Genomic DNA, 711,426 nt, shown 5'->3' with positions numbered 1-711,426 from the left:
GGCAGTGGGTACCAGCTCCTGCAGAAGCTCGAGCTGTGTCAGATCCCTCGCCATTGGCATGTCTCCTCGCATCGACGTCAGCTCACGAGCCTAGGGCCAAGGATGCGGCGCGTGTGGAGCCTCGCCGAGATTCTGTTAGAGGTAGCAACCGACGCCGACACCGCGTGGTGCGACGTCACAGGTCATTGCTGGGCAGGTTCGAGGCCGGAGAAGTTCGGTGCGCGGAAGACCCACCCACGAAGAGCGAGGAACCGGGCGGCCCCGAAGAGACCGCTGACGGCGATCACGACAACAACCTGGGCATAGGCCGGTGCGCCCGGAAAGAGGACGTGCATCGCGGCCAGTGAGGCGGTACTCAGACCGAGGCCGATCAGAGCCAGCCCGCCGGCTTCCCACTGAGTTTGGAACCAGCCGACCCTGCCGGCCGCATGAAAAGTGTGACGACGGTGCAGCTCGTTGGCCAGGACGGTACTGGCACTGACGCCTGCAAGATTTGCGGTGAACGATCCAAGGGAGGCAAGAGCCACGAACAACAGGGCGTACACACCGTTGCTCGATACCCCGACGACCACGAACCGAGTGAACTGAGCGAGAACCGATTCTCCGAGCATCCTCGACTTCATACGGGGCGCACAGGCCGACCGCCCAGGCGTTGCCGAGGCTTTCAGAGAGGTGCTCACGTGATCTCCAGTTGTAGAACCGGAAGCGTCGATCGGCGCTTCGCTTCGATACAACTCCGAACACGAGCACATCGGTCTCCGACGTGACGGACGTCTCAGGCTTTGGAGGAACTTTCTTCCCGAGCGCGCTTCTTACGGTCCAGGTCGATGTTGAGACTGTTGGGCTTGATCGACGCTACGAACAACACCGCAACGAGTACCACCACAACGAGGATGGTGATGACGACCACCGCGATGCCGAAGATTGCCAAAATACCGTTCATGTCCTGCCTCCCGTGTCAGGCAATACGGTACTTGTCGTAGACAGGCCCGTCGACGTGCACCCCCAGCTCACCGATCAGCTCACCAAGCGCTCCACAGCACGCATCGGCAACGACAACCAGGTCGGCCGGTTGCGGGCCTCGTACAGAACCTCGTAGACGGCCTTGTCGAGTTCGTATGCGCGCAGCAGATCGGCCTCGTCACGCGGATCCTGCCCGGCCACCGAGGCGTAACCGTCGAAGAAGGCGGCGATGCTGCGCGCGGCCCACAGGTCGGCTCGCTCCCGCATCGACGGGTCCTCGGGTTGATCGACCAGTAGGTGGTTGGCGGCATAGTCGAACGAGCGCAGCATTCCCGCGACGTCTCGCAAGGGGCTGTCCATCTGCTTACGCTCGGCCAAGGTCTTGGCGGGCTCACCCTCGAAGTCGATGAGCAGCCACCGCTCGGGAGTCCCCAACACCTGCCCCAGGTGCAGATCGCCGTGGATGCGCTGCACGGTGGTGCTGTTCGACGCCTCGGCCCGCGAGATGAGTGCCGTCGCCGCCGGAATGTACTGGGCGATCTCCGGCACCACCCGCGCCACGCCCGAGATGCGAGCCAGAATCTCCTCGACAGCGGTCGATTCGACCGAGCGTTCGACGGTACCCAGCACCGAGGCCAGGTCATGGTGCACGTGCGCGACAGCTGCTCCGATTCGATGCGCGTCCCGAGCGAAATCGCCCGGCAGTTCTTCGATCGGCGTATCGGGAGAATCGAACACCTCCCGAACACTTGCCAGCGCTGCGGTCCAGCCCTCGTTGGAGTTCGCCGCGAAGTCCTGAATCATGCCCAGAGTGGTCGGCTCTCCGCCGACGACGGCTTCCAGCCAGCCTCGCAGCGGTGCGACGTTGGCACTGCCCGCCTCCGCCAGGGCGCGATGCAGTTCCACATCGGGGCTCACGCCCGGCGGAACCTGTCGAAACAGCTTGAGCAACAGCAGATCACCGAGGATCACCGAGGTGTTGGACTGCTCGGCCCCCAGAACCCGACCGGGCAGACCGCTCGGCACACTCGAACCGTCGACGATATTGAATTCGATGCTGCCCGTGGAATTTCCGGAAGCGAAGGCGTCGCCGTACAGACCGATGATCTCGGGATCTCGTAATCCGTCGAACACGGCCACCTCGCCCGCCACCGGAAGCACCCAAGGCCGGAGCTCGTCGGTCAGCTCCGTGCGGAACCCCAGCGGCACCTGGTACGTCTGCGTCACCACCGCGCCGTCCTGTGTCATTCGCACCTCCACCAGCAGGTGCTCGGCCGCGAAATGCGGTTCGTCACGAAGAACTTCGCGTTCCAGGATCTGCACGGAATCCACGGTCGACCCCTTTGCACCGAACCACCGTTGCGCCGGTAGCCACGTCGCCAGCGCCTCCGTGAGCTGAGGTTCGACCGTGCGTGAAGCACTCGAGCTGGAACCGACCATGAGAATCTCTCGCCGCCTTCGTGGGAGTTTGCGGAGCTGTGACCGTACGAAGCGAAACCTACCCACTCCCGGCGACGCTCACACACCGACGGCAACGACACCCGAACGTTATGCAGGTCGTACGCCGGTGCACCGACATGCTCGTAGAGTGGTCACATGTCCGCTTCACTGACCGCCCACATCGATGTGCACCGCGCAGGTGATCGACTGAAAACCCGTGTGTCCTGGCTGGACTCGAAACATTCGTTCTCCTTCGGCCAGCACTACGACCCCGACAACACCCATCACGGGCTGCTGCTGGTCAACAACGACGACATCGTCACTGCCGGTCAAGGTTTCGAGACACACCCGCATCGCGACATGGAAATCGTCACCTGGGTGGTGCAGGGTTCCCTGGTGCACCAGGATTCCATAGGCCATTCCGGAGTCATCTATCCCGGACTCGCGCAACGGATGAGCGCGGGCAAGGGCATCATGCACTCGGAGAAGAACGACTCCTGGAACATCGAAGGCAATCGGCACACCGAACCCGTTCGCTTCGTGCAGATGTGGGTGTTGCCGGACAGTCCTGGCACCACGCCCGGATACGAACAACTCGAAATCGGCGACGAGTTGCTGCGCGGCGGGCTGGTCACCGTGGCGTCGGGGATGGAGAAGCACCGTGGGGAGGCTGCAATCGGCATCTCGCAGAAGTCGGCGGCGCTGCACGCGGCCAGGTTGTTGCCCGGGAGATCGGTAACGGTGCCCGACGCGCCTTTCGTCCACGTTTTCGTCGCCCGCGGCACCGTCTCGATGGAGAGCGTCGGTGAACTGTACGAGGGCGACGCCGTCCGTATGAGTTCGACTGGCGGACAACGTATTACTGCAACCGAACCAGCCGAGGTGCTGATCTGGGAGATGCACTCGCGGCTCGGCGGCTGACATGTACGTTCGATGACAAGTTGATCACGGGAACATGTTGGGGCGTGTGTGCACGGCAGACACCCGCATACACTCCCAGCGTTCACGAACGCCGACTTCGGAGGTACTCAACGTGTCGAATCAGAACCCGCCGCCCGGCGATTATCCGCCGCCCGGGAACTACCCTTCACCTGGCGAATACCCACAGCAGGGCGGATATCAGCAGGAGCCGGTAGCACCGAAGAACACCATCGGCACAGTCGCGCTGGTCCTGGCGATTCTGGGTGTGTTGTTCTCCTGGACCGTCGTCGGCGGAATTCTCCTCGGCCTGATCGCCATCGTTCTCGGCTTCATCGGACGGTCCAGGTACAAAAAGCGCGTCGCCACCAACGGCACCGTGTCCCTCATCGCGATCATTCTGGGTGTCGTGGCCGCAGCACTGTCGATCGTTCTCGTTGTCGCCGGCATCGGGTTGTTCAACGCAGTCGGTGGACAAGACTTCACCGACTGCATCAGCAACGCGGGCAGCGATTCTGCGGCGCAACAGCAATGTGCCGACGAATTCCGGCAGGACGTCGAGAACCAGTACGACGACTCGACACCGAACTGATTCGCGGCTGAGGCACCGGCAACTCGGTGCCTCGGCCGGTCCGGTGTCCTCAGGCAGGCAGGTCGCCTCGGGCCGACAGGTCAGCCACCACCACCTGGTTGCCGCCCTGCTTCTTGGCTTCGTACATCGCCGCGTCTGCTCGTCGTAACAGTCGCGTGGTGAGTGCGACGACATCGGCACCGATACCGTCACCTTCGGCCCTCGGGTACTCGCAGTGCGCTACACCGATGCTCACTGTCAGAGGTGCCAGGTCGCCCGCAGAGTGCGCGGCACTTCGATACTCCTCGGCCAATGCGCGGGCTTCGTACTCGGCCAGCTTGGTCACCACCGCGAACTCCTCGCCGCCCACCCTCGCGACCAGCACACCGTCCTTGGCCAGTCGACGCGCGATGAGCTGCAGGGCCGCGTCCCCTTGGTGATGACCGAACAGGTCGTTGATCGACTTGAATCGATCCACGTCCACGACCATCACTGCAACGTTGTCTGCACCGAGGAAGTAGACCGGTAGCGCCTCGTCGAGCCCTCGTCGGTTCCGCACCTGAGTGAGCGGGTCGAAGTTGGCCGCCTGCGCTTGAACCTGAAGTTTGAGCAGCAGGTATTGAAAGAAGGTCGGGCCCATGAACGTGATGGGCACGAGCACCACGAGTTGCGCGACTGCCAGACCGGTATCGGTGTTCGGCGACAACAAGATCAGCACGAAGAACAGCGCCACGGCCGTTCCGGCCCACAGTAGATGCAGCGCCATGACTCTCGGACTGTGGAAGAGCTGGACGTAGACGCTGTTGGCTGCGAGCATCGCGAGGGCCAGGAAGACGGCCTGAGGCGAGCCGTAGGCCAGCAGAACCAGAGTGGTTCCGACGTCCGAGTACGCAGCGAACGACAGGGACACACGCTTCGACGGCCATGGAGCCTTCAACCAGGCGACACCGACCACGAGCGTCGACACGATCGCAACGACGAAAATCCACCTACCTACCGCCGAGGTCGGCGGGGCGTCGGTGAGCAGCAGCAACGCAGCTGCGCCGAGTCCGTACGAGAACGTGCTCAGAGAAGCAGCGAGACGGTACGGCGCGAGCGCACCGTGCAGGCCGAGGTAGCTCACCACCGATTCGTAGCTGTGTGGCTGGTTCCACCACGTGCGCAGGAATGTCGATTGCACGTAACCTCCATGCGCGTTCCGGCCGAGCATCACCGGACCGGATGCTCTCCCGCCGGACCGGGCCGGACATATCGGCCGAGTCTGATGCTATTCGACCGAGGTCACCCCCGGATGTCTCTTCGGCGGAACACTGTGATTCCACCGATGCCGACGGCAGCAGCGACTACGACGAGCCACCCGATAGGCGCGAAGGACATGGCACCCCCCGGCAGTCGCGGAACGTGCGTGAAGGGCGAGAGATCGAGAAACTGCTGCGGCATGCCCACCACGGAGCCGATCTGGCCCAGGGCGACGAAACCGCCCAGAACCGCCCACAGCAGAGTCGCGAACCGAGGTACAGCGCCGAACAGAGCCACGCCGATGGCCGTCACCACCCACACGGCCGGGAGCTGACCCAGTGCGCCGCCCACAACGGACGGTAATTCGCCCGAGACATCGCCGGCCGCCGACCCGTATGTCAGCCCTACGGTGAGACCGACGACAAGCAGCAGCCACGCCGGGCCGAGGACGGCCAGGAGTAGATGCCCTGCCAACCATCGAATCCGCGTGACGCCGGTGGCGAGAGCGATCTCGGCCATACCCGTCTCTTCCTCACCGTGCAGCCGCAGCAGGGCCGACACCGAATAGGCCGCCACCATGATGCCGACGATGCTCAGCACGGCCGCGATGAAGGATTGTTCGAGTGTGGTGCCCCCGAACTTGTTCAGTGCGTCGCTGATGGCGGTGCTGCTGCCGAGTTGGTCACCGATTCCGTCCGTGGACGAGCCGATCGCGATTCCGAACAGGGCGAGCCCGACGGTCCAGACGACGGTGGTTCCGCGGGACAGCCGCCACGCGAGAGCGACGGGACCGGACAGTGACGGAACGGCGGCTACCCGGCCGCGGCGTTCGGCCCGCAAACCACTACCGAGATCGCGTCGATTCGCTGCCACGAACGCCGCGGCACAGAACGCGGCCGCAGCCGCCAGCGACAACAGCAGCGGCCACCACCTCTCGTCGGCGAACGGCCGCACCTGCGCCGACCAGCCGATAGGTGAGAACCACGACAGGGTTCCCGAGCCGATGTCGCCGATAGCTCTGAGAACGAACGCCACGGCCAGCACGCCGAGGGCGTAGCCGCGAGCCACACGGGCCCCGGACGCCACCTGTGCCGCCAGCGCCGCGCAGCCGACGAACACCGCACCGACGACGAGGATCGAGGCACCGAACGCGAGACTCCCGGCCACCGGCAGACCGAAGGCCCACAGCGAGACGAACGACAGCACTCCCGTCGCCACCACGCCGCCACCCGCAAGCAACACGGCCGCTGTCAGCCCTGCGTATCTGCCCACTGCAGTCGACCCGATCAGCTCGGTGCGCCCCGCATCCTCCTCACCACGGGTGTGCCGAACGACGGTGAGGATCGCCGCCAACGGAACGAGGGTGAGCATCAGTCCGGCGCGCCACGACACCAGGGCACCCAGGTCGCTGCCGAAGATTGGCCCGACGAGCGCCGCTTGTGCCGGCACTGCCTCGGTGCCGAGATAGAACGCTTGCCGGTCTGCCGCCGTCGGATACAGCCCCTCGAAGCTGACCGCGTACAGCAGCGGGAGCGCTCCGAGCAGAACGACCCATATCGGCGCTACCAGGCGATCGCGGCGCAGGTACAACCGCAGCAACGACCACGTGCCGCTCAGGCTGCTCATGCGTAGTACCTCATGAACAGCTCCTCGAGAGTCGGCGCAGAGCTGACCAAACTCTGCACTCCCGCATCGGCCAGGACGTGCATCACCGCAGCGAGGGCCTCGTTCTCCACTGTGCAGGTGACGGTGGTGTCGCCAGGAGAGGAGCCTGCGGAACGACCCGTTGAATCCACATCGACCGCAGTGACCCCGGCGAGTGTTGCGAGGTCGTCCGGTACTCGATCGACGGTGGCGGTCACCGTCGTTCGGGTGAGGTGCCGCATCGATGCCAGCGTGCCGGTATCCACCGTTCGACCGTCCTTGACGATGGTCACCGAGCTGCACAGTGCATCGACCTCGGACAGGATGTGTGACGACAGCAGCACCGTGACTCCGCGTCGGGCAGCGTCTTTCACACAGTCGGCGAAGTGCTGTTCCATCAACGGATCGAGTCCTGATGTGGGTTCGTCGAGAATCAACAGCTCGACGTTCGATGCCAGGGCCGAGATCAGGGCCACCTTCTGCCGATTGCCCTTGGAGTACGTTCTGCTCCGCTTACCGGGGTCGAGCGCAAATCGTTCGAGCAGTTCGGCGCGGCGCGTGGCGTCGATGCCGCCGCGCATTCGGCCGAGAAGGTCGATCACCTCACCGCCGGTCAACGACGGCCACAGCGTCACATCGCCCGGGACGTAGGCCAGACGTCGATGCAACGCCACGGTGTCGAGCCATGGGTCCGCGCCGAGCAGTCGCACGGTGCCGGACGTCGCCCGGACGAGCCCGAGCAGTACTCGAATCGTCGTGGATTTACCTGCTCCGTTGGGGCCGAGGAAGCCGTGCACCTCCCCCGTTTCGACTCGCAGGTCGAGTCCGTCGAGCGCGCGGACCGAACCGAACGTCTTCACCAATCCGTCGACTTCGATTGCCTCGGTCATTTCTTGGCCTCCAGGTATGCGTCCAAAGCCTGAGAATCGGTGAACAATCCGTCGGTGTAGAGCTCGAGCGCCGGGAGCATGACCTCGTCACCGAGCGCGGTGAGAGCCTCACCGAAGTCGACGTCGGGGCCGGCCATCGCCGCGTACAGCAGTAGACCGCCCACGTTCTGTCGTGTCATGAATCGAGCTCGTGCCGCGGGGTCTCGGCTGGGCGTGAACCTGCCGTCGCGGACACCGTCGTCGATGTACCGGACGGCGTCGTCGACCATGTGCTCGAACAACTCTCGCGCCAGTGCGCCGCCCGCCGAGAAGCTCCGCACGATGTATGCGACCAGCGGCGCGTACTCGTCGATTCGAGCGAGCTGCTCCATCATCCCGGCGGGGCCTGCCGATGCGGACTTCGATTCCCGGATCACCCGCAGAACGTGCTCGTCACAGGCCGTGCGCAGGCCCTCCTTGGATCCGAAGTGGTGGTTGACGAGCCCCGGTGAGACGCCTGCCGCAGTGGCGATCGACCGCAGCCCGGCGGTGAAGCCCTGTGCGCCGAAAACGTCGATCGCGGTATCCCGGATTCGCGCCCTGGTCGTGAGATCCTCGGTTGCTGTACGCATGTGCAGCACATTAAACACCCGTTCAATCAAGCGCAAGAGTGTAAAGATGGACGCATGACTTCAGTAGTGAACTCGGGCATCGATCTCAGCTACCAGGACGAGAACACACGCGCGCAGGACGACCTCTTCGTGCACGTCAACGGCAAGTGGCTCGAGAATTACGACATCCCGGCGGACCGCGCCGTCGACGGAGCCTTCCGGACGTTGTACGACCGCGCCGAGGTGGACGTGCAGACCATCATCGAAGAGTCCGCCGCCGCGAATCCCCCCGTGGGCAGCGACGCACAGAAGATCGGCGACCTGTTCTCCAGCTTCATGGATGCCGACCGTGCCGAGCAACTCGGCGTCACGCCGATCGCCGACGAGCTCACCGCCGTCTCCGACGCGACGGACCTCGTCGGTCTCGCCGGCGTTCTCGGCTCTTTGCAGCGCTCCGGAGTGGGCGGTGGCATCGGCCAGTACGTCGACACCGACGCCAAGCAGTCCGATCGCTACCTCGTGCACTTCAGCCAGTCCGGTATCGGTCTGCCCGACGAGTCGTACTACCGCCAGGACGAATACGCGGAGATTCGTACGAGCTACATCGCGCACATCTCGAAGATGTTCGCGCTCAGCGGTATCGAGTACGACGCACAGACGGTGTTCGACCTCGAGAAGAAAATTGCCGCAGGCCACTGGGATGTTGTCGCCAGGCGTGATGCCGAAAAGAGCTACAACCTCGTCCAATTCGACACCCTCGTCAAGAACGAACCCGGATTCAATTGGGCGGCATGGATTTCGGGTCTCGGAGCATCGACCGAGCAGTTCGCCGAGATCGTCGTCCGGCAGCCGTCGTTCCTGGGCACTTTCGTTGCCCTGTGGGCCTCCGAGGACATCGAAGCCTGGAAGGCGTGGCTCGCCTGGCGCGTCGTACATTCGCGCGCGCCTTTCCTGACGAGCGCGATCGTCGACGAGAACTTCGCGTTCTACGGAACGACGCTGACCGGTACCGAGGAGAACCGGGAGCGCTGGAAGCGTGGAGTCTCCTTGGTCCAGGATGTTCTCGGCGAGGCCGTGGGCAAGCTGTATGTCGAACGCCACTTCCCCGCCGACTCCAAGGCGCGGATGCAGGTGCTGGTGGAGAACCTCACCGAGGCGTACCGCCGCAACATCTCCGAGCTCGAATGGATGAGTCCGGAGACGCGTCGAAAGGCTCTGGACAAGCTGGACAAGTTCACCCCCAAGATCGGCTACCCCGACAGCTGGCGCGACTACTCGGGCGTGGAGATCAGCGCCGACGACCTGCTCGGTAACTACCGCCGCGGCTACACCGCAGACCACCAGCGCGATCTCGACAAGCTCGGCGGTCCGGTCGATCGCGACGAGTGGTTCATGACGCCGCAGACCGTCAATGCCTACTACAACCCCGGCATGAACGAAATCGTCTTTCCCGCAGCCATTCTGCAGCCACCGTTCTTCGATCCGGAGGCAGACGACGCGGCCAACTACGGCGGCATCGGAGCGGTGATCGGCCACGAGATCGGCCACGGATTCGACGACCAGGGTGCCAAGTACGACGGCGACGGCAACATGGTCGATTGGTGGACCGACAGCGACCGTACCGAGTTCGGCAAGCGCACCACGGCCCTGATCGAGCAGTACAACGAGTTCGAGCCCGCGGCGCTGCCGGGGCACAAGGTCAACGGCGAATTCACCATCGGTGAGAACATCGGCGATCTGGGCGGCCTCTCCATCGCGGTCGCCGCGTACGAGATCTCGCTCGAGGGCAAGCAAGCGCCTGTGCTCGACGGCCTGACCGGGTTGCAGCGCGTGTTCTTCGGCTGGTCGCAGGTGTGGCGCACCAAGGCACGAGACGCCGAGGCGATCCGTCGTCTCGCCGTCGATCCGCACTCGCCGCCGGAGTTCCGCTGCAACGGCGTCGTGCGCAATCTGGACAGTTTCCACCAAGCCTTCGACGTACAGCCCGGAGATGCGTTGTACTTGGAGCCGGGTGAGCGCGTCAAGATCTGGTAGTAGTACCGGGTAGGACAAGGGGAGGGTGTTCGGATGAGGGAATTCGTACGATGGCTTGCAGCGCACGGGGTCATTCGGTTCGCGGCCAGACGAGCAGCGGCAGCGGGTGATCCGCAGGCCATGCTGGTGGCCGATCCCGCGACGCGGGCGAATCCGACGCCGGTCTACGAAAAGCTGCGCGGCACGGCACCGTTGGTGAAGACCCGCATCTCGAACATCACCGTGCACCATCGGGTGGCCTTCGACCTGCTCCGCTCGGACGACTTCAGAGTCACTCGGCTGGGCGGCACCTTGCCCGCACCGCTGCAGTGGGTCGAACGACACACCAGATCCGGTGCCCTGCATCCGATTCTGCCGCCGTCTCTCCTCTCGGTCGAACCGCCCGATCACACGCGGTATCGCAAACTGGTGTCCTCTGTGTTCACCGCTCGGGCCGTGGCGCAGATGCGCGATCAGGTGCAGGAAACCGCCGACGCTCTGCTCGACGAGCTGTCCGACGGTTCTCCGGTCGTCGACATCGTCGATCGCTACTGCGCGCGCCTGCCGGTCGCGGTGATCGGGCGCATCCTCGGCGTTCCGGTGGAGGACAACCAACGGGTTCTCGAATTCGGTGAGATGGCCGCACCGAGCCTCGACATCGGATTGTCCTGGAGCCAGTTCAAGCAGGTCGAGCGCGGACTGATCGGGTTCGACGCCTGGCTCTCTCAGCACATCACCGAGCTGCGCCGCACTCCCGGCGACGACCTGATGAGCCAGCTGATCGCCGCGACGGACGAGGGCATCGGCCTGAACGACGAAGAACTCAGGGCCACAGCAGGATTGGTGCTGGCGGCAGGATTCGAGACGACCGTCAACCTGCTCGGTAGCGGAATCCGATTGCTGCTCGATCACCCCGATCAACTCGCCGTGCTGCAGCAGGATCCGTCGCACTGGCCCACCGCCATCGACGAGATGTTGCGGATGGAATCTCCGGTGCAGCTGACCGCACGGGCCGCCAAACACGATGTCGTGGTGGAGGGCGTGCCGATCAGGGAAGGATCACTGGTGATCCTCGTGCTCGCCGGTGCCAACCGAGACCCGCTGGTGTTCGAGGATCCGAACAGATTCGACGTCACCCGCGCCAACGCAGGCAAGCACCTGTCGTTCTCGGGCGGACGCCACTACTGCCTCGGCGCAGCACTGGCCAAGGCCGAATCGGAAGTAGGCCTCAAAGCGCTGTTCGACAGGTTCCCCCACCTGCGCCCGGCAGGCGAGGGAACCCGCCGCAACACCCGCGTCCTACACGGTTGGGCTACCCTGCCGATCGATCTCGGTGAACCGGCTACGACAACCGCAGACCGGTAGCGGAGTCGAAGAAGAACAACTCGTCCAGCTTGGGCACCAGTCGAACGGTTTCGGCCAGTGCGATGGACAGCTTGCGGTCGACGCGAACCGAGATGCGCCCGGACGGCGTGGTCCAACCATGCTCGGAGCTGGGTGCAGACGCGTAGACGAAGGACTCCGCGCCCAGCTCTTCGATCAGCTCGACAGTCAGGTCGAGGCCGGTGTCACTGCCGTTGCCCACCAGGTCCCATGATTCGGGGCGAATTCCGACCACCACGCGCTCGCGCGCCGAGGACGGAACGGAGATTCGCAGATCGCCGAGGACAGCTGCACCGTCGTGCACGGGTGCGTCGACGAGGTTCATTCCGGGGGAACCGATAAATCCGGCGACAAAGGTGTTGACGGGATTGTCGTACAGCTCCCGAGGAGCGGCGATCTGCTGCAATTTGCCGTCGAGCAGTACCGCAACCCGGTCACCCATCGTCATGGCCTCGACCTGATCGTGGGTGACGTACACCGTGGTGGTGCCCAATCGTCGCTGTAGCCCGGCGATCTGGGCTCTGGTCGACACTCGCAGCTTGGCGTCGAGGTTGGACAGCGGCTCGTCCATGCAGAACACCTTGGGTTGACGCACGATGGCGCGCCCCATCGCGACTCGCTGGCGCTGGCCACCGGAGAGCTTGCCGGGTTTGCGACCGAGCAGCGGCTCGAGCTCGAGCATCTTCGCCGCGTCCAGCACTCGTGCGGCAGTGTCCGCCTTGCTCATCCCGGCATTGCGCAGCGCGAAACCCATGTTGTCGGCGACGGTCATGTTGGGGTACAGCGCGTAGTTCTGGAACACCATCGCGACGTCCCTGGCCCGCGGTGCCAACGAGGTGACGTCCACTCCGCCGATGTCGATGTGGCCGCTTTCGACGGATTCGAGGCCGGCCAGCATCCGCAGACTTGTCGACTTGCCACAGCCCGATGGCCCGACCAGGACGATGAATTCACCGTCTGCGATGTCGAGTTCCAGGCTGTCCACAGCGAGCGAATCGGCTCCCGGGTACCGGTGCGAGACACCGGCGTAGTGAACGGCGGCCATTACTTCGGCAGCTTCGGGGTGATCTGGCGGTCGATGATCTGCTGAAGCTGATCCGAGATCGACGCGAATGTCGTTGCTACATCGGCGTTCTGCAGCGCGATCTGCTCGAGTCCGCTACCGATGATCTTGTCGCCGCCGGGGACGAACACGCGGGCATAATCCTGCGAACGGGTGTTTGCCAATTGATCGACGGCCGTCTTGGCGTTGGGGTTGGCCTCGAGGAATGCAATCTCCGACGGGTCCTGCTGCGCCGACTTGCGGACCGGCATGTAACCGGTGTTCTGCGAGAAGTAGGCGGTGTTGGCACCGTTGGTGACGAAGTCGATGAACTTGAGCGCGTTCACCTTTCGCTCGTCCGAGATCTTCGCGGGGATGGCCAGGCCCGCACCGCCGGTGGGGCAGCCCGGTGCGCCGTCGGTGGCCGGCAGGAACGCGGTGCCGAACTCGAAGGCGGCACCTTTGGTGATGGTCGAGAGATCGCCGGTGGAGGCGATCGTGGACGCCAGGATGCCGGCAGCGAAATCATTGGCGATGTCGTTGGACACTGCGGCGTACTTCTTGGTGTGGATCATGTCCTTGAGGAACTGACCTGCTGCAATTGTCTTCTCGTCGTCGAACTTCAACTCGAACTGATCCGAGTACGATCCACCGAACGTCCAGATCGGGCCCTCGAACGTCCATCCGAGGTAGTCGACGGCATTGCCCCAGCCGTGGGCGAGCTTGCCGTTTCCGACAACGGCCTGGATGCGCGGGCCCCACTCGTCGAATTCCTGCCAGGTGGCCGGCCCGCGGTCGGGCAGACCGGCCTGCTGCCAGACAGCCTTGTTGTAGTAGAACAGCGGCGTCGAGCGCGAGTACGGCAACGCCCAGTGACTGCCGTTCCAGTTGTAATCGGCGAGAAGCGAATCCACGTAGTCGGACTGGTCTACTCCGGCCGCGGAGAAGTGCTTGTCCAGTGGCTCGATCGCACCGGTGAGGGCGTAGTTGAACCACCAGACGTCCGAGAGTAGGACGACGTCGGGCACATCGTTGCCGGACAGTGCCGCGTTGAACTTCTGCGACACCTCCTCGTAGTTCTTTCCACCATCGATGAGATTGACCGTCAGATCCGGGTTCTCGGCTTGGAACCGTGCGATCAGTTCCATCTCGAATTCCTGCGACTGCCCGGGGTGACTGGACCAGAAGTTGATGGTGCCTGCCTCGCCTTCGACTGCCTGCCCACCCGAGGAACTCGACCCGGGTCCGCTGCACGCGGCCAGGGCAGCGGCGGCGGCCGCCGCTCCGCCGAGTGTGAGGAAGCCGCGTCGATTGATGATGTGTGCCATGGTGTTCGACTCCTGTTGATGGGTGTGATCAGCCCTTGACCGCACCGGAGGTGAGGCCCTTGATCATGTGACGTTGCAGAACGAGAAAAACGAGCAGGATCGGAAGAATGGTCAGGATGGTTGCTGCCATCACGGCACCCCAGTTGGTGTAGCCCTCACTGTTCTGTAACAGCGTCAAACCGACCGGAAGTGGTGCGACGGAAGAGTCGTCGGACATAAGGAACGGCCAGAGGTACTCGTTCCATTCGTTGACGATGGTGATGATGCCGAACGCAACCATCGTCGGTCCCGACAGCGGCAGCACGACGCGAAACATCAATCGAGCCGGCCCGGCACCGTCCATCCGTGCAGCTTCGATGATCTCCGATGGCAGCGACAAGAAGTGATTGCGCATCAGAAATGTTCCGAAGGCGACACCTGCCAGAGGAATGATGATGCCCTGGAACGAGTTACGCCACCCCAGATCGGAGATCAACGAGTAGTTCGAGATCACCGTGATCTGATTCGGCACCATGAGTGCGGCGATGATGACCAGAAACACGATGTTTTTTCCGGGGAACCGGAAGAACACCAATCCATACGCGCTGAGCACACCGAGAACGAACTTGATGGACGACACGGCGGTGGTGATGACGAACGAGTTGCGAAGGTACGTGAAGAACGGCACCTGAGTTGTGGCCTGGTCGTAGTTCTGCGGATGAAAAGCGCTGGGCCACCACGTGACCGGCTGCACGTAGATGTCCGGTCGGTCTTTGAACGAGGTGATCAGAATCCAGAACAGCGGCAACCCGATCATCAACAACACGAGCACCATGGCTATGTAGCCGAACAGATTCGCGGTGCGTCGCGTCCGCTGCCTGGCGCCGTCGTTCTCGACGTGCTTCGGCGGAACGGTATCCGGCCTGTTCACCACGGTCATCGCTGGTCACCTCGATCCATGATGCGCACCTGTACGAGAGTCACGACCAGCAATACGAGGAACAGGATCGTTGCTACCGTGGCACCGTACCCGGCCCGGAAGTTACGGAACGTCTCCTCGTAGACCTGATACACCATGGTGGTGGTGCCGGTGCCCAATGGGCCGCCACGCGTCATGACGTTGATGATGTCGAAGACCTGAAGCGAGTTGAGCAGCACTGTGATCGACAAGAAGAACGTCGTCGGACGTAGTTGCGGCAGAAGCACTTTCCGGAACGTGGTCCAGCGGCTCGCTTGATCGATCTCGGCCGCTTCCATCAGTTCCTTGCGCACACCCTGCAGAGCCGCGAGGTAGATGACGAAGGTGTAGCCCAGGTTCTTCCACAGATACGTCACGGTGATCATGACCATGGCCCACTTCGGGTCCTGGTAGAAATCCGGGACCGTGCCGAGGCCGAAGCGTCTGAGCAGGTCCTGAATCAGACCGAAGTTGGGATCGAACACGAACTGGAACGCGATCCCGATCGCCGCGCCGGAAATGACGAACGGGGCGAATACTGCCGACCGAACGAAGTTGCGGCCTTTGAGCTTTCGATCCAGCAGTAGGGCGAGCACCAGGCCGAGCACCAACGAGCCGACAACCGCCGCGACTGTGAACACCACGGTGTTGCCGACGATCTGCCAGGTGTCGTCGCGCGAGGCCCACTCGCGATAGTTCTCGAAGCCGACGAACGTAGAAGTGGGTGACGAGAGGTTCCAGTCGAAGAACGAGAATTGGAAGTTCTCCACCAGCGGCCGGTATGTGAATATCGCCAAGAGCGCCAGGTTCGGCCCGACCAGGATGACGAACAGCGCGTAATCGGTCCACGGCCGATGGAAGAAGCCCTTCTTCCGTGCCGCGGGCAGCACCCGCTCGGTCGTTGTGCTCATCGCGAAAATATTACTCAGACAAAGAGAACGAGCGGTGAAGATTGCCCGAACTCAGGTGTTCGGCGTCGACGCCGCGCAGGAGTGGAGCCTGCGGAATGACCCAGGTCTCAGCGGTTCCAGTCTCCGAGGCCGTCGGATCCACTCAAGGTGCCGCCGTCGGTGTTGACGACGATGACGGGGTCGCCCTTCTGGGCGTTCTCGAAGAACCACTTACCGTCTTCGGTGCTGACGTTGAGGCAGCCGTGCGAGGAGTTCGAGTAGCCCTGCTGGGATTCCGACCACGGGGCCGCGTGCACGAAGATGCCGCTGTAGGAAATTCGCGTGGCGTACTCGACGTACGTGCGGTAGCCCTCCTCGGAGTCCACCGGGACGCCGTAGGTGGACGAGTCCATGTACATGTCGCGGAAGCGCTCGCCGACGATGTAGGTGCCGTTCGGAGTTTCGTGGCCGACCTTGCCCATCGAGGTGGGCATGGTCTTGACGACTTCACCGTTGCGGGTGACGGTGATCTGCTTGGTGTTGTCGTCGGCAGTGGTGATGATCGAGTCGCCGGTGGAGAACTCCGCCTTCGCGCCGCCTGCTTCGACGGTCACCTGGGTGTGCGCCGGGTAGAACTCATTGGGCAGCCACCGCACCTGGGTGTCGTTGATCCAGTAGAAGTGGCCGTCGACCGACGGGTTCGTGGTGACACGAATGGCCCGCAGTGCGGCATCGCGATCGCCGATGGCCTCGTCGAAGCGGATTGCGATGGGCTGCGCAACTCCGACGACCTCGCCGCCGGACGGGCTGATGCTCGGATCTGCGAAGTTGGCAGGTGCGAGCTGCGGAACGAGCTGCTGCGGAGCGGGCGCAGGCGCGGCGGGATCCGAGGACCCGGGCATGCCAGGAATGGAGATGTCCGGGCCACCCGGCCACAGCGGCGCGGCCTGCGCCGATCCGAATGCTGCCGATGCAGCAAGGGCTGTACCTGCGACGATTACCCCGATACGGGCGAACCTGCGAGTGCGAACCTGTGTTGCCATGTGACCCGACCATCCTTCGTACTGCGTCGTGATGCCCATCAGCAGTGCTGCCACGGGGCAACGCCCATTAACACATACCGCTCGGACATTTGCTAATCGGATATTTCCGAAACGGCCGAAAGAAACCCCGAGTACGAGTACCTTGCGCCAACCCGACCCGGACATTGTCTCTGCTGGCCAGAGCGCATGTGTCGGCAGGCCGGGAACGGGTACTAGAGAGAGAACCTCATCCGTCCAGACACCGGCGGTTTCCCGTTCGCGGACTGTTCTCCAGTCCGGTGTCTGAAAAGGGTGGACCGTGGTCGTCGAAGTTTCTCCCCATATCCCCAGCCGTACCCCCGTCAGCCACATCGTCGTGGTCGTACCAGCGCACAACGAACAGGATCTGCTCGACGCCTGCCTGACGGCACTGTCGCGGGCAGAGCGTCGCGTCGCCGAAGTGGCCCCGGTAACCGTATCGACGATCGTCGTGCTCGATGCGTGCACCGACGGCTCCGCCTCGATCGCCGCTCGTCACCCGTCGGTGTCGACCGTGACAGTTGCGCATCGCAACGTCGGAGCGGCCCGGGCAGCCGGATTCTCGAGCTACGCCTCGGAACTCGCAGCCACCACCTGGTTCGCCACCACCGACGCCGACACCCGGGTGGGCGAGGACTGGCTGCTCGGCCATCTTCGGCACGCCGCCGACGGCGCTCGGGCGGTGGCAGGAACGGTGTCGGTCGATTTCGAGGGCCGAGTCGAAGAAGACGTGCGGCTGCGATCGACCTACGACGCGCACTATCGACACGAACTAGGCCATCCACACGTACACGGCGCCAATCTCGGCGTCCGAGCGACGGACTACCGCTCCGTCGGCGGATTCGCGCCGCTGGCCACCGGCGAGGATCACGATCTGGTCCGACGCCTCGAGCTCGCCGGCATCGCGTGCCGTCGGGTGTGCGACATCTCGGTCACCACGTCGGGCCGACTCCGGGGCAGAGCGCCCGACGGTATGGCCGAATTCCTACGTTCTCTGGAGCCTTCCGCATGATCGACACCGAATTTCGCGAATCGCTCGACCCCCCGAAACAGAACACAGGGCTGCGCGCCGCCTTCCTCGCTTTCGAGGCCGACGGGCGTCTCGACCTGGCCCTGCCCGGGTCGGGCTACACAGATCTGCGATGGCAATCGCTCGCCGCTCTCAGTCGGCACAACACGGTTCTCGGCAGATGGTCGGAGGCGCACACCGATGCCATCGCGATCTTGCACGAACTCGACGGCCCGACGCCGGAGCGCGGGCAGATCTGGGGAGTATGGGCAGCGGAACCGCCGGCACCGATTCTCGAAGCGGTCCAGCAGGATTCGGGCTGGGTTCTGACCGGAACCAAGCCCTGGTGCTCCGGCGCGTCGTTGTGCACGCATGCTCTGGTGACCGCCCGCGTGGACGGAAGTCCCCGGTTGTTCGCCGTCGATCTGAGACATGAGGGCGTCGCCCCGGTACCGAACACCTGGCATGCCGTGGGCATGAGCGAGAGCGATTCGGGTTCGGTTGCCTTCGATGCCGTCCCCGCCGTCACGGTCGGAGGTCCGACCGACTACCTGACTCGACCGGGCTTCTGGCACGGGGCGATCGGAGTTTCGGCGGCTTGGTTCGGCAGCGCGTGCGCCGTCGCGGACACCCTGCACGCTGCAGTCCGAGAGCGGCCGGATCCACATCGCGCGGCCCATCTCGGTGCCATCGCGGCGGCACTCGGCGCGGCGTCGAGCGCGCTGACCACCGCAGCGGCCGAGGTGGACGCAGACCCGTTCGACCGATCCGGTCGCGCGCGAACGCGGGCGCGAATCGTGCGCGCTGTCGTCGAGGATACGGCCACGCAGTGCATCGACCGCGTCGGCAGGGCTCTCGGTGCCGGCCCCCTGTGCGGCGATGCGGAGCATGCCGGACGCGTCGCCGACCTCACCGTCTACCTGCGGCAGAGCCACGCCGAGCGCGACCTCGAAGCCCTCGGCCGCGACATCGCCGAGGAGGACAACCCGTGGTAGAGAACGCTTTCGACGCCGAAGTCGATGTCGGCACCGCAGAATCGGATTGGATGACGGCCGATTGGTCCGTCCCCGGCCTCGAATGGAAGGACGTCGTCACCATGGTCGTCGTCGCCCCCCACCCGGACGACGAGATTCTCGGCGTCGGTGGGTTGCTGTCGTTGGCGGCCGCGGCAGGCGTCGACGTGCGGGTGGTCGCGGTGACCGACGGCGACGGGTCACATCCCGGTTCCCCGACGGTGACGGCCGAGGACCTGCGTGTGCGACGACCCGTCGAGTCCGAACGCGCACTTGCCGAGCTGGGGATCGACCACTCTCCGACGCGTCTGCAGTTCACCGACGGTGCCGTCGAGCACCACGAAAGTGCAGTGGCCGAGGCGTTGATGCCACTGCTCGACGCCACCCCGGGTACCTGGTGCCTGACGCCGTGGCGTGGGGACGGCCATCCCGATCACGAAGCCACCGCGAGAGCCTGTCTCACGGCGGCGAACGCGGTGGGGATACCGGTGGTGGAGTACCCGATCTGGATGTGGCACTGGGCAACTCCGGAGCATCCGGCGGTGCCGTGGACGCGGTGTCGCCGCATTGATCTTCCACCGCACGCCCTCGAGGCCAAACGAGCATCCATCGAGCAGTTCGACTCTCAGATACGGCCCCTGTCCGATCACCCCGCGGATCGAGCCGTGTTGCCGCCGCACATCCTGGCCCGCTACCGGCGACCGTTCGAGGTGGTGTTCGCATGAGCCAGGGTTCTCGACCGAGTCTGAGCGCCGACTACTTCCGCAATGTCTATGCAGCGAAGGACGATCCGTTCATGCTCGACAGCAAGTGGTACGAGCGGCGTAAGTATGCGCTGACCATGGCGTCGCTACCCAAGCCGCAGTACCGGCGGGCATTGGAGCCCGGTTGTTCGATCGGTGTACTCACCGAACAGTTGGCCACCCGGTGCGAGCACGTGGTGTCGACCGACGTGGTGCAGAGCGCCCTCGATTCAGCGCGCGCTCGCGTACAAGATTCTGCTGCAGTGGAATTCGCGCTGTGGTCTTTGACGGACGACTGGTCGGCCCTGCCCGACGCACAGGTTCCCTTCGATCTGATCGTCGTCAGCGAGGTCGGGTACTACCTCGATGCCGCCGATCTGGCGTCGGCCGTGAATCGCGTCGTCGATCATCTCGAGATCGGCGGCACACTTGTGGCAGCGCACTGGCGTCACGATGTGGACGACTACCCGATCTCGGGGGATCGAGTACACGAGATCATCGCCACAACACCAGGATTGGCATTGCTCAGCCGCTACCTGGACGAGGATGTCCGCATCGAGGTCTTCGTCGCCTCGGATGGTCCCGCAGTGTCGGTCGCGAGTACGGACGGCCTGGACGTGCGCTGACGGCTCAGTCGGTGGACTTCGCCGCGTCGATCACAAGCTGTTCGGCGAGGTCGGCGAGTTTGACGTTGGTGTCCTGAGAAAGCTTGGCCAACAACGCGAATGCTGCCTGCGAGTTCAGGTTGTACCGCTCCATCAACATGCCCTTGGCCTGACCGATCAGGTCTCGACTCGTCAATGCGGCCCGAATCTGCTGCTCTTCGCGTGCGGTGGAGAACGCAATGGCGGCATGGGCAGCGAACAGTGAGCCGATGGATTCGGCCTCGTCCGAGAACGCGTTCGCTCGGGTGGAATGCAGGTTCAGAGCGCCGAAGTTGATGCCCTCGACATACAGCTGGAAGCAGATCATGCTCTTGACCCCGAGCGCGGACGCGGCATCTGCGAACAGTGGCCAGCGGGTATCGCTGTCCATATCGTCGATTCTGATGGTCTTCTGTTCGATGGCCGATTCGAGGCACGGGCCCTCGCCCAGTTGCTCCTGAATCTTGTCGCAGTGGCCCGCAGGCTCACCCGACAGCGCAGCACTGTGCACGAACTTGCCCTGCAGCACGGTGGTGATGGACGCGAACTCCGCAGCGGGGACGTTGGCCACTGCCGACTCGGTGATGACGGCCAGAACCCGATCGGGATCCGAATGCTGACGCCGCAGCTTCTCGGCCACCTCTGCCAGCCGTCGACTCAGATCGAAGTCGGTAACCCGTGGGATTGCGCCCGACGCGTTCAGTGTCTGCTCGCTGATGGTGGTCACCTCGTCCTACTACTGCACTCGCCCGCTGCGGCACAGGGGCGTACCCCGTATCGGCGGCATGCCGACAACACAGGATACGCCCCAGGCAACGAAGCTCAAGAACCGTTAGCGGAGCATCAGAGCGTGCTGGGCGCGATCAGCGAGTGCACGAACCCGATCTTCTTCACGACGGTCGCCGGCAGCACGAACGGGTAGAGGTCCTGATGACCCATCGAGCGGTTGATCTGGTTCAGTGCCCACGACAGCGGCAGCCACCAGTCGACGATCTGATCGAAGCCGACGTCACCGGGCAGCGGGCTCTCCAGTGTCGAACCAGCCGGTGCCATCCCGAACGCCGCCGCCGTGTCCAGGGTGTCCCGGATGTGCAGGTAATGCGCGAAGGTTTCGGCCCAATCCTCGGCGGGGTGCATGGTGGCGTAGGACGAGACGTAATTGTCTTCCCAGCCGTCCGGCGCACCCTCGCTGTAGTGGCGATCGAGAGCGTCCTGGTAGCTCGAATCCGGATCGCCGAACAGTTCCTCGAACGCTGCTCGATGCTCACCGTCTCCGACCAGCACCATCTGGTAGTAGTGGCCGATCTCGTGCCGGAAGTGCCCGACCAGAGTGCGGTACGGCTCGGACATCGCCACCCGCAACTGCTCACGGTGCACGTCGTCGCCCTCGGCCAGGTCGAGAGTGATCAGACCGTTGTCGTGGCCGGTCATCACCTGCTGGTCGGCGCTGGAGAGTAGATCGAACACCAAACCCGTCGAAGGGTCCTCGTCTCGTCCCACGATCGGGAGACCGAGCTCGGTGAGTTCCAGGATGACGCGACGCTTGTTGGTCTCGGCGTCGGCGTAGGCGGCCATCGCGTCTACATCGTCGTCGGCCGGGCGGGTTCGAGTCAGCCGGCAGGACACACAGAGCTCGTCGGTGTCCGCGGTGTCGACCAGCCAGTTGCACCGTGCGGTGTTGAGGTTGGCGCACATCTTCCATGTCGTACCGTCCACCTCGGCTTCGGCGACGCCGTCGTCGGCCTTGTCCGGGAGCACCAGCAGCGCCCTGCTCGGCAGATGGAAGCCGAGTGCGCTCGAGCAGCTCAGACACAGTGAGTTCTCGAACGACAGCTTCTGTCCGCATTTGCGGCAGATGAAATCACGCATGGATGTTCCTTCGTGGCAGGGGTGAGTCGGGCCCGTATTCCCGTTTATCCGCGGACTAATGCCTCTTCCCGAATATGTCGTGCATATCTCTCCCGACGCTTCAGGCCCGCGGCCCGACAACCTTACTCGCGTACGTGGAAGGAAAGCGCCGATGGCGGTGTTGGTACAGACTGCTTCACAACACTCTTCGAAGAAGGACTCGGACTGCAGATGGCAGATCAGATCACGCCGACGAACCGGCCGATGGCACGATTCGTCGAACGGATCTCGCGGGCTCGCGGCGAGCGAAACAGCGAGACATTGGCCGCAGGCTTCCTACTGGCCGCCACCCTGATCGCCCTGATCTGGGCGAACTCACCTCTGGGTGAGACGTATCAATCGTTCTGGCACACAGAGCTCTCGGTCACCGTCGGCGAGCACGGCATCTCTCTCGATCTGGCCCACTGGGTCAACGACGGGCTCATGGCGCTGTTCTTCTTCGTCGTCGGCCTCGAGGTCAAGCGCGAGTTCGCGATGGGTGAGCTCACCGACCGATCACGCGCTGCCATCCCGATCGTGGCTGCACTCGCTGGACTGGCCGCACCCGCGCTGCTGTTCCTCGCCTTCAACCCTTCCGGCCCCGCAGCTCAGGCGTGGGGTGTCGTCATTTCCACCGACACCGCGTTCCTGCTCGGCGCACTCGCCGTCCTCGGCCCGAAGAAGGCCGCGCGGTTGCGGATCTTTCTGCTCACCCTCGCGGTGGCCGACGACGTGGGCGCGCTGGCAATCATCGCGTTCTTCTACACCGACGATCTCGATGTGGTGCCGTTGGTGTTGGCGTTCATCGGGCTCGGATTGATCTTCCTACTGCGCCGGCTCGAGGTGTGGCGCGGCGTCGGATACTTCGTCGTCGCACTGTTCACATGGGTCGCGATGTACGAGTCGGGAGTTCACCCCACCCTCGCCGGAGTGATGATCGCGCTGATTCTCCCGGTGTACCCGCCCCGCCGCTCCGAGGTGGAGCGAGCATCGGACCTCACCCGCGCCTTCCGTCAATCACCGAACCCCGAATACGCGCGCGCCGCGAGACTCGGCCTGGATCAAGCCGTCTCGGTCAACGAGAGGCTGATGCGGCTCTATCAGCCGTACACGGCCTTCATCATCGTGCCGATCTTCGCGCTCGCCAACGCCGGAGTGGTGCTGAGCTCCGACACCCTGAAAGCCGCATCGACCTCGACGCTCACCTGGGGCATCATCGCCGGTCTCGTCCTCGGCAAGCTCGTCGGAATCACCGGCGCATCAGCCATTTTCGCCAAACTGCGGCCCTCGGCTCTGGCACCGGGACTCACCATGTCGCACATCGCGGGCGGCGCGGCGATGTCCGGAATCGGGTTCACGATCTCGCTGTTCATCATCGATCTCGCGCTCGACGACCCGCTGCTGGCCGACGAGGCCCGCGTCGGCGTGCTGGCGGCCTCGGTCATCGCCGCACTGCTCGGCTGGATCCTGTTCCGCATCGACGCGAGAATTCACCCACCGAAAGCCGAAGCGTCGCTGCGCATTCTGCGTCCGGTCAGCGCCAAGCGCGATCACATCCGCGGTCCCGTCGACGCTCCTTTGACGATCGTGGAGTACGCCGATTTCGAGTGCCCGTTCTGCAGCAAGGCAACCGGCAGCGTCGCCGAGGTACGCAAGCACTTCGGTGACGACCTCCGGTACGTCTACCGCCACCTCCCACTGGACGACTATCACCCGCATGCCCGCTACGCCGCGTACGCCAGTGAGGCTGCCGCAGCGCAGGGCAAGTTCTGGGAGATGGCCGACGTGTTGTTCCGCAACAGCGACGCCCTCGAACCCGACGACATCGACGGTTACGCAAGGGAACTCGGCCTCGACATGGACAGATTCGAGGACGATATCCGCACCGGCGACTACGTGGTGCGAGTCGAAGACGACGAACTCGACGCCACCTCCTCCGACGTCGATGGAACTCCTACCTTCTACCTGGGCCGCGGCGACAAGAACCTCACCCGCCACGTGGGGCCGTACGACGCGGCGACGCTGATCCGGGAACTCGAATCGATGTGAGCGCGGGCCGGGTTGCACAGAACACGGCTCGATCGACCGAATCCCGTCGATTGGGCTTCGTAGTGCGCAACCTTGCCCGGCTTCGCGAACTCCGTCAGCTCTCGGTGCGGTTTCCCTCCGCATCCCAATGCTCGGCGACTTTCTTCGACGGCTGTACTCGCGGCGGCTCGCCGGGCATCTTGGGGTAGTCGGGTGGGAAGTTCAGCTCCCCGCCCGGCAGGGTTTCCCACAGGTGGAGAAGGGGTTCGAGCGAGTAGGCCTGGGAATCCATGTCGGCCCACGGGTCGCCGTCCTGCACCAGTTCCGGAACCGTGACGAGGTTGAATTCACGCGGATCGGTGACGTCGGCCAACTGTGACCACGTCATCGGGGTACTGACAGGCGCGCCCGGTCGAGCTCGCAGACTCCATGCGCTGGCGATCGTCCGGTCACGGTTGTTCTGGTTGTAGTCGATGAAGATGCGTTCTCCGCGTTCCTCTTTCCACCAGTTCGTGGTCACTCCGTCGTCGCGGCGTTCGAGTTCGCGGCCCAAACCGATGGCCGCGTGGCGCACCTGCTCGAAGGTGTACTCGGGCTCGATGCGCACGTAGATGTGGATACCCCGATTGCCGCTCGTCTTCGGATAGCCACGTAAGCCCAACTCTTCCAACAGCTCTCGCGTCACGTCGGCGACCCGCAGGGCGTCCGCGAACGTAGTGCCCGGCTGCGGATCGAGATCGAGACGCAACTCGTCGGGATGGTCCACCTCCGGTCGCCGCACCGGCCACGGATGGAACGTCAGGGTGCCCATCTGGGCCGCCCACACCAGCGCAGCCGGTTCGGAGGGACACAGCTCCTCTGCAGTGCGCTTGCTGGGGAACGCGATCTTCACCGTCTCGATCCACTCGGGCGCACCCTTGGGCAACCGCTTCTGATAGAAGCCGTCGCCATCCTTGTCCTGTGGGCCGAGCGCCAATCGCATGCCCTCGCGATAGCCGTCGGGCCATCGCTCCATCGCGGTCGGGCGGTCGCCGATCGCCCGCATCAACGGCTCGCCGACGGCGGCGAAGTACTCGCACACCTGCAGTTTGGTGATGTCGGGAGTGCGCTCGGTCGCCTCGTAGATCACGCGATCAGGACTCGAGACTCGCACTTCACGCTCGCCCACCTGCACGAACGCCGGTGGTGTTTTCGCAGCCATGTCTATCGTCCCCCAGCAATCACATCGGCAACGTCGTAGCGCACCGGAACCTCGAGCTGGTCGTAGGCGCACGAGCGCGGCTCGCGATCCGGTCGCCAGCGCAGGAACCGGGCCACATGCCGTAGCCGTGCACCTTCCATCTGGTCGTAGGCCACTTCGATGACCCGCTCGATGCGCACCGGAATCCAATTGCGATCGTTCGACGAGTTCCAGCGCGTCGCCTCCCCGTCGTACGTGACGTCCTCGCCGAGTCGAAGCGGCTCGAGTTCTTCGAGCAGTTCGAGCCGCCGCTTGTCGGTGAACGCCGACGCGCCGCCGATCATCCGCAGATCGTCGCCATCGTAGAGACCGAGCAGCAACGATCCGATACCGTTGCCGGACTTGTGGATTCGATAGCCGATCAACACACAGTCAGCGGTGCGGGCATGCTTGATCTTGATCATCTCGCGCTTGTTCGGCAGATAGAGTCCGTCGAGCTTCTTGGCCACCACACCGTCGAGCCCGGCCCCTTCGAACCGCTCGAACCAATCCTCGGCCACCGCCGCATCATCGGTGGCAGAGGTGACGAAGCAGCTCGGCCCGCCGGTGCCGACCGCGTCGAGCAATCTCGTTCGCCGTGTCGAGAACGGCTCGCTCGTCAGGTCCTCGTCTCCCACGGCCAACAGGTCGAATCCGATGAACTGTGCGGGTGTCTTCTCCGCCAGCATCGTCACTCGACTCGCCGCGGGGTGAATCCGCTCCGACAACGACTCCCAATCCAGGCGAGTGGAACCGTTCTTCTCCCGGGGTACGACGATCTCGCCGTCGACGACGATCTTCTCCGGCAGCTCGGCCTTGACCGCCTCAACCAACTCGGGGAAATAGCGGGCCAGGTCCTTGCCCCCACGTGAACCGAGCACGACCTCGTCTCCGTCGCGGAAGACGATGGCGCGGAAACCGTCCCATTTCGGCTCGTAGGACCACACCGGTGGGCCGTCCTCGGGCTGGGCGGGCACCACTTTTGCGGCTTTGGCGAGCATCGGCGCGACCGGCACGGCAAGAGGAAGATCCACGCAGATCATCCTGCCTCATGCGGCCGACAACCGAGTCCGATATTTTCTACACACAGACGATCGATGCACACAGCACGGTTGAATTCACGAGGGCAGGACTCACCATGGCGTCATCCAACCGTTCGGTCCGCGCTCTCGTTCTCGCGCTGACGGCGTGCACTGCCCTGATACTCGCCGGGTGTGCCTCGGAAGTGTCCGGTACCGCCGTCGCGATTTCGGGGGCCACCATCGCGCCCACCACGACAAGTGCTCCTCGAACCACCACCAGCACTCCGACCCCTGACATCGACGACGGCGGCAGCGTCGACATCGATGTGGAGATCGGCGAATGCGTGAACCTCGGCGGAACGGTCGACGAGGCCACCATCGCCAACGCGACCTGCGGATCGCCGGAGTCCAACTACGTCGTCTTCGCCAAGACGCCGACATCCGCCGAATGCCCCGCGGACGCCGATCAGTACTACTACGAAACCTACTTCGACATCGAGCAGGGTGCCCTGTGCCTCGACATCGACTGGGTTGTCGGCGGATGCATGGACATCGTCGGTGAGTTCGCCCAGCGGGTCGACTGCGCCACTCCCGGTGCCGACACTCGTCGCGTCGTGACGATCCTGCAGGGCACCTCCTCGGTCGACGACTGCCCCGACCCTGCGCTCTACGGGTACGAGAAGGATTCCCGCAACTTCGTCGTCTGTGTCGAACGGTTGTGACCGCCGAAGGCATCGCACTCTCCAGCGCCAGGGGCCGTTGGATCGTCGCGACCACGGTGCTCGGTTCGGCTCTGGCGATGCTCGACGCCACCGTGGTCAATATCGCGTTGCCTGCGATCGGCCGAGATCTCGGTGCCGGCGTCACCGGTCTGCAATGGACTCTGAGCGGCTACACCCTTGCCCTGGCGTCGCTGATTCTGTTGGGCGGCTCGCTCGGTGACCGGCTCGGGCGCAGGCGGGTGTTCATTTGGGGCACAGTCTGGTTCGCGGCCGCATCGGTACTGTGCGGCCTCGCTCCCAACATCGAGGTGCTGATCGCTGCGCGGTTGCTGCAAGGCGTCGGCGCGGCGTTACTGACACCCGGTTCTCTTGCGCTGATCTCGGCCTCGATCAAGGCCGAGGATCGGGGCGCGGCGATCGGGCTGTGGTCGGGATTGGGCGGTGTCGCATCGGCCATCGGCCCGTTGCTCGGCGGCTGGTTGGTCGACGCCGTCGGCTGGCGTGCGGTGTTCCTGATCAACATCCCGCTCGCTGTCGTGGTCGTGTCGGTGGCCGCGAAACATGTTCCGGAGAGCCGAGATCCGCACGCATCCGGCCGCCTCGACGTTCCGGGCGCGGTGACGATCGCGGCGGCGTTGGGTCTGCTCACGTACGGGTTGATCGAGTCGCACACCGTGGCGCTGGTACTCGGGGTTCTCGCTGTCGGGGTGTTCGTGGTGATCGAGCGCCGCTCGCACGATCCATTGGTGCCACCGTCGCTGTTTGCTTCCCGAGTGTTCCTGGCGGCCAACCTAGTTACCTTTGCCGTCTATGCGGCCCTGGGCGGAGTGTTCTTCCTTCTGGTGTTGCAGTTGCAGTTCGCCGTGGGCTACTCACCGATCGCGGCCGGAGTGTCGACGCTGCCGATCACAGCCCTGATGCTCGTACTGTCGGCCCGCGCGGGCAGACTGGCCGGGCGCATCGGGCCACGAGTTCCGATGACGGTCGGGCCACTGCTGTCGGCTCTCGGTTTGCTGCTGATGCTGCGCATCGGTCCTGGATCCAGTTATGTCACAGACATTCTGCCTGCGGTCGTCGTGTTCGGTCTCGGCCTGTCCGCGCTCGTCGCCCCGCTGACCGCGGCCGTACTGGGTGCGGTGTCCACCGACCGAGCGGGCATCGCCTCGGGGGTCAACAACGCCGTGGCCCGCACCAGCCAACTACTGGCTGTGGCTGCCCTGCCTGCCCTCGCCGGTATCGCCGGCTCCGATTACTCTGCACCGGAGGTGTTCTCGGCCGGCTTCCACACAGCGATGCTCCTGTGTGCCGGACTGTTGCTGATCGGTGCCGTCATCGCGGCAGTACTGATCCGCGGTACCGGCGACACGTCGAACTGCCCACCGCACTGCGACATGGCGTCACCACCGATGGCACCGCGCCGAAGCGCGTGACTCAGCGCACGATCAGCACGGAGCAGTCGGCGTGGTGCACGAGGTTCTGACCGACCGATCCCAGAATCGCACCGCGGAGAACACCTCGACCCCGAGAACCCACCACGAGCATCGACGCCGACACCGACATCGCACGCAGACCTCGCGTCGGGCTCGATTGAGCGCTCACCGTCGTCAGCGTCACCTCGGGGTACTTCTCGTGCATCTTCCCCACATGCCTTTCCAGCCAGAGCTTTTCGTGTTCCCCGACGCTCACCCAGTCGACGCCGTCGAAGCCGGTCCCCAACCCCGGTTGAGCGGCGAATCCCCAGTAGTTGACCGCGACCACCGGCGTGCCCATGTTGTCGGCCAGCTCGAGCGCGATACCGAGCGCTCGATCGGACTGCTCACTGCCGTCGATCCCGACCACGATCGGGCGGCCTGCTTCCTTCCTCTCGCTCTCGCCGCGGAGCAGCAATACCGGGCAGTGCGCGTGTGTCACGACACGCAGCGAGTTGCTACCGAGAGTCAGATCTCGGATAGCACTCGACTTCCTCGATCCCAGCACGACCATTTCTGCGCCGGTGTCGGCCACGTACGACGCTATGGTGCCGTCCACATTGACGGTTTCCACGGTGACCGTGGGTGCCACGTCGTGAATCGCTCCTTGCGCCCGGACCAATTGTTTGCGGCCCATGGCTCGAAGATCTCTCTCCAGTGCGCCGCCGTCGACGAATTCAGCCGATCCATACCAGTCCCCCACTGGCACAGCGTGAACGAGCCGTACGGTCGCGTGAACCTTCTCTGCATATGTCGCAGCCCATCGAGCTGCAGCCTCGGCCTCTGCCGAGCCGTCGATACCCACGAGGATGGGAAGCGTTCGGGCGGTGGAATTACTCATGTCGTTTTCCTGTCTCGATGCCTACGGTCGTGGCTGTGTCCGACGCAAGGCGACAGACACATATCGGGCAGTGCGCCAGTTCGACCCCCGAAACCGATGTCGGGCTCACTTCGACGAGTCTGTGCATCGGCGGACCGTCCGAATGTGGTCGCGGCAGTACATCTTCGAGGACTTCGACTCGCGCATCCACGACCGCACGCGCAATTCCGTGTATCACCACAGTCGAGTCGGTCATGCGTGCGCCATCCTCGGCGTCGACTTCCAGGACGACCGCGGAATCGAGCACACTGCGTCCCAATCGCGACCGCCCATCGGCGTAGAAGTACACCCGAGTGCCGATCCAGACGATGGACACGATGTCGATGGTGGGCCCGAAGTGGTCGTGGCCGATCAGTCGTGCAACAGCTGCTCGTCGCGCGAGCCGATGTGCAGTGGCCGAATCGAGAATTCGTCGACGCTCGTCGCTACCGTGCATGCTGTTCGGTACGGTGCGTTTCGTCATCGGTCTCTGCAGATAATCACCGGGCAGTGGGCATGCCGGGTGAGGTTGCTACTGGTCGATCCGAACAGCGCTCGCGCAACCACTCCGCGACCATGGCTGCCGACCACCACGAGACCGGCTCGCTTGGACAGGTCGACCAACAAGTGGGCGGGGTTTCCTTGTTGCACAATATTTTCGACGCTGACATCCGGATATTTCTCGGCGCACCCGGCCAGACATTCGGACATCAGAATCCGCTGTTCACGCTCGATCTCCGTGGTGTCGGGCGATCCGGGCGGAGAGAGCGCCGCTCCCTGCGACAACGAGTTCCAGGCAAGCGCGGCGATCATCGACACGCCGAACAACGAGGCCAGCTCGAAGGCTTGCCCGACGGCCACCTCACTGGTCGCGCTGCCGTCGATACCGACGAGAATCGGTGCGTCGACGGCGTCGGCTCCCTCCCGCCACACGATCACCGGGCACTGGGCCGCGTTCGAGACCTCCTGCGCCGTACTCCCGAACAATGCGGACACGATCGGCCCCGAACCGGAGTTGCCGACGACGAGCATCCGCGCGGTACGAGATAATTCGACCATCATCGCGCATGCGGACGTCTCCTCCACCGAGGTCGTCACTGCACTGTTCGGATGCCGGGCCAGCACAGCGGCGGCAACGTCGGACACGACGAGTTCGGCCGCGCGGCGCTGCTCGTCCCACACGTCCCTCGGTATCACCGATGCGGGCTCGCCCAGATAGAACGCGGGCTGCTGCACAGCCCCGGCGATGTGCATCGGAGAGCCCAGTCTCTCTGCGATGGTCGCTGCCCAGAGCGCAGCGCTGATGCTGCTGGGCGAACCATCGACGCCCACAACGATTTTTTGATGAGCTGCAAGAATCACGATCGTCTCCTGTTCGAGGTGCGAGCGGGCGCAGACAGCACCGACGCCACGGCGTGGCGCGGGGTTCGAGGTGGCGGCGAGCCGATCATGGGGGTGCCGATTCGAATCAGCACCTGCGCCAAACCGTTTCGCGGGGCCAGAGACTCGACCAGGTGCCTGCTTCCCGACTGTTCCGTCAGATGCGTCAAGGGGCATGTCGCCAGCCCGTCCGCGGTTGCGGCCAGGAGGAATGCGGACATGGCTCGGCCGCACTGCAACCAATCGTGGCGTTCGTCCGATGCCGTGCCGAGCAACACCACGGTGGACTCGTCCTCGACCGGCTCGGTCGTGACAGTTCTGGCGACCCGATGCGGTTCGGGAAATTGTCGCCCGACCTGCACCCTCGACGCCTCGGCCCGGTTCGTCAGGGCCTCCGGCGGAATTCCTCCCGAGCGGAACGAGTGGCCGGCCCACCATCTGATCTCTGCCTGATAGGTCGCGTCGTACTTTCGTACGCTCGCGCTCAGCGTCGAGGCCTTCGCCAACGTCTGTTTGGACTCTGCCGACAGGACGGTCATCGCCGTGCCGTAGTGATCCTGACCGAGGTACCGCGTCAGAATGCGATTGCTCGGCACCGGTCCGAACGCCCGCCGATCCGAGTGGCGGCGGTTGATCGCTGCCAACAGATCGAATTCGTGCGACCGAGGATGCGCGTCGTGCACGAAGCGAACACGCGCGAGATGATCGGGCGCACCCGGTGTGGGCAGCAGATCGATCTCGGTTGTCCACCTCAACGCCGCGGCAGCCTTGTCAAGGTGGTCCAACGCTGCCCCACAGCTCAACACCATCTGTCGCTCGGCCGGGTCTATCACCCCGAGCAACCGCGAGCTGTCGGTGTACAGATCGAGTTCACGTGCGGAGTAGGTCCACCGCCACGGCTGACTGTTGTGCACCGACGGTGCCCGACACGCGAGCTCCACCAGCATCTCCACCACCGCTGTATCCGGCTGATCGTTCATCGACTCTCCTCGCCCTCCCACCCCGACGCGGTGGCTGCACCCACTGTCGCCCCGAGCTCGCCGTGCTCGACAGGGCCATTCGTCACTCGATGGAGGGCATTCCGGTAAGGGAGTTGGGTGCAGGCCGACGGACGGCGGCAACCACAGGTTTAGTGTTGACGGGAATGCGACTCAGGAGCGGAACCTGAGAACGCGCGTACGCCGACCGCTCAGGAGAGTCATGACGACCCCGCAGAATCCTTCGGAAGAGCAACCCACCGACATCGACGTCAAACCGCGTAGTCGCGACGTCACCGACGGATTGGAGAAGACGGCAGCGCGCGGCATGCTCCGCGCCGTCGGCATGGGCGACGACGACTGGGTCAAATCTCAGATCGGTGTCGCATCGTCGTGGAACGAGATAACCCCCTGCAACCTCTCTCTCGAGCGGCTGGCCAAAGAGGTCAAGAAGGGCGTCCACGCGGCCGGCGGGTATCCCCTGGAATTCGGCACCATCTCGGTGTCGGACGGTATCTCGATGGGCCACGAGGGCATGCACTTCTCGCTGGTCTCCCGTGAGGTCATCGCCGACAGCGTCGAGACCGTCATCAGCGCAGAGCGTCTCGACGGTTCCGTTCTGCTCGCCGGCTGCGACAAGTCCTTGCCCGGAATGCTCATGGCCGCAGCACGTCTGGACCTGGCGAGCGTGTTCCTCTACGCGGGCTCCACACTGCCCGGCTTCGCCACCCTGTCCGACGGCAGCGAGCATCAGGTGACGATCATCGATGCATTCGAGGCCGTCGGGGCATGTTCACGCGGACTGATGTCGCGCGCCGACGTCGACACCATCGAACGCGCCATCTGCCCCGGCGAAGGTGCCTGCGGCGGAATGTACACCGCCAACACCATGGCCAGTGCAGCCGAGGCCATGGGAATGTCGTTGCCCGGCAGCGCTTCGCCGCCCGCACCCGATCGCCGTCGCGACGGATTCGCACACGCCAGCGGTGAGGCCGTCGTCGACCTTCTCCGACGCGGCATCCGCACCAGCGACATCCTCACCAAGGAAGCGTTCGAGAACGCCATCGCCGTCGTCATGGCCTTCGGTGGCTCCACCAATGCGGTCCTGCATCTCCTCGCCATCGCCCACGAAGCTCAGGTCGAGCTGACCCTCGCGGACTTCACCCGCGTCGGTGCGAAGGTTCCCCACCTCGCGGACGTCAAACCGTTCGGCAAGCACGTCATGACGGACGTCGACGCGATCGGCGGAGTGCCCGTCGTGATGAAGGCTCTGCTCGACGCCGGCCTGATGCACGGCGACTGCATGACGGTCACCGGAAAGACCGTGGCGCAGAACCTCGCTCACATCGCACCGCCCGATCCCGACGGCAAGGTATTGCGCGCACTCGACAAGCCGATCCACCCGACAGGCGGCATCACCATCCTGGAGGGCTCACTTGCTCCGGGCGGGGCCGTCGTCAAGTCCGCAGGCTTCGACTCCGACGTATTCGTCGGCACCGCACGAGTTTTCGAGCGTGAACGCGCGGCTATGGATGCTCTGGAGAACGGAACCATCACCGCCGGCGACGTCGTCGTCATCCGCTACGAGGGACCCAAGGGCGGGCCGGGAATGCGCGAGATGCTCGCAATCACCGGCGCGATCAAGGGCGCGGGCCTGGGCAAGGATGTCCTGCTGCTCACCGACGGACGGTTCTCCGGCGGCACCACCGGCCTGTGCGTCGGACACGTGGCCCCCGAGGCCGTCGACGGCGGTCCCATCGCCTTCGTCCGCGACGGTGACCAAATCCGACTCGACGTCGGCAAGGGCACCCTCGATCTCCTGGTCGATGCAGCCGAACTCGACTCCCGCGCAGAGGGCTGGGCTCCGCTGCCGCCGCGCTACACCCGCGGAGTGCTGGCGAAGTACTCGAAGCTGGTGGGCTCGGCCTCGAACGGTGCGGTGCTGATCTAGCACTCACCCGCCCCCTGCTCCCCACCCCCGCCCTTCCACCCCCGCCCGCCCGTCTCCCCCGCTCGCCTCCCCGCCGCGTCAATGGACCACTGCATTGCAATGGTCCATTCACGCGAGTGGGGTGAACGGGCAGGTGGGACGGTCGGGCGGGTGTGGGCGGCGGGCAGGGAGAGCTACAGCGGCATTGCCCACATGGAGCTCGAGCGTTCCTTGAACTCTGTGCAGTTCGTATGTTGCTTGCTCGCCCTCTGGTAGAAGGTCTGCAGCGGAGCAACGGGTTGCACCGGCTCCGGAGCGGGTGCAACCGGGAGATCGCTGAGCTCGAGTGCGGCGTCGAGAGCTTCCTCTGCCTCGACGCGTCGGGTGCGCGCCAGGTTCGACAACGCGAGCTGGTGGATTGTCACTCGCTCACCGGACTTGGTGTCCACACTGGCCTGTCGGGCGACCGATGCGTCCAATTCGTACACCTTCGAGGCCAGCTGATAGATGCTGGGGCGTTCGAGTTCTGCGTCCACCAGAGACGGCTCGGCCACAGTGCGCGCCGGCACAGCCTTCGGCAAGACCTTCGGTGAAATTTCCTCTGCGGCACGTACTGCGCGTCGCACACTGGGCCTGTCGATTTTTGCAGCCGACGGCCGTTCCAGTAGTTGCTCGAGTTCGGCTACCTCACGAACGGCTGCTCCATCCTTGGCCGGCGGAACGACGAAGGGCACGATCGGCTCGAACGCGATCCTCTCCGAGGAGACAGCCAGTTCCGCGCTCCGCGAGGGGATCAGCAGCGCCACGATCACCGTGCCGACGCCGAACACCACGGCGGCAACCAGGCTGGTGTGCGCCACGGCGTCGCCGAACGCGGCCACGGCATTGGCCTGCAAATTGTCTGCAAATCCACTGAGAAACGCATTCTGGGCGCGAATGATGTCGGACACGATCACTGCACCGGCAAGCGAATCCTGAGACGCAGCAAGCCCTTCCGCTGCCTGCCCGGTGTACTGGCCGTTCGGTTGCTTCCCGGGGAACGTTTGCAGAAAGCCTTCGATTCCCTGGCGATAGGACGCGGCGAGCACAGAGCCGAGCACGGCGATTCCCAGCGAGCCGCCGAGTTCGAGCGCTGTGTCGTTGAGTCCGCCGCCCACACCGAGCTTGCTGTCCGGAAACTCGCCCATGATGGCGTCGGTGCATGGTGAGACCGACAGGCCGATCGCGAGACCGAGCAGCGTCAGCACGGGTAGGAAGTCGGAGTACGTTGCGGTCGGATCGATTCCGATCAGCGAGACGACGGACACCGTTCCCACGATCATGCCTGCGGTCACGGTGATGCGTGGTCCTAGTTTGGGTGTGAGCCACATCGTGATTCCGGAACCGACGAAGACTGCTCCGGCCAACGGCAAGAGGTGCACACCCGTGGACACCGGGCCGTACCCCAGAGCGAACTGGAGGTACTGGGCGACGAAGTAGATCGCACCGAACGTGACCAGGAAGAACACCAGCACCGCGAGGGTCGCGCCACTGAGGATGCGGGAGCAGAATATTCGGACGTCGAGCAGCGGATTGGGGTGGCGCAGTTCCCATCCGACGAAGCCCACGATCGACAGCAGGCCGACGAGGCCGAAGTACAGCGGCCCGACGGTCCAGCCGAAGTGCATTCCCTCGATGATGGCGTAGACGACGGTCGACACAGTCAGGACCGACAGCAGTCCACCGACCCAGTCGATCGCGCCGGGGTCGACGGCCCGCGACGGCGGAACCAGGACGACGGCTCCGACGATGGCCGCCAACGCAATAGGAACGTTGATCAGGAAAGTCGAATGCCAGGTGAAGCTCTCGAGGAGCCATCCCGCCAGCAGTGGCCCGGCTGCGATGGCAAGTCCCGAGGTCGCCGCCCACACGGTGACGGCAGTGGCGCGCTCCCGCTTCGGGAACGTGGAGACCAACAGCGACAGGGTTGCGGGCATGACGATCGCCGCGGCGACTCCCATGACGATGCGGGCCAGGATGACCCCGAGGGTGGCGTCGGTGAGTGCCCCGGCGATCGAACCTGCCACAAAGATGATCAAGCCGAGAATCAGTGCCCCTCGGCGGCTGTAGCGATCACCGATCACGCCGCACAGCAGCATCAGTGACGCATAGGGGACGGTGTATCCGTCGATCACCCACTGTAGGTCGCTGCTGGTCAGACTCAGGTCGAGAGTCATCGACGGCGCCGCGACCAACAGGGATGTGTTGGCCATGACCACGATCAGCAGGCTCAGGCACAAGATCACCAGAGCCGACCAGCGTCGTGGATACGGTTTGTGCATATCTTGGACAGGCGTCATCGCAAGCAACGTCATTGTGTTCCCCCCCGTTGGCAAAGTGCCGACACACCTTGCACAGTGCTGTGCAGCTTAAGAAGAATCGTCTAAGATCGGCAATCTTTTGTGGCGGCAGCCACACTCTGCGCACACGATCGTGCTAGATGTTGACCTGTGCGTAAGACGACGGAGTCGAGATCGTCTACACGGGATGCCGCAGCGCCGCCCGTGCAGCGACGTGACGCTCGGTCGAACAGAGCGAGAATTCTCGATGTCGCACAACGGGTGTTGGCGGACAATCCGGATGCAACCATCAACGACGTCGCGGCCGCGGCAGGGGTGGTTCGACGAACCGTCTACGCCCACTTCGCCTCTCGCGAAGCCCTGATCGACGGCATTGCCCTCGAAGCGGCCGACAGCATCTCGGCGGCACTCGGCCGCGTACCAGCCGCCGACGAATCGGCCGTGACGGTCTTCGTCCGGCAGACGCTGGCCCTCACGCGCGTCGGCGACCAGTACCGCCTACTTCTCGCGGTCGCACGAACAGATCTGGGCCACAACGGTATTCACAATCTCCTCGGGCCGATGCGAGAAGCGGCCGCTGCCGTCATCCGGCGCGGTCAGCGGGAGGGCGTGTTCTCCTCGTATCAAGCCGCAGAGGTACTCATCCTCAACATCGAGGCGATTGCGCTGTCCATCCTCGATGCCACCAACGCCGGACTGCTCACCGATCCGGCAGGGGCCGCCACGACGTCGAGCCTTGTTTTGCTGGGGATCACCCCGGAGGATGCGGAACGTACCGTCGCCGAGGTCCGGGCGTTCGACTCGTCAGCACGCGCCCGCTGACAACTCCGGGACCTTCGAAACGACGAATGTCCCGCCGGCGAGCAACGGATTGCTCGAGCGGGACATTCGGTGCGAACTGTGGACCGTCAGGGAGCGGGAACGAATCCTGCGCCGAGTCCGTTGCCCTGATCGACGTTACGAAGGATCGCGTCGAAGTTGGTGCCGACCTCGGGGCCGAAGCACGCCACGCCGAGGTAGGCGTTCACCATGCCGACGAGGGTGTTGCCGACGACGACCGGGCTGCCCGAATCACCTTCGACGACGCACAGCTGAGCCCAGGTCTCCTGTGACTGCAGGACGTCTCCGTACGCGAGACCGCAGGTGTTGCCGGTGGTACGGCCTTCCTTGCAGACGATGTTCGGGAACGCCGTCGGCGGGCCGACCTGAGAGATGGTCACGTTGCCCACGCGGTTGATCGGTGCAACCTTGTCGCGCTGGAATTCGATGACGGCGTAGTCGTACTCCGGGTTGGAGAACGCGATGCGGCCGACTTCGCCGAGAGAGGTGTCGTACTCGGGGACGATGGAAGCGCCCGCTTGGCCACAGTGGCCGGCGGTGAAGCCGACGAGATTCCCGTTGCGGTCATTACCGATCGTCGTCAGTGTGCACTCGACCTGGCCTCCGACGATGATTCCCGAGCCACCGCCGAGAGCAGCTGGAGCGGCCGCGGATGCGGTCCCCACGCCGACGCTGGCTACGATTGCAGCCGCCCCCACGACGACGAGCATGAATTTCTTGAACATGTACTCCCTCTCAGCGGTGTCGGCAGAACCCTAGCAACAACAGGTGTACGAACACGAGTGAGTGGTTCATACGTCCTGCTCGAGGGCGGCAAGGGTGGTGCGCGCTTCCTCCAGCTGACGACTGAGTTCTGCAACGCGGCGAGCAGCCTCCTCGCGCGCGTGGGAGATGACGGCTTCGACTGCGTCGCGTGCGATGGGGTCGCCCAACTCTCGCACGGCCTTGCTCACCGACTCCGGACTCACCGGTTGCGCCTTGGTGGGCCGCTTCGCACCCTGGGTGACCGTGACCGACCAATCGTTGTCCGCCCCGGCGTGAATAGTGACGCTGACTCCGCCTGGGGCCTTCTTGGCCCGACGGGCAGCCTGCTGTTGCGGCTGCGTGGTCTTCGGTTGTTCCACCACTGCCCTGGATTGTTCCACCACTGCCCTTGATTGTTCCACCACAGCCTTGGGCGGCACCGGCGTTGTTCTGGGCTGCGCCGGCGCTGCCTGGGTTCGGACCGGGTCGGTGGCCACGGAAGGTGCCACCTTCTTCGCAGGTACTCGCTTGGCCGGCGGCGGCGGGGTTGCCGCATTGCGGGTGATGCGCAGTTCCTCTGCCTCGTAAGGCAATTCGTCGTTGACGCCCTTCGGGCTGATGGTGACCGTGGTGCCGTCGATCGAGACCACCTTCGCCGACGTGCCCTCGGGCAGCCCAAGGCTGGGGTTCGGCTCGCGCAGATACACAGTGGCCCGACGCCCCTCGGCGAGCGCCGCAGCCAGCGCCGTCAGGTTCTCAGGGGTCAATGAATCGTTCACGGCGCGCCCACGGGGTGGCATCGACTACCGGCCTTTCTCGAAAGTGTTTGCGAATACTGTCGCACAGATACTCGGCCGATGTCTTCGACCGGGCGCGGAACCACGTCGACCGCACGCCTTCGGTGGGGTATTGCGGAAGTGTCTGTTAATCCAAGTAACTGTAACCTCAAGTAACTGTTACTTGGATTAACACTTAGATTTGGTGGCCGAGAAAGCCGATGACCCCAACTCTATACGAGAGTCCTTCCGAACGCCCGCCAAGTCCACTCGACGTAACATTCACTCCCGAAAAGTGCCTGTGGTCGTTCCGCAAGCTCCACTCCGGGCCACCGAACGTCACATCGACTACCGGTCGGGTACCGGCGAGTAGCCGTGCGCGTCGTCGAGAAATTTCGTCCCGTGACCACCTCGCCGAACCGCCCTCGCGGCCGGTATCTCCCGCGTAGCCTGGCGACGTGCCTTCTTCTGTAGGTACGGAACAGGAGCCTCGATGTACCACCTCGACGCGGACGAACAATCGCTCAGCGACGGTCCGCACGTGTATTTGCTCGATGCCAAATCCACCCTCGAGGTTCAGGCTCTGAATCAGTGGATCGATGCGACCACTCCCGACGGCGAGCCGAGGCCGCCGTCGGTCGTGTTGTCCGGTGAAGCGAGAACCTCACTGGCCGAGAGTGTTCGCGGGTACGCCGACGATCCGCTCCTCATTCCGTTGCGCGTGACGCTGTCCGATCGCAAGAACGGCATTTTGCACCGCATCTTCGCTCCGCGCGGTCGGTCCAAGCCAACCCAGGTATGGCAGCGGTGGGTCGCGAACGACGATCCCGATCATTCGGCGGTGTTGGTCGGCGAGCCCGCGACCCTCCGTGATCTGCAGGATCGGTTCGAACGGGGCGGCGGCACCTCGCTCTCGTCGTTCATCCTGCGCCAGGCCAGTCTGGCGTTGGACAAGGCCGAGCGTGGCGTCATCGGATCCGAGTACAAGATTCCGCGATTCGTCGTCGAGGACATGACGGAGCAGAAGAAGTTCCACGACGGCATCACCGCACTCGCGGACGAGGTCGGTCAGGACCGCGACGCAGTCGACAAGCGCGTCAACGACATCCTCGGCGAGATGGTCGCAACCGAGACCCGCCGGGCAGTAGAGATGTGGGGCACCCTCGGAGCGTATTTCTCGCGGGCGTACAAGGTCGACGTCGATCGCGATCAGCTGCAGAAGGTCCGCGAACTCAACAAGAACTATCCGTTGGTGTTCCTACCCAATCACCGTTCCTACCTCGACCCGCTCGTGCTACGCCCGGCGCTGCTGGCCGAGGGGCTGCCGCTCAATCACGTCATGGGCGGCATCAACGTCGGCTTCTGGCCGCTGGGCCCGATCGCCAAACGCAGTGGCGTCGTGCTCATTCAGCGCAAGTTCTCCGACGCGATCTACAAGTGGACGCTGCGTCAGTACATGAGTTTTCTGCTCAGCAAGCGGTTCAACCTCGAGTGGTACATCGAAGGCGGACGCAGCCGCACCGGGAAGCTTCGCCCGCCGAGGTTCGGCCTGCTCACCTATCTGGTCGACGCCCTGGAGTCGAGCGACGCCGAGGATGTCTATCTGGTTCCGACGTCCATCACCTACGACCGTCTGCACGAGGTCGGCGCGATGGCCGAGGAATCGCACGGGGCGAAGAAGCAGGCCGAGGGCATTCGGATGGCCATCGGGTACATCCGTGCGCAGGGCACGTTGCGCGGCAACGTGTATCTGAACTTCGGCGAACCGATGTCGGTGGCGTCGATCGTCGCCGAGAACACCGACAAGCGAGTCGCGGTCCAGAAGATCGCGCTCGGCGTCTCCCACGCGATCAACGACGCCACACCGGTGACTCCGGCGGCCTTGGTCACGATGGCATTGCTGGGAATCGAGGATCGCGCACTCAACGTCAACGAGATGTGGGCCATCATCGCCCCGCTCGCCCGCTACATCAAACGCCGCAACCTGCCCACCGCGGGCGGCGTCGACATCGCCGACGTCGATGTGGTGCGATCGGCCGTCGTCGCTCAGGTCAACGCCAACGTGGTCAAGCGTTTCGACGATGGTCCCGAGCCACTGTTCTACCTGGCGCAGGACAAGCATCTGGTCGCAGCATTCTTCCGTAACAACGCAATTCACTTCTTCGTCATGCGTGCCATCGGAGAACTGGTGGTGCTGCCGACCAGCGGCGATTCGGCACCTCTGACGCAGGAGTCGCTGTGGCAGTCGGCGCTTCAATTGCGCGATCTGCTCAAGTTCGAGTTCTTCTTCGGCGACAAGAAGGACTTCGGGCAGCGACTGGAATCCGAGGTCGACCTGATCGACCCGGACTGGCGAACCAAGATCAGCGACCCCGATTATGCTGCGCACCAACTGCAGTCACAGGATCTGCACCTGGCGCACCGCGTACTGCAGCCGATCTTCGAGGCGTATCAGGTGGTGGCAGATCAGCTGATGCTGCTGCCGCAGAGCGGCGAGTTCGACAAGCCCAAGTTCATCGCGGAATGCCTCGGTGCCGCTCAGGCCAGGCGATTGCGTCAGCAACTCGACCACAGCGAGTCCATCTCCGGCGAATTGTTCGATACTGCATTGCAATTGGCCGAGAACAGGGATCTCGTCGATTCCGGCTCCGACGGTGTCGCGCGCCGGCGCAGAGACTTTGCGCTCGAGATCGACGAGTGGGCCCGCAAGGTTCGCACGATCCGAGACATGGCCCACCAGATGCTGCGTGCGGTAGAACCGATCTCGGCCCCCGAGGAGAACAATTCATGACCGAGTTCGACGATCGACTGATCGCGATCGCCGCCGCACCACCGGGCCGAGACACCGTGGCATTCTTCGATCTCGACGGCACCCTGATCAACGGATTCTCGGCCCGCGCAGTCTTTCTCGAGCGTCTCAAAACCCTCGACGTGACGGTGAAGGAGCTGTGGGAGATCTCCAGCGCCGTCGTCGAGATGCGGATGCGCAACTCCCCCGTCGACAACTTGATGGGCAAGGCCGTCCGCGGTCTGGAGGGCCGTCGGGAGGAAGATCTGATGGAACAGGCATACACGCTGTTCCGCAACGAGATTGCGCCGATGATCTTCCCGCAGGCCCGTGCCCTCGTCGAGGCGCACCGGCATGCCGGACATCGCCTGGTGATGGCTACCTCGGCCACGCCGTACCAGGCACTGCCGGTGCAGCAGGACATGATGTTCGAGGAATTGCTGTGCACCACCCCCGTCGTCACCGATGGAATCCTCACCGGCGAACTCGTCGGCGACTCGTTGTGGGGGCCGCGCAAGGCGCAGGCAGCGATCGACTACGCCGAACGTGAAGGCATCGACTTGGCGGGCTGCTTCGCCTACTCCAACGGCGGCGAGGACGTGCCTCTGCTCGAGGCGGTGGGACGACCCGTCGCCCTCAACCCGGACCCCGATCTCGCGCGCTATGCCGCCAAGAAGAAGTGGCCTGCTCTGACGTTGGAAAGCCCGAAGCGCGGCACGGACATCACGTCGGCCGTACGCAGCACAGCGGCGCTCGGATCGGTGCTCGCAAGCGCGTCGATCGGACTCGGGCTGGGCATTCTGACGCGGAGTCGCCGCACCGGTGCAAACATCACCAGCACCATCGCGCCCGACATCGCGCTCACTCTGGCCGGCGTGAAGCTCGACGTCACCGGCACAGAAAATGCCTGGTCGGCCCGCCCGGCCGTCTTCATGTTCAACCACCAGAGCACTGCCGACTCGATCATCGTCACGTCGATCCTCCGGCGAGACATCACCGCAGTGGCGAAACGCGAACTCGAACGCGACCCACGATTCGCGCTGCTGGGCAGGATCTTCGACGTCGCCTACGTCGATCGTGGTGATCCCTCACAAGCGCGCGAGGCGATGCGTCCCGCAATCGAGAAGCTTCACAGCGGTATCTCCGTCGCCATAGCACCCGAGGGGACGCGAATGCCGACGTCACGTCTCGGCCGATTCAAGAAGGGCGGCTTCCACCTGGCTATGCAAGCGGGTGTCCCCATCGTGCCCATCGTCATCCACAACGCGGGTGATGTGATGTGGAAAAAGGATTTCACCGTCCACTCCGGTACGGTCAGGGTCACCGTCGGCGAGCCCATCCCCACCACGGACTGGGAGCCCGACAAGATCGACGAGTACGTGGACGATGTTCGTTCCTATTTCGACAGAACGTTGGGATATGCCTGAGAACCAGATCAACTCGGTAGTACAGACGGAAATCGAACGGAATCTGCTGGGCGGAGAGCCCAAGTACAACCGTGCGGACATCGTCGAGAAGTCCGGCATTCCGCTCGAGCGAGTCATTGCCCTGTGGATCGGGATGGGCTTCCCCATCCACACCGATACCGAGGCACTCGTCTACACGGACGCCGATCTGGAAGCTCTGAAGCTGATCACTGCACTCACCGCGCAGAAGGTGATCAAGCCCGAGATGGAGGTCGCGATCGCGCGCACGCTCGGGCAATCCATGTCCAGGCTCGCGGAATGGCAAGTGGGCGTTGTGAACTCTCACATACTCGAGCGCATCATCGACAGTGACGACGACAAGAACGACATCGACGCGATTCGGCGCAACGCCCGAGCGATAGCGGCAGAGACCGTCCCCACCCTCGAGGCACTCCAGGGATACACCTGGCGTCGGCACCTGGCTGCAGCCGCCGGTCGATCCATCGCCGCGCCCGACGACGCCACCGAGAGTCCCACCATGGCCGTCGGGTTCGCCGACATGGTGGGCTACACCAGCTTGACGCGTCGGCTGGACATCGGTGAGTTGACGACCCTGCTCGAGGAGTTCGAGTCGCTGGCCACCAATATCATTGCGCGCGGGCGTGGTTCGGTGATCAAGAACGTCGGCGACGAGGTGATGTTCAGCGCGCAGACACCCGAGGATGCCGCCCACATCGCCCTCGACCTGCAGGACGCGTTCGATGAGCAGGAGGACATGCCGGACCTACGGGTCGGGCTGGCCTGGGGGCCGGTACTGGCCCGGTACGGCGATCTGTACGGCTCGGTGGTCAACATTGCCGCGCGGCTGACCAGCTCTGCCAATCCCGGCACGACACTTGTCGATACGGTCATGACAGAGGAACTCCGCCACGATTCCGAGTTCTACCTCAAATCTATTCGCTCATTGCGGGTCAAGGGCTTTCACAAGCTCAAGCCGCATGCGCTCCGCCGCAACAAACGGGGCGGTCACAAGAGCGAGGAGTAGAACTCCAGGTGTCGACGTGCGGCCTCGTTCCAGGTGAGGCTGCGCGCCAGAGCCAGCCCCGGTCGTGGATCCCGCGGCTCGTGCAACACACGATTCAACTCGCTCGACATGTCATCCACCGACGATGCGTAGGTCACGCTGTCTCCGAACACTTCTCGCAGTACCGGCAGATCGCGCGCCACCACCGGGATCGACGCGGCGAGCGCCTCCATGGCGGCCAGGCCGAAACCCTCCTTCGTGGAGAAGAACGGCAGCACTGCGGACTGCGCCACGAGGTGCGGCAGTTCGTCGTCGTCGACGGTTCCGAGTATCACCGGCTCGATTCCCAGTTCGGTTGCACGACGGTCGAATTCCGTCCGATAGTCGCGATAGTCGAACAGCGTCTCGCCGCCGGCGAACACCAGTTGCACGTTACGCTCGGGCAGCCCGGCGAAGGCGTCGAGCAGATCGAGACTGCCCTTGCGTGGCTCGATACCGCCGACCGCCAGCACATATCGGCCGAGCTTGTCACGCCAGTGCGTTCGGCCGGACTGCGCAGCGGCAGCGAACCTCTCGGCGTCGACGCCGTTGGCGATGACCGTGGGTTCGAGTCCCCACCCGCGGCGAACATCGGTTGCCACCGCAGCCGATACACAGATGCGCGCGTAGGGCACGGTGATTGCGCGTTCGTGACACGCAGCCAGTTCGGGCGTGGTGAACTCGTCGAGATGATGGATGGTCCTGATACAGCGACCGACGGCGTTGGCGGAGATACAGTCCTGAGCATGGACGATGTCGTACTCGTCCGGTGTGAACGACTGTCGCAGCACATCTATCGACCGCAGTATCCGCTGACCGACGCTCTCGTTCTCCCGCTGCGGCTCATCCTCCTGCTGAGGGAACGGCACCATCCGCACGGTGACGGCGGGGTCGACGGTACGAAAGAACTCACTGTCGCCGTCGCGGCCGAGAGACCACACCGAAACGTCCTGCCCGGAGCGCGCAAGCGCCTCGGCCAAGGCCAGCGTGTGCACCACGCCGCCACGCGGCTTGGACGAGTAGGTCAACAGGGCGATCTTCACTGATCCGGCTTCTCCTGCAGCAAATTGGGGTAGGCGTCGACACGACGTTCGGCGAGGTGGTGCAACCCTCTGCGGGCCCGGTCCACTTCGGCGTCGACATCGATCTCGTGCACGGCCAGGCCGCCTTTGGACCACGTTTTCGCCAGGACGTCACCACCGGGTCCGACAATCTTCGCTTGCCCCAGGAAGCGTAACGACCCCATCACTCCGGTCTGGTTCGACGACACCAGCACCACCTGATTCTCCGCGGCCCTGGCGGCGTCGTACAGATCGAACAGCCTGGACTGCCGGTCGTTCGGCAGTGAGGACGCCCGATCGGTGACGCTGGCGGGCCACGCCGACAGTGCCGCAATGATTCTCGCGCCGTCGAGCGCCAACGCGCGCGCCGATTCCGGGAACGTCTTGTCGTAGTCGATCAGCATGCCCATCCGCCCCACCGGAGTATCGAAGGCCTCGAACCGGTCGCCGGCCGCGTAGGCCAAGGACTCTCCGAGGGGCTGATGCACCTTGCGGTGACTGCCGAGAATTCCGTCACCCGTCAGGCATGCAGCAGCGTTGTATCGCAGTCCTTTCGACAACTCGGTGTAGCCGATGCAGACCGTCATGTCCCCTGCCGCCGCGATGATCGTGGCCAGCTCGGGACCGTCCGGATCGAGCGTCGGCGGTAACTCCGCGGGATCCGGATTGCTCAGACTGTCGATGTAGCCCCCGAGGGACGCGTCGGGCAGCACCAGGAGATCGATACCCTCTCTGGCCGCACTGGAAATGATCGTCGTGATCTTCAGTACGGCCCGATCGACATCTCTGCCGAAATGCGCTGCCAGCGCGCCGATCTTGATGGGGGCCACGTCGAGATCAGACCATCTGGCTCTGCGGTTGTGCGGCGCTGATCTCGAGGCCGATCTGATCCGCCAGGAACGCAGCGTCACGGGCCACCGAGGCGAAACGTCCCGAACCCCACGTGTGCTGCCACGGCAGGCCCAGGAAATACAGGCCGGGAACGGATGTGACGCCGCGATTGTGCGTCGGGTGCCCCTCGCCGTCGAAGGCCCCGACCTTCAGCCACCGATAGTCGGTACGGAAGCCCACCGACCACACGACGGCCGTGACGTCGGAGGTAGCGAGATCCAGTTCGGTGCTCTCGGCCTCAGGACGCCACACCGGTACGTAGCGCTCCTCGGTGGGCGCGTTGATGCCCTCGCGCTCGATGTACGCGTCGATGTTGTCCTTGATACTTTCGGCAACACGGTCCGCAGCATCGAGGGACGCCTCGAGCGTGGGCGCGAACTGCAGCACGCCGTCCTCGACGCCCAGCAGACGGCCGTACAGCTGCATACCCTCGGTCGCGAATGCACGCAGGTCGATGTCTCGACCACCGTCACGTCCGGTGACGTAGTGGTTCGTGTTCTCGCGTTTGCCGACGCCACCGGGTTGATCTTCGATGGAGACATCGTAGACGCCCATGTCGTGCAGCCAGGCAACACAGTCGCGGCCACGATAAAAGCGAGCGACACGGGGAGCAGTACCGGCCACCAGGTGAACGCGGCGGCCGTCGAGGTGCAGATCCTCGGCGATCTGCGCGCCGGACTGTCCGGTGCCGACGACCAGTACGTCGCCGTCCGGGAACTGATGCGAGCCGCGGTATTCGGAGGAGTGGATCTGGACGATGTCACGGGGCAGCTTCTCGGCGAACCGCGGGATGGTGGGGATGTGGTAGCCACCGACCGCAACGACGATCTGGTCGGCGTGCATCGGTCCGGCTGAAGTCTGCAGATCGAAGCCGCCCGCCGCTGATTGCAAGGCCTGGTCCACCGAAACATGCTCTTGCACCGGTGCATCGAAGCTCTCGGCGTAGCGGCGCACGAAGGCGTACACCTCGTCGCGCTGCATGAATCCGTCGGGATCGTCACCGTCGTAGGAGTATCCGGGCAGTGCGCATTGCCAGTTCGGAGTTACGAGTGTGAAGTTGTCCCAGCGGGAGTCCTTCCACTCGTGCGCGATCGTGTCGCGCTCCAACACAACGTGTTCGATGCCTCGCTGAGTCAGGTGCCAGCTGATGGACAGACCTGCCTGCCCGCCACCGATGACGATCACGGAGTGGTTATCTATCGCACTGTGGTTCTCTGTCATAGCAATTCAGCTCCCGACATGCTCAGTACACGGACGGCACCGGCCCGATACGAAGCGCTGACGCCGTGGATCTCTTCCATCTGCTGCGCGGCCGAGGTGCACCGCATGCCGAACTTGGCGAGCACTCGATCGCTGGCGATCGTCAACGCTTCCGACGTCCGCTGAACGAACTCCGCCACCGGGTACTCCTCGCCGGGCGTCAGGTAGTCGTGCATCACCAGAGACGGTGAATAGCAGGACTGTTCGCGCCCATCGGGCCAGCGAACAAGGAACGACATCTCAGGCATGGATCGGCTCCTTGGTGATGGTCCGATACACGGACGGCCGACGATCGCGAAGGTTGTACATCCCGCCGCCACGCGCCGCCCCGATGAGCGCATCGACGTCGACGGTGGCCGTCGCCAGTCCCGGTTCGACGCCGGTGCCGGCGAGAATCTCCCCGCCGGGCCCGACGATCTTGGCGCTGCAGACGAACCGTAAGGATCCGAAGGTGCCGGCCTGATTCGCCGCGACCCAGATGATCTGGTTCTCGAGCGCACGAGCGCGATCGTAGATGTCGAAGCGCTGCTTCCAGCGGTCCTCCTCCATGTTCTCCACAGTCGCGGTACGTGCCGTCGGCCAAGCGGAGATGGAGGCGACGATCTCGGCACCGTCGAGGGCAAGCTCGCGGGCCGCTTCGGGGAATCCCTTGTCGTAGCAGATCTGCATGCCCATTCGGCCCACCGGAGTATCGAAGGCGGAGTAGCTGTCTCCCGCGTCGTAGCAGAGGTTCTCACCGAGCGGCTGGTGCACCTTGCGGTACGAGCCGAGGATTCCGCTGCCGTCGACCGTCACTGCGGCGTTGTAGCGGGTGTCGCCGTCCTTCTCACAGAAGCCGAAGGTGACGACGGTGTCCCCCGCCATGTCGATGACCCGCCTGATCTCGGGTCCGTCGAGTTCGAGGGCCGGAGGCAGTGCTTTCAGTCGACGCTGTCGCGATTCCTCGGTCTCGTCGCCTCCACCGAGGCTCGGCAGGTAGCCGCCGAGGCAGGCCTCGGGTAGGACGAGCAGTTGACTGCCGCGATTGCGCGCTTCCTCGAGCAACGCGGCGATGGTGGCGTAGCCCTGTTCCATGTCGCGCCCGAATTCGGCTGCGGCAACGGAAATAGTGATGGCCTTCGGGTGGGTGGTCATGCTTCTCCCAATCCGGTCACGGTGGACGTGACCGCGCGAGTGGTGATTCCGTCGGGCCATCGCAGCGCGACGCCCGGAATGTCGGTGAGCTCTCCGCATACTGCGGACAGTGCAGGTCCGGATGGTGCAACAGGTGCACCGGGACGGTCCGCGGTGATCATCGCGAACCCAGGAAAACACGTGATCCACTCGCCCATCGACGCAGCGTCGGGCTTCGGGATCGAGGAGATGTCCAATACGGCACCGGTTCCGCTTGCCTCGGCCAGCATCCCGGTAGTGCCCGCCAGGCCGGCCATCGAGACGTCCTTGGCTGCCTTCGGCGCGGTTCGGGCAACGAACGACGCCATTGCTGTCAATTCCTCGGTGTTGCGTCGCGAGGACGAATCCCATTGCTGGCCAGAGTATCCCCGTCGCCACTCACCTTCGATGTCGGCGGTGAGCGTCAGCCGGTCGCCGACGTTGCCCCCACCGGCCCGCACCGGGTTCGCTGTACGCCCCAGAGCAGTGACCGACAGCGAGGACGGCACCCCGGCCTGAGTATGGCCACCGAGTACCGGGACTTGCCATGCTGCAGAGGCATTGGCGAGTCCCCGAATGATGCGGGTCAGCCGGGACTGTGTGGGTGCTCCGACGGAATCGAGCATGCCGACGGCTCGAGCTCCCATCGCAGACAGGTCGTTCAAGTTCACCAGGGCCGCGCACCACCCGGCCCACTCCGGGTCACGATCGACCATCGAGGGAATGATTGCGTCGCAGGCCGCGATCATGTCACTGCCCGGTACCGGTACCCCGTCGTCGCCTCGAAAGCCTTTGGCCCCGAGCCCGAGCGGCTGCGCCTTCAGGGGTGCGAGCACTCCGGCGAGCATCGCTTTGGTCGACGACACCAGCCGTTCGATTCGGTCGATGGGCCAGTACATCGCCACATGCGGGGTACCGGCCACTTCGACGTCGCCGCGTCTGATCCACCCGAGACCGGTGAACAGCTTCTCGTTGCGCTTCTGCACCGTCGCATCGAACCGAAGTACGCCTCGGCTCTCGGCATGCGCACAGGCCGCACGAACCAGTGCAGGACCGACACCGGAGGTGCGCGCCGAAGCAGACACCACCAGGCGACTTCCGGCCCACCATCCCAGATCCGTTGCGGTGCAGGGAGCAAGACGTACTCCACCGAGCACGGTGCCGTCCCGGTCGGTGGCGACCAGAACGACAGTGCGATGGTCGTCGTCGATATCGTCTTGATCGGTGCCGGAGAACAGGCCCTGTTCGGCAACGAACGTCGCCTTGCGTAGTGCCCGGTACGAGCTCAGTTGCACCGGGCCGTCGCACGGTTGGACCACGAACTCGGGCTCCGCGACAGTGGTTGCAGCGCCCGACAATCCGGCAAGATCCTGTGCGTCCGCCCTGTACATCTCAGCCTCCCGCATTCTGCAGGACGCTGCACGCACCGCATGCCGCGCAGCCTGCCTTCTGATCGGAGCCGAGCATCGCTGCTGCCTGGAGCTCCTTGGCAACGCGTCGGGTGACGCTTTCGAATACGTCACGGGCAGGGGCCGTCGCGCGATCGACATCGACTGCCAACGTGCCGGCAAGTGGACGAAACGGAACGACGAAGGGGTACACGCCCATCTCGATGAGTTCCGCAGCACCGGAAACCAACTCGTCCGGATCCTCACCGAGGCCGACCAGAATGTAGGTCGATACCTGGTTGCGTCCGAAGATCCGCACTGCCTCTCTCCAGGCCGCGCGGTACTCGTCCATCGATACCGACGCCTTGCCCGGCATCCACCGTCGTCGAACCTCGTCGTCGAGAGATTCGACGTGGATGCCGATGGATTCGGCTCCGGCGTCGTACAGATCCTGAATCGTCTGCAGGTCACCGGGAGGTTCGCACTGCACCTGGATCGGCAGATCAGGAACCACGGCCTTGATGGCGCGCACACATCGGGCCAGATGACGGGCACCGCGATCCTTCGCTGCGGAAGTGCCTGTCGTCATGACCATTTGAGTGACGCCGTCGAGCCGGACGGCCGCCTCTGCTACCTCGGCGAGTTGAGCCGGGGTCTTGACGGCGATGGTGTCGCCTGCCTCGAGCGAGGCCTCGATGGAGCAGAAGCGGCACCGCTGGTCGGCGTCGTAACGGATACACGTCTGCACCACGGTCGTAGCGAGAACGCTGGAGCCGTGGAGCTTGGCGATCTTTTCGTAGGCGATCCCGTCGGCGGTGGCGAGGTCGTAGAACTTCGGACGGTCGACGGCCTGAACATCGAGACCGATGTCGTTGCCGTCGAACAACACTCGTCCCTCTTCGAGAACGTACGGGCTGAGCGGATTGCGTGGGATGGCTGCGCCGAGGCCATCGATGGTGACATGCCCGTCATCGCTCGGCCCGGCGCCTGCCGTTCTCGAGACCGGCGTGGATCCTCGGATTCCGAGCAACGCCAGATCTACACGCGTACTGACCGACATGGTTCGCTCCTAGACCATGTAGGTCGAGTTGATGATGGCACCCTTGCGCGCGTAGTGGATCAGCGCGTCCTGCACGTCGAGGGGGTGGGCCGGGATGACACCTTCGATGAGATCCTCTTCACGACCGCCGTGCAGCGCCAGACCGAAGCGGCAGCAGAACACCGTGCCGCCCTCGGCGATGAACGTCGCAAGGGAGTCGTTGATGTTCTGCTCACCCGGGAAGCCGGAGTCACCGGTAGTCGGAAATCCGCGAGTGGCAAGGCAATTGATGGCACCGGGGCCGTAGAAGTACATTGCCGACTCGAAGCCCTTACGCAGGGCGCGCGTCGCCTGAAGTACCGCAACGAACGATACCGAGGACTCGTGGGCGATGCCGTGCACCAGAGTGAAGTAGCTTTCGCCGTTCTCTGCCTTGTAGTCGGGGAAGATCTTGGTGGAGCCGTAGATGTTGCTGCCCTTGGGAAGTGAAGGGTGCGGGATCTCTTCGAGGGACTTCTTGATGTTCTCGGCGATGGACTGGTCGAGGTCTGACACTGGTGTCTCCTGAGGTTCGCAGAGCTGGCTGAATGCAATGGGCAACTACTCGAGATGCGGTGGGCGTCGATGGCCACCTGAGGAAGAGAGGTCATGTCCGGCGAAAGAGCAGATCCTCTTCGGCCATGGGACAAGTACAAGCCCCATCCATTTCCGGTTGGTCACGCTCGGAACAACGCCGTGTTTCGAGGGCCTCACAGTGTTGACGTGGTGTTACGCGGCTACTGTGAAGGCCGGTCCACCCATCCATCGCGAGCAGGACGAGGAACACGATGATCGGCGCCGTCACCGGCTTGTTGTATGCGTTGTCCCTGGTAGTGGGCATCTGGGTGCTCGTGAAGCTCGCCACGAACCGACCCGTTCTGTTGAAGAACAAGGCCGACCGAGCACTGTTCTGGACGATCGCAGCCACCGAGGCCGTCGTAGCGCTTCAGGCCGTGATCGGGTTCGTCATGATGTTCACCTCGGATCGCGAGATACACCGGTTGACGTTCGGCTCGTATCTCGTCGGACTGCTGTTCCTGCTTCCGTTGGGAACGTGGTGGTCCCTGGGCGACCGTTCCCGCGGCGGCACAGCGGTGCTGCTCGTCGCCGTCCTCACCCTCGCAGCCATGGTGTTGCGCCTGAGCCAGATTTGGGCCGGATATGCCTGACAACCTCCAGCAAGCGACGCGCACCGGCTTCGGGCGCTTTCTCATCGCCGTCTACGCGGTGTTCGCCGTTGCCGCGACATCGCGCTCGATAGTGCAGCTCACCACCCGATTCGACAACGCACCGGTGGCGTACCTTCTATCGGCGTTCGCTGCGGTGGTCTACATCATCGCGACGGTGGGACTGGCGAGGGCAACCGAAGCATCCCGAAGCGTGGTGACGGTGTCCTGCATCATCGAACTCGTCGGAGTCATCGGCATCGGCACTCTCAGCTACATCCAGCCCCAGGATTTCCCGGAACCGACGGTGTGGTCGCACTTCGGATCCGGATACGTCTTCATCCCGGTGGTGCTCCCCATCGCGGGACTGTGGTGGTTGCGAAAGACTCGACAGCGGTAGAGGTCTGTGGCCAGAATCGGCCATGACCACCTGGACGACCGTCGATGTCGATTACCACCTGTTCTCGCTTGTAGCAGCGCACAGTGAGCCGGTGCCCCCGGGTGCCCTCGGCGAGCTCATCGACGCCTCCGACAACTGCATTCACGTCCACACAGGAATTGCATCGGGGCCCGTTCGCGTTGCCGTCGACGTCCTGGCGCAAGCACCGACAATCGAAATCGACGGGTCGTGGGAGGACGCGGCCGAGGCCTCGATCGCCGTGGACGCGACGCTGACTTTCGTCTCCGGGCTGGGGTACGTAGGCACGGACGCGACTACGGTCTCGCCGCCCGTGAGCGGCTTTCTGGGAGTTCGCGTGAGTTCGAGAGGTAGAGGTACCCATTGGGATTCGGACGTGAGCGAACCAGTCGAGGACTATCTCTTCGAGATCTGGCCCGCGACGATGCGACACGAGTTGACGCGCGTGAAGACCACGAACGGTCCACAGAACTCGAAGCCCGGTTCGGTACGGCCTCCGAGTACGTCGACTTCGAGGTCGAATTTCGATCCCTACAGCGATGCGACGGTGCGTCGCCGCGGTCCGGTCAGCTGGGATCCCGAGGAAGCGTGAAGATCTCCGACTCTCGACGTGGCTGTTAGCACACCCCGCCGACAGGTTTGCTTTACCGAATCCTTATGCAGGGCAATAGTTTTCGATTCGACTATCATTGCCAGTCGAACGCACGTTCGATACACTTACCCCCATGACCACCGCGATCTGGCAACTGAGCGAGGCAGAACTCCTCGCCGACGCCACCGCGGTCTCACATCAGATCCAACTCCTCGAAGCCCGCCGGATCGCGCTCGTCGCCGACATCGACACCCGCGTGAGCCGAGAGAAACTCGGCTTCCCCGGCCCAGCCGGATGGCTCACCTCCACCACACTGCTCTCCCCGGGCAAAGCCACCAAGATCGTCGCCCTCGCCCGCGGACTGAAGAACTTCCCCGACATCGCCGACGCCGTGAACACCGGGCGCATCTCCGTCGACCACGCCGCCCTGATCCTCACCTTCGCCGAAACCCCACCGAAGAACCTCCCGCAAGAAGGCCAGGACGTCGCCAGAGCAGCATTGCTGACCGCCGCGACCGGACCCGACGCCCGCACCGGCCCACTGCGCGCAGCGATCACCCGCCTCCACGACACCTACGGCGGCAAGACACCACCTGCCGAAGACACCGACCGCAACGAACTCTTCGCCTCCACCACCCTCAACGGACGTCTGGTGGCGAAGATGGATTTCGATGCGATCACCGGCGAAAAGCTGCTCACCGCGCTCCTACCGTTGACCGAACCCCGACCCGCCGCCGACGGCACCCAAGACGAACGCAGCCCCGCCCGGCGTCGAGCCGACGCCTTCGGACACATCCTCGACCGCTACCTCGCCTCCAGCAACCGCCCCACCGAAGGCGGGGAGAAGCCGCACGTCAACCTGCACATCCGGTTACAAGATCTCACCGACCTCCACGGCACTACAGCAGGCGCAGGTGACAAATGCAGTGGCAGCGGCAGTGGCGAGAACACCGGCACCGCAACCGAATCCGATAGCGCAAGCAGCAGCACCAGCGGCGGTGATGCCGATGGTTGTGACAGTGGACCGGCCTCCGATCGTGGCGCGTATCGGGACCTCTTCGGCGACGGCACCACCGTCGGGTGGCTCCCGTGGATGGGACCCCTCTCCCGCGAGACGTCTCGGCAACTGGCCTGCGACTGCATTCTGACCGCCATCGTGATGGACGAGAACGGATCCCCCATCAACCTCGCCCGCACCGCCCGCACCGTCACCGCGAAACAGAAACGCGCCCTCATTGCCCGCGATCACGGCTGCGCGTTCCCCGGCTGCGGCAAACCCGCCGCCTGGACCGAAGGCCACCACATCTGGCACTGGACCGACGGTGGCCCCACCGACATGAACAACCTCGTCCTGCTCTGCGGATTCCACCACCGACTCATCCACCACAGTGACTGGGAAGTGTTCATCGCCGCCGACAACCACCCCTGGTTCGTACCACCCGCCACCGTCGACCCCTACCGAAAACCCCGACAATCCCACGCCCGAGCCGGCCCCCACATCACATAACCACCGACAACGAGACCAGCCCCGCACCGAGAACACGGTGCGGGGCTGGACGAGGTTGTCGTGCAGCTACTTCAGCAAGAATCGCTCACTTCAACGCCGCCAGGTTCGCAACGGATTTCTTGACATCGGTGTCCAGAGCCCGCGCCACCACCGATCCCACCGGACCGAAGAGCACACCCCCGCCGAATTTCGCGTCGAGCGTCAGCTCCGATCCGCCCTCGGCCTCACGAACATGGACAGTCAGCGAGATTCGCACCCCGCCCTTGCCGCGGCCGGACATCTCGATCAGCTTGGGCTCGTCGTATTGCGTGAAAGTCCAGTTGATCGTGTTCTTGAAACCCTTGACCTTCACCAGCGACTCCACTTCGGTGCCCTTGCCGACCTTCTTCGGTGGTGGGCTGCACCACCCACCATGGATGGTCATCCACTCGTCGAAGCGGTCGAGCGCGGAAGCCTTGTCCCACGCGCCCTGCGGATTCTCGGGCATCTGTACCGAGACACTGATCGTCGCCATGGGATCGAGCCTGTCACAAGTTGCCCGCAGGTTCTGACGTCGGCCACTAACCTGAGACGATGGCCACGCTCGAGATCGAAGGACGGAAGGTCTCCGTCACCAACCTCGACAAAGTGCTGTTCCCCGACACCGGCACCACCAAGGGCAACATCATCGAGTACTACGTTGCCATCGCACCCGCCATGCTGCCGCTTGTCGTCGGCCGCGCCGTCACCCGTAAGCGTTGGCCCAACGGCGTCGACCAGTCGTCGTTCTTCGAGAAGAACCTCGCCGCATCCGCACCCGACTGGCTCGATCGCCGGTCGATGCAACATTCCGATCGCGTGGTCACGTATCCGCTGTTCTCCACCGCGGCCGATCTGGCGTGGCTAGGCCAACAGGCAGCCATCGAAGCGCACGTGCCGCAATGGCGATTCGACGGCACCGAGCCCGGCCCCGCCACCCGCATGGTCTTCGATCTCGATCCCGGCGATGATGTCGATCTCGCTCGATGCGCCGAAGTAGCCTGCGAGATAAGAGATCTGATCGGCGATATCGGCATGACCGCATATCCGGTCACCAGCGGCAGCAAGGGAATCCACCTGTACGTCCCGCTCGAGAAGCCATTGTCGACGTCGGGCGCGTCCACCGTCGCCAAACGTGTTGCCACGCTACTCGAAGAGCGCTCGCCGGATAGGGTCACCGCCACCATGGCAAAGGCCAAACGCACCGGGAGAGTATTCGTCGACTGGAGCCAGAACAACGGCAAGAAGACGACGGTGGCACCCTACTCACTCCGCGGGCGAACACTCCCCACCGTCGCTGCACCACGCACCTGGGACGAGCTGGAAGCGTCCGGGCTGCAACAGCTTCGGTTCGAAGAGGTCCTGGAGCGATTCCAGGACCTCGGCGATCTTTTGGCGCCACTGGACCCCACCGTGGACTGGGCCCCCGAAAGCAGTCCTGCTACAGACAAACTCGACAAGTACCGCAGCATGCGCAGCGCCGACAAGACGCCCGAGCCGATACCGACCACCACCGAACCGCAGGGCAACAACGACACCTTCGTCATCCAAGAGCATCGTGCCCGACGCCTGCACTACGACTTCCGACTCGAACACGACGGCGTCCTGGTCTCGTGGGCCGTCCCCAAGAACATCCCGGTAGATACCAAACAGAACCGGTTGGCGGTACACACCGAGGACCACCCACTCGAGTACGCGACGTTCTCCGGTCGGATACCGAAGGGCGAGTACGGAGGTGGCGATGTAACGATCTGGGACAGCGGAACCTACGAGCTCGAGAAGTGGCGTGAGGACGAGGTCATCGTCGTCCTGAACGGATCGAAGGCCCGCGGCAGGTTCGCCCTGATTCGCACCAAGGGCAACCAGTGGCTGATGCATCTGATGAAGGACGCAACGAGCGACAAGGCAGTGAGCGACAATCCCCCGCCCAAGAACATATCGCCGATGCTCGCCACCGCGGGCGACATCCTGGGCCTCGGCGACGACGAGTGGTCGTTCGAGGGCAAGTGGGACGGGTTTCGCATCGTCGCAGAGTTCACGCACGGGTCCATGACGCTCCGGAGCCGCAGCGGCAACGACTACACCGAGAAGTTCGGCGCGCTGCAATCTCTGGCGGACGACCTCTCCGACCACGACGCCGTCGTCGACGGAGAAGTTGTCGTGTTCGACGCCAACGGCATCAGCAGCTTCGAGATGCTGCAGAACGCGACCCGTGACGACATCCGTTTCATCGCCTTCGATCTGCTCTACCTCGACGGCACCTCACTGCTGCGCAAGAAGTACTCCGATCGACGGCGGCTACTCGAACTGCTCACCACCGGACTCGACTCGGTCCTGGTGCCGCCGCGGTTGACTGGCTCCGCCGAAGACGCTGTCGCCGAAAGCAGGGAACGCGGATGGGAAGGCGTCATCGCCAAGCGGACCGACTCCGTCTACCAACCCGGCAAGCGCGCCCACACATGGATCAAATACAAGAACTGGCGGACCCAGGAAGTCGTGATCGGCGGGTGGCGTCGGGGCCAGGGTCGTCGTGCCGGCGGGTTCGGCTCGTTGTTGATGGGGATCCCCGACGGCGACGGCCTTCGCTACGTGGGTCGCGTCGGAACCGGGTTCGACGACCGGGCACTCGACACTCTCGCCGCCCTCCTCGCGCCTCTCGAGACGTCGGACAGTCCCTTCTCTGCGGTGTTGCCCACCGCCGACCGGAACGGAGCGGTGTGGGTGGAACCGACTCTCGTCGGTGAAGTCCGGTTCTACGAATCGACCGAATCGGGTCATCTACGGCATCCGAGTTGGCGCGGTCTGCGCCCCGACAAGGCACCAGAGGACGTCGTTCCCGAATAGCGATACCGTCACGCCGACACGACGTTCGGCACCTCCGAGAGAAACCGGCACAAACACCGTTCTTCTGTTGCCATAGAATCCCCGAGTGCGTACCGTTCGTCCTATCGTTTCCGGGGGGAACGTAACAATTCATGCTGTACCAGCTATATCGATTTGCGGGCCGGTCCCACGGGGGGCTTGCTGGATCATCGGAGCGCACGGCGCTTCGATTCAGGCACGGAGGGGTTTACCACATGCGGGTTCTCAAGCTGGCGGGCGCTGCCGGATTGACGGCAGTAGCAGTACTGTGTTCGTCGCTCGTCGGCGCAGGTCAGGCGGCGGCGGAGCCACTGATGCCGACCCCCATCGCAGACGGGTTCGGTGCACCGCCTGCGGATCTGGACGCCCTCCGACCGGGCGATGTGATCTCCAGCCGGCCGATGCCACCCCCGCCGGGATTCTTCGATGTCGATGTGTGGCAGCTCAAGTTCCGCTCGACCGATTCCGCGGGTGATCCCATTGCGGCAATCAACACCATATTGGTTCCGCGCAACAAAGCGCCCAACGGCCCATTGCTTTCTTACCAACACATCATCAATGCACTCGGTCTCGAATGTGCACCTTCACAAGCACTCTGGTCCAATGACCCCAATTTGGCGATTCGCGAAGCACCGGCCCTCAACGCCGTACTGCAGCGCGGCTGGACTGTCGCCATCGCCGATCATCTCGGACCGAGAAGCGCCTACGGTGCCGCCAAGCTCGGCGGACAGATCGTGCTCGACAGCATTCGCGCCACGCAGCGCTTCGACCCCATCCAGGTTCAGCAGAGCCCGGTCGCCTTGGCCGGGTACTCCGGTGGCGGCATGGCGACGGCGTGGGCCGCGGCGTTGCAGAACGACTACGCGCCCGAGCTGAACATCGTCGGCAGCGCGAACGGTGGCGCTCCGATGAACCTCGAGCGCATGGCCCGCGATCTCGGTTTCGCCCCGCACCCGATGTTCGGTCTGGCCTTCGCGGCCGCTCTCGGTATCGAACGCGAGTACCCCACGCGAATCCCGATCAGCTCTCAGCTCAACCCGGTGGGTAAGGAGATCGAGCGGAAGATCCAGAACGGGTGCACCAACGACATCATCGCAGCGGGCGCGGGCAAGAGCGCGATGGAAGTGGCGGGCACACTCGACCTGATCAACAGTCCGGAAATGATCGCCGCCGTCAACGAGAACAGCGTAGAGCTGTACCCGGGCGTACCGAAGGCACCGTACTTCGAGTGGCACAGCCCCTCCGATGCCTTGATTCCGGTCAGCGCCATCGACAACACGATTGCCCGATACTGCCGCGCCGGAGTTTTGGTGACCGAGGTGAAGGTGCCCAGCAACGACCACCTCACCGCCGCAGTTCTCGGTCTGCCGCAGGCGCTCGAATGGATCGACCAGCGATTCGCAGGAGTGCCGGCAACAACCAATTGCTGATCGCGCCGACCGACCCATGTCACGTAATCGAAGCTTTGATGGGTCGGTTAGGCTAACCTCGCTCAGTTCCTGCGCGAGGAGATCACATGAAGAAGTCTGTCCAGCTCGTCGCCGCCGGTGCCTCTGTTCTGGCACTGGCGGTCGGTTGTTCGTCCGACAACACCACGGCCACGTCCAGTAACTCCGAGAGCGGTGCCGGCTTCCCCGTCACCATCGAGCACCAGTTCGGTGAGACGGTCATCGACGCCGAGCCCACCCGCGTGGTGACGATCGGGTTCAACGAGCAGGATTTCACGCTCGCGCTCGGGGTCAAGCCTGTTGCGACGCGCGGCAACCTGAGCTACGACTACCGGCAGCGTCCTTGGGCACAGGAGGCGCTGGGCGGCACCGAGATTCCCGAGGTCGGCAGTACCGACCTCAACCTCGAACAGATCGCCGCGCAGGCCCCCGATCTGATCCTCGGACCGTACTCATTCATCGACCAGGGCCAGTACGACCAGCTTTCGGGAATGGCTCCCACGATCGCGGACATCGGCGGCTACGACAACGTGCCCGCGGCAACCTGGCAAGAGGAGTTCGCGGTCGTCGGCAAAGCCCTCGGCAAGAGTCAGGAAGCGCAGGACCAGACGGCCACGCTCGAGCAGAAGTTCGCCACCACCGAGGCCGAGAACCCCCAGTTCACCGGCAAGTCACTGTCTCTCGCGTTCGTCATGGACGACGGCAGCTACCTACTGCTCGGCAAGGACGACATCCGCGCGCTGTTCTTCACCGACCTCGGCTTCGAGATTCCCGACGCATCCGAGACGATCAGTTCCGAGAACCTCGGGCGTCTCGACACCGACGTACTCGTCATCGCCGGCCAGAGCCGCGAGCAACTTCAGGCGAACCCGCTGATCGCGGCCCTCGACGTCGTGAAGCAGGATCGAACCGTCTACATCGGATCGTTCAGCACCGATCTGCCCTCGGCTCTGGGATATTCGAGCCCGCTGTCCCTGGACTACGCGATCGACGGATTCACCCCGATGCTCGCCGCGGCGACCGACGACGACCCATCCACTGTGGTGCCGGCACCCTGAAGCTCCTGATCCGACCGACCCGATTGGGCGAACTGCGTCCGATGCAGCTCCTCGTAGCGGCCTCCCGCTGCGAGGAGCTCGTCGTGCGTACCTCGCTCTGCGATTCGCCCGTCCTCGATCACCAGGATCACGTCGGCTGCCCTGATGGTCGAGAGTCGGTGCGCGATCACCACCGACGTCTTCCCTTCCAATGCCTCGGCCAACGCCGCCTGCACCGCGGCCTCGGACGTGGAATCCAGTGACGCCGTGGCCTCGTCGAGGATGACGACCCGTGGCTGCGCGATCAGCAACCGCGCGATCGTCAGGCGCTGACGCTCTCCACCGGAGAGTCGATATCCACGTTCGCCGATGACCGTGTCCAGGCCGTCGGGCAAGGAACGTACGAGGTCTGCGAGCCTCGCCCTCGACAGGGCATCCCACACTTCGTCGTCGGTGGCATCGGGCCTGGGCAACAACAGGTTGGACCGGATGCTCTCGTGGAACAGGTGACCGTCCTGGGTCACCATTCCGACTGTGCCGCGGACTGATTCGGCCGTCAGATCTCGTACGTCCACGCCGCCGAGGCGGACGGCGCCGCCGTCGACGTCGTACAGGCGAGCAATCATCTGCGCAATCGTGGACTTGCCTGCACCGGAGGACCCGACCAACGCCACCATCTGGCCCGGCTCGGCGCGGAACGACACACCGTGCAGAACCTGTTCTCCGCCGCGCGAATCCAAGGTGGCCACCTCCTCCAGAGAGGCGAGCGAAACCTTGTCTGCCGAGGGGTACGCGAACCGAACATCGTCGAGTTCGACGGCCACCGGCCCCGCAGGCAGAGTCTTCGCATCGGGCTTGTCGGTGATGAGCGGAACGAGATCGAGCACCTCGAAAACCCGCTCGAAGCTCACCAGAGCGCTCATGACCTCCACCCGCGCGCTCGCCAGTGCGGTCAGCGGTGAATAGAGCCGCGCGAGCAGAAGCGAGAGCGCCACAACCGAACCCGGGTCGAGTGACCCCCGGAGGGCGTAGAAGCCACCCAATCCGTACACCACGGCGAGAGCCAGCGCAGAGACCAGCGTCAGTGCCGTCACGAACACCGTTTGCACCATGGCACTGCGAACGCCGATGTCGCGCACACGCCGGGCGCGTACTGCGAACTCGACCGATTCCTGCTCGGGATGGCCGAACAGCTTGACCAGCGTCGCCCCGGGAGCCGAGAAACGCTCGGTCATCTGCGTGCTCATCGCCGAATTGTGCGCGGCCGCTTCACGTTGCAACCGTGCGAGGCGTCGGCCCATCCGGCGCGCGGGAAGCACGAACACCGGCAGCAGAATCAGTGCGAGAAGCGTGATCTGCCAGGATATCCCGATCATCACCACCAGGGTCAACGCCAACGTCACGAGGTTGCTGACGACTCCCGAGAGCGTGGTGCTGAATGCGCGCTGCGCTCCGATCACGTCGTTGTTGAGCCGACTCACCAGCGCACCGGTACGCGTTCGCGTGAAGAAGGCGATCGGCATGCGCTGGACGTGGTCGAACACCGCGGTCCGCAGATCCAGAATCAGACTTTCGCCGATGTTCGCAGAGAGCCACCGATTGATCAGACCGACCACGGCGTCCACCAGAGCGATCGCCGCGATCGCGATCGCCAGCAGCACCACCACGCGCAGCTCTCGTCCGTCCACGATGGCGTTCACCACTCGGCCCGCCAGTACCGGTGTGGCCACCGCGAGAACGGCCGAGGCCACGCTCAGCACCAGGAAACCGCCGAGAGCGCGGCGATGCGGCGCCGCGAACGTCAGAATTCTGCGCGCCGTCTCCTTCGAGAACGACGACTGGGTATCGGGCCTGTTCATCGACCGATACATCTGGTTCCAGGCGGTCATCTCCATGCTCATGTCAGCACCCTCATGTCGTCACCCTCACGTCGTCGATCTCATGTCATCACGGTAGAACCTCGACATAGCTCGAGGTCAAGCGCGGCTCCCCTCGCCAGGATCACGCCGCCGCGGCTGCTGCCACCGGCTCCAGCGCGAGCGCCAGAATGTCGGCGACATCGGTCATCGGACGGACGTCCAACGCTTCCAGCACTTCTGCTGGCACCTCGTCCAGATCCGGTTCGTTGCGAGCCGGGATGAACACCGTCTTCAGTCCCGCTCGTTGCGCAGCGAGCAACTTCTGCTTCACCCCGCCGATCGGCAGCACCCGACCGTTCAACGTGACCTCCCCGGTCATGCCGACGTCCGATCGCACCGGCCGTCCGGTGGCCATCGACACCAGTGCCGTCACCATGGTCACGCCTGCCGACGGGCCGTCCTTCGGCACCGCACCTGCCGGAACGTGCACGTGGATACTGCGATCGAGAGACTCCGGTGCGACGCCGAATTGTGCTGCGTGCGCGCGTACGTAGGACAGCGCGATCTGCGCGGATTCCTTCATCACGTCGCCCAGCTGACCGGTGAGCTTCAACCCCGGATCGCCGTCGGTCGAGGCCGCCTCGATGAACAACACATCGCCGCCGAGTCCGGTGACCGCCAGACCCGTTGCCACACCCGGTACTTCGGTTCTCTCGTGCGCCTCGGGCGTGAAGCGAGGACGACCGAGGTAGGTCACCAGATCCGGCTCGTCGATCTGCAGAACGTCGGCTGTGCCCGCGAGGTTCGTCGCCACCTTACGTAAGGCCTTGGCCAACAACCGCTCGAGTTGCCGCACCCCTGGCTCACGGGTGTAGTCGGCCGCGATCTTGCGTAGTGCGGTGTCGGTCACCGTCACCTCGTCGGAGGTGATTGCAGCCCTGTCCATCTGACGGGGAAGCAGGTAGTTCCGGGCGATGACGACCTTGTCGTCCTCGGTGTATCCGTCGATGGTCACCAGTTCCATGCGATCGAGCAACGGGCCGGGAATCTGGTCGATCACGTTTGCCGTGGCGAGGAACACGACGTCGGACAGGTCGAGATCCAGATCGAGGTAGTGATCGCGGAACGTGTGGTTCTGCGCCGGGTCGAGCACCTCGAGCAGCGCGGCACTCGGGTCGCCGCGGTAGTCCGAACCGACCTTGTCGATCTCGTCCAGCAGCACAACGGGATTCATCGATCCCGCCTCGCCGATGGCCCGTACGATTCGGCCCGGCAGTGCGCCGACGTAGGTGCGACGGTGCCCACGAATCTCGGCCTCGTCTCGAACGCCACCGAGAGCGACGCGCACGAAGGTACGGCCGAGCGCACGGGCGACGGACTCGCCGAGTGAGGTCTTGCCGACCCCGGGCGGGCCCGCGAGCACCATGACCGCGCCGGATCCGCGCCCACCGACGGACTGCAGGCCCCGTTCGGAACGTCGCGCACGGACAGCCAGGTACTCCACGATTCGATCCTTCACATCGTCGAGTCCGTGATGATCCGCGTCGAGAACTGCACGCGCAGAATCGATATCGGTATTGTCGGTCGTGGTGTTGTTCCACGGTAGGTCGAGCACGGTGTCGAGCCAGGTTCGGATCCAGCCCGATTCCGGACTCTGGTCGCTGGCACGCTCCAACTTGCCGACCTCACGTAGCGCCTGCTCGCGCACTTTCTCGGGCAGATCTGCGGCCTCGACGCGGCCACGATAGTCGTCGGCACCGTCGGGCTCGTCTTCCCCGAGTTCCTTACGGATGGCCGCCAACTGCTGACGAAGCAAGAACTCCTTCTGAGTCTTCTCCATCCCCTCACGAACGTCGCCGGAGATCTTGTCGTTGACCTCGACCTCAGCGAGGTGCGCTTTGGTCCACTCGATCAGCGAATCCAGACGCGTTGCCACGTCCGGTGTTTCGAGAAGGTCACGCTTCTGCACATCGGTGAGGTAGGACGCGTAGCCCGCGGTATCGGCGATGGCACTCGGATCCGTGAGCTTGTTGACCGAGTCGATCACCTGCCAGGCGTCTCGGCGTTGCAGCATCGCCACGACGAGCTGTTTGTATTCGGCCGCAAGGGCTTTGAGATCGTCACTAGCGGCCACGTCTGCGACGGTCTCGGCCTCCACCCACAGGGCGGCACCGGGACCGCTGACTCCGTGGCCGATGTGCGCGCGGCGCGTGGCTTTGATGACGGCGGCCGGTCGTCCGTCGGCCAGGCGGCCCATTTGCACGATGGTCGCGAGGACTCCGTACGCGGCGTAGCGGTCTTCCAAACGGGGAGCAACGAGCAGGGTACCGTCGTTGCTCGCCTTCGCCGCATCGACGGCGGCGCGCGCGGCCTCGTCGAGTTCGACGGGCACCACCATTCCGGGCAGGACTATCGGGTCGGTCAGGAACAGTACGGGGACACGAACGGTTTCGGTCACTTCTCCTCCAAAGATTGAGCTATCGGGACTCAACTTCGAAAGCAGTAGTGATGTTCCCGCTGCTGGCCGGTGTTCTCCGTGGGCAGAACACCGGCCGCCACCGTCTTCACATCAGGGCGACTACTTCAGCGCGCTGACCAGCTTCTCTGCGAGCGGGCGCGTCGAGGCCGGGTTCTGTCCGGTGTAGAGGTTCCGGTCGACGACCACATGCGGCGACCATGCGTCGGCGTTCTCGAACTTCGCACCGTTCTCGCGCAGCCGAGTTTCGAGGAGCCACGGGGCCTTGTCTGCGAGCCCGGCCTGGGTCTCCTCCTCGTCGGTGAAGCCGGTGAGCTCGTACCCGTCGAACGCCCAGGATCCATCGGAGCGCACTGCGGGAAGAAGGGCGGCCGGCGCGTGGCACACCGCGGAGACCACCTTGTCGGCATCGAGGAAGTCGACCACCAGCGCGCCGAAGCTCTCGGACACGGCGAGATCCTCCATCGGTCCGTGACCGCCGGGAACGAACACGACATCGAAGTCCGACGCCTTCTGGTCTTCCAGCACGGCGGGGGAGGACAGAATGTTCTCGATCGACGCGAGGTAGCTCTTCTGATCCGCCACCTTCTGCTCGTCACCACCGTTGGCGTCGACCGCCAGGCTGCCCTCGTCGACGACCGGTGCCTTACCGCCCGGCGTGGCCACCGTGATGTCCCACCCGGCGTCGACGAAGGTGCGGTGCGATTCGGCGAGCTCTTCGGCCCAGTAGCCGGTGGGGTGCTTGCTTCCGTCGTTCAATGTCCAATGGTCGGCAGCGGTTACCGCGAACAGCAATGTAGTCATGGTGGACGGATGCCACAGAGACCCAGAATCGAAACCGATTCGACGAGCTTCAGGTCGGCACCGGACCGAATCCGCGGTAAGGAGAGAGCGGAATCACCGTGAACTCGGACAACCCCGACGACGCCATCGGCAGTGCGTCGACTGTCGACCGAGCGACGGACGCATTCTCGGCCTCGACCACGAAGGCAGCCCCCGCCACGTCCCCGCGGAGCCAGATCTGGCGCACGACGCCGTCCGCGTACAGCGCCCGAACCGCATCCGTCTCCGCCGGCAGCACAGCGGCGAAATCCTCGTCCGAGTACTGCTCTACGCGCCGTCGACTCAACACCAAGAATTGCATCGTTCCCCTCCCGAGATCGACCAGCCCATTGCTGCGCGAATCTACTCGCTCGCAGAACCGATCACCACTACGGCATCGAACGTCTCGGATTCACTGATACTGGCCGCGAACCCGGCCTCGCGGATGGCCTCGAATGTCGAATTCGCCAGCAGGGCACTGGTTTCGATGAGCAGACTGCCGTGCGGAGCCAGCCAGTCGTGGGCGTGCGTCGCAACCCGCCGATGGAGACCAGTGCCGTCCACGCCGCCGTCGAGCGCGATGTGCGGCTCGTGAAGTCGCGCCTCTCTCGGCATCAGCTCGATCGCACCCGTCGGGACGTACGGGGCGTTGACGACTATCGCGTCGAATCTTCCGTGCAGTTCCGGGGGCAGAGCGTCGAACAGGTCACCGCGGTGCACCGTACCTCCGACGGCATGCAGGTTGCGTTCGGCGCACTCCACCGCCGCCGCGTCGACATCGGCCGCATGCAGTTCGGTGACGCCCGTAACCGAGAGCCCGATCGCGCCGGAACCGCAACACAGGTCGAGTAGCGTCGAAGGATGCAGTGCTGCAGCACATTCCACGAGGAATTCGGTGCGGCGGCGGGGAACGAACACACCCGGTTCGACGGCGATGCGTCGACCACAGAACCACACCCACCCCACGACGTGCTCGAGCGGTTCACCGGCGATGCGACGCCCCAGCAGTTCCGCGAGCTCTGTCGGGCTCGAGGCGGACTCGACGAGGATCTCTGCTTCCTCCTCGGCGAACACACACCCGGCTGTGCGCAGCGCGGACACCACGTCGTCGAACCCTGGTTCCACCGCCGACGACCTCCTGGATTGCTGTGCGCCCAGCTGTCCCGTTGAAATACTGTAGCCCGGTATGTCGCAGGAGAGGAGAGGGCGATGAGCTGGGATGCCACAGTGCGTCGAATGTGCCTGGCGCTGCCCGAGACGTACGAGGAACAGGCCTGGGTCGGTGAGCGCTGGCGGATACGCGGTCGCACGTTTGCCCACCTGCTCGAGATTCGCGACGGTGGTCCGCCGGCATTCGCGAAGGCTGCAGGCACCGACGGCCCGGCTCACGTCCTCATCTTCCGTTCTCGCGGAATCGAACTCGACGCATTGTCCAAGCGGGACGGCTTCTTCGCTCCAGGTTGGGGACCCGAGATCATCGGCATGAAGCTCGACGCCTCCGTGGACCGCGTGGAACTCGGCGAGCTGATCACCGAGAGTTACTGCAACCGGGCACCGAAGAAGCTCGTCGCACTGCTCGATCTACCCGAGTGAATCTCGTTTGACGCTGACGCACGTCGAGGGACACAGTGGACGCATGGCTGCCCCGAGCGAGAACTTGCTGGCCGATTGCGGCAGTTGTTTCGGGCTCTGTTGCGTCGCTCTGCCCTTCGCGAAGTCATCCGATTTCGCAATGGACAAAGCCGCAGGGGAGCCGTGCCGCAACCTCCTGGAGGACTCGCGGTGCAGCATTCACTCGTCGCTCCGGGAGAAGGGTTTTCCCGGGTGCACGGTGTACGACTGCTTCGGTGCGGGCCAGAAGGTGTCGCAGTCCACGTTCGAGGGACGGGACTGGCGGCAGCAGCCGTCGAACGCGTCGGAGATGTTCGCGGTTTTTCCGGTGATGCGTGATCTGCACGAGCTGCTCTGGTATCTGGCGGATGCCCGTGGCCGGAAGTCGACCGAAAGCCTCCACACCCGGCTTGCCGGCGATTACGACGAATTGGAGGCGCTCACGTCGGCAACTCCCGGGATCCTGATGGCGGTCGACGTCTCCGCCCTGCGCTCTCGAGTCAACGAAGTGCTGCTCGACGCAAGCGACCAGGTGCGCGCCGAGGTTGCAGGCAAGAAGACTAACTACCGCGGACGCGACATGATGGGCGCGAAGCTTGCCGGTGCCGATCTGCGCGGCGCAAGCTTGCGCGGCACCTACCTCATCGGAGCCGACCTGCGCGGGGCCGACCTGCGTCTGGCCGACGTGATCGGCGCGGACCTTCGAGGTGCCGACCTCAGAGGCGCAGACCTGCGTGGCAGCATCTTTGCCACCCAGTTTCAGATCAACGCGGCTCGAGGTGACCGAGCAACACGGCTACCGCAATCCCTGACCCGTCCGAGTCACTGGACCTGACCTTCAACCCAGTGATCTACCGGTCTGCTCCAGCGCTGCTCGGACGATTGTCAGTGCCTTCGGGCCGACACCGTGCAGCTTTCTCAACTCCGCCGCCGACACACCTGCGAGATCGTCCAGACACCGGTAGCCCGCCGCGCGGAACGCCCGGCACGCAGGATTTCCGGTCCCCTTCGGAAAGTCCGGATGTTCATCGGTTTGTGCTGTGCTCACGGGCGCATCCTAAGGCAGACCGGTAGCCTGACGCCGTGCCTGAAACCAAGCAGAGACGCGTTATCATCACCGGAGCGAACACCGGTATCGGCTACTTCACCGCCTTGGAGTTCGCGAAACGTGGCGACCATGTGACGCTCGCCTGCCGTAACCAGGAGAAAGCCGAGTCCGCAGCGGGGAAGATCCGAGCGGAGGCACCGAACGGAACCGTCGATACGGCGACACTGAATCTCGCCGACCTGGCCTCGGTGCGGGAATACGCCGCGTCGGCTCCCGAGTCGATCGACGTACTGATCAACAACGCAGGCGTCATGATGCCGGCCTCGCGGACCGAGACCGAGGACGGATTCGAGCTGCAGCTCGGCACCAATCATCTCGGCCACTTCGCCCTGACCGGCCTGCTGTTTCCCAAACTCGCCGACGCCGCGAAGATCACCACCATCGCATCCGTCGCGCATCGTCAGCGCCCCAAGCTCGACTTCGACAATCTCCAGCTCGAGCGTGGCTACAGCGCTCAGCGTGGGTACGCGAACTCCAAGCTCGCGAACATCTTGTTCGCACTGGAATTGCAGCGTCGGATCGACAAGGCCGGATCGAAGGTGACCAGCAATGCTGCGCACCCCGGTATCTCCTCGACCGAGCTGTACTCGAGCCCGGACGGCTTGGGCAGCAACAAGATCCTGGCGGCACTGGCACCCATCGGATTGAAGTTCATCTCGCAATCTGCCCGTGCCGGAGCACTTCCCACGATCTATGCCGTCGACGTCGCGGGTGGCGGCACCTACAGTGGCCCCACGTCGCTGTTCGAGTCACGCGGAAAGCCGGGCCCGGCGTCCATGACTCGCATGGCACAGGATCCCGTGCTCGCGGCAAAGCTGTGGGACGTCAGCGAAAAGTTGACCGGGGTCGGCTACCCGGTGTGAGTCTCCCGCCGCGCACTCACCGCGCGGGTTCGGGCAGTGGAAGTCCGCGCTCGCTCATGACGGTGCGCGCGCGGTCGGGGTAGTCGGTGATCAGACCGTCGACGCCCAGGTCCATCAGGGCACGCATCGTGTCGGGGTCGTCGACGGTCCACGGGATCACCCGGATTCCGCGGTCGTGTGCTGAATCGACCATCGCCTGAGTCACGAAGAGCTCGAAGTCTGGGTCGCCGACCTTGCCGCTCTGCGGGTTTCCCTGCACCGGCGAGTAAGCGGACGCTCCGAACGAATCGATCGCGGCGATCGCGTCCCCACCGAAATCGTCGATGTCGATTCCGCCGAGCCAGGGTGACGAGCCCTCCTGGCCCACCTGCAAGAAGTCACCGTTGGTCAGCGCAACCACCGGCACCTCGGGCTCGGCGTCTCGGACCAGTTTCAGCGCGCCCCAGTCGAAGCTCTGCACAGTGATCCGGTCCAGCATGCCTGCCTCCCTGATCGTCCCCAGCACTGTGTCGACGAACTGCTCGCGTGGAGCGGTTTCGGTAGGGCTGCCTGCCTCGACCTTGGTTTCGACGTTCAGCTTCACGTCCGGCGCGTCGACCGACTTCACCAGATCCAGCACCTCGGTGAGCGTCGGCATGCGAGCACCGGGCACGCGACGTTGCTCCGGGTAGTCCGCGAGCGGCAACGCACCGCAATCCAGTGTGCGGATCTGCGCGAGAGTCAGTGTGTCGACGAACTTTCCGACGTACGGAAAGTCCGGGTCTCCCGGCGTGGATGCACCGGTGTCGATGCACTTCTTGTCGGAAACCTTGCGGTCGTGCGTGACGATCGCGACGCCGTCCTCGGTGATCTGAGTGTCCAATTCGAGGGTGTTCACCCCGAGTTCCAGCGCATTGGAGAATGATTCGATCGTGCTCTCGGTGACCAAGCCGAGACCGCCCCGGTGCGCCTGCAGGTCGAACGAGCCGAGTGGTGCCGCGCCACCTTCCGGCAATGCCGGGTCTGCGGTCGATTCGGTTCCGCACCCGGCCAGAACCAGAGCCGAAACGCATGCCACAGACATGTATCTACCGAATCGCATGGTCGGCGAGACTACGGGAGGTCGGTGTCCATCGAGTTCCCGCGCAGTGAACGCCCGGCACCCGCGAGGTAGACCGCGATCGGCAACTTCAGCGCTGCAATGTCTTTCGATGCGCGACGCCCGAACACCACATCGGCAACCAAGCCCTCGCAGAGCGAGACCAAGCCGTCTCCGTGGGCGGGTTCGTCGAACAGTTCCCTGGCCAGTTCGAGCGAAAAGAACGCGCGCGCCAGAACGTCGCGAACATCCTGCGCAACAGCAGGATCGAGCATCAGCGCATAACGAGCCCGCAGCTCGGTCATGCGATGAGTGAGCGCACCGTGGAGGTACTGCCCCACCACCGTGGCGACATCGGTGTTGTTGTCGGCGATGTCCACGAACGACGCGTGTGACAGCTCTACCAGCCTGGCGGCCACCGCAGCCAGCAGATCGGACTTGGTTCGGAAGTAGTACGACGTTGACCCGGCCGGGTATTCGAGCGTCGAGTCGATCGCGCGGTGGGTCAGCGCGCGCAGACCATCGCGGGCAACGATGCCGAGCGCGGCGTCGGCGATAGTAGTTCGACGATCCATGATCGTGAGCCTACACACTCCCTCTACAAATGTAGAGCCCGACGGCGTACGGTTCGGTTCATGAGGCCGACTCCACCGCGATACACCTTCGACACCGACTTCATCCTGGACGATGCCCAGGCCGCAGCGGCTGACGCGCTGACCACGCCGGGCAAGAAAGGCATTTACCTGTGGGGGCCGGTAGGACGCGGTAAGACCTGGCTGCTCGATACCTATTTCGACAATGTCGACGTCACGGCCAAGAAGCGCGTCCACTTCCACAGCTTCTTCCGCGACCTGCACGCAGCGTATTTTCGTCACGGGTTCTCGATCGACGCGGCCATCGACGACATTCTGTCCACCGGCTCTGCTCCGGCATCACTGCTGTGTTTCGACGAATTCCACGTCCACGACATCGGCGATGCCCGCCTCATCACGCGCATGCTGGACGCCCTCTTCGCTCGCCGCGTCGTCCTGGTTGTCACGTCGAACTACGCGCCCGACGATCTGCTTCCGAATCCGCTGTTCCACCCGACGTTCGTTCCGACGATCGAGAAGCTGAAGAAAGATCTCGACGTGGTCTGCGTCGACGGTCCCGTCGATTACCGTTCCGCCGGGACGAGTCGGTCGCGATTCGCATCGGGGATGTGGAGTCTGGAGCCGGTCTTGGACGGTCGTACGTTTTCCGAGCTGTGCTGCGCCGCTCGCTCGACGGGCGACTACCTCCAATTGACCGAAACAGCAACGACTCTGACGATCACAGACATTCCGGCTCTTGCCAGTGTGAACGAATTCGCCGCTCAGCGCTTCGCAAATCTCGTGGATGTCCTGTACGACCGGGACGTACGTACGGACTTCCACGCTCTCGTCCCGCTGCATGAATTCGCCGTCGGGCGTGCCGGTCTCGACACCGATCGATTGATCAGTCGACTCAGCGAATTGCGGTCTTCTTCACCGGAGCGCGCGGCGAACAGCGTCGACGCCGCCGGCGCGTAGCAGCTCTTCGCCCCGTGTCAGAAGGACAACCTCGTTGGCGTCGAGCGCGAGCCCGCGGCATGCCAGTCCGGCTCCTTCCCACAGCAGAACCAGTTCGAGAATCAGCTGCGCGAGGGTGGCGTCGGGATTGCGGCGGATGCTCCAGGACCAAGTACTGACTCGGATTCCGGCGTCACGGGCGAGCGATTCACCCAGCCGCGCGCCCGTCATCAACGGGTAAGGGTCGTCGATCACCGGCACGAAGGCGGAGACGAGCAACCGGGCGGCGAGATCTCTGCGATCCTGCCGAAGCAGTGTCTGCACTTCGATCGCCGACGTGTTGTCTTTCTTGGACACACGGGCAGCTTAAGCGCCGTCGGCGTGAAACTCAGCGAACGGCGTTCCACGCTCGGTACGGTCATCGAAGGCGCGCGACTATCGCGTTCGGTGTAGTTGCCGAATCCTCGCGATCGGACTGAAGAACTACTTCAGCACAACAAAACCAGGGATGTGCCGACGACCATGACGAGGTTCGACGAGCAGCGAATCGCGCTCCTCCGATAGAGCGCGAGATACCTACTCCGCCCCGAGTGGTTTGATCATCACAACTTCGTACTCGTGGGGAGCCAAGGGGTAGGGAACTTTCTCACCGGTCGCGCTGAATCCCCTGCGCCGATAGAAAGCCTGGGCGCGTTCGTTGTGCTCGTGCACCTCGAGCGTCAGCTGGTCATGCCCGCGTTCGCCGGCCCACCGCTCGATTTCGAGCAGCAAGGCATCGGCCAAGCCTTCGCCGCGCAGGAGGGGCGTCACGTAGACGCCCAGCAGAAATGTCCTACCGTCTTCGACCCGCGCCCGCATGATTCCTACCCACCGATCCGCGTCGTCCACCGCGGCGAAACCACACGAGAACGCAGAATTGGTTTCGGCGGCTCGCCGCACCCAGTCGTCATCCGATTGTCGCGACGCAGCATCGAGAGTCTCGACGAACGCCTTCGGCGAATCTGCCAACATCTCGAGCCGAAGCGCGCGGAACTGCGGCCAGCATTCGGCCGTGACAGGAACGATGCGAAACGCCATGACGTCGATGCTAGGGAAAGAATCAGGCCGACCCGGACCCACAAATTAAGGGAGACACCCACTACTGACGGCGGTCGGGGGCGACAGCAGCAGCGGGTGTCTCATTGACCATTCGAGGCCCGTCACCGGGTGGATGGGTATCGGATGGGAAATTCTTTCGAAGTTTTTTCAGCCGCCCGGGCATAGCCTGTGACCATGCCTTTCTCAGCAGCGAACCACTACGACTTCAGTGGCGACGACATCACCGGAACCGTCGACGCCCATCGATCCGCCGGGGTCTGGGCGGCGCAGCTCGTACTCAGCGGTGAGACGCTGGAATCCACCGACGTCACCCGCTCCGACCTCGGATTCGAGGTGCGCACCCTCGTGCAGACTCTCTCGGACGGCAACCGGACCCACCTGCTGATCGTTCTGCCCCGCGTCAACATCGATACGGACGACGGCCAAGACGTCACGTTCACCTCCTACGCAGTGCTCTACACCGTGCACGGCGGGTCCTCCGAGCAGCACGGCGCGGCCGAATCGTACGACGTGCGTTCGCTCAGCGGAACCGCGTCGCTCGTTCGGTAGGCGACACGGAATAGCCCGGACCAAGCGCAGGTTGTACGACGCAGTCGATGCAAACGCATGAACTTTGTTCGGGTAGGAGCGCACCATGCAGTTCGGAATTTTCTCCGTCGGAGACGTCACCACCGACCCCACGACAGGTGCGACGCCCACCGAACACGAGCGCATCCGCGCGATGGTCACCATCGCCGAGCATGCCGAAGAAGTAGGCCTCGAGGTTTTCGCTACCGGCGAGCACCACAACCCGCCGTTCGTGCCGTCCTCGCCCACAACGATGCTCGGCTACATCGCGGCCCGGACCGACAAGCTGATTCTGTCCACGTCGACCACGCTGATCACCACCAACGACCCGGTGAAGATCGCCGAGGACTACGCGATGCTCCAGCATCTGTCCGAGGGGCGCGTCGACCTCATCATGGGCCGCGGCAACACCGGTCCGGTCTACCCGTGGTTCGGCCAGGACATCCGTCAGGGGATTCCGCTGGCGCTGGAGAACTACCAACTGCTCCGACGGCTGTGGACCGAGGACGTCGTGAGCTGGAAGGGCAACTTCCGCACCCCGCTCGACGGGTTCACCTCGACGCCGCGCCCACTCGACAACATTGCGCCGTTCGTCTGGCACGGGTCGATCCGCAGCCCGGAGATCGCAGAGATCGCCGCGTATCACGGTGACGGTTTCTTCGCGAACAACATCTTCTGGCCGAAGGAGCACTACATCGCGCTGATCGACCTGTATCGCGAACGGTACGAGCACTACGGTCACGGCCGTGCCGACCAAGCCATCGTCGGCTTGGGTGGTCAGGTGTTCATGCGCAAGAACAGCCAGGACGCGGTGAACGAGTTCCGGCCGTACTTCGACAATGCACCCGTCTACGGCCACGGTCCCACGATGGAGGACTTCACCGAACAGACCCCGCTGACTGTCGGATCTCCGCAGCAAGTGATCGAGAAGACGCTTGCATTCGCGGACTACTTCGGCGACTACCAGCGTCAACTGTTCCTGATGGACCACGCGGGTCTGCCGTTGAAGACCGTGCTCGAACAGCTCGACATCCTGGGCGAGGACGTGGTGCCGGTACTGCGCAGAGAATTCGCTTCCCGACGCCCGGCAGGTGTTCCGGAGAATCCTCCGACTCACGCATCGATGCTGGCGGAGAAAGAGGCAGCTGTTGCCGTCTGACACGGAGTTGTCGATCGGGGCCTGGGAGGCATTGTTTCGCTCCCAGGTCGCCCTGATGCGCCGGTTCACCGCCGACGACATCTGGGATCCGATCGGCATGCGCGAGTACGACGTGTTGTTCACCCTGAGTACCAGTCCGAACCACAGACTCCGATTGCACGAACTCAACGACGAGATCCTGCTCAGCCAACCGTCGCTCTCTCGGATGTGCGATCGCCTTGCGGCATTGGGTTACGTTGCCCGAGAGCCTGATCCGTCGGACAAGCGCGGGACGATCGTCTGCCTGACCGATACGGGAGCCGATGTGCAGAGGATGATCGGACGCAAACACGCCGCCCGCATCAGGCGCTACGTCGGCGACGCTCTGAATGCCGACGAGCTGAAGACACTCGAAAGTCTGTGCACCAAGCTCAGGCTCGCCCAGACCGACATCCGGGAGCACACATGATCCAGGTCCTCACCCCTCGTGAAGTTCCACTCGGTGGCCCCCGCGCCATGAAAGTTCGACGCACCCTGCCCCACAAAGACCGATCCCTCATCGGCGCATGGTGTTTCGCAGATCATTACGGCCCGGAACGCTCGCGCATGGATGTCGCACCGCACCCGCACACCGGATTGCAGACGGTCAGTTGGCTGTTCTCGGGCGAGATCGAGCACCGCGACAGTGTGGGTTCGCACGCCATGGTGCGACCGGGCGAGCTGAACTTGATGACGGCCGGGCATGGCATCAGTCACTCCGAGGTCTCCACCCCACAGACCGACATCCTGCACGGCATGCAGTTGTGGGTCGCGCTTCCGGCCGTATCCCGTTTCGTTGCACCGACATTCGAGCACTATGTGCCAGCGCCGGTGTCTGCGCCGGGACTCACCGCCCGGGTGTTCCTCGGCACCGTGCTCGGCGAGACCTCGCCGGTGTCGACGTACACCCCACTGCTCGGGGCGGAGATGGTGCTCGACGCCGGCGCGCGGGTCACTCTCGAGGTCGACCCGACGTTCGAGCACGGGATCATCGTCGACCGAGGATCGGTGACCCTGGCCGACGCCGAGCTGGGCGCTGCCGAATTGGGTTATGCCGAACCCGGTGAACACGAGCTGCACCTGCACAATTCGACGCAGGATCCGGTTCGGTTTCTACTCTTGGGCGGTCCGCCGTTCGGCGAGCAGATCGTGATGTGGTGGAACTTCGTCGGCCGCAGTCACGAAGACGTCGTCGAATATCGAGCAGCCTACGAATCCGAGAACGGCCAGTTCGGCACCGTCGAGGGATATCCCGGGCCGCGGCTCCATGCGCCCGAACTTCCGAACGCCCGTATGAAACCTCGCGGCTGACTGCCCAGCACACCCGTCAGAACAGCGTCGCGATCTCCGGCTCCGACGACCGCGGAGCTGCGCTCGTGCGGCGCTGGCTCTCAGCGGGCTTGTTTCTGGCGGGCGTGGTCTTGGTGGGCGTGGTCTTGGTGGGCGTGGTCTTGGTGGGCGTGGTCTCGGCAGGCTCGGCCTCGACGGGCTCGGTCACGGCCGGCTTGGATCCGGCGTTCGCTCCCGCTGCCGCGATGGCCCTGGCAGCTTCGCCTGCCAAGGCGTCGGCTGCTTCGTTGAAGTGATTGCCGACGTGTCCACGGACCCACCGGAACCGGACGGGCCCTTCACGGTCGGTGATGGCCCGCTCGATGTTCTGCACGAGCTCGAGATTGCGTACCGGAGTGCCGCTCGCCGTCTTCCAGCCCTTGCGCTTCCAGCCGGCGAGCCACTCGGACGCACACTTGATTGCGTATTGAGAATCGGACTCGATCAACAGCGGCTCGGGGCCGGGGTGGGCCAGAACTGCCTCGAGCAGGGCACGGAGCTCGGCTACCTGATTGGTGCCCGAGGGCTCACCGCCGGAGTTGCTCGGCCCCGTGTGATTGACCCACGCCCACCCGATTGCTCCGCCGGGGTTACGCAGACACGAGCCGTCCGTACTCACGATGATCACGGTCTCAGACCCTACGTCGGGCCACCGACAAACTCCGGGTGACTCGCTCGAGAACATCGAGGTACTTGCAGATCGACTGCCCGGTGCGGCGGACGGGTCTCGGTGCACCCGGTCACGACGTGCTGGTACCCGCGGCCCTTCGGCCGTCCACGCTGAGCAGTACGAACGCCACCGCTGCGAGCGCGGCGATCAACGCCGAGAACACCACCCCCGCAGTCACCAGTCCCCACTCCGTCGCCGCAGCCCCTGCGCCGATCACCGGGACCGAAATCGCAACGTAGAGCACCACGAAGAAGGTGGAGGTCACTTCGGCGCGACGGTGCGGCGGAAGCTGCGCACCGATCGCGGCCATCCCGTTGCTGAACGTCACGCCCTGCCCGATTCCGCAGAGCAGCGCCGCGCACACCAACACGATCAGAGACGTCAGAAGCAACGACGCGGCAAGCAGCACCAGACCCAATACCAACACCAGGCAGCCCCAGCGCTGAGCCGATGCCGGATCGGCTGCGCGCAGCGTGATCTGGGCTGTCGCGGACGCGGCGAAGACGGCGAACACAACGACACCTGTGATGGCGTGATTGTCGATCCCCAGCACACCGGCGATGAATCCAGGTGAGACGGCGGTGAACAACCCCAGCACCGCGAACCCGGCGAACCCACCGACCGCAGCGCGCAAGAACGTGCCGCGCACCTCCACCGGAACCGACAGTCGCTGCACGTGCGGACGCGCACCAGCGGCGACCCGGACGGTCTCGGGCGCGAAGTACACCGCGGCTCCAGCCACGAGAAGCAACACGATGTCGACGAAGAACGTCAGCCGCAAGGGCTGCGGCAGGTATTCCACCAACAGACCTGCCACCAGCGGTCCGAGACCCAGACCTCCGATATTGGCGGCAGTGGCGATCGCCGGAGCCCGATCACGCCATGTATCGGGAACCAGTTCGAGCAGGGTCACCGTGGCGGTACCCACGAAGATCCCGGCCGAGATACCGGACAACACGCGCCCGATCACCAGGGCCGTCAGTGAGTCCGCAGTCACGAACACCACAGCACTGACGAGGCCGAAAGCGATGGCCGCCAGCAACATCGGACGCCTACCGAGTGAATCGGACCAGCGACCGAAGGCCAACAGTGCCCCGAGCACGCCCACGGCATACGCGGCGAACACCAACGTGACGACGAATACGGAGAACCCGAATTCGACCTCGTACAACGCGTAGAGCGGCGTCGGCATCGTCGTACCCATCATCGCGACGACGAACGCGAATGCGACCCCGACGAACGATGCTGCACTCGATCGAGTCACGGCGGTCCTCCTTGTGCGGGTGCACGATATTTCCCGGCGACTCCGCCGAAGGTGTTGACTGGGCCCTGCCAGAGATACACCGTCGACGCTCGCCCTGACAGTCCGGGAGGTGACCCACCGCAATGTCCGACGCCACCGAGTCGAGCGGAACGGTACGCGTCGTCACGTCCGAGACGCGGCTCGACGCGCGAATGTCTCTGTCGCCGTTGCGTCGGGGCCGCGGCGATCCCACCTACGAGTCGACGCCGGACGGCGGAATCTGGCGCACATCGCGGATGAACTCGGGTCCGGTGACCTACCGTCTGACCCAAGCTTCGCCGACCAGTGTCCAGGCGCGAGCATGGGGCCCCGGCGCACCCGAACTGCTGGACACGGTGCCCGCGCTACTGGGTTGCGAGGACGACGCCAGCACATTCGCACCGGAGCACCCGATTCTGAGAGAGGCCCACCGGCAGCTGCCACACCTGCGTCTCGGCCGTACCGGGCTGGTGCTCGAGGCGTTGATACCGGCGATCATCGAACAACGCGTACACGGCATTTCGGCGTTCGGCTCGTGGCGTTATCTGGTGAGCAAGTTCGGCGAGAGCGCACCGGGACCGACTCCCAAGCCGATGTTCGTCTTCCCCACGCCCGACGTGTGGCGTCGTATCCCCTCGTGGGAGTACCACCGCGCCAACGTCGACCCGGCCCGGTCGAAGACCATCGTCCGCGCCGCGCAAGCGGCCGGACGCCTGGAGGAGGCGTCGACGATGACACCGGAGGAGGCGCAGCGCAGACTGCGGGCGATCCCGGGCGTCGGCATCTGGACCGCGGCCGAGACCGCGCAGCGCGCTTTGGGGGATCCCGACGCGTTGTCGGTCGGCGATTATCACCTGGCTGCCGTGGTGGGCTGGTCGCTGTTGGGCAGGCCCATCGACGACGCCGAAATGGTCGAGTACCTGCGGCCCCTGGCTCCGCATCGGCATCGCGCGATTCGCTTGCTGTACCTGAGCGGGAAGGCCACCAAGCCGAAGTTCGGTCCGCGAACCGCTCTGGTGGATCACACGTGGCACTGAGCCCTCCGCTGCTCGTACAGTCGAGTTGTTCGCCAACGTAAGGAGTACTTCGTGGTTGCCATCGGCACGTCCGATCTCGACATCTTTCCGCTCGCCCTCGGCGGCAACACCTTCGGCTGGACCAGCGACGAGGCTGCGTCCTTCGAGATTCTCGACGCGTTCACCGCCGGCGGAGGCAACTTCGTCGACACCGCCGACTCGTACTCGGCCTTTGCCGACGGCAACTCCGGCGGCGAGTCGGAGACGATCATCGGCAAGTGGACCAACGCTCGTGGCAACCGCGACGACGTGGTCATCGCCACCAAGGTCAGCCAGCACCCCGACTTTCGCGGGCTGGCCCCGGACAACATCCGAGCGGCCGCCGACGCATCACTGACCCGCTTGCAGACCGACCACATCGACGTCTACTACGCGCACTACGACGACGACAAGACCCCACTGGTCGAGTCCCTCGCCGCGTTCGACGAGTTGGTAACCGCAGGCAAGGTTCGCTACGTCGCCATCTCGAACTACACCCCGGCGCGGGTGCGCGAGTGGCTCGAACTTGCCGAGGAGAACGGGTTCGCCGCTCCGATCGCGCTGCAGCCGCACTACAACCTGGTCGCCCGCCGCGACTACGAGGGCGAGATGCAGAAGCTGGCCGTCGAGCACGACCTCGGCGTGTTTCCCTACTTCTCCCTCGCCGCCGGATTCCTGACGGGCAAGTACCGCACCCGCGAGGACTTGGCCGGCGAACAGCGCGAGCGGTTGACCACGGGGTACTTCTCCGATGCCGGGCTCGAGGTGGTGCAGGGTCTGCGTGAGATAGCCGAATCGCGATCCGCGGAGATTTCGAGCGTTGCTCTGGCCTGGCTGCTGGCCCGTCCGGGCGTCACCGCGCCCATTGCCAGTGCGAGCAAAATTTCTCAGCTGCCCGCCCTCCTCGACGCGCCGGCCTTGACTCTGACCAGTCAGGAAGTCGAGAAACTGACGGTTCTGTCCGACGCCGTGGCATAGAACACGAAAGTTGTAGTCAGCAACCGGGAACAGAACGACTTGCCCGGTTGCTGACTTTCGGGTGGCCCCAGCATCGAACACGTCGTCAACGAAAACAGCCGTAGCCGGCACGCCGGTGACCGACACCTCGGCTCCGGTGACCGAGCCGACGTCACGGGAGCGCCTACGGGTGATCCTCGTACTCGGTGCCCTCATCGCCCTCGGCCCGCTGACCATCGACATGTACCTACCGGCTCTACCTGCCATCGCCGACGACCTGAACACCCCGTCGTCCGCGGTGCAGCTCACCCTCGCCGGCACGTTGGTCGGGCTCGCCCTCGGCCAGCTGGTGATCGGTCCGTTGTCGGACATCGTCGGGCGACGACTTCCACTGATCGTCGGTACCGGAGTGCACATCCTCGCTTCCGTGGCCTGCATCGTGGCCCCGAACATCGCGGTGCTCGGTGGCTTACGCGTCGTGCAGGGTCTCGGAGCTGCGGCCGCTGCTGTGCTGGCGATGGCCATCGTGCGTGATCTGTTCACCGGCCGCGCTGCCGCCACCGTGCTGTCGCGCCTGATGCTCGTGATGGGCGTCGCCCCCGTGCTGGCTCCGTCCCTCGGCGGTGCCGTGCTGCTGGTCGGATCATGGCGCCTCGTATTCGCGGCGCTGGCAATTCTGGGTGTCGGCCTGATGACGTTGGCGATCGTGTCGCTGCGCGAGTCGTTGCCACCCGAGCGTCGTCGAGCCAGTGGTGTCATGCCGGTGTTGCGCACCTACCGCTCGCTGCTGCGGGACGCCCAGTTCGTCGTACTCGTCCTGGTCGCCGCACTGGCGATGTCGTCGCTGTTCGCCTACGTAGCCGGGTCGTCGTTCGTGCTGCAGGAGGAGTTCGGCCTGGACGAGCAACAGTTCGCGATCGTCTTCGCGGCCGGCGCGATTTCCCTGATCGGTGCATCTCAGCTCAACGTCCTGCTGCTCGGACGCTTCGCTCCCGTGCAGATCGTGCTGTCGGCACTGTCGTTCGGCGTCGTCGCCGGTGGAGTCATGGTGGCGTTGGCAGTCACCGAGACCGGCGGTATGGCGGGATTCGTCGTCCCACTGTGGTTCGTGCTCGGAGCCGTCGGATTCGTGATGCCCAACGCGCCTGCACTCGCGCTGTCCCGGCACGGTGAGGCCGCAGGTGGTGCTGCTGCACTTCTCGGAGCGGCACAGTTCGGTCTCGGTGCCATCGTCGCCCCTGTCGTCGGCGCACTCGGAAACGATGCAGTGGCCGTGTCCACGACGATGGTCGTGACGTCCGCTGCAGCACTGATCGCTCTGGGTGTCATCACCGCGCGGTCGTCTGCGCGGCAACCGGCCAAGGGAGCGGCACCCACCCACTAGGGTGACCGCCATGACCGAACGCGAGCGCGATGCGCGCGGTAAACCCCTCAATGCCAGGCCTCGCGACGGTCTCGGGCGACCCCTCGCCCGCGGTGGAAGCGGAACCCCACGAGTGCCCGACGACGTGCGGCTGCCGCCCGACGCAGCTCTCGTCGAGTCGCAGAAGTTTCTCGATGCGAACATGCCGTTCCACGCACACGAAGTACTCGAGGGCACGTGGAAGAGCTGTCCGACCGACGAGCGTCCGTTGTGGCAGGGTCTCGCCCAACTCGCCGTCGGACTGACTCACCTCTTGCGCGGTAATCGCATCGGTGCCGCGTCGCTGCTTCGGCAGGGACACGATCGCTTGGTCGGCTTCGAAGCCGACCCTCCGCACAGTGTCGACGTCAGCGGCTTACTGGCCTGGTCCGAAGGGCTGCTCGACGACCTGGAGACCGGAACCCTGCCGGTCTCCCCCGGAATTCCGGTGCTGCGTGCCACCGATCCACGCCGGGGCGTCCTGGCACCCGATTCCGGCTCGAGCTAGCCTGAGAGAATTAGGTAAGGCTAGGACAATTTGCATCGGAAGTGGGGTTCTTCGGCGTGACCGTGTTCGCACCGCTGAGAGTCGCACGACAGGGACTCTCAGGCGGGGAGACCATCAGCCCAGCTCAGCTCGGACGCACCCTGTGCACCGAGGTCGCCGAACAGGTTCCGTACTGGGTCGCCGTGTTGACTCCCGCCGAGCGGCCTCTTCTCGGAGCCCGATCGGCATCGGGCCGCTCCGAGCAGGAATCGGTGACGCTCGAACTGCCCGATTGCCCACACCGACCACATGCCTTGTTGCTCGCGGCGCTCGGGTCGGCGGTGTCCACATGGCAGCGGAACAATCGCCGTGGCTCGTCGGCCGGCGTCCTGGTGGATCTGGACCTCGAAGCGTCGAGGGCCGTGCACCCGGTTCGCCTCCCCGCCGTCCACACCGACGCGCTCGCCGTGCCCGCTCAGTGCAAGAACCTCGTCGACGATGTCTCGAGGAAACTGGACGCGGTGCCGAACGGCGGACGCGACTACGCGCTCACCCGCAACTATCCCGCGCTCGCCTCACGTGCCGGGGCGCAGATCATCGTGCGTGACGACGCATCGGCGGAGCCGAACGGCGAGTACGCGATCGATGTCAGGATCACCGCCGGCGATTCTGGTACCACAGCGGCACAGGTCAGCTGGGCCGGCGAACTGCAGGGAGTCGACGAGCTGATCCGATTGTGGTCGGTAGCCGTCCACCACCTGACCACGATGGCAGCCGCCGCTACAGGCTCTTCAGCAGCCTGACGTCGTCCTCGATGCCCTCGGGCGGCGTCTCGAGAATCACCGGTGCGTCGGCGGCCAAGGCGACGGCAGTCAGGATCTCGGCGTCGATGGTTCCGGTGCCGAGGTTGGCGTGTCGGTCCCTGGCCGAGTCGAACTCGTCGCGCGAGTTGTTCAGGTGCACCAGATCGATTCGTCCGGTGATGGCCTCGATGCGGTCGACGACATCGACGAGGTCCTCGCCGCCGGCCCAGGCATGGCAGGTGTCCAGGCAGAAGCCGGCACCGAACTCGCCGATGGCATCCCACAGGCGGGCGATGTCGTCGAAGTGGCGCGCCATCGCCGAGTCCCCACCCGCGGTGTTCTCGACGAAGATCGGCACCGCGAAGCCGCCCTGCTCAGCTTGACGCTCGAAGAGCTTGCGCCAGTTGTCGATTCCCTTGGCGGTGTCCTCGCCCTCGCGGACGTGGCCGCCGTGGACGACCAGACCGATGGCCCCGATCTCGGCCGCCGCAGCTGCTTGCTCGACGACGGCCTTCCTGGACGGGATGCGGATCCGATTGTTCAAGCTCGCGACGTTGAGCACGTACGACGAGTGCACCACCACATCGACCGAGCCGGCCAGCAGAGCCTCGCCCTGCGGGTGTGGTTCGAGCTTGTTCCACTTCTGCGGATCGGTGAGAAACATCTGGACGAGATCGACGCCGAGAGCCTCTGCTGTACCGAGAGGGTCGGTGCTGTCGCGGACGTGTGCTCCGATGCGCATGACGTCCATCATAGGGGCCGTGTTCAGGGTCTCCCCTGATAGCAACCGGCGCAGAACACTGAAACACTGGAGCGTATGAGCGACATTGCCGCACGCGCGGTCGACGTATCGAAGGTCTACGGTTCCGGGGACACCCAGGTGCACGCACTGTCCGGGGTGAGCGTCGAGTTCGCTCGCGGAGAATTCACCGCCATCATGGGCCCGTCGGGTTCGGGCAAGTCCACTCTGATGCATTGCCTGGCCGGGTTGGACACCGCATCGTCGGGTACGGTAACCATCGGAGACACCGAGCTGACGGCGCTCTCCGACAAGGAGATGACCGGATTGCGCAGGGACCGAATCGGATTCGTGTTCCAGGCATTCAATCTGGTACCGACGCTGACCGCGCTGGAGAACATCACCCTGCCACTCGACATCGCGGGCCGCGCCCCGGATCAGGGGTGGCTCGACACCGTCGTCGACCGACTCGGCCTCCGCGATCGCCTCGATCACCGCCCCAGCGAGCTCTCGGGCGGGCAGCAACAGCGAGTGGCGTGCGCCCGCGCGCTGGCCGGTCGACCCGACATCGTGTTCGGCGACGAGCCCACCGGCAACCTGGACTCTCGCTCGTCCGGCGAGGTCCTGTCGATTCTGCGCACTGCCGCAGACGAATTCGACCAGACAGTCGTCATCGTCACCCACGATCCACGCGCGGCCAGCTATGCGGACCGCGTCGTGTTTCTCGCCGACGGTGCCGTGATCGATCAGCTGAACTCGCCCACGGCCGACGCCGTACTCGAGCGGATGAAGAAACTGGAGACGGTCCGATAATGGCGCATTCTGTCTCCAACAAGCCTCCTCGACACAAGCCGGCGGGCAATCCGATGCGCAAGGTTTCACTGAGAAACCTTGCAGCACACAAGGTTCGGTTGGCACTGACGGTTCTGTCCGTTGTGCTCGGCACCGCGTTCGTCGCGGGTTCGTTCGTCTTCACCGACACCCTTCAACGCACGTTCTCCTCGTTGTTCGCCGATACCGCGCAGGGTGCAGACGTTCGAGTGAGCCCGGAGGACGCCCGCTCGAGCGGGGTTCCCAACGAGGACATCGCCGCGATCTCGGCCCTGCCGAACGTACGCGCCGTGTCGCCGTACGTCGGCGGACAACTCGTGCTGCTCGGCTCCGACGGTGCCGCCGTGCAATCGGGCGGGGCACCGACCATCGGCGAGTCCTACCTACCGGAAGACCAACGACTGGGCGATCCGACGACCTTCGTCGACGGCTCGGCTCCCACCGCCCCCGGGCAGGTCGCGATCAATGCCGGTGGTGCCGAACGCGCCGGGTTGAAGGTGGGCGACGCCACCCAGGTGCTCGTGCCGTCCAAGGGCATCACCGACATCACGATTTCCGGGATCTACTCCACCGCAACCGAATCCGGTGGTTTCATCGGGCTCCAGTTCGTTCAGAGCCAGGCGAACGAATTGTTCACCGACGGTGCCCATGTGCAGTACATCGACGTCGCAGGCAACGATCTCACCGCGCAGGGGCTCACGCAGAGCGATCTGCGGGACGAAATTTCCGCGGCGCTCCCCGGCCTGAAGGTACAGACCGCCGCGGACGTACAGGAAGAGACCCAGGCCGAGGTGGAGTCGGCCCTGTCGTTCATCAATTACTTCCTGCTCGCCTTCGGCGGAATCGCACTGCTCGTCGGCACCTTCATCATCTACAACACGTTCTCGATGATCGTTGCCCAGCGAGTCCGTGAGCTGGCGCTGCTGCGGGCCATCGGGGCCAGCCGCGGCCAGGTCAGCCGCTCGGTGGTACTCGAAGCACTCGTCGTCGGCGTCATCGGCAGCATCCTCGGCTTCGCGGGGGGAGTCGGGCTAGCCTACGGCCTGCGCGCACTGCTCAACGCCTTCGATCTGGGGCTGCCGTCGGGGCCACTGGCACTCGAACCCCGCACCGTCGCCGTCGCCTTCGCGGTCGGCATCATCGTCACCGTCCTGAGCGCGTATGCACCGGCGCGTCGAGCAGCCAAGATTCCGCCGGTCGCCGCGATGCGCGAGGAGTTCGCCTCCGCAGGCGACACCCTGCGCACTCGGACGTTCCTGGGTGTCGGGCTGGGAGTCGCCGGTGCGGCTGCGCTGGTCATCGGCGCACAGTCGACCGGCGGAGCCGCGGCCGCGACGGTCGGGGCAGGTGCAGTCGCACTCATCGTCGCCACCGCACTGGCCGCGCCGTCCCTGTCGCGGCCCATCGTCGGTGCACTCGGCGCCGTCATCACCCGTCCGTTCGGGGCGATCGGACGGCTGGCCAGGACCAACTCCGTGCGCAACCCGCGTCGCACCGCGGCCACCGCCTTCGCCCTGATGCTCGGTCTCATGCTCGTCACCGTGATCGGCGTGCTCGGATCCACCGCGAAAGCCAGCGTCGACTCGCTCGTCGACACCGGCGTCGAGGCCGACTACATCCTCTCCGGCCCCCAGTCGATCGGCGTTCCGACCGGCGCCACCACAGCCGCGCAACAGGTGGACGGCGTGGACCGAACTGCTGTGCTGCACCCCGTGTTCGTCACGATCGCCGGCCAGGAGGAGTACGGAGCCGCCATCGACGGTTCGCCCGAAGGCCTGCTAGATCTGTCGATGGTCCAGGGCACCGCGGACCTGAACAGCAACGGCTTCTCGGTGTCGGAAACCGAGGCCGCCGACCGCGGATGGACCGTGGGCACCCAGGTCACCTTCGACACCGTCGACGGGGCCTCGGTCCCGGTCACCGTCACCGGGGTGTTCACCGACAATCCGCTGATCGGAAACTGGATCGTCTCGGGCGACATCTACAAGGAAGTGACGCCGTCCATCACGCGGTCGGATCTTCTGGTGCTCGTCAAGGCCGTGCCGGGAACCGATCTCGGTACGCTGCGCACCGACCTCGAGGCCGCCACCAAGCCGTTCGTCGTCGTCCAGGTGCAGGACGTCGAGGAGTTCAAGGGCAGCCAGGGGCAGCAGATCGATACTTTGCTCGCGGTGCTGTACGGGTTGTTGGCGCTGGCCGTCGTCATCGCCGTGCTCGGCATCGTCAACACCCTGGCACTCTCCGTCGTGGAACGGCGTCGCGAGATCGGCATGCTGCGGGCCATAGGAATGCAGCGTCCGCAGGTCCGACGCATCATCTACCTCGAGTCGCTGCTCATCGCGCTGTTCGGCGCGATCGTGGGAGTTGTTCTCGGCATCGCGTTCGGATGGGGATTCGTGCAAACCCTGCGTGACGAGGGCCTCGGCACCATGACGGTGCCGTGGGGTCAGGTGGTGTCGATGCTGGTGGGATCTGCCGTGGTCGGAGTCTTGGCCGCGCTGTGGCCTGCCGTGCGGGCCGCACGCACGAAGCCCCTGGAGGCCATCGCGGACATCTAGTCCCGCGCTCGACCAGACCGGACATCTCGCAACGACACCTGATTGTTGCGGAATGTCCGGTTTTTGAGTTGCGCCCAAAGGTGATGCACGTCTACCTTTGAGACTGTAAAACAGTCTTCAAGTAGGTTTGCGGTGACTCAAACCAACTCTGGCATCGCGGCTCGGGCTCGTGCAAGGAGAATCATGTCGGTTCAAGACATCGATGCACCCCGTCTCTCGCTGGCCCCGCTGTGCCGGCCCGAGCGCCGGGACACCCTGATGTCCCGCTACCGAGAGGTGGCTCACGATCTGCCGGACGCCGTTGCGCTCTCCGCAGGCGGAACCTGGCTCACCTTCGACGAACTCCTGCACCGCGCTTACTCGCAGGCACGCAAGATCGCCACTCTCTTTCCCGACGACTCTCGACCTCTCGCCGTCGATACCGACGACACGTCGAGCTCGATCGTGCTGATGTTGGCCGTCATCGCAGCAGGTCACCCCCTGGTGCCGCTCGACCCCATGCTGCCCGTGGAGCGCCGCGCCACGATCGTCGACCGCGCCGGTGCGACCGCGATCGACACCGCCACCGTCGCAGCGACCATCGATTCCTGCATCCCGCTACCGACGCTGTCGGGCGACCACACCGCAGTGATCAACTACACCTCGGGCTCGACGGGCACTGCCAAGGGCGTGATCCTCAGCCACCGCATGTGTCTGACCAAGGCGTACGAGGTCGCCACCGCGTTGTCCCTCCGGCCGCAGGATCGCGTCGGGAATTCGCTGCCGATCAGTTTCGGTGCAGGGCTGAACACGCTCTTCGCAGGGCTGCTCAGCGGTGCCGCGGTCCACTGTCGAGACCCTCGGTCCGGTGCACACACCGGCATCGTCGACTGGATAGCCGCGAATTCACTGACCACCTTGCACTGCTCGTCATCACTGCTACGCACACTCGCCGCTACCGACCACGGGCATGATGCCCTGCCCAGTCTGCGCGTCGTCACCACGTACGGGGAGTCACTGCATTCCGACGACGTCGACAGGTTCAGGCGACAATTCGACGGCCGCGCCACGGTGGTCAACTGGTACGCGACCACCGAAGCCGGTGCCGTCTCCTACAGCGAGTTCCCGCCGGAGCGAACACTGCCGTCCGGCTTCCTACCTGCCGGGAGGACAGTCCCGGGCAAACTGGTCGAGGTCGTCACCACCGACGGTTCGGTCTGCGCGCCCGACACTGTCGGGGAAGTCCGAGTCACCTCGACATGCCTGGCCGACGGCTACCTCGGCGACGCAGGACCCGATTCCCGACGATTCACCGCCCTCGACGACGGCCTGTTCCGATACCGCACCGGCGATCTGGGGCGATTCGACGAACACGGAACGCTGCACCTGGCCGGACGTATCGACGACGCCGTCAAGGTCCGCGGATACCTGGTCGAGCCGGCCGAAATCGAGGCGGCTCTGCGCGACATGCCGGAGATCGGCGACGTTGCCGTGATCGGCAGGCACTCGGGCACCGACACCGACCTGGTGGCCTACGTGTGTCCGGCGCGGCCCGGCAAGCGACCCTCCGTCGGTGAGATCAGAACATCGTTGCGCCGGACGCTGCCGCACTGGATGGTGCCCACGCACATCGTCGTTCTCGACTCGATGCCGCGAAACGAACGTGGCAAGGTCGATCGGACCGCGTTGCCCGAGCCCGCGGATCGGCAGGTCCAGCGAACCGCCGCGGGCCCCACCGAATACATCGTGGCCGAGGCTGCGCGGGCTGCCATCGGTCTGGACTCCATCGGCCGGGACGAGGACTTCCTGGCTCTCGGCGGTAACTCGCTGACGACAACGGCGATGCTGGCCCAACTGCGGGAGACGTTGAAGGTCGATCTCACGGCGGAGGACGTATTCGCGGCGACGACCGTTCGAACTCTCGCAACGACGGTCGATGCCCGCCTGCGAGACGCGGCCACCGTTCGTCGACGCACGTCCGGCGAACACGACGTGCTGGTGCCCCTGCGCACCGAGGGCAGCAAGGCACCGATCTTCCTGATCGGCGGAGCCGGCGTCGGCGCGATGGCATTTCTCAATCTCGTCAAGCACATCGACGACGACCATCCGGTGTACGCGTTGCAGGCGCACGGCCGGGGTAAGCGCGGACGACCGGACCGCACCATCCGGCGGACCGCGAGGCGATACGTCGACGCGATACGCACCGTCCAGCCCGAGGGACCGTTCCATCTGGTCGGCCATTCGCTCGGCGGATGGATCGCCATCGCGATGGCCGAGAGAATCCGAGACTGTGGTCTCGGATCGCCGCACCTGCTTCTGTTGGACACCCGGCTGTTTCGGCACCTGTTGGACAAGCTGCCCGGCGGTACCGACGTTCCCGCTGCACCACCGGCTCAGACTCGCGAAGAAGCGGGCTTCCACCTCGGCCGCCTCGGCACGGCCGCCCTGTGGATCCGCATGCAGTTCGCCGGGTTGCTGCGGTACTCGACGACCATGGAATGGTTGGTCTTCGCAAGCATCGGGTACGTGGCGTTGAACAAGCACGTGCCGACTCCGTGGTCGGGTTCCATGACCGTGGTTCGCACAGCGGAGAACGTGAAAGATGCCCGGTCGTGGCAGACAGTTGCGCGTGGTGAACTGACTTTCGTCGACATCACCGGCAATCACGTCGACATGCTGGGCGCGCCGATGGCCGAGGAACTGGCCAAGATCATCGACGACACCGTCGGTAGCGGGCGCTGAACCTCGGCAGCCCGTACGACGGTCTGTCGCGACCGCGGCACAGCTTGTACGTTTGTGCCAGAAGGCGCGACGCGCGACAGGCCCGAACTACACGACAGGGAGGCCGACAATGAGTTCACCGTACGAATTGCAGTCCGTGGAACTACACAAGGACGTCCTGCGTTACGTCGACATCGGCGACGGTCCACCCGTGATTCTCGTGCACGGTCTCCTCGGATCGCATCAATCGTGGGCCCCCCAGCTCGAGCGTCTCTCGCACAAATACCGTGTGATCGCGCCGGACCTGTTCGGGCACGGCGAGTCCGACAAGCCGACCGGCGACTACTCGCTGAGCTCGCACTCGGCCACCATTCGCGATCTGATGGATCACCTGAAGATCGACTCCGCTCCGCTGGTCGGTCACTCCCTCGGCGGCGGCATCATCATGCAGCTGACGTATCTCTTCCCCGAACGAGTCGATCGCCTCGCCCTGGTCAGCAGTGGCGGCCTCGGCCCCGAAGTGAGCCTGCTGCTCAAGGCCGCGACGCTGCCCGGCAGCGAGTTGGTACTTCCGCTGCTTGCGTCCGATTGGTTCCGCAAGAACACCGAGGGCGCACTGGCACAGCTGGGCAGGTGGGGCCTTCCGGTCAAGCCCGGTCCGAGCATGGCCGAGACCTGGCGATCGTTCCGATCGGTCGCCGACCGCTCCACTCGTGAGGCGTTCCTGGCGTCGACACGAGCAGTGGTGGGCCCGCGCGGCCAGACCGTGAGCGCCAAGCAGCATTTCGAGAAGTTCGAGTCGATTCCATCTCTGCTCGTCTGGGGCGGGAAAGACCGCATGATTCCCGCCAAACACGCGGACAACATCCGACGCGAGGTGCCCAACAGTCGCGTCGAGATCTTCCCCGATGCCGGTCACTTTCCGCAGCTCGACGAGCCTGATTTCTTCTTCCGACTTCTGGACGAGTTCTTGAACTCGAACGGGCAGGGGAAGGACGTCGCGGCGGGGTCCGACGCGCCTGAAGAGATCACTCCGGCAGTCATGCCACTGCAACGCCCGTGAGTGTCATCCCGATGTTCCCGCTCGGGAGCGTGCTGCTCCCAGGCGAGCGCCTACCGCTGCACATCTTCGAGCCTCGCTACCAGGCTTTGGTACACGACTGTCTGCAGCAGGAGGACCCCAGCTTCGGCGTCGTGCTCATCGCGCGTGGCCACGAGGCCGGGGGCGGCGACGTTCGGCACGACGTAGCGACGGTTGCTCACATCATCGGGCACGAGGCCATCGGTGACGGCAGGTACCTACTCGAATGTGTCGGCGGCGAACGGATCCGGATCGATGCCTGGCTGCCCGATGATCCCTACCCCTTGGCAGACGTTCGACCGTGGCACGACGAGGACGCCGAGTCGGTGATCGCCGATACCGAATTCGACACCACCTGGGCGCGGGTCGAGGATCTGTACGAGCTGATCGGCCGGCTCGAATCCACCGAAAACGTTGCCACTCCGGGCTTTCCGGACTTCTTGAGTCTACCGATCTCGGCCGCCGAGAAGATCTGGTCGCTGGCTGCACTGATCCCGATGGGGCAGTCCGATCGACTCGACGTCCTGTCGGCACCCGACGCCCGGGCTCGCAAGACCGCACTCGACGACGCCATCGAGAACGTCACGGCCGTCGTGCAATTCAGACTGCAACCCTGATACCTACGAAACACGAATACCTACGCGGTGTCGAAGTGACAAAGGATGACGGTTGAGCGTTTCTGCTGCAACAGAAACTCCACTGTCGGTCGCGGACAGGGGTCTTCTCGACTTGTCGCTGCCGAGTGGAGCAAAAGTTGCATCGCACCGGCATCGACGTGACGGATCGCGCGAAGGCCCACATGAAAAAAACCACGGCCCCCATAAGGACCGTGGCTTCATCTTCGTAGCGGGGACAGGATTTGAACCTGCGACCTCTGGGTTATGAGCCCAGCGAGCTACCGAGCTGCTCCACCCCGCGCTGTGTGTGTCCCCAACCGTACATGTCATCTCGGCAGTCTCCCAATCGCCTGGTCAACGCTCTACGGTTCTCTTCTATGCCGACCGACTCCTCCCCCGTCCTGTCCTTCCCACACCGGGCCGTCGCACAGATCACGCTGCACAACCCGCCGGTCAACGCGCTGACCCGTCCGGCGACGCGGCGGCTCCATGCCGTTCTACGAGAACTGGCTCGAGACGCCACGATTCGAGCGGTGGTTCTCACCGGCGAGCGGGTGTTCAGCGCCGGTTCGGACATCTCCGAAATGCCGGAGATGCAGAACGACGGTGACGTGCTCGCACGCAAGAGCATCTTCGAGAACGCCACGCTCGATCTGCTGGCCGAGCTGCCGCTGCCGACGGTCGCGGCGATCGACGGATTCGCGTTGGGCGGCGGACTCGAGATGGCGCTGTGCTGCGATCTGGTCGTCGCCGATGCGGGAGCTCGGCTCGGACTACCGGAGATCGATCTCGGCGTCATCCCCAGCAGCGGCGGGACGATGCGCGCGCTGCGCCGAGTGGGTCAGGCTCGCGCAGCCGAACTCGTACTGCTCGGCGAGCCGATCGCGGCCGAGACCGCGCTCGAGTGGGGTCTGATCAATCGGGTGGCGCCGCAGGGTGCATCACTGTCGGTGGCCTTGGACCTGGCACGGACGCTCGCTCGGAAATCGCGTTCTGCGGTGCATGCGAACAAGCGAGCACTCGAGCTCGCCTTCGGGCCATCCCCGTACGAACCGGCACGACAGGCATTGCCGGTGTTCGAGGAAGCGTTCGGGTCGACGGACGGGCGGGAGGGGGTGCGTGCCTTTCTCGCCAAGGAGTCACCGAGATTTCGATAGGCGTCGCGCCGCGAGAATCGTTGCGCCGGTGACGATCTCCCAACCGATGATCGTGTAGACCGAGATCCGCTCGAACGTTCCGCCGCCGAGAATCCCCGTGTCGGCGAGAAACAACGCGAAACCTGCCAGCCCCGCGACACCGGCCAGGGCGCTGCCCGCCGTGTACCACCGCGGCGCTCCGACGCGGCCGCCGTACCGGCCCGCAGCCAGGAGCACCAGGTTTCCGCCGATGATCGCCATACCTGCGCCCGCCGCGTGCGGTGCCGATGCGCCGTCGACCGAGGCGTGAGCGAGCCCGACCACGATGCTGCCGACGCCGTGCACAACCGACGTACCCAGCACGATCCACCGTGCTCGACCCTCGAACAGTATCGACAATCCGAGGCCGGCGAGAACGAACAGCGTTCCGTCGACCACAAACCCGGTGTTCATCACCGGGTGCCACGGTGAGATGTCCGGGATCCCGAGGTCGCTGATGTTGTTGCGCGCGTAACTGTACGGCCGATCGGTCCAGCCCAGCGCCGCAACTGCTTCGGCGGCCAGATAAGTCACCCCGCCGATGAGGAAGGCTCCAGCGGCCAGGACGGTAGTTCTCTTCACAGGTGCAGTATTCACTGCACTGACCTCGATGGGTCATTCCGCAGGCTCCACTCCCGGACCCCGATGCACCCGGCGTGTACCGATTGGTACAGTACCGGCTCATGAGCGATCGCCACGACGTGGTGCCGATACTCGCAGGAGTGTTCCGCGACCACGGGTTCGACGGTTCGTCTCTCGCGGTCATCAGCAGACAGACCGGCCTGGGGAAAGGCAGTCTCTACCACTACTTTCCGCGCGGCAAGCAGGAGATGGCCGAGGCCGTCCTCGACGACGTGGAGCAGTGGTTTCACCACAACGTGTTCGAGCCGCTGCGGCACGGCACCGATGCCGCGTCGACCACCCACGAGATGTTCGAGCAGACCGGCCGCTACTTCCGCTCGAACCGCCTGGTGTGCCTGTTCGGGGCCTTCACACTCGGACTGGAGCGCGCGGCCTTCTCCGGGCGCGTCGCAACACATTTCGCGCACTGGATCGAGGCACTCACCCCGGTACTGAATCGCCTCGGACACGGCGAGTCGGCGGCCGAACTGGCGGAGGAGATCGTCGCCGGCATCCAAGGCGCGTTGGTGCTCTCGCGCGCATCGGACGACGCAACGAGATTCGATCGACTGTTGTCGAGGCTGGAAGCGTCGGCCGCACGCCTGCCCGCAGGAGTACACGCATGACCCTCGATGCGACGACACCCGAGCCAATGACACCGAAGCCGGCACCCGAGCTGAGAACTTTCGGGATACGAGAACTGCTGCGGCTGATCGTCATCGGCTCGGTGTTGACGTACTTCCAGTTCGTTGCGATCGGACGCTGGGTTCGTGCGCCCCGACGCGGGTGGCCGGTGCATGCCTCGGAGGCCGTCGTCGACGCGTTCTTCGCTCTCGGTCCCACATTCGTCAAAGTAGGGCAGCTCATGGGCTCGTCGCCGGGACTGTTCCCGAAGGTCCTCGCCGATACGTGCCTGCGGTGCCTCGACGAGGTTCCTCCGTTCCCCGGCTCGCAGGCACGCGCGGTGATCGAGGCCGATCTCGGCCGCGGAATCGACGATCTGTTCTCCTCGTTCGACGACGTGCCACTCTCGTCCGCGTCGGTTGCTCAGGTACACCTGTGCGTGCGCCGCGACAACGGGCGCGAAGTGGTCATGAAGGTGCAGCGGCGGGGCATCTACCACCGCATGAAGATCGATCTACGGATCGCCTACCTCATCGCCCGCGGGCTCGAGAAGTTCATTCCGTTCTTCGCCACCGCCAATGCGTCGGCCATCATCGTGGACCTGCATGCCGCCACGTTCGCCGAGCTCGACAGTGCCGTGGAAGCCAAGCGGCAGGACAGCTTTCGCGCTGCCATCGGCGCGTTCGGAGACAACGAGCACGTCACCGCCCCCGAGGTGTTCCTCGACTACTGCGGCGGCCGTGTCATCTGCATGGAACGCATGCACGGTTCCCCACTCGACCGCTACGAGCCCGGCGAGCAGTCCGAGCTCATCGTCCGCCGTGCCGCCAAGGTCTGGATGGAAGCACTTGTGCTGCACGGTCTTTTCCACGGTGACGTGCACGCGGGCAACGTGTGGGTGCTCGACGACGGCAGGGTGGCGTTCCTCGACTTCGGAGTCATGGGCGAGGTGGACGAGCAATGGCGCGCGCTGCTACTCGACCTGTTCCATGCCACCGTGATCGACGGCGACTTCAGCCGCCTCGCCGGCACCGTCAAACGGTTGGGAATCGTTGCACCACAGATGGGTTCGGACGCCGAGGTAGGGGCGATACTGCAGTCGGTGTTCGCCCCGATGCTTTCGACGACCCTCGCGCACTTCAGTCTGGCGGACTTCATCCGGGCCCTGGTGAACATGGGCAAGCAGTACAAGACGTCGAGCCCCGAGGAGTTGATCCTGGTGGCCAAGCAACTCGGCTACTTCGAGAGATACGCCATCGAACTCGCGCCGAACTGGGCGCTCGGGACCGATCCGTTCGTGTTCAAGAACGTCTTTTCCGCCGAGATCGCGGCACTGGCCGAGGCGAGGGGCGTCGAGCTGCCGGAGTGAACCGGCAGCTCCATACAGCCTCAACGGGTGAAGTCGAGCACCACTTTACCTGCGGCCGTGCGGTTTTCCAGTGATGCGATAGCAGCGGCGGCATCGGCGGCTGCAAACACCGAGGGCTCGGGTGCGACGAGCGAACCGTCGGCGAGCAGCGGTTCGATCTCGGCCCACTGGGTGGCCAGGTAACCCGGTCGCGTCATCCACCACGCGCCCCAGCCGACGCCGACGACATCGACGTTGTTGAGCAGTAGCCGATTCACCTTGACCGTCGGAATCTCACCACCGGTGAAGCCCAGCACCAGAATTCGGCCCGACGGTGCGAGCGATCGGATGCTGTCGGTGAACCGGTCGCCGCCCACCGGATCCACGACCACATCGACGCCGCGTCCGCCGGTCAGTTCCTTGACCGCGTCCTTCCACCCGTCGACGAGAACGACGTCGGTGGCTCCGGCGGAGCGGGCGATCTCGGCCTTGGCTTCCGAGCTCACGACGGCGATCACCCGGGACGCACCGAGTACCGGAGCCATCCGCAGCGCCGAGGTTCCGATACCGCCGGCGGCACCGTGCACCAGCACGGTCTCGCCTGCTGCCAGCCGGCCGCGTTCACGCAGTGCGAAGTGCACCGTCAGGTCGTTGAACAACAGCCCAGCCCCGGCGGTGAGCGATACCGACTCCGGCAGTGCGAACACCGCATCGGGTGAGACCACGGCGACCTCGGCCATACCGTCGCTCAAGCCCGTCAGCGCCGCGACGCGATCGCCGGCCGAAAAGCCGGAGTCCGCCGGAGCCGACCGGACGACACCGGCGATCTCGCTTCCGGGAACGAACGGCAATTCCGGCTTGTACTGGTACAGCCCACGGGTGAGCAGCGCATCGGGAAAGGCGACGCCCGCGGCATGGACCTCGATGACCACCGACCCGTCGCGCGGGGCAGGTTCGTCGATGTCCACCACGCTCACCGAGTCGGGTCCGTCGAGGCTGGAGATCTGTACCGCGCGCATGAATGGTCCTCTCGGTCGGGATCGTTCCCTGCACGCCACCGTACAAAACTGCCGAACTCACCGTGGCTACCGGCATGCTCCACTCCTGCCGATGTGCTCCAATCGACGGGTGAACACCACTCCCCTCACCGTCGCCTCGCCCGACGGCAATGCCCGCGGCGGCGTCATCGTCATCCAAGAAGCCTTCGGCGTCACCGACCACATCGTCGACGTCTGTAATCGGGTCGCGGCCGCAGGGTGGGTCGCGGTCGCTCCGCATCTGTTCCACCGGCAGGACGGCGTCACCGTGCTCGACTACTCGGACATGGACTCGGCCATGGCGGCCATCGGGAAACTCGAGGCGGACGAGGTCGATTCCGACGTGGACGCGGCGGCCAGTGCCCTCGCCGAGCTCGGATTCGAGCCCTCGTCCATCGCGATCGTCGGCTTCTGCATGGGCGGCACTGTCGCGTTCCATACCGCTGTTCGACGGCAACTCGGTTCGGCAGCAACATTCTACGGCGGTGGAATCACGAAGGGCCGCTTCGGCTATCCCGCGATGGCCTCGGTGGGCGACGCCCTCCAGACCCCCTGGCACGGTTTCTTCGGAGACCTGGACGAGGGCATCCCGTTCCAGGACGTCGAGACGTTGCGCGAGATCACCGCAACGGCCCCGGTCGACACCGAGATCACCCGTTACGCCCACGGCAAGCACGGGTTCCACTGCGACGACCGCCCGGCCGTGTTCGACGCCGACGCCGCGGCCGATGCCTGGGGCAAGACTCTCGAGTGGTTCGACGCCCATGTCGCACGCTGAACAACCGCGCTCCGACGCCGAACTCGCGGAGGAGACGGAACGGATCGTCGCCTTCTGGACCGAGCTGTCGCTGCCCGGACTGTTCGACGTCCACTCGCACTTCATGCCGAAGAATGTGATGGACAAGGTGTGGAGCTACTTCGACAGCGCAGGTCCGCTGACCGGCAGCGTCTGGCCCATCTCTTACCGGTACGCCGAAAACGAACGGCTGCAGGTCATTCGAGGATTCGGGGTACGGCACTTCACATCGATGATCTACCCGCACAAGCCGTCGATGGCTGCGTGGCTGAACTCCTGGGGCGCCGATTTCGCGGCGCGCACGCCCGATTGCCTACACACGGCAACGTTCTTCCCCGAGGAAGGCGCGGCCCAATACGTCGACCAGGCGGTGGCCAACGGAACCCGAATCTTCAAGTCTCACATCCAGGTCGGCAACTACTCCCCGAACGATCCTCTGCTCGACGGCGTCTGGGGCACGATCTCCGACGCACAGGTACCGGTGGTGATCCATTGCGGTTCCGGCCCGGCACCCGGCACTCACACCGGACCGGGGCCGATTGCCGAGCTACTGCAACGGTTCCCGAAGCTACCGTTGATCATCGCGCACATGGGCATGCCCGAGTATGTCGAGTTCCTCGACCTGGCCGATCGCTACGAGAACGTTCGACTGGACACCACGATGGCGTTCACCGACTTCTCGGAGGCAGGGGCACCGTTTCCGAGAAACGAGTTACCGCGGTTGCTCGATCTGCAGAATCGGATTCTGTTCGGCAGCGACTTTCCCAACATCCCGTATCCCTACCTGGACGCACTGCACGCAGTACGCCGCCTGGACCTCGGCGACGACTGGGTTCGAGCCGTGTGCTGGGGCAACGGCGCTGCACTGTTCGGCTGAGGGTTCTCTAGACCCAGAACTCGGCGATTCGCTCGGCGATGGCATTGCCCTGCGCTCGTCCGGCCACGGCTGCAGCCGATCGGACGGCGATGTCGGTGGCGTCGGGGCCGATCGCCGCCGACGAATCGGCATCGGGTGCAACCACTTCCACCTTCGAGCCACCCTTCACCAGCCGCTCTCGTTCGATGTCGAAGGGATCGTGCTCCAGGTCGAGTGCACCCACCCTGAACACCAGCACCTTCTCGAAACCGACTGCCAGATCAGCATTTTCGCTTGCCCGGATCCCGCCGTCGACGTAGCGGTGATCGCCGATCGTCACCGGCGGCCACATGCCGGGGATGGCGCAGCTCGCGGCCACCGCGTCGACCAGTTGGACGCCCGAGCCTCGATCGAGAACCCGATGCCGACCGGTCACTGCGTCGACGGTGACGATCCGTAGGTCGCGGCTCGGCCACGAGTGCGACGGCAACCGTCGTTCGATGATGGCGCGACGCTCGCGTTCGGTGATCGTCGAGGCCGCCAGCGCCTCGGTGCCGATGCGCCTGCGGGTGTCGATGGCACTGCCGTCCGAATTCTGGGCCGCCCGAGCCAGCATGGAGACCAGCTCGTCGATGGTCGCCTCGGCGTGCGGCTCGTCGTCCTGCTTGGCCTCGTCCGCCTGACGCTCGAACAACTCGGCCAACGTGGCACCGCTCGAGATCTGCGCTGCCACCGAGGATCCGGCCGAGGTGCCCAGCAGCATCTCGGCGTCGGTGACGTCGGCTCCGGATTCTGCCAATCCCAGTAGGACACCCGTCTGCCACGCAATACCTGCGACTCCGCCGCCGCCCAATACGAGTGCTCGCCTGGTCATGGCCTTACTCCCTTCATCGAAAAGATCCGTCAGGAACTTACAGCGCTGGTCTGTACTCGCGGACGCAGCCAGGCGATGAGGTCGTCGAGGACGCGCTCCTTCTCTGGTTCGTTGAACACTTCGTGGAACAGCCCGTCGTACTTCTTCAGGGTCAGGTCCTCGGATCCAGCCAGCTCGGCGATGAGTTCGCTGCCGGAGACATCGGCCAATCCGTCCGCGGTTCCGTGCTGAAGCAGCACCGGAATCGTCAGCGACGGCAGGCGCGCCGGGAAAGTGTCGCCGACGCCGAGCATCGCCGCGGCCAGGCCCGCCGAGACACTGCCGTGGTAGCCCAACGGATCGGCAACGTAGGCGTCGACGACGTTCTTGTCCCGCGAGACCAGGTTCGGGTCGAGCTTCAGTACAGGGGCGGCAGGTACCAAGCGTCCGAGGATCTTGCCCACCGCCACCAGCGCTTTCGGTTGTCCGACGCTGGGAACCACTGCTGGGCCGGACAGCATCAGCCCATCGAGGTCGGCCTGATGGTCGAGGGCGTAGGACAGTGCGATCGCGCCGCCCATGCTGTGGCCGAGCAGGAAGGTGCGCTTGTTCGGGTACTCGTCGGCTGCGATTCCGAACAGAGTGTGCAGGTCGTCGGTGAAGTCGGACCACTTTGCCAATGTCACTCGTTTGCCGCCGGAGCGCCCGTGTCCGCGGTGATCGGGCGCGTAGACGACCAGGCCGAGAGAGCAGAGCCGTTCGATGACGTGCCGGTACCGGCCTGCGTGCTCGGCCAAGCCGTGGGCCAGCACGACAACCCCGGTCGGTGTGTCCGCGGCCGCAGTCTCGGGGGTCCAGACGTCGTAGACGATTCGGGTTCCGTGGACTCCGGCGAACGACGAATCGACATGCTTCATGCGGTCACCGTACAAGGGTGGCGGGTCGTGCGACGGCCCATCGGCGAACCCGCAAAGATTCGCTCGCGTAACTATCCTGTTCGAGTCGGCGATGTCATTGTGAGACGCCACTATCGCCCTGCCTCGCCCCGAGGTTCGGCCACAAACCAGGAGTATGAGCCTTTCAATGCTTGATCAGTCCGCCACCAGCACGTCGCCTCGGTGGCGCGACCCCAAGCGCTACCTGTGGCCGCTGGGATTGACGATTCCTCTGAGTCCTTTCCTGGCCTGGGGTCTGGTGACCCTCCTCGGTCCCGGCGCTTTCTGGACCCTGGGACTGATGATCATGGGCGTCGCGCTGCCCCTGGTGGACAAATTCGCCGGTGTCGACCGCAGCAATCCCCCGGACGAGGCGATCGCCGCGCTGGAGAAGGACCCCTACTACCGGTGGTGCGTCTATCTGTTCCTGCCGCTGCAGTACGCGGGGCTCGTGGCCGCCTGCTACCTGTGGGCGCACGGACCGCTGGGGGTTCCCGAGCGGATCGGCCTGGCCATCACCGTCGGCATCGTCGGTGGCGTCGGCATCAACGCCGCGCACGAACTGGGCCACAAGCGTGCGCGCCTCGAACGATGGCTCTCGAAGGTGACGCTGGCGCAGACTCTGTACGGCCATTTCTACGTCGAACACAATCACGGCCACCACCTCCGCGTTGCCACCCCGGAGGATCCGGCATCGGCGAAGTTCGGCGAGTCCTTCTGGAAGTTCCTGCCGCGTACGGTCGTGCACGGCCTGCGCTCGGCCTGGGAGCTGGAATCTCGACGCCTCGCCCGGCAAGGCCTGTCGCGGTGGTCGTACCGAAACAATCTGTTCAACGCTGCGGCCATGAGCGTCGCACTGTTCGGCGTACTGATCGCCGTCTTCGGCACCGTGATCGTGCCGTATCTGGTGCTGCAGGCCGCGATCGCCATCGTTCTGTACGAGGCGGCCAACTACCTCGAGCACTACGGGCTGCTGCGTCGGAAGCGGCCGAGCGGGCGGTACGGCAAGCCGACTCATCGGGACAGCTGGAACAGCGATCACCTGTGGAGCAATCTCTTCCTGTACCACCTGCAACGACACAGCGATCATCACGCGAATCCGGTTCGCCGCTACCAGGCCCTGCGCACCGTCGACGAGTCCCCGCAGCTACCGGCCGGGTATGCCGTGATGATCTTCTGCTCGCTGGTTCCGCCGCTGTGGCGCCGAGTGATGGACCAGCGACTGATCGACTTCTACGACGGTGACGCAGACCTCGTCAACGTCGATCGCTCCGACCCGAGGGCAGTGCGGAAGCTCGAGCAACTGTGCGTCGAGCGAGCCGAGGCGCACCGATAGTTCACACCGCCGCAGGTTCGTCGGTCTGCGCGCGCAGGTAGCGACCGAAGTGCGGCACCGTGAACGCGATGGTGCCGCGCTCGGCCGAGTAGATCAGGCCCTTCTTGATCAGGCCGTCGCGGGCCGGGGACAGTGACGCCGGCTTGCGCTTCAGTTCGGTCGCCACGGCCGAGGTCGGCACCGAGCCGTCGTCCACCGACAGTTCGGCCATCGCGCGCATGTATTCACGCTCGGCAGGCGTGGCCCGCTCGTAGCGAGAACCGAAGAATCCGACTGCCAGTTCCTCTTCTGCCGTTGGGGCGGCCACGCGCACGTCCTCGACGGTGATCGGGGTGTCGGCCGCAAGATCCCACGTCGCCTTGCCGTAGGCCTGGACGAAATACGGGTAGCCGTCAGCAGCCGCGTACAGCGCGTCGAGGGCATCGGGGGTGAATTCGACGTCCTCTCGATCGGCCGGGGCGATCAGCGCGAGGTCGGCCGCGGCTCGTTCGAGCCGACCGATCCGGTGGTAGCTGAACAGGCGCTCGGAGTAACTCTTGGATGCCGACAGCACCGCAGGTAGGTGCGGCAGGCCCGCCCCGACGATGATCAGCGGCGCGGTGTCCTGACTGAGCTCGTGACAGGCCGCGCACAGTGCGGAGATGTCGGCCGGCCCGAGGTCCTGCATCTCGTCGATGAAGATGGCGATACCGACGCCCACGTCGCCCGCCAGCGCAGAGGCGTCGAGCAGCAGTTCCACGAGGTCGATCTCGATGTCACCGGAGTCGGCGCGACCGGTCTTCGCCGGGACGTCGATGCCCGGCTGCCACCGCTCCCGCATGCCCTTGTCTGCGGTGGAGCGCAGAGCAAAGGCCTTGAGCACGCCGAGGAACTCGTCGACACGCTCGGGATCGCGATGCGAGGCCGCGATGCCGCGTACCGCCATGTGCAGGGCCGAGGACAGTGGTCGACGCAGTTCCTGGTCCGGGCGGGCCTCGATCTTCCCGGTTCCCCATCCACGGGCGATGGCCGCGGACCGGAGCTGATTGAGCAACACCGTCTTCCCGACACCCCGTAGACCGGTGAGTACGACGCTGCGCTCCGGTCTGCCGCGGGTGATGCGTTCGAGCACTACGTCGAAGGCGTCGAGCTGCTTCTTTCGGCCTGCGAGCTCGGGTGGGCGCTGGCCGGCGCCGGGAGCGTAAGGGTTACGCACGGGGTCCATGGGGCCAAAGTTACAACGAGTCGTGCGATATATGCGGACATCTAGCTCGTGTCCTAGAGATCTGTATTCACTCGATACTTGCGCGCGGATGCGACGAAGGACTACTTTCTGGGGTGTGAAGCGCATTCTCGTAGTACGCCGCCGTAGCGGGGTCTGATTCGGACCGACCCCTCGCTGCGGGTCTTCGTGCTACTTCTTCGGTCCTCCCTTCACATTCGGAAGACCATCCTCATGAATGCACTTGCTTCTTCTTTCGCCACAGATCCGTTCCATGCCCGTTTCGGCTGTGCCCTGCCGCGCACGATGCGCGACGAGAACACCTGGCAACACATGTCGTGGGCGAATTTCACCGAACGCTTCTCACCCACCACCGGACCGCTCCGACTGGGGTCATGGACTGCCTGCAGGGCAACTGGCGGGAGGACTGCTTTCGACGCGACCTTCGGTATCGGCGACACCATCATCACCTGTGCCGCAACAACATACGGGCCGATCGAGGCACTGTCGTCGATGTTGCACGAGGCCGGATTCCGCATCGAGATTCTCTCGTTTCACCAGCAGAGCATCGGCGACGAGACCGCCACCTTCGTCCTGGTCGAGCGTGACGGTCGACGCGAATGGTCGATGGGCATGGATGCCGACGCGCACCTGTCGGCCGTGCGGGCCGTCATCGCCGGGGCCAACCTTCTGAATCAGTAGCCCCAACCCAGTGCCGAGTTCGCAGTTGTGTTGGCCAAAACGCCCTCCTCGCCTGCACAACTGCGATCTCGACACGCCCCTCGCGTCTGTAACGCTTTCTTCGCCTGTCTAGCGCTCGGCCAATACAGCCGAAGATCTCGCTAGGGCATTTCGATTGTCTGAGCGCGGTGAATTTCCGCCAGTCCATGGCGCACGTACGTTTCGGCCTTACCTTTGCGGACAGCGAGCAGATCCGCCACCACCAACAGCGCGTGCGCAGGCCGCGGCCTCGAGCGTGACTGTTCGTCGACGTCGGTGACACCCAACGCTCCGGTGAGCACCTCGACGAACCCGGCGATGTCCAGGTTCGGATGCCAACCCGCTCCCTTGACGGTTCGGGCAAGTACCTCCTGAACGTTCTCGCCGGTCAACCCGTCGCTATATACCTCTTCGAGCAAACTCCGTACCATTTCTGCATGCACGCGCCCGGCCCTGGCCGGGTCCGAGCGGTCCAGCATGTCGACGGCGTCTTCGAATGCCACCGGATCTCGAGTCGCAACCGCGGCGAGGGCCTCGACGGTGGCGTCGGCGATTTTTCGCACGTCGGCGGGCCATTCGGTAGGCCAGACAATGGGGACGCTGTTCGGGGGAACAGCCGCCGGGGAGGGGTCGGTCATTACAGAAGTCTCTCATCGACGACCGACATGGTTCCTTTTACATGTAACTGGTGTTTATACTAAGTTGCGCTCTGTGGCATCGGCCACACATGCGGAGTGGAGGAGGTGGTCTCGATGAGCCAACGGAAGACTGTTGCATCGGATCCCGGCGAAGTGATGTTGCAAGCCAGGAACGTCAAGTTCGACTGGAGCGATCTGCCGATGCACTGGGTGCCGGGCGATCCGTACACCACGCACGTTCTCAACGTGCTGCACCTGTTGCTGCCCGCCGGCGAGCACTGGTTCGTCGACACCTTCAAGGAAGCTCTGCCGTACATCGACGACGAGAAGCTGCGCGACGACGTCATCGGTTTCATCGGGCAGGAAGCCGTTCACGCCGAGGCGCACACCGGCGTGCTCGTGCACCTCCAGGCCAAGGGCCTCGATCCGACACCGTTCACCGACCAGATGGAGTGGGCCTTCGGCAAGGTCCTCGGATCCGACTCGGTGACCAGTCTGCGATCGAAGAACAACCTGGTCGAGCGACTGGCTCTGATCGCCGCCATCGAACACGTGACGGCATTTCTCGGCGACTGGGTGCTCAACGCCGACGGTCTCGACCGCGCGGGCATCCACCCGACCATGCTCGATCTTCTGCGCTGGCACGGTGCCGAAGAGGTCGAGCATCGCTCGGTCGCGTACGACACGCTGCGCTACTTCGACAAGCGCGAGGTACGTCGGCTGCGCACGTTCGTGGTGGTCGTGCCGTTGATGGGGTACATCTGGATGCGCGGGATCATCTTCTTGATGAAGAACGATCCGGAGCTGCAGTCGGCACCCAAATCCGTACGCAAACCGCGCTCCGCACTGTGGAGAAAGTCGGTCCGCCGCGGCACCCTGCCCGCGCTGACGCACGTCGGCCGCAGCATGTCGCGCTACCTCAAGAAGTCGTACCACCCCAGCCAGGAAGGCTCCACCGCCCAGGCCGTCCGGTACCTGGCGTCTTCCCCGGCCGCGCAGGCTGCCGCGCGGTGAAACTCACCTCACGCCGCGTCCCACGGCTGCTCCCCAAGGATGCACCGCCGGATCTGCGCGGACGCGGACGCCCGGATCGCTCGATGCAGCTCCTCGGCACGTTTCTCAACGGGTACATGCAGGCGGCTGCCGGCGCGGAGTACAACGATGCCGTCGCCGGACACAACCCCGATTCCGCGTTGCGATTGGTCGTCACAGAACGCGAGATCGTCGCCGAGGACAACGATGTCGCTGCCCTCACCCTGGCGTCGCCAACGGGTGAGCAGCTGCCGATCTGGCATCCGGGCTGCCACCTCGATCTGCACCTACCCTCGGGCCGTCGTCGGCAGTACTCCCTGTGCGGCAACCCATCCGACCGCAGTTCCTATCGCATCGCGGTGCGCCGAATCCCCACCGGCGCAGGTGGTTCCATCGAGATGCACGGACTGCAGCCCGGCACCGAGGTCACTGTTCGCGGCCCCCGCAACGGGTTTCCCTTCGTCGGCGACGGCAGTGCACTCTTCATCGCCGGTGGGATCGGAATCACTCCGATAATCGCGATGGTCCGTGCCGCAAGGATTCTCGGCATGGACTGGCAGTTCGTCTACTGCGGTCGCTCCCGCGACACGATGCCCTTTCTCGACGAGATCGAGAGCTGGGAATCGGACCGCGTGTTCGTCCGGACCGACGATGTGCACGGATACCCCGGTGAGGGCGAACTGCTCGAGCGCGCGTCGGCCGGCGGTGCCGTCTATTGCTGCGGTCCCACCCCCATGCTCGACGCCGTCCGCCGCGACTTCCGCCAGTGCCCCGCCACTGCACTGCATTTCGAGCGATTCGGCCCGCCGCCGATTCTGGACGGCACGCCCTTCGAGGTGCAGCTGATCAGCACGGGCGCTGTGCTCGACGTGGCTGCCGATGCCTCCGTGTTGACCGCAGTCAAGGAACAGAAGCCCAATATCGCGTACTCGTGCCAGCAGGGCTTCTGCGGTACGTGCAAGGTGCGGGTGCTCTCCGGTGAGCCCGAGCACCTCGAAACACGAATGACCCCCGAAGAGCAGCGCGATCACATGCTCATCTGTGTCTCCCGCGCCCGCAGCGCACGTCTCGTACTCGATCTATAGAACGGAAAACTTGTTGAGCAGCAACGCGGTTCGTACGACGGTCGTCAACGAAGGCATTCGGTTGGCGGTGTTCGAGAGCGGAAACCCGAACGGCGATCCGATCGTCCTCGTGCACGGCTGGCCCGATACTCACGAACTGTGGAGTCACATCGTGCCCCAGCTCGAGGATCGCTTCCGGGTGATCAGCTACGACTCACGTGGAGCAGGCGAGAGCACGGTGCCCACCGAGCAGTCCGCATACAAGTTGGCGCGACTGGCGTCGGACTTCTATGCCGTTGCCGATGCGGTCAGCCCCGACGCTCCCGTTCACGTACTCGCTCACGACTGGGGTGCTGTCGAGGTGTGGGAGGCTGCGGCCCAACCACAGGCCAAGGATCGAATCCGTTCCTACACTTCGATTTCGGGACCCAACCTCGATCACTTGGGTAAATGGTCGCAGTCTCGGCTGCGACGGCCCACCCTCAGCGGCATCAAGCAGGTCCTGGCCCAGACGCGAGCGTCCTGGTACACGGTCACCTTCCACATCCCCGGTCTGTCCACGCTGCGGATCAAGCGGCAGTTCGCGAAGGGTTGGCCGGCGTTCCTCCAGGAGTTCTCGGGAGTCGACCCGAAGCTCGTCACCCAGAATCCAACGCTGTGGTCGGACGCGACCAACGGCACCAATCTGTATCGGGCCAACATCATTCCGCTGCTGACCAATCCGCGGGATCGATACATCGACATCCCCGTTCACCTCATCGTCAACACCGAGGACGTCGCGGTGCGTCCGTACCATTACGACGACACCGGCAAGTGGGTGAAGAACCTGACCCGCAACGACATTCCGGCGGGACATTGGTCGCCGATCTCCCATGCCGACGACATCGCAAGACTGACAAAGGAATTCATCGACTCGCTGGACTGATGAGATGATGGCTCAGGGGCGGGAGTGGAGCCTGCAGGAACGACCCAATTCAGGGCAGTAGCACCAGCTTGTGACGGGTGCGTGGGGCTCGCTCCCATGCATTCGCGACCTCTGCCAGTGGCACATTCTCGTAGTCCACTGCAATCAGCCCGCTGACAGCCCAGTCGGTGAGGGTGCGATACGCCTGGAAGGTTGCATCGGGTCCGTAATGCATCGGCATGAATCCCACGATGCTTGCCCCGAGCGAACGCATCAGCTGCGCCGGAACGGCGGCCTCGGCACCGGCTCGGTCTCCGATCTGCACCAGACGAACGAGCCGATTGCCCGCATGCAGAGCCGCCAGAGCTGCTGTGCCCCAGGCGTAATCGATGACGACATCCGCTCCGGTGGATGCATCACGAATGCCCGAGCTCAGCTGATCGACGCCCTTGTCGCCGATGGCAACCGTCGCCGTGGCCCCGAGATGACGGGTGGATTCGAGTGCGGCCTCATCGCGTCCCACGACCGTGATCGATCCTGCGCCGAGTAGCCGCGCAGTCTGCACCGCGAGGCGGCCGACCACCCCGGTACCTCCGAGGATCACGACGTTCTCCCCTGCCGTCATTCGACCCCCGTGGGTCAATGGCATCAGCGCAGCGAGACCGGCGTTGCCCAGCGTCGCGGCGGTCGAGAAGTCCAATCCGTCCGGTAACTCGACAAGCGAAGTCGTCGGCACCAATGCCTGCTGGGCCATCGAACCGTAGGGCGAGACCGGACGTGAGAAATAGACGCGGCGACCGTCCTGCGTCGTACCCGCGCCTTCGATGCCGCTCACAGTCGGCAGCGACCGTGGGCTGAGGTAGTGGATACCCGCGGCTATGACGATGTCGACGGCATTGAGCGTCGCAGCCGCCACGTCGATCACCTCCGAACCCTCCGCAGGTGCTGGATTGTCGTGGTCCGTGTACGTCGGCACCCCGAACTCGGTCAGAACTGCTGCCTTCATATCCGGCCTTTCGACGAATGGCAATTCAGTGAATCATGATTCAGTGTGTAACGTCACTGCTGAGATGTCAACAGGAAGGGAACAGCGGTGGCAACCACTGGTCGCGCACAACAGGCCGAGCAGACTCGCATCGAACTGGAAAATGCCGCCCGCGCCGTCTTCGCCCGGTCCGGATACCTCAACACCAAGATCGTCGACATCACCCGGGAAGCAGGCCGAGCCGCAGGGTCGTTCTACAACCACTACTCGGGCAAGGACGAGTTGCTGTTGGCCCTCGCCGAACAGATCGGTGAGGACGCCGACGTCATCGTCGCGGCGCAGGATCCTTCCGCTCGCGACCACCCCACCATGCGTCCGCATCTGGAGGTCTTCTGGCAGTTGCTCACACGGCACCGGGTCGTGATCGATGCGCTTCGAGACGCCGCACTGGTGAGTCCCGAGTTCGCCGAACGGATGCAGAGATTCACGCAGGTCCAGTTCGAGCCCTGGGTCGAACGCCTCAGCGCATTCGAGAAGGCAGGAGTCGAGCTTCCGGCGCCTCCTGCCACCACTGCGATGCTGATGGGCGGTGCAGCCGAGAACTTTGCTCGCCTATGGGGCGGAGCGAGCGACGACGGTCTCGACGCTCTGGTGGCGTTCGTCGATCGAGGGGTCTTCGGGCCGGCGGCTCAGTGAGCCAGGTGCCCGCGAAGCGTCGACGCGGCGTAGTCCGCACGAAAGAGACTGCGCTGCTGCAGGATAGGGACCACCTGATTGACGAAGTCGACGAGCGAGTCCGGATAGCGCGGGCACATCAGGTTGAATCCGTCGGCGCCGCGACCGATCCACGATTCCATCTCGTCGGCGATGGACTCCGGCGTGCCGATCATCGTGGCGTGCCCGCCGCCGGCAGCCAGCGTGCCGAGCAGTTCCCGCACGGTGGGAGCGTCCTTCTCGACGATGCGCAGAATCGTCTCGTAGCGACCCTGCGGTCCGGTGAACTCGGAAGCCGGCGGCAACGCCGGTACCGGTTCATCGAGTTCCCAAGCAGCACAGTCTTGTCCGATGAAGGTCGACAACATTGCCAGCGACTGCTCGGTGGGTAGCAGCTGATCCAGTTCGGCCTTCTTGCGTCGGGCCTCGTCCATCGTCGATCCGATGTACGTCACCAAACCCGGCATGATGCCCACTGCCGCACTGTCACGGCCGGCTCGATCGATTCTCGACTTCACGTCCTCGTAATAGCTCTGCGCTGCAACGAGATCGTAGGCGACGGCATAGATCGCCTCGGCGTACTGGGCAGCGAGATCACGACCCGGCCCCGACGCGCCGGCTTGGAACAGCACCGGCCTACCCTGCGGTGAACGCGGCACGGTCAACGGACCGTCCACCCGAAAATGTTTGCCATCGTGATCGATGGCATGCACCTTGGCCGGGTCCGCGTACGCTCCGGCGCGATCGAGCGTCAACGCATCGGCGTCCCATGAATCCCACAGCGCCAGTGCGGTATCGACGAACTCTTCGGCGCGGGCGTAGCGCTCCTCACGAGCCGGTATGACATCCATCCCGTGGTTGCGTGCCTCGGCGTCGAACATGGAGGTGACGACGTTCCAGCCCGCCCGGCCGCCGCTGATGTGATCCAACGACGCCAGCATGCGCGCGGCATGGAACGGGGTGTAGAACGTCGAGGACACGGTAGTGACGAGCCCGATATGGGTGGTCGCTCTGGCCATGGCCGACAGCGCGGTGATCGGTTCGAGAAACCAGGTCCCTGCCCCGGCCGGGTCGCGCACCGAATGTCCGTCGGCGAAGAACACCGCGTCGAACTTGCCCCGCTCGGCGAGCTGCGCAAGTTCCTCGTAGTACGAGATGTTGCCCAGGTCCTCCACTCGCGAATCGGGATGACGCCACGCGGCGCTGTGGTGGCCGCAACCGTAGAGAAAAGCGTTGAGGTGCATGTCAGTTCTTCACCAGACCACCGTCGACAACGAGATTCTGGCCGGTCACCGACCGCGCCCACGGCGAAGCGAAGAACAGCAGGGCGTCGGCGAATTCCTCGGGGGTGGTGACGCGTTGCAGCGGGGTCGAGGCCGCGATGAAGTCGAACACCTCGGCCGGGGTGGCGGCACTGGCGTCGGTGGTGCGCAGCAGTCCACCCGAGACCATGTTGACGGTGATGTTGTCTGCGCCGAGCTCCGCGGACAGAGTGCGGGTCAGCGAGAGCAGTGCGGCCTTGGACGCGGTGTAGTCGTGGTACGGCACCACCGGATTCTGGAACAAGTTGGTGCCCACGTTGATGATTCGGCCGAAGCCCGCCTCACGCATACCCGGCAGCGCCGCCTGGGTGGTGAGCAACGCTGCACGGACACTGCCGCGCAGCTGAGCGTCGAAGCGGTCCCAAGTGATGGTGTCGGCTTTGGGCCTCGCATCACCGTCGAACGAGAAGTCGGCCAGTGCGTTGTTGACGACGGTGGTGATCGGAGTGCCGAAGTGTTCACGTGCAGTGCCGAACAGCGCGGCGACGGCCGACTCGTCGGTGACGTCACCCCGCACTGCAATCGCGTTCTCGCCGAGCCGGTCTGCCAGCGCCTCGGCAGCATCTTTGCTGTTGCGGTAATCGATCACCACACGTGCACCCTGACCGACGAACGCCGCGGCGATCGATGCCCCGAGTCCGCGTCCACCGCCGGTGACCAATACCGTCTGCTCGTCGAATTTCATGCGCCTCGCCTCTCGTTCGAGGTCGGGACCGTCACGAGGGGACAGGAATACCGAACGTCACGACATTCCCTTCGCTGGTCCTAACCAGATCAGGTTCGACGGGTGTGATCTCAGCCCTGTCGGGCACCCCGTGTCGCGCTCGACTGTACCCACCGGCCCCAGCAGGGCGCTGCATTGCGGTCGATATGGCCCTCTAGGTTGTGCGCTAGATACCCGAATACGACGATGACGAGTTACTGTGCCGCCATGGCCGAACGCGTCTACCTGGAGTATCGCCTCGACGAGAACGTCATTTTCGTTCTCGACCACCGCACGGTCGAGGCGTTCGACGCCGCCGTGAGGACCGCAGCCGGTGGGCGCTGTCGATGGCACGTCGATCAGCTCGGCGTGGACGCGAAGCCGACCAGGGACGGCACCAAGATCGTCCTCGGTCTGCGCACATCCGACGGCAGCATCGGCTACGCGGGCGACCGTATGAAGTTCACCGTGACCGACGAACAGCTGCCGCATCTGCTGGCATTCTTCGACCGCGCGAAGGCAGCCAGAGCCCTCAGCCGATGACGGCCCAGCCGTGCGGCGGCACGCTCACCCGTCCGTCGTTCAGGTCCGCCTCACCGGCCAGTACTTCACTGCCCTGGGCCGGGTAGTCGATGGCCTCGTCGCCGAGGTTGAGCGCCACCGTCATCGAACTGTCATCCCCGTACACGCGGTAGAGCAGCGCGGTGTTGGTGAGCTCGAGCGTCTCGGTGCGCGCGGAGTACAACCATGGATTACGACGCCGTACTCCGATCAGCTCCTGGTGCACGCGATAGACCGGCCAACCGTACGGGGCCAGATCATCCGGGGATTCGGGGTACTCGGGACGCACGTCGTCGTCACCGCCGACGCGATCTTCCTTGATACCGCGGAACGCCTGTTCGTCGCCGTAGTAGATCATCGGCATGCCGCCCACCGTGAACAGAACCACCAACGCGTGCAGCAGATGTCGCTCGTCCTCCACTACACTGGCAATGCGATTGACGTCGTGATTTCCGACGAACGTGGCGGGCACGAAGGCGTCGAGCCAGCCGTTGTGACGCTCCAACGCGTGCGAGAGCTCGAAGAAGTTCTTCTCGCTCAGCCCACTCCAGATCGCCTTCCACAGTTCGTACTGGGTTACCGAGTCCAGCGTGGACGCCGAGACGATTCGGTCGTAGTCGCCGTGAATGACCTCACCGAGAAAGTATGCGTCCGAATGCTTCTCGCGAACCTTCGGCAGCACCGCGGCCCAGAAGCGCGGCGACACAGCGTAGGCAGCATCGAGCCGCCAGGCGTCGACGCCGCGTTCGAGCCAGTGCGAGAGCACGTCCACCACGTACTCCTGCACATGCGGGCTCTCGTGGTTGAGCGCCACCAGTTCGTCGTGGCCCTCGAAGTTGCGATGCGTCGGCGTGTCCCCGGACCAGTCGAGGTGGAACCACTGCGCAGCCTCGGAATCAGGCCCCTCGGCCAGGGCCTGCCGAAACTTCGGAAAGCTTTGCGCCACATGGTTGAAGACACCGTCGAACATGACCTTCAGGCCCCGACCGTGTGCAGCAGCGATCAAGGAGTCGATGTCCTCGTCGGTGCCGAGCCTGCCGTCGACATGGTAGTAGTCGACAGTGTCGTAGCCGTGCTTCTCGGACTCGAAGATCGGACCGAGGGCGATTCCCGACGCACCGAGCTCGAGTGCGTAGTCGAGCCACTTCTCGATTCTGTTCAGCCGGTGCAGATCCGACTGGGATTCACCGTCCCATCCGTGTACCGGAGCACCGGTGAAGCCGAGTGGGTACAGGTGCCACCAGATGGCGTGCTTCGTCCACTCCATCAGGACTCCATGATGGAGTCGAGGCCGAGTTCGCCCGCACCGGTGTGACCCGACAAACTCGTCACCAGATCGAACTCTGCAAGCAGGCAACGCAATACGTGTGCAACACCTTCTTGCCCACCGAGCGCGAGACCGTACAGGAACGGCCGGCCTAGCAAGACCGCATCCGCTCCGAGCGCCAGTGCCTTGGCCATGTCGGCACCGGTGCGCACACCGGAGTCGAACAGGATGGTCAGTTCGTCGCCCACAGCCTCGACGATGGACGGCAACGCGTCGAGTGACGCTCTGGCACCGTCGATCTGACGTCCGCCGTGGTTGGAGACCACGATGCCGTCGACTCCGTGCGCAGCTGCTTCACGGGCATCGCCGACAGTGCAGATTCCCTTGAGCACGATCGGGCCGCTCCAATGCTCGCGCAGGAAGGCCAGATTTTTCCACGACAGCCCAGGGTTGGGGAACATCTGCGCCCAATGCATCGCGGCGGCAACAGGGTTCTCCTCGACGGGCTGCCCCAGCCCGGCCTGGAACGCCGGATCGCTCAGGTAGTTCTCGATGCCGAGGTTGGCGAGGAAGGGAAGGTACCCGCGATCGAGATCGGCGGGCCGCCAGCCCAGCAACGTGGTGTCGAGAGTCAGCACCAAGGTGGTGAACCCGGTGTCCTTCGCGCGCTGCAGGAAACTCAGCAGTACCGATTCGTCTGTCGGCCAGTACAACTGGTACCAGCGCGGCGCATCTCCGCCTGCCTCGGCGATCTGCTCGAACGAGTGCGATGCCTGCGTCGAATGGATGTACGGCACACCGAGTTCCGCAGCCGCTCGAACCGTCGCGAGCTCACCGTCGGGATGGGCGAGAGTCTGGATGCCGACGGGCGCGATCAACAGCGGAGCCGGCATATCGGTGCCGAGCACGGTGCATGCGTGATCACGCGAGGCCGAACTGCGGAGCATCCGCGGCGTGATGGCCCATGTGTCGAACGCCGCCCGGTTCGCCCGCGCCGTCGATCCGCTGCCCGCGCTGGCGACGATGTAGCCCAACGCCTCGGGCGAAAGCTTCTCGGCAGCTTGGTCCTCCAGCCTTGCCAGGTTGGTCGTGATCGGAGGTGTCTGCTGGGCGAACATCCCGGCGGCGTAGATGCCGAGTTGGTGATCGCTGAAGTGGCTGGGCCTGGCCTCGGTCATCGTTCGACCCTACCGGGGCACCGCCGAGGATCGGGCGAGAAAGGCGTCCAGCAGAGCCGAGCACCGCGCCCGAGCTGCGAGTTCCGCTTCGGCGATCTCCCTCCTGATCTCGTGCACGTCCACCCCGTGTTCGACGCCGTCGCGGTCCCACGCGGCCGCCCACGCGTCGTAGGTGTCGAGGTCGATCTCGGGGTGGAACTGCAACCCGAGGTGCGGGCCGCACACGAAGGCCTGTTGCGCGGCCTCGTTGCGGGCGATCACCGTGGCCTGCGGGGGAGCGGTGAACGTGTCGCCGTGGAACTCCATCCAGGGTCCGGGGGCGATGAGCTCGGGCTCGGATGTCTCGACGTCGACGAATCCGTACTCGGGATGTTCGGACTTTCGGACGGTGCCGCCGAGTACCCGTGCGAGCAGTTGCCCGCCGAAGCACACACCGAGAATCGGGACCTGCGCATCGATCGCGTCCTGCACGTACGCAATTTCCGGCGCAAGCCACGTCAGCGTGTCGTCGTAGGCGGCATCGGGCGAGCCCATGACCACCACCAACTGCGCGTCGGACAGCAACGGCGGTGCGACGTCGGGGCTGTGGTCGAAGGAGTGCACGTCCAACTGGAAACCCCTGGTGCGCAATTCGGCATCGAGAGTGCCGATGTCGCGTCGCGCAAGGATTGGATCCTGATCGTGGACGAGTACTACGGCGCGCGGGTGGTTCGGGTATGTCACAGGGCTCCTTTACGGTGTTCGTGCACACCGTACGACAGACTGGATCCGATGCCACCTCGTAGACGCACAACCCGATCCACCACTGCCCGCACCGTCAAGGCCGGGCAGAGCAGTGCTGCGCGAAAGTTCGCGGCCGCGAAGAACGGCGAGCCCGCCGCTGCACAGAAGAAGGCCGCCCCGAAGAAGGCCGCTGCTCCGAAAAAAGCAGCACCGCGCAAGAGAGCATCTCCACGCAAGACCTCGTCCCGCAAGGCCGCTGCACCGGATCTGCGGGTTCCCGATCCCGGCGAGCGCGTCTGGGTGCTGGACGTGCCGTTCGAGGATCGATCGGCAGCGGGTGCAGCCGGGGCACGGTGGTACCCCGGGCCTCGGGTGTTCGCGTACTACGGCGTCGAGTTGCCCGAGTATCTGCAGCCCTACGAGTCGACGCCGTACAGCCTGCAGCGGTGGCTCGAGGACGACGCCAACGATGCCTGGCGCGACGAGACGGTTCGGGATCGGGCGATGCAGCCCAGAGAAACGCAACTCCAATCCGTACGACGGCATCTCGCCGCGCTCGACGCCGGATTCCCGTACTTCGCGCAGATGGATTCGACGGGTCTGGGCAAGACGCTTGCGGTGTGCGAGGCCGTTCGGCAGATGTCGGCGGCCGAGATCGGGACCGTATTGGTGGTCGCGCCCAAGGGCGCGTTGCCGGGATGGCGTCGCACCATCGCCGACAGCGAGGCCGACATCGAACCATCCGATCGCAAGCGCTGGCTGCTGATCACCTATCAGTCGACGAAGAAGCTGCTGTCGGTTCCGCCCGAGACCGATCTGGGCAAACGCAAACGGACACAGAACAAACGGACCATCTCACTCGGTGAGCTGCGATTCGACATCGATGTGGTGATCGCCGACGAATCGCACGCACTGATGAACATCGAATCCCAGCAGTCGCAGATCCTCTGGCGGTACCAGGAGGCGGCGCGCTCGGTGGTGTGGATGTCTGCGACGCCTGGCTATCAGCCGTTGCACTTCGCGTACATGGCTCGCGCGGTCGAGCGCAGCCGCGGGGTAGAGATCCTGGGCGACGACGAATATCTCGGCTATGCGGTGACGATGAAGTGGGCGGAGTTCCTCATCGAGTCCGGATTCGCCGTCAAGGCAGGCAAGGCCACGACCGGTTTGACCACGTGGCGGTGGGAGCCGGAGAACGCGTCGACACGAGCCCGCGACATCGCATCGGTGCACGGCTGGCTGTCGGGAGGTGCCGTGCCTTGGTCGATTTCGCGGCCGTCTCCGCCCACTCCGCGGGAACCACTCGGCCAGGAACTCACCGCCGCGCAGAAGCGGCTGTACAACTCCGCGTGGGTGGACTACCGCAAGGAGGTAGGCCTGCCGAACTGGAAAGCAGTCGGCGGAAGACGAGTGCTGCAGAAGAACCCCAGCACCCGGGCCGCGACACTGCGATTTCGCCAGAAGTGTTCGTACCTGCGCATTCCCGCGTCGGCGGACCAGGTGCGGACGTGGGTCAAGGCCGGTAACCAGGTGTTCGTCTCGATGTTCTACCGCGAGTCGGTCGCGGCACTGGCGCAAACTTTGCGGGACGAGGGACTCGACGTTGCCGTCGTCGACGGCAGCATGAGCAGCCCCGAGCAGGAGGCGTCGATCAGACGCTTTCAGACCGGGGCCGCGTCGGTCATCGTCTCGACCACCACCAGCGCAATCAACCTGCACACCAACGAGTTACTGCTCCCGGAGGGGACGGTCTCCACTCTCGCCCCGCGCGTGACGCTGATTCACGATCCTCGGTGGACACCCATCGACATCAGGCAGATCGAGGGCCGCGCCAACCGCATCGACAAGGATCACAACCACACGACGTCGACCTGTTACTACGGTTACGCCGAGGGCACCGTGGAAGAGGAAATGGTGCTCACCGGCATCGAACGCATCGCTGATCTGGGATCGATCGTCGGGCAGTCGGATCTGATCGACCCGGAGGCTTTCCTCGCAGCGAAAGTGGATGCCGGGAAATAGCGACAATCGTGACCATTCCTCCATCTCGGTGGCGTAGCTTCGGTCCTATCGGCATCCGCCGGTACCGGGCTCACCCCAACTTCAGGAGTGGTCATGATCGTTCTCGGAATTATCCTCGCCCTCATCGGCTATTTCGCCGGCATTTCAATTTTGACGACTGTCGGCATCATCTTGGTGGTCGTCGGCGCAGTTCTGACGGTGCTCGGTTCGATGGGGCGCGCCGTCGGTGGCCGAAAGACGTGGTTTTGACACACGGTTTAGAACATACGTTCGACTTCTGTTAGTCTGAATCCGCCCCCGGAGTTGGCGATGCGGCCAGCGGAGCCACTTCGGGCGGTCCAACTCGGACGGTAGACATTCTCGAAGGCGGTTGCGCGCGATGGCATCCGGCGAGCGCGATACCGAGCCGGTTGCCGGATCGCTCTACCGCGTCGGCGATCGGTGGGCCGAACGAGCACCTACCCACTGCACCGACGGCCATCCGCTCGTCGCGGGCTCGGTGTTGGTTGGTTCACGTGCTTGCTCGTGTGATCGTGGGCATCACCGTACGCATCAATGCCAGAGCTGTGGTCTCGTGCGTTTCACCCCGGAACTCGGTCCGACGTGCAGTGATGCCAGCTTCGATTCCCGCGCCGCGCGGTCACGACCGCCGATCGTGGACAATCGGGACCATGAGCAACAGTGAAACCGTCGTCGACCCGGTGCGGCTGAGGCACGATTTCACTCGCTTCATGATGAGTTACAAGTTCGGAATCGACGAACTGATCACCAAGATCAACATCTTGAAGCAGGAATTCACCCACATCCACCGATACAGCCCCATCGAGCACGTTTCGTCGAGGCTCAAGACACCCGAGAGCATCATCGACAAGGCTCGACGCAAGAAGTGCGCACTGACGCTCGATGCCATTCGCGACAACATCTTCGACGTTGCCGGTGTCCGCATAACCTGCAGCTTCATCTCCGACACGTACCGCATTGCGGACATGCTCAGCAGTCAGAGCGACATTCGGGTAGTGGAGGTCAAAGACTACATCGCGAACCCGAAAGCCAACGGCTACAAGAGTTTGCACCTCATCGTCGAAATCCCGGTCTTCATGTCCGACCGCGTCCAACCGGTACTGGTCGAACTCCAGATCCGCACGATTGCCATGGACTTCTGGGCGAGCCTCGAGCACAAGATCTTCTACAAGTACCGCGGGCAGATACCGCCCAACCTGTTGGCGGAACTGACCGAAGCCGCCGAGACGGCCAACAAACTGGACGAGAAGATGGAGAGTTTGCACGACGAGGTCGAGGAACTGAACGGAGATTCCGAGAACTCCATCACCCTCGGTGCGATGCCCCCGATGGCCCTGCCGCCGGAGCTGTTGCACATGCTGCTCACCGCGCAGGCCGACGCGATCGACCCGGAGTAAGTACCCCACACAACGACAAACCCCGCTGCTCGACGGGTGAGCAGCGGGGTTGTGTGTCCAGCGAGATCTATCCGATGTGCACCGGGGTGTCCCCGACGGGCAGGTCGTCTTTCTTCGCACGAACGAGCCCGAGTACCACCGGGCACACCAGCGCGACCAGGATCGCGGCGGTTCCGAAGGCCCAGGCGTATCCGGAAACCTCGGCCGCGAAGGCGTGATCGATGGTGGCGAGCACGAAGTTGCGGATCGGTTCCGGCAGCGAGGCCAGCATTTCGTCGCTGGGGACCTCTTGGCCGGCGAGAGCCTCCGCGGGAACCCCGGCGGGCGGAGTGGGCGCAGGATTCTCGGCCAGGTACGAGGTCTTGGACGAGGTGTACACCGTGGTGAACACTGCCGCGCCGAGAGCGCCACCGACCTGCAGCGTGGCGTTGATCAGCGCAGATGCGGCACCCGCGTCGTGATCGGGGACCCCGATGAGCGCGACGTTCTGCATCGGCACCATCAGCAGTCCGAGACCGAGGCCGAGCAGCACGACGCCGGGCAGCACGTGCGTCCAGTACGAGGTGTCGACGCCGATCTGCGTCAGCAGGAGCAGGCCGATCGCCGAGACGACGGGACCGACGGCCATCAGCGGCTTGGGTCCGATCTTCGGCACGAGTGCGGACGCGAGCGCTGCGGTGATCAGGATTCCGCCGGTCATCGGAAGCGACGCCACGCCTGCGATCACCGGGCTCATCTCGAGCACGATCTGGAAGTAGAACGTGAGGTACAACGTGCCACCGAGCAGGGCGGCACCGATGACGGCCGAGCCGATGTACGCGGCACCGCGGTCACGATCGAGCAGCACGCTCAACGGCAGCAACGGGTTGGCGGACTTGGATTCGACCACGACGAACGCGGCCAGCAAAGCGAGGCCGAGCGCGATGAACGAGATGGTGGGTACCGTCGCCCAACCGTCTTCGGCTTCGGTGAAGCCGTAGACCAGCGACGCCAGACCCAAGGCGACCAGGATCGCGCCGGGCAGGTCGTAGCGGGTGTCTCCGTGCGCCTTGCTCTCCTTCACCAGCGGCACTGCAGCGGCGATGGCGATCACGGCGACCGGGATGTTCACCAGGAGGCACCAGCGCCAGTTCGCGTATTCGGTGAGTACTCCACCGAGGAGCAGACCGACAGCTGCGCCGCCGCCCGCAATTGCGCCGAAGACACCGAACGCTTTGGCGCGCTCTTTGGTGTCGGTGAACGTGACGGTCAGGATGGCCAGTGCTGCGGGTGCGAGCAGCGCAGCAAAAACGCCCTGGCCGGCGCGTGCGATGAACAGCTGCCAGCCTTCCTGGGCGAGCCCGCCGATAGCGGAGGCAACGGCGAAGCCTGCCATGCCGACGATGAACGAGCGCTTGCGTCCCCAATAGTCGGCGATGCGTCCGCCGAGCAGCAGGAGTGCGCCGAACGACAACGCGTAGGCGGTGATGACCCAGGCGCGGCTGCTGTCGCTGATACCCAGGTCCAGCTGCGCCTGCGGCAACGCGATGTTGACGATGGTGCCGTCGAGCACGATCGTCAGCTGCGTGATCGCGACGATGCACAGCACCAGCCATCGGCGCTCGTAGTTCGGATTCAGATCCGGCGCTTCGCGCTCGGAGTGCTGCGACATGCTTGTACCCCACTCGTACTCGTTGATTCTGGGCACGAAAAATGTCCCGAGCAGAAAGGTAAGCCAATTGGCACCGAGTGTCAAACGAACTAGTTGGTTGGAGGTATCGTGGCCGCCATGAAACCTGACGCCAGCGCGACCCGCGCCCGCATCGTCGTCGCCGCCCGTGACGAGTTCTCGGTGCACGGACTGGCCGGGGCCAGGGTCGATCGCATTGCGGTTGCGGCCAAGGCCAGCAAGGAGCGCTTGTACGCATACTTCGGCGACAAAGAAGCCCTGTTCCGCGCCGTGGTCGAGGACGGGTTCGCACGGTTCATCGACGAAGTACCTTTCGCGGTCGACGACCTGGGCGGATATGCAGCGCGCGAATACCTGCATCTCGCAGCGCATCCCGAGGAACACCGCCTGCTTCTCTGGACCCAACTTCAGGGCGGAATGGCGGCAACGGGCACCGACGACATCCACTCGGTCATCGCCGAGCGACGCAACGCCATGGCCGCCGCCCAACAAGACGGACTGATCTCCGACGCCTTCACCGTCGACGACCTGATCACCATGATGTTCGGCATCACCTCGGCCTGGATGACCGCGCCGAGCCTCCACTGCGAGCCTGCCGATGACGCCGAAATTCAGCGTCGAGCGTCGAAAATCGAGGCCGCCGTGCGACGATTGTGCACTCCGTAGCCTTCTCTATTGTTCTCTAGTACCACTGCAAGAGTCTCGAATATTGGCGTAGCCGGCATTCGCCAGACTTGCCGCCTCACGGTCGGCGGAGAGTCCGACCGGCGGGCGGTCACCCCTCACCGGCGCACGCCCGTTCAGCGATTTTAGCCACGTCCACGTGTCCGCGACGGTCTCCTGGATCGGCCGGGTCCGAAGCCCCTCCGCGAATGCTTTCGATACGTCGGACGCGTGCAAGGAATCATGATCTGCGCCAGGTGGAATCCAGATCGGTAGCTCGGTCCAGGGTTGCACGCCGGCAGCGCCGAGGACGTCCGGTTCCACCCAACGCAGGCGGGCGTCCGACCGGGTCGCGGCAACGCAGGCCTGCAGAACCTCGCGCATCGTTGCATGCCCGGGCCGACTCACCACGTCGTACGGACCCCCGAGCCCACGGGCAGCCGCGTCCAGACTCCAGCCGACAAGATCGCGCGCGTCGATGTACTGCAATGCCAGGTCGGCGGGACCGGGCGCAAGAACATCCCCGGCACGCTCAATTCTGTTCAGCCACCAGGGAAGTCGACCGATGTTCTCGTACGGTCCCAGGATCAACCCGGCCCGTACCAACAAGGCTCGAACCCCGAATGCCGTGACGGCGGCCTGCTCACCACCGAGCTTACATCGTGCGTAGTCATCGCCAGGCCCCTGTACCGTCGGCCAGGTCTCGGTGGCACCTGCTCCCGGCGCGTCGTACACCGATCGGCTCGACACATAGACGTAGCTCCGCACTCGATCTGCGAGAGCAGAAGCCGACTGTGCCACGACACCTGGCTCCCACGACCAGGTGTCGAAGGCGATGTCCCAGTTGGCTTCTCGCAACGAATCCAGTCCGTCGACCGCGCGTCTGTCACCGCCGAGTTGCGTGACCCGAGGATCGGACGCAGTCGTGCCGCGATTGAGCACGGTGACGTCCCAACCGAGCGCGAGGGCATGCTCGACGGCCGTTCGCCCCACGAAGTCGCTGCCGCCGAGAACCAGTAGCTTCATATGCGTCCAGTGTGCCGGTGAACGAGCCTTCTCGCTGCCGGATCTCCACCTCCGCGCGCTGCTCACAGCAGAGCACACGCGCCTGTATTGGAAAAAGGCTAGAGACCTGAATACTCACCTACCGACGCGTTCGATGAGTTTCATGGCGTCGAACGGCGCGTAGCCCTTGATGTCGTTGTCGAAGTACACGTAGACGTCCCGTCCCGTCGACGTCCAATCGGAAATCTTCTGGGCCCATCGATCGAGGGCCTCATCGGTGTAGCCGCTGGCGTACAACTCCTCGTCACCGTGGAGTCGGGCATACATGAAATCCGCTGTCGGAGTATCGACGTACGGATACTTTCCGGCAGTGTCGGCGACGACGAAGGCAATATCGTTGCGCCGCAACAACTCGACCGCTTCGTCGGAGGCGAAGCTCTGATGCCTGGCCTCCACGCAGTGCCGAAGAGGCCGAGAAGACGGAGCAGGCAACAACACTCGATCCTCTGCCAACTTGTCGTCCCGTGATTCCGCCAACGACACTGCAGCTGACACTGTTCGAGGCAACAGGGCACAGAAGTCGGCCACCTTCTGCGCATCGAATTCGAGGTTGGGCGGCAACTGCCACAGGAACGGACCCAGTTTGTCCCCCAGAGTCAACACACCGGTCGCGAAGAAGTTCGCGAGTGCACTCTCGACGCCCACGAGCCGTTTGATGTGCGTGACGTATCGGCCGCCCTTGATGGCGAACACGAAATCGTCGGGGGTTTCGTCGTGCCACTTGGTGAAGCTCGACGGCTTCTGCATCGCATAGAAGGTGCCGTTGATCTCGATCGACGTCAGGTGCTCGGACGCGTACTCGAGCTCCTTTCGATGCGCCAAGCCCTCCGGATAGAAATCTCCCCGCCACGGTGCGTAGGTCCAGCCGGAGATACCGATCGAAACCCGAGGTCGATGCTGCGCGGACATGAGCCGACTGTAGACGGGCAGTAGCGTCGTCCTCGTGCGATCAGCCCCGCGACACGTTCGGATACCGACGTACCTGTTCGCTGCCGTGTTCGCCTACGGCACGGTGGTTCATCTGATTCAACTGGCCGGCGGCGGAGGGGATCCCTACCCTGGCGTACCCGTGGTAATCGCGTGGTTCTTCGTCGCACTCGTCGTCCTCGATCCGCTCGCGGCGGTTCTCATCGCGCAGCGCAGGCGGATCGGACTGCTGATCGGTTGCACGACACTGATGCTCGACGCCGCGGCCAATGCCGTCGTGAACTACCCACCGCACGATCCAGCCGAGGGCGTGACAGCAGGCCGCGTCGGCCAGGCTGTGGTCACGGCCCTCGCAGTGCTCCTCGTCATCACGACGCCGCGGCTCTGGCGCTGGTATCGGTAGCCTCGAAGACATGAAGCGCCCACCGGCCCTCGGCTCCCTGGCGCTGGCCTGTGTGCTGCTCGCCCTCACCGGTGCCGACGCGGGAGCCGAGCGTCGCGACCACCCGACGCCCCGCCAGGCCGCTGCGGTACCGGGTGTCGGGTTGACGACGGTTCCCGCAGCGATCACCACGTCGATGGTCTCGGGGATCGCGACAGAATCGGATCCGACTACGCACGAGGTCGGAGTCGAATCATCGACCACCGAGATGCAGACTTCCGGATGGGACGAATACCCGTATCTTCGCTACACCGTCTCGGTGGTGCCGGGGACCGAGAGAACGACGCTCACCTGGTCCGGTCGATCGGTCAACACCAACGATCTCGCGTTGCACGTGTGGAACGAATCGACGGCCGATTGGGGTCCGGCGCTCACGGCAGCAGAACCTGCGACACCCGGCGGGCCGATCGAACTCAGCGCCGACGTAGCCAGTGGGAGCGGCACTGTCGAGGTCCTCGTCATCGACAGTCCACGAGCAGATCGTTCGTTCGCCGAGACCAACGCCACCCCCGACCGGGCTTTCGCGGACGCCGACACCTACGACTTCGCGCTTCAACACATCACCGACACCCAGTACATCTCTCGCGACGACCCCGGTGTGTATTCGGACATGACGCAGTGGACTGCCGACAACGCCGACGAGCTGAAGATCGATTACAGCATGCACACCGGCGACCTCATTCAGAGCTGGATCAGCCCAGGTCGCCCGGATACTCAGGCCCGCAGGGAATTCGAGGCGGCGAGCGAGTCCATGAGCATCCTGGAAGACGCCGGCATTGCCCACGGCGTGCTGCCCGGCAACCACGACAACATCTGGAACGCAGCGGGCAAGTTGGTTCCCGGTGAGCACGAGAAGAATCACGCGCTCTACAACGAATATTTCGGCCCACAGCGCTATCGCGATCAGCCGTACTGGGGCGGTTCCTTTACGGCGGAGGACAATTCGGCGCACTACGATCTGGTCGACATCGCAGGCGCGAAATTTCTCATGCTCTTCATCGGCTACAACCCACCGGAGAAGGTCATGCAGTGGGCAGAACGGGTGCTCGACGATCACCCCGACCGCAACGTGGTCATCGGTACGCACTACTACCTGGACGAACTCGGCGAGAAGAAGCTGATGGGGTTCGGCGATATCGGATCGAGTTCGGGTCAACAGATCTGGAACCGACTCGTCGTGCCTCACGAGTCGGTCTTCCTCGTACTGTCCGGGCACGTGGACGGCCAGGTTGCCGTGGTCGACGAGAATGTCGGCGACACCGACCGTACCGTCGTGCAGTTACTGGCCGATTACCAGTACTTCGAGGTCGACGGCGAACGAAGTACCGGCTTTCAGCGTCTGCTCCAATTCGACGTCGACGGCGCGACGATGGCCGTCACGACGCACTCGCCGACGCTCGACGCATACGACGTCGAGAACTACGACATCAAGAGCCGGTACGGACCCGAGGACGGCGAGTTCGTCACCGATTTCACGTTGCGCGCCGACGTGCCACGGGCCGTGATCGTCAACTAGCTGGCACCTCCGACGCCACCGGACCATAATCGATCTCTATGCGGTCGGGTGGACGAGCGGTGGTTCTGACGCTGGTCGCTGCCGGTATATGGCTGTTCGCGACGCCGCCACTCGATCCCGGGACCGCGGACTTCACCGCCGCGCCTGCACCCGTCCCACCCGTTGCTCAGGTCGTCGAACCGCCACCGCTGACTCTCGACGAGCTCTCGGCTCGGGTCGATCCAGCCGTCGTCACGCTGTCGGCGTTCGCCGGCCTCTCAGGGGTCGCCGGCACCGGCTTCGTCGTCGCCCCCGACGGAATCGTGCTCACCAACTTCCACGTCGTGGAGTTCGCCACCGAGATCAGCGCGGTGAACATGGGCAACGGACTGATCTACGACGCCACCGTGCTCGGTTACGACAAGTCTCGTGACGTGGCGGTCGTGCAGTTGATCACCGCGGCCGACCTGCCAGTGGTCGAGTTGGCACCGGACTCTCTTCCCGACGTGGGTGATGCAGTCACGGCTATCGGGAATGCCTCGGGCGCAGGGGTATTGGTGCCTGCACCCGGGTCTGTGACCGCCCTCGATCAGCAGGTGCGTACCCGAAGTTCGGTGGACGGCTCGCGGAACACACTGGACAAGATGATTCGAGTCGATGCCGATGTGCGAGCGGGGGATTCGGGTGGGCCACTGTTCGACGCCTGGGGCAGGGTGGTGGGCGTGAACACCGCCGGGTTGTCGGACGACGCCCGCAACGGCACCGAGTTCGCACCGCCCCAGGCACCCGAGGCTTACGCCGTCCCCATCGGCGAGGCGGTTGCCGTGCTCGATCAGGTATTGGTTGGGCAGTCCAGCGGCACAGTGCATGTGGGCCCGACTCCGTACTTCGGAGTGTCGGTGCGTGATGTGTCGGTCTTCGAGAACAAGCCGGCAATGGGGGCTGCCGTCGTCTCGGTGAACTCCGATTCCCCGGCCGAGATTCTCGGCTTGTCGGCCGGAGACATCATCGTCTCGCTCGACGGAGCGGACGTGCAGTCCTCGTCGGATCTGTCGGAGGCGCTCGTCGGCCGCATCCCCGGCGATTCCGCCGTCGTGGAATGGGTGGACGATGCGGGTGTCACCAGTTCCGGCACAGTCACTCTCGCCCAGGGAACCCCGACAGCGTGAGGGTCGTCAGCCCTGCAACACCGACAACACGTTTCCCGCCGGGTCCGTGAACCAGGCGATCAGCGGTCCACCATGCCGGAAAATCCCCTTCTCGTCGGTGCCCATCTCCGGATACTGCGCAAACACAACTCCTTTCGCGGTCAAGGCGTCGACGGCGCTCTCGATATCGGCAACCGGGAAGTTCAGGATCGTGTATTGCGCGGGCACGTGCCCGGGACGCGGATAGACCAGCACGATCGCGCCCGTCCCGAGGTGCAGTTCGAGCATGCCCATCTCGTTGTCGGTCACCTCGAGACCGAGCGTCTCGGCGTAGAAGGTTCGCGCCGCGGGTAGGTCGTCGACAGCAAACCCGGAGAAGGGCTGCCTGGTCAGATCCATGATGGTCATCGTCGAATTATCGCGCTCTCGCACGTGCCGTGGGCCGATATCCGAGTAGCGTGGATCTCGTGACTATTCGCCTCGGTTACCAGATGCCCAACTTCAGCTACGACGGTTCGGTCGCAGAACTCTTTCCCCAGGTCATCGCGCAGGCGCGCGAGGCCGAAGCGGCCGGGTTCGACACCGCGTTCGTGATGGATCACTTCTACCAACTTCCCGGCATCGGCAAGCCCGACGAGCCGATGCTCGAGGCCTACTCTGCGCTGTCCGCCCTTGCGACGGCCACCGACACCATCCAGCTCTCTGCCTTGGTCACCGGAAATACCTACCGCAATCCGGCGATCCTGGCCAAGACCGTCACCACGCTCGACGTCGTCAGCGGCGGTCGCGCGATCCTCGGCATAGGAGCCGGCTGGTACGAACTCGAGCACCAGAGCTTCGGACTCGAATTCGGTACGTTCACCGATCGGTTCGAGCGGCTCGACGAGGCCCTGCAGATCATCGAGCCGATGCTGCGCGGCCAGCGCCCAACATTCGACGGACTCTGGTATCAGGTCGAGAACGCGATGAACGAGCCCCGCATCCGCGATGATCTGCCGATCATGCTCGGCGGCGGTGGCGAGAAGAAGACGTTCGGCCTGGCCGCACAGTTCGCCGATCACCTCAACATCATTTGCGACGCACAGGAATTGCCGCGCAAGATGGCGGCGGTGCAGGCTCGATGCGAGGAAGTCGACCGCGACCCGAAGGACCTCGAAACGAGCTTCCTCGCCTTCGTCATCATCGACGAGGACGGCGACAAGGCCAAGGAGTTGCAGCGCGAGTTCGTGCTGAAGCAGGGCCTGGATCTGACGAACCTGTCCGAGGAGGACGCCGCGAAGGCCACCGATCGCCACTTCTGCGGAACCCCCGACGATGTCGCCGAGCAGGTACAGAAGCGCGTCCTCGATCAGGGCATCGACGGCGTCATCATCAACCTGATCACCAACGGACACCAGCCGGGAGCCGTCGAGCTGGCGGGCAAGGCGTTGAAGCCGCTCGTCTGACACGGCTGTCGCCTGCTCCGCCCGGTAGGCGGAGCAGGCGACAAGCATGGCCAACCGGTGCTATCGAGGCGGTTTGACCGCCAGCACCGGCTTGGGGCACGAGAGCAGCAGCTGCTGTGCTGAGCTGCCCATCAGCAGTTTGCCCACTGCTGATCGGTGCCTGATCCCGATCACCAGTACGTCGGCATCGTCCGAATCCATGACGGTGAGCAGGGCGTCGACGGTATCCGAGACCACGGCCTGGTCCAGGACGTACTCGACCCCGGAACGATCGAGAGTGGCGTGCAACTCCGTCATGGCCTCGGAATCGGCGAATCGCGGATCGGCCAAGGAGTCACCGGTGGAGGTGTTGACGACCTTGAGGCCGGTGCTGCGGAACTTCGCCTCGGCGATTCCGTGTTCGAGTGCCGCAGCACCGAATTTGTCAGGGGTGTAGCCGACGACGATCATGCATTTTCCTTCGTCTTCTGGAGGGTGGGTGCAGTACGGGGTCGTACGAGCTTTGCCACGAACGGCGCAGCCAGCAGCAGAACGATGACGATGTAGACCACGATGGCGATGGGTTCGGACAGGACGCTGCTCCATTCGCCGCCGCCGAGCTGCAGCGTCTGGCGCAGTTGACGTTCCACTCGCGGGCCGAGGATGACTCCGATGATGAGCGGCAGGACGGGTAGTCCGAAGCGCCGCATCATCAGTCCGAGCAATCCGAAGATCAGGAGCAGAACCAGATCGAGCCACTGGAGATTGACGGCGTAGGCACCCAGCACGGCGAAGAACAGAATTCCTGCGTACAGATACGGCCGCGGTGTGCGCAGCAGCTTCGCCCACAGCGGTGCCAGCGGGAGGTTGAGCACGAGCAGCAGGAAGTTACCGATGAACAAGCTCGCGATCAGCGTCCAGATCAGCAGCGGTTCCTTGTCGAACAGCGTCGGTCCGGGCTGAATTCCGTAGGACACGAACGCGGTGAGCATGACTGCCGCGGTGGCGTTGGTGGGCAGACCCAGTGACAGCATCGGCACGAGAGTTCCTGCTGCAGAGGCGTTGTTGGCTGCCTCCGGCCCGGCAACACCCTCGATGGCACCCTTACCGAACTCCTCCGGATGCTTGGAGAGCTTCTTCTCGGTGATGTACGACAGGAATGTCGGCAGTTCGGCCCCACCGGCCGGCAAGGCGCCGAACGGGAATCCGTATGCGGTACCGCGCAACCACGGCTTCCACGATCGCTTCCAATCGCTCTTGCCCATCCAGGGACGCCCGACGGGAATCACCTCGGCGGGCTTGCGGCGCAGATGTGCAGCGACCCAGAGTGCCTCGCCCAGCGCGAACACTGCAACTGCGATGACAACGATGTCGATTCCATCGGAAAGCTGCGCGACACCGAACGTGGCTCGGGGCTGGCCGGTCAGGAAATCGATTCCCACCAGACCGATGGCAAGTCCCAGCAGTAGCGAGATGCACCCGCGCAGCTTCGAGCTGCCGAGTACTGCGGTCACAGCAACCAAGGCCAGCAACATGATTGCCAGGTACGAGGGCGCTCCCAGCGACACCGCGAAGCGCGAGACGATGGGGGCGAACAGCACCAGCAGCATGGTTCCGATCGATCCGGCGATGAACGATCCGATGGCGGCCGTGGCGAGCGCCTGAGCGGCTCGCCCGGCCTTGGCCATCTTGTTGCCTTCGATAGCGGTGATCACCGACGACGATTCGCCCGGTGTGTTGAGCAGAATCGACGTGGTCGAGCCACCGTACATGCCGCCGTAGTAGATGCCTGCGAACATGATGAATGCGGCGCTGGGGCTGACGTTGTAGGTGATGGGAAGGAGCAGCGCGACGGTCATTGCCGGGCCGATCCCCGGCAGGACCCCGACCGCGGTGCCCAGCAGCACGCCGATGCACGCATAGAGCAGATTCATCGGGGTGACGGCTTCGGAGAAGCCTTGCATCAGCCAGTTCAGATTGTCCATCAGAGTATTCCGTCCAGAATGCCTGCAGGCAGCGGTATCCCGAGCCCGACGTAGAACGCGTAGAAGCTGAGGAGTGAGAGAACGAGCCCGATCGCCAGGTTACGAATCCAGTGCCGATTGCCGAGAATCGTTGCGGCTCCGCCGAAGAGCATCGCACCAACGATCACCCAGCCCAGCGTGTCCACGAGCACGATCGTCGCCACGAACAGCCCGACGAGCAGTCCGACGGTCTTCCAGTCGGCTGGAGTCGAGGTGTCGATGTCTTCACCACCATCCTGTTCACCTCGGCTACCCCTGAGGGTGGCCACGGCGAGCAGAACGGAGCAGACGAGCATCGCGATCCCGACGACGATAGGAATCAGCCTCGGACCCACGGGGTCGACCTTGGCGAATTCCGCTGTGAGAGAGAGCGCGTCGACGATCAAGAATACGCCGACCACCAGCAGTACCGCGCAGACCAGGAGCTGCGCGCGGTCCGGACCGACCGGCTCCGACCCGGTCTCGCCGCCATCGTCGGTGCGGTCGACCGTGGCGGTCATACGAGTCCCAATTCGGTGAGTGTCGACTCGACCCGGGCATCCTGGTCTCGCAGGAACTGCTCGAAAGCGGGTCCGGTCTCGAATGCGTCGATCCATCCGTTCGTCACGAGCGCTTCCTTCCATTCGTCGGTGCCGTGCAGTTCGGTCAACGCCGCAACCATCTGTGCACGAACGTCTTCGGGTGTGCCGGGCGGTGCGAGAACACCGCGCCAGTTGGTGAACTGCAGATCGATGCCGGCTTCGGTCAGGGTCGGCGCATCGATGCCGGGCAGTCGCTCGGCTCCCGATACGGCCAGCACTCGCACCTGTCCGGCCTCGATCTGATCGACGTACTCGCCCAACCCCGACGTGCCTGCGGAGATTTTGTTGCCCAGCAGGGCCGTCAACAGATCGCCGCCGCCGTCGTAGGACACGAAGTTCACGGCCGTCGGATCCACGCCCACCGTGCGAGCGGTTTCCATCGGGAACAGGTGGTCGGGTCCGCCCGGCGAGGATCCTCCGCCGATCGTCACCGACGACGGGTCTGCTTTCCACGCCTCGACGAAGTCGCCGACGGTCTGGAACGGCGAATCCGCAGGGACGAGAATCCCCTCCTGCTCTTCCACGATCTTGGCGAGCGGGGTGGCGTCGGAGACTCGATCGGTCGAGCCGTTGGTGTACATCGCCCCGACGACACCGAGTCCCATCATCATCATCAGGTCGTCGTTGCCTGCCTCGTTCATCAATCGGGCCATGGCGACGGTTCCGCCTGCTCCGATGACGTTGAAGACCTCTACTCGGCCGGTGATGTCGGTTTCTTCCATGATCTTCACTGCGGTTCGTGCGGTGAGGTCGTAGCCACCACCGGGGCTGTTGGGCACCATCATCCGGATGCGGTGCAGCCCCTCGCCCTCGTCACCTCGGGTGACGCCACATGATGCGAGCGCCAGCACGAGCAGCGGGATCAGTGCCAACACCACTGTCAGCCTTCTGGGCATCGGTCCTCGATTCGGTTCGGTCTCTGTGAGACTGTGATCGGTAGCAAGTATCGGTCCGTACGTGATGCGAGTCACTTTTGAGAAACCAATGGAAGTTAAGTTCTTTGTGGTCGCGACAGAGTCGACGAGCAGTCAGCCGACGACACACCCTCACCCTCGCCGGGCAGTACTTGCTGCTGCAGCTCGCCGTCCTCACCCTCGTACTCGGTGCCGTCGCCGCGATATCGATCGAGCAGTCCACCGATGAATTTCGCGACCTACGCGGAGCTCGGATGCTCTCCGTTGCCGAGAATCTGGCGTCGACTCCGATAGTGCGTGATCAGCTCGGCACCGCGTTGGTCGAGCGAACGCTCGCACCCGACGTCGATCGGGCGGTCGCGCTCTCGGGCGCATCACTGGCGGAAATAGTGTCCACCGAGGGTGCTGTGATCGTGTCCACCGATCCCACCCGAATCGGTAGCGCAGCCGCCCTGGGAGACAGTGACGTTCTCGACGGCCGCGGGTGGTCGGGCGATATCGAATCTGCGGGCGTCCGGTCCATTGCCGGCCACGTCCCGGTCCTGGCACCCGACGGTTCGGTCCTCGCCCTCGTGACCGTGGCGGAGCGGTACCCGTCGACGTGGACGCTGTTGTCCGAGTCCGGAGCGAGATTGATTCTGTACCTGGCAATCGGCGCCGGCCTGGGTGCCGTGGGGTCCTGGTTGCTCTCTCGCCGAATGCGGCGACACACACTCGGCCTGGAGACAGCCGAGATCGCAAGCCTCGCCGACCATCGAGAAGCGTTGTTGCACAGCATTCGTGAGGGAGTGATCGCCATCGGAAACGACGGCAGCATCACCGTGATCAACGACAGCGCATGCACACTCCTCGGGCTCGATCCCACCGTCGTCGGCAAGCAGGTGGACAACGTGGGCATCGACGACGGGGTACTGGACGTTCTGAAGTCCGACGGAGAGGTGGCGGACTTCATCGTCACGACCGCACACAGGGTGCTCGCACTCAACCGCCGCACAGCCACCAGCCGCGGACAGCACATCGGCACCGTCACCACGATGCGTGACAGCACCGAGCTCGCCTCCATGCAGAGTCAGCTGACGTCACACCGAAGTGTCACCGACACGCTGCGCGCTCAGACTCACGAATTCGCCAATCAATTGCACACCATTTCCGGGCTGGCCCAGTTGGGCAGTTACGACGAGGTGACAGCCCTCGTCGGCACTCTCACTCGCAGGCGCGCGGAGATCAGCGAATCGATCACCGCACACATCCACGACCCAGCGGTGGCAGCGCTACTCATCGCGAAGACGTCGTTGGCAGCAGAAATCGGTGTGCGCCTGACCCTGGAGCCCGCGTCCACACTGCGACCGCTCGACCCCGCGATGTCGACAGATGTGATCACGGTGGTGGGCAATCTGGTGGACAATGCACTCGACGCATCGCGCGAGTCCGGTGAGCGTGCCATCAGGGTCGCCATCGTCGACACAGATGATCTGGTCATCGACGTCACCGACTCGGGCCAAGGGGTCCCGGAACAGATGCGGCAGTCGGTGTTCTCACGGGGAGTGACCTCGAAACCCGACCTGCCCGGCGGGCGCGGCATCGGTCTTGCTCTCGTCCGATTGGTCAGTACCCAACACGGCGGGACAGCGATGGTGGACGACGCCGCCGCCGGGGGCGCTAGATTCCGGGTGCGAATCCCGTTGCCGGAGCGAGAGAGCACAGGAGAACGATGACCGCATCGACAAGCGTCCTCGTGGTCGACGACGACTTCATGGTGGCCGACATTCATCGTCGCTTCGTCGACCGCACGGACGGCTTCAGGGCAGTGGGTGTAGCTCGTACTGCAGCGGAAGCACTCACTGCCACTGCCGAACTGCAGCCGGATCTGATCCTGCTCGACGTTCATCTTCCGGACGCATCGGGGCTCGACGTACTGCGAACATTGCGCTCGCAGAACAACGCCGTGGGCGTCATCATGATCACCGCCGCTCGTGAGCTGGACACAGTCAGTGCCGCGCTGACCGGTGGTGCCACGGACTACCTCATCAAGCCGTTCGAGTACGTGAACCTGCGAGAGAAGCTCGACGCGTTTCTGGCGCGCCGGAAGGCTCTCTCCTCGGATCGGCTGGACCAAGATGTCGTCGACGCTCTGTTCGGTCGTGGGACCGCCGCCGCCGAACGCGTGCAGCTGCCCAAGGGAATGTCCGCCGAGACGGGGAAGTCGGTGCTCGGCGTCATCACGCCGGGAACCGAACTATCGGCGAGCGAATGTGCCGACCTCGTCGGAATTTCGCGCGTGAGCGCGCGCCGCTACCTCGAGCACTACTTGACGCACGAGATTCTCGACATCCGGTTGCAGTACGGCCGGGCCGGGCGACCGGAACGACTGTATCGCCGTCGATAGTGGCGTGCCTCGTATCGGCCAGCAGTAGCCACGACGGCGCGAGCAGTGGCATAGTTCCCCCGTGGCTCAGCTGAGGATGAACGGGCACCGCGTCTTGGTCGCAGACCTGACCGGCGACTCCCTGCGCGCGATGTCGGGTTCGATGGTGGCGTACGAGGGCGATGTCGCCTTCAAGAGCGCTGGGATGGGCGGTGGGGGCGGATTCCGCGCCGCGCTCAAACAGAAGGTGACCGGCGAGTCGCTGTCGTTGATGGACGTGTCCGGCAAGGGCACGGTCTACTTCGCCGTCGACGCCCAGGACATCACTCTCGTCGAGGTACAGGGCGACAACCTGCACGTCGAGTCGTCCCAATTGCTAGCTCTCACAGGGCAATTGAAGACCGACGTCAAGTTCTCCGGTCTTCGTGGCGCAACGTCGGGGCAGGGTTTGTTCACCACGGTCGTCAGCGGATCGGGCACCGTGGCACTGTTGTCGAAGGGTGGGCCGATCATCGCCCTCGCCGTCGATCCTCAGTACCCACTCGTCGTCGATCCCGACGCGTTCGTCGCCCACCGCGGCCAGCTGAATCAGAGCTTCGTCACCGACGTCACGTGGCGCTCCGCTATCGGCGGCGGCAGCGGCGAGGCGTTCTCCCTCCGCTTCGACGGCCAGGGCGTCGTGTACATCCAACCCGAGGAGCGCTGACGTGCCACTCGAACTCGTCAACAGCAAAGTCGTGAAATCCGTTCTGGCACCGAATCAGAACGTGCTCGCGCGGCGTGGATCGATGCTCTACTACACCGGCGACGTGCGGTTCGTTCCGCACTCGATGGGCGGCTCGGCCGGTGCCATGCCGGGCATGGGCGGCGTTGCCGGGATGGCCGGCCGGATGATGGCAGGCGAGCACGTGGCGATGATGGCCGCCGAGGGGCAGGGCGAGGTCTTCTACGGTCACGCCGGGTTGTACGTCGAGGTGATCCATCTCGACGGTTCGTCGATGCTCACCGTCGAAGCCGACCGGCTCCTGGTGCACGACGGCTACCTCCAGAGTTCCATCGTTGCACTGACCTCGCAGGGCGGCGTCCGCGGAGCAGTGCGCGGAGCGATGACGGGGCAGGGTCTGTTCACGACACAGCTGACCGGCCAGGGCAGCGTCGCGGTTCTCTCGCACGGCGGCGCGACTCCGCTGCAGGTCGGGCCCAACAACCCTATGGTCGTGGTCGATCCGCAGGCGTACGTGTGTCACATCGGCAACATCAATGTCGACATCTCCGCAAATGTCGGCTGGCGTGACGCCGTCGGTAAAGGCAGCGGCGAGGCGATTCAACTCAAGATGACCGGAACGGGCACCGTGTGGGTCCAGGCGTCCGAGCAGAAGTTCTAGGGAGCGGCGCAATGAGTTTGGAGATTCACAACCCATACACCCTGCCGGTCAACGACAACGTTCCCGGCAACGACTACGCGTTCTGCGTCGAACTCGCAGGCCAGCCGTGGTTCACCTCCAAGGGCGCGATGATCGCGTACTACGGCAACATTCGCTTCGAGCCGCTCGGGCAGACGTCGATGCCTGCTATCGTCGCCGCGCGGTTCTCGTCTCCGCTGTACTCCAACGACTGGGTTCTGGCGCAGGGCCAGGGCAAGCTGATCCTCGGCGACCGCGGGTTCAACATCAACAGCTACGACCTCGACGACGGCAACCTCACGATTCGAGCCGCGAATCTGCTTGCTTTCGAGCCGACTTTGGATCTCAAGCAGTCCATCGTCCCGGGATTTCTGACGCTGCTCGGTACCGGAAAGTTCTTGGCCTCCTCCAACGGTACCGTCATGTTCGCCGAGCCGCCGCTGCGCATCGACCCGGAAGCGCTTGTGGGATGGGCGGATTGCCCGTCACCGTCGCATCACTTCGACGCAGACTGGATGCAGAACTTTCTCGGTGCTGCACGCGGATTTCTCGGTGCCAACAGCGGCGAAGAGCGTCAGTTCGATTTCACCGGTGCCGGCACCGTGTTGATCCAGTCGAGCGAGAAGGTACTCAACGATTCACACCTGTTGCGCTACATCGAATCTCAGACGGTCTCGCTCGGCCAGAATTCGTTGCGGTCTCTGCACAACACCATCGGGGCCCGGCTACAGCAGTAGCCCGGTTCGCAGCACCTCGACGACGCCTTCGCGATTGTCGGACATCATGACGTGCCCGGCATCGTCGATGCAGGTGAAAACCACACCTGCCGAAGCCAACCGGTCCTGTTGACTCGGCGCGCCCGTGCGCTCTCCGTAGACGAACAACCGCGGTACGGTGAGCGACTCCAGAATGGCCTGCACCGTCGGATCCGGTCCCACGCACAGCCCGACGGCGGTGCGATGGAGCGCGGTCGGATCGGCAACGCGCAGAGTGGACGCCCAGTCCGGATCGGCTTCGGCGATCATCCGGTCCATACCGGTGTCGAGGAACTCTGCCTCCGACTGCCGGGCAATCTCGACGCTGGCGGTGCCGTCCCACGGCAGCAGGTTGGGTTCGAGCACGATCAGTCGGCTCACCAGATCCGGCCTGCGGTGGGCGAGCACGGTGGCGATCGATCCACCCAGGCTGTGGCCGACGAGGTCGACCGACGTCAGATTCCGCTGATCGAGCAGGTCGGCAATGGCAGCAGCATGGTCGTCGAGCGAGTAGCCGAAATCGAGCGGTCGATCGCTGAATCCGAAGCCGAGCAGATCCGGCAGCAGCCGCTCTCGACCCTCGAATGCTGCATCTACAGCGATGGCACCGAATGCCGGGACGCCCGCCGAGCCGAGGCCGTGCAGAAAGACCAGAGCCGAGTCGGTGCTGCCCGGCAACGTGAGCGCGCGGACGCTCGGCGGCTGTTCGGAGAAAACGCGCATACTGGAGTATCACCTGAGGAGGTATTGCCATGGCCAACCAAGGACCCTTCGGATTCGGATCCGACGACTTCGACAAGTTCGCCCGTGAAGCAACCGAGGGACTCCGCGAGGTGGTCGGCTCGCTGTTCGCCTCCAACGTCGGGGCACCGAAGGCTCCACCGGAGCCCGAAACCACAGGCCAGAAGGGTGACGGAGTCTGGGCGATCTACAGCGTCGACGACGCCGGGTCGCCACAGATCGACCAGCTCTACGCCACCGAACTCGATGCCCTCCGCGCGCACAAGGACAACACCGACCCGCGTCGACGCGTCCGCTTCCTGCCCTACGGCGTGAGCGTCAGCGTTCTGGAGGACTGAATCGGGTGCAGCTGACCGCGCTCAGCGCGGCTCACTGCACCGGATTCGCGCGAGGGCGGCGAGTATCTCGGCGATCACTCGGTCCATCCGTTCGGTCAGGTCCGCCCACGTGTAGCGAAGTACCGTCCAGTCCCGCGAGATCGCGTTCTGCCTGGTCCGATCACGTTGAAATGCATCGTGATCGGAATGGAAGGCCCAACCGTCGATCTCTATCGCCACCATCTCGACGATGAACGCGATGTCCAGTTCGTAGCCATTCCATCTATGGTTGACAGCCCAACCGGTGATCTTGCGAAGGCGTAGCTCGCGCACCAGCAGACGCTCGCCCTCCGAGCGGGCACCACCTTCGGCGGCGGTCAACAGCTGCTTCGCCTTCGGAGCCCCGGTCCGTCCAGCGTTACGGTTGTGCGCCCGTCGCAGACTTTCCAGATTCGTGTGCCGCTGCAGTGCTCGATCCATGATGTGCGCTTTGCCGATCGACGCCTCGAGAACGGTCAGTTCGAGCGACGTCACCCGAACTCCGCGGCGAACAACGACGTCGGTGCTGTGCACGTCCCGCCTGCGAAGCCGGCACCCGGCGGCACGACTTCGACCGGTTCTGGGGACGGTGACCTCGATGACGCCAGGCACATCAGAGATCACACGATGCCAGAACGCTGCGGCCTCCCCGCTGAGGACTGCTCGGTCGCCCGCGCCCCACACTGCGCATCGAATACGTGCTTCCGCAGTGAACGGACGGTCCGCAACGAAGAACACCCCGCGGTGAATCGCCTTCCACTTGCCGGCGCGCACCAGTCGGTCCACCGCATCGCCACTGAGTCCGCAGGCACCGGCTCGAGCACGGGTGACGACGCCGTCGTGTTGTGCCAACCAGAGTTCGAGCATGTCGACTTGCACGCACTCGGCGTCGAGGCGGTTCCCCCATCGAATCGGGTGCAGCTGACCGCGCTCAGCGCGGCTGACTGCACCCGATTCTGGACGTCGGTACCTTTGATTCTCATGACCACACAGCAGGAGCCCATCTCGGTTCCACTGGGACAAGCCGTGTTCGTGCAAGCACTTCGCTACACGGCATTGTTCGACCAGAAGCCGTTTGCCGAGGCACTGTTGATCTACACCGACAACGGCGCATACAAGATCATGTCTCCGGGAGAGGATCACTACGGAAGCTACGTCTCGTACACCGACGTCGCGGCCAACCCGCAACACGTGATCTTTCTGTCGTGGCCGTCGGAGGATTGGGGCCGCAACGTCGCTTCCCACACGTTGACGTTCAATCCCGATTCCGCGGCGTTCACCCAGGTGCTCGTGTTGCCCGGCAATCCTGTGCCGCGCTCCCAGTACGGATACGCGGTACCGGCTCCCGATCCGCAGAGCGTGGATATGACGGCATCCTGGGATCAGGTCCGCGACACGTACGCCGAGACCTTCGAGGAGCTACGCGCACTCGCGACGTAACCTACCGGCGGAATGCTTCCACCGCATCAGCCGCCTGTTCGACGCCACCGTGCGCCCTCACCTCGGCACCGAGTTCTGCTGCACGTGAACTGAATTCGCGGGCTTCGGCGACAGCTTCGCCCAGCATCACAGCAGTGACCTTCTCGAAGTCCAGGTGCACGCCCACCCCGAGTTCGGCGAGCATCGCGGCGTTGCCGAACTGATCGACCGCCTGCGGTACTGCCACGGTCGGCACGCCGAACCACAGCGCCTCGGTGCACCCGCCCATCCCGGCGTGGGTGACGAAAACGGTGGCGGCGGCCAGCACCGCGAGCTGCGGAACATGTTCGTGTACTTCGATATTTGCGGGAATATCACCCAGTACGGCCGGATCGACGCGGCGGCCGATGGAGATCACCACATGCCAGTCGGTGTTCCCGAACGCCTCGATACACAGGCGGTAGAACGCGGGTCGCTCGTTGTATCCGGTACCGAGCGAGATGTACAGGACCGGCGCTTCGGGTGCTGTCCAGCTACGGTCGTCGAGCCGTGCCGGATCGAGGCACGGTCCGACGAACTGGACCGACTCTGACACCCGGTCGACATTCGGCTGCATCACCCGCGGAATCAGCGACAGGCAGTGCGACGGATACGTGATCCACGCCCACGGATCGGCGTCGATGTCGTTCTCTCGCAACCAGGTTGCATAGGTCTCGCGATACACGACACCGGTTGGCGACTCTCGGATCGAGGTCATCCCATCACCGAGATCCTCGGCGTAGCCGTCCCAGGCCACGTACGTCGGCGAGAGCTGCACGGCAGGAACCCCGTAGCGCACCCCCAGGACCGGCGCCGTCATACCGCCGATGTCGTACAGCAACAGGTCCGGCTGATCGTCGTCGTAGACCGCGGTCAGCACCGGAAACGACTGTATCGCCTCGTCGAGGAACACCTGCATGGCCGACGCCGGATCGTCGGGCCACGAAGCCTCTCCGTCGGGCAGCATCGACTCGAACGAAACCACCTCCACGCCCGCAGGTTCCACCAGGTGTCGAAGCGAATTTCCGACGGCATAGGTGACGCGATGTCCGCGTCGCACCAGCTCGGCGACGACGGCCAGTGATGGATAGATGTGACTGGGAGCCGTCGTGCCGATCATTGCGATGTGCATGGGCATCACCGTACGACGGGCACCCGCGTCGGGCTAGCGGTTTTCGTTGGCGATCAGATCCAGCAGACCGGGGAACCGATCCTCGAGTTCGCGACGGCGCAGCGTGACCTTACGACTGTTACCGCGGTCCACCTGGAATACCAGACCTGCCTCTCGCAATACTCGAAAATGATGCGTGAGAGTCGATTTGGTGACACCGAGCTCGAACGACATACATGTTCGCTCGGCACCGTCGTCGTCGCCGACCAGTTCGGTGACCACCTTGCGGCGCAGCGGATCCGCCAGGGCTGACATCACCGCACCGAGTTGCATTTCCTCGGGCTCCGGATGCCCGTTCTCGTCCGCCATCGACTTCTCCTGCCATTAGGTACGACTTGCGCCGTACCTACGAATCTGCTCTAGTACGAGAAATATCGTACCTACCGAGCGCAGGGGGATTCATGAGGGCAGTTCTACCGGTCGTACTCGCAGCGCAGTTCGTCGTGCCGATGTCGATCTCGGGCACCGCCATCGCGCTACCGGTCATCGCAGCCGATCTCGGCTCCGATCCCACGCCACTGCAGTGGGTCGTCAACGGCTTCAACGTCGCGTTCGCCCTCTTCACCGTCGTCTGGGGAGCGGTCTCGGATCGCATCGGCCACCGCACGTCGTTCCGCATCGGCGTACTTCTCACGGCTACAGCCAGCCTGGTGAGCGCACTCGCGCCCTCCCTGCTCGTACTCGACGCGGCGCGGGTGGTCGCGGGCGTCGGTGCCGCTGCGGTTCTGGTGGGCTCGACGTCGATTCTGTCGCTGCATTTTCACGGGACCGAACGGGCCACGGCATTCGCACTGTTCGGCACCGTCAACGGGCTCGGGTTGGCACTGGGTCCGACGATCTCCGGGCTGCTGATCGCCGCGGTCGACTGGCGCGGGGTGTTCGCCGCTCAGGCGATCGTCCTTCTGATCGCGGCCGTCGGCACCCTGGCCCTGCCTGCTCTGCGAAGCGAATCCACCGCGAACCGTCTGCTCGATTTCGGCCTACTGCGCAATCGTCGATTCCTCGCGCTCTGCCTGGTCCCGGTGGCCGGAGCCATCGGCTTCGTCACCCTGCTCACCTATCTGCCGGCCGCCCTCAGCGCCGTCGCGTCGCTGACTCCCGGCCGAGCCGGGCTGTTCATGCTGGCGATGACCGTCCCGGTTCTTCTCGCCCCGCTGACCGTCGCACGGCTGAGCGCGATGTTCGACGCCGTGACCCCCAGCCGCGTCGTTCTCGCGAGCCTGGGCTGCCTCGCTCTCGGCAATCTCGGCATGCTGGCCCTGCAACCCGGCGTCCCACTTCCCGCCGTGACGATCCCCATGATTCTGGTGGGGCTCGGTTTCGGACTCCCCATCGGATTGGTCGACGGCGAAGCACTCGCCGCGGTTCCGCCGCACAGCAGCGGCACCGCCGCTGGGGTACTCAACCTGTTCCGCATCGGCAGCGAGGCCATCGCGGTCGCCGGCTATGCCTGGCTACTGGCCTTCCTCATCCGCGGACGGGTGTCGAACAAGATCGACGCCGACGCCGCTGCATCCGGGCAACCCGGATTCGCCGATGCCTACGCTTACGCTTTCACCGAGGTGATCGCCCTCGTCGTCGTCGCTGTCGCCGTCACCGCAGCGGCAATCATTGCGCTTTCCCGGACGGCACGATCCGACGTATCGTCGGCGAATGCCCTTTCTGCAACCGGTGACCCTCGCTGACGATCTCGTGACTCTGGAGCCGTTGAGCCACGACCATCTCGAAGGACTGTCCGACGCCGCTCGCGACGGCGAGTTGTGGAACCTCTGGTACACCAGCGTGCCGAAGCCCGAGGACATGGCAGCAGAGATCGATCGTCGGCTGGGATTGCTCGAAGCCGGCAGCATGCTTCCGTTCACACTGCGCCGCAACGACACCGGCCAGATCATCGGCGCGACGACCTTCTGCAACGTCGACTCGAAGAACCGTCGGGTCGAGATCGGGTACACCTGGAATGCTCGCTCCGCGCACGGAACCGGCACCAACGCCGCGAGCAAACTGCTGCTGCTCACGCATGCCTTCGAGGAACTGGGATGTATCGCTGTCGAATTTCGCACGCACTGGATGAACCTGCAATCGCGCACGGCGATCGCAAAGCTCGGTGCCAAGCAGGACGGAATTCTGCGCAATCATCAACGCATGCCCGACGGTTCGTTGCGCGACACCGTGGTGTTCTCGATCATCGAATCCGAATGGCCCGCCGTCCGCAACGAACTCCGTAGGCGTACCGCACGGTAGGTTGACCCCATGCGTGTGGATGGGCGGGAGATTCCCGTAGCGGGGAACCTGCTTCAACCGCTGGTGCGAAGAACCAGCGACATCATTCGGGTCGTGTCGGCTGCGGTGCTGCTCGGCCTGGTCATCGCCGGTTCGCTGATCACCAGAAACCAGTGGGATGCGCTCGAGCAATCGGTGTCGAACATCGTCGGTGTACTCAGCCCCGACCAGTCCAACGCCGTCTACATCGTCTACGGCGTCGCCATTCTCGCGCTCCCGTTCGGAGTACTGATCGGCCTGATTGCCGGCCGCAAGTGGAAACTGCTCGCCGGCTACGCAGCGGCGGCACTACTGGCCGCGTTGGCGCTGTCGATCACCGGCACCGGAATCTCCACTCCCACCTGGGACCTGGACGTTCCCGAGCGACTCGACACCTTCCTCTCGCAGTTCCTCGACGACTCGCGCTGGATCGCCATGTTGGCTGCGGCCCTCACGGTCTCGGGCCCCGGCCTGCCCGCGCGGTGGCGTCGGGCATGGTGGACGCTGTTGCTCGCGTTCGTGCCCATCCACCTGGTCGTCTCCACTGTCGTCCCGGCTCGCTCGATGCTCGGTCTGGCAGTCGGCTGGCTCGTCGGAGCCGTCATCGTGCTGCTGGTGGGTACGCCGGCTCTCGAGGTTCCACTCGACGCAGCACTGCGGCTGTTCCGTGATCGCGGCGTCACCGTCCACAGCTTCACTGTCGTCCGTCCGGCCGGACCGGGCCCGTTGGTGTTGAACGCACACACGTCCGACGCCGACGTGGTGGTCGAGTTGTACGGGCAGAATCAGCGCAGTGGCGGGGCGCTACGACAGTTCTGGCGATGGATCACGCGGCGTGGCAGTGAAACTGCGCCGCTGCATGCGTCCATGCGCAGGGCCGTCGAGCATCGCGCACTGATGGGGCTGGCCATCGAGGGGTTGGGCGCCGCGGGCAGCCATCCGCTGGCGGTCGCGGCACTCGATCGGGGGTGGACGCTGTACGCGCACGACCTGCCCCTCGGTGAGCCGATCGAGGCCGAGCACGACGACGCCACCCTCAGCGCATTGTGGAAGGCCCTCGGCACCCTGCACGAGAACCAGATCTCGCACGGAGACCTGCATCGAGGCGAACTCCGAATCCATCAGGGCCGGGCCCTGTTCTGCGGTTACGGGCACGCCGAACTGGGTGCCTCGGATGCCCAGATGCAATCGGACGTGGCACAGCTGTTGCTCACCACAGCAGATCTTTTCGGCTCTCGCCGTGCCGTGGCGACCGCCGTCGGCGTCCTCGGCTTCGATGCCGTGATTGCAGCATCGGGCCGGCTCACCAAGTCCGCCATTCCGCCTCGGATTCGTCAATCGGTTCGCGATGCAGGCAAGACGATGAAGGCCGTCCGGCTCGAGGTACTCGAGCAGACCGGTGCCGCCAAGATCGAGGCCGAACAGGTCACTCGCTTCAGCCGAAACCAGATCATCTCGCTCGTGTTGTTGATCGGATTGGTCTACGTCGCGTACCCGTTCATCAGTGCAGTGCCTGCGTTCGTCACCGAACTGGGTTCGGTGGACTGGTGGTGGGTTCTGCTCGGGTTGGCGGTCTCTGCTCTGACGTACGTCGGTGCCGGAGCTGCGTTGTGGGCGTGCGCGTTCGGCAAGGTCAGCTTCTGGAACCTGACGGTCATGCAGGTTGCCAACACCTTCGCCGCGACGACGACCCCCGCGGGCGTCGGAGGGCTGGCTCTGAGTGTGCGATTCCTGCAGAAGGGCGGATTGGGTGCCGTTCGCGCGACAGCGGCTGTGGCACTGCAACAGTCGGTCCAGGTGATCACGCACGTGAGCCTGTTGATCTTCTTCAGCGTCGTCGCCGGTACCTCCTCGGGGTTGTCGAACATGGTGCCCGGCAACACCGTGCTGTATCTGATAGCGGGAGCCGCATTCGGTGTCGTCGGAACCTTCATGTTCGTCCCCAAGTTGCGCCGGTGGCTTCGAGTCGCCGTCCGGCCGCAGATCAAGGAAGTCCTCACCGAACTGGGCGAGCTCGCACGTGATCCCAAGCGCTTCTCGATCATCATTCTCGGTTGTGCTGCAACGACATTGGGCGCAGCGCTGGCATTGTGGGCGAGCATCGAGGCCTTCGGCGGCGGTACTACGTTCGTGACGGTGACCGTCGTGACGATGATCGGCGGAACCCTCGCGTCCGCCGCGCCGACACCCGGCGGCGTCGGTGCCGTGGAGGCCGCACTGATCGGCGGTCTCGCTGCGTTCGGTCTACCTGCCTCCATCGCAGTGCCGTCGGTGTTGCTCTACCGTGTACTGACCTGCTGGTTGCCGGTATTCCTGGGGTGGCCCACGCTGCGTTGGATGACCGAGAAAGACATGGTCTGACCCACGGGCAGGCAGGTAGGCCCGATTTCGACCCAGCCACAGGTAGCGTTGGTAGCGTTCGTGATGGCCGGGGATCTGCCCAGGAGAGGTAAGCCCATTTCCAAACCGGGGACTGTGGTGACGGCCCAGGGCCGTACGCGGTACAGACCTGGGATCGGTACCCCCCTCGACAGCCTCGAGGACGACTACACCTACTTCGCGAACACCGCACGTGAGCGATGGGTGCGTTACTTCATCGGGCTCGTCACGCTCCTGTTCGGAGTGTCCGGCGTCCTGATGTCCGCCACCGGCATCCACTACGAGGGCTTGGACGTCTACGTCTTCATCGGCTCGTTGACGACGATTCCGGTGGCGATCGCCTGGTTCCTGGGGCCGTGGCCATCACCGCGCGTGGCCAACGCCTTCGTTCTGTACGCAGACATCGGCGTCGTAGCCACGCTGTTCAGCAGTACGAACCACCTCGTCCCGCTGACCGGGTGCATGATGTTCACCATCGTGGCGGTCTTCACCGTCATAGCCAGCTCGTATCGAGTGATGTGGGCTCACCTCGTCGTCTCGATGGCGACGGTGCTCACTCTGGCCGTCCTCGCGGTGAATCAGGGAACGAACCCGTGGCTGGTGGCCGCGACCGCGGTCACCGTCGTCACGTTGTACCTCACCCCACTGATGATGCGGGCCTACATTCGGTATCTGCGTTCCCGGGCGTCGGGTGCAGTCACCGATTCGTTGACGGGACTGTTCAATCGGCGTGGGTTACTCGAAGCGATCGACGGCGTCGGTATCGCGTACGCCGACGATGCATCCGATCGAACCGTCGGTGTCACTGTTCTCGACATCGACCGGTTCAAGGAGATCAACGACCGGTTCGGTCATCCGACCGGCGACGCCGTGTTGATCGAGGTCGCAACGCGACTCACCGCCGCGGTCCCGCGGACGTCGGTGATCTCGCGCCTGAGCGGAGACGAGTTCGTGGTTGTGCACGTCGGTTCTCCCGGCGACATCGAATCGACTGTCGACAAGATCCGGAGCGGTCTCGACGAGACGTTCTCCGGGCCGCCGTTCACCACCAGCCTCGGATCTGCTGTGGAATCTCTCGGGAGCGAACCCGTCACCCCGGCGGTGGTGCGCAAGCTGATCGCACTGGCCGACGTCGAGATGTATCGCAACAAGTCTCGGTTGGCCGAGGACGACGGCAGCGCGCGCGGCAGCAGCACCGGAACGCGTGCCGACATTCGCACACGCATCGAAGGTCTGATCTCGCGAGGTGGGCCGGACGTGGTGTTTCAAGCCATCTGCGACACCGTCACCACTACCGTCGTCGGCTACGAGGCGCTCTCGCGCTTCCCGTTCGGCTACGGCTCGCCGACGATGTGGTTTCGCGACGCGACCAACGCCGGAATCGGGCCGCTCCTCGAAGTCGCGGCCATCGAACGTGCCCTCGTTGCCGCCGAGTCTCTGCCCCGCGGAATCTTCATCTCCCTCAACGCATCTGCCGACACCATTCGTTCCATCGACTTGGCTGCCAAGCTACGGCCGTTCCAGAAAGAACGAGCGTTCCACATCGAGATCACCGAACACGAGCGGGTCGACGACTACCGCGCGGTCGCTCGAACCATCGAATCCTTGCGCGTAGCGGGCATCTCGATCTCCGTCGACGACGTCGGTGCCGGCTTCGCCGGGCTTCGCCAGGTGGTCGAACTGCGGCCCGACACCCTCAAGGTCGACTACGCATTGGTGCACGGAATCGACACCGACACGGTCCGACGGGCCGCTGCCGCATCGGTGATCGGATTTGCACACGAGATCGGCTCGACCGTCATCATGGAGGGCGTCGAGACGGAGGCGGAACTGCAGGTTGCGGTCGAGCTCAGAGCTGATATGGTGCAGGGCTTCCTCACCGGGCGACCACTTCCGTTGGCGAACATCATCGAGTGACGTTGCGCTGCGCCACCGCGCAGTGCACTCAGATCGACGAATCCACGGAGAACTTCGTCAGTACAGGCGCGGCAGCCAGGAGCGGCGGCATCTCGGTGATCTTGCCCGGGCCGGCGCGGAACTCGCGGTACTTCGCATCGGCCTCGGCCGACTCCCACGTTTCGTAGGCGACGACATGCGCCTCGTTCTCGTCGTCCACCCACACCTCGACGCCGAGGCAGCCCTCGAACGCACGGGTATCGGCAAGCACCGTGCGCAGCAACGCACGCGCCTCGGCAAGAGATTCGGGCTTGAACGTGAAATCCAGTGTTGCGATGAGGGGCATGCCTCCAGGGTAGACCGGGATGCGTCACCTCAGCCGAAGAGCCAAGTAGAACTCGATTCTGTCCTCCAGCCGCGACAGGTCACGGCCGGTGAGTTCCTCGATGCGCTGCATTCGGTACCGCACAGAATTGACGTGCATGTGCAATTGCTCGGCGCATCGGGTCCACGCACCGTTGGTGTCGAGGTAGACCGACAGCGTGGCGATGAGATCGCTGTTGTGCTGATCGTCGTACTCCGTCAGAGGATCGAGAAGCCTCGAGGTGAACATCCGGCGGACGTCGTCGGGAACGTTGGCCAGAAGTATTGTCAGCGTAGCTAATTCGTCGTGTCCGACAACACTGCAGTCCGCGCCCCGCCCCTCGGCGAGCCTGCGGGCGTAGCAGGCTTCCTCGATTGCGCTTCTGATGTCGGCGGCCGCGGTGGGAGCACTGACCCCAATGGTGGTGCCGCTGCCGATCAATCCCGGGGTCACGGACTGGACGGCACTCCGGACGGACACGGTCTTGTCGGTGCGCGCCTCCACCAGAGCGATGGCCTCGTTCTCGACGACTCCCAACGTGATGTCGAGAGGGGCCAACAATTCTCGCAGCAATGGCCGCAGCTCACCGAGTCGTAACGTCTCTCCGGAGGTAGCGGCAACGATTGCGGCATAACGTGTTTCGGTATCGAGACCGATGACGTGCATCTGCGCCAGAATGTCGGCCGGCGTCGCGCCGCCGACGATGGAGCGGACGAATTCCTGAGCCAGGATGCCCGATCCCGACACGCGTTCGTCGACGCGCCCGCGTTCGACGGCGACGATCGACGCCAGCTGCCCGGCCAGTGAAGTCCTCGGTACATCCCATGTCTGCCAATCGCTTTCGAAGGCGACGAACCAGTCCACGACGCGCGGAGTGGCCTCCCCGTCGACCGGAAAGATCGACACCCGCTGCGTACGGCAATACCGGGGCAGACGCACCGAGGTCATGAACTCCCGGGCGACGGCCGCAGTGTCGGGCGGGTTCTCGGACCCGGCGAGAACGCGTCCCGACGAGGTGACGACCCAGCACTTCATACCCAGATCGGAACTCACCATCTCCAGCAGCGGCCCCAGGCCGCCGCCGGGTCCGGCGCTCGCCACCAGGCGTCGATGCCGGTCCAGCACCAGGCTCAGATCCGATGCTCGCGCCGTCGAGAGCTGCCGGACGACACTTTCGGTGACCGTGGCGAAGGCGATGTCGGCCGGCACCCGAAACAGCGGCAGACCGTGCTCGCGACAGGCTTCGATCAGGTCGTCCGGCACGACACCGCCGTCGGATGCCGCCAGCGCCGCGATTCCGGCCTTGGACACCGCCCGGACGAAGGTTCTCGAATCCTCCGGGCCTGCCCGCCACATCAAACCGGTCAACACCAGTTCGCCGCCGCTGAGGTAGCGGCTCGGATCGAGCATGTCGGTGGTGACGACCCACCTGATCGTCGGGTCGAAATGCTCGGGAGTCACGATCGGCTGCAGTTGCAGATCGGGGAGATCGATCAGATCACGCAATCTCACGGTGTCATCGACCTCCTCTTCGTAGGATCCTCCAAAACCTACACTGTGATCGGCGTCATACTTCGTCGTTCCTGTCTCTCGTTCGCATCGCACCCGGCGGCTGTACTGGGTGAACACGAAATATGGACAGCGAGCGGAGCACCGAATATGGATTTCCTGCGACCACAGACCTGGAGCGACGCGTTGGCAGCAAAAGCCGACGATGTCGACGTGGTGCCCATTCAGGGCGGCACCGACGTCATGGTCGAGATGAATTTCGACCTGCACCGGCCGGGAGGATTGCTGGATCTGAACCCCATCAGCGAACTCACCGAATGGCAGCAGCTACCCGACGGAACGCTCCGGGTAGGAGCCGGCGTGCCGTACGTGCGCATCATCGCCGAGCTCGGCGACAGGCTTCCCGGCATCTCACAGGCGTCCCGCACCGTCGGTTCCCCGCAGATCCGCAATCGCGGCACCGTCGGCGGCAACCTCGGCGGCGCATCCCCCGCCGGTGACCTGCACGCGCCCTTGCTCGCTGCAGGCGCGATCGTGGAAGTGGAATCGGCCGCACGCGGCGTGCGGATGATCCCCGCCACCGAGTTCTACCTCGGTGTCAAGCGCAATTGCTGCGAGCCCGACGAACTGATCCGTGCGTTCCACGTCGTGCCGGCGGCGGGACCTCAGTACTTCTCCAAGATCGGCACTCGCAACGCGATGGTCATCGCCGTGTGCTCGTTCTCCATCGCGCTGTTCCCGCAGGAGGGTCGCGTCGGCACCGGTCTCGGCTCCGCTGCGCCCACGCCGCGTCGGGCTTACGATGCCGAGAACTACCTCGCGGCCGAACTCGACTGGGACGGTGCCCTCGATCCGCGGGTGTCCGAGGAATTCGGCCGATTGGTCAGTGCGGCAGCAAGTCCCATCGACGACGTACGAGGCACTGCCGATTACCGCAAGCACGCCCTCTCCGTGATGGCCCGGCGCACGCTGGGTTGGGCATGGCGAGACCTCACAGCCGCACGGAAGGTGGCCTGAACATGCGAGTCAACTGCACCATCAACGGAAAAGACATGGAAGCCGACGACGTCTGGGAGGGCGAGAGTCTGCTGTACCTGCTGCGCGAGCGTTTGGGGCTTCCCGGATCCAAGAACGCGTGCGAGCAAGGCGAATGCGGGTCGTGCACGGTCTATCTCGACGGTATCCCGGCCTGCGCCTGCCTGGTGGCCGCCGGACAGGTCGAGGGCCGTGAGATTCGTACCGTCGAAGGCCTCGCCGACGGCGACAAGCTCGACCCGATGCAGGAGGCCTTCGTCGAGTGCGGAGCCGTCCAGTGCGGGTTCTGCACCCCCGGACTCGTGGTCCAGGCGCACGATCTCATCGAGCGCGTTCCGAATCCGTCGGACGTCGAGATTCGCGAGTCTCTCGCCGGAAACCTCTGCCGCTGTACCGGATACGAGAAGATCCTGGACGCCGTGCGGCTCGCAGCAACCCGAAAGGCCGAAGCCAAATGACCACCGTCATCTCGGGTGCGTACATCGCCCCGATCGTCGGCGACGAAATCCCGAACGGGTACCTCGTCGTCGAGGGCACCACGATCAGCGCCATCGGATCGGGCCCGGCACCGATCATCCCCGGGGCCGAGACGATCGATGCGTCCGGCTGCCTCGTCACCCCCGGCCTGGTGAACACTCACCACCACCTCTACCAGTGGGCCTCTCAAGGTCTTGCCAAGGACAACACCCTGTTCGAATGGCTTGTTGCACTGTACAAGCCGTGGTCCAAGATGGACGCCGAGGTCGTCGGCGGTGCTGCCGCAGCCGGGCTGGGATGGCTGGCGAAATCGGGGTGCACCACGAGCACCGATCACCACTACATCTTCCCCAAGGGCCGAGGCGACCTGTTCGCCGCAGAGATCGACGCGGCACAGCGCATCGGCGTCCGATTCCAACCGTGCCGCGGCTCGATGGACCGGGGTGTGTCAGACGGCGGTCTGCCGCCGGACGAGGTGGTGGAGTCGCTCGACGACATCCTCACCGCCACCGCCGAGGCCATCGACACTTATCACGACGCCTCCTTCGGTTCCATGCTCCGCATCGCGGTCGCACCCTGCTCGCCCTTCTCCATCAGTAAAGAGCTGCTCGTGGAGTCCGCCGCGCTTGCTCGCGCCAAAGGCGTTCGGCTGCATACCCATCTGGCCGAGACGCTGGACGAGGAAGAGCACTGCCTCGCTCAGATGAACTGCACCCCGGTCGAGTACATGGAGCAAGTCGGCTGGCTCGGTGACGACGTGTGGTTCGCCCACGCGGTACACCTGCACGACTCCGACATCGCGAAAATGGCGGCCACCGGCACCGGCACTGCCCATTGCCCGAGTTCCAATGCACGTCTGGGCGCAGGCATCGCCCGAATCTCCGACCTACTCGCGGCCGGCGCACCCGTCGGCCTCGGTGTCGACGGTTCCGCCTCGGCTGAGATGGTGCCGCTTGCCGGCGAGGTCCGCCAGGCGATGTACATGCAGCGCGCCAAGTACGGTCCGACAGCACTGACCGCGCGTCAGGCACTCGAGATCGGAACCCTCGGCGGTGCAACGGTACTGGGACGTCAGAGCGAGATCGGTTCGCTCGAGGTCGGCAAGCTGGCCGACATCGCGATCTGGCGCACCGACGGTTTCTACTCGGCCGTGGACGACCCTGTCGTCGCGTTCGCCTACGGGCAGACACCTCCGCTGGCTCGCTTGATGGTGGGCGGTCGAACGATCGTCGAGAACGATGTCTTGACCAGCGCACCGCAGGACGAAATAGGCCGCGCCGGAGCCGATGCGCACCGTCGCCTGATGAAACTCGCGGAGGACGTGCTGTGAGCGCCCCGACCACTACACCCAGGCAAGCTCCCGCCGATATCCCCGCACCGGGACGCGGCCGCGTCGGCGACAGCCCGCTGCGGCCGGACGGCACACTGAAGGTCAAGGGCGAGTTCGCATATTCCTCGGATCTGTTCATCGACGGCATGCTCTGGGGTGCAACGCTTCGCAGCCCGCATCCCCGTGCGAGGATCGTCTCCGTCGACATCTCGAAGGCGCTGGCAACGCCCGGTGTCGAAGCTGTCCTCACGCACGAGGACGTTCCGGGACGTAAGTGCTTCGGGCTCGACCACACGTGGGACCAGCCGGTGTTGGCCTTCGACGAGGTGCGGCACGAGGGTGAACCGATAGCGCTGATCGCGGCCGACCACCCCGAGACCGCGCGGCGCGCAATGGAAAAGATCGTCGTGGTCTACGACGTGCTCGAGCCCCTCACCGATGCCCGTCGCGCAGCTCTGGATCCGGACTACCCGAAGGTGCAGGAACGCGGCGGAGTGGCGCGGCATCAGCCGGTCCGCGTCGGCAACGTCGCCGCCGCTCGGGCGGCCGCGGACGTCATCGTCAGCAGCGACTTCGCCGTCGGGATCCAGGACCAGGCATTTCTCGGCCCGGAATCCGGACTGGCCGTACCCGCCGAGGACGGCGGAATCGACCTGTATGTCGCAACGCAGTGGATGCACAACGACCTCGCACAGATCGGCCCGTGCCTCGGCCTGCCCGAAGAGAAGATTCGGATGACGCTCGCCGGCGTCGGCGGCGCATTCGGTGGCCGCGAGGACCTCTCGATGCAGATCCACGCCGCGATGCTCGCCATGCACACAGGTAAGCCCGTCAAGATCGTCTACAACCGCTACGAGTCGTTCTTCGGTCATGTGCACCGCCACCCGGCGCAGATGCACTACGAGTACGGTGCGACCAGCGACGGCAAGCTCGTGTTCGCCGATGTCGAGATCATCCTCGACGGTGGCGCATACACCTCGGCCACCCTGAACGTCGTCGGCAACGCGGCCTCGCTCGGGGTCGGACCGTATGTGATCCCCAACATCGAGATCGATGCGTACGGGGTGTACACGAACAATCCACCATGTGGTGCGATGCGTGGATTCGGCGCAGTGCAAGCGTGTTTCGCGTACGAGTCGATGATGGACAAGCTCGGTGAGGCCTGCGGCATCGGACCGGTCGCAATCCGCCAGATCAACGCCGTCAGCCAGGGTTCGATCCTGGCGACAGGTCAGGTCATCGAAGCGCCCGCGCCGCTTGCCGAGATGCTCGCCCGAGCCGAAGCGATGGAACTGCCCGAACCGCTGGACGCGTCGGACATCAGGAATCTGCCGGGCGGGGCTTCCCAGACGACCCACGGCGAAGGGGTCGTGCGGGGGATCGGTTACGGCGTCGGCATCAAGAACATCTGCTTCTCCGAGAACTACGACGACTATTCCACTGCTCGCGTCCGTCTCGAGGTGATCGGCGGCGAGGCAACGGCATTGGTGCACACCGCTGCCGCAGAGGTGGGCCAGGGACTGGTGACGTTGGAGGCGCAGATCGCCCGCACCGAACTCGGCGTCACCAAGGTCGTCATCCACCCGGCCGACACCAAGGTCGGTAACGCGGGATCCTCCTCGGCGTCACGGCAGTCGTACATGACCGGTGGTGCCGTCAAGACCGCGTGCGAGGCCGTCCGCGAGGCGGTGTTCGTCCTTGCCGGCCTGTACCTCGGGCGTGCAGTGGCCGATCTGAGCCTCGATGGCGGCAAGATCGTCTCGGCCACCGACGGTGTGCTGGCGACGATCGAGGATGTGCTCGGCGACCGAGTGATCGAGCAAACGCGCGAATTCCACCATCGCCCCACCAGCGGAATGGATCCCGTCACCGGACAGGGCGCGAGCCACACCCAGCTCGCCCTGTGTGTCCACCGCGCCGTGGTGGACGTCGACGTCGATCTGGGGCTCGTGAAAGTGGTCGAGATGGCCGCTGTTCAGGACGTCGGCAAGATCCTCAACCGTCTCTCGCTCGAGGGCCAGATCCACGGTGGCACAGCCCAGGGCCTCGGCCTTGCAGTGATGGAGGAAATCGTCGTCGTCGACGGTCTGGTGAAGAACCCGTCGTTCACCGACTACCTCATCCCGACGATTCTCGACATGCCGCCCATGAAGCTGGACATCCTCGAGAACCCGGACCCATTGGCACCCTATGGGCTTCGCGGTGCGGGTGAACCACCCACGCTGTCGTCGACGCCCGCCGTCGTCGCTGCCATCCGCAACGCCACCGGACTCGCCTTGACCCGAGTTCCCGTGCGACCCGAACACATCGTCAACCCCTGATTCATTCGATGAGACCTTCTCCAGCACAGCGCGACCCGAGGCCAACTCCCCCGGCACGGTCAACGTCACACGCTCGGACAAGGTTGATCACGCCCTGGGAGGGCCGATCATGACCGATGTACACACACCCAGTACTCGCAAGAGCGGACGAGGTCGATCTCAGATCGACAAGTTCTTCGATATCACCGGCCGAGGCTCTTCGGTATCGCGTGAGATCCGTGGCGGCGTCACCACTTTCGTGGCGATGGCGTACCTGATCGTTCTCATTCCGTTGATCATCGGTGACGCCCGCGATGTCACGGGTGCGACCCTCGACGCAGCGCAACTGTCGACGATGGTCGCTCTGTCCGCCGGCCTGACGACGATCCTGATGGGGGTGGTCGGAAACGCGCCCCTCGCGATGGCAGCGGGACTCGGTGTGACACCCATCGTGGTGTTCCAGGCCGCCCCGTACATGACGTGGCCGCAGGCAATGGGTCTGGTGGTACTCGAGGGGGTGGTCATCGTCGTCTTCGCCCTCACCGGCATTCGGCAGCTCATCATGGACGCGATTCCCTTGGTGCTCAAGCAGGCGATCGGAGTCGGAATCGGCGCGTTCATCGCCCTCATCGGACTGGTCGACGCCGGATTCGTCGGCCACCACGAGGCGGCCGCAACCGCTGTCACCCTCGGCACGTTCGGGAAGCTCGCGGGCTGGCCGGTGTTCGTGTTCTGCGTCGGCCTGATCCTGATGATCATGCTGTTCGTTCGGAGAGTGCCCGGTGCGATGCTGATCGGCATCTTCGTCGCCACCAACCTGGCGATCATCCTCAACTCGGTGTTCGACATCGCACCGGAGGCGTGGGGTCCGGTGGTACCGAAGGTGCCCGATTCCATCGTCGCCACACCGCAATTCGACCTGCTCTTCAACGTCGACCTGTTCGGCGGGTTCGCTCGGGCCGGTGTCGTGACGGCTTCCGTGGTGCTGTTCACGCTCGTGCTCTCGGGATTCTTCGACGCCATGGGCACCATCCTGGGTGTCGGCGAGGAAGCGGGCCTGGTCGACAAGCAGGGCAGGATGCCGGGATTGAGCCGCATCCTCACCGTCGACGGCATCGGTGCCATCGTCGGAGGTGCGATCAACGGATCCGCCAACACCGCGGTCGTCGAGTCCGCAGCCGGCGTCACCGAAGGTGCCCGAACCGGTCTCGCGAGCGTGGTCACCGGCGGACTGTTGACCAGCCTGATCTTCTTCACCCCGTTGGCCGGGGTGGTCCCCGTCGGGGCAGCAGCCCCCGCGCTGGTTCTGGTGGGCGCGCTGATGATGACGCACGTACGCAAGATCGACTGGGAGAACACCGAAATTGCGATCCCGGCCTTCCTGACCATCGTGCTGATGCCCTTCACGTACTCGATCACCGTGGGAGTCGCAGCGGGTGTCATCTCGTACACCCTGGTTCGCCTCGCCAAAGGCAAAGCACGCCAGACGCATTGGCTGCTCTACCTGATGTCCGGAATTTTCCTGATCTACTTCGCCCTGCACCCCATCGAAGAAGCGTTGGGAATCTCGTAACGTGAAAGAGATCGTCGATCGTCTGACCGCCTGGGACCACGCCGGTGTTCCCTACGCGGTGGCGACGGTCATCGCGGTATCGGGAAGCGCTCCACGGCTTCCGGGTGCCGCGATGGCGGTCTGCGCCGACGGAGAGGCCGTCGGCAGCGTCTCCGGCGGCTGCGTCGAAGGCGCGGTGTACGAGCTGTGCCTGCAGGTACTCGAAACCGGCGAGTCCAAGCGAGAGTCGTTCGGCTACAGCGATATCGACGCTTTTGCGGTCGGCTTGACCTGCGGGGGAGTGATCGAGGTGTTCGTACGCCTCGGCCCTCCGCGGTCCGTGCTTGCGGCCATCGCGTCGGATACTGCGGTGGCCACGGTGACGATCTTGTCCGGTACCGGGCAATCGCTCGCGGTCTCGTCCTCGGCGACCATGGGGACGACCGGTTTTTCGGACGTCGACGCAGTGGTCGTGGGTGAGGCGCTGGCGATGTTGGACTCCGGGGGCACCGGCATTCGGTCGGTGCGGTGCCGGCCGGATCTCGACGTGTTCGTGCAGTCGTACGCCACTGCCCCGCGGCTGCTGATCTTCGGGGCCATCGACTACGCCGGCGCGCTTGCTCGTGTGGGGAAGTTTCTCGGCTACCAAGTGACGGTCTGCGATGCGCGACCGGTATTTGCCACTGCTGCACGGTTTCCCGACGCTGACGAGGTCGTCACCGAATGGCCGCATACCTACCTGGCGCGGACGGCAGTCGATGCCCGGACGGTGATCTGCGTGTTGACGCATGATGCCAAGTTCGATGTGCCGCTGCTCGAAGTGGCATTGAGGATGCCGGTGGCGTTCGTAGGGGCTATGGGATCGCGCAGGACTCACGACGATCGGGCGGCCCGGTTGCGTGACGTCGGATTGACGGAGCAGGAACTCGAACGCTTGAAGTCGCCGATCGGCTTGGACTTGGGAGCCCGAACGCCCGAGGAAACTGCACTGGCCATCGCGGCTGAATTCGTGGCCGTGCGACGTGGAGGTAGTGCGCTGCCATTGACGCGAACAGCGGGCCCGATCCACCACGACGAGGCGAATGCCAAATACGCTTAGGTACGCTGGTTCTCATCATGGCGTGCGCTTGCGTGAAGGGATCGAAGTTGATTCGCGACCTGCCTCGGTACCGACAACTGAACCTTGTGAGCGTTGCTCTTCTCGGCACCATGGCTACGATCGCCACGCTTCAGGCACTCGACCCGACCCATGTCGGTCGGCTACTCGCGCATGTGGCAATCCTCGTCTCCGTGGGCGCAGCCATTGTGTTCGGTGTCCACCACAGTGGCCGCAAGCCCACCTGGCTACTACCTCGCACGGCGCTCGCCTGCTTCACGTTCGGATGCTTGGCATCACTCGTCGCCGGAAACTACCTCCCAGCCGCGACCGGCGCAATCATGGCGGTCATCGCCCCGATGTTGTTGACCGACGAACGATGGAACCGCCTCTTCCGGTTTCGGCCCGACGCACTCCGATCGAGCCAGGACAGGCGCCATACACAGTTCTGAGGTGTAGTCGCGAACATCCATTGGCCATGCGAACTGGGTTGGCGCGTGGACCGTTGCGTCTGCCGACGCATCGTGTTGCACTGAGGGAGAAATAAACCATTCGGTCTGACGAGAGTGCTTGGGGCCCGATCAGCCTGATAGCACCCGCGTCTGCCTGCTGTGATGGAACGACCACAATTCAGTGTTGCCGGCGCACAAGCTCCCTTTCGAATGCGAGGAGTGGCGGTGAATTTGCGGTCCGGTCATGGGTGGCTACTTGTTTGTTAGCTGCGGCCGCAATCCTGACCGGGCTTCGTATATTTCGCCGCAGAAGTGACAACGAGCATGGACTCATGAATCCGTAGGGAGTATCACTGCTGCATCCAGGGCTGCCATTTCGACCCCCTCATCGACAATGGGTTCCGGCGTAGTCGTTGTTCGAGTTGCCTGAGCTGCGCGTTCTCGGCGTGACGCGCCGACTGACGGACGTCTGCGTCTGGGCGCTCTCGCTCTGTAGCCAGGAGACGGTGTTGACGCGTGCGAATACCTCTCGGTTGGCTGCCCGGGCGGCGTCGAGCTCGGCAGGGGACTCAGCCGAGGAGTCGGTGCGGGTGATGGCCTGTTACTCGAATTCGACGATTCGTCGTTGAATACCCAGCTCAGAGGTGTAGCTGCGAACATCCTGGATTGTCCGGCGTTTCTTGTCGGTGGTCCGGGTTACTGTTCATCTTGTTCGAACATGCGTTCTTGTTTCGGGTCACCGGGGGGGGTGAATGGGGATGGCAGTACCGATCGTGTCGCTGGAGGCGTTGACCGCCACGGCACAGGCAGAGAATCGTTTTGCGGCTCGCAAGATTTCCGCCTGCTACGACGTCCATCGGAGCTGGATCACCCACGACACCAAGCACAAGCACTACAGCCGATACGGACGCACCGAGATGGCAGTGGCGTTGGGATGTTCGGCGACGGTCGCCGAATCGTACGTCTCCGTGGGCGTCGCCTTGCACACCCGACTGCCGCTGCTGCGGGGAGCATTCGAGTCCGGGGAAATCGACCTCCCGCGAGTACGAACGGTGTGCCGGATCCTCGACAACCTCTCCGACGACATCGTCACGATGGTCGAGGACGAGATCGTCGAAGCAGCCCGCAGGTCGTCACCGGGTCCCCTCGAAAAGGAGATCTGGGACATCCTGCTCCGGGTCGCACCCGAAGAAGCGGCAGCACTAAGGGAATTCGCCAAGAAGTTCCGCACCGTCACCTACACCCCCGCCGGCGAACTCACCCGGATCCGAGCGGAATTGACCGCACCCGAAGCCGCCGCCGCATGGCAACTCCTCGAAGAAATGGCCGACACCCTCTGCCCCAAAGACCCCCGCGGCAAGAAAGAACGCCTGTGCGATGCGTTCATGGCCCGCATGCACGGCGAACCCCACCTGACATGCCTGTGCCAACGCGATGACTGCCCGAAAAAAGATACAGAGCTGCCCGATGGTCGGGTGCCGTTGACGATGATCACCGTCGACATCGCCACCCTCATCGGGTTGCTCGCGAACCCGGCGTACCTGGCCGGCCATGGATCGATCGACCCCGATCTCGCGCGGGAACTCGCACGCAACAGTCAGTGGCAGATCCTGCTCACCGACGCTGTCACCCTCGCCGAGAAACTGGGACTGGCCGTGCAGAACCCGGAAACCGGGGAATGGGAACGACGCTCGGACAGCGAGAAGACAGGGGCGGCACCAGGACCCGAGACGGGAACAGCGACGGAACCAGAGGCCGACGCCGACGCCGACGCCGACGGAGATACAGACACAGACGCTGACGCAGACAGAGACGAAGGCGTGGACTCGGCTGCTGATGCCGATGCTGCAACGGCTGCTCACGGCGATGGGGGAATGGGGGCGGCCACGCATTCGGGCAGGGAGGCTCGTCCCTCTTCCGAACCGACTTCTGACAGTTCACCTGCACCTGCACCTGAGAACACCTCGGCATCGGCACCAGCCGCACCAGCAGATGAGGTCGACGACACCGGCCATATCGGCGATGCCGGGGCAAACGACGAGTCTGCACCCATACCTGCGGCCGACCCGTCGCCAGCTCCTGACCCGGACGCCGCCGATCCTGCCCAGAAGCACGCAGCAACACGCGCTACGGCACCGACGATCGACACGCAAGGGGACGCACCATCGGCCACCGACCCTGAGACAGCTGCATCGTCCGAACCCACATCAGCTTCACGATCACCTGCGCAACAAGCATCGCCGGCACCTGATGTCGCACCGAGCTGTTCGGAATCACGCTCGTCCACAACACCATCCGACTCCACAGCACCCGGCTCTGCGTCATCCGGCTCTGCATCATCCGGTCCGATCTCAGCCGAAGGCCCGTCACCAGGAACAGGCTCCGCTGCCGCTGCCGCCAGCGACAACGGACACCAGTGTCGCCTGCAGTCGCTGACCTCCGCCGCAGCCCTGTTCTGCACCCACACACCCGTCGCCAAGGGCACACGGCACAGCTCTGCCCTCGACCTGCCCTCCGCAACCCGGCGCACCAACCACGCCATCCGCGCAGCACACCACACACCCTCGGGCCTCTACCTCGGCAACGCATCCCTCGCCGCTGCACTCGAAGCCGCCATCGCCGCCGACCCCACCCTCGGAAAATCCGTCGCACGCGACCCACTGACCGACCGAGCCCTGATCTACCGACCCGACACCCTCACCACCGCCGCCGTCCGCCTCCGCGACCGACACTGCCGCTTCCCCGACTGCCACCGACCCGCCGCACACTGCCAACTCGACCACGTGATCCCCTTCGATCACGCCAACCCCCTCGGCGGCGGCTGGACCACGGTCAACAACCTCCAATGCCTCTGCGAGTTCCACCACACCGTCAAAACCGCCGGCTACTGGACAGCCGTCATGCTCCCCGGCGGCGCGATCCTATGGACCTCCACCTCAAACACCACCCGAATCACCCTGCCCACCAACGGCACAGCCGTCCCCGTCCTCGGCAACGACCTGAGGCCACACATCCCCACCAAACCCAGACGCTCCGGCATCATCGCCTACCCCGACCCACCCGACAACGAACAACCCGAGACAGACGACACGGCAGCACCGCCGTTCTAGGCGCGCGCCAACAATCGCCCCGTCGACGATTCCGACCCTGAAATCCATGACCGTCGCACCACACCCGACAAGCCCAGTCGATCGTACGCAGTCACCGGATTGCGGTGGTACAGCTGCGCAACGTCAACGGTGAACTTCTCGTCGGGTGCGAACACCACAAGGTCTGCAGCGCAACCGACCTCGATGCGCCCTCGATTCGTCATGCCTACCTGGTCGGCCGTATTGGTTGCCATCCACCGCACGATGTCGGTCAGTGCACAGCCGCGGGACCGCGCCTCTGTCCACACCGCAGCGAGTGACACTTGCAACGATGCGATCCCACCCCAGGCATCGCCGAAATTTCCGGTGTCGAATCGCTTCAAATCAGGCGTGCAGGGGGAGTGGTCGGTGACGATGGTGTCGATCGTGCCGTCGAGCAGACCTTGCCACAGCGCCTCTCGGTTGCCGGCCTCGCGGATCGGCGGGCAGCACTTGAACTGCGTCGCTCCCGCCGGCACGTCCTCGGCGTCGAAACACAAGTAGTGCGGACATGTTTCGACGGTCACCCGCACCCCGTCGCGCTTCGCCGCCCTAATCATTGGCACCGCATCCGCGCTCGACAGATGCAGAATGTGCACCCGACACCCTGTCTGACGGGACAGCTCGATCACCTGCTCGATGGCCCGGTTCTCTGCCGCCCGCGGACGCGATTCCAGGAACCCCGAGTACTCACGGCCCGCCGCGGACGGGGCTTCGGCGATGACCTCGGCATTCTCCGCGTGCACGATCATCAAACCGTCGAACGACGCGATCTCGATGAGAGCCTTCTCCAACTCCGGCAGTGTCAGCGGCGGAAACTCGTCCACGCCCGACGCCAGCAGGAAGCACTTGAATCCGAACACTCCCGCATCGTGCAGCGGTCGCAGCTGATCGAGATTCCCCGGCACGGCCCCACCCCAGAAACCGACGTTGACGACCGACTTCTCGGCCGCCACCCGGCGCTTGATTTCCAGTGCTGCGACATCGACTGTCGGGGGAATGCTGTTGAGCGGCATATCGACGATGGTCGTGATGCCGCCCGCAGCGGCCGCGCGGGTGGCGCTGGCAAAACCCTCCCACTCCGTGCGCCCCGGTTCGTTGACGTGTACGTGGGTATCGACCAGCCCGGGCAGCAACACCTCGTCCGGCCCGAGTTCCACCACCGTCGCGCCACACACCGAAGCGTCGATGGGGTCGATCGCTACGATCCCGCCGTCCCGGACAGAGATCGACGCCGAGACCACTTGTCCGCCGATCACGGCACGAGCAGCGCGAAGAACCAGATCAGACTGCACTGGAGACACTCTGGAGCTCGGACGACTTCCATGCGACATCTGCCGCGTCGAGGGCATCGGCGTCGAGCTCGCCGAACAATCGCAGCCGAGACAAGCCGCCGTCGGGGTACACGTCGAGTCGTAGGTGTGTGTACGCCTCCGTCTCGTTGAGCAGGAAGCGGTGACGCGTGTCCGGCTGCACCGCGGTGCGCTCGAGGATCTCGGTCCATGCCGTCGGATCCGTGATGTGCCGGCGACGAGAATCGATGGCACTGAGCCGAACCCACCCCGGAGCGTTCCCGACGTAGTAGCTCGTGTCGACCTCGACGTGACGAGGAGCGCCGGGCGCCGCGAGTGCGAAGACCGCGTAGTCGTTGCCGCCGTTGCGACGACGGGAGTTCTCCCAGCCCTCGCCCATGTTCCGTGCACGTCCGGGCAGGATGATGTTGGCGGGGGAAGAATAGAAGGCATCCGAGCAATCGGTGAGCCGCGCACCGTTCTCGGCCGCGAGCAGATCGATGGTGCCCCCGAGGAAGCGAGGATCCTGCACGACCTCACCGTGCACGCGGAACCGAGCCACGCCGCCGTCCGGGTAGATGGACAGACGTACGTGCGTCCACCGGTGCCGATCCGCCACCTCATAGGTATTCGCTGTATCACCCACTGCCGCAGACTTGTCCACGATCGTGTGCCACTCCGCCTTCAGTACATCGTCGAGGGACGGGTAGCCCTCGATCGATGCCGCTTCGACGGAGACGAACGGCGGGTAGTTGCCGGTGAAGTGGGCCGTGTCGACCACAACGCCGTGCACGATGCCCGGTGCTCCGAGCCGTACGATCGCCCAGTCGTACCCACCCTCGTCACGACGACGTCGAGTCTCCCACCCGTCGTACACCTTTCCCTTGTGGCCGAAGTCCGCGGGATCGAACAGCGGAGCGTCGGGCTTGATCAGGTTCTCGCGCTGAGCGAACAGTTCGTCGTTCGCGGCCGAGACGCTGCCGCCGAGGGCTCGGGACGCGAGATCGGTCAGCGAGGTGAAGTGCGTGGTGCTCATGAAATTCCTTCCGAAATGTGTGTGGTGGTGATCATTCGACCTACCTCGTGGAGCAGCCTGGCCGCGTCGCGCATCGAGATTCGAGGGTCCGGCTCGAGATCGGACAATGCATAGGAGGCAACGATCCCGTGAGTGCGCAGGCGGTCCAGGCCGATGACGCTCCGCCCCGCGACGGTGATCACCGGAACACCCGCTTCGCACGCTGCGTGCGCTACTCCGATGGGTGCCTTGCCGTAGAGGCTCTGCTCGTCGAGTGAGCCCTCGCCGGTGACGACCAGATCTGCTCCGGCCACAGCCCTGCCGAAGTCGATCAGCTCGAGCACCGTCTCGATACCGGGCTTGGCAACCGCACCGAGTACGGCCATGGCTCCGAACGCAGTGCCACCTGCCGCACCGGTGCCGGCGAGACCACTGGCATCCCGTCCGATTGCATTGCGCACCAGATGCGCCCACTGCCGCATACCGTGTTCGAGGTAGAGCAGCTCCTGCGGTCCGGCACCCTTCTGTGGCCCGTAGACCGCTGCTGCTCCGGTCCGGCCGAGCAACGGGTTGTCGACGTCGCAGGCCAGCTCGAACACCGCATTCCGAGCCGCAGGAACCAGACCGGACACATCCAGCTGTACCGCGCCCCGCAATGCTCCGCCACCACGGGCGACATCGTTGCCGTCGGCGTCGAGGATGCGTGCCCCCAGTGCCGTCAGCATGCCCGCGCCACCGTCGGTGGAAGCGCTGCCCCCGAGCCCGACGACGATACGCCGCGCACCTGAAACAGACCCGACGCCGGCCCCGAGCGCATGCGCGATGACGGTGCCCAGGCCGAACGTGCTGGCTCCCAGCGCATCCGAGCGACCGTCCGGCAGAAGCTCGAGCCCGACCGCCGAGGCGAGTTCGACGACGGCGGTATCACCACGACGGGCATACGAGGTATCGACCGGCTCACCGGTCGGGCCCGAGCACGTGACGGCTACCCGCTCCCACCCGGCGGTGACGGCAGCATCGACGGTGCCGTCACCCCCATCGGCGACGGGTAGGCACACCGTCTCGAGCGACGGGTCGCCTGCCTCCAGACCTTCGGCCACCGCGCGAGCGACCTCGGCCGCGGACAGCGAACCCTTGAACTTGTCGGGGGCCAGCAGAATTCGCGTCATCTCTAGTCCAGCAGAAGCAGCGCGGTTGGCGCGTCGGCCGACGTGTTGGCCAGTTCCTCGAACTCGCCGACGTTGTCGATCTCGGTGCCCATCGAGATGTTGGTGACCCGCTCGAGGATGATTTCCACGACGACAGGAACCTTGTGTTCGTTGGCCAGAGTCCTGGCCCGCACGAGCGCCTCACCGATGAGCTCGGGCTCGGTGACCCGAAGCGCTTTGCACCCCAGGCCTTCTGCCACCTGGACGTGGTCGACGCCGTAGCCCTTGGGGATACCGGGCTGAGTGTCCAAGGTGTCCTGGTGGTTGATGTTGTCGAATCCCAACTGCACACAGAAGTCCATGTCGAACGCGCGCTGCGCCTGCCGGATCAGCCCGAGGTACGAGTTGTTCACCACCACATGCACGTACGGCAGATTGAACTGGGCACCGACGGCCAGCTCTTCGATCATGAACTGGAAGTCGTAATCGCCGGACAGCGCAACGACATTCGCAGTCGGATCGGCAGCCACCGCACCCAACGCCGCGGGAATGGTCCAGCCGAGCGGGCCGGCCTGCCCGCAGTTGATCCAGTTTCGAGGGGAGTAGACGTGCAGGAACTGGCCGCCCGCGATCTGCGAGAGCCCGATGGTGCTGATGTAGCGGGTATCGCGATCGAAGACCTTGTTCATCTCCTCGTACACGCGCTGCGGCTTGATCGGCACGTTGTCGAAGTGCGTGCGGCGATGCATAGTGCGCTTGCGGGTCGCACAGTCCTCGACCCAGCCCGAGAGATCACGCAGAGACCCTGCGGCCCGACGCTCCTCGGCGACGGCCACGAACTGCTCGAGTGCGGCCTTGGCGTCGGAGATGATGCCGTAGTCCGGCGCGAAGACACGCCCGATCTGGGTCGGCTCGATGTCGACGTGGACGAACTTCCGGCCCTTGCGGTATGTCTCGAGACCACCGGTATGCCGGTTGGCCCAACGGTTTCCGATGCCGAGCACGAAGTCCGAGGCCAACATGGTCGCGTTGCCGTACCGGTGCGCGGTCTGCAAGCCGACCATGCCTGCAGCGAGACGGTGATCGTCGGGGATGGTGCCCCAGCCCATCAGAGTCGGGATGACCGGAACGTCGAGAATCTCGGCGAGCTGCACGAGCAAGTCCGAGGCGTCGGCGTTGATGATTCCGCCGCCGGCGACGATCAACGGGCGCTCGGCACCCAGAAGCATGTCGATGGCCTTCTCGGCCTGAGCACGCGAGGCGACGGGCTTGTGCACGGGCAGCGACTGGTACGTGTCGGGATCGAAGTCGATCTCGGCCAACTGCACATCGATGGGCAGATCGATCAGCACCGGACCGGGCCGACCGGAGCGCATCAGATGGAACGCCTGCGCGAAGGCACCGGGAACCTGGGCCGGCTCGAGCACCGTCATCGCCATCTTGGTGACGGGTGCTGCGATCGACGCGATGTCGACGGCCTGGAAGTCCTCCTTGTGCAGCCGCGCGACCGGGGCCTGGCCGGTGATGGCGAGGATCGGAATCGAGTCGGCCATGGCCGAATACAGCCCGGTGATCATGTCGGTACCGGCCGGACCGGATGTTCCGATACAGATGCCGATGTTTCCCGGTGCGGCCCGGGTGAATCCCTCCGCCATGTGCGATGCACCTTCGACGTGGCGGGCCAGCACGTGGCGGATGCCGCCGTGATTGCGCATCGCCGCGTAGAACGGGTTGATCGCAGCACCGGGTAGGCCGAATGCGGTTGTTGCACCTTCGAGTTCGAGAATCTTCACTGCGGCATCGGCCGCGCGCATCTTGGCCATGTCAGTTGTCCTTACCCGAGAGCCGAGCGACACCGCGGTACAGCGCCGAATGATCCAGTCCACCATCGCCGTTGGCGCGGGCCGAGGCCATCAGCTGCGCCAGCACTGCGCCCATCGGAATCACGACGCCCGCTTCACGCGCAGCCGAGGTGACGATCCCGAGATCCTTGTGGTGCAGGTCGATGCGGAAGCCGGGCTCGAACGAGCGGTCCAGCATCTTCTGTGCCTTCTGGTTCAGCACGGCCGAACCGGCGAGGCCGCCGCCGAGAACCTCCACCGACGCAGCCAGATCGACGCCGTAGGCCTCGAGGAACGCGATCGCCTCGGCGAGCACCTGAATGTTGCCGGCCACGATCAACTGGTTGGCTGCCTTGACCGTCTGCCCGGATCCGCTCGGACCCACGTGCACGACGGTCTTGCCGACGACGTCGAGAATCGGCTTGGCCGTAGCGAAGTCGTCCTCGCTGCCGCCGACCATGATCGACAGAGTCGCGTTCTCGGCACCGGCCTGGCCACCGGAGACCGGGGCATCGAGGATTCGGAATCCGCGCGAGGACGCGTCGGCTGCCAAGGTGGCGGTGACGTCGGGACGGATGCTGGAGAAGTCGATGATCAGCGCGTCGCGTCGGGCATTGTCGAATACCCCACCTTCGCCGGCGAGAACGTCCTGGACATCCGGAGAGTCGGGGACCATGATCGCGACGATGTCGGCATCGTGGACGGCCTTGGCGATCGAGTCGGCCGCGGTACCGCCGGCTTCGACGAGGGGGCCCGTGCGATCTGGCGTCAGGTTGTAGCCGACCACCTGGTGGCCTGCCTTGGCAAGATGAACGGACATGGGGCTGCCCATGATCCCGAGGCCGATGAATGCAATGGTGCTCATGGGAATCCTTACTTGGAGGTAGTGGCGAGACCCAACCAGGAGAACGTGTCCTCGCGGGTGGCTTTGTATTCGAGTCCGACGTAGCCGTCGTAACCCCGTGCTGCCAGACCGGTGAGCTGTCCACCGAGGTCGAGGCTGCCGGTACCCGGCTCACCGCGGCCCGGGGAGTCGGCGATCTGCACGTGCCCGATCAGGTCGTAGTGTGCTTCGAGTGCTGCCGGAACGTCCTCTCCGTTGACGGCGAGGTGGTAGAGATCGGCGAGCAGGCGGAGGTTGTGTACGTCCTGCTCACGGGCGACACGCCTGATGGTCGCGACGGCACCGGCGGCGGACTTCAACGGGTAGGCGGGTGCGCCGCTGACGGGTTCCACCAGCACGACGCCACCGATCTTCGCCGCAGCTCTGCCCGCAGCGGCCAGGTTCTCGATGCCGACGTCGTCCTGATCCAGCGGATCCACACCGTCGATACGGTTGCCGTACAGGGCGTTGAAGGCTCGGGTGCCCAGCTGCCCACCGATGCCGACGGTGACGTCGATGTTGTCTCGGAAGGCCTGCTTCTGCGCGGGATCGGACAGAATCCCACGATCACCTGCAGGCATGTCTCCGGCCGCGAAGTTCAGTCCGGTCAGCTGTACGCCCGCATCCCGGACGGACGAGACGAATGCATCGACGTCGGCATCGGACGGGACCGGGTTCGAGAACGGCCACCAGAATTCGACGGCGTCGAACCCGACGTCGCGGGCACGCTGCGGGCGATCGAGCAGAGGCACATCGGTGAAGAGAATGGAACAGTTGACGGTGTACTGGAGTCGAGAGTCAGCAAAGAGGTTCATGCGCAGTGCCTTTCAGTTCTGAGGTTGCGGCAGTCCGCGGTATCGGCGCCAGCTGCCGGCATAGGTGATGTCGGTCAGCTCGTCCGGTTGCGCGTCGAGCACTCCGGGGCGGAGTCCGACGCCGAGGACGGAACGCCCGTCCTCGAGCGCAACCACGGTGAGCTCGAGCTCCGGCGGTTCGTCCGGGAGGAATGCCGTACGGATGTCGTCGAGCGGGATGTCGTACAGCTCGCCCTCGATGGCCGCACCGGCGGTGTGATCGAGCAACAGCGCCGGAAATTCGTCCCGTACGGAGAAGAACCGATAGTTGGGTGTGGTGCGCACCGTGCCCACGAACGGGTGCGAGGAGACGTTGTGGTGCAGGCTGCCGCCGCGCATGGCACCGCCATTGCAGAAGAGCTCCGTCATGTAGTCGTTCCTTTCGGGGTCGAGCGGACCGGGCTGAAAGTCCGTAATGCGGAATTAGTATTCCGTTTGTTCGACCGAGTGTGGCGTGCGCCACGCACTCCTGTCAAGACCCGAGGTTTGTCCGTGCGCCCAATGCCGATCTGCTGCAACGGGAAAACGTTCTCTCGCGGCGCACCGCACATCGACCCTTGACACCGGTTGTGATCGGTGTCACGCTCGTTCAGTGGAATCAACATTTCGTAATGCGGAATCGCAAGCCCGCGGTCTCGCCGCGACGACCGAATTGAACGAGGCCCCCGAGTCCGAAGCTGCTCGAATACTGTCGCTCTGCCTGGACGTTCCCCGTTGGGTCGACGAGGTTCTGCGGCACCGACCGTTCGCCGACGACCGTTCCCTTCGCCACGCCATCACCCATGCCGCTTCGCCACTGACGGCCGACGAAGTACACCGAGCACTCGCGGTGCATCCTCGCATCGGCGAACGGCCGGAGGGTGACGACGCCAGTGCGCGTCATGCGAGCACCGAACAATCCGGCGTGGACGTCTCGGACGAGAGCGTCGAACATCGCCTGCGAGCGGGGAACCTGGCCTACGAGAAGCGCTTCGGGCAGGTGTTCCTGATCAGGGCAGCCGGCCGAGATGCCGACGCTGTCCTGAGCGCTCTGGACAGCCGACTCGGCAACGATCGTCGAACCGAAGCTGCGGTCGTGGAGCACGAACTGCGAGAGATCGCGGCAGTGCGCGCGACAGGAAGCCTGGGCGAATGACGAGCCATGTCACCGCCCATGTACTCGACGCTGCGAGAGGCATTCCTGCGCAGGGGATATCGATCTCACTGACCGACGCTACCGGTGCACAGACAGCCCACGCCGTCACCGACGAACAAGGCCGCGTCTCCTCACTCGGGCCGAGTGAACTGACGCCCGGGACCTATCGCCTCACCTTCGCCACCGGTGCCTACTTCGCGGCGCAGAACACCGAATGTTTCCACCCCGAAGTTGTCGTCACCTTCGAGATCACCGCACCCGACCAGCACTACCACATCCCACTTCTGTTGAGCCCGTTCGCTTTCACCACCTATCGAGGGAGCTAGAAACCATGACCATCGTGCTCGGAGCAAACCAGTACGGCAAAGCCGAATGCAGACTCGTCCGCATCGACCGCGAAACGCCCCGCCACCGGATCACCGACGTCAGCGTCACCTCCCAGCTGCGCGGTGACCTCGACGCCGTCCACATCGAAGGCGACAACGCACACGTCGTCGCCACGGACACCCAGAAGAACACCGTCTACGCCTTCGCCCGCGACGGCATCGGTGCGATCGAGAACTTCGCACTCCGGCTCGGCGCGCACTTCACCGGCGACTTCGATTGGATCACCGGTGGACGCTGGGAGATCGAGCAGTATCAGTGGTCGCGTATCGCAAAAGGTGAAGCAGGAGTGGAGCCTGCGGAACGACCCGGTTCGAATGGATACGACCATTCCTTCGTCAAGGCCAGCGACGAGAAGCGGAACACCATCGTCACGGTCGACGGCGAAAACATCTCCATAGTCTCCGGAGTCAGCGACCTCGTGGTCCTCAACTCGACGGCGTCGGAGTTCTGGGGTTACCCGAAAGATCGCTACACCACGCTGAAGGAAACCACGGACCGAATTCTGGCCACCTCGGTCAGCGCTCGCTGGCGGTACCTCACCACTGAGCTGGATTTCGACAAGACCTTCGACGACGTCCGTTCGATCATGCTCGACGCCTTCGCGTCCACGCACTCTCTTGCGTTGCAGCAGAGCCTGTTCCAGATGGGCAAGCAGGTTCTCGAAGCACACCCGGAGATCGGCGAGATCAAGTTCTCGATGCCCAACATCCACCACTTCCTCGTCGACCTCGAGCCGTTCGGACTCGACAACCCCGGTGAGGTCTTCTATGTCGCGGATCGCCCCTACGGTCTGATCGAGGCCACGGTGCAGCGCGACGATGCCCCGGACGCAGGCCGCGCCTGGGATACCGTCCCCGGATTCTGCTAGGAGCGAGCCGACATGAAGCTGACGAAACGCGTGTCGACCAAGACCCATACGCCGCACGACCCCGCCCGTCCCGAGGACGAGCGATTGTCGATAGGCAGGTCGTACGTCTACGGATTGCAGCACATCCTGACGATGTACGGCGGTGTCATCGCACCACCCCTGATCGTCGGCGGCGCAGCGGGATTGACCGGCACCGAGATCGCACTGTTGGTCTCGGCCGCGTTGTTCGTCAGCGGAGCCGCCACGTTGCTGCAGACACTCGGAGTGCCCTATTTCGGTGCCAAGCTACCTCTGGTACAGGGAATTTCGTTCGCGTCCGTGTCGACGATGGTGGCGATCGCGAGCGGCCCGGGCGGACTGAACTCGGTGTTCGGAGCCATCATCGCCGCCGGTGCCATCGGCATCCTCATCACCCCGTTCTTCAGCAAGATCGTTCGCTTCTTCCCACCGGTGGTGACCGGCACGATCATCACCGTCATCGGCATCTCTTTACTGCCCGTTGCGGTTCGGTGGGCCATGGGCGGTGATCAGCAGGCCACCGACTGGGGCTCGATGTCCAACATCGGTCTCGCTGCGTTCAGCCTCGTGGTGGTTCTGCTCGTCAGCCGACTCGTGCAGGGCACGCTCTCGCGCCTGTCGATCCTCATCGGCATCATCGTCGGCACGGTGTTCGCGGTCCTCGTCGGCAAGGCCGATTTCTCCGGTGTGAGTGACGGTGCCATCTTCAGCTTCCCCGAGCCGTTCGCGTTCGGAGCACCGACATTCCAGGTGGCAGCCATCATGTCGATGGTCGTCGTCATCCTGGTGATCATGACCGAGACCACCGCCGACATCCTGGCCGTCGGTGAAATCGTCGGCACCGACGTAGATGCCCGACGCGTCGGCGACGGACTGCGCGCAGACATGGTCGCCACCACCATCGCTCCCGTGTTCGGCACCTTCCCGGCCAGTGCGTTCGCCCAGAACGTCGGCCTCGTGGCCGTCACCGGAATCAAGAGTCGCTACGTCGTCGCAGCCGGCGGCTCGGTGCTGCTGTTCCTCGGCCTCTTCCCCGTCCTCGGGCTCGTGGTGGCGTCGGTGCCGCTGCCGGTACTCGGCGGCGCGGGCATCGTGTTGTTCGGCTCGGTGGCGGCCAGCGGCATCCGGACGCTGTCCAAGGTCGAGTTTGACGGCAACCTCAACCTCGTCATCGTGGCGGTGGCCATCGGTTTCGGTGTCATTCCCATCGCCGTACCGGGCTTCTACGCCGCATTTCCCGACTGGGTGCACGTGGTGCTCGACTCGGGTATCAGCGCCGCGAGCATCGTGGCCGTCGTACTGAACATCCTCTTCAACGTCGTCACCCGTGGCCAGAAGCCCTCGCCCTCGGTGGTGACTGCGGCACCGCCGGTGGCGACGCGGCATCACCAGTAGAGTCCTTCGGGACGAGGTACGACTACGACGGTGCGAGGTGGACTGTGGCGGCAGGTGGCGGGGTGCAGTCCGTGGAGCGCGCGTTCGAGCTGCTCGACATCATGGCCGCCTCCGGCGGATCCATCGGGATCAGCGAACTGGCCGAGGCGACCGATCTGCCGATGCCGACGGTGCACCGACTGATCGGGACCCTCGTCTCCCTCGGCTACGTTCGACGGTTGCCGTCACGCCGATATGCATTGGGCACCAAGCTCATTCGGTTGGGAGACAGCGCGTCCAAGCTCATCGGTGGATGGGCCAAGCCGTATCTCGCAGAGCTGGTCCGGATCACCCACGAGACGTCGAACATGGCGTTTCTCGAGGACGACATGGCGGTGTACGTCGCGCAGGTGCCCTCCGAGCACGCGATGCGGATGTTCAACGAGGTCGGTCAGCGCGTGTTGCCGCACTCCACCGGCGTAGGCAAGGCATTGCTGTCGCAGTTGGACGACGACGCCGTCCGCGCGATCGTCGGCCGCCTCGGCATGACTCCCCGCACCGTCCACACCATCACCACCCTCGACGCGTTGCTCGAGGATCTGGCGCTGATCCGCGAACGCGGCTACGCGATCGATGACGGCGAGCAGGAGGTGGGGGTGCGCTGCTTCGCCGTCCCGGTACTCGGCGCTCCGACGCTCACGGCGATGTCCATCGCCGGGCCCTCGGCTCGGGTCACCCTCGAATCGGCCGAACAGTTCGTACCTCTGCTGATCTCGGCGGCCGAGCGATTGGCCAAGGATCTCGCGAGCAACAACCCAGCTCCTTGATGTTGCAGCGCCTCAATCCCGCAACACCTTCGCATCACGTGCGAAAGCTGTGACCTCATCGGTCAACCACACGTGTGCCGGAACTGCGCCGCCGAGTAGTTCACGGGCCAATGCCGGGGAATCCCCGATCGGGACGTCGCTGCCGGCGATGATGATGTTGCCGTAACGCCTGCCCTTGAGCATCGCCGGATCCGCGACGATCGCCGTGTGCGGAAAGATACTTCCGATGGTCGACGCCTCCTGCTTCGCGAGCGACAGGTCCCGGCGGTCACCGCAGTTGACGACGTACATGCCGCCGGGTGAGAGGACGCGTCGGACATGGGTGGTGAATTCGGCGGTGAGCAGCGGGGCCGGAGTTGTGGCTCCGGCGAACACATCTCGCACGATCAGGTCACGACTGTTCTCGCTCAGAGTTTCAGTGACCGCTCTGGCCTCGCCGACGCGTATGCGCAGCAACGGTGCCCGCGGTAGGTCGAACCATTCGCGCACCAGCTCCGAGAGCTTCCCATCGAGCTCCACGACCACCTGACGCGCACCGGGAAATTCGGCGGTGAACGAGCGTGCCAGCGTGCAGGCCCCGCCCCCGAGATGCAGCGCCCGCAGCGAGAAGGTCGAATCCCACTGCGCACGAACCAGTCCCGAGATCCACCGCATGTACTCGAACTCGAGCACCGTGGGGTCGTTCATGTCGATGTGCGAACTCGGAACATCGTTGACGTTGACGACCCACCCGTCGTCCGAGAAGGTGTCGCGCACCAATTCACAGGTGCCCGAATCGATCTCGAACACGCCGGGTTGCAGAGAGCCGGCAGACGGCGTCGCCCGCTTCCTACCCATGGGAGTCCTCGAGCCGGAAGTCCTCGAAATCGAATCCGGGAGTGACGATGCAGCTCACCAGGCTCGGTTCGTCGCCCACCGGCTGCGCCCGCTGCCAGACCAACGGTGGCACGATCTGCTGCGGAGATTCGGGCGCAACCAGCAGCGAGGTCGCCTCACCCGGTTTGTCAGCTGCGCCGCCGAGGTCCAGCTGCACTGGACTTCCTCGGTGGTAGAGCCACATCTCGGTGCCGCGAACAGTGTGCCAGGCCGACTGCTGACCGGGCATCAGCAAGAACAGGATTGCCGTACCCGCCGCGCGCGGGCCGGGATAACCGGCGGGCAGAGATGTCTGTGGAATCGTGACCTCGCTGCGCCAGGTCTCCTTGAACCAACCACCCTCCGGGTGGGGTGCAAGGTGCAGGCTCTGAGCCCAGTCGGGCAGCGATGTCATGCCGGCAAGCCTAGTCAGCCGAGATTTGAACCCGGAACCTGTTCCGTTCGGTGTGCAGACTCCACAGCTGCTCGGCGAGAGCCTCGGGGCTCTTCTTCGGATCGTCGGCATCGATGGCTCCACCGATGATCAACTGCGACACCTGGATTCCCTCCGCGGCCAACTCCTCGTTGAGCAGCTGTGCATACGCGGCCTGGCCTGCGAACGCGATGGACGTGCCGGTGACCGTACGACCGGGCTTCACCGCCGAGCCGCCGTTGACGAACAGGATCGTGCCTTTGTTCTCGCCGAGGAACCGCATCCCCGGCAACACCTGATGGACGGCAGCGATCGATCCGTAGATGGAGAACTCGACCGGGCCCGCCATGTCTGCCGGGGTGGTCTCGAGTACGGGCCGCATGAAGTCCTTCTGCGGGAGCGGGCTGTACTGCAGCACCTCGATGGGGCCGAGCGTTTCGGTGACCTGCTCCAAGGCCGCGGCGATCGAGGCCGGGTCGCGCACGTCGGCGGCGAAGCCCTTGGCGGATACACCGTCGGCCACCAGCTGATCAGCGAGCGCGTCGACACGGGACTGGTTGCGGGAGATGAGGCCGACCGAGAAGCCCTGCGCGCCGAACTTACGCGCCACTGCTGCTCCGAGACCTGCACCTGCTCCGACTATTGCTATGGACGTCATGTCGAATGCAAGGACCGACGATGCTCGACTATTCCGACGAACGCCTCGAGCAGGGCCTCCGCACTCCGGTGCAACCCCGTGACGTCCCCTGTCCAGCCGAGCACCCGCAGGGCGGCCTCGGCGATCCCCGCCGCATCCGCCGTCGGGTCGCGGCGTCCGTTTTCGCGGTCGGCGCGCGCATTCACTACGGTCTCCACCAGGCGAAACGGCAGGTCTTCCGTGCCAGGTCGACGTTCGGAGTCGAGTTGCACAAGCGTGTCCGACGCTATGGCCGCATACAGACTCATCAGCGTGTACCGATGGACGCGGAAGGTCTCGAAGCGCTCGCTGCGCAGCTCGGGGAGCAGGTACAGCGCGCCCAGGTTCCAGGTGGACGCGGCGAGCTGCCCGGCGTCGAAGTAGGCGAGCGCGTACATCTGGGTCGAGGCCTCGGCCCCGGAATCGCGGATTCGCTGCGCAACGGCCAACGGCGCGTCGACGGTGCCGCTGAGAAGTGCGTCGAGGATGTCGTCCTTGGTGGCGAAGTGGTGATAGAGCGAGGCCTGACGCAATCCGACGGCCTCGGCGATGACGCGAGTCGAGGTGTTGGTGAAGCCGCGGGTGGTGAACAGCTCGGCCGAGGCGTCGAGTATCTCCTCGCGAGCGGTGTCGCCGGGCCGCTTCTTTGTGCTCAACCTCGGTCTGCCTGCGCCGGTCATGACTGCATCTTGTCAGGTCCACGTGACGGTGAGATTTCTGTCATCTGATCGAAATAGACGAAACGAGCTTGTTTCACGACGGACACCGCCCGGGAACGGCGGCGCCGAAAACTATCAACTGACAGAAACCCGCCTCGGCGATGCAGCGGGCGGTCACTCACCACCCACCTCGCCCGTAGGAGTGAACATGAGCTCGACAACATTGCCGGCCCCCGGCGCGGGATCGGAACCGGTTCGCACGACGGACCATTCGGACCTGGCCGCCCTCGGCTACGACCAGCAGCTGCACCGCAGTCTCGGCAAGTACGCGTCGTTCGCCGCCGGCTTCTCGTTCGTCTCGATCCTCACCACCATCTTCCAGCTCTTCGGCCTCGGCTTCAGCTTCGGCGGCCCGGCCTTCTTTCTCACCTGGCCGCTGGTGTTCCTCGGCCAGTTCATGGTGGCCCTCAACTTCGCCGAACTCGCAGCCCGCTATCCCATCTCGGGTGCCATCTACCACTGGTCACGGCGCATGGGCGGCGAACTGGTCGGGTGGTTCGCCGGATGGTTCATGATCATCGCGCAGATCGTCACCGCCTCCGCCGCTGCCATCGCATTGCAGGTCGTCCTCCCCAGCATCTGGGGCGGATTCCAGTTCATCGGTGAGGACACCGCGCTCACCTCGTCGAGCGGAGCTGCGAATGCCGTTGTGCTCGGATCGATTCTGCTGGTACTCACCACCACGATCAACTGCATCGGCGTGAACTGGATGTCGCGCATCAACAGCATCGGCGTCACCTGCGAGATCGTCGGCGTCATCGCGCTGGTGCTGGTGTTCTTCACCCATGCCGAGCGCGGACCGCAGGTGGTCTTCGATACCGGAAGTGCCGGAGCAGATCCCGGTTACATCGGCGCATGGATCATCTCGGGCCTGATGGCCGCCTACGTCATGGTCGGCTTCGGCTCGGCAGGCGAACTCGCCGAGGAAACCCGCAATCCCCGACGCGTCGCACCGCGCACCATCCGCCTCGCCCTCTCGGCATCGGCACTCGGCGGTGGCCTGATGATCGTCGGCGCACTGATGGCCGCTCCCAGTCTCACCGACGGTGAGCTTGCGACGCAGGGCCTTCCGTACGTCATCGACTCGATCCTCACCTCGCCGTGGGGCAAGGTCCTGCTCGTCGACGTCGCCATTGCCGTGTTCATCTGCACCCTCGCGATCCAGACCGCGGCCTCGCGGCTGATGTTCTCCATGGCCCGTGACGGTCGACTTCCCGCGTCCGCCGCGTTGGCGAAGGTGAACTCGCGCACCGGAACCCCCATTGCACCCTCGGTGCTCATCGGTCTCGCCTGCATCGCGATCCTGGCGGTCAACGTCGGCAACTCCGCGATCTTCACCACGCTGTCGAGCGTCTGCATCGTGCTGATCTACCTCGCGTACATGATGGTCACCGTCCCACTGCTGATCCAGCGACTCAAGGGATGGCCGCACGGCGGAGTGCAGAAAGACGCCGACGGCGAGAAGCTCTTCACCCTCGGCCGACTGGGCCTGCCCGTCAACATCGCCGCAGTTCTCTACGGGGGCCTGATGGTGATCAACCTGTCTTGGCCGCGGGCCGAGATCTTCGACCCCACCGGCGAATTCCCACTGCTGCGGTGGGCCGCACCTTTGACCGTCCTCGCAGTGATCGTCGTGGGTATCGCCTGCCTGCCCCACGGCAAAGCCCACCCCAAGCCCGTCACGATCGGAGCCTGAACTCTCATGAGCACCGCAACAACGTATTCCGCCAAGGAACACGCACGGTCCCAGGCGACCGTCGCGCCCGCACCCACAGCACCGGAGGGTATCTCGGAACTCACCTGGGCCGAATCGGTGCCAGGCGGAAGCTACACCACCAAGGTCCTCGCCCGCGGAACCCGCCTGCGTCTCGTCGACGTGGACGGTGCTGCCTGCGCCAATCTGTTGCTCTATCGCGTCGACGCGCCGTGGGAACGGCTCAACAGCGCCGACACCGTCAAGGTTCCGTGGCAGGCGTACCTGAGCGCAGGCCACCCCCTGCTCTCGGACCAGGGTCGTGTGCTGGCGACCATCGTCGACGACACGTCCGGCCACCACGACGCACTGTGCGGCGCGACGTCATCCGCCACGAACATCGCCAAATACGGAGTGAACGGGCCACATTCGCCGGCACCGGCCGGACGTGAACTGTTCACCCTTGCCGCAGCCAAGCACGGACTGGAACCGCGGGATGTCGCGCCGTCCCTGTCGTTCTTCCACGGAGTCACCGTCGAAGCGGACGGGAGCCTCGTCAGCACCGGCTCGGCAGGACGGGGCCGCTCGGTCGACCTGCTCATCCACCTGCCGGTGATCGTGTTGCTCGCCAACACCGCTCACCCACTCGACCCCAGCCCCGAGTACCCCACGACGACGCTCGACGTACTGGCCTGGAAGGCACCCGAAGAGCTGCTCGCCCTCGACAACACGGAACCGGAATACCAGCGCGCAGTACAGAACACCGAGAACGCATGGAAGGCAGCGCAGTGACTACCAGTGCAGTGACCACCAGCACCCTCGAGACCACGATCGTACGAGACGAAATCGCGCCCGCGTTCGGGCCCTGGTCCGCAGTCGTCGAGGCCGGTGACGTCCTGACCATCGTCGACCTCTACGGTAATCAGGCCGTCGACACTCTGCTGTACGGGGCTCACGACCACTCGCTCCGGTACTCCGCGGCCGCGACGGTCACCGCGCAACAGAACCTGTTCCTCACCACCGGAACCGTTCTGCGCACCGATGATTCGACACCGCTGATGACCATAGTCGAGGACGAGGTCGGCAACCACGACACCGTGGGTGGTGCCTGCTCCAAGGAATCGAACACCCTGCGTTACGGCCACCACACCCAGCACCAGCACGCGTGCGTCGAGAACTTCCTCATCGAGGGTTCCAAGTGGGGTCTCGGCAAGCGAGACCTGGCCCCCAACATCAACTTCTTCATGAACGTCCCCGTCGACGCGGACGGCACCCTCGGAATCGTCGACGGCTTGTCGGCTCCCGGCAAGAAGCTGTCGCTGCGTGCCGAGATCGACACGCTGGTGCTGGTGTCCAACTGCCCGCAGATCAACAACCCCTGCAACGGATTCGATCCCACTGCAGTGCAGATGATCGTGACGCGAGAGTCGGGTCGAGCATGAACGCTGTGAACAGTACGGCCGCCAAGATGACCGTGCAGCGGCCCGGAATGCTCACCACGGTGCAGGACTGGCCGGGACGCGTCGGATATTGGAAGGTGGGCGTGCCGCCGTCGGGACCGATGGACGATCTGTCGTTCCGGCTCGGCAACACCGCGCTCGGCAACCCCGAGGGTGCGCCGGGACTCGAATCGACCATGGCCGGGCCGGCATTGACGTTCGACGCCGATACCTACGTCTGTGTGACCGGTGCCGCGGTGCCGGTGCGCATCGACGGCCGACCGGCCCCGCAGTGGCGACCGGTTCTGGTACCTGCCGGAGCAACACTGGACGTGGGCACCACCACCGGACACGGTCTGCGGGTGTATGTCCTGATGCAGGGCGGCCTCGACGTCGACGACTACCTCGGCAGCGCAGCAACATTCACGCTCGGTAAGTTCGGCGGACATCGCGGCGGCATCCTAGGCGAGGGCGACATCATCGGACTGGCCGGCCGCTCCGACAACTCCGCCGTCCTCGGGCCGATCCCCATGGAACACCTGCCGGTGCTGACGTCCGCGTGGGACATCGCCGTCACCGAAGGCCCGCACGGAGCGCCCGAGTTCTTCACCCGCGACGACATCGACACCCTTTACGCCACCCGCTACGAGGTGCACTTCAATTCCGATCGCACCGGAGTCCGGCTGATCGGACCCAAGCCGCAGTGGGCTCGCGCCGACGGCGGCGAGGCCGGATTGCACCCGTCGAACATCCACGACAACGCCTACAGCGTCGGTGCCTTGGACTTCACCGGTGATACCCCGATCCTGCTCGGCCCCGACGGTCCCAGTCTCGGCGGATTCGTCTGTCCCGTCACCGTTGTCGCGGCCGAACGCTGGAAGCTCGGCCAACTTCGTCCCGGAGACACCATCCGATTCGTTCCGGTCCGGGCTGCGGCCACCGCGCCGTTGGGATCGCTCGGCCTCGCCCGGCGCGCATCACTGCCCGCGGTCTTCTCAGCCGGCGGTGACGGCGACGACGGCGTCATCGCTCGACGCGACGCCGATACGTGCGTCACCTACCGCCGATCTGGTGACGACAACGTGCTCGTCGAATACGGCGACATGAAACTCGACCTCACCCTGCGAGCACGGGTACACGCGCTACACCAGCGTGTCGAGGCCATCGCGCCCCGAGGCCTGCTGGATCTGACCCCCGGCATCCGCTCACTGCAGGTCAAGGTGAATCCCGATGTGCTCTCGATCGATTCGTTGATGGGGCTGCTCGCCGAGGTCGAGGACGATCTACCCGCAGCCTCGGAACTCGTGGTCCCCAGCCGCCAGGTTCGGCTCCCGCTCTCGTGGGACGACCCCTCGACCCGCGAAGCAATTCAGCGGTACATGCACGGCGTGCGCGCCGACGCCCCGTGGTGCCCCTGGAACATCGAGTTCATCCGGCGGATGAACGGACTCGATTCCGTTGCAGACGTTTTCGACACTGTTTTCGCCGCCGACTACATGGTGCTCGGGCTCGGCGACGTGTACTTGGGCGCTCCGGTGGCGACCCCGTTGGACCCGCGGCACCGTCTGGTGACGACGAAGTACAACCCGGCCCGCACGTGGACGCCGGAGAACGCCGTCGGCATCGGCGGAGCGTACCTGTGCATCTACGGCATGGAAGGCCCCGGCGGATACCAGTTCGTCGGCCGAACCACGCAGGTGTGGAACCACAGTGCCGCCTACAGCGGCGGGCCGTTCGAGGAAGGAACCCCGTGGCTGTTGCGATTCTTCGACCGAATCTCCTGGTACTCGGTCGAACCCGAGGAGCTGATGGACTTGCGCGCCGATCTGGCAGCAGGCCGCGGCGGTGGAGTGGAGATCACCGACGGTGAGTTCTCGCTCGCCGAGCACGAGAGCTTCCTCGACACCAACGCCGACTCCATCGCCGAATTCCGCGCGACGCAGGCCGTGGCCTTCGGAGCCGAACGAGACGCATGGTCGGCAGCCGGAGAATTCGACAAGAGAGGCAAGATCGATGCTGCCTGAGGTACGAGAACGAGTTCTGCAGGCCTACAAACGAATCGCGGAGGTCGACCGACCCGAGGTGTGGATCACCCTGCGCGACGAGAACGACGTACTGGCCGAGGCCACGGCTCTCGAACGTGCCCTGGAGGCAGGCGCAGATCTGCCGCTCGCCGGTGTGCTGGTTGCCGTCAAGGACAACATCGACGTCGCCGGTCTGCCCACTACTGCGGCCTGCCCCGAATTCGCCTATGAGCCCATTGAATCCGCTGTTGCCATCGAGCGACTGACGAGCCAGGGTGCACTGGTGCTGGGCAAGACCAACCTCGATCAGTTCGCCACCGGGCTGGTCGGCACCCGCAGTCCGTACGGCGCAGTGCGCTGTGCCTGGGACCCCACGCTGGTCTCGGGCGGATCCAGCTCCGGCTCTGCTGCCGCGGTGGCGCTGGGCATTGCCGACATCGGAATCGGTACCGACACAGCCGGTTCCGGACGAGTCCCTGCCGCGTTCCACGGCCTGGTGGGAATCAAGACCTCACTGGGAATCGTGCCGAACACAGGCGTGGTGCCCGCGTGCGCCGACTACGACTGCGTCACCGTGCTCGCTCCCGATCTCGACAGTGCCACGGCGGCGATGAAAGTCATGACCGGTCCCACCATCACCGATCCACGCAGCCGGGCCTGGCCCGCCGACGTTCGACTGGCCGCGTCGCCGACGCCTCGCGTTGCCATCCCGCGAGGTGAGGACCTGGCATCGTTGAGCCCGGCGTACCGTCGGGCATTCGAGGAGACGGTCGCAGGCCTGGCCGAGAAGGGCTTCACCCACGTCGAGGTCGATATCTCAGGGCTACTCGACGCTGCGACGCTGCTCTACGACGGAGCCATTGTGGCGCAGCGGTATTCGGCGGTCGGGAAATTCCTCGACTCCACGCCTGCCGGGGCCGACCCCACGGTGGCCGCGATCGTCGGATCGGCAGCCGGGCCGTCCGCGCATCGGTACGTGGACGATCTCGCCGCTCTCGCCGAAGCCGAGACTGCGGCCCGCGCACTGCTGAACGGTTTCGACGGTCTACTGCTGCCCACCACCACCGAACACCCGACCATCGCTGCGGTGCAGTCGGATCCGATCGCCATCAATCGTCGCCTCGGTACGTTCACCAACTTCTGCAATCTGCTCGACATGGCCGCGGTTGCGGTTCCCGGTGCCCCGACGTCGGACGGCAGTCCGTTCGGAGTCATGTTCGTCGTCCCCGCGTTCGAGGATCAGATCGCGATCGACCTCGCCGCTCGACTGGGTGGCATCGCTTCTCCGTCGCTGATCGACGACGGTATCGAGGTGTTGGCTGTAGGAGCGCACCTGCGCGGTTTTCCGGTGCACCACCAACTGACCGATCGCGGCGCACGGTTCAGCGGCGAGGTGACCACGTCTGCGGACTATCGACTCGTGGATCTGCACACCACACCGCCCAAGCCGGGTTTGGTGCGGCGGGAAGGGGACGGCGCACCCATTGCCGGAGAGCTGTACCGAATGTCCGCTGCCGCGCTCGGCACCTTCCTCGCCGGGTTGCCCGCGCCGATGGGCCTCGGGCCGGTCGAGTTGTCGGACGGGCGCTGGGTCACCGGGTTCTGCTGCGCACACGATGCGGCCGAGAGAGGGACCGACATCACCGAGTACGGCGGTTGGCGCACATATTGCGATCGAGGGTTACCATCATGAGCAGCTGACTATCATCGTGATAGTCACTCGAGGATGGGCCAGGCACATGATCACTGATGAGCATCGACGATCGCAGACCTTCTCGTGGGTCGACCCCGCCGAGGTGCTGAAGACTGCTTCGACCATGAGTGGTCTCGACGCCATGCGTGCGCTGGCGAACGGCGAGTTGGCACCTCCGCCCATCGCAGCGCTCATGCAGTTCTCCCCGGTCTCGGTCGAGAACGGCAAGGTGGTGTTCGAGTGCCAACCTTCCGAGGCGCACTACAACCCGATCGGCATGGTGCACGGCGGGCTGGTGTGCACGCTTCTCGACACAGTCCTCGGTTGCGCGGCCCACACCACGCTCCCGGCAGGCACCGGGTACACCTCCATCGACATCAACGTCAGCTACCAACGCCCGGTGCACTCTCACAGCGGACCTTTGACGGCCACGGGGACCGTGGTCAAGAGCGGCTCGCGGGTGATCTTCACGGAGGGTTCTGTAGTCGACAACACCGGCAGAGTCGTCGCAACCGGGACGAGCTCGTTGCTGGTCATCGCGGGAAGGTAGCTGTGCACCGTCGTAGTTTCGCGGACATGGAGTGCCCCATCGCCGGGGCGCTCGAGCAGGTCGGCGAATGGTGGACGCTGCTGATCCTGCGGGATGTGCTCGACGGCTTCTCTCGCTTCGATGAGCTGGAGTCCAATCTCGGTATTGCTCCGAACATGTTGGCGCGCAGACTCAAAGGCCTGGTCGACGGCGGGATGCTGACCAAGGTGCAATACAGCGAGCACCCCCCGCGCCACGAGTACGTACCGACGGCGCGGGCCCGTGAACTCAGCACGGTCATCGTCGCTCTGTATGCATGGGGAAACAAGCATGTGCCGCACCAGGATCGGCGGGTGGTGCTGGTGGACGGAGACGGCCGACCGATCGATCCGGTGCTCGTCGATCGCGAGACGGGAAGGACTCTGCGCGAGAGCCACGCGCAGTTCCTGCCGGGCCCGGCTGCATCCGAAGCCGTACGGCAACGGCTGGACCCGGATATGCGAGCCGCGCGTCGATCACGCCGGGAGCGGCCTGCTTCCGTCGGTGGCGACACGCATCGCCAGTAGCCCGAGCACGGTGCCCATGAGGTAGCGCTGCATCTTCAGCCAGGTGGGCCGGACGGCGAGGAATCGGGCGATCGATCCGGCCAGCACGACGATCGCCAGGTTGACCGCGACCGCCACGGCGATCTGCACGCCGCCGAGCGTGAAGCCCTGCAGCAGAAGGCGTCCGGCCGCGGGATCGACGAACTGCGGAATGACGGAGATATACATGATCGCGATCTTCGGGTTCAGCAGGTTGGTCACCAAACCCATGGTGAACAACCGTCGAGTCGAATCCTGTTGCAGCTCGGCCGGTTCGAATGCCGAGACGCTTCCGCGCAGCGCCTGCACCGCCAACCAGGCAAGGTAGGCGGCACCGGCGAGCTTGACCACCGTGTACAACGCGGGCACGGCCGTGAATACCGCTGCCAGTCCGAGATTGGTGGCCGTCAGATAGACGACGAAGCCGACAGCCACACCAGCGAGCGACACCATTCCCGACCGCCTCCCTTGCGAGATGCTGCGCGAGACGAGATAGATCATGTTGGGCCCCGGCGTCAGAACCAACACCAGAGCCACCGCGAACACCCCGATTGCAGCGGAACACGAGACCATGGTGTCGAGCATGGGCGACCGGGACCGACTGCTCCATGGCCAGTTTCCATGTCGTGGTTACCTACCCGGCGCGCACGGCCTCCGCGACCGCGTCACCTATTGCTGCCATTCCGGCCGCCGTCGGATGCAGTGGCGCAGCGGGATTCTGCGGGACGACGCCCTCGAAGTATCGCTGATCGGGAGCCACGCAGACGTCGTGGCCGACGCTCAGCGCCTCGGTGTCGACGAACTCGGCAGCGTGCTCGCCGGCCTGCGTCCGTAAGGCCTCGTTCATCGCGGTGATGCTGCCCTGGATGTAGTCGGCGTCCTCGGGCAGCATCGGCTGAGTGGGGAAGCAGCCACCGTCCGGCAGATAGGTGCCGTAACCGACAACGAGTATCCGCGCGTCGGGCGCGCGCTCGGCCACCGCGTCGAGCATGGCTCCCCAGTTCGGTGCCTTCTCCGCGATGGCAGCGGCGACGGTGTCGACGCCGCCCGCGGTGAGCCGGTCCTTGCAGACGTTGGTCGCCGACGACGCCGTGAAGGTCAAGCAGCCCACGGCCGTCGACACCAGTCCGATGTCGTTTCCGCCGATCGTGATCGTCACCAGATCGGTGTCTGCAGACAGAGCATCGAGCTGCACCGGCACCTCACCGCTGGATGTGCCCTGCGGAGTGGAGACGATGTTCTCGGTGATGGCACCCGAGCATGTGACGTCGATGAACGAAGCGACAGCTAGTTCTTCCGCGAGAACGTGCGGGTAGTTGGAGTCGGACTGCTGGCATCCCGGTGCGCCGACCTGGTCTGGGATCCGCGGGCCCGACGCGGCCGAATCCCCGAGAGCCACGTAGTCGAGGGAGGCGTAGTCGAGGGAGGCAGGAGCGCTCGCAGTCGGCGCGGGAGGTTCCGTTGTGCAGGCCGTGAGTACACAGGCAGCCGCAGCAACACCGGCGACGATTCCCTGGATTCTCACAGCCTCGACGCTACAGCTGCCGGTAGCCTCGAACGGGTTGTCCGCACGAAACATCTACACAACGAAGGCAGGAACATTTCATGATCACCAATTTCATCAACGCGATCCTCGGCGGCTTCGGCTCCATCTCCGCAGGCAGCAGCGGCTTCGAGCTGGCACCGGGCACACTGCCCTTCGGCCTGTAGAGCCCGGCCGTACGCTCACCCTCGCGGTGTCGACGATTCGTTCGGCACCGCGCGGGTACCCACTGGACATGACTACCCACAACGACGCGAAGAAGAACGACGACACTGCCCCCGACGCGAAACCGGACGTGTCGTCCGATCCGGCCGCCGCGGCAGACGACAACGACTGGTCCAGTGAAGGCGGTGCCATCGAAACCGGCCCGGCGACCTCGGACGAGCGCACCGACAGCAACTAGCCGGTCCGCCGGCGGGGAGCGGCCCGCACTGTGCGGACATCGCCGTCGGCGACGATGTGCTCGACCGTTTCGCCTCGAACACGCATAGATTCGTCGACGGTGAAGTTCACCCGGGCGTCGCCGAGCCAATCCACGCCGACGACGATTCCGACGGTTCCTTTGGGGATACCGCTGCGCCACCGCACGCGCCCCAGATTTCGGACCGTGACAACGGTCTCGCCGATCTCGAAATGCCCCATGTGCCCCCCCGGCTCGATTCTTACCGACCAGTAGACCTCGAGCGAACCGCCTGTTCAAGCGGTGCATTCGCGCTTACCGGCAGCAGCGGCAGCGCGGTGGATGGCCATTCCTACGCAAACCCGTCCACTTCCCGGTTAGGCCGACCGAAACGCGTCCATCAGTATTTTCCTCGTGAATTTGTTGCTGGATCGGCAATTATTCTTGCCAATGCATAGCGGTCGGCCGCAGACTTCCGGGCATGACTTCAGACACTGTTCACCACACCCAGGCCGACGCGATCATCGTCGGCGGCGGCGTTGCCGGTCTCAGCGCTGCTGTGGCCCTCGGCCGGTCCCGACGCTCGGTGGTGGTCGTCGACGCCGGCGACCCCCGCAATGCGCCTGCCGCGCATTCGCACAATTACCTGACCCGTGACGGCGAGTCGCCTCTCGAACTGGTACGGCTCGGCCGCGACGAAGCACGTCGCTACGGGGCCCACATCATCGAGGGCACAGCCCGATCGGCAACCCGCACCGAATCCGGCTTCGAGGTCACCTTGGGCGACGGCTCCGTCGTGACCGGTCGTCGCCTGTTGGTCACCACCGGCCTCACCGATGTTCTCCCGAACATTCCAGGCCTTGCCGAGCGGTGGGGCCGCGACGTACTGCACTGCCCGTACTGCCACGGCTGGGAAGTCCGCGACCACACGATCGGAATCATCGGTAGCCCACTCGTCGGACATCAGGCGCAGATGTGGCGTCAGCTCACCGAGCGCGTCACGGTGTTCGCACACCTGGCACCGGAACTCACCGACGAAGATCAGGGCCGTCTGGCCGCCCGCGGCATCGAGGTGGTCGACGAAGAGATCGCCAGGGTGGACGTCGCAGACGACGCGATAGTGGGCGTCACGCTGGCGGACGGGCGGCAGGTCCGACTCGACGCATTGGTCGTGGGACCCAACTTCACCTCTCGCGCCGACATCCTGGTCTCGCTCGGAATCGGCACCACCGAGATGGTGATGAACGGCCACGTTCTGGGCACCTACATCGAGGCCGACCCCGTCGGTGCCACCTCTGTGCCCGGTGTCTGGGTGGCCGGGAACGTCTCCGCGCCGATGGACACGGTGGTCGCTGCGTCGGCTGCCGGAGTGCGAGCCGGTGCCGCGATCAACGGTGACTTGATCGAAGAGGACGTCCGCATCGCTGTTCAGCGGAGCACGTCCGCGGCGGCGACCTGACAGCTGTTGTGTGGCTTTGCCTCCATAGGCGAGATCTGTCACCGAATCCACTGACCGAAGACGTATATTCACCGATGGAGGCGTCGAGAAAGAAGCGGTGTGCAGGCCGCGAGCGAGAAGGAAGTAGGTCCTTCGATGAATACGAAGGTCGCTGCGCCCTTCGCCGTCGGGTCCAAGCGAACAGCAGGACTGGCTGCCGTGGTCGTCGTAGCCACCACTTTCTTCGTTCTCGGCGACGCCGATGTGCGAGCCGGCGTCCTGGCCACAGTCGCCGTCGGCTCGGTGCTCGCCATCAGCGCCGCCATTCGCCGCTACCGTCCCGACGACTCTCGGTGCTGGTGGGCACTGTTCGGGGCCTCGGTGTTGTTCATGTTCGGCGTCTCGCTCCGCAGCGATCCCAGCACCCTGACCCATTCCTTCACGCTGCTACCCGACCTGTTCACACTCACCGGGTATCTACTCGTCGGATACGCGCTGTCGCGGTGGATCCGAGATCGCCAGTCGATCGACGACATCACACCACTGGTCGATGCGGGCCTGATCTTCCTCGGCACCCTGTTTCTGTCGTGGTTGCTGTTCATCTCACCGGCCCTCGAATCCTCACGGTCGTCGGCATCGACTGTGGTGAACGGCGTGTACCCAGCGATCGACGCAGCGCTGATCACGCTGACCACCTACCTGTTGTACTCGTCCAAACCCCGCACAGCGGCACTACAGTGGGCGCTCGTTGCCCTGATCGCGACGCTCGTCGGAGACGTCTCGTACGCATTCGCTGCCACGACCGACGACGCACCGTCCTCGGGGCTGCTCGACGGTATCTATCTCTTCGCGTACCTCTCCCTGGCGATGGCAGCGCTCGATCCATCGATGCGCACCGTCTCTCAGCGGCAGGATCCGGCACCCGCCCACAGCAACCGTCGGGTCGTGTTCGTGGTGATGCTGCTGGTCGTGTGCGCCACCGTGCCCCTACTCGGCTCGGCGGTCTCGACCGGAGACCTGGTCGTGCGTTCGCTGCTGCTGGCGTCGATCTTGGTAGGTGCCTTTCTGCGCGGCGAACGAGCACTCACCAGAGTCCAGTTCGGCAAGGAGCACGCCAAATATCTCGCGGCTCACGACCTGTTGACCGGCCTACCGAACCGCACGATGCTGGACGAGGAATACGCCCGACACGAGCGCTCGCAGACTCCCGAACGCACCTGCGTTCTGTTCGTCGACCTCGACAACTTCAAGATCGTCAACGACTCGTACGGCCACCGCGTCGGTGACGAACTGATCGTCGCCGCTGCACGACGCATCCGCGCTGCCGTCGGTGCCGCCGATTCCGTCGTTCGCTACGCGGGCGACGAATTCGTAATCCTGGCCCGGCGTGATCGTCTCGGCGCAGAAGCCTTGGCCCGTCGCATCATCGACCGAATGAACGAGCCCTTCCCGCTCAGCGCCGCGACGGCCTACGTCACGGCATCGGTCGGCATCGCCGATGCAGACCGATTGCACGACGCCATTCGCGAGGCCGATACCGCGATGTATCACGCCAAATCCCTCGGCGCAGCGCGTTATGCGTTTTTCGACGAATCCTTGCGCGCACGTGCCACTTCGGCGATGGAGACCACAACCGCGCTGCGCGGAGCGATCCGACGCGGCGAACTCGAGGTGTACTACCAACCGATCATCGACACCGTGTCGCGGACAACCGTCGTCTACGAGGCGCTCCTCCGCTGGAACAGGGACGGTCGGGTGAGTACGCCCAACGAATTCATTCCGATTGCCGAATCGACCGGTCTGATCGAGGAGATCGGAGAGTGGGTGCTGCGAACCGCCCTCTCGGATCTGGTGACGCTGCGCGCGCACGGTCAGGACGTCACCATGTCGGTGAACGTATCCCCGATGCAACTGCGGGACGATTCGCTGCCGACCATCGTGAGAGGACTGCTCGACGAGTACGGCCTCAGCGGAGCAGATCTGGCGCTCGAGATCACCGAAAGCGTTCTGATCGACGACATCGGCACGGCGAAGAGCCTTCTCGATCGACTCGCTGCCATGGGTGTTCTCATCGTGCTCGACGACTTCGGAATCGGCTACTCCTCGTTGAACAGGTTGCGAGCGATGCCGATTGCGCTGCTCAAGATAGACAAGTCCTTCGTGCACGAGATCGGTCACTCCGAATCCGATACCCAACTGATTCGTGCGATCGTCGCCATGGCGTCGGCGCTGCCGGTGAGAACAGTGGCCGAGGGTGTCGAGACCGAGGAGCAGGCCGCCGTCATCGAAGCACTCGAATGCCACTTCGCGCAGGGCTTCCTCTACGGCAGACCGGCACCCATCGCGCACTGGCTGCTCGAATCGGCTCAGCGACGGTGATCACGGTGTTAGCGTCGGGCGGTGTCTGCAACCGGAATGCGCCCGCTCCGCTCGACCGCTCTTGCCTGTGCCCTCCTGCTGGTACCGCTCGCCGCGTGTAGCAGCAGTGACAGCACCGGCACCGACTCCGCCGCCGAGAACAGTTGCGTTCTCGGGGCCAGCGGCGGCACGCCGGTAGGAGCGACGCCCAGCGCGGGTTCGGGCGACATCTCCACCAATCCGGAAGTCGCGACCGGATATCGGTCGAACATGGCACCGGTGGAGACTGCGTCGTACTCGGTCTCGACGGCGAACCCGGTGTCGACAGAAGCCGCCTGCGAGGTACTGCGTGACGGCGGCACCGCAGCCGACGCACTGATCGTTGCGCAGACGGTGCTCGGTCTCGTCGAGCCGCAGTCGTCCGGCATCGGCGGCGGCGCCTTCCTGATGTACTACGACGCCGCGTCCGGCGAGGTCCAGAGCTACGACGGCCGCGAGACCGCTCCGATGAGCGCCACCGGTGACTACCTGCGATACATCGACGATGTGAACCGCACTGTGCCGCAACCCGATGCGCGGTCCAGTGGCCGCTCGATCGGCGTGCCGGGTGTCCTGCGCATGCTCGAGCAAGCCCATGACGATCACGGCGACAAGCCGTGGGGAGATCTCTTCCAGCCCGCTATCGGTCTCGCCGACAACGGAATCGAGATCAGCCCGCGCATGGCGTCCTCCATCGCCGACTCGGCACCGAAGCTCGCCCTCGACCCCGCATCCAAGGACTACTTCCTGCAGCCGGACGGCACCGGGAAGCCCGCCGGGACGGTTCTGAACAACCCGGCGATGGCGAAGACCCTGTCCGCCATCGCAACCGACGGTGCCGATGCCTTCTACACCGGTGACATCGCACAGGCCATCGTCGATGCGACGGCAGACACCACTGCAGGCCGCACCCCCGGGCAGATCACCCTCGACGACCTCGCCGGGTACGAGCCCAAGACCCGCACCGCCGTGTGCACCGAGTACCGCGACCACGACATCTGCGGTATGCCAGGACCGTCCTCCGGCGGCATCGCGGTGGCGTCGACGATGGGCATCCTGTCGAACTTCGATCTGGCGCAGTACGCCCCGACGGGGATGGACGCCAACGGCGGTACCCCGACCGCCGAGGCCGTGCACCTGATCTCCGAGGCCGAGCGATTGGCCTACGCCGATCGTGACAAGTACGTGGCCGATCCGGACTTCGTACCCCTGCCCGGCGGTTCACCCGACGCCTTGCTCGACCCCGAATACCTGAGCAGCAGAGCAGGACTCATCGACGAAGCCAAGTCGATGGGTACCGCGCAGCCCGGTGACTTCGGCCCGGTGCAGTTCGCCTCGTCCACCGATCCCGAGCACGGCACCAGCCACATCTCCATCGTCGACGGCGAGGGCAACGCGGCCTCGATGACGACGACGGTCGAGTCGGCTTTCGGCTCGTTCCACATGGTCGACGGCTTTCTGCTCAACAATCAACTCACCGACTTCTCCGCAGCTCCCATGGCCGAGGACGGAACTCCCATGGCCAACCGTGTCGAGCCGGGGAAGCGCCCGCGCAGTTCGATGGCCCCGACGCTGGTGTTCGACCGCAACGACGACGGCGCACGCGGCGATCTCGTGCTCGTCGCCGGATCTCCCGGAGGATCGGTGATCATTCAGTTCGTCGTCAAAACGTTGGTGGGACTGCTCGATTGGGGCATGGATCCACAGCAAGCGGTATCGATGGTCGACTTCGGCGCGGCCAACACCCCGTCCACCAATTACGGCGGTGAGCATCCGAACGTGACGGGTGAGAGCGATCCCGTGGTGGTGAAATTGCGCGAGATGGGCCATCAGGTCTCGGTCGCAGACCAGTCCAGCGGACTGAGCGCGTTGCAGCGCACCGACGGCGGCTGGATCGGGGGAGCAGACCCCCGCCGCGAGGGTGAGGTACTGGGTGGATAGGTGCGAGCGTGGATAGCGGTCAACTCACGAATCGATAACCCATTCCGGTTTCGGTGATCAGATGCGCCGGAGCCGCCGGGTCTCGTTCCAGTTTCTGCCGTAACTGGCCGAGATAGATGCGTAGATAATGAGTTTCACGCTCGTGGCCAGGTCCCCAGACGGTGCGCAGTATGTCCTTCTGCGATACCAGCTTGCCCTCGTTGCGCACGAGCAGTTCGAGGACACCCCATTCGGTGCGGGTCAGGTGCACGTTCTCTCCAGCTCGGACAACGGTTTTCGCGGCCAGGTCGACAATGAAGTCGTCGGTCTCGACCACAGGATCTGCCACGGTCTGCGGGCCACGGCGCAGGGCCGCACGCAATCGCGCCAGCAACTCGTCCATCCCGAAGGGCTTGGTCACGAAGTCGTCGGCACCGGCGTCGAGTGCTTCGACGGTATCGGCCGAGTCGGTCCGTGCCGAGAGCACCAGGATCGGCACCTCGGTCCAGCCGCGCAGACCGGCGATGACGTCGATACCGTCTATGTCGGGTAGGCCGAGATCGAGAATCACGATGTCCGGGTGGAAGTTCGCGGCCACCCGCAGCGCCTCTCCACCGGTTGCGGCACTGACCACCTCGAACCCGCGCACGTTCAGATTGATCCGCAGCGCTCGCACGATCTGTGGCTCGTCGTCGACTACGAGCACCCGCACCTTCACCTACTCGCCGCCTTCAGCTCGACCGTCATCGTCAGCCCGCCGCCGTCCGTGTTCGATGCAGTGACGGTACCGCCCATGGCCCGGACGAATCCGCGCACCACCGACAGTCCCAGTCCGACGCCCACCGAGTTGTCACGATCCCCGAGGCGTTGGAACGCGTCGAACATCGTTTCCTCGGCTCCCTCGGTGATGCCGGGACCGTGATCGACGACCGAGATGGTTGCCCTCTCGCCGTGCACAGCAGCCCTGACCGTGATGTCGCCGGTGGGCGCGTACCGGGCGCTGTTGTCCACCAGGTTCGCGAGCACCCGTTCGAGCAGACCAGGGTCTGCCAGTACTTCGACGTCGCCCACCTCGACCCGCACGCGATCGTCTGCTTGGACCAGTGCGCCGCTCAGCACGTCGTCGACGAAGACGGGCCGCAGACTCGGTTGCACCACACCGGCTTGCAATCGCGAAGAGTCGAGCAGATTGCTCACCAGAGCGGTCAGCTGATCGGCCGATTCGTCGATGGTGGCGAGCAATTCGTCGGTGTCCTCGGGCGAGAACTGCACGTCGGTGCTGCGCAGAGACGAGGACGCCGCTTTGACGGCGGACAGTGGCGTACGGAGATCGTGGCTGACGGCCGAAAGCAATGCTCGACGCAGCGCGTCGGCCTCGGCGAGCGCATTGGCTCGGCTCGCTTCCTCGGCGAGACGGCCCTGCCGAACCATGCCGGCCGCCTGGTTGGCCACCGCCGCGAGTACCCGACGATCGTGCGCGCGCGTGCGTTCCCCTACGAGCAACAGCGTGAAGTCGCCTGCATCGACCTCGGTATCGGCTCCGGTCCGATCGATCGGGGCCTGCTCACCCGCGCTGCCCACTATCGACTCAGACTGGTTGTCCCACAGCGCCACACCAGTCTGCCGGTAGGTCTCACGGGCGCGCTCGAGCAGTGCCGTCAGGTCCGCTCCGCGGAGCACCGATCCGGCGAAGAGCGTCAACAGCTCGGCTTCCTGGGTCGCCCTGCGTGCCTGACGCGTCCGCCGGGCTGCGGCATCGACCAGCGCGGCGACGGCCACGGCCATCAGCAGCAGCACGACGGTGACCACAAAATTCTCCGGCTCGGCGATGGTGAGGCTGTACCGGGGTGTGGTGAAGAAGTAGTTGAGCAGAAATCCCGCGATCAACGCCGAGAGTGCCGCCGGCGCAACTCCTCCCAACAGCGCGACACAGAGCACCACCATGAAGAACAGGGCACTCTCGCCGCTGGAGTCGAAGTCCGGTCCGACCGTGCTCAGTACGGCGGCGGCGAGGCAGGGCACCAGTACGGCGGCGACCCACGCCAGAATGCGTCGCCGCCCCGAATCGACCTGGATGCCCCTACGGCGGGCTTGCTCGGCGTGAGTGACCATGTGCACGTCGATCTTTCCCGAGTTCTGCACCACTGCTGCGCCGATGCCCTCGTCCAGGATCCGCGCCGCGCGGGACCGCCTCGAGGTACCGATCACCAGCTGGGTTGCATTCACCCCGCGGGCGAAGTCGAGCAGAGTCGTCGGTACGTCGTCGCCCACGACGCTGTGCACGCTCGCACCCAGACCGGCGGCGAGCGTGCGCACCGAACCCATCTGCGCTGCCGACACTCCCATCAGGCCGTCGCCGCGGACGATGTGCAGCACCATCAGCTCCGCACTGGACTTCGAGGCGATGCGACTGGCGCGGCGAAGCAGCGTCTCCGATTCCGGTCCACCGGTCACGGCCACCACCACGCGCTCGCGGGCTTCCCACGTCTCGGTGATGCGATTGTCTTTGCGGTACTTCACCAGAGCCGCGTCGACCTGATCGGCGATCCACAACAGTGCGAGTTCCCGCAGCGCCGTCAGGTTGCCGCCCCGAAAGTAATTGCTCAGTGCCGCGTCGACCTTCTCGGCGGCGTAGACGTTGCCGTGCCGCAGCCGACTGCGGAGCGCCTCGGGAGTGATGTCGACCAGTTCCACCTCGTCGGCCGCACGAACAACGCTGTCGGGCACGGTCTCTCGCTGCGGTACCCCGGTGATCTGCTGCACCACGTCGTTGAGCGATTCGAGGTGCTGGACATTGAGGGTAGAGATGACGTCGATGCCGGCGTCGAGCAGCACCTCGACGTCCTGCCACCGCTTGCCGTGCACGCTGCCGGGGGTGTTGGTATGCGCGAGTTCGTCGACGAGCACCACCTGAGGCTTCCTCGCCAGGACGGCGTCGAGATCGAGCTCCTGCGCCGACGACCCCCGATATTCGACGGTCGCCATCGGCAGCACTTCGATACCGTCGAGCGCCTCGATGGTCGCAGCGCGGCCGTGTGTCTCGACGACCGCTGCCACGACGTCGCAGCCCCGGCCGCTCAGCCGGTGGGCCTCACCGAGCATCGCGAAGGTCTTGCCGACGCCCGGTGCCGCGCCGAGGTAGATCCGCAGCTCACCCCTGTCCGCCACAGTCTGTCTCCTCACCCGGCCCGTACAGCTAGCGCTCCTCGATGTCGTCGACGCGTATCTCTACGACATCGCGCCCGAGGGTGACGCCCAGCAGGTCCGACACGGTATCGATCGCGATGGTCGCCAGCTCGTCTCCCGCAGCCTGCAGGTCGTCGCCGTACACCCCGATCACCGCGACGAACAGACCGGTGCAGGCATGATCGTCGAGGTCGAGGTCGATCTCGGTGGGCTGTGCGCCGTGAACGTCCGCCAGTGCACGACGAAGAGTCGTCTTGACGATGTGGTCGCTGACCCGCAGTGAGTCCGCCGGTCCGGCCGCAGAGCCGGAGGGGAACGCGCTGTCGATCGGCCATGTGCGTCTGGTGGTGTTGCGTACCTTCGTGATGATGGACGCGCTGATGTCCACCCAATTCGGTTCCTGTGGTGCGTCCCGAAGTTCGGTGGCAGCACGCGCGAGAACCGAATCCGGCTCTAGTGGGTTCGCCATGTTGCCAACCTTTCGCTCAATGTTGCTCGTGCTCTGGTCAACTGACCTCGTACTGCTCCGGCGGACAGGGTCATGATCGCGCCGATCTCGGGGTGCGTCAGGCCCTCCACCTCGCGGAGCAGCCAGCAGGCCCGCTGACGGTAGGGCAGCTCGGCGAGTGCTGTGCCCAGCTCGGTCATGAAGCTGTCTGCCTCGACATCCGCCCCGGGATCACTGCCCGCGCCGGTGCTCTTTCGCTCGAACACCCAATCTTCCGCGGGAGGAACGCTACGACGGCGTCGATGATCGATCACTTTGTGCGACACCAGTGAGAACAGCCAGGTTCGCAGAGCCGAGTCTCCACGGAAGTTGTCGAGGCCCTTCCACGCTGCCACGAAGGCGTCCTGCACCACCTCTTCGGCGGCACCTTGATCGGACAACATGTTGCGCGCATACCGAAACATCTCCGGGCCGTAGCGCCGGACGATCTCCTCGAACGCATCGGTCTCGCCGAGCGCCGCAGCGCCGACGAGAACGCGGTCCGACGCGTCTACCCACTCCATCGGGCCCCCGTTCACTTCATCGTGGTCATCGATCACGCCAGTCTTCGATACCGGTTTACCAGCAGACGTAATCTATGACGTAGGTCACTTTATGTGGACGTGCGTTTCGACGATCGAGCTACGACCAACTCCTGTCACACACTGACGCATCAGACACCGAAACGAAGAGAGGCATTCATGAGCTCCACGACGGACACCAAGGCAACCGTATCCGCAGCAGGCGAAGGAAAGACCGACATCACCACGAAGTCGGATTCCGTACTCGTCAGCTCGCAGGGCCGCACCACCATTGCCGATACCGTCGTCTCCAAGATCGCCGGCATCGCCACCCGTGAGGTTCAGGGAGTGCACGCCGTCGGAGGCGGAGCCAGCCGCGCGATCGGTGCTCTCCGTGAGCGCATCCCCGGTGCCCGCGTCAACCAGTCGCAGGGTGTCTCGGTCGAGGTCGGCGAGCGTCAGGCAGCAGTCGACATCGACATCGTCGCCGATTACGGCGTCTCGATCGCAGACCTCGCAGCGGGCATCCGCCGCAACGTCATCAACGCCGTCGAGCGCATGACCGGTCTCGAGGTCACCGAGGTCAACATCGTCGTCCACGACATCTACCTCGACGACGGCTCGGACGAGGACGACACCACCGAGCCCGCCACCACCCGAGTGCAGTGACCGAGCCGCACATGACGGATCGTGACAAGTCCGAGGACATCGCCGACGCCGTTCTGGCAGTCGACGGTGTCGTCGGGTTGCACGGCGGCATGTTCGGTGAGGCCGCGACGTACCTGCCCGGACGCCGTATCGCCGGCATCCGAAGCAGTGAGGACGGAACCGAGGTTCACGTGACGCTGGAGTTCGGTGTCGCGGTCCGCGAGACCGCCGATGCCGTGCGTCGCACAGTGGCAGCGATGGTCGACGGCCCTGTGCACGTCACCGTCGAGGACATTGTGCGAGTCTGACCAGGTGAACGAGCACGCAGCGCACAACCGAGCCGCCGAGTACAAGGCGGCTCGGCGCGCTGTGGCACGGGAACATCACCCCGATATCGGCGGGGATCCGGCTCGCTACATGGCCGAACTCGCCGAGGTCGACCGCAGGTTCGCTGTTCTTCCCTCGGCTCCGATCAATACCGCCAGTGCGCCGACCGTGTTCCGCGCCTCGCCGATTCCGTCACCACTGCGAACTCTGCCCAAGCGGATCGCTCGCATCCGCAAACGCGTCACCCGGCGCAACTACTTCGACATCTGACACCGCTGAATCTGATACCTCTGACTGGAGATCAAGACCATGACCACTGCAACCATCGGTTTGTTCGTGGGACTTCTGCTGGCCATCGCCGCAGCAGCCGGCGGTTTCACCGGCTTCCTCATCGCCATCGTCCTCGGCGGCCTCGGCTTCTTCGTCGGGCGCTACATCGACGGCGAACTGGACCTGAACTCGATCATGCGTGGTCGCGGTCGTGACTGAGACAGCGGTGACCGAAACACTGAACGACCCCGGTGAGCGAGGCTCACTGGAAATCAAGCACAAAGCCGTCGAGCGCCTCGCCGTTCTTGCAGCTCGCGGCACCGAATCGGTCACCGACCGCAACCCCGGGCTACGCGTCCTCGGCGGACGTGACCTGCCGAAGGCGGACGTGACGATCAACGGGACACGCGTCCGTGCGCAGGTTGCGGTGGCTGTCACCTGGCCGTCGCCGCTGGCGAAGGTTGCCGCCAACGTTCGCGCGGCAGTGGCAAGAGATCTGTCCGAGCTGGGCATCTACACCGTCGACCGAGTCGACGTCACCGTCCAGTGCGTGCCCGCCGAAGCCACCGTCGAAGAAGGGAGAGTGCAATGAGCGAGAAGCCGAGCAAGAAGCCGGTGGCAAACCCCACCGCCGCTGTTCCCGCCGTTCTGTTCGCACTCGTCCTCATCGGTGCCGGAGTGGTCCTCGGCCGCGAAGCGTTGCTGAAGCTCGGCGCTCTCGACGGCTCCGAGTGGGTCGGACCCGCAGCCACTCACCTGGATGGACTCACCGCGCAGAGTTGGATGCTCCCTGCGGGCATCGCGGCTGTCGTCGTCGGCTTCATCCTCGTTTTCGTTGCCGTCCGACCACGCCGACGCACCCACCGCGCTCTCACCGAGCGAGACGTCTGGCTCCGCAAGGGTGACGTCGCCGCGGTGGCCCGTGCCGCCGCTCTCGACAACGTCGGAGTGGATTCGGCGACGGCCAAGGCCGGCAACAAGAAGGTCACCGTCGCCGCGTCCACCGTGACCGGCACCGATACCTCGGCCCTGAAATCCTCGATCGTCACCTCCGTGGACGATGCCCTCCGCCCACTCGCGTCGGCACCGAAAGTCCGCACCCGAGTGCGAACGACAGGACAAGCCTCATGAAGCGCGCTACCGCGTCTCTCGACCGAACCAGCACTGCGGTCGTCGGACTCGCACTGATCGCCCTCGGCGGTGGAGCCGTCGCATGGGAACGCGGCAAGTTCCCCGGCCGCGAGCGCATCGATGCGGCGTTCGTCGACACCACCGTCGATGCAGGGTGGTGGCCCTGGGCCCTCGGAGCAGCCGCGATCGTCCTCGTTCTACTCGGACTCTGGTGGCTCCTCGCGCACCTGCCGCGCCGTTCGGTCGGCACCGTCGCATTTGCCTCCACAGCAGATTCCGACGTCGACGGCAGGCTCAGTGTCGATCTGACCACCGCCGCCAAGAGTGCAGCGAAATCCTTGGTAGCCCACGAGGGTGTCGTGTCCGCATCGGGCCGATCGGTATCCGACCGCGGGGAGCGGGTCGTCGAGATCACCGCGACTCTCGATCCCACAGTGGCTTCGCTCGATACCGTCTCGGCCGCGGCAGCACAGACGCGCAACGACATCGTGACGTCGCTGGACGGCACCCCCGCCGCAGTGCGAATCCTGTTGCAGTGCGGCAAGGCTCGGAAGCAGTCCGCTCGCGTGAGCTGATCGGCTCACCTTTTCCACCTCCGAAGAATCGTCATGCCGTACGCTGTACGGTATGACGATTCTGGTAACCGGTGCCACCGGCAACATCGGCCGCATGCTCGTCGACCATCTCCTGGCCGCGGGACGAACCGACGTGCGAGCGTTGACCAACCATCCCGAACGCGCGCAGTTGCCCGCGGGCGTGGAAATCGCCGAGGGGTTTCTCGGTCGGGTCGATTCCCTACCCGACGCCTTGGCCGGTGTCGATCAGATCTATCTGGCTCCGTATCCGAGCACGATCCAACCTGTTCTCGAGCTCGCCCGCGCCGCGGGGGTACGGCATGTCGTCGATCTCGCCGGTCCACCCGAGAACTGGTGGTATCCGATCTCCGTGGCGGTCGAGAACTCCGGAATGCAGTGGACACACCTGTGGCCGGGCGAATTCATGGAGAACTCGACGATGTGGGCGGAGCGAATCATCGAATCCGGTTGCGTCCGTGAGCCTTTCCCCAACGCCGCCAATGCCCCGATCGCGATGGACGATATCGCCGCGACAGCTGCGGCCGTCCTCATCGACGAACAGACGCATCACGGCAGATCCCATGTTCTCACCGGACCCGAAACCCTGACGCGCGTCCAGTTGTTGGACAGAATTTCCGACGCTGTGGGCCGCCCCCTGACCTTCGACACGGTCAGCCGACAAGAGACCATCGAGGACTTGACTCCCAGCATGGGGGACTTTGCGATCACCTACGTCGACGGGCTCGAATCCTGGGTGGACAACCCACAGCAGGTCGACCGGACATTGACCGACATCGTCGGCACCGCTACGACATTCGCACACTGGGCGCAGCGAAACGTCGACTCGTTCCGCTGATCTACCGGTCGAACTCTATCTCCCCGATCAATCCGTGATGATCCGATCCCGGGAGATCGATTCTTTCCAGTGACCGAGCGTGTCCGCTGTTGGACAGGATGTGATCGATACCCACGACAGCAGGCGTGCCCTTGTCCGTGGGATACGTCGGCACCAGGCCCTTCCCCAATTGCGCTGCGGCGTCGGAGTATCCGGCATCGAGGAGGTTGCGGAACTTCTTGTGCGAATAGGTCGTGTTGAAGTCTCCGCTGACGATCACCGGTCCGGTACCCGACGCGGCCTCCAGATCGTCTCGCAGCGTATCCAATTCGGCCGTCCAGATCTCTGCCGGAGTGATGTAGGCGGGTCCGGGGTGCACGGCCAGCAGTGAAATCGGCTCCGAATCGGGGACCTCGATTCGGGTCGCAAGATTCACCGGACCGTATCCGACGAGTTCGCGGCTCTCGGATATCGGCAGCCGACTGTAGATCCCGGCCCCGCCGCCGCCCGTCACGTACGGCCGGAGGTAACTGTAGGGAAAGAGCTCTTCCATGCCGGCGTCACGCAGACCGATCACCGACGCGTCGGTCAATTCCTGAATCGTGACGACGTCGACGGAGTTCTCGCGCGCCTGACCGACCACAGCCGTCGGATCAGCGCGCCCCACCATCAAATTTGCCTGCATCACGCGCAGCCGCACACCGTCGGAGCTCGGAGCCGCGTCGGCCACGTAGAGCGGCGCGTACGACACTGCACCTGCCGCCAGCACGAGCGCCGAGACTCCCGCGAGAACCCAGCGTCGCCCGATCAGCGCCACGAGTGCGCCGAGTACGACAGCGATGAACATCAACGGAACGAACGACGCCAGTGCGATCAGCACGTTGACGCGAGTGTCGGTGTAGTAGACACCCAACGCCACCAGCCCGGTGAGGATGCCCAGTATCGCGATCGTGCCGGTGAGTATCCGTACCCAGGTTCGCTGCATCGGCCCTAGGGTAGCTACGCCCGGACGCCGATGGTGAATGCTCTGAACGTCGTCCAGGTCAGCGACACCAGACCACGAACCGCCGCGAGCGAGAACGCAGTGGACCACACCGTCCGCGTCGAGGGGCCGGGCACCGGCACACCGGCGAATCGATCGGCCAGCCAATCCAGGGTGAGGGGCGCACTGAGCGGATGCAGCGACAGGTGTTCGCTCAGCCGATCTCGCAGATACGTCACGTGGGCACCGGCTTCGTTGTACCGCTCGACCTGCCCGTCGACGTCGTCGACGGCGATGATCTGATCGTGCACCGCCTGGATGACCAGCAGCGGAGCCGTCGGGGCGATGCGGCCGGGCTGGATGTCGAGGAAGACCTGCACGATCTCGGGCAACGCCAGCAGATCGGCCAACGGGACGTCGATGTACTTGTCCAGATCGTGTCGGGCCAGTCGGGTGACGGCTCGGACGGTCGTCATCGACTCGACGGAATCGAGAATGCGCATTCCGTCCTCGTTGACGTACTTGCGGATGACCCGATCCAATTCGGGATAGGTGCGCCGCAGTCCTGCCACCACCAGCGTCGGCAACGCTGCGTGCAGCGTCGCATTGAGCCGGGTGAACGCGGAGCCCGGATCTCCGACCGGCGAGCCGAGCGCGGCACCGACCAACTCGATCTCCGGCGCGTACTCCGGTGCCATCTCCGCTGCCCAGGATGTCGCGAGACCGCCGCCCGAGTAGCCCCACAGCGCAACGGGCGTGCTCTCGTGCAACGCCAGCGGCTCGAACGACAACGCCGCGCGGATGGCGTCGAGCGTGCAGAATCCGGGTTCCTGCGGCGAACCCCAGTGCCCGTCGGGTCCCTCGTGGTCCGGGATCGAGATGGTCCACCCGCGGCGCAGGGCGTGCAGAACCAGCAGGAACTCGAACTGCGGGACTGCACCGAAGGCCTTGGAGCCACGACGAAGCGCGTACGACGGAAAGCACGAGGACGCGACACCGTCGATGGCGCACTGATACGACAGCAGGACCGGCTGGGCATTCCGCGGGCGCAGCACCGTCGTGACGCTGGCCTGTGGAAGACCGCCCAGGTCCGCAGTCCGGTAGAGCAGCTGCCACGCATCGACTCGCTGGCGCACGCGGCCGAACATCGCGACCTCGACCGGCCTTACTTTGAGAATCGTCCCAGGAAGAGCCGTTTCATAGCCCGCGGGCGCGGTGTAGAACGGATCGTCCTCGGGCCTGGTCGCGTCGGTGCGGAGCGGTGCTCGTTCCACCGGCCAGGACGGTTCGTCCTCCATCGATCTGTCGACGCTCATATCCCACCGCTTCTTGTCCGAGTCTCGTCGTCACACTAACTTGCCCTGTACGGCCCCATTTCATGCAGCCTGCTGCCAGTTGGTGATCAGGACATCGGTCGCGTAGCTCAGATCGAGGCCTTCGCCGCCCCAGTTCGGGACGATGGCGTCGGGAGCGATCCCGTCGTACTGTCGCCTGATCTCGTCGGCGTCTCCCGACACCGCGGGAGCGTGGATGATCTCGGTTCCCGAGGGATGGCGAAACGAGAAGCGTTGATCTCCAAGGCCTTCGATGAAGAAGTAACCGTCGTGCAGCGCTCGATGATGCTCGCCGCACAGCAGCACCAGGTTGTCGAGTGTGGTCTCGCCACCGCGCGAGCGATAGGTGACGTGATGCGCATGCATGAAGCGGGTTCGACCGCATCCCGGTACCGCGCAGCATCGGTCTCGAATGATCAACTGGCGCATCTGAGTTCGGCTCGGTGATTTTGCAGTTGGACTCCACCGCACAGTCTTTCCCAGCCGGCCGTGGCCGACAGTCCGCATGACTGCAGAACACAGCACCTGAGCAAGCGTCTCGTCGTCCAACCCTGGCCCGTCGTCCAAATGGGCATGGTCGTGCCCTGCTTCGTCGACCCCGCCGATGTGCACCAGCACCTCTGCAGCAGGCGACACGACCGGAGAGTCCACTGCAGCGCACACCATCTCGGCCATCGCGATCATCGCCGGAACCGGATTGGGCGGCGCAGGGGCGGCCCGATCGGAGTCCGCCTCGTCGTCCGTTCGGGTCCGCTCGTATTCGGCCCTGGTCAACGCGGCCAGAAACCGTTTCCCGTCCTCCGGCCGAAATCGCGCACTGACCACGAGCGAGCCGTCGTCCTCGTCCCAGCGCCACCGTCCCAGACACGGGTCCAGATCCACACCGTTCCGCCGAGTGGGGCGCATGGCCTTCTTCAGACCACGGCACAGGCGCTCGATATGCGCGGCCGGCGCATCCAGTGCCTTCTGCAGCAGCGAGGCCTCGTTCTCCGCCGTGGCCACACGCGTCATCGCGCGCACCTTGGAGAACGAGATCGTGCCGCTCAGATACGCCGACGTGATCAGCGGCAACTCGCGCATTGCCTTGGCGACCCGTACCTGCTCACGAGCGGTATGCAGGTCGACTCCCGCGCGCCAGGACAACCAATGCGCACACGACCGCACTTCCCACGCCGCCCATCCGCGTCGAGAGTCGAATTCACCCACCAGAATCAGATACTGCGCCGACGCCGCAGCGATCCGACCTGCCAGAGCGCAGATCTCGGTCTCGATTTCTTTCGTCTCGATCCGCCCCGCCTCGGATCCTGCCTCAGCCATGTCGCTCATGCACGCCCCCATTCATCGAATGCATGTTCGACCACGGTACGACGGGGCACCGACAAGAACCTTCTGCAGACCGCACAAGCGTCCCCGCGGGGACGCTTTCGGGCTTGCTTTCTGGCCGGTGGGCCCGATACTGACACCAGATGCAGGTTCCGACCGAAGGGTGGTGCAGCCGTGGGGAGTACCGACACCTGGGGTATTGCCAGCGCAGACTTCCTGCGGTGGTATCTGCTCGCAGCCGTTCTCGCGGTGGTTCTGGCAGTGGCAGGCAACTGGCTCGCCTCGCACCGGTCCGCTCCTGTCTCTCCGACCGGGCGGGTGCTCACGCCACCCGAGGTCGGGGCGCTCACCAATGACACCCAGGCGGTGATGGCGTCGTTGGCAATCCTCCGCGGTGCAGACGTGATCGATTCGCGGGGCAGAGCGCGGCGCGCACTGACCGACACCGAGCGCACACACCTCGATTGGTTCACCCGCACCGTCCTCGAACGCCTCGGCAGCGGCAAAGCACCCCTGGTTCGGTCCCGGCTCGTGACGAACATGTCCGTGGCGTGCGCGCAGCTGCGAAGTCAGCTCATCGATGAGGGCTTGCTGCACGGGCGGTCCGAGCGAGGCGCGTCGACGATCCGCGTGTTCCCGATCTTGTTCGTCGCGGCCGTCGGATTCGTGCGAGTGATCTCGGGCCTCGCCAACGGAAAACCGGTGCTGTTTCTCGTCGGGATCATCGCATTGCTGCTGCTGACGCTCCCGTTCGTTCGCCGCCGACGCCGCCGTACCGCACTCGGAGACGCGGAACTCCGACGCCTTCGTGTCGAGAACGACTATCTCTCACCGCGCTCTCGTCCGTCGTTCACCGCGTACGGGCCGTCACGAGCAGGCATGTCGGCCGCCCTCTTCGGAGCGGGCGCTCTACTGATGCTCGATCCGGCCATGGCGGGCGCCCTCAGTTATGGCTCTGCCCAGGCCGGTGGAGCTGCATCGTTCGGTTTCGGCGGTGACAGTGGTGGCGGAGGCAGCGGTGACGGAGGCGGCAGTAGTTGCGGTGGTGGAGGCGGCTGCGGCGGCGGGGGCGGGTGCGGCGGATGACCATCGACGCTCTGCCGGTGGGTCTCGGGGTCGGTTGGCGCAGTGAGATTTCGGGGATCATCTCGCAATTGCCCGGGCTCGTGTTCTGCGAGGTGATCGCCGAATCGATCGGGGATCACGCGCCGGATCGCCTCACCGCGCTCGGCGTCCCCGTCGTCACTCACGGAATCGGTTTGTCTCTGGGCGGTGCAGAGCCGTTGGAGCACAGACGAATAGCGCACTTGGAGCGGGTGGCCTCGCTGCTCGGGTCACCGATCGTGAGCGAACACATCGCGTTCGTTCGCGCCGACGGCATCGAGGCCGGGCATCTGCTCCCGGTCCCGCGGACCCGCGAGGCTTTGACGGTATTGACCGGCAACATTGCGCGGACACAGGACGGGTTGGACGTTCCACTGGCTGTGGAAAATATTGCGGCACTCTTCGATTGGCCTGAAGACGAGCTCACGGAGAGCGAATTTCTCACCGAACTGATCGAACGCACTGGGGTGTGTCTGGTCTTGGACATCGCCAACGTCTATGCCAACGCGCGCAACCGACGCCGTGACCCGTGGACCGAACTGGCCCGGCTGCCCATGGACCGAATTGCCTACTGCCACATTGCCGGTGGCACGGTACGCGACGGCGTCTACCACGACTCGCACACCGCGGCTGTTCCCGACGAGGTACTCGAGCTCCTCCGAACGTTCGCTGCAGCCGGGCACCGCACACCACTCATGCTCGAGCGCGACGGTCACTACCCACCCGAGATCGAGCTGCTGGACGAACTCGACGCGATCGCCGATTCGGCGGGCCTGGAACGAATCACGCCGAACCGGGTGCTGGGCCCGACGATGTGAGCGAGGACCTGGCCCGCCGTCAGAAGGAGCTCATCCGTGCGCTCGTAGCGGGAGAGCCGCTGCCCACTGGGTTCGATTCGGCCACCATCGACACCGCTCGAACCGCTCTCTTACGCAAGCGGTCAGCCGAGATCGCGGCTCGGTACCCGGCTGTGGCGTCGGCGATGGGGGAGAGATACGGCGAGCTCTTTCACCGATGGGCATCCGACCGTCCGAAGGTATCCACCACCGCCGATGCACAGGCCTTCTACGAGGCAATGAAACAGGCGGGGGAGCTGGACACGACACATCCGGGACTGCCCGGGCAGCGAATGCCCTACATGGCCGAAGCCCGCAACTCACTCGTGCGCTTTCGCAGTCCGCTGCGCGGGACGTGGTTGACGTCGCTGTTCGGTGCAGTGCTGCTCGTTGCCCTACCGATCGTCATCGTGACCGGTCTACTGTCGTACATCGCGTACGGGCCCCAGTTCGGCCAGGCCAGGCCGGGTGCCGTCGGGTGGTTGCGGTTGCCGTTCTTCGATTGGCCGACGAACCCTGCCTGGCTCTACCAGCTGACGCAGGGCCTGCACGTGGGATTGGGCCTGATCATCGTTCCGCTCGTCATCGCCAAGCTGTGGTCGGTGATGCCCAAGCTCGCCGAATTGCCGCCGGTTCGTTCGCCTGCGCACGCACTCGAACGCCTGTCCCTGCTGGCGCTCGTCGGCGGTCTACTGTTCGAGATCGTCACCGGTGTTCTCAACATCCAGTACGACTACGTCTTCGGCTTCGACTTCTACGCCGCCCACTACTTCGGTGCCTGGGTGTTCATCGCCGGATTCCTCGTCCACCTCGGCCTCAAGGTGCCGTTGATGTGGCGAACCCTACGGTCCGAGTCGTTGATGGACGTGCTGCGCGCGCGCAACGAGTCCCCCGACCAGGGCCGCACGAACACGATGAACCGCCGCGGCGCAATCGGATTGGTCGCTGCTGGAATGGGTTTCGTCGCTGTGCTCACGGTGGGCCAGACGGTTGGAGGCGTTCTCCGCAAGGCCGCGATTCTGCTGCCGCGCGGGCGTTCCTACGGCAACGGCCCCAACGACTTTCAGATCAATCGGACCGCGGAGGCGGCGGGAATCACCGAGGCACAGACCGGAGCCGACTGGCAGCTGACGATCGCCGGCGCGGCCGAGGACGCAGTTCCGGTGGTGCTGTCGCGCGGCAGGCTGCTGTCGATGCCGCAGCGCACTGCCGAACTTCCCATTGCCTGCGTCGAAGGATGGTCGACGACTCAGACGTGGACCGGCGTCCCGCTGGCCGAACTCGCCGCGCTGGCAGGTGTGTCCGCACCGCGCTCGGCCGAGGTGACCTCGCTCGAGCAGAACGGTGCCTTCACTCGCGCAGTGCTGCAGGGAAATCAAGCAGTACATCCCGACTCGTTGCTGGCCCTGAAAGTCAACGGTGTCGATCTCTCGCTCGATCACGGCTATCCCGCGCGCGTGATCGTTCCGGCGCTGCCGGGCGTGCACAACACCAAGTGGGTTTCGTCGATCGTGTTCCGTTCGTGACTTTCAAAATCTCCGTGAATAGTAAAGAATATTTTTTCGGTAGCCCGCGGGGTTACCGACGAAGGAGTACTCCTTCGCCTGGATGAGTCCAGAAGGTCACGCCACGATGCACGCATTGTCCAGAGGGTTCCTTGCCGCGGGTGCAACATTGACGCTGCTCTTCGCCGCAGGCTGCTCGTCGACCGACTCGGGCAACGCCGTTGCCGCAGACACCACCACCTCGTCCTCGACGTCGGCCGCTGCCAGTACCACCGACGATGTCTCCGGCCAGGAGGGTATCGACGCCGGTGGTTCCACCGATATCGATGTCGAGATCGGACAATGCGTCGTGCTCGGCGGCACGATGACCGCCGCCACCATCGACAACGCAGAGTGCGGCAGCATGGAGTCGAACTACAAGGTCATCGCGAAGGCCGAACAGAACGAGCAGTGCCCCACCGACGTCAATCAGACCTACTACGAGACTCTCGACGGTGTGGAGCAGGGCGCGTTGTGCCTCGACGTCGATTGGGTCGTCGACGGATGCATGAGTGTTCCCACCGGCGGTATCGACGAGCCCGCACGTGTCGACTGCGGTGACCCCAGCGCGACCGACGTCGAACAGGTCACCGAGATCAAGACAGGCACCGCCGACCCCAACGACTGCCCCGAGGGTGGGTTCGCATACGAGGCGAGGCAGTTCGTCGTGTGCACCACAACGATCTCCTAGCCCTCTCTGTCACTGCACTGCCTCCGGTCGCGATGTCCGCGTACAGCTCGGCGGGGTGGGGCGCAGTGGTAGTCCTCCGGCATGTACGTCTACTGACCGGCCGCTTCCAACCGACCCCGCAGGGTCGACTCGGTGTGCCGGATCGCTTGACCCACAACGGGTTCCACTACCGCTCCGAGCACCTTACCGGCGATGCCTCCGGGCAGGCTGTAGCGGAAGACGACCACCAGTCGGGTTCGGCCGTCACCGGCGTCCTCGAACGACCACGTCGACGAGTTCGAGAGCCCCTCGACCGACTCGAGCGTGAGCCGCTCGTTCTGGACCCATTCGGTCACATGCACAACGGATTTGAGCGCTTTGGGGCCGATCTGCATCGTCGCGTCGTACTTGGCTCCGAGACCGGATGTGATCTCGCTCGTCGGCTCGAACCTTGTGATGCCGAACATCCACTGCGGCACGTTACGAAAATCGTCGAGGTAGGCGAAAGCCGCCTCCCGACTGGTCGACGCGATCGCCGAATGATTGATTACCCGCACTCGTGCACCCTAATACACGCTACGCACTGTTACACACACTTTCGCGGTCAGACCTACCGCTGGACATAGCCCGTCTGCTTGTCCACGACGTTGACCAGCGGCGAACCGTGCAGATATCTCTCCAAGTTCTCCTCGAACAGCCGCCACAACCGCTCGGCGAAGTCGTCGGCGTCCCCGGCCAGATGGGCGGTCAGGATCACGTTGTCCATGCCCCACAGCGGGCTCGATGCCGGCAGCGGCTCGACCTCGAACACATCGAGCACTGCCCACCCGATCGTCCCGGAGGCCAAGGCCGCACACAGAGCCTGTTCGTCGACGACCGGACCGCGTGAAATGTTGACCAGACCCGCATCGGGACTCATGGCCGCAAGCACCTCGGCACCGACGAGACCACGGGTTCTCTCGGTCAACGGTGCAGCGAGCACGATGACGGTGTATTCGCCTGCATACGAACGCAATTCATCGACGTGACGGATTCGCCCGAATTCCGCATCCCCCGGGCGTTCGGATGTCCCCGCCGCGTCGACGCGCATACCGAGTGCGCCGAGTAATCGGCCGATTTCACGTCCGATCGAGCCTGGTCCGACGACAAGAGCACGCTCACCGCGAACTCCCGTGCTGACTCGATGCTCCCAGACTCGCTCGCGCTGACGGTGAAGTGCCTGGGGCAGCTTTTTCACCGACGCCAGAATTCCTGCTGCGACATATTCGGCTATCGCGCGGTCGAGTATGCCGCCCGAGTTGGTCAGCAACCACGACCCGTCGCGCAGACCGGGGTCCAACAGTCGATCGACTCCCGCACTCGACGCGTGAATCCACTTCAGGTCGACGGCATTCGGCCACACGGCCCGCAGATCGACGGCCTCGAACGTGCGAAACAGCAGCACCTCGGCCCAGGAGACCGAATCGGCCAGTTCAGCGATCGCGCAGCTCCGAAACTGGACCCCAGCGATCGACGGAAAGGCCTTTCGGTCCGAATCACTCTCGACCACAAGCACGTTCACCACAGGACTCGTCTCCTCCGTACGATGGCACGGTGCTCACCGTGGAACTCGCATCTGCCGCCGACGCAGCAACGATACTCGCACTCCGGCACGCCGCCGAGGACTGGCTGGCCGCTCGGCGAATCGATCAGTGGACACCGCGCGAGGTACCGCTGTCGACTGTTGCTGCCCAGATAGACGCAGGGGAGTTCCACATCGCTCGACGCCACCCCGGTGGCCCGATTGTCGGCGCGCTGAGATTGATCTGGGCCGACCCTGACATCTGGCCGGAGCAGGTCGAAGCCGCAGGCTACGTGCACGGACTGGTGATCGACAGAAGCGAATCCGGCACAGGACTGGGCGCGTCGTTGCTCGAGTGGGCATCGCAGCGGACCCGGCAGGAAGGGCGAGCGCTGCTACGTCTGGACTGCGCCGAGACCAACATCGACCTGCGCAGCTACTACTCGAGGCAGGGGTTTCGCTGCGTCGGTCGGCGCGATTTCGGCGATGGCGGTTCGTGGTTCAGCGTCGCACTGTTCGAAATGTCGACCGGCTTGTAGCGTGTCCTCCATGGGCGAGAATCGAGACCGAATGCTGCGCGGCGAACTCTACCGAGACAGTGATCCCGACTTGGTGGCGTCTCGTGTCTCGTGTGGAAAGCTGCTGGACAGATTCAATGCGACGGGGGCAGACCGGACCGAAGAACGGCAAGAACTGCTCGGCGAGTTGCTCGGCTCCATCGGAGCGGATTCGTGGATCATGCCCCGATTCCAATGTGACTACGGGACATATATTTCCATCGGGTCCAACACCTTCCTCAATTACGATGCAATTTTGCTGGACTGCGCACCCATCACCATCGGTAACGACGTCTCGATCGGCCCACGCGTGCAACTCCTGACAGCTCTGCATCCCATGGAAGATCACGAAGCTCGCCGGACACGTTGGGAGAGCGCCCTTCCCATCACCATCGGAGACAACGTATGGCTGGGCGGCGGCGTCATCGTCTGCCCAGGAGTAACCATCGGCGAGAACTCGGTGATCGGAGCCGGGAGTGTCGTCACCCGCGACGTACCGTCGCACACCTTTGCTGCGGGTAACCCTTGTCGGGCAATCCGCGCCCTACCGTGAGACCACCGAGTTCAGGATTCTGTCGGAGTCACGAACCAGCGCGCCGACCGCCATCCGCGCGCCCCACCACATCCCCAGCCAGCCGATCGCGACGGCCACCGGGATCGACAGATACGCCCACGCTCCCGGGAGGAGCAGTGCGAGCAGCAGTACAGGCACGACCGATACGGCCAGGACCATTATCCCGAGTACGAGGAATCCGAATGCGTTGCCGGTGAACGATCCCCGCGTGTTCATCGAAAACGACTTCGTGGCTTCGGGCACCGGGTAGGCACCGCGTACGGAGTTCACGGCGGTCAGACCGGCGCTGACTCCGAGCATCGAGATCGTCAATGCGACAGGGGTTTCCACTCGGTCGAGCCCGAGGTCGCCGAAGACTCGAACCACCAGGACCGGAACGATCGCGAAAGGGGCCGCGACCAGCAACCAGGCGATCTGCCGACCACGGATGTCGTCGGGGAGGGCCTGCGGAATCATGACCAGGTGCCACATCGAACTACCGTCGAGACCGTACGAGTTCGATCCCGCACCCATCGCCATGATGATCACGATCCACGCGCCCCAGGCTGCGCTGAACGGTATCGAGTCGGTCACCAAAGGACCGATACCAGCCAGCACCGCGAAGATCAGGACCGAGAGCAGCTGACTTCGACGACGCATGTCACCGCGCCAGAGAGACAGCTCTCGGGTCACTACCGCGCCGACCCGCGTTACTCGCCACCCTGTTGCACCGTCACGACCCTTCGCTGCCGTCTGCTTACGGGTCGATCCCGACGACGTCGAGACCCGTCCCTCGAAGTGGCGTAGAACCAGTCGCTGCCATGCCCACACCAGTGCGACGTCCAGCAGCAGCAATCCCACGACCGCGCCGATCGCCAGCAGCCACTTGCCGTCCAACACAGCGTCGACGCCGGTGATACCCCAGCTGAAGGGAATCGAATGTGCCAGCGTGAGCGGCCATGTCACCTCACCCGACAGCACACGATCGAGATTCTGGGTGATGGGGAACTGCAGGAAGTACAGGCCTCCGAAGATGGCTCCGAACGCCAACAGTGCGAACTCACGACTGCGTCGACTCTTGAGCAGCTGCGACATTGCCAGCGTCACCACCCTCGACAGCGTCACGAAGAACACCACCGTCGCGGGCCAGGCCACCAGAGCCAGAGGCAGTGCTGCGACCGAGCGGGACAACGCGTAGATCGGAATGGACGCTGTCGCGACGATCGTCAGCGGAACCAGTATGCCGACCACCGACGTGGTCAGCAGCGCACGGGCGAGTCGCGCGGGGTCGACGGACAGCAGTTGGAAGTGGCGGGGCTGGATGTTGTCGTCGGAAATGCCCGACAGCACAGGGAAGAGCACCCAACTCAGGCCCGTCAGGGTCAGTCCTAGGCCAGCGGTGCCGCCCACCAATACCTGCGACGCGTCGGTTCGCGCCGCCATCACGCAGGCGAGAACCGCGAAGGCCAGCCCCAGCAATCCGAACACGGTCTTGATCACCGCTTGTCCACCCCTGAACTGCCTGCGGTAGAGCGTGATTCGCATCTGCAGGACCGTGCGGCCGACCGACATCACGAGCGCATCCAGGACAGGCCGTCCGGGTTCTGATCACGCGTACCGACGAGGCGAACGAAGGCATCGTCCAGGGTCCCGCCGCCGCGAACCTCGTCGACGGTTCCGGCCCCCACCACTCGGCCTCCGGTGATGACACCGACGTGTGTGCACAGTTGCTCGACGAGCGCCATGACGTGGCTCGACAGAATCACCGACCCGCCGGAGCGGACGAACTGCACGAGGATGGTTCGAATCGTGGTGGAGGAGATAGGGTCGACAGCTTCGAAAGGCTCGTCCAGCACCAGCAATCGGGGCCCGTGCAGTAACGCCGAGGCCAGCCCGATTTTCTTCGTCATTCCCGCGGAGTAGTCGGCGATGACTGTTCCGCCGGCGTCGGTCAGGTCCAGTGCATCCAGCAGCTCGTCTCGACGCTGCGCGATGACGTCCTCCGGCATCGCGCGCAGTCGACCGATGTAGGTCAGGAGCTCGTGGCCGGTGAACTGGGAGGGCAAGGTCAGTCCGTCGGGCAGCACGCCGAGCAGCTCTTTGGCCGCGATCGGATCGGCCCAGACGTCTCGGCCGAACACCAGACTCCGGCCGTACTGCGGTCTCAGCAGGCCAACCGCCATGGAGAGCGATGTCGTCTTGCCTGCACCGTTGGGTCCCACCAACCCGAACATCGAACCGGGAGGAACCATCAGCGATAGGTCGTCGACCGCAGGCTTGGGGCCGAAGGCCATGCACAGGTGCTCGAGCAACAGGGCAGCGGAGTTCGTTTGCACAGGTAACAGACTAACCGGTATGGGCGGTTTCGTCATGCGATGTCGGTCGGACGCACCGGTACCATTCGGGCATGAATCGCACTGCAGTGGTCACCGGAGCGTCGTCGGGCATCGGACGGGCCGTCGCGTCGGCGCTGGTCGCCCGCGGCTATCGGGTGATCGGCACCTCCCGAAACCCGGATTCGATGACCGACGCTCAGCGGGCGGCGGGCGTCGAATATCGAGCCCTCGACCTGACCGACAGCGCGTCGATCGGCACGTTCGTCGCGGAGCTGGGCGCCGTCGACGTTCTGGTCAACAACGCGGGCGAGAGCCAGTCGGGACCGTTCGAGGAACTGCCGACCGACGCCATCGAACGACTCTTCCAATTGAACGTCTTCGGCGCAGTGACGCTGTCGCAGAACGTCATTCCTGGTATGCGCGAGCGGGGTTACGGCCGCATCGTGATGGTCGGCTCGATGCTGGCCAGCTTCCCACTTGCCTATCGCTCGTCCTACGCGTCGACGAAAGCAGCGATCAAGGGCTTCTCCGACGCGGCGCGTCTGGAACTCTCGCCCTTCGGCGTATGGATGACCACCGTCGAGCCGGGATCGATCAACACCGGAATCAGCGAGCGCCGTACCAAGTACATCGCCGCGGATTCGGTCCACCGAGAGGATTTCCACACCGCGATCTCGTCCCTGGATCGCAAGGAGGGAACCGGCATCTCCGCCGAGGACGTCGCCGAGGTAGTACTGAAGGCCATCGAGGCCGACAAGCCGAAACCCCTGTACGCCAGGGGAAGCAACGCACCGGTCGTGTTTCTGGCGCGACGGTTGCTGCCGGCGACATTCATGGAGAAGACGATCGCGAAGATGTTCGGACTGAAGAGATAGTTTGAACCCCTGACCTGGTGGAATACAGCCGGGTGATAGAAACTCTCGGCCTGGTCCTGGCCGCCACGGGTCTGATCGTCGCCGCGCAGGTGATCTCGAAGAAGACGACGCTGCCCGCGGCAGCGTTGTTGACCTTGGCCGGCCTGGCCGTCTCGGCATCGGCGTTGCCCGACATCGTCCTGGACCCCGAGGTCGTTCTGACCCTGGTGATCCCGCCGCTGCTCTACAGCGCTGCCCTGAACTCGTCGCTGATCGCCATCCGCCGCAACGTGTGGACGATCTTGAGTCTGTCGGTCGCCCTCGTGGTGGCGACCGCTGCCCTCGTGGGCGTCGGTCTGTGGTTGCTCGTTCCGGGCATCACGCTGGCCGCTGGTATGGCGCTCGGTGCCGCCGTGGCACCGCCGGACCCGGTGGCCGCCCTTGCGGTCGGTCGGCGCGCCGGCATTCCACCGAAGCTGGTGACCCTCATCGAAGGGGAGGGGTTGCTGAACGACGCCACCGCGCTGACGATGCTGACCGTGGCTATCGCCGCTATCTCCAGCCAGGACATGACGTTCGCTCACGCCGGCGGACTGTTCGTGTTGGCTGCAGTCGGCGGCATCATCGTCGGATTGGTTGTCGCCCTGCTGATCCGACTGGTACAGCGATACATTCACGATTCTTTGCTGCTCAACATCGCGTCGCTGGCGACGCCGTTCGTTGCCTATCTGGCGGCAGAAGAGGTACATGCGTCGGGAGTTCTGGCCGTCGTGGTTGCGGCACTGGTGATCGGGCATCACACTCGCCACGCCATTTCCGGAGCCAGCCGCCTGCAGACCAGCGCCGTATGGCGACTCATCGATCTGCTGCTCGAGGGCTTCGTATTTCTGTTGATCGGCGAGCAGTTGCCCACCGTGGTCGGCGGCCTGTCGGCATACTCGGGGACCACCATCGCCCTCGCAGTCACGGTCACGCTCGCCGGCGTGCTGCTGCTTCGGCCGCTGTGGTTGCTGACCACGGGTCTGTCCGCACGCGAGGCGGTGGTGATGAGCTGGGCCGGCACTCGTGGAGTCATCACCGTCGCGGCCGTGTTCACTTTGCCCCTGACGATCGACTCCGGTGAGCCGTTCGAGAGCCGAGACCTGTTGCTGTTCTGTGCATTTCTGGTCGTGCTGGTAACGGTCGTCGGACAGGGATTGACGTTCGCTCCGCTGGTGCGAAAGCTGAACGTCGTCGCCGACCCCGCAGCAGAGGCACGTCTGCGAAACGAGGCGCGTGAGGGATCGGCCAAAGCTGCACTGTCACAGCTCGATCGCATCGCCGACGAGGAGGAACTCGACGACGAGGGACGGGAGATACTGCGTCACGAGTTGGAGCATCGGATCGACCGGTACCACCGCCGACTCGATCATCTCGACGAGTCCGAGGTGGGCGACTCGGTCATCTCGCCGGAGCAGATCGCCGCGATGAGTACCCGCCGACGCATCCTGGCGGTCGAGCGGGAGGAGTTGCTGTGCTGGCGAGATGCCGGCCGGCTACCGGACAACAGCATGCGAAGCCTCGAGCACGAACTCGACCACGAGGAGCACTCGTTCCGTCCGCACCGAGAGACCGACTAACCGGCGATTGCGGCGTGCATTTCCCAGACGATTACTTCGGCACCGCTGGCGGTGCTCAGCTTCTGGCCGCCGCCTCCGCTGACGCGCACGGCGTCGCCCTCAGCCAGTACGCCAACGCCCTCGAGCATCGCCTCACCCTCGGCCACGAAGATGTGCACGAACGGCGCGTCGGGTATCTCGACGGGAGCCTGTCCGGGCTGCAGGCGTGCCACGTGCATTGCTGCGTACTTGTTCTTGATGCGAATGGCTGCGTGATCGGCATGGTCGGGCATCCCGGACGCGACGGGAACTAAACCGCCGCTGAGCAATTCGCCGTCGATCTCGAGCTGTTCGTAGCCCGGGGTGATGCCCTGCTCGTCCGGCACGACCCACATCTGGACGAACCGAACAGGATCGCCGTGCTTGCCCGAATACGAGCCGGCGGTATCGCCGAGTCGCCACGAATCGTTCTTCTCCGAGTGCAGAATTCCGGTACCCGCACTCATGCGCTGAGCGAGACCGGGGTAGATGACGCCGGAGTGGCCCATCGAGTCCTGGTGCACCAGCGATCCCTGCAGGACCCAGGTGACGATCTCCATATCGCGATGCGGGTGCGTATCGAATCCCATTCCCGGGGTGACGATGTCGTCGTTGTTGACCATGAGGACGCCGTGGTGGGTGTTGCCACGATCGAAGTGATTGCCGAAAGAGAACGAGTGCTTGGAGTCCAGCCAGCCGATCTTCGTCTTGAATCGGTCGTCGGCGCGGCGGATGTCGAGTGTGGTTGCTGCAGAGGTCATGTCATTGCCTCGAATCTCGAAAGTAGGTGTGTTCTCAGAGAACGTGCGAGCCGTACATCTCACCGAGCGGATCGGCGATGAGCTCCAGCCGCGCACCGTCGGGGTCGCGGAAGTACAGCGAGACGTCACTGTGCTCGATCAACTCGATTCCGGCGTCGGTCAGCTTGGTGCGTAGGTGCTCCCAGCGGGTGGGCTCGACACTGATGGCCACATGGTGCAGTCCACCCAGAACCTCCGCGTACGGACCGACATCGAGGCCCGGGAAGTCGAAGAAGGCCAACAGATTGCTGTTTCCGATGTCGAAGAAGAAGTGCGAGGAGCCCGGGTAGTCGCGGTTCTCGATGAGCTCGGTGAGCGGGAATTCGAGCAGATCCTGGTAGAAGCGGACCGTTGCTTCGACGTCGCTGCTGACCAGCGCGGTGTGATGTAGTCCGCGGGCGGACGATGCGGGCCGCTCGCCGGCCGGTTTCAGGTACTGCCCACGAATGCGTTCCCGCTCTGTGGTGTGTAGGTCCGTATCGGTCATCGCTCCACCCTCCGGTCAAGTAGTTGCTTCGTCAACTACCGTGAACAGTACACCGGTTAGTTGCGTTGTCAACTAGCATGAGGATATGGATTCACCACGGTGGCTCGATGCCGACGAACAGCAGGCCTGGCGCGCATACCTCGACGCGACGCGGCTTTTGCTTCGCGACCTGGACAATCAACTCACGCGCGACTCGGGAATCTCGTTCACCGACTTCGAGTTGCTGGTCGTTCTGTCGGAGGCACCCGACCGTCGCCGACGTATGAGCGAACTGGCAGATGCTGTCACCACGACTCGCAGCGGCGTCACCAGGGCCATCAGCCGACTGGTCGACAACGGCTGGGTCATTCGCGTCAAATGCGACGACGACAAGCGAGGAATGTCCGCCGAACTGACCGAAGCCGGCATGAACACCCTCGCCGCCGCCAGCCCGGGCCACGTCGAGACAGTACGAGAGAACATGTTCGACCTCGTGGACCCGGACGATCTCGCGGCTCTGACCCGGACGTTCACCGCGATGCGGAACCACGCGTCGTGACCGTTACTCGTATACCCGGTGCGCAACGCCATCATTGGTGGAACGAATGGCTCGATTCCAAGCAGTCGTTTCCCGCCACCGGCAATTACGACCTGGCGGCCAATGCGCACGGGCTGCTCATGGTGCACAACGAGGACACGGTGTTTCCGGGCGAGGGCTTCGACTCCCATCAGCACGAGAACATGGAGATCGTCACGTGGGTTCTGGAAGGGACGCTGAAACACACGGACTCCGAAGGTAATTCGGGTCTCATCTACCCCGGCCTCCTTCAACGCATGAGTGCCGGCACCGGCATTCGCCACACCGAACGCAACGCGTCGAGCCTGACCAGCCGGGAGAAGCTGCGCGTCGTGCAGATGTGGATTCCACCCGACACCGATGGAACCGATCCAGCGTACGAGGAGCTGGACGTGCAGGACCAGCTGGCGACCGGCGAGCTGGTGCCGGTGGCATCCGGCATGTCGGGCCGGGGCGGCGTTCGGATCGGCAACCGCTACGCGACGCTGCATGTCGCCCGACTTGCACCGGGGGAGTCCGTCACGGTCCCCGACGCGCCGTTCGGTCACGTCTTCATGGCCGACGGTTCAGCGGTGTTCGAGGACGTAGGCTACCTCGGCCAGGGTGACGCGGTACGACTGACCGGTACCGGCGGACACCGTGTGACAGCATCGTCAGCGAGCGAGATCCTGATCTGGGAGATGCACGCCGAGTTCGCCTGATCGAGTTCTTCTGACACAAGGAGATTCACCATGCCGACAGTTGTCACCGACGACTCCGTCACTCTGAGCTATCTCGACGAAGGTACCGGCCCGGCCGTAGTACTGATCGCGGGATTCTGCGCCCCCGCCACTACCTGGGTGCTGCAGCAGAAGGCGTTGGTGGCGGCCGGGTATCGGGTGCTGGCTCTCGATCGACGCGGCCATGGGGCATCGGAAGCACCGCCCCACGGCGCCTCTATGGAACGGCACGGGCGTGATGTCGCAAACTTTGTGGCGGCGGCGGGCGTCGACGAGGCCGTATTGATCGGCGGCTCCATGGGGGCCAGCACCGTATGGTCCTACATCGCACAATTCGGCACCGACCACGTCCGGGCTGTCGTGTCGGTGGATCAGACTCCGAAGATGGTGAACAGCGCAGACTGGCCGAACGGCTTCTACGGACTTACCGAAGACAATCGAAAGGCATTCTTCGACAAGGGAATACCCGATAACGGCCACGGCCGCCCCCGATGGAAGTCCATTCCGTCGCTGCTGAAGCTGGTGGTTGCACTGCGCTCGATGCCGAAGATGGCCTCACCCGACACGGCTCCGATGAAGGCGCTGCTCGCCGACCATGCGGCGCAGGATTGGCGCTCGACCATCGCGGCGACCGACAAGCCGTACCTGATGGTCGCCGGACGCGACAGCCAATTCTGGCCTGCTGCACACGCTTCCGAGTCGGTGGAGCTGAATCCGCTCGGTCGATCGGTGGTCTTGGAGAACTGCGGTCACGCCGCGAACATGGACCGGCCGAACGAGTTCAACACGGCGATGCTGGAGTTCCTCGACTCGATCGCGTGAGGTTACGGCACAACGTGTTCGTCCAGAGCCTGTGCGCACGCAGCCAAACTCTGCCGCAGCGACTGGCGGTCCTGCTCGGAGAGCGATGCGATCATCGTCAGCTCCACCTCGGCGACGGCGGCCGACGCGCGTTCGAGTCGTTCGACACCTCGCGCGGTCACATGAAGCCGCTGCGCACGCCCGGACCCGACGATCTCCACCAGCCCCTCACGCGTGAGTCCGGCCAGCAGCTGATGGGTCGCCTGTCTGGTGACGAATACTCCCCGCGCGAGCTCGGCATTCGACAGCCCCGGGCGATGAGCAAGTAGTTCGAGGCTCGAATACTGCGGCACCGTCATGCCCAGCTGTCGGAGTCGCTCGTCCATCGCAGAGCGCAGCGCAGAGGTCGCCCGCTTGAGGGCGTATCCGATCGAGGTGTCGAGGTCCACTTGACTCATGTCAATATCTTGACATACATTCTTTTACGTCAAGAACTTGACGACAACCCGAGAGGAACCGACATGAACAACACAAACGTCTCCGGCCCCAGCTTTCTCGCCCTGCAGGTACGCGATCTCGAAGCGAGCGCCGACTTCTACGAATCCCGGCTCGGCCTCGTCCGTGCACCCCAGTCCCCACCCGGAGCCGTCGTGTTCACAACCACGCCCATCCCCTTCGCCGTCCGAAATCCCGCCCCCGGCACCGATCTCGACAGCGGGCAGCCCGGCCTCGGGGTTGCGCTGTGGCTCGCGTGCGCAGACGCCGAGGCATTGCACGAAACACTGGTCGCGGCCGATGTCCGGATCCTCACCTCGCCTTTCGACGGACCCTTCGGAAAGACCTTCGTCCTGCAAGATCCGGATGGATACGCCGTTACGGTGCACAGCGGCTAAATCCGAAAGAACTATTGCGAAATATTTCTTTCGGGTTACGGTTGTTGCATGAGCCCCCCACCGCCACCCCGGACGCCGCGCAAGCTGACGGACATGTCCGAGCTGAAGGCGCTGACGCATCCCATTCGGCTGCGCCTGCTCTATGCGTTGCGTGCAAACAAGTCGATGACGGCAACACAGCTCGGCGATCTGGTGGACGAGTCACCCGCCTCGGTGAGCTATCACCTGCGCAAACTCGCCGAGCACGGCTTCGTCAAGGAGGTCGAGAACGGCTCGGACAAGCGCCAGCGTTGGTGGTCGGAGACCAACGAGGAGGGCTTCAGCTGGTCCGAGAACGACTTTTCCGACTCTCCCGAGTCACTGTCGGTTGCCAAGGCGTCCAAGGACTCCTGGTTGGCGCACCAGTGGTCTCGGCTGCGTGATTTCGACCGGACGTCCGAGTCGTGGGGCCACGAGTGGGTGTCGGCGGCGTTCAGCTCCGACGACGTCCTACGGCTCACCGCCGAAGAGACGAAGGAGATGGGCACGGAGATGCGTGCCGTCATCGACAAATGGCGTCGACACGGCGAGAACGCGACCTCGGGGGAGCGTGAGCACGTCATGGTGCTGATGCACGGATTCCCCACTACACCATAGGAGTTGGCATGTATCCGTTCGATCCGCACACGTACCTCTTCATGGCCGAGCAGGATCGCGATCGGCATATGCTTCTGGCCGAGCGCCGCAGACTCGCTGCTGCGCAGAAGCGCCTCCGCCGGGACGAACTCCGCGTTCAGAAGGCGTGGGACGAGTTGACGGCATCGCTCGCCGATGTCTCCGTGTCCGAGCGACGGGTTCTCGAGCTGGCTCGACGCTGATGAAAGCCGTTCAGAAGAGGTGCTTTTCGAGCCAGACCTCGGCGTAGGGTTCGCTGTTGAATGCAGGGACGTCGACATAGCCGAGCCGCGAGTACAAGCGGCGGGCCTCGACCAGATCGGCTCGGGTATCGAGTCGGATTCTGCTGCGGCCGGACTCTCGAACAATATTCTCGATGTGCCCGATCAACGATGCGCCGACGCCACCCCTCCGGCCGATCGGATCCACGAAGACACGCGTCAATTCAGCGATGTCGTCGGAGATGAAACGTGCTCCACCGCAACCGACGAGGAACTGCTCCGCATACGCCACTACGAACGTGCCCGAATCCCCGGCAAGGTCGTCGCTCGGCTCGTCGACCATGACTCGGAGCACTTCCTCATCGGACGCCTCTCGACCGTAGAAGCGCCCGACGATATCGACGTTGTAGCGACGCAGAATGTCGATCGCTGGTTCCGACGACGGATCGACAACGGCGAACGACGCAGCAACGGGCACTACTTCGCGGCAGCCCGCTTGGCGAGCGCCTTGGAAATTCCCAACTGCGCGACCACGATGATGGCGCCCACGATCGCACCGATGACCGCCGAGGCGAGGGTGTTGACGATCCACGCCAGCACTCCGCCGATTCCTGCCACGCCGCGCACCGCTTCTTCGCCGTGGTGCACGAGTTCGTAGATGGGATGGAATCCGAGTTCGTCGATACCGACGAGCAGGATGTGTCCGCCGACCCACAGCATCGCTGCGGTACCGACGACCGAGAGCACCGACATGACCTTGGGCATGCCCTTGACCAGGCCTCGGCCGAACTTCTCGATGAACCCCGTCGAGCCGTCGGCCAATTTCAGACCGATGTCGTCCATCTTCACGATCAGCGCTACGACGCCGTAGACGACGAACGTGATGACCACCGCCACAACGGCCAGGATGATCAGCCGACTCCAGAAGCCCTCTGCAGCAATGGTGTCCAACGCGATGACCATGATCTCGGCCGACAGAATGAGATCGGTACGCACGGCACCGGAGACAACAGTGTCTTCGTCGCGCGGTTCGTCCTCGGCAGCCTCGTGATGCTCTCCGTGGCCGAACAGCGCACCCCAGATCTTGTGCGCGGCCTCGTAGCTGAGGTAACAACCACCGAGCATCAGAATCGGCGTCAACAACCACGGTAGGAACTGACTCAACAACAGAGCGATCGGCAGAATGATCAGCAGCTTGTTGCGAAGCGAGCCGACAGCGATGCGCTTGATGATGGGGAGTTCACGTTCGGCCGCGAGACCACGAACGTATTGCGGCGTCACCGCTGCGTCGTCGATCACGACGCCTGCCGCCTTGGCTGTCGCCTTGCCGGTAGCCGCACCGACATCGTCGATGGATGCCGCGGCCAAACGAGCCAGCGCTGCCACGTCGTCGAGCAGAGCTACGAGTCCGCCTGCCATCACAGACCTCCGAGTGAAGACGAATACACGGTCAGGCTCCTAGGGCTGAGTACGACGCCGAAATCCGGCGATCCACGTTCTCGAACCATACCGCCAGCAGCTCGTCATGGCCCACACATCGGCCAGCGATGTATGGTTTCCTATACGTATAGCGAGCTATACCTACGAACGGAGCATTCACGTGACACTCAGATGGATATCGGTCGGCACCGTCGGTCTCGCCACCGCCTCGGCGACGGCATTGCTGGCCTGGCTGGTCTCACCCGTCGCCCCAGGGGTCGCGGCGGTGGTGTTCGGATTCACCGCCCTCCCTTTCGGGGCAATGCTGGGTTGGATACTGATCATCGCACCGGTCAGTGCCGACCAGACCTACACGTCGGATGACAGCATCGAAAGCCATTGGACAACAGCGGCGTCGAGCGGCACCGCCACCGATCTTGTGACCGTCCTCGGCCTGACTCTGGCGGTGGTGGCCATCACCCGCGTCGATCCCCCGGCCACTCTGCTGCTGACGGGCCTGTTGCTGGCTGCGTTCGCATCGTTCACCGCGCGGTACGCGTTCGCGCGGTACCGCGCCTTGTCCGAGTGAAGAACAGTGTTCGACGGCGTCGCACCGAAAAGGGTTGGTCTCAGCACGAACTGGCCGAACGCATCGACGTCACCCGCCTGACGATCATCTCCATCGAAAAGGAGAGATTCGACCCGAGCCTGCCCGTCGCCTTCCGCCTCGCAGCGGCCTTCGACTGCACCATCGAGGATTTGTTCGAACCGGATCCGAGCTGACGTGAGGTCAGTTCACGAGCCCCTCGCTCTGCAGCCACTCGTACGCAACATCCGACGGGTCCTCACCCTCGATGTCGACCCGCCCGTTCAGCTCCTGCATCAGATCGTCGGTCAAGCGTTCCGACACCACCGCAAGTAGATCGGCGATCTGGGGGTACTGCTCCAGGATCGCGTTGCGTACCACAGCGGTGCCACTGTACGGCAGGAAGAATGCGCGATCATCCTGCAGCACAGTCAAATTCAGGTTCTTTATCCGACCGTCGGTGGTATAAACCATACCGAAGTTGCAGGGCGAACTGTCTGCGGTCGAGGTGTACACGACACCGGCGTCCATGCGGGTGACGTTGCTGGACGGTACTCCGCCCGGCGCGTTCAGTCCGATCCCGTACGTGTCGAGCATCGGACCGAAACCATCCGAGCGAGAGAAGAATTCGTCGTCGACGCAGAATGTTCGGTCGGCTTCGGGGAGCTTCGCGACATCGGACAGAGTGGTGACGCCGAGTCGCTCGGCGGTGGCGGAAGATGCCGCGAATGCGTACGTGTCGTTGAAGTTGGCCGGAGGTAGCCAATCGAGGTCGTACTCACTCTTCTCGATGTCACGAACGCGCTCCCACAGCTCCTGCGGATCGCTGATCGTCTCGGTCTGGCTGTGGTAATTGACCCAGCCCGTGCCGGTGTACTCCCACAATATGTCGGCGTCGCCGTTGAGCTGAGCCTGTCTCGACGACGCCGACCCCGGTGCACCCGTCAAGTCGGTCACCTTCGCGCCCGCGGCGGCAAGGTATGTGGCCGTGATCTTCCCGAGGAGCACGCCCTCGGTGAAACTCTTGCTCGTCACCACCAGCGACGCGCCGTCGAGCGGCCGCGCGCCGTCCGCCAGCGTGGTGCTCTCGAACGTTCCCGACGAGCTCACCAGACCGCAGCTCGCAATCGACCCGGCGAGCGCCACAGCTCCAGCGGCGGCAAACAGACGGCGAATCATGCCACTCCCTTTGGGGTCGCGAACAATTCGACCACACGGCCGAGCCAGTCGATGATCAGTGCCAGCAGTGCAACGAGAACGGCACCGGAGATGAGCAGCTTCGGCAGGAAGAGCGTCGTGCCGGTCGTGATGAGCGTTCCGAGGCTGGACGCTCCGATGAACGTGCTCAACGTGGCGGTTCCGACCAGGATGACCAGCGCTGTGCGCACGCCGTTGAGGATCACCGGCACCGCCAGGGGAAGTTCCACCTGCACCAGGGTGCGGATCCCGGAGAACCCGATTCCGCGGGCCGCCTCGATCGTTCGCTGATCGACCTGCTGTATCCCGACGATCGTGTTCTGGAGAATCGGCAGAATTGCATAGACGACCAAACCCACTACAGCGGTACGGAACCCGGTTCCGAGCCACATCGTCAGCAGCACGATCAGACCCACGGCCGGCGCGGCCTGACCGATGTTGGCGAAGTTGACGGCCACCGGCCGGAAATTCTTCGCTCTGTCGCGAGTGAGCAGGATGCCCAACGGTATTGCGATGACGACCACGATCACCGTCGCCGTCAACGTCAGAACGATGTGATCGACGATCGTGGTCTTCAGGTTGTCCCAGCCGAGCGATGCCTGTTCGGTGGTGGTCAGTGTGGTCGATCGGTACCACAGGATGTAGCCGAGTCCGAGTACCACGATGAGGAGCGGCTCGAACCACACGTCCAACGGGGCACGGCGTAGTCGATTCACGTTGCTGCGCCTTCGGTATGAGCCGAGTACGTCACGTGGCCGTCACCGGATCGAGCCTCCGATAGCTGGCCCCTGATGACGGCCATGACGGTGGCAATGGTCAACGCGCCGGTCACGGCACCTCGGCCGTCGGTGACGAGTACGCCACCCTGACTGGCCGCCAGCATCGAATCCAGAGCGTCGTTGAGCGTCGACGACGGTGCAACACTGGGCAAACGCGCGTCGACGTAGTCGGTGATGTGGTCCTTGGTGGCCACTTCGTCCAGAGACGGCCAGGCGCGGGGGCGGCCGTGCTCGTCGATGACGACGATCCAGGTGGCCCCCTGCGCTCGGGCGCGCGCGATGACCTCCTGCGAGCTGTCGCCGACCTCGGCCGTCACCACCGAATCGTGTTCCACGTCTTTGACCCTGGACAACGTCAGATGCGCAAGAGTTGCTCCGGAGCCGATGAACTCCTCGACGAACGGGCTGGCCGGCTTGGCCAGAATTTCTTCCGGAGTCGCGTACTGCTCGATGTGACCACCCTCGGAGAGAATCAGCACCTTGTCGCCCAGCTTCGTCGCCTCCTCGAAATCGTGAGTGACGATGACGATCGTCTTCGCGAGCTCGTGCTGGATGGCAATCAGACTGTCCTGCAAACGTACCCGGGTGATGGGATCCACTGCGCCGAAAGGCTCGTCCATCAACAGCACCGGCGGATCGGCGGCGAGCGCCCGCGCCACACCCACACGCTGTTGCTGCCCGCCGGACATGTCCTTGGGCAAACGGTCGCGGAAGTCCGCAACGTCGAGTCCTACGAGATCGAGCAGATAGTCGGTTCTCTCCTCGATCTTCTTCGCGTCCCAACCCAGGACGCGCGGGATGGCTCCGATGTTCTTGGCGACCGTCCAGTGTGGGAAGAGCCCGCCGGACTGAATGACGTACCCGATGGATTGGCGAAGCTTGTCCGGATCCTCGCCCGTCACGTCACGGTCGCCGATGAAGATACGGCCCTCGGTCGGTTCGATCAGTCGGTTGATCATCTTGAGCGTCGTCGTCTTACCGCAACCGGAGGGTCCCACGAACGCCACGATATGGCCGGCCTCGATCTCGAGGTCGATCTTCTGGACTGCCGGTTTGTTCTGGCCCTTGTACTGCTTGACCACACCGTCGAGTCGGATGGAGGCACCGGTGACCGTCGGTCCGCCGGTCGTGTTGTCCGTCATGACAATCCCTTCGAGATGGTGAGGCGCCCGAGGAGGACGAGCAGGGCGTCGAACACCAATGCGATGACGACGATGAGAACTGTTCCGGTCACTGCCATCTCGACGGAGTTGGTTCCACCCAGTCTCGACAGACCGTTGAAGATCAGCGAGCCGAGCCCTGGACCGAGGACATAGGCGACGATGGCGGCGACACCGACGACCATCTGCGTGGACACTCGTATGCCGGTGAGGATGACCGGCCACGCCATCGGTAGCGAAACCGAGACCAGAATCCTGCTGCGGGACAGCCCGATTCCCTTGGCCGACTCGATCACGGTGTCGGGGACACCACGCAGTCCGACGATGGCGTTTCCGATGACGGGCATGGCTGCGAAGAACGCGAGCATGATGAACGACGGCACCACGCCCAGTCCGAACGGGACGATGAGCAACGCCAGCAACGCCAGAGAGGGAATGGTCAACGCCACTCGGCTGGTCGTGAGCGTCAAGGCCGAGAACAGTGGTAGCCGATGCACGGCGATGGCCACAGCCACCGCGACGACGGTACCCACCAACACCGTCTGAAAAGCCAGCGACGCATGTTGATAGGTCAGGAACGCGAGGTTTTCACCTCGCCCCTGTAGGTAGCCCCATAGATCCACGAATTCCCTCTCGCCCGGCAGATCGGACGACGAGCGTAACCCGCATTTCCCCGGCCCTCCGGGGAAATAGGTCAGCACCGAAGACTGTGCAGGAGAGCAATATGCGGGTTTATCTGCACGAATACTTCGTCGTCGAATGCCCAACTGGACTTAAAATCATCTCGAGCAAAAGTCTCACTGCGAGTACGAGCTCATGAAGTTGCCGAGGCGTTCGAGCGCCGTCGCGAGATCGTCGACGTTGGGCAGCGTGACGAGTCGGAAGTGATCGGGCACATCCCAATTGAAGGCACGGCCGTGACTGACGAGGATCTTCTCCGACTCGAGGAGGTCGAGCACGAACTTCTCGTCGTCGACGATCCCGAAGCGTTCGGTGTCGAGTTTCGGGAACATGTACAGCGCGCCCGCTGCCTGCACGCAGCTGATTCCATCGATGGAATTGAGCAGGCGATGCGCGAGGTCACGTTGCGCGGTCAGCCTCCCCGCCGGAAGAAGGAGATCCTCGATCGACTGCCTGCCGCCGAGCGCAGTCTGTATTGCGTGCTGTGCCGGTACGTTCGCGCACATCCGCATGTTGGACAGCAGGGTGATGCCCTCGATGAAACTCGCTGCGCGTCGACGCGGCCCGGTGACCGCCAACCATCCGGCCCGAAATCCACACACCCGGTACGCCTTCGAGAGGCCCGAATACGTCAAGCACAGAACATCTTTGCCGGTCAGAGTAGCGAGATTGATCATCTCCACACCGTCGTAGACGATCTTCTCGTAGATCTCGTCGGCGAGCAGTATCAAGTCGTGCTCACGTGCCAGTTCGACGAACCGCTGGAGTGCCTCGCGTGGATACACCGCCCCCGTCGGGTTGTTCGGATTGATCACCACGATCGCGCGGGTGCGAGGGGTGATCTTGGCTTCGAGATCCTCGAAGTCCGGGGCCCAGTCCTGACTCTCGTCGGCCAGGTAGTGGACGGGTGTGCCACCGGCGAGCGCCACCGATCCCGTCCACAGGGGGTAATCGGGCGAGGGGATCAGAATCTCGTCCTCCGGATTGCAGAGGGCCTGCATCGTCATCGTGATCAGCTCCGATACCCCGTTGCCGAGGTAGACGTTGCCGACGTCGAGATCCAGATCGGTCAATCCCTTGGTCTGGTAGTACTGCACCACCGCGGTGCGGGCGGAGAACAGACCTCTGGAATCCGAGTAGCCCTGTGCGGTAGGCAGATTTCGGATCATGGCCATCATGATCTCGTCCGGTGCCTCGAACCCGAAGGGGGCAGGATTGCCGACGTTGAGACGCAGGATGGTGTGTCCCTGCTCCTCGAGCTCCTCGGTCTTGTCCAGAATGCGTCCGCGAATGTCGTAGCGAACATTCTCGAGCTTGCGCGCCTGATCGATCGATTTCGTCATGCCGAAAGTTCCTCCTGTCGAACGGACGGCGACATCCGGGTCCGGACCGCCACTGTTGCACATGCGATGACCGCTGCTCCACCCCCGACCACCGGCCACGTCAACCCCTCGCGCAGGATGATCGCGGCCCAGCAGATGGTGAGCACCGGTTGGATCAGCTGAATCTGGCTCACGCTGGACATGGGGCCGATGGCCAGCCCCCAATACCAGGCGAAGAACCCGAGGTACATGCTCACCACCGCCAGGTAGGCGAACGATGCCCACTCGGGTACACCTGCGGTCGACGGCTGTTCCCACCACGAGAAAGCGGCCAACGCACCGGTCACCGGAATGCTCACCACCAGGGCCCATGACACCGTTTGCCAGGCCCCGAGTTCGCGGGCCAACAAGCCCCCTTCGGCGTAGCCCACCGCCGCTGCGACAACCGCCCCGAGGAGCAACAGGTCCGACCACCCGAGCCCGGTCAGCCGTCCGCCCTGAACGGCCGCAAATCCGATCGCGACGGCAGCTCCCATGGCTGCGACAAGCCAGAACATCGGCCGGACGCGTTGCCGTTCTCGCACTACCGCGACAACGGCGGTGGCCGCCGGGAGCAGTGCGATGACGACGGCGCTGTGACCGGCCGATGCCGTGGTGAGGGCATACGAGGTGAGTACCGGAAAGCCGATGACGACACCGGCCGCGATCACGGCCAGACGACCCCACTGCCCACCCTGGGGGAGCCGTTGTCTAGTCGCGGCCAGCGCAACTGCCGCCAATGCGGCGGCGAACACGGCGCGCCCGGTACCGACGAAGAGCGGTGGCAGGCCGCCGGTGACGGCGATGCTAGTGAGCGGAACCGTGAACGAGAATGCAGTGACGCCTGCCAAGCCCCATAACAATCCGGCGCGCGATAGCGGGCTCGCACCAGAACGAGTAGCGCTACTATGCTGTGTCATGTCCGACGATAGCAGTTCACGGATTGTGGACGCATTGAAGCAGTGGATCGCGACCGCGCCCCCCGAGGCAAGGCTGCCGTCCACCCGCGCCCTCGTGGCCCAGCATTCGGCCAGTCCGGTCACGGTGCAGAAGGCACTGCGCACCCTCACCGCGCAAGGCGTCATCGAAAGCCGCCCTGGTGTGGGCACATTCGTCAGAACCGTTCGCACGGCCCGGCCCAACGACTACGGGTGGCAGACAGCGGCGCTGGGTGCGCCGGGCAACCGACTGCAACTTCCAGCTGCTCTCCAGTCCACGTCGAGCGATGTGATCGCACTGCATTCGGGCTATCCGGCTCGGGAGTTGTTGCCGGAACGGCTCGTTCACGCTGCATTCACTCGCGCATCCCGTACCGACGCAGTGATAGCTCGGCCCCCGACCGCCGGACTGCCCGAATTGCGGGCATGGTTCGCCGCGGAGTTGGGGGCATCGACGCCGGTGGGCGTCACTCCGCCGTCGGCGAGCGATGTCGTCATCATTCCCGGCAGCCAGACCGGCCTCAGTACCGCATTCCGGGCGCTCGTTGGTGCGGGCCGTCCGCTACTGATGGAATCGCCGACATATTGGGGGGCAATTCTCGCTGCCACCCAGGCGGGCGTCCGCGTTGTACCGGTCCCCAGCGGAGTGCACGGTCCTGACCCCGATGCGCTGGCACAGGCGTTCGCGCGCACCGGCTCTCGGGCGTTCTATGCCCAACCCACGTTTGCCAGCCCGACCGGAGCCCACTGGTCGCCTGCGCTCGCCGAGCAGGTTCTCGACACTGTTCGACGGCACGGCGCATTCCTGATCGAGGACGACTCGGCCCACGATTTCGGCATCACCGCCGAGCCGAATCCATTGGCTGCACGGGACGACGCCGGGCATGTGGTCTACCTACGATCGCTCACCAAGACGGTGTCGCCGTCGGTTAGATTGGCAGGCTTGATCGCTCGCGGCCCCGCACACGAGCGAATCCTCGCCGACACCGGTGCCGAGTCGATGTACGTCAGCGGGATCCTCCAAGCAGTCGCGCTGGATGTGGTGACGCAACCCGCGTGGCGTACCCACCTCCGGCATCTGCGTACACAGTTGGCTTCTCGTCGGGACTTGTTGGCAAACAGCCTGATCGAGTACGCACCTCGCGGCCATCTCGATGCCGTGCCGCGCGGTGGGCTCAATCTGTGGATGCGCCTGCGCGATGACGTCGATCTGGAACATATTGTGCAGCAATGTAAATCCGCCGGTGTGATCGTCGGTGCCGGAAGCGACTACTTTCCGGCCGAACCCACCGGCAAGTACCTTCGACTCAATTACGCCGGGCCAAACCCCGGCGAGTTTCCCGATGCTGCCCGCACGATCGGTTCCATCATCTGAGGCTGTGTGAAACATCCACGGCGAAAGTCGACTTACGACCCCACACGAACCAGACCAGGGGACCGAGGAAGGGGAACGCCAGTACGACGAAGATCCACACTGCCCGACCGGCGACGGTGTAGTTGGGGGAACGAATGATGCTGACCAGCGCGGCGATGAACAAGAACACCGCACCGAAGGTCAATACCAGAGCGATCACCAGGCCCAGGGTTCCCAATCCCACACCGAGCACCTGCTCGGTGGTCGACGGTTGCTGAGAGAGAATAGTTGCGACCTGCATGACGGCCCCTTCGTGTTCGATGTTCGTTGACCGGATCAACGCTACGAGTCGGGGTTCGTCTGCACATCGGTCTGCGTGGGTATCTCGCTGTACATCCGACGATGTACACGACCCTGACGAACAGCAACCTGCTGGATCGAGCCAGCAGCTAGATTGTCCCGGTGCAGAAGGTCAAGAACGACTACACCGCGTGGATGGAACTGGGGCCGGGAGGACTTCCCGCCAATATCGGTGGCTGGCTGATCACCACCGCCCTGAGACCGTTTGCGCGACGCGACCCACTTCGTGTCGACGGTACATCCGGTACCGGTCTGCACTGGCCGCTCGAACACCGCCCTGGACCGCGGCCGTCGATCGCGCCGTACCCGATTCCCCATCGCCAGCTCACCGATCGGGGTACCCGAGCCCTGATCGAGCGGTTGACTGCTGCCGTCGCCGCCGAGGCGCTGTCAGATCGGCCGTTTCATCTGGAGCGCAGTCGATTCGAGCGTAGAGGCGATGCGTTGTATCTATCCGATCTCAGGTCTGCTTCGCCCTGGATCTCCCGAACCAACGGCGAAATTGTGCATGTACACGAAACCGAAGGTTCGTTGCACGTTGTACTGCAACCGGACGATGCGCAGACCGTCATATCCGCGGGATGGGGCGAACTACACCCGCTGGCAGGACGTCCCGTGCTCGGACTACCCGAGAACTACGTCTTCCTGTACGCACCGAGAGATTCCGACGACGCCGATCGAATCGAACAGATCATCCAGCGCGCGACAGCTACTTCGACGATATGACCATGCGCTCCAGGGGATTCGCCTTCATCGCCGGGTACATTCCTGCACGCCACAACGTCGCCGCTGTCGACCTCGGTCGCCTTCTCGATTCGACCTTCATCCTGGATGCGAAGTCTGGGACGAAACCTTCTCGCGTACAGCTGGATTCGATGACATCGATGCAGTGCGGATCGAGATCGCGAATCCGGCGGCCACTGACATCCAGGTGTGCCGCATCGTGAAGCAGCGCCGCCTCCGATCCCTCCGGTGTCGCGACGTCCATGTGCCGGGCTATCGCCTCGTGGACGATCTGGGCCGTTCGATCGTCGCCTTCGTGTCGGCGGACGAACTTTTCGGCTCGCTCGGCACCGATCAGTGCAAAGCATCCAGCCACCTGGTTCTGTTCTGCGCCGAGAGCTACGTCATGCAACAGGCACGCGATGTACAGCGCCTCAGAATCCGGCCGCAGACCATCGATGTCCGCAAATGCCGAGGCGTACTGCCAGCACCGCACGCTGTGCATCAACACGGGCTCACTCAGACACTCCCTCGCCTCCTCGAGTGCGTCCCGGCACAGTCGCGAATCCGGAGCATCGACTGTGTGCCATGCAGCACCCGACGAACGTCGCCGAGGACCGAGCACGGTACCGGGCAACATCGCGAGTTGTTCTCGCACAGCCGCTCCCACGATTCGCGCACGACGGCCTACGCTCAGTTCACCGTGTTTCATCGGGCACCCCTTTCAAGTGGCGGAGCACGTCCGCCCGCGTGATCGCGAGCATCGCGTCGAGCATGGATCGATCGACGATGCGTCGTTGATGCAGTGACACTGCGCCGTTCATTGCCGCCCAGGCATTCAGAACCAACGCATGGGGGACGACGTCGGCACCGGCGCCCACCACTGCACGCGTCACCGAATCGATGAGTTCACCGAGTGCAGTGTCGATCTTCTTCTTCGCCTCACCGACCGACACGGACTCGGACTTGTCCACATCCGTCAGTGCCAGCAGCCGCAGCGCCAGTGGATTGTCTCGGTGGAACTCGATGTATCGGTCGAGGAACTCGGCAACGATGTTCGCAGATTCGACTGCATCGGTGGGGGCAGTCATCTGCTCAGCGTGACTCTGGGCGGTTCGCCATGCCAAAGCGGCATAGACATCCACCTTGCCGGCAGGGAAGTTTGCGTAGATCGAGCTCACCGCCACATCGGCTGCGGTGGCGAGCATCTCGATCGTCGTTCCCCGATATCCGTGGCGCAGGAAAAGCGAGCGGGCGCCGTCGAGCACCGCAGTGTGCGTTCGACGCTTCCGCTTGTCACTGGGGGTATCCAAGACCATGCACTTATCGTAGTCTGATTCCGATAACGGAATCAAATTCGGATAGAGGAGACGATATGGCAACCGAGAATGTACAGCTGCCGGACAGCGGTAGCGCGGCAATGGTCCAGTTTCTGCCGCAGTCACCGTTCGTGCAGCAGCTGGGCATCGAGCTGGTCGACATCGACGAGGGCACTGCTCGACTGCGGCTGCCGTACCGCGACGAGCTGTCCACCGTCGGCCAGATGCTGCACGGTGGCGTGATCGCCGGCTGCATCGACATCGGAATCATGACCGCAGCATGGGCCGGATCCGAAGTGCCCGAGAAGCTTCGGGGCGTCACGGTCTCCATGTCCGTGCAGTTCATGGAGCCGGTATATGCCGAGGGTGTCGATATCGTCGGCACTCGGATGCATGCGGGTCGGAGCCTGAAGACGTGTCGAGTCGACATCGTCGGGACCGAATCCGGTCGCCTCGTCGCAACCGGTACGGGAACCTACAAAGTTGGCTGAACTCTGGGCATAGACCGCAGAACATGTGACCATCGATGCATGACACTCGATGACATCGTGAATCTGGTCGGCAGCTTCGACGGCACGTTGGCGCAGCGGCCTCGGGAGGGTGATGGGACTCCGAAACTCGCCTGGGGCGATGTGTTCTTCTACTACTCGCCGGATGGGACCGTTCCGACGTCCACCCAGCCGTTCGCAACCATCGTGACGAAGAACTATCCGGGTGACGAGTTGTCCCGCCTGGACCGTGCCGGCGCGTTCCGCGTCAATGTCGTTGCGGGAAAGCAGGATTTCGAGCGACTCCTGGGAGTGCCCCCACGCGAAGCAGCTCACGCACCCCAGGCCGACACCGACGACACCCTCGCCGCCCACCCTCACTACGGCACTGCGGGCTGGTTGTCGGTGGTCAACCCGTATTCGCAGACCGAATCCCCGATCGGGGAGCTCCTCGAGTCTGCTCACAGCGTCGCCAAGTCCAGGTACGAGCGCCGCCAACACTGATCACTCGAAGAAGTCGTCCATCGACCGGGACAGCCCCTCGATGTCGAGGCCGTTGGCTCGGTCGTGTTGGGCCACCGTTCCATACTTTCTACGCTCTCCTGCTTCCACTCCGACTCCCGACACTCGATGCCGCACATCCGATAGTGCCCGATCGATGTGGAACACAGACGTTCCCGCGAGATAGGGCTCGACGATCATGACGTCCGGCGCAGCAAGCGTTTCTCGGAGAGTCGTTCCGTCGAAGGGCCTGATCGTCGATGCGTGCAGCACAGTCACGTCACGTCCACGGGCCGCGGCCAGGACCCGGTCCGTCATCGGACCGACGGAGATCACAGTGCCGGAATTACCCTGTTGCAGAACGGTCATCGAACCTCCGGGTCGGCCGTACGAGCGATTGTTCGAGACGCCGTCGAGCCTGATGTAGACGCGATCGTCGGATGCAGCGGCACTGCGCAGCATCCATTCGACCTCGTTGACGTGCCCGGGCACGTGCACCGTCCACCCGTCCAGGGTGTCGAGAAGCGCGACATCGCGTTGGCCGAAGTGCGTCTCACCGCCCTGTGGCCACCCGTAGGAGCCGCCCGAGCTGACCAGGATCGCGCCGACATCCTGATGTCCCAGATCGAGTTTCACCTGCTCGAAGGGCCGCTCGATCAGAAACGGTGGGAAAGTGTGCACGATCGGACGCAAGCCCGCAAGCGCCATACCTCCTGCGACACCGATCATCGCCTGCTCTCGAATACCCACGTTGACCACACGAGATCGGATGTCAGGAGTGAGGTGCGGTTCGAGATAGGCGGCACCGATCTCGGCCAACACCAACATGATTCGCTCGTCCTGTGCCAACAGCTCCGGCACCAGTCGGTAGAAGGATTCGCGTTGATCCGCGGTCCTGTTCAGCGTCGACGTCATTCAGTTCTCCTTCTTCTCCACGTGGGCGACCACCACGTGCGGTCGGTTGCCGCGATCGACGCGAAACGCCTGCCGGAGTGCACTGTGGTCTCGACCGTCGACGTCGGAGGTGGACCACCCCTCGACGGCGAAGCGCGACGCGATTCCGCCGGGCCAACCCAGACCAGCCGAATCGTTGTCGATCACCACGGTGGTCAGGTTACCCAGCTGCGATCGGCCGGCGAATTGGATGGCTTCCATGTTGCTGCCCTCGTCGAGCTCGGCGTCACCGATCAGTACGAACACCCGGGCCTGGCTTCGCCGAATCTGCAGCGCTACAGCAGTTCCGGCTGCCAATGCCAAACCATGACCGAGCGATCCCGATCCGATGTCGACCCCGGGAATCAGAGTGCGGTCCGGATGATTGCCCAGCGGTGAGTGGTAGCCGCCGAACGACGCAAGCTCGTTCGGCGTCAGAAAGCCCCGTGCTGCGAGCACTGCGTAGTACGCCATCGGGCCGTGCCCCTTGGAGAGATAGAACCTGTCGCGATCGGGATCGTCCGGCTGCGCCGCGTCGAGACGAAGAATGTCGGAGTACAGCACCCACAGCACGTCCAGCGTGGATGTGGCGCTGGCACCGTGCTTTTCGTCGCCGGTCATCAGCGTCATGAGTCGAGGCAACTCGTCGAAGGTCATCTGCATGAGACCACCCTGCAACCTCGAGTGCACTCGAGGTCAAGGGCGTCGTTCTACACCCAGCCGTCCGACGACCGTCCCGCGAAATTCGCCAGGCGTTCCAACGGCCCTGCTTCGGAACGGGGTTCCACGATGGGCCCGAACGGGACTCCCGGAACCCGACTCTCCGCCGGCAGCAGTTCTCGAAGTTCCACGGCGACCGGATCGACGATCGCGGGATCGGCCTGGGCCGGTTGACCCGTTGCAACGGCAAGATCCCATCCGTGCACGAGTAACTCCCGCGCATAGCCCCACACAGCCGATCGCCCTGGGACTTCACCCCACGGAACGACGACCGGGGCGTCGAGCGCCGCGTCGTCGGCCCAGGCCGCGCGCGCCTGCTCCACCAGAGCATCGAACGATGCGGCGTCGTGATCAGGAGAGAACGGCGAGACCGAGTCCGGGCTCCCGAGTTCGGCGATCGCAATCAGTCTGGCCACCGTTGCCACGAGGTGACCGGCCAGCGTCCGTACATCGAATTCGTCGCACGGGGTGGGGAGGTCCAGTTGATCGGCGCGCACCGCACCGATAAGACCGCTCACCCATGCGGCGGACGTGAAGTACACCTCGCGCGGATCCGTCTGCTGCGTGGTCTCGATGGTGTTCATTGCTGAGCCTTCCGTTTCGCGGCCGCCCGTTGTGGCCTGCTGAGTAGAAGTAGATCGGGTGAACATGACATCTTCTGTCATGTTTTGATGAGAGACTTTTCGGGTGCGCGCAGACCGGCTGTTGTCCATCGTCATGCTGCTCCAACATCGGGGCAGACTGAACGCTGCCGACATCGCCGCCCAGCTCGAAGTGTCCACGCGCACCGTATTGCGTGACATCGAAGCCTTGTCCTCGGCGGGCATTCCGGTCTACACCGATCGCGGTCGCGGTGGTGGCATCAGTCTGCTGCAGGGCTATCGCACCGAGCTGACCGGTCTGACGGCCGCCGAGGCGACGGCACTGCTCGCATCCGGCGCGGGACGCGTCGCCACCCCGGCATTCGCCAGCGCCATGCGTAAGGTGATCGCCGCGATACCCGACGCTCACCGAGCGGCGGCAAGCACTGCGTCACAACGAATCCTGGTGCGGCCAGATGGTTTCGCGTATCCCCACGAGTCCGAGGTCCATCTACCGGAATTGCAACGTGTCGTCATCGACGGTCTGCGCATACGGGTGTCGTATCGCAACCGCGGCGGTGAGTTGTCCGATCGCACCCTCGACCCTGTCGGGCTCGTTTATGCCGGCGATCATTGGTACCTGCTCGCCGCCCGAGAGGGAAACGAACGTGTCTATCGAATATCCCGCATAGATACCCTGACCGTCCTCGACGAGCCTGCCCATCGCAGCGCCGCCGTGGATCTGGAAGCGGCCTTCACGGCACATTGGACCTCCTTTCGCGCAAGTTTGGCCCATATCGAAATCACCTGCCTGGTGGATGAATCGGTATGGATCTCGTTGACGAGGAACGTCGTCCGAGTGATCAGCGACCGAGTACAGGACGACGGACGACGCCTCGCAGTCATCGAGTTCTCCGGCCACAATCACGCTGTGGGAGCCCTGTGGCAGTGCGCGCCTGCGGTAACAGTGCTGCAGCCGAGAGCAATTCGAGACGAGCTGGCCGAACGAGCGGCGGCAACGGCGCGGTTGTACAGCTGACTTCGCGGCGAGGTTCGTGGTCGCAGAGTGCATGACCAGGTCATTACCATTGCGAATAATCTTATTATTTCGTAGGGTGGACGCGACTCCGAACAGGCGGGACGACGCTATGGCTTTCAATCCACCCCGAACGTGGTTCGGCCCGAAACGGTACGGCTGGGGACTCAGCCCGCACACCTGGGAGGGCTGGCTCCTCCTGGCCATCTTCGTGATTGTCGTCGTCACGCTGGGAGCCACCGTATTCTCGTGACATGCCGCGCCCATACCTCGACGTAGCAGGAATATCCATCGACTGCTCCGGGCCGCGGGAGCTCGCTCGCTTCTACCTCGCGCTAGTCGGCGGAGAGCTGTTGTGGGAGAACACGTCGAGCTCGGGGATTCGCACGCAGTCGGGTCTGAACATCGTTGCGCAGAAGGTGGCGAACTACGCTCCGCCAGTATGGCCATCGGCGTCCATCGTGCACTTCGATCTCGATGCGGGAGTGAGCCTCGACGAATCCATCGCTTATGCAGTCGAATGTGGGGCAACAGAAGCAGCGGAGCAACCGGACCCGCGGTGGCGGGTTCTCCTCGACCCCGCCGGGCATCCCTTCTGCATCACCACAGAGGTGTACGACGGTTGAGGCGATTCTGAGGTGGGCGAATCCGCTGAGGTTGATCTGAGTCTCGACGACATTCGGCACGTGACGGTGTTCGCAGCTACCGGATCGAATGGATCCGCACACAAGCCGATGCAACATTCCGGTCGGTCCTTGGACGGTTTCCACCACCGGTCGCAGGGCGCACCACGTTCGGCAAACTATTGACACAGCTCGATAGCGAATTGCGACGCTGAGCCGTTGCCTCCATGGAGGTGTGGTGACAGCATGGATGCATGACGGCACACGAACGCCCCTGGAAGCGTTACGGGTTTGCCGCTTTGCTGGCCTTTCTCGCGTTCTCGACGATTACCGACATCGTGTCCGATCCTTCTGGCTGGAACTGGTCGAAGCTGGCCGTGCTGGCTGTAGCCGCTGTGTGCATCTGGTACGGAGAGCGCCGGTCCTGGACGGCTCCGGAGAAGATCGGACCCGAGGCCGTACCCGCCGAGGATGTCGACGCGGTTGTCGCAGAATCCGGCCGAACTGTCTACGCCATCAAAGCGCTGCGTGAAATGCATCCCGGTCTCGGTTTGCTCGATGCCAAAAGGCTTGTTCAACCAGAAAATTGACACCTCGAGGAGTCGATATGTCCGGCACAAGTGACGTCAGCGATTCCGACGGGCTCTTCGAGGCCGCGAACCTGCTGGTCGATTTCAATCGCGAGTACGACGACCCGGCACCCGAGCCCCAATGGCTTGCAGCCCATTTGAACAGGCTGGTCACATCCGGTGACACAAGCGTCTTGACATTCGGGACTCCCGCGATCGGTGTTGCAGTTCTTCGATTCCGGACCGGAACGTGGAGCGCCGACATCGAGGCCTATCTCGCAGAGTTCTACATTCAGCCAGTCCATCGTGGGAAGGGCTACGGCACAACCTTTCTCGATTACGCCATCGAGCACGCGCGCGGCAGGGGTGCCACCTACATGGACCTCAACACCTCCGAAGACGACGAAGCCGCTCGCCACGTCTACGAAAAGCGAGGCTTCGACTGCCACGAAGGACGCGGGGAGGGACCGAAGGCTCTCTATTACGAACTCGAGCTCGAATCGGGCGAGGTAGCCTGACCATATGGTTAGCCAAGATAACAGCTCGATGTCGTTCGGGGCCGTCGCCGACGTGTACGAATCGGCTCGCCCCGAATACCCGTCGGACGCGGTTGCGTGGCTGCTCGAACCTGCATTCGCGTCGGCTCGAATGCCACGAGTCGCCGACGTCGGAGCCGGCACGGGCAAGCTCACGCGAAGCATCGTTGCCGCTGGTTGCGACGCCATTGCCGTCGACCCTGATACCGCTATGCTCGACGCTCTGCGGATCGCGGTACCGGGTATCCCGAACCTGGTCGGTACTGCCGAGTCCCTCCCAATAGACGACGAAAGTCTCGATGGAGTGCTGCTCGGACAGGCCTGGCACTGGGTCGATCCGGTGGCCGCGTCATACGAGATCGGACGGGTCCTGCGTCCTGGCGGTGTGCTGGGTTTGATCTGGAACATTCGCGACGAGTCGCGGGCCTGGGTTCGACGCCTCGACTCCGTGGTCTCACGGGGCGGAGCGATGGCCATGTTCGACGACGGTCCGCCGCCGATAGCGGAGCCCTTCGATCATCTCGAAGAGCGAGAATGGGCGTGGTCTCGCACCGTGAACCGATCGCTGTTGACCGACCTGGTTCGATCGCGCAGTTTCTACATCACCGCGACGGCCGACGAGCGCAACGGCATGGATCAGAATCTCGCCGCCCTGTTCGACGAGCTAGGGCTGCATGGGTCCACAACGATCGAGTTGCCCTACGTGACGAGGGCGTTTCGCGCCATCCGCCCGATCGGGTGACTCCTACCGCAACCCCGCGAGTCGCCACTGCCGAGCAAAACGAATATGATTCCCAATAAGTGGGTATCGGTTCGAAATCGAGGAGCTACAACATGGCGTTTCCGATCATTGTCGCGAAGGCAGTATCGACGGTCGTGACAGGCACAGTCGGCGTCGCCGCCTACAACGGTGCCAAGAAGCTGTACGAGAAGGCTCCCGTTCGCAAGGCGGCGGTATCGGCAACCGAACTCGGCCTCCGCGCTGCCCGGAAAGCCGAAATCCACGCCGAATCCGCACGGTTGGCAGTGTCGGACGTCGTTGCGGAGGCGCGCGACCGACTCGGCGAAGAAGTGCCGCCACCCTCGGCCACCGAAGTCGGCCACGGCCACTCGCACTGATCACGGCAGTCGGTCCACTATGACGATGCTCGTCGAACCCGCACTCGATGTGGCTCCCGACCGCGCGGATGGCATCGAAATCCTCTCCGATGCCGCCGGCCGCATGCGGCTTCGCGTCGACTGGCTCCGCTCGAGCCCGGGCCGTGCCGTTGCGGTCGAGGACCACGTGGACAAAATTCGCGGGGTGCGGGCCGTCCACGTGTACCCGCGAACGGCATCGGTTGTCGTCTGGTACTCCCGCACACGAACCGACAGGGCCGAACTCTTCGACGCGGTGAATGCGGGGCGCTCGACGAATTGGGCCCTGGTACCGGTCCGTAGTCCGCGCTCAGCTGACGTCACCAGCGGCGACGTGCTACGGATGACCATCGGCGGCGCGGCACTGGTTCTTCTCGGCCTTCGCCGCTACGCCTTCCGTCGGCCGCCCATCCTCGGTCCCACCAGTCGTCTCGTTGCCACCGGCGCAACGATCTTCACCGGCTACCCGTTTCTGAAGGGAGCCGTGCGCTCGCTGGCCGGCAACAGGACGGCAGGAACCGACGCGCTCGTCAGCGCCGCAACCGTGGCCAGCCTTGTGCTGCGCGAGAACGTCGTCGCTCTCACCGTGCTGTGGCTCCTGAACATCGGCGAGTACCTGCAGGAATTGACCCTCAAGCGAACTCGACGCGCGATCTCCGATTTGTTGACCGGCACACAGGACACGGCCTGGATCAGGCTGCCCGACGGCTCCGAGATCTCCGTCGACGTCGATCGACTCGAGGTCGGCGACGAGGTCGTCGTGCACGATCACGTGGGCGTTCCCGTCGACGGCACCGTGGTCGACGGAGACGCGGTGGTGGATCAGTCCGCAATCACCGGTGAGACCTTGCCGGTATCGATCGTCGCCGGTGATCGCATCCATGCTGGATCCGTTGTTGTCAGGGGCCGCATCGTCATCCGTGCGTCCGCAGTGGGCCGTGACACCACGATCGGACGAATCATTTCCCGCGTCGAGGAGGCACAGGAAGACCGCGCCCCGATTCAGACTGTGGGAGAGAACTTCTCGCGTCGATTCGTGCCAGCATCGTTCATCCTGTCGGCCTTCACCCTCGTGGTCACCCGAGATGTTCGACGGGCGATGACGATGCTGCTCGTCGCATGCCCGTGCGCGGTGGGCCTGTCCACTCCAACGGCCATCAGTGCCGCCATCGGAAACGGTGCTCGCCGAGGGATTCTCATCAAGGGAGGATCGCACCTCGAACAGGCCGGCAGGGTCGACGCCTTCGTGTTCGACAAGACGGGCACCCTCACCGTGGGCCGCCCCGTCGTCACCAATGTGGTTTCTTTCCAGGACGACTGGGAGCCGGAGCAGGTACTCGCGTACGCGGCCAGTTCCGAGATCCACTCGCGGCATCCACTGGCCGAGGCCGTCATTCGTAGTACCGAGGAACGCCATATCGTCATTCCTCCGCACGAGGAATGCGAGGTGCTCGTCGGGCTCGGCATGCGCACCGTCGCCGACGGGCGGACCCTGCTGCTGGGTAGCCCCTCGCTACTGCGAGGTGAGGACGTCGCCGTTTCCGACCATGCGGCCGACTGGGTTTCGCGCTTGCAGCGTGAGGCCGAGACTCCGCTACTGCTGGCAGTGGACGGCGTACTGGTGGGGTTGATCAGCCTGCGCGACGAGGTTCGGTCGAATGCACTGGAGGTATTGGATGCGCTCCGCGCCGACGGAGTCGAACGTATCGTCATGCTCACCGGCGACCACCCCGAGACCGCAGCGGCGGTCGCTGCAGAACTCGGCATCGCCGAGTGGCGCGCCGAGGTGATGCCGGACGACAAGCTCGAAGCGGTCCGCGGACTGCAAGAAGAGGGATACGTCGTCGCCATGGTCGGTGACGGCACCAACGACGCTCCCGCCCTCGCAGTGGCCGACATCGGAATCGCAATGGGGTTGGCCGGCACAGATGTTGCCGTCGAAACAGCCGACGTGGCTTTGGCCAGCGACGACTTGTCGCGTCTGCTCGATGTACGCGACCTCGGCCGGCATTCGGTGTCGGTCATCCGTCAGAACTACGGAATGTCCATTGCCGTCAACGCTCTCGGCTTGGCGGTCAGCGCCGGTGGTGCGCTGTCACCTGTCCTCGCAGCAATCCTGCACAACGCCTCGTCGGTCGCGGTGGTCGGCAACAGTTCGCGATTGATCCGGTATCGACTCTGATCAGTAGCGCCCGAACGCGAGGGCGACGTTGTGTCCGCCGAATCCGATCGACGTGCTCAACGCATAGTCGATCTTCTGACTGCGCCTCGCCCGAACGGCATCGAGATCGATTGCAGGGTCCTGATTGTCGAGGTTCAGCGTGGGCGGTACCACCGAATCACGGATCGACAGCATCGTGAGAATTGCCTCCAGTGCGCCGACCGCACCGATGGAATGACCGAGCGCGGACTTCGGTGCGTAAACGGACGCGTGGCCGACCGTGGCGGCAATGGCCTTGGCCTCCGACAGATCACCTATCGGAGTCGCGGTTGCATGGGCATTGACGTGACCGATGTCCAGAGCACTCAAACCTGCTGCGCTGATGGCCTTTTCCATCGCCTTGCGAATTCCCCGACCTTCCGGATCCGGTGCCACGATATGGAACCCGTCCGAGGTGATACCCGCGCCCAGGAGTCGACCGTGAACAAGCGCACCACGCGCCGCAGCATGCTGTTCCGACTCGACGATCACCAGCGCTCCAGCCTCTCCGAACACGAACCCGTCGCGATCACGATCGAAAGGCCTCGACGCGCGCGTCGGTTCGTCGTTGCGGGTGCTCATGGCACGCATCATCGAGAAGCTCGCGATCGGTACGGCATCGATATGCCCCTCGACGCCGCCCGCAATTACGACATCCGCTTCGCCTGTAGCAATCAACCGCCACGCGTGAGCCAGGGCTTCCGAACCCGAGGAACACGCCGATACCGGTGTGAACACCCCCGCACGCGCTCCGACCTCGAGTCCGATGTGTGCTGCAGGCCCGTTCGGCATCACCATCGGCACCGACATCGGCGACACCTTTCGGTAGCCACCCGCCCTCATTGCGTCGACGGCACCGATCAGAGCGTCACCGCCGCCCAATCCTGTGCCCACTGCTACGGCGAGTCGATCCGTATCCATATCGTCCAGCCCTGCATCACTCCACAGTCGACGCCCGAGCACAACGGCCAGCTGTTCGACGAAAGACAATCTTCGCTGCTCGACGCGGGTCAGATGGTCGGATAGCGCCGTCTGTAGGACGCCTCCGATGCGAACCGGCAGGTCAAGATCCGAGACGAACGCGCGCTCGAGGGGGCCGATCCCGCTCCGACCGTCGAGCAAGTACTCCCAGGTGGTGTCGGCGTGGTCCGCCAGTGCCGTCGTCGCAACGTACCCGGTGATGACGGCGCGGCGAGGGGTTTGTGTAGCGATCGGTTCACTCATACTCACCATGAGTACATGTAGCGACCGGTACAGTCAACTCATGGCCCGTCCCCTCGATCATGACAAGCGCGCCGAGCTGCTCGGCCGCGTCGTCGACTACATCGGCACCCATGGTCTCGACGACTTGACACTTCGCCCGCTCGCCGCCGAACTCGGTACCAGCTCTCGAATGCTCATCTACTACTTCGATTCTCGTGAGAACTTGATCGTGCAGGCACTGACCAGCCAGCGGCCGGCGTTCGCCGAAATGTTCGGCGACGTCGACACTGCCGACCAGCTCGAGAAACGATTGCTCGAATTGTGGAAGTCGATGTCCGACGGTGGCGACGAGGTCAGCTCACGAACTCTGATGCAGGTCATCGGCATTGCGTCCATCAAGTCCGGCGTCCTCGCGGACTTCGCGCGCGACAGCGTTCGGGCACTGACCGACGCCTTGGCCGCAGCGATGGCCCGTTGTGGGATGGACTCGGCGACGGCCTCCGTACGAGCCACCGCATTGGGTGCAGGATTCAGGGGGCTCCTCCTCGACCGCTTCACCACTGGGGATTCCGAACGCACCGATGCGGCCGCCGCCACGCTCTTTCGCGGGCACACCGGAGCATCGACGAGGTAGCTCTCGCGCGGGAGAAACACGAGTCGATCCACCCGACGACTCTGAGCCCGCGGTTGATTTCGGCTTGCGTTGGAGTGCACTCGAAGACGTAGCGTCTGGGCCATGACCGCAGCACCGCATTCACCGGCCACCACCGACACCGAGCCCGTGAGCATCGGGATTGCCGAGATGGCTGAGTCCTCGGGGCTGACGCAGGACACGTTGCGTTGGTACGAGAGGGAGGGCCTGATACCCGAGATCCCACGCACGGCGATGGGTAGGCGCGCGTTCAGCCCGAGACTGGTCGCACTCGTGAAACTTCTGGTTCGTCTTCGATCGACCGGGATGCCCACTGCCGATATGCGTCGATTCGTGATTCTGGTGAATCTGGGTGCGTCCACACATCAGGAACGGATCGACATTCTGAGCGCGCACCGGCTACGCGTCGACGAGAAGCAACGTCGTCTCGCCGAAGCGCGGTCTGCGCTGGAAACGAAAATCTCGCACTACGAGGACCTGATCGCACAGGGTCTCGACTGCGATGGTCTCGCGGTCGTCCCCCCATCATCCAACGAGCACAGGAGTATTCATGTCGATCACCACTCGTAACGTCCCGGCACTCGGACGCAACGTCGGTGCCATCGGCCTCGGCTGCATGGGTATCAGCTGGGCTTACACCGGTGCGGATACCTCCTCGGACACTGCCGGTGCACACATCCTGGCGCACGCACTCGCGTCGGGAATCGACTTCTTCGACACCAGCGACGCCTACGCCGCCGGACACAACGAGAGGGTCGTCGGCCGCGCTCTGGCCGGGACGAATGCTCTGATCGCCACGAAAGCCGGCTTGATCGGGAACGCCGACGGCGGTGCGCCTGTTCTGACGCGAAACGGTACGCCGGAACACCTCGCGCGGGCCTGCGACTCGAGCCTGCGGAACCTCGGTGTGGACACCATCGATCTGTACTACCTCCACCGTGTGGACGACCAGGTGCCGATCGAGGACTCGTGGGGAGCCCTGTCCGAATTGGTGGCGGCGGGCAAGGTGCGCGCCCTGGGTCTCAGCGAGGTCACCGTCGAGCAGGCACAGGTGGCCCACAGTATTCATCCGGTCTCTGCGGTGCAGTCCGAACTATCCCTGTGGACTCGAAATGCTCTGGGGCAGGGCACTACACACGACGGTGAACCCGTCGGAAACATCGTAGAGTGGACGGGTGAGAACGACGCGGTGTTCGTGCCGTTCTCGCCTCTGGGTCGAGGATTCCTCACCGGTTCGCTCGACACCTCCACACTTCCGGCCACCGACATGCGGTTGGCACTTCCCCGATTCTCCGGAGCTGCGGCCCAACAGAACCGATCGATCGTCGAGGTGGTGTCCCAGGTTGCATCGAGGCACGATTCCACCCCTGCCGCCGTGGCATTGGCGTGGGTCCTCGCCCAAGGTCCGCATGTGATTCCGATTCCCGGCACCACCAACATCGAGCATTTCGATGCCAACCTCGCGGCGCTCGAACTTCAGCTCACCGCCGAAGATCTGACCGCGCTCGAAGGTACACCCGCTGCAGTCGGAACTCGATACTGACATGCCGCGAACGGCACTGTTGGAGATCGACTTTCAGCCCTGGATCATCGAGCTCGGACACGGTCCCGGCGCATTGGCTCACGCCCTGTCGATCCGTGCAGCCCAGCGCGCTACCGGCGCACTGGTGGTGTGCACTCGCTATTTGAGCCAGGATGCGGCAGATCCGCTGCGCTCCGACCCGGCGGGTGACGGTGCCCGCTTCCACCCGTCGATGACGCCTCTGCCAGGAGACCTCATCGCAACGAAGTTCGATCGAGACATCTGGTCCAACCCCGACCTCGATGCCCAGCTCAGACTCGTCGGGGTGGAGCACGTGGTGATCACCGGGTACCTCACAGATTTCGGGGTCCGGATCGCCGCGGAACGTGCATGCTCACTGGGCTATCGCGTGACGGTGCATTCGGGTGCGTGCGCTGGGTCGACAGCCGACGAACATCGGCGAGCGCTCCGATCCATCGCCGCAACCTGTGCGACTGTCGAGTACTGACGCTGCCGTTCGAGCCGAGCAGTCACGCCTTGTGCTGCGCAGGACGTCACCACTGCAGAGGCGAGCTTCCCAATGGACGCGGCGCTCCCCACACCGGAGTGGGTACGTCGCTGAACGCCAACGGAAGAACGGGCTCGGTGATCGGTCCGAACGGAGAGTCGACAGTCACCAGGTCGATTCTCGGCTGCCTCGGGCGGGGGAGTGCGGCCACATCGTCCTGGTCGAACAGGCCGGGATCCTGTACCCACATGCACACCCGAGCGAGGTTGACGCGCACGCGCCAGGAACCACCCACGATCGCACGGCGACGCAGCGCCGCCACTGTTCCCGCCGCACCCAGGTATGCCGCAAGGTAGTCGTTGAGCAGATACGTAGGCGGAAGTGAAGGACGACCATCGAAGTTCTCGGACTCCGCGAAACCCGTTGCAGAACAAGCTAGTTGATCGAATCCACCGCGTTCACCCCAGGGACCGTCCGCGCCCCAGCAGTGATACTCGCACACCACCACACCTGGACGGAGTGCGGCGAGGTCGTGGGCTCCGAAACCCCGCCGGTCCATGCCGCGGTAGGAGTCGACCACGACATCGGCTTCCGAGCACAGCCTCCGGAACGCGTCACTCTGCTCTGCATTCCGCAGGTCGGCGAATGCGTTCCGTTTCCCTCCTCCCGTCATCGCCACCATCGACATGGGATCGGGCAGATCAGGCCTGGACACATGCATCACATCGGCACCGAACGTCGCGAGCAATCGCGTCGAGACCGGCCCCGCGATGACGTGGGTGAGGTCTGCCACCCGAAGTGAACTCAGTGGTGGCCAATCGGATCCGCCGGGCAATGCCTCGCGCGGCCCCGGACCGATCTGCTCGAGCTCGATCACCCCTCGCCCGAGCAGATACCGAGCCATCTCCGACGTGCGCCACTCCTCGGTGCTGCGGACGACCGCAGCGACGCCTCCACCGGCAACCACTGCGTCCTCCAGCGCGTAGGCGTCCCAGTGAACAGCTGCGTCAGCGATGCGATCGGGAAACGGAGGACAATTCAGTACCCGACACACGGCGTCACGCAGGCCGGCGTAGGCGGTGATGAGAAAGATCCATCGACCGTCGCGGCACTGGTAGAAGTCGTTGTTGCCCAACGCACGGGGGTCTTCGGTCAGGTGCGCCGCGGGTACGCCCGACACAGTCGTGAGGTAGGCGGCGCGCAGCTGATCGATTGCGTCTTCCGCTGTCACCGTGACGGTCTGCGGCGCGCGGCCGGCATCCTCCGCAATACCTGCGATCTGCAGTCCGAACGCCGCAATCGCGGCCGAGGTTGCGTCCGCGAGCCGATGAGGCGACGGGACGAGTGGATCGCTTCCCACCACCGTCGCCCGAGACCGGATCGGATGCCCTTCGACCGCGAGCAGGGTATCGAGTTCGTTTATCACAGAGGCGGTTCGAGCGCCGTCGACCGCATCGTGCAAGTAGGTGTTCGTCATGGGTCCACCATTGCGCGGTCGAATTCGCATGGCATGCACCTACGTATATCCGTAAGTCTTCGACTCCGAACAGTTCCCGTCGGATGTGGCGGTGTCTGGTCGACGGCCGCGCCTCGAACGCCGGAAGGCGGCTATTTTGCGTCGCGGAAGTACGGTTCGACCGTGCCCTTGAGCTTGACGAGCATGGGATTTCTGTAGCGATCCTTCGCGGTCGGGACCTCGACACGCACCCAACCCTCGGTCACGTTGTATTCGCGAATACTTGTCTTCTCGACGCCATTGAAGCGAATACCCACGTCACGGCGAAGAACCTCTTCGCTGTAGAAGGCGCTACGCGGATCGATAGAGAGATGATTCGGTGGAACGTCTGCGTTCTGGTCCTCGGGCATGGATCACTTCCGTTGAATGATGGGTCGGGTTCTCGGTTCGATTCTCAGCGAGAATACGCGACCCAGCGTTGGACCAGCGCCTTTGGTGGTCGTTCTCGACCTCGGAGATCAGACAATGGAAGTTCAGGTCAGCCGAGAAGTGCGGCGGGGGTGCTGCAACCGACACTTCCCGTGACCGTGCAGTGGCCCGGCAGGAAGATTCGAATGATGTCGTCGACCTGCTCGATGGTCAGACCCGACGATCCGAACGTCGGTGGCATCGGGTCACTGGGAGCAGCCGACGCGGAGGGGGCTGCGCTCAGCATCGCCAAAGCGACGAAGCTGGATACGACCAGGGTGCGCACGCGGTTCGATTTCATGTTCGGCCTCTCGTCGGATCGATGCCGTCACCATAAACCGAACGCTAGGTTTGTTCAACCCCTGTTCGCGCGCAGGTGAAGGCTGATCACTACTGGTGTTCCGCCGGACACTGGGGATGAAGACCATCGATCGTCGACGCCGCTGAGCGCAGACTCGGGTTCATGGATCTCGAGCACATTGTCGTCGCCGTCGGCGACCCCATTGTCGGACGCGGCACACTCGTGGCGGACTCCGATGGTTCGCTGTTCATATAACCCGATACTCCCGGTCGGGCTGGACTCGCGCGGACATACTCGAAACAGTCGAACATGACATGCCGGCAGGAAACGAACTGCTGGCCGGTAGCGGCGGGACAAGGAATCCCGGCGGGTCGGACACGTTCACACTCTTCTTCCTCTACATAGACGACGCGGCCGCCGACTGGCTGCGTCGTCCTCACCCCGGCCCGATCGACGTCTGGACCGCACTGACCAAAGATCTGCGGTCGACCGACCGATCCGACTAGCCTCGCGCCATATCCACGAATCTGGACAGGTGCAGCTGGTGTGCCACAGTGATTGTCGCCGTCGGACCGTTACGGTGCTTGCCGAGAATCAAGTCGGCCTCACCACCGCGGGGGTCGTCTCGCTCGATGGCATCGGGGCGGTGCAGCAGAATCACCATGTCAGCGTCCTGCTCCAGTGAGCCGGACTCACGGAGATCGGACACCATGGGCTTCTTGTCGGTTCGCTGCTCAGGACCACGGTTGAGCTGGCACACCGCGACCACCGGGCATTCGAGCTCCTTGGCGAGAAGCTTGAGCTGACGCGAGAAGTCCGAGACCTCCTGCTGTCGGGATTCGACCTTCTTGCCGGACGACATCAGCTGAAGGTAGTCCACCACAATGAGTTTCAGGCCGTTGCGCTGCTTGAGGCGACGCGCCTTGGCGCGAATCTCCATCATCGTCAAGTTCGGGGAGTCGTCGACGAACAGCGGCGCTTCGCTGATCTCACTCATTCGACGAGCCAGCTTTGTCCAATCGTCGTCGGTCATCTTTCCCGAACGCATGTCGCCGAGCTTGATCTTCGCCTCCGCGGACAGCAGACGCATGACGATCTCGGTGCGACTCATCTCCAATGAGAAGATGACACTGGGCATGCCGTGCTTGATGGAGCACGAACGCATGAAATCCATTGACAGCGTTGAATTGTGGGTCGGGATCATCGACTCACTGGCGAGATACAGATGCTCCGCGTTGTCGACCTCCACGCAGCGAACCGGAACCGAATCGACCCGACGAACGTCGACGATGAATCGGGATCCCGACCGCTTAGTGGATCCCGCAGCACGACGTTCCTTGTGCAGTATCTGCTTCCGGTGCAGACCGAACACGACATCGTCGGTCGCGAACGTCAAAGTGAATGCGGTGGACGATGCTTCGCTCCGGCATCGAATCCTCTTGGTCGACATCTGCACGCGATAACCCAAACTGACGATCAGCTCGCGCACCCCGAGAACGAGCCGCTCGCTGGTCACCGCGAACTGAACCGAGCCGCCCGCGGTCACCGTGCCGTCGGTATCGAGGAGTCCCGCCAACAACGCGCGTCGTTGACTCTCGGACCCGCGGAGGTAGTCGGTGGGTACGTGCTTGTTGCCCAGTACGCCGATCGTCCGTAAACGCGCCTGTACGGTCCCGATCGAGCTGCGGCATGTCTGGCAGCGGTGCAGACCGGTCGTCACCTTGCCGCAGTCGACACAGTCCTTGACCTCTACGACCTCGGTAAGAAGTTTGATCGAGTATCGGAGTGCGGCTTTTTCCGACGCCACCACATGCAGGCCTTCGCCTTCTATTCGGGCGATGATTTCGGGGTCAGCGCTGGTGATCTGCGCGCAGGCCGACGTTCCGTCTCCCAGCCAAGCACCCATGGTGTACGGCGGCACCAGAAGCTCACGCTCCGGCAGCTGAACGGCCTCGGTATTGGTGACCGAGTGATTGATGCGCGCATCTTTCGTCGGACAGCGCACCGAGTCCGCAATTTCTTCGGTGGTGCGCACAGCAGCGAACGTCTTCTGATTACGAGTCCGGTTGTAGTTGACCGCCGCAGCCTGCGCCGACTTGCGTGACGCCCTGGTCTCGGTCAACCACTGATGCTCTGCGTCGGCGACGATGACTGTGCCGTCGGAGAATTCGACTTCGTAGCACGGTCGATCGAGCATGACGTCGGTGGCCGCCAGCACACGCGTCGGCATGCCATGGGCGTCGATGAGGTGGTCACCCACGGCCACCTCGCCCATCGTGGTCCAGCCGTCGGGCGTCGGAAGCGGCGTGTCGAGAGCGAGCGCCTTACCCACGCCAGGTCTAGCCGCAACGATGATCATCTGACCAGGGTGAAGACCGTTGGTGATTTCGTCGAGTTCGGCGAATCCCGTTGGCACGCCGAGGGAAATGCCGCCGCGGCTGGCGATGGAGTCGATTTCGTCCATCGTGGGCTGCAGCAGCTCTTCGAGGGGCAGGAAATCCTCGGACGTGCGGCGCTCGGTGACCTCGTAGACCTCGGCCTGCGCGCGGTCGACGACCTCGGCCACGTCCTGGCCATCGGCTCCGGCGTAGCCGAACTGCACGATGCGGGTGCCGGCCTGCACGAGGCGGCGCAGAATCGACTTCTCGGCGACGATCTCGGCGTAGTACCCGGCGTTGGCCGCCGTCGGCGTCGTCTGGGTCAGCGTGATCAGGTACGGCGGACCGCCGATGCGCTTGAGCTCCCCGCGTCGATCCAGCTCGGCTGAGACGGTCACCGGGTCGGCGGGCTCGCCGCGGCTGTAGAGGTCGAGAATCGCGTCGTAGACGTTCTGGTGGGCCGGCCGGTAGAAGTCACCCGGCCGAAGCACCTCGAGCACGTCGGCAATCGCGTCCTTGCTCAGCAACATCCCGCCCAGCACGGACTGCTCGGCGGCCATGTCCTGGGGGGGTTGGCGACCGAAGTCCTCACCGGGCCCCTCACTGGAGGAGGAGCCGGAGTAGTCGGACTGTCCTCGATCGTCCACAACTGCCACGCGAACCGGCCGCCTCTCCCCATAGTCGTCAACACCGCCGGATACCACCCGGCCGTGCGCTCGAGCAAGTTCTACCCCCGGGCGCCGACAGGTACTGATCGACACCGGATTCACGTCCTCTTGCCGCCTGTTCACGGCGTCGAGAGAGACGCTGCACGGACGTTAAGCGCTATCGGCAGGAGTCACAACACAGCCTGTGCACGAAACTGTGGATGAAATGTGGATGAGCTTGAACAACGGTGTTGACCACCTGGGGATAACCTGGGTATAACTTTCACAGTTTCGACCGTTCCGCCTGGTCGACGGGTGTACATAAAGTTTTCTTCCTGTGCATCGATTCTGGATCGGCGTGTCGGCCGAATTGACAGCTCGGGCGTGTTGAGTAAATGCCAGGTGAACCCCAGGGTGAAGTAGGTCACACGGACTGGGATTGGTCACAGAAACAGGCCAGCATCCCGTTTCAGCAGAAGGGGCCCGATTTCGGGCTTGGAATCGGGCCCCTCGTCACTGCCGACCAGATGTCAGGCGTTGCCCCTCTGTGGGCAATCCGCCGGATCCAGCACCGTGACCTCCTTGGTGCCGATCTGGAGCACCCGAGCCGTCGGAATGTCGAAGAACAGTCCGGTGATGTGCAGGCGCCCCTCGGCGTTGGCGCGACCCACCACTCGGTGGCGAGTGAGCGTCTGCAACTGCACGGCCACGTTCACCATGGCGAGCTGATCCGCTTCGCCGAAACCGAGCTCCGCGGCCTGACGGCCCACCGCGTGTCCGCTGCGGTACGCCTCCAGGCTCGCCACCGCGTGACCCAGCCATTCCGCCACGGACTCGTCTGCGGCATTCTCCGGCCCACTCAGCACCGCTTTCATGGCACCGCAGCCGGAGTGTCCACACACCACCACCGACGAGGTGCCCAGCTGATCGACGCCGAACGCAAGCGCGGCCTCCACCGAACAATCCTGACCCTTCACGGGAACGAGGTTGCCCATGTTGCGGACCGTGAACAGATCACCCGGCCCGCTACTGGTGATCGTGTTGGGCATGACGCGCGAATCCACACAGCAGAGAAACAGCGTGTCCGGATCCTGGCTGTCGGTCAGACCCTCGAGGTGCGGACGGATATTGGGTGCATGGGTGCGGTGGTACTCGGCCACTCCGCTCATCACAGCCCGCAGCGCCACGGGCGAATCCCCTTGCGCATCATCGCTCTTGAGCTGCCAGGCGCGCCACGGAGCCAACGAACTGCGTACCGTCGCAGACCCACGCTTGGGCGGACCCTCGGCAGCGGCAGCCATCGACGCCGTACCCACTTCCTCGACTTTTGCTGTGCCACCGCTGAGTTCGTGCTGTCGCATCCACTCGTTCAACGCGTCGTGCACCGCGTGATCCAGAAAGTCGACGCCCAGACGCACGGTGACGCCTGTCCCCGCAGGGACGGTGGACAGCACGTGCGTCAGCCTTGGCAGCGCAAGAAAGCTCAACGAACCCTCGATGGTGACACGCCAGGTACCGTCGACCGTCTCCTCCGCGCGGACGTTGGCCCACACCACACGACGCAGCACCAGAATGATCGACAGAGCCAATCCGATGAGCACGCCTTCGAGCAAGTTCAGCGCCACCACACCGATAACGGTCACCGCATAGACCGCGATGTCGCCCGTCTTGTTCGCAATCTTGATGTCCGCCAACTTGATCAGCTGCACACCGATCATCACCAACAGACCCGCGAGCGCAGCGAACGGGACCAGCTCGACGATCGAGATGAACAGTACCGAGAAGATCAAAATCCACACGCCGTGCAGAATCGCCGACGCGCGAGACTTGGCACCGACCTTGACGTTGGTGGCACTGCGCACGATGACGCCGGTGATCGGCAGACCACCGATGGCACCGGAGGCCATGTTGCCCGCACCCTGCGCCATCAACTCTCGATCGAAGTTGGTGCGCTCACCACTGTGCATCTTGTCGACCGCAACCGCGGAGAGCAGGCTCTCGACACTGGCGATCAACGCGATGGTGATGACACCGGTCACGAAGGCGCTCCACTGCCCGTCGGGCATGATGGGGAAGCTCAGCGATTCGATCAGGTTGCCCGGCAGTGCGATTCGCTCGACATCGAGGGAGAACAAGATCGAGACGGCAGTGGCAGTGACCACTGCGACGAGTGCGGCGGGAACCTTGGCGACCTTGGCCAACACGCTGGACAGCTCGGCCATCCGCGGCCAGGAGAACATGAGCACCACAACGATTCCACCGACGATGATCGACGGCCATTGACCGTTCGCGACGGATGTGGGAATCGCGAGGATATTCTGCACGGCCGAACTCTCGGACTCGCCGCCGAGAAGGACGTGAATCTGCTGCAGCGCAATGGTTATGCCGATTCCGGCAAGCATGGCATGTACAACGACCGGCGAAATCGCCAGCGCGCTACGCGCAATTCGGCTCATTCCCAACAAGACCTGCACAGCACCGGCAAGAACTGTGATGGCACACGTTATGCCCCAGCCGAATTGGTTGACCAACTCGGCAACTACCACCGTCAGACCCGCAGCAGGACCGCTGACCTGCAATGGTGATCCGCCGAGGATGCCGGCGAGAATGCCGCCGACCACAGCGGCGATGAGACCGGCCATGATCGGAGCGCCGGATGCAACGGCGATACCGATCGAAAGTGGCACTGCCACAAGGAAAACAACCAGTGAGGCCGGGAGATCGTACTTCATTATCGACCCGATCCGAGACGGTGGCTCGGATCGGGTCTTCGGGCTGGGTTCTGAGTCGTGCTCTGCTGTCGTTGTCACGGCAGGTCCTCCGGGCGTCTAGGCGTCAGGTCGGTCGATCGTGTTTCGGCGTCGAATGTCGCCCCCACGTAAAGGCTACGCAAACCTTGGCTAAAGATGCCATCGAGAGAGATCCTTCACAAAATGGAACCCATTGCGACAGTTGGTCTTTGTGAGAAGACACGAAAAAGCCCCACGAACCGTGGTTCGTGGGGCTTTTCTGCAGCCGTATCGGGCCGAAAGCCGAAATCAGCTTCCGACGACCTCCAGCTTGAACTTGGCGGTCACGTCGGGGTGCAGGTTCACGACGATGTCGTGCTTGCCCGTGCTCTTGACGTGTGCCTTCGGCAGATCGATGCTGCGCTTGTCGACAACCGGGCCACCGGCAGCCTTCAACGCAGAAGCGACGTCCGACGCGGTGACCGAGCCGAACAGCTTGCCCGAGTCGCCCGCGGTCTTGACGGCCAGCGTGACTGCCTCGAGGCCTTCGATGGCCTGCTTGAGCTCGTTGGCGTGCTCGAGTCCGCGAACGGCACGAGCCTCCTGAGCGCGGCGAATGCCGTCGACCTGCTTCTGAGCTCCACGGGTGGCCTGGATGGCCAGTCCGCGGGGCAGCAGGAAGTTACGGCCGTAGCCGTCCTTGACCTCTACGGTGTCGCCAGGCGCACCGAGGTTGTCCACATCAGCGGTGAGGATCAGTTTCATACCAATCGCCCCTTTCTATCGAGCCGTCGCGGCGTAAGGCAGCAGTGCTACCTCACGCGAGTTCTTCACGGCAACGGCCACGTCACGCTGATGCTGGACGCAGTTGCCGGTGACACGGCGAGCACGGATCTTTCCGCGATCGCTGACGTACTTACGCAGCAACGTCGTGTCCTTGTAATCGATCGACGCGTTCTTCTCCTTGCAGAAGGAACACGCTTTCTTCTTGAGCACCTTGTCGCGCAATGGCGGTTTGGGCATGGGGCTTTCTCCGTTACATCTGGTTGTTCTCGATCGAAGGATCTAGAACGGTGGCTCTTCGTCTCCGCCACGTCCGCCGAAGGAGCCCGATGCCGCTGGAGCACTGCCCCAGGGATCGTCTCCGCCGGAACCGGAGTTGGACGAGGAGTTCGAGCGGCCGCCGCTCGATCCGCCGGAGGAACCGGAGCCGGAGCCGGAGTTGAAGCCGCCTCCGCCGCCACCTCCACCGCGGTTGGCCTTGTTGACCTTTGCGGTGGCGTAGCGGAGTGAAGGTCCGATCTCGTCGACTTCGAGCTCGACGACTGTCCGCTTCTCACCCTCACGCGTTTCGTACGAACGCTGCCGCAACCGTCCGCTCACGATCACTCGCGAGCCTCGGGTCAAGCTCTCGGCAACGTTTTCCGCTGCCTCGCGCCAAATATTGCAGCGCATGAAGAGCGCGTCGCCGTCTTTCCATTCGTTCGTCTGACGATCGAATGTGCGCGGCGTGGATGCAACCGTGAAGTTGGCAACCGCCGCACCGGCGGGGGTGAATCGAAGTTCTGGATCAGCCGTCAAGTTTCCGATGACGGTGATGACGGTCTCGCCTGCCATGGTTCCTCTTTCAGTAGTAAGCGTTGTAGATGCCAGCCTAGAGGCGGGCAACGACAATTACTTGCCCTGTCGCAGGACCTTCGTACGCAACACGGACTCGTTGAGTCCGAGCTGACGATCCAGCTCGCTGACGGTGGCAGGCTCGGCGTTGAGGTTCACAATGGCGTAGATGCCCTCGGCGTGCTTGAGGATTTCGTAGGCCAGACGACGCTTGCCCCACACATCGACCTTGTCGACGGTGCCGCCATCCTTGCGAACGACGTTGAGGAACGTATCGAGCGACGGAGCGACAGTGCGCTCGTCCAGATTGGGGTCGAGAATGACCATCAATTCGTAATGACGCATAAGACCTCATCACCTCCTGTGGACTAGTGAAAACGGCCACGGACTATCCGTGGCAGGAGGGTCGTTGCGTCAGCAACCCCTCGAAGATACACGACAGGGCGCTGACCTGCTAATTTCCGTCAGGCGTACGGTCCGGTGTTCGCGCGTCATAGTCTTGCACCATGCGATCCGGGGTCCGCACCAATCCGATGACGGTCGTCGTGGTCGTCGCGATGGCTGCACTCGGACTGATTCTGGGGTATCTCAACAAGGCCCGCTGCGCGGTCGCGCCGTTCGACGCGTCGGGTCGCAGCACGATGTTCGACGCGATCAAGGATTCCTCGGTCTGCTACTCCGACATCCAATTTCTCTGGCTCGGTCGCGATATCGACAACCACATCTTCCCGTACATCCACGGAGCCATCACCAGCGACGGAATCCTCACCGGAGGAACTGTGGAGTACCCCGTCCTCAGCGGCGTGCTGATGTGGCTCGGAGCCATTCCCGCCCACACCGACGCGCAGTTTCTGCTGACCTCGGCGTTGATTCTCGCGCCCTTCGGTCTGATCACCGCGTGGATGCTCGGCCGGATGGCCGGCTGGTCGGCACTGCTGTGGTCGATCACCCCGCCGCTGGTGATGTACGCCTTCCACAACTGGGAACTGCCCGTCGTCGCCGCCGCCGTCGGCGCGATCTTCGTCATGACGTTGCCGATGCCACTGCGGCGGCGAGCCGTTCTCGCGTCGGTGTTGTTGGCGATCGGCTTCTGCCTCAAGCTCTATCCCGGTGCATTCGTGCTGCCCCTGATCGCGTACGTGGTCACCGGCGGCTTCGACGGGCGCGAATCCGCCGACACCGTCAAAGGTCGCTGGGACATCCGCGGCGGTCTGATGGTCGCCGGCGCCGCGATCGGCACCGTGGTTGCAGTGAATCTGCCGTTCGCGGTGTTCGGCTACGAGGGGTGGCGCGCATCGTTCACGTTCCAATCGCTTCGGCAGGCGGACCTGACGACCAACTCCATCTGGTACTGGGGACTGCGCCACTTCTACATCAGCGACCAGATGACTCCCGATGCCTACGCCGAGGCCGAGGCCTCCTTCCAGGACGTGGTGGACGTCGCGTCGCCGCTGATGGTGTTCGCCGCGTTCGCTCTTGCGCTGTGGCTCGGCTGGCGTCGCGCAAAGGTGGACGGTACCTATCCGTGGGTCGCGGTGAGCGGATCGATGCTCTGCGGATTCATGCTGCTGCACAAGGTGCACTCGCCGCAGTACACGCTGTGGCTTCTGCCCTTCTTGGTGTTGCTGCGGGTTCCGTGGGGACTCGTCGGCTCGTATCTGCTGGTCGATCTGTCGATGGGGGTCGGCGTTTTCAAGTATTTCGCTGCGCTCGCCTCGGGTGCCGACGCCGAGAACGAAGAGTTCTTCGTTCTCGTCGGGGTGTGGGGCCGAGCACTGTTGCTGCTGGTGTTCTTCGTGCTGTTCATCCGGGCTCGGATGCGCGTCCCTTTCCCGGGCGAAACCGACCGGGCGTCTGTAATATCGCCCCGACCAGCAACGATATCTCTGACGACATCACCGGGGCAGTAGTACCCAGGGCGGGACGGGGACATGACACAGGTGTCGAATTCGCAGGAGAGTACGAGCGACGAGACCACCGAGATACGACGCGTCGGGCTGGTCGAGGATCACGAATCCGTGGCTCTCGGCCTTCAGGCGATGCTCGCGCACGAACCCGACCTCGAGCTGGTGTCCATGGCCGCCACCGTCGGCGAGTTGCTGGCACAGCACCGGACTTTCGACCTCGTGGTGCTCGACCTTCGACTCGGTGACGGCTCGTCTCCGAGATCGAATGTGGAGCGACTACACGCCGCCGGTGCGCGTGTACTGGTCTACACCGGTGCCGAGAACGCGTTTCTGGTGCGCTCGGCTGCCCGCGCCGGTGTACTGGGCGTGGTACGCAAGTCCGCTCCCGCGGCCGCGATCGTCTCCGCGATCAGGCGCGCCGCGAGCGGCGGTCAGGTAGTCACGACGGATTGGGCCGCCGCGATCGACGGTGATCCGCAGCTACCCGATGTCGGTCTCAGCCCCCGCCAACGCGAGGTACTCGCGCTGTATGCGTCGGGGGAGAAGGCCGCTCGAGTAGCCAGTCTCGCCGGACTGTCCGAGCAGACCGTCAACGACTACCTCGTTCGCATCCGGAACAAGTACGCCGAGGCCGGGCGTCCGGCACCGACGAAGACCGACCTCTACAAGCGGGCGGTCGAAGACGGTTGGTTGCCGATGCCCGAACTGCCGCCGCGGGATTGATGCCGAGCTGTGGTTCGTCCCACAACTTCGGAGCACATGAGTACCGCGGTTTCCCGACCCCTCCGAGGTGCCGAGGGCGGCGTCGACACCGCCCGGATAGTGCTTCCCGGCCGGGCAAAGGTCGCGTCCGTCCAGGTCAGCGACTCGAACGCAGGTGTGGGAATCGAACTCGATGCCGACGGCCGTCAGGCTGTCGTACCGCCGTGACACGCTGACGCGGCAGTTGACGTTTCAATGCCCCTAGAAATCAGGGCAGAAAACCTGAGCATTACCTGTGAGAATCGTCCACATTGGTTTAGTTGGTCTCAACCCACTTCGGCGTCCGGGAGATTTGATGTCTGCACTGCTCGAACCTTTGCCCTCTGCGAGCGATTCGTCCGTCCCGGCGGCACACCGTTCGCGTGGGCCGATCAGCCTGGTTCCGCCAGCCATGCAGATACACCCCGTCCCGGCGCCTGCGAGCCCGTTCCCGCCGCGACCCGACCTCACCGGCCGCGAGATCGAGGTGCTGCTCTGCTGGATCAACCACGACTCCAAGACAGAGGTCGCGAGGGCACTGTTCCTCTCGCTCGGCACCGTCAACACCCACCTCACCCGGATTCGGGCAAAGTACACCTCGGTCGGACGGCCGGCCCCGACCAAGGCTGGCCTGGTGGCACGGGCCCTCCAGGACGGACTGGTAGATATCTCGGAGCTGTGAGACCGCAGATCAGACGCTGACTGCGGTGTCCACGCCTTCTTTTTCGAGGCGCTTGTTGCGTCGGATACTGCTCAGCAGAGCAGCTCCGATGAACAGGATGCCCACGAAGCCGGTGATCAGCTCGTTGATGTGTACGCCGATCGACACCAGCAGAATGACCGACAACGCGCCGATCGCCCAGTGCGCGCCGTGCTCGAGGTACACGTAATCGGACAACGTGCCCTTGCGCACGAGGAACACCGTGATGGACCGGACGAACATCGCACCGATGAAGCCCAGGCCGAGCGCAATGATGATCGGGTCCGCAGTGATGGCAAAGGCACCGATGACGCCGTCGAACGAGAAGGACGCGTCGAGCACTTCGAGGTAGAGGAACAGGAAGAAGCCGGCCTTACCCGTCGCCTTGGCCAGTTCGCTGGGTCCACCCGAGGACTCCTCGCCCTCTTCTTCGACGTGGAACAACTCGCCCAGACCGTTCACCGCGATGTACGTGATCATGCCGAGCACGCCGGAGACCATGACAGTGGAGATCTTGTCGTCGTCGGCGAGGAATTCAGCGCTCAGGACCAGCAGCAAGCCGGCAACGACGACGGAGAGCTGATCGAGACGACCGATTCGGGCAAGGGGCTTCTCCAACCAGCTCAACCAGGTGATCTCGCGATCCTCGAAGATGAAGCCGAGGAAGAGCATCAGCAGGAACATGCCGCCGAACGCCGCGATCTGCGGGTGCGCGTCGGTGAGGAGCGTCTCGTAGCTGGGTGACCCGTCCGGGAAGGTCGCGGCACCGTCGGCGGGCGGGTTGAGCGCCAGGTCGATGGCGGCGACCGGACCGAGGCCCGACGCAGCCCAGACGATCACCAGCGGGAACAGCAGCCGCATACCGAACACGGCGATGACGATGCCGATGGTGAGGAAGATCTTCTGCCAGAACTCGCTCATCCGTCGCAGCACGGTGGCGTTGATGACGGCATTGTCGAAGGACAGGGACACCTCGAGTACGCCGAGGATGAGGACGAGGATCATCGCCTCTATCCCGCCGTAGAGGAAGGCCACGATGACAGAGACGATGGTGACCGCGATCGACCATCCGAAGATCTTCACAACCACAGGTGTGGCCTTTCTCGAGACAAATACGGAAAAACCCCCGCCCATCATGAATGATGATGCGGGGGTATCCCCAATCTTGGGAGAGTCTTGACTAGACGTTTACTCCGAAGTCACGGGCGATGCCCGCGAGGCCGGATGCGTAGCCCTGACCGACTGCGCGGAACTTCCACTCCGCGCCGTTTCGGTAGAGCTCACCGAAGACCATGGCGGTCTCGGTCGAGGCATCCTCGCTGAGGTCGTAGCGGGCGAGCTCGGAGTTGTCGGCCTGGTTGATGACGCGGATGAACGCGTTGCGCACCTGACCGAACGACTGCGAGCGAGCGTCCGCATCGTAGATCGACACGGGGAAGGTGATGGTCTCGATCTCCGGCGGCACAGCGGCGAGATCGACCTTGATCTGCTCGTCGTCTCCGTCGCCCTCACCCGTGGTGTTGTCTCCGGTGTGCTCGATGGAGCCGTCGGGAGACTTCAAGTTGTTGAAGAACACGAAGTGTCCGTCGCTGAGGGCCTTCTTCGTCGAGTTCAGCGCGATGGCGCTGGCATCGAGATCGAAGTCGGTACCGGTCGTCGTGCGGATGTCCCACCCGAGTCCGACCACCACTGCGGTGAGGTTCGGAGCTGCTTTGGTGAGCGAGACATTGCCACCCTTGCTGAGGCTGACGCCCATGGAGAGGTCCTTTCGCAAATGGTTTCCCGTTACGGGTACAACCGTAGTGGGAATGTCCGGTTCTTGGACGTACTCCGCCAACGACTGCGACATCGCCAGGGTTCCCGTCAGTACTATCGAGCAGGTGACAAGTCGCTGGCCTGGGGTGTTCCGCAGAGGACCCGAATCCGACGCCTCCGCGCGCCGATCCCAGGACAACGCCGTCGCCGCCTTCCTCGATATGGACAAGCGCCAGTCCATCGCATCGGCAGGCGTCGAGGCCTCCACCGCCTTGCGCCCGGAGGACAGACTCGCCGCCCGATGGGCCGACACCGAGAAGCAGTGCTTCGACGCCGGGGCCGCCTACCTCACCGCAACCGATCAATTCGACGGAATCACCACGGCTGCCGCCAGATCGGCATTCGACAACGCGACCCGATCACTGCACGACGCCAGCGCGGCCGTCGACAGGTTCTACGACGCCCATCGCGGCGCCCTCGAGCAGGCCTCCGCCCAATTCGCGGCCACACCGCGCCTGGTGCAGGACGCACTGACCGAGGCCGATGCCGCCCGAGCCACCGTCGACGAGCAGTACGCCGGGTACCCGTCACTACGTCTGGCGTGGCGCGAACTCGATTCGGCAACAACACAATTGCAGAGCAACCAGCGCGATCCGCTGCGCGCACGCGAGAGCGCCGCACAGGTTCGCGAACGAGCCGCAGCTTTACGTGCGGCAGTGGAGTCGGCCCCCGGACGACTTCAGGAGGCAAGGACCGCGCTGTCCTCGGTACGCACCCGAATCGAAGCCGTCCGAACGCGATCCGAGGGCATCGCACCGGCCTTCTCGAGCCTGCTACGCGAGTTCAACGCCAAGAGCTCGGCGGATCTCTCGCGTAACGAACGGTCGAGTGCACGACACATCGAGCAGGCGGACGAGGATCTGCGGGCGGCGCGTTCGGCGCTCGACGCAGGTAACCCCGAACAGTCTCTGGATCTGGTGACCCAGGCGCGTCAACACCTGAGCGATGCCGAACATCTGGTCGACGCGGTCACCGACCGAGTTCGTCTGCTGCGCGCGGTGAAGACCGATCCGAAAGAGACCGAGAACAAAGTGCGGTTCAAACTTCGTGACGCTCAACAACTCGCGATCAATCGTGGCCTGGTTGCCGAATGGGGCTCGGTGTTGGATGCTCAGCTCGCCCGGATCGACAGGGCGAGCACAGCGCTGACGGGTACCCATCCCGACTACTGGTCATATCTGCAGGATCTGGATACCATTTCGGACTTCATCGCAGGCGTGATCGAACGCATGCGCAGCTCGCACTGATCACATTCACACGAAGGACAGTGGTGCAACACTTTCGCCATCTCGACGCAGACACCCGTGCACGAGTCTTCTTCCGGCAGCCGGAAGACATCGAGACGAGCGACGGAAACGATGTCGTGGCAACAGCTCTCGGAGCCACGCTGTACATCCCGGCAACACGCCCCGACCTGACCGCGACGGTGAACAAGCGCACCGACGAGGGCGTGCGGTCCATCGTCATCGATCTCGAAGACGCTGTCGCAGATCATGATCTGGACGAAGCGTTGGCGAACGCCGTCCGAACTCTGAACGAACTCTCGGGGACGAGTTCGCTCGTGTTCGTCCGGGCGCGCACCCCCGAGCACATCCGAACCATCTGCGCCGGCCTCACCCAGGGCGCGGGCGGGCTCGCCGGATTCGTCGTGCCGAAGTTCACGGCGGCACGCGGAGCCGAGTTCCTCGACGAGATCGTCGCGGCGTCCCATTCACATGGCACCCGCCTGTTCGCGATGCCCGTCCTCGAATCGCCGGAGGTGGTACACCGCGAGACTCGAGACGTGGAACTCGTTGCCATCCGTGAGCTGCTCGGGACCTACCGCGACACAGTGCTGGCCGTCCGCATCGGAGCCACCGACATGTGCGGCACCTTCGGCATCCGACGCGACCGCGACCTGACGATCTACGACGTCCGCGTCGTCGCCGACGTTATCAGTGCGATCGTCAACCATCTCGGCCGCTACGACGGATCCGGATACGTCATCACCGGCCCGGTGTGGGAGTACTTCGCAGACCACGAACGCATGTTCCGTCCGTTGCTACGGCAGACGCCCTTCGTCGACCAGGACGCCGTCCGCTTCCGCCAGCAACTGGTCAGCAGTGACCTCGACGCGCTCCTGCGCGAGGTTGCTCTCGACCGGGCCAACGGAATCCAGGGCAAGACCGTCATTCATCCCTCGCACGTCCCCGCCGTTCACGCGTTGTCCGCGGTGACGCACGAGGAGTATCACGATGCACTCGACATCCTCTCGTCCGACCAGGGTGGCGTGCAGGCGTCCGGCTACCGGAACAAGATGAACGAACTTGGTCCACACCGTAATTGGGCAAAGCAGACGGTGCTGCGCGCCAAGGCGTTCGGCGTCACCAACGAAGGAATCACGTTCGTGGACCTACTGACCGCGCTGGCGCAGCGATGAACCACAATCCGGCCGACGGCATCACCTTGACCGATACCGGCTCGTCGTCGTCCTGGGCTGCCACGCAGTTGGTTCGGCCCGGTCTGCGGCGCAACCCCCGGCGTGCCCACTTGCTGGTCTCGACCGTGCTCGGCAAGCACATCCCCGTCGATCCCGACGTCGTCGTCTCGGCCGGCGAGGAGCTGGCTGCTCTCGTCTCCGCCGCAGTGGACGGGTCCGATGTCGACGTTCTCGGATTCGCCGAGACTGCAACCGGATTGGGGCACACCGTTGCGACTGCCCTGGGTGCACACTGCTACCTGCATTCGACTCGGCGCACCGTTCCAGGGATGACCGTGCACGGCGAGTTCGAGGAGGGTCACTCGCACGCCACCGACCACCTGCTGATGCCGACATCGCCCGATCTTCTCGACGGCGATCTGCCGTTGATCCTGGTGGACGACGAGATCTCGACCGGAGCGACGGCACTGGATGCGTTGCGGCAGATTCATTCGTCGGCCGGACGCAGGCACTACGTCATCGCATCCCTGGTCGACATGCGTACCGCCGAGCATCTCGCTGCAGCCTCGGCGGTGGCCACCGAACTCGGCATCCGGATCGACAACGTGAGTCTCGCTCAGGGATCGGTGGAGCTCGCCCCTGGATTGGTGGAGACGGTGCTCGCCCTCCCCGACCCGACGTTCAATCCCGTTGCTGCTCGGCCCGGTTCGGTGCATCGGGTCGACGCGCAGTGGCCGGCGACACTGCCCGACGGCGGACGGCACGGGTTTCTGCGATCCGACGCGGCCGGTTTCGACCTCGCGATCGACGCCCTTGCAGCCACCGTCGATGCTGCGCTGGCCGACTCGAAGTCGTTGGTGGTGATCGGCCACGAGGAGCTGATGTACCTACCTCTCCGGCTGGCGGCGACGCTGCAGAAGCGGGGACACACCGCGCTGTTCCAGACCACCACCCGATCGCCTGCATACGTGGCGGACGTGCCCGGCTACCCATTGCGGCGCGGCTTCGAGTTCACCGCCCCCGAGGACGAATCTGCTCTGCGTTACCTCTACAACGCATCTGCACCGGACGACGCGACGTTGATCCTGGTTGCCGACGCCCCCGCAGACACAGATGCCCTGGCGGCCGCGGCCGAGACTCTCGCCGCGTCGGGCGCCGACGTCGTGCTCGTCGTCCTCACGGGTGCAGACCCGACAGCGCTCGAGGTCGCTCGGCGGGCGCGACCGCTTCGAGGACCCGAATTCGGTTCCTATGCAGCAGAAGAAGTCACCTGGCTGCTCAAGGACCTCTCGTCGGTCTCGTTGGAAGCCGAAGTCGACGAGCGCGAGAAGGCGATTCAGGCCGGCACGGCACATTACGCCGAGTCGCTTCCGGTCGAATACCAACCGGATCTCGCCTACCGTGAACTGTTCGAGAAGGTGTTGCAGGAGAGCGCAGCACGACTGGCCGTCGCCGTCGGTACCGTCACCGAGGTCGTCCTGGCCGAGCGCGGACACGACATCGCCCTCGCATCACTCGCTCGCGCGGGCACCCCCGTCGGAATCCTGATGCGTCGCTGGGCATTTGCTGCTCACGGTGTCGAGATTCCGCACTACGCCGTCTCGATCGTGCGTGATCGAGGCATCGACGCCGTGGCCCTGCGATACCTTGCCGACCATCACGACTCGCGGTCGGTGGTGTTCGTCGACGGCTGGACGGGCAAGGGCGCGATCGCCCGCGAACTCACCGCAGCACTCCGCGACTTTCCCGGAGCCGAGTTCGACGACGATCTGGCCGTGCTCGCCGATCCGGGCAACTGCGCTCGCACGTACGGCACCCGAGACGACTTCCTCATCGCGTCGGCGTGCCTGAACTCGACTGTCTCGGGCTTGGTTTCACGGACCGTGCTCAACGACAGCCTGATTCGGCCCGGGGACTTCCACGGCGCGAAGTACTACGCCGATCTCGCACCCGACGACGTCTCCCGCCACTTGCTCGACACCGTGGCTGCGCGTTTCGACGAAGTCCGGGACGAGGTCGGTGCCTCGGTGGCAACGGTGCTCGGTTCCGACCGAACACCCACCTGGTCCGGTTGGGCTTCGGTCGAGAAGGTCCGCGCGGAGTACGGCATCTCACACGTCAATTTCGTCAAGCCCGGGGTCGGTGAAACCACCCGGGTGCTGCTGCGCCGCGTTCCGTGGCGGGTACTGGTGCGGGACGCCGATGCGCCCGAGCACGAACACATCAGGATGCTGGCTGCGGCCAGAGGAGTCCCGGTGGACGTGGTCCCCGACCTCGCCTACTCGTGCATGGGTTTGATCAAGAACGTGTCGAGCGGGGAGGCGTCGTGACCGCTCTCGTCGCCGTGGATCTCGACCGTACGATGATCTTCTCCGAGGGTGCACTCGAGGTCCCACTGGACGACGCTTTCGAGTGCGTGGAGGTGTACGAGGGAAAGCCGTTGTCGTACATGTCTTCTCGTTCGATCTCTCTGCTGCGCGAGTTGAGCGAGAGTGTTGTGGTCGTGCCGACCACAACACGTACCATCGAGCAGTTCCGCCGGATCGCACTCCCAGGGGCCCCGTGGCGGTACGCCATCACCAGCAACGGCGGCAACATTCTCGTCGACGGCGAACCGGACATGCACTGGCGCAACGGGTTCGAGTTGGATCTGGCGCGCATTGGCGCAGAGTTGAGATCGCGGGTCTCCGAGGATTGGGTCCTCAAGTACCGCGAGGCCGACGGGCTGTTCTGCTATCTCGTCGTAGACACGACGGCTGTGCCGGAGGACTTCGTCGCGGAGTGGTCGCAGTGGTGCGCCGCGCGGGACTGGAACGTCTCGCAGCAGGGGCGCAAGATCTACACGATGCCCAACGCGGTGTGCAAGAGCTCCGCGGTGGCCGAGGTTCGTTCCAGGCTGATTCAGGACGACACCCTCGACGCCGATGCCCGAGTCTTCGCCGCAGGTGACGGCGCACTCGACGCGGAGATGCTCATCGCCGCCGACGCCGCGATCCGGCCGCGGCACGGCGAACTGGAGCTGCTGGGGTTCACCCGCCCCGGGTTGACGGTCACCGATTCCTCGGGCGTCCGGGCCAGCGAGGAAATTCTCGAGTGGCTACGGAACCGAACCGCCGCGCGCCGCGTCTAACTGGTCGTCGGGGAGAGAAGACGTCGGGCAAGGGGTGGGTATGGCGGATCCGCGTGCAGAGCTCGAGGCGGCGATCGAAGACATCGTCACCAATATCTTCGTGGCACCGGTGGGCCCCGAGCTCATCGGAACCATGCTGGGAGAGGCATTCGAGAAAGCGAACGGGGCCTTCGACTACCGGGGTGAGTACGAACCGAACGAGGTGGTGATCACCGAACCGTTCGAGGTCATGTCGCATGAACAGATCGCGGCCGACGTCAACTCTCTGGCTGTGGGAACCATCGAGACCTCGTCCATGAACTGGAACGATTTGGCCGCTGCCGCAACCGCCGGATCCGACGGCTTTCGGTCCGGGGTCGACGCCGCCCTGGCTGCGGGCTGGTCGGGGCCGACGGCCGACGCCGTGCGCGGCGGCGTGGGCGATTACGTCTCTTCTGCGAACGCGTTGTCCACCTCGATGAGTCTGATCAGCAACAAGCTGCTCGAGGCGCACGCAGGATTCACGCAAACGGTGTCGAAGATGCCCCCGGTGATCGGCTCGGCCGAGAGCACGCTGATCGGTTCGCTGCTTCCCATTCCCTTCGCCACGAAAGACGCGGCGTCCGCTCGGGAAGAGCAGCAGGACGAAGCACGGCGAATCATGCGCTCGGTCTACGTACCCGGCGTGGTGCAATCCGATAGCAACGTTCCGGTACTGCCGGCAGCCCACAATCCGGTCGCTGACGGTGGCGGTTCGAGCGGCGGCTGGGGACTCGGCAACTCTGCGGGGGTCGGAGGGGTCGGTATCGGGTCGACCTCCGGCGCCAGTGGCGCGGATTCAGCAAATTCGGCAGCCCGGACGGCTGCAACACAGGCGCAATCCGGCGGCACCGATGCTGCCGAGTCAGTTCGGACCGGTACCCCGGCCGAGCAGGCCGGGTCGGCCGGTTCGGATTCCCTTCCCCCGGCCGACAATTCCGGTGAAACGCGTGCCGCATCGGCCACCGGGCCGGGCGCTTCCGGCGGTGGTGCGGGTTCCGGGGTCGGCGCGGGTCCCGGCTACGGCGGAACAGGACCGGGCAGTAGCGGATTCGCAGGATCAAGCGGTCCGGGCTACGGCGGCGGTGTGGGATACGCAGGCGGATCCGGAGGCAGTTCCGGTGCAGGATCGGGCTACGGCGGCTCGGTTCTCGGCCCTCCGATCGGCGGCGGGACGGGCGGCGCGACGACCGGTACCGGTGGTCCGGGCAGCGCAGCTGCGACGGCGGCCGGCCGCGCGGGAGCGCACGGCATGCCGGGAATGGGCGGAATGGGGGCAGGAGGCGCGAGGGGATCCGGCGACAACGACACCGACCACGCGACTCCCGGCTACCTGGTGGACGTCAGCAACGGTAGTGAACTGATCGGTGATCTGCCTTTGGTCGCACCACCGGTACTCGGCGGCTGAGGATGACGAGCTGGACCATGAACGGCATCGATTTCATGCTGCTCTGCAGTCGATTCGGACGAGACCGCCTGCCGTACCCACTGGCAGTCACCGTCGACGTCGACACCGAGGACCGGTACCAACTGCTGCGCCGGGAGGCCTCGGCGAGAATCGATGCCCTGATGGACGACGACCTCGGGGCGGCTGTTCGCACCCTCGTCGACCCTGTTGTTCGCATCGAATGTCGGGGCGACACACGCGATCCCCGCCGCGGAACCATCCGTGCACACGCGGCGGTGCGCCACGATGTCGCCGCGGTGCTCACCCAGCAGCCGGGACCCGACGCCTCCTCGGGTGGTGCCGTCACGATCACGTTGACCAGCCCTGCCCAGGCACCTGCCCGAGTTCTCGGATCCATTCCAGCCAATGCGGCAGGCCGACGACCGACGATGCGACTCGAACGTTCCACTGCCACAGAGACATCGGGAGGGAGGCATCTGTCTACCGCGACCCGAGGGGCCACCGCGGACGAGCAGTTTCGGACGTTCTTCGACCGCCCGCGATCTGCGGTCGGAGAGGTCATCGTCGCGCGCGGTCGAACCTACGACAACCGACACGACACCGATGCAGTCGCGTTCTTCTGGATGGACTTCGAGCGGGACGGTCGATACATCGTCTACTCCGAGGACACCATCGACATCTTGCCGGCCGATACCGCCGGATTGGCGTCGGAGATCGGTCACCACATGGCGGTCGCGCTGCGACGGTAATACCGGTCACCCCTTGACACCCTATCGATAAGCGATAGGTTATCGATATTCGTTGTTATCGACTATCGATATGGAGGCGTCGAGATGGCATACGGACTCGGCTCGGCACGGGCCAACAAATGGGCGATGGCGCTGTACGCGGCAATCGCCGTCGCGTGGTCGGGATGGAGGCTGTGGCAATACCACGCGTCGGACTACGTCAGCGCCACCGTCACGCCACGGGAAGGCGTGCCGACTCTCGACCTGTTCGGTGGACAGTTGCAGTCAGGGAACGTCATCGAGCTCAGCGTGGCCAAGAGCGATGTCCAGAGACTCATCGGGATGATCGACTTCATGAGGTATGGCGAGATCGTGGCCGGTGGGGTCGTCGTTCTCGTCGGGATCTTCTTCGCGTACCGCTTCTTCGACAATGTCATCAAGGAAACCCCGTTCAGCGTCGGTGCCAGCATCGATCTGGTCGTGGTCGCCGTATGCCTGGTGATGTATCCGATGATCACCGGAGGCCTTCGAGTGATGAGTACCAACGCAATCCAGGGCGCGCTCGAGACAACCGAGGTCACTGATACTGCACGGAGCCTTGGCGCATTCTGGCTGGCCGTGATCGTGGCACTTGTCCTGCAATTCGTCTACGCAGTCCTTCGGCAAGGCTCCAAGCTCGCTCGCGATGCCGATGGTCTGGTCTGATGGCGGAGGAGTTCGTCGACCATCTCGTCGTCTGCCATCTGGGCAAGATTCTCGACGCCCGCGGCATGACGCTTGCCGAGCTCTCGCGTCTGGCCGGAGTCAGCGTCGTGAATCTCTCGGTGCTCAAGAACGACCGGGCCAAGGCCATCCGATTCTCGACGCTCACCGCTGTGTGCCGCGTCCTCGGCTGCACGCCCGGTGACCTGTTCACCCTCCGCCAGATCTGACCTCCGCTCAGCCGCACCAGTCGGACAAATCGAACAAGTACATTGGATGACGGTAACCAGCACTTCGAGAGAGAGTCCATCACATTGTCTGCTCCGGCCGGTCAACCGTTGTCCAAGGGTCAGAACGGCCCCCTCACCGTCGGTGACGTCATCGTCTCCATCGCGTTGGCCGTACCCGCGGACCTGTCCGCACTGCTGGTCACCGACGCCGGAAAGGTGCGAACCGACGCAGATTTCGTGTTCTTCAACCAGCCCACCGGCCCCGGCGTACGCCTCGAGCCCGGCCAGGGCGGTCCGGCCCGCCTGGCAGTCTCGCTCGCCGCAGTCCCCACCGACATCGAACAGATCCGCGCGGTCATCACCCTCGACGACGCGTCGAGCAACTTCGGTCGATCCACCGCTCCCGTCGCGAGGGTCAGCGACACGGCCGGAAACGTGTTGTACGAGTACATGATCGACGGGTTGAGCTCGGAATCGATCGTGATCGCACTCGAGATCTATCGCCGTCAGGGAAGTTGGAAGGTTCGGGCCGTCGGGCAGGGTTACGCGGGTGGGTTCGCTGCATTGGTGACCGATCACGGTGTGTCCGTGGACGACGCCCCGGCTCCTGCACCGACGCCTCCTCCCGCTCCCGCCACTCCACCGCCTCCCACCACACCGCCGCCTCCCGCTGCGCCGCCCGCACCTCCCGCTGCACCGGTCCGCGCCGAGGCTCCGGAAGTCAGCCTCACCAAGGCCAAGCCCGTCAGCCTCACCAAGGGTCAGAAGGTCACTCTCCGCAAGGACGGCGGCGTGGCCCTGACGGTCATTCGCATGGGGCTGGGCTGGGACCCGGTGACCACTCCGAAGAAGGGCGGCCTCTTCGGCGGCGGAGGCCGCGCCGCGAACATCGACCTGGACGCATCCGCGATCATGCTGGCGGACCGCAACGTCAACGATGTCGTCTACTACGGTCAGCTCAAAGCCAAGGACGGCTCGATCGTGCACCAGGGCGACAACCTCACCGGTGAGGGTGAGGGGGACGACGAGGTCATCGTGGTCGACCTGACGAAGGTGCCCCAGCACGTCACGGGCATCGTCTTCACCGTCACCTCGTACCGTGGCCAGACGTTCGAGCAGGTAGCCAACGCATTCTGCCGCCTGGTGGACAACACGACCAACACCGAGCTGGCGCGCTTCACCCTGCAGGGCGGCATGCCGTTCACCGGCTTGGTGATGGCCAAGGTGTATCGCCAGGGCAGCGAGTGGAAACTACAGGCCATCGGTGACGGCATTCAGGCCAAGCATGCCGGTGAGGCCGTCAAACAGCTCGGCCGCTATATGTGACGTTGCGGGCCACAGTCCGGTGTGCAATGGTCCGATCTGCAGCGCCGTCGAGAACGCCACCGAGCGGGTCGACGGCGCTGCCGTTTCGAATGAGGTCTTCGGACGGCCGGTAGATCTGTCGAATAATCAACGCGCACAACCCGATCACGGCGATATCGCGCACCACTACGGCTGCGGTGAACCACTGCTCGGGCACGCCCTTGTTCTCCACGCCCAGGTAGTAATACATCCGGGGGAACCAGACGAACGCGTCGATTGTCATCCATGCCAACAGTATTCGGCGATGCGGTAGTGCCAGTACGGCCAGTGGAACCAGCCACAGCGAATACTGCGGGCTCCACACCTTGTTGGTGAGCAGAAAGCCGGCCACTACCAGGAACACCAACTGCGCGAGCCGCGGCCGTACCGGGGCGGTAGTGCCGATGTAGGCGATCACCGCACACACGATGGCGAACAGCACCAGCGTCACAGCATTGAGGATCAGGGGCTTGGCACCTGCGTACAGCGGACCGTCGAAACCGGGCCAGCCGGTGAACGAGGTGACCACGTTGTACAGCGAATCCGGATCGGCTCCGCGCTCGGAATTCAGCCGGAAGAACTCGTACCACCCCGACGGATACAGCAGCGCAAGAGGAAGATTGACGGCCAGCCAAGCTCCGATCGCGGCGCTCGCAGTCAGGCCCCACTCCCGCATCCGTCCGGTGCGCCAACACAGCACCAACAGCGGACCGAGGAACAACAGGGGGTAGAGCTTGGTGGCACCGCCCAGTCCGATCAGCACACCGGCGAGTACCGGCCGCTTCTTGGCCCATGCCAACAGACCGGTGAGCGCAAAAGCCGCTGCCAGAGCGTCGAAATTGGTGAAACCGTGCACGATCACGAGCGGCGACGCAGCCACCAGGGCCGCGTCCCAGATTCGCCGTCCAGCAGCTATTGCCGTGGCCCACACGGTGACCAGCCAGGCGACCGCCAGACCCAGGGCTACGACGTTGAAGTACACGACGACGGGCAGGGCCTGAGGAAGGAAACTCAGTGAGTTCCACATCTTTCCGACGACCATCGAGCCGTACTGATACAGCCCAGCGAGCACCGGGTACTCCATGTACCGAACCTGGGTCGAGCCGTCGGCCTTGGTTTCTTCCCACGACTTCTTGTACGGAAATGCACCTTGGTCGAGTCGCTCCGCACCGTACAGCGGCACGGTGTCCGAGTAGCACATTGCCACGTACTGCCGGCTGCCACTCCAATCCAGTCCGAGTTCACCGTTGGGGCCTACCGGAGCCTGCTGAATGCACGCCGCCTTCGCGAACCAACCGAAGCACAGAAAGACCACCGCCAGCAGCAGAATCACCCGCAGGGCGGTGAACCACCGCTGCCGTCCGATCACCGCGTGTCGTCCGACCGGTCCACCGATGACCGAAGACAGTTCCTCGGTCATCGGATCGGTCCGACTTGGTAAATCTCGGCCCGCTGCGCTCCTGGGTAGGTCTCGATCCGTCGCGCTCGCCGAGTCGAGGCGACCGGGGCTCGCCAATGCTCGACCCTTGCGGTCGGGTTCGGTCGTCACCGGTGAAGTCGCTACTGCCCGGGTGTAGCCGGTTCGGGCGCTGCCGGTGCAGGTGCCGGCTGGGCCGGTGCCAATCCGGGCAGCGGGATCGTTACGCCGGGCAGAATTTCGACCTGCCGTGGAGTGATGACGACCGGCGGGGAGATTTCCGTAGGAATCGGCAATGTCACCTGCGGCGGAGCGGACGGTGCCACCGTGGTGGTCGGAGCGGGTGCCGAGTACTGCGGAACGCCTGCCTGACCGGCGATGGCCTCGGGCGTCGGGAACGTCTCGTTCGACGTGCCCTCCAGTGTCCCGTCCATCGTCGCCTTCCAGATGTCCGACGGTATGCCCGATCCGTAGATCGGACCGCCGTAACTGTTCTCGAGGGGCAGTCCCTGTTCGGTACCGACCCACACCGCCGTCGACAGCGACGGGGTGTAGCCGACCATCCACGCGTCCTTGTTCTGACCGGTGTCACCGAGCTGCGCGGTACCGGTCTTGGCCGCCGACTGACGACCGCCCGCGAGGTTGTGGCCGTTGGAATACCCGGCGATCGGACGCATCGCCGAGGTCACGTTGTCCGCGACCGCCGCCGAGACCACCTGCTGACCGGCCTCGGGTGCACGATCGAGCAACACCGTGCCATCGGCCGTGACGACCTTCTGCACGAAGTGCGGGGTGTGATAAACGCCGGACGCTGCGAGTGTCGCGTAGGCAGAGGCCATATCGAGGACCCGAGACTGATACTGGCCGAGCACGATTCCGTAGTTCGGGCCCGCGTTGTCGGGCTCGGTCAACGTGGGGCCGACGCCCTCGATTTCCTGCGGGATGCCGAGCTTGTGGGCCATGTCCGCGATGGCCTGCGGGCCGTTGTCCATGCCCAGCATCATGCGGTAGAAGCTCGTGTTGAGCGACCGCTTGAGGGCCTCGGCGATGGTGCACGTACCGCAGGATTCGCCCTCGACGTTGCTGATCTGGATGCCGTTGACGTCGAGCGAGGAGCTGTCGTACATCTTCGACAGCGGAATGCCCTGGTCCAGAGCAGCGGCGAGGCCGAACACCTTGAACGAGGATCCGGTCTGCAGGCCCGATTGCGCGAAGTCGAATCCGCGCCCGTCCGCGCCGCCGTAGTACGAACGGACCGCGCCACTGCGCGGATCGATCGACACCGATGCCGTCCGCAGTTCCGACGGCTCGCCTTCGAGGTTGTTGTCCACAGCCTCGACCGCAGCTGCCTGCGCCCTCGGATCGATCGTAGTGGTGATCTGCAGACCCTCGGTGTTGAGGTCCTGCTCACTGACCCCGGCAGCGGACAACTCGCGCAGCACCTGGGCCTTGATCAGTCCGTTGGGACCCGCGTCGTCCGCATCGCCGGAGTCCACCTGGGAGCTGGGGATCCATGGCGGATACTGCATCGCGGCCCGCTGGGTCGCGTCGAGCTGGCCCTGCGACACCATGCCGTCGAGCACGTAGTTCCAACGCGACTGAGCACCCGTGGGGTTGAACTCGGGATCCAGACCGGAGGGCTGCTGAATCGTCGCCGCCAGCACGGCACCTTCTTCGACCGAGAGCTGATCGACGGACTTACCGAAATACGCCGTCGACGCCGCTGCGATGCCGTACGCGCCACGACCGAAGTAGATGGTGTTCAGATAGGCCGCGAGAATGTCGTCCTTGGACCACTGCCGCGCCATCTTGGAAGAAATGACCAGCTCGCGCATCTTGCGCGTCAGCGTCCGATCGTTACCGACCAAAGCGTTCTTCACGTACTGCTGGGTGATCGTGGAACCGCCGCCTGCACTGTCGCGTCCGAGCACGTTGTCTCGCAGAGCTCGGCCGAATCCGGTGACCGAGAATCCGGGGTTGGAGTAGAAATCGCGGTCCTCGGCCGAGAGCACGGCGTTGCGTACATGCTCGGGGATCTGGTCGATCGTCACATCGGTCCGGTTGCCCTCGGGGGGCACCACCTTGCCGAGCACACTCGAACCGTCGGAGGCGAAGATCGTGGCGACCTGGTTGGTTCTGAGGTCACCGGGCTGCGGGACGTCCACCAGCGTGTACGCCACCATGAACGCCAAAATCGGCACGATAAGACCCAAGGCGATCAACGCGTACATCGTGCGTCGAACGACCCGCCACTTGGACTTCTTCTTCGTTTTCGCGGCGGGACCTCTTTCGGGGGGCTCAGGCGGTTCACTGCCCGAGGAGCGAGCTGATGGATCGTTCGGTTCGTGTGGCGGCGGGACGGATCCCGATCGGGTGACTCCGGCCGCAGCGGATGCCGGCCCCACTGCAGAGCGCGCAGCAGGGGTGACCGGCGGCTCCCCGTAGCGGCGTTCACCGGGGGGCCGACCCTGAGGCGGTAAGGGACGCTGGCCGGACGCTGGTCCCGGACGCTGACCGGGCGGCGGCATCGGTGGCCTGCCCTGCGGCGGCATCGGTCGCTGACCCGGCGGAGGGCCGGGGCGCTGACCGGGCGGCGGCATGGGTGGTCTGCCCTGCGGCGGCATCGGTCGCTGACCGGGTGGCGGTCCCGGGCGCTGTCCCGGAGGAGGTCCGGGACGTTGCCCGGGGGGAGGCAACGGTGGCCGACCCTGCGGCGGCATCGGGCGCTGCCCGGGCGCAGGCGTCGGACGCTGCCCGGGGGGAGGCGTCGGACGCTGCCCGGGGGGAGGCACCGGGCGACGCCCGGGCGGATCCGAATGCCTGCTGCCGCGCGGGGGCCCCGGCACGTCGGGACGCCGTCCGGAGTCGCTACGGCCAGGTGCGTTGTTACCCGGGTTGTTGTCGTAGGGGGAACTCACGTACAGATCTCCAGTAATTTCGGCGGCCGCGTCGACCTCTCGCGAAAAAGCATCAGCCGAGCGATTGTGTCACTCACTCGCGGTACGACGGTTCGGTTGGCGGGAACCCGATCGCGGACGACGGGGTTGCTTGGGTGCGGGGACTGCCCCGAGGACATAGGACTGAACGAGGTGGTTCCAGCTGCACGAGCGGCACACCTCGACCACGTGGACCGAGAATTCCTCCTGGGTCGCAGCGAGCCGGACGAGTTCGTCGGCCGTTCGCGCCGACCCGGACAGCGCACCGAGCTTCTCACCGAAAACCCAGGACACCAAAGTGAGCTGCTCTTTGCGGCAGATGGGACACACCACATCACTGCCCCGACCGTGGAACTTGGCAGCGCGGAGCAGGTACGGATCTGCGTCGCAGACCGCTGCGACACCCGTCCTACCGGAGTAGACCTCGGCCAGCAGCGACCGACGCTGAAGGGCGTAGTCCACCACCTGTCGCTGAAGTCGCACGAGGACCAGAGTACGTGCGCCCCCTCCGGTGGGGACCTGCGAACCCCCGCCTCGGCGACGAGCAGCTCGCGTTTCAGGCCCGAGAAACTATGCTCCACCTGTGCCGATGCGATCTGCCCCCTCCAAACGGGCGAGAGATGCAGATCGCACCGACGCGTGCGCAACCCTCGATCGAGCCCGCGACGAAGGGCAGCTGACCGATACCGAACACTCTGCGCGGGTTGCAACGGCCATGAGAGCGACCACGCTGGGCGATCTTCACCGGCTCATCGATGACCTGCAGGGCGAGACCGATCTCGCTGAGATGGCCCCGTGGAAGAGCGTCACCGTGCCCGGGCGACGCGGACGCCGGCTCGGGCTACTGACCGTGGTCGTGCCGTTGATCGGTGCCATCGTGGCCCTGACGTTCGGCATTCGCTCCTGCGCGGTGGCCGACGACCCTCGCCACCAGTTCGGCCCGGCGGGGTTCCTCGAACTCGAGGGTCTCGAACGGGTCGTGTCGGTTGCACGCGAAGAACTCGGCACAACGGTGCTCGACGACCTCAGTGTCTACCCGGACTACGTCATCTACACCCATGCCGTTCGCGACCGTCCACTTCTCTACACCGACTCGATCTACCGCGACGGGTCGATGGACGACTTCGGCACTCCGTCCACGCGCACTCCCTCCACGCGCACCGTCGACATCGGGATGGTCGACCTGCCCGTCGTCGCAGGCGTGATCGCCGGCGCGAGCGTCAGCTTGAACCTCACCCGGGTCGATACCGTCTACCTTCTGGTGCACGACTTCGGCGGTGGCCCCCAAGTCTCGGTGTATGCGAGCAATGAACTCGGTGAAAATGGTTATCTCACAACTGATCTCGACGGGCGTTTCACCTCCGTCAAACCGTTCGATCCGGAGGGCTAGGGGCCGACCATGGCGGAATACTCGAGCAAACGAGCGCGGGACATCGATCGCGCCACGACAGCAACCGCACTGGACGGGGCGTACTCCGACGGCCAGATGACCTACGAAGAACATCGACTTCGCATCGAAAGGGCCCGCGCTGCAGTCACACTCAGCGATCTCCGCGCTCTGACCGACGACCTGCAAAGCGACGTCGACCTGCCGGAACCGCCGCCGCGGCACTACGAACCCAAGCGCCGGGTGCTGTATGCGCTTCTCGCCGTCATCGTCGTCGCCGTCGGATTGACCGTGATCCTGCTCGACTCTCGCACCGACGACGAGCCCGTCCAGGGCGCAGAGCCCACGTCCGCGACCCCGACGTCTGCCGTCGAGGTGGCCGACGGTGTGACGCCGATTGTCGCGCGGCCCTTCGTGTTCGACACCGCCGCCGGTCTCGACGACTTCCGAGCGCGCTACCTCGATCAGTACAAGTCCTCGGAAGTGATCTCGGTGAGCATCCGCTTCAGCGACGAACGCGCCGACATCTACCGCTTCGACGCCGACCGTGCCGTCGAGGATGTGAGCGTCAGCGGCGGCTTCGAGCCCAGGCTGTACTCGTCGTCCAGCCTGAACGACGCGGGGACTTTCGACTGGACGACGATCGACCACACGCTCGTGGCCAACTTGCTTGCCGGAGTTCCCGAATCACTCGGGAACCCGAATGCCGTGGTGAACAACCTCACCATCGACAACCAAGAGAGACCGGAGATCGAATTCCGCACCGCCGACAGCAGCCGCATCATCTTCGACTTCGCCGGCAACCCGATCGCGATCTACAGGTAATACCTGCGGTCTTCACGTACCGTCGCTCCCGCCCGAGGCTTTCCGACGATGTAGGTGCCCTCTAAATCGATTCCCTGCCTGTCACCCCTCGGCGTTCAGTGAACGGCATGAACACGTTCCGAACGTTCCACCACCTGACCGCCGACCCACCCGCCGCGCTCGTCTACGCACGGATCGCGGACTTGCACGACGCGGCGAGGGCGGAGCAGATCGATCCGATCGCTCGCTGCCCGCGGCTTCTGACCCGCGTGGTCGACGCCTTACGTCGGTCGAGGCCCGACCACCGCCAACTCTTGCGGCATCGCGCGACGTCGGTCTAGCGTCGCAGCACGATGATCACCTATCGGCTCGGCGTCGACGACCTGGCTCGCGTACGGCTGGCGTACTCGGCGATGACCGAAACGGCGTTGAGCTTGTGGGCCTTGGTGCTCGGGCCGCAGGGCAGGATGCACCTGACCGCCTGGCACCGGCACGCTCGAGAGGTCGCGCACGAATACAACTCCGACCTGATACGCGCACTCGTATCCCCCTCGCGGGCAAGAATCCCGGACTTCATCACACCCCTTCCCGCTCGGGGCAGTCGAAGCGTCGAAGAGGAATGTGAGCTCATTGCACGCTCCGAGCCGATAGAGGTCGCACGCGACCTGGCCCGCCTGTTCGAGGGCAGCCCTCCGCCGCCCGCCTTGGCCGGCGTGGCAGACGACCCGCAGGGCGCCGCACACATCATCGCCGACGCCCTGTACGACTACTACCGCGCTGCGATCGCACCCCACTGGTCGGCGATCGGGCGGGTTCTGGAGTCGGACGTCACTTTTCGTGGAAGAGAGTTCGCGCAACGCGGCGCAGCAGGACTCTTCGACAATCTCGGCGACGCAATCGAGTGGCAGGACGATGGACAGCTGGCCGTGCACCTGACCACGTCGACATCTGCCGACGGCTCACCGGACGAGCGCGGGTTGGTGCTCACCCCGTCGATTTTCACGAAGAACGTGTCGGCAATCTGGAATCCCACGTCACCCGGCCACTCCTGGCTGTCGTATCCGGCACGTGGAACGGGGACGCTCTTCGCGGAATACACACCACCGCATTCGCATCACGCGCTCGCCGCTTTGGTGGGAGGAGTCAAGGCCGACCTTCTTCTCGCACTCAGCGAGCCCGCATCTACGTCCGAGCTTGCCCAGCGCTTCTCCGTCACTCCGAGCGCGGTGTCCCAGCACCTTCGAGTGCTACGCGACAACGGCCTGGTCGAGAGCTCTCGGCACGGCAAGTCCGTGCTGTACCGTCTCTCGCACTTCGGCCGACAGATGGCGGCACTGCGCGGAATGGGTCGGTGACCGCTCGACTCGGCTCGCATTCGTCGACGTAGGCCTCGCTGCCCGATCTCTGCCGATCCCCGTCCCTACACTCGTTCACATGTTCGCCACATCGGGAATCCGCGTGCGACCCCGACGGGACGACGACCTGAGCGCCCTCCTACCCATCCTGCAACGTTCGCACTCGACGCATCGCTATCCCGTGCGCGCAGCAGCGGTACGAGCGGACTGGCTTGCCGCACCGAACGAACTCGAAGCCTGGGTAGTGGAGCATCACGACGCCGTCGTCGGACACATCGCGCTGCATCCGACGGCAACACCCGGACAGGATCCCGGTATGGACGACGCGAGCGAGCAATGGCAGCGAGCAACGGGCGTCGCGGCCGATCGACTCACTGTCGTCTCACGCTTGGTCACCGACGGCTCCGTACCGGGCAGCGGAACGACGCTGCTCGCTCACGCTGTCCGAGCGGCATGCGACGCGGGCCGCGTACCAGTGCTGCTGGTCGATCCGAGTAGCGCCGCCCTCGGCTTCTACGACAGGCGAGGCTGGCACCGAATCGGGACCGCTGCGCAGCAGTGGGGCGAGTACCGAGTGGACGCGGTGCTCATGGTGGCACCGGTTCGCTGAACCGATCATTCGGCCCGTGTTCGATCACGCCAACAGAGCGAAGACGGAACACAACACTGCACCACAGAGACGTGTGCGGTCAGCTGATCGCAGCCGACCCATCGAGTGCCCAGTGCGTCCCGTCCGCCCTGGTTCGCCGTGGACGGGGTCATGCGTCGCACCATACGTTCGTGGGTTCGTCTGGCGTCGATCGATGTCGTCACGCCGGCCGTGAAGTCCACGGTCTGTGCGGCATCGCTGACCGATACTTCGGCACCGCCCTTGTCTTTCAATGTATCGGCGCGATACATTATTCGATAGTGCAGTCAATCGCATCGCCGTGTTGTGTCGTTGTATTCGAGGAAGGGGAGTTGCATGCTCGAGCTCGCAATTCTCGGTTTGCTTCTCGAATCACCCATGCACGGCTACGAGCTCCGCAAGCGGCTCACCGGCCTACTCGGAGCTTTTCGAGCGTTTTCGTACGGATCGCTGTACCCGGCGCTCCGTCGACTCCAAACCGACGGCCTCATCACCGAGGACGCCGGTCCCGAATTGCTCGTGAAAAGACGGGCAAAGCGGGTGTACGTGCTCACCCCACTCGGCAGGGAACGATTTTCCGAACTGGTGGCCGACACCGGACCGCAGAACTACACCGACGACGGATTCGGTGTACATCTTGCCTTCTTCAGTCGAACCCCAGCCGAAGCTAGAGTCCGCATTCTCGAAGGCAGACGACGCCAGGTCGAGGAGCGTCGCGAAGGACTTCGCGACGCAGTTGCCAAGGCGAACGGAACACTCGACCGCTACACCCGGCAGCTCCATCAACTCGGTCTCGAATCGAGTGAACGTGAGGTGCGCTGGCTCAACGAAGTCATCGCAGCCGAGCAGGCCGGCCCCAACCCAGCACCGTCCCACACAGCACCGAACCGGACGGTCAAGACAGAAGGAGAGCCCGACCATGGGTGAGAACAACAACGCAATCCGCGTGGCCATTGTGGGTGTGGGCAACTGCGCCTCATCCCTGGTCCAGGGTGTCGAGTACTACAAGGACGCGGACGAGAACGCCACCGTTCCCGGCCTCATGCACGTCATGTTCGGCAAGTACCACGTCCGCGACGTCGAGTTCGTCGCCGCGTTCGACGTGGACGCCAAGAAGGTCGGCTTCGATCTCTCCGAGGCCATCTTCGCCAGCGAGAACAACACCATCAAGATCGCCGACGTACCCCCGAGCACCGTCAGCGTCCTGCGCGGACCGACCCTCGACGGCATCGGCAAGTACTACTCCGAGACCATCGAGATCTCCGACGCCGAGCCCGTCGACGTGGCACAGGCCCTTCGTGACGCCAAGGTGGACGTGCTCGTGTCCTACCTTCCCGTGGGATCCGAAGAAGCCGACAAGTTCTACGCACAGGCATCCATCGACGCAGGCGTCGCCTTCGTCAACGCACTGCCCGTCTTCATCGCCAGCGATCCCGTCTGGGCCAAGAAGTTCGAGGACGCAGGCGTTCCCATCGTCGGCGACGACATCAAGAGCCAGGTCGGTGCCACCATCACCCACCGCGTCATGGCGAAGCTGTTCGAGGACCGCGGCGTGCAGCTCGACCGCACCATGCAGCTCAACGTCGGTGGCAACATGGACTTCCTCAACATGCTCGAGCGCACTCGCCTCGAGTCGAAGAAGATCTCCAAGACCCAGGCCGTGACGTCGAACCTCCAGAAGGAGTTCAACGCCAAGGACGTCCACATCGGACCGTCGGACCACGTCGGCTGGCTCGACGACCGCAAGTGGGCCTACGTCCGTCTCGAAGGCCGCGCCTTCGGTGACGTTCCCCTCAACCTCGAGTACAAGCTCGAAGTATGGGACTCGCCCAACTCCGCCGGCGTCATCATCGACGCAGTCCGCGCCGCCAAGATCGCGGCCGACCGCGGCATCGGTGGACCGGTCATCCCGGCTTCCGCCTACCTGATGAAGAGCCCGCCGAAGCAACTGGCCGACGACGTTGCTCGCGAGCAGCTCGAAGCGTTCATCATCGACGCGTAATTCTCCGCGACGCCGACGCCCGCCGGTCCACTCAACGTGACATTGACCCCCGAAAGGGCCACCAAATGTCACATCGAGTGCCGGCGGGCGTTCGCTTATCCCGCGGCGATGATCTCGCGCGGATCGAATGTCACCTTGATTTCCATGATTTTGCCGTTCTCGATTCGCTGCCAGTTCGCGGTCGAGGCCGGCGGTGCGATCGACGTGTGCAGGTCGAACCACGTCAGTACATTCGGACCGTCCACGAAGACGTGCGCTATGTCGACATCGGTCACGATCTGCGACATTCCCTTCAATCCAGCCACACATTCGGCCCCGTTTGCCGCTGTGCCGAGTGGCCCGAGAAACGTTGCGTCCTCGTGCAGGATCGACGCCAGAGTGTCGAAGTCCTTGCTCTTCCAGGCCTCGAAGTAGGTCGCTGCAACTTCTTTCGGTGTCTGTGTCATGACGTCGAGTCTCGAACGCACCGAGCCAGAAGTCCAACAGTTGGTTCCGATCATCCCCAGAAGTTTTACTCATAGCTGCTGCTGGGCCGCACGGGTTATGGTTCTGAAGTGGCCATCGACCCCACCTCCAAGCATCCGGTCCTCGAACGCGTCCGGGCACTGGCGTTCGCCTATCCCGACGTGACCGAGAAGATCTCCCACGGCAGACCGACGTTCCGCACAGCCTCGGTGTTCGTCTACTTCGGCGGTGGCGTCAAAGGCGGCGATCAATACGACCTGTCGATCCTGGTCAAATGCGAGAGCGCCGAGGAGCAGCGCGCCTGCGAACTCGAACCTCGCTACTTCCACCCCGCCTACCTCGGCCCGGCCGGCTGGGTGGGATTCGACCTCAGCAGTGACCGCAAGGAGAAGGCCACCGACGACGTCTGGGCCGAGGCCGCCGAGCTGATCGACTGCAGCTATCGCGTCACCGCACCGAAGCGCACTGTTGCGAGACTCGACGCCGGCGAAGGTCCGAATCTTGGAGTTCAGCAATGGAACTGAGACAGCTCGAATACTTCGTGGCCGTCGCAGAAGAAGCAAACTTCACCCGCGCAGCAGCCAGAGTGCACATCAGCCAATCCGGCGTCAGCGCCCAGATCCGAGCGCTCGAACGCGAACTCGGTGCCGAGTTGATCGACAGGTCAGGTGGCACAGCAACATTGACCACCGCAGGCCAGGCCGCACTGACGCAAGCCCGTGCGACGCTGGCTGCCGCCGGCTCGGTCAGGCAATCCGTCGACGACGTTGCCGGACTTCTGCGCGGCTCGCTTCGCGTCGGGATGGTCACCGCCTGCACCGTCCCACAACTGTTCGACGCATTGGCACGCTTCCATTCGGCGCACCCAGGCGTCGAACTTGCTCTCCACGAGGACAACTCGGACCGACTGGTGGCCGATGTGCGCGCCGGAGAACTGGACATAGCACTCGTCGGTGTCGCAGCTCAGGCCCCGGACGGATTGGCATCGATGGTGGTGATCGACGAGCGGATCGTTGCGGCCGTTCCACCGCAGCATCCTCTGGCAGCACAGGACACAGCGACGTTGGCGCAGGTATGCGAACACCCGATCATCGCCCTTCCGCCCGGCACCGGGATCCGTGCAGTGTTCGACCGGGACTGCGCCGGTGTAGGACTGTCACCGTCGATCACGTTGCAGGCCAGCGCACCCGACGCGGTGGCCGACCTCGCAGCCCGCGGTTTGGGGGTCGGGATTCTCAGCCGATCGATGGCCGAGTTCTACGACGACCGGCTCGTCGCCATCGAGCTCACCGACTCACACACCGCTGCATTGCTGGCCCTGGTGTGGCGCAGCGCGATGAGTCCGGCACTGGCCGAACTGGTGGCTATCGCGACGACGAGTTTCAGCGAATCTTCTTGACGGTGAACCACAGTGCGACCAGCAAGCCAAGCAGCGCTACGGACGGAACCACGCCGGGATTACCTCCGACGATTCCGACGACGGCGAAACCGAGAGCTACCAGCGCGAAGAACCCGAGAATGCCTGCCAACAACTGCAGGTGGTCCTGCGCCGTCACGACTTGACGCCGCCCGCCGTCAGACCGGAGATGATGCGGCGCTGGAACAGCAGCACCATGATCACCAGTGGAATCGCCACGATGGTGCCCGCGGCCATGATCGCGGCATACGGCACCACCAGCGGATCGTTGCCGGTGAACCGCGCGATGGCCACGGTCACCGGTTCGGTCTTGTCACTCGAGAGCTGACTGGCCAGCAGGTACTCGTTCACCGCGGCGATGAACGCGAGAATCGCGGTGGTGAACAAGGCAGGCGCGGCGAGTGGAAGCATCACCAGGCGGAATGCCTGGAATCGCCCAGCACCGTCGATCCGCGCGGCTTCTTCGAGTTCCCAGGGCAATTCGGCGAAGAACGCCGCCAGCGTATAGATCGTCAACGGCAGGACGAACGAGATGTTCGGGATGACCATCGCCTGGTAGCTGCCGATCCAGCCGATGTTGGTGAAGAACTGGAACAGCGGGGTCACCAACGCGACGACGGGGAACATCGACGCACCCAGGATGATGCCCGTCACCACGTACTTGAAGCGAAAGTCGATGCGCGAGAGCGCGTATGCCGTGAAGATGCCGATGACCAAAGCGATCAGTGTGGTCGCGCCGCCCACGATCAGACTGTTGCCCACCGCACGCAGGAAGTTGTTGCCGTTCGCCGTCGACAACGCGTTCTCGAAGTTCTCCCACGTGACGTGCGTCGGCCACGGCGTCGTGTCGAAGGTGTAGCGCGGGTCGCGGAATGCGGTGACGACCATCCAGTAGAACGGTGCCAGTCCCCAGACGAGAATGACGACGACACCGAGATAGATGCGAGCCTGCTTCATCGGCCGGGCCCCTTACGCTGATTATCCTGAGTGGCAACGGCATTGGCACCGAGAAACTTCACCAGGATGAATGCCACGACGAATATGAAAATGAACGAGATGGTCGACAACGACGCAGCGCTGTTGAATCCCTGCCGAATCTGGTCCACCACCAGAATCGAGATGGTCCGCGTCGCGGGATTGCCCTCGGTGAGGATGGCCGGCAAGTCGTACATACGCAGCGCGTCCATGGTGCGGAACAGAATTGCCACCATCAACGCGGGCTTGACCAACGGCAGTGTGATCTTGGTGAACCGCTGCCACGCCGACGCACCGTCGACGCGGGCCGCCTCGTAGACGTCGGCGGGAATCATCTGGAGCCCGGCCAGGATCAACAGCGCCATGAATGGCGTCGTCTTCCATACGTCGGCGATGATGACGGCGAAACGAGCGGGCCACGCGTCACCGGTCCACAGAATGTTCGTTCCCAGAATGCGATTGGCGATGCCGTCGTACGCGAAAATGAAGTACCAGAGCTTGGCCGTGACCGCCGTCGGGATCGCCCAGGGGATCAGGATCGCCGCGCGCAGCAATGCGCGGCCGGCGAAGGTCTTGCCCATGATGACGGCCATCCCGAAGCCGATGACCACCTCGATGGACACGGTCACGACCGTGAAGAACGCCGTGTTGCCGACCGCGCCCCAGAACTGCGAACCGAGCGTTCCCGGCGGACAGGGCACCAACGTGCCCGACGCCGAGGTGCATTGCTGCAGAATCCAGTGCGTGTAGTTGTCGAAGCCGGCAGATCCACCGGTGACGAACATGCCGGTGGTGGGATCGAGACCGGGATCCTTGGAGAAGGACATCACCAGAGCTCGGATCACCGGGTAGACGATGACGATCGCGAGGATCACCATCGTCGGTGCGATCAACAGCCAGGCCCGACCCTGCGTCAGGCCGAACCGCTTGTTCTTGGACCGCACATGCCGACCGCGGCCGGGGGACGAGCCCCCGGCCGCGGTGGTTGCGGCGGCCCCACTGGTCACACCAGCAGGTACAGCCATTGGTTCTCCCGAAATCAGTTGGCGCCGGCGGTTTCGATACCGGCCTGCATGTCCGTGATCGCCTGGTCGACGCTCTTCTCACCCTTGATGGCGGCAGAGACGTTGTCCTGCACGGCCTTCGAGACGGCCGGGTAGAACGGGGTGACGGGACGCGGAACGGCGTTCTCGATGGATGCCTTCAAAGCGGGAAGGTACGGCATCGCGGCGATCAGTGCGGGATCGTCGTACAGCGACGAGAGCACGGGCGGCAAAGCACCCTCGGCAATGATGCGCTGTGCCTTCTCGCCCTGCATGAAGCGCAGGAAGTCGGCAGCAGTGGCCTTGTTCTCGGAGTACGCGCTGATCGCGGCGTTGTAGCCGCCGAGCGTCGAGGTGCCCACGCCGGTGACTCCGGGAAGGGGTGCGACCGCGTACTTGCCGACCACAGCCGAACCTTCTTCTGCGGCGGTGCCGTAGACGTACGGCCAGTTGCGCAGGAACAGCGTCTTTCCGTCCTGGAACGCTTGCTGGCTGTCGGACTCCTTGAACGTGGTGTCCTGAGCCGGGATGACGCCGGTCTCGAACGCGGTGACCAGAGTCTGCAGTCCGGCCTTGGCTTCCGGGCTGTTGACGGTGGGGGTCTTGCCGTCCTCGGCCACGATCGATCCGCCGTGCGCGTTGATGATCTCCGACGCGTTGGCCGTCAGACCTTCGTAGGGGGCGAATTGCCCTGCGTAGCAGTCGATGTTGTTGTCCCGTGCGACCTGGCAATCCTCGGTGAGCTCGGCCCAGGTGGTGGGCGCCTCGGGGAGCAGATCACTGCGGTAGTAGAGCAGTCCACCGTTGGTGTTCTTCGGAGCGGCGTACTGCTTGCCGTTGTAGGTCGCACTCGCGACGGTCGCGGGCAGCACGCCTGCGTTGTCGAGTGCGAATTCGCCCTCGAGCGGCACGAGCCAACCCTTGGCCGCGAACTCGGCGGTCCACACGACGTCGAGTGCCATCACGTCGTAGTCGCTCTGCTGTGCCTGGAGCTGCTGAACGAAGTCGTCGTGGGCCTGATCGGCGTCGGCGGACTGTTCCTTGAAGGTGACCTGCTCGTCGGGGTGGCTGGAGTTCCACTCCGAGATGATCTGCTGGACGACACCGGTCTCGGTGGTGTCCTGTCCCTCTACATAGGTGATAGGCCCACGGCCGTCGGCGTTTTCGGATGCAGCAGCACCCGAATCGCCGCTCGATCCGCTGTCGCTCGAACATCCGGTGAGCGTCAGCAGCGTGGCTGCTGTTGCAACCACTGCCACCTTCGTGATCAAAGACGCCATTGTTTTCTCCACTTACTTCTACGCGGTGGTATGCGCCCGGAGATGGGCACGCAGAATCGTGCTGTGATGCTCCCCCGACACATATGTCGATGGGTACTGTGGCACACAACTCACCGCATAGGGGTCATTATCGCGTTCCTGAATCGGTCAACCCGGACTTGTCGGGGGTGCCCGGTACCCTTTCGCTCATGAGTTCGGACAAGATGCTGACGCGAATCGGCGGGTTGCTGCGCCAGGCGGAGTCCACCGACAACCCCCACGAGGCCGAGGCCTTCATGGAGGCTGCGCAGCGTTTGGCCACGTCGGCATCGGTGGATCTGGCCGTCGCGCGTTCGCACAGCGCATCCCGCGAACGGCAGGCGACGCCTACCCAGAAGGTCGTCCCCATCGGTGAACCGGGCAAGCGTGGGCTCAAGACCTACGTTCAACTGTTCGTCGCCATCGCCCATGCGAACGACGTCCAATGCGACGTGTCCAGATCGTCGACGCAGGTGTTCGCCTACGGCTTCGACTCCGACATCGAGACCACCGAGGCCCTGTACTCGTCTCTGCTGATCCAGATGGTGCGGGCGTCGGATGCGTACATCAAATCCGGTGCCTACAGGTCCGAGACGGCCATTCGTACCGTCACCGAGATCAAGAATCGTCGACGGTACACCCGACGCGAGGAAGTACCCGTCGCTGCCGTGACGGCCCGATTGAACTTCCAGACGGCATTCGCGTCGCGCATCGGTCAGCGTCTCGGGGAGGTGAAGAAGGATACCGAGGCCAAGGCCATCGCTCAGGAACAGCAGGGTGCCGGTACCGCGTTGGTGCTGCGCGACAAAGAGATCGAGCTGCGCGACTATTATCGGCAGACCTCGACTGCGCGTGGACATTGGCGGGGGCAGAGCGCGAACGCCGGGTACTCCGAGGGCGCACGTAAGGCCGGGGATCGGGCGGGGCGAAACGCAAGAATCGGTGCTCACGCCGAACTCGACGGAGCAAGCAGGCAGCTGGGTCGCTGATCAAGGCGCGGTCGACGTCGCCGCAAACACCGGCCATCCGATTTCGGTACGCCACAACGTCGAATTCTCGGTCTCGCGCGGCCCGACCGCGTAGACCTCGCGGACCGGACCCGCGATAGCCAGGCCATTCGTCTCGACGTATACCCCCAGAGCTCCGTATGTGACGTCGATGTCGTCGTGAGGGCCGTGATGAACAGTCACCGCGAGTTCGGTGGGATGCAGCATTATCGGCCGAATTCTGTTCAGACACGGTGCATCTGGGGTCGGAACGTAGACGGTCATGACCCCGCGCCCTTCGGTGAACAACTCGTTGTCGTAGAGCCCGCCCGGAGGTCCGGTGGTGTCGGAAACGACTGCGTCGATCTCGGCCATCGCCTCGGAGTACCAACCGAGCACCTCGGACGCGTCCACGGACTCCGAAATAGCTGCTACCGAACACTTCTCGGTGAGTATGCGTCGAACCTCGATGGTCGGCGGCGTCGGATCCAACAATCGGCGCAGGGCGGTCACCGCTGATCGGGTGTCGTCCAACTGCCGCTCGAGTCGAGTGAGGTGCTCGGTGATCAACCGGGCTCGTTCGTCGGGATTCGGTGTGGTGACGATGGCCCGCACCTCACGCTCGGGCATCTGCATGCTGCGGAACCGACTGATGATCTGCGCCGTCGCGACCTGAGCCGTGGCGTAGTACCGGTAGCCGGAGAAATTGTCGACGGTGGCAGGTTCGAGCAGCCCCGACTCGTGATAACGCCGCAGCGTCTTCACTGACAGGTGCGTGATCCGAGAGAACTCGCCGATCGTCAGCAAACCGTTCATGTCGATATTCTGACCCCTACCCCTGGGGGAGAGTGAACTCTCCGTGCGGGGGAGGGGTGACGCTGGGTGTAGCCGAGGCCGCCGCAAACGCGAGCGCGTTTGCCAGGTGCGCGCGGAATCGGGAGCGAATCCGCTCGCGTATGGCGAACGCGCGCGCGTTTGCGGGGGAACGGGGGCGGGGAAATGGGGGACGGCGGGGCGGGGAAATCGGGATTGTGGTCAGTCGAGCCGAGCGAGCACCACGCGCAGCCCGACGACACTGGCAATGGGGAACAGCGCAGCGACCAGCCATGGGATCGCAGCTCCCCAGCCAGTGTCGGGGGAGGCATCGATCACCGCTCCGAGTGAGATCGATCCGACGAGTACTCCTATGCCGCCGAGCGAGGCCATGAAGCCGTAGTACGAGCCCAGTCGACGTTCGGCAGCCATGCGCGGCACCAGGTCCCGGGCCTGGGGCATGGCAATCATCTGTCCGAGAGCGAGAAGCAACACGAACAGTGCCGCCGGGACCAACCCCAGCCATCCGTGCAGTTCGAACGGCGCAGCAACGGCGACGAGAACGAAAGACGCTGCCATGACTGCGAATCCGATCGGCAGCGTGAGTCGCGGTGCCATATTCGCGACGCGTCGGGTGATCGGCATCTGCGCCGAAACCACGAGCACCGCCGAGATCGCGAAGAACCACCCCAGCACCGTCTGCGATCCCCACGCCCGCTCCACCTCGAGGGGCAGCAGCAGATACAGCTGGTTGTAGGCCACCAATTGCGCGCTCATCGCAACCGCGAACAACACAAAGGTTCTGTTGCGCACCACATCGGTCCAGCCCGAGAGCCACGGATCGTCACGATGTTCGCCGGGCTCACGTGGCAACCATCGGATGTGTGCGGCGATGACGAGGACGAAAATGCCTGCGGCGACGAGGCACGCGACCCGGAAGTCGGCCAACAGCAAGAGTGATCCGACGAGCGGGCCGGTGAACGAACCGATCTGGCTACAGACCGACATGAGCGCGAACGTCTCCACCCGAGTAACGGAACCACTGCGTTCGCTCTTTCCCGCCTCGATTGCGACCGCGGATTCGACAGCGGGAGAAAACAATGCGGCTGCAAATCCGATCGATACCGTAGCGATCAGCACCGCCGGCAGCGAATCGGCGAACGCCAGGGCCACGAAACCCGCCACCCGCAGCACGCAGCCGACGAGGACTACCGGCTTGATGCCCCACCGATCCGCGAGGGTGCCACCGACGAAGAACAGTCCTTGCTGCGAGAAGGTTCTGATTCCGAGCACGACACCGACGAGCGCCGCCCCGAGTCCCAGATCGGAAGTCAGATGCACCGAGAGATACGGCAACACCATGAAAAAGCCGATGTTGAAGGTCATCTGGGTGAGTACGAGAAGTCGGACGGTGGGGGTGGCCCGCCGTAGATCGACGAGAAACGACCACCGCCATCGCGTCGGCGACCTGTCGGTCCTCGAACTCATGTAACGCGCCCTCCTGCATCGACTGTCTCGACGACGGTACCGGTCGACCGCACTCGACCCGACGTGGCCGCGGTGAGAGATACAGCGAGAACAGCGAGGGCGATCAACGACGCAAGCGGGGCTGCCGCCACCCACGGTGCTCTCTCCACCGCTGCGACTCCGTCGGACAGGATCAATCCCCAGTCCGCCGTCGGCGGTTGCGGTCCGAGACCGAGAAATCCGAGTGCGGCCAGGGCCAGCGCGACTCCGGGCAGACGAATCATGGCGTGCCGCAGCACTACCGGAACCACGGTGGGCACGACGGATCCGAACAGAATTCTTGGGTTGCCTGCCCCGAGCGTGGGCAGAATGGAAATATATGGCCGAGCCCGGGTCTCCTCGACGAGCGCGGCGGTGTGGGCCGCAAGCGGAGCCCACGTGACGATCAGGACCGCGACGGCCGCCCCGCCTGCGCTCGGACCCCAGACCGCCGCGATCAGAATTCCGGTGACCACCGGCGGTGCCGCGTTGGTCACCTCCACCGGGCCCCTCGACGCGCGTGGAACGAGACCCAACAGGACACCGACCACCAGCGCCGCGAGCGTGACAGCCAGCGAGAGTCCGATCGACCGCACTGCACCGTCGGCGACCCGGGCCAACAGGTCTCGCCCGGACGCGTCCGTGCCGAACGGGTAGGCAAGAGATGGAGCAGCGAACTTCTCCCTCGTCGTTGCCTGTCCATCGCGCGGAAGACCAGCGATCACCATCACGGCGAGGGCAGACGCCGCAACGATCGGCGCGAGCCACCTTCGCGGCGACGGATGGAAGACACCGGACGGGATCGGCATCGCCTTCTCATGTATTGCGCTGCCGAGGAGCAGCCGTCGGGCAAGTTCTGCCGCGATACCGAGGGCAGCGCTGACCGCCAGCAGGAGCAGAATGTCGATCTGCAGCGCAGGAAGGTCCTGAGACTGCGCATCACCAAGGGTGGCGCGACCCAATCCCGGTATGGCGAATACCTTTTCGACGGCCACAGCGCCGCCCGTCATGGCGACCATGACCAGACCTATCTGCGAAGCAATACCCGGAAGTGCGCGGCGCAGCACAGCGACGGCAATCTGCCGCCGAGAGAACCCGGCCACCGTCCACGTGATGACCCATCCCTCGGTGAAGGTGACCGCCACGGCGTCGGCGAGGAGGCGACCGAGCAAGCCACCCGCTGGAAGGCCCAGTGCCAGTGCGGGTAACACCGCGTACTCCGGTCCGTTCCACCCGTAGGCCGGAAACGACAACCACACTGCTCCGACGACCACGAGTACCGATGCCAGCAGGAACTCCGGCAGAGACGTCAGGGCGGCCGCAATGCTGCCGCCGGTGCGTTTCGGGGTACCGCGCAGTCCCGCACGCATGCTAGGCCCGACGACGAGGGCGGCCGTGACCGCTGCGACGACCATCGCGAACGCCATCAGAGTCAGCGAGACGGACAGCGCGTCGAGCGCACCGGGCAGTACGGGTCTACCGGTGTTCCAGGATGTCCCGGGGTTACCCGACGCGAGCCCGGTGAGCCAGTTCCAGAACGTTCGTAGTGGGCCCGCGTCGAGGCCGAGGTCGGCGCGGATGGCGGCGAGTGCCTCGGGGGTGGCTTCTTGCTCGGCCGATCGTGCCCGCAGAATGCTCAGCGCGGGATCTCGGTCGGACAGCCACGGCAGCATGCCGACGAGAAGTACGACGCTCGCCACCGAGAGCAGCCGTGAGACAGTCGTTCTCACTGCCTACTCGAATGCGGTCTGGTTGGTGATCAACGTGCGCTCGCGTGGGTCGCGTGCAACACCGGTCACGTTCTCGGATTCTCCCTGGATGACGCGTTCGTGCAGCAGCGGCACCGCGGCGTCCCTTTCGAGGATCAGCTTCTCGGCCTCGAGGATCGCGGTGCGACGAGCGTCGCCGGGATCGGTGGCTGCGGCGTCGGCCAACGCGGTGTCGACCTGCGGGTCGCAGAACTGCGAGATGTTGAACGACCCCTCGCAGGCGAAGTCGGAATACATGTACGCGGCCGGGTCACCGGAGTCGAGCACGGTGGCGCGGGAGAGAATGAAGGCGTCGAATACGCCGGCGAGAGCATCGGTTTCGATGAACTGGTATTCGCGCACGACCTGTTCGACGACAAAACCCTTGGCTTCCAGCTGCTGCTGCAGTAGCACCGCGACCTCGGGGAGTTCGGCCCGATCGGTGAACGTGGCGAGGGTGATCTTCTTCCCTGCGGCGTCGCCGGCCGGGGTCTGCGTACGCGCCGGACGGTCGGCGGCCCACGGCAGAGCCGGGCCGAGCAGTCCGTTCGCCGCGTCGGCGCGCCCTTCGTACACCTGGTCGACCAGACGGTCGCGGTCGATCGACTCCCGGGCGGCTGCGCGCATGGCCGGGTCGGCGAAGACCCCGGACGCGGTGTTCAGGTACAGCGTGTTGGTGCGCGGCATCGGCACCTCGTGCACGAGAGCCTGGTCGACGTTGGCGGCCTGCGACACCGGAATCGCCTCCACCACATCGGCTGTGCCGTTACGCAGCGCGGCGGCGCGTGCCGTGCCGTCGGGTACGAAGTCGACGTCGATGCCGGAGACCTTCGCCGGCTCTCCCCAATAGTTCTCGTTGCGGTCGAGAGTTGCTGTCGACGTGCCGTTCACGGCCTTCAACACGAACGGCCCGGTGCCGGTTCCGATCGGATCGCTGCTGCCCGCCGAGTACGCCTCGGGTGCCAGGATGGCCAACTGCGGGCTCGAGAGTCGCTGCGGCACCAATGGATCGACGTCGGCCGTCGTCACGGCCACGGTGTCCCCGTCGGTTGCGGTCACCGTCATCTCGACCCCGTCGAGGATGCGAGGTTTGGGGGCCGACTGTGTGGCTGCGGTGAGTGCAGTGACGACGGCCGCTGCGTCGAGCGCGGCACCGTTGTGGAACGTGACGTCCGGCCTGATGTCGAAGTTCCAGGTGCGGTCGTCGACGCGGTTCCAGGCGGTGGCCAGACCCGGCTCGGCCTCACCGAGATCGTCCAGAACGATCAACGTCTCGGCCGTGGACCAGCGCGACAGCTTGAAGGCGTCGTCACTGAACTGGGACAGGCCCGAACGAGGTGGCTGCAGCATCGCGACGCGCACCCGGTTCTCGCCGTCGTCGGAAGAGGACGAACTGGAGGAAAAGCATCCGGTGAGCGTCAGCGTGCCCACTGCTGCGAGGGCACCGATGCGGAACATGTTGCTGGTCAAGATAACTCCTGGTGTTCTTACGGGAGCCGGGGGACGGCGTCGATCAGGTCACGGGTGTGTCGGTGCTGGGGTTGGGTCAGAACGGTTCGTACGGTGCCTGTTTCGACGATGCGGCCGGCGTGCATCACCGAAACGTCGGCGCACAGCCGCGCCACGGCCGACAGGTCGTGGCTGACGATCAGCAACGCGCCCGGTAGACCGGCCAGGACGTCGAGCACCTGCTCTCGTAGGTCGGGATCGAGACCACTGACGGGTTCGTCCGCCATCAAGTACTGCGGCGCGCAGGCCACTGCTCTGGCGATGGCGACGCGTTGTCTCTGTCCACCCGACAGCTCGGCCGGTCGGCGAGCGAGGAACCGCGCATCGAGTCCTACGGCCGACAACGCGTTGCTTGCCATGACGCGGTGATCGCCCTCGACCCCGAGTAGGCGTAGCGGGGTGGCAACCAGGTCGAGGACGCTGCGGCGCGGGTCGAGACTCGTCGCCGGGTCCTGCGGGATGTACTGCACGCGACGGCGGAACCACCGCATGCCTCGGGCCGGTCCGGGCCGCACGGGCTGCCCATCGAGAGTGATCTTTCCACCGCTCGGTGCATCGACGGCCAGCAGTAGACGCAGCAACGTCGTTTTGCCGGAGCCGGATTCACCGACCACCGCGATACGCGCGGCCGCCGGCACCGCGAACGAAACCGCATCCACGGCGGTGTGGGACGTGCGGTGCCGGTCGAATTGCCTCGTGACTGCCGTGGCAACCAGACCGACAGATCCTTCCGCGCTCACGATGCAACCAGCTGACGGAACGGGTCTGCCGCCCTTGCTACATCGATCATCTGCCGCGTCGATGCCGACTGTGGGTTCTTCAGTACCTCTGTAGTGGAACCGGATTCGACGATCCGGCCGGAATCCAGGACCAGCAGGTGATCGCACACTTGCGCGGCGACGGCGATATCGTGGGTGATCAGCAGCAGCGAGGGTACCTCTCGCAACGCGTCCAGAACGCGCGCCTGGCTCACCACGTCGAGCGCGGTCGTCGGTTCGTCGGCGATCACCAGCGAGCTCCGACGCGCCAATGCCAGTGCGATACAGACACGTTGACGCTGGCCGCCCGACAGCTCGAGTGGGTGCGAAGCCAGAACGCGGGCGGTGTCGTGCAAACCCACTCGTTTCAGCAGAGCGTCTGCATTGGGAGTGCGCAACTGCCCGCCGACGGTGACCATCGGATTGAGCGCGGTCGCCGAGTCCTGGAACACTTTCCCGGGACGGGCCGAGTGGGGCCGCTGCGGCGTCGGGACGCCTACAACGTCGTGGCCGTCGACCACGACGCGACCGGAGCACGTGAGGCCCGGCGGCAGATAACCGACCAGAGCCGACGCGATCGAGGACTTGCCGGACCCCGAGGCACCCAGGAGACCCAGGCGTCGACCGTCGGGTATCTCGAAAGACACGCGATCGACGATGCGGGTGCGTCCGGCGACGATGCAGAGGTCATCGACGACGAGCACGGGATCTCCTGAACGCTGAAACTGGGAACGACTTCGACAATCGTTGTCGATAGGTGACAGTAGGCGAGTCGAGCGGGCGAAACAAATTAGGCTGACCGAGTGAGCAGGGCGAGGGACACGCAACGATCCGCGGTGTACGACGCGGAGCAGTTGGTGCGCACCATGTTCGATCGCGCCGAGGAGCGCGACATTCGCGCCGTGCAGGTGATGGGCTCGCAGATCACGTTGCCGGTCGAGCGCAAGTTCGCCTCCATCGCATCGGTGCAGGCATACATCGATGCGGTGTTGGCACTGGATTGGGTCGCGGCCACGTGGCCCGCCGCCGGTCGTGTGATCACCGTCCGAGCTCGTTCGGGCTCGGGTGCCGCGCACTACGAACCGGACACGGCCACCATCGCCGTTCCCCTGCATCACGGCAACAGAGCGTGGGCGCTGCGGGAACTGGTGGTTCTGCACGAACTTGCGCACCACTTCGCAGACGAGAACGAGCAGCAACACGGAGGCGCATTCGTCAATCGCTACATCACCCTCGTCGGCGAGCTCATCGGTTCCGAGGCCGGGTTCGTACTGCGAGCGATGATGGCCGAGAGCGGCGTCCGCATCGGCTAGTCGTATTCGGGTGCATCATGGGAGACGCAGCCCACACGACGAGGAGACCTACATGACCGTCAAGATCGGTGTTCAGCTTCAGCCCCAGCACGCGCCCGATTACCAACTCATCCGCGACGCGGTGTTGCGGTCGGAGGATGCGGGCGTCGACATCGTCTTCAACTGGGATCACTTCTATCCGCTGTACGGCGATCTCGACGGTGCTCATTTCGAGTGCTGGACGATGCTGGGTGCCTGGGCCGAGCAGACGTCGAACGTCGAAATCGGTGCCCTCGTCACCGGCGGTGGCTACCGCAACCCCGACCTGTTGGCCGATATGGCGCGCACCGTCGACCACATCAGCGGCGGCCGCTTGATCCTCGGCATCGGAGCCGGCTGGAACGAGAAGGACTACGACAATTTCGGCTACGAGTTCGGCACGGCCGGTTCGCGTCTGGCATTGCTCAAGGAGAGCCTGGCCAGAATCCGACACCGCCTGGACGTCGGAAACCCGGCACCCACCCGCGACATTCCGATCCTCATCGGCGGCGGCGGTGAGAAGAAGACGCTGAAGATGGTGGCCGAGTACGCGCACATCTGGCACAGCTTCGCCGACCTCGAGGCATTGAAGCGCAAGTCGGAGATCCTCGCCGAGCACGGCACCACCGTCGGACGCGACGTCTCGGGCATCACCCGCTCGGTCTCGTGGCCGGGCGCGGACACCGCTGCGGACTTCGTCGACGCTGGAGCAACGCTGTTCACCGTGGGCGTCAACGGGCCCGATTACGACCTGGCCGAGCTGGGCCAGGCGATCGCGTGGCGCGACTCGCACAAGTAGAGACACATCACGTCAGTTCGCTGAGCGAAACCCTTGCGCGGCGGCCGTTTGGGTGAGTGGGCCCTGGTCCGCTTAGGGTTTTGTCCATGGTTGCCGTACGCGCTTCACGCGCGCTCGTGGTTCTCGTTCTCGGACTGTTGATGGCTGTCACGCTCGCCGCGTGTGGGACGTCCTCTTCCGATGATCAGGCGGCCGCAGGTCCGACAGACCTGTGTGCCCCTCCCGGTGTCGACAGTGCGTCGTCCACTCCGACGAACTTCGATGCCGCGGCCGCTGCCGCGACGGAGGACAAGTACACGACGGCGAACGTCACCCCGCTGGACCGGATCGACACTGGATCCCTCGGACTGGCGACACCGGGCGTCCTCACTGTCGGCACGCTGTCCGATGCCCCGCCGAGCATCTGCTTGGACTCGGCTGGCCAGTACACCGGCTACGACAACGAACTGCTGAAGGCCGTCGCCGCGAAGCTCGGCCTGCAGATCAACTTCTCGGGCACCGAGTTCTCGGGCCTGCTCGCGCAGGTAGCGGGCCGCCGCTTCGACGTCGGGTCGTCCTCGATCACGACAACGGACGAGCGGCGAAACACCGTCGGGTTCACCAACGGCTACGACTTCGGTTACTTCTCCCTCGTTGCGAAGGCCGGCGGTCCGATCACCAAGTTCGAGGACCTGAACCCGGGCACCAGGATCGGCGTGGTGCAGGGCACCGTGCAGGACGATTACGTGGTGAACACGCTCGGCCTCGATCCGGTGAAGTTCCCCGACTACAACACTGCGTACGCGAACCTCAAGACCGGCCAGATCGACGCATGGGTCGCACCGTCACAGCAGGCGGAGGGTTTGGTCAAGCCCGAGGACGGCACCGCGATCACGCAGAACACGTTCTCGCTGAACAACTTCGTCGGCTGGGCTGTCGCCCGCGACAATCAACCGTTGATCGACGCGTTGAACTCCGGCCTCGACGCGGTGATCGCCGACGGTACGTGGGCCACCCTCTACTCCGACTGGGTCCCGCGCGAACTGCCCGACGGCTTCAAGCCGGGTAGCAAGGCCGCCCCACAGCCGGAGCTACCCGACTTCGCGGCCATAGCAGCTCAGAACGACGCGGACGCTCCCGAAGCCGTTGCCGTTCAACCCAAATCGACGCTGGCGCAGCTGGGGGATACGTTCTTCGATTGGTCGCTGTACAAGTCGGCCATCCCCGACCTGTTCAAGGTGGGTCTGCCGAACACGCTGATTCTGGCGTTGGCGTCGGGCATCATCGGCACGGTTCTGGGCATGTTGCTGGCACTGGCCGGCCTGTCTCGCACACGCTGGCTGCGCTGGCCGGCCCGCGTCTACACCGACATTTTCCGCGGACTGCCCGCGGTAGTCATCATTCTGATCATCGGACTCGGTATCGGACCGGTGGTGCAGGGCCTGACCGGGGGTAATCCGTATTGGCTCGGCGCTGCGGCACTCTCGCTGCTCGCCGCGGCGTACATCGGTGAGATTTTCCGTTCCGGCATCCAGAGCGTCGAGGCCGGGCAGATGGAAGCGGCACGGGCACTGGGCTTCAGCCGTAGACGTTCGATGAACCTCGTGGTCGTCCCGCAGGGTGTCAGACGCGTCCTGCCGGCGCTGATGAATCAGTTCATCTCCCTGATCAAGGACTCGTCGCTGATCTACTTCCTCGGGCTGCTCGCCACCCAGCGTGAGCTTTTTGCCGTCGGACGAGATCTCAACGCGCAGACCGGAAACCTGTCGCCCCTCGTCGCGGCCGGATTGTTCTACCTGGTGCTGACCGTGCCGCTCACCCATCTCGTGAACTACATCGACAAGCGATTGCGCACCGGTAAGGCCGAGCAGACGCTCGATCCGGTGGAGCAGGCCGTCGTCGTGGAAAGAGGCTGACATGACTTCTGTTTCGTCCGTAGGCAGTGTTTCATTGCAAGGCAAGGACATTCACTTGTCGTTCGGCACCAACAAGGTGCTGCGCGGGGTGAGCATCGACGTTCCGGCCGGCACGACGACGACGGTGATCGGCCCGTCCGGATCAGGCAAATCCACGTTGCTGCGCGCTCTCAACCGACTGCACGAGCCGGAGCAGGGTGACATTCTGCTCGACGGCAAGTCGGTTCTGAAAGACAACCCCGACAAGCTGCGCCAGCGCATCGGCATGGTGTTCCAGCAGTTCAACCTGTTCCCGCACAAGAGCGTTGCAGACAACATTGCACTCGGCCCACAGAAGTTGCTCGGCCTGTCCAAGGAGGCTGCCCGCGCGGCGGCGATGGATCAACTCGAGTTGGTCGGGCTGACCGACAAGGCGGACTCGCGTCCGGGCAATCTCTCGGGCGGACAGCAGCAGCGCGTCGCCATTGCCCGCGCTCTGGCGATGAAGCCCGAAGTGATGTTCTTCGACGAGGCCACCTCAGCTCTCGATCCCGAGTTGGTCAAGGGAGTGCTGGCATTGATGGCCGACCTCGCCGAGGGCGGCATGACCATGGTGGTGGTGACCCACGAGATGGGCTTCGCGCGATCGGTGTCCAACAGGGTGCTCTTCATGGATCACGGTAGCGCCGTCGAAACCGGAACTCCGGAGCAGTTGTTCGACGATCCTCATACCGATCGACTGAAAGCATTTCTGTCGCAGGTTCTGTAGTACAGAGCCTCAGCCCGGTACCCGATACAGACGCCAATTCGGTTGATCTGCACCGTCGTTCGGTACTTCGAGCGTCAGCGGGTACAAGTCCGCACCGTTGTCGTAGATGGTGGGGTAGCGCCGGTTGACGGCGTCGGATACCCCACGGCCCTCGTTGGGCACCGTCAGCAAGTACTCCACGCCGGCGGATGCCGGGTCGTTGAGGATCTTGGTGAAGTCCAGATCGGACGGAACCACGAACCGCTTCGGGTGTTCCGACGCTGCCACGATGGCGAAGCCGTAGACGGTGTCGACGAGGATCGACCCCTCGGGGAGGTCCTGGCTGTCGAGGTAGGACGCGAGTCGACGTTCGGTGGAGAAGGAATCGATGACTCTACGTGCCGCAATCGCCTCGGCGTCGCCGGCCGAAGGATCCTGGTCGAGAAGACTGCCGAGGGCGTACTGCTGGCTGGACAACGACGGCTGCAGCATCGCCCATCCCGTCACCGGAAGTGCGAGTGCGCAGAGCGCTGCAACCGACGCGGCGGCTCTGGGACGCAGTCCAGCGAGAACAGGGCGGTGCCTGCGGTACGCACCCGCTCGCCGCGTCGGCAAGTCTCCGGCAGCCGGAAACAGTTGCACCACAACGACGGCAGCCAGCGGAACAGCACAGATGAAGAACCGCAGGAAGCCGAACGTCGAGCCGGTGATGTAACTTGCGGCCTGGAACCCGAGCACACCGCCGAACAGCAAGGGTGCCACCACGAATTCGAGGTCTCGTCGACGCAGCGCCAGCACCACCGCGAACGGCAGCGTCACCAACAAGGTCGGTCCCAGCGCGACGACGGCACCGAGCGAGAACAGGCCGGTGCCGAGAAGGTCCCCACTGGACCCACCGGACTGCGACAGAATCGCAGCATTTCCGTAGCTCGAAGACAGCTGGGCGAGCGCCTCACCGGTGATCAGCCAGCTCGTGGTGATCCACACCAGAAACACCGCAGTACCCGGTCCGGCAACGAGTACCGCGTCGAGAATTGCTCTGCGCCGCATCTCCTTCCAATACGGACGGCCCCGGCGAAGCACGGTGACGACTGCTACCAGAACCGCGGCGAGAGCTATCGGGACGACGCCCTCGTAGCGGGCCAAAAATGCGAGCGCGAGCGCGACGCCTGCCAGCAGGAGATCGTGAACGTCGTCGGTGGTCACCCACCGAATCAGTCGTCGTACGGCCCAGCAGAGGAAGAACAGAAAGCCTGCTTCGCTCATTCCGTTGGCACCGTAGAAGACGACCATCGGGTTGATCGCGAAGACCACGGTGATCAGGAGGCGGTAACGACCGGGCAGTCCGCGGTCTCGACAGATGCCGTGAATCATCACTACTGCACCGGCCATGAACACCGCCGATACCGCGATACCCGAGATGTTCCACCTGGTGATCGCCGGCCACCACGACGCGAACGCGACCACGGGCAACTGCGCCAAGGCTGTCAACGGCGTGAAGATGAAACCGATCGCAGACACGTGCGGGTCACGGCTGAGCAACACCGCTTGTGCAGCCGAGGTCCGCGACAGGGCGTCCCCGAGCAGGTAGCCGAAGTGCATGCTCAGTGTGAGCCCTATCGCGAAGTAACCCGTCAGCGCGCTGCCGAAGACGGTCCACGGGGTGCGCCGATTCACGTGGCCTGCTCGTCGTCGGCTGCAGGGTCCGCGGCGGGCCCGGACAGTCCGTGGAACGTCTTCTCCCAGTAGGAGGGATTGCGGACCAACTGCCAACACCCCTTGATGGACGCCACACTCATCATCACCCAGTACAGGGGCATCGTCAGGCTGGGAACGAGTAGGTACGCGTTGTCGCTCTCTCGGCTCGCGATCAGATACATGTACACCGTGGCGATGTTGCCCACCACCAGAGACAGCAACGAGAAGTAATAGATGTACGGCGGAAAGAGCTCGGCAACCAATGCCGGCTGGCCGAGAATCCATGCCGCCGTGGTGAACCAGAAGACCATGTTGATGCACGCGGTGATCGGAGTTCCCGCGAGCAACAAGGTGAAGCGGTAGGTGCCGACCGGCCCGAGGGCACGAACCGTCGCGACCGGCCTGCGCATGTGCACCAACCACGTCTGCAGATAGCCCTTGTACCAACGCGATCGCTGGCGAACCCAGTTGATCGGATCGCTGTTGGCCTCTTCGAGGGTGGTGGAGTCCAACACCGCCGTCGAGTAACCCGAGGCCGCGATGCGGACACCGAGATCCGCGTCCTCCGTGACGTTGAAGCCGTCCCAGGCACCCACTTCGTCGATGACATCGCGTCGAAGATGATTGGAGGTTCCGCCCAGTGGGATCGGCGAGGTACTCGCCATCAGCCCCGGCAGCAGGTACCCGAACCACAGCGCGTAGTCCGCGGTGAACCAGCCGGTCAGCAGATTCTGAGAACCGTTGTGGAACGCCAACTTCGCCTGCACGCATGCCACGGTGTCGGGCAGCCGCTCGAAAGCAGCGACGACGCGACGCAGTTGCAGTCTCTCGGGCAGATCCTCGGCATCGAAGATGGTCACGATCGTCCCGGTCGCGAAATGCAATCCGTAGTTGCAGGCTTTCGGCTTGGTGCGAGGGTCGCCCGCGGGCACCAGGACCACGTCCACCAGATCGCTGACGCCGCTGCGCGCGGCCGCCTCGATCGTCACCTTGTCGTCCTCCTCGAGCAGCAACAGAACCTGCAGCTTCTCCGCGGGATAGTCGAGTCCGGTCATCGCCGCGATGAGGTCACCCACCACCTCCGGCTCGTCGTACGCCGGAACCAGAATGGTGTAGTGCGGCAACCGATCATCGGGAACGGCCCTGGCCTCCTCGTCGGTCACCGTGACGATCGCCGACGCGTCGAGCCCACGGGAGAACAGCAGTAGGCGGTCGATCATCGCCAGCAGATATCCGATGGTGCAGACGACCGTGACCACGAGCAGGGTCCCGACCGGGGCGATCACTCCACAGGCGATCAGCAGCAGCGCAATCCCGAGTGCCGTGTACTTCTGCCAGGGCACGAAAGCAATTGCTGCTGACGCCAACGGATTTCGGTCGGCCAGCCCGTTGATCGCGTCATCGAGCGCAGTTGCTCGAAACTCCTCTGTTTCCGTTCCGACGCGTGGGGGAGTCGGCCGTTTCCCTTGGGGAGCCATGGTCATTGCGGCACACCGTTCGCCGGAGCCCACTGTTGGCGAACCAACCCGGTTCCGAAGGTGGCGAGCAGGTCTCGGTCCTTGTACTCCGGATCGTCGTCGATGGAGATGGCATTTCCGCGCAGGAACGTACCGACGGCGGTCCCGAGGTTCGACGCCATCGACGGCATCGGCTGCGGGAATGCAGCATCCGCGTCATGGTTGTCGACGCTGATGATCGTCACCCGCTGTGTGTAACTGCCACGATCCCAATGAAAGACCAGTTTGGTCCAGGTGAGCAGCAGCGCGTCACTGACCGAGGTGTAGAGCGAGCCGGTTACTCCCCGACCGAGATCGATGGTCAACGGGTGGCTGGTCCGAGTGTTGGACAGGCGATAGAGCGTGCTTTCCGGATACACCGCCAGACTGGCCCGATTGGTCGTCGACAGGACGTCGACCACGACGGTCCGCGGCCTCGAGCGGATGTCCCATGCGGGATTTCCGTCGTCGGCGCGCATCGTCTGCCGAACCAGAGACGATCGCGTGCCGAAGAAGGCGCGCACCCAATCGAACTGTTCGGTGCCCGTCTGGCTGAACCCGACCGGAGGTTCGAGTGGCATCGACACCGATCCTGGTGGTCCCGCGACTGCAGCAAGGCCCGCGCGGTCGGGAAGAGGGACGACTGCCAGTATCGCGGCGGCCCCGATTGCCACTATCTTGGAGCTGGGAGACCATTTCGCTGTCGGAGTGGAGATCCGACGCGGTCGACGCTCCTCGAATCGGCCACGACGGGCCGCGAGATAGAACACGATTCCGGTGACCGCGGCCGCGCCGACGGTCGGGACGAGTTGCAACCAGACGATGCCGATCTGCGGCCACAGCGTCAACATCGTTGCTGCAACAGCGAATCCGGGCAGGACGGTGCACACCAGCCCCAACCACCCACGACGCCTGGTACGGCCGACGGCGATCGCACCGGCGATACCCGCCAGAATCACCATCACCGCCGCGTACGCGAACCGGCCGCCGCCGAGGCCGATGGCAACGAGCCGATAGCCCAACGGGCTCAAGGCGAGCAGCAAGAGCCACACCGACCAGAAGCGTCCCACCGGCCGAAGTCCGAACATCAGAATTGCGCCACCGAAGAAGAAGGTCAGCGCCGCAAGGACATCCAGGTGTGCCAACTCGTACTGGTCGGCGTATCGCGGCAGCCACAGCGCCTTGATGGCGATGGCGACCAACAGAGCGATACCGCCGACGATGTTGTCGGTCTGGCGATCGTGGATGGGCAGTTCGTCCGCCCTGCGCCGCGCCACCCCCTGAGCGGCCACCAAGGCCAGCGGCGGCAGTACGAAGATGTACGCGGTGATGGCCCCGTCGGCCGCTTCCTGCGCCAGACGCACCCAGGTGGGAAAGAACGCGAGAACGACGCACCCGACGAGAACCACCCAACGGAAGGCGAGGACATCGACGGGCCGTCGCGACTGTCGCCAGCGGGTGAGTGATCGCGCCGGCTCGGTGTCGACGGTCATTCCGAGCCGCTGTGTCGGGACGACCCCTGTGTCGACCGGCGCGAGCGAACCGCGAACACGAGTGCTGTGATGCAGGCAGCGGCAAGCGCCGCCAGCCCGAGTCCCACGATCAGCACGGTCGTCCGGTCGGTGGATTCGGTCGGGGAGACGGCCGCGGTGTCGTCCGCGCCCGACAACGCCGAGCTCGACAACGACATCGGATCGGTGTTCTGCGCGGCGAACACGATGTCGCCGTCGAGTGCGAACCATCGAGCAGAGTCGGCATCGAGCCACTCGAGCATGGCGTCGAATATCTCCGGCGTCGAGTTCCAGGACGCGGCGAGTACGGCCTTGTTCTGCACAGAGGTCACCTGAACGGTCGCGAACGCCTGATCGGTATCCACGGTGAGTTCCGTCCGCCCCTCGTCGGGCGCGGGGTCGCTGATCCGGAAGGTGGTCTCGTCGACCGAGGACAGCGGCAGGGTCAGGGCATCCGGGAGTTCCGCCACCGGTGCGATCACGACGGCAGGTGCCGAACCGTCGAGGGCCTGATCCATCGACACGACCTGCGGCACGAGCGGCCGGCTCGACAAGCGCTGCAGCCCGGTTGCCATGGTGACCGCTCGGACGACTCCGGCGAAGGACTCGTCGGCCAGCGCGATATCGAACTGCGGCATCAGCGCCTGCGGCAACGATCGCAGTCCCAGCGGGGCCGGCGTCGAGGAATCGGACGACCGCACCAGGGTCGAGCCGTCCACGGTCACACTCGTATCGGCGGTCGCGGAACAACCACCGCTGCCCGTGGCCGGTGGATGGTCGACGGAGATGTCGAGTGTCTCGATGCGAGAGAGCAACGAATCCGGAATGTCGACCCACCGGTCGAGTCGGCCCGTGTCGTCGGAGGCCCAGACGGCCAATGACGAACCGTTCACGGAGGCGCGTATCGATCCCGAACCCGGGGTGTAGCTACCGATCAGGTGAACGGACAGCGTCGAGGCCGACCGGCCGAGCCGCGTCTGATCGATCGTGACCGATGCTGTCGCGGTCGCACTACCCGAACCGGTCACGGTGCCGATCCCGAGATCGTCGAGCGTGATCGATTCGGGTGCCAGTTGCGCTTTCGGGGCCGATGGTCCTGCCACGGCAGCTGTGGCGACGGCGATGTCCGACAGGTCGCTGGTGACCAGGCGGGCCTGGTCGGTCAGCTCCGACCCCGTTCCCGTGAGATACATCCGCGGTGGCGCCTGCTCGACGGGATAGATCAATTCGGCACCGGCGTCGGAGTTCCGACCCAGCACCACCGATCGCTCCAACGGGCCGTCGGGTTGCGACCCCTGAAGCTCACTGTCCGGCCGCACGACGACCTGGACCGGCTGCGACCCGTAGTGGTGAACAATCGAGGTTGCCACAATCGTTGCCGCGGTGATCGTTTCGCGATCCGGTTCGGTGGGGACGAACACCGTGAGTTTTCGCAGGACCCCCGGCAGGAAGTCTGCGATTGTCCCCGGTACGGCCGGTTGTCCCTGGTAGTCCACGGTCGCATCGATCAAACGCACGGCATCGGAACCAGGATCGGGGCAGTAACGATCGTCGGGAATCACCGATGGGATCAGATCGAGTGCGATCACTCCGTCGACCGTGCGTGCCGCAGCCAGCGGAATGGAGACCGGGGTTGTCGGCACGGCGTTGTCGAGAGTGATCCGCGTGATCGGTCGACCATCCGATTCGACGTCCACCCACCCTCGATCGAGCCAGGCCGGGGTGGTGAGAACGCCGTTGAGCGTCGACGGCACCGAGCCCGTGGGAGACGGCACGGTCAATCTCGTGCGCTGTCCGGTCAGGTCCACGGTTGTGGTCTGCCCCAATCCCAACTCCGGAAAGGTGAAGCGATCCGTCGAAACTGATTGTTCCCCGTCGAGTGGTTGCGCCGAGACGACCGTGACCGGAAGTAGAAACGGAATTACGACGAGAACTGTCGTCGATGCACAGCGCGTGATTCGCATATGGGTATATCCAGCCTTCGGTAAAGCAACGGAAACTCGGACTCTACTGCGCAATCCCGTTATCCGATGCACGCGAGAGATGGTCACCGACGTCCCCGGGTCTCCAATTGCGGTCAGAAACCGACAGGGCGACATGATATTTCGTGCCAATGAGCGGTTCGACCGATCGGGTTGCCATTCCGTCGGATCGGTGACCGTCGATCGGTACCGATACGGTGAATTCGCCGACCGAACCGTCGAATCGACGAGTTCGAATATCCACCGGTCTGCGTCTAGCATTACGCCGATGCGGATCGGTTCGAAATTGCTACGGTGCGCACTCGGCACAGCCCTGATGCTGTCGGTCGCCACGATCGTCGGCGTGCCCGAGGCGGCAGCCGCACCCGACCCCGGTGCCCGAGTCACAGCGAGCGCCGACGGTCTCGCACTCGACGGCAATCCGTGGTGGCCGACCGGATTCAACGCCTACCAGCTTGCGACCGATTGGTCGGTCAACGCGGGCTGCGGGGGGATGGTCGACCTGGACAGCTACTTCGGCGCACTGCCCCCGCATTCCCTGACGCGATTCGACGCATTCCAATCGCTGGCGATCAATCGATTCACCGGCGTCCTCGACTTTCGCCCGATGGACGCGGTCTTCGCGGCGGCCGAGGCACACGGGCAGCTGGTCGTCCCGGTTCTCTCGCCACAGGACGGGGCCTGCGAAGGAAACTCCTTCAAAAGCAGGCAGTGGTACGTCGACGGTTGGACGACACCCCCGGTCGTCGCCGATACGAACGCGGTAACGAGTTTCGAGCAATGGATGCTCACCGCCGCGAATCGGTGGAAAGATTCGCCCGCGCTGGCGGCCTGGGAACTGGTCGGTGAGCCGGAGACCAGCTCGTGCATCGACGCGGGATGCTCCTGGACCACCCGAACCTGCACCGCCGATGCAGCCCAGGTTCTGCGATCCTTCTTCGACACCGCGGGGCAACAGCTCCGCTCGGTCGACACCCGTACGCTGATCACCGCCGGTCTCACCGGCGGCGGGCAGTGCGGAAGCCAGGGTGACGAGTACGAGTACCTCGCCCAGTCGCCCTTCGTCGATGTAGTGCAGTACCACGATTACGGTGCCGACGGAGTGCCGTTGCCCGGAGATCAGTGGAATGGGTTGCAGCGACGGATCACTCAGAGCGCTGCGGTGGGCAAACCCCTACTCGTCGGGGAGATCGGCCAACTCGCCGGTTCGTGTGGCGACACCGGGACTCGCGCCACCAGTATCGCCACCAAGATCGAGGGGCAACGCGCCGCGGGGACTGCGGGTGCGCTGCTGTGGGCTTTCGTACCGGATCCGCGCCCCACCGAGTGCACCTACGACATCGGCCCGAGCGATCCGCTGTGGCAGACGATCGGGTCTTAGGGCAGCCTCGTTCGCCCCAACTTCACCTGAACGTTCCTTTACTTTCGCTTTTGGGTGACAGCGTGCCGTGACATGAAGCCACTACCCTTGTTCGCCGTTCACGACGGAAGCTCCAAGCGCTCATCATTGACGTGCAAGTACAAGTGCGGTGATGCGTGCTTCCACGAGATTCCCAACACGTCGAAGGGCGAGTACTTCGGCGACATCGTCAAGACCGCGATGTCGCGTCGTGGCGTCATCAAGGGCGGAGCGATGGCAGTGCTCGCCGTGGGCGCGGGCGGTGCGCTGGCAGCGTGTTCCACCGACGAGCCGGCGGCCACGGGAAGCTCCGCCACCACCGGATCCGATACCCCGCCGGTCGACGGCGTGGATTTTGTTGCGGTGGAACCGAACACCGAGGATGCCGTAGTGGTGCCCGAGGGCTACGAACAGGGCATCGTCATCCGCTGGGGCGACGCGGTCGTGGCGGGCGCACCGGCGTTCGACTTCGACAACCAGAGCGCAGCCGCGCAGGAGAAGCAGTTCGGCTTCAACAACGACTTCGCCGGTCTGCTGCCCATCGAGGGCACTCCCAACGCGCATCTACTGGTGGTCAACCACGAGTACAGCACCGAGCCCGCCATGTTCAAGGGCTACGACGCCGAGAACCCCACCCGCGAGCAGTTCGATGTAGCCATTGCCGCACACGGGCTTTCGGTGGTGCAGGTGCAGGGGGAATCCGGCACCGGCAAACTGACCCCGGCCATGGGGCAGTACAACCGCCGCATCACCGGTAGCACCGAGTTCGTCGTCACCGGCCCTGCGGCGGGTAGCAACTTCCTCAAGACGAGCGTCGACCCCACAGGCACCAAGGTGCTCGGCACGTTCAACAACTGCTCGGGCGGCCTGACGCCGTGGGGAACCGTGCTCTCCGGCGAGGAGAACTTCAACCAGTACTTCGGCAATGCCGAATCCGTCACCGATCCCGTTGTGGCCGAACGACTCTCCCGCTACGGTGTCGAGGGTGCCGCGAGCGATCGCAAGTGGGAACGCTTCGACAAGCGATTCGACCTGGCGCAGGAACCCAACGAGGTGAACCGCTTCGGATACATCGTCGAGGTGAACCCGTGGGATCCGCAGTCGGCCCCGATCAAGCACACCGCTCTCGGGCGGTTCAAGCACGAGGCCGCGACGATCCATGTCACCGACGACGGCACCGTGGTGGCGTACAGCGGCGACGACGAGCGTTTCGATTACATGTACAAGTTCGTCTCGAGCCGAAAGATGATGCCCGGCACCGGCGCGGCTGCGATGCGCAACAACCTGACATTGCTGGACGCGGGAACGCTCTACGTCGCCACTCTCACCGGCGATACTCCCGACGAGATCGACGGCTCGGGCACCCTGCCGTCCACGGGTGAGTTCCGTGGCACCGGAACATGGATCCCACTGCTCGAGACCGGAGAGGACGGACGTGGACGGTCCCTCGTCGACGGTATGTCGACGGAGGAGGTAGCGGTGTTCACCCGTCAGGCAGGCGACACGGTGGGCGCAACCAAGATGGACCGTCCCGAGGACTTCGAGCCCAACCCGGTGACCGGCAAGGTCTACGTTGCGCTGACGAACAACTCCAACCGCGGCACCGAGGGCAAAGCTGCGGCCGACGAGGCCAACCCCCGCAACACCAACAAGAACGGCCAGGTGCTCGAGCTCGACGACGACCACGCGGGCACGTCCTTCACCTGGAATCTGCTGCTGGTGTGCGGTGACCCCAACGAGGCCGACACCTACTTCGGCGGTTTCGACAAGAGCCAGGTCAGCCCCATCTCGTGCCCCGACAACCTCGCCTTCGATTCCAAGGGCAACCTGTGGGTCTCCACCGACGGCAACGCCCTCGACTCCAACGACGGCCTGTTCGCGGTGGTGCTCGACGGCGAACGTCGCGGCGAGACCCGGCAGTTCCTGACGGTTCCCGCGGGCGGCGAGACCTGCGGTCCGATCGTCACCGACGAGCGGGTCATGGTGTGCGTGCAGCACCCGGGTGAGAGCGACGACGCCACCGCCGACGCGCCGATCTCGCATTGGCCCGACGGCGGCGACACCCAGCCGCGGCCGTCCGTCGTCGCGGTCTGGAAGTCTGCTTAGCCGTAGCCGTTTCGCCAGAACCGGGGCACTTATAGTCTGCGAAAGTCGACTGTAAGTGCCTTTCGGTGTTGTTAGGTGTCATCGAATGCCCGACGGGGATTCTGTGAATTCACAATGTCTACGGCGATGCGCCAAAGATGGTTGACCCGTTGGTAACGGATGTGTAAACCTACGTCGATAGGCCGGTAGCTGGAACTCCATTCGGATCAGTTCGCAATGGAGGACGTTTCGGGGCAACGTCGATTTCCTTTCATCGCACGACGGCGTGCCGGTAACTGCTCCCTTGAGTGCACGAAGAGGCGAGTCATTGGAGTCCGTTGATTCACTGACGATTCGGGAAGAAGAACTGGATCGGACGTCGATAGAAGACACCGATCCTTTTCCACTCACCGCCGCCCAACGCGGTTTATGGTTTGCTCAACATCTGTTGAGTAATATTCCGATCACCATCGCCAATTACCTCGACATTCGCGGTGCCGTCGATCTCGAGCTGATGAGATACGCCGGTCGCCGCACCGCGCGAGAATTCGGTGCGGGATCACTGCGGTTGCTCGAGATCGACGGAGAACCACATCAATACATCGACGTCGAGCAGGGCGACGACACCGTGGTACTCGACTTTCGCAACGAGGTGGACCCGGAGTCCGCCGCCCGGGAATGGATGCGTGCCTCCTACAGCGCCGCAATCGACCTCACACACGGTCGCCTCATCAAGGGGGCGATCCTCCGCATCTCCGACGACCGCACGTTCTGGTACTCGCACGTCCACCACATCGTGCTCGACGGTTACGGCGCCGTTCAATTCATGAGACGCGTCGCGTCGATCTACACCGACGTCAGCGAAGGCCGCGAACCCGCACCGTCTCGGGCCGGCTCCCTCGGTGAGGTCTACGCCACCGAAGCGCACTACCGACAGTCTCCACGCTTCGCCAAGGATCGCCGGTACTGGCAGAGCAAGACCGCCGACCTGCCCCCGCCCCCGTCCATCACCGGCGGGCTGGCACCCCCCGCGGCGTGCGCGCATCTGTCGGGTGGGTACCTCCCGGACACGATCGAGCAGGCGTTGGACAGTGCGGCGAACCGGCTCGACTCCGCCTTCGCTCCGCTCGCCATCGCGGCCGTCGCAACCTTTCTCGCCCGCATGACCGGAAACACCGATGTGGTGCTGAGCCTGCCGGTGGCCGGCCGCACGACGGCACTGCTGCGCCGTTCCGGTGGAATGGTCTCCAACGTGCTGCCCATCCGGGTCCGAATCACCCCGCAGTGCACGCCGGGGAGCCTGGTTGCCGATATGCAGCTGGAACTGACCGGCGCGCTGCGGCACCAGCGCTATCGAGCCGAGGACATTCGCCGCGACGCCGGCGCGGGCAGTGAGACTCGCGGATTCTTCGGCCCGGCGATCAACATCATGGCCTACGAGACCGAGGTAGCGTTCGGACCGCTGACCGGCGAATTCAACGTACTCTCCACCGGACCCGTGCAGGATCTCTCGATCAACATCTACCCGGCGTCGGACGGAACTCGCTCCCGCTTGGAGTTCGAGGGCAACCCCAACATCTACGGAGCAGAACAGTTCGCGGACCTGCACCGTCGTTTCCTGATGTTGTTCGAGCGCTTCCTCACTGCCGACTCCGACACACCGGTTCTCGAACTCGATGTGCTCGACGCCGCCGAGCGATCGGCCCTCGTTCCGCTCGTCGGTCCCGAAGCAGTTGTCCCTGCACTCTTTCCGGACCTCCTGCGCCGCGGCGTGATCGGTGCGGCCGACAACATCGCCGTCGAGTTCCAGGGCGAATCGCTGACGTACCGCGAACTCGACCGACGCGCCAACACGATCGCACGTGCCCTGATTGCACGCGGAGCCGGACCGGGCAGCGTCGTCGCCGTAGCACTACCTCGCGGGATCGCCTCCATCGTCGCTCTCTGGGCCGTTGCCGCGTCCGGTGCCACGTTCGTACCGATCGATCCTGGCTACCCGACCGAGCGCATCGCCCACATGCTCGTCGACTCCGCCGCAACAATTGGGATCAGCGAACATGTTCTTTCGCAACACTTTTCGCAGCGGGTGTGCTGGATCGACACGGACGACGCGGGGTTCCGCGAAGAATGCGAGGCACGATCGACTGCGCCCATCACCGATGCCGATCGACCCGCAGGCCTCACCGAGCAGCACGCCGCCTACATGATCTACACCTCCGGCTCGACCGGCACGCCCAAGGGCGTTCTGGTCACTCACGCCGGACTGGCGACATTCGCCGCGCAGGCCAGACCCGAACTGCGCGTGACCACCTCGTCGCGGCTGCTGCGGTTCTCGTCGTCCAGTTTCGACGCCTCCCTGTTCGAGATGATCCAGGCATTCAGCGCAGGAGCGACGATGGTCGTCGCGCCGCCCACCGTGATCGGCGGCGGTGAGCTCACGCACCTCCTTCGTGAGCGTCGTGTCACCCACATCATCTGCGCACCCGCGTTGCTCACCACCGTCGACGCAACCGAGCTCGAGGACCTCGACGTCGTGGTGGTCGGCGGCGACGTCATGCCGCCGGACCTGGTCGATCGGTTCGGTTCGAAAGCCGTGCTGTTCAACAGCTACGGTCCCACCGAGACCACCATCGTCGTGACGATGACCCAGCCGCAGACCGACACGCGCGCCATCACGATCGGGCGTCCCGTCGAGGGCTCACACGCCGTCGTGCTGGATGCCCTGCTGCGGCCCGTGCCACCGGGATCGGCTGGAGAGCTCTACCTCGGCGGACCCGGCGTCGCCCGCGGGTACCACAACAGAACCGGATTGTCGGCCGCACGATTCGTCGCCGACCCCTTCGGTCACGGACGGCGTCTCTATCGCACCGGCGACATCGTGCGGTGGACCGGTCCGCTGAACGCCGCCGAGCTCGAGTTCATCGGCCGCAGCGACTTCCAGGTTCAGATACACGGTCAACGCATCGAACTCGGCGAGATCGACGCAGTCCTCTCCCGGTACGAAGCCGTCGACTTCGCGGTGTCGGTGGTGCACCGTCACGGTGACGCATCGATCCTGGTGTCCTACGTCAAACCCGCAGAGCCGCTCGATCACACGGCGCTGCGTGCGTTCGCCTCTCGCTTCCTACCCATGCACATGGTGCCCGGAACGGTCGTCGAACTCGACGCCATCCCCCTGACCCCCACCGGCAAAGTAGATCGATCCGCACTGCCGCAACCCACATTCGAGTCCGACGCCGCGGCCTACCGCGCCCCGGCATCGCCGGTCGAGACTGTTCTCGCCGACGCCATGGCCGTTGTGCTGCAGCGTGACTCGGTGAGTGTCGACGATTCGTTCTTCGCGCTCGGCGGTGACAGCATCATCGCAATCCAGCTGGTGGCTCGCGCGAAGTCGCTCGGCGTGGTGATCACTACTCGTGATGTATTCGAGCGCCGTACCGTCGCTGCGTTGGCCGAGGTCGCGACCGACGTAGCGCACCAGGTGACTCTCGACGAGCTGGCAGGCGGAGGCGTCGGCGATATGCCGTTGACCCCCATCATGAGTCGAACTGTCCGGTCGCTGACCCGGGCCGACGGCATGGACGCATTCCACCAGACCGTGGTACTGACCGCGCCGGTGGATCTCGAGTTGGACGGGCTGCGGCGAACGGTCGCCGCGATACTCGATCATCACGACGCGTTGCGCTCCACACTGACCGACGACGGCCTGACGATCCGGCCGACCGGCAGCGTGGATCTCGATACGGTCGTCTCCCGTGTGTCGACCAACAGCAGGCCCGGCAGCCGCGAGTTCACCTCTGTGCTCACCGAATCCGCTCGGGTGTTCGCCGCGCGCCTGCGACCGCGTGAAGGTGTGATGCTGCAGGTGGTCTGGGTGTCACCGGAGACCGGCCACCCCGAGATAGTCGACACCCACGGCATCGGTCGCATCATCGTCATCGCACACCACCTGGTGATCGACGGCGTCTCCTGGCGCATTCTGATACCAGACCTGGCGGCAGCATGGCATCAGGTGCAGTCGAAGTCCTCGGCGCTCCTGCAACCGGTGGGCACCTCGATGCGCCGCTGGGCCCATGGACTACGCGAGGTCGCCGCCCGATCCGACTCGGAAACAGCCAGCTGGACAGCACTTCTCGACGGTCCACACGATCTGATCGGGTCCCGCCCACTCGATCCGACGATCGACATCGGTGCCACCCGCGATCAGGTGTCGGTCGAGCTCACCGCCGAGGTCACCGATGCCCTGATCGGACCACTGACTCGCGCGTACCGAGGCACCGTCGAGGACATCCTACTCACGGCACTGGCGCTGGCGGTCTGGTCCGAACGGCCCTCGTCGTTTCTCGTGTCGGTCGAAAGTCACGGCCGCGACGAGGATCTGGTGCCCGGAGCCGACCTGTCTCGAACGGTCGGCTGGTTCACCTCGATACACCCGGTACGCCTGTCTCTCGACGGTGTAGATGCCGATCGAATACTCGCCGGTGACGTGTCGGTGTCCGATGCCGTCAAACGCATCAAGGAACAGATCCGCGCACTACCGGGAACGGGCAGCGGCTTCGGTCTACTGCGGTACCTGAACGACGACACCTCGGCCGTCCTCGCCGAAAGCCATTCGCCGCAGATCAGTTTCAACTACCTGGGACGGATCAGCACCGACATTCCCGATGCCCTACGCGGACAAGGCTGGATCCCGGACGCATCGATACAGATCGGCGCCGGAAGTGGAGATCGGCTGCCTGTCACGGTCGCACTCGACATCAATGCGGTGGTCACCAACGGTCGGTTGCGGGCCACGTTCGCGTTCCCCCGCGGCGTGCTCGACCGCGCAGAGGTCGAGAGTGTGGCCGATCGATGGACGTCGGCGCTGGCTCGCCTCGCCGAGCACGCAACCGAACCCGAGGCAGGTGGACTGACGCCGAGCGATGTGCCGCTGGTGCACGTCGATCAGCACCAGATAGATCGATGGGAGTGCACATACGGCGAACTCGACGACATCTGGCCACTGGCCCCGCTGCAACACGGACTGATGTTCCACTCCGAGCTCACCCGCGGGCACGTCGACGTCTACACCGCTCAGTTGATATTCGAGCTCGGTGGAGAAATCGACGCTGCACGGTTGCACCGGGCCGCCCGCCGACTGCTCGCCCGCCACGACAGCCTGCGCACGGCCTTCGTTCGTGACAACCGGGGAGCCGCGGCGGCGCTGGTTCTGACGGATCCCGAACTACATTGGCGCACAGTCGATGCCGAGGCAACCGACGTGCCTGCCATTGCCCATGCCGAGCGCACCGCGAGATTCGACCTGGACGTACCACCGTTGCTGCGGTTCGTACTGGTGAACACCGAGGACGGGGCATCGCTGGTGGTCACCAACCACCACATCCTGTTCGACGGATGGTCGATGCCGATCTTCGTCAAAGAACTGCTGGTGCTCTATGCCGCCGACGGTCCCATTCCGATTCCGGCCAGGACGTACCGGGACTACCTGAAATGGCTCGACGAACGCGATCACACGGGCGCACTGGACAAGTGGGCCGACGCCTTGGCGGGGGTCGACGAACCGTCACTGATCGCTCCCGGCCACGAGGCGGACCATGAGATGCCCGCCGAGCTGTCGGTGCCCCTCGACGACGCTTCGGTGACGGCCGTGAAAGCCGCGGCGCGGGACCTCTCGGTCACCGTCAACACCGTCGTGCAGGCAGCGTGGGCTCTGGTGCTCGCCGCCGAACTCGGGCGCGACGACGTCGTGTTCGGGGCGACCGTCTCGGGTAGGCCCGCCGATCTGACCGGCGTCGAGGACACTCTCGGGCTGTTCATCAACACCCTGCCGGTACGGGTTCGGGTGCACCGAGACGACACCGTCGCAGCACTGCTCGCCCGAGTACAGGCCCAGAGCGTGGATCTGCTGGACAGCCATCACATGGGGCTGCCCGAGGTCCGCTCGCGAGTGGGTGCCGGGGCCGGGTTCGACACGCTGACGGTGTTCGAGTCGTACCCGGTGGACCATTCGGCACTCGATCGAGACACCGACATCGCCGGGCTGCGGGTGCGCGACCTGCGCGTCACCGATGCCACCCATTATCCCCTGACGCTGATCACCGTCCTCGAACCGACGGTGCGCATCACGTTGAAACACGCTGCAGGAACCATCGATCGGTCTCGAGCGGCATCGATCGCCGAGCGCTTTCGTCGAGCCCTCGATGGCCTCACCGGTGATCCACAGCGCCCGGTGACGCAACTCGACCTGCTCTCCGACGACGAGCATTCGCGTCGAGCAGCCTGGAATCGCACCGACCATCCGGTGGCCGCGCACACCCTTGTCGAGCTCCTCGCGGCGGCGGCGGACGAACACGCTACGGCGACCGCAGCGATGTTCGAGGGGAAGAGCCTGACGTACGTGAACTTCTGGGCTCGAGTGAGGTGCCTGGCTCGCTACCTGCGCAGCATCGGAATCGGACCCGACGACGTGGTCGGCGTGGCGATGCCCCGCTCCCTCGACCAACTCGTCGCGGTCCACGCAGTGGTCGCCGCCGGCGGTGCCTACCTGCCCGTCGACCCGTCGATGCCGCGCACCCGTCTCGAGCACCTGATCGCCACCGCGTCACCGTCACTGATTCTCGGTGCGCTGGTGAATGTTCCAGTCGACGTGGTCGACCTCGACTCGCTGGATCTGAGCCGCTTCGGAACCGCGCCCCTCGACCCGCTGCCCGAGCTGCGGCCGGACCACGCAGCGTACGTGCTGTTCACCTCCGGCTCCACGGGGAAGCCCAAGGGCGTCACCATCTCCCACCGTGCGATCGTCAACCGGCTGCTGTGGATGCAGCACCAGTATCCGCTGACACCTCGTGACGTTGTGCTGCACAAGACCCCGGCCACGTTCGACGTCTCGGTGTGGGAACTGTTCTGGCCGCTGCTGGTCGGTGCCACGACGGTCATCGCAGAGCCCGACGGCCATCGCGATCCGATGTATCTTTCGGTCCTGATTCGCGAACACAGCATCACGACAGCGCATTTCGTGCCCTCCATGCTGGAGTTGTTCCTCACGTACGGTGCCCCTGACCGATGCACCTCGCTGCGGCAGGTGTTCGCCAGCGGCGAGGCACTGCCACGGGCCATCGCCGACCGCTTTCACGGGGCGATCGACGGCGAACTGCACAACTTGTACGGACCGACCGAGGCCGCTGTCGACGTCACTTACCATCGCACCCGAGCCGGGGATCAGGGCCCGGTACCCATCGGCGCGCCGGTGTGGAACACCACTGTCCATGTTCTGAATTCCGCGCTCCGCCCCGTGCCGGTGGGTGTCACCGGCGAGTTGTACCTGGGCGGAGTACAGCTGGCCCGCGGATACGCTGCGCGGCCGGACCTGACAGCAGCTCGCTTCGTCGCCGCGGACTCGGGAACCCGGCTGTACCGCACCGGAGACCTCGTTCGTTGGTCCGAGGACGGCTCACTGCAGTACCTGGGCCGCAACGACTTCCAGGTCAAGCTCCGCGGCCAGCGCCTCGAACCAGGCGAGGTCGAAGCGGCCCTGCTCGCGGTCGACGGTGTGCACTCGGCCGTTGCCGTCGTGCGTTCGAACCGCTTGGTCGCCTACATCGTCGGCACGGCAGATACCGACGTCGTTGCAGCGCACGCGGCGCGCACTCTTCCCGAATACATGGTGCCTTCGACCATCGTTGTGCTCGACGCGATGCCACTCGGTACTACCGGAAAACTCGACCGCACCGCACTCCCGGACCCCCTTGCGGCGGCCGAGGATTTCACAGCACCAGCGGGGGATTCCGAAGAGGCTGTGGCACAGATCTTCTCCGTCGTCCTCGCCACCGAGCGTGTGAGCGTCACCCGATCCTGGTTCGCCCTCGGGGGCGACTCGCTCACCGCCACCCAGGTGATCGCGCGCATCAATGCGGAGCTGGACTCCGACCTCGGCGTCCGAGACCTGTTCGAGGCCCCGACCGTCCGTTTGCTGGCACACCGCATCGGTCACGGCGGTCGCGACCACGCCATCACCGTCGGATCCAGACCTGGGCGAATTCCGCTGTCGCCGGCCCAGCACCGGATGTGGCTGCTCAACCGATTCGATCCGTCGTCGGGGGCCTACAACATCGCTGCCGCCTTCCGGGTGATCGGCTCCCTCGACGTCGATGCGCTGCGCACCGGTCTGGCCGACGTCGTCGAACGTCACGAGATTCTGCGTACCGTCTACCCCGACGGCCCGGACGGCCCCCAGCAGGTCGTCACGTCCGAGTACCCGGACGTGACCGTCGCCCGAACCACGGAGCCACTGCTCGACGGAGCCCTGTACGCCCTCGCGGCACAGGGATTCGACGTGACGCTCGCTCCACCGCTGCGGGTGGCAGTGCTGGAAGTATCGCCCGAGGATCATGTGCTCGTCGTCGTCGCGCACCACATCGCCGCCGACGGATGGTCGATGAAGCCCCTGGCTCGCGATGTCATGATCGCGTACGGATCCCGGGCCGCCGGCCACACCCCGCAGTGGACGCCGTTGCCGGTGCAGTATGCCGACTACGCGCTGTGGACTCTCGATCGTCTCGGTGCCGAGCACGATTCCGAATCGATCGCATCCCAACAGATTCGATACTGGACAGCTGTTTTGGACGGTGTGCCCGAGCGACTCGCGCTGCCGACCGATCGGCCGCACCCACCGGTGGCGTCCCATCGAGGTGGTCGACTGTCGATCGATCTGGAACCGGGTACCGCTGCGGCGATGACCTCGCTGGCCGAACGCTCCGGCTCGACTCGGTTCATGATTGCGCACGCGGCACTGGCGGTGACCCTCGCCCGCGTCTCGGGTACTCGCGATATCACCATCGGCACTCCGGTGGCCGGCCGTGGGCAGAGCGAACTGGACGACCTCGTCGGAATGTTCGTCGGAACCCTGGTGTTGCGCTCGCAGATCGAACCGTCCGACACGTTCATCGACATTTTGAGCTCGGTGCGCGAGCGGGATCTCGACGCCTATGCCAACGCCGACATTCCCTTCGAGAGACTGGTCGAGGTGTTGCAGCCACCGCGCTCGACGGCATACCACCCGTTGTTCCAGGTGATGCTGTCGATCGAGGAAACGTCGCCGCCTTCGGTGGAGCTACCGAACCTGTCGGTTCGCCCACTCGATACCGCGCATGTGGCGGCCAAGTTCGACCTGCACGTCACCGCGTCCTTCTCGTCGGCCACTGCCTCGACTGAGACCGCCTCGGTCGAGTTCGTTTATGCCACGGACTTATTCGACTCCGAGACCGTGGAGATCCTCGCCGAGCGGTATCGCACGATTCTTGCTTCCGCGCTAGCAGATCCGGATCGCCCGGTGGGAGACATCCCGATCCTCACCGCCGATGAGCCGCACCGCATCCACGGCGCACCTGCGCTCGCCCACCGGACTCTGCCCGATCTACTGGCCGGGGCCGTCATGAGTGCAGGCGGCAGCGCGCTCGCCCTCGAAGCCGGTGGAGTGCGGTGGACCTATTCCGAGCTGGACGACGCAGCGACCGTGCTGGCGCGCAAACTGATTCGACGCGGTATCGGTCCGGAGCAGTACGTGGCGATCGCACTGCGTCGCGGCCCCTCCTCGATACTCGCGACATGGGCCGTAGCCAAGACCGGTGCCGCGTTCGTTCCGATCGATCCCACCTATCCAACCGAACGCCTCACATACATGCTCGCGGATTCTACTGTGGTACTGGGGATTACGGACGATCTGCACCTCGGTTCGCTGCCGACGGGAGCCCCGTGGATCTCCATCGACGAGGTGGCCGACGTCGACTCCGACAGCGCACCGGTGGGCGACCTGGACCGAACCGAGGTGCTCCGACCGGATCATCCTGCCTACATGATCTACACCTCGGGCACCACCGGGCAACCGAAGGGCGTCGTAGTCTCGCACCGCGGACTGGTGAATCTGGTGGCCGACCTGGTCGACCGCTTCGAGCTCGACAACTTCTCACGTGCACTGCATTTCGCGTCCCCGAGCTTCGATGCCTCGGTGCTGGAACTACTGTTGGCGATCGGCGCGGGTTCGACGATGGTGATCGCCGACGCCGACGTACTGGGTGGGAGCGAACTCGCAGCAGTGCTGCAGCGCGCCACCCATGCCTTCGTGACCCCGGCAGCATTGGCCACTGTGGACCCGTCCGACGTTACGGAGACCACCACGATCGTCGTCGGCGGCGAGGCCTGCCCACCGACTCTCGCCGATGCGTGGTCCACGCGCCTGCGGATGTTCAACGGCTATGGACCAACCGAGACCACCATCTTCGCCACGATCGACGGACCGCTGAAGCCGGGGGCCCCGGTGTCGATCGGAGGCCCGGTTCGGGGAGTCGAGTCGGTGATTCTCGATGACCGTCTGCATCCGGTACCGACCGGATCCGTCGGCGAGCTCTACCTCACCGGGGACGGCGTGGCGCGTGGATACCATCGCCGATTCGCGCTGACAGCAACATGTTTCGTCGCCGATCACCACGGCCGTAGACTGTATCGCACCGGCGACCTCGTTCGCCTGACCACCCGGGTCGATCCCGCAGGCTCCACTCCGCGAGAAAACCGATTCGAGTACATCGGCCGCCGCGACGCTCAGGTGAAAGTACGCGGGTTCCGGGTCGAGCTCGGCGAGATCGACGCGGTACTCGCCGACTGCGACGGCGTCCTGCAGTCGGTGAGTGCCGTGATCGGTTCCCAGGTGGTCGGATACGTCGTCCCCGCGGCCGGTCGGGTGCTGGACCCAGAGCTTCTTCGGCAGCACGCACGCCGCCTTCTGCCCACTCACATGGTGCCGCAGTCGATCACGGTCCTCGACGCTCTCCCGCGCACCGGCTCAGGCAAGATCGACCGGGCCGCGCTGCCTACACCGACTCCCTCGACAGGAGTCTTCACCGAACCCGCCACGGCCACCGAGCGCATCGTCGCCGACGCCTTCGCTGTGGTACTCGGTGCCGCGTCCGTCGGTGCCGGGGACGATTTCTTCGCTCTCGGCGGTACATCGCTGTCGGCCACCCGAGTGATTGCGCACATCAACGACGCCACTGGGACGGTCCTGCCGGTCCGCGCCGTGTTCGAGTCGACGACTGTGCGGTCGTTGGCCGTGGCCGTCGACTCGGCCGAACGCTCCGCGCTACCGCGTCTGGTCGCCGGACCGCGACCATCGGTGATCCCATTGTCGTTCGCGCAGATGCGCATGTGGTTGCTCAACCGGTTCGATCCGACGTCGGCGGCGTACAACATCGCCTTCGCTGTGCGGTTGGACGGCGCCGTCGACGGTGACGCCTTGCAACTCGCCGTCGACGATGTGCTCGCTCGACACGAGTCGCTGCGAACCTACTTCCCGGTGGTCGACGGAGATCCCGCACAGGTGATCTCCGAAAACGTGGAACTCGACCTGCGCCCAGTGGACGTCGACGACAGCGAGGTGCTTGCCCGGGTGGCGGCGGTGATCGGCCGCGGCTTCGATGTCACCGACGGGGTGCCGTTGCGCGGTGCGCTGCTGCGAACCGGGCCGAGTGCGCACGTACTGGTCCTCGTGGTGCACCACATCAGCGCCGACGGGCTGTCGATGACCCCGCTGGCACGCGATGTCGCACTGGCCTACGGCGCGCGGTCTCACGGCACGCCACCGCAGTGGACCCCACTTCCGGTGCAGTACGCCGACTTCGCCGTGTGGCAGCGACGGGTACTGGGCAGCGAAAACGACCCTGCTTCGGTGCTTGCACAACAGATTCGGTACTGGACACAGACCTTGGCCGACCTGCCTGCGGTGCTCGATCTTCCGACCGATCGACCGAGGCCGGCAGTGGCGTCCAAACGTGGACGCGCTGTGCAGTTCACCCTCTCCGAGCAGACCACTGCGGGCGTACGGTCGCTCGCCCGGACCACCGGAGCCTCGGTGTTCATGGTTCTGCATGCGGCCTACAGCGCGCTGTTGGCCCGATTGACCGGAAGCACCGATATACCCGTCGGCACCCCGGTATCCGGGCGGGGATCCGGTGCGCTCGACGACGTCGTCGGCATGTTCGTCAACACCCTTGTGCTTCGGCTCGACGTCGACCCGAATCGATCGTTCACGGAACTCGTTGCGCACACCCGCACCATCGATCTGGCTGCGATGGAACACTCCGACGTTCCGTTCGAGCGAGTGGTCGAGGCAGTGGCACCGGCTCGCTCGACCGCGCACTCACCGCTGTTCCAGGCCCTGATCGCGCTGGAGACCGAGCGGCCGACAGCCGTGCAGCTGCCCGGACTCGAGATTACGCCGTTTCCGTACGAATCCGAGGTCACTCGCTTCGATCTGGCCTTGACCGTCACCGATTCCGACCTGCTGGGCGGATCGCTGCGCTACGCAACCGATCTGTTCGACGAGGCCACTGCCGGTCGGTTCGTCGACGAGTTCACCACTCTGCTCGACGCGGCACTGGCGGATCCGTCAGCACCGGTGGGCGATCTCGCCCCGTCCCACGACGCTGTGCTGCACGGCCCGGTCGATGCCCCTGTCCGTACCCTCGGTCAGCTGATCGACGACGCTGTGGCCGTCCGACCCGACGCAGTTGCCCTGCGCTGGAACGGGGTCGACTACACGTACGGGCAGGCGGATGCCTACGCGAATCGATTGGCTCGCGTACTGCTCGGCTACGGAGTGGGTCCCGAAACCGTTGTCGCAGTCGCGCTTCCACGCTCCGCGGAGTCGGTGCTGTGCACCTGGGCGGTCACGCGAACCGGCGCGGCGTATCTTCCGATCGACCCGGCATACCCTGCCGAGCGCATCGCGCACATGATCGCCGATTCCGATACCGTGCTGGGTTTGACGTCGTCGGCGGCTCGACGCGGCCTGCCGTCGGATGTGCCGTGGGTAGAACTCGATGATCCCGTGTCGATCGCCGAATTCGAGCACGCGGCCGAGACGCCGATCGCAGCAGACGAACTCACCGGTCCGGTGTGCGCCTCCACCGCCGCGTACGTGATCTACACCTCCGGGTCCACCGGGCGGCCGAAGGGCGTCGTGGTCAGCCACCGGGGACTGGCGAACCTGGCCGCGTCTCGCAGGGAACTGCATCGCGTCGAACCATCGTCGCGATTGCTGCACAACACGTCTCCGAGTTTCGACATGGCTGTCGGCGAGATGATCTCGGCACTCTCTGCCGCCGCGACGCTCGTCGTCTCGCCGCCGACAGTTTTGGGCGGCGCTGAGCTGGCCGCATTCATCCGCGACGAGCAGATCACCCATGCGTTGATGACGCCGTCGGCGCTGTCGACCCTCGATCCCGAGGGACTCGACTGCCTCGAGGTGCTGTGCGTCGGTGGTGAGGCGTGTACCGCAGAGCTGGTAGCCAAATGGAGTCCAGGGCGTCTGATGCTCAACGGGTACGGGCCCACGGAGGCCACCGACATCTCGACGCTCGGTGAGGTGCGAACCGCCGAACCGATCACGCTCGGCCGACCGTTGCACGGTCTACGCGCGATGGTGCTCGACGCGCGTCTGCATCCCGTGCCGGTCGGAGTGCGCGGAGAGTTGTACGTGGCAGGTCCCGCCTTGGCGCGCGGCTATCACCGCCGGTCCGGTTTGACGGCAACACGATTCGTTGCCGACCCACTCGATCCGGGAATGCGGATGTACCGCACCGGCGACCTGGTGCGGCGTACCGTCGACGGTCGGTTGCTCTACAGCGGCCGCAGTGATCAGCAGGTGAAGATTCGCGGATTCCGCATCGAGCCGGGGGAGATCGACGCAGTACTGGGCACGCATGCCGAAGTCGATGTCGCTGTGACGCTGGCAGTGCCTGGCCCCGCGGGGGAGCAGACACTGGTCTCCTATATCACCGGCACCGCAGCACCGGAGTCGGTCCGCGAGCATGCTCGGCGCTCGCTGCCCGCCCATATGGTGCCGTCCGCGGTGACGGTCATCGACCAGGTTCCGCGTACCGGAACCGGAAAGCTGGATGTCGCTGCGCTTCCGGTGCCCATATTCGGCAGCACCGAGTACCGTCCCGCACGGACGGCATCCGAGATCGCCGTGGTCGAGGCCTTCGAGGCCGTGTTGAACGCAGAGCGAATCGGGTTGGACGACAACTTCTTCGATCTCGGTGGCAGCTCGCTGTCTGCAATGCGAGTGATCGGCGAGCTTCGAGAGCGCTCGTACGAGATCGGTATGCAGTCGCTGCTGATGGATGCGTCGGTGAGCGCCGTCGCCGAGCGGATCACATCCGATTCGGTCGATGCCGAGGAGCTGGCCGTACTGCTACCGCTACGGCAGGCCGGTGAGCGCGCTCCGGTGTTCTGCATTCATCCGATCCTCGGATTGTCCTGGTGCTACTCCGGATTGGGCAGCTACATCGACAATCCGCTGTACGGTCTGCAAACGCCGGCACCGAAGGAGCTGCCACCCACGCTGGCACAGTTGGCTTCTCGCTACCTCGAGGAAGTCATCCGCGTTGCACCCGATGGTCCGGTGCACCTGCTCGGATGGTCGCTGGGCGGGGTGCTCGCGCACGAGATGGCAGTCCAACTCTCCGCGTCCGGCCGAACCGTCGCCTCACTGACACTGCTCGATGCGCACCACGGCGATCAGGGCGACTGGTCGGATGCGATGCCGGTGGCGGACCTGGTGTCGGGGCTCGGACTCGATCTCGCGGTGCCCGACGGTCAGGTCGTCTCACTCGACTCGGCAGGCGCGTTGCTCGACGCCGTCGACACAGGTGGCATCATCGGCCGCTCCGACATCGAGCGGCTCATCGCAGCTGCACAGCACAATCACCGACTGTTGCAACAACACCGGCCGAGCGTCTACCCGGGCGATGTCCTGTACGTCGCCGCCGGACTGGACGACGGTGATGGCGTCGGACAGTGGTATCCGCACGTCGCGGGTTCCACCACGGTCGTCTCCGCCCAAGCCACGCATTGGCAGATGTGCGCGCCCTCCACACTCGCCGCCATCGGCCCACGGATCGCCCACGAACTTCGTTCCACCGAGAAGAAAGAACTGACGAATCGATGAAAGCTCCATTCCCGACGGCCGTCGTCCGCCGCCTCGCGGTGATGACACTGTTCGCCGGATTGCTGTTCGGCCTGCCCGCGGTAGCAGCCGCAGATCCGGTGACACCCGCCGCCGAGCAGGAGCGAGGGCCGGTGGGAACCGTCCGAGGAGTCGACAAGATCGACGATGTCCGCTGGGACGTGCTCGTCCACTCGCCGTCGATGGACGCCGACATCAAGATTCAGGTGATCCGGCCTGCCGACACGTCGGTGCCGCGGCCGACGCTGTACATGCTCAACGGTGCCGGTGCAGGAGTCGACGGTGCCAACTGGTTGGCCAAGACCGACATCGTGGACTTCTTCGCGGACAAGAACGTCAACGTTGCCATGCCCGTCGGTGGGTACCTGAGCTACTACACCGACTGGGAGCGCGACGATCCGAAGCTCGGTCGCAACAAGTGGCAGACGTTTCTCACCCACGAGCTACCGCCGGTTCTCGACGAGGCGTTGGGGGCCAACGGCATCAATTCCATCGGTGGGCTGTCGATGTCGGCGGGATCGGTGCTCGATCTCGCGATCCAAGCTCCTGGACTGTACCGAGGCGTGGCATCGTACAGCGGATGCGCGCAGACCAGTGATCCGTTGACTCGCAGCTTCATTCGCGCGTTGGTACAGCTACGCGGCGGCGGCGACACCGACAACATGTGGGGACCCGACGGTGATCCGCGATGGGTGGAACACGACCCGCTCGTCAACGCCGAGAAGCTCCGCGGACTCGATCTGTTCGTCTCCAATGCCAGCGGGCTGCCCGGGCCCTACGAGATGCCGGGCAACGTCCGCCCCGCCGGTTCGCCGCCGCTGGCCGACCAGGTGGTGCTCGGTGGTCTCATCGAGGCCGGAGCCAACGCCTGTGCTCACAATCTGGTGAACCGCCTCGGTGAACTCGGCATTCCGGTCACGACGAATTTTCCTGCGGCAGGAACACATTCGTGGCAGTACTGGCAGGACGCACTACGGGCATCGTGGCCGACATTGGAACTGTCGCTGAGCTAGCGATCACTGCACGTGAGCGAGAACCCAGTCCATCGCTCGAATGACCGCGCTACGCGATTCGCCGGTGTGATCGAGCATGTCGAATCCGTGTCGTCCATCGGGTACGTCGATGATGTCGAGCTTCGCGCCGTGTGCTGCCTCGACGAAAGCCGCTACCCCCGAGACGAATTCGGGGCGCTCGCGGCCCACGCGTGTGAGCAGAATCGGCGGTGGGCCCGAAACCGGCACGGCGAGAGTGGGGTCGAACCGCGGTTCGACCCCCCAATCGGGGTGGGTCTGCAGCACCGGGTAGGTCAACGCGAGGCAGGTCAGCCACGGAGGCGAATCTCTCAGCCAATCCGCGGCGAGCAAGCCGCTGCCGGAGAAGAACCACAACGCAATTCGATCCGGATCCACTCCCGGTAGTCGTCGCACCTGCTCGAGCCCGGTGGCGATCTCGTCGGCCGCCGGGGCACACTCGGCCAGCGAGGCCATGTGATGTTCGAGTACGACACCGACGACACCTGCTGCCGCGGCAACGGATCCGTACCCGACGAAGACCGGTTGATCTCGCGGTCGCCACTCGACGCCCGGCGGCCGCGGACCGCCGTGAACGAAGACGACAGCGGGCCGAAGAGCACCGTCGCCGGGCACCTTGTCGGGTGCCCGGTAGACATCGAACGAGTCGTGGCGTTCGCGTAGTGCGTCGGGCGTTGCGAGCACGAACGGCTGCGGTTCCATTCACTTACCTCCGTCGATGGTGCGCTGGAAGTGGTCGATTGCCCAGCGGGCCCAGTCGGCCAGTGCGTCGTCTGCCCGAATTCCGTACTCGGCAGCGATGTGCCCGAACGCCGACGGCCCGTCGGGGACGAGATGGCGGTGCGGTGCCCGTACGCGGCGCAGCTCGGCCGCCTCCGACTCCGCATGCTCGAGAATCCGCGTCAGCACGTCGATCGCGTCCTGAGGCTCGAGAGCCGACAGCAGAAAGAGCCGGAGGATATTTTCGTTTCGCACGACCGCCGGGCGGATCGGGGTCTCGACCAGCCACCGCCTGAGCTCGTCTCGTCCGGCCTCGGTGATGGAGTACGTTCGCCTGCCCCGCGCTCCACGTTCGATCACCTCGATGTGGCCCGCGGCGTCGAGCCGGTTCAGTTCCGGATAGATGCTGGTGTGCCCGGCTGTCCAGGCATGTTTGCCTATTCCTTCAGCGCTCAGGGCCTCGGTCAGGTCGTATCCACTACGCGACTCGATGGCGAGAAGTCCGAGGAGAGCGTGTGGAAGCGACATGTGACGAGCTTAGATTCCAACATCGACATGTCAATAGCGACAGGTCGATCACCGTCGGACCGTGGTCATCAGGTCATCGGCGAATGCCGCGATCACGTGCAGTGGGACATGCCGGCGGGGTCCGGAGCTGGGCACCGAATGGTGAACAGTCACTAATGCGTTCTGTCCACAGACGTGGTTGAGTCTTTTGTAATGAGACGTGGGTAACACTCACGCTGCCGACGGCGACATACCCAGAGTCGGCACGAACAAACCCAATGGAAACACGAACTACATCTCTTGGCTCGGAGGCGCACCCATGACTGTCGTGAACGATCTGTCGCACTTGGCTCTCACGGAACTCGACCCGTCCGATTACGCGGTGCCGACCATTGCACCGATCCGTACCGCCGGTCATCTCGACCCGGTGTTCTGCATCCACCCGTTGGTGGGTCTGGTCGATTGTTATGCAGGTCTGGCCACTCACGTCGACGACGCACGGCCCATCTACGGCGTGCAGGTTCCGACGTCCGGAGAACGCTCCGAGTCCCTCGCAGCATTGGCCGCTTCCTACGCCGACGACATCGTTCGCGTCCAGCCCGCCGGTGCAGTGCACCTACTGGGGATGTCGTTCGGCGGAGTTCTCGCCCACGCTATTGCGGTCGAACTACAGAGCCGCGGCGTCACCGTAGGCGCGCTGACGCTGCTCGACAGCGACCCCGTCCGGGCCCGCGCCGAGGGAGCGGATCTCCTCGCGTCCATGGGCGACGACATCGATCGCAGTCACGTCGAGGAGTTGCTGGCCGTCGCCTCGCACAACGACGAGCTCGTTCAGCGGCACCTGCCCGGCATCTACTTCGGCGACATCCTCGCCGTCTCGTCCGTGGGAACCGACTCCGGCTCCGCATGGCATCCCTTCGTGTGCGGCACCGTCGCCAAGTACCTCGTGCCCGACGCCACCTCGTTCGACGTCGTCGGCCCGTTGGTGGACAGCTACCTCAGCTGATCTCTCGCTCTATCCCAGCCAGTCCAGTACGGCAGCGGCCGTCCAGGATTGCTGCATGCTGCCGAGCGGCTTGCCGGTGAACGGCTCGTAGTATTCGGCGAAGCTTCCGTCGCTGGCCTGACGCAATCCCTCGTCCCGCAGGGACAGCGACCGCTCGGACCATCCGCGACGCGCGAACGCCCACGAGAACAACCACGTCATCACCGGCCACACCGGCCCACGCCAGTATTCTCGGGCGCGGAAGTCCTTCGACACCGGCGACGTCGACGGCGGGACGGCGTACCGCAGATCCGGATGGCCGCAGAATCGGGTGCCCTCGAATATTCGAAGCAGGTTGCGCTCCTGCTCGCGGGGAAGGCCGCCACAGAGCAACGGTGCGAACATCGCGATGGTTTCGGTGCCGATCCACTGGCCGGTGCGCAGATCGAAGTCACGAGCCCCACCGGAGCGCGCATCCGTCGTGGCGACGACGCCCTTGCGGAACTTCTCGGCCCACGAGCGCAACTCGCGAACATCGGAGTGCGGACGCGAATGATCCTCACCGATGGTGGCGAGCACGTCGCATGCCACCGCGAAGATCGCACTGACGAAGACATCCTCGACAGCAAAGCTCATTTTGGTCTTCAACGCGTCGTCGTCGTACCCGACCTGCTTCATCTCCTCCACCAACCAGATGTAGCGGTCGTACTCGAGGTTGCTGGGCCGCTGAGAGGCGTCGGTGATGACCGCCTTGTCCTCCCTGAAGTACGGATCCATCTCTCCAGGAACAACATTGGCGTAGGCCGAATCCCAGCGCGGCGAGTTGTCCATGCCCGACTCCCAGCCGTGGAACAACGCGATGCGTCCGTTGTCGTCGACGTCGCGAGCCTGCGCGAGCCAACGATGCCACCGCACCAGATCACCCCAGCGTCGATCGAGAAACTCCTCGGCGACGGCGCGCGTGGTCCGCCCGTGGCGCTTGGAGTGATCGAGGATGCGCTGCACGGCAATCGCGTGCACCGGTGGTTGGGTGATGCCCGAGGTCTGCGGGTTCATCGGAGCCTGCGGGGCGAGGGTACCGGTCGCCCACCGCGCTGGGCCGGGAAAGTAGCCGTCGACCCCGTTGGCGAAGACGATGTGCGGGATCATCCCGTTCTTCCACTGCGCCGAGAGCAGCGTGTCCATTTCCACCACGGCACGTTCGACACTCAGCGGTGCGAGCCCGACGGAAACGAAGGCCGCGTCCCAGCTCCACATGTGCGGGTACAGCCTCGGGGCCGCGCTGGTCATGGTGCCCAGGTCGTTTCCTCGAAGCAGATACGCCGCCCGAGCCGCCAACTGCGTGGAAGTGAAACCTCGATCGCCCATGCAGACAGTTTGCGTCCATCCGCGCAAATCCGCTCGTTTGAATTGCGGACCGAATCTGACCGCTATCGGGCCTAGTGTGAACTTCACCAGCCACCAGGAGGAAAAGATGACCACCGAAAGCACCGACATCGTGAAGATGCTCGCCGAACAGCGCGCCAACTTTCTCATCACCGTCCGCGGAATCACCGACGAGCAGGCACGCACCCGAACGACCGCCAGCGAGCTGACCCTCGGCGGGCTGCTGCACCACGTTGTGAGCAACGAACGGCACTGGATGAAGGTGATCGCAGACCTGGACGAGACCGCCGAATTCGACATGGCCAGCGCCGGCAGCGAGTACGTGATGGGCGAAAACGAGACCGTCGCAGGACTGATCGCCGAATGGGAAGAGGTGGCGCAGTCCAGCACCGATGCCCTCGCAACATTGGATCTGAACCTGTCCGTCCCGGTCCCGACAGCGCCCTGGGCACCCGAACGAATCTGGCAGACTGCACGATTCACGGTGCTCCACATCCTGCGCGAAATCTCGCAACACGCCGGCCACGCGGACATCATTCGCGAAGAACTCGACGGTGCGAACACCACCCAGACCTGGGCCTCCGAGGCGGGGATGAGCTTCTAGTCAAGCCAGGAGTGGAGCCTGCAGGAACGGCCCAATTAGTCTGGGTGCATGACTCGTACTGCATTGGTGACCGGAGCAAGTCGTGGCCTCGGGGCCCATGTCGCCCGACTGCTCGCCCCGGATCACCACGTGTTGTTGGGGGGACGATCGGCCGAGTCTCTCGCGCCCATCGCGTCGGAATTGGCCGGGTCCACCCCGTGGCCGGTGGAGTTGACCGATCCCGACGCGGTAGCCGCCGCCGCGTCGGGCATCGATTCTCTGGACGTGCTGGTGCACAACGCCGGAGTCGCAGCACTCGGGACGGTCGAGCAGTCGACAGCGGAGGACTGGCGACGCCAGTACGAGGTCAACGTCATCGCCGTCGTCGAACTCACTCGATTGCTGCTTCCTGCGCTGCGCGCCGCCAAAGGTCATGTGGTACTGATCAATTCGGGGGCGGGCATTCGCGCCAACCCAGGTTGGGGCGGTTACGCGGCGAGCAAGTTCGCGCTCCGCGCCTTCGGTGATGCACTGCGACTGGAAGAGCCGTCGTTGCGGGTGACCTCGGTGCATCCCGGACGCATCGACACCGAGATGCAGCAGGAGATCGTCGCGCACGAGGGTGGGGAGTACGACGGCTCGAAGTTCTTGCAGCCCAGCACCGTTGCCCTAGCGGTACGAAATGCGATCGATACACCGGCGGATGCTCACCCGACCGAGCTGGTGCTGCGCACCAGGTGAGCGGATTTTCGCAGTTGCTAACGTTCTTCCTGCAATCCTGTGCTGTTCAGTTCTGTAAAGGCGGTAGTCGATGAACTCGAGACCGACCGCGCGCGAGCAGTTCTTGCAATCCGGCTTCCGGCTGCTGGGCGAACTCGACACCACCGACCTGGCGCGTTCGCTCTCCATCGCCGATGTCGTCGACGGTGCCGGTCTGTCGCATCAAACGTTCCACAACACCTACCCGGGTAACTCACGGAGCGGCGGCTCGGGCGGCAAGGAGGCATTCGTCGCGGATCTCCTCGACAACCTCACCGTGAACTACACCGGAACCGTCGTGCCGGCAGACCCACCGACCGGATGGCGCGACGTGGCCGCGCCCGCGTCGGCTTTGTTCGACGACCTGACATCAGGCCTGATGAGACGTCGCCTCATCGCCGCGCTCTTCGCCGCCGATCACGACGGAGCTCGCAAGGCTGTCACTGCGGAGTTCGAGCGCCTCGACAACGATTTCCGCACCGTCGTGGGTCAGGCCATTCAGGCTCAGGGCGGGTCCGTCCGCCGCCCGCTGTCGCTGACATCCCTCTCGACGATCCTCACCGCTCTGCTGGACGGACTCGCTGTCCGTGACATGCTCACGCCCGGCTCCGTCGCGGAGAGCGATGTCACCGACGCAGCCACGTCCATCCTGCGGTGGGCCATAGACCCACTCCACACCGATCGGAGCTCCGCCGAGCCTGAGGCGGACGACCCGTGCGAGGTTGCCGACACCCTGCGCCCCGATCTGGAGGGGGACGTGATCGCGGCAACCGAGGCCCTCTTCCTCGATCACGGATACTTCCTGGTCACGCTCGCCGATATCGCTGCCGCGGCACGAATTCGCGTCGACGATCTCCGTCGTCTGTTTCCCAGCAAAGTCGACATCATCGTCGCCGCTCTGAAACCGGAGTTCGATCGCATCTTCCGCCTGCGCCGTGCCGACGAGCGGCTCGGTATCGAGCCCGCACTAGCACTCCAGCGAACTCTGATTGCGTTGGGAGACTTCGTGATCGGCAATCGTGCCATGAGCGCGGGGATGCTCCTCGCCCTGAGCTTCGAGCAGTTCCAGCAGCCCAGCACGATCACGACGGTGATGGAGAATTTGTTCCTACCGTCAGCTGTGGTCCCGATACTCGAGCGCGGACGCGCAGCCGGAGTGTTCAGCGAGGAGGCATCGGTACTGGAGGTGGCAGTCATGTTGACCAACAACGTTCTCTTCCGGTGCCTGACGCGGCCCAACGAAACGTCGGCCCAGGTCGCAACAGGAGTGCTGCGGGTACTGATGCCGGGCGTCTCGACGCGGTAAGACCGACCTCACGTGGCCGGGGGATCCTCGTCCACCCAGTCCGGATGCTCGCTGCGCGCCCACTCCAGCGTGACGACACCCTCCGTCATTCCGCGCATGGCCTCGGTGTCTCGCCATGCGTAGGTGATGTGGCCGACCACCAGAAGGCCGAATCCCAGTGCGAACCAATCGTGTACGAAGGTCGCGCCGATTCGCCAGTTCAGCGGGCTCCAGTTCTGGAAGTACATCACCGCCCCGGTCAGTAGCAGCACGAGAATCGACCCACCGCTGAGCGCGCCGTTCAGCTTCTGGCCGGCGTTGAACTTACCGACCCCTACCGCGCCGAGACGACGGGCCTTGGAACGCAACCACTTCCAGTCGTCGTCGACGAATCTGTTGAGACGCTCCATGTCCCGTCGGTAGCCCCTCGATACCGCACCGGCGATCAACGGAACCGGAAGGAGGAAGCCCGACCACACGTGGACGAATTCCACGATCGGGCGGTGTCCCACCAGCACTGCCAGCGACCCGATGTACAGGATGGCGGCGGTGACGATGCAGACGATCACCAGAACGCCGACAGCCCAGTGCACGTACCGTTCGACCCGTCCGAATCTAGCGAGCTCAGCCCGTTGGGTCATCGCGACGCCCGTTCGATTCGCCGACGTATGCGTCGATGTCGTATCCGCGATTCTCCCAATATCCCGGCACCACGTTGTCGGTGAGCTCGATGCCGCCGAGCCACTTGATGCTCTTGTAGCCGTACATCGAGGCCACGAACAGTCGAACGGGCCCACCGTGGTCGTGGGTCACCGGACCGTCCAGCATCGTCAGCGCAACCAGGACGTCTTCCCGACGCGCCTGCTCGAGCGTCAGACTCTCCGTATAGGTCCCGTCGAACGAGGTGAAGCGAAGAGAGTTCGCCGACGCGGTCGGCACGACAGCATCGAGAATATCGGCCAATCGCACTCCGCTCCAAGAAACTTCGGGCACTCGCCATCCCGTGACGCACTGAAAGTCACGCACCAACGACGTCTGCGGCATCGAACGAAGGTCCTGCAGAGTGAACGTGCGCGGTGTGTCGACGGAACCGCCCACCGTCAGGGCGTAGCTGTTCTCGTCCTTGCGCGGCGCGCCCTGCGTCACCGAGTAGAACCGAAAGTTGTTCCCGACGGGAATCAGTCCGATCAATCCCGTCGGATCGTGATTACCGAGTGGGCCGAGAACGGACGCCAACCCCTTCTGCAGTGCCCCGCCGCCCACGATGCCCGCGGCACCGGCTGCCAACAGGCCGAGCACGACTCGGCGACCCACGGGGCTGCCCGGAATCTCTCGTTCGTCGGTCGGCATCCCTCCACTGTCCACGCTCGACGACGATCCGTCACCTGGCGATGCGCGAAGTCTGGATGTTCGACGCCGCAGGCCCTACCGTGGAGACATGGCACTGTCGAAGGCAGAACGCGAAGAATTTCTGTCCGAACCTCGGATCGCCGCCCTGTCCGTCGCCGCGGGTGCGGATCGGGGGCCACTCACCGTCCCCATCTGGTACGACTACACCCCGGGCGGTGAAGCGTGGGTACTCACCGGTGCCACGTCGAAGAAAGCCCAATCGATCAGGGCTGCATGTCGATTCACGCTGATGATCGAGCAGTCCGATCCCAGGATTCGCTATGTCAGTGTCGAGGGCCCGGTGTCGAGGGAAGAGCCGAGTACGCCGGAACTGGAACGCTCCATGGCGACCCGCTACCTACCCCCGGAGAAGGTCGACGGCTACCTCGAGATGGCGAACAGCGAACACGAAGAAAACGTGGTGTTCTACCTGCAACCGGAGCATTGGCTGTCGGCCGATCTCGGGGCCATCTGACCGCGTCGATCACCGTGTGAACGGCGGTCCGTATCCCGGAGGAGGACTGTTGTAGGTCGGTGCGACGGGGTTGTTCCTCTTCGGACCGATTACCGCATCGATACCGACGGCAATCCACGCCGGCACCGCGATACTCACCAACAGCACAACATCGAGAACCGCAGGCGTTGCTCGAGAATTGAATGCGTCCAACATCAACCAGTGGGCGAGAAGCTGAAATACCGACCCCACCACTGCGGAAATCGCGACCACCACCAAGGTCACCAGTGAGCGGCGTCGGACCAGAACCCACGCAAGTACGGCAGGCACCATCACGATGATGGACAGAAACGCCGCATAGACCACGTAGTCGCTGATGCCGAAGTAGACCGGCCCCAACTCCGCAATCACCGAAATCAAGACCGAAATGCTCAACGCAGCAACGGCAACGATGCGTCGTACCGGAGCAACTGGCTGAAGCGCACAGAACACGGCCAGCGCGAGAGACGGAATCGTATTCGCTGCGAGGAGGTGGAGGGACGTGCTGCCGAGAGGCCCCATCGCGAGTCGCAGACCGAGACCGATCATGCACCCCACGACCAGTATCACGATCGACACGACGCCCGGCCGCGATGACAGCCGAGGTCGTGGATGCGGTGGCTGCGGCGGATACGCAACCGGTGGTGGCCGATAGCCGTAGTTGCCTGAACCGTGCACAGTCCGTCCTTCCGTGGGTAGTGGGGGCCGGGCAGTCACCCCCCGGTTGCCTGCGAAGAACACTAACGAACCGAGTGGTATTTCGCGAGAGTACGGACTCGCTGCGGCCACGCGGAGAGGTGCCCGGTGACACACCCGACGCGACGCCGAACTCGAAGTTATGGACGAATACCGAGCGATTTCCATCCATAACTTCGAGCTCGGCGGAGGATGTGCCCATGTTCGGACGACTGATCACAGCACTGTTGGTTATCGCGGGTAGCGCGGTCTTCTTGCTGGGCACGCCGGGAACCGCGTCTGCATGTGACTGCGCCGTGCCGATGAGCATGCAGAAGACGTCGGCCGTCTTCGAAAGCGTTGCGGGCACGGGAGCTGTGTTCCTCGGGACCCCGACCTCCAAGACCACGGGCAGTGACGCCGACGGCTACGGCGTGGACATCGTCGAATTCGACGTCGCCGGAGTACTCGACGGGCAAGTCCAACCCATCACCACGGTGTCCACCGCTACTCAGACGACGGCATGCGGCGCCGGGTTCACTGTGGGAACCGAATACCTCGTGGTCGCGCTAGCCGAAAAGACCAACGGGGCCACCTGGTCTGCGGCGTCGTGCGGTGGCACCAGTCTCGCCAGCGATCGCGTCTCGGTGGAGTCCGCGGTGTCGGTGTTCGGGCAACCTCGCCCGATCATCGAGCCCCCGCCACTGGAAGTTGTTGCAGCCGAGCAGAGTCCAGATCACACGAACTACGTTCCCTGGGTGGTCGGCCTCATCGCTGCGGCCGCGGCGTCGGCTCTCGGGGTGTGGTCGGTACGACGGCGTGCGAGCTGACCGCCATCCGCGATCTCGAAGTTATGGACGGAAATCGCCAGATTTCCGTCCATAACTTCGAGTTCGGCGGGGTTACTTCAAGACGATGTTCACCATTCGACCCGTGATCACGATGATCTTGGTCGGGGCCTTGCCGTCGAGCAGGGCAACGATTTTTTCATCCGCCAGAGCAGTCTTCTCGACGTCGTCCTTCGTTGCATCGGCAGAGACAGTGATGCGGCTGCGTACCTTACCGTTGACCTGGATGGGGTAGTCGACGGTATCGGCGACGAGCCACTTCTTCTCCACGCGCGGGAATGGCCCGTGCGCCAACGACTTCTCGTGACCCAGCTTGCCCCACAGCTCCTCCGAGAGGTGCGGAGCCAACGGAGCCAACATCAGGATCAGCGGCTCGACGACCCCGCGTGGGGCACCGTCCGGGTAGGCCTTGGTGATGTGGTTGGTCAGCTCGATCAACTTGGCACCGGCCGTATTGTCGCGCAGCGCAGCGTAATCCGCGTGCACACCGTCGATCACACGGTTGAGCACACGCAGCGTGTCCTCGGTGGGCTTGGCGTCGGTGACGCGGACCTCGCCGGTGACCTCGTCGAGCACCAGTCGCCACACCCGCTGCAAGAACCTCTGTGCGCCGACGACGTCCTTCGTGGCCCACGGCCGCGAGGTGTCCAGGGGGCCCATCGACATCTCGTAGAAACGCAGGGTGTCGGCACCGTACTCGGCGAAGATCTCGTCGGGGGAGACCGAGTTCTTCAGTGACTTACCCATTTTCCCGTACTCGCGGTTGACGGGCTGATCCTGGTAGAAGTATCCGCCGTCGCGTTCGATCACCTCGGCCGCGGGCACGTAGACCCCCCGCGCGTCGGTGTAGGCGTAGGCCTGAATGTAGCCCTGGTTGTACAGACGACGGTACGGCTCGCTCGAGCTGACGTGACCCAGATCGAACAACACCTTGTGCCAAAAGCGCGAGTACAGCAGGTGCAACACCGCATGCTCGACGCCACCCACGTAGAGATCCACTCCGCCCGGGTCGTTCGGTCCGTGGATCTCCGGACGCGGCCCGACCCAGTACTTCTCGTTCTCCGGGTCCGCGAAGGCCTCGGAGTTGGTGGGGTCGATGTAGCGCAGCTGGTACCAGGAACTACCGGCCCACTGCGGCATGACGTTGGTATCGCGGGTGTAGGTCTGCAACCCGTCGCCCAGATCCAATTCGACGTTCACCCATTCGGCGGCCTTCGCCAGCGGCGGGGACGGCTCGGAGCCCGCGTCGTCCGGGTCGAACGAGACCGGTGCGTAGTTCTCGACCTCCGGAAGTTCCACCGGCAGAGCGGAATCCGGCAGGCCGTGCGGGTTGCCCTCGGCGTCCCAGACGATCGGGAACGGCTCGCCCCAGTACCGCTGGCGCGCGAACAGCCAGTCGCGCAACTTGTATTGAATGGTGCCGCGCCCGGTGCCGTCCGCTTCCAGACGTGCGATGACGGCCGCCTTGGCCTCGTCGACGGGCAGGCCGTCGAGGAAGCCGGAGTTCACCAGCTCGCCATCACCGACGTACGCTGCCTCGGTGACGTCACCGCCCGAAATCACCTCTCGCACAGGAAGACCGAATGCCGTTGCAAATTCCCAGTCACGAGCGTCGTGACCGGGTACGGCCATGATCGCACCGGTTCCGTAGCCCGTCAGCACGTAATCGGCGATGAACACCGGCACCTGCTCGCCGTTCACCGGGTTCGTCGCGTAGGCGCCGATGAAGACGCCGGTCTTCTCCTTGTTCTCCTGCCGCTCCAGATCGGACTTGGCGGCGATCGACGCCCGATATGCCGCAACGGCTTCCGCGGGGGTCCCGGCTCCACCGGTCCACTTGTCGGAGACATCCGCCGGCCACTCGGAAGCGATCAACCCGTCGACCAGATCGTGCTCGGGGGCGAGCACCACGTAGCTCGCGCCGAACAGAGTGTCGGGGCGGGTGGTGAACACCTCGATGCCGGAGAACGAGACCTGCGCACCGCGGGAGCGTCCGATCCAGTTGCGCTGCATCGTCTTGACCTTCTCGGGCCAATCCAGGTACTCGAGGTCGTCGACGAGCCGGTCGGAATATGCCGTGATGCGCATCATCCACTGCCGCAGGTTCTTCCGGAAGACCGGGAAGTTGCCGCGATCGCTGCGGCCGTCGGCGGTGACCTCTTCGTTGGCCAGCACCGTACCCAGACCGGGGCACCAATTGACCATCGAGTTGGACTCGTACACCAGACGGAAGCCGTCGATCACCTCGCGGCGCTCGCCGACGGTCAGCGACTCCCAGGAGCGGCCGTCGTCCAGGGTCCGCTCACCCGAGGCGAAGGAGGCCTCCAGTTCGGAGATAGGTCGAGCTTTACCGAGGTCCGCGTCGAACCACGAGTTGAAGATCTGCAGAAAGATCCACTGTGTCCAGTGGTAGAAGTCGACGTCCGTCGTCGCCAGGGACCGTCGACGATCGTGCCCGAGGCCCAGACGTCGCAACTGGCGTCGCATGTTGACGATGTTGTCCTCGGTGGTGCTGCGCGGGTGCGTTCCCGTCTGCACGGCGTACTGCTCGGCGGGCAGGCCGAACGCGTCGTACCCCAGCGCGTGCAGCACGTTGCGTCCCTGCATGCGGTGATAGCGCGCGAAGACGTCGGTGGCGATGTAACCGAGGGGATGGCCTACGTGCAGACCGCTGCCGGACGGATACGGGAACATGTCCTGGACGAACAGCTTGTCTTTCGGGACGTCTCCGGCGAGCGTGCCGACCGGGTTGGGAGCGTCGAAAGTGCCCTGCGTCTCCCACAGGTCCTGCCACTGCTCCTCGATGTGCCCGGCGAGTTCGGCGGTGTAGCGGTACTCGGGGGCGGACTCGGTGGGTGCTTCAACGGAATCGGTCACACCTACCAGCCTAAAGTGTGACGCGGCCCGCCTGGTATCAGGACCTCGCTGCGCCGTATCCTGTCGAGGTGGTCATCGTCTCGGTTGTGTTGTTCGTGCTCGCCCTCGTCGTCGGGGCTGTCGCTGCCCTGTCGCTGCTGGGTCGGCTCCCGCGTAACCGTTTCGCCGGTGTTCGCACCACCGAGGCCATGCGCGACGACGAGACGTTCGTTCTCGCCAATCGCGTCGCCGGGCCGACCACCGCGGCATCGGCACTGGTGCTGGCACTCGGCGCAGTGGCCGCGGTCGCTCTGAGCGGAGTATCGGCCGTGGTCGCAGTCGTCGTTGCCCTGGTGGCCGCGCTGTTCATCGCCGCGGCCGGCGGATCCATCGGGGCCCGCGCCGCAGCGGCCGTCCCAGCACCCGCCGAGGCGGACGGATGCGGTCAGTCGTGCATCTCGTGCAGCCTCAAGGACGCCTGCCAGCCGAGCTGAGCAGATGAAAGCGAGAGCTGCGCGCACGTTCGATCCCGCCGGAGTGGTCTTCGGTGTCCTCGCACCACTCGTTGTCGCTGCCCTGGTTCTCGTCCTGGCCTACCTCTGGCAGGGCCGACTACCGGACCAGGTCGCCACCCACTTCAGCGGCACCGAACCGGACGACCTCGCCGATCCTCTCTCCAACGCCTGGACCCTCGCCATCGTGATCGTGCTGGTGGGCGGCGGGTGCAGCGCCGTCGCGTCGCTGGCTCGAGTGCTGCTGATCATGCGCCGAACGATGCTCGTCATCGGACTCACCGTCGTCGGCATGATCGGCGTTCTCCAGATCGCGACCCTGACGCGGGAGTTGGACCTCTCGTCCGGCCAGAGCGTCACCATCCCGGGCTGGGCCATCGCGATGGGCACCGTCATCGGATTCGTCGCCGGGCTGTTCGGTGCGTCCAGGCTGCGCGACCACCGCGAGCGCGTCGTCGCCACCTCTGCGCCGCATGCCGATCTCCCGCGCTGCAATCCCGAGCTACCCCTGGTGGTCAGCGTCGGTGCCAGTCGAGTCGCCGGGATCACCGTCGTAGTGATCTCTCTGGCCGGAGCCGCGTTGACGTGTTACCTGACCAGCTCGCCGTGGCCGATCTTTCTCTTCGTCCCGCTGACGATTCTGATTCTGTCTCTGCTGCGCTTCACCGTGCACATCGACAGCGACGGCCTCTACGTGTCCAGCCTGGGCATGGCGGCATTCGACTACGACATCGACGAGATCACCGGTGCCTCGGTGCGGACCGTCGATCCGGGTAAGGACTTCGGCGGTTGGGGTCTGCGGGCCAAAGGGCGCGGGAACTACGCCGTCGCCACCGAAGCGGGCCCCGCGGCCTTCGTCACCTTCGCCAACGGGGACCGGCTCACCATCGGTTCCGCCCAGGCCGACACGATTGCAGGCACCCTGAACACCTTGACCGCCCGCACTCGCAGCACATCGGTGGATTAAGTTAGCCGAGTGAAGTTGTTGCGGGATACCGTGCTGGATCCCTTCCTGCTGAGCATCTTCGCCGTGGCGGTACTGGCGAGCCTCTTCCCAGCGACGGGCACGGCCGAGGACGTGCTGGGCTGGGTCACCCGGATCGCCATCGCGCTGCTGTTTCTCATCTACGGTGCGAGGTTGTCTCCGCGGGACGCCTGGGACGGCCTCAAGCACTGGCGCCTGCACTCGGTGATCCTGGCGTCGACCTATCTGCTGTTCCCCGCGCTCGGTCTGGCACTGCGGATACTCGAACCCGGATTGATCAGCGACGACCTCTACACGGGTGTGTTGTTTCTCTGCCTGGTTCCCTCGACGGTGCAGTCCTCGATCGCCTTCACCTCCATCGCCCGCGGCAACGTCGCCGGTGCCGTGGTGAGTGCGTCGTTCTCCAACATCATCGGGGTGTTCGTTACCCCGCTACTGGTGATCGCATTGATGACCACCACCGGATCGGTGAGCATCGATCCGGGCTCGATCCTCGACATCGTGCTCCAACTGTTGCTGCCGTTCGCCGTCGGTCAGTTGATCCGGCCATGGGTGACGGGATGGTTGACGCGCCACAGCGCGCCGACGAAGCTCGTCGACCGAGGCTCGATCCTGTTGGTCGTCTTCGCCGCATTCAGCGAGTCGATGAACCAGCACGTGTGGTCCTCGGTGGCGGTGTGGCGCATCGCCGTCGTGGTCGCGGTGTGCGCCGTGCTTCTCGCCGTCGTGCTGACGATCACCTGGTACGCGGGCAAATGGTTCGGCTTTCCCCTCGAGGATCGACTGGTGCTGCTGTTCTGCGGGTCCAAGAAGAGCCTGGCGAGCGGCCTGCCGATGGCCACGGTGCTGTTCGTCGGCCAACCCGTCGGACTGATCGTGTTGCCGTTGTTGCTCTTCCACCAGATCCAGCTGATGGTGTGCACCGTGATCGCTCAACGCTTCGCGCGGCGACCGGAATCGGAACCGAGCCCGGCGGCCTCCGCTGCGGACTAGATTGGGTGTCACTCGAGGCGATGGGGAGAAGACGATGACCAGGAAGCTTCACACCGACGGTGTAGTCTCGGCGGCCTACACCGGCCGGCTCGCCACCAATCCTGTTCCGGCACTGCGACTTCCCGAGGAGCAACTCGACCCCGACGCGGCCTACCGCTTCATCCACGACGAACTGATGCTCGACGGCAGCTCGCGCCTCAATTTGGCGACGTTCGTCACCACCTGGATGGATCCCCAGGCCGAGAAGCTCATGGCGGAGACGTTCGACAAGAACATGATCGACAAGGACGAGTACCCGTCCACCGCGGCCATCGAGGAACGGTGCGTCAACATCGTCGCCGATCTGTTCCATGCACCCGGACTCGACCGTGAGGACCCGTCGTCGGCCACCGGGGTCTCGACGATCGGATCCAGTGAGGCCGTCATGTTGGCCGGTTTGGCGCTCAAGTGGCGCTGGCGAGCCAAAGGAGCCGGCACCGGCACTCCGAACCTGGTGTTGGGCAGCAACGTTCAGGTGGTCTGGGAGAAATTCTGCCGCTACTTCGACGTGGAGCCGAAATACCTACCGGTCGAGCGCGGTCGTTACGTCATCACCCCCGAGCAGGTTCGAGACGCGGTGGACGAGAACACCATCGGCGTGGTCGCGATCCTCGGCACCACGTTCACCGGGGAACTCGAACCGGTGCAGGAAATCTGCGCTGCACTCGACGAGATTGCCGGCGGTGGCGGGCCGGACGTCCCGGTCCATGTCGACGCGGCCAGCGGCGGCTTCGTCGTCCCATTTCTGTATCCAGAGCTCGAATGGGACTTTCGGTTGCCTCGGGTCAAGTCCATCAATGCCAGTGGACACAAGTATGGATTGACCTACCCGGGAATCGGATTCGCTGTTTGGCGTACCAAGGAAGACCTCCCGGAGGACCTGGTGTTCCGCGTGAACTACCTCGGCGGCGACATGCCCACCTTCACACTGAACTTCTCCAGGCCGGGCAACCAGGTGATCGGTCAGTACTACAACTTCCTGCGTCTGGGCCGCTCCGGCTACACCGACATCATGAAGGCGTTGCGCGACACCGCTGTTCGCGTCAGCCGACACCTCGAGAAGCACCCGGACATCGAGGTGATCACCGATGGATCGGCCATTCCCGTGCTCTCGTTCATGCTGAAGGACCACTGCGAATTCACCGTGTTCGACGTGTCCCACGAGCTGCGCGCCCGCGGCTGGCAGGTACCGGCATACACGATGCCCGACAACGCAACCGACGTCGCGGTACTCAGAGTCGTTGTTCGAGAGGGTTTCAGCGCGGATCTGGGCCGAATGCTGTGCATCGCCGTCGACGAGGTGATCGATGGCCTGAAGTCAGGCGGGCATTCGAGCGCGCAGGCTTTCGCTCATTAGTGCCTGCGGCAGTGGTGCGGTTAGGTGCCCTGGGCGGCACCTAACCACGCCACTGCCGTAGGCACTAATTCCGGTCGACGTCGATCGGATGGGACGCGAGCAGCGCCAACGGCATCGGCTGACGACGCAACACGTGTGCCCACAGATCGATGCGTGGCGGGCCGATCACATCGGAGGGCAAGGCCGACAACACCATCCAGTCCTCGCGGTCCAGTTCGCCTTCGAGTTGCCCGAATGTCCAGCCCGAGTAGCCGGCGAACACCCGCACACCCTCGACCAGTGGCGCGATATCGGCGGGATCGGAATCGAGATCGACCATCACCACTCGGCCGTCGACGCGTCGCAATCCGGGAACGCCGTCGATCGAGACCCCGGTACGCAGCGTCGCCAGGCACAGTGCCGAATCGCGTTTGACCGGACCGCCGACGTACAGCGCCTGCGGCTTGGCGGCCAGCTCCGACCAGTCGGGGAGCACGTTCTGCACGGCCGTCTCACTGGGACGGTTGATGACGACACCGAGGCTGCCGGCATCGTTGTGTTCGATGATGTAGATGACAGTGCGTCGAAACGTGGGCTCGACGAGCTCGATCGACGACACCAACAGACTGCCGGGCCGGACATCGCGCAAGGCCGACGCCGTCTGGTCCTCGGGTTCCTCCGCATGCGTTGCCACGGTAGCCATTGTGGCACCGCGCACCGCCGGATGTGGCGCAAGCGATGCGGCCAGTCCCTGCTCCTACTCGAGCCCCGCAATCTTCGTCAACAATCCCAACTGATACTCGAACAAGTCGTCCCTGCTGGCGAATGTCGTGGCACCGTACTGATCGAACACATCGAAGCTGATCGCTCCGAACAGCGACGCCCACACCATCACTCCCCGGGCCATCAGCTCGTCGGGCAGGTCTGTTCCCATCTCCCGGCGGATCTCCTCGAAGCTGCCGTGCAGTGATGCCGGTGCCGACACATCGGCCGGGGCGGCGGGCCGGGCGTCCGCCCAGGCGGAGGCGTAGATCTGGACCAGCGCGGTGATCACGCGGGTGCCCGGCCCGGTGGTCTGCTCCGCGGGAGCGTGGTAGCCGGGTACCGGGCTGCCGAACAGCAACGCATACCGAGCCGGCTCTCGCAGTCCCCACTGCCGCACCGTCCGGCCGAGGGCCAGGAACTTCTCTCTCGGACCCTCGGCCGCGGCCACGGCTGCGTCGACGGTGTCCCCGAGCTCGGTGTACGCGTCGACGACGAGCAGGGTCAGCAATTCGTCCCGGCTCGAGACGTATCGGTACACCGCGGAGGACACGACGCCGAGGTCCCTCGCGACGGCGCGCAACGACAATGCGGCCGCGCCACCGGCGGCCAGATGGTCGCGTCCGATTCGGGTGATGTCGGCCAGGGTCTGCGCGCGGGCTCGCGTGCGGGGAGTGCTCGCCATGGGCTCACTGTAACTGCCGCTCTTGTGAGAGAGCACTGCTCTTGCTTTTCTTGCATCGAGGGTGCACACTCAGGTCAACAGAGAGCACCGCTCTCGTTTGCAGGAAAGGGAGCACATCATGGCCGAATTACACGTCGTCACCGGAGCCGGGCCCGTCGGCTGGACCGTTGCCGAACAACTTGCCGCGCAGGGCCATTCGGTGCGGGTTCTGACTCGGTCCGGTAGCGGACCCGACCATCCGATGATCGAGCGCCGCGCCGTCGACATCGAATCCGACGATCTTCGACCCCATCTGAGCGGTGCCACCGCCATCTACCACTGCACCCACGTTGCGTACGAGAACACGGTCTGGCGGGACAAGCTCGAAGCGATGGAAAAGCGGGTGCTCGACGCGGCCGCGGGCACGATCGTCGCGTTCCCCGAAAGTCTGTACGCCTACGGCCGAGTCGACGGTCCGATCCGCGAGGACACTCCCCGCAACGCCACCTACCGCAAGCTGGGTGTGCGTACACAGCTTCTCGCGGCTCGCGAGAAGCACTCGACTCCCACTGTCAGCGTCGCTGCCTCGGACTTCTACGGGCCTCGCGTCATGACGTCCCACATGGGCGAGAGGGTGCTCGCGCCCATTCTGGCCGGCAAGTCCGTCCGCGTCATTGCCTCCGCAGACCTACCCCACTCGTTCACCTACGTACCGGATCTCGCCGGGGCGATGATCACCGCCGCCGCGTCGCCGACGACCTGGAACACCGTGCTGCACGCACCCACCGCTCCCGCGGTATCGCAGCGGTCGATGATCGAGATGTTCTCCGCTGCAGCCCACGTGCCCGCTCCCAAGGTTGGCACCATTCCGGCCTGGGTGATGCGGACACTGAGCGTCGTGCCAGGGCCTATGAAGGAACTCGGCGACACCCTGTACCAGTTCCGCTACCCCTACGTCCTCGACTCGAGCCGCAGCGAGAGAATTCTGGGACTCGAACCCACCTCGCTCGCCGACGGCACCGCCGCAACGATGGCGTGGTGGAAGGCTGCGGTTCCTGCGGTGGTCAGCGGCAACTAGAGTCCCCTCGGTGAACGACGCCTCCTTCCGTACCCGCCTACGTCGGTCCCCGGGAGTCGGCAAGCTCACCACCATTCGGTTCGCCGGTCAGTTCGGCGACGGATTGTTTCAGGCGGCACTGAGCGGTGCGATCCTGTTCAATCCCGAGCGCGCGACGAATCCGGCGGAGATCGCGGCCGGATTTGCGGTGCTACTCGTGCCGTATTCGTTGGTCGGGCCATTCGCCGGAGCCCTGCTGGATCGCTGGGACCGACGATCGGTCCTGTTGTGGGCGAACATCGTTCGCATCGTTCTGATCGTGGCCACTGCCATCCTGCTGTGCGCCGGAGTCGACGCGACGCCGTTGTTGCTGCTGGCGCTGGCCACCGTCGGGCTGAGCAGGTTCGTCCTTGCCGGGGCCTCGGCCTCGCTGCCCCACGTGGTTCGGCAGTCGTGGTTGGTCCCGATGAACTCGGTATTGGCCACCGTCGGATCCGGTTTCGCTGCCGCCGGTGCCGGTCTCGCCGTCGCCGTGATCAGCATCGTCGGTGCCGGTGATCTTGGCTCGGGTGTCGCAGTGGGCCTCGCCGCCACCGGGTCGATCGTCGGGGCGATCGCGGCGGCCCGCTTCCGACCGCGGTCACTCGGACCGGGCATCGAGACCCGAACCGACAATCCCTTCGAAGATGTTGCTGCCGGGCTGAAGTCGGGTGCTCGCGCTGTCTGGCAAGCACCCGGTGTGACGGCCGCGATGATCGGTATCGGCGCACACCGCGTGGTGTTCGGCATCAACACGTTGATCATGGTGTTGGTTCTGCGCGAGGCCACCGCGAGCACCGTGCCCGGAGGGCTCGCGGGCTTCGGGATAGCCGTCGGTGCCACCGCCGTCGGCATGTTCCTCGCCGCCGTCATCACCCCGTTCGTCGTTCCGCGGTTCGGACGGACCCCCACGATCGCCACGGCCCTCGTCCTCGCCATCGTGGCCCAGCTCGGAGCCGTCTCCGGACTGACGCAGAACAGCCTGCTGATCGGAGCCTTCTTTCTCGGGATCGCCGGGCAGACCGTCAAACTCAGCGGTGACGCCGCCATGCAGATCGAGATCGACGATGCCCATCGCGGACGAGTGTTCGCGCTGCAGGACACGGTCTTCAACATCGCGTTCGTCGGCGCTCTGGCCGCTGCTGCCTTCGCCGTCGGGCCCACCACCACCGATCTGAGCCAGGATCCCACTGCACACGCCCTGGTGTTCGTCGGAGCAGGTCTCTACGCCCTCGGATTGGTCGCAGTGGCCGTCGTCAGCAGGCGCACACGCCGCTGACGTGGTGTGGCTTTCCGTATCGGACCGAGAGGTATACGTGAGTGGAAATTCGTAGTGGGCCACGAACTTTCGCGCACGTGCGCGGGACGCGCCTAGTGCGTAGGCCACCACTCGAGCAGCGCCGCTTCGGCGTCCTCGCGGGAGAGTGGTCCCCGATCGAGTCGGAGTTCTTTCAAGAACTTCCATGCCTTACCCACGTCGGGACCGGCCGGGATGCCGAGCAACTCCATGATCGCGTTGCCGTCGAGATCGGGCCGTACCCGAGCCAGATCCTCCTGCTCGGCAATGCGGGCGATGCGCTCTTCGAGGTCGTCGTACGTTGCCTGCAGCGCGGCTGCTCGACGCTTGTTCCTGGTGGTCGAATCGGCTCGAACGAGCTTGTGCAACTTGGGGAGTAGCTCGCCGGCATCGGTGGCGTAGCGGCGGACGGCGGAGTCGGTCCACTGACCCTTTCCGTAGCCGTGGAATCGCAGATGCAGGAACACCAGATGCGAGACTTCCTCGATCATCTTCTTGGAATACTTCAAGGCGCGCATACGCTTTCGCACCAACTTTGCACCGACGACCTCGTGGTGATGAAAACTCACTCCACCGCGCGGCTCGTTTCGCTTCGTATCAGGCTTGCCGATGTCGTGAAGCAGTGCAGCCCAACGCAATACGAGGTCCGGATCGCCGTCCTCCAGATCGATCGCCTGCTTGAGCACCGTCAGCGAGTGCGTGTACACGTCCTTGTGTTGGTGATGCTCGTCGATCTCGAGCTTCATGTTGGGAACCTCGGGGATGATCCGCTGCGCCAGCCCCGTCTCGCACATCACGTCGATGCCGTCTATCGGGTGCGCGCCGAGCATCAGCTTGTCCAGCTCCACCTGGATGCGCTCGGCCGTGATCCGGTCTATCTGATCCGCCATGTCCTCGATGGCCCGGTGCACTCGGGGCATCAGCGAAAATCCGAGCTGGGAGACGAACCTCGCGGCGCGCAGCATGCGGAGGGGATCGTCGCCGAAGGAGACCTCCGGAGCCGACGGCGTATCGAGTACGCCTTCGAGGAGCGCGTCCATCCCGCCGAGCGGATCGACGAACTCCTGGGTGCCGTCGGCTCCCAGACGCACGGCCATGGCATTGACCGTGAAATCGCGTCGAACGAGGTCCTCTTCGAGACTGTTGCCGTACTGCACCTCGGGATTGCGGGAAACCTGATCGTAGGAGTCGGTGCGGTACGTGGTGATCTCGATCTGCTGGCCGTCCTTGGCCGCACTGATCGTGCCGAACGCGATGCCCGTGTCCCACTGGTTGTCCGCCCAGCCCGACAGCATCGCCTGGACGTCCTCGGGCCTGGCGTCGGTGGTGAAATCCAAATCCGTGCCGAGTCGACCGAGAACCGCGTCGCGCACCGTTCCGCCGACGAGATACAGCTCGTGCCCGGCGGTCGCGAACAGAGCACCGAGCGGAGTCAACACCGGAGCGAGCTCGCGCAGCGTCACCGCCGCTCCGGCCAGCAACCTCTCCCGGCGGGCATCGGTCTGCTCGGCGGAAACGGAAGACAGGGACTGATCGGCCACGGTGGAAGAGCCTACTGGCGCAGCGGGGACACGATTGTCTCGGCCACTGACCGCGGTGCGGCACGGTAGAAGAGTGCGCATGGGCAACTAGTATGGATCGGGTGTCTGCTGCCGAACGATCGAACAGGAGTCGCCGCAACCCGCGGCGGCGTCAGGCACGCGCCGACACCGAAGCACCCAAGCTGCGGACCGTACGCGAAACCTCGGCAGGCGGCCTTGTGGTCGACGGCCTCGACGGTCCGCCCGCCACCCGCTGCGCCGCCCTGATCGGTCGTACCGACCGTCGAGGACGTCTGCTCTGGTCCCTGCCCAAGGGCCACATCGAGCAAGGCGAAACCGCCGAACAGACGGCCATGCGCGAGGTCGCCGAGGAGACCGGCATCCGTGGAACCGTCCTGGCGTCGCTGGGCAGCATCGACTACTGGTTCGTCACCGAGGGCCGACGCGTCCACAAGACCGTCCACCATTACCTGCTCCGATTCCTCGGCGGCGAACTATCGGACGAGGACCTGGAAGTGACCGAGGTCGCCTGGGTACCGCTGAGCGAGCTGCCGTCACGACTGGCCTACGCCGACGAACGCAAACTCGCCGCCATCGCCACCCGCCTCATCGACGACATGCACGACGGCACGAACAACGGGAACTCGAGCGCACCGACCCCCGGCGAGAAGTGATCGTGCGGGCTCGAAAGGTCACTGCCGCCGCATTGACCTCGTTCCTCCTTGCAGTGGCACCGGCCGTGGGTGTGGCAGCGGTGGTCCCGACGCAGCTACCGATGGCCACCGCTCAGCCCGACGCGTCCGTCGGCGATGTCGAGTCCACCAGCGCCGTCCCGGATACTCCGAGGACACAGGCCGGCAATCCCTTTCTGACGCTGAGCATCGAGACCGTCGCCCCGTCGACCGTCACCACCAGCAGCGATCCGTTCGTCACGGTTCGCGCCACGGTGAAGAACACCGGCGATCGGCGTGTCGACGACGTCAGTGTCCGCATGCAGGCCTCGGCCGCGATCGACACCACGGCAGGCCTGCGAACCTCGTTGACCCTCGACCAGGAGAGATTCGACCGCGTCGGCGATTTCGTCACGGTGGCCGAGTCGTTGGAGAAGGACGAGAGCCGCCAGTTCGACCTGTCGATGCAACTGCGCAGCACCACCGAACCCTCTCTCGGAATCGAGGCACCCGGTGTCTATCCGCTACTGCTCAATGTCAACGGCACACCCGAGTACGGCGGAACCGCACGACTCGACGACGCACGCTTCTTGCTCCCTGTCGTCGGGCTGCCACGCAACCCGGGCGAGATGGACCCGGCTGCTCCCGATGCGACGCCGCTGCCCCCGAACACCCGAAACCCCGTCGCGATGACCGTGCTGTGGCCACTGGCCGACATCCCGCGCCTCGCCGCCGGACTACCCGGCTCGGTCGACGAGCGAGTGCGACTTATCGACGACGAGTTGGCCGGTGAACTCGCCTCGGGCGGTCGACTCGACACCTTGCTCAAGTCCGTCGAATTCGCAACGAAGCCAGGCCTCGATCCGGGCGGCAACCTCGCGTCGAGCCTGTGTCTCGGTATCGATCCCGACTTGCTCGTCACCGTCTCGAACATGACCCGTGGCTATCTCGTCGTCGACAACCCGTCAGATCCCGCCAGCACGGCTCGCGACGGCACCGGGAGCGCGGCCGCGACCGAGTGGCTGTCCCGTCTCGAAACCATCGCGTCGAGCACCTGCGTGACTGCGATGCCGTTCGCACAGACAGACCTGGGGGCAGTGGCCGACATCGGCGACGCCTCGCTGATCGACGGGGCGATCAGCGCGCCTGCCGACATCGTCGACGGCATCCTCGGCATCACCTCGACGCGGGGTTTCACCTGGAGCACCACCGGAGGCGTGGACGCCGACACCGCCGACGCCCTGCGCTCCGCGGGTACCGGAACCGTGCTGGTCGCGGGCAACAGCATCAGCCCGCCGACATCGGCACCGATGGCCCAGCTGATCTCGACGAATGTTCCTCCGAGCGGAACCCAGCCGTCGGAAACACAGCCGCCCTCGACGCTGGCGGCTGCCCACTACGACGCGCCCACCGCAGCCGCACTGGCCGGTGTGGGTGACACCCCGTCCACTCCTGCCCTCACTCCCGCCGAGCAGCGATTCGACCTCGACACGGACTCCCGTACCGCACGCCTGCAGGACGCACTCGGTGCTGTCAACTTCCATGCTCTCGTCGGCACCGATCGGCCCGGGCGCACCGTCACGGTCGCACCACCGCAGTATTGGACCGCAGGGGGAGACGAGCCGTCGGCCATTCTTTCGGCGGTGTCCTCGCTGCTGCGTTCCGGGCTGGCGACGCCCCGCCCGCTGACCGAACTGATCGCCGAGCCCACCTCGGGCACCCCGGTGAGCAGCGTCGATGCTGCCACCGAACTCGATACCGGCACCATCGGACTGGTGAGAACGCAGAGCGCTCGGATCGAGACGCTGATGCAGTCGCTGGTCGAGGATCCTCAGTCGGCGCTCACCCCGCGCCTGTTCACCGCACCGCTGCGCGAGGACATGCTCCGGGCACTCTCCACGGCGGGTCGAGCCAGTTCGGTGGCCGACGAGACCGGCACCATGGCATTCACCCGACTCGCCGCTACCCGACTCGGGATCGACGCCATCTACGGATCGGTGACGGTGCTCGCGCCGGGCGGCGTCTACACCCTCGCCTCCGAGCAGAGCCCGTTGCTGCTCGTCGCGCGCAACGACCTTCCGATGCCGGTCAACGTGCTGCTCCGAGTCGATGCGCCACCGGAAATGACCATCAGTGACGTCGGCGTCACCCAGCTTCCGGCTCGCGGATCGCGAACCATCACCGTCCCGGCCGAGGTCGACGCCACCCGCAACCTGTCGGTCGACTTCTCCGTGACCGCGCTCGACGGCAGCAGGCTCGGCGAAGTGTCCACGGTGTCCGTACGGTCGAACGCGTACGGCCAAGCGCTGGCCATAATTACCGCCTGCGCCGGCGCTCTCCTACTGTTACTTGCAGGTCGACGACTCTGGCATCGATTCAGAGGCGAACCCGACCCGGCCGACGAAGGGTACGAGAGACCATGACAGGAAACGTCCCGTACGACGGGGACCTGCCGAGGTCGCGTATGCCGGCAGCACAGGTTTTCCGACGCACGACGCCACCGCGGTCGGCACCCTGGGAGCGGCAGTCGACTCCGGAGCTGCGCTCGTACCCGGCACCGCCCCCGCTCGACGGTCAACCGGCCGCCGACGACGCCGTCACCCAGCTCATCCCGCGGTTCCGCGACGAGGACTACCCCCGGGAGCCGTCGGGAACCGTTCCTCCGACGACAGTTCCGCCGGGCGGAACAGGATCCGCACCGCAGCCCGAGCCGAGACCACAGAAGTCGTTGCTCGCCGCGTCGGGATCCATTGCGGTAGCAACCCTGGTCAGCCGCATCACCGGATTCGCCAAGCAGGTCGCCATGACGGCCACCCTCGGCGCAGGGCTGGCCAGTGCGTTCACCGTCTCGACGATTCTGCCGAACATGATCTCCGAGTTGGTCCTCGGCGCGGTACTCGGAGCGATCGTCGTTCCCGTGCTCGTCCGGGCCGAGCAGGAGGACGCCGACGGCGGGCGGGCATTCGTTCGACGCCTGTTCACCATTGCGGTGGCCCTTCTCGGAACCGTGGCGCTCGGGGCGACCATGGCCGCGCCGCTGCTGGCGCGGCTGATGTTGTCGGGAGATCCGAAGGTCAACGAGGACCTGACCATCTCGCTGACGTACCTGGTACTTCCGGCGTTGCTGTTCTACGGACTGTCCGGCCTGCTCACCGCGGTGCTGAACACCAGACAGAATTTCAAGCCCGGCGCGTGGGCCCCGGTGTTCAACAACCTGGTCGTACTCGCAGTGTTCGGCATCTACTTCCTGATTCCGGACGACCCCACTTTGAATCCGAACGAAATGAGCACCACGCAGGTGCTCGTCATCGGCCTCGGCGTCACCACGGGTGTCATCACGCAGGTACTGGCGCTGATTCCCGCGCTGCGGCGCGAACGCATCGACCTACGCCCACTGTGGGGATTCGACGAACGCCTCAAGAAGTTCGGTGCGATGGCCGCGGCCATCGTGCTCTATGTGGTCGTCAGTCAGATCGGATTGATCGTCGCCACCAACATCGCGTCGGGCACCGACGATGCAAGCAACACGATATATTCGCAGGCCTGGATCGTGCTGCAGCTGCCGTACGGCATCCTCGGCGTCACGGTACTGACGGCCATCATGCCCAGGCTCAGTCGCAATGCGGCCAACGGTGACACTCCGTCGGTCGTCGACGATTTGTCCGTTGCCACCCGGCTGACGATGGTGACGCTGGTCCCGATCGTGGTGTTCTTGACCTTCGCGGGGCCGTGGGTCGGCGAGGCGCTGTACGGGTTCGGCCGATTCGCCGACGTTGCGAGCCGACTCGGCGAGGCCGTCAGCTGGTCGGCGTTCTCCCTCATCCCGTACGCCCTGGTGCTGATCCACCTGCGTGTCTTCTACGCACGTGAACAGGCCTGGACACCGACCTGGATCATCCTCGGCATCACCGCCGTCAAGATCGGCCTGTCGCTCCTCGCCCCGATTGTCGCCTCCGATCCGGACCAGGTGGTGCTGCTCCTCGGAACGGCCACCGGCCTCGGCTACACCGTCGGCGCGATCATCGGCGGCTACCTGCTGCACAAGAGCCTGGGCAACCTGCGGATGGCCAACGTCGGCAAAACCATCTGGCTGGTTCTCATCGCCTCGCTGGCCGGCGGTGCTGCCATGCTCGCTATCGACCGGATCCTCGGGCTCGACGCACTGACGAACGGCTGGATCGGCAACTTCGTGCGCGTCGCGATCGACGCCGTTGTCATGCTCGGCATCACGTTCTCGATCCTCTGGTTCGGCAAGATTCCCGAAGTCCTGGCGGTCACGGTGGCCCTGAGCCGCGTCGTTCGCAGGTTCCGTGGCGCGCCTGCCGACCGCGACGCTGATCTGGCGGCTGCAGAAACCGGCGTGATTCCCGTTATTCGAACCGAGCCCACATGGGACACTCCGCGGGATCGGCTCCCGTACCCTGGTCCTCGGCACCCGGGGGCATACGCCCACACGGGTCGACCGTTTGCAGAACAACACGGGGCATATTCGCCTGAAGGAGTGACAGTGACCGACGACGATGTTGCTGGGGGGCCGGCACAGTCTCCAGCAAACGAAGCCGACCGAACGAGCGGCGGAGTCGAAGTCGACACCCAGGACCGCACCGAGCCCGTGAAGGCCGAGTCCACGACGCCTGCCAAGACAGCGGCTCCCACGAAGGCCACCACGCCTGTGTCCTCGGAGACTCCGAACGCTGATGCGGATTCCGACACGGGCAACGAGAAGACCGCCGACGCAGTCGAATCGGACGGCAAGTCGAGTGCCGCCGAGACGAGCACCGAAGAAGCCACGACCGACAAGACAGCCGACACCGAGCCTGCTCCGAAGCCGGTAGATCGAACGGTCTCCATTTCCAAGTCCGCGTTGGCGTCGCGCCCGACCGACAAGACCATCTCGATCTCGAAGGCACAGCTGCCGGTCGAAGACCCCGCCGACAAGAAGACGACCGACAAGGATTCGACGCCCGAGCCGACTTCCGAGGACGCTGCAACGGCTCCGACCGCGGACAAGGACACGGCGAAGGCCGCATCCACAACCACCGTCGGCAAGTCTGATGCGGCCGCTCCCGCGCCCGAGCGGACTCTTCGTGGCCCGACGCTCATTCCCGGTGCCTCCGTCGCCGGTGGACGGTATCGACTCCTGGCTCCGCACGGCGGCGCACGTGGACTCAAGTTCTGGCAGGCCCACGACGTCAAGCTGGACCGCGAGGTGGCGCTGACGTTCGTCGATGCCGACCAGCAGTCCACCGCGTCACCCACCGATCGCACCGAGGGTCCGCAGGCGATCCTCTCGCGCACGCTGCGCCTGGGTCGGATCAATTCCCCCGGCCTTGCGCGCGTGCTCGACGTGGTGCGTGGCAGCTCCGGCGGCATCGTCGTCGCGGAGTGGACGCCTGGCCGCTCACTACGCGAAATGGCCGACACCGTGCCTGCACCTACCGGGGCTGCTCGCGCGATCAAGGTGCTGGCTGCGGCGGCCGAGGCAGCACACCGCAGCGGCGGTGCCCTGTCGATCGATCACCCCGATCGCGTGCGCATCAGCTCCAGCGGCAATGCCGTCCTCGCTTTCCCGGCCACTCTCGCCGACGCCGATCCGAGTTCGGACGTCCGCGGTCTCGGTGCCATGCTCTACGCCCTGATCACGGCCAGGTGGCCGCTCTCTGACACCACCGGCGGCTCCGTCGTGTCCGGTGATGCGGCTCCGGCTCGGAGTGTCGGCGGCATGCGACCGGCCGACCGGGACGACAAGGGCGCGCCGCTCGAGCCGAGGCAGGTTCGTCCCGACGTTCCGTTCGAGATCTCCGCTGTCGCGGTGCGGGCGCTCGAGCAGAACAGTGGCATCCGCACTGCTGCCACCGTGCAGCACGTTCTCGATCAGGCAGCCGTCGTCAACGACAAGACCGACCTGATGCCGGCTCTCCGGCTGGGGCAGCGCGCACCGGGGGCCAGCGGGCATTCGCTTGCCGACCCCGAGGAAATCGCTGCCGAGAAGGCCAAATCGACCCGCACCAATATCGCCATCGCAGTACTCGGTGCCCTGACGGTCGTCATTCTGGCATTCGCTGGGTACTGGCTGTTCACCTCGATCGCCGGTGACAGCACGGATGCGCCCCTCGACAGCCAGGAATTCGGCCTCACCACTCCAGCGGCTGCACCTCCCGTGGGCGATACAGCGACACCCCCCGCCGAGACCGGTGGGCCCGTTGCCTTGAACGGTGTCAGCGTCTTCTCGCCGCAGGGTTCGGCCGACAACCCAAGCACGGCCTCCAACGTGATCGACAACGACCCCAGTACGGCGTGGACGACCGACTCGTACTTCCAGCAGTTCCCCGCTCTGAAGAACGGCGTTGGCCTGCTCGTCACGATTCCGTCGACAGCGCTGCAGAACGCATGGATCGAGTCGACATCTCCGGGAACCGTCGTCGAGATCAGGTCGGCACCGAACGACTCACCCAGCCTGAGCGACACCACTTTGCTCGGTGAGGCCACCCTGCAGAACGGCCGGACCGATATCGCCCTCGACGACGCCGAGCCCACCGGGAACGTGCTCGTCTGGATCACCACACTCGGAGAGCAGGGCGGACGCATCGCCACGTCGATCTCCGGGATCGGTTTCGACTCCTAGACCCGACGCTCGGTACGCAATTCGGGCTCGTTTCGTACTTCACGGTCTCCATGGCCTAGGCTCCCCCCAATGCGTTAACACGGGGGGAGCCGTTTTCGTATGACCGAACGTATCGATTCGGCGCTAGGGGAGCGCACGGATGCGGAACTTCTGGCTGCTCATGCGGCCGGGGAGCCGAACGCATTCGCAACATTGATCTACCGACACCACGAGCATCTGTGGCTGACGGCTCGTCGCACGAGCTACACACCCGAGGACGCCTCCGATGCTCTGCAGGAGGCTCTGCTTTCCGCTCATCGCACCGCCGGGTCGTTCCGCGCCGACGCCGCCGTCCGCAGCTGGTTGCACAAGATCGTCGTCAACGCCTGCCTGGACCGCATCCGACGCAACAAGGCACGGCCCTCGGTTCCGTTGAGCGAGAACGAAAGTCACGAGCCCGCGTCCCCCAGGGACCGCATCTCCGAGACGGAGACCACCATTCTGGTTCGGCAGGCTCTGATGACGCTTCCGCCCGATCAGCGTGCAGCCGTCGTCGTCGTGGACATGGAGGGCTACTCGGTGGCCGACGCTGCCGTTCTGCTCGGCGTTCCCACCGGTACCGTCAAGAGTCGATGCGCGCGTGGCCGACTCAAACTGTCGACGCAGCTCGCCTACTTGAAAGACGCAGGGAACCGAATCTAGACCCCTCGCGTCTATATCGTGTGAGAGAGAAAGCAGATTCGGCGAAGGGAGGCAGGAACGTGTCGTCGAGCACCGATGCGATACCCGATGCCCCGTTCTCACCGGAGCTGTTGGCCGAACTGCATGCCGATGCCCTTCCCGAGGATGTCAGCAGCCGGCTCTGGCCGCTGGTCCGTCGCGACGAGGAGTCGATGCAGATCCTCGCCGGTCTCGACGCGGTGTCGGCCCAGTTGAACGAGGTGGGCGAGGATCCGACCGGGACGTTGTCGATTCCGCCCGACGTCGTCGAACGGATCGATCGCACGATCCATACCGTCGAACAATCCACTCCACAGCTCAGCGATCCGGTTGTCGTTCCACTCCGGTCCCGCAGGCGTGGTGTCGTTCTCGGAATTGCCGCTGCCGCAGCATTTCTCGCTGTCGGTTCGGTCGTGTTCACAGCGGTGTGGCGCACCCCGGATGCATCCGAATCCGTTGCCGCAGAACCGTCATCAGCACCCGAGGGGTCACTCGTCCTCGATTCCGACGACCTCGACTCCGGTTTCGCATTCAGCATTCTCGGCAAGCGTGATGCCGGTGCCCTGTCGGATCCGGCCGACCTCGCAACCTGTCTGGCGGCCAACGACGTCGACCCCGCAACGTCGGTCCTCGGATCCACTCAAGTCAGGATCGACGGCCGAGACGGAACCCTGCTGGTGCTGGCGGGCGCGCAGCCGGCCCAGTTCATCGCCCTGGCCGTGGGCAACGACTGCGGCAGTAACAACCCCGATGTCCTGACTCGGCGCGATATCGGCTGACACATCTCTCTCCGGGGAACAACTGCCTCTAGGGTGGTGTTGACCAGATGTACGTCGACCGGCGCGTGCAGTGTGCACTCTGCTGTCGGCGCCCAGGACACGCCCCAAGATCGGAAGGTCTGCATTGAGTACCCCCAAGGTTCACGATCTCATCATCGTCGGTTCGGGACCGGCCGGTTATACCGCCGGTGTCTACGCGGCCCGCGCAGAGCTGGAACCGATCCTGTTCGAGGGAACCCAGTTCGGTGGAGCACTCATGACGACCACCGAGGTCGAGAACTTCCCCGGCTTCCGTGAGGGCATCATGGGCCCCGATCTGATGGAGCAGATGCGCGAGCAGGCGAAGCGATTCGGTGCCGACATCCGCACCGAGGACGTCGAGGAGCTCGATCTGGCCGGTCCGATCAAGACCGTCTCCGCGGGCGGCGAGACCTACCAGGCTCGCGCAATCATCCTTGCGATGGGCGCAGCAGCGCGATACCTGTCCATCCCGGGCGAGGAAAAGCTGCTCGGACGCGGTGTCAGCGCCTGCGCCACCTGCGACGGCTTCTTCTTCCGCGACCAGGACATTGCCGTCATCGGCGGCGGTGACTCCGCGATGGAGGAGGCCACCTTCCTCACCCGGTTCGCTCGTAGCGTCACGATCGTGCACCGGCGCAGCGAGTTCCGCGCGTCGCGCATCATGCTCGAACGTGCCAAGAACAACGACAAGATCCGCTTCCTCACCGACACCAAGGTCCTCGAGGTCCTCGGCGACACCAGTGTCACCGGCATCTCGCTCGAGCACGCCGTGACCGGGGAGAAGACAACTCTCGATGTCACCGGAATGTTCGTCGCCATCGGCCACGATCCCCGCAACGAGCTGGTCAAGGGTCAAGTCGACCTCGACGACGCCGGCTACGTCAAGGTCGCGTCTCCGTCGTCCGCCACCTCGGTCGAGGGCGTCTTCGCTGCCGGAGACCTCGTCGATCACGTCTACCAGCAGGCGATCACCGCTGCCGGCACGGGTTGTACAGCCTCGATCGACGCCGAGCGCTGGCTGGCCGAGCAGGGCGACATCACCAGCAACACACTCGAACACGCCGATCAGCCGGTCGACGCAGTCAACGCCTGACCGGCCCCTTCACACACCGCTTCCTACATCGAGGAGATACAAATGTCCGACGACAAGAGCACAGTCACCATCACCGACGCATCGTTCGCCGACGACGTGCTGACCAGCGAGAAGCCCGTCCTCGTCGACTTCTGGGCAACCTGGTGCGGCCCGTGCAAGATGGTCGCTCCGGTTCTCGAGGAGATCGCCGCTGAGCACAAGGACAAGCTGACGATCGCCAAGCTCGACATCGACGCCAACCCGCAGGCCGCTCGCGACTTCAAGGTCATGTCGATTCCGACGCTCATCCTGTTCCAGGGTGGCAAGCCGGTCAAGCAAATCGTCGGTGCCAAGGGCAAGGCCGCGCTGCTCAAAGACCTCGAAGGCGTTATCTGATTCACCTCCGAATCGTGTGGATTGCAGCGGAAGGCAGTCTTTCTGCGACAATCATCTGATGTGCCGATGCCCAGCGTCGGCACATCAGCCGCATCGGGATGCGGTGCAGTCAGAACGATCTGGAGGCGTTTCGAGGATGCAGGAACTCAGTCACGGCGATTCCGGACCCGCCGTCGCCGAGGTCCGCGGCACCCTGTCGGCTCTCGGCTTTCTCCATGAGGCCGTGGTTCCGCCCGGTCCGATGGACGACGGTCACTGGACAGCTCCCGGTTCCGTCTTCGACGGTGCCCTCGGTGGGGCCGTACGCGCATTCCAGCAGCACCGTGGTCTGTTGGTCGACGGTATCGTCGGCCCGGCCACGTATCGCGCATTGAAGGAGGCGTCGTACCACCTCGGCGCACGAACACTCATCTACCAGCTGTCCGCTCCGCTGTACGGAGACGACGTCGCCTCGCTGCAGACGCGACTGCAGGACCTCGGTTTCTACAACGAACGCGTCGACGGCTTCTTCGGCCCTCGCACCCACGAGGGCTTGTCCTCGTTCCAGCGAGAGATCGGCCTTTCCCCGGATGGCATCTGCGGGCCGGCAACGTTGCGCTCGCTCGACCTGCTCGGAACGCGTGTCACCGGTGGATCACCGCATGCCATGAGTGAAGAAGAGCTCGTCCGCAAGTCGGGACCACAGCTGACCGGCAAGCGCATCGTCATCGATCCCGACCTCGGCGGCGCCGATACCGGGCGCATCGTCGACGGAGCACTGGGTCGAGTCTCCGAATCGGAGATTCTGTGGGACCTGGCCAGTCGCCTCGAGGGCCGAATGGCTGCGACCGGAATGGATACGTTCCTCTCCCGCGCCCGTGGCACCAATCCCTCTGTGGCCGACCGCGCCGAGACCGCCAATGCTTGGGGCGCCGACCTGATGATCTCCCTGCGGTGCGCATCGAGCACCAGCCCGGTAGCCAACGGCGTCGCCAGTTTCCACTTCGGCAATTCGCACGGTTCCACGTCCATGATCGGGCAGGTACTCACCAGCTACGTGCAGCGCGAAATTGTTGCTCGCACACCGCTTCTCGATTGCCGCAGCCACGGCCGAACGTGGGATCTGTTGCGCCTGACCAACATGCCGACCATTCAGATCGACGTCGGATACCTCACCAACGAATCCGACGTCGAGGTACTGAGCGACCCGAGGTTCCGCGACATCATCGCCGAAGCAATTCTGATCGCCGTCAAACGTCTGTATCTCCTGGGTCAGGACGATCAGCCGACCGGAACCTTCACGTTCGCCGAATTGCTCGCCGAGGAACTCGCCGCAGCCGATCGTCCCTGATCTCGTCGAGTGTCAGCGGGCACCGACGGTCGACTTCTGTTCGATGTCGACGACGGAGATGCTCGCCGCGATGAGCAGCTGTTCCAGTGCCGATTCGACATCCTGCTTCCAACCATGATCCCGGTCCAGCTCGAGTCGTAGTCTGGGGAATCTGTGGTGAGGTGCAACCACTTCGAATCCGACCTTCTCGAGAAAATCGGCTTCGATCATGCATGTCGGCGCCGAACACGTCAGATGTGCCGTCGCATTCGGAACGACCGGCGCTGCGTCGTCGGCGTTGTGCCGGATGCCGAAGGCCTCCAAGGCGCGAACACCTCGATTGACGAGATCCCCCACCACCGCCTGAATCAGCGTGGCCGAGTGCAGATCGGCATCCTCCGGAGAATCGATCCGTAGCTGGGTCAGCAGAACCGCGTCGTGACTGACGGGCGATGTCGGAAACGTACTCGCCCGCGGAACGGCACGGGGTGGGCAATAGAGTGCGCAGCCGATCGTCTTGCCCTCGACGGACAGCAGCTGCCCACATGATCCCCACTCGAGCATGATGGTCGACAGCCACACTTCGTTCTCGAACTCGAGGTCGACCGACGAGTCCTCCGATGCAGGATCGAGCACCCAGAAGCTACAGCGCCGCGAATGCGACGGCAGATGTTCGAACGAACCGAGCGTCACTCCGGTCACCATCGCCGACACCGCTTACCTCAGCCTTCGTGCATTCGTTCCAACGGGAAAATTCTGTCTCGGAGCCGATCCGTTCCTGGACCAGGATAGGCGATCCGATCGTCGACCCTCTCGCGCGGACCGAATCCTTGAAATATGTTGCATGACAATCTTTTTCGACATATACGGCGGCATTCGAGAGCGTCGATCGCGGAGCAACGTCACAGTGACGTTTCACCCGCGTATGTCTGGTCCTGCAAAAACGTCGCTACTTTTTCTTCTGGGCTTCCATCATCTCGACGATCCTTTCGAGGTCGTCCACCGACCCGAACTCGACCACAATCTTGCCTTTTCGCTTACCCAAACTGACCGTCACGCGCGTATCGAAGGAATCGGAGAGCCTATCGGCGACGTCCTGAAGCCCCGGCATCTGAATCGGCTTCCGTCGAGGTGCCGGTTCCGGGCTCGTTCCATCCTCCCGATTGGCAAGGGTGACGGCTTCCTCGGTCGCGCGGACGGACAGTCCTTCGGCAACGATTCGCGCAGCCAACGACTCCTGTGCATCGGAACCTGCGTCCAACGACAGCAGCGCACGAGCATGCCCGGCCGACAGAACACCTGCCGCCACTCGGCGTTGTACCGGAATCGGCAGCTTCAACAGTCGAATCATGTTGGTCACGACCGGACGTGAGCGGCCGATTTTCGCGGCCAATTCCTCGTGAGTCACGTCGAATTCTTCGAGCAATTGCTGATACGCCGCCGCCTCTTCGAGCGGATTGAGCTGAACCCGATGGATGTTCTCGAGCAACGCATCGCGCAACATCGCGTCGTCTGCCGTCTCGCGCACGATCGCGGGGATCGTCTCGAGGCCGGCTTCCTGGCTCGCACGCCACCGACGCTCGCCCATGACAAGTTGATATTTTGCGTCTCCGGCGGCAGCGGTACCCGAAACCAGTCGGACGACGATGGGCTGCATGAGCCCGAACTCGCGGATCGAGTGCACCAATTCGCCCAGAGATTCATCGTCGAAGACGTGTCTCGGCTGCTTCGGATTGGCTTCGATCCGATCCGGTGCGATCTCGCGATACACGGCGCCGACGGGGGAGAGGTCGTCACCGTTGAGCACCGGCGGGGTCGGTGTGGGAGCTGTAGCGCTTTCCGTTGCGTCGTCGGTCGACGGCGCACGCTTCGGCTTCGTAGACGTATCCGGCTTGTCCTTGGCGTTGCGATCCGCGCCGATGATCACGTCTGCGGCTGCGCTGCCGAGGCGCGGCCCGGCATCCGGGCCCGTGGGAATGAGCGAGGCCAGACCTCGACCGAGGCCACCTTTACGCGTTTGGCTCATCTACCTACTTCTTTCGTGCTTCGTCGATGCCGGCCGACCGCGCGGCGAGTTCTCGTCCGGCGTCCAAATAACTCATCGCTCCTCGTGAACCGGGGTCGTAATCGAGCACCGTCATGCCGTAACCGGGTGCCTCGGATACCTTCACGCTCCGAGGAATCACGGCCCTCAGGACGGCGTCCCCGAAGTGCTTGCGGACCTCTTCCGCGACCTGGTCCGCCAACTTCGTGCGGCCGTCGTACATCGTGAGGATCACCGTGGACACATGGAGTTCGGGGTTCAGATGCGACTGAACCAGCTCGATATTGCGCAGGAGTTGCCCCACTCCTTCGAGTGCGTAGTACTCGCATTGGATCGGTATGAGTACCTCGGTCGCTGCAACGAGTGCGTTGACCGTCAGCAGACCCAGTGACGGGGGGCAGTCGATCAGGATGAAGTCCGCATCGATTCCGGCGAGCTCCTCGACCGACAGGGCTGTCTTCAACCGGCCTTCACGGGCAACCATCGACACCAACTCGATCTCTGCTCCCGCAAGATCGATTGTCGCCGGAATGCAGAACAGTCGTTCGCTGTGCGGGCTCTTCTGCACGGCATCCTTGGCGCTGACTTCACCGATGAGCACTTCGTAGCTCGACGGCACACCGGAGTGGTGTTCGACGCCCAAAGCGGTGCTGGCGTTGCCCTGAGGGTCGAGATCGACCACCAGAACCGTCAGGCCCTGCAGGGCGAGCGCGGCAGCCAGGTTCACTGCGGTAGTCGTCTTGCCGACGCCGCCCTTCTGATTGGCGATCGTCAGCATCCGCCGCTTCGCCGGCTTCGGGAGCGATACCGATCCCGGGTGCAGAACCTGACTGGCTCGATGTGCCGCAGCACCGATAGGAGTGTCGTCGGGCGAGATCGCGTTGGTGTACTCGAAGTCGGAACTTTTCTTCACCGCCGGCGCCGACTCGGCCGCATTGGACGCGTTCTTCTTGGATGCTGTTTCACGTGAAACAGCGGAATCGGACCCACCCGACATATGTGCTCCTTAGTGCGGAACTGACTGTGTTCAATACGATCGACAGGGACGAGCGCAGGACTGACGAGTCCAACCGGATCTCAGCGACGGCCCGGTCTCCGAGGTTGACGGACCGCTCTGACGACGATGGTAGGAGTAGGCAGCAGGCCCACTCCGCACTCCACGACCTCCAGCTTGCCAGCACCCATCCGAGTGAGGGAAGCCCGGTCTCGCTCGATCTCCTCACCGGCGCTCGATCCCTTCAGCGCAAGCATCCGACCGTGATCGTGCACCAGAGGGAGCGACCATTTGGCGAGCTTCTCCAACGGCGCCACTGCCCGCGACGTCACCACATCGGCACCGCCGGCCTCCTTCTTGACGCCGGGCTGCTCAGCGCGACCACGGACAACCAAGACGTTCAGATCGTGCTCTTCGATGAACTCGGCGAGATACACGGTGCGACGGAGAAGCGGTTCTACGAGCGTGACACGTAAGTCCGGCCTCGCGATTGCCAACGGTATTCCGGGGAGTCCTGCGCCGCTGCCGATATCCACGACGGTCTCACCCTCGTCTATGAGTTCGCCGATCGCCGCGCAATTGAGGATGTGGCGCTCCCACAGTCGTGGAACCTCCCGAGGCCCGATGAGCCCGCGCTCGACGCCCGCAGTGGCCAACGAGTCGTGATACTGCCGGGCCAATTCGATTCGGTCCCCAAATACCTGCTCCGCGATTGCCATCAACTGGGTGCTATCCGAGCGTTCTTGTTCCACGTGAAACATCTTCCCGTGCCCGGGCACGGAACGCCAAACGACATCGCTGTAAGTGCTCGAAACAGCATATTAATTGCGATATCACTCACGAGGACGGGCCATCCGGTCTTCGTCACCCCGTGCAGTGCCACCTCTATCGGCGTTCATCGATGTACGGTTCCCGATCCCGTCGATGCCGTCTGTCGACCTCCACCCTGAAGATCCGAATCCAGCCGGCTACCAGATCCAGACGGCGCAGGGACAACGGTGCATCCGAACGGACAGACGAGGGGATGCGGGGTCACCTAGCATGTGGCCCGTCACGGAGGTGGCCCAGCTGTAGCGAGACTCCCAGATGTTTCACGTGAAACTCCATCCCGTTCGACGCGCGCAAAATTCTGATAACGCAGGCTCCCGCTCGGTTCCCCAGACACTCGGTAAGTGACCCGACCTAGTGTGGTGAGAGCGCTGTCGTCTCGCTGACGGACACTGCACCTTCGACAGATCGGGCGCCATCCTCGGGAGTACGTCGGGACCATCAACTCGAGAAGTCCGTCGGTCATCGAGATCTCGACGGCTCGCGAGCAGTGACGTTTCACGTGACACTGCTTTCGGTTCCACGCACCGGTGCCCAGCTGTTGTCGCGTTCCCTCGGTTGCCGTTCCCTCGTTGCCGAAGCCTCTCGGTGGAGTCGAGGGGATCCAATCCGGCGGGGGACTCTGTCGCCGGGCCTACCCACACTCATCATGTTCGGTGCCTCGGGTCCCGTCCCGCGGGCATCTCAGGGTCCGACTCAAGGCGAAGTCCGACGGGCCTCAGATCTCGAGGACCGACGTGAACGATGTTTCACGTGAAACTCACCGATCACTGTGTCGCCGCATCGCCCCGCTCCGATGGGTGTCGCACCCCGGGGTCGCGTCCTATCTTTTCAGCGTTCGGTTCTCGATCGCGAAGATTATCCCGTCTGATTCCCGCCGTCCCAGATCCTCGACATGTTGGGCGAACCGGGGGATCGGTTCACGACCAGCTCCACCTGATGTACCCCTGGCGTGTAGCCGCGTCAACTTCGGTGGGCCGACGCTGTGCGTTCGTGCGGGGGAGCGGCGGCGCCGACTTGGGAGGACCGCGGTGCAGCGACAACGAGAATCTCAGAGAAGGCCACTCAGTCGATCTCCAGGGTGAAAGATCTTGTCGGGCATCCGGCAGGGTTGAGCACGCACGATGTCGGAGTATCCGAGCAACCACATTGGCGAACTTTCCGGTTAGTTGCGACCGGTCCTGTCGACTATCCGCCACAACACGGTCTACGGGATACGGGGTGACGTTTCATCCGTCGCCGATTAGACCCACGGTGTCCGCGGCCATCACGTCCGCGACGCCGATCCAACTCCGAGGCAAATCGGGAGAAGCTGCTCCGACGAAACCTAGAAAGTCAGATCGTGACTCGGACACTCGATGTAGTGGACCGCATCATCATCGGCACCGACCGATAGTCAATGAAACCGATTCATACCAGCGCCACTCAATCCCGGTTTCACGTGAAACATCGCGACTCTGTTGTGACCGTCGGAGATGACCGTCGGAGATACGTACTTCGACACCGTCCTCGGATTCGGCCCGCCTAAAGGCCCGCACCTCCGGAACGGCCACTCACGATCCCTGTCGCCTGTTTCACGTGAAACAACAAAGCTCAACTCGCATCAACCACGGACAACCAGTGACGCAACCACGCGTCACAGTGACGAAAGCATCGCGCATGGCTGGATCGGAATTATTCGGCGACAAGATCGATCGAAAATCCACTTTCGACGGACCTTCACCCAGTCGAATTACATGGATGACATTCCACCTGAACCGGAAGAACCCTGGCCCGGATACGACGATGGCCCCCACCGAAGTGAGGGCCATCAGATCGTAAAACTGTTGAGTCTATGGAGCTGCCTAAGCCTTGACGACAACTACCCGTCGAGACGGCTCGACGCCGGTGCTTTCGCTGGCAACGCCTTCGATCTTGGCGACTGCATCGTGCACGATCTTGCGCTCGAACGGCGTCATCGGAGTCAGTTCTTCTCGCTCACCCGATTCCAACACACGACGCGCGGCTTCGGCACCGAGGTTACCCAGTTCGCTACGACGCTTCGCCCGCCAACCGGCAACGTCGAGCATCAACTTGCTGCGCTCTCCGGTCGACTGCTGAACAGCCAAGCGGGTCAGTTCCTGAAGGGCATCGAGAACCTCACCCTTACGGCCCACGAGCTTGGCGAGATCGTCCCCACCATCGATGCTGACGATGGCCCGGTCGCCCTCGACGTCCAAATCGATGTCTCCGTCGAAGTCGAGAACATCGAGAAGCTGTTCGAGGTAATCGCCGGCGATCTCGCCTTCCTCGACCAAGTAGTCCTCGTCGTCATCATCATCGTCGTCATCGGCATCGTCAGGCGCGACCTTCGCGGCCTTTCCTTCGACCCCCTCGGAGGCGGGGGATTCCTCGATCACAGGCTTCTCGTCCGCATCGGCGTCGACCGCACTGAGCTGATCCGCCTCGACCATCACGTCATTCACTCCATCCCCGGATACCGCACCGACTGGCTTCTGTACTTCGTCGTTCTGAGCTTCTTCTACGTCCGCTGCCATCTTCGTCCTTCTCTCGACGTGTCGGTCAGCGCCGCTTGCGCTTGGTCGACTTGTTCCGGTTCGCCTGCGGTCTCGGCCGGACCGGGGTCGCCGCACCGTTGGTCGTGTCCGAGGTGTCACTGCTGTCGGTCGTCGCATCGTCGTCTACCGGCGTCATCTTCGACAGCTTCGGCCGCGCACCCGGCTTCGGCTTGGTGACCGATACCGGCTTCACGCCTGGCTTCGGCGCATTCTCGGAACGCTTCTCCACGGCAGCAGCAGCCTTGGCGGCTTCTTCCTTGTCGATCTTTCCGAATACCAGGTGCTGCTGTGCGTAGGTCCAGGTGTTGTTGCTGACCCAGTACAGCAGGATCGCGATCGGCAGCAGGGCACCGAAGACCAAGACACCCAACGGGAACACGTACAGCGCGAGCTTGTTCATGATTGCGGACTGCGGGTTCGCAGCTGCCGCGGCGCTCTGACGCGCCACCGATGCACGCGAGTTCATGTGGGTCATGATCGCCGCGATGATCATCAGTGGAATCGAGACCGCCGCGATGACGAACGTCGACGGAATGGACGCACCCGGTCCGACGGCAAACGCGTTGAGCTGCTCCTGCGGCATGGTGATCCATGCCGAAATCGGAGCTCCGAACAGTCGAGCGTCGAGGAACGACTGCACGTCGGCAACGCTGAACGCGTAGTTCGAGAGTTCGCGGTTCTCTTCCGGGCTCAGGCCGAGCTGGCCCACACCGGTGCCGGTGCGGTTGAACGAGCGAAGCACGTGGAACAGACCGATGAACACCGGTGCCTGTGCCAACACGGGCAGACAGCCCATCAGCGGATTGAAGCCGTGTTCCTTCTGCAGTTTCTGCATCTCGACGGCCATTTTTTGTTTGTCTTTGCCGTACTTCTTCTGCAGAGCCTTGATCTGCGGCTGCAGCTCCTGCATCTGCCGCGTCGTACGAACCTGCTTGACGAAGGGCTTGTACAGAATCAAGCGCAGGGTGAAGACGAGGAAGACGACGGACAGCGCCCAGGCGAATCCATTGCTGGGATCCTGGAACACAAAGCCGAACACCTTGTGCCACACCCAGAGAATCCAGGCAACCGGATAGTAAATGAAGTCGAGCACGGCTCTATGTACTCCTCTGTTCTTCCACTCGCACGAGATCGTGGTGTTCTTCGGTTTCGGTCATCTCGGTGACGCTCGCGCGCCACTTACCGGAGTCGGGCACCGGGTTCCATCCTCCAGAGTGCCAGGGAGCACATTTGAGGAGGCGGACGACTGCCAGCAACGAGCCCTTCATCATCCCGTGCACCTCGAGCGCCTCGATGGCGTACTCGCTGCAGGTGGGGGAGAAGCGACAGGTAGGGGGTCTCATCGGGGACACATAGGTTCGGTACAACCCGATGAAGTACATGAGAGATCGAGCAGGAATGGAACGAAGGTTGCCCATGAATGTCATGACGGCGGACCCTTCGGAGCTTCGAGAAGACCGAGCTTCTTCAATCCTGAACGCAGTTGCACGAATAGATCTGCCGAGGACGCTGTGGCGGCACCCGGCAATGCGCGGATGACCACGTCGGTGGTCTCGGGGAGCTCACCGATCACGTCGGTACAGATATGCCGAAGCCGGCGCGCAACTCGATGACGAGTTACGGCCGGCCCGACTGCCTTGCTGACGATCAATCCGAATCGTGGTCCCCGAACGGTCGATGCGATGTCCTGCTCGTCCCGCACAACGGCGTGAACGACCAGATCAGATCTACCCATTCGGCGTCCTCGACGCACCGCTACGGAAAAATCACGTGCTCGGTGTAGTCGATTCGGCTCAGGAAGCATCCCGAGCTCCAAAGTCCGGACGAACGAATATCAGGCTGTGAGTTCTTTACGGCCCTTGCCGCGACGTGCGGAAACGATTGCACGACCCGCACGGGTACGCATACGAAGACGGAAGCCATGAACGCGCGCGCGGCGGCGATTGTTCGGCTGGAACGTCCGCTTGCCCTTGGCCACGGTCAACACTCCTCGAGATTCGAAGACGCCGATCTGTCGGCGCCTGCTGTAAAGGTTCCAGCGAGTTCGGATGAAGTCGCTTGCCTCCCGAGCGAGAAATCCGAGTGAAGACAGACTGTGAGCAGCCAGCAAGCATCGGCCACCTCGCTATTGGGTGACTGTTCGAGAGTACTGATCGAGTCACCGGTGGTCAAACTCGCTCCGAACCGACCGGATCGACAGTTCATGCACAGGCACCGGCAAATTCGGCCACCGAGGGTGTGATCCGCGTCCACATCGTTCGCCGATGACCGATCGAGTCGACGCGGTTCGTCCGATCGTACGACAGACAACGACCATCGATGCAGGTCAGACTAGTGCGTGCGTGAAAGCACGAGCCGGCAAGAGTCCTGGGGTCACATCGGTGTCGTTTATCCACACCTGTGGATAATTGTGTGGAAACACAGATCAGGTGGCATATTCGTACCTTGCGGGGTCCACCCACGGACCCTGGTCTCAGCCGCGGCGACGCACGATCGACGACGCTATCCGACGCCGACGCCGCGCGGGCAGGAAACGACGCACTAGTTTCTCGCGTCGTACCCGTACGAGACCAACTCTCGACGGTCCAACCACCGCCGAGACACCGATGCTCGACAACGGAGGGATCGACGTGAACGACGATCCGGATGCGCTCGCGCGTATCTGGCCCGAGGTGGTCGCGGAACTCACTTCCGACCGTCACAGTGGGTCTCCCCTCACCAAGGGCCAGAAAGCCTGGCTCGCGCTGGTCAAACCGCTCACTCTGACGCAGGGGTTCGCCCTGCTGGCCGTTCCCTCGACCTTCGCTCAAGAAGCGATCGAGCGGGACCTTCGCGAGCCGATCCTCGGAGCACTGGGCCGACATCTCGGTCAGGGTGTCGAGGGTCTCGGAGTCCGGATCTCCGCTCCCGAGGACGAGAAGATCGACTCCGAGCGGTCGGCCTATCCCGACGCCGTCAGCTCGCCCACCTACCGGCGCCGCGTCCTGACCAGCAGAGACGACGAGCCTTCCGACTCCGAGACCGCCGATTACGAAGAGGTGGACGACGAGCGCGAGGCGCTGGCCAGCGTGCAGAACTCGTGGCCGACGTATTTCACGAAACCGCCCGAATCGACGCCGCCGTCGTCGGGCGCGAACAGCTTGAACTCGAAGTACACATTCGACACGTTTGTCATCGGCGCCTCCAATCGGTTCGCTCACGCAGCCGCCGTGGCCATCGCCGAAGCACCGGCCCGCGCCTACAACCCCCTGTTCATATGGGGTGCGTCGGGATTGGGCAAGACTCATCTCCTGCACGCGGCCGGTCACTATGCGCAGCGACTGTTCCCGGGAATGCGCGTCAAGTACGTCTCCACCGAAGAGTTCACGAACGACTTCATCAACAGTCTCCGCGACGACCGCAAAGTCGCGTTCAAGCGCCGCTACCGCGAGACGGACGTACTGCTCGTCGACGACATTCAGTTCATCGAGGGCAAGGAAGGCATCCAGGAGGAGTTCTTCCACACCTTCAACACCCTGCACAACGCCAACAAGCAGATCGTGGTGTCGTCCGACCGGCCCCCCAAGCAGCTGGCAACCCTGGAAGAACGGCTCCGTACCCGCTTCGAGTGGGGCCTGATCACCGATGTACAGCCGCCCGAGCTCGAAACACGCATCGCGATCCTGAGCAAGAAAGCTCGGATGGACCGCCTCGACGTGCCACACGACGTCCTCGAGCTGATCGCCAGCCGCATCGAACGAAACATCCGTGAGCTCGAAGGCGCCCTGATCCGTGTGACGGCGTTCGCATCTCTCAACGGGCAAGCGCTCGACCTCACTCTGGCGGAGGTGGTGCTGCGCGATCTCATTCCCGATTCGTCGAGTCTCGAGATCAATGCCGCAACGATCATGGCTGTCACGGCGGAGTACTTCAACACCTCCATCGAGGATCTGTGCGGCCCGGGTAAGGCCAGAGCACTGGCGATGGCCAGGCAGATCGCCATGTATCTCTGCCGCGAGCTCACCGATCTGTCGCTGCCCAAGATCGGCCAGACGTTCGGACGAGATCACACGACGGTCATGTACGCGGACAAGAAGATCCGCAAGGAGATGACCGAGCGCCGCAAGGTGTACGACCAGGTCCAAGAGCTCACGGCCCGGATCAAGCAACGCTCGAAGCGCTAGCCCACCGGGCACAGACGAACACAGACGAACACAGAAGACGGCACCGAATCCCATCGCGGGTTCGGTGCCGTCGCTGTTTCTCACCCCTGAGCGAGACAGATTTTCGACTCGATTTCGATCGATTTTTCCGACGTCGACCATTGATTCACACCTGTGGATAACTATGTGGACAACATCGAAGATCTGGGGATGGAGTGTGGGCGCCTGTGCACCGATGAGATTCGTCCACAGGCAGCCGAGCGTCAATCGCATGTTGGTCCCGAATTCATCCTCACGACACCACGCGAGGCGACCAGCGGATCGAACTGTTCGTGCACAGATTCCACAGGACCTATTAATACTTCTGTTTTCTCCTTGAAAGAACTTCTTTGAAAACAGGTGTTGGGGAACGATCCGTTCACAGGCCCCCGAAGATGACCCGAATCCCGGGCTCGGCACAAACCTCGAGCTTTCGTCTCGGGTTCGGAGGGCATACGGTGTGCTTGCGCTGGATGTGCCACACTCGTCGTTGCATCGGTTCGAGCCGCAACCATCGTGGTTGCACCGCTCCGGCCGTGAGGACGAACGCCACCGAACGAGAGGAAATGCCGAGCGATGGAGCTTGGAAGTTTGAAGTTTCGCGTTGCTCGTGAAGATTTTTCCGATTCCGTGGCGTGGGTAGCCCGTAGCCTGCCGTCACGGCCGCCCGTTCCCGTTCTCGGTGGAGTTCTGCTTGCTGCCGACGAGCAGGGTCTGACGGTCTCCGGATTCGACTACGAGGTCTCCGCTCAGGTCAAAGTCTCGGCCGAGGTCGCCACGGCAGGCCGAGTTCTGGTGTCGGGCAAGCTACTTGCCGATATCACCAAGTCGCTGCCGAACAAGCCGGTCGACGTCACGGTCGACGGAACCCGCGTTCTGGTCAACTGCGGAAGCGCCAAGTTCTCACTCCCGACGATGCCGGTCGAGGACTATCCGCAGCTCCCCGAGTTGCCCAGCAACACCGGTTCGCTGGCCGGTGACGTCTTCTCCGAGGCAATTGCCCAGGTCGCCATTGCGGCGGGCAAGGACGACACGCTTCCCATGCTCACCGGTATCCGCGTCGAGATCGACGGCACCAACGTCGTTCTCGCTGCCACCGACCGCTTCCGGTTGGCGGTTCGTGAGGTGGACTGGACTCCCGCCGGCGCCGACACCACCACCGCGGTGCTCATCCCGGCGAAGACCTTGTCCGAGTCGGCGAAAACTTTGGGCGGTAACGCCAGCTCACCGGTCGAACTGGCCCTCGGTTCCGGTTCGTCCATCGGTAGCGACGGCTTGCTGGGCATCGTCAGCGATGGGCGCCGCACCACCACGCGACTGCTCGACGCCGAATTCCCGAAGTTCCGGCAGTTGTTGCCGGCCGAGCACACTGCCGTGGCGACTCTCGAGATCGCATCCTTGATCGAGGCGATCAAGCGTGTGGCACTCGTGGCCGAGCGCGGTGCGCAGGTCCGCCTGGAATTCAACGCCGACGGCGTACTGCTGTCCGCAGGTGGCGACGACGCTGGTCGCGCCGAGGAAGCTCTACCTGCCGACTTCCAGGGCGAAGCATTGACCATTGCCTTCAACCCGGGATACCTCATCGACGGGTTGTCTTCGCTGCACAGCGAGAAGGTGACGTTCGGATTCACGACGCCGAGCCGGCCTGCAGTGTTGCGTCCGACGTCGGACGAAGAACTGGTGGCCGACGACGCAGGGAAGTTCGCGGCGCCGAAATCCGAGTACACATATCTGCTGATGCCCGTCAGGCTGCCCGGCTGATCCTGCCTGGTTACTGTTGAACCCGCGGAAACTTTCGCACCTGACACAGACAAGGACGCGTCATCATGCAGCTGGGCTTGGTCGGTCTCGGAAAAATGGGCTTCAACATGCGCGAGAGGTTGCGCGAGCATGGTCACGAGGTCATCGGCTACGACCCTCGGCCGGAGGTGACGGACACCCCGTCGTTGGCCGGTCTGGCTCAGTCGTTGACGGCGCCGAGGGTGGTGTGGGTGATGGTTCCGTCCGGCCAGATCACCCGCGACACCATCACCGGTCTGGCGGACGTCCTCGAACCGGGCGATCTGGTGATCGACGGTGGAAACTCACGATTCACCGATGACAAGCCCAACGCAGAGTTGTTGGACGCCAAGGGAATCGGCTACATCGATGCCGGTGTATCCGGTGGCGTCTGGGGCTTGAAGAACGGCTACGGCCTGATGGTCGGCGGTCAGGACGAGCACGTCGCCCACGCGATGCCGATCTTCGATGCTCTGCGTCCGGAAGGCGAACGCGCGGACGGATTCGTTCACGCCGGCCCGGTCGGCGCGGGTCACTACTCGAAGATGGTGCACAACGGCATCGAATACGGATTGATGCAGGCATACGCCGAGGGCTACGAAATCCTCGAAGCCGAAGAGCTCGTGCAGGACGTGCAAGGTGTGCTGCGGGCGTGGAGCAAGGGCACTGTCGTGCGGTCCTGGTTGCTCGATCTGTTGGTCGAGGCACTCGGTCAGGATCCGGAATTCAGTGAGATCTCCGGATACACCGAGGACTCCGGTGAAGGTCGTTGGACCGTCGAGGAAGCTATTCGCCACGCCGTGCCCGCTCCGGTGATCTCTGCCGCGCTGTTCGCGAGATTCGCTTCACGACAAGAGGATTCGCCGGCCATGAAGGCCGTCTCGGCTTTGCGTAATCAATTCGGTGGGCACGCGGTCAAGAAGGCAGACGCCGACGAGACCCTGCGCGCACCGGCCCCGAAACACGAGTAAGTGTTCGTCCGGTCTCTGCAGCTACACGACTTCCGATCCTGGGACGACGTCACCGTCGACCTGGGACCGGGCTCGACCGTGTTCGTGGGACCGAACGGGCACGGCAAGACCAACCTGCTCGAGTCGCTCAACTATCTGTCGACGTTGTCCTCGCATCGCGTGTCGACGGACGCTCCGATGATTCGGGCGGGCGCCTCCAAGGCGTTCGTGGGCAGCGCCGTGGTCAATCACGGTCGTGAGCTGATCATCGACGTGGAGTTGCTCGAGGGCAAGGCCAACAAGGCTCGGATGAACCGCTCGCCGTTGCGACGACCGAGGGAGATTCTGGGCGTGTTGCAGAGTGTGCTGTTCGCTCCCGAAGATCTCTCGCTCGTGCGTGGGGACCCCGGCGAACGACGACGGTATCTGGACGAACTGCTCACCAGTCGGATTCCTCGAATGGCCACTGTCCGTGCCGATTACGACAAGGTTCTGCGTCAGCGATCGGCACTGCTCAAGACAGCCAGTGGCTCGTTGCGCCGGGGATCGTCGTCGAGCGACGGAGCAAGTGCCCTCGCCACACTCGATGTGTGGGACGGGCATCTTGCGGCGCACGGAGCTCGATTGCTTGCTGCCAGAATAGGTTTGGTGCACGAGCTGATGCCTTTTGTGCAGCAGGCCTACGGGTCCATCGCGCCGGAATCGCGACCCGCGACACTGTCCTATCGCTGCAGCCTTGCCGAAGCATTGCCGCCGGAATTCTCCGACGCCGGCCGAGCCCCGTTACCGGATGATGTCGATGTGCTGGAAGCCGCTTTCCTGCACCAACTCTCGGTGATGAGACAGCGAGAAATCGAACGCGGTGTGTGTCTGGTGGGGCCTCATCGAGACGATGTGGAGTTGATGCTCGGTGATCAGCCCACCAAAGGGTTTGCCAGCCATGGTGAATCGTGGTCGTATGCTTTGTCGTTGCGGCTGGGGTCCTTCGGCCTGTTGCGCGAGGACGGCACAGATCCCGTGCTGATGCTCGACGACGTGTTCGCCGAACTCGACCGAAAGAGGCGTACTGCGCTCGCGACGGTGGCGGCCGGTGCCGAGCAGGTGTTGATCACGGCCGCGGTACCGGAGGACGTACCACCCGAGCTCGATGCCCGTCGCTACGGCGTCGAAGCCCAGCAGAACTCGGAATCCGGTGCAGCAGGCCGTATCTCGCGTATCACGGATCTGTCGATCACCGTCGACGCCGCACGCGAGGAGAGCGAGGCTCGATGAACGACGACGAAGGAGCATCGGCAGACAAGGGCGAGACGCCGGAGTTGAAGGGCGTCGATCTCGCGCGTCGTGCACTCGAGGACGCGCGCGCCGCGGCCAAGGCCAGTGGTAAGTCGGTGGGGCAGGGGCGGTCGTCTCCGACGGGTGGCGTCCGTGCGCTGCGGGGGCGTCGGCGACGTGGTTGGTCGGGCGCCGGGCCAGACGACCGTGATCCGCAGGCATTCGGTGCACTCGCCAATTCGATCGCGTCCAAGCGTGGATGGTCGGCCAAGGTGTCCGAAGGTGCTGTGTTGGGGCGTTGGGCCAGCGTCGTCGGTGAGGACATCTCGGCGCACGCCGACCCCACCGGGCTCAAGGACGGAGTGCTCAGTATCTCCGCCGAGTCGACGGCATGGGCGACGCAACTGAGGCTGATGCAGTCCCAGATTCTGGCCAAGATCGCCGCGGCGGTCGGCCACGGTGTGGTGACCTCACTTCGTATCACCGGGCCGACCACTCAGAGCTGGCGAAAAGGTGAACGCCACGTCCGAGGTCGGGGTCCGAGAGACACCTACGGATAGTGACTGTTCCCAAAGTAGGTTTGTCGTAGTGCCTGGTCCACGTGATCCTCAACAGATGTTGGGGGCAGTGTTGCTGTGAGACTGTCGGTGTGCGTAGCGTGATTCGGAACACGCGACGGTCGGGGGACCGAATACTGTTACACGCGGCCATCGGACGAGGAGAAGTTGTGTCTGCACCTACGAAGAAGCCGTCGACAGCGGCGGTCGACGTCGATGGGACCCCCGAAGACAGAGTGGTTCTGCACGCTCGAAACGTCGAGTTCGATTGGGAAACTCTGCCGCTGCACTATATGGACGGCAATCCGCTGGCCACGCACCTGATCAACGTGATGCACCTGCTTCTGCCCGAGGGCGAGGAGTGGTTCGTGCGCACGTTCAAGGAGGCGTTGCCGCTGATCCACGACGATCAGTTGCGCGACGACGTGATCGGTTTCATCGGCCAGGAAGCCATGCACGCGCAGGCCCATACCGATGTCCACGACCAGCTTCGCGCACACGGCATCGATGTCGATCCGTACGTGGATCAGATGAAGTTCCTGTTCGGCCGCGCTCTCGGTAATCGTTCTGGCCACGGACAGAACAGTCTGGTCGAGCGGCTCGCCCTGATCGCCGCGGCCGAGCACCTGACCGCGTTCCTCGGAGACTGGGTTCTCAATGCGAAGGAGCTGGACGAAGCCGATGTCCATCCGGTGATGCTGGACCTGCTGCGTTGGCACGGTGCCGAAGAAGTGGAGCATCGTTCGGTGGCATACGAGGTGATGCGCTACTTCGATGTCAGGCCGGCGCGGCGGATCCGTACCTACGTTGTCATTGCACCCACCCTCGTCTGGTTCTGGACGCGCGGCGTTCGCTACCTGATGAGCCAGGATCCGACGTTGGCGCACCTGTCGCCGAAGCAGCGCACGCCGTCGTTCCGCGAGTTCAGACGAGTGGCGAAGTCCGGGCTGTTCCCTACACCGATGTCCATGGTCAAGGCGTCGTTGCGGTACTTCAAGAGCACCTATCATCCGTCCCAGGAAGGCTCGACGGCTCAGGCTGTGCAGTACCTTGCTACCTCTCCGGCGGCGCGGTCCGCTGATCGATGACCAAACGCACGTTGCGGAGCAAGCTCGGCGCAATGGCTCAGAAGGTCGACTCGTTTCGAGTAGGTCGGACGATTCCACAGAATCTGTACGGGCGTGACGAGCCGGATCAGACGGTGTCTCTGGTCACCGACGCGCTCGACAAGTGGTTCGCCCTACTCGACAACGACGAGTACGACGGCTCGTTCGCTGCACCTCCGGTCGCGCGCACCCGAGAACTGACACTGGTCTCCCGGGAGGTGCTCTGCGTCGACGAGCCGGTGGTGCAGTTGACCTTCGCCGCGGCCGACGGGTCGACCCTGCCGGCGTGGGCGCCGGGAATGCATCTGGATTTCTACCTGCCGTCCGGTCGGCGACGGCAGTACTCCCTGTGTGGTCTGCCGAGCGACGAGTCGTACTCGATCGCAGTACGACTGGTGCCGGGTGGCGGTGGTGGATCCCCGGAGATGCACGCTCTGACGGTGGGCACACAGGTGTCGATTCGAGGACCGCGCAACGGATTTCCGTTCGTCCCGTCCGAACATGCAGTGTTCGTGGCCGGCGGAATCGGTATCACGGCGATCATCTCGATGGTGCGCAGAGCCCGTGCCCTCGAGATGGATTGGCACCTCGTCTACTGCGGTCGCTCGCGTGAGTCGATGCCGTTTCTGGAGGAGATCGCGGGCTGGGATCCCGCACGAGTGACCGTCCGCACCGACGACGTGGACGGGATGCCGTCGAGCATGGATCTGCTGGGATCGACGGCAGCCGGCGGATCGGTCTACGTATGTGGTCCGCCGCCCATGATCGATCTGGTTCGCGCGTCGTTCGATGCCCTCCCGGCCACGCATCTGCACTTCGAGCGGTTCTCGCCGCCGCCGGTGAAGAACGGTACGGAATTCGAGGTGCAGCTCGTCGACTCGGGAGAGATATTGTCTGTCGGTGCGGAAGAGACTGCGCTGCATGCCATTCGACGTGTTCGGCCCGATATCGCGTACTCGTGCCAGCAGGGTTTCTGCGGGACCTGTCGGGTGCGAGTACTCAACGGAACACCGCAACACCGGGAGAATCGCCTCACATCCGAGGAGCAGAAGAACGAGATGTTGATCTGTGTGTCGCGTTCGGATGGAGAGCGGATCGTTCTCGATCTGTAGCCGAATCGCCGGTTTTACCCTTCATCTTTGCCGTCCGGTATCGAAAAAATGCGTCTGTGAAGCAATCAGGGGCCTTTTAGGGGTGTCATCGTGCCTACGCTGTCGCAGCCAACCAGTACTATGGACCGGTACGACAGAAGCCCGGAACAAACGCATGGAACGTGCACGGTCGAAAGACCGTGCCGACCCTCTGCGGTAGCACCTGGTGCAGGTGTGAGCGGGGTAGTGGACGCGTAGAAGGAGAACCAGCTAACCGTGGCTGCCCAGAAGTCAGGTAACAGTGAGAACAGCAAGGATTACGGCGCATCTTCCATCACGGTCCTCGAGGGCCTGGAAGCGGTTCGTAAGAGGCCCGGTATGTACATCGGTTCCACCGGTGAACGAGGCCTGCATCACCTGATCTGGGAGGTTGTCGACAACTCCGTCGACGAGGCCATGGCCGGCTATGCCTCCACCGTCGACGTCACCATCCACGTGGACGGCAGCGTCGAGGTCAAGGACGACGGCCGCGGTATCCCCGTCGCCATGCACTCCTCCGGTGTTCCCACCGTCGAGGTCGTCATGACCCAGCTGCACGCCGGCGGCAAGTTCGACTCCGACTCCTATGCCGTCTCCGGCGGACTGCACGGCGTCGGTATCTCCGTCGTCAACGCCTTGTCCACCAAGGTCGAATTGCAGATCGCGCGAGACGGTCACCGCTACAAACAGACCTACGACTACGCCAAGCCCGGCCCTCTCGAGACTGTCGGCGACACCACGGAGACCGGAACCACGGTCCGCTTCTGGGCCGATGGAAAGATCTTCGAGACCCTCGACTACAGCTTCGAGACAGTGCACCGTCGCCTGCAGGAGATGGCGTTCCTGAACAAGGGACTGACCATCAACTTCACCGACGAGCGTGTCGCAGCCACCGACGCTACCGAGGAAGAACTCGGTGAGACCGCCGAGGCACCCAAGACCGCCGAGGAAGAGCAGGCCGACGCGGCCAACGCGAAGCCGGCCAAGGTGCGCAAGCGGACGTACCACTACCCGGACGGCCTGGTCGACTTCGTCAAACACATCAACCGCACCAAGACTGCGATCCACAACTCGGTCGTCGGCTTCACCGGTAAGGGTGAAGGCCACGAGGTCGAGATCGCGATGCAGTGGAACGCCGGTTACTCCGAATCGGTACACACCTTCGCCAACACGATCAACACGCACGAGGGCGGTACCCACGAAGAGGGCTTCCGTACCGCGCTGACCTCGACAGTCAACAAGTACGCGATCGAGAAGAAGCTCGTCAAGGAAAAGGACGTCAAGCTCACCGGCGACGACATCCGCGAGGGCTTGGCCGCCGTCATCTCGGTCCGGGTCGGCGAACCGCAGTTCGAGGGACAGACCAAGACCAAGCTCGGCAACACCGAGATTCGCTCGTTCGTGCAGAAGGCCTGCAACGAGCACCTCTCGCACTGGTTCGAGTCCAACCCCGCCGACGCCAAGACCATCATCAACAAGGCGGTCTCGTCCGCACAGGCGCGGATGGCTGCCCGCAAGGCACGAGAGTTGGTGCGGCGCAAGAGCGCAACCGACATCGGCGGCCTGCCGGGCAAGCTGGCCGACTGCCGTTCCAACGATCCGAGCAAGTCCGAGATCTACATCGTGGAGGGCGACTCCGCAGGCGGCTCGGCCAAATCGGGCCGCGACTCGATGTTCCAGGCGATCCTGCCGTTGCGCGGAAAGATCATCAACGTCGAGAAGGCTCGCATCGACCGCGTGCTGAAGAACAACGAAGTCCAGTCGATCATCACCGCGTTCGGCACCGGCATCCACGACGAGTTCGACATCACCAAGCTGCGATATCACAAGATCGTGCTGATGGCCGACGCCGACGTCGACGGCCAGCACATCTCGACGCTGCTGATGACGTTGCTCTTCCGGTTCATGCGTCCGCTGATCGAGAACGGCCACGTCTACCTCGCCATGCCGCCGCTGTACAAGCTCAAGTGGAGCCGCGGAGAGCCCGACTTCGCGTACTCCGATCGCGAGCGCGACGGACTGCTCGAGGCCGGTATCGCCAACAAGCGCAAGATCAACGTCGAAGACGGCGTCCAGCGGTACAAAGGTCTCGGCGAGATGAACGCCAAGGAACTGTGGGAAACCACCATGGACCCGGCTGTGCGAGTGCTGCGTCTGGTCACCCTCGACGATGCTGCTGCCGCAGACGAACTGTTCAGTGTGCTGATGGGCGAGGACGTGTCCGCACGCCGGAGCTTCATCGCCCGCAACGCGAAAGATGTTCGCTTTCTTGACGTTTAGTCACTTCCCTTCACGCGCAGACGAGTGCTCTCGGCGCGTGAAGGTGACCGTTTCTCGAGGAGATTTGCATGTCTGACATCACCGAACCGCCGGTAGGACCCCCGCCGGGTTCGACCACCAATGCCGAGGGTGGAGACCGGATCGATCCGGTCGACATCCAGCAGGAAATGCAGCGCAGTTACATCGACTACGCGATGAGCGTCATTGTCGGCCGTGCACTGCCCGAGGTCCGCGATGGCCTCAAGCCGGTGCACCGACGCGTGCTGTACGCGATGTACGACTCAGGCTTCCGTCCCGACCGTAGCTACGTGAAATCCGCACGCCCCGTTGCCGAAACGATGGGTAACTACCACCCCCACGGCGACACCTCGATCTACGACGCGCTGGTGCGTCTGGCTCAGCCGTGGTCGATGCGCTACCCATTGGTCGACGGCCAGGGCAACTTCGGTTCGCGCGGCAACGACGGTGCCGCCGCCATGCGATACACCGAAGCGCGCCTGACCCCGCTTGCGATGGAGATGCTGCGCGACATCGACGAGGAAACCGTCGACTTCATCCCCAACTACGACGGCAAAACCCAAGAGCCGACGGTACTTCCGTCGCGAGTTCCCAACCTGTTGATGAACGGCTCCAACGGCATCGCCGTCGGTATGGCCACGAACATCCCCCCGCACAACCTGCGGGAGCTCGGCGACGCGGTGTTCTGGGCCCTCGACAACTTCGAGGCCGACGAGGAAGCGACTCTCGCGGCCTGCATGGAACGCGTCAAGGGTCCGGACTTCCCTACCCACGGACTCATCGTCGGCGGCCAGGGAATTCAAGATGCGTACTCGACCGGCCGCGGTTCGATCCGCATGCGCGGCGTCGTCGAGATCGAGGAAGACTCCAACGGTCGCACCACGATCGTCATCACCGAGCTGCCGTACCAGGTCAACCCCGACAACCTGATCACCTCCATCGCCGAGCAGGTCCGTGACGGCAAGTTGTCCGGTATCTCGAAGATCGACGACGAGTCGTCCGATCGCGTCGGTATGCGCATCGTCGTCACGATCAAGCGCGACGCCGTCGCCAAGGTCGTGCTCAACAACCTCTACAAGCACTCGCAGCTGCAGACCAGCTTCGGTGCCAACATGCTCTCGATCGTCGACGGCGTCCCGCGCACCCTGCGTCTGGACCAGATGATCCGCTTCTATGTCACTCACCAGCTCGATGTGATCGTTCGCCGCACGCGGTACCGGCTGCGTAGAGCCGAGGAACGCGCACACATTCTGCGCGGACTCGTCAAGGCGCTCGACGCGCTCGACGAGGTCATTGCTTTGATCCGCGCATCGCAGACGGTGGATCTGGCCAGGCAGGGACTGATCGACCTGCTCGACATCGACGAGATCCAGGCGCAGGCGATCCTCGACATGCAGCTGCGGCGCCTCGCCGCCCTCGAGCGTCAGAAGATCATCGATGATCTGGCCGAGCTGGAAATCACGATCGCGGACCTCAAGGACATTCTGGCCAACGAGGATCGTCAGCGACAGATTGTGCGAGACGAGCTCGCCGAGATCGTCGAGAAGTTCGGCGACGACCGACGTACCCGCATCATCGCCGCCGACGGGGACGTCAACGACGAGGATCTGATCGCGCGGGAGAACGTGGTCGTCACGATCACCGAGACCGGATACGCCAAGCGCACCAGGACCGACCTCTACCGCTCGCAGAAGCGCGGTGGCAAGGGAGTGATGGGTGCAGGGCTCAAGCAGGACGACATCGTCAGCAAGTTCTTCGTCTGCTCGACGCACGACTGGATCCTGTTCTTCACCACCAAGGGTCGCGTCTACCGGGCCAAGGCGTACGAACTGCCCGAGGCGAACCGAACGGCTCGCGGGCAGCACGTCGCCAACCTGCTCGCATTCCAGCCCGACGAGCGCATCGCGCAGGTCATCCAGATCAAGACCTACGAGGACGCCCCTTACCTGGTGCTGGCTACCAAGGGCGGCCTGGTCAAGAAGTCGCGTCTGACCGATTTCGACTCGAACCGCAGCGGCGGCATCGTGGCGGTCAACCTGCGCGGCGACGACGAGTTGGTCGGCGCAGTCCTGGCATCCTCCGACGACGACTTGCTGCTCGTCTCGGCCCAGGGGCAGTCGATCCGGTTCTCCGCCACCGACGAGGTGCTGCGACCCATGGGTCGCGCGACGTCCGGTGTGCAGGGCATGCGATTCAACGGTGAGGACGAGCTGCTCTCGCTCAACGTCGTCAGCGAGAACAAGTTCCTGCTGGTCGCGACGTCGGGTGGCTACTCCAAGCGCACTGCGATGGAGGATTACCCGCAGCAGGGCCGCGGCGGAAAGGGAGTACTGACAATCCAGTACGACCCCAAGCGTGGCACGCTGGTGGGAGCTCTCATCGTCGACGACGAGGACGAGCTGTATGCCATCACATCCAGTGGTGGTGTCATTCGGACTGCTGCCAAGCAGGTCCGGAAAGCCGGCCGACAGACCAAGGGCGTGCGGTTGATGAATCTCGGTGAAGGCGACACACTGCTCGCGATCGCGCGCAACGCCGACGAGATCGAACCGGATGCCGTGGGCACCGAAGACGATGCAGCGAAGGAGTCGTAAGTGAGCACTCCCAACCGGCCTGGTAGCAGGCCCGGCCCCAGCGGCGCACCGGACGGCCGCGAGGCGCCGCGGGCCGAGCAGCCCGCGCGGCCTGCGCCGCCCGAGGGAGCTCGTCCGGGCAGCCGTCCGCAGCCTGCCACTCGTCCGGCACCCGCCGCCGGCCGCGGACCGGCTCCTCAGGGGAACTCCCGCCCGCCGGTGCGTCCGGCGCAGGGTGCTCCCAACGGCCCGGCCCGACCGCCACAGGGCCTACCTCCGCAGCGGCCGCCTGGAGCTCAGGGACCTGCGAGTCAGGGACCTCCTGCACCCCAGGGACCCCCGCCGCAGGCTCCGCCGGGAGCGACCACCCAGGGCCCGCCTGTTCGGCCGGTTCAGCCCGGCTCCGGCCAGCCCAACGCGGATCGACCGGCTAACGGTCAGCCCCCACAACGACAGGCGCCAACAGGACCGCCGTCTCGTCCGGCACCGCCGCGAGGCCCCGCACCCACCGAGGTATCGCACGCACCGGAGGGTTCGGCCCAGGGTGACGGTGACGCGACTCGTGCGGAACGATCGGTTTCCCCGGCTGCTCGCGAGCAAGACCATGCTGCACCGGCCGCGACCCAGGCAATGCCTGCTCAGCCTGTCGAGGGTCCGCAGGGTGGGTCGGGAACGCCGCCGTGGCAGCGTGGTGCTGGTCAGCGTCCGCCGCAGCAGGGCGCGGAGGACCGTCAGCAGCCGCAGAACCAGCCTCAGACCAATCTTTCCGGTCGAGGCGCAGCCCTTCCAGCGAACGCCGAGTTCGACCGGTCTGCTCGCACGACCGCCGAGCCCGCTCAGCGTGAGTCCACCGAGGACAAGACCGAACGGCGCGAGGCCGCTCGGTCGAAGGCAGCGGTGATCGACGGACCGACCCGTCATATCGAACGCAAGGATCTGGCCAAGGACATGCCAGATCTGTCCGCAGTCCGGCACCCCGAGCCGAACCAGGCCGACCGCGCCGCGCCCGCCGCCATCACGGCAGTGCCCACCGCGGACGGCAACCCACTGCGCGCGACCATTCAGATCCGCAAGATCGATCCGTGGTCGACGCTGAAGATCGCGCTCGTCATCGCGGTGTCACTGTTCTTCGTCTGGATGGTCGCGGTTGGCCTGCTGTACGCCGTGCTCGACGGTATGGGCGTATGGGACCGTCTCAATAGTGCTTTCACCGAGATCGTCAACGAATCCGGTGACGGTGGACTTGTCAGTGCCGGACAGGTGTTCGGCTACGCCGCGGTGATCGGTGTGATCAATGTCGTACTCTTCACCGCTCTCACCACCATCGGCGCGTTCATCTACAACCTGTCGTCGGATCTGGTCGGTGGCGTCGAAGTGACGCTGGCAGACCGCGACTGACCTGCACAACGAGTGCCCGTATCGGGCCGTTTTGGAAGACAGCGGCCCGATACGGTAATCTCATCCCTCGGTTCGAGGAGAGGAATTCTTCGGCCGAAAGCAGTGATGAGGGCCTATAGCTCAGGCGGTTAGAGCGCTTCCCTGATAAGGAAGAGGTCGGAGGTTCAAGTCCTCCTAGGCCCACACCGAACGAACGAAAAGAGGTAGGACGTGAAAATCCTTCTTCTCGTCGCATCGGTGGTGATCGCAGTGCTGACAGTATCGAAGGTGCGCTCGACGCGCAGCTCGGACGGCGTCTGGCACAGTATCTCCACCGGGTGACAATCGCTCGGATCGAACGTGTAGTGTTCGTGCACGTTCAACCGCAACACCCGGGGCCTTAGCTCAGTTGGTAGAGCGCTGCCTTTGCAAGGCAGATGTCAGGAGTTCGAATCTCCTAGGCTCCACAATAAAAAGGACGTCCACTCTGTGGGCGTCCTTTTTCGTGTCCGTCTTCGTTGCGTTCGCACCCGCTCTGGCGGCACATGTCCACTCGATGTGCCATTGACCCCCGAAAAGGCCACCGAACGTGACATCGAGTGCCGAGGGATCCGAGGCGGGCCGAGCACGAAGGTTGTGACCGTACCCAAGGGTGCTCGTCGCCGGCGCCCACATATCCAGACACTCGACTGTTCTGTTTCGCATCGGGTGCGTGGTCCCTAGCGTTGTCGGTGTGCAAGAACGTCGGTCGCACGACCGGCGGGAACGGTCGCGACGGCGCACCGCAGGGGGGTGTGCCGTCGCAGCTGTCTGGGCGGACGTTGTTCGCCACTGTCTCGAATCGATTGGCGGTTCGGGCACCTCGATGTTCGAAGGAGCCCCGCAGATGACACGTGTTCTCGATCATGAAGAGCTGTTGACCGAACTCGACGGCACCCTGGAAGCCAACCTGAATCGTCATCTGTCGATGGCGAAGGAATGGCATCCACATGACTACGTTCCGTGGGATCTGGGCCGGAACTTCGCGGCGATGGGCGGGGAAGACTGGTCTCTCGAGCAGTCGTCGTTGTCGGAATTGGCCCGGACGGCGATGATCACCAATCTGCTCACCGAGGACAATCTGCCGTCGTATCACCGGGGATTGGCAGACAATTTCTCTTTGGACGGTGCCTGGGGCACGTGGGTGGGGCGTTGGACTGCGGAAGAGAATCGCCACGGGATCGTGATGCGCGATTATCTGGTGGTGACGCGTGCAGTCGACCCGGTGGAGCTGGAGCGGGCTCGGATGCACCACATGACCGTGGGCGTGGATGCGCCCATGGACGGGGCAAACTTCCTGCATTCGGTCGCGTATGTGACGTTCCAGGAGCTGGCGACTCGGGTGTCGCACCGTAATACGGGGTTGGCGTGTGGCGATCCGGTGGCGGATCGAATGTTGGCTCGTGTTGCTGCGGACGAGAATCTGCACATGATCTTCTATCGGAACCTCGGTGAGGCATCGTTGGATCTCGTGCCCGATCAGATGGTTCGCGCCATCGCCGATGTCGCAACGGACTTCCAGATGCCCGGCTTGAACATGCCGAACTTCCGAAAGAACGCCATGATTCTGGCCAAGAATGGAATTTACGATCTCCGGCAGCATCTGGACGAAGTGCTGCTGCCGGTGCTGCGCAAGTGGAAGATCTTCGAGCGCAACGATTTCACCGGCGAGGGCGAGCGGGATCGCGATCGGCTGGCCGCATTCGTCGAGGACTTGGAGTCCAAGGCAACCAAGTTCGAGGAGTCTCGGGATCGATTGCTCGCCAGGGAGGCTGCACGCGCCGAGAAGGCGTCCTGACCTGCTGCGTCTTCCCTCCGCAGAGTCGTGGTCGTGCCTCGAAGGTGTTAGAGTCCGGGCATCGTTGGGTCATGTGAGGCGATGGCCGTAGTGCGTGGGGAGGGCCGATGGTGCCTGGGGGGTATCAGGTGAGTGATGTGGTCCGGTTCGGTGTGCGTTGCCGCGAGCACGAGCAGGCGGCGCCCGACGCAACCGGCACCGACTGGTGAGCAGGCCGAGGTTCGACGAGTCCGGTCGCATGCTCGCGGTGTTCGCAGCTGTGACCACCGTTCTCTACGCCGCGAGCGCGGTCGCATCGTGGTCCAATCTGTCCGGCCCCCAGCAGGTTCTCGCGGCGCTGGCGTTGGTGATGGGTCCACTGGCGATCGTGGTTCTGGTGCGGGCGGGTGTGCCCAGCCCCAAACGAGCGGTGGGTTGTGCGACCGCGCTGTCGGTGGTGGGACTCGCGTGTGCATTGGGTAGCAGCGACACCATGCCTGCCTTCCTGATCTGTGTGCAGGCCGCGATGTTCCTCGGAATGCACATAGGTGCCTTCTGGTCCGAGCGAAATGCCGGTATCTGGGTTGCGGTGCTTGCTGTTTCGGCAGTGATCGGTGCCGCGATCGCGCCGTACGGGACACCGTTCATCTCCTACATTCTCGTTGCTCTCGGAATCGTCGGTGCGACCGAGGTGTTCGGCGTCTTCGCACGCCGGATGCGGTATTTCTCGACCCACGACGCATTGACCGGACTACTCAATCGCTTCGGTTTCGAGTCCAAGATCGAGAAGATGCTGCCGGCCTGCGCCGCCCGCGGACTCTCGGTCAGCCTGGCGGTGCTCGATCTCGACAATTTCAAGGAGATCAACGACGAGTACGGCCACATCGCGGGTGACGTACTCCTGACTCGGGTCTCGAAAGCGTGGAAGGGACAGCTGACCAAACGAGACGTCCTCGGTCGCCTCGGTGGAGACGAATTCGTATTGTTCATGCCCGGGGTTCTCGAGAAAGAAGCCTTGCAGATCATCGATCGCTTGCGCCGTGCCCATCGGGCCGAATGGAGCGTCGGCCTGGCATGCATGCCTGCAGGTCGTCGTTGGGGTGAGATCTACCGGGCAGCCGACGCAGATCTTTATCGGGCAAAGCGGAGCAGGCCGCCTCGGACCAGTCGTCCGACCGACCCAGGAGACGGCTTCAGCGGACCGGTCCACAGAATCGCGCGATGATGTGCACAAGACAATCAGTTTGATCCCCAGATTTCATCCACAGGCTGGGGATAGATTTCACAGCGGGACTCGTCCTTCGCGTTGACTCGTCGGATACGACGACGCAGCGGGGGAATCACGATGGTCACACTCGACGAGTTCAGATCGTGGAACAGCCGTGAGTTGATCACTGCCTCCGACGGTCTGATGCGGCAGTGGCGCGAACTGGTGGTCGTGCATCGTTCGTTCACGGACGAGGCATTCGGCGACGAATGGACCGGCCCGGCCGCTGATGCTGCGCGAGAGGCAATGAGGAGCGTTTCATCCGATGGAAGCGACTTCTCAGACGAGCTGCTTCGGATCGCGAGCTGCATCGCCGACGCCTCGATCGACATGGCGAGTCTGACGGCCGCTCTGCGTGTGGTGGAGCAGGAGGCAGGCGAATCCCGGTTCGCAATCGACTCCGATGGTTCGGTCACCGACATGGTCGCGTCCTACTCGGTTGCACTCTCGGACCTGTGGTCTACGACGCGGGATCGTCGGCGTCTTCGTGAGGAGTTGGCGGCGCGAATCTCTCAGTTGATGCGCATGGCCACGGCTTTCGACGACACCTGTGCCCGACGCCTCAGCGGGGAAACCCCGCAGATGCAGGTTGCGACAGCAGTTGCGGCCTCGGTGACCCCGGGCGCAACTCCGGCTGCCAATTCTGCGTTCTGGAGCGCGCTCTCGCCTGCCGCACGAACCAAGTTGATGATGGAGCAGCCCGCGCTGATCGGCAGTCTCGACGGTCTGCCGGGTCGGGTACGAGACAGTGCCAACCGGCGGGTTCTGGCCGCCGAGCGTGTTCGCCTCCTCGCTGCTGAGGCCGGGCTACGGAAGGAGTTGGACGACAACGTGTTCGGGGGTATTTTCAGCGACGCGGATGCCGGGCTCGAACAGACGCGTAGGCGACTCGAGTCGCTCGACGCGATCGAATCTGTTCTTGCGCAGGGAGATCGGCAGCTTCTGGTGGTGGACAACTCCTCGTACGAGGAGACCACAGCGGCTGTTGCGGTGGGTGATGTCGATACCGCTACTCATGTGGCAGTGTTCGTACCTGGCCTTGGTTCGACAGTGTACGGAGACATCGAGAGCTACGACGGAGACATGGATGGTTTGAAATCGACTGTGCAGCAACTTCTTCCAAGAAATCAGGGCGAGAGTGCGGCGGTCGTGACGTGGATGAACTACCAGGCTCCCCAGCTCGGCTGGAGACTGCTCGATCCCGACCGAACCGTGATGTCCCCAGTAGCGGCGGACGAGGGGGCAGATCGGCTCGGTCCATTTCTGGACGGACTCGACGCAGCTCGTGCGAGCGATCCGCACCTGTCGGTGCTGGCCCACTCGTACGGGTCGCTCACCGCAGCGTCGGCGCTTCGAGCCGACACCGGGGTCGACGATTTCGTGGCGCTCGGGTCCCCAGGATTGGGTACGCACACGGTCTCGGATCTTCGGCTTCCCGACGGACACGTGTTCTCGGCCGAAGCCGGCGGCGATATCGTCGCCGACCTCGGTGCCTTCGGCCGCGACCCAGGCTCGATGGACGGGGTCACGCTGCTCTCGACCGATGGATCCGACGGCCGCGGCGGATCCATCGGTCACAGCGACTACTTTGCCGAGGAATCGACCAGTCGATACAACGCCGCGCTTGTCGTCGCCGACCGCAGCGAAGACGCCGTGATCAGAACCAGGCCGGCTTTGTTCGACCTGCTGCAGAAGCTTCTGTATCTATGACGAGCCGTCCTCGTAGTCGGCCAGGCTCGGCGGAACGTCGGCGGGCGGCGGTACCTCGTTTCGGCGACGGCCGAGGTACAACACGACACCACCGATGACGGCAGCGGCAGCCCCGAACAGCAGAACGCGGCGCTTGTTTCCTGACTTCGGGTCGACCGTCAGAGCCGTCCTGGTGAGGTTGGCTTCGGCAATCCGTTCCGCAGTGGCGGCGCGACGCTGAGCAGCCTGTTTGCGGGCCAGACCGTAGCCGCGCTTGGCGAGCAGCAGACCCACACCGGCAGGGCCCTTGCTCACGGCGGAAGCGGCACCGAGCAGCGTCGATGCCGCCGTGCCGGTGGAGGAGTGAACCTGCTCGGTTTTCGTAGTGCTCGTCATACCCTCACTGTTCCACAACGGCACCCCGATCGACCCTCCCAATACACCACCTGTGAACTGCCCGGTCGCTCGAGATGGCACGATGGTGGGCGTGACTTCACCAAACAAGACCCAAACGGCAACGCTGCACACCAACCGCGGCGACATCGTCATCGAACTGTTCGGCAATCACGCCCCCAAGACCGTCGCGAACTTCGTCGGTCTCGCGGACGGGTCGAAGGAATACACGACGCAGAACGCGTCGGGTGCCAAGACCGGACCGTTCTACGACGGTGCAGTCTTCCACCGCGTCATCGACGGTTTCATGATCCAGGGCGGCGACCCGACCGGCACCGGCTCCGGTGGACCGGGCTACAAGTTCGAAGACGAGTTCCACCCCGAACTCTCGTTCGATCGCCCGTACCTGCTGGCCATGGCGAACGCAGGCCCCGGCACCAACGGCTCGCAGTTCTTCATCACCACCGGCAAGACCCCGCACCTCAACCGCAAGCACAGCATCTTCGGTGAGGTCACCGACGAGGCGTCCAAGAAGGTCGTCGACGCAATCTCGAGCACGCAGGTCGGCCGCGGCGATCGTCCGGTGGACGAGGTCGTCATCAACAGCGTCACGATTGCCTGATCTAGTTCCACAGAGAGATTCACGATGACGAACCCCGGCTGGGGTGGCCCGTACGGCGACCAACCCAACCCACCCCAGTCGGTGTGCGTCCGACATCCCGACCGCCCCACGGGTCTGGCGTGCTCGCGCTGTGGTCGCCCGGCGTGCCCGCAGTGCTTGCAGGCCGCCGCTGTGGGGCAGCATTGCGTCGATTGTGTGCGAGAGGGCAACAAGAACGTCCGCACTGCGCAGACTGTCGCCGGTGCGCCCGTCACGCGATCTGCCAAGACCCCGTTGACCTACGCCCTGATAGCGATCAACGTCGTGGTCTTCGGCATCACCGCCGCTCAGTCCGGCAACGTCGCGAGCAATTTCAACGAATCTTCGCTTGCCAGGGCATGGTCTCTGAACAGTCTGCTCGTGGCGGACGGCGATGTGTTTCGCCTGATCGGCAACGGATTCGTTCACATCGGGCCGATCCATCTTCTGGTCAACATGTTCGCGCTCTATCTCATCGGTCGCGACGTCGAACTGGTCCTGGGCCGCAGCAGGTATCTCGCTGTCTACTTCCTGTCGCTGCTCGGCGGCAGCGCGTCGGTCATGGTGTTCGAGAACCCGTTGTCTCTCACCGCCGGCGCTTCCGGTGCGGTTTTCGGGCTGCTGGGTGCCCAGGCCGTCATCCTGCTCAGGCTCAAGCGAAGCCCGGCACCGGTTCTGATCGTCATCGCACTCAACATCTTCATCAGCATCTCGATCCCCAGCATCTCGCTGTGGGGTCATATGGGCGGACTCGTCGCCGGTGCCGCCGCCACCGCCGGCTTGGTGTTTCTCCCCAACAGACGCCGGGGGCCGGAGAGTTCACAAACCTCGGCCGGCGTGTCCATGGCCTGGATCTCGGTGATCGCGGTCGCTCTGGTGACCCTCGGCATCATCGCGGTGCGAATGCTCGACCTCCGCGCGCAGATGGGCATCTGACCGCCCGCCATTTGCCGACCCGAGTCCACTCGATGTGCCATTGACCCCCGAAAAGGCCACTGAACGTCACATCGAGTACACCGGGCCGCTCGACTTTCAGGCGCTGGGTGGCACCAGACCGTGTAGGTCCAGGGCGTCGAACACATCCCGTGGGTCGGTGCCGAGGTCCCATCTGCCGAAGATGATCAGTCGGTCGTCGTCCTCGCCTGGCGGGCGAATGTCGAGTTCGAGCATCGGGACGCGTCGGCCGAGTCGTGGGTAGCGCACTATTTTCACGCGCACGATGTCGGCGCGGGAGTACGTGTGCACGCCGCTGAGGCGTTTCATCGTCAACGATCCGTCGCGGGTGATGGCGAGGCGGGGACGCTGTGCGGCGGCGAGTGCCGCAATAACCCACATTCCGACGGCTGCTAGGCCGACGAGGAACGTTCCAGCGGCGTCGGTGGATGACAGCGCGGCACCGATTCCGAGGGCAAAACCGCCCACCACCAGTGCTCCGATGGCGACGACGGGCGTTGCCCAGCGCTCTTCGTACACACCCTGTGGATTGTTCGAGAAGTTATCCACAGGGTTTATCCACATTGGGGATGAATGACATCGGTGTAACTCGCTCGACTGTCAGCGCCACTTCATGGTCATGACGAGCCCGACGACCATGAAGCCGAAGCCGATCAAGAAGTTGTAGGCCCCGAGGTTTCCGATGAACGCGATGTCGTCCGCAGCGAGGTAGTAGACGATCAGCCACAGCAGGCCGACCAGCATGAATCCCAGCATCAGGACCACGTACCAGACCGGAGACGGTCCGGCGTTGACCTTCACCGGCGTACGGTTCGCCGGGTTGATCGTGTAGTCGTTCTTCTTCCGTACCTTCGACTTCGGCATTGCTTCCTCTTCGCGTTCTTGACGGCTGTCGGTCCTGCGACCGACCTGTGGACAACTGACGACGGGAACCTGTGGATCGACGGGTGTCGCGCATCCCCAGGCTATTGTCTCCTCGAGGACCGTGACAGTCACCGCCCCGGTTGCTGTACACGCTAACCCAGGTGAGCCCAGCACCGACCCACCGGACAAATTGCGAGCACCCGTGACACGACGATCGACCCGCGCCGACACCAGCTGGTGGGTTCTCGCCGTCGCGGTGTGTGCAGTCGTCGGTCTGTTGCTCGGTACCACCAGACATATTTCGGACGGCACCGAACTGCGCAGCGGGGACACCACCCGTCTCGCCGATCTCGTCGACGCCGCTCGTGGCAGCAGCGAGGACGCCCGACGCAGCAGGGACGCGCTCGAGCAACAGGTCGACACGATCCAGCAGCGCACCGCCTCCGGCGACACCGACGTCGCCGACGCTTTGGCCCGCATCGATTCCCTGGCCGACGCGGCGGGGCGTGAAGCTGCGTCCGGCGCCGGACTGACCGTGACGATGGCCGACGCTCCCCGGGGCCCCGACGGCGCGTATGCATCCGATGCCGCGCCCGACGATCTGGTGGTCCATCAGGTCGATGTGCAAAGCGTCCTCAACGCGTTGTGGGCCGGTGGCGCGTCGGCGATCGCGATGCAGGATCAGCGGCTGGTGGCCTCGTCGGCTCCGCGCTGCATCGGCAACACCCTGTTGCTCGGCGGCCGGACGTACAGTCCGCCGTACGTGATGACGGCGATCGGCGACCAGGACCGGTTGCGCGCGGCGTTGAAGAACGAGCCCGGGGTGCGGTTGTACGAGCAGTACGCGCTCCGCTACGGCCTGCGCTACGACGTCGCGACCTCTGCGAACGTCTCGGTGCCCGCCTACAGCGAATCGGTGCGCATGCGGTACGCGCAGCCCCGCTGAGTACGCTGTCGACATGCGCATTCTGGTCGTCGACAACTACGACAGCTTCGTCTTCAATCTCGTCCAGTACCTGGGCCAGCTGAACGTCGATGTCGAGGTCTGGCGCAACGACGACGAGCGCCTCACCGATCGCGATGCGGTCGCGGTGCAGTTCGACGGCATCCTGCTCAGCCCCGGGCCGGGCACACCACAGCGCGCCGGTGCCACGATGGATCTGGTGTCGGCGGCCGCCCGTGCGAAAACGCCGCTACTGGGAGTCTGTCTCGGACACCAGGCCATCGGAGCCGTATTCGGCGCTACCGTCGAGAAAGCCCCAGAGCTGCTGCACGGGAAAACCAGTCTGGTGCACCATTCGGGCGTCGGAGTTCTCGAAGGGATGAGCGATCCATTCACCGCCACTCGGTACCACTCACTGACTGTCCGTGAAGACACCATTCCGGCGGAACTCGAGATCATCGGCCGCACCGAATCGGGTCTCGTGATGGCCATGAGACACGTCGAACTGCCGATTCACGGGGTGCAGTTCCACCCGGAATCGATCCTCACCGAGGGCGGGCACCGCATGTTGGCCAACTGGCTCGCCGTCTGCGGTATGCCCACCGACGCCGGCCTCGTCGCCAAGCTCGAAGCTCAGGTGGCCGAAGCCTTCGCCTGAGTCACCGACTAGCCGGTGGGGATTCCCAGCGCACCGATGCTCACGGTGATCGTGTCGGTCTTGCTGATCTCCGAGCCGGCAGGCTGAGTCTGGTTGACGACTCGCCCGACCATCAGTGGGTCCAGCGTTGCCTGCCTCGACGCCGACAGGTTCGACGCCGTTCCGGTCCATCCTGCCGTTTCCAGTGCCGTCAGGGCCTGTGCCTCGGTGAGGCCGGACAGGTCCGGCATCGGGATCTTGTCTCCGTTGGAAACCCGCAGCGTGACGATGGTGTTCTCGGCGACGTTGGTGCCGCCTGCGGGATCGGTCGAGACGACCTGACCCACCGGCTGCGAGGAGTCGATATTCTGAACCTGCACGCGCAGGCCGGCACCTTCGACGTTCGGTTGCGCAACCTCCACGAGTTGGCCGACGACGTTGGGCATGCGTACCTGTGCCGGTCCGGAGCCCAGGGTGATGCGTACCTGCGAGTTGGCGTTCATGCTCACGCCCGACGACGGATTCTGCTCGACGACCTTGTCGAGGTTCTCCGGCGTCGACGGCGCGCGGGCGATGGTGGGATCGAGTTCGAGTCCCACCTCGTTCAATGCGTCGGACGCCTGCTGTTGCGTTCGGCCGGTCAGTCGCGGAACCTGCACTTGCTGAGGTCCGGAGGACACGTCGAGCGAGATGGCTCCGGGTGATTCGGTCTGCGAACCGGCTGCCGGATTGGTACCGATCGCAGAGCCTTCCGGCACCGATGCATCGGGCTTCTCCTGGACGGTGACGCGGAGTCCGACGTCTTCGAGCTGGCGTTGGGCCTCGTCCGCGGCCAGTCCGACGACGGTCGGCACCGTGACGGTCTTGGGGTCCGCACCGGGTCCGAGCGACCACAGGAAGGCACCGACGATCGCGACGACGACCACGGCCGCGAGCGAGGCGAGCGCGATCTTCAGCCCACGTCGGCTCCGGGGCTCGTCGTCGTGGCCGGCGTGCCGCGAGGGGCGAGATGCTTCGGCGACCGCGGCGGGCTTGTCCCGACCGGAGAAGTCGGCCTGACGGGAGTCGACCGACCCCAGAATGGTGGTGCGGTCCTCGTCGTTCATGACCATCGGCGCGCTCGGCCGTTGACCGCCGAGAACGCGAACCAAATCGGTACGCATCTCGGCAGCGCTCTGGTAGCGGTTGGCAGGGTTCTTGGCCATCGCTTTGAGAATGATCGAGTCGAGCTCGCGCGGCACTGTGTCGTTGACGAGGGACGGAAGCTGGGGATCCTCGCGCACGTGCTGGTAGGCGACGGCGACCGGTGAGTCTCCCTTGAACGGTGGTTCACCGGTCAAGATCTCGAAGAGCACACAGCCGAGCGAGTAGACGTCCGATCGAGCGTCGACCTGTTCGCCGCGAGCCTGTTCGGGTGAGAGGTACTGCGCAGTTCCGATCACGGCGGCGGTCTGAGTCATCGGCGACGAGGAATCGGCGATGGCGCGCGCGATGCCGAAGTCCATCACCTTCACAGCGCCGGCATTGTTGATCATGATGTTCGCGGGCTTGACGTCGCGGTGCACGATGCCGTTGCGGTGACTGAAATCGAGCGCGGCACAGACGTCGGCGATGACCTCCATGGCCCGGCGCGGCGGCATGGGTCCTTCGGCGCGGACGATGTCGCGCAGGGTGTCGCCGTCGACGTATTCCATGACGATGAACGGGAGCGGACCGGCTTCGGTCTCGGCTTCACCGGTGTCGTACACGGCGACGATGGCGGGGTGATTCAAGGCAGCAGCGTTCTGGGCCTCGCGTCGAAACCTCAGATAGAACGTGGGGTCGCGGGCGAGATCCGCGCGCAGGACCTTGATGGCGACGTCGCGGTCGAGTCGGGTGTCGCGAGCCAGATGAACCTCGGACATACCGCCGAAACCGAGTATCTCGCCCAGCTCGTAGCGAGAGGAGAGCGTACGGGGAGTCGTCATCGTTGTCCTTGTGGCTCTTGCTGAAACGGATTCTCGAATAGCGGCCGGGGGGTAGTGGTCGTCGTCTGCGTCGGCTCCTCCGACGTCGTGGTGGGGCTCGTCGTCGTGGTGGTGGGTTCGGTGGTCGTGGTGGTGGTTGTTGTGGTGGTTTCTTCGGTAGTCGTTTCTTCGGTGGTGGTCGTCGTGGGCTCGGTGGTTGTTCGAGTGGTCGTGACCGGCTGCGTGGTGGTGGTCGGCGGCACGAACGGTGTCTGCGTGTCGTCCCTGCCACCGGTCAGCAGAACGTAACCGCCGATGAGGATGGCGAGGAGCAGCAGGGCACCACCACCCCAGGCGAGTGCCTTCTGCGCCGAGGACATTCCGGTGGGCTCGGGCACAGCCGCGGCAGCCGTTCCGGTGGCGGGTCCGCGGTACTCGCGTTGGGACGTAGGCATCATCTGGGTGCTCGACGGCGGAGGCGGCTGCGGACTCGGCACGACGCCGGGCATCATCACCCGGCCGGTGCCCGAACCGCGGGAGTTTCCGGGTGCAGGAGGTCGGCGACCCGCACGGACCGCGGCGACCGCGTCGGCGAATTCGCCGCCGTTGGCATAGCGCGTGGCCGGGTCCTTGACCATCGTGATCTCGATGAGTTCGCGAACGGCAGGGGGCAGGTCGACCGGCATCGGCGCAGGCTGTTCGCGGACGTGCTTCATCGCGACGGTGAGGGCACCGTCTCCGACGAAAGGCCTCGTGCCTGCGAGCACTTCGTATCCGACGACGCCGAGCGAGTAGACGTCGGAGGCCGAGGTGGCCTCCTCGCCGAGTGCCTGCTCGGGGGCGATGTACTGCGCGGTGCCCATGACCATTCCGGTCTTGGTCACCGGGGACGCGTCGACGGCCTTGGCGATGCCGAAGTCGGTGATCTTGACCTGCCCCGTGGGGGTGATCAGGATGTTGCCGGGCTTGACGTCACGGTGCACGACCCCGGCGGTGTGTGCGATCTGCAGGGCGCGGCCGGTCTGCTCGAGCATGTCGAGGGCATGGCCGAGTGGCAGTCTGGACATGCGGCCCAGCACTGCGTTGAGCGGCTCACCGTTGACCAGTTCCATCACGAGGTACGCCAGCGATTCGCCTGCGCCGTCACGGGTCTCGCCGTAGTCGTAGACGCCGGCAATTCCTGGGTAGTTGAGCTGCGCCGTGGTGCGAGCCTCGAACCTGAAGCGCTGCAAGAATTCCGGGTCCTCGGAGAACTCGGCCTTGAGTACCTTGACCGCTACTCGGCGATCGAGACGATTGTCCATCGCCTCCCACACCTGCCCCATACCGCCGGTGGCGATGAGGCGCAGCAGTCGATAGCGCTGGGCGATTACGGCTCCGTTGCTCAATGGCACCTTATGTCACCTCCCCTGCAATGCGGCTGCGATGACGGCCCGCCCGATGGGTGCGGCCACGGACCCACCGGTTGCGGCCAAGGCTCGGTCTCCGCCGTCCTCGACGATGACTGCGATGGCGACCTTGGGATCCTTCGCGGGCGCGAATCCGATGTACCAGGCATGAGGTGGGGTGTTGCGTGGATCGGAACCATGTTCTGCGGTACCGGTTTTCGAGGCGATCTGGACTCCGGGGATCTTTCCGTCGCCACTGGTGTTGTTCTCGGAGCCGATCATCAGATCGGTCAGGGTCGCAGCGGTATCGGAGCTGATGGCCTCTCCCATGGACTTCGGCTGGTAGCTCGACAGGTCGGACAAGTCGGGAGATTGCAACTGTTGCACCAGGTTCGGTGCCATCCGCACGCCGCCGTTGGCGACCGTGGCGGCGATGACTGCGTCTTGCAAGGGGGTCAGCGCAACGTCGCGTTGGCCGATGCTGGACTGGCCGAGAGCCGCGTCGTCGTCGATCGGGCCGATGGTGCTGTCGGCCACGGGGAGCGGAATCGAGGTGTCCTCGCCGATCCCGAAAGCGGACGCGGCGTCGCGCATCTTGTCCACTCCGGTGTCGATGCCGAGCTCGACGAAGGCGGTGTTGCACGACCGTGCGAACGCTTCGCGCAGGCTTGCGGTCTGGCCGCCGCCGCACGTCGAACCGTTGTAGTTCTCGAGTGTCGTAGAGGTTCCCGGCAACGTGATGTTCGACGCGGCCGTGAGCTGGGTATCAGGCGTCGCACCCGACTCGAGTGCGGCGGCAGTGGTGATCACCTTGAAGGTGGAGCCGGGCGGGTACGTCTGTGAGATCGCACGGTTCACCATCGGCTTGTTCGGGTCGTTGCTCAGGTTCTCCCACGCTGTGGTCGTCGTGCTGCCGTCGTGGCTGGCCAGCAGGTTGGGGTCGTAGCTGGGGGTGCTGGCCATGGCAAGCACGTTGCCGGTTGCGGGATCGAGTGCGACCACCGAACCGGTGTAACCCTTGGCCGTGAGCTGGTCGTACGCGACCTGCTGGACGACGGGGTCGATGGTGGTGACGACGTTGCCTCCGCGCGGATCTCGGCCGGAGATGAGGTCGAACAAACGCCCACCGAAGAGGCGGTCGTCGGATCCGTTGAGTACGGGGTCCTCGGCCCGTTCCAGGCCGTTGCTCGAGTACAACATCGAGTAGTAGCCGGTGATGGGAGCATTGGCCTGTGGGCTGGCCGGAGAGATCGAGTTCTGCGGGTAGGTACGCAGGTACTTGTAGCGGTCGTCGGTGGCGACCGAGGATGCGAGAACCTGGCCACCCGCCGAGATCTGACCGCGCTGGCGTGAGTACTCGTCGAGCAACACACGTGAGTTGCGCGGGTCGGTTCGCAAATCGTCGGCCTTGATGACCTGGAGGTAGGTGGCATTGGCGAGCAACGCGACGACCATGACCATCACAGCGATGGACACGCGGCGTAGAGGAGTGTTCATGGGCGCTTCACCATCTCGGTCGGCGCGTCCGCGATGGGTGCTGCAGGAGCGGGCTTCTTCTTGGGGGTTGCCGGCTCACGGGCCGCATCGGAGATCTTGATCAGCAATGCGAGAAGCAGGTAGTTGGCGAGAAGCGAAGATCCTCCGTAGGACAGATACGGCGTGGTGAGGCCGGTGAGCGGAATGAGCTTGGTGACGCCGCCGACGACGACGAACAGTTGGATGGCAATCGTGAACGACAAGCCGGCAGCCAGCAGTTTGCCGAAGCTGTCCCGGACGGCCAGCGCGGTGCGCAGGCCGCGAATGATGAACAGTAGGTACAGGATCAGCACTGCCGTCAGGCCGATGAGGCCGAGCTCTTCGCCGACGGTCGCGATGATGAAGTCCGTCTTGGCGAACGGCACCTGGGACGGGCGACCGCTTCCGAGGCCGGTGCCCGCCAATCCACCCGTGGCGAAGCTGAACATCGACTGGACGATCTGATATCCGGTGTCGTTGTAGTCGTCGAACGGGTGCAGCCAGGTGTCGGTTCGGATCTTGACGTGGCCGAATACCTGATACGCGAACAGGAATCCGACGATCAGCAGGCCGAACCCGATGATCAACCAGCCGACTCGCTCGGTCGCGATATAGATCATCACCAGCACGGTTCCGAAGATCAGCAGCGACGTGCCGAGGTCCTTCTCGAACACCAGCACCGCGACCGAAACGATCCAGACGACCAGGATCGGACCCAGATCGCGGGCTCGCGGGAAGTCCATACCCAGTACGTGCTTGCCCGCGACGGTGAACAACTCGCGCTTGGCGACCAGCAGCGAAGCGAAGAAGATGAGCAGCAGAATTTTCGCGAACTCACCGGGCTGAATACTGAAGCCGGGCAGCCGGATCCAGATCTTCGACCCGTTGACCTCAGAGAATGCGGACGGCAGCATCGCTGGGATCGCGAGAAGAATCAGGCCGGCGAGACCGACGGTGTAGCCGTAGCGGGCCAGGGTTCGGTAGTCCCGCAGCAGCACCAGCAACGCCACGAAACCGGCGATCGCCAATGTCGTCCACAGCACCTGCTGGTTGGCATCGGGTGAGGGGATCGGATTACCGAGATACTGCGCCTGCTGCTGATCGGCGAGGTCGAGTCGGTGAATGAGCACCAGCCCGAGGCCGTTGAGAAGTGCCACGATCGGGAGCAGGAGCGGATCGGCGTGAGGCGCGAAGCGTCGTACGGCCAAGTGCGCCACCGTCATCAGCGCGAGATACGCGAGCGCGTACTTCGCCAGATCCCAGGTGATGGTCTGTTCCTGGCTGGCCTCGACCAACACCAACGAGATCGTGGTGATCAGGACCGCGGCCCCGAGCAGAAGCAACTCGACTCCGCGCCGGTTCGATTGGATCGGTGCAGGAGCGAACCCCCCGGGCGGACTCGGAAAGGACCCTCCGGCGGAGGTGGGGGAACTCATCGAGTACCGGTCCTGCAGTTCTGGCCGGGAACCTGCGGCACCGTCGGTGTCGGCACCGCGGTGGTCGTCGGCGCCACCTCGGGGATGGGCTCCACGGTCGGCGGCAACGGGACCCCGGGTGGCGGGATGATCGTTGTCGTGGGGGTCGGTTCGGGGGTGGTGGTGACGGCGGGTTCGGTCTCGCACACCGGAAGCAGGTCGCCCGACGCCAGGCGTTGGACCTGGCCACGCGCGTCGTCGAGGGACCCCGACGGCAGTCCGGCCGTGACCTGCTCGCGTGCGGCAGGCAGAAGGTCGTCGACCTCGAAAGGAACGCAGTCCGCGGGCGCGGCATCGGGGGCTGTCAGTGTGACGGCTCCGTCGCCGTCGAGGCAGCCGGTCAGTTCCACGCTCTGCAGCGAGTAGCCCAGCACCGAGCCGGGAAGGCCCCGCAGCACCGTGACCTTGCTGTTGTCGGCGCCGACGTAGTAGTTGCCTCTGATGATCGAATTGGCAACGACCGCGCCGATTGCGGCGAGCACCACCAGGGTGAGGGCGATCAGCGTCCAGCGCAGCTTGTGCGACTTCTTCTCGGGGGTGACCACCGGGGTGGTGACGCGCTTGGGCGTCGAGCGAGGCGGTCGCATCGCCGCGGCGCGTCCTGCTGCGGTGTTGGGAGGAGGAGCGTCCTCCTCGTCCTCGGTGCTGGCGGCGCCACCGAGGATGGGATGACTCTGTCCGTAGTCGAGGTCGATCACATCGGCAACGACGACCGTCACGTTGTCCGGTCCACCGCTGCGCAGTGCGAGTTCGATGAGACGATCGGCGCAGGGACCGGTTTCGCCCTCGTTCATGGTGTTCTCGATGGTCTCGTCGCTGACGACATCGGACAGGCCGTCGGAGCACAGCAGGTATCGGTCGCCTGCGCGGACCTCTCGGACGGTCAGCGTCGGCTCGATCTCGTTACCGGTGAGGGCGCGCATGATCAGCGATCGCTGCGGGTGCGTGTGCGCCTGCTCGGCGGTGATGCGGCCCTCGTCGACGAGTGATTGGACGAAGGTGTCGTCGCGGGTGATCTGGGTGAGCGATCCGTCGCGCAGCATGTACGCACGTGAGTCACCGATGTGGACGAGCCCGATTCGTTTGCCCGCGAACAGGATTGCTGTCAACGTGGTGCCCATGCCGTCGAGCTCGGGCTCGTCCTCGACCTGATCGGCGATCGACGCGTTGCCTTCACGGGTGGCTGCCTCGAGCTTGCCCAGCAAATCTTCGCCGGGCTCGTCGTCGTCGAGGTGGGCCAACGCGGCGATCATCAACTGCGAGGCCACTTCACCGGCGGCGTGACCGCCCATACCGTCTGCCAGTGCCAACAGCCGAGCCCCGGCGTACACGGAGTCCTCGTTGTTCGAGCGGACCAGACCGCGGTCGCTGCGGGCGGCGTAGCGGAGAACGAGGGTCACGGGCGCAACTCGATCACGGTCTTGCCGACACGAACCGGGGTTCCCAGGGGTACTCGCACTGCGGTGGTGACCTTGGCGCGGTCGAGGTAGGTGCCGTTGGTCGAGCCGAGGTCCTCGACGTACCAATCTCCGCCACGAGGTGAGAGGCGGGCATGGCGCGTGGACGAATAGTCGTCTGTCAGAACGAGAGTCGAATCGTCCGCGCGTCCGATGAGGACGGGCTGAGTACCGAGCGAGATGCGCGTTCCGGCGAGACCGCCCTGGGTCACCACGAGGTACTTGGCCACCTTCTGCTTGTTGAACGACGGAAGAACTTTGGAGGCTCCGGTGTAGCGCGCTGGTACTCGCATGCCTGCAGCCGCGTAGATGTCACTGCGCAGGGTGCGAAGGACGGCCCAGACGAAGAACCACAGCAGAAGCAGGAAGCCCGCCCTGGTCAGTTGCAGAATCAATCCCTGCACGACGATTCACCTCCTCCTTCGCGATCGGACCTGCTGCCCACACGCCTGAACGTTGCGGCGCGGCAGACATGGTTGTCTCGCAGCATCATAGGGTGAAGCCGCTCGGGTGGACGACATTCGGGTCGACGAGCACGAGAGTCGACCATCGCTCGTGCCCGGTAGCCCTTGTGTCAGACGATCCGGACCAGAATCTCGGAATGCCCGGCCCTGATGACGTCGCCGTCGGCCAGCTGCCAGTCCTGAACCGGAGCGCCGTTGACGGTGGTGCCGTTGGTCGAGCCGAGGTCGGAGAGCATGGCCACGCGGCCGTCCCAGCGAATCTCGATGTGCCGCCGCGAGACACCGGTATCGGGCAGCCGGAACTGAGCGTCCTGGCCGCGGCCGATGATGTTCTGACCGTCACGGAGCTGGAAGTAACGACCGCTGCCGTCTTCGAGCTGCAGTGTGGCTGCGAGCGACTGAGCCTGACCGGCATACGCGGCGGGCTGGTCGTAGCCGTATCCGTCATTACGATCGCCCGCGCCTTGCGGGTAGCCGCGACCGTAGGCAGCCGGGGCAGGTGGGTAGTCGTATGCCGGCTGCTGGTAGCCGGGCTGCTGGTACCCGGCGGCCTGTGGTTCGGCGTACTGCCCTGCCGGGTCGCTGTAGGCCTGCTCCTGGTACGGAGACTCGGAGTAGGCACCGCCGTCGGCTCCGTTGTACTGGTAGCCCTGGGCGTCGTAGCCCTGCGCGTTGTATCCCTGGGCGTCGTAGCCTTGCGCGTTGTATCCCTGGGCGTCGTACCCCTGGTCCTGGCCGTTGGTATTGCCGTAGGCGTGCGGGTCGTAGCCCTGATCCTGGCCGCCTGCCGCGCTGTACGCCTGACCCTGTTCGGCGTACGGCTGCTCGTCGTAGCCCTGACCGTTGTACGGCTGCTGGTCGTAGCGCGGATCGTAATCGGCTGGCGCGTAGGCCTGGGCGTCGTATCCGTTCTGCTCACGCGCGGCGTAGCGAGGATCTTGGCCACCGGCGTAACCGTTGCGAGCGCGCGGATCGGGACGATGACCGTCCGCGGGGTCGCGCTGCGGGTCGTAGCCTGGGTTCTGCGTCATGTGGCCGGCTCCTGGTATCGACATCGGTGGGGCAGACGGTCGCTGCGTAGCTGAAGGGACGGGACTGGGTGCCGGCTTGGCCGAAACGTTCTGCTGGGCCGACACGTTCTGCTTGGCCGACGCGCCTTGCTGCGCAGACGGGTTCCGCGCAGCAGTCGCCGATCGTCCCACATCGGGGTCGACCGAGCCACTGGCCCGGAACTGACCGGTGTGCAGAGTGGGCGACGGCTCGAAGCGAACCACCACGTCACCGTAGGTCTGCCACCCCTGATCGCGGATGTAATCGTCGAGGTGACGGGAAAATGCCTTGACCGTGAGTTCTCGATCGCCTGCGAGTTCGTCGTGGTCCGAGCTGTTGATGGTGATCACGTAGCTGTTGGGTGCCAGGTAATGGCCGCCGTCGAGGGGCCGAACCAGATCCGACGCTTCCTGTTGGAGCGCCGCTTCCACCTCGGCCGGTACGACGCCACCGCCGAACACGCGGGCGAAGACGTCGCCGACAGCGCCCTGGAGTTTGCGCTCGAAACGCTGAACGATGCCCATCGTGACCCCTCCTCTCACTGTGTTCTTCCACCGTGTGGTGCCTGCGGGTGCGCAGTGTGCGACAGCCGCGTGTCATCACGAGGTCGCGCTTCAAGCATGATATACGGTGCGGCCGACGCAGACCGCGTGCCGCTGTTCGCTCCGGATGCCGCGAGGCCGCGATTTTCGAGCGCGGCAGGGTGCGTGTTAGTGTTCTCGCCGTCACCCGGGCGGGTGGCGGAATGGCAGACGCGCTGGCTTCAGGTGCCAGTGTCCTTAGGGACGTGGGGGTTCAAGTCCCCCTCCGCCCACCAGACTGGCCGCAGCTGATTCGATCGCTGCGGCCAGTTTTTTCGATGCGGTCACAGTCCGATCGTCTTACACGCGTGTACTTTTCGGCCGTTGCGGCCCAGCCGTCGAAAGATGGGGTCGATACGTCGACGAATGTAAGGAAATTCGCAGGTGAAAGCCCACAATAGGCTTACCTTATTTGCAGAGGTACCCAGGTGCTGACTTATCGTTCGTAGTTGGATCGGCCTCACCACGGCCGGATCCGTCGAGACCCTCACTTTTCTATCACGTGCCTACCCGCCCGTGCAGAGGAAAGCGTCGACGATCGACAGGTGCTGCTTCAACGGCGAGGACGCACCGCAGGCCGTTCGAGCAGCCGGTTACACCACACCGTCGCCGACGAGTTTCAAGGCTGGACTTATCCGAAGGCTAGGTATGAAGCACACTCCGGGCCCGCAAGGCCTCTACGATCCCGTCAACGAGCACGACTCCTGTGGTGTCGCGTTCGTGGTGGACATGCACGGTCGCCGCAGTCGTGACATCGTCGAGAAGGCGATCACCGCACTGGTCAACCTCGAGCATCGCGGTGCCGCCGGCTCCGAACCGAATACCGGTGACGGTGCAGGCATTCTCATCCAGGTTCCGGACGCGTTCTTCCGAGCCGTCGTAGATTTCGAGCTCCCCGCTCCCGGTGCCTACGCAACCGGTGTCGCGTTCCTTCCGCAGGGCCGCAGCGACGCGGCACGCGCCTGCGAGGGTGTCGAGCGCATCGTCGAGAGCGAGGGCCTGACGGTTCTCGGTTGGCGTGAGGTTCCCACCGACGACTCGTCCCTCGGCGCGCTGGCTCGCGACGCGATGCCGACGTTCCGTCAGCTGTTCCTCGCCGCCCCGGATGCATCGGTCACCGATCTCGATCTGGAACGTCGCGCCTTCGTCATTCGCAAGCGCGTCGAGCACGAGTTGGGCGAAGAGGGCGCGGGCAAGGACGGCCCCGGCCGCGAGACCGTGTACTTCCCGTCGCTGTCCTCGCAGACCTTCGTCTACAAGGGCATGCTCACAACGCCTCAGCTCAAGGGCTTCTACCTCGACCTGCAGGACGAGCGCGTGGAAAGTGCGCTCGGCCTTGTGCATTCGCGCTTCTCCACCAACACGTTCCCGTCGTGGCCGCTGGCGCATCCGTTCCGGCGCGTTGCGCACAACGGCGAGATCAACACCGCCACCGGCAACGAGAACTGGATGCGCGCCCGCGAGGCGCTCATCACCTCCGACGTGTTCGGCGGCTCCGAGGCGCTCGAGAAGATCTTCCCCGTGGTCACCCACGGAGCAAGCGACACAGCACGTTTCGACGAGGTGCTCGAGCTGCTGCATCTCGGTGGCCGAAGCCTGCCGCACGCCGTGCTCATGATGATTCCCGAGGCGTGGGAGCGGCACGAGTCCATGGACCCCGCGCGCCGGGCGTTCTACAAGTACCACTCGTCGCTGATGGAGCCCTGGGACGGACCTGCGTCGGTGTGCTTCACCGACGGCACCGTCATCGGAGCGGTCCTCGACCGCAACGGCCTGCGCCCGAGCCGGCTGTGGGTCACCGACGACGGCTTGGTCGTCATGGCGTCCGAGGTCGGCGTTCTCGACATCGACCCGTCCAAGGTCGTCCGCAAGGTTCGGTTGCAGCCGGGCCGGATGTTCCTGGTGGACACCGCACAGGGCCGCATCGTCTCCGACGACGAGATCAAGGACGAGCTCGCCGCCGAGCATCCGTACCAGCAGTGGCTCGACGAGGGTCTGACCTCGATCGACGATCTGCCCGAGCGCCCGCACGTGCACATGCCGCACGATCGCGTTCTCATCCGTCAGCAGATCTTCGGGTACACCACCGAGGAACTGAACGTGCTGGTCTCGCCGATGGCGAAGTCCGGTGCCGAGGCCATCGGGTCCATGGGTACCGATACCCCGATTGCCGTGCTGTCGGCCCGCCCGCGGATGTTGTTCGACTACTTCTCGCAGCTTTTCGCGCAGGTCACCAACCCGCCGCTCGACGCGATCCGCGAGGAGATCGTCACCAGCCTCGGCGGCACGATCGGCCCCGAGGGCGATCTGCTCAACCCGAACGCCGAGAGCTGCAAGCAGATCGTGCTGCCGCAGCCGATCCTGCACAACGACGATCTCGCCAAGCTCGTGCACATCAACGACGAGGGCACGCAGGAAGAACTTCGTTCGGTGGTCGTGCGCGGCCTCTACCCGGTTGCCGAGGGTGGCGAAGGTCTCCGAAAGTCGTTGGAGGCCATCCGAGCTCAGGTCTCCGCTGCCATCTCGGGCGGCGCACGGATCATCGTGCTCTCGGACCGCGAGTCGAGCGAGAAGCTCGCTCCGATTCCGTCGCTGCTGCTGACCTCCGCTGTGCACCATCACCTGGTTCGTGAGAAGACCCGTACCAAGGTCGGTTTGATCATCGAGTCCGGTGACGCCCGCGAGGTCCATCACATGGCTCTGCTCATCGGTTTCGGTGCGGCAGCGGTCAATCCGTACATGGCGTTCGAGTCGATCGAGGACATGATCGAGCGCGGCGCCCTCACAGACATCGAGTTCGACAAGGCCGTCGGCAACTACATCAAGGCCGCAGGCAAGGGTGTGCTGAAGGTGATGTCCAAGATGGGCATCTCGACTCTCGCGTCGTACACCGGAGCCCAGCTGTTCCAGGTCATCGGCCTCTCGCAGGAACTGGTCGACGAGTACTTCACCGGGCTCAACAGCCACCTCGGCGGCATCGATCTCGATCAGGTGGCCGACGACGTCGCAGCGCGACATGCGGTCGCGTACCTCGACAACCGTCAGGAGCGCGCGCACCGCGAGCTCGAGACGGGCGGCGAGTACCAGTGGCGCCGCGAGGGGGAGTACCACCTCTTCAACCCCGACACCGTGTTCAAGCTGCAGCACTCCACCCGCACCGGTCAGTACGACGTCTTCAAGGAATACACGAAGATGGTCGACGACCAATCCGAGCGGCTCGCGTCGCTGCGCGGCCTGTTCCGCTTCAAGACCGAAGAGCGACAGGCAATTTCGATCGACGAAGTCGAGCCGGCGAGCGAGATCGTCAAGCGTTTCTCCACGGGTGCGATGAGCTACGGCTCCATCTCGGCCGAGGCGCACGAGACTCTCGCCATCGCGATGAACCGGCTCGGTGGACGCTCGAACTCCGGTGAGGGCGGCGAGGACGTCTCGCGGTTCACCCCCGACGAGAACGGGGACTGGCGACGGTCGGCCGTCAAGCAGGTCGCGTCGGGCCGCTTCGGTGTCACCTCGCACTACCTGACCAACTGCACCGACATCCAGATCAAGATGGCGCAGGGAGCCAAGCCCGGTGAAGGCGGCCAGCTTCCGGCGCACAAGGTGTACCCGTGGGTCGCCGAGGTCCGGCATTCGACGCCGGGTGTCGGTCTGATCTCGCCGCCGCCGCACCACGACATCTACTCGATCGAGGATCTCGCGCAGCTGATTCACGATCTGAAGAACGCCAACCCAGAGGCCCGCATCCACGTGAAGCTGGTCTCCGAGGTCGGCGTCGGTACGGTCGCGGCCGGTGTGTCCAAGGCCCACGCCGACGTGGTGCTCATCTCGGGCCACGACGGCGGCACCGGCGCAACGCCGCTGACGTCGGTCAAGCACGCAGGTGGACCGTGGGAGCTCGGCCTGGCCGAGACCCAGCAGACGTTGCTGCTCAACGGTCTTCGTGACCGCATCGTCGTGCAGGTCGACGGCCAGCTCAAGACCGGCCGCGACGTGATGGTCGCCGCGCTGCTCGGCGGTGAGGAGTTCGGTTTCGCCACCGCTCCGCTCGTCGTTTCGGGCTGCATCATGATGCGCGTCTGCCATCTCGATACCTGCCCGGTCGGCGTTGCTACGCAGAACCCGTTGCTGCGCAAGCGTTTCGCGGGTAAGCCCGAGTTCGTCGAGAACTTCTTCATGTTCATCGCCGAGGAGGTTCGCGAGCTCATGGCCGAGCTCGGGTTCCGCACGCTCGACGAGGCCGTCGGTCAGGTCGGTCTGCTCGACACCACTGCTGCCAAGGAGCACTGGAAGGCGTCGAAGCTGGATCTGTCGCCGATCCTCGAAGAGGTCGAATCGGCCTTCATGAACCAGAACCTCTACAACACCGGGGTTCAGGATCACGGCCTCGACAAGGCTCTGGATCAGCAGCTCATCGCGGCCAGCCGCAACGCATTGGACAAGGGCGAGAAGGTCGTCTTCGAATCCAAGATCACCAACGTCAACCGCACCGTCGGAACGATGCTCGGGCACGAGGTCACCAAGGCGTACGGCGGCGTCGGGCTCCCGGACGACACCATCGACATCACGTTCACCGGTTCGGCCGGCAACAGTTTCGGTGCGTTCGTCCCGTCGGGAATGACGCTCCGGTTGCAGGGTGATGCCAACGACTTCGTCGGCAAGGGACTGTCCGGTGGGCATCTCGTGCTGCGTCCGTCGTTGAGTGCACCCAAGGGATTCGTCGCCGAGGACAACATCATCGGCGGCAACGTCTTCCTGTTCGGTGCCACCAGCGGCGAGGCTCTCATCCGAGGTGTGGTCGGCGAGCGTTTCGCCGTACGTAACTCGGGCGCGGAGGCCGTCGTCGAAGGCGTCGGCGATCACGGGTGCGAGTACATGACCGGCGGCAAGGTGGTCATCCTCGGCGCGACAGGCCGTAACTTCGGTGCAGGCATGTCCGGCGGCGTCGCGTTCATCTTCGATCCGAACAAGACGTTCGAGGCCAACCTCAACACCGAGTTGGTCGACATCGACGAGCTGGAGGGCGACGAATTCACCTGGTTGAAGGACATCGTCACCCGTCACCAGGAGCAGACCGGCTCCGAGGTGGCCGAGCGGATCCTCGCGGACTGGTCACAGCAGGTGAACCATTTCGTGAAGGTCATGCCTCGCGACTACAAGAAGGTACTGCTGGCCATCTCCGAAGCCGAGAAGAACGGCGCGGACGTGGACGAAGCGATCATGGAGGCAGCTCGTGGGTGACCCACAGGGATTTTTGAAGAACACCGTTCGTGAGGTACCCAAGCGGCGGCCGGTCGATCTGCGTCTGATGGACTGGAAAGAGGTCTACGAGGACTTCTCGAAGGACACTCTGCGTACCCAGGCCAGCCGATGCATGGATTGTGGTATTCCGTTCTGCCACAACGGTTGTCCTCTCGGGAATCTGATTCCCGAGTGGAACGACCTGGTGTTCAAGGATCGCTGGCGCGACAGCATCGATCGCCTGCACGCCACCAACAACTTTCCGGAATTCACCGGACGGCTGTGCCCGGCTCCGTGCGAGGCGTCGTGTGTCCTGGGCATCAACCAGGATCCGGTGACGATCAAGCAGGTCGAGGTCGAGATCATCGACAAGGCTTTCGAAGAAGGCTGGGTCACGCCGGTTTACCCGACGCACCTGACCGGTAGGACCGTCGCCGTCGTCGGCTCCGGACCCGCGGGACTTGCTGCAGCGCAGCAGCTCACCCGCGCCGGCCACACCGTCACGGTGTTCGAGCGTGCCGATCGTATCGGCGGACTGCTGCGCTACGGCATCCCCGAGTTCAAGATGGAGAAGCGCCACATCGATCGACGGCTGGCACAGATGGAAGCCGAGGGCACCGTCTTCCGCACCGGTGTCGATGTGGGCGTGGATATCTCGGCCGACGAACTGCGCGAGCAGTTCGACGCGGTCGTGCTGTCCGGCGGTGCCACCGCATGGCGCGACCTGCCCATCGAGGGCCGCGAGCTCGACGGCATCTACCAGGCCATGGAGTTCCTGCCGCACGCCAATCGCGTCCAGCAGGGCGACTTCGCTGCGCCGCCCGTCAGCGCCGAGGGCAAGAAGGTCGTCATCATCGGCGGCGGCGACACCGGTGCCGACTGCCTCGGCACCTCGCACCGTCAGGGCGCGGAGAGCGTGCACCAGTTCGAGATCATGGCCCGGCCGCCGGAGGAGCGGGCAACGTCCACCCCGTGGCCGACGTATCCGCTGATGTACCGCGTCGCGTCGGCACACGAGGAGGGCGGCGAACGCGTCTTCTCCGTCAACACCGAGCGTTTCGTCGGAGAAGACGGCAAGGTCACCGCGCTCGAAGCCTGTGAGGTCGAGTTCAAGGCCGGCAAGTTCGAGAAGGTCGAGGGCAGCGAGTTCACCCTCGAAGCCGATCTGGTGCTGCTCGCCATGGGATTCGTCGGACCCGACAAGGGCGGTCTGCTGACCGACCTGGGCGTCGATTTCAACCAGCGCGGAAACGTGGAGCGCACCAACGAGTGGGTCACCAACGTGCCCGGTGTCTTCGTTGCCGGAGACATGGGCCGCGGCCAGTCGCTCATCGTGTGGGCCATTGCCGAGGGCCGCTCCTGCGCGGCCGCCGTCGACACCTTCCTGCAGGGAGCAACGGCATTGCCGTCGCCGATCGTGCCCACCCAGGCGCCGCAGCGGTAATTTGCACTCGCGGTGGTTTTGCCGGCGCCCCCTTTGGGATCAATGTCCCTTTGTTGCAGTCAGACCGACTGAAACTCGCATTGATCCCAAGGGCGGGTGTCGAACCGTGTGACGGACGGTTACGTCCGTTAACCATGTAGGCATCTGATGGTCACAGGCCCCTGGCATTGTCGGGATCGAACAACGAAGCGTTCGATCACCAGTGAGGCCCCCTCCCATGAGTGTCAAGAAGATCTGCGCCGGTATCGGCGTCGCTGCAGCTGTTGCGTCCGGTCTCGTCGTCGGAGCGTCGCCCGCCGCCGCTGATCCGGGCGCTTGCCCGTCGATGTACGTCGTGGCCATTCCGGGAACCTGGGAGACCAGCTCGGGTGCCGCACCGAAGCCGGGGATGCTCACCGACGTCACCGATCGTCTCGGCGACGACATTCGCACAGACTACGTCTCGTATCCAGCCACCGCGTTCCCGTGGGAGGGCGAGGTATACGGGCAGTCGCGCGCAGCTGCGGTCACCAATGCGGGTGGGATGCTGAAGGCGATGGCAGACCGTTGTGGTGCAACGAAACTCGGCATCATCGGATACAGCCAGGGAGCCGACGCGGCCGGTGATCTCGCCGCGGCGATCGGCACCGGCGTCGGCGTCGTGCCTGCGGACAAGGTGGTGGTGGTGGGTCTGATCTCGGACCCGAAGCGTTCCGACACCGACGCTCTGGTGGGTCCCGCCGTGGTGGGCACCGGAGTCGGTGGACCTCGCGTCGGCGGATTCGGTTACGTCAGCCCTGTGGTGCGGACGTTCTGCGCCGTCGGCGATCTGTACTGCTCGACGCCGAAGGACGACTACGTGGCGCGTCTGGCCGGCTTCCTCGCTGTCTCCTCCAACCCCGCGCCCGATGTGGCCGATCAGTACGCGCAGGAAGCGCAGTCGTTGATCGCGGACTTGGCGGCGGCCGGTGGCCTTCCGGTTCTGCAGGGGCAGCTCACCGATCAGGCGAACGAGCAGCGCCGCCGCGAGATCGAAGCCTTCTATCGCTCGGGGATCCACCAGGAATACCAGAGCTACGACGTCGAGAACGGCCAGTCCGCCACGCGTTGGTTGGCGCGCTATCTCTCCGACGCGGTCTGACGACGGAGCAGCACGAAGACAGCCACGGCACTGACGGCCATCAGACCAGCGCTCCAGCCGGCCGCCAAATTGAACCCGTCGATGAACGACGAGTTGGCGACTGCGGTCAGTTGCGAGGCGAACGGTTCCGGCAGGTAGTCGGCGACGGCGATGGCACCGCCGATGGTTTCTCTGGCGGGGTCGGCGATCTCGGCGGGCGTGCCGACCGGGATGACGTCGTCCATGCGGTGGCGGTAGACGGTGCTGCCGATCGTACCGAGGATCGCGATGCCGACGGCCCCGCCCAGTTCGGCTCCGGTTTCCGACAATGCCGATGCGGCACCGGCCTTCTCGGGTGCGGCGGCGGTGAGGACGATGTCCGAATTGAGGGTCGACGCCGCTCCGATTCCGAATGTCAACAGCGCCATCCCGGTGAGCAGTAACGGCAGGCCGGAGTCGGCTGCAACAAAGACCATTGCCGCGCAACCGAAGGCAATGAACAGCAGGCCCCCGGCGATGATGGTGCCGGTCCTGATCACCTTGCTCAGTGTCGGCGCAAGGACGGCACCGGCCGCCGCCGCGAAGGCCGGTATGAGCAGCCACAGCCCGGCTTCGAGCGGTCCGAGGCCTACGACGAGTTGCAGGTACTGCGAGGCGAACAGGCTGAACCCGGTCATGGCGAAGATGACGAGGAACTGCACCACAACCGCTGCGCTGAAGGCCCGTTCGGCGAAGAGCGTCACGTCGATGAGCGGATTTGCGGCCTTGCGCTGCCGGATGACGAACACCGTGCCCAGCGCCAGCCCGAGCACGGCCGTGGTGATCGTTGCCGCATCGATCCCCTCCTGCGCGCCGTGCTTGATTGCATAGACGATCGAGAGCATCGAGGAGATCGCGAGTACGACGCTGATCGGATCGAATTTCCCAGGGTCGGAATCCTTGAACTCGGGCACCAGCAGCGGTGCCGCGACGAACAGCACCACCATTATCGGAATGTTGATCAGGAACACCGAACCCCACCAGAAATGTTCCAGCAGAACACCTCCGATGACGGGGCCTACTGCGGCTCCGCCGGCGAACCCTGCGGTCCACAGTCCGATTGCTTCCTTGCGCTGAGCGGGGTCGTGAAACATGTTGCGTATCAACGACAGTGTGCTCGGCGCGATGGTCGCTCCGCCGATCCCCAACAGGGCGCGTGCGACGAGAAGCATCTCGGGGGACGTGGAGAACGTCGCGGCGAGTGACGCCGCACCGAACACGACTGCACCGATCATCAGGAGGGTGCGCCTGCCGATGCGGTCACCGAGAGAGCCCATGGTGATGAGCAGGCCGGCGAGGAGAAATCCGTAGATGTCGAGAATCCACAGCGTCTGATTGCTGGTGGGTTCGAGATCGGCCGTCATGAACGGCAGAGCCAGATAGAGCACCGACATGTCCATCGACACGACGAGAATGGGGACCACCAGGACTGCGAGGCCGAGCCAATCCTTCTTCGTGGCGCGTTGCTCGGTGGTCCTGTGGCTCACTGTGACTTCCCTTTCCGTACGAACACCTCAGCTTAGGGGTGTCGGGAGTACGTTCGGTGAGGAAAGTAGGACTCGCCGAAAGAAGGAAACATCACCTCATGAGCAACGATCTGCAGGTTGTCGCGACGATCATCGCCAAGCCGGACGCTATCGACGCCGTGCGCAACGGCCTGTCGGCTCTGGTGGCCGAAACCCGTAAGGAAGAGGGCAACATCTCGTACGAGCTGTTCGAGTCGGCGGTCGAGCCGGGCACCTTCGTCACAATCGAGTTGTGGAAGTCGCAGGAGGACCTGGACGGTCACATGCAGACGCCACATCTGCAGCAGGCACTAAGCGAGTTCGGTGCCCATCTCGCGGCCCCGCCCGCCATCCACCCGCTCCGGCCCGTCGGCTGAGTCACCCCGCGCACTCACAAAGACGAGCGCCGAGACAGCCAGCAGAGCAACCGTCGCACCGATCGCGAGCCATCCGGTCCCGCTCATCTCGCCCGACGCGATGATGCGGGCACCGGCGGCGGTGTAGCTCATCGGCATGAATGCGGCGAGGTCGCCCCAGATCGGTGCCGTCGATGCGTACGCAAAGCCGCAGACGACGACCTGCACCGCGAGGGTGACAACGTTGACGATCTGACCCACCACAGCACCGAGTACGCGTTGAATTGCGCCCGCTGCGGCGAGATATGCCGCGGCGGAGACGATCAGGAAAACGCCCGCTCCGATCACCGGTCCGATGGCGGCGTCGGTGGCGAAGGCGAACGCGAATGCGGCGCTGACGCCCACCGCGGCAACGGCCGCTCCGACGGCGAGCCAGCGCGGCTCGGTATCCCTGCCCAGGACCCGCACGAGGCTGACGCAGCCGAGAGCTCCGAGGGCCACCAGGGCGGCGATGAGGTACGGGGTGGCACCGGTGCCGGTGCTCGTCGACGTGGCGGCGACGTTCTGATCGGAGGTGGCGTCGTCGGTGGCGGCTGCGCCTCCCTGCGGAAGTGCCGCGGAGGCGTCACGCACGTTGGTGGCAATGCCGTTGACGATTCCCTCGACCGGTTTGACCGACGTCACGAGCTGATCGGTGCCGGCCTTGAGCTGCTGGCCGCCGTCGTCGAGTTGGCCGAGTCCGTCACGCAACTGCACCGTCGCGTCGCCGAGCTGCGCGGTAGCACCGAGGAACTGACTGTTCGGGTCGTTGAGTTCGGTCGACAGCTGCTGAGCACCACCCTTGAGGGTCTGCAGCTGAGCGAGCGTATCTGGACCGAAGGCCTGCGTGTTCAGGGTGTCGATGACGCCCCTGATTTCACCGGAGATGGCGTCGGATCCCGGGTGTGGAAAGCGATCGACCTGGTCCGCGGTGGCGGCGAGCTTTGCGGTGAAGTCGGCCTGCAGGGCTCCGAATCCGGCGAGCTGGTCGACCACCTGGTCGACGCCGCCGCTGATCTGCGATGCGCCGTCACCGAGCTGGCCGATGCCGTCGCGGTACTGCCCGAACCCGTCGGCGAGCTGGATGGTTCCGTCGTGAGCCTGGGTGATGCCGTCGGCGAGCTGCCCGACGCCGTCGTTGAGCTGCGTTCCGCCGGCGGTCAGCTGTCCGATGCCGCTGGAGAGGAAAGTGATGGGGAGCGAGGCGCTGTTGAGGCTGCTCCTGGCCTTGGAGAGGGGGTCGGCCGTCTGCTGTTCCGCTGCCGGGCCCTGTTCGCTGTCGGCGACGACGGTGGTCGTGGCGGTAGCGGGCTCGCCGCCGAGGTCGTAGCCGGTGCCGAGTGCGAAAGCACCGACTGCCACCAGTGGAAACGCCAGTGCGGTGAGAGCAACGGCAGGACTTCGGAAGATACGCAGTTCACCCATGATGAGTTCGAGGCTAACTGCCGCTGACGGCGTTCCGAACCGACGCGTGCTCGCAGATGCCGTGTTCGATGGTTCTGACCTGGGATTTTAAGAGGTCTCTGTGGATTGCCGATTGCGGGGTAGCAGGTCCCATACGTGCTCGGTTTCGTTCACCGAGGAGACCGATCGCGCGCCGCTCCGGGAGAACAGAATGCGCGTCACCGAGCAGTAGTCGATCGGAAAGCCCAGGACTTTCGGGGTCTGCAGAATGTCCTGCAGCAGGATGTTGATGACGCCGCCGTGGGCGACGAGTGCGACGGTGTCGTTGTGCTTGCTCGCCGACACGATGTCGGCCACTCCGGCCAGCACGCGCTGACGAAACGCGTGCTCGTCGACCTGTTCGGGAAGGTGCCCGGCCTTGATGCGATCGAAGGCCTCGCGGAATTCGGTCTTGGCTGCCTCGATCGGGACGTAGCCGCCGAAATCGCGATCGTATTCGGTCACGCGCTCGTCGGGTTCGACCGTCAGACCGAGCCGATCGGCCAACGGCTGTGCCGTCTGGACGGCGCGGAGCTGGGAACTCGCGACGACTCGAGAAATCGGGAACCGAGCCACGGCATCCGGCACCCGCCGGGCTTGTTCGACGCCGAGCTCGGCGAGAGCAGGATCGGCCGAGGTCTCCGAACGCTGCGGCAGCGCATGCCGCACCAGAACCAGTTGCATCGACTCACCTAATCACGAGTGTTCGACCGCTGCGTTGCACCATCGACCGAAAGCTGGCCACCTGGCGCGGAAGGTCGGTGGTGGGATTCCACACCATGCCGATGCGCCTGCGTGCCGCGGGTTGGGTGAGGCCGATGTCGACGGTTCCGCCCTCACTGCTGTGCGCACGGATCCGCGGCAGGATGGCTATCCCGAGACCGGCACCGACCAGTCCGCGCACAGTGTGGGTGTCCTGGCCCTCGAATGCGATGCGCGGGCTGAAGCCGGCGTCGGCCCACAACTCGTCGCAGATCGAGCGCATTCCGAAGCCGTGGCGCATCGCGATGTAGTTCTCGTCGGCGGTGTCGGCGAGATCGACGGTTCTTCTCGATGCAAAGCGGTGATCGGAGGGCACGACAAGCATCAGCCGCTCGTCGTAGAGCTGGAACGAGTTGGCGTCGGTGTGCTCGGCGCTGAGGGATACGAACGCCAGGTCCGATACCCCATCGGCGAGTCGTTCGAGGCAGCGTGCGCGTGCGCCCTGGTCCAGATCGAACGTGACGGCTGGGTGGTCGACGCGGAACTGACGGATCAGTGCGGGCACGACGTCCTCGCCCAGAGTGTTCTGGAACGCCACGGCGATGCGGCCCCTGGCTCGGGCGTCGTGCTCGGTCATCGCGTCGATGCCGGCGTCGAGGTCGCTCAACGCTCGCTGGAGATACGGGATCAACACGCGTCCGGCGCTGGTGAGCACGATGCCGCGGCCGCGTCGTTCCACGATGTCGACGCCGAGGATTGCCGACGCGCGAGCGACCTGGCGGCTGACGGTGGGTTGTGGAACGCCGAGAACGTGGGCGGCGTCGGTGATGTGCTCGGTGTCGGCTACCGCGACGAGCGTCGGTAGCAGGGGCAACAGCTCGATCGTTTCGCGCCGCATTGTCGAAGCATAGCTCTGCCGTATCGGTTGGACGCGTCTCATGCATTGGACGAATGTAGTGAGCACTTCTAACGTGATCGGTATGACTACGACGCGTACCGACGTCCTCGAATGGGAGGGACACCCCAGGGGATCGCGCGAGTACCGACGGTTGGTGCTGGCATTGCTGTTCGCCGGAGTCGCGACCTTCGCTCAGCTGTATTCGGTGCAGGGAATTCTGCCGTTGATCGCGGCGAACCTCGACATCACGCCCTCGCAGTCGTCGCTGGCCGTCGGTCTCGCGACGGTCGGGGTGGCAGTGTCGGTGATTCCCTGGTCCGTGGCCGCCGATCGCGTCGGCCGAGTACGGGCGATGACGGCCTCGATCCTCGTTGCGACGACGCTGGGTCTGCTGGTTCCGCTGTCGCCCTCGCTCGAGGTGTTGCTGCTCGTTCGATTCTTCGAAGGTGCTGCATTGGGCGGACTTCCGGCGATTGCGATCGCGTACCTCAGTGAGGAAGTGCATCGCAGTCACACCGCACTGGCCGCCGCCACCTATGTTTCGGGAACGACACTGGGCGGATTGCTGGGCCGCATCGTCGCCGGACCCGTTGCGGAATACACCAACTGGCGCATCGGCACGCTGACCGTCTCGTTGATCGCTGCGCTGGCCGCCGCGTTGTTCGTGTCGCTGGCCCCGAAACCGCGAACGACACTGGCACACAGCGAAATCCGCGACCTGCCGGGTCGGCTGTGGGTGAACCTGCGCGAGCCGGGAATGTTGGCGCTGTACGGCCAGGGCTTCCTGTTGATGGGCGGGTTCGTCGCGATCTACAATTTCCTCGGATTCCGTCTCGAGGCCGTGCCTTTCGGGCTACCGCAATCGCTCATCAGCCTGATCTTCGTGGCGTATCTGAGCGGTACCGTCTCCTCGCGAGTGGGCGGAAAGCTGGCGACGAAGCACGGACGATCAGCAGTTCTCGCCGGAGCCACCGCGACGATGATCGTCGGAGTGGCGTTGACGATGGCATCGAACCTTGCCGTGATCCTGATCGGCCTGGTGATCCTGACCATGGGCTTCTTCGCCGCCCATGCCATCGCGTCGGGATGGACCGGGCAACGCGCAGTGCACGGACGGGCTCAGGCGACCTCGCTGTACAACCTCTTCTACTACGGTGGATCGTCCATCGTCGGCTGGCTCGGCGGCGTGGTCTTCCAGTCCCTGGGATGGAACGCGTTGGCGCTGTTCGTCATTGCGTTGGCCGTCGTTGCAGGAATCTGGGCTGCGTGCCTGGGCGGTCGGCTGGCGCGGCCGGTCTCAGTAGGTTGACGTATTCGCGGCAGCGACGGCAAAAATGATGATCGCTCCGACGACGATGACGAACAGCGCGATCGATACATACCCGACTACCAGGCCTGCCGTAGCGAACCCGGATCCGCCCTCGCCGGTGCGCTTGATCTGACCACGCGACAGGTGGCCGCAAACCACAGCGCACACCGACGCAATCAGCGGCAGAAACGTCAGACCCAGAATCGCCAGCACGAGCGAGACGATCGCCAGCGTATTGGTGGGTGCGGGCGTCTGATATCCCCCTCCGGCATACGGTGCATTCCCGTACTGCGGATTGGGGTACGGCGCGTTTTGGTACTGGGGATTTTGGTATTGAGGATTTTGGTATTGAGGGTTCTGGTACGGCGGGTACTGCTGCTGGCCCGGGTACGGCTGATCCTTGTTGGATGCGTCGAACGGATCGCTGCCCTCGCCCTGCGGATTCACCATTGCGGGAGTTTGACACTTCGACACCGTCGCCGCAAGCGCGCACGCAGTGTCTACGTCCCGAGTTTGCCCCAGCCCACATACGCGTCGACGGTCACGTAACCGGTCACCCGAGGCTGATCCCGAACCGGATACGGGTTCCCGGTGTAATGCGTCGAAATGCGATCGATATCCACCAGATTCGGGTCGTCCTGCAACTCGATCGAGCCGTGCACCGTCACGTGTGTGTACCAACTGGCCTCGTCCAACACCGAAATCGAGACCTTCGGATTTGCCTTGATGTGCTCGAGACGCGTCGAAATTGAGCACAATCTTTCCGTCCTCCCACAAATACCAGGTGGGTGCGGTGATCGGCGTTCCATCGGCACGAACCACAGCCATGACAGCGGGATTCGGCTTCTTCAACAATTCCACAGCAGCATCGGGCAACGGGGGCTTCGGCATACAGCAACCATACGACTCGACCCCCGCTCCGGTCCTGCTTCCGCCCACACCGCCCCCGAAGTCCACTCGATGTGCCATTGACTGCCGAAAAGGCCACTGAATGTCACATCGAGTGCACTGGGGATCCGGGCGCGGTCGGGAATCGGGTGAAGTCGAGGGTGAAGACGTCGACTACAGGTTGGGGAGTTTGACTACCTGTCCGGCGTAGGAGAGTCCCGCACCGAAAGCGAGCAGAAGTGCGGTATCTCCGGCTTTTGCTTTGCCGGTGCGCAGGAGTTCTTCCATGGCCAGGGGGATCGAGGCTGCCGAGGTGTTGCCGGTTTCGGCGATGTCGTTGGCGACCGGGGTGCCGTCGGCGAGGTTCAGGCTCTTGGCCAGCAGTTCGGTGATGCGGCTGTTGGCCTGGTGGGGGATGAAGGCATGCAGTTCGTCGGTTTTGATGCCGGCGACGTCCAGGACCCGCTGCGCGGCTTTGCCCATCTCGAATGCGGCCCAGCGGAAGACGGAGATGCCGTTCATCCTGATCCAGGGTCGCTCGAGGCCTTCCTCGGTGATGTAGTCGTACCAGTCGGTTGTCTGGACGATGGCGTCGGACTGTGAGCCGTCCGAGCCCCAGACGGCGGGCCCGATCTCGGTTTCATCGCTCTGTCCGACCACCACGGCACCGGCGCCGTCGGCGAATATGAATCGCGTGGTGCGGTCGTAGGGGTCGGTGGTGACGCTGAGCTGTTCTGCACCGATGACGAGGACGTACTTGGAGGTTCCGGCCTTGACCAGGTCCGATGCGACGGCGAGGGAGTAGCAGAATCCTGCGCAGCCGGCGCAGATGTCGAATGCGGCGGGCCCCTTGGTGCCGAGTCCGTGCGCTACTTTCGCAGCTGCCTGGGGGGTCAGTTCGAGATGCGTCGAGGTGGCGACGATGACGGTGTCGACTTGGTCGGCCGTGATTCCGCTGGCCTCGAGGGCCTTGCGGCCTGCCGCGATGGACATCTCCACGACGTTTTCCTTGGGATCGGCGAAGCGCCGGTTCTTGATTCCCGAGCGCGTCTGGATCCACTCGTCGCTCGAGTCGATGAATTCGCAGATCTCGTCGTTGGTCACGACTCGCTCGGGGCGGTGAACGCCTAGTCCGAGTAGTTTCGACTGTCGTCCCTGCGTCGTGCTGATCGCACCCATCTTCAATTTCCTCTCGTGCTACCGCGCCATCGCCGAGCTTCGGCTCGGGTCTTGGGCTGCGGGCTCGGTGACACACGTTACGTGCGTCGCGTCGAGCGGTTCACACCAGTTCGGCGATGAGGGCTGCGACCTCGGCGGGTTTGTCGATCATTGCGTGGTGATGGGCGGGGATGAGCACTGTGAAATCGGCCTGCAGGTAGGCAGCGAGTTTCCGCTGCGTTCCAACCCATCTTTTGCCCCACGGCGACGGTCGTCCCGTATGTGCGGCCGCCACGACGACGGGCACGTCGAGTCGGAACCTCTTACGAATGCGGTTCAGTTCGACAGCGAGATCCGGATACACGACGTCTTCGGTCAACGCGGCGGCGAGATATGTGGGTCGACGGTAGATGTCGTCCACCCAGTCGAACGTTTCCTGCGGTATGCCGTCGGGCGGGGTTGCCTGGTTGAGGACGCGTCGGACGCGGGGGCCGAACAGTTTCTGCAGGCCGGTTCGACTGAGCACCGTTGCGATCACGTGAGCGGCCTCGACGCGTACGGCGGCTGGGATGATGCGCCGAGGGTCGGATTCGGCGCTGGAATCGAGGAGTAGAACCCCTCGGATGCGCGACGGGTACAGCCGGGCGACAGCTTCGGCGTAGAAGCCGGCAATCGAATGACCTGCGACGACGGTCGGCTCGGTGACTCCGAGTGCATCGAGGACGCCGACGATCCTGTCTGCTTCGCCACGCACGGTGGGGGTGGCACCGGCGGGAAGCGGATCACTGAGTCCGAAGCCGGGACGGTCGATGACCACGACGTGGTGCTTGTGGCCCAAAATTTCGACGGTGTCCTGCCAGTCGAACCAGTTGCTGCCGAGACCGCCGCACAGGACCACCGTGGGGCCGGAGCCGCGCACGAGTACGTGGAGGCGTTGGCCGTCGACCTCGACGAACTGTCCCGGCGGATGTTTCACGGGAAACAACGCACTGGGCTCGGTTCTGTCTCCACGGTCCATGTCTTCTCCAGGGCGATAGCGGTGACGCGTTTCCGGTTTTCGCCACTGTTTACAATCATATTCCCTGTTTTGCGTCGTTCAGTCCAGTCGGACCGGTGAACGCCGGCGTCACTGACGTGGCTTGGCCAACGGGAAAGCCAACGTTTCACGGATGCTGCCTCCGGTGATCAACATGACGACCCGGTCGACGCCCATGCCGAGACCACCGGTCGGCGGCATCCCGTGCTCGAGCGCCTGCAGGAAATCCTCGTCCAAGCTCATTGCCTCCTCGTCGCCCCCGGCCGCCAACAGAGACTGTTCGGTGAGTCGCTGCCGCTGATCGACAGGGTCGGTCAGCTCGCTGTACGCGGTACCCAGCTCCACGCCCCACGCGACGAGATCCCACTTCTCCGCGACGCCCGGAATGCTCCGATGCGGCCTCGTCAACGGCGACATCGACGTCGGAAAGTCCTTGTAGAACGTGGGGAACTCCGTATAGTCCTCGACGAGATGCTCGTACATACCCTGCGCGAGAGCCCCTGCATCCCAGGACTTCTCGTACGGGATGGCGTTCTCGTCGCACAGTCGCTGCAGCTCCTCCAGTGGAGTCGCCGGATCGACAGGTACCCCCAGCTTCTCGGCGACGGCACCGTGCAGCGTCTTGACGGGCCACTCGCCGGAGATGTCGATCTCGATCATCTCTCCGTCCGGACCGTCGGGACGCAGGACGATCTCGCGACCATGCGCTGCGACGGCCGCACGCTGAATAAGCTGGCGGCACAACACCATTGCGCGTTCGTAGTCACTGTGCGCCTCGTAGGCTTCGAGGATCGTGAACTCGGGGTTGTGCTTGAAATCCGCGCCCTCGTTGCGGAACACTCGGCCGATCTCGAACACCTTCTCCATACCGCCCACGCAGAGGCGCTTGAGATAGAGCTCCGGGGCGATGCGCAGAAACAGATCCAGGTTGTAGGCGTTGATATGAGTGACGAACGGCGCGGCGTTCGCACCGCCGTGCACCTGCTGCAGTATCGGGGTCTCGACTTCCATGAATCCGGCCTCTCCCAACGAATCACGCAGGGATTTCACAACATTGGACCGTGCGATGAGTAGGGACCGGGCATCGCGATTGATCGCCAGATCGACGTAGCGTTGCCGCACCCGAGCTTCCGGATCGGTCAGACCGCGGTACTTGTCGGGCAAGGGATGTAGGCATTTGGCGTTCATCCGCCACTCGGTGGCCAGCAGCGACAGCTCACCACGCCTGCTGTACCCGATGGTTCCGCTGACCTCGATGAGGTCACCCAGGTCGAAGTCGGCATCGAATTGTTCGATTCTGTCGCCGACGCGTTCGCGGTCGAACAGCACCTGGATATCGGACGACCAATCTCGGATGACGGCGAAGGACACGCTGCCGTAGTCGCGGATACGCAGTATTCGGCCCGCGATCCGCACAGTTGTACCCTGCGGCGACGCCACTGCTGCTTCGACCGTATGAGTCGGGGGATATGCAACGGGATAGCCCTCGGTGCCCTCGCTTTCGAGTCGTTCGAGCTTTGACATGCGGACGCGCACCTGGTCCGGACGTTTGCGGCCGGGCACGGGTTCGTCTGTGAGAGTGTGCGGTCCGCTGCCGTCGGGATGGATGTCCTCGGCGTCGGCAAGAGCGGCGGGAACCGCGACATGCGACCCGGTGTGCTTCGATGCGCGCCGGAAAGTCGGCAGCGTGAGGAAGCCCTCGGCGATGGCCGACGCAATGCCGACCTTGGGCAGCACTCGATTGTCGGCGAAGCACAGGTAGCGCGGCTCCCACTCCGGTAGATACTTCACGTTCGACCGATACAGCGCCTCGAGCTGCCACCACCGAGAGAAGAAGACCAGCATGCTGCGCCAGATCCGCAGTACCGGACCGGCACCGATTCGGCTGCCCTCCTCGAATGCCGCGCGGAACACTGCAAAGTTCAGCGAAATCTTGCTGACACCGAAATGATCGGCACCGGTCGCCAATTCGGTCACCATCAGTTCGATCACGCCGTTCGGTGACGCCGGATCGCGGCGCATCAGATCCAACGACGCGCCGGTTCGTCCCCACGGCACGAGGGAGAGAACACCCACCACCTTCTCGCTCTGAACCGCCTGCACCAGGAGACAATCGCCGTCGAGCGGATCACCCAACCGGCCCAACGCCATCGAAAATCCCCGCTCGGTCTCGGTATCGCGCCACGCATCCGCGCAGGCAATGATCTCCGACATCTCCTCCGACGAAATGTCTCGATGACGACGCACGGTGACCACGACGCCCGCCTTGCGAGCCCGGTTGACCGCCTGACGCACGGGGCGCATCTCGCGTCCATTGAGGTTGAAATCCTTGGTTTTCAGGATTGCTTCGTCGCCGAGTTCGAGGACACTGAGCCCGGCGCGCTTGTAGGCGGTAGCTCCGATCTCGCTGGCCCCCATGACAGCTGGGGTCCAGCCGTACTTCTCGGCCAGGTCCAGCCACTCCGAAATGGCATGCGGCCATGCCTCTGGATTACCTATCGGGTCACCGCTGGCCAGGCACACTCCCACCTCGACGCGATACGTCACCGCAGCCTTACCGCTGGTGGCGAAGATGACACCCTTGTCGCGGCGCGTCGCGAAGTAGCCGAGGGAATCGTCGGCACCCCACTTGTCGAGCAGGCCACGAAGCGCTGACTCGTCGCGACCGGTGAGCGCATTGCCGGACCGCTGCGATCGGAACAGTGTGACCACGGCCCCCAACAGCGCCAATGCTCCGAACAATCCCAACGCCGTGTTGACGAAGCCGTTGGGCCTGCCGTCGAACTGCTCGTTGTCCACGGTCGCCAACGCCGTGACGCGATTGAAGGCCCACAGAAATGTTTGACCCTCCGGCAAAGACCCGGGGAACAACGCCACCAACGCCCACCCGACGATGGTCCCGACGGTCGCCCCGAGAACGAGTACGCCGAGGGCCTTCCACACCGCACCACGACGAACACGGGTGTAGAACTCCTTGCGCGCCGCGATCAGCAAGCCTGTCGCTACCACATGGACCGCCAGCGCGATCCACGAATTGACGTCCTTGTCCTGGATACCCTCGACGACATTGGTGATCGCCAACAACACCAGATAGACGGTCAGCAACCACCATGCAATTCGCTTGCGACTCGCCAACGCCGCCGCCAATAGCCCGACAACGAGCGCCCACGACAAACTCGTATCCGGCGCATCGAAGTAGTACCTGTCGACGTATTCGCGAGGTGCGTGAATGAGGTAGCGAAGAGTCGGCGACAGACTCCACAGAAACAACGCCGCCGCGAACACCCCGAGCACCAGTCCCGCGATGTGCGGAACCTCGCGCAAACGACCGCGCTCGGGTGGCGAGAATGACCGGGGAACCGAAGACCCGGACCGCTCCGAGGGAACTGCTGTCGCCGTCATATCTCACTCCCGAAGTCAGAATGCACTTATGCAAGGTAGACGGTATCCCCGTCAGCCTCGAGTCAGGCGACCATTCCCACCCCACTCGCCCACTCGATGTGACCGGCGGTGGCCTTTTCGACGGTCAATGGCACATCGAGTGGCCCCCGGAATCCCGACTGGACGCCGATCGCGGTTCAGAATCGCCCGGTGACGCATCGGCGGGTCTGGCGTTTGTCCACAGGGTGTGAGTTATCCACAGCCCAGAACGTTCACCGTCCTTGTGTGCGATTGCTCTCGTGCGGGCAGCGCATCATCATGGGCATGAAGCGGGGCGGCGCACGAATCGATGCGAAGGTGATCGCGGCTGCGTCGGATCGTGGGTTAGTGCGGACGGCGCATCTGCTCGAGCTCGGGGTGGCGTCGAAGACCATTGTTCGACGCACCCTGCCAGACGGCATCTGGTCCAGGGCGCTACCCGGACTGGTGTTTCTGAAGAACCGGTCCTTGACGTCGATGGAACGAGCGACCGCGGTGTCGATCTACTGTGGCCGCGAGTCCGTGATCAGCGGTCGGGCGGGGTTGGCGTTGCATGGATTGGGCACATCCGGGTCGTTCGAGGAGACGTTTGCACTCATTCCCGAGTCGCAGCATCGCAAGTCCGTGGGCTTCGCAGCGGTGGAGCGCACGTGGCGGATGCCGACCCCGGAGATCAAATCGGGGCTGCGCGTCGCGCCGGTTGTTCGGTGCTTGTGCGATGCGGTGCGGCGGATGAGGGATACCGAGCAGTGCATGGCTTTGATCGCAAGCGTCGTTCAGCGGGGAGCAGCCACCGTGGACGCGATCATGAAGGAACTCGACGCCGGCAGCACGCGAGGGACTGCGATGCCCCGTCGAGTGTTACGGGAATTGGCTGCGGGCGCGCACTCCGTGGCCGAAGCCCAAGCCCAGAAGCTGTATCGACGCAGCGGACTACCGGCGATGCAACACAACGTGGCCGTCTACGACGCGCAAGGAAGAATCCTCCTGATTGCCGACAACTGGCTCGACGACGTTGCGTTGGACTGGGAGATCGACTCGCTCGAGTTCCACCTGTCACCGGCGGCCCACAGATCGACTGTGGAGAGACGCGAGCGAGCGCAGAACGCCGGCATCATCGTGGTGACACACCTACCGAGCGACATACGCGACGATCCGGAACGAGTGCTGTCGGACCTGCGTGCACGTTACGAACAGGCCAGAGCACGGGAGCGTCCCAACGTCAGAGCGCGCCCGACAACGGACCGGACCTACCGACGATCCGGCTGATATACCCACACCATGTGTCGGCCGGTTTCGGACGCCGCAGTGATCGATCGATGCTCGATGCGGTCCAGGGCGAAGCCGAGCTTTTCGGGTACGACCTGACTCCTCGAATTTGCTGCATCGCAGTGGATTTCGACGCGTGTGATGCCGTCGAGCTCGAGTGCCTCTCGCACGAGCGCCGCGGTCGCCTCTGTCATCAGTCCACGTCCCTCGGCGTCGGCGTCGAGCCAGTACCCCAATTCGATTCCGTGCGGGCCGATTCGGCGATGCATTCCGATCTTGCCCATGAAGGACCCGTCGACGAGGTCGAAGATTCCATAGTCGAACATCTCGCCGGCGTCCCATTGCTCACGCGCGTCTGCAATACGAGCAACTTGCGTAGTGACCTGGGCAGATTCATCTTTTATCCACACCATCCACGGCAGTAGCCGAGCGTGATTTCGAGCGATCGCAGCGGCAACGGCGACGGAATCGTGCGGCGACTCACGACGAATCACGAGGCGTTCGGTCTCGATCCAATCGCGAGGTACGGGGGCCATAGTGATCAGTCTGACGACCGTGCGGCATATCGGCGAACGATTTGTTGCACGTGCGCCCGCTGCCGTGTCCACTCGATGTGTCATCGACGGTCGAATAGGCCACCAAATGTCACATTGAGTGGACGGGCAGAATGCGGGTCAGGAAGCGGACCAGGATCGCCAGGACAGTTTTTCGATGATGATCACCGGGCCCCCAGGTCTGTTGTTCTTGTATTGACTGTATTTCGCGACCAGGGCGTCTATGGCCGCTGTGCCGTCGGTGCTGGAGGATTCGGCGATGTGGGCGTTTCCGTCGGCGCGGATCCACCAGAGTTGGGACCAGTCGTCGGTGTAGTGGTCGACGATGAGGCTGACGGCGGAGTCGGCGCGGATGTTGTCGAGTCGCTGGAGTTTCTGGGTGGTTTTGGGCTTCCAGTCGATGGCGGTGAAGATGCGGTCGCCGGTGTCCGCGACGGCGAAGACGATCGGGACCAGGTGTGGTGTGCCGTCGGGGTTGATGGTGGAGAGCTGAGCTCGGGGTGCGTCGGTGAAGCGTTGAACTTCGTTGTCGATCTTCACGTTCGGTTCCTCGGGTTATGCGGATTCGCTGTGGGTGCTGTGTCGGGCGATGAATTGTTCGAGTGCTGCACTGGACATGGGGCGCCCGAGTAGGTGTCCTTGGCCGAAGGTTACGCCCATGTCGGTGCAGATTTGGAGTTGTTCTGCGGTCTCGATTCCCTCGATCACGGTGTCTTTGCCGAGGGTGGCAGTGACGTCGACGAGGGCGGTACACAGCGTCGTCATGGCGCGGCGTCGGTGCAGGTTGTCGCTGTCGAGGTGTTGGGTGAGGGATTTGTCGATCTTCAGGATGTCGACTGGAAGGGTGGCGAGTCGCTCGAGGGAGGAGAAGCCGGTGCCGAAATCGTCGATGGCGATGAGAACGCCGTGGCGCTGGACGTCGCGAAGTTGGTAATGCACGCCGTCGAGGTCGTGCAATGTCTGCGATTCGGCGAGTTCGAGCGCAAGCCGTCCGGGTTCGATGCGGTAGGTGTCGACGATGTCGATGACGTCCGTGGCGAGGGTTCCGGTGGCGAAGTGTGCCGGGCTGACGTTCACCCCGATCTGGAGGTGGATGTCGCGGGCCTGCCAATCAGCTATCGTGCCCGCGACCTCGGCGATGATCCACATGCTCAGTGGGACGATGAGGTCGGCGTCTTCGGCGAGGGGTATGAAGGTATCGGGCATCAGCAGGCCGAGTTCGGGGTGGTTCCATCGGATGAGCGCTTCCGCGCCCACCACGGTTCCCGTCGCCAGTTCGACGATGGGCTGATAGGCCATCGTCAGTTCACGCTCGACCATGGCGACGCCGCGGAGCCGTTCGATGAGTTCCAGTCGGGTGCGGTTGGTGTTGTGTAACTCGTCGGTGAAGACGTGATGCTTGTTTCGTCCTACGGCTTTCGCTGCGTGCATCGCTGCGGTGGCATTGTGAACCAATTGCGTTGCGCTGATGTCTGTGTCGGTGCTGGAGGCGACTCCGACGCTGGCCGTGAGGGTCAGTTGCCGATTGCCGAGCTCGAAGGCGGGCTCGAAGATGCTCGCGAATCCTGCGGCCATTGCCCGGGCGGCGATGGAGTGGCATCGGCGTGCGATGACGACGAATTCGTCGCCGGCGAGTCGGCCGATGGTGTCGCCGGGGCGCAGAGACGCGGTGAGTCGGTCGGCGATCATGCACAGCAGTTCGTCGCCTTGGGCCGGCCCGAGTGCGTCGTTGAATTCTCGGAATCCGTCGATGTCGACCAGCAGGACGCTGAAGTGGCGGTCCGAGCTCCGGCAATCGAATTCTGCGGTGATGAGGGCAAGAATCTCGTCACGGCTCGCAAGTCCGGTCAGCGCATCGTGGCGGGCGGCGACATGACGGGGCGGCGCGTCGTGCTCTCGGCTCACTGTTCCCCCTCATGGCCGGATAGCCACAACGGATACTAGCTGAGAGTTTGCTTTAACGCTATAAACCGGGTACATCCCCTTTTTTATGACCTATTAGATCACGCTGTTCACGGTTTGTGGCCCGTTTCGGCTCCTGTCGAGCCTCGTTCTTCGACCCTCCAGGCCGCGGCGTCCACGGAGTCGTCGAGCCCGAGTACCCACCGAGCCGCCGAGCGTCCCTGGTCGAACAAGGACTGCGCCACCGTGGTCAGCCCCGCGGCCGCCGCAGCGCTGGAGTCGTCCCATCCAGTGACGGCCAGCCGTGATGGAATCTCGACCCCGGACGCCGCTGCAGCGTCGAGAGCTCCGAGTGCGAGTTCGTCGCTCATCACGAGCAAGGTGTCGATCACGTTGTCCTGCAGCAACAGTCTCGCAGCGCGATCACCCTCTGCCCGCGCGTTGTGGGTAGTGAACAGAGTCGGCACCGTCGACCAGTCGATAGTCAGGCGCAGGCACGCATCGCGATAACCGTCCAGACGAGCGCGCGTCACAGGCATCGAGACGTCCGACGGGTCCGCGCCGCGCACGACGGTCGACGTGCGTAGCGAATCAGGTCGAAGGGCCACGATCGCCGGGTGTATTCGGTCCTTCAGCGCAACAGTGGCCACGGCGTCGGCCGCCGCGCGGTCGTCGATGGTGATCCACTCCAGACCCGGATGTTCGGGCCCACCTTGGATGCAGGTCGGACGGCCGGTGGCGACGAGTACGTCGAGGAGGGGGTCGGCGATCTCGGTGGTCCACACCACGTATCCGTCGACCTGGGCGTCACGGATTCGCGCAATGTCGTTGTCGCGATGCAGATTCGGGAGCATTACCAGCGCGGTGTCGGCGTCGAGACACGCGTCGGCGATACCCGACAGGAAGCGTCGAGCCTGCGGATCCTCGAAGGCATAGGTCAGCTTTTCTCCGAGTACGACGCCGATGCTGTTGTGCTTGCCGCTCCGCAGCGAGCGGGCTGCGCGGTTGGGCCCGGTGTAGCCGAGATGCGCCGCTGCCGCGTGGACGCGGTCCTTGGTGGCATCCGAGACGCGGTTCGGTTGGTTGTAGGTGTAGGACACGCTCATGGTGGAGACGCCTGCGGTCGCGGCGACGTCGGCCATGGTCACCCGAGTGTTCACCGGGTCACTGTAGCGCGAGGCCGACATCTTGTGTAACGATACACAGCATGTCCTCCCCCGTTCCGAAGCTGCTGGTGCTCGCAGCGGCCGCCTTCATCTACGTCACGGCGGAAACCCTGCCCGTGGGCTTGCTCCCGGAGATATCCGGCGACCTCGGTGTCAGCGAATCGGCCGTCGGGCTCCTCCTGACCTTCTACGCCTACGGCGTCGCTGTGATGACCATGCCGTTGATCAGGTTCGTGCGCGAATGGCCGCGCCGGCGAGTCGTCGTGATCACCGTTGCCGCGCTTGCACTCTCGCAACTGCTCTCCGCTGTGTCCGTCGGCTATCCGATGTTGGTGATCTCGCGCATGCTCTGTGCGGCAACGCACGGCATCTTTTGGGCCGTCGTTGCGCCCGTCGCCGCGTCACTGGCGCTACCCGGCAAGCAGGGCAAGGCCATCGCGACGGTGTACGCAGGAACCTCGTTGGCATTGGTTGCCGGCAACCCTCTCACCGCTGCGCTGGGACAATGGCTCGGATGGCGCGCCGCTGCAACAATTCTCGGGGTAGTAGCGGCTGCCATCGCGGTGGCGCTGTATTTCGTACTTCCGCCCCTACCGGTCCGCCGCGCTGCGTCGGACAAGAAAAAGACACCGCGGGTGCTCGACGGCACCCTGGCGATTCTGTGTGGAGTGACGTTTCTGGCCGTCCTCGGTCATTTCGCCGCGTACACCTACTTTGCGCTGATCGTCGATCGGGCAATCGGTTCGGCAGGAACCACACTGACGCTGATGTTGATGCTGTATGGGCTGTTCGGAGTAGTCGGCATCTGGGTGATCGGCAGAACGTACGACCGTTGGCCCCGTCACTCCACCATTGCGGCACTCGGTGCAGTTGCCGTCGCGGCGGCGATTCTGTGGTGCGCGCTCAGTGGCGCACCGCGTAGTTTCGCCGTGTTTGCCGTCGTGGCCATTGCGTTGTGGGGGCTGGCCTTCACCACGCTTCCGGTGTGCATTCAGTCCGCCGTTGTGCGGGCGGCACCGGCCGATGCGGACAAGGCGTCGGCGATTTACGTGGTCGCTTTTCAACTGGCGATCGCCACAGGCGCCCTGGTGGGCGGCGTCGTCGTCGACGTCAGTGGCATCGTGGCCGTCACCGCTGCGGCAACGGTTCTGGTTGCCGGTGCCCTCGCGGTGGTTGTACTGGCGCGCAACACCTTCCCTCGAACCTACGGGCAGGAGCCGGTGACTGCAGCGGCACGCTGACCGTTGCGGTACCCGCACGGTAAGGTCAGCACGCGACGAACGAGGGAATCCGGTGCAATTCCGGAGCTGGCGCGCAACGGTGACGGGTGAGAGCTCGAAGTCCGAATGCTCGGACGTCGTGAGTCACCCCACCCGCGGCTCCGCGACACGAGCCCCAAGCAGGAAGCCCTTCGATGCGCACCACTCTCGCCGCATTCGGCGTTGTCTCCCTCCTTCTCGTCTCTGCCTGTTCGACGGCACCGACGCCCGATGCGTCCACCGACACGACGGGCAGCTATCCGCTGACCATCGAGAATTGCGGCCGCGAGGTCGTCGTCGACGCACCGCCGCAACGCGCTGTGTCGCTGAATCAGAGCTCGACGGAAATCCTCCTCTCCCTGGGACTGGCCGACCGAATGGTGGGCACCGCCACGTGGACCGACCCGGTTCGAGCCAATCTCGAAGCGGACAACGCCAAGGTTCCGAGGCTGGCAGACAACAAGCCGTCGCTCGAGGTCGTGCTGGATACCGAGCCCGATTTCGTGTCCGCGTCCTTCGGCGGCACCCTCGGTCCGGGGGGCGTCGCCGACCGGAGCCAGTTCGACCAACTCGGTGTACCGAACTACCTCTCACCGACCGACTGCAACGGAAAGACCGACGACAGCGTCAATTCCGACGGGGCCCGCACGCAGCCGCTCGAGATCGAGACGGTGTATCAGGAGATACGTGATCTGGCTGCGATCTTCGACGTCCGCGACCGCGGTGAGCGATTCGTCAGCGAGTTGCAGGATCGCTTCGCCAAGGCTTCCGGTGCGGTCGATGCCTCGGGTGCGACGTTGGCGTACTGGTTTGCCGACACCGATACCCCCTACATGGCGGGGTGCTGCGGGTCGTCGGGCATCATCACCAATTCTGTGGGTGCCGAGAACATCTATGCCGACACCACCGACGAATGGCCCCAGGTCAATTGGGAGAGTGTTCTCGACCGAAATCCGACGGCGCTCGTCCTTGCGGATCTGAGCCGCCGCAGCATCGCCGGAGATGCCCTCGACAGCAAGATCGAATTCCTCGAGTCGAATGCCGTCACGAGCCGACTGGCCGCCGTCGAGGACAAGCGCTATATCGTTGTCAACGGTGCCGATCTCAACCCGTCGGTTCGCACCGTCGATGGAGTCGAGAAAGTGGCTGCTGCTCTGCAGAATTGGGGACTGACCACCCGATGACCCGAACCGATCGCGGGTTGCTGATCCCGCTTCTGCTCGGTGGCTGTGCGTTGCTGGTGCTGTCGATCGGGGTGGCCGTGACGATCGGTCCGGCGTCGGTGTCGGTATCCGATGTGTATCGAGTGATACTGGGGCACATCGGTATCGGGACGGCGGAGGTCAGTCGCATCGAGGACGGGATCGTCTGGGAGCTGCGGCTGCCCAGGACGTTGCTCGCCGCCGTGTGTGGTGCCGGACTGGCGCTGTGCGGCGCAATCATGCAGTCGTTGCTGCGCAATCCCTTGGCCGACCCGTTCGTCTTGGGAATTTCGTCGGGCGCGTCCACCGGTGCCGTCGTCGTAGCTGTGCTCGGAGTCGGCGGTGGCGCACTGTCGCTGTCGACCGGTGCGTTCGCGGGTGCGCTGCTCTCGTTCGTGCTGGTGATGCTGCTGGCCGCCGGAGCGGGCGGTGGGAACGACCGCGTCGTACTGGCGGGAGTGGCTGGGACGCAACTGTTCTCGGCTCTGACGTCGTTCATCGTCATCTCCTCGGCCGATGCCGAGCAGACTCGTGGGGTGCTGTTCTGGCTGCTCGGCTCCCTGAGCGGTGCCGACTGGACGGACGTGGCACTGTGCGGTGCGGTCACGCTGTTGGGAATGACGGTGTGCCTGTTCAACACCTCTGCCCTCGACGCCTTCACGTTCGGGCACGACGCGGCCGCATCTCTCGGCGTTCCGGTGAAATGGGTGCGAATCCTGTTGCTGGTCATCACTGCATTGATCACTGCCGCCCTCGTCAGTGCTGCAGGGGCTATCGGCTTCGTGGGGCTGGTCCTCCCGCATGCAGCCCGCTTTCTGGTCGGGGCGCGGCACCGCCGACTACTGCCGACGACGGTGGTCATCGGTGCGATCTTCATGGTCTGGGTCGACACCATTGCTCGAACAGTGTTCGCACCACAGGAAATTCCCGTGGGAGTGGTCACTGCACTGATCGGAGTGCCTGCCTTCGCCCTCATTCTGTTCCGGCTCAGGAGATCCCGATGACACTGCACGCCAGAGATATTCGCTGGACGCGCAGCGGACACCCCATTCTCGACGGAATCAGCTTCGAGCCGAAGCCGGGGGAGACCATCGGTCTGATCGGGCCCAACGGGTCGGGCAAGTCGTCTCTACTGAGAATACTTGCAGGCATCGTCGCCCCCGACAGTGGCGACGTGCTGCTCGACGGAGACAGCCTCCGTACATTGCGTCGACGGCGCGTCGCCCGGCGCGTGGCGATGGTCGACCAACACTCCGACACCGACGTCGACATCAGCGTCCGCGATGTCGTTCGCCTCGGGCGAATACCGCACCACGGAATCCTCGGCGGAGACGCGGCCGACGACGACATCGCGATTGCACGAGCATTGACCGACACCGCCATGGCGTCGAAAGCCACTCGGCGCTGGCACACGCTGTCCGGCGGCGAGCGCCAACGCGTCCAGATCGCGCGAGCCCTGGCTCAACAGCCCACCGAACTACTGCTCGACGAGCCGACCAACCACCTCGACATCCAACACCAACTCGACATCCTCACTCTCGTCGCCGGCCTACCTCTGAGCAGCTACATCGCCCTGCACGACCTCAACCTCGCTGCGATGTTCTGCGACCGTATCGTCGTCCTGAACAACGGCACCATCGTGGCAACGGGAACCCCCGCAAATGTGATCACCGAGCACCTGGTCCGCACGGTATACAACGTGCACGCCAGCGTTACGAACGCCGACAACTATCCACAGGTCACCTACCGACGTCCCTGATTCCTCTCGCTACCGGGCCCCATGAGTCCACTCGATGTGCCATTGACCCCCGAAAGGGCCACCAAATGTCACATCGAGTGCAGGCAGAAGTGGTGCACCGGAGGAGTGGACGGGCGATTTCAGAGTTGGCGGAGCTTCTTCTCGAATGCGTCGATGCGTGTGGTGTCCTCGAAGAAGTCTTCCTGCGAGACGATTTTTCCCCAGCTCGTACGGACCAGCAGTACTGTGCGGTTGCTGTATAGCTCGGTGCCCTCGGCTGTGTGGGCGTGGTCGTCGAAGCGCGCGAGCAGGGTCATGCGCCACGGTGCGCCGCCGCTGTAGATTTCGGTGATCTGACCCTTGATGCCGGCGGCGACGAAGTCCTGGAAGAACTTTTCGATGGCCGGTCGGCCGCGGTGGGTACCAGACCAGCGGCTGTCACCGTCGGCGAATTTGAGCACCGCATCTCGGTGGAACGACGACAGCAGGGGACGGTAGTCGCCGTTGTTCAGTGCCGCGATGTCTCGCTGCAGCTTGAGTGTCAGCGCTCGCATCACCAGGAGCTTGACTGCAAAGGCCGTCGAGACGCCGGCCAGAAATCTCAGTTGCATACCCATACGTTTGCCTACCGTTCACCGACGTGTCAATCGAGATGGCGGTACGTTCGTTCGATGATTCACCATGTGCAGGTCGCATGTCCGGCGGGCGGCGAGGACCGCGAGCGTGAGTTCTACGCGGGTGCGCTCGGCTGGCAGGAGATCGCGAAGCCGCCGCTGTTGGCTGTCCGCGGGGGCTGTTGGTTTCGTGTGCCGGGGGTGGGCGGTCCCGATGGTGAGGTACACGTCGGCATCGAGGACGACTTCCGGCCGGCGCGGAAGGCTCATCCGGCCTTCGTCGTCGATGTCGATGCCACTGCCACGGCGTTGGTGTCTGCCGGCTATCCGGTGGACTGGACCGACTCGGAAGAGATCCCGGGGCGTCGACGGTTCCACACCAGCGACGGGGTGGGCAATCGCATCGAATTCGTAGCAGGACAATAGATCACAGACCCACCGAGATCGCTCCGGTCAGTGTCGCGAAGACGATGTACATCAGCGACGCGGCCAGTACCCACAGGAATGCGAAGCGTTGGAAGTCGCCCAGTGATGCGCGGACCAAGCCGAGCAGAACCCACAACGGTGCCGACGCCGGTCCGATCGAGTGAGCCATCTGTCCGATCACTGCGGCGCGCGCCATCTCCTCCGGTGGGATGGCGTACTGCGCAGCCGATTCCGCGAGGACCGGCACGATTCCGAAGAAGTAGGCATCGTTGGCCATGAAGAAGCTCAACGGTATGCCGATCAGCGCGGCTGCGGCAGGGATCATGCCCTCGGCACCGTCCGGAACCAGCGAGATCAGCGCGTCGGCCATGGCGGTGGTCATACCGGTCTCGGTGAGTATGCCGGTGAACACGCCGGCACCGAGGACCAATATGACGACGGGGACGGCGTTGGCAGCATGCGATCGGATCACCTCGCCCTGAACGGAGGGCTTGGGGTGATTCACGATCAGCACGATGATGAATCCGAGCATGAACAGCACCAGCAGGTCTGCAACCCCCAGCACCAGCAGCACCAGCAGTGTCACCGTGAGTGCTGCATTGACAAAGGTTCGCCAGGTTGCCTTCGTCAGAAGTGTTCCCTCCGAGCCGTCTTCGTGCCCGCCGGAGGACACGTGTGCGGTGACTTCGGCGACGCGTTCCGGAGAAATCTTCTTACGTGCGCTGCGCCCCAACAGGTACGCAAGCCCGATGATCGCCGCAGACATCAGCAGCATGGCCGGCAGCATGTGCACGAAGTAGTCGGTGGCATCGATCTGCAGCACGCTGATCGCTCGGGTGGCAGCCCCACCCCACGGTGTGGTGCCGGATATCGTCCCGAGAGCCATCGTGGCAATTGTGGCAATCACCAGGGGGTTGATTCCAAGCTTGCGATAGATGGGCAGAAACGCAGAGCAAATGATCATGTACGACGTCGTGCCGTCGCCGTCGAGTGCGACCAATAGTGCGAGAACCGCTGTGCCGACGCAGATCTTGACTGGATCCCCGCCGGACAGTCGGATGATGCCGCGTGAGATGGGGTCGAAGAGTTTGGCGTCCATCATGATTCCGAAATACAGAACGGCGAAGAGTAGAAGAATTGCTGTGGGAGCGACGGTCTCGATGCCCTCCGCCACCATCTCGGGCAGTTCTGCGCCCTGACCGCTGATCAGCAGAACGACGATGGGGATGGTGACAACGGCTACGAGCGCCGTCGCCCACTTCTTGATGACGACCAGCATGAAGGACGCAAGGGACAAAAATCCCAGTACTGCCAACATGATTCAGATCGCCGAATCGAGATGGTCGATCACCGCGCGTGTGAAGTGCTCGGTGGTTGCGGTTCCGTGGAGGTCCGCGGTGCGCGTCTCGGGCCTGCCCACGGCTGTGTCGATGGCTCGATGAATCGATTGTCCGGCTGCAGAAAGTCTTTCGTCTCCCCGCTGCTGACCGATCCAGTCCAGGAGCATGGCTGCAGAACCGATCAAGGATGCCGGGTTGGCGATTCCTTGCCCAGCGATGTCGGGTGCCGATCCGTGCTGGGCTTGCGCAACGGCATGACTGTCGCCGACGTTGAGCGACGCTGCCAGCCCCAAGCTGCCCGAGAGTTCGGTCGCCTCGTCGGACAGGATGTCCCCGAACATGTTGGTGGTGGCGATGACGTCGAACGACTCCGGTCGACGGATGAGCAGAGCGGCGACTGCGTCCACCAGTAGCTCCTCGTAGTCGACGTCGGGAAAGTCCTGCCGGACGGCCCTGGCCGCCTCGAGGAAGAGCCCGTCGCTCAGCCTGAGAACGTTGGCCTTGTGTACCACTGTGACCTTCGATCGACGCGTCTGCGCAAGCTCGAAGGCGCGCCGCACGATTCGTTCGGAACCGTGGCGGGTCACCTTTCTGACGGCAAGGGCGAGGTCCTCCGTCGGCATGAACTCACCGCCACCGGCAAACATGGTGCGGTCGGCGTAGAAACCTTCGGTGTTCTCCCGGGCGATCACCAGGTCGAAGCTCTTCCCGAGCGGATTCGGCAGAGCCGAGACGGTCCTGGCCGGACGAATGTTGGCGTACAGGTCCAACTCTCGCCGTAGAATTCCCGACGGGTTGACGCCACCTTCCGAGGCCGGGGGATAGTCCAGATGCGACACCGGGCCCAACACGACGCCGTCGGCTGCGCGTGAGATGTCGACGATGGCGTCGGGCATCGTCGTACCCGATGCGCGAAGTGCGTCGAATCCGATGGTGCCGTCGGTGAAGGTGGCCGTGATGCCGTTGCGTGCGAGCGCGGCCTCGACGACGGAGACCGTCGCGACGCTGATCTCGGGACCGATGCCGTCTCCGGCGAGAACCACCAGTTCGACGGCGTTGGGACGGGGGTCTGCGGAATGTCCGGATGTCACGATGTCTCCATGTGTTCACGTCCGCACCGTTGCGGACTCGGTCGTTGTTGTGACCTGTCGCATACCTTGCCGGGCTGCGAGCGTGAAGACCAGAGACTGTTTCTTACATCTGACTTAAGTAGAATTCATGGCTGCGAATAGCGCGGCGAGGACCGATCCCATGGCGTCCGTCGCGGGAGTCGCCTTCCGTTGATCGAGTCGGCACAGGAGGACTCGCCGTTTCGACAGTTCGTCCAGGGCGATGGAGTCGACGCCGTCGCGCAGGTAGCGAGTGGTCATTGCGGGTGCCACGGTGAGTCCGAGCCCGGCGGCCACCATTGCTTGAGACTCCATGTAGTCGTTGGATTCGACCAGGACCCTCGGCTCGAAACCTGCTCTGCGACAGGCTGATCGGAACATCGTGGTGATGGGGTGCTGCGATGCGCGAACGATCCATTGCTCGTCTGCGAGCGATTCGAGCAGAACCGGACCTCCACGTGACCAGCCCGCTGGAACGAGAAGGACGGTGGCGTCGTCGGCGATGACCTCGGTCTCGACGTCGTCGACCACCATCGGCAGTTCCGGGTAATCCCATGCCAAGGACAGATCTACCTCACGGCCCAGCAGCATGGCGTGGAGGTCGCGCAGTCGTGACGACCGTATGCCCAGGTCGATTCCCGGGTGCGCCGAGCGAAAGGCTCCCATGACGTCCGGCAGAAGAGATGCAGCGAAGGAAGGGAAGACGCCGAGGGTGACGTGGCCGCTGCGGGCGTCGAGCAGATCGTCGAGGTCGGCTCGCAGGGCAGACAGTTGCGTGTCGATCGCCGCCGCCCTCGCGGCTACGAGCCGACCGGCCTCGGTGAGTCGCACTCCGCGCGCGTGTCGCTCGAGTACCGGGGTTCCGACGATGGCCTCCAGTCTTTTGACCTGCTGCGACACAGCTGAAGGCGTGAACATGAGACGTTCGGCAGCAGCCGTCATCGACCCGCTGCAGTCGATTTCAACCAGTAACTTGAGCAGGGACAGTTCCACATCCATCTGTCGAGACTAAGCGGTGTCTGCGACGATGGAGCGCGTGACGACAGGGGGAGGCAACGTGGACCCGCTCATGGCGTTCTGGCGCGACGCGGACGACGCTGACCCAGACCGGATGCGAGTCGAGATGGAGCACTTGCTTTCGGCCGCATCGTATTCGGATGCTCGAGTGTTGTTCGAGCGTGCATCGCTCGACGACTTCTTGGGCGACGAAGCGGGTGCGATCCCGCTGTACCAAGCTTCCCTGTCAGCTGGGCTCGACGGCGACCGGGAGAATCAAGCCCGGATCCAATTGGCAAGCTCCTTGCGCAATGTGGGGCGATTGCGCGACGCGCTGCAGGTGCTGCACAGTTTCGAGTTCTCGAACGAATACATCTCTGCACGTGACGCATTCGTGGCGCTGAACTTCTGGGATATGGGGGATGCTGCGCAGGCGCTACGTAGTGCGCTTCAGGCCGCGAGCCCGGCGACGGGGAGATACCGTCGAGCAATCGGGGCATACGCGGCCGAGTTGTCCACACGACCTGAAGGGAATCCATGACCGACAGCGCATTCGATCCACACGACCTTCTCGAGCAGAGCCGAATCGGAGTGCTGGCCACCATCAAGTCCAGTGGACTTCCGCAACTGTCGCCGGTGACGCCGTTCTACGATCGCGCCGCCGAGATCCACGTGCCGCTCTCGAAGTGACCAACGCCGACGGCTCGGCATGGGCAACGGCGGAAGGAACCGTCACCCTCACCGGCCCGGGTACGTCACCGAACAGCCCCGAAATCGAGGCCCTGGTCGACTACTACCGCGCCGCGGCCGGTGAACACCCTGACTGGAACGAATACCGAGCAGTCATGGTCGCCGACCGACGAGTGTTGGTGACCATTTCTGTGACCCACGTGTACGGCCAGTCCCTCGCCTGACCCCCCTCGAGTCCACTAGATGTGACATCGACCGCCGAAAAGGCCACCGAAGGTGACATCGAGTGCAGGTCACCCCACCGCTCAGGTGACCTGATACACGTCCAGCTCGACGGAGTTCGGCAATCGCTGGCCGGATCCGAGAAACAGTCGTTCGTTCATCCAAGTGAGGCGGCTTGCGGCCGACGACAGGCGTGGTTGGCTTCGGAAGTAGATCCGTTCGGGGGGCACATGTTCACCGCGGACAAGTGCGTCGATGTCATCTTCGGCACCACTTCGTATGCCCAGGTTGTGTACGGCGATTCGTTCGCCCGCATCGGTCTCGAGCCCGTATCTGGCGTCCAACTCGGTGAGTGTGGCCGTGCGGAGAATCTGGTGATCCGCTCCGCCGGGCAGGACTCGACCGCGCAGTAGGGGGCCCTCGACGGTCCCGCCGAGGATCGGCACGAGGCGACGGTGACCATCGACCACCTCGCCCATGTCGATCGGTTCGCCCACGGTCACCGACAGATGTGCGACGAAGATCAGCTCGGGGACCACGTCAGTTCGTTCGGTCGGCGAACCCGTCGGGCAGATCGGTGGGCGCGACCGACACGATCGTTTCGTCGTCGATACCGACGTGCTCGAACAGAGTGATTCGGGCAAATTCGGGGACCACGTAAATGGGGTAGGTCGGTCCGGCATCACGGTAGGAGCGCATCTCGTCGAGATGATCATTTTGATACAGAACGGTTTTCGTACCGTCCAGCTCGATCCACTGAGGGAAGAAGATCGTGCCGTGCAGCCGTCGCTTACCGGGAATGACGTTGACGACGACGGATGTTCCGGTGGGTTCGTTCCAGGAGATCTTGTAGACATCGTCGTCGAGTTGGACGAGATCGACCTCCTGATTCTTGACCCATCGTCCGCCGACCATGCCGGTGTGGATGCGGTAGTCGATGGTGGTCGCGTTCTTGACGTACATCTCGTACTGCCAATTGTTCGCGTAGGTGTAGATGAAGCGGTGTCCGACGATGCCGCTGAGGTCTTGAGTCGGAACAGGGTTGTGGACGGTGGTGTCTGCGCTCATAAATCTATTTTGTCACAAAATCATGTTTGCGGCAAAACTAGTTGTGGGACCATCGAACAATGCACTCCACCGCGATCGAACTCGGTCGACACTTGGGACCCCTGCGACGGTCGTTGATTCGCGCGACGAGAGAGGCCGCCCAACTACCGGACATCCCCGATTCGCACATCGAGGTCATGAGAGCCCTCGTCGCTGAGCCGTCTATGAGCCCGGGGAGCCTCGCCGCACACCTGAACCTGGCTCGATCCACCGTGAGCAATCTGATCAAGGCAATGGTCGACGCGGAACTCGTCGAAAGATCGGTCTCGTCGGATGACCTGCGCGGGGCGGCCCTCACAGCGTCACCGAAGGCAATTCACCTCCTGGCCGAATACGACGCGGTCAGCTCTCGAGTGCTCTCCGACGCGCTCGACGAACTGACCCCGGACGGTCGTCGAGCACTGTCTGCGGCTACCTCAGCTCTTGCCGAGCTCACGACGATCTTGGCTCGCCGACCTTCCTGATTTCAACGGCCGGGATCCTGTAGTCCACTCGATGTGCCATTGACCCCCGAAAAGGCCACCAAATGTCACATCGAGTGCGCCGCGCCTCCGTAGTACGAGGGGTCAGCTACCGGTATTCAGATCCCGGACCAGACGAGGTGTGCGTAACTGGCCGACGGTCGACAGCCAGTTGCGCGCGGGATAGGACAGTCGAATCACGAAGTAGTTGACGTATTCGATGACCCCGAAGAACCAGATGGCCAGAACTCCGAGACCGGTACCGAGGTTATCGGGGAGCCACACCATCACTCCCAGTAAACCGCCGACCAGCAGCGCGAGGTCTACTCTGCGAAAAGCGCGGTAGATATTGCGCAGGGAAGGCGGCATTGGGTGACGCTCGACCCAGGAGCGTGCCAGCAGCCAATAGATTCCCGCCTGCACCAGCACGACCAGCAGTGGGATCAGCGCGAACCATAACGCCAGACGGCCTTCCTCTTCGAGCCTCGGCACCACGATGGCAAGTGCAATCGTCAGAAACACCCCGGCTGCGGCCAACTCTCCCAACCCCAGGGACAAATATCGACGACGCAATACCTGCCGTCGACTCGTGCCCATACAGCCAGATTAGCGAAAACTGGATGTTGGACCCCCTCGCGCAGTCCACCGAAGGTGACATCGACCCCCGAAAAGGCCACCGAAGGTCACATTGAGTGCTGAGGGAAGGAGGGTGCGAGCGAAAGAACGGACGCAATGGCTAGTGGCTTCGTCGAACCGGGATCCACAGTTCTCCCGCACCCGAGGACCAGTCGGGGGAATTTTCGGTGACCGTGAGAATTTCCGGTCCAGGGATTGCTTCGTAAGGGTTGGAGGGGAACCATTCGCCGAAGGCGTCGGCCCAGAGTTTTTGGAGTACGGGTGCCAATGCGGTGTCGCTGTGTGCCTCGAATACCGCCCAGGTCGATGCGGGGACGGCGAGGGTGTTCCATTCGGGGGGTGCGGTCGATGTGGTGGCGACGGCGAAGTAGTAGTCGAAGAGACTGCCGTCCTCGCGTTGGGGTTCGAATCCGTCGCTGACGAACAGGATCTCGGGGAGTTCGGGTAGGTCGGCGAGTTCACGCAGTCGGTCGCCGGTTCCCGGGGCCAGGCTTCGGTGGAATTCGGTCATTGCGGTGTTCTCGCCGCTGAATCGAAGTGGGATTCGGGTGGTTTTGCCGACGATGTGGAATGGCGGCAGTTCGGTGATGCGGTATCGCATTGTGCTTCGTCCTTCGATGGTCAGGTGGAATGTCACTGCTTGTCGGGAACGAAGGATGGCCCCGGGTCGGCGTGCCTGAGATGGTGTGACGCCGTGCAGATCTCGGAAAGCTCGGGTGAATGCATCTGCCGAGTAACCGTATTTGGTCGCAACGTCGAGTACGCCCTGTCCGTCGAGGATCTCCGCTGCCGCCAATGTCATTCGGCGTTGTCGGATGTACAGCGACAGCGGGATCCCGGCGAGGGCCGAGAACACGCGTCGGAAGTGGTATTCCGAAGTCAGTGCGATGCGAGCGAGCTCGGTTGTGTCGATCTCGTGGTCTAGATTGTCCTCGATGTAGTCGAGTGCTGCGTTCCATCGCTCGAGCATGTGCCGCCAGACCTTCCCTCGTTCTGACCGAAACGATAGGCAGAAACGGCAGTGCAAACCCGACTTTCTGTGCCCGGCACAGTCGGATTCAGATGGTGTGCAAGTGCCGCTGCGATCGCTGCGCGCTCAGGCGTCCCAGTTCGGACAAGGCAGCACCAGATTGCGCGTCCGCCGGACGGTAGACGATGAGCCTCAGGTCCGGGTCGCCGAGTGGAGTGAGCACATCGAAAGTCACGGTGATCGGCCCGACAAGTGGATGCCGCATCGGTTTGTCACCTCGGTTCCGCACGGAGACTTCTCGGGACCGCCAGTAGCGGGAGAATTCCGTGCTCTCTCGTTCGAGTTCCTCGATCAACGCTGCCAACGCGGTGTCGTGTGAGTGGTTCACCCAGGCAGCCCGCAGGTCGGCCACCGCACCTCGGACCACGTCGTCACGCGCCTCGTAGAATCCATCGAACCGGCTGTCCAGGAAACACATTCGAAGAACATTGCGGTCCGCGACGGCTCGCCGGTCGATGTCGAGCAGAAGCGCGGCCATCATGTCGTTCGTGGCCAGGATGTCGAGTCGGTGATTCAGCACCATCGCCGGCAGTGGGGCGACGTCGTCGATCAGTTGCCGAATGCCGTCGGGTACCTGCTGGGCGGTGGTCTGCTCGGGTGCACGGTGACCGGCGAGAGTGAACAGATATCTCGTCTGATCGGTGGATAGTTTCAAGGCGCTCGACAGCGATTGCACCACCTGGGCGGATGGTCGAACGTCCCGTGCCTGTTCGAGCCGAATGAGGTAGTCCACGCTCACCCCTGCCAATGCAGCGACTTCTTCGCGCCGCAGACCGGGCGTGCGCGAAGCCCCTATTCGCGGTGGCAGACCGACGTCCGACGGGATCAGCGCCTCGCGCCTGGCACGCAAGAATGCTGCCAGCTCGTCTCGACCCAACTGCGTACTCACCCGATCCACGGTAGGCCACTTCGGTGCGATCAGCCTGGTACCGCCCTTCCCAGGATGATCTCGTCCTTCCTGTTTCCCGACGGGGCAAGGACGGTGAGTAGGACCGCACACGAAGGAGACATGACCATGACACGCATGGACGAGTACAGGTTGCTGGGCCGCTCCGGCCTTCGAGTATCACCACTCTCGCTGGGAGCCATGACATTCGGAACCGCCTGGGGCTGGGGTGCAGATGAGGGCGACTCGAGAAGAATATTCGACGCCTACCTCGATGCCGGCGGAAACATTGTCGACACCGCCAACATCTACACCGACGGCCAGTCGGAGCAGTATCTGGGCCGATTTCTCCGGGGCCGCCGCGATTCGGTCGTCGTCGCAACAAAATACGCGGCGACGCGTGATCCGTCCGACCCTAATGCAGGTGGCGGCGGTAGAAAGAGCCTGCGCGGTTCTGTCGAAGCAAGCCTGCGGAATCTCGGCATCGACCACATAGACCTGCTGTACCTGCACGCATGGGACGGCATGACGCCCAGTGACGAGATCATCGCCGCGCTCGGTGAGCTGGTCCGTTCGGGAAAGGTTCTGTACATCGGTATTTCCGATACACCGGCATGGGAAGTCGCGCGCATGCAGACCACAGCGGAGCTGCGCGGCTGGCCGTCGTGTGCGGCCCTCCAGGTGGAGTACAGCTTGATCGAACGGACCACCGAGCGGGAATTGCTGCCGATGGCAGCGAATCTCGGCATCGGTGTTGTTCCATGGGCCCCGCTGGGTGGAGGAGTGTTGACGGGGAAATACACTGCCGCAGATCTTGCGACGGCCGGTTCCCAGAGTCCAACAGGGACGCGTCGCGATCACGCGAAGGCCAACGGAACGTTGACCGTGCGCGGGCTCGAGATTGCGGATACCGTCGTCGACGTCGCGAACGAACTCGGCGTGACCGCTGCTCAGGTGGCGTTGGCATGGTCTCTTCGGCATCCGTCGGTGGTAAGTTCGTTGATCGGGGCGCGCACGTTGGAACAGTTGCAGCAGAACATTTCTGCGCTCGATGTCGTATTCGACCGATCGCAGCTCGACGAACTGCATGCAGTCAGCGCAGTCGATCCCGGGTTTCCCCACGAATTTCTGACGCGCCCCATGGTGCGTGGCGTCACGACCGGCCGCACCACCGTTCGTCCCCGGCCTGTCAGGACGTGGTAGGCCAGTGCGCTGGCCGACGCCGATAGGTCATGGGATCCCCATCGTCGACGAGTGCGAACCCGGCCCGCTCGAGAACCCGACGAGAGGCAACGTTCGCCCGATACACCTGCGCTGCCAGCGGTAAACCAGAGGCATGCTCTTGCGCGTGAACGAGGAGTTCGCCCGCGTAGCCGAGACCCCAATGGTCCGGATGTACCCAATAGCCGACCTCCAGGTGGTCGGATCGACGAATGATGCTGAGCAACCCCACGCGCAGCGATTCCTCGGTAGTTCCGACGAACCACCTCTGCACGTCCGGATCGCGGCTGCCCGTCGCGCTCAGTGCGAGCGCAAGTCGCTGATCGAAATACGTCTTGGTCCAGGGGTTTCCGTCGCCAACCCATCGAACTACCTCGACGTCCGACGCCATCGAGAACAGGAACTCGGCGTCGGACCGAACAGCCGGCCGCAGCAGGACCACCGTCACAACTCTTCGACCTGTGAGGTCCTGTCACCGCCTGCATCGCCGGTATCGGCAGTGTCACCGGGCCCGAGTACGACGTCGTAGTCGTTGATGCCGGCGAGTCGGCGCGGTTGCCAGGGCTTGTCGATCACACTCAGCGCCTCGACGACGTTGCGTGCCTCGGCGTCCTTGCCCATGTTCATGGGTTCTGCCTTTCGTCGTCAGCCGATCGACCGTCAAGAAGAACTCTACCGTCGATCAGCTCGGATGCAGGACCGATGTGAACAGCTCGATACACTCTGTCGCGCAGCAGGTTTGCCTCTCGGTCGGTGAGAGTGCGCCCGATCGGCCGCAGCGTGATCCGGATCAGCGCATTGACCTGGTTGGAACCGAGACCGAGTCGGACGCGGGCTGCGTCGGGCAGATCGTCATAGGTTGTGACGGAGAGTAGCTCCACGGATTCGAGTAGTTCACCGTCCCCGTCCAATGCGGTGCGAATTGCGTCACCGAGGAGTTCGCCGTCGATGCTCTCGTGAACTACGACAGAAATGTCACGCCGAACAGGCGGCATGTAGGACACCGGTTGCCACCGTTCCAAGTGAAGCATCTGGCTTCGAATTCGAGGATCTTCGGCGCGCAACAGACGAATGTCGTCGATCCCTTTGCGCAGCATCAACGCGCGGTCCAACCCCATTCCGAGTGCGAGGCCGGACCACCGAGTCGGGTCGAGGCCACTGCGCTGCAACAATTGTGGCGAGATCGAGCCGCACTCGGCGAGCTCCATCCAGGCGTCGCCGATGCGCACGTCGATCTGATGGCCACCCCGGGTGTACGGGTGGTCCGCGGGCACCGCCCGCCACTCGGCGTCGGGAAGGACGGAGCGGACAACCGACTCGATCATGGCCGACAGGTCTTGATCGGTGAGGTCGGGCCGGGACACCAATCGCCACAGATCGACTTGATGAGGCGCACCGACATGCGTTCGGTCGATGGCATCGCGCCGATAGACGCGGCCGGGCAGAACGACGAGTCGATCGACATCCGATGCGTCGTCCATCTGCTGGAGGATCCATGGGATGTATGCGGATGTGTGACTGCGCAGCATCACGTTGGGACCGAGGTAGCGCGAATACCGTCGGTCGCGGGTGACGGCATCGGCATCGAAGCCGAGCTTGTCGTAGTTGTCCTGCACCGGTACAACGGCACCGAGACGTAGAACGTCGGTGTCCGTGTTCCACATGTGTGTGAGATTCTCGACCACAGCGGTCAACAGGAGTTGCATCGCGTGTGCGCCTTGGTCCGGGTCGGTCAGGTCGCGAATCGAGAGATTCTGAATCAGTTGGGAATTGGAGATATAGCTCTTCATGTGAGTGTCCTCTGTCGATCGACGGTTGGGATTCCCTCGACCGAGTCGGACGTCAGGACTTCAGCGGTGCACTGGGCTGACCCGACGACCGATACCCGGTCGAGGGCCTGTAAATCGCAGTACGATGCTCATGACCTGTAGACGGTATCGACGCGAGCAGTTGTTCGCTACCGAATTCCGAGGAGTGCCTGCCAGATGAACCTCGCCGACTACGACGTGCTGAGCTTCGACTGCTACGGAACGCTGATCGACTGGGAGGCCGGGATTCTGAGCGTTCTCGGTGCCTGGGCGGAGCAGTCCGGTGCGGCCCTGTCTCGAGATGAACTGCTCGTGGCATTCGGGGTGAACGAGTCTCAGGCGCAACGAGATTTCCCCGCGATGCTCTATCCCGGGATTCTCGCCGAAGCTTTCGTGCGCACCGGTGACGCCCTGGGAATCCCCGTATCGGAGGACTGGACGAACCGGCTGGGATCGTCGGTACCGGACTGGCCTGCATTTGCGGACTCCGCCGAGGCGTTGGCGAGTCTCGCCCAGAACTACAAGCTCGTCATCCTGTCCAATGTCCACCGCGAAGGCTTCGCCGGCAGCAATCGCCGGCTCGGCGTTCGGTTCGACGCTATCGTCACCGCCGAGGACGTGGGGGCATACAAGCCGGCCGCCAACCACTTCGACGCAATCGATGGAGTTCTCGACAACCTCGGCGTGCCCAGGTCGCGTCTGCTCCACGTTGCGCAAAGTCTGTTCCACGACCATGTTCCGGCCAAGCGTCACGGCATCTCCTCGGTGTGGATCGACCGGCGTCACGACCGACCCGGTTGGGGCGCAACTCCGGAGCCCACGGAGAAGTACAGCTTCGACATGAGATTCCCGAGCATGGCTGCCTTCGCAACGGCTGTCGGAACGGCAGTGGACGATGCGTAAGCCGTTCATGCTCATCGGTTTTGGATGGTCCGCATTCGAGGCAGCTGATCTCACCAGTGCCAGGCGTCGCCCCCGACGTTCTCGATTGTCTGCTGCAACACTCGAATTGCGGTGACGAACTCGTCCTGACCGATGCCCTGCATGCGCTCGTCCTGCAGCATCTGCTGAACGTCCGACGCCCGTCGGAATTGTGCTTCACCTTCCGGGGTGAACGTCACGCGTGAATTCGATTCCTCGATCCAACCTTTGGACCGTGCAGAGTCGATGGCCTCGACGATTGCCTCCGGGGTGTCGTTGTGGCCGATCTTCTCGATCGTCGCTTCCCTGTCGGCCCCTGTGGGGTGCAGCGAGATCTGATGCAGGAGCCACCATTCGGGTTGGGTGATACCGATGTCGTGGAGGGCGCCGCGGGTACGTGCTCGGATGGCTTCGCCGGCGCGGGCGGTCCAGAATCCGATCGGCTGTCGCTCGGGTGGCTGCATCGGTGGTCGTTGTAGGGGTGCGTGTGTATTCATGAAAGCGACAGTAGAACCTCAACTACGCTTCAGGTCAACAGGACAGACGCCACAAGAGCCATACCGGCCAAGACTGCGCTGGCGGCAAGTGGTCCGATCGGTCCGAGTGCTGAGCTGTAGACCACTCCACCGAGAGCAGGCCCGGCTGCAGCACCGATGTTCAAACTCGCTGTCGCGTACGAACCCGACATCGTGGGCGCACCCGCCGCGTTGCGCATCACCAGGCTCACCAGTGTGCTGCCGAGGGCGAACGACAGTCCGCCCTGCACGAAGGCAAAGACCAACACGGCGACCGGGCACTGCGACAGCAGCGCGAACAGGCACCAGCCGACGAGAAGCGCTGCGCAGCCTACAGACACGATCGTCGTTGCGTAGCGGTCACCGAATCTGCCCGCTGCCCACACTCCACCCAGCGCGCCGATCCCGAACAGCGCAAGCACCACTGGCACCATCGCACTCTGCAATTCCGCTCGTTCGGTGACGACCGAAGCCAAGTATGTGAACGCGCAGAACGTGGCACCGTTGACGAGAATACAGAGAGCGAGGATGCGAATCAGGGGATATCGCTGCAAGACAGCAAATTCCGTAGTCAGTGAACCACCGGATCGCCGGTCCTGTGTGGTGGGTGCAGCGACGGTCACGGCGATGAGGGCGGGAACCGACAGCAATGCCACCCCCCACAGCGCGGCGCGCCAATCCAGAAGTGCCCCCACCAGCGTGCCGGCCGGTACGCCGACCACCAAGGCAAAAGTGGTGCCGGCCAGGATGGTGGCGATGGCGCGCGAGAGGCGGTCGGGTGTGACCAGCGCTGTGACCATGGCCAAGGTGAGGGCCAGAAACCCGGCGTTGGCGAAGGCGGCCAGCACCCGAGAGGCGAACAGCACCGGATAACTGGATGTGGTTGCGCCGATTACATGCATAGCGATGAAGATCGCCAAGAAGGTGGAAAGTGCGGCACGGGGTGGTAGCCGACGTGTCGCAACGGCCATGACCGGTGCGCCGACGACCATACCGACGGCGAATGCCGAGGTCAGCATCCCCGCACTGGGAACCGTGGTGTTCAGGTCGGTGGCGATATCGGTGAGCAGGCCGGCGAGCATGAACTCGGACGTTCCCTGGGCGAAAACTGCAGTGGCGAGCAAGAATACGAGCGGTGGCATGGAGGGTTCTCCGAATGTGAGACGGGTCCAGGACAGGTGGACCGGCACACGGGTGCTCACCGAACGTGTCGTGATCGAGTGCTTCGGTTTTGTCGAGCTACCGGGGTGCCGGTAGCTCGAATCTGGATGCCTCGGGTGAACTCACGGCTTCACCGTAACGCGACTTCCCCTCCGACGCCACCGAGTTCCGTCGTGGGTAAAGTCCCGACCGTGGACAGCCCATCAGGGAAAGGCCTCGTGGCGGTACTCGCCGCTGTCGGTGCCTCGACAGGCGCTGCGGCAGCGGTGGTCTGGCACGTTGCGGTTGCCGGCCCACCGGATGTGGGCGTGATCTACATTCGGCCGAGTTGGTTCCCGATGACGCTCTATCTTGTTGCAGCAGGGATAGTGACAGGTCTGGTGGTGGCGTCGTTTGTCGTCGATTCGGGTCTGCGCATCGTCCGGGATCGTGAACGCAGCCGCATTCACCTGTTCGGATTGTTGATCGTCGTGGGTGCGGCACTGGGAGCGGGCAGTGCACTTGCCTGGACGCATTGGCCACCGCAACCTACTGAAGTGGTTGTCATGTCGCCTGTGTGGCCTCGATACTTCGAGAGCCACGGCGGCGCTGCCGGACTTCACCAATCGCCTTACGGCGTCGCCATCGGAGAAATTTCGGTTGACCCCGATGTAGATACCAACTCCGCCACCATCATTCTCGACAGTGAAGTCATCCCACCGACCTTCACCCCCACCATAGGCAATCCGTGGCTGGTGTTCCCGGTCGGCGGCGTACTTGTTGCAGCGTCGGCGGCACTCACTCTGTCGCTGAGAGACTTCCGGCTGAGCGTGGTGTCGCGCTCGGACCCGGACGCCGGGTAACGAGGCCGGAACTATTCGTCCGTGCGAAGTTCGTCGACCAACGTGAACAGTCGCTCCAGGTAGTCGCTGTGAAACACCTCGGTAGCGCGGATCTTGGCATCTCCGTCGAGGCCGAATTGAAGGTTGACGAGTTCGACCCCGATGGCGACGCGTCGAGCATCGAGTTGTTCGAGTTCGGCGGCGAGCGCGTCGACCTTGGCCACCGGAGACAATTCGTCGGTCATATCGGAATCGTAGAGGTCAGCCGACGGCCGCGAGGAATTCGCTGTAGAACAACCCGAGCCCCAGCGCCGATGCGATCGCGGCGAAGAGCCACAGCCGGATGATGACCGTCGTCTCCGCCCAGCCGCCCAACTCGAAGTGGTGGTGGATGGGCGCCATCCGGAAAGGCCGCTTGCCGGTGCTCTTGAACGAGGCGACCTGAATGACGACCGACGCGACTTCGGCCACGAAGAGGGCCCCGAAGACGAGGGCGATCAGCTCGGTCTTGCTCACGATCGACAATCCTGCGAGCAGTCCGCCGAGGGCGAGCGACCCGGTGTCGCCCATGAAGATCTTGGCCGGGGCGGCGTTCCACCAGAGGAACCCGATACAGGCACCCGCAGCGGCGGCGCAGACGACGGCGAGGTCGAGTGGATCGCGCACCTGGTAGCACCCGGCGACGGAATTGGTGGCGCACGACTGCCGGTACTGCCAGAACGTCATCACCGTGTACGCGCCGAGGACGAGGGTCATCGACCCTGCGGCCAAACCGTCGAGCCCGTCGGTGAGGTTGACCGCATTGGACCACGCGACGATGAGGAAAACACAGAACAGCACAAACACGATGGGGGCCATCGTGAAGAACGTCGATTGGCGCACCAGCGAGAGTTCGACGTTGCCCGGCGTCAGCCCGTTCCCATTGCGGAACTGCAGCGCCAATACTGCGAAGATCACCGCTGCACTGATCTGCCCGACGTACTTGCCTGTCGCTTTGAGGCCCAGGCTTCGTTTCATGCGGAGCTTGATGTAGTCGTCGAGAAAACCGACGACGCCGAGAGCAGTCGCGAGACCTAGGATCAACAGGGCGGACGCCGACGGGCCGTCGCCGCCCATCGCCACGAGGTGGGAGCCGAGATAGCCGGCCCACAGACCGACGATGATCGCGACGCCGCCCATCGTCGGCGTCCCTCGCTTGGCTTGGTGGCTTGCGGGGCCCTCGACGCGAATCTCCTGGCCGAAGCCCTGCCGGGTGAACAGCGCGATGAGAAACGGCGTCAACAGAATCGAGACCGCCAACGCGATACCGCCGGCAACGAGAATGTTGATCATGCGATGGAGCCCACTCTTCCTCTGTGCTGCTGTTCCCCGCCCGGTACTACCGAGCACCGCGGGATACTGTGCCAAACGAATCGGCAAAAGTCCCAATGCGTGACGAAGGCGTTACTCACAGTTGATACGAACTCGGTGGCATTCCCACCAGTTCGGTGAACTCACGGGTGAAGTGCGCCTGGTCGAACCAGCCGTACCGCGCCGCAAGGTCTGCCAGGGGACCCGAGTAGCCGTCGTCGAGCTCACTGAGCGCATCGTGAATGCGATACCGGCCGAGAACCCACTTCGGCGTCGCTCCGACATAACGCTCGAACAGCCGCTGCACTCGCCGAGTGCCGATACCGCAACGCTCTTCGACCTGGGCGACGCGAATCAGCGTCCGATCTCCCAGCATGGTCCCGATGATGTCCAGAACGACCTCGTACTCCGGCTCGACCTCCGGTGCGTAGGGCGTGAGAACCGCGTCGACGACGGTTCGGCAGTGGTCGGCGTCCAGATGTCCGCCCAGTTCCGCCAGGGCGTCGACGGTGTCGGTCCGGAACGGAGTGGGCGGAGCCACGTGGACGTCGCGCAGGCTTCGAGCCACAGTTCCCGTGAAGGCCGCGTAACCGCCCGGCCGGAACTTGACGCCGAAGACCCAACCGGATTCGGCCAGCACGACGTCGAAGCGGCGTGTGAGCACTCCCGTCACCACCACCGGGTCGACGACGCCTTTCCTGGTCCAGCCGTGTTCGACGCTGAGCGTGCAGGCAGGGTGCGGGAGCGTCGAGCTGCGGTACGAGGTGCCGGGCGGCAGATTCCACCGAAGCTGCCAGTAGTTCTCGACCCACGGTTGCAACTCCGCCGTACACGGCAGCCGTACCAGGTCGACGTACTGTGCCAGCTGATCCGGCCGCAGGACGCCGGACTGGGTGGCTGTCGCGTTTTTCCTATCCGGCACGGGCGTCAGTGTAGGAGTCTGGTCCGACACCCGCTGTTGAGGAGGAGACAATGACCGAGACACCCGTGGCCACGCTGAAGATGGTCACCCTGGACTGTGCAGACCCTGTGTCCAACGCGAAATTCTGGTCGTCGTTGTTGGGCTGGAGCGTCGTACATTCGGAGCAGGAGTACGCGATGCTGCAAGGTCCGAGCAGTGCGCTCGGATTCGGTCGCGTCGACGACTATCAGCCGCCGTCGTGGCCCAATGCGAACGGCAGCAAACAGTTTCATTTCGATCTTGCAGTCGAGGATCTCGACGCCGCGGCGACGGCCGCCGTGAAACTCGGGGCGACCCTGCCCGACGACCAGCCGGGTGAGACCTGGCGCGTGCTGCTCGACCCGGCAGGGCATCCCTTCTGCCTGACAAATGCCGCGAACTGGGGCTGACGCGGTTAGCCTTGGCGTCGTGAAACCACGTCTGGCAGGAATCGAAATCGTCGTCGCCGATATGGCTGCCGCGCTGGCGTTCTATCGCGTTCTGGGACTGGATATTCCGGCCGACGCCGACGCCGAGCAACATGTCGAGGTAGATCTCGGCGGCGTTCGGTTGTTGTTCGACCTGCCCTCCACGATCACCTCTTTCGACCCGACGTGGACACCGCCCAGCGGCGGTCATCGTGTTGCGCTCGCCTTCGATTGCGGTTCGGCCGCCGGAGTGGACGCGGCGTGGGCAGCGGTGACCGAGGCGGGGTACACCGGCCACCTGCAGCCGTGGGATGCGTTCTGGGGGCAGCGTTATGCCGTCGTGCACGATCCCGACGGCACCACCGTCGACCTGTACGCGAACGTCTGAGTTGTCAGCTCGCCGGAGCGATGATCTGAATCAGGTTTCCGCAGGTGTCGTCGAATACCGCAGTGATCACCGGGCCCATCTCGGTGGGCTGCTGAGTGAACCGAACGCCGAGGCCGATGAGCCGATCGTATTCTGCTGCAACACTGTCCACCGCAAACTGCGTGAACGGGATGCCGTCCGCGAAAAGCGCATCCTTGAAGGGCGCGGTTGCGGGATGACCGCTTGGCTCGAGCAGCAACTCAGTGCCCTCCGGATCCTGCGGTGAGACGACCGTGAGCCAACGATCGGGGCCGCCCATGGCCACATCGTGTTTGACGACGAAGCCCAGTACCTCGGTGTAGAACGTCAGAGCCTTGCTCTGATCGTCGACGAAGACGCTGGTGATGTTGATTCTCATGCCGGTCCCTCACCTCTCGGCCCGCCGGCCAGTTCGACTGCGACGTCGAGGTGGCCGAGGTGACGGGCGTATTCCTGGAGTACATGGAAGCAGATCCAGATCAGAGTCGGCCTCTCATCGGTGAATCGTCCACCAAGAGTGGCCAAGTCGTCCATCCGGTGTGAGCTCAGCACCTCCTCGGTGAGCCTGGCGCCGTCGTCGAGCCTGGTCAGCAGGGTCTCGGCGTCCACATCGGCCGGCACATGCCACGAACCGTCCTTCTCGTCACCCCACGGCGCGTCGACTGCCCTGCCGAGAAACCCCCAGACGAACCAGCGCTGCTCCATATGCACCAGGTGCGTCAGCATCTGCAGCGGCGTCCACTCCGAGGGAACGGTTGTGGTGGTCAGGGAATCGCCGCTCAGGGCAGTGATTCGCCGAACCAACTCGCCGCGATAGAAGCGTAGGTACTCGCGAAACAGGTCGGCGGGATCGGACAAGACGGAACTCGGTTCGGGAAACGTCGTCAACTTGGCCATGGTGTCTATTCCGCGTGCACTGGGGATTGTGGTCTCATTCGCTCGTGCGCTGCTCGCGGGCGATGCGGCGCTGCTCCTCGGCACGGGCGCGGCAGCGGCGTAGGAACTCCTCGTCGCTTTCCTGCGACTGGGCGACGGCCCGGCCGGGTTTGGCGTCGTACTCGGGGTAGGCCGACGCGGTGCGCGGGGCACCGCTGCCACCCCAGATGCCGCCGCCTTCGGGTCTTCCCACGACGAGCCACGCGATGGAGCCGGCCAACGGCAGGACGATGACGAGCAGCAGCCACACTATTTTCGGGAGGTGGCGGATACCGGAGTCGTCGGCGGTGATGACGTCGATCAGACAGAAGATCGCCATCAGCATGATCAGCAGGCCGAGGTACGGCACGGGAGTCCTCCAGGGTTTCGAGACCGTGCGGTCGGTCTACCGCGACTATCAGATCACTCGTTGTACCGCGGATCAAGTATTCAGGTTCAGCCGAATACCAGCAACGCCGCGAGCGTGAGCATCATGATCCCGATCCCGAGGTCGAGGATTCGCCACGCCAACGGTCGCGCGAACAGCGGACTGAGCACACGTGAGCCGTAGCCGAGCGAGGTGAACCACAGCACGCTGCCCAGCATCGCGCCGGCGGCGAACCACCAACGCAGGTCTCCCGGCTGACGGTTACCGATCGAACCGAGGAACACGACGGTGTCGAGGTAGACGTGCGGGTTGAGCCAGGTCAGCGCCAGGCACGTCGCTACGGCTGCGATCAGCGAACCGCCCCCGTGCAGTTCGGTCGTCATCGTCGAGGGAGTGCGCGCGCGATTGAGAGCCATCAGTCCGTAGACGAGGAGGAACAGGGCACCGAGAACGGTCACGATGCGCAGAGCGACGGGGAAGCGGTCGACGAGTACCCCGATGCCGGCTACCCCGGCCAGGATCAGTACCGCGTCGGACAGGGCGCACACCGCCACCACCGGCAGCACGTGGGTGCGTTGCAGGCCTTTGCGCAGCACGAACGCGTTCTGTGTGCCGATGGCAACGATGAGCGAGAGACCCACGCCCAGCCCGGTGAGGGTCGATTGTGCGGCGGCAAGCGATGTCATGACTGCAACGCTAGGAGCACACGATGGTTAGGTCCAGCGAATGTATTTCAGGGATGATTAGCGTATCTTCATCTGATGGAGATCGAGCAGCTCAGGGCTCTGAAAGCGGTGGTCGACGGGGGAACGTTCGAGGCTGCGGCTCGCACACTGCACGTGACTCCGTCGGCGGTGAGCCAGCGAATCAAGTCCCTCGAGCAGTCATTGGGTCGAACGCTGGTCCAGCGAAGCAAACCGGTGGCGGCCACGCAGTCGGGTATCGCCGTGCTGCGTCTGGCGCGTCAGATCGATACCTTGACCGGACAGACTCGGGCCGAACTGAACGACGACGGAATCGCCGCTCCTGTCTCCCTTGCCGTCAACGCGGATTCGATGGCGACCTGGGTACTGCCTGTGCTCGCGCCACTGGCGTCCCAGACGACCTTCGACCTGCATCGGCAAGATCAGGATCGTACCGCCCAACTGCTGCACGACGGGATCGTCTCCGCCGCAATAACATCGGTGGCCGATCCGGTTCGTGGCTGCACCGTTCGACGCCTCGGTGCGATGCGCTACCGGCCGTCGGCTACGCCTGGATTCGTCGAGCGATGGTTCCCTGCAGGGGTGACGGCCGCTGCGCTGCGGGTCGCCCCGGTGGTGGTCTTCGACGCCGACGACCGGTTGCAGGACAACTACTTACAGCGATTCGATGTCGAACCGCACGAGCCGCCGCGGCACCTGGTGCCGGCCTCTGCGGACTACGCACGCGCCGTCGATCTGGGATTCGGCTGGGGCATGATTCCCGATCTGCAGGCGCGCGACTCGCTGAAGTGCTTCGACGACAATGGAATCGACGACGTGACGCTGTACTGGCAGCAGTGGTCGCTGTCTTCTCCCGCACTCCAGCGAGCAGCAGACGCCGTGGCAGCAGGTGCTGCGAGGATGCTGTTGTAGCTCAGGCCGGGTTATCGTTCGGCACGATCTGCGGCAGTCCGTCGCCGACGGGGTCCAGAATCGCCGCCGACCGGGCGCCCCACCGCTCGTGGGCCGACTGTCGTGTCATGCCGACTGCCGTTCCGATCGTCGCCCACGTTGCACCCTGAACCCTCAGCACAACAACGGTTTCGAGGCCGTCGAGCCCCGCTGCCAGTTGCACACGAAGACTCAGCAGATGCCACGCGAGGCTGCGTCGTGCGGGCAGGTCGGTCGATTGCTCGGCCTCCCATTCCGGTGTGCCCGGCAGGGGACCTGTGCCGATGATCTCGTCGGCAACCCGTCCGGCCTCGATGGCCGCTGCCGTCACAACCGCCTGCGTTGCCGTAGAGATATCCGCCTCGATTGCGAGGGTGATGGGATCCATGCTCGACCTCCTGAGTCAGGTACAGCCTGACAACGCAGATCCGGATTGTCAAGACTTCCCTGACAGTGTCAGAGCATGCTCAGCACCCGATCGATGGACTGGACGGCCTGGGTCAGCTCGGCTTCGGTGATCGTCAGTGCCGGACGGAATCGCACTGCCGCGTCGCCGCAGCCGAGAGCCAGCACATGTTCCTCGGTACGCAACAGCTCGATGACTCGGTCGCGGGTTGCGGCGTCGGGCAGGGAGAAGGCGCACATCAGGCCGCGTCCGCGTACCTCGGAGACCACGCTGTGCCGGGTTGCCAGCTCCTCCAGCATGGTCAGCAGCACCACCCCCAGCTTGCCTGCGCGGTCGATGAGCTTCTCGGACTCGACCACTTCCAGGATTCGACGCGACCGCACCATGTCGGTGAGGTTGCCACCCCACGTCGAATTGATGCGAGAGCTGACGGCGAAGACGTTGTCGTCGATGTCGTCGACGCGACCGCCGGCCATGACGCCGCAGACCTGAACCTTCTTGCCGAAGGCGACGATATCCGGAACGACGTCGAGCTGCTGGAAAGCCCATGCGGTACCGGTCATTCCAGCGCCGGTCTGCACCTCGTCCATGACGAACAAGGCATCGAACTCGTGGCAGAGGTCTCGCAACTTCTGCAGGAAGCGGGGCCGAAAGTGGTGATCTCCACCCTCGCCCTGGATGGGTTCGATGATGGCGCAGGCGATGTCGTGTGGATTGGCCTCGAAGGCCAGGCGTGCTGCCGCCAACGATGCATTCTCGAGTTCGTCCATGTTCGCGTCGGATCGGATGAACGGGGACGGGATGCGTGGCCAGTCGAATTTCGGGAAGCGGGCAACTTTGTTCGGGTCGGTGTTGGTGAGCGACATCGTGTAACCCGAACGGCCGTGGAACGCATGCTCGAAGTGCATCACCTGGGAGCCCAGTGATGGGTCCAGACCTTGACTTTCGTTCCAGCGTGACTTCCAGTCGAACGCCACCTTCAACGCGTTCTCCACTGCCAGTGCACCACCCTCGACGAAGAACAGGTGCGGCAATCGATCGTCACCGAGTACACGGGCGAACGTGTCGACGAACCGGGCCATGGGCACGGTGTAGATGTCGGAGTTGCTGGGCTTGTTCATCGCCGCCTGCATCAGATCCGCCCGGAACTCGGGGTCGTCGATCAGGGCCGGATGGTTCATGCCCAGGGCGTTGGACGCGAAGAACGTGAACAGATCCAGGTAGCGGGTGCCGTCCCTGGCGTCGACCAGGGTGGAACCGGTCGAGGCATCGAGGTCGAGGACCAGCTCGAAACCGTCGGCCAGTAGGTGTTCACCGATCACGTCGCGAACGTTGGAGGCGTCGATCGTCACTCCGGTGCGCTGTAATACTTGCGTCATGACGTCGAAGATACGCGTTAATATTCCGTAAGCAAGCCCAATACACAGGAAATTATACGGTTGTGACCCTCATCGGTAGGCTGATCTCCGACAGTTCGGTTCTCTTCACGGAAGGTGTACGCGCATGTCTGCATCCATCACCCACGACGAGTTGAGTGTGCGCACTCGCGCCATCCTCGACCGGCTGGGTGCGACGATCGCGCTCGACGCTCCCGCTGGACCCGACGCGATCATCGCGCGCTCGCCCATCACCGGCGGAAACTTGGCGACGCTGGCGTCTGCGTCGGCAGCCGACGTCGAAGGTGTCATCGCCGACGCGCGCACCGCGTTCGTATCGTGGTCGCAGGTGCCCGCCCCGGTTCGTGGCCAGGTGATCCGCGAACTGGGCGAACTGCTGCGCGTGCACAAGGATGATCTGGGCGCACTGGTGTCCATCGAGGCCGGCAAGATCGTCTCCGAGGGCCTCGGTGAGGTGCAGGAGATGATCGACATCTGCGACTTCGCCGTCGGACTCTCACGCCAGCTCTACGGCAACACGATTGCCACCGAGCGGCCCGGGCATCGCATGATGGAACAGTGGCACCCGCTCGGAGTCGTCGGCGTCATCACGGCCTTCAATTTCCCTGTGGCGGTATGGAGTTGGAATACCGCCCTCGCGCTCGTCGCGGGCGATACCGTCATCTGGAAGCCGTCGGAGAAGACTCCGTTGACTGCCGTCGGAGTGCAGGCACTGTTCGAGCGTGCTGCCGCCGCTGCGGGTGTGGACCCCAAGATCGCTCAGTTGGTGGTCGGTGGCCGCGCATCCGGCGAAGCGCTGGTGGACGATTCGCGCGTCGCACTGGTGTCGGCAACCGGTTCGACGAGAATGGGCCGGGCCGTCGCGCCGCGGGTCGCCGAACGATTCGGCCGGGTGCTGCTCGAACTCGGCGGCAACAATGCGGCGATCGTGACGCCGTCGGCCGATCTCGATCTGACGACGCGCGGACTGGTGTTCTCGGCGGCCGGAACTGCCGGTCAGCGCTGCACCTCGCTGCGACGCGTCATCGTGCATTCCTCCGTTGCGGACGAACTGGTCGGCAAGCTGGTGGCGGCGTACGAGACGCTGTCGATCGGATCTCCTCTGGCCAGTGACACTTTGGTGGGGCCGCTCATCGACGCGGGTGCTTTCTCGGGTTACCGGAAAGCCCTGCAGACCGCAGTGTCCGACGGCGGAACCGTCGTGGTCGGCGGCGAGCGCGTGAACGTGGTCGACGAGTACTCGTTCTATGTTCAGCCCGCGATCGTGACGATGCCCGCGCAGACCGACATCGTCAAGCACGAGACCTTCGCGCCCATCATGTATGTGTTGACGTACGAGACCTTGGACGAGGCAATCGCCTTGCACAACGATGTGCCGCAGGGGCTTTCGTCGTCGATCTTCACCACCGATCTGCGTGAAGCGGAGCGATTCCTGTCCGCCGCCGGTTCGGACTGCGGCATCGCCAATGTCAATATCGGACCCTCCGGCGCAGAGATCGGCGGTGCCTTCGGTGGTGAGAAGGAAACCGGCGGCGGCCGCGAATCCGGTTCCGACGCATGGAAGGCCTACATGCGCCGCGCGACCAACACCGTCAACTACTCCAACGAACTGCCCCTGGCGCAGGGAGTGAAATTCGGCTGACGGCATGATCGGCAGTATGAAAGTTCTGTCGATGCTCCTGGCCGGTCTTACCGTCGGCTACTCGATCAGCGTGATGGCCCTGCGAGAGCCGCTTCTGTACAACGACTTCGGCTTCGGTGCGTCGGCAATTGTCGACGGTGTGGTCGTGCTCGCCGTCGCTGCAGCAGTGAGCGCAGTGGTGTCGGCTCGCTCGGGTGGACGAGCCACCCCGTGGATCGCGGTGGGGGCGCTGCTGGTGATCGTCTTCGAATCTCTGGGCATGGCTTCGGGATTGCTGGGCGATTGGGCAGCAGCGCTGAGCGGTGGAGTGCTGCTCGGTGCGTCGGCAATCCTGTCTGCAACCCATCGCGGAGCGCAGGCGGCTCTGGCGCTCGGAGTCCTCGCCGCCGCGCGGGTGGGAGCCGAGCTAGGAACGTTGCTGACGAGCTCGTCCGGCCCGCAATTCGCCTGGGTGGTCGCCGGCCCCGAGGACGCGGTGGTGCCCGAGAGGGCTGCCATCGCCGTTGTCCTGGCCGTCTTCGCCGCGATATTTCTCGTTGCCGGATATCGAACCTCGTCGGTTGCAGCGTCGCAGGCGAGCACTCGGATGCTCGCGGTCGGTATTGCACTGCCCCTGGTCGCCGGCGGATTCGGTTGGTGGGCCAGTGAATACAGCGACAGCACCCTCGTATGGTTCCTTGCGCTCGCCGGGTTGACCGCCTCGGCGCTCGTTGCTGCCTGGCTCCTACCGAAGCGCGACGGCTCACTGATCCTGGTGTTGCTCGCCTCGTGGGCGGCCGGGGTGGGAGCCCTCAGTTTCCTCGACACGACCTACGCCTCGCTCGGATTCACGGTGCTGTTGCTGGCCGCAGGCGGGCTTGTCGCCTACCGCTTCCCGCAGATCTATCTCGGACTTCTCGCGCTACTGGTGCTCGCGGCCGCGAATCTCGCGCAGAGCTATCTCGGTGATCTCCCCGCCTCGCTCGTGCAGTGGGCGGTGCCGGTGATTGCCGGTTACGTCGTGGTCTCCGCCCTGCCCGCGGCTCCGACCTCGCTGGCCATCGGCATGACCGTCCCGTTCACCATGGTCCTGACGGTCACGATTTACGGGGGTAGCTATGGGGCGCTGGAGTCCGGGGCGGACTTCTTCGGGGGTTCTCAGCCGACCGAGACCGCGCTGGCCATCGGTGGCATCGTCGTGCTGTCGGTCTGCGCGGCTGGGGTGTGGTTGCTGCGTCGCAGATAGCGGTGGCAGTCTTGCCGCCGCTGGTGCTGGCGTTGCTCGCACCGCTTCTGATCGTGGGCATCGTGGTCCGGGGGTAGCTACGCGGCACGGCCTGAGTCGCGCCGGTCGGTCGCATGGAACCCGCGGCCGGTCAGTGAATGCGGCTGCGGCACTCTCGATGTGGAAACAGACGAGCCCGCCCACCCTATGACAGCGGTGGACGGGCTCGTGAGCGTTCTGCATGCACCGGGCTACGGTGCAGGTACAACCTCGGTGGTCGTGGGAACCGCAGTCTCGGGTGCTACAGCAGCGGGTGCTTCGGTCGGGGTGACGCAGACCGGCGGTGCTCCCTCGACGGGGGTCTCGCCATCGACGGGGACGGTGCACTCGGGGGTTGTGACCGGCTCGGACGCCGGTGCCGGTGCCGGTGCCTCTGCTGCGGGTGCAGGCACAACCGGAACCGTGGTGGTCACGACGGGCGTCGAGGTTGCGGGTGCAGTCGCCGTGGCCGTCGGAGTTGCCGTTGCCGACGTGGTCGCGGGTGCTGCTGCGATGGACTCGACCACTGCGCGTCCAGCCTTCTCCTGAACCTCTTTGGTCTTCACCGGCTCGCCCTTGTTGGCCTGCTCTGCCAGCTGGGTCAGCCATGCCGCGGCGTACTGCACCGAGGTCAAGGGCTTGCCGTTGGCGGCGTCGGCGTCACGCCAGTAATCGAAGTGGTGTCCCGATCCGGGAGCCAACGTCAGGCCGTACGGATCGTTCATGATCACCGGAACGGTGTTCTGGTTGGACGAGATGAACCCGGTGATCTCGCGGAAGATCTTCTGCGGCAGGTACACGAGGTCGATCATCTGACCGGTTTCGATCGGCTCCTGCTCGCCGTCGACCTTCGCCGAGACGGGAGTGGTGACTGCGCCGGGCTTGTAGTTGGGCTCGGACACCTTGATCAGCACGTCGAGGAATGTCTCGTCGCTCTGCATCCAGTTGGGCTGCGAGGCGATGTCGTTGAAGGCGTTGACTGCGATGCGCCCCAGAGCCAGTGCGAGATCGGCACCGGTGGCGGGGGTGAGCTGCTCGTTCTGCAACGCGTCGGCATTGACCTGGCGACCGACGTTGGCGGCCAGGTGGATCAGTGAGGTGTTCTCTGGGAGCGCGCAGGTGAGGTCGCCGTCGGAGCAGAAGGACGCGACCTTGCCGTCGAGTGCGCCGAAGCTGCCGGACGTGCCGGGCAATGCGCCCTGTCCGGGAATTGCGTTGTTGCCGTTCTGATATTTGGTGTCGAAGCCGTCCGGGTTGCTGAACGGGTTGTCGGCACCGGGGAACGGGCCCTCTCCGGCGACGCGGCCCGCATCGGCGAGAATGACGACCCCGACGACCTGTGAGGGGTCGATGATTCCGTACTTGCCGTCCTGAGGAACGGTCTGGTTCCCGATTTCCATCGCGGTGCGACGGGCGACGTCCGCGCCCTCGCTGTAGCCCACGATGGCGAAACGTGTCTGTGGGCAGGACTTCGAGATCTCACGGATGATGGTTTGCGAGTTGATGACACCGGTTTCGACGGAGTTTTCGTAGCTCGCCATGTTTGCTGGGTATTCCACGTAGACGGCTGCGTACGAATCGGCATCCACCTTCCCGATCGGCGCACGCACAGCCTGGTCGATCCAGTCGCTGGTGTAGTCGCCCGACATCGCTGCGGGAAGTCGCGTGCCGTCTGGAGTGGTGAGCCATTTGACGCCGTCGCGGGGTGTGTCGCTGCGTCCGCCGATGGCAATGCTGACCATGTCGTAGCACGTTGCCGTCGACACCAGCTCGATGGAGGCTTCGGTGGTGGTCGGTGTCGACCAAGGAGCTGCAACGACAACCCCGGCACCCAGTGCTCCGATAGCGAACGCGCTCAACGCAACGCGTGCACGCTTCGACTTGCCAACATTCATGTTTCGATCCCCATCGCTCACAGCCCGAACCGATTTACCCGACTGCAGTTGCCAGTGGGTTACCCGGCATTTCGTCCTCAGGATCGTTCGCGTTACAAAATGGGTGATCTACCGTCGTGCGCATGGCAATTCACCCCCAAATGACATCGATGGAATTCAGCCTGACCGACGGGTCGACGTGTGTCGTGCGCGAGGCGGTTGCATCGGACCTGGAGTCGATCGTGGCGCTGCTGGTCGACGACTCGTTGGGCGCGACGCGCGAAGTCGTCGACAACGTGGCCGGGTATCGCGCCGCCTTCGACGACATCTCGTCGGATCCACGGAACCTTCAGGTGGTCGTGGTGCACGGTGACGAGGTGGTGGCAACGCTGCAGTTGACCGTCATTCCGGGGCTGGCGCGCGGGGGAGCGCTGCGGGCGCAGATCGAAGCCGTGCGGGTGGCCGCGGCGTGGCGCAGTCGGGGACTCGGCGGTGCACTGATCAGGTGGGCGATCGAGGAAGCCACGCGGCGAGGGTGCGCTCTGGTGCAATTGACGTCCGACTCGCGTCGAGTGGACGCCCGCCGCTTCTACACCCGTCTGGGTTTTGCTGCCTCCCATGTCGGTTTCAAGATGACGATCGGAACTACCGGCTAGATACCCTGGGGGGAGGGTAAGTCCATCCATGCAAGACGGCAGGAACTCGACGCCCCCACCAAGCTCGTCGGATTCTTCGTGGGGATCGCGTTTCTGTTTCTCGTGGCACTGTTCGTCGGCGGCACGCGCGGACCCCGACGACCCGGCGGACACCGCGGCCGCGCACACCGGTCACGATTCGATGGCAGCGTCGACCTCGATTCCGGCCGGGCTACAGGCCACCCAGGACGGCTACACCCTCGGACTCGATCGATCCGTCGATGATCCGGTCTTGACGACGCCCACAGCGGCCAATAGTTTAATGATCGTACTATTGGTCTGGAGGGAGTCCCATGCCGCACACGAGGAACGCGCCGACAGTGTCTGCACCCACGTCGGTTCGGACCATTCACACGCTCCTGATTCTCATCGCATTGGCCCACAGTGCAATTCCGTTCGTCATGAACGCGCGTCGAGCGGAGCTGAGCGCCGAGATCGCAACCAAAAATCCGACGTTCGACATCAATACCGTCAACGAATCGGTTGCCATCGCCGTAAGGTCCGCTTCGGTATTTCATACCGTCGCGGTTGTTGTCTGCCTCGTAGGCATGTGGTCGCTCAGATCGAGGCGACGCTGGGCGGGACGGTTCCTTCTCGTGTCCCAAGCGATGTCGATCGCCTTCAGCGTCATTTCCTGGTCGTCCTCGGCGATGTTCCATGCGCTGATCCCGGTGCTGGACCTCGCTGCCCTGGCGGTGGTCGTGCTGGCGTGGTCGACATCCGCGCGTCACTTCTACAGGAACGGCCGCGAGTGAGTAATCGCAATCGACGTGCGAGGGTGGACTCGGTACTGAACGCGATGCGCCGTACGTCGGCGCTGTCGGTGTCGATGCGCCAGGCACTTGCACAACGATCCGGAATGCATGTCACCGACGCCGAATGCGTCGACTTGCTACGCGGCCACGACCGTCTGAGTGCCGGGGATATTGCACAGGCAACGGGGTTGTCGAAAGGTGCGGTGACCGCGCTGATCAAACGACTCCGGCACGCGGACATAGTGGTGACCCAGGTCGATGAATTCGACCGACGCAAAGTGTGGGTATCGGTCGACACCAACCGAATTTCCGCGATCGTCGAGGAATATCGGACAGTGGCCTCCGAGACCACTCGCATCCTCGACTCCTACGACGATGAACAGCTCGGTGTCATCGAGGACTACAACGAGCGCCTCGGCGATCTCTACGAACGGTTGAGCAACGACCAGCTGAGCTGATTTATACCCTGGGGGGGTAGGGTAGTGCCATGCGCAACGGACGGCAGGAACTCGACGCCCCCACCAAGCTCGTCGGATTCTTCGTGGGGATCGCGTTTCTGTTTCTCGCGGCACTGTTCGTCGGCGACACGATCGGGCCCGACGCCCAGGCGACCGCGGTCGCGTCACACACCGGCCACGACGCGCACGACGCGGCAGCCGCCTCGACCGCGATTCCGGCCGGGCTGCAGGCCACCCAGGATGGCTACACGCTCGAGCTCGATCGATCCGTCGCCCCGTCCGGCGCGGACGTACCGGTCGCCTTCACGATCAGCGGACCGAATGGGGCACCGCTCACCGACTACGACGACATGCACACCAAGGAACTGCACCTCGTTGTCGTGCGACGCGATCTGACGGACTTTCAGCACGTACATCCGGTGCGTGACGCGTCGGGGATGTGGTCGACGGCCCTCGATCTCGCGACGCCCGGCCCGTACCGTCTGTTCGCGGATTTCACTCCGGCCGGTGGGGAGAACATCACCCTCGGAACCGAGCTGACCGTTCCCGGCGACTATCGACCGCAGCCCCTGAGTCCACCGAATGTGACATCGAGTGTCGACGGTTATGACGTGACGCTCGCCGGTGCGGTCACCGCGGGCACGAACTCCACCGTTTCGCTGACCATCGAGCAGGAGGGGCGCGAGGTCACCGATCTCGAGCCCTACCTCGGTGCCTATGGACATCTGGTGGCCTTGCGGGCCGACGACCTGGCCTACCTGCATGTACACCCCGAAGAGGGGCCGCCGGGCCCGACGGTCGACTTCTCCGTCGACGCGCCCACCGCGGGAACATATGCGCTCTATCTGGACTTCCAGCACGGGGGCGTCGTGCACACAGCCGAATTCACCATCGAGGTACAGGAGGGGCAGGCATGAGCCAGGAAACAGAACTGATCCTCGGCGGCATGACCTGTGCGTCGTGCGCCAACCGCATCGAACGCAAGCTCAACAAGCTCGACGGGGTATCGGCGACGGTCAACTACGCCACCGAGAAGGCGCGCGTCACCAGTGACGGCGTGGCCACCGAGGATCTGATCGCCGCTGTCGAAGCCGCTGGGTACACCGCCACTGTGCCTGCCGCCGAGCCCGCGGAAGAACTCCCTACCGATCCGCTGAAACAGCGGTTGATCGTCTCGGCGGTGCTCAGCATTCCGGTGATCGCGATGGCGATGATCCCGGCCTTCCAGTTCACCAACTGGCAGTGGCTGTCGCTGACGCTCGCCGCTCCCGTCGTCGTGTGGGGTGCTCTACCGTTCCACCGTGCCGCGTGGACCAACCTGCGGCACGGCACCTCGACCATGGACACCCTCGTCAGCATGGGAACCCTTGCGGCGCTGGGATGGTCACTGTATGCACTGTTCTTCGGCACCGCAGGCACGCCCGGCATGACGCATCCGTTCGAGTTCACGATCGCGCGGACGGATGGGGCAGGCAACATCTACCTCGAAGCCGCGGCGGGAGTGACCACGTTCATTCTGGCGGGTCGCTGGTTCGAGAGCCGGTCCAAGCGGCAGGCCGGGGCGGCGCTGCGCGCCCTCATGGACCTCGGTGCCAAGACGGTCTCGGTCCTGAAAGGTGATGAAGAACAGCAGATTCCGATCGATCAGTTGGTCGTCGGAGATCTGTTCGTCGTTCGTCCGGGTGAGAAGGTAGCCACCGACGGCACCGTCGAGAGCGGCTCCTCGGCCGTCGACCGATCGATGCTGACGGGTGAATCCGTACCCGTGGAGGTCGGCATCGGCGACGCCGTGGTCGGTGCGACGGTGAACGTCGGTGGCCGAATCGTAGTGCGGGCAAGCCGAATCGGATCGGATACCCAGCTGGCACAGATGGCGAAGGCAGTCGAGGACGCGCAGACGGGTAAGGCGCAGGCACAGCGCTTGGCCGATCGCATCTCCGGCATCTTCGTGCCGATCGTCATCGCGATCTCGGTCGCCACGCTCGGGTTCTGGCTCGGCGCAGGCAGTTCCGCGGCCGGTGCGTTCACGGCTGCGGTCGCAGTGCTCATCATCGCGTGCCCCTGCGCGCTCGGATTGGCCACACCCACCGCGCTGATGGTCGGCACCGGCCGAGCCGCGCAACTCGGCATCCTGATCAAGGGCCCGGAGATTCTCGAATCCACGCGACGCGTGGACACCGTCGTACTGGACAAGACCGGCACCGTCACCACCGGGGAGATGACTCTGCAGTCGGTGCACGTGGCCGACGGCGAGGACGAGGAAGTGGTCCGTGCCGTGGCGGCGGCATTGGAGTCGGGTTCGGAACACCCCATCGCCCGAGCCATCGCGGGCCGGGCGTCGTCCCTGCCGGTCGAGGAGTTCACCGGCCTCGAGGGTCTCGGGGTGCAGGGTGTCGTCGACGGTCGCGCCGCAGTTATCGGCCGTCGCTCATTGCTGGCCGACTGGTCGATGCCGCTTCCGGCGGAGTTGGCAGATGCCTTCGAGACCGCCGAACGTCAGGGCCGGACAGCTGTGGCGCTCGGGTGGGACGGTAAGGCCCGCGGGGTACTGGTTGTGTCCGATTCGGTGAAGCCCACGTCGAAGCAGGCCGTCGCGGAACTGCGGGCACTGGGCCTGACGCCGGTGATGCTGACCGGCGACAACGAGGCCGCCGCCAGGGCCATCGCCTCCGAGGTGGGGATCGATCAGGTCATCGCGGGTGTGTTGCCGTCGGGCAAGGTGGACGCCGTCCGTGAACTGCAGGCGTCGGGCAAGGTCGTGGCGATGGTCGGCGACGGTATCAACGACGCGGCCGCGCTGGCCACGGCCGACCTGGGCCTCGCGATGGGGACCGGCACGGATGTAGCGATCGAGGCCAGTGACCTGACGTTGGTTCGAGGCGACCTGCGGGCCGTCGGCGATGCCATTCGGCTCTCGCGGCGCACACTGAGCACCATCAAGGGCAACCTGTTCTGGGCCTTCGCTTACAACGTCGCTGCCGTTCCGCTCGCCGCTGCGGGCCTGCTCAACCCCATGCTCGCCGGTGCCGCGATGGCGTTGTCCTCGGTGTTCGTGGTGAGCAACAGCCTGCGATTGCGCAGGTTCCGTTCCTCGATGTGACTCGTTGGTAGCAGCGAACGGCGCGCTAGTACAGGATGGAGCCATGTCCGACGCACACGATGTCCCCATTCGCGACGAATCGATCAGATTGGGTCAGTTCCTCAAGCTCGCCAACCTCATCGAATCCGGTGCGGAGGCGAAGGGCGTCATCGCCGACGGTCTCGTCAGCGTCAACGGGGACGTCGATGTGCGGCGCGGACGGCAGCTGCAGCACGGTGATGTCGTAACGGTCCAGGGTGGGCCCTCTGCCCGCGTGAGCAAGGAAGAGGCACTGTGAAGGTCGGTAAGAGCGGACTGCCGCGTAACGAAGTTCCCGGAGCATTCGACGTCGGCGCGAAGGCGTACGACCGACTCGTCGGAGCGAACCCCGGCTATCACGAACACCTGCTCAAGTCGGCTCAGCGCCTGCGGATCCCCGATCTCGGTGCGGGCCTCCGTCTGCTCGACATCGGTTGCGGCACGGGTGCATCCACTGCCGCGCTGCTCGAAGCCGCGCCGCATGCCGAGATCGTCGCTGCCGACGCGTCTGCCGAAATGCTCGAGGTGGCCCGCAGCAAGGACTGGCCGTCGAACGTGACGTTCGTGCACTCGCGGGTCGAAGATCTGGCGGTCAACGGGGTAGACGGCCCGTTCGACGCAATCCTGGCCGCGTACCTCATCAGAAATGTCGACGAACCCGATACAGAGCTCAAATCGCTGCTGTCGCTGCTGCGTCCGGGCTCGACGATCGCGTTCCACGAGTACTCGGTACACGATTCGCTCCGGGCCAGGATCTCCTGGAACGTGGTGAGTTGGGGCATCATCATTCCGCTCGGTTGGCTGGCGACGCGCGACGCCACCCTGTACCGCCACCTGTGGCGCAGCGTTGTGACTTTCGACGGCGCATCGGCCTTCATGCGGCGGATGCAGCGGGCGGGCTACACGAGTGTCGCCCGCGAGACGATGACCGGATGGCAGAACGGTGTGGTGCACACGTTCCTCGGCTCTCGTCCCGCGGAGGAAGAGCGTTGACCGACTCCAAGAAGGTCACTCATGCTGCGGTGCCGGGGTATTCCGATGCCGGTCAGCTGGCCGACGTTCCACATGTGGTGGTGGTCGGCGGCGGTATCGCGGGACTGAGCGCCGCGACTGCCCTGGCCGAGCGCGGCGTGAAGGTGCACGTGGTCGAGCGCGAGAGCTACCTCGGCGGCCGCGTCGGCGGGTGGAAGACCACGCTCGAGGACGGCTCGCCCGCGACCATGAGCCGCGGCTTCCACGCATTCTTCCGGCAGTACTACAACCTCCGGAACCTGTTGCGCCGCACAGATCCGGGGTTGGCGCGGTTGCGCCCGGTCGACGACTACCCGCTGATCGACGGCGACGGCCGAATCGACGGATTCAAGGGGTTACCGGATACGCCGCCGCTCAACGCATTCGCCTTCGTCAAGCGAAGTCCGACGTTCCGGTGGAAAGATCTCACCGACCTCAACGGCATCGCGGCACTGCCGCTGATGACGGTGAGTGTGCCCAAAACCTTCGACGAGCTCGATACCACTCCGGCAGCGGAGTTCTTGCGTAACATCAACTTTCCCGAGGCGGCGCGCCATCTGGCGTTCGGGGTGTTCTCTCGCAGCTTCTTCGCCGATCCCGAGAAGATGTCTGCCGCCGAGCTGGCGATGATGTTCCACATCTACTTCCTGGGTTCTTCCGAGGGGCTGATCTTCGACGTCCCCCGCGACGCCTACCCACAGGCCCTGTGGAATCCGCTGGGTGAGTATCTCACCGGGCTCGGAGTCGAGATCAGAACGTCGACACCGTGTGGTGAGATCACCCGCGGCGGACTGCGTAAATTCCGCGTGGATGCCGGCGGAATCATCGATGCCGACGCCGTGGTCCTTGCCACCGACATCGCCGGGTTGCAACGAGTGCTCGAGCAGTCACCCGAACTCGGGACGCCCGATTGGCGCAAACAGATTGCGGCGCTGCAGAACACACCGCCGTTCCTGGTGCACCGAGTATGGCTGAGCAAGCCCGTCGACGCAGATCGCCCCGCCTTCATCGGCACCGGCGGAATGCCGCCGATCGACAACATCAGTGTGCTCGAACGGTTCGAGGACGAGGCCGCGCAGTGGGCTGCCCGCACCGGCGGCTCCGTCGTCGAACTGCACGCCTACGCTGCCGAGGAATCCGAGGAGGTCACGCGGCAGCAGCTGATGGATCGGATGCACGAGATCTATCCGGAAACGGCTGCTGCAGAGGTGATTGCGGAACGGTCAGAATGGCGAGACGACTGCCCCATGTTCGGACTCGGAGCGTTCGCCGAGCGGCCTACGGTCCGCACTCCCGAACCTGCACTGGTCCTCGCGGGCGACGGCATCCGTATCGATCTGCCGGTGGCGTTGATGGAGCGCGCGGCGACGACGGGGTTGCAGGCTGCAAACACTCTTCTGTCGAGTTGGGGCATCGCCGGTCATGACATCGAAACAGTGCCCACCAGTGGAAGATTCAAGATGTTCGACGCTATCGAACGACTCATGAATCGGTGACGTCGGAGATGCGGATCGAGGTGGACGATCTGGCGCGTCCGGAAGTGCGTGCATTGCTCACCGAGCATCTCGCGGACATGCACGCCACCTCGCCTGCCGAAAGTGTGCACGCTCTCGATCTGTCCGGTCTGAGCGGACCGGATGTCAGCGTGTGGACTGCCTGGGCGGTGGAAGCACTGCTGGGGATCGTTGCTTTGAAGGAGCTTTCACCCGATCACGGTGAGCTGAAGTCGATGCGCACGTCGGCGGCGGCGCGAGGTCGCGGTGTGGCGTCGAGTCTGCTCGTTCATGTTGTCGACGATGCGCGTCGACGCGGGTACGGCCGGGTGAGCCTGGAAACGGGAACCCAGGATTACTTCGCCGCCGCTCGCAGGTTGTACATGCGCCACGGATTCGTCGAGTGTCCGCCCTTCGCGGACTACGTGCCGGATCCGTCGAGCACGTTCTTTTCGTTGTCGCTGTAGGGTTTCCGATGAGAAGGGCCGGCACCGACTGTTCGGTGCCGGCCCCTCTCGTCATGCTGCTTGCTGGGTATGCGGGTAGATATCGTCGTCGAGAGGCTCGGCTCGACATTGATCGAGCACATCAGCCGTCGAGCATTCCCTCATGCTCGTCTCGACGCCTACCACCGTGCGCCACCACTGCTCACGATCGGTCGATTCCGCCCACACCACTGCATCGGATTCCATTGCGCATCAACCCCACTGCCGTGTCGTGGTCGGTTCGATTCAGGCCGGCTCGTGTTCGATGGACTTCTGCTCGCTGGTCGACTCGGTGCGAGCGATGTCGATCTTTCGAGGCTTCGCACGCTCTGCGAGCGGAATCGTCACCGACAGAACGCCGTTGTCGTAGGACGCAGCGATACGCTCGGTGTCGACGCCGTCACCGAGTGAGACCTGACGACGATAGGTTCCGGCGAAGCGCTCCGACGAAATCCACTGCACACCAGAGCTTTCCGGTACCGAACGATGGGCGGTGAGCGTCAAGGTGCCGCGATCGACGTCGACGTCGATGGACCCCGGGTCGATGCCTGGCAGATCGGCACTGAGTACGTAGTGATCATCGACCTTGTACAGATCCATCGGCATGAATCGTGGGGCGCGGTCCGAACCGGAAGAGACACCCAGCATCGCCGAGGCCAGTGAATCGACGTCACGGAACGGATCGAATCGAAGCACAGCAACCACCTCCTGTACGCAGATGCGCTCACCCCTGTGGTGAGTCGCTCCTCAAACTGTGCAGAACAGAAATTAGCACTCTCATAGCCGGAGTGCCAAGAGTCCTCGGGCAATTTCTCGAGAAATTTTCAGCTCCAATAGTGCTGCGGCGCATACAGGGTCGAGTTAGTACGTGGCGTCGCGGACACTTAGCCCTTGCGTTAAGTGTCGAGCTTCGATAGTGTGCCTTATGGCTCAGCATTCGGAAGTTCTCGACGACGTTTTCCAAGCCTTGGCCGATCCGACGCGGCGCGCAGTTCTGGGTCGGCTCGGGTCGGGACCGGCAACTGTGGGCGAGCTCGCCGAACCGTTCGACATGACCCTGCCGTCCTTCATGAAGCACATTCGTCTACTCGAGCGCAGTGGCTGGATAAGCACGCGCAAGGTCGGTCGAGTGCGCGCATGCACGATCGAACGATCGAACCTGGATGCGGCCGGAAGCTGGCTGCAGGAACAGCGGGCCGTCTGGGAATCTCGCACCGATCGCCTCGAACAATTCGTCACCGACACCTCGAAAGAAAGTGAAGCGCAATGACATCGATCGATCCTGCTCTGGACCTGACCATCTCCCGCGTCATCAAGGCACCACGCGCAGCAGTCTGGAGTGCGTGGACGGACCCGTCCAAATTCGAGAAGTGGTGGATTCCCGCTCCCGCGCTGTGCCGCGTCGATGCCTGGAATCCGAAGCCCGGTGGCGCATTCCGCACACTGATCAGCGAATCCGGCGGTCCTTACGAGCCTCATATCGACGGTTGTTTCCTCGCCGTCGACGACGGTGAGCGCATCGTCTTCACGAACTCACTCGTCGAGGGATGGCGGCCCGCACCGCAGTTGTTCATGACCGCGGTAATCACGTTCACCGATCATCCCGACGGAACGGACTACCGCGCCCACGTGATGCACCGCAACGAAGAGGACCGAAGGATGCACGAGGAGTATGGTTTCTATGACGGATGGGGAACCGTCATCGGTCAACTCGCTGAGTTCGTCGAGGGTCAGGCCCGGCCCGTCGAGCGCAGCTCGTAGCGGCGTTCGGCGTAGTCGAGATCGTCCTTCCACAAGCGTGCGGCGGTGAAGTTCATCGCCGGACGCAGCAGCCCGGATACCTTGCGCGCCATCTGGAATCCCGGGCGATCGGAGCTGGCGATCGTGGCTTCGATGACGGCGGTACGCGGCGTGCCGTCGGCTGCTGGAGCCAGTGGCGTCGCATGCGTTTCCACGACGCTGCCCGCACCTTCGCCGTCGAGGATGCGCATGACGATGGTGCGGGGACCGGGGCAGACGAACTCGGCCCGTACCGGAACTCCGACGCCACGACTGACTCTGAAGGTCACGTCGACGAGAAAGCGATCGTCCTCGTCGGGCACGTCGATCTCGGTGGGCGCGCTGACGACCTTCAGTCTTGCGAACGAGTACGGGTGGAACCACGCGCCGTGCCAAGGATCGAGGCGATTGGCGATGATGTCGTCGGGCTCGCACTTGCCGACGAGAGTGACCACGCCTGCGATGGCGGTCGAAGCGGGCGGGCGGATCGGGACTACGGGGACGGGCGTCGGCTCCTCACCGCCGAGCTCGTCGAGCCGCACCCACACCAGAACTCCATCGTCGAATGCGGGAACCGGACGCCATCCCGCCTTGCCCTTCGGGCCGAGCGCCAGACCGTGCCAGCGACAGACCAACGTGTCGCATTCGATCTTCGCGGTGTCCAGCGCGGCGCCGAGGTGCGGACACGCGCCGGGGCCGATATGTACTTTGCCTGCCGAGTCGCGCCAGGCAACGAGTTCGGTGGTGCCGACGTAGCGTCCGAACGGCTTGTCGGCCTTGATGTCGCGACTGGCAGCGAACACGAACCAGTTACCCGAGGTCCGCGTCTTCGCACGTTTGAGAGCAGACTCGATGACCTGGGGATTCGCACCCTTCCAGGTGGGCTCCTGCTTGGCCCACGACTCCGACGGCAACGGCTGCAGAGGCATCGTCTTCGGCCACCGTCGTCGTACTGCATCCAGCGCGGTCATTGCTGCTCCCAAAGTCGACAGTCGTTTTCCCGTGTTCCTCTTCCATTGTTCCCGTTCCGATGTACTCAATGTGACATCTGGTGGCCTTTTCGGGGGTCAATGTCACATCGAGTGGACTTGGGTGTCGGTGTTCGCGAGCGTGCGGGAGGGATTTGGGTTCGTGAGTGGATGGTCAATTGACGCCGATCCAGCGCAGCCCCGCAGTGGTTGCTGCTGCGGCGATCACGATGACGACGAAGGGTGCTTTTCGCCAGGCGAGTATGCCCGCGACTGTGACGCCGATCGGGGCAGCGAAGCCCGCGAAGTCCTTGCCCACGAGCAGGGTGGAGGTGGCGACCAACGCGACGAACACGACGGCAACGGATGTGTTCATAACCCTGTCGATGCGCGGCGAGATGGTGATTCGCGTGCGCAGTGCCGGCCCAGCGATGCGGAGTGCGTAGGTGCCGACAACCAGTGCAATCAGCGGGATCATGAGGTTCATGCGGGTTCCTTCTGTGGGCCAGGAGCAGTGGAGAGCATGGCCGGAACGACGGCGATCAACGAGAGCAGTACCGGGAGCCCGCTCGGCAGGAACATCGAGGCGATCAGGGCGATCACTGCGCCGACGAGGGCGGCATTGCGCGTAGCTCGGTCTCGGAGGGCAGGCATGATCAGTCCCAGCAGAATGGCCGGGAACGCGGCATCGAGTCCGAGTGCCGCCGTGTCGGTGATCGCTCCACCGGCGAGGGTGCCGATTGCAACGCCGATGTTCCAGGTGACGAACAGTCCGATTCCGCACAGCCAGAACGCTGTTCGACGGCTCGATTCGTCCTTTTCTACGACGGTGAAGGCGACGGCTTCGTCGGTGATGAGATGCGTGCCCAGAAGTCGCTTCAGCGGTGACACGTTCTCGAACACAGCTCCGATGGAGAAGCCGAGTGGAACCAGACGGACGTTGGCGAGCAAGGCGCTCGCGACTGCGGCGACGGGGTTACCGCCGACGGCCAGGATGCCGACGAAGATGAATTGTGACGAGCCCGCGAAGACGACCAGCGACATCACCACCGGTAGCCACAGCGGTAGGTCGGCGGCCACGGAGATCGCACCGAACGAGGCTCCGACGAGGGCATCGGCCAGACAGACCAACGCGATGTCGCGGATGTTCACCCCCTGCAGGGTTCGCCATGTCGAACGCATGATCGTTATAGTGGACGATGTTAAGCTGTTCGTCAAATCAAACGCACGTACCGATGGAGTGAACGAATGGCGGACGCCGGACCACCGATCGCAGCCATCGCTGCCGCTCTGCAGCAGGAGCGGCGACGCGTCGGCCTCTCGCTGGCTGAGGTGGCGCGCCGCGCTGGAATTGCGAAATCAACTCTGTCGCAACTGGAATCGGGTACGGGGAATCCGAGTCTGGAAACTCTGTGGGCCCTCAGTGTCACCCTGGAGGTGCCGTTCTCCAGACTGGTCGAGCCGGCGAAACAGTCGGTCCGACTGATCCGTGCAGGGGAGGGGCCGAGATTCGCGTCGGACCGGGCGGATTACTCCGCGACGCTGCTGGCGTCGTCTCCACCGAACGCGCGACGAGACATCTATCTGGTCAGCGCGGACGTCGGCGAGCCGAGGCGCTCGGACCCCCATTCGCCCGGTGTGGTCGAGCACGTTGTGCTCAGCGCCGGACGAGCCCTGGTGGGGCCAGTGGGCGAGGCAGTCGAGCTGGCACCCGGCGACTATGTCGCCTACCCCGGCGACGCGCTGCACATCTTCGAGGCGCTGGAGCCGAACACCATGGCGGTCATGATCACCGAACACAGCTGACGTGCGGGGAATAGTCGGCGACGGCACCTCGTTGGACTCTTCTGACGGCGTTCGCTTGGCAAGCCCCGGGCCTCACCCCATTTGTCGCTTCGAGCGACCACTCGCCGAGAGGCGTTTGCAGCGGACGTCGTCCCTACTTTTGTCCGTGTAGCGAAGGGACGAGATTCATGACAGCCAAGACGTGGTTCATCACCGGTACATCCAAGGGATTCGGACGCGAGTGGGCGATCGCAGCTCTCGACCGTGGCGACCGGGTCGCAGCGACTGCTCGCAACACCGACAGTCTGAAAGATCTCCAGGAGCAGTACGGCGACGCGATCCTGCCGATCGAACTGGATGTGAACGACCGTGCCGCTGACTTCGCGGCAGTCCAACAGGCCTACGACAATTTCGGCTCACTCGACATCGTCGTCAACAACGCCGGCTACGGCCAGTTCGGCATGATCGAGGAACTCTCCGAGGAAGATGCTCGGGCGCAGATCGAGACGAACGTCTTCGGAGCGCTATGGGTTACGCAGGCGGCGCTGCCGTTCATGCGTGAGCAGGGGAGTGGCCACATCTTGCAGGTGTCGTCCATCGGCGGAATCTCCGCATTCCCGAATGTCGGTGCCTACCACGCCTCCAAGTGGGCCCTCGAGGGATTCAGTCAGGCGTTGGCCCAGGAGGTCGAGGACTTCGGTATCCACGTGACGCTGATCGAGCCGGGTGGGTTCTCCACCGACTGGTCCGGCCCGTCGGCCAAGAAGTCCACCGACATCGCCGCGTACGACCCGATTCGGGACAAGGCTGCGAAGCTGCGCAGTGCACGGCAGGCAACTCCCGGTGATCCGAGCGCAACACGGTCGGCACTACTCAAAGTGATCGACGCCGAAAAGCCGCCATTGCGAGTCTTTTTCGGCGATGCTCCGCTGCAGATCGCGACAAAGGACTACGAGTCGCGACTGGCCAACTGGCGCGAATGGCAGCCCGTGGCCGTCGAGGCACACGGAGGCTGAGTCTTCAGCGGACCTGAGGGTTCACGATCGCATCCGATCGGCGGCTTCCCGCGCATCGAGGTCGATCGTGAACCACCGAGTGCGTCTAGAGCCACCCGTTTTCGCGTGCGGTGCGGATGGCCTCGAGTCGACTGGTCGAGCCCAGCTTGGTGATGGCACTGGAAAGGTAGTTGCGCACGGTTCCGGGGCTGAGGAACAAGCGTTCGGCGATGGACTTGGTCGACAGTCCCGCGTCGACCAATCGAAGTACGTCGAGTTCGCGGTCGCGCAGCGGATTCGGTCCGGCGCGCAGTGCCTCGGCGGCCAGCGCCGGATCGATCACAGTGTGCTTGGAGACGACAGCCTTGATGCCGTCGAGCAGATGCAGTGCATCGGTGGACTTGAGCAGATAGCCGTTCGCGCCGGCAGCAAGAGCGTCGTGCACATGTCCGCTACCGGGTAGCGCGGTCAGCAGCAGAACCGGAATTGCGACCCCTGCTCCACGCAGGTCGGCGGTGGCCTCGATACCGGTCATCCCCGGCATGTCGATGTCCATGAGGATGATGTCCGGAGTCAGCTCGGTTGCGGCGGCGCGTACCTCGTCGCCGCGGGCCACTCGTCCGACCACCTCGATGTCGGGGTCGGTGGACAGCAATACCTCGAAGGCTTCGGCCAGCAGAGCCACGTCCTCGGCCAGCAACAGCCTGATTGCCACTTACTCCCCCTTGCTCAGCGGTATTCGAGCCAGCACGACGAATTCTCCGTCAGAGGTGCAGTCCGTTGTGAATTGCCCCCCGAGTTGGAACACCTGATCCGTCAGGTCTGCAATGCCCGTTCCCTTACCGCTGATCCCTCCACGGGTGACGCCGTCGTTGGTGAATTCCAGGACGTGTGCCTCGGACTCCTGAGCTACGTGCACCGAACAACGACGCGGATGCGCATGCTTGAGCATGTTGGTCGACGCCTCCCGCACGATTGCCGCGAATACCCGATCCACGTCCCCGTCTTCCGGCGGTTCGACTGCCGCGTGGCAGACGATGTCCAGGCGGGCGCACATGGCTTCGACCGTCGCGAGTTCGGAGGCCAGGTCGGTCAGAATCGGTCCGGTGGTCAGCCGTCGAAGATCTGCCTGACCGGCACTGAGCACCTGATGCACGTGGTCCAGCTGCTCGCGTGCACGATCCGGGTCGACAGTGAACAGCTGGATCGCAGCTTGATTACGAAGCAGGGCGGTCACGAGAGTCCGGCCGATGACGTCGTGCAGATCCCGCGAAATTCGGTGCCGTTCGGCGTCCACCTGCAATCTGGCTACCTCCTCTCGTGAGATGTGAAGTGCGATGAGTGATCGGGCGAGTTCGGAGAAGGCGATCAGGACCGCCGACAGTCCAGCGGTGAGGAGCGAGATTCCGAATGCCTGGAGGAGGTAATCCCGATCGACGTCGACGGTGACCGCAGTTGCCACGGCGAAGACTGCAACGACGACGACCGCTGACCGACGCCCTCGGACCAGCGTGGCCGCAATCGCAACGGACATACAACAGGTTTCCCAGGTCTCCGACAGAGGGACGTTGACGATGCCCAGCGGAATCGCTGCCCAGGCTGCATAACGCAGTCTCGGACTCTGGCGGTTGTAAGCAATTGCACGCTGTGCTGCAACCAAAATGAGAGCGACGAAGACGATGATTGCGGCTGAGCAGAAGGCCGCCGGGACTCCGATGACCGGAGTTTGATCTCGTACCGACGACAGTGCGAGGAACGACTGCAGTCCGAGGACGAACCAGGTCGCTGCAAAGGCCACCGCGGCTTTGGGAAAGTGTGTCTCGTCCGGCTTGTATCTCGGCTTCTCATCGTTCACTGCTGTCGCCCCCTCGAGACTCGGTCGAGACTATCGGAGACTTTCGAGAGATGACTAAGTCGGTGGAGCAATGGCTGTCTCAGGGGCAAATTCCCATGGTCGAGTAGCTGCTCATCGCCGCGACGATGTCTATGGAGTCGGCAGACTTGTCGACGGTGAGCTCGTGCAGTTCGACGATGTTCATGATCGGACCCCTCGTTCGTGTGGATGTGACACCGAAAATATTGCCGAAGTGAACCCCCCGAGCGGCAGTACCTGTCATCACGTGTTCCGTATGACGCGGTGCGCACCGCGAACATGACACCCGTCATGTCGAGAACCCGCAGCTCGACGCGAATGCGGCTACCGGATCTTGTGCGAGAGCTATCAGTGCCCCGGCGGCTCCGGTCGCGAGATCTGTTGTGTATCGGGCATTCTGGTCGCCCTTGAACATCGTATAGCCGTCGACGGAGCCGACAGACCAGCAGAGTCGACGAGTGAGCTCGGGCAAGTACGGATGCTCGCCCGTCGATATCGCGTGTGCCGCGACGGCCAATCCTGCTCGGCCCTCGTACAGTCCGCCGAGCGCCACGATCGGTGTCGCCACTGCTGCCGAGAGCCCGGCAATCACATCCGAGTCCAGTTCTGTTCCACAGAGCTTGGCGGCCACCGCGATGCCGCCGCTGCCGCGTCCCAAGTACGGCAACAACTTCGCGTCCTGTCTTCCGTAGAGCCCGTTGGCCCGTTGCTCGCACGACTGCAGATCCCAATCGAGCGCAGCATTCACGGCCGCATCGGTGTCGCCTTGGAGTAGACGCCCGAGAGCTGCTGCAGCGCAGGCGACTCCAGCACCTCCGAACCCGATGCCGGGGACATGATCGACGGGACGAGTTCCTGATACCGGTAGAGCCTCGGTGAGTTCGAGTGCTGTTTCACGGAGATCGTCGCGTCCGGTCGCGCGAGCAATGTGGGCGAACGCCAGAGCGATGCCGACGCTGCCGTTGCGCCACCACGGCGTCGAGGGCCCGGGGCGCCCGTCCTCCAGACGTGTGAGTACCTGCTCGGCAGACGCGCCATCGCCGAGCTCAGCCAATGCCCACGCAATTCCGTGCCCTCCATCACCGAATCCGGACGGCAGTAGCGGTGCTGTGAGAGCGGCGTTCGCCAGCCACTGCACGCCGGCGTCGATAAACGCACCATCGGCCCCACAGCGGCGGAGTCCGACGAGGACACCTGCAGTTCCCCACAGCAACGACAAGCCCGCACCGGACACGTGAAATCGGCGATGGTCAACGGGAAACAGCGAATCCTCCGCGTCGAATGTTGCTGTGCTGCATATTCCGGAAACCAGTTCGGTGGTAGTCGGCACCGGCAATCGGTCGCGATGCGGTGCGAGGCCGAGATCGGCCCGGGCTCCGGCCAGCATGTCGGCGCGCACCGCCGTCGAAGTCGTATTCGCGGCCGCAGGATGCACCAGGGAGTCGGCGATGTTCGCTACGGCTTCGCGATCGCCCTGCGGTGTGGGAGGTTCTCCGTTCGAGTAGCCGGCCGCCACGATTCCGCGGGAGCACGAGACGCCGTCGATCGCGCACGACTCGAAATCGATCATCGTCGCCGAACCATCCTCCTGCATCACCACATTGGCCGGATGCACGTCTCCGTGCGCGACGCCTGCGGCGTGCATGATGTCGAGAGACCGGCGCACGGCGGCGAGGACGTCGTCGATCCACGCGACGTACCCCGAAGCTTCCACGTCGAGACCGGGAATGACGGCGGGATGACGGCGTGCTTCGTGATGAACGAGTGTGCCGACCCCTACGTCCTGCATGGCGAGGAAGTCGCTGGGGCCGATGGTCCCGTACCAGATCGGCTCGGGCGCAACACCTCTCTCTGAGAGTCGTTGTAGCGCAACATGTTCCTGTGCGAGCCGAACGGGTGCAGCAATGCCGTCGAGATCGAGGCCGGCGCGATGACGAGCTTCCTTGACGATGACGGCGCGTCCGTCGTCCCACGTACCGCGGTACACCCCGCCTGCATTGGTGCGATGAATCAGCCGCGCGTCCCGCAGCGGCAGGGTCGCCGCGGTCAGAGTCCGGCGATGCTCGGCCGCCACGGCATCGGCGTACGGGTGCGGGGGCGACTCGCCGGCCGAGCCCCGACGGTCGTGCTCGAGCTCCCCACCGCGACGTATTGCCGGTACCACGCCGTCCCCGGTAACCAGCCACTCGCCGACGAACGCGCCGAAGCGCAGGTGCACCGACGAGGTCCCGATTCTGGGTTCACCGACGATGTCCGGCCCCTCGATACCGTCGAGCGCGTCCACCAGTGCCAGGCACAGATCCTCCAGTGCGTCCGGCTCCGGGTAACACACCACGACTTTGCCGCTGTGGGTCGTGGGCGTGAACTTCATCTGCAGCGCGTGCACGAGGCCCGACGAGCGGAGGTGCTTGAACGCGACACCGTGATCGACGCACACGCGAGCGGCGAGTCCGATCGCTGCCGCCGCCTGATCGGGGTGCGCGGAGATGTGTACCTTCCAGCCGGAGGGCGCGAGCGGGGCAGCCGGGCAGTGTGACCGCCACGGCCCGCTGACGCGCGAAGTCCACATCGGGGGGACCTCGGGATCGGGGAAAAGACCCCGCAACCAGGGTGAACCCTCCGTCCAGGGCGGCGCGAAGAAGTGCTCGTGCCCCAGTGCGAAGAACCCCCAGTCGACCCCCATGCGGTCATCGTTACCTGTGCAGACGAGTTTCGCAACAGCAACAGGGCCAGGTGGTCGGTATCAGGACTCGGTGCGGACCTCGGCCCTGGCCAGCGCAATGGCGGGCACGAGCGTCACGGCAGCGGCACCGACGAGCCACCAGCTGGTCTGCGCGAACGCCCCGGGGACCAAACCGCCGTGCTCGGTCGCGGCCCGTGAGAGCACGAGAGAGACGATGGCGGCTGCCAGAGCGCCGCCTATCCGTTGCAGCAAATTGAGCTGAGCTGCGGCATCGGCGATCGACTCGGCGGGGCTCGACTGGTACGCCCTGGTCATCACCGCGACAACCGCAAGGCCGATGCCCGCCCCTCGGACGACGAGCAGTCCGCACAGCAGCGGATAGGACGTGTCGTCGGACAGGGTGACGAGCGGGACGGTCGCGACGAAGGTGGCGACGATACCCACGATCATCGTGCGGCCCGCGCCCCACCGCCGCATCAGGCGCGGGCACAGGCTCCCGGAGATCACCACGCCGAGACCCGCGGTGGAGAGCAACAGTCCGGTGGTGACACTGGATTCACCGCGGGCGGCCGAGAAATACAGCGGAATGACGACCATCGGGGCGTAGAGCAAGAAGCCGAGGAGAAAGACGTTCACCGAGGCGCGAGCGAAGATGCGATGACGCATGAGGCTCAGATCGAGCAACGGGTGCTCGATTCGGTTCTCCCGCAACACGAACAGCACCAAAGCCACTGCACTGATCGCCGCGAGCCCGGCAACCCGGATCCAACGCAACGAATCGTCCTGCGACAGTGCGGAGATGGCGGAGACCGCGCAGACTGTCGCGGTTGCACCGGTCACCAGCCCGAGGACATCGAGGGGTCGAGGGCGTCCAGTGGGCCTAGGTCCGACGACGAAGGCTCCGATGCAGGCGATGCCGATGCACACCGGGACATTGAGCCAGAACACGGCGGGCCAGCCGCCGACCTCGATGAGCAAGCCGCCCACCGTCGGGCCCAGCAATGGACCGATGAGTTGGATGCTGCCGTTGAGAGCCTGCACGCGAGCGAATTGCTCGCGGGAGACATCGCGCGCGACCAGAACGGTGGCCAGAGGGATGATGATTCCCGCTGCGGCACCGGACAGGACGCGCGAGGCGACGAGTAGTTCGAGGGACGGACTGAGCGCGCAGAGCGCAGAGCCAATGCCGAACAATGCTATTGCGCCCAGATATGCCCGTCCTGCACCGACGCGAGCGGCGAGCCAACCGGCCAGCGGCATCGCGGCGACCAATGCCAGGAGATACCCGGTGACGATCCATTGGACCTTGTCGATGGTGCCGAACCGTTCGGTCACCGAATGCAGCGCGACGTTGACGACGGTGGTGTCCAGGGTCGCCAGCAAGGTTCCGGCCAGGGCACAGGCGATGGTCACGCGGGCTCTGCGCGAGGGTGCGGTCTCGGCGGGCGCGGCTGTGGCCGTGTCGGATTCCAGTTCGACGGTACGGATGGTCATCGGATACTTCCTCGGTCGGCGGGGTCGCCGCCCGGCAGCGCCGCGGCGTTCGCGGCACCGCCGAGGGCAACGGAGGCGTAGTTGAGCAGGGCCAGGCACAGCTCTGGGTCGTCGTCGCGCCGGCAGCCGAGGGTCAGTACCGTCGACCTCGACGTCGTGACGGCACTGACGAACATCGACGCGTGCGGCACGACCATCGGCAGTGTACTGATCGTCATCGGGTCGAAAGATGCTGTACGGAAGAGACTTTCGTCGATGCTGCCGTGGTCGGAGATGATTGCAGTGACGGGATGCCCACCGGGGGAGTCGGTGCCCAGAGCGGAGTCGAGAGTTCTGGCAAAGCCGTTGGAGGCGCGATAGTCGCTGCGGTACGGGTCGAGTTCTCGGCCGCGCATCAGGGCCATCAACACTGCGCCCTGGGCGGCCCGAGCGTCCGTCTCGCCGGTGATCGGGATCGCGATGGGCGAGGACAGATTGGCGGTGGATCGGACGCTGGGGCTGTGCCGTCGCAGATCGACGGGAATCGACACGGTGCCTGCATCCGATCTCAGTGACTTCGCCACTGCTGCCACGATGTGTCCGACTACCGGTTCGGTGACCGGCGGAAGTTCGGCTCGATACCAGCACGCTGTCGTCTCCTCGCTGTTGCCGCTACGACGAAGCGGTGAGGGACGTGTCTGCGGTGCAGGCGACGGCGCGCTGCGCTTGCCGAATGTCGGTGCTCGGCGTGCGACGTCGATATCGGCGTCCTCCGACGGAAAGCCCAGGGCCGCTTCGCCTCGTAGCTCGCGGAACACATCGGCGAGCCAGGCGGTGAAGCCGTGCCCGTCGGTGACCGCATGATCGACCACGGCTGCGATGCGGGTGCGCGCGTCGGTGGCCAAGGCCGGATCGGAATGCCCGACGGCGATCCGCACCACTGGGCCCTCGGTGATGTCGATCGGATCGTGAAAGAACGTTGCGTCGGAGTGCAATCGGTCGATCGGCAGATGGGTGACCACCGGTAGAGGGCCGCCGCCGTGCCAGGTGGCACCGCGCCGACGCACCGACAGTCCGGGGGAGAGGGCGAACGCCGCCGCGACGGCCGCGTCGAATTCCGCCGGGTCGATCGATCCGGTGCCGTCCACCACCAGGCGAATAAGTGTGTTCGCACCGAGGGTGCGGGCGTTGACGTAGGTGCGTTCCACCCGCGAGAGCCGTCGACGATACCGGTGGTCGAGTACTGGTGCGGCGCTCATGCGGCCTCCTCGAATCTGGGCGAACCGTCGATCACGCTGCAGCGCAGCGGTAGTGGCTCGGTGGTGACAACTGCCACGGCACTGCCGTCGGGCCTGACGTCGGTATGGACCCAGTAGCCGTCGTGCATGGGCCGCCAGCCGGGGGCTGCGTCGGGCAGGCGCACTCCGTGGAACGTCTCCTTTGTCAGATGCGAGGCCTTGATGAGCGCCTCGCATTCGGCGAACTGGGCGATGGTGCACGGACCGGGTAGTCCGACCAGCTCGCCCAACCACGCCAACGCCAACGGCCGAGGGCGCGAATCCTGCAGGTCCACCCCCACCGGGGCGCTCGGGTGCAAGGCCACGACCGCATCGGCACCACAGTGTGCCACCGAGGCATGCAGGCCATGATCGGCAACGGTCCAGCGCCGCAGTGCATCCGCGCGTACAGACCGCCGGTCCGGTGCGACGCCGTCACGGCACTGCACGGCCGTAGCGATCAGACCACGACCGTGCAGTCGTACCGGATAGCCTGCGCGATCGCGTGGCAGAGAGCGTCGGCGAGAGGAGATCACGTCGATGACGGCAGAGGTCCTCACGAGAGCCTCCGGGCGACCAACGCGGCGTAGCTGCCGCCGTACGCCTGAGCCGACACCAGTACTCGGGACGGGCCCTCGGGCGTCGACAGTGCGGTCACCAGACCGATGGCGGACGAGGAGCCGAACGTCTCGCCCGTGGTGTTCTTGAACAGATGCCGAGCCGAGTCGGCGAGTCCCGTTGCAGCAAAGGCAGAGTGCTCCGCACGGGAGAGTAGATCACTCCCGACCGCCGAGGGAACTACGGCATCGACATCTGTGGCGTCGATGCCGGCCTGCTGCAACGCGGTCGACATCGCCGAGCTCCAGTGGGTACCTTTCGGATCTATTCGTCCGACGCCGTCGGTGTCGCCGGCGGATCCGAATCCCTCGAGTGCCGCCACCGGAGTCACTCCGCGCGCCGTCGCGGCATCCTCGGACTCGACGAGGAATGCGGCGCATCCCTCGCTGAGCACCATGCCGTCGCCGGTCTCGGCCTCCTCGACGCCGCGATATCCGGGGAACCCGGCCACAGTGCGAGCAGCCATCTCGGGGAATTCGTCTGCGATGACAACGAGGATGCGCTTGGCGGCCCCGCGTTCGATGACTCGGTTGGCCAGGTGCAGGGCCGCGATCGCACTGGTTCCACCCGTCGAAATGGTGGCCGTGTAACCGCGAAAGCGATTGAGCATGGCCAGATGTCCGGCTGCGGCGTTGACGACGGTGTTGGGAAACACCAGAGCATTCGCCCCGGCCGCGCCGTGTTCGACGATGCCGCGGTGGAAATCCGACACGGCCGTCGTCGGGCCGTAGCCGGTCGCGAAGATCACGCCGGTCTCTTCGGCCTCGGCGCGCGTGAGCTTGCCGAACTTCTTCAGTAGGTCGTTGGTGGCGGCGGCGGCCAAGATGCTGAGCGGATCCATCCGACGTAGCTTCGCGGGATTGACGCCTTTCGACAGACCGCGAATATTCGCCTTGCCGAACAACATCGACTTCTCCGACGGTTCGATTGTCTCGACCCCGAACAACGGCGTTCCCGACGCCACCGCGGCCACTGTCTCCTCGGTGGACGTGGCGGTACCAGCGATGGCGGACATCCCCGTGATGACCGCGGTGGTGCGGACGCGGCGCGGGGCGATGTGCTCGTCACGTGTCTGTCCGGCGCGGGTGATGACGAGCGAGGCGTTGTTGCCGCCGAAGGCGAACGAATTGGACAGCACCACATCGGTCTTCGCGGACCGTCCGATATCGGGAACGATATCGAGGCCGGTCGCTCCCTCGAGCCCGCGGGTGTTGACGGTAGGTGGTTGAAGGTCGGTGGCGATGGCGAGGATGCAGCACACCGCCTCGACGGCTCCGGCTGCGCCGAGGGTGTGTCCGATCATCGACTTCGTGGTGCTGGCGGGTGGCGCATCCTTGCCGAACACGGCCCGAATTGCTTTGGGCTCCACCACGTCGTTGGTCGGGGTACCGGTGCCGTGCAGGTTGACGTAGTCGATGTCGTCGGCGTGGAGCCCCGCTGTGCGGAGCGCCTCGGTGATCGACCGAGCTGCGCCCTCGCCGGTGGGGTCCGGTGCCGTCTGGTGGTAACCGTCGAGTGTCAGGCCGTAGCCGGCGACCTCGGCGATGACCCGAGCCCCGCGGTCACGGGCCTCGTCGGTGCGTTCGAGAATCATGAACCCCGCGCCCTCGCCGAGTGAGATTCCGGTGGACGCCGCCATCGGAGAGCACGGCTGCGGATCCAGAGCACCCAGGCAGGTGAACCCGTGGGCCGACAGGGACGCGAGAGGGTCGACGCCGCCGCAGAGCACCACGTCCACCTCGTCGTTCCACAACAGTTCGGCGGCGTAGCCGACGGCAACGGCACTGGCAGCGCAGGCATTGGACGTCACGATGCGGGGGCCCGAGATGCCGAACTCTCCCGCGATCCAGTCGGCGACACAGTGCAGCTGCGAATTCGCCACGGCCACATGATCGAAACCGGACGTCTCCACGAAACGTCGATGCTCGGCCTCGAGAGTAGGCATGGCCCCCAGACTGCTGCCGACGACCACGGCGACGCGTCGATCCGACCGCGCCGGGTCGAAGTCGGCACCGGCGAACGCCTCGCGGATCGCGCGTTCGGCCAGGGCGTAGCACCGGTCCAGGTCCTCGCGCAATGGCGCTTCGACCATGCCGGCCCATTCGGTACGTAGTTGAGATGTGTCGAACAGGGTGTTGATGCGGATGCCGGACCGGCCGTTGGAGATGGCATCCCAGCATTCCTCGGTGGTGGCACCTGCGGCCGTGATGAGCCCGACGCCGGTGACGGCGATCTCCTGATGTGTCATGTCATCTCCTTCAATAGGTTCGGCGATCTCGGTGATCAGGCCGATGCGCCCGCGCTGGAGCGCGAGAGCACCCGGGGCAGGGTGACGGTGACTGCGGTGACCTCGTCGATCGTCACGTCCAGCGCCGGTACGACGAACGGGTCGTCGAGTAGTGCGAACGCGAGCTCCTCGGTGTCGTTGCCTGCCGCTGCAGTCCAGACGATCGTGCCGATACGCTCGCCGTCGGCGATGACCGGCGCTCCTGCGGCGATCCGGGTGCCGGGGGCGGTGACGACCGGCGTCAGTTTGGGCGAGTCGGCCGCGGGGCGAACGAGCTCGTCCGAACCGAGGAATTCGCCGATGCGCTCCCAGTCGACGATCCACGACAGATCTGCTTCGGCAACGCTCAGGGTCGCGAATCCGTGATCGTAGTAGGGCATTCCGGCCTCGGCACGCACTCGTGCCAGTCCATCGGGACCGACCGCGCCGCCGTCGACCGCAGTGGCCAGTTCCACGAACTGTGCCAGATCGGCCTCGCCGTCGGTGGTGAGTAGCAGGTAGCCGTACTCGCCCGTCGTACCGACTCGGGCGAGCCGGCCCTGCCCGTCACCGGACTCACGCTCGATGTCGACCACCGAGTGCAAGAGCAAGTCCTCGATGTCGCCGTCGACGAAGTTCTCGGCGACGCGGGGTGCGAGCGGGCCCTCGACCGCGATGGCCGACCAGCCTTCGGGGGCCACGGTGACGCTGACGCCCTCGGGGATCTCGAGTGCGCCGACGTACTCGGTCACCTCGGCGTCGGTGATGGGGGTGCGCGGAATCAGCCACGTGTCCTCGTCGCCCTCCACCTGCAGAACGAGGGCGAACGGTGAGCCGTCGGCGCGCAGGGCGAGTGCTTCGCGAGTGGTGTCCGGATCGGCGAAGTCGGAGGACTTGGACAGGAAGGTGTCGAGCAGGGCGAGACGCTCGTCGCCTTCGAGGTGAATCAACGGAGCGGCGATCGGGTACACGCCGGCAGCTTCGCGGACGATGCGGTAGTCGTTGGTGCTCATGGTCGTAGGCCTTTCGTTGCGGTGAATGGGTTCGGTAGTGCGGTCTAGCCGGCGAGCGAGAGGGTCGAGGCTGTTGCTGTGCAGTCGAATTCCCACAATGCGGGTACGTCCGACGTGGCGGTGACGCATCCGACGAGGAGTCCGGACGAGGTGGCACGAACGAGAATTTCCGGGTCGTGGCCGGTGATGTTCCTTATTCGCAGAGTGACGCCTGCTGCGGTGGGAACCGAGAGCTCGTCGGTCCAGATCTCGAACCGACGGTCGAGATCGAGCAGGTTCTCGGGGCCCGATCCGTCGCGGACTCCGATGCGCGCTCCACGAGCGACGGTCGGTGTCGACCAGACGACAACGTCACCCGATCCGCGAGCGTCGGCTTCGACTGCGAGAAGATCGTGACTGGTGTCGGTGTGGTGGCGAGCAGACCATCGGAGCAAGCCTTCGTGGCCTTCGAGCCACTGTCCGCACAGACTCCATCGAGTGGATTGCGCTGCACCCCAGCCTATTCCATGATCTCGATCTGTGCGACCCGGTTCGACGGTAACCCAGAGACCACCCGAGCGGGCAGGATCGGGTCCGATCGCCGACGTTCGTGGCCACGGGGTGGACAACACTCGGCTGCCGTCCCGCCGCCACCGTGCCAGTACGCCACGTTCGACGTCCAGTGCGATCGTCGTGTTCGGAACCGCCTCGACCGGCGACGCGGCCTCGACGAGTGGCGAGGCCGGAAGCAACGCCGTGGGCCTCGGTACCGAGGCCTCCACTGTGACGGCGATTGTCTGCGTGCCCGGTTCCACTCGATGGGCGAGCAGCGTGCCGGTCACCAATCCGCCGCCGCGGATTCCGTTGTAGCGCAATACGACCCCACGGGAAGGGTCCTGCCAGATCGGGTCCACGTTCGGATCGAGTTGTACTGCAGCCGCGGGAATCTCGGAGGAATCTCGCAGCTCCACACCGGATGCGATCAGGGCCGGACCGTCGCCGACATCTACGGTGCCGTGCCGGAGGCCGACGGTATCGAACAGATCTGCCTGCCACTCGGACCGAGAATCGCCGACGCAGTCCAGCGCGTACGTGCGGCGCACTCCGTCGGGGGAGACCTCGAATTGTGCCCGTAGCGTGATGTTCTCGCTGCGTTCCTGTACCAGGATGGTGTGCCCGAGTGCCTGCACGTCGAGGGTGCGTGGCTGAGAGTCACGCCACCCGGAGAGATGATCGACGTGCAGGTTCGGCAGAGTCGAGGTCAGCAGTGGGCCGGTGATGCCGGCTCGGTCGTCGAACATCCGCAATAGCCCGTCGCGGGTATCGACCGATGCCCTGATCGACCCGGCCGTCACCTCGACCGACGATGACGCGATCATCCTCGGCCGCGGCACGATCGGCAGGCTCAGAACGTGTTCGGACCCGCCCGGGTCGGTCACGACCGCTCGATCGACCAGGTTGTGGAGCGGATCCACGAGTGCGTCGACTGCATACCCGCCGAATCGCAACCGGTATCGCACGAACGACATTCCGTCGACCGTCTCGAGATCCTCACCGAGATCGGTGCCGCGCGGGGCAGTCACCGATCCGAACGAGGTGATCGCTCGCAGCGCCGCCCGCGCCGTGTCGTCGAGATGGGGAGCGACGGTACGCAGGACGAGCGGGACGTGGTTGACGAGTTCGACGTTTCCGTCGGCCCCGGCGACAGTGTGCCGCAGGCAGACGCTGCCGACGCGGCGGTAGAGCGAGAACGCGGTTGCATTGGCGGGATCGACCGTCAGACGTAGGACGTCGTAGCCGGCGTCGAACACCGACTCGAGGGCGGCGGCGAAGAGTCGGCCGGTGGCAGTCCCGCCGCGCCGACCCGGTGCGAGATAGAACATGTCGGCGATGACCTCGCGGGGTGCGGTGGTGCGTCGACCCGACGTGCGAAACAGGCCGAGGGTGCCGTACAGCTCGGTCGTATCACCCGAGGTGTCCTCCGCCACGAAAAACGCTACCGTTCGACGCAATTCGAGTTCTCGGAGGACATCTGCGCCGGTGATTCCCCCGGTGACGCGATTGGGTGAATCCGCTCGCGCGGTGAGCAGAGTGGCAACGCGATCCGCGTCGTCGGGGGTGAACGGTCTGATGGAGGTGTGCGAACCGGTGCTCATGTCACCCCCGCCCCTCGGTCACCACGAGAGAGCCTGCCGCCACTGGCTTGCCGTCCACCGACGCCGTGACATCGACGGAACGCAACCCACCGAGCTTGGCACCGAGGCGAGCACCGAGCTCGAGCATGTCTCCCGGCACGACCAGGCGATTGAACTTCATGGCCCGGATCGAACCGAGGTAGCCGACGCCGTCGGCCGGGTTCTCGTCGCCGATGGACTTCTCCAGACTCTCGGCCACGTACACGACGGCCACCAGCTGGGCCATGGCCTCGACGATCATGACGCCCGGCATGATCGAGTGGCCGGGGTAGTGGCCGGCGAAGTAGGGCTCGTTGACCGAGACGGCCTTGATGCCGCGGCCGGACTTCCCCGGTACGACGTCGTAGGCCCGATCGATCATCAACATCGGCCACCGATGCGGCAGCATTCGTTGGATGTCGTCTATTCCGAAACTCAGTGTTCTTGTCTTCTGTGCGGGGGAACGCTGCGCGGTGGAATCGAGTGTGGGAGCGCTCATCACTGCGTCCGATCGACGATGTGATCGACCATGGCGTTGATGGAGCCGAACGCCTTGGTGTCGTCGTCGGTGATGTCGACCTCGAACTCGGCGGCCACGGCCACGACGAGCTCGAGCGTGTCCAACGAGTCGAGCTCGATACCGCGGCCGAACAGAGGCTGGTTGTCCGACACCAGTTCCGGCGAGGTCTGCAGACCCAGGCGGTCGATGATGAGTTCCTTGAGCCGGTTGTTTAGGGCGAGGCGTTCGGTGGCTGCGGCGCGAGTGGAGGAGCGGGTTGCGGTGGTCATGATGTTCCTTCCGGATGGTGTGTCGAATTTCGGGGATCGATGGGGGGAGTCGGTTCAGGCGGCGATCATGCCGCCGTCGACGGTGAGGACCTTGCCGGTGATGTAGGACGAGGTCGGCATGCCGAGAAAGACGACTGCCTGGGCAACCTCGGCGGCAGTACCGAAGCGCTGCAGCGGGATCGCGTTACGAGCGCTCTCACGCATGGCCTTCGGCACCGCGCGAACCATGTCGGTCTCGATGAATCCGGGGGCGACCACGTTCACGCGAATCCCGCGTCCGGCTACCTCGGCAGCGAGGGATTTCGCCATCGAGATGATGCCGCCCTTGCTGGCGGCGTAGTTTCCCTGACCGGCCCTGCCGGCGACACCACTGGTGGAGCTGATCATCACGATCGCGCCGCCGGTGGAGAACATGAGCTTCGTGGTCTCGCGGGCGGTGAGGAATGTGCCGGTCAGGTTGGTGGCGATGACGGAGTCCCACTTGCGGGCACTCATCGTCGCGAAGTGCCCGTCGGCGGTGATACCGGAATTGAGCACCGCGACGTCGAGTCGACCGAAGCGGGAGCGTATTTCACGGAACATCGCGATCACGGCTGTCTCATCGGATACGTCGGCGGCGATGGTGGTGGCTTCGCGTCCGCGCTCACGGACGGACTGGGCGACCTTCTCGGCGTCCTCGGAACTGCTGCGGTAGTTGATGATCACGTCGCATCCTGCCTCGGCGAGTCCGATCGCCACGGCGGCTCCGATGCCGCGCGATCCTCCCGTCACGAGTGCAACGGGCGGACGGTCGGTCACGGGGGTGTCGGTCATGAGCGTGCTCCTCTCGAATTGGTGGCTCCTGCCACGATGTGTTCGGGCGGGTCGAAGCCGGGAACCTCGGTCCCCAGACCGAGGCGACTCGATCGCTCGAGAACCAGAGCCGCGACGGCGAGGTCGAGGATGCCGAGGCCGAACGGAGAGAACACAACTCCCGCCGGATCCGGCCGATAGGTGCCGGTGCGCAGAATCGAACCGAGCGTTCCGTGCACGAAAGACAGGTTCGGTTGCTGCTGCGCCGCCAACGCAATCGAGGTGTTCTCCCGATTGACGTGGTCGACGTCGTCGACCACGTTGTGCGAGGACAGAATCGACGTGACCGTCAGATCTCGCAGCGAGACGTGCAGCAGCACTTGACCAGTCGGCCTACCCGAAGCAGCGAGGGTGAGCCAGGGGGCGGGTGCGGTGGTGGTGACGGCGACCGTGTCACCGCGCTGGATCACCTGCTCGGCGCGGTCGACGATGATGGGTGTCAACTGTGGGAATTCGCGACCGATGACGTCCCCGAATTGCCGGGCCCGGTGGGGGTCGTGGTCGAACAGCAGTGCCGTGCGTGCCTCGGGATGAGCGACGCGAAGGAACCGAACCTGTTCGAGCGCAATGGTTCCGCAGCCGATCACTCCGATCGTCGTGACGGGTTGTCCGGCTCGTAGCGTCATGCTGGCCAGCGCCGCTGAGGCCGCGGTACGCCAGGCGTTGATTCTGCTGCCTTCCACGATTGCGCGCGGGTAGCCGGTGTCGAGACCCGACAGGAGCACCAGGGACGAGGCCCGCTGACGGCCGGTGTCCACATTGTGCGGAAACGACGACACCCATTTGACGCCCGCGAGGGCCTGGTCGCCACCGAGATAGGCGGGCAGTGCGATGAAGCGTGTGCCCGGTTGGTCGATGGGCCTCACGAACGCCGAGAACGGCAGGTCGGATTGACCCAGATCATGTGCGATGTATGCAGATTGGACGGCATGCAGCACTGCCATCTCGGAGTCCGCCAGTGCGCGGTGCACATCGTCTGCGGTCATCAATTTCATCGTCGAAGCAACTCCTCGAGTCGGGTGGATGCGGCGAGTACCGCCGGTAGTCCTATGTGGTTCTGGACCCACGCGTCGTCGTAGATCGAGTGCAGGTATCGGTCACCGCCATCGGGGAGGATGGTCACGACGGTGCTGCCTGCCGGTAGTCGAGGCAGGTACGCGGCGATGGCCGCGATCACCGCACCGGACGAGCCGCCGGCGAGAATCGCCTCGCGCTCGGCGAGCAGCCGGCACGCGGCCACGCACTCGGCGTCGGTGACGAATACGACGTCATCGGCCAGATCGTCTCGGAAATGACCGGGCACCATGGTGGATCCGTGTCCCGGGAGGGTGCGGCCGTAATCGGGAGCGGGCGGTGCCATCGAACCGAATATGGCGCTGCCGCAGGCATCGACGGCCACGATGCGCGTATGGGCTCCGCTGCTGCGAAGGTGATCTGCGATGCCGCGGAGCGAACCGCAGGATCCGGCGGCCACGAACAACACATCGGGTTCTCCTATGGCGTCGACGATTTCGCGTGCTGTTCTCCTGTGTGCGGCCGCTCCGCTCGGATTGTTGTACTGATCGAGGCACAGTGCGCCGGGAATGGACGTCAGCAGCTCCTGGACTCGGAGCAGTCTGGTAGGCAAGAACTCGCCGGTGGCGTGGTCGCGTTCGGTGACTATCTCGACCCGTGCGCCCAGTGCCCGCATGATCGAGAGATTGGTGTGCGATGCCTTCGGATCGGTCACCACGTGCAGACCGAGGCGGTGATAGGCACAGACCAGCGCGAGCGCGACACCGAGGTTGCCTGAACTGGATTCGACGATCGTGGTGACGCCGGGAACAGCGCGACCCTCTGCCAGGGCGGCCTCGACCATCTCACGCGCCGGTCGATCCTTGGTGCTACCACCGGGATTGGCGCGTTCGACCTTGGCGAGAACGCTGGCGGACACGGTGCGAAACAGTCGGTCCAGTCGGACCATGGGGGTCGCGCCGATTGCGGCGACGATGCCGTCGTGCACGGGGCTGATCGGATGTCGGGTTGCTGTGCCGTCCAGAATTACGGTCATGATGCACCTCCGGTTCTCGGGGGAGATGTCGCCGGCAACATCTGCAGACGGATCTCGCTGACGTAGCGGTGCCCGACTGCGTCGGCGAGCCAAGAACTGCCCGGATCGGGCAGGCATTCGGTGACGACGATCGGATCGAGTCGGTGCTGCCGGCGCCGGACCTGATGGACGAACGCCGCCACGAGTGTCGGACTGTCGAGGTCGAGATAGAGCGGCTTCGTCTCGCCCGGCACCTTCGCGTACACCCGGCCCGGCAATCCCAGCTGGCGGCGCCAACGGGTGACGGCCACGAAGTCCTGCCACGCAACGGTTTTTGCGGGCAGAGCGAGTTCGGCGAACGGACTGCGCCAGGTCTGTCGGAACACCACCGTCCGATCGACCTCGAGCCGGGGGGTCCTCTGTCCGTGCAGCCCGACCTTGAAGCCGTCGGCTGCGACGATCGACAGTGGCACGGCGAAGGCTTCGGCGAGGGTGTATCGGCGTCCGTCGGGCAGCACCACGAACGTGTGCCCCTCGGTTCTGTCGAAACGAATGTCCGACGCCGCCACCACCGATCGAGGCTCGCGCGCAGCGGCATTGGTGAAGCCGATCGACGTCTCGTCGTGGCCGCACGTGGTAGGTACGAACCGGCCGGTGTTGCGCTCCCACGTCGAGGGCAGCAGCGGGACCAGTCTGCGGACCCCCGAGACTGCGTTGATGGTGTCGCGGAAGTCGTCGGCGGCGCCCAGGTTCCACGTGAACACCGGCACGTCCAGCGAGACCAGAGCGGCGTGCATCTCGCCGAGAATCGCAGTGGAGTCACCGGCCAGAAGCCGATCGGCGTTCTCGGCGACGAACTGCAGATCCGGACTGTGCGGCAGATTCACCGCGGTACCGGTGAGATCGGTGAATGCTGCCCGTGTCGTCAGTTCGGCTGCGCTGCGCTTGATGACAGCACCATCCAGCTCGCCCGGTTCGAGGCCGATCGACTGCGACCATCGGTCGGCGAGTTCACGGCGAGCGCGGTCGACCCCAGTGCCCTCGCCCCAGAACACCGTCATGGTGCGGGGCCATACCTCGGCAAGGGTGATCGAGGTCAGATCTCCGCGGGCCGCGCGGTCGATGATCGCGTCGATCTCGGCGACGACGTAGTAGGCGAGGCGATCGGTGAACCACCGCGCGGCGTCGGCGATGAGTGCCAGAGCGTCGGCATGCGGTGCCAGCGCAGCGGTACCGATGGTCATGGTCACATTGCGAGCCGCGTCCTCGAAGCAGACGCTGCGGGCGGCGTACGACTTCGCTTCGGCGCGATGTGCTTTCACCTCGGCGATTCGCTCGAAGTCGCCCGAGAGTGCGGTGAGAGCAGCGTCGAGTGCATCCGGCGTTCCGGCCTCCGAGACCGCCCGCAGCCCACCGTCGATGTCCGCGAGATCGCGAAGGCAGCGGGCCGCCACGGAGGCGTCGGCGATGGGGAGTACGCGGGCCTCGAGAATGCGGTGAGCGTCGGCGGTGGTCGGAATTCTGGCGTCCCAGTTCAGTACCTTGCGCTGAACGAGCTTGCGCACTGCCGTGTCCACCGCCGTGGCGGCGAGTGCGAGTTCGTCGGCTATCCGGTCGATGGTGGCGTGCCCGTCACAGCGGAGCACGATGCGGAGGTCGTCCTCGGCGAGCCGGATGCGGCGAGATCCCGATCGGGCCTGCGACCGATCCGTATCGACTGCGACATCGGGGCGAAGGTACGGCGGGAGCCAGCGCCGGATCTGCTCGTCTCGGGACCATGCTGCGCCGATCGCCGCCGCGGCCCAGGCCTCGAGGAAGGTGCGGCGTTCGCGGATCAGCTGCGGCCCGTGCTCGAGCTCTCCCTCGGTGCTCTCTCCCAGTTCCACCCACGCCCCGGGACCGAAATAGCCGATGGTCTCGGCCTTCCCGCAGTAGCGCTGCCAGTACAGGGCAAGTGATCGCAGACGCTGTCGACGTTTGGACGGCGATCCACAGAACGGACTGGCAATCTGACGCCAGGCACCGCGGTTCTGCCACACCAGTGCGGTGACGAAATCCTCGCGCTCGACCAGGAGCGTCAGACGAGCTTCCTCCTTTTCGCGGGACGCGGTGAACTCCTCCTCGGTGGCGACGGACGGCCCACCGAAGACGTCGAGGCCGTCGGCAGAGAAGCCGGCGCTGCGCAGATTGGCTGTTCGCCACAGGTCCCAGTCGGTGGTGCCCAGAGCGAGGGTGCGGGTGAAGGGCGGGTCGGTCAGCGCGGCATGCCCGGTGGTGTGCCGAAGTTCGACGGCGGTCACGACGCTGCCCTCTCGGTCTCGTCCGCTCGCGCAGCCGTGACGCCTGCGGCGAACCGGGTGACCGCTTCGACCACGGAACCGTCGGGAACGTGGGAGAAGCTGAGACGAATTCCGTCGGCGTGTTCGTCGGCGATCGAGAAGTGGCTGCCACCCACGACGGAAACGCCCTGAGCTTCAGCATGTTCGACGACCGATGCCGTCGGGTAGCCGTCGCGACGACGCAACCAGATGTAGAAGCCGCCACGTGGAGATTGCCATTCCCACTCGCCCTGATCGAGACGTTCGGCGAGTTGAGTGTCCATCAGTGCTGCACGACGTGCATAGACGGTGCGGAAGGCATCCACCAGATCGAGCCAGCCATGCTTGGCGTAGTAGCGGCCGACGGTTGCTTGGGCCAGCGACGCGGGGGAGAGGGTGGTGATCTCGGCTACGGTGCGTAGCTCGTCGGCGAGCGCGGCGGGCGATTCGATCCAGCCGCACCGCAGGCCGGGTGCGAGGATCTTCGAGAACGTTCCGAGGTGTATCACCCGCTGCGGATCGAGACTGAGCAGTGTCGGGGCGGTGCGGTTGTCGATCGTCACGCCCGGAAAGCTCAGCAACGCATAGGGATCGTCCTCGATCACTGTCAGCTCGGCCGATGCTGCCGCCTCGACGATGCCCCCGCGTCGGTCCGCGGACAACGATCGCCCGGTCGGGTTGTGGAACGTCGGATTGGTGTAGAGCAGCACCGGGCGACCGCCCGTTCGGCGCACGTCGGCAGCGACTGTCCGGATGGACTCCGGAGTCGGGCCTTCGCGGTCCGATTCGACTGCGACGGTGTGCAGGCCGGCGGTACGAAACGCCGCCGCAGCACCCGGGTAGATCGGTGTCTCGCACAGCACGGTGGCTCCGCTGCCGGCGAATGCCAATGCGACGGTGAGCAACCCGTTCTGCGAACCGGCTGTCGGGACGAGATGTGCCGCGTTCACCGAGGCTCCGCGGAATTCCATGGCCCCGGTGATAGCGGCGGCCAAGGCGTCGGGCATGCGATAGGTGGAGTACTGCAGCAGAGTTCGCCCGCCGAGTCGCAGCATGCTGCGCATGGCATCGCTGATGTCGCTGGAAGGGAACAGCTCGGGATCCGGAAGTCCGCCGGCAAGGTTGATGGTGTCGGCCACGGTATCGAACAGGCGGGGTAACGAAGACCGGGTGGGTCGCGTCGGTGGCAGTGCAGTGGTGAGCATGTGAGATCCGTCCTCGAAGTGTCGGGTGCGAAGAACTCCTGCAGCTATGCCGCAGCGAGATTCGATACGGTGTCGAACAGGACGTCTGGGCTCAGAGCCGCACCTGCAGTGAGGGATTGCTCGTCGAACTCGACTCCGAAGGCATCCTCGATGGCAACCAGGATGTTGACCACGCCGAGGGAATCGATGGACGACTGCGAGAACGGACGGTCGGGTGCCACGACCGACTCGGGGGCGAGAGCGGCGAGAACGGAATCAAACTGCGAGCGCTGCATGATGGTCTCCTGAAGGTGTCGAGGTGGTGGTGTCGAGCTCGGCGCGCAGGGCGCGCCGGTCGGGCTTTCCGTTTGCGGTGAGGGGGATGCGGGCGCGGTGGACCACGGCGTTGGGATGCCGGACGGGATCGAGTGCGGCGCGCAGCTGCTGATGCACCCAGCGCGGATCGGCTGACCCGGTGACGATCAGACGCAGAGCTCCGTCCTCGGTGACAACGGCAACCGCCTCGTCCACCGAGTCGAAGGACTCTGCACACGATTCGATTTCGACGAGTGAGATGCGAACACCGTTGCGTTTGACGACGTCGTCGTCGCGTCCCAAGAAGTAAAGCCGCCCGCTGTCGTCCATGTATCCGCGGTCGCCGGTGTGCAGCTCGAGACCATCGACACCGGGACGAAATCTGTTCTGTGCGTTCATCGGTACGTTCCAGTACCCGGCCATGACCGTCTCGCCGGAGACGACGATCTCACCGGCAGTTCCTGACGACACGGGTGTTCCGTCACCTGCGACGATGCGAATGCCGTCGCCGGCGATGGGGTACCCGACCGAGTCCGGGTACTCGTCGAATTCCTCGGGCGGCAGAATGGAGATGCGCTTGCATTCGGTCATGCCGTACATCGAGGCGTAGCGGGATCCTGGGAAAGACTGGAGCAGGGTTCGAGCGAGTTCGGGTGCCAGCCGGGCACCGGTGTTGGTGAAGAGGCGAACTGTGGTGATCGAGGCTGTGCGGCGAGCCACGATGCGCAGGATCTGGGCGAGCGCCGGTACCAGTGGGATGACGGTCACGGAGCGGCGTACCACCAGGTCGAGGATGCGCAGATCCTGGATCCCCTCGGCAACCACCACCGAGGCTCCGACTGCCAAGGACAGAAACACCTGGTAGAGGCCGTAATCGAACGACAAGGGGAGACGGCACAGCACAACGTCGTCGGATCGGTAGCCCAGGCCGGTGCCGATGGCGCTGACCGCGGCAGCCACTGCTCGGTGTGGGCACACGACACCTTTGGGACTACCTGTGGTTCCGGAGGTGTAGATCAGCAGTGCGATGTCGTCGGGTCGAACGGGTCTGGTGATCGGAGTTGTGGATCGGGAGCTTCCCACGGCGGCAGTGACACTGTCGACGGTGAGAACCCGCACCGGGCTGTCCTCGTGACGCTCTGGGTGATCGGTGACGACGAGTCGGCAGCCACTGTCGCGGACTATGTGTGCTGCCTGGCTCGCAGTGAGTTCGTTGTTGATCGGTACGAACACTGCTCCTGCACAGACGGTTCCGAATAGCAGCTCGACGAATGCTGCACTGGACCGGCCGTGATGTACGACACGATCGCCGGGCCTGATGCCGTTGTCGATCAACCACGCCGTCGCACGCAGAACGCGCTCCCGCAGCGACCCGTAGGTGAGCTCGGTATCGCCGTCGACGATGGCAATGTCGGTTTCCCGACCCTGGTCGAGGAGCTCAGGCAGCAGCATCGGATCGGCCCTTCGTCGTGGACGCCAGGCGATCGATGTCGCGCGGCGAGGTGATGCGCACGACGGCGACCGATGGCAATGTGCGCGAGGCGATTCCGGCCAGAGTGCCGGCCGGTGGTAGGCAGATCGCGCTGGTGATGTCGGCTGCGCGGAATGTCTCGAGGCAGAGGTCCCAGCGGACGGGCTCGGTGATCTGTCCAACGAGTCGCTCGCACAGGGACGTTGCACTCCTGACCAACGCGCCGTCGGCGTTGGACACGACGGGGACGTCGGCATCGCGGATAGGTACCGACGCAATCGCCTCGGCGAAGACCTCGGTGGCCGACTGCATCGCGGCACTGTGAAACGCACCTGCCACGTGCAGACGGCGTGCGGCGGTTCCGACGGGTGGTGCAGCGACGAAAGCCTCGATCGCATCGATCGGACCTGCGGCCACCACCTGACCCGGGCCGTTGTGGTTGGCCACGGTGAGGCCGGCTGATTCGATTGCGTCGGTGACGGTTTCGAGATCCCCGCCGAGTACGGCCGCCATCGATCCTGTGGTGGCTGCACACGCGGCGGCCATCGCGCGGCCCCGCACGGCGGCCAGATGTACCGCGTCCGCGGGGTCGAGTGCTCCGGCCAGCGCTGCTGCGGCCAGTTCTCCGACCGAATGCCCTGCCACCGCGGTGTGGGCCTGGCCGGCGTCTGCCAGGGCGTCGATCACCGGAAGCCCGGCAAGGAGTGCGGCGGTGACGAGTAGGGGCTGTGCGTTCTCGGTACGGGCGATCTCGTCTTTGCTCGCGGTGGTGCCGAGCGCGATCAAGTCGATGGCTGCGCGTTGAGACCAGTTCTCTACCAGTCGATGTCGATCGGGATCCTTGAGCCACGGCGACAGCATCCGCGGCGTCTGTGCTCCCTGTCCGGGGGCGAGAAGGGTGATCATGGTGGTCCTCGTGCTCGTAGGTTCGGGGCATGCTTTCTGGCGCGGCGGCCGGAGTGGCCGATGCGTCGGGTGCTGCTGGGAGAGGATGGGAAGTACACGTGAGTCACTGGCGGCCGGTTGCCCCAGCGAATCGTCGGACGGCGGCGAAGGAGAATCCGACGAACCAGGCTGCGACGTTGATGAGGGCACCTGCCAGAGAGGCGTGAGACCCGTCGAGGTTGTAGCCGTCGGTCAGCGCGTAGCGGGCCAACGTCGCCACACCGTAGAGCGGTGTCACCTGTGCGATTGCGAGCATGCCGCCCGAGAGTGGGATGAAAATGTTGCCCAGGAAGGCGAGGCCGGTCATGACGACGCCAGGAACGTGGGTGACCACCTCGGGTGGCAGCAGCATCCCGAGCACCAGGCCGAGAGCGGAGAAGATGGCAGATCCGATCCAGGCCACGACGAGGCCGGTGATCCAGACGATCGCGTCGGCGCGGGCTCCGGTGAGTGCTCCGAGGATGCCGACCACGATGACCGGGATGGCCGCGTACACCTGGCAGGCGATGATGCGCGATGCGACGTAGCCGCCGGCACCCAAGGGCGACAGGCGAATTGTCCGCAGCCAGCCGTTGGCCTTCTCGTTCGAGATGCCTGCGGCCCGCGAGATGGTGCCGATCGACGCACCGTAGACGGCGATTCCGATCATCATCCAGGCCTGAAAGTTGCCGTGCGGCAGATCGACTCCGGCGCTGGGTTCCACGACGCGGAACAGGGCGAGGTAGAGCACGGCGGGCAGCGCGACGGTGAAGATCAGATTCTGTGGGGTGATCTGCCTGCGGATGTCGTGCAGTACGAACGTGGGGTGTAGTCCGCGGCGGGGGCGTAGTGAGGTCGTAGTGGTCATCGGATGTCCTCAGTTCTGGTGAGTGCGGTCGGTCAGCGCCGAAAATGCTTCGTCGAGTGAGGCCGACACGATCGCGATATCTGTCGCGGAGGTCGACGTGCTCAGTGTGCGCACCACGGGGTCGGTATCGGTGCACACGAAGCGGAACCGGCCGTTGGCGAGCTCCTGCAGCCGCGAGCTGGTTTGCCCTGCAACGAATTCGGCCTCGGAGCGTGGCAGGTTGGCGTCGACGGTCCGATTGGAGACGGTGGCCTTGATCTGGGCCACCGTGCCGTCGGCGACGAGGGCTCCGTCGACGATGACGACGATGCGATCGGCGAAGTCCTGTGCCTCTTCGAGGTAGTGAGTTGCGAACATGACGGTGGTGCCGTTGGCTGCCTGTGCGTGCATCGCCTGCCAGAAGTGCTTGCGCGCAGTGACATCCATGCCGGCGGTCGGCTCGTCGAGCAGCAGCAGTTCGGGGTTGGACAGGAGCGCGAGAGCGAACCGCACTTTCTGCTGTTCGCCACCTGAGCATTTCGATACGCGTCGATTCACCAGTTCACCGAGCCCGGCGCGGGTGATCGCGGCGGCAGGATCGGCACCGATGTACAGCGACCCCATCATCGCGACCAGTGCGCCGACGGTGACGTCCGGCAACAGTCCACCGGACTGCAGTACCGCTGCGCTGCGTCCTGTCGACGCGGCGGTCAGCGGATCGGTGCCGAGCACCTCGATGGTGCCGCCGTCCGGTTCGGTGAGTCCGAGGATCATGTCGATCGTCGTGCTCTTGCCTGCGCCGTTCGGCCCGAGAAACGCCACAACCTGCCCGCGGGGAATCGAGAGGTTCAGTTCGCGAACGGCGCGGAACTTCGAGCCCGTGGAGTCGCTGAACGACTTGTGGACACCGGTGGCGTGTACCGCGAGTGCTGTCTCGGTACCCACCGCCTCGGTGCGAGTCGAATTCTGCGTGATCATCTGCAATTCCCTTCGCTCTTTCGTCTGTGGATCTTCAGCCGTGTTCCTCGGCGACACATCAGACTCTCCACCTCGGAGAAAGCGCAGGTCAACGCCAATTGCCAGGTCGTTTCGGCCGTCATGGCGAACTGCTGACAACTGTCACGTGCAATTACGGACCAGGTGTCACGTAAGTGCCCCGATGCAGGGATTCACGCCCCTCGTGGGAATCCACACCTTGTGCGCGGGGCGTGAATGCCCGCGAGGGGCGTGGATTGTGGGGCCGGCAAAGTCGCGGAGCCGTTGAAACGGTGTCTGGACAACGACGAGCGGCAGGTAGGGGTCCAACGAAAAGCCCTGCGACCTTTCAGTTCTCCGGAGCGAGCGCCGAGATGTTCGACGACGTCAGATCATCGGTATCGGTCGTCTCGTCGAAGTAGCGACGAAAGAGCATCCGCATGGATTCGATGACGTCGATGTGCTGCTGAAGAATGATGTCGAGAGAGCGATCTGTTCCGGTGGCTTTCGCGAGGAACTTGGCTTGCAAATCCTGGGCGGATTTGAAGTTGCCCCAGGACTTGGTCTCGTTCAGGACGGATGCTTTGCGCTTCATGTCGTTGAGATGCGCGAGGTAGGCGACGCAGGCTGCATCGCATTTTGCGGCGACGTCAGGCGGAATGGTGATCGTGCCGGCGTCAGCCTGGGCGTTGAGTTCTTGCCAGTGTGCGATGAGGTTTGGTTGGGAGTCGGTCACGGTTTCGACGTCTCTCGATCGTGGGAACTAGATGGGAAGTTCGGAGTCGAGGTCGGCTACCACTCTGTTGAGTTCCGTGCACGGGTCGTACGGCGGGTTTCGGACCTGTCCATCGGTGAGTAGCGTCGCCCGTATCAATTGGGGGCCTGCGGTGAAGGCGACGCCGCAATTGAGTGATGCGTCGGACGCGAGCTGCTGGTATTGGGTGGCATTGCGAGTGCCTACTCGAACGGGTTGGAGTCGGTTGAAGGTACTTGGATCGTTGATGAAGTCCAAGGTCTCGAGCCCGACAATCAGAGACAAGTAATACCTGTTGTTCGGCGGTCGATCTTCCCATCCGCAGATCTTGAATCCATTCTGATCTCGGCCGAACACACCCGACTCCTTGGTGGCTACGTTCAATCCCGCTCGCTCGATGGCTTCGTCGGGGATGGTGCAGGGATCCCAGGGCGTAGCTGGTGCCGCGACGGTGGTGCTGGTCTCCACCCGCGGCGACGCGTCACCCGTCGTAGTGCTCGAGCAGCCTGCGGCCAGCAGAAGTGCCGCCATTGCCGCGATGAATCGACGTGCCCTGCGCATTGTTCTTGTCCGTTCCTCGAGAACACCTACGTTCTTGGACGCACTCCGGTAGGCATCGGTTCCCGTGACGGATTTGCTGTCGAGGGGGATCCGCTTTCGCGATCTACGCCCTCAGTGTTGATCCACACCGCCTGCACGGGGCGTGGATGCGTGCGCAGGGCGTAGATCGTTCGTCGAACGGCGTGAGTCCGGACTCAGTTTTGTGGAGTGAACGCGGTGATGTTCGCGGATGTCCGGTCATCGGTATCGAGCGTCTCGTCGAAGTAGCGACGAAAAAGCATCCGCATGGATTCGATGACCTCGATGTGCTGCTGAAGAATGACGTCGAGAGAGCGATCGGTGCCGGTGGCCAGGCGCAGGAATTTGCCTTGCAAATCCTGGGCGGACTTGAGGTCGCCCCAGGACTTGGTCTCGGTGAGAGCAACCGCGTCGACCTGCATCTTCTTGAGGTGTGCCAGGTAGGTAACACAGGCTGCGTCGCATTTTGCGGCAACGTCGGCTGGAATGGTGACCGTGCCGGCATCGGCCTGGGCATTGAGCTCCTGCCAGTGCGCAATCAGGTTCGATCGAGAATCAACCACGGTTGCAGCCCTTCCTCTCGGTTCTATTTGGGTAGTTCGGAATCGAGTCTGGCCACTACGGCATTGAGTTCAGTGCACGGATCGTAAGGTGAGCTGCCAGTCAGTTGGCCTGTAACCAAAGTTGCTCTGATCAGTTCAGCTCCGGCGGTGAAGGCGACGCCGCAGTTGCGGGATGCATCGGCGGCTACCTGCTGGTACTGAGTGGCATCCCGAGTGCCTACTCGAACAGGCTCGAGTCGATTGAAATAGCTCGGATCGTCGATGTAGTCCAAGCTCTGAAGGCCAACAAAAATGCGCAAGAAATACCCGTCGGCTGGCGAGCGACTCACCCACCCACAAATCTTGAATCCGTTCTGATCTCGGCCGAACACACCCGACTCCTTGGTGGCTACGTTCAATCCCGCTCGCTCGATGGCTTCGTCGGGGATGGTGCAGGGATCCCATGGCGTAGTTGGGGCCGCGACGGTGGTGCTGGTTTCCACCCGCGGCGACGCGTCACCCGTCGTAGTGCTCGAGCAGCCTGCGGCCAGCAGAAGTGCCGCCATTGCCGCGATGAATCGACGTGCCCTGCGCATTGTTCTTGTCCGTTCCTCGAGAACACCTACGTTCTTGGACGCAGCACAACCCGCGTCGGTTCCCGAGTGTCTGTAATTCGGGAGACGCAGAATCCATGGCAGGCTGGCAGACGTGCAGGATTGCGACGACGGCAACCCAGGCTCCACTACCGTGCTGGTCGAGACGGGTATCTACGGGGAACTGGATCTGATCTACCGGGACGACGAGATCTGCGGTTCGTATCGCGAGGGCGCACCCATGTCCGTCACGATTTCACGCATGGGGCCTCGGATCTCGGACACGGCACCGATCGGCACGCGCATCGCCGCAGGTCTGCAGTCGAGCATCGACGGATGCGACATCGTTCTCGATCCCGGCCGCGCGAGGCTCTTCAAGCGGTCGTACCGCGTCGGCATCCAGTACGGCGGACGTACTCTGTCGCTGCGCGCCAAGAATCTGGAAGACAGTGTGCTGCTGAATGGTTCGTCGGACCAGGGTGACAACGAATTCGGGGTGTTGACTCGCGTTTTCGGTGGAGGTATTGAGGTGTTGTGGTCGCTGCCGTTCACGATGGTGAACAAGACGATCGAACCGCCGACACCGTCGCGCGAGGACGCCCTCGTCGGCATCGTCGTGGCCGCGGCGTTCGGAACCGGCGGGCTGTCGTTGACGACCATCGTCATGGGCGCACTCGAATCGATCCTTCCGTGACGGTCCCGCGGGCAACGCGCTGACAGATCGGCCTCGATTTGGCATGGTGGAGGGATGCAGCGGCACGTGGGCGAGAGTTGGTCCGCGGGACCGGTCTCAGGGGTAACCCCTGGGTACATCACGAGAATCGAGCACTGCGTCCGAAGCTGGTCCGCACGCTCCGCGTGCTTGGCAGCTCCGAGGACGAAAGATTTCGGTCGCCCCGTGCCGTTGCACCTCACAGCGTTGCAGGTCATTGCGCTGCACCCGATCGGTAGCCGCCTGTGACCGAACGCGAATTGACCCCGTGGGCCGCTGCGACATTGGCGCGGCTGGCCGCCGATGCCGAGTGGACGCGGTCGGGGCTCGAGGTTGCGTTCGCACGTTTCATGCCAGAGAGAGCCTCGTGGCTCGCAGACCGAATCATCGATCTGTATCCCAGCCCGCCGTTCGACGAGGCGTCGATTTTCGGTTTGTTGCGCGATCTTCCGTTCATCTCGGAGCCCTCCGCGTCCTCGAAGCGGCCCAATACGAGCTCCCGCTTCAAACCCTGGCGATTCGAGGTACCACGGTACGAATCGACCGGTCAGCTGGCTCGATCTCTCGACCTGACGATCTCCGAAATCGAATGGTTTGCCGACCTGCAGGGCAGGCTCCGTACTGCGCCGTTCCCGTTGCAGCACTATCGGTCTGCGCGGCTCGACAAACGTCAGGGCGTGCGATTGCTGGAGGTGCCGAAACCGCGCTTGCGTGAGATTCAGCGAAAGATACTGCGCCGCATACTCGATCGAATTCCGCCGCATCCAGCGGCGCACGGCTTCCGGAAGGCGCGCAGTCCGCGCACCTTCGCGATGCCGCATTCCGAACGCGACGTGGTGATCTCGGTGGATCTCCGACGCTTCTTTCCGTCCATCGGGTTCGATCGCGTGGTCGCGATCTTCGAGGCGGTCGGCTATCCCAGGAAGGTCGCGGCGAATCTCGCCGCGCTGTGCACGACAGTCACCCCTGCCGGCGAATTGGTCGGCGTGGACCGTCCCACCGCGGCGCGGCTTCGCGCCACCCACTTGCCGCAGGGTGCGCCCACGTCACCGGCCTTGGCGAATCTGGCTGCGCGACAACTCGATATCCGGGCCGCAGGCCTGGCCCGGTCCGTCGGTGCCCGCTACAGCCGATACGCCGACGATCTGGCGTTCTCCGGAGGTGCAGACATCGACGTCGACAGACTGCTGTGGTTGATTTCCCAGATCGCCCATGACGAAGGCTTCACGATTCATCCCGACAAGACCAGGGTTCGACGCGCTCATCAGCGACAACAGCTGACCGGGCTCGTCGTCAACTCGTGGCCGGCAGTGCCCCGAGAGGAATACGACAATCTCAGGGCACTGCTGCACAACTGCATCAGCACCGGACCAGCCGAGCAGAACCTACACGACCACAACGACTTTCGAGCACACGTCTACGGACGCATCGCCCGGATCGGCGAGACGAACGAAACGCGTCGAACAAAGCTGTTGAGCATGGCGTCCCAGGTGAACTGGGACTGAGCTGCGAATCAGCTCCCCGGATTCGGATTCCATCCTCCGATCCGTTCCTTGCCAGGATGGTCGTGAGACATGTCGGGCAGGGTTGCGGGGAAGCGAGGACAGATGATCGACGTCGAAGTTGGGCGTACACCGACCGGCAACAGATCGTTCCCGATCGCGTTCAAGGTCGAGTTCATTCGGCAGTGGGACGACTGCACCGAGTGGGGAGCCAAGACTGCGTTGTTGCGTGAATACAACCTGCCCAAGTCGACAGTGAAGTCTTGGCTTCGATCGCGCGACAATGGGACGCTGACTGCAGCAATGGTCAAGGCGGCGGACAAGTCGAGGTTCAAAATGGAAAACCGTGAGCGCGCTGAACTGGCACGACTTCGTACCGAGAACGATCAGCTCGAGAAGAAGGTCACACAGAGTGAAGCTGTGCAAGAGATCTTGGGAAAAGCATACGAGCTCTTGGAAGGGATGACCACGAGCTCGGACGAGGGCCCCGACATCCCGGTGTCGTTGATGAGTGCGACGGAGTACGCGAGCTGGCTTCACCGCAAAGGCTTGTCCTGACCGACACCGTCCGATCCCTGCATTCTGCAGGTGTGACGGTGGCGGCGGCATGCGCGTCGGTCGGCCTCCCACGATCGACGTTCTATCGAATCTCTCAGCAGTACAGCCATTATCGAAGGGTTCCATCACCGGTTCCGCACGCCGACCGGCACCAACCGGCGACATTGACCGGAGCCGATAAGGCCGATGTTCTGGCCGTCTTGACAGACGAACAGTATGCGAACCTGTCTGTCGTCCAAACATATTGGCGTGCACTCGACGCCGGGAAAGTGTCGTGTTCGCAACGGACCTTCTATCGGATAGCTCGATCCGTCCGATTCGTCGGCGACCGGCGGGGACGCAAGTACAACACTGGAAAGCATTCTCGCAGAACGCCTATCGTGCATGCCGGTGCAGTCGGTGAACTGTGGTCATGGGATGTCACCGAACTACGAGGGCCACGATACCAAGATCGATACAAGTTGTACGCCGTGATGGACGTGTTCTCCCGCTATCCGGTTGCTTGGCGAATCGAGTATCACGAGAAAATCGATCACGCTGTTTCCATGTTCACCCAAGCGTGGGCAACCCATGGCGTCCCCGGTACCGTCCACGCCGACAACGGCTCGGTCATGCGATCGGGTCCGCTGATGGCCGCACTCGACTCGGCAGGTGCGTTCGCCTCTTTCTCCCGCCCGCGGGTCAGTGACGACAACCCGTTCTCCGAATCACTGTTCAAGACAATCAAGTACGACCTCGACTGCCCTGTTCAGTTCGAGAATATCGACCATGCACGGGAGTGGACAAGGGCGTTCTTTCATCGCTACAGCACCCAGCACCGGCACAGCGGGCTAGGCCGATGCACACCCGAACAAGTGCACACCGGCACAGCCATCCAGGTGCGCCGACAGCGTCAACTCACCCTCGACCACTACTACCAACAACACCCCAACCGATTCCGGAAACCACCACAAGCACCACCACTACCAACTGCCACCGGAATCAACACCCACCTGTCTCAGACAGGTTGACAACTACCGGATCGCAGGCGGAAATCCACAACTGAGGAGCCGATACGCCTCAGACGGCGAGCACCCGCAGCAACACTCCAGTCTGCGGGAACAGCACCGGAAGAGCCACGCCCGCCTGCGCCAACATCGAACCCGATAGCTCGACGATTCCGCCGTCGGCGATCCAGGGCGGAAGTTCGATGCCGTTGCCCAGGTCGCTGAGCTCCCGCACGAACTCGACGCGGTACCGAACATGTGGATCCAAACCTGGAAGGCGGACGCGATCGGTGCGGTCCTCGGGCGAGGTATCCATCCGCACTATCGAATACGCGGCCTCCGACAGATCCGCTGCCACGACTCCGTGTACCCAGACGCTCGGGTCGGGATGGTCGGCGCGCACCACATCGCCGGTGTGCAACAACCCGCGCAGTTCCTTGTACAGCCCGGTCCACGACGTCAGGTACTCGTGGTCCTCGGACGAGAGTTCGGTGACGTCCATCTCCAGCCCTGCGTGGCCGAACAGCGATGTCAAGCAACGGAACTGGAGAGTGGACCATCGACCCGACGTATGCGCGATCTGCGGACCGACGTGCGAGCCGATCAGCTCCGGCGGCAGCAGCTGTGTGGTCCACCGCTGCAGCCGTTGACGTTCGAGCGGATCGTTGGTGTCCGACGCCCAGACGCGGTCGGTGTGCTCGAGCACCTCCAGATCGATGCGGGCACCGCCCGATGCACATGACTCGAACTCGACCTGCGGATGCCGGGATCGCAAGGCGTCGAGCAATCGGTAGTACGCCGAGGTCTGTGCATGCACCGCAGCGCGTCCGTCGGAGTCGACGGCGAGCATCAGGTCCCGGTTGTGATCCCACTTCACGTAGTCCGGCCGCTCGTCGGCCAACACCGCATCGATGGCCGAGAGGAGATAGTCGAAGACGTCGTCGCGGGTCAGATCCAGTACGTGCTGATGGCGCCATTCGAGTGGAATACGGCCCGGTGCTGCGAGCAGCCAATCGGGATGTGCCCGAGCGATATCGGAGTCCAGGTTGACCATCTCGGGCTCGAACCACAGGCCGGGGCTCATGCCGAGCGCTCGGACGTGATCGAAGAGCGGGGCCAGGCCGTCTGGCCAGACCCCCTCGTCCACCTGCCAGTCGCCCAGACCGGCGCGGTCGTCACGTCGGTGGCGGAACCAACCGTCGTCGAGGACGAATCGCTCGACGCCCACGCGCGCTGCGACATCCGCGATGCCGCGAAGCCGGGTGAGATCGTGGTCGAAGTACACGCCCTCCCACACGTTGAGCACCACCGGCCGCGGCGGCGAGGGATGTGCTGGACGGGAGCGCATCCAGCGGTGCACCGACTGCGCCGAACCGTCAAGTCCGACAGCCGAATAAACGAAATGTACCCACGGCGTCGAGTAGGTCTCGCCGGTCTGCAACACCACCTCACCGGGTGCGAGCAGTTCACCACCGCCCAGAACGCCCGAGGCCTGACCGGCCCGCTCGGGAAGCCTCTCGGCCAGATGCAGATGATCGCCGCTCCACGCGACGTGGGCACCCCACACCTCGCCGCTACGGAAGCCGAAGCCCTCGCTGCCTGCGGTGAGAACCAGGGTGGCGTCGTGCCCCGTTCGTCCGCGGCGTGACGCGCGCACCACTGCACCGTGGTCGAACCGTCGACGCTGCGGAGTGCGCTCGCGGCAATGACGGCCCGTCAGATCCAGTAGTTCGGTTGCATTGTCCGGCAGCGGCATGAGGGTCACAACGCCGTCGACGGTCAAGGGTCCGCCGTCGACGTTCTGGACACGCTGCCGAACTCGCAGTGATCCACCGACCGCGAGGGACAACTCGATCGACCACGAGATGCCCAGCTCGCTATCGGAAGCGTCCACAGTGCAACCGAATTCGGTAGCGGAGACATTCACTTCCGCCCACCGCGGGTACTGCACCGAACCGTCGCGATGCATCGCCAGAGCCGGGGTGCCCTGCCAGGCGTCGTCGCCACCGGGGGCGAGGGTGAGCCACCGCGGCACATCGACACTAGAGTGCGGAACTGCGGGAATTGCGGCCCTGCGCAGTTCGACGAGGTCGTGTTCGGTGAGCTCACCGAGATCGGTACCCCAGTGCAGCACGGCGGGAACGGCGGTGGACGACGGTCCGAGGATCACCATGACACCGTCACGGCGCAGGACTACGAAACTCACTTGTTGGCACCCATCGTCAGTCCGGACACGAAATGGCGTTGCAGCGCAATGAAAACCAGCACCGTCGGTAGTGCGACCAGTACCGAGCCCGCGGCCAGCAGGTTGGTGTCGGTGAAGAAGCTGCCCTGCAGATTTTGCAGCGCCGTCGTCACCGGAAGCTTGTCGCCGCTGACCATCAGGGCCAGGGCCCAGAAGAAGTCGTTGTAGATCCACGTCACCATGAGTGTGGCGAGTGCGGCCAGCGCGGGCCGGCACAGCGGCATGACGACCTGCCAGTACTGCCGGAACAACCCGGCTCCGTCGACGGTCGCGGCCTCGAGCAGTTCGTACGGCACCGTCTTCATGTAGTTGCTGAGCACGAAGACGCAGAAGCCGGTCTGGAATGCGACGTGCACGATGATCAGGCCCCAGTAGCTGTCGTACAGCGAGCCCGACGAGCTCATCCAGTACGGAACCGGAATTGCGTTGTACAGCCGGAACAACGGTGTCAGCAGAGTCTGCTGCGGCAGCAGGTTGCCGGCGATGAACACTGCAAGCATGAAGATGTTGAACTTCCAGCTGAACCGCGCCAGGATGAACGCTGCCATCGAGCCGAAGAACAGGATGAGCAGCACCGACGGAATGGTGATGATCATCGAGTTGAGGAAGTAGTGCGGGATGCCGCCGATCTGCCACGAGTCGATGTAGTTGTCGAACGTGAAGCCGCCCACCGACAGGTACCCGTTGAGCAGCACGTAGTCGTAGTCGCGGAACGAGTTGTACACCGCCCACACCAGAGGGAACAGCCAGGCCAGCGCCATGACCGTCAGCAGCACGTAGATCGCGATCTGTGCGGTGCCCGCGCGTCGACGATTGGCGACGGCGGCGCGGTTGCGGGTCAGCGGATCGCGCTCGGGAGGCGCTGTGCGCGTGAGTGAAGTGGTCATCAGTCTTTGCTCCGAAGAACGATGGCGAGGTACAGGGCGATGAAGACGAGCGAGATGCCGAGCATGATGGTGGCCAGCGCAGAACCGAATCCGATCCGGCTCGCCTCACCGACGACGTTGGCCGTCACGAGCGCCGAGATCAGCTCGAGTCCGTTGCGGCCCTTGTTGATCACCCACACCAGGTCGAACGCGCGTAGCGCCTCGATGACGGTGATGACGATGATCAGCAGGTTGGTGTTCTTCATCAGCGGGAAGATGACGCTGAAGAACGTGCGAATCGGTCCGGCACCGTCCATCACCGCGGCCTCGCGGACGGACGGGTCGATGGCCTTGAGACCGGCCAAGTACAACAGCATGATGTAGCCGGTGTGACGCCAACCTGCCGCGACCATGACGGCCCAGATGTTGATGTCGGGATCGCCGAGCCAGTCGACGTCCGTGCCGAGCAGGCTGTTGAGGACGCCCCCCTCGGTGGAGTAGATGAGCTGCCAGATGAAGCCGATGAGGGCCATCGACAGCACCACGGGGATGTAGAAGATGCTTTGGTAGAGCCGAGATCCCTTGAGATTCTTGTCCAGCAGAATCGCGAGCAGGATGCCGATGACGGTGGGTACGAGGAACAGGAAGACGAGCCACAGCACGTTGTTCTGCAGTGCTTGCTGGAACGGCGGATACGCCTGGACCGCGTCGACGTAGTTCTGCGTACCGATCCACTCGATACTCGACGTGCCGCCGATTCCGTCCCAGCGTGCGAACGAGAGGATCACCGTGAACACGGTGGGAATCCAGACGAGACCGATGACGATCATTGCGGGAACGCCCAGCATCAGTGCGATGGTCCACTTCTCGCGAACACTGCGCCTGATCTTCGGCGACTTGACCCGTTCGGGTGCGGTCATGGCATTACCTGATCTCGAAGTCGAGTGAATGATGGGGGTCGAATCGCACTGCGCACGATCATGTTCCGAACACCGCCGACTTCTGGCGTTCGATGCTGCGGACCAATCCGTCGACGTCGTTCGGGTTGCCGATGAACTGTTGCAGGGCCGGGATCATGACGATGGACGCGAAGTCGGGTCGCGTGTCGCGGTCGAAGAACTGCGTGATGTCTCCGGCGTTCTGCACGAGGTCTGCCGATTTGCGCACCAGCGCAGGGAAATCCGACAGGTCGGCGTCGCGGTGTGCGGGGATGGCCTGCGGATCCTGCTTCGCGTAGGCGACGGCCGGCTCGGGGCCGGTGAGGAAGGTCAGCAGCTTCTCGGCGGCGGGACGGTTGCGCGGATCGGCGCGCATCATGAAGCCGTCCATCGGTGCCTCGACAGCGGAACTGCCGATGACGGAGTCGAGTTCGGGGAAGGGAAAGAAGTCGAGGTCGTCCCGCTCGGCCCCGGCGGGGAAGCTCTGTGCGACGAACATGCCGGCGACCAGGGACCCGACGCTCTTGTTGAGCAATGCCGTCTGCGCATCGGCGATCTTGCGGCCCAACGGCTGCGGTTGATGGAACGGCAGGATTTCGCGCCAGGTGTCGAACACCGTGCGGACGCGATTGTCGGTCCAGCTGACATCGCCGGCCAACAGGGTGCGGTGGAAGTCGACGCCGTTCAGGCGCAGGTTCAGGTAGTCGAACGTCCCCATCGGTGGCCAGCCGTCGCGAGCGCCGAAGCCGATCGGGGTGATGTTGTCGGCCTGCATCTGCTTGTTCAACGCGACCCACTGGTCGTACGTCTTGGGCGGTTCGTATCCGCGCTCGGCCCAAAGGCTCGGCCGGTAGAACACTGCCCAGGGGTAGTAGAAGAACGGAATCAGATATTGGTTGCCGTCGGATCCGGTCGAGTTCTCCTTGAAGCTGTCGCTGTATCCGCCGCCGTTGCTGGCCCACACGTTCGAGATGTCCTCCACCAGACCCTTGTCTGCGAAGTACTTCATTCGGTAGCCGCCCATCCAGGTGAACACGTCGTCGGGCGTCCCCTGGAGGTAGTTGTTGACGTTCTCCTGGAACGACGTCGAATCGACGGTGTTGACGCGAATGTCACCGCCGGTCTGTTGCCGATACATGGCAACGAAGTCCTCGACTCCGACCTTGGAGTTCTTGTCCGACAGCCGGGAGCCGAGCGTGACCGTGTTGGGATCGAGACTGCTCGAGCACGACGACAGCACGCCGCCGGCGGTCACTGCGCCCGCGGCAACGAGCGCCGACCTGAGGAAGTCGCGCCGAGACGGCTGCCACGTACGCGGCCACTCGTGTGGGTTCATGAGAATCCTTCGCCGGAAAATATCGATAACGATCAGAAGTGAACATTCAGTGTGTCCAACTGTGTGCGTTTGCTGACCGTTCGGGGTGATGCAGGTTACAGAAACATGACCCAGCAGCGTCTGTCAAGCTTCTCGTGGACCTTTCACCTGCATCAGTGGGAAAATGTTCATTCATGTTGACATCTGAGAAGTGCTCGTTCATATTGTGAGCATGGACACAGCGCGACGCAGCACCTGGCCGACCCGGGGTATCTCTTTCGGGGGCGATTACAACCCCGAGCAGTGGTCCGAGGACGTCTGGAATCGCGACGTCGAGCTGATGCACGAGGCCGGCGTCGACTTCGTCACCGTCGGTGTTTTCTCCTGGGCCCGGCTGCAACCGACTGCCACGACGTGGGACTTCGAGTGGCTCGATCGCGTCATGGACCTGATGCATCAGGGTGAGATCCGAGTCGACCTGGCCACGGCTACCGCGTCGCCCCCGCCCTGGTTGGCCACGGCCTACCCCCAGATGCGTCCGGTCGACGAGCGCGGCTACCGCTACGCCATCGGCAGTCGTCAGACGTGGAGCCCCAGTTCCGCTGTCTACCGCGAACATTCACTCGCGCTGGTCGAGAAGATGGCGCACCGCTACGGTGAGCACCCCGCACTGGCGATGTGGCATGTCTCCAACGAACTCGGCTGCCACAACGCTCTCTGCTACTCCGACGACAGTGCCCACACGTTCCGGGAATGGCTCAGCGCCAGGTACATCGACCTCGAGACCCTCAACACCGCGTGGGGCACCGACTTCTGGAGCCAGCGCTACAGCGACTGGGACGAGATCGTTCCTCCCTCGGTGAGCACCACGTTCGGTAACCCCACCCACCAGCTCGACTGGCGACGCTTTTGTTCCGACGCGCTGCTCGAGCAGTACCGCGCCGAGAAGGCCGTCCTGAACCGGATCACTCCGGACGTGCCGGTCACCACGAACTTCATGGTGGGTATGGGCCAGGGCCCCGCGCTTGCCGGCAACATGGACTACGCGTCGTGGGCCCCCGAGCAGGACATCGTCTCCACCGACCACTACCTCGTCGGACCCGAAACAGGGGACGGTGCAGCACATCACAAGCTCTCGTTCTCGGCCGATCTCACCCGCGGCGTGGCCGGCCGTCGGCCCTGGTTGTTGATGGAGCACTCCACCAGTGCCGTCAACTGGCAGCACATCAACCGCGCCAAGGTTCCCGGCGAGATGATGCGTAACTCCCTGGCGCACATGGCTCGCGGCGCAGACGGCATCGCCTACTTCCAATTCCGCGCCTCCAAGGCAGGTGCAGAGAAGTTCCATTCGGCTCTGGTTCCGCACGCAGGCGAGGACTCCGCCCGCTGGCGCGAGGTCGTCGAGCTCGGTGCCGCTCTGCGTCGCATGGCCCCGGTGGCCGGCAGCACGGTCGATGCTCGGGTTGCCGTGCTCTTCGACTGGGCCTCGCAGTGGGCATGCGAGCAGGAGGGCCACCCGTCGATGGCGATGCAGCCCATGGAGATTGCTCGACGCGCACATCGTGGATTCACCTCCGCGGGCGTGACCTGCGACGTGGTTCCGTCGTCGACGGACCTGGACGGGTACGACGTGATCGTCGTTCCGGCTCTCTACCTGTGCAGCGACGAGACTGCCGCGCGGATAGCCGACGCTGCCGAATCAGGTGCGCAGGTGCTCGTCACTGCGTTCTCGGGAATTGCCGACGAGGACGATCATGTTCGACTCGGCGGGTACCCGGGGGCCTTCCGCGAGCTGCTCGGGGTCCGAGTCGAGGAGTTCTTTCCGCTCGCGGACGGCGAGACCCTGACTCTCGACGACGAGACCCTCGGCGAGATCTGGAGCGAATACCTCACCGTGTCCGAGGATGTCGATGTGCTGGCACGGCACACCCAGGGTCATCTGCGCGGAGTTCCTGCGCTGACCAAGCGCGCAGTCGGCTCCGGTGCCGCCTGGTACGCGGCCGCCGTTCACGACGCGGCGGGCTGGGACGCGCTGGCCGACAAGCTCTGTGCTGCAGCCGGTATCGACCTCCGACGCGACCTCGGATCCGATGTGGAGATCGTGCGACGATCGGCAGGGGACCAGTCCTGGCTCTTCGTACTCAACCACGGAACCGACAAGGTCAGCGTGCCGGCCACCGGTATGGACCTGGTCGGCGGAGCACAGGTCGACGGTGAGCTGATCGTGGCTGCAGGCGGTAGTGCAGTGATCGCCGAGACCCGCTGATGCTCGCCCATCAGCGTCAGCAGAAGATCCTCGACCAGGTGACGGCCGAGGGCGCGGTCAAGGTCGCAGATCTCGGCGCAGCACTGTCGGTGTCGGACATGACCATTCGGCGCGACGTCAACGAGCTCGTCGCCCGCGGTCTGGTCGAACGAGTACACGGCGGCGTCACGCTGCCGCGATCGGCCAGCGTGTTCGAGCCGGGGTTCTCGGCCAAGTCCGAACTCGATCGAGATGCCAAGTCCGCTATTGCGAAGGCCGCAGCGCGATTCGTTCGACCGGGAACGTCGATCGGCATTTCCGGCGGCACCACGACACATGCTCTCGCCCAGGAGCTACTCGACGTCCCGGACATCACGGTCGTCACCAATTCACTCCCTGTTGCCGAGGTCTTTCACACCGGCGGCCGGACGGATCAAACCGTGTTGCTCACCGGCGGGGAACGCACGCCGTCCTACGCGCTGGTCGGGCCACTCACGGTCAGCGCACTGCAGAGCATCCACCTGGACATGCTGTTCCTCGGAACGCACGGGGTGGACATCGAATCGGGGCTCACCTGCCCCAATCTCATGGAGGCGCAGACCAATCAGGCACTGGTGGCGTCGTCTCGACGCGTCATCGTGCTGGCCGACCACACCAAGTGGGGTGTCCGCGCCCTCGCCAATACCATCCCGCTCTCTCGCGTCGACGTGTTCGTCACCGATGCCGGACTCGATCCCGGCGTCCAGGACGCGTTGTCCGAGGTGATCGACGACGTGGTGATCGCCGGAGAACCTGTCGACACGAACGAGGAACGAGTACTCGATGACCGCGCATGACGCCACGACGCACGCACTGCGCAAGACGTCGACCACTCTGGCCGACGGCCGTGAGCTGATCTATTACGACGACACCGAGCCCTACGTCTCCGGTGGAGCCACCCGCGACCTGGTCGATACCCGCGCTCTTGCGCCGTCGATGTCGCAGTCGCAGATGCGATTCGACGTTCTCACCGGCGAATGGATCGTCATCGCCGCCCAGCGGATGGACCGCACGTTCTTGCCGCCGGCCGACGCATCACCGTTGGCACCGAGTCGACCGGACCGGCCGGCGACGGAGATCCCGGCTGCAGATTACGACGTGGTGGTGTTCGAGAACCGTTTCCCATCACTGTCCGAAACTGCTGCACAACAGACACTTCCGGCAGAGGTGGACGGTGAGTCGCTGTGGCCACTCGCGCCCGGCACCGGGCGCTGTGAGGTGATCTGTTTCGCGAGCAATCCCGACGCTTCCTTCGTCTCGCTGGAGCTCTCTCGGGTCCGCACCATCATCGACGTCTGGGCCGACCGCACCGCCGCACTCTCCGCGATCCCCGGCGTGCAACAGGTCTTCTGCTTCGAGAACCGCGGCAAGGAAATCGGCGTCACGCTGACGCACCCGCACGGTCAGATCTACGCCTACCCCTACCTCCCACCTCGGACCGACGCGCTGATGCGGCAGTCTCGCAAGCACTTCGAGAGCACCGGACGAGTACTGCTGGCCGATGTCCTCGCTGCCGAACTGCGTTCGGGTCGACGCATCGTGGTCGACGCCGAGCACTGGGTCGCCTACGTCCCGGCGGCGTCACGGTGGCCGGTCGAGGTTCATCTCGCCCCTCGCCGCGATGTGGCGGACCTCGCCGAGTTGAACGACGCAGAGCGTGACGAACTTGCCGGGGTCTACCGACATCTGCTGCGCGGAGTCGATGCGTTCTTCGAGGGCGTCGACGAGGTGCCGTACATCTCGGCGTGGCACCAAGCTCCCGTGGGAGCCGATCGCGAACTGGGACGGCTGCACCTGCAACTGTTTTCGATGATGCGCTCACCGGGTCGAATGAAGTTCTTGGCCGGGTCGGAATCGGCGATGGGCGCGTGGGTCAACGACACCACGCCGGAACGGATCGCGGATCGATTGCGCGAGGTACTCGGATGAAGTGGCTCGATGTCGTCGCCGAGGAAGATCTCGCGGACGGGGCCGCAGCGCTGTTTCGTAGCGCGTTCGGCGGTGAACCCGAGGGCGTCTGGATCGCACCGGGCCGGGTCAACCTCATCGGGGAGCACATCGATTACGCAGGCGGGCTCGTGTTGCCGTTCGCGCTGCCGTACGCCACGGCAGTCGCTGTACGTCGCCGCGAGGACACGGTGATGCGCGCCGTATCGACGCACACCGACGAGTCGTGGACGGGTGAGCTCGCGGAGATAGGTCCAGGTGCACCCGCGGGTTGGTCGGCATACGTGGCAGGCGTGGCCTGGGCCCTGCTGGAGCATGGAGTCGGCGGAGTCGATGTGGCCGTGCATTCCTCGGTGCCGGTGGGTTCGGGCCTCTCCAGCTCGGCGGCCCTCGAGTGCTCGTTCGCCCTGGCGATCAGTGAGCTGTTCGGTCTGCAGGTCGATCGAAACGTACTGATCGACGCCAGTATTCGAGCCGAGAACGAGATCGCCGGAGCGTCGACGGGCGGCATGGATCAGAACATTGCGATGTCGGCTCAGCCGGGACATGCGCTGTTGCTCGATTGTCTCGACGGGTCGACGCGTCAGATCCCCCTCGATCTCGACGCGTCGGGAACCCGGCTGCTGGTCATCGACACCAACGCCCCGCATCGGCTGGTCGACGGTCAGTACGGAGCGCGTCGGAAGTCGCTCGACACCGCGTACGCCGAGTTGGGCGTCACGACGCTGCGCGGCCTCGATCTCGAACAGACCGTCTCGCGCCTCGTCGACGACACTCTGGTCTCGCGAGTTCGCCACATCATCAGTGAGATCGGGCGGGTGGAGCAGGCGGCCGGGCTACTCGACCGCGGTGCCGCAGGCTCCGAACTCGGTGCGTTGATGACGGCCTCGCACGTGTCGTTGCGAGACGATTACGAGGTCAGCTCTCCGGAACTCGACAGTGCCGTGGACGCAGCGCTTCGCGCAGGTGCGCACGGGGCTCGCATGACCGGCGGAGGCTTCGGCGGATCGGCCATTGCCTTGGTGCCGTCGGACATCGTCGATGCCGTGGTGATCGAGATCGACTCCAGCGCAGCACGATCCGGACTACCGAAACCCACATTTCTCCGCGCCGAGCCCGCCGGCTCCGCACATCGATTCTTCTAACCTCTACAAAGGAGCACTCCCATGGCACAGGTCACGTACGAAGGAGCGACCAAGCTCTACCCGGGATCGGACGTCGCCGCGGTCGAGTCGTTGGACCTCGCCATCGAGGACGGCGAATTCCTCGTTCTCGTCGGCCCGTCCGGCTGCGGAAAGTCCACCTCCCTGCGCATGCTCGCCGGGCTGGAGGACGTCGACTACGGTGCCATCAAGATCGGTGATCGCGACGTCACCTCGCTGGCACCCAAGGAACGCGACATCGCGATGGTGTTCCAGAACTATGCGCTGTACCCGCACATGACCGTCGCCAAGAACATGGGCTTCGCGTTGCAGATCGCCGGTATGGACAAGGCAGAGGTGGGTCGACGCGTCGAGGAAGCGGCGAAGATTCTGGACCTGACCGACTACCTCGGCCGTAAACCCAAGGCGCTCTCCGGTGGTCAGCGCCAGCGCGTTGCGATGGGCCGTGCGATCGTGCGGAACCCGCAGGTGTTCCTCATGGACGAGCCGCTGTCGAACCTCGACGCCAAGCTACGCGTCCAGACCCGCACGCAGATCTCCTTGCTGCAGCGCAGGCTCGGCACCACCACGGTGTACGTCACCCACGATCAGGTCGAGGCCATGACCATGGGAGATCGGGTGGCGATCATGAAAGCCGGTGTGCTGCAACAGTGCGCCAGCCCGAAGGAGCTCTACGAGCGCCCGGTCAATGCGTTCGTTGCAGGCTTCATCGGCTCGCCCGCGATGAACCTGTTCGAGGTGGACGTCGTCGCCGGTGCCGCAAAAATCGGATCGCTGACGGTGCCCATCGAGCGGTCGATTGCCGACCGCGTCGACGGCAGCCGCGTGACGATGGGCGTGCGCCCGGAAGCATGGACGCTGTCCGATTCCGGTACCGACATCGTTGTCGACGTCGTCGAGGAACTCGGTGCAGATGCCTACATCTACGGCCGCACCGTCGAGGACGCGTCGAATCTCGGCACGCTGGGGACGCAGATCATCGCTCGAATCCCCGACATCTCGACTCCCTCTCAGGGTGACGTCATTCGAATCGCGCCGCGCGCCGAGACGGTGCACTACTTCTCGACGACGACGGGATTGAATCTGCGCCCCTGAGCCGAAATCAGGTGCGAACTTGCGTGGCGGCGAACTGTGCGCCCTGCGTGGTGGAGCCGTTCGTACCGTACTGAAGGTGTGCGAAGGCGTTGAATCCGCCTATCTGGCATACCGGATCGCCGAAGTTACAGAAGCTGGTCGTACGTGAACCGTATGTGCTGCTGGATGTTTCGATCTTCTGCCCGAGCAGGCCGAATGGGTTGCCGAACACCACGACTGCCTCGACCCGGGAAGCCAGGTCGGCGGGAATGACGGCACCGGTGAAACTGCTGGGAGTGCGCAGGCCGACGGCGTTGGTCACCACGGTGGCTCCTTGCGAATATCCACCGATCACGAACTTCGTCGAAGGGCACGATGCGGCAACGGAATTCAGGTGTGCGACGAGGTCACGGGATCCGGGGCCCGCGCTTGCCTGGGTGAAGTCTGCGGCGTAGTTGACGGCGTAGGTGCTCACCGAGCGGTCCGTCAGCTGAGATTTGAGGCTGTTGACGAACGGCGTGCCGGTGATGCCGAGTCCGGGGAGCTCGCCGGTACCGCGAGCGAAGGAGATATCGACATCCGAACATGGTGCAGCAGAGGCCACGCCGGCGGGAAGTACTACCGCCGAGGCGGAAATAGCCAGTACTGCAGTGGAATACGCGAGCCAACGTCTCTTCATGTTGTGCCCTTCTGGGGTTGAGGGAGGCCTATCGGCACGAACGATAGCTGCTGTAACGATCTTTGCCCAGGGTCGTCAAACTTTCGATTGCCAGCTCCTCGACGGTTGGTTGGACAGTTCTGGGGGAGTGCCCCGCGATCGTGTCGGTGGGGCATCATGGGGCTGGTTTCTCAACGCCTGTTGCGCTACCGTCTCCGCTGGGGTCGCCGTAGACCGGGCACAAAGCCTGGTCCGAATTTTTCCGGGGGATATGTCGTGAAGAGTCGTGGAGTACAGGTTGCTGTAGTGACGGCGGCGGTCGTGGCCGTGTGCCCGACGATCGCGGCGAACGCTGCGCCCGGCCCGGCACCGGCCCCCGCCACGATCCTCGGCTCGATCGAGAACGGACCCGGTAGCTTCAGTGTCTACCGCACGGTCGACAGCGGGCAGCGACCCACCGAAGCCGACAATTCCGCGTGCAACGACTACTTCGGATCCCCGCGCTCGCTGACCGTGGTCGAGCGGCTCGACGCGCGGATGTACACCTTCACCAACGATCCGTCGACGGGTTTCCTGCTCGATCCCACCGCCCAGAACGTCGGACCGATCTACGTGTGCGACGGCCCGACGGTCGACGGCCAGGCGTTTCTCGACCAGTGGGGGGTGCTGACCGCTCCTGGTCTCGGCAGGTTGTCGATGAACGGTCCCTGCGGGCTCGAGTTCATGATCGGCTCGCCGGGGCGCGGCGCCGTCGATTGTGTTCTGCGAGTGCAGCCCAACGACTCCGGGGTCACCGACGGGGTCGCGACCAGCAACTCGGTCGCCAATCCGCTTCGGTTGCCGGACGGTCGAACCGGCTCGCTGTGGACTTTGTACACACTGGGCGAGGGAACTGCTCCGGTGGCCGAGCCCGTACCAGGAACTCCGCAGCCGACCGGCTCGGTGAAGTACAGCGTCGGACGCGAGGTCAATTCGATGTCGACCGGTTCCACCCCGGCATGCCCGGGTGGAGTGCGCACTACGGAGATCCACTCCGTCTCGGTGGACCCGGCCACCGGAGCGGCATCGACCGAGCCGTCCGAGGACGTCGCCGCCAACGCGTCGATCTGCTATCAGAACCCGTCGTCTCCGGATTTCGGCGCGTCGCTGAGTATCACGAGCTTCGGCGTCACACCCGCACTCACGGCAACCTCTACCGGGCAATGTCGTCGTACCGATCTGGCTGTCGGAGCGGATACCGTCCAGCAGTCCTGTGGCTTCACTCTGCCACCGCAACTCGGCCGTGGTCTGGCCGGTGGACAGGTGACGCTGAACGGCCTGGTTCCGACGAACGATCCAGCGGGATCTGCGAATTCGGCTGTCTGGACCACGTCCTTCCTCGGTTCCATCACTCCACGATGACGCAGCGTCGAACCTGGGTTCTCGTTGCGGCGATGCTCGCGATCTGTTTCTCCGGTCTACCCGAGGCAGTAGCCGAGCCTGCCCCCGCGCCAGAGCCCCTCGGATACGGGCAGACCAGAGACATCGCCGTGGTTCCGCTGCCGGGGCAGCCCGAGGGGATGGCAATCGATCCTGACGACGGAAGCATCTGGTCGGGATCGAATCGGCCGAATTCGCCTGCGGACGTGTGGCATTGGAATTCTGACGGTCGACTGCTCGCTACCTACTCCGTGATGGATCACGAACCTGCCGAGCACGGCGTCAACGGGATCACCCTCGACGGGGACGGCCGGGTGTACGCCCTCGACTACTCGGGTGCACGGGCCGTGAGGATCGACCCCGCGACCGGTACGCAATCGGTCTATGCGACATTCGCGAATCTGCCGATCTGTGCGGGGACTGTGAGCACTGCTTGTGAGCCGTCGCCCGTCGACCGGCCCGCGTGGCCGAACTGGGGCACTTTCGCCCCCGACGGAACCATGTATGTCAGCGACCTGAACCAGGCCACCGTCTGGAAGGTACCTGCGGGAGGTGGGGCAGCCGAAATCTGGTATCAGAACCAAGATTTCGCGTCGATATACAGTGTCAACGGTATGCAGTTCGATGCATCGGGTCGGCTGAACTTCGTGGTGACCATGTCGCTGACCCCGGATATCGGCACGATCGGCCGTGGCGTGCTCTACCGAATTGCGCTCGACTCCACCGGTTCACCCGGTCCGTTGGAGCGCGTGGCGGTCGTCGCGCAGGGTGACGGTCTGGCCATCGGAACGAGCGGTCGCATCTACCTGCCGATCTCGAACCCGCTCATCAATTCGATCCAGGTGGTCGACCCGAACAACGGGGCGATGGTGGCCGAGCTACCGACCCTGGTGGATCGCGTGACCCGCTCGATTCCGTACTCGACCCCCGCGTCGGTTGCGTTCCGAGGAACCTCGTTGATCGTGTCCAACCACGGCCTCTTGGCTATCGACCCACGTCAATGGGCGATCCTCGAACTCGGTGTCGGAGAGACTGGATTGCCCTTGCACTATCCGACGGGAATTTCGTGAAACCGGTGCTACCGTCTGCCGGTGGAGCTCACTCGTAACGAGCGTTGGAAGTTGATCGCACTCGGTTCGGCGCTGGTCGTGGGGGCGGCGTTCATCGCAGTGCAGATCGCGACGAACCGATCGGACACGCCCGTGCCGGGCGTCGAACAGGCCGTGGTCGGGGCGTCTCTCGACACCCCGCCGAAGCCGGCGTGGACCGCCGACGTGCGCACCCTCTCCGACAACGGGGGCGATGTGCTGCTGTCGATGCCCTACGGTCTCGGTCACTACTACGGGTACGGCGGATTCCTCAGCGGCGACGACGTGATGATCGGAGCCACCGGGTACCCGCTCCCCAGTGCAGATCCTTCGAGTGGCGCGGAAGTGGGAGCCGTCACCCTCATCGGTGTGAACCCCGACACCGGTGCGCCGCTGTGGAAGACGCCTATCGGGCGGGTGAGTCAATGTGCGCCCGAGCTCGAATCAGTGTTGCTCGCGTGTTGGGGTGATCGACGCGTCGTGTCCATCGACACGTCCGACGGGGCGCTGGTTGCGGACGTCGGAACGGATTTCGATGTGAACGGCGCACGAATCGTGGACGAGACCGTGTTCGTTTCCGGCGATCTGGACGGAACGCCGGTGCTGACGAAGGGCAGTCCGACTGCGATCGAGTCCGACTTCCGCCGCACCTTCGAGCGTTCCGCCGACTTCTCCTCGGTGTACGTGATGCCGGATCTACGGTCGGTGATGCTGATGTATCGGGGCGACGGCACACCGCAGTACGTCTATCGGGTCTTCGATCTCGACAGCGGCTCAGAGCGATTCACCTTCGAGGGCGATTCGCTGCAGGGCGTCGGCAACGGTCTCTTCCTGTCCAGTATCGGCAGCGAATCCGGAACGGTAGGCACCCAGAACCTCTTGGCAGCAGACGGCTCGGTGGTCGGGGCGATTCCGCGTCCGTCATACGGTGCCTCGATGTACCCGAGTGCTCCGACGGGGCCGCTACCGATGTTTCTCGGCGACGGTGCCTACGATCCTGATACCGGTGAGGAACTGTGGCGCAATCCCGCAATGGTGCGTTCGGAATTCAGCGGCACCCAATCTGCCATGGTTGCAGTGGTCGGCCGCGTCGTCATCGTCGCCGATCCTGAAGCGAAGACACTCACCGGTCTCGACATCGACGACGGCACCGAGAGTTGGGTGACGCCGTGGGAGGACGCGTACTGGGTACGCGGCGGACTGACCGACGGCAAGAATTTCGTCTTCGGCGACTATCAGGGCACGCACTCCATCGACGCCGACACCGGCGAGATCGGATGGACCATCCCACAGCCCGAAGGTGTCGACCCGGCTCGGGTGGTGGTCTCCACGGCAGCCGGACACATGACCAGGTCGTGGGACAACCAATTCACCGTGTACCGCTGATGGCACCTCTATTTCGGCCTCGGACGTGGATCTCATCCTCCCGTAGCCGTCGGTAATCCGAAACGGAGGCAGGATATGAGCGGCGCTCTTCGAGCGGGCGGCATGGCACTGGTCCACCCATCGCACGATCTGCGTGACGCCTGGCTGGACTGTCGTATCGAGTGGGGTCCGGGCTTGCACGAGGACGGTTTCGGGTTGACCGAGGACGATGATGTCGATTCCGCTCAGGGCTTCTCGGACTGGATCGATCGGATTCGGAGCGACTCGGACTGCACCTATCGCTGGATGGTGGAGGGTCGCCGAGTAGTAGGCGGAATCGCTGTGCGGCACGGCAGCGCTGCGGAGATCGAGCGGTTGGGTCACCTCGGCTATGGGGTGCGACCGTCCGACCGTGGCCGCGGAGTTGCCACGCAAGCGCTCGTCGACATGCTCGAAGTTGCCTCAGAGATTGGGTTGTCGGAACTGACGGCGGTGTGCGAGGTCGATAATCGTGCGTCGGTTGCGACGCTCGAAGGGGCCGGTGGTGAGCTCCTCGACCGCCACGGAGCGACGGTCAGATATCGGATCAGGTTCGCGCGCTGAGTCTCAGCGCCTCGAATCGGGTGCATTCGACCGCGCTCAGCGCGGGTGATTGCACCCGATCTTCGACGAACTGCTCGATCTGTCTACCGCTGGCCGCTCCTGCGCCGATCGGCAGCTGTTCTGGCTGGAGCGAGAGCGCATTGTGCGCGAAGCTTGACCCTCACACAGTGTGAGAGGGGATTGTCTTCAGGGTCATGTTCAGCATCGGAGAGTTCGCATCCATCGGCCGGGTCTGAAGTTCGCATGCTTCGGCACTACGACGAGATCGGCTTGTTGACGCCTGCACGGGTGGACCCGTTCACCGGATACCGCTCGTACGACGGCTCGCAGTTCGAGGTTCTGGGACGCATTCTCATGTTCAAGGACCTCGGGTTCCGGCTCGACGAGGTGACGCAGATCGTGCACGCTGAGGTCAGCGACGGCCGTCTACGCGAAATGCTCCAGGCCAAACGCGATGACGTCGCCCGTCGACTCGATCTCGACGCCGCTCGGCTGCGTCGCATCGATGCGCGGCTCTCCCACACCGAAGGGATTTCGATGATCACCGTGGACACCACATCGTTGCCGGCCACTCGCATTGCTGCCGTCACCGAGACCGCCGCCGGTTTCGGTCCACAGAACATCGGCCCGGTCATCGGCCCGATGTATGCCCGACTCGCTCAAACGCTCGCTGGGCACGGCGTGAAGTTCGGCCCATCGTCGATCGCCATGTACGAGGCCGTCGACGACGGGGACGGCAGGGGCATCACCGTGCACGCCGCGTTCGAGGTGGGGCCTGACGTCGTGGCCGGTGAGGGCTTCGAGGTTCGGGAGCTACCGCCCGTCGAGCTCGCGGTGACCACCGTGCACCACGGGTCGATGGCCACGATCGGTGAATCCTGGGAGCAGTTGATGGCGTGGATCGAGACCAACGGCTACGAGCTCTCGGGCGTCTGCCGGGAGCTCTACCTGGTGTCGGAGCCGCAGCCGCAGGAGAACTGGGTCACCGAACTCCAGCAGCCGGTGGTCCGACGTCATGACGCCTGAGCGAGTTCGACGAGTGCGGTGCACTGGCAGCCGCCGGTGACCTCTTCGCACTCGAGCACCAGGAAGTGGCGTACGTACTCGAGATCCACGCAGTCCGGCTCCGTGCACTCCGCACCGCCGACCGCGTGGATCACGAGTGTGCCGTGGCAAGTATCGAAGCTGGTGGACACGCGAATTCCCTTCTGTCGGTTCTCCTACATCCTTGATATCACCGAGCTCCGACAAGTTCGGGAGAAGACCAGCGTGTTCGACGCCTGAGCTGGGGCGACCCCGGTCCTCAGGGTAGGGCTGGCCCTACCTCGTTTCGTGGGTTCACAGTGGGGACGCCCAGCCAACGGCCCACTTAGGCTCATCCGCATGAACCAGCCCTTACCGATTCCCCTGAATCCGCTCAGAGCATGGATTTCGCAACAGTGGTGGCTGGCCATGGCCTCGCTGCTGGCGACAACGTTGGCCGGCCTCGGCGGTTGGCTGGTCGTCGGTCTGATCGTGCTCGCGGTGTTCGCGTTGCCGTTCGCCCTCAGTGGTGTGCTCGTCTTCGTGTTCACGATCGTGATCCTTCGGTGGCTGGACATCGCGGCGCGGGCCGGCATCGGCGTCACCAGTGGCCTCGACATCACCAAGCCTGCGGTCATTGTTTATCCCACCAGCTGGCAGAAGCTGGTGTGGTGCGTGCGCGACATCGGGTTGTGGAAGTCGTTGGTCTACTGGTTTACTCGCATCCCGATTTCGGCCGCGCTGCTGTTCTTGCTTCCGGCGCTGTTCCTCGCCCTTCCCATTCTGGCGGCGGCGCCGGTCGCGTGGTTGGTCACCGACCCCGAGGGCACCGGACTGGAGATCGCCGAACGGGTGGACTTCCCGTTGGTCGCGTTGGTAGGTGCAGTGGCTCTGGCGGTGTTCGTTGCCGGCGTTCCTCCTCTGACAACTCTGCTCGCGAAGCTCGATTGGTGGAGCGCAGCAGCGCTACTCGGTCAGTCCGAGTCGAGCAGGCGGGTGGACGAGTTGACCGTGAGCCGCGCTCGCGTCGTCGATGCTGCCGACGCCGAGCGGCGACGCATCGAACGAGACCTGCACGACGGTGCCCAGCAACGGTTGGTCTCGGTCGCAATGTCTCTGGGGCAAGCCAAGTCTCGCGCGTCGGCTACCGACGACGTGGTGTTGAAAGGGCTGATCGACGATGCACATCGTGAGGCCAAGAATGCAATCGGTGAGATACGGACGCTGACGCGTGGACTGCATCCACCGATCCTGACCGATCGTGGACTCGACGCAGCACTGTCGTCGGTCGCGGCGTTGTCGACGGTTCCGGTGACCATCGACATCGACCCCGCTCTCACCGGTGAGCGGCGTCTGAATGCAACTGCAGAATCGACGGTGTACTTCGTCGTATCCGAGACCTTGACCAATGTCGGCAAGCACGCGAGCGCGAACCACGTGCAAGTGGATGTCGTCCGCGGCGAGTCGTCCATCGCAGTGACCGTGATCGACGACGGTTGTGGCGGTGCGTATCTCGAACCCGGAGGCGGATTGGCCGGACTCGCCGACAGGCTCACTGGAATCGACGGAACCCTGACGCTGACCTCGCCGTCCGGTGGACCGACACGAGTGGAGGTGACCATCCCGTGCGAGTGATCATTGCCGACGACTCGGTACTGCTGCGCGAGGGTGTTGCGCGACTGTTGGTCGACACCGGAGCAGAGGTGATCGGCAAAGTGGGTGATGCGGCGCAGCTTCTGACGCTGATGTCGGCCACCGAACCTCTGCCCGACGTCTGCATCATCGATGTACGGATGCCTCCGACATTTCTCGACGAGGGACTGCGCGCGGCCCTCGTCATTCGTGAGCGTTGGCCCGACGTCGGCGTACTGGTGCTTTCGCAGTACGTCGAGGAGAGGTATGCGGCCGAACTGATTCGGCAGAGCACGGACGGCGTCGGATATCTGCTCAAGGATCGCGTCGCGGACGTCGACGAATTTGCCGACGCGGTACAAACCGTCGCCGACGGCGGAACGGTCATCGATCCCGAAGTGGTGCAGCAGATCCTGGCGCGCGCGCCACGATCGGATCCACTGGACTCGTTGACGCCGCGAGAGCGAGACGTGTTGACGGCCATGGCCGAAGGCAAGTCCAATGCCGGCATCGCGGCCACCCTTGTCGTCGGTCAAGCGGCCGTCGAAAAGCACATCGGAAACATCTTCGCCAAACTCGGTTTGCTCGGTGACAGTGCTGATCACCGCCGGGTCATGGCCGTACTACGATACCTGGGAGCAATTCGATGAATCGAATACCATTGTTACGCAACGTTGTAGCTATAACTACTGCAGCGGTGGTGATCGGTCTGGCCGGAGCCGGAACGACAGCCGCGATCGCGCTCGGCTTCTCGGTTCCGAAGACTCAGAACTACGACTACTCGGTAGACCACGTGATCGAGGGCTCGCACTTGGCTGTGACGACCGGGTTCGCCCATCTGACCTTCGTGCCCAGCCCTGATGACTCGCTGCATGTTCGGGCTCACGGTATCTACCGAGGAGAGAGCCCCACGATCGATATCGCCCCGGACGGATCGACCGTGGCGGTGGAATGCTCCTACGACAAATACGGATCATGCGACGCCGACGTCGAATTGCAGATACCGGCAGATCTGACCCTTACGGTCGACGGCGCAAACGGCGACGTCGTGTTGTCCGACGTCGATGCTGACGTGGACATCTCGACAGGATCGGGATCGGTGTTCGCCCGTGGATCGGCGGGAACCCTGCTCGTCGACACGCGTTTCGGGGACGTGAAGATCAGCGATGCCACGGCGACCGCTGTCGAGGTGAGTACGACCTTCGGCGAGATCACCGTCGAATCGCGGACTGCGCCGGAATCGCTGAACGCGCGCAATGTAATCGGTGACATCACGATCGGGCTACCACCCGCCGATTCCTATGCCGTCGAGGCAGCATCCGAGAAGGGCGAAGCCGTGATCGACGTTATCGACGACCCGCGATCACCGAAGTCGGTTTCCGCCACCAGTGAGGAGGGGCAGATCGAAGTGCGAGCACGGTAGCGCGCATCAATGACTGCGCCGCCACGCGCTGAACGAACGGACCGAGGATGTGGTGGGACGCGTCAGCCAGGGCCACGGATGCAACTCGACCGGGGCGATGGCGTCGGCGATGCGGGAAAAGCCGGGAACGGGCGCCCACGTTGCGGCCAACGACCGTCCGGAGAGCTCATCGGCCACTCGGCCTCGTCGCACTTCCAACGGGCGGGACGACGCGATCTCGCCGAGCGTCTCGGCGAGAAAGACCAGTCGCTTCCCGGAGAGGCGAAGCTTTCGCAACAGGGGTTCGTCGAACACGAAGACGGCAGGTCGCTCGGGATTCGCAGCCATGGCGGGGTCTGCGGTGCCGAGCGATTCGGCAGTCAGCCAGACCTGTTCTGCACCATCACCTTCCATGTGTGCCGGGCCCGCGGGTACCGGTGCCTTGTTGAGATCGGGGCCGTCGACTGCCGGTCCGAGATCGTCGTCGGGCCAATTCTCGATGGGGCACGCGTCTTTCAGCGCGCAGTTGCGGCACAGGGATGGTGCGCGCTTGTTCACCTGCCATCGACTGAAGCCGTAGACCTTCCCACTTCCGGTACCGACGGTCCACTGCCAGCCGAGGCGGTTCGCGGCGCGAGAGCCGTCGAGCAGGTGGGCGAACATCTCGTCTTCGCCGTCCCGCCACGTTGCTCCGGCGCGGACTGCCCATTGGGAGGCGAGCCACATGCGGGTTTGGTTGACCAGCCAACCGTCGTCGTGCAATTCACCCACCACAGAGGACATGCAGTTCATCTCCGCGGGCCACGGGTGCGCGGTCCAGCCCAGCGGTCGCGGCTGCTCACGCCGTAGCGAACGGCCGAGATCCGATCCGGTGCGTGCGTAGAGGTGGCGGGCGTACTCCTGCCACATCAGTTCGTCGCGATAGCGGGAACGATCGCGTGGAGGAGCGTCGGCTACCGCGTCCCAGACTTCTCGTAGCGTCAGCAGTCCGTGGCGAATGTACGGCGACATGCGGCTGGCACCGCGGCGATTCACCGGGAGGACGGTGCTGCGGTCGCGGGCGTAGCCGGTGATATCGAGTCCGGCCAGGGCAGTATCGGCAGCGGACTGCCCGCCGCGGATGCCACCCGCCGTGATGCGATCCGGCCCCTCGCGCGTCAGATCACCCAGATGCTCGGCAACCCAGGCGACGACATCGTCGGTGGCGGCGCCGTCGGCGATGGACGGGGGAGGGGGTAGCTCGGGCATGCCGTCGGACTTCCCCGTCGGCCCGGAAGAGAAACGCAGCTGTCAGGGGCGGGGCAGGCGGCGGTGGAGCGGGTTCGATGTGGTTGGGCTCGAGGCCCGACCTGTCGCTGGGATGGAGGAGACCACTGTCGGTGTGTCGGCGGTAGCGCGTGAGGCGTCGTGCGCCTTCATCGCAGCGCTGTTTCCTCGGCCGAGGGCGGGAGAAGAGATCTGTCGTGCGGCTGCCTCGCCGCATTCCGGGCACAACACCTCGCCGGGAACGTCGGCCATGGTGAATCTCTGCTCGACGGGGGCGCAACGCTGTGCGCAGCGGAAGCTGTAGGTGGGCACGCATCCGAGAGTAGCGCGAGGTGCCGAATCAGTCGCGTTCCGGCGCAACGTCATACAAGATTTACACGGCATATCGGGCCGGATACTCCACGACGGTGCAATGATCGAGGGAGGAGAATCCGCGCAACCGGAGGTGCCTCGTGCCCGAACTGCTGTTTCCGCTCGACTCGACGAAGAGTTTCACCGAACAGGAGATCGTCGGCCACAACCGATGGCATCCCGATATCCCGGCGGCGGTTACGGTCAAACCCGGCACGTCTTTTCGAGCGCATTGTCGCGAATGGTTCGACGGGGCAATCCACAATGACGATTCGGCCGAGGACATCCTGAATGCGCCGCTCAACAACGTGCACACGCTGTCCGGGCCGTTCCACATCGAGGGAGCCGAGCCCGGTGATCTGTTGATCGTCGATATTCTCGACGTCGGTCCGATCCCGCAGGAGGATTCGGGTCCGCTGGCCGGTCAGGGCTGGGGTTACACGGGCATCTTCGCCAAGCAGAACGGCGGCGGGTTCCTCACCGATCGATTCCCCGACGCGTACAAGGCGATCTGGGATTTTTCCGGGCAGACCACAACGTCTCGCCACGTCCCGCACGTGAAGTACACCGGTATCACCCACCCTGGCCTGATGGGGACTGCGCCGTCGGCGCAATTGTTGGCGAAATGGAACGCCCGTGAAGGTGCACTGATCGCCACCGACCCCAACCGTGTCCCGCCGCTGGCTTTGGCACCCGAACTCGACGGGGCAATCCTGGGATCACTGAGCGGTGACGAGTTCTCCCGCGTTGCAGGTGAAGCCGCGCGCACGGCACCGCCCCGTGAGAACGGCGGAAATCAGGACATCAAGAACCTGACCAAGGGCACCCGCGTCTTCTATCCGGTGTTCGTGCCGGGGGCGAAGTTGTCGTTCGGAGACTTGCACTTCTCGCAGGGAGACGGAGAGATCACGTTCTGCGGAGCCATCGAAATGGGCGGCTTCATGGACCTGCACGTCGACCTGATCAAGGGTGGCATGGAGACCTACGGGGTGAGCGAGAACGCGATCTTCATGCCGGGCAACACCGCACCGCAGTACTCGGAATGGATTGCCTTCTCCGGTATTTCGGTGACCGTCGACGGTGAGCAGAAGTATCTGGACTCCGACTTGTCGTACCAGAACGCATGTATGCACGCGATCGACTACCTCACCAAGTTCGGCTACAGCCCCGAACAGGCATATCTGTTACTGGGATCGGCCCCGATCGAAGGACGCCTGTCCGGGGTGGTGGACATCCCGAACTCCTGTGCCACCGTGTACATCCCCACGGCAATCTTCGATTTTCCGATTGCGCCGTCGGCCAGCGGACCGTTCCAAATCGACCCGGGGATGGGAGCGCCTCGGGCGCAGTTCTGATCGACTTCGCCTGATATGTCGCAACTGTGGATGCTCGAGGACATGGAACCGTGGCCTGACGAGCCTGCCGTAGGCGCGGTGTTCACACCTACGACGTACTGGGCGTCACCCGAGCAGATGGAACTGCCCGCGAAGGTGTGTACCGAGGTGCCGGCTCGAGTCGAGGCCGTTGATATCGATGGCAGAACGGAGTGGGTAGCTCACGTCGACGACGGCTTCACCACGATGATGGGTGACGGTGCGGTGGTCGGTGATGTCACGCTGCACGGCTGCCTGATGTGGGACAGATACCTGTGGTTGGACTTTCGCTCGAAACCGCGGGGCAGTCTCCGCGTCCTGGATCGGGCGGGTCTGCTCGCGCAACGCCGGCAGTTGATCCCGACTCGCCACCTCGGCGCGTTCAGTGTGACGTACAGCGGTGCGCTGGAGTACCACCAAAGGGGTTCGATACCTGAGGGATTCGGGGTTCGATGGAAGGCATCGATTGTCGAGACTGTTACGTCGGGTAGCTGAGGCTTGACCCTCCCGCTACAGGAGGTTGGATGGTGGAACCATGATGAAAATTGGCGAGTTCGCGGCGGTGACCGGGTTGAGCGTGAAAGCGCTGCGGCACTACGACGAAAAGGGTGTCTTGGTGCCGTCAGCAACCGACGAGCAGTCCGGATACCGCTTTTACGATGAACGGCAGGTTCGGGCCGGAATAGTTGTTCGGGCACTCCGAAATGCGGAGGTCCCACTTCCGGCTGTGGCAGCGGCGCTCGCAACCGGTTCCGCTGATCACATTCTTGCTGTCCACCACGAGCGACGAGTTGCTGATGGGATGCGAGAGGATCGAGCTGTCGAGGAAGCAGGAGTTCAGTTGCGAGCTCTGGCAGTTCCGGTGACCGTTGTCGAAAGACACGGGGCTGCACAACCATTCGTGGGTCGGATTATGACTGTCGATGACGACGATCAGGGAAGGTCGGATGACGACGCCGATTCTGCGTTCATGGAGCTGTTCGCGCAGTTGCAGGCCGCCGGTCTGGGGCCGATCGGACCTCCGTGGACTTCGTTCTCGATAACCGATGAGGGGCAGTCCGAGCTGATCCTGTGCTGGCCGACCAAGGAGCTGCTCGCCGACTGGAGGGATACTCACACAGTCGTAGGCGAGCTGCCGGCGCGTAACGAGCTCGTCGCCTCATGGATTGCAGCCGACGCGGAGGCCATCCCGTCAGGAACCATGAACCCGGCCGTCGTGGCACTGTACGACCAAGTTGGTCTCGGGGGTGTGATCCCCGAATCTACCGAGATTCGGCAGGCATCGATCGGCTCGGATGGCCGAGGCATCGAGGTCGCGATGACGATCTCGACGGATGTCGGACACTAGCTGTTCCGAGGACAATCTGATCGCAACTCTGGGAACGTGTGTTCGAATACTTGTCGGTGGGTCGCGATAGATTCTGTTCATGCTTTCGGGGGACGGCGGATCAGGGGTGGACGGCATCGAGACGGTGCCGCCCGCCCCTGAGCTGTCCGATCCAGAACTATCGATGCTGATCGATCGTGTCGAGTCCGCCGTCGCCGACTTGGCCGAACAGGCGTCGGTGTCGTGGACCAATGCCGACCGGCGTGCGGTGATCCAACGCATGGAAACTGTGTCGCGGTCGTTGACGGCGCATTCGTACACCTGGCTCAACGAACTGATCGCTCAGCACGGCCTCGATGTGTATCCGGGATCGGTGCCGTGCTCGGTGGCATGGATGCTGCGCATCACCCCACGCGCGGCCGGGGCACGGGTGCGGCTGGCCGCGGAGTTGGGTGACCGGACAGCGTTGTCGGGTGAAGTACTGCCTCCACTGTTGCCGCACACCGCTGCCGCGCTGCGGGCGGGGTTGCTCGATGCCAAGCATGTGCAGATGATTCGCGAATTCTTCCGACATCTGCCCGCGAGTGTCGATCCGCAGACCTGCGACTTCGCCGAAGAGCAGTTGGTGGGCTTGGCCTCGACCAGACGGCCCGACGACTTCGCGCCGTTGGTCGCGCACCTGGACTCGATCCTCGACCCTGACGGCGACTTCGACGAGGACGAAGACGAGGACAAGAACGCGAAGCCGAGGCCACGCAAGCGACGCGATGCCTTCTTCTACCTCGGTGAACAGGGTTCCGACGGTATGTCGGAAGGGAAGTTCTGCGTCGACTCCGAACTACGGGCCTACCTCGAAGCTCTGTTCTCGAAAGCTGCGAAACCGGGAGTGAACAACCCGGCCGACCCGACATCGGTCGTCCACGAGGGCGAAGCTGACAGCAAGTCCACTGCATCGCAGCCCGAGCCGGCGTCGGGTGATGCGGGGTCGGGTGATGCGGGGTTGTGGGACAACACGGGTTGCGATGGTCACGGCGCCTGCGGTGGCGGTGCCGACTGTGGTTGCGGCACAGCACCAGACGGCAACGATGACTGCGATGACGTTGCCGAACCCGACGACGGTGAATTCGATGGCGCTGCTGAATCAGACAACTCGCCTGGGTCCGCTACCGATGTCGACGATGCAGGTCCGGACACCGCCTCACCGGACACCCCACCGAACACCGCAGTGCGCGACGCTGCCGCCGCCCGGGATCGACGCACCCAGAACGAACGCCGCCACGACGCCTTGAAGATGGCACTGCGGCACACACTCGCCTCCGGGACCCTCGGCACCCACCGCGGACTGCCCGTCACCGCCATCGTCACCATGACCCTCAAAGATCTCGAATCGGGCTGCGGATACGCCATGACCGGCACCGGATCCCGCGTGTCCAACCGCGATGCGATCCGCATGGCTTCGCACGCCCACCACTACCTGACCATCTTCGACGACAACGGCCGAGCCCTCTACCTCGGCCGATCCAAACGCATCGCCTCCGCCGACCAACGCATCGTCCTCATCGCCCGCGACCGCGGCTGCAGCTTCCCCTCCTGCACCCGGCCCGCGACCTGGTGTCAGTCCCACCACGTCGACGACTGGACCACCGGTGGCCTCACCGACATCGACGCCCTCACCTTCGGATGCGACATGCACCACGCACTCGTCGGCACCGGCCCCGGCAAGTGGGCGACCACCAAAACCGCAGCAGGACATAGCTATCCGGGCCGCACCCTCTGGCACCCACCATCAGGAATGGACCCCACGCGCTGCGGGCTGATCAACCACGCACACCATCCCGAGGAGGTGCTGTACCCACCCGAACAGCACGACGACACCGGCGACGAGGAACCACGACAACCCGCGTGACGACCCACACCAGCATCACGGCACAGCTCTGCCTATCCGTCGGTACATGGCCGCCGTCGAACCGGTCGTGCGCGAAAAAAAGAAGGCTCCCGAGTCGGTACCTGCGTACGGTGGGTCGATGATGGTTCTCGCGAGCAGGACTGCGGTGTTGTCGCCGCCGGTCTTCTTCGTCTGGAAGGCACTTATGCACCCAGATGTGCATCCCAAGAATCAGGGGTTCGCCTGGCCGGTGATGTTCGAGGGTGCCACTCTGCCTCGAATTGTCGAGAGCAGCGAGTTCGACCGCGTCGTATGGAGTTCGCCGTGGCCGAGTGTCCCCGACGTCCTGTTGCAGTTCGATCTGACCGGAGCAACCCGGCTGCGGTGGACGCTGTTGGCCCACACGCCCGCGCCCGACCCACAGACCGTCGAGTGGCTCCGAGACCAAGTGAGCCATCTGGTGAACATCGACCTGCGAAATGCGACTGGATACTGAACTGTCATCGGTTGCCGCCGCTCGGTCCGTAGGGATAGCGCTTGCCGACGGCGAACCACAGGATCGGCCCGATGATCGGCAAGATGAACGCGACGAATGCCCATGCCAGCTTGGCAACCAACCCTGTACTGGGGTCACGGAGGATCGAGGCAAGTGCCATGGCGTACAAAGCGATTGCAATCGCGCCACCGGTAGAAACCATGGCTCCTAACGTAGCTCAATCCGCGTTGCGAACAACCTCGATCAGCCTGTTCGCGAAACTGGTTGCGGTGATGAGCAATCCGTTGTTCAGTTGTGGATCCAGTACGGCACTGCGACCTGCGGCGACAGCGGGGAGGTTCTGCCACGCTGCGATTCCGTCGATCTGGGTTGGATCGGTCGTCTGGTGAAAGATGAACTCCGCGTCCACGATCTGGTTCAGATTCTCGACCGACAGGCGATAGTTCCCCTCCTCGTCCTCGGGGTTGTTGTGCAACACAGTGAATCCCATGTCCGTGGCCACCGCATTACCGAGGTAGTTGGTCCACACGATCACGTATCCCTTGGCAACCGGTTCGCTGGTGATGAGAGCGATTCTGCGACCGTTCGTGACCGCGGTCGCGTCGTCGATAGTCCGCTGGTACTCGTCCAGACGCGGCTGCACAGTGTCGAGTAGACCGATGGCCGAGAACTGGTCGACGGTGTACCGCTCGAAATCGGGTTCGTTCACTTCGACGGGAAGGACCGGCGCGATCTTGGTGAGCTGGTCGTTTCCGTACCAGTCGAGTCGCCACCCGTTGGCACGCATCACGATGAGATCAGGTGACAGCGCCGCGATCTCCTCTGCCGTGGGACCGTCGGGTCCACCGATGACCTGGGTCTGCGCGTCGAGCAGTCCCTCGAACTGTCCCGCGGGACGCGCGCCGGGCTGGAATGTGTTCCCCGTTGCGATGACGGGATATTCAGCGAGCAAGGCGAATTCGAGATCTCCCCGCCCCTCCATCACAATGACCCGAGTGGGGCGTAAGGGAACGGTGACATCGAATCCGTCGCCCGTCATCCGCACTGTCTGCGAGATCGCGGCCGCCGCGTCCTGGCTCCGAGGCGAGCAGGCCGTAGCGAGTGCAACCGCGCCGGCAGCCAGGAAGAACCCTCGGCGATCGAGCGTTGTGGACGACAGAATTCGAGATGGCATTGGGATAGGCTACCCTTTGTCATCCTGCGTGGATGGTCGGACCAGTGCGGCGCGACCTACCCGACTCGGAGAAGTTCGGTCACAGTCCTTCGGGCCGTGAATCCGCCAGCATTCGAGCAACATGGAGAGGGATGGGACTCTTCATCACCGGATCGTCGTGTCGAAGTGCTTGGACTCCACGCGCGATGACCAGGATCCGATCGGTGTCGTCGACTGCGACGTTCGGTCTGGTTGCAAATACCGGGACACTCGTCAGCGGCGTCAAAGTCGGTGCGTCGTAGACGGTGAACAACCAGAACTGTTGGGTTCGTTCGTAGTGCACTGGGCCAGGGAGCGGCCACCAACCCGTCGACGAGGTGCCATCGGGCGGATGTCCGATCGTCCATGCGAACCTGCCCAGCTGGCCACCATGGAACTGACTGCGGCCCAGTTGGGCTCCGTCGTCGCGAATGCTGAGATCGGGTTCGACGAAGGCGACATCGACACCTCGAATCAAGCGCACGGGATCGCCTGCAAGATAGGGATTTCCGTGGCCGCGAGGTAGCTGAGGAATGATGGGGCCGATCGTCGAGCGTCCCGCACTCGTCACCCGCACCAGACGAACCGCTGACTCTCCGCGAAGTTGAACGCACACGATCCAGGTATCATGTTCCACCGCAATTGAATTGACGTAACCATCGAGTGCCGCAACGTCGGTGGACCCGCTTCCGGGTGTGTACATGCGCCACGTCGGGTCGCCGGTGCAGACCAGCAACCGGTCGCCGTTGACGGCTCCGACGTGCGCCGGCAGGGGATCGATACGAACCGCTTCGTGGCCGCGGGGAATCCAGAGCATTCCATCCACTCCGCCGACCCAGCACCCCGTATCGGTGGCCCAGATGGAACGGGTGCCAGCGACTTTGGCCGGTAGAACATGCTCGGCGGCAGCCCCTTCCGTATCGATGCTGACGACCAAGGGGAGTTCGGCGTCCAGAACCCAGGTGACGCCGCCGGCAGCGGCTACGTCGCCCGGCACGATGCTCGGGCGGGTCGGTAGAGGTGGAACGTCGTCGAGATCGAGAGTGACCATGACGCTGTTCTCCTGGTCGACGGGGCCACCGCCCTCTTGTATCGACTCGTTGCCGAAAATTCGGCGGACTTCCTCCACGTCGCGGGTGGCGCGGTACCCAGGGCGAATCACCCAACCCTCGCCGGGAACCAACTGGTAGCGCTCCGACACCAGCTGAGCGCGGGTCACCCGACCGCGAAAGCGTCCCTCGGTGTCGTAACCGAAGACGCCGTAGAAGCGTCCGGTGAGCTCGACTTGACCTGTGCGGGGAATGAACCCGCGCCACGACGCTGTCCAGCCGTCGCCGCGAAGCAGTCCGGTCCACTCCCAGCGGCGCGGGGAGTTCTGGCCTGTGTACTGCAAGACCGGATCCAGGCCGGACGGCTCGAGCATCGCCTCGATCCTGACGATATCCGCTTCGGTCTCGGATAGCTCCACGAAACTCAGTGGGCCGGTCAGAACCGCGCCCACCCGCGGCGCGGCGATCTCACCGTCGCCGATTACCGATGACGAGATGTGCACGACGAGCGTGCGATGGCCGCTCATGCGCCTTTCAACGAGGTCATGGGGTGAGGCTACTCGTCGCGTATCGCTGAGCACGACCGATAGGCTGGCTGTTCGAGGCGAAGGGACGGCAAGACATGAACGGCAGTAATCCCACCGTGCCGCTTGGGTTCGATCTCGCCTGGATGGCCGCGATCGTGGTGTGGCTACTGCTCGTCGGAGTTGCGTGGGTATCGATTCTGCGTACTTCCCACCGCCGGCGCGGTGCCGCATTCTGGTGGTGTCTGCTCGTAGTGCTCATGCCGTTCACCGGCGCGCTGATTTGGTTCTTGGCTCGACCGAAAACCTCTGGGTCCGATCAGCGAACGAGTTCGTAGCGGGCCAGCCACAACCCCGGCAGAACCTGCTGATTCTCGGTGTGCACGAAGCCGAACGACTCGTAGAGTCTGCGCGCAGGCGCATTGTCCCGTCCGGTTGCCACCTGTATACGGCGTCCCACAATCGAATCGATCGTCACCTCGACCAACGCTCGTCCGATGCCCTGGCGGTGAACGTGTGGAGACACCACCAGACGGTCGATCGCGGCCTCGGACCATGCTGCGGCCCCGAGAATTTCGTCACCCTGCCGCGCGACGAGCCAGTGGACCTGTGCGGCACACAGATCGTCCACCGACTCGTGCAGCAAAGGGATTCGGTCGTCGCCGATCAGCCTCGCTTCGACCGCATACGAACTCTTCTGCACTGCGAGAATGTGCTCGGCGAGGGGCCGATCTGCGACGGGGTCGACGCGAACGATCTCAATAACGGCCGCCAGCGGGAGCCGGTAGGGCATCGAGTGCAGCGAGGTGGTCCGGGCTCAAGGTGAGTGAGGCCGCGCCCGCGTTTTCGTCCAGACGCGAGGTGCGTCGGGTGCCCGGGATCGGCACCACGTGCTCGCCCTGCGCCAGAACCCACGCCAAGGCCACCTGCGCCGGTGTTGCACCGAGCTCGTCGGCGACGGCTGCGATAGCGTCGACGATCACGAGATTCGCATCCAGGTTGTCTTGACTGAAGCGTGGCAGCCGAGCTCGGAAATCATCTGCAGCGGGTGCTGTTCCGCGAAAGTTACCGGTCAGGAAGCCGCGGCCCAGTGGTGAGAACGGCACGAATGCCGCACCGTTGTCTTGCGTCCACTTCAGCGACGTAGCGAGGTGATCGCGCGTCCACAGGGACAACTCCGACTGCACCGCAGAAATCGGATGCACCTGCTGGGCACGATCGAGCTGCTCGACGCTGAACTCCGAGACACCCAGTGCGCGAACCTTTCCGGCCTGCACGGCCTCGGCCATCGCGCCGATGCTGTCTTCGACATCTACCTCGGGGTCGGGACGGTGCAGGTAGTACAGATCGATGTGGTCGACGGCCAGGCGGCGCAGCGAATCGTCGATCGCCGAACGTAAGTGTTCCGGCTTGCCGTTGGGGCCCGAAATGACCGGCTCTCCGGCGTCGCCGACGTGGGAGACGAGACCACCCTTGGTCGCGAGGATCACCTCGTCGCGTCGGCTACCGATGGCTGCGCCGACGACTTCCTCGTTGGTGAACGGTCCGTACACATCGGCCGTGTCGATGAAATTCACACCCAGGTCCAGGGCGTGCCCGATGACGCGATCGGGGGTCTCCGTCTGATCGTCGGCCTTGTATGCCCAGGTCATTCCCATGCATCCCAGGCCGATGGCACCGACTTCGGGTCCGCCGTTCCAGAGAGTTCGGGTCGGTATGGTGCGTGCGCTCATGTACTCGACCATAGAGAAGTAAAAGCGTTGTCGCTCGAACTCACCGGACGACTAGCATCGCCGCATGGCTCTTCCGCACTCGAAGGTGCATTTCGGCGATCGCTTGGTGGACGCACACGAGGCGACGCTCGGTGTCGCGACCTCGGCCGTCCTGTACGGGCTCAGTGTCTACACGGTGTTCCCCGTGCAGGTGGACGGTGATCGGCGTACCGCCTTTCGGTTGCTCGATCACTATCAGCGACTCGTCGAATCCTGCAAGATCATCGGCATCGACACGTTTGCCTCGCAGTGGACGTTCGAGCGATTCGTACAGGCGACGCGGGACGTGGTTGCCGCCAATGCCCCGTCGACCGAGGTCTACGTTCGGGCGACCGTCCACGTCGACGAGTCGATTCCCGGAACGCGGGTACGCGGACTGCACACCACGGTGTCGATCTTTCTGTATGACGCCAATCCCATTGTCCCGCAGAACGGGATGCGCCTGAAGACGAGTGTGTGGCGTCGTATCCCGGACAACGCGATTCCGTCCCGCGCCAAAGTGAACGGAGCCTACGTCAATTCTGTTCTGGCCAAACAGGATGCGATCGACAGCGGCTTCGACGACTGCATCTTCCTCGACATCAACGGCCACGTTTGTGAGCTGAGTGCCGCGAACATCTTCCTCGTGCGGAACGGAGTGCTCGTCACCCCCGACGTCACCAGCGACATTCTCGACGGCATCAATCGTCGAACCATCCTGACGTTGGCGCGCGAAGAAGGACTGACGGTTCAGGAGCGAACCGTCGACCTCACCGAGCTGTACATCGCCGACGAAGTCTTCGTCTGCGGCACCTCGGCCGGAGTTGCCCCGGTGTACGAAATCGACGGTCGCGCAATAGGAACCAAGCAGTCTGGCCCGGTGACGCTGACCCTACGCAAGCGTCACCAGGCCGCGCTCACCAACGACGAAGTACACGGCTGGGTGAGCGTGCTCTGACGGTTACGTGGGGCAGGTCGCCGTCAGGCCGCTGATCAGTGCGTCACTTGCGAACTGGAACATCGGATCGTTGGCCGGGTCCGGTGCCGCAGACGTCCAGGCCACGGACACCTGACGATCCCCGTCCGGGCTGGAGAAGCTGAGTGTGCCGTACCCGAACCCGTTGCCGCGCTGGCCGAACACCAGTTCCCCGGAGCCAGGATTGCACGCGTCACCACCGAGCAGCAGGCCGAGCCCATATGTGGACGGCATCACCACCTGCATCTCGTCGATCAAGTTCTGCGGGATCAGCGTGCCGTCGAACAGTGCTCGGAAGAAGGTGTTCAGATCGCCCGTGGTCGAGACCACGGCGGCGCCCGAGGACCAGATGCTGGCGTTGTAATCGGTTACGTCGGTATAGTTTCCGTTCTCCAGTGCGTAGCCGTGCAAGGCATTCTCGGGTATTGCCGAGTCTGTCGGGTAGGTAGAATCTTCCATGTCCAACGGGTCGAAGATTCTGTCCTGCAACGACTGCCCGATGCTCTTTCCGTCCAGTTGCGAAGCGATACGCCCGAGCACAACGTAGTTGGTGTTCGAGTAGACGAACTCGGTACCGGGTTCGGTCGGCCACGGCTGGGCCAGCGCTTCGGCGATGTGCTCGTCGTCGGTGACAACATCGCCGGATCGAGACGCAATCGCGGCAGCGCTGTCGAAGCCGGACAAGGAGTCGGGTAGTCCGCTGGTGTGATCGAGCAGCTGGCGAACGGTCACGGGCTTGGGGAGTAGCCCGGGCAACAGCTCGTCGACCTGCTGATCGAGCGCGAGCTTCCCCTCGTCGACCAATTGCAGGATCACCGCTGCGACCATCGGTTTGGTGACGCTGGCGATGCGGACCGGATCGTCGGCGGACGCAGGCTCGGTGCCATCGCGCTCGACCAGACCGGCTGCTCCCGACCATGAAGCCTCGCCGTCGCGCACCTGCGCGACAGCGGCGACGGACCCTGCGTCGACCAGGGCGTCCAAGGCTGCCTGCACGTCGTCGGTCTTGATGGTTCCGCTCGAGGGCGTCGTGGTTGTCGGCTCGACGGCTGAAGGCTCGTCGGACGATGTGCATCCACTGACCAGCAGGGACGTCGAGACGGTGAGTGCGGCGAGGACTCGTAGCTTGCTCATGTCTTCGACGCTATCGCCGTGCAACCGAGAATTTCAGTGTCAAATGTCAGTGATTCTCCATGTCCGGGACAATAGGAAGCAGAGCCCGAATGTGTATGTCGCGGTTCACCGCTTCGACGAACACGTCTGTGTCCAGCACGGCCTTCGCGTTCAGCGCGCCGTACGACACTGCAACGGAATTGCTGTCTCGCTCGCGATCACCGATGACCGCGATGTACGCGTCGCGATGCAGTCGGGCACTCCGAATGCGTGAACCCAGTGACCCCTCCTCGAGAATCTGAGCGCGAATGGATGCACCGTGCAGTCGGGCGACCAGCGCGCTCGCTGGTGGGGAGTGCGACGCGTTCACCGGAATCACCGCCACCTGCCGCGGTGCGAGCCATGGTGGCATTCGACCTGCGTGGCGATCGATCAGCATCGCGGTCAGACGCTCCATCGAACCGAGCACGCCGCGGTGGATCATCACCGGTCGGTGCTTCTCACCGTCGGACCCGGTGTATTCGAGGCCGAACCGCTCGGGCTGATTGAAATCGATCTGCACGGTCGACACAGTCTCCTGATGACCGGCGACCTGAACATCTATCTTCGGCCCGTAGAAGGCGGCATCTCCATGACCGACGGTGAACTCACGATCACCCAGTGCTACGCGTAGCTGCCCCTCGGCGGTACTCCACTGCGCGGCGTCACCCAGGTAGCGCCCAGCTCTACCTCGAAGCGAGAGTCTGAACGAAGGGGCGAGTCCCAGTATGCGGTAACATCTTTCGATGGATTCGAGAGCCAGCCGGACTTCGTCGCCAACCTGATCAGGGGTGCAGAACACATGCGCATCGTCGAGTGAGATCTGCCGAACTCTGGTCAATCCGCCCAGTACACCGGACAGTTCGCTTCGGAACATCGACCCCAGCTCCGATACTCGAAACGGTAGGTCGCGAAAACTGCGCCCGCGGGCATCGAACACCTGGGTGTGGTGTGGGCAATTGGCCGGTCGCAGAACGAATTCCTCACCTCCGATACGCATCGGCGGGAACATATCGGCCGAGAATTTGTCCCAGTGGCCCGACCTCTCGAACAGCGAGCGTTTCGCCAGGACCGGGGTGTACACGCCGAGACAGCCCGAGCGCGCTGATTCCTCGGCCGCGAGTTTCTCGAGTTCCGCTCGGATGATTGCGCCGTCGGGCAGCCAGACGGGTAGACCGGCACCGATGGCCGGGCTGGTTGCAAACAGATCCAACTCGCGACCGAGCTGGCTGTGGTCGGACTTCATGGGTACTCCACTTCTGCTGTGGCCCAGAAGAAGTGCCCAGATATGCAAAAACCCCGGGGCAACAACTCCCGGGGTTCGTCGAAACAGGGGCGGTGCAGGCCTAGTTCGGACGCCGGAAGAATACCGGCGTCGTCGTCAAGGGCCGCTGATGCATCATGGATTCGACGGTACAACGCTCGAGCAACGGCTGGCAAAAGCTGTCAGCGGTCGACCTGGCAAAAGCTGAGATGATTCGAGAACGGGTCTGTCACTGTCATGGTCGGCCCACCCGGCGCATCGCGATCGATTCCGGGTCGACTGCGTGGGTTTTTCCTCTGCAACAGTTCGGCATTGAAGGACACGACATCCGCAATCGGTATCCAGACGGACGATCCCGGGGTGCCGTCTCCGTAGTGCTGGGACAGATCCAGGATGCACTCGCCGCGTGAAATGCGAATGTAGAGCGGCAGATCCGGCTCGAATCGATGTTCCCATTCGACCGAAAAGCCCAGATAGTCCAGATAGAACGCGCGCGCTTCGACGTCGTCGAAGATGCGCAGAATCGGAACTGCTGGGCCGAATTCCTTCATGGCATCGAGTGTGGCATGTTCAGGGCAGTCCGCACCAGAGTCGGGCTACTCGGCGCTCGAATTCAGCAGGATCTCGGCTGCAGTTTTTGCTGCAGAGGCAGATTCGGCCAGTTCGGTGATGGCCGCGGTGGTTTGAGCACCCTCGGCGAGCAAGGCGATCTGCAGTCCGACGGTCGGCTCGCATCCGGCTTCGACGGCCAATGCGGTGACGTACTCGATGAAACTCTTCTTGTGGTGATGCGCGGCGTCGGCGACCTCGGGCATGGTTGCGCCGAGCTCGCCGAACGAGTTGATGAAGGCGCACCCGCGGAAGTCGTCCTGGCGAAACCAGTGGTCCAGGAAGTCGAAGATCGACAGCAGTTTCCCTCGAGGGGACTCGTGCGCGGCGGCCTCGGCGTGGATGCCGTCGTTCCACTGCTGGGTGCGACCACGAAGAACCTCGGCGACGATGGCGGTTTTCGAGGGAAAGAGCGTGTACAGACGCTTGAGGGAAATGCCGGCCTTGGCGCGCAGTTCGTCCATGCCCACCGCCTGGATGCCGCGCGCGTAGAACAGTTCGTCAGCGGCGTTCACCACCTGTGCCCGTCCGATTTCGGTACTGGTCATCGCTTACCCCTTGCCGAGAGAACCAACGTTCTCTACAGTAGTCCACATGCGGGGAGAACGACCGTTCTCCCGATCGATGTTCAGGACACAGGAAGGCAGGATCATGGCGTACATCAACGTCGGAACCGAGAACTCCACCCCCGTCGAGGTCTACTACGAGGATCACGGCACCGGCCAACCCGTCGTGCTCATCCATGGCTACCCGCTCGACGGCAACTCCTGGGAACGTCAGTCGCGCGCACTACTCGACGCCGGCTACCGCGTCATCACCTACGACCGTCGTGGGTTCGGGCAGTCGAGCAAGCCCACCGTCGGCTACGACTACGACACCTTCGCTGCAGACCTGGACAAGGTGCTCACCGAGCTGGACCTCAACGATGTCATCCTGGTCGGATTCTCCATGGGCACAGGAGAACTGGCTCGGTACGCCGCGAAGTTCGGCACCGATCGCGTGGCCAAGTTCGCGTTCCTCGCATCCCTCGAGCCGTTCCTGCTGCAGACCGACGACAATCCCACCGGCGTTCCGCAGTCGGTGTTCGACGGCATCGAGACCGCGGCCCGCGAAGACAGGTTCACCTGGTTCGAGAATTTCTACAAGGACTTCTACAACCTCGACGAGAACCTCGGTACCCGCATCAGCGAGGCCACAGTGCGCGCGAGCTGGAACACCGCCACCGCCAGCGCGCCCGTCGCGGCTTACGCCGTGGTGCCCACCTGGCTCGAGGACTTCCGCGCAGATGTTGCGAAGGTACGTGAATCCGGCAAGCCCACGCTGATCCTGCACGGAACCGCGGACAACATCCTGCCGATCGATTCGACGGGCCGTCCGTTCCACGAGGCATTCCCCGAGGCCACGTACGTCGAGGTCGAGGGCGCACCCCACGGACTGCTGTGGACGCACTTCCAGGAAGTGAACGACGCGCTACTCGCGTTCGTGAAGTAGCACCGACGTCGTACAAGACGCAACAGAAAGGGACGGCACCGCGGCCGTCCCTTTTGCGTCGGATCAGACCGCGACGACGCCGTCGTGGTCGCTGTAGACGATCTCGCCCGGGTTGAACGTGACGCCCCCGAAGCTGACCGGCACGTTCTTCTCACCCGAGCCGGTCTGCGTGCTCTTGCGCGGGTTGGTCCCCAGCGCCTTGACGCCGATCTCGAGTGTGCGCAGGATCGCGGAGTCGCGCACCGCACCGTTGACGATGACACCCGCCCAGCCGTTGGTGACTCCGCGGCCGGCGATGATGTCGCCGACGAGGGCGGTGTGAACACTCGCATCGCCGTCGACCACCAGGACGCCACCGTTGCCGGGCTCGCTGAGCGTCTGCTTGACCAGCAAGTTGTCCTGGAAGCAGCGGATGGTGGTAATCGGTCCCGCGAACTCGGTGTGCTTGCCGAACTGGATGAACTGGGTGTCGCAGCTGCGGATCTCGGGACCGATCTCGTCGGCCAGATCAGCTGTTGCCTTGAATTCCACAGGTGAAGTCATGCGACACAGACTATCGCTCGCCCATCAGCCCCGGCCGTGACGCCGTTCGTAGTCGTCGCGAGTGCGGTCGACGCGGCTCTGCGCCTTGGCGTTGATCAGTTGCGGGTCGAGGCCGTGGATCAGCAGACGATGCCGCCGATAGACGTTCATCAGGGCAATCGAGAAGTAGACCAGCGGGATGAACAGCAGCGACATCATCGCGAGTGACATCCACAGCGGACCCGGAATCAGCAGGAACAGCAGTAGTAGCGGAATGATCGGCACGATGAATCGGGCGATGTAGCGGACCTGCGCACCGTTGCCCACGAGATCCTTGCGAACCCAGTCCTGCATCGACTCGGGCAGGGTGCGTCCGAACGAATAGCCCAGAAACTGCAGCGGGGTGGGCGTCGTACGTTCGGTGGTCATCGCGCAATGCTAGTCCCGTCTTCGTTGGTAGATCTCACCGTTGACTGCGGTTTATCTCATATGTGACGATAGCGTCAGTTACGGATGCCGACAGAAGGACTTCGACGGTGATCGATCGCAGAACCCTACTCGGCGCGCTGGGTGCCGCGACGATCTCCGGTGTCGCCCTCTCGGCGACGACGTCGGCCCCGGCATCGGCATCGCCCGCTCCAGGCTCCGGCGGGGTAATCGACGTCCACTCTCATATGGTTCCCGACTTCTACCTGCGAGAGGCTCTTGCGTCGGGCATCGCATTTCCCGACGGCATGCCGAAGTGGCCGAGCTGGTCGGTGGGCGAACACCTGCAGATGATGGACGGCTGCGGCATCGACAGAGCGATCCTGTCCGTCTCGTCGCCCGGAGTGCATTTCGGCGACGACGGCAAGGCGGCCGACCTTGCCCGACGCGTCAACGACTTCGGGGCCGGTGTTGTCGCGAGTCAACCCCGACTCGGATTCTTTGCGTCGCTACCGCTCCCGAACGTCGTCGACTCGACGGTCGAGGCAATTCGTGCGCTCGATCAGCTCGGTGCCGACGGAGTGACGGTGATGTCGAACGCCTGCGGGATGTACCTGGGCAACGCCGTGCTGACGCCACTGCTCGCCGCGTTGAATGCGCGATCGGCAGTCGTGTTCGTGCATCCGACATCGCCGCCCAATTCCGCTGCGGTATCTCTCGGGCGTCCGGCACCGATGATCGAATTCCTCTTCGACACAGCACGAACCGTCGTCGACCTGATTCTGTTGGGCGTGGTCGAACGATTCCCGAACATTCGCTGGGTATTCACTCACGGCGGCGGGGTACTGCCGCTACTGGCGGATCGGGTCGACTTCTTCCGGACGCAGGTCGGCCTGGGGACTCCGACGACACCGGATGTACTGCAGCGCTTGTGGTTCGACCTCGCGGGCACGCCGGTTCCACGGCAGCTGCCCGCGCTGCTGTCCACCGTCGGACCCGATCGGCTGGTGTACGGCAGTGATTACTGCTTCACGCCGATCACCGGCGTGCAGGAGCAACTGCGATCACTCGACGCCGGTGCTGCGAACGGCGGACTCGAGAACTGGCGCGCGGCCACCTCCGACAACGCCCGCCGACTGCTCGATATCTGATCCGAAGGAAGCGGGCACTGCCGATGAAAGCGCATGCATGTAGGCCGATCTCCGAACACTGGGATTGGCAGATGAACGCTGCCTGCCGCTCGATGCCGGTCTCGATGTTCTACCCACCCCTGGGGCTGCGGGGATACTCGCTGAGAAACCTCGAACGGCAAGCGAAACTCGTGTGCGACCGATGCCCCGTCATCACGCGGTGCCTACAGCATGCGTTGGATGCCGACGAACGGCACGGCGTGTGGGGCGGATCGACCGCACACGAGCGGTCCGCGATGGCTCGCGCCAACCCTGACGAGCAGCGTTCGCCCGGACATCTACGACCCGGGTCGGAATCCGCACCCCCTGCAGGAGGTGCGGATTCCGACGAGAGGTGCGGATCGAGACGCGTCACCCCTGACGAGCAGCGTTCGCAACGATGACGTCACGGAGATACTGCGCCAAACCGTCGGCGATATCGTTGTAGTGCTTGGCAAATCGCTCGTCGGCGATATACATCTCCGCCAGGTTCACCTGCATCTCGTAACCGCAGTCGTAGTACCGCTCGATGGATGCCCGATGACGTTCGGCCAGTACCCCGGCCTCGGCGGAATCCGGCGACACACCCCGCTGCATCGCGGCCGCGAGATCCGCCTCGAGAAGATCCGTTTCGGTCTTGACGGCCTTCCAATCGTCCTTGGTGAACGACGCCGTACGCTGCTGCGACTGCTTCCACTCGTCGGTCTCGCCCCAGCGTTGCTCGGCCTCCTCGGCGTATTCTTCGCCGGGCCAGTTGTCGCCGAAGATCTCTCGCTGCTCCTCGGGAGTCAGTTGCATACCCATCTTCTTCGCCTCCATCATCTTGTCCACGGCCGCAGCCATTGCGTGCAAGTGATCGATCCGCTCGTTCAGAAGGTCGCGCTGCCGACGTAGATGCGCCATCGCGTCGACCGCCGGATCGTCGAGCAACGCTGCAATGACCTCGAGCGGAAACCCGAGTTCGCGGTAGGTCAGTACCTGATGCAGCCGTTCGACATCGACCGACGAATACGTCCGATAGCCCTTGGGGGTTCTCCCAGACGGCACCACCAACGCGATCTCGTCGTAGTGATGCAGCGTTCTGACGCTGACACCCACCAACTTCGAGACTGCGCCGACCTGCATGCCTGCCGAGCCGTTTGCGGACGAATCACTCACGAAGGACACTGTGCTGCCTCCCGTGGCGTGAGGGTCAAGACGAAGCTCGAGTCTCCTAGCGAATCACACGTTCGCAGCCGGAGGTCGGCACGCCGGCGAGGCGTTGCGCGAGCCAATCGTATGCGCCGGGACGGCCGTTGGACTGGGCGAGTGTGTGGTCTCCCGGAACCTCTTCGAGATGGACCGAAGCGCCTGCGGCACACCACTGGTCCTGCACGGCCTCGGCACCTTCCTTGGGGATGAGGAAGTCCTGCAGGCCCTGGTAGATGTACACCGGTGCGTCCGGCTTCTGCTGGCCCATCCGGTTTTCCTCGACGACGGTCTTGGTGATCGGATGCTCGAAGACATCAGGGACGCTGGAGAGGTTTCGCTGGTCCAACAGCAGTAGTCCCGTGTAGGACAACACATCTACGCACTGATCCTTCTGCGCCAGTGCCAGTCGCTTGCCGTTGTCGTTGGCGAGCTGCCGCATCTCGGGATACTCCCGGGAAAGTCCGATTGTCGCTGCAGTGAACAAGCCCGATCCGATCTGACCGTTCAACGAGGTCTGCAGAATCTTGTAGTCGGTCGGCGGACCGCCGAACGCGACGCCGGCGATGTTCAACTCCGGTGCGTATTCGGGAGCCAGCTGCGCTGCCCAACCCGAGGCGATGGCACCGCCGGAGTAGCCGGTGATGCCGATCGGTGCATCCGCGCCCACTCCTACGCTCTGGGAGGCGCGGAGGCCGTCGAGCACGGTGTGTCCGGAGACGAGACCGGCCGAGTAGGCCTGCCGAGGGCCTTGATAATCGGTGACGACCACGGTGTAGCCGCGATCGAGCAGAATCCGCACCTGATCGATCTCTTTGTTGTTGCCTTGCGGGAGGGTGTACGACGGCGCGCACTTGTTTCCGAGCGAGTCCGTTGCCTCGTTGTACGCGATGACGGGCCGGTCACCGCCTCCGGTCCACGGCGCGTCGGGAGTCAGAACAGTCGTCGCCGCCGCGATGGGCCGGTTCTTGGAGTCGGTCGAGCGGAAGAGCAACTGCACCGACGACGCCCCGGGCGTCACTGCGACATCGCGACGGTTGAGCACTGCCCCCGGCTGGAGGTTCTCGAATCCGGCAGGCGGATCGAACCATGGATCACCGAGTGAGGTGGGGAGATATGCATCGGGATCGCTCGGCGGCGAGATGAAATCCTGGATCGGATCCGCCTGCGCAGACCCCGCGAACGCCACCATCAATGCTGCTGCTCCGGCCAGAACTAGTGCCTTGCGCATGGATTCCCCACCCTGTTGCTTCCGAACGCCCCGACGTCGGAGTAGACCACCGCCCATCGTGCCACAGGATGGGCCGACTTCGACCCTGTGAACTGAGCCGAAGACCAGGTAGGTTGTCTGTTACTCCGAACACTACTCACCAGTAGGGACATCGAAATGCCTGCACCGTCCGCCTCGACCTTCTCCCGGCTCGCTGATCTCATCGCCATTCCCGACGCCGAATCGCGGCCGACGAAAACGATCACCGAGGTGTTCACCGGCAAGGAGCTGGCGACCATCCCGGTCGGTACTGCTGCCGATGCGACGGCAGCGATTGCTCGCGCACGCGCAGCTCAGGCGGCATGGGCCAAGCGCCCGGTGTCCGAGCGTGCGGAGATCTTCCACCGTTACCGAGACCTGGTGCTCGCCCACCGCGACGAGCTGATGGACATGGCGCAGGCCGAGACCGGCAAGTCCCGCGCCGCGGCGCTCGAGGAAGTTCTCGACATCGCGATGACCTCGCGGCACTACGCGCGCACCGCCGCGAAGCTGCTGGCGCCCAAGAAGGTCACCGGCATGCTGCCGGTGCTGACCAAGACGCGAGTCCGGTACCAGCCCAAGGGAATCGTCGGGATCATCTCCCCGTGGAACTACCCGATGACGCTCGCGGTGTCGGATGCTATTCCGGCCCTGCTGGCGGGCAACGGAGTGGTACTCAAGCCCGACAGTCAGACGCCGTACTGCGCCCTCGCCTGCGTCGAACTGCTCTACAAGGCAGGTCTTCCTCGCGACCTGTTCGCCGTGGTGCCGGGTCCGGGTTCGGTGGTGGGCACCGCATTGGTGGAGAACACCGAGTACGTCATGTTCACCGGCTCCACCGCCACCGGTCAGCTGCTGGCCGAGCAGGCGGGGCGTCGTCTCATCGGATTCTCCGCCGAGCTCGGCGGAAAGAACGCGATGATCGTCGCCAAGGGTGCGAACCTGCGCGAAGTGTCCGACGCGGCCGTTCGGGCCTGCTTCTCCAACTCCGGTCAGCTCTGTATCTCCATCGAACGTATCTACGTCGAGAAGTCCATCGCCGCGGAGTTCACCGAGAAGTTCGGTCAGCGGGTGCGCAACATGACCCTCGGAGCCGACTACGAATTCGGCGTCGAGATGGGCAGCCTCATCTCCGAGGACCAGATCAAGACCGTCTCGTCTCACGTCGACGACGCAAAGGTCAAGGGTGCGACCGTGATCGCAGGCGGCAAGGCTCGCCCCGACATCGGCCCGCTGTTCTACGAGCCGACGCTACTGGCCAACGTCACCGAGGACATGGAATGCGCGGCCACCGAGACCTTCGGCCCGCTGGTCTCGATCTACCCCGTCACCGACGTCGACGAGGCGATCGAGAAGGCCAACGACACCGAGTACGGACTCAATGCCAGCGTGTGGGCCAAGACCAAGGCGCAGGGCGAAGCCATTGCGGCGCGGCTGCATTCGGGCACCGTCAACGTCGACGAGGGCTACGCGCCGACGTGGGGAACCACCGGTGCGCCGATGGGCGGCATGGGCGTGTCCGGCATGGGCCGCAGGCACGGCACCGAGGGCCTGCTCAAGTACACGGAATCGCAGACGATCGCCACGACGCGTCTGCTCAATCTCGGCGGCCCGCGTGGACTTCCGCCGAAACTGTGGGCGAAGATCATGCCGCCGTTCGTCAAGGCACTCAAGTACATCCCGGGTCGGTAGACCGGGGATCGGTGACGGCTCCGTCGACGACGGGGGAGGTTCTACGTCTGTCGTAGAACCGAGATGCTCAGGGCCCTGCTGTAGATCGAGTCGGCATCGACTCGATCGAACGTCGGCCACGACTGCAGATCGATTCCCTCGTCGTCGAGTGCCGTCGTGGGTATGTCCCACACGGTGTTTCCGGTTCTGACGTCGATGCCGCGTAGTACCTCGGGGCCGAAGAGAGTGGCGACGTCGCCGTCCAGTGCGCCGACTTCAGCGAATCCGCCGGACTCGCGACTCCACAACGTGGCTCCGGTGTCGAGGTCGATTGCGGATTCGGTCGCCGTGTCGTTGTTGCGGAGCAGCGCCACCGAACCTGCGACGGCATAGGCGAGCCCGTTCGTTTTCAGGAATCTCGCGGCGGGTTCGGAGATGTCTGCTGGAACGGCCCAGACCAGACCGTCGTTGGTCCACACCGGATCGGGAATCGACGGTCGGTATCCGCCGGTGCCGAGAAGTGTTGGTACCGACTCGGTCGGGGAATCGAACGTCGGTTGCTGCAGGGTGACGGAATCCGTTGCCGCGACGACGATTCCATCGGCATCGACGACCTCCGAACCTGTGACGGTGCTGGGGTCGGCGCAGTCGGTGCGTACCACCCGAACTCTGCCGTCGTGCGAGGCAGTGCCGGACCGAGCGCAGTCGGGAGCTGTTCTGGACCAGAGGTTGTCGCCGGTGTCGAGGTCGAAGGCGAACAGACCCTGATCGTCGTCGAACAGTCCGATTCCGTTCTCCGTGTGGAGCGTGGAGGTGTAAGGCGATTGCGCCGAATCGAACTGCACCGACCAGTCTGCGTCGAGAGCGTCCGCGGTGCCGCGCGATACCGTCGGCGCGGCAGCCTCGTCTGCCGCATGTGAGGTGTAGACGTGACCGCCGGACGTCGTCAGATTCGTGATGGGAAATGCCGCGTTCCGAGTGGTCGACTCTCCGGATTCGCCGTCGACAGTGAAGATTTCGGCACCCGAGTCGCCGTTGCCGCGATAGCAGACGATCTGTCCGTCGACGAACTCCCTGCCGCAACCGACGATGTCGTCCGCGGGAACACGCCAGCGCACCGCCCCGTCGGCGATGTCGAGACCCACCAGGGTGGCGTCGAGATACTCCCTTCCGTCCGGACGGCCGAAGAGGGTGACAACCGTCGACCCGTCGGTGATGGAGCCGGATTCCATCGAGTCGGTCGTGCTCCCTCGCACGGGATCGCGAAATTGTCCGTCCGACACGTCGAGGTCCGAGGGCGAGAGAGTCCATCCGAGACCGGGTGCTGCGCCGGTGGCGCCGTAGACCGGGGTGCCGGCCGGCGGCGGCTGCTTCTCGGCCGCGCACGCCGCGCAGACGATTGCTGTTGCCAGGAGCACCGCGGCGGCGGACAACTGGGAACGACGTGTCATGGAAGGTGCTCCCGGGAAAAAGGTGGGCGGTCTGTTCGGTCAGCATAGAGAACGAAAATTCCCCGCACTCCTGATGGGGTGCGGGGAATCCTTCGTCGTGCGGGGCCTAGTTGACGCTGTGGCCGTTCAGTCCGGCATTTGCGTAGTGATTGCGACTGTCGGGAATGTGGTTGTCTCCCAACACCCGAGCAATCTGCTCCTCGCTGAGTCCGAGGCGACGAAGCCGCTCGCACACTGCGTCGAAGTCGATCATCTTCGCGTCGAGTTCCTGCTGCAGTGCAACAACTTCGGCACGAATGGTCTCGGCCTCGTCGAGTGCGGCCAACGTGTCCTTGGGCTCGGGCAACAGCAGGGAGAGCAGTCGATCACGTGCGTCGGTGCTCAGACCCTCGAAGGGGCGCTGCCCCGGCTGGGCCTCGTGCCGACCCTCGATGCGGCGACTCTCGATGCGGCCACTCTCGATGCGGCGATCGGCTTCGTACTCGGTCTCGTAGTCGGTCGAGACGTACTCCTGAGTCGCACCGAAGGACGGGATCTCGGCGAACTGATCCTTCGACTCGTCCACCGGTCCTGTTGCGGGAGTCGAGGCGATGTCGATCGTCTGGCGCAGTGGGCGGTTCGGGATGAAGATCACGGCGATGAGCGTGACGATCGCAACGAAGCCGGCGATCATGAAGATGCGTCCGGTGGCGTCACCGTAGGCGGTGCGGATGACATTGACGATCGGTTCGGGCAGTGACGTCAGATCGAGTGATCCACCGCCGCTGGCCGAGCTGTCCACGCCGAGCTGCGCCAAGCCGCTGGCCGACTTCTCGGCGACCCGGGTTGCGAGTAGCGAACCGAGAACCGAGACGCCGATCGCGCCGCCGAAGGTACGGAAGAAGGCGACCGTCGACGATGCGGCACCGACGTTCTGCACACTGACCGTGTTCTGCACTGCGAGAACGAGATTCTGCATCAGCATGCCGGTACCCAGGCCGACGATGGTGATGAAGATTCCGACGGTGACCAGGCTGGTTGCGTGGTCGATGGTGCCCAGGAGCAGGAAGCCGACGACCAGCAGGACGGAACCGGTGACGATGAACGGCTTCCACTTACCGAACTTGGTGATGAGCTGACCCGAGCCGACGGAGGCAACGAGCATGCCGAACACCAGTGGGATGGAAAGCAATCCGGCTTCGGTGGGGGTGTAGCCGCGAGCGGTCTGGAAGTACTGGCCGAGGAAAGTGGTGGCTCCGAAGAGGCCGACGCCGACTGCGATGGACGCGACGATGGCCAGGCCGGTGGTGCGCTCGGTGACGATCTTGAGCGGGATGATCGGCGACTTGTGCCGAGCCTCGACGATGATCGTCAGGACGAGCAGCAGAACTCCGCCGCCGACCAGGTACGCGGTCTCACGGGAGATCCAGTCGTAGTAGTCCGCCTTGCCTGCGAACGAAACCCACACGAGGAGAACCGAAACGCCTGCGGTCAGCAGCAGCGCGCCGAGCCAGTCGATGGAGACGTTGTCCTTGCGGACAGTCTTGATGTGCAGCGTCTTCTGCAGCAGGCCGAGGGCGATGACGGCGAGCGGCACGCAGACGAAGAAGCACCAGCGCCAGCCGAGGGGGCTGTCCACGATGACACCGCCCAGGATGGGGCCACCGGACATCGACACGGCCATGACAGCGCCGGTGTAACCCGAGTAGCGACCGCGATCACGCGGGGAGACGATGGTGCCGATGATGGCGATGACGAGTGCCGTCAAACCGCCCATGCCGATGCCCTGCACCACACGAGCGGCGAGCAGCAGCGGAACGTTGTGCGCGAAGCCGGCGATCAGCGAGCCGGCGACGAAGATGACGATCGCGCTCTGAACCAGGACCTTCTTGTTGAACAGGTCGGCCAGCTTGCCCCAGATGGGCGTCGACGCGGCGTTGGCCAGCAGTGCGGTGGTGATGACCCAGGCGTACGCGGTCTGCGAGCCCTTCAGGTCACCGATGATGGTCGGGAGTGCGGTCGAAACGATGGTGGTGCTCAGCAGCGCGGTGAACAGCGCGGCCAGCAGACCGGTGAGGGCTTCGAGGATCTGGCGATGCGACATCGCATCGGGATCGGCGACTGCCTGATTCGGCGGATTCTCCGCGGTTCCTGTCATGTCTTATCTCGCAATCAATTCAATGCGGGCCACGTCCTGGTGCTGGGCGTGGGCGTCTTCGGTGAACGTGTCGTTGAGCTTGCGGATGGAATCGAGGGCATCGAGTGCCTCGGTTTCACTCCACTCGCTCAACATCTCTGCCAGGCGACGTGCTCGCCTGTCCCATATCTGTTTCAGTCGAGCCTGACCTTCGTCCGACACACAGACCCGGGACGCCCTTCGGTCGTCCGGATCGGGATGCCGATCGATGTAGCCGAGGTCGACCAGGTCCGCGATCTGCCGGCTGAGGGCGGACTGGCTGACGCAGAGCCTGCTGGCGAGGTCGGTCTGTCTGCATTCACCTTCGGTCGCGAGGATGGCCAGAACTCCGGTCAGCGCCTGCGGCAATGGTGAATCCTCGACTCCGGTGGTCACGGCCCGCTTCAGCGTGCGCCCGAAGAGGAAGACCTCTTCGACCAGCGACTCCGCTGTCGTGGATTGAACTGCCATGAGTACTCCAACACTGAGTTCGATTTACTTGCTGTCTGCAACCATATATATACATACATGCGCTAAGCAAATAATTTTCCTGTCTGGTGAATCACAGTGGCGGGTCTGCTGGGGCTCGGGGAGACGCGGTCGAGAGTGTTCAGTGCGCGTAGAAGAACGACCGGCGAACGGTCAGGGTGACCGCATCGCCCACTTGGGGACGCGGTCCGCGAACCGAGCAGCGGAAGTCGACGTCGCCACTGCGCACCAGGACATCACTGGCATCACGTCCGAACAGCGAGGAGGTCACGGTGCCACTGATGTCGCCGTCGGACACGATCTCGATGTCGGTCGGCAGGACCGCGAGTGTCCCGGGTCCGGTGCCGTCGGATGCCAGTGTGAGGGAGCCGGAGGTGAAGGTGCCGTGTGCAACGGTGCCGTCGACGAGGGTGGCGTCGGACAGGAAGCGGGCGACGAACGCCGACTTCGGGGCACGCACCACGTCCTCGGGTGTACCGACCTGCGCGATGGTGCCATGATCGAGGACGACCACCCGGTCTGCGAGGGCAAGGGCCTCGGTGCGATCGTGCGTCACATGTACGACGGTCAATCCTGCTGCGCGCGTCAGCGCCCGAAGCTCGAGGCGAAGGCGATCGCGTAGAGGCTCGTCCAACGCCGAGAGAGCTTCGTCGAGGAGCAGCGCCCGCGGCGACGAGACCAGAGCACGAGCGAGCGCAACGCGTTGCCGCTGGCCACCGGAGAGAGTGGCCGGATCCCGCTTCTCGAGCCCCGGCAGCCCGACGAGCTCGAGCACGTCGGCGACCTTCTTCGTACGCTCCGCCTTGGATGTCTTGGCCAATTCGAGTGGGTAGGAGACGTTTCGACCCACGGTGCGGTGCGGCCACAGTGCATGCTGCTGGAATACCATCCCGAGCCTGCGGGACTCGGGAGGCGTCGAAACGCGTTCGCTTGCCACCACATCCGGGCCGATGGAGATGGAACCGGCGGTAGGTTTCAGGAAGCCGGCAACTGTACGCAGCAGCGTGGTCTTTCCCGAGCCCGACGGTCCGACGAGTACCACGAACTCGCCGTCGGCGATGTCGAGATCGATTCCCTCGACGCCGACCGTGCCGTCGTGGTACCGGAGGCCGAGATGTTCGATCGTGATGGCAGACATCGGTTTCCTTCTTATCGGCGTCGGACGTGCGGGCGTCCGGCTCGGGTGGAGGCAACCAGGCCCAGACCCGCGAATCCGACGAGCGCGACGAGTAGGGACAGGGCAGAGGCGGCGTTGTAGTCGCCGGCCTGCTGCAGGTTGAATATGGATACGCCGAGGGTCTGCGTGCCCGGAGCGACGAGGAGCACCGACATGGTCAGCTCGCGCACTGCAGTGAGGGCTACGAGCACCGCTCCGGTGACTGCGGTAGGGATCGCCATCTTCCACGGCACGTCCCACAACGACCGAAGATGTGATGCGCCGGAGGATCTCGCGACTTCTTCGAGGGCCGTCGGCGTGGAACTCAGTGGCGCACGGACGGCTTGGACGACGATCGCGAGGAACGCCATGACGTAGGCGCACAGGATGACCCACTTGGTGTCGAACAGTCCGGTGTAGCGTCCGATGATCAACCAACCGACAGCGATGACCAGGCCGGGAATTGCCTGCGGCAGCATGGCAGCCAGGTCGAGGCCGACGTTGTCTCGGGATCGGGTGCGGGTGGTGAGCACGCCGATGGCCAAGCCGAGGAATCCGCATACGAGAGCTGCCCCGAGGGCCAGGGTCACCGAATTCTGAATGCCCACCAAGGTTCCCGGTGCAGTGACGGCACTTTCGATGCTCGCCAGGGTGAGGTTGTCCCAGGTGAGCGGAACGCCGGGGGCCGGAAGCAATGCTTGCGTTGCCAGCGCCAGGATCGGCAGTACCGTCAGGGCCAGGCCGACGAGCCAGGCAACGATCCCTGCAGGAATTCGACTGCGTCCCAACGGAAGTAACTGCCGCGCCGTGACCGCTCCGTCCAACTGAATCGATCGGCGGCCGAGAATGCGATCGATCGCGACTGCAACCACGGCGAGTGCGAGGAGTCCGATGCCGATGGTCGAGACCACTTCGAGCGGTCGATCGACGGTGCCCGACTGGATGTATCGGTACACCATGGTCGAGAGCGTGACGTAGCGCTCGGGCAATCCGATCAGGGCCGGAATGCCGAAATCCGCAAGATTGGATACGGCCGTCAACGTCAGTGATGCCAGCAGGGCCGGGCGCAGCAGTGGCAGCGTCACGTCGCGCATGGCCCGGAACGGTGATGCTCCGGCAATGCGAGCCGCCTGTTCCAGATCGCCCGGTACTCGTCGCAGCGCTGCCGAGATGATCAGGTATGCAAGCGGATACGAGTGCACGGTCAGCAGGAAGATCACGCCGTCACCGCCGTAGATGTTCCACAGCGGCCCGCCGCCGAACGTCTCGTTCCAGAACGAGTTGATCATTCCGCTCGGGCCCAGCAGTCCCGTCCACGCGATCGCGCCGACGAACGGCGGAATCAGCAACGGGCTGAGCAGAATCAGACGTAGTACCGAGCGACCGGGCAGATCGGTGCGATCGAGAACGAGGGCCATGATGGTCGCGATCGCCACCGCCGCTGCCGCCGACAGACCTGCAGATACGACACTGTTGGCCGCAGCCGAGGCGATCCCGCCGTCGAGCAATTCCTGAATATGGTTGCCGCCCAAGCCGATCGAGACTACTGCGGCCAACGGCGCGCCGATCAGTGCCAGGACGGCCAGCCATAGGCAGGCGCGTACCCAGGTGACGCGGTCAGCCAAGAAGATCGTTGAACGTGGCGACGGCATCGGGCTGCGAGGCGGTGATGGTGTCGAGGTCCGGGTTCAGCAGTTCGATGTCCGCGAGTGCGGGTGCGCCCTCTGGCGTGCCGACATCGGACCGGACCGGCAGGTACTGCTGCTCGACGGCGATCTCCTGACCGCGCTTGCTGACGAGGAAGTCCACGTACTTCTGTGCAGCCTCCTGGTTGGCCGAGTCCTTGAAGATGCCGGCCGGCTCGGAGATGTACGGGACACCGTCGGTGGGGTACGACGCGGCGATCGGTGATCCCTTCTCGGCCAGCTCACGCACCAGGTAGTCGACGACTATCCCGACCGGCTGAGTGCCTGCCGCGACGGCCTGAGCGACGGGGCCGTTGCTCTCGGCGACGACCGGCTCGTTGGCAACGAGGTCGGTGAGCCACGGAAGGCCGAGGTCCTGCTGGCCGAGCCAGACCGCGGTGTTGAACGCTGCCGCGCCGGACACGTCGGGATTGGGCAGCGTGATCTTGCCCTTGTACTGGGGGTCGGCCAGTTCTTTCCACGACGTCGGAGGCTGCGACACGGCCCCGGTGTTGTACGCGATGACCGTCGGGATGATGCGGGTGCCCACGTAGTAGCCGTCGGGATCGACGACGTTGGGATCGAGTGCGTCGACGTCGGCCGGGGTGTACTGCAGCAGTAGGTCGTCGGCCTTGTACTTCTCGAACGTCGGAGCGTCTGCGGCGAGCAGAACATCGGCGCCGATGGAACCGGTCTGCCGTTCGGAGGCGATGCGGGCATTGAGATCGCCGGTGCCTGCACGGAACACCTGCACGTCGATGCCCGGATTCTCGGCGGTGAACTCGGCGTTGAGCTCATCGATCTTGGCCTGCGGCTCCGAGGTGTAGACCGTCAGGGTTCCGCTCGTATCGCCGCCGCTTTCGGGGGCCGCCGGTTCGGAGCAGGAGGCAAGGGTGAGAGCGGCTGCGAGACCGAGGATTCCACCGGCGGCGACGCGAGAAACGATGTTCACTTCAGACTTCTCCTGAGAAATATCGAGCACGGAAGCTGCTCATGCTTCCGACCGTAACCGACGGGCTGACGTGTGTTGTGGGAATTGCACATGTCGTCGGGGTGAACGACTCGGTTGGTTCAGTGGCTGTCGATCTCGACCAGTTCTTCGATTCCCCGGAGGTCATCGGCGTTGCGGGTCATCGGCCGAGCACCGTGCATCAGATCGCCCGTAAGGGTCGGGTCGTGTCCGAGTCGAAGACGCCCGCTACGTCGCCGAACGTGTTCCCGTGCTTTCGCTCTGCCGGAACCGACAAGGTGCTCGGTCGTCCTGCGACCGTAATCAGCAGCGACTCGCCGGCCTCCGCTCGCTTGTCGTACCCCTCGCCTACTCTCTCGACCACACACATCCGGGGGGACATCATGAGCAACCGCAGATCGCGTAGCAGAAAGACCAGTCGCGAGGCCCACAGTCAGGCTCCGCGTGAAAGGGAACCTCTTTTTTGGCCGAGCGCTCTTCTTCATTTCTCCGATTGGCTGGTCGAGAATGCCTGGGTCGCGGATCAGTTGACGGCTTTCGCGACAGCTATGACAGTCGATCGGTCGGTCCGCGAGCGGAACGTGAGCGTGTACGGCGCAGATTTTCCGATCGACATGTTCTGTCTCGATGATCACGAGTACTTCGACTTCGATGAGTATGAACAGTCGCCGTGGGAGCGCGACGAGATTCGCCGCGCCATCGATCTTTTCGGCATGTTCGTCGTCGCCGAACGGTTGTCGCCATCTCAGAACGAAGAGATCTCGAGAGAGATCGGGTCCTCGTCTGCATTCGCGCCGGTGCCCAGTTCTCCGATATCGCCGGGGCGCTCGAGCCCACTGAGTACACCGATAGTGGTCTCACTCCTGCAACGTTTGGCAACGTGGGCTGCGACTGAGCGCCGCGCGTCATCGGCCCGAATCGACTACTGGGACGACTCGGTCGAGATCGTTGCTGCGCTTGGGATTCCTGGTTTCGACAGTATCGCTACACAACCTGACTTCATGGCGATGGTGAACTATCGATCGGTGTTGGATACCGCCCGTAGGGTCGGTGTCCTCGAGAACGCGGGCCAGATCTATACCCGCGGACCCGAAGCCTGTGCTTGGGTGGTGTCTCCGAGCGCGGACCGAACTCGCGCCGCCGTGGTCGAGGCGTACGCATCCTGCTTGACGCCTGTCTACGACTCCGGCGATGATTCCGTGCAGTCCGAGCTCGTGGCAGGCTCGGCGTTGGCGACCACCGTGCTCGTGCGCAGCCTCGTCGGTGATCCGGTGGGGGAATCCGACGGTGTCGTCCTGGGAACGATGTCCGACAGTAAGGTGATTCAGACCGTCGCGACACTCCGGTTCATGTCGATGTTCGACCTCGGATTGCTCGTCAAGGTGAACGACAAGTTCTGCGTACCTGATCCTCTGGCCCCGCTTCTGCTCGAGGCGCTCGATCGTGACCGTGTGCGGCGCAAAGGGCTCGCAGCGTGACCTGATGGGCGTCCGGTAGCCCATACTGGTTCACAAGCCGAGTGCGTGTACGGCAAAAGTGCGTCCCCAATCCGGTCCGGTCCCTTCACGACCCAAGGTCGATGGCACAGCGCCGATCAAAGTGAGGAAGTCCAAGGTCGGTCGAGCGAGGTACTGGGCGTAGCGTCTTTCGCTCTCGGGGATTCGCCATCCGATGCTCTCGAGGCTTCGAAGGATCAGCGAATTGCGTTCGGTCGGAGAGCAACCCCCTGCAACCGCCACCAGGAGCAGCAGGCCTGCATCCTTCTCGTACTGCTCGCGTCCGAAAGGCATCCGAGCCGCGGCGTGCGACCACAGGCGGACTGGGTCGGTGGCCAGGGTGTTGCCCAAACGGGTGCGAAGTAGCCGTCCCTTCAGCACACGAACCAGTCCGAGTTGCGTCACAGCAGCCCGAAGCCAGTGCACCTGCTGATGGTCCACCTCGCGGTTGGAGTTTCCGAACCATTCAGCACCCCATTCGAGCTCTACACGCATCGCAGCAATGTCTTTGGGCGGGAGATAGCCCGCAGCAGTGAGCGTGATTCCCTCTGCGCCCACCCGCGCCAGCATCCACGTCAACTTATCCATTGCCGATGCCGCCGCTGCGGGGTCCACCTGTGCCACATCGAAATCGACGCGTGCGAGGACATCGGGCAGATCGGGGTGATACTCGAGGGGCCCGCGTTCGAGAAGCGAGCCGAGTTTGGGTAGCCGCTCGTGTACGCGGCCGGCCAAATCCGTCACGGCGCGCCGCAACGCGATTCTGTTGTTCGCGTCGGCCACCGCGAAGCGCTCCTCGAAGCTGCCCGCCCACTGCTTCATATGGTTGTGCTCAGGATGATCGGTGTCAGCGAGAACCTTCAGCAGCTCGTCGTAGCCGGACGTACCACCGCAGTCCTCGGGTGGGCAGGCGCGGTCGCCGTCGAGGCAGGTTGCAGTACCGGCAACGGTCGATCTTTCTTCGACGACCAGGTGGTGTGTCCATCCGTCACCGAAGTCGTACTCGTACCCGAGACGATCCCCGACGGCACCGAGGACTTCGTCCACTCGCACGCCGTCCTCGAGCGTCCCGGCGCCGTCGTCCCACTCCTCGAGTGCGGACTTCATCTCGTAGCGTCGACTGGTTCGATAGGGATCGTCGCCGACGAAGAACATGTGCAGGTGTCGGTCTTCCCAGCCCATGACGTCTTGGATGACGTCGTGTAGCTCGGGCAGTGTGGCGTCGGAATTGATGGTGAACCGCCGCCACACCGCTGGTTCGATGTCGGCCAGAGTCACCTTGATCGTCAGCATCGAAACATCGTCCCCCATGTGCGAGATGCTCGTCGCGAACGTCCCCGCGGGGACGCTTTCTGAGCGATACAGTCCAAACATGGACATTGTGCGCGCGATGCCCCTGCTCACGGTCACCGATCTCGATGCGGCGCTGGACGCGTACGTTCAGGTCACCGGCATGGAGATCGTGATGAACCACGGTTGGATCGCGACGCTCGCACCGTCCGGTGATAGCACGGCGCAACTGAGTCTGATCACCACCGACCCCACCGGGCCGGTGAACCCGTCGGCGTCGATCGAGGTGGACGATGTGGACTCGGCCTATCGAGCTGCCGTCGATGCGAATCTCGAGATCGTCTACGAGATCACCAACGAGGAGTGGGGCGTGCGTCGGTTCTTCTTCCGCGATGCGGGTGGCAATGTGGTGAACGTGCTCGCGCACATGTGAGATCAGTTGGGGTGCAGCAGGCTCCCTCGTAGGACGCCTCGAACGGTGCGGGCCGCGACGGTAACCCAGGCTGCGAGGAGCACCGCGTACAGCACTACGGCCAGAGCGTGGACTGCGCCGAAGTCGAGAGAATTACCCAGGGCAGTCGCTCCGGTGACGCAGGTGCCGAGGGGAAACGTGAACGACCACCACGTCAGCGAGAATCCCAGGTTTCTGCGCGCCGCGTACACGGTGAGTGCGGCGGCGAGCGCGAACATCAGCGCACCGAAGCCGCCCATGATCAGCCCGTAGCCGATGCCGAACACGTGTAGTCCGACGGCGATCGACGCCTGGGAACCGGTGAACACCATCGATGCATCGGTGCCGAGTAGGTTCGCCGCTGTGATCGACTGACCGATCAGTCCCAGCGTGATCCATACGGTGGGAGCTGCGTCGACGGGTGGCAGGCCGCCGTGCAGTAGGCGTCCATAGATCAGCGTCATGGTGATCATCCCGACGATCAACGACATACCGAACATCGCATAGCAGGCGCACAACAGAGCCAGCCGCCACTGGCCGTCGGGTACGTGGGGGAGCAGCAACGCCCCGGTCGACGCCGACACCATCGGCGGGACGACGGGCATCAACCATGCCGGCAGGGCGGCGACGTCGCGGTGATCGGAGGTGGTGATCATTCGATAAGGCACGACGACGCTGGTGAGCAGACCGGCGATCGTCCCGGCGATCCACAGGGTGGCGAACAGCACGGTGGACGCGGTGGATCCCAGCAGGTCCGCTCCGAGGAGCCCGGCGCCCGCGCCGACGGTGAGCATAGCCATGGGCGGGGCTCCGTAGAACTGCACCATGACCGGGTGTCGCGCATACTCGACGGCGCGGCCGCGATGCCCGATCCAGTGCAGCGCGAAGGCTGTGCCGATGACGACCAGCGCTGTAACTGCGAACACCCACACTGCAGTGGCGAAGACGTGGAGCGCGGGGAACTGCACAGGCAGCGTTGCGGCTGCGGTGGCGACGATGCCGGTCCCCATCACTGCGGCGAACCAATTCGGGGTGATGTGCTCGAAGGTTCGGCGGTGCGTATCGGTCTCGGTCGAGATCGGGGCGGGGAAGGTCACGGTCATGTGCTCAGCCTGCGCGGTGCTGCACCCGGTCGGTAGGTGCCGGTTTGTTCACCGGTCATAACTCAGGGTTATGGCTGCAGGTGAGAATTCGCCGCCACGGTGAGCAGTTCCGCGGCCGGTCCACTCGGCGCGCGGCCGGACGGCCAGATCGCCCTCAGTTCGCGTCGCAGTGTCAGCCCCGGGATCGGCACCTGGATCAGGGTGCCGGCGGCCAGCTCGGATGCAACGGCCAGTGAGCTGAGAACGGCACCGCCGATTCCTGCGGCGACGGCGGACTTGATCGCCGTCGTCGACGAGACCTCGAGCAGAGGCGACATCGGCTGCCCGAGACCCGTTGTAGTCAAGGCACTTTCGTACGCCGAGCGTGTTCCCGAGCCCGCCTCCCGCGTCACCAATGCGGTGGCGACGATGTCGTGGGCGGTGGGTGGGGTGCTGACCCACGCGTGTTCCGGCGGTACCACGAGCACCAATTCGTCGGCGGCCACGGTTCGATGATCGAGACCTGCAGGTATTTCGGGACTTTCGATGAAACCGATGTCCGCGCTACCTGCCAGCACCTTCTCGGCGACGACCGCGGAGTTACCCGAGCTCAGTGTCGGCACGATGTGCGGGAGACGCGCGTGCAGCGTGACCAGCCAGCGTGGCAGAAGATACTCTGCGACAGTCTGACTGGCAGCGATCTGCACGTGGCCGATGCGCTCGGCATGCAGCGCGGCGATTGCCGTCGCCAAGTCTTCTGCCGACCGGACGACCGGCGCTGCCCAACTTGCGACGAGCTCGCCGAACTCGGTCAGCACCGTTCCGCGTGCGCCCCGTGTGAGTAAGGGCGCGCCGACGCGGCGCTCCAGCGCACGGATGCGCGAACTTGCGGCCGGTTGCGACATGCCGTGCGCTCGGCCCGCTCGACCGATGCTGCCGAGCTCGGCCACCGACAGCAACAGATCGATGCTGGTGAGATCGGCAACGTGAGGGGGAAGCGGCACAGGGCGAGCCTACGGCGGGGCGAGTCAGTACTCGCTGAACAGGTCCAACTCGCCGTCGGGCTCGGTGGTGTCCGCGGACTCGATCGCATCTTCCGTGTCCTCGGGATCGTCAGGATCACTGCGCTCGTGCAGCACCGACCCCACCAGCGCGGTGACGTCGATGGCTGCGGGATCGGGGATCGGATGCCCCTCGACGAAGGCGAGTCGCTCGGCAGACAGGTACGCCAGCCGCACCGCCTGCACGACGAGGACGCGTCGCAGGCCCTCGGACACCTCTCCACGTTCACGAGTGACGGCGGCCAGACGCGAAATTGTCTCGGCGCGGCGCGCGATACGGATGTCGGGGTGCCCGCGCTCGCGACGCGTCTGTTCGGAGATCAACGACCGGCGCAGCGACGCGGGGAGTGCGATGGGCTGCGAGATCGGCGGAATCTTCTCGTTGAGGATCGCTTTGTGTCGCGATTTGTCGATGGCTTCGAGGTACGCCGTGTACTCGTGGGCATTGAGATCTTGCTCGGCAGCGCGGAATTGCTCTGCGCCATCGGACTTCTTGAGATCCTCGTACTGCCACAGTGGCCAGATCTCGATCTCCGCGACTTCGAACACATCGAGCACCCGCATCGCGACGGCGTCGGTTCGCTGGTTGGTCAGATGTCGTTGCACCCGGACACTGAGTTTCTCTTTGGTCTGTCCCACGTAGATCGGTTCGCCGTCGTAATCGTAGAACGCGTACACGCCCCACTTGGCTGCCGACCACATTCGGCCTCGATCGTCTTTCTCACTCAGCACCTCTCGCAGCGCCGTACGAAAGGACTGCACGTCGTCCGCAGGCAGGGTGCTCTTTCGCGGTGCGACGGCCGACGCCCGAAGTGAGGACTTACCGTGACTGGACATGTGCCGCAGCAGAATTCAGGGTCGTCGAATTGACGAGAGATCCAGTGACGAGCGGCATCAGATAGTGTTCGGCGAGCCACGCGACCACAGGAACGCACACCGCATCACCGAAACCGAAGAGCGCCTGATTGTTTCGCAGACCATCGAGTGTGTAGTCGCCGGCACCCATCAGGCGGGCGTACTCCACCGGCGTCATCCAACGCACCTGCAAGCGGCCGTTCCCCATCTTGACGACCGCCTGCTTCGAGGAGCCGCCGCGTGCGGTACGCAAGCAGCCGGAGATGTCGTCGGGCCGCGCCTCCCACACCGCGACGCCGTTACGAGTGCGACGGTAGGCGGTGCGGTAGCTGACCTTGCGGGCCTTCTTCAGAATGTCGATGCGCTGCAACTGAATCGGCGACAACGACTGTACGAACGCCGCGGTACGGTCGGCATCCCACCACCGCGAGTCCCGGTAGTCCATACGCTCGACCACATCACCGAGACCACTGGTCAACGGAATCGGTGGACTCGGTAGCGGTGCTCGATGCGTCAGCAGCGTCGAATCGCCGTACACCGCCTGGAGCCAATCGGGTCGCAGCTCACTGTTGGGATCGCGGGCATCCTCGGGCGGATTCTGCGCACCGATCAGGAACAGGCGCGGACGTGACTGCGGGACGAAGCGTCGAGCATCGATGGTCAGCACATCCACCGAGTAACCGAGCTCGTTGAGCTCCCGGACCGCCGCAGCCAGATCGTCTCCTCCGTGACTTGTGGCCAAGCCGACGACGTTCTCGAGCGCGACCACCTCCGGGCGCGCGGCACCGAGTTCACCCAGCACCCGCGTGAAATGCCGGAAGGTCGACGAGTTCTTGCCCGCGAGACCGGCCCGGCCACCGGCCAGCGACAAGTCGGTGCACGGAAACGATGCCCACGCCAACGACAACCCCTCGGGCAGATCGTGACCGCGAGTGGCAGCGACATCACCGAGCTGAAAATGGCCCGCATCGTCACCGAAGTGCTGGCGATACATCTGGTGCTTGTCACGCTCGATGTCGTTGGCCCAGCGCACCTCGAAACCGGCCTGCTCCAGGCCCATTCGGACGAGACCGATACCGGCGAAGAACTCCGCGACCGTGGGGATACCGTCGACCGCAGACGCCGAAGAACCACTCGGCACCACAGTCAACTTCGGCATGCGCCCAGGCTAGTACAGACTCCCGACAGGCTTCGTCTTCTGGTCGTTCCGCAGGCCGTCGAGACAGGCCTATCGACTTGCGCCTGCTTCAGAAATTACCAAGTCCCGGAACGTGTCGTTCCATTTACGAAGAACTCCGCCCAGTAGCCCGTAGCTTTCGGGTTACGAGCCCGCTCCCTGTTGACCGCCGCCACCATCGGTTGGCAGTTCCACTTGCTCACGCCGGTGCTTTCGCACGCGGTTTGTGTGTTCCAATTCACGAGCTCGGACCGAGCTACCTTGAACCAGGCCTTGCCGAAGCCGAGGCCGCCTTGGGCAGCGTCCGCAGTGCCACCGCCCACAAAAGCCATTGCGCCAGCGATACAGACCGCCGAGACCGCCGTCATGATCCTTCTTTTCATGCGTCCTCCGTGTGTTGTTTGCTACCAACAGCTTTCAATACCTGGGGGAGATTGTCTGTCCGCCAATCGAACGATCTGGCGTCGCAGCTCCGGTCGTGCCGGAAGTCGACGGGTGATACGCCGACGGCGTCGCGTCGGCACCGTCTGCATCCGACACATCGACTTTCGTCGTCTCGCGGCGCGCCTGAGCCCAGTCTGATTGGACTGGTACTTCGGGTCTGAGCCTGCGTGGATGTCGCAAACGCCGGTTGTGAGCAGAACGCCTGTGATCGGTCTACTGGTTGAACTAGCATCCAGGAATGTCTCCCAATCTTCCTCACGGACAATCGATCTTGGTCCGGACCGATTTCACCGACGATGCGGCGTGGCGAACTCTGATGCAGGATGCGCAGGCTGTTCGTGTCCAGCCAGGGGGGTTCGATGCGCAAGCGGTACTGACTACAGTGGACGACCGCGAGTTCGACGGTTGGACCGTCAATATGCTGCTCGACCTCGACGTCGACAGCGGGTACCTTTTCGTTGCCGACGCGCGGACGTTCGCGGATCCGGAACGACCCATCCTCGTGCTGAACACCGACCCGGCGGAAGGCGACGAGTCCGAGGAATCGAACAGCTTCCGGGTAGCTCCCGAACACCTCGCGCCGGTCGAGAACAATCTGTCGATCGCGAATCTGGATTTTGCCGACTTCGCAGACCACACCGATGCAGACGGAGTGTTCCGCGAGCCCTCATCGCAGCCGGACGAGCGCACCTTGACGATTGAGAAACTTCTGGCTGCCGCGCCGGCTTCTCAACTGCCAGAACCGATTCTGGCATCATTCATCAGCGACCTGGAGGGAGCGCGCGGGCAGGAGACAACTACTGCGACCTATGTCGTCGATCTGCGGACGTCCGCCGACTATCTCGAAGCGAACCGAGAGGGCTACGGCCTGTCCAACGTCGTAGGCTTCGAGGAGACCATAGCTCGCACCCGCCAGGGCGGCTCCGCGCTGCTGTTCAGCTTCCCTGTCCGCGGCGGCTACTGGTCGGCCTGGATCGACCCGGACTCCCTCGTTCCGTTTGCATTGCTAGGGGTCAGCAGGCGGGCAACCGCTCAGTAGCCCGTCTGGACAGGTAATGAGACGGTGAACGCGCCATCTGCGTCGATCCAACCTTGTTATGCACCGGGACCGTTCGTGTTCCGGAACTACCGCCTTTGTCAGGCCGTGGTTGCCAGCGCCGCCGCCAGGCCGAACGCCACCGCCAGCAGGCACACGTGCGAGGCTGCGCGGCCCAATGAGTACTCCACGGTGGATCGGTGCGCGGCGGCGCTGGGTAACCACGTCCGGCGGATTCGGTTGGCCACCGCGACGAGGATCACGGTGACCAGAACCTTGGCGAGAACGATTCGGCCGTAACCGGTCTCGACCGCGGCGGCGATGCTGTCCAGCTTGAGGACCGCGTCCAGCACGCCGGTGCCGGCGACTGCGAGTACGCACCAGAAAGCGATCATGGAGTAGACCGGCAGCAGCGTCGCCCAGGCGGACTTGCTCCGCAGACTCAGCGCCATCGCGCCGAGAACGCCGAGCCACACCGATGCGAACAACACATGTACTGCAACGGCGATGGAGCCGAACGCAAACTGCGACATGTGGCCGGTGATCGGGCGCGCGACCAGGGCGAGGGACGCCAACACGATCACCGGAATCGGAGACCAGTCCGCCTCACGTCGGTAGCCGGCCACTCCGATGGCGCACAGGGCGAGCGCAAGAATCACCGTCGCCGTCCCCAGTCGACCAACGGAGATCTCGGCCGCGAACGAGGTGAATGCGCTCGGCGACAACGTCAACGGAGTGCGACCGGCAGAATCTGCAGCGGCCGCGATGAGCAGAACGAACTCTGCAACCGCCCACAGCCCAGACAGGAATCCGATCGCTCGCCACATCACCGGCGGGTCGACGGCGGGGCGTCCGGAATCGGAATTGGCGTCCATGACAGCGAGAACGCCGAACCCCAACACCACCGAACCCGAGGCCACCGCGATCACCCGTAGCCACGACGAACCGCCGGGGAAGGTGGGGTACGCGAGCGCGAATGCGGCCGCCACCCCCAGTAACGACGCGGCTGCGGCGGCGAGCACGAGCCGAACGCTTCTTTCGCTCACCGCAGCCACGTCGGTCCTACTTCTGGGTCTTCGGCTTACGCAGGGCGAACCCCAACGCGCCCGCGAAGGCCAGAACCGCGACCACGATCAACACGATGTGTCCGTAGCCGCCGAGGAACCCGCCCTCGGACTCTTCCGAGGTGCCCGACGCGTCGGCCGGTGCCCCTGGCGTTCCCGAACCCTCCTGAGTCAGCGTGAACGTCGCAGTGCCGCTCACCGGATGACCGTCGGCCGAGGTGATGCGGTAGGCGAGGGTGTATTCGCCGGTCGGTCCCAGCTCGCCGACATCGACGACGACACTCTGGCCCTCGATGCGAGCGTCGCCCTTCGACCAGATGTTGCCGTCGGGTCCGACGACGTTGAGCGTGGCGAACTGCGACTGCGGTACCTCGTTGAACGTCACCGAGGCCGTGGCCGGAGACGCGTCGAGGGAGGAGCCGTCGGCCGGGGTGTATCCGGTGACCTGCGAGTGCGCCGACGCGATGGGGGCGGCGATCAGCAGTGTCAGCAGCGCTGCGACCGAGACGACCAGTGTCTTCGTAGAAAAGACCAGCGTCCTCACGAGCGCCTGGCCCGGATCGTTGCGCCGATGCCGAGGCCTGCGCCGACGGCTCCGAGCACCAGTCCGACGCCGGCGAGCCAGCGGGCAGTGGTGTCCGAAGAGGACGCCTGCGTCGATGTCTCGGCGGTCTCGGTGGTCGCCGACTGGATGCCACCGTGCGCCTCGCCGCTGGCCGCGGCGAGAGTCAGAGTGGGAGCAGGCAATTCGGGCTCGCTGCCGTCCTGCGCCATGGGCTCGTTCCACTCGACGACCTCACCGTCGGTGTAGGTCTGCGTGGCCGGGAAGGAGACGGTTTCCTCCTCGGGCAGCGGGCCCGCCGAGAGCAGGAACTGCTGGAACTGACCGGGGCCGACCTCGGCACCGGGGTTCGCCGTCCATGTCACCGACACCGCGAGATCGGCCGAGTCCTTCTCGACGGTGGACGTCCAACCCGGGATGGGCTGCGTACGAGCAGAATTGAGGCCCGGCAGGGTGACCTTGACCGAACTGGTCGCGGCGGTGTCGGACTCGGTGGGAACACGGAACGTCAGAACCGAGTAACCGCCCTGCTCGGCGTCGGGAGCAGAGACGACGACGTGTGCCGATGCTGCGCCTGCGCCGATCAGCAGCGCGCCGACGGTGGCCCCGGAGACGAACAGGGCACGGGAAAGAGAGCTCTTCATGAGTATTGGGTCATTTCTGTGTGGAGAAGTGCGGAAAGGGATGTCGGTCAGTACGCCGATATCGGGGGTCCGCGACGAGAAATGGCCCAGTCCAATGCGATGCCGTGGATCGACGGCAACGCAACGGACATGGACACGCGACCGACGGCGGAACCGTCGGGCAGGGGAGTGAGGAGCGCGAGTACCGCGCGGACGATGGACGTGATCGGGCCGTAGAGGCGTTCTGCGGCGGCGATCAGCAGCGCCGCGACCACCGACGCGGCCGCGTGGAAGGCAATCATCGCTGTGCTGGGGAGTAGCGAGTGGCTGTGCAGCATGCCGGGCATGTGGCGCAAGCTCAGTGCCATGTGGGCAAGAAGTTGGCCGCCCATCAAGGCCGGGAGCAGAACCGTCGACCGTCTCGGTACTGCCGTCATGGCCCCGACACCGATGCTGACGACGACCAGCAGGGCCAGGGCGGCACCGTCGGGCCAACCGCCGCCGGCCATGCCGTGCGCGGCCACAGCGAGCGCCGCGGTGACGATACCGACAGCTCCGCCGCGAAGCGGGGCGGCAGAGCAGTCGGTCATCTGTTGTGCAAAAGTCAGCGCACGCCGAGGCGGGCCAGCAGATCGGCTTCGATGCCGTCGAGCTCTGCGGAGATGGCCGCGTGGGCGGTCTTGCGGCGAGCGGGCGGCATCTGCTCCGACGCACGTACAGCGGTCGTCAGATCGTCCAGGCGCTCGCTGATGGCGGCCCCGAAACTCTTGGTCTCGGGATCGGAGTGGCGCGCACCGATGGTGCTCAGCGACTTCTCCGCCCCGGCGATGCGGGCACTGAGCTTGCCGCCGTGGCCGGTGTACTCACTGAGCTGATCCGGCGCGACACCCATCTGCTGCGCCTTGCGGCTGTCCAGCTGCCCCCGGACGACGGTGGCTGCGCGGTAGGCGATCGGAGCGAGCACCGGCAACAGCAGCCGAGCGATGCCGAGGTACTTACGGATCTGCGCCACGTTGAGCGTGCCCTGAGCGGCAGCCTTCTGCTGCGCCCGCAGAGCCGATACCTGCGCCTTCTCGACATTCTTCTGCGACTTCGCCTCCACTGCGCTGAGCTTGCTCTGCGCTTTGGCGATCGACTTCAGCTGCTTGCGCTCGTTCTTGGCGCCGAGCTTCGCTTCCAGAGTGGCCTTGTGCTTGAGAGCCTTGGCCTCTGCCTTGCGAGTGGCACGACCCTTACGCTTACGGAACAAACCCATCGACAAGGCTCCTGACATGTACTGCTCGGCGGAAACGGTGCGTTCGACACAGCCTAACGGGCGCTGATCTGTGCAGGCTGTCGGAGGGCTGACCTAGTGTCTTGGAGTGTGAACGGTCAACGAGGTGCCTCGGTGTCATCTCTCGAGCTGTCATCTCTCGAGCTGTCATCTCCCGTGCTGCTCGACGCCGGATCGTTGACGCGCTGCCGTCACCGGCTCTACCTCGATACCGCCTACGGATCGTTGCTGCGCGGCGAACCCGAGAATCCGGGCGTCCGCCAGCGCCGGGAAGCAGCGCAGGCGCACCGCGAGAACATCCGCACGCAGTTGGCTGTGGCAGATCCGATGGACTGGACCGAAATCGACGAGCTTACGGCGCGTGCCGCGGCCGATGCCACTGTGGCGGCCTGCCGGGCCGGAGTCGAGCGGATATGGAACGCGGTGCTGCCTCTCGAGCGCGATACCGGTCGGCGTGGCCGTAGCGAACTCCTGGTGCGCGACGCGGCGGGCGGATACATCCCGGTGATCGTCGTCAACCACAAGGTCACCGATCCGGGACGCGGCGCCCGAACCACACCGCTGACGCACTGGGCTCCGGCCGTCGACGAGACCCGGAAGGTGCGCAGTCAGTTGCGCGACCAGTTACGGCTCGCCCATCTGTACCGCATGCTGGCCCACGAGGGATTGGAACCGTCCTCACCCGTCGGGGGCGCAGTGGGCTATCGCGGCGAGTGCATGCTGGTTCACGATCTCACCACGGCCCTCGATGAATACGACACCCGCTTCGCCGATCGGCTCGCCGTCGCCCAGGGCAGTGCGTTCACCGTTCCCTCCCAGGTGAGCGAATGTCGTTCGTGTGCATGGTGGTTCGACTGCAAACCGCAGCTCGAAGCCGTTCGCGACGTCTCGCTGGTCGCGTCGGGTTCGCGGGCGGACGTGTTGCGCGCTGCGGGTGTGCGCACCATCGACGAGTTGGCGCTGTGGACCGGTCCGGCTCCCGAGGAGTGGCCGTTCGGAAACTTCGACGACGCGGTGTCCGCGGCGCTGGCCTGGCGAGCCGACGTGCCCCTGCTCCGGCGGTCCGAGACCGTCTCGGTGCACCGCGCCGACGTCGAGGTGGACGTCGACATGGAGAGCTACCAGGAACACGGTGCCTACCTGTGGGGCACGTTGCTCACCGAAGTGGGTGGCCCGCCGCCGACGTACCGGGGCTTCGTCACCTGGGATCCGCTACCTACGGTGGACGAGGGCCGCTCGTTCGCGGTGTTCTGGAACTGGTTGATGGACACCAGGGCCGATGCTGCTGCTCGCGGCAAAACCTTTGCGGCGTACTGCTATTCGCGTCAAGCCGAGGACAAGTGGTTGCTCGATTCGGCCCGCCGATTCGCCGACGTCCCCGGGGTGCCCACCGAGGCGGAGATTCGCCAATTCATCGACAGCGAGCAGTGGGTGGACGTCTATCAGGCCGTGAGCGATCAATTCATCTGCCCGAACGGCAAAGGCCTGAAGAAGATTGCACCGGTAGCGGGGTTCGCGTGGCGCGACGACGAGGCCGGCGGCGAGGCGTCGATGGGCTGGTACCGCGAGGCCGTCGGCTACGACGCGGATCCCGACCACACCCAGCGCGAGCGGCTGCTCGTCTACAACGAGGACGACGTGCTGGCAACAAAAGTGCTGCGCGAGTGGATGACCGACCGCGCCGAAAAGGAGATCCCGACCGTGGCGGACCTGCGCGCTCGCGCGTGACCCCGCCTGAAGAAGCGGGGCCACGCGGCGGCGAGAACCCTAGCGCGGAGCCATGCGGATTGCGCCGTCCATCCGGATGGTCTCGCCGTTGAGGTAGTCGTGCTCGGCGATCATCTGGACGAGCTGGGCGTACTCGCTGGGCTGAGCCAGTCGCGAGGGGAACGGCACCGACGCCTCGAGGCCCTGACGGTATTCCTCGGTGACGCCCGCGAGCATCGGAGTGTCGACGATGCCGGGGGCGATGGTGTTGACGCGGATGCCGACCTGGGCCAGGTCGCGGGCCGCGGTGATGGTCATCGCGTGCACGCCGCCCTTGGAGGCGGTGTAGGCGATCTGGCCGATCTGGCCCTCGAATGCGGCCACCGATGCGGTGTTGACGACGACGCCGCGCTGGCCTGCGTCGTCGACGGTGGACTGCGACTGCATCCGGTTCGCGGCCAGTCGCATCACGTTGAACGTGCCGAGCAGGTTGATGGTGATGACGGTGCGGAACAGCTCGAGGTCGTGCGGTCCCTTCTTGGACAGGATACGACCCGCCCAGCCCACGCCCGCGCAGTTGACGACGATGCGCAGCGGCACACCGGATTCGACGATGGTGTCCAGTGCGGCCTCCACCTCGGCTTCGCTGGTGACGTCCGCGGGCAGCAGAGTCACCCCTGCCGGGACGCTGTCTCCGGCGCGCTCGATGGACTGTGGCAGGTCGAGGCCGAACACGGTGACGCCTGCGGCGGCCAGACGTGCGGCCGTTGCGGCTCCGAGGCCGGACGCCCCACCGGTGACAAGTGCTGCTGTTCCTGAAATCTCCACGTCGTACGATCCCCTTCGCTCACGGTGGCGGGCCACGGCACAGGCTGCGACCTCGTAGTCGCTTGCACCATAACCGGCGGGGCACCTCACCCACCCTCAGGCGCCCTGAAGGGGACCTACTTGATCCCGCTGCGTGCGAATCCGGCGATGAAGTACTTCTGGAAGAACAGGAACAGCAGCGCCATCGGCACGACGTTGATCAGCGCGAACGCCATCGTGGCACCGTAATCGCTGTTCGCTTGGCCCTGCAGGTACAGCAGACCGATGGGCAGTGTGAACAGCTCGTTCTCCCGCAGCGCGATCAGCGGCCACGCGAAGTCGTTCCACGATTGCAGCAGGCTCATGAAGGCGAGGACGGCGATCAAGGGCCCCGACAAGGGCAGCACGACTCGTCGGAAGATCTGCCAGTGCCCGGCACCGTCCAGGCGTGCGGCCTCGAGCAGCTCACGCGGAATGCCGAGCATGAACTGGCGCGCGAGAAACAGCCCGAACGCCGAGGCCGAGCTCGGCAGGATCACCGCCCAGTACGTGCCGTACAGGCCGAGCCCCACGACGATGCGGAACAGCGCCACCATGATCACCTGCACGGGCAGCACCAAGGTGGCGAGCGCGATGAAGAACAACGGCGTGGAGAATCGGAACTTCAAGTGCGCGAACGCATATCCGGCGAGCAGACTCGTGACGACGGTGATGATCGTGACCACGACGGCAATGGCGATCGAGTTGCCGAGCCACGTCGCGACCGGGAAAGAATCGAACACGCGGGTGACGTTCTCCCACGTCACCCGGCGGGGCCACAATCGTAGCTCGCCCCCGCCCAGCAACTCGCCGCGAGTCGAGAACGCTACGGCGAGCATCCAATACAGCGGCGCTACGGTGATCAGGCCGATGACGGCGATGATCACTGTGCGCAGCACCAGTGCCCGGCGAGCGGACGCGTTTCTCGGCCCGCTCATTCGACCAGATCCTTCGTTCGGCTCGCGCGCCACTGAGCGGCGGCGAAGGTGAGGGCGAACAGGAACAGCACCATGCCGATCGACGCGGCGTAACCCTGATCGCGGGTGACGAATCCCGTCTCGTAGGCGTACGTGACCAGAACCGATGTCGCCCCGCCCGGTCCGCCGCCGGTGAGAACGAAGACCAGATCGAACACCTGGAACGAATAGATGACGTTGAGCACCAGCAGGAAGAACGAGGTGGGACCCAGCAGCGGCACCGTCACGTTGCGGAAGCGTTGAAATGCGTTCGCGCCGTCCAGCCGGGCTGCCTCGTACAGGTCGGGACCGAGGCCTTGGAGCCCGGCCAGATAGATCAGCATGTTCAACCCGGTGCGCCACCACACAGTGGCGATGACGATCGACGCGAAAGCCGGTCCGGGAGAGGACTGCCAGTCGATTGCAGGCAGCCCGAGGAAACCGATCAGATTGTTGAGCACGCCCGAGTTCTGGTCGAACACCAGAATGCCGATCAATCCGGTCGCCACACCCGAGACGGCCATCGGCAGGATCACCAGTGAGCGCCACAGCGGCCGCGCAGGTAACGCGGAATTGAGCAGTACCGCAGCGATCAGTCCGAACAGCATCGACAGCGGAGTGACCAACGCAGTGAACAGCAGGGTGTTGACCAGAGCCCGCCAGAACAGTGGATCCTCGACCAGGCGTGCGTAATTGGCTGCCCCGACGAACTCTCCTGCCCCGAATCCGTCCGTCTGCTGCAGGCTGACCACGAACGCGGCGACGAGAGGAACGAGCACGAAGACGGCCAACAGTGCGTAGCTGGAGGCCAGAAATCCTGCTGCCGCAAACGCTTCTCTGCGCGCACCTGCGCGCTTGGGTGTGCGGTTCGGAGTGGACGTCATGCGCCGGTGACCCCGGCGATTCCGCTCTGCAACGCAGCCACGGTGGCAGCGGCGTCCTGCGAGCCTGCAAACGCCAGATCGAGCTGTTCCTTGAGCACCGGAATGATTCCCGACATCGACGGCGATGCCACCTGAGCCGCATCCTGCGGCTGCACTGTGGTCGCCTGCGCCGCGAAGATCGGGGCCAGCTCCGACCGGATGTCGAACTCGAGGTCGGAGTTGAGCAGGTCGGTGCGTGTGGGCAGCAGCGACGCGGACTTGCAGAAGTTGCGCATCTGCTCCTGCTGGGTGACGAACTCGAGGAACGACGCGGCCAACTCCGGCTGCGAGGTCTGCGACGTCGCGACGAGTGCGTTGCCGCCGAAGTCGCCGCCGCCCCGGCGATCTCGCGGTGCGAAGGTGGCCGTCCAATCGAAACTGGCCGTGGCATCGGCGTCGGGCAATTGGAACGCACCGGACCACACCATCGCCACCGATTGCGAGAACCAGGCCTCGCTGGCGTAGCTCGACGACGCGATGGTGTTGTTGGCCGGCACGTAGCCCTTCGAGAAGAAGGACGCCGAGTATTCGACGGCACGACGAGCCTCGTCGGAGTCGATCAGCGGAGTCTTCTGGTCCTCGGCCAGGAAGGACCCACCGGCCTGGAACAGCAGACTCAACCAGCGAGTGACTCCGTTGCCCTGCCAGTTGTAGGCCCACGGATACTTGTCGGCGGGCAGCGAGGAACGCAGTCGATCGCCGATCGACGCCAACTCGTCCCACGTCCAGGCGTCGTCCAGGGTTGTCGGAACGGAGTCGATACCGGCCTGGGACAACAGGTTTCGGTTCACCAGAATTGCCGAGGTGTCGGTGTGGTGCGGCAGGCCGTAGGGGATTCCGCCGTTCTGCACCGCGGCCCACGCCGTCGGCGTGAACTGATCCCGCGTGTCCGACGCCAACAGCGGCGACAGATCCAGCAGTTGGCCTCGGCCGGCGTATGCGCCGAACGTGTAATACGGAACGCGGAAGATATCGGGTGGGTTGCCTGCCTGCAGCTGGGCGTCGATGTTGGTGAACATCTGCTCGTACGGCACCGCGTTGAGGGTGATCGTCGACCCGGGATTGGCGGCCTCGAACGCGCTGATCGAGGCTCGGAAGCCGGCCAACTCGGCGTCGGTGCCCCATGTGGTGAAGGTCAGCGTGCCCTCGGCCTGCTGCGACGGGCCGGACTTGACGAAGCCGCACCCCGCCAACAGCAGCGGCACGGCGGCGGCACCGGATCCGATCAGGAACGATCGACGATCGAGAGGCATGGCGGGGCTCCATTCACCGGCAGCAGCTGTACAGACCTACTGGTCCGCCGCAGGGTAACCACGACGGTCTCGGCCCAAACCCGGAGTTCAGCTGCTGATTCGACCGGTGTCGTCGTACTCGATTCGCTGTGCGCTGTCGCCGAGGTCGTCGAGCAGAACGGTGGCTGCGACCGGGCGTCCTGGAGGCAGGAGCCGGACCGTCACGGACCCGGTGTCGGCACCGTCCAGGCGGTTCGACGCGGCGGCCACGATGCGGTCCCGGGCGTCGTCGTTCAGCGCGGCCGGGGCTCGGTCGTCGAGCATTGTCACCTCGACCCCCCGGGCCCGGGCGGATCTCGCGGCGCGAGCGAGGTCCGGTCGCACCAGACCGCGGGCGCGCAGGGAGTCGCGGAGCTCGGCCTCGAGCAATACGCACGCGAGTACTTCCTCTTCGGTGAGGTCTGGACCGTCGGCTATGCGCTGAAGCAGCGGACGGGCCAGTGCGTCGAGGCTGGCCAGGCGTGCGTCTCGTTCCTCGAGGACGGCGGCTGCGGCGGCCTGGGAAGCGATGCGCACGGTGGACTGCTCGCGCAGCTCGAAGATGGCTGCGGCCAAGGGTCGGATGGTGAAGGCGAAGAATGTCGACATCAACAGCGGCGCGACGTTGATGGCGCTGAACGACAGCCCGTACACCGCACCCTGACCCGTCGAGGCCGCCCACCCGATGGCGACGGACATGCTGAGCGCCAGTCCGACCCACGCCGCCAGTGTGCGGCCGCGGACGCACATGAAGGTGTAGATCACCACGGACATCCCCAGCGGCCAGGTCTGCAGGCTGCCCGTCAGTGGCACCGGCAGCACCGTGAAGACGAACGCACCCGCCACCGGACCCGACGCGGTCAGCAGGGCGGTGGACCGCGCGCTCAGCGGATCGCCCGGAGCGCCGAGCAACAAGACGACGGCTCCGGTGAACACGAGAACTGCCGCGTACGGTGGCAACACCGAGGACACGCCGTCCAGCGTCGCGGTCGCACAGACCGCGCACGCGAGAACGAAGAAGGCGGCGACGGCATAGGCGGCCGTCGACTTCATCGACAGCAGGTCGCGGATGTCCTGACCGTTCATCGTGTCCACCTCAGTCGGACGGTGGTGCCGGCGGCGGAGGAGTCGATATCGGCCGATCCGCCGTCGAGCTGACGCATCCTGCCTTCGATACTGACGGCGACACCGAGTCGGTGCGGCGGCACCGAGCGTCGATCGAAGCCGATACCGTCGTCCTGTACGAGAACCTGCAGGGTCGACGGGCCCAGCCGGGCGGTGACCGATCGGTTCGACGCCTGTGCGTGAATCCGGCTGTTGCGCAGTGCTTCTGCGAGAGCTGCAGCGACGGCTCGGACGACCTCGGCCGGGTAGTCCTCCGATCGTTCGAGCTCTCCCATGTGCACGGTGAATTCGATCGACTCGTCGACTGTCGTTGCGGCGGAACGAAACTGAGCCAGAGCCTCGTCCGCGGAGAAGCTGTGGGCGACGGTACCGGTGGTCAGATCGTCCAGATGGGCGAGCGCCGAGCGGGCTTGGCGCGCCAGGCTCGGGGTGCGGCCATGGCGCGCGACGGCGAGCAACGAGGACATGACCTCGTCGTGGATCAACGCGTCGAACCGCTCACGCTCGACCTCTCGCGCGGAGGCGGCCGCTGCTCTTGCTGCGTCGTCGTGCGATACGGAGATGGTGGCGTCGAGAATGCGTCCGGTGCGTACCGCGGCGAGTGTGGCGGCCACGAACACCGTGCAGAACATCATCGCGAAGAAGATCTCCGCGATGATGTTGCTGCGGGGAAACGGCTCTCGCAGAGCCTGATTGGTGAGCTGCACGAGAACGACACTGACGGTCATGTGGGCGAACGCCGGGACGGGACGCCACACCGTCGCAGCGGCGAGCGCGGCAAGGCCGGGGAACACTGCGAGAAATGTCCCGGTCTGGTCGAAGCTGGTGCCGTCCCAGACCCCCCACCACAGCAGGGCCATGATCGGGAATGCCGTCGCGGCAACCGAACCGGCGATCCTGATGGCAGTGCTGCTCGGATGGAAGGTGGAGGCCCCGAATGCGATCCCGCTGCCGAACACGACCACCACGGTGACCGGGGTCCACCAACCGGGAACTACCTCACTACTGCGCCCGATGTCGGGAATCAACAGCAGCAGATAGATGAGATAGCCGGTACCGACGAAACGGCCGAAAATTCTGATCAGTCGATCCGTGGAACGGTGCGCCGCGTCGGCACCGGCCACCTGCTGCTCGTCGTTCATTCACCCCTCCGATGGAGGAGTGTAAACCAAGGTCAGGCGTCTTCGGTGGTGGTCCGCGGCTCGATCTCGTGCGACCCGCCGGAGCCGGAGGGCTTGGTGCGGGACGCCTTGGCGCGAAGCACCGCGACGATGATCGCGGAGATCGCAACGACCACTCCTGCCGCGATGTACGGCGCGGACGTCCCCGGCATCAGGCCCTCGAAGAACAGTACGGCACCGAAGACGAAGAACAGGATTGCTGCGCCGTACTGAATCATGCGCTCCGGCAGGTGCTTTCCGAGAACCGCACCGACCACGATGGCAAGCGCATCGGCCGCGACCATGCCGATCGTCGAGCCGATCCAAACGCCGACCCAGTCGTTGTCGGCAGCGAGAGTGACGGTCGCCAGCATCGTCTTGTCTCCCAGCTCGGCGAGGAAGAACGCCGACGCGATCGCCAGGAAGGCAGACTTGGTGACGCGAGAGGCCTTCGCGCCTTCGTCGTCGGACAACGAATCGCCGCGCAACGTCCAGAGTCCGAAGATGACGAACGCGATGCCGCCGACGATCGATATCGCCTCGGTGGGGATCGACACGCCGAGGAAGTGGCCGACCGCGACGGACACGAGGTGCACGATAGTGGTGGCTACCGTGATACCGCCGATGACGACGTACCACTTGTAGCGCAGAGCGAATGTCATGGCCATGAGCTGGGATTTGTCACCCAACTCGGCCACGAAAATGACAGCGAAACTCAGCAACAATGCGGACAGCACAGCAGACTCCTCGGTCGTCGAACGGACCGAAGGTCTCGCCCACCGGAAGTACCGGTTCAGGTGCCGGGTCGCAATCTCACGACCAGTATGTCGACACGTTGATTGGGGGCTACTCCCCTTCGCTGCAGACGACTCTAAGTGCCGTTTCGCGAATTGTCCAATGCGCCAATAAGTTTGGGCACCCGAAAAATCGTGTGCGGGGAGCGGTCAGGAGGCGAGGAGCATGGCCAAAACTGCGGTGTCGGGATCGCTGATGGGATCGAGGCCGACCCGACTGACCATCGACGTCACGGTGCCGTCGGATTCCGCCTCCACCCACGCAGCCCGGTGATCGAGGCCGAGATGCGGAAGACCCGGCAGCAGAACGCAACCGGACGCAGCGCCCGCGCACTCGGGCAGTGAGGGCGTCGTCTCCGACGGTGGATGCAGCATCAGCAATGCGGCCGGCTGATGGGCCGCAAACCGTCCGGGAGCCAACGCGAAATCGCCGATCACGGGTCCCTCGGCCACCACCAGGCCGACCGTCCCCGGCTCTGGGTCCTCGGGCAACTCCTCTCGCACCCCGAACACCGTCGACGTCGCCAACAGACCCGGCATCGACGCAACCCGAACGGCCAGCGCCAGAAACTGGGCCCATTCCTTGGTGGTGTCCGGCCAACGGCCGGAGATCACGAATCCGCGCAGTAGACCGGCGGCGTGAAAAGGCGAGACACCGATGAGATTTCGATCGTCCATTGCGCATCCCTCCCAGACAGGTACGAGGCAGAAGCCGGGTACACGACGTTGGGTAAAGAGAAGAATGACCCGAAAATGGCTGGCACACAAGATGGGGAGAGTGCCAGCCCACAACGTAGCCGGCCCACGGCGGATCGGTAGCCGATACGCTGCTGCGGTGAAAAACAGAGGAACCGCCCGGCGCACCGTTGTCTCCCTGCTGTTCGTTGCGCTACTGATCGGTGTGACCGCGTGCAGTCGGTCGGCATCGAGCACCGAAGAGACCGGCGGCGAGGTGCGCACGGTGCAGCACGCTTTCGGAGAGACGAGTGTGCCCGTCGATCCGCAACGTGTTGCCGTGCTCGACGGCGACCGCACTCTCGAAGCTGTCGTTGCTGTGGGAATCGAGCCCGTCGCAGCGGTGAAGCCGCCGCTGACCGGTGATTACGCACCCGTCGTCCGAGCCCGGCTGGCTGCCGAACCGATCGACATCGGGTCCGCTGACGCCGAGGTCGATATCGAGGCCCTGACGGCCGCCGCACCGGACCTGATCGTGATGCGCACGACGGGGGAGGAGAACCGAGCGCTGTACGACCAGGTCGCCCCGATCGCGCCGACCGTCGTCGTGGAGTACACCCCGGCCTCGTGGCAGAACACTCTGCAGCAGGTGGGGGACATCTTCGACCGGCGGGAGAGCGCCGACGGCTTGTTAGCCGATTATCGCCGAGCGGTCGACGAATCCGCGGCGCGCGCACGTGACGAGAACAGCACGTTGACCGTCGCGCGCGTGCGAGCCGACTCGTTGCGATACATGACCCAGGACGGATCGTTCCCGTACTCGGTTCTGGCCGATTTGGGCTACCGTGCCCCCTCTCAGCAGGATCGCGGTTCGGACGCGGTGCAGACCGTCGACGTCAGTCCGGAATTGATCGACGTGCTGGCCGCCGACGACATCCTTCTGCTGACCGACGCCGGGACGGAGGACGCCGTGGCACAACTACGCCAGAACCCGCTCTTCACCGGTCTCGGAGCTCGGGTGATCGAGCTGCCGTCGAAGGATTTTCTTTTCGGCAATGTGCTGACCGCCCGTGCTCTGATCGACACCGCGTCCGAGATCGGGGGCTGACGTGCCGGCATCCGAACGCTGGGTGGGCTGCGCTGCGGTGGCGCGCGCAAGCAACGAGTCGCTCCGCGGAACAGCAGCGAGGGCCGAAGGCTGGGTATTGATCGAACATCGAGGCCCGTGGGGTCGCGAACCGTGGGGTCCGGACGGGCCGCTGGATCGAATCGGCGCCGAACTCTCGCGGCGCTGCAAGGCCGTGGGGGTGCGCCCTCAACTGGTGCGAGAAACTCACAGCGGGCGTGCACCCATCGACTCGCGACGGGTGTTTCTGGTTCATTCGGGCCGCCGTGGTCCTTGGCTGGAGCAATACACGATCGACACTCTCGAGCAGGTACTCGACCTACCGCTGGAAGCCGCCGCCGCAGGCATCCCACCCGGCACCGGGACCCGCGTCGACCAGCCGCTGTACCTCGTCTGTACGCACGGCAAGAAGGATCCGTGCTGCGCGGTGCTCGGTCGGCCGGTGGCGGCTGCCCTGAATCGACCGAATGGGCGGGTATGGGAATCGACGCACCTGGGCGGGGACCGATACGCAGCTGGAATGGTGGCTTTGCCGGACGGCAGCTACTACGGCAACCTCGACCCGGCGAACGCGCAAGCCGTGGTGGACAGCCATGACCGTGGGCAGCTCACCCTGTGCAACTACCGGGGCCGGTGCACCGATGACACGACCGCTCAGATCGCCGAACACGCAGTACGAACCGAATACGGCCTCACCGGAATCGACGACGTCCACCCGACCGAGATCACCTCGTCCAGCGGCGGGGCCGATGTCGTGGTGGTGACAGCGTCGGGACCGGTGCAGGTACACGTGACGCCCGATCCCGAGACCCCGCGCAGGACGACCTGCCGCTCCGAAGCCTTCGCGACGCCCGACCACGGCGTCACGTCGATTCGGTCGGTGCCCGCAGTCGGGAGGGCCTGACTCTTCGAACGAGACAGGGCCACCGCAACGGATGCGGTGGCCCTGTCTGCGATTGCGCGACTTACGGCAATCTCGACACTTACGGGAAGATCAGACCCGGGGTCTTCGAGGTGGCGGCCTCGAAACGAGCCTGGACGTCGGCCCAGTTGACGACGTTCCAGAACGCCTTCACGTAGTCGGCCTTGACGTTCTTGTACTGCAGGTAGAAGGCGTGCTCCCACATGTCGACCTGGAGCAGCGGGATGATGCCGAGCGGCACGTTGGCCTGCTGATCGTAGAGCTGGAAGGTGAGGAGCTTCTTGCCCAGCGAGTCGTAACCCAGCACTGCCCAGCCGGAGCCCTGCAGGCCGTTGGCGGCAGCGGTGAACTGTGCGCGGAACTTGTCGAACGAACCGAACTGGTCGTCGATCGCGGCACCGAGCTCACCCTCGGGCTTGTCGCCACCGTTGGGCGAGAGGTTCTTCCACCAGATGGAGTGGTTGACGTGGCCACCGAGGTGGAACGCGAGGTTCTTCTCGTGCAGGAAGATGGCTGCGTGATCGTCGTTCTCGCGTGCTGCGGCGAGCTTCTCGAGGGCGGTGTTCGCGCCTGCCACGTAGGTGGCGTGATGCTTGGAGTGGTGAAGCTCGTTGATCTCGCCCGAGATGTGCGGCTCGAGGGCGGAGTAATCGAAATCAAGGTCGGGCAAGGTGTACTCGGACACGTGGTTCCCTTCTCTAACGACGCCGTACCCATCGCGTGATGCGGGCACGTTCGTCCTACTGCGGATCTTTCGTAGGGTTCAACCCAATCTCATTCCTACCCCTTGTGCAACCGTTGTAACCGAGATGCTTTTCTCGGAATAAATTCACGTGAACAAGACAGTGGAATTCGCGGCTGCGAATTCGCTCCGAATATCACGAAACAGTTGCGGAGCGGGTCTGGATTGGTCCTGAAGTTGAACGGAACCTAAACTCGCGGGTGTGGAAGGGGACCGACCGAGCCGAAATACGGTCGAGGACTCCGCCGTCGTGGAGTCGGTTACCGCGCCCCGAGTTCAGATGAACGGTGCCGATCTCCTTCGCGTCATCGCCGTTTTCGCAGTCCTGTACTCACATATTTCGTTCTATCTGATCGACGACATCGGCGGTGGCTGGTGGGTGATCGATGTCGTCAACTCGGTCCTCATCGAGGACGTGGGACTGAACCTGCACCTGTCCTTCGTCGGCGTCAGCATGTTCATGCTGCTCACCGGCCTGCTGATCACCCGATCGGCGATACGGCACTCGCGCCGGGACTTCATGGTCGCGCGTCTCGCCCGCTTGGTCCCTGCGCTCTGGTTCGCCGTCGCACTGGCCATCATCCTCGTCAAGCTCGGCCTCAACGGGATGTTCAGCGGTCAACCCGGAATCACCAACGGCGAAGCCGTGCTCAGCTTTTTCCTCGGCGGCTTCTTTCTCCGACCCGAGGTCGCCGTTCTCGGCGTCACCTGGACGCTCGTCGTACAAATCGTGTTCTACCTCTACTGCGTTGCCATGCGCGGGCCGCTGCGTACCCGGCCCATCGTGGTGCCGCTGGTCGGAGCCGCATTGTGCGCTGTGGTCATCGCCTACAACCTCTACCTGCCGCAGCCCTACACAATCCCGTTCCTGACGAAGGTCGCGGGCGTACTGCCGACCCTGTTCCTCGGCCAGATCATCTATCTCGGCTGGGCGAAACTGGTCGGCTGGCGATGGGTGGTTCTCGGTGTCATCGTGCAGATCGAAGTCATCCGACTCGCCATCGACGTCCACACCTTCTGGATGGGCGACACCTACCTGTGGACCCTGCTGGTCGTCACCGGAACCGTCCTGATCCTGGCCCGATACGACGGACCCGCCACCCGCTGGCCCGTCGTCCACTGGATCGGCACGCGTAGCTACGCGATCTATCTGATCCACACCCTCGTGCTCTACCGCATCTACGCCACCGTCGAACCGCACCTGGGCCCCAGCGCCGCCGTGCTGGCCTTCCTCGCCGGCACGGCGGTACTCGCCGAAATCATGTACCGCTGGATCGAACTGCCCGCGGCACGTCGCATCAGCGCGACCTACGCACAGCTACGCGCTCGATCTGCCGCCTGACCCGAGGCCTCCCTGGGTACTCGATGTGACATTCGGTGGCCTTTTCGGGGGTCAATGTCACGTTGAGTGGACTCGGGCGGGCGGGATCTGGTGGACGTCAGAGTTGCGGGAGAACCTCGGATGCGACGAGTTCGAGGTGATCGAGATCGGTGAGATCCATGGTCTGCAAGTACACCCGGGTGGCTCCGACGGCTCCGAAGCTGCCGATCTTGTCCACCAGTTCGGCGGGGCTTCCTGCGGCACCGTTCTCGCGTAACTCCGATACCTCACGGCCGATGGCGGCGGCGCGTCGGGCGATGTCTTCTTCGGTGCGGCCGCAGCACAGGACGAGGGCATTGGAGTAGACGAGGGAGTCCGGATCGCGGTCGGCGGCAGTGCAGGCAGCGCGGACGCGACCGAACTGAGTCTCGGTGTCGGCCAGCGAGGCGAAGGGGATGTTGAACTCGTCGGCATACTTCGCGGCCAGTGCCGGAGTGCGCCTCTTTCCGCCGCCGCCGATGACAATGGGCGGGTGCGGGGTCTGCACCGGCTTCGGGAGCGCGGGGGAGCCCGTGACGGGGTAGTGCGCGCCGTCGTAGGAGAACGTGTCGCCGACGGGGGTGTCCCAGAGTCCGGTGATGACGGCGAGTTGCTCTTCGAGGCGGTCGAAACGCTCACCGAGCGGCGGGAACGGGATGCCGTAGGCCTTGTGCTCGTCCTCGAACCAGCCGGCACCGAGTCCGAGGTCGACGCGGCCGCCGCTCATGGCGTCCACCTGGGCGACGCTGATGGCAAGTGGCCCCGGGTAGCGAAAGGTGGCCGAGGTGACCAGTGTGCCGAGCCGAATGGTCGACGTCTCGCGCGCCAGGCCGGCCAGCGTGATCCAGGCGTCGGTGGGTCCGGGACCGCCGTCGCCGCTCATCGCGAGGTAATGGTCGGATCGGAAGAATGCTCCGTAGCCGAATTCCTCGGCTGCCTTCGCCACGCGGAGGAGGTCGTCGTATGTGGCACCTTGTTGCGGTTCGGTGAAGATGCGCAGTTCTACAGAAGTCATGTTCGCCAGCCTAAACAGCGAATCCACAGGACCGCAGACGGTCGCTGTGTCAAATCACCATCGATCCACAACCTGCGTTGGTATTCGATACACCACGAGACCGACTCGAGGCTCTGACCTGTGGATAGAAACCGGCACAGGCCCCGATTCTGTGCATCAACCTGTGGATACTGTGGATAACTTCTGTGACGTGAGTGACGTAGGTCATAGTGTCACGTCACTCGGGTGGTCGGGGCACGGGTGGCAGCCCCGCGCGAAGCCGTGACAAGATCGAGGTGTGTCTCACCCCGAGCAGCCGCCCGCCGTCACCGTCGACCGCCTCCCGTTGCCGTTTCCCGAGACGGCGCTGTTGCTCGACGTACGTGAACCCGAGGAGTGGCAGGCCGGACACGCGCCTGATGCCGTCCACATCCCGATGAGTGACATCCCGTCCCGCGCCGGTGAGATCGACAATCAATCCGAGGTCTACGTCGTCTGCAAAGCCGGTGGTCGGTCGGCCCGCGTCGTCGAATACCTGAACCGAGTGGGTTTCGAAGCGATCAACGTCGACGGTGGGATGCTCGCCTGGCAGGCCGCAGGACGACCGATCGAGCGCGACGACGACTCCCACGAAGCGAGAATCATCTAGATGACGGCACCGCGGGGACGCGCACAGGCGTTCCAGGTCTGTGCCCGCTGCAGCACTCGCTGGGCGGTCGGTGCACGGCCGGGCACGTGGTGCCCGCGCTGCCATGGCGTCCTGCTCTCGCCCGTATCGACCCAGGCGCCTGCGCAGGGCCGTCGAAACTTTCGCTGGGTCGCACGCCCAGCGACGGTCCGCTCGAACTCCGCTCGCAAGACTCGAGACGCGGGCCCGACACCGACACCGCACTACGATTCGACGCCTACCTGGGGCTTGCGTGACATCCCGCACGATCCGGCGGCGAATCGGCCGGTGGGGCGCGTCGAGCAGTACGCCGCAAACGCGCAGTTACTCGTCGTCGTCACCGCGCTGCTGCTGGCTCTCGGCGCGTTCGCCGAGGTGTTTCGCTACGGGATTCTGCTGTACAACCGCACCCGGCTTGTCTCGCCGATCACTCTGGCCGCCTCCGACGCCTTGGTGTATTTCGCTCAGGTGGGTTCGCTCGTCGTCGGCCTGTTCGCTCTCGTCGGCTCGTCGTGCTGGCTGATCCGGCAACGTCGGCTCGCTTTCGCCGCAGCGGGAGTTACCGATCCGCGGTCGGTGCGGTGGATGCTGCTGTTGTCGATGCTGCCGCTCGTGCGCATCGTCATGCCCGGGGTGTATCTCACCGAGCTGGCCCGACTGCGGGGCGACACCGAGGCCGACGTGCATCGCGAGCTGTTTCTGGTGCGCATCTGGTGGGGTGTCTGGGCCGCGAGCAACGCGCTGGTGGTCGTTCAACTGCTGTGGAATCTGCAGAGCACCCTGCAAGCCCGGGCCGATGGAATTCTCCTGTCGGCGATCGTCGCGGCAGTAGCTGCGGGTTCGGCCGTGCTCACGCTGGCGGTGATGCGCCGATTCGAGGGCCGCACGCTGCGCGGATCCGCCCTGGCGCGTCCTACCCGTTGGGTGATGGCAACCGGCACGAAGGCCACCGACACCAACGCGACCGATACCGAGCGCCCGAAGGAAGAGTCCGTCGAGCACGACGCGGTGACGGCCTCGTGAGTCCGGATCGCCGCGGCCCGCTCGTCGTCGCGCATCGCGGTGCTTCGGCGGCCAAGAAGGAACACACTCTCGCGGCGTACGACCTGGCGCTGCGTGAGGGAGCAGACGGCGTCGAGTGCGATGTTCGGCTGACCAAGGACGGTCATATCGTGTGCGTGCACGATCGTCGTGTCGACAGAACCTCGAACGGCACCGGAATTGTCAGCGAGATGAATTTCGCCGACCTCGCCGCACTCGATTACGGCGAACCCGGCGAACCCGCCGAACTCTTGACCCTGCACGATCTCATCGCGCTCGTGCTGGACTGGAGCAGCAAGCCGGTCAAGCTGTTCATCGAAACCAAGCATCCTGTGCGCTACGGCTCGCTGATCGAGAGCGCGGTACTCGAGGAATTGCACAAGTTCGGCATCGGTGCGCCCGCATCGGCAGACCACTCCCGAGCGGTCATCATGTCGTTCGCACCGTCCGCGGTCTGGCGTGTACGCCGCTCCGCCCCGATGCTCCCGACGGTGCTCCTCGGCGACAGCTCGCACTACCTCGGCGGAGGAGCGGCGACGACCGTCGGTGCCACCGCGGTCGGTCCGTCCATCCGTGCGCTGCGCGAGCACCCGAGCATCATCGACCGCGCCGCCGCGTCGGGCCGGGCGAGTTACGTGTGGACCGTCGACGAGAAAGAGGACGTGGACCTGTGCCGCGAGCTCGGTGTCGGATGGATCGCCACCAACCACCCCGCCCGAACGCGAGCCTGGCTCGAATCGAAGAACGTGTAGGTTTTCTGGCGTGGGTAAGAGCAAAAGAAACAGTGGACCGAAGCAGGGCAGCAACCGCGCGGCGAAGCTGGCGCAGCGTGAGGCCGAGCGCGCGAGCATCGACTCGGCGTCGACTCGCCCGTTCGAGGGCCTCGCCGCCGAATGCGACCTGGTAGCGCTGCGCGAGTTCGTCCCGTCGGCAACGGCAACCGCGCCGATCACGGTGGACGGTCGCACCATCACGCTGGCAACAGTGCTGCCCGGTGCCGTCGCAGCGCTGGTGCGCGAAGACGCGGGCACCGTCGAGGGATTCGTCGGCCTACAGGTGCAGACGCAGTCGAAAGATGTTGCAGCAGATATCAGTAGCGCACTCGGCTGGGTCTCGACTGCACCGGCCGGTGAGTCCTTGGAAGCCTCGAAGGTGGACGAGAACACTCCTGCTCTGACCGATGTGCTCGACGCATCGACGCTGCTCGAGATCACCGTCCATCAGGACTTCAACTGGTGGATTCCCGAAAGTGCCACTCCTGCAGCCGATGTGGCAGCCACCGTGGAACGTGCGAATCAGGCGATCATGCCGTCGGCACGGATCGAAGCGGACGGCGTCGTCGCGGCCTGGTGGGTGGATGCGGGCGACAAGGCGCACATCCGGTGGGTTCGACCGGAGAGCGAAGACGATGTGATGCTCGCTCTCGCTCGGCTGCACGCTGCCGGCGATCTGCACCTGGGTGAGGGATCGCGCTACGCCGGTTCGTTCCGTACGCACGGATTGCTGGTACCGGTGTTCGATCTCGACCCCGAGATGCACCCTACCGAATGGGCTTCGCCCACAAAGGAATTCGGGGAGAAGCTGAGCGAAGCTCTCGCCGTCGACGCTCCGCTCACTGCAGCGCAGCTGCGCTCACGTGACGGTCTGCGAGGTCGACAGGTCACGTTGCGCTGACGGCTCCCGGCCGGGAACGGGGCCGAGAAGAACTGGAGAGAAACCCACATCGGGTGGCCGGCCGAACAAGAATCCTTGTTCGGCCGGCCACCCGTATGAGCGCGCTACGTGCGGAGGGATCTACAGCGATCCGCCGGCGACGGTGGGTGCGCCTGCGTCGGCGACCACGCTGGTGTTCATCTCGCGGGCAACGAACTGCTCGAGGTCGAACAGGTTGTGGCCCGCACGATCTGCGATGTTGAGCAGGGTCTTCATGCTGGCAACTTCCTCGACCTGCTCTTTGAGGAACCACTGCATGAACTGCTCGCCGAGGTAGTCGCCCTCTTCGCGTGCGGTGCTCGCCAGAGCGATGATCTGCTCGGTGACGGTCTCTTCCTGCGCCAGCGCCAGGGCGATGGCTTCACGAGGATCGGTGAAGACGGACTTCGACGCGTCGACGCCGGTCAGCTCGACCGTGATGTCGCGATCGAGGAAGTACTGGACGATCATCATCGCGTGGTTGCGCTCTTCGACCGACTGCGCATAGAAGTGCTTGGCCAGCTGCGGCAGATCGACATTCGCGAAGTAGACGGCGGTGGCGATGTACTGCTGCGAGGCGTTGAACTCGTTGCGAATCTGGTCACGAAGAAGTGCGTGGAACTTGGTGTGGCTGGTTTCTTTGATGTCTACGCTCATGACGAGGACGATATGCCTGGTCAGAGGCATTGTCATCCAAGTCGAACCTTATTGAGGCGAACGTAGCCTAATACAGTGGATCCTAAATGTCCGCTCTGAGCAGGGCGCAAGCTACGCGCTCCCGGCCTCTTTCGGAGCGTTGGTGGCGCGGATCACCGATCCACCGATTTCGCGGGCGACGTACTGCTCGATGTCGAACAGGTTGGATTCGGCCCGTCGGACGATGTTGAGCAGACTCTGCATCGCCGCCACCTCCTCGACCTGCTCGGTGAGGAACCAGTGGGTGAACTGCTCACCGATGTAGTCGCCCTCGGCCCGGGCAGCGCGCGCGAGCGCGGTGATCTGCTCGGTCACCGTCGTCTCCTGTGTCAGCGCCAATTCCACCGGTTCCACCACCGACTCGAACGCAGTCACCACGTCGCCGATGCTCGACGCGTCGACGTCGAGCCGATTGTCGATGAGGAACCGGATCATCATCATGGCGTGCCGACGCTCCTCGGCGGACTGGGCGTAGAAGCGGGTGGCCAGCTGCGGTAGGTCGTTTCGGTCGAACCACACCGCGATCGCAACGTACTGCTGCGATGCGGTGAACTCGTGCCGCACCTGAGCGCGCAGTAGATCGTGGAACGACGCAGCGGGCGTCACGGCGGGCTGGGCAGACGGCAGTGTCATGGTCCACAACCTACCGGTCTCGCGTGGAAGTGGGGCTGCAGGAACGACCGATGCAACTGCCGCTCAGGGGCCGCCGGTCAGCAGGTCCGGTGGAATTTCGCGATCCTGCGCGATGGCGTCGAAGAATGCCGGTGCGCGGGTGTCGTCCCACAGCAGCACGTTTCCGACGTCGGAGTCCTGGAATCCGCCGACCGGTACCGTCGTGGTCACTGGACCTCCGCGCATCGCCCAGGCCAGCGCGGCGAGGTTCCAGATGTGATCCCCCTCGTCGACGCTCAACGACGACGCCGTATCGGACACCAGCGGCCACAGTTTCAGCGGATTGAGGAAAGTCGATGCGCTGGTCGCTTTTTCGAGCAGTGCGGACATGAATGCCCGCTGATTGTTCATCCGGTCCAGATCGGCCAACGCGGTTGCGCGGGACCGCACGAACCCGAGCGCCTCGGACCCGGTGAGATCCTGGCAGCCGGCGGGAATGTTGATGCCCGCCAACGGATCGTCGATCGCGTTCTGCACGCACACGTTCACCCCGCCGACCGCGTCGACTATCCCGGCGAAGCCGCCGAAGCCGATCTCGGCGTAGTGATCGATGTGCACCCCGGTCGCGCCTTCGACGGTCTGTACCAACAGGGACGGTCCGCCGAATGCGAAGGCCGCGTTGAGCTTGTCTTCGCCGTTGCCCGGAATCGACACGTACGAATCACGCGGCAGGCTGACCATCGTGGTCGCCCCGCCGCCCTCGGGTATGTGGATCAGAATGATCGTGTCGGTGCGGCTCGGGCCCACCTCGCCGCCGGTGGCCAAGGCGGCCTCCTGCTCCGGCGTCAGGCCCGCCCGTGAATCCGACCCGACGAGAAGCCAATTGGTGCCGGGAGTGTCTCCGACGCGACCGGGGTACGAGGTGAGGGCGTCGACTCGCGTCAACGAGCTGTCGACGTAGTAGACGACGCCGCCTATTCCCAGCACGAGAACGAGCAACACGATCAGGAAACGTCGACCCCAGCGTCTGCGCTTAGGCGGCTTCGCGACCTTGGGCGGCCGCGAATCTCGTTGTGGTCGAGCGGGTTCAGGCCGGCGCTGAGCTCGTTGCGCAGGTTCTGCCGGCTGCCGGCGCTCCTCGGTGAACGGCTCCGGTTGCTGGCGCGGGGCATACCCCGTGCGGCCCTGCTGCTCGTCCGCAGTTCGTGAGTACTGACGCGTCGAATTGGGTGCATCGGGTGTATTCGACTGGGGCGTACGAGACTGTGCCGAACCGGGTTCCGGAGCCTGCGACCACGCCTGCTGGGCCGCGGCCGAGCGCGGCGGCCCGGCGACGGGCCGGCCGTCGCGCCGAATGAACTCGGTGCCTTCCGGTACCTGCCCCGGTGGGAGGGGAAGTCCGCGTGCCGGACGCTCGGGCGGCGGTCCCGGACGCTGTGACATCGGTCCCGGACGACGGGGAGGCTCGGGGTTGTACTGGCGCGGCCCACGCTCGGGTGGCGGCTGGCCGGGTCGATACCCGCGAGGAGGGGGCGGCTGCTGGGCGGACGGCGGTCGGGAGGGCCGCTGGCCGGGTGGTTGGCCGGGGGACTGTTGGCCGGGCCGGTGAGGGCCAGGCGGCTGTTGATTGGGTGGCTGTTGATTGGGTGGCTGCCGGCGGGGTGGCTGTTGAGCTGCTGGACCGGGCCGAGCTGCTGGTCCGGGCTGGGGAACGGGATCGGGTCGGCCGTGACGACCCGGCATCGATCGGTCCGGTGGCGTGCGCCCCGGCGGCGTCTGACCTGGAGGCGGGGTGCGCCCCGGCGGCGTCTGACCGGGAGGCGGCGTGCGCCGGTCCGGCGCGCCGTGCCGTCCGTAGCGATCGTCGTCGTTCACGGATCGACTGTAGCTGTCGGCGCGGGAACAACATGGTTCCTCGCGCACGCATTCAGGGGAGCCACGACAGATGTTCGCGCAGGAGGGCGTAGCCGACGAAGGCGACGATATCGATCAGAGCATGCGCGATCAGCAGCGGCCAGAGCCTGCCGGTGCGCTGCCAGTAGCGGCCGAAGACCAGCCCCATCAGGAAGTTTCCGACGCCTCCGCCCACCCCCTGATAGAGGTGGTAGCTCCCGCGCAGCAGCGACGACCACAGCAGTGACGCGTTCTCACTGAGCCCGAGCCTGCGCAGCCGCGAGATCAGGTACGCCACGACGATGATCTCCTCGGCACCGGAGTTGGCCAGCGCGTACAGGATCAGGGCCGGCACGCGCCACCAGTGGTCGTCGAGAGCGCTGGGAACGACGTTCAGATTGAAGCCGAGAGCGTTGCCGACGAGATACAGCGCCAGGCCGGGCAGCCCGATCAGCGCCCCCAGTCCGATGCCGTGACCGAGATCGATCTTCATGCGTGGTCTGGCCAGTCCGATCGCCCGCGGTGCCAGGTCGGCTCGCCACAGCAGGTACAAACCCAGCCCGCCCCAGGCGCACAACCGCAGAATGCTGAGCAGTTGGAACAGCAGATCGATCAGGCTGAAGCTCGACCGCGACGAGTTCAGTGCCACGGTCTGATCGGACAGGGCCGCGGTCTGCAGGGCGTCCTCGACGAGCGAGAGGATGCTGCTCATTCCGCTGAGGCCGAACGTCACCAGCAGCACGATTGCGATCTCGACCCTGATGGTCGTGCGCTCGCGTGCGTCGGGCAGGGGAGCCGTGCGCTCCGGCGGCGGTGGCGTCAACCAGCTCTTGAAGTCGATCACCGCACGAGTCTGCCCTGTTTCGTGCCACGGCGTGTCAGGCCCGTCAGCCGCGAGCGCGCAGGCCGTTCAGAAACGGGCAACCGGCGAGTACGCGCAGGGCGCGACTGAGCGAGAGCACGTCGTCGACGGGCTCGGCGAATCCGAGGCGAACGTCGTTGTCACCGCAGTCGCCCTCGATGCGCAGCCGAATTCCGTAACGGTCGATACCCAGCGGACGGATTCGACCCTGCCGCAGGGACGGCGGGAGGCGTCGGGACAGTTGGGCGAGCAGATCGGGATGGTCGGAGTCGAGATGCTCGAGCCAGCTGGTCTCCATCTCCCAGAACGGATCGGGTTCGGCAGCCAGCAGCGTTTCGACGTCGACGGGTTCTGCGCCGGTACTGTCTGCGACCACTGCCGAGCCCACGATCAGCCGCATCAGCGAGGTGGTGTGACCGACGTCGAGCAGGGCCGCGTGCGGGTGTTCTGCGGCTACGGCTCCGGCCATGGGACGCATCAGCGATTCCGGGACCGGACGCAGATCGCCGCGCAGCCACACCAGCGAACGCACCGGTTCGCGCAGTGCGAGTGGCGCGTGATCGGTGAGCTCGAGGACGGCAGGAATGCCGGCCCGCGAGGATTGCCAGGTGTTGGCGTCGTCGAGAGAGTCGGTGGGGACGGCCAGGATCATCTCGCCATTGGGTCGCAGGTGATGAAGGGACGTGATCACCGGGTCGCTACCGTCGATGGCCAGGGCGGCACCCTCGGCGCGCATGCACGCACTGCGCACGCGTTCGGCAGTGGACGGTCCGGTGGTGGTGGTTGCGCCGAGCATGGGCTCCTCCGATGCGATCGGGCTGGGCAAGAAGGTGAGGCATACCTAAGTTATGCGTCCCTAAGTTATACCGGTGTGGCGGGGATCGCAAGAGCATCCCGGGACTACGGTGAGGGCGTGCCGATTCCGTTGACCCTCGGTGTGCCACACCGACCCGACCCGAACGCACTCGTGCACGGGTTGCTGCTGCCGATCTGCTCCGATGCCGTCGAGCTGAACGCCGCCCCGCGAGAGGCCGAGTACGGCCCGCCCATAGTCCGAGCGTCGACTCTGCTCGCGATGACGGACACGGCCGATCTCGGACGCATCGTGGTGCACCTCGACATCGATCCGGACGAACTCCGCGCGAATCGGACCGGCGGCTACGAGGTGGTCCGATTCGACGTGGACGCCCCCGCGGAACATCTCGCCGATGCGCTCGCACTGCGGTTGCCGTCGCCGCTGGTCGTCTTTCCGGTGTTCGACGCCATCGACGTGGCCGAGACCGCGGAGGCCGTCGTCTTCGCGCACCGGACTCCGGGCATCAGTGTCGCCGACACCCCGCGACGCATCGCCGACGTGCTCGCCGTGGTCTCTCATGCAGACGTCGGCCTGGTTGCCCGCGCAGACACCGGCGACGACGTCCTGGCGATCCTCGCTGCGACGGTGGCATCGCTGCGCGGAGACGACATCGGCGCTGCTCTCGCCGCACCGAATGTCGCCGCGCTGCGGGCCTTGATCCCCGAGGCCGCCGAGGCGGTGCGTGAGGTGCTGCTCGGAATCGAGATCGCCGACGCCGTCGCTGCCCGCGAACGGCTCGTCGAGGTCGGTTTGATCGCTTCGTGGACGTCGACAACGTAACCTCGAGACGTGCCTCGCATCGCTTATTTCGGCCCATCCGGAACGTTCACGGAGATGGCGCTGGCGCAGTTCGAAAAGCTCGGAACCATCGCCGCCGTCGGTCTGGACGGTGCCGTCGAGCGCGTGACGGCGGCGAGTCCGCCCGCGGCACTCGAGGCCGTGCGTTCGGGTACGGCCGACGCGGCCGTCGTCCCGATCGAGAGCTCGATCGAGGGCGCGGTACCGCCGACCCTCGACGCGTTGTCCGAGGGGCGCCGGTTGCAGATCGTCGCCGAGACCGAGATCGAGGTGGCCTTCACCATTCTCGGGGGCCCCGGCGTCACCCTCGATTCGGCCCGCACGATCAGCGCGTACCCCATCGCTCTCAATCAGGTGCGGCAGTGGTTGCAGGCCACCATGCCCGGCGCGGCAGTGCAGTCGGCCTCGTCGAATGCCGGTGCGGCAGAAGACGTTGCCGCCGGAATGGTCGACGCCGCGGTGTCGACACGGTTGGCCGGTGAACGCCTGTCGCTGCCGACGTTGGCCGACGGCATCATCGACGTCGAGGGTGCGCGAACCCGCTTCGTACTGGTGACACCGCCTCGGCCCGTTGCTCCCCGCACCGGTGCCGACCGCACCGCCGTGGTGCTCGAGCCGCCCAACGACCCGGGTACCCTGCCTGCGGCTTTGGCCGAGTTCGGAATTCGCAACATCGATCTGACGTTCATCGAATCACGTCCTACGCGTTCGCAATTCGGCACCTATCGATTTTTCATCGATTGCGCGGGCCACATAGAGGACTCGCTCGTGGCCGAGGCGCTGACCGCATTCCATCGCAAGATGCCGCTGCGGTTCCTCGGATCGTGGCCTATCTCGACGGGGACGGGTGGATCGGTGCCGCCGCCGATCGACGAGCACGTGCAGTGGCTCAGCGACATTCGCGCCGGACGCGGTGATCTGTGATGGGCAAGCTGATTCTGGTGCGGCACGGTCAGACGAAGGCCAACGTCGCGAAGGTGCTCGATACCGCGCCGCCCGGAGCCGAGTTGACCGAGCTGGGTCACCAGCAAGCCGAAAGCTATGCCCGGACCTGGGTGGGGCGCCCACCTGCCGTACTGGTGTCTTCGGTTGCGTTGCGCGCGAAGCAAACTGCCGGCTACATCGAGCGGGCAACCGGGGTCCCCCTCGTGGTGACCGAAGGAATTCAGGAGACCTACGCCGGAGATCTCGAAGACCGAGACGACCCCGATGCGCACAAGGAATTCACGGAGGTCTTCCATCGCTGGCACACCGGCGATCTGGGGGCGACAGTGCCGGGCGGAGACAGCGGGCACTCGGTGCTGGCGCGTTATGTGCCGGTGCTCGACGCGCTGCGCGCACAGTACCTCGGCGACGACACGGCCGGCGATGTCGTCGTCGTGAGCCACGGTGCCGCCATCAGATTGGTCGCGGCCGTACTCGCCGGCGTCGATGGCACGTTTGCAGCCGACAACCATCTCGACAACACTCAGACGGTGGAACTGCTGCCGCTGCCCGGCGGGGGCTGGGCCTGCGGTAAGTGGGGCACATTCCTGCCGCCCTTCGAGGGCAAGGGCAGCGAGAAGGCCGACAACCCGATCAGCTGAGCTCGTCAGCCCCTGTCTTCATTCAAACCCTGTCTTCATTCAAACCCGGTCTTCGTCAGACCCGGTATTCCCGAGCCGACTCGATCAACTCGGTCAGCGCCGCCGTCACCTTGCGGTCCGTTGCCCCGGTCAACGAACTCCAGGACGTGCCGTCGGCGGCCAGGGTAGAGGTGGCGACGATGCGTCCGGCTCGAGTGTCGAACAGGGCGACGGGTCTACCGGCCACGTGCCGGGTGCCGTGCCTGGGTGCCACAGCCGTGATCTCGGTTCTCCCGGCGCACGTGGCCATAGCCGATGCCAGGGCCGACGCACGGTCGTCGGCTATTCCGATGCGGCCGAGGCGGGATGCGGTTGACCCGACATCGCTCGGTGCGGCATCGAGGGCCTCGGCCAACAATGCGGTGGGAGCGTTGATGTGGCCAGGGTCGAACGGCGTGGCGGAGCCAATCGTCGCAGCGAGGTCTCGGGCCGGGTCGCCGTGGATGACGCGGATGGTGACGATGTCGTCTCGCCGCACCGCGGACACCGTGATCCGGTCGTCGGACGCAACGCAGATCCGGGTGGTGGGAGCGGACTCGTCGTTCTCGACGGCGAACACGCGCGCCGAGACGTACCAGTGCGGTTGCTCGAGTACCCGCATCCACTGCTGCAGATCCTCGTGAACACGGCTGCCGGTGATCAGTCCGACGTTGTCCAGTGCGTCTCGGCCACGACCGAGGGCGCGATCTCGGGCTGCGACGTCGTCGAAGCGCGGAAACACGTCGAGGACAACGGGTAGTTCGACGATGGACAGCTCGTCGACCAGGAAGTCCATCTCGTCCACACCGAGCGCGGCGTTCGGCAGTGTGTGGCCCACCGGCACGGTTCCCAAGTCGATCAACGGCCGTTTCCACTGGTATCGGGTACCGACAGGGCAGGATCCGCACCGATGACGGACGGTGCGACGGTACGGCCGTCGGCGAAGTGCTCGAACTGCTTGAGGTAGTCCGGGGTCTCGTGTTCGTCGTCCTCGGCCTGCCCGCGCGTGCCCGACGCCGGAGCGCCCGCCCCGCCGGTTCCACGCTGGGCCAGGCCCCCGTCGGCTGCGGCAGGTGCGCCGAACGCATGTGCAGGGCCGCCCTGCCCTGCGCCGGAGAATGCCGAACCACTACCGGTCGCACCACTACCGGCAGGACCCCATGCCGACCCGGGCATTCCGACACTGCCGACGCCCCCGAGGCCCGCACCACCGGCCCCGAACGAGACCGGACGCGTGGACGCGGGGCCCACTGCGGGTGACGCCGAACCGCCGAGCCCGAATCCGTGACCGCCGCCCACTCCGGATCCGCCGGACAGCGCCGTCGACCCGATGTTGGACGCCGCAGTAGCCACGGTGGATACACCGGTACTGGCGATGGAGGTGGCTGCGCTACCGATCTGGCCGGCCGCCGCGGCCATTCCGGGATTCTGCGTTGCAGCCATCAGGCCTCCGATCGCAGCCTGAACGGGCGAGGTCATCACAGCGTTGGCGAACTTTCCGAGGCCGCTGCCGGAATCGGACACGATCGCGGGCGGATGATCGAAGGTGGTCTTGACGATGCGGTGCGAGTTGACCAGCTCGAATCCCTCCATCACCAGGGCTGCCCGGATGTCGAGCAACCGGTCTGCCACCTCGGCTGCCTCGTAGCTGCCGTTCAGCGCGCCGCCCGTGGAGGCTGCGGTGACCTTGGCGGCCTGCACGGCCCCGATTTCCACCAGTGACGGCATGGTCGCGAGCGCCACGCCATAGGTGGTTCCGGCGGCTGGGGCCTCGACCGACAGGGCGGCTGCCTTCAGTGCCGTCGCACCGGTCCACGTTGCGAACCGTGCGAGCGCGGCCTGAGCGAGGAGGGCCGAATCGCCCTCCCACCCGGCGGTCAACGCCGCAGTGACAGCGGCGATACTCGCGGATGCTTCCGTGAACGCCGCAGCGACCGAACCCCACGCGCCGCCGGCGACGTGCAGCGGAACCGGACCCGGCCCGAGTAGTCGGGTCGAATTTCCCGTTGCCGTGCGCGGCAGCCACACCACACCTGTCACTCCGAGCGTCATCCTCTAGCCCCCATGATGTTCGAGCCCTGCGTCGTTTTGTTGTGGTGCTGTGGTGCAGTCGTGTTCGGTACGAGCGTCAGATGCCGGGTAAGCCGGGTAGGCCGCCTGCCGTGTCGTCGTCGGTGGCCACGTAGTCCGCGGCCTGCTTCCGCAGTTCGTCGGCGGCACGGTGCAGCTCCGAAATGCCCTGTGCTGCAGCAGGTCCGAAAGTATCGGCCGCGGTGCCGAAGAAGCGTTCGGTGAGTAGAGAGACCTCATCGGTGCCCGGCGGTAGTGGCCGCACGGGGATCGCCGTCGCGGTGACGGCGGCCTGCAACCTGGCGGCGACCGCATCGAGCTCCGAAGCAGCGAGCTGCAATGCCACCGGATCCACCTTGATGACGGTCATGAGCCACGCCCCCTGATCGAAGAACTTCCACTGTCGGTAGGTAGGACGCCACCGTGCTCGGTTTGGTTCCATCGACGCGAGAAATATTCAGATCGATTTCTCGGCCACCGCACCGATCGTCCATGCGCCGCCACGACGACTGACGGATGTACGGCTGAGCGGCGACACGTCGACCCGCCAGAACGACCGAGCCGGAGCCTCCAGCACCAGCACCACCACGGCCCGAATCACCGCGGGGGAGGTCACCGCCAGCGTGCGACCGGGCGTCGAACCGACATCGTCGAGCCACGTCTGCACGCGAGAGAACAACGCGACCTGAGACTCGCCGCCCGGTGGCACGAACGCCGCATCGCTCAGCCACGCCATCGCGTCGGCGTCGGGCAGATCGGTCATCTCGAGTCCGGACCACCGGCCGTAGGCGATGTCGGCCAACGCGGGCTCGACCGAGAAGTCGGCGCCGAAGACCTGCGCTGTGGACATCGATCGGGATTCCGGGCCGGACAGGACGCGGTCCGCCCGGGGAATGTCGGTCACCGCAGCAAGGTCTCGCACTCCCGAGTCGTCCAGTGGCTCGTCGCCGGGGAATCGGCCGGTGCGCATCGCGGCGGTTCTGGCGTGGCTCACCAACATCAGTCGGGTCACGGGCGCAGGCACCGTGTCATTGTGGCGCAGCCTGGTGTCATTGTGGCGCAGTTGTCACTCCGGCATCGAGCGGCGGTCGGTCAGGACAGCGATTGACACAGAGTCGTGTTCGGTGCCACAGTTCGCAGGTTAGACGCGATGTACGCAGGTAATCCGGTGAAAATCCGGAACGGTTGCGCCACTGTGATCGACGTCGGGCATATGTCCGAAATCGAGAGCCAGAAAACTCGTCCATCGCATGGCCGTCTCTTCTCTTCGGAAGGGACTACGGGACGCATATCCCAGGAGGACACCCATGGCAATCACTCATTCCCCCAGTAATACGACGGAGTCGGCTGCCCTCGCCGTCATCGTCGCCGCGACGATATTGCTCGCTTTCGTCGTGCTCTACCTGGTCGGATTCGACCAGGGAGCCATCTCTCGCAGTGGCATGTACATGCACGAACTGATGCACGACGGCCGCCACCTGTTGGGCCTGCCATGCCACTGACCGAGACCGCAGCCGGCCCCAGGCTGCAAGGGACCTTCGTTCAGTTGTTGCTGCGAGGGCTGCTCGCCGGCCTCGTTGCGGGCCTGCTCGCCGGTGCCGTCGCCTTCGTAGTCGGTGAACCGCACGTCGACTCGGCCATCTCCATCGAGGAGGCCGCAGGCGAGGCTCATCACGCCGACTCCGATACGCCGGCGGCGCACTCGCACGGAGACGAGGATCCGCTCGTCAGCCGGGACGGGCAACGCGTCGGACTGTTCCTCGCCACTGGACTCGCAGGCCTGGCACTCGGCGCGATCTTCGCGTCGGCACTGCACTATGCCCGACGCTTCAGCTCCCTCCCGGGCTCGATTCTCGCGCTCGTCGGTGCCGGTGCCGGATGGTTGGCCATCGAAGCGGTGCCGTTCTTCAAGTACCCGGCCAATCCGCCGGCCGTCGGAGATCCGGAGACCATCACCCAGCGCACGTGGCTGTGGCTGGCATCGGTGATTCTCGGTCTGTTGGCCGTCGGAGTTGGAATCTATGTGGCGAAGGTCGTGGCATCGCAGCATTCGGTGGCAGCCCGCGTCGGCGCACCGATCGTCGCGTTCCTGGTGATCGTCGGCATCGGTTATGCACTGTTGCCCGGAATCAACGAGGTGGGCTCGGACTTCCCGGCAACCCTGCTGTGGGAATTCCGCCTGTCGTCACTGGCCACGCAGGCAACCTTGTGGCTGGCCCTGGGATTGGGCTTCGCGTTCCTCACCGACCGCGCAGTCCGACCTGTTCGCCGAGAGGCAGTTGCGGCGTAGCCCAGTGTCCGCTTCGCCCCCCCGGTTGGGATGAATGCGCCATTCAGGCCATCTGAGTGACTGAAACCCACATTCATCCCAACTTGGGGGTGCGTTCGCGAGCGCGAGCGGGTGAGTGCGGTCGGGATGAGAGAGTGCGCTCAGCCGAATCCGAGTTGATGCAGGCGCTCGTCGTCGATGCCGAAGTGATGTCCGATTTCGTGGGCCACGGTGATGGCGATCTCGCGTCGAGCCTCGGCTTCGTCGTCGACCATTTCGAGGATCGGCTTGCGGTAGATCGTGATGACGTCCGGCAAGTGTCCGCTGTACTCGTAACGCTCGGTGAGTGCAATGCCCTCGTACAGCCCGAGGATGTCCTCGGTGGGGTGCTCCTCCTCGACGAGAACGACCACGTTGTTCATGAAGTCGGTGAGCTCGCGCGGCAGGGTGTCGAGGGCGTCGGACACGGCTTCCTCGAAGTCGACCTGGGTCATCTGGGTGGGGATGTCAGCCTCCGGTGGTAATCGGAGCAGCGCCGGGCAGCGGAGTGGGCAGCGCGCGGCCGTCGGGAGCCGATGGCGGTGGGACAGGCGCTGCACCGTTGATGAGAATGTCACCCTTGGCACTGCCGACGATGGTTGCGAATCCGCCGGAATCGAGTTCCTTGCCCACCGAACACGTCACCTGTCGGCTACCGGCGAGCCAGCTCGCGACGTCGATGGTGTCCCAGAACAGGGTCAGCGTCTTGTCACGCAGTGCCGTGTCCGACCCGAGATAGCCGTTGACGGCGTCGGTGCAGGTGCCTTCCAGGTACGCGTCCTGATCGCCCTCGGACGGGTGTCCACCGGGGAACTGCTGCGTCAGGTTGATCACCGACGCCACCTCGAAGGCGTGCGGTGCCGAGCAGTCCACCGGATCGGCAGGGACGTTCTGGTTGATGCCGATGCACGTGCCCGTCGGCCAGACCTTGGACTGGTCCTGGTCGAGGATCGAACCGGTCATCTCCAGCAGTGCTCCGGTGTTCGACGGCATCTGCACCCCGCAGCGCAGGGTCCGCTCGCCCTTGGCCCAGCCGGCCTGGCTGGGGAACATCAGTCCGACTCCGAAGAGTCCGTTGGGATCGAATTTGGCACCGACGTAGTCGTCGACGGCGGCCGTGCAGTGTTCGTCACGCAGCTGGCCGAACCGAATGGATCCGGGATACTGCGAACCGGGACCGAACTCGACGCCGGGGTAGACACTCATGTCGATGTCGCGGGCGACCTCGAAGCGATGAGGATCGGCGCACGACACTTCGGCGAGATCCTGACGGTCGGTCTCCGGGTCGTCGGTGGGCGTCCATTGCAGGCACGTACCGGGATCGGCTGCACCGAACGAGGATGCCGATACGGGTCCGTCGGTCACCGGACCACTGGCTGCCGAATGGGTGGTGATCTTCTCGGGTGCCGAGAACCCGTCGGAGAGGAACGCCGTCGCACCCGCGGCCAGCACTGCACCGACCGCAACCATGGCGAGCCCACGTCGGGCGGTGGTTGCGGAGAGAGTTCGCCGATTCCGGCTCTCTCGGGGGTCTGTTTCGTTCTCGGACATCGCCTCCATCATGCCCGAGTATGTTCGGTCCTCATGAGCGACCCGACAGGTGACGACGACCTCAGCGAGCTGGCCGGCCGACTGTTCACGATGGCGCGCACCGGTGATGCAGCCGGTTTGGCGAGCTACGTGGACGCGGGCGTTCCGGTGAATCTGCACAACGAGTCCGGGGACACCTTGGTCATGCTTGCCGCGTATCACGGGCATGCCGATGCGGTGCGCGTGCTGGTCGAGCGCGGTGCCGACGTGAACAAGCCCAACGACAAGGGGCAGACCCCACTCGCGGGTGCGGTCTTCAAAGGCGAGGACGACGTGGTGCGAGTTCTCGTCGACGGCGGAGCCGATCCGCACGGGGGTCACCCGTCGGCGATCGATGCCGCCACGATGTTCGGACGCGAGGACTACCTGGGGTTGCTCGGCAAGTAAGGTTCCCTCTCGTGATCGACCTGAAATTCCTTCGCGAAAATCCTGACGCCGTGCGTGCCTCGCAGCGCACCAGAGGCGAGGACCCCGCTCTCGTCGACGCGCTTCTGGGTGCCGACGCATCCCGCCGGGCCGCCGTGCTCGCCGGAGATCAGCTGCGCGCCGAGCAGAAGGCATTGGGAAAGAAGGTCGGTAAGGCATCGGCCGAGGATCGTCCCGCTTTGCTCGCCGGGGCATCGGAGCTGGCTGCCAAGGTGAAGGCCGCGCAGGCCGCCGAGACCGAGGCCGACGCCGCTCTCGACACGGCACACCGGGCGATCTCCAACATCGTTCAGGACGGCACGCCGGCAGGTGGCGAAGACGACTTCGTACTGCTCGAGACGGTCGGCGAGATACCCGAGTTCGATTTCGAGCCCAAGGACCACCTCGAGCTCGGTGAGTCGCTGAACTTGATCGACATGGAACGCGGAGCCAAGGTCTCGGGCTCACGCTTCTACTTCATGACCGGTTACGGCGCGTTGCTGCAGCAGGGGCTGCTGCAGCTCGCCGCGCAGAAGGCCGTCAAGAACGGGTTCACCATGATGATCCCGCCGGTGCTCGTGCGGCCGGAGATCATGTCGGGAACCGGCTTCCTCGGTGCACACGCAGACGAGATCTACCGCCTCGAAGCCGACGATCTCTACCTCGTCGGAACCTCGGAAGTTGCTCTCGCGGGCTACCACTCGGGCGAGATCATCGACCTGGCCGACGGCCCCAAGCGCTACGCCGGTTGGTCGTCGTGCTTCCGTCGTGAAGCGGGCAGCTACGGCAAGGACACTCGCGGCATCATTCGCGTCCACCAGTTCGACAAGATCGAGATGTTCTCGTACATCAAACCCGAGGACGCGGCCGCGGAGCACCAGAAGCTGCTGGAGTACGAGAAGGAAATGCTCGCCGCGGTCGAGTTGCCGTATCGCGTCATCGACACCGCCGGTGGAGACCTCGGGTCCTCCGCCGCGCGCAAATTCGACTGCGAAGCATGGGTTCCCACCCAGAAGGCATACCGCGAGCTCACCTCGACCTCGAACTGCACGACCTTCCAGGCCCGACGACTCGGCGTGCGTTACCGCGACGAGAACGGCAAGCCGCAGATCGCCGCGACCCTCAACGGCACCCTTGCCACCACCCGTTGGATCGTGGCAATCCTGGAGAACCACCAGCAGGCCGACGGCACCGTCCGGGTCCCGGAAGCCCTCGTGCCCTTCGTCGGGACCGACGTCCTGAAGTAATCGGGTCGTTCCGCAGGCTCAGGCGATGTCGCCGATGCAGTAGCCCTCGCCGCCGACGGTCAAGACGAACGTGCGGTTCTGGTACGCCCCCGATGCATCGATGATGTCGGCATTGACCTGTGTGTAGATGCCGTTCTGAGCCGTGACGAACACGCTGTCGGGATCGAACGAGGTGATGCTCGGCAGTATTGCCGGGTCCTCGGCCAGAGGTGGGGCAGTAGGAGACCCGGTGCCGTTCGGATCCCACGTACCGCGGCTCTCGCACACGAGTGGGTAGCGCTCCTCCAGGTCTTCCCGGTTGACCGGAACGCCGGCTATGCGTCCCAGATAGCGATCGACGGCGTAGGCCGCGTCTGCCGCGTCGAACACGGGGGCGGTGCCGGTGGGGTAGACGGTAGGGCAGGCGTAGCCGGACGTGATCTCGCTGCGCTTGATGGCGACCGTCGCAGTGGGCCCGGTCCACGTCACCGCGTACTGACCGTCGACGGCGGGAGCAGCTACTGCAGCGAGGATGGCGTCGGTGTCGACGTACATCGTCGGGATGTCGGTGGGCGGGACGGTCCAGCACTTCGCCGTGACGACACCGATGCCACCGCCGGTGAGATCGTTGACGAACGGCCGTAGCGCCGCGGCGGCCGCGGGATTGCCGGGGGCTTCGCCGACGGGTGGCCCCGGTGGGATGGGCGGCGGTGCCGGGGTGGTGGCCGTGGGCTCTGGGGTGCTCGGCTCGGCGGCATTCGCGGACTCGGCACTGCCGCTGGACGGGGCTGCGGCCTGATCGGATGGGATCCCAACCGCGGAATCGCACGCACCGACCAGCGCGATCGTCGCGATCAGCGGCAGCGCGGTTCGGCCGACTCGGCTGCGCCGCGGTGGTGCCGCTCTGTTCTTCACGTGTTTCTCTCCCCCATACCTTTTACCGAACTGCGCACGACCCGACCGCACTCTGCCGCACCTTTCTCCGGCCTCGTCCACCGACTACGCTAACCGACTGTGGAACCCGTCTACCGATCAGTCATCGGCATAGCTCGCACCGTGTTCGCGTTCGAGGGCCTGAAGTTCGAGGTCGAGGGCGAGGAACACATCCCTGCTACCGGTGGAGCGGTCGTCGCCGTCAACCACACCGGATACATGGACTTCACCTACGCCGGACTGCCACCGCGGCGAGTGAAGCGCTACATCCGCTTCATGGCCAAGAAGGAAGTCTTCGACAACAAGATCTCCGGCCCCATCATGCGTGCGCTACGCCACATCCCCGTCGATCGTGGGGCAGGTGCCGAGTCCTACAAGTCGGCCGTGCAAAGTCTGCGCAACGGCGAACTCGTGGGCGTGTATCCCGAAGCCACCATCAGCCGTAGCTTCGAGATCAAGGAATTCAAGTCCGGTGCAGCGCGCATGGCGATCGAAGCCGGCGTCCCCATCATCCCCACGGTCATCTGGGGTGCGCAGCGCGTGTGGACCAAGGGGTACCCGAAGCGATTGGGCCGCACCAACACTCCGATCTCCATTGCCGTGGGTGAGCCGATTGCGCCGGTCGGGCCGCCGAACGAACTGACCGACAAGCTACGCGCGGTGATGCAGAAGATGCTGCTCGAGCTGCAGGAGGGCTACCACCATGAGCCGGGTGCCTACTGGGTGCCGGCCCGACTCGGCGGTAGTGCGCCCACCCTGGAGGAAGCCGACAAGCTCGACGCCCAGGACCTGGCGGCACGTGCGGCCAAGCGCGCCGAGTAGAACTGTGCGATGAACCTCCGCGGTGAACGGGTCGTGTTGCGGCCCGTTACTGCCGAGGATGTGCCGGAGCTACGTCGAATTCTGCACACCCCCGAGGTGTACATGCGGTGGGGCGACGAGGATGCCGACGAGAACTGGCCGTTCGACAACCCCGAAGAGACCCGCCTTGTTGTCGAATTGGATGGTGCGCCGGTCGGATTGATTCAGTACGGCGAGGAGACCGACCCGATGTACCGGCATGCGTCGATCGACATCTTCTTGGATCCGGCAGTGCACGGCCGTGGCGTCGGAAAAGATGCCGTGGGTACGCTCGTGCGTTACCTGACAGCCGATCTGGGGCACCACCGTCTGGTAATCGATCCGGCTGCCGACAATTCGGTTGCGATAGCCTGTTACAGCGCAGTCGGTTTCGAGCCGGTCGGGATCATGCGCAAATACGAGAAGGGCCCCGATGGCTGGCACGACAGCCTATTGATGGATCTGATCGTCGAGTAGCGGGCGCGTTGAGGTTCCGGGTTTCAGGGGGAGTGTCAGGCGGAATCTGGCACCTGCAGGCCCTGCGGCACACATCAATTCACCGCCATGGGCGCGCGCCAGTGTGCGTGCGATCGAGAGCCCGAGTCCGACGCCGCCGGAAGTGCGATCGCGTGCGGAGTTGAGCCTGACGAGCCGCTCGAAGATGCGCTCACGGTCCGCTTCTGGGACACCGGGCCCTTCGTCGTCGACAGTGACGATCGCCTCGTTGTCCACTGAATGCACGGCGACAGTGATACTGCCGCCTCTGGGCGTGAAACGACTGGCGTTGTCGAGCACGTTGGACAGAATCTGCTCGATGCGGCCCACGTCCACTCGAACCGGAACGGGTTGCGCCGCATCGATATCGAACCGAATCTGCGGGGCGAGCAGAGCTGCTCTCTCCACCGTTCGGCGGGTGACGTCGGCGAGGTCGGAATCTGCCAGCTCGAGATCCGACGTGTTCTCCGCGCGAACGGAATCGAGCATGTCGGATACCAGACGCGATGCTCTGGAGGATTCGCCGACCAGCAACTCGCTCCAGCGTGCGACTCGATCGGGGCGTTGCTCGGCATCGCGCTGCAACGATTGCGCCAACGCGGAGATACCGGCGACCGGCGTGCGCAATTCGTGTGCGGCATCGGCCAGAAAGCGCCGCATGTCCTCCTCGGCGAGCCTCGCTGAGCGTGCGGCCGAGGCCTCGCGTCGCTCGGCGTTCTCGAGTGCGTCGAGCATCTCGTCCACGGCCGATGCCGTACGGCCGAGGTCGGTGTTCGGTTTGGTGGGAAGGAGCCGTCTACCTCTGTCGCCGTTGGTGATTCGGCGTGCCACCGACGTCATCGAGTCCAGCGGGGACAGTGCTCGTCGCACGGCAAACGTCAAAGCAGCGGCGGCCAACAACAGCGTCACGGCACCCGCCCCCAGCATCAGGATGCGAAGTTGACGCCGAACGTCGGCGATCGCGGTGGTGTCACCGAGGAGCGACAGTGTCGAACCATCGGGCAGTGGTTCGGTGATCTCGAACGAATCAGAGGGGGGCGCAGGAGGATCGGGTGGTCCGGGAGGGCTGGGAGCCTTCGACTGTCCGGCCTGCGGAGCTGGGGTAGCAGGCCGCACATTCGGCCCGGGCGGTTCGCCGCCGGGAGCCCCGTACACCGTGCCGTCCGCAGTGGTGACACGGACTCTGATGGCGTCACCCTGAAGGGCCTGCACCAGATCCTCTGGTCCGACGCCGCTCTCCACGAGCTCTACGGCACGGGTCGACCTGTCCGATAGCCGTGCTTCCAGATCTCGCCGAAGCTGTTGACCGAGAACGACATCCACCGAAGATCCGACGATCACCAGCAACACCGCGAACAACACGACGACGGTGGCGACCACTCGCATTCGCAGCGAGGGGGTTGGCGTGCGCTTCACTGCGGAGCCCGTAATGCATAACCGAGGCCGCGGACGGTATGGATCAACCGTGGCCCATGGGCCTCCATCTTGCGACGCAACGCACTGATGTGAACTTCCACCAGGTTGCCGTCGTACGCGCCGTAGCCCCATACCGATTCGAGGATGGACGTTTTGGAGACGGTGCGTCCGCGCTGTGCGACCAAGAACGTGGCCAGACGAAGCTCCGTCGCCGTCAGATCGAGAACCTGACCTGCCCGAGTGACAACTCCGGCGGGCTCGTCGACCAGGAGATCGCCCACCTGGACTGCGTCCGAAGACCGACCGCGCCGACGCAACACGGATTTTGCGCGGGCAACCACCTCGTCGAGTTGAAATGGCTTGACCACGTAATCGTCGGCACCGTCGCTCAGCCCGCGCAGTCGGTCGGCCAGTTGATCCTTAGCGGTGACCATGATGATGCCCGCATCGGTGCTCTGCCGGACTACGTCGATGAGAGCAAAACCGTCTCGCGCACCGGGCAGCATGACGTCGAGGATCACCACATCGGGCCGGAAGCCTGCCATCGTGGTCTCGAAGTCGTCACCGTCGGGCAGGGACGCGGCGGTGAATCCCGCGTCCTCGAACGCGGCCACCAGCGCTTCTCGGATGGGCAGCGAGTCCTCCACCACCATCACCCGGGGAGCGGAACTGTATGTCATGCCTCGATTGTCACCCACCAGCTGAAGTGATCCTGAAGATGCGCCCAGCTTCAGGGTGACTTCAGCTAGGGGCGGCAATGTCGGTGACAGAACGAAACGAACGAGACAGTCCGAACAAGGAGTGAACGTGAACGATCAGACTCAGCCGATTCCCGCCGCATCGAACCCCGAGCCAGCCCCGAGTGCCGAGGCCGGCACAGCTCGGGAGAACAAGCCGAAGCGTTGGAAGGGACGGGTGCCGTTGGCAGCGACCGCAGCAGCGGGTCTAGCCGTCGGGGCTTTGGTGACGGCGGCAGTGTTCGCAGCCACCGGACCCGACGTCTCGCCTGGCGTGTCCACGGTCGCGTCGTCGTCTGCTCTCGGACAGCGAACCGACGGTGGCGGCGGGTCGGATGCATCCGAGGTACCGGCGGCTCCTGCAGCTCCCGATTCCGGCGACGGATCGACGGTTCCCGCGGTTCCGACACCACCGGCAGCGGGTGACGGTGCAACGCCACCGGCACCGCCCGCAGGAGGCCCGGGCAAGGGCGGACCGGCTGAGGGCGGTCCGGGTAAGGGTGGACCGGGTGCAGGTGGCCCGGGTGGTGCTGTGTGTGCACCGGAAGACGGAGCGACGCCGCCGGCTCCGCCCGCCGAAGGTGATGGTGCGACTCCGCCTGCACCGCCGGCAGCCCCCGCTGATGGTGCGACTCCGCCCGCTCCGCCGGCTCCCGCTGATGGCGCGACTCCGCCTGCACCGCCGGCTCCCGCTGATGGTGCGACGCCGCCCGCTCCGCCGGCTCCCGCTGATGGCGCGACTCCGCCTGCACCGCCGGCTCCCGCTGATGGTGCGACGCCGCCCGCTCCGCCGGCAGCTCCCTCGGGTTCCTGAGCCCAATCTCTTCCAGCCCCGCACCGTGTTCTCGGTGCGGGGCTGGTTTCGTTGTCGATGGTTATGTGATGTGGGGGCCGGCTCGGGCGTGGGATTGTCGGGGTTTTCGGTACGGGTCGACGGTCGCCGGCGGTACGAACCACGGGTGGTTGTCTGCGGCGATGAACACTTCCCAGTCACTGTGGTGGATGAGTCGGTGGTGGAATCCGCACAGTAGGACGAGGTTGTTCATGTCTGTGGGTCCACCGTCGGTCCAGTGCCAGATGTGGTGGCCTTCGGTCCAGGCGGCGGGTTTGCCGCAGCCGGGGAACGCGCAGCCGTGGTCGCGGGCGGTGAGGGCGCGTTTCTGTTTCGCGTTCACAGTGCGGGCGGTGCGGGCGAGGTTGATGGGGGAGCCGTTCTCGTCCATGACGATCGCGGTGAGAATGCAGTCACAGGCCAGTTGCCGAGACGTCTCACGGGACAGTGGCCCCATCCACGGGAGCCATCCGACGGTGGTGCCGTCGCCGAACAAATCCCGGTACGCGCCACGATCCGCTGACGGGCCGATGGAACTGTCGCAACCATCGCCGCTGCCACCGGCACAATCATCGTTGCTGCTGTGGCTGGCGCAATCATCGCCGCTGTCGCTAACAGTAGCACCGCCGACATTGCCGTTGTCGGATTCGGTTGCGGTGCTGCCGTTCTCGTAGTTCGAGTCGGTGTTGCTGTCGCTGTCGGCGTTCATGGTGCGGCGCAGGTTTGTGAGGTCGCGGAGGGTGATGTGCAGGTTGACGTGCGGTTTTTCTCCGCCTTCGGTGGGGCGGTTACTCGAGGCGAGGTAGCGGTCGAGGATGTGTCCGAAGGCGTCGGCTCTTCGCCTCGCGGGGCTGCGTTCGTCGGGGGTGCCGTCGGCTGCCGGTCGGGGTTCGGTCAACGGTGAGAGTGCGGTGAGCAGCTTTTCGCCGGTGATCGCATCGAAATCCATCTTCGCCACCAGACGTCCGTTGAGGGTGGTGGAGGCGAAGAGTTCGTTGCGGTCGGTGTCCTCGGCGGGCGGCTTCTTCCCGCCGTAGGTGTCGTGGAGGCGGGTGATCGCCGCACGCAGTGGGCCGGTGCGGGCGTCGGGTCCGGTGGCGGCGGTCAGCAATGCTGCTCTGGCGACGTCCTGGCCTTCCGGGGGAAGGTTCTTCGGTGGGGTTTCGGCGAAGGCGAGGATCAGGGCGGCATGGTCGACGGAAATGCTGCCGGTGTTCACGGCGTCGGCGATGTCGGGGAAGTTCTTCAGTCCGCGGGCGAGGGCGACGATCTTGGTGGCTTTGCCCGGGGAGAGCAGGGTGGTGGAGGTGAGCCACCCAGCAGGTCCGGGGAAGCCGAGCTTCTCGCGGGAGACGCGAGTATCGATCTCGGCGACGAGCGCGATCCGGCGGGCTTCGAGGAGTTGGATTTGGTGGGAGACCGCGGTGGCGTCGGCGAGGAGTTCTGCCTCGCTCAGTTGCCAGATCGCGGTGGTCATGGGGTCAAGTGTATCGAACGTGCGTTCGACTGGCAATGATAGTCGAATCGAAAACTATTGCTCTGCATGAGGATTCGGGAAAGCAAACCTGTCGGTGGCCCATGGTATCGACCCGCCACGCAGTCGAACGAACTGCTGTGTCAATCCGTCATATTGCCGGAAGAGCTTGGATCAGCTTCTCGCGCAACGGTTTCCAGCTCGGCTCGGTACTGCGCCCACCACGCTGCGTCGCCGTCGGCCATGTTCTCGTTGCCGAGGCGCAGTCCAACGGAGTTGTCGATCAATTCGCGCAGTATGTCTGCATGCCCGGCATGTCGATTTGTTTCGATACACATATGCACCAGTACGCGATGCAACGTGACTTCTTGCTTTTCCACCGGCCAGTGCAGGACGCGTCCGACTGTGTCCAGGTCGTGTGAATCGATGGTCTTGTCGGCGTACGTCCAGGCCTCGCGGTACAAGGCGACTATGGATTCGGACGACTCATCGGCCGTGGCCCACATGTCGGCGTTGAGCCGGGCCGTGGCCGATGCCTCCAGTTCCGCGAAACGAGGTGGGAACTCGCGACCGAACGTGAGGCCGAAGTAGCCGTACTCGACGATCGCCAGGTGCTTGATCATGCCCAACAGATTGGTGCCGGTGGGGGTCATCGGCCGACGCTTCTGGTATTCGGTCAGGCCGTCGAGCTTCCACACCATGTTCTGGCGTGCGATGCGCAGGTACTGGTGCAGATCGTCTTTCATAGGTCTCAGCTCGTCGACGCGTGCCACACGAGAGCGGCGGCCAGTGCGCCGAGTCCGTTGAGCGACCAGTGCAGGGCAATGGGGGCGATCAGGCTGCCGCTTCGGCTGCGGAGCCACGTGAAGACCACACCCGCCGCGGCCGTGGCAATGACGGCCAGCCCGATTCCGACGATCTGTCCGAACAGCCCGCCGCCGAGGAACCCGCTGAGTCCGACGTTGCCCGCCGTCAGGCCCAGGGAGGACGCGATGTGCCACAGCCCGAACAGCAGGGACCCTGCCGCGAACACGCCCCGCGCACCGTAGATCCGGCCCAATGTTCCGTGCAGAACCCCGCGGAACGCGAGCTCTTCCGGGATCACGGTCTGCAGTGGAATGACGATCATCGACGCCACCACAGCGGCCGAGACGGTCGCATACCGATCGGCCATGAAGAACGGGCGGGTCAGTGGTAGCAACGCGCCGATCGCGACGACCGTGAGGACGATTCCGACGGCTCCCAGCGCGTACAGCGAACCCGTCTTCCACTGTTTCGGTGACAGGCCCAATTCGGCCCAGCCCAGGCCACGGCGGTTCGAGAGAACGACCAACAGAACTGCGGCGATAGGAACCGTAGCGATACTGGCCCACGCCGTGGTGAAGTGCGCGATGAGGTTGGTGCCCACGAGTACGAGCACGACGATGGCGACGTCGAGGTAAGCGTGGAAGGCACGTCTGGGTGCCACGCTTCCGGCCGGATCAACAGCAAGCATTGGAACGAGTGTACCGGCGTCAGCTGATAACACCCGGAGAATCGAGGCTTCTGTCGAGGCCCTTGCGGTCGTAGAGAAGGGTGAACAGCAGGCCGAACACGAGCCCGATGAGCAGCCCGAGAGACGTCATACCCACCGAATGCAGCAGGCCCGCGTCAGGCGAGGCGTTGAAATACAGGATCGATCGGGTGCCGAGGAAGATCTGGTGCATCGGCTCGAACTGCGCCAGCCACGTGAAAATCGGCGGGCTCGCCTCGAGTGGAATCGTTCCGCCCGAGGACGGCAGTGCCAGGATGATGAAGACGATCAGATTGATCAGCAACCCGGCTGTGCCGAATGCGGACATCACCGCCAGCGCCGTGAATCCGACGGCGGTGATCGCGAACGCGCCGTACATCCACAGGGTCCACGCATGGGTGATGGGCATGCTCAGCAGATGGCTGATCAGCAAGTACAGGCCGGACACGAGCATGGCGAGAACGAACATCACCAGCCACTTGACCAGCAGGGTCTGGAACCGGCTGATCTGGGTGGGTCCGCGGTGGATGTACTTCGGGCCGATCTCGGTGGGGGTGAACCCCAGTAGGCCGTCGACGAGGGTGCTGACAATGGTCGCACCGGTGAATCCCGCCAAGACGAGTAGTAGTGCGTAGTAGAACGCAGACAGGCCACCGCCGGTACCGTCGGGCAGTGGATCATGCTGGGCGACAATCACATTGATCGGCTGGGCGAGAGTGAGAGCGCTCGCGCCCGCCAGGGGAGTGTCACCGAGTTGCTGGCGAACCTGATCGGTGATCTGTTCGCCCACGGTCTGGTTCACCGATTCGAATGCAGGAGTGGCCACTCCGGTCACGAGCGACATCCCGAAACTGCCCGCCCGCGGATTGGTGTACACCGTGATGATCGGCTTCTCGACATCGCCGGGAATCACACTCGCCTGCGCCAGGATTCCCATTCTCTTGGTGAAATCACTGGGGATGACGATGGAGCCGTAGACCTCGGCGGTGGACAGCAAGGATTCGGCCTGCGCCGGGCCGACCTCGCGGAATGCGACTTTCTCGGAGTCGACGTTCTGCAGCAACCCGTCGACGATGTCGCTGCCGATGTTGCGTTGCTCGCCTGCGAGGGTGTCGCCCTCGTCCTGGTTGACGATCGCGATGGGCAGGTCGTGCAAGTTGCCCCGCGGGTCGAGAACGCCACCCAGATACAGGGCCGCGAGGAACGACATCAATGCCGAGACGACGATTATCGGCGCGAGCCAGAAACGCGGTGAACGAAGCACGTCGGCCATCGACCGAGGGGTTCTTTCGGAGGTCACCGGATCAGTGTCGCAAGTTCGGCTCCCCGGTGCGCGCCAGTTCGACCGATGCTTCACCCACCCGGTGATCGACAGAACGCCCGTCGGACGGTGGCGGCAAGGGCAGCCCGTCGTCGGTCGTGGTCGGCGACGGGCTCGTTGCTGTCGGCGGTGTAAATGATCGCCGCCTGAGCCCACGTGCCGGCCAACGCAATCAGCATCGACCAGACATCCGCGGCGTCCACGTCGTCCACCAGCAGTCCGTCTCGTTGGGCGTCGGCGATCATCGCGAATTTCTCGTCGTCGTGTCCGGGTCTGCGGTCGAACAGCGGACCGCTCGGGGTTCGCTCCAGCCGGGCCCACGTCAGCAGGCGTACCAGCGTGGGGTCACCGAGGTACATGTCGTAGAGCTTCACCGCGTACCCGGGCAGGTCCTCGGGAGTGAAGGCGATGTTCTCGATATCGGTGTCGACTCGCGTATCGAATGCGACGTCGAACAGGGTGTCCTTGTTGCCGAAGTAGCTGTAGATCAACGATTTGTTCGACGCGGCCGTCGCCGCGATTCGGTCTACCCGTGCTCCGGCGATGCCGTGCGTCGCGAATTCCTCGGTGGCGGCGGCCAGCAGCCGAGCGCGGGTAGCAGCCGAATTTCCCATTCGAGAACCATACATTTCCAACTGGTTGGTTGAAAACCATCTCGCCGGACGCTACTGTTTCCAACCAGTTGGTTACTTTACGAAGGGATACGAACATGCGAACAGGTACCGGGTACCGAGCTGTCGACGAGACAGCGCCACTCGAGCGGTGGACATTCGACCGGCGGGACCTACGAGACGATGATGTTGCCGTGCGGGTGACCTATTGCGGGGTGTGCCACACCGATCTGCACTCGACGCGGAATCCAGGTGACTTTCCGGTTGTGCCCGGGCACGAGTTCGTCGGGGAGGTGACCGAGATCGGCTCCGGGGTCACGGACTTCGCCGTCGGCGATGCGGTGGCCGTCGGGAACATCGTCGACTCGTGCGGGCGGTGCGATATGTGCACGGTGGGTCAGGAGAATTTCTGTCGAGAGTTCCCGACGCTGACCTACGGTGGGCGCGACCGGCACGACGGATCCATCACTCGCGGTGCGTATTCCAATGAGTACGTGGTTCGCGATCGGTTCGTCTACCACCGCCCGGACAACCTCGACCCAGCGGCGGTGGCACCCCTGATGTGTGCAGGCATCACCGTGTGGGAGCCGTTGCGTCGCTGGAACGTCGGCCCCGGCGTGAGGTTGGGGGTGGCCGGAATCGGCGGGCTCGGCCATCTGGCGGTCAAGCTGGGCCGCGCACTCGGGGCGGAGGTCACCGTATTCACCACCAGCGCAGGCAAAGCCGCCGATGCGAAGGAGCTGGGTGCTCATAACGTGGTCGTCTCGACCGATGAGGACGATATGGAATCGCGCATGGGCACGCTGGATCTGATCATCGACTGTATTCCGGCCGAGCACGATCTCGCGCCGTACCTACGCTGCCTCGCACTCGACGGAACGCTGTGCACCGTGGGCTATCTCGGCTCCACGACCGTCGACTTCATGGACCTACTGATCGGCCGGAAGAGTCTGGCGTCGGCGGGCAGTGGCGGCCGAAAGTACACCCAGGACTTACTGGATTTCTGCGGCGAACACGGCATCGTCGCCGAGGTGGAGACGATGCCGTCCGCTCAGGTGAACGACGCTTTCGATCGGTTGGCCGCCAACGACGTTCGGTACAGATTTGTGCTCGATATGTCTGATCTACACGGCCGAGCTATGTGAACGGAACTTCGTAGTAGGGGTCGAAGTTCCGCTCACCTGCGGCGAAGCCGCTCTAGGCGGTTGCCCGACGCGGCAGCTTCCAGTCCGGACGTACCCAGTGGCAGGTGTATCCCTCGGGGTACTTCTGCAGGTAGTCCTGGTGCTCGGGCTCGGCCTCCCAGAAGTCTCCTGCCGGGGTCACCTCGGTGACGACCTTGCCCGGCCACAGCCCCGAGGCGTCGACGTCGGCGATCGTGTCCTCGGCGACGCGCTTCTGCTCGTCGTTCAGATAGAAGATCGCGGACCGGTAGCTGGCACCGATGTCGTTGCCCTGACGGTTCTTGGTGGACGGATCGTGGATCTGGAAGAAGAACTCCAGCAGATCGCGGTAGGACGTCTGGGTGGGGTCGTAGACGACTTCGAGGCCCTCGGCATGGTTGCCGTGGTTGCGGTAGGTGGCGTTGGGAACCTCGCCGCCGGTGTACCCGACGCGGGTGGAGACCACTCCGGGAAGCTTGCGGACGAGCTCCTCGGCTCCCCAGAAGCACCCTCCGGCGAGGATGGCGGTTTCGGTGGCTGCAGACATCTTTACTCCTTGTGCTCTATCGGTCGATACATGGGGTCCAACGAACGAGCGGCCGTCATAATTCCGAGTCGTGGGGGCGTTCGCCGACCTCGAGAACCAGTTTGCCGGTGTTGGCACCGTCGAACAACAGGTTCAGTGTCGATCCGAAGGCGGCGACGCCGCCGATCTCGATCTGCTCCCGTGCGGTCATCTTGCCGCTGCTGAGAAGCTCGGACAGGGCATCGATACCCTCCTGGTACCGATCGAGGTAATCGAAGATGATGAAGCCCGTCATCGACGCGCGATTGATCAGCAGGGACAGGTAGTGCGCAGGCCCGGGCTGCGGATCGGTGGCGTTGTAACCGGAGATGGCTCCGCACAACACCACTCGCGCGCCCTTGCGTAGACGCGACAGGGCCGCGTCCAGAATCTCACCGCCGACGTTGTCGAAATACACGTCGATTCCCTTCGGTGCGGCGGCCTTCAGGCCCTTGTACACCGACTCGTTCTTGTAGTCGATCGCCGCGTCGAAGCCCAGTTCTTCGGTGAGCCACGCGCACTTCTCCGGTCCACCGGCTATGCCGATCACTGTGGCTCCCTTGGCTTTCGCGATCTGGCCCGCGATGCTGCCGACGGCCCCGGCGGCTCCGGAGATCACCACGGTGTCACCCTCGGTGAGCTTGCCGACGTCCATCAGGCCGAAGTACGCCGTCAGTCCGGGGAAGCCGAGGGCTCCGAGCCACGTGGGTGCCGGTGCGACGGATTCGTCGACCTTCTGCACTCCCGTGCCGTCCGACAGAGCATGCTCGGTGACGCCGAAGGATCCCGAAACGATCTCTCCCACAGCGAAACCGGGGTTGTTCGATTCCAGCACCCGTCCCACTGCATGCGCGCGCATCACCTCGCCGATGCCGACGGGCGGCACATACGAGCGCGCGTCGTTGAGCCAGCCGCGCATAGCCGGGTCGAGAGAGACGTAGTCGACGGTGACGACGAACTCGCCGTCGCCCGGGGTGGGAATCGGCTCCTCGGTGAGATCCCACGTCGAGTCGTCGGGGCGTCCCACCGGGCGCTGAGCCAATCGGATCTGGCGGTTCACAGATGTCATCTACCGTTCCTTCCACATCGAAGACGTGCATGTCGAAAACAGTTCTCTTCGACACTAGGGCAGAATGACGTCACGATGACCAACGCGCCGAACACCACCCGCCTCGCCCCCCGACTCGTTGCCAGCGACGTCGACGGCACCTTGCTCGACCAGCATGAACGCGTCACCGAACGCACAAAGCGTGCCGTCTCGGCCGTGGTGGCCGACGGCGTCCCCTTCGTACTGTCCACCGGCAGGCCACCGCGGTGGATTCAACCCGTCGTCGACCAGTTGGGATACGCACCGATGTCCGTGTGCGCCAACGGTGCGGTGATCTACGACGCGGCCACCGATCGTGTCCTGAGCGCCGAGACGTTGTCGGTCGAGACGTTGCAGTGGTTGGCCGACGTCGCCTACCGCGCGTTGCCCGGTTGCGGTCTGGCCGCCGAGCGAGTGGGGCAGACCGCACACGACTCGGCCACACCGCAGTTCGTCAGTTCGCCCGGCTACGAGCACGCGTGGCTCAATCCCGACAACGTCGAGATGACCGAGGACGACGTCGTCGACGTCCCCGCGGTGAAACTGCTGATCCGGCTCTCGGGATCCACCAGCGGCCACATGGCCGACATTCTTTCGCCGCTGATCTCCGGCCGCGCCGACCTGACGTTCTCCACCGACAACGGACTCATCGAGCTGTCGGCCCCGGGGATCACCAAGGCGTCGGGCCTGGCCAAGGTGGCCGAGACGCTGTCGGTCGACGTATCGGACATCGTCGCGTTCGGTGACATGCCGAACGATGTGCCGATGCTGTCGATGGTCGGACTCGGCGTTGCGATGGGTAACGCGCATCCCGCTGCCGTCGCGGCCGCCAACGAAGTGACCGTCACCAACGCAGAAGACGGAGTGGCGCAGGTTCTCGAACGCTGGTGGTGACGCGTCGCCGCCGGATCAGGGGCGGATGACGCGTCGACCCGGCCACATCCGGCCGCGGACGTCGTCGAAGACGATGCGCACCGCCCGTCCGTCACGTTGGGCGTGAATGTGCAGGTGCGGCTCGGTGGAGTTGCCCGAATTTCCGACGACTCCCAGCAGTTGGCCGGCCCTCACGCGCTGCCCCGCGGTGACAGCGACGCTGCCCTTCTTCAGATGCGCGATCAGGATCTCCTCCGACCCGGCTCCCAACACCACGTGATTTCCCGCCGGTTTTGCCGGGTTGAGCTCGCCGTCGTTCAGGCCGTCGCCGCATCGGATCACTTCGGCGTCGACGGGGGAGTGCACGGGTGAACCGAAGGCGTAGTAGTCCTCGTCGCATCCGGCCAGAACCCCGCGATGCGAGGAACCACGACGATCCACCGCGACGATATCGAGTGCCGCGCGCTGCAACGGCGCCTCCCAGTGATGATTGAACAGTCTGCCCTCGCCTGCGGCTACCTCCCACCGCCCGTCGGCGACCGGAAAGTGCAACTGGACAGTCATCGAATCACGCACGGCAAGTTGGCGACTCGCAACCGTAGCCGCGACGGCACAGACGGTGAGCACCGCCTCGAACGAGAAGGCGTCCGTGTCGAAACCGGCGGTCCAGTTTTCGATTCGCACGGCCGATACCGCACACACCACGAGCAGCATCGCGCTGATCGGAACGTACGGAACACCGAACGTCGTCGACGACGGTACCGAGAAGAAGTACGCGAACAGGAATGTCGCGAACTTCAGCAGTAGAGATCCTGCCCACTGGCCGCCGTTCTGGGCCGTCCAGCTACCGATGACGGCTACGGCGACGAGCACGAGCCACACCAGCTGGGGGATGGAGGACAACAACACGAAGCGCGTCCGCGTAGACATCACTTCACGCTACCCACCCCAACGCGAAAGGGCCGAGTCAACACAGTGACTCGGCCCTGTCGCGGGAATGTCAGCCCGCGGGTGCAGGCTCCGGCGCGGGTGCCGGTTCCACCGGTGCCGCAGCGGGGTTCTGCATTTCCGCGTTGTACGTGTCGTTGTAGGTCTTGATCACCGTGGTGACGATTCCGGTGAGCTCGTTGAAGATCAGCGAGCCGTTCTCGAAGTCCGTCCGGAAGCCCTCCGGCACCTTGAACTCGTCGGTGATCGGTAGGCCGAGGACGCCGTCGACGCCACCCTGCTGCAGGTACTGCTGGAAGATCTTGCCGATGACGGCCACAGCCTGACCGGCCATGTTGGTGATGATCTCGCCGTTCTGGAACTGCGCCTTCTCACGGCCGCCGCTCACCTGCACCAGGCCGCTCACCGGCACACCGAGTGAGCCGGTCTCCCCGCCCGAAGCCAACCACTTCTGTGCAACAGGACTGGTCGATGCGAGACGCTGCAACTCGGCGACCAGCGCCGGGATGTTCTCGCCCAGAGTCGAACTGACGTCGGTGCCCGGGCGTGACGGAGCCGGGTCGGTCACCGCGGTGTCGGGAGCAGTGTCGGTCGTGTCGGGTGACGCCGGTGTGGAAGCCCCGCCGCCGAGGTTGGCTGCCGCGATGTCGCGGATCTCGCCGAGCCGGGCGTACCCGGCGTCACCGGGGCATTCGGTGTTGCCGACGTCGCGGTGCCCGAAGATCACCGGCAGGTCGACGGTCTTGCCCTTGCCGATGAACGTGAAATCCGTTCCCTCGGAGGTCATCGTCGTGGTTCCCTTCGGGTCGAGCCCGGCCTTGCCGAGTCGCCAGCCGAGGAACTTGCCGACCGAATCGACGGTCTCCTGCGAGGGATCCTCGGTGGAGTAATCGCCCATCATGGCGACACCCACGGTGTTCTCGTTGAACCCGCCCGCATGGGCACCCTGAACCGGCTTGTCCAGGCCGCCGGCGCGGCCCTCGAAGATCTGACCGTACTTGTCGACGAGGGCGTTGTAGCCGATGTCGCACCAGCCGAGCGTCTGCGCGTGGTACGCGTAGATGGCGCGGACGATTTCGGCCGATTCGGACTTGGAGTAGTCGTTGCTGCCCGCGGTGTGGTGCACGGTGGCACCGCCGATGAAGTCGTCGATTGTCGGTGTGGCACAACGGATCGACTCGTCGGCACCCCACTGGGCACGGGTGATGACGTTGGGGCCTGCATCGCCTGCCACCGGAGTGGCGAGGTCGCTGAGTGCGGAATCGGCCGGGGACGTGCCGGGGGTGATGAGCACGGCGCTGATGTCGCTCACTGCCGACGCCAACTGCTCAGCCGACACCTCCGGAGCGGCTTCGGGCGCAGCGGGCTCTATCGGTGCCGCGGGGTCCACGGGAGCCGGATCCTGCTGGCGCAGCGGCTTGCTCGACGACGCCGGGGTGTAGCCGAGGGGCTGTTCCGCGGCGGCGGGAGCGGGCGTAGCTGCAGCGGGAGCGTCGGCCGGCGCGTCAGTAGCGGGCAATTCGACGACCGGTACCTCGGGAACAGGCGCGCCCGCAAAGCTTTCGGGAGCGGCACTACTCGTCATGGGCGTCAGCAGCACCTGCACGGCCTTGGTCAGTCCGACGAAGATCGGTTCGGTACCTTGCTTTCCCGCAGCGGGAACGGAGTCGTCGGCAGTGCTGTCCACCGGCGCGGTCTGCAGCCACGGTCCCCAGGACCCGTCCTCGAGCTGACGGCGAACCTGCGCAGACGCACCGTTCAGCTGCTCGGAGGTCAACGCCACCATGCTGAACGGGGTGTCCTGCGAGATTTCCTTGACTGCCGCTCCGAGCGGCGGCCCGGTGGGGTCTGCGGCCTCAGGGTTGATCGGTGCCGATGCGTCCACCCTGGGAATCGGTGCCTGTGCGGTGGCACCGCCGGGCGCGGGCGTGGTCAGGCCCGGAATGTCGGGGATCTGGATCGGCGGGATCACGATGGAATCCGGCAGCGGCAGGTACTTCAGATCGGAGAGCCGCAGATCGGGCAGCGGCAGGCCGGTGAGCTCCTGCAGCGGAATCACGATGTCCGGTGCTGCGCTCAGTGCGGTCTCGACGATCTTCGTCGGCACGGTGACCGGGGTTGTCTCGTTGGCCGGTCGAACTCCGGTGGTCGTGCTGTCTGTCAGCCCTGCGACCGCAAAGGGGGTCGCGACGGCGAGTAGTGCGACAGCACCGAGAACGATCGACGGCTTCGTTCGACGGTTCGGCAAGGCGGTACTCCCTGGTTGTTGGTAGGTACGCGTCGTAGGATTTCGATTGCTGAACAACATGAATCACATCAGCAACATGAGTCTCATCAGACACAAGGCTAAACCTTAGCTTGACGGTTAGCCACAGCCGGGAAGTTCCAGTGGCGCGGCGCGTCGGACGCGTCACCTACGCTTTCCAGCTGTGACTGTGCACTTCATCGGAGCCGGACCCGGGGCGGCGGACCTACTCACGCTGCGGGCCGTCGAGTTTCTACGGTCCAGCCCGGTCTGCGTCTACGCCGGTACCTACATCGACGACGCCATCCTCGAACATTGCTCCGCAGGCACCCGGCTGGTCGACACCGCGAAACTCGACCTGGATGCCATCACGGAAGAGCTGGTCGCCGCCCACGAGCGTGGGGAGGACGTCGCGCGCCTGTGTTCGGGGGACCCGTCCCTCTACTCCGCTCTGGCGGAGATGTCCGCTCGACTCGACTCCGCAGGCGTTCCGTGGGACGTCACCCCCGGCGTGCCGGCCTACGCCGCTGCTGCCGCGTCACTGGGCGTCGAGCTGACGGTCCCCGAGGTGACGCAATCGGTGGTCCTCACTCGCGCGCAGGCCCGCTCGACGGCGATGCCGGACACCGAGGCGCTGGCCAACTTCGCCGCCACTCGCGCGACGCTCGCGTTGCACCTGGCGATCACCCGCACCCGGCTCATCGCCGACGAACTCACCGAGTTCTACGGGCCGGACTGCCCCGCCGTGGTCGTCTTCCACGCCAGCAAGCCGGACGAGCTGATTCTGCGCGGCACCCTGGGTGATATCGCCGATCAGGTCGAGGCCGCGGGCCTGCGTCAGGCCGCAGTCATCCTGGTGGGACCCGCCCTGGCTCGACGCGTCGTCGCCGAATCGCATCTGTACGACGCCTGCCGGGACCGCTCGTGAAGATTCATCTGATCGGTATCGGCGGCGGACATCCGGACCAGGTGACCGTCCAGGCGGTCGAGAAATTGCGCGCCGTGGACGTGTTCATCGTGGCAGACAAGGGCGCGTCCGTCGGCGATCTCGCAGCAGCCAGGCAGCACATCCTCGAGCGCCACCACGGTGGCAGCTACCGGGTGATCGAGGTACCCGACCCGCCGCGCGACCGCTCGCCCCGGCAGTACGAGACCGCCGTCCTCGACTGGCACGATGCTCGCGCCCGTGCCTACGCCGATGTGCTCGACGGTCTCACGCAGGACACCGTCGTCGGGTTCCTCGTCTGGGGCGACCCGGCGCTCTACGACAGCACGATCCGCGTCGTCGAGCGGTTGGCTGGGCTGCGCGACGGCATCGAGTTCGATGTCACACCGGGCATCTCCAGTGTGTCGATGCTGGCTGCGAGTCACCGGCTCGTGCTCAACCGCATCGGCGGACCGATCGTCATCACCACCGGCAGGAACCTGGCGGGCGACGTCGCTGCCGGACTGGACAACCTGGTGGTCATGCTCGACGGCAACTTGGCCTGCAGCGCGCTGACCGGCGCGGGGTGGGGCATTCATTGGGGAGCCAACCTCGGCACGGTCGACGAGAAGCTGGTGGCGGGGCCACTCGACGACGTGCTGGCAGACATCCGCCGCGCCCGCGACGAGGTCAAAGCGGCGCACGGATGGGTGATGGACACCTACCTGCTCCGACGCCCGGCCATGTGACACCCGACCGGTCGCCCGACGCCTGGTGGGGTAGAGCGGTCACGATCGTCGGATACCCTGGTTGCCCGTGACTGCTGTGAGCTCCGAGACCACCTCTTCCGACGCCTCCGCGACCGGCCGATACGACTTGATCGTCGTCGGATCCGGGTTCTTCGGACTGACCGTGGCCGAACGGGCGGCATCCCAGCTGGGCAAGCGTGTTCTGGTGCTCGATCGACGGCACCACCTGGGCGGCAACGCGTACTCCGAGGCCGAGCCCGAGACGGGTATCGAGATCCACAAGTACGGCGCGCACCTGTTCCACACCTCGAACAAGCGGGTCTGGGAGTACGTCAACCAGTTCACCGACTTCACCAGCTACCAGCACCGCGTCTTCGCGCTGCACAAGGGCCAGTCGTATCAATTCCCGATGGGCCTCGGCCTGATCTCGCAGTTCTTCGGCAAGTACTTCTCGCCGGCCGAGGCGCGGGCTCTCATCGAAGATCAGTCCAACGAGTTCGACTCGAAGGACGCGCAGAACTTCGAGGAGAAGGCGATCTCGCTGATCGGACGTCCGCTGTACGAGGCGTTCATCAAGGATTACACCGCCAAGCAGTGGCAGACCGATCCGAAGAATCTGCCCGCGGGCAACATCACCCGGTTGCCGGTGCGCTACACGTTCGACAACCGCTACTTCAACGACACCTACGAGGGACTGCCGGTCGACGGCTACACCGCGTGGCTCGAGAAGATGGCCGCCGACGAGAAGATCGAGGTCCGGTTGAACACGGACTGGTTCGACGTGCGGGAGCAGATCGTGGCCGAGAGCCCGAACGCCCCGATCGTCTACACCGGTCCGCTGGATCGCTACTTCGACTACTCCGAGGGCAAATTGGGTTGGCGCACAATTGACTTCGAGACCGAAGTGCTGCCGACCGGTGACTTCCAGGGCACGCCGGTGATGAACTACAACGACGGCGACGTGCCGTTCATTCGTATTCACGAGTTCCGTCACTTCCATCCCGAGCGCGAGTACCCGACCGACAAGACGGTCATCATGCGCGAGTTCTCCCGCTTCGCGAAGAGTGGCGACGAGCCGTACTACCCGATCAACACTCCCGACGACCGGAGCAAGCTCGAGGCATACCGCGATCGCGCCAAGGCCGAAGCAGCCTCCAGCGGCGTGCTCTTCGGTGGACGCCTCGGGACGTACCAGTACCTGGACATGCACATGGCCATCGCCAGCGCACTGAACATGTACGACAACACTCTGGCCCCGCATTTCGAGACCGGCGCACCCCTGGCAGGCGACAAGTGACCGCCAAACATCTCCTCGCCGACGGTGTCGCCGACGTGGCCCCGGTGCTCGGCAGATCGCTGCTGCAGCGAGTGTTGCTGCCCCGCTCCGGCGAGCCGCTCGACGTGCGCACGCTGTACCTCGAAGAAGCGCTCACCAACGCCAAACGCGCACACTCGCTCTCGCGGACCTCGGTCACGATCGGCTCCGAGTCCGAGGTGTCGTTCTGTACCTACTTCAATGCTTTCCCGGCCAGCTACTGGCGGCGCTACAGCATCCTGAAGTCCGTGGTGCTGCGTGTCGAGGTCTCCGGGCACTGCCGAATCGACGTCTACCGGTCCAAGGCCGACGCGTCGCGCATCCACGTCGAGGGCCGCGAAGCTGTGGACGGCGATGCAGCGCAAGAGTTTCTGATCGACCTCGGTCCGTTCGAGGACGGCGGCTGGATCTGGTTCGACATCACCTCCGATTCCGAGGTGGTTCTCGAGAGCGCCGGCTGGTATGCGCCGATCGATGCTCCCGGTGAGGCCACCGTCGCCGTCGGCATCCCTACGTTCAACCGCCCGACCGACGCCGTCAAAGCCCTTGTGGCCCTTGGCTCGGATCCATTGGTTCTCGACGTGATCCAGGCCGTCATCATGCCGGATCAGGGCACCCGCAAGGCCAAGGACGAGCCCGGGTTCGACGAGGCCGCAGCAGCCCTCGGCGGGCGACTCGCCATCCACGACCAAGCCAACCTCGGCGGGTCCGGTGGCTACAGCCGCATCATGTACGAGGCACTGAACAACACTGCCTGCCAACACATTCTGTTCATGGACGACGACATCGAGATCGAGCCCGACTCGATTCTGCGGGCGCTCGCGATGTCGCGATTCGCCAAGGTCCCCACGCTCGTCGGCGGCCAGATGCTCAACCTGCAGGCGCGCAGTCACCTGCACGTCATGGGTGAAGTGATCGCCCGCGGAAACTTCATGTGGACCGGCGCGCAGAACGTCGAATACGACCACGACTTCTCCGAGGACCCGCTGCGCACCAGCAAGCTGCTGCACCGGCGGATCGACGTCGATTACAACGGCTGGTGGATGTGCATGATCCCGCGGGTCGTCGCGGAGGAACTCGGGCAGCCACTGCCGCTGTTCATCAAGTGGGACGACGCCGAATACGGCTTGCGAGCACGCGAAGCCGGCTACCCGACGGTGACCCTGCCCGGTGCCGCGATCTGGCACATGGCGTGGAGCGACAAGGACGACGCCATCGACTGGCAGGCGTACTTCCACCTGCGTAACCGTCTCGTTGTCGCGTCGCTGCACATGCCCGGCGACGGCAAGGGCCTGGTGCTCGACACGATCAAGGCCACCGTCAAGCACCTGCTGTGCCTCGAGTACTCGACGGTCGCTATCCAGAACCTCGCGATCCGTGACTTCCTGGCCGGTCCCGAGCACATCCTCGAGATCCTGCCCACGGCATTGCCGACGGTGCACGCATTGCGCAAGGAATTCCCCGACGCCGTCGTCGTCGGGAGTTCCACCGAGCTCCCGCTCGCGTCCGGCGAAGAAGTGGGCGCGGTCGGCCTGCCGACCAACCCGATCTCCAAGGTGCGCCGTCTGGCAAAGGGCTTGCTGCACAACGTCAAGCCCGCGCACGAGCAGCACCACGAGCGTCCGCAGCTCAACGTGCCGACTCTCGACGCGCGCTGGTTCCTGCTGTCCCAGGTCGACGGCGTCACCGTCACCACTGCCGACGGCCGGGGCGTCGTCTACCGCAAGCGCGACCGCGCGCAGGCCGCGGCGTTGCTCAAGGAAGCACTGTCGCTGCGCAAGCAGTTGGCAGCCGAATTCCCCGCACTCAAAGCTCGATACCGTGATGCCGTGCCGCACCTGACCAGTAAGGAAACGTGGGAACGTGTCTTTCGTTACCAGGCGTAAAGGCCAGACCGAGGTGCCGACAGAAGTGCGCATTCTCGAGAAGGTGCAGGCCACGGTCGGCAGCGCCCCCGGTGCGATCACCGTCGCACGCGGAATGTCGCACTTCGGCGAGCATGCCCTCGGCTGGGTTGCGATCGCCGGCATCGGTGCTGCATTGGACGCGCCGCGTCGGCGCCAATGGGCATCGGTTGCCGTCGGTGCCGTCGGATCGCATGCCGCGTCCATCGTCATCAAACGCATCGTGCGCAGGCCGCGTCCACACGACCCGGCCGTACGTATCAACGTCTCGACACCCAGCAAGCTGAGCTTTCCGTCCTCGCATGCGACATCCACCACAGCGGCCGCGGTTCTCCTCGGCCGGGTGACCGGGCTACCGTTACCGGCGGTCCTCGTCCCACCCATGCTGCTCTCGCGCTTGGTGCTCGGAGTCCATTACCCCACCGATGTGCTGGCCGGATCGGCACTCGGCGCGTTGACGGCTGCGGCCGTCGTGAAGTTCGAAGGAGACAAATGAGCGAGGATGCCGCACCCGTAGGCGCACCGCCGAAGAATCTGGCGGACGGCATCGTCAAGGCGCTTCGCCCGCGTCAGTGGGTCAAGAACGTGCTGGTCCTGGCTGCGCCGCTGGCGGCAGGCTCGGTCACCGATCGCGACGTGCTGCTGTCCGTCGCGCTCGCGTTCATCGTGTTCTGCTTCGCCGCCTCGGGCATCTACCTCGTCAACGATGCGCTCGACGTCGAGGCCGACCGCGCACACCCCACCAAGCGCTTCCGGCCGATCGCTGCTGGTGTACTGCCGGTCAACGTCGCCTACGGGATGGCAGTGGTGTCCCTCGGCCTGGCCATCGGACTGTCGTTCATCGCCAACTGGAAACTCGCCCTGGTCATCGGCGTGTACATCGCGGTCCAGCTGGCGTACTGCTTCGGCCTCAAGCACCAGGCCGTGCTCGACATCTGCATCGTCTCCTCCGGCTTCCTACTGCGCGCGATCGCCGGCGGCGTCGCTGCCTCGATCCCGCTCTCGCAGTGGTTCCTGCTGATCATGGCGTTCGGATCGCTGTTCATGGCAGCAGGAAAGCGCTACGCCGAGCTGCAACTGGCCGAACGCACCGGGGCCAAGATCCGCAAGTCGCTCGAGAACTACACCACCACGTACCTGCGCTTCGTGTGGACGCTCTCCGCGACGGCGGTCGTCATCTGTTACGGCCTGTGGGCTTTCCAACAGGACGCCGAAACCGACTCCAACTGGTTCGCCATTTCGATGATTCCGTTTACCATCGCAATCCTGCGATACGCAGTGGACGTAGACGGCGGCGAGGCAGGCGAACCCGAAGAGATCGCGTTGGGAGACAGGGTTCTGCAGCTACTCGCCATAGCGTGGATCGGAGTGGTTGGTGTCGCTGTCTACCTCGCCTGACCAGCGAGATACGCGGGAGGAAGACTCCGCTCGGGGATCGATCACCAGGCCCGTGTTCTGGGTCGGAGCCGTCGTCACCGGAGCGTTGTTCCTCTGGGGTGCATGGGAGCGCCGCTGGATAGCCGACGACGGTTTGATCGTGCTGCGCACAGTCCGCAACCTGCTGGCCGGAAACGGCCCGGTGTTCAACGCGGGCGAGCGTGTCGAGACCAACACCAGCACCATCTGGACCTACCTCGTGTACGCGGGCAGTTGGCTGAGCGAGGCGCGCCTCGAGTACGTGGTTCTGACGATCGCTCTGGTGCTGTCCACCGCATCCGTCGTCATCGCGATGATCGGCACGTTCGCCCTTCGTGGGCGTACCGCGAAGCGGACGCTGTTCCTCCCCGCAGGCGTCCTGGTCTACATCGCGGTTCCGCCCGCCCGCGACTTCGCAACGTCCGGTCTCGAGACCTGCCTGGTCATCTTCTGGCTGGCGACGCTGTGGTTGCTGATGGTTCGCTGGGGTCAGCGCCGCAGCGGTGGCGTCGAACTGCTGTTCCTGGCCTTCTTCGCCGGTCTGGGCCCGCTGGTGCGCCCGGAACTGTCCATCGTGGCCGTGTTCGCGCTGGCCATGATCTTCCTGGCTCCGCAGAGCTGGCTGTCGAGATTCCTCGTGTTCGCTGTGGCCGGAGCTGTGCCGGTGCTCTACCAGATCTGGCGCATGGGGTACTACGGCCTGCCGTACCCCAATACCGCGGTGTCGAAGGATGCCGGCGGAGCCAAGTGGTCTCAGGGATTCGCGTACCTGTCCAACCTGGTGGGGCCGTACTTGCTGTGGTTGCCGCTCGCACTTCTCGCGGTGGCAGCCGCGCTGTCGGTATCGCGAATTCGGCTGTCTCTGCCACGGTCGCCACGCGATTGGCTCGCTGCGCTGCGGACGCCCACCGCTGTCGTCGCGTTCGCATTGATCAGTGGGGTCGTCCTTGCTGTGTACGCCATTCGCGTCGGCGGCGATTTCATGCACGGACGAACGTTGTTACCGGCATTGTTCACGCTGTTGTTGCCGATTTCGGTATTGCCCGTTGCTTTACCGAAACGCTGGTCCAAGGACCGGGCGACGGCGGTATTCGTCGCCGACCTCATCGTCTGGGGCGGCATCGTCGTCTGGGCCGTGGCGGCCGCGAATACGACGGGAATGCCGCAGGGCACAATCGTCGGCCGGAGTGGCATCGTCGACGAGAGAGCCTTCTACTCGCTCAACACCGGGCACGCTCATCCGATCCTGGCCTCGGACTACCTCGACTATCCGTGGATGCGGGCAATGGTTCGAACCATCGACGACACTCCCGACGGCGGATTACTGCTGCCGTCGGCGCAGTACACCTACTGGGACGTCGTTCCGCCGCCGCTCCCGATCCCCGACGGTGGATTCGGTCACACCGTGTATTTCCTGAACTTGGGAATGACGAGCATGAACGTCGGTCTCGACGTGCGGGTCATCGATCAGATGGGTCTGGCGTATCCGCTGGCATCGCACACGGAGCGCCTCGAGGGTGGGCGCATCGGTCACGACAAGCGCCTCTATCCGGATTGGGTGGTGGCCGACCTCGGGTTCGTCGCCGTCCATCCGTACCTCCCCTGGTACATGGACGAGGACTGGGTCACCGAAGCTCAGGTGGCGCTGACCTGCCCCGATACCGAGGAATTGATGGCGTCGTATCGAGCACCGCTGACGAAACAACTGTTCGTCCGGAATCTCAAACGCTCGTTCTTCTACGCCGGATATCGATTCGACCGAGTGCCCAAGTACGAAATACAGAGATGTGATCTTCCGGCTCCGATATTGAAAGCCGATAATTAGATGCCAGGACACGAAAGAGTCACCGGGTTGCGCCGAATAGATCTCGACGCCAAGATGAGCTATCTCAATCGTGTAACGGAGGTCGTACTTCGCGCGATATGTGCGAAGGATGTGTATGCGAACGACCTGTACGGCCGATCGACAGACATGATGAACTTGCGAGATCAAGCGTTGATTGCGTAACCGATGTGACGACGAAGCAGCTGAGAGGTCGAGTGCATGCTGGGTAGATGGAAGAGCCGGTCCGTGAATGAGCGTGGGGCGGACAAGCGAGCGGGGTCATGGGGACGCCGCGCCGCCACGTCCATGCTGATGGCGGTGGTCCTCCCACTGGGATTGGCCGTAGCGGGCGGTGGCGCGACTGCCAACGCGGCCTTCGACGGCAATGCCATCGACGTCTGGACCGACTCGAGCATGGGCCCGATCAAGAGCCGGGTGTGGCGGGCAGCGGACGGTAACACCAACCGCGTCGTCTACCTGCTCGACGGTCTGCGCGCCACGACGGACATCTCGGGCTGGGAGCACGAGACCGACGCCGGTGCCGTACTGGCCGGGTACAACATCAACGTTGTCGAGCCGGTCGGCGGACAGTCGAGCTTCTATTCCGACTGGTACGCGCCGTCCAACTTCAACGGGCAGAAGACCACGTACAAGTGGGAAACCTTCCTGACGCAGAATCTGCGTGAGAACCTGCGCGCCAACTGGGGCTTCAACCCCAACCGCAACGGTGTCATCGGTATCTCCATGGGTGGCTCGGCCGCTCTCACGCTCGCCGCGTACCACCCCGACCAGTTCAGCTACGCGGGCTCGCTGTCCGGCTACCTGAACATCTCCGCCCCGGGCATGCGCGAAGCGATGCGTCTGGCGCTGCTGGACTCCGGTCGCTACAACATCGACGCGATGTGGGGACCGCCGTGGGATCCGGCGTGGCTGCGCAACGATCCGTTCGTCTTCGCACCTCGTCTGCGCGACAACGGAACGCGTGTCTGGGTCTTCGCAGGTAGCGGTCTGCCCGGCGGACTCGATCGCCCGCAGAGCTTCATCGACTACTACAACACCGCCAACGGCATGGGCCTCGAGGCCATCGCACTGGCGAACAGCCGCGCCTTCCAGATCCGCATGGCGAGTATCGGTGCCAACAACGTCACCTACGCGTTCCCGGCCGTCGGTACCCACCAGTGGGGCTACTGGGGCGAGCAGATTCGCGTCATGGCTCCGGACCTCAGCGCCAACATCGGTAACTGACCGGCTTCTCATCGTTTCGGTCGTTTCGCCCGCTTTTCGGCCCCTAGTGACAACTCACGACTTTTCAGGGCTGTTCAGCGGGGACGACGCAGGATAGTCTCCTGTTTCGGGGAGACGGCGAGATGAAACTGCGACGCTGATCACAGTTTTGCCTTGGAACCGCTCGATGGAATAACCTCCATCGAGCGGTTCTCCTGTTCTCAGCAGAACCTCAGCTTCTCGAGGCTTCGGTCTTGTCAGCATCCCCAGCTTCACCTCGGCCTCACGGGGCCACCAGTTCGCCCTGTTCGATTGCCGGGGGCCGCTACGACAGCGGAGACCGCGTAGATGAGAGAGAGCACCATTTCATGCGATTTGCCGGCCTCAGCAGTACACCGAAGGCCTCCTCACGCTGGCGTCAGCGCCTGCTCGGCGTCAGCGCAGCAGCGCTCGTTCTGCCCATCGCAGCCGGTGTGGTCGGCGGAGCCGTCGCAGTTGCGGCACCAGCGTCCGTCGTGCACCAGACTCCGGCCGGTGGCCGCGAGGACCTGATCGTTCCGTCCGAGATGGGCCCCATCAAGGTTCAGGTTCAGTGGGCGGCCCGCGGCGGAAATGCTGCTCTCTACTTGCTCGACGGCCTGCGCGCCCGCGACGACCGCAACGCGTGGACGTTCGAGACCAACGCGCAGGACCAGTTCGCCAACGACGACGTGACCCTGGTCATGCCCGTCGGTGGTCAGTCCAGCTTCTACAGCGACTGGTACACCTCGTCGAACTTCAACGGCCAGGAAGTCACCTACAAGTGGGAGACGTTCCTGACACAGGAGCTCCCGGCGTTCCTCGAGAACTACGGCGTCTCGCGCAGCAACAACGGTGTCCTCGGACTGTCCATGGGTGGTTCCGCGGCTCTGACGCTCGCGGCGTACCACCGCGATCAGTTCAAGTTCGCCGGCTCGCTCTCGGGTTACCTGAACATCTCCGCGCCCGGTATGCGCGAAGCCATCCGCGTTGCGATGCTCGACGCAGGTCGCTTCAACGTCGACTCCATGTGGGGACCGCCGTGGAACCCGGCGTGGCTGCGCAACGACCCGTTCGTCTTCGCGCCGCGTCTGCAGGGACTGTCGCTGTACATCTCGGCAGCCAGTGGCCTGCCCGGCCAGTTCGACCACCCGGCTGCGCCGATCGATTTCTACAACACCGCCAACGGCATGGCCCTCGAGGCACTCTCGCTCGCCAACACTCGTGCATTCCAGATTCGCATGGGCACGCTGGGAATCCCGGCCACCTACAGCTTCCCGGCCAACGGCATTCACGCCTGGCCGTACTGGGGAGCCGAGCTGTGGAAGGCTCGCACCCAGATCCTGGACGCACTGAACGCCTGATCCCGTCGGGTAGTCGATGCTCCGAAAATGCCGCCCTGCGTTTGTGCGCCGGGCGGCATTTTCGGTTTCGGCGGGATCGAATCCGTCACCTCTGTTCACAATTGCACCATCAGTCACAGCGCGTCTGCTGTCCGTCGCCATCCGGCACGTGTAGAAAGACATACGAAGCATGTCTCCTAACGAGACCTTCGAGAGTTCACGTCGAAAGAGAGTCACCATCATGCGCACTGGGCTTGTTCGGTTCGGTCGAATCCCATCGGCCGGCACACGGGCCGGGAGAGCGGCAGCAGCACTGGCCGTCGCCTCCGCGCTGATGATTCCCTTTGCGACGACGACGGTGGCGTCCGCAGCTCCGATTGCACAGGCGGCTCCGATCGCCCACGCCGGACCGGCCTACACCCAGACCTCCGGTGCCACGGTGACGTCCGTGGACTGGCTTTCCGATCGCCGCGTGGCACTGTGGATCCGGTCGCCTTCGATGGGCACACCCATCCAGGTTCAGCTGCTGCTCGCCCGTGACTGGAACATCAACCCGCAGGCGACGTTCCCGCAGGTCTACATGCTCGACGGCCTGCGTGCGACCGATCAGGAGAACGGCTGGACGGCCGAGACCGACGCCGAGTCGTACTTCGCCGACAAGAACGTCAACGTCGTCCTCCCCATCGGTGGTCAGTCCAGCTTCTACTCCGACTGGGTCGATCAGGACAACGGCAAGAACTACCAGTGGGAGACGTTCCTGACCAAGGAGCTCCCCCCGATCCTGGCCAAGGACTGGCGTAGCACCGACACCCGCGGCGTCGTGGGACTGTCGATGGGCGGCACCTCGGCGATGTTCCTCGCAGCGCGCAACCCCGGCTTCTTCAAGTTCGCCGGCTCGCTCTCGGGCATCCTGACCACCACCTCACTCGGCATGCCGCAGGCCATCCAGTACGCAATGACCGACGCCGGCGGCTACAACTCCAGCGCCATGTGGGGATCGCCGTCCAATTCCCTGTGGGCACAACATGATCCGTACCTGCTGGCCGACAAGCTGAAGGGTGTCAGCCTCTACATCTCCAGCGGCAACGGTTCCACTGGTCCGTACGATCAGCCATCGCCCATCCCGGGTGTGAGCACCAACTACGCCGGCATGGGCCTCGAGATCCTGTCGCGGTTGACCTCGCAGACCTTCGCCACCAAGCTCAATCAGCTCGGTATCCCGGCTCAGGTCAACTACCGGCCGTCGGGCACGCACTCGTGGCCGTACTGGCAGTTCGAGCTGCACCAGCTGTGGCCGCAGCTCGCCACCGCGCTCGGTGTCGAGGTGGACAAGCCCGCGTGCAGTGCTGCCGGACTGATCGGCAACGCCAGCGGTGCCAACTCGTGGCTCGGCCCGTGCCTGACCGAGGAATACAACGTCGCAGGCGGTCGCGCTCAGGACTTCACGTTCGGCCGGGTCTTCTTCACCCCTGACACCGGCGCGCAGGTGGTCGCCGGCGCGATCGGTGGCATCTACCAGGGCAACAAGGGCCCCGAGGGTGCGCTCGGGTTCCCGAAGACCGGCGAGATCGGTACCCCGGACGGTCGTGGACGGTTCAACGCCTTCCAGAACGGCATGGTCTACTTCACGCCGCAGACCGGCGCTCACGTGGTCAAGGGAGCTGTGCTCGACGAGTGGGCAGCCCAGGGCTACGAGGGTGGGCCTCTGGGTTACCCGGTGCTCGACGAAGTCGTCACTCCGAACAAGCCCGGGTCGGTTCAGGGATTCGAGATCGGTGCGATCTACACCTCGCCCGATGCCGGAGTGCACTCTGTGCAGGGCATGATTCTCGGCAAGTATGGTGAATTGGGTTGGGAGAGTGGATCTCTCGGGTTCCCCAAGTCCAACGAGCTCGGCCCGATCCGGGATGGCGGACGCTTCAACCAGTTCGAGACCGGCAACATCTACTGGAGCCCGGTCAGCGGAGCCTGGTCCACCCCGTACGGACCGATCTTCGACGCCTGGGGATCGGTGGGCTACGAGGGCGGCCGCCTCGGCTACCCCACCAGCGATCAGTTCGACATCGACGGTGGCGGCAAGCAGCAGAACTTCCAGTTCGGCATCATCACCGTCAAGGACGGCGTCGCGACGATCGCGCCGTGACCTCGAGAGTGCTTCGGAGTCGTCCACGGCTTCAGAGTTCTCTCAGAGCGTGGCTGTACGCTCGCCTGCGACCCGACGACCGAAGGATTTTCGATCGATGACGCGTAACTCTCCGGCCAGAACTCTGTCCCTCGGCGTACTCGCCGTGGCAGCGAGCTCGATGCTGGTGGCGTGTGGAAGTGACGACTCGACGGCCACCGGAGCCCCGACGAGCACCACCACCACAGCAGCCACGACGACAACCGAGGCGAGTTCGACGACGTCGGCGGCGGAGAGCACCACTGCCGCCCCCACGACGAGCCCGGGTGAGGCGGCCACCGCGCCGCCGGAGCAGCCGCAACCCGTTCCGGACGACTTCCCGGGCCCGACGGAGAGCCAGATCGACGATCGCGGTCAGAGCTTCCTCGACGAGCTGAAGAAGCAGGGCATCACGCCGGCGGGCAACGGCGACATCGCGGTCTCGACGGCCAACTACATCTGCGCCGCGCAGGCCCAGAGTGTGGCGGCGGACGAGATCTCGACGTACGTCACCGCGAACGTCGGCGTCGAAGCCAGTGCGGCCGGAACGCAGATGAGCGAGACACAGGCTCAGCAGGCTGCCCAGACCTACATCGCCGCCGCGCAGGCGACGTACTGCAGGCCGTAGATTTACGCTGATGGAGATCCACGCTGATGGCCAAGCGTAAGCGCAGAATCTTCCCGGTGATCGCAGTCGCGGTGATCCTCGGTTTGATCATCGTCGCCCTCTGGTACCTACTCGCCGGACGGTTGCCGAAGGGCCCGGATACTCCGGTGCCACCGCCGGGGCCGGAAGAGCCGACGTCACAGCCGGCGGACTGCCCCGACGTGCAGGTCATCGCCATTCCCGGCACCTGGGAGTCCTCGTCCACCGACGATCCGTACAACCCGACGGCCAACCCGCTGTCGCTGATGCTCAACGTCACGCGTCCGTTGCAGGAGCAGTTCCCCGGATCGCGCGCCGACGTCTACACCGTGCCGTATGTGGCTCAGTTCTCGAATCCCATCGCTCTGCCGCCGGACGGTCAGCAGTCCTACAACAACAGCCGCACCGAGGGCAAAGCTGTTGCAGTGCAGAAGATGACCGATGTGAGCGCACGGTGCCCGCTCACCAACTTCGTGCTCGCAGGCTTCTCTCAGGGTGCGGTCATCTCCGGCGATATCGCGTCCGACATCGGAGCGGGCAACGGCCCCATCTCCGCCGATCGAGTACTCGGGGTGACCCTGATCGCCGACGGTCGACGCGACGGAGTCTCGGGAACCGACGTCCCAGGCCCGCTCGACGGCGTCGGCGCCGAGGTGGCACTCGGGGGACTCGACCTGCCCGGTATCACCATGACGGGGCGTCGGGACGGCGGGTTCGGAGCGCTCGACGACCGGACCAATCAGATCTGCGCACCCGGGGACTTGATCTGTTCCTCGCCGTCGGATGGATTGTCGCTGCGCAACATTCCGCAGAGCATCCAGATTCTGATCGGTGCTGCCGGCAATCCCGTGCACGCGTCCTACAACAGTTTCGTCGTCGACGGCTCCGACACGACGGCTACGCAGTGGACGGCAGCGTGGGCTGCCGGGCTGATCGAGAATGCCCCGACACCCGCTCATTCGTGAGTACGTGCCGTTTATAACGGACACATCACAACGCGGCGTGTCGCGAACTATTGCCGCGCACAAACCTGAGCCCGGCAACCCCCAGCCGGTGTGATCCATTCCGGCGAGCGGCTAGAGTGACGCCTTGGACCTGCGCAGATCGGCTCCGGCCGGCTGCCTCCAGCGCCCTACCGACCAGCTGCTTTCGGACCGACACACGTTCGAAGACCCCCGAGGAGAGCATTAGATGAGTTCCGCCGAGGCCGCGACCGCCGGGCCGCGTAAATTCCGATTCGCTGCGGGCGGAGAGGGAAACGCCGAGGAGGGTGGAGCTCGGAAATTCATCAAGCTGGCGCAACAGGCAGAGGAACTGGGATACGACAGCTTCATGATTCCCGATCACCTGGGTAATCAGGTCGGTCCCATCGCAGCGCTCGGCGCACTTGCCGTCGCCACCGACAAGATCCGGCTCGGCACGGCAGTGTTGGCGAACGGCTTTCGGCATCCCGCGGTGCTGGCCAAGGACGCGGCGACCATCGATGTGCTCTCGGGTGGCCGACTCGAACTCGGTCTCGGTGCGGGGTGGATGCGCGAGGAGTACGACAAGGCGGGCATCACGTACGACCGTCCGGGAGTGCGAATCGAGAAGCTCGAGGAGACCCTCGAAATTCTCGACGTGCTGCTGCGCGGTCAGGAATGCAATTTCGAGGGCAAGCACTACACGATCTCCGGACTGAAGGGCAGCCCTCGGCCGAGGCAGGGGCCGCGTCCGCCGATCTGCATCGGTGGCGGCGGTCCGAAGATGCTCGCGCTGGCGGCCAAGCACGCAGACATCATCTCGGTGGTGCCGAGCACCTCGAAGGAAGGCAAGCTGCTGCTGTCGGGCATGACCATCGAGAAGACCCTCGAGCGCGTCGAACTGATTCGTGCCGCCGCCGGGGACCGGTTCGACGACATCGAACTCAACTGGGCGATCACCACCATCGTCGTGACCGACGATCGAGAGCAGATGGCCGAGATGGCGTTGGCTGCCCTCGACAACGGCTACCCACCGAACGTGGACGTCGACGTCAAGCTGACCGTGGAGGACATTCTGTCGTCTCCGTACCTCGCATTCGGGACGTACGAGGAGATAGCCGATCAAATCCGTAACGTTCGCGCGCGAACGACGATGTCCTATGTCGGGGTTTTCCCTACTCAAATGGAAGCATTCGCACCGGTTGTCGACTTGCTGAAAGGCGAGTGACGAAGGCGCGTGTCGGTACCATGTAGCTGGCCTCGAAGCCAGGTGCCAAACCGACACCGGTAGAGCTACTAGTCAGTAACATACAAAGCTGTTCGGTGTCCGTGCTCGTGCAGTTCGGCGTGTGCGTTCGGTTCACGCAGGCTGTACGACAGCGGATTCGTGTCGGAGGAGATTGAAGTAATGAGCCATAATTTCGATGATTTCATCGATGAGAACGGCCACATCACGATCGGTGAAGGGCAAACGCTCGTCCGTCACGTCGAGGTGAACGTTCAAGAGAATTCCGACACGCTGGCGTACCGCTTCGTCGACTACTCCCGCGAGCGTGACGGCGAGGCGCACGAGCTGACCTGGGCCGAGTTCGGAACCCGACTCAAGGCGGTTGCGGCCCGCCTGCAGCAGGTCACCCAGCCCGGCGATCGAGTCGCGATTCTGGCCCCGCAGGGTCTCGAGTACGTCATCGCCTTCTTCGGTGCGATCTACGCGGGCACCATCGCGGTGCCGCTGTTCGACCCGGACGAGCCCGGCCACACCGACCGCTTGCATGCCGTCCTCGGTGACTGCAAGCCAAGCGCCATCCTCACGGCGAGCAACTCGGCGGCAGGCGTACGGGCGTTCTTCCGCGCACTGCCGGCCGCGGAGCGTCCCAGGATCATCGCCGTCGACGCCGTCCCGGACAGTGTCGGTGAGACGTGGGTGGAGCCGACGGCAACGCTCGACGACATCGCCTACCTGCAGTACACGTCAGGCTCGACGCGAACCCCGGCCGGCGTGGAGATCACCCACCGCGCGGTCGGTGTCAATGCGCTGCAGATGGTCGACAGTATGGAGATCAACCACGATTCGCGTGGCGTCACCTGGCTGCCGATGTTCCACGACATGGGTCTGCTCACCGTCATCCTGCCTGCGCTCGGTGGCAAATACATCACCATCATGAGCCCGCGCGCGTTCGTACAGCGGCCGTGGCGCTGGATCAAGGAACTCGCTGCGGTCTCCGACGGCGCAGGCACGTTCGCCGCGGCACCGAACTTCGCCTTCGAGCACGCCGCTCAGCGTGGATTGCCGAAGAACGGCGAGAGCCTGGACCTGTCGAACGTCATCGGTCTGATCAACGGCAGTGAGCCTGTCACGACGTCGTCGATGAAGAAGTTCAACGACGCGTTCGGCCCCTACGGCCTGCCGAAGTCCGCCATCAAGCCGTCCTACGGCATGGCCGAGGCCACGCTGTTCGTCTCCACCAGTAAGCACGCCGACGAGGCCAAGGTCGTCTACGTCGACCGCGTCGAGCTCAACGCAGGCAACTTCGTGGTCGTCGCCCCCGATGCACCCGGTGCAATCCCGCAGGTGTCCACCGGAACGGTCGCCCGCAGCCAATGGGCAGCCATCGTCGATTCCGAGACCGCCACCGAGGTTGCAGACGAGCACGTCGGCGAGATCTGGTTGCACGGCGAGAACATCGGTCAGGGCTACTGGGGTCGCGAGACCGAGACCACCGAGACCTTCCACAACAAGCTCGTACACCGCAGCCCCGAGGGCTCGCATGCAGACGGTGCTCCCGAGGGTGGCAACTGGATGCGTACCGGCGACTTCGGTGTCTATCACGATGGCGAGCTCTACATCACCGGCCGCGTCAAGGACCTCGTCATCGTCGACGGCCGCAATCACTACCCGCAGGACCTCGAATTCTCGGCCCAGGAAGCCAGCAAGGCGCTGCGGCCGGGCTTCGTCGCGGCGTTCGCCGTCCCGCTCAATCAGCTCCCCGACATCGTGTTCGAGTTCAGTGGCGCGGCCCTGACGAAGGACTCGGACGACAGCTCCGAACAGCTCGTCATCGTCGCCGAGCGTGCTCCAGGCTCCGGCAAGGCAGACCCGCAGCCGATCGCCGACGAGGTGCGTACCGCGGTTTCTGCGCGACACGGCGTCACGGTTCGCGACGTCCTCCTCGTGCCTGCCGGTTCCATTCCGCGTACCTCCAGCGGCAAGATCGCCCGGCGGGCCTGCAAGGCCGCCTACATCGAGGGCACGCTCCGCGGCGGTTATCAGCAGACGGCGTTCCCGGACGCCGAATTGCCCGACTGATCTCTGGGCCTCCCGTTCCTTCGATACATAGCTTGGTGAGTAATGGCTGAACAAGAGACAGACAAGATTCAGAGTGTGGACGGGACGGACCTCACGGTCGCCCAACTGCGGGATTGGCTGCGCAACTGGGTTGCGGACGCGACCGGGCAACCGGCGTCGGCCATCTCCGACGACCGTCCGATGGAGGAATTCGGTCTGTCCTCTCGCGATGCCGTCGCACTGAGCGGGGAGATCGAAGAACTGGTGGGGGTCACGTTGACGGCCACCGTCGTCTACCAGCACCCCACCATCGCCTCGCTGGCCAAGATCATCATCGAGGGCGAGCCCGACGAGCCGGTCGGCACCGTCGACGACGCTTTCTACACCGGCGGCGGACAGTCGGGCGACGCACACGACGTCGCGATCGTCGGCCTGTCGTCCCGCTTCCCCGGCACCGGGCACACTCCCGAGGAGATGTGGTCGCTGCTCATCGAGGGCCGCGACGGCATCACCGATCTACCCGACGGCCGCTGGCAGGAATTCACGTCCGATCCCGTCATCGCCGCAGCCGTGGCCGCGACGGTCACCAAGGGCGGTTACCTCGACGACGTGAAGACCTTCGATGCCGAGTTCTTCGCGATGTCGCCCAACGAGGTCGTCAACGTCGATCCGCAGCAGCGGCTCGCTCTGGAACTGACGTGGGAAGCGCTCGAGCACGCGCACATTCCCGCCAGCTCGGTCAAGGGCCGCCAGGTGGGCGTCTTCATCGGTAGCTCGTCCAACGACTACCAGCTCATCGCCGTCAGCGACCCGGCCGTGCACCCGTACGCGCTCACCGGCACCTCGACGGCCATCGTGGCCAACCGGGTGTCGTACTTCTACGACTTCCGCGGACCGTCGATCGCTGTCGACACCGCCTGCTCGTCCTCGCTGGTAGCCGTGCACCAGGCGGTGCGCAGCCTGCGTACCGGCGAATCCGATCTGGCCGTGGCAGGCGGCGTCAACATGCTGCTCGCGCCGCCGATCACCGTCGGATTCGGCCAGACGGGTGTGCTCGCGCCCGACGGCAAGATCAAGGCGTTCTCGTCCGACGCGAACGGCATGATCCGCTCCGAGGGTGGCGGACTCGTCGTTCTGAAGCGACTCGAGGACGCCGAACGCGACGGGGACGACATCCTCGCCGTCATCGCCGGATCCGCGATCAACCAGGACGGCCGCTCGAACGGTCTGCTGGCGCCGAACCCGGACGCGCAGGCCGACGCACTGCGCTTCGCCTACCGCGACGCCGGCATCAACCCGTCGGGCGTGGACTACATCGAAGCGCACGGCACCGGAACCATCCTGGGCGATCCCATCGAGGCCGACGCTCTCGGTCGAGTGGTGGGCCGAGGCCGCGACGCCGACAAGCCGGCCCTGCTGGGGTCGGCGAAGACCAACTTCGGTCACCTCGAATCTGCTGCAGGCGCAGCAGGATTGATCAAGGTCGTGCTCGCGATGCAGGCGAACAAGCTGCCCGCGTCGCTGAACTACGTGGGCCCCAACCCGTACATCGACTTCGACAAGGCACACCTGCAGGTCATCCCGGAGGCCACCGACTGGCCGCGCTACACCGGCAAGGCCGTCGCAGGCGTATCCGGCTTCGGCTTCGGCGGTACCAACGCGCACGTCGTTGTGCGCGAGTACGTCCCGGGTGAGACCGACGGCGTGTTCGACGCCTCGGCCGTCGACCCGGAGCCCGCTCTCGTCGAGGGCCTCACCGATGTGGCCGGTGAGGAACAGCCGATCGTTGCCGATCCCGAGCCTGTCGTTTCGGAGCCCATCGTGTCCGCGGTCGAGACGACCGATCCGGTCGCCGAGGCCGAGACCATCCTGGCCGAGACCACTGAGTCCGATACTGAAACCGGTTCGGAGACAGTGATTCTCGCTGTGTCCGCAGCTCTGCCGTCTCGCCGCAAGCGGGCTGCATCGGAGTTGGCCGACTGGCTCGAGACCGAAGAGGGCAGCACGACACCTCTGGTCGACGTGGGCCGCACGTTGGCTCGCCGCAACCACGGGCGTTCGCGCGCAGTGGTTCTCGCATCCACTACAGCCGAGGCCATCGCCGGCCTTCGCGCCATCGCAGCCGGCAAGCCGGGCCCTGGCGTGTTCTCCGCGGATTCCCCCGCGTCCAACGGCGCGGTGTGGGTGTTCTCCGGCTTCGGCTCGCAACACCGCAAGATGGCATCGCGGCTGTACCGAACCAACGCCGTGTTCGCTGCCGAGGTGGACAAGGTGGACGAGCTACTCGTCGACGAAGCCGGCTATTCCATCCGCGAGATCATCCTCGACGACTCACAGACCTACGAGTTCGAGAATTCGCAGGTTGCCATCTTCGTCATCCAGATCGCCTTGGCGGCAACACTTCGCGCGCACGGTGCCGAGCCGTCGGCCGTCATCGGACACTCGATGGGCGAGGTCGCGGCAGCCTACGTCGCCGGAGGCCTGAACCTCGAAGACGCCGTCCGCATCATCTACGCCCGCTCACGGCTGCTGGCCGAGGGCCAGGACGGCCTCGGTGCTGCCTCGCAGGGTGCGATGGCGCTGGTGGAGTACACCCCCGACGAGGTCAAGACCCTCACCGATCAGTTCCCGCACGTGGAACCCTGCGTCTACGCCGCACCGACGCACACCACGGTCGGCGGACCGCGCGCCGAGGTCGAGGCTCTCGTCGAAATGGCCGAGGCCGCAGGCAAGATGGCCCGCCTGCTCGACGTCAAGGGAGCCGGCCACACCGCGGCAGTCGACGTGCTGCTCGGCGAACTGGCCGCCGAACTGGCCGGAATTGAACCGAGCAAGCTCACCGCCGGGGTCTACTCGTCGGTCGATCGTGAGGCGCACTATCGCGTCGGACATGCGGCGATCCATGGCGTCGACTACTGGACCAAGGGAATGCGTCATCCGGTCTGGTTCACGCAGGCCGTCAATGTCGCTGTGGGAGATGGACATACGACGTTCATCGAGCTCGCGCCCAACCCGGTTGCGTTGATGTCCGTGGCCGCGACCGCATGGGCTGCAGGCGTCGCGGACTCGACGTTGATCCCGACTCTCAAGCGCAAAGAAGACGAGGCCGAGACATTCCTGGCCGCGCTGGCGCAGCTGTACGTCCATGGGCACGCGTTGGAGTTGGCAACACTGTTCGAGCCCGGCCCGTACGCCGCTATCCCGCGAACTGCGTACCTGCGCAAGGAGTTCTGGCTCAACTCGCAGGTCAGCTCCAGCGGTAACACGCGGGTGCCCGGCGCACGCGTCGCGCTGCCCGACGGCCGCCACGTCTGGGAAGTTCAGGCCTCGGCCGTCACCGGCTTCGATGCACTCGTCACTGCTGCTGCGTCGCAGGTGTTCTCCGATGTGGCCCTTGGTGTTTCGGTTTCCCATGCTGCAGTGCCGAAGGTGGGCACGGTCGTCACCACACTGACTTCCCACCTCGGTGGCGCGTCGGTGCAGGTGCATGCACACGAGGGTTCGGCATTCGTCCTGCTGCACGAGGCCGTCGTCACCTCCGGTGACGTACGTCCGGAACCGGTTGTGGCCGTAGAACATCAGAGCTCGTCGCCGATGGAAGAGTTGCCGGAGGTCGTCGAGACGTTCGGTGACCGGTGGGACCCGAACGGCAATCAGAAGCTCGAAGACCGGTTGGCGATCATCGTTGCCGAGTCCATGGGCTACGCACCCGAGGATCTGCCGCCCGAGGTCCCGCTGATCGAACTGGGGCTCGATTCGCTCAGTGCCGTCCGCATCAAGAACCGTGTGGAATACGAATTCGACATTCCCACAGTGCAACTGCAGGCCGTGCGCGATGCAAACCTGCGTGAGGTGGAGAAGTACCTGCGTTACGCGATCGACAACCGCGACGAGGTGCAGGCACTGGCCGACAAGCAGGCAGCGGAGAAGGCGGCCGAACAGGCTGCTGTCGCGCCGGCTTCGGTCGAACCGGCTCCCGTGGCCGAGGGTGATGCTCCCGTCGAGAATGCTGCCCCGGCTGTTGCTGCCCCGGCTGTTGCTGCCGCGGCGCAGACCGACCTGGGCGGCAAGGAAGCGTTCGCCGAAGCGGCCGGTTCCGACGTACCGCCGCGCGACAACGCCGAGCGGATGACGTTCGCAACGTGGGCAGTCGTGACGAAGGAATCGGCCAAGGGCATCTTCAACACCCTGCCGATCCTCGACGACGAGACGGCCGAGAAGTTGGCTGCTCGTCTGACCGAGCGGGCCGGTGGCGAGATCACCTTCGACGACGTCCTCGATTCGGAGACCATCGAGCAGCTCGCAGACAAGGTTCGCCCGCACCTCGAAGACGGTGAGATCGATGGCGTCGTGCGGACTCTTCGGGCTCGCCCCGAGGGCTCCACCGCCACACCGGTATTCGCGTTCCATTCGGCGGGTAGCTCCACGGTCGCGTACGAGCCGTTGCTGCGGAAGTTGCCGGCGGGCACGCCGATGTACGGCCTCGAGCGCGTCGAAGGCCCCATCGCCAAGCGCGCCGCGGAGTATGTGCCGCTGATCAAGGCGATTCAGCCCGAAGGGCCGTACGTGTTCGTCGGCTGGTCGCTCGGCGGCATCCTCGCCTACGAGGTGGCACGTCAGATGGAAGAGGACGGCATCGAGGTCGCCTACGTCGGGTTGCTCGATACCGTCATGCCGGGCACCGCGATCCCGGATACCAAGGACGAGGTACGCAAGCGCTGGGAGCGGTACGCGGCGTTCGCCAAGAAGGCCTACAACGTCGACTACCCGATCCCCTACGACAAGTTGGTCGACTCCGACGACGAGGGCCAGATCCGGATCATCACCGATCTGGTCAAGCTCAGTGGCGCAAAGATTCCCGGTGGAATCATCGAGCACCAGCGCACCTCATGGCTGGACAATCGCGCGATCCAGACGGCCGAGCTCAAGGAGTACGGCGGGCACGTGACGCTGTATCTGGCCGACAAGTACCACGACGACGCGATCGCGCTCGAGCCTGCGTACGCCACCCGCGAAGAGCACGGTGGTTGGGGACCGGTGGTGAAGGACCTCGAGATCGTCTACGTCGGAGGCGATCACCTCGCGGTCGTCGACGAGCCGTACATTGGAAAAATTGCGGCCCATCTGTCGAAGACGCTCGAGAACATCGAGTCTGCAAGAACCGGAGCGTAAATCTTGAGTGGCACCACTGCGGAGAAGCTGGCCGAACTACGGGCGAGGCTCGAACTGGCCAAGGAACCGGCCGGCGAGATCGGGATAGCGAAGCGCGCGAAGAAGGGCATCCCCAGTGCCCGCGATCGCGTCAACTCGTTGCTCGATCCCGGTAGTTTCGTCGAGATCGGCGCACTGGTGAAGGCCCCCAACGATCCCGGTGCCCTCTACAGCGATGGCGTCGTCACCGGACACGGAACCGTCGACGGCCGCCCGATCGCGGTGTTCTCGCACGATCAGACGGTGTTCGGCGGAACCGTCGGCGAGATGTTCGGCCGCAAGGTCGCCGGCATCATGGACTTCGCGATCAAGATGGGTTGCCCGGTCGTCGGCATCAACGACTCCGGTGGAGCTCGCGTACAGGACGCCGTCACCTCGCTCGCGTGGTACGCCGAACTGGGTCGACGTCACGAAGCGCTGTCCGGCCTGTGCCCGCAGATCTCGCTGATCCTCGGTAAATGCGCCGGTGGTGCGGTGTACGCGCCGATCAACACCGACATCGTCGTCGCCACCGAAGAGGCGTACATGTTCGTCACCGGTCCGGACGTCATCAAGTCCGTGACCGGCGAGGACGTCAGCCTCGACGACCTCGGTAGTGCGAGGGTGCAGGCAATCAACGGCAACGTGCACCATGTGGCGGCGGACGAGAAGGCCGCGTTCGACTGGATCCGAAACTATCTGAGCTACATGCCGTCGAGCTGCCAGGAAGAGTCGCCGGTGATCAATCCGGGACTCGAGCCAGAGATCACCGACTCCGATCGCACACTCGACTCGTTCATGCCCGACGCAGACAATGCCGGTTACGACATGCGCGACATCATCATGCGCATTTTCGACGATGGTGAATTCCACGAACTCTCGGGGCAGACGGCACCGAACGTGATCACCGGTTTCGCTCGCGTCGACGGCCGGCCGGTGGGAATCGTCGGTAATCAGCCGATGCACCTGTCCGGAGCACTCGACGCCAAGGCAGCGGACAAGGCTGCCCGATTCATTCGTCTCAGCGATGCCTACAACATTCCGATCATCTTCCTCGTCGACACACCCGGCTTCCTGCCCGGCGTGGACCAGGAAACCCTCGGCGTCATCCATCGCGGTGGCCGCTTCATCTTCTCGTTCGTCGAGGCGACGGTGCCGAAACTGACTGTGGTGATTCGTAAGTCGTACGGCGGCGGATACGCGGTGATGGGCTCGAAGCAGCTCGGATCCGACATCAACCTCGCCTGGCCGACCGCCCGCATCGCCGTCATGGGTGCCGAGGGTGCCATCAACATCATGAGTCGTAAGCAACTCGCCGAGGCCGGAGAAAATGCACCGGCCCTGCGCAAGCAGCTGATCAACTTCTACAACGAGCATGTCGCAACCCCCTGGATCGCGGCCGAGCGTGGCTACATCGACGCCGTCATCGAGCCGTCGAGCACGCGCCTCGAAATCCGTAAGGCCCTGCACATCCTGAAGGACAAGGAAGTACACAAGAGTCCACGTAAGCACTCGTTGCTCCCGATCTAGTCTCGGTCGCTGCGCTCCCTTTGGGATCAATGTGGGTTTCAGTCACTCAGATTGCAACGAAGTCGCATTCATTCATCTGTCTCCAGAAGTCAGAAGCGAATGAATGCGACTTTCTTGCAATTGAAGTGAGTACGAGGGACATTCATCCCACGGGCATTGGGTTCTGGCGAACAACAAGGTTCGGGCGGGGCCGGTCCAGGGCCTGGTTGTAGCCGGCCCGGAGGTCCGCAAGCACGCGCTGTGGGTCGTCGCGGATGTCCTGCGGGAGATGTGACACGACGATTGCACCGTGACGCTGCATGAGGGCGCGACGAGTCATCGTCTTCGCGTGGTCGATCGGTGACAGGTGATGGGCGAGTGAGTCGATCTCCCACCCGAAACAGACCTCGTCGAGGAAGCCGTCGGGACTACCGAGGAATGTGCCGTCGGCGGCGAACAGGCGGGCGTTGTGAATCATCGGCGGGAGCCCGCTCGACCGATAGAGACGTTGAGCGTCGGCCTCGGCGACGGAGTGGGCGTTACCGAGCAAGTCCCCTATCGCCAGCCGGGTCGAGGCGCTGTAACGTCTCGGCCCCTCCGCCAACTCGATTGCCAGCTCTTCCAGTGATACCGCACCCCGTCTGATGATCTCGGCAATCAAAGCCGTGCACTGAGATCGACCGCGGAGCGCGCGGGTCGCGTCGACGACACTCCGGACTACCGGAGCACAGCGCGGACCGTGCTCGAACGCCGCTTCGGGCATGCGCCAGGTGCGTTCGGATCGCACGAACTTGACGGACGCCCGTTGCATCTCGTTCGGTACCAGAATGTGAACTTCGTTCGAGGGTGGATTCGGCCCCAACCCATGGACGCTCAATGCCGCGTTCCCAGTGAGAATGCTGTGTGGCCCGCCATACGCCAATGCCGCAGCCATCCGCTGTTGGTGAGAGGGGTAGCCGTTGTACAGCAGCACCACCCCCGGCAGTAAATGCTGCCAGGGTCCGCCGGCAGCACACCTACCGGCTACCGTGCCGTCCGCGACGCCCGCTGCACGCAACTGCGCCCTTGTGACGACGCCGTGATCGGCGACGTCCTCGAGTGTCGATAAGTCTGTGGCCCAAGCTCCCCGTTTCATGCCTCGACTGTCGGACGCGACACTGACACTCCGACGCCGTAAACCATCGTTCGCGGTTTCCCTGTGGATGGCTGCCGGGGTTGTGCACAAGTGCGTCGAATCGTGGCTTACGCATCGGAAATAGTCAGGGGTGACTGGTAGGCCCCCGCTCGGACGACAACGCACCCACCCCCTTCCGAATGAATGCGGGATTCAGTCAGTCAGAGTGCAACAAAGGGACATTGATCCCAAGGGGGGAGGGTTGACGAGGAGCGGGGGCGAGCAGTCAGTCCTCGAAAACTCGCAGTTGTCCGTCCTTGTACCAACCCGATCGGGTGACGTCGGCGGTGTCGAGGTCGGCGGGCACCGCGCCCGGGTAGTACTGCTCGTAGCGCTCCAACGATCCCCAGTCCCTGGCCCAGTCGTTTTTCAGGTAGGTGGGGACGGTGATGGGCTTGGCGAGCAGTTCGGACCAGCCCAGTGGGCCGCCGTTCTCGCCCGATTGCCAGGTGTCGGTGGAGCTGACGGCGAGTGGGCGGTCGGGGAGGATGCGGTATCCGGGCACTTCGGCGACGCCGTAGCGGTGGTCGAAGGGGCGTTGGCACGGGAACTGAAGTCCGACGGCCCAGTCGAGCAGAACGGGCTGTTCACTGCCGATCACGGTGTTCAGGTTTTCCATCATCGGAACTCGCGGCGGGGTGAACGCGAGCCACTGGTCGCCGGTGAGGTTGGGGTCGTTGGCGACGATGCGGACGGCATCGGCGTCAGGCGCGATGTCCGCCAACGGGATTCGGAGGTTGCGCCACGAAGGTGCAGGTCCGATGTCGCGGGGGAGGTAGGTGCCCTCGGCCTGGACGGTTCCGTCGGGCTGACGCTTGCCGTATTCGAGCAGCAGTGACTGCCCGTAGGTGAGGGCTCCGGTGTCGTCGTACGACCAGATCCGTCCGGCTGCCGAGAAGACGACCAGGGGTGCGTCGTCGCTACGAGCAGGCAGTTGGTACCAGCTCGACGTGGCCGACGCGGGTTCCTGGATGCCCTCCTGGTACGAGCCGAGTACCGGGGTGCTGGCGGGGTCGAGGCCGAAGGGTAGTGCTGCACTCGAGCCGTTGACGCCGACGACGCCGGTGCCGCCTGCGGTACCGGAACTCTGACCTTCCTCGAAGGCGGGTCCGACGGCCTGTTGGTCGGTATTGCCCTGTCCTGGTTTGACTTCCACAGCATCGGCGCTGAGGTCACTGGGGATGCCGTTGGCGGTGAAGTTGCGCAGGGTGGAGCTCGATCCACCGAGCGGGCCTGCGGTGGCATCGAACTCGTCCGGCAGCGGGCTGAGCATGCCGGCGTTGGGGTTGGACTCGACGAGAACATCGTTGGCGAGCCCGCACGAATTACCCAGGACCGATTGCACATTGGAGCGTGCGAGCGAGTACGCGGGGTACTGCGAGACGGCACCCTTGACCAGCGAGAGCACCTCGAACAGCACCATGATTCCGGCAATGACGGTCAGCGGTGCGGCAGCGAACTTTCGGATGCGCTTACCGCGCGCCGACGTCGGCTTCGGCTGTGGCGGAGCGTATCCCTCACGCAGGTACTGGAAGGCGGCGACGGCAAGTACCAGGCCGAAGAGGATCAGGAACAGGGTGCCCGATTCGTTGCCACCCAGGGACACCGTCTTGTCGAACCACGGCACGCCGTAGCTCGAGACGTACCAGTAGCCGTTGATGCCCGAGAACGACAGTGCGAGAACGAACATCAGCCCGGCTGCGAACAGTGAGCGGTTGCGCCGCGAACGCAGGGCGCTGGCCGAGACGGCCACGGCGGTCAGGGCGGCGAGCCCACCGGCGATTCCGGCGTAGGAACCGAAGTGGTGAGTCCACTTGGTGGGGTTGAACATCATGAAGAAGATGGTGCCGAGCACCACGCCGAGCAGACGCCAGGCCGGACCGTTCGCAATGCCGGGGATGCGGCGACGACGCAGCAGCACGAACAGCGTCGTGAAGAGGCACAGGAGCATCGTCAGGAACGCGAAGCGGCGTGCGACGGAGCCGTCCACGGTCTGGACGAAGAGGTAGTAGTACCGCAGGAAGTCCTGGTACCAGGCCTCGTTGGGGCCGATGATGGTCCGAACTCGGGTGGACTCGATGACTGTTGCGTACGTCTGGTCGGCGAAGACCACGACGAGGACGAGCACGCCTGCCGCGGCCAACGGTGCCAGCATGGCGAGGGTGCCGACCTGACGGTGGCGTCGGACGACGATCCGCGCGATGGGCCGTGCACCGGCGAGAAGTGCTGCCACACACATCAATCCGGTGGGGGCGGCGGCGAGGGTGAAGGCTCCGATGAGACATGCTGCGGCGGCAGGCAGTAGCCGGCCGGTGGCGATGGAACGCTCCACCGAGCACCAGGTGAGCAGTGCGCCGAGGGCGACGATCGGCTCGGGGCGCAGTCCGTTGTTGTACGGGAGCCAGAAGGCGAGGAACACCAGTCCGCCGGTCCACAGCGCGACGTTGGACTTGCGTACTGCGCGTCCGAGGCGCGGAACCACCTCGCGGCTGATCACCATCCAGCACAGGACACCGGCGATGAGAGCCGGGAGACGCATCCACGGGCTTGCGGTCGAGACCTTGGCGAAGACGGCGAGTACGTCGTAGTACCAGCCGAACGGTGCTTCGGGTACGCCGAACCAGCGGAAGTAGTTGGCCATGTAACCGGAGTGGTCCGCGGCGCGGGCCATCGTGAGCAGGTAACCGTCGTCGGAGGTGTTCGCGCCGACGAAGTGCCACCCCACCAGGACGCCGAGAACGGTGACGTCGACACCGGTGAACTTCCACCAGTGCGACGGAAAGAAGCGGCGGTGTGCGCGGCGATCGGTGCCGTCGAGTCGTCCGAGTGCACCGATGGCCAGCGCGGTGCAGGCGATCGCCAGGATCATGATCAGCGATTTGAGCAACGTCGGCGACGACGAGAAACGGGAGTCGACGTCGACGGTGACGGACATGTCCGCGGGGGCTGCGCCGCTGAGATCGCTGAAGATGCCGACGACCTGGGGGCGCAGATCACCGTCGAGCCTGCCTTGCAGCGGCTGGCCGTCGTCGTTCGTCAGGCCGGTGAATGCGGCCGAGGTGTACTGATCGTTCGAGGTGATGTCGATGGCCGCGCAGCGAGTGCTCTCGACGTCGGCGCGAGGTGCCGTCGCAACCACGACGTTGCGATCGAGGACGTCGACGTTCGACTCGCCGACGCGCACGAACAAACTGTTCAGCGCAGCGCCCTCACCCTGCGGGGGCGCCGTCGCCAACAGCAGCCCGCCCGACGCGGGGAGCCCGGCGACAGCAGAGCACGGCAGGGTCGCAGTGAGGCTCACCGGTGCCTGGGACACCAGCGGGGCGTCCACGTCCTGCAGGAGCCCGTTCTGCGGCCAGGAGATGGTGGCGGTGGTCTGCGTGACAGGCGCGAACGGAGTGATCAGCGCGAACAACACACCGAGCACGCCTGCCACCATGGCGATCAGCCGGGGAATTCGCACCTGAGCACGAAGTTCGTCCGAGGCTCGCAGAGGAGCGGGGACAGGGGGACCAGCTGATGAATCTGTCACGACGTCGGGCACGAGAGTCGATGTTATGCGAGCGTGACGAAGAGGTCACACAGGCGCCGTCCCCGTAACCCACCGGAAAACGGGACCTCAGTCTGTTTTCATCGGTCCGTCGCTGGACAGTCCCGACCGAGACTGCTGCTGGACGGCGATCTCGGCCGTCGCCGCGTCAGGATCGAGTGGCGTGTATCTCTCGATCGATCCCCAATCTCGGGAGTAGTCGTCGGCGAGGTAGGACGGAAGTGTCTGTGCACCGAGGAGCAGCTCGGTCCAGCCGAGTGGGCCACCGCCGATCGAGTCCTGCCAGGCGTTGGTGGATTCGGCCCCCGTGCGGTCGGGCAGAATTCGGTACTTCGGCACCTCGGCGACGCCGTCCCGATGATCGAACGGTCGCTGGCACGGGAACGCCAGTCCGACGGCCCAATCCAGCAACACCGGATCGGTCGATCCGACGAGCGAGTTCAGCGTCTGTGTCTTCGGGACGCGCGGCGGGGTGACGGCAAGCCACTGATCGCCGGTCTGATCGTTGTCCTCGGCGACGATGCGAACGACGTCTGCCTCGGCCGGTAGATCGCTCATCGGGACCCGCAGATTGCGCCACGACGGCGACGGGCCGATATCGAGAGGCGTGACGCGGCCCAGTGCCTGCACGTCGCTACCGTCGCGGCGCCCGTATTCGAGTTCGACGCGTTGGCCCGGGGTGACGATGCCGTCCTTGTCCACCGACCGGATTCGGCCTGCGGCGGCGATGGCGATCAGGTCGCCGCGGTCGGTGTCGGAGAGTTGGTACCAACCGGAGGTCAGCGATGCAGGCTCGGTGGCACCGAAGCTACCCAGCACTGGAGTGGTCGCGGGATTCAAGCCGAAGGGCAGGGCAACCGAGCTACCGTTGATTCCGACGTTCTCGTTGGTACCGCCCGACGTACCCGCGGAGTTCGACGACGTTGCCGCCGCGCTCTGTTCGGAGTCCTCGGGCCGGATGGAGTTGGCGCTGCCCTGCGCGGTGTCCTCGGAGTCTGCGGTCAGATCCTGGGCGACGCCGTCGGGCGTGAATCCGGTGCTACCGCCCGCTCCGAGTGCGTCCGCTGCTGGGTCGATCGGTTGCAGCACCGATCCGTTGACGTCGGTTTCCACCTGCACGTCACCGGCCAGTCCGCACGAGTTTCCGGCGAGAGCCGAGAAGTTGGAGCGGGCGATGGAGTACGCGGGATATTGCGCCACAGCACCTTTGGCGAAGGAGAGCACTTCGAAGGCGACGACGCCGCCGGCGACGATGGTCAGTGCGGACGGCGCGAATCGGCGTCGTGTGGTGGGTTCTTTTCTGCGATAAGGCAATCGAACGTGCTGGTAGGCCGCGTAGAGCAGAGTCAGAACCGTCAGACCGAGCAGGATCGTCGAAAAGCCCTTGCCGGCAATGGACGGCGGCTTGTCGAACCACGGAATGCCGTAACTCGAGACGTACCACCAACCGTTGGAGCTGGTGAACGCCACCGCCGTCATGAACAGAACTGCGGCAGTGAACAGGGTTCTGTTGCGCGGAGATCGCACGGTCGCGGCGGTCACGGCCACTGCCGCCAATGCAGCGAGCGACGCCGCGAGACCGGCGTAGACACCGAAGTGGTGGGTCCACTTGGTGGGGGTGAACATCATCAAAGCCAATGCGCCCAAGATGATTCCGAGTATTCGACGCGACGGCCCGGTGGCCGTGCCTGGAATGCGTCCGTTCTTGCGGAGCATCACCGCGATGCACACGACGATGCACAGCAGCATCGCGAACATGCCGAACCGTCGCGCAAGCGAGCCGTCGGGAGAGATTGTCATCAATGCGTCCCAGCGCACGCGCTCTTCGAACCACGGCACGTTCGGTCCGATGGCCGAGCGCACCCGGGTAGCTTCGAGCACGGTGCTCAGAGTCTGGTCGGCGAAGATCGCGATCAGCACCGCCAGTCCCGACGCGAACAGCGGCGCGAGAACGGCGAGCAGGCCCACCTCACGAGCTCGCTTGACCACGATCATCACCAATGGGCGCAGCCCGGCGAGCAAGGCGGCGACGGCGATCAATCCGGTCGGTCCGGCGGCGAGCGAGAACGCGGCGATCAGTGTGCCGATCGCGGCGGGCAACAGTCGTCCGGTGGCGATGGCGCGTTCGATCGAGCACCACGTGAGCAGTGCGCCGAGAGCGATGATCGGTTCCGGGCGCAGTCCGTTGTCGTAAGGCAGCCAGAAGGCGAGGAACACCAGCCCCGCAGTCCACAGCGCGACGCGGTTGGTCATCACCGCGCGGCCGAGGCGAGGGATCACTTCTCGGCTGATGACCATCCAGCACAGCAGCGCTGCGATGGTGGCGGGCAGGCGCATCCAGATGCTGGCGGTGCTGACCTTGGCCAGAGCAGCGAGCATGTCGTAGTACGGCATGCCGAACGGTGCTTCCGGAACGCCGAACCAGCGGAAGTAGTTGGCCATGTAGCCGGCGTTCTCGGAGACGCGGGCCATGTTGAGCAGGTAACCGTCGTCGGAGGTATTGGCGCCGATGAAGTGCCACAGAACCAGCACACCCACCACGACGGCGTCGACGCCGGTCACGGATTTCCAGCGCGAGGGGAGGAATCGTCGGTGGCGTCGCCCGTCCATGCCGTCGAGCCGATGCAGCGCGAACAGGGAGGCGATGACAGCGAGTGCGCCGACGATCATCGACAGCAATTTGAACGTCGTCGGAGCGGAGGAATAGCGCGAGTCGATGTCGGCACGCACGTTCAGGCCGTCGACCGGTGCCGTGAGATCGGTGAAGACGCCGACGACCTGCGGCCGGATGTCTCCGTCCACGGTGCTCGTCTCGCCGTCGAGGTCGACGATCGTGTTGGTGGCGTTCGAGGAAACCGTCAGCGCGCAGTTACCGCTCAGTTCGGCGATCGGTGCCTCGGCAAGAACGCGATCGCGCAGCAGCACCTGCAGTCGGTCGTCGTCGACCCGAACGATCAGTGCCTTCTGCTCGGTTTTGGCAGCGGCTAGCGGTGCGGTGGAGACAAGCGTGCCGCCGTCGGTGAGAGCAGTGGCCGCGCGGCACGGAACAGTTGCTTCGAGGTCGACGGGCGAGTAGCTCACCAGGGGAGCGTTGACGCTGCCGAACGAGCTCTGCGGCCACGACAGCGTGGCGACGTCCTGCTGAACCGGGAGTAGGGGGGTGGCGATGGCCAGGACTGCACCGATGATTCCGGTGATGATCGCGATCAACCGCGCGGTCTTGACGTTCGGAGCGGTCTCGGGCACGCCGACGATGCTATTGGACGAGCGTCCGCACATCCCACACCCACACGCCACCGGTGTATTGCGGCTGGACACCGAGCAGTTCGGTGACGGTGGTGCGCAGTGCAACGGTCCGCTTGCTCGGCGGCAGTACGACGACGTCCGCCTCCCAGAACGTCAGATCCTCGACGGCCTGCGCACGTCGATCGTCGGTGATCTCCGGGACAGTGCCTTGGTCGTACACCGAGCCCAGCAACAGTGCCGTCGGCCGGTCGACGGCTCCGTACTTGGCAACCTTCTCTTCTTGATCACTCGGTCCGACGAAGTATCCGGCTGCCAGCTTGAAGCCCATGTCGGCGTCCATCTGCCAGCGCAGCGGGCGGGCGTCCTCGGGCCGTGGCAGGGGCACGGTGACGACGGAACCGTCGTCGACGTAGTTCTCCCACTCGCCGTCGGCGAAGAACTCCGGCGTCGGAGATTTGTCGACGGCAACCAGCGGCGTCGGGATCAGCGGAACGAGTGCGAGGGCGAGTCCGGCGATCCACAAGGCAGGCAGTGGGCGCAGCCCGTTACGGAACGTGCGGTCAGTGGCCAGCACGAGCAGCAGGGCCAGTGCGGGGACTGCACCGAGGGCGAAGCGGGTCTCGAGGACGGACTCGACGAGGGGGTACTCGGCGAGCTTGGTCCACGGCAGGGTGATGCCGGTGTCGTTCTTGCCGATCATCAGCGTCGCACCGAGTGAGAGCACGCTCATGACGACTGCCGTTGCCGCAGCCGCCCTGGCGCAGGCAACACGCCACATCCACACCGCGGCCACCAGGCACAGCACCAGCAAGGGCCAACCGAAGTACGCGTTCTCCTCGGTGGCGTTGATGCGGACGTTCTGCCCTGGAGTCGCGACGCCACCGATGGATTGCGTCGGGAACTGGAACAGCGCTTTTGCGTCGTTGCCCATCGGTCCGTGTTCGAGGAAGGAATACGATTGCGGGCCGAAGAACTGCCACCACAGTGGCAGCGCGACGACGGTCAGGGCGATACCCGCGGAGACAGCAAGCCGGGGCGCGGCGCTGCGGACGGCAGGCCAAAGAGAACGTGGCCGAGACACGTAGTAGACGACAACGAAGATGGCGAACGACATCGCGAAGATCAGCAGCGGCTCTTCGCCGAGCAGGATCTGCAGCGCGACGATCAGGCCGAGCCCGACGGTGTTCTTGGTGGTTCCGCCGCCGTGGGCGATGCGCGTGACCAGCATCGCGATGACCGGAAGCAGGAACAGCACCACGAAGTTGGGGTGGCCGTTGGCGTGGGAAATTGCTCCGGGCGCGAAGCCGCACAGCGCACCGCCGATCGCGGCCGCACCCTTGGAGGCGTTCAGCTGACGCGAGAACAGCCAGTACCAGGCGAAAGAGGTTCCGGCCAGGCCGGCGGTGAGGGCGATTGCCCAGGTGACCGTAGGTCCGAAGAGCAACGTGATCGGGGCCAGCGGGATCGAAATGCCGAACATCGCCGTGTTCGCCATCAGATTCACCCCGAGTGGGTAATTCTGCAGGTCACTCGACAGCGGGTTGTCCAGATGCGCGACGGCATGGGCGGCGACGGAGAAGAACCACTCCCACATCGTCTGGTCCTGGCCGCTGTTGTAGAGGTAACCACCACTCAGATTGCGCCACTGGCCCTGTAGGACGTACACGGCGGCGACCAGAAATCCGACTGCCGCCACGACGTCGCCACGCCCGACGCCCGCGTGCCGAGAAGGTGCCGTGGTCGGCTGCCGCTCGAGAACGCTCTGGTCGTGGGTGGTCATCGCGTCGAGGTTACAGAAAGATCACGACAGGCGAAAACCCGAACGACCTGGGTCACATCGGCAGGTAGCGGCCTGCCTGCTCAACCTAACTCCGGTGTCGGTCCGAATGTGGGAACCCACGTCCGAACCGGTGGCAGAGACGACGCTGGTTCCGGGTGGCCGTAGGCGATGACACGGAGTTCGGCGATGTGGGAGTCGAACGCTTGACGGCCGACGTGGGTCAGCTTCACCCACGTCACCCTTCGTGCGTCCGAACGCGAGAGCGACGCAGTCTTGTTCATCGAGACGTAGCCGGCGTCGGAGAGAGCTTTGAGGTGTTTCGACAGCGAAGCGTCGCTGATCCGAAGGGTGTCGCGAATGACCGCGAAGTCGATCTCGTCGATTCGGCGTAGAAGCCCGCAGACTCGCAGGCGGATCGGAGCATGTATGACGGAGTCGAATCTCGGTTCGACACTCGGATTTTCGGTCACGACCAGATGCTCCGGCGGCCGGTGAGTTGCCGGATGCCTCCGACGTGTAGATGGCGTCGGTATTCGCTGTCGAACAGACGGCCCCCGAACAGCACGATCGCAAAGCAGACGACCTGCGGCAGGAGAACCCACCATGCAGACAGCGACGCCACCACGCCGAAGGACACGCTCAACAGGCCGAGGACGCTCACCAGGAGCCCGACGAGAACACCCCATCCGGTGACACCCACTGCTGCCGGCCGCACCCCGGATATGCGGGGATAGAGCAGAGCCAATGTTGCGGCCAGGGCAACAGGGAGGGCTGCGAGCGCCGCACTGACCTTGCCGTCCGGCAATGCCGGTGTGCCTACGTACAGGGCGGTCGATGCGGCGAAGGCCGGGTAGAGCCAGAACGGCGCAGTGAGACGATCGGCGAGAGACACACGGTCGGCGTGGATTGCACCCAGGAGATCGTGGGCATCGTCTGGCGACGGATGGCTTTCCATGATGGCAACTCTAACACTTTCCGCATAGGCAACTGTTATGTTCGGTTCTGTCATCCCAACTCAGATCCACGGAGGGTCACGATGAAGCACCCCGCCATCAGACGTTCGATCGTCTTCTCCTGCGCGCTCGCGGCAGCGATCGGCGCAAGCTCCGCGCACGCGGGTGCCCAGGAGATGTTCTACTCGCCGCAGCAACGGATCTTCACGCTCGCCGAGGTCCCCCAGTGCCTCGGCGGCACCGTCGACGTCAATGTCCAGAGTGGGTACGCCCCCAACGAGATTCGCGCGAATTTCACCACCCACTTGTACAGCCCCGCGTGGGCTGGATCGGCCGACTACGAGTGCTACCTGACCATCTATTCGGACTGGCTCAACCACAACACCGGCCTTCGCGGAACCGTCGAACACCGGGTGGCGAGCTGGCGGTTCCAGGGGCCGAACGTGGCAAATCCGTACGTGGACATCGATACCGGCGCGGGCCCGGTCACGGTCACCTTCCGGACGAGCGCTGCGCACACGCCGAGCCCAACCTTCGACGTGCCGGCCCGCTGACGTCGATGAGGGTCCCCGCTTCGAATCGGAAGAAAAGAGAAGACGTGATTGCTGGAAAGTCTTTATTTCCCGTCGCGGCGTTGTGCGTCTTGGCTCTGAGTGGTTGTACCAGTGGGGAAGTGGACAACAGTTCAGCGTCGGACCCGAGACCGGTGCCCGCAGAGACCACCGCCCGGTCGTCCACGGCGGAGCCGTCGACTGCGCTCGAGGTCGAATCCCCACAGGAATCGACTCTCGCTCCGCCGACGCGAACGCCCGAGGAAGCAGCCGACCTGGTGCCGGGTGGTGGTGGTGCGATCTTGCAGCCGTCGGGAGACGAACCAGGCAACGTCGACCCCGCGACGTTCCGGACGGAGAGTGGTCGATACAACTTCGTGTCGCCGACGGGCAACATTCACTGCGGCATCTGGGACGCCGATGGGCCTGAGGGCCGAGTGGGGTGTCAGGCCGTGGACGGTAGGAATCCTTTCGAGGGGCCCCAGTGCTCGAACGCAGAGAACGACAAGGTCGCTGTTCGCGTTACCGCCGCGGGCCCGGAAAATCTGTGTACGACGCAAGGCATCTACGTGAACGTGAACGCTCCAGTGCTCGAACTCGGCCAGGTACTCGCGGCCGAGGGCGTCGTGTGCAAGTCCGGTCCCGACGACATAATCGGGTGCACCGCACCGGCGGGCGGATTCACGTTCTCCCGAGGTATCAACTACACCTACTGATTTGGTAGGTCAAGCAGTACGGACGACCAGCGCGAAGGGCCCGATATCCGTCACCGTGAAGCGCGGATCCTCGAACAGCGACTCGGGGAAGGTGACGGTGTAGCGGCGCACATTCGGGTCGTTGGGGTAGACGTCCTCGGCCAGGCGCAGGGTGTAGCCGTCGGCACCGCGTCGGAACAGGAAGGCGTCCGGCGCGCGCCACTGGCTGGTGTTCAGCGCCTCGATCATCTGATCGGGTGTCTCCAGCTCGGTCCACTGCTCGATGGCGTCGGCCCGCTGATCGAATTGCGCCAGGGGATTGGCGTAGTGCGAGGTCAGTCCTTGGAAGCCGAAGTACGGGTAGTAGCTGAGGAACGAGGTATCTGCGGTCAGGACGACGGTTTCGTCGCGCGGACGTCGGGTCTGCTCGGTGAGGGCGTCGTCGACCTCGCGGTAATACGAGACCGCGCTCGGTGGGCGCATGTCGGCGCGGTTGCCGTCACCGTCGGTATCGGAGTACGCGACGGTGATCTCGCTCTGCAGTACCTGGGGGATGTTCTGCGCGAAGGCCATGGCACCGACGACGGCCACGACGACGGCAGCGATGCGGAACTTGGGCGGTTCGTTGATGGCCTGGTAGATCGCGTGACTTCCTTCGAGGAAGCCGAAAACGCCTGCGCTGCCGAGCAATACGATCAAGACCGCTTCCAGCCGGAAGGAAAGCAACGTGGTGCCCGCGGCCGTGGCGGCCATGGACAGCAGTGTCCACAGATAGATGGAGACGACGCCGACGCCGAGTGCCTGCGCCCGGCGCGAGGACGAGAATCGCACCGCGACCCACACCGTGCCGATGAGGCACAGAACTCCCATCATCGAGAACTCGAACATCGGGAAGGGCAGCGTCGCACCGGCTTCCGGCAGATAATGCAGGGCTGTGCCGGACGTCGACGGCGCCCCACGCAAGAAGTCGATGAGGTACGGCAGCCACACGGTCGCGGCGATGACGCCGGAGATGGCGGCGATCGCGGCGACTTTGATCGCGATGGGCGCCAGTGCGCGCCACGTCTTTCGCTCGCGATACGCGAGAACGGCGGCGAACAGAGCCATGAGTACGACGGTGAATGCGGCCAGGCCCAGGTAGAGGGTGTAGAACGTCGCGGCCAGTCCGAGGAACAATGCTGTGCCGACTACCGCTCCCCATCCGCCGGCTGCTTTCCTGTGCAACGCACCCCACGCGAGAACCAGTGCCGGAGCGAACAACAGCACGATCACCGCACTGTAGGCCTCGGGGGAGGCGTAAGCGACGACGAGTGCAGTGGTGACGGCACTGACGGCGACGGCCCAGTCGCTGCGGATCAGTGCCTTCCACAGTACGAAGGCCACCACCGATGTGACGGCGAGCAGCCCGATTGCGTAGGGCTTGAATACTTCCCACCCGTCCATGCCCAAAACGTTGCCGACGCGTCCGCCGAGCCAGAACCAACCGGCGGGGTAGAACGGCGGGATGTCGGCGTACGTCATGTCGCGCAACGACGCCGAATCGGTCAGGCGCGTCAGGTATTCGGTGCGGAACTCCTGGTCGACCGAGATGCCGAACAGGTACAGCTTGGTTGCCGCCAGGGGCATACCGAGGGTGACAGTGACGAACCCGGACAGACCGATCCATGCGGCAAGGCGAGCGATCCACGGCCACTTGTGGATTCGGTACAGATAGATCGACGTGGCGAACAGCGCCGCAGCTACTACCTGGCCCAGGGTTGTCAGGGCGCGAGTGACGTTGGACGAGTTGAACGCCGGCCATTGAACCAGTGAGAAGGCGTACAACCCGACCGTCGCCACCACGACAGCAACGAGGACTCCGGCAACTATTTCTCCGACGGCAGAAGCAGTCCTGCGCGCCGGCGCAACCCCGACAGTCATGCAGTTAAATGGGCAGCTTGCGGAAGATCGGCCGCGGTACGTGCCGCAGCACCATCATCACCAGACGCCACGGTGCGGGAGTCCAGATGAGCGGAGTGCCCTTACGTGACGCATTCACTGCGAGCTTCGCGATGACCTCCTTGTCGACGGTCATCGGCGCTTCCTTGACGTGTGCACTGAACTTGGTGCGCACCATGCCCGGACGAACGACGGTGACCCGAGGACCGAACTCGCGCAGCGCTTCTCCGAGTCCGAGGTAGAACCCGTCGAGTCCGGCCTTGGTGGAGCCGTAGACGAAGTTGGAGCGGCGAACCCGCTCGCCTGCCACCGAGGACATGACGATGATGCGGCCGTATGCCTGCGCCTTCATCTTCTCGCCGAGCAACACGCCGACCGACACCGAAGCGGTGTAGTTGATGTTCGCGGCGAGGACGGCCTTGCGCTGGTCCTGCCAGAGCTGCTCGGCATCGAAGTCGACGGCGAAGGCGACGATGGCGACGTCGACGTCACCCTTGGCCCAGGCCGCGTCGATGACCTTCGGGTGCGACGCGGTATCGAGTGCATCGAAGTCGATGACGTCGACGGACTTCGCGCCCTTGGCGGTCAGCTGGGCGACGGCGCTCTCGCGCAGTGGGTCGTTCGGCAGCGCGGCAAGGATGACACGTGCCGGAGACTTCGACAGGTACTCCTCGGTGATCGCGAGACCGATCTCGCTGGTGCCACCCAGAACGAGAATCGTCTGTGGGTTACCTACGGCGTCTATCGTCACAGCAATTCCAGCCTTCTAGCCATATCGGAGGCGAAAACGCCTGTGGGGTCAACGGATCGACGGACCTTGATCCACTCGTCGATCCGCGGGTACATCGAGTGGAAGGTTTCGGCGTCGGTGCGCGAATCCTTCGCGGTGTAGAGACGACCACCGAATTCGAGCACGCGCTTGTCGAGCTCGCGCACCATCTCGTTCAGGCCCGCCTTGATCGGGAAGTCCATCGCGACGTTCCAGCCGGCCATCGGAAAGCTCAGTGGCGCTTTGTTTCCCGGGCCGAACAGCTTGAAGACGTTGAGTGCCGAGTACTGACCGGAGCGCTGAATGAAACGGATGATGTCCTTGAACTCCTCGAGCGCCTCGGTCGGAACGAGGAACTGGTACTGCAGGAATCCCTTGGGGCCGTAGCCTCGGTTCCACTCACCGACGAGGTCGAGTGGGTGGTAGAACTGCGTCAGGTTCTGCACCTTGCCGGTGTAGTTCCCGCCCATGCGGTAGTAGGCCTCGCCGATCATGCTCATCGACAGCTTGTTCAGCCCGCTGATCGGGAAGATATCCGGCACCGTCAACAGTTGGGGTGCGTCGAACTTCAGTGGATCCTTCTGCAGTTTCGCGGGAAGTTCGTCGAACTTGGCCAGCGATCCGCGAGTGATCGTCGCGCGCCCGAGCTTGGGCGGTGCGCTCATGACGTCGAACCAGGCGCTCGAGTACGTGTAGTTGTCCTCGGTGCCGTCCTGGTGAGCGGCGACGGTCTCGTCGAGACTCTCGGTGCGGATGCCGTCGTTGATGAAGTACGCCGTTTCGGTCGGCGTCATCTCGATGGTCGCGCGCAGGATGATGCCGGTCAGGCCGTTGCCGCCGACCGTTGCCCAGAACAGCTTGGCGTTCTTGCCCGTCGGCGTCAGGTGGCGGATCTGACCGTCTGCGGTGAGCAGTTCCATCGAGCGGACGTGGTTGCCGAAGCTACCCGCACTGTGATGGTTCTTGCCGTGGATGTCGCAGCCGATGGCTCCACCGATGGTGACCTGACGCGTACCCGGCAGCACCGGAACCCACAGGCCGAACGGCAGGGCAGCGCGCATCAGCTGGTCGAGACTGACGCCGCCGTCCAGATCGACGATCCGCGTCGAGGTGTCGATGCTGTAGATGCGGTTGAGCGCCGTCATGTCGATGACGAGCCCGCCGGAGTTCTGCGCATTGTCACCGTAGGAGCGGCCGAGGCCACGTGGAATGACGCCTCGTCGCAGGTACGAGGGCTTGGAGTCGTTCTGCTCGGCGACCTGCTTGACCGCGTTCGCGATGAGCTCGGGGTCGGAGGTGGCGAGCACCTCTCCGGTCGATCGCGCGGTGCGGCCGAATCCGGAGATCGTGCGGGTCTGCGTGGGTAGCGGCGCAGTGTTCCCGGCCTGTGGTTCCAGGGGGAAGAGTGCGTCGTCGGCTGTCGTGGACATCGCTCAAGAGGGTACCCGCACCGCAGCAGCGGCTAGTGTCAGTCCTCGTGTCCACCCCCGACCGCTCCGCAGAAGAAGGCTCAACGGGCGACGACTGGTCGCCCGAGGACGACGAGCTGCAGCACCACGTTCCGCTACCCGTCGAGCTGCCGCTGACCGAGAACATCGCCGACGCGGCTCTCGACCTCAAGACGCAGGTCCTGCGTTTCTTGGCGACGGGTGTGCTGTCGGCCATCGTCGATCAGGGCGTCAACCTGCTCCTGCACTTCGTGTTCGGGGTCGGTGTGACGCTGGCCAAGGCCATCGGGTTCGTGCTCGGAACGACGACGGCCTACTTGATCAACCGCCGCTGGACCTTCAATGCGGCTCCGTCACGGGCCCGGTTCTTCGCCGTCGTTGCCCTGTACGGCGTCACCTTTGCCGTCCAGGTGGGTATCTACACCTGGCTTTACCAGGCCCTTCCCGACGGCTTCTGGTACGCGAACGTGGCCTTCGTCGTCGCTCAGGGCACGGCGACGGTCATCAACTTCCTCGTTCAGCGCTTCGTGATCTTCAAGATCCGCTGAGCCTCCGGGTTCGCCCCCGGGGGTTCGCAAACGCGCGCGCACTTGCCAGACGCGCGCGGATTGGTCAGCGAATCCGCTCGCGCGTGACGAATGCGCTCGCGTTTGCAGCGGATCCCCAGTCGCCCCGGCCGACCCACGAAGGAGGGTCACACCTCGAATTCAGGGAGGCTGCCTGCTTCGAGTGCTCGGGCGAGGGTGGGGGCGGCTGTGTCCTTGTCGGAGAGCTCGTAGGTCAGGGGTGTGCCGTCGCGGGCGGTGGTGGGCCAGTCGATGCCCAGCGCGGGGTCGAGGGGGTTGATGTCGCGGTCCAGGGCCGGGGTGTACTCGAGGCTGCACAGATACATGACGGTGGAATTGTCTTCCAGCGACAAGATGGCGTGGCCGAGTCCTTCGGACAGGAACACCGCTTTGCGGTCGACGTCGTCGATCAGCACGCTGTCCCATTGCCCGAACGTCGGGGAGCCGACGCGGAGGTCGACGATGACGTCGAGGAACGCTCCGCGGGCGCAGGTGACGTATTTGGCTTGGCCGGGCGGGTTGGTGGTGAAGTGGATTCCGCGCAGGACCCCGGCGGCGGAGACCGAGCAGTTGGCCTGCAACAGGTCCAACGCGCGGCCGGTGGTCTCCTCGAAGAGGCCGGCTTTGAACCATTCGAAGAACACGCCGCGGTCGTCCCCGAACTGGCGTGGGGTGTATTCGTACGCACCGGCAATGGTCAGTTCACGAAAGGTCATCGGTTCCCTCGGTCGATCAGATCGAGCAGGTAGGTGCCGTAGCCGGATTTGACGAGTGTCTCGGCGCGCACGCGCAGCTCGTCGTCGGTGATGAATCCTCGTCTCCAGGCGACTTCTTCGGGGGATCCGATCTTCAGGCCTTGGCGTTGTTCGATGGTGCGGACGTAGTTGGAGGCGTCGAGGAGGGAGTCGAAGGTGCCGGTGTCGAGCCAGGCGGTGCCGCGGGGCAGTACTTCGACCTGGAGGCGGCCGGCCTCCAAGTAGTGCCGGTTGACGTCGGTGATCTCGTATTCCCCGCGGGCGGAGGGCTGCAGGTCGCGGGCGATGGCGATGACGTCGTTGTCGTAGAAATACAGGCCGGGGACGGCGTAGTTCGATTTCGGAGCGGCGGGTTTTTCTTCCAACGAGATCGCTGTGCGGTTCGCGTCGAATTCGATGACGCCGTAGGCGGTGGGGTCGGAGACTTCGTAGGCGAAGACTGCTCCGCCGTCGATGGTGTCGAAGCGGGACAGTTGGGTGCCCAGGCCGGGGCCGTAGAAGATGTTGTCGCCCAACACCAATGCTGCACTGTCGGTGCCGATGTGGTCGGCACCCAACACGAACGCCTGCGCGAGGCCGTTCGGCTCGTGCTGGACCTTGTAGGTCAGGGAGATACCGAACCGGGAGCCGTCACCGAGGAGGCGGGTGAACTGGTCGGCGTCCTGGGGGGTGGTGATGATGAGGATCTCGCGGATCCCGGCGAGGATCAGGGTCGAGAGTGGGTAGTAGATCATCGGTTTGTCGTAGACCGGGACCAGCTGTTTGCTGACGCCCATCGTGATCGGATGAAGACGCGAGCCCGTGCCGCCCGCCAGAATGATTCCCCGCATGACCGCGCAGTCTTCCAGACCCTCCGGTCGACCGCGCGGTTGTGCATGCCCCGTTTCCGCTGCGTGAGCCGCGAGGTGCACCTACGCTCGCCGCATACCCCGCCAGCCGACAGAACCGAGGACAACGATCGTGACGAGCCGCACCCAGATCGAAACCGGTATCAGCCAGGTCACCGCTCTGCTCTCCGCAGTGACCGCAGACGAACGCGCGTCGGCCACGCCCTGTGCCGGGTGGACCGTGGCCGATCTGACCGACCACCTCGTGCATGGCGTCGGTCAGTTCGTAAAGCTGGCTCGCGGCGCGGAGGTCGACTGGGCTGCCTCTGCTCAGCCGGTGTCGGACCCGATTCCGGTGTGGATCGAGCGGACCGGTGAACTGCTGGCCGAGATCGATGCCGGTTCACCGTTGCCGCTCGGCATGGTTGCTGCCGAACTGTCGGCGCACACGTGGGATCTCGCGACTGCACTCGGACGTGGCACCGACGATCTCGACCAGACTGTGGCGGAGGAGGGGATGGTATTCATGTCGGCCAACCTGACCGAGGACAAGCGGGGAGGCGCTTTCGATGCGGAGCAGCCGGCACCCGAGGGAGCAAACGCTTACGAGCGCATCGCTGCCTTTGCCGGGCGTACTGTTCAGCCCTCCTGAGTTTTTCGTGGACGTCGCTCATTCCCACGGGATTCGGTACGGCTGAGGCGGGACCTCTTTCGTCGATGTCGGCCATTCCGACGGCCACACGATCTGCGGGTCTGCTCTGAGCTCCTCGACCTCCGGTGGCACCGGGTCCGCGTCCACCTCGATTCGTTCCCAACTGCATGCCCCCGATGTGACGCGACGTGCGTAGAGGGTCAGGTCGGCCGACGCTCGCGGCGAGGACGCCAGTCGGCTCAGCAGTTCCGCCGTGACGGTCCGCGTTCCCACTCGAGCCGTCAGGTCGGTGTTCAGGGCTCGCGTGCGTGCGGCCTCGAGCTCGCCGCAGGATCCCATCAGGCGGTCGTAGGCAGCGCGGGCGTGCGGAGGCAGAGACTCGATCATGCGTCCCGCCATGGCTCGTCGCCGGTGCCTACGGAGAAGTCCTCGTAAGGAGTATCGAGTACCGGTCGGATATCTGCTGCCTTCCCCGCTTCGACGGCCTGCTTGCCGTAGTCGAGGAAGTCGTTCAGCGGTTCCAGAGTGTCGTCGATCTTTTGGCCCACTTGGCCGTCGGGGTCGCCGAGCGCGTCGAGGAAGGCGCCGAAGTCATCTACCACCTTTTCGATTTTCACGATGAGTTCTTTGGTCAGATTCATTGCTGTCCAGCATATTTCGATGACGCTTTCGACTTGCCATGCTGTGCCGACCACCGGAACCTTCTTGATCACGACCTTCAAGGCACCGCGGGCGTTGTCGACGGCCACTTCGGACTCGAGCAATTCGACGATCTTGCGGACCACTGCCAAGGCGGCTTCGCGAAGCTGGTCGGAGATTGCCGCACAGATCGCAGAGATCGTTCGTCCGGCCGGACCTTCCCATCGCATTGCGGCCAGTTGTCGGTCGGCATAGTCGGTGAATGCCTGTGCGGCAGCGCCGTTCCAGTAGCCGTCCACGCGGCGCACCCCTGCCGTGAACGACTCCGCGGCAGCTTCCATAGCGTCACCCGCTATCTGGTACGCCTGACCGATTCGGCGAAGTTCGTTCCAGTTTCCGGTGACGGGGATGGTCGCTTCGCGTAGCGGACTCCACCCGGAGAGTTCGAAGATCGTGCGGTCGATCTCGCCGAGCCACTCGGAGGCATCGGCGAGTACGTCGCGGAGGTCGTCGATGGCAGGATTGGTTGCAGGATAGTCGATTCCGTGAGGACGACCGTAGTCGGTGGCACCGTCGAATTCGTCTACATGCCCGGCCGCGGCGTGATCCGAACTGCCGCGGTCGATGCCAGGCAGTGGTGGAAGTGTCGTGTGAGCGTTCAGCAGGTCGTAGTTTCGCTGATCTTGGTCGGCGTACAGCCACGCCGCCTTGTTGAGTTCGGCACCCATCTCGCCACAATTGTCGGACAGGTGAACCTGCCGAGTGCGCGTCATCTCCTGGAAGCCTGCGAGATATGGCTGGAGTCGCTGCAGAATTTGCCCGACCACGTTCTCGCTCAGGCCCGCATTGTCGATCAGATAGCGATGACTGGCCAGAGTATCGACGCCGATGCGAACGAGAAGATTTCCGAGGCCTGCGATTTCGGATGATCTTGCCGTGAGCCGTTCGGTCATTGCATCGAGCTCTTCCGTAGTGAGGAGATGAGGCCTTCGACGTCCTCGTCGGTGAGCGCGTTCTCGACGTCACGGTCGGCAAGCACGACGAATACCGCGACCTCTGCGGTGGCGAAACCAGTAGTGGTGACGACGTCGAATGTCGCGCGGGGAGGAGGGCAGTACGGCGAGTCCGGTATGTCTTCCACCAGGGCTGTGTAGCGGACAGCCGAGGCTCCGTCGATCTGCAGATACTCGGGGTCTCCGATCCGAACTTTGGGTTTCAGAGACCCGTCTTCGTTGGAGAAGATCATCGACGCTTTCTGGGCCTCTTGATAGGCGAGAACCGTCAAGTCACCCGCACGGCGACCGGTCATTCCGCTGATCGCCGAGGACTCGAACTCACCGCCTTCGCAATCGAATCGACCATGAAGACCCATTGCGCCGTACGTTGCGGTCGACCCGTCCTCACCGACCCACTCCGAGAATCCGTCATTCCAATTCTCCCAGTCCGCAGGAATGTCGTAGGTCCAGCCGAATTTGGAGGCGATGGGCTGCGGCTGCCCGGCGGGTACCTCGATTTTCGGTGGCGGACGGTTCATCGACGGAAAGCCCGGTGGCAGTGGCGGCGGGGCCGTCGTCGAGCCCGTGGGTTTCGGCGACACCGGCGGCAGAACCTGTACACCCTCGTACGGTTCCGGTACCGGCGGTGCCAACTGCGGAATTGCCCACATGACCCCGAACAGCAGCGCTACCGATGCCGCGAGTCGAATCAAAATTTTGCCGAGACCCATTGACGTACTCCCCCCGAAGTCGAACAGAAGCTAGCACGCGCGCCCGACAACAATGGCCGAGCGCCTGAGCGGTGCAACTCGTGCTCCACTCGAAGGACCAATCGCCGGCATCCTCCCCGTTGGGGCCTCGAGTGGAGCATCCCGTGCAGCGACATGCCCGGCCGTCGTCGACAACCCCCGGTAAAGTGCCTGTGCATGAGAATTCTCGTCACGGGTGGGGCCGGGTTCATCGGCGCGAACTTCGTACATCAGACCCTCGCGCAGCGCCCCGATTCGCAGGTCACCGTGCTCGACAAGCTCACCTACGCCGGAAACAAGGCATCCCTTGAACCGGTGGCCGACCGCATCGACTTCGTGCACGGCGACATCGCCGATGCCGACCTCGTCGACCGCCTCGTTCGCGAGACGGATCTGGTCGTCCACTTCGCCGCCGAATCCCACAACGACAACTCGTTGACCGATCCGTGGCCGTTCGTGCACACCAACGTCATCGGCACCACCACCTTGCTCAACGCGGTCCGCGAACACGACGTCCGCTACCACCACATCTCCACCGATGAGGTCTACGGCGACCTCGAACTCGACGATCCGGCACGGTTCACCGAATCGACCCCGTACAACCCGTCGAGCCCGTACTCGTCCACCAAAGCCTCGAGCGACCTGCTGGTGCGTGCCTGGACCCGCTCGTTCGGGATCCGATCCACCATCTCCAACTGCTCCAACAACTACGGCCCCTACCAGCACGTGGAGAAGTTCATCCCGCGTCAGATCACCAACATCCTCAGTGGCTCACGCCCCAAGCTCTACGGCGCCGGGCAGAACGTGCGCGACTGGATCCACGTGGACGACCACAACAGCGCCGTCTGGGCCATCATCGACGGCGGCCGCATCGGCGAGACCTACCTCATCGGAGCCGACGGCGAAGCGAACAACCGCACCGTCCTCGAAGCCATCCTCGAAGAAACCGGCCACTCACCCGACGCGTTCGACTTCGTCACCGACCGCCCCGGCCACGACCTTCGCTACGCCATCGACTCCACGAAACTCCGCACCGAATTGGGTTGGACGCCAACCTACGTCGACTTCCGAGCCGGCCTGAAAGCGACCGTCGACTGGTACCGCGACAACGAGCAATGGTGGCGACCGCAGAAGGATGCAACCGAAGCCGTCTACGCCGCCAAGGAATCCGTCCTGAACCGCTAGTTCGGTGAAGGCTGGCTGGAGGCCGCAGGGACGCGAGAATCGCTGTGTACCAACATGTTGCGCAGTACTCTAGACCCGGATACAGCGGCGATCGCACCTGCCAGCACCTCGCAGATGGTGAACACCAGTCGTGATGCCAGGGCCAGCCCCAATGCGACACCGGCGTCCATGAAAGGCGACAGTGCCGCGACCACCACGGCCTCGCGAACGCCGATGCCTGATGGCACGACGACGACCAGTACGCCGGCACACATGCCGAGCGCGAGCGCGCCGATGCACTCCACCAACCCGCCGATTCGGAAGCCCGCGGAACTGGACGCGAGGATCCACAAGTGGGTGCCGTAGAGGACCCAGCTGGCGGCACACCAGCCGAGCGACAGGGCAATTTTGCGAGTGGTCAGCGGGGACTGCAGCGGCGCGCGGCGAAGGATCTTCAGCGCCAGATTGACCAGCCGAGTGAGGATAGGCGGGTACGCGCAGGTCAACGCGATCGGGACCAGCACGATCACTGCCACCGCCGCGATGGTGCTGACGTCGAACAGCGCAGGTAGGCCGAGCAGACCGACCACGAGCGCAGACGTTGTGCTCAGCCCGACGGTGACCAGGACCGCGACGAACCCGGCTGCTCGCGTGACGCCGGCCCGCCGAACCAGTTCGGTCTGGAGAACGAAAGCCCAGACGCTTCCCGGTAGGTACTTGCCCAGTTGGCCCACCAGGTAGCAGCGGGCGGCGTCGAACGCGGGAATCGGATATGCAAGAGCCCCGAGAGCGTGCTGCCATGCGCGCACTGCTGCTCCCATGCCGAGAAACACCAGCAGCGAGGACCCGAGCAGAGACCAAATCCCGAGCGAGACGACAGTGTCGCGAACGTCCGACCACTGGGATCGCACTGCGAAGACAATGGCTACGACGATCGCCACGGTGACCGCTACGCGCAGTACGTTGCCCGCAATCTTCTTTCCGCGCGAAGCGGCTACGCCGTCGGTCATCCGATCAGCGGTTTGGTCGACAGTTGCTGCCACCAGGTGAAAGCCGAGGAGCTGGCTTCGCCGAGTGCGGCAAGTTCCGGCAGCCGGGCAGCGGCATAGGCGGAGGCGACGACGTCGATCTCAGCGTCGTCGTGGCCCTTCCGCGACATACCGACGGAGTTTGCGCCGTGCAGCACCGCCGGATTGCCGAAGACGGTGGCGAACGGTGGAATGTCCTTGGTGATGACCGATCCCATACCTACCATCGCGCCGCTGCCGACCACTCGACGTTGGTGCACGGTGCTGTTCATGCCGAGGTTGCAGCCCGATCCGAGCGTCACGTGACCCGCAAGGGCGGTTCCGGCGGCGGCGATCGTGCAGGCCCCGAGTTGGCAGTCGTGCTCGATCGAGATGCGATTCATGATGAAAGAGTGTGCGCCGACGATGGTCGGCCGTTCACTGCCCTGGTGAACGGTGGTGAGCTCCCGAATGACGGTGCCCCGTTCTATGAGAACGCCGAAGCCGGCGCTGCGCTCGGAGTACGCGGTGAAGTGCTCGAATCCGAGGATTTCGGGAGGCGTACCGATGACCGTATGTGCACCGATCCAACAATCGTCTTCGATTTCCACCGGGCCGACGAGGACGGCACCAGGTCCGATGGTGACACGATCGCCGATGACGACACCTTCGCCGATCACCGCGGTGTCGTGAATTCGACAGCCCTGTCCGCGCTCGTTCGACACAGTCGATCGGCCTCCCCAGTGTCTGATGGTTTTACTGCGTTGTCGTAGAAAATAACGTTACTCGCGGCAAGGCTTGTGACCGGGACCTCGAGCCAGGCGATAGTGTCAACGGGCAAAGATGCGAATCGGTACGGTTTCCGTCGCACCCAGATCGGTCCGAGGGGTATGTCAGTGATTGCAATTTCCAGTGTCGTTTTCGGCGAAGATGTCGAGCGTGAAGTGCTCGATACCCTTCGTTCCGGCATTGTCGCGCAGGGTCCCAAGGTCAAGCGGTTCGAGGAGCAGTTCGCCGAGCTCGTCGGTGCCGACCACGCGGTGGCAGTGAACAACGGCACAACCGCACTCGGTGCGGCATTGGAAATTCAGGATCTGCAGCCCGGCGACGAGGTTTTGACCAGTCCCTTTACTTTTGTTGCGACGTTGAATGCAATTCTGGACGCCGGTGCCATTGTCCGATTTGCCGATATTTCTGCCGGCGATTTCAATATCGATCCCGCCGATGCGGCGTCGCGAATCACCGACCGGACTGCAGTGCTGATGCCGGTTCATCTTTACGGGCAGTCCGCAGACATGGCTGCCCTCGGCGCTCTCGCCCAGCAGCACGGCCTGGCCATCGTCGAGGATGCGGCCCAGGCGCACGGTGCGACGTTCGACGGTCGTGGCGTCGGCACGTTCGGGCTCGGCTGCTTCTCCTTCTATGCCACGAAGAACTTGACCACCGCCGAGGGCGGAATGATCACCACCGACGACGATGCCGTCGCCGATCGTTTGCGGGTGCTCCGTAACCAGGGAATGCGGGCCCGCTACCAATACGAGGTGGTCGGGCACAACTACCGGATGACCGATCTACAGGCCAGCCTCGGTCTGCCGCAGTTGGCCGGCTACCGGGCGCAGGTCGAGCAGCGTCGTCGTAACGCGGAGATGCTCGCCACCGGCTTGAAGGACGTCGCCGGTTTGACGCTCCCCGCTGAGCTGGAGCGCAGAGGGCATGTGTGGCATCAGTACACCGTTCTGGTCGACGAGGACGCGCCGATCGATCGGGACGAGTTGGCCTCCCGTCTCGCTGATGCCGGCGTGGGAAGCGGGATCTACTACCCGAAGACCGCCTACGACTACGACTGCTACCGGGACCATCCGAACGTGGTCATCGAGGACACCCCGGTTGCTACGTCTGTGTCGCGGCGGTGCCTGAGCATTCCTGTGCACGCCAACTTGAGCGTCGGAGACGTCGACACCGTCGTGTCGGCCGTGCGTTCGGCAATGGAGAAGTGATGAGTCCTCGGGTCGCGCTGGTCGGGTCGGGCCGCATGGGGTCTCTGCATGCCAGGGTGATTGCCCAGTCGGATCGCTGCGATCTGGCTGTGCTGGTCGAGCCACGGGAAAGCCAAGGACGGGCTGTCGCCGAGCGCTTCGGCTGTGACTGGGCCGCGGAATTCGACGACCTCGCCGGTATCGATGCGGTGGTCATCGCTGCGGCGACCCCTGCTCATTACGACATCGCGTCGAGAATTCTCGAACTGGGTAAGCCGGTGTTGGTCGAGAAGCCTTTGGCCGCGACGTACGAGCAGAGCTCGGAGTTGGTTACCAAGGCTGCGTCCGGAGACATTCCGTTGATGTGTGGTTTGCTCGAGCGGTTCAACCCTGCGGTGCGTACGGCGCGTGAGTTCGCGGGTGACGTGTGGCAGGTCAACGGCATTCGACATTCTCCGTTCGTATCGCGAATCTCCACCGGTGTGGCGACCGATCTCCTCATTCACGACGTCGATCTCGCCATTTCTTTCGTCGGTTCCGAGCCGAAATCGGTGGCGGGGGAGTTCGGCTACTTCCATCCGGCATCGAAGGAAAACCATGCCGAGGACTGCGCCGATGCAATCCTTCGGTTCGAATCAGGCGCTGTGGCAACAATTTCCGCGAGTCGAATCAGTCAGCGCAAAATCAGGCAGCTGTCGCTGTTGGAGTCCGATCGGCTGATCGAGATCGACCTTCTCCGCCGCGACATCACCGTCTATCGGCACATCGACGACGACATGCCGTCCGATCGAGACGGATACCAGCAGCAGACGATCATCGAGATCCCCACCATCAGATACAGCGAAGAGCCGCTCTCGGCTCAGCTGAATCACTTCCTGGACCTCGTCGCTGGATCAGGAGATGTTGCAGCAGAACGCGACTCGATCCTTCCGGCGCACCGCGCGGTGGACGAAGCGACGCAGTCGGCGGCTCACTGATCGACTGGTCGGCGTCGTCTGACGCCGACCACGACCGATTGCGCAAGCGCCAGTAGGAGACCGCCTGCGGCGAGTGCCACACCGCCGGTGGTGCCCGGTGGGGTGTATTCGATCGTCGCGGTACTGCCGCCCTCCGGCAGTACCACCTGGAGCAAGCCGCCCTCGGTTGCGCGCACTTGTGCAGGAGTTCCGTCGACAGTGGCCGTCCACCCGGGCCAGGCGAGCAAGGCAAACGTTGCGACTCCGGAACCGGTGTACTGCACAGTCTCTCGGGTATCGGTCTCGGCACTGTCGCCGACCACGGTGACTCCGTCGCCGACGGCCGAGAGGCGGCCATCCGGCCGCGGTAGCGGCGTGTTGCGGTGTGCGACGGTGACGACGTCGGAGTTGGTGATCGTCCATCGGTCGCGGGGAAGCACGTCGAGTGCGCGCAGGTTTCCGTAGGGGCCACTGTTCTGAACGATGATCGTGTCCAGTCGGAGCGCATCCGCCCAGGACACGTTGGTTCCCGGTGCCGTCGCCGTCAACCTGCCCACCGCGTCCGGGCACGTGACTCCGCCGTAGTAGTTGAGACACAACGCGTCGACGAAGTCCTCGTAACTGATCCCCGCGTAACTGTTCACGGCGTCGACCCCGGAGGCTTGCCACGCAGTGCCGAATACCAGGTCGCCCCATTGCGACGTCGGATCGTCCTTGGAAATGGAGTCCGTATCGGCGATGGCGAAGGTGTTGCCGGTGTATCTGCTGTCGAAGCGGTCTTCCATGAACGCGACCTGGCGAGGAAAGCGCCAGGGTGTCACGTTGTCGTTGCTCTGAAACCATGCGTTGGTCTGCAGGGCTAGGGTGGCAACGATTCCGACGACGAGTACGCCGCCGAAGGCGCGTGGTGCTCGGAAGGCCGCGGTGATGGCGGCGAGCGTCAGAATGCCGCAGACCAGCAGTGCCAACGCGTGGATTCCGAGGTCTTCCGGAACGCTCGACCAGGCAAGGTAGAACTGCAGCACCAGGAGGGCGGCGGTGATCGAGGCCCGAAGTCGAATCCTCTCGCGGTGCAGCCCGGCGCTGGCCGCAACCGCGGTGACGATCAACAGGGGCAATTGGCCGTACTCGATCAAGCGAACCGGCCAGCGAAACAGCCAAAGATTCGACGGTCCGAGAAGCAGTACCCCGTAGACGCCTGCGAAGACGGCGAGCGATATCGCGCTCCTTCTCAGGTTGCCCAACGTGCGCCACCGAATCCACGGGCTCAACGGCACGATGAACCACACGAGATAACCGATCGGCACCGTCATGAAGCTGGCCCCGAACGACTCGACCATCGGCAGATGAGTGGGGCTGCTGACGTTGATCAGATCGCCCAGCCCGGGCCGCAGGGTGCCGTCGTTCGATACACCCGACTGATTTCGCACCGACACGTCGGTGGTGAAGGCCAGAGGAAGGTAGACGATCAACGACATCGCCAGGACGGAAACTCCACTGATCACCAACGACGTGATGCGTCGGGCACGGCGGAGGGCGACAACTTCTGCAATGACGGCGATGTACACGACACCCACCGCGACGGCACCGTAGGGATTGCCGGTCGTCATGGCCATGAAGCCGAAGAAAATGGGAACGATGGGATTGACTCGGCCGAGGGCGGAGGAGCGCGTCGACCACCAGACGTGCGGGATCCACGCGAAAGCGAACAGGCCCGACGCCCAACTCGAGGCGTCGAAGTACAGCGTGTAGCCGGCGAACGGCATCGCGAATCCGGCAACGAAGGCCATCGACGTACGCGCACCGTACTGCTTCGCCAGGAGATAGACGCCGACGGCGAGAATCGCCATGAACTGCATCTTGACCAGGGTGATGCCGATGGCCAGGTTGGGGATCGATGCGATCAGGGCCGAATTCGCGAGCAGTAGCGGGTTGTACGTCCCGTACAGAGCCTCGGCGGTGACGTTTCCACCGGCCCACAGTTCGGGCAGCAGGGTCGGCCACGATCCGGACAGCAGCCTCTCGCCGATCACCCTCCAGCCGGGAGTGAAGGCCGCTGCGCTGTCGTCCCAGTAGTAGAACCACCGGTTCGTCAGCATCGGGATCGCGGCGGCCAGCCCGACGGTCACGGCCAACACGAGAGGTGGGAGCACCCGCGTGCGAAAGGGTCGATCTGAATTCACGAAACGCCTTCATCGGTGATGGTCGGTGGGCATCGAACACTGCTGTGCAGCGTAGTGTTTTGTGCGTTCGCAGTATCCGACAGGCGCTGAAAGGGTGACGGTGTTCTCTGGTCCCGCTCCGAGTTCTCGGCCGGAACCGGTCGAACTGTCCGTTGTCATCCCGGCACACAATTCGGCCCGGGTCATCGAATCCACGGTCGAAGCCTTCGCCGATTACCTGTCCGGTCGAACCGCGGAAATCATCGTCATCGAGAACGGTTCCACGGACGCCACCGCGGATATCAGTCGGCGGCTACACGATCGCTGGGCCAATCCGACAGTGTCGCTCGTCGTGCTGACCAGTGCCAAAGGGATGGGTAATGCACTTCGCCTCGGCGTCGAGCACTCGCGCGGAGATCGGGTTCTGCTCACTGCCGACGATCTTCCGTTCGGGTTCGACGATCTGAACGCGGCTGCGCAACTGACCTCCGAAACCGGGTCGACGCCATTGGTGGCCATCGGCTCCAAGGCGCACCCGAAGTCCGCGGTGGAACGTGGAGTGCTTCGGGCAGTGATGACCTTCGGTTTCACGTCACTTCGCAGAATTGTCCTCGGCACCAGAACGGGGGACCCGCAGGGAACGTTCATCGTCGACGGCACGCTGCTTCGTGCGGTGGCTCCCGAGCTGATCGAACCGGGCTTCCTGTTCACGACCGAATTGGACTACGCGGTGGAGTTGGCCGGTGTCCGTCCCGTGGAGCTGCCGGTTCGCCTGTCCGAATCGCACCGGAGCGAGCCCAGCCGGGTTGCGATCGGAGACGTCGTGAAGATGGCCCGGGGCCTGCTGTCGTTGCGAGGGCGGCGTCACGAACTACTGGCGGCCGCACGGGCCGGTCGCCAGGCTGTCGACGCCTGAAGCGATCCGCTCCGGGCTATTGCGAGTGACCACTCTCTAAGTTATGGTTTCGTCATTCTATGACGGAGGTCACATGAGCCCGAACATTCCTTTCGATGTCGTCATCTCCGGTGGAACCGTGTTCGACGGATCCGGCGGGCCGGGAGTGCGGGCGGATGTGGGCATCGTCGACGGCGTCGTGCGGGCCGTGTCGGCCACGCCGCTCGAGGCGGGCGCGACGACCGAGGTGGTGGACGCCACCGGCAAGTGGGTCACCCCGGGCTTCGTCGATGTGCACACCCATTACGACGCGGAAGTACTCGTCGGGCCCGGTCTCGAGGAGTCCGTCCGCCACGGGGTCACGACGGTTCTGCTGGGGAACTGTTCGTTGTCGACGCTCTACTCCACCCCGGTCGACATCGCGGACCTGTTCAGTCGGGTCGAGGCGCTGCCGCGCGATCATGTGCTCAAAGCCGTCGATACGCACAAGACATGGAACAGCCCCGAGGAGTACATAGAAACGCTCGAGCGGCTGCCTCTCGGCCCCAATATTGCTGCCTTGGTCGGGCATTCGGATCTGCGCGCGCACGTCATGGGCTTGGACCGCTCGACCGATCGCGGTCAGAAACCCACCCGTGAGGAGTGGCGCGCCATGTCCGACGCGCTCGAGCGGGCACTCGATGCCGGGCTGCTCGGAATGTCGACCATGACGAACCCGTGGGACAAGTTGGACGGCGATCGGTACCGGTCTCGTTCGTTGCCGTCCTCGTACGCGCGATGGAGCGAGTTCCGCGCTCTGCACAAGATTCTGCGTCGACGCGGCCGGTTGTTGCAGAGCATCCCGAACCTGAACACCAAGTACGACATGTTGTTCTTTCTTGCCTCGGCCACCGGGATCGGCCGCACTCCGCTCAAGATCTCGCTGCTGGCGGCGGCCGACGCGAAGGCGTCGCCCTGGATTCATCGGGTCTTCGGCCCGCTCGCTCGCATCGTCAACGGGCCGGGTAAGGGACAGTTCCGCTGGCAGCACCTGCCCACCACATTCGACGTGTATTCCGACGGCATCGACCTCGTGGTGTTCGAGGAGTTCGGCTCCGGCCGCGCAGCTCTTCATCTACGAGAAGAGTTGGGCCGCAACGAGTTGCTCTCGGACGAGGCCTACCGCCGCTGGTTCCGTGCCGATTTCGAGAAGAAGTTCAGCTCACGCGTCTGGCATCGAGACTTCGCCGATGCCGAGATCACCGAGTGCCCCGACGCGTCCGTCGTCGGAAAGAACATCGCGGAGGTCGCGGCCGAGCGTGGTGTACACGTGGTGGACGCGTTCCTCGATCTGGTGGTCGAGCACGGCCGAAAGCTGCGCTGGCACACAACGGTTGCCAATCATCGCAAGCGCCAGATGGACAAGCTGATCAACCAGCCCGGGGTGACCGTGGGATTCTCCGATGCCGGTGCTCATCTCCGGAACATGGCGTTCTACAACTTCGGCATCCGGCTGCTGCACCGCGTGCACGATGCGCAGCGCGATCGAAAGCCGTTCATGACCGTCGAGAAGGCCGTGCACAAGCTCAGCGGCGAGTTGGCCGATTTCTACGGTGTCGACGCCGGACACCTTCGGGTGGGCGATCGTGCCGACATCGTCGTTATCGACCCGAAGGGTCTGGACGAGGAGGTCCTGGCCTACCGAGAGGAGACCATGCCGGAGTTCGGTGGCCTGAGTCGAATGGTCAATCGCAACGACCGCGCTGTCACCGCCACCCTGATCGCGGGCCGAGTGGTGTTCTCCGGCGGCACCTTTGCGCCCTGGTTCGGTGTATCGGAGCGCGCGGGTAGCTTCCTGCGGGCAGGCACTTCCACGGCTCCTCGTCGCCGGGAGCGTGTGTGAGCCCGAGTCAACAGCAGCGCCGAACCGAGACCATCGGCAAACTGCTCGACGCGACCATCGCATCGTTGTGCGAGAAGGGCTATGCCGCAACCAGTGTCAGTGAAATCGTCAGCCGCGCGGGGGTGTCGTCCGGTGCCATGTTTCGGCATTTCGACACCAGACTCGACCTGATCGTCGCCGCGGCCGACGAGGTTCGCCGACGTCAGTTCGTGGAGTTTCGCCGCGGCCTGTCCGGTTTCGGCAGCGCGTCGATCGAACACTGCCTCGAATTGCTCAGGGCTGCGTGCCGCGCTCCGATCAACGGGGCCTGGTACGAGCTGCTGACCGCAGCCCGCAGCGACGAAGAGTTACGAGAGAGGCTGCAGCCGTTCACCGTTCGATATCATGAGCAGATCGGCGAACTTGCACGCGCGCTGCCCGTCGCCGGCGTGATCGATCCACGGCATCTGGAAACGGTGATCTTCACCGTGGTTCACCTACTCGACGGTGAGGCGTTGGCGGCCGTGGTCCATCCGCAGCCCGAGCAGGAGGCCATGCGGCTGAAAATGATTGCTCACCTGTTGCGTGGTGGCACTCTGCACGCCCTGACGGACGCAGGATGACCGGCTGGACGGTCCGCACGCCCGGTGCCGAGCTTCCCGTATTCGAGTACGGGAACCGAGCTGCGCGCTCGACGGTGCTGCTGGTGCACGGCTATCCCGACAATCATCACGTGTTCGATCCGCTGATCGCCGAGCTCGGCGACGCGGTTCGGGTGATCGCCTACGACACGCGAGGCAGCGGCGCGTCCGTACTCGAGCCCCCGGCGGACGTTGCCATCGAGCAGCTGGCGCTGGACGCCTTCGCGGTGGTCGAGTCGATTCCGGAGCTCACCGGGAAGGTTCATGTCTTCGCCCACGACTGGGGGTCGGTCCAGATGTGGGAGGCGATGGCCTCGCCTCGGGCAACCACCGCCTTCGCGTCGTACACGTCTGTGTCCGGGCCCAGTCTGGATCACTTGCGGCAGGTGGCGCGGGCGCGGTCGGTGCGGCCGCAGCGTTGGCCGTCACTGGTGGGGCAGTTGGCCCGGTCCTGGTACGTCTTCGGGTTTCATGTGCCGGTGTTGGGCACCCGGGTACCAGGATTGCTGGCGCGACTGGGTGCCGAGGGGGAGCCGATCCCGACGGTGGCCGACCAGCAGCGCGGCATCGCCCTGTACCGGGCGAACGTGCTGCGAAGGGTGCTTCGCGGACCCGATCCGCGGTGCGCCGTCCCGACCACCGTGGTGGCTCCTGCACACGACCGGATGCTGTCCCCGAACCTCACCGACGGTCTGGATCGATGGATCCCCGACCTGCGCGTCGTCCATGTCGATGCGGGCCACTGGTGGCCGTACACGCACCCGGCCGATGCTGCCCGCGTGTTGATGGCGAGGGTGCAGGAAACGGAGTAGACGGCGAGCGTCGGACGGTTCGGGCGTGGGCTGTGCGACCATGGTCAGTGGTCTTCTTCTCGTTACGGCCGCAGATGTTGCTCGCTGGAACTGTCACTACTCGAACTGGATGGGGTATTTCTCGGTATGGACGGCACTGCTCTCGATCGTCTCGGCTCCGCATCGGCTGCGTCGGCTTCTGACGGCGGTGACGGCCGGTCCGAGCTGACTGTCCAGAGACTTCTGTTCGACGGCCCGTCGCCCCTGGTCAGTGCCGATATGTACAGCTCGGTCGGCAAGGGCAACGCCGAGCGCACCCGCACCGGTATTCGGATTGCCAAGCGCAGCGTCGTGCACACCAACAGCTACTTCGGACGGTTCCCGGCCAGTTACTGGCAGCGGTGGACCTCGGTCACCGAGGTGGTCTTTCGGGCGAACGTCTCCGGCGGCGGCCGGATGGATCTGGTGGCCACGGACTACAAGGGCCACGAGCGCACGATGGCCAGTACTACGGTCGACTCCGCGGATGGATCGACTCAGGTATCCGTCCCGGTCGCGACCACGCAGTTCCTCGACGGCGGCGCATTGTTCGTTCGCTTCACCACGACGTCGAGCGAGTTGTCGGTGCAGGACGCGGAGTGGACCGTCGCCGCTCCCGAGAAACTGCGACCCACGTCGGTGGTGATCTGCACGTTCAACCGCGCCGACGACTGCGCCAACACCGTTGCGGCGATGGCGGACGACCCGATCGCGTTGCTCGGCGTCGACAACGTCTACGTGGTCGATCAAGGCACCGATCAGGTGCAGACGCGGGAGAAGTTCCAACGCGTGGCCGCCGAGCTCGGCGACAAACTCGTCTACATCACCCAGCCCAACCTCGGCGGCGCAGGCGGGTTCACCCGTGGCCTGTACGAGGTACAGGGCAAGGGCGGCGATCCGGCCAACGTGATCTTCATGGACGACGACGTGCTGTGCGAGCCCGAGGCGATCGTGCGCATGAACTCGTTCGCCAACATGACCATCGAGCCCGCCATCATCGGCGCGCAGATGCTGTACCTGCTCCACCCCGACCGTGTGCACGTCGGTGCCGAGGTGGCGAACCTGCAGAAGCTCGAGGCCGGAATTCACGTCAAGAACGCGATCTCGGACAAGAGTGCGTTCAAACGCAAGCGTCAGCAGGACGTCCGCGTCGACGCCGGATACAACGGCTGGTGGTCGTGCCTCATCCCCTCCGAGATCGTCGGGCAGGTCGGTTACCCGTTGCCGCTGTTCTTCCAGTGGGACGACATCGAGTACGGATACCGTTCGCGCGCAAATGGATTCGCCACCGTCACCCTGCCGGGCGCGGCGGTGTGGCACGCCGACTTCGCGTGGAAGGACTGGGACGAGTGGCACCGCTACTTCAACCTGCGCAACGGCATGATCACCGCCGCCCTGCACATCGAACTCGACGGTAAGACGCTCGCCAAGCAGCTGTTCACCGATCTGCTCCGCTACCTGGTGTCGATGCAGTACGGCATGGCGTACACGCTGATCAAGTCCGTCGAAGACTTTCTGGCCGGCCCGGAGCATCTGCTCGACGGGGGCATGGACGCTGCCGGTTCCATCAGACGTGAACGCGCCGCCTACGGAGAAACCAAGCGGCACAACGCGAACGACGTTCCAGGAGTGCGTCCAGCGGATATGTTCATCACCCCCGCTGGGCCGCACCCGAAGAAAAGCATGGAATTCGCCGTGCTCGCCAAACGCGTCCTCAACCAGTGGCGCGGCAGGGTCGATCCCGGTCCCGTGGCCATCTCGGCCGACGACGCGCACTGGTGGCACGTCTCGCTGTTCTCGCACGCAATCGTCACCGACCGTTCGCAGGAGGGTGTCCGAGTTCGCAAGCGCAACAAGGCACATGCGTCCGAGCTGCTCAAGCGCGGAGTGACCGCACTCAAGCGCCTGCGCACCGAGACGCCGACGGTTGCTGCGTCGTACCGTGCCGCCGTGCCGAAGCTGACGAGCCGAGAGAACTGGGCTCGCCTCTACGGGCAGTAGCTAATTCGCGCGGACCTTCGGTGCCGTGCGAATCCGTACGACGACCTGTTCGTTGTCGGCGGTGTACCCCAGATAGTCGAACTCGGTTCCGGTGCGTGCGACGAATTCCGTCCACGCCCGGTACTCGTGGTTGCGCCAGCCGGGGAAGTTGAAGTACTCGTCGAACACGATGACGGTGCCCACGGCGAGTCGATCGGCCACCAGATCCAGCACGGTCACCGTCGAGGAATACAGGTCGGCGTCGAGGTGCAGGAACGCCAACTTCTCGTGGTGGCCCTTCAGGAAGCCCGGCAGCGAATCCTCGAACAATCCGGGGACGATCTGTGCGCCGGGCACTTCGGGGATGGTGTCCTGCTCGAACAGTCCCTTCGGGAAGCCCGTACGCCAGGTCTCGGGTAGGCCGGAGAACACGTCGAATCCGGCGACGACGGTGATGTCCTTACGCGACGCCAACTCCTCGGCAATGATTTCGAGCGTCGTGCCGCTGGCCACTCCGAATTCGAGTGCCATGCCGCGGATGGATACCTCACCGAGCGCGAATCGCAGCGTGGCGTGCGGCCGAAGGAAGGTCGGTGCCTGCGGCATCATCTCTTCGGCGAACTCGGCGCTCTGCGCGGCAGCTTCGACGTCGGAGGCATAGGGAATGTCGCGGCGCATGCGCATCTCGAGGCCGCGGATGAATGCGTGCAGGTCGTCGATCTCACGACGCTGGCGTTCGAGGACGTCGAGCAATTTCGCTTGCTGGTCACTCGTCTGCTCGGCCAGCTGCGCCGTCTGCTGCTCCAGAACCTCGCCGATGGCCCGTTGGAGCTTCTCCCGTGCCGACGACTTGATGCGATCCGCGAGCTTCCGAGGTTCCTTCATGGGCACACGGTAGCGGTATCACGCGGGTCCGCGCACCCCTTGCAATTCTGCGCTGTGTCGATATCTGCCGGGGCTAGGGCCTACGGAAGTGTTCCCGACGTCCCAGCCCGCGCAGTCGGAACCATTCGGCCAGTCCCTTCGGGTTGCGGGTGGTGATCAGGAAGAACCACGTGAAGCGAATCCACTCCTGCGGCAGCAGCTTTCGCATGCCGGGCTGCGACATCAGGTAGCCGCGATTGCGGTAGGTGAAGTACCGCTTGGTTGCGTCCTCCGGGTACTGCGTGTGCATCCGTCCACCGAGGATCGGCTTGAACTCCTCGGCTCCGTTGGGGTGGACGTAGGCGGCAGTGAGGCACGTACCGAACTTCAGGCCCGAGCGCTGCAATCGGCGGTGCACTTCCACCTCGTCGCCGCGCACGAACAGCCGTAGATCGGGCACGCCGACCGCATCGATCGTCGACGCCTTGAACAGCGCTCCGTTGAACAGCGACGCAATGCCTTCGAGCAGATCGTCGTCGGGATTCTCCGGGTCGATCAACTCCGACCGAAGCCGACGCCACTCCACTCCACGGCGCAGTGGAAATGCCAGCCGGTCCGGGTCGGCGATGTCGCACACGACGGGGGAGACCTCGTCGAGGCCGTGAGTGAGTGCGCAGTCGTACAGGGTCTCGAGCACCTTCGGGCCCTCGGGGCGGCCGTCGTCGTCGGCGAGAAACACCCAATCCGCACCGAGCGAGAGCGCATACAGAATTCCGAGGGCAAACCCGCCTGCGCCGCCGAGATTGTGCTGCGAACCGAGGTACGTCGTCGGCAGCGCAATGGACTCGACCAATTCACGTACTTCGGGCTCATCGGCGTTGTCGACGACAACCAGATGATCGAGCGGACGCGTCTGAGCACCGATCACCTCGAGCGACAGAGCCAGCAATTCACGCCGCTTGTGCGTGACGATGACTCCGACAATCTTGTCAGCCACCGGCGTTGTCCTCGCGCTCGATCTCTTTCAAGATCTGCGCAACGTGGTCGCCCGCGTCGTCGCCGTCGTATGCGCGCACCACGTCCTCGATGCCGCCCTGCTGGCGAATCTGGCCGTGATCGATCCACATCGCGGTGTCGCACAGCTGAGCCAGGAATTCGTTGGAGTGGCTGGCGAACACCAGGATTCCCGAGCGCTTCACCAACTCCTGCAGCCGATGACGGGCCTTCTTCATGAACTCTGCGTCGACGGCCCCGATGCCCTCGTCGAGCAGCAGGATCTCCGGGTCGATGCTGGTGACCACGCCCATCGCGACGCGCACCCGCATACCCGTCGAATAGGTGCGCAGCGGCATGTCGAGGTAGTCGCCGAGTTCGGTGAAGTCGGCGATCTCGTCCATCTTCGCGAGCATCTGCTTACGCGTCTGGCCGAGGAACAGGCCACGAATGATGATGTTCTCGTAACCGGAGATCTCCGGGTCCATACCGACGCCCAGATCGAACACCGGCGCGACGCGCCCGCGGATGGTGGCGCTGCCCCGCGTCGGCTCGTAGATGCCCGAGAGCAGACGCAGCAGCGTCGATTTGCCCGCGCCGTTGTGACCCACCAGTCCGACGCGATCGCCGTCCTTCAGGTTCATCGTGATGTTCTTGAGGGCTTCGACAACGACGACGTCGGAGGAGTTGCGGTCGATGGCACCGCCGGCTTTGCCGAGGAACGCCTTCTTCAGTGACCGCGTCTTGGCGTCGAAGATCGGGAAGTCGACGCATGCGTCATGGGTACTGATGCTGATGGACAACTGCTGACCCCTAAACCCAGTAGGGCACGCGGGCCCGGTACTTCTTGAGAGCGAGAATGGCCAGCGCCCACCCGACGACGGTGAAGCCGAGCACGATGTACCAGTGGTACGCCTGCTGATCCTCGCCGATCAAGGGGGCACGGATGATGTCAAGGTAGTGGAACAGCGGATTGATCTCGACGAGCTTGGCGCGATTGGCGGCCTCGCCGCCCATTTGTTGCAGGCCCGAGGTGGTCCACACGATCGGCGTCATGAAGAACATCAGCGTGACGAAGCTGCCGAGGATCGGAGCGATGTCGCGGTAGCGGGTGGCGATGATGCCGAACAGAATCGACACCCAGACGGCGTTGAGAAGAATCAGCACCAGCGCCGGGATCGCGAAGATCACGGTCCAGTGCAGCCCGCCCGGCGGCCAGAAGATCACGATGATGATCACGTAGATCAGCATGTTGTGGCCGAGCAGCAGCAGTTGACGCCACACCAACCGATAGACGTGCACGCTCAGCGCGCTGGGCAGCTGTTTGATCAGACCCTCGTTGGCAACGAAGACGTCACCGCCTTCGAGAATCGCGGCGCTGATCAGTCCCCAGACGATCAGACCGACGGTCACGTGCGGCAGGAAGGTCCGCAGATCGATGTTGAGCAGCACCGAATACAACAGACCCATGGCGATGGCCTGCACACCGGTGGCGATGGTGATCCAGAACGGACCGATCACCGACCGTCGATAGCGCTGCTTGATGTCTTGCCAGCCGAGATGCAGCCACAGTTCACGCTGATTGAAACCGGTTCGCAGATCACGGAACGCGCGCCGATAAGTCTGTGAGTCCGAAACCGGAGCAGGCATCTGTTCTCCTGCCTCGCTCTCGGGATCCTTCGCTGGTGCCGACACGACGGTCGACACTACCTCTTTCTGACTACTCGGCTCATTCCGCGCTTGTCACAGGTACTGGCCGGTACCGCTGCCACCCTGGCCGGCACCCGGTGCGGGCATCACACCGGGAGGCAACGCGCCCTGCCGCATCTGTTCCAGTTGCGCGCGAGCGGCCATCTGCTGCGCGAACAGTGCCGTCTGGATGCCGTGGAACAGTCCTTCGAGCCAGCCGACGAGTTGGGCCTGCGCGATCCGAAGTTCTGCGTCGGTGGGGATGACGTCGTCGCCGAAGGGCAACACCAGACGCTCGAGCTCGTCGCGCAGTTCCGGCGCGAGTCCCTGTTCGAGCTCGTGGATGGACGATTTGTGGATTTCCTTCAGGCGGGTGCGGCTGGCGTCGTCGAGCGGGGCGGCGCGCACTTCCTCGAGCAGTTGCTTGATCATCGTGCCGATGCGCATCACCTTCGCGGGCTGTTCGACCATCTCCGACAGGCCCGACCCATCGTCCGAATCCTCGTTCGCCGAGGATCCGGCGGCGCGGGCTGCTGCGGCCGTAGCTTCCTCGCGGCTCAGGGCGAGCGGTTCTCCATTGGGACCGATCACGACGACGTGGTCATCGGGGGCACTGTTCGACTCGGATTGGGTCATGTATCCATCTTTACGCGTCGCTCGTCGTTGCGCGATCGTCCGGGGCGATTATCCTGGTTCGGTCGTCGGGGACAGTAGTTCGTCGAGTAAACAACAGGGCTCGTCGGAAAAAATGTGGAAGCAGGGAGGGATCGAGCGTGCGAAGTGGGCAACCGTTCCCTGGCGAAACGGGACGTGGAACACATGCTTCACCGGTCGGCGCTTAGAGTGTCCGGCATGGGGTACGACGTCGCGCGGGTAAGAGGGTCCATTCCCTCCCTCGGCGACGGGTGGATTCATCTGGACCCTCAGCTGGGGATGTTGATACCGGATCGGGTGTCGACCGCGGTGTCCACGGCGTTTCGACACAGCGCGTCCAACCACTCGGCCGGTAACACCGCGGCCAAGCGGAGTGCAGCTCTACTCGAATCAGCGCGCATGGCGATTGCCGATCTGGTGGGTGCGTATCCGTCGGGGGTCGTCATCGGACCCGACCGCGCGACGCTGCTGTCGTGGCTCGCCGAGTCCATGAGCTCACGGCTCGGTCTGGGAACCGGGCTGGTGCTCTCGCGTTTGGACGAGGAAGCGAATGTTGCGCCGTGGCTGCGGGTGGCCAGCCGAACCGGCGCGCACGTCAAATGGGCCGAAGTCGAAATCGACACCTGTGAGCTGCCCACGTGGCAGTTCGACGAACTCATCACCTCCACCACCAGGCTCGTCGCGGTCACTGCGGCGTCGCCGATCGTCGGCAGCGCACCCGATGTCAGGGTTGCAGCAGATCTGGTGCACGAGGTGGGCGGACTGATCGTCGTCGACGCTGCCGGAGCTGCTCCGTACGCTCACGTCGACATCAAGGAACTCGGAGCCGACGTCGTTGCGATCGATGCTGCTGCGTGGGGTGGCCCGTCCGTCGGCGCGCTGATCTTCCGCGATCCGACCCTGCTGGAGCAACTTCCGTCGATGTCGCTCAACCCGTCGGCCAAGGGGCCCGCGCGGCTCGAGGTCAGCAGTCACCAGTACGCGTTGTTGGCCGGTGTGGTGGCCTCCATCGACTACCTGGCCAATCTCGACGACGCCGCAACAGGAACCCGTCGTGAGCGTCTCGAGCTTTCGATCGGATCGTTGCAGTACTACCACGACGGGCTCTTCGACTACTTGATGAAGGCGCTCGATTCGCTGGATCACGTCATGGTGCTGGGCAATGCACCCACGCGTGTCCCCACCGTGAGCTTCACGGTCGAGGGTGTGCCTGCGGTGAAGGTGTCCGAGCAACTCGCGCAGGCGGGAATCGGCAGTGTCAGCGGAGTCCACGGCGGCAGCCGTCTGCTCGACGCACTCGGAGTCAACGACGAGGGTGGTGCCGTCTCCATCGGTCTGGCCCCGTACACCACCCGCTACGAAATCGATCAGCTCGTCAAAGCGCTCGCTTCGCTCGCGCTCTGAGCGGCTGCGCCGCACGTGCACGAAACCTCGTAGCCCACTACGTGTTGCCCACTACGAGGTTCCGCTCACGACCGCTGACCTGGTCTACTGGACTCGCAGGATCACCTTTCCGATTGTCTCGGCCTCATCGAGCATTCGATGTCCTTGCGCCGCTTCGGTTATCGGGATCTCGGCGTGTACGACGGCGGTGACGCGTCCCTCGGAGATCATCGGCCACAGGTGCTCGGTCATGTCTGCGACGATGTTCGCTTTGCTCGACGGACCCGTCTCGGGTCGCCCGCGCAGCCCGGCCGCGTGAACAGATCCGCGCTTGGCGAGGAGTTTGCCGAAGTTCAGCTCTCCCTTCACACCGCCCTGCATCCCGATGGTGACGACGGTGCCGTCCATGGCCAGGGCATCGAGATTGCGATCGAGGTACTTCGCGCCCATGTTGTCCAGGATCAGGTCGGCTCCGTGATCCTCTGTCTGTGAACGAATCTCGTCGACGAAGTCCTGGTTCTTGTAGTCGATGAGGATGTCTGCACCGAGATCGGCACACATGTCCAGCTTGTACTTCGAGCCGGCGGTGACCGCGACGGTGACGCCCATCTGCTTGGCCACTTGGATTGCGTGCGTACCGATTCCGCTACCGCCGCCGTGGATGAGCAGTACCTGCCCCGAACGCATGTGCGCGTCCATCACCAGGTTGGACCACACTGTGGAGGCTACTTCCGGAAGTGCTGCCGCCACATGCAGATCGAGGCCCTTCGGAATCGGAAACAGTTGAGTTGCGGGCACCGCGACCTGCTCTGCATAGCCACCGCCGGCCAACAGTGCGCAGACTCTGTCGCCCACATTCCAACCGCTGACGCCTTCGCCGAGTTCGGAGATGATTCCCGAGCATTCGAGGCCGAGAATGTCGCTGGCACCCGGGGGCGGTGGATAGTTGCCTTGTCGCTGCATCAGGTCGGCACGGTTGACGGCGGTGGCCGAGACGTCGACGATCACCTGCCCGCGGCTCGGACGTGGGTCGGGAACCTCGGTCCATTCCATGACGTCGGGGTCGCCGAATTCTTTGAGTGTGATGGCACGCATGTCTCCATAGTGCGCCTCCGGCGCAGTGGTGCGGTTGAGTGCCCTCTGGAGCACTCAACCGCACCACTGCCGCAGGCACTCCTACAGGTCCCAGAGGTTGATCCCGAAGTCCTCGGCGTGCTGGTCGATCTGGGCCAGCTCGTCGGCCGAGAAGTCGAGGTTGTCCAGCGCAGCCACGTTGTTCTCCAGCTGTTCGACGCTCGATGCGCCGATCAGGACCGACGTCACCCGCGGGTCGCGCAGGGCCCAGCTCAGCGCGAGCTGGGCGAGGGATTGACCGCGGGAGGTGGCGATGTCGTTCAATGCCCGAAGGTGTCCGATGTGGTCGTCGGTGAGCCAATCCGGGTTCAACGACTTGCCCTGTGCTGCGCGCGAATCCGCAGGAATGCCGTCGAGGTACCTGTCGGTGAGCATGCCCTGGGCCAAGGGGGAGAACGCAATGACGCCTGCGCCGATCGCGTCGAGGGTGCCGAGCAGGTCGGGCTCGATCCAGCGGTTGACCATCGAATAGCTGGGCTGGTGAATCAGCAGGGGAACACCCGCGTAGGCGAGTAGGTCCGCCATCTTCTGCGTCCCCTCGGGCTTGTAGGAGCTGATGCCCGCGTACAGGGCCTTGCCCTGCTGGACCGCGCTGATCAGCGCGCCTGCGGTTTCCTCGATCGGGGTGTCGTGGTCGGGTCGGTGGCTGTAGAAGATGTCGACGTGGTCCAGGCGCATGCGCGTCAACGATTGGTCCAGCGAAGAGAGCAAATATTTCCGTGAACCACCGAATCCGTAGGGGCCGGGCCACATGTCCCAGCCGGCTTTGCTCGAAATGATCAGCTCGTCGCGATAGCCGGCGAAATCCTCCGAGAAGATGCGGCCGAAATTCTTCTCCGCACTGCCGTAGGGCGGACCGTAGTTGTTGGCCAGATCGAAGTGCGTGATCCCCAGATCGAAGGCGCGACGCAGGATCGCACGCTGGTTCATCAGTGGAATGTCGTCGCCGAAGTTGTGCCACAGTCCCAACGAGATTGCCGGGAGCTTCGGTCCGCGTGATCCCACTTGCCGGAAGTGCATGGACTCGTATCTGTCGGCTGCGGCAACGTACGGCGGTTCGATGTTGGGATCTGTCATAACTCGACCATAGGTCTCGGACTCGAATCGAACATTCAACCAGTGCAAGCTACTCGTCGGTAGATTTCCTGCCTAAGATGTCACGGGTGACGGCCGAACTAGCCATTGGTTCCGGGGGGGACCCGCAGTGGCTCGACACTGCGGAAATGAAAGCATGGCGCGCCTACATGGACGGCGGGCAACGATTGATGGGGGTATTGAACAAAGATCTGCAGGATGGCCACGATCTGTCGATGGCGGAATACCGCATCCTGGTGATGTTGTCCGAATCTGTCGACGGCTCAGTGCGGATGAGCGAGCTGGCCGACGGCGTTCTGTCTTCGAGAAGTCGCCTGACGCATCAGATCAGGCGAATGGAAGTTCAGGACATGGTCACTCGCAGCACCTGCGTCGACGACGGTAGAGGTGTGCTCGCGGTGATCACCGAGGAAGGCCGTCGACGATTGGCGGAGGCGGCACCCACACATGTGCGCAGTGTGCGCCGACATCTTGTCGATCTGCTTTCTCCGCAGGAACTCGAAGTGTTGGGCGACATCTTCGAGAAGGTCGACGCAGCGATGGACGCATCCGGCTCGACGCCGCGTCGATGAGGGGCGATTGGGTCTCGGGCTGCCCGGCCGTTTAAGATCGCACACGGAAGCGTGGCAGAGCGGCCCAATGCACTCGCCTTGAAAGCGAGAGACGTGTAAAAGCGTCCGGGGGTTCAAATCCCTCCGCTTCCGCCACATGCTCGTTCTCGAACTCCGGCCCACCCGCAAGGGTGGGCCGGTTTCGTTCGCCCTGGTCGGTGCGTGGCATCCATGTCGCTTTCCTCGGGGATGCGCCGCAACCCTCGCGAGTAGCCGATGATGGGACAATCGATCGGTGAGACATAGTGAGACAGTTCGAGTCTCGGACGGCCACATGCGATTGGCTCAGCAAGTATCCCTGGACTTGATCTGGCCTCCTGAGGGTGTCCCGGGCTTTGTGTACTTCGGTGACGGAGGAGCGCTGATCAGCACAGGAATTTCAGGTGGCTTCGTGAGCGTCGAGCTACGAATGCTCGAAGGTGAACCTGAGCTGGATCTCCACTCGTGGGAAGACGTCGACGAGGGCGACCTCGTAACCAAGGCCGGCGGCATTCGACTGTCGGCTGGTATGGAGTTCAAGAACTGGATACCCGGAGGCCGCGAAGGCCTGACTCCTCGTGGGCCGGCGCTGCATCGGGTTCGGGTCAGTGCCACCGGAAGAAGCTCGAACTACGACTTGGTTGTGGACGCCGACGAACCTGTCGAGTCCTACTCGATAGAAATCTGGCAGACGCGGTCTTTGTCAGCGCCGGTCGTCCACAAGCACTCGTCGGGCCGGTAAGAGGTCCGACACAGGATTGCCGACGGGCTGGTATCGATACCGCTTTTGTGGGTACTACCTGCAGATGAGCGAAGAAGCGCGGCGCAACGACGGCGACAACGAGGGACCTCTGGAAGAGGAACTCGAGGAAAGTTTCGACGCTGTCGTGTCGGAGGGTGCCGAACGATTGCACCGCACCGCGCGCACGGTGCTGATCACCGGATTCTTCGGTGGTCTCGAAGTTGCTCTGGGTGTGATGGCATATCTCGCGGTGCTGGACGAGACCGACAGTCACCTGCTGGCGGGTCTGGCGTTCGGAATCGGCCTGGTGGCTATCTATCTCGCACATGGTGAATTGTTCACCGAGGACTTCCTGATGCCGATCGCAGCCGTGGTAGCCCGCAACGGAACACCGTTGCAGCTGGTGAGGCTGTGGGTCGGGACGCTACTGGCCAATCTGCTGGGCGGTTGGTTCGTGATGTGGTTGATCGCGCACGCGTTTCCGCAGTGGCTGGAGGTGTTGTCCGAGTCGGCGCACCATTTCGTCGACGCGCCACTGAATCTTCAGTCGATCTGCCTGGCTGTTCTCGGTGGCAGCACGATGACGCTGCTGACCCGCATGCAGCAGGGAACAACATCTGACGTCGCACGGATCATCGCCGCCATGGCGGCCGGGTTCCTTCTGGCCGGGCTGCAGTTGTTCCACTCGATTCTCGATTCCCTGCTGATCTTCGGGGCCATCCACGCGGGTGCGGACGTGAGCTACGTGTCCTGGATCGAATGGTTCGGATATACGGTGCTGTTCAACATCATCGGCGGCGTCGTGTTGGTCACCGCGCTCCGCCTGGTGCGCACGAAGGAACTCGTCGAGTCCGCGCGTGACCGAAATCCTGAGTAGCACAACGGGGCTCACTGGCCCCCAGTCGACCCCCAACGCTCCAGGCTCAATCCGGTCTCGAAGCAGCGCACAGACTTGGAAACAGGATCGACGAATTCGATTGCACTGGCGAGTAATTGGAGTGGATCGGTGAAATCGTCGACGGCCCGGTTGGTGGCCGTCGGGTAGAGGTCGTCACCGAGGATCGGCTTACCGAGTGAATTCATGTGCAGTCGCAGTTGATGGGTGCGGCCGGTCAACGGTGTCAGTCGATAGTGGCCGAGTCCGGCCCGATGGTCCACGAGTTCGACGGTGGTGTGCGCGTTGGGTTCTCCGGACACCTCGTGGGCCGTGAATTGTCCTCTCTCCGAAATGATTCGACTGCGGACGACGGTGGGCAGGGTCAGCGTGGGGTCATACGAAGCAATCGCCTCGTACTCCTTGTGAACCTTTCGATCCTGGAACAACGTCTGATACGCGCCGCGGAGTGTCGGATCGACGACGAAGAGGACCAGGCCCGCGGTGACGCGGTCGAGTCGGTGAGCGGGCACCAGTTGCGGCAGATCGAGTTCGAGACGCAGTCGGACCAGCGCGGTCTGCAGGATATGTCCGCCGCGGGGGATGGTCGGCAGAAAGTGCGGCTTGTCGATCACCAGTAGCGCGTCGTCGCGGTGCACGATCGAGATCTCGAACGGCACAACGGTTTCCGTCGGAAGGTCGCGGTGGAACCAGACTGCCTCGCCGGCCACGTACGGCGCGTCGGAGGAGATGGGACCGCCCATGTCGACGATCTCGCCGGCGTCGAACATGGCGTCGATCCGGTGTCGAGGAATACGCAGCTCGGTCGCTGTCAGGAAGTCACGGACGGTGCGCCAGGTGCCGTCCTCGGGCATTCGGATGCGCGCGGGGTCCAGGCCGTGTCGCTTCGCCAGGGGAGGTTGCTGGCGTCGTCTCACCGAGTGAGCGTATCCGCCCGTCGAGATCGCACTTGTGCAGGCATTTCATGATGATCTGCCCGCACAAGTGCGAATTCGCTACTCGCAGCCGATGCCGTCGTTGTCGCGGTCGAGGTGGGGGCCGTAGCCGTACTCGTCGCGGTAGACGGGAGCGGCACCGGCGTCACGTGCGGCATCACAGTTCTTGTACTGGAATCCGCTGGGCCGAGGCGCAGGGGCGGGCGCGCCCTGCTGCTGCGGCGCGGGTGCGCCCTGCGGGGCAGGCGGGGGTGCGAAGGCGGGCGGCGGAGGCAGGACGCAGAACTGGGCCGAGCCGGCTCCGCACAGGAAATCGGTGATCGGGTCGGCAGAGGCGACGGCAGGGGAGGCGACCACGGCTGCCGCCGCAATGACGCTGGAGATGCCGATCTTGACCAGCAGGGTTTTCGTCTTCATGAGGTTCCAATCGAGGGGGGTGTGACGTGGAGCATTGCCGGGTGATGATTGAACTGTCAATGAAGTCATTCGCACGACCTACGGACGTGCCTCCTGCAACAGGAACGTGTTTGGAACCCGTCGATTCGGCGTATCTACGAACGTATGAGCGAAAACGAGCAGGTCAACCAGAACCCCGAGAAGGATCCCGACGACTGGGTCACCGGCGACGAGCCGATGACCGGGCCGCAGAAGAGCTACTTGAGCACCCTCGCTCAGGAGGCCGGGCAGGAAGTTCCCGACGATCTGAACAAGGCTCAGGCGTCGGAAATGATCGACAAGTTGCAGGGCGAGACCGGCCGCGGCTGAGTCGACGCCACGGAAGTCCACTCGATGTGACATCGACCCCCGAAAAGTCCACCGAATGTCACATCGAGTGCCTCCCGAACGACGGCGGATTCGGCACATCGGACCAGGTAGACCGTTACATCTTCGGTAGATGTAACAAAGGATCACGCAGACTTTTGTACGCGTCGTTTCGCGGCTACTGTGAGCGGACCCACAGGCTTCGGCGTGTCTGCGCAGCGGTGGGTACGTTGTGTAACGGATGTTGTTTGTGTTGCGCCCGCGAGGGTGCGCCTGGGGAGGATGGCAGATCAGATGCACCGTCGTGTGTTGGCAGTAGCGGGAACTGCTCTGGCGGTTTCCCTGCTGGGGTCGGGTCTCGCCGGGGCGCAGCCGCTGCCCGGTACCGGCAGTTCCGATGGTGGCGGCGCAGTGCCCAGCATGGAGGCCCAGTCCTCGCCATTGGCCCCGGCCCGAATCGATCGGGTCGACATGTTGACCGACCGCCGCGCTGCGGTGTGGGTCGACTCGCCCGCCATGGGCCGCGCCATTCAGGTCCAGGTTCTTCTTCCGGCCGCGCAGGCCGTGTCCCGCCCGACGCTCTACATGCTCGACGGTGTGAGTGCAGGCAAGGAATCCGATTACAAGGAAAGCACCTGGACGCAGAAGACCGACATCGTCGATTTCTTCGCGGACAAGCAGGTCAACGTAGTGCTCCCGGTCGGCGGATCGAGCAGCTACTACACCGACTGGAATGTTCCGGATCCAGTGCTCGGTGTGAACAAGTGGGAGACGTTCCTGACGTCGGAGCTGCCGCCGCTGATCGATGCGCGCTTCTCCGGTAACGGCACCAACGCGATCGCGGGTGTCTCGATGGGCGCGCAGGCCGCCATGGACCTGATCACGCGTCACCCCAGTCTCTACACCGGCGTCGCTGGCCTGAGCGGTTGCTACGACAATTCGCAGACCAACTTCAAGGATGCGGTGCGCGCTACCGTCGCGACCAACGGCGGAAACGCGTCCAACATGTGGGGCGAGAACACCGACCCTCTGTGGGTGCAGCACGACCCATCCGCCAACGCCGAGGCCCTCCGTGGCAAAGACGTCTACATCTCCGTCGGTACCGGTTTGCCCGGCCCGTACGAACTCGGTCCCGGAGGTAGTGGACCGGAGAGTGCGCTCATGGGCGGACCGCTCGAGGCCGCCGCGCTGTACTGCACGACAGTGTTCGATACGAGACTGCGAGCGTTGGACATCCCTGCGACAACCGTCTATCGCCCCTACGGCATTCACGGCTGGCCGTACTGGCAGGACGACCTGCGTGAATCCTGGCCGACGCTCGAACGGGCGCTAGGCCTGTAGGGCGTACTTCAGAAATGCGTCGTTCTCGTGCGGGTCGCCGATGGTGACCCGCACGCCGTCGTTTCCGTAGGCGCGCAGCAGCAGGCCCTGTTCGGCTGCAGCCGACGCGAATGCACCGGACCTCTCGGCCAACGGCAGCCAGACGAAGTTCGACTGCGACGCGTTGACGTCGAAGCCTCCCGCGACCAGAGCGTCGCGTACGCGGTCACGTTCGACGATGAGGGCGTCGGTGCGGGCCAGTAGCTCCGCCGAAGCCTCGAGCGACGACAGTGCTGCCTGCTGCGCGATCGTGCTGACGGCGAACGCAATCCGCACCTTGGACAGAGCCGTGATCACCTCGGGATCGGCAACTGCGTAGCCCACGCGCAGGCCCGCGAGTCCGTAGGCCTTCGAGAACGTGCGCAACACGATCACGTTGCGTCGTCCACGCGCGAGTTCGACGCCGTCGACGTGATCGCCGTCAGCGGCGGGACGGGTGTACTCGAAGTAGGCCTCGTCCAATACGACGAGGATGTTCGACGGCACCGCATCGAGAAAGGCCTCGAGCTCGGCACGCCGGACGACGGTTCCCGTCGGGTTGTTGGGGTTGCACACGAAGATCAGGCGGGTGCGGTCGGTGATGGCCGCGAGCATCGCGTCCAGATCGTGCACGTGGTCTGCGGTCAGCGGAACCTGCACGGGTGTCGCCCCGGCAACGCGCGTGATGATCGGGTACGCCTCGAACGAACGCCATGCGAACAGCACCTCGTCGCCGGGGCCACACGTGATCTGAACGACCTCTTGGCACAGTGCAACCGAACCGTTACCTGCGGCTACATTTTCGGTCGCAACTCCGAGCTTCTTCGCCAAGGATTCGACCAGTGCCGTCGCCCGGATGTCGGGGTAGCGGTTGACGCCACCGACAGCCTCGGCAATAGCGGCATGCACGCTGGGCAGCGGGCCCTGCGTTGTTTCGTTGCTCGCCAGCTTGATTGCCCCCGGAAAGCTACGGCCGGGAATGTAAGCGGGGATGGCGTCGAGGTCGGGGCGGATGCGCGCGGTCACGGCTGCCATTATGCGCTCAGGTTCGGGGTTGACTTCTACGCGTCCGTGATATTGCTGTGCACGACCGGACCGATCGTCCTATCTTCGATAAGTATGTCGGGAATCTTCAGCGACGCCGCAGTCCTTCGGTCCGCCACCGCGCCCACAGTCGGCGCAGACGACGAGGTGGATACGTCCGCACACGAATCTCCGCCTCGAGAGAAGGTGCCTCTGACGGCCATCGAACCGGAGGGCACACCGCGCGGCGGAATCGTCGTGCTGCACGAGGCTCGTGAAATTCCGCAATCTCTGCTCGACCTGCTGCGTGCACTGGCGATGGAAGGCTGGCTCGCCGTAGCCCCGAACCTCTTCCACCGGGGTCACGGCGACGACAAGGAAGTCTTCGGCGACGACCTCTTCGCAGATTTCGATGCCACCTCCGACTGGCTGGTGCAGCGCGGGGTCTATCCCGATTGTGTCGGGGTCATCGGATTCGACGATGCAGGTACAGCCGCGTTGATCGTGGCCACCAGCCGTCCGGTCGGAGCGGCGGTCAGTGTTGCCGCGGCAGGCATCGTCGAACCGCTCAACTCCGACGCGGTCGCGTTGGTCGAGGCTGTACCCAAGCTGCAGGCCCCCTGGCTCGGTCTCTACGGCGAGGACGACCCGCACACCCCACCCGATCACATCGAAGCCCTTCGCGACGCTGCCACGCATGCCTCAGTGGCCACGAACATCGTCAGCTATTCGGGTGTGCAGCATCGGGCCGATCATCCCAGGGAACAACCGGGCAGCAGCGACCACACCGATCCGGCCGAGGCCGCTCTGGTCGACGCGCAGACCCGAATCTTCGATTGGTTCGACAGCTTCATGCGCTGAAGAGCAACAAGCATCTTTTACGCGAACGCCGTGCGAACCTGAGGCGTCGACCAGCCGTTTTGCCTTCTGGCCTTTGCCGTGTGTAATCTCTTTCCTCGGCGGTCCGAGAGGGCCGGCAGCCTAGGAGGCGTGCCAGAGCGGCCGAATGGGAGTCACTGCTAATGACTTGTCCTTTCACCGGGACCGGAGGTTCAAATCCTCTCGCCTCCGCCACGAACGGTAGATTTTTACCGTTCAGCTAGACCAGTTGGATAACTGAACATGCGCCCGTAGCTCAACGGATAGAGCACTTGACTACGGATCAAGAGGTTAGGGGTTCGAATCCCTTCGGGCGCACAGAAGAAGAAGCCCCGAACTGCAGCGATGCGGTTCGGGGCTTCTTCGCTGCCCGTCCGAGTTGCTCCCTGCTCAACACTTACTCAACACATTGCTCGGATTTGGGCGCGAAAGTGTTGAGTTCATGGCTTCGAACCGGACAGTCTCAGTCCCGACATTCGAACGGCACGTCCGTGACACAGTGGCGTCGTGACGATCAACGAGTGGTGGCTGACGGACACAGCCGAGCGGTATTGGATGGAGACGATCAGGCGCGACGATTTCGGTGACGGAATCAGAGCCCCGTTTGCGAAGCGAAACGGAGACTCGACGCCGTACTGGGAGCTCGTCAACCACGTTCGGGACGGCGACGTCGTACTCCACTGGACCACGGCCCGGGATGGGAAACCATCCAGGTTCGTCGGTTGGTCGATCGTCGACGGTGAGCCGTACGAGGTCGACAACCTCGTGTACAACGACAACAGCCCCGCGAGCGGCCGAGAAGCTCTGTTGCGCGACTACACCGAGTTCTCGACGTCGGTTACTTTCCAGGATTTGAACGAACGCCTACCCGCCATCCGCTCGGTGCAGGATGTCCTCGAGATCGGCCGTGACGGAAGCATCTACTTTCCGTTCGCATTTCTCTCGAATGGAACCCTCCGCCCCAAACAAGGTGGGTACCTCACCAAATTTCCCTCTGCATTATTCGGTGTGCTGCCAGAACTTGCTGTCGCACAGATCTACTCTTCAGCCGAGCGAGGCGTGGATGGCAAGAGATCGGAGACGTCGTCGACGGCGCGTTCGGATCGCCGGCAAGCCGTCGAAGCAGGTTACGTGTCGGACCCCAAGGTCCGGCGAGCGATCGAGATGCAGGCCGTGCGACAGGCGATTCAGCACTACGAGTCGCTCGGGTACGAGTGCAAGGATGTCGGTGCATCTCGGCCGTTCGACCTCCTACTGTTCGGTTCTGGAGACCTAGCAAGCGAGCGGCACGTCGAAGTGAAGGGCTCGACGGGGCAGGCCAATGCCGTCGAACTCACCCACGGCGAGGTCAACCATGCACGGCAATTTCAGCCAACCGACCTGTTCGTTGTCAGTGGAATCACTTGGCTTCGCCACGGGAGTGATGTCGTGACCAGCCCAGGTCATGCGCGAGTATTCAGTGAGTGGGCTCCGAGAGACGAGGATCTTCTACCGATCCGATTCAGACACGCGGTCCCTGACCAGCATGACCTGACGCCACCCGAGTTACAGATTTGATGACTCATTGGAGTAGTTCGAGGGTCCGTACAGATCTAGAGCTGCGGTCAGATTTGGCGCAGAATTGATCCGTTGGATGTAGTGAGCTTCGGTGACACGCGTCGATGAATGCCCCAGCTGGGTTTGCGCGGTCTCGATGCCATAGGTTTCCTTGATCAATGTGGCAACCGTCTTGCGGAAAGAATGCGGTCTCACCCAGGAGAAGTCCGCGCCGAGCGCAGCCCTCCACGATCGTCTGACGTTGGATGGCGAAAGCCAGTTGCCGGTGCTTGTCACGAATACTGCCTCGTGAGGGTTGATGAATACCGGCGATTCTGCTCGCCGCCTCAGTATCGTCGCTGCGAACTCGGGTAGAACCAATGTCAACGGCGGGGAACCGCCTTTCCTGTGTTCCTGACGCCATAGGCGCTCGCCGGCAACCCGAGGAACTATCAACGTCGCCTGTATCGTCGCGGTCGCAGGGCTGACGTCGAGACGGAGATCCGGATAGCGAAGAGCTAGCACCTCGCCGATCCGTGCCCCAGTCGCAATCAAGAGGTCCATGATGTCTTGTAGGTCTTGGCCAGGCTTGGGACCAGGCTTCCGTTTCACCGTCCCGTCCGCGAGAACCTCTTCGTGAGCGCAATAAGCTCCGACTCGGCTTCGGATTTCGTTCAGCTCGTCTAGAGTGACGGACCTGACCGGCTGCCTGGCCTTCTTTGGCAGCGCCACTTCTCGGACCGGGTTCTGTGGCATGAGGTCCAATCGGACGGCTTTGGAGAAGACTCCTGTGCACACCACACGTGCAATGCGGGCGCTACTGGGAGCTCGCGCGGCCAGTTCTCGGAGGAACGAATCTATGGTGCCTGTGCGGACCTCCCTGACGAGTAGTTCACCGATGGCCGGTGCACACAGCTTGTTCCAAACATCGAGATAGCGGCTGTAGGACTGCGCAGCCAGTGCTGGCTCCTGCTCGGCAAACCAACTCGAGGCCAGCGCTGAGACGGTCGAACTACTCGTCAGGCCGCTTGCGCGGGTAGGTGCCAGCCTGTTCTGTAGTTTCGCGTTCAAGTTCCGCCGAGCGGCCTCTGGGGACCGGCCGCTTGCCTCGACCAAGCGGCGCACGCCGTCGGAATCTCGGATACGAACCTTTGCGACGAAAGCCGATCCGCGCTTTGTGTTCGTGATCTTTCCCCACTCTCCAGGGGCAGTGCGCTGCCTAGCCATCCTCTTCGTCCTGCGTGTCCATGCCCAGTTCTGTCATCCGTCGAAAGAGTTCTTCCGAGCGCCGTCGCGCATCCTCGTACAGATACTGCATCGACTCGATATGTTCGGCGGATTCGTTCTTGGACAATCCGTTTCGCAGTTGTACCCGGGCGCGACGCATGGCCTTGAGTGCGTCGAGCCATTCGCGAGTGATTCCGACACGATCGTTTCTCGGGTCGAAGGTGTCTCGGACCCACATGTCGAGAGGAGTTTCTGATTCCTCTTCAGTCCATTCTGAGCTCGGTCGCATGAGTCCGGCCTCGCCGCTGAACCAGCGGAGGGCATCGTGAGATTCTTGCGGCAGCCCAGGGAGTACTTCGACCTTCCCTTTGGGAAGGTCGGGGAAGACCAACTGTGCAGGTGAGACTCCCAGTGCCGCAGCCAATACAAGCAATTCTGAGACGTCAAGGCTCTTCTTTCGGCCTGTCTCCAAGTCTGCAACCACCGACCGGGAAATTCCCCACCCGAAGTCGACAGTTCTGTCGGCGAGCTTTGCCGCGGACAGTGCGGAGTGGTCTTTACCCCGGAGTCGGCGAACTTCCGAGGCGACCCGGGCAACGATCGATTCCGCCCAAGACTGCGTCATGGGTACGCAGTCTAGCTGAAAATACGTCCGTCTTGTGGGTGGGGTACGTAGTTGCTACTCTGTGGTGGAACCACATGGACTGATCCAATGAGTCCCACAGAATGTGGCTCTACTACACAATCAGTGGAGGTGCTGAAGATGCCCAGACGGCTGCTGTCTGTCCCGGAGGCCATGGCTTGCACGGGACTTGGACGATCCAACTTCTTCAACAAGATCGCGTCGGGAGAAATCCGGAGCGTGAAGGTCGGCAAGCGTCGGCTCATCCCGGATACGGCTATCGATGAGTACATCGAAGGTCTTGAGGCGGAATCCGACGCCAGTTCAGGCGTCGCGTAAGGCCCAGGGCCAACTGCCCCTCAGGAAACTGAAACGCCCCCGGAGAATCTCGGTGTTACCAGCACCGAGGCCGAGGGCGTCGAAACCACAACCCGTGAGGAAGGAGCTTCGCCACCGAGCATAGAGCGTCTTGACAAGTGATTCAAGACATTTCGCTGACGCACCGTTCTCCGCCCTTGATTTCGGTCAGGGGCCGAACGGGCGATGACGCACGCTTCGATTCGCGATCGCGCGGTCGAACCCTTCTGCTCGCACTCGAACAAGCCTTCGCTGTGAACCTTCTAGCAAAGGCCTGATGTGTCGCAGCAGCGTCGTTTTCTGGCAGAGCCCGACGTAACACCAGCCTGCCGCCGGCCTGTGCACCCTGTGTAAATCCTCTGAGACCGGCCTCGAGGCACCACACGCTCGACTGATCATCGAGCGAGTGGCGATACCGAGCAGCCGCGCGTCCATCGTGACGCGGGGCTATCGGACGTGGAGCGGACAACGTGGGTGCGGAAATTGGCTCAGGGGCCATGGGGGGTCCGAGACAGACCGACGAAGTACCACGCCCTTGAACCCCGCCACTACTGAAGAGGATCCATGAGAACCCTTGAGCAACATCGAATCGAGCCTCACCTGCTTTCGCTCGTACGTCGACTTCATCCGTCACTGCCTGTGCGGTTTGGCGATCGAGCCGGATTCCCCAAGCCCGCCTTGGCGTCAGCGGCCAAGCGTGATGAATATCCAGGCTGTAGTCATAGCGAATCCAATGACGCACTGCACGAGCTGTATTCAGCCGTACATCGAATACCAGCAAGGCTTGAATCGCCCGTCTCTCGGTCATCACCTGATTGGCCACCAGTGCCAGTGTCGCGTGTATCAGGTGCAATACGCGCCATAGGCGTAACGGATCCGACAGAGCCCACTCGCGCCACAGGTCCTTTACCGCTCGTGCTTCCCTCTCATGTGTTGTCGGGCAATAGACCCCATGCGGGTGATGCCTCCGTCGCCAGTACGGCGACCTATTCACCCGATGCTCGCCGCGGCTGGGATACATCCCTCAGCCGACTGGGGTGCCATGCGTCCCTCGCCACCATTTCGCTCATTACCCGCAACTCCTGCAATGAAAGTGAGACCCACCATGCCCGCTGACATCATCGCGTTCTGCAACCAGAAGGGTGGCGTGGGCAAAACCACCGAGACCTTTCACCTCACCGACGCCGCCGCGCGTGCGGGCAAACGAGTTCTCGTCATAGATATAGACCCGCAAGGCAACCTCAGTACGGTCCTCGCCGCACAGCCTCTTGCTCTCGACGACCTCGGTGTCGCAGACGTGCTTTCGGACTCTTCAGGAGCAACGATCGGCGACGCAGTCGTACCCTGCATCTGGCCAGGTGTCGACCTGGTCCCGACAGTGCCCGGGAACGAATCACTCGCGTATGTGAGAGACCAGCTGGTGGTTGCGGGAGCGGGGCGCGAGCGCCGACTTCGAGATGCACTCGAAACCGTTGCTGATCAGTACGACGTCATCCTGATCGACTGCCCGCCCAGCTTGGACCTGCTGACTATCAACGCACTCGTTGCGGCACGCAAAGTTGTTGTCGTCAGCCAATCTGCGTTGTTCTCGGCGAACGGCTTGGCGCGATTACGCCGGACAATCGACGCGGTCAGACGAAGCTACAACGCCGACCTCCGCCTCCTCGGTGCGGTGATCAACCTGCACGAGAACCAAACCATCGCCGGCCGAGAACAACTCATCGAGATTGCAGCCAGCATTGACATTCTTGGTGATCCAGTGCCGAAACGAGTGGTCATCAAAGACTCGATGGAATCGCAGACCAGTCTTAAGGACTGGGGAACAACCCAAGCGCGGAGCCTGTGGACTATCTACCGCGACACAGTCGAGATCCTCATTGATGGAGAGCAGTGATGGCGCGGCCCGAGCGGATGAAGAGTGCACTGGCCGGTTCAAGCCCTGTGAATCCACCTCACCCGGGGAACGACATGTCTCAGCCTGTCGCGGAAACCTCACTAGTACAGAAGAACTCAGAATCAACGGTGGATCACAGCAAGTGCAAACGCTCGTACTATCTCTACACGGCCACTGTCGACGATCTCCTCAACGCCGCGGAGGCACTATCCGCGACACCGGGAGCGCCGCGTGGCCCATCAGATCTGGTCAACGCAGCGGTGGAGGAGTACCTCGAGTCGCTGCGTCTTCGGTTCAACGACGGCAAACCGTTCCCCAAACGGACAGGTCCGCTCGCGCGTGGACCCAGGATTCGCTGACCGGTCTATCGCCTAGCCACTGCACTTTTCACCCGCTATCGCGGCTACATCGCACACCGAGTCGGTCCTACGCAGCTACCGACCGACACCTTCCCGGAGATCAGGAGGCAACACACATGGATAGTTCCGTACTCGGTATCGAGAACCTGCCGCTGCTTTCGTTGGACGAGGTGAAAGCTCGGGCTCTCGACATCGACTTCCATCGCTGCGGTTCAGCGTGGATACACGGCAAGATTGTTCCGCACTGGTTGCTGCAGGACGCAATTCGGTCCGGTGCAGTTGTCTACGACCGTTCCGTTTGGGGTGAACTGGCTCTGTCTGCACACTTCACCGAAGCGAATCGACATGAAATCACCTTCGTTATCACCTACGGGTTAGACGGTGCACCGAACGTCGTGGACGGGAAGGCAACCGACTACCCATCGAACTTCAACCAACTCGATGATGCCGCTCAGAACGCCGTACCATCGACGCTCGTTCCTAGCCCTGAAAGTGCATTGACTTGGCTGGTGTTCCTGGTTGATTCCATCAACGAGTTGCATGACCGGGCTTGCGCGCTCGTGCGGTGGTGGCCGCACAGTCCCACCTATCGGTAGCCGAATGAGAGGTGCTCGACATCATTGGAGCGCTGAGAAGTTGCGGTAGTAGCGGTCCATGTCGGCTTCTCCAGACCGGGGATCGCTTGCGGGTGTCGATGCCTCGGCTGCGACAAAGTCTCTGACTGTGTCCAGTGCTGATCGGACCCTAGTGTTGTCCGTGATGGGACGTACCGCAACCTCAGTTCGTGCGGCGGCATCCGACGCCGCCCGTGCGACGGCGTCCAGTATTGCCGATGCCAAGGCCTCCGGTCGCTGGGCTGCGCCGGGTGCAATCTCGATGTCGACCAGATGCCCGCGCGAATCAGTTGTCGCAAGGACCGTTCGGTCCGTGGATTCCCCTATCCCACGCACTGCGGCGAGGACGCGGGCCACGTCTGCTGCTGCCGCCTTGATCTCCGTGATCTCGTCCTCGACATCTCCGGCGTCGCTCACAGCAGGTCCTCGAAGACCGCGACGAGGTCATCGCCGCTGCCTTGTTCGATGAAGTCCTTCTTCGCGACATCGAGCACGCTCATTGGGCCGAAGAAACTCTCGATTGTCTCGAGTGTCGCGTCGGCACCATATTCGCGGAGCATCTGGATGAGCGAAACACCAACGCCGGGCTCACGCATCCTGCGGGCAAAGAGTGCAAAGTACAGCGGCGGCTGGCCTTTCGAGTTGTGCGCGTTGGCATTAGCTCCAGCTTCGAGGAGCGCTGCAGCCACGTCGATGTGTGCAGCTTGAGACGCGAACAACAACGGCGTCCACCCCTCGCTATCGCGATCATCGACGTCCGCGCCCTGCTCGATGAGTTGCTTTGCCTCCTTGAGTCGGCCATTCGCTGCGGCGTAGTGCAGGGCGGTACGCCCGTATTCGTCGCGATCGGTCATCACTTGTCCTCTCGAAGGTGGCTGCGGTTTCCGTACTTGTCCTCGACGGCAAATCGGCTGGGGTCACTGTGAACGAAGTCGTTGAACTCGGCCTGAGTCATACCGCGTTGTTCGGCCTCGGCCAGCACTTTGCGATGCTCGTAACCAGACAGATGGCCGATCTCCCACTTTGGATCCACCGGATACAGCGCTCGGCTCGCTTCATCGATGTAGTACTTACCGTTCGCGGTCTTGGGTAGCTCGGTGACCCACGGCTTGTCATCGTAGGTCTTGTTCGCGGGTACTTTGACATCTCGATCGGCTTGGACTGTAAGGAACTCGTCTTTTGTTCCCGCCGGTACGAATCGTTCTGCTCTGTTTACGACAAAGTCGTAGAACGGCTTGCGCAGCGCAGGCCGTCGAAGGGCGAAGAACGACGATAGGGCATCGAACCCGGTACCGCCCGCGATGCCACTACCGCCGGCTCCGGCGAGCATCGGGCGAGCTCCGAGGAGCGGCATCAGCGCCTCGGCAGCCCGGGACATGCCGGTGGACGCCGCGGCCATGCCTGCTCGATAGGACGCGGCGACAGTGCGAAGACCCTTGATGATTCCAGCGATACGGATTCCGTATCGGGCAAGTAGCGCGGCCATGACCGCCTGCGCTGCCACTCCTGTTGTTCCGAGCGATATCGTCGATGCCGCCCATCCGACGATCTGATCGATCGCGATGAACCCGACCAACTCGATCAAGGCCATGACGACGGCCTTTTTGGTGGTGTCGATTGCGCCGGCGTAGCCATCGCAGGATGTCGCGAGCGCCTGGCAGTACTCGGCCATCGCGTCGCACTGACTTTTCACCAGATCGTGTTGTTCGAGGATCGACGTGACCTCGGGGCTGATTTGCATCTCGATGAGTGGGCGGGCAATCGGAAAGTCGAATCCCGCCGCGGTGAGTGAGGTCGCCATTGCCCGCCATGCGGTAGCGGCGGCGCGTAGCTGATCTGGGTGACCGTTGGGCCACATCTCGCCCTGAACGTAGTCACGGACCAAACCCCAGCCTGTGGGTTCGGCATCGGAGCCGCCGAACATCGACGGAGGTTCCGACGGCTGGTAGATCGGGATCGAGCCCGGTGGAAAGACCAGTGCTCCGGGGTCGGGTGCGGTACCTGATTGCGTGTTCGCGTTCGCATGATTGGCTGCGGTGAACTGCAAGAGATCGTGCATCTGACCGCATGCCAACGCTAGATCGCCAAGGGCGTCGATTCCGTCCCATGCTGCTGGGTCGTAGTCATTGGTCCATTCGCGGCCTGCGTTGTCAGAGCCTGCGCATGCACCGGTCTCCGCGAGCACATCGGCGAGCACGCTGATGCCGGTCGTGAGGACGCAGTGTATGCGGGAGTAGGTGACCGCGGCTTGGGCGTAGCCGGCAGGTGTGACTTCTACGGGTGCGGTCACATCAGCCACATCGAGGTATTGGCGTCGATTGCGTTGCTGTAGTTGGCGTGGGCGGTTTTAGCGACTTCGCGGAGCTCGGTGACGTTGTCCGTCATGTCCCGTGCACCTCGGACCCACCGATCCTGTGCGTCTTGATAGGCGTCGGATCCGATGCCCGTCCAATTGACGCGCAGTGCAGCAACGGTATTGGAGACCTGCTCCAGGATCTCGGATGTGTCGTCGGTGAATTCCTGCATCGATGCGATGGCAGAGTCGAGTTGCTGCAAGTCGATTTTGAATGCGTCGCTTCCCAAAGCGGGCATCAGATCGCGATCCCGGAGCGGGTTGCGTTGCTGACGGCGACGCTCGTGTCATCGTCAGTCTGCTCGTAGTCATCTGCTGCCGCGAGGAGTAGCTGCGCGAGATCGTGGAGGGCTCCGATGATGTTCTCGGCACCGTTACGCCACTCGACCCAGCTTTCGTCGTAGGCCGATGCAGCGGTGCCCTGCCAACCGTCGATAAGGAGCTCGTTGCCGACGGTGGCGTCCAGGTTCTGCAGGCGTTGCGCCAGCGTGTCGGCTTTGGCTTCGATCTCTGTGACGGCATCGCGCATCTCTGCTGGGGACGCCTCGAGCTTGCTCACGATCTACCGGTCGAATTTGCGACGGTGCACATATCGGCTTAGACGCAGCGGGTCCGCATTCGGTTTCACCGACTTCGACGGCTCTTACTCGAGTCCAGAGGGGTCTACCGGACAGTCGAACGACCTCGGTGCTGGAAGCCCGGGCTCCATCAGCGACGCGGCCGCTCGTCACTTCCGCCGTTGGTCGCTTTAAGCGGTCGACAGTAGTGGGAGCGGAACCGGCCTGGTCGTCTGCAAGGGGCCTAATGCCGCCCGTCTACGACTATGTTGGCGCAGTCGGAGAAGCCTCGAACTTCGACAGTTCGTGCGGAAATCCACGCACCTCTCGACGGGACGTAGTCGACGAAATGGGCCATGCGGCAGTTCGTAACAGAATTCACGGCTTAGTCTCTAACTGAGTGGTCTAGGGTGTAGTGGTTCCGTAAACGTAGGTCGTTGGCACACGACCTCGACCGCAATCGGTGGCCGCGATACCTGCGCAAATTGACCGCTATGTCATGACTAGGTTGAGAGTGACGATTATATTGACGGAGGGCAGGGAGATTGCGAGTAACCGAGAAGTTTAATCTTGGCGCGACTCAGAGCAGCGTCGATTTCGTGGATGTCGACGTCCAGGCGGACGTCCCGGTCTATATAGATCCGCAGGCTATTCGCTCGCAATCAGGTGACTGGATCGATGAGTGCATTCTGGCAATCCAGACCTACTTCCAGGCCTTGCTTACGGCAATTCGTAGCGACGACCTCCCTCGGATTCGGAAACTTATCGTTCCGATGATGGAGCCCAATGAAACGCATCTCGGTGTGAGCACCGGGAAGTCCAGGGGTCGCTCCTTGGGCTCGCAAACTAAGGCTGCCGAATTGGTCCATAACCTGAGAAATAGTCGGGCTGCTCAGACAGGCCGTCTCCGCGACTTGGAGGACGCGGCCCTCCTCGTTGTTGGCATTGACCGCGACATCATCAGCGACATCACGACCTGCATAATCCGCGAGCAGCTCATCCTGTACACGCAGGATCAGTGCCGCTTCTACGGTATTCCGATGGAGCAACAAGACTCCGGCCCGATGTGGGACAGCGACACGTCGAGCTGGACCGACGGCTACGTCGACCTACCCCGGGCCGACGGCGACAAGCTGCTCTTCGTACCGAAGTCGATCGTGCGCCTTCGGCTCTCAGTTGACACGGGAAAATACTATCGCGGATATCTTCGGCCCTACTACGAAGACATCGAGATGAGCAAGGCTTCATCTGATTTCGTTCGGATCATCACCCTGAAACCCGCCAAGCGAGGCGGTCCCAAGAGGACCAGGCGGCGGGTCATGAAGGGCAAGCTTGACATGCACCTAGGAACCAACAAGACGGCTGTGGAAGCCCATACGGAGCATTTCCCTCAAGCCCTCGACAGTTACAAGGATGCCCTCGATCTGGCGGGTTCACGGCCGCTTCCCGATGCCAAGTTACATGCGTATATCCGCTCACGGCAGGAGTCATTGACCGAGATTTTGGATGAGATCAGAGCAGTGGCACCGGGTAATGCGGGGGCGAACAATTACCATCGATCGGTCGCTAAATTCTTGACCGCTCTGTTCGACACTCAGCTAGGCAATGTGCGTATTGAACAAAATATTCACAAGGGCTTGAAGCGAATCGACATAACCTTCGACAACGTCGCGGGCGACGGCTTCTTCGATTGGCTCCGCAAAAACTACTCTTCGGCGTTTGTCCCCGTCGAATGCAAAAACTATGGCAGTGATGTGAAGAATCCCGAGTTCGACCAGATTGCTATGCGACTTTCGCCTCAGCGTGGGCAGTTCGGACTCCTCACGTGCCGTTCACTTGCGGACGTTGACTCTGCAGCGGCTCGTGCTGCTGCCATCGCAGGCGACGGGCACGGTTACGTCGTCATCCTCACCGATCACGACCTGGCGACGCTTGCGCGAGACGCAGCGGAGAGCAGCGCTCCATACGCCTATCCGCTCCTGCGTGCTCGTTTTGAGGCACTACTCAGAATCGGCTGATTACTTTGCGGCTAACCAAGCACTACTTCAGATACCGATACAGCGTTGACCGCGAGACACCAACTTGTCGAACTGTTCCCCCGGGCCGAGCTGTTGGCCACACCGACACGTGCCGCAGGATCGAAGCCGGTGAACTTTCCGTGGTCGGAGACGCCAGAGTTGGTGGAAGACATCCACAACAGGGCAGCGGTACTTAAACTCACTCGAAGGAATCGACGAGAGATCGGAAGCGAGACCCTACAACTGTGGCTAGACGCCAACCCCGAACCGACCCGAGCACCTGGCGCCCACAGGCGGCGCGCACGCACGGATAATTCAGACCGTGGACTATGACTGGGCCGTCCGGTCGGTACTGACCTGGGCGAAGCAGAACGAGAATGTCAGGGCCGTCGTTCTCACCGGATCCGCCGCAACGCACGCAGAGCATCCGATGTCGGACCGGGACATCGAACTGCACGTCCGCAACACAGAACCGCTGGAATACGACGATTCCTGGTGGCTCGACCTCGGTGATGTGCTTGCCGTCTAACGGTTGGAGAACGGTGACGACTAGCCCACACGCCTGGTCTACTGCGTCGGTGCAAAGCTCGACTTCACTCTGGTGGACATGGCCGATGCGGCCGGCGAATACGATCGGCCGTTCCAGGTCCTCCTCGACAAGGACGACCTGACAGCATCCTTCTCGCTACGTGCACATGATTATTGGCGGTGTAGCCGACGTGCTCGGGGTCAGCAAGCGCACCTTGTACCGCCACTTCGCGGCAACCGTTCGTCGAGGCCATTGACCGCAAATCGCGTTGCGCTGACAATGCACGCTCACATGCATCCTCGGGTTCAGGTCAGGCTGCTATGAGTGACCTTATGAACCCTTTTTCACTCCGCCGGAACCAGGCGGGGGCTTCTGAGTCGTTTGCTGCTGACGAGGTGGGCGTTGGCAGACACTGTTCACGGGCCGACGCCCACCATGACGCAGTTCGTCTTCCGCATCGGATCTTGCCGCCGCGGGTCTGTAACCACCGCCAACCAAGGATTCCGGTTCGTCCGTGCAGTCGTTGTTGCCCGTCATCCCTTCGAACCTGTCTTGGAGGGAACGCCAGCGCCGCCCTTAGGTTTTTTGGGAGAGGACTTCTGTTCAGACGAGCTCGCGACGAACTCGCCCCCTGGCCGGTAGCCTCCCGAACGCGGCGCGATCCACACTCGCCGAGACTTCCCGCCTGGCTGTGAACTGGTCTGATCTGCCATCTTCGATACCTCCCGTAGTCAGTATGGCACTTTCTAACCTTCGGGCTCAGCCCTCGAAATGCCTCCGCCCGTCTCCTTGATGCTACCTACGCCGTTCACCCTGGGAACGCAGATCACTCCCCGTCCTCGTCCGACTCCTCCACCTCGGGAGTCGGCGCAATGATCTGAACAAGAGCGGCATCGGAACACGGGATCCACACCCCAGTCGGGCCGGGTAACTCTTCCACGAACTCACCGTCGGCTTCCATGCTCCAAGCCCGATCGATGTAAATATCCCTGGGCTCTGGATAGCCGGTAAAAAACGCTTCGGTCGTAACGCACCCGCCGATCCACGAGCCCCCGGCATTTAGCACACGCACAAAGCTGTTGGGCGCGACCTTACCAGTCGCATAGTCCCACGCAGTCGGTATTGGGGAATAGTTGCTATCGCTACTGAATAGCGTTTTCCGCCAACTCAATTCACCGACAGTAGAATCAGCGAAGTGAAAGATTGTCCGCCAGAACCGAGTGTCGTTATAGCTCTGCCGCACGACAAAACTTGCTGTCACATGCCCCACTAGGGCGGGAATGACGAAAACGAGAAGGAAGCCAACAAACCCAACTAGTCGAGAATCATCGAACCGATGCTCAGTCTGGGTCAGTCGCTTCGTTAAGGCATCACCCAAACAGAGGACGTAGACAAGTAGAAACCCGACCGACAACGCGAGGGCGCGGATCAAACGTGCACTCAGATCGCGATCCTCGGGAGATGGACCAACGCGAGCTTTCTTAACTCCCTGAAAAACGAACCCTGGCACCAACACAGCGACAAGAGTCAAAGCTTGCTGCCAACCACTGACCAGCATGGAACTCCTTCTGCCCGAAAAGCAACCATCTTCAATGTATAGGTTGAGGACGCTCCATCATGTGCGTCATGCGATATCGATGCGCCACCGAGGCCGCCCACGCGGCGGACCTGATCGTTCCCGCGCGCGACCGTGTGAAACGCCGTACCCATTCAACGCGGACAAACATCAGTTACAGGCACTACGCCGGCCCGCTCGTGTTCGCCGATCGCGACAGTAATGATTGAACAGGAGCTAAGACAGACGCCGTCTCTGGACGCGCTTCGGAAGTATTGAACGCTGCCTGACCGAACACGCGAACACCCAACTGCGACAGAACCATCGACCGGTCGTCCGCATTCAGCGGCAGCACAAACGGGCTCACGGTATGCAACTGAGCCGCCGTAGTCTTCGCCCACCACGCCTGATGGCGATGGCGACTCGCAACCGTCGAAGCATACGCAGTCAACGCTACAAACGGCAGCGTCAAGGCTAGATGAAGCAACTGCTCAACCCACTGAAGATTGCTCTCGGCGCCGACCCAGAGCACCACCAACGCAACAATCGCGGAGACAACCAGACTCCCGACCGCCAAGCCCGACCACGATCGCGCGCTTGCTCTCTCCTCTGTGGCCAGCTTCTCGAAATGCGCGGCCAGCGTGCTCGACGCCGCTCCACCAGCCTGAGACTCTGCTTGTGAGGCTGCCGACTCCGCACGCAACGCGGCCTCGTTTGCCACGCTCACAGACGGTGCGATACGCAGAGTGTCCACTAGGTCGTTACGCATCTCCCGGATACGCTTCGACCAAGCCTTCTCTGCCGCAGACGCACTGGAGGAATGCCCTACCGGTTCGACGAACAGGGGTACAGGACCAAATAGGTCAGACATGGTTGGAATCTGCACCTGAGTGTCGCTGAGCCACTGCTCTAGAAACAGGGTCGTCGACGGCTTCAGCCACGTCAGATCGGCCGCCACATCAGCCGGCGTGATCGGTGCCCGTAGATATGCAACTAGCTGCTCCAAGTGAGACGGCAGAACGAACTCAATCGGATACCGATTGATCGGCATGGTGTCTTTGACAACGACCATCGCATGACTGAACAGAAACTCTCGAAGATCGCCGCAAGTGAGTCCCAGAGACACAACATCGATAACAGCGTCGGACCTGGGACCTTCGGTTGCTTGTTCTTGGGTTCCACGCTCGACCTGATCGAGAACCTCGAACACGTTAGACCACAGAGGGGTCGCAAGATCCTTCTGAGCTGGAGAAACATTTGATAGCGCAGGCTCAATGGCTGGATAGCTTGCGTCTAGCATTTTCGATACCCTACCGGCCCCGCACCGCATGATCTCTTCAACCAGCCTCAGGGCACTTTGGCCGAACCAACGTCAGTTCTACGTGACACCGAGCCCAGTCGAGTCCGTCACTCCCGCACAATCACGCCGCGAGCTCCACGGCCGGAAGGTGGCATGCTGCCGGCGTCGACGGACGATCGGGTGTTGTGGCGAGCATTGGCGTCACCGGCAACCGAAGGACACTGACAACCAGAACGAGCAGGAGGACCCCCGATGACCACCACCGAGAAGAGCACTACCGCAGCCCGATCACAGGTCGCGCGGGCCGCAGCACGGGCATCGGTCGCTTTGTACGAACGCGACGGCCGCGAGGTACCCCAGTGGATCCGCGACGCCGCCGAAGGGTGCCCCACCAGCCGAACAGCCCTGACACCGGCCACAGCCGCAGACCGACAAGGCCCGCACCCCGACACACCGGGTGCGGGCCTTCTCCGTTGCCCAAGAAGGGCTCAGCGGCTCGCGTAGGGCCGGGCCACCCTGCGGGCGTCCACCGAATCGAACTCCGCTGCGCTCCGTCCTGCGAAAAGAATCTTGTTTTCCCCTTCTGGCCTTCCGATTTTGACCGGCGGTGACCTCCGCGCAACCGCCGGCGTCCGCTGCGCTCCCGGCCCCAAGGGGCTCCGAAACTTTTCACAGACGCCTCCGGCTGAAAACTTCCCGGCCCGACCATTGCACTCCGGCCCCCTCATGCCGGTCCAACTCTCCTCTGCCAGAACGGCAAAAAAATTGGCGGGCCGCGAGGCCGCCACGTTGAGCAGGGGAGCGCGAGATGTCGAAGACCACCGCCCAAAAAGCCCACAGCACCATCGACACCGACAACTACGGCGCAGTGGTCACCCACACCACCGCCACCATCGTCGGACGCCAGAAAGCCGTGGTCAACGTCCACGCCGCCGCCACCGACGACGCCCAGATGATCGTCACCATGGGCCGACTGATGATGACCTTCCGCTCCGCCGCCGCCGTCCACGCCTTCATCGCCGGACTCGCCGACGCACGCACCCTCATAGGCCGCATCGACAACCAGGCACCCCAGCCCGGGGGACCGGGCGACGACTACGCCCGCGCCGCAATGTCCGTGGTCTGGATTGCGCCACCGGAAACTGCCGTCACCCCGCGCGAGCAGTACGTACCCGCCCGGCGGCGCACCATGCACTGGGTCGAGGTCCACATGGGGCCGGTCACCTGGCGCATCATCGACCGCCTCGGCTATGTCACCATGCTCGACGAGCTCCGAAACGTCCACCGTATGGCCGTCGCGATCTTCACCGACGGCGACCAGTACACGAGCGACCCGACCACCCTCACCGACGCATTCGACGACGCCGAACGCGAACACCAGGAAGACATGGCCGCACCCTGGCGTCGACGCCTCTGAGACGGCCGCAGGCCCCGGACCCGACACGGTTCCGGGGCTGAGTCGTCTCCATCCACAGGAAAAGTTTCCATCCCCAGATTCCGGAAAATGCCTGCGCATCGCGGACCTCGCTGGCGCTCGGTACGCGATGCTGGAAGAACCACGCACCAAAGGCCGCCCGGCTCACCCACCCGAAGGAGCACGACACCGATGATCACCTGGACCGTCACCACCCGCCCCGACCGCCGACCCGAAACCATCACCGCCGCAGGAGCAGAACCCAGCCTCGACGCAGCGAAACGAGCCGCCGCCGACGCCGTCCGCTACGCCCTCCTCGACGCCCAGGCCCACGCAGACGCCAGCCCCACCAACACCCCACCGACCTACCTCGTCACCATCGACGGAGCCTGCGCCCTCATCGTCAGCCTCGGAGCCTGCCGACCCGCCAACTACACCGGAGTCCTCGACAACCTCGAACACTTCGACGGCACCGCCACCCACCTGCTCTACCTATAGACAGACCGCGGGGACCAGACCTGAAAGCGTTGCGCGAGAACAACTCTGTCGGTACCCACTGCCATACTCGGCACCATGCGAATCAGAACCCTCGACGGCCCACCACTACCCGCCGAAATCGCCGAACAGGCAGCCCGCACAATTGCCCTCTGCCACGGCCTCGGCCAGCAGTACGTGACCGGCGATGACCTCACCGGGAAAACTACGGCGAAGCCGCTACTGTCACCCCCGTGAGCCTCCACGCCCAGGTCCCGCCCTCGTCAACGCCAACCGTGCCGGTCGAATCCACCGACCCAGCCGGCATCGGCGCGTGGTTCCTCGACAGCCTCACACAACCCGCAGCGACAGTCCTTGCCAGCGCCGGAATCATCGTCGCTGCAGTCATCACCTTTGTCATCGGCTATCTCAGTCGCAGACAGCTCGATCGGCACCACAAAGCAACCCACACCCTCGCCGACACCCAAGCTCTCCGCGACCGCTTCACCACCATCACAGGACAACTCGCCGACCCTGCACCCGCGATCCGCACCGCCGCCGTCTCCGCGCTCGAAGCCCTCGCCGACGACTGGCTCGAACGTAAAAAGCCACGCGAAACCCAAGCATGCATCAACGTCCTCTGCGACTACCTCCGCACACCCTACGAACCACTCACCCAGAACCCCCACCTACGCAAACAAACCCGCCGAACCCACCGCACGAAATACGACTACACCGATACCGTTCACGAATACCCCCACGACGACCTCGACACACGCCACGCCATCACCCGCACCATCGCCGCGCACCTCCAACCCCACCACGACCACTCCTGGTCACCGTTCGACTACGACCTGACCGGGGCCTATCTCCACAACACGAACCTGACTGGCGCGACGTTCACGGGCAAGACCGCCTCGTTCCGTGGTGCCGCGTTCAACGGCGAATACTCCTTGTTCGATAATGCGATTTTCAGCAGCGAAAGCCATTCATTCGAAGGTGCGACGTTCAGCAGTAAGACCACCTCGTTCCGTGACGCGAAGTTCACCAGAAGTAGGTTGACCTCGTTCGAGGGTGTGACGTTCAGCAGCGAAACCATCTTGTTCAATCGTGCGATGTTCGGCAGTAATAACACCATGTTTCGCGGTGCGACGTTCATCAGCAGCGAATACTGCTTGTTCGATGATGCGATGTTTGGCGGCGATAAGACCTGGTTCGATGGTGTGACGTTCAGCGGCGGGTACACCTCCTTCCGTGACGCGAAGTTCGCAAGCCACATCACCTCGGTCGTGCGCGCGACGTTCAATGCCGAGAGCACCTCGTTCGATGGTCCGACGTTCTCCGGCAAGTTCGCGTCGTTCGATGGTGCGACGTTCGGCAGCTGCGAGTACACATCTTTCGATGGTGCGACGTTCAGTAGCATCCAGTACACATCGTTCAATGGTGCGACATTCAGTGGCGGAACCGTCTCGTTCGATGGTGTGACGTTCAGCAGAGGAACCATCTCGTTCGCTGGTGCGACGTTCAGCAACAAGACCACCACGTTCGAGAATCCGCAAGCGTGGGGAAATGTGCGGGTGGGCTGGGAACGCCACGCAGACAGCGTGTTCGGGCCGCTTCGGCCGCAACCGGAGTCGGTACATCCCCACAAGTGGCCGCCTGTTCCGAAGCTCTGACAGGGCGGGTGCTGCCGCGACACCGAGCGTGGCCGGCCTCAGTCGCTCCCGCACAATCACCGTAGTGCTCCACCAGCGGGAGGTGGCCACGCCGCTGGCGTCGACCGGCGGTCGCGCATTCCGCCTGCCGGCGGTGCCGGCCACCCTGCGGGCGTCCCCTGAATGGAGCTCCGCTGCGCTCCGCACCGTGGAAGAGCGAAGACGTTTTTTCACTCCGGTTCTGGCTACCGGCGAGTATCCATCACCCGTGCCCGCCAGCTCAACCCCCCGCTCCACTGCGCTACGGCCAAAGGCTCCGAACACTTTTCGTCCAGCAGTCGCTGCGCTCCCACGAAAACTGCCCGGCCGAAGGGTTGCCCCGTCGTTCCCGTGCGTTGGTCTCTCTCCCCGGCCACCACGGCGAAAGGAATTGGCAGAGCGAAGGTCCGGTCACCAGTCGAGAAGAACAGGTCGCCATGCGAGCACGGCACCCCACCACCGCCGACGAAATCGACATCATCATCCACTGCAACGGCACCCCCAAAGTCTGCCGCGCCGTCAAACGCGCCAGCGCACGCCGCGACCGCCGCGCCGCCCGACGCGAACTCCGCCACTGAAACCCATCCGCAGATCGACATGAAAGAACGAGGCGAAAAAGCCCCGAAAAGCATATGTCAACAGCAATTACCGCGATCCGATAAATCCGACTCACCGGGTTCAGCCGATGTGCGAAAAGGCAAGTAAGGCAATGGAAATAACGAACAGATCGAGTCGAATTAGCCTGGCAAAGATGCCGGAACTGCCCTAGAATAGTAGTCAACAGAACAATTCTCACAAGGAGAGAAGTATGTCCATCACCGTCTACACGAAGCCGAATTGCGGACAATGCGACGCAACGAAACGACGACTCGACAAAAACGTCCTCGACTACCGGACCATCGACATCACGCAGGACGACGCCGCCCGCCACTTCGTCACCTGCGAACTCGGCTACCTCCAAGCCCCCGTAGTGGTCGTCGACGGTGGGGAGCACTGGTCCGGGTTCCGGATCGACGCCCTCGATAAGCTCGCCGCAGCCTGACCCGCCGAACTTGCCGCCTCCCAGCGCCGTTGCAACCCACCGCCTGACCCGCGCGACACGAACACGAGGCCCACGATGAACGCACTACGCGCAGTCCCCACACCCGGCGACGACGCCGAAGCGCAGGCACGCGCGGACCTCGCACCCGTCGAGGACCTCGACACGTCCGTCGAACCCGGCTACGACCCGGCCACCGACCCCGAAGCAATGCTCCTGTGCGCCCTGATGGACGTGCGCAACCAGAGCGCCGACGGAACCGACATCGAACGGATCACCAACACGCTCACCGCGGAAGACTTCGAGGACCCCGCGCACGCACGCATGTACGGCCACATCGTCGACCTCATCACCGCCGGCCAACCTTACGACTTCGCCTCCGTCACCGGTGCGCTCATCCGATCCGGAGCAGACGGAGCCAAAGACGCTCCGCTACGCAAACGCCTCATGGGCATCGTCACCGCTGGCGCCCACTCCGTCGCGGCCGTGCACTACGCCGACAACGTCCTGTCCCAGTCCTACCGCCGCAGCTTCCACATCGCCGGTGGGCGACTGACCCAGGCCGCCGAAGAAGCACCCGAAGCAGACCTGTTCGACTACATGGTCGAACTCGGCACCAAACAGCGCGCAGCCTTCAACCGACTCAACACATTTCGGCAGCAGAACTCGTGACGCTTTGAGGACTAGCCTCCGCGTCACTGTCCCCAGAGGAAGCCGCCGCCGGCCGGGACCGATCAGGGCAGTGCAGTGAGCGTCGCCGCCACAGGAAGGGCGAGGAGTACTTCCCATGTGGGTGTGGGGGTCATCGGTTGCCCGGTCCAGTATTTGTCGGCGCAGTCCCGCATGAAGTCGTAGGTCCCGACTTTGAGCAAGTCCATGTCGCCTCGGTGTATCACCGTCCCCGTTGGAACGGTCAGCTCCCAGATCGGGGCACCGCCAGCCCCAGTGGCAAAGCCTTGGGCGTCGCTGACGGAGCTGAATGCGAACAAAGATTGGAAGCGTGACGGTAGGCCAGGATGCATGGTGTGGCGGTAGAGCTCCCAGAAGTTCTCTACGACGAGGTCGGCGGACACGACGTTGGCGTTGATGCCGGCCCACGACACGAACCCCATCATGGGGGCTCCCGCCTGGTGTCGACGGCCGTGCTCGGACCAGCCGCCGTTCAGTGCGATGCTCCCGCCTGTATTGGCGAGCGTTGCACCCCGATCGACGTGAAAGAACGTCTGCGTTGCCGATGTTGTTTGTGATGGCGTCACTGCGGGCGCCGCCTGTGTCGGATTGTGGTCGTGCATTCGCTTCCCCTCGTCGCATCGATGCTGTGTTCCGGTCGATGCTCGTGGGTGAGTTCGCCCGTCTCGCTTGTTATTTCAAAGAGACTACGGATCTGGACCTTCCGACATCGGAAAGTGCCGAAGCATCGACACGATGCTCAGGTGCTCGGTCATGGCCGCGAAGATTGTCGCCGGTTACGGGGAGAACCCACTTCGGGCAGAGCTGAACAACGCACCGAGCGTGATCGCGAACACGAACACGGCCACGAACACCACGATCCGAAACACTCCACTGGCGAGCATGCCCGTCGCGCGCAACGGCGCGAACCTCCAACTAGCGTCTGCTTGCTGACCCGACCGCACCACCACGTACGCCAGAATTGCAGCGGCCACGAGATACACCACCATCGACTCCACCCCTTTCGTTCCTCGTGTCGTTCACTCGCGCGGACGATTCGGCGCGGCCTGTCTTCGACTGGTTGCCAGTACACACCCACCCACCGACACAGTCGGTTGTGCAACATCCGAGTACGGCCCGGGCGTGTGGGTGTCAGAACAGCGTTGGTGTGGTCGCCGCGAGCAACGCTGCACGGACCGCATCCTCGTCCCACCCACCGCGCACCGCCTCGCGTAAGAGCCGCGACCGTGCCGCTCTCGCGACTCGATCGGGTCCGTACCAAAGCCCGCGTTGACGCCGGCCACCCCCGCGCCCCTTGGCTCCCATGTCGAGCAGGTTCTGCGACTGCGTCCCGTCGACGACGTGACGCACACCGCCAACTCGGGTGTCCTTGTCGAGGGTGACCCGGACGCAGATCGGCTTGTCGCACATGTGCAGTGCCGTCACCTCGTCGGTGACCGGCACACCGAGCGCGCGAGCCAACGCGTACCGGTGCGGTCGTACCACTCGCTGCCGGCCATCGCGCATCAACCAGAACCGGCCGTACCCGTCGTCGGCGATCGCCCCGACCCAGATCGCACACGAATCATCGCGCGGTCCGCGCACGATATATCGCTCGAACCGCGCGAGTTCTGTTGCCCCGCCGATACCTAACGGTTCCGGCACCGGCCCGGCCCGCCGACCATCACCTAACGTCTCCCGGAGCCGGCGACTGCGCTTCCGCTGATGCTGGCGCTGTCTCGGCGTCATGGATCGTCCGCAGCGTCTGCACCGCGGTGAGTTTGAGGACTGGGTCCGAGGTCGCGAACACTCCGAACTTCTCCAACCGCGAGATGTCGACGGGGGAGCGCACGGCCGCGAACACTTCCGCGTCGATCGCCGCCTCGAAGTCGCTGCTGGCCGCGAGAGCGTTGATCATCCGCAACAGGTCCGCGAACTGAGGCGCGGTCCGCGTGGTGATGAGAGGGCCGTAGGTGTCGAACGCCTCGTTCGCTTCTGCGGTTTGCAGCAGCGCAAGGATGTCGAGCTCCAACACATCGGACTCACTCAATGCCGTCTCCCCGTGTTCGCCGGTCATCGCGCACCCGCCTGATCCATCAACAACTGTCCGACGGCGTCGGAGATCTCCGTCGGTGTCCCGGCCGCATCGATCAGGTGCAATCCGGGGTCGACCGGCCCACCGCGCACGATCGTCGCGGCGAGGTGCGCCTGCTCACGGGTGATCGCAAGTACCCAGGATTGGGTGACCACGAACTGGGTTGCGTCGAGCAAGGTGAAAAACTCCCCGTACGCAACCGGTGCTCCCGGCTCACCGGCACTGTCTGCGTAGGCGATCGACGCCGCGAACGTCGCCGGATCGGGCCCGACCGAGTTCGACACGACGACGCCGAGCGCGCCCAGGGCGCTCACTGCGCACCCTGCCCGGCGGACACGAACTCCTGCGCCACAGGCGGCGTCTCGGAGTTCGGTGTGGAGTCGGCGGGAGGGGGAGTAGCGGCGTCGGTCGTCTCGCCCGAACCGGGCTTGTTCGACTCGGTGGCGGCGCTCGCAACACCGATGCGCACCGGCCGCTTCTTGCGTCCCGATCCCGTCGAGGCCGGCTTCGGGGACGCGATGACAGAGGTCGGCACCGTCAACCCCATGTCCCGCAACTGCTGCGCCGTCCATCCACCGTCGAGTGCGGCCCGCAACGCGGTAGTGACCGCGTCCTTGGCTTTCTCGACGGACTTGGCCGACGACCGTTTCGCGGCCTGAGCTTCCTTGATTGCCGCGTCGGCGGCCGCACGCGCCTTCGCGTCGTCGGCTTCGGCCTCGACGACCTTCTGCTGCGCGTCGGTGATCGCCTCGACCTTCGCGATGCGCTCGTTGATCGCCGCTTCGGCGGCCGCGCGGATCGCGTCCTTGTCCAACGGGGTGACAGTCATGGTGTGTGTGGGCCTTTCTCGTCGAACCGACCGCCCGCAGACACGGGGAGAGTCGGTGAGGGTGCACTTGAACGACGTTCGGCGGAGGGCCCACACGGCACCACCAGAACGCACTGCAAACCTTACCGCCCGAGCGCCGTTGACGACAGCGGACGGACGAGATGAACCACGTGCACGAGCGGCGCATGGCCGGGAGGCGTGCTCATCGTCGGGCGAGGGAATCGGGTGCGGTGCCCCCAACTGTGCACCGGCCTTCATCCTCATATGGATGCCCGAGATTCCTCTCACCGCTCCGCTCGATCTCAGGCACCCACAATCGGGGCCGGACACACAACCGGGGACATCGCACCGGCACGCGGGGTAGGTCATTGCGGGTGTCGCGCCCGGCGCATCCGATGCGACGGGTGCGTGGGACTGATCCACGACGCCGACCGGCCTGCATGTTCGGCAAACACATCGAGAAACGCATGAACCCCCGGCGGCCCGTACAACGACGCGGCAACGGCATCGGCGCGGTTTTCGTCTGGCCACCGTACGGCCGCCATCCAAGACGCTGCCACCAGAATGAGGACGGTAGGAACCCACGCAACCCAGGTCGGCATCATCGGTCCGAACCGCCCGGGATTGGCCCAGGACTCGGCCAGGGCGGGCACTACCGCAGCCGCCACCGCACCGCACAGCACCACGTAACCGGCAAGGAGAACTCTGCGCCGCCGGCGCAGTCGATCGCGATCGAGGCGGTGGCCCAATTCGTGAGCGGCAAGGGCTTTCGATGCCAGCGACTGCGGGTCTGGCTCGGCCGCCACCCAACCACCGAAGACCGTCACGGTGTCGTGCTGGTGGTGGTAGCGCATCGCGCCCTTGAGCTCCGACGTGCAATCGAATTCAACGGCGGGCGGAGTGGTCATGCCCAACGCTGTCGACACCTCGGCCACCATGTCGACCCATGCTTGTCGCTGCTGCGGAGAAAGGGTGATCTCCGCCGGCTTCGTCTCGGTCACTTCTGGCCGCCTTCGCCCGGCCGCAGATCGCCCCCGAGCTCGTCGGTCAGCCGCTCCGCCTCCTCGAAGGACACTCCGACGATCGCCGCTGCGGTCTTCAACATCCCTGTCGTGTCCACCAGCTCGCGCAGCACGGCCGCCATTGCCTGTTCGGCCGCGTCACGTTGTGCCCCCGCTGCAGCGAAGCGCCGCGCGGCCCTCTCGCGCTCCCGCACCGCGGTACCCGCCTCGCGGGTGGCCTTCTGCCATCCCCGCTCACGGGCGGCTACCCGATCTCCTGTCGACCCCATGACCCCGTTGCCTCTCCCTCTCCTGACCCCAGCGAATCCAGTTCCGACTGCCCCCCAGCCTTTGACCTGGCCGAACGGATTTGAGGGCTTGGCCTTACTGCACAGGCTTCGCCTGCCGAAAGCCTAGATGATTTACACACCTCTTGCTGAATTTCAGACTTTGGGGGGTTCCGGCCTTCCGCCTGCCCGCCTGCGGCGTCTAGGGTGGCGGTGTGATGACGCTCCACGTACTGCATGCGGGCGATGGCTACGAGTACCTGACCAAGCAGGTGGCCACCGCTGACCGCGAACGGGAGCACGGCCAAGATCTGACCGATTACTACACCGCGCACGGCACACCGCCGGGTGTCTGGTTCGGTGCCGGCCTGGACAATCTCGAGCAGATGCAGGCCGGGATCGACCCGACTACGGCCAGCTCGATCACCGGCGGTGGGCAGGTGTCCGAGCCGC

The 711,426-nt window shown here is 64.3% G+C and carries 696 protein-coding genes, 7 tRNA genes, 1 pseudogene and 3 riboswitches (1 of these 707 cut by a window edge); of the genes and pseudogenes, 349 read left to right on the top strand and 355 right to left on the bottom strand.

Going from position 1 to position 711,426, the window contains the following annotated elements:
• Nucleotides 1-182: 182 nt before the first annotated feature.
• The 3 genes from O4220_RS03745 to O4220_RS03735 form a co-directional block, all read right to left on the bottom strand.
• On the bottom strand, nucleotides 183-623 hold the full coding sequence (locus O4220_RS03745; protein ID WP_332112796.1) for a GtrA family protein: 441 nt from the start codon (nucleotides 621-623) through the stop codon (nucleotides 183-185).
• A gap of 152 nt (nucleotides 624-775) precedes the next feature.
• Nucleotides 776-943: a hypothetical protein gene (locus O4220_RS03740; protein WP_155289282.1), complete on the bottom strand. Its 168-nt coding sequence runs from the start codon at nucleotides 941-943 to the stop codon at nucleotides 776-778.
• A gap of 74 nt (nucleotides 944-1,017) precedes the next feature.
• Nucleotides 1,018-2,403 carry a maltokinase N-terminal cap-like domain-containing protein gene (locus O4220_RS03735; RefSeq protein WP_269602220.1) on the bottom strand — a complete coding sequence of 462 codons (1,386 nt, stop codon included), beginning with the start codon at nucleotides 2,401-2,403 and terminating at the stop codon, nucleotides 1,018-1,020.
• A 156-nt stretch (nucleotides 2,404-2,559) separates the two neighbouring features.
• Here O4220_RS03735 and O4220_RS03730 point away from each other — a divergent pair, with 156 nt between their 5' ends.
• A complete protein-coding gene (locus O4220_RS03730; protein ID WP_269602219.1) occupies nucleotides 2,560-3,324 on the top strand; it encodes a pirin family protein in 765 nt (254 codons plus the stop codon).
• Between the two features lie 112 nt (nucleotides 3,325-3,436).
• Nucleotides 3,437-3,913, top strand: coding sequence for a DUF4190 domain-containing protein (locus tag O4220_RS03725; protein WP_269602218.1), 477 nt, complete (start codon nucleotides 3,437-3,439; stop codon nucleotides 3,911-3,913).
• A 49-nt stretch (nucleotides 3,914-3,962) separates the two neighbouring features.
• Here the strand turns inward: O4220_RS03725 and O4220_RS03720 are convergent, their stop codons facing one another.
• The 4 genes from O4220_RS03720 to O4220_RS03705 all read right to left on the bottom strand — a co-directional run bounded on the left by O4220_RS03720 (nucleotide 3,963) and on the right by O4220_RS03705 (nucleotide 8,276).
• On the bottom strand, nucleotides 3,963-5,072 hold the full coding sequence (locus O4220_RS03720; protein WP_269602217.1) for a GGDEF domain-containing protein: 1,110 nt from the start codon (nucleotides 5,070-5,072) through the stop codon (nucleotides 3,963-3,965).
• Between the two features lie 101 nt (nucleotides 5,073-5,173).
• Nucleotides 5,174-6,757 carry an ABC transporter permease gene (locus tag O4220_RS03715; RefSeq protein WP_269602216.1) on the bottom strand — a complete coding sequence of 528 codons (1,584 nt, stop codon included), beginning with the start codon at nucleotides 6,755-6,757 and terminating at the stop codon, nucleotides 5,174-5,176.
• Nucleotides 6,754-7,665 carry an ABC transporter ATP-binding protein gene (locus tag O4220_RS03710; RefSeq protein ID WP_269602215.1) on the bottom strand — a complete coding sequence of 304 codons (912 nt, stop codon included), beginning with the start codon at nucleotides 7,663-7,665 and terminating at the stop codon, nucleotides 6,754-6,756. The genes O4220_RS03715 and O4220_RS03710 overlap by 4 nt, the downstream gene beginning before the upstream one ends.
• Nucleotides 7,662-8,276 carry a TetR/AcrR family transcriptional regulator gene (locus tag O4220_RS03705; protein ID WP_269602214.1) on the bottom strand — a complete coding sequence of 205 codons (615 nt, stop codon included), beginning with the start codon at nucleotides 8,274-8,276 and terminating at the stop codon, nucleotides 7,662-7,664. Before O4220_RS03705 ends, O4220_RS03710 begins: the two co-directional genes overlap by 4 nt.
• Nucleotides 8,277-8,330: 54 nt before the next feature.
• Here O4220_RS03705 and O4220_RS03700 point away from each other — a divergent pair, with 54 nt between their 5' ends.
• Together O4220_RS03700 and O4220_RS03695 are read left to right on the top strand one after the other, a co-directional pair.
• Nucleotides 8,331-10,289 (top strand): M13 family metallopeptidase, encoded by a 1,959-nt coding sequence (locus O4220_RS03700; RefSeq protein WP_269602213.1) that lies wholly within the window; start codon nucleotides 8,331-8,333, stop codon nucleotides 10,287-10,289.
• Between the two features lie 33 nt (nucleotides 10,290-10,322).
• Entirely contained in the window at nucleotides 10,323-11,633 is a 1,311-nt protein-coding gene (locus tag O4220_RS03695; protein WP_269602212.1) for a cytochrome P450, read from the top strand.
• On the opposite strand, the gene O4220_RS03690 is transcribed toward O4220_RS03695, so the two are convergent.
• The 5 genes from O4220_RS03690 to O4220_RS03670 all read right to left on the bottom strand — a co-directional run bounded on the left by O4220_RS03690 (nucleotide 11,611) and on the right by O4220_RS03670 (nucleotide 16,891).
• Entirely contained in the window at nucleotides 11,611-12,696 is a 1,086-nt protein-coding gene (locus tag O4220_RS03690) for an ABC transporter ATP-binding protein (protein WP_269602211.1), read from the bottom strand. The two genes, O4220_RS03695 and O4220_RS03690, sit on opposite strands and share 23 nt — an antisense overlap.
• Nucleotides 12,696-14,021 (bottom strand): ABC transporter substrate-binding protein, encoded by a 1,326-nt coding sequence (locus O4220_RS03685; RefSeq protein ID WP_269602210.1) that lies wholly within the window; start codon nucleotides 14,019-14,021, stop codon nucleotides 12,696-12,698. The genes O4220_RS03690 and O4220_RS03685 overlap by 1 nt, the downstream gene beginning before the upstream one ends.
• A 28-nt stretch (nucleotides 14,022-14,049) precedes the next feature.
• The gene (locus O4220_RS03680) at nucleotides 14,050-14,940 is read right to left on the bottom strand and encodes a carbohydrate ABC transporter permease (RefSeq protein WP_269602209.1); all 891 of its coding nucleotides are present in this window, start codon (nucleotides 14,938-14,940) and stop codon (nucleotides 14,050-14,052) included.
• Nucleotides 14,937-15,869 (bottom strand): carbohydrate ABC transporter permease, encoded by a 933-nt coding sequence (locus tag O4220_RS03675; protein WP_269602208.1) that lies wholly within the window; start codon nucleotides 15,867-15,869, stop codon nucleotides 14,937-14,939. The genes O4220_RS03680 and O4220_RS03675 overlap by 4 nt, the downstream gene beginning before the upstream one ends.
• A 107-nt stretch (nucleotides 15,870-15,976) precedes the next feature.
• Nucleotides 15,977-16,891: a L,D-transpeptidase gene (locus tag O4220_RS03670; protein ID WP_269602207.1), complete on the bottom strand. Its 915-nt coding sequence runs from the start codon at nucleotides 16,889-16,891 to the stop codon at nucleotides 15,977-15,979.
• Nucleotides 16,892-17,189: 298 nt separating this feature from the next.
• On the opposite strand from O4220_RS03670, the gene O4220_RS03665 reads away from it, so the two are divergent.
• From O4220_RS03665 to O4220_RS03650, 4 genes are read left to right on the top strand one after another with little or no spacing between them, the layout of a single operon-like run.
• The gene (locus O4220_RS03665) at nucleotides 17,190-17,921 is read left to right on the top strand and encodes a glycosyltransferase (RefSeq protein WP_269602206.1); all 732 of its coding nucleotides are present in this window, start codon (nucleotides 17,190-17,192) and stop codon (nucleotides 17,919-17,921) included.
• The gene (locus tag O4220_RS03660) at nucleotides 17,918-18,913 is read left to right on the top strand and encodes an acyl-CoA dehydrogenase family protein (protein ID WP_269602205.1); all 996 of its coding nucleotides are present in this window, start codon (nucleotides 17,918-17,920) and stop codon (nucleotides 18,911-18,913) included. The genes O4220_RS03665 and O4220_RS03660 overlap by 4 nt, the downstream gene beginning before the upstream one ends.
• The gene (locus O4220_RS03655; RefSeq protein ID WP_269602204.1) at nucleotides 18,907-19,656 is read left to right on the top strand and encodes a PIG-L deacetylase family protein; all 750 of its coding nucleotides are present in this window, start codon (nucleotides 18,907-18,909) and stop codon (nucleotides 19,654-19,656) included. The genes O4220_RS03660 and O4220_RS03655 overlap by 7 nt, the downstream gene beginning before the upstream one ends.
• Complete coding sequence (locus O4220_RS03650; protein ID WP_269602203.1) at nucleotides 19,653-20,300, top strand: SAM-dependent methyltransferase; 648 nt, start codon at nucleotides 19,653-19,655, stop codon at nucleotides 20,298-20,300. Before O4220_RS03655 ends, O4220_RS03650 begins: the two co-directional genes overlap by 4 nt.
• Before the next feature lie 4 nt (nucleotides 20,301-20,304).
• Here O4220_RS03650 and O4220_RS03645 read toward each other — a convergent pair whose 3' ends face one another.
• Nucleotides 20,305-21,045 carry a GAF and ANTAR domain-containing protein gene (locus O4220_RS03645; protein WP_269602202.1) on the bottom strand — a complete coding sequence of 247 codons (741 nt, stop codon included), beginning with the start codon at nucleotides 21,043-21,045 and terminating at the stop codon, nucleotides 20,305-20,307.
• Between the two features lie 116 nt (nucleotides 21,046-21,161).
• Complete coding sequence (locus tag O4220_RS03640; RefSeq protein WP_269602201.1) at nucleotides 21,162-22,187, bottom strand: zinc-binding metallopeptidase family protein; 1,026 nt, start codon at nucleotides 22,185-22,187, stop codon at nucleotides 21,162-21,164.
• Nucleotides 22,188-22,397: 210 nt separating this feature from the next.
• Here O4220_RS03640 and nhaA point away from each other — a divergent pair, with 210 nt between their 5' ends.
• Nucleotides 22,398-24,254: a Na+/H+ antiporter NhaA gene (gene nhaA, locus O4220_RS03635; RefSeq protein WP_269602200.1), complete on the top strand. Its 1,857-nt coding sequence runs from the start codon at nucleotides 22,398-22,400 to the stop codon at nucleotides 24,252-24,254.
• Nucleotides 24,255-24,348: 94 nt separating this feature from the next.
• Here the strand turns inward: nhaA and O4220_RS03630 are convergent, their stop codons facing one another.
• Nucleotides 24,349-25,434: a DNA polymerase domain-containing protein gene (locus O4220_RS03630; protein WP_269602199.1), complete on the bottom strand. Its 1,086-nt coding sequence runs from the start codon at nucleotides 25,432-25,434 to the stop codon at nucleotides 24,349-24,351.
• A 2-nt stretch (nucleotides 25,435-25,436) separates the two neighbouring features.
• Nucleotides 25,437-26,486, bottom strand: a complete 1,050-nt coding sequence (locus O4220_RS03625; RefSeq protein ID WP_269602198.1) for an ATP-dependent DNA ligase — start codon at nucleotides 26,484-26,486, stop codon at nucleotides 25,437-25,439.
• A gap of 104 nt (nucleotides 26,487-26,590) precedes the next feature.
• Between O4220_RS03625 and lppU (O4220_RS03620) the strand changes: the two genes are divergently transcribed.
• The gene (gene lppU, locus O4220_RS03620; protein ID WP_269602197.1) at nucleotides 26,591-27,196 is read left to right on the top strand and encodes an LppU family putative lipoprotein; all 606 of its coding nucleotides are present in this window, start codon (nucleotides 26,591-26,593) and stop codon (nucleotides 27,194-27,196) included.
• Entirely contained in the window at nucleotides 27,193-28,626 is a 1,434-nt protein-coding gene (locus tag O4220_RS03615; RefSeq protein ID WP_269602196.1) for an MFS transporter, read from the top strand. The genes lppU (O4220_RS03620) and O4220_RS03615 overlap by 4 nt, the downstream gene beginning before the upstream one ends.
• 1 nt (nucleotide 28,627) lies before the next feature.
• On the opposite strand, the gene O4220_RS03610 is transcribed toward O4220_RS03615, so the two are convergent.
• The 4 genes from O4220_RS03610 to O4220_RS03595 are packed head-to-tail and all read right to left on the bottom strand — an operon-like array spanning nucleotide 28,628 to nucleotide 31,884.
• The gene (locus O4220_RS03610; protein ID WP_269602195.1) at nucleotides 28,628-29,506 is read right to left on the bottom strand and encodes a universal stress protein; all 879 of its coding nucleotides are present in this window, start codon (nucleotides 29,504-29,506) and stop codon (nucleotides 28,628-28,630) included.
• Nucleotides 29,499-30,008: a hypothetical protein gene (locus tag O4220_RS03605; RefSeq protein ID WP_269602194.1), complete on the bottom strand. Its 510-nt coding sequence runs from the start codon at nucleotides 30,006-30,008 to the stop codon at nucleotides 29,499-29,501. The genes O4220_RS03610 and O4220_RS03605 overlap by 8 nt, the downstream gene beginning before the upstream one ends.
• Complete coding sequence (locus tag O4220_RS03600; RefSeq protein ID WP_269602192.1) at nucleotides 30,005-30,886, bottom strand: universal stress protein; 882 nt, start codon at nucleotides 30,884-30,886, stop codon at nucleotides 30,005-30,007. Before O4220_RS03600 ends, O4220_RS03605 begins: the two co-directional genes overlap by 4 nt.
• Nucleotides 30,883-31,884, bottom strand: a complete 1,002-nt coding sequence (locus tag O4220_RS03595) for an Acg family FMN-binding oxidoreductase (RefSeq protein ID WP_269602191.1) — start codon at nucleotides 31,882-31,884, stop codon at nucleotides 30,883-30,885. The genes O4220_RS03600 and O4220_RS03595 overlap by 4 nt, the downstream gene beginning before the upstream one ends.
• 220 nt (nucleotides 31,885-32,104) lie before the next feature.
• Here O4220_RS03595 and ilvD point away from each other — a divergent pair, with 220 nt between their 5' ends.
• On the top strand, nucleotides 32,105-33,832 hold the full coding sequence (gene ilvD / locus O4220_RS03590; RefSeq protein WP_269602190.1) for a dihydroxy-acid dehydratase: 1,728 nt from the start codon (nucleotides 32,105-32,107) through the stop codon (nucleotides 33,830-33,832).
• Between the two features lie 173 nt (nucleotides 33,833-34,005).
• Here the strand turns inward: ilvD and O4220_RS03585 are convergent, their stop codons facing one another.
• Entirely contained in the window at nucleotides 34,006-36,165 is a 2,160-nt protein-coding gene (locus O4220_RS03585) for an MFS transporter (RefSeq protein WP_420030306.1), read from the bottom strand.
• A gap of 189 nt (nucleotides 36,166-36,354) precedes the next feature.
• Between O4220_RS03585 and O4220_RS03580 the strand changes: the two genes are divergently transcribed.
• Nucleotides 36,355-36,972: a TetR/AcrR family transcriptional regulator gene (locus tag O4220_RS03580; protein WP_269602188.1), complete on the top strand. Its 618-nt coding sequence runs from the start codon at nucleotides 36,355-36,357 to the stop codon at nucleotides 36,970-36,972.
• An 86-nt stretch (nucleotides 36,973-37,058) separates the two neighbouring features.
• Here O4220_RS03580 and O4220_RS03575 read toward each other — a convergent pair whose 3' ends face one another.
• Together O4220_RS03575 and O4220_RS03570 are read right to left on the bottom strand one after the other, a co-directional pair.
• Complete coding sequence (locus O4220_RS03575) at nucleotides 37,059-37,715, bottom strand: serine protease (protein WP_269602187.1); 657 nt, start codon at nucleotides 37,713-37,715, stop codon at nucleotides 37,059-37,061.
• A gap of 66 nt (nucleotides 37,716-37,781) precedes the next feature.
• Entirely contained in the window at nucleotides 37,782-38,534 is a 753-nt protein-coding gene (locus O4220_RS03570) for a DUF6319 family protein (RefSeq protein WP_269602186.1), read from the bottom strand.
• Between the two features lie 469 nt (nucleotides 38,535-39,003).
• Here O4220_RS03570 and O4220_RS03565 point away from each other — a divergent pair, with 469 nt between their 5' ends.
• Genes O4220_RS03565 through O4220_RS03555 form a run of 3 tightly spaced genes read left to right on the top strand, consistent with a single transcriptional unit; the run spans nucleotide 39,004 to nucleotide 43,749 of the window.
• Nucleotides 39,004-41,301: a glycerol-3-phosphate 1-O-acyltransferase gene (locus tag O4220_RS03565; RefSeq protein ID WP_032402142.1), complete on the top strand. Its 2,298-nt coding sequence runs from the start codon at nucleotides 39,004-39,006 to the stop codon at nucleotides 41,299-41,301.
• Nucleotides 41,298-42,725 (top strand): HAD-IB family hydrolase, encoded by a 1,428-nt coding sequence (locus O4220_RS03560; RefSeq protein WP_269602185.1) that lies wholly within the window; start codon nucleotides 41,298-41,300, stop codon nucleotides 42,723-42,725. Before O4220_RS03565 ends, O4220_RS03560 begins: the two co-directional genes overlap by 4 nt.
• The gene (locus O4220_RS03555) at nucleotides 42,718-43,749 is read left to right on the top strand and encodes an adenylate/guanylate cyclase domain-containing protein (protein ID WP_269602184.1); all 1,032 of its coding nucleotides are present in this window, start codon (nucleotides 42,718-42,720) and stop codon (nucleotides 43,747-43,749) included. The genes O4220_RS03560 and O4220_RS03555 overlap by 8 nt, the downstream gene beginning before the upstream one ends.
• On the opposite strand, the gene O4220_RS03550 is transcribed toward O4220_RS03555, so the two are convergent.
• The 8 genes from O4220_RS03550 to O4220_RS03515 are packed head-to-tail and all read right to left on the bottom strand — an operon-like array spanning nucleotide 43,731 to nucleotide 51,113.
• Complete coding sequence (locus O4220_RS03550) at nucleotides 43,731-44,810, bottom strand: MSMEG_0565 family glycosyltransferase (RefSeq protein WP_269602182.1); 1,080 nt, start codon at nucleotides 44,808-44,810, stop codon at nucleotides 43,731-43,733. The two genes, O4220_RS03555 and O4220_RS03550, sit on opposite strands and share 19 nt — an antisense overlap.
• Nucleotides 44,807-45,658: a carbon-nitrogen hydrolase family protein gene (locus O4220_RS03545; protein WP_269602181.1), complete on the bottom strand. Its 852-nt coding sequence runs from the start codon at nucleotides 45,656-45,658 to the stop codon at nucleotides 44,807-44,809. Before O4220_RS03545 ends, O4220_RS03550 begins: the two co-directional genes overlap by 4 nt.
• A gap of 7 nt (nucleotides 45,659-45,665) precedes the next feature.
• A complete protein-coding gene (locus O4220_RS03540; RefSeq protein ID WP_269602180.1) occupies nucleotides 45,666-46,940 on the bottom strand; it encodes an MSMEG_0569 family flavin-dependent oxidoreductase in 1,275 nt (424 codons plus the stop codon).
• Nucleotides 46,937-47,227 carry an MSMEG_0570 family nitrogen starvation response protein gene (locus tag O4220_RS03535; RefSeq protein ID WP_269602179.1) on the bottom strand — a complete coding sequence of 97 codons (291 nt, stop codon included), beginning with the start codon at nucleotides 47,225-47,227 and terminating at the stop codon, nucleotides 46,937-46,939. The genes O4220_RS03540 and O4220_RS03535 overlap by 4 nt, the downstream gene beginning before the upstream one ends.
• Nucleotides 47,220-48,113: a carbon-nitrogen hydrolase family protein gene (locus O4220_RS03530; RefSeq protein ID WP_269602177.1), complete on the bottom strand. Its 894-nt coding sequence runs from the start codon at nucleotides 48,111-48,113 to the stop codon at nucleotides 47,220-47,222. Before O4220_RS03530 ends, O4220_RS03535 begins: the two co-directional genes overlap by 8 nt.
• Nucleotides 48,110-49,522 carry an MSMEG_0567/sll0787 family protein gene (locus O4220_RS03525; protein WP_269602175.1) on the bottom strand — a complete coding sequence of 471 codons (1,413 nt, stop codon included), beginning with the start codon at nucleotides 49,520-49,522 and terminating at the stop codon, nucleotides 48,110-48,112. The genes O4220_RS03530 and O4220_RS03525 overlap by 4 nt, the downstream gene beginning before the upstream one ends.
• A 1-nt stretch (nucleotide 49,523) precedes the next feature.
• On the bottom strand, nucleotides 49,524-50,579 hold the full coding sequence (locus O4220_RS03520) for an MSMEG_0568 family radical SAM protein (RefSeq protein WP_269602174.1): 1,056 nt from the start codon (nucleotides 50,577-50,579) through the stop codon (nucleotides 49,524-49,526).
• 9 nt (nucleotides 50,580-50,588) lie between these two features.
• A complete protein-coding gene (locus O4220_RS03515) occupies nucleotides 50,589-51,113 on the bottom strand; it encodes an MSMEG_0572/Sll0783 family nitrogen starvation response protein (protein ID WP_027495238.1) in 525 nt (174 codons plus the stop codon).
• Nucleotides 51,114-51,385: 272 nt separating this feature from the next.
• Between O4220_RS03515 and O4220_RS03510 the strand changes: the two genes are divergently transcribed.
• The 4 genes from O4220_RS03510 (at nucleotide 51,386) to O4220_RS03495 (ending at nucleotide 54,280) form a co-directional block, all read left to right on the top strand.
• Nucleotides 51,386-51,766, top strand: coding sequence for a hypothetical protein (locus O4220_RS03510; protein ID WP_032378550.1), 381 nt, complete (start codon nucleotides 51,386-51,388; stop codon nucleotides 51,764-51,766).
• Complete coding sequence (locus O4220_RS03505) at nucleotides 51,759-52,163, top strand: hypothetical protein (RefSeq protein ID WP_269602173.1); 405 nt, start codon at nucleotides 51,759-51,761, stop codon at nucleotides 52,161-52,163. Before O4220_RS03510 ends, O4220_RS03505 begins: the two co-directional genes overlap by 8 nt.
• 22 nt (nucleotides 52,164-52,185) lie before the next feature.
• Nucleotides 52,186-52,773, top strand: coding sequence for a hypothetical protein (locus O4220_RS03500; RefSeq protein ID WP_269602172.1), 588 nt, complete (start codon nucleotides 52,186-52,188; stop codon nucleotides 52,771-52,773).
• Between the two features lie 133 nt (nucleotides 52,774-52,906).
• Nucleotides 52,907-54,280, top strand: a complete 1,374-nt coding sequence (locus O4220_RS03495) for an HNH endonuclease signature motif containing protein (protein WP_269602171.1) — start codon at nucleotides 52,907-52,909, stop codon at nucleotides 54,278-54,280.
• A gap of 85 nt (nucleotides 54,281-54,365) precedes the next feature.
• Here the strand turns inward: O4220_RS03495 and O4220_RS03490 are convergent, their stop codons facing one another.
• Nucleotides 54,366-54,794, bottom strand: a complete 429-nt coding sequence (locus O4220_RS03490) for an SRPBCC family protein (RefSeq protein WP_032378553.1) — start codon at nucleotides 54,792-54,794, stop codon at nucleotides 54,366-54,368.
• 59 nt (nucleotides 54,795-54,853) lie between these two features.
• Between O4220_RS03490 and O4220_RS03485 the strand changes: the two genes are divergently transcribed.
• The 3 genes from O4220_RS03485 to O4220_RS03475 all read left to right on the top strand — a co-directional run bounded on the left by O4220_RS03485 (nucleotide 54,854) and on the right by O4220_RS03475 (nucleotide 59,666).
• On the top strand, nucleotides 54,854-57,142 hold the full coding sequence (locus O4220_RS03485; protein WP_269602170.1) for an ATP-dependent DNA ligase: 2,289 nt from the start codon (nucleotides 54,854-54,856) through the stop codon (nucleotides 57,140-57,142).
• Between the two features lie 233 nt (nucleotides 57,143-57,375).
• Nucleotides 57,376-58,590: a lipase family protein gene (locus O4220_RS03480; RefSeq protein WP_269602169.1), complete on the top strand. Its 1,215-nt coding sequence runs from the start codon at nucleotides 57,376-57,378 to the stop codon at nucleotides 58,588-58,590.
• Nucleotides 58,591-58,676: 86 nt separating this feature from the next.
• Nucleotides 58,677-59,666 carry an iron-siderophore ABC transporter substrate-binding protein gene (locus tag O4220_RS03475; protein WP_269602168.1) on the top strand — a complete coding sequence of 330 codons (990 nt, stop codon included), beginning with the start codon at nucleotides 58,677-58,679 and terminating at the stop codon, nucleotides 59,664-59,666.
• Here O4220_RS03475 and O4220_RS03470 read toward each other — a convergent pair.
• The 5 genes from O4220_RS03470 to O4220_RS03450 form a co-directional block, all read right to left on the bottom strand.
• Nucleotides 59,588-61,546 carry an ABC transporter ATP-binding protein gene (locus O4220_RS03470; RefSeq protein ID WP_269602167.1) on the bottom strand — a complete coding sequence of 653 codons (1,959 nt, stop codon included), beginning with the start codon at nucleotides 61,544-61,546 and terminating at the stop codon, nucleotides 59,588-59,590. The two genes, O4220_RS03475 and O4220_RS03470, sit on opposite strands and share 79 nt — an antisense overlap.
• A 100-nt stretch (nucleotides 61,547-61,646) precedes the next feature.
• A complete protein-coding gene (gene lon, locus O4220_RS03465) occupies nucleotides 61,647-63,902 on the bottom strand; it encodes an endopeptidase La (RefSeq protein ID WP_269602255.1) in 2,256 nt (751 codons plus the stop codon).
• Nucleotides 63,903-64,082: 180 nt separating this feature from the next.
• Nucleotides 64,083-64,784, bottom strand: coding sequence for a type 1 glutamine amidotransferase domain-containing protein (locus O4220_RS03460; protein WP_269602166.1), 702 nt, complete (start codon nucleotides 64,782-64,784; stop codon nucleotides 64,083-64,085).
• A gap of 49 nt (nucleotides 64,785-64,833) precedes the next feature.
• Nucleotides 64,834-65,124, bottom strand: a complete 291-nt coding sequence (locus O4220_RS03455) for a hypothetical protein (RefSeq protein WP_269602165.1) — start codon at nucleotides 65,122-65,124, stop codon at nucleotides 64,834-64,836.
• Between the two features lie 41 nt (nucleotides 65,125-65,165).
• Entirely contained in the window at nucleotides 65,166-65,927 is a 762-nt protein-coding gene (locus tag O4220_RS03450) for a putative protein N(5)-glutamine methyltransferase (RefSeq protein ID WP_269602164.1), read from the bottom strand.
• Between the two features lie 84 nt (nucleotides 65,928-66,011).
• Here O4220_RS03450 and O4220_RS03445 point away from each other — a divergent pair, with 84 nt between their 5' ends.
• Together O4220_RS03445 and O4220_RS03440 are read left to right on the top strand one after the other, a co-directional pair.
• A complete protein-coding gene (locus O4220_RS03445; protein WP_269602163.1) occupies nucleotides 66,012-66,395 on the top strand; it encodes an MmcQ/YjbR family DNA-binding protein in 384 nt (127 codons plus the stop codon).
• Between the two features lie 43 nt (nucleotides 66,396-66,438).
• Nucleotides 66,439-67,248: a pentapeptide repeat-containing protein gene (locus O4220_RS03440; RefSeq protein ID WP_269602162.1), complete on the top strand. Its 810-nt coding sequence runs from the start codon at nucleotides 66,439-66,441 to the stop codon at nucleotides 67,246-67,248.
• Between the two features lie 3 nt (nucleotides 67,249-67,251).
• On the opposite strand, the gene O4220_RS03435 is transcribed toward O4220_RS03440, so the two are convergent.
• Nucleotides 67,252-67,461, bottom strand: coding sequence for a DNA-binding protein (locus O4220_RS03435; protein ID WP_269602161.1), 210 nt, complete (start codon nucleotides 67,459-67,461; stop codon nucleotides 67,252-67,254).
• 35 nt (nucleotides 67,462-67,496) lie between these two features.
• Between O4220_RS03435 and O4220_RS03430 the strand changes: the two genes are divergently transcribed.
• Complete coding sequence (locus O4220_RS03430; protein ID WP_269602160.1) at nucleotides 67,497-68,384, top strand: oxidoreductase; 888 nt, start codon at nucleotides 67,497-67,499, stop codon at nucleotides 68,382-68,384.
• 16 nt (nucleotides 68,385-68,400) lie between these two features.
• Here the strand turns inward: O4220_RS03430 and O4220_RS03425 are convergent, their stop codons facing one another.
• Together O4220_RS03425 and O4220_RS03420 are read right to left on the bottom strand one after the other, a co-directional pair.
• Entirely contained in the window at nucleotides 68,401-69,465 is a 1,065-nt protein-coding gene (locus O4220_RS03425; RefSeq protein ID WP_269602159.1) for a glycerophosphodiester phosphodiesterase family protein, read from the bottom strand.
• An 11-nt stretch (nucleotides 69,466-69,476) separates the two neighbouring features.
• Nucleotides 69,477-70,037 carry a TetR/AcrR family transcriptional regulator gene (locus O4220_RS03420; RefSeq protein WP_269602158.1) on the bottom strand — a complete coding sequence of 187 codons (561 nt, stop codon included), beginning with the start codon at nucleotides 70,035-70,037 and terminating at the stop codon, nucleotides 69,477-69,479.
• Nucleotides 70,038-70,097: 60 nt separating this feature from the next.
• Between O4220_RS03420 and zapE the strand changes: the two genes are divergently transcribed.
• Nucleotides 70,098-71,012, top strand: a complete 915-nt coding sequence (gene zapE / locus O4220_RS03415; RefSeq protein WP_269602157.1) for a cell division protein ZapE — start codon at nucleotides 70,098-70,100, stop codon at nucleotides 71,010-71,012.
• Here the strand turns inward: zapE and O4220_RS03410 are convergent.
• Nucleotides 70,968-71,348 (bottom strand): hypothetical protein, encoded by a 381-nt coding sequence (locus O4220_RS03410; RefSeq protein ID WP_269602156.1) that lies wholly within the window; start codon nucleotides 71,346-71,348, stop codon nucleotides 70,968-70,970. The two genes, zapE and O4220_RS03410, sit on opposite strands and share 45 nt — an antisense overlap.
• Nucleotides 71,349-71,567: 219 nt before the next feature.
• Nucleotides 71,568-72,068 carry a GNAT family N-acetyltransferase gene (locus tag O4220_RS03405; RefSeq protein ID WP_269602155.1) on the bottom strand — a complete coding sequence of 167 codons (501 nt, stop codon included), beginning with the start codon at nucleotides 72,066-72,068 and terminating at the stop codon, nucleotides 71,568-71,570.
• Nucleotides 72,069-72,263: 195 nt separating this feature from the next.
• Between O4220_RS03405 and O4220_RS03400 the strand changes: the two genes are divergently transcribed.
• From O4220_RS03400 to O4220_RS03385, 4 genes are all read left to right on the top strand, one after another.
• Nucleotides 72,264-72,638 carry a hypothetical protein gene (locus O4220_RS03400; RefSeq protein ID WP_269602154.1) on the top strand — a complete coding sequence of 125 codons (375 nt, stop codon included), beginning with the start codon at nucleotides 72,264-72,266 and terminating at the stop codon, nucleotides 72,636-72,638.
• Nucleotides 72,639-72,723: 85 nt separating this feature from the next.
• Entirely contained in the window at nucleotides 72,724-73,815 is a 1,092-nt protein-coding gene (locus tag O4220_RS03395; RefSeq protein WP_269602152.1) for an LLM class flavin-dependent oxidoreductase, read from the top strand.
• Nucleotides 73,805-74,263, top strand: a complete 459-nt coding sequence (locus tag O4220_RS03390; RefSeq protein WP_269602151.1) for a MarR family winged helix-turn-helix transcriptional regulator — start codon at nucleotides 73,805-73,807, stop codon at nucleotides 74,261-74,263. Before O4220_RS03395 ends, O4220_RS03390 begins: the two co-directional genes overlap by 11 nt.
• Nucleotides 74,260-75,144, top strand: a complete 885-nt coding sequence (locus tag O4220_RS03385; protein WP_269602150.1) for a pirin family protein — start codon at nucleotides 74,260-74,262, stop codon at nucleotides 75,142-75,144. The genes O4220_RS03390 and O4220_RS03385 overlap by 4 nt, the downstream gene beginning before the upstream one ends.
• 16 nt (nucleotides 75,145-75,160) lie before the next feature.
• On the opposite strand, the gene O4220_RS03380 is transcribed toward O4220_RS03385, so the two are convergent.
• The gene (locus O4220_RS03380; RefSeq protein ID WP_269602149.1) at nucleotides 75,161-75,790 is read right to left on the bottom strand and encodes a ribonuclease H family protein; all 630 of its coding nucleotides are present in this window, start codon (nucleotides 75,788-75,790) and stop codon (nucleotides 75,161-75,163) included.
• 112 nt (nucleotides 75,791-75,902) lie between these two features.
• Nucleotides 75,903-77,096 carry an MFS transporter gene (locus O4220_RS03375; protein ID WP_269602148.1) on the bottom strand — a complete coding sequence of 398 codons (1,194 nt, stop codon included), beginning with the start codon at nucleotides 77,094-77,096 and terminating at the stop codon, nucleotides 75,903-75,905.
• 122 nt (nucleotides 77,097-77,218) lie between these two features.
• On the opposite strand from O4220_RS03375, the gene O4220_RS03370 reads away from it, so the two are divergent.
• The 5 genes from O4220_RS03370 (at nucleotide 77,219) to O4220_RS03350 (ending at nucleotide 81,818) form a co-directional block, all read left to right on the top strand.
• On the top strand, nucleotides 77,219-78,151 hold the full coding sequence (locus O4220_RS03370) for a DNA-3-methyladenine glycosylase family protein (protein ID WP_269602147.1): 933 nt from the start codon (nucleotides 77,219-77,221) through the stop codon (nucleotides 78,149-78,151).
• A gap of 51 nt (nucleotides 78,152-78,202) precedes the next feature.
• Nucleotides 78,203-79,147 (top strand): aldo/keto reductase, encoded by a 945-nt coding sequence (locus O4220_RS03365; protein WP_269602146.1) that lies wholly within the window; start codon nucleotides 78,203-78,205, stop codon nucleotides 79,145-79,147.
• A 115-nt stretch (nucleotides 79,148-79,262) separates the two neighbouring features.
• Nucleotides 79,263-80,510 (top strand): multidrug effflux MFS transporter, encoded by a 1,248-nt coding sequence (locus O4220_RS03360; RefSeq protein WP_269602144.1) that lies wholly within the window; start codon nucleotides 79,263-79,265, stop codon nucleotides 80,508-80,510.
• Nucleotides 80,511-80,520: 10 nt separating this feature from the next.
• On the top strand, nucleotides 80,521-81,036 hold the full coding sequence (locus O4220_RS03355) for a DUF309 domain-containing protein (RefSeq protein ID WP_269602142.1): 516 nt from the start codon (nucleotides 80,521-80,523) through the stop codon (nucleotides 81,034-81,036).
• A gap of 56 nt (nucleotides 81,037-81,092) precedes the next feature.
• Nucleotides 81,093-81,818 (top strand): hypothetical protein, encoded by a 726-nt coding sequence (locus tag O4220_RS03350; protein ID WP_269602141.1) that lies wholly within the window; start codon nucleotides 81,093-81,095, stop codon nucleotides 81,816-81,818.
• Here O4220_RS03350 and O4220_RS03345 read toward each other — a convergent pair.
• The gene (locus tag O4220_RS03345; protein WP_269602140.1) at nucleotides 81,796-82,560 is read right to left on the bottom strand and encodes a deoxyribonuclease IV; all 765 of its coding nucleotides are present in this window, start codon (nucleotides 82,558-82,560) and stop codon (nucleotides 81,796-81,798) included. The two genes, O4220_RS03350 and O4220_RS03345, sit on opposite strands and share 23 nt — an antisense overlap.
• 75 nt (nucleotides 82,561-82,635) lie before the next feature.
• On the opposite strand from O4220_RS03345, the gene O4220_RS03340 reads away from it, so the two are divergent.
• The 5 genes from O4220_RS03340 (at nucleotide 82,636) to O4220_RS03320 (ending at nucleotide 90,344) form a co-directional block, all read left to right on the top strand.
• Entirely contained in the window at nucleotides 82,636-83,370 is a 735-nt protein-coding gene (locus O4220_RS03340) for an ABC transporter ATP-binding protein (protein WP_032378575.1), read from the top strand.
• A 53-nt stretch (nucleotides 83,371-83,423) separates the two neighbouring features.
• Complete coding sequence (locus O4220_RS03335) at nucleotides 83,424-85,946, top strand: ABC transporter permease (protein ID WP_269602254.1); 2,523 nt, start codon at nucleotides 83,424-83,426, stop codon at nucleotides 85,944-85,946.
• A 183-nt stretch (nucleotides 85,947-86,129) separates the two neighbouring features.
• Nucleotides 86,130-88,667: an alpha/beta fold hydrolase gene (locus tag O4220_RS03330; RefSeq protein WP_269602139.1), complete on the top strand. Its 2,538-nt coding sequence runs from the start codon at nucleotides 86,130-86,132 to the stop codon at nucleotides 88,665-88,667.
• A 109-nt stretch (nucleotides 88,668-88,776) separates the two neighbouring features.
• A complete protein-coding gene (locus tag O4220_RS03325) occupies nucleotides 88,777-89,709 on the top strand; it encodes an alpha/beta fold hydrolase (protein WP_269602138.1) in 933 nt (310 codons plus the stop codon).
• Entirely contained in the window at nucleotides 89,706-90,344 is a 639-nt protein-coding gene (locus tag O4220_RS03320; protein ID WP_269602137.1) for an LON peptidase substrate-binding domain-containing protein, read from the top strand. Before O4220_RS03325 ends, O4220_RS03320 begins: the two co-directional genes overlap by 4 nt.
• A 227-nt stretch (nucleotides 90,345-90,571) precedes the next feature.
• Here the strand turns inward: O4220_RS03320 and O4220_RS03315 are convergent.
• Nucleotides 90,572-90,645 (bottom strand) — tRNA-Met (locus tag O4220_RS03315).
• Nucleotides 90,646-90,721: 76 nt separating this feature from the next.
• On the opposite strand from O4220_RS03315, the gene O4220_RS03310 reads away from it, so the two are divergent.
• Nucleotides 90,722-91,501, top strand: a complete 780-nt coding sequence (locus tag O4220_RS03310) for an enoyl-CoA hydratase/isomerase family protein (protein WP_269602136.1) — start codon at nucleotides 90,722-90,724, stop codon at nucleotides 91,499-91,501.
• On the opposite strand, the gene O4220_RS03305 is transcribed toward O4220_RS03310, so the two are convergent.
• The gene (locus O4220_RS03305) at nucleotides 91,484-92,101 is read right to left on the bottom strand and encodes a DUF998 domain-containing protein (RefSeq protein ID WP_269602135.1); all 618 of its coding nucleotides are present in this window, start codon (nucleotides 92,099-92,101) and stop codon (nucleotides 91,484-91,486) included. The two genes, O4220_RS03310 and O4220_RS03305, sit on opposite strands and share 18 nt — an antisense overlap.
• A 101-nt stretch (nucleotides 92,102-92,202) precedes the next feature.
• Between O4220_RS03305 and O4220_RS03300 the strand changes: the two genes are divergently transcribed.
• Together O4220_RS03300 and O4220_RS03295 are read left to right on the top strand one after the other, a co-directional pair.
• The gene (locus O4220_RS03300; protein WP_269602134.1) at nucleotides 92,203-92,766 is read left to right on the top strand and encodes a TetR/AcrR family transcriptional regulator; all 564 of its coding nucleotides are present in this window, start codon (nucleotides 92,203-92,205) and stop codon (nucleotides 92,764-92,766) included.
• Entirely contained in the window at nucleotides 92,763-94,133 is a 1,371-nt protein-coding gene (locus O4220_RS03295; protein WP_269602132.1) for an ABC1 kinase family protein, read from the top strand. Before O4220_RS03300 ends, O4220_RS03295 begins: the two co-directional genes overlap by 4 nt.
• Nucleotides 94,134-94,153: 20 nt before the next feature.
• On the opposite strand, the gene O4220_RS03290 is transcribed toward O4220_RS03295, so the two are convergent.
• A complete protein-coding gene (locus tag O4220_RS03290; protein WP_269602131.1) occupies nucleotides 94,154-95,131 on the bottom strand; it encodes an NADPH:quinone oxidoreductase family protein in 978 nt (325 codons plus the stop codon).
• Between the two features lie 109 nt (nucleotides 95,132-95,240).
• Between O4220_RS03290 and O4220_RS03285 the strand changes: the two genes are divergently transcribed.
• Both O4220_RS03285 and O4220_RS03280 read left to right on the top strand, forming a co-directional pair.
• A complete protein-coding gene (locus O4220_RS03285) occupies nucleotides 95,241-95,927 on the top strand; it encodes a dienelactone hydrolase family protein (RefSeq protein ID WP_269602130.1) in 687 nt (228 codons plus the stop codon).
• Nucleotides 95,914-96,822 (top strand): amidohydrolase family protein, encoded by a 909-nt coding sequence (locus O4220_RS03280; RefSeq protein ID WP_269602129.1) that lies wholly within the window; start codon nucleotides 95,914-95,916, stop codon nucleotides 96,820-96,822. Before O4220_RS03285 ends, O4220_RS03280 begins: the two co-directional genes overlap by 14 nt.
• 7 nt (nucleotides 96,823-96,829) lie before the next feature.
• Here O4220_RS03280 and O4220_RS03275 read toward each other — a convergent pair whose 3' ends face one another.
• Both O4220_RS03275 and O4220_RS03270 read right to left on the bottom strand, forming a co-directional pair.
• A complete protein-coding gene (locus tag O4220_RS03275) occupies nucleotides 96,830-97,675 on the bottom strand; it encodes a patatin-like phospholipase family protein (RefSeq protein WP_269602128.1) in 846 nt (281 codons plus the stop codon).
• A gap of 29 nt (nucleotides 97,676-97,704) precedes the next feature.
• Nucleotides 97,705-98,571, bottom strand: a complete 867-nt coding sequence (locus O4220_RS03270; protein ID WP_269602127.1) for an alpha/beta hydrolase — start codon at nucleotides 98,569-98,571, stop codon at nucleotides 97,705-97,707.
• 166 nt (nucleotides 98,572-98,737) lie between these two features.
• Here O4220_RS03270 and O4220_RS03265 point away from each other — a divergent pair, with 166 nt between their 5' ends.
• Nucleotides 98,738-99,925, top strand: a complete 1,188-nt coding sequence (locus O4220_RS03265; protein ID WP_269602126.1) for an alkane 1-monooxygenase — start codon at nucleotides 98,738-98,740, stop codon at nucleotides 99,923-99,925.
• 1 nt (nucleotide 99,926) lies between these two features.
• On the opposite strand, the gene O4220_RS03260 is transcribed toward O4220_RS03265, so the two are convergent.
• On the bottom strand, nucleotides 99,927-101,129 hold the full coding sequence (locus O4220_RS03260; protein ID WP_032378585.1) for an ATP-binding protein: 1,203 nt from the start codon (nucleotides 101,127-101,129) through the stop codon (nucleotides 99,927-99,929).
• A gap of 231 nt (nucleotides 101,130-101,360) precedes the next feature.
• Between O4220_RS03260 and O4220_RS03255 the strand changes: the two genes are divergently transcribed.
• Nucleotides 101,361-101,828 carry an alpha-isopropylmalate synthase regulatory domain-containing protein gene (locus O4220_RS03255; protein ID WP_269602125.1) on the top strand — a complete coding sequence of 156 codons (468 nt, stop codon included), beginning with the start codon at nucleotides 101,361-101,363 and terminating at the stop codon, nucleotides 101,826-101,828.
• 140 nt (nucleotides 101,829-101,968) lie between these two features.
• On the opposite strand, the gene O4220_RS03250 is transcribed toward O4220_RS03255, so the two are convergent.
• Nucleotides 101,969-102,484 (bottom strand): hypothetical protein, encoded by a 516-nt coding sequence (locus O4220_RS03250; protein WP_269602124.1) that lies wholly within the window; start codon nucleotides 102,482-102,484, stop codon nucleotides 101,969-101,971.
• A 114-nt stretch (nucleotides 102,485-102,598) separates the two neighbouring features.
• Between O4220_RS03250 and O4220_RS03245 the strand changes: the two genes are divergently transcribed.
• From O4220_RS03245 to O4220_RS03235, 3 genes are read left to right on the top strand one after another with little or no spacing between them, the layout of a single operon-like run.
• The gene (locus O4220_RS03245) at nucleotides 102,599-103,498 is read left to right on the top strand and encodes a metal-dependent hydrolase (protein ID WP_269602123.1); all 900 of its coding nucleotides are present in this window, start codon (nucleotides 102,599-102,601) and stop codon (nucleotides 103,496-103,498) included.
• Complete coding sequence (locus O4220_RS03240) at nucleotides 103,495-104,601, top strand: PDR/VanB family oxidoreductase (protein ID WP_420030305.1); 1,107 nt, start codon at nucleotides 103,495-103,497, stop codon at nucleotides 104,599-104,601. Before O4220_RS03245 ends, O4220_RS03240 begins: the two co-directional genes overlap by 4 nt.
• Nucleotides 104,602-104,614: 13 nt before the next feature.
• Nucleotides 104,615-105,505, top strand: a complete 891-nt coding sequence (locus tag O4220_RS03235) for an alpha/beta fold hydrolase (RefSeq protein ID WP_269602122.1) — start codon at nucleotides 104,615-104,617, stop codon at nucleotides 105,503-105,505.
• A 49-nt stretch (nucleotides 105,506-105,554) separates the two neighbouring features.
• Here O4220_RS03235 and O4220_RS03230 read toward each other — a convergent pair whose 3' ends face one another.
• The gene (locus O4220_RS03230) at nucleotides 105,555-106,490 is read right to left on the bottom strand and encodes a quinone oxidoreductase family protein (RefSeq protein ID WP_269602121.1); all 936 of its coding nucleotides are present in this window, start codon (nucleotides 106,488-106,490) and stop codon (nucleotides 105,555-105,557) included.
• A gap of 87 nt (nucleotides 106,491-106,577) precedes the next feature.
• Here O4220_RS03230 and O4220_RS03225 point away from each other — a divergent pair, with 87 nt between their 5' ends.
• Nucleotides 106,578-107,165 carry a TetR/AcrR family transcriptional regulator gene (locus O4220_RS03225; protein ID WP_269602120.1) on the top strand — a complete coding sequence of 196 codons (588 nt, stop codon included), beginning with the start codon at nucleotides 106,578-106,580 and terminating at the stop codon, nucleotides 107,163-107,165.
• Here O4220_RS03225 and O4220_RS03220 read toward each other — a convergent pair.
• Together O4220_RS03220 and O4220_RS03215 are read right to left on the bottom strand one after the other, a co-directional pair.
• Nucleotides 107,159-108,427: an LLM class flavin-dependent oxidoreductase gene (locus tag O4220_RS03220; protein WP_269602119.1), complete on the bottom strand. Its 1,269-nt coding sequence runs from the start codon at nucleotides 108,425-108,427 to the stop codon at nucleotides 107,159-107,161. The two genes, O4220_RS03225 and O4220_RS03220, sit on opposite strands and share 7 nt — an antisense overlap.
• Before the next feature lies 1 nt (nucleotide 108,428).
• Entirely contained in the window at nucleotides 108,429-109,190 is a 762-nt protein-coding gene (locus tag O4220_RS03215; protein ID WP_269602118.1) for a 3-oxoacyl-ACP reductase, read from the bottom strand.
• A 48-nt stretch (nucleotides 109,191-109,238) separates the two neighbouring features.
• A riboswitch (TPP riboswitch) is annotated at nucleotides 109,239-109,331 on the bottom strand.
• Nucleotides 109,332-109,436: 105 nt separating this feature from the next.
• Between O4220_RS03215 and O4220_RS03210 the strand changes: the two genes are divergently transcribed.
• On the top strand, nucleotides 109,437-109,751 hold the full coding sequence (locus O4220_RS03210; RefSeq protein ID WP_269602117.1) for a hypothetical protein: 315 nt from the start codon (nucleotides 109,437-109,439) through the stop codon (nucleotides 109,749-109,751).
• Here the strand turns inward: O4220_RS03210 and O4220_RS03205 are convergent.
• The 3 genes from O4220_RS03205 to O4220_RS03195 are packed head-to-tail and all read right to left on the bottom strand — an operon-like array spanning nucleotide 109,741 to nucleotide 112,937.
• Complete coding sequence (locus O4220_RS03205) at nucleotides 109,741-111,036, bottom strand: alpha-amylase family glycosyl hydrolase (RefSeq protein WP_269602116.1); 1,296 nt, start codon at nucleotides 111,034-111,036, stop codon at nucleotides 109,741-109,743. The genes O4220_RS03210 and O4220_RS03205 overlap by 11 nt on opposite strands.
• Nucleotides 111,036-112,214 (bottom strand): alpha-hydroxy-acid oxidizing protein, encoded by a 1,179-nt coding sequence (locus tag O4220_RS03200; RefSeq protein WP_269602115.1) that lies wholly within the window; start codon nucleotides 112,212-112,214, stop codon nucleotides 111,036-111,038. The genes O4220_RS03205 and O4220_RS03200 overlap by 1 nt, the downstream gene beginning before the upstream one ends.
• A gap of 9 nt (nucleotides 112,215-112,223) precedes the next feature.
• Complete coding sequence (locus O4220_RS03195; RefSeq protein ID WP_269602114.1) at nucleotides 112,224-112,937, bottom strand: type 1 glutamine amidotransferase; 714 nt, start codon at nucleotides 112,935-112,937, stop codon at nucleotides 112,224-112,226.
• Nucleotides 112,938-112,985: 48 nt separating this feature from the next.
• Here O4220_RS03195 and O4220_RS03190 point away from each other — a divergent pair, with 48 nt between their 5' ends.
• From O4220_RS03190 to O4220_RS03180, 3 genes are all read left to right on the top strand, one after another.
• The gene (locus O4220_RS03190) at nucleotides 112,986-114,959 is read left to right on the top strand and encodes a DEAD/DEAH box helicase (protein WP_269602113.1); all 1,974 of its coding nucleotides are present in this window, start codon (nucleotides 112,986-112,988) and stop codon (nucleotides 114,957-114,959) included.
• 93 nt (nucleotides 114,960-115,052) lie between these two features.
• Nucleotides 115,053-115,208 carry a DUF6131 family protein gene (locus O4220_RS03185; RefSeq protein WP_094608853.1) on the top strand — a complete coding sequence of 52 codons (156 nt, stop codon included), beginning with the start codon at nucleotides 115,053-115,055 and terminating at the stop codon, nucleotides 115,206-115,208.
• Nucleotides 115,209-115,630: 422 nt separating this feature from the next.
• Nucleotides 115,631-116,377 carry a GTP pyrophosphokinase gene (locus tag O4220_RS03180; RefSeq protein ID WP_269602112.1) on the top strand — a complete coding sequence of 249 codons (747 nt, stop codon included), beginning with the start codon at nucleotides 115,631-115,633 and terminating at the stop codon, nucleotides 116,375-116,377.
• Between the two features lie 67 nt (nucleotides 116,378-116,444).
• Here the strand turns inward: O4220_RS03180 and O4220_RS03175 are convergent, their stop codons facing one another.
• On the bottom strand, nucleotides 116,445-118,028 hold the full coding sequence (locus tag O4220_RS03175) for an MFS transporter (RefSeq protein WP_269602111.1): 1,584 nt from the start codon (nucleotides 118,026-118,028) through the stop codon (nucleotides 116,445-116,447).
• A gap of 117 nt (nucleotides 118,029-118,145) precedes the next feature.
• Here O4220_RS03175 and O4220_RS03170 point away from each other — a divergent pair, with 117 nt between their 5' ends.
• Nucleotides 118,146-118,712, top strand: coding sequence for a TetR family transcriptional regulator (locus O4220_RS03170; RefSeq protein WP_269602110.1), 567 nt, complete (start codon nucleotides 118,146-118,148; stop codon nucleotides 118,710-118,712).
• 6 nt (nucleotides 118,713-118,718) lie between these two features.
• On the opposite strand, the gene O4220_RS03165 is transcribed toward O4220_RS03170, so the two are convergent.
• Nucleotides 118,719-119,735: an NAD-dependent epimerase/dehydratase family protein gene (locus O4220_RS03165; protein ID WP_269602109.1), complete on the bottom strand. Its 1,017-nt coding sequence runs from the start codon at nucleotides 119,733-119,735 to the stop codon at nucleotides 118,719-118,721.
• 114 nt (nucleotides 119,736-119,849) lie between these two features.
• Nucleotides 119,850-120,683 carry a DUF72 domain-containing protein gene (locus O4220_RS03160; protein WP_269602108.1) on the bottom strand — a complete coding sequence of 278 codons (834 nt, stop codon included), beginning with the start codon at nucleotides 120,681-120,683 and terminating at the stop codon, nucleotides 119,850-119,852.
• A gap of 34 nt (nucleotides 120,684-120,717) precedes the next feature.
• On the opposite strand from O4220_RS03160, the gene O4220_RS03155 reads away from it, so the two are divergent.
• The 3 genes from O4220_RS03155 to O4220_RS03145 are packed head-to-tail and all read left to right on the top strand — an operon-like array spanning nucleotide 120,718 to nucleotide 123,807.
• Nucleotides 120,718-121,104, top strand: a complete 387-nt coding sequence (locus O4220_RS03155) for a hypothetical protein (protein WP_269602107.1) — start codon at nucleotides 120,718-120,720, stop codon at nucleotides 121,102-121,104.
• 10 nt (nucleotides 121,105-121,114) lie between these two features.
• Complete coding sequence (locus O4220_RS03150) at nucleotides 121,115-122,659, top strand: metallophosphoesterase (protein ID WP_269602106.1); 1,545 nt, start codon at nucleotides 121,115-121,117, stop codon at nucleotides 122,657-122,659.
• 38 nt (nucleotides 122,660-122,697) lie between these two features.
• Complete coding sequence (locus tag O4220_RS03145; RefSeq protein ID WP_269602105.1) at nucleotides 122,698-123,807, top strand: S1C family serine protease; 1,110 nt, start codon at nucleotides 122,698-122,700, stop codon at nucleotides 123,805-123,807.
• Between the two features lie 6 nt (nucleotides 123,808-123,813).
• On the opposite strand, the gene O4220_RS03140 is transcribed toward O4220_RS03145, so the two are convergent.
• A complete protein-coding gene (locus O4220_RS03140) occupies nucleotides 123,814-124,194 on the bottom strand; it encodes a VOC family protein (RefSeq protein WP_269602104.1) in 381 nt (126 codons plus the stop codon).
• Between the two features lie 59 nt (nucleotides 124,195-124,253).
• Between O4220_RS03140 and O4220_RS03135 the strand changes: the two genes are divergently transcribed.
• Nucleotides 124,254-125,231, top strand: a complete 978-nt coding sequence (locus O4220_RS03135; protein WP_032379391.1) for an LLM class F420-dependent oxidoreductase — start codon at nucleotides 124,254-124,256, stop codon at nucleotides 125,229-125,231.
• 60 nt (nucleotides 125,232-125,291) lie between these two features.
• Here O4220_RS03135 and O4220_RS03130 read toward each other — a convergent pair whose 3' ends face one another.
• From O4220_RS03130 to O4220_RS03115, 4 genes are read right to left on the bottom strand one after another with little or no spacing between them, the layout of a single operon-like run.
• Nucleotides 125,292-125,681, bottom strand: a complete 390-nt coding sequence (locus O4220_RS03130) for a universal stress protein (protein WP_269602103.1) — start codon at nucleotides 125,679-125,681, stop codon at nucleotides 125,292-125,294.
• Complete coding sequence (locus O4220_RS03125) at nucleotides 125,678-127,195, bottom strand: tripartite tricarboxylate transporter permease (protein ID WP_269602102.1); 1,518 nt, start codon at nucleotides 127,193-127,195, stop codon at nucleotides 125,678-125,680. The genes O4220_RS03130 and O4220_RS03125 overlap by 4 nt, the downstream gene beginning before the upstream one ends.
• The gene (locus O4220_RS03120) at nucleotides 127,195-127,734 is read right to left on the bottom strand and encodes a tripartite tricarboxylate transporter TctB family protein (protein WP_269602101.1); all 540 of its coding nucleotides are present in this window, start codon (nucleotides 127,732-127,734) and stop codon (nucleotides 127,195-127,197) included. Before O4220_RS03120 ends, O4220_RS03125 begins: the two co-directional genes overlap by 1 nt.
• Nucleotides 127,731-128,711, bottom strand: coding sequence for a Bug family tripartite tricarboxylate transporter substrate binding protein (locus tag O4220_RS03115; RefSeq protein WP_269602100.1), 981 nt, complete (start codon nucleotides 128,709-128,711; stop codon nucleotides 127,731-127,733). Before O4220_RS03115 ends, O4220_RS03120 begins: the two co-directional genes overlap by 4 nt.
• A gap of 104 nt (nucleotides 128,712-128,815) precedes the next feature.
• Here O4220_RS03115 and O4220_RS03110 point away from each other — a divergent pair, with 104 nt between their 5' ends.
• The 5 genes from O4220_RS03110 to O4220_RS03090 all read left to right on the top strand — a co-directional run bounded on the left by O4220_RS03110 (nucleotide 128,816) and on the right by O4220_RS03090 (nucleotide 133,234).
• Complete coding sequence (locus tag O4220_RS03110; protein WP_269602099.1) at nucleotides 128,816-130,444, top strand: sensor histidine kinase; 1,629 nt, start codon at nucleotides 128,816-128,818, stop codon at nucleotides 130,442-130,444.
• Nucleotides 130,441-131,115: a response regulator gene (locus tag O4220_RS03105; protein ID WP_269602098.1), complete on the top strand. Its 675-nt coding sequence runs from the start codon at nucleotides 130,441-130,443 to the stop codon at nucleotides 131,113-131,115. The genes O4220_RS03110 and O4220_RS03105 overlap by 4 nt, the downstream gene beginning before the upstream one ends.
• A gap of 76 nt (nucleotides 131,116-131,191) precedes the next feature.
• On the top strand, nucleotides 131,192-131,800 hold the full coding sequence (locus tag O4220_RS03100; protein WP_027495163.1) for an AIM24 family protein: 609 nt from the start codon (nucleotides 131,192-131,194) through the stop codon (nucleotides 131,798-131,800).
• Nucleotide 131,801: 1 nt separating this feature from the next.
• Entirely contained in the window at nucleotides 131,802-132,479 is a 678-nt protein-coding gene (locus tag O4220_RS03095) for an AIM24 family protein (RefSeq protein WP_269602097.1), read from the top strand.
• An 11-nt stretch (nucleotides 132,480-132,490) separates the two neighbouring features.
• Complete coding sequence (locus O4220_RS03090) at nucleotides 132,491-133,234, top strand: AIM24 family protein (protein WP_269602096.1); 744 nt, start codon at nucleotides 132,491-132,493, stop codon at nucleotides 133,232-133,234.
• Here the strand turns inward: O4220_RS03090 and O4220_RS03085 are convergent.
• A complete protein-coding gene (locus O4220_RS03085) occupies nucleotides 133,223-133,975 on the bottom strand; it encodes an alpha/beta fold hydrolase (RefSeq protein ID WP_269602095.1) in 753 nt (250 codons plus the stop codon). The genes O4220_RS03090 and O4220_RS03085 overlap by 12 nt on opposite strands.
• A 29-nt stretch (nucleotides 133,976-134,004) precedes the next feature.
• Here O4220_RS03085 and O4220_RS03080 point away from each other — a divergent pair, with 29 nt between their 5' ends.
• Nucleotides 134,005-134,331 carry a hypothetical protein gene (locus tag O4220_RS03080; protein ID WP_032378612.1) on the top strand — a complete coding sequence of 109 codons (327 nt, stop codon included), beginning with the start codon at nucleotides 134,005-134,007 and terminating at the stop codon, nucleotides 134,329-134,331.
• Between the two features lie 21 nt (nucleotides 134,332-134,352).
• Here the strand turns inward: O4220_RS03080 and O4220_RS03075 are convergent, their stop codons facing one another.
• Nucleotides 134,353-135,216: a type IV toxin-antitoxin system AbiEi family antitoxin domain-containing protein gene (locus tag O4220_RS03075; protein WP_269602094.1), complete on the bottom strand. Its 864-nt coding sequence runs from the start codon at nucleotides 135,214-135,216 to the stop codon at nucleotides 134,353-134,355.
• A gap of 114 nt (nucleotides 135,217-135,330) precedes the next feature.
• Here O4220_RS03075 and O4220_RS03070 point away from each other — a divergent pair, with 114 nt between their 5' ends.
• Complete coding sequence (locus O4220_RS03070) at nucleotides 135,331-135,789, top strand: hypothetical protein (RefSeq protein ID WP_269602092.1); 459 nt, start codon at nucleotides 135,331-135,333, stop codon at nucleotides 135,787-135,789.
• Nucleotide 135,790: 1 nt separating this feature from the next.
• Here O4220_RS03070 and O4220_RS03065 read toward each other — a convergent pair whose 3' ends face one another.
• A complete protein-coding gene (locus tag O4220_RS03065) occupies nucleotides 135,791-136,939 on the bottom strand; it encodes a macrolide family glycosyltransferase (protein ID WP_269602090.1) in 1,149 nt (382 codons plus the stop codon).
• Between the two features lie 33 nt (nucleotides 136,940-136,972).
• Nucleotides 136,973-137,287: an ArsR/SmtB family transcription factor gene (locus tag O4220_RS03060; protein ID WP_057476799.1), complete on the bottom strand. Its 315-nt coding sequence runs from the start codon at nucleotides 137,285-137,287 to the stop codon at nucleotides 136,973-136,975.
• Nucleotides 137,288-137,379: 92 nt separating this feature from the next.
• Here O4220_RS03060 and O4220_RS03055 point away from each other — a divergent pair, with 92 nt between their 5' ends.
• The 4 genes from O4220_RS03055 to O4220_RS03040 all read left to right on the top strand — a co-directional run bounded on the left by O4220_RS03055 (nucleotide 137,380) and on the right by O4220_RS03040 (nucleotide 143,533).
• Nucleotides 137,380-138,663 carry an MFS transporter gene (locus tag O4220_RS03055; protein WP_269602086.1) on the top strand — a complete coding sequence of 428 codons (1,284 nt, stop codon included), beginning with the start codon at nucleotides 137,380-137,382 and terminating at the stop codon, nucleotides 138,661-138,663.
• Entirely contained in the window at nucleotides 138,632-139,219 is a 588-nt protein-coding gene (locus O4220_RS03050) for a GNAT family N-acetyltransferase (RefSeq protein WP_269602085.1), read from the top strand. Before O4220_RS03055 ends, O4220_RS03050 begins: the two co-directional genes overlap by 32 nt.
• A gap of 9 nt (nucleotides 139,220-139,228) precedes the next feature.
• Nucleotides 139,229-141,598 (top strand): lysylphosphatidylglycerol synthase transmembrane domain-containing protein, encoded by a 2,370-nt coding sequence (locus O4220_RS03045; RefSeq protein WP_269602084.1) that lies wholly within the window; start codon nucleotides 139,229-139,231, stop codon nucleotides 141,596-141,598.
• A gap of 63 nt (nucleotides 141,599-141,661) precedes the next feature.
• Entirely contained in the window at nucleotides 141,662-143,533 is a 1,872-nt protein-coding gene (locus tag O4220_RS03040; RefSeq protein WP_269602082.1) for a bifunctional diguanylate cyclase/phosphodiesterase, read from the top strand.
• A 28-nt stretch (nucleotides 143,534-143,561) separates the two neighbouring features.
• On the opposite strand, the gene O4220_RS03035 is transcribed toward O4220_RS03040, so the two are convergent.
• A complete protein-coding gene (locus O4220_RS03035; RefSeq protein WP_269602081.1) occupies nucleotides 143,562-143,858 on the bottom strand; it encodes a putative quinol monooxygenase in 297 nt (98 codons plus the stop codon).
• Between the two features lie 24 nt (nucleotides 143,859-143,882).
• The gene (locus O4220_RS03030) at nucleotides 143,883-145,388 is read right to left on the bottom strand and encodes a PucR family transcriptional regulator (RefSeq protein ID WP_269602080.1); all 1,506 of its coding nucleotides are present in this window, start codon (nucleotides 145,386-145,388) and stop codon (nucleotides 143,883-143,885) included.
• 147 nt (nucleotides 145,389-145,535) lie between these two features.
• Between O4220_RS03030 and O4220_RS03025 the strand changes: the two genes are divergently transcribed.
• The 8 genes from O4220_RS03025 (at nucleotide 145,536) to O4220_RS02990 (ending at nucleotide 156,737) form a co-directional block, all read left to right on the top strand.
• Nucleotides 145,536-146,402 (top strand): FAD binding domain-containing protein, encoded by an 867-nt coding sequence (locus O4220_RS03025; protein WP_269602079.1) that lies wholly within the window; start codon nucleotides 145,536-145,538, stop codon nucleotides 146,400-146,402.
• A gap of 2 nt (nucleotides 146,403-146,404) precedes the next feature.
• Entirely contained in the window at nucleotides 146,405-146,878 is a 474-nt protein-coding gene (locus O4220_RS03020; protein ID WP_269602077.1) for a (2Fe-2S)-binding protein, read from the top strand.
• Nucleotides 146,875-148,227 carry an 8-oxoguanine deaminase gene (locus tag O4220_RS03015; protein ID WP_269602076.1) on the top strand — a complete coding sequence of 451 codons (1,353 nt, stop codon included), beginning with the start codon at nucleotides 146,875-146,877 and terminating at the stop codon, nucleotides 148,225-148,227. The genes O4220_RS03020 and O4220_RS03015 overlap by 4 nt, the downstream gene beginning before the upstream one ends.
• The gene (locus O4220_RS03010) at nucleotides 148,224-150,548 is read left to right on the top strand and encodes a molybdopterin cofactor-binding domain-containing protein (RefSeq protein ID WP_269602075.1); all 2,325 of its coding nucleotides are present in this window, start codon (nucleotides 148,224-148,226) and stop codon (nucleotides 150,546-150,548) included. The genes O4220_RS03015 and O4220_RS03010 overlap by 4 nt, the downstream gene beginning before the upstream one ends.
• 109 nt (nucleotides 150,549-150,657) lie before the next feature.
• Complete coding sequence (locus O4220_RS03005; protein WP_269602074.1) at nucleotides 150,658-152,100, top strand: NCS2 family permease; 1,443 nt, start codon at nucleotides 150,658-150,660, stop codon at nucleotides 152,098-152,100.
• Nucleotide 152,101: 1 nt separating this feature from the next.
• On the top strand, nucleotides 152,102-153,178 hold the full coding sequence (locus tag O4220_RS03000) for an XdhC family protein (RefSeq protein ID WP_269602073.1): 1,077 nt from the start codon (nucleotides 152,102-152,104) through the stop codon (nucleotides 153,176-153,178).
• Between the two features lie 110 nt (nucleotides 153,179-153,288).
• Complete coding sequence (locus O4220_RS02995; protein WP_269602072.1) at nucleotides 153,289-153,627, top strand: hypothetical protein; 339 nt, start codon at nucleotides 153,289-153,291, stop codon at nucleotides 153,625-153,627.
• Between the two features lie 758 nt (nucleotides 153,628-154,385).
• Nucleotides 154,386-156,737 (top strand): HNH endonuclease signature motif containing protein, encoded by a 2,352-nt coding sequence (locus tag O4220_RS02990; RefSeq protein WP_269602071.1) that lies wholly within the window; start codon nucleotides 154,386-154,388, stop codon nucleotides 156,735-156,737.
• Here O4220_RS02990 and allB read toward each other — a convergent pair.
• From allB to O4220_RS02955, 7 genes are read right to left on the bottom strand one after another with little or no spacing between them, the layout of a single operon-like run.
• Nucleotides 156,734-158,089 (bottom strand): allantoinase AllB, encoded by a 1,356-nt coding sequence (allB, locus tag O4220_RS02985; protein WP_269602070.1) that lies wholly within the window; start codon nucleotides 158,087-158,089, stop codon nucleotides 156,734-156,736. The two genes, O4220_RS02990 and allB, sit on opposite strands and share 4 nt — an antisense overlap.
• Nucleotides 158,040-159,083 (bottom strand): allantoicase, encoded by a 1,044-nt coding sequence (gene alc / locus O4220_RS02980; RefSeq protein ID WP_269602069.1) that lies wholly within the window; start codon nucleotides 159,081-159,083, stop codon nucleotides 158,040-158,042. The genes allB and alc overlap by 50 nt, the downstream gene beginning before the upstream one ends.
• On the bottom strand, nucleotides 159,080-160,231 hold the full coding sequence (locus O4220_RS02975; RefSeq protein WP_269602068.1) for a glycerate kinase: 1,152 nt from the start codon (nucleotides 160,229-160,231) through the stop codon (nucleotides 159,080-159,082). Before O4220_RS02975 ends, alc begins: the two co-directional genes overlap by 4 nt.
• Before the next feature lie 2 nt (nucleotides 160,232-160,233).
• Entirely contained in the window at nucleotides 160,234-162,033 is a 1,800-nt protein-coding gene (gcl, locus tag O4220_RS02970) for a glyoxylate carboligase (RefSeq protein ID WP_269602067.1), read from the bottom strand.
• A 1-nt stretch (nucleotide 162,034) separates the two neighbouring features.
• On the bottom strand, nucleotides 162,035-162,916 hold the full coding sequence (locus tag O4220_RS02965; protein ID WP_269602066.1) for a 2-hydroxy-3-oxopropionate reductase: 882 nt from the start codon (nucleotides 162,914-162,916) through the stop codon (nucleotides 162,035-162,037).
• An 8-nt stretch (nucleotides 162,917-162,924) separates the two neighbouring features.
• The gene (locus O4220_RS02960; RefSeq protein WP_269602065.1) at nucleotides 162,925-163,749 is read right to left on the bottom strand and encodes a hydroxypyruvate isomerase family protein; all 825 of its coding nucleotides are present in this window, start codon (nucleotides 163,747-163,749) and stop codon (nucleotides 162,925-162,927) included.
• 12 nt (nucleotides 163,750-163,761) lie between these two features.
• Nucleotides 163,762-164,157: a gamma-glutamylcyclotransferase gene (locus O4220_RS02955; RefSeq protein WP_032385160.1), complete on the bottom strand. Its 396-nt coding sequence runs from the start codon at nucleotides 164,155-164,157 to the stop codon at nucleotides 163,762-163,764.
• A 223-nt stretch (nucleotides 164,158-164,380) separates the two neighbouring features.
• Here O4220_RS02955 and uraD point away from each other — a divergent pair, with 223 nt between their 5' ends.
• From uraD to O4220_RS02930, 5 genes are read left to right on the top strand one after another with little or no spacing between them, the layout of a single operon-like run.
• Nucleotides 164,381-164,923, top strand: a complete 543-nt coding sequence (uraD, locus tag O4220_RS02950) for a 2-oxo-4-hydroxy-4-carboxy-5-ureidoimidazoline decarboxylase (RefSeq protein WP_269602064.1) — start codon at nucleotides 164,381-164,383, stop codon at nucleotides 164,921-164,923.
• Nucleotides 164,920-165,249, top strand: coding sequence for a hydroxyisourate hydrolase (uraH, locus tag O4220_RS02945; protein WP_269602063.1), 330 nt, complete (start codon nucleotides 164,920-164,922; stop codon nucleotides 165,247-165,249). Before uraD ends, uraH begins: the two co-directional genes overlap by 4 nt.
• A gap of 5 nt (nucleotides 165,250-165,254) precedes the next feature.
• Nucleotides 165,255-166,178 carry a factor-independent urate hydroxylase gene (gene pucL, locus O4220_RS02940; protein ID WP_269602062.1) on the top strand — a complete coding sequence of 308 codons (924 nt, stop codon included), beginning with the start codon at nucleotides 165,255-165,257 and terminating at the stop codon, nucleotides 166,176-166,178.
• A 12-nt stretch (nucleotides 166,179-166,190) separates the two neighbouring features.
• Nucleotides 166,191-167,591, top strand: coding sequence for a nucleobase:cation symporter-2 family protein (locus O4220_RS02935; protein ID WP_269602061.1), 1,401 nt, complete (start codon nucleotides 166,191-166,193; stop codon nucleotides 167,589-167,591).
• A gap of 44 nt (nucleotides 167,592-167,635) precedes the next feature.
• Nucleotides 167,636-168,397 (top strand): IclR family transcriptional regulator, encoded by a 762-nt coding sequence (locus tag O4220_RS02930; RefSeq protein WP_269602060.1) that lies wholly within the window; start codon nucleotides 167,636-167,638, stop codon nucleotides 168,395-168,397.
• Nucleotides 168,398-168,409: 12 nt separating this feature from the next.
• Here O4220_RS02930 and O4220_RS02925 read toward each other — a convergent pair whose 3' ends face one another.
• Genes O4220_RS02925 through O4220_RS02910 form a run of 4 tightly spaced genes read right to left on the bottom strand, consistent with a single transcriptional unit; the run spans nucleotide 168,410 to nucleotide 171,041 of the window.
• Complete coding sequence (locus tag O4220_RS02925) at nucleotides 168,410-169,234, bottom strand: spermidine synthase (protein WP_269602059.1); 825 nt, start codon at nucleotides 169,232-169,234, stop codon at nucleotides 168,410-168,412.
• Entirely contained in the window at nucleotides 169,227-169,667 is a 441-nt protein-coding gene (locus tag O4220_RS02920; protein ID WP_269602058.1) for a cupin domain-containing protein, read from the bottom strand. The genes O4220_RS02925 and O4220_RS02920 overlap by 8 nt, the downstream gene beginning before the upstream one ends.
• A 10-nt stretch (nucleotides 169,668-169,677) precedes the next feature.
• Nucleotides 169,678-170,343 carry an SDR family NAD(P)-dependent oxidoreductase gene (locus O4220_RS02915; protein ID WP_269602057.1) on the bottom strand — a complete coding sequence of 222 codons (666 nt, stop codon included), beginning with the start codon at nucleotides 170,341-170,343 and terminating at the stop codon, nucleotides 169,678-169,680.
• Complete coding sequence (locus O4220_RS02910; RefSeq protein WP_269602055.1) at nucleotides 170,340-171,041, bottom strand: TetR/AcrR family transcriptional regulator; 702 nt, start codon at nucleotides 171,039-171,041, stop codon at nucleotides 170,340-170,342. The genes O4220_RS02915 and O4220_RS02910 overlap by 4 nt, the downstream gene beginning before the upstream one ends.
• A gap of 187 nt (nucleotides 171,042-171,228) precedes the next feature.
• Between O4220_RS02910 and O4220_RS02905 the strand changes: the two genes are divergently transcribed.
• From O4220_RS02905 to O4220_RS02875, 7 genes are read left to right on the top strand one after another with little or no spacing between them, the layout of a single operon-like run.
• The gene (locus tag O4220_RS02905) at nucleotides 171,229-172,776 is read left to right on the top strand and encodes an amino acid permease (protein WP_269602054.1); all 1,548 of its coding nucleotides are present in this window, start codon (nucleotides 171,229-171,231) and stop codon (nucleotides 172,774-172,776) included.
• Nucleotides 172,777-172,782: 6 nt separating this feature from the next.
• Nucleotides 172,783-173,565 carry an urea amidolyase associated protein UAAP1 gene (locus O4220_RS02900; RefSeq protein WP_269602053.1) on the top strand — a complete coding sequence of 261 codons (783 nt, stop codon included), beginning with the start codon at nucleotides 172,783-172,785 and terminating at the stop codon, nucleotides 173,563-173,565.
• Nucleotides 173,547-174,215 carry an urea amidolyase associated protein UAAP2 gene (locus tag O4220_RS02895; RefSeq protein ID WP_269602051.1) on the top strand — a complete coding sequence of 223 codons (669 nt, stop codon included), beginning with the start codon at nucleotides 173,547-173,549 and terminating at the stop codon, nucleotides 174,213-174,215. The genes O4220_RS02900 and O4220_RS02895 overlap by 19 nt, the downstream gene beginning before the upstream one ends.
• Nucleotides 174,212-176,236: a 5-oxoprolinase/urea amidolyase family protein gene (locus O4220_RS02890; RefSeq protein ID WP_420030304.1), complete on the top strand. Its 2,025-nt coding sequence runs from the start codon at nucleotides 174,212-174,214 to the stop codon at nucleotides 176,234-176,236. Before O4220_RS02895 ends, O4220_RS02890 begins: the two co-directional genes overlap by 4 nt.
• Complete coding sequence (atzF, locus tag O4220_RS02885; RefSeq protein WP_269602050.1) at nucleotides 176,226-177,929, top strand: allophanate hydrolase; 1,704 nt, start codon at nucleotides 176,226-176,228, stop codon at nucleotides 177,927-177,929. The genes O4220_RS02890 and atzF overlap by 11 nt, the downstream gene beginning before the upstream one ends.
• 46 nt (nucleotides 177,930-177,975) lie before the next feature.
• Nucleotides 177,976-178,479, top strand: coding sequence for a PaaI family thioesterase (locus O4220_RS02880; protein ID WP_269602049.1), 504 nt, complete (start codon nucleotides 177,976-177,978; stop codon nucleotides 178,477-178,479).
• Between the two features lie 26 nt (nucleotides 178,480-178,505).
• Nucleotides 178,506-179,024 (top strand): winged helix-turn-helix transcriptional regulator, encoded by a 519-nt coding sequence (locus tag O4220_RS02875; RefSeq protein ID WP_269602048.1) that lies wholly within the window; start codon nucleotides 178,506-178,508, stop codon nucleotides 179,022-179,024.
• Here O4220_RS02875 and O4220_RS02870 read toward each other — a convergent pair.
• Both O4220_RS02870 and O4220_RS02865 read right to left on the bottom strand, forming a co-directional pair.
• Nucleotides 178,974-179,615, bottom strand: a complete 642-nt coding sequence (locus tag O4220_RS02870; RefSeq protein WP_269602249.1) for a LysE family translocator — start codon at nucleotides 179,613-179,615, stop codon at nucleotides 178,974-178,976. The genes O4220_RS02875 and O4220_RS02870 overlap by 51 nt on opposite strands.
• A gap of 61 nt (nucleotides 179,616-179,676) precedes the next feature.
• Nucleotides 179,677-180,567 carry an SGNH/GDSL hydrolase family protein gene (locus O4220_RS02865; protein ID WP_269602047.1) on the bottom strand — a complete coding sequence of 297 codons (891 nt, stop codon included), beginning with the start codon at nucleotides 180,565-180,567 and terminating at the stop codon, nucleotides 179,677-179,679.
• A 253-nt stretch (nucleotides 180,568-180,820) separates the two neighbouring features.
• Between O4220_RS02865 and O4220_RS02860 the strand changes: the two genes are divergently transcribed.
• The gene (locus O4220_RS02860; protein WP_269602045.1) at nucleotides 180,821-180,988 is read left to right on the top strand and encodes a hypothetical protein; all 168 of its coding nucleotides are present in this window, start codon (nucleotides 180,821-180,823) and stop codon (nucleotides 180,986-180,988) included.
• Here O4220_RS02860 and O4220_RS02855 read toward each other — a convergent pair.
• Entirely contained in the window at nucleotides 180,985-181,227 is a 243-nt protein-coding gene (locus tag O4220_RS02855; RefSeq protein ID WP_269602043.1) for a hypothetical protein, read from the bottom strand. The two genes, O4220_RS02860 and O4220_RS02855, sit on opposite strands and share 4 nt — an antisense overlap.
• A gap of 317 nt (nucleotides 181,228-181,544) precedes the next feature.
• On the opposite strand from O4220_RS02855, the gene O4220_RS02850 reads away from it, so the two are divergent.
• The 3 genes from O4220_RS02850 to ggt all read left to right on the top strand — a co-directional run bounded on the left by O4220_RS02850 (nucleotide 181,545) and on the right by ggt (nucleotide 186,761).
• Nucleotides 181,545-182,444: an NAD(P)/FAD-dependent oxidoreductase gene (locus tag O4220_RS02850; protein ID WP_420030303.1), complete on the top strand. Its 900-nt coding sequence runs from the start codon at nucleotides 181,545-181,547 to the stop codon at nucleotides 182,442-182,444.
• Nucleotides 182,445-182,579: 135 nt separating this feature from the next.
• The gene (locus O4220_RS02845; protein ID WP_269602041.1) at nucleotides 182,580-184,802 is read left to right on the top strand and encodes a putative bifunctional diguanylate cyclase/phosphodiesterase; all 2,223 of its coding nucleotides are present in this window, start codon (nucleotides 182,580-182,582) and stop codon (nucleotides 184,800-184,802) included.
• Between the two features lie 36 nt (nucleotides 184,803-184,838).
• Entirely contained in the window at nucleotides 184,839-186,761 is a 1,923-nt protein-coding gene (ggt, locus tag O4220_RS02840; protein WP_269602248.1) for a gamma-glutamyltransferase, read from the top strand.
• Nucleotides 186,762-186,780: 19 nt separating this feature from the next.
• On the opposite strand, the gene O4220_RS02835 is transcribed toward ggt, so the two are convergent.
• From O4220_RS02835 to O4220_RS02820, 4 genes are read right to left on the bottom strand one after another with little or no spacing between them, the layout of a single operon-like run.
• Complete coding sequence (locus tag O4220_RS02835) at nucleotides 186,781-187,458, bottom strand: response regulator (protein ID WP_269602040.1); 678 nt, start codon at nucleotides 187,456-187,458, stop codon at nucleotides 186,781-186,783.
• Complete coding sequence (locus tag O4220_RS02830) at nucleotides 187,455-189,908, bottom strand: sensor histidine kinase (RefSeq protein ID WP_269602038.1); 2,454 nt, start codon at nucleotides 189,906-189,908, stop codon at nucleotides 187,455-187,457. Before O4220_RS02830 ends, O4220_RS02835 begins: the two co-directional genes overlap by 4 nt.
• Nucleotides 189,909-189,936: 28 nt before the next feature.
• Entirely contained in the window at nucleotides 189,937-190,395 is a 459-nt protein-coding gene (locus O4220_RS02825) for a hypothetical protein (RefSeq protein WP_269602037.1), read from the bottom strand.
• On the bottom strand, nucleotides 190,380-190,937 hold the full coding sequence (locus O4220_RS02820) for an RNA polymerase sigma factor (protein WP_269602036.1): 558 nt from the start codon (nucleotides 190,935-190,937) through the stop codon (nucleotides 190,380-190,382). The genes O4220_RS02825 and O4220_RS02820 overlap by 16 nt, the downstream gene beginning before the upstream one ends.
• A gap of 177 nt (nucleotides 190,938-191,114) precedes the next feature.
• Between O4220_RS02820 and O4220_RS02815 the strand changes: the two genes are divergently transcribed.
• From O4220_RS02815 to O4220_RS02780, 8 genes are read left to right on the top strand one after another with little or no spacing between them, the layout of a single operon-like run.
• Nucleotides 191,115-191,603 carry an Asp23/Gls24 family envelope stress response protein gene (locus O4220_RS02815; protein WP_094677033.1) on the top strand — a complete coding sequence of 163 codons (489 nt, stop codon included), beginning with the start codon at nucleotides 191,115-191,117 and terminating at the stop codon, nucleotides 191,601-191,603.
• Between the two features lie 11 nt (nucleotides 191,604-191,614).
• Nucleotides 191,615-191,890, top strand: a complete 276-nt coding sequence (locus O4220_RS02810) for an Asp23/Gls24 family envelope stress response protein (RefSeq protein ID WP_269602035.1) — start codon at nucleotides 191,615-191,617, stop codon at nucleotides 191,888-191,890.
• A 4-nt stretch (nucleotides 191,891-191,894) separates the two neighbouring features.
• The gene (locus tag O4220_RS02805; protein ID WP_032378653.1) at nucleotides 191,895-192,179 is read left to right on the top strand and encodes a hypothetical protein; all 285 of its coding nucleotides are present in this window, start codon (nucleotides 191,895-191,897) and stop codon (nucleotides 192,177-192,179) included.
• Nucleotides 192,180-192,218: 39 nt separating this feature from the next.
• On the top strand, nucleotides 192,219-192,398 hold the full coding sequence (locus O4220_RS02800; RefSeq protein WP_027495126.1) for a hypothetical protein: 180 nt from the start codon (nucleotides 192,219-192,221) through the stop codon (nucleotides 192,396-192,398).
• On the top strand, nucleotides 192,391-192,771 hold the full coding sequence (locus O4220_RS02795) for an Asp23/Gls24 family envelope stress response protein (protein WP_269602034.1): 381 nt from the start codon (nucleotides 192,391-192,393) through the stop codon (nucleotides 192,769-192,771). The genes O4220_RS02800 and O4220_RS02795 overlap by 8 nt, the downstream gene beginning before the upstream one ends.
• Nucleotides 192,768-193,310 (top strand): DUF6286 domain-containing protein, encoded by a 543-nt coding sequence (locus O4220_RS02790; RefSeq protein ID WP_269602033.1) that lies wholly within the window; start codon nucleotides 192,768-192,770, stop codon nucleotides 193,308-193,310. The genes O4220_RS02795 and O4220_RS02790 overlap by 4 nt, the downstream gene beginning before the upstream one ends.
• Nucleotides 193,307-193,885, top strand: coding sequence for a hypothetical protein (locus O4220_RS02785; RefSeq protein ID WP_269602032.1), 579 nt, complete (start codon nucleotides 193,307-193,309; stop codon nucleotides 193,883-193,885). Before O4220_RS02790 ends, O4220_RS02785 begins: the two co-directional genes overlap by 4 nt.
• A 52-nt stretch (nucleotides 193,886-193,937) precedes the next feature.
• On the top strand, nucleotides 193,938-194,741 hold the full coding sequence (locus O4220_RS02780; protein ID WP_269602031.1) for an SDR family oxidoreductase: 804 nt from the start codon (nucleotides 193,938-193,940) through the stop codon (nucleotides 194,739-194,741).
• 1 nt (nucleotide 194,742) lies between these two features.
• On the opposite strand, the gene O4220_RS02775 is transcribed toward O4220_RS02780, so the two are convergent.
• The 3 genes from O4220_RS02775 to O4220_RS02765 are packed head-to-tail and all read right to left on the bottom strand — an operon-like array spanning nucleotide 194,743 to nucleotide 198,362.
• Nucleotides 194,743-195,705 carry an endonuclease/exonuclease/phosphatase family protein gene (locus O4220_RS02775; RefSeq protein WP_269602030.1) on the bottom strand — a complete coding sequence of 321 codons (963 nt, stop codon included), beginning with the start codon at nucleotides 195,703-195,705 and terminating at the stop codon, nucleotides 194,743-194,745.
• A gap of 14 nt (nucleotides 195,706-195,719) precedes the next feature.
• A complete protein-coding gene (locus O4220_RS02770) occupies nucleotides 195,720-197,018 on the bottom strand; it encodes a lipase family protein (RefSeq protein WP_269602029.1) in 1,299 nt (432 codons plus the stop codon).
• A gap of 60 nt (nucleotides 197,019-197,078) precedes the next feature.
• Complete coding sequence (locus O4220_RS02765; protein ID WP_269602028.1) at nucleotides 197,079-198,362, bottom strand: HNH endonuclease; 1,284 nt, start codon at nucleotides 198,360-198,362, stop codon at nucleotides 197,079-197,081.
• Between the two features lie 171 nt (nucleotides 198,363-198,533).
• Between O4220_RS02765 and O4220_RS02760 the strand changes: the two genes are divergently transcribed.
• From O4220_RS02760 to lppU (O4220_RS02745), 4 genes are all read left to right on the top strand, one after another.
• A complete protein-coding gene (locus tag O4220_RS02760) occupies nucleotides 198,534-199,445 on the top strand; it encodes a TIGR04222 domain-containing membrane protein (RefSeq protein ID WP_269602027.1) in 912 nt (303 codons plus the stop codon).
• Nucleotides 199,442-200,281 (top strand): DUF692 domain-containing protein, encoded by an 840-nt coding sequence (locus tag O4220_RS02755; RefSeq protein ID WP_269602026.1) that lies wholly within the window; start codon nucleotides 199,442-199,444, stop codon nucleotides 200,279-200,281. The genes O4220_RS02760 and O4220_RS02755 overlap by 4 nt, the downstream gene beginning before the upstream one ends.
• A gap of 311 nt (nucleotides 200,282-200,592) precedes the next feature.
• Entirely contained in the window at nucleotides 200,593-201,825 is a 1,233-nt protein-coding gene (locus O4220_RS02750; protein ID WP_269602247.1) for a molybdopterin-dependent oxidoreductase, read from the top strand.
• A 106-nt stretch (nucleotides 201,826-201,931) separates the two neighbouring features.
• Nucleotides 201,932-202,534, top strand: a complete 603-nt coding sequence (gene lppU / locus O4220_RS02745; protein ID WP_269602025.1) for an LppU family putative lipoprotein — start codon at nucleotides 201,932-201,934, stop codon at nucleotides 202,532-202,534.
• Between the two features lie 89 nt (nucleotides 202,535-202,623).
• Here the strand turns inward: lppU (O4220_RS02745) and O4220_RS02740 are convergent, their stop codons facing one another.
• A complete protein-coding gene (locus O4220_RS02740) occupies nucleotides 202,624-203,070 on the bottom strand; it encodes an SRPBCC family protein (protein WP_269602024.1) in 447 nt (148 codons plus the stop codon).
• Nucleotides 203,071-203,123: 53 nt separating this feature from the next.
• Nucleotides 203,124-204,077, bottom strand: a complete 954-nt coding sequence (locus O4220_RS02735; RefSeq protein ID WP_269602023.1) for a D-2-hydroxyacid dehydrogenase — start codon at nucleotides 204,075-204,077, stop codon at nucleotides 203,124-203,126.
• Between the two features lie 29 nt (nucleotides 204,078-204,106).
• Here O4220_RS02735 and O4220_RS02730 point away from each other — a divergent pair, with 29 nt between their 5' ends.
• Entirely contained in the window at nucleotides 204,107-204,613 is a 507-nt protein-coding gene (locus O4220_RS02730; protein WP_269602022.1) for a GNAT family N-acetyltransferase, read from the top strand.
• A 10-nt stretch (nucleotides 204,614-204,623) separates the two neighbouring features.
• Nucleotides 204,624-205,184: a sugar O-acetyltransferase gene (locus O4220_RS02725; RefSeq protein ID WP_269602021.1), complete on the top strand. Its 561-nt coding sequence runs from the start codon at nucleotides 204,624-204,626 to the stop codon at nucleotides 205,182-205,184.
• Here O4220_RS02725 and O4220_RS02720 read toward each other — a convergent pair.
• Nucleotides 205,176-206,729: an ABC transporter permease gene (locus O4220_RS02720; RefSeq protein WP_269602020.1), complete on the bottom strand. Its 1,554-nt coding sequence runs from the start codon at nucleotides 206,727-206,729 to the stop codon at nucleotides 205,176-205,178. The genes O4220_RS02725 and O4220_RS02720 overlap by 9 nt on opposite strands.
• Before the next feature lie 26 nt (nucleotides 206,730-206,755).
• Entirely contained in the window at nucleotides 206,756-207,556 is an 801-nt protein-coding gene (locus O4220_RS02715) for an ABC transporter ATP-binding protein (RefSeq protein ID WP_420030302.1), read from the bottom strand.
• Nucleotides 207,557-207,591: 35 nt separating this feature from the next.
• Between O4220_RS02715 and O4220_RS02710 the strand changes: the two genes are divergently transcribed.
• The gene (locus O4220_RS02710; RefSeq protein WP_269602019.1) at nucleotides 207,592-208,395 is read left to right on the top strand and encodes an SDR family oxidoreductase; all 804 of its coding nucleotides are present in this window, start codon (nucleotides 207,592-207,594) and stop codon (nucleotides 208,393-208,395) included.
• 32 nt (nucleotides 208,396-208,427) lie between these two features.
• Entirely contained in the window at nucleotides 208,428-209,993 is a 1,566-nt protein-coding gene (locus O4220_RS02705; protein ID WP_269602018.1) for a Na+/H+ antiporter, read from the top strand.
• Here the strand turns inward: O4220_RS02705 and O4220_RS02700 are convergent.
• Together O4220_RS02700 and O4220_RS02695 are read right to left on the bottom strand one after the other, a co-directional pair.
• Complete coding sequence (locus O4220_RS02700) at nucleotides 209,990-210,772, bottom strand: pirin family protein (protein ID WP_269602017.1); 783 nt, start codon at nucleotides 210,770-210,772, stop codon at nucleotides 209,990-209,992. The genes O4220_RS02705 and O4220_RS02700 overlap by 4 nt on opposite strands.
• A gap of 34 nt (nucleotides 210,773-210,806) precedes the next feature.
• The gene (locus tag O4220_RS02695; protein WP_269602016.1) at nucleotides 210,807-211,298 is read right to left on the bottom strand and encodes a VOC family protein; all 492 of its coding nucleotides are present in this window, start codon (nucleotides 211,296-211,298) and stop codon (nucleotides 210,807-210,809) included.
• An 85-nt stretch (nucleotides 211,299-211,383) separates the two neighbouring features.
• Here O4220_RS02695 and O4220_RS02690 point away from each other — a divergent pair, with 85 nt between their 5' ends.
• From O4220_RS02690 to O4220_RS02680, 3 genes are read left to right on the top strand one after another with little or no spacing between them, the layout of a single operon-like run.
• Nucleotides 211,384-211,836, top strand: coding sequence for a MarR family winged helix-turn-helix transcriptional regulator (locus O4220_RS02690; RefSeq protein ID WP_269602015.1), 453 nt, complete (start codon nucleotides 211,384-211,386; stop codon nucleotides 211,834-211,836).
• Nucleotides 211,833-212,555 (top strand): pirin family protein, encoded by a 723-nt coding sequence (locus tag O4220_RS02685; RefSeq protein WP_269602014.1) that lies wholly within the window; start codon nucleotides 211,833-211,835, stop codon nucleotides 212,553-212,555. The genes O4220_RS02690 and O4220_RS02685 overlap by 4 nt, the downstream gene beginning before the upstream one ends.
• Before the next feature lie 30 nt (nucleotides 212,556-212,585).
• Nucleotides 212,586-213,395 carry an alpha/beta fold hydrolase gene (locus tag O4220_RS02680; protein WP_269602013.1) on the top strand — a complete coding sequence of 270 codons (810 nt, stop codon included), beginning with the start codon at nucleotides 212,586-212,588 and terminating at the stop codon, nucleotides 213,393-213,395.
• 2 nt (nucleotides 213,396-213,397) lie between these two features.
• Here O4220_RS02680 and O4220_RS02675 read toward each other — a convergent pair whose 3' ends face one another.
• Entirely contained in the window at nucleotides 213,398-213,832 is a 435-nt protein-coding gene (locus O4220_RS02675) for a MarR family winged helix-turn-helix transcriptional regulator (protein WP_269602012.1), read from the bottom strand.
• Between the two features lie 63 nt (nucleotides 213,833-213,895).
• On the opposite strand from O4220_RS02675, the gene O4220_RS02670 reads away from it, so the two are divergent.
• From O4220_RS02670 to O4220_RS02660, 3 genes are read left to right on the top strand one after another with little or no spacing between them, the layout of a single operon-like run.
• The gene (locus O4220_RS02670; RefSeq protein WP_269602011.1) at nucleotides 213,896-214,267 is read left to right on the top strand and encodes a VOC family protein; all 372 of its coding nucleotides are present in this window, start codon (nucleotides 213,896-213,898) and stop codon (nucleotides 214,265-214,267) included.
• A 48-nt stretch (nucleotides 214,268-214,315) separates the two neighbouring features.
• Nucleotides 214,316-214,903, top strand: coding sequence for a helix-turn-helix domain-containing protein (locus tag O4220_RS02665; RefSeq protein WP_269602010.1), 588 nt, complete (start codon nucleotides 214,316-214,318; stop codon nucleotides 214,901-214,903).
• An 8-nt stretch (nucleotides 214,904-214,911) separates the two neighbouring features.
• Complete coding sequence (locus O4220_RS02660) at nucleotides 214,912-215,124, top strand: hypothetical protein (protein ID WP_269602009.1); 213 nt, start codon at nucleotides 214,912-214,914, stop codon at nucleotides 215,122-215,124.
• Between the two features lie 10 nt (nucleotides 215,125-215,134).
• On the opposite strand, the gene O4220_RS02655 is transcribed toward O4220_RS02660, so the two are convergent.
• Nucleotides 215,135-215,620 carry a GNAT family N-acetyltransferase gene (locus O4220_RS02655; RefSeq protein WP_269602008.1) on the bottom strand — a complete coding sequence of 162 codons (486 nt, stop codon included), beginning with the start codon at nucleotides 215,618-215,620 and terminating at the stop codon, nucleotides 215,135-215,137.
• Nucleotides 215,620-216,561, bottom strand: coding sequence for a DUF808 domain-containing protein (locus O4220_RS02650; protein WP_269602007.1), 942 nt, complete (start codon nucleotides 216,559-216,561; stop codon nucleotides 215,620-215,622). The genes O4220_RS02655 and O4220_RS02650 overlap by 1 nt, the downstream gene beginning before the upstream one ends.
• A gap of 181 nt (nucleotides 216,562-216,742) precedes the next feature.
• On the opposite strand from O4220_RS02650, the gene O4220_RS02645 reads away from it, so the two are divergent.
• Together O4220_RS02645 and O4220_RS02640 are read left to right on the top strand one after the other, a co-directional pair.
• The gene (locus tag O4220_RS02645; protein WP_269602006.1) at nucleotides 216,743-217,150 is read left to right on the top strand and encodes a hypothetical protein; all 408 of its coding nucleotides are present in this window, start codon (nucleotides 216,743-216,745) and stop codon (nucleotides 217,148-217,150) included.
• Nucleotides 217,147-217,344 (top strand): helix-turn-helix transcriptional regulator, encoded by a 198-nt coding sequence (locus O4220_RS02640; RefSeq protein WP_269602005.1) that lies wholly within the window; start codon nucleotides 217,147-217,149, stop codon nucleotides 217,342-217,344. The genes O4220_RS02645 and O4220_RS02640 overlap by 4 nt, the downstream gene beginning before the upstream one ends.
• A 7-nt stretch (nucleotides 217,345-217,351) precedes the next feature.
• Here the strand turns inward: O4220_RS02640 and O4220_RS02635 are convergent, their stop codons facing one another.
• The 6 genes from O4220_RS02635 to O4220_RS02610 form a co-directional block, all read right to left on the bottom strand.
• Nucleotides 217,352-218,326 (bottom strand): glycine betaine ABC transporter substrate-binding protein, encoded by a 975-nt coding sequence (locus O4220_RS02635; protein WP_269602004.1) that lies wholly within the window; start codon nucleotides 218,324-218,326, stop codon nucleotides 217,352-217,354.
• Nucleotides 218,323-219,060: an ABC transporter permease gene (locus O4220_RS02630; RefSeq protein WP_269602003.1), complete on the bottom strand. Its 738-nt coding sequence runs from the start codon at nucleotides 219,058-219,060 to the stop codon at nucleotides 218,323-218,325. Before O4220_RS02630 ends, O4220_RS02635 begins: the two co-directional genes overlap by 4 nt.
• Complete coding sequence (locus tag O4220_RS02625; protein ID WP_269602002.1) at nucleotides 219,057-220,265, bottom strand: ABC transporter ATP-binding protein; 1,209 nt, start codon at nucleotides 220,263-220,265, stop codon at nucleotides 219,057-219,059. Before O4220_RS02625 ends, O4220_RS02630 begins: the two co-directional genes overlap by 4 nt.
• The gene (locus O4220_RS02620; RefSeq protein WP_269602001.1) at nucleotides 220,262-220,906 is read right to left on the bottom strand and encodes an ABC transporter permease; all 645 of its coding nucleotides are present in this window, start codon (nucleotides 220,904-220,906) and stop codon (nucleotides 220,262-220,264) included. The genes O4220_RS02625 and O4220_RS02620 overlap by 4 nt, the downstream gene beginning before the upstream one ends.
• 174 nt (nucleotides 220,907-221,080) lie before the next feature.
• Nucleotides 221,081-222,307, bottom strand: coding sequence for a pyridoxal phosphate-dependent aminotransferase (locus O4220_RS02615; protein WP_269602000.1), 1,227 nt, complete (start codon nucleotides 222,305-222,307; stop codon nucleotides 221,081-221,083).
• On the bottom strand, nucleotides 222,304-223,245 hold the full coding sequence (locus O4220_RS02610; RefSeq protein WP_269601999.1) for a DMT family transporter: 942 nt from the start codon (nucleotides 223,243-223,245) through the stop codon (nucleotides 222,304-222,306). The genes O4220_RS02615 and O4220_RS02610 overlap by 4 nt, the downstream gene beginning before the upstream one ends.
• Between O4220_RS02610 and O4220_RS02605 the strand changes: the two genes are divergently transcribed.
• A complete protein-coding gene (locus tag O4220_RS02605) occupies nucleotides 223,244-224,638 on the top strand; it encodes a PLP-dependent aminotransferase family protein (RefSeq protein ID WP_269601998.1) in 1,395 nt (464 codons plus the stop codon). The genes O4220_RS02610 and O4220_RS02605 overlap by 2 nt on opposite strands.
• Here O4220_RS02605 and O4220_RS02600 read toward each other — a convergent pair.
• Nucleotides 224,631-224,918, bottom strand: a complete 288-nt coding sequence (locus O4220_RS02600; RefSeq protein WP_269601997.1) for a PLD nuclease N-terminal domain-containing protein — start codon at nucleotides 224,916-224,918, stop codon at nucleotides 224,631-224,633. The genes O4220_RS02605 and O4220_RS02600 overlap by 8 nt on opposite strands.
• A 161-nt stretch (nucleotides 224,919-225,079) precedes the next feature.
• On the opposite strand from O4220_RS02600, the gene O4220_RS02595 reads away from it, so the two are divergent.
• Nucleotides 225,080-225,703 carry a luciferase family protein gene (locus tag O4220_RS02595; RefSeq protein ID WP_269601996.1) on the top strand — a complete coding sequence of 208 codons (624 nt, stop codon included), beginning with the start codon at nucleotides 225,080-225,082 and terminating at the stop codon, nucleotides 225,701-225,703.
• Here O4220_RS02595 and O4220_RS02590 read toward each other — a convergent pair.
• Together O4220_RS02590 and O4220_RS02585 are read right to left on the bottom strand one after the other, a co-directional pair.
• On the bottom strand, nucleotides 225,687-226,412 hold the full coding sequence (locus O4220_RS02590) for an HD domain-containing protein (RefSeq protein ID WP_269601995.1): 726 nt from the start codon (nucleotides 226,410-226,412) through the stop codon (nucleotides 225,687-225,689). The genes O4220_RS02595 and O4220_RS02590 overlap by 17 nt on opposite strands.
• Nucleotides 226,399-227,019, bottom strand: coding sequence for a TetR/AcrR family transcriptional regulator (locus tag O4220_RS02585; protein WP_269601994.1), 621 nt, complete (start codon nucleotides 227,017-227,019; stop codon nucleotides 226,399-226,401). Before O4220_RS02585 ends, O4220_RS02590 begins: the two co-directional genes overlap by 14 nt.
• Before the next feature lie 56 nt (nucleotides 227,020-227,075).
• Between O4220_RS02585 and O4220_RS02580 the strand changes: the two genes are divergently transcribed.
• Together O4220_RS02580 and O4220_RS02575 are read left to right on the top strand one after the other, a co-directional pair.
• Nucleotides 227,076-227,510: a PaaI family thioesterase gene (locus tag O4220_RS02580; RefSeq protein WP_269601993.1), complete on the top strand. Its 435-nt coding sequence runs from the start codon at nucleotides 227,076-227,078 to the stop codon at nucleotides 227,508-227,510.
• 39 nt (nucleotides 227,511-227,549) lie between these two features.
• On the top strand, nucleotides 227,550-228,011 hold the full coding sequence (locus O4220_RS02575; protein WP_269601992.1) for a DUF6194 family protein: 462 nt from the start codon (nucleotides 227,550-227,552) through the stop codon (nucleotides 228,009-228,011).
• On the opposite strand, the gene O4220_RS02570 is transcribed toward O4220_RS02575, so the two are convergent.
• From O4220_RS02570 to O4220_RS02560, 3 genes are read right to left on the bottom strand one after another with little or no spacing between them, the layout of a single operon-like run.
• The gene (locus O4220_RS02570; RefSeq protein ID WP_269601990.1) at nucleotides 228,012-228,923 is read right to left on the bottom strand and encodes a transketolase family protein; all 912 of its coding nucleotides are present in this window, start codon (nucleotides 228,921-228,923) and stop codon (nucleotides 228,012-228,014) included.
• Entirely contained in the window at nucleotides 228,924-229,604 is a 681-nt protein-coding gene (locus O4220_RS02565) for a thiamine pyrophosphate-dependent enzyme (protein WP_269601988.1), read from the bottom strand.
• Between the two features lie 47 nt (nucleotides 229,605-229,651).
• Nucleotides 229,652-230,326: a TIGR03086 family metal-binding protein gene (locus O4220_RS02560; RefSeq protein ID WP_420030301.1), complete on the bottom strand. Its 675-nt coding sequence runs from the start codon at nucleotides 230,324-230,326 to the stop codon at nucleotides 229,652-229,654.
• A 22-nt stretch (nucleotides 230,327-230,348) separates the two neighbouring features.
• Between O4220_RS02560 and O4220_RS02555 the strand changes: the two genes are divergently transcribed.
• The 8 genes from O4220_RS02555 (at nucleotide 230,349) to O4220_RS02520 (ending at nucleotide 236,325) form a co-directional block, all read left to right on the top strand.
• Nucleotides 230,349-231,281 (top strand): helix-turn-helix transcriptional regulator, encoded by a 933-nt coding sequence (locus O4220_RS02555; protein ID WP_269601987.1) that lies wholly within the window; start codon nucleotides 230,349-230,351, stop codon nucleotides 231,279-231,281.
• A gap of 109 nt (nucleotides 231,282-231,390) precedes the next feature.
• Nucleotides 231,391-231,531: a hypothetical protein gene (locus O4220_RS02550; RefSeq protein ID WP_269601986.1), complete on the top strand. Its 141-nt coding sequence runs from the start codon at nucleotides 231,391-231,393 to the stop codon at nucleotides 231,529-231,531.
• A 1-nt stretch (nucleotide 231,532) separates the two neighbouring features.
• Nucleotides 231,533-231,904 (top strand): VOC family protein, encoded by a 372-nt coding sequence (locus O4220_RS02545; protein WP_269601985.1) that lies wholly within the window; start codon nucleotides 231,533-231,535, stop codon nucleotides 231,902-231,904.
• 251 nt (nucleotides 231,905-232,155) lie between these two features.
• Nucleotides 232,156-232,491, top strand: coding sequence for a hypothetical protein (locus O4220_RS02540; protein WP_269601984.1), 336 nt, complete (start codon nucleotides 232,156-232,158; stop codon nucleotides 232,489-232,491).
• A gap of 17 nt (nucleotides 232,492-232,508) precedes the next feature.
• Complete coding sequence (locus tag O4220_RS02535; protein ID WP_269601983.1) at nucleotides 232,509-232,988, top strand: GNAT family N-acetyltransferase; 480 nt, start codon at nucleotides 232,509-232,511, stop codon at nucleotides 232,986-232,988.
• Nucleotides 232,989-232,992: 4 nt separating this feature from the next.
• Entirely contained in the window at nucleotides 232,993-233,748 is a 756-nt protein-coding gene (locus O4220_RS02530) for a class I SAM-dependent methyltransferase (protein WP_269601981.1), read from the top strand.
• A 92-nt stretch (nucleotides 233,749-233,840) separates the two neighbouring features.
• Nucleotides 233,841-234,125, top strand: coding sequence for a DUF1490 family protein (locus tag O4220_RS02525; protein WP_269601980.1), 285 nt, complete (start codon nucleotides 233,841-233,843; stop codon nucleotides 234,123-234,125).
• 19 nt (nucleotides 234,126-234,144) lie between these two features.
• On the top strand, nucleotides 234,145-236,325 hold the full coding sequence (locus tag O4220_RS02520) for a heavy metal translocating P-type ATPase (protein ID WP_420030300.1): 2,181 nt from the start codon (nucleotides 234,145-234,147) through the stop codon (nucleotides 236,323-236,325).
• On the opposite strand, the gene O4220_RS02515 is transcribed toward O4220_RS02520, so the two are convergent.
• Nucleotides 236,326-237,576 (bottom strand): KasA/KasB family beta-ketoacyl-ACP synthase, encoded by a 1,251-nt coding sequence (locus O4220_RS02515; RefSeq protein WP_420030299.1) that lies wholly within the window; start codon nucleotides 237,574-237,576, stop codon nucleotides 236,326-236,328.
• Between the two features lie 31 nt (nucleotides 237,577-237,607).
• Here O4220_RS02515 and O4220_RS02510 point away from each other — a divergent pair, with 31 nt between their 5' ends.
• From O4220_RS02510 to O4220_RS02495, 4 genes are all read left to right on the top strand, one after another.
• Nucleotides 237,608-238,180, top strand: a complete 573-nt coding sequence (locus O4220_RS02510; protein ID WP_269601977.1) for a TetR family transcriptional regulator — start codon at nucleotides 237,608-237,610, stop codon at nucleotides 238,178-238,180.
• A 102-nt stretch (nucleotides 238,181-238,282) separates the two neighbouring features.
• Entirely contained in the window at nucleotides 238,283-238,768 is a 486-nt protein-coding gene (locus O4220_RS02505; RefSeq protein ID WP_269601976.1) for a MerR family transcriptional regulator, read from the top strand.
• The gene (locus tag O4220_RS02500; RefSeq protein WP_269601975.1) at nucleotides 238,749-239,741 is read left to right on the top strand and encodes an aldo/keto reductase; all 993 of its coding nucleotides are present in this window, start codon (nucleotides 238,749-238,751) and stop codon (nucleotides 239,739-239,741) included. The genes O4220_RS02505 and O4220_RS02500 overlap by 20 nt, the downstream gene beginning before the upstream one ends.
• A gap of 1 nt (nucleotide 239,742) precedes the next feature.
• Nucleotides 239,743-240,228 (top strand): cysteine hydrolase family protein, encoded by a 486-nt coding sequence (locus O4220_RS02495; RefSeq protein ID WP_269601974.1) that lies wholly within the window; start codon nucleotides 239,743-239,745, stop codon nucleotides 240,226-240,228.
• A gap of 46 nt (nucleotides 240,229-240,274) precedes the next feature.
• Here O4220_RS02495 and O4220_RS02490 read toward each other — a convergent pair whose 3' ends face one another.
• The 3 genes from O4220_RS02490 to O4220_RS02480 all read right to left on the bottom strand — a co-directional run bounded on the left by O4220_RS02490 (nucleotide 240,275) and on the right by O4220_RS02480 (nucleotide 242,453).
• Nucleotides 240,275-241,705, bottom strand: a complete 1,431-nt coding sequence (locus tag O4220_RS02490) for a CoA transferase (RefSeq protein ID WP_269601972.1) — start codon at nucleotides 241,703-241,705, stop codon at nucleotides 240,275-240,277.
• A gap of 131 nt (nucleotides 241,706-241,836) precedes the next feature.
• The gene (locus O4220_RS02485; RefSeq protein ID WP_269601971.1) at nucleotides 241,837-242,094 is read right to left on the bottom strand and encodes a DUF3297 family protein; all 258 of its coding nucleotides are present in this window, start codon (nucleotides 242,092-242,094) and stop codon (nucleotides 241,837-241,839) included.
• A 128-nt stretch (nucleotides 242,095-242,222) separates the two neighbouring features.
• Nucleotides 242,223-242,453, bottom strand: coding sequence for a hypothetical protein (locus O4220_RS02480; protein WP_269601970.1), 231 nt, complete (start codon nucleotides 242,451-242,453; stop codon nucleotides 242,223-242,225).
• 314 nt (nucleotides 242,454-242,767) lie between these two features.
• Here O4220_RS02480 and O4220_RS02475 point away from each other — a divergent pair, with 314 nt between their 5' ends.
• Nucleotides 242,768-242,959, top strand: coding sequence for a hypothetical protein (locus tag O4220_RS02475; RefSeq protein ID WP_269601969.1), 192 nt, complete (start codon nucleotides 242,768-242,770; stop codon nucleotides 242,957-242,959).
• Here O4220_RS02475 and dnaB read toward each other — a convergent pair.
• From dnaB to rpsF, 6 genes are all read right to left on the bottom strand, one after another.
• Nucleotides 242,956-245,487 carry a replicative DNA helicase gene (gene dnaB / locus O4220_RS02470; protein WP_269601968.1) on the bottom strand — a complete coding sequence of 844 codons (2,532 nt, stop codon included), beginning with the start codon at nucleotides 245,485-245,487 and terminating at the stop codon, nucleotides 242,956-242,958. The genes O4220_RS02475 and dnaB overlap by 4 nt on opposite strands.
• Nucleotides 245,488-246,008: 521 nt before the next feature.
• Nucleotides 246,009-248,288, bottom strand: coding sequence for a bifunctional SulP family inorganic anion transporter/carbonic anhydrase (locus tag O4220_RS02465; protein WP_269601967.1), 2,280 nt, complete (start codon nucleotides 248,286-248,288; stop codon nucleotides 246,009-246,011).
• A gap of 228 nt (nucleotides 248,289-248,516) precedes the next feature.
• A complete protein-coding gene (gene rplI / locus O4220_RS02460; protein WP_269601966.1) occupies nucleotides 248,517-248,972 on the bottom strand; it encodes a 50S ribosomal protein L9 in 456 nt (151 codons plus the stop codon).
• Nucleotides 248,973-248,987: 15 nt separating this feature from the next.
• Entirely contained in the window at nucleotides 248,988-249,230 is a 243-nt protein-coding gene (gene rpsR / locus O4220_RS02455) for a 30S ribosomal protein S18 (protein ID WP_008711381.1), read from the bottom strand.
• Nucleotides 249,231-249,272: 42 nt separating this feature from the next.
• Nucleotides 249,273-249,824, bottom strand: coding sequence for a single-stranded DNA-binding protein (locus tag O4220_RS02450; RefSeq protein ID WP_032378699.1), 552 nt, complete (start codon nucleotides 249,822-249,824; stop codon nucleotides 249,273-249,275).
• A gap of 57 nt (nucleotides 249,825-249,881) precedes the next feature.
• A complete protein-coding gene (rpsF, locus tag O4220_RS02445) occupies nucleotides 249,882-250,169 on the bottom strand; it encodes a 30S ribosomal protein S6 (RefSeq protein WP_269601965.1) in 288 nt (95 codons plus the stop codon).
• Nucleotides 250,170-250,330: 161 nt separating this feature from the next.
• On the opposite strand from rpsF, the gene O4220_RS02440 reads away from it, so the two are divergent.
• From O4220_RS02440 to O4220_RS02425, 4 genes are all read left to right on the top strand, one after another.
• The gene (locus O4220_RS02440) at nucleotides 250,331-251,734 is read left to right on the top strand and encodes a glycosyltransferase family 87 protein (protein ID WP_269601964.1); all 1,404 of its coding nucleotides are present in this window, start codon (nucleotides 250,331-250,333) and stop codon (nucleotides 251,732-251,734) included.
• Between the two features lie 21 nt (nucleotides 251,735-251,755).
• Complete coding sequence (locus tag O4220_RS02435) at nucleotides 251,756-252,454, top strand: response regulator transcription factor (RefSeq protein WP_269601963.1); 699 nt, start codon at nucleotides 251,756-251,758, stop codon at nucleotides 252,452-252,454.
• Nucleotides 252,455-252,490: 36 nt separating this feature from the next.
• Complete coding sequence (locus O4220_RS02430) at nucleotides 252,491-252,661, top strand: hypothetical protein (protein WP_269601962.1); 171 nt, start codon at nucleotides 252,491-252,493, stop codon at nucleotides 252,659-252,661.
• 127 nt (nucleotides 252,662-252,788) lie between these two features.
• A complete protein-coding gene (locus O4220_RS02425; RefSeq protein WP_269601961.1) occupies nucleotides 252,789-253,154 on the top strand; it encodes a helix-turn-helix transcriptional regulator in 366 nt (121 codons plus the stop codon).
• A gap of 9 nt (nucleotides 253,155-253,163) precedes the next feature.
• On the opposite strand, the gene O4220_RS02420 is transcribed toward O4220_RS02425, so the two are convergent.
• Together O4220_RS02420 and O4220_RS02415 are read right to left on the bottom strand one after the other, a co-directional pair.
• Nucleotides 253,164-254,261 (bottom strand): DUF475 domain-containing protein, encoded by a 1,098-nt coding sequence (locus O4220_RS02420; RefSeq protein ID WP_269601960.1) that lies wholly within the window; start codon nucleotides 254,259-254,261, stop codon nucleotides 253,164-253,166.
• A gap of 91 nt (nucleotides 254,262-254,352) precedes the next feature.
• Nucleotides 254,353-254,928, bottom strand: a complete 576-nt coding sequence (locus O4220_RS02415) for a TerD family protein (protein WP_027495074.1) — start codon at nucleotides 254,926-254,928, stop codon at nucleotides 254,353-254,355.
• Between the two features lie 220 nt (nucleotides 254,929-255,148).
• Here O4220_RS02415 and O4220_RS02410 point away from each other — a divergent pair, with 220 nt between their 5' ends.
• From O4220_RS02410 to O4220_RS02370, 9 genes are all read left to right on the top strand, one after another.
• The gene (locus O4220_RS02410) at nucleotides 255,149-256,234 is read left to right on the top strand and encodes a hypothetical protein (protein ID WP_269602244.1); all 1,086 of its coding nucleotides are present in this window, start codon (nucleotides 255,149-255,151) and stop codon (nucleotides 256,232-256,234) included.
• Between the two features lie 23 nt (nucleotides 256,235-256,257).
• Complete coding sequence (locus O4220_RS02405; protein ID WP_269601959.1) at nucleotides 256,258-257,406, top strand: HpcH/HpaI aldolase/citrate lyase family protein; 1,149 nt, start codon at nucleotides 256,258-256,260, stop codon at nucleotides 257,404-257,406.
• Nucleotides 257,403-259,736: a phosphoribosyltransferase gene (locus O4220_RS02400; protein WP_269601958.1), complete on the top strand. Its 2,334-nt coding sequence runs from the start codon at nucleotides 257,403-257,405 to the stop codon at nucleotides 259,734-259,736. Before O4220_RS02405 ends, O4220_RS02400 begins: the two co-directional genes overlap by 4 nt.
• A complete protein-coding gene (locus O4220_RS02395) occupies nucleotides 259,733-260,536 on the top strand; it encodes an HAD family hydrolase (RefSeq protein ID WP_269601957.1) in 804 nt (267 codons plus the stop codon). Before O4220_RS02400 ends, O4220_RS02395 begins: the two co-directional genes overlap by 4 nt.
• Before the next feature lie 40 nt (nucleotides 260,537-260,576).
• Nucleotides 260,577-261,962, top strand: a complete 1,386-nt coding sequence (locus O4220_RS02390) for a hypothetical protein (protein WP_269601956.1) — start codon at nucleotides 260,577-260,579, stop codon at nucleotides 261,960-261,962.
• Nucleotides 261,963-261,979: 17 nt separating this feature from the next.
• Nucleotides 261,980-262,711 (top strand): ESX secretion-associated protein EspG, encoded by a 732-nt coding sequence (locus O4220_RS02385; protein WP_269601955.1) that lies wholly within the window; start codon nucleotides 261,980-261,982, stop codon nucleotides 262,709-262,711.
• 84 nt (nucleotides 262,712-262,795) lie between these two features.
• On the top strand, nucleotides 262,796-263,395 hold the full coding sequence (locus O4220_RS02380) for a DUF2975 domain-containing protein (RefSeq protein WP_269601954.1): 600 nt from the start codon (nucleotides 262,796-262,798) through the stop codon (nucleotides 263,393-263,395).
• Nucleotides 263,395-263,622, top strand: a complete 228-nt coding sequence (locus O4220_RS02375; protein WP_269601953.1) for a helix-turn-helix domain-containing protein — start codon at nucleotides 263,395-263,397, stop codon at nucleotides 263,620-263,622. Before O4220_RS02380 ends, O4220_RS02375 begins: the two co-directional genes overlap by 1 nt.
• Nucleotides 263,623-263,706: 84 nt before the next feature.
• Complete coding sequence (locus tag O4220_RS02370; RefSeq protein ID WP_269601952.1) at nucleotides 263,707-264,948, top strand: TerD family protein; 1,242 nt, start codon at nucleotides 263,707-263,709, stop codon at nucleotides 264,946-264,948.
• Here the strand turns inward: O4220_RS02370 and O4220_RS02365 are convergent.
• Entirely contained in the window at nucleotides 264,923-266,386 is a 1,464-nt protein-coding gene (locus O4220_RS02365; RefSeq protein WP_269601951.1) for a glycosyltransferase family 87 protein, read from the bottom strand. The two genes, O4220_RS02370 and O4220_RS02365, sit on opposite strands and share 26 nt — an antisense overlap.
• 140 nt (nucleotides 266,387-266,526) lie before the next feature.
• Complete coding sequence (locus O4220_RS02360; protein ID WP_269602243.1) at nucleotides 266,527-268,614, bottom strand: transglycosylase domain-containing protein; 2,088 nt, start codon at nucleotides 268,612-268,614, stop codon at nucleotides 266,527-266,529.
• On the opposite strand from O4220_RS02360, the gene O4220_RS02355 reads away from it, so the two are divergent.
• Nucleotides 268,565-268,828, top strand: coding sequence for a hypothetical protein (locus tag O4220_RS02355; RefSeq protein ID WP_269602256.1), 264 nt, complete (start codon nucleotides 268,565-268,567; stop codon nucleotides 268,826-268,828). The two genes, O4220_RS02360 and O4220_RS02355, sit on opposite strands and share 50 nt — an antisense overlap.
• Nucleotides 268,829-269,370: 542 nt before the next feature.
• On the opposite strand, the gene O4220_RS02350 is transcribed toward O4220_RS02355, so the two are convergent.
• Nucleotides 269,371-269,802: a DUF5318 domain-containing protein gene (locus tag O4220_RS02350; protein ID WP_170944655.1), complete on the bottom strand. Its 432-nt coding sequence runs from the start codon at nucleotides 269,800-269,802 to the stop codon at nucleotides 269,371-269,373.
• 106 nt (nucleotides 269,803-269,908) lie between these two features.
• Here O4220_RS02350 and O4220_RS02345 point away from each other — a divergent pair, with 106 nt between their 5' ends.
• The 5 genes from O4220_RS02345 to O4220_RS02325 all read left to right on the top strand — a co-directional run bounded on the left by O4220_RS02345 (nucleotide 269,909) and on the right by O4220_RS02325 (nucleotide 273,475).
• Entirely contained in the window at nucleotides 269,909-270,709 is an 801-nt protein-coding gene (locus O4220_RS02345) for a DUF1707 SHOCT-like domain-containing protein (RefSeq protein WP_269601950.1), read from the top strand.
• A gap of 9 nt (nucleotides 270,710-270,718) precedes the next feature.
• Nucleotides 270,719-271,531 carry a DUF1707 SHOCT-like domain-containing protein gene (locus tag O4220_RS02340; RefSeq protein ID WP_269601948.1) on the top strand — a complete coding sequence of 271 codons (813 nt, stop codon included), beginning with the start codon at nucleotides 270,719-270,721 and terminating at the stop codon, nucleotides 271,529-271,531.
• A gap of 107 nt (nucleotides 271,532-271,638) precedes the next feature.
• A complete protein-coding gene (locus O4220_RS02335) occupies nucleotides 271,639-271,851 on the top strand; it encodes a hypothetical protein (protein WP_269601947.1) in 213 nt (70 codons plus the stop codon).
• Nucleotides 271,852-271,863: 12 nt separating this feature from the next.
• Nucleotides 271,864-272,865 carry an ArsR/SmtB family transcription factor gene (locus tag O4220_RS02330; RefSeq protein WP_269601946.1) on the top strand — a complete coding sequence of 334 codons (1,002 nt, stop codon included), beginning with the start codon at nucleotides 271,864-271,866 and terminating at the stop codon, nucleotides 272,863-272,865.
• Nucleotides 272,866-272,944: 79 nt separating this feature from the next.
• Nucleotides 272,945-273,475: a GNAT family N-acetyltransferase gene (locus O4220_RS02325; protein WP_269601945.1), complete on the top strand. Its 531-nt coding sequence runs from the start codon at nucleotides 272,945-272,947 to the stop codon at nucleotides 273,473-273,475.
• A gap of 5 nt (nucleotides 273,476-273,480) precedes the next feature.
• On the opposite strand, the gene O4220_RS02320 is transcribed toward O4220_RS02325, so the two are convergent.
• On the bottom strand, nucleotides 273,481-273,765 hold the full coding sequence (locus tag O4220_RS02320; protein WP_269601944.1) for a hypothetical protein: 285 nt from the start codon (nucleotides 273,763-273,765) through the stop codon (nucleotides 273,481-273,483).
• A gap of 64 nt (nucleotides 273,766-273,829) precedes the next feature.
• On the opposite strand from O4220_RS02320, the gene O4220_RS02315 reads away from it, so the two are divergent.
• Both O4220_RS02315 and O4220_RS02310 read left to right on the top strand, forming a co-directional pair.
• Nucleotides 273,830-274,420: a PadR family transcriptional regulator gene (locus tag O4220_RS02315; protein ID WP_269601943.1), complete on the top strand. Its 591-nt coding sequence runs from the start codon at nucleotides 273,830-273,832 to the stop codon at nucleotides 274,418-274,420.
• Nucleotides 274,413-275,495, top strand: coding sequence for an inositol-3-phosphate synthase (locus O4220_RS02310; protein WP_269601941.1), 1,083 nt, complete (start codon nucleotides 274,413-274,415; stop codon nucleotides 275,493-275,495). The genes O4220_RS02315 and O4220_RS02310 overlap by 8 nt, the downstream gene beginning before the upstream one ends.
• Nucleotides 275,496-275,590: 95 nt before the next feature.
• Here O4220_RS02310 and O4220_RS02305 read toward each other — a convergent pair whose 3' ends face one another.
• Nucleotides 275,591-275,941 (bottom strand): nuclear transport factor 2 family protein, encoded by a 351-nt coding sequence (locus tag O4220_RS02305; RefSeq protein WP_269601940.1) that lies wholly within the window; start codon nucleotides 275,939-275,941, stop codon nucleotides 275,591-275,593.
• 108 nt (nucleotides 275,942-276,049) lie between these two features.
• On the opposite strand from O4220_RS02305, the gene O4220_RS02300 reads away from it, so the two are divergent.
• Nucleotides 276,050-276,484 (top strand): MmcQ/YjbR family DNA-binding protein, encoded by a 435-nt coding sequence (locus O4220_RS02300; protein ID WP_269601939.1) that lies wholly within the window; start codon nucleotides 276,050-276,052, stop codon nucleotides 276,482-276,484.
• Complete coding sequence (locus O4220_RS02295; protein ID WP_269601938.1) at nucleotides 276,475-277,359, top strand: LysR family transcriptional regulator; 885 nt, start codon at nucleotides 276,475-276,477, stop codon at nucleotides 277,357-277,359. Before O4220_RS02300 ends, O4220_RS02295 begins: the two co-directional genes overlap by 10 nt.
• On the opposite strand, the gene O4220_RS02290 is transcribed toward O4220_RS02295, so the two are convergent.
• Genes O4220_RS02290 through O4220_RS02275 form a run of 4 tightly spaced genes read right to left on the bottom strand, consistent with a single transcriptional unit; the run spans nucleotide 277,343 to nucleotide 280,675 of the window.
• Nucleotides 277,343-277,516: a hypothetical protein gene (locus tag O4220_RS02290; protein ID WP_269601937.1), complete on the bottom strand. Its 174-nt coding sequence runs from the start codon at nucleotides 277,514-277,516 to the stop codon at nucleotides 277,343-277,345. The genes O4220_RS02295 and O4220_RS02290 overlap by 17 nt on opposite strands.
• Nucleotides 277,513-278,334, bottom strand: a complete 822-nt coding sequence (locus O4220_RS02285; protein ID WP_032367661.1) for a carbohydrate ABC transporter permease — start codon at nucleotides 278,332-278,334, stop codon at nucleotides 277,513-277,515. The genes O4220_RS02290 and O4220_RS02285 overlap by 4 nt, the downstream gene beginning before the upstream one ends.
• The gene (locus O4220_RS02280) at nucleotides 278,331-279,377 is read right to left on the bottom strand and encodes a carbohydrate ABC transporter permease (RefSeq protein WP_269601934.1); all 1,047 of its coding nucleotides are present in this window, start codon (nucleotides 279,375-279,377) and stop codon (nucleotides 278,331-278,333) included. Before O4220_RS02280 ends, O4220_RS02285 begins: the two co-directional genes overlap by 4 nt.
• Nucleotides 279,378-279,391: 14 nt before the next feature.
• Nucleotides 279,392-280,675, bottom strand: a complete 1,284-nt coding sequence (locus O4220_RS02275) for an ABC transporter substrate-binding protein (protein WP_269601933.1) — start codon at nucleotides 280,673-280,675, stop codon at nucleotides 279,392-279,394.
• 188 nt (nucleotides 280,676-280,863) lie between these two features.
• On the opposite strand from O4220_RS02275, the gene O4220_RS02270 reads away from it, so the two are divergent.
• On the top strand, nucleotides 280,864-281,682 hold the full coding sequence (locus O4220_RS02270) for a DUF2786 domain-containing protein (RefSeq protein ID WP_269601932.1): 819 nt from the start codon (nucleotides 280,864-280,866) through the stop codon (nucleotides 281,680-281,682).
• On the opposite strand, the gene O4220_RS02265 is transcribed toward O4220_RS02270, so the two are convergent.
• The 6 genes from O4220_RS02265 to O4220_RS02240 all read right to left on the bottom strand — a co-directional run bounded on the left by O4220_RS02265 (nucleotide 281,683) and on the right by O4220_RS02240 (nucleotide 288,717).
• Nucleotides 281,683-282,495, bottom strand: a complete 813-nt coding sequence (locus O4220_RS02265) for a MerR family transcriptional regulator (protein ID WP_269601931.1) — start codon at nucleotides 282,493-282,495, stop codon at nucleotides 281,683-281,685.
• Between the two features lie 219 nt (nucleotides 282,496-282,714).
• Nucleotides 282,715-283,980, bottom strand: coding sequence for an MDR family MFS transporter (locus tag O4220_RS02260; RefSeq protein WP_269601930.1), 1,266 nt, complete (start codon nucleotides 283,978-283,980; stop codon nucleotides 282,715-282,717).
• Nucleotides 283,977-285,728 carry an ABC transporter permease subunit gene (locus O4220_RS02255; protein ID WP_269601929.1) on the bottom strand — a complete coding sequence of 584 codons (1,752 nt, stop codon included), beginning with the start codon at nucleotides 285,726-285,728 and terminating at the stop codon, nucleotides 283,977-283,979. The genes O4220_RS02260 and O4220_RS02255 overlap by 4 nt, the downstream gene beginning before the upstream one ends.
• A gap of 3 nt (nucleotides 285,729-285,731) precedes the next feature.
• Nucleotides 285,732-287,216 (bottom strand): ABC transporter substrate-binding protein, encoded by a 1,485-nt coding sequence (locus O4220_RS02250; RefSeq protein ID WP_269601928.1) that lies wholly within the window; start codon nucleotides 287,214-287,216, stop codon nucleotides 285,732-285,734.
• Between the two features lie 17 nt (nucleotides 287,217-287,233).
• The gene (locus O4220_RS02245) at nucleotides 287,234-287,995 is read right to left on the bottom strand and encodes an ABC transporter ATP-binding protein (RefSeq protein WP_269601927.1); all 762 of its coding nucleotides are present in this window, start codon (nucleotides 287,993-287,995) and stop codon (nucleotides 287,234-287,236) included.
• Complete coding sequence (locus O4220_RS02240; RefSeq protein ID WP_269601925.1) at nucleotides 287,992-288,717, bottom strand: ATP-binding cassette domain-containing protein; 726 nt, start codon at nucleotides 288,715-288,717, stop codon at nucleotides 287,992-287,994. Before O4220_RS02240 ends, O4220_RS02245 begins: the two co-directional genes overlap by 4 nt.
• 99 nt (nucleotides 288,718-288,816) lie before the next feature.
• Here O4220_RS02240 and O4220_RS02235 point away from each other — a divergent pair, with 99 nt between their 5' ends.
• The 4 genes from O4220_RS02235 to O4220_RS02220 all read left to right on the top strand — a co-directional run bounded on the left by O4220_RS02235 (nucleotide 288,817) and on the right by O4220_RS02220 (nucleotide 292,786).
• Nucleotides 288,817-289,326 carry a TIGR04338 family metallohydrolase gene (locus tag O4220_RS02235; RefSeq protein WP_269601923.1) on the top strand — a complete coding sequence of 170 codons (510 nt, stop codon included), beginning with the start codon at nucleotides 288,817-288,819 and terminating at the stop codon, nucleotides 289,324-289,326.
• A 52-nt stretch (nucleotides 289,327-289,378) separates the two neighbouring features.
• The gene (locus O4220_RS02230; RefSeq protein ID WP_269601922.1) at nucleotides 289,379-290,143 is read left to right on the top strand and encodes an LLM class F420-dependent oxidoreductase; all 765 of its coding nucleotides are present in this window, start codon (nucleotides 289,379-289,381) and stop codon (nucleotides 290,141-290,143) included.
• A gap of 86 nt (nucleotides 290,144-290,229) precedes the next feature.
• Complete coding sequence (locus O4220_RS02225) at nucleotides 290,230-292,038, top strand: ABC transporter substrate-binding protein/permease (protein WP_269601921.1); 1,809 nt, start codon at nucleotides 290,230-290,232, stop codon at nucleotides 292,036-292,038.
• 1 nt (nucleotide 292,039) lies between these two features.
• Nucleotides 292,040-292,786 (top strand): amino acid ABC transporter ATP-binding protein, encoded by a 747-nt coding sequence (locus tag O4220_RS02220; RefSeq protein ID WP_269601920.1) that lies wholly within the window; start codon nucleotides 292,040-292,042, stop codon nucleotides 292,784-292,786.
• 9 nt (nucleotides 292,787-292,795) lie between these two features.
• Here the strand turns inward: O4220_RS02220 and O4220_RS02215 are convergent, their stop codons facing one another.
• Genes O4220_RS02215 through O4220_RS02200 form a run of 4 tightly spaced genes read right to left on the bottom strand, consistent with a single transcriptional unit; the run spans nucleotide 292,796 to nucleotide 299,434 of the window.
• The gene (locus O4220_RS02215) at nucleotides 292,796-294,442 is read right to left on the bottom strand and encodes a glycosyltransferase family 39 protein (protein ID WP_269601919.1); all 1,647 of its coding nucleotides are present in this window, start codon (nucleotides 294,440-294,442) and stop codon (nucleotides 292,796-292,798) included.
• Nucleotides 294,439-295,947: a glycosyltransferase gene (locus O4220_RS02210; RefSeq protein ID WP_269601918.1), complete on the bottom strand. Its 1,509-nt coding sequence runs from the start codon at nucleotides 295,945-295,947 to the stop codon at nucleotides 294,439-294,441. Before O4220_RS02210 ends, O4220_RS02215 begins: the two co-directional genes overlap by 4 nt.
• Nucleotides 295,944-297,452, bottom strand: a complete 1,509-nt coding sequence (locus tag O4220_RS02205; RefSeq protein ID WP_269601917.1) for a hypothetical protein — start codon at nucleotides 297,450-297,452, stop codon at nucleotides 295,944-295,946. The genes O4220_RS02210 and O4220_RS02205 overlap by 4 nt, the downstream gene beginning before the upstream one ends.
• A complete protein-coding gene (locus O4220_RS02200) occupies nucleotides 297,449-299,434 on the bottom strand; it encodes a hypothetical protein (protein WP_269601916.1) in 1,986 nt (661 codons plus the stop codon). The genes O4220_RS02205 and O4220_RS02200 overlap by 4 nt, the downstream gene beginning before the upstream one ends.
• Before the next feature lie 334 nt (nucleotides 299,435-299,768).
• Between O4220_RS02200 and O4220_RS02195 the strand changes: the two genes are divergently transcribed.
• The 4 genes from O4220_RS02195 (at nucleotide 299,769) to O4220_RS02180 (ending at nucleotide 318,968) form a co-directional block, all read left to right on the top strand.
• Nucleotides 299,769-300,833, top strand: coding sequence for a beta-mannosidase (locus O4220_RS02195; protein ID WP_269602242.1), 1,065 nt, complete (start codon nucleotides 299,769-299,771; stop codon nucleotides 300,831-300,833).
• 72 nt (nucleotides 300,834-300,905) lie between these two features.
• Nucleotides 300,906-302,957 (top strand): PhoX family protein, encoded by a 2,052-nt coding sequence (locus O4220_RS02190; protein WP_269601915.1) that lies wholly within the window; start codon nucleotides 300,906-300,908, stop codon nucleotides 302,955-302,957.
• A 265-nt stretch (nucleotides 302,958-303,222) separates the two neighbouring features.
• Nucleotides 303,223-317,937: a non-ribosomal peptide synthetase gene (locus tag O4220_RS02185; RefSeq protein ID WP_269601913.1), complete on the top strand. Its 14,715-nt coding sequence runs from the start codon at nucleotides 303,223-303,225 to the stop codon at nucleotides 317,935-317,937.
• 41 nt (nucleotides 317,938-317,978) lie between these two features.
• The gene (locus O4220_RS02180; protein ID WP_420030307.1) at nucleotides 317,979-318,968 is read left to right on the top strand and encodes an alpha/beta hydrolase; all 990 of its coding nucleotides are present in this window, start codon (nucleotides 317,979-317,981) and stop codon (nucleotides 318,966-318,968) included.
• Between the two features lie 3 nt (nucleotides 318,969-318,971).
• Here O4220_RS02180 and O4220_RS02175 read toward each other — a convergent pair whose 3' ends face one another.
• Together O4220_RS02175 and O4220_RS02170 are read right to left on the bottom strand one after the other, a co-directional pair.
• The gene (locus O4220_RS02175; RefSeq protein WP_269601910.1) at nucleotides 318,972-319,688 is read right to left on the bottom strand and encodes an alpha/beta hydrolase; all 717 of its coding nucleotides are present in this window, start codon (nucleotides 319,686-319,688) and stop codon (nucleotides 318,972-318,974) included.
• Nucleotides 319,689-320,234, bottom strand: a complete 546-nt coding sequence (locus O4220_RS02170; protein ID WP_269601909.1) for a PadR family transcriptional regulator — start codon at nucleotides 320,232-320,234, stop codon at nucleotides 319,689-319,691.
• A gap of 298 nt (nucleotides 320,235-320,532) precedes the next feature.
• Between O4220_RS02170 and O4220_RS02165 the strand changes: the two genes are divergently transcribed.
• Complete coding sequence (locus O4220_RS02165) at nucleotides 320,533-321,219, top strand: thioesterase domain-containing protein (protein WP_269601908.1); 687 nt, start codon at nucleotides 320,533-320,535, stop codon at nucleotides 321,217-321,219.
• Between the two features lie 9 nt (nucleotides 321,220-321,228).
• Here the strand turns inward: O4220_RS02165 and ggh are convergent, their stop codons facing one another.
• Nucleotides 321,229-322,566 (bottom strand): glucosylglycerate hydrolase, encoded by a 1,338-nt coding sequence (gene ggh / locus O4220_RS02160; RefSeq protein ID WP_269601907.1) that lies wholly within the window; start codon nucleotides 322,564-322,566, stop codon nucleotides 321,229-321,231.
• A 106-nt stretch (nucleotides 322,567-322,672) separates the two neighbouring features.
• Here ggh and O4220_RS02155 point away from each other — a divergent pair, with 106 nt between their 5' ends.
• From O4220_RS02155 to O4220_RS02145, 3 genes are all read left to right on the top strand, one after another.
• Nucleotides 322,673-323,188: a DinB family protein gene (locus O4220_RS02155; protein ID WP_269601906.1), complete on the top strand. Its 516-nt coding sequence runs from the start codon at nucleotides 322,673-322,675 to the stop codon at nucleotides 323,186-323,188.
• A gap of 48 nt (nucleotides 323,189-323,236) precedes the next feature.
• The gene (locus O4220_RS02150) at nucleotides 323,237-323,908 is read left to right on the top strand and encodes an SDR family oxidoreductase (protein WP_269601905.1); all 672 of its coding nucleotides are present in this window, start codon (nucleotides 323,237-323,239) and stop codon (nucleotides 323,906-323,908) included.
• 70 nt (nucleotides 323,909-323,978) lie between these two features.
• Nucleotides 323,979-325,232 carry a TetR family transcriptional regulator gene (locus tag O4220_RS02145; RefSeq protein ID WP_269601904.1) on the top strand — a complete coding sequence of 418 codons (1,254 nt, stop codon included), beginning with the start codon at nucleotides 323,979-323,981 and terminating at the stop codon, nucleotides 325,230-325,232.
• Nucleotides 325,233-325,240: 8 nt separating this feature from the next.
• Here O4220_RS02145 and O4220_RS02140 read toward each other — a convergent pair whose 3' ends face one another.
• On the bottom strand, nucleotides 325,241-325,852 hold the full coding sequence (locus O4220_RS02140; protein ID WP_269601903.1) for a cytochrome b/b6 domain-containing protein: 612 nt from the start codon (nucleotides 325,850-325,852) through the stop codon (nucleotides 325,241-325,243).
• Nucleotides 325,836-326,561 (bottom strand): molybdopterin-dependent oxidoreductase, encoded by a 726-nt coding sequence (locus O4220_RS02135; RefSeq protein WP_269601901.1) that lies wholly within the window; start codon nucleotides 326,559-326,561, stop codon nucleotides 325,836-325,838. Before O4220_RS02135 ends, O4220_RS02140 begins: the two co-directional genes overlap by 17 nt.
• 88 nt (nucleotides 326,562-326,649) lie before the next feature.
• Between O4220_RS02135 and O4220_RS02130 the strand changes: the two genes are divergently transcribed.
• Complete coding sequence (locus O4220_RS02130) at nucleotides 326,650-327,075, top strand: pyridoxamine 5'-phosphate oxidase family protein (protein ID WP_269601900.1); 426 nt, start codon at nucleotides 326,650-326,652, stop codon at nucleotides 327,073-327,075.
• Between the two features lie 9 nt (nucleotides 327,076-327,084).
• On the opposite strand, the gene O4220_RS02125 is transcribed toward O4220_RS02130, so the two are convergent.
• Nucleotides 327,085-327,771, bottom strand: coding sequence for a hypothetical protein (locus O4220_RS02125; protein ID WP_269601899.1), 687 nt, complete (start codon nucleotides 327,769-327,771; stop codon nucleotides 327,085-327,087).
• Nucleotides 327,772-327,989: 218 nt separating this feature from the next.
• Between O4220_RS02125 and O4220_RS02120 the strand changes: the two genes are divergently transcribed.
• Nucleotides 327,990-328,598, top strand: coding sequence for a hypothetical protein (locus tag O4220_RS02120; RefSeq protein WP_269601898.1), 609 nt, complete (start codon nucleotides 327,990-327,992; stop codon nucleotides 328,596-328,598).
• A gap of 72 nt (nucleotides 328,599-328,670) precedes the next feature.
• Here the strand turns inward: O4220_RS02120 and leuS are convergent, their stop codons facing one another.
• Nucleotides 328,671-331,493: a leucine--tRNA ligase gene (leuS, locus tag O4220_RS02115; RefSeq protein ID WP_269601897.1), complete on the bottom strand. Its 2,823-nt coding sequence runs from the start codon at nucleotides 331,491-331,493 to the stop codon at nucleotides 328,671-328,673.
• 68 nt (nucleotides 331,494-331,561) lie between these two features.
• Here leuS and O4220_RS02110 point away from each other — a divergent pair, with 68 nt between their 5' ends.
• Genes O4220_RS02110 through O4220_RS02095 form a run of 4 tightly spaced genes read left to right on the top strand, consistent with a single transcriptional unit; the run spans nucleotide 331,562 to nucleotide 335,358 of the window.
• On the top strand, nucleotides 331,562-331,966 hold the full coding sequence (locus O4220_RS02110; RefSeq protein WP_032402045.1) for an SdpI family protein: 405 nt from the start codon (nucleotides 331,562-331,564) through the stop codon (nucleotides 331,964-331,966).
• A 4-nt stretch (nucleotides 331,967-331,970) separates the two neighbouring features.
• Nucleotides 331,971-332,951 (top strand): DUF1648 domain-containing protein, encoded by a 981-nt coding sequence (locus O4220_RS02105; RefSeq protein ID WP_269601896.1) that lies wholly within the window; start codon nucleotides 331,971-331,973, stop codon nucleotides 332,949-332,951.
• A gap of 9 nt (nucleotides 332,952-332,960) precedes the next feature.
• On the top strand, nucleotides 332,961-333,962 hold the full coding sequence (locus O4220_RS02100; RefSeq protein ID WP_269601895.1) for a bile acid:sodium symporter family protein: 1,002 nt from the start codon (nucleotides 332,961-332,963) through the stop codon (nucleotides 333,960-333,962).
• Between the two features lie 34 nt (nucleotides 333,963-333,996).
• Nucleotides 333,997-335,358, top strand: coding sequence for a glutamate decarboxylase (locus O4220_RS02095; RefSeq protein WP_269601894.1), 1,362 nt, complete (start codon nucleotides 333,997-333,999; stop codon nucleotides 335,356-335,358).
• Between the two features lie 64 nt (nucleotides 335,359-335,422).
• Here the strand turns inward: O4220_RS02095 and O4220_RS02090 are convergent, their stop codons facing one another.
• Entirely contained in the window at nucleotides 335,423-336,040 is a 618-nt protein-coding gene (locus tag O4220_RS02090; RefSeq protein WP_269601893.1) for a YqgE/AlgH family protein, read from the bottom strand.
• A 54-nt stretch (nucleotides 336,041-336,094) separates the two neighbouring features.
• Nucleotides 336,095-336,784, bottom strand: a complete 690-nt coding sequence (locus O4220_RS02085; RefSeq protein ID WP_269601892.1) for a TetR/AcrR family transcriptional regulator — start codon at nucleotides 336,782-336,784, stop codon at nucleotides 336,095-336,097.
• 118 nt (nucleotides 336,785-336,902) lie between these two features.
• Between O4220_RS02085 and O4220_RS02080 the strand changes: the two genes are divergently transcribed.
• Complete coding sequence (locus O4220_RS02080; protein ID WP_269601891.1) at nucleotides 336,903-337,841, top strand: NAD-dependent epimerase/dehydratase family protein; 939 nt, start codon at nucleotides 336,903-336,905, stop codon at nucleotides 337,839-337,841.
• A gap of 10 nt (nucleotides 337,842-337,851) precedes the next feature.
• Nucleotides 337,852-339,138, top strand: a complete 1,287-nt coding sequence (locus tag O4220_RS02075; protein WP_269601890.1) for an MFS transporter — start codon at nucleotides 337,852-337,854, stop codon at nucleotides 339,136-339,138.
• A 92-nt stretch (nucleotides 339,139-339,230) separates the two neighbouring features.
• Here O4220_RS02075 and O4220_RS02070 read toward each other — a convergent pair whose 3' ends face one another.
• Nucleotides 339,231-340,697 carry a CCA tRNA nucleotidyltransferase gene (locus tag O4220_RS02070; protein WP_269601889.1) on the bottom strand — a complete coding sequence of 489 codons (1,467 nt, stop codon included), beginning with the start codon at nucleotides 340,695-340,697 and terminating at the stop codon, nucleotides 339,231-339,233.
• A gap of 101 nt (nucleotides 340,698-340,798) precedes the next feature.
• On the opposite strand from O4220_RS02070, the gene O4220_RS02065 reads away from it, so the two are divergent.
• The 8 genes from O4220_RS02065 to O4220_RS02030 all read left to right on the top strand — a co-directional run bounded on the left by O4220_RS02065 (nucleotide 340,799) and on the right by O4220_RS02030 (nucleotide 352,290).
• Entirely contained in the window at nucleotides 340,799-341,371 is a 573-nt protein-coding gene (locus tag O4220_RS02065; RefSeq protein ID WP_269601888.1) for an NUDIX hydrolase, read from the top strand.
• Complete coding sequence (locus O4220_RS02060; RefSeq protein WP_269601887.1) at nucleotides 341,368-343,791, top strand: glycoprotein; 2,424 nt, start codon at nucleotides 341,368-341,370, stop codon at nucleotides 343,789-343,791. The genes O4220_RS02065 and O4220_RS02060 overlap by 4 nt, the downstream gene beginning before the upstream one ends.
• Nucleotides 343,788-347,993, top strand: coding sequence for a murein biosynthesis integral membrane protein MurJ (gene murJ / locus O4220_RS02055; RefSeq protein ID WP_269601886.1), 4,206 nt, complete (start codon nucleotides 343,788-343,790; stop codon nucleotides 347,991-347,993). The genes O4220_RS02060 and murJ overlap by 4 nt, the downstream gene beginning before the upstream one ends.
• A 99-nt stretch (nucleotides 347,994-348,092) precedes the next feature.
• The gene (sigM, locus tag O4220_RS02050; RefSeq protein ID WP_269601884.1) at nucleotides 348,093-348,674 is read left to right on the top strand and encodes an RNA polymerase sigma factor SigM; all 582 of its coding nucleotides are present in this window, start codon (nucleotides 348,093-348,095) and stop codon (nucleotides 348,672-348,674) included.
• 59 nt (nucleotides 348,675-348,733) lie between these two features.
• Nucleotides 348,734-349,471 carry a hypothetical protein gene (locus O4220_RS02045; protein WP_269601883.1) on the top strand — a complete coding sequence of 246 codons (738 nt, stop codon included), beginning with the start codon at nucleotides 348,734-348,736 and terminating at the stop codon, nucleotides 349,469-349,471.
• Nucleotides 349,472-349,595: 124 nt separating this feature from the next.
• Nucleotides 349,596-350,585: a thioredoxin-disulfide reductase gene (gene trxB, locus O4220_RS02040; protein ID WP_269601882.1), complete on the top strand. Its 990-nt coding sequence runs from the start codon at nucleotides 349,596-349,598 to the stop codon at nucleotides 350,583-350,585.
• A gap of 42 nt (nucleotides 350,586-350,627) precedes the next feature.
• Nucleotides 350,628-350,960 carry a thioredoxin gene (gene trxA, locus O4220_RS02035; RefSeq protein WP_037152116.1) on the top strand — a complete coding sequence of 111 codons (333 nt, stop codon included), beginning with the start codon at nucleotides 350,628-350,630 and terminating at the stop codon, nucleotides 350,958-350,960.
• 136 nt (nucleotides 350,961-351,096) lie between these two features.
• Nucleotides 351,097-352,290, top strand: a complete 1,194-nt coding sequence (locus O4220_RS02030) for an N-acetylmuramoyl-L-alanine amidase (protein WP_269601881.1) — start codon at nucleotides 351,097-351,099, stop codon at nucleotides 352,288-352,290.
• Between the two features lie 12 nt (nucleotides 352,291-352,302).
• Here the strand turns inward: O4220_RS02030 and O4220_RS02025 are convergent, their stop codons facing one another.
• From O4220_RS02025 to rpmH, 9 genes are all read right to left on the bottom strand, one after another.
• Nucleotides 352,303-352,983, bottom strand: a complete 681-nt coding sequence (locus tag O4220_RS02025; RefSeq protein WP_269601880.1) for a GNAT family N-acetyltransferase — start codon at nucleotides 352,981-352,983, stop codon at nucleotides 352,303-352,305.
• Between the two features lie 235 nt (nucleotides 352,984-353,218).
• Nucleotides 353,219-354,295, bottom strand: coding sequence for a ParB/RepB/Spo0J family partition protein (locus O4220_RS02020; protein WP_269601879.1), 1,077 nt, complete (start codon nucleotides 354,293-354,295; stop codon nucleotides 353,219-353,221).
• A 4-nt stretch (nucleotides 354,296-354,299) separates the two neighbouring features.
• A complete protein-coding gene (locus tag O4220_RS02015; protein ID WP_269601878.1) occupies nucleotides 354,300-355,310 on the bottom strand; it encodes a ParA family protein in 1,011 nt (336 codons plus the stop codon).
• An 80-nt stretch (nucleotides 355,311-355,390) separates the two neighbouring features.
• Nucleotides 355,391-356,068 (bottom strand): 16S rRNA (guanine(527)-N(7))-methyltransferase RsmG, encoded by a 678-nt coding sequence (gene rsmG / locus O4220_RS02010; protein WP_269601877.1) that lies wholly within the window; start codon nucleotides 356,066-356,068, stop codon nucleotides 355,391-355,393.
• Nucleotides 356,069-357,979: 1,911 nt separating this feature from the next.
• Nucleotides 357,980-358,432 (bottom strand): protein jag, encoded by a 453-nt coding sequence (locus tag O4220_RS02005; protein WP_332112795.1) that lies wholly within the window; start codon nucleotides 358,430-358,432, stop codon nucleotides 357,980-357,982.
• Nucleotides 358,433-358,697: 265 nt separating this feature from the next.
• Nucleotides 358,698-359,786: a membrane protein insertase YidC gene (yidC, locus tag O4220_RS02000; protein WP_269601874.1), complete on the bottom strand. Its 1,089-nt coding sequence runs from the start codon at nucleotides 359,784-359,786 to the stop codon at nucleotides 358,698-358,700.
• A 4-nt stretch (nucleotides 359,787-359,790) separates the two neighbouring features.
• Nucleotides 359,791-360,120: a membrane protein insertion efficiency factor YidD gene (gene yidD, locus O4220_RS01995; RefSeq protein ID WP_269601872.1), complete on the bottom strand. Its 330-nt coding sequence runs from the start codon at nucleotides 360,118-360,120 to the stop codon at nucleotides 359,791-359,793.
• Nucleotides 360,117-360,497 carry a ribonuclease P protein component gene (rnpA, locus tag O4220_RS01990; protein ID WP_269601871.1) on the bottom strand — a complete coding sequence of 127 codons (381 nt, stop codon included), beginning with the start codon at nucleotides 360,495-360,497 and terminating at the stop codon, nucleotides 360,117-360,119. Before rnpA ends, yidD begins: the two co-directional genes overlap by 4 nt.
• 30 nt (nucleotides 360,498-360,527) lie before the next feature.
• Nucleotides 360,528-360,671, bottom strand: coding sequence for a 50S ribosomal protein L34 (gene rpmH / locus O4220_RS01985; protein ID WP_026347786.1), 144 nt, complete (start codon nucleotides 360,669-360,671; stop codon nucleotides 360,528-360,530).
• 628 nt (nucleotides 360,672-361,299) lie between these two features.
• On the opposite strand from rpmH, the gene dnaA reads away from it, so the two are divergent.
• The 15 genes from dnaA to O4220_RS01910 all read left to right on the top strand — a co-directional run bounded on the left by dnaA (nucleotide 361,300) and on the right by O4220_RS01910 (nucleotide 380,709).
• Nucleotides 361,300-362,856 carry a chromosomal replication initiator protein DnaA gene (gene dnaA, locus O4220_RS01980; RefSeq protein WP_420030298.1) on the top strand — a complete coding sequence of 519 codons (1,557 nt, stop codon included), beginning with the start codon at nucleotides 361,300-361,302 and terminating at the stop codon, nucleotides 362,854-362,856.
• Nucleotides 362,857-363,450: 594 nt separating this feature from the next.
• Nucleotides 363,451-364,635 (top strand): DNA polymerase III subunit beta, encoded by a 1,185-nt coding sequence (gene dnaN, locus O4220_RS01975; protein ID WP_269601869.1) that lies wholly within the window; start codon nucleotides 363,451-363,453, stop codon nucleotides 364,633-364,635.
• A gap of 65 nt (nucleotides 364,636-364,700) precedes the next feature.
• A complete protein-coding gene (gnd, locus tag O4220_RS01970) occupies nucleotides 364,701-365,624 on the top strand; it encodes a phosphogluconate dehydrogenase (NAD(+)-dependent, decarboxylating) (RefSeq protein ID WP_269601868.1) in 924 nt (307 codons plus the stop codon).
• Nucleotides 365,625-366,875: a DNA replication/repair protein RecF gene (gene recF / locus O4220_RS01965; protein WP_269601867.1), complete on the top strand. Its 1,251-nt coding sequence runs from the start codon at nucleotides 365,625-365,627 to the stop codon at nucleotides 366,873-366,875.
• Nucleotides 366,872-367,435, top strand: a complete 564-nt coding sequence (locus O4220_RS01960) for a DUF721 family protein (RefSeq protein WP_032378760.1) — start codon at nucleotides 366,872-366,874, stop codon at nucleotides 367,433-367,435. The genes recF and O4220_RS01960 overlap by 4 nt, the downstream gene beginning before the upstream one ends.
• Before the next feature lie 167 nt (nucleotides 367,436-367,602).
• Entirely contained in the window at nucleotides 367,603-368,520 is a 918-nt protein-coding gene (locus O4220_RS01955) for a metal-dependent hydrolase (protein ID WP_269601865.1), read from the top strand.
• A 32-nt stretch (nucleotides 368,521-368,552) separates the two neighbouring features.
• The gene (locus tag O4220_RS01950; protein ID WP_269602241.1) at nucleotides 368,553-369,650 is read left to right on the top strand and encodes a PDR/VanB family oxidoreductase; all 1,098 of its coding nucleotides are present in this window, start codon (nucleotides 368,553-368,555) and stop codon (nucleotides 369,648-369,650) included.
• Between the two features lie 255 nt (nucleotides 369,651-369,905).
• Complete coding sequence (gene gyrB, locus O4220_RS01945) at nucleotides 369,906-371,948, top strand: DNA topoisomerase (ATP-hydrolyzing) subunit B (RefSeq protein ID WP_269601864.1); 2,043 nt, start codon at nucleotides 369,906-369,908, stop codon at nucleotides 371,946-371,948.
• A 68-nt stretch (nucleotides 371,949-372,016) separates the two neighbouring features.
• Complete coding sequence (gene gyrA / locus O4220_RS01940; protein WP_269601863.1) at nucleotides 372,017-374,560, top strand: DNA gyrase subunit A; 2,544 nt, start codon at nucleotides 372,017-372,019, stop codon at nucleotides 374,558-374,560.
• Nucleotides 374,561-375,937, top strand: coding sequence for a DUF3566 domain-containing protein (locus O4220_RS01935; RefSeq protein ID WP_269601862.1), 1,377 nt, complete (start codon nucleotides 374,561-374,563; stop codon nucleotides 375,935-375,937).
• A gap of 109 nt (nucleotides 375,938-376,046) precedes the next feature.
• Nucleotides 376,047-376,120 (top strand) — tRNA-Ile (locus tag O4220_RS01930).
• Between the two features lie 190 nt (nucleotides 376,121-376,310).
• Nucleotides 376,311-376,383, top strand: a tRNA-Ala gene (locus tag O4220_RS01925).
• A gap of 419 nt (nucleotides 376,384-376,802) precedes the next feature.
• On the top strand, nucleotides 376,803-377,753 hold the full coding sequence (locus O4220_RS01920) for an acyl-ACP desaturase (protein ID WP_269601861.1): 951 nt from the start codon (nucleotides 376,803-376,805) through the stop codon (nucleotides 377,751-377,753).
• A gap of 205 nt (nucleotides 377,754-377,958) precedes the next feature.
• Nucleotides 377,959-378,957 (top strand): sensor domain-containing diguanylate cyclase, encoded by a 999-nt coding sequence (locus O4220_RS01915; protein ID WP_269601860.1) that lies wholly within the window; start codon nucleotides 377,959-377,961, stop codon nucleotides 378,955-378,957.
• Between the two features lie 120 nt (nucleotides 378,958-379,077).
• Nucleotides 379,078-380,709: an alpha/beta hydrolase gene (locus O4220_RS01910; RefSeq protein ID WP_269601859.1), complete on the top strand. Its 1,632-nt coding sequence runs from the start codon at nucleotides 379,078-379,080 to the stop codon at nucleotides 380,707-380,709.
• Here the strand turns inward: O4220_RS01910 and O4220_RS01905 are convergent.
• Nucleotides 380,704-381,084, bottom strand: coding sequence for a hypothetical protein (locus O4220_RS01905; protein ID WP_269601858.1), 381 nt, complete (start codon nucleotides 381,082-381,084; stop codon nucleotides 380,704-380,706). The genes O4220_RS01910 and O4220_RS01905 overlap by 6 nt on opposite strands.
• Before the next feature lie 82 nt (nucleotides 381,085-381,166).
• On the opposite strand from O4220_RS01905, the gene O4220_RS01900 reads away from it, so the two are divergent.
• Both O4220_RS01900 and O4220_RS01895 read left to right on the top strand, forming a co-directional pair.
• Nucleotides 381,167-381,703, top strand: a complete 537-nt coding sequence (locus O4220_RS01900) for a peptidylprolyl isomerase (protein WP_094616207.1) — start codon at nucleotides 381,167-381,169, stop codon at nucleotides 381,701-381,703.
• Nucleotides 381,704-381,727: 24 nt separating this feature from the next.
• Nucleotides 381,728-382,657 (top strand): rhomboid family intramembrane serine protease, encoded by a 930-nt coding sequence (locus O4220_RS01895; protein ID WP_269601856.1) that lies wholly within the window; start codon nucleotides 381,728-381,730, stop codon nucleotides 382,655-382,657.
• Between the two features lie 96 nt (nucleotides 382,658-382,753).
• Here the strand turns inward: O4220_RS01895 and O4220_RS01890 are convergent, their stop codons facing one another.
• Together O4220_RS01890 and crgA are read right to left on the bottom strand one after the other, a co-directional pair.
• Nucleotides 382,754-383,239: a PH domain-containing protein gene (locus O4220_RS01890; RefSeq protein ID WP_269601855.1), complete on the bottom strand. Its 486-nt coding sequence runs from the start codon at nucleotides 383,237-383,239 to the stop codon at nucleotides 382,754-382,756.
• Between the two features lie 36 nt (nucleotides 383,240-383,275).
• Nucleotides 383,276-383,539, bottom strand: a complete 264-nt coding sequence (crgA, locus tag O4220_RS01885; RefSeq protein ID WP_269601854.1) for a cell division protein CrgA — start codon at nucleotides 383,537-383,539, stop codon at nucleotides 383,276-383,278.
• Nucleotides 383,540-383,741: 202 nt separating this feature from the next.
• On the opposite strand from crgA, the gene O4220_RS01880 reads away from it, so the two are divergent.
• Complete coding sequence (locus tag O4220_RS01880; protein WP_269601852.1) at nucleotides 383,742-384,485, top strand: DUF881 domain-containing protein; 744 nt, start codon at nucleotides 383,742-383,744, stop codon at nucleotides 384,483-384,485.
• A 13-nt stretch (nucleotides 384,486-384,498) separates the two neighbouring features.
• Entirely contained in the window at nucleotides 384,499-385,140 is a 642-nt protein-coding gene (locus O4220_RS01875; protein WP_269601851.1) for an aminodeoxychorismate/anthranilate synthase component II, read from the top strand.
• 8 nt (nucleotides 385,141-385,148) lie between these two features.
• Here O4220_RS01875 and pknB read toward each other — a convergent pair whose 3' ends face one another.
• The 7 genes from pknB to O4220_RS01840 all read right to left on the bottom strand — a co-directional run bounded on the left by pknB (nucleotide 385,149) and on the right by O4220_RS01840 (nucleotide 394,938).
• Nucleotides 385,149-387,086, bottom strand: coding sequence for a Stk1 family PASTA domain-containing Ser/Thr kinase (gene pknB, locus O4220_RS01870; protein WP_269601850.1), 1,938 nt, complete (start codon nucleotides 387,084-387,086; stop codon nucleotides 385,149-385,151).
• On the bottom strand, nucleotides 387,083-388,459 hold the full coding sequence (locus O4220_RS01865; protein ID WP_032378771.1) for a serine/threonine-protein kinase: 1,377 nt from the start codon (nucleotides 388,457-388,459) through the stop codon (nucleotides 387,083-387,085). The genes pknB and O4220_RS01865 overlap by 4 nt, the downstream gene beginning before the upstream one ends.
• A 6-nt stretch (nucleotides 388,460-388,465) precedes the next feature.
• Nucleotides 388,466-389,950 (bottom strand): peptidoglycan D,D-transpeptidase FtsI family protein, encoded by a 1,485-nt coding sequence (locus tag O4220_RS01860; protein WP_269601848.1) that lies wholly within the window; start codon nucleotides 389,948-389,950, stop codon nucleotides 388,466-388,468.
• Nucleotides 389,947-391,404 carry an FtsW/RodA/SpoVE family cell cycle protein gene (locus tag O4220_RS01855; protein WP_269601847.1) on the bottom strand — a complete coding sequence of 486 codons (1,458 nt, stop codon included), beginning with the start codon at nucleotides 391,402-391,404 and terminating at the stop codon, nucleotides 389,947-389,949. Before O4220_RS01855 ends, O4220_RS01860 begins: the two co-directional genes overlap by 4 nt.
• Nucleotides 391,401-392,843: a PP2C family protein-serine/threonine phosphatase gene (locus tag O4220_RS01850; protein WP_269601846.1), complete on the bottom strand. Its 1,443-nt coding sequence runs from the start codon at nucleotides 392,841-392,843 to the stop codon at nucleotides 391,401-391,403. Before O4220_RS01850 ends, O4220_RS01855 begins: the two co-directional genes overlap by 4 nt.
• Nucleotides 392,840-393,304, bottom strand: coding sequence for an FHA domain-containing protein FhaB/FipA (locus O4220_RS01845; protein ID WP_269601845.1), 465 nt, complete (start codon nucleotides 393,302-393,304; stop codon nucleotides 392,840-392,842). The genes O4220_RS01850 and O4220_RS01845 overlap by 4 nt, the downstream gene beginning before the upstream one ends.
• 170 nt (nucleotides 393,305-393,474) lie before the next feature.
• Nucleotides 393,475-394,938 (bottom strand): FhaA domain-containing protein, encoded by a 1,464-nt coding sequence (locus O4220_RS01840; RefSeq protein ID WP_269601844.1) that lies wholly within the window; start codon nucleotides 394,936-394,938, stop codon nucleotides 393,475-393,477.
• Between the two features lie 207 nt (nucleotides 394,939-395,145).
• Here O4220_RS01840 and O4220_RS01835 point away from each other — a divergent pair.
• The 4 genes from O4220_RS01835 to O4220_RS01820 all read left to right on the top strand — a co-directional run bounded on the left by O4220_RS01835 (nucleotide 395,146) and on the right by O4220_RS01820 (nucleotide 402,797).
• Nucleotides 395,146-395,231, top strand: a tRNA-Leu gene (locus O4220_RS01835).
• A gap of 412 nt (nucleotides 395,232-395,643) precedes the next feature.
• Nucleotides 395,644-400,233: a glutamate synthase large subunit gene (gene gltB, locus O4220_RS01830; protein ID WP_269601843.1), complete on the top strand. Its 4,590-nt coding sequence runs from the start codon at nucleotides 395,644-395,646 to the stop codon at nucleotides 400,231-400,233.
• Nucleotides 400,226-401,677, top strand: a complete 1,452-nt coding sequence (locus O4220_RS01825) for a glutamate synthase subunit beta (RefSeq protein ID WP_037195349.1) — start codon at nucleotides 400,226-400,228, stop codon at nucleotides 401,675-401,677. The genes gltB and O4220_RS01825 overlap by 8 nt, the downstream gene beginning before the upstream one ends.
• A gap of 217 nt (nucleotides 401,678-401,894) precedes the next feature.
• Complete coding sequence (locus O4220_RS01820; RefSeq protein WP_269601842.1) at nucleotides 401,895-402,797, top strand: cutinase family protein; 903 nt, start codon at nucleotides 401,895-401,897, stop codon at nucleotides 402,795-402,797.
• Here O4220_RS01820 and O4220_RS01815 read toward each other — a convergent pair.
• Nucleotides 402,776-404,302 carry an MFS transporter gene (locus tag O4220_RS01815; RefSeq protein WP_269601841.1) on the bottom strand — a complete coding sequence of 509 codons (1,527 nt, stop codon included), beginning with the start codon at nucleotides 404,300-404,302 and terminating at the stop codon, nucleotides 402,776-402,778. The two genes, O4220_RS01820 and O4220_RS01815, sit on opposite strands and share 22 nt — an antisense overlap.
• A gap of 98 nt (nucleotides 404,303-404,400) precedes the next feature.
• Here O4220_RS01815 and O4220_RS01810 point away from each other — a divergent pair, with 98 nt between their 5' ends.
• Nucleotides 404,401-404,697, top strand: a complete 297-nt coding sequence (locus O4220_RS01810; RefSeq protein ID WP_269601840.1) for a putative quinol monooxygenase — start codon at nucleotides 404,401-404,403, stop codon at nucleotides 404,695-404,697.
• Here O4220_RS01810 and O4220_RS01805 read toward each other — a convergent pair.
• The 3 genes from O4220_RS01805 to O4220_RS01795 all read right to left on the bottom strand — a co-directional run bounded on the left by O4220_RS01805 (nucleotide 404,632) and on the right by O4220_RS01795 (nucleotide 407,758).
• Nucleotides 404,632-406,140 carry a phage infection protein gene (locus O4220_RS01805; protein ID WP_269601839.1) on the bottom strand — a complete coding sequence of 503 codons (1,509 nt, stop codon included), beginning with the start codon at nucleotides 406,138-406,140 and terminating at the stop codon, nucleotides 404,632-404,634. The two genes, O4220_RS01810 and O4220_RS01805, sit on opposite strands and share 66 nt — an antisense overlap.
• An 87-nt stretch (nucleotides 406,141-406,227) precedes the next feature.
• Nucleotides 406,228-406,842, bottom strand: coding sequence for a histidine phosphatase family protein (locus O4220_RS01800; RefSeq protein ID WP_269601838.1), 615 nt, complete (start codon nucleotides 406,840-406,842; stop codon nucleotides 406,228-406,230).
• A 4-nt stretch (nucleotides 406,843-406,846) separates the two neighbouring features.
• Entirely contained in the window at nucleotides 406,847-407,758 is a 912-nt protein-coding gene (locus O4220_RS01795) for a LysR family transcriptional regulator (protein ID WP_269601837.1), read from the bottom strand.
• 82 nt (nucleotides 407,759-407,840) lie between these two features.
• On the opposite strand from O4220_RS01795, the gene O4220_RS01790 reads away from it, so the two are divergent.
• Nucleotides 407,841-409,067: an MFS transporter gene (locus O4220_RS01790; protein WP_269601836.1), complete on the top strand. Its 1,227-nt coding sequence runs from the start codon at nucleotides 407,841-407,843 to the stop codon at nucleotides 409,065-409,067.
• Here the strand turns inward: O4220_RS01790 and O4220_RS01785 are convergent.
• The 5 genes from O4220_RS01785 to lysX form a co-directional block, all read right to left on the bottom strand.
• On the bottom strand, nucleotides 409,056-409,517 hold the full coding sequence (locus tag O4220_RS01785) for a DUF4190 domain-containing protein (protein WP_269601835.1): 462 nt from the start codon (nucleotides 409,515-409,517) through the stop codon (nucleotides 409,056-409,058). The two genes, O4220_RS01790 and O4220_RS01785, sit on opposite strands and share 12 nt — an antisense overlap.
• A gap of 50 nt (nucleotides 409,518-409,567) precedes the next feature.
• Nucleotides 409,568-409,825, bottom strand: a complete 258-nt coding sequence (locus tag O4220_RS01780; RefSeq protein ID WP_420030308.1) for a hypothetical protein — start codon at nucleotides 409,823-409,825, stop codon at nucleotides 409,568-409,570.
• A 304-nt stretch (nucleotides 409,826-410,129) separates the two neighbouring features.
• Nucleotides 410,130-411,134, bottom strand: coding sequence for a beta-ketoacyl-ACP synthase III (locus O4220_RS01775; RefSeq protein WP_032378786.1), 1,005 nt, complete (start codon nucleotides 411,132-411,134; stop codon nucleotides 410,130-410,132).
• A gap of 100 nt (nucleotides 411,135-411,234) precedes the next feature.
• The gene (locus tag O4220_RS01770) at nucleotides 411,235-412,131 is read right to left on the bottom strand and encodes an alpha/beta fold hydrolase (protein ID WP_269601834.1); all 897 of its coding nucleotides are present in this window, start codon (nucleotides 412,129-412,131) and stop codon (nucleotides 411,235-411,237) included.
• 108 nt (nucleotides 412,132-412,239) lie between these two features.
• Nucleotides 412,240-415,551, bottom strand: a complete 3,312-nt coding sequence (gene lysX / locus O4220_RS01765) for a bifunctional lysylphosphatidylglycerol synthetase/lysine--tRNA ligase LysX (RefSeq protein ID WP_269601833.1) — start codon at nucleotides 415,549-415,551, stop codon at nucleotides 412,240-412,242.
• Between the two features lie 264 nt (nucleotides 415,552-415,815).
• Between lysX and O4220_RS01760 the strand changes: the two genes are divergently transcribed.
• Nucleotides 415,816-416,838: a hypothetical protein gene (locus O4220_RS01760; protein ID WP_269601832.1), complete on the top strand. Its 1,023-nt coding sequence runs from the start codon at nucleotides 415,816-415,818 to the stop codon at nucleotides 416,836-416,838.
• On the opposite strand, the gene O4220_RS01755 is transcribed toward O4220_RS01760, so the two are convergent.
• From O4220_RS01755 to O4220_RS01740, 4 genes are all read right to left on the bottom strand, one after another.
• Nucleotides 416,820-417,374, bottom strand: a complete 555-nt coding sequence (locus O4220_RS01755; protein ID WP_269601831.1) for a GNAT family N-acetyltransferase — start codon at nucleotides 417,372-417,374, stop codon at nucleotides 416,820-416,822. The genes O4220_RS01760 and O4220_RS01755 overlap by 19 nt on opposite strands.
• Before the next feature lie 138 nt (nucleotides 417,375-417,512).
• Nucleotides 417,513-417,932 carry a TIGR03668 family PPOX class F420-dependent oxidoreductase gene (locus O4220_RS01750; RefSeq protein ID WP_269601830.1) on the bottom strand — a complete coding sequence of 140 codons (420 nt, stop codon included), beginning with the start codon at nucleotides 417,930-417,932 and terminating at the stop codon, nucleotides 417,513-417,515.
• 15 nt (nucleotides 417,933-417,947) lie between these two features.
• Nucleotides 417,948-419,297, bottom strand: coding sequence for a putative bifunctional diguanylate cyclase/phosphodiesterase (locus O4220_RS01745; RefSeq protein ID WP_269601829.1), 1,350 nt, complete (start codon nucleotides 419,295-419,297; stop codon nucleotides 417,948-417,950).
• A gap of 107 nt (nucleotides 419,298-419,404) precedes the next feature.
• Nucleotides 419,405-420,454: a LacI family DNA-binding transcriptional regulator gene (locus O4220_RS01740; RefSeq protein WP_269601828.1), complete on the bottom strand. Its 1,050-nt coding sequence runs from the start codon at nucleotides 420,452-420,454 to the stop codon at nucleotides 419,405-419,407.
• A gap of 47 nt (nucleotides 420,455-420,501) precedes the next feature.
• Between O4220_RS01740 and O4220_RS01735 the strand changes: the two genes are divergently transcribed.
• From O4220_RS01735 to O4220_RS01720, 4 genes are all read left to right on the top strand, one after another.
• Nucleotides 420,502-421,701, top strand: coding sequence for an MFS transporter (locus tag O4220_RS01735; RefSeq protein WP_269601827.1), 1,200 nt, complete (start codon nucleotides 420,502-420,504; stop codon nucleotides 421,699-421,701).
• A 44-nt stretch (nucleotides 421,702-421,745) separates the two neighbouring features.
• Nucleotides 421,746-421,810: riboswitch (cobalamin riboswitch) on the top strand.
• A gap of 64 nt (nucleotides 421,811-421,874) precedes the next feature.
• A complete protein-coding gene (locus tag O4220_RS01730; RefSeq protein ID WP_269601826.1) occupies nucleotides 421,875-422,903 on the top strand; it encodes an ABC transporter substrate-binding protein in 1,029 nt (342 codons plus the stop codon).
• Nucleotides 422,900-423,925 (top strand): FecCD family ABC transporter permease, encoded by a 1,026-nt coding sequence (locus O4220_RS01725; protein WP_269601825.1) that lies wholly within the window; start codon nucleotides 422,900-422,902, stop codon nucleotides 423,923-423,925. Before O4220_RS01730 ends, O4220_RS01725 begins: the two co-directional genes overlap by 4 nt.
• On the top strand, nucleotides 423,922-424,680 hold the full coding sequence (locus O4220_RS01720) for an ABC transporter ATP-binding protein (RefSeq protein ID WP_269601824.1): 759 nt from the start codon (nucleotides 423,922-423,924) through the stop codon (nucleotides 424,678-424,680). Before O4220_RS01725 ends, O4220_RS01720 begins: the two co-directional genes overlap by 4 nt.
• A gap of 119 nt (nucleotides 424,681-424,799) precedes the next feature.
• On the opposite strand, the gene O4220_RS01715 is transcribed toward O4220_RS01720, so the two are convergent.
• Nucleotides 424,800-425,270: a nuclear transport factor 2 family protein gene (locus O4220_RS01715; RefSeq protein ID WP_269601823.1), complete on the bottom strand. Its 471-nt coding sequence runs from the start codon at nucleotides 425,268-425,270 to the stop codon at nucleotides 424,800-424,802.
• 60 nt (nucleotides 425,271-425,330) lie between these two features.
• Between O4220_RS01715 and O4220_RS01710 the strand changes: the two genes are divergently transcribed.
• The gene (locus O4220_RS01710; RefSeq protein ID WP_269601821.1) at nucleotides 425,331-425,699 is read left to right on the top strand and encodes a glyoxalase; all 369 of its coding nucleotides are present in this window, start codon (nucleotides 425,331-425,333) and stop codon (nucleotides 425,697-425,699) included.
• A gap of 1 nt (nucleotide 425,700) precedes the next feature.
• On the opposite strand, the gene O4220_RS01705 is transcribed toward O4220_RS01710, so the two are convergent.
• The 3 genes from O4220_RS01705 to O4220_RS01695 form a co-directional block, all read right to left on the bottom strand.
• Nucleotides 425,701-427,017, bottom strand: coding sequence for a CitMHS family transporter (locus O4220_RS01705; RefSeq protein ID WP_269601820.1), 1,317 nt, complete (start codon nucleotides 427,015-427,017; stop codon nucleotides 425,701-425,703).
• 3 nt (nucleotides 427,018-427,020) lie between these two features.
• On the bottom strand, nucleotides 427,021-428,130 hold the full coding sequence (locus O4220_RS01700) for an isocitrate/isopropylmalate dehydrogenase family protein (protein ID WP_269601819.1): 1,110 nt from the start codon (nucleotides 428,128-428,130) through the stop codon (nucleotides 427,021-427,023).
• Between the two features lie 114 nt (nucleotides 428,131-428,244).
• A complete protein-coding gene (locus tag O4220_RS01695) occupies nucleotides 428,245-429,147 on the bottom strand; it encodes a LysR substrate-binding domain-containing protein (RefSeq protein ID WP_269601818.1) in 903 nt (300 codons plus the stop codon).
• Between the two features lie 37 nt (nucleotides 429,148-429,184).
• Here O4220_RS01695 and O4220_RS01690 point away from each other — a divergent pair, with 37 nt between their 5' ends.
• Together O4220_RS01690 and O4220_RS01685 are read left to right on the top strand one after the other, a co-directional pair.
• Nucleotides 429,185-429,685, top strand: a complete 501-nt coding sequence (locus O4220_RS01690) for a tetratricopeptide repeat protein (RefSeq protein WP_269601817.1) — start codon at nucleotides 429,185-429,187, stop codon at nucleotides 429,683-429,685.
• A pseudogene (locus O4220_RS01685) lies at nucleotides 429,682-430,058 on the top strand (PPOX class F420-dependent oxidoreductase). The gene O4220_RS01690 and the pseudogene O4220_RS01685 overlap by 4 nt, the downstream one beginning before the upstream one ends.
• A gap of 81 nt (nucleotides 430,059-430,139) precedes the next feature.
• Here the strand turns inward: O4220_RS01685 and O4220_RS01680 are convergent.
• Both O4220_RS01680 and O4220_RS01675 read right to left on the bottom strand, forming a co-directional pair.
• A complete protein-coding gene (locus O4220_RS01680; RefSeq protein ID WP_269601816.1) occupies nucleotides 430,140-430,595 on the bottom strand; it encodes a DUF3237 domain-containing protein in 456 nt (151 codons plus the stop codon).
• A 1-nt stretch (nucleotide 430,596) separates the two neighbouring features.
• Nucleotides 430,597-431,124: a phenolic acid decarboxylase gene (locus O4220_RS01675; RefSeq protein ID WP_269601814.1), complete on the bottom strand. Its 528-nt coding sequence runs from the start codon at nucleotides 431,122-431,124 to the stop codon at nucleotides 430,597-430,599.
• Nucleotides 431,125-431,183: 59 nt separating this feature from the next.
• On the opposite strand from O4220_RS01675, the gene O4220_RS01670 reads away from it, so the two are divergent.
• Nucleotides 431,184-431,627 carry a MarR family winged helix-turn-helix transcriptional regulator gene (locus O4220_RS01670; protein WP_269601813.1) on the top strand — a complete coding sequence of 148 codons (444 nt, stop codon included), beginning with the start codon at nucleotides 431,184-431,186 and terminating at the stop codon, nucleotides 431,625-431,627.
• Between the two features lie 102 nt (nucleotides 431,628-431,729).
• On the opposite strand, the gene O4220_RS01665 is transcribed toward O4220_RS01670, so the two are convergent.
• The 3 genes from O4220_RS01665 to O4220_RS01655 form a co-directional block, all read right to left on the bottom strand.
• Nucleotides 431,730-432,221: a hypothetical protein gene (locus O4220_RS01665; protein ID WP_269601812.1), complete on the bottom strand. Its 492-nt coding sequence runs from the start codon at nucleotides 432,219-432,221 to the stop codon at nucleotides 431,730-431,732.
• 139 nt (nucleotides 432,222-432,360) lie between these two features.
• Nucleotides 432,361-433,230 carry an AraC family transcriptional regulator gene (locus tag O4220_RS01660; protein ID WP_269601811.1) on the bottom strand — a complete coding sequence of 290 codons (870 nt, stop codon included), beginning with the start codon at nucleotides 433,228-433,230 and terminating at the stop codon, nucleotides 432,361-432,363.
• Nucleotides 433,231-433,318: 88 nt separating this feature from the next.
• Complete coding sequence (locus tag O4220_RS01655) at nucleotides 433,319-434,179, bottom strand: helix-turn-helix transcriptional regulator (protein ID WP_269601809.1); 861 nt, start codon at nucleotides 434,177-434,179, stop codon at nucleotides 433,319-433,321.
• Nucleotides 434,180-434,299: 120 nt separating this feature from the next.
• On the opposite strand from O4220_RS01655, the gene O4220_RS01650 reads away from it, so the two are divergent.
• A complete protein-coding gene (locus O4220_RS01650) occupies nucleotides 434,300-435,379 on the top strand; it encodes an aldo/keto reductase (RefSeq protein ID WP_269601808.1) in 1,080 nt (359 codons plus the stop codon).
• Here the strand turns inward: O4220_RS01650 and O4220_RS01645 are convergent.
• From O4220_RS01645 to O4220_RS01635, 3 genes are read right to left on the bottom strand one after another with little or no spacing between them, the layout of a single operon-like run.
• Nucleotides 435,366-435,845: a GNAT family N-acetyltransferase gene (locus O4220_RS01645; protein WP_269601806.1), complete on the bottom strand. Its 480-nt coding sequence runs from the start codon at nucleotides 435,843-435,845 to the stop codon at nucleotides 435,366-435,368. The two genes, O4220_RS01650 and O4220_RS01645, sit on opposite strands and share 14 nt — an antisense overlap.
• Complete coding sequence (locus O4220_RS01640) at nucleotides 435,842-436,024, bottom strand: hypothetical protein (RefSeq protein ID WP_269601805.1); 183 nt, start codon at nucleotides 436,022-436,024, stop codon at nucleotides 435,842-435,844. The genes O4220_RS01645 and O4220_RS01640 overlap by 4 nt, the downstream gene beginning before the upstream one ends.
• Complete coding sequence (locus tag O4220_RS01635; RefSeq protein WP_269601804.1) at nucleotides 436,021-437,187, bottom strand: hypothetical protein; 1,167 nt, start codon at nucleotides 437,185-437,187, stop codon at nucleotides 436,021-436,023. Before O4220_RS01635 ends, O4220_RS01640 begins: the two co-directional genes overlap by 4 nt.
• A 195-nt stretch (nucleotides 437,188-437,382) precedes the next feature.
• Between O4220_RS01635 and O4220_RS01630 the strand changes: the two genes are divergently transcribed.
• Nucleotides 437,383-438,108, top strand: a complete 726-nt coding sequence (locus O4220_RS01630; RefSeq protein ID WP_269601803.1) for an HAD-IA family hydrolase — start codon at nucleotides 437,383-437,385, stop codon at nucleotides 438,106-438,108.
• A gap of 50 nt (nucleotides 438,109-438,158) precedes the next feature.
• Here the strand turns inward: O4220_RS01630 and O4220_RS01625 are convergent, their stop codons facing one another.
• Both O4220_RS01625 and O4220_RS01620 read right to left on the bottom strand, forming a co-directional pair.
• Nucleotides 438,159-438,623, bottom strand: a complete 465-nt coding sequence (locus O4220_RS01625) for a MarR family winged helix-turn-helix transcriptional regulator (protein WP_269601802.1) — start codon at nucleotides 438,621-438,623, stop codon at nucleotides 438,159-438,161.
• A 29-nt stretch (nucleotides 438,624-438,652) separates the two neighbouring features.
• The gene (locus tag O4220_RS01620) at nucleotides 438,653-439,783 is read right to left on the bottom strand and encodes a Cmx/CmrA family chloramphenicol efflux MFS transporter (protein ID WP_269601801.1); all 1,131 of its coding nucleotides are present in this window, start codon (nucleotides 439,781-439,783) and stop codon (nucleotides 438,653-438,655) included.
• A gap of 210 nt (nucleotides 439,784-439,993) precedes the next feature.
• Here O4220_RS01620 and O4220_RS01615 point away from each other — a divergent pair, with 210 nt between their 5' ends.
• On the top strand, nucleotides 439,994-440,644 hold the full coding sequence (locus O4220_RS01615) for a hypothetical protein (protein WP_269601800.1): 651 nt from the start codon (nucleotides 439,994-439,996) through the stop codon (nucleotides 440,642-440,644).
• A gap of 11 nt (nucleotides 440,645-440,655) precedes the next feature.
• Here O4220_RS01615 and O4220_RS01610 read toward each other — a convergent pair whose 3' ends face one another.
• From O4220_RS01610 to O4220_RS01600, 3 genes are all read right to left on the bottom strand, one after another.
• On the bottom strand, nucleotides 440,656-440,868 hold the full coding sequence (locus tag O4220_RS01610; RefSeq protein WP_094616168.1) for an oxidoreductase: 213 nt from the start codon (nucleotides 440,866-440,868) through the stop codon (nucleotides 440,656-440,658).
• 16 nt (nucleotides 440,869-440,884) lie between these two features.
• Entirely contained in the window at nucleotides 440,885-441,955 is a 1,071-nt protein-coding gene (gene mraY, locus O4220_RS01605; protein ID WP_269601799.1) for a phospho-N-acetylmuramoyl-pentapeptide-transferase, read from the bottom strand.
• Between the two features lie 115 nt (nucleotides 441,956-442,070).
• Nucleotides 442,071-442,895, bottom strand: a complete 825-nt coding sequence (locus tag O4220_RS01600; protein WP_269601798.1) for a helix-turn-helix transcriptional regulator — start codon at nucleotides 442,893-442,895, stop codon at nucleotides 442,071-442,073.
• 50 nt (nucleotides 442,896-442,945) lie between these two features.
• Here O4220_RS01600 and O4220_RS01595 point away from each other — a divergent pair, with 50 nt between their 5' ends.
• Nucleotides 442,946-443,323, top strand: a complete 378-nt coding sequence (locus O4220_RS01595; RefSeq protein ID WP_269601796.1) for a VOC family protein — start codon at nucleotides 442,946-442,948, stop codon at nucleotides 443,321-443,323.
• Entirely contained in the window at nucleotides 443,304-443,729 is a 426-nt protein-coding gene (locus O4220_RS01590; protein ID WP_269601795.1) for a VOC family protein, read from the top strand. Before O4220_RS01595 ends, O4220_RS01590 begins: the two co-directional genes overlap by 20 nt.
• Before the next feature lie 4 nt (nucleotides 443,730-443,733).
• On the opposite strand, the gene O4220_RS01585 is transcribed toward O4220_RS01590, so the two are convergent.
• From O4220_RS01585 to O4220_RS01570, 4 genes are all read right to left on the bottom strand, one after another.
• The gene (locus O4220_RS01585; RefSeq protein ID WP_032401616.1) at nucleotides 443,734-444,126 is read right to left on the bottom strand and encodes a VOC family protein; all 393 of its coding nucleotides are present in this window, start codon (nucleotides 444,124-444,126) and stop codon (nucleotides 443,734-443,736) included.
• The gene (locus tag O4220_RS01580) at nucleotides 444,123-444,644 is read right to left on the bottom strand and encodes a DUF664 domain-containing protein (RefSeq protein ID WP_269601794.1); all 522 of its coding nucleotides are present in this window, start codon (nucleotides 444,642-444,644) and stop codon (nucleotides 444,123-444,125) included. The genes O4220_RS01585 and O4220_RS01580 overlap by 4 nt, the downstream gene beginning before the upstream one ends.
• A 34-nt stretch (nucleotides 444,645-444,678) precedes the next feature.
• Nucleotides 444,679-445,032, bottom strand: coding sequence for a PLD nuclease N-terminal domain-containing protein (locus tag O4220_RS01575; RefSeq protein ID WP_269601793.1), 354 nt, complete (start codon nucleotides 445,030-445,032; stop codon nucleotides 444,679-444,681).
• 86 nt (nucleotides 445,033-445,118) lie between these two features.
• Entirely contained in the window at nucleotides 445,119-445,736 is a 618-nt protein-coding gene (locus O4220_RS01570) for a LysE/ArgO family amino acid transporter (protein ID WP_269601792.1), read from the bottom strand.
• 75 nt (nucleotides 445,737-445,811) lie between these two features.
• On the opposite strand from O4220_RS01570, the gene O4220_RS01565 reads away from it, so the two are divergent.
• Entirely contained in the window at nucleotides 445,812-446,666 is an 855-nt protein-coding gene (locus O4220_RS01565; RefSeq protein WP_269601791.1) for a LysR family transcriptional regulator ArgP, read from the top strand.
• Nucleotide 446,667: 1 nt separating this feature from the next.
• On the opposite strand, the gene O4220_RS01560 is transcribed toward O4220_RS01565, so the two are convergent.
• Complete coding sequence (locus O4220_RS01560; protein ID WP_269601790.1) at nucleotides 446,668-447,072, bottom strand: hypothetical protein; 405 nt, start codon at nucleotides 447,070-447,072, stop codon at nucleotides 446,668-446,670.
• Nucleotides 447,073-447,140: 68 nt separating this feature from the next.
• Nucleotides 447,141-448,469, bottom strand: coding sequence for an L-lysine 6-transaminase (lat, locus tag O4220_RS01555; protein ID WP_269601789.1), 1,329 nt, complete (start codon nucleotides 448,467-448,469; stop codon nucleotides 447,141-447,143).
• A gap of 124 nt (nucleotides 448,470-448,593) precedes the next feature.
• On the opposite strand from lat, the gene O4220_RS01550 reads away from it, so the two are divergent.
• Together O4220_RS01550 and O4220_RS01545 are read left to right on the top strand one after the other, a co-directional pair.
• Nucleotides 448,594-450,129, top strand: a complete 1,536-nt coding sequence (locus O4220_RS01550) for an aldehyde dehydrogenase family protein (protein ID WP_269601788.1) — start codon at nucleotides 448,594-448,596, stop codon at nucleotides 450,127-450,129.
• Nucleotides 450,130-450,145: 16 nt separating this feature from the next.
• A complete protein-coding gene (locus O4220_RS01545) occupies nucleotides 450,146-451,354 on the top strand; it encodes a hypothetical protein (RefSeq protein ID WP_269601787.1) in 1,209 nt (402 codons plus the stop codon).
• 230 nt (nucleotides 451,355-451,584) lie between these two features.
• Here the strand turns inward: O4220_RS01545 and O4220_RS01540 are convergent, their stop codons facing one another.
• The gene (locus O4220_RS01540) at nucleotides 451,585-453,267 is read right to left on the bottom strand and encodes a cutinase family protein (protein WP_269601786.1); all 1,683 of its coding nucleotides are present in this window, start codon (nucleotides 453,265-453,267) and stop codon (nucleotides 451,585-451,587) included.
• A 122-nt stretch (nucleotides 453,268-453,389) separates the two neighbouring features.
• Here O4220_RS01540 and O4220_RS01535 point away from each other — a divergent pair, with 122 nt between their 5' ends.
• From O4220_RS01535 to O4220_RS01495, 9 genes are all read left to right on the top strand, one after another.
• Nucleotides 453,390-453,902: a GNAT family N-acetyltransferase gene (locus O4220_RS01535; RefSeq protein ID WP_269601785.1), complete on the top strand. Its 513-nt coding sequence runs from the start codon at nucleotides 453,390-453,392 to the stop codon at nucleotides 453,900-453,902.
• Nucleotides 453,903-454,261: 359 nt separating this feature from the next.
• Nucleotides 454,262-454,696 carry a hypothetical protein gene (locus O4220_RS01530; protein ID WP_269601784.1) on the top strand — a complete coding sequence of 145 codons (435 nt, stop codon included), beginning with the start codon at nucleotides 454,262-454,264 and terminating at the stop codon, nucleotides 454,694-454,696.
• Between the two features lie 23 nt (nucleotides 454,697-454,719).
• Entirely contained in the window at nucleotides 454,720-455,154 is a 435-nt protein-coding gene (locus O4220_RS01525; protein WP_269601783.1) for a MarR family winged helix-turn-helix transcriptional regulator, read from the top strand.
• A gap of 29 nt (nucleotides 455,155-455,183) precedes the next feature.
• Nucleotides 455,184-456,071, top strand: coding sequence for a hypothetical protein (locus O4220_RS01520; RefSeq protein WP_269601782.1), 888 nt, complete (start codon nucleotides 455,184-455,186; stop codon nucleotides 456,069-456,071).
• Nucleotides 456,068-458,254 carry a heavy metal translocating P-type ATPase gene (locus tag O4220_RS01515; protein WP_269601781.1) on the top strand — a complete coding sequence of 729 codons (2,187 nt, stop codon included), beginning with the start codon at nucleotides 456,068-456,070 and terminating at the stop codon, nucleotides 458,252-458,254. The genes O4220_RS01520 and O4220_RS01515 overlap by 4 nt, the downstream gene beginning before the upstream one ends.
• A 43-nt stretch (nucleotides 458,255-458,297) precedes the next feature.
• Nucleotides 458,298-458,531, top strand: coding sequence for an RNA-binding S4 domain-containing protein (locus tag O4220_RS01510; protein ID WP_032401604.1), 234 nt, complete (start codon nucleotides 458,298-458,300; stop codon nucleotides 458,529-458,531).
• Nucleotides 458,528-459,265, top strand: a complete 738-nt coding sequence (locus tag O4220_RS01505) for a class I SAM-dependent methyltransferase (RefSeq protein ID WP_269601780.1) — start codon at nucleotides 458,528-458,530, stop codon at nucleotides 459,263-459,265. The genes O4220_RS01510 and O4220_RS01505 overlap by 4 nt, the downstream gene beginning before the upstream one ends.
• Entirely contained in the window at nucleotides 459,262-460,779 is a 1,518-nt protein-coding gene (locus O4220_RS01500; RefSeq protein ID WP_269601779.1) for an NAD(P)/FAD-dependent oxidoreductase, read from the top strand. Before O4220_RS01505 ends, O4220_RS01500 begins: the two co-directional genes overlap by 4 nt.
• A gap of 8 nt (nucleotides 460,780-460,787) precedes the next feature.
• The gene (locus O4220_RS01495) at nucleotides 460,788-461,243 is read left to right on the top strand and encodes a GNAT family N-acetyltransferase (protein WP_269602239.1); all 456 of its coding nucleotides are present in this window, start codon (nucleotides 460,788-460,790) and stop codon (nucleotides 461,241-461,243) included.
• Between the two features lie 51 nt (nucleotides 461,244-461,294).
• On the opposite strand, the gene O4220_RS01490 is transcribed toward O4220_RS01495, so the two are convergent.
• Both O4220_RS01490 and O4220_RS01485 read right to left on the bottom strand, forming a co-directional pair.
• Complete coding sequence (locus O4220_RS01490) at nucleotides 461,295-461,468, bottom strand: hypothetical protein (RefSeq protein WP_269601778.1); 174 nt, start codon at nucleotides 461,466-461,468, stop codon at nucleotides 461,295-461,297.
• 39 nt (nucleotides 461,469-461,507) lie between these two features.
• Nucleotides 461,508-461,957, bottom strand: coding sequence for an Hsp20/alpha crystallin family protein (locus tag O4220_RS01485; RefSeq protein ID WP_170944665.1), 450 nt, complete (start codon nucleotides 461,955-461,957; stop codon nucleotides 461,508-461,510).
• 229 nt (nucleotides 461,958-462,186) lie between these two features.
• Between O4220_RS01485 and O4220_RS01480 the strand changes: the two genes are divergently transcribed.
• Together O4220_RS01480 and O4220_RS01475 are read left to right on the top strand one after the other, a co-directional pair.
• Nucleotides 462,187-462,531, top strand: a complete 345-nt coding sequence (locus O4220_RS01480) for an ArsR/SmtB family transcription factor (RefSeq protein ID WP_269601777.1) — start codon at nucleotides 462,187-462,189, stop codon at nucleotides 462,529-462,531.
• Nucleotides 462,528-463,022: an SRPBCC family protein gene (locus O4220_RS01475; RefSeq protein WP_269601776.1), complete on the top strand. Its 495-nt coding sequence runs from the start codon at nucleotides 462,528-462,530 to the stop codon at nucleotides 463,020-463,022. The genes O4220_RS01480 and O4220_RS01475 overlap by 4 nt, the downstream gene beginning before the upstream one ends.
• Here O4220_RS01475 and O4220_RS01470 read toward each other — a convergent pair.
• The 3 genes from O4220_RS01470 to O4220_RS01460 form a co-directional block, all read right to left on the bottom strand.
• Nucleotides 462,992-464,011 carry a DUF5914 domain-containing protein gene (locus O4220_RS01470; protein ID WP_269601775.1) on the bottom strand — a complete coding sequence of 340 codons (1,020 nt, stop codon included), beginning with the start codon at nucleotides 464,009-464,011 and terminating at the stop codon, nucleotides 462,992-462,994. The genes O4220_RS01475 and O4220_RS01470 overlap by 31 nt on opposite strands.
• A gap of 172 nt (nucleotides 464,012-464,183) precedes the next feature.
• Entirely contained in the window at nucleotides 464,184-464,495 is a 312-nt protein-coding gene (locus tag O4220_RS01465; RefSeq protein WP_269601774.1) for an AzlD domain-containing protein, read from the bottom strand.
• A complete protein-coding gene (locus tag O4220_RS01460) occupies nucleotides 464,492-465,190 on the bottom strand; it encodes an AzlC family ABC transporter permease (RefSeq protein WP_269601773.1) in 699 nt (232 codons plus the stop codon). The genes O4220_RS01465 and O4220_RS01460 overlap by 4 nt, the downstream gene beginning before the upstream one ends.
• A 66-nt stretch (nucleotides 465,191-465,256) precedes the next feature.
• Between O4220_RS01460 and O4220_RS01455 the strand changes: the two genes are divergently transcribed.
• Nucleotides 465,257-465,814 (top strand): helix-turn-helix domain-containing protein, encoded by a 558-nt coding sequence (locus O4220_RS01455; protein WP_094692969.1) that lies wholly within the window; start codon nucleotides 465,257-465,259, stop codon nucleotides 465,812-465,814.
• A 167-nt stretch (nucleotides 465,815-465,981) separates the two neighbouring features.
• Nucleotides 465,982-466,809 carry an SDR family oxidoreductase gene (locus tag O4220_RS01450; RefSeq protein ID WP_269601772.1) on the top strand — a complete coding sequence of 276 codons (828 nt, stop codon included), beginning with the start codon at nucleotides 465,982-465,984 and terminating at the stop codon, nucleotides 466,807-466,809.
• An 85-nt stretch (nucleotides 466,810-466,894) separates the two neighbouring features.
• Here O4220_RS01450 and O4220_RS01445 read toward each other — a convergent pair whose 3' ends face one another.
• The 25 genes from O4220_RS01445 to O4220_RS01325 all read right to left on the bottom strand — a co-directional run bounded on the left by O4220_RS01445 (nucleotide 466,895) and on the right by O4220_RS01325 (nucleotide 494,319).
• A complete protein-coding gene (locus O4220_RS01445; RefSeq protein WP_269601771.1) occupies nucleotides 466,895-467,503 on the bottom strand; it encodes a response regulator in 609 nt (202 codons plus the stop codon).
• A complete protein-coding gene (locus O4220_RS01440; RefSeq protein WP_269601770.1) occupies nucleotides 467,504-468,643 on the bottom strand; it encodes a sensor histidine kinase in 1,140 nt (379 codons plus the stop codon).
• 307 nt (nucleotides 468,644-468,950) lie between these two features.
• On the bottom strand, nucleotides 468,951-471,344 hold the full coding sequence (locus O4220_RS01435; protein ID WP_269601769.1) for a phosphotransferase: 2,394 nt from the start codon (nucleotides 471,342-471,344) through the stop codon (nucleotides 468,951-468,953).
• Between the two features lie 60 nt (nucleotides 471,345-471,404).
• Entirely contained in the window at nucleotides 471,405-472,838 is a 1,434-nt protein-coding gene (locus O4220_RS01430) for a DHA2 family efflux MFS transporter permease subunit (RefSeq protein WP_269601768.1), read from the bottom strand.
• Nucleotides 472,835-474,076, bottom strand: a complete 1,242-nt coding sequence (locus tag O4220_RS01425) for a hypothetical protein (RefSeq protein ID WP_269601767.1) — start codon at nucleotides 474,074-474,076, stop codon at nucleotides 472,835-472,837. The genes O4220_RS01430 and O4220_RS01425 overlap by 4 nt, the downstream gene beginning before the upstream one ends.
• The gene (locus O4220_RS01420) at nucleotides 474,073-474,654 is read right to left on the bottom strand and encodes a 4'-phosphopantetheinyl transferase family protein (protein WP_269601766.1); all 582 of its coding nucleotides are present in this window, start codon (nucleotides 474,652-474,654) and stop codon (nucleotides 474,073-474,075) included. Before O4220_RS01420 ends, O4220_RS01425 begins: the two co-directional genes overlap by 4 nt.
• Nucleotides 474,651-476,960, bottom strand: coding sequence for a beta-ketoacyl-[acyl-carrier-protein] synthase family protein (locus tag O4220_RS01415; RefSeq protein WP_269601765.1), 2,310 nt, complete (start codon nucleotides 476,958-476,960; stop codon nucleotides 474,651-474,653). Before O4220_RS01415 ends, O4220_RS01420 begins: the two co-directional genes overlap by 4 nt.
• Nucleotides 476,961-476,995: 35 nt before the next feature.
• Nucleotides 476,996-477,991: a hypothetical protein gene (locus O4220_RS01410; protein ID WP_332112793.1), complete on the bottom strand. Its 996-nt coding sequence runs from the start codon at nucleotides 477,989-477,991 to the stop codon at nucleotides 476,996-476,998.
• Nucleotides 477,992-478,035: 44 nt separating this feature from the next.
• On the bottom strand, nucleotides 478,036-480,126 hold the full coding sequence (locus O4220_RS01405) for a hypothetical protein (RefSeq protein WP_269601763.1): 2,091 nt from the start codon (nucleotides 480,124-480,126) through the stop codon (nucleotides 478,036-478,038).
• 1 nt (nucleotide 480,127) lies between these two features.
• A complete protein-coding gene (fabZ, locus tag O4220_RS01400) occupies nucleotides 480,128-480,643 on the bottom strand; it encodes a 3-hydroxyacyl-ACP dehydratase FabZ (RefSeq protein ID WP_032401585.1) in 516 nt (171 codons plus the stop codon).
• Nucleotides 480,643-480,933: an acyl carrier protein gene (locus tag O4220_RS01395; RefSeq protein ID WP_032378844.1), complete on the bottom strand. Its 291-nt coding sequence runs from the start codon at nucleotides 480,931-480,933 to the stop codon at nucleotides 480,643-480,645. Before O4220_RS01395 ends, fabZ begins: the two co-directional genes overlap by 1 nt.
• Nucleotides 480,934-480,987: 54 nt before the next feature.
• The gene (gene fabG / locus O4220_RS01390; RefSeq protein WP_094611301.1) at nucleotides 480,988-481,746 is read right to left on the bottom strand and encodes a 3-oxoacyl-ACP reductase FabG; all 759 of its coding nucleotides are present in this window, start codon (nucleotides 481,744-481,746) and stop codon (nucleotides 480,988-480,990) included.
• Nucleotides 481,743-482,780: a hypothetical protein gene (locus O4220_RS01385; protein WP_269601761.1), complete on the bottom strand. Its 1,038-nt coding sequence runs from the start codon at nucleotides 482,778-482,780 to the stop codon at nucleotides 481,743-481,745. The genes fabG and O4220_RS01385 overlap by 4 nt, the downstream gene beginning before the upstream one ends.
• Nucleotides 482,777-483,835 carry a 2,3-diaminopropionate biosynthesis protein SbnA gene (gene sbnA, locus O4220_RS01380; RefSeq protein WP_269601760.1) on the bottom strand — a complete coding sequence of 353 codons (1,059 nt, stop codon included), beginning with the start codon at nucleotides 483,833-483,835 and terminating at the stop codon, nucleotides 482,777-482,779. Before sbnA ends, O4220_RS01385 begins: the two co-directional genes overlap by 4 nt.
• Nucleotides 483,832-486,114, bottom strand: coding sequence for a lantibiotic dehydratase (locus O4220_RS01375; RefSeq protein ID WP_269601759.1), 2,283 nt, complete (start codon nucleotides 486,112-486,114; stop codon nucleotides 483,832-483,834). Before O4220_RS01375 ends, sbnA begins: the two co-directional genes overlap by 4 nt.
• A complete protein-coding gene (locus O4220_RS01370) occupies nucleotides 486,111-487,337 on the bottom strand; it encodes a PLP-dependent aminotransferase family protein (RefSeq protein WP_269601758.1) in 1,227 nt (408 codons plus the stop codon). The genes O4220_RS01375 and O4220_RS01370 overlap by 4 nt, the downstream gene beginning before the upstream one ends.
• A gap of 44 nt (nucleotides 487,338-487,381) precedes the next feature.
• Entirely contained in the window at nucleotides 487,382-487,612 is a 231-nt protein-coding gene (locus O4220_RS01365; RefSeq protein WP_269601757.1) for a phosphopantetheine-binding protein, read from the bottom strand.
• On the bottom strand, nucleotides 487,593-489,083 hold the full coding sequence (locus tag O4220_RS01360; protein ID WP_269601756.1) for a class I adenylate-forming enzyme family protein: 1,491 nt from the start codon (nucleotides 489,081-489,083) through the stop codon (nucleotides 487,593-487,595). The genes O4220_RS01365 and O4220_RS01360 overlap by 20 nt, the downstream gene beginning before the upstream one ends.
• On the bottom strand, nucleotides 489,070-490,008 hold the full coding sequence (locus O4220_RS01355) for an ACP S-malonyltransferase (protein WP_269601755.1): 939 nt from the start codon (nucleotides 490,006-490,008) through the stop codon (nucleotides 489,070-489,072). Before O4220_RS01355 ends, O4220_RS01360 begins: the two co-directional genes overlap by 14 nt.
• Before the next feature lie 103 nt (nucleotides 490,009-490,111).
• On the bottom strand, nucleotides 490,112-490,894 hold the full coding sequence (locus tag O4220_RS01350; RefSeq protein WP_269601754.1) for an ABC transporter permease: 783 nt from the start codon (nucleotides 490,892-490,894) through the stop codon (nucleotides 490,112-490,114).
• Between the two features lie 9 nt (nucleotides 490,895-490,903).
• Nucleotides 490,904-491,851, bottom strand: coding sequence for an ABC transporter ATP-binding protein (locus O4220_RS01345; protein WP_269601753.1), 948 nt, complete (start codon nucleotides 491,849-491,851; stop codon nucleotides 490,904-490,906).
• Between the two features lie 346 nt (nucleotides 491,852-492,197).
• Nucleotides 492,198-492,584, bottom strand: a complete 387-nt coding sequence (locus tag O4220_RS01340; protein ID WP_269601752.1) for a hypothetical protein — start codon at nucleotides 492,582-492,584, stop codon at nucleotides 492,198-492,200.
• A gap of 27 nt (nucleotides 492,585-492,611) precedes the next feature.
• Complete coding sequence (locus tag O4220_RS01335; protein ID WP_269601751.1) at nucleotides 492,612-493,163, bottom strand: DUF3558 family protein; 552 nt, start codon at nucleotides 493,161-493,163, stop codon at nucleotides 492,612-492,614.
• 194 nt (nucleotides 493,164-493,357) lie between these two features.
• Nucleotides 493,358-493,744, bottom strand: coding sequence for a hypothetical protein (locus tag O4220_RS01330; RefSeq protein WP_269601750.1), 387 nt, complete (start codon nucleotides 493,742-493,744; stop codon nucleotides 493,358-493,360).
• A 23-nt stretch (nucleotides 493,745-493,767) separates the two neighbouring features.
• A complete protein-coding gene (locus O4220_RS01325) occupies nucleotides 493,768-494,319 on the bottom strand; it encodes a DUF3558 family protein (RefSeq protein WP_269601749.1) in 552 nt (183 codons plus the stop codon).
• A gap of 112 nt (nucleotides 494,320-494,431) precedes the next feature.
• Between O4220_RS01325 and O4220_RS01320 the strand changes: the two genes are divergently transcribed.
• From O4220_RS01320 to O4220_RS27815, 4 genes are all read left to right on the top strand, one after another.
• Nucleotides 494,432-495,010: a hypothetical protein gene (locus O4220_RS01320; RefSeq protein ID WP_269601747.1), complete on the top strand. Its 579-nt coding sequence runs from the start codon at nucleotides 494,432-494,434 to the stop codon at nucleotides 495,008-495,010.
• Nucleotides 495,011-495,273: 263 nt separating this feature from the next.
• A complete protein-coding gene (locus O4220_RS01315) occupies nucleotides 495,274-496,533 on the top strand; it encodes a reverse transcriptase family protein (RefSeq protein ID WP_269601746.1) in 1,260 nt (419 codons plus the stop codon).
• A gap of 102 nt (nucleotides 496,534-496,635) precedes the next feature.
• Complete coding sequence (locus O4220_RS01310) at nucleotides 496,636-497,088, top strand: hypothetical protein (RefSeq protein WP_269601745.1); 453 nt, start codon at nucleotides 496,636-496,638, stop codon at nucleotides 497,086-497,088.
• 32 nt (nucleotides 497,089-497,120) lie between these two features.
• Nucleotides 497,121-498,098 carry a DDE-type integrase/transposase/recombinase gene (locus O4220_RS27815; protein ID WP_332112792.1) on the top strand — a complete coding sequence of 326 codons (978 nt, stop codon included), beginning with the start codon at nucleotides 497,121-497,123 and terminating at the stop codon, nucleotides 498,096-498,098.
• Nucleotides 498,099-498,147: 49 nt separating this feature from the next.
• Here the strand turns inward: O4220_RS27815 and O4220_RS01300 are convergent, their stop codons facing one another.
• The 4 genes from O4220_RS01300 to O4220_RS01285 are packed head-to-tail and all read right to left on the bottom strand — an operon-like array spanning nucleotide 498,148 to nucleotide 503,459.
• Complete coding sequence (locus O4220_RS01300; RefSeq protein ID WP_269601743.1) at nucleotides 498,148-500,280, bottom strand: alpha-galactosidase; 2,133 nt, start codon at nucleotides 500,278-500,280, stop codon at nucleotides 498,148-498,150.
• On the bottom strand, nucleotides 500,277-501,206 hold the full coding sequence (locus O4220_RS01295; RefSeq protein ID WP_269601741.1) for a carbohydrate ABC transporter permease: 930 nt from the start codon (nucleotides 501,204-501,206) through the stop codon (nucleotides 500,277-500,279). Before O4220_RS01295 ends, O4220_RS01300 begins: the two co-directional genes overlap by 4 nt.
• Complete coding sequence (locus O4220_RS01290) at nucleotides 501,206-502,105, bottom strand: carbohydrate ABC transporter permease (protein WP_032378859.1); 900 nt, start codon at nucleotides 502,103-502,105, stop codon at nucleotides 501,206-501,208. The genes O4220_RS01295 and O4220_RS01290 overlap by 1 nt, the downstream gene beginning before the upstream one ends.
• Nucleotides 502,106-502,163: 58 nt before the next feature.
• Nucleotides 502,164-503,459: an ABC transporter substrate-binding protein gene (locus tag O4220_RS01285; protein WP_269601740.1), complete on the bottom strand. Its 1,296-nt coding sequence runs from the start codon at nucleotides 503,457-503,459 to the stop codon at nucleotides 502,164-502,166.
• 211 nt (nucleotides 503,460-503,670) lie between these two features.
• Here O4220_RS01285 and O4220_RS01280 point away from each other — a divergent pair, with 211 nt between their 5' ends.
• From O4220_RS01280 to O4220_RS01260, 5 genes are read left to right on the top strand one after another with little or no spacing between them, the layout of a single operon-like run.
• The gene (locus tag O4220_RS01280; protein WP_269601739.1) at nucleotides 503,671-505,704 is read left to right on the top strand and encodes a beta-galactosidase; all 2,034 of its coding nucleotides are present in this window, start codon (nucleotides 503,671-503,673) and stop codon (nucleotides 505,702-505,704) included.
• Nucleotides 505,704-506,519: a DeoR/GlpR family DNA-binding transcription regulator gene (locus O4220_RS01275; protein WP_269601738.1), complete on the top strand. Its 816-nt coding sequence runs from the start codon at nucleotides 505,704-505,706 to the stop codon at nucleotides 506,517-506,519. The genes O4220_RS01280 and O4220_RS01275 overlap by 1 nt, the downstream gene beginning before the upstream one ends.
• The gene (gene galT / locus O4220_RS01270) at nucleotides 506,506-507,651 is read left to right on the top strand and encodes a galactose-1-phosphate uridylyltransferase (protein ID WP_269601737.1); all 1,146 of its coding nucleotides are present in this window, start codon (nucleotides 506,506-506,508) and stop codon (nucleotides 507,649-507,651) included. The genes O4220_RS01275 and galT overlap by 14 nt, the downstream gene beginning before the upstream one ends.
• The gene (galK, locus tag O4220_RS01265) at nucleotides 507,648-508,814 is read left to right on the top strand and encodes a galactokinase (protein ID WP_269601736.1); all 1,167 of its coding nucleotides are present in this window, start codon (nucleotides 507,648-507,650) and stop codon (nucleotides 508,812-508,814) included. Before galT ends, galK begins: the two co-directional genes overlap by 4 nt.
• A 21-nt stretch (nucleotides 508,815-508,835) precedes the next feature.
• Complete coding sequence (locus O4220_RS01260) at nucleotides 508,836-509,927, top strand: ABC transporter ATP-binding protein (protein WP_269601735.1); 1,092 nt, start codon at nucleotides 508,836-508,838, stop codon at nucleotides 509,925-509,927.
• Between the two features lie 7 nt (nucleotides 509,928-509,934).
• Here O4220_RS01260 and O4220_RS01255 read toward each other — a convergent pair whose 3' ends face one another.
• Nucleotides 509,935-510,585: a cutinase family protein gene (locus O4220_RS01255; RefSeq protein ID WP_269601734.1), complete on the bottom strand. Its 651-nt coding sequence runs from the start codon at nucleotides 510,583-510,585 to the stop codon at nucleotides 509,935-509,937.
• A 255-nt stretch (nucleotides 510,586-510,840) separates the two neighbouring features.
• On the opposite strand from O4220_RS01255, the gene O4220_RS01250 reads away from it, so the two are divergent.
• From O4220_RS01250 to O4220_RS01230, 5 genes are all read left to right on the top strand, one after another.
• Nucleotides 510,841-511,965 (top strand): hypothetical protein, encoded by a 1,125-nt coding sequence (locus O4220_RS01250; protein ID WP_269601733.1) that lies wholly within the window; start codon nucleotides 510,841-510,843, stop codon nucleotides 511,963-511,965.
• Nucleotides 511,962-513,053: an SMP-30/gluconolactonase/LRE family protein gene (locus O4220_RS01245; RefSeq protein WP_269601732.1), complete on the top strand. Its 1,092-nt coding sequence runs from the start codon at nucleotides 511,962-511,964 to the stop codon at nucleotides 513,051-513,053. The genes O4220_RS01250 and O4220_RS01245 overlap by 4 nt, the downstream gene beginning before the upstream one ends.
• A gap of 21 nt (nucleotides 513,054-513,074) precedes the next feature.
• The gene (locus O4220_RS01240; RefSeq protein ID WP_269601731.1) at nucleotides 513,075-514,457 is read left to right on the top strand and encodes a PQQ-binding-like beta-propeller repeat protein; all 1,383 of its coding nucleotides are present in this window, start codon (nucleotides 513,075-513,077) and stop codon (nucleotides 514,455-514,457) included.
• A gap of 75 nt (nucleotides 514,458-514,532) precedes the next feature.
• The gene (locus O4220_RS01235) at nucleotides 514,533-515,039 is read left to right on the top strand and encodes a GNAT family N-acetyltransferase (protein ID WP_269601730.1); all 507 of its coding nucleotides are present in this window, start codon (nucleotides 514,533-514,535) and stop codon (nucleotides 515,037-515,039) included.
• Between the two features lie 45 nt (nucleotides 515,040-515,084).
• The gene (locus tag O4220_RS01230; RefSeq protein WP_269601729.1) at nucleotides 515,085-516,065 is read left to right on the top strand and encodes a MerR family transcriptional regulator; all 981 of its coding nucleotides are present in this window, start codon (nucleotides 515,085-515,087) and stop codon (nucleotides 516,063-516,065) included.
• On the opposite strand, the gene O4220_RS01225 is transcribed toward O4220_RS01230, so the two are convergent.
• Nucleotides 516,053-516,235, bottom strand: a complete 183-nt coding sequence (locus tag O4220_RS01225) for a hypothetical protein (protein ID WP_230592311.1) — start codon at nucleotides 516,233-516,235, stop codon at nucleotides 516,053-516,055. The genes O4220_RS01230 and O4220_RS01225 overlap by 13 nt on opposite strands.
• Before the next feature lie 187 nt (nucleotides 516,236-516,422).
• Here O4220_RS01225 and O4220_RS01220 point away from each other — a divergent pair, with 187 nt between their 5' ends.
• From O4220_RS01220 to O4220_RS01210, 3 genes are read left to right on the top strand one after another with little or no spacing between them, the layout of a single operon-like run.
• Complete coding sequence (locus O4220_RS01220; RefSeq protein ID WP_269601728.1) at nucleotides 516,423-517,697, top strand: sensor histidine kinase; 1,275 nt, start codon at nucleotides 516,423-516,425, stop codon at nucleotides 517,695-517,697.
• Entirely contained in the window at nucleotides 517,688-518,344 is a 657-nt protein-coding gene (locus O4220_RS01215) for a response regulator transcription factor (protein WP_032378872.1), read from the top strand. Before O4220_RS01220 ends, O4220_RS01215 begins: the two co-directional genes overlap by 10 nt.
• Nucleotides 518,341-519,117, top strand: coding sequence for a DUF4097 family beta strand repeat-containing protein (locus O4220_RS01210; RefSeq protein ID WP_269601727.1), 777 nt, complete (start codon nucleotides 518,341-518,343; stop codon nucleotides 519,115-519,117). The genes O4220_RS01215 and O4220_RS01210 overlap by 4 nt, the downstream gene beginning before the upstream one ends.
• A 6-nt stretch (nucleotides 519,118-519,123) precedes the next feature.
• Here O4220_RS01210 and O4220_RS01205 read toward each other — a convergent pair whose 3' ends face one another.
• Nucleotides 519,124-520,344: an FAD-binding domain-containing protein gene (locus tag O4220_RS01205; RefSeq protein WP_269601726.1), complete on the bottom strand. Its 1,221-nt coding sequence runs from the start codon at nucleotides 520,342-520,344 to the stop codon at nucleotides 519,124-519,126.
• A gap of 42 nt (nucleotides 520,345-520,386) precedes the next feature.
• Nucleotides 520,387-520,674: an FmdB family zinc ribbon protein gene (locus tag O4220_RS01200; protein ID WP_269601725.1), complete on the bottom strand. Its 288-nt coding sequence runs from the start codon at nucleotides 520,672-520,674 to the stop codon at nucleotides 520,387-520,389.
• A gap of 140 nt (nucleotides 520,675-520,814) precedes the next feature.
• On the opposite strand from O4220_RS01200, the gene fmdA reads away from it, so the two are divergent.
• The 5 genes from fmdA to O4220_RS01175 all read left to right on the top strand — a co-directional run bounded on the left by fmdA (nucleotide 520,815) and on the right by O4220_RS01175 (nucleotide 525,794).
• Nucleotides 520,815-522,068, top strand: a complete 1,254-nt coding sequence (gene fmdA / locus O4220_RS01195; RefSeq protein WP_269601724.1) for a formamidase — start codon at nucleotides 520,815-520,817, stop codon at nucleotides 522,066-522,068.
• A gap of 15 nt (nucleotides 522,069-522,083) precedes the next feature.
• The gene (locus tag O4220_RS01190; protein WP_269601723.1) at nucleotides 522,084-522,581 is read left to right on the top strand and encodes a hypothetical protein; all 498 of its coding nucleotides are present in this window, start codon (nucleotides 522,084-522,086) and stop codon (nucleotides 522,579-522,581) included.
• A gap of 40 nt (nucleotides 522,582-522,621) precedes the next feature.
• Nucleotides 522,622-523,434, top strand: coding sequence for a MerR family DNA-binding transcriptional regulator (locus tag O4220_RS01185; protein ID WP_269601722.1), 813 nt, complete (start codon nucleotides 522,622-522,624; stop codon nucleotides 523,432-523,434).
• 79 nt (nucleotides 523,435-523,513) lie between these two features.
• Nucleotides 523,514-525,319 carry an HNH endonuclease signature motif containing protein gene (locus O4220_RS01180; RefSeq protein WP_269601721.1) on the top strand — a complete coding sequence of 602 codons (1,806 nt, stop codon included), beginning with the start codon at nucleotides 523,514-523,516 and terminating at the stop codon, nucleotides 525,317-525,319.
• Nucleotides 525,320-525,365: 46 nt separating this feature from the next.
• The gene (locus tag O4220_RS01175; protein ID WP_269601720.1) at nucleotides 525,366-525,794 is read left to right on the top strand and encodes a hypothetical protein; all 429 of its coding nucleotides are present in this window, start codon (nucleotides 525,366-525,368) and stop codon (nucleotides 525,792-525,794) included.
• A 4-nt stretch (nucleotides 525,795-525,798) separates the two neighbouring features.
• Here the strand turns inward: O4220_RS01175 and O4220_RS01170 are convergent, their stop codons facing one another.
• The 3 genes from O4220_RS01170 to O4220_RS01160 form a co-directional block, all read right to left on the bottom strand.
• Nucleotides 525,799-525,996, bottom strand: coding sequence for a PLD nuclease N-terminal domain-containing protein (locus O4220_RS01170; RefSeq protein WP_269601719.1), 198 nt, complete (start codon nucleotides 525,994-525,996; stop codon nucleotides 525,799-525,801).
• A 15-nt stretch (nucleotides 525,997-526,011) separates the two neighbouring features.
• Nucleotides 526,012-526,968, bottom strand: coding sequence for an ABC transporter substrate-binding protein (locus O4220_RS01165; protein ID WP_269601718.1), 957 nt, complete (start codon nucleotides 526,966-526,968; stop codon nucleotides 526,012-526,014).
• A 79-nt stretch (nucleotides 526,969-527,047) separates the two neighbouring features.
• Nucleotides 527,048-528,562 carry a hypothetical protein gene (locus O4220_RS01160; RefSeq protein ID WP_269601717.1) on the bottom strand — a complete coding sequence of 505 codons (1,515 nt, stop codon included), beginning with the start codon at nucleotides 528,560-528,562 and terminating at the stop codon, nucleotides 527,048-527,050.
• A gap of 95 nt (nucleotides 528,563-528,657) precedes the next feature.
• Between O4220_RS01160 and O4220_RS01155 the strand changes: the two genes are divergently transcribed.
• Entirely contained in the window at nucleotides 528,658-528,897 is a 240-nt protein-coding gene (locus O4220_RS01155; RefSeq protein WP_269601716.1) for a PLDc N-terminal domain-containing protein, read from the top strand.
• Here O4220_RS01155 and O4220_RS01150 read toward each other — a convergent pair.
• Nucleotides 528,879-529,352 carry a GNAT family N-acetyltransferase gene (locus O4220_RS01150; protein ID WP_269601715.1) on the bottom strand — a complete coding sequence of 158 codons (474 nt, stop codon included), beginning with the start codon at nucleotides 529,350-529,352 and terminating at the stop codon, nucleotides 528,879-528,881. The genes O4220_RS01155 and O4220_RS01150 overlap by 19 nt on opposite strands.
• Nucleotides 529,318-530,292: an aldo/keto reductase gene (locus tag O4220_RS01145; protein WP_269601714.1), complete on the bottom strand. Its 975-nt coding sequence runs from the start codon at nucleotides 530,290-530,292 to the stop codon at nucleotides 529,318-529,320. Before O4220_RS01145 ends, O4220_RS01150 begins: the two co-directional genes overlap by 35 nt.
• Nucleotides 530,293-530,356: 64 nt before the next feature.
• Between O4220_RS01145 and O4220_RS01140 the strand changes: the two genes are divergently transcribed.
• Nucleotides 530,357-531,268 carry an aminotransferase class IV gene (locus tag O4220_RS01140; RefSeq protein WP_269601713.1) on the top strand — a complete coding sequence of 304 codons (912 nt, stop codon included), beginning with the start codon at nucleotides 530,357-530,359 and terminating at the stop codon, nucleotides 531,266-531,268.
• 3 nt (nucleotides 531,269-531,271) lie between these two features.
• Here O4220_RS01140 and O4220_RS01135 read toward each other — a convergent pair whose 3' ends face one another.
• From O4220_RS01135 to O4220_RS01120, 4 genes are all read right to left on the bottom strand, one after another.
• Nucleotides 531,272-532,420, bottom strand: coding sequence for a serine hydrolase domain-containing protein (locus O4220_RS01135; RefSeq protein ID WP_269601712.1), 1,149 nt, complete (start codon nucleotides 532,418-532,420; stop codon nucleotides 531,272-531,274).
• A gap of 46 nt (nucleotides 532,421-532,466) precedes the next feature.
• Nucleotides 532,467-533,684, bottom strand: a complete 1,218-nt coding sequence (thrS, locus tag O4220_RS01130) for a threonine--tRNA ligase (RefSeq protein WP_269601711.1) — start codon at nucleotides 533,682-533,684, stop codon at nucleotides 532,467-532,469.
• Between the two features lie 200 nt (nucleotides 533,685-533,884).
• Nucleotides 533,885-534,253 carry a glyoxalase superfamily protein gene (locus O4220_RS01125; protein WP_269601710.1) on the bottom strand — a complete coding sequence of 123 codons (369 nt, stop codon included), beginning with the start codon at nucleotides 534,251-534,253 and terminating at the stop codon, nucleotides 533,885-533,887.
• A 45-nt stretch (nucleotides 534,254-534,298) separates the two neighbouring features.
• Complete coding sequence (locus O4220_RS01120; RefSeq protein WP_269601709.1) at nucleotides 534,299-534,859, bottom strand: TetR/AcrR family transcriptional regulator; 561 nt, start codon at nucleotides 534,857-534,859, stop codon at nucleotides 534,299-534,301.
• A 103-nt stretch (nucleotides 534,860-534,962) separates the two neighbouring features.
• On the opposite strand from O4220_RS01120, the gene O4220_RS01115 reads away from it, so the two are divergent.
• A complete protein-coding gene (locus tag O4220_RS01115; RefSeq protein WP_269602238.1) occupies nucleotides 534,963-535,802 on the top strand; it encodes an alpha/beta fold hydrolase in 840 nt (279 codons plus the stop codon).
• A gap of 63 nt (nucleotides 535,803-535,865) precedes the next feature.
• On the opposite strand, the gene rraA is transcribed toward O4220_RS01115, so the two are convergent.
• Nucleotides 535,866-536,345, bottom strand: coding sequence for a ribonuclease E activity regulator RraA (rraA, locus tag O4220_RS01110; RefSeq protein WP_037174863.1), 480 nt, complete (start codon nucleotides 536,343-536,345; stop codon nucleotides 535,866-535,868).
• Between the two features lie 24 nt (nucleotides 536,346-536,369).
• A complete protein-coding gene (locus O4220_RS01105) occupies nucleotides 536,370-536,753 on the bottom strand; it encodes a DUF5313 family protein (protein WP_032401464.1) in 384 nt (127 codons plus the stop codon).
• A gap of 107 nt (nucleotides 536,754-536,860) precedes the next feature.
• On the opposite strand from O4220_RS01105, the gene O4220_RS01100 reads away from it, so the two are divergent.
• The gene (locus tag O4220_RS01100; protein ID WP_269601707.1) at nucleotides 536,861-537,901 is read left to right on the top strand and encodes an amidohydrolase family protein; all 1,041 of its coding nucleotides are present in this window, start codon (nucleotides 536,861-536,863) and stop codon (nucleotides 537,899-537,901) included.
• Nucleotides 537,902-537,924: 23 nt separating this feature from the next.
• Nucleotides 537,925-538,323, top strand: a complete 399-nt coding sequence (locus O4220_RS01095) for a WhiB family transcriptional regulator (protein ID WP_332112791.1) — start codon at nucleotides 537,925-537,927, stop codon at nucleotides 538,321-538,323.
• On the opposite strand, the gene O4220_RS01090 is transcribed toward O4220_RS01095, so the two are convergent.
• Together O4220_RS01090 and O4220_RS01085 are read right to left on the bottom strand one after the other, a co-directional pair.
• Entirely contained in the window at nucleotides 538,292-539,044 is a 753-nt protein-coding gene (locus tag O4220_RS01090; RefSeq protein WP_269602236.1) for a MerR family transcriptional regulator, read from the bottom strand. The genes O4220_RS01095 and O4220_RS01090 overlap by 32 nt on opposite strands.
• An 88-nt stretch (nucleotides 539,045-539,132) precedes the next feature.
• The gene (locus O4220_RS01085) at nucleotides 539,133-540,338 is read right to left on the bottom strand and encodes a lipase family protein (RefSeq protein ID WP_269601706.1); all 1,206 of its coding nucleotides are present in this window, start codon (nucleotides 540,336-540,338) and stop codon (nucleotides 539,133-539,135) included.
• A 156-nt stretch (nucleotides 540,339-540,494) separates the two neighbouring features.
• Here O4220_RS01085 and O4220_RS01080 point away from each other — a divergent pair, with 156 nt between their 5' ends.
• Nucleotides 540,495-542,048 (top strand): succinic semialdehyde dehydrogenase, encoded by a 1,554-nt coding sequence (locus O4220_RS01080; protein WP_032380906.1) that lies wholly within the window; start codon nucleotides 540,495-540,497, stop codon nucleotides 542,046-542,048.
• Between the two features lie 41 nt (nucleotides 542,049-542,089).
• On the opposite strand, the gene O4220_RS01075 is transcribed toward O4220_RS01080, so the two are convergent.
• The 6 genes from O4220_RS01075 to O4220_RS01050 form a co-directional block, all read right to left on the bottom strand.
• The gene (locus O4220_RS01075) at nucleotides 542,090-543,478 is read right to left on the bottom strand and encodes a PQQ-binding-like beta-propeller repeat protein (RefSeq protein WP_269601705.1); all 1,389 of its coding nucleotides are present in this window, start codon (nucleotides 543,476-543,478) and stop codon (nucleotides 542,090-542,092) included.
• Nucleotides 543,479-543,584: 106 nt separating this feature from the next.
• Nucleotides 543,585-545,615, bottom strand: a complete 2,031-nt coding sequence (locus O4220_RS01070; RefSeq protein WP_420030297.1) for an MFS transporter — start codon at nucleotides 545,613-545,615, stop codon at nucleotides 543,585-543,587.
• 3 nt (nucleotides 545,616-545,618) lie between these two features.
• Complete coding sequence (locus tag O4220_RS01065) at nucleotides 545,619-546,104, bottom strand: MarR family winged helix-turn-helix transcriptional regulator (RefSeq protein WP_032380909.1); 486 nt, start codon at nucleotides 546,102-546,104, stop codon at nucleotides 545,619-545,621.
• Between the two features lie 139 nt (nucleotides 546,105-546,243).
• The gene (locus O4220_RS01060; RefSeq protein WP_269601704.1) at nucleotides 546,244-547,260 is read right to left on the bottom strand and encodes an ABC transporter ATP-binding protein; all 1,017 of its coding nucleotides are present in this window, start codon (nucleotides 547,258-547,260) and stop codon (nucleotides 546,244-546,246) included.
• An 11-nt stretch (nucleotides 547,261-547,271) separates the two neighbouring features.
• Nucleotides 547,272-548,903, bottom strand: a complete 1,632-nt coding sequence (locus O4220_RS01055) for an ABC transporter permease (RefSeq protein ID WP_269601703.1) — start codon at nucleotides 548,901-548,903, stop codon at nucleotides 547,272-547,274.
• Nucleotides 548,896-549,915: an ABC transporter substrate-binding protein gene (locus O4220_RS01050; protein WP_269601702.1), complete on the bottom strand. Its 1,020-nt coding sequence runs from the start codon at nucleotides 549,913-549,915 to the stop codon at nucleotides 548,896-548,898. Before O4220_RS01050 ends, O4220_RS01055 begins: the two co-directional genes overlap by 8 nt.
• Before the next feature lie 599 nt (nucleotides 549,916-550,514).
• Between O4220_RS01050 and O4220_RS01045 the strand changes: the two genes are divergently transcribed.
• Nucleotides 550,515-551,411, top strand: a complete 897-nt coding sequence (locus tag O4220_RS01045; protein ID WP_269601701.1) for a hypothetical protein — start codon at nucleotides 550,515-550,517, stop codon at nucleotides 551,409-551,411.
• A 30-nt stretch (nucleotides 551,412-551,441) separates the two neighbouring features.
• Here the strand turns inward: O4220_RS01045 and O4220_RS01040 are convergent, their stop codons facing one another.
• Nucleotides 551,442-552,740 (bottom strand): plasmid pRiA4b ORF-3 family protein, encoded by a 1,299-nt coding sequence (locus tag O4220_RS01040; RefSeq protein WP_269601700.1) that lies wholly within the window; start codon nucleotides 552,738-552,740, stop codon nucleotides 551,442-551,444.
• A 61-nt stretch (nucleotides 552,741-552,801) separates the two neighbouring features.
• Here O4220_RS01040 and O4220_RS01035 point away from each other — a divergent pair, with 61 nt between their 5' ends.
• Complete coding sequence (locus tag O4220_RS01035) at nucleotides 552,802-553,152, top strand: VOC family protein (RefSeq protein ID WP_269601699.1); 351 nt, start codon at nucleotides 552,802-552,804, stop codon at nucleotides 553,150-553,152.
• 2 nt (nucleotides 553,153-553,154) lie between these two features.
• Here the strand turns inward: O4220_RS01035 and O4220_RS01030 are convergent, their stop codons facing one another.
• From O4220_RS01030 to O4220_RS01015, 4 genes are all read right to left on the bottom strand, one after another.
• Nucleotides 553,155-554,273, bottom strand: a complete 1,119-nt coding sequence (locus O4220_RS01030) for a TDT family transporter (protein WP_269601698.1) — start codon at nucleotides 554,271-554,273, stop codon at nucleotides 553,155-553,157.
• A 68-nt stretch (nucleotides 554,274-554,341) separates the two neighbouring features.
• On the bottom strand, nucleotides 554,342-555,256 hold the full coding sequence (locus tag O4220_RS01025; RefSeq protein ID WP_269601697.1) for a LysR family transcriptional regulator: 915 nt from the start codon (nucleotides 555,254-555,256) through the stop codon (nucleotides 554,342-554,344).
• Between the two features lie 24 nt (nucleotides 555,257-555,280).
• Complete coding sequence (locus O4220_RS01020) at nucleotides 555,281-556,150, bottom strand: GIY-YIG nuclease family protein (protein ID WP_269601696.1); 870 nt, start codon at nucleotides 556,148-556,150, stop codon at nucleotides 555,281-555,283.
• Entirely contained in the window at nucleotides 556,134-557,327 is a 1,194-nt protein-coding gene (locus O4220_RS01015) for a DNA cytosine methyltransferase (RefSeq protein WP_269601695.1), read from the bottom strand. Before O4220_RS01015 ends, O4220_RS01020 begins: the two co-directional genes overlap by 17 nt.
• A gap of 700 nt (nucleotides 557,328-558,027) precedes the next feature.
• Between O4220_RS01015 and O4220_RS01010 the strand changes: the two genes are divergently transcribed.
• Nucleotides 558,028-558,828 (top strand): DUF6924 domain-containing protein, encoded by an 801-nt coding sequence (locus O4220_RS01010; RefSeq protein WP_269601694.1) that lies wholly within the window; start codon nucleotides 558,028-558,030, stop codon nucleotides 558,826-558,828.
• 98 nt (nucleotides 558,829-558,926) lie between these two features.
• Here the strand turns inward: O4220_RS01010 and O4220_RS01005 are convergent, their stop codons facing one another.
• The 5 genes from O4220_RS01005 to O4220_RS00985 are packed head-to-tail and all read right to left on the bottom strand — an operon-like array spanning nucleotide 558,927 to nucleotide 562,329.
• A complete protein-coding gene (locus O4220_RS01005; protein WP_269601693.1) occupies nucleotides 558,927-559,871 on the bottom strand; it encodes a CopD family protein in 945 nt (314 codons plus the stop codon).
• Between the two features lie 16 nt (nucleotides 559,872-559,887).
• Complete coding sequence (gene mprA / locus O4220_RS01000) at nucleotides 559,888-560,433, bottom strand: MprA protease, GlyGly-CTERM protein-sorting domain-containing form (protein ID WP_269601692.1); 546 nt, start codon at nucleotides 560,431-560,433, stop codon at nucleotides 559,888-559,890.
• Nucleotides 560,430-561,095, bottom strand: coding sequence for a YcnI family protein (locus O4220_RS00995; RefSeq protein WP_269601691.1), 666 nt, complete (start codon nucleotides 561,093-561,095; stop codon nucleotides 560,430-560,432). Before O4220_RS00995 ends, mprA begins: the two co-directional genes overlap by 4 nt.
• Before the next feature lie 47 nt (nucleotides 561,096-561,142).
• The gene (locus tag O4220_RS00990) at nucleotides 561,143-561,664 is read right to left on the bottom strand and encodes a hypothetical protein (protein WP_269601690.1); all 522 of its coding nucleotides are present in this window, start codon (nucleotides 561,662-561,664) and stop codon (nucleotides 561,143-561,145) included.
• A 14-nt stretch (nucleotides 561,665-561,678) separates the two neighbouring features.
• A complete protein-coding gene (locus tag O4220_RS00985; protein WP_269601689.1) occupies nucleotides 561,679-562,329 on the bottom strand; it encodes a DUF6474 family protein in 651 nt (216 codons plus the stop codon).
• A gap of 177 nt (nucleotides 562,330-562,506) precedes the next feature.
• Here O4220_RS00985 and O4220_RS00980 point away from each other — a divergent pair, with 177 nt between their 5' ends.
• Nucleotides 562,507-564,075 (top strand): TM0106 family RecB-like putative nuclease, encoded by a 1,569-nt coding sequence (locus O4220_RS00980; protein ID WP_269602234.1) that lies wholly within the window; start codon nucleotides 562,507-562,509, stop codon nucleotides 564,073-564,075.
• 39 nt (nucleotides 564,076-564,114) lie between these two features.
• Here O4220_RS00980 and O4220_RS00975 read toward each other — a convergent pair whose 3' ends face one another.
• The 8 genes from O4220_RS00975 to O4220_RS00940 all read right to left on the bottom strand — a co-directional run bounded on the left by O4220_RS00975 (nucleotide 564,115) and on the right by O4220_RS00940 (nucleotide 571,807).
• Nucleotides 564,115-564,882 carry an SDR family NAD(P)-dependent oxidoreductase gene (locus O4220_RS00975; RefSeq protein WP_269601688.1) on the bottom strand — a complete coding sequence of 256 codons (768 nt, stop codon included), beginning with the start codon at nucleotides 564,880-564,882 and terminating at the stop codon, nucleotides 564,115-564,117.
• A gap of 116 nt (nucleotides 564,883-564,998) precedes the next feature.
• Nucleotides 564,999-565,838, bottom strand: coding sequence for a carbohydrate ABC transporter permease (locus tag O4220_RS00970; protein WP_269601687.1), 840 nt, complete (start codon nucleotides 565,836-565,838; stop codon nucleotides 564,999-565,001).
• Complete coding sequence (locus O4220_RS00965) at nucleotides 565,835-566,740, bottom strand: carbohydrate ABC transporter permease (protein WP_269601686.1); 906 nt, start codon at nucleotides 566,738-566,740, stop codon at nucleotides 565,835-565,837. The genes O4220_RS00970 and O4220_RS00965 overlap by 4 nt, the downstream gene beginning before the upstream one ends.
• Complete coding sequence (locus O4220_RS00960) at nucleotides 566,737-568,032, bottom strand: ABC transporter substrate-binding protein (RefSeq protein WP_269601685.1); 1,296 nt, start codon at nucleotides 568,030-568,032, stop codon at nucleotides 566,737-566,739. Before O4220_RS00960 ends, O4220_RS00965 begins: the two co-directional genes overlap by 4 nt.
• Nucleotides 568,033-568,119: 87 nt before the next feature.
• A complete protein-coding gene (locus O4220_RS00955) occupies nucleotides 568,120-569,136 on the bottom strand; it encodes a hypothetical protein (RefSeq protein ID WP_269601684.1) in 1,017 nt (338 codons plus the stop codon).
• On the bottom strand, nucleotides 569,133-570,317 hold the full coding sequence (locus O4220_RS00950) for an ATP-binding protein (RefSeq protein WP_269601683.1): 1,185 nt from the start codon (nucleotides 570,315-570,317) through the stop codon (nucleotides 569,133-569,135). The genes O4220_RS00955 and O4220_RS00950 overlap by 4 nt, the downstream gene beginning before the upstream one ends.
• A gap of 32 nt (nucleotides 570,318-570,349) precedes the next feature.
• Nucleotides 570,350-571,072, bottom strand: coding sequence for a TMEM165/GDT1 family protein (locus O4220_RS00945; RefSeq protein WP_269601682.1), 723 nt, complete (start codon nucleotides 571,070-571,072; stop codon nucleotides 570,350-570,352).
• 207 nt (nucleotides 571,073-571,279) lie between these two features.
• Entirely contained in the window at nucleotides 571,280-571,807 is a 528-nt protein-coding gene (locus O4220_RS00940; protein ID WP_269601681.1) for a peptidase, read from the bottom strand.
• A 157-nt stretch (nucleotides 571,808-571,964) separates the two neighbouring features.
• Between O4220_RS00940 and O4220_RS00935 the strand changes: the two genes are divergently transcribed.
• Together O4220_RS00935 and O4220_RS00930 are read left to right on the top strand one after the other, a co-directional pair.
• Complete coding sequence (locus tag O4220_RS00935) at nucleotides 571,965-572,912, top strand: ABC transporter substrate-binding protein (RefSeq protein WP_269601680.1); 948 nt, start codon at nucleotides 571,965-571,967, stop codon at nucleotides 572,910-572,912.
• 1 nt (nucleotide 572,913) lies between these two features.
• Nucleotides 572,914-573,834 carry a sucrase ferredoxin gene (locus tag O4220_RS00930; protein WP_269601679.1) on the top strand — a complete coding sequence of 307 codons (921 nt, stop codon included), beginning with the start codon at nucleotides 572,914-572,916 and terminating at the stop codon, nucleotides 573,832-573,834.
• Nucleotides 573,835-573,913: 79 nt separating this feature from the next.
• On the opposite strand, the gene O4220_RS00925 is transcribed toward O4220_RS00930, so the two are convergent.
• Nucleotides 573,914-574,537, bottom strand: coding sequence for a superoxide dismutase (locus O4220_RS00925; protein WP_032380929.1), 624 nt, complete (start codon nucleotides 574,535-574,537; stop codon nucleotides 573,914-573,916).
• 337 nt (nucleotides 574,538-574,874) lie between these two features.
• Between O4220_RS00925 and O4220_RS00920 the strand changes: the two genes are divergently transcribed.
• Complete coding sequence (locus O4220_RS00920; RefSeq protein WP_269602233.1) at nucleotides 574,875-575,936, top strand: acyltransferase family protein; 1,062 nt, start codon at nucleotides 574,875-574,877, stop codon at nucleotides 575,934-575,936.
• Nucleotides 575,937-576,033: 97 nt separating this feature from the next.
• On the opposite strand, the gene O4220_RS00915 is transcribed toward O4220_RS00920, so the two are convergent.
• The gene (locus O4220_RS00915) at nucleotides 576,034-576,969 is read right to left on the bottom strand and encodes an LLM class F420-dependent oxidoreductase (RefSeq protein WP_269601678.1); all 936 of its coding nucleotides are present in this window, start codon (nucleotides 576,967-576,969) and stop codon (nucleotides 576,034-576,036) included.
• Between the two features lie 277 nt (nucleotides 576,970-577,246).
• Between O4220_RS00915 and O4220_RS00910 the strand changes: the two genes are divergently transcribed.
• Genes O4220_RS00910 through O4220_RS00895 form a run of 4 tightly spaced genes read left to right on the top strand, consistent with a single transcriptional unit; the run spans nucleotide 577,247 to nucleotide 580,330 of the window.
• Nucleotides 577,247-577,597 carry a rhodanese-like domain-containing protein gene (locus O4220_RS00910; protein ID WP_269601677.1) on the top strand — a complete coding sequence of 117 codons (351 nt, stop codon included), beginning with the start codon at nucleotides 577,247-577,249 and terminating at the stop codon, nucleotides 577,595-577,597.
• The gene (locus O4220_RS00905; protein ID WP_269601676.1) at nucleotides 577,598-578,638 is read left to right on the top strand and encodes a DUF4328 domain-containing protein; all 1,041 of its coding nucleotides are present in this window, start codon (nucleotides 577,598-577,600) and stop codon (nucleotides 578,636-578,638) included.
• Nucleotides 578,635-579,408: a glycerophosphodiester phosphodiesterase gene (locus O4220_RS00900; protein ID WP_269601675.1), complete on the top strand. Its 774-nt coding sequence runs from the start codon at nucleotides 578,635-578,637 to the stop codon at nucleotides 579,406-579,408. Before O4220_RS00905 ends, O4220_RS00900 begins: the two co-directional genes overlap by 4 nt.
• A gap of 10 nt (nucleotides 579,409-579,418) precedes the next feature.
• On the top strand, nucleotides 579,419-580,330 hold the full coding sequence (locus O4220_RS00895; RefSeq protein ID WP_269601674.1) for a DUF5926 family protein: 912 nt from the start codon (nucleotides 579,419-579,421) through the stop codon (nucleotides 580,328-580,330).
• Nucleotides 580,331-580,450: 120 nt separating this feature from the next.
• Here O4220_RS00895 and O4220_RS00890 read toward each other — a convergent pair whose 3' ends face one another.
• The 5 genes from O4220_RS00890 to O4220_RS00870 all read right to left on the bottom strand — a co-directional run bounded on the left by O4220_RS00890 (nucleotide 580,451) and on the right by O4220_RS00870 (nucleotide 585,207).
• Nucleotides 580,451-581,005 (bottom strand): ferritin, encoded by a 555-nt coding sequence (locus tag O4220_RS00890; RefSeq protein WP_269601673.1) that lies wholly within the window; start codon nucleotides 581,003-581,005, stop codon nucleotides 580,451-580,453.
• 111 nt (nucleotides 581,006-581,116) lie between these two features.
• On the bottom strand, nucleotides 581,117-581,677 hold the full coding sequence (locus O4220_RS00885) for a ferritin (RefSeq protein ID WP_269601672.1): 561 nt from the start codon (nucleotides 581,675-581,677) through the stop codon (nucleotides 581,117-581,119).
• A 63-nt stretch (nucleotides 581,678-581,740) separates the two neighbouring features.
• Nucleotides 581,741-583,012, bottom strand: coding sequence for an LCP family protein (locus O4220_RS00880; protein ID WP_269602232.1), 1,272 nt, complete (start codon nucleotides 583,010-583,012; stop codon nucleotides 581,741-581,743).
• Between the two features lie 571 nt (nucleotides 583,013-583,583).
• A complete protein-coding gene (locus O4220_RS00875) occupies nucleotides 583,584-584,393 on the bottom strand; it encodes a CPBP family intramembrane glutamic endopeptidase (protein WP_420030296.1) in 810 nt (269 codons plus the stop codon).
• A gap of 43 nt (nucleotides 584,394-584,436) precedes the next feature.
• The gene (locus tag O4220_RS00870; RefSeq protein WP_269601671.1) at nucleotides 584,437-585,207 is read right to left on the bottom strand and encodes a DUF2470 domain-containing protein; all 771 of its coding nucleotides are present in this window, start codon (nucleotides 585,205-585,207) and stop codon (nucleotides 584,437-584,439) included.
• A gap of 117 nt (nucleotides 585,208-585,324) precedes the next feature.
• Between O4220_RS00870 and O4220_RS00865 the strand changes: the two genes are divergently transcribed.
• From O4220_RS00865 to O4220_RS00855, 3 genes are read left to right on the top strand one after another with little or no spacing between them, the layout of a single operon-like run.
• The gene (locus O4220_RS00865) at nucleotides 585,325-586,047 is read left to right on the top strand and encodes a hypothetical protein (protein WP_269601670.1); all 723 of its coding nucleotides are present in this window, start codon (nucleotides 585,325-585,327) and stop codon (nucleotides 586,045-586,047) included.
• Between the two features lie 9 nt (nucleotides 586,048-586,056).
• A complete protein-coding gene (gene pheA / locus O4220_RS00860; RefSeq protein ID WP_269601669.1) occupies nucleotides 586,057-586,989 on the top strand; it encodes a prephenate dehydratase in 933 nt (310 codons plus the stop codon).
• Entirely contained in the window at nucleotides 586,986-587,651 is a 666-nt protein-coding gene (locus O4220_RS00855) for a histidine phosphatase family protein (protein ID WP_269601668.1), read from the top strand. Before pheA ends, O4220_RS00855 begins: the two co-directional genes overlap by 4 nt.
• Before the next feature lie 55 nt (nucleotides 587,652-587,706).
• Here O4220_RS00855 and O4220_RS00850 read toward each other — a convergent pair whose 3' ends face one another.
• From O4220_RS00850 to O4220_RS00835, 4 genes are all read right to left on the bottom strand, one after another.
• Complete coding sequence (locus O4220_RS00850; protein ID WP_269601667.1) at nucleotides 587,707-588,531, bottom strand: ESX secretion-associated protein EspG; 825 nt, start codon at nucleotides 588,529-588,531, stop codon at nucleotides 587,707-587,709.
• On the bottom strand, nucleotides 588,528-589,721 hold the full coding sequence (locus O4220_RS00845) for a PPE domain-containing protein (protein ID WP_269601666.1): 1,194 nt from the start codon (nucleotides 589,719-589,721) through the stop codon (nucleotides 588,528-588,530). The genes O4220_RS00850 and O4220_RS00845 overlap by 4 nt, the downstream gene beginning before the upstream one ends.
• A 76-nt stretch (nucleotides 589,722-589,797) precedes the next feature.
• The gene (locus O4220_RS00840) at nucleotides 589,798-590,109 is read right to left on the bottom strand and encodes a PE family protein (protein ID WP_269601665.1); all 312 of its coding nucleotides are present in this window, start codon (nucleotides 590,107-590,109) and stop codon (nucleotides 589,798-589,800) included.
• 87 nt (nucleotides 590,110-590,196) lie between these two features.
• A complete protein-coding gene (locus O4220_RS00835) occupies nucleotides 590,197-590,763 on the bottom strand; it encodes a histidine phosphatase family protein (RefSeq protein ID WP_269601664.1) in 567 nt (188 codons plus the stop codon).
• Between the two features lie 102 nt (nucleotides 590,764-590,865).
• Nucleotides 590,866-591,001, top strand: a riboswitch (cobalamin riboswitch).
• 45 nt (nucleotides 591,002-591,046) lie between these two features.
• Here O4220_RS00835 and O4220_RS00830 point away from each other — a divergent pair.
• Nucleotides 591,047-591,241 carry a CbtB domain-containing protein gene (locus tag O4220_RS00830; protein WP_032381168.1) on the top strand — a complete coding sequence of 65 codons (195 nt, stop codon included), beginning with the start codon at nucleotides 591,047-591,049 and terminating at the stop codon, nucleotides 591,239-591,241.
• Nucleotides 591,232-592,029, top strand: coding sequence for a CbtA family protein (locus O4220_RS00825; protein ID WP_269601663.1), 798 nt, complete (start codon nucleotides 591,232-591,234; stop codon nucleotides 592,027-592,029). Before O4220_RS00830 ends, O4220_RS00825 begins: the two co-directional genes overlap by 10 nt.
• Nucleotides 592,030-592,169: 140 nt before the next feature.
• Here O4220_RS00825 and O4220_RS00820 read toward each other — a convergent pair whose 3' ends face one another.
• Both O4220_RS00820 and O4220_RS00815 read right to left on the bottom strand, forming a co-directional pair.
• On the bottom strand, nucleotides 592,170-592,502 hold the full coding sequence (locus O4220_RS00820) for a metallopeptidase family protein (protein WP_269601662.1): 333 nt from the start codon (nucleotides 592,500-592,502) through the stop codon (nucleotides 592,170-592,172).
• 13 nt (nucleotides 592,503-592,515) lie between these two features.
• Nucleotides 592,516-593,607 (bottom strand): septum formation family protein, encoded by a 1,092-nt coding sequence (locus tag O4220_RS00815; protein ID WP_269602230.1) that lies wholly within the window; start codon nucleotides 593,605-593,607, stop codon nucleotides 592,516-592,518.
• A 24-nt stretch (nucleotides 593,608-593,631) separates the two neighbouring features.
• Here O4220_RS00815 and O4220_RS00810 point away from each other — a divergent pair, with 24 nt between their 5' ends.
• Nucleotides 593,632-594,024, top strand: a complete 393-nt coding sequence (locus O4220_RS00810; protein ID WP_032381061.1) for an ankyrin repeat domain-containing protein — start codon at nucleotides 593,632-593,634, stop codon at nucleotides 594,022-594,024.
• A gap of 11 nt (nucleotides 594,025-594,035) precedes the next feature.
• Nucleotides 594,036-595,289 carry a serine--tRNA ligase gene (serS, locus tag O4220_RS00805; RefSeq protein ID WP_269601661.1) on the top strand — a complete coding sequence of 418 codons (1,254 nt, stop codon included), beginning with the start codon at nucleotides 594,036-594,038 and terminating at the stop codon, nucleotides 595,287-595,289.
• 18 nt (nucleotides 595,290-595,307) lie between these two features.
• On the opposite strand, the gene O4220_RS00800 is transcribed toward serS, so the two are convergent.
• Nucleotides 595,308-596,183: a hypothetical protein gene (locus tag O4220_RS00800; protein ID WP_269601660.1), complete on the bottom strand. Its 876-nt coding sequence runs from the start codon at nucleotides 596,181-596,183 to the stop codon at nucleotides 595,308-595,310.
• A gap of 99 nt (nucleotides 596,184-596,282) precedes the next feature.
• Here O4220_RS00800 and O4220_RS00795 point away from each other — a divergent pair, with 99 nt between their 5' ends.
• Nucleotides 596,283-597,023, top strand: a complete 741-nt coding sequence (locus O4220_RS00795) for a lysophospholipid acyltransferase family protein (RefSeq protein WP_269601659.1) — start codon at nucleotides 596,283-596,285, stop codon at nucleotides 597,021-597,023.
• Nucleotides 597,024-597,032: 9 nt separating this feature from the next.
• Nucleotides 597,033-597,518 (top strand): GNAT family N-acetyltransferase, encoded by a 486-nt coding sequence (locus O4220_RS00790; protein WP_269601658.1) that lies wholly within the window; start codon nucleotides 597,033-597,035, stop codon nucleotides 597,516-597,518.
• On the opposite strand, the gene O4220_RS00785 is transcribed toward O4220_RS00790, so the two are convergent.
• Nucleotides 597,492-598,952, bottom strand: coding sequence for a sensor histidine kinase (locus tag O4220_RS00785; RefSeq protein ID WP_269601657.1), 1,461 nt, complete (start codon nucleotides 598,950-598,952; stop codon nucleotides 597,492-597,494). The genes O4220_RS00790 and O4220_RS00785 overlap by 27 nt on opposite strands.
• Nucleotides 598,949-599,632, bottom strand: a complete 684-nt coding sequence (locus O4220_RS00780) for a response regulator transcription factor (protein ID WP_052058601.1) — start codon at nucleotides 599,630-599,632, stop codon at nucleotides 598,949-598,951. The genes O4220_RS00785 and O4220_RS00780 overlap by 4 nt, the downstream gene beginning before the upstream one ends.
• Nucleotides 599,633-599,759: 127 nt before the next feature.
• Between O4220_RS00780 and O4220_RS00775 the strand changes: the two genes are divergently transcribed.
• Nucleotides 599,760-600,503 (top strand): hypothetical protein, encoded by a 744-nt coding sequence (locus O4220_RS00775; protein WP_269601656.1) that lies wholly within the window; start codon nucleotides 599,760-599,762, stop codon nucleotides 600,501-600,503.
• Nucleotides 600,504-600,564: 61 nt separating this feature from the next.
• On the opposite strand, the gene O4220_RS00770 is transcribed toward O4220_RS00775, so the two are convergent.
• The 5 genes from O4220_RS00770 to O4220_RS00750 all read right to left on the bottom strand — a co-directional run bounded on the left by O4220_RS00770 (nucleotide 600,565) and on the right by O4220_RS00750 (nucleotide 605,443).
• Nucleotides 600,565-601,998: an HNH endonuclease signature motif containing protein gene (locus tag O4220_RS00770; RefSeq protein ID WP_269601655.1), complete on the bottom strand. Its 1,434-nt coding sequence runs from the start codon at nucleotides 601,996-601,998 to the stop codon at nucleotides 600,565-600,567.
• A gap of 140 nt (nucleotides 601,999-602,138) precedes the next feature.
• Nucleotides 602,139-602,741, bottom strand: a complete 603-nt coding sequence (locus O4220_RS00765) for a DinB family protein (protein ID WP_269601654.1) — start codon at nucleotides 602,739-602,741, stop codon at nucleotides 602,139-602,141.
• Between the two features lie 5 nt (nucleotides 602,742-602,746).
• Nucleotides 602,747-603,490 (bottom strand): CPBP family intramembrane glutamic endopeptidase, encoded by a 744-nt coding sequence (locus O4220_RS00760; protein WP_269601653.1) that lies wholly within the window; start codon nucleotides 603,488-603,490, stop codon nucleotides 602,747-602,749.
• A 19-nt stretch (nucleotides 603,491-603,509) separates the two neighbouring features.
• Nucleotides 603,510-604,808, bottom strand: a complete 1,299-nt coding sequence (locus O4220_RS00755; RefSeq protein ID WP_420030295.1) for a YhgE/Pip domain-containing protein — start codon at nucleotides 604,806-604,808, stop codon at nucleotides 603,510-603,512.
• 53 nt (nucleotides 604,809-604,861) lie between these two features.
• Nucleotides 604,862-605,443 carry a TetR family transcriptional regulator gene (locus O4220_RS00750; protein ID WP_269601652.1) on the bottom strand — a complete coding sequence of 194 codons (582 nt, stop codon included), beginning with the start codon at nucleotides 605,441-605,443 and terminating at the stop codon, nucleotides 604,862-604,864.
• Nucleotides 605,444-605,538: 95 nt separating this feature from the next.
• Between O4220_RS00750 and O4220_RS00745 the strand changes: the two genes are divergently transcribed.
• A complete protein-coding gene (locus O4220_RS00745) occupies nucleotides 605,539-606,585 on the top strand; it encodes an NAD(P)-dependent alcohol dehydrogenase (RefSeq protein WP_269601651.1) in 1,047 nt (348 codons plus the stop codon).
• Between the two features lie 52 nt (nucleotides 606,586-606,637).
• On the opposite strand, the gene msrA is transcribed toward O4220_RS00745, so the two are convergent.
• Nucleotides 606,638-607,150: a peptide-methionine (S)-S-oxide reductase MsrA gene (gene msrA, locus O4220_RS00740; protein ID WP_032381071.1), complete on the bottom strand. Its 513-nt coding sequence runs from the start codon at nucleotides 607,148-607,150 to the stop codon at nucleotides 606,638-606,640.
• A gap of 55 nt (nucleotides 607,151-607,205) precedes the next feature.
• Complete coding sequence (locus O4220_RS00735) at nucleotides 607,206-608,237, bottom strand: NADP-dependent oxidoreductase (RefSeq protein ID WP_269601650.1); 1,032 nt, start codon at nucleotides 608,235-608,237, stop codon at nucleotides 607,206-607,208.
• 75 nt (nucleotides 608,238-608,312) lie between these two features.
• Between O4220_RS00735 and O4220_RS00730 the strand changes: the two genes are divergently transcribed.
• On the top strand, nucleotides 608,313-609,149 hold the full coding sequence (locus O4220_RS00730) for an HAD family hydrolase (protein WP_269601649.1): 837 nt from the start codon (nucleotides 608,313-608,315) through the stop codon (nucleotides 609,147-609,149).
• Nucleotides 609,150-609,164: 15 nt separating this feature from the next.
• On the opposite strand, the gene O4220_RS00725 is transcribed toward O4220_RS00730, so the two are convergent.
• A complete protein-coding gene (locus O4220_RS00725; RefSeq protein ID WP_269601648.1) occupies nucleotides 609,165-610,058 on the bottom strand; it encodes a M23 family metallopeptidase in 894 nt (297 codons plus the stop codon).
• Between the two features lie 70 nt (nucleotides 610,059-610,128).
• Nucleotides 610,129-612,324, bottom strand: coding sequence for an N-acetylmuramoyl-L-alanine amidase (locus O4220_RS00720; RefSeq protein ID WP_269601647.1), 2,196 nt, complete (start codon nucleotides 612,322-612,324; stop codon nucleotides 610,129-610,131).
• 181 nt (nucleotides 612,325-612,505) lie between these two features.
• Here O4220_RS00720 and cobM point away from each other — a divergent pair, with 181 nt between their 5' ends.
• The 16 genes from cobM to O4220_RS00640 all read left to right on the top strand — a co-directional run bounded on the left by cobM (nucleotide 612,506) and on the right by O4220_RS00640 (nucleotide 636,815).
• Nucleotides 612,506-613,249, top strand: coding sequence for a precorrin-4 C(11)-methyltransferase (cobM, locus tag O4220_RS00715; protein WP_269601646.1), 744 nt, complete (start codon nucleotides 612,506-612,508; stop codon nucleotides 613,247-613,249).
• Entirely contained in the window at nucleotides 613,246-613,995 is a 750-nt protein-coding gene (gene cobF, locus O4220_RS00710) for a precorrin-6A synthase (deacetylating) (RefSeq protein ID WP_269601644.1), read from the top strand. Before cobM ends, cobF begins: the two co-directional genes overlap by 4 nt.
• 67 nt (nucleotides 613,996-614,062) lie before the next feature.
• Nucleotides 614,063-615,292 carry a UDP-galactopyranose mutase gene (gene glf / locus O4220_RS00705; RefSeq protein WP_269601642.1) on the top strand — a complete coding sequence of 410 codons (1,230 nt, stop codon included), beginning with the start codon at nucleotides 614,063-614,065 and terminating at the stop codon, nucleotides 615,290-615,292.
• Nucleotides 615,289-617,196, top strand: a complete 1,908-nt coding sequence (locus O4220_RS00700) for a glycosyltransferase (RefSeq protein WP_269601641.1) — start codon at nucleotides 615,289-615,291, stop codon at nucleotides 617,194-617,196. Before glf ends, O4220_RS00700 begins: the two co-directional genes overlap by 4 nt.
• Nucleotides 617,174-617,710 (top strand): phosphatase PAP2 family protein, encoded by a 537-nt coding sequence (locus O4220_RS00695; protein WP_174557191.1) that lies wholly within the window; start codon nucleotides 617,174-617,176, stop codon nucleotides 617,708-617,710. The genes O4220_RS00700 and O4220_RS00695 overlap by 23 nt, the downstream gene beginning before the upstream one ends.
• Complete coding sequence (locus O4220_RS00690) at nucleotides 617,707-618,612, top strand: decaprenyl-phosphate phosphoribosyltransferase (RefSeq protein WP_032381079.1); 906 nt, start codon at nucleotides 617,707-617,709, stop codon at nucleotides 618,610-618,612. The genes O4220_RS00695 and O4220_RS00690 overlap by 4 nt, the downstream gene beginning before the upstream one ends.
• Entirely contained in the window at nucleotides 618,590-620,455 is a 1,866-nt protein-coding gene (gene zomB / locus O4220_RS00685) for a flagellar motor control protein ZomB (protein WP_269601639.1), read from the top strand. Before O4220_RS00690 ends, zomB begins: the two co-directional genes overlap by 23 nt.
• A gap of 219 nt (nucleotides 620,456-620,674) precedes the next feature.
• Nucleotides 620,675-621,700 (top strand): alpha/beta hydrolase, encoded by a 1,026-nt coding sequence (locus tag O4220_RS00680; RefSeq protein ID WP_420030294.1) that lies wholly within the window; start codon nucleotides 620,675-620,677, stop codon nucleotides 621,698-621,700.
• A gap of 347 nt (nucleotides 621,701-622,047) precedes the next feature.
• Nucleotides 622,048-623,061 carry an alpha/beta hydrolase gene (locus tag O4220_RS00675; RefSeq protein WP_269601638.1) on the top strand — a complete coding sequence of 338 codons (1,014 nt, stop codon included), beginning with the start codon at nucleotides 622,048-622,050 and terminating at the stop codon, nucleotides 623,059-623,061.
• A gap of 220 nt (nucleotides 623,062-623,281) precedes the next feature.
• Nucleotides 623,282-625,183, top strand: a complete 1,902-nt coding sequence (locus O4220_RS00670) for an alpha/beta hydrolase-fold protein (protein WP_420030293.1) — start codon at nucleotides 623,282-623,284, stop codon at nucleotides 625,181-625,183.
• Nucleotides 625,184-625,280: 97 nt separating this feature from the next.
• Complete coding sequence (locus tag O4220_RS00665) at nucleotides 625,281-625,829, top strand: DUF732 domain-containing protein (RefSeq protein ID WP_269601637.1); 549 nt, start codon at nucleotides 625,281-625,283, stop codon at nucleotides 625,827-625,829.
• 26 nt (nucleotides 625,830-625,855) lie between these two features.
• Nucleotides 625,856-626,812: a cutinase family protein gene (locus O4220_RS00660; RefSeq protein ID WP_269601636.1), complete on the top strand. Its 957-nt coding sequence runs from the start codon at nucleotides 625,856-625,858 to the stop codon at nucleotides 626,810-626,812.
• Between the two features lie 226 nt (nucleotides 626,813-627,038).
• Nucleotides 627,039-628,037, top strand: coding sequence for an LLM class F420-dependent oxidoreductase (locus O4220_RS00655; protein ID WP_032381083.1), 999 nt, complete (start codon nucleotides 627,039-627,041; stop codon nucleotides 628,035-628,037).
• A 180-nt stretch (nucleotides 628,038-628,217) separates the two neighbouring features.
• Nucleotides 628,218-630,116 (top strand): long-chain-fatty-acid--AMP ligase FadD32, encoded by a 1,899-nt coding sequence (fadD32, locus tag O4220_RS00650; protein ID WP_269601635.1) that lies wholly within the window; start codon nucleotides 628,218-628,220, stop codon nucleotides 630,114-630,116.
• Between the two features lie 42 nt (nucleotides 630,117-630,158).
• On the top strand, nucleotides 630,159-635,267 hold the full coding sequence (pks13, locus tag O4220_RS00645) for a polyketide synthase Pks13 (protein WP_269601634.1): 5,109 nt from the start codon (nucleotides 630,159-630,161) through the stop codon (nucleotides 635,265-635,267).
• Between the two features lie 3 nt (nucleotides 635,268-635,270).
• Complete coding sequence (locus O4220_RS00640; protein WP_269601633.1) at nucleotides 635,271-636,815, top strand: acyl-CoA carboxylase subunit beta; 1,545 nt, start codon at nucleotides 635,271-635,273, stop codon at nucleotides 636,813-636,815.
• Nucleotides 636,816-636,957: 142 nt separating this feature from the next.
• Here O4220_RS00640 and O4220_RS00635 read toward each other — a convergent pair whose 3' ends face one another.
• From O4220_RS00635 to O4220_RS00610, 6 genes are all read right to left on the bottom strand, one after another.
• Nucleotides 636,958-637,929: a hypothetical protein gene (locus tag O4220_RS00635; protein ID WP_269601632.1), complete on the bottom strand. Its 972-nt coding sequence runs from the start codon at nucleotides 637,927-637,929 to the stop codon at nucleotides 636,958-636,960.
• A 265-nt stretch (nucleotides 637,930-638,194) separates the two neighbouring features.
• The gene (locus O4220_RS00630; RefSeq protein WP_420030292.1) at nucleotides 638,195-641,512 is read right to left on the bottom strand and encodes an arabinosyltransferase domain-containing protein; all 3,318 of its coding nucleotides are present in this window, start codon (nucleotides 641,510-641,512) and stop codon (nucleotides 638,195-638,197) included.
• Nucleotides 641,513-641,587: 75 nt separating this feature from the next.
• Nucleotides 641,588-644,797 carry an arabinosyltransferase domain-containing protein gene (locus O4220_RS00625; RefSeq protein ID WP_420030291.1) on the bottom strand — a complete coding sequence of 1,070 codons (3,210 nt, stop codon included), beginning with the start codon at nucleotides 644,795-644,797 and terminating at the stop codon, nucleotides 641,588-641,590.
• Nucleotides 644,775-646,544: a glycosyl transferase gene (locus tag O4220_RS00620; RefSeq protein WP_269601629.1), complete on the bottom strand. Its 1,770-nt coding sequence runs from the start codon at nucleotides 646,542-646,544 to the stop codon at nucleotides 644,775-644,777. The genes O4220_RS00625 and O4220_RS00620 overlap by 23 nt, the downstream gene beginning before the upstream one ends.
• An 80-nt stretch (nucleotides 646,545-646,624) precedes the next feature.
• Nucleotides 646,625-647,014 carry a transcriptional regulator gene (locus tag O4220_RS00615; protein ID WP_269601628.1) on the bottom strand — a complete coding sequence of 130 codons (390 nt, stop codon included), beginning with the start codon at nucleotides 647,012-647,014 and terminating at the stop codon, nucleotides 646,625-646,627.
• Nucleotides 647,011-647,499: a hypothetical protein gene (locus O4220_RS00610; RefSeq protein WP_269601627.1), complete on the bottom strand. Its 489-nt coding sequence runs from the start codon at nucleotides 647,497-647,499 to the stop codon at nucleotides 647,011-647,013. Before O4220_RS00610 ends, O4220_RS00615 begins: the two co-directional genes overlap by 4 nt.
• An 81-nt stretch (nucleotides 647,500-647,580) precedes the next feature.
• Here O4220_RS00610 and O4220_RS00605 point away from each other — a divergent pair, with 81 nt between their 5' ends.
• A complete protein-coding gene (locus O4220_RS00605; RefSeq protein ID WP_269601626.1) occupies nucleotides 647,581-648,051 on the top strand; it encodes a hypothetical protein in 471 nt (156 codons plus the stop codon).
• Between the two features lie 119 nt (nucleotides 648,052-648,170).
• A complete protein-coding gene (locus O4220_RS00600) occupies nucleotides 648,171-648,764 on the top strand; it encodes a hypothetical protein (protein WP_269601625.1) in 594 nt (197 codons plus the stop codon).
• A 9-nt stretch (nucleotides 648,765-648,773) separates the two neighbouring features.
• Here O4220_RS00600 and O4220_RS00595 read toward each other — a convergent pair whose 3' ends face one another.
• The 3 genes from O4220_RS00595 to O4220_RS00585 are packed head-to-tail and all read right to left on the bottom strand — an operon-like array spanning nucleotide 648,774 to nucleotide 652,880.
• On the bottom strand, nucleotides 648,774-650,663 hold the full coding sequence (locus tag O4220_RS00595; RefSeq protein WP_269601624.1) for a galactan 5-O-arabinofuranosyltransferase: 1,890 nt from the start codon (nucleotides 650,661-650,663) through the stop codon (nucleotides 648,774-648,776).
• 4 nt (nucleotides 650,664-650,667) lie between these two features.
• Nucleotides 650,668-651,432, bottom strand: coding sequence for a decaprenylphospho-beta-D-erythro-pentofuranosid-2-ulose 2-reductase (locus tag O4220_RS00590; RefSeq protein ID WP_032381093.1), 765 nt, complete (start codon nucleotides 651,430-651,432; stop codon nucleotides 650,668-650,670).
• The gene (locus O4220_RS00585) at nucleotides 651,429-652,880 is read right to left on the bottom strand and encodes an FAD-binding oxidoreductase (RefSeq protein WP_269601623.1); all 1,452 of its coding nucleotides are present in this window, start codon (nucleotides 652,878-652,880) and stop codon (nucleotides 651,429-651,431) included. The genes O4220_RS00590 and O4220_RS00585 overlap by 4 nt, the downstream gene beginning before the upstream one ends.
• Before the next feature lie 47 nt (nucleotides 652,881-652,927).
• Here O4220_RS00585 and O4220_RS00580 point away from each other — a divergent pair, with 47 nt between their 5' ends.
• Nucleotides 652,928-653,446: a GtrA family protein gene (locus tag O4220_RS00580; RefSeq protein WP_420030290.1), complete on the top strand. Its 519-nt coding sequence runs from the start codon at nucleotides 652,928-652,930 to the stop codon at nucleotides 653,444-653,446.
• A 146-nt stretch (nucleotides 653,447-653,592) separates the two neighbouring features.
• On the opposite strand, the gene O4220_RS00575 is transcribed toward O4220_RS00580, so the two are convergent.
• Both O4220_RS00575 and rfbA read right to left on the bottom strand, forming a co-directional pair.
• Entirely contained in the window at nucleotides 653,593-654,180 is a 588-nt protein-coding gene (locus O4220_RS00575; protein WP_269601622.1) for a dTDP-4-dehydrorhamnose 3,5-epimerase family protein, read from the bottom strand.
• Nucleotides 654,177-655,049, bottom strand: a complete 873-nt coding sequence (rfbA, locus tag O4220_RS00570; RefSeq protein WP_269601621.1) for a glucose-1-phosphate thymidylyltransferase RfbA — start codon at nucleotides 655,047-655,049, stop codon at nucleotides 654,177-654,179. Before rfbA ends, O4220_RS00575 begins: the two co-directional genes overlap by 4 nt.
• A 130-nt stretch (nucleotides 655,050-655,179) precedes the next feature.
• Here rfbA and O4220_RS00565 point away from each other — a divergent pair, with 130 nt between their 5' ends.
• A complete protein-coding gene (locus tag O4220_RS00565; RefSeq protein ID WP_269601620.1) occupies nucleotides 655,180-655,698 on the top strand; it encodes a maleylpyruvate isomerase family mycothiol-dependent enzyme in 519 nt (172 codons plus the stop codon).
• 18 nt (nucleotides 655,699-655,716) lie between these two features.
• On the opposite strand, the gene O4220_RS00560 is transcribed toward O4220_RS00565, so the two are convergent.
• From O4220_RS00560 to O4220_RS00550, 3 genes are read right to left on the bottom strand one after another with little or no spacing between them, the layout of a single operon-like run.
• The gene (locus O4220_RS00560; RefSeq protein ID WP_269601619.1) at nucleotides 655,717-656,085 is read right to left on the bottom strand and encodes a hypothetical protein; all 369 of its coding nucleotides are present in this window, start codon (nucleotides 656,083-656,085) and stop codon (nucleotides 655,717-655,719) included.
• The gene (locus O4220_RS00555; protein ID WP_269601618.1) at nucleotides 656,082-657,290 is read right to left on the bottom strand and encodes a WXG100 family type VII secretion target; all 1,209 of its coding nucleotides are present in this window, start codon (nucleotides 657,288-657,290) and stop codon (nucleotides 656,082-656,084) included. Before O4220_RS00555 ends, O4220_RS00560 begins: the two co-directional genes overlap by 4 nt.
• Entirely contained in the window at nucleotides 657,287-658,063 is a 777-nt protein-coding gene (locus tag O4220_RS00550; RefSeq protein ID WP_269601617.1) for a hypothetical protein, read from the bottom strand. Before O4220_RS00550 ends, O4220_RS00555 begins: the two co-directional genes overlap by 4 nt.
• Nucleotides 658,064-658,258: 195 nt before the next feature.
• Between O4220_RS00550 and rfbB the strand changes: the two genes are divergently transcribed.
• Nucleotides 658,259-659,266 carry a dTDP-glucose 4,6-dehydratase gene (gene rfbB / locus O4220_RS00545; protein ID WP_269601616.1) on the top strand — a complete coding sequence of 336 codons (1,008 nt, stop codon included), beginning with the start codon at nucleotides 658,259-658,261 and terminating at the stop codon, nucleotides 659,264-659,266.
• On the opposite strand, the gene O4220_RS00540 is transcribed toward rfbB, so the two are convergent.
• Together O4220_RS00540 and O4220_RS00535 are read right to left on the bottom strand one after the other, a co-directional pair.
• A complete protein-coding gene (locus O4220_RS00540; protein WP_269601615.1) occupies nucleotides 659,263-660,255 on the bottom strand; it encodes a lysylphosphatidylglycerol synthase transmembrane domain-containing protein in 993 nt (330 codons plus the stop codon). The two genes, rfbB and O4220_RS00540, sit on opposite strands and share 4 nt — an antisense overlap.
• Nucleotides 660,252-660,977 carry a DapH/DapD/GlmU-related protein gene (locus O4220_RS00535; protein ID WP_269601614.1) on the bottom strand — a complete coding sequence of 242 codons (726 nt, stop codon included), beginning with the start codon at nucleotides 660,975-660,977 and terminating at the stop codon, nucleotides 660,252-660,254. The genes O4220_RS00540 and O4220_RS00535 overlap by 4 nt, the downstream gene beginning before the upstream one ends.
• A 171-nt stretch (nucleotides 660,978-661,148) precedes the next feature.
• On the opposite strand from O4220_RS00535, the gene O4220_RS00530 reads away from it, so the two are divergent.
• Together O4220_RS00530 and O4220_RS00525 are read left to right on the top strand one after the other, a co-directional pair.
• The gene (locus O4220_RS00530) at nucleotides 661,149-662,249 is read left to right on the top strand and encodes a DegT/DnrJ/EryC1/StrS family aminotransferase (protein WP_332112790.1); all 1,101 of its coding nucleotides are present in this window, start codon (nucleotides 661,149-661,151) and stop codon (nucleotides 662,247-662,249) included.
• The gene (locus tag O4220_RS00525) at nucleotides 662,249-663,205 is read left to right on the top strand and encodes a Gfo/Idh/MocA family oxidoreductase (protein ID WP_269601612.1); all 957 of its coding nucleotides are present in this window, start codon (nucleotides 662,249-662,251) and stop codon (nucleotides 663,203-663,205) included. The genes O4220_RS00530 and O4220_RS00525 overlap by 1 nt, the downstream gene beginning before the upstream one ends.
• On the opposite strand, the gene O4220_RS00520 is transcribed toward O4220_RS00525, so the two are convergent.
• Entirely contained in the window at nucleotides 663,199-665,367 is a 2,169-nt protein-coding gene (locus O4220_RS00520) for a hypothetical protein (RefSeq protein ID WP_269601611.1), read from the bottom strand. The genes O4220_RS00525 and O4220_RS00520 overlap by 7 nt on opposite strands.
• Nucleotides 665,368-665,461: 94 nt before the next feature.
• On the opposite strand from O4220_RS00520, the gene O4220_RS00515 reads away from it, so the two are divergent.
• The 5 genes from O4220_RS00515 to O4220_RS00495 all read left to right on the top strand — a co-directional run bounded on the left by O4220_RS00515 (nucleotide 665,462) and on the right by O4220_RS00495 (nucleotide 671,574).
• The gene (locus O4220_RS00515) at nucleotides 665,462-666,262 is read left to right on the top strand and encodes a glycosyltransferase (protein ID WP_269601610.1); all 801 of its coding nucleotides are present in this window, start codon (nucleotides 665,462-665,464) and stop codon (nucleotides 666,260-666,262) included.
• A 73-nt stretch (nucleotides 666,263-666,335) separates the two neighbouring features.
• Nucleotides 666,336-668,123, top strand: a complete 1,788-nt coding sequence (locus O4220_RS00510) for an N-acyl-D-amino-acid deacylase family protein (protein ID WP_269601609.1) — start codon at nucleotides 666,336-666,338, stop codon at nucleotides 668,121-668,123.
• Complete coding sequence (locus O4220_RS00505) at nucleotides 668,120-668,725, top strand: TetR/AcrR family transcriptional regulator (RefSeq protein WP_269601608.1); 606 nt, start codon at nucleotides 668,120-668,122, stop codon at nucleotides 668,723-668,725. The genes O4220_RS00510 and O4220_RS00505 overlap by 4 nt, the downstream gene beginning before the upstream one ends.
• Nucleotides 668,722-669,555 carry an alpha/beta fold hydrolase gene (locus O4220_RS00500; protein WP_269601607.1) on the top strand — a complete coding sequence of 278 codons (834 nt, stop codon included), beginning with the start codon at nucleotides 668,722-668,724 and terminating at the stop codon, nucleotides 669,553-669,555. The genes O4220_RS00505 and O4220_RS00500 overlap by 4 nt, the downstream gene beginning before the upstream one ends.
• 126 nt (nucleotides 669,556-669,681) lie before the next feature.
• Nucleotides 669,682-671,574: a glycosyltransferase gene (locus O4220_RS00495; RefSeq protein ID WP_269601606.1), complete on the top strand. Its 1,893-nt coding sequence runs from the start codon at nucleotides 669,682-669,684 to the stop codon at nucleotides 671,572-671,574.
• Here O4220_RS00495 and O4220_RS00490 read toward each other — a convergent pair whose 3' ends face one another.
• The 5 genes from O4220_RS00490 to O4220_RS00470 form a co-directional block, all read right to left on the bottom strand.
• Nucleotides 671,575-672,438 carry a TylF/MycF/NovP-related O-methyltransferase gene (locus O4220_RS00490; protein WP_269601605.1) on the bottom strand — a complete coding sequence of 288 codons (864 nt, stop codon included), beginning with the start codon at nucleotides 672,436-672,438 and terminating at the stop codon, nucleotides 671,575-671,577.
• A gap of 73 nt (nucleotides 672,439-672,511) precedes the next feature.
• Nucleotides 672,512-673,414: a glycosyltransferase gene (locus O4220_RS00485; protein WP_269601604.1), complete on the bottom strand. Its 903-nt coding sequence runs from the start codon at nucleotides 673,412-673,414 to the stop codon at nucleotides 672,512-672,514.
• Nucleotides 673,407-674,213 carry an ABC transporter ATP-binding protein gene (locus tag O4220_RS00480; protein WP_149407122.1) on the bottom strand — a complete coding sequence of 269 codons (807 nt, stop codon included), beginning with the start codon at nucleotides 674,211-674,213 and terminating at the stop codon, nucleotides 673,407-673,409. Before O4220_RS00480 ends, O4220_RS00485 begins: the two co-directional genes overlap by 8 nt.
• A gap of 10 nt (nucleotides 674,214-674,223) precedes the next feature.
• Nucleotides 674,224-675,060, bottom strand: a complete 837-nt coding sequence (locus tag O4220_RS00475) for an ABC transporter permease (protein WP_269602224.1) — start codon at nucleotides 675,058-675,060, stop codon at nucleotides 674,224-674,226.
• Nucleotides 675,061-675,153: 93 nt separating this feature from the next.
• Nucleotides 675,154-675,735, bottom strand: a complete 582-nt coding sequence (locus O4220_RS00470) for a bacterial proteasome activator family protein (protein WP_269601603.1) — start codon at nucleotides 675,733-675,735, stop codon at nucleotides 675,154-675,156.
• 216 nt (nucleotides 675,736-675,951) lie between these two features.
• Between O4220_RS00470 and O4220_RS00465 the strand changes: the two genes are divergently transcribed.
• A complete protein-coding gene (locus O4220_RS00465; protein WP_269601602.1) occupies nucleotides 675,952-677,157 on the top strand; it encodes a cysteine desulfurase-like protein in 1,206 nt (401 codons plus the stop codon).
• A gap of 84 nt (nucleotides 677,158-677,241) precedes the next feature.
• Here O4220_RS00465 and O4220_RS00460 read toward each other — a convergent pair whose 3' ends face one another.
• Both O4220_RS00460 and mgrA read right to left on the bottom strand, forming a co-directional pair.
• On the bottom strand, nucleotides 677,242-678,231 hold the full coding sequence (locus O4220_RS00460; RefSeq protein ID WP_269601601.1) for an NAD(P)H-quinone oxidoreductase: 990 nt from the start codon (nucleotides 678,229-678,231) through the stop codon (nucleotides 677,242-677,244).
• Nucleotides 678,232-678,312: 81 nt separating this feature from the next.
• Nucleotides 678,313-679,347 (bottom strand): L-glyceraldehyde 3-phosphate reductase, encoded by a 1,035-nt coding sequence (gene mgrA, locus O4220_RS00455; RefSeq protein WP_269601600.1) that lies wholly within the window; start codon nucleotides 679,345-679,347, stop codon nucleotides 678,313-678,315.
• A gap of 77 nt (nucleotides 679,348-679,424) precedes the next feature.
• On the opposite strand from mgrA, the gene O4220_RS00450 reads away from it, so the two are divergent.
• The 4 genes from O4220_RS00450 (at nucleotide 679,425) to O4220_RS00435 (ending at nucleotide 681,574) form a co-directional block, all read left to right on the top strand.
• Nucleotides 679,425-679,937, top strand: a complete 513-nt coding sequence (locus O4220_RS00450) for a MarR family winged helix-turn-helix transcriptional regulator (protein ID WP_420030289.1) — start codon at nucleotides 679,425-679,427, stop codon at nucleotides 679,935-679,937.
• A 45-nt stretch (nucleotides 679,938-679,982) separates the two neighbouring features.
• Nucleotides 679,983-680,072 (top strand) — tRNA-Ser (locus O4220_RS00445).
• A 295-nt stretch (nucleotides 680,073-680,367) separates the two neighbouring features.
• A complete protein-coding gene (locus tag O4220_RS00440; protein WP_269601598.1) occupies nucleotides 680,368-680,697 on the top strand; it encodes a hypothetical protein in 330 nt (109 codons plus the stop codon).
• A 64-nt stretch (nucleotides 680,698-680,761) separates the two neighbouring features.
• Nucleotides 680,762-681,574 carry a formate/nitrite transporter family protein gene (locus O4220_RS00435; RefSeq protein WP_269601597.1) on the top strand — a complete coding sequence of 271 codons (813 nt, stop codon included), beginning with the start codon at nucleotides 680,762-680,764 and terminating at the stop codon, nucleotides 681,572-681,574.
• An 11-nt stretch (nucleotides 681,575-681,585) separates the two neighbouring features.
• Here the strand turns inward: O4220_RS00435 and O4220_RS00430 are convergent, their stop codons facing one another.
• Both O4220_RS00430 and O4220_RS00425 read right to left on the bottom strand, forming a co-directional pair.
• On the bottom strand, nucleotides 681,586-682,509 hold the full coding sequence (locus O4220_RS00430) for a pseudouridine synthase (RefSeq protein WP_269601596.1): 924 nt from the start codon (nucleotides 682,507-682,509) through the stop codon (nucleotides 681,586-681,588).
• 78 nt (nucleotides 682,510-682,587) lie between these two features.
• Nucleotides 682,588-682,944, bottom strand: coding sequence for an excalibur calcium-binding domain-containing protein (locus tag O4220_RS00425; protein ID WP_269601595.1), 357 nt, complete (start codon nucleotides 682,942-682,944; stop codon nucleotides 682,588-682,590).
• Between the two features lie 144 nt (nucleotides 682,945-683,088).
• Between O4220_RS00425 and O4220_RS00420 the strand changes: the two genes are divergently transcribed.
• The gene (locus tag O4220_RS00420) at nucleotides 683,089-683,292 is read left to right on the top strand and encodes a DUF3072 domain-containing protein (protein ID WP_032381115.1); all 204 of its coding nucleotides are present in this window, start codon (nucleotides 683,089-683,091) and stop codon (nucleotides 683,290-683,292) included.
• Between the two features lie 291 nt (nucleotides 683,293-683,583).
• Entirely contained in the window at nucleotides 683,584-684,630 is a 1,047-nt protein-coding gene (locus tag O4220_RS00415) for an alpha/beta hydrolase (protein ID WP_269602223.1), read from the top strand.
• Here O4220_RS00415 and hisC read toward each other — a convergent pair.
• On the bottom strand, nucleotides 684,619-685,674 hold the full coding sequence (gene hisC, locus O4220_RS00410) for a histidinol-phosphate transaminase (protein ID WP_269601594.1): 1,056 nt from the start codon (nucleotides 685,672-685,674) through the stop codon (nucleotides 684,619-684,621). The two genes, O4220_RS00415 and hisC, sit on opposite strands and share 12 nt — an antisense overlap.
• A gap of 93 nt (nucleotides 685,675-685,767) precedes the next feature.
• Here hisC and O4220_RS00405 point away from each other — a divergent pair, with 93 nt between their 5' ends.
• From O4220_RS00405 to O4220_RS00390, 4 genes are all read left to right on the top strand, one after another.
• Entirely contained in the window at nucleotides 685,768-686,532 is a 765-nt protein-coding gene (locus tag O4220_RS00405) for a dienelactone hydrolase family protein (RefSeq protein ID WP_269601593.1), read from the top strand.
• Nucleotides 686,533-686,655: 123 nt separating this feature from the next.
• Nucleotides 686,656-686,745, top strand: a tRNA-Ser gene (locus O4220_RS00400).
• A gap of 50 nt (nucleotides 686,746-686,795) precedes the next feature.
• Nucleotides 686,796-686,868 (top strand) — tRNA-Arg (locus O4220_RS00395).
• Between the two features lie 189 nt (nucleotides 686,869-687,057).
• A complete protein-coding gene (locus O4220_RS00390) occupies nucleotides 687,058-688,107 on the top strand; it encodes a protein NO VEIN domain-containing protein (protein ID WP_269601592.1) in 1,050 nt (349 codons plus the stop codon).
• On the opposite strand, the gene O4220_RS27870 is transcribed toward O4220_RS00390, so the two are convergent.
• Nucleotides 688,096-689,313: a tyrosine-type recombinase/integrase gene (locus O4220_RS27870; RefSeq protein ID WP_420030288.1), complete on the bottom strand. Its 1,218-nt coding sequence runs from the start codon at nucleotides 689,311-689,313 to the stop codon at nucleotides 688,096-688,098. The two genes, O4220_RS00390 and O4220_RS27870, sit on opposite strands and share 12 nt — an antisense overlap.
• Entirely contained in the window at nucleotides 689,306-689,938 is a 633-nt protein-coding gene (locus O4220_RS00385) for a helix-turn-helix domain-containing protein (RefSeq protein WP_269601591.1), read from the bottom strand. Before O4220_RS00385 ends, O4220_RS27870 begins: the two co-directional genes overlap by 8 nt.
• Nucleotides 689,939-690,076: 138 nt before the next feature.
• Here O4220_RS00385 and O4220_RS00380 point away from each other — a divergent pair, with 138 nt between their 5' ends.
• The 4 genes from O4220_RS00380 (at nucleotide 690,077) to O4220_RS00365 (ending at nucleotide 693,141) form a co-directional block, all read left to right on the top strand.
• Entirely contained in the window at nucleotides 690,077-690,274 is a 198-nt protein-coding gene (locus O4220_RS00380; protein WP_032374273.1) for a helix-turn-helix transcriptional regulator, read from the top strand.
• A gap of 1,123 nt (nucleotides 690,275-691,397) precedes the next feature.
• A complete protein-coding gene (locus O4220_RS00375; protein ID WP_269601590.1) occupies nucleotides 691,398-692,186 on the top strand; it encodes a ParA family protein in 789 nt (262 codons plus the stop codon).
• Nucleotides 692,187-692,314: 128 nt separating this feature from the next.
• Complete coding sequence (locus O4220_RS00370) at nucleotides 692,315-692,545, top strand: hypothetical protein (protein WP_249305506.1); 231 nt, start codon at nucleotides 692,315-692,317, stop codon at nucleotides 692,543-692,545.
• Nucleotides 692,546-692,706: 161 nt separating this feature from the next.
• The gene (locus tag O4220_RS00365) at nucleotides 692,707-693,141 is read left to right on the top strand and encodes a hypothetical protein (RefSeq protein ID WP_269601589.1); all 435 of its coding nucleotides are present in this window, start codon (nucleotides 692,707-692,709) and stop codon (nucleotides 693,139-693,141) included.
• Nucleotides 693,142-693,162: 21 nt separating this feature from the next.
• Here the strand turns inward: O4220_RS00365 and O4220_RS00360 are convergent, their stop codons facing one another.
• Genes O4220_RS00360 through O4220_RS00340 form a run of 5 tightly spaced genes read right to left on the bottom strand, consistent with a single transcriptional unit; the run spans nucleotide 693,163 to nucleotide 696,071 of the window.
• A complete protein-coding gene (locus tag O4220_RS00360) occupies nucleotides 693,163-693,576 on the bottom strand; it encodes a YbaB/EbfC family nucleoid-associated protein (RefSeq protein WP_269601588.1) in 414 nt (137 codons plus the stop codon).
• Nucleotides 693,573-694,013 carry an ankyrin repeat domain-containing protein gene (locus O4220_RS00355; protein WP_269601587.1) on the bottom strand — a complete coding sequence of 147 codons (441 nt, stop codon included), beginning with the start codon at nucleotides 694,011-694,013 and terminating at the stop codon, nucleotides 693,573-693,575. Before O4220_RS00355 ends, O4220_RS00360 begins: the two co-directional genes overlap by 4 nt.
• Nucleotides 694,013-695,449: a GH-E family nuclease gene (locus O4220_RS00350; RefSeq protein ID WP_269601586.1), complete on the bottom strand. Its 1,437-nt coding sequence runs from the start codon at nucleotides 695,447-695,449 to the stop codon at nucleotides 694,013-694,015. Before O4220_RS00350 ends, O4220_RS00355 begins: the two co-directional genes overlap by 1 nt.
• On the bottom strand, nucleotides 695,446-695,751 hold the full coding sequence (locus O4220_RS00345) for a WXG100 family type VII secretion target (protein WP_269601585.1): 306 nt from the start codon (nucleotides 695,749-695,751) through the stop codon (nucleotides 695,446-695,448). The genes O4220_RS00350 and O4220_RS00345 overlap by 4 nt, the downstream gene beginning before the upstream one ends.
• The gene (locus tag O4220_RS00340) at nucleotides 695,751-696,071 is read right to left on the bottom strand and encodes a WXG100 family type VII secretion target (protein ID WP_269601584.1); all 321 of its coding nucleotides are present in this window, start codon (nucleotides 696,069-696,071) and stop codon (nucleotides 695,751-695,753) included. Before O4220_RS00340 ends, O4220_RS00345 begins: the two co-directional genes overlap by 1 nt.
• 597 nt (nucleotides 696,072-696,668) lie before the next feature.
• Between O4220_RS00340 and O4220_RS00335 the strand changes: the two genes are divergently transcribed.
• Together O4220_RS00335 and O4220_RS00330 are read left to right on the top strand one after the other, a co-directional pair.
• Nucleotides 696,669-698,087 carry a hypothetical protein gene (locus O4220_RS00335; RefSeq protein WP_269601583.1) on the top strand — a complete coding sequence of 473 codons (1,419 nt, stop codon included), beginning with the start codon at nucleotides 696,669-696,671 and terminating at the stop codon, nucleotides 698,085-698,087.
• Between the two features lie 322 nt (nucleotides 698,088-698,409).
• Nucleotides 698,410-698,616 carry an aminoglycoside 6-adenylyltransferase gene (locus O4220_RS00330; protein ID WP_269601582.1) on the top strand — a complete coding sequence of 69 codons (207 nt, stop codon included), beginning with the start codon at nucleotides 698,410-698,412 and terminating at the stop codon, nucleotides 698,614-698,616.
• A gap of 826 nt (nucleotides 698,617-699,442) precedes the next feature.
• On the opposite strand, the gene O4220_RS00325 is transcribed toward O4220_RS00330, so the two are convergent.
• Both O4220_RS00325 and O4220_RS00320 read right to left on the bottom strand, forming a co-directional pair.
• The gene (locus O4220_RS00325) at nucleotides 699,443-700,174 is read right to left on the bottom strand and encodes a DUF6338 family protein (RefSeq protein ID WP_269601581.1); all 732 of its coding nucleotides are present in this window, start codon (nucleotides 700,172-700,174) and stop codon (nucleotides 699,443-699,445) included.
• 181 nt (nucleotides 700,175-700,355) lie between these two features.
• A complete protein-coding gene (locus O4220_RS00320; protein ID WP_269601580.1) occupies nucleotides 700,356-701,471 on the bottom strand; it encodes a hypothetical protein in 1,116 nt (371 codons plus the stop codon).
• A 252-nt stretch (nucleotides 701,472-701,723) separates the two neighbouring features.
• On the opposite strand from O4220_RS00320, the gene O4220_RS00315 reads away from it, so the two are divergent.
• The 8 genes from O4220_RS00315 to O4220_RS00280 all read left to right on the top strand — a co-directional run bounded on the left by O4220_RS00315 (nucleotide 701,724) and on the right by O4220_RS00280 (nucleotide 706,764).
• Entirely contained in the window at nucleotides 701,724-701,975 is a 252-nt protein-coding gene (locus tag O4220_RS00315) for a hypothetical protein (RefSeq protein WP_269601579.1), read from the top strand.
• A gap of 304 nt (nucleotides 701,976-702,279) precedes the next feature.
• The gene (locus tag O4220_RS00310) at nucleotides 702,280-702,888 is read left to right on the top strand and encodes a hypothetical protein (RefSeq protein WP_269601578.1); all 609 of its coding nucleotides are present in this window, start codon (nucleotides 702,280-702,282) and stop codon (nucleotides 702,886-702,888) included.
• A gap of 189 nt (nucleotides 702,889-703,077) precedes the next feature.
• Entirely contained in the window at nucleotides 703,078-703,383 is a 306-nt protein-coding gene (locus tag O4220_RS00305) for a hypothetical protein (RefSeq protein WP_037154365.1), read from the top strand.
• 75 nt (nucleotides 703,384-703,458) lie between these two features.
• Nucleotides 703,459-703,617: a hypothetical protein gene (locus O4220_RS00300; RefSeq protein WP_269601577.1), complete on the top strand. Its 159-nt coding sequence runs from the start codon at nucleotides 703,459-703,461 to the stop codon at nucleotides 703,615-703,617.
• A complete protein-coding gene (locus O4220_RS00295) occupies nucleotides 703,614-705,035 on the top strand; it encodes a pentapeptide repeat-containing protein (RefSeq protein ID WP_269601576.1) in 1,422 nt (473 codons plus the stop codon). The genes O4220_RS00300 and O4220_RS00295 overlap by 4 nt, the downstream gene beginning before the upstream one ends.
• A gap of 455 nt (nucleotides 705,036-705,490) precedes the next feature.
• Complete coding sequence (locus O4220_RS00290; protein WP_269601575.1) at nucleotides 705,491-705,631, top strand: hypothetical protein; 141 nt, start codon at nucleotides 705,491-705,493, stop codon at nucleotides 705,629-705,631.
• 230 nt (nucleotides 705,632-705,861) lie between these two features.
• Entirely contained in the window at nucleotides 705,862-706,095 is a 234-nt protein-coding gene (locus O4220_RS00285; protein ID WP_269601574.1) for a glutaredoxin domain-containing protein, read from the top strand.
• 75 nt (nucleotides 706,096-706,170) lie between these two features.
• Nucleotides 706,171-706,764, top strand: coding sequence for a DnaB-like helicase N-terminal domain-containing protein (locus O4220_RS00280; protein WP_269601573.1), 594 nt, complete (start codon nucleotides 706,171-706,173; stop codon nucleotides 706,762-706,764).
• Nucleotides 706,765-706,826: 62 nt separating this feature from the next.
• Here O4220_RS00280 and O4220_RS00275 read toward each other — a convergent pair whose 3' ends face one another.
• The 8 genes from O4220_RS00275 to O4220_RS00240 all read right to left on the bottom strand — a co-directional run bounded on the left by O4220_RS00275 (nucleotide 706,827) and on the right by O4220_RS00240 (nucleotide 710,976).
• Nucleotides 706,827-707,348 carry a hypothetical protein gene (locus tag O4220_RS00275; protein ID WP_269601572.1) on the bottom strand — a complete coding sequence of 174 codons (522 nt, stop codon included), beginning with the start codon at nucleotides 707,346-707,348 and terminating at the stop codon, nucleotides 706,827-706,829.
• Nucleotides 707,349-707,558: 210 nt separating this feature from the next.
• Nucleotides 707,559-707,771, bottom strand: a complete 213-nt coding sequence (locus O4220_RS00270) for a hypothetical protein (protein WP_269601571.1) — start codon at nucleotides 707,769-707,771, stop codon at nucleotides 707,559-707,561.
• Nucleotides 707,772-707,913: 142 nt separating this feature from the next.
• Nucleotides 707,914-708,366: a hypothetical protein gene (locus O4220_RS00265; protein WP_269601570.1), complete on the bottom strand. Its 453-nt coding sequence runs from the start codon at nucleotides 708,364-708,366 to the stop codon at nucleotides 707,914-707,916.
• Between the two features lie 79 nt (nucleotides 708,367-708,445).
• Nucleotides 708,446-708,838, bottom strand: a complete 393-nt coding sequence (locus tag O4220_RS00260; protein WP_269601569.1) for a hypothetical protein — start codon at nucleotides 708,836-708,838, stop codon at nucleotides 708,446-708,448.
• On the bottom strand, nucleotides 708,835-709,170 hold the full coding sequence (locus tag O4220_RS00255; protein ID WP_269601568.1) for a hypothetical protein: 336 nt from the start codon (nucleotides 709,168-709,170) through the stop codon (nucleotides 708,835-708,837). The genes O4220_RS00260 and O4220_RS00255 overlap by 4 nt, the downstream gene beginning before the upstream one ends.
• Nucleotides 709,167-709,685: a hypothetical protein gene (locus tag O4220_RS00250; protein WP_269601567.1), complete on the bottom strand. Its 519-nt coding sequence runs from the start codon at nucleotides 709,683-709,685 to the stop codon at nucleotides 709,167-709,169. The genes O4220_RS00255 and O4220_RS00250 overlap by 4 nt, the downstream gene beginning before the upstream one ends.
• Nucleotides 709,686-710,050: 365 nt before the next feature.
• Entirely contained in the window at nucleotides 710,051-710,686 is a 636-nt protein-coding gene (locus tag O4220_RS00245; protein ID WP_269601566.1) for a M48 family metalloprotease, read from the bottom strand.
• Nucleotides 710,683-710,976 carry a hypothetical protein gene (locus O4220_RS00240; protein WP_269601565.1) on the bottom strand — a complete coding sequence of 98 codons (294 nt, stop codon included), beginning with the start codon at nucleotides 710,974-710,976 and terminating at the stop codon, nucleotides 710,683-710,685. Before O4220_RS00240 ends, O4220_RS00245 begins: the two co-directional genes overlap by 4 nt.
• A gap of 215 nt (nucleotides 710,977-711,191) precedes the next feature.
• On the opposite strand from O4220_RS00240, the gene mobF reads away from it, so the two are divergent.
• On the top strand, nucleotides 711,192-711,426 hold the 5' end (the start) of the coding sequence (gene mobF / locus O4220_RS00235) for a MobF family relaxase (protein WP_269601564.1). The gene runs 4,325 nt beyond the window's last position; 235 of the gene's 4,560 nt are visible here — the first part of the coding sequence; its start codon is at nucleotides 711,192-711,194; the stop codon falls past the right edge of the window.

Source organism: Rhodococcus ruber (genome assembly GCF_027270735.1).
Classification (GTDB): Bacteria; Actinomycetota; Actinomycetes; order Mycobacteriales; family Mycobacteriaceae; genus Rhodococcoides; species Rhodococcoides rubrum_A.
This window is presented reverse-complemented; position numbering and strand designations above follow the sequence as displayed.

Coding starts and splice junctions, on each gene's coding strand:
- O4220_RS03745 (WP_332112796.1), bottom strand. CDS start 623: ATGAAGTCGAGGATGCTCGGAGAATCGGTTCTCGCTCAGTTCACTCGG.
- O4220_RS03740 (WP_155289282.1), bottom strand. CDS start 943: ATGAACGGTATTTTGGCAATCTTCGGCATCGCGGTGGTCGTCATCACC.
- O4220_RS03735 (WP_269602220.1), bottom strand. CDS start 2,403: ATGGTCGGTTCCAGCTCGAGTGCTTCACGCACGGTCGAACCTCAGCTC.
- O4220_RS03730 (WP_269602219.1), top strand. CDS start 2,560: ATGTCCGCTTCACTGACCGCCCACATCGATGTGCACCGCGCAGGTGAT.
- O4220_RS03715 (WP_269602216.1), bottom strand. CDS start 6,757: ATGAGCAGCCTGAGCGGCACGTGGTCGTTGCTGCGGTTGTACCTGCGC.
- O4220_RS03710 (WP_269602215.1), bottom strand. CDS start 7,665: ATGACCGAGGCAATCGAAGTCGACGGATTGGTGAAGACGTTCGGTTCG.
- O4220_RS03705 (WP_269602214.1), bottom strand. CDS start 8,276: ATGCGTACAGCAACCGAGGATCTCACGACCAGGGCGCGAATCCGGGAT.
- O4220_RS03700 (WP_269602213.1), top strand. CDS start 8,331: ATGACTTCAGTAGTGAACTCGGGCATCGATCTCAGCTACCAGGACGAG.
- O4220_RS03695 (WP_269602212.1), top strand. CDS start 10,323: ATGAGGGAATTCGTACGATGGCTTGCAGCGCACGGGGTCATTCGGTTC.
- O4220_RS03690 (WP_269602211.1), bottom strand. CDS start 12,696: ATGGCCGCCGTTCACTACGCCGGTGTCTCGCACCGGTACCCGGGAGCC.
- O4220_RS03685 (WP_269602210.1), bottom strand. CDS start 14,021: ATGGCACACATCATCAATCGACGCGGCTTCCTCACACTCGGCGGAGCG.
- O4220_RS03680 (WP_269602209.1), bottom strand. CDS start 14,940: ATGACCGTGGTGAACAGGCCGGATACCGTTCCGCCGAAGCACGTCGAG.
- O4220_RS03675 (WP_269602208.1), bottom strand. CDS start 15,869: ATGAGCACAACGACCGAGCGGGTGCTGCCCGCGGCACGGAAGAAGGGC.
- O4220_RS03670 (WP_269602207.1), bottom strand. CDS start 16,891: ATGGCAACACAGGTTCGCACTCGCAGGTTCGCCCGTATCGGGGTAATC.
- O4220_RS03660 (WP_269602205.1), top strand. CDS start 17,918: ATGATCGACACCGAATTTCGCGAATCGCTCGACCCCCCGAAACAGAAC.
- O4220_RS03650 (WP_269602203.1), top strand. CDS start 19,653: ATGAGCCAGGGTTCTCGACCGAGTCTGAGCGCCGACTACTTCCGCAAT.
- O4220_RS03640 (WP_269602201.1), bottom strand. CDS start 22,187: ATGCGTGATTTCATCTGCCGCAAATGCGGACAGAAGCTGTCGTTCGAG.
- nhaA (WP_269602200.1), top strand. CDS start 22,398: ATGGCAGATCAGATCACGCCGACGAACCGGCCGATGGCACGATTCGTC.
- O4220_RS03630 (WP_269602199.1), bottom strand. CDS start 25,434: ATGGCTGCGAAAACACCACCGGCGTTCGTGCAGGTGGGCGAGCGTGAA.
- lppU (WP_269602197.1), top strand. CDS start 26,591: ATGGCGTCATCCAACCGTTCGGTCCGCGCTCTCGTTCTCGCGCTGACG.
- O4220_RS03610 (WP_269602195.1), bottom strand. CDS start 29,506: ATGAGTAATTCCACCGCCCGAACGCTTCCCATCCTCGTGGGTATCGAC.
- O4220_RS03605 (WP_269602194.1), bottom strand. CDS start 30,008: ATGACGAAACGCACCGTACCGAACAGCATGCACGGTAGCGACGAGCGT.
- O4220_RS03595 (WP_269602191.1), bottom strand. CDS start 31,884: ATGAACGATCAGCCGGATACAGCGGTGGTGGAGATGCTGGTGGAGCTC.
- ilvD (WP_269602190.1), top strand. CDS start 32,105: ATGACGACCCCGCAGAATCCTTCGGAAGAGCAACCCACCGACATCGAC.
- O4220_RS03585 (WP_420030306.1), bottom strand. CDS start 36,165: ATGACGTTGCTTGCGATGACGCCTGTCCAAGATATGCACAAACCGTAT.
- O4220_RS03575 (WP_269602187.1), bottom strand. CDS start 37,715: ATGTTCAAGAAATTCATGCTCGTCGTCGTGGGGGCGGCTGCAATCGTA.
- O4220_RS03570 (WP_269602186.1), bottom strand. CDS start 38,534: ATGCCACCCCGTGGGCGCGCCGTGAACGATTCATTGACCCCTGAGAAC.
- O4220_RS03565 (WP_032402142.1), top strand. CDS start 39,004: ATGTACCACCTCGACGCGGACGAACAATCGCTCAGCGACGGTCCGCAC.
- O4220_RS03560 (WP_269602185.1), top strand. CDS start 41,298: ATGACCGAGTTCGACGATCGACTGATCGCGATCGCCGCCGCACCACCG.
- O4220_RS03555 (WP_269602184.1), top strand. CDS start 42,718: ATGCCTGAGAACCAGATCAACTCGGTAGTACAGACGGAAATCGAACGG.
- O4220_RS03540 (WP_269602180.1), bottom strand. CDS start 46,940: ATGACAGAGAACCACAGTGCGATAGATAACCACTCCGTGATCGTCATC.
- O4220_RS03535 (WP_269602179.1), bottom strand. CDS start 47,227: ATGCCTGAGATGTCGTTCCTTGTTCGCTGGCCCGATGGGCGCGAACAG.
- O4220_RS03530 (WP_269602177.1), bottom strand. CDS start 48,113: ATGACCACCCACCCGAAGGCCATCACTATTTCCGTTGCCGCAGCCGAA.
- O4220_RS03525 (WP_269602175.1), bottom strand. CDS start 49,522: ATGTACAGGGCGGACGCACAGGATCTTGCCGGATTGTCGGGCGCTGCA.
- O4220_RS03520 (WP_269602174.1), bottom strand. CDS start 50,579: ATGTCGGTCAGTACGCGTGTAGATCTGGCGTTGCTCGGAATCCGAGGA.
- O4220_RS03510 (WP_032378550.1), top strand. CDS start 51,386: ATGATCGGCGCCGTCACCGGCTTGTTGTATGCGTTGTCCCTGGTAGTG.
- O4220_RS03505 (WP_269602173.1), top strand. CDS start 51,759: ATGCCTGACAACCTCCAGCAAGCGACGCGCACCGGCTTCGGGCGCTTT.
- O4220_RS03500 (WP_269602172.1), top strand. CDS start 52,186: ATGACCACCTGGACGACCGTCGATGTCGATTACCACCTGTTCTCGCTT.
- O4220_RS03495 (WP_269602171.1), top strand. CDS start 52,907: ATGACCACCGCGATCTGGCAACTGAGCGAGGCAGAACTCCTCGCCGAC.
- O4220_RS03490 (WP_032378553.1), bottom strand. CDS start 54,794: ATGGCGACGATCAGTGTCTCGGTACAGATGCCCGAGAATCCGCAGGGC.
- O4220_RS03485 (WP_269602170.1), top strand. CDS start 54,854: ATGGCCACGCTCGAGATCGAAGGACGGAAGGTCTCCGTCACCAACCTC.
- O4220_RS03480 (WP_269602169.1), top strand. CDS start 57,376: ATGCGGGTTCTCAAGCTGGCGGGCGCTGCCGGATTGACGGCAGTAGCA.
- O4220_RS03475 (WP_269602168.1), top strand. CDS start 58,677: ATGAAGAAGTCTGTCCAGCTCGTCGCCGCCGGTGCCTCTGTTCTGGCA.
- O4220_RS03470 (WP_269602167.1), bottom strand. CDS start 61,546: ATGAGCATGGAGATGACCGCCTGGAACCAGATGTATCGGTCGATGAAC.
- lon (WP_269602255.1), bottom strand. CDS start 63,902: ATGGTGGTGCCCGTCGAACTCGACGAGGCCGCGCGCGCCGCCGTCGAT.
- O4220_RS03460 (WP_269602166.1), bottom strand. CDS start 64,784: ATGACTACATTGCTGTTCGCGGTAACCGCTGCCGACCATTGGACATTG.
- O4220_RS03455 (WP_269602165.1), bottom strand. CDS start 65,124: ATGCAATTCTTGGTGTTGAGTCGACGGCGCGTAGAGCAGTACTCGGAC.
- O4220_RS03445 (WP_269602163.1), top strand. CDS start 66,012: ATGAGCTGGGATGCCACAGTGCGTCGAATGTGCCTGGCGCTGCCCGAG.
- O4220_RS03440 (WP_269602162.1), top strand. CDS start 66,439: ATGGCTGCCCCGAGCGAGAACTTGCTGGCCGATTGCGGCAGTTGTTTC.
- O4220_RS03425 (WP_269602159.1), bottom strand. CDS start 69,465: ATGCGATTCGGTAGATACATGTCTGTGGCATGCGTTTCGGCTCTGGTT.
- O4220_RS03420 (WP_269602158.1), bottom strand. CDS start 70,037: ATGGATCGTCGAACTACTATCGCCGACGCCGCGCTCGGCATCGTTGCC.
- zapE (WP_269602157.1), top strand. CDS start 70,098: ATGAGGCCGACTCCACCGCGATACACCTTCGACACCGACTTCATCCTG.
- O4220_RS03405 (WP_269602155.1), bottom strand. CDS start 72,068: ATGGCGTTTCGCATCGTTCCTGTCACGGCCGAATGCTGGCCGCAGTTC.
- O4220_RS03400 (WP_269602154.1), top strand. CDS start 72,264: ATGCCTTTCTCAGCAGCGAACCACTACGACTTCAGTGGCGACGACATC.
- O4220_RS03395 (WP_269602152.1), top strand. CDS start 72,724: ATGCAGTTCGGAATTTTCTCCGTCGGAGACGTCACCACCGACCCCACG.
- O4220_RS03385 (WP_269602150.1), top strand. CDS start 74,260: ATGATCCAGGTCCTCACCCCTCGTGAAGTTCCACTCGGTGGCCCCCGC.
- O4220_RS03370 (WP_269602147.1), top strand. CDS start 77,219: ATGTCCGACGCCACCGAGTCGAGCGGAACGGTACGCGTCGTCACGTCC.
- O4220_RS03355 (WP_269602142.1), top strand. CDS start 80,521: ATGACCGAACGCGAGCGCGATGCGCGCGGTAAACCCCTCAATGCCAGG.
- O4220_RS03345 (WP_269602140.1), bottom strand. CDS start 82,560: ATGCGCATCGGAGCACACGTCCGCGACAGCACCGACCCTCTCGGTACA.
- O4220_RS03340 (WP_032378575.1), top strand. CDS start 82,636: ATGAGCGACATTGCCGCACGCGCGGTCGACGTATCGAAGGTCTACGGT.
- O4220_RS03335 (WP_269602254.1), top strand. CDS start 83,424: ATGCGCAAGGTTTCACTGAGAAACCTTGCAGCACACAAGGTTCGGTTG.
- O4220_RS03330 (WP_269602139.1), top strand. CDS start 86,130: ATGTCGGTTCAAGACATCGATGCACCCCGTCTCTCGCTGGCCCCGCTG.
- O4220_RS03325 (WP_269602138.1), top strand. CDS start 88,777: ATGAGTTCACCGTACGAATTGCAGTCCGTGGAACTACACAAGGACGTC.
- O4220_RS03310 (WP_269602136.1), top strand. CDS start 90,722: ATGCCGACCGACTCCTCCCCCGTCCTGTCCTTCCCACACCGGGCCGTC.
- O4220_RS03300 (WP_269602134.1), top strand. CDS start 92,203: ATGAGCGATCGCCACGACGTGGTGCCGATACTCGCAGGAGTGTTCCGC.
- O4220_RS03295 (WP_269602132.1), top strand. CDS start 92,763: ATGACCCTCGATGCGACGACACCCGAGCCAATGACACCGAAGCCGGCA.
- O4220_RS03290 (WP_269602131.1), bottom strand. CDS start 95,131: ATGCGCGCGGTACAGATCTCCAGCCTCGACGGACCCGACTCGGTGAGC.
- O4220_RS03280 (WP_269602129.1), top strand. CDS start 95,914: ATGTCGCACGCTGAACAACCGCGCTCCGACGCCGAACTCGCGGAGGAG.
- O4220_RS03275 (WP_269602128.1), bottom strand. CDS start 97,675: ATGACCAGGCGAGCACTCGTATTGGGCGGCGGCGGAGTCGCAGGTATT.
- O4220_RS03270 (WP_269602127.1), bottom strand. CDS start 98,571: ATGAAGCATGTCGATTCGTCGTTCGCCGGAGTCCACGGAACCCGAATC.
- O4220_RS03265 (WP_269602126.1), top strand. CDS start 98,738: ATGCTTGATCAGTCCGCCACCAGCACGTCGCCTCGGTGGCGCGACCCC.
- O4220_RS03260 (WP_032378585.1), bottom strand. CDS start 101,129: ATGGACCCCGTGCGTAACCCTTACGCTCCCGGCGCCGGCCAGCGCCCA.
- O4220_RS03255 (WP_269602125.1), top strand. CDS start 101,361: ATGAATGCACTTGCTTCTTCTTTCGCCACAGATCCGTTCCATGCCCGT.
- O4220_RS03250 (WP_269602124.1), bottom strand. CDS start 102,484: ATGACCGACCCCTCCCCGGCGGCTGTTCCCCCGAACAGCGTCCCCATT.
- O4220_RS03245 (WP_269602123.1), top strand. CDS start 102,599: ATGAGCCAACGGAAGACTGTTGCATCGGATCCCGGCGAAGTGATGTTG.
- O4220_RS03230 (WP_269602121.1), bottom strand. CDS start 106,490: ATGAAGGCAGCAGTTCTGACCGAGTTCGGGGTGCCGACGTACACGGAC.
- O4220_RS03220 (WP_269602119.1), bottom strand. CDS start 108,427: ATGCACCTCAACGCTTTTCTCTACGGTTGCGGCCACCACAGCGCCGCG.
- O4220_RS03215 (WP_269602118.1), bottom strand. CDS start 109,190: ATGAAATTCGACGAGCAGACGGTATTGGTCACCGGCGGTGGACGCGGA.
- O4220_RS03210 (WP_269602117.1), top strand. CDS start 109,437: ATGGCCGAACGCGTCTACCTGGAGTATCGCCTCGACGAGAACGTCATT.
- O4220_RS03205 (WP_269602116.1), bottom strand. CDS start 111,036: ATGGAGTGGACGAAGCACGCCATCTGGTGGCACCTGTACCCACTCGGC.
- O4220_RS03200 (WP_269602115.1), bottom strand. CDS start 112,214: ATGACCGAGGCCAGGCCCAGCCACTTCAGCGATCACCAACTCGGCATC.
- O4220_RS03190 (WP_269602113.1), top strand. CDS start 112,986: ATGCCACCTCGTAGACGCACAACCCGATCCACCACTGCCCGCACCGTC.
- O4220_RS03185 (WP_094608853.1), top strand. CDS start 115,053: ATGATCGTTCTCGGAATTATCCTCGCCCTCATCGGCTATTTCGCCGGC.
- O4220_RS03180 (WP_269602112.1), top strand. CDS start 115,631: ATGAGCAACAGTGAAACCGTCGTCGACCCGGTGCGGCTGAGGCACGAT.
- O4220_RS03175 (WP_269602111.1), bottom strand. CDS start 118,028: ATGTCGCAGCACTCCGAGCGCGAAGCGCCGGATCTGAATCCGAACTAC.
- O4220_RS03170 (WP_269602110.1), top strand. CDS start 118,146: ATGAAACCTGACGCCAGCGCGACCCGCGCCCGCATCGTCGTCGCCGCC.
- O4220_RS03165 (WP_269602109.1), bottom strand. CDS start 119,735: ATGAAGCTACTGGTTCTCGGCGGCAGCGACTTCGTGGGGCGAACGGCC.
- O4220_RS03160 (WP_269602108.1), bottom strand. CDS start 120,683: ATGTCCGCGCAGCATCGACCTCGGGTTTCGATCGGTATCTCCGGCTGG.
- O4220_RS03150 (WP_269602106.1), top strand. CDS start 121,115: ATGAAGCGCCCACCGGCCCTCGGCTCCCTGGCGCTGGCCTGTGTGCTG.
- O4220_RS03145 (WP_269602105.1), top strand. CDS start 122,698: ATGCGGTCGGGTGGACGAGCGGTGGTTCTGACGCTGGTCGCTGCCGGT.
- O4220_RS03140 (WP_269602104.1), bottom strand. CDS start 124,194: ATGACCATCATGGATCTGACCAGGCAGCCCTTCTCCGGGTTTGCTGTC.
- O4220_RS03130 (WP_269602103.1), bottom strand. CDS start 125,681: ATGATCGTCGTCGGCTACACCCCTGACAAATTCGGTGCTGCGGCACTC.
- O4220_RS03125 (WP_269602102.1), bottom strand. CDS start 127,195: ATGGACAATCTGAACTGGCTGATGCAAGGCTTCTCCGAAGCCGTCACC.
- O4220_RS03120 (WP_269602101.1), bottom strand. CDS start 127,734: ATGACCGCCACGGTCGACCGCACCGACGATGGCGGCGAGACCGGGTCG.
- O4220_RS03115 (WP_269602100.1), bottom strand. CDS start 128,711: ATGCCCAGAAGGCTGACAGTGGTGTTGGCACTGATCCCGCTGCTCGTG.
- O4220_RS03105 (WP_269602098.1), top strand. CDS start 130,441: ATGACCGCATCGACAAGCGTCCTCGTGGTCGACGACGACTTCATGGTG.
- O4220_RS03100 (WP_027495163.1), top strand. CDS start 131,192: ATGAACGGGCACCGCGTCTTGGTCGCAGACCTGACCGGCGACTCCCTG.
- O4220_RS03090 (WP_269602096.1), top strand. CDS start 132,491: ATGAGTTTGGAGATTCACAACCCATACACCCTGCCGGTCAACGACAAC.
- O4220_RS03085 (WP_269602095.1), bottom strand. CDS start 133,975: ATGCGCGTTTTCTCCGAACAGCCGCCGAGCGTCCGCGCGCTCACGTTG.
- O4220_RS03080 (WP_032378612.1), top strand. CDS start 134,005: ATGGCCAACCAAGGACCCTTCGGATTCGGATCCGACGACTTCGACAAG.
- O4220_RS03075 (WP_269602094.1), bottom strand. CDS start 135,216: ATGCTCGAACTCTGGTTGGCACAACACGACGGCGTCGTCACCCGTGCT.
- O4220_RS03070 (WP_269602092.1), top strand. CDS start 135,331: ATGACCACACAGCAGGAGCCCATCTCGGTTCCACTGGGACAAGCCGTG.
- O4220_RS03065 (WP_269602090.1), bottom strand. CDS start 136,939: ATGCACATCGCAATGATCGGCACGACGGCTCCCAGTCACATCTATCCA.
- O4220_RS03060 (WP_057476799.1), bottom strand. CDS start 137,287: ATGGCGGACGAGAACGGGCATCCGGAGCCCGAGGAAATGCAACTCGGT.
- O4220_RS03055 (WP_269602086.1), top strand. CDS start 137,380: ATGAGGGCAGTTCTACCGGTCGTACTCGCAGCGCAGTTCGTCGTGCCG.
- O4220_RS03050 (WP_269602085.1), top strand. CDS start 138,632: ATGCCCTTTCTGCAACCGGTGACCCTCGCTGACGATCTCGTGACTCTG.
- O4220_RS03045 (WP_269602084.1), top strand. CDS start 139,229: ATGCGTGTGGATGGGCGGGAGATTCCCGTAGCGGGGAACCTGCTTCAA.
- O4220_RS03040 (WP_269602082.1), top strand. CDS start 141,662: ATGGCCGGGGATCTGCCCAGGAGAGGTAAGCCCATTTCCAAACCGGGG.
- O4220_RS03035 (WP_269602081.1), bottom strand. CDS start 143,858: ATGCCCCTCATCGCAACACTGGATTTCACGTTCAAGCCCGAATCTCTT.
- O4220_RS03025 (WP_269602079.1), top strand. CDS start 145,536: ATGGATTTCCTGCGACCACAGACCTGGAGCGACGCGTTGGCAGCAAAA.
- O4220_RS03020 (WP_269602077.1), top strand. CDS start 146,405: ATGCGAGTCAACTGCACCATCAACGGAAAAGACATGGAAGCCGACGAC.
- O4220_RS03015 (WP_269602076.1), top strand. CDS start 146,875: ATGACCACCGTCATCTCGGGTGCGTACATCGCCCCGATCGTCGGCGAC.
- O4220_RS03005 (WP_269602074.1), top strand. CDS start 150,658: ATGACCGATGTACACACACCCAGTACTCGCAAGAGCGGACGAGGTCGA.
- O4220_RS02995 (WP_269602072.1), top strand. CDS start 153,289: ATGGCTACGATCGCCACGCTTCAGGCACTCGACCCGACCCATGTCGGT.
- O4220_RS02990 (WP_269602071.1), top strand. CDS start 154,386: ATGGCAGTACCGATCGTGTCGCTGGAGGCGTTGACCGCCACGGCACAG.
- allB (WP_269602070.1), bottom strand. CDS start 158,089: ATGTCGCATGGAAGTCGTCCGAGCTCCAGAGTGTCTCCAGTGCAGTCT.
- alc (WP_269602069.1), bottom strand. CDS start 159,083: ATGAGCACCACGCACTTCACCTCGCTGACCGATCTCGCGTCCCGAGCC.
- O4220_RS02975 (WP_269602068.1), bottom strand. CDS start 160,231: ATGACGCGAATTCTGCTGGCCCCCGACAAGTTCAAGGGTTCGCTGTCC.
- gcl (WP_269602067.1), bottom strand. CDS start 162,033: ATGGCCAAGATGCGCGCGGCCGATGCCGCAGTGAAGATTCTCGAACTC.
- O4220_RS02965 (WP_269602066.1), bottom strand. CDS start 162,916: ATGAGCACCATTGCATTCATCGGCCTCGGGATCATGGGCAGCCCCATG.
- O4220_RS02960 (WP_269602065.1), bottom strand. CDS start 163,749: ATGAACCTCTTTGCTGACTCTCGACTCCAGTACACCGTCAACTGTTCC.
- O4220_RS02955 (WP_032385160.1), bottom strand. CDS start 164,157: ATGACGGAGCTCTTCTGCAATGGCGGTGCCATGCGCGGCGGCAGCCTG.
- uraH (WP_269602063.1), top strand. CDS start 164,920: ATGACGAGCCATGTCACCGCCCATGTACTCGACGCTGCGAGAGGCATT.
- pucL (WP_269602062.1), top strand. CDS start 165,255: ATGACCATCGTGCTCGGAGCAAACCAGTACGGCAAAGCCGAATGCAGA.
- O4220_RS02935 (WP_269602061.1), top strand. CDS start 166,191: ATGAAGCTGACGAAACGCGTGTCGACCAAGACCCATACGCCGCACGAC.
- O4220_RS02925 (WP_269602059.1), bottom strand. CDS start 169,234: ATGGGTAGGAAGCGGGCGACGCCGTCTGCCGGCTCTCTGCAACCCGGC.
- O4220_RS02920 (WP_269602058.1), bottom strand. CDS start 169,667: ATGACATCGCTGCCCGACTGGGCTCAGAGCCTGCACCTTGCACCCCAC.
- O4220_RS02915 (WP_269602057.1), bottom strand. CDS start 170,343: ATGACGTCCATAGCAATAGTCGGAGCAGGTGCAGGTCTCGGAGCAGCA.
- O4220_RS02910 (WP_269602055.1), bottom strand. CDS start 171,041: ATGACCGGCGCAGGCAGACCGAGGTTGAGCACAAAGAAGCGGCCCGGC.
- O4220_RS02905 (WP_269602054.1), top strand. CDS start 171,229: ATGAGCTCGACAACATTGCCGGCCCCCGGCGCGGGATCGGAACCGGTT.
- O4220_RS02900 (WP_269602053.1), top strand. CDS start 172,783: ATGAGCACCGCAACAACGTATTCCGCCAAGGAACACGCACGGTCCCAG.
- O4220_RS02895 (WP_269602051.1), top strand. CDS start 173,547: ATGGAAGGCAGCGCAGTGACTACCAGTGCAGTGACCACCAGCACCCTC.
- O4220_RS02890 (WP_420030304.1), top strand. CDS start 174,212: ATGAACGCTGTGAACAGTACGGCCGCCAAGATGACCGTGCAGCGGCCC.
- atzF (WP_269602050.1), top strand. CDS start 176,226: ATGCTGCCTGAGGTACGAGAACGAGTTCTGCAGGCCTACAAACGAATC.
- O4220_RS02880 (WP_269602049.1), top strand. CDS start 177,976: ATGATCACTGATGAGCATCGACGATCGCAGACCTTCTCGTGGGTCGAC.
- O4220_RS02875 (WP_269602048.1), top strand. CDS start 178,506: ATGGAGTGCCCCATCGCCGGGGCGCTCGAGCAGGTCGGCGAATGGTGG.
- O4220_RS02870 (WP_269602249.1), bottom strand. CDS start 179,615: ATGGTCTCGTGTTCCGCTGCAATCGGGGTGTTCGCGGTGGCTCTGGTG.
- O4220_RS02860 (WP_269602045.1), top strand. CDS start 180,821: ATGACTACCCACAACGACGCGAAGAAGAACGACGACACTGCCCCCGAC.
- O4220_RS02855 (WP_269602043.1), bottom strand. CDS start 181,227: ATGGGGCATTTCGAGATCGGCGAGACCGTTGTCACGGTCCGAAATCTG.
- O4220_RS02845 (WP_269602041.1), top strand. CDS start 182,580: ATGAATACGAAGGTCGCTGCGCCCTTCGCCGTCGGGTCCAAGCGAACA.
- ggt (WP_269602248.1), top strand. CDS start 184,839: ATGCGCCCGCTCCGCTCGACCGCTCTTGCCTGTGCCCTCCTGCTGGTA.
- O4220_RS02825 (WP_269602037.1), bottom strand. CDS start 190,395: ATGGCGAACCCACTAGAGCCGGATTCGGTTCTCGCGCGTGCTGCCACC.
- O4220_RS02820 (WP_269602036.1), bottom strand. CDS start 190,937: ATGGAGTGGGTAGACGCGTCGGACCGCGTTCTCGTCGGCGCTGCGGCG.
- O4220_RS02815 (WP_094677033.1), top strand. CDS start 191,115: ATGAGCTCCACGACGGACACCAAGGCAACCGTATCCGCAGCAGGCGAA.
- O4220_RS02810 (WP_269602035.1), top strand. CDS start 191,615: ATGACGGATCGTGACAAGTCCGAGGACATCGCCGACGCCGTTCTGGCA.
- O4220_RS02800 (WP_027495126.1), top strand. CDS start 192,219: ATGACCACTGCAACCATCGGTTTGTTCGTGGGACTTCTGCTGGCCATC.
- O4220_RS02790 (WP_269602033.1), top strand. CDS start 192,768: ATGAGCGAGAAGCCGAGCAAGAAGCCGGTGGCAAACCCCACCGCCGCT.
- O4220_RS02785 (WP_269602032.1), top strand. CDS start 193,307: ATGAAGCGCGCTACCGCGTCTCTCGACCGAACCAGCACTGCGGTCGTC.
- O4220_RS02780 (WP_269602031.1), top strand. CDS start 193,938: ATGACGATTCTGGTAACCGGTGCCACCGGCAACATCGGCCGCATGCTC.
- O4220_RS02775 (WP_269602030.1), bottom strand. CDS start 195,705: ATGCAGCGAACCTGGGTACGGATACTCACCGGCACGATCGCGATACTG.
- O4220_RS02770 (WP_269602029.1), bottom strand. CDS start 197,018: ATGAGCGTCGACAGATCGATGGAGGACGAACCGTCCTGGCCGGTGGAA.
- O4220_RS02765 (WP_269602028.1), bottom strand. CDS start 198,362: ATGAGCGACATGGCTGAGGCAGGATCCGAGGCGGGGCGGATCGAGACG.
- O4220_RS02755 (WP_269602026.1), top strand. CDS start 199,442: ATGACCATCGACGCTCTGCCGGTGGGTCTCGGGGTCGGTTGGCGCAGT.
- O4220_RS02750 (WP_269602247.1), top strand. CDS start 200,593: ATGCCCTACATGGCCGAAGCCCGCAACTCACTCGTGCGCTTTCGCAGT.
- lppU (WP_269602025.1), top strand. CDS start 201,932: ATGCACGCATTGTCCAGAGGGTTCCTTGCCGCGGGTGCAACATTGACG.
- O4220_RS02725 (WP_269602021.1), top strand. CDS start 204,624: ATGGGCGAGAATCGAGACCGAATGCTGCGCGGCGAACTCTACCGAGAC.
- O4220_RS02720 (WP_269602020.1), bottom strand. CDS start 206,729: ATGCGAATCACGCTCTACCGCAGGCAGTTCAGGGGTGGACAAGCGGTG.
- O4220_RS02715 (WP_420030302.1), bottom strand. CDS start 207,556: ATGACGAAACCGCCCATACCGGTTAGTCTGTTACCTGTGCAAACGAAC.
- O4220_RS02710 (WP_269602019.1), top strand. CDS start 207,592: ATGAATCGCACTGCAGTGGTCACCGGAGCGTCGTCGGGCATCGGACGG.
- O4220_RS02700 (WP_269602017.1), bottom strand. CDS start 210,772: ATGACCTCTGCAGCAACCACACTCGACATCCGCCGCGCCGACGACCGA.
- O4220_RS02695 (WP_269602016.1), bottom strand. CDS start 211,298: ATGACCGATACGGACCTACACACCACAGAGCGGGAACGCATTCGTGGG.
- O4220_RS02690 (WP_269602015.1), top strand. CDS start 211,384: ATGGATTCACCACGGTGGCTCGATGCCGACGAACAGCAGGCCTGGCGC.
- O4220_RS02680 (WP_269602013.1), top strand. CDS start 212,586: ATGCCGACAGTTGTCACCGACGACTCCGTCACTCTGAGCTATCTCGAC.
- O4220_RS02675 (WP_269602012.1), bottom strand. CDS start 213,832: ATGAGTCAAGTGGACCTCGACACCTCGATCGGATACGCCCTCAAGCGG.
- O4220_RS02670 (WP_269602011.1), top strand. CDS start 213,896: ATGAACAACACAAACGTCTCCGGCCCCAGCTTTCTCGCCCTGCAGGTA.
- O4220_RS02665 (WP_269602010.1), top strand. CDS start 214,316: ATGAGCCCCCCACCGCCACCCCGGACGCCGCGCAAGCTGACGGACATG.
- O4220_RS02660 (WP_269602009.1), top strand. CDS start 214,912: ATGTATCCGTTCGATCCGCACACGTACCTCTTCATGGCCGAGCAGGAT.
- O4220_RS02650 (WP_269602007.1), bottom strand. CDS start 216,561: ATGGCAGGCGGACTCGTAGCTCTGCTCGACGACGTGGCAGCGCTGGCT.
- O4220_RS02635 (WP_269602004.1), bottom strand. CDS start 218,326: ATGATTCGCCGTCTGTTTGCCGCCGCTGGAGCTGTGGCGCTCGCCGGG.
- O4220_RS02625 (WP_269602002.1), bottom strand. CDS start 220,265: ATGACGGACAACACGACCGGCGGACCGACGGTCACCGGTGCCTCCATC.
- O4220_RS02615 (WP_269602000.1), bottom strand. CDS start 222,307: ATGACGAAATCGATCGATCAGGCGCGCAAGCTCGAGAATGTTCGCTAC.
- O4220_RS02605 (WP_269601998.1), top strand. CDS start 223,244: ATGTCCGACGATAGCAGTTCACGGATTGTGGACGCATTGAAGCAGTGG.
- O4220_RS02610 (WP_269601999.1), bottom strand. CDS start 223,245: ATGACACAGCATAGTAGCGCTACTCGTTCTGGTGCGAGCCCGCTATCG.
- O4220_RS02600 (WP_269601997.1), bottom strand. CDS start 224,918: ATGCAGGTCGCAACTATTCTCTCTCAGCAACCGTCGACCACCGAGCAG.
- O4220_RS02590 (WP_269601995.1), bottom strand. CDS start 226,412: ATGAAACACGGTGAACTGAGCGTAGGCCGTCGTGCGCGAATCGTGGGA.
- O4220_RS02585 (WP_269601994.1), bottom strand. CDS start 227,019: ATGGTCTTGGATACCCCCAGTGACAAGCGGAAGCGTCGAACGCACACT.
- O4220_RS02580 (WP_269601993.1), top strand. CDS start 227,076: ATGGCAACCGAGAATGTACAGCTGCCGGACAGCGGTAGCGCGGCAATG.
- O4220_RS02575 (WP_269601992.1), top strand. CDS start 227,550: ATGACACTCGATGACATCGTGAATCTGGTCGGCAGCTTCGACGGCACG.
- O4220_RS02570 (WP_269601990.1), bottom strand. CDS start 228,923: ATGACGTCGACGCTGAACAGGACCGCGGATCAACGCGAATCCTTCTAC.
- O4220_RS02565 (WP_269601988.1), bottom strand. CDS start 229,604: ATGCAGATGACCTTCGACGAGTTGCCTCGACTCATGACGCTGATGACC.
- O4220_RS02560 (WP_420030301.1), bottom strand. CDS start 230,326: ATGACAGAAGATGTCATGTTCACCCGATCTACTTCTACTCAGCAGGCC.
- O4220_RS02550 (WP_269601986.1), top strand. CDS start 231,391: ATGGCTTTCAATCCACCCCGAACGTGGTTCGGCCCGAAACGGTACGGC.
- O4220_RS02545 (WP_269601985.1), top strand. CDS start 231,533: ATGCCGCGCCCATACCTCGACGTAGCAGGAATATCCATCGACTGCTCC.
- O4220_RS02540 (WP_269601984.1), top strand. CDS start 232,156: ATGACGGCACACGAACGCCCCTGGAAGCGTTACGGGTTTGCCGCTTTG.
- O4220_RS02535 (WP_269601983.1), top strand. CDS start 232,509: ATGTCCGGCACAAGTGACGTCAGCGATTCCGACGGGCTCTTCGAGGCC.
- O4220_RS02530 (WP_269601981.1), top strand. CDS start 232,993: ATGGTTAGCCAAGATAACAGCTCGATGTCGTTCGGGGCCGTCGCCGAC.
- O4220_RS02525 (WP_269601980.1), top strand. CDS start 233,841: ATGGCGTTTCCGATCATTGTCGCGAAGGCAGTATCGACGGTCGTGACA.
- O4220_RS02520 (WP_420030300.1), top strand. CDS start 234,145: ATGACGATGCTCGTCGAACCCGCACTCGATGTGGCTCCCGACCGCGCG.
- O4220_RS02515 (WP_420030299.1), bottom strand. CDS start 237,576: ATGGTGAGTATGAGTGAACCGATCGCTACACAAACCCCTCGCCGCGCC.
- O4220_RS02510 (WP_269601977.1), top strand. CDS start 237,608: ATGGCCCGTCCCCTCGATCATGACAAGCGCGCCGAGCTGCTCGGCCGC.
- O4220_RS02505 (WP_269601976.1), top strand. CDS start 238,283: ATGACCGCAGCACCGCATTCACCGGCCACCACCGACACCGAGCCCGTG.
- O4220_RS02500 (WP_269601975.1), top strand. CDS start 238,749: ATGTCGATCACCACTCGTAACGTCCCGGCACTCGGACGCAACGTCGGT.
- O4220_RS02495 (WP_269601974.1), top strand. CDS start 239,743: ATGCCGCGAACGGCACTGTTGGAGATCGACTTTCAGCCCTGGATCATC.
- O4220_RS02490 (WP_269601972.1), bottom strand. CDS start 241,705: ATGACGAACACCTACTTGCACGATGCGGTCGACGGCGCTCGAACCGCC.
- O4220_RS02485 (WP_269601971.1), bottom strand. CDS start 242,094: ATGCCCGAGGACCAGAACGCAGACGTTCCACCGAATCATCTCTCTATC.
- O4220_RS02480 (WP_269601970.1), bottom strand. CDS start 242,453: ATGAAATCGAACCGCGTGCGCACCCTGGTCGTATCCAGCTTCGTCGCT.
- O4220_RS02475 (WP_269601969.1), top strand. CDS start 242,768: ATGCCGGCAGGAAACGAACTGCTGGCCGGTAGCGGCGGGACAAGGAAT.
- rplI (WP_269601966.1), bottom strand. CDS start 248,972: ATGAAACTGATCCTCACCGCTGATGTGGACAACCTCGGTGCGCCTGGC.
- rpsR (WP_008711381.1), bottom strand. CDS start 249,230: ATGCCCAAACCGCCATTGCGCGACAAGGTGCTCAAGAAGAAAGCGTGT.
- O4220_RS02450 (WP_032378699.1), bottom strand. CDS start 249,824: ATGGCAGGCGAGACCGTCATCACCGTCATCGGAAACTTGACGGCTGAT.
- rpsF (WP_269601965.1), bottom strand. CDS start 250,169: ATGCGTCATTACGAATTGATGGTCATTCTCGACCCCAATCTGGACGAG.
- O4220_RS02440 (WP_269601964.1), top strand. CDS start 250,331: ATGCGATCCGGGGTCCGCACCAATCCGATGACGGTCGTCGTGGTCGTC.
- O4220_RS02435 (WP_269601963.1), top strand. CDS start 251,756: ATGACACAGGTGTCGAATTCGCAGGAGAGTACGAGCGACGAGACCACC.
- O4220_RS02430 (WP_269601962.1), top strand. CDS start 252,491: ATGAGTACCGCGGTTTCCCGACCCCTCCGAGGTGCCGAGGGCGGCGTC.
- O4220_RS02425 (WP_269601961.1), top strand. CDS start 252,789: ATGTCTGCACTGCTCGAACCTTTGCCCTCTGCGAGCGATTCGTCCGTC.
- O4220_RS02415 (WP_027495074.1), bottom strand. CDS start 254,928: ATGGGCGTCAGCCTCAGCAAGGGTGGCAATGTCTCGCTCACCAAAGCA.
- O4220_RS02410 (WP_269602244.1), top strand. CDS start 255,149: ATGGACAAGCGCCAGTCCATCGCATCGGCAGGCGTCGAGGCCTCCACC.
- O4220_RS02400 (WP_269601958.1), top strand. CDS start 257,403: ATGAACCACAATCCGGCCGACGGCATCACCTTGACCGATACCGGCTCG.
- O4220_RS02390 (WP_269601956.1), top strand. CDS start 260,577: ATGGCGGATCCGCGTGCAGAGCTCGAGGCGGCGATCGAAGACATCGTC.
- O4220_RS02385 (WP_269601955.1), top strand. CDS start 261,980: ATGAACGGCATCGATTTCATGCTGCTCTGCAGTCGATTCGGACGAGAC.
- O4220_RS02380 (WP_269601954.1), top strand. CDS start 262,796: ATGGCATACGGACTCGGCTCGGCACGGGCCAACAAATGGGCGATGGCG.
- O4220_RS02375 (WP_269601953.1), top strand. CDS start 263,395: ATGGCGGAGGAGTTCGTCGACCATCTCGTCGTCTGCCATCTGGGCAAG.
- O4220_RS02365 (WP_269601951.1), bottom strand. CDS start 266,386: ATGACCGAGGAACTGTCTTCGGTCATCGGTGGACCGGTCGGACGACAC.
- O4220_RS02355 (WP_269602256.1), top strand. CDS start 268,565: ATGAACGCCAAAATCGGCACGATAAGACCCAAGGCGATCAACGCGTAC.
- O4220_RS02360 (WP_269602243.1), bottom strand. CDS start 268,614: ATGTACGCGTTGATCGCCTTGGGTCTTATCGTGCCGATTTTGGCGTTC.
- O4220_RS02345 (WP_269601950.1), top strand. CDS start 269,909: ATGCGATCTGCCCCCTCCAAACGGGCGAGAGATGCAGATCGCACCGAC.
- O4220_RS02340 (WP_269601948.1), top strand. CDS start 270,719: ATGGCGGAATACTCGAGCAAACGAGCGCGGGACATCGATCGCGCCACG.
- O4220_RS02335 (WP_269601947.1), top strand. CDS start 271,639: ATGAACACGTTCCGAACGTTCCACCACCTGACCGCCGACCCACCCGCC.
- O4220_RS02330 (WP_269601946.1), top strand. CDS start 271,864: ATGATCACCTATCGGCTCGGCGTCGACGACCTGGCTCGCGTACGGCTG.
- O4220_RS02325 (WP_269601945.1), top strand. CDS start 272,945: ATGTTCGCCACATCGGGAATCCGCGTGCGACCCCGACGGGACGACGAC.
- O4220_RS02320 (WP_269601944.1), bottom strand. CDS start 273,765: ATGTATCGCGCCGATACATTGAAAGACAAGGGCGGTGCCGAAGTATCG.
- O4220_RS02315 (WP_269601943.1), top strand. CDS start 273,830: ATGCTCGAGCTCGCAATTCTCGGTTTGCTTCTCGAATCACCCATGCAC.
- O4220_RS02310 (WP_269601941.1), top strand. CDS start 274,413: ATGGGTGAGAACAACAACGCAATCCGCGTGGCCATTGTGGGTGTGGGC.
- O4220_RS02305 (WP_269601940.1), bottom strand. CDS start 275,941: ATGACACAGACACCGAAAGAAGTTGCAGCGACCTACTTCGAGGCCTGG.
- O4220_RS02295 (WP_269601938.1), top strand. CDS start 276,475: ATGGAACTGAGACAGCTCGAATACTTCGTGGCCGTCGCAGAAGAAGCA.
- O4220_RS02285 (WP_032367661.1), bottom strand. CDS start 278,334: ATGAAGCAGGCTCGCATCTATCTCGGTGTCGTCGTCATTCTCGTCTGG.
- O4220_RS02280 (WP_269601934.1), bottom strand. CDS start 279,377: ATGGCTGTACCTGCTGGTGTGACCAGTGGGGCCGCCGCAACCACCGCG.
- O4220_RS02275 (WP_269601933.1), bottom strand. CDS start 280,675: ATGGCGTCTTTGATCACGAAGGTGGCAGTGGTTGCAACAGCAGCCACG.
- O4220_RS02270 (WP_269601932.1), top strand. CDS start 280,864: ATGAGTTCGGACAAGATGCTGACGCGAATCGGCGGGTTGCTGCGCCAG.
- O4220_RS02265 (WP_269601931.1), bottom strand. CDS start 282,495: ATGAACGGTTTGCTGACGATCGGCGAGTTCTCTCGGATCACGCACCTG.
- O4220_RS02260 (WP_269601930.1), bottom strand. CDS start 283,980: ATGAGTTCGAGGACCGACAGGTCGCCGACGCGATGGCGGTGGTCGTTT.
- O4220_RS02230 (WP_269601922.1), top strand. CDS start 289,379: ATGACCGTCAAGATCGGTGTTCAGCTTCAGCCCCAGCACGCGCCCGAT.
- O4220_RS02225 (WP_269601921.1), top strand. CDS start 290,230: ATGGTTGCCGTACGCGCTTCACGCGCGCTCGTGGTTCTCGTTCTCGGA.
- O4220_RS02220 (WP_269601920.1), top strand. CDS start 292,040: ATGACTTCTGTTTCGTCCGTAGGCAGTGTTTCATTGCAAGGCAAGGAC.
- O4220_RS02210 (WP_269601918.1), bottom strand. CDS start 295,947: ATGACCATGGCTCCCCAAGGGAAACGGCCGACTCCCCCACGCGTCGGA.
- O4220_RS02205 (WP_269601917.1), bottom strand. CDS start 297,452: ATGACCGTCGACACCGAGCCGGCGCGATCACTCACCCGCTGGCGACAG.
- O4220_RS02200 (WP_269601916.1), bottom strand. CDS start 299,434: ATGCGAATCACGCGCTGTGCATCGACGACAGTTCTCGTCGTAATTCCG.
- O4220_RS02195 (WP_269602242.1), top strand. CDS start 299,769: ATGCTGTCGGTCGCCACGATCGTCGGCGTGCCCGAGGCGGCAGCCGCA.
- O4220_RS02190 (WP_269601915.1), top strand. CDS start 300,906: ATGAAGCCACTACCCTTGTTCGCCGTTCACGACGGAAGCTCCAAGCGC.
- O4220_RS02180 (WP_420030307.1), top strand. CDS start 317,979: ATGACACTGTTCGCCGGATTGCTGTTCGGCCTGCCCGCGGTAGCAGCC.
- O4220_RS02175 (WP_269601910.1), bottom strand. CDS start 319,688: ATGGAACCGCAGCCGTTCGTGCTCGCAACGCCCGACGCACTACGCGAA.
- O4220_RS02170 (WP_269601909.1), bottom strand. CDS start 320,234: ATGTCGCTTCCACACGCTCTCCTCGGACTTCTCGCCATCGAGTCGCGT.
- O4220_RS02165 (WP_269601908.1), top strand. CDS start 320,533: ATGACTGTCGTGAACGATCTGTCGCACTTGGCTCTCACGGAACTCGAC.
- ggh (WP_269601907.1), bottom strand. CDS start 322,566: ATGGGCGATCGAGGTTTCACTTCCACGCAGTTGGCGGCTCGGGCGGCG.
- O4220_RS02155 (WP_269601906.1), top strand. CDS start 322,673: ATGACCACCGAAAGCACCGACATCGTGAAGATGCTCGCCGAACAGCGC.
- O4220_RS02150 (WP_269601905.1), top strand. CDS start 323,237: ATGACTCGTACTGCATTGGTGACCGGAGCAAGTCGTGGCCTCGGGGCC.
- O4220_RS02145 (WP_269601904.1), top strand. CDS start 323,979: ATGAACTCGAGACCGACCGCGCGCGAGCAGTTCTTGCAATCCGGCTTC.
- O4220_RS02140 (WP_269601903.1), bottom strand. CDS start 325,852: ATGACCCAACGGGCTGAGCTCGCTAGATTCGGACGGGTCGAACGGTAC.
- O4220_RS02135 (WP_269601901.1), bottom strand. CDS start 326,561: ATGCCGACCGACGAACGAGAGATTCCGGGCAGCCCCGTGGGTCGCCGA.
- O4220_RS02130 (WP_269601900.1), top strand. CDS start 326,650: ATGGCACTGTCGAAGGCAGAACGCGAAGAATTTCTGTCCGAACCTCGG.
- O4220_RS02120 (WP_269601898.1), top strand. CDS start 327,990: ATGTTCGGACGACTGATCACAGCACTGTTGGTTATCGCGGGTAGCGCG.
- O4220_RS02105 (WP_269601896.1), top strand. CDS start 331,971: ATGAAAGCGAGAGCTGCGCGCACGTTCGATCCCGCCGGAGTGGTCTTC.
- O4220_RS02095 (WP_269601894.1), top strand. CDS start 333,997: ATGACCAGGAAGCTTCACACCGACGGTGTAGTCTCGGCGGCCTACACC.
- O4220_RS02090 (WP_269601893.1), bottom strand. CDS start 336,040: ATGGCTACCGTGGCAACGCATGCGGAGGAACCCGAGGACCAGACGGCG.
- O4220_RS02085 (WP_269601892.1), bottom strand. CDS start 336,784: ATGGCGAGCACTCCCCGCACGCGAGCCCGCGCGCAGACCCTGGCCGAC.
- O4220_RS02080 (WP_269601891.1), top strand. CDS start 336,903: ATGGCCGAATTACACGTCGTCACCGGAGCCGGGCCCGTCGGCTGGACC.
- murJ (WP_269601886.1), top strand. CDS start 343,788: ATGACAGGAAACGTCCCGTACGACGGGGACCTGCCGAGGTCGCGTATG.
- sigM (WP_269601884.1), top strand. CDS start 348,093: ATGACCGAACGTATCGATTCGGCGCTAGGGGAGCGCACGGATGCGGAA.
- trxA (WP_037152116.1), top strand. CDS start 350,628: ATGTCCGACGACAAGAGCACAGTCACCATCACCGACGCATCGTTCGCC.
- O4220_RS02030 (WP_269601881.1), top strand. CDS start 351,097: ATGCAGGAACTCAGTCACGGCGATTCCGGACCCGCCGTCGCCGAGGTC.
- O4220_RS02020 (WP_269601879.1), bottom strand. CDS start 354,295: ATGAGCCAAACGCGTAAAGGTGGCCTCGGTCGAGGTCTGGCCTCGCTC.
- O4220_RS02015 (WP_269601878.1), bottom strand. CDS start 355,310: ATGTCGGGTGGGTCCGATTCCGCTGTTTCACGTGAAACAGCATCCAAG.
- rsmG (WP_269601877.1), bottom strand. CDS start 356,068: ATGTTTCACGTGGAACAAGAACGCTCGGATAGCACCCAGTTGATGGCA.
- yidD (WP_269601872.1), bottom strand. CDS start 360,120: ATGACATTCATGGGCAACCTTCGTTCCATTCCTGCTCGATCTCTCATG.
- rnpA (WP_269601871.1), bottom strand. CDS start 360,497: ATGCTTCCTGAGCCGAATCGACTACACCGAGCACGTGATTTTTCCGTA.
- dnaA (WP_420030298.1), top strand. CDS start 361,300: ATGCTCGACAACGGAGGGATCGACGTGAACGACGATCCGGATGCGCTC.
- dnaN (WP_269601869.1), top strand. CDS start 363,451: ATGGAGCTTGGAAGTTTGAAGTTTCGCGTTGCTCGTGAAGATTTTTCC.
- gnd (WP_269601868.1), top strand. CDS start 364,701: ATGCAGCTGGGCTTGGTCGGTCTCGGAAAAATGGGCTTCAACATGCGC.
- O4220_RS01960 (WP_032378760.1), top strand. CDS start 366,872: ATGAACGACGACGAAGGAGCATCGGCAGACAAGGGCGAGACGCCGGAG.
- O4220_RS01950 (WP_269602241.1), top strand. CDS start 368,553: ATGGCTCAGAAGGTCGACTCGTTTCGAGTAGGTCGGACGATTCCACAG.
- gyrA (WP_269601863.1), top strand. CDS start 372,017: ATGTCTGACATCACCGAACCGCCGGTAGGACCCCCGCCGGGTTCGACC.
- O4220_RS01920 (WP_269601861.1), top strand. CDS start 376,803: ATGACACGTGTTCTCGATCATGAAGAGCTGTTGACCGAACTCGACGGC.
- O4220_RS01910 (WP_269601859.1), top strand. CDS start 379,078: ATGGTCACACTCGACGAGTTCAGATCGTGGAACAGCCGTGAGTTGATC.
- O4220_RS01905 (WP_269601858.1), bottom strand. CDS start 381,084: ATGACGAGCACTACGAAAACCGAGCAGGTTCACTCCTCCACCGGCACG.
- O4220_RS01900 (WP_094616207.1), top strand. CDS start 381,167: ATGGTGGGCGTGACTTCACCAAACAAGACCCAAACGGCAACGCTGCAC.
- O4220_RS01895 (WP_269601856.1), top strand. CDS start 381,728: ATGACGAACCCCGGCTGGGGTGGCCCGTACGGCGACCAACCCAACCCA.
- O4220_RS01890 (WP_269601855.1), bottom strand. CDS start 383,239: ATGTGGATAAACCCTGTGGATAACTTCTCGAACAATCCACAGGGTGTG.
- crgA (WP_269601854.1), bottom strand. CDS start 383,539: ATGCCGAAGTCGAAGGTACGGAAGAAGAACGACTACACGATCAACCCG.
- O4220_RS01875 (WP_269601851.1), top strand. CDS start 384,499: ATGCGCATTCTGGTCGTCGACAACTACGACAGCTTCGTCTTCAATCTC.
- pknB (WP_269601850.1), bottom strand. CDS start 387,086: ATGACGACTCCCCGTACGCTCTCCTCTCGCTACGAGCTGGGCGAGATA.
- O4220_RS01860 (WP_269601848.1), bottom strand. CDS start 389,950: ATGAACACTCCTCTACGCCGCGTGTCCATCGCTGTGATGGTCATGGTC.
- O4220_RS01855 (WP_269601847.1), bottom strand. CDS start 391,404: ATGAGTTCCCCCACCTCCGCCGGAGGGTCCTTTCCGAGTCCGCCCGGG.
- O4220_RS01840 (WP_269601844.1), bottom strand. CDS start 394,938: ATGGGCATCGTTCAGCGTTTCGAGCGCAAACTCCAGGGCGCTGTCGGC.
- gltB (WP_269601843.1), top strand. CDS start 395,644: ATGAAGCACACTCCGGGCCCGCAAGGCCTCTACGATCCCGTCAACGAG.
- O4220_RS01820 (WP_269601842.1), top strand. CDS start 401,895: ATGAGTGTCAAGAAGATCTGCGCCGGTATCGGCGTCGCTGCAGCTGTT.
- O4220_RS01810 (WP_269601840.1), top strand. CDS start 404,401: ATGAGCAACGATCTGCAGGTTGTCGCGACGATCATCGCCAAGCCGGAC.
- O4220_RS01805 (WP_269601839.1), bottom strand. CDS start 406,140: ATGGGTGAACTGCGTATCTTCCGAAGTCCTGCCGTTGCTCTCACCGCA.
- O4220_RS01800 (WP_269601838.1), bottom strand. CDS start 406,842: ATGCAACTGGTTCTGGTGCGGCATGCGCTGCCGCAGCGTTCGGAGACC.
- O4220_RS01795 (WP_269601837.1), bottom strand. CDS start 407,758: ATGCGGCGCGAAACGATCGAGCTGTTGCCCCTGCTACCGACGCTCGTC.
- O4220_RS01790 (WP_269601836.1), top strand. CDS start 407,841: ATGACTACGACGCGTACCGACGTCCTCGAATGGGAGGGACACCCCAGG.
- O4220_RS01785 (WP_269601835.1), bottom strand. CDS start 409,517: ATGGTGAATCCGCAGGGCGAGGGCAGCGATCCGTTCGACGCATCCAAC.
- O4220_RS01775 (WP_032378786.1), bottom strand. CDS start 411,134: ATGGGTGCGATCAGCACGACGCAGGGACGACAGTCGAAACTACTCGGA.
- O4220_RS01770 (WP_269601834.1), bottom strand. CDS start 412,131: ATGGACCGTGGAGACAGAACCGAGCCCAGTGCGTTGTTTCCCGTGAAA.
- lysX (WP_269601833.1), bottom strand. CDS start 415,551: ATGACGGCGACAGCAGTTCCCTCGGAGCGGTCCGGGTCTTCGGTTCCC.
- O4220_RS01755 (WP_269601831.1), bottom strand. CDS start 417,374: ATGGCCCCCGTACCTCGCGATTGGATCGAGACCGAACGCCTCGTGATT.
- O4220_RS01735 (WP_269601827.1), top strand. CDS start 420,502: ATGTCCTCCCCCGTTCCGAAGCTGCTGGTGCTCGCAGCGGCCGCCTTC.
- O4220_RS01730 (WP_269601826.1), top strand. CDS start 421,875: ATGCGCACCACTCTCGCCGCATTCGGCGTTGTCTCCCTCCTTCTCGTC.
- O4220_RS01725 (WP_269601825.1), top strand. CDS start 422,900: ATGACCCGAACCGATCGCGGGTTGCTGATCCCGCTTCTGCTCGGTGGC.
- O4220_RS01720 (WP_269601824.1), top strand. CDS start 423,922: ATGACACTGCACGCCAGAGATATTCGCTGGACGCGCAGCGGACACCCC.
- O4220_RS01715 (WP_269601823.1), bottom strand. CDS start 425,270: ATGCAACTGAGATTTCTGGCCGGCGTCTCGACGGCCTTTGCAGTCAAG.
- O4220_RS01710 (WP_269601821.1), top strand. CDS start 425,331: ATGATTCACCATGTGCAGGTCGCATGTCCGGCGGGCGGCGAGGACCGC.
- O4220_RS01705 (WP_269601820.1), bottom strand. CDS start 427,017: ATGTTGGCAGTACTGGGATTTTTGTCCCTTGCGTCCTTCATGCTGGTC.
- O4220_RS01695 (WP_269601818.1), bottom strand. CDS start 429,147: ATGGATGTGGAACTGTCCCTGCTCAAGTTACTGGTTGAAATCGACTGC.
- O4220_RS01675 (WP_269601814.1), bottom strand. CDS start 431,124: ATGAGCGCAGACACCACCGTCCACAACCCTGTTCCGACTCAAGACCTC.
- O4220_RS01670 (WP_269601813.1), top strand. CDS start 431,184: ATGCACTCCACCGCGATCGAACTCGGTCGACACTTGGGACCCCTGCGA.
- O4220_RS01665 (WP_269601812.1), bottom strand. CDS start 432,221: ATGGGCACGAGTCGACGGCAGGTATTGCGTCGTCGATATTTGTCCCTG.
- O4220_RS01660 (WP_269601811.1), bottom strand. CDS start 433,230: ATGCTCGAGCGATGGAACGCAGCACTCGACTACATCGAGGACAATCTA.
- O4220_RS01650 (WP_269601808.1), top strand. CDS start 434,300: ATGACCATGACACGCATGGACGAGTACAGGTTGCTGGGCCGCTCCGGC.
- O4220_RS01640 (WP_269601805.1), bottom strand. CDS start 436,024: ATGAACATGGGCAAGGACGCCGAGGCACGCAACGTCGTCGAGGCGCTG.
- O4220_RS01635 (WP_269601804.1), bottom strand. CDS start 437,187: ATGAAGAGCTATATCTCCAATTCCCAACTGATTCAGAATCTCTCGATT.
- O4220_RS01630 (WP_269601803.1), top strand. CDS start 437,383: ATGAACCTCGCCGACTACGACGTGCTGAGCTTCGACTGCTACGGAACG.
- O4220_RS01625 (WP_269601802.1), bottom strand. CDS start 438,623: ATGAATACACACGCACCCCTACAACGACCACCGATGCAGCCACCCGAG.
- O4220_RS01620 (WP_269601801.1), bottom strand. CDS start 439,783: ATGCCACCGCTCGTATTCTTGCTCGCCACTGCAGTTTTCGCCCAGGGA.
- O4220_RS01610 (WP_094616168.1), bottom strand. CDS start 440,868: ATGACCGACGAATTGTCTCCGGTGGCCAAGGTCGACGCGCTCGCCGCC.
- mraY (WP_269601799.1), bottom strand. CDS start 441,955: ATGATCAACATTCTCGTTGCCGGCGGTATCGCGTTGGCGGTCTCGATT.
- O4220_RS01595 (WP_269601796.1), top strand. CDS start 442,946: ATGACCGAGACACCCGTGGCCACGCTGAAGATGGTCACCCTGGACTGT.
- O4220_RS01590 (WP_269601795.1), top strand. CDS start 443,304: ATGCCGCGAACTGGGGCTGACGCGGTTAGCCTTGGCGTCGTGAAACCA.
- O4220_RS01585 (WP_032401616.1), bottom strand. CDS start 444,126: ATGAGAATCAACATCACCAGCGTCTTCGTCGACGATCAGAGCAAGGCT.
- O4220_RS01580 (WP_269601794.1), bottom strand. CDS start 444,644: ATGGCCAAGTTGACGACGTTTCCCGAACCGAGTTCCGTCTTGTCCGAT.
- O4220_RS01570 (WP_269601792.1), bottom strand. CDS start 445,736: ATGACATCGCTTGCCGCCGCACAATCGACCCTCACCGGGCTGGGCGTG.
- O4220_RS01565 (WP_269601791.1), top strand. CDS start 445,812: ATGGAGATCGAGCAGCTCAGGGCTCTGAAAGCGGTGGTCGACGGGGGA.
- O4220_RS01560 (WP_269601790.1), bottom strand. CDS start 447,072: ATGGATCCCATCACCCTCGCAATCGAGGCGGATATCTCTACGGCAACG.
- lat (WP_269601789.1), bottom strand. CDS start 448,469: ATGACGCAAGTATTACAGCGCACCGGAGTGACGATCGACGCCTCCAAC.
- O4220_RS01550 (WP_269601788.1), top strand. CDS start 448,594: ATGTCTGCATCCATCACCCACGACGAGTTGAGTGTGCGCACTCGCGCC.
- O4220_RS01545 (WP_269601787.1), top strand. CDS start 450,146: ATGAAAGTTCTGTCGATGCTCCTGGCCGGTCTTACCGTCGGCTACTCG.
- O4220_RS01540 (WP_269601786.1), bottom strand. CDS start 453,267: ATGAATGTTGGCAAGTCGAAGCGTGCACGCGTTGCGTTGAGCGCGTTC.
- O4220_RS01535 (WP_269601785.1), top strand. CDS start 453,390: ATGGCAATTCACCCCCAAATGACATCGATGGAATTCAGCCTGACCGAC.
- O4220_RS01520 (WP_269601782.1), top strand. CDS start 455,184: ATGCGCAACGGACGGCAGGAACTCGACGCCCCCACCAAGCTCGTCGGA.
- O4220_RS01515 (WP_269601781.1), top strand. CDS start 456,068: ATGAGCCAGGAAACAGAACTGATCCTCGGCGGCATGACCTGTGCGTCG.
- O4220_RS01510 (WP_032401604.1), top strand. CDS start 458,298: ATGTCCGACGCACACGATGTCCCCATTCGCGACGAATCGATCAGATTG.
- O4220_RS01495 (WP_269602239.1), top strand. CDS start 460,788: ATGCGGATCGAGGTGGACGATCTGGCGCGTCCGGAAGTGCGTGCATTG.
- O4220_RS01490 (WP_269601778.1), bottom strand. CDS start 461,468: ATGGAATCCGATGCAGTGGTGTGGGCGGAATCGACCGATCGTGAGCAG.
- O4220_RS01480 (WP_269601777.1), top strand. CDS start 462,187: ATGGCTCAGCATTCGGAAGTTCTCGACGACGTTTTCCAAGCCTTGGCC.
- O4220_RS01475 (WP_269601776.1), top strand. CDS start 462,528: ATGACATCGATCGATCCTGCTCTGGACCTGACCATCTCCCGCGTCATC.
- O4220_RS01470 (WP_269601775.1), bottom strand. CDS start 464,011: ATGACCGCGCTGGATGCAGTACGACGACGGTGGCCGAAGACGATGCCT.
- O4220_RS01465 (WP_269601774.1), bottom strand. CDS start 464,495: ATGAACCTCATGATCCCGCTGATTGCACTGGTTGTCGGCACCTACGCA.
- O4220_RS01460 (WP_269601773.1), bottom strand. CDS start 465,190: ATGCGTTCGACATGGCGAACCCTGCAGGGGGTGAACATCCGCGACATC.
- O4220_RS01455 (WP_094692969.1), top strand. CDS start 465,257: ATGGCGGACGCCGGACCACCGATCGCAGCCATCGCTGCCGCTCTGCAG.
- O4220_RS01450 (WP_269601772.1), top strand. CDS start 465,982: ATGACAGCCAAGACGTGGTTCATCACCGGTACATCCAAGGGATTCGGA.
- O4220_RS01435 (WP_269601769.1), bottom strand. CDS start 471,344: ATGGGGGTCGACTGGGGGTTCTTCGCACTGGGGCACGAGCACTTCTTC.
- O4220_RS01430 (WP_269601768.1), bottom strand. CDS start 472,838: ATGACCATCCGTACCGTCGAACTGGAATCCGACACGGCCACAGCCGCG.
- O4220_RS01425 (WP_269601767.1), bottom strand. CDS start 474,076: ATGAGCGCCGCACCAGTACTCGACCACCGGTATCGTCGACGGCTCTCG.
- O4220_RS01415 (WP_269601765.1), bottom strand. CDS start 476,960: ATGACACATCAGGAGATCGCCGTCACCGGCGTCGGGCTCATCACGGCC.
- O4220_RS01410 (WP_332112793.1), bottom strand. CDS start 477,991: ATGAGCACCAACGACTACCGCATCGTCCGCGAAGCTGCCGGCGTGTAC.
- O4220_RS01405 (WP_269601763.1), bottom strand. CDS start 480,126: ATGAGCACCGGTTCGCACACCTCCATCAGACCGTTCACCCCCGACGAC.
- fabZ (WP_032401585.1), bottom strand. CDS start 480,643: ATGAGCGCTCCCACACTCGATTCCACCGCGCAGCGTTCCCCCGCACAG.
- O4220_RS01395 (WP_032378844.1), bottom strand. CDS start 480,933: ATGACCACCGCAACCCGCTCCTCCACTCGCGCCGCAGCCACCGAACGC.
- fabG (WP_094611301.1), bottom strand. CDS start 481,746: ATGACCGACACCCCCGTGACCGACCGTCCGCCCGTTGCACTCGTGACG.
- O4220_RS01385 (WP_269601761.1), bottom strand. CDS start 482,780: ATGAAATTGATGACCGCAGACGATGTGCACCGCGCACTGGCGGACTCC.
- sbnA (WP_269601760.1), bottom strand. CDS start 483,835: ATGACCGTAATTCTGGACGGCACAGCAACCCGACATCCGATCAGCCCC.
- O4220_RS01370 (WP_269601758.1), bottom strand. CDS start 487,337: ATGCTCACCACTGCACTGCCACCGACGCGACCCACCCGGTCTTCGTTA.
- O4220_RS01365 (WP_269601757.1), bottom strand. CDS start 487,612: ATGCAGCGCTCGCAGTTTGATTCCGTTCTCGCCGCTCTCGCCCCCGAG.
- O4220_RS01360 (WP_269601756.1), bottom strand. CDS start 489,083: ATGCTGCTGCCTGAGCTCCTCGACCAGGGTCGGGAAACCGACATTGCC.
- O4220_RS01355 (WP_269601755.1), bottom strand. CDS start 490,008: ATGATCACCCTTCTCGCCCCCGGACAGGGAGCACAGACGCCGCGGATG.
- O4220_RS01350 (WP_269601754.1), bottom strand. CDS start 490,894: ATGACCACTACGACCTCACTACGCCCCCGCCGCGGACTACACCCCACG.
- O4220_RS01345 (WP_269601753.1), bottom strand. CDS start 491,851: ATGATCACGCAGAATTCGACTCGCACCGAGGCGGTGGGTACCGAGACA.
- O4220_RS01335 (WP_269601751.1), bottom strand. CDS start 493,163: ATGCGCAGGGCACGTCGATTCATCGCGGCAATGGCGGCACTTCTGCTG.
- O4220_RS01325 (WP_269601749.1), bottom strand. CDS start 494,319: ATGCGCAGGGCACGTCGATTCATCGCGGCAATGGCGGCACTTCTGCTG.
- O4220_RS01310 (WP_269601745.1), top strand. CDS start 496,636: ATGATCGACGTCGAAGTTGGGCGTACACCGACCGGCAACAGATCGTTC.
- O4220_RS01295 (WP_269601741.1), bottom strand. CDS start 501,206: ATGACCACTTCACTCACGCGCACAGCGCCTCCCGAGCGCGATCCGCTG.
- O4220_RS01290 (WP_032378859.1), bottom strand. CDS start 502,105: ATGACCGCACCCGAACGGGTCAAGTCGCCGAAGATCAGGCGCAGTGTT.
- O4220_RS01285 (WP_269601740.1), bottom strand. CDS start 503,459: ATGAACCCACACGAGTGGCCGCGTACGTGGCAGCCGTCTCGGCGCGAC.
- O4220_RS01280 (WP_269601739.1), top strand. CDS start 503,671: ATGGACACAGCGCGACGCAGCACCTGGCCGACCCGGGGTATCTCTTTC.
- O4220_RS01275 (WP_269601738.1), top strand. CDS start 505,704: ATGCTCGCCCATCAGCGTCAGCAGAAGATCCTCGACCAGGTGACGGCC.
- galT (WP_269601737.1), top strand. CDS start 506,506: ATGACCGCGCATGACGCCACGACGCACGCACTGCGCAAGACGTCGACC.
- galK (WP_269601736.1), top strand. CDS start 507,648: ATGAAGTGGCTCGATGTCGTCGCCGAGGAAGATCTCGCGGACGGGGCC.
- O4220_RS01260 (WP_269601735.1), top strand. CDS start 508,836: ATGGCACAGGTCACGTACGAAGGAGCGACCAAGCTCTACCCGGGATCG.
- O4220_RS01255 (WP_269601734.1), bottom strand. CDS start 510,585: ATGAAGAGACGTTGGCTCGCGTATTCCACTGCAGTACTGGCTATTTCC.
- O4220_RS01245 (WP_269601732.1), top strand. CDS start 511,962: ATGACGCAGCGTCGAACCTGGGTTCTCGTTGCGGCGATGCTCGCGATC.
- O4220_RS01235 (WP_269601730.1), top strand. CDS start 514,533: ATGAGCGGCGCTCTTCGAGCGGGCGGCATGGCACTGGTCCACCCATCG.
- O4220_RS01220 (WP_269601728.1), top strand. CDS start 516,423: ATGAACCAGCCCTTACCGATTCCCCTGAATCCGCTCAGAGCATGGATT.
- O4220_RS01210 (WP_269601727.1), top strand. CDS start 518,341: ATGAATCGAATACCATTGTTACGCAACGTTGTAGCTATAACTACTGCA.
- O4220_RS01205 (WP_269601726.1), bottom strand. CDS start 520,344: ATGCCCGAGCTACCCCCTCCCCCGTCCATCGCCGACGGCGCCGCCACC.
- O4220_RS01190 (WP_269601723.1), top strand. CDS start 522,084: ATGTCGCAACTGTGGATGCTCGAGGACATGGAACCGTGGCCTGACGAG.
- O4220_RS01185 (WP_269601722.1), top strand. CDS start 522,622: ATGATGAAAATTGGCGAGTTCGCGGCGGTGACCGGGTTGAGCGTGAAA.
- O4220_RS01180 (WP_269601721.1), top strand. CDS start 523,514: ATGCTTTCGGGGGACGGCGGATCAGGGGTGGACGGCATCGAGACGGTG.
- O4220_RS01175 (WP_269601720.1), top strand. CDS start 525,366: ATGGCCGCCGTCGAACCGGTCGTGCGCGAAAAAAAGAAGGCTCCCGAG.
- O4220_RS01170 (WP_269601719.1), bottom strand. CDS start 525,996: ATGGTTTCTACCGGTGGCGCGATTGCAATCGCTTTGTACGCCATGGCA.
- O4220_RS01165 (WP_269601718.1), bottom strand. CDS start 526,968: ATGCCATCTCGAATTCTGTCGTCCACAACGCTCGATCGCCGAGGGTTC.
- O4220_RS01160 (WP_269601717.1), bottom strand. CDS start 528,562: ATGAGCGGCCATCGCACGCTCGTCGTGCACATCTCGTCATCGGTAATC.
- O4220_RS01155 (WP_269601716.1), top strand. CDS start 528,658: ATGAACGGCAGTAATCCCACCGTGCCGCTTGGGTTCGATCTCGCCTGG.
- O4220_RS01150 (WP_269601715.1), bottom strand. CDS start 529,352: ATGCCCTACCGGCTCCCGCTGGCGGCCGTTATTGAGATCGTTCGCGTC.
- O4220_RS01145 (WP_269601714.1), bottom strand. CDS start 530,292: ATGAGCGCACGCACCATACCGACCCGAACTCTCTGGAACGGCGGACCC.
- O4220_RS01140 (WP_269601713.1), top strand. CDS start 530,357: ATGGCTCTTCCGCACTCGAAGGTGCATTTCGGCGATCGCTTGGTGGAC.
- O4220_RS01135 (WP_269601712.1), bottom strand. CDS start 532,420: ATGAGCAAGCTACGAGTCCTCGCCGCACTCACCGTCTCGACGTCCCTG.
- thrS (WP_269601711.1), bottom strand. CDS start 533,684: ATGAAGTCCGACCACAGCCAGCTCGGTCGCGAGTTGGATCTGTTTGCA.
- O4220_RS01125 (WP_269601710.1), bottom strand. CDS start 534,253: ATGAAGGAATTCGGCCCAGCAGTTCCGATTCTGCGCATCTTCGACGAC.
- O4220_RS01120 (WP_269601709.1), bottom strand. CDS start 534,859: ATGACCAGTACCGAAATCGGACGGGCACAGGTGGTGAACGCCGCTGAC.
- O4220_RS01115 (WP_269602238.1), top strand. CDS start 534,963: ATGGCGTACATCAACGTCGGAACCGAGAACTCCACCCCCGTCGAGGTC.
- rraA (WP_037174863.1), bottom strand. CDS start 536,345: ATGACTTCACCTGTGGAATTCAAGGCAACAGCTGATCTGGCCGACGAG.
- O4220_RS01105 (WP_032401464.1), bottom strand. CDS start 536,753: ATGACCACCGAACGTACGACGCCCACCCCGCTGCAGTTTCTGGGCTAT.
- O4220_RS01095 (WP_332112791.1), top strand. CDS start 537,925: ATGAAAGCGCATGCATGTAGGCCGATCTCCGAACACTGGGATTGGCAG.
- O4220_RS01090 (WP_269602236.1), bottom strand. CDS start 539,044: ATGCAGGTCGGCGCAGTCTCGAAGTTGGTGGGTGTCAGCGTCAGAACG.
- O4220_RS01085 (WP_269601706.1), bottom strand. CDS start 540,338: ATGCGCAAGGCACTAGTTCTGGCCGGAGCAGCAGCATTGATGGTGGCG.
- O4220_RS01080 (WP_032380906.1), top strand. CDS start 540,495: ATGCCTGCACCGTCCGCCTCGACCTTCTCCCGGCTCGCTGATCTCATC.
- O4220_RS01075 (WP_269601705.1), bottom strand. CDS start 543,478: ATGACACGTCGTTCCCAGTTGTCCGCCGCCGCGGTGCTCCTGGCAACA.
- O4220_RS01070 (WP_420030297.1), bottom strand. CDS start 545,615: ATGACAGGAACCGCGGAGAATCCGCCGAATCAGGCAGTCGCCGATCCC.
- O4220_RS01065 (WP_032380909.1), bottom strand. CDS start 546,104: ATGGCAGTTCAATCCACGACAGCGGAGTCGCTGGTCGAAGAGGTCTTC.
- O4220_RS01060 (WP_269601704.1), bottom strand. CDS start 547,260: ATGTCTGCCATCACGATCGAACATCTCGGCCTCCGGTACCACGACGGC.
- O4220_RS01040 (WP_269601700.1), bottom strand. CDS start 552,740: ATGGGGGACGATGTTTCGATGCTGACGATCAAGGTGACTCTGGCCGAC.
- O4220_RS01035 (WP_269601699.1), top strand. CDS start 552,802: ATGGACATTGTGCGCGCGATGCCCCTGCTCACGGTCACCGATCTCGAT.
- O4220_RS01030 (WP_269601698.1), bottom strand. CDS start 554,273: ATGACCGTGACCTTCCCCGCCCCGATCTCGACCGAGACCGATACGCAC.
- O4220_RS01020 (WP_269601696.1), bottom strand. CDS start 556,150: ATGTCCAGTCACGGTAAGTCCTCACTTCGGGCGTCGGCCGTCGCACCG.
- O4220_RS01015 (WP_269601695.1), bottom strand. CDS start 557,327: ATGCCGAAGTTGACTGTGGTGCCGAGTGGTTCTTCGGCGTCTGCGGTC.
- O4220_RS01010 (WP_269601694.1), top strand. CDS start 558,028: ATGTCTCCCAATCTTCCTCACGGACAATCGATCTTGGTCCGGACCGAT.
- O4220_RS00995 (WP_269601691.1), bottom strand. CDS start 561,095: ATGAAGAGCTCTCTTTCCCGTGCCCTGTTCGTCTCCGGGGCCACCGTC.
- O4220_RS00990 (WP_269601690.1), bottom strand. CDS start 561,664: ATGACCGACTGCTCTGCCGCCCCGCTTCGCGGCGGAGCTGTCGGTATC.
- O4220_RS00985 (WP_269601689.1), bottom strand. CDS start 562,329: ATGGGTTTGTTCCGTAAGCGTAAGGGTCGTGCCACTCGCAAGGCAGAG.
- O4220_RS00970 (WP_269601687.1), bottom strand. CDS start 565,838: ATGAGCGGGCCGAGAAACGCGTCCGCTCGCCGGGCACTGGTGCTGCGC.
- O4220_RS00965 (WP_269601686.1), bottom strand. CDS start 566,740: ATGACGTCCACTCCGAACCGCACACCCAAGCGCGCAGGTGCGCGCAGA.
- O4220_RS00960 (WP_269601685.1), bottom strand. CDS start 568,032: ATGCCTCTCGATCGTCGATCGTTCCTGATCGGATCCGGTGCCGCCGCC.
- O4220_RS00955 (WP_269601684.1), bottom strand. CDS start 569,136: ATGAACGGTCAGGACATCCGCGACCTGCTGTCGATGAAGTCGACGGCC.
- O4220_RS00950 (WP_269601683.1), bottom strand. CDS start 570,317: ATGAACGACGAGCAGCAGGTGGCCGGTGCCGACGCGGCGCACCGTTCC.
- O4220_RS00940 (WP_269601681.1), bottom strand. CDS start 571,807: ATGGACGATCGAAATCTCATCGGTGTCTCGCCTTTTCACGCCGCCGGT.
- O4220_RS00920 (WP_269602233.1), top strand. CDS start 574,875: ATGAACGGTGCCGATCTCCTTCGCGTCATCGCCGTTTTCGCAGTCCTG.
- O4220_RS00915 (WP_269601678.1), bottom strand. CDS start 576,969: ATGACTTCTGTAGAACTGCGCATCTTCACCGAACCGCAACAAGGTGCC.
- O4220_RS00905 (WP_269601676.1), top strand. CDS start 577,598: ATGACGGCACCGCGGGGACGCGCACAGGCGTTCCAGGTCTGTGCCCGC.
- O4220_RS00890 (WP_269601673.1), bottom strand. CDS start 581,005: ATGAGCGTAGACATCAAAGAAACCAGCCACACCAAGTTCCACGCACTT.
- O4220_RS00885 (WP_269601672.1), bottom strand. CDS start 581,677: ATGACACTGCCGTCTGCCCAGCCCGCCGTGACGCCCGCTGCGTCGTTC.
- O4220_RS00870 (WP_269601671.1), bottom strand. CDS start 585,207: ATGCTCGGCGCAACCACCACCACCGGACCGTCCACTGCCGAACGCGTG.
- O4220_RS00845 (WP_269601666.1), bottom strand. CDS start 589,721: ATGACGCTCGGAGTGACAGGTGTGGTGTGGCTGCCGCGCACGGCAACG.
- O4220_RS00840 (WP_269601665.1), bottom strand. CDS start 590,109: ATGACCGTCATCAAGGTGGATCCGGTGGCATTGCAGCTCGCTGCTTCG.
- O4220_RS00830 (WP_032381168.1), top strand. CDS start 591,047: ATGGCAATCACTCATTCCCCCAGTAATACGACGGAGTCGGCTGCCCTC.
- O4220_RS00825 (WP_269601663.1), top strand. CDS start 591,232: ATGCCACTGACCGAGACCGCAGCCGGCCCCAGGCTGCAAGGGACCTTC.
- O4220_RS00820 (WP_269601662.1), bottom strand. CDS start 592,502: ATGACCCAGGTCGACTTCGAGGAAGCCGTGTCCGACGCCCTCGACACC.
- O4220_RS00815 (WP_269602230.1), bottom strand. CDS start 593,607: ATGGAGGCGATGTCCGAGAACGAAACAGACCCCCGAGAGAGCCGGAAT.
- O4220_RS00810 (WP_032381061.1), top strand. CDS start 593,632: ATGAGCGACCCGACAGGTGACGACGACCTCAGCGAGCTGGCCGGCCGA.
- O4220_RS00790 (WP_269601658.1), top strand. CDS start 597,033: ATGAACCTCCGCGGTGAACGGGTCGTGTTGCGGCCCGTTACTGCCGAG.
- O4220_RS00780 (WP_052058601.1), bottom strand. CDS start 599,632: ATGACATACAGTTCCGCTCCCCGGGTGATGGTGGTGGAGGACTCGCTG.
- O4220_RS00770 (WP_269601655.1), bottom strand. CDS start 601,998: ATGACCACCGCGATCTGGCAACTGAGCGAGGCAGAACTCCTCGCCGAC.
- O4220_RS00765 (WP_269601654.1), bottom strand. CDS start 602,741: ATGAAAGACGATCTGCACCAGTACCTGCGCATCGCACGCCAGAACATG.
- O4220_RS00760 (WP_269601653.1), bottom strand. CDS start 603,490: ATGCTTGCTGTTGATCCGGCCGGAAGCGTGGCACCCAGACGTGCCTTC.
- O4220_RS00750 (WP_269601652.1), bottom strand. CDS start 605,443: ATGGGAAATTCGGCTGCTACCCGCGCTCGGCTGCTGGCCGCCGCCACC.
- O4220_RS00745 (WP_269601651.1), top strand. CDS start 605,539: ATGCGAACAGGTACCGGGTACCGAGCTGTCGACGAGACAGCGCCACTC.
- msrA (WP_032381071.1), bottom strand. CDS start 607,150: ATGTCTGCAGCCACCGAAACCGCCATCCTCGCCGGAGGGTGCTTCTGG.
- O4220_RS00735 (WP_269601650.1), bottom strand. CDS start 608,237: ATGACATCTGTGAACCGCCAGATCCGATTGGCTCAGCGCCCGGTGGGA.
- O4220_RS00730 (WP_269601649.1), top strand. CDS start 608,313: ATGACCAACGCGCCGAACACCACCCGCCTCGCCCCCCGACTCGTTGCC.
- O4220_RS00725 (WP_269601648.1), bottom strand. CDS start 610,058: ATGTCTACGCGGACGCGCTTCGTGTTGTTGTCCTCCATCCCCCAGCTG.
- O4220_RS00690 (WP_032381079.1), top strand. CDS start 617,707: ATGAGCGAGGATGCCGCACCCGTAGGCGCACCGCCGAAGAATCTGGCG.
- O4220_RS00680 (WP_420030294.1), top strand. CDS start 620,675: ATGCTGGGTAGATGGAAGAGCCGGTCCGTGAATGAGCGTGGGGCGGAC.
- O4220_RS00675 (WP_269601638.1), top strand. CDS start 622,048: ATGCGATTTGCCGGCCTCAGCAGTACACCGAAGGCCTCCTCACGCTGG.
- O4220_RS00670 (WP_420030293.1), top strand. CDS start 623,282: ATGCGCACTGGGCTTGTTCGGTTCGGTCGAATCCCATCGGCCGGCACA.
- O4220_RS00665 (WP_269601637.1), top strand. CDS start 625,281: ATGACGCGTAACTCTCCGGCCAGAACTCTGTCCCTCGGCGTACTCGCC.
- O4220_RS00660 (WP_269601636.1), top strand. CDS start 625,856: ATGGCCAAGCGTAAGCGCAGAATCTTCCCGGTGATCGCAGTCGCGGTG.
- O4220_RS00655 (WP_032381083.1), top strand. CDS start 627,039: ATGAGTTCCGCCGAGGCCGCGACCGCCGGGCCGCGTAAATTCCGATTC.
- fadD32 (WP_269601635.1), top strand. CDS start 628,218: ATGAGCCATAATTTCGATGATTTCATCGATGAGAACGGCCACATCACG.
- pks13 (WP_269601634.1), top strand. CDS start 630,159: ATGGCTGAACAAGAGACAGACAAGATTCAGAGTGTGGACGGGACGGAC.
- O4220_RS00635 (WP_269601632.1), bottom strand. CDS start 637,929: ATGAAACGGGGAGCTTGGGCCACAGACTTATCGACACTCGAGGACGTC.
- O4220_RS00625 (WP_420030291.1), bottom strand. CDS start 644,797: ATGTGCGGACGCTCGTCCAATAGCATCGTCGGCGTGCCCGAGACCGCT.
- O4220_RS00620 (WP_269601629.1), bottom strand. CDS start 646,544: ATGACCACCCACGACCAGAGCGTTCTCGAGCGGCAGCCGACCACGGCA.
- O4220_RS00610 (WP_269601627.1), bottom strand. CDS start 647,499: ATGGAAAGCCATCCGTCGCCAGACGATGCCCACGATCTCCTGGGTGCA.
- O4220_RS00605 (WP_269601626.1), top strand. CDS start 647,581: ATGAAGCACCCCGCCATCAGACGTTCGATCGTCTTCTCCTGCGCGCTC.
- O4220_RS00595 (WP_269601624.1), bottom strand. CDS start 650,663: ATGACTGTCGGGGTTGCGCCGGCGCGCAGGACTGCTTCTGCCGTCGGA.
- O4220_RS00585 (WP_269601623.1), bottom strand. CDS start 652,880: ATGTCCACGACAGCCGACGACGCACTCTTCCCCCTGGAACCACAGGCC.
- O4220_RS00575 (WP_269601622.1), bottom strand. CDS start 654,180: ATGACCTTTCGTGAACTGACCATTGCCGGTGCGTACGAATACACCCCA.
- rfbA (WP_269601621.1), bottom strand. CDS start 655,049: ATGCGGGGAATCATTCTGGCGGGCGGCACGGGCTCGCGTCTTCATCCG.
- O4220_RS00560 (WP_269601619.1), bottom strand. CDS start 656,085: ATGATCGAGTCTCTGCCTCCGCACGCCCGCGCTGCCTACGACCGCCTG.
- O4220_RS00555 (WP_269601618.1), bottom strand. CDS start 657,290: ATGACCGAACGGCTCACGGCAAGATCATCCGAAATCGCAGGCCTCGGA.
- O4220_RS00550 (WP_269601617.1), bottom strand. CDS start 658,063: ATGGGTCTCGGCAAAATTTTGATTCGACTCGCGGCATCGGTAGCGCTG.
- rfbB (WP_269601616.1), top strand. CDS start 658,259: ATGAGAATTCTCGTCACGGGTGGGGCCGGGTTCATCGGCGCGAACTTC.
- O4220_RS00540 (WP_269601615.1), bottom strand. CDS start 660,255: ATGACCGACGGCGTAGCCGCTTCGCGCGGAAAGAAGATTGCGGGCAAC.
- O4220_RS00525 (WP_269601612.1), top strand. CDS start 662,249: ATGAGTCCTCGGGTCGCGCTGGTCGGGTCGGGCCGCATGGGGTCTCTG.
- O4220_RS00510 (WP_269601609.1), top strand. CDS start 666,336: ATGAGCCCGAACATTCCTTTCGATGTCGTCATCTCCGGTGGAACCGTG.
- O4220_RS00500 (WP_269601607.1), top strand. CDS start 668,722: ATGACCGGCTGGACGGTCCGCACGCCCGGTGCCGAGCTTCCCGTATTC.
- O4220_RS00495 (WP_269601606.1), top strand. CDS start 669,682: ATGGACGGCACTGCTCTCGATCGTCTCGGCTCCGCATCGGCTGCGTCG.
- O4220_RS00490 (WP_269601605.1), bottom strand. CDS start 672,438: ATGAAGGAACCTCGGAAGCTCGCGGATCGCATCAAGTCGTCGGCACGG.
- O4220_RS00475 (WP_269602224.1), bottom strand. CDS start 675,060: ATGCCTGCTCCGGTTTCGGACTCACAGACTTATCGGCGCGCGTTCCGT.
- O4220_RS00470 (WP_269601603.1), bottom strand. CDS start 675,735: ATGACCCAATCCGAGTCGAACAGTGCCCCCGATGACCACGTCGTCGTG.
- O4220_RS00465 (WP_269601602.1), top strand. CDS start 675,952: ATGGGGTACGACGTCGCGCGGGTAAGAGGGTCCATTCCCTCCCTCGGC.
- O4220_RS00460 (WP_269601601.1), bottom strand. CDS start 678,231: ATGCGTGCCATCACACTCAAAGAATTCGGCGACCCCGACGTCATGGAA.
- mgrA (WP_269601600.1), bottom strand. CDS start 679,347: ATGACAGATCCCAACATCGAACCGCCGTACGTTGCCGCAGCCGACAGA.
- O4220_RS00450 (WP_420030289.1), top strand. CDS start 679,425: ATGTCACGGGTGACGGCCGAACTAGCCATTGGTTCCGGGGGGGACCCG.
- O4220_RS00435 (WP_269601597.1), top strand. CDS start 680,762: ATGAGCGAAGAAGCGCGGCGCAACGACGGCGACAACGAGGGACCTCTG.
- O4220_RS00425 (WP_269601595.1), bottom strand. CDS start 682,944: ATGAAGACGAAAACCCTGCTGGTCAAGATCGGCATCTCCAGCGTCATT.
- O4220_RS00420 (WP_032381115.1), top strand. CDS start 683,089: ATGAGCGAAAACGAGCAGGTCAACCAGAACCCCGAGAAGGATCCCGAC.
- O4220_RS00415 (WP_269602223.1), top strand. CDS start 683,584: ATGCACCGTCGTGTGTTGGCAGTAGCGGGAACTGCTCTGGCGGTTTCC.
- O4220_RS00405 (WP_269601593.1), top strand. CDS start 685,768: ATGTCGGGAATCTTCAGCGACGCCGCAGTCCTTCGGTCCGCCACCGCG.
- O4220_RS27870 (WP_420030288.1), bottom strand. CDS start 689,313: ATGGCTAGGCAGCGCACTGCCCCTGGAGAGTGGGGAAAGATCACGAAC.
- O4220_RS00385 (WP_269601591.1), bottom strand. CDS start 689,938: ATGACGCAGTCTTGGGCGGAATCGATCGTTGCCCGGGTCGCCTCGGAA.
- O4220_RS00380 (WP_032374273.1), top strand. CDS start 690,077: ATGCCCAGACGGCTGCTGTCTGTCCCGGAGGCCATGGCTTGCACGGGA.
- O4220_RS00375 (WP_269601590.1), top strand. CDS start 691,398: ATGCCCGCTGACATCATCGCGTTCTGCAACCAGAAGGGTGGCGTGGGC.
- O4220_RS00355 (WP_269601587.1), bottom strand. CDS start 694,013: ATGACCGATCGCGACGAATACGGGCGTACCGCCCTGCACTACGCCGCA.
- O4220_RS00345 (WP_269601585.1), bottom strand. CDS start 695,751: ATGCCCGCTTTGGGAAGCGACGCATTCAAAATCGACTTGCAGCAACTC.
- O4220_RS00325 (WP_269601581.1), bottom strand. CDS start 700,174: ATGCTGGTCAGTGGTTGGCAGCAAGCTTTGACTCTTGTCGCTGTGTTG.
- O4220_RS00320 (WP_269601580.1), bottom strand. CDS start 701,471: ATGCTAGACGCAAGCTATCCAGCCATTGAGCCTGCGCTATCAAATGTT.
- O4220_RS00315 (WP_269601579.1), top strand. CDS start 701,724: ATGACCACCACCGAGAAGAGCACTACCGCAGCCCGATCACAGGTCGCG.
- O4220_RS00310 (WP_269601578.1), top strand. CDS start 702,280: ATGTCGAAGACCACCGCCCAAAAAGCCCACAGCACCATCGACACCGAC.
- O4220_RS00305 (WP_037154365.1), top strand. CDS start 703,078: ATGATCACCTGGACCGTCACCACCCGCCCCGACCGCCGACCCGAAACC.
- O4220_RS00300 (WP_269601577.1), top strand. CDS start 703,459: ATGCGAATCAGAACCCTCGACGGCCCACCACTACCCGCCGAAATCGCC.
- O4220_RS00290 (WP_269601575.1), top strand. CDS start 705,491: ATGCGAGCACGGCACCCCACCACCGCCGACGAAATCGACATCATCATC.
- O4220_RS00285 (WP_269601574.1), top strand. CDS start 705,862: ATGTCCATCACCGTCTACACGAAGCCGAATTGCGGACAATGCGACGCA.
- O4220_RS00280 (WP_269601573.1), top strand. CDS start 706,171: ATGAACGCACTACGCGCAGTCCCCACACCCGGCGACGACGCCGAAGCG.
- O4220_RS00270 (WP_269601571.1), bottom strand. CDS start 707,771: ATGGTGGTGTATCTCGTGGCCGCTGCAATTCTGGCGTACGTGGTGGTG.
- O4220_RS00260 (WP_269601569.1), bottom strand. CDS start 708,838: ATGACCGGCGAACACGGGGAGACGGCATTGAGTGAGTCCGATGTGTTG.
- O4220_RS00250 (WP_269601567.1), bottom strand. CDS start 709,685: ATGACTGTCACCCCGTTGGACAAGGACGCGATCCGCGCGGCCGCCGAA.
- O4220_RS00240 (WP_269601565.1), bottom strand. CDS start 710,976: ATGGGGTCGACAGGAGATCGGGTAGCCGCCCGTGAGCGGGGATGGCAG.